The 922,746-nt window shown below is 59.7% G+C and carries 819 protein-coding genes, 28 tRNA genes, 6 rRNA genes, 1 other RNA gene, 11 pseudogenes, 2 riboswitches and 1 other annotated feature (2 of these 868 only partly in view); of the genes and pseudogenes, 538 read left to right on the forward strand and 327 right to left on the reverse strand.

Annotation, left to right across the window (positions count from 1 at the left end; all coding sequences use genetic code 11):
• The 10 genes from glmU to JL05_RS00815 form a co-directional block, all read left to right on the forward strand.
• Window positions 1-509 carry the 3' end of a bifunctional UDP-N-acetylglucosamine diphosphorylase/glucosamine-1-phosphate N-acetyltransferase GlmU gene (gene glmU, locus JL05_RS00770; RefSeq protein WP_033631386.1) on the forward strand. 865 nt of this gene lie to the left of the window's left edge, so only the last 509 of its 1,374 coding nucleotides appear in the window; the start codon falls outside the window, past its left edge; its stop codon occupies window positions 507-509.
• A 151-nt stretch (window positions 510-660) separates the two neighbouring features.
• Entirely contained in the window at window positions 661-2,490 is a 1,830-nt protein-coding gene (gene glmS, locus JL05_RS00775; protein ID WP_004933817.1) for a glutamine--fructose-6-phosphate transaminase (isomerizing), read from the forward strand.
• Between the two features lie 335 nt (window positions 2,491-2,825).
• Window positions 2,826-3,866: a phosphate ABC transporter substrate-binding protein PstS gene (pstS, locus tag JL05_RS00780; RefSeq protein ID WP_004933819.1), complete on the forward strand. Its 1,041-nt coding sequence runs from the start codon at window positions 2,826-2,828 to the stop codon at window positions 3,864-3,866.
• Between the two features lie 91 nt (window positions 3,867-3,957).
• Complete coding sequence (gene pstC / locus JL05_RS00785; protein WP_004933822.1) at window positions 3,958-4,914, forward strand: phosphate ABC transporter permease PstC; 957 nt, start codon at window positions 3,958-3,960, stop codon at window positions 4,912-4,914.
• Window position 4,915: 1 nt separating this feature from the next.
• Window positions 4,916-5,806, forward strand: coding sequence for a phosphate ABC transporter permease PstA (gene pstA, locus JL05_RS00790; RefSeq protein WP_004933824.1), 891 nt, complete (start codon window positions 4,916-4,918; stop codon window positions 5,804-5,806).
• 54 nt (window positions 5,807-5,860) lie between these two features.
• Window positions 5,861-6,631 carry a phosphate ABC transporter ATP-binding protein PstB gene (pstB, locus tag JL05_RS00795; RefSeq protein ID WP_016929614.1) on the forward strand — a complete coding sequence of 257 codons (771 nt, stop codon included), beginning with the start codon at window positions 5,861-5,863 and terminating at the stop codon, window positions 6,629-6,631.
• A gap of 11 nt (window positions 6,632-6,642) precedes the next feature.
• Complete coding sequence (phoU, locus tag JL05_RS00800; protein ID WP_004933833.1) at window positions 6,643-7,377, forward strand: phosphate signaling complex protein PhoU; 735 nt, start codon at window positions 6,643-6,645, stop codon at window positions 7,375-7,377.
• A gap of 168 nt (window positions 7,378-7,545) precedes the next feature.
• Window positions 7,546-8,385, forward strand: a complete 840-nt coding sequence (locus JL05_RS00805) for an ABC transporter substrate-binding protein (protein ID WP_019455482.1) — start codon at window positions 7,546-7,548, stop codon at window positions 8,383-8,385.
• 81 nt (window positions 8,386-8,466) lie between these two features.
• Window positions 8,467-9,180, forward strand: coding sequence for an amino acid ABC transporter permease (locus tag JL05_RS00810; RefSeq protein ID WP_015376137.1), 714 nt, complete (start codon window positions 8,467-8,469; stop codon window positions 9,178-9,180).
• Window position 9,181: 1 nt separating this feature from the next.
• On the forward strand, window positions 9,182-9,922 hold the full coding sequence (locus JL05_RS00815) for an amino acid ABC transporter permease (protein ID WP_015376138.1): 741 nt from the start codon (window positions 9,182-9,184) through the stop codon (window positions 9,920-9,922).
• Here JL05_RS00815 and yieH read toward each other — a convergent pair.
• Window positions 9,919-10,587 carry a 6-phosphogluconate phosphatase gene (gene yieH, locus JL05_RS00820; protein WP_033631387.1) on the reverse strand — a complete coding sequence of 223 codons (669 nt, stop codon included), beginning with the start codon at window positions 10,585-10,587 and terminating at the stop codon, window positions 9,919-9,921. The two genes, JL05_RS00815 and yieH, sit on opposite strands and share 4 nt — an antisense overlap.
• A 46-nt stretch (window positions 10,588-10,633) precedes the next feature.
• On the reverse strand, window positions 10,634-11,038 hold the full coding sequence (locus JL05_RS00825; RefSeq protein ID WP_033631388.1) for an NUDIX hydrolase: 405 nt from the start codon (window positions 11,036-11,038) through the stop codon (window positions 10,634-10,636).
• Window positions 11,039-11,272: 234 nt separating this feature from the next.
• Here JL05_RS00825 and JL05_RS00830 point away from each other — a divergent pair, with 234 nt between their 5' ends.
• A complete protein-coding gene (locus JL05_RS00830; RefSeq protein WP_033631389.1) occupies window positions 11,273-12,610 on the forward strand; it encodes an NCS2 family permease in 1,338 nt (445 codons plus the stop codon).
• A gap of 35 nt (window positions 12,611-12,645) precedes the next feature.
• On the opposite strand, the gene JL05_RS00835 is transcribed toward JL05_RS00830, so the two are convergent.
• The 9 genes from JL05_RS00835 to rpmH form a co-directional block, all read right to left on the reverse strand.
• The gene (locus JL05_RS00835) at window positions 12,646-13,698 is read right to left on the reverse strand and encodes an alpha/beta hydrolase (protein WP_033631390.1); all 1,053 of its coding nucleotides are present in this window, start codon (window positions 13,696-13,698) and stop codon (window positions 12,646-12,648) included.
• A 76-nt stretch (window positions 13,699-13,774) separates the two neighbouring features.
• Entirely contained in the window at window positions 13,775-14,341 is a 567-nt protein-coding gene (locus tag JL05_RS00840; protein WP_004933859.1) for an NADPH-dependent FMN reductase, read from the reverse strand.
• 161 nt (window positions 14,342-14,502) lie between these two features.
• The gene (locus JL05_RS00845) at window positions 14,503-15,228 is read right to left on the reverse strand and encodes a 4'-phosphopantetheinyl transferase family protein (protein WP_004933861.1); all 726 of its coding nucleotides are present in this window, start codon (window positions 15,226-15,228) and stop codon (window positions 14,503-14,505) included.
• Between the two features lie 133 nt (window positions 15,229-15,361).
• Entirely contained in the window at window positions 15,362-16,162 is an 801-nt protein-coding gene (locus tag JL05_RS00850; RefSeq protein ID WP_033631391.1) for an MBL fold metallo-hydrolase, read from the reverse strand.
• 149 nt (window positions 16,163-16,311) lie between these two features.
• Window positions 16,312-17,676: a tRNA uridine-5-carboxymethylaminomethyl(34) synthesis GTPase MnmE gene (gene mnmE / locus JL05_RS00855; RefSeq protein ID WP_033631392.1), complete on the reverse strand. Its 1,365-nt coding sequence runs from the start codon at window positions 17,674-17,676 to the stop codon at window positions 16,312-16,314.
• 96 nt (window positions 17,677-17,772) lie between these two features.
• The gene (gene yidC / locus JL05_RS00860; protein WP_004933876.1) at window positions 17,773-19,410 is read right to left on the reverse strand and encodes a membrane protein insertase YidC; all 1,638 of its coding nucleotides are present in this window, start codon (window positions 19,408-19,410) and stop codon (window positions 17,773-17,775) included.
• A gap of 2 nt (window positions 19,411-19,412) precedes the next feature.
• Entirely contained in the window at window positions 19,413-19,670 is a 258-nt protein-coding gene (gene yidD, locus JL05_RS24555; RefSeq protein ID WP_004933881.1) for a membrane protein insertion efficiency factor YidD, read from the reverse strand.
• A complete protein-coding gene (gene rnpA / locus JL05_RS00865) occupies window positions 19,634-19,993 on the reverse strand; it encodes a ribonuclease P protein component (RefSeq protein ID WP_004933883.1) in 360 nt (119 codons plus the stop codon). Before rnpA ends, yidD begins: the two co-directional genes overlap by 37 nt.
• Window positions 19,994-20,010: 17 nt before the next feature.
• Complete coding sequence (rpmH, locus tag JL05_RS24560) at window positions 20,011-20,151, reverse strand: 50S ribosomal protein L34 (RefSeq protein WP_000831330.1); 141 nt, start codon at window positions 20,149-20,151, stop codon at window positions 20,011-20,013.
• 681 nt (window positions 20,152-20,832) lie between these two features.
• On the opposite strand from rpmH, the gene dnaA reads away from it, so the two are divergent.
• The 5 genes from dnaA (at window position 20,833) to yidA (ending at window position 27,836) form a co-directional block, all read left to right on the forward strand.
• Window positions 20,833-22,227: a chromosomal replication initiator protein DnaA gene (gene dnaA / locus JL05_RS00870; protein WP_004933889.1), complete on the forward strand. Its 1,395-nt coding sequence runs from the start codon at window positions 20,833-20,835 to the stop codon at window positions 22,225-22,227.
• 4 nt (window positions 22,228-22,231) lie between these two features.
• On the forward strand, window positions 22,232-23,332 hold the full coding sequence (dnaN, locus tag JL05_RS00875; RefSeq protein WP_004933892.1) for a DNA polymerase III subunit beta: 1,101 nt from the start codon (window positions 22,232-22,234) through the stop codon (window positions 23,330-23,332).
• A 45-nt stretch (window positions 23,333-23,377) separates the two neighbouring features.
• Complete coding sequence (gene recF / locus JL05_RS00880) at window positions 23,378-24,463, forward strand: DNA replication/repair protein RecF (RefSeq protein WP_004933895.1); 1,086 nt, start codon at window positions 23,378-23,380, stop codon at window positions 24,461-24,463.
• Window positions 24,464-24,481: 18 nt separating this feature from the next.
• On the forward strand, window positions 24,482-26,896 hold the full coding sequence (gyrB, locus tag JL05_RS00885) for a DNA topoisomerase (ATP-hydrolyzing) subunit B (protein ID WP_004933898.1): 2,415 nt from the start codon (window positions 24,482-24,484) through the stop codon (window positions 26,894-26,896).
• A 124-nt stretch (window positions 26,897-27,020) separates the two neighbouring features.
• A complete protein-coding gene (yidA, locus tag JL05_RS00890; protein WP_021504165.1) occupies window positions 27,021-27,836 on the forward strand; it encodes a sugar-phosphatase in 816 nt (271 codons plus the stop codon).
• A 25-nt stretch (window positions 27,837-27,861) separates the two neighbouring features.
• Here yidA and JL05_RS00895 read toward each other — a convergent pair whose 3' ends face one another.
• Entirely contained in the window at window positions 27,862-28,803 is a 942-nt protein-coding gene (locus JL05_RS00895) for an ornithine cyclodeaminase family protein (protein ID WP_033631393.1), read from the reverse strand.
• Window positions 28,790-29,758, reverse strand: a complete 969-nt coding sequence (locus tag JL05_RS00900) for a threonine/serine dehydratase (protein WP_033631394.1) — start codon at window positions 29,756-29,758, stop codon at window positions 28,790-28,792. The genes JL05_RS00895 and JL05_RS00900 overlap by 14 nt, the downstream gene beginning before the upstream one ends.
• A 40-nt stretch (window positions 29,759-29,798) precedes the next feature.
• On the opposite strand from JL05_RS00900, the gene JL05_RS25250 reads away from it, so the two are divergent.
• Both JL05_RS25250 and JL05_RS00905 read left to right on the forward strand, forming a co-directional pair.
• Window positions 29,799-30,212, forward strand: a complete 414-nt coding sequence (locus tag JL05_RS25250) for a hypothetical protein (protein WP_139182608.1) — start codon at window positions 29,799-29,801, stop codon at window positions 30,210-30,212.
• A 38-nt stretch (window positions 30,213-30,250) separates the two neighbouring features.
• A complete protein-coding gene (locus JL05_RS00905) occupies window positions 30,251-31,531 on the forward strand; it encodes a YidR family protein (protein ID WP_033631395.1) in 1,281 nt (426 codons plus the stop codon).
• A gap of 30 nt (window positions 31,532-31,561) precedes the next feature.
• Here JL05_RS00905 and JL05_RS00910 read toward each other — a convergent pair whose 3' ends face one another.
• Window positions 31,562-31,909: a YceK/YidQ family lipoprotein gene (locus JL05_RS00910; RefSeq protein WP_033631396.1), complete on the reverse strand. Its 348-nt coding sequence runs from the start codon at window positions 31,907-31,909 to the stop codon at window positions 31,562-31,564.
• Window positions 31,910-32,218: 309 nt separating this feature from the next.
• Here JL05_RS00910 and ibpA point away from each other — a divergent pair, with 309 nt between their 5' ends.
• From ibpA to JL05_RS00925, 3 genes are all read left to right on the forward strand, one after another.
• On the forward strand, window positions 32,219-32,632 hold the full coding sequence (gene ibpA / locus JL05_RS00915) for a small heat shock chaperone IbpA (protein WP_004933919.1): 414 nt from the start codon (window positions 32,219-32,221) through the stop codon (window positions 32,630-32,632).
• 107 nt (window positions 32,633-32,739) lie between these two features.
• The gene (ibpB, locus tag JL05_RS00920) at window positions 32,740-33,168 is read left to right on the forward strand and encodes a small heat shock chaperone IbpB (protein ID WP_004933922.1); all 429 of its coding nucleotides are present in this window, start codon (window positions 32,740-32,742) and stop codon (window positions 33,166-33,168) included.
• Window positions 33,169-33,335: 167 nt separating this feature from the next.
• Entirely contained in the window at window positions 33,336-34,994 is a 1,659-nt protein-coding gene (locus JL05_RS00925; RefSeq protein ID WP_033631397.1) for a putative transporter, read from the forward strand.
• A 10-nt stretch (window positions 34,995-35,004) separates the two neighbouring features.
• On the opposite strand, the gene JL05_RS00930 is transcribed toward JL05_RS00925, so the two are convergent.
• From JL05_RS00930 to JL05_RS00945, 4 genes are all read right to left on the reverse strand, one after another.
• The gene (locus JL05_RS00930) at window positions 35,005-35,385 is read right to left on the reverse strand and encodes a type II toxin-antitoxin system VapC family toxin (RefSeq protein ID WP_004933929.1); all 381 of its coding nucleotides are present in this window, start codon (window positions 35,383-35,385) and stop codon (window positions 35,005-35,007) included.
• Complete coding sequence (locus JL05_RS00935) at window positions 35,385-35,606, reverse strand: ribbon-helix-helix domain-containing protein (RefSeq protein ID WP_004933932.1); 222 nt, start codon at window positions 35,604-35,606, stop codon at window positions 35,385-35,387. Before JL05_RS00935 ends, JL05_RS00930 begins: the two co-directional genes overlap by 1 nt.
• Before the next feature lie 74 nt (window positions 35,607-35,680).
• Window positions 35,681-36,931, reverse strand: coding sequence for a valine--pyruvate transaminase (locus tag JL05_RS00940; RefSeq protein ID WP_004933935.1), 1,251 nt, complete (start codon window positions 36,929-36,931; stop codon window positions 35,681-35,683).
• Between the two features lie 135 nt (window positions 36,932-37,066).
• On the reverse strand, window positions 37,067-39,130 hold the full coding sequence (locus JL05_RS00945) for an alpha-amylase (RefSeq protein WP_033631398.1): 2,064 nt from the start codon (window positions 39,128-39,130) through the stop codon (window positions 37,067-37,069).
• 195 nt (window positions 39,131-39,325) lie between these two features.
• On the opposite strand from JL05_RS00945, the gene JL05_RS25555 reads away from it, so the two are divergent.
• The gene (locus tag JL05_RS25555) at window positions 39,326-39,478 is read left to right on the forward strand and encodes a hypothetical protein (RefSeq protein WP_015376155.1); all 153 of its coding nucleotides are present in this window, start codon (window positions 39,326-39,328) and stop codon (window positions 39,476-39,478) included.
• A gap of 1 nt (window position 39,479) precedes the next feature.
• Here JL05_RS25555 and ghrB read toward each other — a convergent pair whose 3' ends face one another.
• The 8 genes from ghrB to JL05_RS00985 form a co-directional block, all read right to left on the reverse strand.
• The gene (gene ghrB, locus JL05_RS00950) at window positions 39,480-40,457 is read right to left on the reverse strand and encodes a glyoxylate/hydroxypyruvate reductase GhrB (protein ID WP_033631399.1); all 978 of its coding nucleotides are present in this window, start codon (window positions 40,455-40,457) and stop codon (window positions 39,480-39,482) included.
• A 73-nt stretch (window positions 40,458-40,530) separates the two neighbouring features.
• Window positions 40,531-41,799 (reverse strand): MFS transporter, encoded by a 1,269-nt coding sequence (locus tag JL05_RS00955; RefSeq protein ID WP_033631400.1) that lies wholly within the window; start codon window positions 41,797-41,799, stop codon window positions 40,531-40,533.
• 130 nt (window positions 41,800-41,929) lie between these two features.
• On the reverse strand, window positions 41,930-42,895 hold the full coding sequence (locus tag JL05_RS00960; RefSeq protein ID WP_033633515.1) for a sugar kinase: 966 nt from the start codon (window positions 42,893-42,895) through the stop codon (window positions 41,930-41,932).
• Between the two features lie 7 nt (window positions 42,896-42,902).
• Window positions 42,903-43,655 carry a sugar phosphate isomerase/epimerase family protein gene (locus tag JL05_RS00965; RefSeq protein WP_033631401.1) on the reverse strand — a complete coding sequence of 251 codons (753 nt, stop codon included), beginning with the start codon at window positions 43,653-43,655 and terminating at the stop codon, window positions 42,903-42,905.
• 165 nt (window positions 43,656-43,820) lie between these two features.
• Window positions 43,821-44,855, reverse strand: coding sequence for a LacI family DNA-binding transcriptional regulator (locus JL05_RS00970; protein WP_004933951.1), 1,035 nt, complete (start codon window positions 44,853-44,855; stop codon window positions 43,821-43,823).
• Window positions 44,856-44,980: 125 nt separating this feature from the next.
• Window positions 44,981-45,643: an OmpA family lipoprotein gene (locus JL05_RS00975; RefSeq protein WP_033631402.1), complete on the reverse strand. Its 663-nt coding sequence runs from the start codon at window positions 45,641-45,643 to the stop codon at window positions 44,981-44,983.
• Window positions 45,644-45,890: 247 nt separating this feature from the next.
• Window positions 45,891-46,343, reverse strand: coding sequence for an N-acetyltransferase (locus JL05_RS00980; RefSeq protein ID WP_033631403.1), 453 nt, complete (start codon window positions 46,341-46,343; stop codon window positions 45,891-45,893).
• Window positions 46,340-46,906 (reverse strand): DNA-3-methyladenine glycosylase I, encoded by a 567-nt coding sequence (locus JL05_RS00985; protein ID WP_033631404.1) that lies wholly within the window; start codon window positions 46,904-46,906, stop codon window positions 46,340-46,342. Before JL05_RS00985 ends, JL05_RS00980 begins: the two co-directional genes overlap by 4 nt.
• Window positions 46,907-47,102: 196 nt before the next feature.
• Between JL05_RS00985 and JL05_RS00990 the strand changes: the two genes are divergently transcribed.
• From JL05_RS00990 to JL05_RS01020, 7 genes are all read left to right on the forward strand, one after another.
• Window positions 47,103-49,091 (forward strand): autotransporter domain-containing esterase, encoded by a 1,989-nt coding sequence (locus tag JL05_RS00990; protein WP_033631405.1) that lies wholly within the window; start codon window positions 47,103-47,105, stop codon window positions 49,089-49,091.
• A gap of 766 nt (window positions 49,092-49,857) precedes the next feature.
• Window positions 49,858-50,775: a glycine--tRNA ligase subunit alpha gene (glyQ, locus tag JL05_RS00995; protein ID WP_004933966.1), complete on the forward strand. Its 918-nt coding sequence runs from the start codon at window positions 49,858-49,860 to the stop codon at window positions 50,773-50,775.
• A 9-nt stretch (window positions 50,776-50,784) separates the two neighbouring features.
• Window positions 50,785-52,854 carry a glycine--tRNA ligase subunit beta gene (gene glyS, locus JL05_RS01000; RefSeq protein ID WP_004933969.1) on the forward strand — a complete coding sequence of 690 codons (2,070 nt, stop codon included), beginning with the start codon at window positions 50,785-50,787 and terminating at the stop codon, window positions 52,852-52,854.
• Between the two features lie 352 nt (window positions 52,855-53,206).
• A complete protein-coding gene (locus tag JL05_RS01005) occupies window positions 53,207-53,926 on the forward strand; it encodes a DUF3053 domain-containing protein (RefSeq protein ID WP_015376162.1) in 720 nt (239 codons plus the stop codon).
• A 541-nt stretch (window positions 53,927-54,467) separates the two neighbouring features.
• Window positions 54,468-56,381 (forward strand): PTS mannitol transporter subunit IICBA, encoded by a 1,914-nt coding sequence (locus JL05_RS01010; protein ID WP_033631406.1) that lies wholly within the window; start codon window positions 54,468-54,470, stop codon window positions 56,379-56,381.
• Window positions 56,382-56,439: 58 nt separating this feature from the next.
• Window positions 56,440-57,585 (forward strand): mannitol-1-phosphate 5-dehydrogenase, encoded by a 1,146-nt coding sequence (locus JL05_RS01015; RefSeq protein WP_021504154.1) that lies wholly within the window; start codon window positions 56,440-56,442, stop codon window positions 57,583-57,585.
• 94 nt (window positions 57,586-57,679) lie between these two features.
• Window positions 57,680-58,231, forward strand: a complete 552-nt coding sequence (locus JL05_RS01020) for an MltR family transcriptional regulator (RefSeq protein ID WP_016929575.1) — start codon at window positions 57,680-57,682, stop codon at window positions 58,229-58,231.
• Here JL05_RS01020 and JL05_RS01025 read toward each other — a convergent pair.
• Window positions 58,228-58,836 (reverse strand): LysE family translocator, encoded by a 609-nt coding sequence (locus tag JL05_RS01025; protein ID WP_033631407.1) that lies wholly within the window; start codon window positions 58,834-58,836, stop codon window positions 58,228-58,230. The two genes, JL05_RS01020 and JL05_RS01025, sit on opposite strands and share 4 nt — an antisense overlap.
• Before the next feature lie 142 nt (window positions 58,837-58,978).
• Between JL05_RS01025 and JL05_RS01030 the strand changes: the two genes are divergently transcribed.
• Together JL05_RS01030 and JL05_RS01035 are read left to right on the forward strand one after the other, a co-directional pair.
• Window positions 58,979-60,445 (forward strand): aminotransferase-like domain-containing protein, encoded by a 1,467-nt coding sequence (locus tag JL05_RS01030; RefSeq protein WP_004933986.1) that lies wholly within the window; start codon window positions 58,979-58,981, stop codon window positions 60,443-60,445.
• Window positions 60,446-60,518: 73 nt separating this feature from the next.
• Complete coding sequence (locus JL05_RS01035; protein ID WP_004933989.1) at window positions 60,519-60,881, forward strand: YibL family ribosome-associated protein; 363 nt, start codon at window positions 60,519-60,521, stop codon at window positions 60,879-60,881.
• Window positions 60,882-60,891: 10 nt separating this feature from the next.
• Here the strand turns inward: JL05_RS01035 and JL05_RS01040 are convergent, their stop codons facing one another.
• The 4 genes from JL05_RS01040 to sodA form a co-directional block, all read right to left on the reverse strand.
• A complete protein-coding gene (locus JL05_RS01040; protein ID WP_033631408.1) occupies window positions 60,892-61,671 on the reverse strand; it encodes a class I SAM-dependent methyltransferase in 780 nt (259 codons plus the stop codon).
• A 101-nt stretch (window positions 61,672-61,772) separates the two neighbouring features.
• On the reverse strand, window positions 61,773-62,444 hold the full coding sequence (gene yiiM, locus JL05_RS01045) for a 6-hydroxyaminopurine reductase (RefSeq protein WP_033631409.1): 672 nt from the start codon (window positions 62,442-62,444) through the stop codon (window positions 61,773-61,775).
• A 98-nt stretch (window positions 62,445-62,542) separates the two neighbouring features.
• Window positions 62,543-64,471, reverse strand: coding sequence for a methyl-accepting chemotaxis protein (locus tag JL05_RS01050; protein ID WP_033631410.1), 1,929 nt, complete (start codon window positions 64,469-64,471; stop codon window positions 62,543-62,545).
• 125 nt (window positions 64,472-64,596) lie between these two features.
• A complete protein-coding gene (sodA, locus tag JL05_RS01055; protein WP_004934003.1) occupies window positions 64,597-65,217 on the reverse strand; it encodes a superoxide dismutase [Mn] in 621 nt (206 codons plus the stop codon).
• A 416-nt stretch (window positions 65,218-65,633) separates the two neighbouring features.
• Here sodA and fdnG point away from each other — a divergent pair, with 416 nt between their 5' ends.
• The 10 genes from fdnG (at window position 65,634) to JL05_RS01110 (ending at window position 76,483) form a co-directional block, all read left to right on the forward strand.
• Window positions 65,634-68,681 (forward strand): formate dehydrogenase-N subunit alpha, encoded by a 3,048-nt coding sequence (gene fdnG, locus JL05_RS01065; protein ID WP_139182607.1) that lies wholly within the window; start codon window positions 65,634-65,636, stop codon window positions 68,679-68,681.
• A 12-nt stretch (window positions 68,682-68,693) separates the two neighbouring features.
• The gene (gene fdxH, locus JL05_RS01070) at window positions 68,694-69,596 is read left to right on the forward strand and encodes a formate dehydrogenase subunit beta (protein WP_004934014.1); all 903 of its coding nucleotides are present in this window, start codon (window positions 68,694-68,696) and stop codon (window positions 69,594-69,596) included.
• A complete protein-coding gene (gene fdoI, locus JL05_RS01075) occupies window positions 69,593-70,228 on the forward strand; it encodes a formate dehydrogenase cytochrome b556 subunit (RefSeq protein ID WP_004934017.1) in 636 nt (211 codons plus the stop codon). Before fdxH ends, fdoI begins: the two co-directional genes overlap by 4 nt.
• Window positions 70,228-71,157: a formate dehydrogenase accessory protein FdhE gene (gene fdhE / locus JL05_RS01080; protein ID WP_004934019.1), complete on the forward strand. Its 930-nt coding sequence runs from the start codon at window positions 70,228-70,230 to the stop codon at window positions 71,155-71,157. Before fdoI ends, fdhE begins: the two co-directional genes overlap by 1 nt.
• 114 nt (window positions 71,158-71,271) lie before the next feature.
• Window positions 71,272-71,922, forward strand: coding sequence for a DcrB/PsbP domain-containing protein (locus JL05_RS01085; RefSeq protein WP_004934023.1), 651 nt, complete (start codon window positions 71,272-71,274; stop codon window positions 71,920-71,922).
• Window positions 71,923-71,957: 35 nt separating this feature from the next.
• Window positions 71,958-72,563 carry a glutathione S-transferase gene (locus tag JL05_RS01090; RefSeq protein WP_033631412.1) on the forward strand — a complete coding sequence of 202 codons (606 nt, stop codon included), beginning with the start codon at window positions 71,958-71,960 and terminating at the stop codon, window positions 72,561-72,563.
• Between the two features lie 69 nt (window positions 72,564-72,632).
• Window positions 72,633-74,027: an L-seryl-tRNA(Sec) selenium transferase gene (gene selA / locus JL05_RS01095; RefSeq protein ID WP_033631413.1), complete on the forward strand. Its 1,395-nt coding sequence runs from the start codon at window positions 72,633-72,635 to the stop codon at window positions 74,025-74,027.
• Entirely contained in the window at window positions 74,024-75,865 is a 1,842-nt protein-coding gene (gene selB, locus JL05_RS01100) for a selenocysteine-specific translation elongation factor (protein ID WP_033631414.1), read from the forward strand. Before selA ends, selB begins: the two co-directional genes overlap by 4 nt.
• A gap of 82 nt (window positions 75,866-75,947) precedes the next feature.
• Window positions 75,948-76,208, forward strand: a complete 261-nt coding sequence (locus JL05_RS01105) for a CopG family ribbon-helix-helix protein (RefSeq protein ID WP_033631415.1) — start codon at window positions 75,948-75,950, stop codon at window positions 76,206-76,208.
• On the forward strand, window positions 76,208-76,483 hold the full coding sequence (locus tag JL05_RS01110) for a type II toxin-antitoxin system RelE/ParE family toxin (protein ID WP_033631416.1): 276 nt from the start codon (window positions 76,208-76,210) through the stop codon (window positions 76,481-76,483). The genes JL05_RS01105 and JL05_RS01110 overlap by 1 nt, the downstream gene beginning before the upstream one ends.
• Window positions 76,484-76,494: 11 nt before the next feature.
• Here JL05_RS01110 and JL05_RS01115 read toward each other — a convergent pair whose 3' ends face one another.
• Window positions 76,495-77,406 carry a LysR family transcriptional regulator gene (locus JL05_RS01115; protein ID WP_033631417.1) on the reverse strand — a complete coding sequence of 304 codons (912 nt, stop codon included), beginning with the start codon at window positions 77,404-77,406 and terminating at the stop codon, window positions 76,495-76,497.
• A 121-nt stretch (window positions 77,407-77,527) separates the two neighbouring features.
• On the opposite strand from JL05_RS01115, the gene JL05_RS01120 reads away from it, so the two are divergent.
• A complete protein-coding gene (locus JL05_RS01120; RefSeq protein ID WP_033631418.1) occupies window positions 77,528-78,154 on the forward strand; it encodes a LysE family translocator in 627 nt (208 codons plus the stop codon).
• A 53-nt stretch (window positions 78,155-78,207) separates the two neighbouring features.
• On the opposite strand, the gene JL05_RS01125 is transcribed toward JL05_RS01120, so the two are convergent.
• Entirely contained in the window at window positions 78,208-79,455 is a 1,248-nt protein-coding gene (locus JL05_RS01125) for an MFS transporter (protein ID WP_033633516.1), read from the reverse strand.
• A 217-nt stretch (window positions 79,456-79,672) separates the two neighbouring features.
• Between JL05_RS01125 and JL05_RS01130 the strand changes: the two genes are divergently transcribed.
• Window positions 79,673-80,665 carry an acyltransferase gene (locus JL05_RS01130; protein ID WP_033631419.1) on the forward strand — a complete coding sequence of 331 codons (993 nt, stop codon included), beginning with the start codon at window positions 79,673-79,675 and terminating at the stop codon, window positions 80,663-80,665.
• On the opposite strand, the gene JL05_RS01135 is transcribed toward JL05_RS01130, so the two are convergent.
• The 4 genes from JL05_RS01135 to JL05_RS01150 all read right to left on the reverse strand — a co-directional run bounded on the left by JL05_RS01135 (window position 80,660) and on the right by JL05_RS01150 (window position 84,611).
• Window positions 80,660-81,583, reverse strand: coding sequence for a GlxA family transcriptional regulator (locus JL05_RS01135; RefSeq protein WP_033631420.1), 924 nt, complete (start codon window positions 81,581-81,583; stop codon window positions 80,660-80,662). The genes JL05_RS01130 and JL05_RS01135 overlap by 6 nt on opposite strands.
• Before the next feature lie 2 nt (window positions 81,584-81,585).
• Window positions 81,586-82,137, reverse strand: coding sequence for an isochorismatase family protein (locus JL05_RS01140; protein WP_004934049.1), 552 nt, complete (start codon window positions 82,135-82,137; stop codon window positions 81,586-81,588).
• A 100-nt stretch (window positions 82,138-82,237) separates the two neighbouring features.
• On the reverse strand, window positions 82,238-83,626 hold the full coding sequence (locus JL05_RS01145; protein ID WP_033631421.1) for an amidohydrolase family protein: 1,389 nt from the start codon (window positions 83,624-83,626) through the stop codon (window positions 82,238-82,240).
• Between the two features lie 130 nt (window positions 83,627-83,756).
• Window positions 83,757-84,611, reverse strand: coding sequence for a LysR family transcriptional regulator (locus tag JL05_RS01150; RefSeq protein WP_033631422.1), 855 nt, complete (start codon window positions 84,609-84,611; stop codon window positions 83,757-83,759).
• Between the two features lie 126 nt (window positions 84,612-84,737).
• Here JL05_RS01150 and JL05_RS01155 point away from each other — a divergent pair, with 126 nt between their 5' ends.
• From JL05_RS01155 to JL05_RS01195, 10 genes are all read left to right on the forward strand, one after another.
• Window positions 84,738-85,937: a cyanate transporter gene (locus tag JL05_RS01155; RefSeq protein WP_033631423.1), complete on the forward strand. Its 1,200-nt coding sequence runs from the start codon at window positions 84,738-84,740 to the stop codon at window positions 85,935-85,937.
• Between the two features lie 75 nt (window positions 85,938-86,012).
• On the forward strand, window positions 86,013-87,356 hold the full coding sequence (locus JL05_RS01160) for an esterase-like activity of phytase family protein (RefSeq protein WP_033631425.1): 1,344 nt from the start codon (window positions 86,013-86,015) through the stop codon (window positions 87,354-87,356).
• A 97-nt stretch (window positions 87,357-87,453) separates the two neighbouring features.
• A tRNA-Sec gene (locus JL05_RS25255) sits at window positions 87,454-87,548 on the forward strand.
• Between the two features lie 162 nt (window positions 87,549-87,710).
• Entirely contained in the window at window positions 87,711-88,901 is a 1,191-nt protein-coding gene (locus JL05_RS01165; protein WP_033631426.1) for a tyrosine-type recombinase/integrase, read from the forward strand.
• 724 nt (window positions 88,902-89,625) lie between these two features.
• The gene (locus JL05_RS01170) at window positions 89,626-89,889 is read left to right on the forward strand and encodes a helix-turn-helix transcriptional regulator (protein WP_033631427.1); all 264 of its coding nucleotides are present in this window, start codon (window positions 89,626-89,628) and stop codon (window positions 89,887-89,889) included.
• Window positions 89,886-90,131: a hypothetical protein gene (locus JL05_RS01175; RefSeq protein WP_033631428.1), complete on the forward strand. Its 246-nt coding sequence runs from the start codon at window positions 89,886-89,888 to the stop codon at window positions 90,129-90,131. The genes JL05_RS01170 and JL05_RS01175 overlap by 4 nt, the downstream gene beginning before the upstream one ends.
• A gap of 5 nt (window positions 90,132-90,136) precedes the next feature.
• Complete coding sequence (locus tag JL05_RS24320) at window positions 90,137-90,679, forward strand: host cell division inhibitor Icd-like protein (RefSeq protein ID WP_050501271.1); 543 nt, start codon at window positions 90,137-90,139, stop codon at window positions 90,677-90,679.
• Complete coding sequence (locus JL05_RS01185; RefSeq protein ID WP_033631430.1) at window positions 90,676-90,939, forward strand: hypothetical protein; 264 nt, start codon at window positions 90,676-90,678, stop codon at window positions 90,937-90,939. Before JL05_RS24320 ends, JL05_RS01185 begins: the two co-directional genes overlap by 4 nt.
• A complete protein-coding gene (locus tag JL05_RS01190; protein ID WP_033631431.1) occupies window positions 90,936-91,271 on the forward strand; it encodes a DUF5375 family protein in 336 nt (111 codons plus the stop codon). Before JL05_RS01185 ends, JL05_RS01190 begins: the two co-directional genes overlap by 4 nt.
• Window positions 91,272-91,281: 10 nt before the next feature.
• Complete coding sequence (locus JL05_RS01195; RefSeq protein ID WP_033631432.1) at window positions 91,282-93,630, forward strand: primase-helicase zinc-binding domain-containing protein; 2,349 nt, start codon at window positions 91,282-91,284, stop codon at window positions 93,628-93,630.
• A 250-nt stretch (window positions 93,631-93,880) separates the two neighbouring features.
• Here JL05_RS01195 and JL05_RS01200 read toward each other — a convergent pair whose 3' ends face one another.
• The 10 genes from JL05_RS01200 to JL05_RS01240 all read right to left on the reverse strand — a co-directional run bounded on the left by JL05_RS01200 (window position 93,881) and on the right by JL05_RS01240 (window position 102,148).
• Window positions 93,881-94,987 (reverse strand): SAVED domain-containing protein, encoded by a 1,107-nt coding sequence (locus JL05_RS01200; RefSeq protein WP_033631433.1) that lies wholly within the window; start codon window positions 94,985-94,987, stop codon window positions 93,881-93,883.
• 1 nt (window position 94,988) lies between these two features.
• On the reverse strand, window positions 94,989-95,543 hold the full coding sequence (locus JL05_RS01205; RefSeq protein ID WP_033631434.1) for a 3'-5' exonuclease: 555 nt from the start codon (window positions 95,541-95,543) through the stop codon (window positions 94,989-94,991).
• Complete coding sequence (locus JL05_RS01210) at window positions 95,533-96,012, reverse strand: type II CBASS E2 protein (protein WP_238545825.1); 480 nt, start codon at window positions 96,010-96,012, stop codon at window positions 95,533-95,535. Before JL05_RS01210 ends, JL05_RS01205 begins: the two co-directional genes overlap by 11 nt.
• 1 nt (window position 96,013) lies before the next feature.
• Window positions 96,014-97,240 carry a nucleotidyltransferase domain-containing protein gene (locus JL05_RS01215; RefSeq protein WP_033631436.1) on the reverse strand — a complete coding sequence of 409 codons (1,227 nt, stop codon included), beginning with the start codon at window positions 97,238-97,240 and terminating at the stop codon, window positions 96,014-96,016.
• Window positions 97,241-97,373: 133 nt separating this feature from the next.
• A complete protein-coding gene (locus JL05_RS25675; RefSeq protein ID WP_238545826.1) occupies window positions 97,374-97,838 on the reverse strand; it encodes a DUF3892 domain-containing protein in 465 nt (154 codons plus the stop codon).
• 241 nt (window positions 97,839-98,079) lie between these two features.
• On the reverse strand, window positions 98,080-99,477 hold the full coding sequence (locus JL05_RS01225) for an FKBP-type peptidyl-prolyl cis-trans isomerase N-terminal domain-containing protein (protein ID WP_238545827.1): 1,398 nt from the start codon (window positions 99,475-99,477) through the stop codon (window positions 98,080-98,082).
• On the reverse strand, window positions 99,474-99,866 hold the full coding sequence (locus JL05_RS01230; RefSeq protein ID WP_033631438.1) for a YuaE family lipoprotein: 393 nt from the start codon (window positions 99,864-99,866) through the stop codon (window positions 99,474-99,476). Before JL05_RS01230 ends, JL05_RS01225 begins: the two co-directional genes overlap by 4 nt.
• Window positions 99,867-99,868: 2 nt before the next feature.
• Complete coding sequence (locus tag JL05_RS01235; RefSeq protein ID WP_033631439.1) at window positions 99,869-100,513, reverse strand: response regulator transcription factor; 645 nt, start codon at window positions 100,511-100,513, stop codon at window positions 99,869-99,871.
• Window positions 100,514-100,858: 345 nt separating this feature from the next.
• A complete protein-coding gene (locus JL05_RS24570; protein WP_072010078.1) occupies window positions 100,859-101,344 on the reverse strand; it encodes a FidL-like protein in 486 nt (161 codons plus the stop codon).
• A 6-nt stretch (window positions 101,345-101,350) separates the two neighbouring features.
• Entirely contained in the window at window positions 101,351-102,148 is a 798-nt protein-coding gene (locus JL05_RS01240; RefSeq protein ID WP_033631440.1) for a winged helix-turn-helix domain-containing protein, read from the reverse strand.
• A gap of 436 nt (window positions 102,149-102,584) precedes the next feature.
• Between JL05_RS01240 and JL05_RS01245 the strand changes: the two genes are divergently transcribed.
• The 13 genes and pseudogenes from JL05_RS01245 to JL05_RS01305 all read left to right on the forward strand — a co-directional run.
• On the forward strand, window positions 102,585-103,121 hold the full coding sequence (locus JL05_RS01245; RefSeq protein WP_033631441.1) for a fimbrial protein: 537 nt from the start codon (window positions 102,585-102,587) through the stop codon (window positions 103,119-103,121).
• 104 nt (window positions 103,122-103,225) lie between these two features.
• Window positions 103,226-103,762: a fimbrial protein gene (locus JL05_RS01250; RefSeq protein ID WP_033631442.1), complete on the forward strand. Its 537-nt coding sequence runs from the start codon at window positions 103,226-103,228 to the stop codon at window positions 103,760-103,762.
• 68 nt (window positions 103,763-103,830) lie between these two features.
• On the forward strand, window positions 103,831-106,416 hold the full coding sequence (locus JL05_RS01255) for an outer membrane usher protein (RefSeq protein ID WP_033631443.1): 2,586 nt from the start codon (window positions 103,831-103,833) through the stop codon (window positions 106,414-106,416).
• A gap of 77 nt (window positions 106,417-106,493) precedes the next feature.
• Window positions 106,494-107,300 carry a fimbria/pilus periplasmic chaperone gene (locus JL05_RS01260; protein ID WP_081877825.1) on the forward strand — a complete coding sequence of 269 codons (807 nt, stop codon included), beginning with the start codon at window positions 106,494-106,496 and terminating at the stop codon, window positions 107,298-107,300.
• Between the two features lie 52 nt (window positions 107,301-107,352).
• Window positions 107,353-108,018, forward strand: coding sequence for a fimbrial protein (locus tag JL05_RS01265; protein ID WP_139182605.1), 666 nt, complete (start codon window positions 107,353-107,355; stop codon window positions 108,016-108,018).
• 10 nt (window positions 108,019-108,028) lie between these two features.
• The gene (locus JL05_RS01270; RefSeq protein WP_033633520.1) at window positions 108,029-108,520 is read left to right on the forward strand and encodes a fimbrial protein; all 492 of its coding nucleotides are present in this window, start codon (window positions 108,029-108,031) and stop codon (window positions 108,518-108,520) included.
• A 12-nt stretch (window positions 108,521-108,532) separates the two neighbouring features.
• Window positions 108,533-109,033, forward strand: a complete 501-nt coding sequence (locus JL05_RS01275) for a fimbrial protein (RefSeq protein ID WP_050501213.1) — start codon at window positions 108,533-108,535, stop codon at window positions 109,031-109,033.
• Between the two features lie 10 nt (window positions 109,034-109,043).
• Window positions 109,044-109,619, forward strand: a complete 576-nt coding sequence (locus JL05_RS01280; RefSeq protein WP_050501214.1) for a fimbrial protein — start codon at window positions 109,044-109,046, stop codon at window positions 109,617-109,619.
• Window positions 109,620-109,660: 41 nt separating this feature from the next.
• Complete coding sequence (locus tag JL05_RS24575; RefSeq protein ID WP_072010079.1) at window positions 109,661-110,278, forward strand: reverse transcriptase domain-containing protein; 618 nt, start codon at window positions 109,661-109,663, stop codon at window positions 110,276-110,278.
• 362 nt (window positions 110,279-110,640) lie between these two features.
• On the forward strand, window positions 110,641-111,132 hold the full coding sequence (locus JL05_RS25915) for an MrpH family fimbial adhesin (RefSeq protein ID WP_490409126.1): 492 nt from the start codon (window positions 110,641-110,643) through the stop codon (window positions 111,130-111,132).
• Between the two features lie 415 nt (window positions 111,133-111,547).
• Window positions 111,548-112,570, forward strand: a complete 1,023-nt coding sequence (istA, locus tag JL05_RS01295; RefSeq protein ID WP_033631445.1) for an IS21 family transposase — start codon at window positions 111,548-111,550, stop codon at window positions 112,568-112,570.
• Complete coding sequence (gene istB, locus JL05_RS01300; protein ID WP_032666787.1) at window positions 112,567-113,349, forward strand: IS21-like element ISSen3 family helper ATPase IstB; 783 nt, start codon at window positions 112,567-112,569, stop codon at window positions 113,347-113,349. The genes istA and istB overlap by 4 nt, the downstream gene beginning before the upstream one ends.
• 1,079 nt (window positions 113,350-114,428) lie before the next feature.
• Window positions 114,429-114,909, forward strand: a pseudogene (locus JL05_RS01305) (IS5 family transposase); the annotation flags it as partial.
• A gap of 346 nt (window positions 114,910-115,255) precedes the next feature.
• Here the strand turns inward: JL05_RS01305 and JL05_RS01310 are convergent.
• Both JL05_RS01310 and JL05_RS01315 read right to left on the reverse strand, forming a co-directional pair.
• A complete protein-coding gene (locus JL05_RS01310; protein ID WP_004934067.1) occupies window positions 115,256-115,594 on the reverse strand; it encodes a colicin E1 family microcin immunity protein in 339 nt (112 codons plus the stop codon).
• Window positions 115,595-115,793: 199 nt separating this feature from the next.
• Window positions 115,794-116,696: a LysR family transcriptional regulator gene (locus JL05_RS01315; protein ID WP_031299766.1), complete on the reverse strand. Its 903-nt coding sequence runs from the start codon at window positions 116,694-116,696 to the stop codon at window positions 115,794-115,796.
• A 140-nt stretch (window positions 116,697-116,836) separates the two neighbouring features.
• Between JL05_RS01315 and JL05_RS01320 the strand changes: the two genes are divergently transcribed.
• The 7 genes from JL05_RS01320 to JL05_RS01350 all read left to right on the forward strand — a co-directional run bounded on the left by JL05_RS01320 (window position 116,837) and on the right by JL05_RS01350 (window position 123,459).
• Window positions 116,837-118,372: an MFS transporter gene (locus JL05_RS01320; RefSeq protein ID WP_033631448.1), complete on the forward strand. Its 1,536-nt coding sequence runs from the start codon at window positions 116,837-116,839 to the stop codon at window positions 118,370-118,372.
• 41 nt (window positions 118,373-118,413) lie between these two features.
• Window positions 118,414-119,457 (forward strand): HlyD family secretion protein, encoded by a 1,044-nt coding sequence (locus JL05_RS01325; RefSeq protein ID WP_004934076.1) that lies wholly within the window; start codon window positions 118,414-118,416, stop codon window positions 119,455-119,457.
• Window positions 119,454-120,899 carry an efflux transporter outer membrane subunit gene (locus JL05_RS01330; RefSeq protein ID WP_033631449.1) on the forward strand — a complete coding sequence of 482 codons (1,446 nt, stop codon included), beginning with the start codon at window positions 119,454-119,456 and terminating at the stop codon, window positions 120,897-120,899. Before JL05_RS01325 ends, JL05_RS01330 begins: the two co-directional genes overlap by 4 nt.
• Entirely contained in the window at window positions 120,880-121,653 is a 774-nt protein-coding gene (locus JL05_RS01335; RefSeq protein WP_004934080.1) for a siderophore-interacting protein, read from the forward strand. Before JL05_RS01330 ends, JL05_RS01335 begins: the two co-directional genes overlap by 20 nt.
• A gap of 21 nt (window positions 121,654-121,674) precedes the next feature.
• A complete protein-coding gene (locus JL05_RS01340; protein WP_015376224.1) occupies window positions 121,675-122,118 on the forward strand; it encodes a universal stress protein in 444 nt (147 codons plus the stop codon).
• A 71-nt stretch (window positions 122,119-122,189) separates the two neighbouring features.
• Complete coding sequence (locus JL05_RS01345) at window positions 122,190-122,702, forward strand: Mpo1 family 2-hydroxy fatty acid dioxygenase (protein WP_033631450.1); 513 nt, start codon at window positions 122,190-122,192, stop codon at window positions 122,700-122,702.
• A gap of 1 nt (window position 122,703) precedes the next feature.
• A complete protein-coding gene (locus JL05_RS01350; RefSeq protein ID WP_033631451.1) occupies window positions 122,704-123,459 on the forward strand; it encodes a nucleotidyltransferase domain-containing protein in 756 nt (251 codons plus the stop codon).
• A gap of 20 nt (window positions 123,460-123,479) precedes the next feature.
• Here the strand turns inward: JL05_RS01350 and JL05_RS01355 are convergent, their stop codons facing one another.
• Entirely contained in the window at window positions 123,480-124,580 is a 1,101-nt protein-coding gene (locus tag JL05_RS01355; protein WP_004934091.1) for an alkene reductase, read from the reverse strand.
• A 364-nt stretch (window positions 124,581-124,944) separates the two neighbouring features.
• On the opposite strand from JL05_RS01355, the gene JL05_RS01360 reads away from it, so the two are divergent.
• Window positions 124,945-126,111, forward strand: coding sequence for an MFS transporter (locus JL05_RS01360; RefSeq protein WP_033631452.1), 1,167 nt, complete (start codon window positions 124,945-124,947; stop codon window positions 126,109-126,111).
• A gap of 34 nt (window positions 126,112-126,145) precedes the next feature.
• Here the strand turns inward: JL05_RS01360 and JL05_RS01365 are convergent, their stop codons facing one another.
• The gene (locus tag JL05_RS01365; protein WP_033631453.1) at window positions 126,146-126,895 is read right to left on the reverse strand and encodes an NAD-dependent epimerase/dehydratase family protein; all 750 of its coding nucleotides are present in this window, start codon (window positions 126,893-126,895) and stop codon (window positions 126,146-126,148) included.
• A gap of 663 nt (window positions 126,896-127,558) precedes the next feature.
• On the opposite strand from JL05_RS01365, the gene bglF reads away from it, so the two are divergent.
• The 3 genes from bglF to JL05_RS01380 all read left to right on the forward strand — a co-directional run bounded on the left by bglF (window position 127,559) and on the right by JL05_RS01380 (window position 132,364).
• The gene (gene bglF, locus JL05_RS01370; RefSeq protein ID WP_033631454.1) at window positions 127,559-129,424 is read left to right on the forward strand and encodes a PTS beta-glucoside transporter subunit IIABC; all 1,866 of its coding nucleotides are present in this window, start codon (window positions 127,559-127,561) and stop codon (window positions 129,422-129,424) included.
• A 14-nt stretch (window positions 129,425-129,438) separates the two neighbouring features.
• Window positions 129,439-130,842 (forward strand): glycoside hydrolase family 1 protein, encoded by a 1,404-nt coding sequence (locus tag JL05_RS01375; protein ID WP_033631456.1) that lies wholly within the window; start codon window positions 129,439-129,441, stop codon window positions 130,840-130,842.
• Window positions 130,843-130,993: 151 nt separating this feature from the next.
• The gene (locus tag JL05_RS01380) at window positions 130,994-132,364 is read left to right on the forward strand and encodes a carbohydrate porin (RefSeq protein ID WP_369803993.1); all 1,371 of its coding nucleotides are present in this window, start codon (window positions 130,994-130,996) and stop codon (window positions 132,362-132,364) included.
• Here JL05_RS01380 and JL05_RS01385 read toward each other — a convergent pair whose 3' ends face one another.
• Window positions 132,365-132,964 carry an HD domain-containing protein gene (locus tag JL05_RS01385; protein ID WP_015376230.1) on the reverse strand — a complete coding sequence of 200 codons (600 nt, stop codon included), beginning with the start codon at window positions 132,962-132,964 and terminating at the stop codon, window positions 132,365-132,367. It lies immediately after the preceding gene.
• Between the two features lie 97 nt (window positions 132,965-133,061).
• Here JL05_RS01385 and JL05_RS01390 point away from each other — a divergent pair, with 97 nt between their 5' ends.
• From JL05_RS01390 to dppF, 13 genes are all read left to right on the forward strand, one after another.
• Window positions 133,062-133,526 (forward strand): MarR family winged helix-turn-helix transcriptional regulator, encoded by a 465-nt coding sequence (locus tag JL05_RS01390; RefSeq protein ID WP_004934111.1) that lies wholly within the window; start codon window positions 133,062-133,064, stop codon window positions 133,524-133,526.
• Window positions 133,527-133,686: 160 nt separating this feature from the next.
• Window positions 133,687-134,112: an organic hydroperoxide resistance protein gene (locus tag JL05_RS01395; RefSeq protein WP_004934114.1), complete on the forward strand. Its 426-nt coding sequence runs from the start codon at window positions 133,687-133,689 to the stop codon at window positions 134,110-134,112.
• Window positions 134,113-134,337: 225 nt separating this feature from the next.
• Window positions 134,338-136,032 (forward strand): kdo(2)-lipid A phosphoethanolamine 7''-transferase, encoded by a 1,695-nt coding sequence (eptB, locus tag JL05_RS01400; RefSeq protein WP_033631458.1) that lies wholly within the window; start codon window positions 134,338-134,340, stop codon window positions 136,030-136,032.
• 123 nt (window positions 136,033-136,155) lie between these two features.
• Entirely contained in the window at window positions 136,156-136,746 is a 591-nt protein-coding gene (uhpA, locus tag JL05_RS01405) for a response regulator transcription factor UhpA (RefSeq protein ID WP_004934117.1), read from the forward strand.
• Window positions 136,743-138,287 (forward strand): signal transduction histidine-protein kinase/phosphatase UhpB, encoded by a 1,545-nt coding sequence (uhpB, locus tag JL05_RS01410; protein ID WP_004934119.1) that lies wholly within the window; start codon window positions 136,743-136,745, stop codon window positions 138,285-138,287. The genes uhpA and uhpB overlap by 4 nt, the downstream gene beginning before the upstream one ends.
• A 96-nt stretch (window positions 138,288-138,383) precedes the next feature.
• Entirely contained in the window at window positions 138,384-139,715 is a 1,332-nt protein-coding gene (locus JL05_RS01415; RefSeq protein WP_004934121.1) for an MFS transporter, read from the forward strand.
• Between the two features lie 120 nt (window positions 139,716-139,835).
• A tRNA-Pro gene (locus JL05_RS01420) sits at window positions 139,836-139,912 on the forward strand.
• 425 nt (window positions 139,913-140,337) lie between these two features.
• Window positions 140,338-142,029, forward strand: coding sequence for a chitinase ChiA (gene chiA / locus JL05_RS01425; protein ID WP_033631459.1), 1,692 nt, complete (start codon window positions 140,338-140,340; stop codon window positions 142,027-142,029).
• 601 nt (window positions 142,030-142,630) lie between these two features.
• Window positions 142,631-144,238, forward strand: coding sequence for a dipeptide ABC transporter periplasmic-binding protein DppA (gene dppA, locus JL05_RS01430; RefSeq protein WP_004934126.1), 1,608 nt, complete (start codon window positions 142,631-142,633; stop codon window positions 144,236-144,238).
• A 170-nt stretch (window positions 144,239-144,408) separates the two neighbouring features.
• The gene (gene dppB, locus JL05_RS01435; protein ID WP_004934128.1) at window positions 144,409-145,428 is read left to right on the forward strand and encodes a dipeptide ABC transporter permease DppB; all 1,020 of its coding nucleotides are present in this window, start codon (window positions 144,409-144,411) and stop codon (window positions 145,426-145,428) included.
• 11 nt (window positions 145,429-145,439) lie between these two features.
• The gene (gene dppC / locus JL05_RS01440; RefSeq protein ID WP_004934130.1) at window positions 145,440-146,342 is read left to right on the forward strand and encodes a dipeptide ABC transporter permease DppC; all 903 of its coding nucleotides are present in this window, start codon (window positions 145,440-145,442) and stop codon (window positions 146,340-146,342) included.
• 15 nt (window positions 146,343-146,357) lie between these two features.
• Window positions 146,358-147,338: a dipeptide ABC transporter ATP-binding protein gene (dppD, locus tag JL05_RS01445; protein ID WP_004934132.1), complete on the forward strand. Its 981-nt coding sequence runs from the start codon at window positions 146,358-146,360 to the stop codon at window positions 147,336-147,338.
• Complete coding sequence (dppF, locus tag JL05_RS01450) at window positions 147,335-148,324, forward strand: dipeptide ABC transporter ATP-binding subunit DppF (RefSeq protein WP_033631460.1); 990 nt, start codon at window positions 147,335-147,337, stop codon at window positions 148,322-148,324. The genes dppD and dppF overlap by 4 nt, the downstream gene beginning before the upstream one ends.
• A gap of 296 nt (window positions 148,325-148,620) precedes the next feature.
• Here the strand turns inward: dppF and bcsG are convergent, their stop codons facing one another.
• The 3 genes from bcsG to bcsE are packed head-to-tail and all read right to left on the reverse strand — an operon-like array spanning window position 148,621 to window position 152,031.
• The gene (bcsG, locus tag JL05_RS01455) at window positions 148,621-150,276 is read right to left on the reverse strand and encodes a cellulose biosynthesis protein BcsG (protein WP_033631461.1); all 1,656 of its coding nucleotides are present in this window, start codon (window positions 150,274-150,276) and stop codon (window positions 148,621-148,623) included.
• Window positions 150,273-150,476: a cellulose biosynthesis protein BcsF gene (gene bcsF / locus JL05_RS01460; protein ID WP_004934139.1), complete on the reverse strand. Its 204-nt coding sequence runs from the start codon at window positions 150,474-150,476 to the stop codon at window positions 150,273-150,275. The genes bcsG and bcsF overlap by 4 nt, the downstream gene beginning before the upstream one ends.
• The gene (bcsE, locus tag JL05_RS01465; protein ID WP_033631462.1) at window positions 150,463-152,031 is read right to left on the reverse strand and encodes a cellulose biosynthesis protein BcsE; all 1,569 of its coding nucleotides are present in this window, start codon (window positions 152,029-152,031) and stop codon (window positions 150,463-150,465) included. Before bcsE ends, bcsF begins: the two co-directional genes overlap by 14 nt.
• 189 nt (window positions 152,032-152,220) lie before the next feature.
• On the opposite strand from bcsE, the gene bcsR reads away from it, so the two are divergent.
• The 9 genes from bcsR to JL05_RS01510 all read left to right on the forward strand — a co-directional run bounded on the left by bcsR (window position 152,221) and on the right by JL05_RS01510 (window position 168,239).
• Window positions 152,221-152,412, forward strand: coding sequence for a cellulose biosynthesis protein BcsR (gene bcsR, locus JL05_RS01470; RefSeq protein ID WP_033631463.1), 192 nt, complete (start codon window positions 152,221-152,223; stop codon window positions 152,410-152,412).
• 3 nt (window positions 152,413-152,415) lie between these two features.
• The gene (gene bcsQ, locus JL05_RS01475; protein ID WP_033631464.1) at window positions 152,416-153,156 is read left to right on the forward strand and encodes a cellulose biosynthesis protein BcsQ; all 741 of its coding nucleotides are present in this window, start codon (window positions 152,416-152,418) and stop codon (window positions 153,154-153,156) included.
• Window positions 153,153-155,756: a UDP-forming cellulose synthase catalytic subunit gene (gene bcsA, locus JL05_RS01480; protein ID WP_033631465.1), complete on the forward strand. Its 2,604-nt coding sequence runs from the start codon at window positions 153,153-153,155 to the stop codon at window positions 155,754-155,756. The genes bcsQ and bcsA overlap by 4 nt, the downstream gene beginning before the upstream one ends.
• Before the next feature lie 62 nt (window positions 155,757-155,818).
• Entirely contained in the window at window positions 155,819-158,107 is a 2,289-nt protein-coding gene (gene bcsB, locus JL05_RS01485; protein WP_033631466.1) for a cellulose biosynthesis cyclic di-GMP-binding regulatory protein BcsB, read from the forward strand.
• Between the two features lie 5 nt (window positions 158,108-158,112).
• The gene (gene bcsZ, locus JL05_RS01490) at window positions 158,113-159,225 is read left to right on the forward strand and encodes a cellulose synthase complex periplasmic endoglucanase BcsZ (RefSeq protein ID WP_081877847.1); all 1,113 of its coding nucleotides are present in this window, start codon (window positions 158,113-158,115) and stop codon (window positions 159,223-159,225) included.
• Window positions 159,207-162,680: a cellulose synthase complex outer membrane protein BcsC gene (bcsC, locus tag JL05_RS01495; RefSeq protein ID WP_033631467.1), complete on the forward strand. Its 3,474-nt coding sequence runs from the start codon at window positions 159,207-159,209 to the stop codon at window positions 162,678-162,680. The genes bcsZ and bcsC overlap by 19 nt, the downstream gene beginning before the upstream one ends.
• A 229-nt stretch (window positions 162,681-162,909) precedes the next feature.
• Entirely contained in the window at window positions 162,910-164,916 is a 2,007-nt protein-coding gene (gene hmsP, locus JL05_RS01500; protein WP_033631468.1) for a biofilm formation regulator HmsP, read from the forward strand.
• Between the two features lie 273 nt (window positions 164,917-165,189).
• Window positions 165,190-166,476, forward strand: coding sequence for a dicarboxylate/amino acid:cation symporter (locus JL05_RS01505; protein WP_016929514.1), 1,287 nt, complete (start codon window positions 165,190-165,192; stop codon window positions 166,474-166,476).
• Between the two features lie 260 nt (window positions 166,477-166,736).
• Window positions 166,737-168,239, forward strand: coding sequence for a M16 family metallopeptidase (locus tag JL05_RS01510; protein ID WP_033631470.1), 1,503 nt, complete (start codon window positions 166,737-166,739; stop codon window positions 168,237-168,239).
• Between the two features lie 24 nt (window positions 168,240-168,263).
• Here the strand turns inward: JL05_RS01510 and ppiC are convergent, their stop codons facing one another.
• Window positions 168,264-168,545 carry a peptidylprolyl isomerase PpiC gene (gene ppiC, locus JL05_RS01515; RefSeq protein WP_004934175.1) on the reverse strand — a complete coding sequence of 94 codons (282 nt, stop codon included), beginning with the start codon at window positions 168,543-168,545 and terminating at the stop codon, window positions 168,264-168,266.
• 109 nt (window positions 168,546-168,654) lie between these two features.
• On the opposite strand from ppiC, the gene rep reads away from it, so the two are divergent.
• Window positions 168,655-170,679, forward strand: coding sequence for a DNA helicase Rep (gene rep, locus JL05_RS01520; RefSeq protein ID WP_033631472.1), 2,025 nt, complete (start codon window positions 168,655-168,657; stop codon window positions 170,677-170,679).
• Window positions 170,680-170,711: 32 nt separating this feature from the next.
• Here rep and ppx read toward each other — a convergent pair whose 3' ends face one another.
• A complete protein-coding gene (ppx, locus tag JL05_RS01525; RefSeq protein WP_033631473.1) occupies window positions 170,712-172,208 on the reverse strand; it encodes an exopolyphosphatase in 1,497 nt (498 codons plus the stop codon).
• Between the two features lie 5 nt (window positions 172,209-172,213).
• Complete coding sequence (rhlB, locus tag JL05_RS01530; RefSeq protein ID WP_015376249.1) at window positions 172,214-173,500, reverse strand: ATP-dependent RNA helicase RhlB; 1,287 nt, start codon at window positions 173,498-173,500, stop codon at window positions 172,214-172,216.
• A 131-nt stretch (window positions 173,501-173,631) separates the two neighbouring features.
• On the opposite strand from rhlB, the gene trxA reads away from it, so the two are divergent.
• The 19 genes from trxA (at window position 173,632) to JL05_RS01625 (ending at window position 191,231) form a co-directional block, all read left to right on the forward strand.
• Window positions 173,632-173,958: a thioredoxin TrxA gene (trxA, locus tag JL05_RS01535; RefSeq protein WP_004934187.1), complete on the forward strand. Its 327-nt coding sequence runs from the start codon at window positions 173,632-173,634 to the stop codon at window positions 173,956-173,958.
• A 400-nt stretch (window positions 173,959-174,358) separates the two neighbouring features.
• On the forward strand, window positions 174,359-175,618 hold the full coding sequence (gene rho / locus JL05_RS01540) for a transcription termination factor Rho (RefSeq protein ID WP_004934188.1): 1,260 nt from the start codon (window positions 174,359-174,361) through the stop codon (window positions 175,616-175,618).
• Window positions 175,619-175,914: 296 nt separating this feature from the next.
• Window positions 175,915-177,012 (forward strand): UDP-N-acetylglucosamine--undecaprenyl-phosphate N-acetylglucosaminephosphotransferase, encoded by a 1,098-nt coding sequence (wecA, locus tag JL05_RS01545; RefSeq protein WP_004934192.1) that lies wholly within the window; start codon window positions 175,915-175,917, stop codon window positions 177,010-177,012.
• Window positions 177,013-177,032: 20 nt separating this feature from the next.
• Window positions 177,033-178,085, forward strand: coding sequence for an ECA polysaccharide chain length modulation protein (gene wzzE / locus JL05_RS01550; RefSeq protein ID WP_033631474.1), 1,053 nt, complete (start codon window positions 177,033-177,035; stop codon window positions 178,083-178,085).
• An 86-nt stretch (window positions 178,086-178,171) separates the two neighbouring features.
• The gene (wecB, locus tag JL05_RS01555) at window positions 178,172-179,302 is read left to right on the forward strand and encodes a non-hydrolyzing UDP-N-acetylglucosamine 2-epimerase (RefSeq protein WP_004934198.1); all 1,131 of its coding nucleotides are present in this window, start codon (window positions 178,172-178,174) and stop codon (window positions 179,300-179,302) included.
• Window positions 179,299-180,561, forward strand: a complete 1,263-nt coding sequence (gene wecC, locus JL05_RS01560; RefSeq protein WP_015376252.1) for a UDP-N-acetyl-D-mannosamine dehydrogenase — start codon at window positions 179,299-179,301, stop codon at window positions 180,559-180,561. Before wecB ends, wecC begins: the two co-directional genes overlap by 4 nt.
• On the forward strand, window positions 180,558-181,625 hold the full coding sequence (rffG, locus tag JL05_RS01565; protein ID WP_033631475.1) for a dTDP-glucose 4,6-dehydratase: 1,068 nt from the start codon (window positions 180,558-180,560) through the stop codon (window positions 181,623-181,625). Before wecC ends, rffG (JL05_RS01565) begins: the two co-directional genes overlap by 4 nt.
• 48 nt (window positions 181,626-181,673) lie before the next feature.
• The gene (gene rfbA, locus JL05_RS01570; protein ID WP_033631476.1) at window positions 181,674-182,555 is read left to right on the forward strand and encodes a glucose-1-phosphate thymidylyltransferase RfbA; all 882 of its coding nucleotides are present in this window, start codon (window positions 181,674-181,676) and stop codon (window positions 182,553-182,555) included.
• Window positions 182,533-183,261, forward strand: a complete 729-nt coding sequence (gene rffC / locus JL05_RS01575) for a dTDP-4-amino-4,6-dideoxy-D-galactose acyltransferase (protein ID WP_033631477.1) — start codon at window positions 182,533-182,535, stop codon at window positions 183,259-183,261. The genes rfbA (JL05_RS01570) and rffC overlap by 23 nt, the downstream gene beginning before the upstream one ends.
• Window positions 183,248-184,378, forward strand: coding sequence for a dTDP-4-amino-4,6-dideoxygalactose transaminase (rffA, locus tag JL05_RS01580; protein WP_033631478.1), 1,131 nt, complete (start codon window positions 183,248-183,250; stop codon window positions 184,376-184,378). Before rffC ends, rffA (JL05_RS01580) begins: the two co-directional genes overlap by 14 nt.
• 1 nt (window position 184,379) lies before the next feature.
• Window positions 184,380-185,630, forward strand: coding sequence for a lipid III flippase WzxE (gene wzxE, locus JL05_RS01585; RefSeq protein ID WP_033631479.1), 1,251 nt, complete (start codon window positions 184,380-184,382; stop codon window positions 185,628-185,630).
• A complete protein-coding gene (locus tag JL05_RS01590) occupies window positions 185,627-186,712 on the forward strand; it encodes a TDP-N-acetylfucosamine:lipid II N-acetylfucosaminyltransferase (RefSeq protein ID WP_033631480.1) in 1,086 nt (361 codons plus the stop codon). The genes wzxE and JL05_RS01590 overlap by 4 nt, the downstream gene beginning before the upstream one ends.
• Window positions 186,709-188,076 (forward strand): ECA oligosaccharide polymerase, encoded by a 1,368-nt coding sequence (gene wzyE, locus JL05_RS01595; RefSeq protein ID WP_033631481.1) that lies wholly within the window; start codon window positions 186,709-186,711, stop codon window positions 188,074-188,076. The genes JL05_RS01590 and wzyE overlap by 4 nt, the downstream gene beginning before the upstream one ends.
• A 14-nt stretch (window positions 188,077-188,090) precedes the next feature.
• Entirely contained in the window at window positions 188,091-188,831 is a 741-nt protein-coding gene (gene wecG, locus JL05_RS01600; RefSeq protein ID WP_033631482.1) for a lipopolysaccharide N-acetylmannosaminouronosyltransferase, read from the forward strand.
• 365 nt (window positions 188,832-189,196) lie between these two features.
• On the forward strand, window positions 189,197-190,600 hold the full coding sequence (gene thrP, locus JL05_RS01605; RefSeq protein WP_004934226.1) for a bifunctional threonine/serine APC transporter ThrP: 1,404 nt from the start codon (window positions 189,197-189,199) through the stop codon (window positions 190,598-190,600).
• A gap of 135 nt (window positions 190,601-190,735) precedes the next feature.
• Window positions 190,736-190,812 (forward strand) — tRNA-Arg (locus JL05_RS01610).
• A 63-nt stretch (window positions 190,813-190,875) separates the two neighbouring features.
• Window positions 190,876-190,951 (forward strand) — tRNA-His (locus JL05_RS01615).
• Window positions 190,952-190,993: 42 nt separating this feature from the next.
• A tRNA-Leu gene (locus JL05_RS01620) sits at window positions 190,994-191,080 on the forward strand.
• Between the two features lie 74 nt (window positions 191,081-191,154).
• Window positions 191,155-191,231 (forward strand) — tRNA-Pro (locus JL05_RS01625).
• 841 nt (window positions 191,232-192,072) lie between these two features.
• Here JL05_RS01625 and hemY read toward each other — a convergent pair.
• The 4 genes from hemY to hemC are packed head-to-tail and all read right to left on the reverse strand — an operon-like array spanning window position 192,073 to window position 196,098.
• Window positions 192,073-193,269, reverse strand: coding sequence for a protoheme IX biogenesis protein HemY (gene hemY, locus JL05_RS01630; RefSeq protein WP_033631483.1), 1,197 nt, complete (start codon window positions 193,267-193,269; stop codon window positions 192,073-192,075).
• A 3-nt stretch (window positions 193,270-193,272) separates the two neighbouring features.
• Window positions 193,273-194,397, reverse strand: coding sequence for a uroporphyrinogen-III C-methyltransferase (hemX, locus tag JL05_RS01635; RefSeq protein WP_015376260.1), 1,125 nt, complete (start codon window positions 194,395-194,397; stop codon window positions 193,273-193,275).
• 22 nt (window positions 194,398-194,419) lie between these two features.
• Window positions 194,420-195,160, reverse strand: a complete 741-nt coding sequence (gene hemD / locus JL05_RS01640; protein WP_033631484.1) for a uroporphyrinogen-III synthase — start codon at window positions 195,158-195,160, stop codon at window positions 194,420-194,422.
• The gene (gene hemC / locus JL05_RS01645; RefSeq protein WP_033631485.1) at window positions 195,157-196,098 is read right to left on the reverse strand and encodes a hydroxymethylbilane synthase; all 942 of its coding nucleotides are present in this window, start codon (window positions 196,096-196,098) and stop codon (window positions 195,157-195,159) included. Before hemC ends, hemD begins: the two co-directional genes overlap by 4 nt.
• A 316-nt stretch (window positions 196,099-196,414) precedes the next feature.
• Here hemC and JL05_RS01650 point away from each other — a divergent pair, with 316 nt between their 5' ends.
• Window positions 196,415-198,967: a class I adenylate cyclase gene (locus JL05_RS01650; protein WP_033631486.1), complete on the forward strand. Its 2,553-nt coding sequence runs from the start codon at window positions 196,415-196,417 to the stop codon at window positions 198,965-198,967.
• A gap of 36 nt (window positions 198,968-199,003) precedes the next feature.
• Here JL05_RS01650 and cyaY read toward each other — a convergent pair whose 3' ends face one another.
• Window positions 199,004-199,324: an iron donor protein CyaY gene (cyaY, locus tag JL05_RS01655; RefSeq protein WP_033631487.1), complete on the reverse strand. Its 321-nt coding sequence runs from the start codon at window positions 199,322-199,324 to the stop codon at window positions 199,004-199,006.
• A 78-nt stretch (window positions 199,325-199,402) separates the two neighbouring features.
• Between cyaY and lptM the strand changes: the two genes are divergently transcribed.
• The 6 genes from lptM (at window position 199,403) to uvrD (ending at window position 205,080) form a co-directional block, all read left to right on the forward strand.
• Entirely contained in the window at window positions 199,403-199,609 is a 207-nt protein-coding gene (lptM, locus tag JL05_RS01660) for an LPS translocon maturation chaperone LptM (RefSeq protein WP_079007581.1), read from the forward strand.
• Window positions 199,610-199,680: 71 nt separating this feature from the next.
• Window positions 199,681-200,505 (forward strand): diaminopimelate epimerase, encoded by an 825-nt coding sequence (gene dapF, locus JL05_RS01665; protein ID WP_004934244.1) that lies wholly within the window; start codon window positions 199,681-199,683, stop codon window positions 200,503-200,505.
• Window positions 200,502-201,215, forward strand: a complete 714-nt coding sequence (locus tag JL05_RS01670; RefSeq protein WP_004934247.1) for a DUF484 domain-containing protein — start codon at window positions 200,502-200,504, stop codon at window positions 201,213-201,215. Before dapF ends, JL05_RS01670 begins: the two co-directional genes overlap by 4 nt.
• A complete protein-coding gene (gene xerC, locus JL05_RS01675) occupies window positions 201,212-202,123 on the forward strand; it encodes a tyrosine recombinase XerC (RefSeq protein WP_033631489.1) in 912 nt (303 codons plus the stop codon). The genes JL05_RS01670 and xerC overlap by 4 nt, the downstream gene beginning before the upstream one ends.
• Entirely contained in the window at window positions 202,123-202,839 is a 717-nt protein-coding gene (gene yigB / locus JL05_RS01680) for a 5-amino-6-(5-phospho-D-ribitylamino)uracil phosphatase YigB (protein ID WP_033631490.1), read from the forward strand. The genes xerC and yigB overlap by 1 nt, the downstream gene beginning before the upstream one ends.
• A gap of 78 nt (window positions 202,840-202,917) precedes the next feature.
• Complete coding sequence (gene uvrD, locus JL05_RS01685) at window positions 202,918-205,080, forward strand: DNA helicase II (protein ID WP_015376268.1); 2,163 nt, start codon at window positions 202,918-202,920, stop codon at window positions 205,078-205,080.
• Window positions 205,081-205,123: 43 nt separating this feature from the next.
• On the opposite strand, the gene JL05_RS01690 is transcribed toward uvrD, so the two are convergent.
• Window positions 205,124-205,597, reverse strand: a complete 474-nt coding sequence (locus tag JL05_RS01690; protein ID WP_033631491.1) for a WbuC family cupin fold metalloprotein — start codon at window positions 205,595-205,597, stop codon at window positions 205,124-205,126.
• 445 nt (window positions 205,598-206,042) lie between these two features.
• On the opposite strand from JL05_RS01690, the gene corA reads away from it, so the two are divergent.
• On the forward strand, window positions 206,043-206,993 hold the full coding sequence (gene corA, locus JL05_RS01695; protein ID WP_004934262.1) for a magnesium/cobalt transporter CorA: 951 nt from the start codon (window positions 206,043-206,045) through the stop codon (window positions 206,991-206,993).
• Between the two features lie 16 nt (window positions 206,994-207,009).
• Here the strand turns inward: corA and rarD are convergent, their stop codons facing one another.
• Together rarD and JL05_RS01705 are read right to left on the reverse strand one after the other, a co-directional pair.
• Entirely contained in the window at window positions 207,010-207,897 is an 888-nt protein-coding gene (gene rarD, locus JL05_RS01700; RefSeq protein ID WP_033631492.1) for an EamA family transporter RarD, read from the reverse strand.
• 66 nt (window positions 207,898-207,963) lie between these two features.
• Window positions 207,964-208,434, reverse strand: a complete 471-nt coding sequence (locus JL05_RS01705; protein ID WP_033631494.1) for a thioesterase family protein — start codon at window positions 208,432-208,434, stop codon at window positions 207,964-207,966.
• 203 nt (window positions 208,435-208,637) lie between these two features.
• Here JL05_RS01705 and pldA point away from each other — a divergent pair, with 203 nt between their 5' ends.
• Genes pldA through rhtC form a run of 3 tightly spaced genes read left to right on the forward strand, consistent with a single transcriptional unit; the run spans window position 208,638 to window position 212,025 of the window.
• On the forward strand, window positions 208,638-209,516 hold the full coding sequence (pldA, locus tag JL05_RS01710; RefSeq protein ID WP_004934270.1) for a phospholipase A: 879 nt from the start codon (window positions 208,638-208,640) through the stop codon (window positions 209,514-209,516).
• Between the two features lie 43 nt (window positions 209,517-209,559).
• A complete protein-coding gene (gene recQ / locus JL05_RS01715; RefSeq protein WP_004934274.1) occupies window positions 209,560-211,392 on the forward strand; it encodes an ATP-dependent DNA helicase RecQ in 1,833 nt (610 codons plus the stop codon).
• 12 nt (window positions 211,393-211,404) lie between these two features.
• On the forward strand, window positions 211,405-212,025 hold the full coding sequence (gene rhtC / locus JL05_RS01720; RefSeq protein WP_033631495.1) for a threonine export protein RhtC: 621 nt from the start codon (window positions 211,405-211,407) through the stop codon (window positions 212,023-212,025).
• A 48-nt stretch (window positions 212,026-212,073) separates the two neighbouring features.
• Here the strand turns inward: rhtC and rhtB are convergent, their stop codons facing one another.
• Window positions 212,074-212,694, reverse strand: coding sequence for a homoserine/homoserine lactone efflux protein (gene rhtB / locus JL05_RS01725; protein WP_004934282.1), 621 nt, complete (start codon window positions 212,692-212,694; stop codon window positions 212,074-212,076).
• 147 nt (window positions 212,695-212,841) lie between these two features.
• On the opposite strand from rhtB, the gene pldB reads away from it, so the two are divergent.
• Together pldB and yigL are read left to right on the forward strand one after the other, a co-directional pair.
• Complete coding sequence (gene pldB / locus JL05_RS01730) at window positions 212,842-213,885, forward strand: lysophospholipase L2 (RefSeq protein WP_033631496.1); 1,044 nt, start codon at window positions 212,842-212,844, stop codon at window positions 213,883-213,885.
• Window positions 213,886-213,889: 4 nt separating this feature from the next.
• Window positions 213,890-214,687 (forward strand): sugar/pyridoxal phosphate phosphatase YigL, encoded by a 798-nt coding sequence (yigL, locus tag JL05_RS01735; protein WP_033631497.1) that lies wholly within the window; start codon window positions 213,890-213,892, stop codon window positions 214,685-214,687.
• Between the two features lie 43 nt (window positions 214,688-214,730).
• On the opposite strand, the gene glpQ is transcribed toward yigL, so the two are convergent.
• Window positions 214,731-215,810: a glycerophosphodiester phosphodiesterase gene (gene glpQ / locus JL05_RS01740; RefSeq protein WP_015376272.1), complete on the reverse strand. Its 1,080-nt coding sequence runs from the start codon at window positions 215,808-215,810 to the stop codon at window positions 214,731-214,733.
• A gap of 82 nt (window positions 215,811-215,892) precedes the next feature.
• Window positions 215,893-217,245, reverse strand: coding sequence for a glycerol-3-phosphate transporter (gene glpT / locus JL05_RS01745; protein WP_015376273.1), 1,353 nt, complete (start codon window positions 217,243-217,245; stop codon window positions 215,893-215,895).
• Between the two features lie 364 nt (window positions 217,246-217,609).
• Here glpT and glpA point away from each other — a divergent pair, with 364 nt between their 5' ends.
• The 3 genes from glpA to glpC are packed head-to-tail and all read left to right on the forward strand — an operon-like array spanning window position 217,610 to window position 221,713.
• Window positions 217,610-219,259 carry an anaerobic glycerol-3-phosphate dehydrogenase subunit A gene (glpA, locus tag JL05_RS01750; RefSeq protein WP_033631498.1) on the forward strand — a complete coding sequence of 550 codons (1,650 nt, stop codon included), beginning with the start codon at window positions 217,610-217,612 and terminating at the stop codon, window positions 219,257-219,259.
• Entirely contained in the window at window positions 219,249-220,517 is a 1,269-nt protein-coding gene (glpB, locus tag JL05_RS01755; RefSeq protein ID WP_033631499.1) for a glycerol-3-phosphate dehydrogenase subunit GlpB, read from the forward strand. The genes glpA and glpB overlap by 11 nt, the downstream gene beginning before the upstream one ends.
• Window positions 220,514-221,713, forward strand: coding sequence for an anaerobic glycerol-3-phosphate dehydrogenase subunit GlpC (gene glpC, locus JL05_RS01760; protein WP_016929482.1), 1,200 nt, complete (start codon window positions 220,514-220,516; stop codon window positions 221,711-221,713). The genes glpB and glpC overlap by 4 nt, the downstream gene beginning before the upstream one ends.
• Window positions 221,714-221,747: 34 nt before the next feature.
• On the opposite strand, the gene JL05_RS01765 is transcribed toward glpC, so the two are convergent.
• From JL05_RS01765 to JL05_RS01775, 3 genes are all read right to left on the reverse strand, one after another.
• Complete coding sequence (locus tag JL05_RS01765; protein WP_004934304.1) at window positions 221,748-222,311, reverse strand: DcrB family lipoprotein; 564 nt, start codon at window positions 222,309-222,311, stop codon at window positions 221,748-221,750.
• An 80-nt stretch (window positions 222,312-222,391) separates the two neighbouring features.
• Window positions 222,392-222,826, reverse strand: coding sequence for a GNAT family N-acetyltransferase (locus tag JL05_RS01770; RefSeq protein ID WP_033631500.1), 435 nt, complete (start codon window positions 222,824-222,826; stop codon window positions 222,392-222,394).
• Window positions 222,827-222,867: 41 nt separating this feature from the next.
• Window positions 222,868-223,527, reverse strand: a complete 660-nt coding sequence (locus JL05_RS01775) for a 7-cyano-7-deazaguanine/7-aminomethyl-7-deazaguanine transporter (protein WP_004934310.1) — start codon at window positions 223,525-223,527, stop codon at window positions 222,868-222,870.
• A gap of 220 nt (window positions 223,528-223,747) precedes the next feature.
• Between JL05_RS01775 and tusA the strand changes: the two genes are divergently transcribed.
• Window positions 223,748-223,993 carry a sulfurtransferase TusA gene (tusA, locus tag JL05_RS01780; RefSeq protein WP_004934314.1) on the forward strand — a complete coding sequence of 82 codons (246 nt, stop codon included), beginning with the start codon at window positions 223,748-223,750 and terminating at the stop codon, window positions 223,991-223,993.
• A gap of 80 nt (window positions 223,994-224,073) precedes the next feature.
• Here the strand turns inward: tusA and JL05_RS01785 are convergent, their stop codons facing one another.
• Window positions 224,074-226,392, reverse strand: a complete 2,319-nt coding sequence (locus tag JL05_RS01785) for a zinc/cadmium/mercury/lead-transporting ATPase (protein WP_033631501.1) — start codon at window positions 226,390-226,392, stop codon at window positions 224,074-224,076.
• A gap of 683 nt (window positions 226,393-227,075) precedes the next feature.
• On the opposite strand from JL05_RS01785, the gene JL05_RS01790 reads away from it, so the two are divergent.
• Both JL05_RS01790 and JL05_RS01795 read left to right on the forward strand, forming a co-directional pair.
• A complete protein-coding gene (locus tag JL05_RS01790; RefSeq protein ID WP_033631502.1) occupies window positions 227,076-228,539 on the forward strand; it encodes a serralysin family metalloprotease in 1,464 nt (487 codons plus the stop codon).
• Between the two features lie 55 nt (window positions 228,540-228,594).
• Complete coding sequence (locus JL05_RS01795) at window positions 228,595-228,972, forward strand: AprI/Inh family metalloprotease inhibitor (protein WP_015376281.1); 378 nt, start codon at window positions 228,595-228,597, stop codon at window positions 228,970-228,972.
• 40 nt (window positions 228,973-229,012) lie between these two features.
• Here the strand turns inward: JL05_RS01795 and JL05_RS01800 are convergent, their stop codons facing one another.
• On the reverse strand, window positions 229,013-229,639 hold the full coding sequence (locus tag JL05_RS01800) for a lysoplasmalogenase (protein WP_033631503.1): 627 nt from the start codon (window positions 229,637-229,639) through the stop codon (window positions 229,013-229,015).
• 160 nt (window positions 229,640-229,799) lie between these two features.
• On the opposite strand from JL05_RS01800, the gene JL05_RS01805 reads away from it, so the two are divergent.
• Window positions 229,800-230,156, forward strand: coding sequence for a DUF2500 domain-containing protein (locus JL05_RS01805; RefSeq protein ID WP_015376283.1), 357 nt, complete (start codon window positions 229,800-229,802; stop codon window positions 230,154-230,156).
• 3 nt (window positions 230,157-230,159) lie between these two features.
• Here the strand turns inward: JL05_RS01805 and JL05_RS01810 are convergent, their stop codons facing one another.
• Both JL05_RS01810 and rsmD read right to left on the reverse strand, forming a co-directional pair.
• Complete coding sequence (locus JL05_RS01810; protein WP_004934327.1) at window positions 230,160-230,432, reverse strand: DUF1145 family protein; 273 nt, start codon at window positions 230,430-230,432, stop codon at window positions 230,160-230,162.
• Entirely contained in the window at window positions 230,422-231,042 is a 621-nt protein-coding gene (gene rsmD, locus JL05_RS01815) for a 16S rRNA (guanine(966)-N(2))-methyltransferase (RefSeq protein ID WP_015376284.1), read from the reverse strand. Before rsmD ends, JL05_RS01810 begins: the two co-directional genes overlap by 11 nt.
• A gap of 241 nt (window positions 231,043-231,283) precedes the next feature.
• Here rsmD and ftsY point away from each other — a divergent pair, with 241 nt between their 5' ends.
• From ftsY to rpoH, 4 genes are all read left to right on the forward strand, one after another.
• The gene (gene ftsY, locus JL05_RS01820; RefSeq protein ID WP_033631504.1) at window positions 231,284-232,915 is read left to right on the forward strand and encodes a signal recognition particle-docking protein FtsY; all 1,632 of its coding nucleotides are present in this window, start codon (window positions 231,284-231,286) and stop codon (window positions 232,913-232,915) included.
• Window positions 232,916-232,920: 5 nt separating this feature from the next.
• A complete protein-coding gene (gene ftsE / locus JL05_RS01825; protein ID WP_004934337.1) occupies window positions 232,921-233,592 on the forward strand; it encodes a cell division ATP-binding protein FtsE in 672 nt (223 codons plus the stop codon).
• Complete coding sequence (gene ftsX / locus JL05_RS01830) at window positions 233,582-234,535, forward strand: permease-like cell division protein FtsX (RefSeq protein ID WP_004934340.1); 954 nt, start codon at window positions 233,582-233,584, stop codon at window positions 234,533-234,535. Before ftsE ends, ftsX begins: the two co-directional genes overlap by 11 nt.
• 317 nt (window positions 234,536-234,852) lie before the next feature.
• Complete coding sequence (gene rpoH / locus JL05_RS01835; RefSeq protein WP_004934345.1) at window positions 234,853-235,710, forward strand: RNA polymerase sigma factor RpoH; 858 nt, start codon at window positions 234,853-234,855, stop codon at window positions 235,708-235,710.
• Between the two features lie 64 nt (window positions 235,711-235,774).
• Here rpoH and JL05_RS01840 read toward each other — a convergent pair whose 3' ends face one another.
• Genes JL05_RS01840 through panM form a run of 3 tightly spaced genes read right to left on the reverse strand, consistent with a single transcriptional unit; the run spans window position 235,775 to window position 239,443 of the window.
• Window positions 235,775-237,793 (reverse strand): hypothetical protein, encoded by a 2,019-nt coding sequence (locus JL05_RS01840; protein WP_099032714.1) that lies wholly within the window; start codon window positions 237,791-237,793, stop codon window positions 235,775-235,777.
• Between the two features lie 43 nt (window positions 237,794-237,836).
• A complete protein-coding gene (locus JL05_RS01845; protein WP_033631506.1) occupies window positions 237,837-239,054 on the reverse strand; it encodes a DUF3142 domain-containing protein in 1,218 nt (405 codons plus the stop codon).
• Entirely contained in the window at window positions 239,051-239,443 is a 393-nt protein-coding gene (panM, locus tag JL05_RS01850; RefSeq protein ID WP_033631507.1) for an aspartate 1-decarboxylase autocleavage activator PanM, read from the reverse strand. The genes JL05_RS01845 and panM overlap by 4 nt, the downstream gene beginning before the upstream one ends.
• A 405-nt stretch (window positions 239,444-239,848) precedes the next feature.
• Between panM and JL05_RS01855 the strand changes: the two genes are divergently transcribed.
• The 12 genes and pseudogenes from JL05_RS01855 (at window position 239,849) to JL05_RS01910 (ending at window position 252,134) form a co-directional block, all read left to right on the forward strand.
• Entirely contained in the window at window positions 239,849-240,964 is a 1,116-nt protein-coding gene (locus tag JL05_RS01855; protein WP_015376289.1) for a branched-chain amino acid ABC transporter substrate-binding protein, read from the forward strand.
• Between the two features lie 117 nt (window positions 240,965-241,081).
• A complete protein-coding gene (gene livH, locus JL05_RS01860; RefSeq protein ID WP_015376290.1) occupies window positions 241,082-242,008 on the forward strand; it encodes a high-affinity branched-chain amino acid ABC transporter permease LivH in 927 nt (308 codons plus the stop codon).
• Entirely contained in the window at window positions 242,005-243,288 is a 1,284-nt protein-coding gene (locus tag JL05_RS01865; RefSeq protein WP_033631508.1) for a high-affinity branched-chain amino acid ABC transporter permease LivM, read from the forward strand. The genes livH and JL05_RS01865 overlap by 4 nt, the downstream gene beginning before the upstream one ends.
• On the forward strand, window positions 243,285-244,055 hold the full coding sequence (livG, locus tag JL05_RS01870) for a high-affinity branched-chain amino acid ABC transporter ATP-binding protein LivG (RefSeq protein WP_015376291.1): 771 nt from the start codon (window positions 243,285-243,287) through the stop codon (window positions 244,053-244,055). Before JL05_RS01865 ends, livG begins: the two co-directional genes overlap by 4 nt.
• A gap of 1 nt (window position 244,056) precedes the next feature.
• Complete coding sequence (gene livF, locus JL05_RS01875; RefSeq protein WP_004934391.1) at window positions 244,057-244,758, forward strand: high-affinity branched-chain amino acid ABC transporter ATP-binding protein LivF; 702 nt, start codon at window positions 244,057-244,059, stop codon at window positions 244,756-244,758.
• A 44-nt stretch (window positions 244,759-244,802) separates the two neighbouring features.
• Window positions 244,803-245,990, forward strand: a complete 1,188-nt coding sequence (locus JL05_RS01880; RefSeq protein ID WP_033631509.1) for an aminotransferase-like domain-containing protein — start codon at window positions 244,803-244,805, stop codon at window positions 245,988-245,990.
• A 187-nt stretch (window positions 245,991-246,177) separates the two neighbouring features.
• Window positions 246,178-247,497 (forward strand): sn-glycerol-3-phosphate ABC transporter substrate-binding protein UgpB, encoded by a 1,320-nt coding sequence (gene ugpB / locus JL05_RS01885; protein WP_033631510.1) that lies wholly within the window; start codon window positions 246,178-246,180, stop codon window positions 247,495-247,497.
• A gap of 78 nt (window positions 247,498-247,575) precedes the next feature.
• The gene (gene ugpA / locus JL05_RS01890; protein WP_015376293.1) at window positions 247,576-248,463 is read left to right on the forward strand and encodes a sn-glycerol-3-phosphate ABC transporter permease UgpA; all 888 of its coding nucleotides are present in this window, start codon (window positions 247,576-247,578) and stop codon (window positions 248,461-248,463) included.
• Window positions 248,460-249,305 carry a sn-glycerol-3-phosphate ABC transporter permease UgpE gene (gene ugpE / locus JL05_RS01895; protein WP_033631511.1) on the forward strand — a complete coding sequence of 282 codons (846 nt, stop codon included), beginning with the start codon at window positions 248,460-248,462 and terminating at the stop codon, window positions 249,303-249,305. Before ugpA ends, ugpE begins: the two co-directional genes overlap by 4 nt.
• 5 nt (window positions 249,306-249,310) lie before the next feature.
• Window positions 249,311-250,380: pseudogene (locus tag JL05_RS01900) on the forward strand (sn-glycerol-3-phosphate import ATP-binding protein UgpC).
• Window positions 250,380-251,117: a glycerophosphodiester phosphodiesterase gene (gene ugpQ / locus JL05_RS01905; RefSeq protein ID WP_033631512.1), complete on the forward strand. Its 738-nt coding sequence runs from the start codon at window positions 250,380-250,382 to the stop codon at window positions 251,115-251,117. The pseudogene JL05_RS01900 and the gene ugpQ overlap by 1 nt, the downstream one beginning before the upstream one ends.
• A gap of 60 nt (window positions 251,118-251,177) precedes the next feature.
• Complete coding sequence (locus JL05_RS01910; protein WP_033631513.1) at window positions 251,178-252,134, forward strand: AEC family transporter; 957 nt, start codon at window positions 251,178-251,180, stop codon at window positions 252,132-252,134.
• Here JL05_RS01910 and JL05_RS01915 read toward each other — a convergent pair.
• A complete protein-coding gene (locus JL05_RS01915; protein ID WP_016929457.1) occupies window positions 252,115-252,444 on the reverse strand; it encodes a hypothetical protein in 330 nt (109 codons plus the stop codon). The two genes, JL05_RS01910 and JL05_RS01915, sit on opposite strands and share 20 nt — an antisense overlap.
• Window positions 252,445-252,595: 151 nt before the next feature.
• Between JL05_RS01915 and JL05_RS01920 the strand changes: the two genes are divergently transcribed.
• Entirely contained in the window at window positions 252,596-253,456 is an 861-nt protein-coding gene (locus JL05_RS01920) for a carboxylate/amino acid/amine transporter (RefSeq protein WP_033631514.1), read from the forward strand.
• 21 nt (window positions 253,457-253,477) lie between these two features.
• Here the strand turns inward: JL05_RS01920 and metR are convergent, their stop codons facing one another.
• Window positions 253,478-254,422 carry an HTH-type transcriptional regulator MetR gene (gene metR, locus JL05_RS01925; protein ID WP_015376299.1) on the reverse strand — a complete coding sequence of 315 codons (945 nt, stop codon included), beginning with the start codon at window positions 254,420-254,422 and terminating at the stop codon, window positions 253,478-253,480.
• 90 nt (window positions 254,423-254,512) lie between these two features.
• Between metR and metE the strand changes: the two genes are divergently transcribed.
• A complete protein-coding gene (gene metE / locus JL05_RS01930; protein WP_072010080.1) occupies window positions 254,513-256,801 on the forward strand; it encodes a 5-methyltetrahydropteroyltriglutamate--homocysteine S-methyltransferase in 2,289 nt (762 codons plus the stop codon).
• Between the two features lie 86 nt (window positions 256,802-256,887).
• On the opposite strand, the gene JL05_RS01935 is transcribed toward metE, so the two are convergent.
• Window positions 256,888-257,715, reverse strand: coding sequence for a dienelactone hydrolase family protein (locus JL05_RS01935; RefSeq protein WP_004934429.1), 828 nt, complete (start codon window positions 257,713-257,715; stop codon window positions 256,888-256,890).
• Between the two features lie 487 nt (window positions 257,716-258,202).
• Here JL05_RS01935 and udp point away from each other — a divergent pair, with 487 nt between their 5' ends.
• From udp to hemB, 12 genes are all read left to right on the forward strand, one after another.
• A complete protein-coding gene (gene udp / locus JL05_RS01940; RefSeq protein WP_033631516.1) occupies window positions 258,203-258,964 on the forward strand; it encodes a uridine phosphorylase in 762 nt (253 codons plus the stop codon).
• A 294-nt stretch (window positions 258,965-259,258) separates the two neighbouring features.
• Window positions 259,259-260,041 (forward strand): tyrosine-protein phosphatase, encoded by a 783-nt coding sequence (locus JL05_RS01945; protein WP_033631517.1) that lies wholly within the window; start codon window positions 259,259-259,261, stop codon window positions 260,039-260,041.
• A gap of 79 nt (window positions 260,042-260,120) precedes the next feature.
• Window positions 260,121-260,651 (forward strand): DedA family protein, encoded by a 531-nt coding sequence (locus tag JL05_RS01950; RefSeq protein ID WP_004934438.1) that lies wholly within the window; start codon window positions 260,121-260,123, stop codon window positions 260,649-260,651.
• Window positions 260,652-260,791: 140 nt separating this feature from the next.
• Window positions 260,792-262,339, forward strand: a complete 1,548-nt coding sequence (gene rmuC, locus JL05_RS01955; RefSeq protein WP_033631518.1) for a DNA recombination protein RmuC — start codon at window positions 260,792-260,794, stop codon at window positions 262,337-262,339.
• Between the two features lie 78 nt (window positions 262,340-262,417).
• Window positions 262,418-263,173, forward strand: coding sequence for a bifunctional demethylmenaquinone methyltransferase/2-methoxy-6-polyprenyl-1,4-benzoquinol methylase UbiE (gene ubiE / locus JL05_RS01960; protein WP_004934443.1), 756 nt, complete (start codon window positions 262,418-262,420; stop codon window positions 263,171-263,173).
• A 13-nt stretch (window positions 263,174-263,186) separates the two neighbouring features.
• Entirely contained in the window at window positions 263,187-263,795 is a 609-nt protein-coding gene (gene ubiJ / locus JL05_RS01965; RefSeq protein WP_033631519.1) for a ubiquinone biosynthesis protein UbiJ, read from the forward strand.
• A complete protein-coding gene (gene ubiB / locus JL05_RS01970) occupies window positions 263,792-265,423 on the forward strand; it encodes a ubiquinone biosynthesis regulatory protein kinase UbiB (RefSeq protein WP_004934451.1) in 1,632 nt (543 codons plus the stop codon). Before ubiJ ends, ubiB begins: the two co-directional genes overlap by 4 nt.
• Window positions 265,424-265,503: 80 nt before the next feature.
• Window positions 265,504-265,767, forward strand: a complete 264-nt coding sequence (tatA, locus tag JL05_RS01975; protein WP_004934452.1) for a Sec-independent protein translocase subunit TatA — start codon at window positions 265,504-265,506, stop codon at window positions 265,765-265,767.
• 3 nt (window positions 265,768-265,770) lie between these two features.
• A complete protein-coding gene (gene tatB, locus JL05_RS01980; RefSeq protein WP_021504797.1) occupies window positions 265,771-266,322 on the forward strand; it encodes a Sec-independent protein translocase protein TatB in 552 nt (183 codons plus the stop codon).
• Between the two features lie 3 nt (window positions 266,323-266,325).
• The gene (gene tatC / locus JL05_RS01985; protein ID WP_004934456.1) at window positions 266,326-267,096 is read left to right on the forward strand and encodes a Sec-independent protein translocase subunit TatC; all 771 of its coding nucleotides are present in this window, start codon (window positions 266,326-266,328) and stop codon (window positions 267,094-267,096) included.
• 53 nt (window positions 267,097-267,149) lie between these two features.
• Window positions 267,150-267,932, forward strand: coding sequence for a 3'-5' ssDNA/RNA exonuclease TatD (gene tatD / locus JL05_RS01990; RefSeq protein WP_033633526.1), 783 nt, complete (start codon window positions 267,150-267,152; stop codon window positions 267,930-267,932).
• Window positions 267,933-267,946: 14 nt separating this feature from the next.
• Window positions 267,947-268,969 (forward strand): porphobilinogen synthase, encoded by a 1,023-nt coding sequence (gene hemB, locus JL05_RS01995; protein WP_004934463.1) that lies wholly within the window; start codon window positions 267,947-267,949, stop codon window positions 268,967-268,969.
• Between the two features lie 45 nt (window positions 268,970-269,014).
• On the opposite strand, the gene rfaH is transcribed toward hemB, so the two are convergent.
• The gene (gene rfaH, locus JL05_RS02000; protein WP_004934466.1) at window positions 269,015-269,503 is read right to left on the reverse strand and encodes a transcription/translation regulatory transformer protein RfaH; all 489 of its coding nucleotides are present in this window, start codon (window positions 269,501-269,503) and stop codon (window positions 269,015-269,017) included.
• Window positions 269,504-269,747: 244 nt separating this feature from the next.
• Here rfaH and pepE point away from each other — a divergent pair, with 244 nt between their 5' ends.
• The 3 genes from pepE (at window position 269,748) to fre (ending at window position 272,808) form a co-directional block, all read left to right on the forward strand.
• The gene (pepE, locus tag JL05_RS02005) at window positions 269,748-270,473 is read left to right on the forward strand and encodes a dipeptidase PepE (protein WP_033631520.1); all 726 of its coding nucleotides are present in this window, start codon (window positions 269,748-269,750) and stop codon (window positions 270,471-270,473) included.
• Between the two features lie 62 nt (window positions 270,474-270,535).
• Complete coding sequence (gene ubiD / locus JL05_RS02010; protein ID WP_033631521.1) at window positions 270,536-272,056, forward strand: 4-hydroxy-3-polyprenylbenzoate decarboxylase; 1,521 nt, start codon at window positions 270,536-270,538, stop codon at window positions 272,054-272,056.
• 50 nt (window positions 272,057-272,106) lie between these two features.
• Window positions 272,107-272,808 carry an NAD(P)H-flavin reductase gene (gene fre, locus JL05_RS02015; protein ID WP_004934474.1) on the forward strand — a complete coding sequence of 234 codons (702 nt, stop codon included), beginning with the start codon at window positions 272,107-272,109 and terminating at the stop codon, window positions 272,806-272,808.
• 172 nt (window positions 272,809-272,980) lie between these two features.
• Here the strand turns inward: fre and fadA are convergent, their stop codons facing one another.
• Together fadA and fadB are read right to left on the reverse strand one after the other, a co-directional pair.
• On the reverse strand, window positions 272,981-274,144 hold the full coding sequence (gene fadA / locus JL05_RS02020) for an acetyl-CoA C-acyltransferase FadA (protein WP_025304928.1): 1,164 nt from the start codon (window positions 274,142-274,144) through the stop codon (window positions 272,981-272,983).
• Window positions 274,145-274,154: 10 nt separating this feature from the next.
• Entirely contained in the window at window positions 274,155-276,344 is a 2,190-nt protein-coding gene (gene fadB / locus JL05_RS02025) for a fatty acid oxidation complex subunit alpha FadB (protein WP_033631522.1), read from the reverse strand.
• 233 nt (window positions 276,345-276,577) lie between these two features.
• Between fadB and JL05_RS02030 the strand changes: the two genes are divergently transcribed.
• From JL05_RS02030 to birA, 11 genes are all read left to right on the forward strand, one after another.
• Complete coding sequence (locus JL05_RS02030) at window positions 276,578-277,774, forward strand: MFS transporter (RefSeq protein ID WP_033631523.1); 1,197 nt, start codon at window positions 276,578-276,580, stop codon at window positions 277,772-277,774.
• A 112-nt stretch (window positions 277,775-277,886) separates the two neighbouring features.
• Window positions 277,887-279,218, forward strand: a complete 1,332-nt coding sequence (gene pepQ / locus JL05_RS02035) for a Xaa-Pro dipeptidase (RefSeq protein WP_004934485.1) — start codon at window positions 277,887-277,889, stop codon at window positions 279,216-279,218.
• Window positions 279,218-279,832: an IMPACT family protein gene (locus tag JL05_RS02040; RefSeq protein WP_004934489.1), complete on the forward strand. Its 615-nt coding sequence runs from the start codon at window positions 279,218-279,220 to the stop codon at window positions 279,830-279,832. The genes pepQ and JL05_RS02040 overlap by 1 nt, the downstream gene beginning before the upstream one ends.
• A gap of 35 nt (window positions 279,833-279,867) precedes the next feature.
• A complete protein-coding gene (trkH, locus tag JL05_RS02045) occupies window positions 279,868-281,319 on the forward strand; it encodes a Trk system potassium transporter TrkH (RefSeq protein ID WP_004934492.1) in 1,452 nt (483 codons plus the stop codon).
• 21 nt (window positions 281,320-281,340) lie between these two features.
• Entirely contained in the window at window positions 281,341-281,874 is a 534-nt protein-coding gene (gene hemG, locus JL05_RS02050) for a menaquinone-dependent protoporphyrinogen IX dehydrogenase (protein WP_004934493.1), read from the forward strand.
• 391 nt (window positions 281,875-282,265) lie between these two features.
• Window positions 282,266-283,807: ribosomal RNA gene (locus JL05_RS02055) — 16S ribosomal RNA — on the forward strand.
• A gap of 88 nt (window positions 283,808-283,895) precedes the next feature.
• Window positions 283,896-283,970: transfer RNA gene (locus JL05_RS02060), tRNA-Glu, on the forward strand.
• Window positions 283,971-284,209: 239 nt separating this feature from the next.
• Window positions 284,210-287,110 (forward strand): 23S ribosomal RNA (locus JL05_RS02065).
• Between the two features lie 103 nt (window positions 287,111-287,213).
• Window positions 287,214-287,329 (forward strand): 5S ribosomal RNA (gene rrf / locus JL05_RS02070).
• The 16S, 23S and 5S rRNA genes sit together here with 1 tRNA gene alongside, the layout of an rRNA operon.
• A 378-nt stretch (window positions 287,330-287,707) precedes the next feature.
• Window positions 287,708-288,745, forward strand: a complete 1,038-nt coding sequence (murB, locus tag JL05_RS02075; RefSeq protein ID WP_033631525.1) for a UDP-N-acetylmuramate dehydrogenase — start codon at window positions 287,708-287,710, stop codon at window positions 288,743-288,745.
• Complete coding sequence (gene birA / locus JL05_RS02080) at window positions 288,742-289,704, forward strand: bifunctional biotin--[acetyl-CoA-carboxylase] ligase/biotin operon repressor BirA (RefSeq protein ID WP_004929427.1); 963 nt, start codon at window positions 288,742-288,744, stop codon at window positions 289,702-289,704. The genes murB and birA overlap by 4 nt, the downstream gene beginning before the upstream one ends.
• A 48-nt stretch (window positions 289,705-289,752) precedes the next feature.
• Here the strand turns inward: birA and coaA are convergent, their stop codons facing one another.
• Together coaA and JL05_RS02090 are read right to left on the reverse strand one after the other, a co-directional pair.
• On the reverse strand, window positions 289,753-290,703 hold the full coding sequence (gene coaA / locus JL05_RS02085; RefSeq protein WP_025304936.1) for a type I pantothenate kinase: 951 nt from the start codon (window positions 290,701-290,703) through the stop codon (window positions 289,753-289,755).
• 219 nt (window positions 290,704-290,922) lie between these two features.
• Entirely contained in the window at window positions 290,923-291,471 is a 549-nt protein-coding gene (locus tag JL05_RS02090) for a GNAT family N-acetyltransferase (RefSeq protein WP_033631526.1), read from the reverse strand.
• Window positions 291,472-291,868: 397 nt separating this feature from the next.
• On the opposite strand from JL05_RS02090, the gene JL05_RS02095 reads away from it, so the two are divergent.
• The 17 genes from JL05_RS02095 to JL05_RS02170 all read left to right on the forward strand — a co-directional run bounded on the left by JL05_RS02095 (window position 291,869) and on the right by JL05_RS02170 (window position 308,518).
• Window positions 291,869-291,944: transfer RNA gene (locus tag JL05_RS02095), tRNA-Thr, on the forward strand.
• Window positions 291,945-291,969: 25 nt separating this feature from the next.
• Window positions 291,970-292,054, forward strand: a tRNA-Tyr gene (locus JL05_RS02100).
• Between the two features lie 46 nt (window positions 292,055-292,100).
• A non-coding RNA gene (locus tag JL05_RS24410) (RtT sRNA) lies at window positions 292,101-292,216 on the forward strand.
• A gap of 36 nt (window positions 292,217-292,252) precedes the next feature.
• A tRNA-Gly gene (locus JL05_RS02105) sits at window positions 292,253-292,327 on the forward strand.
• Between the two features lie 6 nt (window positions 292,328-292,333).
• A tRNA-Thr gene (locus tag JL05_RS02110) sits at window positions 292,334-292,409 on the forward strand.
• A 109-nt stretch (window positions 292,410-292,518) separates the two neighbouring features.
• On the forward strand, window positions 292,519-293,703 hold the full coding sequence (gene tuf / locus JL05_RS02115; RefSeq protein ID WP_015379267.1) for an elongation factor Tu: 1,185 nt from the start codon (window positions 292,519-292,521) through the stop codon (window positions 293,701-293,703).
• Window positions 293,704-293,963: 260 nt separating this feature from the next.
• A complete protein-coding gene (gene secE, locus JL05_RS02120) occupies window positions 293,964-294,347 on the forward strand; it encodes a preprotein translocase subunit SecE (RefSeq protein WP_004929916.1) in 384 nt (127 codons plus the stop codon).
• A gap of 1 nt (window position 294,348) precedes the next feature.
• Window positions 294,349-294,894, forward strand: coding sequence for a transcription termination/antitermination protein NusG (nusG, locus tag JL05_RS02125; protein ID WP_004929914.1), 546 nt, complete (start codon window positions 294,349-294,351; stop codon window positions 294,892-294,894).
• 165 nt (window positions 294,895-295,059) lie between these two features.
• A complete protein-coding gene (gene rplK / locus JL05_RS02130) occupies window positions 295,060-295,488 on the forward strand; it encodes a 50S ribosomal protein L11 (RefSeq protein ID WP_004929911.1) in 429 nt (142 codons plus the stop codon).
• 3 nt (window positions 295,489-295,491) lie between these two features.
• Complete coding sequence (gene rplA, locus JL05_RS02135) at window positions 295,492-296,196, forward strand: 50S ribosomal protein L1 (protein WP_004929908.1); 705 nt, start codon at window positions 295,492-295,494, stop codon at window positions 296,194-296,196.
• 338 nt (window positions 296,197-296,534) lie between these two features.
• Window positions 296,535-297,032 carry a 50S ribosomal protein L10 gene (rplJ, locus tag JL05_RS02140; protein WP_004929905.1) on the forward strand — a complete coding sequence of 166 codons (498 nt, stop codon included), beginning with the start codon at window positions 296,535-296,537 and terminating at the stop codon, window positions 297,030-297,032.
• Window positions 297,033-297,095: 63 nt separating this feature from the next.
• Entirely contained in the window at window positions 297,096-297,461 is a 366-nt protein-coding gene (gene rplL, locus JL05_RS02145; protein WP_004929903.1) for a 50S ribosomal protein L7/L12, read from the forward strand.
• A gap of 332 nt (window positions 297,462-297,793) precedes the next feature.
• Window positions 297,794-301,822, forward strand: coding sequence for a DNA-directed RNA polymerase subunit beta (gene rpoB / locus JL05_RS02150; protein WP_004929900.1), 4,029 nt, complete (start codon window positions 297,794-297,796; stop codon window positions 301,820-301,822).
• 118 nt (window positions 301,823-301,940) lie between these two features.
• A complete protein-coding gene (gene rpoC / locus JL05_RS02155; RefSeq protein ID WP_021505232.1) occupies window positions 301,941-306,164 on the forward strand; it encodes a DNA-directed RNA polymerase subunit beta' in 4,224 nt (1,407 codons plus the stop codon).
• A 167-nt stretch (window positions 306,165-306,331) separates the two neighbouring features.
• Complete coding sequence (locus tag JL05_RS02160; protein WP_033631528.1) at window positions 306,332-306,778, forward strand: GNAT family N-acetyltransferase; 447 nt, start codon at window positions 306,332-306,334, stop codon at window positions 306,776-306,778.
• Complete coding sequence (locus JL05_RS02165; protein ID WP_033631529.1) at window positions 306,778-307,242, forward strand: putative pterin-binding protein; 465 nt, start codon at window positions 306,778-306,780, stop codon at window positions 307,240-307,242. Before JL05_RS02160 ends, JL05_RS02165 begins: the two co-directional genes overlap by 1 nt.
• A gap of 1 nt (window position 307,243) precedes the next feature.
• Window positions 307,244-308,518: a sensor histidine kinase gene (locus JL05_RS02170; RefSeq protein ID WP_033631530.1), complete on the forward strand. Its 1,275-nt coding sequence runs from the start codon at window positions 307,244-307,246 to the stop codon at window positions 308,516-308,518.
• Here the strand turns inward: JL05_RS02170 and JL05_RS02175 are convergent.
• The 8 genes from JL05_RS02175 to JL05_RS02210 form a co-directional block, all read right to left on the reverse strand.
• Entirely contained in the window at window positions 308,504-309,283 is a 780-nt protein-coding gene (locus JL05_RS02175) for a helix-turn-helix domain-containing protein (RefSeq protein WP_033631531.1), read from the reverse strand. The genes JL05_RS02170 and JL05_RS02175 overlap by 15 nt on opposite strands.
• 731 nt (window positions 309,284-310,014) lie before the next feature.
• Window positions 310,015-311,148, reverse strand: coding sequence for a 2-iminoacetate synthase ThiH (thiH, locus tag JL05_RS02180; RefSeq protein WP_033631532.1), 1,134 nt, complete (start codon window positions 311,146-311,148; stop codon window positions 310,015-310,017).
• Window positions 311,148-311,927 carry a thiazole synthase gene (locus JL05_RS02185; RefSeq protein WP_004929886.1) on the reverse strand — a complete coding sequence of 260 codons (780 nt, stop codon included), beginning with the start codon at window positions 311,925-311,927 and terminating at the stop codon, window positions 311,148-311,150. Before JL05_RS02185 ends, thiH begins: the two co-directional genes overlap by 1 nt.
• A 1-nt stretch (window position 311,928) precedes the next feature.
• Entirely contained in the window at window positions 311,929-312,129 is a 201-nt protein-coding gene (gene thiS / locus JL05_RS02190) for a sulfur carrier protein ThiS (RefSeq protein ID WP_004929884.1), read from the reverse strand.
• The gene (locus JL05_RS02195) at window positions 312,126-312,875 is read right to left on the reverse strand and encodes a HesA/MoeB/ThiF family protein (RefSeq protein ID WP_033631534.1); all 750 of its coding nucleotides are present in this window, start codon (window positions 312,873-312,875) and stop codon (window positions 312,126-312,128) included. Before JL05_RS02195 ends, thiS begins: the two co-directional genes overlap by 4 nt.
• Entirely contained in the window at window positions 312,868-313,518 is a 651-nt protein-coding gene (gene thiE / locus JL05_RS02200) for a thiamine phosphate synthase (RefSeq protein WP_033631535.1), read from the reverse strand. Before thiE ends, JL05_RS02195 begins: the two co-directional genes overlap by 8 nt.
• Window positions 313,511-315,454, reverse strand: coding sequence for a phosphomethylpyrimidine synthase ThiC (thiC, locus tag JL05_RS02205; protein WP_033631536.1), 1,944 nt, complete (start codon window positions 315,452-315,454; stop codon window positions 313,511-313,513). Before thiC ends, thiE begins: the two co-directional genes overlap by 8 nt.
• Before the next feature lie 114 nt (window positions 315,455-315,568).
• Window positions 315,569-315,693, reverse strand: a riboswitch (TPP riboswitch).
• A 39-nt stretch (window positions 315,694-315,732) separates the two neighbouring features.
• Window positions 315,733-316,236, reverse strand: coding sequence for an Rsd/AlgQ family anti-sigma factor (locus JL05_RS02210; protein ID WP_033631537.1), 504 nt, complete (start codon window positions 316,234-316,236; stop codon window positions 315,733-315,735).
• 101 nt (window positions 316,237-316,337) lie between these two features.
• Between JL05_RS02210 and nudC the strand changes: the two genes are divergently transcribed.
• The 6 genes and pseudogenes from nudC (at window position 316,338) to JL05_RS02240 (ending at window position 320,712) form a co-directional block, all read left to right on the forward strand.
• On the forward strand, window positions 316,338-317,105 hold the full coding sequence (nudC, locus tag JL05_RS02215; protein WP_004929878.1) for an NAD(+) diphosphatase: 768 nt from the start codon (window positions 316,338-316,340) through the stop codon (window positions 317,103-317,105).
• 110 nt (window positions 317,106-317,215) lie between these two features.
• Window positions 317,216-318,207, forward strand: a pseudogene (hemE, locus tag JL05_RS02220) (uroporphyrinogen decarboxylase).
• Window positions 318,208-318,216: 9 nt separating this feature from the next.
• Complete coding sequence (gene nfi / locus JL05_RS02225; RefSeq protein WP_033631538.1) at window positions 318,217-318,903, forward strand: deoxyribonuclease V; 687 nt, start codon at window positions 318,217-318,219, stop codon at window positions 318,901-318,903.
• A 48-nt stretch (window positions 318,904-318,951) separates the two neighbouring features.
• A complete protein-coding gene (locus JL05_RS02230; protein ID WP_004929875.1) occupies window positions 318,952-319,542 on the forward strand; it encodes a YjaG family protein in 591 nt (196 codons plus the stop codon).
• Window positions 319,543-319,731: 189 nt separating this feature from the next.
• Window positions 319,732-320,004: a nucleoid-associated protein HU-alpha gene (gene hupA, locus JL05_RS02235; RefSeq protein WP_004929874.1), complete on the forward strand. Its 273-nt coding sequence runs from the start codon at window positions 319,732-319,734 to the stop codon at window positions 320,002-320,004.
• Window positions 320,005-320,040: 36 nt separating this feature from the next.
• Window positions 320,041-320,712: a DUF1481 domain-containing protein gene (locus JL05_RS02240; protein ID WP_081877827.1), complete on the forward strand. Its 672-nt coding sequence runs from the start codon at window positions 320,041-320,043 to the stop codon at window positions 320,710-320,712.
• A 49-nt stretch (window positions 320,713-320,761) separates the two neighbouring features.
• Here the strand turns inward: JL05_RS02240 and purD are convergent, their stop codons facing one another.
• Window positions 320,762-322,045 (reverse strand): phosphoribosylamine--glycine ligase, encoded by a 1,284-nt coding sequence (purD, locus tag JL05_RS02245; protein WP_033631540.1) that lies wholly within the window; start codon window positions 322,043-322,045, stop codon window positions 320,762-320,764.
• A 48-nt stretch (window positions 322,046-322,093) separates the two neighbouring features.
• Complete coding sequence (gene purH / locus JL05_RS02250; protein ID WP_033631541.1) at window positions 322,094-323,683, reverse strand: bifunctional phosphoribosylaminoimidazolecarboxamide formyltransferase/IMP cyclohydrolase; 1,590 nt, start codon at window positions 323,681-323,683, stop codon at window positions 322,094-322,096.
• A gap of 636 nt (window positions 323,684-324,319) precedes the next feature.
• Between purH and JL05_RS02255 the strand changes: the two genes are divergently transcribed.
• The 5 genes from JL05_RS02255 to rrf (JL05_RS02275) all read left to right on the forward strand — a co-directional run bounded on the left by JL05_RS02255 (window position 324,320) and on the right by rrf (JL05_RS02275) (window position 329,451).
• Window positions 324,320-325,861, forward strand: a 16S ribosomal RNA gene (locus JL05_RS02255).
• A gap of 74 nt (window positions 325,862-325,935) precedes the next feature.
• Window positions 325,936-326,012, forward strand: a tRNA-Ile gene (locus JL05_RS02260).
• Between the two features lie 39 nt (window positions 326,013-326,051).
• Window positions 326,052-326,127, forward strand: a tRNA-Ala gene (locus JL05_RS02265).
• Window positions 326,128-326,333: 206 nt separating this feature from the next.
• Window positions 326,334-329,236: ribosomal RNA gene (locus tag JL05_RS02270) — 23S ribosomal RNA — on the forward strand.
• A gap of 99 nt (window positions 329,237-329,335) precedes the next feature.
• Window positions 329,336-329,451, forward strand: a 5S ribosomal RNA gene (rrf, locus tag JL05_RS02275).
• Window positions 329,452-329,822: 371 nt separating this feature from the next.
• Here rrf (JL05_RS02275) and actP read toward each other — a convergent pair.
• The 3 genes from actP to acs form a co-directional block, all read right to left on the reverse strand.
• Window positions 329,823-331,475 (reverse strand): cation/acetate symporter ActP, encoded by a 1,653-nt coding sequence (actP, locus tag JL05_RS02280; protein WP_033631542.1) that lies wholly within the window; start codon window positions 331,473-331,475, stop codon window positions 329,823-329,825.
• Window positions 331,472-331,783, reverse strand: coding sequence for a DUF485 domain-containing protein (locus JL05_RS02285; RefSeq protein WP_033631543.1), 312 nt, complete (start codon window positions 331,781-331,783; stop codon window positions 331,472-331,474). The genes actP and JL05_RS02285 overlap by 4 nt, the downstream gene beginning before the upstream one ends.
• Window positions 331,784-331,874: 91 nt before the next feature.
• On the reverse strand, window positions 331,875-333,833 hold the full coding sequence (acs, locus tag JL05_RS02290; protein ID WP_004930044.1) for an acetate--CoA ligase: 1,959 nt from the start codon (window positions 333,831-333,833) through the stop codon (window positions 331,875-331,877).
• A 901-nt stretch (window positions 333,834-334,734) separates the two neighbouring features.
• On the opposite strand from acs, the gene gltP reads away from it, so the two are divergent.
• Window positions 334,735-336,051 (forward strand): glutamate/aspartate:proton symporter GltP, encoded by a 1,317-nt coding sequence (gltP, locus tag JL05_RS02295; protein WP_015376334.1) that lies wholly within the window; start codon window positions 334,735-334,737, stop codon window positions 336,049-336,051.
• A 273-nt stretch (window positions 336,052-336,324) separates the two neighbouring features.
• A complete protein-coding gene (locus JL05_RS02300; protein ID WP_033631544.1) occupies window positions 336,325-337,668 on the forward strand; it encodes a condensation domain-containing protein in 1,344 nt (447 codons plus the stop codon).
• A 43-nt stretch (window positions 337,669-337,711) separates the two neighbouring features.
• Here the strand turns inward: JL05_RS02300 and JL05_RS02305 are convergent, their stop codons facing one another.
• Together JL05_RS02305 and JL05_RS02310 are read right to left on the reverse strand one after the other, a co-directional pair.
• The gene (locus tag JL05_RS02305; RefSeq protein ID WP_033631545.1) at window positions 337,712-340,807 is read right to left on the reverse strand and encodes an amino acid adenylation domain-containing protein; all 3,096 of its coding nucleotides are present in this window, start codon (window positions 340,805-340,807) and stop codon (window positions 337,712-337,714) included.
• 64 nt (window positions 340,808-340,871) lie between these two features.
• Window positions 340,872-342,482 (reverse strand): condensation domain-containing protein, encoded by a 1,611-nt coding sequence (locus JL05_RS02310; RefSeq protein WP_033631546.1) that lies wholly within the window; start codon window positions 342,480-342,482, stop codon window positions 340,872-340,874.
• Window positions 342,483-343,015: 533 nt separating this feature from the next.
• Here JL05_RS02310 and JL05_RS02315 point away from each other — a divergent pair.
• The 3 genes from JL05_RS02315 to JL05_RS02325 all read left to right on the forward strand — a co-directional run bounded on the left by JL05_RS02315 (window position 343,016) and on the right by JL05_RS02325 (window position 349,377).
• Window positions 343,016-345,109 (forward strand): TonB-dependent receptor, encoded by a 2,094-nt coding sequence (locus tag JL05_RS02315; protein WP_033631547.1) that lies wholly within the window; start codon window positions 343,016-343,018, stop codon window positions 345,107-345,109.
• 78 nt (window positions 345,110-345,187) lie between these two features.
• Window positions 345,188-348,097, forward strand: coding sequence for a condensation domain-containing protein (locus tag JL05_RS02320; protein ID WP_033631548.1), 2,910 nt, complete (start codon window positions 345,188-345,190; stop codon window positions 348,095-348,097).
• A 47-nt stretch (window positions 348,098-348,144) separates the two neighbouring features.
• Window positions 348,145-349,377 carry a YncE family protein gene (locus tag JL05_RS02325; protein ID WP_015376340.1) on the forward strand — a complete coding sequence of 411 codons (1,233 nt, stop codon included), beginning with the start codon at window positions 348,145-348,147 and terminating at the stop codon, window positions 349,375-349,377.
• Window positions 349,378-349,436: 59 nt separating this feature from the next.
• Here the strand turns inward: JL05_RS02325 and JL05_RS02330 are convergent, their stop codons facing one another.
• Entirely contained in the window at window positions 349,437-351,719 is a 2,283-nt protein-coding gene (locus JL05_RS02330) for a TonB-dependent siderophore receptor (protein WP_033631550.1), read from the reverse strand.
• 284 nt (window positions 351,720-352,003) lie between these two features.
• Between JL05_RS02330 and fes the strand changes: the two genes are divergently transcribed.
• The 12 genes from fes to JL05_RS02385 all read left to right on the forward strand — a co-directional run bounded on the left by fes (window position 352,004) and on the right by JL05_RS02385 (window position 366,278).
• A complete protein-coding gene (fes, locus tag JL05_RS02335) occupies window positions 352,004-353,377 on the forward strand; it encodes an enterochelin esterase (RefSeq protein WP_074469401.1) in 1,374 nt (457 codons plus the stop codon).
• On the forward strand, window positions 353,352-353,558 hold the full coding sequence (locus tag JL05_RS02340) for an MbtH family protein (RefSeq protein WP_004930023.1): 207 nt from the start codon (window positions 353,352-353,354) through the stop codon (window positions 353,556-353,558). Before fes ends, JL05_RS02340 begins: the two co-directional genes overlap by 26 nt.
• A gap of 32 nt (window positions 353,559-353,590) precedes the next feature.
• A complete protein-coding gene (locus JL05_RS02345; protein ID WP_033631551.1) occupies window positions 353,591-357,535 on the forward strand; it encodes an enterobactin synthase subunit F in 3,945 nt (1,314 codons plus the stop codon).
• A 175-nt stretch (window positions 357,536-357,710) separates the two neighbouring features.
• Window positions 357,711-358,967, forward strand: a complete 1,257-nt coding sequence (entS, locus tag JL05_RS02350) for an enterobactin transporter EntS (RefSeq protein WP_033631552.1) — start codon at window positions 357,711-357,713, stop codon at window positions 358,965-358,967.
• A 212-nt stretch (window positions 358,968-359,179) separates the two neighbouring features.
• Entirely contained in the window at window positions 359,180-360,385 is a 1,206-nt protein-coding gene (locus JL05_RS02355; protein ID WP_050501216.1) for an isochorismate synthase, read from the forward strand.
• A gap of 7 nt (window positions 360,386-360,392) precedes the next feature.
• Window positions 360,393-362,021: a (2,3-dihydroxybenzoyl)adenylate synthase gene (locus JL05_RS02360; protein WP_033631553.1), complete on the forward strand. Its 1,629-nt coding sequence runs from the start codon at window positions 360,393-360,395 to the stop codon at window positions 362,019-362,021.
• A 3-nt stretch (window positions 362,022-362,024) separates the two neighbouring features.
• The gene (locus tag JL05_RS02365; protein ID WP_016929399.1) at window positions 362,025-362,885 is read left to right on the forward strand and encodes an isochorismatase; all 861 of its coding nucleotides are present in this window, start codon (window positions 362,025-362,027) and stop codon (window positions 362,883-362,885) included.
• A gap of 106 nt (window positions 362,886-362,991) precedes the next feature.
• Window positions 362,992-364,011 carry a 7-bladed beta-propeller protein YncE gene (gene yncE / locus JL05_RS02370; protein WP_374930568.1) on the forward strand — a complete coding sequence of 340 codons (1,020 nt, stop codon included), beginning with the start codon at window positions 362,992-362,994 and terminating at the stop codon, window positions 364,009-364,011.
• A gap of 121 nt (window positions 364,012-364,132) precedes the next feature.
• Window positions 364,133-364,750 carry a DUF2238 domain-containing protein gene (locus JL05_RS02375; protein WP_050501217.1) on the forward strand — a complete coding sequence of 206 codons (618 nt, stop codon included), beginning with the start codon at window positions 364,133-364,135 and terminating at the stop codon, window positions 364,748-364,750.
• Between the two features lie 319 nt (window positions 364,751-365,069).
• The gene (locus JL05_RS25680; RefSeq protein WP_238545828.1) at window positions 365,070-365,300 is read left to right on the forward strand and encodes a winged helix-turn-helix domain-containing protein; all 231 of its coding nucleotides are present in this window, start codon (window positions 365,070-365,072) and stop codon (window positions 365,298-365,300) included.
• Between the two features lie 6 nt (window positions 365,301-365,306).
• Complete coding sequence (locus tag JL05_RS25685) at window positions 365,307-365,810, forward strand: hypothetical protein (RefSeq protein WP_238545829.1); 504 nt, start codon at window positions 365,307-365,309, stop codon at window positions 365,808-365,810.
• Between the two features lie 3 nt (window positions 365,811-365,813).
• On the forward strand, window positions 365,814-366,278 hold the full coding sequence (locus tag JL05_RS02385) for a hypothetical protein (protein WP_033631555.1): 465 nt from the start codon (window positions 365,814-365,816) through the stop codon (window positions 366,276-366,278).
• Between the two features lie 77 nt (window positions 366,279-366,355).
• Here JL05_RS02385 and JL05_RS02390 read toward each other — a convergent pair whose 3' ends face one another.
• Window positions 366,356-367,111, reverse strand: coding sequence for a winged helix-turn-helix domain-containing protein (locus JL05_RS02390; RefSeq protein WP_033631556.1), 756 nt, complete (start codon window positions 367,109-367,111; stop codon window positions 366,356-366,358).
• A gap of 430 nt (window positions 367,112-367,541) precedes the next feature.
• Here JL05_RS02390 and JL05_RS02395 point away from each other — a divergent pair, with 430 nt between their 5' ends.
• From JL05_RS02395 to JL05_RS02445, 12 genes are all read left to right on the forward strand, one after another.
• The gene (locus JL05_RS02395) at window positions 367,542-368,099 is read left to right on the forward strand and encodes a fimbrial protein (protein ID WP_033631557.1); all 558 of its coding nucleotides are present in this window, start codon (window positions 367,542-367,544) and stop codon (window positions 368,097-368,099) included.
• Between the two features lie 94 nt (window positions 368,100-368,193).
• Complete coding sequence (locus tag JL05_RS02400) at window positions 368,194-368,739, forward strand: fimbrial protein (RefSeq protein WP_033631559.1); 546 nt, start codon at window positions 368,194-368,196, stop codon at window positions 368,737-368,739.
• A gap of 47 nt (window positions 368,740-368,786) precedes the next feature.
• Complete coding sequence (locus JL05_RS02405; protein ID WP_033631560.1) at window positions 368,787-371,318, forward strand: outer membrane usher protein; 2,532 nt, start codon at window positions 368,787-368,789, stop codon at window positions 371,316-371,318.
• Window positions 371,319-371,361: 43 nt separating this feature from the next.
• On the forward strand, window positions 371,362-372,120 hold the full coding sequence (locus tag JL05_RS02410; RefSeq protein ID WP_033631561.1) for a fimbria/pilus periplasmic chaperone: 759 nt from the start codon (window positions 371,362-371,364) through the stop codon (window positions 372,118-372,120).
• A 37-nt stretch (window positions 372,121-372,157) separates the two neighbouring features.
• A complete protein-coding gene (locus tag JL05_RS02415; RefSeq protein ID WP_033631562.1) occupies window positions 372,158-372,820 on the forward strand; it encodes a fimbrial protein in 663 nt (220 codons plus the stop codon).
• 13 nt (window positions 372,821-372,833) lie between these two features.
• Window positions 372,834-373,349, forward strand: a complete 516-nt coding sequence (locus tag JL05_RS02420; protein ID WP_050501218.1) for a fimbrial protein — start codon at window positions 372,834-372,836, stop codon at window positions 373,347-373,349.
• 13 nt (window positions 373,350-373,362) lie between these two features.
• Window positions 373,363-373,851, forward strand: coding sequence for a fimbrial protein (locus JL05_RS02425; RefSeq protein ID WP_050501219.1), 489 nt, complete (start codon window positions 373,363-373,365; stop codon window positions 373,849-373,851).
• 150 nt (window positions 373,852-374,001) lie between these two features.
• The gene (locus tag JL05_RS25260) at window positions 374,002-374,820 is read left to right on the forward strand and encodes an MrpH family fimbial adhesin (protein WP_135637720.1); all 819 of its coding nucleotides are present in this window, start codon (window positions 374,002-374,004) and stop codon (window positions 374,818-374,820) included.
• A 437-nt stretch (window positions 374,821-375,257) separates the two neighbouring features.
• Window positions 375,258-375,782, forward strand: a complete 525-nt coding sequence (locus tag JL05_RS02435; protein WP_033631564.1) for a fimbrial protein — start codon at window positions 375,258-375,260, stop codon at window positions 375,780-375,782.
• 232 nt (window positions 375,783-376,014) lie between these two features.
• Window positions 376,015-376,833: an MrpH family fimbial adhesin gene (locus tag JL05_RS25265; protein WP_135637721.1), complete on the forward strand. Its 819-nt coding sequence runs from the start codon at window positions 376,015-376,017 to the stop codon at window positions 376,831-376,833.
• Between the two features lie 218 nt (window positions 376,834-377,051).
• Window positions 377,052-377,594, forward strand: coding sequence for a helix-turn-helix transcriptional regulator (locus JL05_RS02440; RefSeq protein WP_033631565.1), 543 nt, complete (start codon window positions 377,052-377,054; stop codon window positions 377,592-377,594).
• A gap of 505 nt (window positions 377,595-378,099) precedes the next feature.
• Entirely contained in the window at window positions 378,100-378,387 is a 288-nt protein-coding gene (locus tag JL05_RS02445) for a hypothetical protein (protein WP_033631567.1), read from the forward strand.
• Window positions 378,388-378,456: 69 nt separating this feature from the next.
• Here the strand turns inward: JL05_RS02445 and JL05_RS02450 are convergent, their stop codons facing one another.
• The gene (locus JL05_RS02450; protein ID WP_135637722.1) at window positions 378,457-379,374 is read right to left on the reverse strand and encodes a LysR family transcriptional regulator; all 918 of its coding nucleotides are present in this window, start codon (window positions 379,372-379,374) and stop codon (window positions 378,457-378,459) included.
• 252 nt (window positions 379,375-379,626) lie between these two features.
• Here JL05_RS02450 and JL05_RS02455 point away from each other — a divergent pair, with 252 nt between their 5' ends.
• Entirely contained in the window at window positions 379,627-380,955 is a 1,329-nt protein-coding gene (locus JL05_RS02455) for an MFS transporter (RefSeq protein WP_033631569.1), read from the forward strand.
• 353 nt (window positions 380,956-381,308) lie between these two features.
• On the opposite strand, the gene JL05_RS02460 is transcribed toward JL05_RS02455, so the two are convergent.
• From JL05_RS02460 to JL05_RS02520, 13 genes are all read right to left on the reverse strand, one after another.
• Window positions 381,309-382,145 (reverse strand): DUF4942 domain-containing protein, encoded by an 837-nt coding sequence (locus JL05_RS02460; RefSeq protein WP_033631570.1) that lies wholly within the window; start codon window positions 382,143-382,145, stop codon window positions 381,309-381,311.
• 99 nt (window positions 382,146-382,244) lie between these two features.
• On the reverse strand, window positions 382,245-382,574 hold the full coding sequence (locus JL05_RS02465) for a DUF5983 family protein (RefSeq protein WP_050501220.1): 330 nt from the start codon (window positions 382,572-382,574) through the stop codon (window positions 382,245-382,247).
• Complete coding sequence (locus JL05_RS02470) at window positions 382,571-382,939, reverse strand: TA system toxin CbtA family protein (protein WP_033631571.1); 369 nt, start codon at window positions 382,937-382,939, stop codon at window positions 382,571-382,573. The genes JL05_RS02465 and JL05_RS02470 overlap by 4 nt, the downstream gene beginning before the upstream one ends.
• 40 nt (window positions 382,940-382,979) lie before the next feature.
• Window positions 382,980-383,336: a type IV toxin-antitoxin system YeeU family antitoxin gene (locus tag JL05_RS02475; protein ID WP_033631572.1), complete on the reverse strand. Its 357-nt coding sequence runs from the start codon at window positions 383,334-383,336 to the stop codon at window positions 382,980-382,982.
• Between the two features lie 30 nt (window positions 383,337-383,366).
• A complete protein-coding gene (gene radC, locus JL05_RS02480) occupies window positions 383,367-383,846 on the reverse strand; it encodes a RadC family protein (protein WP_033633531.1) in 480 nt (159 codons plus the stop codon).
• A 27-nt stretch (window positions 383,847-383,873) separates the two neighbouring features.
• Entirely contained in the window at window positions 383,874-384,332 is a 459-nt protein-coding gene (locus tag JL05_RS02485) for an antirestriction protein (RefSeq protein WP_050501221.1), read from the reverse strand.
• Window positions 384,333-384,534: 202 nt separating this feature from the next.
• Window positions 384,535-385,779: an O-antigen ligase family protein gene (locus JL05_RS02490; protein ID WP_033631573.1), complete on the reverse strand. Its 1,245-nt coding sequence runs from the start codon at window positions 385,777-385,779 to the stop codon at window positions 384,535-384,537.
• Window positions 385,780-385,831: 52 nt separating this feature from the next.
• Complete coding sequence (gene rfaQ, locus JL05_RS02495; RefSeq protein WP_050501222.1) at window positions 385,832-386,992, reverse strand: putative lipopolysaccharide heptosyltransferase III; 1,161 nt, start codon at window positions 386,990-386,992, stop codon at window positions 385,832-385,834.
• A 628-nt stretch (window positions 386,993-387,620) separates the two neighbouring features.
• On the reverse strand, window positions 387,621-387,932 hold the full coding sequence (locus tag JL05_RS02500; protein ID WP_033631574.1) for a hypothetical protein: 312 nt from the start codon (window positions 387,930-387,932) through the stop codon (window positions 387,621-387,623).
• A gap of 12 nt (window positions 387,933-387,944) precedes the next feature.
• On the reverse strand, window positions 387,945-388,247 hold the full coding sequence (locus JL05_RS02505) for a hypothetical protein (RefSeq protein ID WP_080353210.1): 303 nt from the start codon (window positions 388,245-388,247) through the stop codon (window positions 387,945-387,947).
• Between the two features lie 18 nt (window positions 388,248-388,265).
• Window positions 388,266-388,769 carry a hypothetical protein gene (locus tag JL05_RS25690; RefSeq protein WP_238545830.1) on the reverse strand — a complete coding sequence of 168 codons (504 nt, stop codon included), beginning with the start codon at window positions 388,767-388,769 and terminating at the stop codon, window positions 388,266-388,268.
• Window positions 388,766-389,494: a helix-turn-helix transcriptional regulator gene (locus JL05_RS02515; RefSeq protein WP_033631575.1), complete on the reverse strand. Its 729-nt coding sequence runs from the start codon at window positions 389,492-389,494 to the stop codon at window positions 388,766-388,768. The genes JL05_RS25690 and JL05_RS02515 overlap by 4 nt, the downstream gene beginning before the upstream one ends.
• A 449-nt stretch (window positions 389,495-389,943) precedes the next feature.
• Window positions 389,944-390,828 carry a GTPase family protein gene (locus JL05_RS02520; protein WP_033631576.1) on the reverse strand — a complete coding sequence of 295 codons (885 nt, stop codon included), beginning with the start codon at window positions 390,826-390,828 and terminating at the stop codon, window positions 389,944-389,946.
• Between the two features lie 555 nt (window positions 390,829-391,383).
• On the opposite strand from JL05_RS02520, the gene JL05_RS02525 reads away from it, so the two are divergent.
• Both JL05_RS02525 and JL05_RS24590 read left to right on the forward strand, forming a co-directional pair.
• A complete protein-coding gene (locus JL05_RS02525; RefSeq protein ID WP_033631577.1) occupies window positions 391,384-392,013 on the forward strand; it encodes an inovirus Gp2 family protein in 630 nt (209 codons plus the stop codon).
• A 121-nt stretch (window positions 392,014-392,134) separates the two neighbouring features.
• Complete coding sequence (locus JL05_RS24590) at window positions 392,135-392,347, forward strand: helix-turn-helix transcriptional regulator (protein WP_072010116.1); 213 nt, start codon at window positions 392,135-392,137, stop codon at window positions 392,345-392,347.
• Window positions 392,348-392,709: 362 nt separating this feature from the next.
• Here the strand turns inward: JL05_RS24590 and JL05_RS02530 are convergent, their stop codons facing one another.
• Complete coding sequence (locus JL05_RS02530; protein WP_064581108.1) at window positions 392,710-394,302, reverse strand: YfjI family protein; 1,593 nt, start codon at window positions 394,300-394,302, stop codon at window positions 392,710-392,712.
• A 415-nt stretch (window positions 394,303-394,717) separates the two neighbouring features.
• Between JL05_RS02530 and JL05_RS02535 the strand changes: the two genes are divergently transcribed.
• Together JL05_RS02535 and JL05_RS25695 are read left to right on the forward strand one after the other, a co-directional pair.
• Window positions 394,718-396,448, forward strand: coding sequence for a ShlB/FhaC/HecB family hemolysin secretion/activation protein (locus JL05_RS02535; protein WP_050501272.1), 1,731 nt, complete (start codon window positions 394,718-394,720; stop codon window positions 396,446-396,448).
• Between the two features lie 68 nt (window positions 396,449-396,516).
• Window positions 396,517-397,473 (forward strand): annotated as a pseudogene (locus JL05_RS25695) (two-partner secretion domain-containing protein); the annotation flags it as partial.
• A 186-nt stretch (window positions 397,474-397,659) separates the two neighbouring features.
• Here JL05_RS25695 and JL05_RS25700 read toward each other — a convergent pair.
• The 4 genes from JL05_RS25700 to JL05_RS02560 all read right to left on the reverse strand — a co-directional run bounded on the left by JL05_RS25700 (window position 397,660) and on the right by JL05_RS02560 (window position 400,859).
• Window positions 397,660-399,129 (reverse strand): amidase, encoded by a 1,470-nt coding sequence (locus tag JL05_RS25700; RefSeq protein ID WP_080353212.1) that lies wholly within the window; start codon window positions 399,127-399,129, stop codon window positions 397,660-397,662.
• A 176-nt stretch (window positions 399,130-399,305) separates the two neighbouring features.
• Window positions 399,306-399,638: a group I truncated hemoglobin gene (locus tag JL05_RS25705; protein WP_261237876.1), complete on the reverse strand. Its 333-nt coding sequence runs from the start codon at window positions 399,636-399,638 to the stop codon at window positions 399,306-399,308.
• Between the two features lie 18 nt (window positions 399,639-399,656).
• On the reverse strand, window positions 399,657-399,809 hold the full coding sequence (locus JL05_RS25710) for a hypothetical protein (protein WP_238545832.1): 153 nt from the start codon (window positions 399,807-399,809) through the stop codon (window positions 399,657-399,659).
• A 396-nt stretch (window positions 399,810-400,205) separates the two neighbouring features.
• Window positions 400,206-400,859, reverse strand: a complete 654-nt coding sequence (locus JL05_RS02560; RefSeq protein WP_049278996.1) for a LysR family substrate-binding domain-containing protein — start codon at window positions 400,857-400,859, stop codon at window positions 400,206-400,208.
• Between the two features lie 184 nt (window positions 400,860-401,043).
• Between JL05_RS02560 and JL05_RS02565 the strand changes: the two genes are divergently transcribed.
• Window positions 401,044-401,292 (forward strand): helix-turn-helix domain-containing protein, encoded by a 249-nt coding sequence (locus tag JL05_RS02565; RefSeq protein ID WP_432762367.1) that lies wholly within the window; start codon window positions 401,044-401,046, stop codon window positions 401,290-401,292.
• 29 nt (window positions 401,293-401,321) lie between these two features.
• Here JL05_RS02565 and JL05_RS25875 read toward each other — a convergent pair whose 3' ends face one another.
• The 6 genes from JL05_RS25875 to JL05_RS02590 all read right to left on the reverse strand — a co-directional run bounded on the left by JL05_RS25875 (window position 401,322) and on the right by JL05_RS02590 (window position 406,015).
• A complete protein-coding gene (locus JL05_RS25875) occupies window positions 401,322-401,417 on the reverse strand; it encodes an Hha/YmoA family nucleoid-associated regulatory protein (protein ID WP_080353213.1) in 96 nt (31 codons plus the stop codon).
• 492 nt (window positions 401,418-401,909) lie between these two features.
• A complete protein-coding gene (locus JL05_RS02570) occupies window positions 401,910-402,548 on the reverse strand; it encodes an NAD(P)-dependent oxidoreductase (RefSeq protein WP_033631585.1) in 639 nt (212 codons plus the stop codon).
• A gap of 24 nt (window positions 402,549-402,572) precedes the next feature.
• On the reverse strand, window positions 402,573-403,160 hold the full coding sequence (locus JL05_RS02575) for an isochorismatase family protein (RefSeq protein WP_033631586.1): 588 nt from the start codon (window positions 403,158-403,160) through the stop codon (window positions 402,573-402,575).
• Between the two features lie 216 nt (window positions 403,161-403,376).
• The gene (locus tag JL05_RS02580) at window positions 403,377-404,453 is read right to left on the reverse strand and encodes an alkene reductase (RefSeq protein ID WP_033631587.1); all 1,077 of its coding nucleotides are present in this window, start codon (window positions 404,451-404,453) and stop codon (window positions 403,377-403,379) included.
• A gap of 117 nt (window positions 404,454-404,570) precedes the next feature.
• Window positions 404,571-405,164, reverse strand: a complete 594-nt coding sequence (locus tag JL05_RS02585; protein WP_033631588.1) for an isochorismatase family protein — start codon at window positions 405,162-405,164, stop codon at window positions 404,571-404,573.
• Window positions 405,161-406,015, reverse strand: coding sequence for a pirin family protein (locus JL05_RS02590; protein WP_238545833.1), 855 nt, complete (start codon window positions 406,013-406,015; stop codon window positions 405,161-405,163). The genes JL05_RS02585 and JL05_RS02590 overlap by 4 nt, the downstream gene beginning before the upstream one ends.
• Before the next feature lie 99 nt (window positions 406,016-406,114).
• Between JL05_RS02590 and JL05_RS02595 the strand changes: the two genes are divergently transcribed.
• On the forward strand, window positions 406,115-406,993 hold the full coding sequence (locus JL05_RS02595; protein ID WP_033631589.1) for a LysR family transcriptional regulator: 879 nt from the start codon (window positions 406,115-406,117) through the stop codon (window positions 406,991-406,993).
• A gap of 293 nt (window positions 406,994-407,286) precedes the next feature.
• On the opposite strand, the gene JL05_RS02600 is transcribed toward JL05_RS02595, so the two are convergent.
• The 13 genes and pseudogenes from JL05_RS02600 to aspA all read right to left on the reverse strand — a co-directional run bounded on the left by JL05_RS02600 (window position 407,287) and on the right by aspA (window position 420,559).
• Window positions 407,287-408,429, reverse strand: coding sequence for an NAD(P)-dependent alcohol dehydrogenase (locus tag JL05_RS02600; protein WP_033631590.1), 1,143 nt, complete (start codon window positions 408,427-408,429; stop codon window positions 407,287-407,289).
• Window positions 408,430-408,738: 309 nt separating this feature from the next.
• Window positions 408,739-409,115, reverse strand: a pseudogene (locus JL05_RS02605) (tyrosine-type recombinase/integrase); the annotation flags it as partial.
• A 164-nt stretch (window positions 409,116-409,279) separates the two neighbouring features.
• Window positions 409,280-410,173: a plasmid partitioning protein RepB C-terminal domain-containing protein gene (locus tag JL05_RS02610; protein ID WP_033631592.1), complete on the reverse strand. Its 894-nt coding sequence runs from the start codon at window positions 410,171-410,173 to the stop codon at window positions 409,280-409,282.
• A gap of 15 nt (window positions 410,174-410,188) precedes the next feature.
• Window positions 410,189-411,055: a ParB/RepB/Spo0J family partition protein gene (locus tag JL05_RS02615; RefSeq protein ID WP_033631593.1), complete on the reverse strand. Its 867-nt coding sequence runs from the start codon at window positions 411,053-411,055 to the stop codon at window positions 410,189-410,191.
• A 1-nt stretch (window position 411,056) separates the two neighbouring features.
• Window positions 411,057-412,574 carry a recombinase family protein gene (locus JL05_RS02620; RefSeq protein ID WP_033631594.1) on the reverse strand — a complete coding sequence of 506 codons (1,518 nt, stop codon included), beginning with the start codon at window positions 412,572-412,574 and terminating at the stop codon, window positions 411,057-411,059.
• A gap of 533 nt (window positions 412,575-413,107) precedes the next feature.
• Window positions 413,108-413,218: pseudogene (locus JL05_RS25715) on the reverse strand (recombinase); the annotation flags it as partial.
• A gap of 46 nt (window positions 413,219-413,264) precedes the next feature.
• Window positions 413,265-414,521, reverse strand: a complete 1,257-nt coding sequence (locus JL05_RS02625; protein WP_033631595.1) for a tyrosine-type recombinase/integrase — start codon at window positions 414,519-414,521, stop codon at window positions 413,265-413,267.
• A 196-nt stretch (window positions 414,522-414,717) separates the two neighbouring features.
• Window positions 414,718-414,793 (reverse strand) — tRNA-Phe (locus tag JL05_RS02630).
• A 160-nt stretch (window positions 414,794-414,953) separates the two neighbouring features.
• The gene (gene dicD, locus JL05_RS02635) at window positions 414,954-415,529 is read right to left on the reverse strand and encodes a division control transcriptional repressor DicD (RefSeq protein ID WP_016929381.1); all 576 of its coding nucleotides are present in this window, start codon (window positions 415,527-415,529) and stop codon (window positions 414,954-414,956) included.
• Between the two features lie 39 nt (window positions 415,530-415,568).
• Window positions 415,569-417,287: a protein-disulfide reductase DsbD gene (locus tag JL05_RS02640; protein ID WP_033631596.1), complete on the reverse strand. Its 1,719-nt coding sequence runs from the start codon at window positions 417,285-417,287 to the stop codon at window positions 415,569-415,571.
• Entirely contained in the window at window positions 417,263-417,586 is a 324-nt protein-coding gene (gene cutA / locus JL05_RS02645) for a divalent cation tolerance protein CutA (RefSeq protein WP_033631597.1), read from the reverse strand. The genes JL05_RS02640 and cutA overlap by 25 nt, the downstream gene beginning before the upstream one ends.
• A gap of 109 nt (window positions 417,587-417,695) precedes the next feature.
• Complete coding sequence (locus JL05_RS02650) at window positions 417,696-418,997, reverse strand: anaerobic C4-dicarboxylate transporter (protein WP_016929379.1); 1,302 nt, start codon at window positions 418,995-418,997, stop codon at window positions 417,696-417,698.
• 125 nt (window positions 418,998-419,122) lie between these two features.
• On the reverse strand, window positions 419,123-420,559 hold the full coding sequence (gene aspA, locus JL05_RS02655; protein WP_004929659.1) for an aspartate ammonia-lyase: 1,437 nt from the start codon (window positions 420,557-420,559) through the stop codon (window positions 419,123-419,125).
• 369 nt (window positions 420,560-420,928) lie between these two features.
• Here aspA and JL05_RS02660 point away from each other — a divergent pair, with 369 nt between their 5' ends.
• The 5 genes from JL05_RS02660 to JL05_RS02680 all read left to right on the forward strand — a co-directional run bounded on the left by JL05_RS02660 (window position 420,929) and on the right by JL05_RS02680 (window position 426,071).
• Window positions 420,929-421,417: an FxsA family protein gene (locus JL05_RS02660; RefSeq protein ID WP_004929660.1), complete on the forward strand. Its 489-nt coding sequence runs from the start codon at window positions 420,929-420,931 to the stop codon at window positions 421,415-421,417.
• A gap of 189 nt (window positions 421,418-421,606) precedes the next feature.
• Window positions 421,607-421,900, forward strand: coding sequence for a co-chaperone GroES (locus JL05_RS02665; RefSeq protein ID WP_004929661.1), 294 nt, complete (start codon window positions 421,607-421,609; stop codon window positions 421,898-421,900).
• A 44-nt stretch (window positions 421,901-421,944) separates the two neighbouring features.
• A complete protein-coding gene (gene groL, locus JL05_RS02670) occupies window positions 421,945-423,591 on the forward strand; it encodes a chaperonin GroEL (RefSeq protein ID WP_004929662.1) in 1,647 nt (548 codons plus the stop codon).
• 224 nt (window positions 423,592-423,815) lie between these two features.
• The gene (locus JL05_RS02675; protein WP_033631598.1) at window positions 423,816-425,423 is read left to right on the forward strand and encodes a methyl-accepting chemotaxis protein; all 1,608 of its coding nucleotides are present in this window, start codon (window positions 423,816-423,818) and stop codon (window positions 425,421-425,423) included.
• Window positions 425,424-425,726: 303 nt separating this feature from the next.
• Window positions 425,727-426,071: a DUF4156 domain-containing protein gene (locus JL05_RS02680; RefSeq protein WP_004929664.1), complete on the forward strand. Its 345-nt coding sequence runs from the start codon at window positions 425,727-425,729 to the stop codon at window positions 426,069-426,071.
• Window positions 426,072-426,159: 88 nt separating this feature from the next.
• Here the strand turns inward: JL05_RS02680 and epmB are convergent, their stop codons facing one another.
• Window positions 426,160-427,188 (reverse strand): EF-P beta-lysylation protein EpmB, encoded by a 1,029-nt coding sequence (gene epmB, locus JL05_RS02685; RefSeq protein WP_033631599.1) that lies wholly within the window; start codon window positions 427,186-427,188, stop codon window positions 426,160-426,162.
• Window positions 427,189-427,230: 42 nt separating this feature from the next.
• Here epmB and efp point away from each other — a divergent pair, with 42 nt between their 5' ends.
• The 4 genes from efp (at window position 427,231) to sugE (ending at window position 428,761) form a co-directional block, all read left to right on the forward strand.
• On the forward strand, window positions 427,231-427,797 hold the full coding sequence (gene efp / locus JL05_RS02690; protein ID WP_004929666.1) for an elongation factor P: 567 nt from the start codon (window positions 427,231-427,233) through the stop codon (window positions 427,795-427,797).
• Between the two features lie 70 nt (window positions 427,798-427,867).
• Entirely contained in the window at window positions 427,868-427,999 is a 132-nt protein-coding gene (locus JL05_RS02695) for an entericidin A/B family lipoprotein (protein WP_004929667.1), read from the forward strand.
• A gap of 120 nt (window positions 428,000-428,119) precedes the next feature.
• Entirely contained in the window at window positions 428,120-428,251 is a 132-nt protein-coding gene (locus tag JL05_RS02700) for an entericidin A/B family lipoprotein (protein ID WP_004929668.1), read from the forward strand.
• Window positions 428,252-428,443: 192 nt separating this feature from the next.
• Window positions 428,444-428,761, forward strand: coding sequence for a quaternary ammonium compound efflux SMR transporter SugE (gene sugE / locus JL05_RS02705; RefSeq protein ID WP_004929669.1), 318 nt, complete (start codon window positions 428,444-428,446; stop codon window positions 428,759-428,761).
• On the opposite strand, the gene blc is transcribed toward sugE, so the two are convergent.
• The 5 genes from blc to frdA form a co-directional block, all read right to left on the reverse strand.
• Window positions 428,755-429,288 (reverse strand): outer membrane lipoprotein Blc, encoded by a 534-nt coding sequence (gene blc / locus JL05_RS02710; protein WP_033631600.1) that lies wholly within the window; start codon window positions 429,286-429,288, stop codon window positions 428,755-428,757. The two genes, sugE and blc, sit on opposite strands and share 7 nt — an antisense overlap.
• Window positions 429,289-429,372: 84 nt before the next feature.
• Window positions 429,373-429,732: a fumarate reductase subunit FrdD gene (gene frdD, locus JL05_RS02715; RefSeq protein WP_033631601.1), complete on the reverse strand. Its 360-nt coding sequence runs from the start codon at window positions 429,730-429,732 to the stop codon at window positions 429,373-429,375.
• A 12-nt stretch (window positions 429,733-429,744) separates the two neighbouring features.
• Window positions 429,745-430,137 (reverse strand): fumarate reductase subunit FrdC, encoded by a 393-nt coding sequence (frdC, locus tag JL05_RS02720; RefSeq protein WP_004929673.1) that lies wholly within the window; start codon window positions 430,135-430,137, stop codon window positions 429,745-429,747.
• Between the two features lie 15 nt (window positions 430,138-430,152).
• Window positions 430,153-430,887 (reverse strand): succinate dehydrogenase/fumarate reductase iron-sulfur subunit, encoded by a 735-nt coding sequence (locus JL05_RS02725; RefSeq protein ID WP_004929676.1) that lies wholly within the window; start codon window positions 430,885-430,887, stop codon window positions 430,153-430,155.
• Window positions 430,880-432,676, reverse strand: a complete 1,797-nt coding sequence (gene frdA / locus JL05_RS02730; RefSeq protein WP_033631602.1) for a fumarate reductase (quinol) flavoprotein subunit — start codon at window positions 432,674-432,676, stop codon at window positions 430,880-430,882. The genes JL05_RS02725 and frdA overlap by 8 nt, the downstream gene beginning before the upstream one ends.
• A 385-nt stretch (window positions 432,677-433,061) precedes the next feature.
• Here frdA and epmA point away from each other — a divergent pair, with 385 nt between their 5' ends.
• On the forward strand, window positions 433,062-434,039 hold the full coding sequence (gene epmA, locus JL05_RS02735; protein WP_033631603.1) for an elongation factor P--(R)-beta-lysine ligase: 978 nt from the start codon (window positions 433,062-433,064) through the stop codon (window positions 434,037-434,039).
• Between the two features lie 68 nt (window positions 434,040-434,107).
• Here the strand turns inward: epmA and mscM are convergent, their stop codons facing one another.
• From mscM to rsgA, 3 genes are all read right to left on the reverse strand, one after another.
• Window positions 434,108-437,455: a miniconductance mechanosensitive channel MscM gene (gene mscM, locus JL05_RS02740; RefSeq protein WP_033631604.1), complete on the reverse strand. Its 3,348-nt coding sequence runs from the start codon at window positions 437,453-437,455 to the stop codon at window positions 434,108-434,110.
• A gap of 13 nt (window positions 437,456-437,468) precedes the next feature.
• Window positions 437,469-438,362 carry an archaetidylserine decarboxylase gene (gene asd, locus JL05_RS02745; RefSeq protein WP_033631605.1) on the reverse strand — a complete coding sequence of 298 codons (894 nt, stop codon included), beginning with the start codon at window positions 438,360-438,362 and terminating at the stop codon, window positions 437,469-437,471.
• A gap of 76 nt (window positions 438,363-438,438) precedes the next feature.
• On the reverse strand, window positions 438,439-439,488 hold the full coding sequence (gene rsgA, locus JL05_RS02750; RefSeq protein WP_021504946.1) for a small ribosomal subunit biogenesis GTPase RsgA: 1,050 nt from the start codon (window positions 439,486-439,488) through the stop codon (window positions 438,439-438,441).
• A 244-nt stretch (window positions 439,489-439,732) separates the two neighbouring features.
• On the opposite strand from rsgA, the gene orn reads away from it, so the two are divergent.
• The 4 genes from orn (at window position 439,733) to JL05_RS02770 (ending at window position 440,818) form a co-directional block, all read left to right on the forward strand.
• On the forward strand, window positions 439,733-440,278 hold the full coding sequence (orn, locus tag JL05_RS02755; protein WP_004929689.1) for an oligoribonuclease: 546 nt from the start codon (window positions 439,733-439,735) through the stop codon (window positions 440,276-440,278).
• A 192-nt stretch (window positions 440,279-440,470) separates the two neighbouring features.
• Window positions 440,471-440,546, forward strand: a tRNA-Gly gene (locus JL05_RS02760).
• 66 nt (window positions 440,547-440,612) lie between these two features.
• Window positions 440,613-440,688: transfer RNA gene (locus tag JL05_RS02765), tRNA-Gly, on the forward strand.
• 54 nt (window positions 440,689-440,742) lie between these two features.
• A tRNA-Gly gene (locus JL05_RS02770) sits at window positions 440,743-440,818 on the forward strand.
• 311 nt (window positions 440,819-441,129) lie between these two features.
• Here the strand turns inward: JL05_RS02770 and queG are convergent.
• Window positions 441,130-442,269 (reverse strand): tRNA epoxyqueuosine(34) reductase QueG, encoded by a 1,140-nt coding sequence (gene queG / locus JL05_RS02775; protein WP_033631606.1) that lies wholly within the window; start codon window positions 442,267-442,269, stop codon window positions 441,130-441,132.
• On the opposite strand from queG, the gene nnr reads away from it, so the two are divergent.
• The 16 genes from nnr to JL05_RS02855 all read left to right on the forward strand — a co-directional run bounded on the left by nnr (window position 442,268) and on the right by JL05_RS02855 (window position 460,893).
• Window positions 442,268-443,782 (forward strand): bifunctional ADP-dependent NAD(P)H-hydrate dehydratase/NAD(P)H-hydrate epimerase, encoded by a 1,515-nt coding sequence (gene nnr / locus JL05_RS02780; protein ID WP_033631607.1) that lies wholly within the window; start codon window positions 442,268-442,270, stop codon window positions 443,780-443,782. The two genes, queG and nnr, sit on opposite strands and share 2 nt — an antisense overlap.
• A 10-nt stretch (window positions 443,783-443,792) precedes the next feature.
• Window positions 443,793-444,263 carry a tRNA (adenosine(37)-N6)-threonylcarbamoyltransferase complex ATPase subunit type 1 TsaE gene (gene tsaE / locus JL05_RS02785; RefSeq protein ID WP_025305017.1) on the forward strand — a complete coding sequence of 157 codons (471 nt, stop codon included), beginning with the start codon at window positions 443,793-443,795 and terminating at the stop codon, window positions 444,261-444,263.
• Between the two features lie 7 nt (window positions 444,264-444,270).
• Window positions 444,271-446,067: an N-acetylmuramoyl-L-alanine amidase AmiB gene (gene amiB, locus JL05_RS02790; RefSeq protein ID WP_033631608.1), complete on the forward strand. Its 1,797-nt coding sequence runs from the start codon at window positions 444,271-444,273 to the stop codon at window positions 446,065-446,067.
• Window positions 446,068-446,089: 22 nt separating this feature from the next.
• On the forward strand, window positions 446,090-447,973 hold the full coding sequence (gene mutL / locus JL05_RS02795; protein WP_033631609.1) for a DNA mismatch repair endonuclease MutL: 1,884 nt from the start codon (window positions 446,090-446,092) through the stop codon (window positions 447,971-447,973).
• Window positions 447,966-448,907, forward strand: coding sequence for a tRNA (adenosine(37)-N6)-dimethylallyltransferase MiaA (gene miaA, locus JL05_RS02800; RefSeq protein ID WP_004933679.1), 942 nt, complete (start codon window positions 447,966-447,968; stop codon window positions 448,905-448,907). Before mutL ends, miaA begins: the two co-directional genes overlap by 8 nt.
• 114 nt (window positions 448,908-449,021) lie before the next feature.
• Window positions 449,022-449,330, forward strand: a complete 309-nt coding sequence (hfq, locus tag JL05_RS02805) for an RNA chaperone Hfq (protein ID WP_004933678.1) — start codon at window positions 449,022-449,024, stop codon at window positions 449,328-449,330.
• 98 nt (window positions 449,331-449,428) lie between these two features.
• Window positions 449,429-450,709: a ribosome rescue GTPase HflX gene (gene hflX / locus JL05_RS02810; protein WP_004933675.1), complete on the forward strand. Its 1,281-nt coding sequence runs from the start codon at window positions 449,429-449,431 to the stop codon at window positions 450,707-450,709.
• A 68-nt stretch (window positions 450,710-450,777) separates the two neighbouring features.
• Window positions 450,778-452,028: an FtsH protease activity modulator HflK gene (gene hflK / locus JL05_RS02815; protein ID WP_016929360.1), complete on the forward strand. Its 1,251-nt coding sequence runs from the start codon at window positions 450,778-450,780 to the stop codon at window positions 452,026-452,028.
• Between the two features lie 3 nt (window positions 452,029-452,031).
• Complete coding sequence (gene hflC, locus JL05_RS02820) at window positions 452,032-453,036, forward strand: protease modulator HflC (protein WP_004933669.1); 1,005 nt, start codon at window positions 452,032-452,034, stop codon at window positions 453,034-453,036.
• A gap of 63 nt (window positions 453,037-453,099) precedes the next feature.
• The gene (locus JL05_RS02825; protein ID WP_004933666.1) at window positions 453,100-453,300 is read left to right on the forward strand and encodes a DUF2065 domain-containing protein; all 201 of its coding nucleotides are present in this window, start codon (window positions 453,100-453,102) and stop codon (window positions 453,298-453,300) included.
• Between the two features lie 98 nt (window positions 453,301-453,398).
• Complete coding sequence (locus JL05_RS02830; RefSeq protein WP_004933663.1) at window positions 453,399-454,697, forward strand: adenylosuccinate synthase; 1,299 nt, start codon at window positions 453,399-453,401, stop codon at window positions 454,695-454,697.
• A 233-nt stretch (window positions 454,698-454,930) separates the two neighbouring features.
• Window positions 454,931-455,356, forward strand: coding sequence for a nitric oxide-sensing transcriptional repressor NsrR (nsrR, locus tag JL05_RS02835; protein WP_015376391.1), 426 nt, complete (start codon window positions 454,931-454,933; stop codon window positions 455,354-455,356).
• A 59-nt stretch (window positions 455,357-455,415) separates the two neighbouring features.
• The gene (gene rnr, locus JL05_RS02840) at window positions 455,416-457,890 is read left to right on the forward strand and encodes a ribonuclease R (RefSeq protein ID WP_033631610.1); all 2,475 of its coding nucleotides are present in this window, start codon (window positions 455,416-455,418) and stop codon (window positions 457,888-457,890) included.
• Between the two features lie 61 nt (window positions 457,891-457,951).
• The gene (gene rlmB, locus JL05_RS02845) at window positions 457,952-458,683 is read left to right on the forward strand and encodes a 23S rRNA (guanosine(2251)-2'-O)-methyltransferase RlmB (protein WP_004933653.1); all 732 of its coding nucleotides are present in this window, start codon (window positions 457,952-457,954) and stop codon (window positions 458,681-458,683) included.
• A gap of 116 nt (window positions 458,684-458,799) precedes the next feature.
• Window positions 458,800-460,428 carry an isovaleryl-CoA dehydrogenase gene (locus tag JL05_RS02850; RefSeq protein WP_033631611.1) on the forward strand — a complete coding sequence of 543 codons (1,629 nt, stop codon included), beginning with the start codon at window positions 458,800-458,802 and terminating at the stop codon, window positions 460,426-460,428.
• A gap of 66 nt (window positions 460,429-460,494) precedes the next feature.
• The gene (locus JL05_RS02855) at window positions 460,495-460,893 is read left to right on the forward strand and encodes a DUF350 domain-containing protein (protein WP_033631612.1); all 399 of its coding nucleotides are present in this window, start codon (window positions 460,495-460,497) and stop codon (window positions 460,891-460,893) included.
• Here the strand turns inward: JL05_RS02855 and JL05_RS02860 are convergent.
• Window positions 460,890-461,165 (reverse strand): YdgH/BhsA/McbA family protein, encoded by a 276-nt coding sequence (locus JL05_RS02860; RefSeq protein ID WP_033633541.1) that lies wholly within the window; start codon window positions 461,163-461,165, stop codon window positions 460,890-460,892. The genes JL05_RS02855 and JL05_RS02860 overlap by 4 nt on opposite strands.
• A gap of 122 nt (window positions 461,166-461,287) precedes the next feature.
• Window positions 461,288-461,596 (reverse strand): biofilm peroxide resistance protein BsmA, encoded by a 309-nt coding sequence (gene bsmA / locus JL05_RS02865; protein ID WP_004933642.1) that lies wholly within the window; start codon window positions 461,594-461,596, stop codon window positions 461,288-461,290.
• Window positions 461,597-461,723: 127 nt separating this feature from the next.
• Here bsmA and yjfP point away from each other — a divergent pair, with 127 nt between their 5' ends.
• A complete protein-coding gene (yjfP, locus tag JL05_RS02870) occupies window positions 461,724-462,476 on the forward strand; it encodes an esterase (protein WP_033631613.1) in 753 nt (250 codons plus the stop codon).
• Window positions 462,477-462,599: 123 nt separating this feature from the next.
• Entirely contained in the window at window positions 462,600-462,962 is a 363-nt protein-coding gene (locus JL05_RS02875) for a hypothetical protein (protein WP_033631614.1), read from the forward strand.
• A 99-nt stretch (window positions 462,963-463,061) separates the two neighbouring features.
• On the opposite strand, the gene JL05_RS02880 is transcribed toward JL05_RS02875, so the two are convergent.
• Window positions 463,062-463,328: a YdgH/BhsA/McbA family protein gene (locus JL05_RS02880; protein ID WP_033631615.1), complete on the reverse strand. Its 267-nt coding sequence runs from the start codon at window positions 463,326-463,328 to the stop codon at window positions 463,062-463,064.
• A gap of 10 nt (window positions 463,329-463,338) precedes the next feature.
• Window positions 463,339-463,545: a hypothetical protein gene (locus JL05_RS25275; RefSeq protein ID WP_135637724.1), complete on the reverse strand. Its 207-nt coding sequence runs from the start codon at window positions 463,543-463,545 to the stop codon at window positions 463,339-463,341.
• Window positions 463,546-463,781: 236 nt separating this feature from the next.
• Here JL05_RS25275 and rpsF point away from each other — a divergent pair, with 236 nt between their 5' ends.
• From rpsF to JL05_RS02900, 5 genes are all read left to right on the forward strand, one after another.
• The gene (gene rpsF, locus JL05_RS02885; RefSeq protein ID WP_004933634.1) at window positions 463,782-464,180 is read left to right on the forward strand and encodes a 30S ribosomal protein S6; all 399 of its coding nucleotides are present in this window, start codon (window positions 463,782-463,784) and stop codon (window positions 464,178-464,180) included.
• A gap of 8 nt (window positions 464,181-464,188) precedes the next feature.
• Window positions 464,189-464,506, forward strand: a complete 318-nt coding sequence (gene priB / locus JL05_RS24610) for a primosomal replication protein N (RefSeq protein ID WP_004933632.1) — start codon at window positions 464,189-464,191, stop codon at window positions 464,504-464,506.
• Window positions 464,507-464,510: 4 nt separating this feature from the next.
• Window positions 464,511-464,738, forward strand: a complete 228-nt coding sequence (gene rpsR / locus JL05_RS02890; RefSeq protein ID WP_000135199.1) for a 30S ribosomal protein S18 — start codon at window positions 464,511-464,513, stop codon at window positions 464,736-464,738.
• Between the two features lie 39 nt (window positions 464,739-464,777).
• On the forward strand, window positions 464,778-465,230 hold the full coding sequence (rplI, locus tag JL05_RS02895; RefSeq protein WP_004933629.1) for a 50S ribosomal protein L9: 453 nt from the start codon (window positions 464,778-464,780) through the stop codon (window positions 465,228-465,230).
• A gap of 110 nt (window positions 465,231-465,340) precedes the next feature.
• Complete coding sequence (locus JL05_RS02900; RefSeq protein ID WP_015376398.1) at window positions 465,341-465,694, forward strand: DUF488 domain-containing protein; 354 nt, start codon at window positions 465,341-465,343, stop codon at window positions 465,692-465,694.
• A gap of 3 nt (window positions 465,695-465,697) precedes the next feature.
• Here the strand turns inward: JL05_RS02900 and JL05_RS02905 are convergent, their stop codons facing one another.
• The gene (locus JL05_RS02905; RefSeq protein ID WP_016929348.1) at window positions 465,698-466,372 is read right to left on the reverse strand and encodes an OapA family protein; all 675 of its coding nucleotides are present in this window, start codon (window positions 466,370-466,372) and stop codon (window positions 465,698-465,700) included.
• A gap of 267 nt (window positions 466,373-466,639) precedes the next feature.
• Between JL05_RS02905 and bamJ the strand changes: the two genes are divergently transcribed.
• Window positions 466,640-467,260, forward strand: coding sequence for a BamJ family beta-barrel-assembly machinery protein (gene bamJ / locus JL05_RS02910; RefSeq protein WP_033631616.1), 621 nt, complete (start codon window positions 466,640-466,642; stop codon window positions 467,258-467,260).
• Between the two features lie 98 nt (window positions 467,261-467,358).
• Here bamJ and JL05_RS02915 read toward each other — a convergent pair whose 3' ends face one another.
• On the reverse strand, window positions 467,359-469,311 hold the full coding sequence (locus tag JL05_RS02915) for a bifunctional 2',3'-cyclic-nucleotide 2'-phosphodiesterase/3'-nucleotidase (protein ID WP_033631617.1): 1,953 nt from the start codon (window positions 469,309-469,311) through the stop codon (window positions 467,359-467,361).
• 255 nt (window positions 469,312-469,566) lie between these two features.
• On the opposite strand from JL05_RS02915, the gene cysQ reads away from it, so the two are divergent.
• The gene (gene cysQ, locus JL05_RS02920) at window positions 469,567-470,307 is read left to right on the forward strand and encodes a 3'(2'),5'-bisphosphate nucleotidase CysQ (protein ID WP_031300142.1); all 741 of its coding nucleotides are present in this window, start codon (window positions 469,567-469,569) and stop codon (window positions 470,305-470,307) included.
• Between the two features lies 1 nt (window position 470,308).
• Here the strand turns inward: cysQ and JL05_RS02925 are convergent, their stop codons facing one another.
• Window positions 470,309-470,866: a YtfJ family protein gene (locus JL05_RS02925; protein WP_025159587.1), complete on the reverse strand. Its 558-nt coding sequence runs from the start codon at window positions 470,864-470,866 to the stop codon at window positions 470,309-470,311.
• 330 nt (window positions 470,867-471,196) lie between these two features.
• Between JL05_RS02925 and JL05_RS02930 the strand changes: the two genes are divergently transcribed.
• Window positions 471,197-471,403 (forward strand): DUF1107 domain-containing protein, encoded by a 207-nt coding sequence (locus JL05_RS02930; RefSeq protein WP_033631618.1) that lies wholly within the window; start codon window positions 471,197-471,199, stop codon window positions 471,401-471,403.
• Window positions 471,404-471,471: 68 nt separating this feature from the next.
• On the opposite strand, the gene paeA is transcribed toward JL05_RS02930, so the two are convergent.
• Entirely contained in the window at window positions 471,472-472,803 is a 1,332-nt protein-coding gene (gene paeA / locus JL05_RS02935; protein WP_004933603.1) for a polyamine export protein PaeA, read from the reverse strand.
• A gap of 180 nt (window positions 472,804-472,983) precedes the next feature.
• The gene (gene msrA, locus JL05_RS02940) at window positions 472,984-473,622 is read right to left on the reverse strand and encodes a peptide-methionine (S)-S-oxide reductase MsrA (RefSeq protein WP_134942555.1); all 639 of its coding nucleotides are present in this window, start codon (window positions 473,620-473,622) and stop codon (window positions 472,984-472,986) included.
• Window positions 473,623-473,929: 307 nt separating this feature from the next.
• Between msrA and tamA the strand changes: the two genes are divergently transcribed.
• From tamA to JL05_RS02955, 3 genes are read left to right on the forward strand one after another with little or no spacing between them, the layout of a single operon-like run.
• Window positions 473,930-475,648 (forward strand): autotransporter assembly complex protein TamA, encoded by a 1,719-nt coding sequence (gene tamA / locus JL05_RS02945; RefSeq protein ID WP_170310347.1) that lies wholly within the window; start codon window positions 473,930-473,932, stop codon window positions 475,646-475,648.
• On the forward strand, window positions 475,645-479,463 hold the full coding sequence (tamB, locus tag JL05_RS02950) for an autotransporter assembly complex protein TamB (RefSeq protein ID WP_033631620.1): 3,819 nt from the start codon (window positions 475,645-475,647) through the stop codon (window positions 479,461-479,463). Before tamA ends, tamB begins: the two co-directional genes overlap by 4 nt.
• 2 nt (window positions 479,464-479,465) lie before the next feature.
• A complete protein-coding gene (locus JL05_RS02955; RefSeq protein WP_004933596.1) occupies window positions 479,466-479,813 on the forward strand; it encodes a gamma-glutamylcyclotransferase family protein in 348 nt (115 codons plus the stop codon).
• Between the two features lie 52 nt (window positions 479,814-479,865).
• Here JL05_RS02955 and ppa read toward each other — a convergent pair whose 3' ends face one another.
• Window positions 479,866-480,396, reverse strand: coding sequence for an inorganic diphosphatase (gene ppa / locus JL05_RS02960; RefSeq protein WP_004933594.1), 531 nt, complete (start codon window positions 480,394-480,396; stop codon window positions 479,866-479,868).
• Window positions 480,397-480,656: 260 nt separating this feature from the next.
• On the opposite strand from ppa, the gene JL05_RS02965 reads away from it, so the two are divergent.
• A complete protein-coding gene (locus tag JL05_RS02965; RefSeq protein WP_033631621.1) occupies window positions 480,657-482,210 on the forward strand; it encodes a methyl-accepting chemotaxis protein in 1,554 nt (517 codons plus the stop codon).
• Between the two features lie 45 nt (window positions 482,211-482,255).
• Here JL05_RS02965 and fbp read toward each other — a convergent pair whose 3' ends face one another.
• Window positions 482,256-483,260 (reverse strand): class 1 fructose-bisphosphatase, encoded by a 1,005-nt coding sequence (gene fbp, locus JL05_RS02970; protein WP_004933587.1) that lies wholly within the window; start codon window positions 483,258-483,260, stop codon window positions 482,256-482,258.
• Window positions 483,261-483,429: 169 nt separating this feature from the next.
• On the opposite strand from fbp, the gene mpl reads away from it, so the two are divergent.
• The gene (gene mpl, locus JL05_RS02975; RefSeq protein ID WP_004933582.1) at window positions 483,430-484,809 is read left to right on the forward strand and encodes a UDP-N-acetylmuramate:L-alanyl-gamma-D-glutamyl-meso-diaminopimelate ligase; all 1,380 of its coding nucleotides are present in this window, start codon (window positions 483,430-483,432) and stop codon (window positions 484,807-484,809) included.
• A 197-nt stretch (window positions 484,810-485,006) separates the two neighbouring features.
• On the opposite strand, the gene yhcN (JL05_RS02980) is transcribed toward mpl, so the two are convergent.
• The 3 genes from yhcN (JL05_RS02980) to argR all read right to left on the reverse strand — a co-directional run bounded on the left by yhcN (JL05_RS02980) (window position 485,007) and on the right by argR (window position 486,528).
• Window positions 485,007-485,270: a peroxide/acid stress response protein YhcN gene (gene yhcN / locus JL05_RS02980; RefSeq protein WP_004933578.1), complete on the reverse strand. Its 264-nt coding sequence runs from the start codon at window positions 485,268-485,270 to the stop codon at window positions 485,007-485,009.
• Window positions 485,271-485,390: 120 nt separating this feature from the next.
• Entirely contained in the window at window positions 485,391-485,654 is a 264-nt protein-coding gene (gene yhcN / locus JL05_RS02985; protein WP_004933574.1) for a peroxide/acid stress response protein YhcN, read from the reverse strand.
• A gap of 403 nt (window positions 485,655-486,057) precedes the next feature.
• Window positions 486,058-486,528 (reverse strand): transcriptional regulator ArgR, encoded by a 471-nt coding sequence (gene argR / locus JL05_RS02990; RefSeq protein WP_004933572.1) that lies wholly within the window; start codon window positions 486,526-486,528, stop codon window positions 486,058-486,060.
• A 464-nt stretch (window positions 486,529-486,992) separates the two neighbouring features.
• On the opposite strand from argR, the gene mdh reads away from it, so the two are divergent.
• Window positions 486,993-487,931 carry a malate dehydrogenase gene (gene mdh, locus JL05_RS02995; RefSeq protein WP_033631623.1) on the forward strand — a complete coding sequence of 313 codons (939 nt, stop codon included), beginning with the start codon at window positions 486,993-486,995 and terminating at the stop codon, window positions 487,929-487,931.
• 66 nt (window positions 487,932-487,997) lie between these two features.
• Here the strand turns inward: mdh and JL05_RS03000 are convergent, their stop codons facing one another.
• Entirely contained in the window at window positions 487,998-488,258 is a 261-nt protein-coding gene (locus JL05_RS03000; protein ID WP_004933567.1) for a helix-turn-helix domain-containing protein, read from the reverse strand.
• A gap of 181 nt (window positions 488,259-488,439) precedes the next feature.
• On the opposite strand from JL05_RS03000, the gene JL05_RS03005 reads away from it, so the two are divergent.
• Window positions 488,440-488,796 carry a DNA-binding protein gene (locus JL05_RS03005; RefSeq protein ID WP_033631624.1) on the forward strand — a complete coding sequence of 119 codons (357 nt, stop codon included), beginning with the start codon at window positions 488,440-488,442 and terminating at the stop codon, window positions 488,794-488,796.
• Window positions 488,797-488,846: 50 nt separating this feature from the next.
• On the opposite strand, the gene ispB is transcribed toward JL05_RS03005, so the two are convergent.
• Window positions 488,847-489,818 (reverse strand): octaprenyl diphosphate synthase, encoded by a 972-nt coding sequence (gene ispB / locus JL05_RS03010; RefSeq protein WP_033631625.1) that lies wholly within the window; start codon window positions 489,816-489,818, stop codon window positions 488,847-488,849.
• Between the two features lie 270 nt (window positions 489,819-490,088).
• Between ispB and rplU the strand changes: the two genes are divergently transcribed.
• The 4 genes from rplU to cgtA all read left to right on the forward strand — a co-directional run bounded on the left by rplU (window position 490,089) and on the right by cgtA (window position 492,941).
• On the forward strand, window positions 490,089-490,400 hold the full coding sequence (gene rplU / locus JL05_RS03015; protein ID WP_004933561.1) for a 50S ribosomal protein L21: 312 nt from the start codon (window positions 490,089-490,091) through the stop codon (window positions 490,398-490,400).
• 17 nt (window positions 490,401-490,417) lie between these two features.
• Entirely contained in the window at window positions 490,418-490,675 is a 258-nt protein-coding gene (gene rpmA, locus JL05_RS03020) for a 50S ribosomal protein L27 (RefSeq protein ID WP_004933559.1), read from the forward strand.
• A gap of 105 nt (window positions 490,676-490,780) precedes the next feature.
• Window positions 490,781-491,752, forward strand: a complete 972-nt coding sequence (locus JL05_RS03025) for a DMT family transporter (protein WP_021504260.1) — start codon at window positions 490,781-490,783, stop codon at window positions 491,750-491,752.
• Between the two features lie 16 nt (window positions 491,753-491,768).
• Complete coding sequence (gene cgtA / locus JL05_RS03030; RefSeq protein WP_004933553.1) at window positions 491,769-492,941, forward strand: Obg family GTPase CgtA; 1,173 nt, start codon at window positions 491,769-491,771, stop codon at window positions 492,939-492,941.
• 36 nt (window positions 492,942-492,977) lie between these two features.
• On the opposite strand, the gene pmrB is transcribed toward cgtA, so the two are convergent.
• Genes pmrB through dacB form a run of 3 tightly spaced genes read right to left on the reverse strand, consistent with a single transcriptional unit; the run spans window position 492,978 to window position 496,140 of the window.
• Window positions 492,978-494,039, reverse strand: a complete 1,062-nt coding sequence (gene pmrB / locus JL05_RS03035; protein WP_021504259.1) for a two-component system sensor histidine kinase PmrB — start codon at window positions 494,037-494,039, stop codon at window positions 492,978-492,980.
• Entirely contained in the window at window positions 494,036-494,698 is a 663-nt protein-coding gene (gene pmrA, locus JL05_RS03040) for a two-component system response regulator PmrA (RefSeq protein ID WP_033631626.1), read from the reverse strand. Before pmrA ends, pmrB begins: the two co-directional genes overlap by 4 nt.
• A gap of 8 nt (window positions 494,699-494,706) precedes the next feature.
• Window positions 494,707-496,140, reverse strand: a complete 1,434-nt coding sequence (dacB, locus tag JL05_RS03045; protein WP_033631627.1) for a serine-type D-Ala-D-Ala carboxypeptidase — start codon at window positions 496,138-496,140, stop codon at window positions 494,707-494,709.
• 256 nt (window positions 496,141-496,396) lie between these two features.
• Here dacB and greA point away from each other — a divergent pair, with 256 nt between their 5' ends.
• The gene (greA, locus tag JL05_RS03050) at window positions 496,397-496,873 is read left to right on the forward strand and encodes a transcription elongation factor GreA (RefSeq protein WP_004933539.1); all 477 of its coding nucleotides are present in this window, start codon (window positions 496,397-496,399) and stop codon (window positions 496,871-496,873) included.
• Window positions 496,874-496,985: 112 nt separating this feature from the next.
• Here greA and yhbY read toward each other — a convergent pair whose 3' ends face one another.
• A complete protein-coding gene (yhbY, locus tag JL05_RS03055; protein ID WP_004933536.1) occupies window positions 496,986-497,279 on the reverse strand; it encodes a ribosome assembly RNA-binding protein YhbY in 294 nt (97 codons plus the stop codon).
• A 143-nt stretch (window positions 497,280-497,422) separates the two neighbouring features.
• Here yhbY and rlmE point away from each other — a divergent pair, with 143 nt between their 5' ends.
• The 19 genes from rlmE to yedF all read left to right on the forward strand — a co-directional run bounded on the left by rlmE (window position 497,423) and on the right by yedF (window position 516,983).
• On the forward strand, window positions 497,423-498,052 hold the full coding sequence (rlmE, locus tag JL05_RS03060; RefSeq protein WP_004933533.1) for a 23S rRNA (uridine(2552)-2'-O)-methyltransferase RlmE: 630 nt from the start codon (window positions 497,423-497,425) through the stop codon (window positions 498,050-498,052).
• A gap of 56 nt (window positions 498,053-498,108) precedes the next feature.
• Window positions 498,109-500,040 (forward strand): ATP-dependent zinc metalloprotease FtsH, encoded by a 1,932-nt coding sequence (gene ftsH, locus JL05_RS03065; protein ID WP_004933529.1) that lies wholly within the window; start codon window positions 498,109-498,111, stop codon window positions 500,038-500,040.
• Window positions 500,041-500,131: 91 nt separating this feature from the next.
• Window positions 500,132-500,968, forward strand: a complete 837-nt coding sequence (folP, locus tag JL05_RS03070) for a dihydropteroate synthase (protein WP_033631628.1) — start codon at window positions 500,132-500,134, stop codon at window positions 500,966-500,968.
• Window positions 500,969-500,972: 4 nt separating this feature from the next.
• Complete coding sequence (gene glmM / locus JL05_RS03075) at window positions 500,973-502,310, forward strand: phosphoglucosamine mutase (protein ID WP_004933522.1); 1,338 nt, start codon at window positions 500,973-500,975, stop codon at window positions 502,308-502,310.
• Window positions 502,311-502,530: 220 nt separating this feature from the next.
• On the forward strand, window positions 502,531-502,866 hold the full coding sequence (secG, locus tag JL05_RS03080) for a preprotein translocase subunit SecG (RefSeq protein WP_004933519.1): 336 nt from the start codon (window positions 502,531-502,533) through the stop codon (window positions 502,864-502,866).
• 70 nt (window positions 502,867-502,936) lie between these two features.
• A tRNA-Leu gene (locus JL05_RS03085) sits at window positions 502,937-503,023 on the forward strand.
• A 60-nt stretch (window positions 503,024-503,083) separates the two neighbouring features.
• Window positions 503,084-503,160: transfer RNA gene (locus tag JL05_RS03090), tRNA-Met, on the forward strand.
• 217 nt (window positions 503,161-503,377) lie between these two features.
• Entirely contained in the window at window positions 503,378-503,830 is a 453-nt protein-coding gene (gene rimP, locus JL05_RS03095) for a ribosome maturation factor RimP (protein ID WP_072010081.1), read from the forward strand.
• Between the two features lie 21 nt (window positions 503,831-503,851).
• Window positions 503,852-505,360: a transcription termination factor NusA gene (nusA, locus tag JL05_RS03100; RefSeq protein WP_004933514.1), complete on the forward strand. Its 1,509-nt coding sequence runs from the start codon at window positions 503,852-503,854 to the stop codon at window positions 505,358-505,360.
• Window positions 505,361-505,383: 23 nt separating this feature from the next.
• Window positions 505,384-508,071: a translation initiation factor IF-2 gene (gene infB / locus JL05_RS03105; RefSeq protein ID WP_004933511.1), complete on the forward strand. Its 2,688-nt coding sequence runs from the start codon at window positions 505,384-505,386 to the stop codon at window positions 508,069-508,071.
• Between the two features lie 70 nt (window positions 508,072-508,141).
• Entirely contained in the window at window positions 508,142-508,552 is a 411-nt protein-coding gene (gene rbfA / locus JL05_RS03110) for a 30S ribosome-binding factor RbfA (RefSeq protein ID WP_004933508.1), read from the forward strand.
• The gene (gene truB, locus JL05_RS03115) at window positions 508,552-509,496 is read left to right on the forward strand and encodes a tRNA pseudouridine(55) synthase TruB (protein WP_004933505.1); all 945 of its coding nucleotides are present in this window, start codon (window positions 508,552-508,554) and stop codon (window positions 509,494-509,496) included. Before rbfA ends, truB begins: the two co-directional genes overlap by 1 nt.
• Window positions 509,497-509,620: 124 nt before the next feature.
• Window positions 509,621-509,890, forward strand: coding sequence for a 30S ribosomal protein S15 (gene rpsO / locus JL05_RS03120; protein ID WP_004933502.1), 270 nt, complete (start codon window positions 509,621-509,623; stop codon window positions 509,888-509,890).
• Window positions 509,891-510,146: 256 nt separating this feature from the next.
• Entirely contained in the window at window positions 510,147-512,264 is a 2,118-nt protein-coding gene (pnp, locus tag JL05_RS03125) for a polyribonucleotide nucleotidyltransferase (protein ID WP_004933498.1), read from the forward strand.
• A 128-nt stretch (window positions 512,265-512,392) separates the two neighbouring features.
• Window positions 512,393-513,277, forward strand: coding sequence for a lipoprotein NlpI (gene nlpI / locus JL05_RS03130; protein WP_004933495.1), 885 nt, complete (start codon window positions 512,393-512,395; stop codon window positions 513,275-513,277).
• 122 nt (window positions 513,278-513,399) lie between these two features.
• Window positions 513,400-513,474, forward strand: coding sequence for a protein YrbN (gene yrbN, locus JL05_RS25890; RefSeq protein WP_223182019.1), 75 nt, complete (start codon window positions 513,400-513,402; stop codon window positions 513,472-513,474).
• Window positions 513,464-515,386 (forward strand): DEAD/DEAH family ATP-dependent RNA helicase, encoded by a 1,923-nt coding sequence (locus JL05_RS03135; protein ID WP_004933492.1) that lies wholly within the window; start codon window positions 513,464-513,466, stop codon window positions 515,384-515,386. The genes yrbN and JL05_RS03135 overlap by 11 nt, the downstream gene beginning before the upstream one ends.
• Before the next feature lie 146 nt (window positions 515,387-515,532).
• A complete protein-coding gene (gene yedE / locus JL05_RS03140; RefSeq protein WP_033631630.1) occupies window positions 515,533-516,747 on the forward strand; it encodes a selenium metabolism membrane protein YedE/FdhT in 1,215 nt (404 codons plus the stop codon).
• On the forward strand, window positions 516,744-516,983 hold the full coding sequence (gene yedF / locus JL05_RS03145; RefSeq protein WP_004933486.1) for a sulfurtransferase-like selenium metabolism protein YedF: 240 nt from the start codon (window positions 516,744-516,746) through the stop codon (window positions 516,981-516,983). Before yedE ends, yedF begins: the two co-directional genes overlap by 4 nt.
• Before the next feature lie 37 nt (window positions 516,984-517,020).
• On the opposite strand, the gene JL05_RS03150 is transcribed toward yedF, so the two are convergent.
• On the reverse strand, window positions 517,021-518,034 hold the full coding sequence (locus tag JL05_RS03150) for a luciferase-like monooxygenase (protein ID WP_033633542.1): 1,014 nt from the start codon (window positions 518,032-518,034) through the stop codon (window positions 517,021-517,023).
• Between the two features lie 231 nt (window positions 518,035-518,265).
• Here JL05_RS03150 and JL05_RS03155 point away from each other — a divergent pair, with 231 nt between their 5' ends.
• Genes JL05_RS03155 through JL05_RS03165 form a run of 3 tightly spaced genes read left to right on the forward strand, consistent with a single transcriptional unit; the run spans window position 518,266 to window position 521,512 of the window.
• Window positions 518,266-519,237 (forward strand): HlyD family secretion protein, encoded by a 972-nt coding sequence (locus tag JL05_RS03155; protein ID WP_004933479.1) that lies wholly within the window; start codon window positions 518,266-518,268, stop codon window positions 519,235-519,237.
• Window positions 519,219-520,373, forward strand: coding sequence for an ABC transporter permease (locus JL05_RS03160; protein ID WP_015376418.1), 1,155 nt, complete (start codon window positions 519,219-519,221; stop codon window positions 520,371-520,373). Before JL05_RS03155 ends, JL05_RS03160 begins: the two co-directional genes overlap by 19 nt.
• Entirely contained in the window at window positions 520,370-521,512 is a 1,143-nt protein-coding gene (locus JL05_RS03165) for an ABC transporter permease (protein ID WP_033631631.1), read from the forward strand. Before JL05_RS03160 ends, JL05_RS03165 begins: the two co-directional genes overlap by 4 nt.
• 210 nt (window positions 521,513-521,722) lie before the next feature.
• On the opposite strand, the gene JL05_RS03170 is transcribed toward JL05_RS03165, so the two are convergent.
• Both JL05_RS03170 and ubiU read right to left on the reverse strand, forming a co-directional pair.
• On the reverse strand, window positions 521,723-522,601 hold the full coding sequence (locus tag JL05_RS03170; protein ID WP_033631632.1) for a U32 family peptidase: 879 nt from the start codon (window positions 522,599-522,601) through the stop codon (window positions 521,723-521,725).
• 11 nt (window positions 522,602-522,612) lie between these two features.
• Window positions 522,613-523,608: a ubiquinone anaerobic biosynthesis protein UbiU gene (gene ubiU / locus JL05_RS03175; protein WP_033631633.1), complete on the reverse strand. Its 996-nt coding sequence runs from the start codon at window positions 523,606-523,608 to the stop codon at window positions 522,613-522,615.
• 258 nt (window positions 523,609-523,866) lie between these two features.
• Between ubiU and ubiT the strand changes: the two genes are divergently transcribed.
• Window positions 523,867-524,388: a ubiquinone anaerobic biosynthesis accessory factor UbiT gene (ubiT, locus tag JL05_RS03180; RefSeq protein WP_033633544.1), complete on the forward strand. Its 522-nt coding sequence runs from the start codon at window positions 523,867-523,869 to the stop codon at window positions 524,386-524,388.
• Complete coding sequence (locus JL05_RS03185; RefSeq protein WP_033631634.1) at window positions 524,382-524,885, forward strand: GNAT family N-acetyltransferase; 504 nt, start codon at window positions 524,382-524,384, stop codon at window positions 524,883-524,885. Before ubiT ends, JL05_RS03185 begins: the two co-directional genes overlap by 7 nt.
• On the opposite strand, the gene JL05_RS03190 is transcribed toward JL05_RS03185, so the two are convergent.
• The 5 genes from JL05_RS03190 to speFL form a co-directional block, all read right to left on the reverse strand.
• A complete protein-coding gene (locus JL05_RS03190) occupies window positions 524,872-525,168 on the reverse strand; it encodes a GIY-YIG nuclease family protein (protein WP_033631635.1) in 297 nt (98 codons plus the stop codon). The two genes, JL05_RS03185 and JL05_RS03190, sit on opposite strands and share 14 nt — an antisense overlap.
• Window positions 525,169-525,304: 136 nt before the next feature.
• The gene (locus JL05_RS03195) at window positions 525,305-525,823 is read right to left on the reverse strand and encodes a nuclear transport factor 2 family protein (protein ID WP_004933453.1); all 519 of its coding nucleotides are present in this window, start codon (window positions 525,821-525,823) and stop codon (window positions 525,305-525,307) included.
• A 502-nt stretch (window positions 525,824-526,325) separates the two neighbouring features.
• Window positions 526,326-527,642, reverse strand: coding sequence for a putrescine-ornithine antiporter (gene potE / locus JL05_RS03200; protein WP_028127578.1), 1,317 nt, complete (start codon window positions 527,640-527,642; stop codon window positions 526,326-526,328).
• Between the two features lie 62 nt (window positions 527,643-527,704).
• Window positions 527,705-529,867 (reverse strand): ornithine decarboxylase SpeF, encoded by a 2,163-nt coding sequence (speF, locus tag JL05_RS03205; protein ID WP_015376427.1) that lies wholly within the window; start codon window positions 529,865-529,867, stop codon window positions 527,705-527,707.
• Between the two features lie 273 nt (window positions 529,868-530,140).
• The gene (gene speFL / locus JL05_RS25150; RefSeq protein ID WP_004933443.1) at window positions 530,141-530,245 is read right to left on the reverse strand and encodes a leader peptide SpeFL; all 105 of its coding nucleotides are present in this window, start codon (window positions 530,243-530,245) and stop codon (window positions 530,141-530,143) included.
• Between the two features lie 433 nt (window positions 530,246-530,678).
• Between speFL and JL05_RS03210 the strand changes: the two genes are divergently transcribed.
• Together JL05_RS03210 and JL05_RS03215 are read left to right on the forward strand one after the other, a co-directional pair.
• Complete coding sequence (locus JL05_RS03210; RefSeq protein ID WP_033631636.1) at window positions 530,679-531,119, forward strand: YhbP family protein; 441 nt, start codon at window positions 530,679-530,681, stop codon at window positions 531,117-531,119.
• A gap of 30 nt (window positions 531,120-531,149) precedes the next feature.
• Window positions 531,150-531,782, forward strand: a complete 633-nt coding sequence (locus tag JL05_RS03215) for an NAD(P)H-binding protein (RefSeq protein WP_033631637.1) — start codon at window positions 531,150-531,152, stop codon at window positions 531,780-531,782.
• On the opposite strand, the gene phnP is transcribed toward JL05_RS03215, so the two are convergent.
• Genes phnP through phnF form a run of 11 tightly spaced genes read right to left on the reverse strand, consistent with a single transcriptional unit; the run spans window position 531,739 to window position 540,042 of the window.
• Window positions 531,739-532,521 carry a phosphonate metabolism protein PhnP gene (gene phnP / locus JL05_RS03220; RefSeq protein WP_033631638.1) on the reverse strand — a complete coding sequence of 261 codons (783 nt, stop codon included), beginning with the start codon at window positions 532,519-532,521 and terminating at the stop codon, window positions 531,739-531,741. The two genes, JL05_RS03215 and phnP, sit on opposite strands and share 44 nt — an antisense overlap.
• 12 nt (window positions 532,522-532,533) lie before the next feature.
• A complete protein-coding gene (locus JL05_RS03225; protein WP_015376431.1) occupies window positions 532,534-533,136 on the reverse strand; it encodes a DapH/DapD/GlmU-related protein in 603 nt (200 codons plus the stop codon).
• Window positions 533,133-533,702, reverse strand: coding sequence for a ribose 1,5-bisphosphokinase (gene phnN / locus JL05_RS03230; RefSeq protein WP_033631639.1), 570 nt, complete (start codon window positions 533,700-533,702; stop codon window positions 533,133-533,135). The genes JL05_RS03225 and phnN overlap by 4 nt, the downstream gene beginning before the upstream one ends.
• The gene (phnM, locus tag JL05_RS03235; RefSeq protein WP_004933428.1) at window positions 533,702-534,838 is read right to left on the reverse strand and encodes an alpha-D-ribose 1-methylphosphonate 5-triphosphate diphosphatase; all 1,137 of its coding nucleotides are present in this window, start codon (window positions 534,836-534,838) and stop codon (window positions 533,702-533,704) included. The genes phnN and phnM overlap by 1 nt, the downstream gene beginning before the upstream one ends.
• A complete protein-coding gene (gene phnL / locus JL05_RS03240) occupies window positions 534,838-535,542 on the reverse strand; it encodes a phosphonate C-P lyase system protein PhnL (RefSeq protein WP_033631640.1) in 705 nt (234 codons plus the stop codon). The genes phnM and phnL overlap by 1 nt, the downstream gene beginning before the upstream one ends.
• Window positions 535,543-535,558: 16 nt before the next feature.
• On the reverse strand, window positions 535,559-536,347 hold the full coding sequence (phnK, locus tag JL05_RS03245; protein ID WP_033631641.1) for a phosphonate C-P lyase system protein PhnK: 789 nt from the start codon (window positions 536,345-536,347) through the stop codon (window positions 535,559-535,561).
• Window positions 536,347-537,207, reverse strand: a complete 861-nt coding sequence (locus JL05_RS03250; RefSeq protein WP_004933420.1) for an alpha-D-ribose 1-methylphosphonate 5-phosphate C-P-lyase PhnJ — start codon at window positions 537,205-537,207, stop codon at window positions 536,347-536,349. Before JL05_RS03250 ends, phnK begins: the two co-directional genes overlap by 1 nt.
• Window positions 537,200-538,285, reverse strand: a complete 1,086-nt coding sequence (locus JL05_RS03255; RefSeq protein ID WP_033631643.1) for a carbon-phosphorus lyase complex subunit — start codon at window positions 538,283-538,285, stop codon at window positions 537,200-537,202. Before JL05_RS03255 ends, JL05_RS03250 begins: the two co-directional genes overlap by 8 nt.
• Window positions 538,285-538,866, reverse strand: a complete 582-nt coding sequence (phnH, locus tag JL05_RS03260) for a phosphonate C-P lyase system protein PhnH (protein ID WP_033631645.1) — start codon at window positions 538,864-538,866, stop codon at window positions 538,285-538,287. Before phnH ends, JL05_RS03255 begins: the two co-directional genes overlap by 1 nt.
• A gap of 3 nt (window positions 538,867-538,869) precedes the next feature.
• The gene (gene phnG / locus JL05_RS03265; RefSeq protein ID WP_033631646.1) at window positions 538,870-539,313 is read right to left on the reverse strand and encodes a phosphonate C-P lyase system protein PhnG; all 444 of its coding nucleotides are present in this window, start codon (window positions 539,311-539,313) and stop codon (window positions 538,870-538,872) included.
• A complete protein-coding gene (phnF, locus tag JL05_RS03270; RefSeq protein WP_033633545.1) occupies window positions 539,314-540,042 on the reverse strand; it encodes a phosphonate metabolism transcriptional regulator PhnF in 729 nt (242 codons plus the stop codon).
• Window positions 540,043-540,269: 227 nt separating this feature from the next.
• Here phnF and JL05_RS03275 point away from each other — a divergent pair, with 227 nt between their 5' ends.
• The 3 genes from JL05_RS03275 (at window position 540,270) to JL05_RS03285 (ending at window position 542,002) form a co-directional block, all read left to right on the forward strand.
• Window positions 540,270-541,325, forward strand: coding sequence for a permease (locus JL05_RS03275; RefSeq protein WP_033631647.1), 1,056 nt, complete (start codon window positions 540,270-540,272; stop codon window positions 541,323-541,325).
• A gap of 105 nt (window positions 541,326-541,430) precedes the next feature.
• The gene (locus JL05_RS03280) at window positions 541,431-541,718 is read left to right on the forward strand and encodes a type II toxin-antitoxin system RelB/DinJ family antitoxin (RefSeq protein WP_013811307.1); all 288 of its coding nucleotides are present in this window, start codon (window positions 541,431-541,433) and stop codon (window positions 541,716-541,718) included.
• Between the two features lie 8 nt (window positions 541,719-541,726).
• Window positions 541,727-542,002, forward strand: a complete 276-nt coding sequence (locus JL05_RS03285; protein WP_033631648.1) for a type II toxin-antitoxin system RelE/ParE family toxin — start codon at window positions 541,727-541,729, stop codon at window positions 542,000-542,002.
• A gap of 5 nt (window positions 542,003-542,007) precedes the next feature.
• Here JL05_RS03285 and nrdG read toward each other — a convergent pair whose 3' ends face one another.
• The 3 genes from nrdG to JL05_RS03300 form a co-directional block, all read right to left on the reverse strand.
• Window positions 542,008-542,472, reverse strand: a complete 465-nt coding sequence (gene nrdG, locus JL05_RS03290; protein ID WP_033631649.1) for an anaerobic ribonucleoside-triphosphate reductase-activating protein — start codon at window positions 542,470-542,472, stop codon at window positions 542,008-542,010.
• A 168-nt stretch (window positions 542,473-542,640) separates the two neighbouring features.
• Window positions 542,641-544,779: an anaerobic ribonucleoside-triphosphate reductase gene (gene nrdD, locus JL05_RS03295; RefSeq protein WP_033631650.1), complete on the reverse strand. Its 2,139-nt coding sequence runs from the start codon at window positions 544,777-544,779 to the stop codon at window positions 542,641-542,643.
• A gap of 244 nt (window positions 544,780-545,023) precedes the next feature.
• Entirely contained in the window at window positions 545,024-545,938 is a 915-nt protein-coding gene (locus JL05_RS03300; RefSeq protein WP_033631651.1) for a LysR family transcriptional regulator, read from the reverse strand.
• A 105-nt stretch (window positions 545,939-546,043) separates the two neighbouring features.
• Here JL05_RS03300 and JL05_RS03305 point away from each other — a divergent pair, with 105 nt between their 5' ends.
• A complete protein-coding gene (locus tag JL05_RS03305) occupies window positions 546,044-546,568 on the forward strand; it encodes an NAD(P)H-dependent oxidoreductase (RefSeq protein ID WP_033631652.1) in 525 nt (174 codons plus the stop codon).
• 28 nt (window positions 546,569-546,596) lie between these two features.
• Here the strand turns inward: JL05_RS03305 and treC are convergent, their stop codons facing one another.
• From treC to treR, 3 genes are all read right to left on the reverse strand, one after another.
• Entirely contained in the window at window positions 546,597-548,261 is a 1,665-nt protein-coding gene (gene treC, locus JL05_RS03310; RefSeq protein ID WP_033631653.1) for an alpha,alpha-phosphotrehalase, read from the reverse strand.
• A gap of 197 nt (window positions 548,262-548,458) precedes the next feature.
• Complete coding sequence (gene treB, locus JL05_RS03315) at window positions 548,459-549,874, reverse strand: PTS trehalose transporter subunit IIBC (protein WP_033631654.1); 1,416 nt, start codon at window positions 549,872-549,874, stop codon at window positions 548,459-548,461.
• 137 nt (window positions 549,875-550,011) lie between these two features.
• Window positions 550,012-550,959, reverse strand: a complete 948-nt coding sequence (treR, locus tag JL05_RS03320; protein ID WP_015376450.1) for a trehalose operon repressor TreR — start codon at window positions 550,957-550,959, stop codon at window positions 550,012-550,014.
• A 424-nt stretch (window positions 550,960-551,383) separates the two neighbouring features.
• Between treR and mgtA the strand changes: the two genes are divergently transcribed.
• Together mgtA and JL05_RS03330 are read left to right on the forward strand one after the other, a co-directional pair.
• Complete coding sequence (gene mgtA, locus JL05_RS03325) at window positions 551,384-554,092, forward strand: magnesium-translocating P-type ATPase (protein ID WP_033631655.1); 2,709 nt, start codon at window positions 551,384-551,386, stop codon at window positions 554,090-554,092.
• Between the two features lie 267 nt (window positions 554,093-554,359).
• On the forward strand, window positions 554,360-556,750 hold the full coding sequence (locus JL05_RS03330) for a beta-N-acetylhexosaminidase (protein WP_033631656.1): 2,391 nt from the start codon (window positions 554,360-554,362) through the stop codon (window positions 556,748-556,750).
• A 29-nt stretch (window positions 556,751-556,779) separates the two neighbouring features.
• Here the strand turns inward: JL05_RS03330 and JL05_RS03335 are convergent, their stop codons facing one another.
• The 9 genes from JL05_RS03335 to argF form a co-directional block, all read right to left on the reverse strand.
• Window positions 556,780-557,508, reverse strand: coding sequence for a proteasome-type protease (locus JL05_RS03335; protein ID WP_015376453.1), 729 nt, complete (start codon window positions 557,506-557,508; stop codon window positions 556,780-556,782).
• A gap of 75 nt (window positions 557,509-557,583) precedes the next feature.
• A complete protein-coding gene (locus JL05_RS03340) occupies window positions 557,584-558,378 on the reverse strand; it encodes a transglutaminase family protein (RefSeq protein ID WP_004933384.1) in 795 nt (264 codons plus the stop codon).
• On the reverse strand, window positions 558,375-559,301 hold the full coding sequence (locus JL05_RS03345) for an alpha-E domain-containing protein (RefSeq protein WP_004933382.1): 927 nt from the start codon (window positions 559,299-559,301) through the stop codon (window positions 558,375-558,377). Before JL05_RS03345 ends, JL05_RS03340 begins: the two co-directional genes overlap by 4 nt.
• Window positions 559,295-560,731, reverse strand: coding sequence for a circularly permuted type 2 ATP-grasp protein (locus JL05_RS03350; protein WP_015376454.1), 1,437 nt, complete (start codon window positions 560,729-560,731; stop codon window positions 559,295-559,297). The genes JL05_RS03345 and JL05_RS03350 overlap by 7 nt, the downstream gene beginning before the upstream one ends.
• A 260-nt stretch (window positions 560,732-560,991) precedes the next feature.
• On the reverse strand, window positions 560,992-561,378 hold the full coding sequence (gene ridA, locus JL05_RS03355; RefSeq protein ID WP_015376455.1) for a 2-iminobutanoate/2-iminopropanoate deaminase: 387 nt from the start codon (window positions 561,376-561,378) through the stop codon (window positions 560,992-560,994).
• A 98-nt stretch (window positions 561,379-561,476) separates the two neighbouring features.
• Window positions 561,477-561,941: an aspartate carbamoyltransferase regulatory subunit gene (gene pyrI / locus JL05_RS03360; protein WP_004933377.1), complete on the reverse strand. Its 465-nt coding sequence runs from the start codon at window positions 561,939-561,941 to the stop codon at window positions 561,477-561,479.
• 12 nt (window positions 561,942-561,953) lie between these two features.
• The gene (pyrB, locus tag JL05_RS03365) at window positions 561,954-562,889 is read right to left on the reverse strand and encodes an aspartate carbamoyltransferase (protein ID WP_019453297.1); all 936 of its coding nucleotides are present in this window, start codon (window positions 562,887-562,889) and stop codon (window positions 561,954-561,956) included.
• Between the two features lie 298 nt (window positions 562,890-563,187).
• The gene (locus JL05_RS03370; protein ID WP_033631657.1) at window positions 563,188-564,756 is read right to left on the reverse strand and encodes an ABC transporter substrate-binding protein; all 1,569 of its coding nucleotides are present in this window, start codon (window positions 564,754-564,756) and stop codon (window positions 563,188-563,190) included.
• A 196-nt stretch (window positions 564,757-564,952) separates the two neighbouring features.
• A complete protein-coding gene (gene argF, locus JL05_RS03375) occupies window positions 564,953-565,972 on the reverse strand; it encodes an ornithine carbamoyltransferase (RefSeq protein ID WP_033631658.1) in 1,020 nt (339 codons plus the stop codon).
• A gap of 162 nt (window positions 565,973-566,134) precedes the next feature.
• Between argF and rraB the strand changes: the two genes are divergently transcribed.
• Together rraB and miaE are read left to right on the forward strand one after the other, a co-directional pair.
• Window positions 566,135-566,560, forward strand: coding sequence for a ribonuclease E inhibitor RraB (gene rraB, locus JL05_RS03380; protein WP_004933365.1), 426 nt, complete (start codon window positions 566,135-566,137; stop codon window positions 566,558-566,560).
• Between the two features lie 54 nt (window positions 566,561-566,614).
• Entirely contained in the window at window positions 566,615-567,379 is a 765-nt protein-coding gene (gene miaE, locus JL05_RS03385; RefSeq protein WP_033631659.1) for a tRNA isopentenyl-2-thiomethyl-A-37 hydroxylase MiaE, read from the forward strand.
• A gap of 15 nt (window positions 567,380-567,394) precedes the next feature.
• Here the strand turns inward: miaE and JL05_RS03390 are convergent, their stop codons facing one another.
• From JL05_RS03390 to pepA, 5 genes are all read right to left on the reverse strand, one after another.
• Window positions 567,395-569,002, reverse strand: a complete 1,608-nt coding sequence (locus tag JL05_RS03390; protein WP_033631660.1) for a GMC family oxidoreductase — start codon at window positions 569,000-569,002, stop codon at window positions 567,395-567,397.
• A gap of 226 nt (window positions 569,003-569,228) precedes the next feature.
• A complete protein-coding gene (locus JL05_RS03395) occupies window positions 569,229-569,732 on the reverse strand; it encodes a GNAT family N-acetyltransferase (RefSeq protein ID WP_033631661.1) in 504 nt (167 codons plus the stop codon).
• Window positions 569,733-569,931: 199 nt separating this feature from the next.
• A complete protein-coding gene (locus JL05_RS03400; RefSeq protein WP_033631662.1) occupies window positions 569,932-572,808 on the reverse strand; it encodes a valine--tRNA ligase in 2,877 nt (958 codons plus the stop codon).
• 12 nt (window positions 572,809-572,820) lie between these two features.
• Window positions 572,821-573,270 (reverse strand): DNA polymerase III subunit chi, encoded by a 450-nt coding sequence (locus JL05_RS03405; RefSeq protein WP_033631663.1) that lies wholly within the window; start codon window positions 573,268-573,270, stop codon window positions 572,821-572,823.
• A 231-nt stretch (window positions 573,271-573,501) separates the two neighbouring features.
• Window positions 573,502-575,013, reverse strand: coding sequence for a leucyl aminopeptidase (gene pepA / locus JL05_RS03410; protein ID WP_004933352.1), 1,512 nt, complete (start codon window positions 575,011-575,013; stop codon window positions 573,502-573,504).
• A gap of 282 nt (window positions 575,014-575,295) precedes the next feature.
• Here pepA and lptF point away from each other — a divergent pair, with 282 nt between their 5' ends.
• The 6 genes and pseudogenes from lptF (at window position 575,296) to JL05_RS03435 (ending at window position 581,037) form a co-directional block, all read left to right on the forward strand.
• A complete protein-coding gene (gene lptF / locus JL05_RS03415) occupies window positions 575,296-576,390 on the forward strand; it encodes an LPS export ABC transporter permease LptF (protein ID WP_004933351.1) in 1,095 nt (364 codons plus the stop codon).
• Window positions 576,390-577,460 (forward strand): LPS export ABC transporter permease LptG, encoded by a 1,071-nt coding sequence (gene lptG / locus JL05_RS03420; protein ID WP_033631664.1) that lies wholly within the window; start codon window positions 576,390-576,392, stop codon window positions 577,458-577,460. Before lptF ends, lptG begins: the two co-directional genes overlap by 1 nt.
• A 134-nt stretch (window positions 577,461-577,594) precedes the next feature.
• Window positions 577,595-578,311 carry a LuxR family transcriptional regulator gene (locus JL05_RS03425; RefSeq protein ID WP_033631665.1) on the forward strand — a complete coding sequence of 239 codons (717 nt, stop codon included), beginning with the start codon at window positions 577,595-577,597 and terminating at the stop codon, window positions 578,309-578,311.
• A gap of 1,063 nt (window positions 578,312-579,374) precedes the next feature.
• A tRNA-Leu gene (locus JL05_RS03430) sits at window positions 579,375-579,459 on the forward strand.
• Window positions 579,460-579,681: 222 nt separating this feature from the next.
• Window positions 579,682-580,093 (forward strand): annotated as a pseudogene (locus JL05_RS25720) (tyrosine-type recombinase/integrase); the annotation flags it as partial.
• Between the two features lie 68 nt (window positions 580,094-580,161).
• Entirely contained in the window at window positions 580,162-581,037 is an 876-nt protein-coding gene (locus JL05_RS03435; RefSeq protein ID WP_015376466.1) for a phosphorothioated DNA-binding restriction endonuclease, read from the forward strand.
• Between the two features lie 83 nt (window positions 581,038-581,120).
• Here the strand turns inward: JL05_RS03435 and JL05_RS03440 are convergent, their stop codons facing one another.
• The 10 genes and pseudogenes from JL05_RS03440 to JL05_RS25895 all read right to left on the reverse strand — a co-directional run bounded on the left by JL05_RS03440 (window position 581,121) and on the right by JL05_RS25895 (window position 593,813).
• Window positions 581,121-582,086, reverse strand: coding sequence for a 5'-nucleotidase (locus JL05_RS03440; protein WP_015376467.1), 966 nt, complete (start codon window positions 582,084-582,086; stop codon window positions 581,121-581,123).
• 512 nt (window positions 582,087-582,598) lie between these two features.
• Complete coding sequence (locus JL05_RS03445) at window positions 582,599-583,921, reverse strand: hypothetical protein (protein ID WP_015376468.1); 1,323 nt, start codon at window positions 583,919-583,921, stop codon at window positions 582,599-582,601.
• A 95-nt stretch (window positions 583,922-584,016) separates the two neighbouring features.
• On the reverse strand, window positions 584,017-587,298 hold the full coding sequence (locus tag JL05_RS03450) for a DEAD/DEAH box helicase (protein ID WP_033631667.1): 3,282 nt from the start codon (window positions 587,296-587,298) through the stop codon (window positions 584,017-584,019).
• Between the two features lie 6 nt (window positions 587,299-587,304).
• Entirely contained in the window at window positions 587,305-588,489 is a 1,185-nt protein-coding gene (locus JL05_RS24415; protein ID WP_033631668.1) for a restriction endonuclease subunit S, read from the reverse strand.
• A complete protein-coding gene (locus tag JL05_RS03460; protein ID WP_015376471.1) occupies window positions 588,486-590,120 on the reverse strand; it encodes a type I restriction-modification system subunit M in 1,635 nt (544 codons plus the stop codon). Before JL05_RS03460 ends, JL05_RS24415 begins: the two co-directional genes overlap by 4 nt.
• A pseudogene (locus JL05_RS03465) lies at window positions 590,119-590,832 on the reverse strand (DUF4145 domain-containing protein); the annotation flags it as partial. The pseudogene JL05_RS03465 and the gene JL05_RS03460, both read right to left, overlap by 2 nt.
• 172 nt (window positions 590,833-591,004) lie before the next feature.
• Window positions 591,005-591,922, reverse strand: a complete 918-nt coding sequence (locus JL05_RS03470) for a restriction endonuclease (RefSeq protein ID WP_033631669.1) — start codon at window positions 591,920-591,922, stop codon at window positions 591,005-591,007.
• Window positions 591,923-592,013: 91 nt separating this feature from the next.
• Complete coding sequence (locus JL05_RS03475; protein ID WP_033631670.1) at window positions 592,014-593,132, reverse strand: HNH endonuclease; 1,119 nt, start codon at window positions 593,130-593,132, stop codon at window positions 592,014-592,016.
• 235 nt (window positions 593,133-593,367) lie between these two features.
• A complete protein-coding gene (locus tag JL05_RS03480; protein WP_033631671.1) occupies window positions 593,368-593,676 on the reverse strand; it encodes a hypothetical protein in 309 nt (102 codons plus the stop codon).
• Window positions 593,643-593,813 carry an ash family protein gene (locus JL05_RS25895; protein WP_081877829.1) on the reverse strand — a complete coding sequence of 57 codons (171 nt, stop codon included), beginning with the start codon at window positions 593,811-593,813 and terminating at the stop codon, window positions 593,643-593,645. Before JL05_RS25895 ends, JL05_RS03480 begins: the two co-directional genes overlap by 34 nt.
• Window positions 593,814-594,213: 400 nt before the next feature.
• Here JL05_RS25895 and JL05_RS03485 point away from each other — a divergent pair, with 400 nt between their 5' ends.
• From JL05_RS03485 to JL05_RS03495, 3 genes are read left to right on the forward strand one after another with little or no spacing between them, the layout of a single operon-like run.
• The gene (locus JL05_RS03485) at window positions 594,214-594,747 is read left to right on the forward strand and encodes a hypothetical protein (RefSeq protein WP_033631672.1); all 534 of its coding nucleotides are present in this window, start codon (window positions 594,214-594,216) and stop codon (window positions 594,745-594,747) included.
• A gap of 11 nt (window positions 594,748-594,758) precedes the next feature.
• Window positions 594,759-595,184, forward strand: coding sequence for a putative T6SS immunity periplasmic lipoprotein (locus tag JL05_RS03490; protein WP_033631673.1), 426 nt, complete (start codon window positions 594,759-594,761; stop codon window positions 595,182-595,184).
• A gap of 12 nt (window positions 595,185-595,196) precedes the next feature.
• The gene (locus JL05_RS03495; protein WP_033631674.1) at window positions 595,197-595,616 is read left to right on the forward strand and encodes a putative T6SS immunity periplasmic lipoprotein; all 420 of its coding nucleotides are present in this window, start codon (window positions 595,197-595,199) and stop codon (window positions 595,614-595,616) included.
• 15 nt (window positions 595,617-595,631) lie between these two features.
• Here the strand turns inward: JL05_RS03495 and JL05_RS03500 are convergent, their stop codons facing one another.
• Together JL05_RS03500 and ascF are read right to left on the reverse strand one after the other, a co-directional pair.
• The gene (locus tag JL05_RS03500) at window positions 595,632-597,062 is read right to left on the reverse strand and encodes a 6-phospho-beta-glucosidase (RefSeq protein WP_033631675.1); all 1,431 of its coding nucleotides are present in this window, start codon (window positions 597,060-597,062) and stop codon (window positions 595,632-595,634) included.
• Between the two features lie 16 nt (window positions 597,063-597,078).
• Window positions 597,079-598,521, reverse strand: a complete 1,443-nt coding sequence (ascF, locus tag JL05_RS03505; RefSeq protein ID WP_033631676.1) for a PTS cellobiose/arbutin/salicin transporter subunit IIBC — start codon at window positions 598,519-598,521, stop codon at window positions 597,079-597,081.
• Window positions 598,522-598,805: 284 nt separating this feature from the next.
• Between ascF and JL05_RS03510 the strand changes: the two genes are divergently transcribed.
• From JL05_RS03510 to JL05_RS03535, 6 genes are all read left to right on the forward strand, one after another.
• Window positions 598,806-599,825, forward strand: a complete 1,020-nt coding sequence (locus JL05_RS03510) for a LacI family DNA-binding transcriptional regulator (protein WP_139182578.1) — start codon at window positions 598,806-598,808, stop codon at window positions 599,823-599,825.
• 643 nt (window positions 599,826-600,468) lie between these two features.
• On the forward strand, window positions 600,469-601,533 hold the full coding sequence (gene rffG, locus JL05_RS03515) for a dTDP-glucose 4,6-dehydratase (protein ID WP_033631678.1): 1,065 nt from the start codon (window positions 600,469-600,471) through the stop codon (window positions 601,531-601,533).
• A gap of 20 nt (window positions 601,534-601,553) precedes the next feature.
• Window positions 601,554-602,423: a glucose-1-phosphate thymidylyltransferase RfbA gene (gene rfbA, locus JL05_RS03520; protein WP_015376482.1), complete on the forward strand. Its 870-nt coding sequence runs from the start codon at window positions 601,554-601,556 to the stop codon at window positions 602,421-602,423.
• Between the two features lie 70 nt (window positions 602,424-602,493).
• The gene (locus tag JL05_RS03525; RefSeq protein ID WP_033631679.1) at window positions 602,494-603,543 is read left to right on the forward strand and encodes a TDP-N-acetylfucosamine:lipid II N-acetylfucosaminyltransferase family protein; all 1,050 of its coding nucleotides are present in this window, start codon (window positions 602,494-602,496) and stop codon (window positions 603,541-603,543) included.
• 54 nt (window positions 603,544-603,597) lie between these two features.
• Window positions 603,598-604,728, forward strand: a complete 1,131-nt coding sequence (gene rffA / locus JL05_RS03530; RefSeq protein WP_021504197.1) for a dTDP-4-amino-4,6-dideoxygalactose transaminase — start codon at window positions 603,598-603,600, stop codon at window positions 604,726-604,728.
• Complete coding sequence (locus JL05_RS03535) at window positions 604,725-606,122, forward strand: lipopolysaccharide biosynthesis protein (RefSeq protein WP_033631680.1); 1,398 nt, start codon at window positions 604,725-604,727, stop codon at window positions 606,120-606,122. The genes rffA (JL05_RS03530) and JL05_RS03535 overlap by 4 nt, the downstream gene beginning before the upstream one ends.
• A gap of 95 nt (window positions 606,123-606,217) precedes the next feature.
• On the opposite strand, the gene yjiA is transcribed toward JL05_RS03535, so the two are convergent.
• From yjiA to JL05_RS03550, 3 genes are all read right to left on the reverse strand, one after another.
• Window positions 606,218-607,171, reverse strand: coding sequence for a GTPase (gene yjiA / locus JL05_RS03540; protein ID WP_033631681.1), 954 nt, complete (start codon window positions 607,169-607,171; stop codon window positions 606,218-606,220).
• A 21-nt stretch (window positions 607,172-607,192) separates the two neighbouring features.
• The gene (locus JL05_RS03545; protein WP_004953088.1) at window positions 607,193-607,396 is read right to left on the reverse strand and encodes a YbdD/YjiX family protein; all 204 of its coding nucleotides are present in this window, start codon (window positions 607,394-607,396) and stop codon (window positions 607,193-607,195) included.
• 218 nt (window positions 607,397-607,614) lie between these two features.
• Window positions 607,615-609,795, reverse strand: a complete 2,181-nt coding sequence (locus JL05_RS03550) for a carbon starvation CstA family protein (protein WP_033631682.1) — start codon at window positions 609,793-609,795, stop codon at window positions 607,615-607,617.
• A 436-nt stretch (window positions 609,796-610,231) separates the two neighbouring features.
• Here JL05_RS03550 and sfnG point away from each other — a divergent pair, with 436 nt between their 5' ends.
• Window positions 610,232-611,326, forward strand: coding sequence for a dimethylsulfone monooxygenase SfnG (sfnG, locus tag JL05_RS03555; protein WP_033631683.1), 1,095 nt, complete (start codon window positions 610,232-610,234; stop codon window positions 611,324-611,326).
• Between the two features lie 4 nt (window positions 611,327-611,330).
• Here the strand turns inward: sfnG and JL05_RS03560 are convergent, their stop codons facing one another.
• The 9 genes from JL05_RS03560 to JL05_RS03600 form a co-directional block, all read right to left on the reverse strand.
• Window positions 611,331-612,215 (reverse strand): LysR family transcriptional regulator, encoded by an 885-nt coding sequence (locus JL05_RS03560; RefSeq protein WP_033631684.1) that lies wholly within the window; start codon window positions 612,213-612,215, stop codon window positions 611,331-611,333.
• Window positions 612,216-612,242: 27 nt separating this feature from the next.
• Window positions 612,243-612,935 (reverse strand): MgtC/SapB family protein, encoded by a 693-nt coding sequence (locus JL05_RS03565; RefSeq protein WP_019453282.1) that lies wholly within the window; start codon window positions 612,933-612,935, stop codon window positions 612,243-612,245.
• 111 nt (window positions 612,936-613,046) lie between these two features.
• The gene (locus JL05_RS03570; RefSeq protein WP_033631685.1) at window positions 613,047-613,826 is read right to left on the reverse strand and encodes an ABC transporter ATP-binding protein; all 780 of its coding nucleotides are present in this window, start codon (window positions 613,824-613,826) and stop codon (window positions 613,047-613,049) included.
• Between the two features lie 585 nt (window positions 613,827-614,411).
• The gene (locus JL05_RS03575; RefSeq protein ID WP_033631686.1) at window positions 614,412-615,494 is read right to left on the reverse strand and encodes a porin; all 1,083 of its coding nucleotides are present in this window, start codon (window positions 615,492-615,494) and stop codon (window positions 614,412-614,414) included.
• 31 nt (window positions 615,495-615,525) lie between these two features.
• Window positions 615,526-616,317 carry an ABC transporter ATP-binding protein gene (locus JL05_RS03580; RefSeq protein ID WP_033631687.1) on the reverse strand — a complete coding sequence of 264 codons (792 nt, stop codon included), beginning with the start codon at window positions 616,315-616,317 and terminating at the stop codon, window positions 615,526-615,528.
• Between the two features lie 15 nt (window positions 616,318-616,332).
• Window positions 616,333-618,054, reverse strand: coding sequence for an ABC transporter permease (locus JL05_RS03585; RefSeq protein ID WP_033631688.1), 1,722 nt, complete (start codon window positions 618,052-618,054; stop codon window positions 616,333-616,335).
• A gap of 484 nt (window positions 618,055-618,538) precedes the next feature.
• A complete protein-coding gene (locus JL05_RS03590; RefSeq protein ID WP_033631689.1) occupies window positions 618,539-619,228 on the reverse strand; it encodes a trehalose-6-phosphate synthase in 690 nt (229 codons plus the stop codon).
• A 13-nt stretch (window positions 619,229-619,241) separates the two neighbouring features.
• A complete protein-coding gene (locus JL05_RS03595) occupies window positions 619,242-619,652 on the reverse strand; it encodes a GNAT family N-acetyltransferase (protein WP_033631690.1) in 411 nt (136 codons plus the stop codon).
• Window positions 619,653-619,684: 32 nt separating this feature from the next.
• Complete coding sequence (locus JL05_RS03600) at window positions 619,685-621,055, reverse strand: glutamine synthetase family protein (RefSeq protein ID WP_033631691.1); 1,371 nt, start codon at window positions 621,053-621,055, stop codon at window positions 619,685-619,687.
• A gap of 236 nt (window positions 621,056-621,291) precedes the next feature.
• Between JL05_RS03600 and JL05_RS03605 the strand changes: the two genes are divergently transcribed.
• Window positions 621,292-621,618 (forward strand): hypothetical protein, encoded by a 327-nt coding sequence (locus JL05_RS03605; protein ID WP_033631692.1) that lies wholly within the window; start codon window positions 621,292-621,294, stop codon window positions 621,616-621,618.
• On the opposite strand, the gene JL05_RS03610 is transcribed toward JL05_RS03605, so the two are convergent.
• The 3 genes and pseudogenes from JL05_RS03610 to JL05_RS03620 all read right to left on the reverse strand — a co-directional run bounded on the left by JL05_RS03610 (window position 621,609) and on the right by JL05_RS03620 (window position 624,016).
• Window positions 621,609-622,007, reverse strand: a complete 399-nt coding sequence (locus tag JL05_RS03610) for a hypothetical protein (protein WP_415837873.1) — start codon at window positions 622,005-622,007, stop codon at window positions 621,609-621,611. The genes JL05_RS03605 and JL05_RS03610 overlap by 10 nt on opposite strands.
• Window positions 622,004-623,009, reverse strand: a pseudogene (locus JL05_RS03615) (hypothetical protein). The gene JL05_RS03610 and the pseudogene JL05_RS03615 overlap by 4 nt, the downstream one beginning before the upstream one ends.
• Before the next feature lie 107 nt (window positions 623,010-623,116).
• Window positions 623,117-624,016, reverse strand: coding sequence for a LysR family transcriptional regulator (locus JL05_RS03620; protein WP_033631693.1), 900 nt, complete (start codon window positions 624,014-624,016; stop codon window positions 623,117-623,119).
• Window positions 624,017-624,184: 168 nt separating this feature from the next.
• On the opposite strand from JL05_RS03620, the gene JL05_RS03625 reads away from it, so the two are divergent.
• From JL05_RS03625 to JL05_RS03655, 7 genes are all read left to right on the forward strand, one after another.
• On the forward strand, window positions 624,185-624,883 hold the full coding sequence (locus JL05_RS03625; RefSeq protein WP_004933280.1) for a CoA transferase subunit A: 699 nt from the start codon (window positions 624,185-624,187) through the stop codon (window positions 624,881-624,883).
• A gap of 11 nt (window positions 624,884-624,894) precedes the next feature.
• Entirely contained in the window at window positions 624,895-625,548 is a 654-nt protein-coding gene (locus JL05_RS03630) for a CoA transferase subunit B (protein ID WP_015376496.1), read from the forward strand.
• Window positions 625,549-625,562: 14 nt separating this feature from the next.
• Window positions 625,563-626,747, forward strand: a complete 1,185-nt coding sequence (locus JL05_RS03635; RefSeq protein WP_033633548.1) for an acetyl-CoA C-acetyltransferase — start codon at window positions 625,563-625,565, stop codon at window positions 626,745-626,747.
• Window positions 626,748-626,765: 18 nt separating this feature from the next.
• Window positions 626,766-627,689: a 3-hydroxyacyl-CoA dehydrogenase family protein gene (locus JL05_RS03640; RefSeq protein ID WP_033631694.1), complete on the forward strand. Its 924-nt coding sequence runs from the start codon at window positions 626,766-626,768 to the stop codon at window positions 627,687-627,689.
• Window positions 627,690-627,731: 42 nt separating this feature from the next.
• A complete protein-coding gene (locus tag JL05_RS03645; protein ID WP_197716273.1) occupies window positions 627,732-629,126 on the forward strand; it encodes a GntP family permease in 1,395 nt (464 codons plus the stop codon).
• Window positions 629,127-629,138: 12 nt separating this feature from the next.
• A complete protein-coding gene (locus tag JL05_RS03650) occupies window positions 629,139-629,909 on the forward strand; it encodes a 3-hydroxybutyrate dehydrogenase (RefSeq protein ID WP_033631695.1) in 771 nt (256 codons plus the stop codon).
• 369 nt (window positions 629,910-630,278) lie between these two features.
• The gene (locus JL05_RS03655; protein ID WP_004933268.1) at window positions 630,279-631,415 is read left to right on the forward strand and encodes a porin; all 1,137 of its coding nucleotides are present in this window, start codon (window positions 630,279-630,281) and stop codon (window positions 631,413-631,415) included.
• A 38-nt stretch (window positions 631,416-631,453) separates the two neighbouring features.
• On the opposite strand, the gene JL05_RS03660 is transcribed toward JL05_RS03655, so the two are convergent.
• A complete protein-coding gene (locus JL05_RS03660) occupies window positions 631,454-632,275 on the reverse strand; it encodes an AraC family transcriptional regulator (RefSeq protein ID WP_015376501.1) in 822 nt (273 codons plus the stop codon).
• A 120-nt stretch (window positions 632,276-632,395) separates the two neighbouring features.
• Here JL05_RS03660 and JL05_RS03665 point away from each other — a divergent pair, with 120 nt between their 5' ends.
• The 3 genes and pseudogenes from JL05_RS03665 to JL05_RS03675 all read left to right on the forward strand — a co-directional run.
• Window positions 632,396-632,773 (forward strand): hypothetical protein, encoded by a 378-nt coding sequence (locus JL05_RS03665; protein WP_033631696.1) that lies wholly within the window; start codon window positions 632,396-632,398, stop codon window positions 632,771-632,773.
• 10 nt (window positions 632,774-632,783) lie between these two features.
• A complete protein-coding gene (locus JL05_RS03670; RefSeq protein ID WP_033631697.1) occupies window positions 632,784-633,659 on the forward strand; it encodes a helix-turn-helix domain-containing protein in 876 nt (291 codons plus the stop codon).
• A gap of 229 nt (window positions 633,660-633,888) precedes the next feature.
• Window positions 633,889-634,806 (forward strand): annotated as a pseudogene (locus JL05_RS03675) (L,D-transpeptidase family protein); the annotation flags it as partial.
• Between the two features lie 91 nt (window positions 634,807-634,897).
• Here the strand turns inward: JL05_RS03675 and JL05_RS03680 are convergent.
• Window positions 634,898-635,314 (reverse strand): MarR family winged helix-turn-helix transcriptional regulator, encoded by a 417-nt coding sequence (locus tag JL05_RS03680; protein ID WP_004933256.1) that lies wholly within the window; start codon window positions 635,312-635,314, stop codon window positions 634,898-634,900.
• A 181-nt stretch (window positions 635,315-635,495) separates the two neighbouring features.
• Here JL05_RS03680 and JL05_RS03685 point away from each other — a divergent pair, with 181 nt between their 5' ends.
• Genes JL05_RS03685 through idi form a run of 4 tightly spaced genes read left to right on the forward strand, consistent with a single transcriptional unit; the run spans window position 635,496 to window position 638,404 of the window.
• Window positions 635,496-636,095: a non-oxidative hydroxyarylic acid decarboxylases subunit B gene (locus tag JL05_RS03685; RefSeq protein ID WP_033631698.1), complete on the forward strand. Its 600-nt coding sequence runs from the start codon at window positions 635,496-635,498 to the stop codon at window positions 636,093-636,095.
• Window positions 636,096-636,097: 2 nt separating this feature from the next.
• Window positions 636,098-637,525 carry a non-oxidative hydroxyarylic acid decarboxylases subunit C gene (locus JL05_RS03690; protein ID WP_033631699.1) on the forward strand — a complete coding sequence of 476 codons (1,428 nt, stop codon included), beginning with the start codon at window positions 636,098-636,100 and terminating at the stop codon, window positions 637,523-637,525.
• A gap of 9 nt (window positions 637,526-637,534) precedes the next feature.
• Complete coding sequence (locus tag JL05_RS24630) at window positions 637,535-637,762, forward strand: non-oxidative hydroxyarylic acid decarboxylases subunit D (RefSeq protein WP_004933250.1); 228 nt, start codon at window positions 637,535-637,537, stop codon at window positions 637,760-637,762.
• A gap of 42 nt (window positions 637,763-637,804) precedes the next feature.
• Entirely contained in the window at window positions 637,805-638,404 is a 600-nt protein-coding gene (gene idi / locus JL05_RS03695) for an isopentenyl-diphosphate Delta-isomerase (RefSeq protein WP_033631700.1), read from the forward strand.
• Window positions 638,405-638,441: 37 nt separating this feature from the next.
• Here idi and JL05_RS03700 read toward each other — a convergent pair whose 3' ends face one another.
• Window positions 638,442-638,744 carry a DUF5862 family protein gene (locus JL05_RS03700; RefSeq protein ID WP_004933246.1) on the reverse strand — a complete coding sequence of 101 codons (303 nt, stop codon included), beginning with the start codon at window positions 638,742-638,744 and terminating at the stop codon, window positions 638,442-638,444.
• A gap of 491 nt (window positions 638,745-639,235) precedes the next feature.
• Here JL05_RS03700 and JL05_RS03705 point away from each other — a divergent pair, with 491 nt between their 5' ends.
• The 5 genes from JL05_RS03705 to JL05_RS03725 are packed head-to-tail and all read left to right on the forward strand — an operon-like array spanning window position 639,236 to window position 644,602.
• The gene (locus JL05_RS03705) at window positions 639,236-639,643 is read left to right on the forward strand and encodes an ExbD/TolR family protein (protein WP_004933244.1); all 408 of its coding nucleotides are present in this window, start codon (window positions 639,236-639,238) and stop codon (window positions 639,641-639,643) included.
• 1 nt (window position 639,644) lies between these two features.
• Window positions 639,645-640,379: an energy transducer TonB family protein gene (locus JL05_RS03710; protein ID WP_033631701.1), complete on the forward strand. Its 735-nt coding sequence runs from the start codon at window positions 639,645-639,647 to the stop codon at window positions 640,377-640,379.
• Between the two features lie 39 nt (window positions 640,380-640,418).
• The gene (locus JL05_RS03715) at window positions 640,419-642,662 is read left to right on the forward strand and encodes a TonB-dependent receptor family protein (RefSeq protein WP_033631702.1); all 2,244 of its coding nucleotides are present in this window, start codon (window positions 640,419-640,421) and stop codon (window positions 642,660-642,662) included.
• Between the two features lie 46 nt (window positions 642,663-642,708).
• Complete coding sequence (locus JL05_RS03720) at window positions 642,709-643,359, forward strand: MotA/TolQ/ExbB proton channel family protein (RefSeq protein ID WP_016929215.1); 651 nt, start codon at window positions 642,709-642,711, stop codon at window positions 643,357-643,359.
• Window positions 643,352-644,602, forward strand: a complete 1,251-nt coding sequence (locus tag JL05_RS03725) for a phospholipase D-like domain-containing protein (protein ID WP_033631703.1) — start codon at window positions 643,352-643,354, stop codon at window positions 644,600-644,602. The genes JL05_RS03720 and JL05_RS03725 overlap by 8 nt, the downstream gene beginning before the upstream one ends.
• Window positions 644,603-644,638: 36 nt before the next feature.
• On the opposite strand, the gene JL05_RS03730 is transcribed toward JL05_RS03725, so the two are convergent.
• The 4 genes from JL05_RS03730 to aptA form a co-directional block, all read right to left on the reverse strand.
• The gene (locus tag JL05_RS03730) at window positions 644,639-645,748 is read right to left on the reverse strand and encodes a DmpA family aminopeptidase (RefSeq protein ID WP_033631704.1); all 1,110 of its coding nucleotides are present in this window, start codon (window positions 645,746-645,748) and stop codon (window positions 644,639-644,641) included.
• Window positions 645,749-645,750: 2 nt separating this feature from the next.
• Entirely contained in the window at window positions 645,751-647,127 is a 1,377-nt protein-coding gene (locus tag JL05_RS03735; protein WP_033631705.1) for an APC family permease, read from the reverse strand.
• Window positions 647,128-647,253: 126 nt separating this feature from the next.
• Window positions 647,254-648,762: a CoA-acylating methylmalonate-semialdehyde dehydrogenase gene (locus JL05_RS03740; RefSeq protein WP_033631706.1), complete on the reverse strand. Its 1,509-nt coding sequence runs from the start codon at window positions 648,760-648,762 to the stop codon at window positions 647,254-647,256.
• 10 nt (window positions 648,763-648,772) lie between these two features.
• Window positions 648,773-650,113: an omega-aminotransferase AptA gene (aptA, locus tag JL05_RS03745; protein ID WP_033631707.1), complete on the reverse strand. Its 1,341-nt coding sequence runs from the start codon at window positions 650,111-650,113 to the stop codon at window positions 648,773-648,775.
• A 135-nt stretch (window positions 650,114-650,248) separates the two neighbouring features.
• Here aptA and JL05_RS03750 point away from each other — a divergent pair, with 135 nt between their 5' ends.
• Window positions 650,249-651,178, forward strand: coding sequence for a LysR family transcriptional regulator (locus JL05_RS03750; RefSeq protein ID WP_004933224.1), 930 nt, complete (start codon window positions 650,249-650,251; stop codon window positions 651,176-651,178).
• Window positions 651,179-651,436: 258 nt separating this feature from the next.
• On the opposite strand, the gene JL05_RS03755 is transcribed toward JL05_RS03750, so the two are convergent.
• Window positions 651,437-652,564 (reverse strand): iron-containing alcohol dehydrogenase, encoded by a 1,128-nt coding sequence (locus JL05_RS03755; protein ID WP_033631708.1) that lies wholly within the window; start codon window positions 652,562-652,564, stop codon window positions 651,437-651,439.
• 228 nt (window positions 652,565-652,792) lie between these two features.
• Here JL05_RS03755 and JL05_RS03760 point away from each other — a divergent pair, with 228 nt between their 5' ends.
• The 3 genes from JL05_RS03760 (at window position 652,793) to JL05_RS03770 (ending at window position 655,338) form a co-directional block, all read left to right on the forward strand.
• Complete coding sequence (locus tag JL05_RS03760; RefSeq protein WP_033631709.1) at window positions 652,793-653,551, forward strand: helix-turn-helix transcriptional regulator; 759 nt, start codon at window positions 652,793-652,795, stop codon at window positions 653,549-653,551.
• A gap of 101 nt (window positions 653,552-653,652) precedes the next feature.
• Entirely contained in the window at window positions 653,653-654,954 is a 1,302-nt protein-coding gene (locus JL05_RS03765; RefSeq protein ID WP_033631710.1) for an NAD(P)/FAD-dependent oxidoreductase, read from the forward strand.
• 18 nt (window positions 654,955-654,972) lie between these two features.
• Complete coding sequence (locus tag JL05_RS03770; protein ID WP_004933207.1) at window positions 654,973-655,338, forward strand: cupin domain-containing protein; 366 nt, start codon at window positions 654,973-654,975, stop codon at window positions 655,336-655,338.
• Window positions 655,339-655,384: 46 nt separating this feature from the next.
• On the opposite strand, the gene JL05_RS03775 is transcribed toward JL05_RS03770, so the two are convergent.
• The 4 genes from JL05_RS03775 to JL05_RS03790 all read right to left on the reverse strand — a co-directional run bounded on the left by JL05_RS03775 (window position 655,385) and on the right by JL05_RS03790 (window position 659,369).
• The gene (locus tag JL05_RS03775) at window positions 655,385-656,191 is read right to left on the reverse strand and encodes an alpha/beta hydrolase (RefSeq protein WP_033631711.1); all 807 of its coding nucleotides are present in this window, start codon (window positions 656,189-656,191) and stop codon (window positions 655,385-655,387) included.
• A 94-nt stretch (window positions 656,192-656,285) separates the two neighbouring features.
• Window positions 656,286-657,398: a class II histone deacetylase gene (locus JL05_RS03780; RefSeq protein WP_033631712.1), complete on the reverse strand. Its 1,113-nt coding sequence runs from the start codon at window positions 657,396-657,398 to the stop codon at window positions 656,286-656,288.
• Window positions 657,395-658,582, reverse strand: coding sequence for an MFS transporter (locus tag JL05_RS03785; protein ID WP_033631713.1), 1,188 nt, complete (start codon window positions 658,580-658,582; stop codon window positions 657,395-657,397). The genes JL05_RS03780 and JL05_RS03785 overlap by 4 nt, the downstream gene beginning before the upstream one ends.
• Window positions 658,583-658,721: 139 nt before the next feature.
• Window positions 658,722-659,369, reverse strand: a complete 648-nt coding sequence (locus JL05_RS03790; RefSeq protein ID WP_004933198.1) for a helix-turn-helix transcriptional regulator — start codon at window positions 659,367-659,369, stop codon at window positions 658,722-658,724.
• Between the two features lie 483 nt (window positions 659,370-659,852).
• On the opposite strand from JL05_RS03790, the gene JL05_RS03795 reads away from it, so the two are divergent.
• From JL05_RS03795 to JL05_RS03825, 7 genes are all read left to right on the forward strand, one after another.
• Window positions 659,853-661,571 carry an arylsulfatase gene (locus tag JL05_RS03795; RefSeq protein WP_033631714.1) on the forward strand — a complete coding sequence of 573 codons (1,719 nt, stop codon included), beginning with the start codon at window positions 659,853-659,855 and terminating at the stop codon, window positions 661,569-661,571.
• Window positions 661,568-662,752 (forward strand): anaerobic sulfatase maturase, encoded by a 1,185-nt coding sequence (locus JL05_RS03800; protein ID WP_033631715.1) that lies wholly within the window; start codon window positions 661,568-661,570, stop codon window positions 662,750-662,752. The genes JL05_RS03795 and JL05_RS03800 overlap by 4 nt, the downstream gene beginning before the upstream one ends.
• A 129-nt stretch (window positions 662,753-662,881) precedes the next feature.
• Window positions 662,882-664,375, forward strand: a complete 1,494-nt coding sequence (locus JL05_RS03805) for an APC family permease (protein WP_015376523.1) — start codon at window positions 662,882-662,884, stop codon at window positions 664,373-664,375.
• The gene (locus JL05_RS03810) at window positions 664,350-664,940 is read left to right on the forward strand and encodes a DUF3156 family protein (protein WP_021505405.1); all 591 of its coding nucleotides are present in this window, start codon (window positions 664,350-664,352) and stop codon (window positions 664,938-664,940) included. Before JL05_RS03805 ends, JL05_RS03810 begins: the two co-directional genes overlap by 26 nt.
• Entirely contained in the window at window positions 664,933-665,715 is a 783-nt protein-coding gene (locus JL05_RS03815; protein ID WP_033631717.1) for an SDR family NAD(P)-dependent oxidoreductase, read from the forward strand. The genes JL05_RS03810 and JL05_RS03815 overlap by 8 nt, the downstream gene beginning before the upstream one ends.
• Window positions 665,716-665,726: 11 nt before the next feature.
• On the forward strand, window positions 665,727-666,524 hold the full coding sequence (locus tag JL05_RS03820; protein WP_033631718.1) for a molybdenum cofactor biosynthesis F family protein: 798 nt from the start codon (window positions 665,727-665,729) through the stop codon (window positions 666,522-666,524).
• A 4-nt stretch (window positions 666,525-666,528) separates the two neighbouring features.
• Window positions 666,529-667,320 carry an SDR family oxidoreductase gene (locus JL05_RS03825; RefSeq protein ID WP_033631719.1) on the forward strand — a complete coding sequence of 264 codons (792 nt, stop codon included), beginning with the start codon at window positions 666,529-666,531 and terminating at the stop codon, window positions 667,318-667,320.
• Between the two features lie 104 nt (window positions 667,321-667,424).
• Here the strand turns inward: JL05_RS03825 and hpaR are convergent, their stop codons facing one another.
• Window positions 667,425-667,877, reverse strand: a complete 453-nt coding sequence (hpaR, locus tag JL05_RS03830; RefSeq protein WP_033631720.1) for a homoprotocatechuate degradation operon regulator HpaR — start codon at window positions 667,875-667,877, stop codon at window positions 667,425-667,427.
• Between the two features lie 326 nt (window positions 667,878-668,203).
• Between hpaR and JL05_RS03835 the strand changes: the two genes are divergently transcribed.
• The 11 genes from JL05_RS03835 to hpaC all read left to right on the forward strand — a co-directional run bounded on the left by JL05_RS03835 (window position 668,204) and on the right by hpaC (window position 678,863).
• The gene (locus JL05_RS03835) at window positions 668,204-668,836 is read left to right on the forward strand and encodes a fumarylacetoacetate hydrolase family protein (RefSeq protein WP_033631721.1); all 633 of its coding nucleotides are present in this window, start codon (window positions 668,204-668,206) and stop codon (window positions 668,834-668,836) included.
• Window positions 668,833-669,597, forward strand: coding sequence for a fumarylacetoacetate hydrolase family protein (locus tag JL05_RS03840; protein WP_004933177.1), 765 nt, complete (start codon window positions 668,833-668,835; stop codon window positions 669,595-669,597). The genes JL05_RS03835 and JL05_RS03840 overlap by 4 nt, the downstream gene beginning before the upstream one ends.
• Window positions 669,594-671,048 carry a 5-carboxymethyl-2-hydroxymuconate semialdehyde dehydrogenase gene (gene hpaE, locus JL05_RS03845; RefSeq protein ID WP_033631722.1) on the forward strand — a complete coding sequence of 485 codons (1,455 nt, stop codon included), beginning with the start codon at window positions 669,594-669,596 and terminating at the stop codon, window positions 671,046-671,048. The genes JL05_RS03840 and hpaE overlap by 4 nt, the downstream gene beginning before the upstream one ends.
• A gap of 37 nt (window positions 671,049-671,085) precedes the next feature.
• Window positions 671,086-672,159 carry a 3,4-dihydroxyphenylacetate 2,3-dioxygenase gene (gene hpaD / locus JL05_RS03850; protein ID WP_099032679.1) on the forward strand — a complete coding sequence of 358 codons (1,074 nt, stop codon included), beginning with the start codon at window positions 671,086-671,088 and terminating at the stop codon, window positions 672,157-672,159.
• Between the two features lie 50 nt (window positions 672,160-672,209).
• Entirely contained in the window at window positions 672,210-672,596 is a 387-nt protein-coding gene (locus JL05_RS03855; RefSeq protein ID WP_004933172.1) for a 5-carboxymethyl-2-hydroxymuconate Delta-isomerase, read from the forward strand.
• 14 nt (window positions 672,597-672,610) lie between these two features.
• On the forward strand, window positions 672,611-673,414 hold the full coding sequence (gene hpaH / locus JL05_RS03860) for a 2-oxo-hept-4-ene-1,7-dioate hydratase (protein ID WP_004933170.1): 804 nt from the start codon (window positions 672,611-672,613) through the stop codon (window positions 673,412-673,414).
• Between the two features lie 76 nt (window positions 673,415-673,490).
• Window positions 673,491-674,285, forward strand: coding sequence for a 4-hydroxy-2-oxoheptanedioate aldolase (gene hpaI, locus JL05_RS03865; RefSeq protein WP_033631724.1), 795 nt, complete (start codon window positions 673,491-673,493; stop codon window positions 674,283-674,285).
• A 3-nt stretch (window positions 674,286-674,288) separates the two neighbouring features.
• Window positions 674,289-675,659, forward strand: a complete 1,371-nt coding sequence (gene hpaX / locus JL05_RS03870) for a 4-hydroxyphenylacetate permease (RefSeq protein WP_033631725.1) — start codon at window positions 674,289-674,291, stop codon at window positions 675,657-675,659.
• Window positions 675,660-675,693: 34 nt separating this feature from the next.
• Window positions 675,694-676,590, forward strand: a complete 897-nt coding sequence (gene hpaA, locus JL05_RS03875; protein ID WP_004933161.1) for a 4-hydroxyphenylacetate catabolism regulatory protein HpaA — start codon at window positions 675,694-675,696, stop codon at window positions 676,588-676,590.
• Window positions 676,591-676,768: 178 nt separating this feature from the next.
• On the forward strand, window positions 676,769-678,331 hold the full coding sequence (gene hpaB, locus JL05_RS03880; RefSeq protein ID WP_004933158.1) for a 4-hydroxyphenylacetate 3-monooxygenase, oxygenase component: 1,563 nt from the start codon (window positions 676,769-676,771) through the stop codon (window positions 678,329-678,331).
• 16 nt (window positions 678,332-678,347) lie between these two features.
• Window positions 678,348-678,863, forward strand: a complete 516-nt coding sequence (gene hpaC / locus JL05_RS03885) for a 4-hydroxyphenylacetate 3-monooxygenase, reductase component (protein WP_004933156.1) — start codon at window positions 678,348-678,350, stop codon at window positions 678,861-678,863.
• A gap of 33 nt (window positions 678,864-678,896) precedes the next feature.
• Here hpaC and ampH read toward each other — a convergent pair whose 3' ends face one another.
• Both ampH and JL05_RS03895 read right to left on the reverse strand, forming a co-directional pair.
• Window positions 678,897-680,039, reverse strand: coding sequence for a D-alanyl-D-alanine-carboxypeptidase/endopeptidase AmpH (gene ampH, locus JL05_RS03890; RefSeq protein WP_015376541.1), 1,143 nt, complete (start codon window positions 680,037-680,039; stop codon window positions 678,897-678,899).
• A gap of 126 nt (window positions 680,040-680,165) precedes the next feature.
• Window positions 680,166-680,924 (reverse strand): FadR/GntR family transcriptional regulator, encoded by a 759-nt coding sequence (locus tag JL05_RS03895; protein WP_033631726.1) that lies wholly within the window; start codon window positions 680,922-680,924, stop codon window positions 680,166-680,168.
• A 235-nt stretch (window positions 680,925-681,159) separates the two neighbouring features.
• Between JL05_RS03895 and JL05_RS03900 the strand changes: the two genes are divergently transcribed.
• Genes JL05_RS03900 through fucP form a run of 7 tightly spaced genes read left to right on the forward strand, consistent with a single transcriptional unit; the run spans window position 681,160 to window position 687,321 of the window.
• Window positions 681,160-681,900: an SDR family oxidoreductase gene (locus JL05_RS03900; RefSeq protein WP_033631727.1), complete on the forward strand. Its 741-nt coding sequence runs from the start codon at window positions 681,160-681,162 to the stop codon at window positions 681,898-681,900.
• Window positions 681,901-681,925: 25 nt separating this feature from the next.
• The gene (locus JL05_RS03905; protein WP_033631728.1) at window positions 681,926-682,771 is read left to right on the forward strand and encodes a fumarylacetoacetate hydrolase family protein; all 846 of its coding nucleotides are present in this window, start codon (window positions 681,926-681,928) and stop codon (window positions 682,769-682,771) included.
• A 14-nt stretch (window positions 682,772-682,785) separates the two neighbouring features.
• On the forward strand, window positions 682,786-684,063 hold the full coding sequence (locus tag JL05_RS03910) for an L-fuconate dehydratase (protein ID WP_033631729.1): 1,278 nt from the start codon (window positions 682,786-682,788) through the stop codon (window positions 684,061-684,063).
• Window positions 684,064-684,077: 14 nt separating this feature from the next.
• Entirely contained in the window at window positions 684,078-684,941 is an 864-nt protein-coding gene (locus JL05_RS03915) for an amidohydrolase family protein (protein ID WP_033631730.1), read from the forward strand.
• Window positions 684,919-685,695, forward strand: coding sequence for an L-fucose dehydrogenase (locus JL05_RS03920; RefSeq protein ID WP_033631731.1), 777 nt, complete (start codon window positions 684,919-684,921; stop codon window positions 685,693-685,695). The genes JL05_RS03915 and JL05_RS03920 overlap by 23 nt, the downstream gene beginning before the upstream one ends.
• Window positions 685,692-686,051: an L-rhamnose mutarotase gene (locus JL05_RS03925; RefSeq protein ID WP_015376547.1), complete on the forward strand. Its 360-nt coding sequence runs from the start codon at window positions 685,692-685,694 to the stop codon at window positions 686,049-686,051. The genes JL05_RS03920 and JL05_RS03925 overlap by 4 nt, the downstream gene beginning before the upstream one ends.
• Window positions 686,052-686,091: 40 nt before the next feature.
• Window positions 686,092-687,321, forward strand: coding sequence for an L-fucose:H+ symporter permease (gene fucP / locus JL05_RS03930; RefSeq protein WP_033631732.1), 1,230 nt, complete (start codon window positions 686,092-686,094; stop codon window positions 687,319-687,321).
• Between the two features lies 1 nt (window position 687,322).
• On the opposite strand, the gene JL05_RS03935 is transcribed toward fucP, so the two are convergent.
• On the reverse strand, window positions 687,323-688,525 hold the full coding sequence (locus JL05_RS03935) for an MFS transporter (RefSeq protein WP_033631733.1): 1,203 nt from the start codon (window positions 688,523-688,525) through the stop codon (window positions 687,323-687,325).
• Window positions 688,526-688,633: 108 nt separating this feature from the next.
• On the opposite strand from JL05_RS03935, the gene JL05_RS03940 reads away from it, so the two are divergent.
• Window positions 688,634-689,545, forward strand: coding sequence for a LysR family transcriptional regulator (locus tag JL05_RS03940; protein ID WP_033631734.1), 912 nt, complete (start codon window positions 688,634-688,636; stop codon window positions 689,543-689,545).
• Between the two features lie 10 nt (window positions 689,546-689,555).
• Here JL05_RS03940 and JL05_RS03945 read toward each other — a convergent pair whose 3' ends face one another.
• On the reverse strand, window positions 689,556-690,752 hold the full coding sequence (locus JL05_RS03945) for an MFS transporter (protein ID WP_033631735.1): 1,197 nt from the start codon (window positions 690,750-690,752) through the stop codon (window positions 689,556-689,558).
• Window positions 690,753-690,889: 137 nt separating this feature from the next.
• Between JL05_RS03945 and JL05_RS03950 the strand changes: the two genes are divergently transcribed.
• Window positions 690,890-691,486: a TetR/AcrR family transcriptional regulator gene (locus JL05_RS03950; RefSeq protein WP_033631736.1), complete on the forward strand. Its 597-nt coding sequence runs from the start codon at window positions 690,890-690,892 to the stop codon at window positions 691,484-691,486.
• 37 nt (window positions 691,487-691,523) lie between these two features.
• On the opposite strand, the gene JL05_RS03955 is transcribed toward JL05_RS03950, so the two are convergent.
• Window positions 691,524-692,603, reverse strand: a complete 1,080-nt coding sequence (locus JL05_RS03955; protein ID WP_033631737.1) for a GGDEF domain-containing protein — start codon at window positions 692,601-692,603, stop codon at window positions 691,524-691,526.
• A gap of 258 nt (window positions 692,604-692,861) precedes the next feature.
• Between JL05_RS03955 and JL05_RS03960 the strand changes: the two genes are divergently transcribed.
• Complete coding sequence (locus tag JL05_RS03960; protein WP_004933115.1) at window positions 692,862-693,146, forward strand: DUF1435 domain-containing protein; 285 nt, start codon at window positions 692,862-692,864, stop codon at window positions 693,144-693,146.
• Between the two features lie 89 nt (window positions 693,147-693,235).
• Here the strand turns inward: JL05_RS03960 and JL05_RS03965 are convergent.
• From JL05_RS03965 to JL05_RS03980, 4 genes are all read right to left on the reverse strand, one after another.
• Window positions 693,236-693,322 (reverse strand) — tRNA-Leu (locus JL05_RS03965).
• A gap of 39 nt (window positions 693,323-693,361) precedes the next feature.
• Window positions 693,362-693,448, reverse strand: a tRNA-Leu gene (locus tag JL05_RS03970).
• Window positions 693,449-693,484: 36 nt separating this feature from the next.
• A tRNA-Leu gene (locus tag JL05_RS03975) sits at window positions 693,485-693,571 on the reverse strand.
• A 72-nt stretch (window positions 693,572-693,643) separates the two neighbouring features.
• On the reverse strand, window positions 693,644-694,588 hold the full coding sequence (locus tag JL05_RS03980; protein ID WP_015376553.1) for a LysR family transcriptional regulator: 945 nt from the start codon (window positions 694,586-694,588) through the stop codon (window positions 693,644-693,646).
• 118 nt (window positions 694,589-694,706) lie between these two features.
• On the opposite strand from JL05_RS03980, the gene JL05_RS03985 reads away from it, so the two are divergent.
• Window positions 694,707-695,699, forward strand: a complete 993-nt coding sequence (locus JL05_RS03985; protein ID WP_033631738.1) for an aldo/keto reductase — start codon at window positions 694,707-694,709, stop codon at window positions 695,697-695,699.
• Between the two features lie 50 nt (window positions 695,700-695,749).
• Here the strand turns inward: JL05_RS03985 and rsmC are convergent, their stop codons facing one another.
• Window positions 695,750-696,790, reverse strand: coding sequence for a 16S rRNA (guanine(1207)-N(2))-methyltransferase RsmC (rsmC, locus tag JL05_RS03990; RefSeq protein WP_004933106.1), 1,041 nt, complete (start codon window positions 696,788-696,790; stop codon window positions 695,750-695,752).
• A gap of 146 nt (window positions 696,791-696,936) precedes the next feature.
• On the opposite strand from rsmC, the gene JL05_RS03995 reads away from it, so the two are divergent.
• The 14 genes from JL05_RS03995 (at window position 696,937) to yjjJ (ending at window position 710,721) form a co-directional block, all read left to right on the forward strand.
• Window positions 696,937-697,374 (forward strand): DNA polymerase III subunit psi, encoded by a 438-nt coding sequence (locus tag JL05_RS03995; protein ID WP_033631739.1) that lies wholly within the window; start codon window positions 696,937-696,939, stop codon window positions 697,372-697,374.
• A complete protein-coding gene (gene rimI, locus JL05_RS04000) occupies window positions 697,319-697,762 on the forward strand; it encodes a ribosomal protein S18-alanine N-acetyltransferase (protein WP_033631740.1) in 444 nt (147 codons plus the stop codon). The genes JL05_RS03995 and rimI overlap by 56 nt, the downstream gene beginning before the upstream one ends.
• Window positions 697,763-697,913: 151 nt before the next feature.
• Window positions 697,914-699,503, forward strand: a complete 1,590-nt coding sequence (gene prfC / locus JL05_RS04005) for a peptide chain release factor 3 (RefSeq protein WP_004933094.1) — start codon at window positions 697,914-697,916, stop codon at window positions 699,501-699,503.
• 515 nt (window positions 699,504-700,018) lie between these two features.
• Window positions 700,019-700,633 carry a molecular chaperone OsmY gene (osmY, locus tag JL05_RS04010; protein ID WP_004933091.1) on the forward strand — a complete coding sequence of 205 codons (615 nt, stop codon included), beginning with the start codon at window positions 700,019-700,021 and terminating at the stop codon, window positions 700,631-700,633.
• A gap of 160 nt (window positions 700,634-700,793) precedes the next feature.
• Window positions 700,794-700,955, forward strand: a complete 162-nt coding sequence (locus JL05_RS24420; RefSeq protein ID WP_004933089.1) for a DUF1328 domain-containing protein — start codon at window positions 700,794-700,796, stop codon at window positions 700,953-700,955.
• Window positions 700,956-701,023: 68 nt separating this feature from the next.
• Complete coding sequence (locus JL05_RS04015; protein ID WP_004933086.1) at window positions 701,024-701,209, forward strand: CsbD family protein; 186 nt, start codon at window positions 701,024-701,026, stop codon at window positions 701,207-701,209.
• Between the two features lie 10 nt (window positions 701,210-701,219).
• The gene (locus JL05_RS04020; RefSeq protein WP_033631741.1) at window positions 701,220-702,338 is read left to right on the forward strand and encodes a patatin-like phospholipase family protein; all 1,119 of its coding nucleotides are present in this window, start codon (window positions 701,220-701,222) and stop codon (window positions 702,336-702,338) included.
• A complete protein-coding gene (locus JL05_RS04025; protein WP_033631742.1) occupies window positions 702,335-703,117 on the forward strand; it encodes a TatD family hydrolase in 783 nt (260 codons plus the stop codon). Before JL05_RS04020 ends, JL05_RS04025 begins: the two co-directional genes overlap by 4 nt.
• 183 nt (window positions 703,118-703,300) lie before the next feature.
• The gene (locus JL05_RS04030) at window positions 703,301-704,578 is read left to right on the forward strand and encodes a NupC/NupG family nucleoside CNT transporter (RefSeq protein WP_004933076.1); all 1,278 of its coding nucleotides are present in this window, start codon (window positions 703,301-703,303) and stop codon (window positions 704,576-704,578) included.
• A 370-nt stretch (window positions 704,579-704,948) separates the two neighbouring features.
• Window positions 704,949-705,728, forward strand: coding sequence for a deoxyribose-phosphate aldolase (gene deoC / locus JL05_RS04035; protein WP_004933072.1), 780 nt, complete (start codon window positions 704,949-704,951; stop codon window positions 705,726-705,728).
• Between the two features lie 66 nt (window positions 705,729-705,794).
• Window positions 705,795-707,117 carry a thymidine phosphorylase gene (gene deoA, locus JL05_RS04040; RefSeq protein ID WP_004933068.1) on the forward strand — a complete coding sequence of 441 codons (1,323 nt, stop codon included), beginning with the start codon at window positions 705,795-705,797 and terminating at the stop codon, window positions 707,115-707,117.
• 70 nt (window positions 707,118-707,187) lie between these two features.
• On the forward strand, window positions 707,188-708,411 hold the full coding sequence (gene deoB / locus JL05_RS04045; protein WP_004933063.1) for a phosphopentomutase: 1,224 nt from the start codon (window positions 707,188-707,190) through the stop codon (window positions 708,409-708,411).
• Between the two features lie 96 nt (window positions 708,412-708,507).
• Window positions 708,508-709,239 (forward strand): purine-nucleoside phosphorylase, encoded by a 732-nt coding sequence (gene deoD, locus JL05_RS04050; protein ID WP_004933059.1) that lies wholly within the window; start codon window positions 708,508-708,510, stop codon window positions 709,237-709,239.
• 138 nt (window positions 709,240-709,377) lie between these two features.
• Complete coding sequence (gene yjjJ / locus JL05_RS04055; RefSeq protein ID WP_033631743.1) at window positions 709,378-710,721, forward strand: type II toxin-antitoxin system HipA family toxin YjjJ; 1,344 nt, start codon at window positions 709,378-709,380, stop codon at window positions 710,719-710,721.
• 1 nt (window position 710,722) lies between these two features.
• On the opposite strand, the gene JL05_RS04060 is transcribed toward yjjJ, so the two are convergent.
• Window positions 710,723-711,403, reverse strand: a complete 681-nt coding sequence (locus JL05_RS04060) for a YtjB family periplasmic protein (RefSeq protein WP_033631744.1) — start codon at window positions 711,401-711,403, stop codon at window positions 710,723-710,725.
• A gap of 110 nt (window positions 711,404-711,513) precedes the next feature.
• Here JL05_RS04060 and serB point away from each other — a divergent pair, with 110 nt between their 5' ends.
• From serB to JL05_RS04080, 4 genes are all read left to right on the forward strand, one after another.
• Window positions 711,514-712,491, forward strand: a complete 978-nt coding sequence (serB, locus tag JL05_RS04065) for a phosphoserine phosphatase (RefSeq protein ID WP_004933052.1) — start codon at window positions 711,514-711,516, stop codon at window positions 712,489-712,491.
• 19 nt (window positions 712,492-712,510) lie between these two features.
• Window positions 712,511-713,896: a DNA repair protein RadA gene (gene radA / locus JL05_RS04070; protein WP_033631745.1), complete on the forward strand. Its 1,386-nt coding sequence runs from the start codon at window positions 712,511-712,513 to the stop codon at window positions 713,894-713,896.
• Between the two features lie 58 nt (window positions 713,897-713,954).
• Window positions 713,955-715,229 (forward strand): multifunctional transcriptional regulator/nicotinamide-nucleotide adenylyltransferase/ribosylnicotinamide kinase NadR, encoded by a 1,275-nt coding sequence (nadR, locus tag JL05_RS04075; RefSeq protein ID WP_015376596.1) that lies wholly within the window; start codon window positions 713,955-713,957, stop codon window positions 715,227-715,229.
• Between the two features lie 133 nt (window positions 715,230-715,362).
• Window positions 715,363-716,796 (forward strand): glycosyltransferase family 39 protein, encoded by a 1,434-nt coding sequence (locus JL05_RS04080; protein ID WP_033631746.1) that lies wholly within the window; start codon window positions 715,363-715,365, stop codon window positions 716,794-716,796.
• Window positions 716,797-716,827: 31 nt separating this feature from the next.
• Here the strand turns inward: JL05_RS04080 and JL05_RS04085 are convergent, their stop codons facing one another.
• Window positions 716,828-717,829 carry a zinc-binding alcohol dehydrogenase family protein gene (locus tag JL05_RS04085; protein WP_033631747.1) on the reverse strand — a complete coding sequence of 334 codons (1,002 nt, stop codon included), beginning with the start codon at window positions 717,827-717,829 and terminating at the stop codon, window positions 716,828-716,830.
• Between the two features lie 97 nt (window positions 717,830-717,926).
• Between JL05_RS04085 and JL05_RS04090 the strand changes: the two genes are divergently transcribed.
• On the forward strand, window positions 717,927-718,838 hold the full coding sequence (locus JL05_RS04090; RefSeq protein ID WP_033631748.1) for a LysR family transcriptional regulator: 912 nt from the start codon (window positions 717,927-717,929) through the stop codon (window positions 718,836-718,838).
• A gap of 30 nt (window positions 718,839-718,868) precedes the next feature.
• Here the strand turns inward: JL05_RS04090 and ettA are convergent, their stop codons facing one another.
• From ettA to yfiR, 4 genes are all read right to left on the reverse strand, one after another.
• Window positions 718,869-720,536 carry an energy-dependent translational throttle protein EttA gene (gene ettA, locus JL05_RS04095; protein WP_033631749.1) on the reverse strand — a complete coding sequence of 556 codons (1,668 nt, stop codon included), beginning with the start codon at window positions 720,534-720,536 and terminating at the stop codon, window positions 718,869-718,871.
• 142 nt (window positions 720,537-720,678) lie between these two features.
• Window positions 720,679-721,176 (reverse strand): outer membrane lipoprotein YfiB, encoded by a 498-nt coding sequence (gene yfiB, locus JL05_RS04100; protein WP_015376601.1) that lies wholly within the window; start codon window positions 721,174-721,176, stop codon window positions 720,679-720,681.
• A 38-nt stretch (window positions 721,177-721,214) separates the two neighbouring features.
• The gene (gene dgcN, locus JL05_RS04105; RefSeq protein ID WP_033631750.1) at window positions 721,215-722,462 is read right to left on the reverse strand and encodes a diguanylate cyclase DgcN/YfiN; all 1,248 of its coding nucleotides are present in this window, start codon (window positions 722,460-722,462) and stop codon (window positions 721,215-721,217) included.
• Entirely contained in the window at window positions 722,459-723,064 is a 606-nt protein-coding gene (gene yfiR, locus JL05_RS04110; protein WP_015376603.1) for a regulatory sequestration protein YfiR, read from the reverse strand. Before yfiR ends, dgcN begins: the two co-directional genes overlap by 4 nt.
• A gap of 639 nt (window positions 723,065-723,703) precedes the next feature.
• On the opposite strand from yfiR, the gene sltY reads away from it, so the two are divergent.
• Both sltY and trpR read left to right on the forward strand, forming a co-directional pair.
• On the forward strand, window positions 723,704-725,632 hold the full coding sequence (gene sltY / locus JL05_RS04115) for a murein transglycosylase (RefSeq protein ID WP_033631751.1): 1,929 nt from the start codon (window positions 723,704-723,706) through the stop codon (window positions 725,630-725,632).
• A gap of 54 nt (window positions 725,633-725,686) precedes the next feature.
• Window positions 725,687-726,016, forward strand: coding sequence for a trp operon repressor (gene trpR / locus JL05_RS04120; protein WP_016929152.1), 330 nt, complete (start codon window positions 725,687-725,689; stop codon window positions 726,014-726,016).
• An 11-nt stretch (window positions 726,017-726,027) separates the two neighbouring features.
• Here the strand turns inward: trpR and yjjX are convergent, their stop codons facing one another.
• Window positions 726,028-726,546 (reverse strand): inosine/xanthosine triphosphatase, encoded by a 519-nt coding sequence (gene yjjX / locus JL05_RS04125; protein ID WP_004933015.1) that lies wholly within the window; start codon window positions 726,544-726,546, stop codon window positions 726,028-726,030.
• Between the two features lie 101 nt (window positions 726,547-726,647).
• On the opposite strand from yjjX, the gene gpmB reads away from it, so the two are divergent.
• Window positions 726,648-727,295: a 2,3-diphosphoglycerate-dependent phosphoglycerate mutase GpmB gene (gpmB, locus tag JL05_RS04130; RefSeq protein WP_033631752.1), complete on the forward strand. Its 648-nt coding sequence runs from the start codon at window positions 726,648-726,650 to the stop codon at window positions 727,293-727,295.
• Here the strand turns inward: gpmB and robA are convergent.
• Window positions 727,292-728,161, reverse strand: coding sequence for an MDR efflux pump AcrAB transcriptional activator RobA (gene robA, locus JL05_RS04135; RefSeq protein WP_015376605.1), 870 nt, complete (start codon window positions 728,159-728,161; stop codon window positions 727,292-727,294). The two genes, gpmB and robA, sit on opposite strands and share 4 nt — an antisense overlap.
• Before the next feature lie 342 nt (window positions 728,162-728,503).
• On the opposite strand from robA, the gene creA reads away from it, so the two are divergent.
• Window positions 728,504-728,983: a protein CreA gene (gene creA, locus JL05_RS04140; protein WP_004933005.1), complete on the forward strand. Its 480-nt coding sequence runs from the start codon at window positions 728,504-728,506 to the stop codon at window positions 728,981-728,983.
• A 51-nt stretch (window positions 728,984-729,034) separates the two neighbouring features.
• Here creA and arcA read toward each other — a convergent pair whose 3' ends face one another.
• A complete protein-coding gene (arcA, locus tag JL05_RS04145) occupies window positions 729,035-729,751 on the reverse strand; it encodes a two-component system response regulator ArcA (protein ID WP_004933003.1) in 717 nt (238 codons plus the stop codon).
• Window positions 729,752-730,380: 629 nt separating this feature from the next.
• Between arcA and JL05_RS04150 the strand changes: the two genes are divergently transcribed.
• The 5 genes from JL05_RS04150 to thrC all read left to right on the forward strand — a co-directional run bounded on the left by JL05_RS04150 (window position 730,381) and on the right by thrC (window position 736,112).
• Window positions 730,381-731,067: a tRNA/rRNA methyltransferase gene (locus tag JL05_RS04150; RefSeq protein WP_033631753.1), complete on the forward strand. Its 687-nt coding sequence runs from the start codon at window positions 730,381-730,383 to the stop codon at window positions 731,065-731,067.
• A 212-nt stretch (window positions 731,068-731,279) separates the two neighbouring features.
• Entirely contained in the window at window positions 731,280-731,348 is a 69-nt protein-coding gene (gene thrL / locus JL05_RS24635) for a thr operon leader peptide (RefSeq protein ID WP_086581142.1), read from the forward strand.
• Window positions 731,287-731,404, forward strand: a sequence feature (Thr leader region). (Overlaps the previous gene by 62 nt.)
• A 24-nt stretch (window positions 731,405-731,428) precedes the next feature.
• Window positions 731,429-733,888: a bifunctional aspartate kinase/homoserine dehydrogenase I gene (thrA, locus tag JL05_RS04155; protein WP_033631754.1), complete on the forward strand. Its 2,460-nt coding sequence runs from the start codon at window positions 731,429-731,431 to the stop codon at window positions 733,886-733,888.
• Window position 733,889: 1 nt separating this feature from the next.
• The gene (thrB, locus tag JL05_RS04160) at window positions 733,890-734,819 is read left to right on the forward strand and encodes a homoserine kinase (RefSeq protein ID WP_004932993.1); all 930 of its coding nucleotides are present in this window, start codon (window positions 733,890-733,892) and stop codon (window positions 734,817-734,819) included.
• A gap of 3 nt (window positions 734,820-734,822) precedes the next feature.
• Window positions 734,823-736,112: a threonine synthase gene (thrC, locus tag JL05_RS04165; RefSeq protein WP_033631755.1), complete on the forward strand. Its 1,290-nt coding sequence runs from the start codon at window positions 734,823-734,825 to the stop codon at window positions 736,110-736,112.
• A 46-nt stretch (window positions 736,113-736,158) separates the two neighbouring features.
• Here the strand turns inward: thrC and yaaA are convergent, their stop codons facing one another.
• The gene (gene yaaA / locus JL05_RS04170) at window positions 736,159-736,935 is read right to left on the reverse strand and encodes a peroxide stress protein YaaA (protein WP_033631756.1); all 777 of its coding nucleotides are present in this window, start codon (window positions 736,933-736,935) and stop codon (window positions 736,159-736,161) included.
• Window positions 736,936-737,040: 105 nt separating this feature from the next.
• The gene (locus JL05_RS04175) at window positions 737,041-738,477 is read right to left on the reverse strand and encodes an alanine/glycine:cation symporter family protein (protein ID WP_004932985.1); all 1,437 of its coding nucleotides are present in this window, start codon (window positions 738,475-738,477) and stop codon (window positions 737,041-737,043) included.
• A 383-nt stretch (window positions 738,478-738,860) separates the two neighbouring features.
• Here JL05_RS04175 and tal point away from each other — a divergent pair, with 383 nt between their 5' ends.
• The 3 genes from tal to JL05_RS04190 all read left to right on the forward strand — a co-directional run bounded on the left by tal (window position 738,861) and on the right by JL05_RS04190 (window position 741,985).
• On the forward strand, window positions 738,861-739,814 hold the full coding sequence (gene tal, locus JL05_RS04180) for a transaldolase (RefSeq protein ID WP_004932982.1): 954 nt from the start codon (window positions 738,861-738,863) through the stop codon (window positions 739,812-739,814).
• Window positions 739,815-739,965: 151 nt separating this feature from the next.
• The gene (mog, locus tag JL05_RS04185) at window positions 739,966-740,553 is read left to right on the forward strand and encodes a molybdopterin adenylyltransferase (protein WP_015376607.1); all 588 of its coding nucleotides are present in this window, start codon (window positions 739,966-739,968) and stop codon (window positions 740,551-740,553) included.
• Between the two features lie 124 nt (window positions 740,554-740,677).
• Entirely contained in the window at window positions 740,678-741,985 is a 1,308-nt protein-coding gene (locus JL05_RS04190) for an MFS transporter (RefSeq protein WP_033631757.1), read from the forward strand.
• Window positions 741,986-742,029: 44 nt separating this feature from the next.
• Here JL05_RS04190 and satP read toward each other — a convergent pair whose 3' ends face one another.
• Window positions 742,030-742,629 (reverse strand): acetate uptake transporter, encoded by a 600-nt coding sequence (gene satP, locus JL05_RS04195; protein WP_015376609.1) that lies wholly within the window; start codon window positions 742,627-742,629, stop codon window positions 742,030-742,032.
• A 323-nt stretch (window positions 742,630-742,952) separates the two neighbouring features.
• Between satP and dnaK the strand changes: the two genes are divergently transcribed.
• From dnaK to nhaR, 4 genes are all read left to right on the forward strand, one after another.
• On the forward strand, window positions 742,953-744,866 hold the full coding sequence (dnaK, locus tag JL05_RS04200; protein ID WP_004932972.1) for a molecular chaperone DnaK: 1,914 nt from the start codon (window positions 742,953-742,955) through the stop codon (window positions 744,864-744,866).
• A 106-nt stretch (window positions 744,867-744,972) separates the two neighbouring features.
• The gene (dnaJ, locus tag JL05_RS04205; protein WP_004932969.1) at window positions 744,973-746,097 is read left to right on the forward strand and encodes a molecular chaperone DnaJ; all 1,125 of its coding nucleotides are present in this window, start codon (window positions 744,973-744,975) and stop codon (window positions 746,095-746,097) included.
• 236 nt (window positions 746,098-746,333) lie between these two features.
• Window positions 746,334-747,500 carry a Na+/H+ antiporter NhaA gene (nhaA, locus tag JL05_RS04210; protein WP_033631758.1) on the forward strand — a complete coding sequence of 389 codons (1,167 nt, stop codon included), beginning with the start codon at window positions 746,334-746,336 and terminating at the stop codon, window positions 747,498-747,500.
• A 192-nt stretch (window positions 747,501-747,692) separates the two neighbouring features.
• The gene (gene nhaR / locus JL05_RS04215) at window positions 747,693-748,592 is read left to right on the forward strand and encodes a transcriptional activator NhaR (protein WP_004932962.1); all 900 of its coding nucleotides are present in this window, start codon (window positions 747,693-747,695) and stop codon (window positions 748,590-748,592) included.
• A 71-nt stretch (window positions 748,593-748,663) separates the two neighbouring features.
• Here nhaR and rpsT read toward each other — a convergent pair whose 3' ends face one another.
• Window positions 748,664-748,927 carry a 30S ribosomal protein S20 gene (gene rpsT / locus JL05_RS04220; protein WP_004932960.1) on the reverse strand — a complete coding sequence of 88 codons (264 nt, stop codon included), beginning with the start codon at window positions 748,925-748,927 and terminating at the stop codon, window positions 748,664-748,666.
• A 390-nt stretch (window positions 748,928-749,317) separates the two neighbouring features.
• Here rpsT and ribF point away from each other — a divergent pair, with 390 nt between their 5' ends.
• From ribF to ispH, 5 genes are read left to right on the forward strand one after another with little or no spacing between them, the layout of a single operon-like run.
• Window positions 749,318-750,256 (forward strand): bifunctional riboflavin kinase/FAD synthetase, encoded by a 939-nt coding sequence (gene ribF / locus JL05_RS04225; RefSeq protein WP_004932957.1) that lies wholly within the window; start codon window positions 749,318-749,320, stop codon window positions 750,254-750,256.
• 32 nt (window positions 750,257-750,288) lie between these two features.
• The gene (gene ileS, locus JL05_RS04230) at window positions 750,289-753,105 is read left to right on the forward strand and encodes an isoleucine--tRNA ligase (protein ID WP_033631759.1); all 2,817 of its coding nucleotides are present in this window, start codon (window positions 750,289-750,291) and stop codon (window positions 753,103-753,105) included.
• A 13-nt stretch (window positions 753,106-753,118) separates the two neighbouring features.
• The gene (gene lspA / locus JL05_RS04235; protein WP_004932951.1) at window positions 753,119-753,628 is read left to right on the forward strand and encodes a signal peptidase II; all 510 of its coding nucleotides are present in this window, start codon (window positions 753,119-753,121) and stop codon (window positions 753,626-753,628) included.
• A gap of 1 nt (window position 753,629) precedes the next feature.
• Window positions 753,630-754,100, forward strand: a complete 471-nt coding sequence (gene fkpB, locus JL05_RS04240) for an FKBP-type peptidyl-prolyl cis-trans isomerase (protein WP_004932949.1) — start codon at window positions 753,630-753,632, stop codon at window positions 754,098-754,100.
• Complete coding sequence (gene ispH / locus JL05_RS04245; RefSeq protein WP_016929134.1) at window positions 754,081-755,034, forward strand: 4-hydroxy-3-methylbut-2-enyl diphosphate reductase; 954 nt, start codon at window positions 754,081-754,083, stop codon at window positions 755,032-755,034. The genes fkpB and ispH overlap by 20 nt, the downstream gene beginning before the upstream one ends.
• A 272-nt stretch (window positions 755,035-755,306) precedes the next feature.
• Here the strand turns inward: ispH and JL05_RS04250 are convergent, their stop codons facing one another.
• On the reverse strand, window positions 755,307-756,233 hold the full coding sequence (locus JL05_RS04250) for a LysR family transcriptional regulator (RefSeq protein WP_033631760.1): 927 nt from the start codon (window positions 756,231-756,233) through the stop codon (window positions 755,307-755,309).
• Window positions 756,234-756,424: 191 nt separating this feature from the next.
• Here JL05_RS04250 and pvcA point away from each other — a divergent pair, with 191 nt between their 5' ends.
• The 8 genes from pvcA (at window position 756,425) to kefC (ending at window position 768,157) form a co-directional block, all read left to right on the forward strand.
• On the forward strand, window positions 756,425-757,393 hold the full coding sequence (pvcA, locus tag JL05_RS04255; RefSeq protein WP_033631761.1) for an L-tyrosine isonitrile synthase: 969 nt from the start codon (window positions 756,425-756,427) through the stop codon (window positions 757,391-757,393).
• Between the two features lie 96 nt (window positions 757,394-757,489).
• Window positions 757,490-758,353 carry a TauD/TfdA dioxygenase family protein gene (locus tag JL05_RS04260; RefSeq protein ID WP_033631762.1) on the forward strand — a complete coding sequence of 288 codons (864 nt, stop codon included), beginning with the start codon at window positions 757,490-757,492 and terminating at the stop codon, window positions 758,351-758,353.
• 24 nt (window positions 758,354-758,377) lie between these two features.
• A complete protein-coding gene (locus tag JL05_RS04265) occupies window positions 758,378-759,637 on the forward strand; it encodes a glycosyltransferase (protein ID WP_033631763.1) in 1,260 nt (419 codons plus the stop codon).
• Between the two features lie 263 nt (window positions 759,638-759,900).
• A complete protein-coding gene (gene dapB, locus JL05_RS04270) occupies window positions 759,901-760,722 on the forward strand; it encodes a 4-hydroxy-tetrahydrodipicolinate reductase (RefSeq protein WP_033631764.1) in 822 nt (273 codons plus the stop codon).
• 470 nt (window positions 760,723-761,192) lie between these two features.
• Window positions 761,193-762,341, forward strand: coding sequence for a glutamine-hydrolyzing carbamoyl-phosphate synthase small subunit (carA, locus tag JL05_RS04275; RefSeq protein WP_004932920.1), 1,149 nt, complete (start codon window positions 761,193-761,195; stop codon window positions 762,339-762,341).
• Between the two features lie 16 nt (window positions 762,342-762,357).
• Window positions 762,358-765,582, forward strand: coding sequence for a carbamoyl-phosphate synthase large subunit (gene carB, locus JL05_RS04280; RefSeq protein WP_033631765.1), 3,225 nt, complete (start codon window positions 762,358-762,360; stop codon window positions 765,580-765,582).
• Between the two features lie 171 nt (window positions 765,583-765,753).
• On the forward strand, window positions 765,754-766,311 hold the full coding sequence (gene kefF / locus JL05_RS04285) for a glutathione-regulated potassium-efflux system oxidoreductase KefF (RefSeq protein WP_004932911.1): 558 nt from the start codon (window positions 765,754-765,756) through the stop codon (window positions 766,309-766,311).
• Entirely contained in the window at window positions 766,304-768,157 is a 1,854-nt protein-coding gene (gene kefC, locus JL05_RS04290; RefSeq protein WP_021505358.1) for a glutathione-regulated potassium-efflux system protein KefC, read from the forward strand. The genes kefF and kefC overlap by 8 nt, the downstream gene beginning before the upstream one ends.
• Before the next feature lie 35 nt (window positions 768,158-768,192).
• Here kefC and JL05_RS04295 read toward each other — a convergent pair whose 3' ends face one another.
• Window positions 768,193-768,807: a LysE family translocator gene (locus JL05_RS04295; protein ID WP_015376619.1), complete on the reverse strand. Its 615-nt coding sequence runs from the start codon at window positions 768,805-768,807 to the stop codon at window positions 768,193-768,195.
• A gap of 128 nt (window positions 768,808-768,935) precedes the next feature.
• On the opposite strand from JL05_RS04295, the gene JL05_RS04300 reads away from it, so the two are divergent.
• The 4 genes from JL05_RS04300 (at window position 768,936) to JL05_RS04315 (ending at window position 772,893) form a co-directional block, all read left to right on the forward strand.
• Window positions 768,936-769,736: a threonine/serine exporter family protein gene (locus JL05_RS04300; RefSeq protein ID WP_015376620.1), complete on the forward strand. Its 801-nt coding sequence runs from the start codon at window positions 768,936-768,938 to the stop codon at window positions 769,734-769,736.
• Window positions 769,733-770,197 carry a threonine/serine exporter gene (locus JL05_RS04305; protein ID WP_015376621.1) on the forward strand — a complete coding sequence of 155 codons (465 nt, stop codon included), beginning with the start codon at window positions 769,733-769,735 and terminating at the stop codon, window positions 770,195-770,197. The genes JL05_RS04300 and JL05_RS04305 overlap by 4 nt, the downstream gene beginning before the upstream one ends.
• 143 nt (window positions 770,198-770,340) lie before the next feature.
• The gene (folA, locus tag JL05_RS04310; RefSeq protein WP_033631766.1) at window positions 770,341-770,823 is read left to right on the forward strand and encodes a type 3 dihydrofolate reductase; all 483 of its coding nucleotides are present in this window, start codon (window positions 770,341-770,343) and stop codon (window positions 770,821-770,823) included.
• 180 nt (window positions 770,824-771,003) lie between these two features.
• Window positions 771,004-772,893 (forward strand): PhoX family protein, encoded by a 1,890-nt coding sequence (locus JL05_RS04315; protein WP_033631767.1) that lies wholly within the window; start codon window positions 771,004-771,006, stop codon window positions 772,891-772,893.
• 46 nt (window positions 772,894-772,939) lie between these two features.
• Here JL05_RS04315 and apaH read toward each other — a convergent pair whose 3' ends face one another.
• The 6 genes from apaH to lptD all read right to left on the reverse strand — a co-directional run bounded on the left by apaH (window position 772,940) and on the right by lptD (window position 779,701).
• The gene (gene apaH / locus JL05_RS04320) at window positions 772,940-773,791 is read right to left on the reverse strand and encodes a bis(5'-nucleosyl)-tetraphosphatase (symmetrical) ApaH (protein ID WP_033631768.1); all 852 of its coding nucleotides are present in this window, start codon (window positions 773,789-773,791) and stop codon (window positions 772,940-772,942) included.
• 2 nt (window positions 773,792-773,793) lie between these two features.
• Complete coding sequence (apaG, locus tag JL05_RS04325; protein WP_015376624.1) at window positions 773,794-774,171, reverse strand: Co2+/Mg2+ efflux protein ApaG; 378 nt, start codon at window positions 774,169-774,171, stop codon at window positions 773,794-773,796.
• Between the two features lie 12 nt (window positions 774,172-774,183).
• Window positions 774,184-775,002, reverse strand: coding sequence for a 16S rRNA (adenine(1518)-N(6)/adenine(1519)-N(6))-dimethyltransferase RsmA (rsmA, locus tag JL05_RS04330; protein ID WP_004932881.1), 819 nt, complete (start codon window positions 775,000-775,002; stop codon window positions 774,184-774,186).
• Window positions 774,995-775,996: a 4-hydroxythreonine-4-phosphate dehydrogenase PdxA gene (gene pdxA / locus JL05_RS04335; RefSeq protein WP_370531233.1), complete on the reverse strand. Its 1,002-nt coding sequence runs from the start codon at window positions 775,994-775,996 to the stop codon at window positions 774,995-774,997. Before pdxA ends, rsmA begins: the two co-directional genes overlap by 8 nt.
• Window positions 775,974-777,275, reverse strand: a complete 1,302-nt coding sequence (surA, locus tag JL05_RS04340; RefSeq protein WP_033631769.1) for a peptidylprolyl isomerase SurA — start codon at window positions 777,273-777,275, stop codon at window positions 775,974-775,976. The genes pdxA and surA overlap by 23 nt, the downstream gene beginning before the upstream one ends.
• A gap of 65 nt (window positions 777,276-777,340) precedes the next feature.
• A complete protein-coding gene (gene lptD / locus JL05_RS04345) occupies window positions 777,341-779,701 on the reverse strand; it encodes an LPS assembly protein LptD (protein ID WP_033631770.1) in 2,361 nt (786 codons plus the stop codon).
• 228 nt (window positions 779,702-779,929) lie between these two features.
• Between lptD and djlA the strand changes: the two genes are divergently transcribed.
• Window positions 779,930-780,751: a co-chaperone DjlA gene (djlA, locus tag JL05_RS04350; RefSeq protein ID WP_015376627.1), complete on the forward strand. Its 822-nt coding sequence runs from the start codon at window positions 779,930-779,932 to the stop codon at window positions 780,749-780,751.
• A 143-nt stretch (window positions 780,752-780,894) separates the two neighbouring features.
• On the opposite strand, the gene rluA is transcribed toward djlA, so the two are convergent.
• From rluA to JL05_RS04365, 3 genes are all read right to left on the reverse strand, one after another.
• Window positions 780,895-781,545 carry a bifunctional tRNA pseudouridine(32) synthase/23S rRNA pseudouridine(746) synthase RluA gene (gene rluA, locus JL05_RS04355; protein WP_004932866.1) on the reverse strand — a complete coding sequence of 217 codons (651 nt, stop codon included), beginning with the start codon at window positions 781,543-781,545 and terminating at the stop codon, window positions 780,895-780,897.
• 57 nt (window positions 781,546-781,602) lie between these two features.
• Window positions 781,603-784,509, reverse strand: a complete 2,907-nt coding sequence (rapA, locus tag JL05_RS04360) for an RNA polymerase-associated protein RapA (RefSeq protein WP_015376629.1) — start codon at window positions 784,507-784,509, stop codon at window positions 781,603-781,605.
• A gap of 247 nt (window positions 784,510-784,756) precedes the next feature.
• On the reverse strand, window positions 784,757-787,123 hold the full coding sequence (locus JL05_RS04365; protein ID WP_033631771.1) for a DNA polymerase II: 2,367 nt from the start codon (window positions 787,121-787,123) through the stop codon (window positions 784,757-784,759).
• Between the two features lie 214 nt (window positions 787,124-787,337).
• Between JL05_RS04365 and JL05_RS04370 the strand changes: the two genes are divergently transcribed.
• Window positions 787,338-788,108 carry a DedA family protein gene (locus JL05_RS04370; protein ID WP_033631772.1) on the forward strand — a complete coding sequence of 257 codons (771 nt, stop codon included), beginning with the start codon at window positions 787,338-787,340 and terminating at the stop codon, window positions 788,106-788,108.
• A 28-nt stretch (window positions 788,109-788,136) separates the two neighbouring features.
• Here the strand turns inward: JL05_RS04370 and ilvN (JL05_RS04375) are convergent, their stop codons facing one another.
• From ilvN (JL05_RS04375) to sgrR, 7 genes are all read right to left on the reverse strand, one after another.
• Window positions 788,137-788,430, reverse strand: coding sequence for an acetolactate synthase small subunit (gene ilvN, locus JL05_RS04375; RefSeq protein WP_033631773.1), 294 nt, complete (start codon window positions 788,428-788,430; stop codon window positions 788,137-788,139).
• A 3-nt stretch (window positions 788,431-788,433) separates the two neighbouring features.
• Complete coding sequence (gene ilvB / locus JL05_RS04380; RefSeq protein ID WP_033631774.1) at window positions 788,434-790,128, reverse strand: acetolactate synthase large subunit; 1,695 nt, start codon at window positions 790,126-790,128, stop codon at window positions 788,434-788,436.
• 111 nt (window positions 790,129-790,239) lie between these two features.
• The gene (ivbL, locus tag JL05_RS25290; RefSeq protein ID WP_154747116.1) at window positions 790,240-790,353 is read right to left on the reverse strand and encodes an ilvB operon leader peptide IvbL; all 114 of its coding nucleotides are present in this window, start codon (window positions 790,351-790,353) and stop codon (window positions 790,240-790,242) included.
• Between the two features lie 88 nt (window positions 790,354-790,441).
• Window positions 790,442-791,146: a thiamine ABC transporter ATP-binding protein ThiQ gene (thiQ, locus tag JL05_RS04385; RefSeq protein WP_033631775.1), complete on the reverse strand. Its 705-nt coding sequence runs from the start codon at window positions 791,144-791,146 to the stop codon at window positions 790,442-790,444.
• Window positions 791,133-792,740 (reverse strand): thiamine/thiamine pyrophosphate ABC transporter permease ThiP, encoded by a 1,608-nt coding sequence (gene thiP, locus JL05_RS04390; RefSeq protein ID WP_033631776.1) that lies wholly within the window; start codon window positions 792,738-792,740, stop codon window positions 791,133-791,135. Before thiP ends, thiQ begins: the two co-directional genes overlap by 14 nt.
• The gene (gene thiB, locus JL05_RS04395; protein WP_033631777.1) at window positions 792,716-793,702 is read right to left on the reverse strand and encodes a thiamine ABC transporter substrate binding subunit; all 987 of its coding nucleotides are present in this window, start codon (window positions 793,700-793,702) and stop codon (window positions 792,716-792,718) included. The genes thiP and thiB overlap by 25 nt, the downstream gene beginning before the upstream one ends.
• Before the next feature lie 57 nt (window positions 793,703-793,759).
• A riboswitch (TPP riboswitch) is annotated at window positions 793,760-793,878 on the reverse strand.
• A 37-nt stretch (window positions 793,879-793,915) separates the two neighbouring features.
• Window positions 793,916-795,577, reverse strand: a complete 1,662-nt coding sequence (gene sgrR, locus JL05_RS04400; protein ID WP_015376637.1) for an HTH-type transcriptional regulator SgrR — start codon at window positions 795,575-795,577, stop codon at window positions 793,916-793,918.
• A gap of 90 nt (window positions 795,578-795,667) precedes the next feature.
• Between sgrR and sgrT the strand changes: the two genes are divergently transcribed.
• From sgrT to JL05_RS04410, 3 genes are all read left to right on the forward strand, one after another.
• Window positions 795,668-795,841 (forward strand): glucose uptake inhibitor SgrT, encoded by a 174-nt coding sequence (gene sgrT, locus JL05_RS24645; protein WP_004932838.1) that lies wholly within the window; start codon window positions 795,668-795,670, stop codon window positions 795,839-795,841.
• Window positions 795,842-795,995: 154 nt separating this feature from the next.
• Window positions 795,996-797,192, forward strand: a complete 1,197-nt coding sequence (locus JL05_RS04405) for an MFS transporter (protein ID WP_033631778.1) — start codon at window positions 795,996-795,998, stop codon at window positions 797,190-797,192.
• Between the two features lie 144 nt (window positions 797,193-797,336).
• Window positions 797,337-798,809, forward strand: a complete 1,473-nt coding sequence (locus JL05_RS04410; protein WP_033631779.1) for a DASS family sodium-coupled anion symporter — start codon at window positions 797,337-797,339, stop codon at window positions 798,807-798,809.
• Window positions 798,810-798,846: 37 nt separating this feature from the next.
• Here the strand turns inward: JL05_RS04410 and leuD are convergent.
• The 4 genes and pseudogenes from leuD to leuA form a co-directional block, all read right to left on the reverse strand.
• Window positions 798,847-799,448 (reverse strand): annotated as a pseudogene (leuD, locus tag JL05_RS04415) (3-isopropylmalate dehydratase small subunit).
• Between the two features lie 9 nt (window positions 799,449-799,457).
• Window positions 799,458-800,858, reverse strand: a complete 1,401-nt coding sequence (gene leuC / locus JL05_RS04420) for a 3-isopropylmalate dehydratase large subunit (RefSeq protein ID WP_033631780.1) — start codon at window positions 800,856-800,858, stop codon at window positions 799,458-799,460.
• A 1-nt stretch (window position 800,859) separates the two neighbouring features.
• Window positions 800,860-801,951: a 3-isopropylmalate dehydrogenase gene (gene leuB, locus JL05_RS04425; protein ID WP_025159635.1), complete on the reverse strand. Its 1,092-nt coding sequence runs from the start codon at window positions 801,949-801,951 to the stop codon at window positions 800,860-800,862.
• A 2-nt stretch (window positions 801,952-801,953) separates the two neighbouring features.
• On the reverse strand, window positions 801,954-803,528 hold the full coding sequence (gene leuA, locus JL05_RS04430; RefSeq protein ID WP_004932820.1) for a 2-isopropylmalate synthase: 1,575 nt from the start codon (window positions 803,526-803,528) through the stop codon (window positions 801,954-801,956).
• A gap of 873 nt (window positions 803,529-804,401) precedes the next feature.
• Between leuA and leuO the strand changes: the two genes are divergently transcribed.
• The 5 genes from leuO to cra all read left to right on the forward strand — a co-directional run bounded on the left by leuO (window position 804,402) and on the right by cra (window position 811,374).
• Window positions 804,402-805,349 (forward strand): transcriptional regulator LeuO, encoded by a 948-nt coding sequence (gene leuO, locus JL05_RS04435; RefSeq protein WP_004932811.1) that lies wholly within the window; start codon window positions 804,402-804,404, stop codon window positions 805,347-805,349.
• A 465-nt stretch (window positions 805,350-805,814) separates the two neighbouring features.
• On the forward strand, window positions 805,815-807,623 hold the full coding sequence (locus JL05_RS04440; RefSeq protein WP_033631781.1) for an AMP-dependent synthetase/ligase: 1,809 nt from the start codon (window positions 805,815-805,817) through the stop codon (window positions 807,621-807,623).
• A 316-nt stretch (window positions 807,624-807,939) separates the two neighbouring features.
• Window positions 807,940-809,658 carry an acetolactate synthase 3 large subunit gene (gene ilvI, locus JL05_RS04445; protein WP_033631782.1) on the forward strand — a complete coding sequence of 573 codons (1,719 nt, stop codon included), beginning with the start codon at window positions 807,940-807,942 and terminating at the stop codon, window positions 809,656-809,658.
• Between the two features lie 2 nt (window positions 809,659-809,660).
• Window positions 809,661-810,152 carry an acetolactate synthase small subunit gene (gene ilvN, locus JL05_RS04450; protein ID WP_004932806.1) on the forward strand — a complete coding sequence of 164 codons (492 nt, stop codon included), beginning with the start codon at window positions 809,661-809,663 and terminating at the stop codon, window positions 810,150-810,152.
• A gap of 217 nt (window positions 810,153-810,369) precedes the next feature.
• Window positions 810,370-811,374, forward strand: a complete 1,005-nt coding sequence (gene cra / locus JL05_RS04455; RefSeq protein WP_004932801.1) for a catabolite repressor/activator — start codon at window positions 810,370-810,372, stop codon at window positions 811,372-811,374.
• Between the two features lie 37 nt (window positions 811,375-811,411).
• On the opposite strand, the gene JL05_RS04460 is transcribed toward cra, so the two are convergent.
• The gene (locus JL05_RS04460; protein ID WP_004932798.1) at window positions 811,412-811,852 is read right to left on the reverse strand and encodes an L-alanine exporter AlaE; all 441 of its coding nucleotides are present in this window, start codon (window positions 811,850-811,852) and stop codon (window positions 811,412-811,414) included.
• 862 nt (window positions 811,853-812,714) lie between these two features.
• Here JL05_RS04460 and mraZ point away from each other — a divergent pair.
• The 16 genes from mraZ to lpxC all read left to right on the forward strand — a co-directional run bounded on the left by mraZ (window position 812,715) and on the right by lpxC (window position 830,566).
• Window positions 812,715-813,173, forward strand: coding sequence for a division/cell wall cluster transcriptional repressor MraZ (gene mraZ, locus JL05_RS04465; RefSeq protein ID WP_031300396.1), 459 nt, complete (start codon window positions 812,715-812,717; stop codon window positions 813,171-813,173).
• Window positions 813,174-813,175: 2 nt separating this feature from the next.
• Window positions 813,176-814,117, forward strand: coding sequence for a 16S rRNA (cytosine(1402)-N(4))-methyltransferase RsmH (gene rsmH, locus JL05_RS04470; RefSeq protein WP_033631783.1), 942 nt, complete (start codon window positions 813,176-813,178; stop codon window positions 814,115-814,117).
• Window positions 814,114-814,434, forward strand: a complete 321-nt coding sequence (gene ftsL, locus JL05_RS04475; RefSeq protein WP_015376645.1) for a cell division protein FtsL — start codon at window positions 814,114-814,116, stop codon at window positions 814,432-814,434. The genes rsmH and ftsL overlap by 4 nt, the downstream gene beginning before the upstream one ends.
• A gap of 42 nt (window positions 814,435-814,476) precedes the next feature.
• Window positions 814,477-816,240, forward strand: coding sequence for a peptidoglycan glycosyltransferase FtsI (locus JL05_RS04480; RefSeq protein WP_004932790.1), 1,764 nt, complete (start codon window positions 814,477-814,479; stop codon window positions 816,238-816,240).
• The gene (gene murE, locus JL05_RS04485; RefSeq protein WP_033631784.1) at window positions 816,227-817,714 is read left to right on the forward strand and encodes a UDP-N-acetylmuramoyl-L-alanyl-D-glutamate--2,6-diaminopimelate ligase; all 1,488 of its coding nucleotides are present in this window, start codon (window positions 816,227-816,229) and stop codon (window positions 817,712-817,714) included. The genes JL05_RS04480 and murE overlap by 14 nt, the downstream gene beginning before the upstream one ends.
• Entirely contained in the window at window positions 817,711-819,072 is a 1,362-nt protein-coding gene (gene murF, locus JL05_RS04490; protein WP_033631785.1) for a UDP-N-acetylmuramoyl-tripeptide--D-alanyl-D-alanine ligase, read from the forward strand. The genes murE and murF overlap by 4 nt, the downstream gene beginning before the upstream one ends.
• Complete coding sequence (gene mraY / locus JL05_RS04495) at window positions 819,066-820,148, forward strand: phospho-N-acetylmuramoyl-pentapeptide-transferase (protein WP_004932782.1); 1,083 nt, start codon at window positions 819,066-819,068, stop codon at window positions 820,146-820,148. The genes murF and mraY overlap by 7 nt, the downstream gene beginning before the upstream one ends.
• Window positions 820,149-820,150: 2 nt before the next feature.
• Window positions 820,151-821,470 carry a UDP-N-acetylmuramoyl-L-alanine--D-glutamate ligase gene (gene murD, locus JL05_RS04500; protein WP_033631786.1) on the forward strand — a complete coding sequence of 440 codons (1,320 nt, stop codon included), beginning with the start codon at window positions 820,151-820,153 and terminating at the stop codon, window positions 821,468-821,470.
• Window positions 821,467-822,669: a cell division protein FtsW gene (gene ftsW, locus JL05_RS04505; protein ID WP_004932776.1), complete on the forward strand. Its 1,203-nt coding sequence runs from the start codon at window positions 821,467-821,469 to the stop codon at window positions 822,667-822,669. The genes murD and ftsW overlap by 4 nt, the downstream gene beginning before the upstream one ends.
• Before the next feature lie 3 nt (window positions 822,670-822,672).
• The gene (murG, locus tag JL05_RS04510) at window positions 822,673-823,737 is read left to right on the forward strand and encodes an undecaprenyldiphospho-muramoylpentapeptide beta-N-acetylglucosaminyltransferase (RefSeq protein WP_004932773.1); all 1,065 of its coding nucleotides are present in this window, start codon (window positions 822,673-822,675) and stop codon (window positions 823,735-823,737) included.
• Between the two features lie 84 nt (window positions 823,738-823,821).
• Entirely contained in the window at window positions 823,822-825,297 is a 1,476-nt protein-coding gene (gene murC, locus JL05_RS04515) for a UDP-N-acetylmuramate--L-alanine ligase (protein WP_028127852.1), read from the forward strand.
• On the forward strand, window positions 825,290-826,210 hold the full coding sequence (locus JL05_RS04520; RefSeq protein WP_033631787.1) for a D-alanine--D-alanine ligase: 921 nt from the start codon (window positions 825,290-825,292) through the stop codon (window positions 826,208-826,210). Before murC ends, JL05_RS04520 begins: the two co-directional genes overlap by 8 nt.
• Before the next feature lies 1 nt (window position 826,211).
• Window positions 826,212-827,063 carry a cell division protein FtsQ gene (gene ftsQ, locus JL05_RS04525; protein ID WP_004932761.1) on the forward strand — a complete coding sequence of 284 codons (852 nt, stop codon included), beginning with the start codon at window positions 826,212-826,214 and terminating at the stop codon, window positions 827,061-827,063.
• Complete coding sequence (ftsA, locus tag JL05_RS04530; RefSeq protein ID WP_004932758.1) at window positions 827,060-828,316, forward strand: cell division protein FtsA; 1,257 nt, start codon at window positions 827,060-827,062, stop codon at window positions 828,314-828,316. The genes ftsQ and ftsA overlap by 4 nt, the downstream gene beginning before the upstream one ends.
• A 74-nt stretch (window positions 828,317-828,390) precedes the next feature.
• Window positions 828,391-829,545, forward strand: coding sequence for a cell division protein FtsZ (gene ftsZ / locus JL05_RS04535; protein ID WP_004932757.1), 1,155 nt, complete (start codon window positions 828,391-828,393; stop codon window positions 829,543-829,545).
• Between the two features lie 103 nt (window positions 829,546-829,648).
• The gene (gene lpxC, locus JL05_RS04540; RefSeq protein WP_004932754.1) at window positions 829,649-830,566 is read left to right on the forward strand and encodes a UDP-3-O-acyl-N-acetylglucosamine deacetylase; all 918 of its coding nucleotides are present in this window, start codon (window positions 829,649-829,651) and stop codon (window positions 830,564-830,566) included.
• A gap of 101 nt (window positions 830,567-830,667) precedes the next feature.
• Here lpxC and JL05_RS04545 read toward each other — a convergent pair whose 3' ends face one another.
• Window positions 830,668-831,183 carry a DUF721 domain-containing protein gene (locus JL05_RS04545; RefSeq protein WP_004932751.1) on the reverse strand — a complete coding sequence of 172 codons (516 nt, stop codon included), beginning with the start codon at window positions 831,181-831,183 and terminating at the stop codon, window positions 830,668-830,670.
• A 26-nt stretch (window positions 831,184-831,209) separates the two neighbouring features.
• Here JL05_RS04545 and secM point away from each other — a divergent pair, with 26 nt between their 5' ends.
• The 3 genes from secM (at window position 831,210) to mutT (ending at window position 835,016) form a co-directional block, all read left to right on the forward strand.
• Window positions 831,210-831,740: a secA translation cis-regulator SecM gene (gene secM, locus JL05_RS04550; RefSeq protein WP_004932747.1), complete on the forward strand. Its 531-nt coding sequence runs from the start codon at window positions 831,210-831,212 to the stop codon at window positions 831,738-831,740.
• Window positions 831,741-831,822: 82 nt separating this feature from the next.
• A complete protein-coding gene (gene secA, locus JL05_RS04555) occupies window positions 831,823-834,531 on the forward strand; it encodes a preprotein translocase subunit SecA (RefSeq protein ID WP_004932741.1) in 2,709 nt (902 codons plus the stop codon).
• Window positions 834,532-834,611: 80 nt separating this feature from the next.
• The gene (mutT, locus tag JL05_RS04560; protein WP_033631788.1) at window positions 834,612-835,016 is read left to right on the forward strand and encodes an 8-oxo-dGTP diphosphatase MutT; all 405 of its coding nucleotides are present in this window, start codon (window positions 834,612-834,614) and stop codon (window positions 835,014-835,016) included.
• A 39-nt stretch (window positions 835,017-835,055) separates the two neighbouring features.
• Here mutT and yacG read toward each other — a convergent pair whose 3' ends face one another.
• Genes yacG through coaE form a run of 3 tightly spaced genes read right to left on the reverse strand, consistent with a single transcriptional unit; the run spans window position 835,056 to window position 836,671 of the window.
• Window positions 835,056-835,247, reverse strand: coding sequence for a DNA gyrase inhibitor YacG (yacG, locus tag JL05_RS04565; RefSeq protein ID WP_004932737.1), 192 nt, complete (start codon window positions 835,245-835,247; stop codon window positions 835,056-835,058).
• A gap of 51 nt (window positions 835,248-835,298) precedes the next feature.
• On the reverse strand, window positions 835,299-836,051 hold the full coding sequence (gene zapD, locus JL05_RS04570) for a cell division protein ZapD (RefSeq protein ID WP_033631789.1): 753 nt from the start codon (window positions 836,049-836,051) through the stop codon (window positions 835,299-835,301).
• A 5-nt stretch (window positions 836,052-836,056) separates the two neighbouring features.
• A complete protein-coding gene (coaE, locus tag JL05_RS04575; RefSeq protein WP_033631791.1) occupies window positions 836,057-836,671 on the reverse strand; it encodes a dephospho-CoA kinase in 615 nt (204 codons plus the stop codon).
• Window positions 836,672-837,033: 362 nt separating this feature from the next.
• Here coaE and JL05_RS04580 point away from each other — a divergent pair, with 362 nt between their 5' ends.
• Window positions 837,034-838,077, forward strand: coding sequence for a GMP reductase (locus JL05_RS04580; RefSeq protein WP_015376656.1), 1,044 nt, complete (start codon window positions 837,034-837,036; stop codon window positions 838,075-838,077).
• Window positions 838,078-838,129: 52 nt separating this feature from the next.
• Here the strand turns inward: JL05_RS04580 and hofC are convergent, their stop codons facing one another.
• From hofC to nadC, 4 genes are all read right to left on the reverse strand, one after another.
• Entirely contained in the window at window positions 838,130-839,329 is a 1,200-nt protein-coding gene (gene hofC, locus JL05_RS04585) for a protein transport protein HofC (protein WP_033631792.1), read from the reverse strand.
• Window positions 839,326-840,768 (reverse strand): type II secretion system protein GspE, encoded by a 1,443-nt coding sequence (gspE, locus tag JL05_RS04590; RefSeq protein ID WP_033633551.1) that lies wholly within the window; start codon window positions 840,766-840,768, stop codon window positions 839,326-839,328. Before gspE ends, hofC begins: the two co-directional genes overlap by 4 nt.
• A 5-nt stretch (window positions 840,769-840,773) precedes the next feature.
• Complete coding sequence (ppdD, locus tag JL05_RS04595; protein WP_033631793.1) at window positions 840,774-841,211, reverse strand: prepilin peptidase-dependent pilin; 438 nt, start codon at window positions 841,209-841,211, stop codon at window positions 840,774-840,776.
• Between the two features lie 188 nt (window positions 841,212-841,399).
• On the reverse strand, window positions 841,400-842,290 hold the full coding sequence (gene nadC / locus JL05_RS04600; RefSeq protein ID WP_004932717.1) for a carboxylating nicotinate-nucleotide diphosphorylase: 891 nt from the start codon (window positions 842,288-842,290) through the stop codon (window positions 841,400-841,402).
• An 84-nt stretch (window positions 842,291-842,374) separates the two neighbouring features.
• Here nadC and ampD point away from each other — a divergent pair, with 84 nt between their 5' ends.
• Both ampD and ampE read left to right on the forward strand, forming a co-directional pair.
• On the forward strand, window positions 842,375-842,971 hold the full coding sequence (ampD, locus tag JL05_RS04605) for a 1,6-anhydro-N-acetylmuramyl-L-alanine amidase AmpD (protein ID WP_033631794.1): 597 nt from the start codon (window positions 842,375-842,377) through the stop codon (window positions 842,969-842,971).
• Window positions 842,971-843,825: a beta-lactamase regulator AmpE gene (gene ampE, locus JL05_RS04610; protein ID WP_033631795.1), complete on the forward strand. Its 855-nt coding sequence runs from the start codon at window positions 842,971-842,973 to the stop codon at window positions 843,823-843,825. Before ampD ends, ampE begins: the two co-directional genes overlap by 1 nt.
• Window positions 843,826-843,885: 60 nt before the next feature.
• Here the strand turns inward: ampE and hemL are convergent, their stop codons facing one another.
• Entirely contained in the window at window positions 843,886-845,175 is a 1,290-nt protein-coding gene (gene hemL, locus JL05_RS04615; RefSeq protein ID WP_033631796.1) for a glutamate-1-semialdehyde 2,1-aminomutase, read from the reverse strand.
• Between the two features lie 174 nt (window positions 845,176-845,349).
• Here hemL and clcA point away from each other — a divergent pair, with 174 nt between their 5' ends.
• Both clcA and erpA read left to right on the forward strand, forming a co-directional pair.
• Entirely contained in the window at window positions 845,350-846,789 is a 1,440-nt protein-coding gene (gene clcA / locus JL05_RS04620; RefSeq protein WP_033631797.1) for a H(+)/Cl(-) exchange transporter ClcA, read from the forward strand.
• Window positions 846,790-846,878: 89 nt separating this feature from the next.
• Complete coding sequence (gene erpA / locus JL05_RS04625) at window positions 846,879-847,223, forward strand: iron-sulfur cluster insertion protein ErpA (protein WP_004932708.1); 345 nt, start codon at window positions 846,879-846,881, stop codon at window positions 847,221-847,223.
• A gap of 125 nt (window positions 847,224-847,348) precedes the next feature.
• On the opposite strand, the gene JL05_RS04630 is transcribed toward erpA, so the two are convergent.
• Genes JL05_RS04630 through mtnN form a run of 3 tightly spaced genes read right to left on the reverse strand, consistent with a single transcriptional unit; the run spans window position 847,349 to window position 849,472 of the window.
• Window positions 847,349-847,963, reverse strand: a complete 615-nt coding sequence (locus JL05_RS04630; RefSeq protein WP_019455092.1) for a TRIC cation channel family protein — start codon at window positions 847,961-847,963, stop codon at window positions 847,349-847,351.
• On the reverse strand, window positions 847,963-848,748 hold the full coding sequence (gene btuF / locus JL05_RS04635; RefSeq protein WP_033633552.1) for a vitamin B12 ABC transporter substrate-binding protein BtuF: 786 nt from the start codon (window positions 848,746-848,748) through the stop codon (window positions 847,963-847,965). Before btuF ends, JL05_RS04630 begins: the two co-directional genes overlap by 1 nt.
• 22 nt (window positions 848,749-848,770) lie before the next feature.
• Window positions 848,771-849,472, reverse strand: a complete 702-nt coding sequence (gene mtnN / locus JL05_RS04640; RefSeq protein WP_033631798.1) for a 5'-methylthioadenosine/S-adenosylhomocysteine nucleosidase — start codon at window positions 849,470-849,472, stop codon at window positions 848,771-848,773.
• Window positions 849,473-849,601: 129 nt separating this feature from the next.
• On the opposite strand from mtnN, the gene dgt reads away from it, so the two are divergent.
• Both dgt and degP read left to right on the forward strand, forming a co-directional pair.
• Window positions 849,602-851,119, forward strand: coding sequence for a dGTPase (gene dgt, locus JL05_RS04645; RefSeq protein WP_033631799.1), 1,518 nt, complete (start codon window positions 849,602-849,604; stop codon window positions 851,117-851,119).
• Between the two features lie 181 nt (window positions 851,120-851,300).
• Window positions 851,301-852,740, forward strand: coding sequence for a serine endoprotease DegP (gene degP / locus JL05_RS04650; protein WP_033631800.1), 1,440 nt, complete (start codon window positions 851,301-851,303; stop codon window positions 852,738-852,740).
• A 68-nt stretch (window positions 852,741-852,808) separates the two neighbouring features.
• On the opposite strand, the gene barA is transcribed toward degP, so the two are convergent.
• Window positions 852,809-855,535 carry a two-component sensor histidine kinase BarA gene (gene barA, locus JL05_RS04655; protein ID WP_033631801.1) on the reverse strand — a complete coding sequence of 909 codons (2,727 nt, stop codon included), beginning with the start codon at window positions 855,533-855,535 and terminating at the stop codon, window positions 852,809-852,811.
• Between the two features lie 66 nt (window positions 855,536-855,601).
• Here barA and rlmD point away from each other — a divergent pair, with 66 nt between their 5' ends.
• From rlmD to JL05_RS04695, 8 genes are all read left to right on the forward strand, one after another.
• Complete coding sequence (gene rlmD / locus JL05_RS04660; RefSeq protein WP_033631802.1) at window positions 855,602-856,951, forward strand: 23S rRNA (uracil(1939)-C(5))-methyltransferase RlmD; 1,350 nt, start codon at window positions 855,602-855,604, stop codon at window positions 856,949-856,951.
• 9 nt (window positions 856,952-856,960) lie between these two features.
• The gene (gene relA, locus JL05_RS04665; RefSeq protein ID WP_004932686.1) at window positions 856,961-859,192 is read left to right on the forward strand and encodes a GTP diphosphokinase; all 2,232 of its coding nucleotides are present in this window, start codon (window positions 856,961-856,963) and stop codon (window positions 859,190-859,192) included.
• Between the two features lie 102 nt (window positions 859,193-859,294).
• Window positions 859,295-860,089: a nucleoside triphosphate pyrophosphohydrolase gene (gene mazG, locus JL05_RS04670; RefSeq protein ID WP_033631803.1), complete on the forward strand. Its 795-nt coding sequence runs from the start codon at window positions 859,295-859,297 to the stop codon at window positions 860,087-860,089.
• A 351-nt stretch (window positions 860,090-860,440) separates the two neighbouring features.
• Window positions 860,441-862,078 carry a glutamine hydrolyzing CTP synthase gene (gene pyrG, locus JL05_RS04675; RefSeq protein ID WP_004932674.1) on the forward strand — a complete coding sequence of 546 codons (1,638 nt, stop codon included), beginning with the start codon at window positions 860,441-860,443 and terminating at the stop codon, window positions 862,076-862,078.
• Between the two features lie 81 nt (window positions 862,079-862,159).
• Entirely contained in the window at window positions 862,160-863,455 is a 1,296-nt protein-coding gene (eno, locus tag JL05_RS04680) for a phosphopyruvate hydratase (RefSeq protein ID WP_004932670.1), read from the forward strand.
• A 297-nt stretch (window positions 863,456-863,752) separates the two neighbouring features.
• On the forward strand, window positions 863,753-864,943 hold the full coding sequence (locus JL05_RS04685; protein ID WP_033631804.1) for an NAD(P)/FAD-dependent oxidoreductase: 1,191 nt from the start codon (window positions 863,753-863,755) through the stop codon (window positions 864,941-864,943).
• Window positions 864,940-865,344, forward strand: coding sequence for a hypothetical protein (locus JL05_RS04690; RefSeq protein ID WP_080347712.1), 405 nt, complete (start codon window positions 864,940-864,942; stop codon window positions 865,342-865,344). The genes JL05_RS04685 and JL05_RS04690 overlap by 4 nt, the downstream gene beginning before the upstream one ends.
• Window positions 865,345-865,374: 30 nt before the next feature.
• Window positions 865,375-866,571 (forward strand): methionine gamma-lyase, encoded by a 1,197-nt coding sequence (locus JL05_RS04695; RefSeq protein WP_033631805.1) that lies wholly within the window; start codon window positions 865,375-865,377, stop codon window positions 866,569-866,571.
• A gap of 37 nt (window positions 866,572-866,608) precedes the next feature.
• Here the strand turns inward: JL05_RS04695 and JL05_RS04700 are convergent, their stop codons facing one another.
• The 4 genes from JL05_RS04700 to JL05_RS04715 all read right to left on the reverse strand — a co-directional run bounded on the left by JL05_RS04700 (window position 866,609) and on the right by JL05_RS04715 (window position 873,045).
• The gene (locus JL05_RS04700) at window positions 866,609-868,003 is read right to left on the reverse strand and encodes an amino acid permease (protein ID WP_015376675.1); all 1,395 of its coding nucleotides are present in this window, start codon (window positions 868,001-868,003) and stop codon (window positions 866,609-866,611) included.
• Window positions 868,004-868,105: 102 nt separating this feature from the next.
• Complete coding sequence (hutH, locus tag JL05_RS04705; protein WP_015376676.1) at window positions 868,106-869,641, reverse strand: histidine ammonia-lyase; 1,536 nt, start codon at window positions 869,639-869,641, stop codon at window positions 868,106-868,108.
• Window positions 869,638-871,329 carry a urocanate hydratase gene (hutU, locus tag JL05_RS04710; protein ID WP_015376677.1) on the reverse strand — a complete coding sequence of 564 codons (1,692 nt, stop codon included), beginning with the start codon at window positions 871,327-871,329 and terminating at the stop codon, window positions 869,638-869,640. Before hutU ends, hutH begins: the two co-directional genes overlap by 4 nt.
• Before the next feature lie 375 nt (window positions 871,330-871,704).
• Window positions 871,705-873,045 carry an MFS transporter gene (locus tag JL05_RS04715; protein WP_015376678.1) on the reverse strand — a complete coding sequence of 447 codons (1,341 nt, stop codon included), beginning with the start codon at window positions 873,043-873,045 and terminating at the stop codon, window positions 871,705-871,707.
• Between the two features lie 327 nt (window positions 873,046-873,372).
• Between JL05_RS04715 and queE the strand changes: the two genes are divergently transcribed.
• A complete protein-coding gene (gene queE, locus JL05_RS04720) occupies window positions 873,373-874,044 on the forward strand; it encodes a 7-carboxy-7-deazaguanine synthase QueE (RefSeq protein ID WP_033631806.1) in 672 nt (223 codons plus the stop codon).
• Between the two features lie 30 nt (window positions 874,045-874,074).
• On the opposite strand, the gene queD is transcribed toward queE, so the two are convergent.
• Window positions 874,075-874,434: a 6-carboxytetrahydropterin synthase QueD gene (queD, locus tag JL05_RS04725; protein WP_004932638.1), complete on the reverse strand. Its 360-nt coding sequence runs from the start codon at window positions 874,432-874,434 to the stop codon at window positions 874,075-874,077.
• 436 nt (window positions 874,435-874,870) lie between these two features.
• On the opposite strand from queD, the gene cysJ reads away from it, so the two are divergent.
• The 3 genes from cysJ (at window position 874,871) to JL05_RS04740 (ending at window position 879,184) form a co-directional block, all read left to right on the forward strand.
• Entirely contained in the window at window positions 874,871-876,673 is a 1,803-nt protein-coding gene (gene cysJ / locus JL05_RS04730) for an NADPH-dependent assimilatory sulfite reductase flavoprotein subunit (protein ID WP_015376679.1), read from the forward strand.
• Window positions 876,673-878,388, forward strand: coding sequence for an assimilatory sulfite reductase (NADPH) hemoprotein subunit (gene cysI / locus JL05_RS04735; RefSeq protein ID WP_033631807.1), 1,716 nt, complete (start codon window positions 876,673-876,675; stop codon window positions 878,386-878,388). Before cysJ ends, cysI begins: the two co-directional genes overlap by 1 nt.
• Window positions 878,389-878,449: 61 nt before the next feature.
• A complete protein-coding gene (locus tag JL05_RS04740; protein WP_016929052.1) occupies window positions 878,450-879,184 on the forward strand; it encodes a phosphoadenylyl-sulfate reductase in 735 nt (244 codons plus the stop codon).
• Window positions 879,185-879,239: 55 nt separating this feature from the next.
• Here JL05_RS04740 and JL05_RS04745 read toward each other — a convergent pair whose 3' ends face one another.
• A complete protein-coding gene (locus tag JL05_RS04745; RefSeq protein ID WP_033633554.1) occupies window positions 879,240-880,310 on the reverse strand; it encodes an aminopeptidase in 1,071 nt (356 codons plus the stop codon).
• A 261-nt stretch (window positions 880,311-880,571) separates the two neighbouring features.
• On the opposite strand from JL05_RS04745, the gene cysG reads away from it, so the two are divergent.
• The 5 genes from cysG to JL05_RS04770 all read left to right on the forward strand — a co-directional run bounded on the left by cysG (window position 880,572) and on the right by JL05_RS04770 (window position 885,411).
• Window positions 880,572-882,002 carry a siroheme synthase CysG gene (gene cysG / locus JL05_RS04750; protein ID WP_033631808.1) on the forward strand — a complete coding sequence of 477 codons (1,431 nt, stop codon included), beginning with the start codon at window positions 880,572-880,574 and terminating at the stop codon, window positions 882,000-882,002.
• Window positions 882,003-882,024: 22 nt separating this feature from the next.
• Complete coding sequence (gene cysD / locus JL05_RS04755; RefSeq protein WP_004932620.1) at window positions 882,025-882,933, forward strand: sulfate adenylyltransferase subunit CysD; 909 nt, start codon at window positions 882,025-882,027, stop codon at window positions 882,931-882,933.
• A gap of 11 nt (window positions 882,934-882,944) precedes the next feature.
• Window positions 882,945-884,372: a sulfate adenylyltransferase subunit CysN gene (cysN, locus tag JL05_RS04760; RefSeq protein WP_033631809.1), complete on the forward strand. Its 1,428-nt coding sequence runs from the start codon at window positions 882,945-882,947 to the stop codon at window positions 884,370-884,372.
• Entirely contained in the window at window positions 884,311-885,000 is a 690-nt protein-coding gene (gene cysC, locus JL05_RS04765) for an adenylyl-sulfate kinase (RefSeq protein WP_081877830.1), read from the forward strand. Before cysN ends, cysC begins: the two co-directional genes overlap by 62 nt.
• Before the next feature lie 84 nt (window positions 885,001-885,084).
• Window positions 885,085-885,411, forward strand: a complete 327-nt coding sequence (locus JL05_RS04770; protein ID WP_004932611.1) for a DUF3561 family protein — start codon at window positions 885,085-885,087, stop codon at window positions 885,409-885,411.
• Window positions 885,412-885,463: 52 nt separating this feature from the next.
• On the opposite strand, the gene JL05_RS04775 is transcribed toward JL05_RS04770, so the two are convergent.
• From JL05_RS04775 to JL05_RS04785, 3 genes are all read right to left on the reverse strand, one after another.
• Window positions 885,464-886,186 carry an amino acid ABC transporter ATP-binding protein gene (locus tag JL05_RS04775; protein WP_004932608.1) on the reverse strand — a complete coding sequence of 241 codons (723 nt, stop codon included), beginning with the start codon at window positions 886,184-886,186 and terminating at the stop codon, window positions 885,464-885,466.
• The gene (locus tag JL05_RS04780; protein WP_049188078.1) at window positions 886,170-886,889 is read right to left on the reverse strand and encodes an amino acid ABC transporter permease; all 720 of its coding nucleotides are present in this window, start codon (window positions 886,887-886,889) and stop codon (window positions 886,170-886,172) included. The genes JL05_RS04775 and JL05_RS04780 overlap by 17 nt, the downstream gene beginning before the upstream one ends.
• A gap of 114 nt (window positions 886,890-887,003) precedes the next feature.
• Window positions 887,004-887,774, reverse strand: a complete 771-nt coding sequence (locus tag JL05_RS04785; RefSeq protein ID WP_033631812.1) for a basic amino acid ABC transporter substrate-binding protein — start codon at window positions 887,772-887,774, stop codon at window positions 887,004-887,006.
• Window positions 887,775-888,177: 403 nt separating this feature from the next.
• Between JL05_RS04785 and ftsB the strand changes: the two genes are divergently transcribed.
• The 8 genes from ftsB (at window position 888,178) to rpoS (ending at window position 894,483) form a co-directional block, all read left to right on the forward strand.
• Window positions 888,178-888,498: a cell division protein FtsB gene (gene ftsB / locus JL05_RS04790; protein WP_016929043.1), complete on the forward strand. Its 321-nt coding sequence runs from the start codon at window positions 888,178-888,180 to the stop codon at window positions 888,496-888,498.
• A gap of 3 nt (window positions 888,499-888,501) precedes the next feature.
• Window positions 888,502-889,209 (forward strand): 2-C-methyl-D-erythritol 4-phosphate cytidylyltransferase, encoded by a 708-nt coding sequence (gene ispD / locus JL05_RS04795; RefSeq protein WP_015376689.1) that lies wholly within the window; start codon window positions 888,502-888,504, stop codon window positions 889,207-889,209.
• Between the two features lie 10 nt (window positions 889,210-889,219).
• Window positions 889,220-889,693 (forward strand): 2-C-methyl-D-erythritol 2,4-cyclodiphosphate synthase, encoded by a 474-nt coding sequence (gene ispF / locus JL05_RS04800; RefSeq protein ID WP_033631813.1) that lies wholly within the window; start codon window positions 889,220-889,222, stop codon window positions 889,691-889,693.
• A 4-nt stretch (window positions 889,694-889,697) separates the two neighbouring features.
• A complete protein-coding gene (gene truD / locus JL05_RS04805; RefSeq protein WP_033631814.1) occupies window positions 889,698-890,744 on the forward strand; it encodes a tRNA pseudouridine(13) synthase TruD in 1,047 nt (348 codons plus the stop codon).
• Complete coding sequence (gene surE, locus JL05_RS04810) at window positions 890,725-891,486, forward strand: 5'/3'-nucleotidase SurE (protein WP_033631815.1); 762 nt, start codon at window positions 890,725-890,727, stop codon at window positions 891,484-891,486. Before truD ends, surE begins: the two co-directional genes overlap by 20 nt.
• Window positions 891,480-892,106 (forward strand): protein-L-isoaspartate(D-aspartate) O-methyltransferase, encoded by a 627-nt coding sequence (locus JL05_RS04815; RefSeq protein WP_004932585.1) that lies wholly within the window; start codon window positions 891,480-891,482, stop codon window positions 892,104-892,106. Before surE ends, JL05_RS04815 begins: the two co-directional genes overlap by 7 nt.
• 325 nt (window positions 892,107-892,431) lie before the next feature.
• Entirely contained in the window at window positions 892,432-893,430 is a 999-nt protein-coding gene (gene nlpD, locus JL05_RS04820; RefSeq protein WP_015376692.1) for a murein hydrolase activator NlpD, read from the forward strand.
• A 54-nt stretch (window positions 893,431-893,484) separates the two neighbouring features.
• A complete protein-coding gene (gene rpoS, locus JL05_RS04825) occupies window positions 893,485-894,483 on the forward strand; it encodes an RNA polymerase sigma factor RpoS (protein ID WP_004932578.1) in 999 nt (332 codons plus the stop codon).
• 79 nt (window positions 894,484-894,562) lie between these two features.
• Here the strand turns inward: rpoS and mutS are convergent, their stop codons facing one another.
• From mutS to JL05_RS04845, 4 genes are all read right to left on the reverse strand, one after another.
• Window positions 894,563-897,118, reverse strand: a complete 2,556-nt coding sequence (gene mutS / locus JL05_RS04830; protein WP_033633556.1) for a DNA mismatch repair protein MutS — start codon at window positions 897,116-897,118, stop codon at window positions 894,563-894,565.
• 311 nt (window positions 897,119-897,429) lie between these two features.
• Window positions 897,430-898,422, reverse strand: a complete 993-nt coding sequence (locus JL05_RS04835) for an NHL repeat-containing protein (RefSeq protein ID WP_238545834.1) — start codon at window positions 898,420-898,422, stop codon at window positions 897,430-897,432.
• A 30-nt stretch (window positions 898,423-898,452) separates the two neighbouring features.
• A complete protein-coding gene (locus tag JL05_RS04840; RefSeq protein ID WP_033631817.1) occupies window positions 898,453-899,424 on the reverse strand; it encodes an aldo/keto reductase in 972 nt (323 codons plus the stop codon).
• Between the two features lie 12 nt (window positions 899,425-899,436).
• Complete coding sequence (locus JL05_RS04845) at window positions 899,437-900,237, reverse strand: SDR family NAD(P)-dependent oxidoreductase (protein WP_050501225.1); 801 nt, start codon at window positions 900,235-900,237, stop codon at window positions 899,437-899,439.
• 106 nt (window positions 900,238-900,343) lie between these two features.
• On the opposite strand from JL05_RS04845, the gene JL05_RS04850 reads away from it, so the two are divergent.
• From JL05_RS04850 to chbG, 6 genes are all read left to right on the forward strand, one after another.
• On the forward strand, window positions 900,344-901,237 hold the full coding sequence (locus tag JL05_RS04850) for a LysR family transcriptional regulator (protein ID WP_033631818.1): 894 nt from the start codon (window positions 900,344-900,346) through the stop codon (window positions 901,235-901,237).
• Window positions 901,238-901,654: 417 nt separating this feature from the next.
• The gene (locus tag JL05_RS04855; RefSeq protein WP_004932561.1) at window positions 901,655-901,972 is read left to right on the forward strand and encodes a PTS sugar transporter subunit IIB; all 318 of its coding nucleotides are present in this window, start codon (window positions 901,655-901,657) and stop codon (window positions 901,970-901,972) included.
• Window positions 901,973-901,984: 12 nt separating this feature from the next.
• Entirely contained in the window at window positions 901,985-903,346 is a 1,362-nt protein-coding gene (gene chbC, locus JL05_RS04860) for a PTS N,N'-diacetylchitobiose transporter subunit IIC (RefSeq protein ID WP_004932557.1), read from the forward strand.
• 43 nt (window positions 903,347-903,389) lie between these two features.
• On the forward strand, window positions 903,390-904,775 hold the full coding sequence (locus JL05_RS04865) for a glycoside hydrolase family 1 protein (protein ID WP_033631819.1): 1,386 nt from the start codon (window positions 903,390-903,392) through the stop codon (window positions 904,773-904,775).
• Between the two features lie 15 nt (window positions 904,776-904,790).
• Window positions 904,791-905,639 (forward strand): transcriptional regulator ChbR, encoded by an 849-nt coding sequence (gene chbR / locus JL05_RS04870; protein ID WP_015376697.1) that lies wholly within the window; start codon window positions 904,791-904,793, stop codon window positions 905,637-905,639.
• 147 nt (window positions 905,640-905,786) lie between these two features.
• A complete protein-coding gene (gene chbG, locus JL05_RS04875; protein ID WP_033631820.1) occupies window positions 905,787-906,548 on the forward strand; it encodes a chitin disaccharide deacetylase in 762 nt (253 codons plus the stop codon).
• 9 nt (window positions 906,549-906,557) lie between these two features.
• On the opposite strand, the gene JL05_RS04880 is transcribed toward chbG, so the two are convergent.
• Entirely contained in the window at window positions 906,558-907,937 is a 1,380-nt protein-coding gene (locus JL05_RS04880) for an MFS transporter (protein WP_033631821.1), read from the reverse strand.
• Between the two features lie 240 nt (window positions 907,938-908,177).
• Here JL05_RS04880 and pncC point away from each other — a divergent pair, with 240 nt between their 5' ends.
• From pncC to recX, 3 genes are all read left to right on the forward strand, one after another.
• On the forward strand, window positions 908,178-908,666 hold the full coding sequence (gene pncC / locus JL05_RS04885) for a nicotinamide-nucleotide amidase (protein ID WP_004932543.1): 489 nt from the start codon (window positions 908,178-908,180) through the stop codon (window positions 908,664-908,666).
• A 111-nt stretch (window positions 908,667-908,777) separates the two neighbouring features.
• Window positions 908,778-909,842, forward strand: a complete 1,065-nt coding sequence (gene recA / locus JL05_RS04890; protein WP_004932541.1) for a recombinase RecA — start codon at window positions 908,778-908,780, stop codon at window positions 909,840-909,842.
• A 60-nt stretch (window positions 909,843-909,902) separates the two neighbouring features.
• A complete protein-coding gene (recX, locus tag JL05_RS04895) occupies window positions 909,903-910,406 on the forward strand; it encodes a recombination regulator RecX (RefSeq protein WP_033631822.1) in 504 nt (167 codons plus the stop codon).
• A gap of 40 nt (window positions 910,407-910,446) precedes the next feature.
• Here recX and JL05_RS25525 read toward each other — a convergent pair whose 3' ends face one another.
• Entirely contained in the window at window positions 910,447-910,590 is a 144-nt protein-coding gene (locus JL05_RS25525; RefSeq protein ID WP_162180460.1) for a hypothetical protein, read from the reverse strand.
• Between JL05_RS25525 and alaS the strand changes: the two genes are divergently transcribed.
• From alaS to luxS, 11 genes are all read left to right on the forward strand, one after another.
• Entirely contained in the window at window positions 910,540-913,167 is a 2,628-nt protein-coding gene (gene alaS, locus JL05_RS04900) for an alanine--tRNA ligase (protein ID WP_033631823.1), read from the forward strand. The two genes, JL05_RS25525 and alaS, sit on opposite strands and share 51 nt — an antisense overlap.
• 252 nt (window positions 913,168-913,419) lie before the next feature.
• Window positions 913,420-913,605, forward strand: coding sequence for a carbon storage regulator CsrA (gene csrA, locus JL05_RS04905; protein ID WP_004091602.1), 186 nt, complete (start codon window positions 913,420-913,422; stop codon window positions 913,603-913,605).
• A 310-nt stretch (window positions 913,606-913,915) separates the two neighbouring features.
• A tRNA-Ser gene (locus tag JL05_RS04910) sits at window positions 913,916-914,008 on the forward strand.
• Window positions 914,009-914,011: 3 nt separating this feature from the next.
• Window positions 914,012-914,088, forward strand: a tRNA-Arg gene (locus tag JL05_RS04915).
• Between the two features lie 61 nt (window positions 914,089-914,149).
• A tRNA-Arg gene (locus tag JL05_RS04920) sits at window positions 914,150-914,226 on the forward strand.
• 189 nt (window positions 914,227-914,415) lie between these two features.
• Window positions 914,416-914,492, forward strand: a tRNA-Arg gene (locus JL05_RS04925).
• A gap of 75 nt (window positions 914,493-914,567) precedes the next feature.
• A tRNA-Arg gene (locus tag JL05_RS04930) sits at window positions 914,568-914,644 on the forward strand.
• 315 nt (window positions 914,645-914,959) lie between these two features.
• On the forward strand, window positions 914,960-915,526 hold the full coding sequence (gene yqaB, locus JL05_RS04935; protein WP_004932523.1) for a fructose-1-phosphate/6-phosphogluconate phosphatase: 567 nt from the start codon (window positions 914,960-914,962) through the stop codon (window positions 915,524-915,526).
• Window positions 915,523-915,951, forward strand: coding sequence for a YqaA family protein (locus JL05_RS04940; RefSeq protein ID WP_033631824.1), 429 nt, complete (start codon window positions 915,523-915,525; stop codon window positions 915,949-915,951). The genes yqaB and JL05_RS04940 overlap by 4 nt, the downstream gene beginning before the upstream one ends.
• Before the next feature lie 82 nt (window positions 915,952-916,033).
• Entirely contained in the window at window positions 916,034-917,596 is a 1,563-nt protein-coding gene (gene gshA, locus JL05_RS04945; RefSeq protein WP_015376703.1) for a glutamate--cysteine ligase, read from the forward strand.
• Between the two features lie 166 nt (window positions 917,597-917,762).
• Window positions 917,763-918,278, forward strand: coding sequence for an S-ribosylhomocysteine lyase (gene luxS, locus JL05_RS04950; RefSeq protein ID WP_004932513.1), 516 nt, complete (start codon window positions 917,763-917,765; stop codon window positions 918,276-918,278).
• A 65-nt stretch (window positions 918,279-918,343) separates the two neighbouring features.
• On the opposite strand, the gene JL05_RS04955 is transcribed toward luxS, so the two are convergent.
• A complete protein-coding gene (locus JL05_RS04955; protein WP_033631825.1) occupies window positions 918,344-919,633 on the reverse strand; it encodes an HlyC/CorC family transporter in 1,290 nt (429 codons plus the stop codon).
• Between the two features lie 42 nt (window positions 919,634-919,675).
• Window positions 919,676-920,467, reverse strand: coding sequence for a cytochrome C assembly family protein (locus tag JL05_RS04960; protein WP_004932506.1), 792 nt, complete (start codon window positions 920,465-920,467; stop codon window positions 919,676-919,678).
• Between the two features lie 169 nt (window positions 920,468-920,636).
• Between JL05_RS04960 and ffh the strand changes: the two genes are divergently transcribed.
• From ffh to rimM, 3 genes are all read left to right on the forward strand, one after another.
• A complete protein-coding gene (gene ffh, locus JL05_RS04965) occupies window positions 920,637-921,998 on the forward strand; it encodes a signal recognition particle protein (protein WP_004932504.1) in 1,362 nt (453 codons plus the stop codon).
• Window positions 921,999-922,212: 214 nt separating this feature from the next.
• On the forward strand, window positions 922,213-922,461 hold the full coding sequence (gene rpsP / locus JL05_RS04970; RefSeq protein WP_004932501.1) for a 30S ribosomal protein S16: 249 nt from the start codon (window positions 922,213-922,215) through the stop codon (window positions 922,459-922,461).
• 18 nt (window positions 922,462-922,479) lie between these two features.
• Window positions 922,480-922,746: the start of a ribosome maturation factor RimM gene (rimM, locus tag JL05_RS04975; protein WP_004932489.1), read on the forward strand. Its footprint extends 282 nt past the window's final position; the window shows 267 of its 549 coding nt (coding positions 1-267); the start codon lies at window positions 922,480-922,482; the stop codon falls past the right edge of the window.

The raw sequence follows: 922,746 nt of genomic DNA on the forward strand, positions 1-922,746 counted from the left end.
GGGTGAAAATCGGCGCCGGCTGCGTGCTGAAAAACTGCGTGATTGGCGATAACTGCGAGATCAGCCCTTACAGCGTGCTGGAAGACAGCGTGCTGGAAGCAGACTGCACGGTGGGGCCGTTCGCCCGCTTGCGCCCTGGCGCGGAGCTGGCGGCAGGGGCTCACGTCGGCAACTTCGTGGAAATGAAAAAGGCGCGTCTGGGCAAAGGCTCCAAGGCCGGCCACCTCAGCTACCTGGGCGATGCCGAAATCGGTGATGACGTGAATATCGGCGCCGGCACCATCACCTGTAACTACGATGGCGCCAACAAGCACAAAACGCTGATCGGCGACGGCGTATTCGTCGGTTCCGATACTCAGCTGGTGGCGCCGGTGTCGGTCGGCAAAGGATCCACCATCGCCGCCGGCACCACGGTAACGCGCGATATCGCCGAGAACGAACTGGTGCTGAGCCGCGTCAAGCAGGTGCACATTCAGGGTTGGCAACGTCCGGTGAAGAAGAAGTCATAGTGTGTTTTGCGTTGGGCTCCGTTCAGAGCCCAATACAAAACATAATAACCCCCACCATCTACAGGCTCGGGGGACGCACGGTAAAAACCGGCAAAAATCAGGTCAAGGCATCGAAAGCGCCCATGAAGGGCGTTCATTAGGAATATAACTGATGTGTGGAATTGTAGGCGCAGTAGCGCAACGTGATATTGCAGAAATCCTGTTGGAAGGTTTACGTCGTCTCGAGTACCGCGGTTATGACTCCGCCGGTCTGGCGGTGGTCGATGAAAAAGGCAACGTCAGTCGCCTGCGTCGCGTTGGCAAGGTACAAAAGCTGGCCGAAGCGGCGGAACAAACCGATCTGCACGGCGGTACCGGCATCGCTCACACCCGTTGGGCTACGCACGGTGAACCGACCGAAGCGAACGCGCACCCGCATGTTTCCGACTACATTACCGTGGTGCATAACGGCATCATCGAAAACCACGAGCCGCTGCGCGAACTGCTGATTGAACGCGGTTACCGTTTCAGCTCTGAAACCGACACCGAAGTGATTGCGCACCTGGTGCACTGGGAACAACTGCAAGGCGGTACGCTGCTGGAAGTGGTTCAGCGCGTGATCCCGCAGTTGCGCGGCGCTTATGGCACCGTGGTGATGGACAGCCGCGATCCGAGCGTGCTGGTCGCGGCGCGTTCCGGCAGCCCGCTGGTTATCGGCCGCGGCGTCGGGGAAAACTTCATCGCTTCCGATCAGCTGGCGCTGCTGCCGGTCACCCGCCGCTTCATCTTCCTGGAAGAGGGCGACGTGGTGGAAGTGACTCGCCGCACCGTCAACATCTTCGACAAACAGGGCAACGCCATCGAGCGTCCTGAGATCGAATCCCAGGTGCAGTATGACGCCGGCGACAAGGGCGCTTACCGCCACTACATGCAAAAAGAGATTTACGAACAGCCGCTGGCGCTGAAAAACACCCTGGAAGGGCGTTTCAGTCATGGCCAAATCAACCTGAGTGAGCTGGGGCCGCACGCCGACGAGCTGCTCGCCAAGGTGCAGCACGTGCAGATTATCGCCTGTGGGACGTCTTACCACTCCGGTATGGTGGCGCGTTACTGGTTCGAAGCGCTGGCCGGCGTGCCATGCGATGTCGAGATCGCGTCCGAATTCCGTTACCGCAAATCGGCGGTGCGTCCGGGCAGCCTGATCATCACTCTGTCGCAGTCCGGCGAAACCGCCGACACCCTGGCGGCGCTGCGTCTGTCCAAAGAGCTGGGTTATCTCGGTTCGCTGGCCGTTTGTAACGTTGCCGGCTCTTCGCTGGTGCGCGAATCCGATCTGGCGCTGATGACCAAAGCCGGTACGGAAATCGGCGTAGCCTCGACCAAAGCCTTCACCACGCAGCTCACCGTGCTGTTGATGCTGGTGGCGCGCCTGGGCCGTCTGAAAGGCATGGCGGAAAGCGTGGAGCACGAGATCGTGCATGGTCTGCAGGCGCTGCCGGCGCGCATCGAGCAGATGCTGTCGATGGATAAAGAGATCGAAGCGCTGGCGGAAGGCTTCTCCGACAAGCACCATGCGCTGTTCCTCGGCCGCGGCGATCAGTATCCGATCGCCATGGAAGGGGCGCTGAAGCTGAAAGAGATCTCCTATATTCACGCTGAAGCTTATGCGGCGGGTGAGTTGAAACACGGCCCGCTGGCGCTGATCGACGCCGATATGCCGGTGATCGTGGTGGCGCCGAACAACGAACTGCTGGAAAAGCTGAAGTCCAACATTGAAGAAGTGCGCGCGCGCGGCGGCCAGCTGTACGTGTTCGCCGATCAGGACGCCGGCTTCGTCAGCAGCGAAGGCATGACCCTCATTCCTCTGCCGCACGTCGAGGAAATCGTCGCGCCGATCTTCTACACCGTGCCGTTGCAGCTGCTGTCTTACCACGTGGCGCTGATCAAGGGCACCGACGTTGACCAGCCGCGCAACCTGGCGAAGTCTGTCACCGTAGAGTAATTTGTCGCAGGTAAACTGCAAAAGCCGGCCTTAGCGCCGGCTTTTTTCATGAGTGACCTTAAAGATGACAGCGCTGCCGTTTCGGTGATAAACGTTGTCATATTCAAGCGGATAGGCCGCGCCAAGCCGGTTTTTTATTGCTTGGGAAATGTGCTGTTTCACGGCTAACCTTCTGATTTACATACAAACAAACACCTATCAAATACGCTGTAATATAACTGTCATATTGCGTACATTTTTCTGTCACCAAACTGTCCTATTTTCCCTCCTGCAGCAATACTTACTCTGATTAAAACGACTCGAAGTCGATTTTAAGTATCCCATTAGGAGGGATTATGAAACTGATGCGTACCACCGTCGCCAGTATTGTGGCAGCGACCTTCTCCCTGACCGCCGTGTCCGCGTTCGCTGCTGCCAGCCTGACCGGTGCAGGTGCGACATTCCCCGCTCCGGTTTACGCCAAGTGGGCAGATTCTTATCAGAAAGAAACCGGCAATAAAGTTAACTATCAGGGCATCGGCTCCTCTGGCGGCGTAAAGCAAATCGTGGCCAACACCGTTGACTTTGGCGCCTCCGACGCCCCGCTGTCTGACGACAAGCTGGCGGCCGATGGCCTGTTCCAGTTCCCGACCGTGATTGGCGGCGTGGTGCTGGCGGTGAATATCCCGGGCATCAAATCCGGCGAACTGACGCTGGACGGTAAAACCCTGGGTGATATCTACCTGGGCAACGTCAAAAAGTGGAACGATCCGGCTATCACCAAGCTGAACCCTGGCGTGAAACTGCCTGACCAGAACATCGCCGTGGTGCGCCGCGCCGACGGTTCCGGCACCTCGTTTGTGTTCACCAGCTACCTGTCCAAGGCCAACGCGCAGTGGAAAGAGAAGATTGGCGCCGGTTCTACCGTTAACTGGCCGACCGGTCTTGGCGGTAAAGGCAACGACGGCATCGCCGCCTTCGTTCAGCGCCTGCCTGGCTCTATCGGCTACGTAGAATACGCTTACGCCAAGCAGAACAACCTGGCTTACACCAAGCTGGTGTCCGCCGACGGCAAACCGGTCAGCCCGACCGAAGAGAGCTTCAGCAACGCCGCCAAAGGCGCGGATTGGAGCAAAACGTTCGCTCAGGATCTGACTGACCAGAAAGGCGACAACGTGTGGCCAATCACCTCCACCACCTTCATCCTGGTGCACAAAGAGCAGAAAAACCCTGCTCAGGGCGCCGAAGTGCTGAAGTTCTTCGACTGGGCGTATAAAACCGGTGCAAAACAAGCTAACGAGCTGGATTACGCCACCCTGCCGGCAGAAGTGGTTGAGCAGGTGCGTGCGGCCTGGAAAACCAACGTAAAAGACAGTTCAGGTAAAGCGCTGTACTAACAACGCAGGGGCGCGGGTTCGCCGCGCCCCACACAGTTCTTCAGGCTCCGATCCCGGTTGGGGCTGCCAGGGTTCAAACAGAGAGTAATCTATGGCTGAGTACAAGCCGACCATCAAAGCACCGGGCAAAAACGGTGACATCATTTTCAGCGCGCTGGTGAGACTGGCTGCGCTGATTACCCTATTGTTGCTGGGCGGCATCATCGTTTCGCTGATCTTCGCCTCCTGGCCAAGCATGCAGAAATTCGGCTTTGCGTTCCTGTGGACCAAAGAGTGGGACGCGCCGGCGGAGCAGTTCGGCGCGCTGGTGCCGATCTACGGCACCGTGGTCACCTCGCTTATCGCGCTGATCATCGCCGTGCCGGTGAGCTTCGGCATCGCGCTGTTCCTGACCGAACTGGCGCCGAACTGGTTGAAGCGGCCGCTGGGCATCGCCATTGAGCTGCTGGCGGCCATTCCGAGCATCGTCTACGGTATGTGGGGCCTGTTCGTGTTCGCCCCGCTGTTCGCCGAATACTTCCAGACGCCGGTGGGCGAAGTACTGTCGGGCATTCCAATCGTCGGCGAGCTGTTCTCCGGCCCGGCCTTCGGCATCGGCATCCTGGCCGCCGGGGTGATCCTGGCGATCATGATCATTCCTTACATCGCCGCGGTGATGCGCGACGTGTTCGAACAGACCCCGGTAATGATGAAAGAGTCGGCCTACGGCATCGGCTGCACCACCTGGGAAGTCATCTGGCGCATCGTGCTGCCGTTCACCAAAAACGGCGTCATCGGCGGCGTGATGCTGGGCCTGGGCCGCGCGCTGGGGGAAACCATGGCGGTGACCTTTATCATCGGCAACACCTACCAGCTCGACAGCGCTTCGCTGTACATGCCGGGCAACAGCATCACCTCGGCGCTGGCCAACGAATTCGCCGAAGCCGAGTCCGGCGTGCACACCGCCGCGTTGATGGAGCTGGGCCTGATTCTGTTTGTTATCACCTTTATCGTGCTGGCGCTGTCGAAACTGATGATCATGCGTCTGGCCAAGAATGAGGGGCGTTAACATGGCGACGATGGATATGCAAAACGCAGTCGTTCTGGCGGAAAGCCGCCGCAAAATGCAGGCCTGGCGCCGGCAGAAAAACCGCCTCGCGCTGTTCCTGTCGATGGCGACCATGGCGTTCGGGCTGTTCTGGCTGATCTGGATCCTGATCGCCACCGTCACCAAAGGCTTCGACGGCATGTCGCTGGCGCTGTTCACCGAAATGACCCCGCCGCCGAACACCGCGGGCGGCGGCCTGGCCAACGCCATCGCCGGCAGCGGTCTGTTGATCCTGTGGGCGACCCTCTTCGGTACGCCGCTGGGCATCATGGCCGGCATCTATCTGGCGGAATACGGCCGTAAATCCTGGCTGGCGGAAGTGATCCGCTTTATCAACGACATCCTGCTGTCCGCACCGTCGATCGTGGTGGGCCTGTTCGTTTACACCATCGTGGTGGCGAAGATGGAGCACTTCTCCGGTTGGGCCGGCATCGTGGCGCTGGCGCTGCTGCAGGTGCCGATCGTCATTCGCACCACCGAGAACATGCTGAAGCTGGTGCCGGATACGCTGCGCGAGGCCGCCTATGCCCTGGGCACGCCGAAATGGCGCATGATTTCCGCTATCACACTGAAGGCGTCGGTGTCCGGCATCATCACCGGCGTGCTACTGGCGATTGCGCGCATCGCGGGGGAAACGGCGCCGCTGCTGTTCACCTCGCTGTCGAACCAGTTCTGGAGCACCGACCTGATGCAGCCGATCGCCAACCTGCCGGTGACCATCTTCAAATTCGCCATGAGCCCGTTCGCCGAATGGCAGCAGCTGGCCTGGGCGGGGGTGCTGTTGATCACCCTGTGCGTACTGCTACTGAATATCCTGGCGCGCGTGATTTTCGCCAAGAAAAAGCATTCATAAAATTTTGAGCGCCGCTTTGGCGGCGCTGATGAAAAGAGAGAAGTCTTGATGAGTATGGTTACTGACGCTTCCAGCAGCAAAATTCAGGTACGCGATCTGAACTTCTACTACGGCAAATTCCATGCGCTGAAGAACATCACGCTGGATATCGCCAAGAACAAGGTCACCGCGTTTATCGGCCCGTCCGGCTGCGGCAAATCCACCCTGCTGCGCACCTTCAACAAGATGTACCAGCTGTACCCGGAACAGCGTGCGGAAGGCGGCATCCTGCTGGACGGCCAGAACATCCTGACCGACAACTCGGATATCGCGCTGCTGCGCGCCAAGGTCGGCATGGTGTTCCAAAAGCCGACGCCGTTCCCGATGTCGATTTACGACAACATCGCCTTCGGCGTTCGCCTGTTTGAAAAGCTGTCGCGCGCCGATATGGACGAGCGCGTGCAGTGGGCGCTGACCAAGGCGGCGCTGTGGAACGAAACCAAGGACAAGCTGCACCAGAGCGGCTACAGCCTCTCCGGCGGCCAGCAGCAGCGTCTGTGCATTGCCCGCGGCATCGCCATTCGTCCGGAAGTGCTGTTGCTGGATGAGCCTTGCTCGGCGCTGGATCCGATCTCCACCGGCAAGATTGAAGAGCTGATCAGCGAGCTGAAGGCCGATTACACCGTGGTGATTGTGACGCACAACATGCAGCAGGCGGCGCGCTGCTCCGACTCTACCGCATTTATGTATCTGGGCGAGCTGATCGAGTTCAGTGATACTGATAACCTGTTCACTGCGCCGCAGAAAAAGCAGACTGAAGACTACATCACTGGCCGTTATGGTTGATAGGAAGCATCATGGATAACCTGAATTTAAACAAACACATTTCCGGCCAGTTCAACGCAGAGCTCGAGCATATCCGCACCCAGGTGCTGACCATGGGCGGGCTGGTGGAGCAGCAGCTGACCGACGCCATCACCGCGATGCACAATCAGGATGGCGAGCTGGCCAAGCGCGTGATCGAAGGCGACGCCAAGGTCAACATGATGGAAGTGGCGATCGACGAAGCCTGCGTGCGCATTATCGCCAAGCGCCAGCCGACCGCCAGCGATCTGCGTCTGGTGATGGCGATCATCAAAACCATTTCCGAACTGGAACGCATCGGCGACGTGGCGGACAAGATCTGCCGCACCGCGCTGGAGAAGTTCTCGCACCAGCACCAGCCGCTGCTGGTCAGCCTGGAGTCGCTGGGGCGCCACACCGTGCAGATGCTGCACGACGTGCTGGACGCGTTCGCGCGCATGGATCTGGATGAAGCGATCCGTATTTACCGGGAAGATAAAAAGGTCGATCAGGAATATGAAGGCATCGTGCGTCAGCTGATGACCTACATGATGGAAGATTCGCGCACCATTCCGAGCGTGCTGACCGCGCTGTTCTGCGCCCGTTCTATCGAGCGTATCGGCGATCGCTGCCAGAACATCTGCGAATTTATCTTCTATTTCGTCAAAGGACAGGATTTCCGTCATTTGGGCGGCGACGCCCTGGAAAAGCTGCTGTCTCCGGGCGGTAAAGACGAAAAAGACGACTGACCCTTTCCGGGTAATATCCTTCAAAGGCGCGGTTTCCCGCGCCTTTATTCCATCTTAAGCGCGTAAAGATAAAAAGGTTATAAATATAGCTTTTTATATTATTTCCTGACCTATGTGGCGCTTGCTAGCTTATCCGCCAGCAGGACATCAACCACTTAGGAGCTCTCTATGAAACATCGCGCTTTGGCCTTAACGTTGTTAGCCAGTCTGACCGGCCTCGCCGCCGGCGCCGCGCACGCGGACAAACTTGACGATATCAAGCAAGCCGGCGTGGTGCGCATCGCGGTGTTCGACAGCAATCCGCCGTTCGGCTACATCGATCCGCAGAGCAAGAAGCTGGTGGGCTACGATGTGGATGTCGCCGACGCGATCGGCAAAGCGCTGGGGGTGAAAGTGGAGCTGCGCGCCACCAACCCGGCCAACCGCATTCCGCTGCTGGTGTCGAAGAAGGTTGACCTGATTGCCGCCAACTTCACCATTACCGACGAGCGCGCCAAGGAAGTGAACTTCAGCGTGCCGTATTTCGCCACCGGCCAGAAATTCATCGCCCGCAAAGGCGTATTGAAAACGCCGGAAGACATCAAGAAGCTGCGCATCGGCGCGGATAAGGGCACGGTGCAGGAAATCACCCTGCGCGAGCGTTTCCCGACGGCGAAAGTGATCTCCTATGATGATACCCCGCTGGCGTTCGTGGCGCTGCGCAACGGCAACGTGCAGGCGATCACTCAGGACGACGCCAAGCTGGTCGGCCTGCTTGGCAATCTGCCGGCGGCGCAGAAGGCCGAGTTTGAGATTTCGCCGTTCAGCCTGACCAAAGAGTATCAGGGCGTCGGCATTCCCAAGGGCGAAGATCGCCTGACCGCCGCGGTGAACGAGACGCTGATCAAGCTGGAAAAAGACGGTGAAGCGGTTAAGATTTACGATCGCTGGTTCGGGCCGGAAACCCAATCCGCCCAGCCGCGCGGCGATTTCAAAATCGCGCCTTTGGATCAGCAACCGAAAGCCTGATTTAACCGGGCGCGGTGAGATCGGTACGGAGGGGCGCAGCTTGCTGCGCCCCTGATGCATTCTGCAAGACAAGGATTGAACATGAACCTGGACTGGCTGCTGGCGCCGCAATACCTGAGCTGGCTGTGGCACGGCTTTCTGCTGACGCTGTGGCTTTCCGCCTGCGCGGGGCTGGCGGCTACGCTGCTGGGCTTTGTGCTGGCGGCGATGCGCGACAGCAGCCTGCGGCCGTTGCGCTGGCTGGCGATGGGCTACAGCTCGCTGTTTCGCAATACGCCGCTGCTGGTGCAGCTGTTCTTCTGGTACTTCGCCGCCGGGCAGATCTTGCCGTCCGCCGCCATGCAGTGGCTGAACAGCGCCCATCAGATCGGCCCGCTTGAGTGGCCGTCGTTCGAGTTTCTCGCCGGTTTCTTCGGCCTGACGCTGTACTCCACCGCCTTTATCGCCGAAGAGATCCGCTCCGGCATTCGCGGCGTCGCCGGCGGACAGAAATATGCCGCTCAGGCGCTGGGGCTGACCGGCTGGCAGGCGATGCGCTATGTGGTGTTGCCGCAGGCGCTGAAAATCGCGCTGCCGCCGCTGCTGGGGCAATACATGAACGTGATCAAGAACTCGTCGCTGACCATGGCGATCGGCGTGGCCGAACTCTCTTACGCCTCGCGTCAGGTCGAAACCGAAACCCTGCGCACTTTCCAGGCGTTCGGCGTGGCGACGGTACTGTATATCGCCATCATCGCGCTGCTGGAAGGCTGGGGCATGTGGCGACAACAGCGTAAACCGCTGGGAGGACATTGAGATGGATTTCAGCGTGATTCACGACAACCTGGGTTACCTGCTGTGGGGCACCTGGCCGGACGGGCCGTTGGGCGGCGCGGCGTTGACGTTGGCGATCAGCCTGATGGCCGGCGTGGCCTCGGCGGTGCTCGGCACCCTGCTCGGCGTGGCGCTGGCGATGTCGCGCGGCATCGCCGCCGGGCTGCTGGCGGCGGTGTTGGGCTTTTTCCGCGCCATTCCGGTCATCATGCTGATCTTCTGGACCTATTTCCTGCTGCCAATGGTGTTTGGCGTCGAGATCCCGGAAATCACCACCGTCGTGTGCGCGCTGGCGCTGATCGCCTCGGCCTATCTGGCCCATGCGGTGAAAGCCGGCATCGCCGCCATCGGCCCCGGCCAGTGGCAGGCCGGGCTCTCTCTGGGGCTGACCCGCTGGCAGACGCTGCGCATGATCGTGCTGCCGCAGGCGCTGCGCATGATGGTGCCGTCGTTCATCAACCAGTGGATCTCCCTGATCAAAGACACCTCGCTGGCTTATATCGTCGGCGTTGGCGAACTGACCTTCCTGGCGACCCAGGTCAACAACCGCAGCATGGTCTACCCGATGGAAGTGTTCCTGTTCGTGGCGCTGGTCTATTTCGTGTTCTGCCTGGCGCTCGATCTGCTGGCCAATGCGGTCAACCGCCGCTTCGGCGCGCAAACTCGCGCGCTGAAGCGGTCCTGGCGCTGGTGGCGCAACAAGCCGCCGTTGCCGGCCAGTTAATCGGCCGTCAGCCGCCAGCCGCGTTCGCGCCACAGCGCGGGCAATTGAGCCAGGTCGTCAAACGTCGTCACCAGCGGGTGATCGATCGGCGGGTTATGCGGATCGGCGCAGAAGTAAAAGACCGGGATGCCGGCATTGATGCCGGCCTGCGCGCCGGCGGGTGAATCGTCCACCAGGATGCAGTGCGTCACCGGCACCTGCATCTGTTCGGCGGCGTGAAACACGATCGCCGGATCCGGCTTCCAGCGCTGAATGTCATAGCCGCTGAACAACCGGTCATCAAAATAAGGCAGCATGCCGGTCAGGCCGAGCGAGTGCTGCATCTTGCTGACCGGCCCGTTGGAGACGGTGCAGACAGGTACCGTCACCTGCGCCAGCAGCTCGCGGGCGCCGGCAATCTGCTGCAGCTCGCTGTCGAACAGCCGCGCCACTTCCTGCCGATACAGCGGCTCCAGCGTCTCTTTTGCCAGGTCAGTGCCCTGCTCGGCGTTGACTCGATCGATGATCTCGTACAGCTTCACCCCTTTGTATTTCTTGAACACCTCTTCCAGCGACAGATGAATGCCGTAGCGGGCGAACATGTGCACATAGGCTTTGCTGCACAGCACTTCGCTGTCCACCAGCGTGCCGTCGCAGTCGAACAAAATGCAGTCAATCTGATTCATGCGGGACAGGTTCCTTCGGGTTAACGCCGCTGAGGCCGCTCAGCGATCACTTGATCAGGCTACGCGCCTTGAGATCGTGCAAAATCAGCGCGGCGACGTGTGAACACTGCGGCAGATCGCGGCTGTCGCACCACTTCAGCTCGGCGATTTCGGCGGCCGGCTGCAACTGCCCGGTAAAGTCGGCCTGGTAGCAACGAATGCGCACCTGGGTGCCGTCCTGCTTGCCGTCCGCCGGGCCGGAGAACTCGCCGTAAAACGCGATGGATTGCGGCTGCAGCGCAACGGTCAGCTCTTCGTCGATTTCGCGGCACAGCGCCTGCTCATCGGTTTCACCCGCTTCGCGCTTTCCGCCCGGTACATAAAACAGCGTCTTGTTGTGCGAGCGCACCAGCGCCACTTTGTCATCTTTCAGCGCGATCAACGCGAGTTTATCGATAAAGGTCGAAGACATGCGGGTTCCTGTTTTTTAGCGGGTAGGGTAAGAGATGTGATAGGCCATTTTATCGGCCGTGCCGGCAAACGGCAACGCGGCGGGCTGTGATGGAGAATGAATGCCTGTAAATACAAGCCGTTGACGCGTTTAGCCGTAAAGACGGCGAAAAAAACCTGTGACCGGCGTCAAAAGCCCCACTTTTTGTTATAGGATAGCCGGCGACTGTCCATTCCCATTTTCGGAATTCTGATAATGACCAAACCAGTATCTGGCCTTGACGCTGAGCAAGGCTTGCTTGGGCGCGTGTTTAAACTCAAGCAACATGGCACGACGGCGCGTACGGAAACGATTGCCGGTATCACCACCTTCCTCACCATGGTGTATATCGTGTTCGTTAACCCGCAAATTTTGGGCGCGGCGGGCATGGATACCCAGGCGGTATTTGTCACCACCTGTTTGATCGCCGCCTTCGGCAGCATCTTTATGGGCCTGCTGGCGAACCTGCCGGTGGCGTTGGCGCCGGCGATGGGGCTGAACGCTTTCTTCGCCTTCGTGGTGGTCGGGGCGATGGGCATCTCCTGGCAGGTGGGCATGGGCGCCATCTTCTGGGGCGCGGTCGGCCTGCTGCTGCTGACCATTTTCCGCATTCGCTACTGGATGATCGCCAACATTCCGGTCAGCCTGCGGGTCGGCATCACCAGCGGCATCGGTCTGTTCATCGGCATGATGGGGCTGAAAAACGCCGGCATCGTGGTGGCCAACCCGGACACGCTGGTGACCATCGGCAGCCTGACCTCGCACAACGTGCTGCTGGGGGCGCTCGGCTTCTTTATCATCGCCGTGCTCTCTTCGCGTAACTTCCATGCGGCGGTGCTGGTGTCGATCGTGGTCACTACCCTGATCGGCTGGATGCTGGGCGACGTGAAATACGGCGGTTTGTTTTCGCTGCCGCCGAGCATTACCTCGGTGGTGGGCCAGGTCGACGTGGCCGGCGCGCTGGACATCGGGCTGGCCGGGGTCATCTTCTCGTTTATGCTGGTGAACCTGTTCGACTCCTCCGGCACCCTGATCGGCGTCACCGATAAAGCCGGTCTGACCGACAACCAGGGCAAGTTCCCACGCATGAAGCAGGCGCTGTACGTTGACAGCATCAGCTCAGTGGCCGGTTCGTTGGCTGGCACCTCTTCCGTGACCGCTTATATCGAAAGCTCATCTGGCGTCGCCGTCGGCGGCCGTACCGGTTTGACGGCGGTGGTCACCGGCCTGCTGTTCCTGCTGGTGATCTTCCTGTCGCCGCTGGCGGGCATGGTGCCGGCTTACGCCGCCGCCGGTGCGCTGATCTACGTCGGCGTGCTGATGACCTCCAGCTTGGCGCGGGTGAAGTGGGACGATCTGACCGAAGCGGTGCCGGCGTTTGTCACCGCGGTGATGATGCCGTTCAGCTTCTCGATCACCGAGGGCATCGCGCTCGGCTTTATCTCCTACTGCGTGATGAAGCTGGGTACCGGCCGCTGGCGTGAAATCAGCCCGTGCGTGGTGGTGGTGGCGCTGCTGTTCGTGCTGAAGATCGTCTTCGTCGACGGCCATTGACAGCCAAAGGGCCGACGGCGGTCGGCCCTGAATCCCTAGACGCCCGGCGTCGCATCCGGCGCCTGATCCAACACCCACTGCAACGGCCGCCTGAAGCGCGCCTGCCAGCTGCCGGCGGCATCCTCTCCCTGGGCGAAGTGCAGCGTCTGCACCTGATTCTCCTCCCCGAACAGATTGGCGAAATGTAGCGCCAGCGCCTGCTCGCTGAAGGTCTGCCGATCGTAATACGCCATCACGATTTTCTTTTTCGCCGCCAGCGACTGCTGGGCCGGCTTGATCTCGCCGTGGGGGGCGATCAGGAGCGCGCCGGCGTAAAACTGCGGGTACTTCGCGATCAGGTTGGCGGCGTGCAACGCGCCCTGGCCACGGGCACTGAGGTAAATCCGCCGGGGATCCAGCTTTAGCTGCGGAGCCAGCTGTTGCACCGTGCGCTGCAGGGTGGTTTGGGTGCTCTCGTCGCTGTAATTTGACCAGCGGAAGCTGTTTTCCGACAGCATCTGCGTGCCGTTGATCTCGATGTAGGCCACGCCCATTTCGCCGAACAGCAGCCGCTCCTCGGGGCTGATGGCGGCGGCTTTGCCGTAGGTATGCAGGAAGATCACCGTTGGCCAACCTTCGGGCGGCGCTTCGCCGTCCGGCACCGCGTAGCTGGCTTTGCCTTCATACTGACGGGCGTGCTGCAGATAGCGCGCTTTGGTGGCGGCCAAAATGGATTGGTAAGTGGCGGAGTGTTGGATGCTGTTGAAGGCGTCGTCCTCCAGCAGGTTGTAGTAGTACCACAGGCCGCGGTCGGCGCTCAGCTGCAGGTAACGCTCCGCCAGTTCGGTTTGCCCTTTCTCCGCCGACGACACCGCCAGCTGGTAGGGCGCCCAGACGTTGCGGCCGTCTTCGCGCATCAGCGTCAGGTACAGCGACATGGCGCCGAGCTTTTTGTCTTCCTGGGTTTGCGCGGAACGCGATAGTTGGGCGTTGAGCGCGCTGTGCGCCGGCAGCTCCAGCGGCTCTTCACCGGCGGGATAACGCATGTCTGCGGCGAAAGCGGGACTGGTGATGGAAACGAAAAATAACGCTAAAATGAAAAAATACATGATGCTATGGCTTTAATTTCAATAAATTGACGGACGTCATGTCCTGTTGCGGCGCCCAGCGGGCGCCGCGAGACCTTCACTCCACGCGGCGAATAAAATCGCTGAACGCGGACAGCTGGCCGGTCAGGAAATCCAGCGTTCCCTGGTCGCTCAGTTCACCGGCCTGTTCATCGACCTTGCTCTGGATCACGCCGCCCATAAACTCAGGCTTGTTCATTACCATCGCATCGAGGAACACCAGGATCTGGCGCAGATGGTATTGGCAGCGCGCGCCGCCGATCGGCCCCATTGAGCTGGTTTGAATGGCGACCGGCTTGCCGGCCAGCGGCTGATTCGGTACGCGAGACAGCCAGTCGATGGCGTTCTTCAACCCGCCGGGTACGGAATAGTTATATTCAGGGGTGACGATGATCACGCCGTCGGCCTGGCGGATCTGCTCGGCGATCGCCTCGACCGCGGCAGGGAAGCCTTCACCCTGTTGCATGTCGGCGTCGTACAGCGGGATATCGCGGATGGAGGGCAGCGCTTCAATGGTGACGCCCTGCGGGGCCAGGCCAGGCAGGGCGCGGGCCACCATGGCGTTGTAGGAGCCTTTGCGCAGGCTGCCGAGTAGAGTGACGATTTTTAAGGCTTGGTCTGACATGGTGATTCTCCCTTTCGAATGAGCAGATTCAGCGTACAACATGGGCGAATAGTAGGCTAAAGCGCGGGTCGAGAATAGGCGATTGCTCAACATTTAGCTGTCTTTACAATTTAATCCAGTAACTGGTGCGGTAAAGATCGCGTTATCCGCTTTGCGCCGCGTCAACCTGGCGTCTTCAGGCCCGTCAGTTTAACGAAGCGTGAGGATGCCGCCGGGCTGCGCGGCGAGATTTCCCCGTCTTTGTGCAGGCCGCCGCGCTCTTCGTAGCGCCAGCACAGCAGGCGATCCAGCCCGGGGCTGCCGGCGCAGGCCCAGCTCAGATATTCGTCGGCATCGCTCATCACCTGAACGTCCGGCGTGGCGCTGGAACGCAGGTGGCCGGAGAAGGGATGCAGACGCAGCGTAGACTGGCCGCTGTTGCCGAGGCCGGAAATTTTCAGCACGCTTTGCCGAATGCTCCACAGCTGAGTCTCCGCCTCCAGCCGATCGTCCTGCGCGCCGATCCAGGCGCTTTCCGCCGGCGTCTGGTGCGCGTTCTGCAGCGCGCTTTGCCGGCTGCCGCGCGCCCGCATCACTTCGATATCCAGTCCGACTTTGCCTTCGTCGCTGAGCAGCACGCCCACGGTGTTGCTGGCATAGGCGAGGCTAAAATCGGGCAGCTGATGATCGGCGAAGCAGGGGCGGCCGGTGGGTGTGGTGGCGATGGGTGGCAGCGTCGGCAGGCCGTACAGGTAGAACATCATTTCGGCGAGCAGAATGCGCCCTTGCAGGTAGCGCGTGCGGCGCTTAACGGAAAAGGTGCGGGTGGCGGCTATCACTTCGTCGGCGAGTCTCTGGGTATCCAGGACAGCGGAGGCCGGGGTCCATCGGGCAAAATGACACGCCATTGTTCGCTCCATGACAGAGGGTCGCTAAGAACGCAGGGGTGTTAGATTAAGACTAAGTTGAGGATTTATCATCAAAAAACACTATGCGTTTTATCCGATTTGTTGCCGATTTCAGTGATGAGCGGCACAGGCGTTATTCCAGGATCCAGCTATCGCCGGTGGCCGGCGCGATACCTTCCGGCAGCCATAGCCGGCCCCACGCGCCGGTACAGTGGCAGCCCATGATCTTTTCCGGCTGGTGCTGCCGTAAAAAACGGCGCACGCGCCAGAGCGTGCGCGGGGAAGCGCAACGCAGATGAAAACCACCAATTAAGGCGTGGATCCGATCGATTCCGGTGATTTTCTGGCAGTGGCGCACGATATTCACGATCCCGCGATGCCCGCAGCCGGTCACGATCACCAGACCGCGATCCGATTTGTAAATCAGCACCCCTTCGTCGATAACGTAATCCACCGCCGCGTTTTCCCCGGTAATCACCCCGTAGGCGCGCGGTGCGGGCACGGCGATTTCACCTGACCACATAAAGCGATCGCCGATCGCCAGCGGCTCGCGGCTGTAGTGCATGTTATGGCGCGAGTAGTCGATGTCCAAAGAGAGCTTTTTGATTTTGCGGGTGTGGCCCAGCACCTTCAGCGCCGCATAGCGTTCATCACCGATTTGGGGATGGCAGATGATGCGGCTGTTGTCCGGCAGCCAGGCGACGCCGCCGCAGTGGTCATAGTGGCCGTGGGAGAGCACCGTCGCGGTGATGCGGGAGAGATCGACGCTCATCAGCGCCGCATTGCGCAGGAAGCTGTCGTCGGGGCCGGTGTCGAACAGTATGGAGGTCGTCTCGTCCTCAATCAGCAGGCTTAACCCGGCCTTGGCCTGCAATAGCGGGTTGGCGCCGGCGGCGCGGCGGTTTTCCAGCAATACCTTGAGGGTTAACGCCATGTTGACTCGTTCCTGAGAAAGACACCTGACCGTCCAGTATATCGCGGGCAGTTGCAGCGGCGCTGTGAGCCAGCGCGCAGAGCGAGAGCGGGAAAGAAAAACGGCCGGAACAAGGGCTTATCCCGGCCGTGAAGGCCTCTGGCAGCGCGTTATTTCCCGATACAGAAGCTGGAGAAGATGCGGCCCAGCAGGTCGTCGGAGGTGAATTCGCCGGTGATTTCGCTCAAGGCCAGCTGCGCCTGGCGCAGTTCCTCGGCCAGCAGTTCGCCCGCGTAAGCGCTCACTAACTGTTCTTTGCCCTGCACCAGATGCTGCGCCGCCAGTTCCAGCGCCTGCAGGTGGCGACGGCGCGCCAGGAAGCCGCCTTCCATGTTGCTGGTGAAGCCCATGCTCTGTTTCAGATGATCGCGCAGCACATCGACGCCTTCGCCAGTGCGGGCCGACAGGCGAATAAGTGAGTGGTTATTCACTTCCGTCAGGCCCAGCGTTTCACCGGTGATGTCGGCTTTGTTGCGCACCACGGTGATCGGCAGCGTTGCCGGCAGGCGCGCCATAAACTCCGGCCAGATCTCCGCCGGCTCGGTGGCGGCGGTGGTGGTGCCGTCAACCATAAACAGCACTCTGTCGGCCTGTTCGATCTCGTTCCAGGCACGTTCGATGCCGATACGTTCAACTTCGTCGCTGGCGTCGCGCAGGCCGGCGGTGTCGATGATGTGCAGCGGCATGCCGTCGATATGGATATGTTCACGCAAGACGTCGCGGGTGGTGCCGGCGATATCGGTGACGATCGCCGCCTCGCGCCCGGCCAACGAATTGAGCAGGCTGGATTTACCGGCGTTGGGGCGCCCGGCGATCACCACCTTCATCCCTTCGCGCAGCAGGCTGCCCTGGCGCGCTTCACCACGCACGTTATCCAGATCCGCCATCACGTCGTTGAGCTGCGCCTCGATTTTACCGTCGGACAGGAAGTCGATTTCCTCGTCCGGGAAGTCGATCGCCGCTTCCACGTAGATTCGCAGGTGAGTGAGCGCTTCCACGAGCTGGTGGATGAGGATGGAAAATGCGCCCTGCAGCGAGTTCATCGCCGAACGTGCCGCCTGCTCGGAGCTGGCGTCGATCAGATCGGCGATCGCTTCGGCCTGCGCCAGATCGAGTTTGTCGTTGAGAAACGCGCGCTCGGAGAACTCGCCGGGCCGGGCGATGCGCACGTCGGGCAGCGCCAGCACGCGCTTGAGCAGCAGATCGAGGATCACCGGCCCGCCGTGGCCCTGCAGCTCCAGCACGTCTTCGCCGGTAAAGGAGTTTGGCCCCGGAAACCACAGCGCGATGCCCTGATCGAGGGTGGCACCGGCGGCGTCGCGGAACGGCAGATAGTCAGCGTAGCGCGGCTTCGGCAGCTTGCCGAGCAACGCCTGGGCGACGTCTTTGGCCTTGCTTCCGGAAATGCGCAGAATGCCGACGCCGCCGCGTCCCGGCGGGGTGGCTTGGGCTACGATGGTATCGGTGGTGCTCATAACGGTTCTCTCTGACGATTAAGATGCAAAAAGGCGGTCTAATGACCGCCTTTGGTGTGACTGCAAGGGTCGGCGCGCCGAACCCCTACACTACGCTTAGCTTTTTTTCTTGTCGCGGCTGTGCAGACCGCGTTTTTCCAGACCACGGTAAATCAGCTGCTGCTGCAGGATGGTCACCAGGTTGCTGACGATGTAGTACAGCACCAGACCGGACGGGAACCACAGGAAGAACACTGTGAAGATCACCGGCATGAAGGTCATGATTTTCTGCTGCATCGGGTCAGTCACGGTGGTCGGCGACATCTTCTGAATGAAGAACATCGTCACGCCCATCAGGATTGGCAGGATGTAGTACGGGTCCTGCGCCGACAGGTCATGGATCCACAGGGCGAACGGCGCGTGGCGCAGCTCGACCGAACCCATCAGCATGTAGTACAGCGCCAGGAAGATCGGCATCTGAATGATCAGCGGCAGACAGCCGCCGAGCGGGTTCACTTTCTCCGCCTTGTACAGCGCCATCATCTCTTGGCTCATGCGCTGTTTGTCATCGCCGATGCGCTCGCGCATCGCCTGCAGCTTCGGCTGCAGCATGCGCATTTTCGCCATCGAGGTGTACTGCGCCTTGGTCAGCGGGTACATGATGCCGCGCACGATGAAGGTGATGATGATGATGGAGAAGCCCCAGTTGCCGATAAAGCCGTGGATGAACTTCAGCAGTTTGAACAGCGGCTGGGAGATGAACCACAGCCAACCGTAATCCACGGTCAGATCCAGGTGTGGCGCCAGCTGGGCCATCTGGTCCTGCAGCTCCGGGCCGACCCACAGGGTGGCGTTCAGCTGTTGCTGAGCGCCCGGCTGCACCACGACCGGCGTAGATTTGAAGCCGATGGTGGACAGGTTGTCACCCGGTTTGGCGGTGTAGAAGGTGTTGTCACCCTTGGTCGCCGGCACCCACGCGGTGGCGAAGTACTGTTGCAGCATCGCAACCCAACCGTCTTTGGTGGTGACGCTCAGGTTTTCGTCTTTGTCGAACGCGTATTTCTGGTACTTGTCCTCGCTGGACGAGTACGCCGCGCCGCGGAAGGTATGCAGCGCGAAGTTGCTGCTGCCGGTGTCACGGTGCTTAGGCAATTCGGTGGTCTGCTTCAGCTGGCCAAACAGGGTCAGCTCCAGCGGCGTCGCGCCTTTGTTGTCGATGCTGTAATCCACGCCGACCGCATAGTGGTTGCGTTTGAGCACGAAGGTCTTGGTGTAGATCGCGCCGTCTTTACCGGTGTAGGTCAACGGGATGCGCAGCTCGTCCTGGCCTTCCGGCAGGGTGTAGCTGTCTTGCGCCGCTTGGTACAGCGGGCGTTCGCCGTTGGCCGGGTTGTCCGGGCCGTTTTTACCGGTCAGGCCGCTTTGCGCCTGATAGACGAACGACGGGGTGGTTTCCAGCAGTTGGAACGGAGTCGATGAACCCAGAGTATCCGGGTAGGCCAACAGTTTAGCCTGCTCGATATCGCCACCACGGGTGTTGATGGTCAGTGACAGCACGTCGGTGTTCACGGTAATCAGCTTACCCTGACCACTGGCTGGCACGGCCTGGCTGGCGGCATCACCGGCTACTGCGTTCGAAGTCTGTTGCGTGGTCTGTGCGGCCGGCTGCGGAGCGTTGTCCGTTTGCCATGCCTGCCAGATCATGAAAGACACGAACAGCAGAGCGATGAGAAGAAGATTGCGTTGCGAATCCATCGTTAGTGTTCTCTGTTATCGTCGGTTTTTGGCGGCACCGGATCATCGCCACCTGGGTTCAAAGGGTGGCATTTTAATACGCGTTTCAATGCTAACCAACTGCCTTTTATCATGCCAAACCTGCTTAATGCCTCAATTGCGTAATGAGAGCATGTCGGCTGGAAGCGACAACGAGGCCCTAGCAGCGGGCTGATGACGAGCTGATAGGCCCGCACCAGCCCGATCAGGATGCGGGAGCCTGGCGACAGTGGCGACGCCATAATTTATCCAAAGCTTCCGTCAGCGCGCGGTTATCCAAATCCGCTATCCCCTTTTTGGCCACCACGACAAAATCCATCGCCGGTAATTCGTGCTGGCGCAGGCGGAAGCTTTCGCGGGTTAGGCGTTTGATCCGATTACGCTCGTGCGCGCGTTTGACGTGTTTTTTGGCGACGGTAAGACCGATGCGGGGATGCCCCAGCTGGTTCAGGCGGCCGAGGATGGTGATTTGCGGCGTGCCAGCCCGTTGTGGCTGCTGGAAGACGAAAGTGAAATGAGTGGGAGTTAACAAACGTAACTCCCTGGGAAAAGCGAGCTTAACCACTCAGCGGGTTAGCTTTATTACTTAGAAACAGTCAGACGAGCACGGCCTTTCGCACGACGGCGGGCCAGAACTTGACGACCATTTTTGGTGGCCATACGAGCACGGAAACCGTGGCTACGGTTGCGCTTCAATACGGACGGTTGGAAAGTGCGTTTCATAGCGATTTCTACCTAAACTTAAAATAATTACTGATCAGTAAACGCGTTTGGCTACTCGGCGTGAAGATGACCGACGCCTCAATCGCAATACATAAAGAAGCGGGATTGTAATAATTGTACAGTCCTGAGTCAATTCGCATCGCGCCAGCCTACCTGGTTGTCTGCCAATACGGAACAAAATCCGCTCTTGGCCCGTGGTCACCGCAGAATCCTGTCTGGCTAATGACGCACCATAAGGAACCAGGTATCACACGTAGGGCGAAGATTATACGGACTCGGGGTGAAATCGCAAGGATCCCCGTGAGATCCTTTGCGCGCGATCGCAGGATCCGGCGTGGATAACAGGGTATAACCGGTTGACAATGTAAAAAACGCGGCGCAGCGGCCGGGATCTGCGCGGTCATTCGGCGCTGGCGGTGAAAAGATCGCCGCCGGCCGCGGCCTGTGGATAAAATGGATCTAATCTGTGAGGAAGGGGAGGATCTCTTGCGCGGATTGCGCTATGATCCGTCATTCCGATCGCGATCCCTCATGCCGGGATCGTGAGGGACACAAACCGTGAAAGGCGGTTCGCATCCCCCACAGGCAAACAGCCGATGCCGGGTATGTGTCAAAAATCATGAGTTATAAAAAAGTTGTCCGTTTCTTTTCTTTATTGATCTTGTTCGAGTGGAGTCCGCCGTGTCACTTTCGCTTTGGCAGCAGTGTCTTGCCCGATTGCAGGATGAGTTACCTGCCACAGAATTTAGTATGTGGATTCGCCCATTGCAGGCGGAACTGAGTGACAACACCCTGGCGCTGTACGCGCCTAACCGTTTTGTGCTGGATTGGGTTCGCGATAAGTACTTAAACAACATCAATGGTCTGCTGAATGATTTCTGCGGCACGGATGCGCCTTTGCTGCGTTTTGAAGTCGGCAGCAAGCCGATCACGCAGGTGATCAGCCAGACCGTGACCGCCAGCGTCAGCAGCGCCCCTGCGGCTCCGGCGGCGCGCACGGCCGCGCCTTCGCGCCCGAGCTGGGACAACGCGGCGGCGCAGCCCGAGCTCTCTTACCGCTCCAACGTCAACCCTAAACACACCTTTGACAACTTCGTCGAGGGTAAGTCCAACCAGCTGGCGCGCGCGGCGGCTCGCCAGGTGGCGGACAATCCGGGCGGCGCCTACAACCCTTTGTTCCTGTATGGCGGCACCGGCCTGGGTAAAACTCACCTGCTGCATGCGGTCGGTAACGGCATCATGGCGCGCAAGGCCAACGCCAAAGTGGTCTACATGCACTCGGAACGCTTTGTGCAGGACATGGTCAAAGCGTTGCAGAACAATGCCATCGAAGAGTTTAAGCGCTACTACCGTTCGGTCGACGCGTTGCTGATCGATGACATCCAATTCTTTGCCAACAAGGAGCGTTCGCAGGAAGAGTTCTTCCATACCTTTAACGCCCTGTTGGAAGGCAATCAGCAGATCATCCTGACTTCGGATCGCTACCCTAAAGAGATCAACGGGGTGGAAGATCGTCTGAAGTCCCGCTTCGGCTGGGGGCTGACGGTGGCGATCGAGCCGCCGGAGCTGGAAACCCGCGTGGCGATCCTGATGAAAAAGGCCGACGAAAACGACATTCGCCTGCCGGGCGAAGTGGCGTTCTTCATCGCCAAGCGCCTGCGTTCCAACGTGCGTGAGCTCGAAGGGGCGCTGAACCGCGTGATCGCCAACGCCAACTTTACTGGCCGGGCCATCACCATCGATTTCGTGCGCGAAGCGCTGCGCGATCTGCTGGCGCTGCAGGAAAAGCTGGTCACCATCGACAATATCCAAAAGACGGTGGCGGAGTATTACAAGATTAAAGTCGCGGATTTGCTGTCCAAGCGGCGTTCGCGATCCGTTGCCCGCCCGCGCCAGATGGCGATGGCGCTGGCGAAGGAGCTCACCAACCACAGCCTGCCGGAAATCGGCGATGCGTTTGGTGGCCGCGACCATACCACGGTGTTGCACGCCTGCCGGAAGATCGAGCAGCTGCGTGAGGAAAGTCACGACATCAAAGAAGATTTCTCCAATTTAATCAGAACATTATCTTCATAGCGCTATGAAATTTATCGTTGAACGTGAGCATCTGCTAAAACCGCTGCAACAGGTGAGCAGCCCGCTGGGCGGCCGCCCGACCTTGCCGATCCTGGGCAACCTGCTGCTGCAGGTGACGGAAGGCTCCCTGCTGCTGACCGGCACCGATCTGGAGATGGAGATGGTGGCGCGCGTCGCCCTGTCTCAGCCGCACGAGCCGGGCGCGACGACTGTGCCCGCGCGCAAATTCTTTGATATCTGCCGTGGCCTGCCGGAAGGGGCGGAGATTGCCGTCACGCTGGAGAGCGAGCGCATGCTGGTGCGGTCCGGCCGCAGCCGCTTCTCGCTGTCCACGCTGCCCGCGGCGGACTTCCCGAACCTGGACGACTGGCAGAGCGAGGTGGAGTTCACCTTGCCGCAGGCGACGCTGAAGCGCCTGATCGAAGCCACCCAGTTCTCGATGGCCCACCAGGACGTGCGTTACTACCTGAACGGCATGTTGTTTGAAACCGAAGGCGAAGAGCTGCGCACCGTCGCGACCGACGGCCACCGCCTGGCGGTGTGCTCGATGCCGATCGGCCAGCAGCTGCCGTCGCATTCGGTGATCGTGCCGCGTAAAGGGGTGATGGAACTGGTGCGTCTGCTGGATGGCGGCGATTCGCTGCTGCAACTGCAGATCGGCAGCAACAACATCCGCGCCCACGTTGGCGACTTCATCTTCACGTCCAAGCTGGTTGACGGCCGTTTCCCGGACTATCGCCGCGTCTTGCCGAAGAATCCGGACAAAACGCTGGAAGCCGGCTGCGATCTGCTCAAGCAGGCGTTTGCCCGCGCGGCCATTCTCTCGAACGAGAAATTCCGCGGCGTGCGGCTGTACGTCAGCCAGAACCAGCTGAAGATCACCGCCAACAACCCGGAGCAGGAAGAGGCGGAAGAGATCCTCGACGTCAGCTACGACGGCGCGGAGATGGAGATCGGTTTCAACGTCAGCTACGTGCTGGACGTGTTGAACGCGCTCAAGTGTGAAGACGTGCGCCTGCTGTTGACCGACTCGGTCTCCAGCGTGCAGATCGAAGACGGCGCCAGCCAGGCGGCGGCCTACGTTGTCATGCCAATGCGGTTGTAGTCTCGTTACCTTGAATTACAGCACCGTCATCGGTAAAGAGATTGCATGGCTCTGACGCGTTTATTGATTAAAGACTTCCGCAATATCGAGGCGGCGGATTTGGCGCTGGCGCCGGGATTCAACTTCCTGGTCGGCGCCAACGGCAGCGGCAAGACCAGCGTGCTGGAGGCGGTGTATACGCTCGGCCATGGCCGCGCCTTTCGCAGCCTGCAGGCCGGTCGGGTCATTCGCCACGACCAACCGGAGTTCGTGCTGCACGGCCGCATCGAAGGCGCGGAGCGCGAGCTGTCGGTAGGATTGAGCAAGAGCCGTCAGGGTGACAGCAAAGTACGCATCGATGGCAGCGACGGCCACAAGGTGGCCGAGCTGGCGCAGCTGCTGCCCATGCAGCTGATCACCCCCGAAGGTTTTACCCTGCTGAACGGCGGGCCGAAATTCCGGCGCGCTTTCCTGGACTGGGGCTGTTTTCATAACGAACCCGGTTTTTTCACCGCCTGGAGCAACCTGAAACGGTTACTGAAGCAGCGCAATGCCGCGCTGCGCCAGGTGAGTCGCTATGCGCAGATCCGCGCCTGGGATCAGGAACTGATCCCGCTCGCGGAGCGCATCAGCGAATGGCGGGCGGAATACAGCGACGCGATCGCCGCGGATATCACCGCGACCTGCGCGCAGTTTCTGCCTGAATTTGCCCTGAGCTTCTCCTTCCAACGCGGCTGGGACAAAGAGAGCGACTACGGCGAGCTGCTGGAGCGCCAGTTTGAGCGCGACAGGGCGTTGACCTATACCGCGGTGGGGCCGCATAAAGCGGACTTTCGCATTCGTGCCGACGGCACGCCGGTAGAGGATTTGTTATCGCGCGGTCAGCTTAAGCTGCTGATGTGCGCGTTGCGCTTGGCGCAGGGTGAGTTTCTCACCCGGCAGAGCGGGCGGCGTTGCCTGTATCTGATTGATGATTTTGCCTCCGAGCTGGACACCGGCCGTCGCCGGTTGCTGGCCGATCGCCTGAAAGCCACCCAGGCCCAGGTTTTTGTCAGCGCGGTCAGCGCTGAGCAAGTGACCGACATGGCCGGTGAAAAGGGCAAGATGTTCCGCGTGGAACAGGGTAAAATAGAGGTTCAACCACAGGACTAAAATGAGCGAGAAACGTTGATGTCGAATTCTTATGACTCCTCAAGTATCAAGGTATTAAAAGGGCTGGATGCGGTGCGCAAGCGCCCGGGCATGTATATCGGCGATACCGATGACGGCACCGGTCTGCACCACATGGTATTCGAGGTTGTGGACAACGCTATCGACGAAGCGCTCGCGGGCCACTGTAGTGACATTCAGGTCACCATCCATGCCGACAACTCGGTATCGGTACAGGATGACGGCCGCGGCATTCCGACCGGCATTCACCCTGAAGAAGGGGTTTCAGCCGCAGAGGTCATCATGACCGTGCTGCACGCCGGCGGTAAATTCGACGACAACTCCTATAAAGTTTCCGGCGGCCTGCACGGCGTGGGCGTCTCGGTGGTTAACGCCCTGTCGGAGAAACTGGAGTTGGTGATCCGCCGCGAAGGCAAAGTGCACGAACAGACTTACAGCCACGGCGAGCCGCAGGCGCCGCTGAACGTGGTGGGCGAAACCGAGCAGACCGGCACCATGGTGCGTTTCTGGCCGAGCCACCAGACCTTCACCAACGTGACCGAATTCGAGTACGACATTCTGGCCAAGCGTCTGCGCGAGCTGTCCTTCCTCAACTCCGGCGTGTCTATTCGCCTGAAGGACAAGCGCACCGACCGTGAAGACCACTTCCATTACGAAGGTGGCATCAAGGCGTTTGTCGAGTACCTGAACAAGAACAAAACCCCGATCCACCCGAACGTGTTCTACTTCTCCACCGTGAAAGACGACATCGGCGTAGAAGTGGCGCTGCAGTGGAACGACGGTTTCCAGGAAAACATCTACTGCTTCACCAACAACATTCCGCAGCGCGACGGCGGCACGCACCTGGTCGGTTTCCGTACCGCGATGACCCGTACGCTGAACAGCTACATGGAGAAGGAAGGCTACAGCAAGAAGGCCAAGGTCAGCGCCACCGGCGATGATGCGCGTGAAGGCCTGATCGCCGTGGTGTCGGTGAAGGTGCCGGATCCGAAGTTCTCCTCTCAGACCAAGGACAAGCTGGTCTCTTCCGAGGTGAAAACCGCGGTTGAAACGCTGATGAACGAGAAGCTGGTGGATTACCTGATGGAGAACCCGGGCGACGCGAAAATCGTGGTCGGCAAAATCATCGACGCGGCGCGCGCGCGCGAAGCGGCGCGTAAAGCGCGTGAGATGACCCGCCGCAAAGGCGCGCTGGATCTGGCCGGCCTGCCGGGCAAGCTGGCGGACTGCCAGGAACGCGATCCGGCGCTGTCCGAACTGTACCTGGTGGAAGGGGACTCCGCGGGCGGCTCTGCCAAGCAGGGGCGCAACCGCAAGAATCAGGCTATCTTGCCGCTGAAGGGGAAAATCCTCAACGTCGAGAAAGCGCGTTTCGACAAAATGCTCTCTTCGCAGGAAGTGGCGACGCTGATCACCGCGCTGGGTTGCGGCATCGGCCGCGACGAGTACAGCCCGGACAAGCTGCGTTATCACAGCATCATCATCATGACCGATGCCGACGTCGACGGTTCGCACATCCGTACGCTGCTGTTGACCTTCTTCTACCGCCAGATGCCGGAAATCATCGAGCGTGGCCACGTGTTCATCGCACAGCCGCCGCTGTACAAGGTGAAGAAAGGCAAGCAGGAGCAGTACATCAAAGATGACGAGGCGATGGATCAGTACCAGATCGCCATCGCGATGGACGGCGCTACGCTGCACACCAACGCCAGCGCACCGGCGCTCGGCGGCGAGCAGTTGGAAAAACTGGTGGCCGAGCACTACGGCGTGCAGAAGCTGATTGGCCGCATGGAGCGCCGCTACCCGCGCGCGCTGCTGAACAGCCTGATCTACCAGCCGACGCTGAACGAAGGCGATCTCAGCGATGAAGCCAAGGTGAAGACCTGGATCGCGTCGCTGGTGCAGGCGCTGAACGACAAAGAGCAGCACGGCAGCAGCTATGATTTCGTGATCTTCGAGAACCGTGAGCGCCAGATGTTTGAGCCGGCGTTGCGCATCCGCACCCACGGCGTGGATACCGACTACAAGCTGGACTTCGACTTCATCCACGGCGGTGAATACCGCAAGATCTGCCAGCTGGGCGAGCAGCTGCGCGGGCTGATCGAAGAGGGCGCGTTCATCGAGCGCGGCGAACGCCGTCAGCCGGTAGACAGCTTCGAACAGGCGCTGGAGTGGCTGGTGAAAGAGTCGCGCCGCGGCCTGTCGGTGCAGCGTTATAAAGGTCTGGGCGAGATGAACCCGGAGCAGCTGTGGGAAACCACCATGGATCCGGAAAGCCGCCGCATGCTGCGCGTGACCGTCAAGGACGCCATCGCTGCCGATCAGCTGTTCACCACGCTGATGGGCGATGCGGTTGAGCCGCGCCGCGCCTTTATCGAAGAAAACGCCCTGAAAGCGGCGAACATCGATATCTGATGCGTTAATGGCTGTGAAAATCCGCGCCGGGCGACCCGCGCGGATTTTTTTTGGCCTTTTTTGGCGCTGACAGCCGAGGCTGAAACGCGTTAGCATGAATAAAAACCACTGGGAGAAGCGTTGAATGGCTATTGAACTGATTGCGATCGACATGGACGGCACGTTGCTGGATCCGCAGCATCAAATCACGCCGGCGGTAAAGCAGGCTATCGCGGCGGCGCGGCGCAAAGGGGTGCACGTGGTGCTGGCCACCGGGCGGCCTTATGTCGGCGTGCAGGACTATCTGCGCCAGTTGGACATTCAGGGCCCCGGCGATTTCTGTATCACCTATAACGGCGCGCTGGTGTTGCGCGCGGTCGACGGCGCCTGCATCCTGCAGGAAACCCTGGGCTTCGAGGATTATCTGCACTTCGAGCAGATGGCGCGCGAGTTAGGCGTTCACTTCCAGGCGTTTGATTTCGATACCTTGTATACCCCGAACAAGGACATCGGCAAGTACACCATACACGAGGCGGAAATGACCGGCATTCCGCTGAAATACCGCAGCGTGGAAGAGATGGATCGCCAGATGCGTTTTCCAAAAGTGATGATGATCGACGAACCGGCGCTGCTGGACAGCGCCATCGCGCGCATCCCGGAGGAAACGCGCGCGCGTTACACTATCTTGAAAAGTGCGCCTTACTACCTCGAGATCTTACATAAAAACGTCGATAAGGGCGCCGGGGTGAAAATGCTGGCCGAGCACCTCGGCGTGGCGCGGGAAAACATCATGACGCTGGGGGATCAGGCTAACGATACGGCGATGATCGAATATGCCGGCGTCGGCGTGGCGATGGGCAACGCCATTCCCGAGCTGAAAGCGGTGGCGCAGTTTGTCACCAGCGCCAATACCGAAGACGGCGTGGCGCGCGCTATCGAGAAGTTCGTGCTCAACGCCTGAGAAAACGGGGCGCTGCGGCGCCTCTTTATACTTTCGCCAACACCCCTTTGGCGATCTGCAGATCCTGAATCGCCAAGCCGGTGAGATCGGCGATGGTGATGTGCTGCGGCTCGCGTCGTACCCGCCCGCCCTGCGCCAATGCGGCGCCCATTTCGACGATCGGCGTTGAAGTCAGCTTGTTCTGCCGATAAGCCGTTGCGATCTCGCCATAGTCTGTGCACTGAGCCAGCGCATCGACCAACAGCGCGTCCGCGCGGGCCACCAGCTCGGTCGCCAGCTCCTGCTTACCGGGCGCGTCGGCGCCCACCGCGGTAATGTGCGTGCCGGGCCGAATATCCGCCGCCTGCAAAATCGGTTCGCGGCTGGGCGTGGTGGTGACGATCAGCTGACAGTGCGCCGCCAGCTCCGCCGCCTCCTGCGTGACCCGCACCCGAAAACCCTCGGCCTCGGCATCGCGCCGATACGCCGCCAGCGCCTGTTCGTTGCGGCCCCATACCCATACCTCGCGGCAATCGGTCACCGGTTTCAGACATTGCAGCTGCAGCCGCGCCTGCAGGCCGGTGCCAACCATGCCGATCGCCTGAATATGCGGCGGCGCGCACAGCTCGGCGACGATGCGGCCGGCCAGGGCGGTGCGCAGCGCGGTCAGCCAACCTTCATCTTGCAGCAGCGCCTGCGGCTCGCCGGTGTGGGCGGAGAACGCCATCATCAGCCCCTGATTGCTCGGCAGGCCGTGTTCGGCATTGCGATAGAAACCGGTAGAGATCTTGACCACGAACAGTTCGTCGCCTTCCAACCAGGCGGATTTGATGCAGCAGTCGCCGGCGGCCTGCTCGAACAGGAAATGCTGCGCCGGCGGCTGTTGTACCCGCTGTTGCGAGTAGGCGATAAAACCCTGCTTCAGCAGCGGCGTAATGGCCTCGGCGTCGAACGCGGCGAGAATTTGCTGCCGATTAAGGATGAGCATCGGCGATGGCCTTGAGGTATTTCTCCAGCACGATGTTTTTACCGCACAGCACCACCGCCACCTTTTTACCTCGGTATTCCGGCGCCAGTTTGATCGCCGCCGCCAGCGCTACGCCTGCTGCGCCTTCGATAATCCAGCGATCGCTGGCGGCGATCCGGCGCATCGCGCGTTTGATCTCCGCCTCGCTGACCAGCACTTTACGGTCAATCAGCTGCTGGCACAGCGGGAAGGTCACGGCGCCCGGCTCGACGCCGCCGGCGGTGCCGTCGGACAGGGTTTCTTGTTCTTCCACCGGGAAGATATGGCCGGCTTCCAACGCGCTGTACAGGCTGGTGGCGTTTTCCGGCCAGCAGGCGATAAGCTGCGTGTTTGGCGACAGTTGCCGCAGAACGGTGCCGATGCCGGCGATATAGCCACCGCCGCCGACCGCCACGAACACCGCGTCCAGATCGGCGAGTTGTTCAACCAGCTCCATGCCGCAGGTGCCCTGGCCGGCGATCACCTGTTCGTCATTATACGGCGAGATATAGGTTTTCCCCTGTTCGCGTGCGGCTTGTTCCCCCGCCAGTTCGGCGTTCAGCGCGTCGCCCGGCACCAATTCCACGGTGCCGCCCAGCGCCCGGATGGTGTCGAGCTTGATGCTCGCCGCCGTCTCCGGCGCATAAACCGTGACGCCAACGCCCATCCGTTGCCCCGCCAGGGCGACAGCCTGGCCGTGGTTGCCGGTTGAGGCGGCGATCACGCCGCGCCGGCGTTGCTCGTTATCCAACAGCCGCAGCTTGTTGCTGGCGCCGCGAAATTTAAAGGAACCGGTGTGCTGCAGGTGGTCGCATTTCAAATACAGCTCGCAACCCAATTGCTGAGAAAGCAGCACGCTGCGCTCCAGCGGCGTGACCCGCACTTGAGGGCGCAGTTGCTGATGAGCGGAAACAATGGCATCGAAGAGGGTGTTCATACCGGCTCCAGAAGATTTATTTTGGACTTAAAAATCCAGTTTGTACTTTTTTGTATTGATTGTAAACCCCGCGGCCCGACCTTCGGGCACACCGATCAGAAAACGGCAATGGTCGGCGGGAGCATTGCCGTTTTCGGTGAAAATAATCATAAACCTGTCGTTTAGCGGCCCGATTTTTTATTTATTTGCGTTAAGTAAGGCGCTGCCGCTGCCTTATTCTTATAAGGGAAGTGAGAATGAAAAAATAGCGTTTGCATCACCCACCTCTATTACATTGGCGCCGTTGAGTCTCGCCGGCAGGAATTCGATCGCCTGGTCGGCCGCTTATTTCCTGCCGACGCCGTCGATCGGCTTAAATGATAAGACGCTGGAAAATAATTGCGTGATTTCGAATCGAAAAATCCTCCCGCCTCACCCTCACAGGCCATATGAAACGCTGCGGGCGATCCGGTAAGATGACGGCTCAGTGCCAGCATGTGCAGGAGAGCCGCCATGAGCCATCGGGAAAAACAACTGACTTTCGACCCTCGTGGGCATCAGTTAACCAATATCAACGTCTGGACGCCGGACAGTCAATGGCTGGCTTATGACGTGCGCCCGCACGGCGCCTTTTTCACCGGCCTCAGCATCGAGCGTGTCAACGTCGCCAGCGGCGCGGTGGAGGTGATTTATCGCGCCCAGCACGGCGCCCACGTCGGCGTGGTCACGGTCAGCCCCGATGCGCCGGCGCGCTATGCCTTTATTCACGGACCTGAGCACCCGGACAGCGCCTGGCAGTATGATTTTCACCACCGCCGCGGGGTGATCGTCAGCGAACCGGATCGCGAGTTGGCCATCACCCTCGACGCGCTGGATATCACCGCGCCCTATACCCCCGGCGCGCTGCGCGGCGGCAGCCACGTGCACGTTTTCAGTCCGGACGGCAGCCGCCTTAGCTTTACCTATAACGATCACGTGATGCATGAACGCGATCCGGCGCGCGATCTGCGCAACGTCGGCGTGGCCGTGCCGCTGCATGGGGTTAACCCGCCAAAACAGCACCCGCGCGAGTACGACGGCAGCCACTATTGCGTGTTGGTCAGCGAGACGGTGCCGCAGCCGCGGCCGGGCAGCGATCAGATCAATCGCGCTTACGAAGAAGGCTGGATCGGTCGCGAAGGCTACCGTAAGGCCGACGGCAGCCGGCAGCGCTGGGCGCTGGCATTTATCGGCGATACGTTGTCTGCCGCCGGAGAGAAGCTGCCTGAGGTGTTTATCGTCGATCTGCCGGAGAACGACGTCGACTACGCCCGGGCGGGCGCTCTGCCGCTGCAGGGGACGGAAAGTGAGCTGCCGGCGCCGCCGCTTGGCGTCAGGCAGCGGCGGGTAACCTTTACCGGGGATCGCCGTTTTCCTGGCGTGGCTGGTGCGCCGCGCCACTGGTTGCGCAGTTCGCCGGACGGCAGCCAGATAGCTTTTCTGATGAAGGACGACGGCGGCGTGGTGCAGCTGTGGACGGTGTCGCCTAACGGTGGCGAGCCGCGCCAGGTGAGCCGCAGCGAGCATGACATCCAGTCGGCGTTCAGCTGGCACCCGCAGGGCGGGACGATAGCCCTGGTGTGCGACAACAGCGTGATGCTGTGCGAGGTGGCCAGCGGTCGCCTGCAGCGTTTGACGCCGCGCAGCGTGCAGCCGCCGTCGGGGGATGCCGTGGTGTTCTCGCCGGATGGCAAGAAAGTGGCGTTTATGCGCGAGATAGCGGGGTTCAACCAGATCTTCGTGGTTGAGGCGTAAGACGAGCCTGATGACCCGCTGCGTGCGCGATTAGTGCGTGGCGGTGCTGTCGTCGCCCTGGCCGGGATTGCCGGTCGCCGCCAAATTCTGCTGCTCGCTGCGCAGGATACGCGCTTTTGGCGAGTCTGCGGTGGCGTCGTTGCCGGAGCGCAGATAGTCGTAAGGCAGCAGCACGGTATCCATCACCGCGGAGAACGGCAGATCCAGCGCCACCAGCGGCATCATCGCCCAGCTGGTGTTGTCGTCCTTCAGCATGTCCACGCTGGCGCGGGTGCCGGGATAGTAACCCTGATTCGGGCCGGTATGGCTCATTACGCTGGAGCAACCGCTGGTCGCCAACAACATGCAGCCCGTCGCTATCGCTTTCATCGTCGTCATTAATCCATCCTGCAGGGTTGCTGTTCCCCTAAATTAAGCTGATTTATAACATCCTGTTGTTGCTTTAAAAGAAGCAAAATCCCGCTCTGTGGCGGCTCTCTCACTTTAGTGTAAGTGGTAAAAAAACTTTTACCTTATTGGTGCAAGTTTTTTTTGATCCTCGCCTGTTGAATTGATGAAAGCAACCCCCATTTTATCATTAGAGCCGAATTGAGAATTCGCCGTAAGGGAATTCTGGCTTAATTAGCCTGTCCAGAGTGGAAGGCGTATTTATTTCAACCTCGCTGAAGTGCCTTAGGAGGCTGTTTTATGCGTAATTTTGATCTTTCCCCGCTATACCGTTCCGCCATCGGTTTCGATCGCCTGTTCAACGCGCTGGAGGCTGGCCAGAGTCAGGGCAACGGCGGTTATCCCCCTTATAATGTCGAGCTGGTGGATGAAAATCATTATCGGATCGCCATCGCGGTAGCCGGGTTTGCCGAGCAGGAGCTGGAGATCACCACACAGGACAATCTGCTGATCGTGCGCGGGGCGCACAACAATGAACCGGCAGAAAAAACCTATTTATACCAGGGCATCGCCGAGCGTAATTTCGAGCGTAAATTCCAGCTGGCCGAACATATTCAAATTAAAGGCGCCAAACTGGAGAATGGCCTGTTGTATATCGACATGCAACGCATCGTGCCGGAAACATTAAAACCGCGCCGCATCGAAATTAAATAAATTTCCGTTTCGCCGGCAGGTACGCTGCCGGTAAATATGAAGTCATGATTAGCCTGCCGTCAGGGGGCTGAGTAAACACATCTCGCTTAATGAAAGGAGTTGTTCCTATGCGTAATTACGATTTATCCCCGCTTCTGCGTCAGTGGATTGGTTTTGATAAATTGGCCAGTTCAATGGGCGGCCAGGAACCCCAGGGGTTCCCGCCGTATAACATCGAGAAAAGTGACGACAATCACTACCGCATTTCTCTGGCGCTGGCCGGTTTCCGGCAGAGCGAACTGAATATCGAAGTGGAAGGGCCGCGGCTGACCGTCAGCGGTAAACCCACGCCGCCGGAAAAACAGGTTGAATACCTGCATCAGGGCTTGGTGTGCAAAGAGTTCCAGCTGACTTTCACCCTGGCGGAGCATCTGCAGGTGTCCGAAGCCAAATTTGAAAACGGTCTGCTGCACATCGATCTGGTGCGTCAGGTGCCGGAAGCCTTGCAGCCTCAGCGCATCGCTATCGGCGCGACGCCGGAGCTGGAAGCGAAATAACCGGCTGAAAAACGGTCATCATCATGCGGGGGAGATCCAAACGGATCTCCCCCGTTGCGTTATGTGGCGCACGCCACAGTCCCCCCGTCTGCCCGATGCCATAATCCTTGTTAATTGTGTGTCTTTGGCCGCAAATCCCATATTCAACTTTGGCAAGGATGTGACCTATGAGCGATATCGCCCTGACCGTCAGCATGTTGGCGTTGGCGGCCGTCATTGGGCTGTGGATGGGGAACTGGAAGCTGTATGGCGTTGGGTTGGGCATTGGCGGCGTGCTGTTCGGCGGTATCCTGGTCGGCCACTTTGCCCAGAGCGGGCAAATCAGCCTGAATGGGGACATGCTGCACTTTATCCAGGAGTTTGGCCTGATCCTGTTCGTCTACACCATCGGCATCCAGGTCGGCCCCGGTTTCTTCTCTTCGCTGCGCGTCTCCGGTCTGCGGCTCAACGCCTTCGCGGTGCTGCTGGTGCTGACCGGCGGCATCGTGGCGGCGGCGGTACACAAGCTGTTCGACGTGCCGCTGCCGATCATCCTCGGCGTGTTCTCCGGCGCGGTCACCAACACCCCGGCGCTGGGCGCCGGTCAACAAATCCTGACCGATCTCGGTTCCGATCCGGCGCTGGTGGACGGCATGGGGATGGGTTACGCCATGGCCTATCCGTTCGGCATATGCGGCATCCTGCTGGTAATGTGGCTGATCCGGCTGTTTTTCCGCATCAACATCGAGCGTGAGGCTCAGGCGTTTGAAAGCAGCCTGGGCAATCAGCGCGAGTTGCTGCACGCCATCAACGTGGCGGTGCGCAACCCCAATCTGCAGGGCATGGCGATCAAAAGCGTGCCGCTGCTCAACGGTGAAGCGATCGTCTGTTCGCGCCTCAAGCGCGGGGAGCTGTTGATGGTGCCGGCGCCGCACGAGCGGCTGGAGCTTGGCGACTACCTGCACCTGGTGGGCAAACGCGAAGATCTGGAGAACGCCCGGTTGGTGATCGGTGAAGAGGTGGATGCCTCGCTGTCGACGCGCGGCACTGCGCTGCAGGTGGTGAGGGCGGTGGTGACCAACGAGCAGGTGCTGGGCAAGAAAATCCGCGATCTGAACCTGAAGCGAAAGTATGACGTGGTGATTTCACGCCTCAACCGCGCCGGCGTGGAGCTGGTGGCCGGCAGCAACGTGACGCTGCAGTTTGGCGACATTCTCAACCTGGTCGGCCGGCCGGAGGCCATCGATGCGGTGACGGCGATTGTCGGCAACGCCCAACAAAAACTGCAGCAGGTGCAGATGCTGCCGGTCTTTATCGGTATCGGCCTCGGGGTGTTGCTCGGTTCCATTCCGCTGTTCGTGCCCGGCTTCCCGGCGGCATTGCGGCTGGGGCTGGCCGGCGGGCCGCTGGTGGCGGCGCTGATCCTGGGGCGCATCGGCAGCATCGGCAAGCTGTACTGGTTTATGCCGCCGAGCGCCAACCTGGCGCTGCGCGAACTGGGCATCGTGCTGTTTCTGGCGGTGGTTGGTTTGAAATCGGGCGGTAACTTCATCGATACGTTGCTGCACGGCGAGGGGCTGACGTGGGTCGGGTACGGCGCCTTGATCACCGCGATTCCGTTGCTGAGCGTCGGTATTCTGGCGCGCACGGTGGGCAAGATGAACTACCTGACGCTGTCCGGCATGCTGGCGGGATCGATGACCGATCCGCCGGCGCTGGCGTTCGCCAACGGTCTGCATCCCACCAGCGGCGCCGCGGCGCTGTCTTACGCCACCGTTTATCCGCTGGCGATGTTCCTGCGCATCATGTCGCCGCAGCTGCTGGCGGTGCTGTTCTGGACGCTATAGCGCTGCCCGACTACAGCCGGTAAGGCATTAACACGCCGTTGTCAGTGCCAAAATCTTTGGGGTTGCGGGAGATGAGCGTCCGGAACCCCACCTGCGCGGTGGCCCAGATAATGGCGTCCGGCAGCTTCACATGCTGTGAGTGGCGCAGTTCTACGGCGCGTTCGGCAACTTCATCGGTAATAGGCAGCAGCAGGAATTGCCCTAAAAACTGGCGCGTTTTCAGCTCCAGCGCCGGCCCCTGCTTTTTGGCACCCACCATCACTTCCATCCAGGTGATGGCGCTAATAGCCGGATTGGTGTGGTATTCGGTCAAAACGTCTTTGGCTTGAGGAATGCCGTTGAGATAATCGATCAGAATATTGGTGTCGAATAACGCCCGTTGAGCCACCATTATTCCCACTCCTCGCGCTGACGATTTTCGTAGTCCACGCCATCTCCCATCGCCCCGGACCAGAGCCCGAAAGCATTGCTGGGATCTTCAACGTGGTTCTCCGTCAGATAGCGGGAGACGGCCTGACGGATGATTTCGGCCCGGGGAACGTGGCGGATATTTTTCAGATTGTCGAGCTGCCGCAGGTCTTCTTCAGGTAAATCGATCACGATGCGAGTCATCGCTAGCCCTCCAAAAAAAGATATACGATATATGCATCGTATATCTTTATAGGTCGATTTTCAATCAGCTGGCATTAGCCTTCCTGATGCGCGCGTTCGATCTCTTCTGCCAGGATCGCCACGCCGCGCTCGATTTTCTCCGGGTCGGGCACGTAGTTCATGCGCATGCACTGGTGGGTGTGCGGCCAGTCGTGCTCCAGCCCCGGGAAGAAGTAGTGGCCCGGCACCATCAGCACGCCGCGCTTTTTCAGGCGCTGATACAGCACCTCGGTAGTGATCGGCAGATCCTTGAACCACAGCCAGAGGAAGATGGCCCCTTCCGGTTTGTGGATCAGGCAGCGCTCCGGCGACAGGTAGCGGCGGATAATCTCGATGGTGTGTTCGACGCGCTGTTTGTAAAACGGGCGAATCACCTCGTTCGACAGGCGCAGCAGATCGCCGCGCGCGATCATTTCCGTCGCCATCGCCGGCCCCATGCTGCCCGGCGACAGGCTGATGATGCCGTTCATGTTGGTCAGCGCGGTGATCACCTTCTCGTCGGCGATCACGATGCCGCAGCGCGAGCCCGGCAGGCCGAGTTTGGACAGGCTCATGCACAGGATGGTGTTCGGGTTCCACAGCGGCGTGGCGTCGCTGAAGATAATGCCGGGGAAAGGCACGCCGTAGGCGTTGTCGATCACCAGCGGAATATCGCGCTGCTGCGCCAGCAGGTCGAGCTTCATCAGCTCTTCGTCGGTGATCACGTTGCCGGTCGGGTTGGTCGGCCGTGAAACGCAGATCATGCCGATGTCGTCGCCAATGGTGAGGTGTTCGAAATCAACGTGATATTTGAACTGGCCGTCCGGCAGCAGCTCGATGTTCGGTTTGGCGGAGACGAACAGCCCTTCGTCCAGCCCGGCATCGGCATAGCCGATATATTCTGGCGCCAATGGGAACAGCACGCGGCGGCGCGAACCGTCGGCGTAGCGGCCGGCGAACAGGTTGAACAAGTAGAAAAACGCGCTTTGGCTGCCGTTCGTCAGTGCAATATTCTGTGGCGAAATCTCCCAGCCGAGCTCGTCGCGCAGCAGATTGGCCAGCGCTTTCAGCAGCGCATCCTTGCCTTGCGGGCCGTCGTAGTTGCACAGCGCCTCGGTCAGTTTGCCCTGGTCGAGCATCTCCTGGCACAGCTGTTTGAAGTAGGCTTCCATCTCTGGGATCTGCGCCGGGTTGCCGCCGCCGAGCATGATGGCACCGGGGGTGCGCAGGCCTTCGTTCAGGTCGTCCATCAAACGGGTAATGCCCGCATAACGGGTAAATTTTTCGCCGAAAAGTGAGAAAGTCATAGGTGTAGCAATACTGTTTTTTAGCAGGTAATCCCCCACCATACCGCCAGACAAATCCCTCTGCAATGCGGCCGACAAATCGACCAGTGGGCAAAAGCTTCGCTCATCGGCCGATTGTCAGCATATTACGCTGGATTATTGTGACCGTTCGCCGGCCCATACCACCATCACCTTATCGTCGCCGAGCCGGCGGCTGAAGGCGTAGTAGGCGGCGTGTGGCAGCGGGGTTTGCACGCCGCCGCCGATCGCCGGATGGCGAGCGCGGAACTGTCCCAACCGTTGCCAGTGGGCCAGCAGCGAGGCTTTTTCCCCCTGCAACTCAGGCCAGTTCATGTCGGAGCGGGTGCCCTGCAGCGGATCGGAACCGGTTGGGCCGAGCGGGCGGCCGCTTTCATCGCCGTAGTAAATCTGCACCGCCCCCGGCGCCAGCAACAGCAGGTTTGCCGCCCGCTGTTGGCGCACCTGCGAGCCTTTGGCGTCGCTGGCGAAGAACAGCCGGGTGTCATGTGAAGAGAGGTAGCTCAGCACGTTGAAATCCTGCAGCCGCTCGGCCATCTGCCGGTAGGTGGCATCGATGTCGGCAAAGCAGCCCAGCGCCTGCGACGCCTGGTCCTGGAAATCGAAGTTGATCATCGCGTCGAAGCCGTTTTGGTAATAGTCGCTTTTCATCACCCCGTGGCCCCAGGCCTCGCCGGTCATCCAAAACGGCGCGTCATCCAGCGCCTGCTGCGGATGCTCCGCTTTCCACGCCGCCAATGCCGCCGTGGCGCGCTGCTTCAACAGCGCCAGCGTCGGTTTTTCCACGTGCTTGGCGGTGTCGACGCGAAAACCGTCGATGCCGTAATCGCGCACCCACTGGCTGAGCCAGACGGTCAGGTAATCGCGGGTGGTGGCGCCGGGAATGTCGCGAGCGGCGGTGTCGGGTTTGTGGCGATAGAACAGCGGCAGGCCGCTGGCGCCGGGCGCTTCGGTTTTGATGTCCGGCAGGAAGGCCAGCGACATTGTCAGGTCGTCATAGCCCGGCGCGTCATAGTCGCCGATGTCGGTGCGGATCCAGTTTTTCCCCCACCATGGGCGCCAGCCCGCCTTGTCGCTGAAATTGATATAGTCGTTGAAGCTGTGCCAGTTTTGCCCTGGCCCGGGGCGCCAGTCGTTCCAGCTTTTCCCCAGGGTTTTCTCCACCTCTGCACCCTGCAGATACAGCGAGCCGAAGTGGAACGTTTGCATATCCGCCAGCGTGGCGTAGCCGACATGATTCACCACCACGTCGAACAGAATGCGAATGCCGCGCTGATGGGCCTGCTCGACCAGCGTGCGCAGCTCCTGTTCGGTGCCCATGTTGGCGTCGAGGCGCGTCCAGTCCAGCGCGTAATAGCCGTGATAGGCGTAATGCGGGAAATCGCCTTGGGTGCCGCCGCCGACCCAGCCGTGGATCTGCTCCAGCGGTGAGCTGATCCACAAGGCGTTGACGCCGAGCTGCTGCAGATAATCCAGCTTCTGCGTCAGGCCGGCCAGATCGCCGCCGTGAAAGGTGCCTATTTCCTGCAGGCCGTCGCTGCGGCGCCCGTAGCTGTGGTCATTGGCCGGATTGCCGTTCTCAAAGCGATCGGTCAGCACGAAGTAGACCGTGGCGTTATGCCAACTGAACGCCGCCGGTTTCGCCGTGGCGGCGGATTCCAGCAGCAACAGGCCGCCGCTGGCGGCGGCGGGCTGCAACGTGATTTTCCCCTGGCTCACCTGCGCCGTTTGGCCGGAATAGAAATCGCGCAGCGTTTCGCCTTCGGCGAAGGTGGAGGCGACGTCGACCGTGACCGGCTTGCCGTCCCAGCGCGGGCAACTGCGCACGGCAACGGCGGCGCTTTCCGGCGCGCTGCTCAGGCTGAGTTGCAGCGTCGGCGTGCCGCTGCGGGTGTCGATGCGCACCTGATAATCGCCGGCGCGGAACTGCCGCCAGCTGACCGGCGGATGGGCGCCACAGGGCTGCAGCGACAGCGTTTGGTTAAGCTTCACCGCCTCGGCCGGCTGCCAGCAGCGGTTATCCTGATACAGCCGTAGCGGCAGCTGGCCTTTGGGCAGCGCGGCCTGGCTGGCGAACAGCCCGGCGGCAGTTTCGTCGAAGGCCGGGAAACCCGGCAACGTCCAGCCGGCCAGCGCCGAAGGCGACAGCAGTATCAACAAGGGCAGGGGTAACAGTTTCATGGCTCTCCTTACGCGTGGCAGGAAGCGTTTTTTCCGCTGGGTAGCGCCAGTGTGGCAAACGGCGGAAAAATGGCCTCCTCCCTGCGAGGGTTTTTCGGGGAGGAGGAGAAGGGCGGAGCGTTTTCGGATTGATTCGGCTTGGCTTTGCGCGCGCGCTGCGGCAGATTAAACGATGAACATCAAAGGAGGTTAGCGATGACGGACAAAAACTGGCGAGAAGAGATCGTTCGGGCAATTCAGGATGCCGAATTGCAGCACTTCGCCGAAGAACATCAGCTGCAGGCGCTGTTCGCGCCGCAGCAGGAAGAGCAACACGGCCGGTTATCCGCAGACCACCGGCCGCGCTGAGTTATTTCCGCAACAGCTGCGGATTGACGCAGTTTTCTTTCACCGTGCCGGTCAACGCGGCGATCAAGTTATCCACCGCGCAGGCGGCCATGCCGTAGCGGGTTTCATGGGTGGCGGAGCCGATGTGCGGCAACGCCACCACGTTCGGCATGCTGAGCAGCGGCGAATTGGCCGGCAGCGGCTCTTTCTCGAACACGTCCAACCCGGCGGCGTGGATCACGCCGTTTTGCAGCGCTTCGATCAACGCCTGCTCATCCACCACCGGCCCGCGGCCGGCGTTGATCAGAATGCCGCTTTTCTTCATTTTCGCCAGCTGATCGCGGCCGATCAGATGGAAAGTTTGTTCGGTCAGCGGCAACGTGATGCAAACGAAATCCGATTCGGCCAGCAGGGTATCCAGATCGCAGCGACGGGCGTTGAAGCGTTGCTCCGCCTCTTCGTGCGTGCGGCGGGCGTTGTACAGCACCGGCATGCCGAAGCCGAAGTGCGCGCGCTGCGCCAGCGCCAGACCGATGCGCCCCATGCCGAGGATGCCGATGGTTTTGTGGTGCACGTCGACGCCGAACCAGTCCGGCCCGATGCTGCCACGCCATTCGCCGGCCTTCACCCGCTCCGCCACTTCCACCACCCGGCGCGCGGTCGCCAGCACCAGGCTCATGATGGTGTCGGCGACGGTTTCGGTCAGCACCGTCGGGGTATGCATCAGCAGCACGTTATGGGCGTTGAGCGCCTCGACGTCGAAGTTGTCGTAGCCGACGGAAACGGTCGAGGCCGCGCGCAGTTTGGGCGCCTGCTGCAGGAAAGCTTCGTCAATTTTACCGCCGGAACCGATGATCCCTTCGGCCTGCTGCAGCGCCTGGCGCAGTTCGTCGCGGTTCTCCGGCTGCAGGCCGTTGAAGGCGTGCACGGTGAAGTGCTGTTCCAGACGTTCACGCAGATCGGCGGGCAGGCTTTTGTACAATACGATAGAAGGCTTCATCACGAACTCCAGCTGGGCCAAAGGGGGCATGGCGCCCCCCCGGTTGGGTTAACAGAGAAAAAGTATAACCGGATCAAGCCAATTGTGGCTGGATCTCGTTGCGGGCGGGCTTGACGATCAGCGTCAGCACCACCGCCACCACCAGTGCGATGGCCATAAACATGTAAGAGGCCGCCGGGCTGCCGGTGGCGCCATTCAGGTAACCGACGAACCACGAACCGAAGAACGAACCCAGCGCGCCCATGCTGTTGATCAGCGCCATGGCGCCCCCGGCGACGTTTTTCGGCAGCATTTCCGGAATGATGGCGAAGAACGGCCCATAAGGGGCGTACATCGCGGCGCCGGCGACCACCAGCAGGCCGTAGGAGATCCAGAAGTGGTTGGCGCCGACGGCGTAAGATCCGAAGAACGCCAGCGCGCCGATCAGCAGCAGCGGCCAGACGAACAGCTTGCGGTTTTGCATTTTGTCCGACGCCCAGGAGACGACGATCATGGCGATGGTTGCCGCCAGGTAAGGCACCGCCGACAGCCAGCCGGCTTCCACCATGCCCATCTGCATGCCGCTGCGCAGGATGGAAGGCAGCCACAGCACGAAGCCGTACACGCCGATGCTCCAGGCGAAGTACTGCACGCACAACAGGATCACGTTGCGTGAGCGGAAGGCTTCGCCGTAGTTGCGCACGGCCTTGATGCCTTTCTGTTCTTCGTCCAACTGCTGTTGCAGCGCCTGTTTCTCATTGGCGCTCAACCAGCCGGCCTGCGCCGGTTTGTCTTTCGCCAACACCCACCAGCAGAACGCCCAGATAACCGCCGGAATGCCCTCGATGATGAACATTTCGCGCCAGCCGAAGGCGTGGATCAGGTATCCTGACACCACAGACATCCACAGCACCGTCACCGGGTTGCCGAGGATCAGGAAGGTATTGGCGCGTGACCGCTCCGATTTGGTGAACCAGTTGCTGATGTAGATCAGCATCGCCGGCATCACCGCCGCTTCCACCACGCCGAGGATAAAGCGGATGGCGGCCAACATCGGGATATTGCTCACCACGCCGGTCAGCGAGGCGCAACCGCCCCACAGGATCAGGCACCAGAAGATCAATTTTTTGACGCTGCGGCGTTCGGCGTAGATGGCGCCGGGAATTTGGAAGAAGAAATAACCGAGGAAAAACAGCGCGCCAAGCAGCGAGGCCATGCCCTTGGTGATGCCGAGATCTTCATTGATGCCGGCGGCGGAGGCGAAGCTGAAGTTGGCGCGATCGAGATAGGCCAGGCTGTAGGTGATAAACACGATGGGCATGATGTACCACCAGCGTTTGGCCGCGACAGTCGCTTTGTTCATGTTCAGTATCCTTCAGTGGTGTTGCATCCCCTTCGCCCGGCATGCCAGAAGAAGGGGCAGATGCTCTCCCGACGCGTCCCGGTTGTAGGGCCAGAGGCTGACGTCATGCGGAGAAGTCGTTTTTTTATTGTTATTCGGCCAGCGCCGCGCGGGTCGGCAGGCCTTCGCTGTCGCCGATGGCCTGGATCGCCAGCGAACCGATTTTGTTGCCGCGCTGCACCGCCTGTACCAGCGTTTTGCCTTCCAGCAGGGCGCTGAGGGTGCCGACGGCAAAGCCATCACCCGCCCCCACGGTATCCACCACGTTGTCGACCTTGACTGCGGCCACCGCCGCCTTATCGCCGGCGGCGGTTTTAAACCAGGCGCCGTCCGGGCCGGTTTTGATGATCACCGCCTGCACGCCGCGTTCCAGATAGAAATCGGCGATGCCTTCCGGCGTCGATTGGCCGGTGAGGATCTGCCCCTCTTTCAGCCCCGGCAGCACCCAGTCGGCGGCGAACGCCAGCTGGTTCAGCTGCTCGATCATCACCTCGCGGCTGGGCCACAGCACCGGGCGCAGATTGGGGTCGAACGAAATGGTTTTGCCCATGGCGCGCATCTCGCGCGCCGCATGGTGGCACAGCGCCAGCGATTCGCCGGACAGCGCCGCCGCCACGCCGCTCAGGTGCAGGTGGCGCGCGGAACCGAAATACTCGCGGTTAAAATCGGCAATCGACAGGTGGCTGGCCGCCGAGCCCTTGCGGAAGTATTCCACGCTGGGATCGGTACCATCGATGGTTTTGGATTTCACCTGAAAACCGGTCGGATAGTGGCCATCGACCGTCACCTGCCGGTAGTTGATGCCTTCTTTTTTCAGCTGCTGCAGGGCGAAGCGGCCGAACGAGTCATTGCCGACGCGGCTGACCCAGCCGACGTTCATGCCCAGACGCGCCAGGCCGATCGCCACGTTCAGTTCGGCGCCAGCGATGCGTTTGGTGAAGGTTTCCACCTCCGCCAGGTCGCCGGTTTGCGCCGCCACGAACATCGCCATGGCTTCGCCCAGCGTGACCACATCCAGGGGCGTCTGCTGCGCCGTCGTTGCCGTTAACGTTGTCATCATGGGGTTACTCCGCACGCAAAATATTGACGTAATGACGGGTGACGGCCTCCAGGTCATCGCCCTGCAACGGGAATTCGATACCGCGCGGCACATCGTGCGGCAGGCGAGCCAGCAGATCGCGCCAGCTGCCGTCGGTATCGTCCAGCGCGACGGCGCGCCAGCCGCGCGGGCCTTGGGTGGCGGCTTTGACGTGCACGTAACCGACGTGGCGGGCCAGGCGCTCGGCGGCGGCGAAGGCGTCTTGCCCCACCCACAGCCAGTTGGCCATATCGAAGGTCATGCTGACCGGCAGATGGCTATCTTCCGCGGCGTGGAAAAAGGCGTTCAGCATCGACAAAATGCCGCAGTCCGGCGTTTGGTCGTTCTCGACCACCAGCTTGACCGGGTGTTGCTCCAGCGCCACTTTCAGCTCGGTAAAATCGAAGCCGGGGCGGAAATGACCGAGGGACAGCTTCAGCTGGCGCGCGTTCAGCGCCTGCGCTTCCGCCAGCAGCGCCGGCAGGTTGGGGTTCAGCGTATGTTGCGGGGTGAACAGCGCCTCAGGGGCGGAGTAGACGGCAAACAGCTGCTGGCGATCGATCTCTTGCGCCAGCGCCGGCAGGCTGTCCAGCTCGCCGGCGGCGAACAGTTCGCGGCGGATCTCCACCCCGTCGGCGCCAGCGCCGGCGATGAGGGGCAACAGCGCGCGCTGGCCGCCGTGTTGTTTGACGGTATCGGTGCCGTAGGCGCCGGTGACCACGATGATTTCTGTTTTCATTTTGACTCCTGAGGCGGCATTGTCGCCGCCGCTGCTGTTACCGGTACGTTAAATGGAACCGGTTCCAGCGAAAAGCGGCAGAGTGTAAAAATATGATCGCAATCACGAAGCTGAGCAAAAAACAGCCGGTGAGGGCGGGGCGGTCAACGCCCCGGAAAAGGCGGGTTAGCGGGTGGTGGAGCCGCGGACGATCAGCTCGCCGGAGAACATCTGCTCGCCGCTGGGGGCGGCGAGGCCCTGAATGCGCTGCACCAGCCGCTCCAGCGCCGCGTGCCCCATTTGGTAGGTGGGCTGTTTCAGCGTGGTGATGCCGACGCCCGCCAGTTCCGCCCACTCCAGTTCGTCAAAGCCCAGCAGGCCGATGTCGTTGCCCCACTGGATGCCGAGCCGACGCATGGCGCGCGCCACCTGCAGCGTCAGGGCGCCGTTGGCGGAGATCACCGCCTTGCGCATGCCGCGGTGGCGGCCGCTGAAATCGCTCAGCACCTGCTCCAGTTTCTGCCGATCGTTGAGTGGCGTTTCGGCCTGCTCCGCCAACAGCGCGGGGTGCTGCGCCATGGTATGCCTGAAGGCGTGCAGGCGTTCCAGGCGGGTATTGACCGTACCGAGCGGCTCGCTGAGGAACAGGATCGCTTCGAAACCTTGTTGCAACAGGTGTTCGGTAGCGACGGTGGCGGCTTCGCGGTTGTTCAGGCCCACCACGTCGCAGGCGAAGTCGGGGATTTTGCGGTCGATCAACACCATCGGCAGCATCGACTGTTGCAGCGTGGATAACGCTTCCTCGCGCATGCCGACCGCGTTGACCACAATGCCTTCCACCCGGTAACTGCTGAGCAGCTGCAGGTAGTGCTGCTCCTGATTGACTTCGTTGTTGGTGTTACACACCAGCAGGGTAAAGCCGTGCTGGCGGCAGGCGGCCTCGATGCCGCGCATCACGTCCACCGAGTAGGGGTTGGTGATATCGGCGAGGATCAGGCCGATCAGGCGGGTCTGGCCGCCCTTCAGGCTGCGCGCCATCTGGCTTGGCCGGTAGTCGAGCTGCTGGATCGCCTGTTCGATGCGCTGTTTGAGATCGTCGGAAAGCAGGTGTTGTTCACCATTCAGATAGCGCGACACGCTGGTCTTGCCGGTTTTGGCGATGCTGGCCACATCGCTGATGGTGGCGCGTCCCGATGCGCGCGTTGCCTTGACAGTGCTCACAGCCGATCCCTCCTGCGGTTAATTGCCAAGGAGACTACCATACCCGATGTGCGGGCGGGAATGTTGAAGGGTAAGGAGAAAATCGCAGGGGGGGCGGCGGGGCGCAGGTGGCGCCCCGCACGGGATTACTGCAGCGGGCTGAGCGTGATCTCGACGCGGCGGTTTTGCGCCTTGCCTTCCGCGGTGCTGTTGGAGGCGATCGGGTTGTCCGGGCCGGCGCCGGTGGTGCGGATACGGTTCGCCGCCACGCCCTGGGTGATCAGCGCGCTGGCTACGCCGTCGGCGCGCTGCTGCGACAGGTTCATGTTGAGCGAGCGGGAACCGGTGCTGTCGGTGTAGCCGACCACGTTGACCGCGGTTTTCGGATACTCTTTCAGCACCATGGCGACGCCGGTCAGGGTGTTGGCGCCCGCCGGTTTCAGCGTGGCGCTGCTGCTGTCGAAGGTCACGTTGTTCGGCATGTTCAGCACGATGTTGTCGCCCTGACGGGTGACGCTGACGCCGGTGCCTTTCATCTTGTCGCGCAGCTTGGCTTCCTGCACGTCCATGTAATAGCCTGCGCCGCCGCCGAGGGCTGCGCCGGCCGCTGCGCCGATCAGCGCACCCTTGCCGCGATCTTTCTTGGAAGAGGACAGCACGCCGACGCCGGCGCCCAGTGCGGCGCCGAGGCCTGCGCCGATGCCGGATTTGCCGGCTTCGGATTCACCGGTGTAAGGGTTGGTGGTACAGGCCGACAGCGCGAGCGTAAGGCTCACGGCGCCGGCAATAATTGCAATGCGTTTTTTCATGTTCTTGTCCTTAATGGCATCAGAATCTGTACGCGCCGGCCCAAAACGGGGACGCAAAAAAGTGGGTGACGCAGGAAGCCAGCATCGCCGCGCTACCTATGACGCGCGGTTTCGCCGGCAGTTCCGGAAAAAAACGTGACAAATGATGAGCGCGGGTAAGTGCTGGGGGAGTTATGCGGCAAAACGCCGGGCGGCGCCATGCAGCGGATTCCTAATTGTGCGCATCCGGGGTGCGGATGCGCCTTTTTTAAGCGTAACCGGTTGAGTTTTCGACTGCCGGCCAGTTCATGATCAGCGTATAGGCCTGGGTTTCATCATTGAACAGGCGCTGCGTTATCTGGAAGCCGTGCTTGTGGTAGAACGCACAGGCGCGCAGGTTCTGTTGGTACGCCTCCAGACTGAGTCGGCGGTAGCGCTGCTGCACATGCGTCATCAGCGCCTGGGCGACGCCGCGGCCGTGAAACGCCCGATCGACAAACAGCGCGCCGATGAACTGCTCGTCCAGCACGCTGATAAAGCCGACGATCTCGCCTTCGTGCCAGCAGGCCCAGCTTTGCGCGCGCGGCAGGTAGTTTTCCCGCACCAGCGCGGCGCTCTCACGCCAGTATTTTTCCGCCACGAACGGATGGGCGGCGATGGTGCTGGGCAGCCACAGCGCCATCAGCCGTTCGATATCCTCCGGGCCACAGGGGCGGATCACCGTGGCTTTGGGTAACACATGCACCCCGTGAGATGATCGTTCACCAGCCCGCTGGCCTGCATGAAGGCGTAACAGATGGTGGAGCCGATAAACTTGAAGCCGCGCTTTTTCAGCGCCTTGGACATGGCGTCGGACTGCTCGGTTTTGGCCGGCACCTGGTTCAGCGCTTGCCAGCGGTTGAGCTGCGGCTGGCCGCCGACGAAGTCCCAAATGAAGGTAACGAAATTCTCCCCGGCCGCCTCCATCGCCAGATAGGCCTTGGCGTTGGTGATGATGGCTTCTATCTTGCCGCGATGGCGGATGATGCCGCTGTCCTGCAGCAGGTTTTCCACGTCTTGTTCGGTCATGGCGGCGACCCGCTGCGGATCGAAACCGTGGAAAGCGCGGCGGTAGTTCTCGCGCTTTTTCAGGACGGTGATCCAGGAAAGGCCGGCTTGCTGCCCCTCGAGGCACAACATTTCAAACAGCTCGCGCGCGTCGGTGGTGGGCGCGCCCCATTCCTTGTCGTGATACTCGAGATACAACGGATCGGCCGTCACCCAACCGCAACGTTCGTCTGCCATCCTGAATGTCCTTATGCTGTGTTTATGAACAGTAATCATCGCTCGAAGCGCCGAACTTGGCAAGTCTCTGATTGTTTTGTCATCAGCCCGCTTGACGTGACGAAAAAGCCGACAATAGTTACTACATGGCCGGTGGAAAACTGACCAACGATAAAAACGACATGGCCTTCATTTGCAGGCTCTCAGGAGTCGATTCATGCCTCTAAAAATAACGTGCATGCCCCGCCCGGCGGCGCTTGCAGTGGCGTTACTTTACAGTGTGACCCTTCCGGCTCAGGCGTACGATCAACTCTACGTCTTTGGCGACAGCCTGAGCGATACCGGCAACAACGGCCGGTTCACCTATGACGGCAGCCAGCACCTGCTGTACGACGAGGCGTTGGCGCAGCGCATCGGGGCGGCGCTGGTGGCTTCGGACAACGGCGGTGAGAACTACGCCGCCGGCGGCGCCGTGGCGGTGCCGGGCCTGAACCCGGCCGACAACACCCAGGAGCAGGTGCAGCGTTACCTGAGCCGGGTCAATGGCCAGGCCGACGGCGACGGTTTGTATATTCATTGGATCGGCGGCAACGATCTGGCGGCGGCGGCGCTGAATGCCGCTACTGCGCCCGGCGTGGCCTATAACAGCGCCGCCGCGGCGGCCGCGCAGGTGCATTCGTTGCTGAACGCCGGCGCCGGCACGGTGATCGTGCCGACGGTGCCGAACATCGGCTCCACGCCGCAGCTGATGGAATTGATCATTCAACAGGCGCTGTCACCGGTGCAGGGGGCGGCGATCCAGGCGGCCTATGCCACGCTTAATTCGGTGGCGACGCCGGACAACGCTTCACGCACGCAGGCGATCCACGCAGCGTTGGCCGCTGCGGCGAAGCAGGGCAGCGCCATTCCTCAGGTGCAGCAGGCGATCGCCGCGCAGCTTATCGCGGCGTATGACGGCCTGAGCGCGCAGGCCGCTCAGCTGACCGATTTCTATAATCAAAGCGAAGACCGTTTGCTGGCGCAGGGGAGCGGCAATATCGTGCGGGTGGACGTCAACAAGCTGTTCGCCGAAGCGATCGCCAATCCGGCGCAGTTCGGCTTCGCCAACACCGCCGGCATGGCTTGCCCGCCAGGCGTTTCTTCGGCGATTTGCCGTTCCGACATGCCCGGCTTCGACGCCGGCCAGTCCTATCTGTTCTCCGACCATTTCCACCCCAGCCCACAGGCGCACCTGCTGATTGCGGATTATATCCAGGCGGTATTGGATGGCCCGGCGCAGGTGGTGGCGCTGAATCAGGCGACGGCGGCGATGGCGCGCGACAGCCGCGCCACGCTCGACAGCCGTTTCCAGCAGCTGCGCAACGGCGACAATCCGCAGGGTTCGCTGGGCGTGTTCGGCGGTTACGCTGGCCAGCACTACGACTATGCCGATAACCGGGCCGCGGGGGACGGCAACGCCACCACCCACAACCTGACCGTCGGCGTGGACTATCAGCTGACCGACAGCTGGTTGATCGGCGCGTTGATCGCCGGTTCCAACGACGATCAGCATCCTTCCAGCCGCTTTGATTACAAGGCGCGCGGGCTGCTGCTCTCGGCTTTCAGTTCACTGGCGATATTCGAGCACGGCTGGGTCAACGCCGATCTGCACTATGCGACGATGGATTATGACGACATCCGCCGCAGCATGCGGCTGGGGCCGCTGACGCGCACCGAAACCGGTTCGACCACCGGCAGGCAGTGGGGGGCGCGCGTGACCGCCGGCTATGACTTCCCGATCGCTTCTTACCTGACCACCGGGCCGGTGGCGCAGTTCGCCTGGGATTACAGCCGCGTTTCCGGTTACAGCGAAGACGGCGATGACAGCACCGCCATGCGCTTCAACGATCAAACCTACCACTCGCAGATCGGTGCGTTGGGTTGGCGGCTGGATACGCAATTCGGCGTGTTTAACCCTTATGCGGAAGTGAGTTATCAGCACCAGTTCGGCGACGACGTTTACCGCGCCGGCGGCGGCCTGAAATCGACGCAAACCTCATTTACTCGCGACAGTGCGGGCCAGGACAAAAACTGGGTGGATGTCACGCTCGGGGCCAACATGCCGTTGACGGACAGGGTATCGGCCTTCGCCACCGTCTCGCAAACCGGCGGGCTGAGCAGCGGCGAGCAGTTTATGTATAACGTCGGCGTCAGCGCGCGTTTTTGAATGGGGTGCCTGCAGAGCGCGTTTGCCAAAGGCGCGCTAAATGGCATTGCGTAAGCGATACGTTCTTATAAGGGAAACTAATTAAGAGGAAGCGGGCGGGAATTAATTATGCGGGCCGTCATGATGCTGACGGAAATACAAAAAAAAACTGATCCTATGAAAGGATCAGGTAGCCACTTGGCCAACACCAGGGAAAATTTTAATTATTATTGTATAACCAAAGATTAACTGTCAATGGGTTTATGTGGCTCATTGTTGGCGTATTACATATCCGCTTGTTTCTCCTCGAGTCGCTGCAGCGGCCCATCGCGTGATCTCTCCTTATTTTTCACGATATAAGAAATAATTTGGCGGTTAGTCACATTATCTGCCGGTGAGGCGAGTTTTTTAGTTGATAAAATTAACAAAAATAACATTGGCGTAACTTTTCCCTGTGGCAAATATAAGCATGTGTGCATTTCAATCTGCGTAAATAGGGTTGGTGAGAACAGGAGCTGCGGGCGAATAAGTGACGATTTAAGCAACGATTAGTCTCGTTTTTTGTTAAGTTATTCTAATGTTTTTGGCGGGCCGTATTTTCGCCCCGTTCGTCGCCGGTGAAATTAGCCGGCTAACCGGTGCCCTGTCCTGCGCGCACCGCGCGCGAAAATCCAGCGTTTCTCGCCCCGATTCGCACTTGTTACCGGATTCTGGCTGTATATCTTACGGTCAACGGGTATACTGGCTCATTCCATCTAAATCCACTTGTATCGCGTGCGAATTCAACATGCAAAAGTTTGATACCAAGACCTTCCAGGGCCTGATCCTGACACTGCAGGATTATTGGGCGCGCCAGGGCTGCACCATCGTTCAACCATTGGACATGGAAGTCGGCGCGGGAACCTCACACCCGATGACGTGCCTGCGCGCACTGGGGCCGGAGCCGATGGCCGCCGCCTATGTGCAGCCATCTCGCCGCCCGACCGACGGCCGCTACGGCGAAAACCCGAACCGTCTGCAGCACTACTACCAGTTCCAGGTGGTGATTAAGCCATCGCCGGACAACATTCAGGAACTCTACCTGGGCTCGTTGAAAGAGCTGGGTCTGGATCCGACCATCCACGACATTCGCTTCGTGGAAGATAACTGGGAAAACCCGACGCTCGGCGCCTGGGGCCTGGGTTGGGAAGTGTGGCTGAACGGCATGGAAGTGACGCAGTTCACTTACTTCCAGCAGGTCGGCGGCCTGGAGTGCAAGCCGGTGACCGGCGAGATCACCTACGGTCTGGAGCGTCTGGCGATGTACATCCAGGGCGTGGACAGCGTGTACGATCTGGTGTGGAGCAACGGCCCGCTGGGCGTCACCACCTACGGCGACGTGTTCCATCAGAATGAAGTGGAGCAGTCCACCTACAACTTCGAATACGCCGACGTCGACTTCCTGTTCTCCTGCTTCGAGCAGTACGAGAAAGAAGCTCAATCGCTGCTGGCGCTGGAAAAACCGCTGCCGCTGCCGGCCTACGAACGCATCCTGAAGGCGGGTCATACCTTCAACCTGCTGGACGCGCGCAAGGCGATTTCGGTCACCGAGCGCCAACGCTACATTCTGCGCATCCGCACGCTGACCAAAGCCGTTGCCGAAGCCTACTACGCTTCCCGCGAAGCGCTGGGCTTCCCGATGTGCAACAAGAAGAACGAGAACTAAGAGGCAGCCATGACTCAACAGACTTTCCTGGTGGAAATCGGCACGGAAGAGCTGCCGCCGAAGGCTCTTCGTTCCCTGGCGGAATCTTTCGCCGCCAACTTCACCGCCGAGCTGGACAACGCCGGCCTGGAACACGGTGAAGTGAGCTGGTTCGCCGCACCGCGCCGCCTGGCGCTGAAAGTGGCCAACCTGAGCGCGGCGCAGGCCGATCGCGAAATTGAAAAACGCGGCCCGGCGATCGCCCAGGCGTTCGACGCCGAAGGCAAACCGAGCAAAGCGGCCGAAGGCTGGGCGCGCGGCTGCGGCATCACCGTCGATCAGGCTGAACGCCTGGTGACTGACAAGGGCGAGTGGTTGATGTACCGCGCCCACGTCAAAGGCCAGTCGGCGCAACAACTGCTGGCCGGCATGGTCAGCACCGCGCTGGCTAAACTGCCGATCCCGAAACTGATGCGTTGGGGCGACTCCGACGTGCAGTTCGTGCGTCCGGTGCACACCGTTACGATGCTGCTGGGCGCCGATCTGATCCCGGGCACCGTGCTGGGCATCGAATCTGCGCGCACCGTGCGTGGCCACCGCTTCATGGGCGAAGCCGAGTTCACCCTCGATAACGCCGACCAATACCCGCAGATCCTGCTGGAGCGCGGCAAAGTGGTCGCCGACTACGAAGCGCGTAAAGCCCTCATCAAACGCGACGCCGAACTGGCGGCGCAGAAGATTGGCGGCAAAGCCGATCTGAGCGACAGCCTGCTGGAAGAAGTGGCCTCGCTGGTGGAATGGCCGGTGGTGCTGACCGCCAAATTCGAAGAGAAATTCCTGGCGGTGCCGGCGGAAGCGCTGGTGTACACCATGAAGGGCGATCAGAAGTATTTCCCGGTGTATGACGCCGCGGGCAAACTGCTGCCGAACTTTATCTTTGTGGCCAATATCGAGTCGAAAGACCCGCAGCAGATCATTTCCGGTAACGAGAAAGTGGTGCGTCCGCGCCTGGCTGACGCCGAGTTCTTCTTCAACACCGATCGCAAGAAACGTCTGGAAGACAACCTGCCGCGCCTGGAAACCGTGCTGTTCCAACAGCAGCTGGGCACCCTGCGCGACAAGACCGATCGCATTCAGGCGCTGGCGGGCTGGGTTGCCGGCCAGATCGGCGCCGACGTCAACCACGCCACCCGCGCGGGCCTGCTGTCGAAGTGCGACCTGATGACCAACATGGTGTTCGAATTCACCGACACCCAGGGCGTGATGGGCATGCACTACGCGCGCCACGACGGTGAGGCGGAAGACGTCGCCGTTGCGCTGAACGAACAGTATCAGCCGCGCTACGCCGGCGATGCGCTGCCGCAGTCGCTGGTGGCCTGTTCCCTGGCGATCGCCGACAAGATGGACACCCTGGCCGGCATTTTCGGCATCGGGCAGCATCCGAAAGGCGATAAAGACCCGTTCGCGCTGCGCCGCGCCGCGCTGGGCGTGCTGCGCATCATCGTCGAGAAAAACCTGCCGCTGGATCTGCAGACCCTGACCGAAGAGGCCGTGCGCCTGTACGGCAGCAAGCTGACCAACGCCAAAGTGGTCGATGAGGTGGTGGAATTCATGCTGGGCCGCTTCCGCGCCTGGTATCAGGAAGAAGGCCACGCGGTCGATACCATTCAGGCGGTGCTGGCGCGCCGTCCGACCAAGCCAGCCGACTTTGACGCACGCGTCAAGGCGGTATCCCACTTCCGCACGCTGGACGAAGCGGCGGCGTTGGCTGCGGCCAACAAACGCGTCTCCAATATCCTGGCCAAATCTACCGAAACGCTGAACGACAGCGTACGCGCCTCGGTGCTGAAGGACGCGGCGGAGATCCAGTTGGCGACCCACCTGGTGGTGCTGCGCGACAAGCTGCAGCCGTACTTCGCGGCGGGCAACTACCAGGAAGCGCTGGTGGAACTGGCTGCGCTGCGTGAGCCGGTGGATGCGTTCTTCGACAACGTGATGGTAATGGCGGACGATGCGGAAGTGCGCGTGAATCGTCTGACGCTGCTGAGCAAACTGCGTGAACTGTTCCTGCAGGTGGCGGATATCTCCGTACTGCAGTAAACGGCTCTGTGCTGTGAAAAGGCGCCTGCGGGCGCCTTTTTTATTTCCGTTTCCTGGGTGCGAAGGCAAGGTCGCCTGGCGACTTGGGGGGCGACTTGGGGGCGACTTGGGGGCGACTTGGGGGCGACTTGGGGGGCGACTTGGGGAAATTGAAGCGTCCGGTCGCCGACGGCAATGAACCTCAGTGCGTTTTGCGCACGATGTTCAACCGCCTCCGGCCGAGACAATGTTCACCGCAAACGGAATCGCGTATCGGAACGCCGCCAGTTGATCTATTCTTATAGGCACACGGAGTGCGGAAAAAGGGGCGGAGTCCAATGAAAAAGCAGGTTTATAACAGGAGTTATGTCACATGGCGGTAGGGATCCAGAGCAGAGGTTTCGCGCGTTGGTTGGCACCGGTATTGGCATTGTTGGTGGTCATGCAATTGACCGCCTGCGGCGATAAAGAGCCGGAACAGCGCAAAGCATTTATCGATTACTTACAGAATACCGTGATGCGCAGCGGGGCGAACATCCCCACGCTGAGCGAAGACCAGAAGCAGAAGTTCGGCAACTATGCCGGCGATTACGCGATTTTGGTCGGCTTTTCACAGCAGCTGTCCAAGTCGGTCGGCGCCAGCCTGACGCCAGCGCTGGATCAGATTAACCAGATCCGCACCGCACAGGACTATCTGAACAAACGCGATGCGCTGCAGCAATCGGTCGGGGCGTTGAACCTGCTGGGCCAGCAGATACAGTCCGCCAAGTCGCAGGCGGATACCGCCCGCACGGCGCTGAAACAGCCCGACGATCTGAAGGCGGTGTATAACCAGGCCTATGACAAAATCGTCACCGCGCCGGCCAACGCCCTGATGCCGGCGATCCCGACCACCGCCAGCTTTGTGCAGGATCTGGTGCAGGTTGGCGATTTCCTGCAGAGCCAGGGCAATCAGGTCAGCTTCAACAACAACGGCGTGCAGTTCCGCACCGCGCAGCAGGTGGCGCAGTACAACACCATGATGTCGAATCTGGTGGCCAAACAGCAGAACCTGGTGAATGCGCAGAAAGCCATTCAAAGCGTGACGCAATAACGCGCCTACGACGATCTACAGGCCGGCATTGCCGGCCTGTTTTATTTCCCCTCAGCGTTTCCAATAGCTTGCTGGTTTATTACGCAGGCTTCTGTACTACACTTCAATTAATCCATTCATTCGGCAATGTAGTTTTCTTTCATTCATCACTTCGCTAATTCCCGGCGGGATGAGTGCTCACAGGGAAGATCAAACAGAGCGTCGCGTTCGGGCGCTGCAGCTAAAAATAAATTGTGATATTTGTCACAATTTAAAAACAAACCACCAAGTTAAAAATGTGACCCGAATCACTTTATTGTCGGTTTTTGGGCGGTTTTTTTCTCACTGTGCTTTTTTTACACGCCATAAATGTGATCTTTATCACCATAAGTGAGGGGTTATTGGGGTGCTGTGTGTGACTTGTGTCACAAAAAATTCGTGAAGTTCGCGTGACAAAAACAGCGTGATAGAGTCCGTTTCGCATACAGCGGCAACACGGCTGGATCGTCACAACAATAATCACGCGCTCTATTGTCAGCGCGTAACAATAGGGGTGTGTTTTATGTTTTCACCAGACATCAAGGTTAAAGTGCAAAACTTTGGCCGCTTCCTGAGCAACATGGTGATGCCCAACATCGGCGCCTTTATCGCCTGGGGGATTATCACCGCGCTATTCATTCCAACCGGCTGGCTGCCGAATGAGACCTTAGCCAAGCTGGTCGGCCCGATGATCACCTACCTGCTGCCGCTGCTGATCGGTTATACCGGCGGGCGGCTGGTGGGCGGCGATCGCGGCGGTGTGGTCGGCGCCATCACCACCATGGGCGTCATCGTCGGCGCCGATATGCCGATGTTCCTCGGCGCGATGATCGCCGGTCCGCTGGGCGGCTGGGCCATCAAGCACTTCGACCGCTGGGTGGACGGCAAGATCAAAAGCGGCTTTGAAATGCTGGTGAACAACTTCTCCGCCGGCATCATCGGCATGCTGTTGGCGATCCTGGCCTTCCTGGGCATCGGGCCGCTGGTGGAGGTGCTTTCCAAGCTGCTGGCGGCGGGCGTGCACGTGATGGTGACGAACAACCTGCTGCCATTGGCGTCCATCTTCGTTGAACCGGCGAAAATCCTGTTCCTGAACAACGCCATCAACCACGGCATCTTCTCGCCGCTGGGCATCCAGCAGGCGACGGAAGCCGGCAAGTCGGTGTTCTTCCTGATCGAAGCCAACCCAGGCCCGGGCATGGGCGTGCTGATGGCCTACATGTTCTTCGGCCGCGGCAGCGCCAAGCAATCCGCCGGCGGTGCGGCGATCATTCACTTCCTGGGCGGCATCCACGAAATCTACTTCCCGTACGTGCTGATGAACCCGCGTCTGCTGCTGGCGGTGATCCTGGGCGGCATGACCGGCGTCTTCACTTTGACGATGCTGAACGGCGGCCTGGTGTCTCCGGCTTCCCCGGGGTCGATTTTGGCGGTGCTGGCAATGACCCCGAAAGGCGCCTACTTCGCCAACATTGCGGCGGTGTTAGCAGCCTTTGCCGTCTCCTTCGTGGTGTCCGCTTTCCTGTTGAAAACCTCCAAGGTGAAAGAGGATGACGATCTGGAAGCCGCGACCCGCCGCGTGCAAGAGATGAAATCGCAGTCCAAGGGCGGCGCGGCCGCGCCGGCGGCGGTCGATGGCGATCTGAGCACCGTGCGCAAAATCATCGTCGCCTGCGATGCGGGCATGGGCTCCAGCGCCATGGGCGCCGGGGTGCTGCGCAAGAAAGTGGCGGACGCCGGGCTGAAGAATATCTCGGTGACCAACAGCGCCATCAACAGCTTGCCGGACGATGTGGACCTGGTGATCACGCACCGCGATCTGACCGAGCGCGCGATGCGCCATGCGCCGCAGGCCCAGCATATTTCGCTGACCAACTTCCTCGACAGCAAGCTGTATGGCGATCTGGTCGAGCGTTTGCTGGCGGTGAACACCGCTGCCGCAGCGGCCCCGCAGAGCGGCGCGCACGTGGCTGCAGAGGCCGGCGAACCGGGGCTGTTCAAGCTAAGCGAGAGCAACGTGTTCCTCAACCTGCAGGCCAGCGACAAAGAGCAGGCGATCCGCTTCGCCGGTGAGCAGCTGGTGAAGGGCGGCTACGTTGAGCCGGAATACGTGCCGGCGATGCTGGAGCGAGAAAAGCTCACGTCCACCTACCTGGGCGAGTCGATCGCCGTGCCGCACGGCACCATCGAGGCCAAAGACCGGGTGCTGCGTACCGGCGTGGTGTTCTGCCAATACCCGCAGGGCGTGCGCTTCGGCGATGAAGAGGATGAAGTGGCCCGTCTGGTGATCGGCATCGCCGCGCGCAACAACGAGCATATCCAGGTGATCACCAGCCTGACCAACGCGCTGGATGACGAGAGCGTGATCGAGCGGCTGGCGAATACCACCAGTGTCCAGGAAGTGCTGGACCTGCTCGGCGGCAAAAAAGCCGGATAACAGAATCATTTTAAAGGGTGCAGCGTGCTGCACCCTTCGACATTAAGAAGGTAGAGTTATGAAAGCATTACATTTTGGCGCAGGGAACATCGGCCGCGGTTTTATCGGCAAGCTGCTGGCGGACGCCGGGGTTGAGCTGACCTTCGCCGACGTCAATCAAACGGTGCTGGATCTGCTGAACAGCCGTAAAAGCTACCAGGTGCACGTGGTGGGCGAGCAAGAGCGCGTAGAGAGCGTCAACAACGTTAGCGCCGTCAACAGCGGCAGCGAAGCCGCGGTAGCGCTGATCGCCGAGGCGGATCTGGTGACCACCGCCGTGGGCCCGCAAATTCTCGCCAAAATCGCCGGCACGATCGCCAAAGGGCTGGTGTTGCGCCATCAGCAGGGCAATGTGCAGCCGCTGAACATCATCGCCTGCGAGAACATGGTACGCGGCACCAGCCAGCTGAAGCAGCACGTGTTCGCCGCGCTGCCGCAGGACGAGCAGGCATGGGTTGAGCAGCACGTCGGCTTCGTCGATTCGGCGGTCGACCGCATCGTGCCGCCGGCGGACAGCAGCGATCCGCTGGAAGTGACGGTGGAAACCTTCAGCGAATGGATCGTCGATCAGACGCAGTTTAAAGGCCAGCCTCCGGCGATCGCCGGCATGGAGCTGACCGATAACCTGATGGCCTTCGTCGAGCGCAAGCTGTTCACCCTCAACACCGGCCACGCGATCACCGCCTACCTCGGCCAACGGGCCGGGCTGCAAACCATTCGCGACGCCATTCTCGACCCGGCGATCCGCCGCGTGGTGAAAGGGGCGATGGAAGAGAGCGGCGCGGTGCTGATCAAGCGTTACGGCTTCGACGCCGACAAGCACGCCGCCTACATCAACAAAATTCTCGGCCGCTTCGAAAACCCGTATCTGCACGATGACGTCGAGCGCGTGGGGCGCCAGCCGCTGCGCAAGCTGAGCGCCGGCGATCGCCTGATCAAACCGCTGCTGGGCACGCTGGAATACGGCCTACCGCATGCCAACCTGATCCAGGGCATCGCCGCCGCCATGAGTTACCGCAGCGAACAGGATCCGCAGGCGCTGGAGTTGGCGGAATTGCTGAACACGCTCGGGCCGAAAGCCGCGCTGGCGCAAATTTCCGGCCTGCCGGCGGAAAGCGAGGTTGTAGAAGAGGCCGTTGCTGTGTATAACGCCATGCACAAGTAGAATCGTGATGATGAACACCCGAGCGCAGCTTGCTGCGCTCCTGGAACCCGAGTTCGGCATCGACGGCCCTCCCCACGCCTTTCGAAAAGCGACGATGGAAGAAGCACAGGCATTTGAAAACCAGGTTCTGGAAAAGCTGAACGCGGGCAAAACGGTGCGCAGCTTCCTGATCGCGGCGGTAGAGCTGCTGGCGGAAGCGCTCAACGTGCTGGTGGTGCAGGTATTCCGCAAGGACGACTATGCGGTGAAATATGCCGTCGAACCGCTATTGTCCGGCAGCGGCCCGCTGGGGGAGCTGTCGGTGCGCCTGAAGCTGATGTACGGCCTGGGGGTGATTTCCCGCCACGAATATGAAGACGCCGAACTGCTGATGGCGATGCGCGAAGAGCTGAACCACGACGGATCGGAATACCGCTTCGTCGACGACGAAATTCTCGGGCCGTTCGGCGAGCTGCATTGCGTGGCCGCGCTGCCGCCGGTGCCGACTTTCCTGCAGCCGGGCGAGGCGGATGAAGCGCTGATCGCCATGCAGCGCCAGCGCTATCAGCAGATGGTGCGCTCCACCATGGTGTTGTCCATTACCGACCTGATCGCCGGCATCGGCGCCAAACAACCCTCCCGGCTCTCTCCTCTCGGCCGCGGCTAAGCAAAGGCCGCGCGCCACTCGTCGAACAGCAACCACAGCGCGGTGGCGGCCATCAGCCCGGACATCGCGCCGTTGAACACCCGCAGCTTCCAGGCGACCTGGAGCGCGTTGCGCAACCGGTCGCCCAGCACCGCCCACAGCAGTACACAGGGTAAATTTAGCACGACGAAACCTGCGATGACGCTCAACGTATGGACGAAGGTGGCGCCTTCGCGCGGGGTGAACAGGATCGCCACGTTGATCACCATCAGCCAGGCCTTGGGGTTGACCGCCTGAAACAGCGCGCCGTTGAGGAAACTCATTGGCCTCGCCTGCTCTTTGGCGTCCGGCGAGGCTGCCTTGAACAATTTCCATGACAGCCACAGCAGGTAGGCGCAGCCGATCACCGCCAGCGGGAAGCGAATGACGCCGGCCCAGCTCAGCGCCAGCGCCAGCAGCGGGATAATGATCGCCAGCTGCACCGCGCAGCCGGCGCCGATGCCGAACAGCATCGGCAGGGTGCGGCGCAGGCCGAAGTTGACGCCCGACGAGGCCAGCAGCAGATTGTTGGGGCCGGGGGTAATCGACATGACGGTGACGTAGCTGACAAAGGCGGAGTCCAGCATGGCAGGTTCCTTGAAAATGACGGTGATAACGAGAGGATCAGCATAATCGCTGCAATGGGATGGTGACAGAACCACAAATCGGCTATTGTCATGGTTACAGTTGTGCAAAATGTAAACTGTACCCATTGCCTGGAGAGAAACTGTGACCCTGCTCGATGAAACCCCGGATACCCGTTACCTGCAGCTGGCGGATACGCTGGCCGAGGCCATTCGCCGCGGCACGCTGCGGCCCGGCGACCGCTTGCCTTCGGTGCGGCGCTGTGCGCAAACCCATCGCGTCAGCATCAATACCGTGGTGTCGGCTTACCGCACGCTGGAGGATCGCGGACTGATCGAGGCGCGACCGCAGTCGGGGTTTTATGTCCGCAGCACGCTGCCGGCGCTGAAGATGGCCTCGGCGCCCAGCGGGCGCATCGAACCGCCGGCGGACGACGTGCTGGCGCTGATCGACACCGTGTTTGCCGCCCAGCAAAACCCGGCCTTCACCAATATTGCGTTGGCTTGCCCGCAGACCAGCGACTTTTATCCCGGCGGCAAGTTGGGGCGCATGCTGTCCTCTCAGCTGCGCCGCCAGCCGGATCTGATCGGGCAGTATCCGTTGCCGCCCGGCAGCCTGCGGCTGCGCCAGCAGATCGCCCGCCGTTCGATGACGCTGGGCATGCTGCTGGAGCCGGGCGACGTGGTGCTGACCCATGGCTGCATGGAGGCGCTGCAGCTGGCGCTGCGCGTCACCACCCAACCGGGGGACTGCGTCGGGCTGGAGTCGCCGACCTACTTTTATCTGCTGCCGCTGCTGGCCAGCCTGGGGCTGAAAGCGTTGGAAATCCCTACCGATCCGCAGCTGGGGCTGTCGTTGGACGCGCTGGAGCTGCTGTTGAACGAGAAGCGGCTGAATGCGGTGATCGCCATGCCGACGGTACAAAACCCGCTGGGCTGCACCATGCCGCTGGCGGCGAAAAAGCGGCTGGCGCGGCTGATGAACGATCATCAGGTGCCATTGATTGAAGACGGGCTGTATGCCGAGATCCAGTTCGGCGGCGCGCTGTCGCCGGCGGTGAAGGCGTTCGATCGCGACGGCTGGGTGCTGTTTTGCTCCAGCTTTACCAAAACGCTGGCGCCGGATTTTCGCGTCGGCTGGATCTGCGGCGGCCGCTTCCACGAGGCGTTGCGCAAGCTGAAGGCGGTGTCGTCGATGTCCGAGTCGCAGCTATTGTCGGAAACGCTGGCGACCTTCCTGGAGAGCGGCGGCTACGATCACCATTTGCGCAACCTGCGCAAGCGCTATGCGGCGCAGGTCGACGAGGCGCGGGCGCTGATCGCCCGGCATTTCCCGCGCGGCACGCTGGCCACGCAGCCGGCGGGCGGCTTCGTATTTTGGGTCGAGTTCCCCCCTGGCGTGGACAGCGTGGCGCTGTTCCATCAGCTGCTGGAGGAGCAGATCTGTTTGACGCCGGGCACCCTGTATTCGCCCAGCGGGCGTTACCGCAACGCGCTGCGTCTCTCCTGCTGCTACCCGTTCAACGCGCGCTACACCCAGGCGCTGGCCCGGCTGGGCGCCAAAGCCTGCGAGATGAGCGGCTTGCCGCCCGGCATTGCGCAGGACGGGTAACGGCGCGCGCCTTTTGCTACAATGCCGGTATCATTGATTAGCGTGCCATTTTGGGCACAACGGGCCAGAGACCATGAAAGAGAAAGAAAAGGCAGAGATCAAGCGCCTGAGCGACCTGCTGGATGCCTTGAACCACAAAGACGCCACCGTGATCCAACAGGGCAACCCTGAGTTGATCGCGCAGCACACCAAAGAGAAAGAGAAACTGGCGACGGAGATCGAGCGCCTGAAAAACGTGCGCGGCGAGAAGCTGAGCGCCGAAGCGCAGAAGCTGAGCAAGCTGCCGTTCAGCCGTGAAATCACCAAGAAAGAACAGGCCGATATGGGCGCGCTGAAGAAAAGCGCGCGCGGGCTGATCGTGGTGCACCCGATGACCGCGCTGGGCCGCGAGATGGGCCTGAAAGCGGTCACCGGCTACGCCAAGAAAGCGTTCTGAACCCCGGGCGTCAGACCTTGGTGGTGAAATACGCCTTGGTCTGATAGGGCACGGTGACCGTGTCCTGACCCCGCAACTCCTCTTCTTCCGCCACCAGCTGGCGCAACCGATCGATAACCTGCTCCTGTTGCTGCGGCGGCAGCGCGGCGATAAAGCTGGTTGAGCGCACCCGGTTGTAGATCACGTCCTCCACCGCGCCCCGGTGGCCGAGCATAAAGACCTGCTCCTGCAGCGGTTCAAAGCCTTTGAACGGGAAGAACTTGCGCCATTCGCCGGTATAGAAACGCGGCGCATCGCCTTCGTGGCTATCGACGATCTGATTCAGTTTACGCACCCAACCGACGCGCGCATCGCGCATGTTCCACACCAGGCCGAGTTTGCCGCCGGGCTTGAGAATGCGCTGGATTTCCGCCAGCGCCTGCGGCGTGGCGAACCAATGGAAGGACTGGGCGCACACCACGGCATCCACCGACTCGTCCGGCAGCGGGATCGCCTCGGCGGTGCCCGCCAGCGTTTTCACCTGCGGCAGCGCCGCCGACAGTTTTTCCAGCATTTGCGGCACCGGTTCGACGGCGATCACTTGCGCGCCGGTTTCCAGCAGGCGCGGGGTGAATTTGCCGGTGCCGGCGCCGAGATCGATGACCGTCATGCCGGCGTGCAGGCCGATGACGTCACGCAGCCAGTCGGCGATTTCCGGCGGGTAATCCGGCCGGCCTTTCACATAGCGATCGGCATTGGCCTGATAGCCCTCGGCGGCGGCGTGATGAATCGAATGGGTCGGGGTGGTCATAACCTGGCTCCTGGCTGAAAAAACGTGCGGCTACAGTATAGGCGGAAGAAAAGGGTTAACGCGGCATCCGGCGCACGTTTTTCATTTTTCCGCCCACGCGTTCAACGGCCGAGCAGGCGGCGATTGAAGTCCTCGAGGCGCCCTTCGGCGAGCCGCGTGAGCATGGTCTTGCTCCAGCTGGCGGAGAGGCCGGCCACCGCCAGCAGGCGGCGGTACTGTTCCGCGTCGAACGGCATATGCCAGGCGATGGCGATAGCTTCGGCGACCGTCACGTCGCTGCTGCGCGCCGCCAGCTCCAGCGGACGGTCGCCGCTGACCGCGCCCGGCGACACCACCCGATACAGCCAGCCGCAGCGGCCGCTTTGCTGCATCAGCACCGAAATGTCCTCGATCGCGAAGTGATAATTGAGCTTGAAGCACGGCGAGCGCGGCTGGGTGACCTGGATCAGCGCCTCGCCCCAGCGGAAGATGTCGCCCATAAACACATTGTGTTCGGTCAGCCCTTCGGTGGAGAGATTCTCGCCGAAGGCCGGGGCGCAAAATTGCTCGGCCTGCGCCGGAAACTGCTCGCGCCAGTGGAGGTAATGCTCGCGCGGGTAGTGGCACAGTGCGCGGTCCGGCCCGCCGTGATAGCTTTTTTCGGCCTGTTCGTCGCCTTCCAGGCCGAGCGGCGTGAGCCGGATGGCGCCATCCACCTGGCGTTTGGCGATGGCGCTGGGGCGCCCGCCCTCATAGGGTTGGATGCTGCCGATGTAAACGTCTGGGTGATGCATGTGCGCCTCCGTGTCTCGCGTCGAGGGCTCAGCATAGCCTGAGTTGTGCCGGGGGGACATAACAACCCGCCCGAAATAATCAGGCGGGCGGCGGGGCGTCAGAAGGTGGTCCAGTTCTCTTCCGCTGCGGCGTTGGCGGCTGCGGGTTTGACGGCCGGCGTTTTCGGCGCGGCGGCTTTCACGGCGGCGGGTTCGGTCTGCTCCGCCAAACGGAACACCGAAACGCTCTGCAACAGCATGTCGGCCTGCTCTTCCAGCGAATCGGCGGCGGCGGCGGACTCTTCCACCAGCGCGGCGTTCTGCTGAGTGGTATGGTCCATTTCGACGATCGCCTGGCCAATCTGGGCGATGCCGCGCGTCTGTTCATCGGAGGCGGCGGCGATCTCGGCCATGATGTCGCGCACGTGGGTGACCGAGCGGACGATCTGCTCCATGGTATTGCCGGTGCTTTCCACCAGTTCGGTGCCGGTTTTCACCCGGCTGACCGATTCGGCGATCAGCCCTTCGATCTCCTTCGCCGCCTGGGCGCTGCGGCTCGCCAAGCTGCGTACTTCGCTGGCGACCACCGAGAAGCCGCGGCCCTGTTCGCCGGCGCGCGCCGCTTCCACTGCGGCGTTGAGCGCCAGGATGTTGGTCTGGAAGGCAATGCCGTTGATTAGGGTAGTAATTTCGGCGATACGCTGCGAACTGCTGGAAATATCGCGCATGGTGCTGACCACGTTTTCCACCAGCTTGCCGCCCTGCTGCGCGGTCTGCGAGGCGTCGGTGGCCAGCTGATTGGCGTGATGGGCGTTGTCGGCGTTCTGCTTCACCGTGGCGGTCAGCTGCTCCATGCTGGCGGCGGTTTCCTCGACCGCCGCCGCCTGCTGCTCGGTGCGGGAAGAGAGATCGGTGTTGCCGGCGGCGATTTCCGCCGAGGCAGTGGAGACCTGGCTGACCCCCATCTGGATCTTCTCAATCATGGTGCGCAGGTTTTGGCTCATGGCCGCCACCGCGTTCAGCAGCTGCCCCAGCTCGTCGCGGCGGGTGCTGGTCTGCGCCTGACGCAGGTCGCCGTTGGCGATGCGTTCCGCCATCGCCAGCGTGCTGTGCAGCGGACGGGTGATCTGCAGCGTGATGCGCCAGGCGATTAGCACCCCGGCGATGATGGCGATCAGGGTGGTGACGCCCATCTGCAGCTGCGCCAGGTTGATGTTGTTGCGCGTCTGCACCAGCTCGTCCTGCATAAAGGCGTTTACCAACGTGCCGATCGCTTGCGCGCGTTCGCCGAGCTGCCGGCTGATTTGCTGTTCGTGTTCATAAGCCGGTAGGTAGGCCGCGATGCGGTTTTTGTAATCGTCCAGGGCGGCCAGCAGCGGTTGCAACTGCGGGCGCTGCGCGTCGCTGACCCGGCGGCTCAGGGCGTTGGCCGCGTCGCGCGCGTCGTCGATGGCCGCCATCAGCGGCGCTTCGGTTTCCTTGTTCAGGCTCAGCAGCAGGCCGCGCGCGCCGTAGCGCACCTGGGTCAGCTTCTGGTTCAGTTGGATGAAGGCCAGCTGCAGATCGCCGTTGGTCAGCTGGCGCTCCACCTGGCTCAGGCTGGCTTGCACTTCCGACATGTTCCAGCTCTGGCGCACGGCGTCTTTCGCCGAGACCGCCTGCTCAAAGACCTTTTGCTGCTGCTGATATTCCCCGATCAGCGTCACCAGACGCTGCAGATCCTTGCGACTTTGGGCGTCCCAGTCCAGCGCCTGTCCCTGATCTATCAGTTTGACGGCGTTTTCAATATTGGCGCGGTTGTTCTGCAGATACTCCGGCTGGTAGGTCTGGCCGTACATGGCGCGGTTGTATTTGGCCTGGTTGATCTCCTCGTTCAGCCGGTTGCTGAAGTCGATGCGATCGGCGCGGGATTCGATGATGTGCAGATATTGCGCTCCGGTGCCGGCGATGACGACCGCCAACAGCAGCAACAGCGCGAAGCCGAGGCCGAGCTTTTTACCTACGGTGAGATGAGTGAACTTTCCTGCCAATGCTTGCAATGCCGCCATAGCGTTTTTCCTTCTCCGGGCGAACGTCAATTGAACAAACCATCGGCAGGAAGTGGTCAAACTTTAGCGGATTTCAGGCAAAAAAATACCCGCCGGCGGCGGGCATCTTCATCAACGGGGGCGAATTACTTCTTCGCGGCGAAGCGCGCGGCGGCTTCATCCCAGTTGACCACGTTCCAGAACGCCTTGATGTAGTCAGGGCGTTTGTTCTGATATTTCAGGTAGTAAGCGTGTTCCCACACGTCCAGACCGATGATTGGGAAACCGGAAGCGCCGGCGACGGCTTCGCCCATCAGCGGGCTGTCCTGGTTGGCGGTAGACACTACGGCCAGCTTGCCGTCTTTCAGCACCAGCCAGGCCCAACCGGAACCGAAGCGGGTGGCTGCGGCTTTCTCGAACTCTTCCTGGAATTTCTCAACGCTGCCGAAATCGCGCTCGATGGCCGCTTTCAGATCGCCGCCCAGCGTGGTGCCGGTTTTCAGGTTTTTCCAGAAGAAGCTGTGGTTGGCGTGGCCGCCGGCGTTGTTGCGCATGAAGGTGCGTTTGTCGGCAGGCACTTTATCCAGATCCTGGATCAGCTCTTCAACGCTGTATTTGGCCAGCTCAGGGTAGGCTTCCAGCACGGTGTTGGCGTTGTTGACGTAGGTCTGGTGGTGTTTGGTGTGATGGATTTCCATCGTCTGCTTGTCGAAATGCGGTTCCAGTGCGTCGTAAGCGTACGGCAGGGATGGCAGTGAATAACTCATAATCATCATCTCCAGTGGTGTATGGGCGGCGCAAAGGGCGAGCACCGCGTAAGCAGTCGGATCATTATAGTTAATTAAATGATATTGAAAATGATTATCAATGCCCTGTGAACTGTGTGGTTAATGAACAAATTGTTGCGTTAACATGCTGATAGAAGAGGGCGCTGGGGGGCCGCGTCGAACCGCCGCCCCGGCGCGTTGGTTACTCTCTATACTGTAGGGAGCGCCAACGCCGAAATGTATCGAAATGTGCCAATGCGTTCACTGAATGAGCACGAGTGTGTAACAACCACAAGCACGCTGTGGTAATATGGCCGGCGTTCGTAGCAAGCATAACAACAGTGACATTCGCGTTTGCCGCGCTAGCGGGCAGGCGCATTTGAACAATGTGACAATCGAGAGTAAAGGAGACCCCCATGCAGGTCAGCAGAAGGCAGTTCTTTAAGATCTGCGCTGGCGGTATGGCAGGAACGACGGTGGCCGCGCTGGGCTTTGCCCCCGAAGTGGCGTTGGCGGAAACCCGGCAGTACAAACTGCTGCGCGCCCGCGAGACCCGTAATACCTGTACGTATTGTTCCGTCGGCTGTGGGCTGTTGATGTACAGCCTTGGTGATGGCGCCAGAAACGCCAAAGAAAGCATTTTCCATATCGAAGGGGATCCGGATCACCCGGTAAACCGCGGCGCGCTTTGCCCGAAAGGCGCCGGCCTGGTTGACTTCATCCACAGCGAAAGCCGCCTCAAGTACCCGGAATACCGGGCGCCAGGGTCGGACAAATGGCAGCGCATCAGCTGGGACGACGCCTTTACCCGCATCGCCAAGCTGGTGAAAGAAGACCGTGACGCCAACTTCATCAAAACCAACGACCAGGGCGTTACCGTCAACCGCTGGCTGACCACCGGCATGCTGTGCGCTTCGGCCGCCAGCAACGAAACCGGTTTTCTGTCGCAAAAATTTAGTCGCGCTCTCGGCATGCTTGCCGTAGACAACCAGGCGCGTGTCTGACACGGACCAACGGTAGCAAGTCTTGCTCCAACATTTGGTCGCGGTGCGATGACCAACCACTGGGTTGATATCAAGAACGCGAATTTGATTATCGTCATGGGCGGTAATGCGGCGGAAGCGCATCCGGTGGGGTTCCGCTGGGCGATGGAAGCCAAAATACACAACAATGCCAAGCTGATCGTGATCGATCCGCGCTTTACCCGAACCGCATCGGTGGCGGACTTCTACACGCCGATCCGCTCCGGGACCGACATCGCTTTCCTGTCGGGCGTGTTGCTGTATCTGATGACCAACAACAAGTTCAACCGCGAATACGTCGAGGCCTACACCAACGCCAGCCTGCTGGTGCGGGAAGACTTTGCCTTCGAAGACGGCTTGTTCAGCGGCTACGATGCGGAAAACCGCAAGTACGACAAAACCACCTGGAACTACCAGTTCGACGAGAACGGCTTCGCCAAGCGCGACGTCACGCTGCAGGATCCGCGCTGCGTGTGGAACCTGCTGAAGCAGCACGTGAGCCGCTACACGCCTGACGTGGTGAGCAACATCTGCGGCACGCCGAAGGACGATTTCCTCAAGGTGTGCGAATACATCGCCGAAACCTGCGTGGCGGATAAAACCGCGTCGTTCCTGTACGCCCTGGGCTGGACTCAGCACTCGGTCGGCGCGCAGAACATCCGCACCATGGCGATGATCCAGCTGCTGCTCGGCAACATGGGCATGGCGGGCGGCGGCGTCAACGCGCTGCGCGGCCACTCCAACATCCAGGGGCTGACCGATCTCGGCCTGCTGTCGCAGAGCCTGCCGGGCTACCTGACGCTGCCGTCGGAGAAACAGACCGATCTCGAGACCTACCTGAAGGCCAACACGCCGAAGGCGCTGCTGCCGGGCCAGGTGAACTACTGGGGCAACTACCCGAAATTCTTCGTCAGCATGATGAAGACCTTCTACGGCGACAAGGCGCAGAAGGACAACAGCTGGGGCTTTGACTGGTTGCCGAAGTGGGACAAAGGCTACGACGTGCTGCAGTACTTCGAGATGATGGCGCAGGGCAAGGTCAACGGCTACTTCTGCCAGGGCTTTAACCCGGTGGCGTCGTTCCCGAACAAAAACAAGGTGGTGGCTTCACTGTCCAAGCTGAAGTTCCTGGTGACCATCGATCCGTTGAACACCGAGACCTCCAACTTCTGGCAGAACCACGGCGAGTTCAACGAAGTGGATCCGTCGCAGATCCAGACCGAAGTGTTCCGCCTGCCGTCCACCTGCTTCGCCGAAGAGAACGGCTCGATCGTCAACTCCGGCCGCTGGCTGCAGTGGCACTGGAAAGGCGCGGACGCCCCGGGCGAAGCGCTGAACGACGGCGAGATCCTGGCGGGCATCTTCAGCCGCCTGCGCGAGATGTATGCGCGCGACGGCGGCGCGGTGCCTGAGCAGGTGCTGAACATGACCTGGGACTACCTGACGCCGGACAACCCGGCGCCGGAAGAGGTGGCGCAGGAGAACAACGGCAAGGCGCTGGCGGATCTGCTGGATGCCGACGGCAAAGTGCTGGTGAAAAAAGGCGAACTGCTCAGCTCGTTCGCGCAATTGCGCGACGACGGCACCACCGCCAGCGGTTGCTGGATCTTCGCCGGCAGCTGGACGCCGGCCGGCAACCAGATGGCGCGGCGCGACAACGCCGATCCGTCCGGCCTCGGCAACACGCTGGGCTGGGCCTGGGCATGGCCGCTCAACCGCCGCATTCTGTACAACCGCGCCTCGGCGGATCCGCAGGGCAAACCGTGGGATCCGAAACGCCAACTGCTGGAGTGGGACGGCGCCAAGTGGGTCGGGGCCGATATCCCGGACTACAGCACCGCCGCGCCGGGCAGCGACGTCGGGCCGTTCATCATGCAGCCGGAAGGCATGGGCCGCCTGTTCGCCACCGACAAGATGGCGGAAGGGCCGTTCCCTGAACACTATGAGCCGTTCGAAACGCCGCTCGGCACCAACCCGCTGCACCCGAACGTGGTGTCCAACCCGGCGGCGCGCGTGTTCAAGGACGATCTGGCGGCGATGGGCAAATCCGACAAGTTCCCTTACGTCGGCACCACCTATCGTCTGACCGAGCACTTCCACTACTGGACCAAGCACGCGCGGCTGAACGCCATCGCCCAGCCGGAACAGTTCGTGGAAATCGGCGAAAAGCTGGCGGAAAAGAAAGGCATCAAGCAGGGCGACACCGTGAAAGTCAGCTCCAACCGTGGCTACATCAAGGCCAAGGCGGTGGTGACCAAGCGTATTCGCACGCTGCAGGTGCACGGCCAGGAAGTCGACACCATCGGCATCCCTATTCACTGGGGTTACGAAGGGGTGGCGAAGAAAGGCTTTATCGCCAACACGCTGACGCCGTTCGTCGGCGACGCCAATACGCAAACGCCGGAGTTCAAGGCGTTCCTGGTCAACGTGGAAAAGGTGTAACGGAGACGAATTATGGCCATGCAATCTCAAGACATCATTCGTAAATCCGCCACCAATGGTTTCACGCCGGCGCCGCGCGCCCGTGACCACCAGGAAGAAGTGGCCAAACTGATCGATGTCACCACCTGTATCGGCTGCAAGGCCTGTCAGGTGGCCTGTTCCGAATGGAACGACATCCGCGACGAAGTGGGGCACAACGTCGGGGTGTACGATAACCCCGCCGATCTGACCGCCAAGTCGTGGACGGTGATGCGCTTCTCCGAGGTGGAGGAAAACGGCAAGCTGGAATGGCTGATCCGCAAGGACGGCTGCATGCACTGCGCCGATCCGGGCTGCCTGAAGGCCTGCCCGTCGGAAGGCGCGATCATTCAGTACGCCAACGGCATCGTCGACTTCCAGTCCGAGCACTGCATCGGCTGCGGCTACTGCATCGCCGGCTGCCCGTTCGACGTGCCGCGCATGAACAAGGACGACAACCGGGTGTACAAGTGCACCCTGTGCGTCGACCGGGTGGACGTCGGCCAGGAACCGGCCTGCGTGAAAACCTGCCCGACCGGCGCCATTCACTTCGGCACCAAGGAAGCGATGAAGCAGGTGGCGGCGGATCGCGTCAGCGAGCTGAACACCCGCGGTTACCAGAACGCCGGTCTGTACGATCCGGCGGGGGTGGGCGGCACGCACGTGATGTACGTGTTGCACCACGCCGACAAACCACAGCTGTACCACGGTTTGCCGGACAACCCGAGCATCAGCCCGGCGGTGACCTTCTGGAAGGGCGTGTGGAAACCCCTGGCGGCCATCGGCTTTGCCGCCACCTTCGCGGCCAGCGTGTTCCACTATGTCGGCGTCGGGCCTAACCGCGTCGAAGATGAGGACGAGCACGACGAGTCGCACGACGAGGAGACGCGCAAATGAGAAAGGAAAAGCCCATTCAGCGTTACAGCGCGCCGGAGCGCATCAACCACTGGATCGTGGCGTTCTGCTTCGTGTTCGCCGCCATCAGCGGGCTGGGGTTCTTCTTCCCCTCCTTCAACTGGCTGATGAACATCTTCGGGACGCCGCAGCTGGCGCGCATTCTGCACCCGTTTGTCGGGGTGATCATGTTCGCCGCGTTCCTGCTGATGTTCCTGCGATACTGGAAGCACAACCTGATCAACCGGGAAGATATCGTCTGGGCCAAGAACATCCACAAAATCGCCATGAACGAGGAAGTGGGTGATACCGGGCGCTATAATTTCGGCCAGAAGTGCGTGTTCTGGGCGGCGATTATCAGCCTGGTGCTGCTGCTGGCCAGCGGCGTGGTGATCTGGCGGCCGTATTTTGCGCCGTCGTTCTCCATTCCGCTGATCCGCATCGCGCTGCTGGTGCATTCGCTGGCCGCGGTCGGCCTTATCATCGTGATTATGGTGCACATTTACGCCGCATTGTGGGTAAAAGGCACCATTACCGCGATGGTGGAAGGCTGGGTGCCGGCGGCCTGGGCCAAGAAACATCATCCGCGCTGGTACCGTGAGGTCCGCGAGAAACGACAGGAAGATAAACCCTGATGAGTATCCGCATCGTTCCTAAAGAGCAGTTAGGGGCACAGCGTGAGAAGTCCACAACGGCGGAGAACATCCCGCCGTTACTTTTCGCCAACCTGAAAAGCCTGTACAGCCGCCGCGCCGAACGTCTGCGTCAGCTGGCTGTCGACAACCCGCTGGGCGACTACCTGAACTTTGCCGCCGAGCTGGCGCAGGCGCAGCAGCATGCGCTGCACGATAACCCGCTGGCGCTCGATCTTAGCGAAGCGTTGGCGCAGGGCGCCGCCAGCGGCAAACCGCCGCTCGATCTGAGCGTGTTCCCGCGCAGCGAGCACTGGCGCAAGCTGTTGACATCGCTGATCGCCGAGCTGCGGCCGCAGGCGCCGGAGCATATTCTGGCGGTGCTGGACAACCTGGAGAAGGCCTCGGCGCACGAGCTGGAGCTGATGGCCGACGCCTTACTCAACCGCGAGTTCGGCAAGGTAGGCAGCGAGAAGGCGCCGTTTCTCTGGGCCGCGCTGTCGCTCTATTGGGCGCAGATGGCCAGCCTGATCCCCGGCAAGGCGCGCGCCGAATACGGCGAGCAGCGCCAGTTCTGCCCGGTGTGCGGCAGCATCCCGGTCTCCAGCATGGTGCACATCGGCACCGTCAACGGCCTGCGCTACCTGCACTGCAACCTGTGCGAAAGCGAATGGCACGTGGTGCGGGTGAAGTGCAGCAACTGCGAGCAGACTCGCGATCTCAACTACTGGTCGCTGGACAGCGAGCAGGCGGCGGTGAAGGCGGAGAGCTGCGGCGACTGCGGCACTTACCTGAAGATCCTCTATCAGGAAAAAGACCCGCAGGTCGAAGCGGTGGCCGACGATCTGGCTTCGCTGGTGCTGGATGCCCGTATGGAAGAAGAAGGCTTCGGCCGCAGCAGCATCAATCCGTTCCTGTTCCCGGCGGAGTAACCGCCCGGCCCCGTTCGCGCGGGGCCGGATGAGCAATTTCAGAACGGGCTTCTGGCAATCGCCCGGGCGAGTTGCTACGTTTAGGCCATAACGCGCCAAGCGAAAGGAACCACGATGTTAAACACCCTGGCAAAACTGACCGCGGTCGCCGTGTTGGCGGTTGGACTGGCGGCCTGCGACAACAAAGACGACACCAAACCGGCGGTGCCGCCGCCGGACACCAAGCCGACCGTGACGCAGCCCGCGCCACCGCCGCCGCCTGCGCCGGTAGAAACCCCGCCCGCGCCGCCGGGGCTGAACGTGTCGCTGCAGAAGGGCAAGATCACCTTCGAGCTGCCGCCGGGCTTTAGCGATCAAACGCTGAACAGCGGCATCATCAACGACAGCACCTCCACCATTCAGCGCTTCCTTGACGGCAAGTCGCGCCAGAGCGCGGTCTCGTCCGAAGTGATCCCGCCGGACGGCATGAAGCTCAACACCAGCGACAAAATGCTGAAGGAGCTGACGCAGAGCGCCATCACGGTGCTGGCCGAACGCTATCAGAATATCCAGACCACCAAAGAAGAGAACTTCAGCGTCGGCAAACAGAAGTTTCGCCGGGTGGATACCGAACAGACCGTCAACGGGCAAAAGGTGGTCTCCACCCTGGTGTTGACGGTGTTCAACAAGCGGGTGGTGACGTTACAAATGCTGTCGCCGGCCAAAACGCCGGAAGTGCATCAGGCGCTGGTGCAGCGGATTATCGATACCCTGGCGGTGAAGTAAGGACGCCGCAGCCAGGACGAAGCGGAGGAGACCGGATGAAGCTTATCGGCAGTTACACCAGCCCCTTTGTGCGCAAGATTTCCGTGATGCTGCTGGAGAAGGGAATTGCGTTCGAATTCGTCAACGATCCGCCGTATGAGCCCGGCAGCCGGGTGAAGGAGTTGAACCCGCTCGCCAAGGTGCCGGTGCTGATCGCCGATGACGGCGAGGTGTTTTACGACTCGCCGGTGGTGGCCGAATACCTTGAGCTGCTGGCGGTGGAACCGGCGTTTTTGCCGGTCGAGCGCGCCGCTGCGCTGCGCGTTCGTCAGGTGGCGGCGCTGGCGGACGGCGTGACCGAAGCGGCGGCGACGCTGTTCCGCGAAAGCCGGCGCGCGCCGGAAAAACAGGACGAAAGCTGGATGCTGCGTCAGCGCGACAAGCTGACGCAGGGCCTGGACGCGCTGGAGGCGCTGGCGCGGGAAAAAGCGTGGCTCAATGCCGAGCGGCTGACGCTGGCGGATATCGCCACCGGCTGCGCGCTGGGCTACCTCAATTTCCGCCGCATCCTGCCCAACTGGTGCGTCGAGCGCCCGGCGCTGGTCAAACTGGCCGAACGCCTGTTCGCCCGCGAAAGTTTCGCCCGCACGGCGCCGCCCTAAGCTTTCCTTTCTCCCCGCCGCGGCGGGGTTTTGCTATGCCGATACGTTTAAACTGAAAACCGAGCGACCATGAGCACTGAATCCCACCTTCTTTACAGCCAACTGCCCGCCATCGACCGCCTGCTGCGTGAACCCGCGATTGAACCGCTGGTGGCGCAGCATGGCCAGACGCTGATCGGCGAACTGCTGCGCCGGCTGCAGGCCGAGGCGCGCGCCGCTATCAGGCAACAGCAACGTTTACCCGCCTGGTGCGGCGACTGGCCGCAGGCGCTGCGGGCCGAGCTGGCCCGACAGCAACGCCCGGCTTTGCTGCCGGTGTTCAACCTCAGCGGCACCGTGCTGCACACCAACCTCGGGCGCGCCCTGCTGGCGCAGCCGGTGAAGGATGCGGTGAACGCGGTGATGGGGGAGGCGGTGACGCTGGAGTACGATCTGGACGGCGCCGGGCGTGGCCATCGCGATCGGGCGGTGGCGGATCTGCTGTGCCGGCTGACCGGCGCGGAAGACGCCTGCATCGTCAATAACAACGCGGCGGCGGTGCTGCTGATGCTGGCGGCGATCGCCCCCGGCAAAGAGGTGGTGGTGTCGCGCGGCGAGCTGGTGGAAATCGGCGGCGCGTTCCGCATTCCCGACGTGATGCGCCAGGCCGGCTGTCAATTGGTCGAGGTCGGCACCACCAACCGCACCCATCTGAAGGATTACCGCCAGGCCATCAACGAGCAGACTGGTTTGTTAATGAAAGTGCACACCAGCAACTACAGCATTCAGGGCTTTACCGCGGCGGTCGACGAGGCCGAACTGGCGCAGCTCGGGGCCGAACAGGGCGTGCCGACCGCCACCGATCTGGGCAGCGGCTCGCTGATCGATATGGCGCAGTACGGCCTGCCCGCCGAGCCGATGCCGCAGCGGCTGCTGGCCGCCGGCGTCGATCTGGTGACGTTCTCCGGCGATAAGCTGCTGGGCGGCCCGCAGGCTGGCATCATCGTCGGCAAAAAGGCGCTGATCGCGCGCCTGCAGCAGCATCCGCTCAAACGCGCGCTGCGCGTCGGCAAGCTGACGCTGGCGGCCCTGGAGGCCACGCTGCGGCTTTATTTGCAGCCGGAAAAACTGGCTGAGCAGCTGCCGACGCTGCGGCTGCTGACCCGCCCGCAGCAGGAGATGCAACAGGCGGCCGAGCGGCTGCTGGCGGCGCTGACGCCGCGGTTCACCACCGATTTCGACCTGCGCGCCGAACCCTGCTGGTCGCAGATAGGCAGCGGTTCGCTGCCGGTGGATCGCCTGCCCAGCTATGCCCTGACCTTCACGCCGCGCGACGGCCGCGGCGCCACGCTGGAAGCGCTGGCCGAACGCTGGCGCCGTCTGCCGCAGCCGGTGATCGGCCGCCTCGGCGACGGCCGGCTGTGGCTGGATCTGCGCTGTCTGGAACAGGAAGGGGCGCTGATCGCAGCGCTGAGCGCATCATGATCATCGCCACCGCCGGCCATGTCGATCATGGCAAAACCACCCTGCTGCAGGCGATCTCCGGGATCAACGCGGATCGCCTGCCGGAAGAAAAGCGCCGCGGCATGACCATCGATCTGGGTTACGCCTACTGGCCGCAGCCGGACGGCCGGGTGCTGGGCTTTATCGACGTGCCCGGCCACGAGAAATTCCTCGCCAACATGCTGGCGGGCGTCGGCGGCATCGACCATGCGTTGCTGGTGGTGGCCTGCGACGACGGCGTGATGGCGCAAACCCGCGAGCATCTGGCGATCCTGCGCCTGAGCGGGCGCCCGGCGCTGACGGTGGCGCTGACCAAGGCCGACCGGGTGGAGGCGGCGCGTGTCGATGAGGTGCGCGGTCAGGTGCGCGACGAGCTGGCGAGCCAGGGGTGGCCCGATGCGCCGCTGTTCGTGACCGCGGCGGCGGCGGGCGAGGGCATCGAGGCGCTGCGCGCGCATTTGCTGGCGTTGTCGCCCGCTGAACATGCGCTGACGCGCCGTTTTCGCCTGGCGGTAGACCGCGCGTTCAGCGTCAAAGGGGCGGGGCTGGTGGTGACCGGCACCGCGCTCGGCGGCCGGGTGAAGGTGGGGGATACGCTGTGGCTGACCGGCGCCGACGCGCCGGTGCGGGTGCGCGGCCTGCATGCCCAGAATCAGACCGTGGAACATGCGCAGGCCGGGCAGCGCATTGCGCTTAACATCAGCGGCGATGTCGATAAAGAGCGGGTCGCGCGCGGCGATTGGCTGCTGGCGCAGCGTCCGCACGAAGCGGCGGAACGCATTCTGGTGGCGCTGGAGACGGATCGGCCGATCCGCCATTGGCAGCCGCTGCATCTGCACCATGCCGCCAGCCACATCACCGGGCGCATCTCGTTGCTGAACGACGGGCTGGCGGAACTGATCCTCGATCGTCCGCTGTGGTTGGCGCAGAACGATCGGCTGGTGCTGCGCGATATCGGCGCGCGGCAAACGCTGGGCGCGGCTCGGGTGCTCAGGCTGAATGCGCCCAAGCGCGGCAAGCGTCAGCCGGACTATCTGGCATGGCTGCAAGCCCTGGCGCTGGCGCAAGACGATGCGCAGGCGCTGGCGCTTGAATTGCCGCACGGCGCGCTGTCACTGGCAGCGTTCGCCTGGGCGCGTCAATTGACGGACGATGGCCTGGACGAGCTGCTGGCGAACCGCGATCTGCTGATCGTCGGTGACCGGGCGCTGGCGCAGGATCAGGTGCAACAGGCGGAAAGCCGCCTGCTGCAGGTGCTGGCGGAGTACCACCAACAGCACGCCGATCAGCTGGGCTTAGGGCGCGCCCGCCTGCGGCGCATGGCCCTGCCTCAGCAGCCGGAAACGCTGGTGTTTATGATGATCGATCGGCTGCTGCGGGCCGGCGCGCTGCGCAATACGCGCGGCTGGCTGCACCTGCCGGAACACGGCCTGGCGTTCAGCGCCGAAGAGGCGCCGCTGTGGGCGCGCATCGAACCGCTGTTCGGCGACGAGCCGTGGTGGGTGCGCGATCTGGCGAGCGAGCTGGGCGAAGAGGAGAGCCGGGTGCGCGCGCTGTTGCGCAAGGCGGCTCAGCTGGGCCATGTGACGGCGGTGGTGGTGGATCGCTACTACCTCAGCCGACGCATCGATCAGTTCGCGGCGCTGATCCGCGAGCTGGATGCGGAGCGCGGGGGCGCCAACGCCGCCGATTTCCGCGATCGGCTCGGCGTCGGGCGCAAGCTGGCGATCCAGGTGCTGGAGTTCTTCGATCGCAGCGGCTTTACCCGCCGCAAGGGCAACGAGCATCTGCTGCGCGACGGCGGGTTGTTCGGCAACTGATTGCATGTTTTTTGTTCTCCAATGGCGGTATAATCAGCTTTAATCACTTTGATTGATGTTGATTGTACTGAGGAGCAAGACGATGAATACGAAAGTCATCACCGCTCATGTCCCGCTGCCTTTGGCTGAAAAGGTGGATGAAATGGCCGCCAAACTTGAACGCTCGCGGGGATGGATAGTGAAGCAAGCCCTCACCGCCTGGCTCGAGCAAGAGGAAGAGCGCCGTCGATTAACGCTGGCGGCGCTGGCCGATGTCGAACAGCAAAACGTTATCGATCATGAGTCGGTAGAAGCCTGGGCGGCCAGCCTGGACAGTGACGAGCCGCTGCCGGTACCGCGCTGATGGAATTAAAATGGACGAGTAAGGCGCTATCGGATTTGGCGCGTTTGTTTGAGTTTCTTGCCTTGGCTAACCGCACTGCGGCAGCGAATTCGGTGAAGGCCTTGGTCGCCGCGCCTAAAGCGTTGCTCGATAATCCCCGCCTGGGTGAAAGATTGGACGAGTTTTTACCGCAGGAAGTGAGGCGTATTCTGGTCGGCCGCTATGAGATACGTTATCAGGTACAGCCGGCAGCGATTTATGTTCTGCGTATTTGGCATACCCGCGAAGAGCGATAGGCCGAATTCCCCTACCCGATAAACCTGACGGCGGCCCGGCTGACGTCGGGCGTTTGGGCGGTGAGAAACGCCTGTAAACGTTCGATCAGCGGCCGTTTTGCCGATTCTTCCGGCCAAACCAGATAGTAACCGTCGCCGGTGCGCACGGCGACGTCACAAGGCAACACCAATAATCCCTCCTCAATCGTCCGCAGGCTCAGCGCCAGATCGCCGATCGAGACGCCGTGCCCGGCGATGGCCGCCGCGTTGCCCTGTTCCAGCGAATCAAATACCTGGCCGCGCATGAGATCGATCGGGGTCGCGATGCCGCTTTTCTGCAGCCAGCGCCGCCAGTCGCGCCGATCGGGCGAAGGGTGGATCAGCGGGCAGGCGGCGAGATCCCGCTGCCCGTCGGCGAGCAGCGCGGGGGCGCAAATCGGGATCAGCCATTCGTCGAACAGCTTGGCGGCGGCGGTATTGGCGCCAAAATGGCCGTTGCCGAGCAGGATGGCGCAGTCGTAGGGTTCGCTGAAAAAATCCACGCTGTCGATGTCCATCCAGACGCTGGCTGCCTGCACCTCGAACGCCTGCGCCGTTTGCCGGAACCGGCTCAGGCAGTCCAGCAGCCAGCGCAGGGTCAGGGTGGAGGGCGCCTTCAGCCGCAGCAGATCGCGGTGGCTTCTGAACAGCTCACAGGCTTGCTCGATGCGGCCAAACCCTTGCTGCAGCTCGGCGGCGAAGATTTTCCCCTGCGGCGTGACCTCGATACGCGGGCCGTTGCGCTGGAACAGCCGGCAGCCGAAGTGCTGCTCCAGCGTTTTGATGTGCTTGCTGACCGCGCTCGGGGTGAGATGCAGCTCCTCGGCGGCCAGCGTGAACGAGCCGGTGCGGGCGGCGCTTTCGAAGGCGCGCAGGGCGTAAAGCGGCGGAAGGGAACTGGCCATCGCGGCGTCTCTAATAATGAGTCTGATTCACAGTAAACGACAGGATTACTCCTTTTTCAAGGCGGGGGCGGCGGCATGATAATGGCGCGACGCCAACTGACTGAATGTGAGTGAAATAAAGATGAACCTGTCGTTGCTGGCGGCGTATTTCGCCGCCATTTTGTTGCTGATCGCCGCGCCGGGGCCGGTGGTGGCGATGGTGGCCAACACCGCGGCGCGCTTTGGCGCCCGGCGTGCGCTGTTGACCGCGCTGGGCAGCAACGGAGCCTCCTTGTTGCTGATCGGCGTCGCCGCGCTGATTATCACCGGGCTGTTCGCCGTGGATATGCGCTTGCTGCAGTGGATAGGCCTGCTGGGTTGCCTGTTTATCGGCCGTATGGCGATCGTCTCGCTGTATGAGGATTTATCCGCGCGAGCCCCCGATGTGCAGCCCGTTGCGCCGCCGCAAAAACGCTCGGCGATCCTGAACGGTTTTCTGGTGGGCATCGCCAACCCCAAAGACATTATCTTCTTCGTCGCCTTTTTCCCGCAGTTCATCGCCGTCACCCCCTCGATCGGCGCCAGCCTGACGCTGCTGACCGCGCTGTGGGTGCTGGCGGACTTCGCCATTTTGCTGACCTATATCACCCTGCTGTCGGGAACGGCGCTGCAGCGCGCGCGGCGGGCGATCTCTGTCCTGTCGGCGTTGCTGCTGTTGGGGGTGGCGGTGGTGGGAACGGGGTATGCGCTGTGGGGGCTGCTCGGCTGAAGCCGCATAAAAAACGCCGGTCGGGAAACCGGACCGGCGTTTTATCGTCGCGTTTACGCCGCGCCGTTCGGCTGCGGCGTGGGGTCGCCGTTGCGGCGTTTGGCGAGGAACAGCGCCACCAGCGTCAGCCAGCACAGGCCGCTGATGAGGTTGAACAGGTTGAACAGCCCGCTGCCGCCCCAGACGTAGGCGACCTTGGCCAGCTCGATGCCGACGGTGAACACCATCATGCTCAGCATGCCCATCGTGGCCGACACTGTGCCCTTGCTGACGTTGCTGGAGAACAGCGTCAGGCGGTACAGCCCGGCGTTGGCCAGGCCAATGCCGAAGGCGTACAGACTCAGGCCGGCGGTCATCCACAGGTAGGCGTGGCTGGAGAACTGGGTCGCCAGCGCGGCGATCAGCAGCCCCAGCAGCATCGGGCCTGCGCCCAGCTTGATCAGGCGCTCCACGCTGTTTTTGCCGGTCAGGCGTGCCAGCGTCAGGTTGCCGAGGATCAGCGCGCCGAACACCGGGATCTGCAGCAGGCCGTAGTCCAGCGTCGACAGCGACTCGCCGCTGATCAGGATCACCGGCGACTGGGCGATCCAGGCCAGCAGCGGCAGGCTGGCGAAACCGATCGCCAGGGCGCCGCACAGGAAGCGGCGGTTGCCCAGCACCTGGCGGTAGTCGCGCCACAGGTTGGCGGCGGAAAACGCCTCGCCCTGCAGCGTGGCGGTTTCCGGCATCGCTTTCCACAGGCCGTAGAAGGCGATGGCCGCCAGCGCCGCAAACAGCACAAACATGCTCTGCCACGGCGCGACGTGGATCAGCGCCGCGCCGGCCAGCGGCCCGAGCAGCGGGGCGATCAGCGCCACGTTAGCCATCAGGGCGGTGATTTTGATGCACACCGCCTCCTCGAACGACTCCTGGATGGTGGCGTAGCCGACCGCGCCGATAAAGCACAGGCCGATGCCCTGCAGGAAACGCATGGCGATAAACTGCTCGATGGTGGTGACCAGCAGGATCGCCAGGCAGGAGACGATGAAGAACGCCACCCCGGCCAGCATCACCGGGCGACGGCCGCGACGATCCGACAGCGGCCCGAGCAGCCACTGCAGGAAAATGCCGCCGGCCAGATAGGCGGTCATCGAGGTGGGCACCCACTCTTCGCCGGCGTTGAAATCCGCCACGACGGCCAGCATGCCCGGCTGAATCATATCGTTGCCGATATAGGTGGCGAACTCGAACAGCACCAGACAAAGAGGGAATAAAAGCGCCTGTCGGCCCAAACGTGCCGCAGGTGGTAATGTCGTTTTCATATTATTGTACTGATAGTAAAAGAGAAAAAGGAACTGCCAGGGCGGGAAGCGCAAACTGAGCGAGTTGTGGCGGCTATTTTGCCGCCAATTGTTCACCTTCGCAATCATAAGGTGTTGTTTAAGTGCATTCTGATATTTCGCTTTTGGGTTGTCGCCGAACGCCGTGCCCGATAACCTCTTCTTAACATATCAATATGACACAAGATCGGGCGAGCGTTTGAGCGAGAAAATCGGCTGGATAGACAACCTGCGGGCGATGGCGTGCATGATGGTGGTGATGATCCACGCCACCACCTATTACGTCACCAACGGCGCGGCGATAGGGTTGCACAACTGGGACATCGCCAACGTGCTGAACTCACTGTCGCGCGTATCGGTGCCGCTGTTCTTCATGATTTCCGGCTACCTGTTCTTCGGCGAAAAGAGCGCCGGCCGGCGGCATTTCACCCGCATCGCCTGCTGCATTCTGTTCTACAGCGCCATCGCGCTGATCTATATCGCGGCCTTCACCAAGATCGGTTTCTGGCCGTCGCTGCGCGGCATCCTGCAAAAGCCGGTGTTTTACCACCTGTGGTTTTTCTACGCCATCGCAGTGATTTACCTGCTGTCGCCGCTGATCAGCGTCAAGCCGGTGTCGCGCCGCTATCTGGCCGTCGCGCTGGTGGTGTTGGCGGCGCTCGCCAACCCGAATACCGACAAGCTGGCCTTCGGCAACGCGCACCTGCTGCCGGTTAACCTGTATATCTACGGCGATACCTTCTACTACCTGCTGTATGCGTTGGCCGGGCGGGCGATTGGCATGATGGAGGCGCGCGGGCGCGCCGTGGGCTGGTTGGCGGCGCTAGGATTTGCGCTGTGCGTGGCGCTGATCGCGCGCGGCACCAAGCATCAGCTGTTCATCAACGGCAACTTCGCCGATACCTACTACATCTACAGCGGCCCGCTGGTGTTTATGGCGGCGGTGGCGCTGTTGGTGTGGGTGAAACACTGTTTGCCGCAGCCGATCGGCTGGCTGAGCGCGTTTTCCCGCCATTCGCTGGCGATTTACGGTTTTCACGCCCTTATCGTTAACGTGATGCGCAGCCGGCACTTGGATTTCACCGGCCACCCGCTGCTGGATATCTTCTGGGTGTTCGGCGTGGCGCTGGGGGGCAGCCTGCTGCTGTCTGTTGGCCTGCAGCGGCTGGATACCCGCCGGCTGGTGTCATAGCGGCGAGCGCTGGCGCTGCTGGGCGCGGCGCAGCTGCCGCCCGGAAGAAAAACCGGCCGCCAGCGCGGCCTTCTCCAACCCATACCCTTGCTGCAGGCGCTGTTGCGCCACCGCCAACCGCAGCTGTTCATGATATTCCCGCACGCTGATGCCGACGTGGCTGCGAAACAGCCGCGCCAGATGGCGGCTGCTGACGTGCGCCTTCTCCGCCACCTGCGGCACCGACCAGTCGGCTTCCGGCTCGGCGGCCATCACGTCCTGCGCGCGGTGCACCGCCGGGTGCAGGTGGTTGCGGTAACGCAGCCAGGGCGACAGCTGCGGATCGTCGCCGGCGCGGCGGAAATAAACCACCATGTCGCGTGCGACGTCGCGCGCCCGGCCGGAGCCGCAGTGGCGGTGGACCAGGTGCAGTGCCAAATCGATGCCGGTGGTGATGCCCGCGCTGGTATAGACGCCGCGGTCTTCGACGAAGATGCGGTTCTCTTTCACCTGCGCCGCCGGCGCCTGCAGGCGGATACGTTCGATGACGTCGTGGTGGGTGGTGCACTGATAGCCGTCGAGCAGCCCGGCCTGCGCCGCCAGCAGCGCGCCGGAGCAGATGCACACCAGGGTGATGCGCTGCCGCTGCAGATCGGGCCGCAGCGTCGCCAGCCAGCGGCGGGCCTGCTCGGCCTCTTCACCGGCGAAATAGCGCTGCGAATCGCCGACGCCTGGCAACACCAGGATGGCGCCGTCTTCCAGGCGTTCGGGCAACGGCTGCAGGCCGCTCAGCGTCATGCCGATGGAGCAGACGAGCTGCGGCGCCGGGCTGAGGTAACGCAGGCTGAACGACCCGGCGAGGCGCAGGGTTTCCGCCGGGCCGCTGACGTCGAGCGACAGCACGTTGGGCAACAGCAGAAAATAGACGGCCTGCGGCATGGTTACTCCTGTGCGAGTTGCGCCAGCGCCTCATCCACGCTGGCGATGCGGGCGAAACGATCGACCAGTACGGTTTCAGTATGCCGCTTCAGCTGCGCGGGGGTAAAGACTTCACCGTCGGGATGGCGCATCGGGAAGGTCAGCGTCGCCTCGGTGACGAAGGTCACCCGATAACCGAGATCGGACGCCACCCGGGTGGTGGTTTCACAGCACTGTTCGGTGCGGATGCCGGAGATGATCAGGTGGTTGATATCCCGCTCGCGCAGCCAGGCGTCGAGGCCGGATTCGGTCAGCGCATTGTGTACATGCTTATGCACGGTGATATCCGCTTGGTGGGTGAGGAATGGCAGGCGCTGCACGTGGCCCGAAGCCAGCGAGAACGGCCCCTGCGGCGAGACGTGCAGCACGTCGACCAGCGCCGCGCCGCGTTGCTGACAGCCCGCGATCAGGCGGGTCAGCGCCTGTTGAAACGCCGGCAGATCGTCCTCCTGCCAGAATGGACGGTGCTGGAATGATTGCTGGACATCGATGATCAATAACGCGCTCTGTGACATTTTCGGCCCTCCGCCAGTGTGTGTAGCGACCATATTGCGCCGCGCCTTACTCTGGCAGAAGGCCAAAAACGGCCATCATGATGACAACAGCGGACCGACCTTAGGCTTTGCTCACCTGGCCAGCCACCAGGCGCCCCTGATGGAAGGTGGCGCTGCGCGCCGGCAGGCGGGCGACCGCCTCGGCGGAACAGCTGGCGTTGACCAGCACGAACTCGGCGGCATCGCCGGCTTTCGGCCAGGCGCGCTGGCCCTTATCGTCCAGCGGCAGCACGCCGCCGGTGGAGATGGCCATGGCGCGCGACAGGTGATACTCGTCGGAGCCGCGGTACAGCTGGGCGTACAGGTTGGCCTTCTCCAGGATGTCGCCGGTGCCGAACGGCGACCAGTGGTCGATCACGCTGTCGGTGCCGGTCATCACGAACACCCCTTTCTCGCTGAGCTGCGGCAGCGGCATCATCAGGCTGCCGATCGGCACCGTGGAGGCGATGGTGATCTGCTGCGCCGCCAGCCGGGTGGCGGTTTCCGCCAGTTCGCCCGGCGTCAGCGTGGTCAGGGCGAAAGCGTGGCTGATGGTGACCTTGCCGCGCAGCGCCGGGTTTTTCTCCACGGTGGCGATCATGTAGTTGATGGCGGCGACCCCGGCCGGGCTGGTTTCATGCAGGTGGATATCCACGCCTTTGCCGGTATCGAGGGCGATCTGGAACATGGCGTCCAGCGATTTCTCCATCGCGCCGTCGACGTTGGTCGGATCCAGCCCGCCGACGTACTGCACGCCCATCTGCATCGCTTCGCGCATCAGCGCATCGACCCTGGAGTGCAGCAGGCCGTGCTGCGGGAAGGCGACGATTTCACAGCTGAAGTCCGCCTGGTGGTTTTCCAGCGCGCGCTGCAGGTGCTCCAGGCTTTTCAGGCCGCTGACCGGATCGATATTGCAGTGGCTGCGCGCCACGGTGCTGCCTTTGGATTGCAGCAGGGCGATCAGATTTTCCGCCCGCTGCTGCGAGGTGGGCAGCAGTTTCGGGATCAGCGTCTGCTCCAGCGCGATCATGTCCATGATGGTTTTGCCCTGGCGCGGGCGCGGCGCCTGCCACGGGCCGCTGTAGAAGGTTTTGTCCAGGTGGATGTGCATATCGCGAAACGCCGGCAGCAGCAGCTGGCCCTGCGCCTGATAGCGGGGCACGCCGGCGGGCAACGCGGCGTTGGCGGCGTGAATGGCGGCGATCTTGCCGTCTTTGATCTCAAGCGTGTACAGCGCGGTGCGGGTGCCGATCACCGTGTCGCCGTCGTATTCAAAGCCGTCTTCCAGCCGCACCTCGCTCAGGCAGTAATGGCGATCGGTCAGGGTCATCGGCGTTGGCGCACACGGCTCGCCGCTAGGCGAAGCGGCCTGCGCCATGCCGCCGGTCAGGCCGATCACCGCGCAGGCGGTGGTAAGTTTGCCGGTTTGGCTGAGGAAGGCTCTGCGGCCCGGTTGTTGAGGGTTTTCCACGTTCGGTTCCTTAATCCAGAGGTGAGGTGGGTGAAAACATCCCCCAATTTAGGAGAGGAACCGGCCGGTTGGCAGCGACATTTGCCACTGGTAACTATTCGATTTGGTAATGACCGGCGTGCGCTGGCGTTTATATCAACCCGCAAAACACCGTCAGACGCTGGGCCAGCGCCAGCGTGGCGGCGGGGGCGCCGTCGCGGTAGTAGAGCGCCAGTTCGAAGCTGTCTATCGGCGGCAATCCTTCGGCCGCCCCCAGCACCCGGTGCGTGGGTAAACGACAGCCGGCCGGCAGCAGGGTGACGCCCAGCCCGGCGGCGGAAGCGGCGGTCAGCGCCGCCAGGCTGGCGCTGCTGTAGCCGATGCGCCAGCGTTTGCCGAGGTTGTCGAGCGCCTGGCACAGCTCGTCGCGGTACAGGCCGCTGAGCGGAAACACCGCCAGTGGCACCGGCGATTGTTCGATGGCCGGGAAGGCCAGGCTGTCCAGCCACAGCAGCGGTTCCGGCCGCGCGGCGCGCGGCGGTTGCTGGCGGCGCTGCTTCACCAGGATCAGATCCAGCTCTTCACGCGCGTAGGCGCTGTGCAGATCGGCGCTCAGGCCGCTGGCGACGTCCAGCCGCAGGTGCGGGTGCTCGCGGCTGAATTCCGCCAGCAGCTCGGTGGTGGGCACGGCGAAATCTTCCGGCATACCGATTCGCAGCACGCCGTCGCGCCAGATGCCGGTCAGCGCGTCATGGGCTTCTTCATTCAGCGCGATAATGCGGCGCGCGTAGCTCAACAGCTTGACGCCTTCTTCGGTCAGCAGCACCTGATGCGAGGAGCGTTCAAACAGCGGCTTGCCCAGCATCTCTTCCAGCCGGCGCACCTGCTGGCTGACGGTGGACTGCGACAAGAACACCCGCTCTGCGGCGCGGGTGAAGCTGTTGCTGTCGCACACGGCGACGAAGCTGAGCAGCAGCTGCGGATTGAACATCGGGTAGCGATTCATTTTCCCACTGTTGGCTATTTTATTATTTAATTTCCCAATACTAGCGGCGTTGCCTACAGTAACGCAACGCTGCGGCGATCGCGCTGTGACGCCGCACTCTTCATTTTGCAGTACCAGGAATATACCGTGTTAAATCATTCTGTTAATTCACCTTCTCCACGTCGCTGGCTCAACCCTCTGTTGCTGGCGCTGGTGTTGATCGGCCTGAACATGCGGCCGCTGTTGACTTCGATCGGCCCGTTGCTGCCGACGTTGCGCCAGGCCACCGGGCTGAGTTTTGGCGGCGCGGCGCTGCTGACCACGCTGCCGGTGCTGATGATGGGGCTGATGGCGCTGGCGGGCGGCGCCATCAACCGACTGTTCAGCGAACGCAGCGCCGTGGCGTTGAGCCTGCTGGCGATCGGGCTGGGCGCGCTTTGGCGCGAACTGGCCCCCGGCAGCGTGCAACTGTTAATGAGCGCGGTGCTGGGCGGGCTCGGCATCGGGGTGATCCAGGCGGTGATGCCCGGCATCATCAAGCATCACTTCCTTAAAAGCATGGCGCTGGTGGCGGGGCTGTGGTCGGCGGCGCTGATGGGCGGCGGCGGGCTGGGTGCGGCGATCACCCCATGGCTGATGAGCGCGGGGCATGACTGGCACAGCGCGCTGGCCTGGTGGGCGTTGCCGGCCCTGGTGGCGCTATTGGCCTGGTGGCCGGTCAGCCGCGGGCTGTCTCGCCTGGGCGCGGCGGGCGAACACCGCGGCTCAAGCCTGCTGCGCAACCGGCGCGCCTGGCTGCTCGGCGCCTATTTCGGCCTGATCAACGGCGGCTATACCAGCCTGATCGCCTGGCTGCCGCCGTATTACATGCAGCTTGGCTGGCAGCCGCAGGCCAGCGGTTCGCTGCTGGCGCTGATGACCTTTGGCCAGGTGATGGGCGCGCTGCTGCTGCCAGCGCTGGCGCGCAATCATGACCGGCGGCCGCTGCTGCTGCTGGCGCTGATGATGCAACTGATCGGCTTTATCGGCCTGATTTATCTGCCGCAGACGTTGCCGTGGCTGTGGGTGTTGCTTTCCGGGCTGGGGCTGGGCGGCGCGTTCCCGCTGTGCCTGGTGCTGGCGCTCGATCACCTGCACCAGCCGGCGGCGGCCGGGCGGCTGGTGGCCTTTATGCAGGGCGTCGGGTTTCTGCTGGCGGGCGTGACGCCCTACCTCTCCGGCCTGCTGCGCGACTACAGCGGCGGCTTCGAGCTGGACTGGCAGATCCATGCGCTGCTGGTGGTGGTGCTGATCGCCATTACCTGGCGCTTCCACCCGCACAGCTACCGACGGGCGTTCGCCGAATAATATTTCTGTCATTGCCGCTCCCTATAGTGACGTTGCTTTTACTTCTGGGCGATAACAACGAAAAGGGATAATGACATGCACAACACCAAAACCCGGCTGGCGCTGCTGGTCGGCTGCATGGCGCTGAGCGCCAACCTGTGGGCCGAGGCGCAGCCGGTGCAGGCGACGCTGGCCGGGCATGCGCTGCTGCCGGTGAAATCCACCGTTGCCACACCGAAGGACGCGCCGAGCGATCTGCAGCAGAGCGGCAAATACACCAGCGGCAAACGCATCACCGAGCTGGGCAGCGTGGCGGGCAAATCCGCCGATCGCCTGACCGGGATCGGCCTGCCGATCAACGGCCAGCCGCTGCAGGGCCACTCCGGCATCAAACACATGCCCGACGGCACTTACTGGGTGCTGACCGACAATGGTTTCGGCAGCAAGGCCAACTCGCCGGACGCCATGCTGTACCTCAACCACTACAAGATCGATTTCAAAGACGGCACGGTCGCGCCGCTGAAGACGGTGTTCCTGCACGATCCGGATAAAAAGGTGCCGTTCCACATCATCAACGAGAGCACCGAGCAGCGCTATCTGACCGGCAGCGATTTCGATCCGGAAAGCTTCCAGTTTGCCGACGATGCCTTGTGGATCGGCGAAGAATTTGGGCCTTACCTGATCAAGGCCGACCTGAACGGCAAAGTGCTGGCGGTGTTCGACACCCAGGTGGATGGCAAAGTAGTGAAATCGCCGGACAACCCGACGCTGACCCTGCCGGGCGCGCCGGACGGCAAACAGAACTTCCAGGTGGCGCGTTCCAAAGGCTTTGAAGGCATGGCTGCCTCGCCGGACGGCAGCAAGCTGTACCCGCTGCTGGAAGGGGCGCTGTGGGACGGCGAACAGTTCGAGAACGTCGGCGGCAAACGCTACCTGCGGGTGCTGGAGTTCGACGTCAAACAGCAGGCCTGGACCGGCCGCAGCTGGCAGTACGTACTGGAAGACAACCAGAACGCCATCGGCGACTTCAACATGATCGACGCCACCCACGGGCTGGTGATCGAGCGCGACAACGGCGAAGGCACGCCGGACAAAGCCTGCGCCGCCGGTGCGCCAACCGACAACTGCTTCAGCCAGGTAGCCAAGTTCAAGCGAGTGTATAAAATCGCTTTCTCGGACGCCAACGTCGGCAAACCGGTCGAGAAACTGGGTTATATCGACCTGATGAACATTCAGGATCCGAACAAGCTGGCGCGCAAGCCGCTGAACGACGGCGTGCTGACCTTCCCGTTCTTCACCATCGAGAACGTGGACGTGGTGGACGCCAACCACATCATCGTCGGCAACGACAACAACTTCCCTTTCTCCTCCAGCCGCCAGCCCAATATGGCGGATGACAACGAGTTCATCCTGCTGGACGTGAAGGATTTCCTGAAGTAGCGCTCCCCGGCCGCCGAATCGCCGACGGCCGCCATTTCCCGCTTAGCGCAGCGAACAAACTGCGCTATAATCAGCGCCTTGCTTCCCTCTTCTCCAAGGAAGATCCTCGTCCCCGGTGGGGCGGCCGGACTTCAAATCCGGTTGGGGCCGCCAGCGGTCCTGGGCAGGTTCGACTCCTGTGATCTTCCGCCAAAGCTTGTCCGGGTGGTTCCTGTGATGTCCATTAAAATGCATTAAATCAATTGATTATGTGATTCTATTGTCCGCTGGTATCCGTGCGTTACCGCCTGAATCCGAGAAAAATGTGTATAATGGTGCGTATAATGTTTTTATACACAGAATCCACTTATACACATGCTCCTAACTGACTTACAAATTCGACGTTCCAAGCCGCAGGAAAAACCCTACACCCTCAACGATGGCCAAGGCCTGTCTCTCCTTATCAACACTGACGGGAGTAAAGGTTGGCGTTTTCGCTATCGCTATGCTGGAAAAGCCAAGCTAATGTCCTTTGGTACCTACCCTTTGGTAACGCTGGCCGACGCGCGAGAAAAGCGCGGAGAGGCCCGTAAGCAAGTTGCTAATGGCATTGACCCTGTAGCCGAGAAAAAGGCGCAAAAGCTCGCTCAGAAGCTTTCTGTTGAGAATTCCTTTGAAGCTATTAGCCGCGAGTGGCACACGAACAAGGCTGACCGGTGGACTCTGGCCTACAGGGAAGAAATCATGCGTACCTTTGAGCAGGATGTGTTTCCGTACATTGGTCAACGTCCGATTGCAGAAATTAAGCCCTTAGAGCTGCTGGAAGTGCTGCGGCGCATTGAGAAGCGCGGAGCATTGGAAAAGACCCGTAAGGTACGCCAGCGCTGCGGAGAGGTATTCCGCTACGCAATTATTACCGGTAGGGCGGAATATAACCCGGCCCCAGATCTCGCCAGTGCGCTGGCTGTGCCTAAGCAAAAGCACCATCCGTTCCTTTCTGCTGAAGAGCTGCCTTACTTTGTTAAGGACTTGGAAGGGTATACCGGCAGCATCATCACGAAGAATGCAGCGAAGATCGTTATGCTGACCGGTGTGCGCACGCAAGAAATGCGCTTTGCTACATGGGAGGAGATAGATTTTGAACGGGGTATCTGGGAGATTCCCGCCGAGCGCATGAAAATGCGCCGCCCGCACATTGTACCGCTCTCTACTCAGGCGGTTGAATTGCTTAAACAGCTGCAACCGATCACAGGTCACTATCCTTACATTTTCATTGGACGAAACAATCGCAGGAAACCCATAAGTAAAGAAAGCGTGAATCAGGTAATAGAGCTGCTGGGGTATAAGGGGCGAGCCACCGGTCACGGTTTCAGGCATACGATGTCTACTATTTTGCATGAGCAAGGGTTTGACTCTGCCTGGATAGAGATGCAACTCGCCCATGTAGACAAGAACGGCATTCGTGGCACATACAACCATGCCCAGTACCTTGAGAAGCGTCGTGACATGTTGCAGTGGTACGCCGATTTTATCGCGGGTTTGGCCCAGCGACCTCACCGTCAATAAATCGTTAAAACCCCCTGGCGCGCAATGCTACCCCCGCCTCGCCTGCGCGCTTCATGTGTCGCTTTTCATGCAGTTGCATGAACGGCCGCAGGCCGCGCCAGTACTGGCGTGGCAGGGGATAAAAAATGCATTTTCTTGCATGCAAAATCATGCACTCCATGCATGCACGCGTTATTTGACACCCGCTAGCCAGGAAAAAGGCTGTTTTCGGGGGGGGGGGAGATAGTGCGATGGGAGTGGGCCTACTGTATTTTTCCCGCCAGCGCTTTCTTTGCAGCCGCCTCAGATATTGATTGCAAAATCACCTCTGCGGTTTTAGTTCTTCTTTAAACTCTTCACTACTGTTCACTTAGATAAAAAAGTAGTTAAATCAATAAATAAACTGTGATGAGTTATTTCTTCACTCATCACCCGGTGTTCACTGCTGTTCACTCGGCTAAGAAGGGTCTTTTCTCTGGCTAGCCTGGGGTTGCACCTGTGAGCCTGTTTCTGCCTATTAATAAACGGCTATTCATGGCTTGTTCATTTCTTCGGGTTTGCCAAGGTTTGCCAATAAAGGTCAATATTAACCTATATGCCCATTTGGTTGAAAAATAGGCATAAAAGCTGTCCCACCACACAACAACGCCTTGTTGCCACCCCGGTAAATATTCACATAATAGGGCGCTACCGAAGTTCACACAGTCCCGGCCAGCGTTGGCCGGACACAAAGAGGTAGCGTTTTATGTTGACCGTTTCCACCCCCACTCCATCCACCCTGTCGCCGGTTATTCCTGGCAGTTACACCCCGCGCGAGCGCTTTATCCGCCTGCCGGAAGTGCTCTACACCACCGGCTTGTCCCGCTCCACCGTGTACGAGATGATGAGCCGCCGGCAGTTCCCGGCTCAGGTCTCCCTCGGCGGTAAAAACGTCGCCTGGCTGGCCTCTGAGGTCGAGCAGTGGATGGACGAACGTATCGCTAACCGTCACCAGGAGGCCGCCGCATGATGCAGTTAACCTTGGGTCGCCAGCACTTTACCCTGAGCGACAACGACGCACTGTTTATCGCGGAAGCTATCCTGTTGCAGCGCAAGCAGCCGGATATCGTCTTGCCGGAGCACCGCAGCGAAAAACATGGCGTTATTCGTCTGGCGAGTCGCCAGGCCGAACCGCGCCTGTTCCGTGCCGGGCCGGTGCCGCTGACCAGCGTGGCTGCCGATACTCGCAACGACCCACTGACCGACTGTTGATCACTATGCGATCGATTGAACGTCCGGGGGCGTCTTACGGCTTGCCCCCACGTCCGGCCCTGCGCTATAGTCCTCCCGCTGCCGCACAATCGGCAGCCGGGCGTGAGAACCCGTGTTACTCAATGGCGACACAACACGCGCCTTGCGTGTTTTTTTATGTCGCAGCCTTTGCTTGCTCATTTTTTGCGCGGTGGATGTTATGCTATCGCAGCAGTCAATCAATGGTGGCTCAGGCGGGGCAGCCTTCGGGCTGGCCGGTATTCATTGAGGCCGGTTTCTCACCCCCGTCTGGGCTACCACCCTTGCGTGAGAACTTCGGTGGTAGCAATAACCATGACTCAATGGAGGCTGCCACCATGGCTACGACCCTCACCCCGACTCACCCTACATTCTGCTTTTTGTTTGCGGCCGTGCGCCGTTCTGCGCTGACTGCCGCCCCGCGTATCGTGCGCATCGTGGCGGATTCTGAGCGCAACGCCCGCCGCGTGCTGGCCCGTGATTATGTGTTGTCCTTTGCCGGTCGTCTGCCGGTTAAGGCGGCAGCATGAACACCCTGGCCGACCGCTACTACCGCGACACCCATTACCCTATTCCGCACGCCGATTTTCTGCGTCTCCAGCATGCGCACGCCACCGGCGTGCTGTTCCTTGACCTGCTGGACACCCTCGACCTCGGCGGGCAGCGCCCCGACGTCGCGCAACAGGCATCGTTTGCTTCGGTCATTGCCTTGCTGACCGACCAGCTCGGCCACGTCGTCAACACCTGTGAATCCCAAATCCTTGCCCGCATGGAGGCCACCGCCGCATGAACACCTCATCCTGTTTACCGATTGAAGTCCGCACCGCCGTTTTTCGCCGCGCCGTGGCACAAGCCTATTTGGACACCTGTGCCTTTTACCGGGTGAGTCTGGGGTACACGCTGGACGAGCTGCAGATGACGATTGCCCTGCGCCTGGAGGGGCATTTTGTGCGTCAGTACGGCGCAGAAGACGGCATGGACATGGCGTGCACCATGCTGAGCGACATGGTGCAGCCGGACGTTCTGGTGGCCGCACCGCGCCTGACCGCGCTGGGGCAAAAGATGATGGACGAGCTGTGCTGCGAGCGCCTGTCGGCGGCACAGAACGCCACCGTACACTGAGGAGAAGAGCATGAGCGCCCAGTTCGTTTCCCAGACCGTACGCACTGCCACCGGCCACTGGCCGGTGATACTCCCGGCCCTCGGCATCGCCTTGCAGCCGAACGGCAAGCCGCAGCCGTGCCCGACCTGCGGCGGTAAAGACCGCTTCCGCTTCGACAACCAGGACGGGCGCGGCACCTGGTTCTGCAATCAGTGCGGGGCCGGTGACGGCCTCAACCTGGTGGAAAAGGCCCTGTCGCTGTCAGCAAAGGCCGCCGCCGAACAGGTGGCCGCCGTGATGGGGAATAACGCCAGCGCCTTGCCTCCGGCCGCTGAGACCGGCCATGCCTCACAGAAGACCGGCGGGCAAGACAAGGCCGAGGCTCAGCGCAAGGCCGCGCGACAGGCACAGGCTCTGGTAGCTGCTGCTCAACGTCAGACCGGCAACGCCTATCTGAGCGCCAAAGGCTGGCCGGAGGCAGAAGCCCTGACCTTGCAGGGCCAGCCGCTGCGCGTTGGCGGTATCACCTTCCAGCCCGGTGACCTCTTGCTGCCACTGCACAATGCCGGGGGTGAGGTGGTCAACGTGCAGCTGATTAACGCCAGCGGGGACAAACGCATGCTGGCAGGCGGGCAGGTGAAAGCCACCTGCCACACCCTCTGCGGCCCGGACAACGCGGTTATCTGGCTCTCCGAAGGTTATGCCACCGGCCTCACCGTGCACCGCCTGACCGGCGAAACGGTGTGCGTGGCACTGAGCGCCAACAACCTGGCGGCGGTGGCGCAGCAGCTGCGCAGCCACTACCCGGATGCGCGGCTGCTGCTGGCGGCCGATAATGACCGCAGCGGCACCGGGCAGACCCGCGCCGCCGAGGCGGCCACACTCACCGGCGGTATCCCGGCACTGCCGCCCACGGAGGGCGACTGGAACGATATTTACTGCCAGCAAGGCACTGAGGCCACGCGCGCCCAGCTCCAGGCGTTCAGTCAGCCACCGCAGCCGAGCCCGTTCGACACACTGAGCGATGCCGACCTGAAAGCCATGAGCGCCAGCGAGAAAGCCGAGCTGCTGGCCGAGCACTACGGCAACACCCTGGCGGTGCCGCCGGTGGGGGAAGAGCTGTGCCGCTATACGCGCGGCGCCTGGCAGGTGCTGCCACACCGACAGCTGAGCCGGGAGATTGCCGCACTGTTCCAGAAGGTGCGTGCGCCGTTCTCTGCCGCCGGTATCAACAGCATTTTGGATACCCTCAAGCTGATGGTGCCGCAGATGGGTGAGCCTGCCCGCCGGTTGATTGGTTTTCGTAACGGGGTATTCGATACCGTCAGCGGCCAGTTCAGCGCCCACCGGCAAGCGCACTGGCTGCGCACCGTCAACAGCGTGGACTACACGCCACCGCGTGCCGAGGAGAACCTGGCCGACCATGCGCCGCACTTCTGGCAGTGGCTGGCGCGGGCTGCCGGGGGCAATTACGACAAGCAAGAACGTATTCTCGCGGCGCTTTTTATGGTGCTGGCCAACCGCTATGACTGGCAGCTGTTCCTTGAAGTGACCGGCCCGGGCGGCAGCGGCAAGAGCGTGATGGCAGCCATTGCCCGGTTGCTGGCAGGAAGTGACAACACCACCTCCGCCACCATCGACAACCTGGAGTCGGCGCGCGAACGGGCTTCGGTGGTCGGCTACTCGCTGATACTCCTGCCCGATCAGGAGAAGTGGAGCGGTGACGGGGCGGGTATCAAGGCCATCACCGGCGGCGATGCGGTCGCCATCGACCCCAAATACCGTGACGCCTACGCCGCCCACATCTCGGCAGTGATACTGGCGGTCAACAACAACCCGATGCAGTTCAGCGACCGCAGCGGCGGGGTCTCCCGGCGGCGGGTGATTATCACCTTCCCGGACGCGATACCGCTGGCAGAACGTGACCCGCAGCTGCTGGACAAAATCACCCAGGAGCTGGCGGTGATTGTGCGTCACCTGATGCAGCGCTTCGCCAACCCGAACGAGGCCCGCACCCTGCTCCAGGCGCAGCAAAGCTCGGACGAGGCGCTGACTATCAAGCGTCAGGCCGATCCGCTGGTCGATTTTTGTGGTTACCTGACGGTGCTGGGTACCCCGGAAGGGATGATGATAGGCAACGCCAACATCACCCCGCCGAACCCGCGCCGCTACCTCTACCACGCCTACCTGTCGTTTATGGCCGCACGGGGCTATCAGCACGTGATGAACCTGACGGCCTTTGGCCTGGCGGTGCCGCAGACGCTGAGAGAGTATGAGAAAACCCTGCTCAAACGTAAAACCCGGCTGGGGATGCAGACCAATGTGGTATTGAGTGAAGAGTGCGAAGCGGACTGGCTGCCGAAATGTGGGGCGCTGTGACGATGAGCAGGACGATCGGCCGGGCCGATCAATTGTCCTTTATTGATCTGCCGAACCCATTGGACGCTCACTCGCCGCACCGCCTATAGTGACAGTGAAAAATACGCAGCAACACCAGGGCATTACCCCGGCCGCAGAGCGGCCGGTATCATAACGACAAGCGCTCCCAAACCGGCTCAGGCCGGTTTTTTTATATCCTCGTTTCGCCCCCCCTATTGACGCTGTACTGAGTCGCAGGACAGCCCGACAGTCAGTCGGATGAGGGAGCGGCGGGAGGCTTAACCACCGCGCCCCGGCGTTGCCCCTGCGTCGGCATCACCACCCCCCAGGGATAGGCCGGTTGCTGTTCTTTCTCGTATTGATAAACAATGAGCTGCGCCAGATTGCGATTGTCATAACGGCGGCCAAAATTGAGCGCAATACTGCTGGGGGCGGCCAGAATCACGTGGATGCGTTCGGCGCCGCACGCCGTCAGCATTTTGACCTGTTCGATAAATTGCAGCGCCAGCCGGGTTTGTTTGGACAGCGACCAGTGATTACCGAGCGTTGTGGCATTCAGCGAGAGATGCGACAGCGGGTAGGCGGGGAAGGTTTGGCGTATGGCCGTAATGTCGGCCTGGTAGGACACCGAGACCGCCAGCACCACATCTTTGGCCGCTGAGGTGACGAGGCTTTCCATCAGGGTAAAATCGGCGCCGTCGTCGTCGGCCTCGTTGTCAATCAACCGCCAGGCCTCTTGCGCTCTGTCCCAGTCATAGACGCAAACCGGGCCATTGTCATCGAGAATGGCGCCAATGTAGAAGGTGAACGGAACCGGCAATTGCCCGCCGTACACCAGCGTCAAATCCTGATGGTCGATACCGTCAATGCGGGTGGCGATATTGCTGGCCAGCGTGCTGATATTGTCGTCAAAGGCCTCTTCCGGGTGACTGATTGCGCCATCCCGCATCCGCTGCGTCATATCGAGGGTTAATGCGTCTATCTTTCCGTTAAAATGACGCGAGACCGTTTTATGCAGCGGCGTTGTCGCGACTTTCCGCAGCGCTCTCCCTTCGATAACCACCCCCTTTTTGCGCACCGTGACTTTAGCCTCCCGGTAGGCGTCGACCAGCAGCCAGACAAATCCCCCCAGGATGATAAACACCGCCACGAAATTGACGACGTAGTCCGTGATGACATTCCCCTCCGAGACGGCCAGCGAAAAGCGGGCATCGCCTTTCTCCAGCGTTAACGCCTGCCCCAGCAAGTTGTTCCCCCCCAGGAGCCCGGCACCCAGCAGCATGATGAGGTATTGAATTTTCCGTTGGCGCGTTTTCCAGTCGACCAGCTTTATCAGAATGTATTTTACCGTTTCCATGTCAGTGCTTTTCCCTCATGTATGCGTTGATTTTCACAAACATCTCAGCCTGATACAGCGCGTCATCCAGCGCGTTGTGGCTGCCGTGGTTTTTGAGATTAAATCGGGCGTCGATACGGCTGGAGCGGGTGTCCTGCCAGTCGCAGCCGGTGGCGCCCATGTACAGAGCCTTGATATCGAGGGCGGCAAAGCCAAACGGGTTATGGCCGAGATAAACGTGAAAGTAGTAATTGATGAATGACCAGTCGAACGCCGCATTGAAACCGACAAAAATCGGTTTGCTCCTGGCGTTGGTGACGGAAGTTACCCAGTGGGCAAATTGTTGCATGGCCTCTTTTGGGTCGATGCCGCGCGCTATTTGGGTCTGCAGATTGAAACCGGTGACGACCAGCGCCTCAGGCTCGTAATGCAGATTCAGCGGCTGCACTTCAATGTAAAAGCGTTCCGCCGGGCGGTCGATGACGCAGGCGCCAATAGAGAGCAGGCTGCACACGCCGGGGATGGGCCCGGCGGTTTCAATATCGACCGAGATAAAGCCTTCATGTTCAACGCTCATTTTTAACCTCGCAGGTGCGTGGGTGCTTACCGCCGCCTTCCCAGTGGCCGGTGTGCAGCCACTGTTCAAAATAAAACAACCAGAGCGACGCCCAGGGAATGAGGGTGTCGCTGATTTTTAACTGGGCGCGCCATTCGCTGAGCCCGTCGTCGGCCTGTGAAAGGGGCAAAAACAGGCACAGCCTGGCGCCGGGAATATGCTTGTCGGCGGGATACAGGTGCGGGATGGCCCGTGTGCCAGCCAGCGTGAAGAGATCCGGTTCTGTCACCACGCAAATCGGTGGGGTGCCGAGGCTGTACCGGACCACGACCTTGTAGCGGCGGCTAAACAGCGAGGGTTGCAACCACCCTTCCCACAGCAGGGTGCGGTCGTGATGGATAATGCGCAACCGTTCATACGGACCACCGGCTTTCAACGCGCGATATTGCTGAGCGATGGTCAGCGGTTTGCAGTGATGCCTGATAACCACGTTATTCACCGTAGAAGGTGTTTTTAGGCACGCCGGCCTGGGCTGCCGTACCGGCGAGGCCGGTGGCAATCAGCCCGCCGGTTTTCTTATCCAAATGCAGGCTGCCTTGTTCTCTGGCTGACTGCATATGCTCCATCAGACGTTGCCTGACGACATCGACCGGGTCTTTGCCGAAGCTGTCTTCGAGGCTCAGGAACAGGTTATCTTCCCCCACGCTGGCGGCGATGGTGTTAAACGTCGCCTGGGCCGTGGCATGCCACTGGTAAAAGGCTTCGCTGCGCTGAGGGCCTTCATCCTGCTCTGAACGGTTCCACTTCTCGGCGAAGTTTTCCTCCGGCATGTGCGGGTTGCTGACCTGTATTTCTCCCTGTGCCGACACGATGAAATCCGGCATCAGTTCCAGCACGTCTAACAGGATATCCAGGTCGTTGTCGTAGGCGCGCCTGTCAGCAATGATGTGGTTGTAGGCATGGCACGCCAGCGTGGTGATGATGACCGAAATTGGGCGGCAGCGCTGCTGGACCTCATCCTGTTCTGCGGCCCATTCGTCACGGTGGCGTTTGAGAATTTGCACGATGCGATTAAGCAATTTCTTGTCGGTGCTGTCCGGCAACGGGAGTAACGCCTCGGTGCCGACGCGGCTGGCGGAATCCATGACCAGAATGGAGCGCAGGGGCTGCGCGCTGGCGCTGCTCTCGAACCACTCGGCGTAGCCGCTGGGGTTGGACTCCTTCCAGGCGGTTTGTGCATCCACGACCCATAGCGGCTGGCCTAAACGTTCTGCTGCACTGGTGTGATCGCGGCCTGGCGTGATATCCAGATGGTAATCCCCGGCGTAATTGATGCGAAACCCGCGCGGTAACTCGCTTAATAGCGTTTTGTAGGTTTTATGCGATTCCAGCCGCTGGCGAATGGCCGATATCACGCCGGTATAATCCGCCTGGGTGGCATGGGGCAGATAACAAATCAGGTCAATATCGTACTGCTCTTCGTTTTTGGGTTTTACGGTAGTGTTGAGCCGCACGCTGCCCTGCGGGTAAATAACGGCGTCTTGCAATAGCGGATCGTCGCCTTCGGACAGAAAGGTGCCGACGCCGTTATAGGCGCTTTCGATGTTGGCATATTGGGTTTTGGTGAGATCCAGCGTTTCAATAATTTGCGATAATAAATCGGCGATACGCTGTTTTTTCCCTGAAGGCAGGTTTCTGGCGGTAGTGGAACCGTACATAGTATTTCCTTATTCTATGGGGGCCGCTGTACTGCGGGCGTGAGAACGCCACAGCGGCCAATAATAAAAAGGGGTGAAGCGATGGGCCGCAAGCGTGCCCATAAACCGTATCAATCATGAAACTCGGGTGACGTCAGGGGCATTCCGGCAGGCTCAGCAGGTTATTGGGCTGTTCGCCGTCATTTTGCGTCTTGAGGTATTTATTGCCCGCCGCGCTGGTTGAGACAATCACCCAGACGGAATGGCCATTTGCGGTGACCCAAAAGCGCCAGGTGCCTGCCTCGATACCGGCAATGGCGTCGGCCTGGGGCAGTGACCAGCGTGTGCCATAGGCATTGACGCCGCCAATAGCCTGAATGCACTCATGCGCGTTTTGGCGATCGGATTTTTTGATACAGGTGACTTGATGGTCCGACATAACAACTCCTCGGTTAGGGAAATATTTACGCATAGACGTAAGGGAAAACAGAAATAATGGGCCCGGATAGCCCTTTACGTAACCTGGGTTGAAATCACTGTTATCAATGTATAGCCAGCTAATGGTGGTGAATTCAATAGCTATTTTATGGGCAATGAGGTTTGTAATTATCTGTCGCATTAATCATGTTTTTTGCTCTCATTAAAGTCAATATAAATAGGATGGTTTTTTTGATTTGTTATCATGTAATTTTTATAATTCATATTTATTTTAACAATGTATTGATGGCAGCTCGGTTCTGAAGGCGTTTATTTTCGTGATTTAATTTAATTTTTATTAATCGCAATACCGGGTTTTATCTGTCATTGATAGGTTGCGCATCAGACTGATAGCCCTATTAAATTCATGAGAGATATCAGGGCTAGTGGGGGTAGGGCTGTGTTTTAGCTTGAGCAGGTGGGTATACCTCCGCTATGCGCAAGGTGTAGATCATGGTGGCGTTGGGGGGAACTTTCGGTGGGTAGCCTTTCTCTCCGTAAGCCTGTTCAGGAGGAACCACCAGGGTCATCGTACCGTGGTTTTTCAGCAACGAAATTGCCTCTTTAAACAACGGTGGGAAATCCGCCACCGGCTGCGACAGCGTGGCACCAGTCGCTTCCATATCTTGCACCACTGTGCCGTCGACCAGCGTTTCTTTTACCACGACACCCACCGAGGCGATAGCGGGGATCTGTGCATCACCCGCATAGTCGATACGGTACCAGAACCCGGACGATGCCCGGTGAACGCGCTTATCTTTCTTGAACTCCCCTAGATAGGCCGCGCCTTTTTGCCGTTGGGTTGCGCTGATTTTTTCTCTTGCGGATACCATCTTTTCCTCGGCGGCGGCCAGGGTGTTATTGAGTTCATCATCCGACAACATCCGCTTGCCCGCAAAGGCATCTGCAATGCCAGCCAAGAGCATTCCCTTCTCCGATCTCACTCCCCAACGCTGCCGTTCTTCCTGCATTTGCAGAATTTCCTCTCCTAGTGAAATGCCTGCGGCGTAATCCTCACGCGGCTGTGCACCTTTGAGCGCATCGGCCGTCACCAGACGGGGGCTTCGCGTTTGCAAAGAAGCCATGTCGGCTCGCGTATCTGCCAGTTTCTTGACGGTATCATCCAACTCGGTTTGCATCAGTTGGCGCTGCGACTGCAATTCAGCCTGTTGCTCCCGCTGTGCCGCGTCGCGCTTTTCTGCTTCCAGCAGCAAATTTTTTTGCTGGTTAGCTGCCGCTGATAAGGCCTGGTTTTCTGCTTTTGCTTTGGATAACTGTTGCTGTAATACCGCCCGATCCTGATCCCACCGCTGCTGTATCTGTACCAGGTTGACTTTTGCCTGACGCTCTGTCGGGGTCATCCCCAGCGCCTGGCGCAAGCTTTGCGCCAGTTGGGATAGCGCGGCCCAATCCGGCGTTGCCGTTGCCGTTACGGCGTTTTGCCGCAGACGGGTTATCTGTAATTTTAGCTGGGCTATTTCCGTGCGCTGTTGCTGGATCGCCTTATCCTTCATTCGCCAGGATTCGCGCTGTGCTGGCGGTTTGTTGTCGGGCTTACCTTTCTCGGCGCTTGGGGTTGGGCGTTTTTCGGTGCGAGGATGATTCCGCGCGGCAGGGGCTTTTTCTGCCGGGTAGCCTTTGTCGCTGTATTGCTCGGCAAACTGCAGCAAAGCCGGAATATCGGCATTACCCTTGCTTGGCGCCGATGAAGCCGCTGGCAGCATCATCCCCCCAGCCAGGCAGGCCAAAAAACGGTAGGTCAGCCGTTTCCAGGCGATCATTTTATCGCACCACCGCGTTTCGCCAGTTCGGTAAGCAATGCCTGATTAATCTCGGCGCATTGATAGCTCACCTGATAACGATAGAGGGCATCAACGGTCTCTTGCGTGCGCTCGTTGACCTGAGTGCGCACACCGGCATATTGCGAAGCGCCGGACATCAGGTTGTCGAACACCTGTTTTTTAGTCGGGTAATCTGCCGTTTTCAGCGTCCCCAGTGCGTTTAAATTCTGTTGGCACTGCTTTAAATCCTGGGTTTCACGCTTGACCTTTTCATCCTGCAACGTGCTGGCCGAGGCGGTTTTTATCTGCGGCGTTTTGGTGGACTGGCAACCGCTGACCAACAGTACGCCCATCAATACCGCCGTGATGGTTAGAGAAGAATGGCTCATGTTCAATTTCCTTTTCTCGGTTGGTGGTGGGTTAATCCACCCTGGATCATCCAATGGAGCAGCTCACTGGTTCGTTTAAAGTTCAACTTTTTCATCGCCGCGCGTTTGTGCGAGCTTATGGTCTTCTCCTTAATGCCCAAGATGCTGGCTACGCCGGCATGTGTTTTTCCCTGCTTGAGTTGATGCAGAACTTCTTGTTCACGCGGTGTGAGTGGGGCATGAAGCAAGGTCGCTGAAGTAGGTGGTGATTTTACCGGTGCTCTCTGTAGAGAAATTAAGAGGTTTTCCATGAGCTGCAGGATTAGGTTCACCGATTGATGTCGATAAAGGATGTTGGATTTATTAGCGTTGCGGTATAAGTGCTGCAAATGTGCATCTTTCCTTTCCGCGATGGCGATATACAACGGCTTACTGTTACCGCTGCATGTCAGGGTGCAGGGAGAGATGAACGTTCCACAGCGTATTGCCTGAAATACAATGTCGGTTGTTTTCTCTATCTTTTTTTCGAAGAGAACCTCCATTTTATGACTCGTGTTTTTTAGATGCATGGACAGAGCCATTGTTAATCCCTTGGCATAAAATTTATCATCGTCAATAATGACAATTCTCAATGTCTCATTCCTATTTAGATTTTTTGTTTTTTCCATCTTGCTCATTCTCGGGAAATATTCTTAACTTTTTGATAAATTATGGTGTATCTCGAATTTTTGTGTTGGTAATACGTCGCCGGTTTATTTTGAATGCGTGTCGTTCTTGGCTATCCTGAGTGGAACAGCTGCATCGGTAACGCTATAAAATAACTGACAATTCGCGGCGTGCGCAATTTAATAAAATTAACTGGCGTTTAAGAGTGATAAGTTCTGATTTTTATTGCCTTTTAGATCGTTAATTGGTCATTTTTTTGAAATTAATTATTTAATTATTGGTGTTGCTGTATGGGATGCGGTGCGGCTTAATCATGCATGCAATGCATGATTAAGCCTTAAGTGAAATTAATCTTTTTCTAGTGCGCAAACAAAATGAGGATTTGATAGTCCTTTGATAAGGTATAAATTATTGTTTAATTTTTTTGTTTCCATGTAGAACACTACGCCAGGTGTTTCTGGTAGTACGTATTTTTCCCATAGGGCCTCAGGGACATTATCTATTGGGCGGCGCTCTTGCCGATCTATCGTGGTTTTTGTGAGCCCTGTAAAATCGGATTTTCTCATAGTGATGAAAATTCGCCTGGCAATAACATAATTTTTATCTTCCCCTTTCAACGACCCTACAGCGATTAACTCACTACTTCCTTCATGAGCGGTAATTATGTTGATGTCCATGTTGAGCACTAAGGGATGCCCATCCTTTGAGAATATGTTTGAATTTACATGGGTGTTACAGCGAAATGGCTTCCAATTTGAATGGTTAAGGTAAAGAAAAATGCCACCCAAGATGATGAGGGCCAGTGCCGAGAAAAAGATAACAATTCTGTTCATTTTAGCCTACTTAACCTGCTTGAAGTTATCACATTTTTTATAGCTCATATCATTGCTCTTGGTGCAAACTGCCATAAAATTAACTTTAAGTAACTCATTCGCAGGCCGTGCTTCCATATAGTAAATATCGAGGTTAGTTTGTGAACAATCTATCGCTTCTTCAGCCAGCATTTTTCGAGCATGTTCTAATTGCTCTGGCCCCTCCTTGCCTTCATCCAGAGTATAGATACGACATTTAGCCTGAATCCCGATGAGCGCATGTTGTTCATGCTTGCTCAATATGCTCCATGCGAACACTGTAGCGGTGACACTCAACACAAGCAGAAATGACAATATCCGCACATTCATTTTACGTAATGGCTTTTTTGAATTGACGAGCGAATCACTCATGATGATATCTTCTACCGCTACCTTTTCATTTACTGGCGGCAGTGGCGCAATATCTTCCGCCAGAGGTGGTTCTTTTGGCGGTTTGGTTTCCGGATGGATTTCTGCATCCATCTTGAACCCTATACGTGGCACCGTAAGCAGAATATCTTTACTTACTCCGAGCGCTTCAAAGGCTTTTCTCAGCTCACTGATATGGTTGCTTAACGTAGCACTGGATGGAGAGAAGCCAAAATCCTCCCAGACATGTTTGATCAGTGTTTCACGCGTTAACTCCATTTTATTATTCTTTATCAACTCGGATAACAACCGCGTAGCGGGGTTAGATAACCCTATTGCTAATTGACTGTTGTTTCTAAGCACCAGCAATCTACTTTCCGGATCGAAAACCAGTGTCAAATTTATTATATATTTCATAAGGATACCTCAATAACCCTAGTGCGTAATCTTTAAAATAGCCTTCGGTAAGATTAGTCTTATTTGGATTTTAATAGAATCTATGGGAGGTCGATGGCGGCAGTCAACTACTTCTGAATAAATTAATTTCAGTCAGGGATGGCTTTGAAATTAAAGAGGTTTTATCGTTTAATTTTCATTGCGTAGTTGTTGTTATACTCTAATAATTATTGTTTTTTTGTTTTGTTTTGGTGTTTTTATCTAATTATACTCAATTAAACAGATTATGTATCTTTTTTTTTGGTTGTCTATACCATTGTTTCCAGTTGCCGGTAGCTATGACGTGGTGCGGTGGAAGGAAAGATAGACTCATTCCTGCGTACTGGGTTTTATGATTTCGAATAAATGGCGACTTTTTACAAAAAGGGAATAGTCCCTAACCAAGGATAAAGTGGAAATGAAACTGAATAAGATTATGATGGCGGCCGTATTGGCTTTCGGCACTATTTCTGGTGTGCAAGCTGCTGACCAAGGGCACGGTAAAGTGACCTTCACGGGTTCTATTATTGATGCGCCTTGCTCTATTACTCCAGAGTCTATTGACCAGACAGTTGAGCTGGGCCAGATCTCTAAGGTGGCTTTACTCAGCGGGGGGAAATCTACCCCGCGTAATTTCTCGATCGATCTGGAGAACTGCACGTTCGGTTCACCTGCCACCAAAAATAAGGTGCAGGTAACCTTTACAGGTATGGAATCTGCGGCTAAAAATGGCCTTCTGGGGATTACCGGCACGGCTAAAGGCGCCAGTGTAGCCATCACTCAGGCTGATGGTGAAATCATCAAACTGGGCGAGCCAACTAAAGAGCAAACATTGCAGGACGGTAATAACACGCTGAGTTTCGCCGCCTACATGCAGGGCGATACCGCTTCTTCCGCGTCTATTACTGAAGGTGAATTCCAGGCGGTGGCCGATTTTACTCTGGCTTATAACTAAAAGCTCACTCCACATAAAGTAAGTGTTTTCTCTGTATGTGTATATATGCATGCGGTATCCCCGCATGCCTTTTTGACAATATTACAAAGTATGGAGCACGTTTTATGAGGCTGCATAATACCGCTGTTGTAGTGTTTTCTTGCCTGTTTTCCTTTCCTGTGGTCTCTGTTTTTGCCGATGAGCACATTGCCGGATGGGGGCGGGTAAATATGCAAGGATCCATCATCGACACCGCTTGTGCTATTGCTGTTGACAGCCGAGAACAAACCATTGATATGGGGGTTTTACCCTTATCCGATATTATTCGCGATGGGCAGGGCCGCAGCCAACCTTTTTCCATTGATTTGGTTAACTGCATCACTGAACGCCCGGGAAAGGAAGGCTGGAGGAAATTTCAGGTTACTTTTGATGGTGAAGCTCATGGCGGGTTATTTGGTGTTAACGGGGATGCCTCCGGTGTGGCGCTGCGAATCATCGATACCCAGGGTAATGTCGCAATACCGGGCAAGGCTATGCCGCCAATGGATATTATTCCCGGCGACAGTCAATTGAATTACGCCATGAGATTGGTAGCCAATAATCATGCGTTGAAAGCGGGCGATTATTTATCATCTATTCGATTTAAACTGGACTATTTTTAAATTCCTTCTGGAAGAGCGCTGTTTTTCGCTTCGCGCAATGGATTTATTTATACTAATAAGGTAATGGCATGGAGTTTTCTTCGCTTGGAAAAATTGCGCCTCTGCATTCGTTAGGATTTTTTATTTCCCTTGCGCTGGGTACTTCAGTGATAAGCGCCCATGCTGCCGATAATATTCAGTTCAATACAGATGTACTGGATGTCAACGATCGGAAAAACATCGATCTGAGCCAATTCTCGCGCAGTGGCTACATTATGCCGGGGACCTACGGCATGGTGGTGCACGTTAATAAGAATGGTTTGCAGGAGCAACAGATCGCATTTTATGCGCCTGAGGGGGACCCAAACGGCAGTCGCGCCTGCCTCAACCCCGAATTGGTGCAACAACTAGGATTTAAACCCGGCGTGCTGAAAGACCTGACCTGGTGGCGCGAGGGAGAGTGTCTTAACGAGACCAGCGTACAGGGAATGGAAGTGCGTGGCGATCTGCCCACGTCCTCTCTTTACCTGAGCATTCCTCAGGCTTATTTGGAGTACAGCGACGAGAACTGGGATCCGCCGTCTCGCTGGGATGAGGGCATTCCAGGGTTGCTCTTCGATTACAACGTCAACGCACGTAGTCAGCATCAGCAGCGGGACGGATCGCGTGGTTATAGCCTCAGCGGCAACGGTACGGCGGGTGCCAACCTGGGGGCATGGCGTTTGCGTGCCGATTGGCAGGCAAATCTTGACCATCAGACAGGGAGCGGACAACCGACCAATAAGCAACTGGACTGGAGCCGGTATTACGCCTATCGGGCAATACCGGCGCTGCGCTCGAAGCTGACGCTGGGTGAAAACTATCTGGACTCAGGTATGTTCGACAGCTTCCGCTTCACCGGGGCGAGCCTGGTATCGGACGACAGCATGCTGCCCCCTAGTCTGCGCGGTTATGCGCCGGAAGTGGTGGGGGTAGCGAAAACGAACGCCAAAGTGGTTATCAGCCAGCAGGGACGTGTGCTGTCCGAGACCACGGTTGCTGCAGGGCCATTTCGCATTCAGGACATCAACGATGCGGTCAGCGGCGAGCTGAACGTCCGGGTGGAAGAGCAGGACGGTGGCGTGCAGGAGTTTGTGGTGAATACCGCGAATATCCCCTATCTGACACGGCCAGGTTCGGTGCGCTTCAAGCTGGCGACGGGTAAACCGTCAGACTGGCAGCACCATTCGCGTGGCCCACTGTTCGGCACCGGCGAATTTTCCTGGGGTGTCAGCAACGGTTGGTCGCTGTATGGCGGTGTGCTGGCGGGCGGCGACTACAACGCGCTGTCATTGGGTATCGGCCGTGACCTGATGGCGTTGGGAGCACTGTCATTTGACGCCACCCAGTCGCGGGCGCGGTTGCCACAGGAAGAGGGCACGTTGAGCGGCGGTTCGTATCGCCTCAGTTACTCAAAGAACTTCGACGAATACGATAGCCAGGTAACCTTTGCCGGCTATCGCTTCTCAGAGCAGAACTTTATGAGCATGAGCGAGTATCTGGACGCGCGTTATTACGGTACCCGAACGGGGAATGGCAAGGAGATGTACACCATTACCTTCAACAAGCACTTTCGCGACTGGGGGCTGAGCACCTATCTCAATTACAGCCACGAGACGTATTGGGACCGGCCGGCCAACGACCGCTACAACCTGACGTTGTCGCGTTATTTCGACGTGGGCCGGTTCCGCAACCTGAGCCTATCGCTGTCGGCGTACCGTAATGAATACAACGGGACGAAAGACGATGGGGCCTACCTTTCACTGTCGATGCCGTGGGGGGATAACTCGACGGTGAGCTACAACACCACGGTGAACCGCGACGACACCACGCATCAGGTGGGCTATTACGACCGGATTGATGAGCATAACAACTACCAGTTGCGGGCCGGCAGTTCGCGCAGCGGGGTGAATGTGAACGGGTATTACAACCATGAAGGCGATAAGGCGCGTATGAGCGCTAACGCCAGTTATCAGGAAAACCGTTACAGCGCCTTCGGGATGTCGATGCAGGGCGGCATGACGATGACGGCGAACGGCGGGGCGCTGCATCGGGCCGGGGTGCCGGGCGGCACCCGCATGCTGATTGACACGCAGGGGGTGGCGGACGTGCCGGTGCGGGGCTATGGCAACACCACCAACACCAATGCCTGGGGCAAGGCGGTCATCGGGGACGTGAACAGCTATTACCGCAACAGGGCGAGTATCGATGTGAACAAACTCGGTGATAACGCCGAAGCCACGAAGTCGGTGGTGCAGGCCACGCTCACCGAAGGCGCTATCGGTTACCGCCAGTTCGACGTGATTGCCGGCGAGAAGGCGATGGCGGTCATCAAACTGGCCGACGGCAGTGAACCCCCATTCGGCGCCACGGTGATGAACGCCCGCAAGCAGGAGACGGGTATCGTCAATGACGGCGGCAGTGTTTACCTGAGCGGCCTTAACGCCGGCGATGCCATGACGGTGCACTGGAACGGCGGCGCGCAGTGTGAGGTGCGCATGCCAACGCCGCTGCCGGCAGATATGCTGATGAATACGCTGCTGTTGCCGTGTCATCCGCTGGGGGCGCGCACAGAGCCTGACGCGCGGACGCAGGGCGTGCCAGTGGTTGCGCCCGAGCCGGAACCGGCTTCGTAACTGCTGCGCCGAGGGATAACACGGCGTGCAGATTTAACCCAAATGCTATGAGGGCCGCTACGGCCAGGAATGAAAACATGCGAAAGAGCGAATTGAACATTAAACAACATCACGAGGGCCGTCCGGTTGCGTCCAGGCGGAAAAAGGCCCTGACGACGGCGGCAGTGGCCGGTGCCCTGCTCGCGGCCTTGTTGGCCCAGCAGGCTCAGGCGGCGATAGCGCTGGACCGCACGCGGATTATTTTCGATGGTAGCCAAAAATCGGTGAGCCTGAGCGTCAGCAACCAAAACAAGCAATTGCCTTACCTGGCGCAGGGCTGGATTGAAGACGACAAGGGCAACAAAATCCAGAGCCCCCTCACGGTACTGCCGCCGGTTCAGCGCATCGAGCCGGGCAAACCGAGCCAGGTGAAAATCCAGGCACTGCCGGTGGCGAAGGCGCTGCCGCAGGATCGCGAGACGGTCTATTACTTCAACCTGCGGGAAATTCCGCCGAAGAGCACCAAGCCGAATACGCTGCAAATTGCGTTGCAGACACGTATCAAGCTGTTCTACCGCCCGGCCGCCATTGCGATGGACAAAAATGCGCCGCCGCCGCAGGAACAGCTGACCCTGAGCAAACAAGGCAACAAGTATGTGGTCAACAATCCGACGGCGTATTACGTCACGCTGGTTGATGCCGCCACCAAAAAAGACGGTGCGGGGATCAAAAACTTCGAGCCGATGATGGTGCCGCCAAAGGGCAATTTGCCGTTGACGGTGAGTGCGACTGAGGCAGGTAACAGCCCGGTGCTGACCTACGTTAACGACTATGGCGGCCGGCCGCAGCTGAGCTTCAGTTGCTCTGGCAGCACATGCACGGTGATACCGGCGAAGAAAGCGTAGCAGAGCACGGTCTTGCGGTGCGTGCACCGGTCAAGCGAAGGGAGACAAGAATATGGGCATGACACATGAGACGGGCAGACACCGACGGGGCCTGTGTGGAGCGATTGAGCTGAAGTATTACGGCGCGTTGTTCGGATTGATGCTGATGGCCCCGATAACGCTGGGGACAGCGGTGTGGTTGTTGCCACCGGCGCAGGCTGCGGTGGACAACTGGGATGTTGAAGGCGCCAACGGCACCCTGTACGTTCATGGGGCGTTAACCGAGAGCGCATGTCGGCTGGAGATGACCAGCGCCCACCAGGATATCGCACTCGGTGAGACGGGGGCGGGGCGCCTGAGAACGGTTGGCGCGCGCGGCGAACCGATTCGATTCGAGCTGCGTTTGGAGGATTGTCTGCGAAGCCCGGCCGGTAGCCGCGATGAGCGTACCGGCGGCCTGACCTGGGCGGACAATCAGCCGGCGGTAACGGTGAGTTTCCGTGCGACGCGTGACGCCGATAACCCGCAGTTGGTGAAGGTGCAGGGCGTCTCGGGGCTCGGGTTGCGTATGGAAAACGCGCAAGGTGAAGACGTTCGCCTGGGCAGCCGTGGCCAGCCGCTGTTGCTGACGCCGGGGCAGAATACGCTAAGCTACACGATAACCCCGGAACGCACTCCCGCCACTCTGATGGCAGGCAGCTATCGGGCCGTAGTGGATTTTCATCTGAGCTATGACTGAGGCGGCCGCAATGAATGGGATCGTAACGCTGCCGAGAGCGCTGGCAGGTGTGCTGACGGCCTTGCCGATGCTGGTTTTTGCAGCCCCCTCGGCCACGGTCACCGTCAAGGTCACCGTGGTGGCACCACCGCCTTGCGTGATAAACGATGGCCGGCCGATTGAAGTGGAGTTCGGCGATGTGATGACCACCCGGGTGGATGGCGACAATTACAAGATGCCGGTCAATTACACGCTGTCGTGCACCGGGGACACCGCGAATGCGATGAAACTGCAGATAAAAGGCAATGGTGCCGCGTTTGACGCGAAGGTGTTGCAGACCAATAAAACCGGGCTGGGTATAGAACTGCGTCAGGGCGGCAACAAACTGGCAGTCAACAAGTGGCTACATTTCAGCTACCCAAACAAGCCAGAATTGTGGGCGATCCCGGTGAAACAAGTTGGTACGACCCTGACGGGAGGGGAGTTTAGCGCAGGGGCCACAATGGCCGTGGATTACCAGTAACGGGAGAGGAGTATGTGCAGAACACTAAAAGTCCTGTTGCTGAGCTGTGGCCTGATAGGGGGCGTTGCCCCGGTGCAGGCAAAGGACGGTGAAGCAGACATGACGTTTCACGGCACCCTGATAGAGCCGCCGCCCTGCACCATCAACGACGGTAACCAGGTGGAGGTCGATTTCGGCGAGCGGGTAGGCATCAATAAAGTAGATGGCGAGAATTACCGGCAGGGATTGAACTACCAAATCACCTGTGACAGCGCCGCTGGCGGTAGTTGGGCGTTAACGTTAAGCCTGAAAGGCAGTGCGGCAGGGTTCGACCGTGAAGCCTTACTGACGAACAAAGGCAGTCTCGGTATTCGGGTGTACCAGAACGATAAACCCTTCACTCCAAATAGCACGATGAAGATAAACCTGGCCAACCCGCCGCGCTTGGAGGCGGTACCGATAAAACAAGCGGGCGCCACGCTGACCGAAGGGACCTTTGAGGCCTGGGCCACGCTGCGTGCCGACTATGAATAAGGAGCGTGACATGAAAAGGAAATCGGACTGGTGGCAGCACACTGGGGAGGTGCATTCTCGGGTGGCCGCTCTGTTGTTGGTACCGATGTTGATGGCCGCGCCGCTATCGGCCCTAGCCGCTGGTGACAATAACCTGTACCTGCATGGCGCTCTGGTCGCGGAGCCCTGCGTAATACCGCCGGGTGATGAAGAAATCACGCTGGATTTTGGCACCATCATCGACAAGTACCTGTACCTGAACACGCGCACTTTGGGGCAAGCATTCGAGATACACTTGGAGGAATGCGACCTGACGCTGGGCAAGACGGTGAGCGTAACCTTTACCGGTACGGAAAACCGCTCCTTGCCGGGCCTGCTGGCCATTGGTGGCGGCAGTGAGGCCACGGGGATTGCAATCGGGTTTGAGACGCCGTCGGCTAAACCCCTTCCGCTCAATACCCAGAGTGACAAGTCCCTGTTGCAAGACGGGGGTAACATCATTGCGCTGAGAGCTTATGTCCAAGGCGAGCCCTTAGCGATAGCCGACAAGACGATTGGTCGGGGTGCGTTCAGTGCAGTTGCCACCTTTAACCTGGAATATGAGTAAGGACATCAAACCGGCAGTGATAAACACCCAGACTGAAAATAGTGCCGCGCAGGACTGGGATAGGGCGTATCCGGGGTTATTCCCGGCATATCTTAAAGCATCAGGTAGTAGGGCAATTACATTGGCATATCGAGGATGCGGTTTGCCGGAGCTTATACCTGCAATGGCTTTATTACAGCATTGAAGACGGCGGTGAAATACATACCCCTGAAAAAGGTATTTGTCGCGGCAGCGCACTGAGTCCGCTGGTTGGCGGCAGTATATTGCGGCATGTTGACCATTATTTTTCGACGCGCGAGGAACTGTTGTACGCCCGGTATATGGATGACTTTGTTTTCTTCACCAAAACGCGTTGGCATTTACGTAAAACGATCAAATCGTTGTATGAGTTTTTCGATTTGGGTGGTTTTGATATTCACCTGGATAAAACACAACTGGGGAAAATTGAAAATGGCTTTGACTGGCTGGGGAAATGGTATGCCCCCGAAGGGCCCCGGATAGCCCCGAGAGCAATAGAGAACCATCGGGCACATATTGCACGGCTTTATGAGCAGGCACGTTTGAGGAAGCTGTCGAAGGCAGAGACCGATAACCGTGTGCGGAAATATGAAATCCGGTGGATGACATGGGCAAAGCACCACCTGATGAAAGCAGGGTGATTGCCTGTATTATCAAAAAATGTATAGGAAATACCATGCGATTACTTCGTCCCGCCACTCTTACGCTCCTCCTCGGTACTACATCATCCGTGTGTTCAGCGCCCTACCCAGTGGTCACGTCCATGCAGACTACCATTACAAGTCCTACCTCCGCAAACTACTATGTTGTGTATGAAGTCCGCGATGTTCCTAGCGCTGAACAAATGGTACCGCCCGGGTGGCTGGTTGGGTCGGCCCACCGTCACGACGCGTTCCCCGGTGGAAGTGACATTGCAGCCATGCCGACTTGGTCCGAGATGTGCCGCGACGTTGCAATTTGTACTACGATCGCCGTACCGGGGGACACTATGTCTTCCGCCGCCATGCGCGCATTCTCGTCGATTGGGCCCTCGGCGTCGGGGATAGTGGGACATGGTGGGAAGGGGAACGGGGGGGAGTGTGTTGGGTTCATCGCAATTCCGCGCGGAAACGCCCCATGGTCCCAAGCGATCTATCCGCCCGGGTCCTGTGTGTACGCGCCACCCGGCCGTGAGTGGTGCGAATTCGTGACTCCGGGAGTCGTACTCGACCACGGGACCATATCAGTTGGGGACACAGCACCATCCCAAGTGACGGCATCCGTTCCTGTCAACTGTACGGCGCCCATGACCATACGCCTCTCGCTGGGCTCGGATGTACTCGCCCTCGGTAAAGGGGTCGAGAGTCGTGTCTCAGTACCGGAGGCGGGGGGCGGGGGTAAAGTGGTGCTCCATGCTGGCGACAATCCAATAACACTGCAAAGTGACCTGTCCCTCACGGGGGCGGATGCCGGGACGTACAGCGCCGCGACTGTCCTGTATATCCAATACCTATAGTGGATGATCGAGGCCCTGTGCCGTAGTGCGACAGGGACTCTCATGGTTGTACAGTCCGCCGACCAATCGATGCGCAGGTGCGAACGGATTGCTGGCCGATGTCCTGACCAGGGCGCTCCGCGCGCGTATGACCCTGATCCCGCCGCATTCTCGGTGTCGCACATGCATGCGTCGTTCTACACATGCGTAAAAACTGGTCGAGATACCGTCTTCTGAACTAGAGTGGCGGCATACGGATGACGAAAACCTACCGGTGAGAGGGGCTGGGTTGCTGACCTCAGCATTAGTGGATCAAATCTCGGGTCATTGCTGGCACCATAAGAGCTTCGTGTCACTAACGGTGCGAAAGTGATCCATATCCGACGCCTGAAATCAGATCCAGGGGTTAATCTGCTCTCCTGATTCGGGAGAGCTTATGGTCACTTTTGAGACAGTTATGGAAATTAAAATCCTGCACAAGCAGGGTATGAGCAGTTGGGCGATCGCCAGGGAACTGGGTATCTCCCGTAACACCGTAAAGCGTTATTTGCGGGCGCAGTCTGAGCCGCCGAAATACACGCCACGTCCTGCCGTCGCTTCACTTCTGGATGAATACCGAGACTATGTTCGCCAGCGAATCGCTGATGCTCACCCTTATAAAATCTCGGCGACGGTTATCGCCCGCGAGATCATGGCGCAGGGCTATCGTGGTGGCATGACCATCCTGAGAGAGTTCATACGTTCACTCGCCACACCTCAGGAACAAGAGTCTGTTATCCGCTTCGAAACCGAGCCCGGACGGCAGATGCAGGTTGACTGGGGTACCATGCGTAACAGCAAATCGCCGCTTCACGTATTCGTTGCCGTTCTGGGATACAGTCGAATGCTGTACATCGAGTTCACTGACAACATGCGTTACGACACGCTGGAAGCCTGCCACCGCAATGCGTTCAGCTTCTTCGGCGGTGTGCCGCAGGAAGTGCTGTACGACAATATGAAAACAGTGGTACTGCAGCGTGACGCATACCAGACCGGCCAGCACCGGTTCCATCCATCTCTCTGGCAGTTCGGCAAAGAGATGGGCTTCTCCCCACGGCTGTGTCGTCCCTTCAGGGCACAGACTAAAGGCAAGGTGGAGCGGATGGTGCAGTACACCCGCAACAGCTTCTACATCCCGCTAATGACGCGCCTGCGCCCGATGGGGATCACCGTTGACGTTGAAACAGCCAACCGCTACGGCCTGCGCTGGTTGCACGATGTAGCGAACCAACGGAAACATGAAACTATCCAGACCCGCCCCTGTGATCGCTGGATCGAGGAACAGCAGTCCATGCTGGCCCTGCCGCCGGAGAAAAAACAGTATGACGTGCAGGTAGACGAAAGCCTGGTGACCTTCGACAGACAGCCACTGCATCATCCGCTGTCTATCTATGATACGTTCAGCAGAGGAGTCGCATGATGGTCGAGCTGCAACATCAACGGCTGATGGTACTTGCTGAACAGTTGCAACTGGACAGCCTTATCAGTGCTGCCCCTGCGCTGTCACAACAGGCTGTGGATCAGGAATGGAGCTATATGGACTTCCTGGAGCATCTGCTTCATGAGGAAAAACTGGCGCGCCATCAGCGTAAACAGGCGATGTACACCCGGATGGCGGCCTTCCCGGCGGTGAAAACGTTCGAAGAGTATGACTTCACCTTCGCCACCGGCGCACCACAGAAGCAAATCCAGTCGCTGCGTTCACTCAGCTTCATCGAGCGCAACGAAAACATCGTGTTGCTGGGGCCGTCTGGTGTGGGGAAAACGCACCTGGCGATAGCCATGGGCTACGAAGCGGTACGGGCGGGTATCAAGGTACGCTTCACAACAGCAGCGGATCTGTTGCTTCAGCTGTCTACAGCGCAACGCCAGGGCCGCTATAAAACAACGCTTCACCGTGGCGTGATGGCGCCGAAACTGCTCATCATCGATGAAATAGGCTATCTGCCGTTCAGCCAGGAAGAAGCAAAACTGTTCTTCCAGGTCATCGCCAAACGTTACGAGAAGAGCGCGATGATCCTGACATCTAACCTGCCGTTCGGGCAGTGGGATCAAACGTTCGCCGGTGATGCGGCGCTAACATCCGCGATGCTGGACCGGATCTTACACCACTCACATGTTGTTCAGATCAAAGGAGAGAGCTATCGACTTAAACAGAAAAGAAAGGCCGGGGTTATCGCTGAAGCTAATCCTGAGTAAAACGGTGGATCAATATTAGGCCGTCGGTGGAGATGTAAGTGGATCACTTTTTACCCGTTGTTGACAGCTTCGCTGGCACGCTTGCGCGAAAGGATCGGGGATTTAAAAGGTCCGACATGGTGCCAGCGAAGGACAAATCTATTTTGGGCTACGGTTCAGCCGCAGTTCGTTCATAATGCTCAGGGATGAGGGCTGGCGCGACGAGCGCCAACGTATTTACCGTCATTACTGTGGGATACATCTGTAGTTGCGTCTCAAAAGGCCGCGCCGCAGTAAAGTCTGCGGCGACGACGACAGCCACAGGGCTTATATCTGAACCTCCGCCTTGGGCATAGTTTTGCTGGTGCGTTGTTTTTCGGGCGCAGACTGCGGCACTGGATTTGGGGAAAAATGCTGGACGGTGGGTGATGAAAGAGGCATCAAGTCGACTTTTCACGTCCATGAACACCGAGGAACAACTCTATGATGGAGTCCTTCAACGGCTGGCTGAGGCCCACAACGTCTTAACGGGAAGTGGTTCGTGCTCTGGTTCTTCCAACGGTGCAAATTGAGGCTAGGCGCATAACACTATAATCAGAGTCGTCCCCATTCTGCACTGGACTGTATACCACCCTCCGAATTTGCCGGTTGCCATTATATGCAGCCAGACTGAAGCCGGTTATTCCTGATTATGAATGGATCACATACATGGAGCGGGTCAGGGCACATGCATTCTATTTTGTTAATTCGTCGCCATTTTTCTTTTGACTATGTTTGTGCGTGAGTCCGGCGTCGGGACGGTTTGTCATGCTAAGCGCCCGTTCGACAGATTCAGAAGGGTGATGTTTTGGTGCTCAGTGACGCATAGCGATCTCCTCGTAATCATATCCCGAAGCTCCCTAAAAGTGAACGGTAATGCATAGTTTGAACTAACTCTTAACTGTGTAATTGCATGATTTATTGAGAGAAAGATTAATGATGACTACTGTGACGTGTTTTTCGATAAATCTTTTTTATGTCCGTACGGCTTTGTTGAATAAATCGAACTTTTAGATGATTGACGGATCTGAACGCTACAGTTGTTTTAGCCTCAGGTCCCTATGGCAAAGCAAAAGTTTAAAATCACCAACTGGCCAGATTACAACAACGCACTCAGGCAGCGCGGTTCTCTAACAGTCTGCCATTGCCGCATGGGTTGACAGTGCACAGCGTGAAGGTCGTGGCCGACCGCTTCACTACACTGATATGGCTATTACCACGGCCCTGATGATGAAGCGCGTATTCAACTTGTCGCTTCGGGCTTTACAGGGCTTTGTTGACTCGATTTTTAAACTGATGGTTTTGCCGTTACGCTGCCCGGATTATTCTCTGGTCAGCAAACGGGCAAAGAGCATCGGCATAAAAACACCAACCCGTGGTGAAATCTCGCATTTGGTCATTGATACTACCGGTCTGAAGGTCTATGGCGAAGGCGAATGGAAAGCCAGGCAGCATGAGTCTGACAGACGAAGGGTGTGGCGCAAGCTTCATCTGGCCGCAGACAGTGCAACGCACGAGATTACCTGTGCCGATTTATCGCTCATCCCGGAGGGAACCATCCTGTCGCCTCACTTTGATTTATTCAACAAAGCCTGTCCGTACCGATTTGTAGAAGTTGAGTATAAATTGTTCATGGTGGTGTTTGCGTATAGCATGGTGTATAAAATTAAATTCCTTAATAAAAAATATATTATATATGAACGATATAGGTGTTGTTTTTTACTCCTGTGATCTTCCGCCAATCAATATCTCCCAACCTCCTCTGTGATTGTCGGCTCCGGTAGAGTGAGTTTGCTTCTTTCGCTTTGTGTTAGTGCAGCTTGCGTGGGTAGAAGAAACGTTCATGAAGAAGGACTATGAGGCAGTAAGCCGTTGACGTAAAAACCGCTTACGCGGCCTTTTTATTTCTGAGAAACAGGGCAAGCAGATACAGGGCGCCCAGCGGCAGGGCCATGACATAACAGAATGCATAATACAGGATCAGCACGCCATTTTTGCCTATGGTATCGGCGAACAGTCCGCGGTGCCAAAATTCTTCACTCGTGAACTGCAGGGCGGCCGTTTCAGTGCCTTTTTTAGCACAGGGATACAGTAAAAAGCTCAGGATGGAGAGGATCAACGAAAGTGCGATATTCACCATGTCCTGGAAAGAATAGATGTAATAAAGCGCGATAAAAAAGTAAGTCACGCCCCACGCCTGACTTTTCCAATAATACACTTTGGTCATTTTCGCCTCCCTGCGCATGAGTTCCTTTCTGTTTCGTGCTTGGCGAAATGGAACATCGATGCCATTGCCCGCGCCGCTCGGTTTACCCAAGACGTCTGAGTATGCGCAGGGCTTCGGCAAAATGCCATATTACCGGCTTATCTGGCAGGCGCATTTGGGTTCTGCCGCGAGCGTCTCTTCTCCCCAACCCCTAACCCCCTCACTCCCTCTGCAAAAAGAACTGCTTGATGGTCTGCCGCAGCCAGCGGTGCGCCGGATCGCGATCCAGGCGCGGGTGCCAGGCCTGCACGATAAACACCGACTCCAGCTCGAGCGGCAGCTCGATCTCCGCCAACGGCAGGTGGATGTTGCTCACCCCTTGCAGCACATGGCGCGGCAGCGGCAGGATAAAGTCCGATTTCATGGTCAGCATCATCGCCGAATGGAAGCCCGGCAGGGTCAGAGCGACGTTGCGCTGCAGGCCGAGATCGCGCAGCGCGTCGTCGATCGGCCCCTGCGTGCGCCCACGGCGGGAGACGCTGATATGCGGGTAATGAGTCAGGGTTTCGGGCGTTACCCGGCCGATAATTGGGTGCCCAGGGCGCACCAGCGCCTGAAAGGTGCTGGTGAACAGGCTCTGCGTCTTGATTTCCGGGTGCCAGTCGCGCGAGGAACCGATCACCAGATCCACCTTGCCGCTGCGCAGCGCGTCATCTTCGCCGTCGCTTTCAGCGATAAACTTCAGGCCGCTTAACGGCGCCATGTCCCGCAGCGTCTCCAGCAAGCCGCCCGCCAGCGCGCCGATAAAAATGTCGTTGGCGCGAATGGTGAAGGTTCTGGTCAGCTTGCCGGGTTCGAACGCATCATTCGGCGCGATCAGCGCGGCGGCCTGCTCGATGATCTCGCCGAGCTGGCGTTTCAACTCTAGCGCGCGCGGCGTCGGCACCAGATGCTTGCCGGCTCTGACCATGATCGGGTCGTCGAACTGCCGGCGGATGCGCCCCAGAATGCGGCTCATCGCCGGCGCGCTCAGATTCATCTTCTCGGCGGCGCCGCTCACGCTCCCTTCTTCCAGCAGCAGATTCAGCGCATAGATCAGGTTGAAATCAATTTTTTGCGGCATGGCCTCTCCGGTGGTGGTGCGCTCAATGGATTGCGTTTTGTGCAACTAGTTAATTACATCATTTCATTTTAAACAATCGAAATAAGTCCGGATACTGCCCACGACAACAAAGATTGAGGCTGAAACAGCAGGAGTGGGGAATGGTTGAGGTGTCTGTTACGCCGCACCACAAAAATCGGTGGCTCGCCAGCGCCGGCGAAATCAACGGCCGCACCTGGCTGGGGTTGTTCGGCGTGTTTTTGGCGGTGATGGCCAGCGGCGTGGGGGAAAACGCCAGCAAGTTCGCGCTGGCGGATATACAGGGCGGCATGCTGCTGAGTTTCGATGCCGGCAGTTGGCTGACCACCTGTTACGTTACCGGCTTTGTGATCGGTTCCGGGTTCACACCCTGTTTTTGGCCGACCTTTTCGCTGCGCCGGGTGGCGTTGACGATGTGCGGCATTTACCTGGCCGGCGGGCTGCTGACGCCCTGGTTGGGAGAACCGTATGGCGTGCTGCTGGCGGTGCGCAGCCTGCAGGGCTTCGCCGGCGGCGCGTTGCCGCCGATGCTGATGACGGTGGTGCTGCGTTTTATGCCGCCGCTGATCAAGGTGTTGGGGCTGGGCGCCTACGGCTGGGTCTCGGCCTGGAGCGCTACGCTGGGCGCCACCGCCGCCGCTTTCGCCTTTCACTGGGGTTGGAGCGGGTACTTCTACTGGAACCTGCCGCTGATGGCGATTGCCGCTGTATGTATCGGCTACGGTCTGCCGCAGGATCCGCTGCGGCTGGAGCGCCTGCGGCAGTTCAACTGGCGCGGCCTGCTGCTCGGCGGCATGGCGCTCGGCATGCTGACGGTGGGCATCTCACAGGGGGAGCGGCTCGACTGGCTGAACTCGCCACTGATCTACGTTTTATTGTTGGGCGGCGGCGGATTATTGGCGTTATTTCTGATTAACGAATGGTATCACCCGCTGCCTTTTTTCAATTTGCAGCTATTAAGCAAAAGGAATTTGTCCTTCTCCTTAATTACGCTGGGTGGCGTGCTGTTAATTATGGTGTCGCTGGTCAATATTACGTCGGGATATTTATCCGCGATTCAGGGCTACCGTCAGGAACAAACTTCCGACTTAATGCTGTGGGTGGCGTTGCCGCAATTAATTACGCTGCCGATTGTCGCCATTATTTGCAATACGCCGCGGGTGGATTGCCGCTGGGTGCTGGCGATCAGCCTGCTGTTGATGGCCACCGCTTGCGTGCTGGCCGCCCAGCTGACGCCAGAATGGAACGGCGACACGTTTCGCGTTATCGCGCTGTTGCAGGCGGTCGCGCAACCGATGGCGATCATCCCTCTGCTGATGCAGGCGACCGGTGGGCTGTTGCCGACCGACGGGCCGTTTGCGGCGGCCTGGTTTAACGCGGTGAAGGGCTTCGCCGCCACCGCGGCCGGCGGCGCCATCGCGCTGCTCAGCCGACAGCGCGGAGACTATCACGCCGGCACGATCGCCGACGGTTTTGGCTCGGCCTACAGCAGCGCATCGGGGTCGGCGGAGCAGCTGGCGCAGCTTGCCGCCCGGCAGGGCCACGTGCTGGCCAGCGCCGATCTTTATCTGTTGGTTGCCGGCCTGGCGTTATTACTGACCGCGCTGATTTTAGTTATGCCGACCCGTATTTATCCGCCGCGTTCGGTCGCCGCCTGACATTTTATCATCAGAAATAAATATTAAGTGGAGTCACTTTTATGGCTAACAAAAAAGTCGCCGTCGCCGTATTGGCGGTTACCGTCATTACGCTGGGGTTATTAATGAATAAGTTTTTTATTAAAGAGACACAGCAGAATACCAACGACGCCTATATTCGCGCCGATATCTCGCGTATTTCTCCGCAGATTGCCGGTGAAATTGCGCAGGTGTTGGTCAGGGACAACCAGTGGGTTAAACAGGGGGAGTTGCTGGCGGTGATCGACCCGCGTGAATTCAACGTTGCCCTTGCGCAGGCGACGGCGCAGGAACAATCCGCCCGCGCCCGGCAGGACGACGCCAGGGCCAACCTCACCCGGCAGAGCGCGCTGATCGCCGCCGCGCTGGCGGAGCGGCAGGCGGCGCAGGCGGAGCTGGCGTTTGCGCGCCAGGAGCAGAACCGCTACCAGAGAATGGCCAGCAGCGGCGCGGGGTCGCAGCAGGCGGCGCAGCAGGCGACAACGCGCGTGCACACGCTTTCCGCCAACGTGGCGCAGGCGGAGGCGACGCTCAAAGCGGCGCGAAACATGGAGCAGGTGCTGCAGGCCAAGCTGGCGGACAGCGATGCCGAGCTGATGCTGGCGCAGGCCAAGAAAGCGATGGCCGAACTGAACCTGTCTTACACCCGCATCACCGCACCGATCGGCGGCGTGATTGGCAAGAAAAGCCTGCGGGTCGGGGAGTTCGTCAAACCGGGCGATGCGCTGCTGGCCATCGTGCCGCAGGACAAGCTGTACATCATCGCCAACTACCAGGAAACCCAGCTGGAAAACATTGCGCACGGGCAGTCGGTAGACATCCATATCGATACCTTTCCCGGCCAAACGCTGAAAGGGCAGGTGGACAGCATCGCGCCGGCTTCCGGCGTCAGCTTCGCGGCCGTGGCGCCGGAGAACGCCACCGGCAACTTCACCAAGATCGTGCAGCGCATCCCGGTGAAAATTGTATTTGATATCAACAAAGAGCATGCCGCCTTGTTGAGCGCCCTGCGCGTTGGCATGTCTGCGGACGTCAGCATCAATACGCTTGACGGAGGCCTGCAATGAACAGAGCCGTGATCCCGCTGCTGTTGATGGCGCTGAGCGGCTGCCGGGCGGTAGGGCCGGACTACGCTCGGCCGCAGAGCGCGCTGCCCGAGAGCTGGGGTGAGCAGGCCGGCGGCGGGGCGCTGCCGGTGGCCTGGTGGTCGATATTCAACGATGCGCCGCTGTCGCAGCTGGTGCAGCGCGTGGCGGCCGGCAACCTGGATCTGCAGCTCGCCACGGCGCGCCTGCAGCAGAGCCGCGCCCTGCTGGGCGCGACAGAGGCGGCGCTGATGCCGGATCTGAGCCTGGACGGCGCCTATCAGCGCCAGCGCGCCACCTCGGTGGGCAGCATGGATCCGTCCGGCAACGGCGGAGAGGCGGATTACAACCTCTGGCGCGGCGGTTTCAGCGCCGCCTGGGAGCTGGACATGTGGGGCAAGCTGCGCCGCGCCTCGGAAAGCGCGCGCGCCGGCTTCGCCGCTTCGCAGGAGAATCGGCGCGCGCTGCTGACGTCGGTGACGGCGGAGGTGGCGAGCGACTATCTGCGCCTGCGCGCCACGCAGCAGCAGCTGGCGGTGGCGCAGGAAAACCGTGCTACGGCGCTGCGCACGCTGCAGCTGACGCAAAGCCGCTATCAAAGCGGCGCGGGCAACGAACTGGATATCGATCAGGCGCAGGTGCAGTTGGCGCAGGTGGATGCCCTGCTGCCGACGTTGGCCGACCGGCAAGAACGGCTGATTAACGCCATCGGCCTGTTGTTGGGCGAGCGGCCGGGCGCGCTGAACGCGATGCTGTCGCCGCCGGGGCCGCTGCCGACGCTGGCGCGCGCGGTGCCGATGGGGGTGCCGTCGGATCTGGCGCTGCGCAGGCCGGATATTCGCGAAGCGGCGGCGCGTTTGCATCAGGCGACCGCCGAGATCGGCGTCGCCACCGCCGACTACTACCCGCGCATCTCGCTGACCGGCAACGCGGGCTACCAGGCATTGGCCTTGTCGGATATGGGCAGTTGGTCCACGCATACCTTCGCTATCGGCCCCGCCCTGTATCTGCCGTTGTTCGACGGAGGGAAAATCACCCAGCGGGTGCGCCTGAGCGAATATCGCCAGCAGGAAATGGCCATCGCCTACCAGCAAACGGTGCTGCGCGCCTGGCACGAGATCGACGACGCGCTTTCCGGCTATCGCGCCCAACAGCGCCGCCAGACGCACCTGGCCGAGGCGCTGGCCGCCAACCGGCACGCGTTTGCGCTGGCGCGCGACAGCTATCTGAACGGCGCCAGCGATTTTATCCACGTTCTGAGCACGCAGCGCGCGCTGCTGGATCTGCAGTCCGCGCAAATTGTTTCAGAGGAGGAGACGGCGATCGCCGTGGTGAATATCTATCGAGCGCTGGGCGGCGGCTGGGAACTCACCTACCCGTCTGCGGCGCCACAGGAGAAGGCTGATGCACAACACGCTGAATAAGATTGTCGACGAGATGCTGGAAAGGGACACCCGCCGCAAACGGGAGGCCCGGGTGAGCGCCGTGCGGCAAGTCACCGCTCGGATCAGGCGCATCACGTTGAGCGGCGACGATGTGGATAAGTTTATCGCCGATCCGCGCGCGCAGGAGCCGGCCAGCTGGGTCAAGGTGTTCTTCCCGTGGCGCGATACGCTGGCCGGGCGGGCCTACACCCTGAGCGGCATCGACAAACTCGCTCGCACCTTCGATATCGACATGGTGCTGCACGGCGAAGGTCCGGCGTCGAACTGGGCGCGCGACGCGATGCCGGGCGACAAGCTGGGGTTCGCCGGCCCTTGCTCCGGCGGCTTTCGGCTGTTGCCGCAAACTCGCTGGCTGCTGTTGCTAGGTGATGAGACCGCGCTGCCCGCCATGCGCACTATTCTCGCCTCGCTCTCCGCCCCGTTGCCGGTGCTGTGGTTCGCCGAGGTGGGCGATGCGCAGGAGATCCAGGACGTCGATTGCTCCTTTTTGCAGGTGAACAGCTGGCAAATCCGCACCCGACATTTCGACAGCGTGATGAACAGCCCGCTGGTGCAGGCCGTCAGCCATTGCGAGCTGCCGGCCGGCGAAGGACAGGTGTGGTTGGCCTGCGAGCACCAGGTCGCCGCCTATCTGAAGGCGCGTTTTATCAACGAAATGGGCATTTCCCGCGCCGCCTTGTTTGCCAAAGGTTATTGGAAAAAGGGCGAAGCCAATTTCAAGGGCGCGATTTAACTCGGGCGAGTGAGGATGGTTATGATTGAGAGAGTGTTATTGGCGGTGGACTGCTTTGAACACAGCGGCAACGCCCTGGAATTTATGGCGCGCCTGCAAGGCAGCATCGGCGGCGTAATTGTGCTGACGGTGGTGGACAATGCCTTCACGCTCAGCCGCAGCGGCCTGCGTTTCGACAGCGATGAGCGCGAGGAGTATCCCGCCGCCCAACGGGAAGAAGCGCTGGCGGAAAAGCAGGTCGGGCAGGTGACGCGGGCGCTGAAACAGCAGGGCTTCAATGCCCAGGGCTTGCTGGCCGCGGGGTCGCCCATCGAGGTGATCCCGGAACAGATGGCGCTGTTCAACTGCGATCTGTTGATCATCTCGCACCGCCACCTGTCTTCGTTGGGGCGCTGGCTGAACGCTTCCGTCACGCGTGGCCTGCTGGATGAGATCGGTCAACCGGTATTGGTGATCCCGCGCTAAGCTATGGGTAAGGGCAGCCGCATGCGGCTGCGCGCGTTCGGCGACGAAGGCCGCACATACCGGAGGTCAACATGCGAAGTCTGGAAGATCACCTTGCCGCTTATGCCGCCTATCACCGCGATGCGCGCAATATCGCCACGCATTTTATCGGTATCCCCCTGATCGTCATCAGCCTGCTGGCGCTGCTCTCCCGGCCGGCGTGGGGCGCGGGAGGGCTGCCATTTTCGCCGGCCTGCGCGGCGGTTATCGTCTCGGCGCTCTATTACCTGCGGCTGAACCTGCGCCTTGGCATCATGATGCTGGCGTTGCTGCTGCTGTGCCTCGTGTTCGGCGCCTGGGTGGCGTCGCTGTCGACGGCGGCGTGGTTGAGCATCGGCATCGGCGGCTTCGTCATCGGCTGGCTGTTTCAGTTTGTCGGGCATTTCTGGGAGGGGCGAAAACCGGCGTTTATGGACGACGTGACGGGCCTTATCATCGGCCCGCTGTTCGTGCTGGCGGAAGCCTGCTTCCTGGCCGGTGGGCTGCGCGAACTGCAGCGGAACATCGAACTGCGAGCGGGCAAAGTGCGCAGCGGGAGGGGATGAGGTGGCGTTGATTCCCACGGTGACGGCATTTCCGCTGCAGCAGGCCTTTATCCCGCTGCTGGAGGCGCTGACGGCGGGGCTGCCGCGCCAATTCCCGGCGCTCATCCACAGCATTTACCTCTACGGCAGCGTCGCGCGCGGCGAAGCCCTTCCCGGCGTGTCCGATCTGGACATCACGCTGTTGCTCATCAAGCCGGCCGATAGCGGGGCGTTGCAGCGCCTTGAGGCGTGGCGGCAAGCCTTTCAGCTGGAGCAGCGGATCGTGAGCAAGGTCGACTTTGACATCGGCAGCGTTGATGAAGCGTTGGCGCCGGAGCATCACGATTCCTGGGGATTTTGGCTGAAGCATCACTGCCGATGCCTGTGGGGCGAAGACGTGTCCGCCGCTTTTTCGCTGTTTCGTCCCGATCGGCGCATCGCGCTGGCGGTCAATGCTGATTTACGGCCCGCGTTGGCGCGTTATCGGGAGCAACTGCTGCAGGCAAGGACGGTATCGGATGAGAGGCGCTTAAAGCGCGAAGCGGCCAGAAAGCTGATCCGCGCCACCAATATGTTGCGCGCCGAGGGGAGCCCGTTCTGGCCGATAACGCTAACCGACTATGCCGAACAGCTGTTGGCGCTTTATGCAGAGCAGCGCGATGAAATGGACTATTGGTTAGCGCACGCGGCAGGGGAGGCGAATGACGCGGATTTTAGCGACAGAATGATGCAATTTCTTGACTGGATCGAAGCACAGAAAAAAATAACGCCGGCTTGAGCCGGCGTTGTCGGCGATCGTTACCCGATCGCCGGGTAATCGGTGTAGCCTTCCCGGCTGCCGCCGAAGAATTTCTCTTTAATGGGCGCATTCAGCGCCAGCCCGTGTTGCAGGCGGTGAGGCAGATCCGGGTTGGCGATGAACGGGCGGCCGAAGCCGATCAGATCCGCCCAGCCTTTGGCCAGCGCTTCTTCAGCGCGTTCACGCGTGTATTTGCCCGAGTAAATCAGCGTGCCGCGGAAAATCAGGCGCAGTGATTCTTTGAACGCCGCCGGCATCACCGGGGCGTCATCCCAGTCCGCTTCGGCGATGTGAATGTAAGCGGCGCCGATATCGTTCAGCACGCTGGCCGCCGCCAGATAGGTGGCTTCCGGGGTGTCGTCCTGCGAGCCCATCAGGGTGGTCAGCGGCGCCAGACGCACGCCCAGTTTCTCTTTGCCGATGGCGTCCGCTACCGCCTGCGCCACTTCCCGCAGGAAACGCAGGCGATTTTGCAGTGAACCGCCGTATTCGTCGTCGCGCTGGTTTTCCCGCGAGTCGATAAACTGATTGATCAGATAGCCATTCGCGCCGTGCAGCTCTACGCCGTCGAAACCGGCGGCGATGGCGTTGCGGGCCGCCTGAGCGTAGTCATTGACGATCGCCGGAATTTCTTCCCGCGTTAAGGCGCGCGGTGCGGAGTGTTGCACCATTTCACCCACGCCATGTTCCGGCCCGCGGCCTTCGACATCCACAAATACCTTGACCCCATCGGCCTGGATGGCGGAGGAGGAGACCGGCGCGGCGTGGCCAGGCTGTAGAATGGTATGCGACACGCGGCCGACGTGCCAAAGCTGCGCGAAGATCTTGCCGCCGGCCTGATGTACGGCGTCGGTGACTTTTTTCCAACCGGCGATGTGTTCCGGGGTGTAAATGCCGGGCGTCCAGGCATAACCCTGGCCTTGCTGGCTAATCTGCGTGCCTTCGCTGACGATCAGCCCGGCGCTGGCGCGCTGGGCATAATATTCAGCCATCATGTCGGTGGCGACGTCGCCGGCGCCGGCCCGAGAGCGGGTCATGGGCGGCATGACGATGCGATTGTTCAGCGATAAACCGTTTAAAGAATACGAGTCAAAAAGCATAGCGCTTCCCTCTGTGTGAATGGGGCCGTAGGGCATTGATGTTTTACTGAGGCCATTATATTTCGTCGTTTAATTCTAAAAACGCGCACAATAACAAAACACTTTTGCTCTGTGTTCAATAGTTACGGAAGCCGCCGGCTTGCCGCAGGCGGCGGGAATGAACCCGATGTGCGCTCGGGCGACGGCGGCTATTGCCTGTCGGCGCGTGGTTGAGATAGAGTCGGCTGCTGTTTTTCCCCACGATTTTTAACAAAATCGCAAAAGTCTTTTAGCCTCCCGCCTGCTTATCTTTGGTGTGATCAATGTCATACTTTTGGCATCTTAACTTTCCCGCGCTTCGGCAGCGGTTAACCGGAGTTGTTGAATGAAAATTAACTTTCCCTTATTAGCCCTGGCGGTGGGGGCGTTCGGCATCGGCACGACCGAGTTTTCCCCGATGGGGTTGCTGCCGACCATCGCCAAAGGGGTGGACGTCTCCATCCCGATGGCCGGCATGTTGATCAGCGCCTACGCCGTCGGCGTGATGGTCGGCGCACCGCTGATGACGTTGCTGCTTTCTCACCGGGCACGCAGAAGCGCGCTGATCTTCCTGATGGCGATCTTTACTCTGGGTAACGTGCTGTCGGCCGTTGCGCCTGACTACACCACCCTGATGCTGTCGCGCATCATCACCAGCCTGAACCACGGCGCGTTCTTTGGCCTCGGATCGGTGGTGGCCGCCAGCGTGGTGCCGAAGGAGAAACAGGCCAGCGCCGTGGCGACCATGTTTATGGGCCTGACCATCGCCAATATCGGCGGGGTGCCCGCCGCGACCTGGCTGGGTGAAACCATCGGCTGGCGCATGTCGTTCCTGGCGACGGCCGGGCTGGGCGTGATCGCCATGCTGGGGCTGTGGTTCTCGTTGCCGAAAGGCAGCGCCGGCGCACGCCCTGATGTGAAACGCGAGTTGTCGGTATTGGTGCGCCCTCAGGTGCTGTCCGCCTTGCTGACGACCGTGCTGGGCGCGGGCGCGATGTTCACGCTCTATACCTATATCTCGCCGGTGTTGCAGCACATCACCGATGCGACACCGCTGTTCGTGACGTCTATGCTGGTGTTGATCGGCGTCGGTTTCTCCATCGGCAACTACCTCGGCGGCAAGTTCGCCGACCGCTCCGAAAGCGCGACGCTGAAAGGCTTCCTGTTGCTGCTGGTGGTCATTATGCTGGTGATCCCGTTCCTGGCGCGCAGTGAAATCGGCGCCGCAGTCAGCATGGTGATTTGGGGCGCGGCGACCTTTGCCGTGGTGCCGCCGCTGCAGATGCGCGTGATGCGTGTCGCCAGTGAAGCGCCGGGGCTGTCGTCTTCGGTCAATATCGGTGCCTTTAACCTGGGCAATGCGCTGGGCGCCGCCGCCGGTGGCGCGGTAGTCTCCGCCGGGCTGGGATACAGCTTCGTACCGGTGATGGGGGCGATTATTGCCGGATTGGCGCTGCTGCTGGTGCTGTTCACCCACCGTCAGGCCGAAAAAGTGGCCTACGCCAACGGTTAAAAACGACAGCGTGCGGCGGGATTCCCCGCCGCGCTCACTCAAAGCCGAGCAGGCTGAACGCATCGTCCTGCGGGGCGTAGCCGAGCAGGCGACGGGTCTCTTCCAGCGATAAACGCGTGTAGCGGTTATTGGAAACCCCGTGCACCACCGCATATTGCACCCCTTCGACACGAATGCAGCGCTCCAGCAGATCGGCGGCGTCGCGATGGCTGAGAAACGCGCTCATGTCGCGGGCGCTGAGCCGATCGCCTGGGCTGAGGGTGGTGAAGTTGGCGATGCGCACCGACAGGGCGGAAAGCCCTTCCTGATGGGCGAAGTAGGCGGCGATGCCTTCGCCGAACGCCTTGCTGGCGCCGTACAGGTTTTTCGGTTTCGGCGCGTCATCCGGGCGGATTTGGTAATCGAGCGGATAGCCTTCCACCGCCTGCGCGCTGCTGGCGAACACCACCCGGCGGCAGCCGGCGTCTTTCGCCGCGCGGAAGATATTGAAAGTGCCGAGAATGTTGTTGTCCATCAACGAACCGCAAAAGTCGGCATCGGGGGAGGGATCGGCCGCCAGGTGCAACACGGTGTCGATATTGGCGCAGGCCGCGCGGCAGGCGTCGAGATCGGCGATGTTGAAGCTGATGACTTCGTCGCCGGGCTGCAGATCGTGCAGCAGGCTGACATCCCTTTCCGCCAACCGCAGCGCGTAGCGATTGCCCATCGCCTGGCGAAACGCCGTGGCTACCCGGCCGCCGGCGCCGGTGATCAGAATCCGTCCCAACTCAGTCCGCAACGTCATGGTCGCTGTCATCCTTACAATCGATTACGTGTTGACCAGTAATAATCGCCCGAGTGACTTTTGTCCAGTCGTTTTAATTAGTCATTCTGATGTTTCTTTCACCATTATCAATTGCGCATGGTGATTTTTGCGCAGGTGAATATCGTGGAATGTTAACGATGTGCAATCAAGCTTGGCGATCTATTTGCCTTATTGATTGCCGATTGTGACTAAAAAAGCGGGGATTGACAGTGGATGGACGAGCGCTTTGCTTTCGCTTGATAGTGAATTATTTGGTTAGTTAATCTTATGTTTTTTGGGCCTGAGGCGGGCGATATTCCGCCCCCTCTCTATTCCGCCTGCGCGATATATCACTGCTGTGCTGAAGCCGATAGAGGGCGACAGGCCTTATTTGATACCTCAGGTCGGTTTTGCCCGCCCGATCACAGTTCGGCAATTTGCCGACGCAAAGGCTTGCCCCGGCAAAATCCGCGGTGTTAACGTCATAACTCAACCGATTTAGGGTTGTTACTGCTACGGCAGGCAAAACCTAAACCTCGCGTTTCTGTTCCCCGATGGGGCAGAGGCCGCGAGGTTTAGGTTTTTTTTTGCGCCGAATTTCGCCTCAGCGCCAGGCCAGTGCGGGGCGGGGAGCGGCAGAACGCGAAGTCTAAGGATAACAGTATGAAATATGACACATTAGCCAGTGAGATTTTGGCCGGCGTCGGTGGCCGCGACAATGTGAAAAGCCTGGTGCATTGCGCTACCCGCCTGCGTTTCAAGCTGCGCGACGACAGTCGCGCCAACGCGGCAGCGCTGAAGAAAAATCCGGGCGTTATCATGGTGGTGGAGAGCGGCGGTCAGTTCCAGGTGGTGGTGGGCAACCACGTGGCGGAGGTGTTCGACGCGGTCAATCGGGTCGGCGGGTTGGCCGAAGGCGCGCCGAGCGACGACGCGGGCGGCAAAAAAGACAACCTGCTCAGCCGCTTCATCGATCTGGTGTCCGGCATTTTTACCCCGCTGCTCGGGGTGATGGCCGCTTCGGGGATCCTGAAAGGCTTCCTGGCGCTGAGCCTGGCCTGCGGCTGGCTGCTGGAGAGCGGCGGCACCTTCAAAATGCTGTTCGCCGCCAGCGACGCGCTGTTCTACTTCTTCCCGATCATGCTCGGCTACACCGCCGGGAAAAAATTCGGCGGCAACCCGTTCGTCACCATGGCGCTCGGCGGCGCGTTGACGCACCCGCTGATGATAGCGGCCTTCGAAGCGGCGCAGCAGCCGGGCGCGGTGCGCGAGTATTTCTTCGGCATTCCGCTGACCTTCATCAACTACAGCTCGTCGGTGATCCCGATCATCTTCGCGGCCTGGGTGTCCTGCCGCCTGGAGCCGCTGTGTAACCGGGTGATCCACAGTGCGCTGCGCAATTTCATCACGCCGCTGCTGTGCCTGGCGATCACTGTGCCGTTGACCTTCCTGCTGATCGGCCCGGCGGCAACCTGGCTCAGCCACCTGCTGGCCAACGGCTATCAGAGCATTTACGCCTTTAACCCGATCATCGCCGGCGCCTTTATGGGGGCGATGTGGCAGGTGTGCGTGATCTTCGGCCTGCATTGGGGATTGGTGCCGTTGATGATCAACAACCTGAGCGTGCTGGGGCGCGACACCATGGTGCCGCTGCTGTTGCCGGCGGTGATGGGGCAGGTCGGCGCCACGCTGGGCGTGATGCTGCGCACTCGCGACGCCAAACTGCGGGCGCTGTCCGCTTCAGCCATCGGCGCCGGCATTTTCGGCATCACCGAGCCGGCGGTGTATGGCGTCACGCTGCCGAACAAACGCCCATTCATCTTCGGCTGCATCGGCGGCGCGCTGGGCGGCGCGGTGATCGGCTACTTCCATACCTCGGTCTACTCGTTCGGCTTGGTGAGCGTGTTCACCTTCGCGCAGATCATCCCCGGCGGCGGCATCGACGCCACGGTATGGGGCGCGATCGGCGGCACCCTGCTGTCGTTCGTGTTCGCCGCGCTGGCCAGCTATCTGTTCGGCGTCGCGCCGGCGGAAGAGGCCGCCGCACAGCCTGAAGCCGCCGCGCCGCTCAACCGCAAACAGGCGATCCTCAGCCCGATCGCCGGCGACATCGTGCCGCTGGATCAGGTGAACGACGCGACCTTCGCCAGCGGTCTGCTGGGGAAAGGCGTGGCGATCGCGCCGCAGCAGGGGCGCGTGGTGGCGCCGGTGAGCGGCAGCGTGGCGTCGCTGTTCAAAACCAAACACGCCATCGGCATCGAATCGGACGACGGCGCGGAGATTCTTATTCACGTCGGCATCGATACCGTGAAGCTGGACGGGGCGCATTTCACCGCCCACGTGCGGGAAGGCGAGCGGGTCGCCCCGGGCGATCTGCTGATCGAGTTCGACCAGGCGGCGATCCAAGCCGCCGGCTATGACACCACCACGCCGATCATCATCAGCAACAGCGATGATTACGTGGACGTGTTGACCAGCGGCCTGTCTCCGGTGCAGGAACAGGCGCCGCTGCTGACTTTATTACGCTAATTGAGGAGCAAGCGATGAACGGCAAGTTTCCGCAACATTTTCTGTGGGGCGGCGCGGTAGCGGCGAACCAGGTTGAAGGCGCGTATCAGGCCGACGGCAAGGGGCTGTCGACTTCCGATCTGCAGCCGCAGGGCATCTTCGGCGCCATCACGCCGCGTACGGCGGGCGACAGCGGCATCAAGGACGTGGCGATCGATTTCTATCATCGCTATCCGGAAGACATCGCGCTGTTCGCCGAGATGGGCTTCAAATGCCTGCGCACCTCGATCGCCTGGACGCGCATTTTCCCGCAGGGCGACGAAGAGACGCCGAACGAAGCCGGGCTGGCGTTTTACGATCGGCTGTTCGACGAGATGGCGAAGTACGACATTCAGCCGCTGATCACGCTGTCGCACTATGAAATGCCTTACGGCCTGGTGAAACGCTACGGCGGCTGGGGCGATCGGCGCACCATCGACTTCTTCGAGCGCTACGCGCGCACGGTGTTCGAACGTTACAAGCACAAGGTCAAACACTGGCTGACCTTCAACGAGATCAACATGTCGCTGCACGCGCCTTTCACCGGCGTCGGTCTGCCGCCGGAGAGCGACAAGAGCGCCATCTATCAGGCGATCCACCATCAGCTGGTGGCCAGCGCCAAAGCGGTGAAGGCCTGTCACGAGATCGTGCCGGAGGGCAAAATCGGCAACATGCTGCTGGGCGGCATTCTGTATCCGCTGAGCTGCAAGCCGGAAGATCTGCTGGAAACCCAGCGGCAAAACCGCGACTGGCTGTTCTTCGGCGACGTGCAGGCGCGCGGCTATTACCCGGCCTATATGCAACGCTTCTTCCGTGAAAACGGCATTGAGGTGGCGATCACCGAGGAAGATCGGCGAACGCTGCGTGAAACCATCGATTTCATCTCGTTCAGCTATTATATGAGCGGCTGTGTCACCGCCGACCCGGAGCAGTATGAGACGGCGCGCGGCAACATTCTCGATATGGTGCCGAACCCGCATCTGGCCAGCTCGGAGTGGGGATGGCAAATCGACCCGATCGGGCTGCGCTACCTGCTCAACGTGTTGTACGACCGCTATCAGAAACCGCTGTTCATCGTCGAAAATGGATTGGGCGCCAAAGACCGCGTCGAGGCCGACGGCAGCATCAACGACGATTACCGCATCAACTACCTCAATGATCATCTGGTGCAGGTGGCGGAAGCGATCGACGACGGCGTCGAGGTGATGGGCTACACCAGCTGGGGGCCGATCGATCTGGTCAGCGCTTCGAAGGCCGAAATGTCGAAGCGCTACGGCTTCATTCACGTCGACAGGGACGATGCCGGCAACGGCAGCCTCGAGCGCCGCCGCAAGAAGAGTTTCTACTGGTACCGCGATGTGATCCACAGCAACGGCGCCAGCCTGAAAGACCGACGCTAACCCTTCAGCCCGGCGGCAAGCGCCGGGCGTTAACCTAACGTTATTCGCTGCTGTTCATGATGGGAAATTCTCTCCCAGGGAATGCTGTTGCCCGCAGTCAGCCGTTATGCGGAGAAATATAATAATGATGAAAAGCTTATTACCTCGTTCCATGACCCTGGCGGCGCTGGCGCTGCTCTGTAGCCAGGCGCAGGCGGAAACGCTGCAAACCGGCAAGGACGTCGAAGCCCCCACCGCCAAATGGGAAGGGGTGGCGCTCGGCTTTGAGCCGCCGCAGCCCGGGCTGTTGGGGGATATGCTGGGGATCAGGCCGATCCTGGAGGATCACGGCTTCCACTATAATCTCGGCTACCTCAGCCAGCTGTCGTATAACGCCGGCGGCGGCTACAACCACGATAAACAGGCGTCGTATATCGACCAATTTTCGCTGACCTTCAGCCAGGATCTGCAGGCGCTGACCGGCATTCCGGACGCGGCGATCGAAGGCAATATCGTCAACCGCAACCATGACAACAACCTGACCCGCGATCGGCTGCAGGATCCGCGCGTCGGCCTGACCGATCTGTCGCAGGAGAGCTTTGGCGGGCAGTCGATCACCCGGCTGGGCTGGTTGACCTTCAGCCGTTCCTTCCTCGATCGCCGGCTGCAATGGCGTATCGGCATGATGAACAAGGTGCAGGATTTCGATCAGATCATCCCCTGCGATTTTCAGACGCTGACGCTGTGCGGCGGCAAGTCCGCCAACTCGTTGACCTGGTACAACTGGAACGTGCATTACTGGGGCACCACGCTGCAATACAAACTGACCGACGGCCTGACGCTCAAGGGCGGCGTGATGGAGCAGAACCCGAGCGCCCCCAGCCGCAGCCACGCCTGGAGCTGGTCCACCAAGGGCAGCAAAGGCTTTCTGCTGCCGATGGAACTGGAGCTGAAAACCCACGCCGTCAACCAGCTGCCGGGGGTGTATAACCTGGGCGTGCTGTTCACCAACGCGCGCCAGAGCGATCTTTATGAAGGGGTGTCCGGCGGGCCGGGCGCCAGCGATCCGCAGGGCTATCGCAGCCACGATCGCACCTGGTTCCTGTATACCGGTTTCAACCAGCAGGTGACGCGCCATGCGGACGACGTCAACCGCGGTCTGAGCGTGTTTTACAGCCTGGGGCTGGGAGATCAGCGCAGCAACTACCTGCATTGGTCTACCTCGACCGGCATCCGCTATCGCGGGCTGTTCGATGCGCGGCCGGACGACTGGCTGGGGCTCGGCGTCTCGGTGGTGAAGCTGAGTGACCGCTACAAAGACAATCAGCGTTATCTCAACCAGATGAGCGGCATCAGCGATTATCACGATCCGAACTATCGGCCGGTGCCGGGCCACTCGGTGACGGCGGAGCTCTATTATCGCGTTAACGTCACGCCGTGGCTGCAGCTGCAGCCGGGCCTGCAATACTGGCATCACCCCGCGGGCGTCAGCGAGACGCAGGACGCCTGGGTGACGGCGTTGAAAACGGTGGTGACCTTCTGATCAGGCCGCGTCGCTCTCGCGGTAGCGCCGGCGGGCGTGCTCAAACCAGCTGGCCGGCACGTTGTGCGGTGGCTGCTGCAATCTGAGCAGCCCCTGTTCGACGATATGGCTGGCCTGGCGCCACAGCGTCGGGTCGCCTTCGGTCAGCACTTCCAGCAGGCGCTGTTTCTCGATCAGATAGGTTTGGGCGAAGTGGCTGTCGTAGTCCAGCAGCGAGCGGGTGTTGTCGATCAGATCCGCCAGCTTGATGGTTTTGGCCTGCGGCGACGCGCCGGCGCTGTGGCGCCGATCGCGGTTTTTACGCTCGAAGCGGTTGCCGTCCTCGGCGCGGCTGACGTTGGTCAACATCCGCACCAGTTCCGCCACTTTTGGCCCAAAGTGGCTTTCGATATCGCCGAGGGTGGTGGGCGTATCTTCCACCGTGTCATGCAGCCAGGCGGCCGCCAGCATCTCTTCGGTGTGCGGCACGCTGCGCACCAGCTCCATCACCGCCTGTGGGTGGACGATGTACGGATCGTCGGTATATTTGCGGCGCTGATCGATGGCCGCATGCGCCTTGGTGGCGTAGCGGCGCGCGCGTTCTGCAAGCGTATTCGTCATTTCCTTTCCCTCCGAGCATCCTCTGCATGAAAAAAAGGTAGCATACCTCACAAGAAATAGCTTGCGATTACATCGTGCACTATCTATATTCACAAGCATGAAAAGCACCGATACCGCACAACCCAACGCGAAGAACCTGCTGCAGCTCGATCAGCAGCTCTGTTTCGCGCTGTACTCCGCCAACCTGGCGCTGCACAAAGTCTACCGCAAGCTGTTGAATCAGCTCGAACTCACCTACCCGCAATACCTGGTGATGATGGTGCTGTGGGAGCGCGATCGGGTGACGGTATCGGATATCGGCGAGCGGCTGTTCCTCGATTCCGCCACGCTGACGCCGCTGCTGAAGCGGCTGGAAACCGCCGGTTTGCTGGTGCGCTATCGCGCCACCACCGACGAGCGGCAGGTGATCATTGCCCTCACCGAAGCCGGCCGCGCGCTGCGTGAGCGGGCGCAATCGGTGCCCGAGGCGGTGATGTGCGCCACCGACTGCAGCCTGGACGAGATCGTCTCGCTCAAACAGCAGTTGGAAAAGCTGCGCGGCAGCCTGATCGATCAGATTTGATCCTCCAGCGCCGGACGCAAGAACGGCAGGGGTGGTCTACACTGGTTAATAAGCGTCAAAAATAAGTAGTGCGCGATTTAATCGCAAAAGATAAATATGTGACCGGCTTTACCTCGTGGAAGCCGTAGTCATCTCGCCAACCAGCAAGAAGGAATGAACGATGTCTATTGAGAAAGTGGTTTACCGCGCTCACGCCACCGCAACCGGCGGCCGCGACGGCCGTGCGACCTCCTCCGACGGCGTGTTGGACGTGAAACTGGGCGTGCCGAAAGAGATGGGCGGCGCCGGCGGCGAAGTCACCAACCCCGAACAGCTGTTCGCCGCCGGTTACTCGGCCTGCTTCCTCGGCGCGTTGAAGTTTGTCGCGGCGAAAGAAAAGGTCAAAATTCCGGCCGAAGCCAAGATCGACGGCACCGTCGGCATCGGTGAAATCCCGAATGGCTTCGGCATCGAAGTGCAGCTGGATATCTCGCTGCCGGGCATCGAGCGCAGCGTGGCGGAAGATCTGGTGAAAAAGGCGCATGTGGTGTGCCCATACTCCAACGCCACCCGTGGAAATATCGATGTAACTCTGAACGTTAAGTAAGATTTTTGCCGATATCTGGAAAAAATGGAGGGTTTATCCCTCCATTTTCTTGCGTGCCCTGTCTGAAAACCGCTCAAAAAAACGGTAAATTTTGTCCGTTTTGTGAGAATTCTCTTGATTATTACCCGCAAAATAACGCTTATTGCCGGTTGGCTGAACCAGAAGCCGCAATCAGTGTCTGACTGAGTCAGAACCGCTACACCGTCCCCGGAGCCACCGCGTTACATGAACAAAGTTAAATCGCTATCACAGCAGAATTTATCGTTATTGTTAGCGATCTATATCGGCATCTTTCTAAACCTGTCCGTTTTTTATCGCCGTTTTGATTCGCTGGCGCACGGCATTCAGGGAATTAAGCTTATTTCGGCGGTGACGGAAGTCATCGCTATCGTCCTGTTTACGTTCTTCATTATGCGGCTGGTATCGCTCGGCGGCCGGCTGTTTTATCGCATCGTCGCCTCGCTGCTGGTGTTGATTTCGGTTGCCGCCAGCTACTACATGACGTTTTTCAACGTGGTGATCGGCTACGGCATCGTGGTGTCGGTGATGACCACCGATATCGATCTGTCGAAAGAGGTGGTTGGCCTGCACTTCGTGCTGTGGATGGTGGCGCTCAGCGCCTTGCCGCTGCTGCTGATCTGGAAAAACAACCTGCGCTATACCCTGATAGAACAGCTGAAAACCCCTGGTCATCGCATCAAGCCGCTGCTGGTATTGCTGGCGGTGGTGGCGCTGGTCTGGCTGCCGCTGCGCATGCTGGACGACGAGCAGAGCGTGCAAGAGAAGCTTTCCAACGTCGATTTGCCAAGCTACGGCGGCGTGGTGGCGCACTCGTATCTGCCGTCCAACTGGCTGTCGGCGCTGGGGCTGTTTGCTTACACCCGCTATGACGAAAGCCAGGATCAGAGCACGATGTTCGATCCGGGCAAACACTTCACCTACGTACCGCCGGCGGACATCGACGACACCTACGTGGTGTTCATCATCGGCGAGACCACGCGCTGGGATCACATGGGCATGCTGGGCTACGAGCGCGATACCACGCCGCGGCTGTCTAAAGAGAAGAATCTGGTGGCGTTCCGCGGCGAGTCGTGCGATACCGCCACCAAGCTGTCGCTGCGCTGCATGTTCGTGCGTGAAGGCGGCACCGAAGACAATCCGCAGCGCACGCTGAAAGAGCAGAACGTGTTCGCGGTGCTGAAGGATCTGGGCTTCTCTTCCGAGCTGTTCGCCATGCAGAGCGAGGTGTGGTTCTACAACAACACCGAGGTGAACAACTATTCGTTCCGCGAGATGATCGCGTCCGAGAAGCGCAACGACGGCAAGGCGGTCGACGATATGCTGCTGGTGGACGAAATGAAGGAGTCGCTGGCGCGCTATCCGAAGGGCAAACACCTGGTGATCCTGCATACCAAAGGCTCGCACTACCTGTACTCGCAGCGTTATCCGCGCAGCTATGCGCGTTATCAGCCGGAGTGCATGGGGGTGGACGATTCCTGCACCAAGGCGCAGCTGATCAATGCGTTCGACAATACGGTGCTGTATACCGACAGCTTTATCGCCAATGTGATAGACCAGGTGCGCGACAAGAAAGCTATCGTGTTCTATGCCGCCGATCACGGCGAATCGATCGGCGAGAATACGCACCTGCATGGCACGCCGCGCGAAATGGCGCCGCCGGAGCAATTCCGCGTGCCGATGATCGTGTGGGCGTCGGACAAGTTCCTCGAAAACCCGCAGCACCTCAGCGCCTTTGAGCAGCTGCAGGCGCAGCAGCGCATCGGCAAAACGCATCGCCACGTCGAGCTGTTTGACACCATCCTCGGCTGCCTCGGCTACACCTCTCCTGATGGCGGCATCGTGGATAAAAACAACTGGTGCCATCTGCCGCAGGATAAAACGGCGCCTGCCCGCCTGTGATCCCTCTCGCCGGGTGCCTGCCTTGCGCACCCGGTAATTTCATCCAATACATTCTCTTCATCAATTATTCCGGTGTGCGCATACGGTATACTTGCGCACTTCCCCTGCTAACCGGAGATTTCCATGACCCTGCGCGTGGCGTTTATCGACGATCATGACATTGTGCGTTCGGGCTTTGTGCAACTGCTGTCGCTGGAGGCCGATATCCAGGTGGTGGGCGAGTTCAGCAGCGCGGCGCAGGCGCGCGCCGGCCTGCCGGGGCTGGAGGCGGAAATCTGCATTTGCGACATTTCGATGCCGGACGGCAGCGGGCTGGATCTGCTGGCGGACATTCCCTCCGGCATTCGCGTGGTGATGCTGTCGATGCACGATAACCCGGCGCTGGTGGAAATGGCGCTGGAACGCGGCGCCAGCGGCTTTCTCTCCAAGCGCTGCAAGCCGGAAGATCTGATCACCGCGGTGCGCACCGTCGCCGGCGGCGGCGTCTACCTGATGCCGGAAATCGCGCAGCAGCTGGCGCGGGTGAGGGTCGATCCGTTGACCCGCCGCGAGCGCGAGATCGCGCTATTGCTGGCGCAGGGCCAGGAGGTGCGTGAGATCGCCGCCGCCTTGGGGCTGTCGCCGAAAACGGTGCATGTGCACCGCGCCAACCTGTTCGCCAAGCTGGGCATCAACAACAACGTCGAACTGGCCAGACGGATGCTGAACCTGTGACGCAGCGCTTGATCACCCAGCTGGCGCTGTTTTTCATCTACGCCGCCAGCGCGTTTTGCCTGTGGGGCATCGGCACCGCGTTGATCGACCCCCCCTGGCAGGCGCTGCTGCTGTTTCCGTTCGGCCTGCGCATGGGCATTTTGCTGCAGAGCCCGTACCGTTTCTGGCCGGGGATCCTGCTGGCTGACCTGCTGCTGATGGCGTTGCTGGCGGATCAGTTCGGCTACGGCCCGGCGCTGTGGGCGTCGGTGGCGGTGCTGGTGTTGACGGTGCTGCTCAGCCTGCTGGCCTCGCCGTGGCTGTTGCGCCATCAGCAGAGCGACAGCGAATGGCGCTGGCCGCTGTTGCAGGGCGCGGTGGTCGCCATCGCCGCCTTGCTGCAGGCGTTGGTCTGGCAGCTGGTGAGCGGCGAAGGCGCCCGCGCGCTGCTGCTCGGCCTGACCGGCGGTTTCACCATCGCGCCAACCTGCCTGCTGTTGTGGCACTATCTGGCGCGCCAAATCTGGGTGCCGCTGGAGCCGGGGCTGATCCACAAGCCGGTGGAGCTGCGTCTGGGCCACCTGGCCAGCTATCTGTTGCTGTTTGCGTTCAGCATCTGGCTGCAGCAGCAGGTTAACGCCGCCGAGCTGCGCCGTTTCGCACCGTTCTGCCTGGCGATCCCCATCGTGTTCATGTCTTATCGCTATGGCTGGCAGGGCGCGCTGTTGGCGACGCTGCTCAACGGCGTGGCGCTGATGGTCAACGAGCCGCCGCAGCCGGAGTCGCACCGCGATCTGCTGCTGTCGCTGCTGGCCCAAAGCCTGACCGGGCTGCTGCTGGGCGCCGGCATTCAGCGCCAGCGCGAACTGAATCAGCAACTGCGGCTGCGGCTGGCGGAGAATCGGCAGCTGGCGCGGGCGCTGGTGACGGCGGAGGAGCAAACCCGGCGCGAGGTGGCGCGCGAGCTGCACGATGAAGTGGGGCAGACCATCACCGTGATCCGCACTCAGGCCAGCATCGTCAAACGTCTGGCGCCGGAACCGGCGGTGATCGGCTGCGCCGACACCATCGATGCGCTGGCGCTGCGGGTCTACGACGGGGTGCACGATGTGCTGACCCAGCTGTGGCCGGCGGCGCTGAACAACCTGCCGCTGTCGGCGGCGGTGGCGGCGATGCTGCGGGAGTCGCTGCCGCAGGACGCGTCGCTGGTGAGCAGCATGCAGTGGCAGGTGCCCGACGAGCTGCTGGATGAAACGCTGAAAATCACGCTGTATCGGGTGTGTCAGGAAGGGGTGACCAATGTGTGCCGCCACGCCGGCGCCAGCCGCCTGGAGCTGGATGCGCGCCTGCAGCCGCGCAAAGGCGCCGCGCCGCAGATCGCCCTGACCATCCGCGACAACGGCGTGGGCTTCGATGCGGAAAACCATCAGCCGGGGTACGGCCTGCGCGGCATGCAGGAGCGCATCAGCGCCCTCGGCGGCAGCCTGCGGTTCACCGCTGAGCGGGGCGCCTGTTTGAGTGTGATCTTGCCCACAGTTTCACCGGCGCAAACGCAAAACTAGGAAAAACTCCTAACCGCCTCGAGAATCCGGCGTAAGCCCCCTGCGCGCGCGAGGAGCATCATAGCGGCACTTTAATTCAATCCTCTGAGGTTCCACATGTGGTCTTTCCTTAAAAGCCGCCCGGATGCGCCGCAGGTCACCGATCAACGGCAGATCGACGCCAGCTACAAATACTGGCGCATTCAGCTGATGTGCACCATGTACATCGGTTATGCCGCGTTTTACTTCACGCGCAAAAGCTTCAACTTCATCATGCCGGCGATGCTGAGCGATCTGGGCCTGACGATGTCCGACGTCGGCATCCTCGGCACGCTGTTCTACATCACCTACGGCTGCTCGAAATTCATTTCCGGCATGATCAGCGATCGCTCCAACCCGCGTTACTTTATGGGGCTGGGCCTGATCATGACCGGGGTGCTGAATATCTTCTTCGGTCTCAGCTCATCGTTGCTGATGCTGGGCACGCTGTGGATCCTCAACGCCTTCTTCCAGGGCTGGGGTTGGCCGCCGTGCTCCAAAATCCTCACCAGCTGGTATTCGCGCTCCGAGCGCGGCAGCTGGTGGGCGATCTGGAACACCTCGCACAACGTCGGCGGCGCGCTGATCCCGCTGTTGGTCGGCTTTATCTCGCTGCACTTCAGCTGGCGTTACGGCATGATCATTCCCGGCATCATCGGCGTGGTGCTCGGCCTGCTGATGTGCTGGCGCCTGCGTGACAAGCCATCCACCCTGGGGCTGCCGAGCGTCGGCAAATGGCGCAACGACGCCATGGAACTGGTGCAGGAATCGGAAGGCCAGGGGCTGAGCAACCGCGAGATCATCAAGCGCTACGTGCTGACCAACAAGTACATCTGGCTGCTGGCGGTCTCTTACGTGCTGGTGTATATCGTGCGTACCGCGATCAACGACTGGGGCAACCTCTACCTGACGCAGGAAAAGGGCTATTCGCTGATGACCGCCAACTCGGCCATCTCGCTGTTTGAAGTGGGCGGCTTCATCGGTTCACTGGTGGCCGGTTGGGGTTCCGACAAGCTGTTCCGCGGCAACCGCGGCCCGATGAACCTGATCTTCGCCATCGGCATCTTCCTGTCGGTGGCGGCGCTGTGGTTGATGCCGGGCGTCACCTACCTGCTGCAGGCCTGCTGTTTCTTCGCCATCGGCTTCTTTATCTTCGGTCCGCAGATGCTGATCGGCATGGCGGCGGCGGAGTGCTCGCACAAGGATGCGGCGGGCGCCGCGACCGGTTTCGTCGGCCTGTTCGCCTACCTGGGCGCGGCGCTGTCCGGCTACCCGATCGCGCGGGTGATGGAGATCTGGCACTGGAACGGCTTCTTCGTGGTGATTTCCATCGCCGCCTGCCTGTCGGCGCTGTTCCTGCTGCCATTCCTGCGCGCGCAGACGCCGGCGCTGAAACCGGCCAACGCCTGAGTAAAATACGCTGCGCAACCCCCGGCGCAGCGTATTATGGCGCTTTTATCACCACTTGAAATGCAGGGGAAAAAAAGTGATTGACGCCTATAACCGCCAGCAGTAAGATGCGCCCCGCATCGGCGAGTAGCGCAGCTTGGTAGCGCAACTGGTTTGGGACCAGTGGGTCGGAGGTTCGAATCCTCTCTCGCCGACCACCATTCGAAAAACCTGCTTTTTAAAGCAGGTTTTTTTTCGCCTGCAGTTTATGAGGATGAGCACCTCCTCCGATACGGTCGGCTTCGCTTTATGGCGTGCGTCAATCCACCGTCCTCGTGAAATATATTTATCCTTTACGCTTAATTAATTCACACTCCTTATTCCCATTAGGTTCTTATTTTTATATTTAAATAAATTCATGCTTGCCAAATAAAACCCGGTTGATAGCGCTCTTGTTTTCACGTTTTTTTTACCTATAGTCTGAATGGACAACGCGGGAGCTCTTATTCCCGCCGCGTGGGAAATACCGTGATTATTTATTAACGTTAATCTTCGTGGATTATTGCGGAATTTTTTCGCTTCGGCAATGCGTAGCGACGATTAACTCTTTTATGTTTATCCTCTCGGAATAAAGGAATCAGTTATGCGCAAATTTAATAAACCGCTGTTGGCGCTGTTGATCGGCAGCACGCTGTGTTCCGCGGCGCAGGCCGCCGCACCGGGCAAACCGACCATCGCCTGGGGCAACACCAAGTTCGCTATCGTCGAAGTCGATCAGGCGGCCACCGCTTATAATAATCTGGTGAAGGTAAAAAATGCCGCCGACGTTTCTGTCTCCTGGAATTTATGGAATGGCGATACCGGCACGACGGCAAAAATTTTATTAAATGGCAAAGAGGCGTGGAGCGGCCCTTCAACCGGATCTTCCGGTACGGCGAATTTTAAAGTGAATAAAGGCGGCCGTTATCAAATGCAGGTGGCATTGTGCAATGCCGACGGCTGCAGCGCCAGCGACGCCACCGAAATTGTGGTGGCCGACACCGACGGCAGCCATTTGGCGCCGTTGAAAGAGCCGCTGCTGGAAAAGAATAAACCGTATAAACAGAACTCCGGCAAAGTGGTGGGTTCTTATTTCGTCGAGTGGGGCGTTTACGGGCGCAATTTCACCGTCGACAAGATCCCGGCGCAGAACCTGACCCACCTGCTGTACGGCTTTATCCCGATCTGCGGCGGCAACGGCATCAACGACAGCCTGAAAGAGATCGAAGGCAGCTTCCAGGCGCTGCAGCGCTCCTGCCAGGGCCGCGAGGACTTCAAAGTCTCGATCCACGATCCGTTCGCCGCGCTGCAAAAAGCGCAGAAGGGCGTTACCGCCTGGGATGACCCCTACAAGGGCAACTTCGGCCAGCTGATGGCGCTGAAACAGGCGCATCCTGACCTGAAAATTCTGCCGTCGATCGGCGGCTGGACGCTGTCCGACCCGTTCTTCTTCATGGGCGATAAGGTGAAGCGCGATCGCTTCGTCGGTTCGGTGAAAGAGTTCCTGCAGACCTGGAAGTTCTTCGATGGCGTGGATATCGACTGGGAGTTCCCGGGCGGCAAAGGCGCCAACCCGAACCTGGGCAGCCCGCAGGACGGGGAAACCTATGTGCTGCTGATGAAGGAGCTGCGGGCGATGCTGGATCAGCTGTCGGCGGAAACCGGCCGCAAATATGAACTGACCTCCGCCATCAGCGCCGGCAAGGACAAGATCGACAAGGTGGCTTACAACGTTGCGCAGAACTCGATGGATCACATTTTCCTGATGAGCTACGACTTCTATGGCGCCTTCGATCTGAAGAACCTGGGGCATCAGACCGCGCTGAATGCGCCGGCCTGGAAGCCGGACACCGCTTACACCACGGTGAACGGCGTCAATGCGCTGCTGGCGCAGGGCGTCAAGCCGGGCAAAATCGTCGTCGGCACCGCCATGTATGGCCGCGGCTGGACCGGGGTGAACGGCTACCAGAACAACATTCCGTTCACCGGTACCGCCACCGGGCCGGTTAAAGGCACCTGGGAGAACGGCATCGTGGACTACCGCCAAATCGCCGGCCAGTTCATGAGCGGCGAGTGGCAGTACACCTACGACGCCACGGCAGAAGCGCCATACGTGTTCAAGCCTTCCACCGGCGATCTGATCACCTTCGACGATGCCCGCTCGGTGCAGGCCAAAGGCAAGTACGTGCTGGATAAGCAGCTGGGCGGCCTGTTCTCTTGGGAGATCGACGCGGACAACGGCGATATTCTCAACAGCATGAACGCCAGCCTGGGCAACAGCGCCGGCGTTCAATAATCGGTTGCAGTGCGTTGCCGGGGGATATCCTTTCGCCCCCGGCTTTTTCGCCGCCGAAAGTTTTTTTACGCCGCACAGATTGTGGGCCTGCCCGGTGCAAAACGCGCTCATCGGACTCACCCTTTTGGGTAATCCTTCAGCATTTCCTCCTGTCTTTAACGGCGATCACAAAAATAACCGTTCAGATATTCATCATTCAGCAACAAAGTTTTGGCGTTTTTTAACGGAGTTAAAAACCAGTAAGTTTGTGAGGGTCAGACCAATGCGCTAAAAATGGCCGCTTAGCATAAATTTTCATGCTGGAACTGTTAACAAAAGGTTTTTTTTATGTTTGTTTGCTGTTTCTCACAGTCTGCGTAAATCCCCACTGGTTATATTGACGACACCCCAAACAGTTGGCAACTTGATAGCCTCAGGGGTAAGAGCGAGAGTTGTTTGAGTGAATTCCACGCGCTCAGACGTCCCCGCCGCGATGCGTTCCATCCGGCATTCTCTCCTCGTACGCCTTCTGCCTTCGGGCGCCGATCGCACAGGCCACGCAATAAAAAATACAGGTCTGGCGGCAATTACACACATCACATCACACAATGGAGCACTAACGATGACACGTTCCTTGGGTAAATCGGGGATTCTGAAATTCGGTATTGGGCTGATCGCGCTGACCGTGGCGGCCAGCGTACAGGCCAAGACGTTGGTTTACTGTTCTGAAGGTTCCCCGGAAGGGTTCAACCCGCAGCTGTTTACCTCCGGCACCACCTATGACGCCAGCTCGGTACCAATCTACAACCGGCTGGTCGAATTCAAGACCGGCACCACCGAGCTGCAGCCGGGGCTGGCTGAGAAGTGGGACGTCAGCGAAGACGGCAAAACCTACACCTTCCACCTGCGCAAAGGCGTGAAGTGGCAGAGCAGCAAGGACTTCAAACCGACGCGCGATTTCAACGCCGACGACGTGGTGTTCTCCTTTGAACGCCAGTTGGATGCGAACAACGCCTATCACAAAGTGTCCGGCGGCAGTTACGAATACTTTGAAGGCATGGACATGCCGAAGCTGATCGCCAAGATCGAAAAAGTGGACGACAACACCGTGCGCTTCGTGCTGAACCGCCCGGAGGCGCCGTTCCTGGCTGACCTGGGCATGGACTTCGCATCCATTCTGTCCGCCGAATACGCTGACGTGATGATGAAAGCCGGCACGCCGGAGAAAGTCGATCTGAACCCGATCGGCACCGGCCCATTCCAGCTGCTGCAATACCAGAAAGACTCCAAGATCCTGTACAAGGCGTTCGACGGTTTCTGGGGCACCAAGCCGAAGATCGATCGCCTGGTGTTTTCCATCACGCCTGACGCCTCCGTGCGCTACGCCAAACTGCAGAAAAACGAATGCCAGGTGATGCCGTATCCGAACCCGGCCGATATCGCCCGCATGAAACAAGACAAATCCATCAACCTGATGGAACAGCCGGGCTTGAACGTGGGCTATCTGTCGTTCAACGTCGAGAAAAAGCCGCTGGATAACCTGAAGGTGCGTCAGGCGTTGACCATGGCGGTCAACAAGCAGGCGATCATCGACGCGGTCTATCAGGGCGCGGGCCAGGCGGCCAAGAACCTGATCCCGCCGACCATGTGGGGCTATAACGACGCGGTGCAGGATTACGCTTACGATCCGGCCAAGGCGAAAGAGCTGCTGAAAGAAGCGGGCATGGCCGACGGTTTCAGCATCGATCTGTGGGCGATGCCGGTACAGCGTCCTTACAACCCGAACGCGCGCCGCATGGCGGAAATGATCCAGGCCGACTGGGCCAAGATCGGCGTGAAAGCCAAAATCGTGACCTATGAGTGGGGTGAATACCTCAAGCGCGCCAAAGCGGGCGAGCACCAGACGGTGATGATGGGCTGGACCGGCGACAACGGGGATCCGGACAACTTCTTCGCCACGCTGTTCAGCTGCGCGGCGGCGAAAGACGGCTCCAACTACTCCCGCTGGTGCTACAAGCCGTTTGAAGATCTGATTCAACCGGCGCGCGCCGAATCCAACCACGACAAGCGTATCGAACTGTACAAACAGGCGCAGGTGGTGATGCACGATCAGGCTCCGGCGCTGATTGTCGCACACTCCACCGTGTATGAGCCTGTGCGTAAGGAAGTGAAAGGCTACGTCGTGGATCCGCTCGGTAAGCATCACTTCGAGAATGTCTCTGTAGACTGATTTCGACCGCTTTACCGGAGACGCACGAATGGACTTGCAGGGGCGCAACAGGTTTGCGCCTCTGCTGACCAGTCTCCGGCGTATGGCCGTCGAATCGTTCAAAGGCATGTGAGCGTTAATAAGCCTGGCGGACGATGAGCTGCCGGGCATTGATACAGAGAGTTCGGGATATGTTGCAGTTCATACTCCGACGTTTGGGGTTAGTTATCCCAACGTTTATCGGCATTACGTTGCTGACTTTTGCATTCGTCCATATGATCCCCGGCGACCCGGTGACCATCATGGCCGGGGAACGCGGTATCTCCGCCGAGCGCCACGCGCAGCTGATGGCGGAAATGGGGCTGGACAAGCCGCTCTATCAACAATATTTCTCCTACGTGTCCAACGTGCTGCACGGCGATCTGGGCACCTCACTCAAAAGCCGCATCTCCGTCTGGAGCGAGTTCGTTCCGCGCTTCCAGGCCACGCTGGAGCTGGGTTTCTGCGCGATGCTGTTCGCGGTGCTGGTGGGCATCCCGGTCGGGGTGCTGGCGGCGGTCAAACGCGGTTCGGTCTTCGATCACACCGCGGTGGGCATCTCGCTGACCGGCTATTCGATGCCGATTTTCTGGTGGGGCATGATGCTGATCATGCTGGTGTCGGTGCAGCTTAACCTGACGCCGGTGTCGGGGCGCATCAGCGACACGGTATTCCTCGACGACAGCCAGCCGCTGACCGGCTTCATGCTGATAGACACCCTGATCTGGGGCGAGCCTGGCGACTTCGTCGACGCGGTGATGCACATGATCCTGCCGGCCATCGTACTGGGCACCATCCCGCTGGCGGTGATCGTGCGCATGACCCGTTCCTCGATGCTGGAAGTGTTGGGCGAAGACTATATCCGCACCGCGCGCGCCAAGGGCGTGAGCCGCATGCGAGTTATCGTCGTCCACGCGCTGCGCAACGCGCTGCTGCCGGTGGTGACGGTGATCGGGCTGCAGGTCGGCACCATGCTGGCCGGCGCTATTCTGACGGAAACCATCTTCTCCTGGCCGGGGCTGGGCCGCTGGCTGATCGACGCGCTGCAGCGCCGTGATTACCCGGTGGTGCAGGGCGGGGTATTGCTGGTCGCCTGTATGATCATTCTGGTTAACCTGCTGGTAGACGTGCTCTACGGCGTGGTCAACCCGCGTATTCGCCACAAGAAATAAGGGGCGCTCTCATGTCTCAAATCACTGAGTCTGCAGTTAAAGGTGCGCCGAAGCCGATGACCCCGTTTCAGGAGTTTTGGCACTATTTCAAGCGCAATAAAGGGGCCGTGGTCGGCCTGGTGTATATCGTTCTGATGCTGGTGATCGCGCTCGGCGCCGGCGTGCTGGCGCCGCATGCGCCGGCGGACCAGTTCCGCGACGCGCTGCTCAAGCCGCCGGTGTGGCAAGAAGGCGGCAGCTGGCAATATATCCTCGGCACCGACGACGTGGGCCGCGACGTGCTGTCGCGCCTGATGTACGGTGCACGGCTGTCGCTGTTGGTCGGCTGTCTGGTGGTGGTGCTGTCGCTGATCATGGGCGTGATATTCGGCCTGCTGGCCGGTTACTTCGGCGGCGTGGTGGACGCGATTATCATGCGCATCGTCGACATCATGCTGGCTCTGCCGAGCCTGTTGCTGGCGCTGGTGCTGGTGGCGGTATTCGGGCCGTCGATCGTCAACGCCTCGCTGGCGCTGACCTTCGTCGCCCTGCCGCACTATGTGCGTCTGACGCGCGCGGCGGTGCTGGTGGAGGTCAACCGCGACTACGTCACCGCTTCGCGGGTGGCGGGCGCCGGCGCGCTGCGCCAGATGTTCGTCAATATTCTGCCTAACTGCCTGGCGCCTTTGATCGTGCAGGCTTCTCTCGGTTTCTCGAACGCCATTCTGGACATGGCCGCTCTCGGCTTTCTGGGCATGGGCGCGCAACCGCCAACGCCGGAGTGGGGCACCATGCTCTCCGACGTGCTGCAGTTCGCGCAAAGCGCCTGGTGGGTGGTGACCTTCCCCGGCCTGGCGATCCTGCTGACGGTGCTGGCATTTAACCTGATGGGGGACGGTTTGCGTGACGCTCTCGACCCCAAACTCAAGCAGTAACAGAGGACGAGAGAGATGGCGTTATTGAATGTAGACAAGCTTTCGGTGCACTTCGGTGACGAAGGCACCCCGTTCCGCGCGGTAGACCGCATCAGTTACAGCGTGGAGCAAGGTCAGGTGGTCGGCATCGTCGGTGAATCCGGCTCCGGAAAATCCGTCAGCTCGCTGGCGATCATGGGCCTGATCGATTTCCCCGGCAAGGTGATGGCCGACAAGCTGGAGTTCAACGGCCAGGATCTGCGCAAGATCTCCGAAAAAGAGCGCCGCCAGCTGGTGGGCTCCGAAGTGGCGATGATCTTCCAGGATCCGATGACCAGCCTGAACCCGTGCTATACCGTCGGTTACCAGATCATGGAGGCGCTGAAGGTGCATCAGGGCGGCAACCGCCGCACCCGCCGCCAGCGCGCTATCGACCTGCTGACGCAGGTGGGCATTCCCGATCCGGCCTCGCGGCTGGACGTATACCCGCACCAGCTTTCCGGCGGCATGAGCCAGCGCGTGATGATCGCCATGGCCATCGCCTGTCGGCCGAAGCTGCTGATCGCCGACGAGCCGACGACCGCGCTCGATGTGACTATCCAGGCGCAGATCATCGAACTGTTGCTGGACCTGCAGCAGCGCGAAAACATGGCGCTGCTGCTGATCACTCACGATCTGGCGCTGGTGGCGGAAGCGGCGCATCACATCATCGTGATGTACGCCGGCCAGGTGGTGGAATCCGGCAAGGCGGCGGAGATTTTCCGCGCGCCGCGCCACCCGTACACCCAGGCGCTGCTGCGCGCGCTGCCGGAGTTCGCCGCCGACAAGGCGCGGCTGGCTTCGCTGCCGGGCGTGGTGCCGGGCAAATACGATCGCCCGACCGGTTGCCTGCTCAACCCGCGTTGTCCGTACGCCAACGAACGCTGCCGTAACGAGGAGCCGGAACTGCGCAGCATTCCCGGCCGTCAGGTTAAATGTCACACACCGCTGGATGATGCGGGGAGGCCGACCGTATGAGCCAGAATCAACCTTTACTGCAGGCGATTGACCTGAAGAAGCATTACCCGGTGAAAAAGGGCCTGTTCGCGCCGGAGCGGCTGGTCAAGGCGCTCGACGGCGTGTCGTTCATCCTGGAGCGCGGTAAAACGCTGGCGGTGGTCGGTGAGTCGGGCTGCGGCAAATCAACGCTCGGCCGCCTGCTGACGATGATTGAAGTGCCGACCGGCGGCGAGCTGTATTACCAGGGGCAGGATCTGCTGAAGCCGGACGTCTCGGCCGAGAAACTGCGGCGCCAGAAGATCCAAATCGTGTTCCAGAATCCTTACGGATCGCTCAACCCGCGCAAGAAGGTCGGGCAGATCCTTGAGGAGCCGCTGTTGATCAACACGTCGCTCAGCGCCGCCGAACGGCGGGAAAAAGCGCTGGAGATGATGGCGAAGGTCGGCCTGAAGACCGAGCATTACGACCGCTACCCGCACATGTTCTCCGGCGGTCAGCGCCAGCGTATCGCTATCGCCCGCGGGCTGATGTTGAATCCGGACGTGGTGATTGCCGATGAACCGGTGTCGGCATTGGACGTGTCGGTGCGCGCGCAGGTGCTGAATCTGATGATGGATCTGCAGCAGGAGCTGGGGCTGTCCTATGTGTTCATCTCGCACGATCTGTCGGTGGTGGAACATATCGCCGACGAGGTGATGGTGATGTACCTCGGCCGCTGCGTGGAAAAGGGCAGCAAAGAGGCGATCTTCAACAACCCGCGCCATCCGTACACCCAGGCGCTGCTGTCGGCGACGCCACGGTTGAACCCGGATATGCGCCGCGAGCGCATCAAGCTGACCGGCGAACTGCCCAGCCCGATGAATCCGCCGCCGGGCTGTGCGTTCAATGCCCGCTGCCGCCGCGCTTTCGGCACCTGCGTGCAGCTGCAGCCGCAGCTCAAACAGTACGGTGAGCAGATGGTGGCCTGCTTTGCGGTCGATCAGGACGAACATCCGGGGGCGTAAAGCGTCGAACGCCATCGCTTAAATTCACGCCGGCATCACGCCGGCGTTTTTTATTACTCAATAAAAGGGTTAATAAGTAGAAAACTACCACAGTCCGCCCTTTTAATTATCTCCCTAATTAAATTCTGATAAGAGTTATTTTTCTAAGAATCTTCGTACGAGAATAATGACCGAATTATAGAATTCAACGGGTTGTTGTTAACAACATTATATCGGCCTATCGGCTTCACCATTTTTATTATAAAAGCCCAAAAAAAAACGCGCCGGCGGCGCGCTTTAGGTTGATGAGGCCGCGCTTATTGCGGATAAGGCACCCAGTCGCCGCCGTTCAGGCGAATGTAAGGTTTCCCCTGATATTGCATCACGATGGCGTTGTCGTTTTCGGAGATGACCGGGGTCTGCGGCAGCCCCTGGGTCAGCGCCTGCCAGTCGACGCTGGATTCGCTGAAGACCTTGCCGTCCACCAGGCGCGACACCAGTTCAGACAGCGCCAGATAGCTGCTCGGCGTTTTGATCTGCAGCGGGCTGCCCTGATGCGGCGCCTTCATGCCCACCAGTTTGATGCCGACCGGCGTATGGGTGATGTTCGGGCTGGGAATATCGCGCAGGCCGGACATCTGCATCTTGTCGCCCACCAACGCCGCGCCGTGTTCCGGCACGATCACCACCACCACTTTGCGGCCGGATTTCTCCAGCTGATCGAGGAAGGTGTTCAACTGATCGAACAGCTTCTGCGCGCGCGGCTGGTAGTCGGCGCTTTTGTTGGAGCCGACGAAGCGGTTGCCGTCGTGCAGCGGGATGACGTTGAAGAAGGTGGCGGTGCGGCCGTCACCGCCTTTTTGCTGCTGATCCAGCCAGCGGGTCAGCAATTCCAGATCGTTATAAATCGGCTCACCGTCGAACGACGTCAGCTCGTTGCCGACGCCGGCCTGCGACATCAGCGGCGCCTGCATGCCGCCCTGTTCACGCAGTTCTTTCAGGAAGTTGCCGAACACCCCGGAGTGATCGAGCATCAGCTGTTCCTTGAAGCCGAGCTTCGCCAGGTTGTCGAACAGGTAACACTGCTGGTTCACCGGCTGATACAGATCGTGATGCGAAAGCTGGCCGCAGCTGGCGCGCAGCAGGCGGATGGACGCCGGGCCGCTGTAGGCGGTGGCCGAGTTGAAGCTGTCGAACATGATGTCCAACTTCGACCACAGCGGATGATTCTGCAGGTTGACCGCCTCCATATCGGCCCAGGCCAGCGAACAGATGTTGATCACCAGCAGATCGAACGGTTGGGCGTCGGCGGGCAAAGTGGCCGGGAACGCGGTGGCGCGGCCTTTTTCCCGCTCGTAGAACTGGTTCAGGTAGGCCGTCAGGTTGGCGCTGGTCGGCGGCAGGCTGTCTGCCGGCGCAGCGTCCCCCGCCGCCGGCGCTGATGTGGCCGGGGTATTGGCGCCGCCGGCGGCAGCCGTGGAAGTGGCGGGCAGCAGTGAAACCGCCGGCCCGGCGATGTTGACGATATTGAGCCACGCCAGCGCCGCCACGGTGAACACCGTGACGCGCACCCACTGTGCGACGAACAGGTAGGCGATAAACAGCACGAAGGCCGCGCCGATCATCTGCCAGTTGATAAAGCGGTTGATCAGCTCCAACAGATACTGGGCGCTGAAGCCGGCCAGCTGCGAGCCCTGGCTGAGGATGCTGTTGATGCCCGGCAGCCAGGTGTCGTGGTAGAACAGCGCGATGCCGATCGGGATAGCGAGGTAATGGCGCCAGCGATGCAGGCGTTGCGAAGGGATCGGCATCAGCAGAAACGCCATGAACACCAGGTTCGGCAGCGCGTGGAAATTCAGGTAGCCGAACCACAGCAGGGCGAATTTGGCCAGAAAGTAGAGGTTCCAGCCGCCCAGCCCGCGCCAGTAGCGCCACAGAGCGTTATCGGATTGCGTCTTCGAGTTTGGATTCATGGCTGCTTCTTACGTTTAATCTGAGATGAGGAGCCTGTGCGCACCCATAAACCGGCGGATTTCAAATAGCGCGGCGATAACAACAGGTTTTGCCAGTATTGACGCAAATGCGGAAAACGCCGGTGAAAGGCGTAGCCCAGCGGAATGAAGATCAGCGCGCACAGCAGGATCAGTTGCACGATGTCGTTAAGGTTCAGCATGCGGTTCCTCCTGCGGGCCAAGCGGCAGCGTTAAGGCGACCGGCTGCCGCCGTTCCGCGGGCACCTCGGCCGCCGCCACGCGGGGGCGCGGCGCGGCACCGGCGGTGCCGGTGGCCGAAATCTGCCAGCGCCCCTGGGCCATGCGTTTGATTTCCGAAATGATATCGACGTCCTGGTGCCACACCACCCGGTTGCTGAAGGCTTCATCCACCGGCAGGCGGAAGATGAACTTCAGCGCGGTATCCAGATCGTTGATGCGGCAGGTGGAAAGGAACAGCACCAGCCGCCCCTGCACCACGGTCATCACGTCGCCGAACCGCCGCAGGTGGCACAGGGTCATCGCCTGTTCGGCGCGCAGACCGGTGGCCGGGCGCAACGCCACCATCACGCCTTTGCCGTCCTCAGGCAGCAGCGTGTTGCTCATCAGTGAAAGCACCGCTTGGCTGAACGCTTCCGGCCGCATGTAACCTTTGAGCTGCAGCGGACGCAGCCCGGCCAGCAGCGCATCGATGTCGGCGGGCACATGCCGTGAGAAGCGCTGCCCCTGGATGCCCTCGAGCATGGTCAGAAAACGCGACAGCGGCGCGACGTGCGGCACGATCAGGTTGGCGCCGCAGGCCAGCAGCAGCCGTTCGTCGCTGTAGCGCAGGCTGGCGCTCATCTCGCGCACCGCGATTTTCAGGCCGTTGCCGCGGCTGCGGCGCAGGGTGTGGATCTGGTGCGCCAGATGATCGATTTGGTCGCTTTGATACAACGCGAAAATCAACGTCGCCGAGAGTCTCAGCATGCCGTGCTGCGCCAGTTCGTCGTTGCTCTCCAGCAGTTGCCAGTTGGCGGACAGCGGCGGCGCGCCTTCCAGGATGCTGCGCTCGGCCAGATACAGGCTTTCGTCGCTGCGTAAGGCGGTGGGGGAGGGTTGGCTATTTTCATCCTCGCCCTGCCAGCCGCCTTCCGCCGCATACAAGGTCAGCAGCTGGTTGGCGTTGATGCCGTTTTCGGTGCTCCACCAGTTCACCAGGTATTGCGCGCTGTCCTGCTGCCATTGCAGGCTGGACAGGCCGTTCAGGATGCGGTGCTGTGCGCTGAGCTGCCCTTTGAGCTTATTGATGCCGCCGCCGTGGCTGAGGATCAACAGCGTACAGCCCTGCCGCCGCAGCCAGGCGGCGAGGGTGCGCGTCCACTCGCGCAGCTCTTCGGTGGTGAAGGTTTGCCACAGGCTGGCGTGGGCCAGCAGGATAAGTAAGCGATTTTGCGGCCGCAGGGCGCGCATCAGATCGTCGTTCAACTGTGTCAGCGCGGCTTTTTTCTCCGGTAATTGATACAGCGGCAGCTTCTGCAACGCGGGCGCAGCCAGCTCGGCCAGCAGGCGCTCGGGTTTGTCTCCGCTGCAGATCAGGGCGGCTTTGTGGGTGGCCGGTTGAGCGGCGATGACCTGGCGACACAGCAGCGCGGCGTCGCTTTGCCTGTCGATATTGATCCAATAAAGACCGGGGGCCTGCATCACCGACAGCTCTTCCCAAATCTGCCGAATGCCTAGAGAAAAAGAGTGCGCCATAGGATGTGTTCTACTTTCGTTGAAAGCCGACTAAAGGCGTTTATATTTAAAGATAGCCATTTTTACGCTGGCAATAACAAATCTCCGACGCTCTTAAACAATATTTGTTGAGAATCATCTTATTGCCTCTCTCTTTTTGTATCGTTGCTATAGTTAATTAACATAGCCTATTTTCGCCAAGGCGGAAGAATGAATAACGCACCCACCCATTTTCGTGCAGCGGCGCCTGGGGAGAGCCAGGATGACCTGCAGGCGCTCAGCCAGGCTTTTTCATTGCCGAAATTACGCTATGTCGATATTTCGCGGCAGGAGCGGTTAATGCAAATGATGACGCGCTGGCCACTGTTGGCCGAACTGGCGCAGACCACAGGGAGCCACTGATCTATGCCGGTGCTCGCGCTGCAAGGGTTGCGGGGTGGAATGGGGACGACCTCGGTCACGGCGGCGCTCGCCTGGGCGTTGCAGCAGCTGGGCGAGTCGGTGCTGGCGATCGACTTCACGCCGGATAATCTGCTGCGCTTGCATTTCAACACCCCGTTCGAGCTGGCGCGCGGCTGGGCCCGCGCGGAGCGGGATGGCGGCCTTTGGCAGGAAGGCGCGCTGCGTTATTGTGAAAACCTCGACTTTCTGCCTTTTGGCCGCCTGAATGGGGCGGAACGGCTAGAAGTGCAGCACCAGTGTCGGCAACAGCCGGAACGCTGGCGCGACAACCTGCGCCAACTGATCGCCGGCGATCCGCAGCGCTGGATCCTGCTGGATGTCCCGGTCGGGGACGGCGTGCTGGCGCAGCAGGCGCTGCAGCTCGCCGACAGCGTGTTCGTGCTGTTGAACCCCGATGCCAACTGTCAGGTGCGGCTCCATCAACAGACGCTGCCGAATGACTGCCATTTCCTGGTCAATCACTACTCCTCCGCCAGCCAGCTGCAGCAGGATCTGCATCAGCTGTGGCTGCAAACCCTGAGCGGCCTGCTGCCGGTGGTGATCCACCGCGACGAAGCGTTGGCGGAAGCGCTGGCGGTCAAACAGCCGTTGGGCGAGTATCGCCCCGAGAGCCTGGCGGCGGAAGAAGTGCTGACGCTGGCCAACTGGTGCCTGATCAACCTCAAACGGGGCGTTGCGCCATGAGCCGGGTGCTGAGCCTGCTGCTGGTACCGCCGGTGCGTCAGGCGGTGCTGGCGCGCTACCGCGGCTATCGCCGCAACGGCGCGTCGGCGCTGACCGCCTTTTTCGCCACGCTGCTGGTGGCGCTGGGGTGGATGCTGCTGCGCTTCGAGTCACCGGCCTGGCAGCGCGTGCGCGTCGGCCGCGCTTACTGGTTCCCGCATCTGTCCGCCGAACGCCCGCGCCCGGCGGATGCGCTGCGCTATTTGCTGCAGGGCCTGTGGCTGCTGCTGTTTCGCAGCGGTCGTGCGCCGGTGCCGCGCGACTATTTCGCCGGGTGGCGGCGGCTGCAGCAGCGCTATGCCGACTGGCTGCAGAGCCTGCCGCAACGGCTGAAAAACGCCGGCGTGGAACAGCGTTCGGTAGAGCGCCTCGGCCGCATGAACCGCGGCATGCGACGCGCGCTGTTTATTCTGGTCGGCGTGCTGGCGGCGATCCTCGCCATACTGTGCATTTCGCAGCCGTTCGATCTGTCGGCGCAGTTCGTGTTCGTCGTGCTGCTGTGGGGGATCGCGATGGTGGTGCGCCGGGTGCCGGGGCGTTTGCCTGCGCTGATGCTGATCGTGCTGTCGCTGACCGTGTCCTGTCGTTACCTGTGGTGGCGTTATACCGCCACGCTGAACTGGGACGATCCGCTCAGCCTGGTGTGCGGCCTGTTGTTGCTGGTGGCGGAAACCTACGCCTGGGTGGTGCTGGTGCTGGGCTATTTCCAGACCATCTGGCCGCTTAACCGCCAGCCGGTGCCGTTGCCCGAAGACAGCGCCACCTGGCCGACCATCGATCTGATGGTGCCGACCTACAACGAAGACCTCGGGGTGGTGAAGCCCACCCTCTATGCGGCGTTGGGCATCGACTGGCCGAAAGAGAAAGTGAACATCTATATCCTCGACGACGGCAATCGCCCCGAATTCCGGGCGTTCGCCGCCGAAGTGGGGGTGAAATACATCGCCAGGCCGACCCACGAACACGCCAAGGCCGGCAACATCAACAATGCGCTGAAGCAGGCCACCGGCGAGTTTGTGGCGATTTTCGACTGCGACCACGTGCCGACGCGCTCCTTCCTGCAGCTGACCATGGGCTGGTTCTTCAAAGACAAAAAGCTGGCGATGCTGCAGACCCCGCACCACTTCTTCTCGCCGGATCCGTTCGAGCGCAACCTCGGCCGCTTCCGCCAGACGCCCAACGAAGGCACTTTGTTCTACGGGCTGGTGCAGGACGGCAACGACATGTGGGACGCCACTTTCTTCTGCGGCTCTTGCGCCATCCTGCGCCGCAGTGCGCTGGACGAGATCGGCGGCATCGCGGTGGAAACCGTCACCGAGGACGCCCATACCTCGCTGCGATTGCACCGGCGCGGGCACACTTCGGCCTATATCCGCATTCCGCAGGCCGCCGGGCTGGCGACCGAGAGCCTGTCGGCGCATATCGGCCAGCGCATTCGCTGGGCGCGCGGCATGGTGCAGATCTTCCGGCTCGATAACCCGCTGCTGGGCAAAGGGCTGAAACTGGCGCAGCGTCTGTGCTACGCCAACGCCATGCTGCACTTCCTGTCGGGTATTCCGCGGCTGATCTTCCTCACCGCGCCGTTGGCGTTTTTACTGCTGCATGCCTACATCATCTTCGCGCCGGCGCTGGCGATCGCGCTTTATGTGCTGCCGCACATGATCCACGCCAGCCTGACCAACTCGCGCATCCAGGGAAAATACCGCCATTCGTTCTGGAGCGAAATCTATGAAACGGTGCTGGCCTGGTATATCGCGCGGCCGACAACGGTGGCGCTGTTCAATCCGCACAAGGGCAAATTCAACGTGACCGCCAAGGGCGGGCTGGTGGAGGAGGAGCACGTCGACTGGGTGATCACCCGGCCTTACATGTTCCTGGTGGTGCTTAACCTGGCTGGGCTGGCGTTCGGCGCCTGGCGGCTGGCCTATGGCCCGACGGACGAGGTGATGACGGTGATCATCAGCCTGGTGTGGGTGCTGTACAACATGACCATTCTCGGCGGCGCGGTGGCGGTGGCGGTGGAGGCCAAGCAGGTGCGCCAGGCGCACCGCGTGGAGATCGCCATGCCGGCGGCGATCGCGCGTGCCGATGGCCACCTTTACCCCTGCACGCTGCGCGATTACTCCGACGGCGGCGTGGGCATTGAGATGCGAGTGGAAAACGCGTTGAAAGATGGCGACAAGGCCTCGCTGTTGCTCAAGCGCGGCCAGCAGGAGTACAGCTTCCCCTGTGTGGTGACGCGCGCCTTCGGCAACAAGGTGGGGGTGCGTCTGGTCAGTCTCTCCACCCGTGAACACATCGATTTCATTCAGTGCACCTTCGCCCGCGCCGATACCTGGGCGCTGTGGCAGGACGGGTTCCCTGAAGACCGGCCGATCGAAAGCCTGCGCGACGTGCTGGCGTTGGGCTTCCGCGGCTATGTGCGCATGGCGGACTACGCGCCGCCGCTGGTGCGCGGCCTGCTGGTCGGGGTCACTTCGCTGACCGCCTGGGTAGTGTCGTTTATTCCGCGCGGCGTCGGCAGGGATCCGACCTTGGGTCAACAAGAAACAGTGGGTTAGCTGCGAGTTCAACCGCCCGCTCACTCGCCCGGTGAACAGGCTCCAACATTGATGATGATACGATGACGCGAAAAATAACCTGGTTAACTGCTCTGGCCTTAGGCATCAGCACCCTGTCGCAGGCCGAAACCGCTACCGCGCCGACCGTGGCGGCCCAGCCGCCGATCGCCGCGGCGGCCGATACGGCGACCGCGCCGCAGGATCCGAATGCGCCGGTGCGCGACGTGTCGCTGCCGTTCGCGCAGATAGCGCCGCCGCCGGGCACCTTTGTTCTGCGCGGCACCCGGCCGGACGGGCAGATCGAATTCGGCGTGCGCAGCGATGAGGTGGTCTCGCAGGCGATGCTCGACCTGGAATTTACGCCGTCGCCGGCGCTGATCCCGGTCGAGTCGCACGTCAAAATCTATCTGAACGACGAATTGATGGGCGTGACCACGATCGCCAAGGAGCAGTTGGGCAAGCCCAATCGCATCCAGATGGCGATCGATCCGCGCTATATCACCGATTTTAACCGCGTCCGGCTGGTGTTTGTCGGCCATTATCAGAACATCTGCGAAAACCCGGCCAGCACTTCGCTGTGGCTCGACGTCAGCAAGTCCAGCGCGCTGAAGCTGCGTTTCCAGACGCTGCCGGTGAAAAACGAGCTGTCGCACTTCCCTGAGCCGTTCTTCGACAGCCGCGACAATCGGCCGCTGACGCTGCCGATGGTATTCGCCGGCCAGCCTGATCTCGCCCAGCAGCGCGCGGCGGGCATTCTGGCCTCCTGGTTCGGCAGCAAGGCGCAGTGGCGCGGGCAATCCTTCCCGACGCTGTATAACGCGCTGCCGGCGCAGCACGCGGTGGTGTTCGCCACCAACTCGCAGCGCCCGGATTTCCTGCGCGATTATCCGGCGGTCAACGGCCCGACGGTGGAGATGATCAGCCACCCCGACAATCCGTACGTCAAACTGCTGTTGATTCAGGGGCGTGACGACAACGATTTGATCACCGCGGTGAAGGGCATCGCGCAGGGTAACATCCTGTTCCGCGGCCAGAACGTGACGGTGGACAAGGTGGAACAGCTCGCGGCGCGCCAGCCTTACGACGCGCCGAACTGGGTGCGCACCGATCGGCCGATGACCTTCGCCGAGCTGCAGCAATATGCCGAACAGCTGCAAACCAGCGGCATCGAACCCGGCCCGATTTCGCTGACCATGAATCTGCCGCCGGATCTGTTCCTGATCCGCAGCACCGGCATCGACATGCACCTGAAATACCGTTATACCGCGCCGCGTATTCAGGACGGTTCGCGGCTGAGCGTCAGCCTGAACAACCAGTTCGTGCAGGCTTACTCGCTGGTGCCGGAACACGAGCAGGGCGCGCAGCTGCTGCGCCTGCCGCTGACGCAGGGGCTGCTCGACTCCGACAGGAACGTCAGTATCCCGGCGTTGCGGCTGGGCGCCACCAACCAGCTGCGCTTTGACTTTGACTACACCACGCTGCTGGCCAGCGGCGCGGAAGGGCGCTGCGAAACCTACTCCTTCACGCAAAACCACGCGGTGATCGACGGCGCGTCCACCATCGATTTCTCCGGCTATCGCCACTTTATGGCGATGCCGGATTTGCGCGCCTTCGCCAACGCCGGCTTCCCGTTCAGCCGCCTGGCGGATCTGTCGCAAACGCTGGTGTTGGTGAACCAGAAACCGCAGCCGGCGCAGGTCAGCGCGCTGCTGAACGCGCTAGGCGTGATCGGCGCGCAAACCGGCTACCCGGCGCTGGCTTTTACGCTGAGCGACGACTGGTCGCAGGCCAAGGATCGTGACGACGATATCCTGATGATCGGCACCATTCCGCCGGCGCTGCGCGACGACAAGAAAATCAGCCTGCTGGTGGACGCCACTCAAAGCTGGGTGAAGCAGCCGACGCGCCAACCGCCGTTGCCGAGCGCGGAATTGCTGGCCGAGGACGCCAAGCCGGACAGCAAGACCACCGTCAGCTCCGAGGGCGCAATGTCGGCGATCATCGGCGTGCAATCGCCGTTCAACGATCAGCGCAGCATCGTGGCGCTGCTGGCGGACAGCCCGCGCGGCTATGAGTTGCTGAACAATGCCCTGCTGGACAGCGGCAAACGTGCCGCGGTGTTCGGCTCGGTGGCGGTGATCCGCGAATCGGGGGTCAACAGCTTGCGCGTCGGCGATGTTTATTATGTCGGCCACCTGCCGTGGTGGGAGCGGCTGTGGTATGCCCTCTCCACCCACCCTGTTCTGCTGGCGGTGCTCGCGATGGTGCTGGTGGTGATCCTGGGGCTGATGCTGTGGCGTGGCCTGAAGGCCTTCAGCCGGCGGCGTCTGGCGCCTGAAGATCGGGATTGACGGCGGTGAACGCGATGCTGCAACGCCTGTCGCTCGGCATGCTGCTGCTGTGCGCTTTCAGCGCGGCGGCGGCCTGCGAATGGCCGGGCTGGCAACAGTACAAGCAGTTCTACATCAGCCCGCAGGGGCGGGTGATCGACCCGAGCAGCCCGAACAAAATCACCACCTCTGAGGGGCAGAGTTACGGCCTGTTTTTCGCCCTGGTGGCCAATGACCGGCCGACCTTCGACCAGCTGTTGACCTGGACGGAGAACAATCTGGCGGCGGGCGATCTCAGCGCCCGTTTGCCCGCCTGGCTGTGGGGCGAGAGCGACGATAAGCAGTGGAAGGTGCTGGACGCCAACTCGGCGTCGGACGCCGATCTGTGGATCGCTTACAACCTGCTCGAAGCCGGCCGCCTGTGGAAAAGCCGGCGTTATCAAACCCTGGGGACGCTGCTGCTGCAACGCATCGGCCGCGAGGAAGTGGCCGACATTCCCGGCCTGGGCCTGATGCTGCTACCGGGCAAAGTCGGGTTCGTGGCGGAAGATCGCTGGCGGCTGAATCCCAGCTACCTGCCGCCGCAGCTGTTGGCGCGTTTTGCGGCGCTGAACGGCCCATGGCGCGCGATGCGCGAGGTCAATCAACGGCTGTGGCTGGACACCGCGCCGCACGGTTTCTCACCGGATTGGGTGGTGTGGCGGGTCGGCGCCGGTTGGCAGCCGGACACCGTCAAGCCGAACGTCGGCAGCTACGACGCCATTCGGGTTTATCTGTGGGCCGGCATGCTGGCGGACGACGATGAGCACAAGGCGGCGCTGCTTGAACGCTTCCAGCCGATGGCGCAGCTCACTGCCAAGCAGGGCGTGCCGCCGGAGAAAACCGATACCGCCAGCGGCAAAACCACCGGCGACGGCCCGGTCGGTTTCTCCGCTTCTATGCTGCCGATGCTGGCGACGCAGGCTGAAGCGCTGGCGGTGCAGCGGCAGCGCATCAGCGAGCATCCGCCGGGTGACGACGCCTATTTCAGCGCTTCGCTGACGCTGTTCGGTCAGGGATGGGATCAACAACGTTATCGCTTTAATCGTCAGGGTGAATTGCAACCCTCGTGGGACGGCCAATGCACAACTTCAAAATAAACTGGCTGAATTTGATTCCGCTGAGCCTGGCGATGCTGCCGCAGGCGCGCGCTGCGGAGGCCGTGGCCCCGGAACAGTGGCTGCTGGAACAGGTGCGCATTGGCGAGGCCGGCAACAAGGACGATCTGGTGCGCCAGTCGCTGTACCGGCTCGAGCTGATGGATCCGAACAACCCGGACGTGATCGCCGCGCGCATGCGTTTGGCGCTGCGGCAGGGCAACATGGCGCTGGCGCAGCAGCAGCTGGACAAGCTGAAAACCCTCGCGCCGCAGTCCAGCGCTTATCGCCAGGCGCAAATGAACATGCTGCTGACCCAGCCGGAAACCCGGCAGAAGCTGCAGCAGGCGCGCCTGATGGCGACCGCCGGCCGGTTGCCGGAAGCCAAGGCGCAGTACGATGCGTTGTTTCACGGCGAGCCGCCGACGCTCGATCTGGCGGTCGAATACTGGCGGCTGGTGGCGCGTTTGCCGGGGCAGGAGGCGAAGGCGTTAAAGCAACTGCAGGCGCTGGATCAGCAATATTCAGGCAATGTGGCGCTGCGCATGTCGCTGGCGCGCATGCTGTTCAGTCAGAACCAGGACGCGCAGGCCTATGAACTGCTGCAGAAGATCGCCGCCGATCCGGCCGGGCGCGGCGACGCCGCCGATCTGTGGCTGGACAAGGTCAAAGCGATGCCGGTCAGCGCGCAGAGCGTAGCGGCGCTCAACCGTTTCCTCGGCGTATTCGACACCGGCGATCAGGCGACCAGCGCCCGCGAAGAGCTGGCCAGACAGCAGAAGCTGCTGGCCGATCCGGCCTATCAGGCGCGGGTGCGCGGCCTGGCGCAGGTGGATAAAGGCGGCAGCCGGGCGGCTATTCCGGAATTGCAAAAGGCGCTGGCGGCGGCGCCGAACGACGCCGAGGTGCTGGGGGCGCTCGGCCAGGCCTACTCGCGCGCCGGCAACCGCCCGCAGGCGCTGAAGCTGTTCCGCCAGGCGCTGGCGGCCGACAAGAATGGCTACGGCAGCGGCAAATGGCAGAGCCTGATCAAGAGCACCGGCTACTGGCTGGCGATCGACGAGGGCGACAAAGCGCTCAAGGCCGGCAATCTCGCGCTGGCCCGGCAGAAATATCAGCAGGCGCGCCAGCTCGACGACGGCGACGGCAATGCGTTTATCGGCCTGGGCGATGTGGCGGTGGCGAGCAAGGATGACGCCGCGGCGGAAGGGTTTTATCAGCAGGCGTTGCGACGCGATCCCGGCAACGGCAGCGCGCTGCGCGGCCTGGTGAATATCTATCAGCGCCAGTCGCCGGAAAAAGCGCTGGCCTACCTCAACGGCCTGCCGCGCAGCCAACAGGCCAAGCTGCGCAGCACCCTCGACGGACTGCGGCTCGATATGTTGAAGCAGCAGGCGGAGACGCTGGCGGCACAGCAGCAGTGGCAGCAGGCGGCGGAAATCTATCGCCGCGCTCAGCCGATGGATCCCGACGACGTCTGGCTGACCTATCGCTATGCGCAGGCGCTGCGTCAGGCCGGGCAGCCGCAGCAGGCAGACGCTCTGTTCCGGCAGCTGGCGCAGCGCCAACATGCCAATCCGCAGCTGACCTACGCCTATGCGCTCTATCTTTCCGGCAGCGATCGCGACAGGCAGGCGCTGGCGCAGCTTAATACGCTGCCTGCGGCACAGTGGAACGACAACATGCGCGAGCTGGCGCAGCGGCTGAAAATGCAGGCGGTAATCGAGCATGCCGAACGGCTGCGGGCGGCCGGTGACGAACCGGCGGCGGAGGCCTATCTGCGCCGGCAGCCGGCGGACACGCGCATCGATTTGCTGCTGGCCGACTGGGCGCTGGCGCGCGGGGAGTATGCGGCGGCGCTGGACGACTATCAGCGGGTGAAACGGCGTGAGCCGAACAACCCGGATGCGCAGCTGGGCGAGATTGAAGCCTATGTGGCGCAGGGAGATCTGGACGCGGCGCGTCAGCGGCTGAAAACCGAACAGCAGCCACAAGACGCTTCGCTCAACAGCCAGCGGCGAGTCGCCAACGCCTGGGGGGCGGTCGGCGATCCGCAGCAGGCCGAAGCTATCTTCGACCGACTGAAAACGGCGGCGGCTTCGGAGCCCGTCGGACAGACCAAGGCGCTGGTTTACCGTGACGCCGCCCGGCTGGAGCGGGCTCAGCAACAGCCTGAGCGGGCGCAGCAGGATTACCGCCAGGCGATGGTGGCCAGCGGCATCACGCCGACGCTGCCGCAGGATAATGACAGCTACACCTATTTGACGCGCAATAATCCGAGCGACGACTGGCTGAAACGCGGCATCCGCTCCGACGCCGCGGATCTGTATCGACAGCAAGACGTGAACGTCACGCTCGATCACGATTACTGGCGCTCGAGCGGCACCGGCGGCATTTCCGACTTCAACGCGCACGATACCATGCTGCAGGTGGACATGCCGCTGCATGACGGGCGCGCCTTCTTGCGCACCGACACCGTGCAGCTGGATGCCGGCCGCTTCTCGACCGACGGCAGCGGCAAATACTACGAAACCTTCGGCACCTGCCACACACAAGGGTGCCGCGGCGATGAACACCAGAAAACCACCGGCACCAGCGTGGCGGCCGGCTGGAAAAACGATCGCTGGGCCGCCGACATCGGCACGACGCCGATGGGCTTTGAGGTGGTCGACTGGACCGGCGGCCTGGCCTACAGCGGCGACTGGAACCACATTGGTTGGACGGTGGCGGCTTCGCGACGGCCGATCTCCAGCTCGCTGCTGGCGTTCGGCGGCGCCAAAGACCCGAATACCGGCATCACCTGGGGCGGCGTGCGCGCCACCGGCGTCAGCCTGAGCGCCAGCTACGATCGCGGCGAGGCGAACGGCGTCTGGGCCGATCTCAGCGCGCACCAGATTACCGGCAAGAACGTGGCGGACAACCAGCGGCAGCGGTTGATGGCCGGTTACTACTACAAGCTGATCAACGAAGACAATCGTCGCCTGAGCGTCGGGCTCAATACCATGCTGTGGCACTACCAGAAGGATTTGAGCGGCTATTCGCTGGGGCAGGGCGGCTATTACAGCCCGCAGCAATATCTGTCGCTGTCGCTGCCGGTCAACTACCGTCAGCGCACCGAGAACTGGTCGTGGGAGCTGGGCGGTTCGGTTTCGCTGTCCCATTCGAAGACCGACAGCCAGCGCCGCTATCCGCTGCAGGGGCTGATCCCGGATTCGTTGCCCGATAAGTTCGCCGTCGAGGACGGCAGCTCTTCGAGCGGCGTCGGTTATACCCTGCGGGCGATCGTCGAACGCCGTCTCAGTTCGCACTGGACGCTCGGCGCCGGCATCGATATTCAACAGGCGAAGGACTATACGCCGAGCCACGCGTTGATTTATCTGCGTTATTCCCTGGCCGGCTGGCAAGGGGATCTCGATTTGCCGCCGCAGCCGCTGACGCCTTACGCCGACTTCAAGTAGCCGGAAGGGGAAAGATTCGGAGTGTCGGACGCCGGGGAGTTTTGTTACCCTGTGTCCGGGTCGCGTTTGTTCGCTTTAGGAAAAGACTGAAACCCGCGATTTTCTTGGTTTTGCCTGCGGCATAGCCAGATAAAAACAGCCGATGATCGAGTATACTCAGCCCGGTTCGAGGGGGCGGGTGAGAGTCAGCCCCCTTTTTTGTTTCAGCCCGATTTCACGGAGAGCAGGTTTGCGGGTCAGGCGTTCGTTAACGATTAAGCAGATGGCGACAGTGTCCGGCGTGGCGCTGGTCACGATCTGCATTTTTATCGTGATCCAGTTATTCCACTTTGTGCAGCAGCGCAGGGATGACTACGCCCAGCAACTGGAGAATATCGCTCATTCCGTGCGCCAGCCGCTGGCGGAAGCGGTGCTGCGCATGGACGTGCCGGAAGCCAAAAGGGTGCTGAACACGCTGTTGCCGGTCGGCATTCTCAGCCGGGCGGATATCGTGTTGCCGAACGAGTTTCAGGCGCTGCACGCCAATTTCCCGCCGGAGCGGCCGGTGCCGACGCTGATCGCCCGGCTGTTTGAGCTGCCTATCCAAATTTCCGTGCCGCTCTATTCGCTGGAGCGGGTGCCCGCCAACCAGCAGCCGCTGGCCTATCTGGTGCTGCAGGCCGATTCGTTCCGCATGTACCAGTTTATCCTCAGCATTTTGTCGACCATGCTGTCGACCTATCTGCTGCTGGCGCTGATCCTGTCGGTGGCCATCACCTGGTGCATGAACCGGTTGATGGTGCATCCGCTGCGCGCGATGGCCAAAGAGCTGGAGAACATCTCGCAGGACGAAGCGCCCTATCACCAGCTGATGCTGCCGGCGCTGCACCAGGACGACGAGCTCGGCCTGCTGGTGCGCAATTACAACCGCAATCAACAGACGCTGGCCAAGGCGCATGCCGATATGAGCCGCCTGAGTACCCGCCACCCGGTGACCGAACTGCCGAATCCTGCATTGCTGAACGCGTTGCTGGAACAGCATATCGCCTCCAGTCTGCGCCCTGAGCGTTTTAACCTGCTGGTGATCGGCATCGAGACGCTGCATGAAGCGTCTGGCGTGATGAGCCCGGCGATGCGTGAAGCGCTGCTGCTGGCGCTGGCGAAGAAGCTGCGCGGCTGCATCGACGAAAACGGCGTGCTGGCACAGCTGAGCAATACCGAATTCGCCATTCTGGCCAAGGGCATTGAGCGGCCGTTCCACGCCATGCAGCTGGCGCGGCGCATCATGGCGGAGATCAATGCGCCGTTGACGCTGGAAGGTCTGGCGCTGCGGCCCAACGCCAGCATCGGCATCGCGCACTACCTCAATCAGGGGGAGAGCGCGGAGCAGCTGCTGCGCAGCGCCACCTCGGCGATGATGTCCGCGCACCGCGAAGGAAAAAATCAGATCCTGTTCTTCGAACCCAGCCTGACGGAACGCACGCAGAAGCGGCTGACGCAGGAGAGCGAGATCCTGCACGGCATTGAGCAGCGGCATTTCACGCTGTTCCTGCAGCCGCAGATCGACATGCAGTCCAACGAGGTGATCGGTGCCGAAGCGCTGCTGCGTTGGCAGCAGTATGACGGCAGCTATACCCTGCCGGCCGACGTTATCCCGCTCGCGGAAGAGCTGGGCGTGATCGTGCCTCTCGGCAACTGGGTGCTGGAAGAGTCTTGCCGTATCCTGGCGGACTGGCAGCAGCGCGGCATTGCGCTGCCGCTGGCGGTTAACGTTTCCGGTATTCAGATGCAGGATGAAGCGTTCGTCCCGCATCTGAAAAACCTGCTGGCGCAGTATCGGATCGATCCGCGCAAGCTGCTGCTGGAGATCACCGAGACGGTACGCATCGACGATCTCGATCGCGCCTTGGCGCTGCTGCGCGAGCTGCACGACCTGGGGCTGTCGATCGCTCTGGACGACTTCGGCATGGGCTATTCCAGCCTGGAGTACCTCAACCGCTTGAAATCCCTGCCGATCGATTTGATTAAGATCGACCGCAGTTTCATTCAGGGGCTGCCGGCCGACGATGCGATGGTGCGCATCGTCAGTTCGATCTCCGAAGTGCTGGCGTTGCCGGTGATGGCCGAAGGCGTGGAAAACGCCGAACAGCGCAACTGGCTGCTGCAGCACGGCATTCGCAGTGGGCAAGGATTCCTGTTCGCCCGGCCGCTGCCGCGCGAAGCGTTCGAAGCCGAGTTTTGCCGCGCGGCGCCGTGAGCGTCGCGATACCTTTCCGGTACTTTTCCTCGTCCGAAAATCGCCATTCTTTACCTACCTCTTTTGCGTTAGTGCAAACAAAGGCTTACGCAATTTTCAGCTTTGCACCCCGACTGACGCGTTTCAGCTCTTAAATTCACATCAACCCCACACGGTGGGTGCAACAAATTATTTCCATGTTGTTAAGTGGGTGTTATTTTCCGCGCAAGCGATGAACAGGCTGGATTTTTAGACTGCTGCCTGGTGCGTGTCTTCCCCCCATAGGATGTTCATATGAAAACAACGATCTTTAAGAGCCTCTATTTTCAGGTGCTGACGGCGATCACGCTGGGTATCCTGCTTGGCCATTTCTACCCTGACCTCGGCGCCGAGATGAAACCTCTGGGCGATGGTTTCGTCAAACTGATCAAGATGATCATCGCGCCGGTGATCTTCTGCACCGTGGTGACCGGCATCGCCGGCATGGAAAGCATGAAGGCGGTGGGGCGCACCGGCGCCATCGCGCTGCTGTATTTTGAAATCGTCAGCACCATCGCGCTGATTATCGGCCTGGTGATCGTCAACCTGGTGCAACCGGGCGCCGGCATGAACGTCGATCCCGGCACACTGGACGCCAAAGCGGTGGCAGTCTACGCCGAGCAGGCGCAGCAGCAGGGCATCATTCCGTTCCTGCTGGACATCATCCCCGGCAGCGTGATCGGCGCGTTCGCCAGCGGCAACATTCTTCAGGTGCTGCTGTTCGCGGTACTGTTCGGCTTCGCCCTGCATCGTCTGGGCGACAAAGGGCAGCTGATCTACAACGTGATCGACAGCTTCTCGCGGGTGATTTTCGGCATCATCAACATGATCATGCGCCTGGCGCCGCTGGGGGCCTTCGGCGCCATGGCGTTTACCATCGGTAAATACGGCGTCGGCACGCTGGTGCAACTCGGCCAACTGATCGTGTGCTTCTATATCACCTGCATCCTGTTCGTGGTGGTGGTGTTGGGCAGCATCGCCCGCGCCAACGGCTTCAGCATCTTCAAATTCGTCAACTACATCAAAGAAGAGCTGCTGATCGTGCTGGGAACCTCGTCGTCCGAATCCGCGCTGCCGCGCATGCTGGATAAAATGGAGAAGTTGGGCTGCAAGAAATCGGTGGTGGGTCTGGTGATCCCGACCGGATACTCCTTCAACCTGGATGGCACCTCTATCTACCTGACCATGGCTGCGGTGTTTATCGCTCAGGCGACCAACACCCACATGGATATCATGCATCAGATTACCCTGCTGGTGGTGTTGCTGCTCTCCTCCAAAGGGGCGGCGGGCGTGACCGGCAGCGGCTTTATCGTGTTGGCCGCCACCATCTCCGCCGTAGGCCACCTGCCGCTGGCCGGCCTGGCGCTGATCCTCGGCATCGACCGCTTTATGTCGGAAGCCCGCGCGCTGACCAACCTGGTGGGCAATGGCGTGGCGACCGTGGTCGTGGCCAAATGGTGTAATCAGCTGGATGAGAAACAGCTGAAAGACACCCTGAACAACAAAAACACCGGCGCGGACAAAACGCTGCCTTCCGCCTGATTTCGGCGGTAAATCACCGGCCGCAGCCGCGGCCGGTGAGCTTCTTCCCCTGCCTCGTAACGATTTTTTGCATTAAAAACCCCGCAATCTATTATTTTTCACTCTAATGAGTGACATCCGCAAAGGCGCGCGGTCTAACACGATGGTACACTTTCTGCTTTCCGCCCCACTGTGAAACTCAGGGCGTATTTTTATGATTCCATTGAATGGAATACACGCATTTGCATAAGAAATTGGATAGTCATTAAGTAGGGGTTCACATGCAGGGCACCAGAATTCATCTTATAGTTGGTGGGCTGCTACTGGCGGCAGCCAGTAGCAGCGTGCAGGCTGAAGCACTACAACCCGATCCTGCCTGGCAGCAGGGGGCGCTGGCCAACGGGTTTTCATGGCAGATTCTCGATACGCCGCAGCGGCCAAGCGACCGCGTGGAACTGCGGCTGATCGTCAATACCGGCTCTCTGGTGGAGTCTTCGCAGCAGACCGGTTTCGCCCATCTGCTGCCGCGGCTGGCGTTGGCGCGCAGCGAAAGCTTTACCGCGCCGCAGCTGCGCGCCCTGTGGCAACAGAGCGTGGATAACGAGCGGCCGCTGCCGCCGGCGATCATCTCGTATGATTTCACCATGTATAACCTCAGCCTGCCGAACAACCGGCCCGACCTGCTGAAAGAAGCGCTGGCCTGGCTGGCGGACACCACCGGCAAACTGGCGATCGACGAGCATACGGTGCACGCGGTGATGAATTCCAGCATCAATCCGGTCGGCACTTTCCCGCCCAATACCCAAGATGCCTGGTGGCGTTACCGCCTGAAAGGCTCGACGTTGCTGGCGCACGATCCGGCGCAGCCGGCGAAACGGCCGGTCAATCTCGAGCAGCTGAAGAAATTCTATCAACAGTGGTATACCCCGGACGCCATGACGCTGTTCGTGGTCGGCAAGGTCGACAGCCGCAGCCTGGGCGAGCAGATCAACAAGGCGTTCTCGCCGCTGCAGGGCAAACGTGAAACCCCGGCCCCGATGCCGACCCTGACGCCGCTGCCGCAGCAGCCGGTGAGCTTGATCAGCGAGCAGGTGAAACAGGATACGCTGTCGATCATGTGGGATTCGCCGTGGCACCCGATTCGCGATTCGCAGAGCCTGCTCCGTTACTGGCGTGGCGATCTCGCCCGCGAGGCGCTGTTCTGGCATCTTCAGCAGACGCTGGAAAAAAGCGACCAGAAGAGCCTGCATCTGGGCTTTGACTGCCGCGTGCAGTACCAGCGGGGGCAGTGCGCCATCCATCTGGATACGCCGAACAACAATCTGAACGGCAGCCTGGGCTTTATCGCCCGCGAGCTGGCCAACGTGCGTGATAACGGTCTGTCGAAAGAGGAATTCGATGCGCTGCTGGCGCAGAAAAACGATCAGCTGAGCAAGCTGTTCGCCACCTACGCCCGCACCGACACCGATGTGCTGATGAGCCAGCGCCTGCGTTCGCAGCAGAGCGGGGTGGTGGATATCGCGCCGGAGCTGTATCAGAAATTGCGCCAGGAATTCCTGGCCAGCCTGACGCTGGAGACGCTGAATCAGGCGCTGAAGCTGCAGCTGTCTCAGGAGGCGACGCTGGTGCTGATGCAGCCGAAGGGCGAGCCGGAAATGAGCATGAAGCAGCTGCAGGAAACCTATGACGGCATCATGATGCCGGCGCCGGCGGTGGTGACGGAAGAAGCCAAACCGGCCGACACCGCGGTGGCTGCGCCGACGACGGACGCCGGCGCGCAGTAATTCGCAGCAGGGGGCGCAGGCCCCCTAGTTGCGGTACAGCACCTTGATGATGTGGTAACCGAACTGGGTTTTGACCGGGCCGTAAGGTTTGAGCAGCGGTATGCTGAACACCGCTTTATCGAACGCCGGCACCATCGCGCCCTTGTTGAATTCGCCCAGCGAGCCGCCGTTGCGTTTTGACGGGCAGCTCGAATATTTGCGTGCCAGCGTGTCGAAGCTGACGCCGCGCTTCAGCTTGGCCAGCAGCTCGTTGGCCAGCTTTTCATTGTCTACCAGAATGTGCAGGGCGCACGCCGTTTTTGCCATGGTATTGCCTTTGTCGATGCGAAAATTGCGCTGATTATACCCGCTAAATCTCATCGGCGCTTTCTGCTACAATTCCCTTCCACGTTTTACAGTTGAGCAAGCCAGCACCATGCGATTAAACCCCAGCCAACAACAAGCCGTCGAATTCGTTACCGGGCCCTGCCTGGTGTTGGCCGGCGCCGGTTCCGGCAAGACGCGCGTTATCACCAACAAGATAGCCCACCTGATCCACCACTGCGGCTATCAGGCGCGGCACATCGCCGCCGTGACCTTTACCAACAAGGCCGCGCGCGAGATGAAAGAGCGCGTGTCGCAAACCTTGGGTCGCAAAGAGGCGCGCGGGCTGATGATTTCCACCTTCCATACCCTGGGGCTGGAGATCATCAAGCGGGAATACGTGGCGTTGGGGATGAAGTCAAACTTCTCGCTGTTCGACGATCAGGATCAGCTGGCGCTGTTGAAAGAGCTGACCGAAACGTGGCTGGAAAGCGACAAAACGCTGGTGGCGCAGCTGATTTCGACCATCTCCAACTGGAAAAACGACCTGATCGATCCCCAGCGGGCGGCAGAGTTGGCGCGCTCGGAACGCGACAAGCTGTTCGCCCACTGCTACGGTCTTTACCACGCCCATATGCGGGCGTGCAATGTGCTGGACTTCGATGACTTGATCCTGCTGCCGACGCTGCTGTTGCAACGCAACGAAGAGGTGCGCGAACGCTGGCAGCAGCGCATCCGCTATCTGCTGGTGGATGAGTACCAGGATACCAACACCAGTCAGTACGAGCTGGTGAAGCTGCTGGTGGGCAACCGCGCGCGCTTTACCGTGGTGGGCGACGACGACCAGTCGATCTACTCCTGGCGCGGCGCGCGGCCGCAGAACCTGGTGCTGCTGAAGGAAGATTTCCCGGCGCTGCAGGTGATCAAGCTGGAGCAAAACTACCGTTCCAGCGAGCGCATTCTGAAGGCGGCCAACATTCTGATCGCCAATAACCCGCACGTATTTGAAAAGCGGCTGTTTTCTGAGCTGGGGTATGGCGAAGAGCTGAAGGTGGTGACCGCCAACAATGAGGATCACGAAGCCGAGCGGGTGGTGGGGGAGCTTATCGCCCACCACTTCGTGAAAAAGACCAATTACGGCGACTATGCGATCCTGTACCGCGGCAACCACCAGTCGCGGGTGTTTGAAAAGATGCTGATGCAGAACCGTATCCCGTACAAGATTTCCGGCGGCACCTCGTTCTTCTCGCGCCCCGAGATCAAGGATCTGCTGGCTTACCTGCGCGTGCTGACCAACCCGGAAGACGACAGCGCCTTCCTGCGCATCGTCAATACCCCCAAGCGCGAGATCGGCCCGGCAACGCTGCAGAAGCTTGGCGAGTGGGCCAACCAGCGCAACAAAAGTTTGTTCCATGCCAGCTTCGATCTGGGGCTGAGCCAGCACTTGACCGGGCGCGGGCTGGAATCGCTGCAGCGCTTCACCCATTGGCTGGGCGGCATCGCCCAGCAGGCGGAACGTGAGCCGGTGGCGGCGGTGCGCGATCTGATCCGCGGCGTGGATTATGAGAGCTGGCTGTTTGAAACCTCGACCAGCCCGAAGGCCGCCGAAATGCGGATGAAAAACGTCAACACGCTGTTCGGTTGGATGACGGAAATGCTGGAAGGCAACGATCTGGACGAGCCGATGACGCTGACCCAGGTCGTGACGCGCTTCACCCTGCGTGACATGATGGAACGCGGCGAAAGTGAAGAGGAGCTGGATCAGGTGCAGCTGATGACGCTGCACGCCTCAAAGGGACTGGAGTTCCCTTACGTATTCCTGGTGGGCATGGAGGAGGGGCTGCTGCCGCACCAGAGCAGCATCGACGAAGACAATGTCGATGAAGAGCGGCGTCTGGCCTATGTAGGGATCACCCGCGCGCAAAAAGAGCTGATTTTCACCCTGTGCCGCGAGCGCCGCCAGTACGGCGAGCTGGTGCGGCCGGAGCCGAGCCGGTTCCTGCTGGAGCTGCCGCAGGACGATTTGGCGTGGGAAACCGAACGCAAAGTGGTGAGCCCGCAGGAGCGGATGCAGAAGGGGCAGAGCCATCTGGCCAATATCCGCGCTCAGCTGGCCAAGGCCAAAGGCGGGAATTAAAAAGAAAGGGCGCGATTCGCGCCCTGGTCATGTCAACGTTGTTCTTCCAACCGCAGCGTCCAGTGGGCGTAGCTCTGCCAGTGGCTTTCCTGCTCCAGCGCCTCGGCGCGCAGCGGATGCTGTTCCAGCCAACCCGGCGGCAAGATCACCGTCAGCTCATCGTCCTGATTGGCGCGTAACCGCACCGCCGGCAGCGTGTCGTCGCGGCGGCGGCTGGCGAAGATGATCGCCAGGCGCAAAATGCGGCACAGGCGCTGCGCAGTGCGCGGCGGCAGGGCGTTTTGCTGGTTCAACAGCGACAGGTCGAGGGTGTTGCTCTGATTTTGCAGCAGGGTGGCCAGCAGTTTTTTCTGCGCCGGGGTAAAGCCGGGTAAGTCCAGGTGGCGGATCAGGTAGGCGGCGTGTTGCGGCGCCTGCTTGAAATCGACGCTGAGGCCGAGTTCGTGGATCAGGCTGGCGCTGTGCAACAGCTCGCGACATCGCGCATCCAGCTGCCACTCGTTGGCGACCTGCTGGGAGAAGTTGGCGGCGAGCTGGCTGACGCGTTCGGCCTGCTCGGTGTCGATCAGGTAGCGGCGCTGCAGGTTGCGGATGGTGCGGATGCGAATATCCTGCTCCACCGGCAGATGCAGCATGCCGTAAACCAGACCTTCACGCAGCGCCCCGCCGGCCAGCATCATGCTCTCGATGCCCAGCTCCTGGAAGATGGCCAACAGGATGGACAGGCCGCTCGGGAACACCAGCGCGCGCTCCAGCGTCAACCCTTCGATCTCCAGCTCTTCCAGCTTGCCGCACTGAATGGCGCGCTGTTTCAACTGGCGCAGTTTGGGCAGGGTGATGCGCTCATCCATGCCCTGCGCCACCATGATCTCCTGCAGCGCTTGCACGGTGCCGGAAGCGCCGACGCAGATCTGCCAACCTTGCTGGCGCAATTGCGCTGCGATCGGCCGCACCATGTCGCGCGCGGCCTGTTCGGCGCGCTCGAAGTTTTCTTGCCCAAGGTTGCGGTCGCTGAAGTAGCGTTCCAGCCAGGTGACGCAGCCCATCGACAGGCTATACAGCTGCGTTGCCTGTGCGCCGGTGCCGGTGACCAGTTCGGTGCTGCCGCCGCCGATGTCGACGACCAGCCGACGATCCGGCCCGCCGGTGGTGTGCGCGACGCCGTGATAGATCAGCCGTGCCTCTTCTTCGCCGCTGATCACCTGTACCGGGCAGCCGAGGATTTGCTCGGCTGCCTGCAGGAACTCATCGGCGTTGGACGCCAGACGCAGCGTGGCGGTGGCGACGACGCGGATCTGCTCGCGCGGAATGTCCTGCAGGCGTTCCGAGAACAGCCGCAGGCACTGCCAGCCGCGTTGCATGGCCTCATGCGACAGGTGATTGTTCTGATCCAGCCCGGCCGCCAGGCGCACTTTGCGCTTGATCCGCGCCAGAGTCTGAATGCTGCCGGCCACCTCGCGCACTACCAACATGTGGAAGCTGTTGGAGCCGAGATCGATGGCAGCATAAAGCGTGCTGGAACTGAGCATGGCGATCAGCTCGAACGTTTACGGTTGTTGCGCGGCGCGCCGCCGCGACGAGGCGCGGAGTTGCGACGTGGGCCGTTGCCGCCGCGCGGGCGCGACAGGCGCTTCGGCGCCGGCAAATCGGTCAGCAGCGCATCGCTGTTGTACTTGCTCACCGGAATGCTGTGGTCGATATAGGTCTCGATCGCCGGCAGGTTGAGCGCATACTCTTCACACGCCAGGCTGATGGAGTGGCCGCTGGCGCCTGCGCGGCCGGTACGGCCGATGCGGTGCACGTAGTCTTCGCAGTCGTCAGGCAGATCGTAGTTGAAGACGTGCGTGACGGAAGGGATGTGCAGACCGCGCGCGGCGACGTCGGTGGCGACCAGAATATCGAGATTGCCTTTGGTGAAGTCGTCGAGGATGCGCAGGCGTTTTTTCTGCGCCACGTCACCGGTCAGCAGGCCCACGCGGTGACCGTCGGCGGCCAGATGGCCCCAGATGTCTTCGCAGCGGTGCTTGGTGTTGGCAAAGATGATGGCGCGATCCGGCCACTCTTCTTCGATCAGCGTCTGCAGCAGACGCATTTTTTCTTCGTTGGACGGGTAGAACAGCTCTTCTTTAATGCGGTGGCCGGTTTTCTGTTCCGGTTCCACTTCAACATATTCGGCGTTGTTCATCTGCTCGAAGGCCAGTTCGCGTACGCGATAGGACAGGGTAGCGGAGAACAGCATGTTCAGGCGTTGATCGGCCGCAGGCATGCGGCGGAACAGCCAACGGATGTCTTTGATAAAGCCAAGATCGTACATGCGATCGGCTTCATCCAGCACGACGACCTGCATCGCGCCGAGATCGACATAGTTCTGTTTGGTGTAATCGATTAAACGGCCGGTGGTGCCAATCAGAATGTCCACGCCGCTTTCCAGCACTTTCAGCTGTTTGTCGTAGCCGTCGCCGCCGTAGGCCAGGCCCAGTTTCAGGCCGGTGCTCTGGGAGAGCGCTTCCGCATCGGAGTGGATTTGCACCGCCAGTTCACGCGTAGGCGCCATGATCAAGGCGCGCGGCTGATTGGTCTGGCGATCCTGTTTCGCCGGGTGAGTCAGCAAATAGTGAAAAGTAGACGCCAAAAACGCCAGCGTCTTTCCGGTACCGGTTTGCGCCTGACCTGCAACGTCACGCCCGGAGAGCGTGAGCGGCAATGCTAACGCCTGGATGGGCGTGCAATTGTGAAACCCTTTTTTCTCAAGGGCTTCAAGGACTAACGGGTGCAGGGCGAAGTCGGAAAACTTCTGTTCGGTCAAGTGTGTTTTGCTCATAGTGTGGTAGAATATCAGCTAACTATTGCTTTACGAAAGCACATCCGTTGAAATAAACGCGGTGCAATAAAATCACCTTGAGTTGGTTAATGCTACACCAACAAGGTAGACATAATCCTGTGGAGTAGAACATGAGCGATAAAATTATTCACCTGACTGACAGCAGCTTCGAAGCTGACGTGCTGAAAGCGGAAGGGCCGATCCTGGTCGATTTCTGGGCTGAATGGTGTGGGCCGTGCAAGATGATTGCTCCGATTCTGGATGAGATTGCCGAAGAGTTCGAAGGCAAACTGACCATTACCAAGCTGAATATCGATCAGAACCCGGCTACCGCGCCTAAGTACGGTATCCGTGGCATCCCTACGCTGTTGCTGTTCAAGAACGGTGAAGTGGCCGCGACCAAGGTTGGCGCGTTGTCCAAAGGTCAGCTCAAAGATTTCCTGAACGCGAATCTGTAATCGGGCGGGAAGCCCAGTATCAGGCGCCTGGCGGTGATGTTCAATTCACCGCTAGACGCCTGCCAAGAAGCGTGTTAAGTTTAACCACACTGCATATAGAACTTGCCCGAAGTTTTAAATCTAAAGAGTTTGAATCTAAAGCTATACTCTGTGTCGAACCACTGGCGTTGAAAGTAAACTGAACTCAGCCCGTGTTTTGGCAATCAAACGGTTTTGCAAAAATCATTTTTAAGGTACCTTCGATCTTCAACCGTCAATGCGTGCGCCCGATGTAAGCCATTTCTTACCGCGACGGCTCTGCGCCCGGTGATCGAACGTCCAGTAAACAGGCACGCATTTCGCTGCCATACCATTCACGATACAAGTTCGAGACATACCCCGAGTTTAAGAACCCACCACTATGAATCTTACCGAATTAAAGAATACGCCGGTTTCTGAGCTGATTACTCTCGGCGAAAATATGGGGCTGGAAAACCTTGCCCGCATGCGCAAGCAGGACATTATCTTCTCCATTCTGAAGCAACATGCGAAAAGCGGAGAAGATATCTTCGGCGACGGCGTGCTCGAGATATTGCAGGATGGATTCGGTTTCCTCCGCTCTGGAGACAGTTCCTACCTCGCCGGTCCCGACGACATCTACGTATCCCCTAGCCAAATCCGCCGCTTCAACCTCCGCACTGGTGACACCATTTCCGGTAAGATTCGTCCGCCAAAAGAAGGCGAGCGCTATTTTGCCCTGTTGAAAGTCAACGAAGTCAACTACGACAAGCCGGAAAACGCCCGCAGCAAGATCCTGTTCGAGAACTTGACGCCGCTGCACGCCAATTCCCGTCTGCGGATGGAGCGCGGCAACGGCTCGACCGAAGACCTGACGGCGCGCGTACTGGATCTGGCGGCGCCTATTGGCCGCGGCCAGCGTGGCCTGATCGTGGCACCGCCGAAAGCCGGTAAAACCATGCTGCTGCAGAATATCGCGCAGAGCATCGCCTACAACCACCCAGACTGCGTGCTGATGGTGCTGCTGATCGACGAACGTCCGGAAGAAGTGACCGAGATGCAGCGCCTGGTGAAAGGCGAAGTGATCGCCTCGACCTTCGACGAGCCGGCTTCGCGTCACGTGCAAGTGGCCGAAATGGTGATCGAGAAGGCCAAGCGCCTGGTTGAGCACAAGAAAGACGTGATCATTCTGCTCGACTCCATCACCCGTCTGGCGCGTGCTTACAACACCGTGGTGCCGGCCTCTGGCAAGGTGCTGACCGGTGGTGTGGACGCCAACGCCCTGCATCGTCCGAAGCGTTTCTTCGGTGCGGCGCGTAACGTGGAAGAGGGCGGCAGCCTGACCATCATCGCGACCGCGCTGGTTGATACCGGTTCGAAGATGGACGAAGTGATCTACGAAGAATTTAAAGGTACCGGCAACATGGAATTGCATCTGGCGCGTAAAATCGCCGAGAAACGCGTATTCCCTGCGATCGATTACAACCGCTCCGGTACCCGTAAAGAAGAGCTGCTCACCACTTCCGAAGAGCTGCAGAAAATGTGGATCCTGCGCAAAATTATTCACCCGATGGGTGAGATTGACGCGATGGAGTTCCTCATTAATAAGTTGGCGATGACTAAAACCAACGATGAATTCTTCGATATGATGAAACGCTCATAATTCGTTAAAAAATTCGCTGAACGCCACGCCTAGTCGTGGCGTTTTTCGCTTTTGGCGGATACGATAAGTAGCAGTAATGGAAAAGTAAGTTGTTTCCTCGACTTATTGAGAATTCATCTTGTTTGTCGGTCGGCCCGGTGCCGGTCGGCTTTGCTGCTGTCGTTTTGTCAGCCGATGCGAAGAAAATAGGCATGAATCACCGTTGTCATAGGAAATGACCGAAAGGTGGCGGGGGCCGATGGCACAAGCTATTGCCCGTGGTAAGCTGCCTTATCTTCTACAGAGATCTGTTAACTGTGAACTTACTCACTATGAGTACTGAAATTCTATTTGTTTTCCTGTTTTCTTTGGCTTTTCTCTTTGTTGCCCGCAAGGCGGCAAAACGTATTGGTCTGGTAGATAAACCCAATTATCGCAAACGCCATCAGGGGTTGATTCCGCTGGTCGGCGGTATTTCCGTTTATGCCGGGTTGTGCTTCGCGTTTTGGATCTCTGAACAACCCATCGCACACGCCAAGCTTTATCTCACCTGCGCCGGCATTCTGGTGTTTGTGGGCGCGCTCGACGATCGTTTCGACATCAGCGTTAAAATTCGCGCCCTGGTGCAGGCGCTGGTCGGCATCGCGATGATGGTGTTCGCCGGTCTGTATCTGCGCAGCTTCGGCCATGTGCTGGGTGACTGGGAGATGCTGCTGGGGCCCTTCGGCTATCTGGTGACGCTGTTCGCGGTATGGGCGGCGATCAACGCCTTCAACATGGTCGACGGCATCGATGGCCTGCTGGGCGGTTTGTCGTGCGTTTCCTTCGGGGCGCTGGGCCTGCTGCTGTACCTGAGCGGCCATCATGAACTGGCGTTCTGGTGCTTTGCGATGATCGCCACCATCGTTCCCTATATTTTGCTCAACCTCGGCATCCTCGGCCGCCGTTATAAGGTGTTTATGGGGGACGCCGGCAGCACCCTGATCGGCTTTACCGCCATTTGGCTGCTGCTGCAAAGCTCGCAGGGTAAGGCACACTCGATCAACCCGGTGACCGCGCTGTGGATCATCGCTATTCCGCTGATGGACATGATAGCAATCATGTACCGTCGTTTACGCAAGGGGATGAGCCCCTTCTCTCCCGATCGTCAACATATTCACCACCTGATCATGCGCGCCGGCTTTACGCCGCGGCAGGCTTTCGTGTTGATCACCCTGGCGGCCGCATTGCTGGCGGCGGTGGGCGTGATCGGCGAACGCCTGACTTTTATCCCTGAGTGGGTTATGTTGGCATTATTCTTGCTTGCCTTCTTCCTGTACGGTTACTGCATCAAGCGCGCCTGGCGGGTTGCGCGGTACATTAAGCGTATCAAGCGCCGGCTGCGGCGTTCGAGCGATAACAAGCAAGTATCTTAACCAGAGGCTTTTTGGCTGTGATGAATCCAGAAACAACGTCTGACAAGCATACCCCGGCGGTGGATAACGAACTCGATATCCGCGGCCTGTGCTGCACCCTGTGGCGCGGCAAACCGTGGATTATCGGCATTGCGGTGCTGTTCGCGGCGGTCGCGCTGATCGTTTCTTACCTGGTTAAGCAAGAGTGGAGCGCGACCGCAATCACCGACAAACCCACGGTGAATGCGCTGGGCGGTTACTATTCCCAGCAGCAGTTCCTGCGCAACCTGGACGTGCGCACGTTGCCGGCGACGGCCGGCGATCAGCCGAGCATCGCGGATGAAGCGTACAATGAGTTCATCATGCAGCTGGCGGCTTACGACACGCGTCGCGATTTCTGGCTGCAGAGCGATTACTACAAACAGCGCCAGGAAGGGGATGCCCGCGCCGATGCGGCATTGCTCGACGAGCTGATCAATAACATTCTGTTCACGCCGCGCGACGACAAAAAAGTCCCGAACGATGGCGTGAAGCTGACGGCGGAAACCGCCGCAGACGCCAACCGCCTGCTGCGTCAATACGTGGCCTTCGCCAGCCACCGCGCTGCTCTGCATCTGAACGAAGAGATTCAGGGGGCGTGGGCTGCTCGCACTACCTCGATGAAAGCGCAGGTCAAGCGTCAGGAAGCGGTGGCGGAGTCGGTTTACAAGCGCGAGCTGAACACCACGCAGCAGGCGTTGAAAATTGCCGAGAGCCAGGGGATCAGCCGCACGCAAACCGACACCCCGGCAGAACAGTTGCCGGATTCGGATCTGTTCCTGCTGGGCCGGCCAATGCTGCAGGCGCGTCTGGAAGGCCTGCAGGCCTCCGGCCCGACCTACGATCTGGATTACGATCAGAATCGCGCAATGTTGGCGACGCTGAACGTTGGCCCGACGTTGGATGAGAAGTTCCAGACCTATCGTTATTTGCGCACGCCGGAAGAGCCGGTAAAACGCGACAGCCCGCGCCGGGTATTCTGGCTGATTCTGTGGGGCGCGATGGGCGCTTTGGTTGGCGCGGGTGTTGCCTTGGCGCGTCGGCCGCGTAGTTAAAAAATAATATAATAATCTGATGCAGGGCGCGTGAGCGCCCCATTCGCAGGCGGGGCCTGCGATTAACCGACCAAAAGAGATTCGCTGTGAAAGTGTTGACTGTTTTCGGCACCAGACCTGAAGCCATTAAAATGGCACCGCTGGTACATGCACTGGCCCAGGATGAGGCCTTTGAAGCAAGAGTCTGCGTAACGGCACAGCATCGTGAGATGTTGGATCAGGTATTGCGGTTGTTCGAGATCACGCCGGATTACGACCTGAACATCATGAAACCCGGCCAGGGGCTAACGGAAATCACCTGTCGCATCCTGGAAGGGCTGAAAGGAGTGCTGGAAGACTTCAAACCGGACGTGGTGCTGGTGCACGGCGATACCACCACCACGCTGGCGACCAGTCTGGCAGCGTTCTATCAACGCATCCCCGTCGGGCATGTCGAGGCCGGGCTGCGTACCGGCAATCTGTATTCTCCTTGGCCGGAAGAGGCCAACCGCAAACTGACCGGCCATCTGGCGATGTACCACTTCGCGCCGACCGAGAACTCGCGCCAAAACCTGCTGCGCGAGCTGCTGCCGGACAACCGTATTTTTGTGACCGGCAATACGGTGATCGACGCGCTGTTCTGGGTGCGCGATCGCGTGATGAGCGATGCTGCGCTGCGCGCCAGCCTGGCGCAGCGTTACCCGTTCCTCGATGCCGACAAAAAACTGATTCTGGTCACCGGCCATCGCCGGGAAAGTTTTGGCGGCGGTTTTGAGCGGATTTGCAGTGCGCTGGCGGAGATCGCCCGCAGCCACCCGGAAGTGCAGGTGGTGTACCCGGTGCATCTCAATCCGAATGTCAGCGAGCCGGTGAATCGCATTTTGAAAGGCATCGACAACGTCATGCTGATCGAGCCGCAGGATTATTTGCCGTTTGTCTATTTGATGACCCACGCTTACATGATCCTGACTGACTCCGGCGGCATTCAGGAAGAGGCGCCCTCGTTAGGCAAGCCGGTGCTGGTGATGCGCGACACCACCGAGCGCCCGGAGGCGGTAGATGCAGGCACGGTGCGCCTGGTCGGCACCGATGTGGCCAAAATTGTTGAAGCGGTGACCCGGCTGTTGACGGACGAAAGCGAATATCACGCGATGAGCCGGGCGCATAACCCATACGGCGACGGGCATGCCTGTCAGCGTATCCTCGAAGCTTTAAAGAATCATCAGGTGACACTATGAGTTTTGACACTATTTCGGTTATCGGCCTGGGTTATATCGGCTTGCCAACGGCGGCGGCGTTTGCTTCCCGCAAGAAAAAAGTGGTGGGCGTAGATGTTAACCAACATGCGGTAGATACCATTAACCGCGGCGCGATCCATATCGTCGAACCGGATCTGGACAAAGTGGTCAAGGACGCCGTCGACGGCGGTTTCCTGCGGGCGGTGACCAAACCGCTGGCGGCCGATGCGTTCCTGATCGCGGTGCCTACGCCGTTCAAGGGCGATCACGAGCCGGATCTGGCCTATGTCGAAGCAGCGGCGAAATCGCTGGCGCCGGTGCTGAAAAAAGGCGATCTGGTGATCCTGGAGTCCACCTCGCCGGTGGGCGCCACTGAACAAATGGCGGACTGGTTGGCGCAGGCGCGCAGCGATCTCAGCTTCCCGCAGCAAGCGGGCGAAGCGGCGGACGTGAATATTGCCTACTGTCCGGAGCGCGTGTTGCCGGGGCAGGTGATGGTAGAGCTGATTCAAAACGACCGCGTGATCGGCGGCATGACGCCGAAGTGCTCGGAACGAGCCAGCGCGCTGTACAAGATTTTCCTCGAGGGGGAATGCGTAGTCACCAACTCACGCACTGCCGAGATGTGCAAGCTGACGGAAAACAGCTTCCGCGACGTGAATATCGCCTTTGCCAACGAATTGTCGTTGATTTGCGCCGAACAGGGGATCAACGTCTGGGAACTGATCCGCCTGGCGAACCGCCATCCGCGGGTGAATATTCTGCAGCCGGGGCCGGGCGTAGGCGGTCACTGCATCGCCGTCGATCCGTGGTTTATCGTGGCGCAAAACCCGCAGCAGGCGCGTCTGATCCACACCGCACGCCTGGTGAACGACGGCAAACCGCTGTGGGTGGTCGACCGGGTGAAAGCGGCGGTGGCCGATTGCCTGGCCGCCACCGACAAGCGCGCGTCCGAGGTGAAAATCGCCTGCTTCGGCCTGGCCTTCAAACCGAATATCGACGATTTGCGTGAAAGCCCGGCGGTGGAAGTGGCGCACCTGATCGCCGAATGGCACGTCGGCGAAACGCTGGCGGTGGAACCGAACGTCGAACAGTTGCCGAAGTCGCTGGCGGGCCATGTGACGTTGACGCCAATCGCTGAGGCGTTGCAGCAGGCCGATGTGATTGTGATGTTGGTCGATCACCAACAGTTCAAGGCCATCCGGCCGGAAGAGATCAAGCAAAGCTGGGTGGTGGATACCAAGGGAGTCTGGCGTTGAAGCGTATCTTAGTCACCGGCGGCGCCGGTTTCATTGGTTCCGCAGTGGTGCGGCACATCATCGAGGCCACCGGCGACAGCGTGGTGGTAGTGGATAAGCTGACCTATGCCGGCAACCTCGAGTCGCTGGCGGTGGTGGCCGACAGCGAGCGCTATGCTTTCGAGCAGGTCGACATCTGCGATCGTGCCGAGCTGGATCGGGTATTTGCCCGCTATCAGCCGGACGTGGTGATGCACCTGGCGGCGGAAAGCCACGTCGATCGCTCTATCGATGGCCCGGCGGCCTTTATCGAGACCAACGTGGTTGGCACTTACACGATGCTGGAAGCGGCGCGCCATTACTGGCAGCCGTTGGCGGCGGAGAAGAAGCAGTCTTTCCGTTTCCATCATATCTCCACCGACGAAGTGTACGGCGACCTGCACGGCACCGACGATCTGTTCACCGAAACCACGCCATATGCGCCGAGCAGTCCGTATTCCGCCTCCAAGGCGTCGAGCGATCATCTGGTGCGTGCCTGGTTGCGCACCTACGGTTTGCCGACCCTCGTGACCAACTGTTCGAACAACTACGGCCCTTATCACTTCCCGGAAAAGTTGATTCCGTTGGTGATCCTGAATGCGGTAGCCGGCAAACCGCTGCCGGTATACGGCAACGGCGCGCAGGTGCGCGACTGGTTGTATGTCGAGGATCACGCGCGCGCGCTTTATCAGGTCGTGACCGAAGGTGTGGTAGGCGAAACCTACAATATCGGTGGCCATAACGAACGCAAGAATATTGAAGTGGTGCAGACCATTTGCGATCTGCTGGAAGAACTGGCGCCGAACAAGCCGCAGGGCGTGGCGCACTACCGCGATCTGATCACTTACGTGAAGGATCGCCCAGGCCACGATATGCGTTACGCCATCGACGCCGGCAAAATCGATCGCGAGTTGGGCTGGCGGCCGCAGGAAACGTTTGAAAGCGGCATTCGCAAGACGGTCGCCTGGTATTTGGCTAACGAAACCTGGTGGCGCCGGGTGCAAGACGGTTCTTATGCCGGCGAGCGTTTGGGGTTGTCAGATTAATTTAACGCCGCGTCGCTTTGCGGCGGTGCGGCGGGTTTTGGAGTAAGTATGAAAGGTATTGTGCTGGCTGGCGGTTCCGGTACGCGTCTGCATCCGATCACGCGCGGCGTGTCCAAGCAACTGCTGCCGATTTATGACAAGCCGATGATCTATTACCCGCTGTCGGTACTGATGTTGGCGGGGATCCGCGACATTTTGATCATCTCCACCCCGGAAGATCTGCCTTCTTTCAAGCGTCTGTTGGGCAGCGGCGAAGCGTTTGGCGTCAATCTCAGTTATGCCGAGCAGCCTAACCCCGATGGCCTGGCTCAGGCATTTCTGATTGGCGAAGAATTCTTGGCCGGTGAGCCGAGTTGCCTGGTGTTGGGCGATAATATTTACTTTGGCCAGGGGTTCAGCCCCAAGCTGAGAAGCGTTGCGGCGCGCACCGCCGGTGCCACTGTATTTGGCTATCAGGTGATGGATCCCGAGCGTTTCGGCGTGGTGGAGTTTGACGACCACTTCCGCGCGCTGTCGATCGAAGAAAAGCCGGTTAAACCGAAGTCCAATTGGGCGGTGACCGGATTATATTTTTATGATGCTCAGGTGGTGGAGTTCGCCAAGCAGATCAAGCCGTCAGCTCGGGGAGAATTGGAGATCACCAGCATCAACCAGATGTATCTGGAGCGTGGCGAGCTGACCGTCGAGCTGCTGGGGCGCGGTTTTGCCTGGCTGGACACCGGGACTCACGACAGCCTGCTGGAAGCCAGTAGCTTCGTGCAAACGGTCGAGAAACGTCAGGGCTTTAAAATCGCCTGTCTTGAAGAGATCGCCTGGCGCAATGGCTGGCTGGATGATGAGGGCGTGAAACGCGCGGCTCAGACGCTGGCCAAAACAGGTTACGGCAAATACTTACTGGATTTATTGCATGCGCGTCCACGCCAGTATTGAACCGCTGAATTGGGAGAGCGACTTCTTCCAATTGAAAAGCGCCAAGTTGCATTTCGATGACTCTGCGGCCCCCGTCAGCCACGCTGATTTGGACGCTTATGCGTTGGTGCAGGCTAAAATTCCCGCTTACCGATTGGAGTGGGCCGATGCACTGTCGGCGCTGGGCTTCCAGCTGGTCGAAGGCGAAGTGGATCTGGCCGTGAACATTGCAACTGGACGCGAGACGGTCGATACCGCTGCGGCCGGGGTGCGCATGGCCGTGCCTGAGGACATCCCGTCGTTGCGGGCTGCCGCCGGTGACGTGTTCGCCGCCAGCCGATTTCGCGCACCGTGGTACGAGCGCACCGATAGCGGGCGATTCTATGCGGCCTGGATCGAAAAAGCGGTGCTGGGCACCTTCGATCATCAATGCTTGCTGGTATTGGGTAACCAGGGGCAACCTGAAGGCTTTGTCAGCCTGCGCGACATTGGCGGCCAGGAAATGCGTATCGGCTTGCTGGCGGCCTACCCCGGCGCATCCGGCCGGGGGATTGGTTCCAGGCTGATGGCGGCGGCGATCGCCGAATGCCGGCGGCAGGGGATGCAGCGCCTACGGGTCGCGACCCAGATAGGCAATATCACCGCATTACGACTCTATCAACGACAGGGTGCCGTGATTGAAAGCACCGCGTACTGGTTATACAGAGGTAGACATGATTCCATTTAACGCACCACCGGTTGTTGGCACTGAACTGGAATATATGCAGGCTGCCATGGGCAGCGGCAAGTTGTGCGGCGACGGCGGTTTTACCCGTCGCTGCCAGCAGTGGATGGAACAGCATTTCGGCAGCGCGAAAGTGCTGTTGACGCCTTCCTGCACCGCGTCGTTGGAAATGGCCGCCATCCTGCTGGATATTCAGCCGGGCGACGAAGTGATCATGCCGAGCTTTACCTTCGTTTCAACCGCCAACGCTTTTGTGCTGCGCGGCGCCAAAGTGGTGTTCGTCGATCTGCGTCCGGACACCATGAACATCGACGAAACCAAAATTGAAGCGGCGATTACCGATAAAACCCGCGCGATCGTGCCGGTGCACTACGCCGGCGTCGCCTGCGAGATGGATACCATCATGGCACTGGCGAAGAAATATAACCTGTTCGTGGTTGAAGATGCCGCGCAGGGCGTGATGTCGACCTACAAAGGCAAGGCATTGGGCACCATCGGCCATATCGGCTGCTTCAGCTTCCATGAAACCAAAAACTATACCGCCGGCGGCGAAGGCGGCGCGACGCTGGTGAACGATCCGGCCCTGATCGATCGGGCGGAAGTCATCCGCGAGAAAGGCACCAACCGCAGCCAGTTCTTCCGTGGCCAGGTCGACAAATATACCTGGCGCGACATCGGCTCCAGCTACTTGATGTCTGACCTGCAGGCCGCCTACTTGTGGGGTCAGCTGGAAGTGGCAGAGCGCATCAACCAGCGCCGCCTGTCGCTGTGGCAGAAGTACTACGACAGTTTCCTGCCGTTGGTTCGGTCAGGCCGTATCGAGTTGCCGAGCATTCCGGCGGACTGCGTGCATAACGCGCACATGTTCTATATCAAGTTGCGCGATATCGAAGAGCGCACGGCCTTTATCGACTACCTGAAGGAAGCCGAAATCATGGCTGTGTTCCACTATATCCCGCTGCATGACTGCCCGGCCGGCGAACAGTTTGGCCGCTTTGCCGGCGAAGACCGTTACACCACGCAGGAAAGTGCGCGTCTGGTGCGTTTGCCGCTGTTCTACAATATGTCCGATGTCAATCAGCGTACGGTAATCAATACCATCCTGAGCTTCTTCGCCTGATATGTCGTTGGCAAAAGCGTCGATATGGACCGCCGGTTCCACGCTGATCAAAATTGGCGTGGGACTATTAGTGGTGAAACTGCTGGCGGTGGCGTTTGGCCCCAGCGGCGTGGGGCAGGCGGGTAACTTTCGCCAGTTGATCACCGTGCTGGGCGTGCTGTCCGGCGCGGGCATTTTTAACGGCATCACCAAATACGTGGCGGAGTACCACCAGGACTCGCAGCGTCTGCGTCTGGCGGTCGGCACCGCGTCGAGCATCGTGCTGGGCTTTTCGACCTTGCTGGCGCTGGTGTTTTTGTTCGCCGCCGAGCCGATCAGCGTCGGGCTGTTCGGGCATGCCGATTACGTCGGCGTGGTGCGCGCCGTCGCCTTCATTCAGATGGGCATCGCCTACGCCAACCTGTTCATGGCGGTGCTGAAAGGTTATCGCGACGCGATGGGCAACGCGCTGGCGGTGATCGGCGGCAGCCTGATCGGCGTGGTGGCTTATTATCTGTGCTTCAAGCTGGGCGGCTATGAAGGCGCGCTGGCAGGGCTGGCGTTGGTGCCGGCGTTAGTGGTGTTGCCGGCCGGGCTGATGCTGTGGCGGCGCAAAACGTTGCCGCTGCGCTACCTGGCTCCGCGCTGGGACAACGGGGTGGCCGGCAACCTCGGCAAATTCACCCTCATGGCGTTGATCACCTCGGTGACGCTGCCGGTGGCCTACGTGATGATGCGTAACCTGTTGGCCGCGCATTACGGTTGGGATGAGGTGGGGATCTGGCAAGGCGTCAGCAGCATTTCCGATGCCTATCTGCAGTTTATCACCGCCTCGTTTACCGTCTATCTGCTGCCGACGCTGTCGCGGTTGACGGACAAGGGCGCCATCTCGCGGGAGATCGTGCGCTCGCTGAAATTCGTGCTGCCGGCGGTAGCGGCGGCGAGCTTTACGGTGTGGTTGCTGCGTGATTTCGCCATCTGGCTGCTGTTCTCGGACAAGTTCGTCGCCATGCGCGATCTGTTTGCCTGGCAGCTGGTGGGCGACGTGCTGAAAGTCGGGGCCTATGTGTTCGGCTATTTGGTGATCGCCAAAGCGTCGCTGCGCTTTTATATCCTGACGGAAGTCAGCCAGTTTCTGCTGTTGACGCTGTTCTCGCACTGGCTGATCCCGCTGCGCGGCGCGCTGGGGGCGGCTCAGGCCTATATGGCAACCTACATCGTGTATTTCGCGCTCTGTAGCTGCGTGTTTCTTATTTATCGTAGACGAGTATGACCACACTGATTCACGTTCTGGGATCCGATATCCCGCATCATAACCAGACGGTGCTGCGCTTCTTTAACGACGTGCTGGCGCCGCGTTTGCCGGCTGAGCAGACGCGGCATTTTATGGTGGCGGCCAAGGATGTGGCGGCACTGGGGGATTTCCCCGCCCTGAACATTGAGCCTTACGCCGACAAGAAGAGCCTGGCGGCGGCGGTGATCGCCCGCGCCCAGGCCGATCGCGATGCGCGCTTCTTCCTGCACGGTCAGTTCAATCCGGGGCTGTGGCTGGCGCTGCTGAGCGGCAAGATCAAGGCACGTCAGGTCAGTTGGCATATTTGGGGCGCCGATCTGTACGAAGACGCCACCAGCTGGAAATTTCGGCTGTTTTACCTGCTGCGCCGCATTGCGCAGGGGCGAGTGGGGAACGTGTTCGCCACCCGCGGCGACGTGATCCACTATCAGCAGCGCCATGCGCGGGTGCCGGCCTCGTTGTTGTACTTCCCGACGCGGATGGATCCGGCGCTGACCGACGTTCACGTCGAGAAAAATCTGGCCGGGCCGATGACAATTCTGGTGGGCAACTCCGGCGATCGCAGCAACCGGCATATCGAAGCGCTGCAGGCGATCCATCAGCAGTTCGGCGCCGACGTGCGCGTGATCCTGCCGATGGGCTATCCGGCCAATAACGACGCCTACATCGAGCAGGTGCGCGCCGCCGGATTGCCGCTATTCGGCGAGAAAAATCTGCAGCTGCTCACGCAGCAGGTGGCGTTTGAGGACTACCTCAACATCCTGCGCGCCTGCGATCTCGGCTATTTCATTTTCAATCGCCAGCAGGGGATAGGCACCCTGTGCCTGCTGATTCAGTTCGGCGTGCCTTTCGTGCTCAGCCGGCAAAACCCGTTCTGGCAGGATTTGGCGGAGCAGCACCTGCCGGTGCTGTTCTACGGCGACTCGCTCGACGAGGCGGTGGTGCGCGAAGCGCAGCGCCAGCTGGCGGCGGTGGACAAGCAGACGATCGCCTTCTTTAATCCGAACTATGTCGACGGCTGGCAGCAAGCCCTGGCGCTGGCGGCAGGAGAGCACTCATGACGTTGGCGCAATTCGGCGGCCTGTTCGTCGTCTACCTGGTCAGCCTGACGTTTATTCTGACGCTGACCTACCAGGAGTTTCGGCGCGTGCGCTTTAACTTCAACGTCTTCTTCTCGCTGCTGTATTTGCTGACGTTTTATTTCGGCTTCCCGCTGACCTGTCTGCTGGTGTTTCAGTTTGACGTCGAGGTGGTGCCGGTGGAGTTTCTGCTGTACGCCTTGCTGTCGGCGACGGCGTTTTACGCCATCTATTACGTCACCTACAAGACCCGGCTGCGCAAGCGCCGCTCTCAGCCGCGCGCGGCGCTGTTCACCATGAACCGGGTGGAAACCCATATGACCTGGGTGCTGCTGGCGCTGGTGGCGATCGGGACCGTGGGGATTTTCTTCATGCAGAACGGCTTCCTGCTGTTCAAGCTCAATTCCTACAGCCAGATCTTCTCCAGCGACGTGTCCGGCGTGGCGCTCAAACGGTTCTTCTACTTCTTCATTCCGGCGATGCTGGTGGTCTATTTCCTGCGGCAGGATCTGCGCGCCTGGTTCTTGTTCCTGGTGGCGACGGTGGCGTTCGGCATTTTGACCTACGTGATCGTCGGCGGCACCCGCGCCAATATCATCATCGCCTTCGCGCTGTTCCTGTTTATCGGCATCGTGCGCGGCTGGATCACGCTGTGGATGTTGGCGGCGGCGGGCATATTCGGCGTGGTCGGCATGTTCTGGCTGGCGTTGAAGCGCTATAGCCTGGACGTCAGCGGCGCGGAAGCGTTTTATACCTTCCTCTATCTGACCCGAGACACCTTCTCGCCGTGGGAAAACCTGGCGCTGCTGCTGCAAAATTACGACAAGATCGATTTCCAGGGCCTGGCGCCGATCTTGCGTGATTTCTACGTCTTTATCCCAACGTGGCTATGGCCGGGCCGGCCGGACGTGGTGCTGAACTCGGCCAACTATTTCACCTGGGAAGTGCTGAACAACCACTCCGGGCTGGCGATATCCCCGACGCTGATCGGTTCGCTGGTGGTGATGGGCGGCGCGCTGTTTATCCCGCTCGGTGCGATTCTGGTGGGCATGATCATCAAGTGGTTCGACTGGCTGTATGAGTTGGGCAAAACCGAACCGAACCGCTATAAGGCGGCTATCCTGCAAGGATTCTGCTTCGGTGCGGTGTTCAACATGATTGTATTGGCGCGCGAAGGGGTGGACTCATTCGTTTCGCGCGTGGTGTTCTTCTGCATTATTTTCGGCGCCTGTCTGGTGCTGGCGAAGTTGCTGTATTGGCTGTTCGATACCGCCGGGCTCATCAAGGCCAGAGTGACGCGCGCCCGCGCGCTGGCCTCTCCCCCACGGGCGGACGGTCTTTTGTAAGGGTAATGACGACGATGGAAACAAAGATTTCGGTGCCGCAGTATGAGCTGCGCGGTTTCAGCCTGTGGGGCTTTCGCGATATGGCGCACTGTATGGACTTTCTGTTCGACGGCGGCCGGGTCAAACAGGGCACGTTGGTGGCCATGAATGCGGAAAAGATCCTGAAGGCGGAAGAGGACCCGGCGCTGCATGCGTTGCTGGATGAAGCGGAGTACAAGTACGCCGACGGCATCAGCATGGTGCGCTCGATTCGCCGCAAATACCCGGCGGCGGACGTTTCGCGCGTCGCGGGCGCCGATCTTTGGGAAGCCTTGATGCAGCGTGCCGGCCGTGAAGGCACGCCGGTCTTCCTGATCGGCGGCAAGCCGGAGGTGCTGGCGGAAACCGAACGGAAGCTGCGCAGCCAGTGGAACGTTAACCTGGTGGGCAGCCAGGACGGCTATTTCAAACCGGAGCAGCGAGAGGCGCTATTCGAGCGTATTCGCGCCAGCGGCGCCGCCATCGTGACGGTGGCGATGGGATCGCCGAAGCAGGAGATCCTGATGCGCGACTGCCGCAAGGTGCATCCGCAGGCGCTGTATATGGGCGTGGGCGGCACCTACGACGTGTTTACCGGCCACGTGAAGCGTGCGCCCAAGGTGTGGCAGAACCTCGGTCTGGAGTGGCTCTACCGCCTGCTCAGCCAGCCCAGCCGCATCGGCCGGCAGCTGAAGCTGTTGAAGTTTGTCGGCTACTACTACAGCGGCAAAATGTAATCGCTTATCCGGGGTGGAATGTGTCGGTTCGCCCCGGTCTGCTGTACCAATAATCTGCTTTTGCCTATTTCTCCCGCATATCTATAACCCCCAGCCCTAAACGTCGCCGCATTTATTCCATAAAGTTTTAAATTGCGGTTTGCTTATAGCGACGAAATGCGAAACGATACCGCCCGGAAATTATCCCTGGCCGCTGAAGCCTGATGCGACAGCGCTGAACGATGTTCTTCTCACGGTAACTTCGCTCCGACTACCCGTTGATGCCAACCCGAACGGCAGGGGATGATTTATTCTTTTAATAATGACAATAACGACCGGCAGCGGCCGGCAGGCAAACACAACCCGAGAAAAATTATTGAGGATTTATGGCACACAAAGAGAAACCGCAAGGGCTACACCGAGGCCTTGAGGCCCGGCACATCGAGCTTATCGCTCTCGGGGGCACCATTGGTGTCGGCCTGTTTATGGGATCGGCCAGTACGCTGAAATGGGCCGGGCCGTCGGTACTGCTGGCTTACATCATCGCCGGGCTGTTCGTGTTCTTCATTATGCGTTCGATGGGGGAGATGCTGTTCCTCGAGCCGGTCGCCGGGTCGTTCGCCGTTTACGCGCATAAATACATGAATCCCTATTTCGGCTACCTGACCGCCTGGGGTTACTGGTTTATGTGGATCGCCGTCGGCATTTCGGAGATCACCGCCATCGGGGTGTATGTGCAGTTCTGGTTCCCGGAAATACCGCAGTGGGTCCCCGCGCTGATCGCCGTGGCGATGGTGGCGCTGGCCAACCTGGCGGCGGTGCGCCTGTACGGTGAGCTGGAGTTCTGGTTCGCCATGATCAAGGTCACCACCATCATCGTGATGATTTTGGTGGGGCTGGGGGTGATCTTCTTCGGTTTCGGCAACGGCGGTGAACCTATCGGTTTCGCCAATCTGACGGCGCACGGCGGCTTCTTTGCCGGCGGCTGGAAGGGCTTCCTGTTTGCGCTGTGCATCGTGGTGGCGTCCTATCAGGGGGTTGAGCTGGTGGGCATTACCGCCGGAGAAGCCAAAAACCCGCAGGTAACGCTGAAACGTGCGATCAACAATATCCTGTGGCGCATCCTGATCTTCTATGTCGGCGCGATCTTCGTCATCGTGACCATCTTCCCGTGGAACGGCATCGGCACTACCGGCAGCCCGTTCGTGCTGACCTTCGCCAAGATCGGCATCGTCGCCGCTGCCGGCATCATTAACTTCGTGGTACTGACCGCCGCGCTTTCCGGTTGCAACAGCGGCATGTACAGCGGCGGCCGCATGCTGTACGCCCTGGCCAAGAATCGCCAACTGCCGGCGGCGCTGACCAAGCTTTCCGCCAGCGGCGTGCCGGTCAACTGCATCGCCGTCACCATCGGCTGCCTGTTGGTGGGCTCTGCGCTGAACTACATCATCCCTAATCCGGAGCAGGTGTTCGTCTATGTCTACAGCGCCAGCGTGTTGCCGGGCATGGTGCCGTGGTTCGTGGTGCTGATAAGCCAACTCTATTTCCGCCGCGCGCACAAGGAAGCGATCAAAAACCACAGCTTTAAGTCGATCATGTTCCCGTATGTGAACTATCTGACCATCGCTTTTCTGGTTTGCGTGCTGGTCGGCATGGGAATCAACCCGGATACGCGAATTTCCCTGCTGGTCGGGGCGATTTTCTTAGCGGGCGTCAGCCTGTGCTACTTCGCTTTCGGCATGCATAAGAAACATCATCCGGCTGAAAATCGGGTAGAAACGCGGCAATAAACGGTGAAAAGGGGCTACGGAGTGCGCTTTCCTGCGCAGGAGTGAGCAAAGCGTAATCAAACGCAACATTTCTGCGAAAAAGCACTAGACAGGATTGGCGTAAATCCGTAGTATCCCCTCCCGCAACGGCGCTACGCGCCCGTAGCTCAGCTGGATAGAGCGCTGCCCTCCGGAGGCAGAGGTCTCAGGTTCGAATCCTGTCGGGCGCGCCATTAAGTTTGTGCGCAGGAGCTGCGGTGGTAATATTACCGCGTGAGTAAGAAGAAGTAGTAATGGTGGCTATAGCTCAGTTGGTAGAGCCCTGGATTGTGATTCCAGTTGTCGTGGGTTCGAGTCCCATTAGCCACCCCACTTCCTAAGCGAAGTGAAGATTTAGCAGTATTTTGTGACAGTGCGAAGGTGGCGGAATTGGTAGACGCGCTAGCTTCAGGTGTTAGTGTTCTTACGGACGTGAGGGTTCAAGTCCCTCTCTTCGCACCACGCAAAATATCTGATAAATATAAGATTTATATGGACAACGGTCTGATAAATCGGGTAGTATGAGCAACACAAATCGGCGAGTAGCGCAGCTTGGTAGCGCAACTGGTTTGGGACCAGTGGGTCGGAGGTTCGAATCCTCTCTCGCCGACCACATTCGAAAAACCTGCTTTTTAAAGCAGGTTTTTTTTCGTCTGCAGTTTATGAGGATGAGCACCTCCGCAGGAGGTTCGAGAGGACGTTGCTTTAGCAACGGCCCGCAGGGCGCGTAATCTTTCTCTCGCTGACCATTTTCAAAGAAACCGACGTAAGTCGGTTTCTTTACGTCCGCCGTTTATGAGGTTAAGTCCTTCCCGCTGCGACGAAACGCATAGCGACCAACCCGTGCAGCATTACACGGGTTTTTGCGTATCTGAACATTGGCATTTTGTCTCAACCGGCACGTGTGTAGGTTTTCAGCGACAATGTGGTTTGAAGTTGTCGCCAGTTTGAGACAAATAATCCATTGATTTTAAACATTAAAAGTGGCTTTGGTTTAAGTCGTCGTTTTGCGGCGACAGCATCAGATCGGCCGTGGGTAAAGAACGACAGGGGACGGCATGCTGAGAGAAAGTTAGAGGGTAAGTAAAAATTCAATATTTTCAATAAATTGAATGCTATTTTTTATGGCGACTTTCCTGGATCTGAAAGTTGGCACGACAAATGCAATACCTATAGCGTAGATGCTCATTCCACCTCTTATGTTCGCCTTAGGCTTCATAAACCCTGGGAATGACGCAGAGCCGATTTAGGGTGCCTATCGCCCACGAGAACGATGACTAACCCGTCATCACGCTCAGGGCAAAACGTTGAGTGAGGCACCGCCCCTGTTGTCCTAGACCTGATTGCTTCTTTATACACTTGCCATACGGCAAGTGTTTTTTTTGCGCCACAGAAAACCCTGGGCAAAAAAAAGCGCGGCATCGGAGCCGCGCTTTTCTCACTTGGGCAGGGCGTTATTCGCCGCCGTTCTGTTTCAGCGTCAACATCAGTCCCTCACGTCGCATCTGCGCCGCTTCATCCGAACGATGCAGTTTTTCCAGCGTATCGGCCAACCAGGCGTAGTCGTAAGCATCCGGGCGCTGTTTCAACGCTTCGCGGAAGGCGTCGGCCGCTTGCTGCCACTCGCCGTGCTTCATCAGCAGTTGCCCCAGCGTGCTGTTCAGCAGCGGCGTCGCGCCGTGTTGCTTCATCTGCTGACGCAGCGCTTTTTCCAACTGCTCGGGGTTGCCGGACTTCAGCCGCGGCAGCAACAGCACCAGGCGCTCGTCATATTGGCGCTTCAGGCTGTCGAGCACAATCTCCTGCGCCAGTTCGTGGTCGTTGCATTCGATCAGGTGCTCCACCATCGCGATTTGCAGCGGCACTTCGTGACGCGTCTTGCGGCTCTGATCTTTCCACCAGCGCTTCAGGCCTTCGCTGCCTTCGTCCGCCATCGCCTGATTCATCAGCCCGATATAAGCCTGTTGCTGCAATGCCTGCAGCTGCTCTTCACTGTGCAGCTCGATTTTACGCATCGACGGCAGCACTTCCAACAGCGACGCGTAGGCGCCGGTGCGCAGATAGGCTTGTTCCGCCAGGCGCAACACTTCCGGATGGCGCGGCGCCTGGTTCAGCAGGCGATCGACGCCGTGGCGCGCGGCATGGTTCTCGCCCTGCGCCAGCTGGATGCGAACCCGGGTGATATCCACCGGCAGCTGATCGGTATCGGCGGCTTCAGCGGCGCGCTCCAGATATTGGTTGGTACGGAAGTCATCGCCGCGTTGTTGTGCGGCCTCGGCGGCCAGCAGGTAGTTCACCACCGGCTGTTCGGCGTGGGCGGCGTTGCGCGTCATCAGCTTTTCAACCTGCTTGTAGTCGCCTTCCGCCAGTTTGATCAGCGCGGCTTTGGTTTGCTGGCGCGCGCGGGTGCGCTTGCGGCCGATAAACCAACCGCGCGTGCGGGCGCCGGTACGGAAGATGCGGCGCAGGATCCACTCGATCGCCAGCAGCACCACGAACAGCAGCACCAGCATGATCACCAGGCCGGTGACACTGGTTTCAATATTGTAGTTATCGGTCTGGATCAGCACATAGCCCTGATGCCCGGCCAACATCGGCCCGAGCACCACGCTGGCGATCACCACCAGGAACAGAAATAGCACGCGTAACATGGCTTAACCCTCCTGGTGAGCGGCAGGGGACTGGGTCATCAGGTTGCGCACCCGGGTCTGCATCACTTTTTCCAGCAGCGGCTGGCTCTTCAGCTGATCCGGCACATCCATCGAGATCGACTGTTGGCTCAGGTTGTCCAGCTCTTCCAGGAAGGCCTTGGTCGCCGGGTCGGTGGTGTCGAAATAGGCGCGCACCCAGGTGGAGACGGTTTCCAGCGACTGCTTGTAGGTCTCGTTCTGATGGCGCGGGATGGCCTGTGCGGCCACCAGCAGGCGCGAACGGATGTTCTCGCGCAGGTAGATGTCCTGGTTCGGCGCCAGCAGCGGTTCGGCGCTGGTGTCGCGGCGGCGGATGGTGATGAAGTCGGCCATGAAATTGCGCCAGCTCTTGGCCAGGTTCTGCCGCCATTCGCCGATCGAGCCGGAGAGCTCGCTGCTGTTTTGATCCATCGGCGCTTCGTCGGTGTCGTTGTCCGCCAGGCGCAGGTTATCCACCTGATTGGACAGCTGATTGACCTTGAGGATGATGCCGTCGTAATCGACCTGGGTCAGCGTGGAAAGCGTGCTGATGTCTTCGGTAATGGCGCGGCGCACGTCGAGCAGGCTCGGATCGTTCATGTCCGCCAGGCTGGCGTCGGCGCTTTTCAGCAGCGCGGCGGCGCTGGTCACGTCTTGATCGCTCCACAGCTTGCGGCCGGCCATTTTCACCAGGAAATCGGCCTGCGCCAGCAGCCAGGTTTTGGCGTCGCTGCCGGAGATGGTCGCCACTTTTTCCTGCAGCTCGCTCAGTTGGCGCGCCAGATTCGCCTGCTCGCGATCGGCGGCGTCCAGGGTTTTACCCTGCTGCTGCAGCAGGCCTTCCAGCGCATTTCTTTCCTGCTGTTGGCTCTGCTTTACGCCTTCAAGCTGCTGTTGCAGCGCCTGATTGGCGGCGATCAGCTGTTGCGCCTGCTTGTGCGTGTGGTAATAGCCGCCCGCGCCGAGGGCGATGACCAGCACGATAGCGATCGCGCCGAGCACCGGGCCGGTGTTCTTGCCTTTGCGGCTGGCAGCGGCTGGCTGCTGGGAGCTCTCAACCGCGGTGGTTGGCTCTTCAACCGGGGCGGATGGGGTATTTTGTTCCGTCATAGTGGCACATCCCATAGTCAGATTATTGTAGTGCGCGGATCAGCGCGTCATTATCGGCGTTGTCAGCTACCCGAATCGTACGCCAGCCCAAATCCCGGGCGAGGGTAGCCAGGCGTTCGCTCACTACTACCAGGCGGCAACGCAGCAGCCATGAAGAACGATAGTAATCAGGAACTAAAGTATAGAGCTGTTGTAACATTTCACCGCTGGTCACCACCAGCGTATCCACACCGGCGCGTTGCCAGTGGGCGCTTTGCTCGCTGCCGTCATAGTGCAGCGGGCTGCGTTGATAGCATTCATAATAGCTGACGTCGGCGCCGCGCTCGCTCAGCGTCGACCCCAACAGTTCGCGGCCGCCGTTGCCGCGTAAAATCAGCGCGCGTTTGCCCGCCAGCTTTTGCAGCGCCGGCAGCAGCAGCAGCGTTTCGCTGATCTCGCGTTCGCGCGGGTACTCCACCGGCAAACTGCTGATGCGGTGCAGCGCCAGCCCGGTGGTGCGGCCGATGGCGTAATAAGCCAGGTGCGCGGGCCAGCTCAGCCCGGCGCGGCCAATGACCGAATCGGCATAGTTCACCGAATGCTGCGACAGCACGAACACCAGATCGCCGGCGCTAAGCTGCTGCAACGCCTGCGGCAGCTTCGGCAGATCGCCGCCGGGGGCGAAGTCGATCAGCGGCGCATGATAGGCAACCCGGCCGAGTGCGCGCAGCCGGCTCACTAACAGCTCCCCCGAAGGCGATGGGCGGGTTACCAGGATCGTCATGCCGGCGGATTTCCCTGATAAACCTCGCGCAGGATCTCGCGCGCGCCGCGCGCCAGCAGCTCTTCCGCCAGCTCAACGCCCATCCGTTCGGCTTCGGCGGCCGGGCCGCGGCGTTCGCCGCGCACCATCTGGCTGCCGTCCGGCGCGCCGACCAGGGCGCGCAGCCACAGGCTGTCGCCATCCAGTTCGGCATAACTGCCGATCGGTACCTGGCAGCCGCCTTCCAGGCGGGTATTCATCGCCCGCTCGGCGCGCACGCGGGTTTCGGTGGCCGCATGGTTCAGCGGCGCCAGCAGCGCGCGGGTGACGCTGTCGTCGAGACGGCATTCAATGCCGACCGCACCCTGGCCGACCGCCGGCAGACACTCTTCGGCGCTCAGCGGGCTGCGGATGCGTTGCTCCAGACCTAAACGCTTCAGGCCGGCCACCGCCAGGATAATCGCGTCGTAGTCGCCGTTGTCCAGCTTGGCCAGGCGAGTGCCGACGTTGCCGCGCAGGTCGCGCACGATCAGATCCGGGCGGCGTTCACGCAGCTGGCACTGACGGCGCAGGCTGGAGGTGCCGACCACGCTGCCCAGCGGCAGCTGATCGAGCGAGGCGAAACGATTGGAAACAAAAGCGTCGCGCGGATCTTCGCGTTCGCAAATGGTGGTCAAACCGAGCCCGGCAGGAAAATCGACCGGCACGTCTTTCATCGAATGCACGGCGATGTCGGCGCGGCCTTCCAGCAGCGCGAGCTCGAGTTCTTTAACAAACAGGCCTTTACCGCCGACTTTCGCCAACGGCGTATCCAGAATAACGTCGCCGCGGGTGACCATCGGCACCAACTCGACCTGCAGGCCGGGATGGCAGGCCATCAGACGTTGCTGCACATAATGTGCTTGCCAAAGTGCAAGCGGGCTTTGTCGGGTGGCAATTCGAATAATTTTGTCTAACATGCTTGTTACCGTTTTTATATTTCGCCATCCATCCTACCACTGAGAGTCAATACTGTCAGTGCAAGAAGCCGGAGGCGGAAAAAGGACAACGGAATCAAAGGGACGTGTGATGTGCTTTGGGGCAGTTAACACTGCGGGTAAATCGTTTAGGGAAGCGCTACAATAATTGTGAAGCGTTACCTCCTTTACGGTCAATCAGCAAGGTGTTAAATTGATCACGTTTCCAGCAATAAGTCGCCAAATATTCTTCTTACACTAACGGCGCTTATGGAATACGGGTTTTTTTCTAAACACCGGGATAATCAGGCGAGACGTCTTGTACCTCTACATCGAGACATTGAAGCAGAGACTGGATGCGATCAATCAGCTACGCGTCGATCGCGCCCTGGCGGCTATGAAGCCCGCGTTTCAACGGGTATACAGTCTGCTGCCCACCTTACTGCACCACCACCACCCGCTGATGCCGGGTTACCTGAACGGTAACGTTCCCCACGGCATTTGCCTCTACACGCCTGATGAAACTCAACAAGAATACCTGAACGATTTAGAAGACAAATGGGGCAGCCCGTTTGACAAACCGGCCAGCGGCGAGCTGCCGATCACCGGCGTCTATTCGATGGGCAGCACCTCGTCTATCGGCCAAAGCTGCAGCTCGGATCTCGACATCTGGGTCTGCCACCAGTCCTGGCTGGACAACGAAGAACGCACCCGCCTGCAGCAAAAATGCAGCCTGCTTGAGAAGTGGGCCGCCTCGATGGGGGTGGAAGTCAGCTTCTTCCTGATCGACGAAAACCGTTTCCGCCATAATGAAAGCGGCAGCCTGGGCGGCGAAGACTGCGGCTCGACGCAGCACATCCTGTTGCTGGACGAGTTCTACCGCACCGCGGTGCGCCTGGCCGGCAAACGCATCCTGTGGAACATGGTGCCGGGCGAAGAAGAAGCGCACTACGATGAATACGTGCTGTCGCTGTACGCGCAGGGCGCGCTGACGCCGAACGAGTGGCTGGATCTCGGCGGCCTGAGTTCGCTGTCGGCGGAAGAGTACTTCGGCGCCAGCCTGTGGCAGCTGTACAAGAGCATCGATTCGCCTTACAAGGCGGTGCTGAAGACCCTGCTGCTGGAAGCCTATTCCTGGGAATACCCCAATACCCAGCTGCTGGCGACGGACATCAAACATCGCCTGCACCAGGGCGAGATCGTCAGCTTCGGGCTCGATGCCTACTGCATGATGCTCGAGCGCGTCACTCGCTATCTGACCGACATCAACGACACCACCCGCCTCGATCTGGCCCGCCGCTGTTTCTACCTGAAAGTGTGTGAAAAGCTGTCGCTGGCCAAGGCCTGCGTCGGCTGGCGGCGCGAGATCCTCAGCCAGTTGGTCAGCGAGTGGGGCTGGAGCGACGAGCGTCTGGCGATGCTGGACAACCGCGCCAACTGGAAGATCGAGCGGGTGCGCGAAGCGCATAACGAGTTGCTCGATGCGATGATGCAGAGCTACCGCAACCTGATCCGTTTCGCCCGCCGCAATAACCTCAGCGTCAGCGCCAGCCCGCAGGATATCGGCGTGCTGACCCGCAAACTGTATGCGGCGTTCGAAGCGCTGCCCGGCAAGGTGACGCTGGTGAACCCGCAGATTTCACCGGACCTGTCGGAAAACGATTTAACCTTTATTCACGTGCCGGTTGGCCGCGCCAACCGCACCGGCTGGTACCTGTACAATCAGGCGCCGGCCATGGATTCGATCGTCAGCCATCAGCCGCTGGAATATAACCGCTACCTGAACAAGCTGGTGGCCTGGGCCTATTTCAACGGCCTGCTGACGCCGCAGACCCGCCTGCACATTAAAAGCGGCAACCTGTGCGACACCGCCAAGCTGCAGGAGCTGGTGGCCGACGTTTCTCATCACTTCCCGCTGCGCCTGCCGGCGCCGACGCCGAAAGCGCTGTACAGCCCGTGTGAGATCCGCCATCTGGCGATCATCGTCAATCTGGAAAACGATCCGACCGCCGCCTTCCGCAATCAGGTGGTGCACTTCGATTTCCGCAAGCTGGACGTGTTCAGCTTCGGCCAGCAGCAGCAGTGTTTGGTGGGCAGCATTGATCTGCTGTACCGCAACTCCTGGAACGAAGTGCGTACCCTGCATTTCAGCGGCGAGCAGTCGGTGCTGGAAGCATTGAAAACCATTCTCGGCAAAATGCACCAGGACGCCGCGCCGCCGGAGTCGGTGGAAGTGTTCTGCTACAGTCAGCACCTGCGCGGCCTTATCCGCACCCGTATCCAGCAGCTGGTGTCGGAGTGCATCGAGCTGCGCCTGTCCAGCACCCGGCTGGAACCCGGCCGCTTCAAGGCGGTGCGCGTCGCCGGGCAGACCTGGGGGCTGTTCTTCGAGCGCCTGAGCGTGTCGGTGCAAAAGCTGGAGAATGCGGTGGAGTTTTACGGCGCCATCTCCAACAACAAGCTGCACGGCCTGTCTATCAAGGTGGAAACCGATCAGGTGCATCTGCCGCCGGTGGTGGATGGTTTCGCCAGCGAGGGGATCATCCAGTTCTTCTTCGAAGACACCTCGGACGACAAGGGTTTCAACATCTATATTCTGGATGAGTCGAACCGGGTAGAGGTGTATCACCACTGCGAGGGCAGCAAAGAGGAGCTGGTGCGTGACGTCAGCCGCTTCTATTCCTCGTCGCACGACCGCTTTACCTACGGCTCCAGCTTCATCAACTTCAATCTGCCGCAGTTCTATCAAATCGTGCAGCTCGACGGGCGCACGCAGGTGATCCCGTTCCGCAGCAACGTGCTGTCCAGCCTGTGCGTGACGGTGGCCGACGGCGCCGCTCAGCCGCTGAAGCAGCAGTTCCAGCTGCATTGACGCCGCAAGGGCTCGGTTGCCGAGCCCTGCTTAACCTCAGGAAAAACTCAGTTCCTCGCCGGCCTGCGCGCTGGCCGCTTCGCTGAGCAGTTGGTAAAACGGCTGCCCGCTGCGATCGCATAGCCAAACTCCGTCGCGGTAGTTGAAGTGGTAACCGCCGGCCTTGGTGGCGAGCCACACCTGGTGCAGCGGCTCCTGGCGGTTGATGACGATTTTGGTGCCGTTTTCGAAGCTCAGCGTCATCACGCCGCCATGGGTTTCGTAATCGATGTCCGCATCGCCGTCAAAATCGTCCAGTGTCTCTTCAATATTCAGCATCAGCTGGTCGGCCAACTGGTGAAACTCGCTGTCGTTCATATTCAATTCCTATTGCTTTTCATGATCCACCTGCGATTATAGAGACCTTGGACGCATGAATTACAGGCATTAATGCAAATGAAAAAACAACTACGCTATGCGCTGATGGCAGTTCTGGTTACCGGCCTCGCCGGCTGTGGTCTGAAAGGCCCGCTTTACTTCCCGCCTGCCGACTCCGCCGGCCAGAAACCGGCCAAGCCGCCGGTGCAAACGGGCGATCAGGTGCAAAAGAACCAGCAGGAGCAGTCTGGCTCTCAGCAAAAACCGTCGATGGTTGACCAGTAACACCCTGTTTGCGGTGGCGAGCGCCGCCGTAAAATCAAGACGGATAGCGCGTCCAGATAGCGGAGTATGATATGCAGTTCTCCAAAATGCACGGTCTGGGCAACGACTTTATGGTGGTCGATGCCGTTACACAGAATGTCTATTTTTCACCTGAGCTGATCCGCCGGCTGGCCGATCGGCACCTGGGCGTCGGCTTTGACCAGATGCTGGTGGTAGAACCGCCTTACGATCCCGAACTGGATTTTCACTACCGAATTTTTAACGCCGACGGCAGCGAAGTGGCGCAGTGCGGCAACGGCGCGCGTTGCTTCGCGCGTTTCGTGCGGCTGAAAGGGCTGACCAACAAGCGCGATATCCGCGTCAGCACCCAAACCGGGCGCATGGTGCTCAGCGTCACCGACGACGATCTGGTGTGCGTCAACATGGGTGAGCCGAATTTCGACCCGCAGGCGGTGCCGTTCCGCGCCGCCAAGGCTGAAAAGACCTACATCATGCGCGCGGCGGAACATACCGTGTTGTGCGGCGTGGTGTCGATGGGCAACCCGCATTGTGTTTTGCAGGTGGACGACGTAAAAACCGCCAAGGTGGAGCTGCTCGGGCCGGTGCTGGAAGGGCATGAACGCTTCCCGGAACGGGCCAACATCGGCTTTATGCAGGTGGTCAGCCGCGATCATATCAAGCTGCGCGTTTATGAGCGCGGCGCCGGTGAGACGCAGGCCTGCGGCAGCGGCGCCTGTGCGGCGGTGGCGGTGGGGATCCAACAGGAATTGCTGTCAGAAGAAGTGCATGTAGAGCTGCCGGGCGGCAGCCTGCATATTCGCTGGAAAGGGCCGGGCAACCCGCTGTTTATGACCGGTCCGGCAACCCATGTCTATGACGGATTTATTCATCTATGAAAAGCGTAGAAGAACAGAGCGTCGCCGGCCTGGCGCTGGATGACGACACCGTGATGCAGTATCTGCTGCAGAACCCGGATTTCTTTATTCGCAACGCGCGCCAGGTTGAGCAGATGCGCGTGCCTCACCCGGTGCGCGGCACCGTTTCGCTGGTGGAATGGCATCTGGCCCGCCAGCGCAATCATATCGAACGGCTGGAAGAAGAGATCACGCTGCTGATGGAGCAGGCCAGCGCCAACGAAGGGCTGTTCGCCAGGCTGCTGCACCTGCAGGCCGATCTGGCCACCGCCGACAGCTTGCAGGACATGCTCAACCGGCTGCAGCGCTGGGCGCGCGGCTTCGGTTTGGCCGGCGCCACGGTGCGTCTGTTCGCCGAGCGCTGGAATATCGGCGCGCCTTCCGATTTCACCCATCTGGCGCTGACGCGTTCGGCGTTCGAGCCGTTCCGCATCCAGCGGCTGGGCAGCGAACAACACTACCTCGGCGGCCTGAACGGCCCCGAACTGCTGCTGCTGTTGCCGCAGGCCAAACAGATCGGCCAGATTGGTTCGGTAGCGCTGTCAATGCTGGGCGACGATGGCGAGCTGGGCATGGTGATCTTCAGCAGCCGCGATACGCAACACTATCAGCAGGGCATGGGCACGGTAATGCTCAATCAACTGGCGCGCATGCTGCCGGAACTGCTGGAACGCTGGATCGAACGCGCATGACGCCGATTGCGCCCAGCCTGCAGCAGCCGGTGGACGCTTTTCTGCGTTATCTCAAGGTAGAACGGCAACTCAGCCCGCTGACGCAGCTCAGCTATTCACGCCAGCTGACGGCGCTGATGCTCCTGGCGCAGGAGATCGGCGTCACCGACTGGGCGGCGCTGGACGCCGCCCGGGTGCGCATGCTGGCGGCGCGCAGCAAACGTGCCGGTCTGCAGTCCGCCAGCCTGGCGCTGCGGCTCTCTTCATTGCGCAGTTTCCTCGACTGGCTGGTCAGCCAGGGCGTGCTGCCCGCCAACCCCGCCAAAGGCATCCGCACGCCGCGCAGCGGTCGCCATCTGCCGAAAAATATCGACGTCGATGAAATGAACCAGCTGCTGGAGATCGATCTCAACGATCCGCTGGCGGTGCGCGATCGCGCCATGCTGGAGGTGATGTATGGCGCCGGCCTGCGCCTCTCCGAGCTGGTGGGGCTGGATTGCCGCCATGTCGATATGGCGGCCGGCGAGGTGTGGGTGATGGGGAAAGGCAGCAAAGAACGCAAACTGCCGATTGGGCGCACCGCCGTCACCTGGCTGGAACACTGGCTGGCGATGCGCGATCTGTTTGGACCGCAGGACGACGCGATGTTCCTGTCCAATCAGGGGCGACGCATCTCGACGCGCAACGTGCAAAAACGCTTCGCCGAATGGGGCGTGAAGCAGGGCGTCAACAGCCATATCCACCCGCACAAGCTGCGCCACTCCTTCGCTACCCACATGCTGGAGTCCAGCGGCGATCTGCGCGCGGTGCAAGAGCTGCTCGGCCACGCCAACCTGACCACCACGCAGATTTATACCCACCTCGACTTTCAACATCTGGCGAACGTGTACGATGCCGCGCATCCGCGCGCCAAACGGGGGAAATCCTGATGCATTTTTATCGCCCGCTGCGCCCGCTGGCGGCGCTGACTTTCGATCTGGACGACACGCTGTATGACAACCGTCCGGTGATCCGGCAAACCGAGCAGCAGTCGGTGGCCTTCCTGCAGAGCTACCATCCCGGTCTGAACAGCTTCCAGTCGGCGGATTTCCACCGCCTGCGCCAGGAGCTGCGCGAGCAGGATCCGGAGATCTACCACGACGTCACCCAGTGGCGCTGGCGCGCCATTCATCTGGCGCTGAGCCGGCAGGGGCTGCGCGATGCCGAGGCGGCGGTCGGGGCCGATGCGGCGATGCAGAACTTCGCGCTGTGGCGCAGCCGCATCGAAGTACCGGAAGCGACCCACGCCACGCTGAAGGCGCTGGCCGCGCGCTACCCGCTGGTGGCGATCACCAACGGCAACGCCGATCCGGCGCAGTGCGGCCTGGACGGTTACTTCCAGTTCGTGTTGCGATCCGGGCCGGACGGGCGCGCCAAGCCGTACCAGGACATGTATCACCTGGCCGTCGAACGGCTGGGCGTGGCGCCCGGGCAGATCCTGCACGTGGGCGACGATCTGACTACCGACGTCGCCGGTGCGCTGCGCGCGGGGCTACAGGCCTGTTGGATCAACGATCGGCAACGCAGCCTGATGCAGGCCGCCGACAGCCGCCTGCTGCCGCATATTGAGATTTCGCAGTTGGCATCGCTGACAGCATTGTTATAATCCCTGCCAGAACTCTGTATAAATTTCCAGTGAAAAACCCGTCACCGGCGGGTTTTCCCTTAACCATTAGTGGTGCCTATGGACGTCTCCGATCTGCTCGACAGCCTGAATGAAAAACAACGTGAAGCCGTGGCGGCGCCGCGCAGCAACCTGTTGGTTCTGGCCGGAGCGGGCAGCGGCAAGACGCGGGTGCTGGTGCATCGCATCGCCTGGCTGCTGTCGGTGGAGAACTGCTCGCCGTATTCGATCATGGCGGTGACCTTCACCAACAAGGCGGCGGCGGAAATGCGTCACCGTATCGAACATCTGATCGGCACCAGCCAGGGCGGCATGTGGATCGGCACCTTCCACGGCCTGGCGCATCGTCTGTTGCGCGCCCATCACCTGGAGGCCAACCTGCCGCAGGATTTCCAGATCCTCGACAGCGATGACCAGCTGCGGTTGCTCAAGCGCATCATCAAGGCGCTGAACGTCGACGAGAAGCAGTGGCCGCCGCGTCAGGCGATGTGGTACATCAACGGCAAGAAAGATGAGGGCCTGCGCCCGCAGCACGTCGAAACTTACAACAACCCGGTGGAGGCCACCTGGCTGCGCATCTACCAGGCCTATCAGGAAGCCTGCGATCGCGCGGGGCTGGTGGATTTCGCCGAGCTGCTGCTGCGCGCGCACGAGCTGTGGCTGAACAAGCCGCATATCCTCAATCACTACCGCGAGCGTTTCACCAACGTGCTGGTGGATGAATTCCAGGATACCAACAGCATCCAGTACGCCTGGATCCGCTTGCTGGCGGGCGGCAACAGCAGCGTGATGATCGTCGGCGACGATGACCAGTCAATCTACGGTTGGCGCGGCGCGCAGGTGGAAAACATCCAGCGTTTCCTGAAGGATTTCCCCGGCGCGGAAACCATCCGCCTGGAGCAGAACTACCGTTCCACCAGCAACATCCTGAAAGCGGCCAACACCCTGATCGCCAACAACGACGGGCGCATGGGCAAAAACCTGTGGACCGAAGGCGGTGAAGGCGAGCCGATTTCCCTCTACTGCGCCTTCAACGAACTCGACGAAGCGCGCTTCGTGGTCAACCGCATCAAGACCTGGCAAGACAACGGCGGCGCGCTGAACGACTGCGCCATCCTGTACCGCAGCAACGCCCAGTCGCGGGTGCTGGAAGAGGCGCTGTTGCAGACGGCGATGCCGTACCGCATCTACGGCGGCCAGCGCTTCTTCGAACGCCAGGAAATCAAGGATGCGCTGGCTTACCTGCGCCTCATTTCCAACCGCAACGACGACGCAGCCTTCGAGCGCGTGGTCAACACCCCGACGCGCGGCATCGGCGATCGCACCCTCGACGTGGTGCGCCAGGCGGCGCGCGATCGCCAGCTGACGCTGTGGCAGGCGACGCGCGAGCTGATGCAGGACAAGGTGTTGGCCGGCCGCGCCGCGTCGGCGCTGCAGCGTTTCATCGAACTGGTGGAATCGTTGGCCCATGAAACCGCCGACATGCCGCTGCACGTGCAGACCGACCGGGTGATCCGCGACTCCGGGCTGTTCATCATGTATGAACAGGAGAAGGGCGAGAAGGGGCAGGCGCGTATCGAAAACCTCGAGGAACTGGTGACGGCGACGCGCCAGTTCAGCTATCAGGACGAAGATCAGGATCTGATGCCGCTGCAGGCGTTCCTGTCGCATGCGGCGCTGGAAGCGGGCGAAGGCCAGGCCGACGCCTATCAGGACGCGGTGCAGCTGATGACTCTGCACTCGGCCAAGGGGCTGGAGTTCCCGCTGGTGTTTATCGTCGGCATGGAAGAGGGCATGTTCCCGAGTCAGATGTCGCTGGATGAAGGCGGCCGTCTGGAGGAGGAGCGCCGTCTGGCCTATGTGGGCGTAACGCGCGCCATGCAGAAGCTGACGCTGACCTATGCCGAAACGCGCCGTCTGTACGGCAAAGAGGTTTACCATCGGCCGTCGCGCTTTATCGGCGAACTGCCGGAGGAGTGCGTGGAAGAAGTGCGCCTGCGCGCCAGCGTATCGCGCCCGGTCAATCACCGCCGCATGGGCACGCCGATCAGCGAGAACGATACCGGCTATAAGCTGGGCCAGCGCGTGCGCCATCCCAAGTTTGGTGAAGGCACCATCGTCAATCTGGAGGGCAGCGGCGAGCACAGCCGGCTGCAGATCGCCTTCCCGGGCGAGGGCATCAAATGGCTGGTGGCGGCCTACGCGCGTTTGGAAACGGTCTAACGAGAGAGGCGTTGCAGGGGCAAGCCCCTGCAATCGTTCACTATCAGTGAGGGTAGCGGTCGCCGATCTGTGCGGTGGCGTACCAGCGCATCACTGCTTCGGTACCTTCGCCGCCTTCCTGCGGCGCCCACGGCATGCAGTCTTCTTCGGTCAGCGCCTGATACGGTCCCTGCTTCACTTCGAACACCACGCCGCCGGCATCGACCGACAGCACCGCATGCCAGGTAAAGGCCGGCATCTCCAGCACTTTGGTTTCTTCGCCGAGCAGGGTGCGCTGCGTCACGACGCCGTCATCGTTGAACTGTAACACGACAAAACGGCCGCGCAGCGGCGTCAGCAGCTCCCAGGTTTGCGGGTGGCGGTGCGGGCGGATATAGGTGCCGGGTTCCATGGCGATCGCCAGGCGTTGCACCGGGTCGCTCAGCTCTTCGTGTAAGGTGCGGTGCGCGCGCAGGCGGGCCACGCTGGCGGCCTGTTCGCTCATCGCGGTCAGTTCATGGGCGGTAATCTGTTTCATCGTTTAAATCCGCATGCTTGTCGTACCATTAGGGTGATGTCATCTTAGCAACATTCTGGGAGGTGGTAAGCGATCGCCGCGACTTTTTCAGTACGGTTTAAGCGCCATTTCTGCCATTGATCATCGTGATGATTTGTTGCGCAATTATCCCGCCTAACGTGTTGACAGGCTTTTTCTTCTCGGCGTAACATGCGCGCACTATTATCATTGAGGACAGACGCCTTGGACACACCCAGTAGATACTGGCTCACTGACCTGCGCCGCAGGTATAACTTCTAAGGCTCTCCGTTTTTGCTGATAGCCTTCGTGGTTGTCGGCGACCCCGCAAAGCGTCGCTATGAGTCAGATCTCTTCATGGTCTGAAACAAATCGGTGATACGCATCCCCTCTGTTTCTGTGCTTCAACGCGTTGTCCGCACCCGTTACCTTCACGGAGTTTTGGCACATGCTGAGCGCTTTTAAATTAGATAACCGCCGCTTGTCCCGTCTGGAACTGGACGACTCGGATGATCTCACGTCATCGCTGTGGGTTGATCTGGTCGAGCCGGAAGAGGGCGAGCGTGAGCGCGTGCAGAATGAGCTGGGACAAAGCCTGGCGACGCGTCCCGAACTGGACGACATCGAAGCCTCCGCCCGTTTCTTCGAAGACGAAGACGGTCTGCATATCCACTCCTTCTTCTACTTTGAAGATGCGGAAGATCACGCCGGCAACTCCACGGTGGCCTTCACCATCCGCGACGGCCGCCTGTATACCCTGCGCGAGCGCGAACTGCCGGCGTTTCGCCTGTACCGCATGCGCGCCCGCAACCAGACCATGCTCGAAGGCAACGCCTACGAATTGCTGCTGGATTTGTTCGAAACCAAGATTGAACAGCTGGCGGATGAGATAGAGAACATCTACAGCGATCTGGAACAGCTTAGCCGGGTGATCATGGAAGGGCATCAGGGCGACGAATACGACGCCGCGCTGTCGACGCTGGCGGAGCTGGAGGATATCGGCTGGAAGGTGCGTTTGTGTCTGATGGATACCCAGCGCGCGCTCAACTTCCTGGTGCGCAAGGCGCGTTTGCCGACCGGCCAGCTGGAGCAGGCGCGTGAAGTGCTGCGCGACATCGAATCCCTGCTGCCGCACAACGAATCGCTGTTCCAGAAGGTGAACTTCCTGATGCAGGCGGCGATGGGCTTCATCAACATCGAACAGAACCGCATCATCAAGATCTTCTCGGTGGTGTCGGTGGTATTCCTGCCGCCTACGCTGGTGGCCTCCAGCTACGGCATGAACTTTGAATTCATGCCGGAACTGAAATGGTCGTTCGGCTACCCGGGCGCCATCACCTTGATGATCCTGGCGGGCCTGGCCCCTTACCTGTACTTCAAGCGCAAGAACTGGCTGTAACCCGGCGGCGCCGGGCTCAGCGCAGCTTGCGCTGGGTATAGAGCGCGTCGAGGGTGAACAGGATCAGCGCCGCCCAGATAAAGCCGAAGGTCACCAGCTTGTCCTGGCCGACGGTCTCGCCGTAGAAGGTGACCGCCAGCAGGAACATCAGCGTCGGGCCGAGATACTGGAAGAAACCGAGCGTCGACAGGCGCAGCCGGGTAGCCGCCGCGGTGAAGCACAGCAGCGGCACGGTGGTGACGATGCCGGCGGCGACCAGCAGCAGATTCAGCGACCACGGGTTGGCGCTCAGGTGGCTGGTGGGGCTGTCGGCGAACAGGAACAGGTAGCCCGCCGCCACCGGCAGCAGCCACAGCGTTTCAATCAGCATGCCGGTCTGCGCGTCGATGGCGATTTTCTTGCGCAGCAGGCCGTAGAAGGCGAAGCTGAACGCCAGGCCCAGACCGATGATCGGCAACGAACCGAACTGCCAGAGCTGCACCAGCACCCCGGTGAACGCCAGCGCCACCGCCACCCACTGCATGCGGCGGAAACGTTCGCCGAGAAACAGCATCCCCAACAGCACGTTAACCAGCGGGTTGATGAAGTAGCCCAGGCTGGCTTCCAGCATATGGTGATTGTTCACCGCCCAGATGAACAGCAGCCAGTTGCCGCCGATCAACAGCGCGGTGACCGCTAGCAACAGCAGCCGTTTGCGGTTTTGGCAGGCGGCGCGCACTTTCTGCCAGTTGCGGCCCAGCGTGATCAGCGCCAGCATGAAGAAAAACGACCAGATGATCCGGTGGGTGAGGATCTCGTCCGCGGATACTTGCTGGATCAGTTTGAAATAGGCCGGGGCGATGCCCCACATAAAATAGGCGGCCAGGGCGAAGAAAATGCCCTGACGCGTTTGCTTTGCGTCCATGACGTCACTCTGGTGGGGAACGTAAGATGCGGTGAGTGTACTGAAGTCGCTCACCGCACACAATCATCAGCCGACCAGATAGGTGGCGGTAGCGGTGGCGATATGCAGGCCGTCGTGGTTATGCAGTTCTACGCGCGCGACGGCGACCTTGTTGCCGCTGCGCAGCACGCTGGCGGAGGCGACGAAGTGTTCGCCGCGGCCGGGGCGCAGATAGTCGACGCGCAGATCGATGGTGCCCATACGCGACAGTTTGGCGGCGATCTCTTCTTCGATCAGCGGCTCCAGGCGCGTCAGCACGCCGCCGGCGCAAGCCAGCCCGGCGGCGACGTCGAGCACCGCGGCGATCACGCCGCCGTGCAGAATTTCCTGCGCGGCGTTGCCCACCAGCTTGCGCTGGTTGGTAAAGCTCAGCTCGACGTAGTCATCGTCGAAGCGGCGCAGCTCCAGGCCAAGCTCGCGGTTGAACGGCATGTGGTAGACAAAGATTTCGCCGATCTTGCGGCGGGCGGCTTCCAGGGTCAGAGCAGTGGTCGACATAGCGGGGTTCCGTTTTTCTTTTGCGTTTTAAGGGAGCTAACTGGTCAGTCCAGGTTAATGGAATGTTGATTTTATGCTTAACCTTTGTTGCTTTCCAGACTATTCCAATAAAACCGGACCGCGCTGCGGTAAATCCTCCTTTGTGTGTAAAATGGCCTGATTTTTTCCGGGCTTGCCCTTTTTCGTTGGAGTAAGGAGAGGTTATGCGCATTTTGTCAGGGATCGTTTCCGCCACGCTGCTGATGCCGGCGCTGGCATTGGCTGAGGAAGCCAAAGAGCAGCAGATTCACGATAAGCCGGCGGTGCGCGGCAGCATTATCGCCAACCTGCTGCAGGAGCACGATAATCCATTCACGCTGTATCCTTACGATCCCAATTACCTGCTGTACACCGACACCAGCGATATCAACAAAGAAGCCATCAAGACGTACAACTGGGCCGACAAGGCGCGCAAGGACGAGGTGAAATACCAGCTTAGCCTGGCGTTTCCGCTGTGGCGGGGCATTGCCGGCGACAACTCGGTGCTCGGCGCGTCTTATACTCAGCGCTCCTGGTGGCAATTGTCCAACCGCGGCGAGTCTTCGCCGTTCCGCGAGACCAACTACGAGCCGCAGCTGTTCGTGGGGTGGGCGACCGATTACCGCTTTGCCGGCTGGACGCTGCGCGATGTTGAAATCGGCGTTAACCATCAGTCTAACGGCCGCTCGGATCCGACGTCGCGCAGCTGGAATCGCGGCTATGCGCGGCTGATGGCGCAAAATGGCAACTGGCAGGTGGATCTCAAGCCCTGGTTCCGCTTCTCGGAGAGCTCGAGCAACGACGACAACCCGGACATCACCAAATACATGGGATACTACCGGTTGAAGGTCGGTTACGCCTGGGGCGACAGCGTGTTCAGCGTCGACAGCCACTACAACTGGAACAGCGGCTACGGCGGCGCGGAACTGGGCTGGAGTTACCCGATCACCCGCAACGTGCGTTTCTATACCCAGGTGTTCAGCGGCTACGGCGAATCGCTGATCGACTACAACTTCCGGCAGACACGGGTGGGCGTTGGTGTCATGCTGAACGATATTATGTAATCATACCCGGTGGGTGTGTACCGATGAAAAAATGGGGAAGTGTGTGTCAACCGCAGCAGTGATTAACAGAGAGTTGCTGGCCGAGCAGGTATTGCGCGATACCTTCGGCTACCAGCAATTCCGTCCGGGCCAACAAACGATTATCAACGCCGCGATCGGCGGGCAGGATTGCCTGGTGGTGATGCCGACCGGCGGCGGCAAGTCGTTGTGCTACCAAATCCCGGCGCTGGTGATGGACGGCCTGACCCTGGTGGTTTCCCCGCTGATCTCGCTGATGAAGGACCAGGTCGATCAGCTGTTGGCCTACGGCGTTTCCGCCGCCTGCTACAACTCGACGCAAACCCGCGAGGAGCAGTTGGACGTCATGGCCGGCTGCCGCAACGGCACCATCAAGATGCTGTACATCGCGCCGGAGCGGCTGATGATGGAAAGCTTCCTCAACCTGCTCGATCACTGCCCGCCGGCGATGCTGGCGGTGGATGAGGCGCACTGCATCTCCCAATGGGGCCATGACTTCCGGCCGGAATATCGCGCGCTGGGTCAGCTGAAACAGCGCTTCCCGTCGATGCCGGTGATCGCGCTGACCGCCACCGCCGACGAGGCCACCCGCGGCGATATCGTGCGCCTGCTGTCGCTGCAGGACCCGCTGGTGCAGGTCAGCAGCTTTGACCGGCCGAACATCCGCTACACGCTGGTGGAAAAATTCAAACCGCTCGATCAGCTGTGGCGCTTCGTGCAGGATCAGCGCGGCAAGAGCGGCATTATCTATTGCAACAGCCGCGCCAAGGTGGAAGACACCGCCGCGCGCCTGCAAAGCCGCGGGCTGAGCGTCGGCGCTTATCACGCCGGGCTGGACAACGATCGCCGCGCCCAGGTGCAGGAAGCGTTCCAGCGTGACGATCTGCAGGTGGTGGTGGCCACCGTCGCCTTCGGCATGGGCATCAACAAACCCAACGTGCGTTTCGTGGTGCATTTCGACATCCCGCGCAATATCGAATCCTATTATCAGGAGACCGGCCGCGCCGGGCGCGACGGCCTGCCGGCCGAAGCCATCCTGCTGTACGATCCGGCCGATATGGCCTGGCTGCGCCGCTGCCTGGAGGAGAAACCCGCCGGGCAACAGCTGGACATCGAGCGCCACAAGCTGAATGCCATGGGGGCGTTCGCCGAGGCGCAAACCTGCCGCCGCCTGGTGCTGCTCAACTACTTTGGCGAAGGCAAGCACGAGAACTGCGGCAACTGCGATATCTGCCTCGATCCGCCCAAGCGCTACGACGGGCTGGAGGACGCGCGCAAGGCGCTGTCCTGCGTGTATCGCGTCGGCCAGCGCTTTGGCCTCGGGTACATCGTGGAAGTGCTGCGCGGCGCCAACAACCAGCGTATTCGCGAATATGGCCACGACAAACTGCCGGTGTACGGCATCGGCCGCGATCAGACCACCGAACACTGGACCAGCGTGCTGCGTCAGCTGATCCACCTGGGTTTTATCACCCAGAACATCGCCATGCACTCGGCGCTGCAATTGACCGAGGCGGCGCGCCCGGTGTTGCGCGGCGAGGTGGCGCTGCAGCTGGCGGTGCCGCGCATTCAGAGCCTGAAGTCGCGCAGCAGCGCCAATCAGAAATCCTACGGCGGCAATTACGATCGCAAGCTGTTCGCCAAGCTGCGCAAACTGCGCAAATCGATCGCCGACGAAGAAAACATTCCTCCCTACGTGGTGTTCAACGACGCCACGCTGCTGGAAATGGCCGAACAGATGCCGATCAAGGCCGGCGATCTGCTGAGCGTCAACGGCGTCGGCCAGCGCAAACTGGAGCGTTTCGGCGCGCCCTTTATGGCGATGATCCGCGACCATCTCGACAATGATGAAGACTGAGGGCGATATATCATGCTGATGCTGTTTCTCACCGTGGCGCTGGTGCATCTGATTGCGCTGATGAGCCCGGGGCCGGACTTCTTTTTCGTGTCGCAAACCGCCGCCAGCCGCTCGCGCCGCGAGGCGATGATGGGCGTGGTCGGCATTTCGCTCGGCATCGTGGTATGGGCCGGCGTGGCGTTGATGGGGCTGCATCTGATCCTGCAGAAGATGGCCTGGCTGCATCAGATCATCATGGTCGGCGGCGGGATGTACCTGTGCTGGATGGGGTGGCAACTGCTGCGTTCCGCGCGGGCGCAGCAAGTTTCGCCGGTGGCGGAGGCCCAGGTGGCCTTGCCGAAGGCCGGGCGCAGCTTTATTCGCGGCTTCCTGACCAATCTGTCCAACCCGAAAGCGGTGATCTATTTCGGCAGCGTGTTCTCGCTGTTCGTCGGCGACAGCGTTGGCGCCGGAGCGCGCTGGGGGCTGTTCTTGCTGATCGTCGCCGAGACCTTCGTCTGGTTCAGCCTGGTGGCGGTGGTGTTCGCGCTGCCGGCGAAGCGCCGCGGCTATCAGCGGTTGGCCAAGTGGATAGACGGGGTGGCGGGCGTGCTGTTTACCGGCTTCGGGTTACACCTGATCTTTACCCGCTGATCGGCGGTGACATGCCCAAGGCCGAGCAGCGATGCCCGGCCTTTTTTGTCAGGCTTTGCGGGCAGTCGCCAGCAGCCCCGCCACCAGAATGAACAGCGAACCGAACAGTCGGTTGAGCAACTGCATCTGGCGCGGCGTTCTCAGCCAGCCGGCGATGCGCGTCGCCAGAGTGGCGTAACCGATCATCACCAGAATATCCACCACCACGGTGGTGACGCCGAGCACCAGATACTGCTCGGCCTGCGGCTGATTGGGCAAGATGAACTGTGGGAACAGCGCGGCGAGAAACACGATGCTTTTCGGGTTGGTCAGGTTGACCAGCACCGCGCGGCGGAACAGACGGCGGCGCGGCATGCTGCCCGCCAGCGCATGCAGATCCAGCGCGCCGGCGGCGCGCCACTGCTGGATGCCGAGCCACACCAGGTAGGCGGCGCCCAACCATTTCAACAGTTCGAACGCCAGCAGCGATTGCGATATCAGCGCGCCGAGACCGATGCCCACCAGCACGATATGCGCGCTCAGCCCGACCTGCAGCCCGGCGATCGAGGCGGCGGCGCCGCGATAGCCGTGGCTGATGCCGGTGCTCATGGTATTGATGGCGCCTGAGCCGGGGGAAAGGCTCAGGATAAGCGTGGTCAGCAGATAGGTTAACCACCAGTCCAAGGTCATGGTGCTTCGGCTCCCTGAAAGTGTCGTTTTGTGCCACAATGCGCCGAGGCGGCGCCGTTTTTGTCAGAATTGAATCACAATACGCTAGTATGATTTCTTGTGCCAGCGGTCACATTTTCCGCCGGCCCCACAGGGAAAACGCTCTCGATGACCTCGTTCACTCTCAGCTCCGATGACTGGTTAACGCGTGAAACGCAGTTCGCTGCCTTCGCCACCGGGCCGCTGTTGGATTTCTGGCGGCAGCGCGAAGAAGGCGAATTCAGCGGCGTGGACGGCGTGCCGATCCGCTTTGTGCGCTTCAGTTCTGCGCGGCATCAGCGAGTGGTGGTGGTCAGCCCCGGCCGCATCGAAAGCTACGTGAAATACCCTGAGGTGGCCTACGATCTGTTCCACTGCGGCTACGACGTGGTGATCGTCGATCATCGCGGGCAGGGGCGTTCCGGGCGTTTACTGGCGGATACGCACCGCGGTCATGTGGTAAACTTCGCCGACTACGTGGACGATTTCGAACAGCTGTGGCTGCGCGAGGTCGAATCGCACGGTTATCGGCAGCGCTTCGCGCTGGCGCATTCGATGGGCGGCGCGATCCTGGCGCAGTTCCTGCAGCGCCGGCCGCAGGCGTTCGACGCGGCGGCGTTTTGCGCGCCGATGTTCGGCATCCGGTTGCCGATGCCGGGTTGGCTGGCCGATCGCATTCTCGACTGGGCGGAGACCCGCCCGGCGATCCGCGACTATTACGCGGTGGGCACCGGCCAGTGGCGTCCGTTGCCCTATGTGGTCAACGTGTTGACCCATAGCCGCGAGCGTTACCGGCGCAGCCTGCGTTATTATGCCGATTACCCCGAGCTGCAGGTGGGCGGGCCGACCTACCATTGGGTGCGGGAGAGCATCCGCGCCGGCCGGCAGATTATCGCGCGGGCCGGGAAGATCACCACGCCGCTGTTGCTTTTGCAGGCCGGTGAAGAACGGGTAGTCGACAACCGTTCGCACCAGGCTTTTTGTCAGGCTCTGTCAGACGCGGGGCGCCCTTGCGAAGGGAGGCTCCCGTGGGTTATCAACGGCGCACGCCATGAGATCCTGTTCGAGCGGGACGCGCTGCGCGCCGAAGCACTGAACGCAATTCTGCGCTTCTTTGCTCAACACTTAGGCGGTGCGCTGCCGCCGACAACTCCATCAGAGGTTAGAACATAACGCTATGTATCACGTCGTCGCTTCCGATTTAGATGGCACGCTGCTGTCTCCCGACCATACCCTGTCGCCGTACGCTAAAGAAACGCTGAAGTTGCTGACTCAGCGCGGCGTGCATTTCGTGTTCGCCACCGGCCGCCACCATATCGACGTGGCGCAGATCCGCGACAGCCTGGAGATCAGCGCCTTTATGATCACCTCCAACGGCGCACGGGTGCACAACACCGCCGGCGAACTGATTTTCAGCCACAACCTGGACGGGGATATCGCCCGCGATCTGTACGGCATGCTGCACGACGATCCGGATATCACCACCAACGTCTACCGTAACGACGATTGGTTTACCAACCGCGAAAGCCCGGAGCAGGAAGAGTTCTTCCAGGAGTCGGTGTTCAAATATCAGCTGTTTGAGCCGGGCCTGCTGGAAACCGACTGCGTCTGCAAGGTTTACTTCACCTGTGAAGATCACGAGCGGTTGCTGCAGGTGGAAGACGCCATCAACGCGCGCTGGGGCGATCGGGTCAACGTCAGCTTCTCGTTCCCGACCTGCCTGGAAGTGATGGCGGGCGGCGTGTCGAAAGGGCATGCGCTGGAAGAAGTGGCCAAGATCATCGGCTATACGCTGCAAGAGTGCATCGCCTTCGGCGACGGCATGAACGATCTGGAGATGTTGTCGATGGCCGGCAAGGGCTGCATCATGCGCGACGCGCATCAGCGCCTGAAGGACATGCTGCCGGAGCTGGAAGTGATCGGCTCCAACGTCGATAACGCGGTGCCGCACTACCTGCGCAAGATGTTCCTCTGAAATAACCATTAAATAATAAGGGCGCCTCGCGGCGCCCTTGGCATTACTTGTGCTGGCCCTGCTTCTGCAGGAACTGCACGCCCTTGTCCGGGAAGTCGGTGAACACGCCGTCGACGCCGGCCTGGTTGTAAATCACGTCATACAGTTGGTTCACGTCGGTCACGTACTTCGGCAGCGCATCGGCGCGGATGGTGAACGGATGCACCGCCAGCTTGCTGGCGTGCGCTTCTTTCACCATGTCGGTCAGCACGATGTGGCCCGGCTTGGATTGATCCGCCACCACCAGCATGTGGTAGTCCGGCCCGATGCCGTCGGCATACTGAGCGATTTTCTTCATCGCGCCCGGTTTGAACATCCAGTCGTAGTCGTATTCCACCCACTTGCCGTCGGCTTTCTGCTCGTAGGTTTCCTGCCAGTCGTTATAGGCGATCAGCTGCACCAGCTTCAGATCCATGCCCAGCTTCGGCTCCAGCTCGTTCTTGATGCGCTTGAGCTCGTTGGCGTCGAAGCACTGCAGGTAGACGTTGTCGTTCTTGCCGGTGTAGCCGTACTGCTTGAGCACCGCCAGCACTTTGCTGGAGATGTCTTTGCCTTCCTGTTTGTGGAACCAAGGCGCCTTGATTTCAGGGTAGATGCCGATGTTCTTGCCGGTCGAATGGTTCAGACCCTGCACGAACTCGATCTCCTCCTGGAAGGTGTGCACGCGGAAGTCGGATTTGCCCATCGGGAAGCGGCCAGGGTAACCCTGCACCTTCTTGCCGTTTTCGATTTCAAAGCCTTCGGTGAACTTCAGCGATTTGATCTCCGCCAGCGTAAAGTCGATGGCGTAATAACGGCCGTCTTTACGCGCGCGGTCCGGGAAGCGTTCGGCGACGTCGGTGACGCGATCGAGGTAATGGTCGTGCAGCACCACCAGCTCGTTGTCCTTGGTCATCACCAGATCTTGTTCGAGATAATCGGCGCCCTGCGCGTAGGCCATCGCCTTCGCCGGCAGGGTGTGTTCCGGCAGGTAGCCGCTGGCGCCGCGGTGGGCGATGACCACTTTGTCCGCCGCCTGCGCGGCGCTGACCATCGAGGTGGCGAGAATGATCCCTGTCAGCAGGGCTTTGACTTGAGTCCGCATTCCGTTTTCTCCGTGTTGTTGGGGGCAGGGTAGTAAAAAGGCCGCAGGGCGGCCTTTAAATCATGCAAAAGTCGTGTGACGCTTAACCGCGCTTGGCGGCGATTTCCGCGTGGTGTTTCTTCTCGTTCAGCATGGTCAGCAGCAGCAGGATGACCGCTGCGATGCTGCCGCCGATCATCACCATGAAGCCGCCGTCCCAACCGAAGAAGTCTACGGTGTAACCGACGATGGCGCTGGCCGCGACCGAGCCGCCCAGGTAGCCGAACAGGCCGGTGAAGCCCGCGGCGGTGCCGGCGGCTTTCTTCGGCGCCAGCTCCAGCGCGTGCAGGCCGATCAGCATAACCGGGCCGTAGATCAGGAAGCCGATGACCAGCATACAGATCATGTCCACGGTCGGGTTGCCGGCCGGGTTCATCCAGAACACCACGGTGGCGATGGTCACCAGCGTCATGAAGAACACGCCGGTGGCGCCGCGGTTGCCTTTGAACACTTTGTCCGACATCCAGCCGCACAGCAGAGTGCCCGGGATACCGGCGTATTCATACAGGAAGTAGGCCCAGGAAGACTTGTCCAGCGCGAAGTGCTTCACTTCTTTCAGGTAGGTCGGCGACCAGTCCAGAATGCCGTAACGCAGCAGGTAGACGAACACGTTGGCGACCGCGATGTACCACAGCAGCTTGTTCGGCAGGATGTACTGCATGAAGATCTGCTTGGCGGTCAGCTCTTCTTCGTCTTTTTCGCTGTAGTCGTCCGGATAGTCGTTTTTGTACTCTTCAATCGGCGGCAGGCCGCAGGATTGCGGGGTGTCGCGCATCAGGGCGAAGGCGATCAGGGCCACCAGGATGGCGCCGAAGGCCGGCATGTACAGCGCCGCGTGCCAGTCGTTGAACCAGGCCATGCCCAGCAGGAACAGCAGCGGCGGCAGGCCGCCACCCACGTTGTGGGCGCAGTTCCAGATGGAAACGATGCCGCCGCGTTCTTTCTGCGACCACCAGTGCACCATGGTACGGCCGCACGGCGGCCAACCCATGCCCTGGAACCAGCCGCACAGGAACAGCAGAACGAACATCACCGCGATGCTGGAGGTGGCCCACGGCACGAAGCCCATGAACAACATCACCGCCGCCGCCAGGATCAGGCCGGCAGGCAGGAACACTCGCGGGTTGGAACGGTCGGAGACCGAACCCATGATGAATTTGGAGAAGCCGTAGGCGATGGAGATGCCCGACAGCGCGAAGCCGAGGTCGCCGCGGCTGAAGCCTTGTTCGATCAGGTAAGGCATGGCCAGGGTGAAGTTCTTACGCACCAGATAGTAAGCGGCGTAACCGAAGAAGATCCCCAGGAAAATTTGCCAGCGCAGCTTACGGTAGAGCGGGTCTACCTTATCGCTCGGCACACGGGCGATGTGTGCGGCCGGCTTAAAAATACTCAACATGAGCGCCTCCGATGGCTTTATCTGTTATCACATCAATATGACCTTTTACGTTCATTTGATGATTGAGCGGATATCGAATGTGGTGTTTTTGTGTTCCATAACGAGCGCCATTGTCGACAAATACGCCTGGTGTCGCTGTGACGAATGGCGCAATTGTTACACTTTCATGAAACCACGGCGGATTTTGAGCGATTCGTTAACGTTATGAAATAGAAAAACGTCCAAAAATCGTGATTATGATCACATTGATGGTTTTTTGTGGACATTTTTATTTCGTTTTATGTTCGTTCTTGTTCCTTATCAAACAAAGACCCTAATAACCGTGGCTCAATAGGCTCATAACTACCGATCCTGAGGGAGCGACATGAGCAGCTATTTTGACGGCGGCGAAACGGATGTGATCATCATCGGCGGCGGCGCCACCGGCGCAGGCATTGCCCGCGATTGTGCGCGGCGCGGCTTGCGCTGCATTTTGCTGGAGCGTCACGACATCGCCACCGGCGCCACCGGCCGCAACCACGGCTTGCTGCACAGCGGCGCGCGCTATGCGGTGACCGACGGCGAGTCGGCGCGCGAGTGCATCGAAGAGAACCGCATCCTGAAACGCATCGCGCATCACTGTATCGAGCGCACCGATGGGCTGTTCATCACCCTGCCGCAGGACTCGCTGGAGTATCAGCAACAGTTTATCGCCGCCTGTCGCCAGGCCGACATCGACGCCGAAGCGATCGACCCGCAGCTGGCGCTGCGGCTGGAGCCGGCGGCTAATCCGGCGCTGATTGGCGCGGTGCGGGTGCCGGACGGCACCGTCGATCCTTTCCGGCTGACCGCCGCCAACATGCTGGATGCGCGCGAGCACGGCGCGCAGATCCTGACTTACCACCAGGTGGTCGGATTGTTGCGCAGCGGCGACCGGGTGACGGGCGTGCGCGTTTACGACCATCAGAATCAGCGGCGCTATGAGCTGCACGCGCCGGTGGTGGTCAACGCCGCCGGCATCTGGGGCCAACAGATCGCCGAATACGCCGATTTGCGTATCCGCATGTTCCCGGCCAAGGGAGCGCTGCTGATCCTCGGTCACCGCATCAACAACATGGTGATCAACCGTTGCCGCAAACCGGCGGACGCCGACATCCTGGTGCCGGGCGACACCATCTCGCTGATCGGCACCACCTCGACCCATATCGACTACGACCAAATCGATAACATGCTGGTGACGCCGCAGGAGGTGGACATTCTGATCCGCGAGGGGGCGCTGCTGGCGCCCACCCTGGCGCAGACCCGCATTCTGCGCGCCTATGCCGGGGTGCGGCCGCTGGTGGCCAGCGACGACGATCCCAGCGGGCGCAACGTCAGCCGCGGCATCGTGCTGCTCGATCACGCCGCCCGCGACGGGCTGGAAGGGTTTATCACCATCACCGGCGGCAAGCTGATGACCTACCGCCTGATGGCGGAGTGGGCTACCGACAAGGTGTGCGAAAAGCTCGGGGTAAACCGCCCGTGCACCACCGCGCAGGACGCGTTGCCCGGATCCCGTCAGTCGGCGGAGGAAACGGTGCGCAGCGTGGTTTCTCTGCCCGCCAGCATTCGCGGCTCGGCGATTTACCGGCACGGCGATCGCGCCAGCCAGGTGCCGGCGGCCGATCGGCTCGACACCAGCCTGGTGTGCGAGTGCGAGGCGGTGACCGCCGGGGAAGTGCGCTATGCGGTCAATTCGCTGACCGTCAATAACCTGGTGGATCTGCGCCGCCGCACCCGCGTCGGCATGGGCACCTGCCAGGGTGAACTCTGCGCCTGCCGCGCCGCCGGGCTGCTGACGCGCTTCAAGGTCAGCACGCCGCAGCAATCCATCGCGCAGCTGTCGCAGTTCCTCAACGAACGCTGGAAAGGCGTGCGGCCGATCGCCTGGGGCGATGCGCTGCGCGAGAGCGAATTCACCAGTTGGGTTTACCAAGGGTTATGCGGGCTTGAGGCCCAGGCAGACAAAGAGCAGGAGGCGGATGATGCGATTTGACGTAGTGGTGATTGGCGGCGGCCTGGCGGGCTTGAGCTGCGCCATTGCCGTGGCCGAACAGGGCAAACGCTGTGCGGTGGTCAGTTCCGGCCAGAGCGCGCTCTACTTCTCCTCCGGCTCGCTCGATCTGCTGGCGAGATTGCCGGACGGCACGCCGGTCGAGATGCCGCTGGCGGCGCTGCCGCAGCTGGCGCAACAGGCGCCGGAGCATCCGTATTCTCTGATTGGCCCCGGCCGGGTGGCGGCGCTGTCCGCCGCCGCGCAGCGGCTGCTGGAACGCTGCGGGCTGAATCTGCAGGGCGAGGGGGTGAACAACCATCTGCGCATTACGCCGCTCGGCACGCGCCGCGCTACCTGGCTCAGCCCGCAGGCGATCCCGACGCTGCCGCTGACCGGCCAACTGCCCTGGCGGCGCATTGCGGTGATCGGCATCGAAGGGTTCCTCGACTTCCAACCGCAGATGGCCGCCGACTCTCTGAGCCGCGAGCTCGGCGTAGAGGCGGATGTGGCCTATCTGCACATGCCGGCGCTGGACAGATTGCGCAATAACCCCAGCGAGTTCCGTGCGGTGAACATCGCCCGGGTACTGGATTTGATGGAAAGCCTGCCGCCGATGGCCGAAGAGCTGCGGCGGCTGGCGGGCGAGGCCGAGGCGCTCTTCCTGCCGGCCTGTCTGGGCCTGGAGGACGACGCGTCGCTGGCGGTGCTGCAGGATGTGGTCGGTAAGCCGATCCGGCTGCTGCCGACGCTGCCGCCTTCGGTGCCCGGCATGCGCTTGCATCAGGCGCTGCGGCGGCGTTTCCAGCAGCTGGGCGGCGTTTTCATGCCGGGCGACAGCGTGCTGCGCGCCGAGAGCGAAGCCGGCCGCGTCACCGGTTTGTACACCCGCAACCACGGCGATATTCCGCTGCGGGCGCAGCAGGTGGTGCTGGCCAGCGGCAGCTTCTTCAGCAATGGGCTGGTAGCGGATTTCGATGAAGTGCGTGAGCCGATCTTCGGGCTGGACGTGCACAGCCGCGCCGATCGCGCCGACTGGAGCCGGCGCGAGCTGTTCGCGCCACAGCCTTATCTGCAGTTTGGCGTGCGTACCGACGGCAGACTGCGGGCGATGAAGCAGGGAATGCCGTTCGACAATCTGTATGCCATCGGTGCGGTCGCCGGCGGCTACGATCCGCTGCAGCAGGGCTGCGGCGCCGGCGTGTCATTGATCGGTGCGCTGCACGTTGCGCAGCAGATCGCCGCGGAGGAGAACGCATGAGTCTGCATCAGGATCACAGCTTTGAAAGCTGCATCAAATGCACCGTCTGCACCACCTACTGCCCGGTCGCCAAAGTGAACCCGCTCTACCCGGGGCCGAAACAGGCGGGGCCAGACGGCGAGCGGCTGCGGCTGAAAGACCCGGCGCTGTACGACGAGGCGTTGAAATATTGCACCAACTGCAAGCGTTGTGAAGTGGCCTGCCCGTCCGACGTCAAAATCGGCGACATCATTCAGCGCGCCCGCGCCGACTTTGCCCAGAGCAAGCCGACGCTGCGTGACGCCATCCTCAGCCACACCGATATCATGGGATCGCTGTCGACGCCGTTCGCGCCGATCGTCAACGCCGCCACCGGGCTGAAACCGGTGCGCAAGCTGCTGGACAAGGCGCTGAAGATCGATCACCGTCGTGAACTGCCGAAATATTCCTTCGGCACCTTCCGCCGCTGGTACCGGCAACAGGCGCAGGCGCAGCAGCGTTACGCCGAGCAGGTGGCGTTCTTCCACGGCTGCTTCGTCAACTATAACCACCCGCAGCTGGGCAAGGATTTGATCCGGGTGTTCAATGCGCTGGATATCGGCGTGCAGCTGCTGAAGCGCGAGAAATGCTGCGGCGTGCCGCTGATCGCCAACGGGTTTATCGAGCAGGCCAAAAAGCAGGCCAGGGTCAATGCCGAATCGCTGCATGAAACGGTGCTGGAGCGCGGCATTCCGGTGGTGGCCACTTCGTCGAGCTGCACCTTCACCCTGCGTGACGAATACCCTCATCTGCTGGACGTAGACACCACCCCGGTGCGCGATCGGGTGGAGCTGGCGACGCGCTATCTCTATCGTCTGATCAATCAGGGGCGCAGCCTGCCGCTGAAACGCACGCCGCTGCGGGTGGCTTATCACACGCCTTGCCATATGGAGAAGATGGGCTGGACCGCCTACACTCTGGAGCTGCTGCGGCAGATACCGGGGCTGGAGCTGGTGGTGCTGGATTCGCAGTGCTGCGGCATCGCCGGCACCTACGGGTTCAAATCGGAGAACTACGCCACGTCGCAGGGCATCGGCGCGCCGCTGTTCCGGCAGATAGAAGAGAGCGGGGTGGATCTGGTGGTGACCGACTGCGAGACCTGCAAATGGCAGATAGAAATGTCCACCAGCAAACGCTGCGAACATCCGATCACCCTGCTGGCGCAGGCGCTGGCATAAAACGAAAGGGCCGGCAAGCCGGCCCTTTGTGGGATTACTGCTTCAGCTTCAGGGTGGAGATGATGCCTTCGGCTTCGGTCTGCGCCTGCTGCTGATTGTCCGCCGGCAGCGTTACCTGAATGGTAAGCATGTTGTTGTTCAGCGAGCCGATCAGGACGGAAGAATAGGCTTTCTCGCCGCCGCTGGTGATGATGCTGTCCAGCTGACGCAGCGGCACACCGTTGACGTCGAGCGCTTTGTTGGTGATCACCTGCAGGTTGGCGTCACGCGCGCGTTGGGTATTCTCCAGGCGCTTGGCCAGGGTCTCCAGGCTGTCGGCGGTCTTGTCACCCAGGATCACAATCACCGCGCGCTGGCCGGTGCTGTCTGCGTAAACATGCATGTTGTTAGCCTGGTTGCCCAGCTTGCCGCTCTGATCCGCCATGCCGACCGGCAGGGTGAACGCCAGTTTACCGTCCAGCAGGCTCACCTGTTGCCCGGCCGGCGCGCTGGCCGCCGTGCCGTCCGTTGCCGCCTTGGTGTCTTTGGTTTCGCCGTCGCAGGCCGCGAGGCCAAGCGCCAGCAGGCTGATACCCATCAATTTCGCTACTTTACGCATCGGGCTTCCTTCTTCCTTTCCGGTAGGGATTCACTGTCGTATCGCAACCTATTCCAGGTTGAAATGCAAGGCAGATGTTGTCACAAGTTTTTTTCCAGTAATAGCCGATAATCAGCCACTTCGCCTTTCTTTTCCAGCTGAACAATCTGATAGTGGTGGGCGATCAGCATCGTCAGCATGGCGCGGAACCGGTTACGGGTTTTGATCGTCAGTTGGCGATAGCCCTGCGCCCGCGCCCAGCGTTCCTGTTCAGCCAACAAGGCCTGCGCCACGCCGTGGCGACGAAATGCCGGCAGCACGCCGCCCAGCCAGCTGTAAAACACCGTTTCCTGCCGTTGATAACCGAGTTTGAAACCGGCCGGTTGCCCGGCTATCTCGGCGATCAACAGGCTGGCGGGGGCGGTGCCGATGCGCCGCTGCAGATCGGCCAGGCTATGCAGGCCGCCGAATTCGGGGATGCGTTGGTAAAGGCGGTGGATGTCTTCAAGCGTGGCGGTGCGGACGATTGGGGTCATGAGCGGCCTCCAAAGGATAGGGCCGCCCAGAATAACACGACTCAGCCCGGCTGCAGGCCGCCGCTGCGCGCCGCGATGCGTTTGAGCAGCATGTTCAGCAATACGCCGTACATCGGCAGGAAGAACAGCAGGCAGATCATCACCTTGAAGCTGTAATCCACCAGCGCGATCTCCACCCAGTTGTTGGCCATGAAGGGATCGCTGCTCTTATAAAAGGCGATGAAGAAGAACGCCAGCGTATCGCTGATGTTGCCGAGGAACATCGCCGCCGCCGGCGCCACCCACCAGGCGCTGCGTTGACGCAGGCGGTTGAAGACGTGTACGTCGAGGATCTGCCCGAGCACATAGGCCATAAAGCTGGCGACGGCGATGCGCGCCACGAACAGGTTAAAACTGTTCAGCGCCGCAAAGCCCTGCCATTCTCCCTGATAGGTGACGGTGGAGATCACATAAGAGATGAACAGCGCCGGCACCATCACCGCCAGGATGATGCGCCGCGCCAGCGGCGCGCCGAAGATGCGCACGGTCAGATCGGTCGCCAGGAAGATAAACGGGAAAGTAAAGGCGCCCCAGGTGGTATGGAAGCCGAAAACGGTGATCGGCAGCTGCACCAGGTAGTTGCTGGAGGTAATGATGGCGATATGAAACAGCGAAAGCCAGACCAACGCGGTGAAGCGCTGCTGTGCGGTAAACGAATACATGTTGTAGCCTTTTTAGCAGTGGGGTGAGGGAACCCAGTGTGTCTTGTCAAAACAGCAAAAAACGCTGCGCGGCGGCATGATACGCGTTTGCGCAACCAATGCAATGGTTAAATTTAACGCAAACGTTAACGCATCTTGCGCAGAAAAACTACCGGCGTAAACTAGGCGCTAATGAGATGCGGCGAGCGTTCGCCGATCGTTTTTGAACGAGAAAAATTGCATGACTGACTTATTTGCCCAGGCAGACCAGACGCTCGACGCGCTGGGGCTGCGCTGTCCGGAACCGGTGATGATGGTGCGTAAAACCGTGCGCCATATGGACAACGGCGAAACGCTGCTGATTATCGCCGACGATCCGGCCACCACCCGCGATATCCCGGGGTTCTGCCGCTTTATGGAGCACACGCTGGTGGCGCAGGAGACCGAACAGGTGCCATACCGTTATCTGTTACGTAAAGGCGTCTAACGGCGGCGCGGCCGAGTTAAAAGTTCCCTCCCCCAAATGACAACGGGCGCGGTATGCCGCGCCCGTGTTTGTTTCAGAGCTTAGCTGCGCTTTCTCAATAGCCGCAGCGCGTTGGCGGTGACCAGCGCGGTGGCGCCGGAGTCAGCCAGTACCGCCAGCCACAAACCGGTCAGCCCCAGCAGGCTGGTGATCAGGAAGACCCCCTTCAACCCCAGCGCGATGGTGATGTTTTGCCGGATATTGGCGTGGGTGGCGCGTGAGATGCGGATCATCTCCGCGACGCCCACCAGCCGGTTGTGGGTCAGGGCGGCGTCGGCGGTTTCCAGCGCCACGTCGGTGCCGCTGCCCATGGCGATGCCGATGTTGGAGGCTTTCATCGCCGGGGCGTCGTTGATGCCGTCGCCGATCATCGCCGTCGGGCGCAGTTCGCTCAGTTCGGTGACCGCGCTGACCTTATCTTCCGGCAGCAGACCGGCGCGATAGTCGAGGCCCAGCTCGCCGGCGATCGCGGCGGCGGCGCGCGGGTTGTCGCCGGTCAGCATCACGCCGCGAATGCCCAGCGCGTTCAGTTCGGCTATCGCCTGCTTGGCGTCGCCGCGCAGCGTATCGCGCAGCGCCAGCAAGCCGATGGGCGCGCCGTCTTCCAGCACCACCACCGCCGTTTTGCCGGCGTTTTCCAGCTTGTCTACCTGGCTCTGCCATTGGGTGGCGAGCAGGCCCGGCGCCAGCTTGCCCGGCGCGCTGATCAGCACGGTCTTGCCGTCCACGATCCCTTCCACGCCGACGCCGGCCAGCGCGCGGCGCGCCTGCGCCAGCGGCAGCTCAGCTCCGCTCTCGGCGGCGCGGTTGATGATCGCCTGCGCCAGCGGGTGATGCGAACCGGCTTCCACCGCGGCGGCAAGCTGCAGCAGCCGCTGTTCGGTGAGCGCGCCGATAGGCAGCACGTCGGTCACCGTCGGCTTGCCTTCGGTCAGGGTGCCGGTTTTATCGAAGGCGATGGTTTGGATCTGGCCCAGTTGCTCCAGCGCCGCGCCGCCTTTAATCAGCGCGCCGCGCCGCGTGGCGGCCGCCAGTCCGGAGGTAATGGCCGCCGGGGTCGAGATCACCAGCGCGCATGGACAGCCGATTAATAGCAGCGTCAGGCCGCGATAGATCCAGGTATCCCACGGCTGCGAGAACAGCAGCGGTGGCACCAGGATCACCGCGATGGCCAGCAGCATAATGGCCGGGGTGTAATAGCGGCTGAAGCGATCGAGGAAGCGTTCGATCGGCGCGCGGCGCTCTTCGGCCTCTTCAATCAACTGCAGAATACGGTCGATAGCATTTTTGCCGGGCTCGGAGATCACCTTCATCTGCGCCGCCTGATCGACGGACAGGCTGCCGGCAGCCACTTTCTCCCCCTGTTGGCGCTCGACCGGCACCGATTCGCCGGTCAGGGCGCTTTCATCGAAGCTGGCGAACGGATTGAGCAGCTCGGCGTCGGCCGGCAGGCGCCCACCGGGCGCGATTTCAATCACGTCGCCGGGGCGCAGGCTGGCGACCGGCACGCGTTTGCGTTCCGTGCCTTGTAGCAGCAGCGCATCTTCCGGCACCAGCTCCATCAGCGCCTTCACCCCGCGCCGTGCGCGGTTGGCGGCGTAGGATTCCAGCAGTTCGCCGACCATAAACAGCAGCAGCACCATCGCCGCTTCGGCGGTGGCGCCGATGAACAGCGCGCCGATGGCCGCCACGCTCATCAGCGTTTCGATGGCAAACGGCGTGCCGGAACGAATCAAACGCAGCGCCTTGGCGGCGACCGGCGCCAACCCGACCAGCGTGGTGGCGATAAAGGCGATGCGGCCCAGCTCCGGGTTAACCCGATCCAGCACCCAACTGACGACCATCAGGGTGGTTAACAGCAGCAGCGGCGCGAATTCACCGAAGCGTGAGGTTTTGGGCGCGGCGGTTTTGGCGGTCTGAGCGCCGAGCAGGGTAAAGCCGGCCTGGGCGACCGCGTCCTGGATCCGCAGGCTGATGTCGGACTGCGCGTCGACCACCAGTTTCTCGGTGGCGAACAACACGCGCGCGCTGTCGACGCCGGGGAGTGCGGTGACGGCATTTTCGATTTTCTTGGCGCAGCTGGGGCAGTCCATGCCGGTGACTTTCCAGCTGAAACGTTGGCTGCCGGAAGGGGGAGCGGCGGCCAGCCTGTCGCTTTCCTCGTCCGGATCGTCGGGTGCGGCGGTGCAGCAGCCGCTATCGCCATGATCGTGATGATGGTGGGCGTGTTCGGCCTGTGCGGCGGCGTTTTTCGGTTCGCTGCTGCAGCCGTGCTGAGTTTTGCTGTGGCTGTGGTTGCAGCCGCATCCGCCTTCGGCGTGGTGATGTTCCTGATGATTATGGTTTTGCTGATTGTGCATAACGTCCCCCTGCGGGCTGTTAAACGGGTTTGCTCAACTGACTCTACACCCTGGAGCCCACTCCAGAGTCAAGCGCCGGATGAGAATTATTGCTAACGGCGTTCAAGCGTAGAGAAGGGGGTATTCATTCAATAATGAATAATGCGGATTTTAATCTATCGGCTTTTCTTATCCCCTCTTGGGGCGAAAAGGCTCGCTGCCGTTAGTTTAAATAAGAAAATAATATTCCTATAGAAACTAAAAAATCGCCTGACCTAATAATAAAGAGTTATTAATCTATAACGCTTTAGCAAAATTTACCTTTTCCCCTGGGTAAAGCCAGCATGATTCGCTTGAGTCTGCAGGCCGCATTGCTATTGAAGTTTGGTGCCAACTTATCCTCACCAAGTTTCATTTGTTTTGTAAATAAGCCTAAAAAGCAGCATAACAAACTTTCGTTGCGATAATAAATGGTTGATTATTTTATGTGCAGTTTTGCGACCCTGCCTATAATTGGAATCGATTACCATTTTTAATGGTGATCTTATTTGCTGATATATATGCATTAATTCTACCTAACACACTGCCGGTAACGGCGCATAAGCCCCTTCCAGCAAGCTTAAGGTTCATTAACCGTGGCTTACGGGGAGGTTATGTCTATCTGTCTGATTGGTATCAATCAGGTAATGAGTGGAATCGAACCAATGCAATCTACTAAAAAGGCAATTGAAATTACTGAATCCAGCCTTGCGGCCGCGACAACCGGCTACGATGCTGTAGATGACCTGCTGCATTATCATGAGCGGGGTAACGGGATTCAGATTAATGGCAAGGATTCATTTTCTAACGAGCAAGCTGGGCTGTTTATTACCCGCGAGAACCAAACCTGGAACGGTTACAAGGTATTTGGCCAGCCGGTCAAATTAACCTTCTCCTTCCCGGACTATAAGTTCTCTTCCACCAACGTCGCCGGCGATACCGGGCTGAGCAAGTTCAGCGCGGAACAGCAGCAGCAGGCTAAGCTGTCGCTGCAGTCCTGGGCCGACGTCGCCAATATCACCTTCACCGAAGTGGCGGCCGGTCAAAAGGCCAATATCACCTTCGGCAATTACAGCCAGGATCGTCCCGGCCACTATGATTATGGTACCCAGGCCTACGCCTTCCTGCCGAACACCATTTGGCAGGGCCAGGATTTGGGCGGCCAGACCTGGTACAACGTCAACCAATCCAACGTGAAGCATCCGGCGACCGAAGACTACGGCCGCCAGACGTTCACCCATGAGATTGGCCATGCGCTGGGCCTGAGCCACCCGGGCGACTACAACGCCGGTGAGGGCAACCCGACCTATAACGACGTTACCTATGCGGAAGATACCCGCCAGTTCAGCCTGATGAGCTACTGGAGTGAAACCAACACCGGTGGCGACAACGGCGGTCACTATGCCGCGGCTCCGCTGCTGGATGACATTGCCGCCATTCAGCATCTGTATGGCGCGAACCTGTCGACCCGCACCGGCGACACCGTGTACGGCTTTAACTCCAATACCGGTCGTGACTTCCTCAGCACCACCAGCAATTCGCAGAAAGTGATCTTTGCGGCCTGGGATGCGGGTGGCAACGATACCTTCGACTTCTCCGGTTATACCGCTAACCAGCGCATCAACCTGAATGAGAAATCGTTCTCCGACGTGGGCGGCCTGAAGGGCAACGTCTCGATCGCCGCCGGTGTGACCATTGAGAACGCCATTGGCGGTTCCGGCAACGACGTGATCGTCGGCAACGCGGCCAACAACGTGCTGAAAGGCGGCGCGGGTAACGACGTGCTGTTCGGCGGCGGCGGGGCGGATGAACTGTGGGGCGGTGCCGGCAAAGACATCTTTGTGTTCTCTGCCGCCAGCGATTCCGCACCGGGTGCTTCCGACTGGATCCGCGACTTCCAGAAAGGGATCGACAAGATCGACCTGTCGTTCTTCAATAAAGAAGCGCAGAGCAGCGATTTCATTCACTTCGTCGATCACTTCAGCGGCACGGCCGGTGAGGCGCTGCTGAGCTACAACGCGTCCAGCAACGTGACCGATTTGTCGGTGAACATCGGTGGTCATCAGGCGCCGGACTTCCTGGTGAAAATCGTCGGCCAGGTAGACGTCGCCACGGACTTTATCGTGTAACACAGCAACGGAACGCCCGGCGCAGTCTCGGCCGGGCGTGATGCAGGAGCCCGGTATGAAAGGTACTTTAACGCGCGCCGCTTTGGCGGCGGGTGGCATGATGGTGACGAGTGCGGTGATGGCCGGCAGTTTGGCATTGCCGACCGCGCAGTCGCTGGCGGGGCAATGGCAGGTGGCCGACAGCGAACGGCAATGCCAAATCGAGTTTCTGGCGCATGAACAAAGCGAGACCAACGGCTATCAGCTGGTGGATCGGCAACAGTGTTTGCAGAGCGTGTTTGCGGCGGAAGTCGTGGGCTGGCGCCCGGCTCCGGACGGCATCGCCTTGCTGCGGGCGGATGGCAGCACGCTGGCGTTCTTCTCGCGCGACGGCGATCTGTACCGCAATCAGCTGGGTGCGGATGATGCTCTGACGTTGAAAGCGCTGGCTTGATGAAGAAACGGGTTCGGCGCGCCGAACCCGCGGTAGGTCTCTACAGGTAGAGCGAACGCACGATCAGGAAGTGGCCGGAGAAGTAACAGAAAGCCACGATGGCGTCCGCCGCGCGGAAGGTGAAGCGGTAGCGGTTGAGCAGCCAAACCACGTTGGCCAGCAGCAGCAGCGAGGTGCCGGTCAGCAGCGAGAAGCCGAAATCGGTGCTGCGCAGGAAATATTGTTCGCCCGCCAGCCAGACCATCAGCAGCGTCATCGCCACGTAGGTAACGATCGGCCAGCGCATCTCTTCCAGCCGAGTCCAGACGGTGGCCAGCAGCAGTGCGCCGATCGCCAGCAGCGCCAGCGGCAGCGGCCAGAACAGGCTGAACGTCATCTGGCTGGCGAAACTCAGGGTGTACAGCAGGTGGGACAGGAAAAAGGCGCCGATGGCATACAGCACCCGTTCGCGCGGCAACAGGAGCAATGCGTCGCCGATCAGCGTCGCCAGCAGGCCGAGTACGATCAGATAACCCGCAGCGCTGAGCACCGGCGCCTGCCAGGCCAACAGCAACAGCAGCAGCAGCGTGACGGGTTTGAACACCCAGCGCTGCCAGCGCGGCCCACGGTAAGAGGCGTCGACGAACAGCCAACCGGAAAAGGATACGGCAAGGAACGGCCAACTCATTAATGTCTTCCTTATGTATGAGGGAGCCGCAACAACCGGCTCCAAACTGTCACCCATGTCACTTCTTCATTTCAGTGTAGGTAGCCTGCCGGCGATCGACAATGCTTTCTTGAGAATGCTATGTTTACGCTGATTTAGCCGCGAAGGAAATGGGAAACCGATGAGTAAGCCACCGTTATTTTTTGTCGCCGTGATTGCGCTGATCGCCGTGCTGGCCACGCAACGCTACTTCAAGCAGCGGCAGCAGGAGGCGGAAAACGATCGCGCGCCGATGCGCAGTCTGCAGGTGACGGTGAGCGACAAACGCGCGGTGCCGGTCACCAAGACCCGCGCGCCGCAGCGCGAGCCGTTGGTCAATGAACCGATGAATTACGAGGTGGTGTTCAGCCCGGTACAGGGAGGTGAAGACATCCAGCTGCGGCTGAAGCAATGGCAGTACAACCCGATAGAAAAGGGCGCGCAGGGCACGTTGAACATGCAGGGCACGCGCTTCGTCTCGTTCACCGCTCAGCCGTAGCGGTCACTTCTTCTTGATGGGCGGCTGTTTCTTTTGCCAGGCCAGCAGCTCGAACACGCCAAAGATAAAGATCTTGGCCTCTTGCCAGTAGCTGATCGGCTGATCCTTCGGCTGGGTGGATTTCAACAGCACCAGCTGCAGGCCGTGCATCACCACCATAAAGAACAGCGCCACGTCGATGAAATACTTCAGCGGCTTGGGAAACGGATGGAACAGGTTAGAGAGCAGGAAGCCCCACACGCACAGCATCAGCAGGCGGCCCAGATTAATCAACATGGTCGGTTTTCTCTTGCGAACGAATATAAAGGCGATAGGCCACCTGGCCGGCGACCTTCTCCCGGTGCAGCTGCCAGCTGGCAGGCACGTCCGCCGCGGCGCTTTCCGCCTCGGCTTCTACATAGATCCAGGCCTCGTCGGCCAGCCAGCCGCGTTGCTCCAGCAACAGGGCGGTCTCCGCCAGCAGGCCTTTGCGAAACGGCGGATCGAGGAACACCACGTCGAACGGTTGGCCATCGCCCGCCAGCCAGCTCAGCGCGTTGGTGTTGATAACCACCCCTTTGCCCTGCAGCAGCGCCAGATTTTTTTCCAGCTGCTGCGCCACCGGCCGTTCGAATTCGAGCAGCGTGGCGCTGCCGGCATAGCGCGACAGCGCTTCCAGCCCCAATGCGCCGCTGCCGGCGAAACAGTCGAGGCAGCGCGCGCCCTGAATCACCGGCGCCAGCCAGTTGAACAGGGTTTCGCGTACCCGATCGGTGGTGGGGCGCAGCCCCGGGCTGTTCGGCACCGGGAGTTTGCGACCGCGCCATTGGCCGCCGATGATGCGGATCTGTCCGGCTGCGGCCTGGGGCGGTTTTTTGGCCGCCGCCCGTGGCGAGAGTCTTGTCATAAGCGTTGTTTGGTTTCTTTCGCGGCGCGGGGCCGCCGAGGTTAACGAAAAGTTGTCCCTATTCTACCGGTGACGGGCGTCGGGGGAACGGTAAAACGTTGTTGTCTGATTTCACGCCGGAAAGCATGCCGGATGCGTGTTGCTGGGCGAGGGAAAGTGATAGACTCGGCGGATTATTGTCAGCATATATCCTTCAGGTATGGAGGGTAAGCGAGCCTTCGGTACGGAGTAGAGTCATAACATGGCAAAAGATAAGAAACGTGGGTTTTTCTCCTGGCTGGGGTTTGGCCAGAAGGAGAAGGAAGAAGATCAACAGCAACCTGAGCCGTCGGTAGAGCAGGCGGAACCTCAGGCCGCGGAGACGCCGGCTGAACCGGTCACCGCCAAGCTGGACGACAAGCTCCCCGCCCAGGAATCTGAACCTGCCGCCTCCGTCGACACCCCGGGAGAGTGGGATAACGGTCAGGCCGGCGAGCAAATCGCGGAAAATCTGCCGGTAGCGGCCGAGCATCCAGCGGCGCAAGCGCTGGCCGAAGAGATCGTCAGCGTCACCGAACAGGTGGCGGCGCAGCAGCAACCTGTTACCGAACCCGAGCCGGTCGTCGAACCCGAGCCAGTCATCGAACCTGAGCCGGTCGTTGAGCCTGAGCCGGTCGTTGAGCCTGAGCCGGTCGTTGAGCCTGAGCCGGTCGTTGAGCCCGAGCCGGTCGTTGAGCCTGAGCCGGTCGTCGAACCCGAGCCGGTCGTTGAGCCTGAGCCGGTCGTTGAGCCTGAGCCGGTCGTTGAGCCTGAGCCGGTCGTCGAACCCGAGCCGGTCATCGAGCCCGAGCCGGTCATCGAACCCGAGCTGGTCGTCGAATCTGAGCCGGCCGTTGAGCCAGAGCCGGAAGCGGAAGAAGAGCCGCTGGAACCCGTCGTGCCGGCCGCTGCGCAAGAGCAGGAGCGCCCGACCAAAGAGGGCTTCTTCGCGCGCCTGAAGCGCAGCCTGCTGAAGACCAAGCAGAACCTCGGCTCCGGCTTTATGGGGCTGTTCCGCGGTAAAAAGATCGACGACGACCTGTTCGACGAGCTGGAAGAACAGCTGCTGATCGCCGACGTTGGCGTGGACACCACGCGCAAGATCATCACCTCCCTGACTCAGCACGCCAGCCGCAAGCAGCTAAAAGACGCCGAAGCGCTGTACGGCAAGCTGAAGGAGGAAATGTCCGAAATTCTGGCCAAGGTCGATCAGCCGCTGGATGTCAGCGGGAAAACCCCGTATGTCATCCTGATGGTCGGCGTGAACGGCGTGGGTAAAACCACCACCATCGGCAAGCTGGCGCGCCAGTTCCAGGCGGAAGGCAAGTCGGTGATGCTGGCGGCGGGGGACACCTTCCGCGCCGCGGCGGTGGAGCAGCTGCAGGTGTGGGGTGAACGCAACCGCATTCCGGTGGTGGCGCAGCATACCGGTGCGGATTCCGCTTCGGTGATCTTCGATGCGGTGCAGGCCGCCAAGGCGCGCGGCATCGATGTGTTAATCGCCGATACTGCCGGCCGTCTGCAGAACAAATCGCACCTGATGGAAGAGCTGAAGAAGATCGTCCGCGTCATGAAAAAACTGGACGACCAGGCCCCCCATGAGGTTATGCTGACGCTCGATGCCAGCACCGGCCAGAATGCCGTCAGTCAGGCGAAATTATTTAATGAGGCCGTGGGCTTAACCGGCATCACGCTGACTAAACTGGACGGTACCGCCAAGGGCGGGGTGATCTTCGCCATCGCCGATCAGTTCGGTATCCCGATCCGCTATATCGGCGTCGGGGAAGGCATCGAAGATTTGCGGCCGTTTAAGGCTGACGATTTTATTGAGGCACTTTTTGCCCGAGAGGATTAATACGGATGATTCGCTTTGAACAGGTCAGTAAAGCTTATCTGGGCGGACGGCAAGCGCTGCAGGGGGTTGATTTCCATCTGCGCCCGGCGGAAATGGCGTTTCTGACCGGCCATTCCGGCGCGGGGAAAAGTACCCTGCTGAAACTGATTTGCGGTATCGAACGGCCCAGCGCCGGCCACATCTGGTTTGGCGGCCACGACATCAGCCGTTTGAAAAACCGCGAGGTGCCGTTCCTGCGCCGGCAGATCGGCATGATCTTCCAGGATCACCACCTGCTGCTGGATCGCACGGTGTATGACAACGTGGCGATGCCGCTGATCATCGCCGGCGCCAGCACCGAAGACATCCGTCGCCGCGTCTCCGCCGCGCTGGACAAGGTCGGTCTGCTGGATAAAGCGAAGAACTTCCCGATTCAGCTGTCCGGCGGTGAGCAGCAGCGCGTGGGCATCGCCCGTGCGGTGGTGAACAAGCCGGCGGTGCTGCTGGCGGATGAACCGACCGGTAACCTGGACGATGCGCTGTCGGAAGGCATCCTGCGCCTATTTGAAGAATTCAACCGCGTCGGCGTGACCGTACTGATGGCGACGCACGACACCGGGCTTATCGCCCGCCGCAATTACCGCATCCTGACGCTGAGCCAGGGCCGCATGCAAGGAGGCGCTCACCATGGCCAATAACGCAAAAACCGCCAAGAGCAAGGCGCTGCGCGGCGGCTGGCGCGAACAGTGGCGTTACGCCTGGATGAACGCCATCAAAGACATGCTGCGTCAGCCGTTGGCGACGCTGCTGACGGTGATGGTGATCGCTATTTCCCTGACGCTGCCGAGCGTGTGCTACATCGTGTGGAAAAACGTCAGCACCGCGGCCAGCCAGTGGTATCCAACGCCGCAGCTGACCGTCTATCTGGATAAATCGCTCGATGACGACGCCGCGCTGAAAGTGCTCGACGCCATCAAGGCGGAAGCCGGCGTGGAGAAGGTGAACTACCTGTCGCGTGAAGAAGCGCGCGGCGAGTTCCGCAACTGGTCGGGCTTTGGCGGCGCGCTGGACATGCTGGAAGAGAACCCGCTGCCGGCGGTGGCGATCGTCACGCCGAAGCTGAGCTTCCAGAGTTCGGACACCCTCAACACCCTGCGCGATCGCGTGGCGGCGGTGCAGGGCGTCGAAGAAGTGCGTATGGATGACAGCTGGTTTGCCCGCCTGGCGGCGCTGACCGGACTGGCGGGCCAGATCGCGGCGATCATCGGCGTGCTGATGATCGTGGCGGTGTTCCTGGTGATCGGCAACAGCGTGCGTCTGAGCATCTTCAGCCGCCGTGACACCATCAACGTGATGAAACTGATCGGCGCCACCGACGGTTTTATCCTGCGGCCGTTCCTCAACGGCGGGGCGATGCTGGGCTTTGCCGGCGCGCTGCTGTCGCTGGTGCTGTCCGGGGCGCTGGTGTGGCAGCTGGAGTCGGTGGTCGCCGGCGTGGCCAAGGTGTTCGGCACCACCTTCACCCTGCACGGGCTGGGCTGGGATGAGGCGCTGCTGCTGCTGATCATCTCCGCGATGATCGGCTGGATCGCCGCCTGGCTGGCGACGGTGCAACATTTACGCCGATTTACACCACAGTAAGATTTTTTTGGTATACTCTTCTCCTGCTGCTTTTGATCGCGTTGCGGGAGAAGAGTGACCTCAAGCGAAGTCAGCACCATCCCTCTCTTCTTAGCGCACAAATTCCCTATCGGCCTGCACCTTCGTCACGTATTGTCAGCAACAATGCTTGCAAAAAAGGGTGAACTTCTGGGGCGGAGTACGGTCAAAAATTGCAGCAAATGTTAAGGTGCCCGGCGTGTGGAACCGCTTTTGCTTCAGCAACTGCCGTAGAATCAATCATTTCCCCGCTGTAATAATCACCTGCATGATTTTGTATTCTCATAGAGAGGGTTTGAATGACCAAAGAAATGCAAACTTTAGCCTTAGTACCCCAAGGTAGCTTGGAAGCCTATATCCGGGCAGCCAACGCCTATCCGATGCTGACGGCAGAGGAAGAGCGGGAGCTGGCTGAACGGCTGCATTATCAGGGCGATCTGGATGCCGCTAAGCAGCTCATCCTGTCTCACCTGCGCTTTGTCGCTCATATTGCCCGCAACTATTCAGGCTATGGTCTGCCGCAGGCGGATCTGATTCAGGAAGGCAATATCGGCCTGATGAAAGCCGTTCGCCGCTTCAACCCTGAAGTCGGCGTGCGTCTGGTTTCCTTTGCGGTGCATTGGATTAAGGCGGAAATCCACGAGTACGTATTGCGCAACTGGCGCATCGTGAAAGTGGCGACCACCAAAGCGCAGCGCAAGCTGTTCTTTAACCTGCGCAAAACCAAACAGCGTTTGGGCTGGTTCAACCAGGACGAAGTGGAACTGGTGGCCCGTGAGCTGGGCGTAACCAGCAAAGACGTGCGCGAGATGGAATCGCGCATGGCGGCGCAGGACATGACGTTCGATCCGACTCCGGACGACGAGGCCCGCGACGGCCAGTCGATGGCGCCGGTGCTGTACCTGCAGGACAAGAGCTCGGACTTCGCCGAAGGCATCGAGGAAGATAACTGGGAAAGCAACGCCGCAGACAAACTGGCCTATGCGCTGGAAGGTCTGGACGAGCGCAGCCAGCATATCATCCGCGCCCGTTGGCTGGACGACGACAACAAGTCGACGCTGCAGGAGCTGGCCGATCAGTACGGCGTTTCCGCCGAACGCGTGCGCCAGCTGGAAAAGAACGCCATGAAGAAACTGAAAATGGCGATCGAAGCCTGAGTCGATGCGAGATTCGATAAAAAAAGCCCGGCAAGCCGGGCTTTTTAGTGCCTGAAATTCGGCGCTATGGCGCCACGGCGGCAAAGTCTGGCGCCGGGCAGTCGTAGCCGAATTTCGCCGCCCACGGGTAGCGGGTGCCGGTGTTGATGTAGCGCTGATAAAGCGCCCGGCCGGTTTTGGCGTCGCGCTTGATAACCCAACTGGCGGCGTTACACAGCACGGCGGCATAGGCCTGGCTCTTCGGCGGCAGCAGATCGGCCGCCTGCTGCGCCAGCCCAACCGCCTGCCAGCGATAGTGCAGGAAACGGTTGTCTTCCGCCGGTAGCGCCGCCTTGGCGCGCGCCGCTTCTGCGCTGTCGATCCAACTTTTGTGCTTCAGCTCGCGAGTATCGAACGCATCCCCCAGATAGGAATAGCCGGCGCCATAGATGGCGTAGTCCGGCGTCATTTCGTAGCCGGTAAACTCCAGCCCTTGGGAACGCAGCAGGTTGGCGGCGCGATAGTAAGCCTGCGCACGCGCCAGCGGTGCGGCGGATTTGTCCTTGGCGGCCTTCAGCTCGTCGGCATACTGCTGCGCCGCCTGCCGGTAGTTGGGGATATCGAAGTAGGCCAGCGCCTCCGGCGCTCTTCCGGCGCGCATCAGACGCCGCGCCAGCAGTTCGCGCAGCTGCACCTCCGGCGTGATCTGCTGGCCGCCGTAGTCGTCCGGGTTTACCGGCTTGAGCGGTGTTGTCGGCGCCGGGGCGTGCTTATCGACAAAGCCTTTCAACTCATCGACGGTCAGCACCCGCTCCGCCACATCGGCCACGTCGGCCCAATAGAGCGCCTTGCCGCGATACAGCAGGTCCATCGCCTGTAGATAGTCGCCGCGGTTCAGCGCCAGGATGGCCTGTTCGCCAGCCACCCGGCATTCGGGCACGATGGTTTCCGCAACGAAGTCGGCGTTGCGCTGTTCGCCCCAGCTTTCGTCGGCGGGGAACGCGCTTGCCGCCTTGGCGTAGGCGGCGGTGGCGGCTTTCACATCGCCGTCGCGCAGCGCCATTTTGGCGCGCAGCCACCACGCCAGGCCGCTGTCGCCGGCGTTTTTCAGCAGGCTCGCCGCCATCGGGTACTGCCCCGAACGGTAAGCCAGCGCCGCCAGCCGATCGCTGCCGGCGAAGCCGCTTTTCACTGAGCCGTCCAGCAGCGTCAGGATCTGGCTGATGATTTGCGCGGAGCGGCCGTTGCCATCGGTATCCGCCATTTGCAGGTTGCCGCTGCGGGCGAACAGCTCAATGGTCACCAGCTGCTGGATCAACGGATCGCCGATAACCTGTTTCAGCGTGTCCAAATGGTCGGGATTGACCAGGAAGCTGGAGACGTACTGCAGCGACTGCCCGCCGCTCGGATCGCCCTGCGCCGCCTGCTGTGCGTACAGGTGGGCGGCGGGGGCGACGTCACCCAGCCACAGGTGGATGCGCGCCTGCTGCCCAAGGCTGCTCAGCGCCAGCTGATCGGGATCGGCGGCGCCGTTTTTCACCCGATCGATCACCTGCTGGAATGCTGCCAGCGCCTGTTCGAGCGCGGCTTTTGGCGGATGCTCGGCGGCGGGGGCTGTTTCACCGGATTCGTTCACCGGCGTTCCGTGGTCCGCCATCAGTACCCGCCCCAGCGAATACTGCGCCCGCAGCCCCCAATCGCCCTGCTCGGCGGCCGGTAGCTTCAGCACCTGCTGGAAATAGTCTGCGGCGCGCGGATCGTGGCTGGCGAAAGCCACGGCGCCCAGTTGATAGAGACGCGCAGCGTTGGACAACCCTTGCGTATTGACGGCGTCAGCCTCTTCTACCGTTTTGGCGGCGCGCATTTTGCCGATCGCTATCGTTTCCGGCGATTGCGGCATCGGTTTCGGCGGCATCGGCGGCGGCGGGGCCTGCCAGTGCGGCAACTGACTGTCCGCCGGCACCAGCCGGCCGGCTTCGAAGGCGAAATTGCCCTCCGGCATATACAGCAGGGTGCCGTTGCGGTCTATCAGCAGCCGGTTAGGAAAATCCGGGCCGCAGGCATAGCCGTTCAGCGGCAGCGCCAGCGCGGCGCCGATCAGCATGGCCAGCGGAAGAAGGCGGCGGGTGTTCCGTGCCGCGCGCGTATCAAGGTGTGACAAGGGTGCCTCCTGGCGTCAGTTGTTGGCAGCGCAGCCAGCCCAGCGGCCGGGATTGCCCGGCGCGCAGCTGATCGCCGCTGATGCGAATAAAGCGTTGCCGTTGCGGTGCGGATTCCAGCCGGTAGTTGCCGACCGCGTCCGCCGCCAGGCAGTCGTCGGCGCGGATGATGACTTCTTGCGGCAGCGGGGCGTCCACCGGCCCGTTGTTATGAATTATCAGATCATACAGCCCGTTTTGCTGTGGCTGAGGCCTAAATTTTACCTGCCAGTCGACATTCAGCGGCCGCCGTTCGATCACCGCTCGCAGCGTGGCGAGCGACCAGGCGCGCCGATCGTCCGCCAGCGGCAAGCGGAACCAGATAATGCCGCGCAGCCGGGGCGGCGTTTGCTGCGCCAGCGTTTGCAGAAAATCGGCGATCTGCTGCGGCGCGACCGTCAGTTCGCGGCCGTTGCCCGCCATGCGCAGCGAGGATTCGCTCTCCACCTGCGCGCCCTGTGCATCAAACCCCAGCAGTGCCATGCCGTAGGCCGGCAGCGCGACGCGAAACGGCTTCGGTGTGACGGCGGCGTACTGCCGCACCCAGCGTAGCGCTAAGGAGCCGTCAAACAGCCCCTGCTGCGGCGAGAGCACCGCATGCACCTGCAGGACGGAACTGTCGGCCTGTTGCAGTACGCCGGGCAGGCCGGGTGAACCGATCCAGGCGGGCAGGGCGGTGATGCCGAGTTGCAAAGCGGCGGGCAGCCGTTGACGTAGCCGCTGCAGAAAGCGTTGGTAGTCCGGCAGGCGGGCCGTGGCGGCGTCATGATCGATCTCGACGCCGGTGACGGGCAGCCCGGCCGCCTGCCAGCGCTGGGCGAGCGCCAGCAGACGCTGGATAATGGCTTCTTGGTCCAGCTGCGGCAGCTGGCCGTCGAGGCGTGCTACCAGCCAGAGCGGGCGGCCGTCCTGCTTCAGCAGGCTGAGATCGGCCGGGATTTCTCGCCAGCCCTCGCGTGGATGCACCTGCAGCGCCAGCACCCGCAGCCCGGCGAACAGATCGCGGCTGTGCGCCAGCGCATCGGCGTGCTGCGGCGTCCAGACCCGCTGCCAGACATAAACCTGCTGATCCCAGTCTGAGGCCAGGCGCAGCGCCTGCTGGCGCCCGAGGAACGCGGCCGCCAGCCCCAGCGCAATCAAGACCAGCGCCGCCAACCGGCGTTTCATTTTTGCCAGAGATCGCCCTGCGGTGCGAAGCCGCAGGCGCGCATGAAGTTATCGACTTCCCCGCGTTCGCGCGGCGCCAGGCCGGCGGTCGACAGCTGCCAGTGAGCGACCTGCGGCAGCTGACGCTGCGCATCCTGCACCAGGTAAAGACCGACGCCGCGGCGGCGCGTCACTTCGCGCACCAGCAAGTCCTGCAGCTCGGCGCGGTCATCCTGCAGCGCAATTTTCACCGCGCCCAGCAGACGCTCGTTGAAGCGGGCGGCAAACAGCGCCTTGCCGCCGCTCAACCAGCTCTGCCACTGTTCCGGCTGCTGATGCGGCCAAATTTTATCGAGATCGATAAGGTCTTGCGGGGACAGCGCGGTCAGGCGCTCGATGGTCAGTTTCATACAGAATTTCCGCGCAGCTAAATGATGCCGACAGTGTAATAGATCTTGTGCAGAGCGTTGTGTAAGTTTTTCTGTACGATTACTGTTCAATATGTTTTTTGCACGGGGCATTTTCCGAGTAAATAGTTAGTAAAGGGATTGTTAACCAGCACAACGCGCTACGCCTCAAGGTAAACGGCGCAGATTTAATTCGAATTTTATCCTGTTTACACCGCTTGTTTCTGCCTGATGAAGTTGATTTGCAGCAGAAAATTCCTGTTTAATGGCATGAAAAATAAAGTCTTATTAGAAAATAATGCCGACAAAGCGCCTAAATCATTATTACTTATAACAAAAGCGGTCAATAACGATCGGGCGCAGGCAAACACAACAGGTACGTTCACAACGACAGATGGGGATTTGCGGATGAAATTAACAACAGGTAAGGCACTGCTGGCGGGTTGCATTGCGATGGCCATGAGCCAGGCGGCTATGGCGAAAGACATCAAGGTGGCGATCGTCGGGGCGATGTCCGGCCCGGTCGCGCAGTATGGCGACATGGAGTTTACCGGCGCGCGCCAGGCGATTGCCGACATCAACGCCAAGGGCGGCATCAAGGGCGACAAGCTGGTCGGCGTGGAATACGACGACGCCTGCGATCCGAAACAGGCGGTTGCGGTCGCCAACAAGGTGATCAACGACGGCATTCGTTACGTGATTGGCCACCTGTGTTCCTCTTCCACTCAGCCGGCGTCCGATATCTATGAAGACGAAGGCGTGATCATGATTACCCCGGCGGCCACCAACGCCGATCTGACCACTCGCGGCTACAAGATGATCCTGCGCACCACCGGTCTGGATTCGGATCAGGGCCCGACCGCCGCCAAATACATCCTCAGCGACATCAAGCCGAAGCGCATCGCCGTGGTGCACGATAAGCAGCAATACGGCGAAGGCCTGGCGCGCTCGGTGCGCGACAGCCTGAAAAAACAGGGTACCGAAGTGGCGATGTTCGAAGGCATCACCGCCGGCGACAAAGACTTCTCCACCCTGGTGGCGCGCCTGAAGAAAGAGAATATCGATTTCGTGTATTTCGGCGGTTACTACCCGGAAATGGGCCAGATCCTGCGTCAGGCCAAACAGGCCGGGTTGACCACCCGCTTCATGGGGCCGGAAGGCGTGGGCAACTCCTCGCTGTCCAACATCGCCGGCGCCGCCTCGGAAGGCATGCTGGTGACGCTGCCGAAACGCTACGATCAGGTGCCCGCCAACCAGCCGATCGTCGATGCGCTGAAGGCCAAGAAGCTGGATCCGACCGGCCCGTTCGTCTGGACCACCTATGCCGCGCTGCAGTCGCTGACCACCGGGATGGAGCGCAGCGGCAGCCAGGAGCCGGCGGACATCGTCAAGGATCTGAAAACCGGCAAGCCGGTGGACACCGTGATGGGGCCGCTGAGCTGGGATGACAAGGGCGATCTGAAAGGCTTCGAGTTCGGCGTGTTCGAATGGCATGCCAACGGCACGTCCACACCGATCAAATAAGCCATAATGATTAGGGTGGGGCGCAGCCCGCTGCGCCCGGCGGGTCGGCTTGCCGGCCCCGTCTCCCTTTACCCGCCGGTTCTCCGTCGGCGGGTTTCGCAGCCAAGGGTTCAGAGTATGTCAGAGCAGCTCCTCTATTTTCTGCAGCAGATGTTCAACGGCTTAACGTTGGGCAGCACCTATGCATTGATCGCCATCGGTTACACCATGGTTTACGGCATCATCGGCATGATCAACTTCGCCCACGGCGAGGTGTACATGATCGGCAGCTATGTCTCCTTTATCGTTATCGCCGCCCTGATGATGCTCGGCATCGACGTCGGCTGGTTGCTGATCGGCGCCGCGTTCCTGGTCTCGATCGTCATCGCCAGCGCCTACGGCTGGAGTATCGAGCGGGTGGCCTACAAACCGGTGCGCAACTCCAAGCGCCTGATTGCGCTGATCTCGGCCATCGGCATGTCGATATTCCTGCAAAACTACGTCAGCCTGACGCAGGGTTCGCGCGATCTGGCGCTGCCCAGCCTGGTGACCGGCCAGTGGGTGCTGGGGGAAAGCAACGGCTTCGCCGCCACCATCAGCACCATGCAGCTGACCATCTGGCTCGTGACCTTCCTGGCGATGCTGGCGCTGACGCTGTTTATCCGCTATTCACGCATGGGCCGCGCCTGCCGCGCCTGCGCGGAAGATCTGAAGATGGCCAGCCTGCTGGGCATCAACACCGACCGGGTGATCTCGCTGACCTTCGTCATTGGTGCGGTGATGGCGGCGGTGGCCGGGGTGTTGCTCGGCCAGTTCTACGGCGTCATCAACCCTTACATCGGCTTTATGGCCGGTATGAAAGCCTTTACCGCTGCGGTCCTGGGCGGCATCGGCAGCATTCCCGGCGCGATGATCGGCGGCCTGGTGCTGGGCGTGGCGGAAGCGCTGACCTCCGCTTATTTGAGCACCGAATACAAAGACGTGGTGTCGTTCGCGTTGCTGATCGTGGTGCTGCTGATCATGCCGACCGGCATTCTTGGGCGTCCGGAGGTTGAGAAAGTATGAAACTCAATCTGCTTAATGCGCTGATCGCCACGGCGGTGCTGTTCGTGATGGCGTCGTTCCTGATGGGCATGCAGCTCAGCCTGGACGGCACCAAACTGGTGGTGCACGGCGCGGCGGAAGTGCGCTGGATGTGGATCGGCATCGGCTGCGTCAGCGTCTTTTTCTTCCAGCTGTTGCGCCCGCTGCTGCTGCAGGGCCTGAAAAAGGTCTCCGGCCCGGCGTTCGTGCTGCCGAGCTTCGACGGCACCACGCCGCGGCAAAAGCTGCTGGCGGCTCTGCTCATCGTCGCGGCGGTCGCCTGGCCGTTCCTGGTGTCGCGCGGCACGGTGGATATCGCCACCCTGACGCTGATCTACGTGATGCTGGGCCTCGGCCTCAACGTGGTGGTGGGTTTGTCCGGTCTGCTGGTGCTCGGCTACGGCGGTTTCTATGCTATCGGCGCCTACACCTACGCGCTGCTGAATCACTATTACGGTTTCGGATTTTGGGAGAGCCTGCCGCTGGCGGGTATCGTCACCGCCGCCTTCGGCTTCCTGCTCGGTTTCCCGGTGCTGCGGCTGCGCGGCGACTATCTGGCGATCGTGACGCTCGGCTTCGGCGAGATCGTGCGCATCCTGCTGCTGAACAATACCGAGATCACCGGCGGGCCGAACGGCATCAGCCAGATCCCGAAACCGACCTTTTTCGGCCTGGAGTTCAACCGCAGCGTGCGCGACGGCGGTTGGGATACCTTCCATAACTTCTTCGGCCTGAAATACGATCCGAGCGATCGCATCGTGTTCCTGTACCTGGTGGCGCTGCTGCTGGTGGTGCTGACGCTGTTCGTCATCAACCGCCTGCTGCGCATGCCGCTCGGGCGCGCCTGGGAAGCGCTGCGTGAAGACGAGATCGCCTGCCGCTCGCTGGGCCTCAGCCCGACGCGCATCAAGCTGACCGCCTTTACCATCAGCGCCGCCTTCGCCGGGTTTGCCGGCGCGCTGTTCGCCGCGCGCCAGGGTTTCGTCAGCCCGGAATCCTTCACCTTCGTCGAGTCGGCCTTCGTATTGGCGATCGTGGTGTTGGGGGGCATGGGCTCGCAGTTCGCGGTCATTCTGGCGGCGATCCTGCTGGTAGTGTCGCGCGAGCTGATGCGCGATCTGAATGAATACAGCATGTTGCTGCTGGGTGCGCTGATGGTGCTGATGATGATTTGGCGGCCGCAGGGGCTGTTGCCGATGAAACGGCCGCAGCTGAAGCTGCAGGCGGCGGACATTCACGCGGGCAAGGGGGAACAGGCATGAGCGTTCAACCTTTACTTCAGGTGGAAGGCCTGTCGATGCGTTTCGGCGGGTTGCTGGCGGTCAACAATGTGGCGTTGACGCTCAATGAAGGCGAAATCGTGTCGCTGATCGGCCCCAACGGCGCCGGTAAAACCACGGTATTCAACTGCCTGACCGGTTTTTACCGCCCGAGCGGCGGCACCATCAAATTGCGCGATCGCCATCTGGAAGGGCTGGCGGGGCAGGCCATCGCCCGTATGGGCGTGGTACGCACCTTCCAGCACGTGCGGCTGTTCCGTGAAATGACGGTGATTGAGAACCTGCTGGTGGCGCAGCATCAGCACCTGAAAAGCGGCGTGTTCGCCGGGCTGTTGAAAACCCCGGCTTTCCGCCGCGCCGAAGCCGAGGCGCTGGCGCGCGCGGCAGAGTGGCTGGAGCGCGTCGGCCTGCTATCGATGGCCAACCGTTCTGCGGGCAACCTGGCCTACGGGCAGCAGCGTCGGCTGGAGATCGCCCGCTGCATGGTGACCCGGCCGGAGCTACTGATGCTGGACGAACCGGCCGCCGGCCTCAACCCGAAAGAGACCGACGAGCTGGATCATCTGATCGTCGAGCTGCGCGATCGGCATAAGGTCTCGGTGCTGCTGATCGAGCACGACATGAAGCTGGTGATGGGCATTTCCGATCGCATTTACGTGGTGAATCAGGGCACGCCGCTGGCGCAGGGCACACCGGCGGAGATCCGCAACAACCCGGACGTGATCCGGGCTTATTTGGGCGAAGAATAATATGTTGTCATTCAATCAGGTATCCGCCCATTACGGCAAAATTCAGGCGCTGCATCAGGTCAGTCTCACGATAAGTCAGGGCGAAATCGTGACGTTAATCGGCGCCAACGGCGCCGGTAAAACCACGCTGCTCGGCACCCTGTGCGGCGAACCGCGCGCCAGCGAAGGCAGCATCGTCTTTCAGGGCCAGGACATCACCCAGTGGCAAACCTCGCGCATCATGCGTGAAGCGGTGGCGATCGTACCGGAAGGGCGGCGCGTCTTCTCGCGCATGACGGTGGAAGAAAACCTGGCGATGGGCGGCTTCTTCGCCGATCGCCAGCAGTATCAACAGCGCATCGAACGGGTGTTCACGCTGTTCCCGCGCCTGCTGGAGCGCCGAAGCCAGCGCGCCGGCACCATGTCCGGCGGCGAACAGCAAATGCTGGCCATCGGCCGCGCGCTGATGAGCCAGCCGAAGCTGCTGTTGCTCGACGAACCTTCGCTTGGGCTGGCGCCCATCATCATCCAGCAGATTTTCGACATCATTCAGCAGCTGCGGGAAGAGGGCATGACCATCTTCCTGGTGGAGCAAAACGCCAATCAGGCGCTGAAATTGGCGGACCGCGGTTATGTGCTGGAAAACGGCCGCGTGGTGTTGGAAGATACGGGGGCTGCATTGTTAGCCAACGAAGCAGTGAGGTCGGCGTATCTGGGCGGTTAATCCGCCCCCCTACGAATTAAAATAATCAGGTACGAGAAGAAGAAATGAAGACAGAAGGGTTACTCGCGCAGCGCATCGTTAACGTAAAAAGTTCGGCCATCCGTGAATTGCTTAAGCACAGCAAGATGGAACACGTCATTTCGCTGGCGGGCGGCATCCCCTCTGATGCGCTGTTCGATTTCGAAGGATTGAGCATTGCCACCCAGCAGGCGATCACCGAACAGCCGAAAAGCGCGTTCCAGTATGGCCTGACCGAGGGCAGCCCGCTGCTGCGTGAGCGCATTTGCGCGCTGTGCGCCGAGCGCGGCGTCACCGCGCGCGCGGAAGAGGTGATGGTCACCGCCGGTTCTCAGCAGGCACTGGATTTGGTGATGCGCGCCATCGTCAACCCGGGCGACGTGTTCGTGGTGGAGCGCCCGACCTACCTGGCGGCGCTGCAAACGCTGGAACTGGCGGAAGCCAACATCATGTCGGTCTCGTCCGACAGCGACGGCATGGTGGTGGAAGAGCTGGCCGAGCTGCTGAAAACCCAGCGTATCAAGGGCGTGTACGTGGTGCCGAACTTCGGCAACCCGAGCGGCATCACCCTCAGCGCCGCGCGCCGCGAACTGCTGGCGAAGCTGGCCGCCGAACATAACTTCCTGATCATCGAAGACGATCCGTACGGCGAGCTGCGTTTCACCGAAGAGCGCCACCCGACGCTGCATCAGGTGTCGCAGCGGGTGCTGGGCAATACCGACCACATCATCTATACCTCGACCTTCTCCAAGATCCTGGCGCCGGGCCTGCGCCTGGGATGGGCGATCCTGCCGCCGTTCCTGCTGCATAAAGTGGCGATCATCAAACAGGCGGCGGATCTGCACGCCAGCGCCCTGTCGCAGAGCATCGTCGAATGCTACCTCGGTCTGGATCGCCTGCCGGCCCAGATCGACAAGATCCGCGCCGCCTACAAACAGAAGGGTGAGATCCTGGCCGGTTTGGTGGAGCAGGAGCTGGGCGACTACATCACCTTCGATAAACCGAAGGGCGGCATGTTCCTGTGGGCGCGTTTCCGCCAGCCGTTCAACGCCACCGAATGGCTGAACACCACGCTGCAGCAGGGCGTGGTGTTCGTGCCGGGGGAATACTTCTTCTCCGACAACCCGGATCGTTCGACCTTCCGCCTGTCGTTCGCCACCGCCACCGAGCAGCAGATGCAAGAAGCGGTCGCGCGCCTGCGCCGTTCGCTATAAGCCTCGCGGCGGCGGAGCCGATGCCCGCCGCCGACATCAAACCGCCATCTTCACTTCACCTTGCCGTCATGTGGCTGTCATCTAACGGTTATTTTTCTGTCATCCGCGCATGGCATGTTAGCTTCCGAACAAAAAACTGATTCTTTTCGCTCACGCGCTTTTACACCAGCTTTTTCAGGAGTTAGGCATGCTCACCTACGCTATTCGCAAAACCACGCTGTGCGTCGCATTGACCCTGGCGGTCAGCGCCCAGGCGCTGGCGGCGGCAGAAATCCCGTTCTGGCATTCGATGGAAGGCGAACTGGGTAAAGAAGTGGACTCTCTGGCGGATCGCTTCAACCAGTCGCACAGCGACGTCAAGATTGTGCCGGTTTATAAAGGCAACTACGAACAGAGCCTGGCGGCGGGTATCGCCGCTTACCGCTCCGGCAAGGCGCCGGCGATCTTGCAGGTTTACGAAGTGGGCACCGCCACCATGATGGCCAGCAAAGCCATCAAGCCGGTCTACGAAGTGTTTAAAGAGGCCGGTATCAACTTCGACGAATCGGTGTTCGTGCCGACGGTGGCCGGCTATTACACCGACAACAAGAGCGGGCATCTGCTGTCGCAGCCGTTCAACAGCTCCACGCCGGTGCTGTACTACAACAAAGACGCCTTCAAAAAGGCCGGCCTGAACCCGGATCAACCGCCGAAAACCTGGCAGGAACTGGCGGCGGATACCGCCAAGCTGCGCGAAGCCGGCATGAAGTGCGGTTACGCCAGCGGCTGGCAAGGTTGGATCCAACTGGAGAACTTCAGCGCCTGGCACGGCGTGCCGTTCGCCAGTGAAAACAACGGTTTCGGCGGCACCAGTGCCAAGCTGGAGTTCAACCAACCGCTGCAGGTCAAGCATATCGCGCTGCTCGAAGCGATGAACAAGAAGGGTGATTTCACCTACTTCGGCCGCAAAGACGAATCCACCGAGAAGTTCTACAACGGCGATTGCGCCATCACCACCGCCTCTTCCGGTTCGCTGGCGGACATCAAGCACTACGCCAAATTCAACTACGGCGTCGGCATGATGCCGTACGACGCTGACGCGAAAAACGCGCCGCAGAACGCCATCATTGGCGGGGCCAGCCTGTGGGTGATGAACGGCAAAGACGCCGCCACCTACAAGGGCGTAGCCGAATTCCTGCAGTACCTGGCGCAGCCGGAAATCGCCGCCGAATGGCACCAGAAGACCGGCTATCTGCCGATCACCACCGCGGCTTACGACCTGACCAAGCAGCAGGGCTTCTATGACAAGAACCCGGGCGCCGACGTCGCCACTCGCCAGATGCTGAACAAGCCGCCGTTGCCGTTCACCAAGGGCCTGCGCCTGGGCAACATGCCGCAGATCCGCAGCGTGGTGGATGAGGAGCTGGAAGGCGTGTGGACCGGCAAGAAAACGCCTCAGCAGGCGTTGGACGCGGCCGTGCAGCGCGGTGACGTACTGCTGCGTCGCTTCGAAGCATCAACCAAATAACCCTGCGTCGCGGGCCCGGCGGACCGGGCCCGCGTCTTCACGCCGATCCTTCCGTGCCCGATTAATGGTTTAACTGCTATGTCATCTTCCCGTCCCGGTTTCGGCTGCAGCTGGTTGCCCTATGCATTGGTGCTGCCGCAGCTGCTGATTACCGCCGTGTTCTTTTTATGGCCCGCCGGCGAGGCGCTGTGGTATTCGGTGCAGAGTCTCGATCCGTTCGGCCTGTCCAGCCAGTTTGTCGGGCTGGATAACTTTAAGCAGCTGTTCCAGGATCCTTACTACCTCGACTCGTTCTACACCACGCTGATCTTCAGCTTCCTGGTGGCGGGCATCGGGCTGGCGGTCTCGCTGTTCTTCGCTGCGCTGGTGGACTACGTGCTGCGCGGCAGCCGCCTCTATCGCACGCTGATGATCCTGCCCTACGCGGTGGCGCCGGCGGTGGCGGCGGTGCTGTGGATCTTTCTGTTCAACCCCGGTCTCGGGTTGATCACCCACTTCCTCAATGGGCTGGGCTATAACTGGAACCATGCGCAAAACAGCGGCCAGGCGATGTTCCTGGTGGTGCTGGCCTCGGTATGGCAGCAGATAAGCTATAACTTCCTGTTTTTCCTCGCGGCGCTGCAGTCGATCCCGCGTTCGCTGGTGGAGGCGGCGGCCATCGACGGCGCCGGCCCGGTACGCCGCTTCTTCCATCTGGTGCTGCCGCTGATCGCGCCGGTGAGCTTCTTCCTGCTGGTGGTCAATCTGGTGTACGCCTTCTTCGATACCTTCCCGGTGATCGACGCCGCCACCGGCGGCGGGCCGGTGCAGTCCACCACCACGTTGATCTACAAGATCTACCGCGAAGGCTTCGCCGGGTTGGATCTCTCCAGCTCCGCCGCGCAGTCGGTGATCCTGATGCTGCTGGTGATCGGCCTGACGGTGATCCAGTTCCGCTTCGTTGAACGTAAGGTGCGCTACCAATGATTGAGAATCGACGCGGGCTGGATGTCTTCAGCCATGTGATGCTGATTATCGGCGTGCTGGTGGTGCTGTTCCCGCTGTACGTGGCCTTTGTCGCCGCCACGCTGGACGACAAACAGGTGTTTCAGGTGCCGATGACGCTGGTGCCCGGCGGCCACCTGTGGGAGAACATCCGCAATATCTGGCAGGGCGGCGTGGGCAACCTCAAAGTGCCCTTCTCGTTGCTGCTGCTGAACAGCGTGATCATGGCGCTGGCGATCACCTGCGGCAAGATCGCGGTGTCGGTGCTGTCGGCTTACGCCATCGTATATTTCCGTTTCCCGCTGCGCAGCCTGTTCTTCTGGCTGATTTTCCTCACCCTGATGCTGCCGGTGGAGGTGCGCATTTTCCCGACGGTGGAGGTGATCTCCAACCTCAACCTGCTGGACAGCTATACCGGCCTGACGCTGCCGCTGATGGCCTCGGCCACCGCCACCTTCCTGCTGCGCCAGTTCTTCATGACGTTGCCGGATGAGCTGCTGGAGGCGGCGCGCATCGACGGCGCCGGGCCGATGCGTTTCTTCTGGGACATCGTGCTGCCGCTGTCGAAAACCAATCTGGCGGCGCTGTTCGTCATCACCTTTATCTACGGCTGGAACCAATACCTGTGGCCGATCCTGATCACCAGCGACGCCTCGATGGACACCGCGGTGGCGGGCATCAAGAGCATGATCTCCACTTCCGGCGCGCCGACCCAGTGGAACCAGGTGATGGCGGCGATGATTCTGACTTTATTGCCACCGTTGGCGGTGGTGCTTCTGATGCAGCGCTGGTTTGTGCGCGGTCTGGTTGATAGCGAGAAATAACGACGATGGCAGGATTAAAACTACAGGCGGTCACCAAGTCTTACGACGGTAAAACGCCGGTGATCAAACAGATCGATCTCGATGTGGCGGACGGTGAGTTCATCGTGATGGTCGGCCCGTCCGGCTGCGGCAAGTCCACGCTGCTGCGCATGGTGGCCGGGCTGGAACGCACCACCAGCGGTGATATTTATATCGATACCCGGCGCGTGACCGATCTGGAGCCCAAGGATCGCGGCATCGCGATGGTGTTCCAGAACTACGCGCTCTATCCGCACATGAGCGTGTACGACAACATGGCTTACGGCCTCAAGATCCGCGGTTTCGGCAAGGATCATATCCGCCAGCGGGTGGAGGAGGCGGCGCGCATTCTGGAGCTGGAGCCGCTGCTCAAGCGCAAACCGCGCGAGCTATCCGGCGGCCAGCGCCAGCGCGTGGCGATGGGGCGCGCCATCGTGCGCGAACCGGCGGTATTCCTGTTCGACGAGCCGCTGTCCAACCTGGACGCCAAACTGCGGGTGCAGATGCGCCTGGAGCTGCAACAGCTGCACCGACGCCTGAAAACCACCAGCCTGTACGTGACCCACGACCAGGTGGAGGCGATGACGCTGGCGCAGCGGGTGATCGTGATGAATAAGGGCGTGGCGGAGCAGATCGGCACCCCGAGCGAAGTGTACCAACGGCCGGCTTCGCTGTTCGTCGCCGGCTTTATCGGCTCGCCGGCGATGAACCTGTTGCCCGGCACCCTGAGCGCCGACGGCGGCCAGCTGCTGCTGGCGGACGGCATGGCGCTGCCGTTGCCGGCGGCCAAGCCGCAGTGGGCGGGGCGGCCGTTGACGCTGGGCATTCGGCCGGAGCATATTCAGCGGGTGGCGCAAGGCCAGGGCGTGCCGCTGCAGCTGCAGACGCTGGAACTGCTGGGGCCGACAATCTGGCGCACGGCCAGTGGGGCGGCCACGGGGTGATCGCGAGGCTGTCGCATGAAACCTTGCCGGCGGCGGGCAGTACGCTATATTTGCAGCTGCCTGCTCAGGCGCTGCACTTCTTTGACACCCACAGCGGATTACGGATGGATTGATGACGAGACCCTGGCCTTACCCTCATATTGTCGCCCACCGCGGCGGCGGTTCTCTGGCGCCGGAAAACACCCTGGCGGCGATCGACGTCGGCGCGCGCCACGGCCACAAGATGATCGAGTTCGACGCCAAACTGGCGCAGGACGGACAAATTTTCCTGCTGCATGATGATACGCTGGATCGCACCAGCAACGGCTGGGGCGTGGCGGGCGAGCTGCCGTGGGATAAGCTGGTGCAGCTGGACGCCGGCAACTGGTACAGCTCGGCCTTCAAGGGCGAGCGGCTGCCGCTGCTGTCGGAGGTGGCGGAACGCTGCCGGGAACACAGCCTGATGGCCAATATCGAGATCAAACCGACCACCGGCAGCGACGATGAAACCGGCCGGGTGGTGGCGCTGGCGGCGCGGCTGCTGTGGCAAGGGCAGACCGACCCGCTGCTCTCCTCCTTCTCGGTGGAAGCGCTGGCGGCGGCGCAACGCACCGTGCCGGATTTGCCGCGCGGCCTGCTGCTGGAGGACTGGGACGACAACTGGCGCGAGCTGACCGAACGTCTGGACTGCGTCTCGCTGCATATCGACCACAAGGCGCTGACTGCCGAGCGGGTGAAAGCGTTGAAAGACGCCGGTCTGCGCATTCTGGTGTATACCGTTAACCAGCCGGATCGCGCGCGCCTGCTGCTCGACTGGGGCGTTGACTGCATTTGCACCGACCGGATAGATTTGATTGGCCCGGAGTTCTAATCCGGCGCCGATGAATCCTGCGACGACAAGCCTTGCCGCCGCACCACCGGAAGGAATGCGATGCCTGGCTTTATCCTGTCACTGTGGCACCAGATGGTGCTGTCATTACCGCTGTTCGTCCTGATCGCGTTGGGTTATGGGCTGATTCGCTGGGGGAAATGGCCTTCCAGCATCACCGATGGCCTGACGCGCTTTGTGTTTTCCCTCGCCTTGCCCGCCATGCTGTTTCGCATGATGTGCGACTTCTCGCAGCGCCCGGCGGTCGATGCCCGGCTGTTGATCGCGTTCTTCGGCAGTTGCCTGATCGTGTTCGTGCTCGGCCGCCTGGTTGCCCGGCACCTCTTCCGGCTGGATGGCGTCGCCGGATCGGTGTTTGCGCTGGGCGGTATTTTCTCCAATAACGTGATGCTCGGTTTACCGATCGCCAGCGTGATGCTGGGGCAGGCGGCGATCCCGTCGGTGGCACTGGTGCTGGTGTTCAACGGCCTGATCCTGTGGACGCTGGTCACGGTGTCGATCGAATGGGCGCGCAACGGCTCGCCGACGCTGGGGGGCTTTGCTAAAACCGCGCGCAGCGTGCTGACCAACCCGCTGATCGTCGGCATTTTGTCCGGCACGCTGTTTAGCCTGACCGGCTTGCCGCTGCCGGACTTCGTCGATCGGCCGGTCAGCATGCTCGGCCAGGTGGCGGCGCCGCTGTCGCTGGTGGTGCTCGGCATGGGCCTGGCGGAGTATCGCATCAGCGAAGGCTGGCAGCTGAGCAGCGCCATCTGCGTGCTGAAGTTGCTGGTGCAGCCGTTGGTGATTTGGCTGCTGGCCTGGATGATGGATCTGCCGCCGATGGAGACCCGCGTGGTGGTGCTGTTGGGCTCAATGGCGGTGGGGGTAAATGTCTACCTGATGTCGCGCCAGTTCAATACGCTCACCGGCCCGGCCGCCACCAGCCTGGTGATGTCCACCGTGCTGGCGGCGATCACTACGCCGCTGATCCTCACCGTTATGGGCGTGCGGGCGTAGCCGGCAGCGGGGCCTGCGGCACCGCCGGCGCGGTGCGGTTGAACGGATCGCGCGGCTGGTTGCCGTTAGGCAGCAGCTGGCCGCCGTTCGGCGTGGTTTGCAACAGCTGTTGCCGTTGATTGTCGAACTGGCGCTGCTGTTGCAGGCGGCGTTGATCCATCTGCCGGTTGTTCAACAAGCGCTGTTGCTGCGCCTGTTGGCTGTTTTGGTTGAGAAGCTGCTGCTGTGAACGCAGATCGGTTACGCCGTTGGCCGCTGCAGCCAGGCCGGGCAGCAACAGCAGAGCGAACAGGATGTGAGACGTTTTCATGATGGTTACCTCGCTTTTTTATTAAGCCTAACCCAGCAGTGAAATTTTGCTGGTAGTTTGTATTTTGTTCAAATGTAAACCGCCTTTTCGCCAACGCGGTGCCCATCTTCCGTTACAATCGCCCTTTCGGTCTTTTTAGGGTGAACCCATCGTGCTGCTTTTGGTTATAACCACCATTCTGTGGGCGTTTTCTTTCAGCCTGATCGGCGAGTATTTGGCGGGTCAGGTCGACAGCGGGTTTTCGGCGCTGGTGCGCATCGGGCTGGCGGCGCTGGTGTTCCTGCCGTTCCTGCGTTGGCGCAATATCAAGCCCAGGGTGATCCTGCTGTATATGCTGGTGGGTGCCTTCCAGCTGGGCATCATGTATCTGTTCAGCTTCCGCGCCTATCTCTACCTGACGGTACCCGAATTCCTGCTGTTCACCGTGTTGACGCCGCTGTACATCACGCTGATCTACGACTTACTGAGCGGCCGACGTTTACGCTGGGGCTATGTGTTCAGCGCGCTGCTGGCGGTGCTGGGCGCGGCGATCATTCGCTATCACCAACTGAGCGAACACTTCTGGTGGGGGCTGCTGTTGGTGCAGGCGGCGAACATCAGCTTCGCCATCGGCATGGTCGGCTATAAGCGCCTGATGGAAGTGCACCCCTTGCCGCAACACACCGCCTTTTCCTGGTTCTACCTGGGGGCGGCGGCGGTGGCGGTGGTGGCCTGGTTCCTGTGGGGCAATCCGCAGCAGCTGCCGACGACCAACCTGCAGTGGGGCGTGCTGGTTTGGCTGGGCGTGGTGGCGTCGGGGCTGGGCTATTTCATGTGGAACTACGGCGCGACGCAGGTGGATGCCGGCACGCTCGGCATCATGAACAACATGCATGTGCCGGCCGGCTTGTTGGTCAACCTGGCCATCTGGCAGCAACAGCCGCACTGGCCGAGCTTTATCATCGGCGGAGCGGTGATCGTCGCTTCGCTGTGGGTGCACCGCCGCTGGGTGGCGCCGAAACAGCTCGGCTAAACGGGAGGCCGACAGTTTATATTATACGCCGGCCGCCAACGCTTTGGCGCCGGTCGCGCCGGGGCGTGCCGCGTCGCGCACGAACGGCAGATGATCGCAGGCGTGCTGGCGGGCCGAGCGGATAAAGGCTTCGGTCACCGCCTGGCGCTGTTCGCCGTCGCGCACGGCGGCGTACAGGCGGCTCCACAGGCCGTCACCCAGGGTTTTGGTCACCACCAGCCCCTGCCGTTCGAAACTCTCCACCACCCAATGCGGCAGCGCCGCAATCCCCATCCGCGCCGACACCATCTGGATCAGCAGCAGCGTGTTATCGACGTTCTTCAATGCCGGGTTGACGCCCGCCGGCTGTAGGAAATGCCGCCATATATCCAGCCGCTGGCGCTGCACCGGGTAAATCAACAGCGTTTCATCGCTCAAGTCTGCCGGCTCGATGTGCGGCTTGCCGGCCAGCGGATGATCCGGCGCCAGCACCAGACGCACCTCGAAATCGAACATCGGCGAATAGTGCAGGCCGCTGCGCGGCAGAATATCCGACGTCATCACCAGATCCAGCTCGCCCTGTTGCAGGGCCGGCTGCGGATCGAAAGTCACGCCGGAGGTGAAGTCCATCACCACCTGCGGGAAACGCTGGCGGAAGTTGTCCAGCGCCGGCGTCAGCCACTGAATGCAGCTGTGGCATTCGATGGCGATGCGCAGCGTGGTCTGGTGCGGCTCGTGGCAGGCCTGCAGCGCCTGTGAGATTTGCGGCAGCACCTGTTCCGCCAGCTGCAGCAGGATCTCGCCCTGGGCGGTGAAGCGCAGCGGTTGGCTCTTGCGCACGAACAGCTTGAAGCCCAGACGTTGCTCAAGATCGCTGAACTGGTGCGACAGGGCAGACTGCGTCTGATGAAGTTGGGCCGCCGCCCCCGCCAGCGAACCGCTGCTGCGCAGGGCCTGCAGCGTCCGTAAATGTTTCAGTTCGATCATGAGAGTCCTTCACATTGACAGTGAATAAATTGCGCTTGTGGTTAATACAGTACCTGCTGATTATGGATGTGTAAACATCTGGACGGCTAAATGGGGAATAAGACGATGGCAATTTTGAATCACACACTGGGTTTTCCTCGCGTTGGGCTACGACGTGAGCTGAAAAAAGCTCAGGAAAGCTACTGGGCTGGCAACTCAACGCAGGAAGAGCTGTTGGCGGTTGGCCGCGAGCTGCGCGCTCGCCATTGGCAACAGCAACAGCAGGCCGGGGTGGATTTGGTGCCGGTCGGCGATTTCGCCTGGTACGATCATGTGTTGACCACCAGCCTGCTGCTGGGCAACGTGCCGGCGCGTCATCAGAATGCGGATGGCTCGATCGATCTGGACACGCTGTTCCGCATCGGCCGTGGCCGCGCACCGACCGGCGAGCCGGCGGCCGCGGCGGAAATGACCAAATGGTTCAACACCAACTACCACTACATGGTGCCCGAGTTCCAACAAGGCCAGCAGTTCAAGCTGGGCTGGACCCAACTTCTGGATGAAGTGGACGAAGCGCTGGCGCTTGGTCACCGCATCAAACCGGTGCTGCTGGGCCCGGTGACCTATCTGTGGCTGGGTAAAGTGAAGGGCGAGCCGTTCGATCGCCTGTCGCTGCTGAAAGACATTCTGCCGGTTTACCAGCAGGTGCTGGCCGAACTGGCGAAACGCGGCGTCGAGTGGGTGCAAATTGACGAGCCTGCGCTGGTGCTGGAGCTGCCGCAGGCCTGGCTGGACGCCTTTAAACCGGCTTACGACGCGCTGCAGGGGCAGGTTAAGCTGTTGTTGACCACGTATTTCGACAGCGTCGGCCACAACCTCGATACGGTTCGCACGCTGCCGGTGCAGGGGCTGCACGTCGATCTGGTCGCCGGTCACGACGATATCGCCGCGCTGAGCGCCGCATTGCCGCAAGACTGGCTGCTGTCGCTGGGCGTGATCAACGGCCGCAACGTTTGGCGCGCCGATCTGAGCCGCTGGTTTGAACGTCTTCAGCCGCTGGTGGGCACCCGCCCACTGTGGATCGGCAGCTCCTGTTCACTGCTGCACAGCCCGATCGACCTGAGCGTGGAAAGCCGTCTGGATGAAGAAGTGAAAAGCTGGTTCGCCTTCGCTCTGCAAAAATGCGCCGAGTTGGCGCTGCTGGCTGCGGCGCTGAACGCGCCTGACGCGGCGAAGCAAGCCGAACTGGACGCCTACAGCGCACCGATCCGCGCCCGCCGTCAGTCGAGCCGTGTGCATAACCCACAGGTTGAGCGCCGTCTGGCCGCTATCACCGCGCAGGACAGCGAGCGCCACAGCGCTTACGCCGAGCGCGCCAGGGCGCAGCGCGAGCGTTTCAACCTGCCGGCCTGGCCGACCACCACCATCGGTTCGTTCCCCCAGACCACCGAGATCCGCGGCCTGCGTCTGGACTTCAAACAGGGCCGTTTGGACGGCAGCAACTACCGCACCAGCATTGGAGAGCACATCAAACAGGCGATCGTCGAGCAGGAGCGCCTCGGGCTGGACGTGCTGGTACACGGTGAAGCCGAGCGCAACGACATGGTGGAATATTTCGGCGAGAACCTCGACGGTTTTGTGTTTACCCAGAACGGCTGGGTGCAGAGCTACGGTTCCCGCTGCGTGAAGCCGCCGGTGATCATCGGTGACGTCAGCCGCCCGGAAGCCATTACCGTCGAATGGGCCAAATTCGCCCAGTCGTTGACCGACAAGCCGGTGAAAGGCATGTTGACCGGGCCGGTGACCATCCTGTGCTGGTCGTTCCCGCGTGAAGACGTGACCCGCGAAGTGATTGCCAAGCAGATTGCGCTGGCGCTGCGCGACGAGGTGGAAGATCTGGAAAAAGCCGGTATCGGCATCATTCAGATCGACGAACCCGCCCTGCGCGAGGGGCTGCCGCTGCGCCAATCCGACTGGGCCGCCTACCTGAACTGGGCGGTGGACGCCTTCAAACTGAACGCCGCCGTGGCGCAGGATGACACCCAGATCCACACCCACATGTGTTACTGCGAGTTCAACGACATCATGGACTCCATCGCCGCGCTGGACGCCGACGTGATCACCATCGAGACCTCGCGTTCCGATATGGATCTGCTGGAAGCCTTCAAAGAGTTCGAATACCCGAACGAAATCGGGCCGGGCGTCTACGATATCCACTCGCCGAACGTGCCGAGCGTGGAATGGATCGAAGCGCTGCTGCGTAAAGCGGCGCAGAACATCCCGGCGGAACGCCTGTGGGTTAACCCGGACTGCGGCCTGAAAACCCGCGGCTGGCCGGAAACCCGGCAGTCGCTGGCCAACATGGTATTGGCGGCGCAGCGCCTGCGCGAGCAGGCGTGATGGCGTGCGGCGGATGAGCTCCGCCGCTTACAGATTGACTGGTGTGATGATTGGGCGCTTCGGCGCCCTTTTTTATGCGAGGGAGGTTACTTGACGCCGTGCTGGGCGAACCACGCCAGCATACGTTGCCAGCCGTCTTGCGCCGCTTCGGCGTTGTAACTGGGACGATAATCGGCGTTGAACGCATGCCCGACCTCGGGGTACACCACGATTTCGGCCTCGGCGTTGGCGGCGCGTATCGCTTGGCGCATGGTTTCCACCGTCTCCAGCGGAATGCCGCTGTCCTGCCCGCCATACAGCCCCAGTACCGGCGCCGACAGGTGGGTGGCGACATCGACCGGATGCTTCGGTGAATTCAGCGTTTTCTCGCCGACCAGTTTGCCGTACCAGGCGACCGCCGCCTTCAACTGCGGGTTGTGCGCCGCGTACAGCCAGGTAATGCGGCCGCCCCAGCAGAAGCCGGTGATCGCCAGCTTGCCGGCGTCGCCGCCGTGGCGGATAGCCCAGTGCGCGGCGTGATCCAGATCCGACAGCACCTGACGATCCGGCACCCTGGTCACCAACTGCTGGAACAGCTCGCCGATATCGCTGTAGTCGTTGGCATCGCCCTGGCGAAAATAGAGCTCGGGCGCGATCGCTAGATAGCCCTGCTTGGCCAGGCGACGGCACAGATCCTGAATGTGCTCATGGACGCCGAAGATTTCCTGCACCACCAGCACGATGGGAAAGGGGCCGCTCTGATCGGCGGGTTTGGCGACGTAGGCCGGCAGCGCGTCGCCCTGAGAAGGGATGGTCGTTTGCCCGGCATGAATGCCCTGTTCGTCGGTGATAATCGCGGAGGCGGCCAACGGCGCGGCGGCCGGGGCGAATCCCCCCTGAGCCTGTTCTAATGTCATCACATGTTCGGTTTTCATTGCGGTCTCCGTGCAATAGAAAAAAGCGCTGAGATTAACTATAGGAAAGATTACCCATTATTGGCGCTGCGTGGCGCACTTTCGGACAAGTCGATAAAAAACGGCTAATTATCTGGCTTTGCGGCATTTTTAAGCGCTTTTTATCATGTTATTACGCGTTTTGGCCCGCGTAAGTGCCATAAGGTGCGTTAGAGGGCTTTTTTGCCCCTAAGCAACCGATAAGATGGAGTTATTTCGGATTGATGAGCTAAATAGTTTCAGTCGGCAACCAACGGGCAGGGAGCTGCAAGGTTTGTCGGCTAGACTGAGGTTTAGCGTTGCGTTCTGGATGCCTTATAGTGATTTTTTGTGATAAAAATCACAAAAAATATGTAGCATGTAATTTGTTTCTCTTTTCATAGTGACTGTCGTCACGAAATTAAGCGGCGATTTTCAGTAGAGTGCTTTTTTGTTCCTCCCAATAAACATGATCCATGAGGAGTCTCGTATGTCTCAGTCTGACGTTTTTCATCTCGGCCTCACCAAGAACGATTTACAAGGGGCCCAGCTTGCCATCGTGCCGGGCGATCCGCAGCGCGTAGAGAAGATTGCCAAGCTGATGGAAAATCCGGTGCATCTGGCCTCCCATCGTGAATTCACCACCTGGCGCGCAGAGCTGGACGGCAAGGCGGTGATCGTCTGCTCCACCGGTATTGGCGGCCCGTCTACCTCTATCGCGGTGGAAGAGCTGGCGCAGCTGGGTATTCGCACTTTCCTGCGCATCGGCACCACCGGCGCCATTCAGGCCAATATCAACGTCGGTGACGTGCTGGTGACTACGGCGGCGGTACGCCTCGACGGCGCTAGCCTGCACTTTGCGCCGATGGAGTTCCCGGCGGTTGCGGACTTCGCCTGCACCACCGCGCTGGTGGAAGCGGCCAAAGCCAGCGGCGCGACCACCCACATTGGCGTAACCGCCTCTTCCGATACCTTCTACCCGGGCCAGGAACGTTACGACACCTACTCCGGCCGCGTGGTTAGCCGTTTTAAAGGCTCGATGGCAGAGTGGCAGGCGATGGGCGTGATGAACTATGAAATGGAGTCCGCCACGCTGCTGACCATGTGCGCCAGCCAGGGGCTGCGTGCCGGCATGGTGGCTGGGGTGATCGTTAACCGCACCCAGCAAGAGATCCCGAACGCCGAGACCATGAAAAACACCGAAAGCAAAGCGGTGCAGATCGTGGTGGACGCCGCCCGCCGTCTGCTGTAATCGCCTTCCCTCAACGGGCCGCCGACGCGATCCGTTGAGATTGATGACAAACCTCATGCCATTGCCCGGTTTGCAGAAAGCAGCGGATAACAAACAGGGAAAATCAATTTATTGATTTTCGGCTGATAACCACAAAGGAGGAAAAACCACGCTTTTTCCTCCTTTGTCAACGGACTGAACGGGCCGCCGACGCGGCCCGTTTTTCCATTCGCGACTAATCTGTTACGGTGATACTCCTCAGCGCTGCGCCGATGGCCGCCGCGCGTTGTCAGAACAATAACAACGAGGACGTTTATGACCGCCCAGATCCTGCTTCATCCTTCGCTTGCGCCGCTCGACGGCGGCATTAATTTCCGTGACTTCGGCGGCAACGGCGTGGCCGACGGGCGCCGCATCAAGCGCGGCCTGCTGTTTCGCTCCGGTTCCCTCGAGCGGCTGACGGAAAACGACTGCGCCTTTCTCGCCGGCGTGCCGGTGCGTTCGGTGCTGGACTACCGCGATGCCGACGAAGTGCAGGCCAAACCGGATATTCTGTGGAATGGTGCCGACTATCATCACGTGCCGGCCAACCCGCTGAGCAGCGAAGTCAACGCCAACCTGGAGAAGCTCACCAACGAAACGTTGGCCGCTTTCGACGCCCGCGCGTTCATGCTGGAACTGTATCGCCGCCTGCCGTTCGGCAATGCAGCCTATCAGCGGTTGGCGCAGCTGCTGAGCAATCCCGGCGGCGGCGCAATCGTGCAGCACTGCGCGGTCGGCAAGGATCGCACCGGGGTCGGCTCGGCGCTGGTGCTGTTCGCGCTGGGTGCCGACGAAGCGACGGTGCTGGAAGACTATCTGCTGACTGAAACCACGCTGGCCACTTTCCGCGAGCAGATGCTGGATCAGCTCTCTATCAAGCTGAATGCGGCGGCGCTGGAGCAATTCGCCTACGTGCTCAGCGCGCGCGAGGAGTTCCTGATGACGGCGCTGGGCTGCATCCGCCAACAATACGGCTCCACCGACCGCTGGCTGGAAGCGGAATACGGTCTGGGCGTGGCCCAGCGCGAAGCGCTGCAGGCGTTCTATCTCGAGTAAATCGCCGCGTGTTTAACCGGGGTTTAACTCGCCCCGGCTTATCCTAGGCGGCGAACCATCGCGTATCAGGAGCCCCGTATTGAGCCTCAATGACGTTATCAACTGGGTCAGCGACGTCGTGCGTCAGCACGAAGGCTGGGCCATTCCCATCATCTTCTTCCTGGCGTTCGGCGAGTCGCTGGCGTTTTTGTCGCTGCTGCTGCCGGCCACGGTGATCCTGCTGGCGCTGGGCGCGCTGATCGGCGAAAGCGGCATCGCCTTTTGGCCGATTTGGGCCGCCGCCGCCGCCGGGGCGTTTTTCGGCGACTGGCTCTCTTACTGGATCGGCTATCACTATCAGGATCGCGTGGCCCATATGTGGCCGCTGTCGCGCAATCCGCAGCTGCTGGCGCGCGGCCACGCCTTCTTTGAACGCTGGGGCGTGCTGGGCATTTTCATCGGCCGCTTCTTCGGCCCGCTGCGCGCCGTGGTGCCGTTGGTGGGCGGCATTTGCGGCATGCCGCAGCGCTACTTCCAACTGGCCAACGTCACGTCGGCGATGATCTGGGCGTTCGGCATTCTGGCGCCGGGGGCGTTCGGCATCAAGTGGCTCAGCCAGTGGCTGGGTTGATTTCTCGCTAAATTGCGCAGCGCCGCGCAATATTGTGCGCGGCCGGCAAAATCAGGCTGGACATCCATACAGCCTCCCCTTAACGTGACGGGCAATGGGCGTGCAAAACGCCGCAACGGCAAGGTGCAACAGGAGGCAGGGTGGATACCAGTCTGATTTATGGGATTGGCGGCGTAGCGATCGGCATGCTGTTGGGGTGGCTGATCGCCAGTCTGCGGGTGCAGCAGACGCATGCGCAACATGAAACCGAGCTGCGGTTGCTGGAGCAAGCGTTGCAGCAGGCGCAGCAGGAAACGGCGGCGCGGCAGGAAACGCTGCAGCGCCACGAGCAGCAGTTGCGCCAGAGCGAGCTGGAGCTGCGCAATCTGCACAGCCAACTGGCGGCCGGACATGAGAAGCTGCAACAGCTCAACCATTGGCGCAACGAATGCGAACTGCTCAATCAGGAGCTGCGCGCCCAGCGCGAGGTTAACAGCGCGCAGGAAGCCGAACTGCGCGAAGTCACCATCCGTCTGGAAGAGACGCGCATGGCGGCGGAGGAGAAGCAGCGCCTGCTGATCAACAGCGAACAGCGGCTCACCACCCAGTTTGAAAATCTCGCCAACCGCATTTTTGAACACAGCGGCCGCAAGATGGACGAGCAAAATAAGCAAAGTTTGGATCGTTTACTGTTGCCGCTGCGCGAACAGCTGGACGGTTTCCGCCGGCAGGTGCAGGACAGCTTTGGCCAGGAGGCGCGTGAGCGCCATACGCTGACGCACGAGATACGCAATCTGCAGCAGTTGAACGCGCAGATGGCGCGCGAGGCGATCAACCTCACCAAGGCGCTGAAAGGCGACAACAAAACGCAGGGCAACTGGGGCGAGGTGGTGCTGAGCCGGGTGCTGGAGGCTTCCGGCCTGCGCGAAGGACATGAGTATGAAACGCAGGTCAACGTGCGGGTGGATCATCAGAGCCGCATGCAGCCCGATGTGATCGTGCGCCTGCCGCAGGGTAAGGATGTAGTGATTGACGCCAAGATGTCGCTGATCGCCTACGAGCGCTATTTCAACGGCGAGGATGAGGCGGAGCGCGAAGCGGCGCTGAGCGAACATATCGCTTCGCTGCGCGGCCATATCCGCATGCTGGGCCGCAAGGACTATCAGCAACTGCCGGGGCTGCGTTCGCTGGATTATGTGCTGATGTTCATTCCGGTCGAGCCCGCCTTCCTGCTGGCTATCGATCGCGAGCCGGAGCTGATCAGCGAAGCGCTTAAGCACAACATCATGCTGGTCAGCCCGACCACGTTGCTGGTGGCGCTGCGTACCATCACCAACCTGTGGCGCTATGAGCATCAGAGCCAGAACGCCCAGCGCATCGCCGATCGCGCGGCGAAACTGTATGACAAGATGCGGCTGTTCGTGGACGATATGTCCGCGCTGGGGCAGAGCCTGGACAAGGCGCAGGGCAGTTATCGTCAGGCGATGAACAAACTGAGCGAAGGCCGTGGTAATCTTATCGGCCAAATTGAAGGTTTCCGCGCGTTGGGGGTTGAGGTCAAACGGCCGATAAACCCGCTGCTGGCGCAGCAAGCCGGCGCGCAACACGATGAAGCGGAAGAGGCGAACGACGATGATGTCGCCGCGCTGCCGCAGACGAACGACGATGACGATACCGCCGGGGAATCGGGCTTCGTTTCGCACGGCTGAGGCCGTGGCGAGGTGGGGTATTCACCGGGCTTCTGGTACACTCATCCACACAAAATTGACTGAATAGCAGGCAGGACAATGGCAGATCAATCGCAGGAAACCACCGATTTCGGTTTTCGCACCGTCGCTAGAGACGAAAAACAGGCCATGGTGGCGGACGTTTTCCATTCGGTAGCGGCAAAGTATGACGTGATGAACGACCTGATGTCGTTCGGTATTCACCGTATCTGGAAGCGTTTCACCATTGACTGCAGCGGCGTGCGCCGCGGGCAGCGCGTGCTGGATCTGGCCGGCGGTACCGGCGACCTGGCCGCCAAGTTCTCCCGCATGGTGGGCGAGCAGGGGCAGGTGGTGCTGGCGGACATCAATGATTCGATGCTCAAGATGGGGCGCGAGAAGCTGCGCGATCGCGGCATCGTCGGCAACATCAATTACGTGCAGGCCAACGCCGAAGCACTGCCGTTCCCGGACAATTACTTCGATTGCATCACCATCTCCTTTGGCCTGCGTAACGTCACCGACAAAGACAAAGCGCTGCGCTCGATGTTCCGCGTGCTGAAGCCGGGCGGCCGTCTGCTGGTGCTGGAATTCTCCAAGCCGCTGCTGGCGCCGCTGAGCAAAGCCTATGACGCCTACTCTTTCCACGTGCTGCCGAAGATCGGCGAGCTGGTGGTGAAAGATCCGGACAGCTACCGCTACCTGGCGGAATCGATCCGCATGCACCCCGATCAGGAAACCCTTAAGGGCATGATGGGCAACGCCGGTTTTGAAAACGTCACCTATTTCAACCTGACCGGTGGGATTGTCGCCCTGCATCGCGGCTTCAAGTTCTGAGAGGGAGATGCCGATGCTGTTTACCCCTCTGCTGACCGGTGCGCTGGAAACCTCGCTGAATAACCTGCTGTTTCGCGATCGCAGCATGAAAGCCGCCCGCCAACGCCTGGCGGGCAAGGTGCTGCGCATCGAACTGGAAGAGTTGGCTTCGCCGCTGGTGCTGGTGTTCAGCGAACTGCGCGTGGATGTGCTGGGGCAGTCTGAAGACAGCGCCGATTGCACCGTGCGTAGCCGCATTCCCTCCTTGCTGAAGCTGCGCGATCGCCAGCAGTTGCCGGTGCTGATGCGCAGCGGCGAATTGACGGTGGAAGGCGATATTCAGGTGGTGCAACAGCTGGTTGGCCTGCTCGATCTGGCGGAGTGGGATCCGGCGGAGTGGCTGGCGCCCTACATCGGCGATATCGCCGCCCAAGGCATTACACAGGCGCTGGGAAAAGGCGCCTCGCTGCTGAAAGCCGGCTTTATGCGCCGGCAGCAGGGGATGGCGGAGGCGTTGACAGAAGAGTGGCGCCTGGCGCCGGGGCCGCTGGAAGTGGTGTGGTTCAACGAAGAAGTTGACGCACTCGCCCGCAGCGCGGAAGCGCTGATTGCCCGCATGGACAAGTTGGAGGGCAAGCGATGACCCCAGGCGAACTGCGCCGTTTGTATTTTATCGTCCGCGTTTTTCTCAGCTACGGGCTGGACGAGCTGATCCCTAAAATGCGGTTGACGCTGCCGCTGCGCTTTGGCCGTCGGCTGTTGTTCTGGATGCCGAATCGGCATAAGGACAAACCGTTGGGTGAACGTCTGCGGCTGGCGCTGCAGGAATTGGGGCCGGTTTGGATCAAGTTCGGCCAAATGATGTCGACCCGCCGCGATCTGTTTCCGCCGCACATTGCCGATCAGCTGACGCTGCTGCAGGATCGGGTGGCGCCTTTCGATGGCGCGTTGGCGCGTAAGCATATCGAGCTGGCGATGGGCGGCCCGCTGGAGACCTGGTTCGATGACTTCGATCAGCAGCCGTTGGCCTCTGCCTCGATCGCGCAGGTGCATACCGCGCGGTTGAAAACCACCGGCCAGGAAGTGGTGCTGAAGGTGATCCGGCCGGATATCGGGCCGATCATCAAGGCCGACGTGCGTCTGATGTACCGGCTGGCAGGCTGGGTGCCGAAGCTGTTGCCGGACGGCCGCCGTCTGCGCCCGCGCGAAGTGGTACGCGAGTACGAGAAAACCCTGCTGGACGAATTGAACCTGCTGCGCGAAGCGGCTAACGCCATTCAGCTGCGCCGCAATTTCGACGGCAGCCCAATGCTGTACGTACCGGAAGTTTATTCCGACTACTGCCGCGAAAGCGTATTGGTGATGGAGCGCATTTACGGCATTCCGGTCTCGGACATCGCCACGCTGGAACAGCAGGGCACCAACATGAAACTGTTGGCGGAACGCGGCGTTCAGGTGTTCTTTACCCAGGTCTTCCGCGACAGCTTCTTCCATGCGGACATGCATCCCGGTAATATTTTCGTCAGCTACGAACATCCGGAAGATCCTTGCTACATCGGCATCGACTGCGGCATCGTCGGTTCGCTGAACAAGGATGATAAACGTTACCTGGCGGAAAACTTCATCGCCTTCTTCAACCGCGATTACCGCAAGGTGGCGGAACTGCACGTCGACTCCGGGTGGGTGCCGCGCGACACCAACGTGGAAGACTTCGAATTCGCCATCCGCACCGTGTGCGAGCCGATTTTCGAGAAGCCGCTGGCGGAGATTTCCTTCGGCAACGTGCTGCTGAACCTGTTCAACACCGCGCGACGCTTCAATATGGAAGTGCAGCCGCAGCTGGTGTTATTACAGAAGACCTTGCTGTATGTTGAAGGACTGGGGCGTCAGCTCTATCCGCAGCTGGATCTGTGGACCACCGCCAAGCCGTTCCTCGAGAGCTGGCTGCGCGATCAGGTCGGCATTCCCGCCGTGGTGCGTGCGCTGAAAGAGAAAGCGCCGTTTTGGGCGGAGAAGCTGCCGGAACTGCCCGAGCTGTTTTACGACAGCTTGCAGCAGCATAAACTGTTGCAACAAAGCGTTGATAAGCTGACCAACCAGATGCAGGCTCAGCGGGTTCGTCAGGGGCAGTCACGTTATTTGTTCGGCGTTGGCGCTACACTGTTGGTAAGCGGCACGCTGTTGCTGCTGGGGCAAATCGAGGTGTTTCCCGCCTGGATGATGGCCGCTGGCATCGTATGCTGGGTGATTGGCTGGAAGCGAACCACCTGATTTAATTCGTTACTCTGGTAAAGTCGGCTCTATAATGCGGGCTGGCTTTAAAAGACCCTTTAAAATTAGAGGTAATTAAAATGGGCGGTATTAGTATTACGCAATTGTTGATCATCGCAGTGATCGTGGTGCTGTTGTTCGGTACCAAAAAACTGCGCACGCTGGGCTCCGATCTCGGCGCCTCGATCAAGGGCTTCAAGAAGGCGATCGGCGACGATACGCCGTCGACCCCCAACACGGCTGAGAAAAGCAGCCTGGATGACGCTGACTTCTCGGCCAAGCCTATTACCGATAAGCAGCCGGAAGTGAAACCGGAAGAGTCGAAGAACAAAGAGCAGGTATAAACCGTGTTTGACATTGGGTTTAGTGAGCTGCTGCTGGTGCTGGTGATCGGCCTGGTTGTTCTGGGGCCGGAACGCTTGCCGGTCGCGGTCAGAACGGTATCGGGCTGGATCCGCGCGCTGCGCTCGCTGGCGGCCTCGGTGCAGCACGAACTGTCTCAGGAGCTGAAGCTGCAGGAGCTGCAGGACAGCCTGAAAAAAGCGGAACAGGCCGGCCTGCAGAACCTGACGCCGGAACTGAAGGCGTCGATGGATGAGCTGAAAGACGCGGCGGAATCATTGAAACGCACCTACCAGGGCGAGAAAGAAGAGCTGGCGAACACCATTCATAACCCGCAGATCACCGATCCGGAAGCCTTGCACGACGGCGTGACGCCGGCGGAAGCGGCAACCCGCGCCAGTGCGCCTGCCGCCGCGCCAAAACCGGCAGCGGAACCTGAAGCCGTCGCGCCGGTGGCGGCGCAGCCGGCTAAAGCGCCGGCGGAAACCGCGCCGGCACCTGTCGAACCTGTTGCGGATAAAACCCCAGCGTCTCACCAACCTAGTGGCGATCGTTAATACATGGCTGTTGAAGATACCCAACCCCTTATCAGTCATCTGATAGAGCTGCGCAAGCGGCTGCTTAACTCGATTATTTGCGTGCTGGCGGTGTTCGTGGTGCTGGTGTTTTTCGCCAACGACATCTACCAGTTGGTCTCTGCGCCGCTGCTCAAGCAGCTGCCGGCCGGGGCGAGCATGATCGCTACCGACGTGGCGTCACCGTTCTTTACGCCGATCAAGCTGACCATGATCGTCTCGGTGTTCGTCTCCGCGCCGATGATTTTGTATCAGGTGTGGGCATTCATCGCGCCGGCGCTGTACAAGCATGAACGCCGCCTGATGATGCCGCTGCTGGTGTCCAGCAGCCTGCTGTTCTACCTCGGCATGGCTTTCGCCTACTTCATCGTGTTCCCGCTGGCCTTCGGCTTCTTTGCCAAGACCGCGCCGATGGGGGTGACCATTGCCACCGACATCAAAAACTACCTCGATTTCGTCATGGCGCTGTTTATGGCGTTCGGTGTCGCCTTCGAAGTGCCGGTCGCTATCATTCTGCTGTGCTGGAGTGGCGTCACCTCGCCGGAAGATCTGAAGAAGAAACGGCCGTATGTGTTGGTCGGCGCGTTTGTGGTCGGCATGCTGTTGACGCCGCCGGACGTGTTCTCGCAAACCCTGTTGGCAATACCGATGTACCTGCTGTTTGAAGTGGGGGTGTTCTTCGCTCGCTTCTATACCGGCAAACGTCGTCCACAGGCGGAAGAAGAAGACGAGGGTGACGAACCGCCAGCCCCTTGATCCATCTTGATTGCTAAGCCGCCCATTGGGCGGCTTTTGCTTTGGAAAAAACCATGTTTGAAATCGGCGTTAACCTCACCAGCAGCCAATTCGCCAAAGACCGCCAGGCGGTAGTGGAGCGCGCCCGCGCGGCGGGCGTTACCGGGATATTGATTACCGGCACCGATCTGGCAGAGAGCCGCGAAGCGGCGGAATTGGCGCAGCAACATGCGGGCTACGGTTGGTCTACCGCCGGTGTGCATCCGCATTACGCCAGCGGTTGGGATGAACAGACCGCCGAGCAGATTTATGCGTTAGCCGTACGCCCTGAAGTGGCGGCGATCGGCGAATGCGGCCTGGATTTCAATCGCAATTTCTCGACGCCCGTACAGCAGGAAGCGGCGTTCACCGCGCAGCTGGCGCTGGCGGCGGAGTTGGCGCTGCCGGTGTTTCTTCATTGCCGCGACGCACACGCACGTTTTGCCGAGCTACTGACGCCGTGGTTGGATAAACTGCCCGCGGCCGTGGTGCACTGCTTCACCGGCACCGCCGAAGAATTAACAAGCTGCCTGTCGCTGGGTCTGTCGATCGGGATCACCGGTTGGGTCTGCGACGAGCGGCGCGGCTTGGAATTGCGCGCCCTGTTGCCGCAGATCCCGGCCGAGCGTCTGCTGCTGGAAACGGACGCCCCTTATCTGTTGCCCCGGGATTTACAGCCTAAACCCGCATCTCGCCGCAACGAACCCTGTTTCCTGCCCCATATCGTGCAGCAGGTCGCCGTCTGGCGACAGGAAGAGCCGCAATGGCTGGGGCAAAAAACCGATGAGAACGCCCGCCGGCTATTCCGGCTGGTTTGAGCTAGGAGAAAACTATGAGCTATGCATTTCCGGGCACCTTCCCTGGTCGCCGTATGCGCCGCGTGCGCCGTCACGACTTCAGCCGCCGCCTGGTGGCCGAGAACCAACTGACGGTCAACGACCTGATTTATCCGGTGTTTGTCATGGAAGGCAGCAACCGCCAGGAAGAAGTGGCCTCGATGCCGGGCGTATCGCGCATGACGATCGATCTGCTGGTGAAGGAAGCGGAAACCATCGCCAAACTTGGCGTGCCGGTGATTTCCCTGTTCCCGGTAATTGAACCGAGCCTGAAATCGCTGCATGCGGAAGAAGCCTATAACCCAGAAGGGTTGGTACAGCGCACGGTGCGCGCGCTGAAAGACGCGGTGCCTGAGCTGGGCATTCTGACCGACGTGGCGCTCGATCCCTACACCACGCATGGGCAGGACGGGGTGATCGATGAGCAGGGTTATGTGATTAACGACGTGACCAAAGACATTCTGGTGCGTCAGGCGCTGTCCCATGCCGAAGCGGGCGCGGAAATCGTGGCGCCGAGCGACATGATGGACGGCCGCATCGGGGCGATCCGCGATCGTCTGGAATTGCAGGGCCTGGTGAATACCCAAATCATGGCTTACTCCGCCAAGTATGCTTCCTGCTACTACGGCCCGTTCCGCGATGCGTTGGGCTCCAGCGGCAACCTGAAGGGCGGCAACAAGAAGACCTATCAGATGGATCCAGCCAACAGCGACGAAGCGCTGCAGGAGATTGCGCAGGATCTGCAGGAAGGTGCGGACATGGTGATGGTGAAACCGGGCATGCCGTACCTCGACGTCGTGCGCCGCGTGAAGGATACCTTCGGTGTGCCAACCTTCGCTTATCAGGTGTCCGGCGAGTACGCCATGCATATGGCGGCGATTCAGAACGGCTGGCTGCAGGAGCAACCTGCGGTGATGGAATCGTTGATGTGCTTCAAACGCGCCGGCGCCGACGGCGTGCTGACCTACTTCGCCAAGCGTGTCGCGCAGTGGCTGCACGACGATGCGATGCGTCGCTAAGCGCAAAATGAGCCAACAAAAAGGCGCCTGAGGGCGCCTTTTGCATTACATCTTCTGGAACTGTCGGTTGTCGATGCTTTGACTGACCTGCTTGTTGATCAGGTTCAGCAACAACATGGAACGCGCCTCGCCGTCCGGTTCAGTGTAGATCGCCTGCAGCCCTTCGAACACGCCGTCGACGATCAGAACGGTATCCCCCGGCTGTGGGGTTTCCGGATCGACATAGGTTTCGCTGGCGTGCGTGCGCAGCTCATCGATCACCTTGCTCGGGATGACGCTCGGCAACGCGCCGAAACGCACGAAGTGGCTGACGCCACGGGTGGCGCTGATGGTGGTGGTGTGAATGCGCTCCGGGTCGAACTCCACAAACAGATAGTTGGGAAACAGGGGTTCGCTGACCGCGATGCGCTTACCACGCACGATCTTTTCCAGCGTGATGATCGGGCTGAGGCAGTTTACCTGCTGCCGTTCCAGATGTTCCTGCGCCCGCAACAGCTGACCGCGTTTGCAATAAAGTAGATACCAGGATTCCATAGTTTCACATGCCTTTCTGCCAGCCGGTAAGCATATCAAAAGCTATTCCGGATACATAGTGATGCAAGTTTCAGCGTGTAACATCACCTATCTCTATGAATCTGCGGCTATTAGCGAGGGGTCACACACTTATCGATACGGCGCTGATATAACAGAGGGCTAAAAATTTGTTACCGTCACAGTATGGCAGGCGTTGCGCCGCTGGCTGTGACGCTATTCATCGTTTTGACCGAGAGGGAAAGAAATGGAGCTGTTTCTGTTGAGCAACGGCAAGCTGTCTGGCGAAGCCGAGCTGCTGGGGTACGCCAAAAGCCAACTGCTGGCGATGATTGCGCGTCGCGGCATCAAATCCGCCGTCTTTATCCCTTACGCCCTGATCCGTTACGACTACGACCAGCGTGCGCAGGAGCTGGCGCAAACGCTGGGCATTGAAGTCACCAGCATCCATCACGCGGCTTCGCCGGCGGCGGCGATCGCGCAGGCGGAGTGCATTTTGGTCAGCGGCGGCAATACCTGGTTGCTGAACCAAATGCTGCACGAACAAGGCCTGATCGTGCCCATCCAGCGCGCGGTGCGCGAGCGTGAAGTGCCTTACGTCGGCTGGAGCGCCGGTTGCAACGTGGCCACGCCGAGCATTCGCACCACCAATGACATGCCGGTGCGCTGCAGCGTGGTGCTGCCGGCGCTGGGGCTGTTCCCGGTGCAGATCAACCCGCACTACATCGACGCACATATCAGCGGCCACATGGGCGAAACCCGTGACGAGCGCCTGGCGGAGTTCTGCGCGGTCAATCCAAGCGAGTCGGTGGTGGCGCTGCGTGAAGGTAGCCTGCTGCACGTTGAAGGCAATGCGCTGCGTTACTTCAGCGCTAACGGGCAGGGCTTCAAGGTGTTCCGCCACGGTGAGGAGACGCGTGAATATCAGGATACGCGCGCGCTGGCTGCGCTGGTGCCGTTCAACTGCGGCTGAGGGCCACCCGGCGGCGGGCGGCGTTAACAAAATTGCAGCAACAACCGTGAAGAGGGCTTATAATGCCCTCCCCACTGGCCGTTATAATGATCAGCATGAAATACCGTGACTTACGCGATTTCCTCTCGTTGCTGGAGAAGAGAGGGGAACTAAAACGCATCAGCCAGCCGATCGATCCTTACCTGGAAATGACGGAGATTGCCGATCGCACCCTGCGAGCGGGCGGTCCGGCACTGCTGTTTGAAAACCCGAAAGGGTATGATATGCCGGTGCTCTGTAACCTGTTCGGCACCGCCAATCGCGTGGCGATGGGCATGGGGCAGGAAGACATCAGCGCGCTGCGCGAAGTCGGCAAACTGCTGGCGTTCCTCAAAGAACCGGAGCCGCCGAAAGGCTTCCGCGATCTGTTCGACAAAATGCCAAAGTTCAAGCAGGTGCTGAACATGCCGACCAAGGTGCTGGGATCCGCGCCTTGTCAGGAGCAGGTATGGCAGGGCGACGATGTCGATCTGGGCCGTATTCCGGTGATGCACTGCTGGCCGGAAGACGCCGCGCCGCTGATCACCTGGGGGCTGACGGTGACCCGCGGCCCGCATAAGGAACGGCAAAACCTCGGCATCTATCGCCAGCAGGTGCTGGGCAAGAACAAAGTGATCATGCGCTGGCTGTCGCATCGCGGCGGCGCGCTGGATTATCAGGAGTGGTGCCAGGCGCACCCGGGCGAGCGTTTCCCGGTCGCGGTGGCGCTGGGCGCCGATCCCGCTACCATCCTCGGTGCGGTCACGCCGGTGCCGGATACCCTGTCTGAATACGCCTTTGCCGGGCTGCTGCGCGGCAATAAAACCGAAGTGGTCAAGTGCATTTCCAACGATCTGGAAGTGCCCGCCAGCGCCGAAATCGTGCTTGAAGGCTATATCGAGCCGGGTGAAATGGCGCCGGAAGGCCCCTACGGCGACCACACCGGTTACTACAATGAAATCGACCAGTTCCCGGTGTTCACCGTTACCCACATCACCCAGCGCCGCAACGCGATCTACCACTCGACCTACACCGGCCGCCCGCCGGATGAGCCGGCGATCCTGGGCGTGGCGCTGAATGAAGTGTTCGTGCCGATCCTGCAAAAGCAGTTCCCGGAAATCGTCGATTTCTATCTGCCGCCGGAAGGGTGCTCGTACCGCCTGGCGGTAGTGACCATGAAAAAACAGTACGCCGGCCACGCTAAACGCGTGATGATGGGCGTCTGGTCGTTCCTGCGGCAGTTTATGTACACCAAATTTGTTATCGTCTGTGATGATGACGTCAATGCGCGCGACTGGAACGACGTGATTTGGGCGATCACCACACGAATGGATCCGGCAAGGGATACCGTTCTGGTGGAGAATACGCCGATCGACTATCTGGACTTCGCCTCGCCGGTTTCCGGCCTGGGTTCGAAGATGGGGCTGGACGCCACCAATAAATGGCCGGGTGAAACCGATCGCGAATGGGGCCGTCCGATTCAGATGGATGAAAAGGTACGTGCGCGCGTCGACGAAATCTGGGATGAGCTCGCAATCTTCAGTGACAGGGAACCGACGTTATAGCGTCAGGCCCTGTTCTCAGCTTTGCATTGATGACCCGACAGAGGGAACGCATGACAATATTGAGCTGTAAAGTGACCTCGGTAGAGGCCATTACCGATACGGTTTATCGGGTACGTCTGGTGCCCGAACAGCCGTTTTCTTTCAAGGCAGGGCAATATCTGATGGTGGTGATGGATGAGCGCGACAAGCGCCCGTTCTCACTGGCATCAACCCCGACGCAGCAAGATTACATCGAGCTGCATATCGGCGCTTCGGAGCTGAATCTGTACGCCATGGCGGTGATGGATCGCATCCTGAAAGAGCAGGCGATCACCGTTGACGTGCCGCATGGCGACGCTTGGCTGCGGGAAGAGGGCAGCCGTCCGCTGGTGCTAATCGCCGGCGGCACCGGTTTCTCTTACGCGCGTTCAATCCTGTTGACCGCGCTGGAGCAGCAGCCGGATCGCGACATTTCAATCTACTGGGGCGGGCGTGAGCTGAAGCACCTGTACGATTTGAGCGAGCTGGAAGCGCTGTCGTTGCAGCATCCGAATCTGAAGGTGATCCCGGTGGTCGAGCAGCCGGAGGCTGAATGGCGTGGCCGCAGCGGCACCGTGCTTAGCGCGGTGCTGCAGGATTTCGGCACGCTGGCGGAGCATGACATTTACATCGCCGGGCGTTTCGAGATGGCGAAAATCGCCCGCGAGCGTTTCTGCGCCGAGCGCGGCGCGCTGGAAGCGCATATGTTTGGCGACGCGTTTTCGTTTATCTGACAGAGGCGATGCGCAGTGAACGGGGTGGCCGAGGGTCGCCCCGTTTTTATTTGGGCGTCGGCTAACTTCAGGCATAAAAAACCCGCCCCTGACAGGCGGGAAGAACGGCAACTAAACTTGGCGGGATGCCGCGATTTGAAGTGGTGACGCGGTCATCCCAAGATAGACACAGCTAAACGCGTTCAAACACGGTGGCGATGCCCTGGCCCAGGCCGATGCACATGGTCGCCAGGCCGAACTGCGCGTCGCGACGTTCCATGTTGTTCAACAGGGTGGTCGAGATGCGGGAGCCTGAACAGCCCAGCGGGTGGCCGAGCGCGATGGCACCGCCGTTCAGGTTAATCTTGTCGTCGATGCTGTCCATCAGCCCCAGATCCTTGATGCACGGCAGAGACTGGGCGGCGAACGCTTCGTTCAGCTCGAACAGATCGATGTCCTGCACGCTTAGACCGGCGCGTTTCAGCGCCAGCTTGCTGGCCGGCACCGGGCCGTAGCCCATGATGGAAGGATCGCAGCCGACGACCGCCATCGAGCGGATGCGGGCGCGGGCCTTCAAACCGAGCGCTTTGGCGCGCGATTCGCTCATCAGCAGCATGGCGGAAGCGCCGTCCGACAGGGCGGAGGAGCTGCCGGCGGTGACGGTGCCGTTGACCGGATCGAACGCCGGGCGCAGGGCCGACAGGCTTTCGACGGTGGTCTCCGGGCGAATGACTTCATCGAAATCGTAACGGGTCAGCACGCCGTCGGCGTCGTGGCCGTTGGTCGGTATGATCTCGTTTTTGAAGTAACCCGCCAGCGTCGCCGCATGTGCGCGCTGGTGAGAGCGGGCGGCAAATTCATCCTGCATCTGGCGACTGATGTTGTGCATCTTGGCCAGCATTTCGGCGGTCAGCCCCATCATCCCGGCGGCTTTGGCCACGCTGCGGCTCAGGCCCGGATGGAAATCCACGCCGTGATTCATCGGCACATGGCCCATGTGTTCCACGCCGCCGATCAGGCTGACGTGCGCGTCGCCCACCATGATGGCGCGCGCCGCGTCGTGCAGCGCCTGCATCGAAGAACCGCACAGGCGGTTGACGGTCACCGCCGGCACGCGGTGCGGGATCTCGGCCAGCAGCGCGGCGTTGCGGGCGATGTTGAAGCCTTGTTCCAGCGTCTGCTGCACGCAGCCCCAGTAAATGTCATCAATCTCGGCGGCGTCCAGCGCCGGGTTGCGGCTCAGCACTTCACGCATCAGGTGAGCGGAGAGATCTTCGGCGCGTACCTGGCGGAAGGCGCCGCCCTTGGAGCGGCCCATCGGCGTGCGTACGGCATCAACAATAACTACGTTTTCCATCTTTATGACCTCATGCCGGTTGGCGGGTAGCGACGTCGGACAGCGGTGTCGCCACCGGGTAGTAGCTTTCATTGCGTTCGGCCTTGGCGCGCAGACCGGCCGGCACCTGGTACAGGGCGCCGAGGTGTGCGTAACGCTGGGCCAGCTCAACGTAGTTGGCGGTGCCGAGCGTATCCAGGTAGCGGAACGCGCCGCCGTGGAACGGAGGGAAACCGATGCCGTAGACCAACGCCATATCGGCTTCGGCCGGGCTGGCGACGATTTTTTCTTCCAGGCAACGCACCACTTCGTTGATCATCGGGATCATCATGCGCGCGATGATTTCTTCGTCGCTGATGGTCTGGCGCGGTTGGCTCACTTCGGCCAGCAGCGCATCGGTTTGCTCATCGTTGTCCTTGCGCGGCTTGCCTTTGCTGTCCTGGCTGTAGCGGTAGAAGCCCAGTTGATTTTTCTGACCGAAGCGCTGGTTGTCGAACATCACGTCAATGGCGTCGCGATAGTCTTTGCTCATGCGATCCGGGAAACCGGCGGCCATCACGGCCTGCGCGTGGTGCGCGGTGTCGATGCCCACGACGTCGAGCAGGTAGGCCGGGCCCATCGGCCAGCCGAACTGTTTTTCCATCACTTTATCGATTTGACGGAAGTCGGCGCCGTCGCGCAGCAGCAGGCTAAAGCCGGCGAAGTACGGGAACAGCACGCGGTTGACGAAGAAGCCCGGGCAATCGTTCACCACGATCGGCGTTTTGCCCATGCGGCTGGCGTAGGCCACCACTTTGGCGATGGTGTCATCGCTGGTCTGTTCGCCGCGGATGATTTCAACCAGCGGCATGCGGTGCACCGGGTTAAAGAAGTGCATGCCGCAGAAGTTTTGCGGGCGCTTCAGCGATTTTGCCAGGTGATTAATCGGAATGGTCGAGGTGTTCGACGCCAGAACGGTGTCTTCACCGATCAGGCCTTCCACTTCCGACAGCACGGCGGCTTTGACTTTCGGATTCTCGACGACCGCCTCAACGATCACCTGCGCGCGCTCGATGCCGGCATAGTCCAGCGTCGGCTGAATGGTCGACAGCACCTGCGCCATTTTCAGGCCATCCAGCTTGCCGCGTTCCAGCTGCTTGTTGAGCAGCTTGGCCGCTTCGCTCATGCCCAGCGTCAGCGACTTGTCGCTGATGTCCTTCATGATCACCGGTACGCCTTTCAGCGCCGATTGGTAGGCGATACCGCCGCCCATGATGCCGGCGCCCAGCACCGCCGCCTGTTTTGGCGCATCCACATTCTTGGCCAGCTTTTTCGCCTGGCCCTTCACGAACTGATCGTTAAGGAAGATGCCGACCAGCGCGCGCGCTTCGTTGGAGCGGGCCAACGGCACGAAGCTGGCGGTTTCCAGTTTCAGCGCTTCATCGCGGCCCAGCTTGGCGGCGGCTTCAATGGTCTTCACTGCGGTCATCGGCGCCGGGTAATGTTTACCGGCGGTCTGCAGCACCATGCCTTTGGCAGTAGTGAAGCTCATCGCCGCTTCAATCGGGCTGAGTTTCAGCGGCTCCAGCTTAGGTTGACGCGCGGCGCGCCAGTCCAGCTTGCCGTCGATCGCCTGTTGCAGCATGTTGAGCGCCGCTTCGGCCAGTTTTTCCGGCGCCACTACCGCATCGACCAGGCCGACTTTCAACGCGTCTTTGGCGCTGACGTCTTTACCGGCGGCGATGATTTCCAGCGCGCTGTCGTTACCCAGCAGGCGTGGCAGACGGACGGAACCGCCGAAGCCCGGCATGATGCCCAATTTGGTTTCCGGCAGGCCGATGCGCGCGTCCGGCGAGGCGACGCGGAAATCGGTCGCCAGAATGCATTCGCAACCGCCGCCGAGCGCATAGCCGTTAATGGCCGAAATGGTCGGTACCGGCAAATCTTCCAGCCGGTTAAAGACGTTGTTGGCGAATACCAGCCACTCGTGCAGCTTTTCAGCCGGTGCGGCAAACAGAGAAAGGAATTCGGTGATATCGGCGCCGACGATAAATGCGGCTTTGGTGGAGCGCAGCAGCAGCCCCTTGAGCTCAGGCTGGTTTTCCAGCACGGTGAGCGCCTCGCCCAGGCTGGCGACGGTGCGGGTGTCCAGCTTGTTGACCGAGCCTGATGCGTTGAACACCAGCTCGGCAATGCCGTTATCGAGCCAGTGCAGTTGTAATGTTTCGCCTTGGTAGAGCATGTCTATCTCCTGAATCAGCGTATGATCTGGTATGACCAGATGAAGAGGAGTGTGGTTTTTATGTTAAAAATATGCAAATGAGAGATTGCATATTTGCTGGTCTGATCACATCTCACCAAGTTAGTGTTTTGATTTAAAACGGAGTTATATTTTATGTGCTATCGGCATTTGCTGGTGGTTGTCGGCCCTCATACACTTGCCTGCAGCGATTTATCATTCAGACGAGGTTAGGCATGACTAAGGCGGTTTGTGTCAAACGCAGCGGCTTATGGAGCATTCCCGCCAGAACCATGACGCTGGCGTGTCTGTTGGTGTTTATGGCGCAGATGGCGACGACCGTGTATCTGCCTTCGCTGCCGACGGTGATGCGCGAGCTGGCGATGAGCCGGCGCGCCACCGAGCTGTCCATTTCGATCTTCGTCATCGGCGCTGCTTTGCCGGTGCTGTTCTGGGGCGCGGCCGCCGATCGCTTTGGCCGCCGAGCGCCGCTGACGCTTTCCCTGCTGTTTTTCATTGGCTGCAGCGGACTGTTGGCGCTGTGCAGCAACGGTACCCAATTACTGGCGCTGCGTGCGCTGCAAGGTGTGGGTGCCGGTGGTGCGGCGATCATTGCGCGTATCATCGTGCGGGATAACTGGAGCGGTGATGAGCTGGCGCGTCGGTTATCGGTGCTCTCCATCGCTTTCATCACCGCGCTGAGCGGGGGGCAGTTTATCGGCGGCCTGCTCAGTCAATATTCGCACTGGCAGATGGGCTTCGTCCTGATGGGCGCCACCGGTTTGGCCATTCTGGCGCTGATGGCGACGCTGCCGCTTGAGGCGTGGCGCGCACGTGAGCCACGCCCGGCGATGGCGACCACCTATTTCGCCATTCTGCGGCGGCCGGGGTTCTTCTGGCCGGCCTGCGTCGGCGGATTGGGCTTCGCCACCACGGTGACATTGCAGGAGGTGAGCCCGTTCGTCATGCAGCAGGGTTTTGGTCTCAACGTTACGGCGTTCGGTGCGCTGGGGCTGGTGATCGGCGTCGCCTACTTCAGCGGGGCGCTGACGGTGAACCGCACGGTGGCGCGTGTCGGCGGGAAAAAACTGATGCAAACCGGCAGCGGCATCGTCGCACTGGCGACGGTGGCGATCCTGCTGTTGTGGTGGAGCGGCATTCTGGCCGGCCTTTCCGGTATGACGCTGTTCATCGCGCTGTATTGCCTGACCATTTTTGGCCAGGCGGTGTTATTTCCCAACAGCATGGCGATGGCGGTCAGCGACGCCAAAGAGCACGGCGCCTATGCGATGGCGCTGTGCGGCTTTCTGCAGCAGTGTCTGGCGGGCGTTGCCGCGGCTGGCGCGGTGTTGTTGGAGCACCATGGCCTGTGGGCGCTGGCGATAGCGTTGCTCGGCCTGGCCGGCTGGCTAATGGTTAAACTGCGGATGTAACGGCATTTGCAGGGAATTGCGAGCTGCTCCGCATGCCCAACGCGATAAGGTTGGTGCGCCGGAGCGCTGTGTTAAGATGACTTCTTTCGTGCTAAGGCATAAGGGTACTGTGATGGAAACGCTGGCTTCTTTGTATAACGACCACCTGGCAGAGCTGCAAAAACGCGCGCGCGAAGTGCTGGAGCGCAACAAGTTGGATGCGCTGCTGATTCACTCCGGTGAGCTGCAAAAGGTATTTTTGGACGACCATAGCTATCCGTTCAAAGTGAACGCGCATTTCAAAGCCTGGGTGCCGGTGACGTCGGTGCCGAACTGCTGGTTGTGGATCGACGGTGTCAATAAGCCGAAGCTGTGGTTCTACTCCCCGGTCGACTACTGGCACAGCGTAGAGCCGCTGCCGGACAGTTTCTGGACCAAATCCCTTGAATTGATGCCGTTGGCCAACGCCGACGCCATCGCCCAGCAGCTTCCGCCGCAGCGCGAGCGCGTGGGCTATATCGGTTATGCGCAACAGCGCGCACGCGATCTCGGCATTTCTTCTGAAAACATCAACCCGAAAGCGGTGTTGAACTACCTGGATTTCCACCGTTCTATCAAAACCGGCTACGAGCTGGCCTGCATGCGCGAAGCGCAGAAGACGGCGGTAACCGGCCATCGTGCGGCGCATGAGGCGTTCCTCTCCGGCATGAGCGAGTTCGACATCAACCTGGCCTACCTGACGGCGACAGGCCACCGCGATACCGACGTGCCTTACGACAACATCGTAGCGCTGAACGAACACGCTTCGGTACTGCACTACACCAAGCTGGATCATCAGCCGCCGGCCGAACCCCTGAGTTTCCTGATCGACGCCGGCGCGGAATATAACGGCTATGCCGCCGATCTGACCCGCACCTACGCGGCGCAAAGCGGCAGCGAGTTCGCCCACCTGGTGAAAGATCTCAATGGTGAACAGCTGGCGCTGATCGACACCATCAAGCCCGGCGTGCGCTATACCGACTACCATGTGCAAATGCATCAGCGCATCGCCAAGCTGCTCAAGAATCACAAGTTGGTGAACGGCCTCAGCGAAGAGGCGATGGTTGAAACGGGTATTACCACGCCGTTCCTGCCGCACGGGCTGGGCCATCCGCTGGGCCTTCAGGTGCACGACGCCGCCGGCTTTATGCAGGACGAGCAAGGCACCCATCTGCCGGCGCCGTCCAAGTATCCATTCCTGCGTTGCACCCGCGTGTTGCAGCCGGGCATGGTGTTGACCATCGAGCCAGGTCTGTACTTCATCGAGTCTCTGTTGGCACCGTGGCGCAGCGGTGAATTCAAGCAGCACTTCGCCTGGGATCGCATCGATGCGCTGAAGCCGTATGGCGGCATCCGTATCGAAGACAACATCGTGATCCACGAAAAGCGCATCGAGAACATGACGCGCGATCTGAACCTGGCCTGATGCGGCCTTACCCGATACCGGCGGAAGCCACCTGCTTTACCGAAGAAATAAAGAAGAGCCGTTTTATCACCCTGCTGGCGCCGACCAGCGGGGTAGAAGCGGCAAAGGCGTTTATTCAGCAGGTGCGGGATGAGCATCCGGCGGCGCGACACCATTGTTGGGCTTTCGTCGCCGGCAGCCCCGATGACTCGCAGCAACTGGGGTTCTCAGACGACGGAGAGCCGTCGGGCACCGCCGGCAAACCGATCCTCGCGCAGCTGATGGGGAGCGGCATCGGTGAAGTGACCGCCGTGGTCGTTCGTTACTATGGCGGCGTCAAGCTGGGCACCGGCGGGCTGGTGAAAGCCTATGGCAACGGTGTTCAACAGGCGTTGAAGCAGTTAGCGTTGGCACAAAAGGTGCCGGAAGCCGAATATATCTTGCAGTGCGACTATGCGCAGTTGGCGTTGGTGGAGAACTTGCTGCAGCAAACCGCAGGTCGGATCCTGCAGGGCGAATACGGCGCCGCCGTCGTGCTGCATCTGGCGTTGCCGGCCACCGAGGTCGAACTGTTTGGGAATAAATTGCGTGATCTCAGTCGCGGTAATTTGCAATTAACCCCCATTTCGCAATAATTCCTCCCAATTGAATTGCTAAGGATCGTGCTGAAATGCATTTTCGCGCCATAACCCGTATCGTTGGTCTGCTGGTCATCCTGTTCTCCGGGACGATGTTTATCCCCGGCCTGGTGGCATTGATTTACCGCGATGGGGCGGGGCGCGCGTTCAGCCAAACCTTCTTCGTGGCGCTGACCATTGGTCTGATGCTGTGGTGGCCGAACCGCAAACAGAAACACGAGCTGAAGCCCCGTGAAGGCTTCCTGATTGTCGTGTTGTTCTGGACCGTGCTGGGCAGCGTGGGGGCATTGCCGTTCCTGTTTTCGGAACGGCCCAACTTGTCGCTGACCGACGCCTTCTTTGAATCCTTCTCGGGATTGACGACTACCGGCGCAACGACGCTGGTGGGGCTGGACTCGTTGCCGAAGGCCATCCTGTTCTATCGCCAAATGCTGCAATGGATGGGCGGCATGGGGATCATCGTGTTGGCGGTGGCGATACTGCCGATACTTGGCGTCGGCGGCATGCAGCTGTATCGAGCGGAAATGCCCGGGCCGCTGAAAGATAACAAGATGCGTCCACGCATCGCCGAAACCGCCAAAACCCTGTGGCTAATCTATGTGTTGCTGACCGTCGCCTGTGCGCTGGCGCTCTGGGGGGCCGGGATGTCGGTGTTCGACGCCATCGGCCACAGTTTCTCGACCATCGCCATTGGCGGGTTTTCTACCCACGACGCCAGTATCGGTTATTACGCCAGTCCGACTATCAACACCATCATCGCCGTGTTCCTGCTGATTTCCGGCTGTAACTACGGCCTGCACTTCGCTTTGCTAAGCGGCCGTAGTCTGAAGGTGTACGGGCGCGATCCTGAATTCCGCATGTTCATCTTCGTTCAGTTGACGCTGGTGGTGGTATGCACGTTGGTGCTCTGGGGACATGGCGTCTATAAGAGCGGTATGGAAACGCTCAATCAGGCGTTCTTCCAGGTGGTATCGATGGCGACCACGGCCGGTTTTACGACCGACAGCATCGCCAAGTGGCCGCTGTTTCTGCCGATGTTGTTGCTGTGCTCGGCGTTCATCGGCGGCTGCGCCGGCTCGACCGGCGGCGGCCTGAAGGTGATCCGTATTCTGCTTCTGTACCTGCAGGGCTCGCGAGAGTTGAAGAGGCTGGTGCACCCCAACGCGGTCTATACCATCAAATTGGGCAATCGCGCGCTGCCGGAACGCATTCTGGAAGCGGTATGGGGATTCTTCTCCGCCTATGCGCTGGTGTTTATCGTCAGCATGCTGGCGATCATTGCCACCGGCGTTGACGATTTCTCCGCGTTCGCCGCAGTGACGGCAACACTCAATAACCTTGGCCCCGGCCTGGGCGTGGTGGCAGATAACTTCACCACGATGCCGGCGGCGGCCAAGTGGATCCTGGTGGTGACGATGCTGTTCGGGCGCCTGGAAGTGTTTACATTGCTGGTGCTGTTCACGCCAACTTTTTGGCGTGAGTGAGCCTGATATAAGGAGTACGCCATGAAGGCATTGATACTTTATTCGAGCCGTGACGGGCAAACACGTGCTATCGCTTCTTATATAGCAAGCAAGTTGCAGGACACGCTGCGTTGTGAGGTGATTGATCTGCTGCAGGCGGAACAGGTCGACCTTAGTCAGTACCAGCAGGTGATGATCGGTGCTTCTATCCGTTACGGGCACTTTAACCCGGTGCTGGATAAATTCGTTAAGCGCCATGCCGAACAGCTGAATAGGATGCCGAGCGCCTTCTTCGCCGTGAACCTGACCGCGCGTAAACCGGAAAAGCGTTCGCCGCAAACCAACGCTTATACCCGCAAGTTCCTGTTGGCGTCGCCGTGGCAGCCAAAGCAGTGTGCGGTGTTTGCCGGCGCATTGCGGTATCCGCGCTATCGTTGGTTCGACCGCATCATGATTCAATTTATTATGCGTATGACGGGCGGTGAAACGGATACCAGTAAGGAAGTGGAGTACACAGATTGGCAGCAGGTCGATCGTTTCGCCCAGGAATTTAGCCAGATCCAGTACGAAAAGTGACAAAAACGCGGGTTTGGCCAGCGTTTTGCCGAAAAAATCCGCGCTTGAAAAGTTTTTTGCAATTAGGGGTTGCGGCCTGCCGAGAACTCCCTATAATGCGCCTCCACTGACCGGGAACAACGACTGACAAGCCGCCGGGTCAGCGAGAAGAAAGCGAAATAAACGCTTGACTCTCCGGGCGAAAAGCGTAGTATACGCAGCCCGCGCCGATGAGTTTCTCGGCGCTGCTCTTTAACAATTTATCAGACAATCTGTGTGGGCACTCCACAAGACGATATCCAGCATCTTCGGATGCAAAAAAATATCAAGTCTTGAAGAGTGACTAACTGAAGTAAAATTCATGCAGTAAATCTTTGAGCATCGCTTCTCGAGTGGAAGCACATCAAGCTTTTAATTGAAGAGTTTGATCATGGCTCAGATTGAACGCTGGCGGCAGGCTTAACACATGCAAGTCGAGCGGTAGCACAGGGGAGCTTGCTCCCCGGGTGACGAGCGGCGGACGGGTGAGTAATGTCTGGGAAACTGCCTGATGGAGGGGGATAACTACTGGAAACGGTAGCTAATACCGCATAACGTCGCAAGACCAAAGAGGGGGACCTTCGGGCCTCTTGCCATCAGATGTGCCCAGATGGGATTAGCTAGTAGGTGGGGTAATGGCTCACCTAGGCGACGATCCCTAGCTGGTCTGAGAGGATGACCAGCCACACTGGAACTGAGACACGGTCCAGACTCCTACGGGAGGCAGCAGTGGGGAATATTGCACAATGGGCGCAAGCCTGATGCAGCCATGCCGCGTGTGTGAAGAAGGCCTTCGGGTTGTAAAGCACTTTCAGCGAGGAGGAAGGTGGTGAACTTAATACGTTCATCAATTGACGTTACTCGCAGAAGAAGCACCGGCTAACTCCGTGCCAGCAGCCGCGGTAATACGGAGGGTGCAAGCGTTAATCGGAATTACTGGGCGTAAAGCGCACGCAGGCGGTTTGTTAAGTCAGATGTGAAATCCCCGGGCTCAACCTGGGAACTGCATTTGAAACTGGCAAGCTAGAGTCTCGTAGAGGGGGGTAGAATTCCAGGTGTAGCGGTGAAATGCGTAGAGATCTGGAGGAATACCGGTGGCGAAGGCGGCCCCCTGGACGAAGACTGACGCTCAGGTGCGAAAGCGTGGGGAGCAAACAGGATTAGATACCCTGGTAGTCCACGCTGTAAACGATGTCGATTTGGAGGTTGTGCCCTTGAGGCGTGGCTTCCGGAGCTAACGCGTTAAATCGACCGCCTGGGGAGTACGGCCGCAAGGTTAAAACTCAAATGAATTGACGGGGGCCCGCACAAGCGGTGGAGCATGTGGTTTAATTCGATGCAACGCGAAGAACCTTACCTACTCTTGACATCCAGAGAACTTTCCAGAGATGGATTGGTGCCTTCGGGAACTCTGAGACAGGTGCTGCATGGCTGTCGTCAGCTCGTGTTGTGAAATGTTGGGTTAAGTCCCGCAACGAGCGCAACCCTTATCCTTTGTTGCCAGCGGTTCGGCCGGGAACTCAAAGGAGACTGCCAGTGATAAACTGGAGGAAGGTGGGGATGACGTCAAGTCATCATGGCCCTTACGAGTAGGGCTACACACGTGCTACAATGGCGTATACAAAGAGAAGCGACCTCGCGAGAGCAAGCGGACCTCATAAAGTACGTCGTAGTCCGGATTGGAGTCTGCAACTCGACTCCATGAAGTCGGAATCGCTAGTAATCGTAGATCAGAATGCTACGGTGAATACGTTCCCGGGCCTTGTACACACCGCCCGTCACACCATGGGAGTGGGTTGCAAAAGAAGTAGGTAGCTTAACCTTCGGGAGGGCGCTTACCACTTTGTGATTCATGACTGGGGTGAAGTCGTAACAAGGTAACCGTAGGGGAACCTGCGGTTGGATCACCTCCTTACCTAAAGATATTGCTTCGAGTGGCGTGCTCACACAGATTGTCTGATGAAAAAGTAACGAGCAAAAGCGTCATAAAAGTACGGTGTCGTGTCCCCTTCGTCTAGAGGCCTAGGACACCGCCCTTTCACGGCGGTAACAGGGGTTCGAATCCCCTAGGGACGCCAAGCTTCCGACCCACCCGGTGAAAGCGGCGGTCCAAAGTATCTGACGATACACCATATCTTAAAGATGACTTCCGAGTCATGTTTAAGATATTGCTCTTTAACAATCTGGAACAAGCTGAAAATTGAAACATGACGGCTGAAATTTATCCCTCCGTAGAAGTTCTGGGATAAAGAGTAACCTGTCATAGAGTCTCTCAAATGTTTGCAGCGCGAACGATGGAAACATCTTCGGGTTGTGAGGTTAAGTGACTAAGCGTACACGGTGGATGCCTAGGCAGTCAGAGGCGATGAAGGGCGTGCTAATCTGCGAAAAGCGTCGGTAAGGTGATATGAACCGTTATAACCGGCGATACCCGAATGGGGAAACCCAGTGTGTTTCGACACACTATCATGTCATGAATACATAGTGGCATGAGGCGAACCGGGGGAACTGAAACATCTAAGTACCCGAGGAAAAGAAATCAACCGAGATTCCCCAGTAGCGGCGAGCGAACGGGGAGGAGCCCAGAACCTGAATCGGCTTGTGTGTTAGTGGAAGCGTCTGGAAAGTCGCGCAGCAAAGGGTGATAGCCCCGTACACTAAAATGCACAGGTCGTGAGTTCGATGAGTAGGGCGGGACACGTGACATCCTGTCTGAATATGGGGGGACCATCCTCCAAGGCTAAATACTCCTGACTGACCGATAGTGAACCAGTACCGTGAGGGAAAGGCGAAAAGAACCCCGGCGAGGGGAGTGAAATAGAACCTGAAACCGTGTACGTACAAGCAGTGGGAGCACCTTCGTGGTGTGACTGCGTACCTTTTGTATAATGGGTCAGCGACTTATATTTTGTAGCAAGGTTAACCGTATAGGGGAGCCGTAGGGAAACCGAGTCTTAACTGGGCGACTAGTTGCAAGGTATAGACCCGAAACCCGGTGATCTAGCCATGGGCAGGTTGAAGGTTGGGTAACACTAACTGGAGGACCGAACCGACTAATGTTGAAAAATTAGCGGATGACTTGTGGCTGGGGGTGAAAGGCCAATCAAACCGGGAGATAGCTGGTTCTCCCCGAAAGCTATTTAGGTAGCGCCTCGTGAACTCATCTTCGGGGGTAGAGCACTGTTTCGGCTAGGGGGCCATCCCGGCTTACCAAACCGATGCAAACTCCGAATACCGAAGAATGTTATCACGGGAGACACACGGCGGGTGCTAACGTCCGTCGTGAAGAGGGAAACAACCCAGACCGCCAGCTAAGGTCCCAAAGTCATGGTTAAGTGGGAAACGATGTGGGAAGGCATAGACAGCCAGGATGTTGGCTTAGAAGCAGCCATCATTTAAAGAAAGCGTAATAGCTCACTGGTCGAGTCGGCCTGCGCGGAAGATGTAACGGGGCTAAACCATGCACCGAAGCTGCGGCAGCGACGCTTAGCGTTGTTGGGTAGGGGAGCGTTCTGTAAGCCGTTGAAGGTGGCCTGTGAGGGTTGCTGGAGGTATCAGAAGTGCGAATGCTGACATAAGTAACGATAAAGCGGGTGAAAAGCCCGCTCGCCGGAAGACCAAGGGTTCCTGTCCAACGTTAATCGGGGCAGGGTGAGTCGACCCTAAGGCGAGGCTGAAAAGCGTAGTCGATGGGAAACAGGTTAATATTCCTGTACTTGGTGTTACTGCGAAGGGGGACGGAGAAGGCTAGGCTAGCCGGGCGACGGTTGTCCCGGTTTAAGCGTGTAGGGGTGTGACCTGGTAAATCCGGTTGCATGTTAACCCTGAGGCGTGATGACGATGCACTACGGTGCAGAAGTAGTTGATGCCCTGCTTCCAGGAAAATCCTCTAAGCTCCAGGTAACATTAAATCGTACCCCAAACCGACACAGGTGGTCAGGTAGAGAATACCAAGGCGCTTGAGAGAACTCGGGTGAAGGAACTAGGCAAAATGGTGCCGTAACTTCGGGAGAAGGCACGCTGGCATGTAGGTGAAGTCCCTTGCGGATGGAGCTGAAGCCAGTCGAAGATACCAGCTGGCTGCAACTGTTTAATAAAAACACAGCACTGTGCAAACACGAAAGTGGACGTATACGGTGTGACGCCTGCCCGGTGCTGGAAGGTTAATTGATGGGTCAGCCGCAAGGCGAAGCTCTTGATCGAAGCCCCAGTAAACGGCGGCCGTAACTATAACGGTCCTAAGGTAGCGAAATTCCTTGTCGGGTAAGTTCCGACCTGCACGAATGGCGTAATGATGGCCAGGCTGTCTCCACCCGAGACTCAGTGAAATTGAACTCGCTGTGAAGATGCAGTGTACCCGCGGCAAGACGGAAAGACCCCGTGAACCTTTACTATAGCTTGACACTGAACATTGAGCCTTGATGTGTAGGATAGGTGGGAGGCTTTGAAGCGTGGACGCCAGTCTGCGTGGAGCCATCCTTGAAATACCACCCTTTAATGTTTGATGTTCTAACTCGGCCCCATAATCTGGGGTGAGGACAGTGTCTGGTGGGTAGTTTGACTGGGGCGGTCTCCTCCCAAAGAGTAACGGAGGAGCACGAAGGTTAGCTAATCACGGTCGGACATCGTGAGGTTAGTGCAAAGGCATAAGCTAGCTTGACTGCGAGAGTGACGGCTCGAGCAGGTACGAAAGTAGGTCTTAGTGATCCGGTGGTTCTGAATGGAAGGGCCATCGCTCAACGGATAAAAGGTACTCCGGGGATAACAGGCTGATACCGCCCAAGAGTTCATATCGACGGCGGTGTTTGGCACCTCGATGTCGGCTCATCACATCCTGGGGCTGAAGTAGGTCCCAAGGGTATGGCTGTTCGCCATTTAAAGTGGTACGCGAGCTGGGTTTAGAACGTCGTGAGACAGTTCGGTCCCTATCTGCCGTGGGCGTTGGAAGATTGAGAGGGGTTGCTCCTAGTACGAGAGGACCGGAGTGAACGCACCACTGGTGTTCGGGTTGTCATGCCAATGGCATTGCCCGGTAGCTAAGTGCGGAAAAGATAAGCGCTGAAAGCATCTAAGCGCGAAACTTGCCTCAAGATGAGTCTTCCCTGGGCCTTCAAGGCCCCTGAAGGAACGTTTAAGACTAAGACGTTGATAGGCTGGGTGTGTAAGTGCAGCGATGCATTGAGCTAACCAGTACTAATGATCCGTGAGGCTTAACCTTACAACACCGAAGGTGTTTTGGTGAGACCGAGACAATATTCAGCTTGTTGACAGATTGGATTGACAGGCTTCAGCGATGAAGCGGGTTGATCAAAACGAATTTGCCTGGCGGCAATAGCGCGGTGGTCCCACCTGACCCCATGCCGAACTCAGAAGTGAAACGCCGTAGCGCCGATGGTAGTGTGGGGTCTCCCCATGCGAGAGTAGGACACTGCCAGGCATCAAACAAAGCCGAAAGCCCTGAACTGACGTTCAGGGCTTTTTGCTATGCGTAAAATAAATATCCTGACAGTATCTATTACTTTGAAAAATGCCTTTTTGGGCATATGTAGCTTATCCTTATAAGGAGGCATAATGTTTCTTTGCTAGGGAAATAGCCAGCTAAATATATAATTGATAGTTCCAGATTATTATTTAAATAATAAAAATATCTATCTATGAACAGACTGATGAGAATTATCCGGTTATATCAAAGATAAATCTTAATTCTTCAGTGTATTAGTCGATAAATTTCACGTTAATTAAAACAAATATTAGCCAGACGCCTCGAATCGAGTAGACTAGTCGGAAGATTATTTCCGTATAGGTACTGAACGTTATGTCTACTGAAAGCGCGTCTTTAAAAAACCACAATACGTTTGCGCTCCCGGTCAACGCAGCGCACCTGATCATGGCCGATAGAATTGAGCTGATGCTCAAGGTGTGGCAACAAACGCGCAAGCGTCAGGAGCCGTTGCTGATTCTCGGTGAAGGTAGCAACGTGCTGTTCCTGGAGGATTTTTCTGGCACAGTAATGGTCAATCAGTTGAAGGGTATTGATGTTCGGGAAGATAACGATGCCTGGTATCTCCACGTCAGTTCCGGTGAAAATTGGCATGACCTGGTGCAATATACGCTGCAGGCTGGGATCTGCGGTCTGGAAAACCTGGCGTTGATTCCTGGATTGGCCGGTTCTGCCCCTATCCAGAACATCGGCGCCTACGGCGTCGAATTGAAAGACGTCTGCGAGTATGTCGATCTGCTGGACTTCTCTACCGGCGCTATCGATCGTATTCCGGCTGCCGAGTGTGGTTTTGGCTACCGGGAAAGTATTTTCAAACACCGTTTCCAGACCGGACATGTCATTGTCGGGCTGGGTCTGCGCCTCAACAAACAGTGGCAACCCAAATTGAGCTACGGCGATCTGGCCAAGCTGGATCCTGCCACGGTGACGCCGCTTCAGGTATTTGAATCCGTATGCGCCATGCGCCGCAGCAAGCTGCCCGATCCACGTGAAACCGGCAATGCCGGCAGCTTCTTCAAGAATCCGCTGGTGAACGCAGAGAAAGCCGCAGAACTCATCGCTAAATATCCCGCTATGCCGCATTATCCACAGCAGGATGGCCAGGTGAAGCTGGCCGCCGGATGGCTTATCGATCAATGCGAACTGAAAGGATATCGTATCGGTGGCGCTGCGATACACCGCCAACAAGCGCTGGTGTTGGTGAACATCGCCAACGCCCACAGTCAGGATGTGGTGGCGTTGGCGCGCCACGTACGCAAGACGGTGGCTGATAAATTCGGCGTGTGGCTGGAACCTGAGGTGCGTTTTATTGGCGCGACCGGTGAACTGAATGCCGTGGCGGTGCTGTCATGAAAGATACCAAGGTGCCGTTAAAACTGATCGCGCTGCTCGCTGACGGCGAATTCCATTCCGGTGAACACCTCGGTGAGTCACTGGGCATGAGTCGCGCGGCGATCAATAAGCATATTCAGACCATTCGCGAATGGGGACTGGATGTCTTTACCGTGCCCGGAAAAGGCTATAGCCTGCCTGGCGCCATCCAGCTGTTGGAAGCCAAGCGAATCCTCAGCCTGCTGGAAGACAAGCGTGTAAGCGTGTTGCCGGTGGTCGATTCCACCAACCAATACTTGCTGGACCGCATCGACGAATTGCACTCTGGTGATGCCTGCGTCGCTGAATACCAACAGGCAGGACGAGGGCGCCGCGGGCGGCAGTGGATCTCGCCATTCGGCGCTAATTTATATCTGTCGATGTTCTGGCGACTGGAGCAGGGGCCGGCAGCGGCTATGGGGCTTAGCCTGGTGATCGGGATGGTGATGGCGGAGGTCTTGCAGCGTCTCGGTGCGGCTGATGTGCGCGTGAAGTGGCCTAACGATCTTTATCTGAACGATCGTAAATTGGCGGGGATCCTGGTCGAACTGACGGGAAAAACCGGCGATGCGGCCCAACTGGTCATCGGCGCCGGCATCAACCTGGCGATGCGTGATACCAATGCCAGCGCCATTACTCAGGGATGGATTAACCTACAGGAAGCGGGAATTCAGATCGATCGCAATGAACTGGCTGCAACCTTGCTTAATGAACTGCGTCAGTCATTGAAACAGTTTGAGATAGACGGACTCGCGCCCTTTATCGGTCGCTGGCGTACGCTGGATAACTTTATCGACAGGCCGGTCAAGCTGCTGATTGGCGAGCGGCAGATTGTGGGTATCGCCCGAGGAATCGATTCACAGGGCGCACTGCTGCTGGAACAGGACGGGGAGATCAAGCCCTTCATCGGTGGCGAGATATCGCTGCGCAGCGCGGAATAGTGAGAAAAGACAAGGGGACAGTAATGTCCCCTGAATCGATCGGTAGGCTTACTTTCTTAAACGCACGCTTTCAACGGCGTGGTTAGCGCTTTTGGTCATTATCAGGCTGGCGCGTTCACGGGTGGGCAGTATATTCTGCTGCAAATTCAATCCGTTAATTTCATTCCATAATTGCGTGGCGATATTAATCGCCTCCGGTTCCGGCAATTTTGAATAATTATGGAAATAAGAATCGGGATTGGAAAATGCGCCCTGGCGGAATTTCAGAAAACGATTGATATACCAGCTTTGCAATAGCGTCTCCGGCGCATCGACATATATAGAGAAGTCGACAAAGTCGGAAACGAATACGCGATGCGGATCGTGAGGATAATCCATACCGCTTTGCAATACGTTAAGCCCTTCCAGGATCAGAATATCCGGTTGCTCGATGACTTTATTACCTTCGGGCACAACGTCATAGATCAAATGAGAATAAACCGGAGCGGTGACGCGTTTGGCGCCGGATTTCACTTCCGACACGAATTTCACCAGGCTATGCATATCGTAAGACTGCGGGAAGCCTTTTTTCTTCATCAGGCCGCGTTCGTTCAGCACCTTATTAGGGTGCAAGAAGCCGTCGGTCGTGATCAACTCAACGCTGCGGTGTTCTGGCCAACGGCTCAACAACGCCTGCAACAGACGTGCGGTTGTGCTCTTACCTACGGCTACGCTGCCGGCGATGCCGATGACATAGGGAATCTTTTGCCCGTCGGTGCCGAGGAATTGCTCGAGCACCGCCTGCCTACGCAGGTTGGAACTGATATAGAAGTTCAACAGCCGTGACAGCGGCAGATAAATCTGCGCAACTTCTTCCAACGAGAGATCTTCGTTAATCCCTTTCAGTTTAACGATCTCTTCTTCCGACAACGTCAGCGGCACCGAATCTCGCAACGCAGCCCATTGGGTACGATCGAACTGTAGGTAAGGCGTTGCTAAAGATTGATCTCTTTTTATCATAAGCCAAATTCTGCCTGTTAACGCAGGTTGGGAAAGGCGCCGGACGCCAACTCCAGAGAATAAACAAGCTGCATATTATAGACAGCTTCGTTTTTGGCGTAGACTTTTTTCGCAAAAGTTGTCGATAGGCAGCAGTTTATGTCAATTGTGCGAAGCGGCGCGCAGTTGATAAAGCGGGGTTGCAAGGCGGTATCATCAGAGCCGGATACCGCCTGAAGACTAACTGGCGATGGCGCGCGAAGGCTGACTTACGGTGAACAGACGTTTGTAATAAATGACGGTCGGATGGTAATGCCCATCGGGACCCGCTGCATAATCCGGCAGCTCACCCAAACAGCGATAACCCAGGCTGCGATAAAGCGCTTCTGCCGCCGAACCGGCCTGCGTATCCAGATACAATAGCCCGCGTTGCTGCTGCAGTGCCGCGTACTCCAGCGTCTTCATCAGAGCCTGACCTACGCCGTTGCGGCGAGCACGGCTATGCACCAACAGCTTCACTACCTCCGCACGATTACGGCCGTTCGGCTTCTGGCCAAGCTCAAGTTGCACGGTGCCAACGACGCCGCGATCGTCACGGGCAATCCACAGCAGCAGGTCACCTTTGGCCAGGGCCGGTCGCAGACTGTGGAAGTAGCTCTCGGCGTCTTCGTGAGGAATTAAGGTGTCGTAACCGACAGAAGCGCCGTGCGTGACGGCATCGGTCAACAGGCGGGCCAATTCATCGCGGTAAATCGGCAACGTAGCGGCGTTGATAGGCACTATTTTCATCGGTCATTCCTCCTGGGATGGGGGGAATGAAGAGAAGCAATAACTGAGCCACAGCGGCGAAAGGCATAGCAACGGCAAATAGGGCGAGGGATCAGTGTAGCCCACGCCGCAGTTCGGGGCAGGTATCCCCTTTTTGGTGCATCGATCCCGCTCACAGTTTACCATCGCGGGTTAAGTGTTTTGAGAAGCCCGACACGGAGAAAGCGGCGCTCAAGGCTTGCAAAAAGTGGATAAAATTGTAGAGAATGATTGCCGCGAGTGATGAATGTTTGCACGCCGCAGGCTGCAAATTGCATGACAGTATGCAAAATTGACTGATTTATGAGCGAAAGTGCGCGTAAAGCAATTTTTTTGTTGCATAGGTCGCCCGCTCTACCTAGAATGCGCTGCACTTGATGCCGGCTTAGCTCAGTAGGTAGAGCAACTGACTTGTAATCAGTAGGTCACCAGTTCGATTCCGGTAGCCGGCACCATTCAAGTCACAAGTAGTTAAAATCTGGTGGGGTTCCCGAGCGGCCAAAGGGAGCAGACTGTAAATCTGCCGTCACAGACTTCGAAGGTTCGAATCCTTCCCCCACCACCAAATCTTGCCTTCGGCGATTAACTGAGATGCGATAAATACCGCAACGGTTGATGGCGGGAGGAGAGGGCGAAAGCCTTCGGCAAGGTTCGAGCTGTGCAGCGCAAGGCGCAGCCGGCCCGAAGGATGCGAGCCGAGTGATGAACAATCCTGCTCCATCCCAAAATTCTACAGAAAAATCAGGTAGCCGAGTTCCAGGATGCGGGCATCGTATAATGGCTATTACCTCAGCCTTCCAAGCTGATGATGTGGGTTCGATTCCCACTGCCCGCTCCAAGATGTGCTGATATAGCTCAGTTGGTAGAGCGCACCCTTGGTAAGGGTGAGGTCGGCAGTTCGAATCTGCCTATCAGCACCACTTCTTAATTTCTCGCCCCCTGATTTTCTTTCTGTTCTGGATTCAACGAGCAAATGCTTGGTTGATGTGGTGATACCACCGATTTATCCGTGTCTTAGAGGGACAATCGATGTCTAAAGAAAAGTTTGAACGTACAAAACCGCACGTTAACGTCGGTACTATCGGCCACGTTGACCACGGTAAAACTACCCTGACTGCAGCGATCACTACCGTACTGGCTAAAACCTACGGCGGTTCTGCACGTGCTTTCGACCAGATCGATAACGCGCCAGAAGAAAAAGCTCGTGGTATCACCATCAACACCTCCCACGTTGAGTATGACACCCCGACTCGTCACTACGCGCACGTTGACTGCCCAGGGCACGCCGACTACGTGAAAAACATGATCACCGGTGCTGCTCAGATGGACGGCGCGATCCTGGTAGTAGCTGCGACTGACGGCCCAATGCCTCAGACTCGTGAGCACATCCTGCTGGGTCGCCAGGTTGGCGTTCCTTTCATCATCGTATTCATGAACAAATGCGACATGGTTGATGATGAAGAGCTGCTGGAACTGGTAGAAATGGAAGTTCGCGAACTGCTGTCCGCTTACGACTTCCCAGGCGACGACCTGCCAGTAATCCGCGGTTCCGCGCTGAAAGCGCTGGAAGGCGAAGCTGAGTGGGAAGCGAAAATCATCGAACTGGCCGAAGCTCTGGACAGCTACATCCCAGAGCCAGAGCGTGCAATCGACAAGCCGTTCCTGCTGCCAATCGAAGACGTATTCTCCATCTCCGGTCGTGGTACCGTTGTTACCGGTCGTGTTGAGCGCGGTATCATCAAAGTTGGCGAAGAAGTTGAAATCGTTGGTATCAAAGACACCGTTAAGTCTACCTGTACTGGCGTTGAAATGTTCCGCAAACTGCTGGACGAAGGCCGTGCTGGTGAGAACGTTGGTGTTCTGCTGCGTGGTATCAAACGTGAAGAAATCGAACGTGGTCAGGTACTGGCTAAGCCAGGCTCCATCAAGCCGCACACCCAGTTCGAATCTGAAGTGTACATCCTGAGCAAAGATGAAGGTGGTCGTCACACGCCATTCTTCAAAGGCTACCGTCCACAGTTCTACTTCCGTACTACTGACGTGACCGGTACCATCGAACTGCCAGAAGGCGTAGAGATGGTAATGCCAGGCGACAACGTGAACATGAAAGTTACCCTGATTCACCCAATCGCGATGGACGACGGTCTGCGTTTCGCAATCCGTGAAGGCGGCCGTACTGTAGGCGCTGGTGTTGTTGCTAAAGTTATCGCTTAATCGCTGATAAAGTTTGACGCGACACGCGGTAAAAGGGCATCATTTGATGCCCTTTTTCTACGCTGTGAACTAGAACCTATCTCATCAGCGATTTTGCAGTCATAATCATTGGTGAGATGGGCTCTTAAACCGTATTGACTGAAATACGTCATGGCGTAAAACACCGGGATATCGCTAATGCGCTATCCGATCGGTTTGGTTTGCCTCGCAATGCGAGGCAAAGTTGTTTGTTATGAATCATCATTGTGACAGGTTGGTTTATGAGTGCGAATACCGAGGCTCAAGGGAGCGGACGCGGCCTGGAAGCGGCAAAGTGGCTGATCGTCGCCGTTCTGTTGGTTGTGGCTATTGTCGGTAACTATTACTACCGTGATTTAAGCCTGCCATTGCGCGCGCTGGCAGTTGTGCTGATCATCGCCGTTGCAGGTGCAGTGGCTCTGATGACCACCAAAGGCAAAGCCACCGTTGCGTTTGCCCGTGAAGCGCGTACCGAAGTACGTAAAGTGATTTGGCCAACTCGTCAGGAAACGCTACACACCACGTTGATCGTTGCCGCGGTAACCGCCGTGATGTCACTGATTCTGTGGGGACTGGATGGTATTCTGGTCCGTCTGGTGTCGTTTATTACTGGCCTGAGGTTCTAAAATGTCTGAAGCTCCAAAAAAACGTTGGTACGTCGTTCAGGCGTTTTCCGGTTTTGAAGGTCGCGTAGCGCAATCGCTGCGTGAACACATCAAACTGCACGATATGGAAGAGCTGTTCGGCGAAGTGATGGTGCCTACGGAAGAAGTGGTTGAAATCCGTGGCGGTCAGCGTCGCAAGAGCGAGCGTAAGTTCTTCCCTGGCTATGTGCTGGTGCAGATGGTGATGAATGACGCCAGTTGGCACTTGGTGCGCAGCGTACCGCGCGTCATGGGGTTCATCGGCGGAACGTCTGACCGTCCAGCGCCGATCAGCGATAAAGAAGTTGATGCGATCATGAACCGCCTGCAGCAGGTCGGTGACAAGCCGCGTCCGAAAACGCTGTTCGAGCCGGGCGAGCTGGTGCGCGTCAACGACGGCCCGTTTGCCGATTTCAACGGCGTGGTCGAAGAAGTCGATTACGAGAAGAGCCGCCTGAAAGTTTCCGTTTCCATCTTCGGCCGTGCAACGCCGGTGGAACTGGACTTCAGCCAGGTTGAAAAAGGCTGATCGAATAATCAGCAGTAAGCGGCCTGTTGCCGCTTGTCAAAGGCGCGAAATTGAACTACAATTTCGCGCCTTTTGTTTTTAGATGCCTTGCCTGATGTTTGTCCGGCGAGGTTAAACACGGGGAGCCTCTCACGAGGCGATACTACCCAAACCGAGGAAATTTAAATGGCTAAGAAAGTACAAGCCTACGTTAAGCTGCAAGTTGCAGCTGGTATGGCTAACCCGAGCCCACCAGTGGGTCCAGCTCTGGGTCAGCAGGGCGTTAACATCATGGAATTCTGTAAGGCGTTCAATGCTAAGACTGACAGCATTGAAAAAGGTCTGCCGATTCCGGTTGTTATCACCGTTTATTCTGATCGCTCCTTCACTTTCGTTACCAAAACCCCGCCGGCAGCAGTTCTGCTGAAAAAAGCGGCTGGTATCAAGTCTGGTTCCGGTAAGCCGAACAAAGACAAAGTAGGTAAAGTGACCCGTGCTCAGGTACGTGAAATCGCAGAAACCAAAGCTGCGGACATGACTGGTTCTGACGTTGAAGCGATGACTCGCTCCATCGAAGGTACCGCTCGTTCCATGGGCCTGGTAGTGGAGGATTAAGAGATGGCTAAGCTGACCAAGCGCATGCGCGTGATCCGTGACAAAGTTGATGCGACTAAACAGTATGACATCACTGAAGCTGTTGCTCTGCTGAAAGAGCTGGCCACCGCTAAATTCGTAGAAAGCGTTGACGTTGCCGTTAACCTCGGCATCGACGCTCGTAAATCTGACCAAAACGTTCGTGGCGCTACCGTTCTGCCACACGGCACCGGTCGTTCCGTTCGCGTTGCCGTATTTACCCAAGGCGCTAACGCTGAAGCTGCGAAAGCTGCAGGCGCAGAGCTGGTAGGTATGGACGATCTGGCTGAGCAGATCAAGAAAGGCGAAATGAACTTCGACGTTGTTATTGCTTCCCCGGATGCAATGCGCGTTGTTGGTCAACTGGGCCAGATCCTGGGTCCACGCGGCCTGATGCCAAACCCGAAAGTGGGTACCGTTACTCCGAACGTTGCTGAAGCTGTGAAAAACGCTAAAGCAGGTCAGGTTCGCTACCGTAACGACAAAAACGGCATCATCCATACCACCATCGGTAAGGTTGATTTCGACGCAGACAAACTGAAAGAAAACCTGGAAGCCCTGCTGGTTGCGCTGAAAAAAGCAAAACCTTCTCAGGCGAAAGGTATGTACATCAAGAAAGTTAGCCTCTCCACCACCATGGGTGCTGGCGTTGCTATCGATCAGAGCGGTCTGTCTGCCGCAGCGAACTAATCGCACTTGCGATTATCGCTTTGACTTGGGGCCAAGATTTGTCTAGAATCTTATGCCCCAAGGTTTTACTATTGGCTATGCCGTAGGCAAAACAAAGATTTTTCGGTTGGAGCCTGGCCTATCCAGGCCTCCGTCCAAGACCGCAGGTGTATCGCGAGATACTTAATCCTTCCTGCGTAGACGGTGACAGAGCCTAAGAAAATTTTTCTTTTTTATAAAAGAATGTCTTTGCTGGATTCTGCTCACCGTGTTAAGCCGCTCGGCGTGGCGTTTTACAAAGCGCCGAGTGAAGTGAGTTCCGGGGGATTTTCCCCGGCTAATCCAGGAGCAAAAAGCTAATGGCATTAAATCTTCAAGACAAACAAGCGATTGTTGCTGAAGTCAGCGAAGTAGCCAAAGGCGCGCTGTCTGCGGTTGTTGCGGATTCCCGCGGCGTTACCGTAGATAAAATGACTGAACTGCGTAAAGCAGGTCGTGAAGCTGGCGTTTACATGCGTGTTGTTCGCAACACCCTGATGCGTCGCGTAGTTGAAGGCACTCCATTCGAATGCCTGAAAGACACGTTTGTCGGTCCAACCTTGATTGCATTCTCTCACGAACACCCGGGCGCTGCTGCTCGTCTGTTCAAAGAGTTCGCGAAAGCGAATGCAAAATTCGAGGTTAAAGCTGCGGCCTTTGAAGGTGAGCTGATCCCAGCGGCGCAAATCGACCGCCTGGCGACGCTGCCAACTTACGAAGAAGCGATCGCACGCCTGATGGCAACCATGAAAGAAGCCGCTGCCGGCAAACTGGTTCGCACTCTGGCTGCAGTACGCGATCAGAAAGAAGCGGCGTAAGCCACTCTTTCTTAGCCTTTGCTAACGTATTTAAACTATTTCTGAATTTTAGGAACAATTGTTATGTCTATCACTAAAGACCAAATCCTGGAAGCAGTTGCCGCTATGTCCGTAATGGACGTTGTTGAACTGGTTTCCGCTATGGAAGAAAAATTCGGCGTTTCTGCTGCTGCTGCTGTAGCTGTAGCTGCTGGCCCAGCTGAAGCTGCTGAAGAGAAAACTGAATTCGACGTTATCCTGAAAGCTGCAGGCGCTAACAAAGTTGCTGTTATCAAAGCAGTACGTGGCGCTACCGGCCTGGGTCTGAAAGAAGCTAAAGACCTGGTTGAATCTGCTCCAGCCGCTCTGAAAGAAGGCGTGAGCAAAGATGACGCAGAAGCTCTGAAAAAATCTCTGGAAGAAGCTGGCGCAGAAGTTGAAGTTAAATAAGCCAACCTTTCCGGTTGCAGCCTAGTCTTTTAGGCTGATGGCTGGTGACTTTTTAGTCACCAGCCTTTTTGCGCTGTAGGGCGCCAGTAGCGTTTCACACTGTTTGGCTGCTGGTTTCGCCTCCCAATGTTTGTTTCTATTGACGACTTAATATACCGCGGTCTTTGCACTACCAGGAGTTCTGGGGGAAGGCGCGATGAAATGGTTTAAGCGTGATAGCAAGAGACATTGCGGAAAGTGTTCCCGCTTTCCGGTCGACAAAACGGTGTTGCATGAACTGTCCTTAATCGGACGGACAGATTGGGTCACTGATCAGCGAGCTGAGGAACCCTATGGTTTACTCCTATACCGAGAAAAAACGTATTCGTAAGGATTTTGGTAAACGTCCACAAGTGCTGGACATACCATATCTCCTTTCTATCCAGCTTGACTCGTTCCAGAAGTTTATCGAGCAAGATCCAGAAGGGCAGTACGGCCTTGAAGCCGCATTCCGTTCTGTTTTCCCTATCCAGAGCTACAGTGGCAATTCGGAGCTGCAATACGTTAGCTACCGTCTTGGTGAGCCGGTCTTCGACGTCAAAGAGTGCCAGATCCGTGGTGTGACGTTCTCTGCACCGCTGCGCGTAAAACTGCGCCTGGTTATCTATGAGCGCGAAGCGCCTGAAGGTACGGTCAAAGACATCAAGGAACAAGAAGTCTACATGGGCGAAATTCCGCTCATGACCGAAAACGGCACCTTTGTGATCAACGGTACTGAGAGGGTTATCGTATCTCAGTTGCACCGTAGTCCTGGCGTATTCTTCGACAGCGATAAGGGTAAAACCCACTCCTCGGGTAAAGTGCTGTACAACGCACGTATCATCCCTTACCGCGGTTCATGGTTGGACTTCGAGTTCGATCCGAAAGACAACCTGTTCGTGCGTATTGACCGTCGCCGCAAACTGCCTGCGACCATCATTCTGCGCGCGCTGAACTACACCACTGAACAGATCCTCGACCTGTTCTTTGACAAGATCGTCTTCGAAATCCGCGACAACAAGCTGCAGATGGAGCTGGTGCCTGAGCGCCTGCGTGGTGAGACCGCTTCGTTCGATATCGAAGCCAACGGCAAGATCTACGTAGAGAAAGGCCGTCGTATCACCGCCCGTCATATCCGTCAGCTGGAAAAAGACGACATTCAGAGCATTGAAGTACCGGTAGAGTACATCGCGGGCAAAGTGGTCGCGAAAGACTATATCGATACCAATACCGGCGAACTGATCTGCGCAGCCAACATGGAGCTGTCGCTGGATCTGCTGGCCAAGCTGAGCCAGTCCGGCCACAAGCGTATCGAAACGCTGTTCACCAACGATCTGGATCACGGCGCGTATATCTCTGAAACGCTGCGTGTCGATCCGACCAACGATCGTCTGAGCTCGCTGGTAGAGATCTACCGCATGATGCGTCCTGGTGAGCCGCCAACGCGCGAAGCTGCCGAAAGCCTGTTCGAGAACCTGTTCTTCTCCGAAGACCGCTACGATCTGTCCGCGGTCGGCCGTATGAAGTTCAACCGTTCTCTGCTGCGCGACGAGATCGAAGGTTCGGGCATCCTGAGCAAAGACGACATCATCGAAGTGATGAAGAAGCTCATCGATATCCGTAACGGCAAGGGCGAAGTGGACGATATCGACCACTTGGGCAACCGTCGTATCCGCTCCGTCGGCGAAATGGCCGAGAACCAGTTCCGCGTAGGTCTGGTGCGTGTTGAGCGTGCGGTGAAAGAGCGTCTGTCTCTGGGCGATCTGGATACCCTGATGCCTCAGGACATGATCAACGCCAAGCCGATTTCGGCGGCGGTGAAAGAGTTCTTCGGCTCCAGCCAGCTGTCCCAGTTCATGGACCAGAACAACCCGCTGTCCGAGATCACGCACAAGCGTCGTATCTCCGCACTGGGCCCGGGCGGTCTGACCCGTGAGCGCGCCGGCTTTGAAGTTCGAGACGTACACCCGACCCACTACGGCCGCGTGTGCCCAATCGAAACGCCGGAAGGTCCAAACATCGGTCTGATCAACTCCCTGTCCGTGTACGCACAGACTAACGAGTATGGCTTCCTGGAAACCCCGTACCGCCGCGTGCGCGACGGCGTGGTGACCGATGAGATCAACTACCTGTCTGCTATTGAAGAAGGCAACTTCGTTATCGCCCAGGCGAACTCCAACCTGGATGAAGAAGGCCGCTTCGTAGAAGACCTGGTCACCTGCCGCAGCAAAGGCGAATCAAGCCTGTTCAGCCGCGACCAGGTTGACTACATGGACGTATCCACCCAACAGGTTGTTTCCGTTGGTGCTTCACTGATTCCATTCCTGGAACACGATGACGCCAACCGTGCATTGATGGGTGCGAACATGCAACGTCAGGCCGTACCAACCCTGCGCGCTGACAAGCCGCTGGTCGGTACCGGTATGGAACGCGCTGTAGCGGTTGACTCCGGCGTAACCGCCGTTGCCAAACGCGGCGGTGTGATCCAGTACGTGGATGCTTCCCGTATCGTTATCAAAGTTAACGAAGACGAGATGTACCCGGGCGAAGCAGGTATCGATATTTACAACCTGACCAAGTACACCCGTTCTAACCAGAACACCTGCATCAACCAGATGCCGTGTGTGAATCTGGGTGAGCCAATCGAGCGCGGCGACGTGCTGGCGGATGGCCCATCGACAGACCTGGGCGAACTGGCACTGGGCCAGAACATGCGCGTAGCGTTCATGCCTTGGAACGGCTACAACTTCGAAGACTCCATCTTGGTCTCCGAGCGCGTGGTGCAGGAAGATCGCTTCACCACCATCCACATCCAGGAACTGGCGTGCGTGTCTCGCGACACCAAGCTGGGGCCTGAAGAGATCACCGCCGACATCCCTAACGTGGGTGAAGCTGCGCTCTCCAAGCTGGATGAATCCGGTATCGTGTATATCGGTGCTGAAGTGACCGGCGGCGACATTCTGGTCGGTAAGGTAACTCCTAAAGGCGAAACCCAGCTGACGCCGGAAGAGAAACTGCTGCGTGCGATCTTCGGTGAGAAAGCGTCTGACGTTAAAGACTCTTCTCTGCGTGTGCCGAACGGCGTTTCCGGTACGGTTATCGACGTACAGGTCTTCACCCGCGATGGCGTGGAAAAAGACAAGCGCGCGTTGGAAATCGAAGAGATGCAGCTGAAGCAGGCGAAGAAAGACCTGACTGAAGAACTGCAGATCCTGGAAGCCGGCCTGTTCGCACGTATCCACGCGGTGCTGGTTGCGGGTGGCATCGAAGCCGACAAGCTGAGCAAACTGCCGCGCGATCGCTGGCTGGAACTGGGCCTGACCGACGAAGAGAAGCAAAACCAGCTGGAGCAGCTGGCTGAGCAGTACGACGAACTGAAATCCGACTTCGAGAAGAAGCTGGAAGCCAAGCGTCGTAAGATCACTCAGGGCGACGATCTGGCGCCGGGCGTGCTGAAAATCGTCAAGGTTTATCTGGCCGTTAAACGTCAGATCCAACCGGGTGACAAGATGGCGGGCCGCCACGGTAACAAGGGTGTTATCTCCAAGATCAACCCGATCGAAGATATGCCTTACGATGAAAACGGCACGCCGGTAGACATCGTACTGAACCCGCTGGGCGTACCATCACGTATGAACATCGGTCAGATCCTGGAAACCCACCTGGGTATGGCTGCGAAAGGCATCGGTGAGAAGATCAACCAGATGCTGAAGCAGCAGCAGGAAGTGGCCAAGCTGCGTGAGTTCATCCAGAAGGCCTACGATCTGGGCGACGACGTTTGCCAGAAAGTTGACCTGAACACCTTCAGCGACGACGAAGTGCTGCGTCTGGCAGAGAACCTGAAAAAAGGTATGCCGATCGCAACGCCGGTGTTTGACGGTGCGAAAGAGACTGAAATCAAGAAGCTGCTGGAAATGGGTGGTATCCCGACCTCCGGTCAGATCACGCTGTTCGATGGCCGTACCGGTGAGCAATTCGAGCGCCAGGTTACTGTCGGCTATATGTACATGCTGAAACTGAACCACTTGGTTGACGATAAAATGCACGCCCGTTCAACCGGTTCTTACAGCTTGGTTACTCAGCAACCTCTGGGTGGTAAAGCGCAGTTCGGTGGTCAACGCTTCGGTGAGATGGAAGTGTGGGCACTGGAAGCATACGGCGCGGCTTATACCCTGCAGGAAATGCTCACCGTTAAGTCGGATGACGTTAACGGCCGTACCAAGATGTACAAAAACATCGTGGATGGCGATCACCGGATGGAGCCAGGCATGCCGGAATCCTTCAACGTACTGTTGAAAGAAATCCGCTCGCTCGGCATCAACATCGAACTGGAAGACGAGTAATCGTCATTCCGGCTCAGGCTCCCCGCCTAAGGGAGCCTGAGGGTGGTTGTTCAGGTCACACGGGTACCTACTGCGGTTGTGGGTACCCAACAGGTTTAACTCCGACAGGAGCCAATCCGTGAAAGACTTATTGAAGTTTCTGAAAGCGCAAACTAAGACCGAAGAGTTTGATGCGATCAAGATTGCTCTGGCCTCGCCAGACATGATCCGTTCGTGGTCGTTCGGTGAAGTTAAGAAGCCGGAAACCATTAACTACCGTACGTTCAAACCTGAGCGTGACGGCCTTTTCTGCGCCCGTATCTTCGGGCCGGTAAAAGATTACGAGTGCCTGTGCGGTAAGTACAAGCGCTTGAAACACCGCGGCGTGATCTGTGAGAAGTGCGGCGTTGAAGTGACCCAGACTAAAGTGCGCCGTGAGCGCATGGGCCACATCGAGCTGGCTTCCCCGACTGCGCACATCTGGTTCCTGAAATCGCTGCCATCCCGCATCGGTTTGCTGCTGGATATGCCGCTGCGTGACATCGAACGCGTACTGTACTTCGAATCCTATGTGGTGGTCGAAGGCGGTATGACCAACCTCGAGCGTCGTCAGATCCTGACTGAAGAGCAGTATCTGGACGCGCTGGAAGAGTTCGGTGACGAATTCGACGCCAAGATGGGTGCGGAAGCCATTCAGGCCCTGTTGAAAAACATGGATCTGGAAGCCGAGTGCGAGCAGCTGCGTGAAGAGCTGAACGAAACCAACTCCGAAACCAAGCGCAAGAAGCTGACCAAGCGTATCAAGCTGCTGGAAGCGTTTGTACAGTCCGGTAACAAGCCGGAGTGGATGATCCTGACCGTGCTGCCGGTACTGCCGCCGGATCTGCGTCCGCTGGTTCCGCTGGATGGCGGCCGTTTCGCGACCTCGGATCTGAACGATCTGTATCGCCGCGTGATCAACCGTAACAACCGTCTGAAACGCCTGCTGGATCTGGCTGCGCCGGACATCATCGTGCGCAACGAAAAGCGTATGCTGCAAGAAGCGGTAGACGCCCTGCTGGATAACGGCCGTCGCGGTCGTGCGATCACCGGTTCCAACAAACGTCCTCTGAAATCTTTGGCCGACATGATCAAAGGTAAGCAGGGTCGTTTCCGTCAGAACCTGCTCGGTAAACGCGTCGACTACTCCGGCCGTTCCGTAATCACCGTAGGTCCATACCTGCGCCTGCATCAGTGCGGTCTGCCTAAAAAGATGGCGCTGGAGCTGTTCAAACCGTTCATCTACGGCAAGTTGGAGCTGCGTGGCCTGGCCACCACCATCAAAGCCGCCAAGAAAATGGTTGAGCGTGAAGAAGCCGTCGTTTGGGATATCCTGGACGAAGTGATCCGCGAACACCCGGTACTGCTGAACCGTGCACCAACCCTGCACCGTTTGGGTATCCAGGCGTTTGAACCGGTTCTGATCGAAGGTAAAGCGATCCAGCTGCACCCGCTGGTTTGTGCGGCCTATAACGCCGACTTCGATGGTGACCAGATGGCCGTTCACGTACCGCTGACGCTGGAAGCCCAGCTGGAAGCGCGTGCGTTGATGATGTCCACCAACAACATCCTGTCCCCAGCGAACGGCGAGCCAATCATCGTTCCTTCTCAGGACGTTGTACTGGGTCTGTACTACATGACCCGCGACTGTGTTAACGCCAAGGGCGAAGGCATGGTGCTGAACGGTTCCAAAGAAGCTGAGCGCGTTTACCGCGCCGGCCTGGCGTCTCTGCATGCGCGCGTTAAAGTGCGTATCACCGAAGACGTCAAGAACGCCGAAGGCGAATGGACTTCTCAGACCAGCATCATCGACACCACCATCGGCCGCGCCATCCTGTGGATGATCGTACCGAAAGGTCTGCCGTACGCGATCGTTAACCAGCCTTTGGGCAAGAAAGCGATCTCCAAGATGCTGAACACCTGTTACCGCATCCTGGGCCTGAAGCCGACCGTAATCTTTGCTGACCAGATCATGTACACCGGTTTTGCTTACGCAGCCCGTTCCGGCGCTTCCGTAGGTATCGACGACATGGTTATCCCGGCCAAGAAAGCGGAGATCATCGAAGAAGCGGAAACCGAAGTTGCCGAGATCCAGGAGCAGTTCCAGTCTGGTCTGGTTACCGCCGGCGAACGCTACAACAAAGTGATCGATATCTGGGCTGCAGCGAACGAACGCGTTGCGAAAGCGATGATGGAAAACCTGTCGGTAGAAGACGTGGTTAACCGTGACGGCGAAGTGGAACAGCAAGTTTCCTTCAACAGCATCTTTATGATGGCCGACTCCGGTGCGCGTGGTTCCGCCGCTCAGATTCGTCAGCTGGCCGGTATGCGTGGCCTGATGGCGAAGCCGGACGGCTCCATCATCGAAACGCCAATCACCGCGAACTTCCGTGAAGGTCTGAACGTACTCCAGTACTTCATCTCCACCCACGGTGCTCGTAAAGGTCTGGCGGATACCGCACTGAAAACCGCGAACTCCGGTTATCTGACCCGTCGTCTGGTTGACGTGGCGCAGGACCTGGTGGTGACCGAAGACGACTGTGGCACCCACGACGGCATCCTGATGACCCCGGTTATCGAAGGTGGCGACGTGAAAGAGCCGCTGCGTGAACGCGTTCTGGGCCGTGTGACGGCAGAAGACGTCCTCAAGCCGGGTACGGCGGACATTCTGGTGCCGCGCAACACCCTGCTGAACGAGAAGGCGTGTGACCTGTTGGAAGAGAACTCTGTCGACAGCGTTAAAGTCCGTTCCGTGGTGAGCTGTGAAACCGACTTCGGTGTGTGTGCTAACTGCTATGGTCGCGACCTGGCACGTGGCCACATCATCAACAAAGGCGAAGCCATCGGCGTTATCGCGGCACAGTCCATCGGTGAGCCGGGTACACAGCTGACGATGCGTACGTTCCACATCGGTGGTGCGGCATCTCGTGCGGCTGCTGAATCCAGCATTCAGGTGAAAAACAAGGGTAGCATCAAGCTGAGCAACGCGAAGTTCGTTATGAACGCCGCAGGCAAGCTGGTGATCACCTCGCGTAACACCGAACTGAAACTGATCGACGAATTCGGCCGTACCAAAGAAAGCTACAAGGTGCCTTACGGCGCCGTGATGGGCAAAGGCGACGGTGAAGAAGTTAACGGCGGCGAAACCGTCGCTAACTGGGATCCGCACACCATGCCGGTCATCAGTGAAGTCAGCGGCTTCATTCGCTTCGCGGACATGGTCGACGGCCAGACGATTACTCGTCAGACCGACGAACTGACCGGTTTGTCTTCTCTGGTTGTTCTGGACAGCGCAGAGCGTACCGGTAGCGGTAAAGACCTGCGTCCGGCACTGAAAATCGTTGACGCTCAGGGCGAAGACGTATTGATCCCAGGTACTGATATGCCTGCTCAATACTTCCTGCCGGGCAAAGCGATCGTTCAGCTGGAAGACGGCATTCAGATCGGTGCGGGTGATACCCTGGCGCGTATTCCTCAGGAATCCGGCGGTACCAAGGATATTACCGGTGGTCTGCCGCGCGTTGCCGACCTGTTCGAAGCGCGTCGTCCGAAAGAGCCGGCAATCCTGGCTGAAATCAGCGGGATTATCTCGTTCGGTAAAGAGACCAAAGGCAAACGTCGCCTGGTGATCTCTCCGCTGGACGGCAGCGACGCTTACGAAGAGATGATTCCGAAATGGCGTCAGCTCAACGTGTTCGAAGGCGAAGTGGTGGAACGTGGCGACGTCGTTTCCGACGGCCCAGAGTCTCCGCACGACATTCTGCGTCTGCGTGGCGTGCATGCGGTTACCCGCTACATCACCAACGAAGTGCAGGAAGTTTACCGTCTGCAAGGCGTTAAGATTAACGATAAGCACATCGAAGTTATCGTTCGTCAGATGCTGCGTAAAGGCACCATCGTTAGCGCTGGTGGCTCCGAGTTCCTGGAAGGCGAGCAGGCTGAAGTGTCTCGCGTCAAGATTGCCAACCGTCAGCTGGAAGCTGAAGGTAAGATCCCGGCAACCTTCTCGCGCGATCTGCTGGGTATCACCAAGGCATCCTTGGCGACCGAGTCCTTCATCTCCGCCGCATCGTTCCAGGAAACGACGCGCGTTCTGACCGAAGCTGCCGTAGCCGGCAAGCGTGATGAACTGCGTGGCCTGAAAGAGAACGTCATCGTGGGCCGTCTGATCCCAGCCGGTACCGGTTACGCTTATCATCAGGATCGCATGCGTCGCCGTGCTCAGGGTGAAGCGCCGGTTGTTCCGCAAGTCAGCGCGGAAGAAGCGACGGCTAACCTGGCCGAGCTGCTCAACGCAGGCCTGGGCGGCAGCGACGACGAGTAATCGTCATCCGCGCCGCGGGCCCGGCATGCCGGGCCCATTGCCAGATAAACCGCTCCCTCGGGGGCGGTTTTTTTTCGCCTCATGCCGGGGCAGAGCAAACTTTGCTACTATGGTTACAGCAGAAATTGACCGGCGCTTTTACCAAGACAACCAAGGACAGTGCGAACATGGACAGCCTCATTACCTTCGAAAAATTGACGGCGCAACACCTGCCTTACCTGTATGAGATCCGCTTTTCCGTTGAAGAAAACCTGCTGCATCCGCATCAAATCCAGTATCTGCAGCGCAGGCAGGCGCTGGAGGACATCAACCAGGGCGGCGGCTGGATCTGCAAGCATGGCGACGACTATGCCGGCGTTGGCTTCGGGTTATTCATCCCTGAACCGCTGATCGGCGGCCTGTTCGTGAAGCCGGAATACCAGTCGAAGGGGATCGGCTCCGCCTTGTTGGCGCGAGTCACCGCCTGGATGTTTGAGCGCGGCGCCGAAGCGATCCACTTAACCACCGATCCGGGCTCCAAAGCCGAAGGCTTTTATCAACATCACGGCTGGGTCGTGGTCGGGCAGGATGAGTTCGGCCAGGCCGAACTGGTGAAACGCAAAGAGGGTGAATAATGACAATCAAAGGATTGATGACGTTACTGCTGCTTTCGCTGTTCAGCGCACCGCTGTATGCGGCCGTTGACTATTTTTACCTGAAACCGCTCGATGGTGAGAAGATCAAGATAACCAGGCAGATGCTGGAGGCGATGCCGCAGTACACGATTAAAACCTCGACCAATTTCACTCCGGAAGATACGTTCACCGGCGTTGAGTTTGCAGAGTTAGTGAAAGCCTACCACCTGAAAGGCCAGTCGGTGCGCGCTTTCGCCTGGGATGATTACTCCTATTCGATGCCGATTGACGAGATGATTAAATACCGTGTGATCGTCGCCTACCAGCGCGGCGGCAAGCCGATCGACGTTGGTGAGCTGGGGCCGTTCGCCATTATTTATCCGCGCGATGGCTATGCCGAACTGAATAACCTGGATGTGAATGCGAAAACCGTCTGGCAAGTGAAACGGTTGGAGCTGAAATAAGATGAGCAAAAAACTGATCGGTACTCTTATCGCGTTGGTTGCCATCTTCTCCTTATTGATTTTGTTGATTGCCATTAACTTCGGCGGCGTAAAAGAGCGCTATAAGCAGATTGAGCCCAATCTGGACAACTACTCGGTGGCCGAGATCCTGTTTCTGGCCTTTGAAAGGACCAAAACCGCACTGTTGCTCAGTGAAAACAATGACTACGGCGCCTTCCAGATCAAAAAGAAAATCTTCTACTCGAAGATTCAGATCCTGGAGAGCCGTTCGACCTTCAGCGACTCTTTTTATTACGACGACGAGTTCATCAAAAATGTTGCGCTGCTGAAGCAGCAGTACCGCACGTTGGACGATCTTTCTGCCGGCTTGCTGGTGGGGCTGAAAAACAAGGCGGACATTCTCTCTTATATGGATGATATCGAGGGTACGCTGGTCGATATCCAGGAAATTATTTATCGGATACAGATTAAAAACTTTACCGAAGTGAAAGGCATCATCCAGGACAACTCGAGTAAAGCCGAGATGTTCGCCCTCTTTTCGCTGATTTTAGTGTTCCTGATGATGTTCCTGGTGTTGAGAAACGCCTTCTCGTTGAAAGAGATCATCAAGAACAAGAACATCTTTATCTCTTCCATCTACCACGAGATCGCCGGCTCGACCCAGGCCATCGTCATTGCCGCGGATATCATGGAACATGAGCTGGCGCAGGAAGAATTGAAAAAAGAAGCCCGCCTGATCTCCTATCACGGTAACAAGATCGCCGAACAAACGCGCGAGGTGATGGATTATTCTCGGCTTGAGATGGGAGAAGTTAAAATCAATATTTCCACCTTCCGGCTGAATGAGGTGGTGGACGATGCCGTAACCGGCATCGGCGCCGGGCGAGGCAATCGCCTCGTGATCCACCATTCGTCTTATGCCGGCCTGATTGGTTCTGATAAATACAAGCTCTACCGAATATTGGCCAACCTGCTCAGCAACGCGGATAAGTTTACCCACCACGGCGCGATCGCCCTCAATGTGAAGGTGTGTCACGGCAATCTGTATTTGCGGGTAAAAGACACCGGCATCGGGTTTAACGTCGATAATCTGGATCGGTTATATAAGGCGTTCAATCAGGGGGTGGAAAGGGAAACGCGGCAGGGATTAGGGCTGGGGCTGACCATTATCAAAAATTACGTCACGACGATGAAAGGCACCATCAAGGTCAAATCCGTCGAAGGGGTTGGCTCATCGTTTTTGATCCGCATTCCGGTCAAACTAATTAAAGAATAGGTTCGACAGCAATAGCGAAGAGATAATCAGCGGCTTGGTCGGTTTTTCCACCAGGTGCACGTCATAGTGCAGGATCATGTCGCCGATGTTTTTCTCGTAGTGATTCAGCTGGCCGGTCAGAATGATGATGCGGGCGTGCGGATCGAGGGCGTCTTTAATTTTCTTCACCACGCGTTCGGAAGTCTCGCCGAAGTCCAACAGCCAGTCCAAAATAAACGCCTCAAAGGACTGCTGCTCCAGCGCGGCCAGCATGGCGTCCGCCGTCTGAAAGGTCTCAGCCTCGATGCCGTAGCGGCTGGCGATCTTCTTCAACAGTTCGAGAATATCGCCGTCATTATCCAGGATCGCGATGCGCGGGGCCGGCAGAAAGTCTATCTTGTTGACTTTATACAGCGGGGCATCGGCTGCATATTCCCGATTGGTGTTGATGATGAAAAGATCGTCCTTTTTGTAGGCGTAAGTTTCGTCGTTGTCCGCTTGCGTGACCGGGCGCTCGTCGACCTCAATGTTGCAGCGCTTGTGAATGCTGTTCATGATAAACACGCCGTTATGTGTCCGTTGGCCGGCAAACGGCTCGTTGAAATACTGGAAAACCTTTTTGACTTCATCGAGGGTGATGCCCCTTTTGCCATCCAGCTTCTGTTTGGCGCTGTTGTACTGAAGGTTCAGTATGTTGGCCATCGTGGAGGCATGTTTTCTGTCGCCAACTCCTTTCAGAGTGAGCAACGCGCTGATTGCATCGATGTAATTTGGCGTTTTCTTCATGACAACCTTGGCTTTTTTGATGTTGACCGCGAGCGTTGAAAAACCTGCGTGAGGACCCGTGCTGGATTATAGATGAAGCCTCGGTTATTGCGGTGATATCAGTTTGATTTTCCTTGGCAAACTCAAAACATACTCGATGTGAAATAAAAAAAACACTCAAAAGACATTCACATTTAGCCGTTTATGTGGTTAATTAGCGCACATACTGTGTGATTCGCGTCCTGGGGGGGGTGCCAGTCTCACAAAATAAACCGCCTGCTCTTGTCCGTAAGCAGGGAGCAGGCGGCAAAAAGATCCGCGGCCGACACCAGGGCCATTGGCAGCACCGGGGATGGCTACTCGAACCTCTCTTCGTCGCTGTACCTTCTTTTTTCCTCTTTCCCCACTTTTCTGCCGCAACAGCGTCCTATGAGTTTCACCGCTGAGTGAGTGCCGAGCACCGTTATGCCACAGCCCTTTAGCCGACAAGGCACCTGCCCGTACACCCTTACAGGCCGCGATACGCCATATGCGCGTTGCTGCGGAGAGGGCCCGGAGTCGCGCAAGAGAATCTCCGGCGCGATCCGGGATGGGATAAGGCGGGGCCATCGAGAGGGAGACGGCCCCGGCCGCCGCCGGGTTTGGCGGCCGGCAACGTCACTATAATCGGCGCGTTTGTCGGCGCCAGCGCCACCGTTCGGCATTGCGCGGCCGCTCCAGCGTTTTCTTCACGCGGCGGTAAACGTTGCCGCTTATTGCGCACCGCGTCCCAGATAACCGTCCCAGTCTTTCCACACCGGCTGCAGCCCGGCGTTGCTGATGGCCTCGGCGACCTGCTGCGGCGTGCGGCCGTCGTGCGGTTCGAACTGTTCCAGCTCCGGCTGCACGTCATCGGCATAGCCGCCGGGCTGCGTCTTGGATCCGGCGCTGACGCTGTTGATCGCCACCGGGATCATATGATCGCGGAAGTACGGCGACTCACGCGTAGACAGTGACAGCTCAACGTCCGGCGCGAACAGCCGGAAGGCGCAGATCAGCTGCACCAGTTGAGGCTCGCTCATGATCGACGCCGGTTCAATGCCGCCGGCGCAGGGGCGCAGGCGCGGGAACGAGATAGAGTAGCGGCTCTGCCAGTAGGTTTGTTGCAGGTAAAACAGATGTTCCGCCAGCAGGTAGCAGTCGGTGCGCCAACTGTTGGACAGGCCGATCAACGCACCGAGGCCGATCTTGTCGATCCCGGCGCGCCCCAGGCGATCCGGCGTGGCCAGGCGCCAATGGAAATCCTGCTTCTGGCCGCGCAGGTGATGCTGCAGATAGGTGGCCGGATGGTAGGTTTCCTGGTACACCAGCACGCCGTCCAGGCCCAGCGTTTTCAGTTCGGCGTATTCCTCCTGCGCCAACGGCTGCACTTCCATCATCAGCGAGCTGAAATGACGGCGGATCGCCGGAATGTGCTGGCGGAAATAGTCCATGCCGACCTTGGTCTGATGTTCGCCGGTGACCAGCAACAGATGCTCGAACCCCAACGCCTGGATGGCTGCGCACTCGCGGGCGATCTCCGCCGCATCCAGCGTTTTACGCTTGATGCGGTTGCTCATCGAAAAGCCGCAGTAGGTGCAGTCGTTGGCGCACAGGTTGGACAGATACAGCGGCACATAGAAGCTGACGACGTTGCCGAATCGCTGGCGGGTCAGCTGCTGCGCGCGCTGCGCCAGCGGTTCCAGATACGGCGCGGCGGCGGGGGAGATCAGCGCCATAAAGTCGTCGCGCGTCAGCTTGTCGGCGTTCAACGCGCGTTCCACGTCGCGCGCGGTTTTGCCGTTGATGCGCAGCGTAATGTCGTCCCAATCCAGCTGTTGCCAGCGGCTACTGAAATCGTCGGCCATCACTGTGCCTCCTCTGGCTGGCTGAGGAAGGCGGTCAGCGGGCTCGAGGCGACCGCACCGCGCTGGCTCGCGCCTAACCCGGCGCTGCGCGCCAATTCGCCGGCCTCCAGCGCCAGGCGAAACGCCCGCGCCATTTGCACCGGGTCGCGCGCCACGGCGATGGCGGTGTTCACCAGCACCGCGTCGGCGCCCAGCTCCATCGCTTCCAGCGCGTGGCTCGGCGCGCCGATGCCGGCGTCGACCACCACCGGCACCTTGGCCTGTTCGATGATGATCTCGAGGAAGTCGCGGGTGCGCAGACCGCGGTTGGAACCGATAGGGGCGCCGAGCGGCATCACCGCCGCGCAGCCCGCCTCTTCCAGCCGTTTGCACAGCACCGGATCGGCGCCGCAGTAGGGCAGCACCACAAAACCGTCTTTCACCAGCGTTTCCGCCGCCTTCAGCGTTTCTATCGGATCCGGCAGCAGGTATTTCACATCGGGGTGGATCTCCAGCTTCACCCAGCGGGTGCCGAGCGCTTCACGCGCCAGCCGGGCGGCGAATACCGCTTCGGCGGCCGTTTTGGCGCCGGAGGTGTTGGGCAACAGCCTGACGCCCAGCTGCTGCAGCGGCGCCAAAATGGCGTCGTTGCCGCCGCGCAGATCGACGCGCTTCATGGCCATGGTCACCAGCTGCGAACCGGAGGCCGCCAGCGCCTCCAGCATCAGCGCCGGGGTGGCGAACTTGCCGGTGCCGGTGAACAGGCGCGAGGTAAAAGTGGTATCGGCGATTTTCAGCATGTCAGCCTCCGGCGATCGCTTGAAACAGCAAAATGTCGTCACCGTCCTGCACCTGATGGTCGGCCCAGTCGGCGCGCGGGATGATGGTTTGGTTGATCGCCAGCGCGGTGCCCGGCTGGTGGCGTTCCAGCTGGGCCAACAGGGCGGCGACGCTGAGCGGCTGCGCCAGCTCCAGCGGTTGGTCGTTTAAACGGATCTTCATGCCGCGCCTCCGCATACCGGGCAGGCACGGGCCCGGCTCAGTTGCAGCGTGCTCCAGCTCTGCTGCTTGCCGTCGAACAGCCGCAGTTTACCGCTGAGGGAAGAAGGCATGCCGGCCAGCATCTTGATGGCCTCCAGCGCTTGCAGGGTGCCGATCACGCCCACCACCGGGCCGAGCACCCCGGCGGTGCGGCAGTTGCGCTGCGGCTCTTCCTGCTCCGGGTACAGGCAGGCGTAGCAGCCGTGCGCATAGGGCGGCTCGAGCACCAGCAACTGGCCGCTGAAGCCGACCGCGCTGCCGCTGATCAGCGGCTTGGCGGCGGCGATGCAGGCGGCATTGACTTCATGGCGGGTCGCCATATTGTCGCAGCAGTCCAGCACCAGATCGGCGCGGGCGACCGCGTCGCGCAGCGCTTGCCCTTGCAGCCGCTGCGCCAGCGGGATGGATTCCACCAACGGGTTCAGCGCCTGCAGGTGGCGTTGCGCCAGCGCCGCCTTGCCGGTGGCGGTATCGGCGCTGCGGTAGAGGATTTGCCGCTGCAGGTTGGTGACGTGCAGCTGGTCGTCGTCGGCCAGCAGCAGCGTGCCGACGCCGGCGGCGGCCAGATACAGCGAAGCCGGGGAACCTAGCCCGCCTAAACCGACGATCAGCACCGTGGCGCGCTTGAGTTTCTCCTGGCCTTCCGGGCCGACGTCCTCCAGCAGCAGCTGGCGGCTGTAGCGCAGGAATTCCTGATCGTTAAGCATCGTTCGGATCCTCGCCTTCAATCAGCCGCAGCAGCTCGGCCGTCGCCGCGCGCCAGTCCGGCGCCTGGGTGATGGCGCTGACCACCGCCACGCTGCCGACGCCGCACGCCAGCACCGCCGGTACGCGATCGATACTGATCCCGCCGATCGCCACCGTCGGGTAATCCGCCAGGCCGGCGATGTGGCGTTTCAACTCCGTCAGCCCCTGCGGCGCCGAAGGCATGTCTTTGGTTTGGGTGGGGAAGATGTGCCCCAACGCGATGTAGGACGGTTTCACCGCCAGCGCGCGCGCCAGTTCGGCGTCGTCATGGGTGGAAACGCCGAGCCGCAGCCCGGCGCGGTGAATGGCAGCCAGATCGGTGGTATCGAGATCTTCCTGGCCCAGATGCACGCCGTAGGCGCCGTGCTTGATCGCCAGCCGCCAGTAGTCGTTGATGAACAGCCGCGCCTGATAACGCCGGCCCAGCGCGATGGCGGCGGCGATATCCTCTTCGACCTGCTCGTCAGGCAAGTCCTTGATGCGCAACTGGATGGTGGTGACGCCGGCCTCCAGCAGGCGAGCGATCCATTCCACGCTGTCGACGACCGGGTAGAGCCCCAGTTTGTAGGGCGTCGCCGGGAAGGGCGTCGTGATATCAGTCATTGCTGGTCTCCTCCTGCAAATTGCCGGCGCTGTGATACAGCTCGCTGCCGCGGGCGCGGAACTCGGCGGACATTTTCTCCATGCCGGTCAGCTGCACCTCGATCGGTTTGGCGGCCTCTTGGGCGGCGGCGTAGTCCCGCACCTCTTGTGAAATCTTCATCGAGCAGAATTTTGGTCCGCACATCGAGCAGAAGTGGGCGATCTTGCCGGATTCCTGCGGCAGGGTTTCGTCGTGATAGGCGCGCGCGGTGGCCGGATCGAGCGCCAGATTGAACTGATCTTCCCAGCGGAATTCGAAACGCGCCTTGGACATGGCGTTATCGCGGATCTGTGCGCCCGGATGGCCTTTGGCCAGATCGGCGGCGTGAGCGGCGATCTTGTAGGTGATCAGGCCCTGTTTGACGTCCTCTTTGTTTGGCAGGCCGAGGTGCTCTTTCGGCGTGACGTAACACAGCATGGCGCAGCCGAACCAGCCGATCATCGCCGCGCCGATGCCGGAGGTGAAATGGTCATAGCCCGGGGCGATATCGGTGGTCAGCGGGCCGAGGGTGTAGAATGGCGCTTCGTGGCAGTGTTCCAGCTCTTCGGTCATGTTGCGGCGGATCATCTGCATCGGCACGTGGCCTGGGCCCTCGATCATCACCTGCACGTCGTATTCCCAGGCGATTTTGGTCAGCTCGCCCAGCGTATGCAGTTCGGCGAACTGGGCTTCGTCGTTGGCGTCCTGAATTGAGCCGGGGCGCAGGCCGTCGCCGAGCGACAGCGAAACGTCGTAGGCGGCGCAGATCTCACAGATTTCGCGGAAATGCTGATAGAGGAAGTTTTCCTGATGGTGCGACAGACACCATTTGGCCATGATCGAGCCGCCGCGCGACACGATGCCGGTCAGGCGTTTGGCGGTCATCGGCACGTAGCGCAGCAGCACGCCGGCGTGGATGGTGAAGTAGTCGACCCCTTGCTCCGCCTGTTCCAGCAGCGTATCGCGGAACATCTCCCAGGTGAGGTTTTCCGCCACGCCGTTGACCTTCTCCAGCGCCTGGTAGATCGGCACGGTGCCGATGGGCACCGGGCTGTTGCGCAGGATCCACTCGCGGGTTTCGTGAATGTAGCGGCCGGTGGAGAGATCCATCACGGTGTCTGCGCCCCAGCGGGTGGCCCATACCAGCTTCTCCACCTCTTCTTCGATCGACGACGTGACCGCCGAGTTGCCGATATTGGCGTTCACCTTTACCAGGAAATTGCGGCCGATAATCATCGGCTCCGCTTCCGGGTGATTGATGTTGGCGGGAATGATAGCGCGGCCGGCGGCCACTTCCTGGCGCACGAACTCCGGCGTGATGTTGTCCGGCAGGTTGGCGCCCCAGCCCTGGCCCGGATGCTGGTGGCGCAGCACCTTGCCGCGAATGCGTTCGCGCCCCATGTTTTCACGGATGGCGATGAATTCCATCTCCGGGGTGACGATGCCGGCGCGGGCGTAGTGCAACTGGGTTACGCACTTGCCCGGCAGCGCTTTGCGCGGCAGCGGCAGGTGTTCGAAACGCAGGTGATCGAGACCTTCGTCCGCCAGCCGCTGCTGGGTGAAGCCGGAGCTGGCACCGCTCAGGGTGGCGGTATCGCCGCGTGCGTCGATCCAGCCGGCGCGCAGCTTGGCCAGGCCGGCGTGCACGTCGAGCTCGGCCTGTGGATCGCCGTACGGGCCGGCGGTGTCATACACCGGGATCGCCTCGTTGGGTTCATACTGCGGGTTATCTTTGCTGCCGCCGACCAGGGTCGGGCTGAGCTGAATTTCACGCATCGGCACCTGGATATCGCGGCGCGAACCCTGCAGGTAGATGCGGCGTGAGTTTGGGAAAGCCATGCCTTGCAGGGTGTCGATAAACTGCTGAGCGGCTTCGCGTTGCGCTTTACGGGCGCGCGGTGGATTAACGTTAGACATAGCAAGTTCCTACCAGTGTGTTGGGTTGGGAAAGTTGCTTGTCTGGAGCTCGGAGGGAGTAATGATGGTGGCCGATAAGGCAGGGCGCCCGCAAGGGGAAGGCCGTGTCTGTGGCGATAGATTACTCTTGTTCCCTTCGCGGGTATTAACCCGATCAGGTTCCGCGGATCCCGAATTAACGGTCTCAGCCTGGCTGATTCGATGAACAAATCAGGCGCTAGGCACTCCGACAAGATGCCCCCCAGTATAGGAGGGATAAGAAAAAAAACTATAAAATTTTAACGCGCCGGATCCAGCGCCTGGTCCGGCAGTGGTTGCTGCGTGGTTTCCGCTTCCAGCAGGATCAGCTTATCTTCCAGCGCAAAGCGCGCCGCCAGCGTTTCGCCGATATCCGACAAGGCCTGGTGGAATTCCAGACAAACCTCCTGATCGATATCCACTTCGGTATAGCGATCGTGGAACGCCATGATCTGTTCGGTATTGGCCCACAGCTTGGGGTAGATGTTCACCGCCAGCGACATTTTCGGACTGGCTGCGCCTTCCACTTGTTTGATAATTCTGTCATAGATATGAAAATGCCCTGCGGAGAGGTAATCCACCAGGTTATGGCAAAAGTTCTCCAGCGCTTTTTCATTCAGCGGCGTATGCTTTTCTTTATTCGGTTTGAGGCCTACCAGCGTGCAGTAGGCGACCAGCAACTGCTTGCGGGCCTGAAGCCATTGATCAACTAATTCATTACTACCGCCAACGCGCTGAGTCAGCCTTTCCAAACGGTTGAGCATGTTTGACTCCGTGTAAGTAACAAAAGTAACCGGTAAGTTATTAAAATGTAACAAAGCCGATTTGTAGAGTGCCAGTGAAGCTGAGGTTGTGCAACAACGATATGGAACTTGCATTAACGGGCAATGAAAACGGCTGGTGGATCGTCAGCCATGAAAGCAAACTTTGGTTACCGAACGGTGAATTGCCGTCGGGGACCGCCGCCGCCCTCGGGCTGCAGGGCCACATGGCGCGCGTCATCGGTGAGTGGGAGGGCGCGCCGGTCTGGCTGGTGCGCCAGGCGATGCCGCGGGAGATGGGGTCGGTGCGTCAGTTGTTGGATCAGGATCGTGGTCTGTTCCAGCTGGCCGGGCGCGGCGTGCAGTTGGCGGATTTCTACCGCTCCCATCGCTATTGCGGCTACTGCGGCCATGAGATGCACCTCAGCCGCACCGAAAGCGCCTGCCTGTGCGGCCATTGCAAGGAGCGCTACTACCCGCAGATCGCGCCCTGCGTGATCGTCGCCATTCGGCGCGACGATCAGATCCTGCTGGCGCAGCACGTGCGCCATCGCGGCGGCATTCACACGGTGCTGGCCGGTTTCGTTGAAGTGGGCGAAACGCTGGAGCAAGCGGTAGCGCGCGAAGTGATGGAAGAGAGCAATATTGAAATCAAGAACCTGCGCTACGTCACGTCACAACCCTGGCCGTTTCCGCACTCGCTGATGATGGCCTTTATGGCCGATTACCACCAGGGTGAGATTCGTCACGATCCCAAGGAGCTGCTCAATGCCGGTTGGTATCGTTACGACCAACTGCCGCTGTTGCCGCCGCCCGGCACCGTGGCGCGCCGCTTGATTGAGGACACCGTGGCGCTGTGCCGGGCAGAATAATGTACAATGGCCGGCAGATTATTAAGGGAGCCCCATAAATGACTGAGTTGAAGAACGATCGTTACCTGCGCGCGCTGTTGCGCCAGCCGGTGGATGTGACCCCCGTATGGATGATGCGCCAGGCCGGTCGTTATTTACCGGAGTATAAGGCGACTCGCGCCCAGGCCGGTGATTTCATGTCGCTGTGCAAGAACGCGGAGCTGGCCTGCGAGGTTACGCTGCAGCCGCTGCGCCGCTACGCGCTGGACGCCGCCATCCTGTTCTCCGACATTCTCACCATTCCCGACGCCATGGGGCTCGGCCTGTACTTTGAAGCCGGCGAAGGCCCGCGTTTCAGCTCCCCGTCACCTGCCGCGCCGACGTCGACAAACTGCCGGTGTTCGATCCGGAAGTGGAGCTGGGCTATGTGATGAACGCAGTGCGCACCATTCGCCGCGAGCTGAAGGGCGAAGTGCCGCTGATCGGCTTCTCCGGCAGCCCGTGGACGCTGGCTACCTATATGGTTGAGGGCGGCAGCAGCAAGGCATTCACCAAGCTGAAGAAGATGATGTATGCCGAGCCGGCCACGTTGCACCTGTTGCTGGACAAGCTGGCGGACAGCGTGATCCTTTACCTCAATGCCCAGATCAAGGCCGGCGCGCAGTCGGTGATGGTGTTCGACACCTGGGGCGGCGTGCTGACCGGGCGCGATTACCGCGAGTTCTCTTTGCACTACATGCACAAGATCGTCGATGGCTTGCTGCGTGAAAACGACGGCCGCCGCGTGCCGGTAACGCTGTTCACCAAAGGCGGCGGGCAGTGGCTGGAGGCGATGGCCGCCACCGGCTGCGATGCGCTGGGGCTGGACTGGACCACCGACATCGCCGACGCGCGCCGTCGCGTAGGCGACAAAGTGGCGCTGCAGGGCAATATGGATCCGTCGATGCTTTATGCTTCTCCGGCGCGCATCGCGGAAGAAGTGGAGACCATTCTGGCCGGTTTCGGCCACGGCAACGGTCATGTGTTCAACCTGGGCCACGGCATCCATCAGGATGTGCCGCCGGAGCACGCCGGGGCCTTCGTCGAGGCGGTGCACGCGCAGTCGGCGAAATACCACCGTTAAGGATCCGATGTGACCGATATGGCGGCTCTGCGCGCCGAACAGCTGCGGCGCGCCGCTGAAGTCATTCGCTACGACGAGCTGCCGGCCGAACCGCCGGCGTTCATCGCCGGCGCCGATGTGGGCTTCGAGCAAGAGGGCGCGGTGACGCGCGCCGCCATCGCCATCCTGCGCTATCCGTCGCTGGAGCTGGTGGAGTATCAGGTGGCGCGCATCGCCACCGTCATGCCTTATATCCCGGGTTTCCTGTCGTTTCGCGAATACCCGGCGCTGTTGGCCGCCTGGGCGCAGCTGCGGCAAAAACCGGGGCTGATCTTCGTCGATGGGCACGGCGTTTCACATCCGCGGCGCCTCGGCGTCGCCAGCCATTTCGGCCTGCTGGTCGATGTGCCGACCATCGGCGTGGCCAAGAAGCGCCTGTGCGGCAAATTCGCGCCGCTGGACGCCGCCGTCGGCGCGCTGGCGCCGTTGGAAGATAAGGGTGAACAGCTGGGCTGGGTATGGCGTAGCAAGGCGCGTTGCAACCCGCTGTTCATCTCAACCGGTCACCGCGTGGGCGCCGACAGCGCGCTGGCGTGGGTGCAGCGCTGCATGGCGGGCTACCGTTTGCCGGAGCCGACCCGTTGGGCCGACGCCATCGCTTCGCGCCGTCCGGCGTTTCAGCGGTGGTTGCAGCAGCATCCGGAGGTGTCGCCATGAGCGATTTCGGGTACACTGCGCCGCAGATAACGCGTAAGAGAGTAAAGCATGCTACGTAACCCGATTCATTTACGTCTGGAACGGCTCGAGGGCTGGCAACATTTGACCTTTATGGCCAGTTTGTGCGAGCGTATGTACCCGAATTACCAGATGTTCTGCAAACAGACCGAGTTCGGCGATCCGGCGGTTTATCGCCGCATTCTGGATTTGGTGTGGGAAACGCTGGTGGTGAAGGACGCCAAGGTCAACTTCGACAGCCAGCTCGAGAAGTTGGAAGAGGCGATTCCGTCGGCGGAAGATTACGATCTTTACGGCGTTTACCCGGCAATTGATGCCTGTATCGCATTAGGGGAACTGATCCATTCGCGGCTCGGCGGGGAGACGCTGGAGCACGCCATCGCCATCAGTGAAACATCGATTCGCACCGTGGCGATGTTGGAAATGACCCAAGCCGGTAAGGAAATGACCGACGAAGAGTTGGAAAGTTTGCCGGCGGTAGAGGAAGAATGGGACATTCAATGGGAAATTTTCCGCCTGTTGGACGCCTGTGAAGAGCGCGATATAGACCTGATCAAGGGGCTGCGATCCGACCTGCGGGAGGCGGGCGTCAGCAACATCGGGATAAATTTAGCGCAATAAGGCAACAAAACGTGATTTAACGCCTGATTTGTCATGCCTTAAGGCTTCACATCCGCACCCTGTCTGGTCTACATTTGGGGGGCGTAAAAAAAGTGGCTATCGGTGCGTGTATGCAGGAGAGTGCTGTCAATCGGCATATCCGTCGCACTCGATGCTTTGCAAACGATAAACACACTGTAAGGATAACTTATGAACAAGACTCAACTGATTGATGTAATCGCGGACAAGGCTGACCTTTCCAAAGCACAAGCTAAACTGGCTCTGGAATCCACCCTGGCTGCAATTACTGAGTCTCTGAAAGAAGGTGATGCAGTACAATTGGTTGGCTTCGGTACTTTCAAAGTAAACCATCGTAGCGAGCGCACTGGCCGCAACCCACAGACTGGCAAAGAAATCAAAATCGCAGCAGCCAACGTGCCTGCGTTCGTTTCTGGCAAAGCACTGAAAGACGCCGTTAAATAAGACCGCGCCTCGGTGAAAAGATTAAACAGGGGGGCGATGGCGCCCCTTTTGTTTACTCGTCGGGCGCTCATGGCCGTTGGCATCGCCGTCGGCCTGAGCGCCTGCAGTTTCCATTCCGATATCCCCAGTTTTACCGCCAGCGGCTTCGTGGCCGATCAGGGCGTGATACGTCTGTGGCGTAAAGACGATGAGCAACATCGTCCGCAAGTGTTGGTCAGCGTTTACAGCCCTTACCGCGGCCCGGGTACCATTACCACGCTGTACACCTATCAGGGCGACGTGCTGCGCCAAATCAAACGTAACGACGCCGACGGCGATCGAGATTCCATTCAGCTGCGCTTTGCCGACGATGGCACGGTGAGTTTTATGCAGCGCCAGCTGGCGACACGCCGCGAACCGCTGACCCGCGATGAAATCGCCCTGTACCAATATCAGGCGCGACGGATCCTCGAAGTGAGCAATGCGCTGCGCGCCGGCAAGGTCAAATTGCTGCAGGGGCGTTGGATGCAGGGCGAGGTGCAAACCTGCGACGGCCAAAGCATGAAACCGGGGCTGGATGCCGCCTCCATCGCCTGGATCGAAAAACGCGCCCGCAGCAGCAGCCGGCCGGTGAGCGTCGCCTGGCTGGAAGCGCCGGAAGGCAGCGAGCTGCTGCTGGTGGCGAACGACGACTTCTGCAGCTGGGAACCGAAAGAAGACCTGCTATAAAAAAGGCCCCGCGCTGCGGAGCCTCTGGTCATGATCATGAAAGATCAAATTATTTGCCGCGCGCAATCGCGCGATAACCGATATCTTTGCGGCAGAAGCTGCCCGGCCACTGGATACCTTCCGCCAGCTGATAGGCGCGTTGCTGCGCCTGCGCCACGGTATCGCCCAGCGCCGTCACGCACAGCACGCGGCCGCCGCTGGTGACGACGTCATCGCCCTGCAAGCGTGTGCCGGCATGGAAGACCTTACCGTCGGCGCTTTCCTGCTGCGGTAGCCCCTGGATAACCTCGCCGTTGCGATAGTCACCCGGATAACCGCCGGCTGCCAGCACCACGCCAAGGGCAGGGCGTTCGTCCCAATCAGAGCTCTTCTCGTTCAGACGGCCTTCGGCGCCCGCCAGACACAGCTCCACCAGATCGGAGCGCAGGCGCAGCATGATCGGCTGAGTTTCCGGATCGCCAAAACGGCAGTTGAATTCGATCACCTTCGGCTGGCCGTCGGCGGAGATCATCAGGCCGGCATACAGGAAGCCGACGTAGGTATTGCCTTCCGCCGCCATGCCGCGCACCGTCGGCCAGATCACCTGATCCATGGCGCGCTGGTGGATTTCGTCGGTCACGACCGGCGCCGGGGAGTAGGCGCCCATGCCGCCGGTGTTCGGGCCGGTGTCGCCGTCGCCGACGCGTTTGTGGTCCTGGCTGGTGGCCATCGGCACCACGTTCTCGCCATCGACCATCACGATGAAGCTGGCTTCTTCGCCGTCGAGGAACTCTTCCACCACGATGCGATGGCCGGCGTCGCCGAAGGCGTTGCCGGCCAACATGTCGCGCACCGCCTCTTCCGCTTCCTGCAGCGTCATCGCGACGATCACGCCTTTACCGGCCGCCAGGCCATCGGCCTTGATGACGATCGGCGCGCCTTTGCGGCGCACATAGGCCAGCGCCGGCTCCACCTCGGTGAAGTTTTCATATTCGGCGGTCGGGATGCGGTGGCGCGCCAGGAAATCTTTGGTGAAGGCTTTGGAGCCTTCGAGCTGCGCGGCGGCCTGCGTCGGGCCGAAGATTTTCAGACCGGCGGCCTGGAAGGCATCGACCACGCCGATCACCAGCGGGGCTTCCGGCCCAACGATGGTCAGACCGATGTCATGGCTCTGGGCGAAAGCGACCAGGGCGGGGATGTCGGTGGCGGCGATCGCCACGTTTTCCAGATTGGCTTCCAGCGCGGTGCCGGCATTGCCCGGCGCAACATAGACTTTATCCGCCAGCGGAGACTGGGCGGCTTTCCAGGCCAGCGCGTGTTCGCGCCCGCCGTTGCCGATAATCAAAATGTTCATCAGAAGCTCCACGAATGGCGTGCGCCGGAGCGCACGCGGCAAAAGGAATTAATGGCGGAAGTGACGCATGTCAGTGAAGATCATCGCGATGCCGTGTTCGTTGGCGGCGGCGATCACTTCGTCGTCGCGGATCGAACCGCCCGGCTGGATCACGCAGGTGATGCCAACCGCCGCCGCGGCATCGATGCCGTCGCGGAACGGGAAGAAGGCGTCGGAGGCCATGGCGGAGCCTTTCACTTCCAGCCCTTCGTCGCCCGCTTTGATGCCGGCGATCTTGGCGGAGTAAACGCGGCTCATCTGGCCGGCGCCTATGCCGATGGTCATGTTGTCACGCGCATAAACGATGGCGTTGGATTTCACGAACTTGGCCACTTTCCAGCAGAACAGCGCGTCGCGCAACTCCTGCTCGGTCGGTTGGCGTTCTGACACCACGCGCAGATCGGCGGCGGTGACCATGCCCAGATCGCGATCCTGCACCAGCAGCCCGCCGTTGACACGTTTGAAATCCAGCCCCGCCACGCGTTGCTGCCACTGGCCGCAGGCCAGCACGCGCACGTTCTGTTTGGCGGCCAGCAGGGAGCGCGCTTCCTGGGTGACGTTTGGCGCGATGATCACTTCCACGAACTGGCGGCTGATGATCGCCTGCGCGGTGGCGGCGTCCAGCTCGCGGTTAAAGGCGATGATGCCGCCGAAGGCGGAGGTCGGATCGGTTTGGTAAGCGCGCTCGTAGGCGGCCAGAATGTCGTCGCCGATCGCCACGCCGCAAGGGTTGGCGTGCTTGACGATCACGCAGGCCGGTTCGTCGAACTCTTTCACGCATTCCAGCGCGGCGTCGGTATCGGCGATGTTGTTATAGGACAGCGCTTTGCCCTGCAGCTGTTCGGCGGTCGCGACAGAAGCTTCCTTTACTTCTTCCTCTATATAGAAGGCGGCCTGCTGGTGGCTGTTTTCACCGTAGCGCATATCCTGCTTCTTGATGTAGTTGAGGTTCAGGGTGCGCGGGAAGCGGCCGGACGGCTGTTCGGTCTCGCCGTGGTACGCCGGCACCAGCGCGCCGAAGTAGTTGGCGATCATGCTGTCGTAGGCGGCGGTGTGTTCAAAGGCCTTGATGGCGAGATCGAAGCGGGTGGCATAGCGCAGCGAACCGTCGTTGTTGTCCATCTCGGTAATGATGGCGGCGTAGTCGCTGCTCTTCACCACGATGGCGACGTCTTTATGGTTCTTGGCGGCGGAGCGCACCATGGTAGGGCCGCCGATATCGATATTCTCGACCGCATCCTCCAGCGAGCAATCCGGGCGCGCCACGGTTTGGGCGAACGGGTACAGATTGACGACCACCATGTCGATAGGCTTGATGTCATGCTGATTCATGACGGCGTCGTCCTGGCCGCGGCGGCCGAGAATGCCGCCGTGGACTTTCGGGTGCAGGGTCTTAACTCGTCCGTCCATCATCTCCGGGAAGCCGGTGTAGTCGGAAACTTCGGTAACGGGCAGACCGGCGTCTGCCAGCAGACGAGCGGTGCCGCCGGTGGACAGCAGTTCAACGCCGCGCTGGGAAAGCGCTTCGGCGAATTCAACGATACCGGTTTTGTCAGACACGCTGAGCAGGGCCCGGCGGATTGGACGAGGTTGTTGCATGGTTTTATCCCTTGGCTTTGAGTCGCAATTAAAGAGCGTTACGTGAATGTCCACCTCGTTCTCTCTATAAGGAAGGTTTTTTGCCTTATAAAGGGAGGGTCAGGCACATATTCAGGTAACGCCCCCATAAAAAGGGGGATCGTTTCGTCGCGGGGAATTGTAGCGAAAACGTTTGCGTGGCGCTCGTAAATTTTCCGTACAAATCGCATCTGTGGATAACACTGTGCGCAAGTGGGTATAAGGCGGGGTTTTGCTGTGGAATGCAGCGAACGATCGTTTTTGCTGAAAATACCTGTTGCGGCCTGCGAGGAACTCCCTATAATGCGCCTCCATCGACACGGAACATGTGAACAACTTCACAGAGTATCCGGGGGTCGCAGAGAAAAAATCCTGAAAATTAGGGTTGACTCTGAAAGAGGAAAGCGTAATATACGCCACCTCGAGTTAGCAAGCGAAAGCGCCTAACTCACTGCTCTTTAACAATTTATCAGACAATCTGTGTGGGCACTCCACAAGACGATATCCAGCATCTTCGGATGCAAAAAAATATCAAGTCTTGAAGAGTGACTAACTGAAGTAAAATTCATGCAGTAAATCTTTGAGCATCGCTTCTCGAGTGGAAGCAAATCAAGCTTTTAATTGAAGAGTTTGATCATGGCTCAGATTGAACGCTGGCGGCAGGCTTAACACATGCAAGTCGAGCGGTAGCACAGGGGAGCTTGCTCCCCGGGTGACGAGCGGCGGACGGGTGAGTAATGTCTGGGAAACTGCCTGATGGAGGGGGATAACTACTGGAAACGGTAGCTAATACCGCATAACGTCGCAAGACCAAAGAGGGGGACCTTCGGGCCTCTTGCCATCAGATGTGCCCAGATGGGATTAGCTAGTAGGTGGGGTAATGGCTCACCTAGGCGACGATCCCTAGCTGGTCTGAGAGGATGACCAGCCACACTGGAACTGAGACACGGTCCAGACTCCTACGGGAGGCAGCAGTGGGGAATATTGCACAATGGGCGCAAGCCTGATGCAGCCATGCCGCGTGTGTGAAGAAGGCCTTCGGGTTGTAAAGCACTTTCAGCGAGGAGGAAGGTGGTGAGCTTAATACGCTCATCAATTGACGTTACTCGCAGAAGAAGCACCGGCTAACTCCGTGCCAGCAGCCGCGGTAATACGGAGGGTGCAAGCGTTAATCGGAATTACTGGGCGTAAAGCGCACGCAGGCGGTTTGTTAAGTCAGATGTGAAATCCCCGGGCTCAACCTGGGAACTGCATTTGAAACTGGCAAGCTAGAGTCTCGTAGAGGGGGGTAGAATTCCAGGTGTAGCGGTGAAATGCGTAGAGATCTGGAGGAATACCGGTGGCGAAGGCGGCCCCCTGGACGAAGACTGACGCTCAGGTGCGAAAGCGTGGGGAGCAAACAGGATTAGATACCCTGGTAGTCCACGCTGTAAACGATGTCGATTTGGAGGTTGTGCCCTTGAGGCGTGGCTTCCGGAGCTAACGCGTTAAATCGACCGCCTGGGGAGTACGGCCGCAAGGTTAAAACTCAAATGAATTGACGGGGGCCCGCACAAGCGGTGGAGCATGTGGTTTAATTCGATGCAACGCGAAGAACCTTACCTACTCTTGACATCCAGAGAACTTTCCAGAGATGGATTGGTGCCTTCGGGAACTCTGAGACAGGTGCTGCATGGCTGTCGTCAGCTCGTGTTGTGAAATGTTGGGTTAAGTCCCGCAACGAGCGCAACCCTTATCCTTTGTTGCCAGCGGTTCGGCCGGGAACTCAAAGGAGACTGCCAGTGATAAACTGGAGGAAGGTGGGGATGACGTCAAGTCATCATGGCCCTTACGAGTAGGGCTACACACGTGCTACAATGGCGTATACAAAGAGAAGCGACCTCGCGAGAGCAAGCGGACCTCATAAAGTACGTCGTAGTCCGGATTGGAGTCTGCAACTCGACTCCATGAAGTCGGAATCGCTAGTAATCGTAGATCAGAATGCTACGGTGAATACGTTCCCGGGCCTTGTACACACCGCCCGTCACACCATGGGAGTGGGTTGCAAAAGAAGTAGGTAGCTTAACCTTCGGGAGGGCGCTTACCACTTTGTGATTCATGACTGGGGTGAAGTCGTAACAAGGTAACCGTAGGGGAACCTGCGGTTGGATCACCTCCTTACCTAAAGATATTAGTTCGCGTGGCGTGCTCACACAGATTGTCTGATAGAAAGTAACGAGCAGAAATACCTTTATAGGCTTGTAGCTCAGGTGGTTAGAGCGCACCCCTGATAAGGGTGAGGTCGGTGGTTCAAGTCCACTCAGGCCTACCACTTCTCATGAAGTGGAAAAGGTACTGCGCGTGACTGTATGGGGCTATAGCTCAGCTGGGAGAGCGCCTGCCTTGCACGCAGGAGGTCAGCGGTTCGATCCCGCTTAGCTCCACCATATAGTCCGGTATTTCAATACTTCAGAGTATATTGGCGACAGTATGCTGCGAAGTATTTTGCTCTTTAACAATCTGGAACAAGCTGAAAATTGAAACATGACGGCTGAAATTTATCCCTCCGTAGAAGTGCCGGATAAAGAGTAACCTGTCATAGAGTCTCTCAAATGTTTGCAGCGCGAACGATGGAAACATCTTCGGGTTGTGAGGTTAAGTGACTAAGCGTACACGGTGGATGCCTAGGCAGTCAGAGGCGATGAAGGGCGTGCTAATCTGCGAAAAGCGTCGGTAAGGTGATATGAACCGTTATAACCGGCGATACCCGAATGGGGAAACCCAGTGTGTTTCGACACATTATCATGTCATGAATACATAGTGGCATGAGGCGAACCGGGGAACTGAAACATCTAAGTACCCCGAGGAAAAGAAATCAACCGAGATTCCCCCAGTAGCGGCGAGCGAACGGGAGGAGCCCAGAACCTGAATCGGCTTGTGTGTTAGTGGAAGCGTCTGGAAAGTCGCGCAGCAAAGGGTGATAGCCCCGTACACTAAAATGCACAGGTCGTGAGTTCGATGAGTAGGGCGGGACACGTGACATCCTGTCTGAATATGGGGGACCATCCTCCAAGGCTAAATACTCCTGACTGACCGATAGTGAACCAGTACCGTGAGGGAAAGGCGAAAAGAACCCCGGCGAGGGGAGTGAAATAGAACCTGAAACCGTGTACGTACAAGCAGTGGGAGCACCTTCGTGGTGTGACTGCGTACCTTTTGTATAATGGGTCAGCGACTTATATTTTGTAGCAAGGTTAACCGTATAGGGGAGCCGTAGGGAAACCGAGTCTTAACTGGGCGACTAGTTGCAAGGTATAGACCCGAAACCCGGTGATCTAGCCATGGGCAGGTTGAAGGTTGGGTAACACTAACTGGAGGACCGAACCGACTAATGTTGAAAAATTAGCGGATGACTTGTGGCTGGGGGTGAAAGGCCAATCAAACCGGGAGATAGCTGGTTCTCCCCGAAAGCTATTTAGGTAGCGCCTCGTGAACTCATCTTCGGGGTAGAGCACTGTTTCGGCTAGGGGGCCATCCCGGCTTACCAAACCGATGCAAACTCCGAATACCGAAGAATGTTATCACGGGAGACACACGGCGGGTGCTAACGTCCGTCGTGAAGAGGGAAACAACCCAGACCGCCAGCTAAGGTCCCAAAGTCATGGTTAAGTGGGAAACGATGTGGGAAGGCATAGACAGCCAGGATGTTGGCTTAGAAGCAGCCATCATTTAAAGAAAGCGTAATAGCTCACTGGTCGAGTCGGCCTGCGCGGAAGATGTAACGGGGCTAAACCATGCACCGAAGCTGCGGCAGCGACGCTTAGCGTTGTTGGGTAGGGGAGCGTTCTGTAAGCCGTTGAAGGTGGCCTGTGAGGGTTGCTGGAGGTATCAGAAGTGCGAATGCTGACATAAGTAACGATAAAGCGGGTGAAAAGCCCGCTCGCCGGAAGACCAAGGGTTCCTGTCCAACGTTAATCGGGGCAGGGTGAGTCGACCCCTAAGGCGAGGCTGAAAAGCGTAGTCGATGGGAAACAGGTTAATATTCCTGTACTTGGTGTTACTGCGAAGGGGGGACGGAGAAGGCTAGGCTAGCCGGGCGACGGTTGTCCCGGTTTAAGCGTGTAGGGGGTGTGACCTGGTAAATCCGGTTGCATGTTAACCCTGAGGCGTGATGACGATGCACTACGGTGCAGAAGTAGTTGATGCCCTGCTTCCAGGAAAATCCTCTAAGCTCCAGGTAACATTAAATCGTACCCCAAACCGACACAGGTGGTCAGGTAGAGAATACCAAGGCGCTTGAGAGAACTCGGGTGAAGGAACTAGGCAAAATGGTGCCGTAACTTCGGGAGAAGGCACGCTGGCATGTAGGTGAAGTCCCTTGCGGATGGAGCTGAAGCCAGTCGAAGATACCAGCTGGCTGCAACTGTTTAATAAAAACACAGCACTGTGCAAACACGAAAGTGGACGTATACGGTGTGACGCCTGCCCGGTGCTGGAAGGTTAATTGATGGGGTCAGCCGCAAGGCGAAGCTCTTGATCGAAGCCCCAGTAAACGGCGGCCGTAACTATAACGGTCCTAAGGTAGCGAAATTCCTTGTCGGGTAAGTTCCGACCTGCACGAATGGCGTAATGATGGCCAGGCTGTCTCCACCCGAGACTCAGTGAAATTGAACTCGCTGTGAAGATGCAGTGTACCCGCGGCAAGACGGAAAGACCCCGTGAACCTTTACTATAGCTTGACACTGAACATTGAGCCTTGATGTGTAGGATAGGTGGGAGGCTTTGAAGCGTGGACGCCAGTCTGCGTGGAGCCATCCTTGAAATACCACCCTTTAATGTTTGATGTTCTAACTCGGCCCCATAATCTGGGGTGAGGACAGTGTCTGGTGGGTAGTTTGACTGGGGCGGTCTCCTCCCAAAGAGTAACGGAGGAGCACGAAGGTTAGCTAATCACGGTCGGACATCGTGAGGTTAGTGCAAAGGCATAAGCTAGCTTGACTGCGAGAGTGACGGCTCGAGCAGGTACGAAAGTAGGTCTTAGTGATCCGGTGGTTCTGAATGGAAGGGCCATCGCTCAACGGATAAAAGGTACTCCGGGGATAACAGGCTGATACCGCCCAAGAGTTCATATCGACGGCGGTGTTTGGCACCTCGATGTCGGCTCATCACATCCTGGGGCTGAAGTAGGTCCCAAGGGTATGGCTGTTCGCCATTTAAAGTGGTACGCGAGCTGGGTTTAGAACGTCGTGAGACAGTTCGGTCCCTATCTGCCGTGGGCGTTGGAAGATTGAGAGGGGTTGCTCCTAGTACGAGAGGACCGGAGTGAACGCACCACTGGTGTTCGGGTTGTCATGCCAATGGCATTGCCCGGTAGCTAAGTGCGGAAAAGATAAGCGCTGAAAGCATCTAAGCGCGAAACTTGCCTCAAGATGAGTCTTCCCTGGGCCTTTAAGGCCCCTGAAGGAACGTTTAAGACTAAGACGTTGATAGGCTGGGTGTGTAAGTGCAGCGATGCATTGAGCTAACCAGTACTAATGATCCGTGAGGCTTAACCTTACAACACCGAAGGTGTTTTTAGAGAGATTTTCAGCGAAGTTCCGAGATTGGTTCTGATGGCGACACGAGAGTGAAGCGGTTGGAATGAAACAGAATTTGCCTGGCGGCAATAGCGCGGTGGTCCCACCTGACCCCATGCCGAACTCAGAAGTGAAACGCCGTAGCGCCGATGGTAGTGTGGGGTCTCCCCATGCGAGAGTAGGACACTGCCAGGCATCAAATAAAACAACAAGCCTCATGCGAAAGCATGGGGCTTTTTGTTTTGTCTGTTATCTGGCGTTCTGCTCGAGCATGGGCATCCTGAGACGAATGGTGTAGGACAAATCCGCCGGGAGCGGATTTGAACGTTGCGAAGCAACGGCCCGAAGGGGGGCGGGCAGGACGCCCGCCATAAACTGCCAGGCATCAAACAAAGCCGAAAGCCCTGAACTGACGTTCAGGGCTTTTTGCTGTGCGTAAAACGTAAAAAAGTGCAGCTACGCTGCGCGGTTTTTCCCCTCCTCCTTATTCTCCGCCAGCGAGCCAGAGAAAAGGCCCCGAAGGGCCTTTGATTAGGGTGTGTTTGCTTTTTTCACTTATTATTCGATCAATGCGAGCTGCCTTGGGAGATGCCCAGCCCGGTTTGCGAACGGACAAACTGGGCCCGGAAGCGTTCCCGCTCCTGCTGCCCGGCCAGCGAGCTGTCGGTGATCGAGAACAGCCAGGTGCCGACAAATGCCACGATCATCGAGAATAGCGCCGGGTATTCGTACGGATAAATCGGTTTCTCATGGCCGAGGATCTGCACCCAGATCGTCGGGCCGAGGATCATCAGAATCACCGCCGTTAACAGACCCAGCCAGCCGCCAATCATCGCGCCGCGGGTCGTCAAACGTGACCAGTACATCGACAGGATGATGATAGGGAAGTTACAGCTGGCGGCGATGGAGAACGCCAGCCCGACCATAAAGGCGATATTCTGCTTCTCGAACAAAATCCCCAGGGCAATGGCGACCAGCCCCAATACCACGACGGTGATCTTGGAGACCTTCAGCTCATCGCGCTCGGTCGCCTTGCCGTTTTTAATCACGCTGGCGTACAGGTCATGGGACACTGCCGAGGCGCCGGCCAGCGTCAGGCCCGCAACCACCGCCAGAATGGTGGCGAACGCCACCGCCGAGATAAAGCCGAGGAAGAAGTTGCCGCCAACGGCATTGGCCAGGTGCACCGCCGCCATGTTGGTCCCGCCCAGCAGCGCGCCGGTGGCGTCTTTGAACGCCGGGTTGGCGCTGACCAGCAAGATGGCGCCGAAGCCGATGATAAAGGTCAGAATATAGAAGTAACCGATAAAGCCGGTGGCGTAGAACACGCTCTTGCGCGCTTCCTTGGCGTCACTCACGGTGAAGAAACGCATCAGGATGTGCGGGAGGCCGGCGGTGCCGAACATCAGCGCCAGGCCAAGCGACAGCGCGGAAATCGGATCGGACACCAGCCCGCCGGGGCTCATGATGGCGATGCCTTTCGGATGCACCTTCACCGCTTCGGCGAACAGGGTATTGAAGTCGAAGTTGACCGACTTCATAACCATCAGCGCCATAAAGCTGGCGCCAGCCAGCAGCAGCACCGCTTTGATGATCTGCACCCAGGTGGTGGCCAGCATGCCGCCGAACAGTACGTACAGCACCATCAGAATGCCGACCAGGATCACCGCCACGTGGTAGTTGAGCCCGAACAGCAGCTGGATCAGTTTGCCGGCGCCGACCATCTGCGCGATCAGATATAGCGCCACCACCACCAACGAGCCGCAGGCCGAGAGGGTGCGGATCGGTTTCTGCTGCAGACGGTAAGAGGCGACATCGGCGAAGGTATAGCGGCCGAGATTGCGCAGGCGTTCCGCGATCAGAAACAGAATGATCGGCCAGCCGATGAGGAAGCCGATGGAGTAGATCAGGCCGTCATAGCCCGAGGTGTAGACCAGTGCGGAGATGCCGAGGAACGAGGCGGCGGACATGAAGTCACCGGCGATCGCCAGGCCATTTTGCAGGCCGGTAATGCGCCCGCCCGCGGTGTAGTAGTCCTGACGGGAACGGGTGCGTTTGGACGCCCAATAGGTGATGTAGAGCGTGGCACCGACAAACAGGATAAACATCACGATCGCCTGGATGTTCAGCGGCTGGCGATGCACCTCGCCGCCAATGGCGTCGGCGCAGGCCAGGCCCGGCAGTAACAGCAGCGCGGCGACGGACAATAAGCGCTTCATTGTTTCACCTCGCGCAGAATCTCTGCGGTGAGGCGATCGAACTCGCCGTTGGCGCGAAACACGTAGAGACCGGTCAAGACGAAAGAGATCACGATCAACCCGACGCCGACCGGGATCCCGCGGGTGATGGTCGATCCGGCGGCGATCGGCGTGCCGAGCCATTGTGGATCGAAGGCGATCAACAAAATAAAGCCGACGTACAGCGCCAGCGTAATCAGCGAAAGCAGCCAGGCGAACCGGCCGCGTTTTCTCACCAGCTCTTTAAAGCGCGGGTTTTCTTCAATCCCTTGATAAATGGTGTCATTCATCAGAGTGTCTCCAGTCGGTATTGAGAGAGTACGCCGCGCCAGGGCCGCTCAACGGCGCGTTATCCGAATGAGCGGCCTGAAGCGGCGTAAATTATGACGGCACTTTCATTGATTGTTTTTCTTCCAACAGCTTGTCGACTACGGCCGGATCCGCCAGCGTGGAGGTATCCCCCAGGTTGCTGGTGTCGCCGGCGGCAATTTTGCGCAGGATGCGCCGCATGATCTTGCCGGAGCGCGTTTTGGGCAGCGAGTCTGTCCAGTGCAGCACATCCGGCGTAGCGATCGGCCCTATCTCTTTACGCACCCAGTTGCGCACTTCGGTATAGAGCTCCGGCGTCGGTTCTTCGCCGTGGTTCAGCGTGATGTAGGCGTAGATCGCCTGGCCTTTGATGTTGTGAGGAATGCCGACCACCGCCGCTTCGGCGATTTTCGGGTGCGATACCAGCGCGGACTCGATCTCGGCGGTGCCCAGACGGTGGCCGGAGACGTTCAGCACGTCGTCGACGCGGCCGGTGATCCAGTAGTAACCGTCCTCGTCGCGGCGGGCGCCGTCACCGCTGAAGTACATGCCTTTGAAGGTCGAGAAGTAAGTTTGCTCGAAGCGGTCATGATCGCCGAACAGGGTGCGCGCCTGGCCCGGCCAGGAATCGACGATCACCAGGTTGCCTTCGCAGGCGCCTTCCTGCGGCGTGCCGACGTTATCGACCAGCGCCGGCTGTACGCCAAAGAACGGCCGCGTGGCGGAACCGGCTTTCAGCTCAGTGGCGCCCGGCAGCGGGGTAATCATGAAGCCGCCGGTTTCGGTTTGCCACCAGGTGTCGACGATCGGGCATCTCGCGTTGCCGATCTTGTTGTAATACCACTCCCAGGCTTCCGGGTTGATCGGTTCGCCGACCGAGCCCATGATGCGCAGCGAATCGCGTCGGGTGCCTTCGATCGCCTTGTCGCCTTCGGCCATCAACGCGCGAATGGCGGTCGGTGCGGTATACAGAATGTTGACCTGGTGTTTGTCGATCACCTGCGACAGGCGATTGACGCCCGGATAGTTAGGCACGCCTTCGAACATCAGCGTGGTGGCGCCGCAGGCCAGCGGGCCGTACAGCAGATAGCTGTGGCCGGTGACCCAGCCCACGTCGGCGGTGCACCAGTAAATGTCGCCGTCGTGGTAGTCGAACACATACTTAAAGGTCATCGCAGCGTAGACCAGGTAGCCGCCGGTGGTGTGCAGCACGCCTTTCGGCTTGCCGGTCGAACCGGAGGTGTACAGGATGAACAGCGGATCTTCGGCGTTCACTTCTTCCGGCGGGCAGTCTGCGGAGACGCCCTGGGTCAGCTCATGCCACCACAGATCGCGCCCTTCCTGCCAGTAGCCCGGTTTACCGGTGCGTTTGAATACCACCACGTTGGCCACGCTGACCACGCCGGGATTTTTCAGCGCATCGTCGACGTTCTTTTTCAGCGGCACGGCGCGGCCGGCGCGCAGGCCTTCATCGGCGGTGATCACCAGTTTGGCGTTGGAGTCGATAATGCGCCCGGCGACGGCTTCCGGCGAGAAGCCGCCGAAGATCACCGAATGTACGGCGCCGATGCGCGCGCAGGCCAGCATGGCGACCGCCGCTTCCGGCACCATCGGCATATAGATGGCCACCACGTCGCCTTTTTTAACGCCGAGCTGTTTCAGCACGTTGGCGAATTGGCAGACATCGTGGTGCAGCTGTTTGTAAGTCACCTTTTTTGATTGGGTCGGGTCATCGCCTTCCCAGATAATGGCGGTTTGGTCACCGCGCTCGGCCAGATGGCGGTCCAGGCAGTTGGCCGCCAGGTTCAACGTGCCGTCTTCAAACCAGCGAATGCTGACGTGGCCCGGATCGAACGAGGTATTTTTAACTTTGGTATAGGGTTTGATCCAATCCAGGATTTTGCCATGCTCACCCCAGAAAGCCTCTGGGTCTTGAACCGACTGTTGATAATACTGTTGGTATTGTGCCGGATTAATCAGGGCGCGTTCTGCAATTGCAGAAGGAATAGCGTGTTTATGCAGTTGGCTCATAGCTTTTCTCCTTGAAGTTGTTAATGATATGTCAACTGAAGGTTAAGTATAGTTTGCTATGATTCTTTGTTTCTTTTTTGCGCGGCAGATCACGCAACAAAGATATTGATTTGTAATCGTTCTGTCGCATTTGCAGGGCGTATCTATCTCTTTGGCGCTTAAATCCTCATAAACCCACGTTTTTAACCAAAAACACTTATATAAAGAACAAAAAAGAATAAACCAAAACGGACTCAACTGCCGCGAAATTAATAGATACGATCAGGGCCGCCATTATTTCGCGCTATAAATCTTTTTGGGTTATTTTTCGCTATTAATATTCTAAATTGGCATTAGCACGATATAACGATGGACGGCACAGCGTGAAATAACGTTTTATTAACGCTTAATTCCTGATGAAAACTCGGGAAATATCCTGTGGCATTCATCCTGCGGTATCGTTCGATTTTTAATCGAAATATAAAGTGGCGCTGCATTTATGGACGAAAGTGTCACTCGGCCAATTCTCATTTATTTGACTTTTGAGTAACAAAATATAAACATATGATGCGGATTAAATATGCAGAATGAGCGAAAAATAACGCATTTTAATCGCGTTCAAAAAATCGTCGTCGGCGTGGTTATGTACTTCATTATATGAAAAATTATTTTTTTAATAACAAGCAATTATGCCATTTGAAATAGTTCCGCGAAATTTTTGTGATTCGATTCAGCGCTCAAGCCTGACAAATCAAGGCTTGCAGAGCATGCCGCCCGGATGATACAGATTTATACTGCGTGGCACCCAGGGCAGGTGAACGCTTCCACTGAATTAACATAAGCCTGTAATAAATGATTAAGTATTCTTTTCGCCGTGTTGCGACTTTGTACGGCGCAAAGAGTCTTTGAGGACTTTTTGGGTATGAAAAGTGTAAAAATTAGCCTGGCTTGGCAAATCCTGATCGCGTTGGTACTGGGTATTATTGTTGGCGCGGTATTGCACAACCAGACCGAATCTCGTGAGTGGCTGGTGAGCAATATTCTCAGCCCGGCGGGTGATATCTTTATTCGTTTGATCAAGATGATTGTGGTGCCGATCGTTATTTCCACGCTGATCGTCGGTATTGCCGGCGTGGGGGATGCGAAAAAGCTGGGCCGCATCGGATTGAAAACCATTATCTACTTCGAAGTGATCACCACCGTCGCCATCGTGGTGGGGCTCACCTTGGCCAACGTCTTCCAACCCGGCCACGGCATCGATATGTCGACGCTGACCACGGTGGACATTTCGCAGTACGAGAAAACCACCGAACAGGTGCAAAGCGGTTCGCACAGTCTGGTGGCGACCATTCTGTCGCTGATCCCGTCGAACGTCTTCTCGTCGATGGCCAAGGGCGACATGTTGCCGATTATCTTCTTCTCGGTGCTGTTCGGCCTGGGGTTGTCGTCGTTGCCGAAAGAGACCAAAGAGCCGCTGCTGAAGGTGTTCAAGGCGGTGTCCGAGAGCATGTTCAAAGTCACCCACATGATTATGCGCTATGCGCCGATCGGGGTGTTTGGCCTGATTGCGGTCACGGTAGCCAACTTCGGTTTCGCTTCGCTGCTGCCGCTGGCCAAGCTGGTGGTGCTGGTGTACTTCGCCATTGCGTTCTTCGCCCTGGTGGTGCTGGGGGCGGTCGCCCGGCTGTGCAACCTGCGCATCTGGACGCTGATCCGCATCCTGAAAGACGAACTGATCCTGGCTTATTCCACCGCCAGTTCGGAAACGGTGCTGCCGCGCATCATCGAAAAGATGGAGGCTTATGGCGCGCCCAAGTCGATCACCAGCTTCGTGGTGCCGACTGGTTACTCCTTTAACCTGGATGGCTCGACGCTGTACCAGAGCATCGCCGCCATCTTTATTGCCCAGTTGTACGGCATCGAGCTGTCGTTGGGGCAGGAGATCGTGCTGGTGCTGACGCTGATGGTGACCTCGAAAGGGATCGCCGGCGTGCCGGGCGTCTCGTTCGTGGTGCTGCTGGCCACCCTGGGCAGCGTCGGCATTCCGTTGGAAGGCCTGGCGTTCATCGCCGGCGTGGACCGTATCCTGGATATGGCGCGCACTGCGCTGAACGTGGTGGGTAACGCGCTGGCGGTATTGGTGATCGCCAAGTGGGAGCACCAGTTCGATCGCAAGAAGGCGCTGGCCTACGAAACGGAGTTCCTGGCGCAGAAGGTGAAGCCGGCCAACCAGGCCTAATTACCGAGTATCGCCGACGTTGAAAACGCCCCAGCCAGTTGTGCCGGGGCGTTTTGTTTTTATGGCTCTTCAACCGGCCACTTTCTTTTCTCTGTCCTACTGCGCGACTTGCATCCCCGCTTAACAGAATCTAAAGTGTTACCAAATTAATAGAAATGATAATAGATGTTATTATCATTTTCATTTGATGATGTATGGAGACACGTAAAGCCGTTGAACGGCGGGGTTACGCCCGTTCGGCGTCTTTATTCAGGCTTATCAAAGGTAGGTAACATGTCGGACACCGCTTTGGCCTCTGAATGGTTGCCGCTGGCGCCAGCGCAGCTTGATTTCTGGGAAGAACACACCTTGCACCCTGGGCAGACGCTGTCCACCGTCGCACATTGCACCGAACTGTGTGGCGCGGTAGAGGAAGAGACGCTCTGCCGGGCGATCGCCACCACTCTCGCCGAGACGCAGGCGTTTGCCTTGCGCTTTGGTGAGCGGCATGGCGACGCTCCTCCGTCGTTGCGTTACGATCCACAGTGCACACCGCCATTGCAACGCATCGATCTGCAAACGCACGGCGATCCCTGGCTGGCGGCGCAAAGCCTGATGCGCGAAGATATCGCGCAGCGCCGGGCGCTGCATAGCGAGCCGCTAGCCGCAGCCTGGCTGCTCAAACTGGGGCCGGAGCGCTACCTCTGGTACGTGCGTGCGCACCATATTCTGATTGATGGCTTCGGTATGGCCCTGATCGAACACCGCTGCGCCGCGTTATATGCGCACTACCTCGGCCAGGGCAACGCGGGTATCCCTCTGGGCGCATTTGGACCCTTTCAACAGGCCGAGCTGGCCTACGCTGATTCTGAGCGATGCGAGCGCGATCGGCGCTTTTGGCAGACCTATTTGCCGCCGTCACAGGCGCTGCCGACGGTACGTAAGGGCGGTGAGGCCTATGGCGTACGGCGTTTGAGCACCCATCACCGGCTGTCGGCGGCAGTGTCGCACTGTCTGGCGCAGTTGGCGGAGCGCAGCGGCATCAATTGGCCCGACTTGCTGGTGGCGCTGTCGGCGGCCTGGCTGTTTCAGGTGATGCCGCGCTGTACCCGGCAGGGCGATACGCTGCCGATGTGGATGCCGGCGCTGAATCGCCGCGGGCAGGCCGCCACCAACGTGCCTTCGCTGGCGGTCAACACTCTGCCGCTGCTGGTGTCACCGTCGCAAGCGGAGACGCTGGGGAGCTTTCTCACCACGCTGACGCAGCAACTGCGTGAGCTGCGCAGCCACGCCGGCTACCGCCTGCGGCAACTGGCCGTCGATCGCGGAGTGGCTCCGAACTCGCGCTTCTTTATTTCCCCTTTCATTAATGTGCAGCCCTTCGATGCGCCCCGTTTCACCGGCTGCAGCGGTACGCGCAGCGTATTGGCCGGCGGCTCGGGCGACGGTTTCAACCTGACTTATCGCGGCCGCACCGACGCCCGCGATCTGCAGGTGGATATCGATATCTATCTGGAGCAGTTTCCGACGGAGGATGCGCTGGACTATGGCGAGGCGCTGCAAGAATTTCTGTTGCGTGCGCTGCAGCGGGAAGCCTGGGGGCAACCGCTGGCGGCCCTGACGGCGTTGCCCGCCTGAGAAAGTGCGGGCGGGAGGATGCTCCCGCCCGAGTGGCAGGGCTTCAGCTGGCCAGCAACGCCGCCACTTCGCGCGCGTTCTTGCACGGCAAGAGCGAACTGCTTACCAGACGGGTGCCAAAAGCGTCATTGAGGCGTGACGCCACCTGTTTGATATGCGGCAGCTTCAGCCCCATGGCGATGAACGCCGTCTCTTCCCCCCATTCCGGGCGCGGGGTCACGCCGATCGCCTGCCAGTAAATGGTCAGGATCTCGGCGCTGCGCACCAGCGGCGCGTGCGGCGGCGGGGCCGCGCAGGCGTTCAACGCCGGCGCGGTTTGCTGGTGGCTCAGGTCGGCGCGGATGCGATGGCGGTCGGTTTTACCGTTGGCAGACAGCGGCAGCGCCTCGGCGTGGATAAAGCGCGTGGGAATATGGGTACAGGGCAGATAGCCGGTGGCGAAGGCGCGGATCTCGGACAGCGGCAGCGGTTTGCCGTCGCGGGTCAGATACAGGGCGCCGAGCGCCGCCTCGTTGTTTTCTCCGCTGGGATAATCCACCACCACCATATCCAGGATCGCCGGATGGCGGCGCAGCACGTCTTCGATTTCCGGCAGCGAGACGCGCACGCCGCGGATCTTCACATAGCCGTTCACCCGGGTGGCGAACATGATGTTGCCGTCCGCACGGTAGTAGCCCTGATCGCCAGTGCGGAAAGCGCGCAGCGGTTGTCCGTCCGGCCCTTCGAGGGTGATGAAATCGTGCTGCTTCAGCTCCCCCTGCTCCAGGTAGCCCAACGCCAGGTTCACCCCGGCGGTATGGATGCGGCCGACCACGCCGGCCGGGCAGTGGCTGCCGTCGTCATGGCAGATGAAATAACGGTTGGCGGGCAGCGGGCGGCCGTAAGGCACGGTGCCGCTCTCCTGCGGGGCGATCGGGTGCCAGATGCTCCAGATGGTGGTTTCGGTCGGCCCGCCGAGCGAGAACAGCGCGAGATCCGGGCGCAGGGTTCGCAGGGTTTGCACCGTCGCCGGCTTGATGTAGTCGCCGCCTTGCGCCACCAGGCGCAGCGAACGCAGGCTGTCGGCCGTTTTGCAGGTGAGCAGCATCTCCAGAATGGCCGGCACCGAACACCACAGGCTGACCCGATGTTTTTCCACCAGCTGGTTCCAGCTGATGGCGTCTTTTTCCTGATGCGGCGCCGGCAGCACCAGCGTAGCGCCGGCGCACAGCGAACCGAACAGATCGAACATCGACATGTCATGGTGCGGCGGCGTGACGGAAATGAACACGTCGTCGGCGGTGACCGCCCAGCGCTGCTGGGTCTGGTGGATAACGTTGGCGGTGGCGCGGTTGTTGAGCACCACGCATTTGGGCTTGCCGGTGGTGCCGGAGGTATACAGGTAGTAGCTTGCGGTCAGGCTGGCGCTGCGTTCCACCAACGTCTGTTCATCCGGCAGCGCAGGCGCGCGATCCGTCGGCGCCAGCAGGATCGCCGGCGTCACGCCGATCGGCGTCTCCAGATCGCCGCCGTGCACCACCAACGTCGGCCGGCAGTTCTCCAGCAGGTAGGCGGTGCGTTCCGGCGGTGAGTTGATATCGATAGGCACCCAGATCACGCCCTGCAGGGCGCAGGCGAGGCTGAAGATGACCTGCTCAGGGCTGCGCGGCAGATACAACGCCACCACGTTGCCCGGCTGCACGCCGCGGCTTTGCAGGTTAGCGATCGCCGTGGCGATCTGCTGGCCCAGTTCGCGGTAGGTCAGCGTCTGTTCGCCGCAGATCAGCGCGTTGCCGCCGTTTTGTGCGCCAAACAGCCGCTCGGCCAGCTGCGCCAGATAAGGATAAGGCGCGTAATTCGCTTCGCTGTCATTGTGGCGATAATGCGCCAGATCGATGAAATCTCGCGGCGCGATCGCCAGGTCGGCGCGTTGGCAACTGCGCAGGATGCGTCGCTGCAACGCCGCCAGCATGGCTTCTACCTGCTCGCCGTGCAGCGCCTGTTCGGCGTAGTCCACGCACAGCTGCAGGTTTTTTTCGCTGTCCAGCGTCAGGCGAATATCGATGGCGACCTGCGGCGTTTGGGTCAGGCCGTCGTGGAAGCGCACCGGCGCCTCGGCCGGCAGCGTTTCCCAACCCAGACAGTTGGTCAGGATCACGGGCAGCGCCGGGCCGCCCTGGCTTTGGCCGAGCAACTGCCGCGCCAGATCGACGCCGGAAAACGCCAGGTGGTCGAGCGCGCCGAGCACGTCGTCCTGCAGGGCTTGCGCGCGCTGGATAAAGTCTTCGCCATGACGGGAATAGCGCACCGCCACGAAGCTGGAGGCGTTGCCCAGGGCACCATCGGCGGCGGGGAACGCTACCGGCACCCCGATGCACAGCTCACCGTCGGTGGTCCAGTGGGCCAGCGTATCGAGGATCAGCGCCGACAGCAGGCTGTTGCGCAGCAGCGCATGCGGCGATCCCAGGCGGCCAAGCTGTTTTACCGTATCGCGCGGTAGCGTCAAGGTGGCGCGGCGATAGCGTGATGAGGTGAGATTGGCGAGCGGGGCGCGCCACGGCAGTGCCGACGGGGTGGTGACATCCAGCAGTTTTTCACGCCAGTAGGCGGCATCGGCCTGGCGCTGCGCCGCCGATGCGGCGGGGGGCGGCAGTGCGGCGGCGGTCGACGTCAGAGGGCGATCGTCGAACAGGCGCGCGATCACGGTGGAGATCCCCTGGCCGTCGAGGATCAAGGCATCAAAGCTGGTAAAGATCAGCGTATCGTACGGCGATCCCGTCGGATCCTGCTGTTCGGCAAGTTGGATCACGGCGATGCGCCACAGCGGTTGGCTCGGATCGTGGCGCTGGTGGGAGTAACGCTCGCGCAGTTGTTCGACCTGGCGCTGCGCCGCTTCGCCATCAAGGGCGCGCAGATCGTGGCGATCCAGATGCAGCGTCACCTCCGGGCGTACGTGCTGCGTGCCGCGCTGCACATCGATGCAGGTGCGAAGCGCCGGGTAATGCTGTACCAGCTCGGTCAGGCGCGCTTCAAGGCGCGGTACGTCCAGCTGCCGGGCGCGGTATTCGCGAAAGTCGTGCATCGCCACGCCGCCGAGCGGCCATCGATCGCTGCGGCCCAGAAGGTAGGCCTGCTGCAGTGCGGTTAATGGTGTCTCCATGGTACTTCCCTATAGTCGCTAACCGATTAAAACGAGCCGGGCACCGTGCGCCCGGAAACCGATCTCAGTGCTGCGGCGCCAGCGCGGCGAGCAGCGTTTTCGCATGCCTTCCTGCCTCGGGCGACCGTTGGCAGATCAACGCCGCCAGCGCCGCCGGGGAGGGATGCGCCGTCAGATCCTGCGCCGTCAGCGCCGCCGCCAGATACTTGTTGAGCACCGTCAGCAGCGCGTTCACCCCGGCATCCGGCAAGGCCAACCGGCGGATATCGTCGTGGTCGCGCACATTGGCCTCGGGAGCCACCCGCGCCAGCAGCCGGTGCAGCACCTGGCGCACCGGCGCCTGCTGCGCCAGCGCGTCGGGCGTGCATTGCGCCAGCAGCTGCGACAGCGGGCGATCGAACGCCCCCGCTTGCCGCGCGGCCAGGTGCAGCAGCGCCCGGTAACAGGCCAGCAGGCGCGGCAGCACGTGCTCGGGGAACGCGTCCAGCCGCACGTCCCAGTTGATCAGAATGCCGTCGTCGACGTGGGCGACCTGCGCATCCAGCGCCACCTGCGGCCCCTGAGAGATCACCCAACCGAGACGGCCAAAGGTGTTGGTGACCCGTTCGGAAAACAGCGTTTTGCCGCGGATGCCGAAACCGGCGGTAAACACCACCGGCGAAGGCTGCAGGCTGCCGTGCAGGCGCGACAGATCGCGCATCACGCTGACGCCGGGGTAATCCGCATGCTCGATCAGCTCCGCCAGCTGCGTCATCAGGCGCCGGCAGAAGGCGTTCAGGTTTTCCGTCGGGTTCAGTTCCACGCCGAGCAGCACCAGGTTAGAGAAATCGCCGATGAGGCGATGTGCGTCCTCCCGTTCGCTCTCGCGGTGGAACAGCGGCACGTTGAGCCGGAAGCGCGTCATGTTCCAACCCTGGCCGACGGCCAGCGCGAACAGCGCCAGAAACAGCGTAGAGAGGGAGGTGTGATGCCGTTTGGCGACGTTTTCCAGCGCGCGGCTTTCTTCTACATTCAGCTGTATGGCCAAACGATCGCTGCGGCAGCGATCCGGCGTGCGCAGCAGGCGCGGCGCCGGCGGCACCTGCGCCAGGCGTTCACGCCACCAACGCTGACCGCGTTCGCGCCGTTGGCGCAGCGCCACGTCGGCGTCGCGTCGTTCTAGGTGATCGAAGTAGGCCGGCGGCGCGTCATGGGCTGGGGCCGCCGGACACTGGTGATAAAACGCCGTCAGATCTTCCATCAACAGGCGAAAGCTCATGGCATCGCCGGCGATCATGTCGAGATCGACATGCAGGCGGCTGCGTCCTTCCGGCAACAGGCTCAGGCTGATATCGCAGGGAACGCCCTGCTCCAGCGGCAGCAACTGGGTGCTTTTCGCCTGGCGTTTGGCGGCGAGCGCGGCCGCCAGCGTTGCTTCATCGGCATGTCGCCAGTCGTCGAGATGCAAGGTATGTCGGGGGCCGGGAGGTGCGATCGTCTGCCTGCCATCGTCGGTAATGCGCAGGCGTAACAGCGGATGACGCAGGTACAACGCCTCGACGGCCTGGCGCAGCCGGGCGATGTTCAGCTCGCCGCCGTCGAATTCCGCATAAAGATGGGCGGCCATGCCGCCCAGAGGGGGAGCGGACTGTCGGCCAACCCAATAGGCGGCCTGCATCGTGGTCAAAGCTTTCATCGGGTATCCATTTTGATTCAGCCAACGAGACTGCAAGAATATATCCAAATGTTAATAGGAATGAAAATTATTATTATTTGATCCATTTGACGCGAGGGTGCTATCTATAAGGGGTTTTAGCTGTAACGGGCAGGCATGGGGTTGGGTGTGAATAATTTATTCATATTATTCTTAGCATTGTAATTATTGTCTGTTATTGCAGCGCTTGTTTTACCTGCGAAAGTATAAGGTTTTCTGGCGGTTATCGTGGCCGCTCTTACACCTTTATTGATAATGATTTGCATTAGAAAATGCAAAATATTATCATTCTTAACATTATTTTACGTTTTTATACAAGCAGTCGGCCGCTCCGCCGGCGGCTTGGCCGTGGACGGGCCGCGCCCGTTCGGCCGCGCAAGGCATAGGTTTGCCGCAGGGATAAGCAACAGCAAGGTCGGGAAGGCCGCAGCGTCATGGTCTGTGTGAGTGTCGATGTAGGTTGTGTAAAAAAAATCAAATTTTGTGCACCTCTGGGATGAAAGGAGAAGACATCTATGGGCAAGCATTTTGCGGCTCAACGGCATGAAAGCGTAGGAAACGGGGAAAAGGCGGGGTTAAGAGCCATTGGGGCGTTTTCCTCGGTATTTTTAGGCGTGTGTTCACTGGCGATCGGTAACGTCAACGCGGCGGAAACGAAGAGCAACGAAACCTACCAGGACGCGGAAACGCTGCTGGTCACCGGTGAGAAGATCAAACGTTCCATTTTCGACACCGGCTCCAGCGTGCAGGTGTTCGACAGCAACCGCATCGCCTCGATGCCCGACGCGGTGCAGATCCCCGATCTGCTGCGCATGACCCCCAACGTGGTGGATCTGGGCATCGGCAACGAACTGCCGACCGTGCGCGGTATCGACGGTTCCGGCCCGAACGTCGGGGCCAATGCTTTCCTCAGCGGCACCCGCCCGCGCCTCAATCTGTCGTTGGACGGCCGTTCGCTGACCTATAACGAACAGGCGTTCGGCCCGCAGTCGCTGTGGGATCTGGATCGCGTCGAAGTGTTCCTCGGCCCGCAAAGCTACATCCAGGGGCGCAACGCCATCGCCGGCGCCATCGTCATGGCCAGTAAAGACCCGACCTTCGAATGGGAAAGCGCCTTCAAGGGCGGAGCCGGCAACCAGCACTCGTCACAGTTGGCCGCCATGGCGTCTGGCCCGCTGGTGGAGGATCAGCTGGCGTTCCGCGTCAGCGTCGATCGCCAGCGCCGCCGCAGCGAGGCTGACCTGCCGGCCTATGCGCCAGTGGGCGATCCGCGTGAAGTGGAAGCCACCACCGCCCGCGCCAAGCTGTTGTTCAATCCGGCCGGCCTGCGCGATCTGACCACTAAGCTGACCTTTAACCACTTCGGCAGCACCGCACCGCAAAACGAAAGCCTCAACCCGCAGCCGCATCCGACCAATCCGCGTCACGATCCGCGCCGCGCCGTGTTCAAAAGCAACATGAACAGCACTATCTGGGATCTGGCCTGGGAGGCCTCCGATGCGCTGACGTTTGAAAACCGCGTTATCTACACCGATTTCAACATCAACCGTCCGACCGCTTACAACATCCAATACGCCGAGATCGACGGCCAGGAAGTTCACGTGGAGCCGGTGGTGCGCTTCGGTGGCGCGGACAGCCGCCTGCACGGGCTGGCGGGGCTGCGTTATTTCCACGGCACGCAGGATGAGTTCGTCAACATTTTCGGCGGCTCGACCTTCAAGGATAAAACCGATACCCATTCGGCGTTCGCCGAGCTGACCTATGCGCTGACGCCGCAGGTGGACGTGACCGCCGCCAGCCGTCTGGAACGCGAACACCGTCGCCGCGACGGCGGCAGCCAGGCGGTGCGCATCGACTTCGATGAAACCTACACCGTGTTCCTGCCGAAGCTGGACGTGGCCTGGAAACCGACGGATACCCAAACCTACGGCGCCAAGATCGCCCGCGGTTATAACGCCGGCGGTGGCGGCATCACGATTGGCACGCCGGTGGTCAGTTACACCTACGGTTCCGAGTATGTCTGGAACTACGAGCTGTACACCCGTCATCACCTGAAAGACGCCAACGTGGTGCTGACGGGTAACCTTTTCTACAACGATTACAAAGATATGCAGTTGCCGTACTCGCTGGGTGAGAACTCCAGCGTGATCCGCAACGCCGACAAGGTGGAAACCTACGGCGCGGAAATCGGCGCCACCTGGCAGCCGCGCTGGGACTTCGAGCTGTTCGGCAACCTCGGCCTGCTGAAAACCGACATCAAAAAGTTCTCGGGCAGCGGCGTGGAAGGGCATGAACTGGCGCGTGCGCCGGCTTACACCGCCAACATGGGGGCCAAGTATCAGTTCCTGAAAGGGTGGGAGCTGAGCAGCAACGTGGCGTTCACCGACTCCTACTATTCGCAATACGACAACGACTCGCGCGGGCGCATCGGCTCCTATTGGACGGCCAACGCCCAGCTGGCTTACACCTTCGACTACGGCCGCGCCACGCTGTATGCGAAGAATCTGTTTGACTCCGACCGCCGCGAGATGATCCGAAGCAATGACATCTACACGGCGACGCTCCAGCGCGGCCGCCTGATCGGCGCGGCGGTTGAGCTGAATTTCTAACGCTATCGCAATGATGGGGGACGCATGTCCCCCGTTTTGTGCGCTATCCCGGCACGGCCGGGCAAAGGAGATAACGCAGTGATCGGTGATTTTGACAGCATTCTGAGCGATGAAGAGGCCCAGCGGCTGGAGAGCGCGTTTCAGGCGCTGGGCGCGGCGTCGGCCAACGGCGAGCGGCCGGTAAGCGAAGCCGAAGAGCGGGCATGGTTCGCCCATCTGCAGCAGGGTGACGCACGCGGGCAGCGGGCGCTGGCCTGGCGCCTGACGGGGGAAGTGGATATCGCCCGGCTGGCGGCGGCGCTGCAGGCGCTGGTGCGGGAGACGCCGGGCGTGGACGTGCGCTACGTTTTTGATGACGAAAACGGGCTGATTAAACGCGCCGCCGGTTCGGCGCCGTTGCCGGTGAGCCTTCGTCAGGTGGCGGACGAACAGCACGCCATTGGCTGCCTGCTGCAGGCGCAGGCGGCACCGTTTGAACTGGAAAGCGAAGCGCCGCTGCGCGGCTTGCTGTTGCTCACGCCGGGCGATGCCGTGATTTTGGGCGTGGTCTTGCATGACATCCTGGCGGAAACGCTGCCTTGGCGCCATCTGCCGGCGATGCTGTCCGCCCGTTACAACGGGGATGTGATGCCTCTGCCTTTCGCGGCGGAGCCGGTCGAGCTGGCGGAAACCACGGAGCCGCAACTGCCCTGGGCGCGCCAGGCGGTCTCGCTGCAGGATTACCGCAGCCCGGCGCCGCGCACTGAAGCCTTGCCACCGGTGGGCGCGCGCGTGGTCACGCGCATTGATCGCTCGCTGTTGCCCGCCAACGACACGCCGCGGGCCTTGCTGGCGGCGGTGGCGGCGCGGTTTGCCGAGTTCGTCGCCGCGCAGGCCGGCGGCCAAGCGGTGCAGCTGTGCGTGCCGGCCGCGGAAACGGCGGAGTTCGTCGGCCTGGAGCTTGGCCTGACGGCGCCGCCGCTGATGCGCCTGACCGTGCAGCATGGCGAGAGCGACGTCGGGCAGCGGCTGCTGGTGCAGGCCGTGGCCGAACAGCCGGATCCGCAACGGGCGCAGCTGCTGGTGGCCTGGTGCGACGATCTGGCTGCGGACTGGTGCATGGAAGGCGTTCACGCCGAACGCCTGTTGCTGCCGCCGCTGCATACGCCGTTTGAACTGGCGCTGCTGTTGGGCTTGCCAGAGGCGGAAGCGCTGACGCTGGAGCTGGTCACCGACCCGCGCCTGTCTCCCCATGTGGCGCCTTTCCTGCTGGAGCAGTTCAGCGCCTCCCTGGCCGGGCAGCGAATTGCCGTCGCATTGCCGGCGGCTGAGGCCGCTTCCCCGGCGATTACCGCGCCGGCGGCGAACGGCGACGCGGACGAAAGCGTTGCGCCGTTGATTTTGCAGGAGTTCCGTGAGGCGCTGGTGGCGCCGGAAATGACCCAGGATGAAGACTTCTTCGATCGCGGCGGCCATTCGCTGGTCGCTACCCGGGTGATCGGCCGTTTGCTGAGCCTGCATCAGATCGAAATCAACATTAACGATCTGTTCAGCCATCCGACGGCGCGCGGGCTGGCGGGCTACGCCAAACGCCTGAACGTCGCGCAACCGAATGCCGCGGTGGCCGCCGCCGTCGATCATGATCGCGCGCAGGCGCCGCTGTCGCTGGCGCAGGAATCGCTGTGGAAGGTGTATGAAGCCTTTGGCCATGACGAGATTTTCAACCTGCCGTTCTCTTTACGCTTCTTCGATGCGGTGGATGAAACGGCGCTGCATCAGGCGTTTATCGACGTCATGACTCGCCATACCGTGCTGCGTTCACGCTTTGTCGAGCAGCAGGGCGAGGTGGTGCAGGTGGTGGTGCCGGCTGCTGAACTCGCGGACTACTCGTGGTTCCGCTTCTCCCACGAGACGCCGGCGGGCAACGCCGCCGCCCTGTTGGCCGATGCCGGCCAGCACCGGTTCGATCTGGCCGCCGAGCTGCCGCTGCGCGTCACGCTGCTGCGCGATGCGGACAACGGCCAGCAGCTGCTGTCGCTGCTGTTCCACCATGTGGTGCTGGATGAATGGTCGCTCAACCTGATGATGGATGAGCTGGGCATCGCCTACCGCCATCGCGTCGTCGGCCAGGCGCCGCAGTGGAGCGGGCAACCGCCGCAGTTCCACACCTTCGCCCGGCAGCAGCGGGCCTCCGGGGTGCAGCAGCAACATCTGGACTACTGGCTCGATGCGCTGCGCGGCGCGCCGGTCGGCCAGCCGATCTTCCGGCAAGAACCCTCTACCCACCCGGCGGTGCCTGCGCCGGCGGACGTCAACGGCGGCTGGCTGGAGTTCGAGGTCGATCCCGCTGTGGCGGAAGGCCTGTATCAGCTCGCTCGCCGCAATAACGCTTCGCTGTTCAACGTGGTGTATGCCGGGATCACCTCGGCGCTGCGCCTGCTTGGCGGCCCGGCGGATCTGCTGGTGGGCACTTCGACCTCCGGCCGTAACGACGCCGAGTTCTTCGATACCGTCGGCTACTTCACCACCGTGGTGGTGCACCGCGTGCGCTTCGACGAAGGGCTGACGGTGGCCGGCTTGGTCAGCCAGGTGAAAAACACCGTCAACGGCTCGTTGCCATACACCGACATTCCGATCGATCTGGTGGAGGAAGGGCTGTTCGGCGTGGACGCCGACCGCAAGAACCACATGTTTGAAGTGTTCATCCAGATCCACAGCCGCATCAAACTGAACGGCGAGTTCCGGCTGCAGGACGGCAGCGCGATCGCCTACCGTCAGGTGGAGCCGGAGAAAGCCGAATCGTTGCTCGGCCTGCAGTTTGAGGTGATGGAAGACGATCTGGCGGGGGCGAAATCCCTGCGGGTGATGATGACCTACCGCCAGGATCACTACAGCCGGGAGCAGGCCAATCTGATCGCCGACGGCGTTCAGCATGTCTTTACCCAGTTTGCGCAGCACATCGCTGGCGATATCGCTCTGGCGGCGCTGCCGCCCGGGCCGCAGGCATGACGTTGTTTCACTCTAACCGAAAGCATGATTTTCAAGGAGATAAAAGGATGTCTGGAACCCTAGCAACCCCGCGCGCGTTACTGTCGCTGCTGGTGGCGGCCTCTCTGGTGGTCGCCGGCGCCGCGCAGGCCGACGATGCCGGCATCAAACCGCAGGACATCAAGCGTCAGGCGCTGTCGTCGACGGTGGTGGAGATGGCCTACAGCACTTCGCAACAGGCGCTGTTCGTCAGCGCGCCGGACTGGAAGGAAGAGGCACGCTCCCGCGTGCTGCGGCTGGATCCCAACACCCTGGCGATCAAGGCGGAGATCCCGCTGCAGGTGAAAGGCTTCGGCGTAGCGCTGAACGACGCGGGCAATCGCCTGTACCTGACGCAGGCCTTCAACGGCGAAGTCGGGGTGGTGGACACCACCACCAACCACGCGCTGGGCAGCATCAAGCTGCTGGACAAAGCGGTGCTGGAGCAGGCTTACAAGCAGGCGGGCATCAGCGGCAAGCGCCTGGATTTCCTGTTGGCGGAGCTGAAGAAGTTTAAAATCACCGAGGACTACCTGTACCGCCTCCGCGAGCTCAAGTATGACGCGCAAAGCGGTCGTCTGTTCCTGCCGGGCTTGGGCTTCGGCGTCGACAGCGTGCTGTACGTGGTCGATACCAAGGCCGGCAAGCTGGAGAAAGTGATCCCGGGCTTCGGCTACAATGCGGTGGGCATCACGCTGGATGAGAAGGGCCGCCGGGTATTCGTCTCCAACATGCAGGGGCAGGTGATCACCCTGAACGCCGACACGCTGGCGATCACCGCCACGCACGAAGTGCAGGCCGATCAGCTGCTGAACCTGGTGTATGACCCGGCGAGCAATCGCCTGCTGGGCGTCGATCAGGGCATCGATCGCGACGACTACCGCAATCATCATCTGGGGCACGACTATGTGAAGCGCAGTAGCGGCCACCGGGTATTCGCGCTGGATGCGGACAGCGGAAAAGTGCTGGCCAGCGAGCTGACGGATGAGGTGCCGATCGGCCTGCTGCTCGATGAGCGTAGCCAGCGGCTGTATGTCGCCAATCGCAAAGGCGTGCGCGTGGATCACGGCGCCGGGACGCTGACTGTGTTTGACGCCAAGACCCTCAAGCGCCTGCAAACCGTAGACCTGCCGCCGCACCCTAACAGCCTGGCGCTGGATCCGAAAGGCGACGCGCTGTTCGTGACGGTGAAAAACGACGGCGCTGCCACCAAGGCCGGCAAGCCGGAAAGCGTGGTGCGCATTCAGCTGCACACCAGGTAACTGAATTGCAAAGGTAAAAAAAGGGGTGCTGAGCACCCCTTTGTGGTTGGGTTATGTCATCAGAAGTGGGTGTTGATGCTCATGTAGTAGGTACGGCCCGGTTCGTTGTAGGTGGCCGCGCCCGCGCCGGCGATGTTGATCGCGCCGGTGTTCGGATCGCCCACGTTCTGCGCGTTGCCGGCGCGGAACTGGCGTTTGTCGAACAGGTTGTCGATGCCGGCGGTGAGGCTGACGTTTTTGGTCAGGTCATAGGTTGCGCTGGCGCCGACGACGGCGTAAGGGCTGACCTCGCGGGTTTCGCCGCCGGTGGCCGGTTTACCCTGGTAGTTGTACTTTTTCGGCTTCTGCCGGCCGTACCAGGTCAGGGTGGACTGCATCGACAGATCCTGCGTGGCCTGCCAGCTGAGGGTCGAGTTGACGGTGAACTTCGGGATCACCGACAGGTAATCGCCGGTGGTCTTGTTCTTGTTCTCGATCATGTAGGTGGCGTTGTTGCTCCAGGTGACGGTCTCGCTAACCGGCACGTTCAGCGAGCCTTCCAGCCCTTGTACCACCGCTTTCGGTACGTTTTCCCACTGATAGACCGCCGTGCCGGTGCTGCTGGTGGCGATGCGCGAGTTACCCGCCTCAATCTTGTTGTGGTAATCGTTGCGGAAGTAGGTCACGCCGGCCAGCCAGCCTTCGTTATGGAATTCCAGCCCGATCTCTTTGTTAACGCTGGTTTCCGCTTTCAGATCGTCGTTGCCGAGCAGGTAGCAGCCGTTTTTGGTATCGCTGCCGGCACATCCCTGGCCTTTGCTGTACAGCAGGTAGTTGCCGTTGGTTTGGAACAGCGTCGGGGCTTTATAGGAACGCGCGATGCCCATCTTCAGCGTGAAGTAATCACCCAGTTCCTGCGACAGGTTCAGCGCCGGGCTCCAGTTGTTGCCGGATTCCGAATGCAGATCGTAGCGCAGACCCGGCGTCAGCATGGTGGTGTCGGTCAGCTCAATGTTGTCTTCGGCGAACAGCGAGAAGATATGTGCGGAAGCGTAAGGGCTGCGCGTGCCGGTAGTCATGCCGGGAATGGTGCCGCCCATCAGCGTTTGGCTGGTGGAGGTGCCGTCTTTCATCCGCTGCTGGGTCCACTCGGTGCCCAGCGTGGCGGTTTGCGCGACGCCCAGCTCAAACGGCACGCTGACTTCGCTGTGCGCCAGGAAGTCGTCCAGCTTGGTGGTGCCGAAACCGGTGTTTTTGGTGTCGAAGATGCCTTCGGTGCCGCCGGCCAAGCCCTCGTTCAGGCGGGTGTTGCGGGTGCGTTCGAACTGCACGTAGTTGTTGGTGCTCACCCCGTTGTCCCAGGCGCCGCGGTGGGTCAGGCCGAAGGTTTCACGGTAGATGCGGTTGGTCTCTTTGCCGTAGTTGCTCTGCACCAGGGCGTTGGTGTTGGTGTTCTGGGTATCGCCGGCGTACAGGTTGCCCTGGCGGCCGTAGGCGTACTCGAATTCCAGCGACTGCAGATGGGCGAAGTCCCAGTGCAGCAGGGCGTCGATGTTTTTATCGACCACCCCTTCGCGCCCGGCGGGCACGCTGTTGGCGTAGGCGCCGACGCGTTCGGACTTGTGCGATTCGTTAATGTCCCAGGCGTCGGCCTGCGTTTTGCTGTAGCCGCCGAACAGGCGGAAGCTCAGGGAATCGCTCAGCGGGCCGGACAGGCTGAAATCGGTGCGCTTGGTGGCGCCCTCCTGCTTGTGCTGCGGCACGTTGAAGTAGCCGTTCAGCGAGCCGTGCAGCGCATCGCCGGCCTTCTTGGTGATGATGTTGACTACGCCGCCCGCGGCGCCGTTGCCGTAGCGCGCCGCGGCCGGGCCGCGCAGCACTTCGATGCGTTCGATCATTTCCGGCGGCACCCAGGCGGTATCGCCGCGGGAGTCGCGTTCGCCGCGCCAGCCCTGACGCACCGAGTTGCGGCTGGAGGCCGGTTTGCCGTCGATCAGAATCAGGGTGTTTTCCGGGCCCATGCCGCGGATATCGATCTGGCGATTGTTGCCGCGCTGGCCGCTGGTGGAGTTGCCGGTCAGGTTAACCCCGGGCATGGTGCGGATCAGTTCGCTGATGTCGCGCGCCGGCGGGCGTTTTTTGATCTCGTCGGCGGTGATGGTGGACACCCCTGGCGCCTGCAGGTTCTGCCGGGCGGCGGTCACGACGATGGTGTCTTCGCCGCGCGGCTTTTTATCCGTGGCGCCGCTGTTCTCTTCCGTGGTGGTGGTGTCGGTTTGCTGCGCGGCGTTGGCGAACGCGGACGCGCCCAATCCCAAGCCGATAAGAGTGGCTAAAGAATAACGTGATAGCTTGCTTTTCATCTGAGTGTCCTACCTTGCTGCCATCCCTCGCCGAATGGGGGGAAGGGCGGTTGTAGTTTTTGTGTAGTCGGAAATAGAAAATCGGCTGCGGCAAGGGATGCCATTGATGTATCCCCGATCCCTGTCCGTTGCGCGCAATACCAGCACGATCTCCAAGCCTTACACACTATTGCAAATGCAAATTATTATCAATAGTATTTGTCGTACAGTGCGTTCGGGCGGTGGCCGGCGATAGGGAAAAGTCGACGTTCCCGGTGCCGCCAACTACAAAATGGGTAGGCGTTGTGAATACAGAACTACAGTCAGAAAGCAGCAGATTATTGGCCAGCAGCAATGCGGGCAGTCCAGGGTGGTGGTTGACGGTGGCACGACGCGGTACGCCATGGGTAGAACCGGCGGGTAACGGCCGCTGGCGCACCACCTTTTTCTGGCGCGATCCCCAGGGATGCGAATTGACCTCCGCCTACCGTCGCGTATGGATCAACATTAACTGCCTGACCGACCACCATCAGCCGAATCCGCCGCAAAGCCTGCAGCGTTTGGCCGGTACCGACGTGTGGTATTGGCAGACCGAACTGAGCGGCGCCTGGCGCGGAAGCTACTGCTTTATCCCCTGCTTTGACGAGCGGCCGCCGGCGTTCAGCGGCGACGATGCGCACGCCAACATGCACAACCTGCGTCACTGGTGGCATCAGGTGTTCGCCAGCGCTACCCCCGATCTGCTCAACCCGTATCGCTCCTGGCAAAGCGCCAGCGGTCACAGCGTCTCCGGGCTGCACATGCCGGATGCGCCGCCGCAGCCGGTATGGCGTTCGTTCGACGAATATGAGATCGCCAGCGGGCGCTGCACACCGCCGCTGCCGGCGCGTTTGCAGCGGCATACCTGGCAGAGCGAGCGCCTGGGCAACAGCCGCGATGTCTGGATCTACACCACCGGCGACAGCAAGCCGGCCGAGCGCCCGCTCGCGATCTTGCTCGACGGCCAGTTCTGGGCGAAGCAGATGCCGGTTTGGGCGCCGCTGATGCAACTGACCCGCGAGGGGGCGTTGCCGGAAGCGGTGTATGTGCTGATCGACATCATCGATCTGCCGCACCGGGCGCGAGAATTAACCTGCAAGGACGATTTCTGGCTGGCGGTGCAGGAAGAACTGATGCCGCAGCTGGCCGACTGGGCGCCGCACAGCGACAAGCCGGCCGATACGGTGGTGGCGGGGCAAAGCTTTGGCGGCCTGGCCTCCCTGTATGCCGGGCTGCGCTGGCCGCAGCGCTTCGGCGCGGTGATCACCCAGTCCGGTTCCTACTGGTGGCCGCGGCGCGACATGCTGCAGCTGCCGAGCATTCCCGACGACGCCTGCTGGCTGATGCAACAGGTAGAACGGCACGGCCTGGGCAACCACGGCGCGCTGAAGGTCTTTATGGAAGCCGGTTCGCAGGAAAAACTGGTGCATCGGGTCAGTGGCGAAATGGCGGCGCGCCTGAGCGACGCCGGCCATCGGGTGCACTACCGGGTGGTGGAAGGCGGGCACGATGCGCTGTGCTGGCGCAGCGGCCTGACCGATGGGCTGCAGGCGGTATGGGCTTCCGCTTTCGCCACCGCTTACCCGGCATCGGCGACGGCACGAGGAACACATGATGGAAAGCCTGAATCCGTTCGATGATCAACAGCAGCGCAGCCTGGTGCTGCGCAACGTACAACAACAATACAGTTTGTGGCCGGATTTCCGCGCCATTCCGTCCGAGTGGACGATCGTCTTTGGCCCGGCGGCGCGCCTCGAGTGCGCCGAATGGCTGGAACAGCATTGGCAAGATATTCTGCCGGTCGCAGCACGCGAGGCGTGACCGGCGCCAGGTAATCACGGGAGCAATAAGCAGTGTCACACACCCCTAACTCTCTCAGCGGCCCGGCGCTTGCGGGCGAATGGCCGCTGGTCGCGGCACAACCCGGCATCTGGGTCGCCGATCAAATCTCCCCGCATCGCAATGCCTACGCGGTGGCTCACGCCATCGAACTCAACGGCCCTGTCGCCGTGGAGCCTCTGCTGCAGGCCATCATCCAGGGCCTGGGCGAGGTGGACATGCTGCGCCTGCGTTTTGCGGAACGCGACGGCGTGCCGGTGCAATGGCTGGATGACACGCTGGCGGTGCACGAGCCGGAACTTGTTGATCTGACGACGTCGCCGGACCCTGAAGCCGCCGCGCGCGCGCTGATGGACATCGATCTTGCGAGCGATCTGCGCGCCGGCAGCGGCGCGCCGCTGTATCGCCATGTGGTGATGCGCCTGGCGGATGACCGCTGGTTCTGGTATCAGCGCTATCATCATCTGCTGGTGGACGGTTTCAGCTTCACCGCCATCGCGCGCCGCGTGGCGGCGATTTACACCCATCTTTGCCGCGGCGACGCGTTGGAACCGACGCCTTTCACGGCGTTCAGCGACGTGGTGGCGGAATACCAGGCTTACCGGGAGGCCCCGGCCTGGCAACGCGACGCCGATTTCTGGCGTGAAAAAGCACGGCAGTTGCCGCCACCGGCCACGCTCTGCCCGCAGCCGCTGGCCGGGCAAACGCCCACGCCGCGCATCCACCGGCTGGAACAGCGCTGCGATCCGCAGGCCTTCGCCGAACTGGTGCAGTGCGGCGCGCAGCAGAAGCTGAACGCCGCCGATATGGCGGTGGCGCTGGTGGCGCTATGGGTGTCGCGTCTGAGCGGCCAACCGAGCTTCAGCGCCGGTTTTATCTTCATGCGCCGTACCGGATCGGCCGCCCTGTGCGCCGCCGGCCCGGTGATCAACGTGCTGCCGATGGAGATGCACCTCGAGCCGCAGGCTACGCTGTATGAGGCCGCCGCCCGCATCAGCCGCGAGCTGAAAACGGTGCGCCGCCATCAGCGCTACGACGCCGAACAGGTGCAGCGCGATCTGGGGCGCATCGGCGACGGCGAACCGCTGTACGGTACGGTCTTCAACTTCAAAATGTTTGATTACCAGCTGGACTTCGCCGGTATCGAAGGCATTACCCACGATCTGGCCTCCGGGCCGGTGCGCGATCTGGAGATTGCGCTGTTTATCGACGAACACCATCAGCTGAAGGTGGAGCTGCTGGCCAACGCCGAGCGTTACAGCCGTCAGGAACTGCTGGCGCATCTGCAGCGGTTGCCGCTGCTGCTGGCGCAGTTCGCCGCGCAGGCAACGTTGCCGATCGGCGAAGCCGACATGCTGACCGCCGACGATCGCGCGCTGCTGGCGCGGGTCAACGACACGGCGCATCCGGTGCCGGCGACCACGCTGAGCCAACTGCTGGCGCAGCAGGCGCAAAGCACGCCGAACGCGCCGGCGCTGGCGGATGCGCATTTCAGCTTCACCTACCGCGAAACGCGCGAACAGGTCACGGCGCTGGCGCGCCAGCTGGTTGTGCAGGGCGTACGGCCGGGCGACATCGTGGCGGTGGCGCTGCCGCGCTCGGTGTTCCTGTCGCTGGCGTTGATGGCGATCGTGGAAGTGGGCGCCGCCTACCTGCCGCTGGACACCGGTTATCCGGACGAGCGGCTGGCGATGATGCTGGAAGACGCCGCGCCCCGGCTGGTCATCACCAACCCGGCGCAGCAGGCGCGCTTCGCCGACAAGGGCGAAATCTTGCTGTATGACGCGCCGCTGGCGGCCGATCATGCCGCCGGGGTGGCGATCGCGGGCCCGACGCCGGATCATGCGGCCTATATCATCTTTACCTCCGGTTCCACTGGGCGCCCGAAAGGCGTGCTGGTCGGCCATCAGGCGATCGTCAACCGCTTGCTGTGGATGCAGCACCAGTATCCGCTGGGGGCGGACGACGCGGTGCTGCAGAAAACGCCATGCAGTTTCGACGTCTCGGTGTGGGAATTCTTCTGGCCGCTGATGGTCGGTGCCCGGCTGGTGATGGCGCCGCCTGAGGCGCACCGCGATCCGCAGCAGCTGCAACAGCTGATCGCGCAACACCGCATTACCACGCTGCACTTCGTGCCGTCGATGTTGGCGGCCTTCGTCGCCGCCCTGGACGATGACGCGGCGGTGGCGAACTGCACCGCGCTGCGCCAGGTGTTCTGCAGCGGTGAAGCGCTGCCGGCGGAGCTGTGCCGCCTGTGGCAAAGCCGCACGGCGGTGCCGTTGCACAACCTCTACGGCCCGACCGAGGCGGCGGTGGACGTGACCTGGCATCCGGCCTACGGCGACGCGCTGGCGAAGGTGACCGGCGCCAACGTGCCGATCGGCCTGCCGGTATGGAACACCGGGCTGCGCATTCTTGACGCGCGCCTGCGGCCGGTGCCGCCGGGCGTGGCGGGCGATCTGTATCTGACCGGCGTGCAGCTGGCGCACGGCTACCTTGGCCGGCCGGATCTGACCGCCAGCCGCTTTGTCGCCGACCCGTTCGGCGAGGGCGGACGGATGTACCGCACCGGCGACGTGGCGCGCTGGCTGCCGGACGGCGCGGTGGAATATTTGGGCCGCAGCGACGATCAGCTGAAGATCCGCGGGCAGCGTATCGAGCTGAGTGAAATCGATCACGCCTTGCTGTCGCTGCCGGGCGTGCGCCAGGCGGTGACGCATGCGCTGGTGTTGCAGGGCACGCCGGTGGACGCCGGCGGCGATGCGCGCCAACTGGTGGGCTATCTGGTGATGCAACCCGGTGTGAGCTGGGATGCGGAGGTTTTGCGTGCGGCGCTGGCCGACCGCCTGCCGCCGCACATGGTGCCGGTGGCGTTGGTGGAAATGCACGATTTGCCGCTGAGCGCCAACGGCAAGCTGGATCGCAAGGCTTTGCCGCAGCCGCAGGGCGGTGAGCGCAAGGCGGGGCGGCCGCCGCAGGCCGGGTTGGAAAGCGAGATCGCGGCGGTATTCGCCCGTTTGCTGCAGCGCGAGCAGGTGTTCGCCGACGACGATTTCTTCGCGCTCGGCGGCCATTCGCTGCTGGCGATGCGCCTGGCGGCGGAGCTGCGCCGCGATCTGGGCAAGGCGGTGTCCGTCGGCCAGGTGATGGTAGCGTCGCGCGTTGAGCAACTGGCCGCCTTGCTGGCGGAAGATCGCACGCAGGAAGAGGCCGATCGCAGCGGCTTCGACAGCGTATTGCCGCTGCGCGTCACCGAGGGGCCGACGCTGTTCTGTCTGCATCCGGCGTCTGGTTTCTCCTGGCAGTTCAGCGTATTGCCGCGCTATCTCGATCAGCACTGGTCGCTGGTCGGCATCCAGTCGCCGCGGCCGGACGGCCCGCTGGCGCTGAGCGAAGACATGGACCAGGTGGTGGAGGCGCACCTGCAGACGGTGCTGCAGGTGCAGCCGCACGGGCCGTACCACTTCATCGGTTATTCGCTCGGCGGCACGCTGGCGCAGGGCATCGCCGCCCGGCTGCAGGCGCGCGGCGAGCAGGTGGCGTTCCTCGGCCTGCTGGATACCTATCCGCCGGAGACCCAAAATTGGGACGTGATGCTGGACGACAACGTGTTGAAGGAAGTGCAGCGCGAGCGCGAGCAGTTCCTGGCGGTGTCGCAGGACACGCTCGATCCGGCGCTGGGTGAGACGCGCACCGCGATGTTCGACAACATCGAAGCCAACTACGCCGATTCGGTGCGGTTGTTGTCGCACACGCGGACCGCCCGTTTCCACGGCCAGGCGACGCTGTTCGTCGCCAAACGCACGCTGCAGGCAGGGATGGACGTGCAGCAAACCTGGTCGCAGTACGTCGATGCGCTGCAGGCGCACGAGCTGGACTGCGCGCATGTCGATATCGTTTCGCCGGCGTCGTTCAAAGTGCTGGGGCCGCTGCTGAACCGGATCTTGCGCACGCTGTAATGACGCCCTCATCCCGCCGCCAGGCACGGGGATTGCCCCGCGTTTGGCGGCGTTTCTTGCGGTTGCTCACAATTGAATATCAATGAGTTTTATTATCATTATTGATTTCGTCATCTGTGCTAGCATAGCGCTCCGCAACTGCAGAATCCCCGTTTAAAGATGTGGTGAACAACCGATGAGTAGCAAACCCTCCATCCTGCTTGATTTCAGCCTGCTGAAAACCAACCGGGCTTTCCGCGCGGTGTTCTGCGCGCGCTTTATCTCCATTGTGGCGCTGGGGCTGATGGCGATCGCCATCCCGGTGCAGATCCAGGCGCTGACCGGTTCCACCCTGCAGGTCGGGCTGGCGGTGACGCTGGCCGGCGGCGGCATGTTCGCCGGGCTGCTGATGGGGGGCGTATTGGCCGATCGCTATGAGCGACGCCGGCTGATTCTGTTTGCGCGCTCTACCTGCGGCGTCGGTTTTGTCGGCCTGTGTCTCAACGCCCTGCTGCCGTCGCCTTCGCTGGCGGCCATTTATCTGCTGGCGGTGTGGGACGGCTTCTTTGGCGCGGTGGGGGTGACGGCGCTGCTGGCGGCCACGCCGGCGCTGGTGGGCCGCGAAAACATCGTGCAGGCGGGCGCCATCAGCATGCTGACGGTGCGCTTCGGCTCGATTCTTTCTCCGGCGATCGGCGGCCTGGTGATCGCCCATATGGGCATCGCCTGGAACTACGGTCTGGCGGCGTTCGGCACCCTGCTGACGCTGCTGCCGCTGCTGAGCCTGCCGCAGCTGATGCCGCCGCCGCAGCCGCGTGAACACCCGCTGCGCGCGCTGGCGGGCGGTTTCGCCTTCCTGTTCCAGAACAAGGTGATCGGCATGGTGGCGCTGATCGGCGCGCTGCTGACCATGGCCAGCGCGGTGCGCGTGCTGTACCCGGCGATGGCGGAAGGTTGGCACATCGACGCTGCCCACCTTGGCTATATGTACGCCGCCGTGCCGCTCGGCGCCGCCATCGGCGCGTTCACCAGCGGGCGCGTGGCGCACGTGGCGCGCCCCGGCTGGGTGATGCTGCTGACGGCGATCGCGGCGTTCGCCGCCATCGGCCTGTTCGGCCTGATGCCGTGGTACAGCCTGGCGTTGCTGTGCCTGGTGGCGTTCGGCTACCTGAGCGCGCTGAACTCGCTGCTGCAATACGGTCTGATCCAGAGCCTGACGCCGGACAACTTCCTTGGCCGCATCAATGGCCTGTGGACGGCGCAGAACGTGGTGGGCGATGCGCTGGGCGCGTTGCTGCTGGGGGCGATGGGCGCCTTTATGCTGCCGGCGATGAGCGCCAGCGGTTTCGGCTTCGGCGCGGCGGCGCTCGGCATCCTGTTGCTGTTCGCCATGACCGGTTTGCGTCAGGTCACGCTGCACAAACCGGAGCCGCAGCCCGCCACAGAAAAGTAGTCGAACGCGTTAAGACAACGCTGTGGGATCAAATAGCAATGCTTATCATCGGCATGCGTAAAACCCACAGCGTTTATGTCATGATTTCGAAATGAAAGAAGTGCTTACGTTTATTGACATAGCAAATATCGGCGAGTAATTTAGCGCGGAATTAACTCAAATGATAATCATTATTATATTGGTTATCACTTCAAATCCTTGAGGGCGAAGCGATGGATACTGCCGTGAACGACATCAATCGAAAGGAAATGCAGGAGCGCGAAGAACACCGGTTCGCCGCTGATTTTTCTCCGGCGTCGGGCTTCTTCTTTACCTCCCCTTTCCGCAGCTTGACCACCACCGGTTGTTTCAGCCGCATTCGCCTGCCGGCCGCTGACGGCGCCGATCTGAACGGCGAGTTCCAGCGCAGCGTGCGGCAGGCGTTTGCCGAGGCCCGCCAGGCCGGCATCAAAAAACCGCTGCTGTGCGGCGCCATCCCGTTCGATACCCGGCAGCCTTCGGCGCTGTTTATTCCGCAGCAGAGCCGCTGGTTCGATCGCGCCGCCTTTATGGCCGGCGTTAGGCCGGTGGCGGACGGGCCGGAGCTGGCCGGCGTAACGGAACTGCCGCCACAGCAGCCGTTCATGAACATGGTCAGCGACGCCGTCGACGCGATGAAGGCCGGTGAGCTGGATAAAGTGGTCTTGTCGCGCCTGCTGGAGATCGAAACGCGTCAGCCGGTGGATCGCCATGCGCTGATGGCGCGCGTGATTGCCCAGAACCCGCATGGTTTCCATTTCCATGTGCCGCTGGAGCAGGGCGCGCTGTTGGGTGCCAGCCCGGAGCTGCTGCTGCGCCAGGACGGCGGCCGTTTCTATTCTAACCCGCTGGCCGGTTCCGCCCGGCGCGAGGCCGACCCGCAGCGCGATCGCGAAGTGGGAGAGCGGCTGATGGCCTCGGCGAAAGATCGCCACGAGCATCGCATCGTCACCGAAAGCATGCGTGACGTGCTGGCCGGCCGCTGCCGCTACCTGAACGTGCCGCACACCCCTGAATTGCTGACCACCACCACGCTGTGGCATCTCTCCACGCCGATCGACGGCGAGGCGGCGTCTCCAGACGAAAACGCCCTGTCGCTGGCCTGCCTGCTGCACCCGACGCCGGCGCTGTGCGGCATGCCGACGGCCGAGGCGCACGCCCTGATCGGCAAGCTGGAGCCGTTCGATCGCGGCCTGTTCGGCGGCATCGTCGGCTGGTGCGACGACGAAGGCAACGGCGAGTGGGTAGTGACTATCCGCTGCGGCACCGTTGACGGCAACCGGGTACGGCTGTTCGCCGGCGCCGGCATCGTGGAAGACTCTTCACCCGAATCTGAATGGCATGAAACAGGCACCAAACTCAGCACCATTCTGCGTGCCTTTGGTATAAATCAAGGATAACGACAAGATGAGCATTGCCTTTACCCCCTGGCCGGCGGAGTTCGCCAGCCGCTATCGCGAGCGCGGCTACTGGACTGACAAGCCGCTGACCGAGATCCTCGACCGCCAGGCCAACAACGACGCCCCGGCGATTATCGACGCCCAGGGCAGCCTGACCTACCGCGAGCTGCAGCAGCGTTCCGATCGTCTGGCGGCTGCTTTGCTGCGCCGCGGCGTGAAATCCGGCGACACCGCGCTGGTGCAGCTGGGCAACGTGGCGGAGTTCTATATCGTGTTCTTCGCGCTGCTGAAAATTGGTGTGGCGCCGGTCAACGCGCTGTTCAGCCATCAGCGCAGTGAGCTGAACGCCTATGCCGAGCAGATCAAACCGGCGCTGCTGATCGCCGATCGCCAGCACGCGCTGTTTGCCGACGATCAATTCCTGAACGCCTTCCGCGATGCGCATCCTTCGCTGCGCGTCGTGGCGCTGCGCAGCCAGGCCGAGGGCGAGCTGGCGCTGGCCGCCTGGCTGGACGAAGCGAGCGACGGTTTCGTCGCGCAGCCTTCCGCGGCTGATCAGGTGGCGTTCTTCCAGCTTTCCGGCGGCAGCACCGGTACGCCGAAGCTGATCCCGCGCACCCACAATGATTACTACTACAGCATTCGCCGCAGCGTGGAGATCTGCCGCTTCGACGCGCAGACCCGCTATCTGTGCGCGCTGCCGGTGGCGCACAACTACCCGATGAGTTCGCCGGGCGTGCTGGGCGTGTTTTATGGCGCCGGGCTGGTGGTGTTCGCCGCCGATCCGGACGCCGGGCAATGCTTCCGCCTGATCGAACAGCACCAAATCAACGTGACGGCGCTGGTGCCGCCGGCGGTCACGCTGTGGCTGCAGGCGATCGAAGAGTGGGGCGGCAATGCCCAGCTCGCCAGCCTGAAACTGCTGCAGGTGGGCGGCGCCAAGCTGGGCGAGACGCTGGCGGCGCGCATTCAGAACGAAATCGGTTGCCAACTGCAGCAGGTGTTCGGCATGGCGGAAGGGCTGGTGAACTACACCCGGCTGGACGATGACGAACGCCACATCCTGGCGACGCAAGGGCGGCCGATGTCGCCGGACGACGAAGTGTGGGTGGCGGATGACGACGGTAATCCGTTGCCGGCGGGCGAGGTCGGACGGTTGATGACGCGCGGGCCTTACACCTTCCGCGGTTACTACCAGAGCCCGGCGCACAACGCCGATGCTTTCGACGCCGAGGGTTTCTACTGCTCCGGCGATCTGATCAGCATCAGCGAAGACGGCTACATCACCGTGCAGGGGCGGCAGAAAGACCAGATCAACCGCGGCGGGGAGAAGATCGCCGCCGAGGAGATCGAGAACCTGCTGCTGCGTCATCCGGACGTGATCAACGCCGCGCTGGTATCGATGCCGGATGCGCTGATGGGGGAGAAGAGCTGCGCCTATATCATCGCCAACGCGCCGCTGAAACCGGTGGTGCTGCGCCGCCACCTGCGCGAACAGGGCGTGGCGGACTTCAAGCTGCCGGATCGCTTTATTCAGGTGGACAGCCTGCCGCTGACTCCGGTCGGCAAAGTGGACAAAAAACGGCTGCGCCAGCAGCTCGACGCGCAACTACAGACTCAGGCTCAGGGAGATTAATCGATGGCCATTCCAAAACTTAATGACTACGCGCTGCCGACGGCGGACGAACTGCCGCAAAATAAAGTCACCTGGCAGGTGGAGCCGCAGCGCGCCGCGCTGTTGATCCACGATATGCAGCAGTATTTCCTCAACTTCTGGGGCGAGGACAGCGCGCTGATTAAACAGGTGGTGGAGAACATCGCCAACCTGCGCCGCTACTGCAAGCAGCAGGGCATCCCGGTGTTCTATACCGCGCAGCCGAACCAGCAGAGCGATGAAGATCGCGCGCTGTTGAACGACATGTGGGGTCCGGGTCTGAACAAACACCCTGAGCAGCAGGCGGTGACCGCTGCGCTGGCGCCGGACGAAGACGATACGGTGCTGGTGAAATGGCGCTACAGCGCCTTCCATCGCTCGCCGCTGCAGGAGATCCTGCAGGAGTCCGGCCGCGATCAGCTGATCATCTGCGGTGTGTATGCGCACATTGGCTGCCTGACCACCGCCATCGACGCCTTCATGCGCAACATCCAGCCGTTCATGGTGGCCGACGGCCTGGCGGACTTCTCGCGCGACGAACACCTGATGGCGCTGCGCTACACCGCCGGCCGCTGCGGCCGGGTGGTGACCACCGCGTCTCTGCTGCCGGCGGCCGGCATCGCCAGCATCGATGCGCTGCGTCAGCAGATCCTGCCGCTGCTGGACGAAGACAGCGAAGACATGGGCAACGATGAAAACCTGATCGATTACGGCCTGGATTCGGTGCGCATCATGGAACTGGCGACCCGCTGGCGCAAGATCCGCAGCGACATCGACTTTATCGCGCTGGCGCGTAACCCGACCATCGACAGCTGGTGGGCGCTGCTTTCCGAAGAGAAAGCCTGATTTTAATCACGAGCAGAGGGCGGCCGTTCGGCCACCCTGTTGGCTTTATAAGGAGATTTTGATGAATACTTTGATTACCAAGGGAAAACGCGCGGCATTTCCGCTGATGCTGCTGTCTACGCTGCTGTTCTCCAACACCTTGCAGGCGCAAACCGCGCCGGAAGTGCTGCGCAAGCCGGTCGGCAAAGGCGCCTATGAAATGGCCTACAGCCCGAGCGAGAATGCGCTCTACCTGGCCACCTCGCAGAGCCGCAAGCTGGACAAGGGCGGCATCGTTTACCGTCTGGATCCGACCACGCTGGACGTGACCCAAATTATCCATAACGACATCAAGCCGTTTGGCGCCGCCGTCAACGCCAAGACCGGCACGCTGTTCTTCGGTAACACGGTCAATAACTCGGTGACCGCCATCGACGCCAAGACCGGCGACGTGAAAGGCCGCCTGGTGCTGGACGCGCGCCAGCGTTCCGAAACCGTCAAGCCGCTGGCGCCGCGCGAACTGGTGGCGGATGCCGACAGCGATACCCTGTATATCACCGGGCTGGGGGATTCCAGCGTGGTGTGGGTGGTGGACGGCAAGGATCTGACCCTGCGCGCCACCGTGAGCGACACCGGCAAGTACGGCACCGGCCTGGCGCTGGACGCCGCCGCCAAACGCCTGTACGTCACCAACGCCGACGGCGAGCTGGTGACCATCGATACTCAGAGCAACAAGGTGCTGTCGCGCAAGAAGCTGGATGAGTCTAAAGAGCATTTCTTCCTGAACATCAGCCTGGATACCGCCACTCACCGTGCCTTCATCACCGATTCCAAGCAGCCGCAGGTGCTGGTGGTGGATACCCGCAACGGCAACATCCTGAGCAAGATCGACGTGCCGGAATCGCTGGCGGTGCTGTTCAACCCGGCGCGCAATGAAGTTTACGTCACCCACCGCCAGGCGGGCGAAGTGAGCGTGATCGACGCCAAGAGCTACAAGGTGCTGAACACCATCAAGACGCCGACCCACCCGAACAGCCTGGCGCTGTCGCCGGATGGCCAGACGCTGTACGTCAGCGTCAAACAGGCTTCCAGCCGCGAGAAAGAAGCGACCGCGCCGGATGACGTGATCCGCGTCGCGCTGAAATAATCCTACGCTGGGTAAGCGCACACCGAACAGGCGAAGCGGCGACGCTCCGCCTGTTTTTTTTCGCCGTGCGATCTGCGGTATAAAGTGTGGATTGCCTTATTGACCCGAAGGAACGTTGGATATGCCCGTCTCACGCTCTCCGCTGTTGTTGTCCGTTATCACTCTGCTGCTGCTGGCCGCGCTGATCCACAGCGGCATCAGCCCTTACGATCGCACCACCTGGCTGATGGAGGTGGCGCCGGTCTTGATCGTTTTGCCGCTGCTGTGGCTGACCCATCGCCGTTACCCGCTGACGCCGCTGCTCTACACGCTGATTTTCTTCCACGCGCTGATCCTGATTTTCGGCGGCATGTACAGCTATGCCCGCGTGCCACTGGGGTTTGAGGTACAGCAGTGGCTGGGTCTTGGCCGTAACCCGTACGACAAACTGGGGCACTTCTTCCAGGGGCTGGTGCCGGCGCTGGCGGCGCGCGAAATCCTGCTGCGCGGTGGTTATGTGCAGGGGGGCAAGATGCTGGGCTTCGTGGTGTGCTGCATCGCGCTGGCGATCAGCGCCCTGTATGAGCTGATCGAGTGGTGGGCGGCGCTGGCGCTGGGCCAGGGCGCCGACGAGTTTCTCGGCACCCAGGGCGACCCGTGGGACACCCAGTCCGACATGTTCTGCGCGCTGCTGGGGGCGATATGCGGCCTGTTGCTGTTTGGGCGTTGGCAGGAGCGGCAAATTGCTCGCTTAGTTTGATAAATTTCAAACCGAATTAGCCCGCCGTTATGGCGGGTTTTTTTATATATATCGCAATGAACGTTGTCGCATCAAGCGAAGGCAGGGAGCCTTAGCTGCGCCCAAGGTTCCGCTATTCTCTATGATTTATTGTTCTTATTCTATTGTTTTATATGAATTTATATTTAATTAGTAAGAATTTTCTTATTATAATTGCTGTGCTAATATCATGTTGTTTGGTGGGGAATTGGCGTTGACATGGTTTGTAGCGCAGGGAATTATGAGATACATAATTAATAATAATATTAAATATCACGAAGATAGATCGGAATTGGTCTCGGTGAATGACGATATCCCGCCGATTACGCTGACGGCCACGCTGAACCGCCTGCTCTCCACATTAGTCAGAAACAACAATCTGGTGTTATCCAGAGAGACGTTGTTGACGCAGGTGTGGGAGGCTCATGGCCAGGTCGCTTCCGGTAACAACCTCAACAACACCATTTCAATTTTACGCAAGGCGTTCTCTTCGCTTGGCGAGGAGGAGATCATCGTCACCTTGCCGCGGTAAGGTTTTATGTTCACCGCCGCTACGATCAAAACCGCGGACAGCCAGGCGCCCGCAGAGGAGCCGGCCCCGGAGATGGGCCAGGAGGTGGGCGCCCCCCCTGAAGTAGGCTCCGTCGCTGTACGCAGCTATACGCGTTTCAAAGCCGCCGCACTGGCGGCTTTGCTGGTTCTGGCGTTGGGCAGCGGTATTTGGGCGTGGTGCGATACAGGTTATCAGCCGATCAGCACGATCGACGGGGGGCGCATCGACAGCTGCAGCGTGCGCCTTATCACCACTTATCATAAGCCGGCAATCAACAAGGTCGATTTGGATCATCTGCGCGACATGTTGAAGCGGCGGCCGCAGATTCACTGCAACGAACCGGCGACGCTGCTCTACTACGACACGCAAACACTGGCGCCAAACGGTTCCGGGAGAACCCGAACGTCCTATTTTTATTACTGCCCAGAGTCGCAAATGGCGGATAACAAGGTGCAATGCGAGAGTTTCTATGAAAGCTGGGGCCTGTAAGCGATGAAGCGATATGGTTACGCGATTGCGGCGTTACTGGCTATGGGGTGCTGCGCCGTCGCCGGTTACTTTTTATTTTTCAGACCGCAAATCCCGGAGTGCCGGGCGGTTGAACATGTAACTGACAACATTGCCGGCCGCAGCATTGGACGCATTGTTCTGATAAATGTGGTTCCCGACGGCCCGCGGCGCATCAACATATTGTTGAACGGCAGAGCCTATGATGGCAAGGATCACTATGTTATCTCACGCACTCTGGTTATGGATTATCGGCGGCAGGGCAATAACTATACGCTGTGGGTGAAGGAAAATATCAAGAAACCGCATGACTCGATAAGGCTTGAGGATTTTAATCGGCGGTTACCGGTGGAAGGTATGCAAATACACTGGCGTATCGAGCAAATTGATAGCCGGCATTTCTTGTTTGCCGATAACCATGCGCCGTTATTTGTGTGTGCTACACCCTAAGATAAATCCCCTTGGCTAGGGCAAGGGGATCCTGAGAGTGAGATGGCCTGGTGAGGTAACATCTTGCAATGTCAATGCTATTCTTTGTCGATATAATTGTAGATACACGGGCTGCTTTTTTCTCGCGGGCAGAAGGTTAACAGCTCTTTGCCCTTCTGCGACGCTTCATCACGAATGTTATCATAGTAATACACGTCAGCTTTACTTCTACAATTAAAACCAGCGCGCTGGATAAATCGCTTGATTTCGGATAAGTGGCCGCTCCCCGAATTCATGCTGTATATTTGGCAGCGGTCGTAGTCGCCCAAAGGATACATGCTGATACGGGTGGCGTTTTGATAAAGCACGATAGCTGCAAACGGCACCAGGCAGGCTAAAAATGCCAGCAGAAGGCGCCTGAATGGGCTATTGACGCTATTATGCCGCGCTTCTTTCTTAGTCATCTTACTGACTTCAATATCTCCTTCTTGATTGTTTTCCGGTTTTTTTACCTCCTCATTATTATTTACTTCATGAATGATATCTGCGGTGAACTTAAACCCCTGACGCGGATAGGTAACAATAAGCGCCTCTTCGCCGAACTGCGCCAGCGATTTGCGCAACCCTGATACATAGTTATTCAGATTGTTGTTCGAGGCCTTAAGACCATGCTCAACCCATACATCATTAAGCAACCTTTCACGCATTAATAACACATTATTGTTACGGATGAACAGTGATAACAGCCTGGCGCTGGGTCTAAGTAAGACTATTTTAGTCGCCGCATTATCAATATGCGACAATGTGTTCTCATCTTCATCATAGAGAACGTTGTTATTTATATGGAAAATCATTTTTTTAACCTGTCAACTTACCTGTCGAGAGATTATTCTGAGACCTGTGTGCTGTTTTTTCAATCCTTGGTATTAATGGTCAATAGGATTTTTCCATCTATTCATATAATTATATTAACCCGGGTCTAAGTGTGTAAGTATTAAAAAATAAATAAGGTCATTTAATTTCTATTTTTTAGAGTTTAAACCTATTTAATGTGTGTTTTTTATGTATAAATCCTGTGTTTTTATCTTTTTGCGACATAACGTTTTATTTTTGATTTGAACGGGGTAAATTTGTTGCCACTGATACGGAACGCTGAAAGGCAGGTATCAGCGAAAGAACCTGCGCTCGACAATAAAGCGGCGCGTTAAACATCAAGAGTGAATTGTTGATCTAATTGACGTCAATGAGTACCTCTTTCTTACTAAGGAATGTAAGGGATTTAATATGAAACTGAATAAAATCATGATGGCAGCAGTATTGGCTTTCGGCGTAACGTCTGTGGCTCACGCAGCGGTAAAAGATCAGGGTCACGGCACCGTAACCTTTAAAGGTGCAATCATTGACGCGCCTTGCTCAATTACCCCGGAAACCGTAGACCAGACCGTTAACCTGGGCCAGATTTCCAACGTGGCGCTGAAAAACGGCGGCCAGTCTACGCCGAAAAACTTCCAGATTAAGCTGGAAAACTGCGAGCTGAACGCTGGTGATGCAAATGGCGTTGGCAAGAATAATGCTGTTGCTATCACCTTCACCGGCGCAGCTTCAGTAGAGGACGCTAAGCTGCTGGGCATTACCGGTACCGCTAAAGGCGCCGGCATCGCCATCACCGACGGTTCTGGCAAGGTGATCGAGCTGGGTAAGGCTTCTTCAGCGCAAGCGCTGGGTGATGGCAATAACACCCTGAGCTTCTCCGCCTACCTGCAGGGCAACAAGGCTTCTACCGCTGTTATCACCCCGGGTGACTTCCAGTCCGTGGCTGACTTCACCCTGGCTTACCAGTAAGTCCGGTTGTGCAGTGATAATGCAGCATGCGGGCTTGCCCGCATGCTTTTCCCGGGATTCGAGCGGTGGAAATTCTGTGAATAGGGAACATTCAATGAGTTATTTTCCTGCAAAATTAATGCTTCCTTGCCTATTGTCCTTAATGTTAATCGCGGATAACGTTCAGGCCGCTCGCCCCAGTCAAGGATGGGGACAGGTCAATATGCAAGGAGCCATTATCAATACCGCCTGCGCTATTGCCGCCGGCAGTCGGGAACAGCTAATCGATATGGATGTCACACCGGTTGCAGATATTATTCGCGACGGCAGCGGGGGCGCTCGTTATTTCTCCATTGAGCTAATTAACTGTGTTTTATCTCGGGCTGAGAGTAAATTGCCGGACTGGAGTGGTTTTCGGGTGACTTTTGACGGGGATGCCGACGGGGAGTTATTTGAGATGCATGGTGGGGCAAAAGGCATCGGATTGCAAATCGTCGATGCAGAAGGAAATATTGCCCACCCAGGAAACCCGTTGCCCATTCGAGAAATATTGCCGGAAAGAATGCTGCTTAACTACCAAATGCGGCTGGTCGCTAATAATCAGCCACTGCAGGCAGGGGAGTATTATTCTGCGGTGCGTTTTAAAATGGACTATTACTGAGGCTGAGCTCTGCCGATAAATACTATTAAATAAACAGGGTCGTGGATATGTTTTTTTCTCCTGCATGGAAGCTGTTTCGTCCTCATGCGCTAAGTATCGGTATATTTCTGGCGTTAGCGCATTTAACGCCAAAGGCAGAAGCCGAGGATGGCATTCAGTTTAATACCGATATTTTGGACGTGAACGATAGAAAAAATATCGACCTGAGCCAGTTTTCACGCAGCGGCTATATCATGCCGGGCGCCTATGCCATGGTGATTCATCTTAATAACAATGAGTTGCCGGAACAGAGCGTCAGTTTTTATCCGCCGGATGACGATGCTCAGGGCAGCCAGGCCTGTATTTCACCGGCGCTGGTGGAACAGCTGGGGCTGAAACCGGATGCATCAAAAGGACTGCGTTGGTGGCATCAGGACGAGTGTCTGGATATCGCCAGCCTGAAGGGCATGGAGGCGCGCGGCGATTTAGCCACGGCGGCACTGTATTTGAGCATTCCGCAGGCCTATCTGGAATATTCCTCGCCTGACTGGGATCCGCCGTCGCGCTGGGATGAGGGCATTCCGGGCCTGCTGTTTGACTATAACGTTAACGGCCAGACTCAGCGCCAGGAGCGGAGCGGTGAGCAGAGTAACAGCCTGAGCGGCAACGGCACCGCCGGCGCCAACGTCGGTGCCTGGCGATTGCGCGCTGACTGGCAGGGGCAGCTCAATCACCAAACCGGCAGCGGCCAGGGTACCGATCAGCGGCTGGACTGGAGCCGTTACTACGCCTATCGGGCCGTTTCTGCGCTGCGCTCACGCCTGACGCTGGGTGAGGACTACCTCAACTCCGGCCTGTTCGACAGCTTCCGTTTCACCGGCGTTAGCCTGGTATCTGACGACAACATGCTGCCGCCGAACCTGCGCGGCTATGCCCCGGAAGTGGTCGGGGTGGCGAAAACCAACGCCAAAGTCACCATCAGCCAGCAGGGGCGGGTGATTTATGAGACTCAGGTGGCGGCGGGGCCGTTCCGCATCCAGGACATCAGCGAGGCGGTCTCCGGCGAGTTGGACGTGCGGGTGGAGGAGCAAGACGGCAGCGTGCAGGCGTTCAAAATGAACACCGCCAGCATTCCATACCTGACGCGCCCCGGTTCCTGGCGCTTCAAAATGGCGGCGGGCAAACCTTCAGACTGGCAGCACCGCAGCAATGGGCCGCTGTTCGGCACCGGCGAGTTTTCCTGGGGGGTGAGCAACGGTTGGTCGCTGTACGGCGGCGGCCTGTTTGGCGGCGATTACAACGCGGCTTCGCTGGGTATCGGCCGCGATCTGATGGCGCTGGGTGCACTGTCGTTCGACGCCACCCAGTCGCGGGCGCGGTTGCCGCAGCAGGACGGCACGCTGAGCGGCGGTTCATACCGCCTGAGCTATTCGAAGACCTTCGACGAGACCGACAGCCAGGTGACCTTCGCCGGCTACCGCTTCTCGGAGCAGGACTTTATGAGCATGAGCGAGTATCTGGACGCGCGTTACTATGGCGGCCGGGTGGGCAACAACAAGGAGATGTACACCATCACCTTTAATCAGCAGTTCCGGGATATCGGCCTGAGCCTGTACCTGAACTATGACCACCAGACCTATTGGGATCGACCGGCCAATGACCGTTACAACCTGACGCTGTCGCGCTATTTCGATATCGGCCGCTTCCGCAACCTGAGCCTGTCGTTGACCGGGTACCGCAACAAGTACGAAAACACCAACGACGACGGCATGTACCTGTCGCTGTCGCTGCCGTGGGGCCAGGGAGCCAACCTTAGCTACAGCGCGACGGTAAACCGTCACGACAGCAGCCAGCGAGTGGGGTATTACGATCGGTTGGATGAGCATAGCAACTATCAGCTGAACGTCGGCAGCGCCAGAAACGGCGCCAACTTCAGCGGCTATTACAGCCGTGAGGGCGATGTGGCCCAGTTGAGCGCCAACGCCAGCTATCAGCAGGGCAGCTACAGCGCGCTGGGCTTCAGCGCGCAGGGCGGTGCGACCTTAACGGCAGAAGGCGGCGCGCTGCACCGCATCGGCATGCCGGGCAGTACCCGGCTGCTGCTGGATACCGGCGGCGTGGCCGGGGTGCCGGTGCGTGGTTACGGCAGCACCGTAGATACCAACCGCTGGGGCAAGGCGGTGGTGACGGACGTTAACAGCTACTACCGCAACAAGGCCAGCATCGATCTGAACCAACTGGGGGATAACGCCGAGGCCACCAAATCGGTGGTGCAGGCCACCCTGACCGAAGGCGCAATCGGTTATCGCAAGTTTGATGTGCTCGCCGGGGAGAAGGCGATGGCGGTTATCCGGCTGGCGGACGGCAGCACGCCGCCGTTCGGCGCCACGGTGATGAACGCCAGCAAACAGGATACAGGGATTGTGAACGACGGCGGCAGCGTCTACCTGAGCGGCATCCGGCCAGGTGAAAGCATGACCGTGCACTGGAACGGCGCGGCGCAGTGCGCCATCAGCCTGCCGCAAGCGTTGCCGGCTGACATGATGAGCAACCTGCTGCTGCCGTGCCGGGCGTTGCCGGCCAATGAGCCAGAGGCGTAATGAACGCGAACACCCTATTTGAATCTGTAAGAGTGATAAACGTATGAAAAAGAACTTTACCATGAGCAAACATCAATTGCTGACCGCCGCGCTGTTGGGCGCGCTGCTGGCGCCGCAGGCGCAGGCCGCTATCGCGCTGGATCGCACCCGGGTGATCTTCGACGGCAGCGAAAAGTCTGTCAGCCTGAATATCAGCAACCAGAACAAGCAGTTGCCATACCTGGCGCAGGGCTGGCTGGAGGACGAAAAGGGCAACAAGATCCAGAGCCCTCTGGCCGTGTTGCCGCCGGTGCAGCGCGTGGAGCCGGGCAAGCCGAGCCAGGTGAAGATCCAGGCGCTGCCGGCGACCAAACAGCTGCCGCAGGACAGGGAATCGCTCTACTACTTCAACCTGCGTGAGATCCCGCCGAAGAGCGACAAGCCGAATACGCTGCAGATTGCGCTGCAGACGCGCATCAAGCTGTTCTATCGCCCGTCGGCGATTGCACCGCAGCAGAATGCCGCGCCATGGCAAGAGCAGCTGACGCTGAGCAAGCAGGGCGATAAGTATGTGGTGAATAACCCGACGCCTTATTACGTCACTTTGGTGGACGCAGGGGCCAGGAAAGGCGTGGCTGGCGTGCAAGGTTTCGAGCCGTTGATGGTGCCGCCGAAGAGCAGTGCGCCGCTCGGCGTCAACGCCAGCGCGTTGGGTAACGGCCCGGTGCTGACCTATATCAACGACTACGGCGGTCGCCCGCAGCTGAGCTTTAACTGCAGCGGCAGCGCCTGCCAGGTCGTGCCGGAAAAGAGCAAGTCGTAACACCACCGGCTGCGGCGGGTCATCGGGAGGAATAAAGATGCAATGGATGAGCGAGAAACTGAGAAAACACCTGCCGGAGCGTCACGACTGTCGGTATTACGGCACCTTGGGTGGGCTGGCGCTGATGGTGCCCCTCACCCTCGGGGCGATGCTGTGGCTGATGCCGGCTGCGCAAGGGCAGGTGGCGGATAACTGGTACACCGACGGCGCCAATGGCGTGCTGCAGGTGCGCGGCGCGCTGACGGAGAGCGCCTGTCGGCTGGAGATGGAAAGCGCGTGGCAGGTTATCAGCCTGGGGGAGATCGGCACCGGGCGCCTGCAGAATATTGGTGACCGCGGCGTGCCGGTAGCCTTTGAGTTACGGCTGAGAGACTGCCTGCGCAGCCCGGCCGGCAGCCGGGATTCACGCACCGGCGCCTTAACCTGGGCCAATGATCAACCGGCGGTAACGGTCACTTTCCGCGCCGGGCAGGATGCGGATAATCCGCAGCTGGTCAGGGCTCAGGGTGTTGCCGGGTTGGGATTGCGTCTTACCGACAGCCGTGGACAGGATGTGCGGCTGGGCAGCCGCGGGGAACCGCTGCTGCTGACGCCGGGGCAGAATACCTTGAGCTATAGCGTGGCGCCGGAACGCACGGCGGCCCGTCTGGCGGCCGGAGCCTATCGCGCCACGGTGGATTTTAGCCTGAGCTATGACTAAGGAGTTGAGAAGCATGGCGCACATATTCAACCCGGCCGGTAGTTGCAGCCTTTGGCGCAATGCGGCGATGTGTCTTCTCTGTGTGGGAATGTCACCATTGGCCAATGCGGCGACCACTGTAACGGTCAGCGTCACCGTACTGGAAACACCGTCTTGCGTGATTAACGACAATAAAACCATTGAAGTGGACTTCGGCGAGATCCTGACGGTCAAGGTGGATGGCAACAATTATAAGAAATCGGTTGATTATACGCTGAAATGTTCGGGCATTAAGTCCAATGCCATGCAGATGAAAATCCAAGGCGGTGCGACCGCGTTCGACGCTTCCGCGCTGCGGACTAATATCAGCGACTTCGGGGTGGCGTTTCGTTCTGATGGGAAGCCATTGCCCATTAATAGCTGGCTGAAGTTCACCTACTCGGGTAGTCAGGCTCCTCCATTAGAGGCCGTTCCGGTAAAAAGAGCGAATGCGAAGCTGCCCGGCGGTGACTTTACTGCCGGCGCCACCCTGCTGCTAGCCTATCAATAGAGGAGAGGCAACGATGAAAAAGCTTGGCATAGTTTGCCTCATCCTATTGGGTATCACTACTCGAGAGGGGATAGCAGTGGAAAACATGAGTTTCAAAGGGACGCTACGCGAGGATGTGCCCTGTGAGCTCAATGATGGGCAACCGATAAACGTGGATTTTGAAACGGTGGGCGTTAATAAAATCGATGGGGAGCGTTACAAGAAGTCGTTTTCGGTGAAGGTGAGTTGCCCGGCGGAATTCGATGTTGCCTATAAGATTTACTATGTCGGTCAACCCAGTAGTTTTGATACGGCGGCGTTGGCCACTAACGTCAAGGGGTTGGGGATTAAGGCGCAGTGGCAAAAAAATGGCGCTTTTGTTGATCTTGGCGTCGGCGGTGCGATTAACGGTCTGGCTGATATGGATCTTAATTTCCAGGTGGTGCCTGTCCGGAAAGTGAATACGGAGCTGGTGCCGGGTGCGTTCAATGCTTCCGCATCGTTCCTGCTTAAATATGAGTGAGTTCGCCGCTGTTAACTGCGCGAGGGTAAATAGCGGGAAAGAGAACAAGATGCTTGTGCCGGTGTGACTACGGTTGCCTGAAATTGATATCCTCGGTAGCGGACTCAGGCCTCATATGCTTAATAGATTCAGTGAACGAGGCTCAATATCATGGTTAACACGTTAACCAGATTAAATGTAGTAAGAAGTTTTTTTATATTACTGCTCTTATATACTTCCGGCGCTTGGGCGGGGTGGAGTTCTGACATTCGATTTTCACCCAGAGAAAAACAGTATTTTGCCAAAGTCACTTACTGGGATATTGGCGATGTCACGCCGAATCCGCTGTATGGTTGCTCTTATCTATGTAGCGTCACCTTTTGGGTAGTAGCCGCTGGGACGACGGGTTCTCCCATGAACGAAGTGAGCTTCCCAGGACTCACGACCAGCAAGACCATGGGGGAACTGGCGCAAAGCTTTGCTAATTCAGGATTCTTTAATAGGGAGTTCTATAGTCGAAAAGGCTTTCCTGACAAAAATGTATGTGTCTTTTTTGGCTATTGGGGGAAGATTTCTGGCGGAAACGGAAGCTATGGGCCAGCTCGTTTTCCTGGGGGGATGCAATGTGTTCCGCCGGTGGTTGATCCCTCCTATTGTGACCTGGCGGAAAAAGAGATTGAGCTGCGCCATGGCGTGCTGCGCGACGAGGAGGTGAATGGTCAGACGGTCAGCACCTCGCTGCATGTGACGTGCAGTTCCAAATATCCGGTGCGAATTATGTCGGCAGACAGAGACGGCAGCGTTTACTTTAATGGTGGGAAACAGTTCCGGAGTGAACTGAAAATAGATGGCAAGGATTTAGGTGAAGGGAAAGTCGTTGAGGCAACGCCCCAAGGGGTGACGTTAACCTTAAGCTCCACGCTGATGGGGTATGATGGCAGTATTGGGGTGTTTCAGGGCTCTAAAGCGATCATTGTTTCTTTACCGTAATCGGTATGGATATTTTTAGCGTGACTTTCATAAGAAACAGCAGCACTGATATTTCTATAATGGAGTTTAAAGGTGCTGCTTACCTTGCCACACAAGGCGCTGCTATAAATACGTTAGGTGTCCATAGGCTAGAATATTTTGGAGACCGATAGGTAACGAGATATCTCTCCCTCTGTGCCGCGTCGTTATCGCGGTACTGCGTGACGACCTGGTTGAACAGATATATGTGGCGAAGCAACAGTGTGCTTGTAAATCTGAGAATGGCATTTGCGAGTAGTAATGTTTCCGATTTTTTAATTAATTGCCTGGCGAATCGGACAAATATATGGCTGGTGATGAGCATTTGTGACGGAGGAGAGGGCATCACTCGATCTTGATTATGACTGTGCACATCGCGGATATAAGCGTTTTTATACGATATCAACCAGGAGGAAGGGATGAAAAAGACAGCGTTAGCGATGGCTCTGCTGTGTATGAGCCACACCGGTTGGGGAGCCCCGCCTACGGTGGCGGTTAACTACCGTGGTGAGCTGGTGGCGGAGCCTTGCGTGATTCCCCCTGGAGAGGAAAATATCGAGCTGGATTTTGGCACGGTGATTGATAAATATCTTTATCTCAATCAGCGTACGGCGGGGAAAGAGTTTTCCATACAGCTGACGGAGTGCGATCTCAGCCTTGGCGAAACGGTAAGCGTTTCCTTCAGCGGTACGGAAAGCGTTGCGCTGCCGGGGTTGCTGGCTATCAGTAGCGGTGGTGCGAGCGGCATCGCCATTGGCCTGGAGAATGTTTCAGGTGAGCTATTACCCTTGAATCAGCCTTCGGGGAAACTGCGACTACAGGAAGGGAGCAATAGAATTACGCTTAAAGCTTATGTGCGTGGTGAGCCTGAGGCTATTAATAGTAAGAGTATAGGTCGAGGGCAATTTACCGCCGTTTCAACGTTGTCCTTAAACTATGATTAATTGAGCGAACAGTCTCTTTACTTCTTATGTGATAGATTTGTTCTTTATTGCACAAATGATTTCTTGCTACGGTTCCAGGATGTTTTTGTTGAAAAGATGAAGCGGGAATCAGCAACGACATGCATGTCTGTATAATGAAAGGATGTGGGGGGATTTTTCTCTATACTGACGACCTTGAACTTTACTGGAAGCTTATTAATAAATTACAGATAATCGTGGTTGAGGACGTATAATGAATGATGGATTAAAGGATTTTATCTTTAAAATTTTATTTTCGTTGTCACTGATTGCATCTTTGCCAGCGTATTCATCTCCCTGGGAGATAGAGACGGAAGTGTTCCCGGGGGACATTTATGAAATTAAAGCCAGGATAACGTCATGGGATACTGGCAATATGACCAGTAACCCACTGTATCACTGTCGAGGTGGCAACGCTTGTGAGCTTTATATCCTATATTATGATGTTTATGGAGTAAGATACCCATCAGAGGCTATATGGATAGATGAGCAAGCAAGAGAAAAGAAAACGTTGGGTGAGTTGGGCGAGTATCTAATACAACGAGGGCTATTTAATAGAACAATTACCGGAAAAACCGCGGGTGGGGGGGGGGAAATATGTTTCTTCCTTGGCTATCGTAACTCTGGTGGGGGCGCCCTATTTTTGCATTTACCTGGCGGCCCAAATGTTTGCCAGCACCAAATCACCCCTACTTACTGCGATTTTTATCTGCCGAATATTGAGTTGAGGCATGGCGTACTCAGCCCGGACAAAACCAACGGGAATACGGCCAAAGCTACCTTGAATGCGCAGTGCAGTTCTGATTTACAGGTGCGCATTGTGTCGGCAGATAATTCTGACAGTATTTTTTTCAATGGAGTTAACGGTTTTCGCAGCGACTTGCAGGTGGACGGCGTAAATATAGGCCGCGGAAAGGTGGTAACCGTTACACCGACGGGGGTTTTACTGAGCTTGACCTCCACGCTGGCTGGTTATGATGGTAGTACTGGAACATTTCAGGGTTCAAAAACCATCATAATTGCTTTGCCATAGCTCATATCTCTCTTATTTAGATGAAAGTAAACGAGATAATTGGTTAATAAAAGTAAGTTTGGTAAAGACTGATGAGGGCATTACATATGACTCTCAAAGCAATCGGTAGGAATGAAATCAGGAAATTAACATATTGTTAATTTTAATGCTTTTTTTGGGGGGGATAATTTATGACCATCCAAGATGGTTTTTCCACAAGATAGAGAGGGGTGATAAGGATGAGTAATATTAACATTGTCATTGACGACGAGAACCGTTATTTTGCCGAGGGCCTGCGGCTCAGTATTGAAAAGTATGCTAAGAAAAATAATAGAACCATCTGCTTTTTAGCCCCTGGCGCTGCGGAACAGCCTGATATGGTGCTTGCCTCCTCCCGGCGGCGCGCCCAGCGCTGGCGCAGAACAAGCCAAGGTGGTGCTCCGAAGGTCGTCACCGTTAAAGAACGGCCTATTTCAGCAGTGAAAGATGCTGTGCGCGTGCTTTACCGCACGGATGATCAGATCAAGCTGTTTGAGTTGTTGAATGAGGCATTGTCTGGTTCTGACTCTGTTCTTGTCAAACCTCAGACCCTGACCCAACGCGAATGGCAGGTGGTGAACTATCTCCGCAGCGGGGTCGATCAATCGCAAACCGCCAGGCTGTTAGGGGTCAGCGTAAAAACCGTGCACAGTCATAAACGATCGGTTATGAGCAAGTTGATGTTAAGCCGCAATCATGAGTTTATTTATTGGCTGTTGTCCCAAGAGGGAGAATATTCTTAACCTTGATGAGGGATACTCTAATTCTTCTTTTTTGTTATTCTGACACCCCCGTTATTTTCAATTTTAATGAAATGGCTATGTATTTTATATATCAGTGGCGCGAATGTTAAATCTGAAAGGATAGTTCACAAGCATGTCGCGCAGGCTGTGAAAAAAATACTATAGGTTTATTAATGGCTATTTATCGATGAGCAGGGGTTAGCCCTGCTTTTTTTGGCTCATAACGCGAGATGGCTTATGAGTTCTGAAAGGCCATTTATCAGGTGAATATTATATTTGTGTGGTGCCGGGGTGTACCCAGGGAAGGTAAATTGGATCTTTTTTATCTGGCGATTTTTTTGTTTTTTCTGAGTTTATATGCGTTTTTCAAACACGATCAGCGCATGAAGAAAAGGCGATTGGCGATAGGTGAAAGAGGGCGTTAGCCGCAACAGGAAACCGGTACAGGGTCTGCCGCACAGGGAAATAAATACAAGCGGATAATTCAATAAACAAGGAGAAGGACATGATGAGAAAAAAAATCGCATTGCTGGGTTGCACACTGCTGATGTGTTCGCAGCTGGCGCAGGCCGGGCTGGTGATTGAAGGCGGTCTCAATGGCAATAGCGGCAGCGGTGGCGGAACTTCCGTTGACGTGAGCATTAACGGCAGCACTAACGGCAACAACGGCACCGGTGTAAACGTTGGCGGTTCGCAAAAGCCGGATTCTAGCGCCAGCCAACTGCAAAAAGACATTTACGCGTCAATTTGCGCCAGCCCGTTTATGAAGAAATACGCTTCGATTTGCCAATAAGGAGTGTATGTAGTCAAGCCCGCCACGACGATGGCGGGCTTTTTCTTCGTTTTGCCCGCCATAGGTATCTCAATCTTGCCGTTCAGGCTTGATGTAGGCAATGCCTTGTTCGTCATACAGGGTGTAAATCATCCGCAACAGTGTCTTGATATCTTCAGATTCATCCAACTGCAGGATGCTCATGATGATCGGGGAAACCAGGCGCTGTTCGTTCAATGCGTTGTAGACCACGTCCGGGCGCTTCAGGCTGTGCAGGCAGTGGGGAACCAACGCGATGCCTTCACCTGCGGCGACCAGCCCCAATGCGACCTGCAGTTCCCGCACCTCCATGATTTTTCTGGGGACTAACGCACGATCGCGAAAGGTCGCCAGTACCTGATCGGCAAAGCTTGGGCGCGGCGTTTGCGGGTAAACGATCAGCGTTTCCGCCTGTAGGGCGCGCAGCGTTAATCCCTCCGAACGCGCCAGCGGGTGATCGGCCGCTAAGGCCGCCATCAGAGGCTCTTCTCGCAGGATAATGCGGCGTATATGCATGTCTTCATGGCGAATGCGGCCGAATCCTACATCGATTTTCCCTTCCTTGAGCGCCCGGGTCTGTTCCAGAGTGGTCATTTCATGCAGGCTCAGACCCACTTCGGGGTGAGCGGTTCGGAAACGGCGAATCAGCTGCGGCAGGATGTCATAGAGCGTTGAGGCGACAAAACCGAGCGATAGCGGGCGCTCTACTTGCCCCACGCGCTGGGTCATGGTCTTCAATTCGAGACTTTGCGCCAGGAATTGCAGTGCGTGCCCATAGAGAAAGCGCCCGGCCGCGGTCAGCACCAGCGGACGCGAGCCGCGTTTAAACAGCCTCACCCCCAGACTCGCCTCCAACTGCTGAATTTGCCGGCTGAGCGGCGGTTGGCTGATATGCAGCCGCTCAGCCGCCCGGCTGAAATTCTGCTCTTCCGCGACGGCGATAAAATAGCGTAAATGACGCAGCTCCACGATTATGCCTTTAAGGTATCAATACGATGCAAAATGGGTGTTAGACGAGCGCGCCCATGAGCGATATCGTCGCGGATGAAAATAAAATATGTATTGGCCACTCATCATAGGTGGTTTTTCCTTTTTATTAAAGAATAAGCTTTTTAGCTGAATTCAATTCGTCTATATAAGTGAAATACATAAGCTCAACCTGTTATTGGTTGTTTGCTCTGATATTTATGGTTGGTGCTGATTTCATTTTCAGGAGGGCATATGTCTCAGGCTAATATTTGTGTCGTGGATATCAATCCAATAATAGATAATGCGAAACTGAATAATATGCACCGACTCACGGTGTTATGGTGCGCTTTTATTATTGTTTTTGACGGTTTCGATCTTGCTGTACTGGGTGTGGTCCTTCCTGAGCTCATGGTGAACTGGGGCATCACTGCGGCTCAGGCGGGTCTGCTGGGCAGTTATACCTTAGTAGGCATGATGCTCGGCGCGATTTTATTGGGTCCGCTCTCAGATAAAATAGGAAGGAAGAAAACCATTAGTTTGTGTATTATCACCTTTAGCTTATTTACTTTTCTTTGCGGCTTTAGCGTTAATGCCAGCCAATTCGGCTGGTGTCGTTTTATCGCCGGCATGGGGCTGGGAGGCGTTATGCCCAGCGTTACGGCCCTCACCAGCGAATATTCACCTAAAAGTAAGCGGAGCCTGATGGTTGGGCTGATGTTTAGCGGTTATTCCATCGGCGGCATGCTCGCGGCGCTGTCAGGCATTTATTTGATCCCGGTCGCGGGGTGGCAATCTATATTTTATATTGCCGCTTTGCCACTCATTGTTTTGCCGTGGATGTTAAGCCACCTGCCCGAATCGGCGGCATTTCTAGTGAAAACCGAACAGCATGACCGTTTAAAACGCCTTTTGGAAAAGATCGCGCCAGACTATATCCATCAACCCGGTACGAAGTTTATCAGCTCTTCCTCGGCAGGTATAAAAGCGGGAAAGGCGACCCTGAAGGATCTGTTCGCTGAACGCAGAGGCTTAAGTACGTTGATGTTCTGGCTGGTTTTCTTCATGTCGCTGTTTGTCATCTACGGCATGACCTCCTGGTTGCCTAAGTTGATGTTGCAGGCTGGCTATCCATTAGGCTCCAGCCTGTCGTTCCTGTTTGCGCTGCATCTGGGCACCATTGTCGGGGCGTTGAGCAGTTGCTGGCTGATGGACCGAATGAATGGAAGACGTATTCTTATTGGGTATTTTTTGCTGGGTGCCGCCACTTTAGTGTTGTTGGGTACTCAGACGCCGGTGTACATCCTGTATTCGCTGCTGATTATTGCAGGTGCAAGCACTATTGGTACGCAAATCGCGATGAGTTCCTATGTCGCCCGTTTCTATCCTGGAACCATGACTTCAACGGGTCTTGGGTGGGGGTTAGGTATTGGTCGCATTGGCGCGATTCTGGGGCCCTTCATGGGCGGTGTATTGATTGATAGTGAATTGACGCTGCAGCAAAACTTTATGGCTTTCGCGCTGCCGTCGCTGCTGGCAGCGGTCTGCCTGCTTTTCGTCAATCCGCGCCTGGCGGCATCCTGAAAAAGCCATGGGAGGGATGGAGAGTTCGTACTCCAGAAAGCGAAAAACCCGCCATAGGCGGGTTCTTCTGAATATGGTGCCGGACTCGGAATCGATGTGTTTATTCATTGTTTTGATTTTTATTGATTATTTCTGGTTTGATTTATTTTATGCCCTCATTTGTACCCTCGTTCCCTTTGGCTGTAAATACGGAACACCATCGAGGACGGGTGGACATGATTTGAGGGTCTTAAGTGGCGTTTCCGGTACATTCACGGCACACTTGAACCGCCCCCCGAAAAACATACCAGAAACGCCAGAGCCACGTTGTACATGGGCTTCTTCGGCTAGGCAAGCTTAATGGCAAAATAGTTTCAGATGCGGGAGGGTAGCGCTGAGGGAAAATGCTTGGCGATGATATCGTTCAGCTTATCAACCAGCTCGGGCCGCTTGAATATGATATGTGCCGACCCCTTCTGAAAGTACTTAATTTTGAACATGGTATCCTCATAGCTGTCGCTGCTTCTTTTTGCATGAATGTGATCTCCAAGGCGTCGGGAGACATCCTCTCTGTTGTCGGGTATGGGCTGCCCATCGAGGAGCATCAGCATGCGTTCAAGGTCCGTTAACCGGTCACGCTGCGATCCCCAGTTCAGACCAAATCCCCATCTGTCGTGTTTTACGACGCTTTCCACGATGATTTTCTTCCCAAACTTACAAGGTAAGTTCGACTTGTAATTCCAGCTCAGGTTTTTGAAAACATTTATCACCCCACGCTCAAATACCTCCTCTTTACTCTGGTGCAGTTGTTCGAAGGTTGCGAGGATATTGGCTTCGCTGACGGCGGGGATATCTTCTTTTTCCAGGCTGTTGTGCCATTCAACACGGGCCTGCGCATCCATCAGCGAGAGCATGCCGGACTTCAGCATCAGATCTCGCCATATATCGCGATCGATATTGCGGGTAATCGCCTTCATGGCGGTTCCCGGTTTTTCCGTGAACCAGCAATCGTAGCGATGGCCTGGTCGCATACCCCAATCCTTTACCGTGCCGCCGCCGATGCTGCTGGTCAGCATTGAGATAGTACCAAGCTGGTGGATTAACGCTTCTATTTGCGCCAGCGCGGCGTTGCGCCCGGTGACGATACGTTCAATGCTGGTCGAGCAAATCACCGCGGTGTGGCCAGTTAATACTTCGGGTTCGATCTGCATATTTCTTACTCCATAATGAAAACACCCGCCGGGCTAAGGGCGGGTGCTATGTCGTGGTTCCTGTCATGGTGCTTGGGTCAGGGGGCATGCCGGGGGCATTCACCAGTCAAAGGTCTCAAACCCCGACAAAATATCGCCTGCTGCATCGAGGTGCAGGAGAGCGATGGGGTGATGGTTCATCAGCGTAACAACCAGCCGGCGGCAGGCTTTTGACACCCCTAACCGTTTAAGATGAAGTACCGGATGTCGCCAGGCATTGAGCCGAATCAGGTACCCCGTTCCGGTAAAATGGAGCCACTCACCGTGGCCATACTCCTCCTGCTGGTGTGAGGCGCGATACAGCAGAGAGTTATCTCCGTCGGTGATATGGGCGGTACTGCACTGGATACTCGTGAATAGCGCCCCGGTGGGGAATGTGTCACTGCTCATGGTTGCTTGCCTCCCTGAATGGCACGTGTGACCTCCCGGTAACCGGTTCGCGTCATCAGGCCGCAAGCCCGGCGGGCACGCAGAATATCTATGGCAGTCACAAGGGGCGATTGCGCCTGACAGGTGAAGCCCCGGCGGTCAATGCGTACCAGATCAAACTTTTCCACCATGGCATTCAGCGCATCCGCGAGGGAGATCCCGCCATCGATATGGACGTGTATCACGGCATCGTCGCTGAATGCGGTGTCGTTGAGTGTCAGACCGTAGTGCTGCGCCAGCAGGTAGGTGAGCAAGGATTGCCAGACAGTGATGGGAGACGGGCAAGGCTGAGCCGCCCGTGTGGGTGACGCGGGTACTGTTCGCATAAGGCGTATCTCTTTGTTGGATAATAAGAACGGTGTGAGACTAAAAATGCGGGGCGTTATACCTGGGCGTTTCAGATGTCGGATAAATCGCAATGTAGACGTAGCCGTATGAGCCGAGGCTGTCGGCTTCGCAGGTCAGGCCATGGCAATACAGCGTCTCACAGTGCTGGTGGCGCGGATTGAGTTCACCGGAGAGCAGCATCAATTCCAGGTGGTTGATGAACTGCGGGAAAGCCTTATCTAAATCATGGCGCTGTGCGTCGCTGAAAATCCCGCTGATGTCGGCCCGGTCGTCCAGAAAATGTAATCGTTCCCCCTCCTGCACCAGACGGGCGCCAAACTGCGGCGTGACGCTGCGTTTCAGTCCCCAGGTGGGAACAGTGTCGTTCGATGGCATGTGAGCCTCCTTATAGAAGCGTCGGATAAATCATAAGAGCCCGTGTTCGGCGAACGAGTACACCGTCATGCCGCCGACAATGCAGTGGTCCAGTACCCTGACGTCAATCAACGCCAGCGCGTCCTGTATCCGTTGGGTGATGAGTCGGTCGGCCTCGCTGGGGTCGGCATGCCCGGAAGGATGGCAGTGCGCGACAATGACTGCGGCCGCGTTATGTTTCAGTGCGCCCTTCACGATTTCACGCGGATGCACCTGCGTACTGGCGATGCTGCCGCTAAACAGGGACTCATGGGCCAGGAGGCGATGCTGGTTATCGAGATAGAGCGCCATAAAGACTTCGCGCTCCAGCCTGGCCATCTGCAGGCGCAGCCAGTCACGCACCATGAACGGGGCGGTGAAGGCTTCACCCGGTTTGCGCAGATGTTGCTCCAGCAACGCCAGTGCACGTTGAATGGTGCGTTGGGTGGGTAAGGGCAGACCGGCGGTTGCCGGAGATAAGGGTATATTCATCATGATGGTGTGCCGTTGTCTGGAGGGTTAGTCGATGATGCGCATAATGGCGTTGCTTTCGGGATGGCTGAGGGCGTAATCCCGCAGACGATAGTAGTGTTCGGTCATGGCGTCGCATTCGGTGCGGCAGGCGTGTTGACTGTAGGTTATCAGGCAGGCAATGATGCCGGCAGCTTCATGTCCTACCGTTGCGCTATTGCCGTTAAGGGCATTAAAGATAACGTACTCGCCTTCAGTCGACGGGATAATAAAAGCACCGCCGTTACTGAGGATGTAAAATTCCCAATAATCTCCGTGGTAGTCCTTACACAGGAGGTTGAGCCAGGAAAATATCGGTGACTCGAGGTGAAGCCATTGCGGAATGTCCCCAAAGTGCTGTAGCCAAAATGACAGGCGATCCGCGTCGCGAACGAGACTCGCTGTCAGTGTTGCGTGGGTGCTTATTGAACGTGTTGATGGTGTGCTGTTGGCAGTGCTCTCTTTCATAAATATTGTCCTTAGGTTGAGGTGGATTGAGCCGGGCAGCAGCCTGCCGCGGTGGGTACAGCGAGAAACGACGGTATCACGCCATAAAAAATGCCCCGCTCAAATGAACGGGGCATTTTGGTGTTGGTCAGAGATGACAGGTTGTCATTGCCGGAGGGGGCTCTCTGACAAGAACGTAGCTTTGAGGCCTCTCAGGCCATTATTATGTTTGGAGCGGTCGGGCGCCTGTGCGCTGTGGCTGCTGTGCATTGAGGGAAAGCCCGGCTAGCAGCGCGGCGATAATGACAAACAGGTGCCCTTCGGACGAGTCCAGCAGGAAGGAATTGAACAGATGGCAGGCCATGTAGCTGCTGAGCACCGCAACAAACAGATTGCGGCGTGCCGGCGGCAAGCGCCAGGCTGCATGGTAGCAGCTCCACATCCAGGTGAGGAACACCATCAATCCCAGTAACCCGCTCTGCACCGTTTCCAGCAGGTATTCATTGTGCGGATTATGCACGCTATAGCCTGTGTCCGGATTGCCGTACCAAAAGCTGCCGGCGCCGTTGCCCAGCAGCGGGGATTGCTTTATCAGTCGCAGGGCTTCCCGGGCGAATGCCGTGCGTTGCCCCATGGAGTTGTCGCAGGCCGCATAAGCCGTTTGAGCAGGGGCGAACAGGCACCCCTGAATTTGCTGGACGCCCAGCGTCAGGCGCTCCATGGCGCGGTTGGGGGTCATGACCAGCATCACGACAGCCAGTATGCCGCAGGCGAGCACGGCCACTTGCTGCTTGCGCCGGAGGGTAAGCAATAACCAGAGGCCCATACCAACGGCCAATGCCACATACCCGGTACGGCCCTGCACCATCAGCAGAACATTAACCGTCGCCAGCAACACCAGCCCCGCATACCCCCAGCGCCGTTTTCCGCTACAGGCAAAAGCACGCGACAACCAGATCAGCGCCGCCAGCGCCATAAACACGTTCTGGGTGATTTGCAGCTTAAACACCGTCGGGTTGTCGGGATTCAGCCCGCCCAATGTGACATGGCCAAGCCCGCTCGTGAGGCTGATGGCCAATATCGTGGCATTGGCCCACAGAAAGCCGCGGACAAAATGCGTCATCAGCCGCGGGTCCGCCAGGAAGAACAGCGCCAGCGGCAGGACATACAGCAATTTTTGGTATTTGCCGACCATTTTGGGGCCGTAGGTGTGGGCATGCGTCAGCAATGACAACGCCAGCAGGGCAAACATCAGGGCCGGCAACCAGACCAGAGGATGACAAGCGAGAGCAGCTAACTGCCGGATATCGCGCTGCCAGAGCAGACAGATGACAACCAGCCCCAGTGAGATATTCATCAGGGGATTGGAGGTCGGGAGGGAGACACCCAGCAAAAAGGCGGTAAACGCAAACAATCGCTGCTGAGGGGGCGTCTGTATCGACGAGGAAACTGTTGAGTTGAATAGCATCGTTGCGTTCTCATTGATAAGAGAAAATAAACGGTGAAAAGCCGCGATAGGGTTAACACTGCGCAGACTCGGCGATGGATGCCAGTTGCCTGTTAACCGCCTGTATCACATCGCCGGCCGGGATGGCCGCGAGGTAACGCTCGCCGGTGTTGGTGTCAACGGCTTCCGGGGCGGGCAACGGACGATAATCTCCGGCCCACAGCAACGTGTGGGGCGCCTGCCACGGGGACCATCGCGCGAGGTCGCTGGGCCCGAACAGCACCACCGAGGGCGTATTCAGCGCGGCGGCCATGTGCATCGGTACCGAGTCGACCCCGATAAACAGCCGTGCCCGGTCAATCAACACCGCGAGCTCCGGCAGCTCCAGACGCCCGGCCAGATTAACCACCCGCTGCGGTAACAGGCAGCCGGCCATAATGGCGCTTATCATGGCGGTTTCATCCGGTGAGCGCCCGCCGGTGAGCACCACCGTTCTGCCCTGGGCGGTCAGGTGGTTAATCACGGCGCTGAATCCGCCCGCCGTCCAGGTCTTGAAAGCCCAGCGTGCGGTCGGTTGTATCAGCACAAAATCGGTCAGGTGATGGCGCCTGCTGAGCCGGTCAACGTCATCCGCATCAGATTGCCGCCAGGCCTGCGTCACCTGCGTGATTGTTGTGGGCAAGGCCAGAGGGGCCAGAATACTGAGATTATTCAACACGGTGTGCTGCGCCGTGTCGGCAACGTCGACCAGTAACGAATGGCAGCCCCGCCAGAGTCGATTGTCGCGTTTGGGGTAGCGAAACCCCAGACTGAAGGTCGGTTTGAGAAAACGGCAATACAACGCCGCCCGCCACTGATCGGAGAGGTTAATCACCAGATCGTAATGGCCGGTCCGCAGGCTGTTCCATAACGCATATTCGCCGCGGTATTGCGCTTTCAGCCCTTGGCGCTTGAGCTCTCGATCCACGGTAAAGGTCAGATAAACATCCTGATTGCCGGCCAGCATTGCCTCGGTGCCGTCATAGACCAGAACATCGATCAACGCATTGGGGTAGTTGGCGCGCAATGTGCTCAGCACCGGCGTCATCAACAGGACGTCGCCAAAGTGGCGCAGCTTGATGATGAGGATGCGTTGCACGCTATCCCGGTGCAAAAGCGCATTGGGCACCTGGCGATCGGGGAGTGCGGCCGGCGGGGATACGGGGCGTTTGCCGGTGGTGCGATGGGCATTCATGGTTCGTCGCCTCAGAAAAATACAAAAGGCCGCTGCAGGGCCGAAAGAGTCCGTGAGGATAAAAATAGCGCTGCGCCACGGTTCGAAAACCCGAGAAGGCTGCAGGGAGAAAACGCCGTTCTCTCTGCCGTGCTCCCTGAACCGTCAATCTCGTTATCGCGGGAAAGCGGGCGGCTAGCAGACGTTCTCGTCATGGCTAAGTTCGGGGGTTATATCCTGATAAATTGCCCGGCGCTACGCGGTATTAACCGGATGAATAAAGCGTTACAACCGAATAATATCCTGCCCGATCTTAACGGTGACCGAGCAGCAAAGATAATTGGTTGTACAGATCAATTCGATCTCACCGATCGTTGAAAACGATCAATCCACTACGGATTACAGGGGTTCCAAGAAAGATCTTAAATATCTGAATTCAATGTGTTTTGTTGATACCTGCCAAGGTGATGGATTGGTATTGTTTGACAGGGGATAATATTCTCTGCACATGGGAAAGTGGCGTAGAAACTCGTTGTTTCATATCACAGGAGAGAGGGGATACATTTTTAGTATTAAAATAATCAATAGGATAAAGAAAAGGCCATGCCCGACACTGGGCATGGCCTTCGATGCATGGAAGCTCAACACATCAGGTCAGTTGCTTACCGACGGCGATAAGGCCGGCTAGCCAGCCGATACACTGAGGCCCCGCCAGCCAGAACAGCCGTGCTTTCAGCAGCCCGGTCATTCCTTCACGGGTATACACTGCATCCGGCATCAGCCACTGGCGCAGGAAAGCGCCGATGGTCATGCTGGCACCGGGTCCAAGGGTCATCCAGAACAGATACCCTATCCCTTGCCCGAAGCTGCGGATTTCGCCGGTGCTCCCGAAAACGTTAAACAGGACTACCACTAGCGCGATGGCGAAGGCAATCGCGAAATATTTAATAACAAGCACCATTTTCGTCTTTCCTTATTTTCTGCATTGCTGAGCTGCACTCAGCATGTTGTCCATAAAACGCGGGGGTACATAGCCGACCTGCTGGTTCATTTTCTCCAGTTCCCCGTGGGTATATTTCGTCTTCAGGTCATCCCAGATACATCCGCAGATAGCGGTAGTACCGCCGCCGGACTTACAGCCGCGGATAAATTCACGTTCGTTCTTGTCACCACAACCGCTCACGGCCAGAGCAGACAGCAGTGTGAAGGCCAGAAGTACGCCCCGGGAAGCCATCGTCATTTTTAATTGCCTGTTAATCATTGTGTTAATATCCATTCGTTAAAACGCCTCTGCTCAGAGGCTGTCCGATTGCGCCACGCCTTCCTGTTCAAGTGAATGGCTGATATTGTTTACCACCGTATTCGGGTCGAGCCGGATTTCCGCCAGATGCTTACCCGTATCAGGTGTTCCTTTGTACACGTCCAGGGACGCGAACGGTTTGCCTTCATCGTTTGTCCCGGCAGATACCTGGTATGAGACGTCGCCATTCCGGACTGTGAATTCCTGCAGGCTGATAACCTGGTTGCTCTGGTATGCATACGTGGTGGTGTGTGCCGGTACGGTAATGTCCATTTCCTTATGTTCTGCGCCGGTCCTGCCGAATGAATACGATACCGACGGGGTGACAATGCAGATTTCGACCTCCTTTTTGTGGTTAACGGTCTGCGCATAGAAGACGGGTTTACCGCAGCGCTGGTGGTGTGCCTGTACAAGTGCATTGGGCGTACCGGCATTTACGGGCGACAGCGATGCCAGCATCATTCCCACGCTCAGCAGCAGGGCTGTACCTAATTTCATGTTTTAACTCCTTTTGGTCTGGCCTGAGGTTCAGGAGAACGCTCCCGGAAGGTGTGAATGACGTTGCTGATAAAGTGAAAATGCGGAAGGGCATTGATGAAATCCGCATCCACAATGAGTGCGCTGGTCTCACTGCGTCGGTGAAAAGAGCGTTCTAATAGGGAAACGGATGTCACTTCCTCAACCCTGAATACCCGTATCGCACCATACTGGCTGGCCACCAGATACCAGCACGCCTGTGAGAAAATTAGCCGGTAGGGCTCAAGGTGGTCGTGACGAATCCCCTTAACCAGCAAGCTGACCAGCCGGTGGTGGTAAATCCCTTCAGCAAGCCGCTGGAAGCAGTCAGGAAGGATCCCTACTGGTTGGTGTATATGGCCAATCAGGCACGGTGATGTGCCGTTTTCATCCATCAGCAACTGCATCAACTGACGGCTCTGTACGGGAAGAAGGCGGGCTATTCCGGTGTTACGGGCAAACGCCAGCGCGCCAGGAGTATGATCGCGCGTCGGGTTTGTTCGTAACCGCCAGGTGCCGTTGTCGCCGGTGAGATCCAGATGTAGCAGACGCTGATGAAAATCCCGGCGCAGAGTGCGTTCAGATACGCCAAATTCGTCGGATAACACCTTGAGAGAAAGGGATTCACCGGCCAAAAGCCGGCTAATAATGACCGACAGCCTGAGTGCCAGCTTGTCGTGTCGATGCGCAGGATCCGTGGCGCGCATATGCCCTCCGTGAATAAAAAATACCGAGATAACTCATGCGGTTATTATGCAGGACGTGATGGACAGGTTATGACCAGCGAGGATAAGGACTGACGGAAAAGATGAAATATTTTTACGATAGTAACTGACTGAATTTACGAAGATAATTACGCATTACTGAGTAGGGGAACCGTAGATGGTCATATCCTGTCATTAAGTGGGTCAGTAGGATACGTTGTCAGGGCTGGAAGAGGGTGCAGCATTTCGCGGTATAAATCGTTTCCTCAGTAAACGCAGTAAGATGTGTAGATGAACGATGAGGGCATAACGGACGTTTTGGATCGCTTTCTCAGTCCAGCCAGCGTGTCGGCTGTAAGACAGGAGCCGGATGATAGTCCGTTTGCAGAGTTGGCGTAGCAGCATGCGCCACAGGGGCCATGCTAGTTTCATGAGTCTCATTTTCCCCATACTCAAAAAAACCGGTGCCAGAGCGCAGAGGCGGCATTGACAATGCCGTCGCGGATCGTGCCCAGCACTTCCCGAACTGGCTTTGGCAGCGGAATGGCGTCCACTATCCGGCTGAACAGCTCACCCAGCAGATCGCTAAAATCCTGTCGGGCGGTAGTCTCTGCCGCCGTAGTCCTGTGCTCTTCCCTGACCTGACGAAACACGCCACTGCTGGCCTCCGGGGGTAGGGCAAATATCATGGTTTCGACCAGACGGGCCAGGTTGTAGCCTGTTTTTGCCGACACCGCATACACGGGGAAAGGACAGGAGAACAGCCGTGAGATGGTTGCGCTTCGGGCGGTCAGGGTCAGTAACTGCCCGGTGGAGGGCTGGCACGCTTCCCGATCCCATTCCAGCGACGGTTCCGCCTTGTCGGCCTGGTTAATGACGAAGACAATGCTACCCGGCGAGACACCGCATTTGAGCAGAAATCGGTGGAAGGCTTCATCCGTGGCGCAGGCCCGGTCATCCGCTTTCATCACCCAGAGAATAAGATCCAGCGTCGGTAACTGCTCCTTATACAGTTGCCGGTATTCACAGTCATAGTCCAGAGATTCACCGGCACCGGGCAGATCGACCAGTGTCATGCGGCGCCCGCCGATATCGAGCGTGAAGCGAAGCGGTTTACGGGTACAGCCCTGCACATCGCTGACCGGACTGAGGGGCTGCTGAAAGAGCGCATTACAGAGCGAACTTTTTCCACTTCCTGTTTTACCCATAATGCCGATGACCGGCTCGTAATGAATGTGCTGCCGGATGCGGTTCAGTATTGTGCTGGAGAGTGTTTCGGGCAGGAGAGACAGCTGTTGCTTCAGGGCATCAAGACCCTGTTCAGTTTTATCGGACACATTAACCTCCGTGAGTGAAATAACAAAACGGCAGCATTCTTGCTGCCGTTCTCATAGGGGTAATATAGGTCTGAAATTTTTTTGAATATAATTATTGAGGGCGGTGACTTGTCCCTGTTAAGAGGACAGTTTGGGGGAATACAGAGAAGGTGTAACAGTCTAAAATTTTAGCCAGCTATTATATGTAAAGAGAGTGCTAACTTGAGAGTAAAAACAAGCGATTATCTGATGTGAAAACACGGTTTTTAAGAGTTTTCTTCTTCTATAGTATTTTTGCATAAATATCAGTTAGCACTTGTCGGGTTGGTAATATATTAATATAGATACGTTAAGTGTGAATATGATTAATATAACCGCATCTGATACTGCTATCAGACAACAATAAAACTAGATGGTTACAGGCAATTAATTATCTTTATTGTAATGCACAGAGTGATTATCAGAGTACCTATCCATGTACCCTCACATCCTGATCTTAATAACAAGGCAGAAAGTAATTTATTACTGTATGTGTATATCTTATTGAACAAATTCACTCACATAAGGTCATTACCCATGAGTATTAATACCAATAGCTACGGTATGCTGAACCAGAACTACGTTAAGCGCATTCAGGATACGATAACTAAATCCCTCGCTGAATATCCCCGTGTGATGATTTTACGGGTTGACCTTCGCTTGCCTGAGATTGAAACAGGGTCGTATAAGAGTGATCCGGGAATCGTCACCCGTTTCATTGTTTCCCTTAAAGCTCAGATTGAATCGGACTTACTGAAAAAACAGCATGCAGGTAAACGAGTCCACTCCTGTCATGTTCGATATATCTGGGTAAGAGAGTTTAACAATTTTGGCAAAAAGCATTATCACGTGGCCTTGCTCTTTAATCGTGAAGCGTATGCCTATCCAGGGAGCTATACCAGCACAGACGGAGAATATACACATAATCTGGCCATGATGATTATGGAGGCCTGGGTTAGGGCGCTGGGGCTGAATAGTGTTGTAAATCATCAGCAGTATTATCCCCTGGTAGAGTTTCCGACAAATGGTTACTACCACCTGAGTAAAAACCACAATGAATTCTCAAACCAGTTATCACTGTCTATTGACAGACTTAACTATCTGGCCAAAGAGTACAGCAAGGATAACTCAGATGGTCAGCGTAACTTTGGGTGTAGTCAGTATTGATTGAGTAATAGGTATTTTTCTACCGACGCAGGGAATGTTATGACGGAGTGCCAGAGTAACGATAAATTAATCACTCCTGGTGCTTCTGTCTTTCATTCCCTTAAGACAGAGAAAAATCGCCATGACAGATATAACAACCCGAGGCTTGCTCAGTGATAAGATGGTCGATATGGCATTCATTACTGAATATACCGGATGCAGTGATAAATGGTTTTACAAGTTAATTCAGGATGGTCTTTTCCCCAGGCCAATTAAACTGGGACGTAGTTCGCGTTGGTTGAAAAGTGAAGTGGAAGAGTGGGTACAACAACGTATTTCTGACTCTCGTCATTGATGAAGGATAACATCTTTCCAGCCTAAGCTTTAATGTCATATTGACATTCTATCATCACGAAAACGAAAGCATCTGATGTATAATTTTGCAAGTCAAGCCATCTGCCAGGCACTACATCCCCCTCTTTAGATTGGGCGTTTTTTGCACTAATTTTTTCTTTTAAGATAATTTAACATGGCTTTAGCTGCTACAGTAGCAGCTAAAGCCATGTGCGCAATTATTTTTGTGAAATTATTGATTGCTTTGTAACCTACAATGATGATGGCAAGTTTTGCGCCGAATAACTTTCAAATGGAGATTGTTGACTTTCGTTTGCTATCAGATTTGTACTGGTTAAGATAACCAAAAGTATCAACCCGCCCTCAGTATATCTCAACAGTGTATGCTCTCCCTCTCGTGTTATCGCATGATTGGATAGTCATGAAGTAATCATGTTGCGAATAACCACGAGGGAGACCAAAATAGCCATTCCTAGAACGGGGGGCAACATAAAGCGCGCTGTGTGAAAACATCCGGATAATGCCCAAGTACCCCTGACTGATTAACTGATCCAGCACTGGGGTAAGCCGTTCAATTCGTCTGAGACGATGCGGGCCATACTTCTCCAGATCATTTTTCAGAATGGCGCATCCGCCGTTTTGCCTTATTCTATTCTCTATCCATGAGTATAACTCCCGGACGTCCTGTTCAAACTGGAAACGCTCTGACATAGGATAAAATAGTTGGCTGGCCTGATTTAGATACCAATCCATTATTTTAATTGCGCACGCTACAGTTTCCGGCTGAATTTCCTCCGAGTTGCCCTGGTAAAAGTACTGGAGCAAGGCTGCGATCCTCAGTGCGTTAGAGCTTGCTTTTGATACAATATCCCTGATATGTCCCCATTCATTTTCTGGCGCCATTTTCCTTTCGGTGTTTGCTCGATAGTCTTTCCAGATTTCCAGTGCTTCTGGCATGAGCGATAATTTTTTCTTTTGAGTGACACCATCGGGGCGTGGAATTACATTCAACGCCAGAAGTTCAATAACTCTTTCATGGAAAGTTTCCAGGTCGTATTCTGCAGCAATCGTTGCCCGATTACCCTGGCGAGTTCCAATTGAACTTTCAACCCAGGAAAAAAGAAAGCGTGACATAAACCCACTGGCTCGTGCCGCGACACCATGTTTGTTTACGTAATCCATGAATACGCCCGGTTGAGACATTAACGAAAATGTCAGGCATGGTGTTATCTGATATATTTCTCCGTCAGCGCGACGAAAATCAAACATCTCACCATCCCAGGCTTTATTAAGCAGGCCTGGGGTGTTTTTCAGGTAACTCCTAAAAAACGTAATGGCTTCGTCAGAAATAAATCCGGCTTCGGGATGCTCACTGAGACCTTCCACAAGTGCTTTGAGAGTGGTGTCTTCATAAATGAAATTAGGCCTGAATGGGCGTTGCGGTTCATTCTCTGCGTGTTTATTTATTGCCTGCTCTTCATTCTCACCAGTGTAGCCTTTCCGTATCGCTTGCCTGAGATTACTTTCCAGAGCCTGCTGACGAATTTTCCAGAGTTTAAACTGATGTTTATAGTCAGCGATGTGTTGCTCGTATTGCTCTATAAGACTTGATGCGAATGCGTAACACGGTTTCATGACCTGTTTGTTGATGGTTGTTTTCCCCTCTCCTGATTCCGCAATGGTCATCAGGTAAAGTGAGCAGGGTTCGGCCATATTGGTGTGGGGCTGTATGACTTCAATTAATGACTGACAGGATAATGATATAGCTGCCAGCACAACATTACCAATCAGCTCCACCGGGATCTGGGAATTGTTATGCAATGACTGAATGACATTTCGAAGAACCGGCGGAAAAGACTGGACCGGATAAGACAGAGGTATATTTTTCACTGGGCGGTATTGCAACCCCGGCTGATTTGCCAAACTTGCATTATACAGTTCTAGGGGTAAATTCATCGTCCTTGTTCCTTCGTCATTCTGTAGCATGGCAACACATTTCAAACAGCATAAAGCAGAACCTGAGGGTTATGGTAGCGTTAGCGTGCCTTGTACGCATGCTGAAACCGTTATCAGGTAAATAATCGCAAAGATCATTTGCCGTTACTGACGGCTATGCATTCAACAAAGCAGACAATACCCGGGCATTCTAGTTCTGCGGCGATATCTTCCAGTAGCTGTACCGGATATACGCAAGCACTGTTGCAGGATATAGCACGTTGCATCGTTGACTGAACATGAGGGATGAATGTGACACAGCAGACAGTACAGACGACTTCATCTTCCCCCAAAACATAATTAGCTTGCTTTTTGCTCTTGCAGGCGGATAATTCGCCAAAATTACATACCCTTACACTTTATGAAATGGATTTTCATGAAAAGGACCTTTCTTTCGCACGGATCCACATCGAAGGCGTTGAGCCACGTTCTCGCGGGTGTTCTTTTCACTGGCACTTTCCCGGGCATGGCCGCCACACCCTCTGATACCCCTGAGCGGGCCGCTTCCGCCATTGATGCCCGCGAGCAGCAGCGCCAGCAGGCGCGCGAGCGCGCCCTGCTTGAACAGAACACCCCACAGGCCGATGCGCGCCTTTCCCGTCCCGAGGCCGTGTTACCGGATTATCCGGTCAATGAGTCCCCCTGCTTCACCATCAACCGGCTTGCCCTGGTCGGGGACGCGGCCGACCGCTTTCAGTGGGCGCTGGACGCCGCAGCAGATGCCAAAGGCCGCTGTCTGGGTAGCCAGGGCATTGTGCTTGCCATTAATAAAGTACAGAACGCCATCCTGGCCAAAGGCTATGTCACCACGCGGGTGATGGCACAGGAGCAGGACCTGACCAGCGGCGTGTTGACGCTCACGCTACAACCGGGGCGTATTGGTGACATTCGCTTTGAGGAGCCGGTCTCCTGGCGTGGACGGCTGTGGAACGCTATTCCGGCCTCGCGCGGCGATATCCTCAACCTGCGTGATATCGAACAGGGGCTGGAGAACTTCAGACGAGTGCCCAGCGCCAATGCCGACATAAAAATCGTGCCTGGCGCCCAGGAGGCCACCAGTGACCTGCAGGTCAACTGGCACGAGGGGCGGCCGATACGGCTCAGTCTGGGGCTTGACGACAGCGGTTCCAAAAGCACCGGGCGCTATCTCGGTTCGGCTACCCTGGCACTTGATGCGCCGTTTGCGCAAAATGACCTTTTCTACGCCAACATCGGCAAGGATGTGTTTCAGCACGGGCCGTTTGGCAACCGTTCACATACGCTGAATTACTTCTTCCCGGTGGGATATTGGGCCTTCTCGGCCAATTACAACGACTACACCTACCATCAGAACATCCCTAACGCCAACGAGGTGCTGCGCTATAGCGGCAAGAGCGACAACATTCAGTTGACCGTCTCCCGATTGCTCTACCGCGACCAGTCGCACAAGACCACGCTCAACCTGCGCGGCTACCGCAAACATTCCACTAACGCCGTGGACGACGTTGATATTGCGTCGCAAAAACGTCGGACCGCCGGCTGGGAGCTGGGGCTGAATCAGCGCAGCTATTTCGGCACCACTACGCTGGACGCCAATATCAACTGGCGCCGCGGCACCGGCGCATTCAATGCCCTGCCTGCGCCGGAAGAATCGCGTCACGAAGGCAGTGCGCGTACCGGCATTTTGCTCGGCGACCTGGGTATCAACCGGCCTTTCTCCTGGGGTGAGCAGCCCTGGCGGGTTTATACCAGCGTGCGGGGCCAGTGGAGCCCGAATGCGTTGACGCCGCAGGAGCGGATGGCCATTGGCGGGCGTTACACGGTGCGCGGCTTTGACGGCGAGCAGATGCTGTCCGGCGAAAAAGGGCTGCTGTGGCGCAACGAAATCGCCTGGAATGTGTTTTCTCGCGGGCACGAACTGTACCTGGCTGCCGACTACGGCCGGGTTGACGGCCCGGGCACCCGCTACCTGGTGGGTCATCAGTTGGCGGGCAGTGCGCTTGGTGTGCGCGGCGCGCTGTGGGGGCGATTCAGCTATGATCTGTTTGCTGGCGTGCCGCTGTACAAGCCAGCAGGGTTCCATACCTCCGGTGCGACCGCGGGTTTTAGCGTAAATCTGGAAATCTGAACATCGCGATACCGGCAGCATTGCTGACACCGATCTAAACGGACTGACTTTTCTCACGGATGTGACCCATGAACAAACATTGCTATCGCCTTATCTTCAGCCGCACCCACGGGGAGCTGCGGGTGGTGTCCGAACTGGCTCGCAGCTGCAGCAGCGAACCGGGGCAGCGCATCGGTTCAGGAATAACGGCTGGGAGTCGTCTGTGGGTCACCGTGCGTCGGTCAGTGTGGCTGCTGGGGCTGCTCATGTTCGCCGGCCCCGTCATGGCAGACGGCATTGTCGCGGACGGCGGTGCCAATCCTTCCCAGCGGCCGGAGGTCATCAATACCCAGAACGGCTTGCCGCAGGTCAACATCACCGCCCCCAACCAGGCTGGGGTCTCACATAACCAGTATCAGCAGTTCGATGTCGACGCCAAAGGCGCCATCCTCAACAACTCGGCGGTGATGACCTCGACCCAGATGGCCGGGATGATCCAGGGTAACCCTAACCTCAATCCCAATTCCGCGCCGGCGCGCGTCATCCTCAACGAAGTCAACAGCAACAATCCCAGCCAGCTGCGCGGTTTTATGGAAGTGGCCGGCGGCAAGGCGCAGGTGATTGTGGCCAACCCCGCCGGCATTGTCTGCAACGGCTGCGGCACCATCAACGCCGGGCGCATGACCCTGACCACCGGCAAGCCGCAACTGAACGCCGACGGCAGCCTGGCGGGCTACCAGGTTGAGCGCGGCGTGGTGCGCATCGAGGGTGGCGGACTCAACGGCGATGCCCGTCATGATACCGAGTACGTCGACATTCTGGCGCGCGCGGTGGAAGTCAACGCCGGCGTCTGGGCTAAAGAAGGCGTGTCGGTGGTGGCCGGTCGTAATCGCGTGAGCGCGGACGGCAAAACCGCAACAAAGCTTTCGGACGACGGCAGTACCAGACCAGAGCTTGCCATCGATATGGGGCAGATGGGCGGCATGTACAGCGGCAGTATCCGCATGATTGGCACCGAGGCCGGCGTCGGCGTACGTAATCAGGGCGGACAGGTCCGGGCGGGCAAAACGCTCACCGTGAGCAGCGAAGGCAAGCTCAGTTGGCGGTCTGATACGCCGGATGCGGCCACGCAGGCCGGCGGCGATATCCAACTGGCGGCAAAAGGTGACATTGAGACGCACGGGAAAGTGTATAGCGGTGGCCAACTGGCCGTGCAGAGTCGCGAGGGGATGTTAACGCAGTCCGGAACGCTGGCGGCGGCCGGGGATGTGCACCTGAACGCCGCGCGTGGCATCCAGAGCAGCGGCCACCTGCTGGCGGGCAGTAATGCCGACAGCACGCTGGTCCAGGATGCCAACCTGCAGCTCGAAAGCACGGGCGATGTACTCGGTGATCGAGCAGTCCCGATCAGGAAGAGCGGGCGCGGTGATCGGCACAGTGGGCAGGACCAACAGGTCGTATCGGGACAGCGCGCGATCATAGGCTGCGACAGCCCGGCGCGCGATGTTCTGGGCCTTGGCGTAGTAACGGCCGTTGTAGCGCTCCAGGCCGAACTGACCGACCATCATGCATAGCTTGAGCGAAGGCGACAGGGCATCTGTCTGCTCACGCCAATGGGCATGCTTGTCCAACAAGCCGACGTCGTAGAGCCCTTTCCAGTTGAAGCCCGCGCCGTTGGCGTGCATCATCTGCGCGGTTAACCCTTCGCAGCCGATAGGGCTCCAGAGGGCACCGGCCAGCTTATGCTCCGGCACCGACACTTCGCCGACCACGGCCCCCAGTTTTTCCAGCCGCGCAATAGCGGCACGCACCTTGCTGGCCACCTTTGGATCGAGGTTAGGCAACTGGAAGCCTTCGCTGAGAATGCCGATCTTCAGGCCCTCGACACCTCGGTTCAAGGCCTCGGTATAGGCCTCGACCTTCGGTGCATACTGGCGCGGATCCAGCCCGTCTGCCCCTGCAATGACTTCGAGCATCAGGGCGTTGTCGCGCACGTTGGCAGTAATGGGCCCCGCATGGTCGATGGTCGCCTCGATCTGCATGATGCCTGTATAGGGCACTAGGCCAAGGGTCGGCTTCATGCCGTAAGCTCCGCAGAGCGCCGACGGGATGCGGATGGACCCTCCCTGGTCGGCGCCGATCGCCATGTCGACTTCACCAGCAGCCACCAGTGCGCCACTGCCGGAGGAGGAGCCGCCGGCAGCGTGGCCATGCCGGCGCGGGTTGTGTACCGGGGCGGGATCGGAGGTGTGGCTGCCGCCGGACAGGCAGAAATGCTCGCAGGTAGCCTTGCCGAGGATAGTGGCGCCAGCATCAAGCAGACGGGTGGTCACAGTGGCGTCGAAGGACGGGATGAAACCTTCCAAAGTTGAGGAGCCGTTCATCATCGGCACGCCGGCCAGCGCCACGTTGTCCTTGAGTACGACCGTTCGACCAGCCAGCGGCCCTTCTGCAGCACCGCGCACTTCCGTTTTGCAGGCCCAGGCGTTGTAGGGGTTCTGGTCGCCTGCAGGCCGGTGGCCGGAGGCACGAGGGTAGCGTACTTCCGGAATGTCGTCGGGCAGTTCATCGATCAGGTCATAGGCGTCGAAATTGGCCTGCATCACGGCCAGGTACTCGGCAGACTGCTCAGGCGTCAGCGGCATGTGCAATCGGTTGGCGAGCTGCTGGAGTTCTTCGGTAGTCGGGCGTTCGATAGCCATAAAAATTTCCTGTTTATCGTTTCCTGTTTCCCACTGGGCCGGCAAAAGCCCAATCAGAGGTCGGGCGCTGCCTCCGCCATGCTGGCAGAGACGAACACTCATTTGATCGGTGGACGGTTTGGTCCCGTTTCGGGATCAATCCTCAAGGGGCGCGAACTCTCGGTCTTGAGTCTCGGCTACCGTGGAGACGGGGCCTCTGGTTTGTTTGGCCAGGAAATCCCGACGCTCTTCATCCCCTTGGCCACATCCATCTCGGGATGGGCGAGGACGACGTCGCGATAGGAAGGGCTGCCGATGATGGCTGGCTTGAATTTGACAAGGAAGTCGTTGACTTCTTTTCGCAGTTCCTGCGGCAGTGCATAGTCGTCGTAGCATTCTTCCAGGCAATCCAGCACGGCCTGCCAGTGCACTTCAGTGAGCCCCATGCCGCGGTGCGCGGTCACCATGTCGCGACCGCGATACACGGTGTTGCCGCCCCAATGCTTGCACAGGAAGTCGACGAAGTTGATGTGCTCCTTCTGAAAGGTCTATTCGGACATATGCGCCCAGATATGTCCGATGGCCGGGTGCGCCATGGTCTTTCTCAGAACGGCACCGGCGAACTGGTGGATGACGTCATAGCCACCCAGTCGCGTATAGAGTGAGAGTTGTTGTTCGTTGGGCGGTTGCTGGTCAGTCATGGTCAGGCTTCTCCGCATCGATATGGGGGATCGCACGCTCCTGGCTCTAGGCGAGGAACTGCTGTGCGGCTCAACGCAGGCCCCCTTTGACAGGACTGAGAGCAAAACCTGTACTGCAGGAGCCCGGCTGTAGCAGCTTCCATATTCGTCCAGGCTGTCCACCGCTGCATGGTTCTGCGGGACAACCGTTTGGTAAAACGGGACAGATTGCCAATTGCCATTGCCAAGTGCGGCAGTGCTTAATGTGGGCCAACTGGGCGTGGAGATAAATGGAAATACCGCGCGTCTCAGAGCGACATTACGATTCCAGGTATGAGCGTTTTCAGACCTGGGCTCTGGGGAGCGGCCATGGATTTCATGAATAGAGCGGGCATCCAGCTTGCGTACCTGGTTCGACTATTCGACCGACAGAGCCTGATCGACGTTACGTGCTCGCGCGATCAGGCGTTCGACATGAGGTGAGGAAGGCGCATTATGCGAACGTAGCAGATAGGTGCATAGACTGTCCGGAACGTCGGCCAACGGGCGCATAACAACGCCGAGCTTGCGTGCCGCATTGATGCGGGACTTTGCCGCGAAGCCGATTCCATACCCTGCGGCTACCAGAACGGCCATCAGTTCGAACGATTTCGCATGGTCAACCACGTTGAGTTTCGACGTTGCCGAGTTCAACAATTCCATAACCTGATGGCTTAGCGGCTCACAGTGATCCGCTGACCAAAGCACCAGAGGGTACTGCACGGCCTTCTCCAGCGTGATTTCTGCAAACTCCAGTAGCGGCGAGAGCGCTGGAACCGCCACAGCAATCTCATCATGCCACAGCAGCTCGTTTTGCAGCCCGGCCTCAGCGGGCGGTGCGACAGCAAATCCAAGATCGTAACGGCCATCCTTCACCCCGCTGACCTGCTCGGAAAACAAGGTCTCGGTAAGACATATCGCCGTGCCGGGCTCCTCTGCGCGCTGCTTCGCCAGGAGGTGGGTCAATGTTGCGGTGAAGGCTCCAAAGGAGACGGCGATCCGTATCGATTCAGGGGGTTGCTGGCATTGCATGGCTGGCTCTTCTGTAAAGAAGGATGCGGCAGACAATGCCAGATAATAGCAGTCCGCGTTTAATTAAACGTGGTTTAATTTATGCTCTTATTTCACGCTTTTGTAGATGCAAAAGCGTGAAATAAGGCGAGGCCGGCCTACAGGCAGCACAAGTTTTGAGGCGGAGCCGGCCAGGGCGTTTGGGATGGCGGTAAAGGCGCTGAGGACGGAGCGCGGAACGGCCCAGGAGGCACTGGGAAACATGGCCGGAATCGAACGGGCGCACATGGGCAGGATCGAGCGGGGTGAGCACATGCCCACCCTGGCGCTGATCCTGCGCATTGCAGAAGCGCTGGAATGCAGCGCGGCTCTGCTTATCGAAGAGACAGAGAAGTGCCTGAAGCTCGTTCGCGCAGGCGTCATGGCGAATGAAGAACAGGCCGATCGCGTTTGATGCTCGCCATCAGATTACATCGGCGGCATCTACTCGACATTCTTCCAGGCGGATGCGGGAACTTTGTCCCACAGTTGACCATGGGTGATTTCTGCGCGGCGATGGTCGTATGCCCGGTCTTCCATGTGGCTATAGATCTGTTCGCGTTCTGTAGCCTGGTCGCCCTGTCCTGGTGGATACCACCTGGCTAGAGTGACATTATGAGCAGCGGCCGGATGCGCAATATGGAGTATGAATCGCTGTTTCCCGCCTTTTGAACCTCTTTTTCCCCTCGCGGGAGACCACCGCCACTCAGGGTCCCTATGGCAGCCTCTCACTGGCAAGTGGAGGTTTGACCAATCCGAACAGGCTGAAAAGCTGTACTTTAGGGAACGAACGCCCTTTGACCGCACGTATGATGAAAACAAGCAAGCCAGGCTTTTGAGCCTGGCTTGCCTGGGACGTCTTTGCGTAGTAGCTACAACTTTGTTGGGGAGACGGGTAACGTTTGTTCGTCATTCAGGACTGAAAAATTATGCAGTTGAGCATTCCCGTTTCCATTGTCATGAGCGACTGTAACGTACTGTCAAGAGACTTTGATGCTCGCCGTTCGTTTTCTGACAGGCATCAGGCAAGATTTACCGTTCGGTGGTCGCGCTGACCAGTTGGCGATCGTATTCGTGCGTCGTAGCCCCTTCGAGCATCACCCATGCCGCATCCTCGTAGGAAACAAACGGGCCAGCATCGCGGTTGATCCGTACCGAGGCGCGAACGTCCTGGCTTCGATGGCCGACACTCGTCATGCGGCCTGCACAGAAGATCACGTAGTTGATGCCGGACTGCTGAATTGCATCGATACATGCACCGTGCGCGCGGTATGCGCTCTCAACCCAATTCCCCAGGTGCAGGAGCCGTTTGTAGTTGGGGGTGACACCGTCTTCATCCAGCACGTTCGTTGTGCCTGCGGGCCAGCACAGTTTACTGACTCCGTTTTGCTTGACCGCCGCGGCAAGCGTTTGTGCCAAGTGGGGGTCGGCACCACGTCCGGACAGGACAATGTCCACCCCGGATGACGCCTCGGTTACCACTTGTGGGTTAGTGCCATCGCCAACTACGACCCGGTCCAGCTTAGCGAGAAGTTCACTCCCCAATGCAGCTTCAAGTTTCGTCTTGTTTCTCACAAGAACGGAGACTCGAAGACCTCGCTCGACCGCTTCGCGGACCATACTTGTTCCCAGGCCTCCCACGCCAATAATTAGTACGCTTTGTGATTGCATTCACCTTTCCTCCTCAGTGATCCATCAGCCCTGCAAGGCAGGCATTACCACTTCCTGAACGATTTGGCCGCCTTCTGGCGTCGCCCAGTTTCCGGTCAGTTCGGCGATCACCTGATTGGTACTTGTCAACGTTACGCCGTTCTTCTCCATACGGCTCAGGGCTATTTCGTCTGCGAACTTGGTCGGGGAGGCTCCTGCATCGGCCACAACCTGAACCTCGTAACCCTCACTCACCAGACTGAGCGCCGGATAGACAGTGCATACATCATTGGTCACGCCGGCGATGATGATCTTCCTGCGACCGCTTGCCTTCACCGCTGCCGCGAAATTCTCGTCATCCATCGCGTTGACGATGCCCAGCCGCTTGACACGGGCGGCGAACTCATCCGGCAGGATAGTTTCCAGTTCAGAGAGCAGCGGCCCTTGCGCATATTCCTCCATGCTGGAAGTCAGGACTGTCGGAATTTTGAGTATCCTGGCGGTCTTAGCCAACATTAGTGCATTGCGTTTGAGTTCCTCGAAGGGCATAGATTTAGCCCAACCCATCGTGCCGGTTTGATGATCGATCAGCAGCAGGACAGTGTTTTCACTGGTAAAACGGTCATAAGCCATGATGAAACTCCTTTGAGTTCAGGTTTGTGTGTCGCGAGATCCGCGTGATATGTTGAATGATTGTGTCGCCACAAAGACCCCTCGTTAAGATTGCGGAGCTGGCGATCAGCTCCACAATTTTCGTGACTAACGCTTCCGTGCGTCATATCTTGTTCTCTTCCAAAACGTGGTTACAAGCTGCGTTAGGGGTGGTCCGTTTACTTTAAATCAGCCAGCTTATCTGGACTGTTCCAGTAAAGGATAGTCGATGTAGCCACGGCCTTCACCCTGGTAGAAGGTCGCTTTGTCTGCCTCGTTCAGCGGTGCGCCCTGTTTGAACCGCTCAACCAGGTCAGGATTCGCAAGGAATGCCGTACCAAACGACACCAGGTCGGCGTCGCCCGAACGGATGGCCTGCGCCGCGCGTTCGGCGTCGTAGCCGCCGTTGGCGATGTAGATTCCGCCGAAACGGCGTTTGAGCTCGACGAAGTCGAATTCGCCCGCGCCGTACTGCAACACATGCAGGTAGGCCAGCCCGTACTGCGAGAGCAGTTCAGCGGCGTATCCGAACGTCTCGCGCGGGTTGCTGTCGCTCATGGAGAAGCCGTCGAAGATGGGCGAGAGGCGGATGCCGGTACGATCGGCGCCGAAAACCGGGATGACCGCTTCGACCACTTCTTTGAGGAAGCGGGCGCGGTTCTCCACCGAACCACCATAGGCATCGGTACGGGTATTAGTGCCGTCGCGCAGGAACTGGTCGATCAGGTAGCCGTTGGCCGCGTGAATTTCCACGCCGTCGAATCCGGCCAGCCTGGCGTTTTCGGCGGCCTTGCGGAAGTCGGCGACGATGCCGGGGATCTCCAGAATGTCCAGCGCGCGCGGGGTTTCCAGCGTCTTGAGGCCCTCGGGGGTGAAGATTTCGCCCTCGGCCTTGATCGCCGACGGCGCTATGGGCAGGACGCCGCTGGGCTGCACGGCGCGATGCGACAGTCGGCCAGTGTGCCAGATTTGCAGAAAGATCAGGCCGCCTTCGGCATGGACGGCATCGGTGACCAGCTTCCAGCCGGCGATCTGCGCGTCGGTGAAGATCCCGGGCGTGCGCGGATAGCCCTTGGCCTGGGCCGAGACTTGAGAGGACTCGGTGATGATGAGGCCGGCGCTGGCCCGCTGACGGTAATACTCGGCGATCAGCGCGGTTGCCGTGTCTCCCGCGCCGGCGCGGCTGCGCGTCAACGGTGACATGACCATATGGTTCCGGAGCGTGAGTGCGCCTACTTTGGCGGGAGAAAACAGCGGTTCGAGAGTGTTACTCATGATGGTTTACCTTCTTTCAAAAGAGATCGGTCGATCCTGGGTTTAACAACGCGGTTGCCCGCAATTTCCTGCCTTGCCTGATCAGCCACGGTGCCGGCGAACAAGCATTCGGGATTTTTAGCGCTGGAAGATTTCTTCCATGACATCCAGAACCTGGCTGCCCTCTGGCATTCGCCAGTTGCCAACCAACTGCGCGATTGCGCTTCTCGTGCTGGAGACGGTGACGCCGGCCTGTGCCATGTGATTAAGGGATGCGAAGCTGTCGGCTTGATTTCTCCAGCCGCCTGCATCGACGATGACATGGACGCGATAACCGAGTTGTACCAGGCTTTGGGCAGTGAACTCGATGCTCATGTCGAGTGCCGCTCCCGCGATGACGATGTTCTTCCGGCCGATTGCCTGCACAGCCTCGGCAAAGGCCAGGTCATCCATCGCATTCAATGTTTTGGTCATGCCTGCACGCCTGACCCGAGCGGCAAACGCCTCCGGCAGCAGCGACTCCAGCTCGCTCAACAAAGGTCCTGGCGCATCGCCCTCCATGCTGCTGCTCAACACGACTGGCAGCTTCGCGATTTGAGCGGTCTTTGCCAGCAACAGCACATTGCGCTTCATGTCCTCATAGGCAATGGATCGCACCCAGTTCATCGTGCCGACCTGGTGGTCGATGAGCAGCAAGGCGGTGTTGCCGGCGCTGATGCGTTCACTGCTCATGATGACCGTCCGTGATCCTGAGTGCCGACGGGCCGGCCACCGAAGAACACCACTTTGGCACTGCCTTCGACCGCTTCGAGAGTGATACGACGCTGTTTTTCCTGCTGCGAAAAAATGGGCAGTTTGAAATCGTCACGTGCGAAGCGACGGCCATCTACCAGCAGCGTTCCGAAGATCGGGATGACGAAAGCACAGTGATGGGAAAAAATCGGCAAGACCAGCTTGGCACCATCATCCAGCGATATGTCCAGGACATCGACGGGCGTTGGCGGCATCAGCGGGGAGCGGGCTTGCCCAAAGACTCCAAGTGGCACGCGCACTTTGACGCCGGGCATCTGCACAACGGGCACGTTATGCGGCTCCAGGCTCAAGGCATCTGGGGCCATATCCTTTTGATGCGCAGCGAGTTCAATGAAGATTTGCAACGAATGCACGGTCCTGCCGGTTTCCGCCGGTATCTCCTCATGCATGATCCCACTCCCTGCCGTCGTCCAGTGTAAACCGCCGGGCAGGATCAGATTGCGATTGCCCAGCGAATCGCGATTGTTGATACCGGTTTCCGAATCGAGGAACACATAAGACACGGCGGAAAAGCCATAGTGGCCATGCGGCGGAAAGGTGGGTGCGCTCATCCAGACATGGTCAACTCCCAGGAATGGATCGAGTGGCGTGCCGGTGTTGCGCAGGCTGCATGCCCTGAAATGGCTGCCGCGATTGGCAGGCAGTAGCGAAGTGATAACGGGTGATGTGACAGAAGCGCCTGCCTCATCGCGAGCGCTATGGGACGGGCAAACGCGATCAGGACGCGGAGCGTCGGCTTGATGCCCCGCTGGTTGCTTGCGTCGTTGCACGATGATGTCCTCGAAGTTGCCTCGTTGCAGGAATCATCTCTCTAATCAATTTTGAAATAAATATGGTATTGTGTAGAGGACTGCTACACAGGTGAAACAATGGAACCAGAACTCAATGACATCCGGCTGTTTGTGGAGGTCGCCAGGGCCAGGAGCTTCCGGCAGGCAGCCGATGCGATCGGGATACCGAACCCTACGCTGTCACGCCGTGTCAGCGCTCTGGAGAAGGCCATCGGCCTGCGTCTGCTGCATCGCACGACACGAAAGGTGGAACTGACCGAGGCTGGTCAAATTTATTTCGAGCGTTGCAGGCGCATCGTGGACGAGGCCCGTCTGGCACACGAACAACTGGGTGAAATGCTCGCCCAACCCAGTGGCTTGTTGCGGGCGTCTTTTCCCGTTGACTTCGCCGTGACCTACCTGACGCCGCTGGTAGTCGAATTCGCCAGTCGCTATCCAGGAATCACCTTCGATTTCGATCTCACGCCCAGGAGAGTTGATCTGGTGAGCGAACCGTTTGACGTGGCGATACGCACGGGTAAACCAGAGAATTCGCAACTGATCGCGCGTCTGCTGGCTGAGCTGCCTGCTTATCTCTATGCCTCGCCCCGATACCTCGAACGTATGGGCGAACCCGGTGAACCTGCTGATCTGGAGCGGCACGAGTGTCTTGGCATCCTGAAAGCAACATCGTGGACACTGCATGACGAGACAACCACAACGACGATTTCGTTTGGTGGAGGCCGGTTTACACTCAACAGCATCGGGATGATTAGACAGTTAGCGGTGCTCGATATGGGCATCATCCTGGTGCCCGGGCAACTGGTAGCCGATGACCTGGCCAGTGGAAGATTGCGACAAGTGTTGCCGCAATGGAGAGGAGATCCCGTGCCTGTCTATGCGATCACTGAAACACGTCTGCTACCGGCGAAGACGCAGCGTTTCATTGAGTTTTTGCGCGAGCGGTTGCGCCGATAGCCTGGCAGATTTTTTATTTAATGAAGATCGCGGCCCCGTAAGATGGTTTGCCGTCACCCCAGGACTAACGGGTTCATGATCAGTTCACGGGAGATTGCCGAGCGCAGGATCATCGTGCCCGTGCGCTGCGCGGACGAAATGGACGGGTAATGGCGCGCCGTACAATTCGCCCCTTTCTTTCAGGGGCGTGAGCGAACGCCACGGACGGCCCCGGGCGGGAAGTACCCCGCAATGCGGAGTGACCCACCCGGCAACCATGCATCACAAACACCTGCCGGACGCGGTCTCGCAACCTATGAGGTTTCGCGTGGCACCTGCTCATCCATCAGCAGCACTGGCTTGATCACCCGACCCTCGCCACTGTCGCGAACGGCGTCGTTGATGCCGGACAGCGGGTAGTACTGCACCAGCCGGTCGAACGGGTACTGGCCCTTGCGGTAGTAGTCGAGCATCAGCGGCACCAGCGTCCGCGCCGAGCCGCCGCCAAGGGCGATGCCTTTGACCGTCTTGCAGCCGCCGATCAGTTCGGGCACGTTGAAGGCGACGTCGCCGGCCGGAGCCACGAGGCCGAGCACGCCGCGCTGTGCCAGGACATCAAAAGCGGCACGGATAATCTCCGGGCGGCCGCTGGTGTCGAAAGCGACGTTCACGCCGGTTGGCGCGATCGCGCGGATCTTCTCCGCCGTGTCGCCACCGCTGCTATCCACGCCATGGGTGGCGCCGAGCTCGGCGGACAGCGCCAAACGTTCCTGCACCCTGTCTATGGCGATGATGGTGGTGGCGCCGGCGATACGTGCCGCCATGATCGCGCTCAGGCCCACCGCTCCGGTGCCGAACACGGCGACGATACTGCCGGGTACCACCGGCAGTTCGTTCCACATGGCCCCTGCACCGGTCATGAAGCCGCAGCCCAGCGGGCCAAGCAGTTGCAGCGGCAGGTCGGTATCGACCTTGATGACGTTGCGCTCGTTGGCCACAGCGTAGTCGGCGAAAGAGGACTGGCCGAAGAAACGGTCGTGCAGCGTGCTGCCGTCGTGGCTTTCGATGGCGTGGCTGCCGTCGGGGCGGCAGCCGCCGAAGCACAGCGGACGGATGGAGATGCAGGAGGACGGCCGGCCCGCCTCGCACTCCTTGCAGGTACCGCAACTGAGGTAGCTCAACACCACATGGTCGCCCGGCTGCACGTAGCGCACGGCCGAGCCGACTGCCTCGACCACCCCGGAGCCTTCGTGGCCGAGCACCGCCGGCAATGGCGTGGGCATCACGCCGTTGCGTACCGCGACATCGGTGTGGCACAGGCCGCTGGCAACCACGCGCACCAGCACCTCGTCGTCGCGGACATCATCCAGGCGTGCCGACTCGATAGCGAAGGCACCCCTGGGCTCGCGCACGACGGCGGCGCGAAACTGAGCAGGAGCTTGGGCAGGCGTGTTCATACGGCCTTCCTGGGCAAAGCGATGTTGATGATCTTGGGTTGGGTGAACTCATCAGGCCGATGGAGCTACGGCTTACCAGCGATATCAGCGGTATTCCTGCGCTGACCGCCCAGTGCAATATGAACGCTTGCCTGATGACGAGGGATTTTTCGTTTGTCGGCTATTACCTGACCCATTCCCTGAGCATAAGAGGCTCATGCCCAACGAGATGAATATAGCGATAAAAGGACGCCCGGCCACATAGGCTGAGCGTCCAGGGATTACGCCGTTTTATTTACCACGGCTCAGACTATCTATATGGTCAGCGTATCATTGCATCATTGCACGTCGGTTATCAAAGTATCGGGCATGATTGTAGGTTCCACGGATACTGTTTTTATCCACATGAGCCAGTTGCATCTCAATCCAGACTGTATTAAAGCCCTGCTCATTCAAATTGATGCTCATGGTGTGCTGAAAGCCATGACCGGTAGCCTTGCTATCGTAGCTGATACGTTTGATCACCATGTTAATACTGGCTTCACTTATTAGTTTGTTGATGTTGCAACTCCCTGGAAATACCTGTAGGTACTGACCGGAGTAGATGTGAAGCTCCTGAAGTATTGCCAGAACTTGATCAGATGTCATCGGCGTTTCTTCATGCTGTTTTCAGGGAGCGACCATGGCGCATTCTTCAGTTCAAATTCTTGCACGGAAAAGTTCTGCCAGCTTAACGGTTGCATTCACGCTGAGTCCCCGCCAGTGCTTAGAAAAGCGGGTATCCTGTTATGGATACCCTTATATCTCTGTGATGAGTATGTGGCGGGATGACGAATGACAGATTAGATATGTTTATGTCGCTGGTTTTCTTTCAGACAGAATGCTGGCCAGGCTGAATCTCGTTCAGATGTTTAACCCCCAGCACCTTCTTCAAGACGTCAAGATACTCACTTTTGTTATCATATAGCCAATGAATAACCTCATTCTTACTGAGAAGTTTTGCAATGTATGATCTCACAACCATCAGGTTGAGATTGTTTTCTGCAAATTCATTCTCGATATCTTGCGTTTCAACTTGAAGCGCGGCCATTTCCTTTTCAAGTCGTGCAAGCGTTTTGATCATATCTTTATCATCAGGAGCATTATCTGGCTTTCTGACCAAATGCTCAGCAGGTAAGACATGTAACATAGATAGAGCGAATTTTTTAGTAAAATTATTCAATGTCACCATTGTTGACACAAAATCCATCTGTTTGTGGAGTTTTATTTTTTTAAGAACATCCAAGACGTTTTGCGATACGTTTTTATCAGCCAGTAACGCGAGTGCTTCCTTCGAAATTCCTTCGGAAATACGGAGTCTGGTGTTAATTATTCCCTGAGATAATCCAAGAACGGCACACAATTTTTCCACCGATACACCAGATTCAACCGCTTTCTGGAGCATCCTTTGCTCCTGAAGTATGGTTAAATGATTTACCCTTTTGTTATATGAATATGTATCTTCAACCGGTGATATGAGGCAATGTGCATGTGTAATTTCCAGATCTTTTAAAGCTTCGATACGTAAATGCCCGTCGAGAATTCTATGTTCCCCATTTTCTGTAATAAAAATTATAACAGGCTCAATTAAACCTATTTCAGCTATTGATGTCAGTATTTGTTTGTACTTATTACTGGCCCTGACATTAACCGGAATAGATCTCGATGGCAACAAGAGCTCGATAGGATACAGGTGAAAATGGTTGTTAAAACATTGTTTAATCATTTCATTGCTCTCTTTTTATCGTGCAGGGGATAATATTTCAGGCATGTCAGTAATGTTGTTTTTATTCAATAATTCACAAAAATGACTATCCTGAGTAAGTTGCCTAAATATTTCTTTTACCAGCATGAGAGTTTCACGGGAGTACCGTGCTTTAGCCTGAATTTCTTTGTGTTCATCTGAGCTTTTTTGATACATTGAAGCGAGTTCTTCTGCAGAGTATTTCTTTTGAATTCGCTTCGTTGAGAATGTTTTATTAGTTGAACCTTTATTTCCATTTTTTCGATTATCAATAATTCGCTTGATAATGTTAATTTGTTTACCTTTGATAGTACCGTTCAGCAATGCCTCTGTCAGGGAGTCCTGAATCGACTCATCGGGCGCCCGGGAAATCTCTACCGCAAGGTACAGGGGAATATTACCGGCCTCAAAGGCAGCCAATAATTTTTTCTCACCTTTCTCAAGAAGGCTACTTACGCCCTGCACCCAACTTACTACGTATCCCAGTCGCTCGCCAATCTCCTTGTCAGTCAATCCCTGCTTCTTTAACTGCCTTACACTGTCCAGAAGCTCGGTTGCCCGTGGTTTCCGTCTGGCAATATTTTCTGTGAGGCTCATCAGGTGGCCTGTTTCTTCACTGACGTCTTTTACGATCGCGGGGATGTATGCTTCCTGATAATGGATGTAAGCTTCAAGCCTCCCCTGGCCACAGATCAAAGCAAATTCATATTCGTTGTGAACAATTCTACGAACGGTGACAGGGCGTTTCAGGCCAATTTGACGAATGTTCTCTTTAATCTCTTTATGTATGAACTTATCTCGTTGACGAGGGTTAATGACCAGTATTTTGTTTGTTTCGATAAGTACAACTTTTTCATCAGACATGTCATGACTCCTTTAATTTTACTCTTCTTATTAGCCGGTAAAAAGGGGCTAGGTTATCAAAACGGTACAGGTCTAGTTGATAAGGATTACTTTCCTCTAATGATATTTTCTCGGAGAGAATATCTATCGCGGGAAATATATAATAGTCAACGGCAGACTGATTTGAACTGTCCATTCTCACGGCAATACTGATATCAGGTGAGAACATTGTCCTGAATTTTATTTTCCACCGTAGTCTTTGGGGGCTGATGCGCTGACAGCGTGCAGACTGTATAGCAAGAGTAAACTCATCATTAATGTGAAGTATTCCTGGTGCTGGTGTATCGCTTACCCACCCCCCTTCATGACTGATGTTATCGATAATTTTTTTTGTTGACCTGTCGTTAAACTCGTTAACCAGTTTTTTGGTTTTTAACCATGTGTAATCAGTCTCTGGAGTGTAGTCGATTAATTGGTATACACGTAAGAGACTCCCAAAACGAGAGCGATAAATACTGCTGGATGGAAGAAGTTCTTCTTCATCAATGATAATGCCTGATAATCTTCCTTTTTTTCTCAACAGAACTCGTAATTTCTCCAGCAATTCATCCTCAGATAGCCGTGCGGCACGCGCTCTGATAATTTCGTTAGCCCGATTAAATTTTTCAACCGAAACAATGGGGGTGTAAGCTCCATCATAGCGTATCCAGTCCTCTTCTGGATTGGTAACATACTGTTGTTTTAGCTTGAAAGATGTTTTGTTATAAACGCTGTTTCCTATATATTTTTCACTGGTCAGGATTTGATGTACTTTTGCTCTGCTCCAGCAACTTCCATTTTCAGCAAGGATCTGCCTGCGATTCAATTCAGAGGCGATGACTAATTCTGGTTTACCTTCGTCATTGAACATATCGAAGATGCGATTAACGATGCTGATCTCTTCCCTAGGACCGGGCGTCAGAATGACCCGATCGGTCTGAATACTTTTGCGTTGCCCGTGTTTCAGTTCTCCCTTAGGATTATGATTTTCATCAATTAAAAGGCGCCTGAGCCCATAACCTGCAAGCCCCCCCTGGTGGTAACCTTTTTTAATAAGGTTTACCTGGCCCAGAAAAACTTTCTCAGACTGGTTTCGACTGAAACTTGCTGCGCCATGTCGTGATAACGCCAGACCCAGAGTGAACATTTCAGGCTGAGCCTCAGAGAAATGCTCTGCACAATAAATAATTTTGACCCCTCTTAATTTAAGAAGGTGGGAATAATGGCCTGCTTCGTCAGTATCCTGGAATCGACCAAAACGACTGACATCGTAAACAAGAATTAATGATATAGAGATACGATGCTCTAAAACATCATCAATTAACGCTTTCAGACCTGGTCTGCCTGAAAGATTCAACCCACTTTTACCAGCATCATTGTATGATTTGATTATCGTAATATTATGTTTTTTTGCATACTCCCTTATGTATCCAGATTGATTATCTAGCGAATATTTTTGGTGGTCAGTTGACATCCTCATGTATTCGGCTGCGTAAATCATATTTTTTGCTTTTATCGACAAGTCATCACCCCAGAAAACATAGCATCCCGTTAATAATTATTTTGGTTTTTCCTTATTTCAATGTTTATTTATCAAATTTGCGCATTTAATGCGCTTTATCAACTTTAGGTTTTATAGCTTTAAACGTTTTGAAACTGATTGAGGGAAATATTGTCAATATAGCTGCTGTTACCGCGAAATTTTAGGCTAGTACATATTTGAAAAGGTGGATGTAATCAGTACGTGAAGCTTTTTATTGCTAAAATATTACTTTCGTAAAGAGTGATAGTGTTGTGCTTCATTGCGGACATGACAATACTGTAGGGAGTGAGTTGGAATGTTATACGGAGTGTAAATTTTTGATCTCTGTAGTGAAATGTTTCCCCCTGGATCGCTTCAGGCTAAAGTCCATGCAGTGCGGTAAATATGCCAGAAGGCGATAGAACAAAAAATTAAAGAATGGCGTTCTCCGTACCTTGAGGTACGGAGAACAACCACTAACTGTTTGTCGATGGACTGGGAAGCTTGTCAATTTAATCAGCGTACGATTGCATCATTTCCCGCCGTCTGTCCAGATATTGTGCGTGGTTGTAGGTTCCGCGAATGCTATTTTTATCCATGTGAGCGAGTTGCATCTCGAACCACGTGTTTTGAATCCCGCATTTTCCTGATTGGTTTTGATGCGGGCTGCTATCGAGACTGGAGTTTTGCGAAGTCAAACGGGCTCACTGTTTTTTCCTCATTTGCATCCAGAAAATCAGCCCACCATTGCAGCATCAGCCTGCGTTCATCCAGAAACTCCGCTTTGTGGATATAAGCTGCACGTACGCCATTTCGCTCCTGATGGCTCATCTGGCGTTCCACTGCGTCCCTGGACCATAATCCTGATTCAATCAACGAACTACAGGCCATTGCCCGGAAGCCGTGACCACAGACATCGACCTTTGTATCGTAGCCCATCAGCCGCAGTGCGTTATTCACCGTGTTCTCACTCATGGGTTTCCATGGATTGTGATCGCCGGTGAAAATCAGTTCATGTTCTCCGCTGATAGTGTGGATCTGTTGCAGTATATTCAGCGCCTGAGTAGAGAGTGGCACAAGATGCTCTGTGCGCATTTTTGAGCCACGATGGGAATACTTGACCCCTTCAATAGGTTTCCGCTCAGGAGGAATGGTCCACATGGCTTTTTCGAAGTCGATCTCGGACCACCTGGCAAAGCGAAGTTCACTGGAACGGATGAAGATGAGCAGGGTGAGTTTAGTTGCCAGTCGGGTGAGAGGTTGTCCTCTGTAGCTATCTAGTCGTTCAAGTAGTTCAGAAATGCGATTCAAGGCGAGGGCAGGGCGATGCCGGCGTTTCACTGTCGTTAAAGCACCTGCCATATCAACGGCAGGGTTGTAGCTGATAATGCCTGACTGGGCAGCATAGCGCATGATTGCCGTAATACGTTGCTGAAGGCGGGCAGCTATCTCGTATATCTCTTTGGCTTCGGCTGCTTTGACAGGAACAAGCAAATCGGGTGTTTTCAGCGTAGTGATATCGCGCGAGCCGATAAAGGGAAACACATGAGTCTCGAGGCTTTTTAGGATCTTCTCGCTATGTGAGACTGACCATTTTTTGTTGCTCTTATGCCACTGTTTGGCGATGCCTTCAAATGTCTGAGCTGTTTCAGGTACAGATTTTTTGATCCGTTTCTGTTCGCACGGGTCAGTTCCTTCAGCTATCTGCTTCCTCGCCGTATCGCGTTTTTCCCTTGCTTCTGATAACGAGACTTCAGGATAGACACCCAGAGCGAGCGTTTTCTCTTTGCCCAGAAACCGGTAGCGGAGCCGCCAGTAGCGCGAGCCGTTAGGGTGAACGAGCAAAAACATGTTGCCGCTGTCGGCAAGTTTATAAGGTTTTTCATCCGGTTTAGCTGCACGGATTTTAGCGTCAGTGAGCGCCATTGGCGGGGGTCTCCTGATAGTAAAAGGGGTATAAATTTTATCGAATCAGACTATACCCTCAGTTGTACCCTCGCAAGGGACTTGATGCGGGTTGAAGTTGATTGAGTTGGGTGGAGTTAGGGGATTGTAGAAGTGTTGATTTTGGCGGGCTTAGAATGCAAAAACGGACCTCCGTGGAGGTCCGTTGATATGAATTTGGTGCCCGGACTCGGAATCGAACCAAGGACACGGGGATTTTCAATCCCCTGCTCTACCGACTGAGCTATCCGGGCAACGGGCAGCATTAAACCGTATTGGCATAAAGCCGTCAACGGCTTTATGCGTGAAAGACGCTAAAATGCGTCCGGTTGCTGGCTTTTCAGGCAAAGGGCGCAAAAAATGCGCCTGTTGTGGCTATCGCCTCGGGGTGGCGGCTTCACCAACTCTGCCGATTCAGCTCAGCGCCCCGTTGCGGCGGCACTGCGCCACCTGCAAGATGTCTTCCGCCAGCCGTTTGGCGACCGATACGTCCTGGAGCTGGCGTTTTACCAGCAGTTTGCTCAGGCAGCCTTCCTGAATCAGCTCCATTTGCTGCGCCACCATGTCGGCGTCGTCGGCGTCCATTTCACGCAGCAATTCGCGGGTCAGCTCCAGCGATGTCAGCTTTTGCTGCTCCGCCAGCTGGTGGATCGGGTGGTCCGTTTCCGGGAAGAAGCTGCAGGCGGCGATAAACAGGCAGCCGGGATAGCGGTCTTGCTGCACGTATTCCGCCAGCACGTCATAGCGCGCCAGCAGCTTTTGCTGCGGGCTCAGATTTTCGTCCAGCAGCAGCTGGCGGCGCCAGGTGTCGATCTGTTGGCCGTGGTAGCGCAGGCAGTCGTACAGCAGCGCTTCGCGATCCGGCCAGAACCGTTTGAGATCGCCGGGTTGAACGTCGAGTTTTTCCGCCAGCATCTCTAATGTGGCGGTCGCCAGGCCCTGTTGTTCCAACAGGCCCAGCGCGGTATCAAGGACGTGTTCACGTTGCACTTGTGCTTCCTCCCATTCGCTTCCGATCTTCAGTGTCATTTATCGCATCACTTTCTGCAAATGCGCGTTGAAGGCTTCCGCCTTCATAAAACCAGTGACCCGCTGCGCCGTCAGTTCCTGGCCCGCCGGATCGAAGAACAGGATCGTCGGCAGCCCCAGCACCTGCAGGTGCTTCAGCAGCGCCGCCTGTTCCGCGCTGTTGGCGGTCACATCCGCCTGCAGCAGCACCGCGTTGCCCAGGCTCGCCTGCACCGCCGCATCGCTGAAGGTGTATTTCTCGAACTCTTTACAGGCTACGCACCAGTCGGCGTACAGATCGAGCATCACCGGCTTGCCGCGCGCCTGTTGCAGCGCCAGATCGAGCTGTGCGACGTTGTTGATGCGGGTAAAGGCCAGGTGCGGCTGAGCGGCCTGCTGCGCCTGGTCTGCGCCGAAAGCCCAGTCCTGCAGCGGCCGCGCGGCGATCACCGCCGCCGCCAGCAGCAGCAGTTGCAAGGCGCGAGCCCAGCCGCGCGCGCTTCTCAGGCTCAGGGCGAAGGCCCAACCGAAGAACACCAGGCCGAGCAGGCTCCACAAACGCATGCCCCACAGATCGCCGATCACTCGCTCCAGCAGGAACACCGGCAGCGCCAGAATGACGAAGCCGAAGGCCTCTTTCACGTACTGCATCCACGGGCCGCTGCGCGGCAGCAGGCGGTTGCCGAACAGGGTGACGATCACCAGCGGAATGCCCATCCCCAGCGCGTACAGGTACAGCGTGCCGCCGCCGGCCCACAGATTGCCGCTCTGGGCGATATACAGCAGGATGGCGCTGAGCGGCGCGGTGGTGCAGGGCGAGCAAATCAGCCCGGCCAGGGCGCCCATCAGGAACACGCCGGTCAGCGAGCCGCCGCGCTGGGTGTTGCTCCAGTTAGCCAGCCGGGTTTGCAGTGCGGAAGGCAGCTGCAGGGAATAGAGGCCGAACATCGACAGCGCCAGGGCGATGAACAGCACCGACAGGCCGATCAAGACATAAGGATGTTGCAGCGCCGCCTGGAACTGCAGGCCGGCGGCGGCCACCACCAACCCGAGCAGGGTATAGGTCAGCGCCATGCCCTGCACGTAAACCACCGCCAGCGCCAGAATGCGGCCGCTGCTTTGTGGCCGGTCACGGCCGAGAATGATGCCGGAGATCAGCGGGTACATCGGCAGCACGCACGGCGTGAAGGCGATGCCGATGCCGATCAGCAGCGCCCACAGCGGCGAAAACGGCAGGCTGGCCGGTGCGGCGGGCGCTTCAGCCGGTGCAGCGGCCGGGAGCGGGGCGGCAGCGCCTGCGCTGACGGCATCCAGCGGGATCACCCGGGTTTCCGGCGGATAGCAGAAGCCGGCCTCGGCGCAGCCCTGATAGGTGACGCTGAGGCTGGCGTTGGCCGCTGCCTGTTGCAGCGGCACCTGCAGATTAAGCTGCTGCTTGAAGATGGCGACTTCGCCGAAGAACTCGTCCTTGTGGCTCAATCCTTCCGGCAGGGTAAAGGCGCCGAGCGTCGCCTGCTGTGGCACCAGTTTGATCTGCTGACGATACAGGTAATAGCCGGGGCGGATCTGCCAGTTCAGCGTTACCTGGTTGCCTTGCTGTTTGAAATCGAAAGCGAAGGCCCGATCGACGGGCACGAACTGGCTGCCGCCCTTCGGCGCGAACAGTGAAGCCTGCGCCGCCTGCGGCAGGAAGAACAGGCTGCCCAGCAGCAAAATCAGTTTAATGAAGCGTTGATCCATGACAGGTAGTCTTTATCTCCGGCCATCACCGGCAATACCAGCAGCTCGGGCGTCTGGTAGGGGTGATGTTGTTTCAGGGTGTCGAGCAGGGCCTGCTGACGGCGGCGATCGCTTTTGAACAGCATCTGCACCTCGTATTCCTGTTCCAGCTTCCCTTCCCAGTAATACAGCGAGGTGGCGCCGGGCAGCAGCGTGGCGCAGGCCGCCAGCTGATCGCCCAAGACCCGCGCCGCCAGTTCCTGGGCGCTGGCTTCATCGGGTGCGGTACAGAGTATGACGACAGCTTCGCAATCAGACATCTTCAGCCCTCTCATCGGTTCGAATGGGCACTATACCCTGAAGGCGGATTGGCTAGAAGGCGAGTTTATCGCCAGAAGGAAAACCGGGGCCGCAGCCCCGGTCGAAGCGTTACAGCATGACGCTGCCGAGCAGGAAGCCGAATACCACCGCGAAGATCACGCCCATGGTGCCGGGAATGAAGAACGGATGGTTGAACACGAAGCGGCCGATGCGCGTGGTGCCGGTATCGTCCATCTGCACCGCGGCGACCAGCGTCGGGTAGGTCGGCAGGATGAACAGGCCGGAAACGGCGGCGAAGGAGGCGACGGCGGTCAGCGGCGACACGTTCAGCGCCAGCGCCATCGGCATCAGCGCCTTGGCGGTGGCGGCCTGCGAGTACAGCAGCGCCGAGCAGAAGAAGAAGATCACCGCCAGCAGCCACGGGTGCGCCTGAATGACGCTGCCGGCCGTCTCTTTGATCCAATCGATATTGGCCTGCACGAAGGTGTCGCCCAGCCAGGCGACGCCGAGGATACAGATACAGGCGCTCATGCCGGCCTTGAAGGTGCTGGAGTTCAGCACCATGTCGGTGTCGACGCGGCACAGCAGGGTGGTCAGCGTGGCGACGCTCAGCATGATGATCAGGATGGCGTTGGTGGTGTTCATCAGCGGCTTGGCCACCAGGCCCAGGCCCGGGCTGTTGATGATGGCGTAGGCCACCACGCACAGCACGCCCAGCAGGAACAGCAGCACCGAGGTTTTGGCGCGCGGTTTGATCGCCAGCGCGTTGTTGCCGCGCAGGGTGATCAGACCCTCTTCCAGGCGTTTCAGGTACACCGGGTCGTTAGACAGTTTGGAGTCGAACAGCCAGGTCACCAGCAGCGACATCACCAGCACCGCGCAGAAGGTGGACGGGATCACCACCATCAGCAGATGCAGGTAGCTGACGCCGTGGCCTTCCATCACCGAAGACATGTACACCACCGCGGCGGAGATCGGCGAGGCGGTGATGGCGATCTGGGCGGAGACGACGGCGGTCGACAGCGGCCGGCAAGGTTTGATGCCCTGTTCTTTCGCCACCTCGGCGATCACCGGCAGCGCCGAGAGCGAGATGTTGCCGGTGCCGGCGAAGATGGTCAGGAAGTAGGTGACGATAGGGGCGAGAATGGTGATATGTTTGGGGTTCTTGCGCAGCAGCTTTTCGGTCTGCTGCACCAGGTAGTCCATCCCCCCGGCGACCTGCATGGCGGAGATCGCCGCGATCACCGCCATGATGATGGAAATCACGTCGAAAGGGATGCTGCCCGGCTTGACGCCGATCAGCGCCAGGACCAGAACGCCCAATCCCCCCGCGAACCCGATACCGATACCGCCCAACCTGGCCCCTAAAAAGATGGCCAGCAGAACGATAACCAATTCTACGGCTAGCATAGTGTTTACTCCTTAAAATGAGAGAAATTGAAAATCAAACGTTAAAATTTTGTGGGCGCCGAAAAGTAAAAAGGCACGCTATCCAGAGGATTTAGCGTGCCTTTCAGGGCTACCGGGTAGGTCTGTTATTGTTCATTTTCATCCGTATAGCGTTTGGCTTTATAGGCCGGGTGCATCAGGTTCTCCACGGAGAAGATGTCATCCAGCTCGGCTTCGGTCAGCAGGCCGCGTTCCAGCACCACTTCACGCACGCTCTTGCCGGTTTCGGCGCAGATCTTCCCGACGATGTCACCGTTGTGGTGGCCGATGAACGGGTTCAGATAGGTGACGATACCGATCGAGTTGAAGACGTAGTGTTCGCAGACTTCTTTATTCGCGGTGATGCCGTTAATGCATTTTTCCAGCAGGTTGTAGCAGGCGTTGGTCAGGATGTGGATCGACTCGAACATCGCCTGGCCGATCACCGGCTCCATCACGTTCAACTGCAGCTGGCCCGCTTCGGCCGCCATGGTAACGCAAGTGTCGTTGCCAATCACCTTGAAACACACCTGATTGACCACTTCTGGCACCACCGGGTTCACTTTGGCCGGCATGATGGACGATCCCGCCTGCAGCTCCGGCAGGTTGATTTCATTTAGGCCGGCGCGCGGGCCGGAGGAGAGCAGGCGCAGGTCGTTACAGATTTTGGACAGTTTCACCGCCAGGCGTTTGAGCGCGCTGTGCACCATCACGTAGGCGCCGCAGTCGGAGGTGGCTTCGATCAGGTCTTCCGCCGGCACCACCGGCAGGCCGCTGACTTCCGCCAGTTTTTGCACCGCCAGCGGCTGGTAGCCTTCCGGGGTGTTGAGCGCGGTGCCGATGGCGGTGGCGCCCAGGTTCACTTCCAGCAGCAGCTCCGCGGTGCGGTGCAGGTTGCGGGTCTCTTCGTTCAGCAGCACGCTGAAGGCGTGGAATTCCTGGCCGAGGGTCATCGGCACCGCGTCCTGCAGCTGGGTACGGCCCATCTTCAGGATGGTTTCGAACTCTTTCGCCTTGCGATCGAAGCCTTCGCGCAGTTGGTTGATGGCGTCGATCAGCTTCTGGTTGGAGGCGTACACCGCGATGCGGAACCCGGTCGGGTAGGCGTCGTTGGTGGACTGGCATTTATTGAGGTGATCGTTCGGGTTCAGGTACTGGTATTCGCCTTTTTGGTGGCCCATCAGCTCCAGGCCGATGTTCGCCAGCACTTCGTTGGTGTTCATGTTCAGCGAGGTGCCCGCGCCGCCCTGGAATACGTCCACCGGGAACTGATCCATGCACTTGCCTTTATCCAGCACCTCGTCGCAGGCCTGGATGATCACGTCGGCGATTTTGCGCGGGATGGTTTTGAGTTCTTTGTTGGCCATCGCCGCGGCCTTTTTCACCATCACCATGCCGCGAACGAACTCGGGGACATCGCTGATTTTGCTGTTGCTGATGTAGAAGTTTTCAATCGCACGCAGAGTGTGAACTCCGTAGTAAGCGTCTGCGGGGACTTCACGTGTTCCTAACAGGTCTTCTTCGATACGAATGTTGTTTGACATGAGAACCTTCTCTATGTGTTGCTGCCGAATTAATAATTTGTCAGGTCAAGGCTAAAGGGCACAGCCTAAATTAATATTGCCGAAGGCTTGGGGCGTGAAACGATTAACCAAATCGCCCGTTGCTGCCCAGATCATATGCTGGTTGATAAGAAATGACTGAATCCAGATCACCTTATGGTGTTTAAGGATATGCCCTTTTCCGGTTCTGTGACTTCTTTCACGTTTGTGAACTTTAGCAATAAAAACCGGCTCTCGGTTGAAATGGTGGGGGGATGCCCTCATTGTAATGGTGTCGGCCGTTTACGGCCTCTTTTTTTCGCGCCGTCGCCCCCGTGGCGGCCGCGTTTTACCTACCGATAGGAGAACCAGGTGCGCTGGTTACCGCTACTGCTGATATTTCTGCTGGCTTACATAGAAATATCCATCTTTATCAAAGTCGCCGCCGTGCTCGGCGTGGCTGTCACCCTGTTGCTGGTGGTGTTCAGCTCCTGCGTCGGCATTTCGCTGGTGCGCAATCAGGGCATGAAAACCTTCGTGCAGATGCAGCAAAAACTGGCGGCCGGCGAAAGCCCGGCGGCGGAAATGGTGAAAAGCGTTTCGCTGGTGCTGGCGGGCTTCCTGCTGCTGATTCCGGGCTTCTTCACCGACTTCCTCGGCCTGCTGCTGCTGCTGCCGCCGGTGCAAAAATCGCTGACGCTGAAGCTGATGCCGCATCTGTCGGTGTATCGCCCCGGCGGTTGGACGGGCGGCGACGCCGCCAACGGCAACACCTTTGACGGCGAATTCCAGCGCAAGGACGACGAGCGCCCGGTGCTGGAACACCGCCCGGACGAGGATCGCAAACCTCACGATCGTTAAGCAAACGCGGCCCAGGCCGCGTTTTTCATCTCTGCGGCACTCGCCGAACCAAAAATGCGAAATTTTTTTCGTTAGCCCCCTTGAAGGGGGCTGGAACGCCCCCATCTCAAATGCCACGAGGCCGGTAATAACAACCATCCGGTGTACAACCCTAAATCTGATAGAGACCTTCTTACAGGAGAGCGTTCAATGAGTATTCGTCCATTGCATGACCGCGTTATCGTCAAGCGCAAAGAAGTTGAATCAAAATCTGCTGGCGGCATCGTCCTGACTGGCTCTGCTGCGGGTAAATCCACTCGCGGTGAAGTGGTTGCAGTGGGTAAAGGGCGTGTGCTGGAAAACGGCAACATCCAACCGCTGGATGTGAAAGTTGGCGATATCGTGATTTTCAACGACGGCTACGGCGTGAAAGCAGAGAAGATCGACAATGAAGAAGTGTTGATCATGTCCGAAAGCGACATTCTGGCAATTGTTGAAGCGTAATTGCGCTTTATCTTCTGAACTGAACGAGTTGAAGGGAAATACCAATGGCAGCTAAAGACGTAAAATTCGGCAATGACGCTCGCGTGAAAATGCTCCGCGGCGTGAATGTTCTCGCTGATGCAGTAAAAGTGACCCTGGGCCCGAAAGGCCGCAACGTAGTGCTGGATAAATCTTTCGGCGCACCGACCATCACCAAAGACGGCGTTTCCGTTGCGCGTGAAATCGAGCTGGAAGACAAGTTCGAGAACATGGGCGCACAGATGGTGAAAGAAGTGGCCTCCAAAGCGAACGACGCGGCGGGCGACGGCACCACCACGGCAACCGTACTGGCTCAATCCATCATCACCGAAGGCCTGAAAGCGGTTGCTGCCGGCATGAACCCGATGGATCTGAAGCGCGGCATCGACAAAGCGGTTGTCGCTGCGGTTGAAGAACTGAAAAAACTGTCCGTACCTTGCTCCGATTCCAAAGCTATCGCTCAGGTGGGCACCATCTCCGCCAACTCCGACGAAACCGTGGGTAAACTGATCGCGGAAGCGATGGAGAAAGTGGGCAAAGAAGGCGTTATCACCGTTGAAGAAGGCACCGGCCTGCAAGACGAGCTGGACGTGGTTGAAGGTATGCAGTTCGACCGCGGTTACCTGTCCCCATACTTCATCAACAAGCCGGAAACCGGTTCTGTTGAGCTGGAAAGCCCGTTCATCCTGCTGGCTGACAAGAAGATCTCCAACATCCGCGAAATGCTGCCGGTGCTGGAAGCCGTTGCCAAAGCAGGCAAACCGCTGCTGATCATCGCTGAAGACGTTGAAGGTGAAGCGCTGGCGACCCTGGTGGTCAACACCATGCGCGGCATCGTGAAAGTGGCTGCCGTTAAGGCGCCTGGCTTCGGCGACCGTCGTAAAGCCATGCTGCAGGACATCGCGACCCTGACTGCCGGTACCGTTATCTCTGAAGAGATCGGTCTGGAGCTGGAAAAAGCCACCCTGGAAGACCTGGGTCAGGCGAAACGCGTTGTCATCAACAAAGACACCACCATCATCATCGATGGCGTGGGCGACGAAGCGACCATCCAGGGCCGCGTTGCTCAGATCCGTCAGCAGATCGAAGAAGCGACCTCTGACTACGATCGTGAAAAACTGCAGGAGCGCGTAGCGAAACTGGCCGGCGGCGTTGCCGTTATCAAGGTTGGCGCAGCGACTGAAGTTGAAATGAAAGAGAAGAAAGCCCGCGTTGAAGACGCCCTGCACGCAACCCGCGCCGCAGTGGAAGAAGGCGTGGTTGCCGGCGGCGGCGTCGCGCTGATCCGCGTTGCAGGCAAAATCGCCGCGCTGAAAGGCGACAACGAAGACCAGAACGTGGGTATCAAAGTTGCGCTGCGCGCAATGGAAGCCCCTCTGCGTCAGATCGTGGTTAACGCCGGTGAAGAAGCTTCCGTTATCGCCAACCAGGTGAAAGCGGGCGAAGGCAGCTACGGCTACAACGCTTACTCTGAAGAATACGGCGACATGATCGCGATGGGTATCCTGGATCCAACCAAAGTGACCCGTTCTGCTCTGCAGTACGCGGCTTCTGTGGCTGGCCTGATGATCACCACCGAATGCATGGTCACCGACCTGCCGAAGGCTGACGCACCGGATCTGGGCGCAGCAGGCGGCATGGGTGGCATGGGCGGTATGGGCGGCATGATGTAATCATCCCCCACACGCTTGTGTGCTGAGAACCCCGGTCAAACGACCGGGGTTTTTTTATCTTAAAAATCAATAAAAAGAATGTTTGTTTAGTGTGTTATTAGTTCACTGAATGAATTATTGCATTATTTTGCTTTTACCCTAAACCGTTGTCGTTTCGTACCGATATAGCCCCTACCGGGCGGGGAATTTTCCCCCGCCGGGGTGACTGTCAACGGAGACGACTTATGCTGAAAAATATGAAAATAGCCACCTGGCTGATGTTGATGCTGTTGCTGCTGGGCTTGATGCCCATGGGAACCGGCGCCATCGCCTTCTATTTCATGCAGCAAAACGGCAACAGCATCGGCAGGATGAGCACTTTCTCCGACGAGGAAGCGGCGCTGAACCGCAGCTGGCGTTCCTTGCTGCAAACGCAGACGCTGATCGACAACCTGGCGTTCGAGCGTATGGCGCAGACCAGCAGAGCCGATATTCAGCAGGGCATTGATGAGGCGCGCGGCGAGCTGCGCGGCGCCGATGTCGCTTTCAATCTGTTCTGGGATACGCCGGGCCTGACGGTATCGCGCCCGGAGCTGGGCGAGGCGATGAAAAAGGTCTACCTGGCGCAGCAGAGAGTGCTGAAGCAAGAGTTGACGCTGCTGGCCGAGACGCCGCAGGCATCGTTGATTGAACGGCTGCACGCCATGGCGGCCGAGAAGCGTCAGGTGCGCCAACGGTTGGACGGCCAGTTTGCCGACTACATGCGGGCGACGGTGGCTGCTCACCGTCTGGCGGTGGAGGAGGCGGAGCAGACTCAGAAAGTGTTCGCCCGCCTGCTGAGCGGCACCCTGGCGGCGATCCTGCTGCTGCTGGTCGCCGTACAGCGTGATTTCCGCCGGCGCCTGATCCTGCCGCTGCGCCAGATTGCCGAACATTTGCAAAAGGTTGGGCGTGGCGATCTGCGCAGCAAGATCGTGGCGCGCAGCAACGATGAGATTGGCATGCTGTTCGCCAGCCTGCAGGCGATGCAGCAGGAGCTGAGCGCCACCGTGCAGCAGGTGCGTGACGGCGTGGAGTCGATCAACCACGGCACGCATGAGATTGCCGTCGGCAACGCCGATCTTTCCAGCCGCACAGAAGAACAGGCCAGCGCGCTGACGGAAACCGCCGCCAGCATGGAACAGATCACCGCCACGGTGCGGCAAAACGCCGATAACGCCAACCAGGCCGCCGGGATGGTCAATCAGACCGCCGGCATTGCCCGCAACGGCGAAACGCTGATGGCCAGCGCGGTCGACAAGATGCGGGCGATCAACGACAGCGCGCGTCAGGTGGGGGATATTACCAGCGTGATCGACGGCATCGCCTTCCAGACCAACATTCTGGCGCTGAACGCCGCCGTCGAGGCCGCGCGCGCCGGGGAGCAGGGGCGGGGTTTTGCGGTGGTGGCCGGCGAAGTGCGCAACCTGGCGCAGCGCTGCGCGACTTCGGCCAAGGAGATCAGCAGCCTGGTCGACGGCGTCACCGGCGATATCGCCGCCGGCGTGCGGCTGGTGGAACAGGCGGGCGAGACGATGAATGCCATCGTCGGCTCGGTGAATCAGGTGACGTCGCTGATGGATAACATCTCGTACGCGTCGCAAGAGCAAAGCAAGGGCGTTGAGCAGGTCGGGGTGGCGGTGACCCAGATGGATCAGGTAACCCAGCAGAATGCCGCGCTGGTGGAAGAGGTGGCGACCACCGCCGTCGGCGTGGAGGAGCAGGCGGCCCTGCTGGCGCAGGCGGTGGCGGTATTCCAACTGGCGGGAGAGCCGGCAGCGTCGGCTTCGGCGGCCGGTGCCGGCTGGGTATAATGCCGCCGCTCTGTATTTGATGATATTTTTGCCGCCCGGGGCGATTTAGCTGGTAAACTGGTTAGTCATCAGCTGTCGCTCAAGACGTTGGCCCGCTCGCGCGGCAACGGATGCTTAAGAGATGGCATCGCTTTCTGATATACCCTATGGATTTCAAGTTGTAGCTAGGCGGCCAGCTCGTGAGTCCCCAGGCGCTTACTTGAGTAAGTAACTGGGGTGAGCGAGTGCAGTCAACAACGCTACAGCTTGAAAGGCGACGGGTAGAAGATTTTGCGTAATTCTCAACATCGAATGGGGAACAAGATGCGGATTAAAGCCTTACTGGGTCTTTCGGCAGCGGTGCTGCTGGCGGGTTGCAGCACCACTCATGAACTGACCGCTGCGGGTCAGCAGATCAAGTTCACCGACAGCAAGCCGGCGGCGGAATGCCAGCTGCTGGGGGAAGTGACCGGCACCCAGAGCAACTGGCTGTCCGGCAACGGCGGTGAGGGCAGCTCCATGCGCGGTGCGGCCAACGATCTGCGCAACAAGGCGGCGGCAATGGGCGGCAACGTGATCTACGGCGCCAACAGCCCAAGCCAGAACCTGCTCTCCAGCTTCGCGCCGCTGGACAGCAAAATGGTCGGCCAGGTTTACAAGTGCCCGTAAGGCGCTGAGGCCAAACGCCGCACAGAGATAAAAAAAGAGGAATGCCACGGCATTCCTCTTTTCGTTCCATCAGGCCATGTGGCGCGCATCACTCCTGCATCAGGCGCAGGTCGATCGGTGTTTTGCTCGGTTCGCCGCCCACTTCACGCGTCAGGCGCGGCACCAGATAACCGGACACCTTGCTCAGCAGCGCCTGCATGATGACGCGCGCTTCATCGTCGCTGACCATGAAGTGCGCCGCGCCCTGCACCTTGTCCAGCACGTGAATGTAGTAGGGCAGGATGCCGGCGTCGAACAGCGCGTTGCTGAGCGCGGCCAGCGTGTCGGCGTCATCGTTGACGTCGCGCAGCAGCACGCTTTGATTGAGCAGCGTGACGCCGGCGAGGCGCAGCTGAGCCATGGCACTCTGCAGCTCGCGGTCGATTTCGTTGGCGTGGTTGATATGCGTAACCACCAGCACCTGCAGGCGCGAGGCCGACAGCAGGCGGCACAGCGCCGGCGTAATGCGCGCCGGGATCACCACCGGCAGACGGGTGTGAATGCGCAGGCGTTTCAGGTGCGGGATGGTCTCCAGTTCGCCGACCAGCCACTCCAGCTCGCTGTCTTTGGCCATCAGCGGATCGCCGCCGGAAAAAATGATCTCGTCGAGTTCCGGGTGTTGGCGGATATAATCCAGCGCCTGCCGCCAGTTGTTCTTGTTGCCCTGATTATCCTGATAGGGGAAGTGGCGGCGGAAGCAGTAACGGCAGTTGACCGCACAGCCGCCTTTGACCAGCAGCAGCGCGCGATTGCGGTATTTGTGCAGCAGGCCCGGCACCACGCTGCGCTGCTCATCGAGCGGATCGGTGGTGAACCCTGGGGCGTTGATGAACTCCTCTCTGGCGGTCAGAACCTGGCGCAGCAACGGGTCGTTGGCATCGCCGGGGCGCATGCGCGCAGCGAAGGCGCGCGGCACGCGCAGGGCAAACAGCCGGCGGGCATCGCGCCCCTGCGGCAGTTCCGGGTGCGTATTCAGTGACAAAAGCTGCAGTAATTCATCGGGATCGGTAATAACATCGGCGAGTTGATGCAACCAATCTTCTCTATGTGCCGTACTTTGGGTTATAATGTGTGCCATTTTTTTGGCTAAGCTACCAGTTCAAATATTCAGAGGGCCATCATGGCGACTTATTCTAGCAACGATTTCCGTCCGGGTCTTAAAATCATGTTCGAGGGCGAACCTTACGCCGTCGAAGCCAGTGAGTTCGTTAAGCCGGGCAAAGGCCAGGCGTTTGCACGCGTGAAAATGCGCCGTCTGCTGACCGGCACCCGCGTGGAAAAAACCTTCAAGTCTACCGATTCTTGCGAAGGCGCAGACGTGATGGACACCAACATGAACTACCTGTACAGCGACGGTGAGTTCTACCACTTCATGCACCCTGAGTCTTTCGAACAGCATCAGGTTGACGGCAAAACCGTCGGCGACGCGGCCAAATGGCTGCAGGATAACGCAGAGTGCATCATCACCCTGTGGGATGGCCGTCCAATCGCCGTTCAGCCGCCGAACTTTATCGAAGCGGAAATCACCGATACCGATCCTGGCCTGAAAGGCGATACCGCAGGGACTGGCGGCAAGCCGGCGACCCTGAGCACCGGCGCCGTGGTAAAAGTGCCGTTGTTCGTCCAGATCGGCGAAGTGATCAAGGTTGACACTCGCTCTGGCGAATACGTCTCTCGCGTTAAGTAAGTTTCAAAACAGAGGAACCCCCGCGGTTCCTCTGTTTTATCCCATCCTCGTTCGTTGGCAGAAAATCCGCATGTTCAAGAAAACGCTGTTGGCCGTGCTCTCCCTGTTGTTCCTTTTCTCCCTCAGCAGTTGCAATACGTTTCGCGGTTTCGGCGAAGACGTTCAGCATCTCGGCGGCGCCATCTCCCGCACGGCCAGCTGATCCTGCCTTTAACCCGATGTATTTGCGCCACAAAGCCGGTCACGATCCCACACCCTCCGTCAATTTTGACTACGCTTAGAAAGCCGTACTTTTTCATCAACGACAAATAAGGACTTTCTTATGCTGAAGAAAAGTATTATCGCGATCTTCTCTTTGATGATTTTGAGCTCGCTGACCGCCTGCAATACCACCCGCGGTGTGGGTGAAGACATTCAGGCCGGCGGCAAGGCTATTCAGCGCAGCGCGGAATAATCCGCATTCCACCCGGCGGCGTTCCGGCTGCGGAGAGCCGCCACATTTCTATCCCTTGCCTGAGCGTTAACGCTGCTGCTATCCTGCCGCAGTGCGGGTGAGGTTACCCGTCATGCATCACCTCGCTGAACGGGACGACCCGTTTACGCGTCATTTTATCGGGGACGACCCCAGTGGTAGGGAGGCCGTCTCATGGCTTGGATTATTCTGCTTATCGCCGGTTTGCTCGAAGTGGTTTGGGCTATCGGTCTGAAATACACCCACGGTTTTACCCGGCTGACGCCGAGCATTATCACCATCGCCGCGATGGTGGTCAGCATGTTGCTGTTGGCCAATGCCATGAAAACGCTGCCCGCCGGCACCGCCTACGCGGTGTGGACCGGCATCGGCGCGGTGGGCGCGGCCATCATGGGCATGGTGCTGTTGGGGGAATCGACCAATATCGCGCGCATCATCAGCCTGTGCCTGATCGTGGTCGGCATACTCGGGTTGAAGTTCAGCAGTCACTGATCGGCGGACTGCTGCACCCAGATCAGCTTGTCGGTGGCGAAACCGTAGCCTTTGGCTGTCTGCAATAAACGGTCGCGCACGGCGGCGTCAAGCGTCGGCGTGCGCGACAGGATCCACAGATAGTCGCGGTTCGGGCCGCAAACCAGCGCGTAGTGGTAGTCCGGGTCCAGGGCAATCACGTTATAGCCGCCATAGAAGGGGCCGAAGAACGACACTTTCAGCGCCGCGATCTGCGGTGAACCGATAAAGTAGGCTTTGCCTTCGCTTTCTTGCCATTGCTGTTTCTGCGGATTGAAGCCGCGATTGATGACTTTCAGTCCGCCGTCGGCGCGCGGGCTGTAGTGGGCGGTCACCTGCTGCAAACCGCGTTCAAAGCGATGATCCAGACGTGCAATCTCATACCAGGTGCCGAGATAGCGCTGGCTGTCGAAAGGGGTCACGACCTTGATGTCTTTAGGCGGGGAGACGCTGCAAGCGACGGAGAGCAGGGCGGAAAGCATGACGCTAAGCTTTGACCATAAACGCATCGGTGGCTCCTGTTTACCGGGGGCGAGTAGACAGTGTAGCCGATGAGAAAAGGGCGGCCAACGGGCGTTGGCCGCCTGAGCGGTTTACAGCGTGACGACGCCGATGACGGTGACCACGCTAAGGATCGCCGCCAGACCGTAGAACACCCACTTGCCGGCCGGCACGTGGATCTTCAGATCGTGCATCGCATGGTGGATGCGGTGCAGGCCGCACCACAGCGGCAGAATGATCATCAGCAGCAGGAACAGGCGGCCGATCAGGCTCTGGCAGAACGCCAGCACGCGCTCGTAACCCAGCGTCTCACCGGGGAACAGCCCCAGCGGCAGCAGAATGCCGATCAGCAGCACGATGGCCGGCGCGACGATCGCCCCCCACATACCGCCGGCGCCGAACAATCCCCAGAAAACCGGCTCGTCGGAACGTTTAGGTGCTTGATTTATCATGTTTCCTCCGGATTAGATCAGGGCCACGGCCAGGATGACCACGCTGACGACGATGGTGACGGCCCACAGCCCTTTCACGATGGGGCCCGGCCCCATTTTCTCGCTGTTGACCACGATATTGGCGGCCTTCGGCGCCAGATCGAACCAGGTTTTGGTATGCAGCGCCGCCGCCAGCAGGGCGACGACGTTGATCAACAGCACCAGCGGATTCTGCAAGAAACCGACGAAGCCGGCCCAGCTCTCGGCGCCGCCCTTCAGCGCGAACACGCCGTAGAGCAGCACGATGCTGAACCACACCGCCAGCACCGAGGTGCCTTCGCGCAGCATGTAGAAACGGTAGAAGCCGAGCTTTTGCCACCAGGTGGGCGTCATGGTGCGCACATAGGGCTTACGTTGAGTTGTCATGGCAATTTTTCTCCCTTATTGCGGCTTCAGCATGGCGATCATGAAGTCTTTGGCGCTCTCCACCTTGCCCTGCTGGATGGCGGCGGCGGGATCGACGTGTTTCGGGCAGACTTCAGAGCAATAGCCGACGAAGGTGCAGCTCCAGACGCCGTTTTGGCCGTTGAGCTGCGGCATGCGCTGTTTCTTGCCGTGGTCGCGGTTGTCCAGGTTATAGCGGTGCGCCAGCGTGATCGCCGCCGGGCCGATAAACTCGGGGTTGAGGCCGAACTGCGGGCACGCGGCGTAGCACAGGCCGCAGTTGATGCAGCCGGAGAACTGGTGGTATTTGGCCATCTGCGCCGGGGTCTGCACGTTCGGGCCATCCTCCGGTTTGCGATCGTTACCGATGATGTACGGTTTGATCGCCTCCAGGCTTTCGATGAAGTGGGTCATGTCCACCACCAGATCGCGCTCGATCGGGAAGTTGCCCAGCGCTTCGACCTTCATGCCGCCGACGTAGTCGCGCAGGAAGGTTTTGCACGCCAGCTTCGGCACGCGGTTGACCATCATGCCGCAGGAGCCGCAGATCGCCATGCGGCAAGACCAGCGGTAGGAGAGGTCTGGCGCCAGGTTATCCTTGATGTAGCCCAGCGCATCGAGCAGCGAGGTCTGTTCATCATAAGGCACGGCGTAAGTGACGAAATGCGGCTCGGCGTCACTTTCCGGGTTATAGCGCATGACGTCGATCTTCAGGGTTTGCATCTCAGCCATTTGCCTGCTCCTTATTCTTTTTCTCCTGCGCTTCGGCTTCTGCGCCGTAGACGCGTTTGGCCGGCGGCAGCTTGGTGATTTTCACGTCGCTGTATTCGAGACGCGGCGCGCCCTGCGGGTTATGGAACGCCAGCGTATGCTTGAGGAAGTTGACGTCGTCACGCTCGGTGCAGCCTTCGTCCAGGCGCTGGTGGGCGCCACGCGACTCTTTGCGGTTAAATGCGGAGTGCGCCATGCATTCGGCGACGTCCAGGCCGTAGCCCAGCTCGATGGTGTACAGCAGATCGGTATTGAACACGCTGGTGTTGTCGGTGATTTTGACGCGTTTGAAGCGCTCTTTCAGCTCGGCCAGCTTATCGATGGTTTTTTGCATCAGCTCCGGCGTGCGGTAGATGCCGCAGCCTTCTTCCATCGACAGCCCCATTTCGTCGCGGATCTTCGCCCAGTTTTCGTTGCCTTCCTGCTTCATCAGGTTGCTCAGGCGGGTTTCGACGTCGCGGGTTTGCGCATCCAGCGCGGCGCCGTTGGCCGGCGCGGTTTCCAGCGCGCGGCGCGCCGCGTGCTCACCAGCGACGCGGCCGAATACCACCAGTTCCGCCAGCGAGTTGGAGCCGAGACGGTTGGCGCCGTGCAGGCCGACGGAGGAACATTCGCCGACCGCGAACAGCCCCTTGATGCGGGTTTCGCAGTTCTGGTCGGTTTCAATGCCGCCCATGGTGTAGTGCGCGGTAGGGCGCACCGGGATCGGATCTTTCACCGGATCGACGCCGACATAGGCCTTGGCCAGTTCGCAGATGAACGGCAGCCGTTCCAGCAGCTTTTTCTCGCCCAGGTGGCGCAGATCGAGGTAGACCACGTCGCCGCGTGGGGTGGCGATGGTGCGGCCGGCGCGCCATTCGTGCCAGAAGGCCTGGGACACTTTGTCGCGCGGGCCCAGCTCCATGTATTTGTTCTTCGGCTCGCCCAGCGGGGTTTCCGGGCCCATGCCGTAGTCTTGCAGGTAGCGGTAGCCGTCTTTGTTCACCAGGATGCCACCTTCGCCGCGGCAGCCCTCGGTCATCAGGATGCCGGAACCGGGCAGGCCGGTCGGGTGATACTGCACGAACTCCATGTCGCGCAGCGGTACGCCGTGGTGGAACGCCATGCCCATGCCGTCGCCGGTGACGATGCCGCCGTTGGTGTTGTAGCGGTAAACGCGCCCGGCGCCGCCGGTGGCCATCACCACCGCGTTGGCGCGGATCTGCACGCGGGTGCCTTCCATCATGTTGAGCGCCACCAGGCCGCGCGCCTGGCCGTCATCCACCAGGATATCCAGCACGAAGTGCTCGTCGAAGCGTTGAATTTGCGGGTATTTCAGCGAGGTCTGGAACAGGGTGTGCAGCATGTGGAAGCCGGTCTTGTCGGCGGCGAACCAGGTGCGTTCGATCTTCATGCCGCCGAAACGCCGCACGTTGACCGAACCGTCCGGTTTGCGGCTCCACGGGCAGCCCCACTGTTCGAGCTGGGTCATCTCGCGCGGGCACTGATGCACGAAGTGATCGACCACGTCCTGCTCGCACAGCCAGTCGCCGCCGGCGACGGTGTCGTGGAAGTGGTAGTCGAAGGTATCGTGATCCTGAGTGACGGCGGCGGAGCCCCCCTCGGCGGCGACCGTGTGGCTGCGCATCGGGTAGACCTTAGAGATCAGCGCGATTTTCAGTTGGGGATTGGCTTCCGCTGCGGCTATTGCTGCACGTAAACCAGCGCCCCCGGCCCCAATAATGGCAAGATCGGCGTTAAAGGTTTGCACTGCATTCCTCCAATGTTCTTGTTAAGAACGGCAAGTTAAATATCTATGCTTAAAATTTAGCGAACTCTTCGGGTGCTAACTAATTGAACCGATTAATGTTGCTTAAAGGTTAAGGATAGATATCTCCCACCAATAATGGGGAATTAACTATACCTAAAGTTAAGTAGTCGAAATTTGATGTGATCGATTGTTTTGTCGATTAACGCTTGCCCAACAGGCTTGCCTGCCTTTTCGCGCGTTCGGCGTGCTTTACCCTTTTTAACGCGCTTTTGCCGCCTATTTATCGGAAATTGGCGTTATGGCCGGTTGCGCATCGTGAAGAATTTGTTTGGCTGCAAGGATGCGAGTAGACTGCATCCCCTGTTTGATTTCGGAGTTAATTACCATGAGCGAAACGGCAAGCTGGCAGCCTAGTGCACCCATCGCCAATTTGTTGAAACGCGCAGCGATTCTGGCTGAGATCCGGCGTTTCTTCGCCGATCGTGGCGTGCTGGAAGTTGAGACGCCCACCATGAGCCAGGCGACGGTCACCGACGTTCACCTGTTCCCGTTCGAGACGCGTTTCGTCGGGCCGGGGGCGGCAGAGGGCCTGACGCTATACATGATGACCAGCCCGGAATATCACATGAAGCGCCTGCTGGCGGCGGGCAGCGGCCCGATCTACCAAATGGGGCGCAGCTTCCGCAATGAAGAAGCCGGGCGGCATCACAACCCGGAATTCACCATGCTGGAGTGGTACCGTCCGCACTACGACATGTACCGCCTGATGAATGAGGTGGACGATCTGCTGCAACAGGTGCTGGACTGCGAGAGCGCGGAGACCCTGTCTTATCAGCAGGCGTTCCTGCGCCATCTGGACATCGATCCGCTGTCGGCGGAGAAGGCGCAGCTGCGCGAAGCGGCGGCCAAACTCGATCTGAGCAACATCGCCGATACCGAAGAAGATCGCGATACGCTGCTGCAGCTGCTGTTCACCGTGGGCGTGGAACCGCATATCGGCCGTGAAAAGCCGGCGTTCGTTTACCACTTCCCGGCCAGCCAGGCGGCGTTGGCGGAGATCAGCACCGAAGACCACCGCGTGGCGGAGCGTTTCGAGGTGTACTTCAAGGGCATCGAGCTGGCGAACGGTTTCCGCGAGCTGACCGACGGCCGTGAACAACAGCAGCGCTTTGAGCAGGACAACCGCAAACGCGCGGAGCGCGGCCTGCCGCAGCAGCCGATCGACTATCACCTGTTGGCGGCGTTGCAGCACGGCATGCCGGAATGTTCCGGCGTGGCGCTGGGCGTGGATCGTCTGGTGATGCTGGCGCTGGGCGCCGAGAGCCTGAGCGACGTGTTGGCCTTCCCGGTCGGGATCGCCTGACGTTTCAGGCGGGGAAAAAAGCAAAAAGGGTCGGCATTTGCCGACCCTTTTTTTATCGCGAGAAGCGCTTACAACCCCCCGGCGTCGCGCTTGGTGTTCGGCGCCGGCGTAGACGGCGGCGTACGGCCGTTGTTGGTCAACCGCGACAGCGTCTCGGTGCGCACCTGGAACGGCGGGTACGGCAGCGTGATGCCGTGCTCGCGATAGCCCGCCAGGATCAGCTGGTGGATCTCGTGGCGCAGCGGCATGCGGTGGCCCATCTCGGCGGCGTAAATACGCATCTCGAAGATCTGGATGCCCTGTTGCAGATCGACCAGGTAAACCTCCGGCGCCGGATTATCCAGCACCAGCGAACAGCGCTCGGCGGCGTTCATCAGGATCTTGGTCACCTCCTCGCTGTTGGCTTCGCCCGGCGCCGGTACGGTCAGCACCACACGGGTCAGGGTGTCCGACAGCGACCAGTTGACGAACTGTTCGGTGATGAACGCTTTGTTCGGCACGATGATCTCTTTGCGATCCCAGTCCGAAATGGTGGTGGCGCGGGTATTAATCTTGGTGACGGTGCCGGTCAGGTTGCGGATCGTCACGGTGTCGCCGATGCGGATCGGTTTCTCGAACAGGATGATCAGGCCGGAGATGAAGTTGGAGAAGATCTCCTGCATGCCGAAGCCCAACCCCAGACTGAGCGCGGTAACCACCCACTGCAGTTTTGACCATTCGATGCCGATCCAGGCGAAGCTGAGCACCGCGCCGAACAGCAGCAGCAAGTACTTGGTGATGGTGGTGATGGCGTAGCCGGTGCCCGGCGACAGATCCAGGTGCTGCAGCACCGCCAGCTCCAGCAGCGCCGGCAGGTTGCGCACCAGCTGCATGGTGATGATCAGCACCAGAATGGCGATCAGCACCGCGCCGAGGGTGATCGGATGGGCGGTTTCCACGCCGTTGACCGTCGAAGTCACGTCCCACAGCGAGATGTTTTCCAGGAAGGCGAACGCGGAGTGGATCTCGGACCACAGCACGATCACCGACACCAGCGCGATCAGCGTCAGGATCGAACGCACCAGCCGCAGCGACTGGGCGCTGATGGTGTCCAGATCGAAGTCCGAATCGTCCGGATCGATGGCGCCTTCGGTGCTGTTTGGGGTGTGCGAGGTTTCGTCTTCGCCGCGGGCGCGCTGGGCCAGGATGTCGGCGCGGCGCTGTTTGGCGCGATCGAAGGCGATGCGCCGCCGTTGGATCAGCATCCAGCGGCGGATGATGTGGTAGATGACCAGCAACAGGAACCAGATCGCCACCGAGGTCTCCAGGCGCGCCAACAGCGCCTGCGCGGTGGTGAGGTAACCGACGGTCGACGCCAGCGCCGCCAGCAGCGGCGCCGACAGCAGCAGCCCCCAGAAGGCGCTGTTGAGCATGTTGTCGCCGGAGCCGTTTTTATCCAGATACAGCGGAATGCCGGCGCGTTTCAGGCTGTGGGTGACCAGCGCCAGCGCCAGACACAGCAGGATGAAGCACAGCCGCCCCAGCGTATTGGCGAACTCGCGTTCTTTCAGGCTATCGAAGGTGATCAGCGCCATGATCAGTGGCACGATCAGCCAGATCGACATCTTGTAGTAGCGCATGGCGCGCGAAACCTGCTTCGCCGGCCAGCGGAAGTGCACGATGAACAGCCCCTGCGGGTGGGCGAAGGCGGCGCAGATCATGCAGATCCACAGGATCGGCAGCGTGGCGGTCACCCCTTTGCCGATCGCTTCCGCCACCGGGTAGTTCCAGGCGCTTTGCAGGCCGTAACCGAGCGCGGCCCACAGCACCGGCAGCGGCATCGCCACCAGAATCGACCAGAACACGGTGCGCACCGTGAGGAAGAATTCGTCCTGCGTCACCTTGCCGACGCGGCTGCTGGCGCGCTCGAGGAAGGCGTGATAGTGCTTGCGTGAACTGATGCTGAAAATCACCAGCAGCAGGGCACCGAAGATCGGGATCAGCGTTTCGCGGCTGGTCACCATCATCATGAAGGCGCCGCCGAGCTGCGACAGCGTGTCCAACGACAGGACGCGCGTCAGATCGTGCGCCACGTTGAGCGGATAAGAGAAGTTGATCGGATTGACGTCCGGCACCCAGAACAGATAGCGGTGGGTGGCGTCGCGAATTTCATTTAACGCTTCGATCAGCTGGGTGTTGGCCACCTTCAGCTTGGTCAGCTCGAGGATTTGGGTGTCGCAACCGGACAGCAGCGAGTTCAGCAGCTCGCGCTGGGTGCGCAGCTGGGCATCGACGATGCGCTGCTCCTGGCTGGTCAGCGCGCTGCCGTCGTCGCGCTTGAATTCGCGCTGCGACAGCTTTTCCAGCTGATTTTCAAACTGCAGGCGCTGCACGCGCAGCTGGGCCATGTCGCCGTCCAGCTGTTGCGGCTTGGGCATTTCCGGCAGCGTCGCCACCTGGGCGCGCAGGGTTTCCCCCAGCGCCGACGACGAGCCGAGCCATTGGGCCTGTTCGATGATGGTGCTCAGCGCCTGGCGCACCTGCAGCGTCTGCGCCGCCGCCTGCCGCTGCTGCGACGAAATCAGATCCATGCGCTGCGCCTGGCTGTTCAGCGCGGCGGACAGTTCGCGGTTGATCTGCAACTGTTGGCTGATGCTTCTTGGCAAGTCGCCATTCTGCTCGGCCAACTGCTCGGTTTTTTCCAGCGCCAGTTCCGCTTCGCGTTGGCGTTGGGCATTGAGGTTGTTGCGCAGCGCCTGCAGCTGCACGTCTATTTTCTCGTGGCGCTTTTTATAGACCTCGGCGCGCATGCGCGCCAGCTCCTGCCGGTTGTTGGCCGACAGTTGCGCCAGCTCCAGCTCGTCCACTTTGGCTTTGCGCGCCGCCGCTTCGGTCTGCAGCAGGGCCAGGGCGGCCTGCGCGTACGGCGTGGTCGGGTTGGCAGGCTGCGCCTGCAGGCGGCGCTGCACTTCCGTCAGCGCACGGCGAGCGTCGGTCTGCTGCTGCGGCAACTGGCCGAGCGAATCGCTGATTTCCCGCGTGCGATCCTGTTCTTGCTGCAGCAGGCGCGCCTGTTCCAGCAGCAGGCTGCTGGTTTGCAGGATCTGCTGTTCCAGCTCGGCGGCCGGCAGATCGTCGCCGTTCGGCAGGATCTTGTTGCTTTCCAGCACCAACTGACGGCGCAGTTCCTGCGTCATCTTCGGGAAATCGTCGATCACTCTCTGATACTGCTCGGAGCGAGTCTGCGACTCTTTGCGCTCCGTCAGCCAGTTGAGGGCGCTTTGCAGCGCCTCGGTGGTCTCCGCCTGATTCGGCGCGTTTTTGCTGCTTTCCGCCTGCTTCAGCTCCTGTTTGAGCTGGGTCTCGGTCGGCACGGGGGCGGCCAGCGCCGGTTGCCACAGCAGGCAACCGAGCAAAAGCGTGATGAAAAGGCGCACGGCGTCGATTCCTTTAGAGCGGGGTCTGTGGTGTTTCAGCGGCGGCCGGGATTTCGGCGAAGGCTTCACCCATGCGGGTGACGGTGCCGTTATGCAGCTGCGGCGCGAACTGCACGCTGCCTGCGGTAAACAGGTTGATCACCGTGGAGCCGAGTTTGAAACGGCCCATCTCGGCGCCTTTTTCCAATGTGATGGCGCCTTCTTCGCCGGCGGCCGGGTAGGTCCAGCGCTTGATAATGCCTTCGCGCGGCGGCGTGACGGTGCCGGCCCAGACGGTTTCAATGCTGCCGACGATGGTGGCGCCGACCAGGATTTGCACCATCGGCCCGATGTCGGTGTCGAAGACGCAGATCACGCGCTCGTTGCGTGCGAACAGGTTAGGCACGTTGGCGGCGGTGAGCGGGTTGACCGAGAACAGATCGCCCGGCACATAGATCATTTCGCGCAGTACGCCGGCACACGGCATGTGTACGCGGTGATAGTCGCGCGGCGCCAGGTAGGTGGTGGCGAACAGGCCGTTGCGGAACGGCTCGGCCAACAGGTAGTTGCCGGCCAGCAGCGCTTCCAGGCTGTAGTGGTGGCCTTTGGCCTGGAAGATTTGGTCCTCGCGGATCGGGCCGAGCTGGCTGATGGCGCCATCGGCGGGCAGCGCCAGCCAGTTGGCGTCGGCGACGATCGGGCGCGCGCCATCGCGCAGCGGGCGCACGAAGAAATCGTTGAAGGTGGCGTAAGACGCCAGGTCCGGGTTTTGCGCTTCCTGCATGTCCACGCGGTAGTAGCGGGCGAAGGTTTTGACCACCAGTTGGGTCAGCCAGCCGGCACGTTTGTCGGCGCCCCAGCCCGCCAGGCGGGTCAGCGCCAGCTTCGGCAGCCAATATTGCAGTTTAATCTTGATGCTATCCAGCACGTTAACCTCGTGAATCAGGGTAAAGGGCGCGCATTGTAACGAGGGCTCCGCCGTCGTCAATGCCCGCCCGTCAGTGTCAGTCTGCGGCGTCCGTGAAGTTCTTGCGAACCTTCACCTGCGCCATGCTTTCCAGAATGCGGTGGTAGTTGTCGAAACGCTCTTGCGCGATATCGCCTTTCTCCATCGCCGCGCGGATAGCGCAACCGGGATCGGTATCGTGGCGGCAGTCGCGGAATTTGCAACCGCCTAAATAATCACGGAATTCGACAAAGCCGCGGGTAATTTGTTCCGGCTCCAGGTGCCACAGGCCAAACTCGCGCACTCCGGGGGAGTCGATCACGTCGCCGCCGTGCTGGAAGTGGTACAGCCGCGCGGCGGTGGTGGTATGTTGCCCGAGGCCCGAGACGTCGGAAACCTGATTTACCAGAATTTGCTCTTCAGACGGCGGCAGCAGCGCGTTCAGCAGGCTGGATTTGCCGACCCCCGACTGGCCGGCGAAGATGCTGATGCGCCCGGCCAGCGCCTGTTCGAACTCCGCCATGCCTTCCCGCGTTTGGCTGGAGACTTCCAGCACCCGGTAGCCAATCTTGCGATAGATATCCATCATGCCGTCGACCAGCTTGCGCGCTTCGGCGTCCAGCAGGTCAATTTTGTTGAGCACGATCAGCGGCTCGACTTCGAGCGTTTCGCAGGCCACCAGATAGCGGTCGATGATGTTCAGCGACAGCTCGGGCAGGATCGCCGACACGATGACGATCTGATTGATATTGGCGGCGATCGGCTTCACGCCGTCATAGAAGTCCGGGCGCGTCAGCACCGAGGTGCGCTCGTGCACCGCTTCCACGATGCCCTTCACCCCTTCATGGGTGCCCAGGCCGGGGCGCCACACCACGCGATCGCCGGTGACCAGCGAACGCAGCGTGCGGCGGATGTTGCAGCGGTGCTGAGTGCCATCCGGCGCCTCAACGTCGGCGTGCATGCCGAAACGGCTGATGACGACGCCTTCCTGCGGCTCGCCCAGCTGGGAATCATCCGGTTCCGGTTTGTTATCGGCGCGCTTCAAACGGCGCTGATGGTTCGCCTGCACGCGGCGTTGCTGACCTTTGGACAGTTTGTTCTTACTCACTGCGCCTCACTTGAATCGGTTTTATACCTTTACGTATATGCACAGCCGCGGCGGGGAGTTGCCCCCGGCGCAGCCTTGAACCCGTCAGGGTATATGTCGCCCAAGGCGACCAAAAAGACTATGATACACGCTATTTTATATTAAATAACCGTTGTTAGCCGCCGGCTGCGGCGCGTCGCCACCGGCGGCGCCCGTCGTCTCGTCCGCACAGCGTTTTTCTCTCGGCTTTTAGGCAGGAAACATCATGACAGGAAACGAAAATAACCTGATTTGGATCGATTTGGAGATGACCGGGCTGGATCCCGAGCGTGACCGCATTATCGAGATCGCCACGCTGGTCACCGACGCCAACCTGAACATCCTGGCGGAAGGGCCGGTGATCGCCGTGCACCAATCCGACGAGCAGCTGGCCTTGATGGACGAGTGGAACGTGCGCACCCATACCGGCAGCGGGCTGGTGGAGCGGGTGAAAGCCAGCCGCCAGGACGATCGCGCCGCCGAGCTGGAAACCATCGCCTTCCTGCAGCAATGGGTGCCGGCCGGCAAATCGCCGATCTGCGGCAACAGCGTGGGCCAGGATCGCCGTTTCCTGTTCCGCTACATGCCGGAGCTGGAAGCCTACTTCCATTACCGCTACCTGGACGTCAGCACGCTGAAGGAACTGGCGCGCCGTTGGAAGCCGGAAATTCTCGGCGGCTTTAAGAAGCAGGGCACCCATCAGGCGCTGGATGACATCCGCGAATCGGTGGCCGAACTGGCTTATTACCGCGAACATTTCATTCAGCTTTAAGGCGATGGCGGCCCCTGCGGGGAAAACACGCCGTTTTTAGCCGCTTAATTCGCCAATCTGGCGCTTTAATCGGCAATCAAACAAAAATCGCGTTTTTTTGCTTTCAGGGGCTTGCGGCAAAAAGGATTTCTCGTATAATGCGCACCCCGTACCGATGAAGAATTTCGTAACGTTCCACCATCGATACGCCGGGCGGGAATAGCTCAGTTGGTAGAGCACGACCTTGCCAAGGTCGGGGTCGCGAGTTCGAGTCTCGTTTCCCGCTCCAAATTCAACAATGTCGCGATGCGGCATGATGAATAAATAAAGCAGTATCAAGCAGTACCTATGCGACGCGGGAATAGCTCAGTTGGTAGAGCGCAACCTTGCCAAGGTTGAGGTCGCGAGTTCGAGCCTCGTTTCCCGCTCCAAAAATTCAAAGGTCACGCCAGTGTTTGGTGACCGGATGCCGAAAGCATCTCTATGCGGGAATAGCTCAGTTGGTAGAGCACGACCTTGCCAAGGTCGGGGTCGCGAGTTCGAGTCTCGTTTCCCGCTCCAATTTTCTCTTCGTTTCAAACTCAAGTCCAACGCCTTATCCGGCGCGGATTTTTGTCCCGTTTTACACGCCCGGTAAAAATGTTGTGAACAGAGTTATCCACAGCCTCTGCACATAAACTCGCCTGCCTGAAAAATCAACGTCATACAAATTAAATATTTATCTATTTGATTTATATGCTTATTTATTTATCCCAAAACGTTATGCCGATCACTTGCTCTTTTTGTTGCAGTTGAAAGACAACGTGTTTTTATTTTTATGCACAAATCCACAGAGTAAGGATGCCGGTGATACGGCCGCGCGGCGCACGCCGTCAGGCGTCCCTCGGCAAACCTTTTTCCACAGCCCGTATCAGCCGTTTTTTCTGTGCCGTCTGCACCTCGATGCCCTGCGCTTCACGGCGAGCAAGCTGTTGCGCCAGCGCCCAGTGGATATGTTCGTCCAGCATGCTGTCCTGGCCCAAACGCGTGCGCAGTGCGAGCACGACGCCGTCCTCATAAGGCGCATTGCCCAGCGCCACGGCGATATTGCGCAACCAGCGCAGGTGGCCGATGCGGCGTATCGCCGAGCCTTCGGTGATGCGCAGGAATTTTTCTTCTGTCCAGTTGAACAGATCGATCAGCTGCGGCGCATGCAGTGCGGCGCGCGGGCTGAAATCGTCTTCGTCAGTGAGCTGCGAAAAGCGATTCCACGGGCAGATCAGCTGGCAGTCGTCGCAGCCGTAGATGCGGTTGCCGAGCAGCGGGCGAAATTCTTCCGGGATCGAGCTTTCCAGCTCGATGGTCAGGTAGGAGATGCAGCGCCGGGCGTCGACGGTATAGGGGGCGACGATGGCGCCGGTCGGGCAAGTGGTGATGCAGGCGACGCAGCGGCCGCACTGTTCTTCCTGCGGCTGATCCACCGGCAGCGGCAAATCGATCAGCAACTCGCCGAGGAAAAACCACGACCCGGCTTCACGGTTGAGAATTAGTGAGTGTTTACCAACCCAGCCAATGCCCGCCTTGGCGGCCAGCGCGCGCTCCATCACCGGCGCAGAATCGACAAAGGGGCGGAAATTCAACTCGCCGCAGTATTCCTGGATCTGATCGCCCAGTTTTTTCAGGCGCTGGCGCAACAGCTTGTGATAGTCACGCCCCAGCGCGTAGCGGCTGACGTAGCCCAGTTGCGAATTCTGCAAGGTGCTGGCGAACGCCGCCTTGGCCGGCAGGTAGTTCATGCGCACGCTGATCACTCGCAGCGTGCCCGGCAACAGTTCGTGAGGGCGTGCGCGCAACATGCCGTGGCGCGCCATCCATTCCATCTCGCCGTGGTACTGCTTGTCGAGCCAGGCCTGCAGCTTCGGCTCTTCAAGGCTCAGATCGGTATCGCAGATGCCAACCTGCTGGAATCCTAGCGATTGCCCCCATAGCTTGATATGTTGGGCGAGTTGATGGAGATCGAGGGGGTGCGTCATGACGGGCCACAGTGAAAAAGCATACGCTGACAGTTTACCACACTCTGTCTGGCCTGCGGATTGGATCCGTCGCTCGGAACCCGCGGCGGCGGCCTCGCTCGGTATTTCTCTTTACGATTTGATGCAGCGCGCCGGTCAGGCGGCCTACGCGCTGGCGCGCAACGCGTATCCCTCCCGCGACCACTGGCTGGTGCTGTGTGGCCACGGCAACAACGGCGGCGACGGCTATGTGGTGGCGCGCCTGGCGAAGGCGGCAGGCGTGCAGGTGACGCTGATCGCCTGCGAAGGCGCACGCCCTTTGCCACCGGAAGCCGCAGTGGCTCGCGAGGCCTGGCAAGCTGCAGGCGGCGACATTCTGCCGGCGAACAGCCGCTGGCCGGCGTCTGTTTCGCTCATTATCGACGGCCTGCTGGGCACTGGCCTTGGCAGCGCGCCGCGTGCGCCTTACGACGCGCTGATCGAGGCCGCCAACCGCCATTCGGCGCCGGTGGTGGCGCTCGATGTTCCGTCCGGCTTGTTGGCGGAAAGCGGCGCGGCGCCAGGCGCGGTGGTGCGTGCCGCGCACACCGTCACGTTCATCGGCCTCAAACCGGGGCTGCTGACTGGCCAGGCGCGCGACTGGGTCGGGCAACTTCATCAGAATGCGCTAGGCTTATCGGGTTGGTTGGCGAAGCAACCGGAGCAGATTCAGCGGCTTACCGCCGAGGTGTTGCCGCGCTGGCTGCATCCGCGCCGCCCCTGCGCGCATAAGGGCGAGCATGGCCGCCTGCTGTTGGTGGGCGGCGATAGCGGTTTCGGTGGCGCCATTCGCATGGCGGCGGAGGCGGCGCTGCGCAGCGGGGCTGGATTAGTGCGAGTGCTTACTCACATTGATCATGTTGCGCCGCTGCTGGCGGCCAGGCCGGAGCTGATGGCGCAGGCGCTGGACGAGGCGACGCTGCGGCAGGCGATGCAATGGGCGGATGTGCTGGTGATTGGCCCGGGGCTGGGCCAGGCTGAGTGGGGCAAAAACGCCTTGAACGTGCTGCAAACCAGCGATAAACCAGCCTTGTGGGACGCCGATGCGCTGAACTTGCTGGCATTAAATCCCGAGAAACGGCAGAATCGCGTGATGACTCCGCATCCTGGAGAGGCGGCGCGGCTGTTGAGCTGCAGCACTGCCGACATCGAGAGTGATCGCTTACTTGCCGTGCGCAAGCTGACGGCGCGCTACGGCGGCGTGGCGGTGCTGAAAGGCGCCGGTACGCTGATCGCCGATGAGCAGGGGCAGATGGCGATCGCCGACGTCGGCAATGCCGGCATGGCCTCCGGCGGCATGGGCGATGTGCTGTCGGGCATCATCGGCGGTTTGCTGGCGCAAAAGCTCCCGCTGTATGATGCCGCCTGTGCGGGCTGCGTCGTGCATGGCGCGGCCGGCGATCGCGTAGCGGAAAGACAAGGAACAAGAGGCATGTTGGCGACCGATTTACTGCCGGACATCCTTCATTTCGTTAATCCTGAGTGGGCAAAATAGACTTTATCGAATGAAAGAACTCGTTTTACCTCTGCCGGACGAGGCAGCGACTGTCGCTTTGGGCACCACTTTGGCCAAGGCCTGCGATCGCGCCAGCGTCATCTATCTCTACGGCGACCTGGGCGCCGGTAAAACCACCTTCAGCCGTGGTTTCCTGCAGGCGTTGGGGCATCAGGGCAACGTCAAAAGCCCGACCTACACGCTGGTGGAACCCTATGCCTTGCAGCCGCTGGCGGTGTATCACTTCGATCTGTATCGCCTGGCCGATCCGGAAGAGCTTGAATTCATGGGCATTCGCGATTACTTCGCGCAAGACGCCATCTGCCTGGTCGAATGGCCGCAGCAGGGCACCGGCGTGCTGCCGGAGCCGGATCTGGCGCTGCACCTCAGCTATCAGGGCGAGGGGCGAGAGGCGAAGATCGAGGCGATTTCCGCATACGGCAGCCAGTTGTTAGACCGCATTCATGGATCACAGGGATGATGCTGCAATGACGCAGGTGTTGAAAAAATTTGCGGTCATCATGCTGATCGCCGTGCTGGGGCCGCTCGGCGCGTTGAACGCGCTGGCGGCGTCCTCGCTGTCCGATATCAAAGTGTCGAACGCCCAACGCGAAGCGACGGTGTCGGTGAGCTTCAATGGCCCGCCGGACTATGCGTTTTTCCCGCTGCACGGCCCGGAACGGGTGGTGCTGGACGTTAACCAGAAGGGCAAAGTCGGCGGCCTGCCGCTCAACTTTAGCGGGCAAAACCTGGTAAAGAGCATTCGCTCCAGCGCGCCGAAAGACGCTCAGAGCGTGCGCCTGGTGTTTGATCTGACCCAGCGCGCCAAAACCCGCGTTTCCACTCGCCAGAACGGCGGCGTGCATACCGTGGTATTCACCATTTCGGCCGAAGGCGGCGCCAATATCGTGGCGCGTAAAGCGCCGGTGCAAACGCCTCCGCCGGTCGCCGTCAGTCAACCGCCGCGTCAGGCGCCGGTTGCGGTGCGTGAAGCGCCGGAGCCGCCGCTGCGCAAAGCGCCGACGGGATCGAATCCCTTCACCCAAAAACAGACTGTGGTCGCAGGCACCGCCACTGAGGTCACGCCGCGCAGCAGCCGCGTTTCCGCCGGTTCCGGCGATCGGGTGGTGGTGGCGATCGACGCCGGCCACGGCGGCCAGGATCCGGGAGCCATTGGCCCGAGCGGGTTGAAAGAAAAGAATGTCACCATCGCCATCGCGCGCCGCCTGCAGGCGATGCTGGACGCCGATCCGCAGTTCAAACCGGTGCTGACGCGTAACGGCGACTATTTTATCTCGGTGATGGGGCGTTCCGACGTTGCGCGTAAACAGGGCGCCAACGTGCTGGTCTCCATCCACGCCGACGCCGCGCCAAACCGCAGCGCCAGCGGCGCTTCCGTCTGGGTGCTGTCCAACCGCCGTGCCAACAGCGAAATGGCCGGCTGGCTGGAACAGCATGAGAAGCAGTCTGAGCTGCTCGGCGGCGCCGGCGATTTGCTGGCCAATAGCCAGGCCGACCCTTATCTGAGCCAGGCGGTGTTGGATCTGCAGTTCGGCCACTCGCAGCGCGTCGGGTACGACGTGGCGGTGAAGGTACTGCAGCAGCTGCAGAGCGTCGGATCGTTGCATAAACGCCGGCCGGAACACGCCAGCCTGGGCGTGCTGCGTTCGCCGGATATTCCATCGCTGCTGGTGGAAACAGGATTTATCAGTAATAGCACGGAGGAGCGGCTGCTGGGCAGTAGCGCGTATCAGGAGAAGATTGCCAGGGCCATTCATAACGGCCTGCGCAGCTACTTCCTGGCGCATCCGCTGCAAGCCGACCCAAAGGTGGAAAACCGACCGCTGGACGTCGCAGCGGCGGTTAACACCTCAACACCAGACGTGCGCCAGCCGGAGCCTATCGTCAGCCCGGCCGGCGCAAGCCGCAGCGTTAGCGGCAAGACCCAGATCCACGTGGTGAAGCGGGCGGAGACGCTGTCCGGCATCGCCGACAGCTACGGCACCACCATGGCGGCCCTGCGGGATCTGAACAAACTGAAGAAAGACGGCGTGTGGGTCGGGCAACGCCTGAAGGTGCCGGCGGGTAAAACCGCCGCCGTCACCGCCGTCGCCAAGGCGAAAACGCCGGCGAAGAAGCCGTCTAAACATAAAGTGGCCCGTGGGGACACGCTGTCCTCTATCGCTTCTCGTTATGGGGTCAGCGTCGGCGATCTGAAACGGGTCAATAATCTGAAGTCGGACGTCGCGCCGCTGGATCGGACGCTGACCATTCCGCAGGCCTAGCGCCACCGCTACAGGAGTCAGCATGCCTATCCAGGTGTTACCGCCACAGCTCGCCAACCAGATCGCCGCCGGAGAGGTGGTTGAACGCCCCGCGTCGGTGGTCAAAGAGCTGGTGGAAAACAGTCTGGACGCCGGTGCGACGCGCATCGATATCGATATCGAACGCGGCGGTGCCAAGCTGATCCGCATTCGCGATAACGGCTGCGGCATCGGCAAGGACGATCTGGCGCTGGCGCTGGCGCGGCACGCCACCAGTAAAATCAGCACGCTCGACGACCTGGAGGCGATCGTCAGCCTCGGCTTTCGCGGCGAAGCGCTGGCCAGTATCAGCTCGGTTTCCCGTTTGACCCTGACGTCGCGCACCGCCGAACAAAGCGAGGCGTGGCAAGCCTATGCCGAGGGGCGCGAGCAGGCGGTGACGGTCAAACCCGCTGCACACCCGGTCGGCAGCACGCTGGAAGTGCTGGATTTGTTTTACAACACGCCGGCGCGCCGCAAGTTCATGCGCACCGAGAAAACCGAATTTGGCCATATCGATGAAGTGGTGCGGCGCATCGCGCTGGCGCGTTTCGATGTGGCGATCAACCTCAGCCACAACGGCAAACTGATCCGCCAATACCGGGCGGCGAAGGAAGAGAGCCAGCACGAACGCCGTTTGGGCAGCATCTGCGGCCCGGCGTTTTTGCAGCATGCGCTTAACATCGACTGGCAGCACGGCGATCTGAGCATCCGCGGTTGGGTGGCGGATCCGGACGGGGCGCGCCAGCTGGGTGAAATGCAGTATTGCTACGTCAACAGCCGCATGATGCGCGATCGCTTGATCAACCACGCCATTCGTCAGGCCTATCAGGATCAGTTGAAGGACGATCAGCAGCCCGCTTACGTGCTGTATCTGGAGGTCGATCCGCACCAGGTGGACGTCAATGTTCATCCCGCCAAGCACGAGGTGCGTTTCCATCAGGCGCGGCTGGTGCACGATTTTATCTACCAGGCGGTGACCACGGTGCTGCAACAGGCCGGTCAGACGCCGTCGCTGCCGCTGACGGAAACGCCGGACGAAGCGCCCGCGCCGGTCTGGCAGCAGGAAAACCGCGTCGCTGCCGGCGGCAACCATTTTTCTCAGCCTGCGCCGCGCCGTGAAACGCCTCCACCGGCCGGCGCCGCCCGCGAGCGGGCGCCGCAGCCGAGCCGGCAAGCGGCGGGCGGCTATCAGAAACGCGAAGGCGAGCTGTACGGTAAACTGATGCAGCCCGCAGCCGAGCCGCCGGCCGAGGCCGCGCCGGAAGTCTCGAGCAAGCCGCCGCTGTTCCCGCCGGCGAAAGCCGCAGCGGAAACGCCGTTGGCGGGTGGCCAGCACAGTTTTGGCCGGGTGTTGATGATCCATCCGCCGTGTTATGCGTTGATTGAACAGTGCCAGCAGCCGGCGTTGCTCAATCTGACGGTGGCGGAACGCTGGCTGCGCCAGGCGCAGCTCAACCCGCCGGCAGAAGGGCTGCGGCCGCAGCCGCTGCTGATCCCAGTCAAGCTGACGTTGGAGAAGAGCGAAGCGGCGGCCATCGCGCGGCATCAGGCGCTGTTGGCGGCGATGGGGCTGGATCTGCAGACGGATCACGGCCGTGTGACGCTGCGCGCAGTGCCTTTACCATTACGCCAACAAAATTTACAAAAACTGATACCCGAACTGTTAGGCTATCTGGCCGAACATCAGGAGATGTCGCCCGCGGTGCTGGCTACCTGGCTCGCTCGCCGCCTTGGCAGCGAACATGAACAGTGGAACACCTCGCAAGCGATACAATTGCTGACCGACGTTGAACGACTTTGCCCGCAGCTGGTCAAATCGCCACCGAGCGGACTTTTACAACCCGTTGATTTACAGGCCGCACTGGCGGCCCTCAAGCATGACTGACACTGAAATGACACCACGTCCCCCGGCTATTTTCATCATGGGGCCAACCGCCTCGGGCAAGACCGCGCTGGCGATCGCGCTGCGCGAACGCCTGCCGGTGGAGCTGATCAGCGTTGATTCCGCGCTGATTTACCGCGGCATGGATATCGGCACCGCCAAGCCGAGCGCCGAAGAATTGGCGCAGGCGCCGCACCGGCTGATCGATATCCGCGATCCCGCCGAAGCTTACTCGGCCGCGGAGTTTCGCGCCGATGCGCTGAAAGAGATGGCCGACATCACCGCCGCCGGTCGCATTCCGCTGTTGGTGGGCGGTACCATGTTGTATTTCAAGGCGTTGCTGGAAGGATTGTCGCCGTTGCCGTCCGCCGATCCCGCGGTGCGCGAGCGCATCGAACGGCAAGCGGCGGAGCAGGGCTGGGAGGCGTTGCACCGTCAGTTACAGGCGATCGATCCGGTCGCGGCATTGAGAATTCATCCGAATGATCCGCAGAGACTGTCCAGAGCACTGGAAGTTTTTTTTATTTCGGGTAAAACTTTAACGGAACTGACTAAAATTTCGGGTGAATCGTTGCCGTATCAAGTTCACCAATTTGCGATAGCGCCGACCAGCCGTGAGTTGATCCATCAACGCATCGAGCTGCGGTACCATCAAATGTTGGCGGCGGGTTTTGAGACGGAAGCGCGTGCACTTTTCGCACGGGGTGATTTGCATACGGACTTGCCCTCCATTCGCTGTGTCGGTTACCGCCAGATGTGGTCATACTTGTCTGGTGAAATTAGTTACGATGAGATGGTTTATCGTGGTATTTGCGCAACACGTCAGTTGGCTAAACGCCAAATGACCTGGTTACGGGGTTGGGAGTCGGTCCATTGGTTGGACAGTGAAAAGCCGGGAGAGGCTTTGGACTCGGTGACACAGGTTGTTAGTGCATAGGTTGGGTGATTGTGTACAATTGCTGAGTATTCAGCGCGCAAATTTTTTACGTCGTTTATTTTAGAGCCGACAGGTTCTTAGTTACAAACAACAAGCAAATAAGGAAAAGATAGAATGGCTAAGGGGCAATCTTTGCAAGATCCGTTCCTGAACGCATTGCGTCGTGAACGTGTTCCGGTTTCTATTTATTTGGTGAATGGTATTAAGCTGCAAGGCCAGATTGAGTCTTTTGACCAGTTTGTCATCCTGTTGAAGAACACGGTTAGCCAGATGGTGTACAAGCACGCTATCTCTACCGTTGTCCCGTCACGCCCGGTTTCGCATCACAGCAACAACCCGAGCGGCGGTTCAAGCAACTATCACCATGGCAACAATCCGTCTGCGCAGCAACAGCCGCAGCAGGAAAGCGATGACGCTGAATAAAGCGCGTTGCAAGTCAACCATGACGGGGAGCATAAGCAGCCGCGGGCTGTTTATGTCCCCCAAACTCACGGTGAGTGTCCGTTTGAGAGGTTGCACGCTTGTTTGACCGTTATGAAGCCGGTGAGCAGGCCGTACTGGTTCATATCTATTTCTCGCAAGACAAAGATACGGAAGACCTCAACGAGTTCGAATCGCTGGTCTCCTCAGCCGGTGTCGAAGCTTTGCAAGTGGTGACTGGTAGCCGCAAAGCCCCGCATCCGAAGTACTTTGTCGGCGAAGGAAAGGCCGAAGAAATTGCAGATGCGGTGAAAGCCAGCGGCGCGTCTGTTGTCCTGTTTGATCATTCCCTTTCCCCGGCGCAGGAAAGAAACCTCGAGCGCCTGTGCGAATGCCGGGTGATCGATCGCACCGGGCTGATTTTAGACATCTTTGCCCAGCGTGCCCGCACCCATGAAGGTAAGCTGCAGGTGGAGCTGGCGCAGTTGCGTCACATCGCCACGCGCCTGGTTCGCGGCTGGACGCACCTGGAGCGGCAAAAAGGGGGGATTGGCCTGCGCGGGCCGGGGGAAACCCAGCTTGAGACCGACCGTCGCCTGTTGCGCGATCGCATCAGCTTGATTCTGCGCCGCCTGGAGCGGGTAGAAAAGCAGCGTGAACAAGGCCGACGCGCGCGGACCCGCGCCGATGTGCCGACCGTATCGCTGGTGGGCTACACCAACGCCGGCAAATCCACCCTGTTTAACCGAATAACGTCTGCCGAGGTGTATGCGGCGGACCAGCTATTTGCCACCCTGGATCCTACGTTGCGGCGCATTGACGTGCCGGACGTGGGGGATACCGTGTTGGCGGATACCGTAGGCTTTATCCGGCACCTGCCGCACGATCTGGTGGCCGCCTTCAAGGCGACGCTGCAGGAAACGCGCCAGGCATCTCTGCTGCTGCACGTCATCGATGCCGCAGATCCGCGCGTCGATGAGAACATCGAAGCGGTGAACACCGTGCTGGCGGAGATAGACTCGGATGAAATTCCTACACTGTTAGTGATGAACAAAATAGATATGCTGGACGATTTTGTGCCGCGTATCGACCGCAACGACGAAAACCTGCCGATCCGGGTGTGGCTGTCCGCCGCCAGCGGAGAGGGTATTCCGTTGCTGTATCAGGCGTTGACGGAGCGCTTATCGGGGGAGATCGCGCATTACGAATTGCGCTTACCGCCACGGGCAGGCCGTCTTCGCAGCCGTTTTTACCAGCTTCAGGCGATTGAAAAAGAGTGGAACGAAGAAGACGGCAGCATTGGCGTGGTGGTGCGAATGCCGATCGTCGAATGGCGTCGTCTCTGCAAGCAAGAACAGGACCTGATTGACTTTATCGTATGATCATATCCTGTTACATTTATGCTTCGCGAAAGCCTGAAGTACCCAATCACAGAATATGGAGCTAAAACATGGCGTGGAATCAGCCCGGTAATAACGGACAGGACCGCGACCCGTGGGGGAGCAGCAATAACAATGGCGGCAACTCTGGCGGTAACAACAAAGGCGGTCGTGATCAAGGGCCACCTGATTTGGACGATATCTTCCGCAAACTGAGCAAGAAATTGAGCGGTTTCGGCGGGGGCAAAGGCTCCAACAGCAATAGCGGCGGCACCGGCACCTCTGGTCCGGGCTTCAGCGGCCGCATTATCGGTATCGCGGCGGTCGCCGTGGTGGTGATCTGGGCCGCCAGCGGCTTCTACACCATCAAGGAAGCCGAGCGCGGCGTCGTGACGCGTTTCGGTAAGTTCAGCCATCTGGTGCAGCCGGGCCTGAACTGGAAGCCGACTTTCATCGACGACGTGCGTCCGGTGAACGTGGAGTCCGTGCGCGAATTGGCAGCGTCCGGCGTGATGCTGACCTCCGATGAAAACGTGGTGCGCGTGGAAATGAACGTGCAGTACCGCGTGACCAACCCGGAAGCGTACCTGTTCAGCGTCGTCAATGCCGACGACAGCCTGAGCCAGGCGACCGACAGCGCCCTGCGCGGCGTGATCGGCAAATACTCGATGGACCGCATCCTGACCGAAGGCCGTACCGTGGTGCGTAACGATACGCAGCGCATGCTGGAAGAGACCATTCGTCCTTACAACATGGGCATCACGCTGCTGGACGTCAACTTCCAGGCGGCGCGTCCGCCGGAAGAGGTGAAGGCGTCGTTCGACGATGCGATCGCCGCGCGTGAGAACGAGCAGCAATACATCCGTGAAGCGGAAGCTTACGCCAACGAAGTTCAGCCGCGTGCGAACGGCCAGGCGCAGCGTCTGCTGGAAGACTCCAAGGCTTATAAGGATCGCACCGTCCTGGAAGCTCAGGGTGAGGTGGCGCGCTTTGCCAAGCTGTTGCCGGAATACAAGTCTGCACCGCAGATCACCCGCGAGCGTCTGTATATCGAAACCATGGAAAAAGTGCTGGGCCATACCCGTAAGGTGTTGGTGAGCGACAAAGGCAACAACCTGATGGTGCTGCCGCTGGATCAGATGCTGCGCGGCCAAGGCGCGGCGACGGAGAGCGGCAACAAGGATACCAGCCTGATTCGCCTCAATCCGAATCCTGCGCCGGCTGCCAACAGCAGCACTCCGCGCACCAGCGGCGGATCGGTTATGGATCAGCGCCGGGCGAATGCGCAGCGTGACGACACCACTCGCGTAGGGAGAGAGTAATCAATGCGTAAGTCTTTTGTAGTTATTGTCCTCGCGGTGCTGGTGGTGCTGTACGCTTCGCTGTTTGTGGTGCAGGAAGGCCAGCGCGGCATCGTGCTGCGCTTCGGCAAGGTGCTGCGCGATGGCGAAAACAAGCCGCTGGTGTATGCGCCGGGTCTGCACCTCAAGATCCCGTTTATTGAGACCGTGAAGAACCTGGATGCGCGCATCCAGACCATGGACAACCAGGCCGATCGCTTCGTGACCAGCGAGAAGAAAGACCTGATCGTCGACTCCTATCTGAAATGGCGCATCAGCGATTTCAGCCGTTACTATCTGGCGACCGGCGGCGGCGACGTCTCCCAGGCCGAAGTGCTGCTGAAACGCAAGTTCAGCGACCGTCTGCGTTCCGAAATCGGCCGCCTGGACGTGAAAGACATCGTGACCGACTCGCGCGGCAAGCTGATGTCTGACGTGCGTGACGCGCTGAACACCGGCACAGTGGGCGACGGCGAAGAAGTGGCGACCACCGAAGCCGATGACGCTATCGCCTCTGCGGCGGCGCGCGTTGAGCGGGAAACCACCGGCAAACAGCCGCAGGTGAACCCGAACAGCATGGCGGCGCTGGGCATCGAAGTGATCGACGTGCGTATCAAGCAGATCAACCTGCCGGCCGAAGTGTCCGACGCCATCTACCAGCGTATGCGCGCCGAGCGTGAAGCGGTAGCCCGTCGTCTGCGCTCGCAGGGCCAGGAAGAAGCCGAGAAGCTGCGCGCCAGCGCGGATTACGAAGTGACCCGTACCCTGGCGGAAGCAGAGCGTCAGGCGCGTATCACCCGCGGTGAAGGCGATGCCGAAGCAGCCAAGCTGTTCGCCAATGCGTTCAGCCAGGATCCGGACTTCTATGCCTTTATCCGCAGCCTGCGCGCCTATGAAGCCAGCTTCAAGGACAATCAGGACGTGCTGGTACTGAGCCCGGACAGCGATTTCTTCCGCTACATGAAGTCGCCTGATACCCTGCGCAAATAAGCGCGGGAGGCAATCTGAACGAGGGCCCGTTTACGCGGGCCCTTTCTCGTTTTTGGGGGATGCATGAACTCAACGATTTGGCTGGCGCTCGGGCTGGTTCTGGTGCTGGAAGGATTGGGGCCGATGCTGTTTCCGCAGGCCTGGCGCAAAATGATTGTGGCGATGTCGCAGTTGCCGGACGCAACGCTGCGGCGATTTGGCGGTGGAATAGTGGTTGCGGGCTGCGTGATCTACTATATGTTGAGCGGCCGCACGGGTCTTTAAAGTCTAGCCCAAAATTTATGCAATCGTATGCTAAAAGTGCTGAAAATCGAAAATTACGGTGGTAGAATCCATTTTTAAGCAATCGGTGATTTTGAAAAATGGGTAAGAACGTCGTCGTACTGGGCACCCAATGGGGTGACGAAGGTAAAGGCAAGGTTGTAGACCTGCTGACTGAACGGGCTCAATATGTTGTGCGCTACCAAGGTGGCCATAACGCTGGCCACACTCTGGTAATCAACGGTGAAAAAACCGTTCTTCATTTAATTCCTTCAGGTATTCTGCGTGAAAACGTCACCAGCATCATCGGCAACGGTGTTGTTCTGGCGCCGGACGCGTTGATGAAAGAAATGGGTGAACTCGAAGCGCGTGGCATCCCGGTACGCGAACGTCTGTTACTCTCCGAAGCTTGCCCGTTGATCCTGCCTTATCACGTTGCGTTGGATAACGCGCGTGAGAAAGCGCGCGGCGCGAAAGCGATCGGCACCACCGGTCGCGGCATCGGCCCGGCTTACGAAGATAAAGTGGCTCGTCGCGGCCTGCGCGTCGGCGATCTGTTCAACAAAGAAACCTTCGCCGTTAAGCTGAAAGAGATCGTCGATTACCACAACTTCCAGCTGGTCAACTACTACAAAGTTGACGCCGTCGATTATCAGGCGACGCTGGACTACGTGCTGTCTATCGCCGACATCCTGACCGCCATGGTGGTTGACGTTTCCGAACTGCTGGACGGCGCGCGCAAGCGTGGCGACCTGATCATGTTCGAAGGCGCTCAGGGCACCCTGCTGGATATCGACCACGGTACTTACCCGTACGTCACCTCTTCCAACACCACCGCCGGCGGCGTGGCTACCGGTTCCGGCATCGGCCCGCGTTATGTGGACTACGTGCTGGGCATCGTGAAAGCCTACTCCACTCGCGTGGGTGCAGGTCCGTTCCCAACTGAATTGTTCGATGAAACCGGCGAGTACCTGTGCAAGCAGGGTAACGAGTTCGGCGCCACCACCGGCCGTCGTCGTCGTACCGGCTGGCTGGACGCGGTAGCGGTGCGCCGCGCCGTGCAGATCAACTCCCTGTCCGGCTTCTGCCTGACCAAACTGGACGTCCTGGACGGCCTGAAAGAAGTGAAGATCTGCGTGGGCTACCGCATGCCGGACGGCCGCGAAGTGGACACCACTCCGCTGGCGGCTGAAGGCTGGGAAGGCATCGAGCCTATCTACGAAACCATGCCGGGCTGGAGCGAAACCACCTTTGGCGTGAAAGAGCACAGCAAGCTGCCTCAGGCTGCGCTGAACTACATCAAGCGCATCGAAGAAGTGACCGGCGTACCGGTAGACATCATCTCTACCGGCCCGGATCGCAGCGAAACCATGATCCTGCGCGACCCGTTCGACGCATAATCAGGCTTTGCGGCATTAAACAAACCGGGCGCGTCCCGGTTTGTTTTTATCCTGACTCCCTCCGATTGCGGTTTCACGTCAAAAAATCCTTTCATAAACCCGCCTTAGGGCGCGGGATTCGCTAAATAATTAGCGACGAACTCTCCGGCTGGTTTATTATCCAATGAGTAATCTTTTGAATAGCGCCGAAAAGCGGCGTATCAGACGGGTAAAGTGATACCCAGAGGTAAGATGTGCAGTTAACAAGTTTTACTGATTATGGCCTGCGGGCGTTGATCTACATGGCCTCGTTGCCGCAGGACAAGATGACCAGCATCTCGGAAGTGACCGAGGTTTATGGCGTGTCTCGCAACCATATGGTGAAGATCATCAATCAGTTGAGCCGGGTAGGTTTTGTCACGGCGGTGCGCGGTAAGCATGGCGGCATCCGTTTGGGCAAACCGGCCGAGAGCATTCGCCTCGGCGACGTGGTGCGGGCGCTGGAGCCGCTCGCGCTGGTTAACTGCAGCAGCGAGTTTTGCCACATCACCCCTGCCTGCCGATTGAAGCAGGTGCTCCAACAGGGCGTACAGAATTTCCTTGAAGAGCTGGATAAGCATACGTTGGCCGACATGGTCGAAGACAATCCGCCGCTCTACAAGCTATTGCTTGTCGAATAAAACGACGTTGAGAAGACAAGGCTCAACGTCATCCTGCTGATGACAACGGAGGAACCGCAATGTCACAAGATCCATTCCTGGAACGAGAAGCAGAAAAATACGAATCCCCTATCCCCAGCCGTGAATATATCCTGGCCCATTTGGCGAAAAGAGAAACGCCGGCCAGCCGCGAAGAACTGGGCAACGAATTGGGTCTCAGCGGTGAAGAACAGCTGGAAGCGCTGCGCCGCCGCCTGCGCGCCATGGAGCGCGATGGTCAGTTAGTGTTTACCCGCCGCCAGTGCTACGCGCTGCCGGAACGTTTGGATCTGCTGCGCGGCACGGTGATCGGCCACCGCGACGGCTACGGCTTCCTGCGCGTCGAAGGCAGCAAAGACGATCTGTACCTGTCCGCCGAACAGATGAAAATGGCGATCCACGGTGACGTGGTGCTGGCGCAGGCCTTGGGCGCGGACCGTAAAGGGCGCCGCGAAGCGCGCATCGTGCGCGTGCTGGTGCCGAAAACCAGCCAGATTGTCGGCCGCTTCTTCATGGACGCCGGTACCGGCTTCGTGGTGCCGGACGATAGCCGTCTGAGCTTCGATATTCTGATCCCGGCGGACAGCGTCAGCGGCGCGCGCATGGGCTTTATGGTGGTGGTGGAGCTGACTCAGCGTCCGACTCGCCGCACCAAGGCGGTTGGCAAGATCGTTGAGATCCTCGGCGACAAGATGGGCACCAGCATGGCGGTGGATATCGCGCTGCGCACCCATGAGATCCCGCATACCTGGCCGCCGCAGGTGGAAAAACAGGTGGCCGATCTCAGCGAACAGGTGCCGGAAGCGGCCAAGAAGGGCCGCGTCGATCTGCGCAAGCTGCCGTTGGTCACCATCGATGGTGAAGACGCGCGCGACTTCGATGACGCCGTGTACTGCGAGAAAAAACGCGGCGGCGGTTGGCGCCTGTGGGTGGCGATCGCCGACGTCAGCTACTACGTGCGTCCGCGCACCGCGCTGGACGATGAAGCGCGCAGCCGCGGCAACTCGGTGTACTTCCCGTCGCAGGTGATCCCGATGCTGCCGGAAGTGCTGTCCAACGGGCTGTGCTCCCTGAACCCGCAGGTCGATCGCCTGTGCATGGTGTGCGAGATGACCATCTCCGCCCAGGGGCGCCTGTCCACGGCCAAGTTCTACGAGGCGGTAATGAGCTCTCACGCCCGCCTGACCTACAACAAGGTGTGGCACATTCTGCAGGGCGATCAGGAGATGCGCGAGCATTACCATCCGCTGGTCAAGCACCTGGAAGAGCTGCACGCCATGTACAAGGTGCTGGATAAGGCGCGCGCCGAGCGCGGCGGCATCGCGTTCGAAACCGAAGAAGCCAAATTCATCTTCAACGCCGAGCGTCGCATCGAGCGCGTAGAGCCGACGGTGCGCAACGACGCCCACAAGCTGATCGAAGAGTGCATGATCATGGCCAACGTGGCGGCCGCGCGCTTCGTCGAGAAACGCAACGAGCCGGCGCTGTACCGCGTGCACGATCGTCCAAGCGACGATCACATCTCCGCGTTGCGCAGCGTGCTGAGCGAACTGGGGCTGACGCTGGGCGGCGGCAATAAGCCGCAGCCGAAGGACTATGCGGTGCTGATGGATGAAGTGTCTGAGCGCCCTGACCACGAAATGCTGCAAACCATGTTGCTGCGCTCGATGAAACAGGCGATTTACGATCCGGAAAACCGCGGCCACTTCGGCCTGGCGCTGGCGTCTTACGGCCACTTCACCTCGCCGATCCGCCGTTATCCGGATCTGGCGCTGCACCGCGCGATCAAATATCAGCTGGCCAAAGAACACGGCGAGCCGAAAGAGCGCTGGACGCCGACCGGCGGCTGGCACAGCGAATTTGAAGAGATGCTGCAGCTGGGCGAACACTGCTCGATGACCGAGCGCCGCGCGGACGAAGCGACGCGCAACGTCGCCGACTGGTTGAAGTGCGACTTCATGCAGGATCACGTCGGTGAAGTGTTCAGCGGCATCATCTCCAGCGTGACCGGCTTCGGCTTCTTCGTGCGCCTGAACGATCTGTTTATCGACGGGCTGGTGCACGTATCAACGCTGGATAATGATTACTATCGCTACGATAATATCGGCCAGCGCCTGATCGGCGAGTCTTCCGGCACGGTCTATCGCCTGGGGGATACGGTGGAGATCCGCGTGGATGCGGTGCATATGGACGAGCGCAAGATCGACTTCGCGCTGGTATCCAGCACCCGCAAAGCGCGCGGTGAAGGGAAAACCGAGCGCGATCGCGCCAAGAAGGGCGGCCAGCGTACGCTGCGCGACAGCGGCAATGCGGGGCGCGGCAAGCGCCGCGGCGGCAAACCGCCGGCCAACTTCGAACCGGACAGCGCCTTCCGCAAGCAGGATGACGCCAAGCCTGCGGACAAGGTGAAGAAGGCGAAGAAGAAGGCCAAGAAAGCGTCTGACAAAACGCGGAAAATCGCGGCGGCGACCAAAGCCAAACGCGCAGCCAAGAAGAAAGGTGCCGAGCAGGCCTAACCTGCCGCACATCGTTACCATCGGCCGGTTATCGCCGGCCGCACGAATTTAAAAGAGCATCATGAGCGAAATTATTTACGGCATCCACGCCGTCAAAGCCCTGTTAGAGCGCGACCCGCAACGCTTCCTGGAAGTGTTTATCCTGAAAGGCCGCGAAGATCGCCGCCTGCAACCGCTGATCGCCGAGCTGGAAGCGACCGGCATCGTGATCCAGGTGGCGAACCGCCAATGGCTGGATGACAAGGTTGAAGGCGCGGTGCACCAGGGGATCATCGCCCGGGTGCGCGAAGGGCGCCAGTATCAGGAGAACGATCTGCCGGGCCTGCTGGAAAGCGTGGAGACGCCGTTCCTGCTGGTGCTGGACGGCGTGACCGACCCGCATAACCTCGGTGCCTGCCTGCGCAGCGCCGACGCGGCCGGCGTGCACGCGGTGATCGTGCCGCGTGACCGTTCCGCCCAGTTGAACGCCACCGCCAAGAAAGTGGCCTGCGGCGCCGCCGAAAACGTGCCGTTGATCCGCGTGACCAACCTGGCGCGCACGCTGCGTCTGCTGCAAGAGATGAATGTCTGGGTGGTGGGCACCGCCGGCGAAGCCGACCATACGCTGTATCAAAGCAAAATGACCGGCCCGATGGCGCTGGTGATGGGCGCGGAAGGCGAAGGCATGCGCCGCCTGACCCGCGAACACTGCGACGAGCTGATCAGCATCCCGATGGCCGGTACCGTCTCTTCGCTGAACGTGTCGGTCGCCACCGGCATCTGCCTGTTCGAAGCGGTGCGTCAGCGCGGCTGATTCTCCTGACGGGGGCGCTGTGCCCCCGTTAATTCCCCCTCTTGTGATCCCGCCTGCGGCAGAAATCTCTGCGCCGACCATACTTACTCCTGACGCTTTTTTCAGGGAGCACTCTCATGGTCTGGACTACGCACACCGTTTTTAATCAACCCAAGCCGCTGGGCAACAGCAACCTGTTTCTCTCCGATACGCCGCTGCGCGAAGCGTTGCAGCGCGAGCAAGGCGGTTGGGACGCCGAGGTATTGGCTTCGCTGGGCCAGCAGCTCGGCACGCAGGAGTCGCTGGAGCTGGGGCGGCTGGCCAACGCCAACCCGCCGGAGCTGCTGCGCTACGACGCCACCGGCCAGCGACTGGACGACGTCCGCTTTCACCCGGCCTGGCATATCCTGATGCAGGGGCTGATCGCCAACCGGGTGCACAACCTGCCCTGGCAGGAGGATGCACGTATCGGTTCCTTCGTGGCGCGCGCCGCGCGCTTTATGCTGCATGCGCAGGTCGAGGCCGGCACGCTGTGCCCGGTGACCATGACCTTCGGCGCCACACCGCTGCTGCAGCAGGCGTTACCGGCCGAGTTTCGCTCCTGGCTGACGCCGCTGCTGTCGGATCGTTATGACGCCCACCTGCTGCCGGGCGGGCAAAAGCGCGGCCTGCTGATCGGCATGGGCATGACGGAGAAGCAGGGCGGCTCCGATGTCTTGAGCAATACCACCACCGCCACGTCGCTCGGCGCGCGCGGGCCGGGCGAAGCCTACCGGCTAGTGGGGCACAAGTGGTTCTTCTCGGTGCCGCAGAGCGATGCGCACCTGGTGCTGGCGCAGGCCGAAGGCGGGCTGTCCTGCTTCTTCCTGCCGCGCATTTTGCCGGACGGCAGCCGCAACGCCATTCGCCTGGAACGGCTGAAAGACAAGCTGGGCAACCGCTCCAACGCCAGCAGCGAGGTGGAGTTTCAGGACGCCACCGCCTGGCTGCTGGGCGATGAGGGCGACGGCGTGCGGCATATCCTGAAAATGGGCGGCCTGACCCGTTTCGACTGCTCGCTGGGCAGCCACGGCCTGATGCGCCGCGGGCTGTCGGTGGCGCTGTATCATGCGCTGCAGCGGCAGGCATTTGGTAAGCTGTTGATCGAACAACCGCTGATGCGTCAGGTTCTGGCGCGCATGGCGCTGCGGCTGGAAGGGCATACCGCGTTGCTGTTCCGGCTGGCTCGCGCCTGGGAAAGCCGCAGCAATGAGGGCGAGCTGATCTACAGCCGCCTGCTGACGCCGGCGGCCAAATACAGCATCTGCCGTCAGGGCATGCCGTTCATCGCCGAGGCGATGGAGGTGCTGGGCGGCATCGGCTACTGCGAAGAGAGCGAGCTGCCGCGCCTGTACCGTGAAATGCCGGTGAACAGCATCTGGGAGGGCTCCGGCAACATCATGTGTCTGGACGTTTTGCGCAGTCTGCATAAACTGCCGGGCGCGCTCGAGATGTTGCAGTTCGAGCTGCAGCCGGTGCGCGGCCAGAATCGGTTGTTCGATCATGCCTGGCGGCAGTGGCAGCAGCGCGCCCGGCAACCGCGTGAAGAGATGGGGCGGCTGCTGACCCAGCAGCTGTTCGACCTGTGCTGCGCCGCGCAACTGCTGCAGCATGCCAGCCCGCAGATCGCCGACGCCTGGTGCCACCTGACGCTGGATCACCGCGGCGAGAGCCTGCTGTCGGCCGAGGTGTGCGAACTACTGCTGAACCGCGCCATCGGCGGTTAGGGAAAAGGGTGGCGCGCGGCGGCGAAAACCTTTTTAATTCAGCCTCACTCTGACAGGAAAATGCACATGGATATTCTCAGCGCGTTGGCGGCGTTCGCCTCTTACTTCTTCAGCGGTTTCGCCATGATTTTGGTGTTTCTGTTCGTCTATACCCGCATCACCCCGCATGACGAATGGGCGTTGATCAAGGCCGATAATCAATCCGCCGCCTTTGCCTTTATCGGCGCTTGCCTGGGGTATGTGATCCCGCTGGCCAGCGCGGCGATCAACTCGATCAGCCTGCTGGATTACCTGCTGTGGGGCGTGGTGGCGCTGGTGGTGCAACTGCTGCTGTTCGCGGCCGTGAAGATCTACATGCCGCGCATCAGCGACAAGATCGAAGCCAACCATCTGGCCGCCGGGATTTTCCTGGGGGGCGTCTCCATTAGCGGCGGCGTGTTGAATGCGGCGTGCATGAGCTACTAAAGGTATAAGATGGCCGAGGCGCGCCAGCCAAGCGGGTGCGCCTGTTCTTCCATCCGCAGGATGCGGTAATAGCTGGCGCCGTGTTGACCGGCGGTGCGGGCGATGGCCAGTTCCGCTTCCTGCGGCGAGCCGGGCAGATCGCTGAAGGTGATCTCGGCGATTTCACTGAGCGGCGTCACGCGATCGGCGGGCGCCAGCTCGGCGGACTGTGCGCCGGTGCTGAGCAACCCCATGGAAAGCAAGAGGGAGGTGAGTGCGGTGGAGCGTTTCATGGCGTTCCCCTTCGTCAGATCCTGAATCGCACCCGCAACATGCGGCATGCTGTCCCTCAGTGTGCAACACCCTGCTTCAGCCAGTGCAAAGCCAGTGTAAATCTGCTTAAACAATCCCCGCCTTAGCGATACAGGATCGCCTGGGAATACCATTGGCCCGGCACGACGGTTTCGCTGTTCATGATGATCACATAATAACGGGCGCCGGCGGCGGTGGCCTTGCGCTGGATCTCCGCTTCCACGTCCATCGGGCTGCCGCGTACCACGGCGGTGACGGTGCCGATTTTCACCAGCTCGGCGGTCTGCGCGCGAACGATCTCCTGCGCCTGCGTGGTGGGCGGCGGCGGCGGTTTCGGCGTGGTGGTCATGATGCCGCAGGCGGAAAGCTGTGCGGCCAGCGTCAGGGCGATGAGTGTGCGGACAAACGTCATGGGAACCTCGAAAGAGCCGGTGCGATGGCTTCAGTGTAACGCAATATAAGCTGGAACAGATTGAGCTAACGCTGGCTGGCGTAAGTTTGTCATGATGAATGCCAACAGGTGGGTTGAGGATGAACGGATGATCGAAATTCATGACGAGCGGGCGGGCGATATTGCGGTGATCCATGCGGTGCCGGCGGGGCAGTATCATCGGCCGCTGCCGACGGTGTTCTTCTGCCATGGTTATACCTCGTCGAAAGAGGTGTACGCCTACTTCGCCTATGCGCTGGCGCGCGCCGGTTTTCGGGCGGTGCTGCCGGATGCCGATCGGCACGGCGAGCGGTTCGACGGCGATGAGACGCGGCGCCTGGCGGCGTTCTGGGAGATCCTGCGCAGCAATATCGACGAGCTGCCGCAGATCAAGGCACATTTTGAGCGGCTTGGCCTGATTGCCGACGGCCGCATCGGCGTTGCCGGCGCCTCAATGGGCGGCATGACCGCGCTTGGCGCCTTCGCGCGCTTCCCGTGGATCCGGGCGGCCGCCAGTCTGATGGGCTCCGGCTATTACCGTTCACTGGCGCAAACGCTGTATCCGCCGTTGGGCGAAGAGGGCGAGGCGCTCTCGCCGGCGGCGTTTGCCGCGCGCACCGCCGTGCTGGCGGAATATGAGCTGGAAGGGCGTTTAGAGACGATAGCCGGGCGGCCGTTGTTGCTGTGGCACGGCGAGACGGACGACGTGGTGCCTGCGGCGGACAGCCTGCGTTTGGCGGCCGAACTGCGGCGGCAAGGCGCGGATGGCCGTTTGACGTCGCTCGTCGAGCCGGGGGTGAAGCACCGCATCACGCCGTTGGCGCTGTCCGCCACGGTCGACTTTTTCCGCCGCGAGCTGTGATGCGCCGCCGGGCACGATGCATGGAATTGCAGCGCTCTGTGCCTGCTGTTTCGGGCATTGTTTCATGCATGTCGGAGGAGAATGTCAGCGTGAATTCTTTCAGGGCAGCAAGGAGCAGAGGGCATGATAAAAAGCATCGGCAGTGCGGCCGGCTTAATGGGAACGATAAAAGCGCGCGCCGAGCTTAACTCAGCGGCCTTCAGCGAGATGCTGGAGGCAGCCGACGACAAGGTGCGGCAAAACAAGGCGCATCCGCTGTCGCGCATTACCGCGCAGACGGTGCAAAACATGACGGCGCTGTTCGCCTGCGTGCCGAAAGCGGCTGCCACTCACACTGCGGCGCCGGGAGCACTCTCGTTCGAACAGCGGGCGACCCTGGCGGAAAGTGCCGATCTGCTGCAAATGCGCACCCACTATCTGCGGATGGCGTTGCAGTTGCACAATCCGGGCAAGGCGCTCAACGCGCCGGCGTTGCTCAAGCTCTGATTGGCGGGGGAAGCAGAGCGCCCAACGGGCGGCGCTCCGGTGCGGACTGAACGGGCTTTCTGATGAAGCCCTGGGATTTCCCTGGCGTGGCGCGTCTCTTTAGCGGTACAGCTCGGCGCTGACGTGCATCGTGCTGTTGTCGCCCGGTTCGTGCAGGGCGATGATGCGATAAGAGCTTGCGCCGCGTTGGTCGGCGATTTTACTGACCTGGCTGCTGGCGTCGTCCGGCGAAACCACATTCTGGTTCAGGGTGACGAAGCCGACGCTTTGGCGTTGATCGGCCTGGTGCGAGGTGATCTCCGTCGCGGCCATCACATTGGCGGAGAACAGGGCGGCCAGCGCCGTCGTGAGAATAATGCGTTTCATAGTGCCTCTCTTACTTTTTGCCGTTACGGCCTGACAGCGAGTGTCGCTGCGGCAAAAAGTCATTTATCTGCATTGAATAACCTGGGATCTTTTTCGTCGCGCTGTCTGCGGCGGATATGGTTAATTTTAGTCCGTTGCCGGCGATTAAAAAGCGGGGTGTTTTGAAGACCTCTTTCAAAAAAAGTGAAATAGATTTGTGACTCAGCGCTGATTTCATTGAAAGATTTTTGAAACTGATGGATCGGCGTACATAGGTTCACTCACGAGCAAATCGTGCTATTTCCCATAGCGCCTCGCATTAACGCGAATAAAACCCACGCAGTCCTTGAGTTTCCCGCCCTGCGTCAGTATGATTACGCGTCATTTTTCAGCCGCACACTAAACACGTTCCTTGCTTCCATGGGCCGCGGTTGACCCTGACAGGAGGCTGAATAATCCGTAAGGAGCAATTCGATGCGTCATTACGAAATCGTTTTTATGGTCCATCCTGACCAAAGCGAACAGGTTCCGGGCATGATCGAGCGTTACAGTGCTACCATCACTAACGCGCAAGGTCAGATTCACCGTCTGGAAGACTGGGGCCGCCGTCAGCTGGCTTATCCGATCAACAAACTGCACAAAGCTCACTACGTTCTGCTGAACGTTGAAGCGCCGCAGGAAGCGATCGATGAGCTGGAAACTAACTTCCGCTTCAACGACGCCGTTATCCGCAGCATGGTTATGCGCGTTAAGCACGCGGTAACCGAAGCATCTCCGATGGTTAAAGCGAAAGACGAACGTCGTGGCGATCGCCGCGAAGACTTCGCTAACGAAACCGCAGATGATGCAGATGCTGGGGATTCTGAAGAGTAATTGCCGCCGTGACGGCTAATCGTCTGGTTTTGTCGGGCACTGTGTGCAAGGCGCCGGTTCGAAAAGTGAGTCCTTCCGGGATACCGCACTGCCAATTTGTGCTAGAGCACCGTTCGCAGCAGACGGAAGCCGGATTCAGCAGACAAGCATGGTGCCGAATGCCCGTGGTTGTCAGCGGACAACAGTCACAAGCACTAACTCAAAGATTAACGGTCGGCAGTCAGATTACCGTGCAAGGCTTTGTAAGCTGCCATCAAGGGCGCAACGGGCTGAGCAAATTGGTTCTGCATGCCGAGCAGATTGAATTGATAGATTCTGGAGACTAGCCAAATGGCACGTTATTTCCGTCGTCGCAAGTTCTGCCGTTTCACCGCGGAAGGCGTTCAAGAGATTGACTATAAAGACATCGCTACGCTGAAAAACTACATCACCGAAAGTGGTAAAATTGTACCGAGCCGTATCACCGGTACTCGTGCAAAATATCAGCGCCAGCTGGCCCGTGCTATCAAGCGCGCGCGCTACCTGTCTTTGTTGCCGTACACTGATCGTCATCAGTAATCGGCCACTGTCCATTAACGACTTTGAGAGGATAAGGTAATGCAAGTTATTCTGCTTGATAAAGTAGCAAACCTGGGCAGCCTGGGTGATCAAGTTAACGTTAAAGCGGGCTACGCTCGTAACTTCCTGGTACCACAGGGCAAAGCTGTTCCTGCTACCAAGAAAAACGTTGAGTTCTTCGAAGCACGCCGTGCTGAACTGGAAGCCAAACTGGCTGACGTTCTGGCTGCTGCTGAAGCTCGCGCAACCAAGATCAACGAACTGGGTTCAGTCACCATCGCTTCCAAATCTGGCGACGAAGGTAAACTGTTCGGCTCTATCGGCACCCGCGACATCGCTGACGCAGTGACTGCGGCAGGCGTTGAAGTTGCCAAGAGCGAAGTTCGTCTGCCGAACGGCGTTCTGCGTACCACTGGCGAGCACGAAGTGCACTTCCAGGTACACAGCGACGTGTTCGCACAGCTGAATGTAGTTGTGGTTGCAGAAGCGTAATTTACGCTGCTGTTAACCGGTTAAAACGCCAGCCTCGCGCTGGCGTTTTGCTTTTCTGCGTCCGGCAAAACGCGCTACGCTTGAAGACGGGATGAAAAGGAGAGCGTGCGATGGCAACGATTACGCTACAGCGGGTTTACGATTTCAGCGCGCCGGCGCCGGAACACTGTTATCTGATAGACCGGCTATGGCCGCGCGGCATCAGCAAAGAGCGGTTGACGGGCGTGCAGTGGTTGAAACAGGTGGCGCCGGATGACGAGTTGCGCAAGTGGTTCCATCAGCATACCGACCAGTGGGAAGCCTTTGAGACGCGCTATCGCCAACAGCTGGCGGCCAACGACGCCTGGCAGCCGCTGGTGGCGCTGTTACGGCAGGGGCAAACGCTGACGCTGCTGTATGGCAGCAAAGATACCGAGCACAATCAGGGCGTGGTGCTGCGCGAGTTTCTGCTGGCGCAGCTGTAGAGATTAGCGTTCCCGGCGGTAGCTGCCGTCGGCCTGGCGGCGGAACAGCGCCTGGCTGTTGTCTGCCGTGGTGACCGACAGCGCGCTAATCACACCGTTGGCGTCGCGTTCGATGCGCACTTCCTGGCCGGCTTTCATGTTGCTCAGCGGCTTGTCGCCGCCCTCCACCTGCGCCATGGCGAACACTTCATTCACCGGCAGATTGTTGTCGCGAAACAGTTGGGCCAGGGTCTGGCCGGGCTGGATCTGATAACGCTGCCAGTTGCCCGCCGGCGTCGGTTCGTTGGCAGGCGTGGCGGCGCTACCGCCGTTTTGCAGCTCGGCCTGCAGCGGCACGCTGGTTTCCTGCTGAGAGACCGGGAACGGCTGTCTTTCGGGCGAGTAGGGCCATAGCAACGCCAGCAGCAGAATGATGCCGAAGATCAGCACCCAGCGGCGATGAAAGTAGGGCAGCGGTTCCATCCAATGGAAACCGTCCGGCAGATGCCAGACTTTAATCAGCAGCGCTTTGACCCGCTGCATTTTGTCGTTGGCCGACGGCGGCTCCGATGGCGGTTCCGCGCCTTCAGCCGTGGGTGCGGCGCCCGGTTTCAGGCGCTGGCTGATGTTCAGCCAGGTGCGCAGCAGCGGCTGGTAGATGCGGGTGGTTTTCCTTCTCCTGGGCGCGATTCTGCCCATGGTGACCTCTCTTCGACGGCGTAATAATCAGTGCGGCGCGGCAAACGCGTCGCCTGCCCGATATCCTGCTTTCAGTATAGTCCGCTAACTGATTGAAGTGAAAGGCGGCTGAGCGGCAGAGCCGGGGTTTGCGGCTGCGGGCGTTAACAGAAGGTTATTGTTTCTTTTTCTACGACAAAAGTCATCATTCTCCACACAAGATTTTACCCGGCATTGACGCGCTGTTATGCTGCGCTTTCGACTTTTTACAGACTTAAGGAAAACCCCATGACAACCCCTTCTTTTGACAGCGTTGAAGCGCAAGCAAGTTACGGGATTGGTTTACAGGTCGGCCAGCAGCTGCAAGAGTCCGGGCTGGAAGGTTTGCAACCGGAAGCTTTGCTGGCGGGTTTGCGTGACGCGCTGGAAGGGAATGCCCCGGCGGTTCCGGTAGACGTGGTGCACCGTGCGCTGCGTGAAATCCACGAGCGTGCGGACGCGGTGCGCCGCGAGCGCCAGCAGGCGATGGCGGTTGAAGGCCAGAAATTCCTGGACGACAACGCCAAGCGCGATGGCGTGACGCTGACCGAGTCTGGCCTGCAGTTCTCCGTACTGGAGCAGGGCAACGGCCCAATTCCGTCCCGTCAGGATCGCGTGCGCGTGCACTACACTGGCCGTCTGATCAACGGTGACGTGTTCGACAGCTCGGTTGAGCGCGGCCAGCCGGCGGAATTCCCGGTCAGCGGCGTGATCCCAGGCTGGATCGAAGCGCTGACCCTGATGCCGGTCGGTTCCAAATGGCAGCTGTATATCCCGCACAACCTGGCCTACGGCGAGCGTGGCGCAGGCGCGTCCATCCCGCCGTTCAGCGCGCTGGTGTTCGACGTCGAGCTGCTGGAAATCCTGTAATCCCACCGAGGATTGTTCTGGGCGCCTTCGTGGCGCCCTTATTTTATGCGCCGCGCAGACGGGCGATGAATGGCCGGGCGCGCCGGCCATAAACCGTGTTACTTACCGCTTAAATCGATGCGATAAACCGCGAAGCCGATGCTGTCGCTGCCTGCGGCGCTCATCGGATATTGGGCGTGCTCTTTGATAAACCTTGTCGCTTTGTCCGAAGGCGAGGTCTCGAAGCGGATATCCAGCGGCTGCTGGCTGCTGAAGTTCGCCAAACGCCAGTTGTTGTCCGCCTGCGGGCGCACCGCGCCATGCCGCTGGGTTTCGGCGCTGATGTAGGCCGCCAGCACCGAGCGGTTTTCATCCGGCGAAGCGAAGGCGATATGTTTGTCGCCGGTGCCGGCAAATTTGCCGCCGTAGGCGCGGTAGTTGTTGGTGGCGACCAGGAAGGTGGCGTTCGGATCGATCGGCTTGCCGTTGAAGGTCAGCTGCTTGATACGCTCCGCCTTGTCGTTGATCCGTTGGCATTCGCCGTCGTAGCGCGCCGGCTGGCTGACGTCGATCTGGTAGTTGACGCCGTCGATCACGTCGAAGTTATAGGTGCGGAAGCCGTCCCAGTTGATCAAGCCCTGCGGCTTGGCGCTGTTGACGTCGATCTGGTTGAACTGGCCGGCGGAGCACTCCAGCCACTCTTTCACCTCTTTGCCGCTCGCCTTCACCACCACCAACGTATTGGGGTAGAGATAGAGATCGGCGGCGTTGCGGAAGGTGAGCTGGCCTTTTTCCACTTCGACGAAGCTGGCGGGATCGTTCTTGCGGCCGCCGACCTTGAACGGCGCCGCCGCCGACAGCACCGGCAGATCGGCCAGATCCGGGTCGCCCTGGATGTAATGTTCGACGTAGGCCTTCTGCGCATTGTTGACGATTTGCACCGTCGGATCGTCCTGCACCAGCGCCAGATAGCTGTACATGTTGCCGTCGGATTTACCGATCGGCTGGCTGACGAACTCGCGCGTGCCCTTGTGATCGTCCGCCAACACCTTCACCAGCGCGGCGTCTTCCGCCGCCAGCGATTTCTTGTTCTCTTTGTCGTAGATCGGCCGTGCTTCCGCGTTGGCGGCGGTCACTTTCCAGCTGCCGCCATCGTTGTTGAGCTGCAGATCGACCACGCCGAGATGGTCGCCCCATTGGCCCGGCATCACCGCCGGCACGCCGTTCAGCAGGCCTTTGTCGATATCCGCGCCTTTGATGTTGGCAAAGTCCTTGCTCGGGAACACCGCATGGGCGTGGCCGAACATGATGGCGTCGATGCCCGGCACCTGGCTGAGGTAATAGACCGAGTTTTCCGCCATCGCCTTGTAAGGCTCGCTGGACAGCCCGGAATGCGGGATCGCCACCACCAGATCGGCGCCCTCTTTACGCATCTGCGGCACGTAGCGCTTGGCGGTAGCGGTGATGTCGTCCACCGTCACTTTGCCCTGCAGGTTGGCCTTGTCCCACACCAGGATCTGCGGCGGCACGAAGCCGATGTAGCCGATGCGCAGCGTATGCGCCTTGCCGTCGCGATCTTTCACCGGCGTATCGACGATGATGTACGGCGTGAACAGCGGTTTTTGCGTTTTGGCGTCGATGACGTTGGCGTTGATATACGGGAATTTGGCGCCGGCGATGGCGTTCTTCAGGTAGTCCAGCCCATAGTTGAACTCATGGTTGCCGATGTTGCCGACGACGTAGTCCAGCGTGTTCATCGCCTTATAGACCGGGTGCACGTCGCCCGGTTTCAGCCCCTTGGCCGCCATGTAGTCGCCGAGCGGGCTGCCCTGAATGATGTCGCCGTTGTCCACCAACACCGCGTTGGCGGCCTGCTGGCGCGCCTGTTGGATCAGGCTGGCGGTGCGCACCAGGCCGAACTTGTCGGTCGGCGTGTCCTTGTAGTAATCGAAGTCCATCATGTTGCTGTGCAGATCGGTGGTTTCCAGCACGCGCAGATCGACGGTGGCCGCTTGCGCGGAGGCGCACACCAGCAGCGCAAGCGCGGACAGCGTCAGTGGATGCTTCATCATTTGGGATTCTCTCCATTCCATTATTCGAGTGTTATCGCAGAGGGAAATGTAATTAACACTGCTTGCCACAGTAAACTGTGAAGTGTGGCAGAAAATGGCGGCGGGTAACGCGGGGAAGCTCACAGTTGTGCCCAACAAGAAATGAGGAATTCCCGAGGCTTAGGCGGTTGAGATGGATATTCGGCGTAAAAAAAACTAGTCTGCTAGCAGAGACAGAGGGAAATTTCCCACGGAGATGCAGAGTTGAGGTGCATGATGTTAGAGCGAATTTGCCAACTGTCCCGCGAGGCGGGGGCGGCGATCATGGCGGTGTACGACGGCGAACAACCGCTTGATGTCGCACAGAAAAAAGATGATTCACCGGTGACGGCGGCCGATCTGGCGGCGCATCACATCATCAAGCGCGGCCTGGCGGCCCTGACGCCGGAGGTGCCGCTGCTGTCGGAAGAGGATCCGCCGGCGTGGGAAGAGCGCCGCGGCTGGACGCGCTACTGGCTGGTCGATCCGTTGGACGGCACCAAAGAGTTTTTACATCGCAATGGCGAGTTCACGGTCAATATCGCCCTGATTGAAGACGGGCAGGCGGTGATGGGGGTGGTGTACGCCCCGGCGATCGACGTGTTGTATCTGGCGGAGCGCGGTAAGGCCTGGAAAGAAGAGAAGGGCGTGCGGCAGGCGATCGGCGTCAGCAACGCGCATCCGCCGCTGGTGGTGGTGAGCCGCTCGCATATCGATGACGAACTGAAAGATTATTTGCAGCAGTTGGGCGAGCACCAGACCGTGTCAGTCGGTTCCTCGCTGAAGTTCTGTCTGGTGGCGGAAGGCAAGGCGCAGCTCTATCCGCGCTTCGGGCCGACCAACATTTGGGATACCGCCGCAGGGCATGCGGTGGCGGTGGCCGCCGGGGCGCAAATTCACGATTGGCAGGGTAAGCCATTGCTCTATACCCCGCGTGAATCTTTCCTCAACCCCGGCTTCCGGGTGTCGCTGTTCTGAGTCAGTTCGCCAACAGCTGGTGCAGCTTGGACATCACCTGCTGCACCTCTTCCGGCGTCAGCGCGCCGTCTTTGGCGAACTGGATGCGCCCTTGCTTATCCAGCACCACGATGGCGGAGCCTTTCGGCTGCAGATCCCAGGCTTTGCGCACGTTGCCGTCGCTGTCGACGATAAACTGCGACCATGGGAACTCCTTCTTGCTGTCTTCAATACTGCTGCGCACGAACATCGCGGTGCCCATCAGGGCATCGTCGGTGTTGACGATTGTCGTCGTTTGGTAACGATCGTGTGGTAGCTTCGCCTTCTTGATCGCTTCAATCAGTGGGTCGTTCATGTCTTTGGCGGAGCTGCGGCCGGCAATATGTTGTATCACTCGCACTTTTCCACTGAGCTGCGCGCTGTTCCAGTTCTGATAGCTAAAATTACCGTCAGCGTAATTGAGCTCTCCTTTGTCGCTGACGCCGACCGGCGCCACGCGCTGCTGGAGCTGGAAGTTGTGCGCGGAAGCGAAAAGCGGGGCGAGCAGCAGGGATACCATCAGCATGCGACTTGTTTTCATGCTTTCTCCTTGTAATGGGGGGAATTTGTGCGACAGCACTTCGACAGCCTAAAGCATAGGATGTGATAAGAGGTCTGTCCTGTTAACCGGATCGCAGATTTTCCCTTGGTTCGCTAATCATCAGATTTTGAAGGGATATCCTGAAAACGTTATAAATTATCATATACAATTCTGTCAAAAAGTGTAAATCCAGCGTAGATATCCGGGCAGAAGTGAACGTTCTGGTCTTTACTGGGTCTACTACATGCAATCAAGTTGCGTTCTGAATTTCGAGGCTGCCACCTTTGGCGGCTCGCTGAGCGCATGGATCAACGGGAGGAGCGTAAAAGAATGAGAATCTTCCAGCGTTATAACCCTTTGAAAGTGGCAAAGTACGTTAAGACCCTGTTTCGCGGAAGGCTGTATATCAAGGACGTGGGCGCATTTGAATTCGACGAGGGGAAAATCCTGCCGCCGAAGATTCGCGACAAGTGCCATTTCAGCGTGATGTCTGAAGTTAACCGTCAGGTGCTGCTGTTGCAGACCGAGATGGGGTGAGCACCTCGCTGACAGCGGTAAAAAAATGCGGCCCCGATGGGGCCGCTGATGTTTTTGTCTTACCGCCGTCAGGCCGCAGGCGTGTCGTCCGGCGCTTTCGGCAGCACCGCCGCCGGCTTGTCGCTCAGCCGGGTGACCAGCAGCTGGTCTATCTTGTAGCTGTCGATATCCACCACTTCGAACTTGTAGCCGGCGTATTTGACGAAGTCGGTGCGTTTCGGGATCTTGCGCAGCATATACATCATAAAGCCGCCGATGGTCTCGTAGTTGCCTGCCTGCGGGAACTCGTCGATGTCCAGCACGCGCATCACGTCGTCGATCGGCGTGCCGCCTTCAATCAGCCATGAACTTTCGTCGCGCGCCACGATCTGCTCTTCCTGGCCCTGGCCGACCAGATCGCCCATCAGCGTGGTCATCACGTCGTTAAGGGTGATGATGCCCACCACCAACGCATATTCATTGAGGATCACCGCGAAGTCTTCGCCGGCGGTTTTGAAGCTTTCCAGCGCTTCGGACAGCGTCAGCGTGTCCGGCACGATCAGCGCCGAGCGGATCTGCACGCCGCTGCTCAGCACCAGGCTTTGGTTGCCCAGCACGCGGTTCAGCAGGTCTTTGGAATCGACGTAGCCGACCACCTGATCGATATGGCCGTCGCACACCAGGAACTTGGAGTGCGGGTGAGTCGAGACTTTCTCCTTGATGCTCTCTTCGCTTTCGCGCAGATCGAAGTACACCACGCTTTCGCGCGAGGTCATCGAAGACGGCACGGTGCGCGATTCCAGTTCGAACACGTTTTCAATCAGCTCGTGCTCCTGTTTGCGCAGCACGCCCGCCAGGGCGCCGGCTTCCACCACCGCATAGATGTCATCGGAGGTGATGTCGTCTTTACGCACCATCGGCAGCTTGAACATACGGAAGATCAGGTTGGCCATGCCGTTGAAGAACCACACCAGCGGGCGGAAGATCATGATGGAGAAACGCATCGGGTTGATGATCCGGACGGCGACCGTCTCTGGTGCAATCATACCGATGCGCTTCGGGGTCAAATCGGCGAACAGGATAAACAGGCTGGTCACCAGCACGAAAGAGCAGATGAAGCTGACCTGTTCCGCCAATTCGGGCGACAGGAAACGATCGAACAACACCTTGAAAGTGGGCGAGAAAGCCGCGTCGCCGACGATACCGCCGAGGATGGCCACGGCGTTCAGGCCGATCTGCACCACGGTGAAGAAGATGCCAGGGGTTTCTTGCAGCTTGAGCACTCTGGCGGCGTTGACGTTACCTTCGTCAGCCATCAGCTTCAGTTTGATCTTGCGCGAGGCGGCCAGAGAGATTTCCGACAGTGAGAAGAACGCACTCACCGCGATCAGAAAAAGAATCAGTAAAATACTGTTTAACATAATCTATCCATACGTGCCGACGGGATGCCGGCGCTCTTGAGGAAGGGTAGTACATAGTAAAAAAAGCAGCGATAACAACCAGAAGGGAAGCTATCGGGCCGCAGAAGCGACCCGCATAGTATAGCAGTTGCCCCACAGGGGCCGCCAGCGGTTAAAAAAGTGCCGCCGGCCGGCATCAAATCAGCCCTGCGGCGGCAGGCAAACGCCGATGCCGCCCAGCCCGCAGTAGCCTTCCGGGTTCTTGTACAGGTACTGCTGGTGATCGTCTTCCGCGTAATAGAACGGCAGCGCCGGTGCGATCTCGGTGGTGATGACGCGCTTATCGCCCGCCGCATCCATCGCCTGCTGGAAGCGTTGCAGGCTGCTTTCCGCCTCGGCCTGCTGCTCTGGGCTCAGCGTATAAATCGCCGAGCGGTACTGCGTGCCGACGTCGCCGCCCTGGCGCATGCCCTGCGCCGGATCGTGATTTTCCCAGAACAGCTGCAGCAGCTGTTTGTAGCTGACGACGTGCGGATCGAACACCACGCGCACCACTTCGGCGTGGCCGGTCTGGCCGCTGCACACTTCGCGGTAGGTCGGGTTCGGCGTGTAGCCGCCGCTGTAGCCGGCGGCGGTGCTGTAGACGCCCGGCTGTTGCCAGAACAGGCGCTCAACGCCCCAGAAACAGCCCATGGCGAAAACTGCCACCTCCATGCCGGCCGGCACCTGAGTCATCGAGTGTTCGGTGACGACGTTGAGCGTTGCGACAGGCATTGGCGTGGTGCGGCCAGGCAGCGCGCTTGCCTTATCGACGGTTTGTGATTTATCAAAAAATGGCACCACGGTTGACTCCTGTTGTCACAGTAAGAATTGACCCTACATGGCGGCGGTTCGGTTGTATCTCACCGCGTCTTTGCCCACAATAAGCGGCAAGTTGGATTTTGTATAAGCTTAACGCAGTATTTTGAGCGCCAAAAGTGAAGAATTCGCCTGTTGCGCGGCGGTGGCAAAGCGCGGCGGGCGGCGTCCGGAAGAAGGTTGAAGAGGGCTGCCGTCATGATAGCGCGGAGTCTGCCCTGGCCCCGGAGCGAACACCATAACAGGACAGTAAAATCAATAAGGAGAACACGTGCCAAAGTACCCGGTCATGTGCTTGATATCTGTGTTGCTTGCGGCACCTGCAGCCTATGCGGCGAACGTGCGACTGCAGGTGGAGGGGTTAAGCGGAGAGTTGGAAAAAAACGTCCGGGTGCGGCTGTCGTCGATCACGCCTGAAGAGGTCGGCACCGACGGCCGCTTCCGCGCACGGGTGGACGAGGCGGTGCGCCAGGGGCTGCGCGCGCTCGGCTATTACCAGCCGACTATCGAGTTTACGCTGGACGATCGGCCGGGGATGTCGCGCCCGGTGCTGCATGCCAAGGTCAATCCGGGCGAACCGGTGCGCATCGCCGGCGCCAACATCGTGCTGGAAGGCGGCGCGAAGACCGATGAGGACTACCTGGCGCTGGTAAAGAAGGATCGGCCGACCATCGGTGAGATCCTCAACCACGGCAAGTATGACAGTTTCAAAGGCTCGCTGACCGGCCTGGCGCTGCGCAAAGGCTACTTCGACGCCGACATGACCAAAAGCCAGCTCGGCGTGGCCGAAGATCTGCACAAGGCATTTTGGGATATCGATTTCAACAGCGGCGAACGTTACCGCTTCGGCAAGGTGAAATTCACCGGTTCGCAAATTCGCGAAGACTATCTGCAAAATCTGGTGCCCTTTCATCAGGGGGATTACTACAGTTCGGAGGATTTGGCCGAGCTGAACCGCCGTTTGTCCGCCACCAACTGGTTCAACTCGGTGGTGGTGTCCCCTGATTTCAACGATGCCAAAGAGAACAAGATTTTGCCGTTGGACGCGCTGGTGACGCCGCGCACGCGCAACACCGTCGAAACCGGTATCGGTTATTCCACCGACGTCGGCCCGCGGGTGAAAGGCACCTGGAAAAAGCCCTGGCTCAACGATCGCGGGCATAGCCTGGAAACCAGCGCCAGCGTGTCGGCGCCGGAGCAGCAGCTGGATCTGACTTACAAGATCCCGCTGCTCAAGAACCCGCTGGAGCAGTATTACCTGCTGCAGGGCGGGCTCAAGAACGTCGATCTTAACGACACCAAATCCGTGACCTCCAAAGTGGTGGCCTCGCGCAACTGGGATCTCTCCAGCGGCTGGCAGCGGGCGATCAACCTGACCTGGCGCTGGGATAACTTTACCCAGGGCAACGTCAGCAACACCACCATGCTGCTGTACCCCGGCGTCAGCTTCAACCGCACCCGTTCGCGCGGCGGGCTGATGCCGACCTGGGGCGACAGCCAACGCTATTCCATCGACGTGTCCGACACTTCCTGGGGCTCCGGCGTGGACTTCGCGCTGATGCAGGCGCAGAACGTCTGGATCCGCACCCTGGCCGACAAGCATCGCTTTGTAGCGCGCGGGCAGGTGGGCTGGATCGAAACCAACGACTTCGACAAGGTGCCGCCGGATCTGCGCTTCTTCGCCGGCGGTGACCGCAGCATTCGTGGCTACAAGTACAAAGACATTTCGCCGCGCGGCGACGACGGCAAGCTGACCGGCGCCTCCAAGATGCTGACCGGCTCGCTGGAGTACCAATACAACGTGACCGGCAAATGGTGGGGGGCGATGTTCGTCGATTCCGGTGAAGCGGTGAACGATATCAAGCAGAGCAACTTCAAGACCGGCGCCGGCGTAGGCGTGCGCTGGCAGTCGCCGGTGGGGCCGGTGAAGCTGGATATCGCCGCGCCCGTGGGGGACAAGGACACCCACGGGATGCAGTTCTACATCGGTTTGGGGCCTGAACTATGAGCCTGGTTAAAAAGATTTGCCTCGGATTTCTGATCATTCTGCTGTTGCTGATCGGCGGCCTGGCCTTCCTGGTGGGGACCACCACCGGTTTGCATATGGTCATCAACGGCGCAGCGCGCTGGGTGCCGGGGTTGGAGATCGCCGGCGTCAGCGGCGGCTGGCGCGATCTGACGCTGAAGGGCGTGAAGTATCAGATGCCGGGCGTGACGGTCAACGCCGGGCAGTTCCATCTCTCCCTCGATCTCTCCTGCTTTAAACGCAGCTCGCTGTGCGTTAACGCCTTGACCGCTCAGGACGTGGACGTGGCGGTGAACACCAAAGAGATGGCGCCCTCCGCGCCGGTGGAGGAGAGCAGTGAACCGACCACCAATCTCAGCACCCCTTATCCGATCACCCTGCGCCTGCTGGCGCTGAATAACGTCAAGGTCACCGTCGACGACACCGCCATTTCTCTGGCCGAGTTCCGCACCGGCGCGCAGTGGCAAGAGCGCGCGCTGACGCTGATGCCAACCAAGATCGGCTCGTTGCTGATTGCCTTGCCGAAAACGCCGCAAAATCCGTTGCCGGAAGCGGTGCAACCGGCGGTCGAGGTGGCGAAAAAGGTCGGTGAGCAGGTTACCGACGCGGCGAAACCGGCGCCGCAGCCGGAGGAGAGGCCGCTCGGCGAAACGCTGAAGGAACTGTTCGCCAAACCGCTGTTGCCGGATCTGCCGGACATCCGTCTGCCGCTGGATATCACCGTGAAAGAGATCAGCGGCGAACAGCTGCGCTTGACCGGCGATACCGACGTGCTGATCACAAGCCTGTTGCTGCAGGCCAGCACGCAGGATCAGCATATCCAGCTGGACAACTTCGACGTGAAGTCGCCGCAGGGCACGCTGTCGGTGCAGGGGCAAGCGACCCTGACCGGCGACTGGCCGGTGGCGCTGACCGCCAACAGCGCGTTGAATATCGAGCCGCTGAAGGGCGAGAAGGTGAAGCTGAACATCGGCGGCGGGTTGCGTGATGAGCTGAAGGTGGCGCTGAACCTGTCCGGCCCGGTCGGCGCCCAGCTTGATGTGCAAACCCGGCTGGCCGAAGCCGGCCTGCCGCTGGCGCTGACGCTGCAGAGCAAACAGCTGAAATGGCCGCTGAGCGGCGAGGCGCAGTACCAGGTTAACGATTTCCGCCTGCGCTTTAACGGCAAGGCGACAGACTATGCGCTGTCGACGCGCGCCAATCTGAAAGGCCAGGATCTGCCGCCGGCGGTGCTGACGCTGGACGGCAAAGGCAACGTCGAGCAGTTCAAGCTGGAGCGCCTGCGCCTGGCGGCGCTGCAGGGCAATACCGATCTCACCGCGCTGGTGGACTGGAGCAAGGCCATCAGCTGGACCTCGCAATTGACGCTGAGCGGCATCAATACCGCCAAGCAGTGGCCGGAATGGCCGGCGAAACTCGACGGCAAGATCACCACGCGCGGCAGCCTGCACGGCGGCAGCTGGCAGCTGCAGGTGCCGGTGCTGCAGCTGGACGGCAACGTGAAGCAGAACAAGGTCACGGCGCGCGGCACGCTGAGCGGCAACGCCGCCGGGCAGTGGAAAATCCCCGGCATCGATCTGACGCTGGGGCGCAACCAGCTGAACGTCAAAGGGCAACTGGACGAGAAGAGCTGGAACCTGGACGCCAACATCGACGCACCGCGTCTGGACGGCGCGCTGCCGGGCCTCGGCGGCACCGCCAAAGGGCTGCTGAAGCTGCGCGGCAATCTGCAGGCGCCTCAGCTGCTGGCGGATTTGACCGCCTCCGGTTTGCAGTGGCAGGCGCTGCGCATCAACCGCGTGAAGATCGACGGCGACGTGCGCTCCACGGATCAGATCCAGGGGCAGCTGGCGGTACGCGTCGAGCAGCTGAAGCAGGACGCGCTGGAAGTCAGCCTGCTGACCCTCGACGCCAAAGGCAGCGAGAAGCAGCATCAGCTGCAGCTGAAGATCGACGGCAAACCGGTCTCCGGCCAGCTGGCGCTGCAGGGCAGCTTCGATCGTCAGCAGCAGCGCTGGCGCGGCAATCTGAATAACACCCGCTTCGATACGCCGGTCGGGGAGTGGCGCCTGACGCGCGCCATCGCGCTGGACTACCTGAACACCGCGCAGAAAATCAGCATCGGGCCGCACTGCTGGCAGAACCCGAACGCCGAGCTGTGCGTGCCGAAGACCATCGAAGCCGGCCAGAGCGGCCAGGCCAGCGTGGTGCTCAACCGGTTCGATCTGGCGATGATCAAGCCGTTCCTCGGCCCGGAGACCGCCCTGAGCGGCGTGTTCACCGGCCGGGCCGACGTCAGCTGGAAACCGGGCGGCGCGCTGCCGGAGGCGAAGGTCACCCTGGCCGGTAACGGCGTCAAGGTGGTGCAGCAAGTACAGGGCAATGCGCTGCCGATCGCCTTCGATACGCTGACCCTCAACGCCGGCCTGAATAACGGCCGCGCGCAGGCCGACTGGCGGATCAAGCTGGCCAACAACGGCCAGTTCGACGGCAATATCCAGGTGGCGGATCCGCAGGTGCGGCGCACCATCAGCGGCAACGTCAATATCACCAACATTTCGCTGGCGCTGATCAACCCGGCGCTGATGAAGGGCGAAAGCGCGGCGGGCATGCTGAACGCCAACCTGCGCCTGGGCGGCAGCGCGCAGAAGCCGCTGGTGTTCGGCCGTCTGGCGTTGGATCGGGCGAAGGTGCAGGGGCACTGGATGCCGTTCGATATGACCGACGCGCGGCTGGCGGTGAATTTCAACGGCATGACCTCAACGCTGGAAGGGCTGCTCAGCACCACGCGCGGCCAGCTGAATCTGGCGGGCGACGCCGACTGGCGTGACATCAACGCCTGGCGCGCGCGCATCGCCGCCAAGGGCGACAAGCTGCGGGTGACGGTGCCGCCGATGATCCGCATCGACGTATCGCCGGATCTGGTGTTCGAAGCCACGCCGCAGCTGTTCTCGCTCAACGGCAAGGTCGACATCCCTTGGGCGCGCATCACGGTGCAGGAACTGCCGGAAAGCGCGGTGGGCGTCTCTTCCGACGAGGTGATGCTGGACGATCAGCTGAAGCCGATTCAACCGAAGACCGCCTCGATCCCGATCAACAGCAATCTGATGATCCACGTCGGCAACGACGTGCGGCTGGACGCCTTCGGCCTGAAAGCCCGCCTGAAGGGCGATTTGAAAGTGGTGCAGGACAAGAAAGGGCTGGGCCTCAATGGCCAGATTGACATCCCTTCCGGTCGCTTCCATGCTTATGGTCAGGATTTGATCGTGCGTAAAGGGCAGCTGATGTTCTCCGGCCCGCCGGATCAGCCGCTGCTCAATATCGAGGCGATCCGTAACCCGGAATCCACCGAGGACGACGTGACCGCCGGCGTGCGCGTGACCGGCCTGGCGGATGCGCCGAAGCTGGAAGTGTTCTCCGATCCGGCCAAATCGCAACAGGAAGCCCTATCTTATCTGCTGCGCGGTCAGGGCTTAAGCAGTTCCGGCGCCGACGGCAACGCCATGACGTCGATGTTAATCGGCATGGGGGTTGCACAAAGTGGTCAACTTGTGGGTAAAATCGGCGAGGCATTCGGCGTGAGTAATTTGGCTCTGGACACTCAAGGGGTTGGCGACAATTCCCAGGTTGTCGTGAGCGGCTATGTCCTCCCAGGCTTACAAGTAAAATATGGGGTGGGCATTTTCGACTCGCTGGCCACGCTGACGTTGCGTTATCGCCTGATGCCTAAGTTGTATCTTGAAGCGGTGTCTGGTCTCGACCAGGCATTAGATTTGCTCTATCAGTTTGAGTTTTAGCGATGCGAATAATTGTCTACGGCAGTTTACGGCGCAAACAGGGAAACAGCCATTGGATGACCAACGCCCAATGGCTCGGCGAGCACGAGCTCGAAGGCTATCAGATTTATAATCTGGGCCATTACCCGGCGGCGATCCCTGGAGAGGGCACGATACATTGCGAAGTGTATCGTATTAACTCATCGATTCTGGCAGAGCTGGACGAACTGAAAAGCAACACCAAGGACTATAAGCGCGAGCTGATTCAGACGCCTTATGGGAGTGCGTGGATCTACCTGTATAAACACAGCGTGGATGGTTACCCGCGAATTACCAGCGGTGACTGGCTGAAACGCCTCGAAGATCAGTAATAAAAAAACACCGCTCAATGAGCGGTGTTTTTTCATCGGACGGCGGCGAAAATTACTTCTTGGCAGCGCGTTCGAAGGAAGCGATGATTTCCGCTTTCGCTGCGGCAGCGTCTGCCCAGCCTTCCACTTTCACCCATTTGCCTTTTTCCAGATCTTTGTAGTGCTCGAAGAAGTGAGCGATCTGGGCTTTCAGCAGTTCCGGCAGGTCGTTCACGTCTTTCACGTGATCATACTCTTTGGTCAGCTTGCTGTGCGGTACCGCAACCAGCTTGGCGTCTTCACCGGCTTCGTCGGTCATCTTCAGCACGCCAACCGGACGGCAGCGGATCACGGAGCCCGGCTGCAGCGGATATGGGGTTGGGACCAGCACGTCAACCGGATCACCATCCAGAGACAGAGTGTGGTTGATGTAGCCGTAGTTGCACGGGTAGAACATCGCGGTGGACATGAAACGGTCAACGAACAGCGCGCCGGTTTCTTTGTCGATTTCGTATTTGATTGGATCGGCGTTGGCCGGGATTTCGATTACTACGTAGATGTCTTCCGGCAGGTCTTTGCCAGCTGGGACCAGATTCAAGCTCATGTCGGTTTCCTTTAATCATCAAACCAGAAATGGAGTGGCGGCTATTATAGCGGACTCTTTTGCGATTTCCTGCCCTTTTCATCGTCGAAAACCCAGTGTCTCTGCGCGCGGAGAATTTCCAGATTAATCCCGCCGCGGCATGAAGTTTTGCCTCCGCCTGCCGATAACTTCAACAAACAATAATGAGCCAGCAAAGCTGGCTCCGCGTTTTGCCACCCCTACTACGTCTGATCTCACTATTCTGAAGCCGGGAAGAACTCATGCTAAAAAAGATTACGGTGAAGGCTGGGCTGATCGCCCTGCTGAGCCTGATGACCATGCTGCTGATCATGGTCAGCGTTATTGGCGTCAACGCGATTAACGAAGGATCGCGCTCGATCCATACCTTAAACCAGATCCTCGGCGAAGAGCTGGGCTCGCTGGCCAACAGCTCCAACCTGACGCTGCGCGCCCGAACCGCCGCCTCGCTGGCGGTGCGCCAACGGGAGATCGGTCAGACTGATGTCTCCGACGCCACCGTGGGCCGCATCTACGGCTACCTCGAGCAGTCGAACAAGGAAATGGCGCGCTTTGTCGGCGTCGGCACCGTGACCGAGCGCGGCCGCGAACTCTCCAATCGTCTGCAAAACAGCTATCGCGCCTACCTCGAGCAGGGCGTGAAGCCGATGGCCGCCGCCATCAAGGCCGGTAAAATCGATGAGTATTACCATATTCAGGAGACCCGCATCTCTGCGTTGAGCATCGCGTTTGAAAAGGATCTCAGCGATTTCCGCAGCTTCGCCATGAAGCTCGGCGAAAAGCAGGTGTATGACGCGGAAAACAACGCCAGCACCAAGATCTCGCTGATCGTGGTGGCGGGCCTGCTCAGCGTGCTGCTGGCGGTGCTGGCCTGGTTCGCGCTGCGCGTGATCATTTTGCGCCCGTTGGATGAGTCCATCGCGCAGTTGGAACACATCGCCGGCGGCGATCTGACCCATGAGATCCGCGGCGAGGGCGATACCGAGATGGGCCGCCTGGTGCGGGCGATGCAGCGCATGCAGCAAGCGCTGGCCAATTCGGTCAGCAAAGTGCGTGACGCCAGCAGCCAGATCGACACCGGTTCACGCGAACTGGCGGCCGGTAACCTGCATCTGGCGCAGCGCACCGAAGAATCGGCCGCTTCGCTGGAAGAGACTGCCGCCAGCATGGAACAGCTGACCTCGACGGTGAAAATGAATGCCGAGAACTGCGAGCAGGCCAATCAGCTGGCGCTGAGCGTGTCCGATATCGCCAACCAGGGCAGCGACGTGGTCAGTCAGGTCATGAGCAAGATGCAGGCGATCACCGACAGCTCGCGCCGTATCGCCGACATCATCAGCGTGATGGACGGCATCGCCTTCCAGACCAATATCCTGGCGTTGAACGCAGCGGTGGAAGCGGCGCGCGCCGGCGAACAGGGCCGCGGTTTCGCGGTGGTGGCCGGCGAAGTGCGCAATCTGGCGCAGCGTAGCGCCCAGTCGGCGAAAGAGATCAAAGGGTTGATCGAAGCGTCGCAGAACCGGGTGCAGGAAGGCGAGCAGATGGTGGAGTCGGCGGCGCAGACCATGAGCGGTATCACCGGTGAAGTGGGCCGGGTGACGGCGTTGATGCGTGAGATCTCGGCGGCGACGCGCGAACAAAGCAGCGGTATCGAACAGGTGAATCTGGCGGTGGCGCAGATGGATCAGGTGGCGCAGCAGAATGCGGCGCTGGTGGAAGAGTCGGCGGCGGCGACGCGCTCGCTGGAAGATCAGGCTCAGCTGCTGGCGCAGAGCATGGCGGCGTTCAAGCTGTAAGGCGATAAGGGTTCGGCGCGGCGCCGAACCCTTGCCAGTAACGCGTTACTCGTCCGGGTTTTCGGCGATGAAGCGTTCTGCGTCTTCTACCATCGACTTGGTGCCGACGAAGAATGGCGCGCGCTGGTGCAGTTTCACCGGCGTGATGTCCAGAATGCGATTTTTGCCATCGCTGGCCTTGCCGCCGGCCTGTTCGGCCAGGAACGCCATCGGGTTGCATTCGTACAGCAGGCGCAGCTTGCCTTGCGGGTGGCTGGCGGTGCTTGGGTAGATGTAGATGCCGCCTTTCAGCAGGTTACGGTGGAAGTCCGCCACCAGAGAACCGATGTAGCGCGAGGTATAAGGGCGCTGCGTCGCTTCGTCCTGCTCCTGGCAGTACTTGATGTATTTCTTCACGCCGAGAGGGAACTTGATGTAGTTGCCTTCGTTGATGGAATACATGTTGCCGCTCGCCGGGAAGCGCACTTTCTCGTGAGAGAGGCAGAACACGCCCAGAGACGGATCGTACGTGAAGGCGTGGACGCCGTAACCGGTGGTGTACACCAGCATGGTGGACGAGCCGTAAACCACGTAACCCGCGGCGACTTGGGCGCTGCCCGGCTGCAGGAAGTCTTCTTCGGTCACCGGCGTGCCGACCGGCGTGATGCGACGATAGATAGAGAAAATCGTACCGACCGAGACGTTGACATCGATGTTGGACGAACCGTCCAACGGATCCATCAATACGACATACTTGGCATTTTCAGCTCGCTCGCCGTCGAATATCACGATTTCATCTTCTTCTTCGGAAGCGATACCCGCAACTTCACCACGCGCTTTCAACGCCGCTTTCAGTTTTTCGTTCGCGTACAGGTCCAGTTTCATCTGAACTTCGCCCTGTACGTTGGACACCCCGCTGGTTCCCAGAATATCAACCAGGCCGGCCTTGTTGATGTCGCGGTGGATGATTTTGGCGCCCAGTTTAATTGCAGAAAGTAACGCGGTCAGCTCGCCGGTGGCGTGAGAGAAGTCGTGCTGTTTCTCGACGATAAATTCGCCTAACGTTTTCATGACACAATCCCTGAATCTACGGATGGATAGCGGCCTGTTAACAAACCGCCAACGTTTTCGCGTGCAGTGTAGCCCAAAGATGCGCGCCATTCATAGGCAAATCCATTTCTTCTGGACGATTCTGAGCGTTAGAATATGCCGACATTCGATGCACTCACATGAGAAACCTATGCGCATTCACATTCTTGGGATCTGTGGCACCTTTATGGGCGGGCTGGCGATGCTGGCGCGCTCACTGGGGCATGACGTCACCGGTTCGGACGCCAACGTCTATCCGCCGATGAGCACGCTGCTGGAGAACCAGGGGATCGATCTGATTCAGGGTTATGATCCCGCCCAGCTGGATCCGGCGCCGGATCTGGTGATCATCGGCAACGCCATGACGCGCGGCAACCCGTGCGTGGAGGCGGTGCTGGAGCGTGGTATCCCTTACGTTTCCGGCCCGCAGTGGCTGCACGACGCCGTGTTGCGCGATCGCTGGGTACTGGCGGTCGCCGGCACCCACGGTAAAACCACCACCGCCGGCATGGCGACCTGGATCCTCGAGGCCTGCGGCTACCAGCCCGGCTTCGTCATCGGCGGCGTGCCGGGCAACTTCGACGTATCGGCCCGCCTCGGCGGCAGCCCGTTCTTCGTGATCGAGGCCGACGAGTATGACTGCGCGTTCTTCGACAAACGCTCCAAGTTCGTGCACTACAGCCCGCGCACGCTGATCATGAACAACCTGGAGTTCGACCACGCCGATATTTTCGACGATCTGAAAGCCATCCAGAAACAGTTCCACCACCTGGTGCGTCTGGTGCCGGGCAAAGGCAAAATCATCCTGCCGGACAACGACAGCCACCTGAAGCAGGTGATGGCGATGGGCTGCTGGAGCGAACAGGAGCTGGTGGGCGAAGAGGGCGCCTGGCGCGCGCAGAAGCTGACGCCGGACGCCAGCCATTACGCGGTGTTCCTCGACGGTGAGCAGGTCGGCGAAGTGAAGTGGGCGCTGGTGGGCGAGCACAACATGCATAACGGCCTGATGGCTATCGCCGCGACTCGCCACGTCGGCGTGCAGCCGGCGGACGCCTGCCGCGCGTTGGGCGATTTCATCAACGCCCGCCGCCGTCTGGAGCTGCGTGGCGAAGCCAACGGCGTCACGGTTTACGACGATTTCGCGCACCACCCGACGGCGATCCTGGCCACTCTGGCCGCGCTGCGCGGTAAGGTCGGCGGTACGGCGCGCATTCTGGCGGTGCTGGAACCGCGATCCAACACCATGAAAATGGGCATCAGCAAAAACGATCTGGCGCCTTCGCTCGGCCGTGCCGACGAAGTGTTCCTGTTCCAGCCGCACCACATTCCGTGGCAGGTCGCGGAAGTGGCGGATGCCTGCGTGCAGCCGGCGCATTGGAGCGCGGATCTCGACACGCTGGTGGACATGGTGGTGAAAACCGCACAGCCGGGCGACCACATTCTGGTGATGAGCAACGGCGGTTTCGGCGGTATTCACGATCGCTTGCTGGACGCGCTGGCGAAAAAGCAGGAACCGAAGGTGACCTACTGATCGCTTAGCCGCATAAGCCAACCTAAGGGCCGCATTCGCGGCCTTTTTTACGCCCATAAAAAAGCCCTCGCGAGCGAGGGCAACGGGGTTCGTCGGATAGGACGACGAGAGGGTCTCTGGGAAATCGGCGTTTGCGTCAGAACTCGGCAGTGGCAGTGACGAGGGTAATCAGCTCTGCAAAGCCGTTCCCAGAGTTGTTATTTGTAAATCTCGGCGGTGGCGTGGTAGTTGCCTTCGTTACGGGCTTCGATCACGCGGTAGGCGGTCGCGCCTTTCGCGTCGGCTTTCTCCGACAACGCCTGGCGAATGTCGGTCGGCGCGCCGTCGATGCCGCTGACGGTAATGGTGCCGATAGATTGCAGATTGGCGGTCTGATCGTTAGTCACCAACTGGGCGGCAGACGCGCCGAAGGAGATGACGGACAGCAAACCGAGTGCAGCAACAGTAGTTTTCATGTTCATGATAGCGATCCTTGGTCATAACAGCCTGGAAGGGCTTGGCAGCGATTTTTATTCTTGAAGGCCGTTATGACAGCGTTTGATTCCAGAGATGTATTGCCCGTTGCCGGGTAATGCCGTTACTTATTTGTAGATTTCAGCGGTCGCGTGGAAGTTGCCGTCGTTGCGCGCTTCGATCACGCGGTAAGCGGTCGCTCCTTTGGCGTCAGCTTTGTCGGACAGTGCCTGGCGAATGTCGGAAGGCGCAGCGGCGACGCCGCTCACGGTGATCACACCGGCGGGCTGCAGTTTTGCGGCCTGGGTTGCATCAACAGATTGTGCTGCGAATGCGCCAAAGGAAAGCATGGACAGAACGCTCAGGGTTGCAACGGTAGCTTTAATTTTCATCATCTCACCTCATCGTATTCTTTTATCAGTTCCAACGAACTGTGATTCAGTTCACGAAAATGAGTATACAGCTAGTAACGTGAAAAATTAATAGTTCGCTAACAGTTGCTAGTGAAACTTTAACCTCATGATTCTTATTTTTTATAACCGTAAGGAATAAAAAACGCTCATAAAACGATCTTTTGATGTTAAATTTATGTAATTTCAATAAGGTAAGTGATTTTGACCAAAAGTGCGGAAGATCACAGTGGGTACTGCTGGTTACATGGAGATGTCATGGAAATGTGTTGTTGCGGGATAAAAAAGCAGTGTTAAACGCGGTTGAAGGCTGGGAAGGTAACGCGAGGGTTAAAGAAGCGCTAACAAAATGCGGTTTACAGCCGCACTTTGTTAGCGCCAGGTTTCACAGCTCTTGTTCGAACACGCCCAGGATCGCTTCATGCAGCTTCTGAGCGGTAAAGCCGTTGGACGGGGTGACGAAAATCGTGTCGTCGCCGGCAATTGTACCGAGGATACCCTGGGATTTACCCAGTGAGTCGAGCAGGCGGGCGATCAGCTGTGCGGCGCCCGGGCTGGTGTGGATCACCACGACGGCATCGTTATGGTCGACGTCGAGCACCAGATTCTTCAATGGGCTGGTGGTAGTCGGCACGCCGAGTTCGGCAGGAAGGCAATACACCATTTCCATTTTGGCATTGCGCGTACGTACCGCGCCGAACTTGGTCAGCATGCGCGATACTTTGGATTGGTTAATGTTTTCGAAGCCTTCTTCTTGCAGCGCCAAAACGATCTCGCCTTGAGAACTGAATTTTTCTTCTTTCAATAACGCTTTGAACGTCTTGATCAGATCTTCCTGTTTTGCGGGATTACGCATTTTGCACCGTGGAATGTTGATAGTGGAAGTCATGATTATGCATATAGATGAATTTTTATGCAACAAAGGCCGCCCCAAAGAAAATAAAAATGACCGGACGGCGAGGAAAGGGCGGCATTTTAACAAAATCCGGCCGCGATGAATATGCCCTTTTGACGACGGAAAATCGGCCTGCGGTGGTAAATGAAATGTTATTAAAATGATGTTGTTCTGATGTCGCGTAAGGGTGTAATGTAACGGCCGGTTAACTTGCTCGTGAATAACCTCGCACTATTTTTGATTAGTGTGCGCTATGCCCTTCATGCGTAAGCGATTTAATCTAAAATGGGCGCGACAGCGGCCGTTTTATTACACCTGCAGGCAAGAATTGGCTAATTTATTGTTTTGAAAGGTGTAATAACTTAAGGTCCGTAACCAACACATTCACGGCGCTTTATATATTTAAGATAATAAAGGAGTATAGGATGAAAGTTGCAGTTCTCGGTGCTGCTGGCGGTATCGGCCAGGCCCTCGCCCTTCTACTCAAAACCCAGCTTCCTTCAGGTTCTGAACTCTCTCTCTACGACATTGCCCCCGTTACCCCAGGCGTTGCCGTCGACTTAAGCCACATCCCAACCGCAGTTAAAATCAAAGGCTTCAGCGGCGAAGACGCGACTCCGGCTCTGCACGGTGCGGACGTGGTGCTGATTTCCGCCGGCGTGGCCCGTAAGCCAGGCATGGATCGCTCTGACTTGTTCAATGTTAACGCCGGCATCGTGCGTAACCTGATTGAGCAAGTGGCGAAAACCTGCCCGAAAGCCTGTATCGGCATCATCACCAACCCGGTTAACACCACGGTCGCCATCGCGGCGGAAGTGCTGAAAAAAGCCGGCGTTTACGACAAGAACAAACTGTTCGGCGTGACTTCGCTGGATATCATCCGTTCCAATACCTTCGTGGCCGAGCTGAAAGGCAAGCAGCCTGAAGAACTGAACGTGCCGGTGATCGGCGGCCACTCTGGCGTGACCATCCTGCCTCTGCTGTCGCAGATCCCTGGCGTGAGCTTCACCGATCAGGAAGTGGCGGATCTGACCAAACGTATTCAGAACGCCGGCACTGAAGTGGTGGAAGCCAAAGCCGGCGGCGGGTCTGCAACGTTGTCCATGGGCCAGGCGGCAGCCCGTTTCGGTCTGTCTCTGGTGCGTGCGCTGCAGGGCGAGAAAGGCGTTGTGGAATGCGCTTACGTTGAAGGCGACGGCAAATACGCTCGCTTCTTCGCGCAGCCGCTGGTGCTGGGCAAGAACGGCGTTGAAGAACGCAAAGATATCGGCATCCTGAGCGCCTTCGAGCAGAAAGCGCTGAACGAGATGCTGGACGTGCTGCATAAAGATATCGAACTGGGCGAGAAGTTCATCAATAACTGATCGACACCGATAGTCAGCCGATAAACGCCGCCGGACGCTGTTCCGGCGGTTTTTTTTGCCCCGCGTTCACGATTTGATGCGTGCTTTGCGATCCAGCAGGCAATCGCTGTGCGGATCGTAATAGCGGCTTGGCCAGATCTCCGAAGGGTGGATGCCTATCGCTTCGGCGATCAGCCATTCCCCCTTTGGCCACGGGCGCGACAGCGCATTGGCCAGCGTCGATGAGCTTAATCCGGCCTTGCGCGACACTGCCGCCAGCGTGGTGCCCTGCTTGCGTAGCGCCGCGATGATATCTGCCGGATGCCAATCTGGGTTCCTTGAATTCATGTTTACATTCCTTTTCTGATTAGCCAAAGTTGCGTTAGTGGTATAACTAACGGGTCATGGTTAAGCGTTTGAACAACGTGAAACGCTTATTCGGAAACAAGAATACCATTAAATTTCCTAAAAAATACCCAAGTAATTTCCAAAAAAAGACATTGCCCACTATTGCCCAGAGATGATGGCTATGAAAAACGAGTGGTTTGCCGCCAAGGAACTGACAGGCATCGCAGGATTACCCTCCTCACCACAGGGAATCAATCTGATGGCCCGACGCGAAGGCTGGATCAGCCGCAGGCGTAAAGGCGTGCAGGGAAAAGCGTTGGAGTACCATATCGACAGCCTGCCTCCAGGCGTACGTAACCTGCTGACGCTGAAAGAAGACGGGGCGGTATATGACGTAGAACGCCAGGATCCGTTGGCGGTCTGGATCGAGTATTACTACCATTTGACGGAGAGCGAGCGCGAGAAAATGGTGGCTTTCCTGATGCGGGAAGGGATTGGCGGCCTGCTGGCGCGTATCGACGAAGATAGCAATACCTAGGCAGGCCCGCGTGGGCGGGCCTGATGAATGTATTAAGAAATTAAAATTTCTTAAAAATCGCGTTGTACCGCCAAATGGGCCAAGCCCTCCAGCGCTGTACGGTGCTCTGATGCCGGCAAGACCTGCAGCGCGGCGATCGCCTTATCGGCTTCTTCCTCGGCGCGTTTGCGGGTGTATTCCAGCGAACCGCATTGCTGCATCGCCTGCAGCACCGCCTCCAGCAGGTGGCGGCCGTTACCTTGCTCAATCGCGCCGCGGATCATGTCACGCTGGGCGTCGTCGCCGTTGTGCATCGCGTGCAGCAGCGGCAGGGTCGGTTTCCCTTCGTTCAGATCGTCGCCGGTGTTTTTGCCCAGCGTGCTGCCGTCGGCGCTGTAGTCGAGCAGATCGTCGATCAGCTGGAAAGCGGTGCCGAGGTAGCGGCCATAATCTTGCAGCGCCTGTTCTTGCTCAGCGCTGGCGCCGGACAGGATCGCCGACGATTGCGCCGCCGCTTCAAACAGACGGGCGGTTTTGCTGTAGATCACCCGCATATAACTTTCTTCGCTGATGTCGGGATCGTGCACGTTCATCAACTGCAGCACTTCACCTTCGGCGATGACGTTGACCGCTTCCGACATCAGCGCCAGCACGCGCAGGGATTCCAGGCTGGTCATCATCTGGAAGGCGCGGGTATAGATAAAGTCGCCGACCAGCACGCTGGCGGCGTTGCCGAACGCCGCGTTGGCGGTGGCTTTGCCGCGGCGCATGTCCGACTCGTCGACGACGTCGTCATGCAACAACGTGGCGGTATGAATGAATTCGATCAGGGCGGCTACGGTGACGTGCTTGTTGCCTTCGTAGCCCAACGCCCGCGCCGCCAGGACGGCGATCATCGGCCGGATGCGCTTACCGCCACCGCTGATAATGTAATAGCCAAGCTGATTGATGAGCGTGACATCGGAATTCAGCTGTTCGAGAATTGTTGCGTTCACGGCCGCCATATCTTGCGCGGTTAACTCGGTAATTTGCTCTAGGTTCATTGTGTTTTTTTCAGCTGTGTTTCTCTTCACCGCGTTGAGATCGCTGCTCACATCGGTACATGGCGGTAACTGTCCCTATGATTGTACTTGAAAAACGGTTCAGATAAACGCCACGAAAGAAACTGCGCTTTTTTTCTTCTTTTTTCTCCTTCTGGTCTTATTCTGCTCTTGTCATGCGCCGCTTTTTTGCGTAGAATTCGCGCCCTATTGTGAATATTTATAGCGCGCTCTGAACTAACACAGTCGGGCACGCGGAAAGCGGAGTTTTATATGTACGCGGTTTTCCAAAGTGGTGGTAAACAACACCGAGTAAGCGAAGGTCAGACCGTTCGCTTGGAAAAGCTGGACATCGCAACTGGTGAAGCGGTTGAGTTTGACCAGATTCTGATGATCGCTAATGGCGAAGATATCAAAATCGGCGTTCCTTTCGTCGATGGCGGCAAGATCAAAGCTGAAGTCGTTGCTCACGGTCGTGGCGAGAAAATTAAAATCGTTAAGTTTCGTCGTCGTAAACACCACCGTAAGCAGCAGGGCCACCGTCAGTGGTTCACTGACGTTAAAATCACCGGCATCAGCGCTTAAGTTAGGAGAGCGGATTAATGGCACACAAAAAGGCTGGCGGCTCGACTCGTAACGGTCGCGATTCAGAAGCTAAACGTCTGGGCGTAAAACGCTTTGGCGGCGAAGCAGTACTGGCAGGCAGCATCATCGTTCGTCAGCGCGGCACCAAATTCCACGCTGGTACCAACGTGGGTTGCGGCAAAGACCACACTCTGTTTGCTTTGAAAGACGGTAAAGTCAAATTCGAAGTTAAAGGCCCGAGCAATCGTAAATTCATCAGCATCGAAGCTGAATAATTTTTCGAGCCTTACGAAATAGATGTAAGCCCCGCAATTCGTTGCGGGGCTTTTTACATTTATGGGTTGCCTGAGGGCAGGCCCGTCAGCGTTGGCGAAGGTGATATGGATACGAAGCAGCAGGTCGGCGTTGGTATTTCTTTGGCGTTAACCACGGCGGTTTGCTGGGGCGCGTTGCCGATCGCGATGAAAGAAGTGTTGGTGGTGATGGAGCCGTTTACCGTTGTCTGGTATCGCTTTACCATGGCCGCCATCGGTTTGGGCGTGATCCTTGCGGTGCGCGGCAAGCTGCCGCCGCTGACGATGTTCCGCCAGCCGCGTTGGCTGCTGCTGTTGGCGATCGCGACGGCGGGGCTGCTGGGCAACTTTGTGTTCTTCAGCTCCTCGCTGCAATACCTTAGCCCGACGGCGTCGCAGGTGATTGGCCAGCTGTCGCCAGTCGGTATGATGTTCGCCAGCGTGCTGATTTTAAAAGAACGCATGCGCATCACCCAGGTCATTGGCGCCCTGATGCTGATTTGCGGGCTGATGCTGTTTTTCAACGTCAGTCTGATAGAGATCTTCACCCGGCTGACGGACTACACGCTGGGCGTCATGCTGGGCGTGTGTGCGGCGATGGTCTGGGTGAGCTATGGCGTGGCGCAGAAGGTGTTGCTGCGCCGGCTGGCTTCGCCGCAGATCCTGGTTATGTTGTACACTTTATGTGCGATTGCGTTGTTCCCTCTGGCCAAACCCGAGGTGATTTTCCAGCTTAGCGGCTGGCAATTGGCGTGCCTGCTGTTTTGCGGCGCCAACACGCTGATCGGCTATGGTGCGCTGGCAGAAGCGATGGCGCGCTGGCAGGCGGCGCAGGTGAGCGCGTTGGTTACGCTGACCCCGCTGTTTACCCTGCTGTTTTCAGATTTATTGGCGCTGGCTTGGCCCCAGGCATTCGCCATGCCGACGCTGAACATCGTCGGCTATGTCGGTGCGTTTGTGGTTGTGGCGGGCGCCATGTTTTCCGCAATTGGTCACCGGTGGTGGCCGCGACGGGCAGATCCCCCCCTGGTTGCTCCTTTGAAGCAGCCCGGTGAATGATTTACGGAGACGGTAAATGAAGTTTGTAGATGAAGCAGCGATTCTGGTCGTTGCAGGCGACGGCGGCAACGGGTGCGTCAGCTTCCGCCGCGAAAAATATATCCCCAACGGTGGGCCTGACGGCGGTGACGGCGGCGACGGCGGCGACGTCTACCTGCTGGCGGACGAGAACCTTAACACCCTGATCGACTACCGCTTTGAGAAGTCTTTCCGCGCCGAACGCGGCCAGAATGGCCAGAGCCGCGACTGTACCGGCAAACGCGGTAAAGACGTCATCATCAAGGTGCCGGTCGGCACGCGCGTGAAGGATCAGGGCACCGGCGAGATCCTCGGCGACATGACCCGCCACGAGCAGAAGCTGATGGTCGCCAAAGGCGGCTGGCACGGTCTGGGTAACACCCGTTTCAAATCTTCGGTCAACCGCGCGCCGCGTCAGAAGACGCTGGGCACCGCCGGCGAAGCGCGTGACCTGTTGCTGGAGCTGTTGCTGCTGGCCGATGTGGGCATGCTGGGGTTGCCGAATGCCGGCAAATCGACCTTCATCCGCGCGGTGTCCGCCGCCAAGCCGAAGGTGGCCGATTATCCGTTTACCACGCTGGTGCCGAGCCTGGGCGTGGTGCGCATGGATCACGAGCAGAGCTTTGTGGTCGCCGACATTCCGGGGCTGATCGAGGGCGCCTCCGAAGGCGCCGGCCTGGGTATTCGTTTCCTGAAACACCTGGAGCGTTGCCGCGTGCTGCTGCACCTGGTGGACATCGCGCCGATCGACGAATCCGATCCGGTGGAAAACGCCAAAGTCATCATCAACGAGTTGAACCAATACAGCGAAAATCTGGCGCAGAAGCCACGCTGGCTGGTGTTCAACAAAATTGATGTGATTGGTGAGGAAGAAGCCGCCGAACGCGCCAAGGCGATTGTGGAAGGCATGGGCTGGGAAGGGAAGTACTACATGATCTCCGCCGCCAACCGCGAAGGCGTCAACGCGCTGTGCTGGGACGTGATGAACTTCATCAACACCCAGCCGAAAGCGATGGCGATCGAAGAAAGCGCACCGGAAAAAGTCGAATTCATGTGGGATGACTACCACCGCGAGCAAATCGCGGAAGTGGAAGCCGAAGCGGAAGATGACTGGGATGACGACTGGGACGAAGACGACGACGAAGGCGTCGAAATCATTTACCAGAAGTAATTCGGTGATAAAGGGCTCAGCAACGCTGGGCCCTTATTATTTGAGCGCCTTTTCCGGCAGCCAGCACTGGGCATTCAGGCCGCGCGCATCGCGGCGGTTTTCCAGCGTCAAACGCCCCTGGTGCAGTTGCGCGATGCGGATCACGATATTCAGGCCCAGTCCGCTGCCGCCGTAGCGTTGATCCATGCGGCGAAACGCCTGCGTCAGCTCCCCGACCATCTCTTCCTTGATCCCCGGGCCATCGTCGATGACCTGCAGCAGATAGCCGTTGTCTTGCGGCGTTAACCGCACCTGTATCGCGCCGCCTTCCGGGCCGTAACGGTGAGCGTTTTCGACCAGGTTGCGCAGCAGCAGCCGCAGCAACACCGGATCGCCGTTCACTGTGGCAGCAGCCGGCAATTGCCAGCCCAGCGTCTGCCCGCGTTGGGCGGCCATTTCGTCGAGCTCTTCGCGCAGCGGCTGGATCACATCGGCCACCCAATCGAAATGCTGATAATGGCCGCTGGCGAAGTCTTGCCCGGCGCGCGACAGCATCAGCAACTGCTCGACGGTATGCATCAGCTGATCGATGCGGGCGATCAGCGCCTGGCTGCCCTTGACGCCCTGTTTTTCCATCAATTCCAGATGCAGGCGGATGCCGGCCAGCGGCGTGCGCAGTTCGTGGGCGGCGTCGGCGGTGAACAGGCGTTCCTGTTGAATGGTGTTGTCCAACCGTGAGAACAGCTGATTGAGCGCATTGGTGACGGCCACCATTTCCTGGCTATCGCTGGTGATCGGCAGCGGCGTCAGGTTATCGGCAGAGCGCTTTTCCAGCCGCTGCTGCAGTTGGTTGAGTGGGCGGATGATCCAGCTGATAGCCCAGAATGACGCCAACAGGGTGACGATCATCATGATCAGCGAAGGCGCCAACAGCGATGCGATGGCCTCGGCGATCTCGGTATCGACGCGTTCGGTACGCACTTTGGCGGACAGGGTTTCGTCCACCAGGAAGCTGATCTGCTCCTGGCTTTCGTGCCACAGCCAGAAGGCGCTGATGAGTTGCGTGACCAGCAGGATCAGCGCCAGCATCAGCAGCAGGCGGCGGCGCATGCTGATCATGACGAGGGTTCCAGGCGGTAGCCGATGCCGCGCACGGTGCGGATGCGATCCTTGCCCAGTTTGCGGCGCAGGTTGTGGATATGCACTTCCAGGGTGTTGGAACCTAAATCATCTTGCCAGGTGTAGAGATCCTGCTGCAGGAGTTCGCGGTTGACCGTCTGCCCGGCACGCATGATCAGGCGCGCCAGAATGGCGAACTCTTTCGGCGTGACCTCCACCGGCTGCTGTTGCAGATAGACCTGCTGGCTGGAGAGATTCAACTGCAGGTCATCCACCTGCATCAGATTGTCGCTGTGGCCCTGGTAGCGCCGCAGGAGCGCGCGCACGCGCGCCTGCAGCTCAACCAGCGCGAAGGGTTTGACCAGGTAGTCGTCGGCGCCGGCGTCCAGCCCATCGACGCGATCTTCCAGGGCGTCGCGGGCGGTCAGGATCAGCACCGGCAGATCGATCTGCTGGCGGCGCCACTGCCGCAGCAGCGCTGCGCCGTCCATGTCCGGCAGGCCGAGATCCAGGATCACCATGCTGTATTGGCTGGTGATGAGCAGGCTGCCGGCCTCCGCCGCCGTGGCGGCGCAGTCGCAGACGTAACCCTCGCCGGTCAGCGCCAACGCCAGCCCTTGTTGCAGCAGTTCATCATCTTCAACGACCAGCAGCTTCATGGCGATCCTCAGTTGTTTTGGTAAATATCCCGATACAGGCGGCTTTCGAAACGCACCAGCGGCGCGCGGCGCTGTTTCTGATCTTCCGGCGGCACGGCGTAGCCGGAGAGATACTGCACGAAGGCCATGCGCTGGCCGCTGGCGGTAGTGATGAAGCCCGCCAGGTTATAGACGCCCTGCAGCGCGCCGGTCTTGGCCGACACCTTGCCGTCTACGCCGGCCTCATGCAGGCCGCCGCGGTAGCGCAGGGTGCCGTCATAGCCGGACAGCGGCAGCATCGAGATAAAGTTCAGCTCGTTGTCGTGCTGCGCGATGTACTGCAGCGCCTGCATCATGGTCGCCGGGGCCAGCAGGTTGTGGCGCGACAGGCCGGAACCGTCGGCGATGATGGTGTTGCCCAGATCGATGCCGGCCTTCTGGCGCAGCACCTGCCGTACCGCATCGGAACCGGCTCGCCAGGTGCCCGGCACGCCGAAGCGTTCGTGGCCGATGGTGCGGAAGACGGTATCGGCGATCATGTTGTCCGATTTCTTCAGCATGATTTTCAACAGATCGTGCAGCGGCGCCGACTGGGTTTGCGCGATCACCGTGCCGGTGATGCCGGGGCGCGTCTGGCGTTTCAAATGCCCGTCGATCTGGATGTCGGCCTGCTTCAGCTCGTCTTTCAGGATGGCGCCCGCATAGCTGGCACCGTCCTGGATGGCGAAGGCCAGCGGCAGCGGTTCGCTGCGCTGCGTCAGACAGCCGGTCAGGGTAAAGCGGTTCAGCTCGCCCGGCACCACGTCCAGCTCGCAGTACTGCGCGTCTGCCGAGCCGCGCGCCAGGGTGCGCACCTGGCTAAACATATTAACCGGATAATAGGAGGCGACGCGGATAAACGCCATGTCGCCCGGATTCGGCGCGCTGTACAGCGAGACCGAGAAACAGTTGCGATCGACAATGGCGGCGGCCGGCGGCGCGCTGAAGCACTGCGTCAGATCGTTCCACGGCCAGCCGGGCGCCTTGTCATGGCTGGCGAAGACCGAGGTATCGACCAGCACGTCGCCGCTGATTTTGCGCACGCCCTGCTTTTTCAGAACGGCCACCATATTGCGCAGGCTCTGGCGTTTGAAGGTCGGATCGCCGCTGAAGCGGGCGATCAGGTTGCCGCGCAGCACGCCGTCGCGGATATCACCCTGGCTCTCCAGCGTGGTGGTGAAACGGTAATCGGGCCCGAGTTGCAGCAATGCCGCCAGCGCCGTCAGCACTTTTTGGGTACTGGCCGGCAGCGCCATTTGCTGAGAGTGGTAATCGATCGTCGGCGCACCGGCGCCGATCTTCTGAACGACCAGGGCAAGGTTGGCCCCATCAGGCAGATATTGTGTGTACTCTTCAACCGGGGCCGCATTCGCATTCAGAACAAATGCGCAAGCCAATGCACTGACAATTCGTGAAAAACGCATAATCTCGGGATAACAGCTGGATAACGTGCCGTCATACTACGGTGCAATCAGGGAAAAAGTAAACGATGACCCTCAAGGAACTCTAGGCTAAAATGCGTATCAAAATGCAAAACCGATCTTGGCTTGGGCTCCGTTCCGAGTCAGGTTTCTTTTGTTTGTCGCCTGGAGGCGGGGGGCGGTATGCCAACCGTGTTTTCATACGAATACGTCAGGATGACGGTTATTTGAACAGGAAAGATTTAGAGGTATTTATACGATGAACCAAATTCCGATGACCTTGTTTGGCGCTGAAAAACTGCGCGAAGAGCTCGAATATCTGAAAAGCGTGCGCCGCCCGAAAATCATTGCGGATATCGCTGAAGCGCGTGAACACGGCGACTTGAAAGAAAATGCCGAGTACCATGCCGCCCGCGAGCAGCAGGGTTTCTGCGAAGGCCGCATTCAGGAAATCGAAGCCAAACTGTCCAATGCGCAGGTGATCGATATCACCAAGATGCCGAACACCGGCCGGGTGATCTTCGGCGCCACCGTATCGGTGATGAATCTGGACAGTGAAGAAGAAGTGACTTACCGCATCGTTGGCGACGATGAGGCCGATTTCAAGAAAAATCTGATTTCGGTAAACTCGCCGATGGCGCGCGGCCTGATTGGCAAAGAGCAAGACGATGTGGTGGTGATCAAAACCCCAGGCGGCGACGTGGAATACGAGATCCTGAAGGTCGAGTATCTCTGATCGAGGCCGTTGGTCATTAATGCGCCAACGTTTTGTAAAGATAGGAAAAAGGCCGCAAGCGGCCTTTTATCTTGGTCAGGCGCATGGCACCTTTTCGTTAACCTGATGGTTATTAACGCGGTAGACTGATCTTGCGCTCTTTCGACGGGCGGTAAAGAATAAGCGTACTGCCGATAACTTGCACATTGCAGGCGCCCGTTTCACGCACGATAGCGTCGGCGATCAGGGTCTTGGTTTCGCGATCTTCAGCGGCGATTTTTACCTTGATCAGCTCATGATGCTCCAGAGCCTGTTCAATTTCAGCCAGCACCCCTTCGGTAAGACCGTTATTGCCCAGCATCACCACCGGTTTTAACGGATGCGCCAGGCCTTTCAGGTGCTGTTTTTGTTTATTATTCAGATTCATTGTCTTTTTTGCTTAAGTTGGGATTGAAAACGGTACATTCTACCGCCATCTCATGTATATCACCAAATCGGTCTTCACCGGTGTGAGTCTACGTGAGCAGCGACCCTGACATAAGACTCTTTTTATGATAGTTGGAAAACGAGATGGCTAATAAAAAGCGTTCGGCTAGCTCCAGTCGCTGGTTACAAGAACACTTTAGCGATAAATATGTACAGCAGGCGCAGAAAAAGGGACTGCGTTCCCGTGCCTGGTTTAAACTTGATGAAATACAGCAGAGCGACAAACTGTTCAAACCGGGCATGACCGTGGTTGACCTGGGCGCCGCACCGGGCGGCTGGTCGCAGTATGTGGTCACCCAAATCGGCGGTACCGGGCGCATCATCGCCTGTGATATTTTGCCAATGGATCCTATCGTTGGCGTCGATTTCCTTCAGGGCGATTTTCGTGATGAACTGGTGCTGAAGGCACTGTTGGAACGAGTAGGCGAGAGTAAGGTTCAGGTGGTCATGTCCGATATGGCCCCGAATATGAGTGGCACCCCGGCGGTCGATATTCCAAGGTCGATGTATCTGGTGGAGTTGGCGCTGGATATGTGTCGTGATGTCCTCGCACCAGGCGGAAGTTTCCTGGTGAAGGTGTTCCAGGGAGATGGCTTTGACGAGTACCTACGGGAAATTCGCTCCCTGTTTACGAAGGTTAAGATTCGTAAGCCAGACGCTTCCCGCGCCCGTTCGCGCGAAGTGTACATTGTAGCGACAGGGCGCAAACTGTAGTACCCTAACGCTGTTTGTTAACACAGTTGTAAGATGAGGTTAATCCCTTGAGTGACATGGCGAAAAACCTAATTCTCTGGTTAGTCATCGCGGTAGTGTTGATGTCTGTATTCCAGAGCTTTGGGCCCAGCGAGTCGAATGGCCGTAGGGTGGATTACTCTACCTTCATGTCCGAACTGACCCAGGACCAGGTTCGCGAAGCGCGAATCAACGGACGTGAAATTAACGTTACCAAGAAAGACAGTAACAAATACACGACCTACATCCCTGTCAACGATCCTAAGTTGCTGGATACGTTGTTAACGAAGAATGTGAAAGTTGTCGGCGAGCCGCCTGAAGAGCCGAGCCTGCTGGCTTCTATCTTTATCTCTTGGTTCCCGATGCTGTTGCTGATCGGGGTCTGGATCTTCTTTATGCGGCAAATGCAGGGCGGCGGCGGCAAGGGCGCGATGTCCTTCGGCAAGAGCAAGGCCCGCATGCTGACGGAAGACCAGATCAAGACCACTTTCGCCGATGTTGCCGGGTGTGACGAAGCGAAAGAAGAGGTGAGCGAACTGGTGGAATACCTGCGCGAACCGAGCCGTTTCCAGAAGCTGGGCGGCAAGATCCCGAAAGGCGTGCTGATGGTTGGCCCGCCGGGGACCGGTAAAACGCTGTTGGCGAAAGCGATCGCCGGCGAAGCGAAGGTACCGTTCTTCACCATTTCCGGTTCCGACTTCGTCGAAATGTTCGTCGGCGTGGGTGCATCTCGCGTGCGCGACATGTTCGAACAAGCGAAGAAAGCCGCGCCGTGCATCATCTTCATCGATGAAATCGACGCCGTCGGTCGCCAGCGAGGCGCCGGCCTGGGTGGCGGTCACGATGAGCGTGAGCAGACCCTGAACCAGATGCTGGTTGAGATGGACGGTTTCGAAGGCAACGAGGGCATCATCGTCATCGCGGCCACCAACCGTCCGGACGTGCTTGACCCCGCGCTGCTGCGCCCAGGCCGTTTCGACCGTCAGGTCGTGGTCGGGCTGCCGGACGTGCGTGGCCGCGAGCAGATCCTGAAGGTGCACATGCGCCGCGTGCCGTTGGCGGCCGACATCGACGCCTCCGTCATTGCGCGCGGTACGCCGGGCTTCTCCGGTGCCGATCTGGCCAACCTGGTCAACGAAGCGGCGCTGTTCGCCGCCCGCGGCAACAAGCGCGTGGTGTCGATGGTGGAGTTCGAGAAAGCCAAAGACAAGATCATGATGGGGGCGGAACGCCGCTCCATGGTGATGACTGAAGCGCAGAAAGAGTCGACCGCGTATCACGAAGCGGGCCACGCCATCATTGGCCGCCTGGTTCCTGAACACGATCCGGTGCACAAGGTCACCATCATTCCTCGTGGTCGGGCGCTTGGCGTGACCTTCTTCCTGCCGGAAGGGGATGCGATCAGCGCCAGCCGTCAGAAGCTGGAGAGCCAAATCTCCACCCTGTATGGCGGTCGTCTGGCGGAAGAGATCATCTACGGGCCGGAAAAAGTCTCTACCGGTGCGTCGAACGATATCAAAGTGGCGACCTCCATCGCCCGCAACATGGTGACCCAATGGGGCTTCTCCGAGAAGCTGGGGCCGCTGTTGTATGCGGAAGAAGAGGGCGAGGTGTTCCTGGGCCGTTCCGTGGCCAAGGCGAAGCACATGTCGGATGAAACCGCGCGTATCATCGACCAGGAAGTGAAGTCGCTGATCGAACGCAACTACACGCGTGCTCGCTCGCTGCTGATGGAAAACATGGACATCCTGCACTCGATGAAGGATGCGTTGATGAAGTATGAAACCATCGATGCGCCGCAGATCGACGATCTGATGAACCGCAAAGACGTGCGTCCGCCGGCGGGCTGGGACGATGCGAACAAAGGCAACAGCTCCGACAACGGCGGCACCCCAAAAGCCCCGACGCCGGTAGATGAGCCGCGCACCCCAACGCCGGGCAACACCATGTCCGAACAGCTCGACAAGTAACAGCGGCTGTGTAATAACATCAAACCCCGGCATGCCGGGGTTTTTTTTGCCCGGCGGGCAGTGAACCAGGCAACAGTAAGGTGGACCAACCATGCAGTTAACCGTGCGCGACATGACGCTCAATCTCTCCCATCCGCAGGTGATGGGCATCCTCAACGTGACGCCGGATTCGTTTTCCGACGGCGGCCGCCACAACACCCTGAATCAGGCGCTGGTGCATGCGCATGCGCTGATTTCGGCCGGCGCCACGATGATTGATATCGGCGGCGAATCGACAAGGCCGGGGGCGGCGGAAGTGAGCGAAGAAGAGGAGCTTGAGCGGGTCGTGCCGGTGGTGGAAGCGCTGGCGCAGCGCTTTGAAGTCTTTATCTCGGTCGATACCTCGAAAGCGGGCGTGATCCGCGAATCGGCGCACGCCGGCGCACACTTGATCAACGACATCCGCTCGCTGCAGGAGCCGGGCGCTCTGGCGGCGGCGGCGGAAAGCGGTTTGCCGGTCTGCCTGATGCACATGCAGGGGCAGCCGCGCACCATGCAGCAGGCGCCGCACTACGACGATCTGATCGCCGACGTTCAGAGGTTTTTCGAGCACCATATCCGGCGCTGTAACGAGGCGGGGATAACAAATCAGAAATTGCTGCTCGACCCAGGCTTCGGTTTCGGTAAAAATTTGGCGCACAACTATCAGCTTCTGGCCCGGTTGTCGGAATTTCATCGTTTCGGTTTGCCGCTGTTGGTCGGCATGTCGCGCAAATCGATGATTGGACAACTGCTGAACGTGCCGCCGGATCAACGGGTTATCGGCAGCGTGGCCTGCGCGGTGATCGCGGCGATGCAGGGTGCGCAGATTGTCAGAGTGCATGACGTTAAAGAAACCGTCGAGGCGATGCGTGTCGTCGAGGCAACACTTTCAGCTAAGGGACAGTAGAGACATGAGCGAGCGCAAATATTTTGGCACCGACGGCATCCGTGGCAAGGTCGGGGACAGCCCCATCACGCCGGACTTCGTGCTGAAGCTGGGCTGGGCGGCCGGTAAAGTGCTGGCGCGTCACGGTTCCCGCAAGATCATCATCGGTAAGGATACGCGCATCTCCGGTTATATGCTGGAGTCCGCTCTGGAAGCCGGTCTGGCGGCAGCCGGATTGTCCGCCTCCTTCACCGGGCCGATGCCCACGCCGGCGGTGGCCTATCTGACGCGCACCTTCCGTGCTGAAGCGGGCATTGTCATTTCCGCTTCGCATAACCCGTTCTATGACAACGGCATCAAGTTCTTCTCGATCGACGGCGCCAAGCTGCCGGACAACGTCGAAGAGGCAATTGAAGCCGAGATGGAAAAACCGCTGACCTGCGTGGAGTCCTCGGAGCTGGGTAAAGCCAGCCGCATCATCGACGCCGCCGGCCGCTATATCGAATTCTGCAAAGGCACCTTCCCGAGCGAGCTGAGCCTGAAAGGGCTGAAAATCGTGGTCGACTGCGCCAACGGCGCGACTTACCACATCGCGCCGAGCGTGCTGCGCGAGCTGGGCGCTACGGTGATCGCCATCGGCGTTGAGCCGGACGGCATGAACATCAACGAGAAATGCGGCGCTACCGATGTGCGTCAGTTGCAGGAGCGCGTGCTGCAGGAAAAAGCGCACGTTGGCCTGGCGTTCGACGGCGACGGCGACCGCGTGATGATGGTGGATCACCTGGGCAATAAGGTGGACGGCGATCAGATCCTGTACATCATCGCCCGCGAAGGCCTGCGTCAGGGGCAGCTGCGCGGCGGCGCGGTCGGCACCCTGATGAGCAATATGGGGCTGGAGCTGGCGCTGAAACAGCTGGGCATTCCGTTCGCTCGCGCCAAAGTGGGCGACCGTTACGTGCTGGAGAAGCTGCAGGAGTTAGGCTGGCGCATCGGTGCGGAAAACTCCGGCCATGTGATCTTGCTGGACAAAACCACCACCGGCGACGGCATCGTGGCCGGGTTGCAGGTGCTGACCGCCATGGTGCGCAACCACATGAGCCTGCATGACCTGTGCAGCGGCATGAAGCTGTTGCCGCAGATCCTGGTCAACGTACGTTTCGCCGGCGATCACAATCCGCTGGAATCTGAAGCGGTGCGCAAGGTCACCGAGCAGGTGGAAGCCGAGCTGGCCGGCCGCGGCCGGGTGCTGCTGCGCAAATCGGGCACCGAACCGCTGATCCGCGTGATGGTGGAAGGCGAGGACGAGCAGCAGGTGACCGCGCTGGCGCATCGCATCGCCGATGCGGTGAAATCCGCAGGTTAAAACAGACAGTTAGCCGCCGGGCTTGGCATCGCTGAGCCCGAACAGGCGATTGTTGGCGTTTTTTTCCGCAAACGCGCCGGCGGCTGCAAATTGCCCTTGCGCGGGTTGGCGGCTTTGGTTAGTATTCACACCCGCTTCAGTAGGCAGTTTATAAACACGCCTGCTTGATGAGTGTGAAGCATTTGGCATGCGGTGAGGCCGCAAGGATACGGGTACTACTATGTACGAAGCTCTTCTGGTAATTTTCCTGCTGATTTCAATCGGGCTGGTTGCTCTGATTATGTTGCAGCAAGGTAAAGGCGCTGATATGGGAGCCTCTTTCGGAGCAGGTGCATCAGGCACGTTGTTCGGTTCGAGTGGTTCCGGTAACTTTATGACCCGCATGACTGCTGTATTGGCGACGTTGTTCTTCGTCATCAGCCTGATTCTGGGCAACCTCAGCAGCAACCAAAGCAAGAAAGGCAGCGAGTGGGAAAACCTCGGTCAGCCGGTGAAAACTGAGCAGACAACCGCGCCGGCAGCACCTGCCAAGCCGAGCAGCGACATCCCGCAGTAAGCCGCAACAAAGTTTGTAAACGGTGGTTGTGAACTCGAAAGAACAACGGCCGTTAGCAGTAAGAATCAGTACCGAGGTGGTGGAATTGGTAGACACGCTACCTTGAGGTGGTAGTGCCCTAACGGGCTTGTGGGTTCGAGTCCCATCCTCGGTACCAAATCCCAGAGATAACTTGCAATTTTGCGATTATCGGCGTAGTATTTGCCACGTTTTCGGACGCGGGGTGGAGCAGCCTGGTAGCTCGTCGGGCTCATAACCCGAAGGTCGTCGGTTCAAATCCGGCCCCCGCAACCACTTTCCTTTAAGTGTTTATTTTCAAATACACTTTTCGATTGAAATCCGCTTTTCTCGATCAACATTTGAAAATGACACTTGCTCGAAAGTTGTACCGAGGCCGCCTAGCGGCAAACAGGGTCCAGTTGCATAAAGCCCCGATTTTTCGGGGTTTTTTGTTATTTGGCAACAGAATCACTGGGCTATTTAGCCCTTTTTTTATGTCTTGGGGGTGGGCTTGTCCACATTAGAGCAACAGTTAACAGAGATGCTTTCGGCACCCGTAGAAGCGTTGGGCTTTGAGCTTGTAGGCATCGAATTCATTCGTGCGCGCCAATCGACGCTCCGCATCTATATTGATAGTGACAACGGCATCAATGTTGATGATTGCGCTGATGTCAGCCACCAGGTCAGCGCTGTATTGGACGTCGAAGATCCAATCACGGTCGCTTACAACTTGGAAGTCTCCTCTCCTGGCCTTGATCGCCCGATGTTCACCGCAGAGCACTATACGCGTTTCCTCGGTGAAGAAGTCAGCCTGGTCCTGCGCATGGCGGTACAGAACCGTCGCAAGTGGCAGGGTATTATCAAGTCTGTCGTAGGCGAGATGATCACGGTTACTGTGGAAGGGAAAGATGAAGTGTTCGCGCTGAGCAACATCCAGAAAGCGAACCTGGTACCCCACTTTTAAAGTTTGGAAGAGGCAACTAGGATGAACAAAGAGATTCTGGCTGTTGTTGAAGCAGTTTCCAATGAAAAATCCCTTCCGCGCGAGAAGATTTTCGAAGCGCTGGAAACTGCATTAGCCACCGCAACCAAGAAAAAATACGAGCAGGAAATCGACGTGCGCGTCAGCATTGACCGCAGAACCGGCGATTTCGATACCTTCCGCCGTTGGGTCGCCGTAGACGAAGTGACGCAGCCAACGCGTGAAATCACGCTGGAAGCCGCTCAGTTTGAAGATCCGAGCATCGAGCTCGGCGGCTACGTCGAAGATCAGATCGAATCCGTGACCTTCGACCGCATCACCACCCAAACCGCCAAGCAGGTTATCGTGCAGAAAGTGCGCGAGGCCGAGCGCGCGATGGTGGTTGACGCTTTCCGTGAACACGAAGGCGAGATCGTCACCGGCGTGGTGAAGAAAGTGAACCGTGACAGCATCGCGCTGGATCTGGGCAACAACGCCGAAGCGGTGATTGGCCGTGAAGACATGTTGCCGCGCGAAAACTTCCGTCCGGGCGACCGCATTCGCGGCGTACTGTACGCCGTGCGTCCTGAAGCCCGCGGCGCGCAGCTGTTCGTCAGCCGTTCCAGCCCGGAAATGCTGAAAGAACTGTTCCGCATCGAAGTGCCGGAAATCGGCGAAGAAGTGATTGAAATTAAAGCGGCAGCCCGCGATCCTGGCTCCCGTGCGAAAATTGCAGTGAAAACCAACGACAAGCGCATCGACCCGGTCGGCGCCTGCGTAGGTATGCGCGGTGCGCGCGTTCAGGCCGTGTCGAGCGAGCTCGGCGGCGAACGCATCGACATCATTCTGTGGGATGATAATCCAGCGCAATTCGTCATCAACGCCATGGCGCCGGCCGACGTCGCGTCGATCGTGGTAGATGAAGATAACTGCACCATGGATATCGCCGTTGAAGCCAGCAACCTGGCACAGGCGATCGGCCGTAACGGCCAAAACGTGCGTTTGGCTTCCCAGCTGCTGAAACAACACCGCGGCGACGATCGTTGGGAACTGAACGTGATGACGGCGGACGACCTGCAGGCCAAGCACCAGGCCGAGGCTCATGCCGCTATTGATACCTTCACCAAGTATCTTGATATCGACGAAGATTTCGCCACCGTACTGGTTGAAGAAGGCTTCTCCACGCTGGAAGAGCTGGCCTACGTGCCGATCAAAGAGCTGTTGGAAATCGACGGTCTGGATGAAGATACGGTTGAAGCATTGCGCGAACGCGCCAAAGCTGCATTGACCACGCTGGCCCTGGCACAAGAAGAAAGCCTGGGCGACAACAAACCGGCCGACGATTTGCTCAACCTGCCGGGTCTTGAGCGCAGCATGGCCTTTAAACTGGCCGCGCGTGGGGTTTGTACGCTGGAAGATCTTGCCGAGCAGGGTGTTGACGATCTGGCTGATATTGAAGGGCTTAGCGACGAGCAAGCCGGCGAGCTGATCATGGCTGCGCGCAATATCTGTTGGTTTGGCGACAACGCGTAATAACTGTAGCAGGAAGGAACAGCATGACGACAGATGTAACCGTAAAATCGCTGGCAGCAGAGATTCAGACTCCGGTTGATCGCCTGGTACAGCAGTTTGCTGATGCAGGGATCAACAAGTCCGAGTCGGACTCTGTTACCCAGCAAGAAAAAGAAACATTGCTGGCGCACCTGAACCGTGAACACGGCAGCGCGCCGGGTAAACTCACTTTGCAGCGCAAAACGCGCAGCACCTTGAATATCCCGAGCACCGGCGGTAAAAGTAAATCGGTGCAAATTGAGGTCCGCAAGAAACGCACTTATGTAAATCGCGATACGCAGGAAGCCCAGTTGGCTGAAGCGGCAGAGCAGGCACAGCGTGAAGCGGAAGAGCAGGCACGGCGCGAAGCGGAAGAGCTCGCAAAACGCGAAGCGGAAGCGAAGCGCGCAGCCGAAGAGCAAGCCAAACGTGAGGCCGCGGAGATTGCTAAGCGTAATTCAGCGGAAAAAGAAAAAGTGACCAATCAACATACCGACGAAATGACCAAGCCAGCTCAGGCGGAAAAAGCACGCCGTGAAGCCGAAGCCGCTGAACTGAAACGTAAAGCGGAAGAGGAAGTGCGCCGCAAGGTTGAAGAGGAAGCCAAGCGCGTGGCGGAAGAAGCCCGTCGCATGGCCGAAGAGAACGGCGAGAAGTGGGCCCAGGCAGACGCGGCAAGCGCCGCGGTTGAAAGCGCCGACTATCACGTGACCACCTCTCAGCACGCCCGTGCCGCGGAAGATGAAAACGACGCCAAAGTTGAAGGCGATCGTCGCAGCCGCACCCGCGGCGGCAAAGCCACCAAGCAGAAGAAAGGCAACAAGCTGTCCGAATCCAAAGCGGATCGCGAAGAAGCGCGCGCCGTTACCCGTGGCGGTAAAGGCAAACGCAAGCCTAGCGCTCTGCAGCAGGGCTTCAACAAGCCGGCGCAGGTGGTTAACCGCGACGTGGTGATCGGCGAAACCATCACCGTGGCCGAGCTGGCCAACAAGATGGCGGTAAAAGGTTCTCAGGTCATCAAAGTGATGATGAAGCTGGGCGCCATGGCCACCATCAACCAGGTTATCGACCAGGAAACCGCGCAGCTGGTTGCCGAAGAGATGGGCCACAAAGTTATCCTGCGTCGTGAAAACGAGCTGGAAGAAGCGCTGATGAGCGACCGTGATACGGGCGCTGCAGCCGAGCCGCGCGCGCCGGTCGTGACCATCATGGGCCACGTTGACCACGGTAAAACCTCTCTGCTGGACTACATCCGCTCCACCAAAGTGGCGGCGGGCGAAGCCGGCGGCATTACCCAGCACATCGGTGCCTACCACGTAGAAACCGAGAACGGCATGATCACCTTCCTGGACACCCCGGGCCACGCCGCGTTTACCTCGATGCGTGCTCGCGGTGCTCAGGCGACTGACATCGTGGTTCTGGTGGTGGCGGCCGACGACGGCGTGATGCCACAGACCATCGAAGCTATCCAGCACGCGAAAGCGGCGCAGGTGCCGTTGGTGGTTGCGGTGAACAAAATCGACAAGCCGGAAGCCGATCCGGACCGCGTTAAGCAGGAACTGTCCCAGTACGGCGTGATGCCGGAAGAGTGGGGCGGCGAAGCGCAGTTCGTCCACGTGTCCGCGAAAGCCGGTACCGGTATCGACGAGCTGCTGCAGGCTATCCTGCTGCAGGCCGAAGTTCTGGAACTGAAAGCGGTACGCAGCGGCATGGCGAGCGGCGTAGTGATCGAGTCCTTCCTGGATAAAGGCCGTGGTCCGGTGGCTACCGTGCTGGTTCAGGAAGGTACGCTGAACAAGGGCGACATCGTCCTGTGCGGCTTCGAATACGGCCGTGTGCGTGCGATGCGTGACGAGCTGGGCCGTGAAGTGACCTCCGCCGGTCCGTCCATCCCTGTGGAAATCCTGGGTCTGTCCAGCGTGCCTGCAGCGGGTGACGAAGCGACCGTGGTGCGTGACGAGAAGAAAGCGCGTGAAGTGGCGCTGTACCGTCAGGGCAAGTTCCGCGAAGTCAAACTGGCGCGTCAGCAGAAGTCCAAGCTGGAAAACATGTTCGCCAACATGACCGACGGCGAAGTGTCCGAGCTGAACATCGTACTGAAATCCGACGTTCAGGGTTCTTGCGAAGCGATCAGCGACTCGCTGCTGAAACTCTCCACCGACGAAGTGAAGGTGAAGATTGTCGGCTCCGGCGTAGGTGGTATCACCGAAACCGATGCGACGCTGGCTGCGGCTTCCAACGCCATCATCCTGGGCTTCAACGTGCGTGCCGACGCTTCTGCGCGCCGCGTGATCGAAGCGGAAAGCCTGGATCTGCGTTACTACTCCGTGATCTATAACCTGATCGACGAAGTGAAGCAGGCGATGAGCGGCATGCTGGCGCCGGAATACAAGCAGCAGATCATCGGCCTGGCCGAAGTGCGCGACGTGTTCAAATCGCCTAAGTTCGGCGCTATCGCCGGCTGTATGGTTACCGAAGGGACCATCAAGCGTCACAACCCAATCCGCGTACTGCGCGACAACGTGGTTATCTATGAAGGCGAGCTGGAATCCCTGCGTCGCTTCAAAGATGACGTTAACGAAGTCCGTAACGGCATGGAATGTGGTATCGGCGTTAAGAACTATAACGACGTGCGCGTCGGCGACATGATCGAAGTGTTCGAAATCATTGAGATCCAACGCACCATCGCTTAACGATTGCACATCTGCTTATATCTGTTTACGGGGGGCCTTTGTGCCCCCCGATTTGTCTGGAGAATCCAAAATGGCAAAAGAATTCAGCCGCGGTCAACGCGTGGCGCAAGAGATGCAGAAAGAGATTGCGATCATTCTGCAGCGTGAAGTGAAAGATCCGCGCGTCGGCATGGCGACCGTTTCCGGCGTGGAAGTGTCCCGTGACCTGGCGTACGCCAAGGTTTACGTCACCTTCCTGAACGTGCTGACCGAGAACCACGATCCGGATCTGGTCACCAACGGCATCAAAGCGTTGCAGGACGCTTCCGGTTACATCCGCACCCTGCTGGGCAAAGCGATGCGCCTGCGCGTGGTGCCGGAGCTGACCTTCGCCTACGACAACTCCCTGGTGGAAGGCATGCGCATGTCCAACCTGGTGACCAACGTGGTGAAGAACGACGCCGAGCGCCGTTCCGCCTCAGGCGATGACAAGGAGGACTGATGAGTCGCCCTCGTCGCCGCGGCCGTGATATCCACGGCGTGCTGTTGCTGGACAAGCCGCAGGGTTTGTCGTCCAACGATGCGCTGCAAAAAGTAAAACGCCTGTACAACGCCAACCGGGCGGGCCATACCGGCGCGCTCGATCCGTTGGCGACCGGCATGCTGCCTATCTGCCTGGGTGAAGCGACCAAGTTTTCGCAATATCTGCTCGATTCCGATAAACGTTATCGGGTGATCGCCAAACTGGGGCAGCGTACCGATACCTCCGACGCCGACGGTCAGATCGTGCAGGAGCGCCCGGTGAACTTTACCCAGGCGCAGCTCGACGCGGCGCTGGACACCTTCCGCGGTGACATCCAGCAGGTGCCGTCGATGTATTCGGCGCTGAAATACCAGGGCAAGAAACTCTACGAGTATGCGCGCCAGGGGATTGAAGTGCCGCGCGAAGCGCGCAGCATCACGGTGTACGAGCTGCAGTTTATCCGCTGGGAAGGGGATGAGCTGGAGCTGGAGATCCACTGCTCGAAAGGCACCTACATCCGCACCATCACCGACGATCTCGGCGAGCTGCTGGGCTGCGGCGCGCACGTGATTTATCTGCGCCGCCTGCAGGTGGCGACTTATCCGATCGCGCGCATGGTGACGCTGGAACAGCTGAATGCTTTGCTGGCGCAGGCGCAGGAACAAGCGATCGCGCCCGGCGAGCTGCTCGATCCGCTGCTGATGCCGATGGACAGCCCGGTTGAGAACTATCCGGAAGTGAATTTGCTGCCGGTGGTGGCGGGCTACGTCAAGCAAGGGCAGCCAGTGCAGGTGGCCGGTGCGCCGGCCTCCGGCATGGTGCGTATCACCGAGGGTGAAGAGCGGAAATTCATCGGCGTTGGCGACATCGCCGAGGATGGTCGCGTGGCGCCGCGCCGCCTGGTGGTCGAACATTTCGACTGACGGCGGGGCACTGCGTCGCCTTGCGATCGCACTGCGCTAAGAGTAGAATGGCGCAGCTTATGCATTGGGTTGCTGAATTAGAGATCGGCGCCTGTTTTTATTATCTATAATCTGGAGTATTACAATGTCTCTAAGTGTTGAAGCTAAAGCTCAAATCGTAGCTGATTTCGGTCGTGGTACTAACGACAGCGGTTCTACCGAAGTTCAGGTTGCCCTGCTGACTGCGCAGATCAACCATCTGCAAGGCCACTTCTCCGAGCACAAAAAAGATCACCACAGCCGTCGTGGTCTGCTGCGTATGGTTTCTCAGCGTCGTAAGCTGCTGGACTACCTGAAGCGTAAAGATGTAGCACGTTACACCAGCCTGATCGAGCGTCTGGGTCTGCGTCGCTAATCTAGCAAGTTTCAGTGGAAAGGGGCCTATTTTGGCCCCTTTCTTCTAGGAAGCATAAGCAAATCAGGTTAATGTATTACTGATGTTTCCAAACAGGTTCTTCCGTTACAGAGGTTCGCGCGGCTAATGAGAGGCTTTATCTCCCGCCTGAGATAAGGATTGTCATTAGTCGCGAGGATGTAGTGAGAAGGCAAATCGAGTCACAGGCGTGTCGAGTCGTCAATGCGATTGCGCGCCGCTAATCAAGGATATAATTTTGCTGACACCGATCATTCGCAAATTCCAGTATGGCCAGCATACCGTCACCATCGAAACCGGTATGATGGCTCGTCAGGCCACCGCCGCCGTTATGGTGAGCATGGATGACACCGCCGTATTCGTTACCGTCGTTGGCCAGAAAAAAGCCAAGCCGGGCCAGAGCTTCTTCCCGCTGACCGTTAACTACCAAGAGCGTACCTACGCCGCCGGCCGCATCCCGGGCAGCTTCTTCCGTCGCGAAGGCCGTCCGAGCGAAGGCGAGACCCTGACTTCCCGTCTGATCGACCGTCCGATCCGTCCACTGTTCCCGGACAGCTTCCTGAACGAAGTTCAGGTGATCGCGACCGTGGTTTCCGTTAACCCGCAGGTGAATCCGGACATCGTTGCGATGATCGGTGCCTCTGCCGCCCTGAGCCTGTCCGGTATTCCGTTCAACGGCCCAATCGGCGCCGCGCGCGTGGGTTACATCAACGATCAGTACGTGCTGAACCCGACGACCGACGAGCTGAAAGAAAGCCGTCTGGATCTGGTGGTTGCCGGTACTGCCGGTGCGGTGCTGATGGTTGAATCCGAAGCGGACGTGCTGAGCGAAGATCAGATGCTGGGCGCCGTGGTGTTCGGCCACGACCAGCAGCAAGTGGTTATCGAAAACATCAACGCGCTGGTTGCCGAAGCCGGCAAACCGAAGTGGGATTGGCAGGCGCCTGCGGTCAACGAAGCGCTGCACGCGCGCGTGGCTGAACTGGCCGAAGCTCGCCTGGGCGACGCTTACCACATCACCGAAAAACAAGAGCGTTACGCTCAGGTTGACGCGATCAAAGACAGCGTGGTTGAAACCCTGCTGGCGCAGGACGAAACGCTGGACGCCGGTGAGATCCAGGACATCCTGGGCAACCTGGAGAAAAACGTGGTGCGCAGCCGCGTACTGCGTGGCGAGCCGCGTATCGACGGCCGTGAAAAAGACATGATCCGTGGCCTGGACGTGCGCACCGGCGTACTGCCGCGCACCCACGGTTCCGCGCTGTTCACCCGTGGCGAAACTCAGGCGCTGGTTACCGCGACCCTGGGCACCGCGCGCGACGCACAGAACCTGGACGAGCTGATGGGCGAGAAGACCGACAGCTTCCTGTTCCACTACAACTTCCCTCCGTACTCCGTAGGCGAAACCGGCATGGTCGGTTCTCCTAAGCGTCGTGAAATCGGTCACGGTCGCCTGGCGAAACGCGGCGTATTGGCTATGATGCCTAAACCGGAAGATTTCCCGTACACGGTTCGCGTGGTGTCTGAAATCACCGAATCCAACGGTTCTTCTTCCATGGCTTCCGTGTGCGGCGCGTCTCTGGCACTGATGGACGCCGGTGTGCCAATTAAGGCTGCCGTTGCGGGCATCGCGATGGGCCTGGTGAAAGAAGCCGACAACTATGTGGTTCTGTCCGACATTCTGGGTGACGAAGATCACCTGGGCGACATGGACTTCAAAGTGGCCGGTAGCCGCGACGGTATCACCGCGCTGCAGATGGACATCAAAATCGAAGGCATCACCCGCGAAATCATGCAGGTGGCTCTGAACCAGGCCAAGGGCGCGCGTCTGCACATCCTGGGCGTAATGGAACAGGCTATCAGCACTCCGCGCGGCGATATCTCCGAATTCGCACCACGCATTCATACTATCCGCATCAACCCGGATAAAATCAAAGACGTGATCGGTAAGGGCGGTTCCGTTATCCGCGCGCTGACCGAAGAGACTGGCACTACCATCGAAATCGAAGATGATGGTACAGTTAAAATCGCTGCGACCGACGGTGAGAAAGCGAAATTCGCTATCCGTCGCATCGAAGAGATCACGGCAGAGATCGAAGTGGGCCGTATCTACCAGGGTAAAGTGACCCGTATCGTTGATTTCGGCGCATTCGTCGCTATCGGCGGTGGTAAAGAAGGTCTGGTGCACATTTCTCAGATCGCCGACAAGCGCGTTGAGAAAGTGACCGACTATCTGCAGATGGGTCAGGAAGTGCCGGTTAAGGTACTGGAAGTTGACCGTCAGGGCCGCGTGCGTCTGAGCATCAAAGAAGCGATGGCGCCGGAAGCGGGTTCACCTGCGCCTGAAGCAGAATAACTGTATAGATAGTTTTACAGCTCCCCGCCACGGGGTTGGGGGCTGTTCGTATCGCGCGGGTAGGATGCCCGCGTTTTAGCAAACGGAGGACAGGACGTTCATCCAATGTTTGTCTTCGGGAGTGGGAAATGAAGCCTTTCTTGCGCTGGTGTTACGTTGCGACAGCACTCATGCTGGCAGGATGCAGCAACCATGATTGGCGTAAAGACGAAGTTTTGGCAATCCCGTTGCAGCCTACGTTGCAGCAGGAAGTGATCCTGGCGCGCATGGAACAAATTCTTGCCAGCCGGGCACTGACGGATGACGAACGCGCACAGCTTTTATATGAGCGCGGTGTGCTGTATGATAGCCTCGGGTTACGTGCATTAGCGCGCAATGATTTCTCGCAGGCGCTGGCGATACGTCCCGACATGCCGGAAGTTTTCAACTACCTGGGCATTTACTTAACGCAGGCAGGCAATTTTGATGCTGCCTATGAAGCGTTTGATTCTGTACTAGAGCTTGATCCAACTTACAATTACGCGCGTTTAAACCGGGGCATCGCACTGTATTATGGCGGCCGCTTCCCGTTGGCGCAGGATGATCTGCAGGCGTTTTATCAAGACGACCCAAACGATCCCTTCCGTTCGTTATGGCTGTATCTGGTGGAGCGAGAAATCGATCCCAAGAAGGCCGAGGTAGCGCTTCAGCAGCGCTATGACAAAGCGGACAGAGGGCAATGGGGATGGAATATTGTCGAATTCTACCTGGGCAAGATCAGCGAAAAAACGCTGATGGAACGCCTCAAGGCAGATGCAACGGATAACACTTCGCTCGCTGAGCATCTCAGTGAAACTGACTTCTATTTGGGTAAACACTACCTGAGTCTGGGGGACAAGGACACCGCTTCGGCGCTGTTCAAACTGACGGTGTCTAACAACGTTCACAACTTCGTTGAGCACCGCTATGCATTGTTGGAATTGGCGCTTTTAGGCCAAGAGCAAGACGACCTATCGGAATCGGACCAGCAATAGCTGACGAACACCTATCAGCCTGATGAACATTGGTTTTTAACCAAAGTTATCGCCTTCACGGGCGAGGGCTTTTTTGTTCGTTTTATAATCTAATTTGAGCCGGTTCACACTTTTCAATGAAAATGACTGAAAATTTTCTCGACGAGTTATGTAGACTGGCTGCCATTATTAATGAGGCACGTGTACATGACGACTGAGTTTGAAACCTCTTTTGCCGATCTGGGGCTGTCTGCTCCAATCATTTCCGCCCTGAACGATCTGGGCTATGAAAAACCATCTCCGATCCAGGCTGAGTGTATTCCTCACCTGTTGAACGGCCGCGACGTGCTGGGCATGGCGCAGACCGGTAGTGGTAAAACTGCAGCGTTCTCGCTGCCGCTGCTGCACAACCTGCAGGCAGATCTGAAAGCACCTCAGATCCTGGTGCTGGCGCCGACCCGCGAACTGGCGGTTCAGGTTGCCGAAGCGATGACCGATTTCTCCAAACACATGAACGGCGTCAACGTGGTAGCCCTGTACGGCGGCCAGCGTTACGACGTGCAGTTGCGCGCTCTGCGCCAGGGCCCGCAAATCGTTGTGGGTACCCCAGGCCGCCTGCTGGACCACCTGAAGCGCGGCACCCTGAACCTCTCCAACCTGAGCGGTCTGGTGCTGGATGAAGCCGACGAAATGCTGCGCATGGGCTTTATCGAAGACGTAGAAACCATCATGGCTGAGATCCCGGCTGAACATCAGACCGCGCTGTTCTCCGCCACCATGCCGGAAGCGATCCGTCGCATTACTCGCCGCTTCATGAAAGAGCCGCAGGAAGTGCGCATCCAGTCCAGCGTGACTACCCGTCCGGACATCAGCCAGAGCTACTGGTCGGTCTACGGCATGCGTAAAAACGAAGCGCTGGTGCGTTTCCTGGAAGCCGAAGACTTTGACGCGGCGATCATCTTCGTCCGTACCAAGAACGCGACCCTGGAAGTGGCCGAAGCGCTGGAGCGCAGCGGTTACAGCAGCGCCGCGCTGAACGGCGACATGAATCAGGCGCTGCGTGAGCAGACCCTGGAGCGCCTGAAAGACGGTCGTCTGGATATCCTGATCGCGACCGACGTTGCGGCCCGTGGCCTGGACGTTGAGCGCATCAGCCTGGTTGTCAACTACGACATCCCGATGGACTCCGAGTCTTACGTTCACCGTATCGGCCGTACCGGTCGTGCGGGCCGCGCCGGCCGCGCGCTGCTGTTCGTGGAAAACCGCGAACGCCGCCTGCTGCGCAACATCGAACGCACCATGAAGCTGACTATCCCTGAAGTGGAGCTGCCAAACGCAGAACTGCTGGGCGAGCGTCGTCTGGCCAAGTTCGCGGCGAAAGTTCAGCAGCAGCTGGAAAGCAGCGATCTGGATCTGTACCGCGCACTGCTGACCAAACTGCAGCCGGAAGAAGAGCTGGATATGGAAACCCTGGCCGCAGCGCTGCTGAAAATGGCTCAGGGCGAACGTCCGCTGATCCTGCCGCCGGATCCGGTCTTCAAGCCACGTCAGCGCCGCGAGTTCAACGACCGTGACGATCGTCGCGGTGACCGTGGCGACCGTCGTGACAGCCGTGACGGCGATCGTCCGCGTCGCGAACGTCGTGACGTTGGCGAAATGCAGCTGTACCGCATCGAAGTGGGCCGTGACGATGGCGTAGAAGTGCGTCACATCGTTGGCGCTATCGCTAACGAAGGCGACATCAGCAGCCGTTACATCGGTAACATCAAGCTGTTCGCTTCCCACTCCACCATCGAGCTGCCAAAAGGCATGCCGGGCGAGATCCTGAATCACTTCACTCGCACCCGCATCCTGAACAAGCCGATGAACATGCAGCTGCTGGGCGATGCACAGCCGTTCGAACGTCGCGAGCGTCGTGACGGTGGCAACGGTGGCGAGCGTCGCGGCAACGGTCGTCCGTTCAACGGCGAACGTCGCGAAGGCGGCCCGCGTCGCTCCTTCGGCGAACGTCGTGAAGGCGGTAACGGCGGCGAGCGTCGTGGCGGTAACTACAACCGTGACGGCAAGCCGGCGCCACGCCGTGATGACGGCGCACCGGCAGCACCACGTCGTCGTTTCGGCGACGCGTAATCGCTGATTCGCCGTTCGCGGTGAAGCGCTCTGAAAAACCAGCCTGCGGGCTGGTTTTTTTATGCCTGAAAGTTGCCGTCAAACGCCCCTGAATGGCGTATCATTCATAAGGTTTTTTCTTACGGATGATATGCACGGGAGATGCCATGAGTTGGCAGCAGTTTAAATCTCAATACCTGGTGCGCTTTTGGGCGCCGCTGCCGGCGGTGATCGCCGCCGGGATCCTTTCTACCTACTACTTCGGCATGACCGGCACCTTCTGGGCGGTGACCGGCGAGTTCACCCGCTGGGGCGGTCATGTGCTGCAGTGGTTCGGCCTGCACCCCGAGCAGTGGGGCTATTTCAAGGTCATCGGCCTGCAGGGCACGCCGCTGGAGCGCATCGACGGGCGGATGATCATCGGCATGTTCGCCGGCTGCATCGCCGCCGCGCTGTGGGCCAACAATATCAAACTGCGTCAGCCGCAGCACCGCATTCGCATCGTGCAGGCGCTGCTGGGCGGCATCATCGCCGGCTTCGGCGCACGCCTGGCGATGGGCTGCAACCTGGCGGCGTTCTTCACCGGCATTCCTCAGTTCTCGTTGCACGCCTGGTTCTTCGCGCTGGCGACCGCCGCCGGCTCCTACTTCGGCGCCAAATTCACGCTGCTGCCGATGTTCCGCATTCCGGTCAAGTTGCAAAAGGTGAAGGCCGCCGCGCCGCTGACGCAGAAGCCTGAGCAGGCGCGCCGCCGTTTCCGGCTGGGCATGGCGATCTTCGGCCTGGCGGTAGCCTGGTCGCTGTGGACGCTGTTCGATGCGCCGAAGCTCGGCATCGCCATGCTGTTCGGCATCGGCTTTGGCCTGCTGATCGAGCGCGCGCAGATCTGCTTCACTTCGGCGTTCCGCGATCTGTGGATCACCGGCCGCACCCACATGGCGAAAGCCATCATCATTGGCATGGCGGTGAGCGCCATCGGCATCTTCAGCTATGTGCAGCTCGGCGTGGCGCCGAAGATCATGTGGGCCGGCCCGAATGCGGTGCTGGGCGGTTTGCTGTTCGGCTTCGGCATCGTGCTGGCCGGCGGCTGCGAGACCGGTTGGATGTACCGCGCCGTGGAAGGGCAGGTGCACTACTGGTGGGTGGGGTTGGGCAACATCATCGGCGCTACGCTGCTGGCCTATTACTGGGACGACCTGGCGCCGGCGCTGGCGACCGACTACGACAAGATCAACCTGCTCGATACCTTCGGCACGATCGGCGGCCTGCTGGTGACTTACCTGCTGCTGGCGCTGGCCTTCGCCGCCATGCTGTGGTGGGAGAAACGCTTTTTCCGCGCCCGGCCTGAGGCGCAGGTGGTGAATTTGAGGAGCATGCCATGAAAGAGACGACGATAGTGCCGGACTACCGGCTGGACATGCTGGGCGAGCCTTGCCCGTACCCGGCGGTGGCGACGCTGGAGGCGATGCCGCAGCTGAAGCCGGGGGAGATCCTGGAGGTGATCAGTGATTGCCCGCAGTCGATCAACAACATCCCGCTCGATGCGCGCAACCACGGCTACAAGGTGCTGGATATCCAGCAGGACGGGCCGACCATCCGCTATCTGATCCAGCGTTAACGCCGAGGCGGTGGGGTTCCCACCGCCTTTTCGCTTTTTAGCCCTTCACGATGTCGCCTTTCACGCCGGCGACGATCTCGAACGAACGCAGCCGCGCCTGATGATCGAAGATCTGGCCGTTGACCATGATCTCGTCGGCATCGGTTTCACGCAGCAGCGTTTGCAGCCCGTGACGCACCGTTTTTTCATCGCCGACGATCGACATCCGCAGCGCCTGTTCGACGCCGTACTGCTCGCCGGCGGTCCACAGCGCGTGGATGTTATCCACCGGCGGCGGCAGCGGGCCGGGCGAACCGCGGCGCAGATTGATGAACTGCTGCTGCATCGAGCTGAACAGGAAGCGCGCGTCGCGGTCGCTGTCGGCGGCGATCACGTTGACGCACACCATGGCGTGCGGCTGCGCCAGCTGTTTGGAGGGTTTGAAGTTCTCGCGGTACAGCTGCAGCGCCTGGAACAGCATATCCGGGGCGAAGTGCGAAGCGAAGGCGAACGGCAGGCCGAGCTGCGCCGCCAGCTGTGCGCTGTAGAGGCTGGAGCCGAGCAGCCAGAGCGGCACATGCAGCCCCTGGCCCGGCACCGCCTGCACCGGCTGGCCGGGCTGCGCGTCGCAGAAGTAGTTTTGCAGTTCCTGCACGTCGCGCGGGAAGGTATCCACATCGCCGGACAGGTGGCGGCGCAGCGCCATCATGGTGCGTTGATCGGTGCCGGGCGCGCGGCCCAGCCCCAGATCGATGCGGCCGGGGTAGAGCGATTCCAGCGTGCCGAACTGTTCGGCGATCACCAGCGGCGCATGGTTTGGCAGCATTACGCCGCCGGAGCCGAGGCGAATGCTCTGGGTGCCGGCGGCCAGATAGCCCAGCAGCACCGAGGTGGCGGCGCTGCCGATGCCGGTCATATTGTGGTGCTCGGCCAGCCAGTAGCGCTGGTAGCCCCAGCGTTCGGCGTGTTGCGCCAGATCCAGCGAACAGTGGAAAGCGTCGCGCGCCTTGGCCCCTTGCGGGATTGGCGATAAATCCAGTACCGAAAGCGGTACGGCAGTGTGTTCAGTCATGACATCGTCCATCAGAGAGTGGATCGCTTAAAGGGCGATTGCAGGAGTCTGCATACTAAAAGGCCGAAAAAAGATGCTTTTTAGTGTTAAAAGCATAATCCAATTTATAGTTATAAAAGAGGAGATATGTGCTTGTGATATCCTCATGAGTGCAATGGTGTTTTTTGGAGCAATTTGAGACATGGAAATGATGATCCCCGCCCGCCGCTTACCGTTCCGGGAGCCGATATAATGAAAAAAAAGACGCTGTTTACCCTGTTGCTGATGATGGTGGCGATCGCATTGGCGATCCTGTTCCGCGCGCACAATCAGGATCTGTTGCTGCAGGGTGAAGTGGATGCCCCCGAAGTGATCGTCGCATCCAAGGCGAAAGGCCGGGTTGTTGAACGCCTGATCGAACGCGGCGATGACGTGAAAAGCGGCCAGCTGATCATCCAACTCGACAGCCCCGAATTGATGGCGCAGCTGCGCTCCGCGCAGGCGACGCGCGACGAGGCCAAAGCGCAGCTCGAGCTGTCGCTGCACGGCACCCGAGAAGAGAGCATCCGCAACCTGCGCGCCAACCTGGCGCAGGCCGAGGCGCAGTACCGCAATGCGCAAAACGACTACAACCGTAACCTGAGCGTGGCCGGCAAGGGCTATATCTCGAAGTCCGAGCTGGATGCTTCGCGCCGGTCGCGCGACACCGCCTTCCAGCAGGTGCAGGCCGCCAAGGCCAACCTGGATGAAGGCATCAACGGCGACCGCGTCGAGCAGCGGCAGCAATATGCGGCGGCGCTGCGGGCGGCGGAAGAGAACCTGCTGCAGATCCAGGCGCAGAGCGACGATCTGCAGGTGAAAGCGCCGGTGGACGGCGAAGTGGGGCCGATCCCGGCCGAAGTGGGCGAATTGCTGAACGCCGGCAGCCCGCTGGTGACGTTGATCCGGGTGCCGGACGCTTACTTCGTGTTTAACCTGCGTGAAGACATCCTGGCCCACGTGCGCAAAGGCGACAAGGTCAAGCTGCGAGTGCCGGCGCTGAAGGACAAAATGATCGACACCGAGGTGCGCTACATCGCGCCGCTGGGGGATTACGCCACCAAACGCGCCACCCGCGCCACCGGCGACTTCGACCTGAAAACCTTCGAAGTGCGCCTGTATCCGTCACAGCCGGTGGACGGCCTGCGTCCGGGGATGAGCACCTTATGGCAATGGAAAGAGTAAGGGCCGGCTGGCGCTGCTTCAGTCACGCGTTCGACAAAGAGTGTCGCGTCGCCTTTCGCAGCCCGGTGGTGCACTGGCTGAGCTGGATCTTTCCGCTGATCCTGTTTGCGCTGATCAGCAGCAACTTCTCCGAAGGCACGCTGCTCGATCTGCCGGTCTCGGTGGTGGACAGCGATCACAGCCCGCTGTCCAAATCGCTGACGCGGCGGCTGGACGCCGGGTCGCACGCCCACGTCGAGGCATACGGCGGCGGGTTGCCGGAGTCGCTGAGCCGCCTGCGCAGCGCGCAGGATTACGCGTTGCTGTATATCCCGCCGGACTTTGAGGCCAACGCGCTGTCGGGCAAACAGCCGAGCGTGGTGATGTACTACAACGCGCTGTTTTACGGCGCCGGGCTGTACTCCACCCAGGACTTCGGCGGCCTGATGAACGAAATCAACGCCAGCACCCGCAGCATCATCGCCACCGAGATGGGCAAAACGTTACCGCCGCTGGCGGACGTGACGCTCTCCTACGGCAGCCTGTTCAACGCCAGCGGCAGCTATATCTATTACCAGCAGTTCGCCGCCACCATCCACCTGCTGCAGCTGTTCGCGGTGACCTGCATGATCTATGTGCTGGCGCGCAGCAAGTCGCTGCTGCAGGCCAAGCCGTTCAGCCTGGCGCTGCTCGGCAAGCTGGCGCCGTACACGCTGTGTTTCACCACCCTGCTGATGGTCGAGATCGCGGCGCTGGTGGGCATCTTTGACGCCCGCGTCAGCGGCAATCCTCTGTTTATGCTGATGATCGGCTTGTTCTACGTGATGGCGGCGCAGAGTATCGGCCTGCTGCTGTACACCTTTACCGGCAGTACCATCACCGCGTACAGCCTGATCGGTATTTTGGTCAGTATCGCGATGACCTTCTCCGGCATGGCGGTGCCTGAGCTGTCGATGCCGCTGCCGGCGCGCATCATTTCCAACATCGAACCGCTGACCCACGCGCTGTACGCGATGTTTGACGTGTTCCTGCGGCAGGTGCACGCCAGCGCCATCTTCAGCGTGTGCGCGCTGCTGGCGGTCTATCCGCTGGTGGCCGCGCTGCTGGTGCGCAATCGCCTGCCGGCGCGGCTGGCAAAAGAGGGGAGCGCCGGATGAAGCTCTATTGGCAAACCTTCGTTAAGGTGCTGCTCGGCATGCTGGAGCGGCCGGTGTGGCTGATGCTGATCCTGTCGCTGTGCATCATGAGCCTGGTGTACGCCAACCGCACGGTGTGGGATCTGCCGGTGGGCGTGATCGATCAGGATCACAGCACCGCCAGCCGGCAGCTGATCCGCCAACTGGACGCAACCTCCAAGATCGCGATTGAAACCTACGACAGCCTGGAACAGGCGCAGCGCGATCTTAGCTGGCGCAAGCTGTTTGCGGTGATCATCATGCCGGTGGATCTGGAGAAGAAAATTCTCAGCGGGCAGAACATCGTGGTGCCGATGTACGGCGACGCCACCAACCGCCTGGCCAACGGCCAGATCCAGCAGGACGTGGTGGCGGCCTATCAGCAACTGCTGACGCAATACAACAACGGGCTGCTGCTGCGCAGCGGCTTCAGCGAACGGCAGGCGCAGATACTGCTGACGCCGATACTGGGGCAAACGCTGGACGTGTTCAACCCCGGCATCAGCTTTGCGGCGATCATCTTCCCCGGCCTGCTGGTGATGCTGTTGCAGCACTCGCTGCTGATCGCTTGTATCCGCGTCAATATCGCCATGAAGAGCATGCCCGGCGGCAAGGCGCCGCTGGCGGCGCACCTCGGCGGGCTGACGGCGCTGCTGCCGATCTGGCTGTTCCTGTCGATCGTGTTGTTCGTGCTGTGGCCGTGGGTATTGGGCTATAGGCAGACGGCGAACATCGCCGAGCTGCTGCTGCTGACCTTCCCGTTCCTGTTGGCGGTATTGGGGCTGGGCAAGCTGGTGACCGAGTGCCTGCGCAGCGTCGAGATGATCTACCTGACGCTGGCGTTCATCACCACGCCGATCTTCTACCTGTCCGGCACTATCTGGCCGCTGCAGTCGATGCCGGCCTGGGTGCGCGCCATCTCGTACAGCATTCCCTCCACCTGGGGCACCAAGGCGATCGCCGGCGTCAACCAGATGGGGCTGTCGCTGAATGAGGTGTGGGGCGACGTCGCCATGATGCTGGTGCTCGGCGTGGTCTATACCCTGCTGGGCTTCGGCGTCGGCTTCTTGCGCAACAGCGTGGCGCTGCGCGGGATGTTCAGGAAGCGGCGGGCGAGTTGATCCCCTCATTGCCCCTTTATTTGGCGACTAAAATTAATGCTTTTAATTTCAATAAAATGCATTCTTTGCCGGAAAAAGGGGGTTGGGGTGAGTAAAGGCTATTACCTTTTGCTCTCAGTAGGTTAGGATCACTTACTAACTGTTCACTGCCGTACAGGCAGATCTAATGAGCACCACAATGGGTGCCCATTTGTTGAATGCAAGGGGGCTTCACCCCACCAACTCCAGCCCTGCCACCCGGCGCCAGTAGCCGTTGCAGTCGGCGCGGTTGGTCAAGGCCAGCGGCTGCTCGCCGCGTTCATTGGCGCGGAAGGCGTCGATCTGCGCCAGCGTCTCGGTGCCCTGCGGCGACAGCCGCACGATGTCCACCAGCCCCTGCATGCTTGGCAGCTCGTTGCCGAGGTTGTAGCAGTAGCCGCTCATGGTCTGGATGCCGTTGAGCACGAACACCTGCTGTTGCTCCTGGGAGCGCATCATGCGGCCCTGCGGATATTTGATGCAGCAGGTTTCGCACTCGTCCTTGCCGCGGTTCTCCGAGCGGGCGGTGAAGCAGCGCGCCGAGTAGGCCAACGGCAGGTGGCCGTAGCTCAGCACCTCTACCTCGAAATCGTGGCGGAAGCCCAGCTCGTCGCACTGCGTCAGCAGATTGGCCAGCCAGTCGCGCGACAGTTCGACCGGCATGCACCAGCGCACCATGCCCTGGCGGCGCAGCAGGCGCAGGGTATAGGCGTTGTAGCAGTTCAGCGCATGGCCGGCGACGAACGGCAAACCGCGTTCCGCCGCCATGTTCACCGCGCCCAGATCGTTGGCTTCAAGCAGGAACTCGCCGTTCTCCACATAGCGTTTCAGCTCATTCAGCTCGGACGGCGCCTGCAGCAACGCCAGCGTGGAGATCACCACCTGTTTGCCGCTATGGGCGATCTCGCGCGCCAGCGCCAGCCAATCGCTGACCTTCATCTCGCGCCGTTTGGTGCAGACGCTCTCGCCAAGGTAAATGATGTCGGCGCTGCTCTCCGCCGCCTGTTGATAGAACGCCGCGATGTCGGTTTTCGGCCAGTAGTAGAGTACCGGCCCCAGTGCATATTTCATGTTTCCTCCGGCTACTGCCATTTGCGGTGATAGGCGCCCAGCGTGGTCTGGGTGCCTTCGGACATCGCACCCAGCGTCTCCATCCAGGCGGCGTCGGCGCGATAGGCGGCGGGATTGGCCTGACAACGGTCGATCGCCTGGCGCCAGACGCGCGCCACCTGGCTGACGTAAGCCGGGCTGCGCTGGCGGCCTTCGATCTTCACCGAGGCGATGTTGGCGGCCAGCAGCTCCGGCAGCAGCTCCAGCGTATTGAGGCTGGTGGGCTCTTCCAGCGCGTGGTAGCGCACGTCGTCCACCAGATAGCGGCCCTTGCACAGCGTCGGGTAACCGGCGTTTTCGTGGTCCTGGTAACGGTCGATCAGCACGTCGTTCAGGCGCGACTCCATGCCCTGCGGGGTTTGCTGCCAGCGCACGAAGCGCGCCGGCGAGCAGGCGCCGACGGTGTTCGGCGACTCGCCGGTCAGGTAGGAGGAGAGGTAGCAGCGCCCCTCGGCCATGATGCACAGGCTGCCGAAGGCGAACACTTCCAGCGGCACCGGGCTGGTGCGCGCCAGCTGTTTCACCTGATGCATCGACAGCACGCGCGGCAGCACCACCCGGCCCACCTCGAAGTTGCGCTGGTAGAAACGGATCGCCTCCTCGTTGGTGGCGGAAGCCTGCACCGAAACATGGCGCTCCAGCTGTGGGTAGCGCTGGGCGGCGTATTCCAGCATCGCCAGATCCGCCAGAATCAGCGCGTCGGCGCCCAGCTGGGCGGCCATATCCACCGCGCGCTGCCAGCGGGCGTAGCCGTCGGGATGGGCGAAGGTGTTGATGGCGATATGCAGTTTACGGCCGTGGCGATGCACGTAATCAACCGCTTCCTGCAGCTTTTTCTCGGTGAAGTTGAGGCCGGCGAAGTGGCGCGCGTTGGTATCGTCTTTCAGACCGATGTAAACGGCGTCGGCGCCGTTATCCACCGCGGCCTTCAGGGCCGGCAGGTTGCCGGCGGGGCAAAGCAGCTCCATAGATTTATCCTGGCTTAGCCGTACGCCCGGCCGGGCGCACGCTGTCTTTAAAGGTTGCCGGCGGCGGTGTTCCGCCGGCAAACGCGAATCGGGGAGGCCATTTTAGGCGAAGGGGCGCACACAGGTTTTGATTTGGGGCAGCTTATGGCGTATTGATAAACATGGCGGTGAAATGCACTATTTGTTGATATAGACCGCTGAAGCCGCGCGCCAGTGTGGCAAAATAGCGGTAGTCCGTATTGAAAGGAGTGGATGACCGTGTTGGAACAACTACGAGCACGCCTTGTGCGCCAGGGGCCGTCGCTGCTGCGCATCCCGCTGAAATTCACGCCGTTCGCCCTGCAGCGTCAGCTGCTGCAACAGGTGCTGAGCTGGCAGTTCCGTCAGGCGTTGGCGGATGGGGATCTGGAATTTCTCGAATCGCGCTGGTTAAAGATCGAAGTTCGCGATCTGGCGCTACACTGGTTTATGACGGTAGAAAACGACAAACTGGTGGTCAGCCAGCACGCCGAAGCGGACGTCAGCTTCAGCGGCGACGCCAACGATCTGATCCTGATCGCGGCGCGCAAGCAAGATCCGGATACGCTGTTCTTTCAGCGTCGGCTGCAGATTGAAGGGGATACCGAATTGGGCCTGTATGTGAAAAATTTGATGGACGCCATCGAGCTGGAAAGCATGCCTGCGCCGCTGCGCATGGGGCTGCTGCAGTTGGCTGATTTTGTCGAAGCAGGGCTGCAGGAGGGCACGGCGTCGGCTTCCCGTGTGGCGGTATCATGCTGATCCGCGTAGAGATCCCGGTAGACGCGGCGGGCATCGACGCCTTGCTGCGCCGCGCCTTTGGCCGCGACGACGAAGCAGACCTGGTGCAGCAGCTGCGCGAAGATGGCCTGCTGACGCTGGGCGTGGTCGCCACTGACGACGAAGGTGGCGTAGTGGGTTACGCCGCGTTCAGCCCGGTAGACGTGGCCGGCGAAGATCGCCAATGGGTGGCGCTGGCGCCGCTGGCGGTAGACGAAAGCCTGCGCCGCCAGGGGCTGGCTGAAAAGCTGGTGTACGAGGGGTTGGATTCGCTGAACGAATTCAGCTACGCCGCGGTGGTGGTGCTGGGCGATCCGGCCTATTACGGCCGCTTCGGCTTCAAACCGGCCGCCGCCTATGGCCTGAATTGTCGCTGGCCGGACGCGGAAAGCGCATTCCAGGTGTATCCGCTGGCGGAAGACGCTCTGAATGGCGTCAGCGGCGAAGTGGCTTTTTCGGCGCCGTTTAATCGCTTTTAACCACCGGCAACAAATCCTCCAATGACAGCGGCGGGTGATTCACCAGCCGCTCTTTTTGTATTTTGCTCAGCTGTTTGACGCGGTATTCCAGCTTCAGCGCCGTTGAGCGATCCCCCACCTGGCAGTGAAACGCCAATGTCAGCTCCCCTTTACCGCGCAGCGCCTTGGCGCCTTTGCCGGCCTGATGTTGCGCCAGGCGGCGCGCCACGTCGGTGGTGATGCCGGTATACAGCATGCCGCTCGGTAAACGCAGCATATAGAGATACCAGTGGGGTAAGTCCATCATTGGGGTCCTGTGCAAGGGTAGAGATGACATCAGGCCGCCATAGCTAAGCGCGGCATCTCTATTTTGTCACGATTTAACGATGGATTTCACCACTGGCGGAACGGTTTGTTTATTCCGTCTTGACGATAAGGGATTATTTTACACCCACGGTAAATTTGTTTTCTTCCCCTTTATGATGCTGAATTGTCCACTCGCCACTGACGCGGAATGAAGCCGCGGAAGCATAGGTGTCTTCCATAAACTGGAAATAAACGATTTTTCCGTCTTTGACCTGCGCTTTTATTGCGAAAGGAGAGGTGAACTGATGGCCTAACGCTACTGAGGTATAGGTGAATTGACCAAATACGGCCACGGTGCCTCCGTCGGCAAGAATGTCACCGATCGTGAAGTCGTTTATTTCCCAGTAAGTTCCGACATTTGAAAAGGTATCGATGTAAACCTGTCGCCCTTGAGAAGTGCCCGCCCAGGGCTCGATCTGTTTGAGCTCTTTGTTTTCAAAGTTCAAGGAAGTATAAACCGCGTTTTCATCGATAAGACGCATGGCGGCATTGGTGACGTCTTCCTTTGCCGTGTTCATCAAGAATGCATAAACCACATCTTTTGGCAGTTGAGTCTCTTCTGCTTTCACAATGAGTTTTTCATTGTTTTTCATATAAACCTCGTCACGTGACTTCCGGGGTGAATAATTGGCCGTTTATTCCGATGATGAGCCGGTGATTGGTTGTAAATCAACGATGATCATAGCACCGCCGGAAAGCAGTGCAGATGATAGAAAGTGCTTAGGCGTTCGGGAAATAAAGTCCCTGTAAAACGGCATTAATCATCATAACACCATATTAAATAATGGTTTTTATTTACGGTGAAGGCGTTGGCGCACATGGGGTGACGAAGCGAGAACGCTGTTTTAAATGGATTTATATAAGCGGTATCAATGATGTTTTGATGCTTTTTATTTATGAATGGCGGTAGTGAACAGGAATTATGCTTGGTGGCTTGGATTTACTGATAATAAAGCCCGAGAGTAAGAAAGTGAGTGAGTCATTCCAGTCACTAGAGCGACGTGGGCGACAGAGAGCGTCGGCTGGCCAGGGTTGCGATGAGGTGATATTGCGCCCCATCACAATCCCATCCCCGGCCGCCGGTGCTTTACCGCTTTACCCCTTTTTTCCCGCCAGCTCGAAGCGCGGCGAGACGATGCCGTACAACGTCCAGCCGAGGAAGGTGGCGATGGCGCCCCACATCATCGCTTCCTCACCGGAGCTGTAGAGCGCATAGAAGCTGTACAGCGCGCCGATGCCGGCGATGATATTGGCGATGCGCGCCTTGTTGTCCGGCACCTTCGCCACTTTCTGAATAATCACCAACGCCGCCATCGACAGGATGTACGGGATGATGTTGGTCACCACCGCCAGGTTCACCAGCACGTTGAACTGCTTGTTCAACGATGGGCTGATGGTCATCAGCGACAAACCGCTCTGGATGACGACGATGGTCAGCATGCCTTTAACCGGCGCGTCGGCCTTGCTCAGCTTGGAGAAGATTTTCGGGAAGAAGCCGCTGTCGGCGGAGGATTTGAACACCTGCGCGATGGTGAACTGCCAGCCGAGCAGCGAGCCGACGCAGGACATCACCATCAACGCCATGATGATCTTGCCGACTGTCGGGTTGAACATGTGGGAGAACGCCAGCCCGAACGGGGCGGTGGAGTTGGCCAGATCCATGTTCGGCACGATGCCGGCGATCACGTTGGTCGAAACGATATAGATCACCGCCGCGCTGAGGGTGCCGCCCAGTACGGCGATCGGCACGTTGCGCTCCGGATTTTCCACCACGTCGGTATTGGCGCAGGCGGATTCCAGCCCCAGGAATGCCCACAAGGTCATCGAGATCGAGGCGCCGATGGCTTCGAAGGTCGGCACCTGATGCGGGTTCCAGGCGGCGACGTAGGCGCTGCCGCTGAACCAGTACCAGCCGATGACCGAGATGCCCACCACCGGAATGATCACGCCCCAGACGGTGATGCCGCTGATTTTGCCGGTAATGCGCGCACCGCCGAAGTTGGCGACGGTCGCAAGCCACAGCACGCCGATGGTGGCGATGCAGATCCCCAGTGGGCTGAGCGTAGCGCCAAACAGCTCGGTGCCGTAGCCGACGGCGGAAATGGCGATGGCGATATTGGCGATCAGCAGCGAAACGCCATAGGTGTAGTTCGCCATAAAGTTGCCTGATTTACCGAAGGCGTATTCGGCGTAGCCGCCCATGCCGCCGGATTTACGGCTGAACATGCCGCATTTGGCGAAGGCGTAGGCCAGCGCCATCGAGCCGACGGCGGTCACCAGCCAGGAAACGATCGAAATCGTGCCCACTTCGGCCAGCTTGGTTGGCAGCATAATTATGCCGGAACCCATCATATTCACGGCGGTCAGGATCGTTAATTGTACGACCCCCATTTTATTATTGGACTTACTCATGATCATTTTCTCTTTTAGGATGCGATCCGGGCGGCGAGAATAATCGCCGCCCCGTAAGGTGATTAATTTTTCATGACGTAGCCGTAAGCGCGGTTCCAGCCGTCCTCATCCTGCTGGATATAAACGCCCTGCAATTCCGGTGCGAATCCCGGCAATAAGTTGATGCCTTCTTCCAGTGCCAGGAAATAACGCTGCGCGGCGCCGCCCCAAATTTCGCCGGGCACCACGCACAGCACGCCTGGTGGGTAAGGCAGGGCGCCTTCGGCGGCGATGCGGCCCTCGGCCTTGGCCAGCGAGACCAATTCCACATTGCCGCGCACGAACTCGGTATTGGCGTCCTGCGGGTTCATCACCACGCGTGGGAAATAGCTTTTGCGGAACATCTCTTTTTGCAGTTCTTTAACGTCATAGCTGACGTAAAGGTCGTGCATTTCCTGGCACAGCTGGCGGATGGTGTAGTTTTTGTAGCGCTGCTGGTGGTTTTTATAGACCGCAGGCAGCACCTCGCTGAGCAATGAGTTTTGCTCGATGTGCTTCTCGAAGCGGGCGATCAGGGCCACCAGGTGCTGCATCTTGGCGATGTCTTCCGCCGGCGTCAGCAGGAACAGGATCGAGTTGAGATCGCATTTTTCCGGCACGATGCCGTTTTCACGCAGGTAGTTGGCCAGAATGGTCGCCGGGATGCCGAACTCGCTGTAGCTGCCGGTCGCGGTATCGATGCCCGGCGTGGTGAGCAGCAGTTTGCACGGATCGACGAAGTACTGCGATTCGGCATAGCCCTCAAAAGCGTGCCATTTTTCGCCGGGCACGAAGTTGAAGAAGCGCAGATCGTTGGCCATCGCCGCGGTGTCATAGGCCTGCCAAGGCTTGCCGTCGATCTGATCCGGCACGAACGGTTTGATCATCGTGCAGGTATCCAGCAGCATTTTGCGCGCTTCGATGCCCACGCGCACACATTCTTGCCACAGGCGCTGGCCGCTCTTGCCCTCGTGCATCTTGGCGTTGACGTCCAGCGCGGCGAACAGCGGGTAGAACGGGCTAGTGGAGGCGTGCAGCATAAAGGCGTTGTTGAAGCGCTTGTGGTTGCAGTAGCGGCTCTGCCCCTTGATATGCTTGTCTTTTTTGTGGATCTGCGAGGTCTGCGAGAAACCGGCCTGCTGTTTGTGCACCGACTGGGTGACGATGATGCCGGGATCGTTTTCGTTCAGCTCCAGCAGCAGCGGCGAGCAGTCTTTCATCATCGGAATGAACTGCTCATAGCCCACCCAGGCGGAGTCGAACAGGATGTAGTCGCACAGGTGGCCAATTTTGTCGACCACCTGGCGGGCGTTGTAGATGGTGCCGTCGTAGGTGCCGAGCTGGATGATCGCCAGGCGGAACGGGCGGGCTTCGTTGGCGCGTTCCGGCGCCACTTCGCGGATCTGTTGGCGCAGGTAGCGTTCGTCGAAGCAGTGCGCGTCGATGCCGCCGATAAAGCCGAACGGGTTGCGGGCGGTTTCCAGGTAAACCGGCGTAGCGCCGGCCTGGATCAACGCGCCGTGGTGGTTGGATTTATGGTTGTTGCGGTCGAACAGCACCAGGTCGCCGCGCGTCAGCAGGGCGTTGGTCGCCACCTTGTTCGAGGCCGAGGTGCCGTTGAGCACGAAGTAGGTCTTGTCGGCGTTGAACACCTTGGCGGCGTGCTGCTGCGCGGCGCAAGGCGCGCCTTCGTGGATCAACAGATCGCCCAGTTTGACGTCGGCGTTGCACATGTCGGAGCGGAAAAGCGTTTCGCCGTAGAAGTCGAAGAACTGGCGGCCCGCCGGGTGTTTGCGGAAGAACTCGCCGCCCTGGTGGCCGGGGCAGGCGAAGGTGGCGTTGCCCATTTCCACATACTGCGTCAGCGTGTTGAAGAACGGCGGCAGCAGCTCGCTCTCATATTTGGCGGCGGCGGCCTCCAGCTGTTTGCCGTAGAACTGGGTATTCTTGCCGCACAGTTCAAACACGCCGTGCAGCGCCGGCAGTACGGCGTTATCCAGCTCTTCTTCGCAGCAGACGGCGACGAACAGCGGAATGTTCAGGCCGTGTTCTTCGATGCGCGCCACCATGCCTTGCGCGACGTCGTCTACCGACAGCACGATGGCGGCGACGTCATTGAAATCGCTGTGATGCACATCGACGATGTCGCGTTCAGTTTCAAAGCAGCCGAGGGTTTGGGTGTTGGCGGCAATTTTTAATTTTTTCATTTTTCTCATTCTTCAGGCAAAGGCATTCCGCCGGCAAATAATTTCATTTGCCGTTAACGCCTTCACGAAAATAAAGGTGTGCGAGAACCCAGTGATGCCGAAAGGCATTAACTGTGTTCGCTGTTTTATTTATCCTGGATGCGCTTGGCCGAAATTAAAAATGTGTTGCGTGTCCTTCCCGCTTAGCGAGAAAAAGACATTATCACCGGAGTGCGGAGAATAAAGTGAAACGCAAAGACACTCTTAACAACGGCGTAAGAGCGAGGGGGAGGGTTATCTGTAGTTGAAGAATGCGAAGCTAAAGCAGCTGCGATGAGCCATCATCATAATATGGGTTGTACGCCTGATGTGCGCCATTTTTCGGTTATTGTTTTCCATTTTCTAATCCACCTTGCTGAGTGAAAAGATGGCGCTATTTTAGCGCAAGATGCACTAAAATTTGTGATGATAATCACATAGATGCCGGTTTTTATAAATAACTATTCACCGGTTATGCAATGTGTTGCATAAGTATCATCCAGGCGCAGAGGTTGGCATGTAAATGAATTGCTAATGTTCGCGAGCCCTGAACACTTAATTTCAATGGCGCTCGGGAAGGAATAAAAAAAGCGGTCAAATAACTGGCTGCATAACGATCAAATAAATCTGTATTGTGTTATTTATGTTATCAACCTGCTTCATGCTAAAATAAATAAAAATTCACTATCTTTGTTTTTATATTCACTTTTGTTTTTTGGCGATTATCGTTATTTGTGACTCGCCTCAACAACGCAGGGTAAGATGAAGTGAGTGAACAGGGAGGCGAGTAACCTTGAATACCCCAGAACAACGGCAGCAGATTGCGGATTTTATCGGTAAACAACACGTCTTGACGCTGTGCGCCGGCGACGGCCTCGATATGTGGTGCGCCAACTGTTTTTACGTGTTCGACGCCGCGACGATGGCGCTGTGGCTGATGACCGAACCGCACACCCGCCACGGCGGGCTGATGCTGAACAACGGCCGGGTGGTCGGCACCATCGCGCCGAAGCCGAAAAGCATCGCGCTGATCCGCGGCGTGCAGTACTGCGCCGAGGCGGCGCTGCTGAGCGGCGAAGAGGCCGAGGCGGCGCGCGCGCGTTACTGCAAGCGTTTCCCGATCGCCAGGGCGATGAAGGCCTCGGTATGGCGGCTGGAGCTGCACGAGGTGAAGATGACCGACAACACCCTCGGCTTCGGCAAGAAGCTGCACTGGACGCGGTCTATACTTTAAGTCGACATAGCCATTACAACGGGAGATCGCATGGCGCGAGCACTGTTAGTCGGCGCAACCGGGCTGGTGGGGCGCGAGTTGCTGCAGCGGTTGCAAAGCGATCCGCAGGTAACGGCCATCGTGGCGCCGACGCGCACGCCGCTGCCGCCGCACGGCAAGCTGACCAATCCGGTCGGCGATGCGCTGTTCGAGCTGCTGAGTAGCCTGCAGCAACCGGTCGATCTGGTGTTCTGCTGCCTGGGCACCACCCGCCGGGCGGCGGGCAGCGCCGATGCCTTCCGCTACGTCGATTATCAACTGGTGGTGGAGAGCGCGCTGACCGGCCGCCGGTTGGGGGCGCAGCACTGTCTGGTGGTGAGCGCGTTGGGCGCCAATGCGGATTCTACCTTCCTGTATAACCGCACCAAAGGCGAAATGGAGCAGGCGCTGCGCGAACAGCGCTGGCCGCGCCTGACGCTGGTGCGGCCTTCCATGCTGGTGGGAGAGCGCCCGGCGCCGCGCCTGATGGAGCGCCTCACGCTGCCGCTGTTCAGGCTGCTGCCCGGCAAATGGCGCGCGGTCGCCGCCAAAGACGTGGCGCAAACGCTGCTGCAGCAGGCGTTCACGCCGGGCGAAGGGGTCAGGGTGCTGGAGTCGGATCGGCTGCACTGCTACCGAGACTGACGCTGAGGTGATCGAACGCCAGCTCTAGCCCGGCGGGCAGTTCATTGTCCAGCAGCCACCGATCGAGATGATGGCTGATGTGCGTCAGCAGCGTGCGTTTAGGCTGCAGCAACCGCTGCGTCTCCTGCGCGCGGGTCAGATCGTTGTGGTTGCGCGGCGCCTGCGGCTGAGGCGGCAGGCTGCAATCGAGCACCAGCAGATCCAGCGCCACGTTCTGCAGATAGTCAGCGGTGGCCGGCGGCAGGCCGACGGTGTCGGTCAGGTAGGCCAGCGCAGCGCCCGCCGCCTGGATCAGATAGCCGTGGGTCAGTTTGGAGTGTTGCAGCGGCAGCGGGGTGATGCGCATGCCGCCCAGTTCGACGGTGGCGAAGGGCGCCAGCGGCGGCTGAAACGCCAGAATGCCGGGGTGTTTGAACAGATCGTCGCAGCCCTGTTCATCCGGCGGGCCATACACCGGAATGGAATTTCCGCACCCCCAACGCAAAGGAAATAACCCCTGAACGTGATCCATGTGGTAATGTGTCAGTAAAAAACGTTGAATTTGCCCCGCCGAAAATCGCCGCTCCAAAGCCGGCAATCCCGCATCCAATAAGGTCGTTTCCCCCTGATAGTTGAGCATGGCGCTGCACGCCCGCCGCCGAAATGCCGGCTCGCGCCGCGCCCGTTGGCAGATCGGGCAGTCGCAGCCGAACACCGGCACCTGCTGCGCGCCGCCGGTGCCGAGAAAGGTCAGTTGCATCGCTCCCCTCCGTTAAAGGTACTTCTGGGCAAAGCGGTTGATGTCGCGAAAATCCGCCAGCCGCGCCTGCAGCGTGGCGTGATCCCAGTGCCACCACTGGCTGCGTTCGATACGCTCTATCAGCGCATCGTCAAAGCGCATGCCGATCTTTTTGGCCGCCACGCCGGCGACGATGCTGTAGGGCTCCACGTCTTTGGTGACCACCGCCGCGCTGCCGATCACCGCGCCGTTGCCGACGCTGACGCCCGGCATCAGGATGGCGTTATGGCCGATCCACACGTCGTGGCCGACGGTGACGTGGTGCTCGCGCCGCCAGTCGAAGAACGCCGCGTCATCTTCCCCCAGCCCGTATTCGGAAGCGCGGTAGGTGAAGTGGTGCTGCGCGATGCGCTGGTAGGTCGGGTGGTTGCCGGGATTGATGCGCGCATAGGAGGCGATGGAGACGAACTTGCCGATAGTGGCGTAAAAGATCTGGTTGTGCCCGGCGGTGTAGGAGTAGTCCCCCATCTCCACCTCTTCCAGGATCGCATCGTCGGCCAGGTGCACATACTGGCCGAGCCGGGTGCGGTTAAGGGTCACGTTGTCGCCGATTTTCGGCTGGGCGAAGTCGTTCATGGCGTCGCGTCCTGAGTTTGTCGGGTAGAGGTCGGCAGCAGCGCCAGCAGCGCCGCCAGGGTGTCGTCGAGTGGGCCGTCGTTGTGCAGCACCCGGCAGCCGGCGGGCAGGCTCTGCTGATATTCCGCCGCCCGCGCCAGCCGCTGCTCGATCTGTTCGGCGCTTTCCCGCCCGCGATCCTGCAGGCGCCGGCGCAGGATCGCGGCGCTGACCTGCAGGCACACCGGCAGCAGCTGCGCACCATAGCGCTGCTGCGCCTGCGGCAGGTGGGCGCGCGAACCGTTGACCGCCACGTCGATCCCCTGCAGCAGCCAAAGATCCACTTCGATCCCGAACGCGTAGCGCTGCTGGTGGGCCTGCCAGTCGAGCGCAAACAGCCCTTTGGCGCGGCGGCGCAGAAATTCGGGTTCGCTCAGCGCGATGTGATTCTCGCAGCCGGCGTCCGCCGGCCGGGTGATGTAGCGGTGCGCCACCAGCGGCGCGCGGTCGGCGTCGGCCCGCAGCGCGGCCAGCAGGCTGTCCTTGCCTGCGCCGGAAGGCCCCATCAGATAGATGAGCCGCGCCATCAGAACACCTGCCTGCCCTGGCGCCACACGTTCTGCACATAAACGTGCTCGCCGTGCGGCCGTGCCAGCACCAGATCCGCCCGCAATCCTTCGGCGATGGTGCCGCGATCCTGCAGATCCAGCGCCCGCGCCGGGTTGCGGGTGATCATGCGCACCGCCTGGGGCAGATCGTAGGCGTTGCGCTCGTCCGCCGCGAGGCGAAACGCCGCGTCCAGCAGGCTGGCCGGGTAATAATCGGAAGAGAGAATATCCAGCACCCCCAGCGCCGCCAGGTGGTGCGCCGCCACGTTGCCGGAGTGGGAGCCGCCGCGCACGATGTTCGGCGCGCCCATCAGCACCTGCAGGCCCTGCTGGTGCGAGGCGCGGGCGGCCGCCTCGGTGGTGGGGAACTCGGCGATGGCGCTGCCCAGCGCGCAGGATTCGGCCACGTGCGCGGCGGTGGCGTCGTCATGGCTGGCCAGCGAGATGCGGCGCGCGCGGCAGTGGGCGGCGATCGCCTCGCGGTTCGGCGCGGCCCAGCGGGCGGACAGGGCGACCTGCTGCTCCTCGTACTCGCTCATCTGCTGGTCGTTGAGGTGGTATTTGCCCTGATAATATTCGCGATACTTTTCGCGCGAGGCGAACTGGCGCTGGCCCGGCGAATGGTCCATCAGCGACACCAGCGACACGCCCGGCTTGTCCATCAGCTGTTCGAACAGCGGCAGCGTGCTCTCGTGCGGCAGCTCGCAGCGCAGGTGCAGCCGATGCTCGGCGCGGTTCACCCCGGCGCGCTGGCTGTGGATCACCGCATCGATCATCTTCTGCAGGTTTTCCAGCCGGTGGCCGCCGTCGCGCACGTCGCCGATCGCCACTGCGTCCAGCACCGTGGTGATGCCGTTGGCCACCATCAGCGCATCGTGGCTGCTCATCGCCGAATGGGCCGGCCAGTCGACGTTCGGGCGCGGGGTGAAAAACTTGTCCAGGTTGTCGGTATGCAGCTCGATCAGCCCCGGCAGCAGCCAGCCGCCGTCGCCGTCCAGCGCCTGCGGCAGCCGGCTCGGGCCGTCGGCGAAGCTGCGGATCACGCCATCCTGCATCTCCAGCGAGCCTTGCACCACCTGGTCATCCAGCACCAGCTTAACGTTATTGACGATCATCAGAGGGCCTCCAGCGCCTGTGGCGCCTGCATGTCATAAAGCCGGTCGGCGACCTGTCGGCGGACGCCTTCATCGTGAAAAATGCCGACGATCGCCGCGCCGCGCGCCTTGGCGCGTTCGATAAGCTGCACCACCGCCGCGCTGTTGCGGCTGTCGAGCGAGGCGGTCGGTTCGTCCAGCAACAGAATGGGGTAGTCGACGATAAAGCCGCGCGCGATGTTCACCCGTTGCTGTTCGCCGCCGGAGAAGGTGGACGGCGCCAGCGGCCACAGGCGCGGCGGCACGTTGAGCGCAGCGAGCAGCGCTTCGGCGCGTTCGCGGCACTCGGCGCGCTCGACCCCCTGTTCCAGCAGCGGCTGCATCACCACCTCCAGCGCGCTGATGCGCGGGATCACCCGCAGGAACTGGCTGACCCAGCCCAGCGTATGGCGGCGTACCGCCAGAATCTGGCGCGCGTCGGCGCTGACCATGTCCAGCCAGTCGCCCTGGTGGTTGATCCAGATATGGCCGCTGTCCGGCAGGTAGTTGGCGTACAGCGAGCGCAGCAGGGTGGATTTGCCGCTGCCGGAGTGGCCGTGCAGCACCACGCATTCGCCGCCGTGGACCGTCAGGTTGGCGTCGTGCAGCACCGGCAGGCGGGTGCCGTACTGCTGATGCAGCACAAAGGTTTTACTGAGATGTTCAACTCGGATTTGCATAGTCATCTGTTATCGCCTTGGGTTACGACAGCACCGAAGAAACCAGCAGCTGGGTGTAAGGATGGTGCGGATCGTCCAGCACCCGGTCGGTCAGGCCGCTCTCCACCACTTCGCCCTGTTTCATCACCAGCAGGCGGTGGGCCAGCAGCCGCGCCACGCCGAGATCGTGAGTGACGATCACCGCCGCCAGCTGCATCTCTACCACCAGATTACGCAGCAGATCGAGCAGGCGCGCCTGCACCGATACGTCCAGCCCGCCGGTCGGCTCATCCATAAACACCAGCCTGGGGTGGGTGACCAGATTGCGGGCGATCTGCAGCCGCTGCTGCATGCCGCCGGAGAAGGTGGTCGGCAGATCGTCGAGGCGCGACAGCGGGATTTCGACGTCTTCCAGCCACTGGCCGGCCTGGCGGCGAATGTCGCCATAGTGGCGCTGGCCGATGGCCATCAGCCGCTCGCCGATGTTGCCGCCGGCGGAGACCTGCGGCCGCAGCCCGTCGAGCGGGTGCTGATGCACCACGCCCCAGTCGGTGCGCAGCAGGCGGCGGCGATCGCTCTCCGCCATGGCGTATAGATCGTGTTCCTGGCCCGCCTGCGGGCGGTAAAGGATCTGCCCATGCTGCGGCGCCAGCCGCGCCGAGATCGACTTCAGCAGCGTGGTTTTGCCGGAGCCGGATTCGCCGACGATGCCCAGCACTTCACCGGGGTAGATGTCGAACGACACGTCGCTGAAGCCCTTGCCGGGGGCGTACAGGTGGGTGAGCCGGTTCACCGACAGCAGCGGGGTGGTGCTCAAAAGGGGGGAAGTCATCAGTGCTGCGCCTCTTGCGAAGATTGCGCCAGCTGCTGCCGGCAGTAGTCGGTGTCCGAACAGACGAACATGCGGTTGCCCCGATCGTCGAGCACCACCTCGTCGAGATAGCTGTGGCGCGAGCCGCACAGCGCGCAGGGTTCGTCCCACTGCTGCACGCTGAACGGATGGTCGTCGAAGTCCAGGCTCTCCACCTTGGTGAACGGCGGCAGGGCATAGATGCGTTTCTCGCGCCCGGCGCCGAACAGCTGCAGCGCCGGCATCATGTGCATTTTTGGGTTGTCGAATTTCGGGATCGGCGACGGATCCATCACGTAGCGATCGTTGACCTTCACCGGGTAGGCGTAGGTGGTGGCGATATGGCCGTAGCGCGCGATGTCTTCGTACAGCTTCACCTGCATCACGCCGTACTCCTCCAGCGCGTGCATTTTGCGGGTCTCGGTTTCGCGCGGTTCGATAAAGCGCAGCGGCTCCGGGATCGGCACCTGATAGATCAGGATCTGATCTTCGCGCAGCGCGGTTTCCGGAATGCGGTGACGGGTCTGGATCAGCGTGGCCTCCGGCGTGCGTTCAGTGGTTTCCACCCCGGCGACGCGCTGGAAGAAGCGGCGGATCGACACCGCGTTGGTGGTGTCGTCGGCGCCCTGGTCGATCACCTTCAGCACGTCGGCGCGGCCGATGACGCTGGCGGTGAGCTGAATGCCGCCGGTGCCCCAGCCGTAGGGCATCGGCATCTCGCGGCCGCCGAACGGCACCTGATAGCCGGGGATCGCCACCGCCTTGAGGATGGCGCGGCGGATCATGCGCTTGGTCTGCTCGTCCAGATAACCGAGGTTATAACCGGTTAATACTTCACTCATCGCGGGCCTCCTGACGCTCGCTGTATTCCTGCCGCAGCCGCTTGAGCAGCTCCAGTTCGGCCTGGAAGTCGACGTAGTGCGGCAGCTTGAGATGGGAGACGAAGCCGGCGGCCTCGACGTTGTCGGCGTGGGCCAGCACGAACTCTTCGTCCTGCGCCGGGCCGGCGACGCCTTCGCCGTAGTCTGGGCTTTGCAATGCGCGGTCCACCAGCGCCATCGCCATCGCCTTGCGTTCGGCGCGGCCGAACACCAGCCCGTAACCGCGGGTGAAGTGCGGCGGATGATCTTTTGGATCGACGAAGCCGTTGACCATTTCGCATTCGGTCAGCAGGATTTCGCCGATATCGATAGCGAAACCGAGCTCTTCCGGCACGATCTCCACCGAAACGTGGCCGGTGCGGATCTCGCCGGCGAACGGGTGGTTGCGGCCGTAGCCGCGCTGGGTAGCGTAGCCGAGCGCCAGCAGAAAACCTTCGTCGCCGCGCACCAGCTGCTGCAGGCGCGCCGAGCGCGAGCAGGGGTAAACCGGCGGGTTGCGGGTGATGTCGTCCGGCGCGCTGCCGTCGTCCTGTTCCTCGCGCGCCAGCTGCTGGCGACACAACAGATCGAACACGTGGCTGCAGTTGTCCGGCAGCGGTTCGTCGGCCTGCGGCGCGCGCGGCGCTTCACCTTCCGCCAGCAGCGCGAAGTCCAGCAGCCGGTGGGTGTAGTCGTAGGTCGGCCCCAGCACCTGCCCGCCGGGCAAGTCCTTGTAAACCGCCGAGATGCGCCGCTCCAGCCGCATGTTTTCGCTGGCCAGCGGCTCGCTGACCGCCAGGCGCGGCAGGGTGGTGCGATAGGCGCGCAGCAGGAAAATCGCCTCCACCAGATCGCCGCTGGCCTGTTTGATGGCCAGCGCCGCCAGCTCGCGATCGTAGATGCCGCCTTCGGTCATCACCCGATCCACCGCCAGCCCCAGCTGCTGTTCGATTTGTTCCGCGCCGAGCGCCGGCAGCGCCTCGTCGCCGCGCCGCAGCTGTTCCTGCAGCTGGTGGGCGGCCTCAATGGCTTTTTCGCCCCCTTTTACCGCTACGTACATCAGCACACCTCCACGCGGGTGGTCCGCGGGATCGCCAGCAGGCGATCGCCGCAGGTCAGCAAGACATCCAGCCCCAGCGGGAAGTGCTGCGGGCGGTTGACGAGATAATCCAGCAGCGCCGGCGGCAGGCGCGGCGCTATCAGGCGTTGGCTCTCGATGCCGGGGCCGGTCAGGCGCAGCGCGGCGCCGTTCTCCAGCTCGGCGAGCTGCACGATGACCGTGGCGCCGCATTCCGGCGAGATTTCAGTGCCGTGCGGCAACGCCTGCAGATCGGCGGCCTGAACGTGCTCATCGAACAGGGCAAAGCAGACCTCCTGCGCCGTGGCGGCCAGCGGCGCGCCGCTGTGAAAACGAATGTTTGTTAGCACTTGCTCACTTTTAAGCGCAGCGCACAGCTGCAGCGGCGTTTCCTGATCGGCCAGCGTCAGCAGCGCGGCGGTGCTGGCGGCGTTCAGCGGCGCCCAGGCCGGGCCGGCCGGCAGCGTCACCCGGTGGCCCGGTTCGCTCAAGGCTTTAAGAATCAAACGGAAAGCGTGCTGCGATTGGTCTATCGGTTGCTCAAAACCGGTCAATAAACTCATGGCTTAATCCCCTCGCACCAGCGTAAAGAAGTCCACCCGGCTGGCGGCGATCGCCCGGGCGCGCAGCTGGCGCTGTTCGTGCTGCAGCGCGGCCAGCGGCGCGATCAGCTGTTGTTGCAGGCGTTCGCCGTGTTCCGGCTGTTGCAGCAGCGCATCGGCCAGCGCGCACAGCTCGGCGTGCGCCTTGTCGCGCCCGGCGATATAGCTGTAGCCGTAGCCGCCGTTGTCCAGCTGCACCACCGCGCGGGTGACCGTCATGTCCCCCAGCACGAAGCGGCGGCCGGTGGCGCCCATGCGCCCCTGCAGCTGGGCCAGGCCGATCTCCGGCGCGCGGATGCTGCGGTAACCCGGGCTGAGGTTCAGCGCCAGCCAGTGGCTGCGCAGCTGCTCGGGCCGGCTGTGCGCCAGCACCGACATCCAGCGTTGTCTCGACTCTAAGGCGTGCATTCAGTGCTCCATCGTCAGTTCAATCATGTCGGCGCGGGCCAGGCTGACGGAGTATTCCGCCACGTCTTCGCCGCCGCTGCGGACGTTAAGGGTGCGCACGCACAGCAGCGGCGCGTGGGTGGCGATCTCCAGCAGCCGGCTCTCTTTGGCCTGCGCGCGGCGCGCGCTGATGCGCGTCTGGCGGCGGGCCAGCGGCTGCCGGAGGTGCTGTTCGATAAACTGGTGCAGCGAACCGCTGTGGAACTGCTGCAGCACCGGCCACCACTCCAGATCGGGCAGATAGTGGTCGATCACGCTCATCGGCACGCCGTTGACCCGGCGCAGGGTGCGCAGGTGGATCACCATTTCGCCTTCTTCACGCGAGAGCGCGCTGGCGACATGCCCATTGCACGGGCGCAAGACAGCGAGTAAGCGCTCACTGGTGGGGTGGCTGCCCTGCTCGAACAGGTTCTGGCTGAAGCGGGTGTTGGCGTGCAGCGGGTAGTCATAAGGCCGCATCAGCACCAGAATGCCGACGCCGTGGCGGCGCTGCAGCCAGCCGCGCTCCACCAGCTGATCCACCGCGCGGCGCAGGGTGTGGCGATTGACCTGATAGCGCTCGGCCAGCTGCTGTTCCGAAGGCAGGTAGTCGCCGCAGCGGTACTGCGTGCGCAGCTCCTGTTCCAGCTGTGCGGCGATCTGCTGATAGCGGGTGGGGTAAGTGGTCGGATGTCTAGATAACTCCATCATAATAAAAACCTCGTCATGCCGATGGCTGTGCGATGAAGGCGAAAGCAATGCGTTTCATCGGGCGTCTACCCTGTGGTTTTCAAGTTGGCATCATGGTGCCGGGCGCAGATGACAATCGCGTTACGCGTCGGTGGCGAACAGATGAACTATTTTGGACAGCCCGGGCGTGCACGGGCGGCGGCGGCGCGCTATGCTGGCGCCACTGTTGACTCACTCTGGCCGCTACCATGCCGCAACCTCTGAACGCCCCTGAACACGCCCCACGCGCCTGGCCGCTGTGGAAACCGATCCTGTTTCTGCTGGTGGTGGCCGTCGGCCTCTACTACGTCAAATGGCAGCCTTACTACGGCAAGGCGTTCGTAGCGGCGGACAGCCACTCGATCGGCAAATCGATCCTGGCCGACGGCGCCGCGAGCCCCTGGCTGGCGGCCTGGCAGTACGCGCTGGTCTACTTCACCGCGGTGTGGAAGGCGGCGCTGCTCGGGGTGTTGTTAGGTTCGCTGGTGCAGGTGCTGATCCCGCGCGACTGGCTGGCGCGCACGCTTGGCCACCGGCGTTTTTCCGGCACCGTGCTGGGGGCGCTGATCGCGCTGCCGGGCATGATGTGCACCTGCTGCGCCGCGCCGGTTGCCGCCGGCATGCGCCGCCAGTCGGTGTCCAGCGGCGCCGCGCTGGCCTTTTGGCTCGCCAACCCGGTACTGAACCCGGCGACGCTGGTGTTCATGGGGTTTGTGCTCGGTTGGCCGTTCGCCGCCATCCGCCTGGTGGCGGGCGTGGTGATGGTGCTGGGCATCGCCTGGCTGGTGCAGCGCGTGACCGCCAACGATCCGCAGCCCGTCGCGCCGCAGCCGTTGGTGCTGACGACGCAGAGCGACGAGCAGCCGTTCCTCGCCCGCTGGGGCAAAGCGCTGTGGGCGCTGTTTTGGTCGACCATCCCGATCTACGTGCTGGCTGTGCTGGCGCTAGGCGCGGCGCGGGTCTGGCTGTTCCCGCACGCCGACGGCGCCGTCGACAATAGCCTGCTGTGGATCATCGGCCTGGCGATCGTCGGCTGCCTGTTTGTTATCCCCACCGCGGCGGAAATCCCGATCGTGCAGACCATGATGCTGGCGGGCATGGGCGCCGGCCCGGCGCTGGCGCTGCTGATGACCTTGCCGGCGGTCAGCCTGCCTTCGCTGCTGATGCTCAACAAGGCCTTCTCCGCCCGGGCGTTGTGCCTGACGGCGGCGCTGGTGGCGCTGTGCGGCGTGCTGACCGGCGTGGTGGGGATGGGGTTGGTGTAAAATGTTCGAAAAACGACCGTTTACCTCGATATCGTTGTCACAAATGTGCTAACGTTTCTGTTCAAGATTTAGTGTCGCCATCGTGCGATTGCAGGAGGAGCAAAGATGGAAAGTCGCATCCAGTTTCGCATCGAAGATGAAACCAAGCGTTTGGCGCAAAAGGCCGCGGAAGCTAAAGGAACGACATTGAGTGAAGCCTGCCGCCGCTTGGCGGAGCAAATGGCTGATGAGCAACGGGCCGCAGAGGAGCACGAAAATTGGTTGAAAGATAAGGTGGATGCAGCTTTTTCCCGTCTGCATGAGGGTAATGCTGTCTACCTTAGCCAACAAGAAGTAGAAGAAAGCATGGATGCCTTTAAGGCAAAAATTAGAGCGAAATACGACCGAAAATAGGGATCGTTATGCGTATCGAATGGGATAATGCAGCGCTACGGGACAGGGAACGTATTTTTGAGTTTCTTTATATTTTCAATCCACAGGCGGCAGTGCAGGCTGATAACGAGATAGATAAAGCGGTAAAGCGCCTGCTGGATCATCCTGAATTAGGTAAGCCTTGGTATGGGAAGGCACGTAAGCTGCTAGTTGACAAGGCCTCCCTGTTGCTGGTGTATATCATCGTCGATGATGTTATTAAGGTTTTCTCGATTGCCCACCAGCGCGAGAAATTTCCAAACTAGCGTTGTCAGCGCAACCTATGCACCACCTGGTTGCTGCTGCCGCGCCAGATCAGCGCCGGGTCTTTCAAATCCTGCACGAACTTGCCGTCGATCAGCACGTTGATTCTGTCCACTATCTGCATTTGCTGTGCGTCCAGCTCCGCCAGCCGGTAGCCGGTCCACAGCCAGATATCCTTGCCGGGGCACTCGGCGTGCACCCGTTTCACCAGCGTTAAGATGCTCGGCACGTTGGCCGGATGCAGCGGATCGCCGCCGGAGAGCGACAGCCCCTGGCGCGGCACGCGCGTATCGTTCAGATCGGCGATGATGCGGTCTTCCAGCGCCGGGGTAAACGGCTGGCCGGAGTTGAGCCGCCAGGTGCTTTTGTTGTAGCAACCGGGGCACTGGTGCACGCAGCCGGCGACAAACAGCGTGCAGCGGGTGCCGGGGCCGTTGACCACGTCGATCGGATAGTACTGGTGATAATTCATGTGAGGCCTGCCCATCAGGCTATTTTACTGGCCAGTTTGCCTCCGGGCAGGGCTCCCAATCCTCACGTACTGCGTGTACGCTGCGGTTGGTGCGCGCTGGCCGAAGGCAAACCGGCGGCGACAATCACGCCTGATGAACAGGCTTCTGCCTAGGTTGCACGGCGTTTTTCAGCCGAGCTGCCCATTACCGAGGTGTTTCACCCGGCGTTTCACCTCTTCCTGCTTGCCGGCGTTGAACGGCCGGGCATCGGGGCTGCCGAGATAGCCGCACACCCGGCGGGTGACCGAGACCTTGGCCGAGTCGTGGTTGCCGCATTTCGGGCAGGTGAAGCCTTTGCTGGTGCAGGAGAATTCACCGGTGAAGCCGCATTCGTAGCACTCGTCGATCGGCGTGTTGGTGCCGTAGTAAGGCACCCGGGTGTAGCTGTAGTCCCATACGTCTTCCAGCGCCTTCAGGTTGTGCTGCAGGTTCGGGTATTCGCCGTAGCAGATGAAGCCGCCGCTGGCCAACGGCGGGTAGGGCGCTTCGAAGTCCAGCTTGTCGTAGGGATTGACCTTCTTCTCCACGTCGAGGTGGAAGCTGTTGGTGTAATAGCCCTTGTCGGTGACGCCCGGCACCACGCCGAAATCGGCGGTGTCCAGCCGGCAGAAGCGATCGCACAGGTTCTCGCTCGGCGTGCTGTAGAGGCTGAAGCCGTAGCCGGTCTCGTCTTTCCAGGCGTCGACGGCGGCACGCAGCCGCGCGACGATCGCCACCGCTTTGGCGCGCAGCGCTTCGTCGTCATACACGTGGTTTTTGCCGCCGAACAGCGCGTTGATGGTCTCGTGCAGGCCGATGTAGCCCAGCGAAATCGAGGCGCGGCCGTGCTTGAAGATATCGGCGATATTGTCGTCGGCCTTGAGCCGCACGCCGCAGGCGCCTTCCATGTACAAGATTGGCGCCACCCGCGCCTTGATGCCTTCCAGCCGGGCGATGCGCGTCATCAGCGCCTTTTTCGCCAGCTGCAGGCGCTGATCCAGCAGCGCCCAGAAGCGCGACTCATCGCCCATCGCTTCCAGCGCGATGCGCGGCAGGTTGAGGCTGATGACGCCGATGTTGTTGCGGCCGTCGTGCACCAGCTCGCCGTCCTGCTCGTAGGTGCCGAGGAAGCTGCGGCAGCCCATCGGCGTTTTGAACGAGCCGGTGACCTTCACCACTTGATCGTAGTTGAGGATGTCCGGGTACATGCGCTTGCTGGCGCACTCCAGTGCCAGCTGCTTGATGTCGTAGTTCGGGTCGCCGTACTGGTGGTTGAGGCCGTCGCGGATGGCGAACACCAGTTTGGGGAACACGGCAGTCTTGCGGTTTTTGCCCAGCCCGGCGATGCGGTTTTTCAGGATCGAGCGCTGGATCAGGCGCGACTCCCAGCTGGTGCCGAGGCCGAAGCCGAAGGTGACGAACGGCGTCTGGCCGTTGGCGGTGTGCAGGGTGTTGACCTCGTACTCCAGCGACTGGAAGGCGTCGTAACACTCTTTCTCGGTGCGCGCCATGGCATAGCCTTTGGCGTCCGGGATCTGCCACTCTTCCGCCACCTGCAGGTGTTTGCGGAAGCTCTCGTCGACGAACGGCGCCAGAATTTCATCGATGCGGTTGATGGTGGTGCCGCCATAGATATGGCTGGCGACCTGAGCGATGATCTGCGCGGTCACGGCGGTGGCGGTGGAGATCGACTTCGGCGGCTCGATCTCGGCGTTGCCCATCTTGAAGCCGTTGGTCAGCATGCCTTTCAGATCGATTAGCATGCAGTTGAACATCGGGAAGAACGGCGAGTAGTCGAGATCGTGGTAGTGAATTTCGCCGCGTTCATGGGCCAGCACCACGTCGCGCGGCAGGATGTGCTGCTTGGCGTAGTGTTTGGCGACGATGCCCGCCAGCAGGTCGCGCTGGGTGGGGATCACCTTGCTGTCCTTGTTGGCGTTTTCGTTCAGCAGCGCGCGGTTGCTTTGCTCGACCAGGCCGCGAATTTCCTGATTCAGGCGGCCGCGCAGCTCGCGCGCCACGTCGCGATCGTGGCGGTATTCGATATAGGCGCGCGCCAGCTGTTTGTATTCACCGGCCATCAGCTGGTTTTCCACTGCCTGCTGGATCTCGTGGATATCGACGCGCGGCTGCTGCTCCATGCGCTGAGCGACCACGCGGGCGACGGTGGCGCAGTAGTCGGCGTCGACCACGCCCACCGCCAGCGCGGCGCGCTCGATGGCCTGCGCAATGCGCGCTTCGTCAAAAGGTACCTGGCAACCGTCCCGCTTAATCACTACTGGTTTCACGTTGTACTCCTTGTTCCCCGAGGGAGCGTTCATACCCGCCTGACGCGGCGAGCAACCGTCAAATTTCGCTTATCCACAGGGCAAAGCCGCAGCGCGCAAGGGCTGTGGCGACGTGTGGATGATTTTGTGGATAACTACTATATATAGGTGTTTGCAATTCTTAATGCACTATATATAGATATTGGTGCGATTCTTTTGATGTAGAACAAGGAAAACGGAAGAGCGTGTGCAAGCTGAACAGTCGTCAATCGCCCGCCGGCCGATCGCGAAAATGTTCCAGCAGAAAATCGACCCAGACGCGCACCCGCGGCGGCAGATCCGCTGAGGCGTAATAGAGCCACAGCTGCACCGGGCGCGGCCAGCATTCCGCCAGCACCGGCCGCAGCGTGCCCTGCTCGAAGTGTTTCTCGACGTACCAGCGCGCCAGGTTGACGATGCCCAGCCCGGCCAGCGCCGCATCCAGCAACATCTCCGGCCGGCTGACCACCAGCCGGCCGTTCAGATCCAGCGCCAGCGTTTCGCCCTGATGGCGCAGCTGCCATTTGACGTGGCGGCCGTTGCCCGGGTTACGGTGCAGCAGGCAGTCGTGGCGCAGCAGATCGTGCGGCGTTTGCGGCTCACCGCGCCGCGCCAGATAGTCGGGCGAGGCCGCCAGCACCATATGCATCGGGTAGAGCGGGCGGGCCACCAGCCGGCTGTCGGGATCGACCCGGCTGCCGATGCCGACGTCGAAGCCTTCGCCCACCAGGTTCACCACCCGGGCGTCCAGCGACAGATCGAGATCGATCTGCGGATAGCGCGCCAGAAATTGCGGGATCAACGGCATCAGCATCTGGCGGCCGAAGCCGGGGATCATGCTGACGCGCACCACCCCGGCCGGCGCCTGCCGTTCGCCGCCGGCGCTCTCCAGCGTGGCCGCCAGCGCCTGCCACAGCGGCGCCACCTGCGCCAGCAGCGCCTTACCCTCGTCGGTCAGCAGCACGTTGTGGGTGTTGCGCTGAAACAGCCGCAGCGCCAGCTTCTCTTCCAGCGTGCGGATGTTTTTGCTGACCGCCGCTGGCGTGACGCCCAGCTGGCGAGCAGCGGCGGAGAAATTTTGCGCCTGCGCGGCGGCGAGGAAGGCCGGCAGCAGGCGGTGCACGTCAAAGGGCAGCGACATAGTGGTTGATACTTTTGGTTGAAATTGAAGTGACCTTTAACAGCCTACACCCGAAGCGGCGGAAATGGAAAAATGCCCTCATCTTCTTATGACCGAGGAATCGTTATGTCGCGCATTTTAGTGTTAACCGCCCACCGCACCCCCGACGAGTCGCGCATTAATAAGGCGCTGATCGAGGCCGTACGCCCGCTGCCCAACGTGACCGTTCACGAACTGATTCGCGCGTACCCGGATTACCGCATCGACGTGGCGCGCGAACAGGCGCTGCTGCAGAGCCATGATGCGGTGGTGATGCTGTTCCCGTTTTTCTGGTACAGCTCGCCGGCGATCCTCAGCGAATGGCAGGATGCGGTATTAACCTACGGTTTCGCCTACGGCAGCGAAGGCACCCAACTGCACGGCAAGCCGCTGCAGCTGGTGGTGAGCACCGGCGGCGACGCGCAGGCTTATACGGCGGAAGGGTACAACCGTTATCCGGTGCAGGATCTGCTGCTGCCGTTCCACGCCATGGCCAACCTGACCGGCATGGATTATCTGCCGCCGCATCTGGTGCAGGGCGTATTCGACATGAGTGATGAACGCCTGGCGCGAGAGGCCGCCGGGGTGGTGGCACTGCTGGGGAAATGGTAGGGCGCAGCGCTCGCCGCGCCCTGCGGGGTTAGTCTTCGAGCAGCCACCACACCGCTTCGAACGGCCGTAGCGTCAGCGCCTGCGGCTGGTCTGCCGAGTCGCTGTAGTTGCTCATCAGCGGGCGCCACTGGGCGGAAGGCTCCACGCCCGCCGCCGTCCAGTCCTGCGGCTCGCGGCTCAGGTTGGCCGCTACCAGCAGGCGCTGGCCGTTCCAGCTGCGCTGATAGCACCACAGCGCCGGGTGTTCCGGTGCCAGATCCTGATAGTCGCCGTGGGTCAGCAGCGGGTATTGCTTGCGCAGGGTGATCAGCTGGCGGTAGGCGTAAAACACCGAGTCGAGGTCGGCCAGCGCCGCTTCGGCGTTGATCTGCGGGTAGTTCTCAGCGCAGCCGATCCACGGCGTGCCGGTGGTGAAACCGGCGTGCGGCGCGGCGCTCCACTGCATCGGCGTGCGGCCGTTGTCGCGCGATTTGTCGGCCAGGATCGCCAGCAGCTCGGCGTCGCTGCGGCCCTGGGCGCGCAGTTCGGCGTACATGTTCAAGCTTTCCACGTCGCGATACTGCTCGATGGCGCGGAAGCCGGGGTTGGTCATGCCGAGTTCTTCGCCCTGATAGATATAAGGCGTGCCCTGCATGCCGTGCAGCACCATCGCCAGCATTTTGGCGGCCGGCACTCGCAGTGTGCCTTCATCGCCGAAGCGTGACACGATGCGCGGCTGATCGTGGTTGCACCAGAACAGCGCGTTCCAGGCGCGGTTATGCATCCCTTGCTGCCAGTGGCGGAAGATCTGCTTCAGCTCCACGTAATCCGGCGCCGCCCGCGTCCATTTTTCGCCGCCCGCGTAGTCCACCTTCAGATGGTGGAAGTTGAAAGTCATCGACAGCTCTTCACCGCTCTGCGCAGCGTATTGCTGGCAATGCTCGAGCGTGGTGGAGGACATCTCGCCCACCGTCATCAGGCCGCGCGGCTGGAACACGTCGCGGCTCATCTCCTGCAGGAACTCGTGGATGCGCGGGCCGTCGGTGTAGAAGCGGCGGCCGTCGCCCTGGCTGTCAGACGGGAAGTCCTGCTGCTTGGACACCAGGTTGATCACGTCGAGGCGCAGGCCATCGACGCCTTTGTCCGCCCAGAACTGGCACACTTTCTTCAACTCTTCGCGCACCGGCGGGTGCTCCCAGTTGAGATCCGCCTGCTCGGCGGCGAACAGGTGCAGGTAGTACTGGCCGCTGTCGGCGTGCCACTGCCAGGCGTTGCCGCCGAACTTGGAGCGCCAGTTGTTCGGCGGCGTATCGCCTTCGCCGTCGCGCCAGACGTAGAACTGACGATACGGGCTGTGGCGATCCTGCGCGGCCTTGAACCACGGGTGCTCGGTCGAGGTGTGGTTGAACACCATGTCCATCACGATGCGAATGCCGCGCTGGTGGGCGGCGGCGACCAGCAGCTCGAAGTCCGCCATCGTGCCGTAAGCCGGATCGATGGCGCAGTAGTCCGCCACGTCATAGCCATTGTCCACCTGTGGCGACACGTAGACCGGCGTCAGCCAGATGGCGTCGACGCCCAGCTCCTGCAGATAGTCCAGCCGCCGCGTCACGCCGGCCAAATCGCCGTAGCCGTTGCCGGTGCTGTCCTGAAAACTCTTCGGATAAATTTGGTAGATGACGCCGTTCTGCCACCAGGGGGTTGGGTTGCTCATAGTTCAATACCTTTGAATCGTGACAACGGGCCCGTACCCTTCATCTTTCAAACTGCAGCGTTGTTGGCTGCTGGCGCTGCACCCCAGTCACTTACTTGAGTAAGCTCCTGGGGATTTGCACCCTTGCCGCCTAGCTACAGCTCGAAAGCTATAGGGTATTTCCAGCCCCTACATTCATGTTGCGTATTTTGCGTCAATCAGACCGGCAGCTCGCCGCGGGCGGCCTTGCGTTTGTAGACCATGATGGTCAGCACCAGTGGGATGACGATCGCCACCAGAATCGCCAGCGAGTAAATCAGCCAGAACTGCGGCTTGATAGACAGGATGCCCGGCAGGCCGCCGACGCCGATGCCGTTGGCCATCACGCCGTCCAGCCCGCAGATAAGGCCCGCGATCGCGGAGCCGATCATCGCGCACAGCATCGGGAAGCGGTATTTGAGGTTGATGCCGTACATCGCCGGTTCGGTCACGCCGAGATAGGCGGAGATCGCCGCTGGCACCGAAATTTCACGCTCGTTGGCCTTGCGGCTGATGATGATGATGCCGAGCACCGCCGAGGCCTGCGCGATGTTGGACAGCGCAATCAGCGGCCATACCGGGGTGCCGCCCATGCTCTGGATCATCTGCATGTCGATGGCCAGCGTGGTCTGGTGCACGCCGGTGATCACCAGCGGCGCATACAGGAAGCCGAACAGCGCAGCGCCCACCGGCGCGAAGCTGCCGGTCATCACCGCTTTCACCGCCCAGGCGACGCCGTCGCCGATCATGCGGCCGAACGGCCCGATCAGCGCGTGCGCCAGGAACACCGCCAGCAGCAGCGAGACCACTGGCACCACCACCAGATAGAGATAGTCGGGGACGATCTTTTTCAGCCGGGTCTCGATCCAGCCCAGCGCCATGCCCGCCAGGATCGACGGGATCACCTGCGCCTGATAGCCGACTTTCTGGATCACGAACCAGCCGAAGTTCCACACTTCCGGCGTTTGCTGGCCGAGCAGGTAGGAGTTCATCAGCTGCGGCGACACCAGGGTGACGCCAAGCACGATGCCGAGCACCGGCGTGCCGCCCATCTTTTTCACCGTCGACCAACAGATGGCCACCGGCAGGAACATGAAGATCGCTTCGCCCAGCAGCCACAGGAAGTCGTAAACGGTTTTCCACGCCGGGTGCATCTGCGCCAGCGTTTGGCCGCCGGACATCGGGATGTCGCCGATCACGTTGCGGAAACCTAGGATCAGACCGCCGCTGATCAGCGCCGGCAGCAGCGGGAAGAAGATCTCGGCGAAGTGGGAGATGGTGCGCTCGGTCCAGGTCATGTTCTGGCGCGCCGCCACCTTGGCCTGCTCCTTGTCGGCCTCGTTGACGCCGGTGCTGGCGATCAGCGCCTGATAGTAGTCGCCGACGTCGGTGCCGATCACCACCTGGAACTGCCCGGCGTTGGTGAAGCAGCCTTTGACCATCGGCAGCTCTTCGATCTCTTTCGGTTTCGCCTTATTGGGATCGTTGAGGACGAAACGCAGCCGGGTAATGCAATGGCTGACGGTGGCGATGTTCTCGCGGCCGCCGACCAAAACAATCAGGCGATCAATATCCTGCTGTTTTACTTTGCTCATTATGGGATACCTGCAGAGGTGTTGACTGAGTAATGATCAAAGCTTAGCCACTCGGCTTTTTGAATGAAATGGGAACGTTCCCGGTTTGGGGCGAGGATCACAAAATGACAAAAAATGGTCAATTTCTAATCAGGGAGTCAGGAAAGTTTGCTGGGCACCACCAGGCGGCGGATCCCCTGTTCGCCGCTGAGCTGCGCCAGCAGCTGCTGCGCGGCCAGCAGGCCGGCGCTGCCGTAGCCGAACTCCACCGACAGAGTGTCGGGGAACAGGAAGCTGAGCAGCGGGGTGTTGCCGATGGCGCACACCTGAATGGCGCGCGCCGGCTGCTGCTGCAGGTACTTGATCGCGCCGAGGGCGATGCTGTCGGAGGCGCAGATCAGCGCGCTGGTGTGCGCATCGATCACTTCGGCGGCGTGCTGGAAACCGCTCTGGTAACTCAGCTCGCCCAGCGTGGCGCGCGGCGTGAGCGTGAGGCGTTCACAGGCGTCGAGATAGGCCTGGTAGCGGCGCTGGCCGGTGGTGGCGTCGCTGAGCTGCACCCCCAGATAGCCGATATGCCGATGCCCCTGCCGGTACAGACGATCCATCAACAGGTTCACCGCGCCGGCGTCGTCGTAGCAGACGGACGAGAAGCCGTCGTATTCGCGCACCATCACCACCATTTTTTCCTGCCATGGTTTGAGCATCGCCGCGGTCAGGCCGGTGAAGCCGAACAGGATCACCCCGTCGACGTTGCGCTGGCGCAGCACGTGCAGGTGCTCCTGCACCAGGCGGGTTTCGAACTGGCTCTCCATCACGATCGGGTCGAAGCCCTGCTGATACAGCAGCGGCAGCATGGTGCGCACCGCCTGGTTCTCCGACGGCGAATCGAGACGGGAAACGATGATGCCCACCACTTTGTCGCTCTGGCCGCGCATGGCGCGCGCCGACTTGGAGGGGGTAAACCCTTGCTGACGGATCACCGCTTCCACCCGTTCACGGGTTTGCGGGCTCACGCTGCCTTCATTGTTCAACACGCGTGAGACGGTGGATTTGCCTACGCCGCTCAGGCGTGCGATGTCCTTGATGGTCAGCCGGTTTTGCATGGTTTACTTTTCGTTGAAGTGGACAGGCGTAACATAACGGCCTGTAAAACAATGCCCGTCAGCATAGCTCATTTTCCTACGGGGATCTTGATGCAAAACGGGATTGTTGCACTGCGCTGAACGGCCGCTCCTGCCGCTCTGTTTTTCCCTTTACCGGAGGTTATACCCCATATGGACCCCGACCCGACTGCTTTAGACACTCACTCGGTTCTCCGGTAAAACCTCTCCGCCTGGCGCTGCTGTTTTACCGGTGAAGTACATCACGGTAACCGGTGGCGCGCGCTTCGTCGTTCGCTCCTGCTGCTGAAAAAAATAATAAGGATCTGCGTTGGCAGAGGCTTTTTGGCGCACCCGCCATCCGCCCGGCCGATGACGATCCCCGTTTACCCGCTGCCGTGAGGCACCGGGCGACGAGGTGCGAACCATGAAACTGAAAAAACTCCCCCGTCAGCTGCTGGGCCTGTTCGCCCGCGGCCTCCCGCGCCGTTTGGTGCGCCGCGACAGCCTGCTGGACGGCGTCAGCGGCGCTGCGCGCGATATGCCGGCCGGCCTGGCGCAGCAGCGGCTGGAATGCGCCGCCGCAGAGACGATGCAGCTGTTTGAGCGTTTTCACAGCCACCCGGAAGGCATCACCGCCCATGAGGCGGAACAGGTTCGCCGGCGCTGCGGCGAGAACGTCATCGACGATCAGCAGAAAGAGGCCTGGTGGCAGCACCTGTGGCACTGCTACCGCAACCCGTTCAACCTGCTGCTGACCGCGCTCGGCATGATCTCTTACGCCACCGAAGATCTCACCGGCGCCTTGGTGATCGCGCTGATGGTGCTGATCTCCACGCTGCTGAACTTCATCCAGGAGGCGCGATCCAACCGGGCGGCCGACGCGCTGAAGGCCATGGTGAGCAACACCGCCACGGTGATCCGCAGCGATGCGCTCACCGGCAAGAGTGAGCACGTGGAGCTGCCGATCGCGCAGCTGGTGCCGGGCGACATCATCAAGCTGGCGGCCGGCGACATGATCCCGGCGGATCTGCGCGTGCTGTCGGCCAAGGATCTGTTCATCAGCCAGGCGGCGCTGACCGGCGAATCGCTGCCGGTGGAGAAATCCGCCGCGCCGCAGGCGTTGGCGGCCGATCCGCTCGACTGCCAGAACCTGTGCTTCATGGGCACCAACGTGGTCAGCGGCACCGCGCTGGCGATGGTGATCGACACCGGCGGCAGCACCTATTTCGGCCAGCTGGCGCAGCGCGTCACCAGCCAGGATGAGCAGCCGAACGCCTTCCAGAGCGGCATCAGCAAGGTCAGCTGGCTGCTGATCCGCTTTATGCTGGTGATGACGCCGATCGTGCTGCTGATCAACGGCTACACCAAGGGCGACTGGTGGGAAGCGGCGCTGTTCGCGCTGTCGGTGGCGGTCGGGCTGACGCCGGAAATGCTGCCGATGATCGTCACCTCGACGCTGGCCAAAGGGGCGGTGAAACTGTCGCGCCAGAAGGTGATCGTCAAACGGCTGGACGCCATCCAGAACTTCGGCGCGATGGACATTCTGTGCACCGACAAGACCGGCACCCTGACCCAGGACAAGATCGTGCTGGAGCGCCACACCGATGCGTTCGGCGCCGGCAGCGAGCGGGTGCTGCGCTACGCCTGGCTGAACAGCTTCTACCAGACCGGGCTGAAAAACCTGCTCGACGTGGCGGTGCTGAGCTGCGCGGAGCAGAATCGGCAGCCGGAGGCGCTGCAAAACTACCGCAAGGTGGATGAGATCCCGTTCGATTTCGTGCGCCGCCGCATGTCGGTGGTGGTGGCCAAAGACAACGAGTATCACGAGCTGGTGTGCAAGGGGGCGCTGGAAGAGATGCTGGCGATTTGCAGCCACGTGCGCCACGAAGACGAGGTGATCCCGCTGAGCGAGGCGCTGCTGGCGCGCATTCGCCGCATCACCGACGATCTCAACCAGCAGGGGCTGCGGGTGGTGGCGGTGGCCAACAAGATCCTGCCGGCGCAAACCCATGAATACGGCGTGGCGGATGAATCGGATCTGATCCTCGAAGGCTACGTCGCCTTCCTCGATCCGCCGAAGGAGAGCACCGCGCCGGCGCTGGCGGCGCTGAAACAGAATGGCGTCACGGTGAAGATCCTCACCGGCGACAACGAGCTGGTGGCGGCCAAAGTGTGCCGGGACGTCGGGCTCGAGGCCGATCATCTGCTGCGCGGCAGCGAGATCGAGCAGATGGACGACGAGCAGCTGGCGCAGGCGGCGGCGCGCACCACGGTGTTCGCCAAGCTGACGCCGCTGCACAAGGAGCGCATCGTCAAACTGCTGCGCCGCCAGGGGCACGTGGTGGGCTTTATGGGCGACGGCATCAATGACGCGCCGGCGCTGCGCGCGGCCGACATCGGCATCTCCGTCGATTCGGCGGTGGACATCGCCAAGGAAGCGGCGGACATCATCCTGCTGGAAAAAAGCCTGATGGTGCTGGAGCAGGGGGTGATCGAAGGGCGCCGCACCTTCGCCAACATGCTGAAATACATCAAGATGACCGCCAGCTCCAACTTCGGCAACGTGTTCAGCGTGCTGATCGCCAGCGCCTTCCTGCCGTTCCTGCCGATGTTGCCGCTGCACCTGTTGATTCAGAACCTGATGTACGACATCTCGCAGATCGCCATCCCGTTCGATAACGTCGACGACGATCAGATCACCCAGCCGCAGCGCTGGAACTCCGCCGATCTGGGGCGGTTTATGGTGTTCTTTGGGCCGATCAGTTCAATCTTCGACGTGCTGACCTTCAGCCTGATGTGGTGGGTGTTCAAGGCCAATACGCCGGAAATGCAGACGCTGTTCCAGTCCGGCTGGTTCGTGGAAGGGCTGCTGTCGCAAACGCTGATCGTGCACATGATCCGCACGCGCAAAATTCCGTTTATCCAGAGCCGCCCGTCCTGGCCGCTGTGCATCATGACGCTGGCGGTGATCGCCACCGGCATCGGCCTGGTGTTCTCGCCGCTGGCCGGCTTCCTGCAGCTGCAGGCGCTGCCGCTCGCCTACTTCCCGTGGCTGGTGCTGATCCTCGCCGGTTACATGGTGCTGACCCAGTGCGTGAAAGGCTGGTTCGTACGCCGCTACGGCTGGCAATAACCCGTTCGCCCCCTCCGGCCGGGAGGGGGCAACTGTGATCCCGTCCGCTTTTTCACCGCAACGGTTGGACATCTGTTCTGTGCTGAGTCTTTATCTACAGCGTTGGCTGTTTTCCCCTGCGCCTTTCAAGCCACCGCGTTGTTGGCTGTACGCCCGCCCCCCAGTTACTTAGCAGACCTAAGCGCCTGGGGATGCGGGCGCTTGCCGCCTAGCGGTGGTTTGAAATTCATTGGGGATATTTTGTTTTTTTCCTCTGAGGAATTTCCGATGCACAGACCTTTCCGTTATACGCTACTGGCTTCATCGTTATGGTTTTCTTGCGGCGCGCTGGCGCAGCCGGCGGGTGATCTGCCGCTGATGCCCTGGCCGCAGCAGGTGGACGTGACGCAACCGGCGGGCAAACTGATTTTGGATCACCGGCTGTCGTTAAGCCTCCAGGGCGATGATTTGGGCGACGCGCTGCCGCGCTGGCGCCAGCGCATCGAGTTGCAGACCGGCTGGACGCTGGCGCCGAGGGAAGAAGCAAACGGCGCGGCGATCAAGGTGGTGATCAAGGATCGGGTGGCGGCGCAGCCGCTGCCGGGCAGCGATGAGAGTTACCGGCTGGCGGTCACGCCGCAGGGCGCCACGCTGACCGCCAACACTCGCTTCGGCGCGCTGCGCGGCATGGAGACCCTGCTGCAGCTGCTGCAGACCGACGGGCAAAACACTTTCCTGCCATTGGTGGATATTCGCGACGTGCCGCGTTTTCCGTGGCGCGGCGTGCTGCTGGATTCGGCGCGCCATTTCCTGCCGCTGCCGGACATTCTGCGCCAGCTTGACGGCATGGCGGCGGCCAAGCTCAACGTATTCCACTGGCACCTGACCGACGATCAGGGCTGGCGCTTCGCCTCCGAGCATTACCCCAAATTGCAGCAGCAGGCCAGCGACGGCCAGTTCTACACCCGCGAGCAGATGCGGCAGGTGGTGGCTTACGCCACGGCGCGCGGCATTCGCGTGGTGCCGGAGATAGACATGCCGGGGCACGCCTCCAGCATCGCGGTGGCCTATCCCGATCTGATGAGCGCGCCGGGGCCGTATCGCATGGAGCGCGAGTGGGGCGTGCATAAGCCGACGCTCGATCCGACCCGCGACGAGGTTTATCAGTTTGTCGACACGATCGTCGGCGAGCTGGCGGCGATCTTCCCCGATCCTTATCTGCACATCGGCGGCGACGAAGTGGACGCCAGCCAGTGGCGGGCGTCGCCGTCGATACAGGCGTTTATGCAGCAGAACGGGCTGGCGGATACCCATGCGCTGCAGGCCTACTTCAACCAGAAGCTGGGAAAAGTCCTCGAGAAGCACCAGCGGCAGATGGTCGGCTGGGACGAGATCTATCATCCGTCGCTGCCGCGCTCGATCGTCATTCAATCCTGGCAGGGGCAAGACTCGCTGGGCGCCAGCGCGCAGGATGGCTATCAGGGCATTCTCTCTACCGGTTTCTATCTCGATCAGCCGCAAAGCACCGCCTATCACTACCGCAATGAAATTCTGCCGCAGCCGCTGGGGATCGAGACGGCGGTGCAGCCCGGCGAGCAGGCGCAAAGCTGGCGTTTCAGCATGCCGCGCCTGAAGGGCAGCGCGGTGGAAGGCAGCTTCACGCTGATCGAGGGCAAGCAGGGCTGGCGCGGCTTTATCGATTTCAACGGCAAATCGCGCCGCGCGGTGCACGATATCGTCTGGCGCACGCCGCAGCAGGTGACGTTCCGCGTAGATACCTGGATGGGCGACACACGGCCGGTGTTCACGCTGCAACAGGACAAGCTCAGCGGCTATACGTTGGTCGGCAACGTGCGTTACCCCACCCAGGGCGAGAAACAGGCGGCGGCGCCGGCGGGCAAGATGCCGGTGGTGCCGGATGAGAAGGGGCAGGCCAAGATCCTCGGCGGGGAAGCGGCGCTGTGGGCGGAAAACGTGCGCGCGCCGCTTCTCGATCTCAAGCTGTGGCCGCGCGCTTTTGCAGTGGCGGAGCGGCTGTGGTCGGCGCAGGACGTCACCGATGAAAGCAACATGTACCGGCGGCTGGCGGCGATCGACGCCTGGTCGGTGGTGTCGGTCGGCCTGCAGCAGCACGCGGAAACGGCGCGCGAATTCACCCGGCTGAGCAACAGCGTGCAGATCCTGCCGCTGCAGATCCTGGCCGAGGCGGTGGAGCCAGCGCAGTATTACACCCGCCAGCACCTGAAGTTCCAGGCCGGCAACTATCATCAGTTCGAACCGCTGAATCGCTTTGCCGATTCGCTGCCGCCGGAGAGCGAGGCGGTGCGCGAGATGCATGCGCAGGTCGCGGCTCTGCTGAAGGATAAGCGCGATAAGGCGGCGGCGCAGGCGCTGCGCGAACGGTTGCAGCGCTGGCAGGCGAACGGCGCTGCGCTGCAGACGGCGATCGCGGGCAACCGCGCGCTGCGGGAGCTGGCGCCGGTGGCGCAGGACGTCGATGCCCTGGCCGCATTGGGGTTAACGCTGCTGGAGCGGTATCAGCAGGATAAACCGCTGAGCCGAACCGAGGCAGAACAAGCGCAGCGCCGGCTGGATGCGGCGGCGCAGACGCGCGACGAAGTGGTGATTGCGGCGGTGTACCCGCTGGAGGCGTTGCTGCGGGGGATGCAGGTGCAATGAAGCGGACGGGCTCGTGTGAGCCCGGATCCCTACAGCTGCAGCGGCGGCAACTGGGTGAAAATGCTGACCAGCCCTTCGCCCCAGCCCTTGCGGATGGCGCTGAAGTACGGATGATCTTCGGTAATGCGGTATTGCCGGGCATGACTGAAGCTGTCGCGCGGGTAGATCATCACGTCGAGCGGCAGCCCGACGGACAGGTTGCTGCGTAAGGTTGAATCCAGTGAAATCAGCGCGCATTGCATCGCTTGTTCCAGCGGCGTGTCGTAGTGCAGTACCCGGTCGATGATCGGTTTGCCGTATTTGCTTTCGCCGATCTGAAAGTAGGGCGTGTCGCGGGTGGCTTCGATAAAATTGCCTTGCGGGTAGATATGGAACAGCCGCATCTCTTCCCCGCTAATTTGGCCGCCGAGCAGCAGGTTGCAGCTGAAGTCGGTGGTGCTGCCGCTTTGCTGCGCCTCACTGTCGCGCTGGATCACCTCGCGCACCGTTTCCCCCACCAGCGTGGCGGCGTCGTAGAGGCTGGGAGCGTTGAGCAGGTTGGGGCGTTCGGCGTCCTTGCTGCGGTGCAACAGCAAACTGATGATGCTCTGGGTGGTCGCCAGGTTGCCGGCGCTTTGCAGCACCAGCGTGCGATCGCCGTCCTGTTGGAACACGTGCAGTTTGCGGAAGGTGGAAATATGATCCACCCCGGCGTTGGTGCGCGAATCGGACGCAAAGACCAGCCCGGACGACAAACGCATGGCCACACAGTAGGTCATACTACAATCCCTCAAAACAAGACCGGCACGCCGCCAACGCGCAGCGTGCCCGAAACATTTTCCATCGGCAAGCGGCTACTGGCCGGTTGGCATCATTTGTACGGCGGCGATGGCGCTCATGTCTTCGCAGCCGCCGCCCAACCGCATGCCGCGCACCGGGCAGGCGTCCAGATAATCGATGCCAACCGCCAGCTTAAGGTGCTGATTTGGCATGCGCGTATTGTTGGTCACGTCGAAGCTGTGCCAGCGTTCCTCCACCCACACTTCCGCCCAGGCATGGGTGGCGACATGGGTCGAGTCTTCGCTGTACAGGTACCCGCTGACGTAGCGCGCCGGGATGTTCAGGCTGCGGCAGCAGCTCAGGAAGACATGCGTATGATCCTGACACACGCCGCTGCCGGCGGCGAACGCCTCGGCGGCGCTGTCTGTCACGCGCGTGGAGCCTGGGCTGTAAGGCATCTTCAGCAGCAGCTCGCCCATCAGATGTTCCAGGCCGCTCAGCACCGCCTGCGGTTGATGATAACGCAGGGCGAAGGCCTGAATGGCGTCATCGGGCTGGGTCAGCGGGCTATGGCGCAGAAATACCAGCGGCGACAGATGCCCGAGCGCCCGATCTTCGACGCCGTCTTCAATTTCCACTTCCCCGAGCACCCGAATGGTGATGGCCTGATGCGGTTCATCGAGCGTCAGCACGTGCAGTACGTTGCCGAAGGCGTCGGTGGTGCGCACCGCGTCATCCGGCAACGACAGTTGCCAGGAGAGGATGCGCTGATGCGGCGAATCCTGCGGCGTCAGCCGCAGATATTGGGTGCTGCGCTGCACCGGCTGGGCGTAGCGATAATGGGTGTTGTGCTCAATATTCAGTTTCATTGCGCCTCCAGATAAGTGTGATGGATGCTTTCGGCGATGCCGTTCACCTGGCCGAGAAAGGCGCTCAACCACTCGCCCAGGCCGATCTTGTTCAGATCCTTCATGCTGCTGAAGCGCAGCTCGGCATGCAGGGTGTGCGCCAGACGTCGCGGTTGGTTGGCGCCGCCGCCGATCAGTTCCAATTGCTGCACCATGTCGCCGACGCAGGCCAGCAGTGAACGCGGGATTTCATTGCGCAGAATCATCAGTTCGGCGATGGTCTCGCGGCTCAACGGCTGCTTGTAGATGCTGTGGTAGGCTTCGCGCGCGCTCACCGCCCGCAGCAGCGTGTCCATGCGGTAATATTCGCGCACCGGGTCGCCGTCGATGTCCATCAGCGTGTTCTTCACCTCTAGCAGACGGGCGGTGCCGTCGGCCCGCTCCAGCAGGGTGCCGAGACGGATAAAGCGCATGGCGTCGCTGCGCAGCAGCGTGCCGAACATGGCGCCGCGAAACAGATGGGCGCGCTCCTTCACCCAGTCGAAGAAGGCATCGGCGCCCACCGAGCCGATGCCCTGGCGGCGGATCAGTTTCATCTCTATCCAGGTGGCGTTGATGCACTCCCAGACTTCGGATGACAGGCTGCCGCGCACCGCGTGGGCGTTGTTCCAGCCCATTTGCAGGCAGCTGAAGATGCTGCTGTGGTTGCGGTTGTCGAGCGCGAAGAAACTGACCAGATTGGGCATCGTCAATTCCGGGTAGGCGGCGGCATACAGCTGGCCGGTGCCGGTCAGGTTGAGCGGCACCTGCAGATCCTGATCGCCGCCGTCGCGGATCGGCATCATCGACAGCTTGTTGGTGACGTCCAGCACCCGGGCGATGCTTTCCGCCCGCTCCAGATAGCGGGCCATCCAATAGAGTTCACTGGCGGTGCGGCTCAGCATAGGTCGTCCTCCAATACCCAGGTGTCCTTGGTGCCGCCGCCCTGCGACGAGTTCACCACCAGCGAACCTTCCGCCAACGCCACCCGGGTCAGGCCGCCGGGCACCAGGCGGATCTCCGCGCCGCTGAGGGCGAACGGCCGCAGATCGATATGCCGCGGCGCCAGACCATCGTTGACGAAGGTCGGGCAGGTGGACAGCGCCAGCGTGTTTTGCGCAATGTAATTCTGCGGGCGAGCCAGCAGCAGAGCACGGAAGCGGGCGAGCTCGTCCTTGCTCGCCGTGGGGCCGATCAACATGCCGTAGCCGCCGGCGCCGTGCACCTCTTTCACGACCATCTGTTCGAGGTTGGCCAGCACGTACGACAGTTCGTTTTTATGTCGGCACTGCCAGGTCGGCACGTTGTTGAGGATCGGTTCCTCTTGCAGGTAGAAGCGCACCATATCCGGCACGTAAGGGTAGATCGATTTGTCGTCGGCCACGCCGGTGCCGATGGCGTTGGCCAGCACCACATTGCCGGCGCGATACACCGACAGCAGCCCCGGTACGCCGAGCATCGAGTCCGGCCGAAACGCCAGCGGATCGAGGAAGGCGTCGTCCACCCGACGATAGATCACGTCCACTTTGCACGGCCCGGCGGTGGTGCGCATGAAGACCGCGCCGTCCTTGACGAACAGATCGGCGCTTTCGACCAGCTCCACCCCCATCTGCTGCGCCAGGAAACTGTGCTCAAAATAGGCGCTGTTGAAGCGGCCCGGCGTCAGCACCACCACGGTGGGATCGTTGATGGGCGAGCTTTCGCGCAGCGTTTGCAGCAGGTGCGACGGGTAGCGCTCCACCGGCGCGATGCGTTGCCGGGCGAACAGTTCCGGATACAGACGCATCATCATTTTGCGGTTTTCCAGCATGTAAGAGACGCCGGACGGGGTGCGCAAGTTATCTTCCAGCACGTAGTATTGGCCGTCGCTGTTGCGGACCATGTCCACGCCGACGATATGCGCATAGATATCGCGATGCAGATCAACGCCTTGCATACAGGGTTGATACTGATCGTTGGCCAGCACCTGCTCCGCCGGAATGAGGCCGGCCTTCAGAATATGCTGCTGGTGGTAAATGTCATGCAGGAAGGCATTGAGCGCCTGTACGCGCTGGCGAATGCCGCGATCGAGCATCGCCCATTCGGCGGCCGGAATAATGCGCGGCACGCTGTCGAACGGGATCAACCGCTCGGCGCCGTCATCGTCGCCGTAGACGTTGAAGGTGATGCCCACCCGGTGAAACAGCAGCGCAGCCTCTTCCCGCTTGCGTTGCACGGCCTGGTGATCGGCCTGCTGCAGCCATTGCCAGTAGGCGTCGTAGTGGCCACGGTGTTTTCCCTCAGCCAGAAGCATCTCATCAAAAAACGGTGAAGCGGAAAGATTGATATTCAGCATCGTCACCTCGTCGACATTGCAGGCTGTCAATCAATCGAGCATAAAACGTGCCAAGGCGATAACGGGCGAAAATGGCGCAGAGCGGGGCTGCCGCGATGAAAAACGCCCGTTTGCGGTGCAGGTGCGGCGTAGCGACGCCTTAATATAGGGCGAAATGGCGGCGGCGGTGAGCGCTGAAGGCGCAGGGACGGCAGGCTGTCGGGGCAGAGCAGAAATAAAAACGGCCAGTCTGCACTGGCCGTCATTCGCGTGCGCGTCGATTAACGACGCACGGCGATGGCTTCGATTTCGATCTTCACGTCTTTCGGCAGACGCGCCACTTCCACGCAGGAACGGGCCGGGAACGGCGCGCTGTGCTCGGTGAAGAAGGCTTCGTACGCGGCGTTGACGGTGGCGAAGTCGTTCAGGTCTTTCACGAACACGGTGGTTTTCACGATGTCGGCAACGCTCAGGCCGGCGGCTTCGACGATCGCTTTGACGTTTTCCAGCGACTGGCGCGCCTGAGCGGCGACGTCGTCGGCGACGGCGCCGGTTTTCGGATCGACCGGGATCTGGCCGGAAGTGATGATCATGCTGCCCAGATCAACGCCCTGCACGTAAGGACCAATGGCTGCCGGGGCGAGTTCAGTGCTGATGTTACGTGACATGTTTTCTCCTGATAAACGAGGATTGTTCTATCCAGAAATCCCATTATAGGGCGTCACCGGGAGAATAACAGCGCCATCTCCCGGCACCCATACCGGGCTTAGTCGGCCTGCAGCACCACCTGGTGCTCGAACTCTTTTTCGCAGTAGCGGCACTTCAGGTGCACTTCGCCGCCGCGCGATTTGACGCTGAAGCTCGACGCCACCGGCTCGCTGCGGCTGATGCAGTTGCCATTCGGGCAGGTCAGCACCCCGTCGATGTGGTCCGGCAGGCTAAGGGTCAGCTTGCGCACCACTTCATAGTTGTCGATGCGGTTCACCGTGGCCTTCGGCGCGTACATCGCCAGCTGGTTGGCCTGCTGCTCGGTCAGGAAGGTGTTCTCGATCTTGATCAGATCCTTGCGGCCCAGCTCGTTGGAAGGCAGGTTCAGGCCGATGGTGATGCGCTGGTCGGTGGCGGTCAGCTTGAACAGCGTCAGCAGTTTGAAACCGATCTGCGCCGGAATGTGGTCGATCACCGTGCCGCATTTGATCGCTTCGACCTGCAGTTTGTTGTCATGAGTCATGGCGGTTCCCCCTTAAAGAGCCAAATCTGCGTTGAGCACCAGCGCCAGCAGCGCCTGGCGGGCGAAGATGCCGTTGCCCGCCTGCTGGAAGTAGTAAGCGTGCGGCGTTTTATCCACGTCGGTGGCGATCTCGTCGATGCGCGGCAGCGGGTGCAGCACCTTGAGGTTGGCGCGCGCGCCGGCCAGATCCGCGGCGCGCAGCACGAACTGCGCCTTCACGTTGGCGTACTCGGACGGATCGAGGCGCTCTTTCTGCACCCGGGTCATGTAGAGAATATCCAGCTCCGGCACCACTTCTTCAATGCTGCCGTGCAGGCTGTACTCGATGCCTTTCTCGTCCAGCATTTTCAGGATGTAGGCCGGCATCGCCAGCGCGTCCGGGGCGATGAAGTAGAAGCGGTTGCCTTCGAACTTGGCCAGCGCCTGAGTGAGCGAGTGCACGGTGCGGCCGTACTTCAGATCGCCGACCATGGCGATGCTGAGGTTGCTCAGGCGGCCCTGGGTTTCCTGGATGGTGAACAGATCCAGCAGGGTTTGGGTCGGGTGCTGGTTGGCGCCGTCGCCGGCGTTGAGCACCGGCACGTTGCCGGAGAACTCTGAAGCCATGCGCGCCGCGCCTTCCTGCGGGTGGCGCATCACGATGGCGTCCACGTAGGTGCTGATCACCGAGATGGTGTCGGCCAGGGTTTCGCCTTTCTTGCCGAGCGAGGTGTTGCTGCCGTCGGCGAAACCGACCACCGAGGCGCCGAGGCGGTGCATCGAGGTTTCGAACGACAGGCGGGTACGGGTCGAGGCTTCAAAGAAGCAGCTGGCGATCACCTTGTGTTTCAACAGCTCCGGCTGCGGGTTGGCTTTCAGACCGGCGGCGGTGCGCAGCACCAGCTCCAGATCCTCGCGGCTGAGATCGTTAATAGAGATGATGTGTTTGTGATACAGCGGGTTGGCCATTTTTCACTCCTCCTCGACGCGTGCCCGTGGCGCGGGACTTTGGGATATTCTCAAGGCAAAAAAAAGCCCCTCAATGAGGGGCTTGAAACGATCGGTTTAGCAACAGGAGAAACAACGGCAGCTGGCCGCCGATAGGCAGTCGGTTTTGTCGATTGCGGCTAACAAAACAAACGTCGTTTTTCATGCTTTCTCCTGGCAAATTGTGGCGCATTATACTCGCGCTTTTCGCCACTGCAAGCGTTAAAACGCCGTTTTTTGCCGCCCCGCAATCGATTGGCCGGCGATGGCCGCCCGCCGGCTATTTGCTGACGCGATCGTAGTAGACCATGTCGGCGTTCAGCCCTTGTTGATAGCCTTTGACGTTGTCGCGCAGCACCACTTCGGTTTTGGCTTGATCGATAAACACGTACGGCGAACTGCGCTGCAGCTCCTGCTGCATGGCGGTGTACAGCGCGCGGCGCTTGGCCGGATCGGCTTCGGACAGCGCCGCCAGCGTCTGCTTATTCAACTGCGGGATCTGCCAGCCGTTCAGCCCGGCCACCGTGCTGCTCTTGCCGTCGTTGTAGGCGAAGGCGCTGGCGTTGGAGTGGGCGTCGAAGTAATCCGGGATCCACAGGCGGATCGCCGCCTGATGCTGCCTGGCGCGCACGCGGGAGTAAACCTGGCTGCCCGCGGCCGGCAGCAGCTCGATCTTCACGCCGGCGGCGGCGAAGCTGCCCTGCAGCGCCTGCGCGATGGTGATGAACGGCGGTTTGTTCTCTACGTCCAGCGTAAAGGCGGCGTGGGTAATCCCCGCCTTGGCCAGGATGGCTTTCGCCTTGGCCGGATCGTAGCTGAACGGGTTGGTCTCCAGCGCGCCCGGCAGCCCGACCGGCAGGAAGCTCTGGTGCACGAAGTATTGTCCCTTCAGCAGATCCTTCGTGATGCCTTGATAATCCACCAGGTAGCGCGCCGCTTCCCAGAAGGCCGGGTTGCTCAGCAGCGGATTGGCGCCGTTGCCGGTGTTGAACACCAGGTAGTTTTGCTCGGCGGACGGGATCTCCAGCACCTTGACGCCGGGCTGATTCTTCAGCGTGTCGGTCTGGTCGGCGCCCAGTTCGCGGGCGATATCGGCGTCGCCCTGCTGGAGCAGCAGGCGGCGGGTAGCCGGGTCCGGCACGTTTTTAATGATGATGTTTTTCAGCTGCGGCTTGTCGCCCTGCGTGGTGGGATTGGCGTCCAGCACGATCGCCTGATGCGGCTGATAGACGCGCATCTTGAACGGGCCGCTGCCGGCGGAGTGCATCTTCAGCCAGGCGTTGCCGAAGTCGCCGTCTTTGACGTTGGCCAGCGCCGCTTTGCTGTCGACGATCGAGGCGATCGGCGTCGAGAGGATATTCAGCGCCACCGCCGGGCTGACGTCCGCCGTCCAGCGCAGCTGCACGGTATGTTCGTCGATCTTCTTGAGCTGCGCGTCGATGTTGTCCGGCTGCCAACCGAGCACGTTGAGGATGAACGCCGGCGATTTGTTCATCTTGACCGCGCGGCTGTAGGAGAAGATCACGTCGTCGGCGGTCAGCGGGTTGCCGGAGGCGAACGCCGCCTGCGGCCGCAGTTTCACCGTCAGCGTTTTGGCCGCCGCATCGCTTTGCCAGCTTTCCGCCAGCACCGGCGCCACCTTGGCCGGATCGTCGCGATCCGCCTGCACCAGCCGCTGATACAGGCTGGGCACCGTCTGGATGCTGGAGAGTTCGTTGGCTTCCGCCGGATCGAGGCTGACGATGTCATCCAGCGATTGCACCACCACCAGCGTATTCGGCGGCGTGGCGGCTAACGCGGCGGCGGGCAGGGCGGCGAGCAGGAACAGCGGCAAGAGTTTGGCTTTCATCGGTGTATATCCCCTGAAGGCGCCGCAGGGCGGCGCTGAGAACGGTTTGTTATCGTTGGTTTTTACGGCGCGGGCGCCGTCGGCCTGTCACGGTAGAACCTTTACCGGTGGTGGGCAAAGGTCAATGCGCTATTTGATATTCCAGGAATATATTAGCCGCCCTGGCCGGGGGCGCCAGGGCGGTGGAGGAGGATTGTCAGAGGGTTTCGCTCAGCGTGGCGACCAGCACCGCCTTGATGGTATGCAGCCGGTTTTCCGCCTGATCGAACACCACGCTGTGCGCCGACTCGAACACCTCGTCGGTCACTTCCATGCCGCCGTGCAGATCGTACTGCTGCGCCATCTGCTTGCCGAGCGTGGTTTGGTCGTCGTGGAACGCCGGCAGGCAGTGCAGGAACTTCACGTTTGGGTTGCCGGTCAGCTTCAGCATCGCCATGTTGACCTGATACGGCCGCAGCAGCGCGATACGCTCCTGCCAGGTCTCTTTCGGTTCGCCCATCGACACCCACACGTCGGTGTAGAGGAAGTCGGCGTCTTGCACCCCTTCGGCGATGTCTTCTGTCAGGGTGAGTTTCGCGCCGGTTTGTTGCGCCAGCGCCTGGCACTCGGCCACCAGCTTCGGCTGCGGCCAGCAGGCCTTCGGCGCCACCAGCCGCAGATCCATGCCCGCCAGCGCGGCGGCTTCCAGCAGCGTGTTGCCCATGTTGTTGCGCGCGTCGCCGACGTACGCCAGTTTCACCTCGCTCAGCGCCTTGCCCGGCAGGTGTTCCTGCACGGTGAGCAGATCCGCCAGCAGCTGAGTAGGGTGGAACTCGTCGGTCAGGCCGTTCCACACCGGCACGCCGGCGTGCTGCGCCAGGGTTTCCACCAGCGCCTGGCCGTAACCGCGATACTGAATACCGTCGTACAGGCGGCCCAGCACCCGGGCGGTGTCTTTCATCGACTCTTTATGGCCGATCTGGCTGCCGCTCGGGCCGAGATAGGTCACCTGCGCGCCCTGATCGAATGCGGCAACTTCGAAAGAGCATCGCGTGCGGGTCGAGTCTTTTTCGAAGATGAGCGCAATGTTTTTGCCCTGCAGCCGGCGCTGTTCCCGCCCCTGCTTTTTGGCCTGCTTCAGATCGGCCGCCAGCTTCAGCAGCGCCTGCAGTTCGGCGGGGGTGAAATCCATTAACCTCAGAAAGTGACGTTGGTAGAACGCATTGCCGGTGCTCATAGTCCGATTCCCTGATTGCTTAATTGAATTAAAATTCACTTTATATGTATGAATATTCAATTTCAACCCCGACGAGGAAATCTTTCACGTTTATCGTGGAAGCAACGTCGGCGGTGTGTGAAAATAGAAGGAATGAAGGCCATTTGACTTGAGGATATAGGCATGGCAAACCGCGAATTGCTGGAAGAACAACGTGAAGAGACCCGCCTGATCATCGAAGAGCTGCTGGAAGACGGCAGCGATCCGGACGCGCTCTACACCATCGAGCACCATCTGTCCGCCGAGAAATTTGAGGTTCTGGAGCAGGCCGCCGTTGAAGCCTTCAAGCTGGGCTACGAAGTGACCGACGCCGAAGAGCTGGAAGTGGAAGACGGTTCGCTGGTGATGTGCTGCGACGTGATCAGCGAAGTCGGCCTGAACGCCGAACTGATCGACGCCCAGGTTGAGCAGCTGGTGGCGCTGGCGGAACGCTGCGGCGTCAACTACGACGGCTGGGGCACCTACTTCGAAGATCCGAACGGTGAAGACGGTGAGGATGACGAAGACGGCGACTACATCGACGAAGACGACGACGGCAAACGCCACTAATTCCTTTCCGATTAATGCCTGTGGGCTGGCTTTCGCCGGCCCCTGATAAACGCCATGACATACCAATCCCTGTTAGCCCCGATTTTAAGCTTCCTGCACTGTGAAACCCCCGACGCCTGGGTCGACGCCGCGCGCCGTCCGGAAAACCTGCAGCTGTTGCTGACCGACCATCTGGTGTGCGAGCTGAAAGCCGCGCAGACCGGCATGTGGCTGATCCGCCGTTACGTGGCGGACAAAGAGAGCGGCGACGCGCTGTTGGCGCTGCTGCGGCCCTACGAGGCGTTTCTGCACGAAGCGCAGGGCGCGCCCGACACGCTGTTCCGCCAGGGCCAGTTCACCCGCAAGATCCTGCCGAAAAACGGCTCGGCCTACGGCCAGGATCTGGCGGATCGCATGGTGCTGTTGATCAAGGAAGAGCTGCATCACTTCTCGCAGGTGCTGGAGATCATGCAGGCGCGCGGGATCCCGTATCGCAAGATCACCGCCAGCCGCTACGCCAAGGGCATGATCCGCGAGATCCGCACCCACGATCCGGCGACGTTGATCGACAAACTGATCTGTGGCGCCTACATCGAAGCGCGATCCTGCGAACGCTTCGCCAAGCTGGCGCCGCACCTGGACGATGAGCTGAACCGCTTTTACGTCTCGCTGCTGCGATCCGAAGCGCGTCACTATCAGGACTACCTGACATTGGCCGAGCAGATCGCCGGCGGCGACATCAGCGAACGGGTGGCGCATTTCGGCCGCCTCGAAGCTGAACTGATCCTGTCGCCGGACAGTGAGCTGCGCTTCCACAGCGGCGTGCCCGCCGCCGCCTGAGGTTGAGGCGCGCCCTTACTGCGGCGCGCCCAGCAACAGATCCACCGCCTTTTCCGCCAGCATGATGGTCGGCGCATTGGTGTTGCCGCTGGTGAGCTGCGGCATCACCGAGCAGTCGATCACCCGCAGCTGTTCAAAACCGTGCACCCGCAGCTGCGGATCGGTCACCGCCTCCTGGGGCGAGGGCCCCATGCGGCAGCTGCCCACCGGGTGATACACCGTCTTGCAGAAGTTGCGCACGAACTCCTCCAGCTGCGCTTCGTCGCGCGTCCACTCCGGCTGCGGCATCAGCAGATCTTTGATCAGCGGCTTCAGCGCCGCGGTTTGCAGGAAATCCAGACCGAACTTCACCGCGCGCACGCTGCCGGCCAGATCGTCCGGGTGGCCGAGGTAGTTGGCGTGCAGCTTGACCGGATCGCGCGGGTTGCTGCTGCGCAGCAGCACTTCGCCGCGCGCCTTCGGCTGCAGGTAACCGACCTTGAGCGTGAAGCCGTGAATGTTCGGCAGCGGCTCGCCGGGCACGTCGTCCCAGCTGTCCAGCAGCGGCAGGAAGTGGATCTGCACGTCCGGCCGGCCGTCGCCCTGGCTGTCGGTGAAGGCGGCGCCTTCCAGCACGTTGGACGAGAGCACCCCGCTGCGAAACGCCAGCCACTGCGCGCCGTGGCTCAGCGCCTGCAGGCCGCGATCGGCGCCGAACAGGCTGATCGGCTCGCGGGTGCTGACGTTGATCGACATGTGCAGATGGTCGTGGAAGTTTTTGCCCACCGGCAGATCCGCCCGCACCTCGATGCCCAGCTGCTGCAGGTGGTCACGCGGGCCGATGCCGGACAGCATCAGCAGCTTCGGCGAACCGACCGCGCCGGCGCTGACGATCACCTCTTTGGTGGCGCGGGCGGTGACTTCCGCGCCGCCATTCTGGCTGTAGACCACGCCGGTGGCGACGTTGCCCTCGAAGGTCAGCCGGTGCGCCAGGGCGTTCAGTTTCACCACCAGCCGCCGTTCGTCGCGCACCGCCTTCAGGTAGGTGCGGGCGGTGCTGGCGCGCTCGCCGTTGTGGGTGGTGGTTTGGTAGAAACCGACGCCGTGCTGGCTGTCGCCGTTGAAGTCGTTGCGATAGGGCAGGTTCAGCTCCTGGCCGGCGCGGATAAACGCCATGCTGAGCGGATGGCGGTAGCGGTTTTCGCTGACCGGCAGCAGCCCGTCGGCGCCGTGGTAGTCGTCCGACAGGCTTTCGTTGGCCTCGGCGCGTTTGAAGTAGGGCAGCACCTCGCGGTAGCTCCAGCCGGCGCAGCCGTAGCGCTCGGCCCAGTCGTCGTAATCCTGCGGCTGGCCGCGCAGGTAGATCATGCCGTTGACCGAACTGCTGCCGCCCAGCACCTTGCCCTGCGCGATCTGCATGCGGCGGTTATTGGCGTGCGGTTCCGGCTCCGTTTCATAGGGCCAGCTTTTTTTGGCGATGATCTTGGCCACCCCGGCCGGCATCTTGATGAACAGGTTATTGTCGTCGCCGCCGGCTTCCAGCAGCAGCACCCGCGCCTGGGTGCGGCGGATCAGCTGCGCCGCCAGCACGCAGCCGGCGGAACCGGCGCCGACGATGATGTAATCAAAGGTATTTTCCGACATGACAGCTCTCCGTGCGCGATTGGGATACTGGCAGAGTAACGCGGGGGAAAAGGCGGTCAATTTGCGATCGTTAATTTATTAACGAACTTCACATTAAATTTACATCGTGGTTTTTAGCGTCAGTTTATCTGCTTGAAAAACGGCGTTATAGCGAGTTTTACTGATTGATTGCGATATTAATAAAAAGGCGCAGCAGGCTGCGCCCTGATGAAGAGGCGGGGGAGGATTACAGCGTTTTCAGCATGGTGACTTCACAATCGACATGGCCGGTGGCGCCCATCGCGTGGTCGATGTGTTCGAAGCCCAGATGTTCGTACAGCGCGACGGCCTGCGTCAGGCTGGCGGTGGTCTCGAGGTAACAACAGCGGAAGCCGTGCTGGCGGGCGAAATCCAGCGCCTGCAGCGCCAGGCGTTTCGCCAATCCCTTGCCGCGCAACACCGGCAGGAAATACATCTTCTGCAATTCGCAAATATCGTCTGCGCCGCCCTGCAGCGGCGCGATGCCGCCGCCGCCGGCGACCTGGCCGTCCACCTCGATCACCCAGTAAGCGCTGCGCGGCAGGCTGTAGAGCTGATACAGGGTGTCCAGATTGGGATCGGAGACGGTATAGCCTTTATCCGCCGTCAGGCCGTGCTCGGCGGAGACTTCGCGAATGACGTGAGCAATGGCGGCATTGTCTTCCGCCGTGATGGGGCGCACCAGCAGGCGCGCCGGGGTTGCTGTTGTCATGTTTACACTCGCCATTGAAAGAGACCACGTTCGTTTTTCGTTTTTATCGCAGCGCGAAACGCGCCGGGGGTTATTTCCCGGCGGCGTCCCTGCAGCAGTAATATCTTGTAATAACATCTAACCCGGCCCGGATGCAACGGCGATAAAAAAACAGCGGGGAAGACCCCGCTGTTTTCAGGCGTTGGCGTGAGCCGGTGGATTACAGCGCGGCGATGGTCGCCTGCTGTTCCTGCAGCTTCACTTTGCCTTCTTTGCAGGCCGCCAGACGATCGCGTTCTTTGGCCACCACTGCTTCCGGCGCGCGCGCCACGAAGCCTTCGTTCGCCAGCTTGCCTTCGATCGAAGCGATTTCCGCATCCAGCTTGCCCATCTCTTTGGCCAGACGCGCGATCTCGGCGTCCTTGTCGATGAAACCGGCCATCGGGATCAGCAGCTCGGCGCCGTCCACCAGCTTGGTGACGGAGACCGGGCCTTTCTCACCGGCCGGCAGCAGCGCGATGGATCCCAGGCGCGCCAGGCGGGCGATAAAGCTTTGGTTCTCCTGCACGCGGCGCTGGGCGTCGGCGCTGCAGTTGCGCAGCAGCACGTCGAGCGCTTTGCTTGGCGCGATGTTCATCTCGGCGCGGATGTTGCGCACGGCGATGATGGTTTGCTTGATCCACTCCAGATCGTTCAGCGCCTGCTCGTCTTCCAGCGCGGCGTCATAAGCCGGGAACGGCTGCAGCATGATGGTGTCTGCGGTCGTGCCGGTCAGCGGCTTCACGCGCTGCCAGATGGTTTCAGTGATGAACGGAATGATCGGGTGCGCCAGGCGCAGCAGCGCTTCCAGCACGGTGATCAGCGTGTGGCGGGTGCCGCGCTGTTCCGCTTCGCTGCCGTTGCTCACGACAGGCTTGGTCAGCTCCAGATACCAGTCGCAGAACTGGTTCCAGGTGAATTCGTACAGGATGTTGGCCGCCAGATCGAAGCGGTAGGTATCCAGCGCTTCGCGGTAGGCTTTCACCGTGCGGTTGAATTCGGCCAGGATCCAGCGATCCGCCAGCGACAGCACTTTCTCGCCGCCGTTGAAGCCGCAGTCGTGCGCTTCGGTGTTCATCAGCACGAAGCGGCTGGCGTTCCACAGCTTGTTACAGAAGTTGCGGTAGCCTTCCAGGCGCTTCATGTCCCAGTTGATGTCGCGGCCGGTCGAGGCCAGCGCCGCCAGGGTGAAGCGCAGGGCGTCGGTGCCGTGCGGCTCGATGCCGTTCGGGAACTGCTTCTCGGTGCGCTTGCGGATCTTCTCCGCCAGCTGCGGCTGCATCATGTTGCCGGTGCGTTTTTCCAGCAGATCTTCCAGCGAGATGCCGTCGACCATGTCCAGCGGATCGATCACGTTGCCTTTCGACTTGGACATCTTCTGGCCTTCGTCGTCGCGGATAAGACCGGTCATGTAGACGGTCTTGAACGGCACCTGCGGCTTGCCGTTTTCATCCTTGATGAAGTGCATGGTCAGCATGATCATGCGCGCGATCCAGAAGAAGATGATGTCGAAGCCGCTGACCATCACGCTGGTCGGGTGGAAGGTTTTCAGCGCCTCGGTCTGCTCCGGCCAGCCCAGGGTGGAGAAGGTCCACAGGCCGGACGAGAACCAGGTGTCCAGCACGTCTTCGTCCTGGGTCAGCGCCACGTCGGCGCCCAGGTTGTTCTCGCTGCGCACTTCTTCTTCGCTGCGGCCTACGTAGACTTTGCCGTTCACGTCGTACCAGGCCGGGATGCGGTGGCCCCACCATAGCTGACGAGAGATGCACCAGTCCTGGATGTCGCGCATCCAGCTGAAGTACATGTTTTCGTACTGCTTCGGCACGAACTCGATTTGGCCCTGTTCGACCGCTTCCACCGCCACTTTGGCCAGCGGCGCGGTGCGCACGTACCATTGGTCGGTCAGCATCGGCTCGATCACCACGCCGCCGCGGTCGCCGTAAGGCACCGTCAGGTCGTGTGGTTTGATCTCGTCCAGCAGGCCCAGATTTTCGAAGGCGGCAACCACCGCTTTACGCGCTGCGAAGCGCTCCAGGCCACGGAACTCGGCCGGGATCTCGCTGCAGTAGTCGGTGCAGACTTCGCCCAGGGTGTTGAACACTTCCGCTTCCTGACGGATGTCGCCGTCGAAGGTCAGAATGTTGATCATCGGCAGGCCGTGGCGCTTGCCGACTTCGTAGTCGTTGAAATCGTGCGCCGGGGTGATCTTCACGCAGCCGGTGCCTTTTTCCATATCGGCGTGTTCGTCGCCGACGATGCGGATGCGGCGGCCGACCAGCGGCAGAATGATCTCTTTGCCGATCAGGTCCTTATAACGCGGATCTTCCGGGTTGACCGCCACGCCGGTATCGCCCAGCACGGTTTCCGGACGGGTGGTGGCGACCACCAGGTAGTCTTTGCCCTCGGCGGTTTTCGCGCCGTCGGCCAGCGGGTAGCGCAGGTGCCACATGGAACCTTTGGATTCGCGGTTTTCCACTTCCAGATCGGAGATGGCGGTGCGCAGCTTCGGATCCCAGTTCACCAGGCGCTTGCCGCGGTAGATCAGATCTTCTTTGTGCAGACGGACAAACACTTCGCGCACCGCGTTCGACAGGCCTTCGTCCATGGTGAAGCGCTCGCGCTCCCAGTCCACGGAGTTGCCCAGACGGCGCATCTGGCGGGTGATGGTGCCGCCGGATTCCGCTTTCCACTGCCAGATCTTGTCGATGAACGCGTCACGGCCGTAGTCGTGGCGGGTTTTGCCTTCTTCTGCGGCGATCTTGCGCTCCACCACCATCTGGGTGGCGATGCCGGCGTGGTCGGTGCCCGCCTGCCACAGGGTGTTTTTACCCTGCATGCGCTGATAGCGAATCATGGTGTCCATGATGGTCTGCTGGAACGCGTGGCCCATGTGCAGGCTGCCGGTGACGTTCGGCGGCGGGATCATGATGCAGAAGCTTTCCTGGCTGGTATCGCCGTTCGGCTTGAAGTAACCCTGATTCTCCCAGTGATCGTACAGCTTCTGTTCGATCTGTTTTGGGTCGTATGCGGTATCGAGCTGACTGTTTGTCTTTTCCATTCTTTATCGTATTCAGTGAGTTGGCGGCGTAGCCGTGGTCAAATGGAAGCCGACGCTGCGATAGGCCTTGTAACGGTCGCGCGCCAACTGTTTCAGAGTGTCTTCGTAAGGAACGAAGTCTACCACTTCATGGAAAGCGGTAGCAAAATCGGCAAACTGCGGCAGCAGGGCGATCAGCAGATCGCGCGGGGCGTTGCCGCGCTTGCCGGGCCAGCACAGTTCCACCGGCGCGCCGTAGTGCGGCCCTTCGCCGGCCAGGTTGTGCGGCACGAATTCATGCGGCTCGCGCTGCCACAGCGCTTCGTCCAGCCGCTGGGCCTGCTCCTGGCTCTCGCAGGCGATCAGCACCCGCTTGCCGGAACGGAAGCCGTTGGCGGCAACGGCGCAGGCCACGGCCTCATGGGCGCTGAGCGCGCCTGACGGTTCCGCGTTGTCGAGCAAATAAAACGTCGCCTGTTTCATTAAGGATCCACCGCTGCCGATAAAAAAACAGGGCACAACATGTAGGTTGCGCCCTTTTTGGGAACGGAGCAGATAACTCTACCCCTTCGCTGCTGAGAGGATTATATACCCAATAGATTTCAAGTTGCAGCTAGGCGGCAAGTTCGTTCATCCCCAGGAGCTGACATCAAGTCAGTGACTGGGGTGAACGAATGCGGCCAACAACGCTGCGGCTTGAAAGATGAAGGGTATTTAATCGTCGCCGTTCAGGCCTGCACGGTTCAGTAAGAACTGCGACAGCAGCGCCACCGGGCGGCCGGTCGCACCCTTGGCTTTACCGGAGCGCCAGGCGGTGCCGGCGATATCCAGGTGCGCCCAGGTGTACTTGCGGGTGAAGCGCGACAGGAAGCAGGCAGCGGTGATGGCGCCGCCAGGGCGGCCACCGATGTTCGCCATGTCGGCGAAGTTGGAGTCCAGCTGCTCGTAGTACTCGTCGGCCATCGGCAGGCGCCAGGCGCGGTCGCCGGCCTGCTCGGAAGCGCCCAGCAGCTCGTGCGCCAGCGGGTTGTGGTTCGACATCAGGCCGGTGATATGGTGGCCCAGGGCGATCACGCAGGCGCCGGTCAGGGTGGCGATGTCGATCACCAGCTCCGGCTCGAAGCGCTCGACGTAGGTCAGGGTGTCGCACAGCACCAGGCGGCCTTCGGCGTCGGTGTTGAGCACCTCGACGGTCTGGCCGGACATGGTGGTCAGCACGTCGCCCGGACGGTACGCCCGGCCGCCCGGCATGTTTTCACAGCCGGCCAGCACGCCGATCACATTCAGCGGCAGGTTCAGCTCCGCCACCACGCGCATCACGCCGTACACGGTCGCCGCGCCGCACATGTCATATTTCATCTCGTCCATGCCGTCGGCCGGTTTGATCGAGATGCCGCCGGAGTCGAAGGTCAGCCCTTTGCCTACCAGCACGATCGGCTTAGCGTCCGGATTTGGGTTGCCCTTATATTCCATCACCGACATCAATGATTCGTTCTGCGAACCGGCGCCGACCGCCAGGTAGGCGTTCATGCCCAGCTCTTTCATCTGCTGTTCGCCGATGACGCGGGTGGTGATGTTGGTGCTGAAGGCGTCCGCCAGTTGGCGGGCCTGCGAGGCCAGGTAGCCGGCGTTACAGATGTTCGGCGGCATGTTGCCGAGATCTTTGGCCGCCTTGATGCCGGAAGCCACCGCCAGGCCGTGCTGAATCGCGCGCTCGCCGCTGGTGAGCTCACGGCGGGTCGGCACGTTGAACACCATTTTGCGCAGCGGACGACGCGGCTCCACCTTGTTGCTTTTCAGCTGATCGAAGGTGTAGAGCGTCTCTTTGGCGGTTTCCACCGCCTGACGCACTTTCCAGTAGGTGTTGCGGCCTTTCACGTGCAGTTCGGTCAGGAAGCAGACCGCTTCCATTGAGCCGGTGTCGTTGAGGGTATTGATGGTTTTCTGGATCACCTGCTTGTATTGGCGCTCATCGAGCTCGCGCTCTTTGCCGCAGCCGATCAGCAGGATGCGCTCGGAGAGAATGTTGGGCACATGGTGCAGTAGCAGCGTCTGCCCGACCTTGCCTTCCAGTTCGCCACGGCGCAGCAATGCGCTGATATAACCATCACTGATTTTGTCGAGTTGTTCTGCGATAGGGGACAGGCGGCGCGGTTCGAAAACGCCGACTACAATACAGGCACTGCGCTGTTTTTCCGGGCTACCGCTTTTTACACTGAACTCCATGCACTCTCCTGAATCTTAAAGACAAAGGCGGACGCTACGGCTAGAATAATCGACTCCGTAACGATCTCCCGCCATTTGAGTTAACGGATTATGTTAACCTGAACGGCGTAAATTGCTCTGTTTTGGCGACTATAAGCAAGTTCCTATAGGACACCCAAACGGCTTGATGTTGTAATACTATTTTAGCTGTGAAGGTTGCCATATGATGAGAATAAATGGCGGATTAGCGATGAAATTATCGATTTTCCTGCAAAAAGACAAGTTTTCACAGGCGTAATAAGCGTGATCATCATAAGATATCTGGTACGGGAAACGCTCAAGAGCCAAATCGCCATCCTGTTCATCCTGCTTCTGATCTTCTTTTGTCAGAACCTGGTCAGGGTGTTGGGCGACGCGGTGGACGGCAATATCCCGACAAACTTAGTACTCTCTCTGCTCGCTCTGGGCGTGCCGAAGATGGCGCAGCTCATCCTGCCTTTGAGCCTGTTTCTCGGCTTGCTGATGACGCTTGGGCGGTTGTATACCGAGAGCGAAATCACCGTCATGCATGCCTGCGGGCTGGGCAAACGCACCCTGATTATCGCCGCCATGATCCTGGCGCTGTTCACCTCTGCGGTCGCGGCGGTGAACGTGTTTTGGGCCGGCCCCTGGGCCTCGCGCTATCAGGACGTGGTGGTGAACGAAGCCAAGGCCAACCCGAGCATCGCCGGGCTGGCGGAAGGGCAGTTCAAACCCTCGCAGGACGGCAACGCGGTGCTGTTTATCGGCAACGTGAAGGGCAGCACCTTTAACGACGTGTTCCTGGCGCAGCTGCGGCCGAACGGCAACCAACGCCCGTCGGTGGTGGTGGCCGAGCACGGCAACATCGTGCAGCAGAAAGACGGCTCGCAGGTGGTGACGCTCGACAAGGGCACGCGTTTTGAAGGCACCGCGCTGCTGCGCGACTTCCGCATTACCGACTTCACCGACTACAAGGCGGTGATTGGCCACCGTACCGTGGCGGCGGACAACACCGAATCCGAACAGATGTCGATGCAGACGCTGTGGGAATCCGACGATCCGGACGCGCGCGCCGAGTTCCACTGGCGCCTGACGCTGGTGGTGTCGGTGGCGCTGATGGCGCTGCTGGTGGTGCCGCTCAGCGTGGTGAACCCGCGCCAGGGCCGCGTGCTGAGCATGCTGCCGGCCATCCTGCTGTATCTGATCTTCTTCCTGCTGCAGACCTCGCTGCGCTCCAACGCCGGCAAGGGCAAGCTGGATCCGATGCTGTGGCTGTGGCTGGTTAACGGCGTTTACTTCGCGATCGCGCTGGCGCTGAACCTGTGGGATACCGTGCCGATGCGCAAGCTGCGCGCACGCCTGAGAGGAGCGGCCTGATGTTTGGCGTATTAGACCGGTATATCGGTAAAACGATTTTCAACACCATCATCATGACGCTGTTCATGCTGGTGTCGCTGTCCGGCATCATCAAGTTCGTCGATCAGCTGCGCAAGGTCGGCCAGGGCGAATACACCGCGCTGAGCGCCGGCATGTATACCCTGCTGAGCGTGCCGAAAGACATCGAGATCTTCTTCCCGATGGCGGCGCTGCTCGGCGCGCTGCTCGGCCTGGGCCAACTGGCGACGCGCAGCGAACTGGTGGTGATGCAGGCTTCCGGCTTCACCCGCCTGCAGATCGCCGGCTCGGTGATGAAAACTGCCATTCCGCTGGTGCTGCTGACCATGGCGATCGGCGAGTGGGTGGCGCCGCAGGGCGAGCAGATGGCGCGCAACTACCGCGCCCAGCAGATGTACGGCGGCTCGCTGCTCTCCACCAAGAGCGGGCTGTGGGCGAAGGATGGCAACGACTTCATCTACATCGAGCGCGTCTCCGGCGACAAAGAACTCTCCGGCGTGAACATCTACCACTTCAACGATCAGCGTCGCCTGGAAACGGTGCGCTATGCCGCTACCGCCAGCTTCGAGAACGGCCTGTGGCAGCTTTCGCAGGTGGACACCTCGGATCTGACCAACCCGAAACAGGTGACCGGCACCCAGACGCTGACCGGCGAATGGAAAACCAACCTGACCCCGGACAAACTGGGCGTGGTGGCGCTGGATCCGGATTCGCTCTCCATCAGCGGGCTGCACAACTACGTGAAGTACCTGAAGCAGAGCGGCCAGGAAGCCAACCGTTACCAGCTCAACATGTGGAGCAAAATCTTCTCGCCGCTGTCGGTGGCGGTGATGATGCTGATGGCGCTGTCGTTCATCTTCGGCCCGCTGCGCAGCGTGCCGATGGGCATCCGCGTGGTGACCGGCATCAGCTTCGGCTTCCTGTTCTACGTGCTGGATCAGATTTTCGGCCCGCTGAGCCTGGTGTACAGCATGCCGCCGGTACTGGGCGCGCTGCTGCCGAGCATGCTGTTCCTGCTGATCAGCGTGTATATGCTGCTCAAACGCAGGTAGCGGGGCGATCGGTAGTGAAGAAAGGCGTGGCCGCGGGGCCGCGCCTTTTTTGTTGGTGCGGCATGCCCCCGCCTGCGGTTTTTGTCGCGTTATAGTCACTTCACGGCAAAGCAGGGAGAAGGAGCAGGCAGCCAATGGAAGACGAATATAATCTCAGCAACATTATCGGCAAGCGCCTCGAAGCTGCACTAGGGGAGTTGGGCGATCTCCTGTGGGCGTATGTGGTGTTATCCAAAAAAGACATTGCCTGCATCTTTGGCGTTACCAACTACCCGAGTGAATGGGTAAAAAAGTATCAAGAGCAGGGGTTGCAGTACATTGATCCGGTGGTGCTTACCGCCCGCAACCGCCTGACCCCGTTCGCCTGGGACGAGCAAATCATGGCGGACGCAGGGCTGCACTTTCCCGAACTGTTCGAACAGGCTCGCGAGTTCGGTGTGACGCACGGCTATACCTTCGTGCTGCACGATTACAACGACAATCTCGTCACGCTTTCCTTTGCCTTCAATGCGGAACAGAAAATGGCAGCCATCCAGGCGCTCACCGAACGTAAAGGCGATATTTCGGTATTGCTGGCCTCGCTGCATGAGTCGTATCTGGCGCTGGCCCCACTGACAGCAAAAAACGCCGCAGCCCTGGAGAGAAACGCCCGCTTTACCGACAGGGAAAACGAAATCCTCTATTGGGCCAGCGTGGGTAAAACCTACCAGGAAACGGCGATAATCCTCGGCATAAAGACCGGCACCATCAAGTTTCATATGTCCAACGTCGTCAAAAAGTTGGGGGGCACGAATGCCCGACATGCCGTGCGCCTGGGGATGGAGCTGCGGCTGATTAAACCGGTGGAGTGACGGGCTAGTTAGCCCGTGGAATACTGAGGCAACGACTGCGCAGAACTCATCAGCCGGGATACGTCTAAAGAGAGAAAATACCGGCTGGCGAGCAGCGTCTTTCGAATCGGGAAATGACGGGCGTTAAATCGGTATTGATTTGGCACTGAGGCGATTAACGTAAAGGCAGCAATAACGTATCGGCCCCGAACTCTGCGATATGAAATAATCACCAGACTGAACTTATAAAGGTCTAGTAAGGGACTGTACTTTAGTCTAACTAGTTTCTCATCCTTTGAAGCGATACACTTTCCCGGTAATGTTTTGATAAAAAATACAAAAAAAAACCTGACCCCGTAGGGCCAGGTTGCCAATATTGGCCAACACCAGGGAAAATTTTCTTGCACCATCTTAAAGCTATTAACTCCGCAGAGGCAAGCGATCTCAGCTGCTTTTTAAGCATTAACCAGCCATTTTGTTAGGTATGTACGCTATTTTCTGGTGATTTAAGATAACGTCCATCCAACGTGAATAACCTCTATCTTTTGATAGCCTCGTTTCGATTTTTATTTCCCGCCTGATATTCAGCAATGAAAAAATATTGTTCCTGGAATGTTACGCAACCTCATTCTTTATTGTCTGACACATGGGTATGCAATTATTTGCAGCATTGTCATTGCCGCTGGGGATTATTTTATTTTTGATAGGGGCTGAGTGAGACAGTGGGGATGGGGCGGGTTGCGTGGCGTACTCCTGAACGTATCTCGCTAGCGCGGTGAGCGGTTCTGGCTAGTGGGTGTGAGTGATGTACGGCACATGAATCATCATTGCTCTGTGCGACGAGGCTGGAATCGGATGGTATTGCGTGAGTGTGGCGCCTGATCCTGGATGCTCGTTGCAACAGCCTGTGGATGTAGCATGTTCATCACCAACGTGGTTGGGAAGGGCGCGCAGCGGTAAGGCGGGGCGGACAAACGTGTGTTGCGGCGGTTTTTTCGACACTTAACTCATTGAACAACGGATAAGTGTTGCGTGCTGGTCGCGGGAAGGTATAATTCACCCGTTTTCCGCATACTACTTCAGTGCCGAAGTGGCGAAATCGGTAGACGCAGTTGATTCAAAATCAACCGTAGAGATACGTGCCGGTTCGAGTCCGGCCTTCGGCACCATTAAGTACCGCGCGAACAAGAAGCCACCGAGAGGTGGTTTTTTTGTGTCTGGAATTCAGTATCTGCAAGGCTTCCCTCGCCTTTTCACTCAACCTAAGTCAATTCTGACTCAATCTGCATCAACTTACTGGTGCGGGGACAACTGGAGGCATATCCCGGTTCGATAATGTTTGTACCAACGGGGGACATAAGCATGGCGTTAACAGAGATCAAAGTCTGTATAAGGCCATAGAAATGTCTGAACGTCTTGAAGTTGCAGCCTGGCTTCAACAGCGTGCCACAGCTATTATGCGTTATATAGTGCAGAGCGGACTGGTTGATTATAATCCTGCGCAGAAGAGGATAGGGGCAGTTGCTTCTGGAAATAGACAATGTCGTCCGGCTTTGGAGCTAAAGTACATCCCTGAGTTATTAAAGAAAATAAATGGTTATACTGGTAGACCACTTACCGCTGGGCTGCGTAACTCACTCTACTTATCTTTATTCGTTCCAGTGAGCTGCGCTTGGCTCGCTGGTCAGGGATAGATTTTGAAACGTCAATGTGGGTGACCCCTTCTGAACGAGAGCCTATGTCTGGCGTGAGACATTCTCACCGGGATCAAAAATTCGTACACCTCATCTGGTGCCGCTTTCATAATGCCTTGAATGTACATATAGTTGCGAGCATCATCGCAAACATATGCTCATGGATTCTTCAATGCAATGACCTCTGACAAAACCCTAAAGCAAGCGATATCAAATATTACTATCTGGCGCAAAGGCAAACAGCGTGCGCCACATAAGCCATTATTGCTGCTGCACGTCCTCTCACACTATCGGCAGGGTCATGAGCGTCTGTTTAACTATAGTTCTGAAATCTACGAGCCTCTGATGGATCTTCTGGAACGTTATGGACCGCAGCGTCGTGACCAGCGCCCGGACATGCCATTCTGGCGTCTGAAGGGCGATGGCTTCTGGGAACTACAAAACGCGGAACTGTGCTCAACCAATGGTAGTCGCCAGCCGCCCCGTCGTGAACTCATCGAATATAATGTCGCGGGTGGATTTGATGCCGATAGTTTTGCGTTGGTGGCAAAAAATCACAGGTTAATTGATACGCTGGCGCAGCAGCTCCTGGAGGCGCATTTCCCGGCCAGTATTCAGGAAGACATCGCTGATGAGATGGGGTTTGATATTCGCACCTCTCTCCGTCAACGCGATCCGAAGTTCCGTCAAATGGTGCTACGTGCTTACAATTATCAGTGCGCGATCTGCGGCTTCAACATGCGCCACGACAATGCGCCAATTGCCCTGGAAGCTGCTCATATCAGATGGAAGCAGAACCATGGCCCTTGTGAAGTACCTAATGGCCTGGCATTGTGCGCCATCCATCATAAAGCGTTTGATCGTGGTTCGATTGGTTTGGATGAAAATATGCGTGTGATGGTTTCCGGCGCGGTAAATGGTGGCGGGGTGGTGCAGCGGCTGTTCTGGGATTTTGCGGGAAAGGCGATTACGTTGCCACCGATTAAAGAAAATTATCCTGGCGAGCGGTTTGTGGAATGGCATAGGAAAGAGGTGTTCAGAGGTGAGCATTGATCTGAGGTAGGGCAGTTATTTTGCATGTGGTATACAAACCATTCAGCCTTGATGATGACTAAATGGTTTGTCGGCAGCGATAATTACGATGCTTTACGTTCTGCAAGTTCGGAGCTACTGGCATAAGGGACTTTTCCAGAAGGTACAACCTTTGCCGCTGCGATCAAATGCACATCCTGATCGTCAAAGAAAATGTGTGGCTTAAACGCCTTTAGAACTTTTGTTTTCTCTACACCGCCCAGAAAAAAAGCCTCATCGACATAAACTCCCCAGCTTCTGAGCGTTTTAATGACGCGCATTTCCGAAGGGCTGTTTCTGGCCGTCACTAGTGCAATACGGACGGGAGAATACTCAACGCGGGTTGGCAGTCGTTCCTGAAGCTTAGCTATTTTTTTTAACAGAGTGGCATATGGCCCTTCTTCCATAGGAATATCCTGCTGTGCATCCTCCAGAGCGTGAAAAGCGGCCATTCCTTGAGTCTTATAAACCAGTTCACTTTGATCTGAAAAAAGGACTGCATCACCGTCAAAAGCAATGCGCACTTGCCCCTCCGGGATATCGGAGGCGTCGGAAGGCGGATCTTTCAGGATTGCAGCAGCGCAGAATCGGGAATCAATCACCTTTTGCGCATCTTCAACGTTAGTTGTTAAAAATAGATCCACATCAAATGCATCAAGGTAATCGGCAACGGTTTCGCCTGCCGTAAAGGCAGAACGCGTGATATCGAGCCTGTCATGGCGGATAGTATTCAAAACGCGGATACCCGTATCAGGGCTGTTACGCGACATCACAACAACCTCAACCAACGGCGATTTATCATCCGGCTGGCGGTACCGGTTCAGACCCAGCAACGCTTTGACTAAGGGGTAGCCTGTTCCGGGCTGTAAAGGCTGGTTTTCGTGTTCCAGCATGTAGGCGCGGTACTTCTCAATGGCACTATCAGGATCGGTCGCATAGGTTTCCCGAAACATACGATCGGATTCGCTCATGTCGAAAAGCGCAGTTGCGCTGATGCCAATAACTAAAGTGTTACTTAAATCTAAAGGCATGGTTACTTTCCTAAACAATTATCGTGTAAGGGCAGTATATATCCTCAGCAGCAATGATGAGCAGGTTTCTTGGATGCAAACCGGGAGAAAAGGGTTACGCTGTTTTACTACGAAAAAATCAACCGTGGTAATGACATGTGAATTGTTTGCCATATCCGTTTAATTAAAGTTAATCGGCTAGCCTTAATGGGATGGCTGGTTGGTGATTTTTTTTCAATGGTATTATCACCAAGAGCAATACATTCACTGATTTTATCGGCAAGAGCGATCCACGAATTCTTTCAATAAGTTGATAATTAATAAGATTACTGAGCTCTACGCTCAATTAGTCATGGATGCTATTGTATAAACGGTTGAGTACAAACACTGTTGCCGCTAGTGTGAATCCCTACAGTAGATCCAGATGTATCATCTAACGTAAACTCCAAGGGTACAGGAGAAAGTACCCCTTTTTCTTTATTCATTTCAACACCAAGATTGACCTTGCAATTGAAAGTTTGTCACTATTCTATTTAAGTATCATGCTTTATTTCCTTCAATCTTTTGATATAATTGAACGTTGAAAAAAACACTTTCCGACATAAGATGGCACATCTTATTAATGTACGCACAATAAAGCCAAGTGTTTTTAAAAGGATAAATTTAACTCTATGTTTTTCAGTTATGAGACGATTCTCTACATTTCCTATTTTTGTCATTACATTGGCAATTTTCCCACCAATAAAGAAAGACATGGCAATAAACCACATCCATCTATAATGGGGGGCATTTTTACTTAAGGATAAACGAGCTTGTTCTTTTAATAAAACTTGGCGGTATCTTAATAATGATGTAGTTACACACTCATTGGCGACAGCGAAACGATCTGACATACCTGTTTTATATTTTCCCTCTTGAATGGCATTGCAGTAAGCTGGGGGTGGGGTCTGGCACCATCGAGAAGGTGATGGCAATTGTGTTATTGTTTTGGAAAGAGATTTATTTGGGCATAATTTTTTATTGAAGTCTTGAAATTCCTGTCTGATTTTATCCGGAGATACTTGATTGCTATAGTACTCAGGAATTTTATAGAAGGTGTCAAGATTTTCAGGTATTACATATTCAATAATAGATGATTTTGTACTGGCAATATTCTCTAGCGTTTCTTGAATGTACGATGCCCACTGACAAGATGACATTTCAGAAAGCCCGTTATTGTCACACATGCGGCTGTAGTCTTTCAGCTGAACAAGAAGGTATTTGGCTGCATCATTAATATCCGTAATTGTTTCCTCATATGCTGTTTTACCGACAGCTACCTCTCTGTCTGATACCCAGAAAATACCGTTGCCAACTGCTGTTAAGATGAGGAAAATATCTGTCCACTGTCTGAATTTCTCTCCTGTAGCAAAAATATCACTAATAATTACTGCCAAAATCCAACCACACAATAGCCCTATGAGGCTAAGACTTGCGAGTCCAGCTGCGTTACCCGTTGCACCTGTACCTCCTATTTCATAGGTCAATGGCAACCACTGGATAGCAGGAAGAAGGTGACAAAGCGATAATAGGCCAGGGGTTATAAGAAGAACAAAACAAATGATGAGTCCCTTTTTTCTGGCAAGTATCCATGAGCTCAAGAAAACAAAGGGTAATAATAAAATAAATAGCTCAAGAAAACATCCTCCTAAGACTACAGCAACTTTATTGGGAGACCAGTAACTGCTCAAAAGAGCACCCTGTGCGTTCATTTCTACAAAGTTGGTACTAATCACTCCCATCCCATCCAGTGTTTGCAATAAAGCGTATCCAGCGCTGTAGCAAAGCATTATGTAGGGATAAAAGAATAGGATCATAATTTACTCTCTTTTCTTGCTTTTCCCATTATTTTTATAGCATATTCAATTTGTTGTTTAATATAGCTAAAATCGAACATTGTCAATTTTTCGTCCTATTTAGAACCAATAACAACTAAATCTGCCATCGTTGTTTTCTTGATAAATAAGGCCGTACTGCCAAGTAGCTTAAGGCCTTCTTCATTAATTTTGCTTACTCTAAGTCCTGGTTGAACAATAACAACTTGGAATTTAAGAGGTGTGATTCTGGAGCGCTCTTTCATAGCAGCAAGGTCTTTTATAGTGCCTTTCAGAAAGCGAGAATGACCACGCGATCGCCACTGTTCCTCGCGACGCTTAATGTGATGGTATAAATAGGAAAGATTCAGGTGTTTCCAACGAATGCATCTCTGTGCCTGCCCACATACTTCGTAAAGATCTTTAAGTCTTGCTCCAGCTTCTTCTGAGCCTGAATACTTGCAATGGATTAAAGAGAGAACAATACAGTCATCAACTATTCTCAACCCCACTAAATCTGCTGACTCACCTTTACCATCATCATTAATAATGACATCGTAATTATCTTTAATTTCACTGTACCAACGCCATTGGATGGATAATGGATCACGAGTATAGCCCATTGATTCCACTCGAACATCAGTTCCCTTCCAATCAAATGCTACAATTTCGTCTTTGTCATAAAGGCCAATATTTTGACTTACATGGACTATATGAGCGTTGTATGAAAATGAGCCATCGGAGTAATGAATCATTACTGGATCAATTTCCATATACTCTGATAGTGATACCGGTTCAGATTCACCACGCTGTATAAAAACTTCAGGGCCAGATATCAATTGATAGGAATAACCTTTTGCTGTAGCACTTCCCGTGAGACATAATTTATATTCAGATGACGTTTCATCTGTAGAAAAAATGAGCCGCACATTACCATCTTCAAACTTTCCAGCAGTCCTAACCTCTACTAAATATAAATGAGCAGATATAGTATCAAAATGAAAAATAACTTTATCTTCAAACGCAGTAAGCAAATACTCACCCCATTGAGCTGATATTGGATATTCATTATAGGGTTCAAGTAATGGGACAGGACGCAAAAAGTTACGCGTAAGATTGTTTGGATCCGGTTCAGAACTAAAGATCTTGTCCCAGGCTTTCTTAACCCAGTTGCACCAATCAGCAATGCTGCCACCTTTTTGTGGTGACCAGACTTTACCTCTGCGTTGCGAGCATCCCCAGATTACACGGTTTCCGGATTCATAACCTAATGCAGCAATATTGCTTAAGCTTGATTGAGATGCTTCAATTAGTGATAGCCCCTCAGTGACATTTGGGCCAAAATATTGAGTAAAGCTGATTGCCCCAATTTGAGATGCGCCTAAATTTCTTGCCAAAGGATATTCAATACCATTAAATACATTAAAGACTTTTTCACCACTGACAACTTCAAATTTATCATCACAAATAGTACTGACTAGATTCTCAACTCGAAATACTTTATAGTCATTTGAGAATACAAACAAGGCGGATCTGTCTTGATCCCAATGAGCAATTAGAATTTTATAATTGGTATCTTTAAGATCTTTGTAGTTTCCCCACCGGACTGAAGTTGCCTGGACAGCTAGCACAACAAGCAAATTCTCATCTTCAGCTATTGCATGCCAGGATTCATCGAATCTGGGCAGTTTCTCCTTGTATCTTTCAGGCTCCCAATTGTCACAGTACGTTTTAAATAACATGACAGAACAACTTGGCTCAATATTCCAGAGAGAAATCTGATCGTGTAAATCACCTTTCCTTTTTAAGGCATCCACGACCTCTTGCAACCTAATCTCTCTAGCAATTCGTCCTTCAGAGAGTCGCCTTAATACGTTATCCCAATCGGCATCTGTTGAATATAGATGCTGTAATTCACCTTCAACATTAGGGTCCGCAACATTCATGACTACACTGGCTTGACCAATTTTCTGTGCTTTATTGACACGAGTAAATCGGCCAATGAACTGCAAAGTTACTGCAAGAGACTTATGATGATCATGCAAAGCGGCAATTTTCAGGTTGGGTAGATCATAGCCTTCTCCCAACATGTCTACGCAAATAACGATTCTTGATTGTCTTGATAATAATTTATTAAGACGTTTTTTTATTTCCGTTTTAGGATAATCAGAATGAACAACGATTGGATTAAAGCTCGGTGCAATTTTCTGATAAATAGTAAGTATTTCTTCTGCTCGCTGCTTACTGCTAGTACGAGCCATGAGCAAATGATCAAGGTCATTATTTAAGTCTATACGCAGTTGACCTACAGCTGTATCCGCGATTGCATGATCCATAAGGTCAGAGTAATACTCCTCTACAGGCAGCAAATTTACATTTGTAAAATAGCCTGCTCGTTGGGCTTCCCCCATTGTATAGTTATAGATAATTTTTCCACCAAGGGACTTTTTATCATTCCTAAAGGGAGTAGCTGTAAACTGCACTACACGTTTGTCTGTGAATCGTTCGCGAATTGTCTGCCATGATGAGGCTGAGATATGATGGGCCTCATCAACAAAAAGATGGCTACACGACTCGCAAAGTGCATTTAATGCTGCTTCGGAGCAGGCAGACAAAACGCTGGTCGTAGCAACCAAGACGTTTGATTCACAAGCTAATTGCTTAGCTTCTTCCGCTATCTGAATTCCCTTCTTAATAATTGCGACATTAGGGAGTGTAATGTTTGGCGGAACGACTGTTAGCTCTGGCAAATATCCCAACTCAATGAATTTTTTGGATATTTGTGTTCGGAGAGAGTCAGACGGGACTATGAGCAAAATTCGCTCGCATCGCTGGTATATCATGGTAGCCAGCATTGTTTCCGTTTTTCCCGTTCCAGTGGGCAGTACGACGGTAGCAGGTTCTACCTGCAAATCAGTAGCGAAATAGCCTGCAATTGCATGAAGTGCACCCAGTTGGGGTTTTCTGAGACCTGGAGAACGGTGCTCTGGATCATCCTCTCTAAACTGAAATTGATGATACCATTGTTCATTAATATCCTCAGGTGAAGTGCTAAATACCTGCTCTGGAAATTGCTCCCAGCTTAACTCAGTATCTTCTCGCCATTTTTCGAATGTAAATGGTTCCTTAGCTTTAAGGGAAGCTACACCATCTGCGCATTTCCCCCTGGAATTTGGATCTTTCAGATAGATATAGTCTAGAGGGGGCTTTAGACCCGTCACAAGTTCAAAATATCCTTGGAAACGTGCATTTCTGACTTGAGCCGATACTGTTGTTGATCGGCAAAGTAATTTATGAACATAATTCCCCCCCACTTTTCTTACAGGGGCAGCTTTCGCGGGCAAGGTAAATTTAATTGTTAACAGGTCAAATAAGTCCATATGTACTTACCTCTTAAGATGTCCTGAAAAAGCCTGCTGACTTAATTTAGAGAAGAGGGCGTCGCTATCAATATCGCCTGACGCCATTTTATTTAAGCTATTATTGATTATTGATACAATCGAATGAAAATTAACCATAAGTTCGTCGGGCGGAATTAGAATTTCAAAATTTTTAAGTTCAACAGGAGATATATGTGGCACCGTTGTTTCTGTCGGGTAGCAATGCTTTTCGAAAGCTGGCGATTTAATACAACTGTAAATATAGTTTGTGTAAGATTCGCAACGAGGTCGTAACCTAGCTACACGCTGAACTAAGTACGTTTCTCGCTGATTTTCAGGGAATATGCATACTTTTAACCCGCTTGATATCCACGGACGGTCCATAGCAAGGATAATATCACTCGCCTTAATTAAATAATTATCTAGTTTTTCTAGTTTATTTTTTGGCCAGAATTTTGTATCAGCCCAATCTAAATACCCCGTAAGTGTATTTGCCCCTCTGCAAAGCCGTACTGATTCTGGTGCATCACTAATGTACTCATTACTTTTGAATGCAAATCCGGTAATGACCTCTGCCAATTCAGTAATGGGAGCTTTTTTTAGATTTTTTGGATTTTCAACAGGATCGCCAAACATATTCAAAAACGTAGTACGCCAAAAATCGTTAGCCAGTTTCATGGCTTGCTCGCGTTTTTGACGTATACCTTCGGCTTTATCAAGAATAGCTGCAATACGTTTTTGTTCATTAATAGGGGGAATTGGTACATTTAAGCCCTTAAGAAAAGGAAGTGTAATTCCTTTAACTGTTGCTCCTTTCCCTTCACTCTCTATTAAACTACTTTGAGATTCCAACCATCGAAAAAGATAGTCTCTATCAACAATGTCGTTGTCTTTAATAAACAAGGCTTTCAAATCTTGATTTATTGCTAAATCAATAGTATTAATTGCAACCTTACCCAATGCCATGCGTGTAGGAACTATTATATTTCCTGCTGGAATAACGCTAGTTGCCGAATTTCTCACCCCTAAAAGGGTGATTGAATCAAGCGTAGAGTCAAGAATATTTTTTTTGAAATCCTTGACTGAAGCCCATGGAATATCACCATTCCAATATTCAGAATTATTTTTATCAGGGGTACCACCACCTTTAATATCAACAAGTTCCCCTAAGGAAATCATAGGCCAGCTCACAACATCCCCTCCAGCTCATCCAAATCCGCCAGAATCTCTTTTTCCAGCTCCTTTAACCGCTTCAATATCACCTTAGGATCTTCATACTCCTCCGCCTGATACACCACCTCTTTATAGCGGTTTATAGAGAGGTCGTATTTCTGCGCTGCAATATCCTCTTTCGGTACTACAAACGCCGCCTGAGTGCGATCTTTAAAATCAACACCAGCATCAATCCCTTTCGGGTGCTGCTGTTTTAGCAATGAGGCTAATTTCTCACCCATAAAGTTATCAACGGGTAGCCCGCGTAAAGTACGGTAATGCTTCCAGCTTGCAAGCAGATGCGGCAGATCGTTCTCTTTTATCGGGTTACGCTTGTCATCCAGGCTGTAGCCATCATTTTGCAGGTCATAGAACCAGACCTCGTCCGTCTGACCGCCTTTGGTAAAGATCAGGATCGCTGTTGCCACACCAGCGTAAGGCTTAAATACGCCGGAAGGCAGGTTGATCACCGCTTCCAGTTGGTTATCTTCAACCAGCGTTTTACGCAGCGACTGGTGCGCTTTACTGGAGCCAAACAGCACGCCCTGCGGTACGATAGTGGCGCTGCGTCCACCTACTTTCAGCATTTGCAGGATCCGCGCAAGGAACAGCAGTTCGGTTTTTTTGGTTTTCACCATTGCCGACAGCGTGGAGTCGATATCTTCCTCGTCCAGTGAGCCGGTAAACGGCGGGTTCGCCAGAATCAGGTTGAAAGCGTTTTTACTGGCCTGCGGGAAATTGGTGCTGAAGCTTTGGCTCATGGTGTCCTGATAATGAATATCCGGCTCTTCCACGCCGTGCATAATCAGGTTCATGGCGGCAATACGCAGCATGGTGGTATCAAAGTCGTAGCCGTGGAACATGTTGTTATCCACATGGTCACGCCACGGCGTCAGCAGATCACCAGTAAAGATTTTTTGCTCTTCCAGCTCACCGCGTTCGTTGGTGCCAATCTCGGTATGAATAGATTCCAGCGAGCTGTATTTTTCCAGCAGGTACTCATAGCTGGTTGCCAGAAAACCACCGGTGCCGCAGGCCGGATCGCAAATCGTCTCACCACGCGCCGGGTTAGGTTCCATCATCTCAACCATCGTGCGGATAATGTGGCGCGGTGTGCGAAACTGACCGTTGATCCCGGCGGTGGTCAGCTTACTTAACAGGTATTCATAAAGATCGCCTTTGGTGTCGCCACGATCCAGCGGCAGGTTTTTGATCACCTCCACGGCTTTGGTCAGCAGTGACGGTTTCACAATCTCCAGACGGGCATCTTTCATAAAGTTGCCCAGCAGCGTCACCTTCGACGCATCGGCCTGGCCGAGCTGACGAAAATGCTGGAATACGCCGTCGCGCACTACTTCCATCATTTCATCCGAACCGAGGTTACTGTAGTGACTGAAACGGAACTCCTGCTGTTCAGGCGCAAAACGCGGTTTAAAATCAACGCCCGCGATTTGCTTACGCTTCTCGTCGCGTTGTTCCTGGGTATCCAGCATCCGGGAGTACATCAGGTAGGTGATCTGTTCGATTACAGTCAGCGGGTTAGTGATGCCGCCCACCCAGAAATCTTCCCACAGGCCGTCGATTTTACTTTTTAAGTCACCGGTGATCATTGTTACGTATAACCTGATCGGTATTTTTTAGCTCTTCCCCTACATTCCAGTCAGCAGCAAGCAAGCGGGAGTCAATCAGGCGGCGGCGGGTTTCCGCTTCATCAATAGAGAGGATATCGGCAACATGCTGGTTACGCGCTCTGGCTTCATTCAGGCGCTGGGTGAGCTGTTCGGCCTTTTCCTGCTCCTGTTGTAATGCGCGTTGAAGCGCCAGTTCACGATCGCGGCTTTCGATTTGCGCCTGTATTGCTTCTTCCAAGTGTTTTTTATCGGAACTCGCAGAAGATGGCGTCAGAGGAGGAAGAGTAAATTTGGGGCAGTCATCAACATTACCGTGGGCGTAGCGAACATACAGCCAAATTCCCAGTAAATACGCTTCCTTTAACAGCCAGTAAGTATCTTTAGCTTTGATACGTCCGCCGTGCGCGGCGCGGTTACCGTGGATACGCAGTGCATCCATTTTCATGATGATGGCTTCCGGCATCATGCTGGTGAAGACATCGGCGTTCATTAAATCATACAGATTTGCTTTGATGCCTTCAGGCAGCCGTTCCTGACGATATAACCAACGCACCATCAATTCGGTGTAGTTGCGCAGCTTCACCAAACAGCTTTCCGGATCGGAGTGAACATAGCGTTCTGCCATATACGCGAGTTCCGCCAGTTCCGGCCACTGGCTGCGCAACATTTCAAAATTGAGAGACTGCTCCATCAATCATCGCCTTATATCGTGGATACAACAGCATTTCTGGAAAGGATATCACATTACTTTTGGCAGCAAAGCGAGAGGGAGTCATAGCTGATTCATCCTAAGATAAATCGATGACTGCTGATCATTTTATTAGTCTCCAAAGCAATTCTTTATTTGAGATTGGACGCACTTATTACTGATCAAAATAATCACTATCCAACTTTGGCACTTTAAGCAACGTTGAACTAACACCCACCTCGTTATCCATCATCAGATGCACCAATCGGTTACCGTCGATAAGTACCATGCCTTCTACCGATTGCGCGTAGGCAACGGCATGCTTGGTAAAGCCAGATGTCGTGATGAATACCCCTCGTTTGGCCTTTTGTCCCACAAGTGCACCGTAGAAGGCATGTAACTCAGGGCGGCCTACGGTGTTTTGCCAGCGTTTGGCTTGCACATACACTTTTTCTAAGCCGAGCTTGTCTAAAGAAATTACGCCATCAATCCCCGCATCACCGCTGCCTCCGACACGCTTTAAATCATCGCGGTGGCCGCCGTAGTCTAAACGGTGCAGCACATCCAGCACGATGACCTCGAAGCGGCCTGGAGATACCTGGCTTAGGTTCTCCAGCAGTTCCGTTGCAACCGCATCGCGGATCTCTTTGATTGATTGTTCCAGGCGATCGTCTGGGCTATTTGTTAACATCGCTTCAGTGAGAAGGGGCTCTGTAACCGGGTCCAAATCCACCGCATCACTATTTTGTTGAAGTTTGACGTTGGTATAAGCCAAAGCGAGATGCTCGACTTCTGCTGCAGTGAGCGGGTTTGGATGCTGCTTTAACCAGTCGATGCCTTTGGCGGTTAAGCACCATTTGCCTCTGGATAAGCTGTGCGAGAGCCCAGCACGTTTCAAACGATCGTGAGCCCAGCCGGTACGGTTCTTGTAAACCAATTGGCCGCTGGCGATGGTCTCTGCCCGTTGTTCTTCGTTTAGGTTGAGCATGTCTGCTGCTGCATCTTGCACATCTCGAGCAAGTGCGCCTTCGGGCTTGGTTGCCAAAAAGCGAAGCACTGGCTCGATGAATTGGTCGTAGGTTGGTACTGACATGCTGAGGTTCCCTGTTATTCTTTATTACTCCTATGATACTGCACAAACCCGGTTTTGAAGTTGACAGGTAGCACGCTGTTGCAGGCAACTTTTAACCGATAGCTGCCTCTTTCAACTCCAACTTCACCATCAACTTCTTATTCACCTCTTTCCCATCTACCCCGCTATGAATCCGCCGATGGCAAGTGGGGCAGATGGCGCCCACCCACTGTGGGTGATCGGGGCCTTCGTCGGCTAAGCGTTTAGTGTGATGGGGTTCGAGGTAGGGATCGCCGTTCCTTTTCTTGAACGGTGCCGGCTGCTCGCAGGCTTCACAGATGCCATTGGCGCGCTTGAGCACGTATTTTTTTACGTCTTCGCTGCGTTTGAACCAGGATTTTTTGCTGTCGCTCTGTTGGCGCTGGCCAGATTGCTGTGAGGACTGCAGTGCCTTCTTGCGCAACTGTTCGAGCGTCTCTGTCTGCGTATCGTCTTCATCGGTTTCTGCATCTTCTTCAACGGCGTGCAGTGACGAGACTTTGAACAGGTTAAAGGTAATGCCTTGCCGCATGTTATTTTCGAAGTCTAAGCACTGAATGTGATCCCAAGAGTCGCACTCAAACATGCCAAGATAGAGGACGCCTTTTTCTTTCTTGTTGTCTTCGAACAGGAAGATGTCTTTGCCGTCTTTTTTATGGTCGCGGATGGATTTATTTCCCCGAATAAATTCCATATCGCCTTTTTGGCCTTCTCCCGTATAAGAGAAGCTGCCTTCGGCTGTCCACCCATCTTTGTAGCCGTAGGTTTCGCCGCTTTCTCCGGTAAAGATAAAGATTACCGGGAATTCCTGCGGGGTCCAGATACCGCCTTGCAGCTGCCCACCGTAAAGCTCGATAAGCGCTTTGCGTGTGTACAGTTTGCCTTCGGTTAAATAGTCAAAAGGATGCGGCGTTTCGACGATCTCAAAACCGAGGTCTTTGAGAAACTTAATGGCTTTTTCCGTTCCACTATCGGCATTGATTCCTTTAAACGGATAGCCATGCTGCTCACTGTATGCTCTAGCAGCAATGCCTCGGATATCGTACTTCTCGCCATTATAAAGAAGGGTGTATTTTTTTAATCGTTTTATTTCATGTTGTTTTAAGAACGCATCTCGGCCAATTTTTTTATATTCTTCGATGGCTTTTAAAACGGATTCTTTTGACGATAACGCCTCTATTGCAGTTGCCAAAACCACTCCCTCACCTTGCCGAGTTGACTCTGAGCAATGTGCTTGCTGACGAGAGCAGTATGCATCAATACCCAGCAGTTAACTCATCGATTTACCGAATGCGTTAACTATGCCAGGTAGGGGAGGAAATGCCTACCTTGATGAATGTTTTTGTTGTGATATGTCAGTCAGATTTATTGGAAATTGTGGGTGGGAAGGGCGATGAGTGCAGGCATCGCCCTGATTGCCATTTACGTTAGCCGCAGGTTTCCATCTCCCGCAGTGCCCGCCCATAAAGATTACACAACGCAGGAACCATATGCGCTGTAGCGTTGAGATAGCGATTCAGCTGCTCCCAGTCTTCGGGATCCAGCTGTGGGGTCTTTTGCAGTAAATGGCCAAACAGCATCAGGCCGTGGCATAGACCTTCCGCCTGTTCGGCAGAGAGTGCGGCCAGGTCTAAAAGTTCTGAAGGGTTAAAAGCGCTGAGATCGAGGTGGTTAAACAGTTGGCGGTAGAGGGTTAGGGTACTTATGGTGTTCTCGGTGATGGCGACATTTTCCATGTGTCTTTATCCTTAGTGTGTAGTATGCGTACTACCACATGAGACGCTAAACCCATGGTGGTAGCCCAAGCGGAGTTAGCGTTACCGGACACGAAGGAAACCGGCGCTTCTTGCGAAGCCCCCACTTGGGCCACCATAATTCTGGATGTTTAAAGCCCCAACATTATATACATAATGCTGCCTTGTGTAAGTGTTCGGAACGCTAACTCCGGCTGCGGATTTGGCCGCAGCGGAAAAACTATAGCTTTATCAGTAAAAGGAGAAAATAACCTGTATGGAATTACAGGTTGTTTACTCATGAGATTGGAATGCAGCTCGCAGTTATTAAATTTTAATTCAGGCTAATCAGTTAGGATAATTCATTTGCTAAATGAATTATTAAATCTGTGAATTTTGTTGTCACGAAATACGTTGAGGTGAATGAATGTAAAAAGAATGGTTGAATGTTTATCCTGTGTACCTAGGGTGCTATTATCAACCTCTTTGTTAACACTCGCGGTAGTGAGTTTTTTAAAATAATGACAGGGATGCACTACGATGGAAAAAAAAGAGGGGGCTTTAAGGCTATTAACCTCCGGGGAGATCGGCCTTGCGAAGTCGGTATTTGGTGGTTCAATTATTTATGGGAAAGTCTGGGTTCATCACGATAGCTATTTCCCCTTTGGCTTACAAAATCGAAACACTGCGATGTCACCCAATGGTGAGCTGTATTTTAGAGACTGGTACGTGCCCGATTTCTCAAAGGAAGGGTATAGTCATAAACATCTTTTCATCCATGAAATGGTTCATGTTTGGCAATACCAGCGTGGTATGTGGGTTAAGACCCGAGGCCTCTACAGTTGGTTGGCAAATTACAGTTATGAACTGGATGGCTCCAAACTCCTAGAGAACTACGCTATGGAGCAACAGGCTCAGATCGTTGCTGATTATCATTTGTTGACCTCTTCAGGTTATGCTGTTTGGAGAAACCGCTTCGGCAAGGAAGTGACTTACAACGGTCATGACTATGCCGATGTGAGAAAAGTAAAAGAAAAATATGAGAAAGTGTTAGTCGGTTTTCCTTACAAGTAAGAGGATTGGTTATGAAGGCGAGACTGTTCTGTGCCGTTGTTGGTGTGACTTTGTTAAGCGCCTGCGTAGGCGATCGTCTCGATCAGCGCTATGCGCCGGATATCCCTATCACCGCCCATGCTAAAGCGAATGGCGATATTTGCATTTCTCCGTCACCAAAGGAAAATGAAAGGCCAGATACGCTCTATCTCAGTGGTGATGCTGATGAGAAATTGATTGAGGTGGGGAACCAGGATCTTAAAAAGGGCATTTGCGTTACCCAAGAAGATTACCCGTTTGAGGAAAATCATATCTACAGCATGAGGCTAAATTTTGTGCCGATTGATAAGCGCAGAAACCTGCAGGATATTTCTGGCAGGGCCTTTATTGCTCACTTCAAAGTGAAAAAGCTCAACGGCGCTTACGAAATTGAAAATATCACGCAGGGCAGCAGATAACGCCGAGACAAAATGAACCGGATCTTCCCCCTCACTTTCCCCTTCCTGCTCGCCGGCTGCCCGTCGATAGGCGATCGTATCCCCGTAGACTATCCCGCCACCACCAACCTGCGTGGGGGCAAAGTATGCATCACCGTTCAGCCGCAGGGGGACGAAAAGCTCGCGGGCATCTCGATCTACCGATTGGATGAGGCGCAGAGTCGTACATTCAAATTCTTCGAGCCGCTGCGGGATATTGCCCCCAATCAGTGCGTTCCTGATGAGGGCTATGTATTTACGCCGGGGCAGCAATACCATTTCTGCGCGAAGCTGGTCTCCATCAAGAAACAGCAGGCGGGCGAGTTTCCCTCTGCGCGTGAATTCGTCGCCGAATTCGTTGTGCAGCAGGAAGGCAATCAACTTAGGTTGGAAGCCCTCCGTACCCCACGCTAACCCCACCGCCCAAACCTACCCCAAATCCCCCCCATTGCTGGCGATCACTTTCTTATACCACCAGAACGATTTCTTGCGGGTGCGGGCGAGGGTGCCGTTGCCCTGGTCGTCGCGGTCGACGTAGACAAAGCCGTAGCGCTTGCTCATTTCGCCGGTCGAGGCGGCCACCAGGTCGATGCAGCCCCAGGTGGTGTAACCCAGCACCGGCACGCCGTCGGCGATGGCGTCGGCCATGGCGCGGATGTGTTCGCGCAGGTAGCTGATGCGGTAGTCGTCCTCAATCTCGCCTGCTGCATTGAACTCGTCGTGTGCGCCCAGGCCGTTTTCCACCAGGAACAGCGGCTTTTGGTAGCGGTCGTACATCATGTTCATGGTGATGCGCAGCCCCAGCGGATCGATGCCCCAGCCCCAGTCGCTGCGCGGCAGGTGCGGGTTCGCCAGCGATTTCACCACGTTGGCGGCGCTGCTGTTGTTGTCGTTCATGTCGGCGGAGGCGCAGCGCGAGGCGTAGTAGCTAAAGGAGACGAAGTCGACTGTGTGCTTCAGGATGTCGGCGTCTTCCGGTTCCATGACGATGCTGACGTCTTTCTCACGGAATACGCGGGCGGCGTAGGAGGGGTAAGCGCCGCGCGCCTGCACGTCGATAAAGAACAGGTTCTCGCGGTCTTTCTCCAGCGCGGCCCACACGTCTTCCGGCTTGCTGGACCACGGGTAGAAGTTGCCGCCGGCCAGCATGCAGCCCACCTGGTTGGCGGGGTTCACTTCGTGGGCGATGCGCGTCGCCAGCGCGCTGGCCACCAGTTCGTGGTGCGCAGCCTGGTATTTCACCTGTTCGGGGTTTTCGTCCGCTTCAAACACCAGCCCGGCGCCGGAGAATGGGCTGTGCAGCAGGATGTTGATCTCGTTGAAGGTCAGCCAGTATTTCACCAGCCCGTCGAAGGCATCGAAGCAGGTGTGGGCGTAGCGGGTGAAGAACTCCACCATCTTGCGGCTGCGCCAGGAGCCGTATTCGGTCACCAGGTGCATCGGCACGTCGAAATGGCACAGGGTCACCAGCGGCTCGATGCCGTATTGGCGGCACTCTTCGAACAGGCTGCGGTAGAAGGCGATGCCTTCGGGGTTGGGCGTCAGTTCGTCGCCGTTGGGGTAGATGCGGCTCCAGGCGATGGAGGTGCGGAACACGGTAAAGCCCATCTCCGCCATCAGCGCGATGTCGTCGCGGTAGCGGTGGTAGAAATCGATGGCGTCGTGGCTGGGATAGAACTCGTCGTCGCGCAGGCTAAAGCGCTTCTCCAGCCCGAGTTTGACCGCCATGCGGTTGGCGCCGTGCGGGATCATATCGACGGTGGTCAGCCCTTTGCCGCCCTCGCGATAGCCGCCTTCCGCCTGGTTGGCGGCTAAAGCGCCGCCCCATAAAAATCCTTTAGGGAATGTTGAGTCAGACATGCAATCCTCTGGTGTCTCAATGCGTTGCACCGGCGGCGTTCGCCGCCGGTGCGGTTTGGCCGGGCGCGGCGGCGTTTTCCGGCAGATCCTCGAAGCCCAGCATCAGCGTGAGCGCGAACGACAGCACTACCGAGAGCGCCATCACCGCCACCACCCACACGATGCTCATTGGGTTGGCCGGATCGAAGAACTGCACGCTGGTGAACAGCCCGGGCGAGGCCATCGAATGGCTGGCCAGCCCGCCGATGCCGGCGACCGCGCCGCAGACGAAGCCGCTGATCAGGCTGGCGATCAGCGGCCGCTTCAGGCGCACCGCCACGCCGTACAGCGCCGGTTCGGAAATCCCCGCCACGATGGCGGAGGCGGCGGCGGCCAGCGCGGTCTGGCGCAGCTCGCGGTTTTTGGTTTTCAGCGCCACCGCCAGCGAAGCGCCGCCCAGCGACAGGTTGGCGCCGATCTCCGAAGGCATCACCATGCCCTCTTTGCCGGTCTCGGCGATGGTCTGGATGATGGTTGGGGTAAACACCCGGTGCATGCCGGTGATCACCAGCAGCGGCCAAATCGCCCCCATAATGGCCACGGAAAGCCAGCCCAGGTAGCCGTGCACGGTGTACACCAGCGCAGAGATGCCGCTGCCGATCCAGATGCCGAGCGGCCCGATAAGCAGAATGGCGATCGGCGCGGCGATCAGCACGATCAGCATCGGCTTGAGGAAGTTCTTGGTCACCGCCGGGGTGATGCGATCCACCCCGCGTTCGATGTGCGACAGGATCCAGGTCATCACCAGCGCCGGGATCACCGTATAGGTGTATTTCACCGCCGTCACCGGGATGAAGGCGAATTCCACCGCCTGGCCCTGCGCCGCCTTGGCCATCAGATCGATAAAGTTGGGATGCACCAGCACCCCGGCGATGGCGATCGCCAATGACATGTTGGTTTTGAACTTCAGCGCCGCCGAGGCGGCGACCATCACCGGCAGGAAGAAGAACGCGCCGTCGCCGATCACGTTGAGGATGACGAGGGTCGAGGAGCCTTTCTCGAATACCCCGGCCATGTCCAGGATCATCGCCAGCAGCTTCACCATCGAGCCGCCGATGATGGCGGGGATCAGGGGCGACATGGTGCCCACCAGCGCGTCGAGAATGCCGGCGCCGATGCCCTTCAGGGTGAGCTGGCGTTTCACCGGGGCGGCGGGGGATGCTGCGCCCGGCATGCCGAGCGCCAGCACCGCCTGATAGGCCTTGGCCACCTCGTTGCCGATGATCACCTGACACTGCTCGCCGCTGTGCACCACGCCCAGCACGCCGTCGATGGCCTTCAGCGCCGGCGTGTCGATCTGCGTTTTGTCTTTCACCACGAATCTCAGGCGGGTCATGCAGTGGGTCACGGCCTCGATATTGCCCGCGCCGCCCAGGGCGGCCACGATGGCGTGCGAGATCTCTGCGTAGTTCTTCGGCATGGCGTGTCGTCTCTCAGATAGCAATTCGGATAGCCCAAAGGCGAATATTTACTGCCTGGGCGATCCGTCGTTCCATCCGTATGAAACGCCCATAAGAAACCGGTTTCACAAAATCATGTATTGGTGTTTTGTTGTTGGCAAGGACTATGATTTTTGGCATTGCGTTTTCGTGATCTGGATCGTCAGGGGTAAGCGCATACCGCTGTGCAGGGGCGTGAAAACGTTCCAAACGCCGGGCGTCTTGGGTAGACTGCGCTGAACCCATGGATTTTGGCGGCGCACAGATGGCAACGATACTCGAGGTGGCGAAAAAGGCCGGCGTTTCAAAGGCGACGGTGTCGCGCGTATTGTCCGGCAGCGGCTATGTCAGCGAGGAGAAACGCGCGTTGGTGGATAAAGCCATCGCGGAAACCGGCTATCGGCCCAACCTGCTGGCGCGCAGCCTGGCGACCAACACCACCCAAACCCTCGGCCTGGTGGTCACCAACACCCTCTACAGCGGCAACTATTTCAGCGAACTGATGGCGCAGTCGGCGCGCATCATGGAGGCGAACGGCCGCCAACTGATCCTGGCGGACGGCAAGCACACCGCCGAAGAGGAGCGGGCCGCCATTCAGTTTTTGCTGGATCTGCGCTGCGACGGGGTGATCATCTACCCGCGTTTTCTGTCGATCGCGGAAATGGACGAGATCGTCTCCCAACACCGTCAGCCGATTCTGGTGATCAACCGGCGGCTGCGGTTGAACGACAGTTACTGTATCTTCAGCGATCAGCACGCCGCCGGCGCGGCGGCGGTGGCGCACCTGATCGCGCGCGGGCATCGCGACATCGCCTTTATCACCGGCTCGCTCGATTCCCCCACCGGGCTGGAGCGGCTTTCCGGCTACAAGTCCGCGCTGGCGCAGCAGGGCATTGCGGTTAACGAGGCGTTGATCGTCGAAGGAAAATGGAACGCGCAAAGCGGCGTGGCGGCGGTCGATGCGCTGCTGGCCAGCGGGCAGCCGTTCAGCGCCATCGTCGCCGGTAACGACGAAATGGCCATCGGCGCGATGAAGCGGCTGGCGGAGCGCGGCGTGGCGGTGCCGGAGGCGGTATCGGTGATCGGCTTCGACGACATCCCGCTGGCGCCTTATACCGTGCCGTCGCTGTCGAGCATGAAGATGCCGGTCACCGAGATGATCCAGGAGACCATCAACCGCCTGCTGTCGATGCTGGACGGCGGCGAGCTGAGCAAGCGCCCCAGCTTCCCGGCCAGCCTGATCGAGCGCGAGTCGGTGGCGGCGGGGCCGTACGAGCGGGATTGAACCCGGAAATGCGTCCGGGGGGCTAAGGTCCAGGCTGGCCGCCTAAGCCCTCGTCACTCGGCGCCGCGATGTCATCTTGCCACCATGCTTTTCCGCGGCGGCGTTTCAGCCGTTTCCCCTTACCACCCTGAGTAATAATCTGAAAGAGCGCCCCAAGACTGCTCTTTCGAGCCGCTATACGTTATGTTATCCCCCGAAAGTTTGGCCGTCCCCACCCGCCTTTAGCGGTTGAAAGCATCGCGCTTTCTTCTGTCTCGGCATGGCTTCCGGCGTTGCGTCGGTGAACGGTTTCACTGGCCAACCTTGCGGCCCTGCGTGCGGATGAATGGCCTGAGCATGTCGCCGTCCGGCGGCAATACCCGAGCGACCACCAGAGATTGGCGTCTGTGAGCCAAGGGCGGTAGCGTAGCCATCCGACGTTTCCGGCGACAATATCCGAACACGACGGTTGCGTGCCGACCTAAAACCAACAGAGCTGCGATGCAGCTCTGTTGGTTTTAGGGGCTTGCTTGCGGCGGCGTGGTGGGAATGTTGTTATTCGATTACCGGCAGGGTGTTTACCCAGGAAAAAGCCTTTAGCCGTTTTATGCGCATGTAAAACAATGTGGCGATGAAATGACCACGGCGTATTTTAGAGGATTCTATGAAAATTATCGTTACCGGCGGTGCCGGGTTTATTGGCTCGGCCGTTGCCCGCCATATTATCAATGATACCGCTGATCACATTTTGGTGCTGGATAGCCTGACCTATGCCGGTAACCTCGAATCCCTGGCGCCGATCGCCGATAGCGATCGTTACTCCTTCGAGCAGGTCGATATTTGCGACCGTCAGGCGTTGGATCGCGTGTTCGCCGCCTTCCAGCCCGATGCGGTGATGCACCTGGCCGCCGAAAGTCACGTCGATCGTTCTATTGACGGCCCGGCCGCCTTTATCGAAACCAACATCGTCGGCACCTACACCTTACTGGAGGCGGCTCGCCAGTATTGGCACGCCCTGGGCGCCGAGCGCAAGCAGGCGTTCCGTTTCCATCACATCTCCACCGACGAGGTGTACGGCGATCTGCACGGCACCGACGATCTGTTTACCGAAACTACGCCTTATGCGCCAAGCAGCCCGTATTCCGCCTCCAAAGCGGCCAGCGATCACCTGGTGCGCGCCTGGTTGCGCACCTACGGTTTACCGACCGTTGTCACCAATTGTTCGAACAACTATGGCCCTTACCATTTCCCGGAAAAGCTGATCCCGCTGACGATCCTGAACGCGCTGGAAGGCAAGCCGCTGCCGGTATACGGCAACGGCGCGCAGGTGCGCGACTGGTTATATGTAGAAGATCATGCGCGGGCGCTGTATAAGGTGGTCACCGAAGGCGCGGTGGGTGAAACCTATAATATCGGTGGTCACAACGAGCGCAAAAATATCGAAGTGGTGCAAACCATTTGCGCACTGCTGGATGAGCTGGTGCCGCACAAACCGGGTGATATCGCGCATTATGCGGATCTCATCACCTTTGTGACCGACCGTCCGGGCCACGATATGCGCTATGCGATCGACGCCGCCAAGATCGATGCGGAGTTGGGGTGGAAGCCGCAAGAGACCTTTGAAAGCGGCATTCGCAAAACCGTGGAATGGTATCTGGCGAACGAAGCCTGGTGGAGCCGGGTGAAAGACGGCTCCTATGCCGGCGAGCGTCTGGGTTTGACCCGTTAATCGATTTTTAAGGAAGAAGAATGAAAGGCATTGTTTTAGCGGGCGGTTCCGGCACGCGTCTCTATCCCATCACGCGCGGCGTTTCCAAGCAGTTGCTGCCGATTTACGATAAGCCGATGGTCTATTACCCGATCTCGGTGCTGATGCTGGCGGGCATTCGGGATATCCTGATCATCTCCACTCCGGAAGATATGCCCTCCTTCAAGCGCTTGCTGGGTGACGGCAGCCGTTTCGGCATCAATCTGAGTTATGAAATTCAGCCGAGCCCGGACGGCCTGGCGCAGGCCTTCCTCATTGGCGAAGCGTTCATCGGCGGTGACAGCTGCGCGCTGGTGCTTGGCGACAACATTCACTTCGGCCAGGGCTTCGGCAACAAGCTGGAGTCGGTGGTGAAGCGCAGCGAAGGGGCGACGGTTTTCGGCTATCAGGTGATGGACCCTGAACGTTTCGGCGTGGTGGAGTTCGACGATAACTTCCGCGCGTTGTCGCTGGAAGAAAAACCGGCCGTGCCGAAATCCAACTGGGCGGTCACCGGGCTTTATTTCTATGACCATCACGTGGTTGAGATGGCCAAGCAGGTGAAGCCGTCGGCGCGCGGTGAGCTGGAAATCACCACGCTCAACCAGATGTATCTGGAACGCGGCACGCTGAACGTCGAGCTGCTGGGGCGCGGTTTCGCCTGGCTGGACACCGGCACGCACGACAGTTTGATCGAGGCCTCTCAGTTTATACACACTATTGAGAAGCGTCAGGGCTTCAAGGTCGCTTGTCTGGAAGAGATCGCCTACCGAAAAGGCTGGTTGACGCGTGAGCAACTGGCCACCGAAGCCAAGCTGCTCGGCAAAACGCTGTATGGCCAGTATCTGTCGCAGCTGATCGCGGAAAAATAACCCCGGCCCGCCGTGCTTTGAACACCCGGAGCGCGGCGGGGCACTGGACGAACCTGCATATAGAGCGGATATGAGCACTGTACATATTTGTCCTCTGGATAAATTTATTCCTTCATTCATTGAATTTGTGAATGAGAAATTCGATCCCGATGAACACACGTTTTGGGTCTATGGCGATAAGGTGCGTTTCGCTTTGCCGCCGGCGGACAACGTTCACTATCTCGGGGCGGATCTGTTTGGTAACGTCAAGCCGACGTTGAAGTTGATGAAGGCCATTCAACGTCACGATCGGGTGATTCTGCACAGCTTCCACGGCATCAAGATGGCGCTGTTGCTGCTGTTGACTCCTTGGGTATTAAAAAAGTGCTATTGGTTCATATGGGGTGGTGACCTTTACCAATACCAAATCGGCAAGCGTAACTTCAAATGGCGCCTGACAGAGCTTCTCCGCCGCCCGGCCATTAAGCGTATGGGTAACTTTGTCACTTACATCAAGGGCGATTACGAGTTGGCTAAAAAGTGGTACGGCTGCACCGGCCGGTGGCATGAGTGCCTGCTGTATACCAGCAACGTATACAAGAAAAACGTCATCGATGAACGTGCGGCGGGCGAGGACGGTAAAACCACCATTCTGCTGGGTAATTCTGCCGATCCAACCAACAATCATTTTTCCGCGTTCGATATATTGGAAACGTACAAAAACGAGAATATTGAGCTCGTCGTACCGCTCTCCTACGGCAATAAACGCTATGCGGCAGAAGTGGTGGCCGAAGGCACGCGGCGCTTTGGCGAGAAATTTGTACCATTAACCGACTTTATGCCTTTCCAGCACTACCTGGCGCTGCTGGGGAAAGTGGATATCGCGGTGTTCAACCATCATCGCCAACAGGCGATGGGTAACACCATTTCCCTGCTGGGGCTGAAAAAAACGGTGTTTTTGAATCCAGGCACCACGCAGTGGGACTTCTTTCAAGAAAAGAATATCCAGGTATTGGATCTTCAAACGTTTTCGCTACGCAGCCTGAGCGCGGCGGAAAAGCATGACAACGAGCAAAAAATCGAAGCCTATTTCTCCGCTGAGAACCTTACCGCGCAGTTAAAGGCCGTCTTTACTTCCTGATGCCGCACGGCACATCGCCCCGGCATGCATTCAGAATCGACAACAAGGGATAACATGATACCGTTCAACAAACCACCGGTAACCGGCAACGAAATTCAATATATCAATGCGGCGTTGGAGAATGGGAAATTGTCGGGCGACGGCCCGTTCGGCAAACAGTGCCAGAAATGGTTTGAAAACAAGCTGGGGTGCAAACACGCGCTGTTGACCCCGTCTTGCACCGCCGCGCTGGAGATCGCCGCGCTGCTGGTCGATATCCAGCCGGGCGACGAAGTTATCATGCCAAGCTACACCTTCGTCAGCACCGCCAACGCCTTCGTGTTGCGCGGCGCGAAAATCAAATTCGTCGATATCCACCCTGAAACCATGAATATGGATGCAGCGCTGGTGGCTGCGGCGATCACCGATAAAACCAAAGCCATCGTGCCCGTGCATTACGCCGGCGTCTCCTGCGATATGGATGCGATCATGCGCCTGGCCGATCAGCATAACCTGCTGGTGGTCGAAGACGCCGCGCAGGGCGTCATGAGCAAATACAAGGGCGATTTCGTTGGCGTTAAAGGTCACCTGGCGGCTTTCAGCTTCCATGAAACCAAAAACTATACCAGCGGCGGGGAAGGCGGCGCGCTGGTGATCAATGATGAGCGTTTTATCAAACGCGCCGAAATTTTGCGTGAGAAGGGCACCGACCGCAGCCAGTTCCTGCGCGGCCAGGTGGACAAATATACCTGGGTCGATTTCGGCAGCAGCTTCCTGCCGGGTGAACTGCAGTCGGCTTGCCTGTGGGGGCAACTGGAACTGGCGGATGAGATCAACGATAACCGCCTGGCGACTTGGCACAAGTACTACGCGAGCTTTGCGCCGCTGGCGGAGAAAGGGCTGCTGACGTTGCCGACTATTCCGGCGGATTGCGAGCACAATGCGCATATGTTCTATGTGAAGCTGAAGGATATTGAGCAAAGAACGCAGTTCATCGCTCACCTGAAGGCCTGTGGCGTGATGGCGGTATTCCATTATATTCCGCTGCACTCGGCGCCGGCGGGCAAGGTCTTCGGCACTTTCATCGGCGAAGACAACTACACCACCCGCGAAAGCGAGAGACTGGTTCGCCTGCCGCTGTACTACAAAATGACCGATGCCGATCAGAATAAAGTGATTGAAAGCGTTGTGAGGTTCTTTGAGTGAACGCCCGCAAGATCCTGGCGTTCGCCATCGGGCCGATCGGTAATGCCGCGCTGGGGTTGTTGACCCTGCCGGTCATTACCTGGCTGTTTTCGGCGGACGACGTAGGCCGAATCAGCATGCTGAATGTGGCCGTGTCTTTCTGCGTGCTGTTTTTCAGTTTGGGGCTTGATCAGGCTTACGTTCGGGAATACCACGGTGAATCCGATCGCGGGCAGCTGTTGAAGAACGTCGCTTTCCCCGGCTTGCTGATGATCGTAGTCATCGGTGCGGCGTTCCTGCTGTTCCCCGGCAGTTTGTCCGCGTTGCTGTTCGAACAGAAAGACACGGCGATAAGCTGGCTTATCATGTTGATTCTTCTGGCGTCGTTCATCAACCGTTTCTTGTCCCTGATACTCAGGATGCAGGAGAAGGGGATGGCGTTTTCGCTCAGCCAACTGATGCCCAAGCTGATGACGCTGATCGTCATCGGCCTGTGCTATGTTCTGTTTACCCAGCATACGCTGATGCAGTTGGTGGTGGCGAACGCCGTCGGTTTTATCGCCGTATCGCTGATGCTGATGTGGTCTTCCCGGGCGGATTGGATAGCCGCGCTGCGCAGTTCGCTGGACTACGGCAAACTGAAAGCGATGCTCAAGTTCGGCTATCCGCTGATCTTGGGCGGGTTGGCGTTTTGGGGGTTAACCACTGTCGATAGGATGTTCGTGCGAGCCTATTCCGGCTTTGAACAGTTGGCTATCTTCTCGGTGGCGGTTAGCTTCGCCGGCGTGGCGAGCATCCTGCAAAGTGTGTTCTCTACTGTTTGGGCGCCGATGGTGTACAAGCTGGCGGAGTCTAACGAAGGCGGCGAACAGCAGATGGTAACCAAGGTCACGCAGTGCATGCTGATTGCCGTGGTTTGCCTGTTCAGCTTGGGCGGGCTCTTTTCCTGGCTGGTTGACTTTGTCTTGCCCGCTAATTACGTGAATGTGAAATATATTCTGGTTGCGAGTCTGGGTTTCCCTTTGTTGTTCACACTGTCGGAAACGACGGCGGTCGGCATCGGCCTGAGCAGAAAGACCGCTTACACCATGCTGGCTTCCTTGAGCGCGTTGCTCATCAACGTGGTGGCCAATGCATTGCTGGTGCCACGTTTCGGCGCCGGTGGCGCGGCGGTAAGCACCTGTCTGGCCTTCTGGGCATTCCTGATCCTGAGAACGGAATTCTCGATTATCAGCTGGAAGACCATGCCACGTTTTGAAATGTATTTCTTCACTTTCCTCTGTCTGGCGGGGGCGTCGGTTTCAGCGCTGGCAGGCGAGAAAATGAAATACGAGCTGTTTGTCTATTGGGGTGTCTTACTGGCCGTGGTGTTGGTGAGGAACCTCAGGTTCCTTAAGTCGTTCGCCAAACGATAACGCTTTCGGTCAGGCAACCCGTTGCGGGTTGCCGCCGTTTTCCCTATTTCTTTTTCTCATCATGACAGCGCGATCTCGCTGACGTCTCCTCTTGCTCAACGCAGCCGCTCCCGAATCTCCTCCTCAGGCAGATCCACACCGATAAACACCAACGTGCTCTTGCGCTCTTCCTCCGGCAGCCATTCCCGATCCCAGTCGGCGTTATACAGCCGCTGTACGCCCTGGAACAGCAGGCGGCGCGGTTCGTCTTCGATAGACAGAATGCCTTTGTAGCGCAGCAGGTTGTCGGCGTATTCCAGCAGCAGGCCTTCCATCACCTCGGAGATTTGCATCAGCGGCAGCGGGCGCTCCAGCGTCACCACGATCGAGCGGATGTCGCTCTGCGGCTGCGGAATGCGGCGGAACAGCGGGGCGGGCGGCGTCAGGTTGAGTTTGTCGTTCAGCGTAAAGCCTTCGATGTCGAACAGCACGCTCAGATCGATATCGCCGTGCGTCACCTGGTAGAGCGGCGCGCGGGCGTTCATCCGCTGCAGCCGCTGGATCAGCGCCTCGCAGTCCGGCGCCACGTCGGTTTTGGTCAACAGGATGCGGTCGGCGTAGCCCACCTGAGCCTGGGCGATGCTGAACTGGCTCAGTTGCTGCTCGGCGTGCGCCGCGTCCACCAGGGTGATGATGCCGTCCAGCAGGAAGCGCTCGCACAGGATCTCGTGCGAGAAAAAGGTCTGGGTAATCGGACCGGGATCGGCCATGCCGGTGCATTCGATGATCAGCCGATCGAACGCCAGCTGGCCGCTGTCGACGCCGTCCAGCAGATCCAGCAGCGCGTCTGCCAGTTCGTTGGACTTGCTGCAGCAGATGCAGCCGTTGCTTAACGTGGTGATGCGGCTGGCGCGATCGCCGATCAGCGCGTCGTCGATCGGCGCTTCGCCGAACTCGTTCTCGATGACCGCGATTTTATAGCCGTGTTCGGCGTTCAGGATGTGGCGCAGCAGGGTGGTTTTGCCGGCGCCCAAAAAGCCGGTCAGGATGGTGACTGCAATGGGTTTCATACGGGTCCTTGTGACTGCGGGTTAACAGCAGCGCATGCCGCCTTTGCCGTCGCCGCCGTAGCGCGCTTGCTGGCGCTCGCGGAAAAATTCTTTATAGGTCATCACCGGCTTGTCCGGGTGGTTGTCTTTCATGTGCTGGACGTAGGTATCGTAGTCAGGCACGCCCACCAACATGCGCGCCGCCTGCCCGAGATATTTCCCCGCCTGGCCGAGATTTCCGAACATAAGCCTTCTCCAACTTTACCCTGCATCACTACAGCGCTTGCTTAAGCCTGATATTAGGGGAAGCCGGGGGATGGGGTTCCCGCAGGGATGCCCCACCTCCGGGTCGCCCCGGGTATCTCGATTGCATCGCGCCGCACGCCTGGCGTCTTGCGATGCGCAGGCCGTGCGGCTTTGGGTACTACTTAATGCTTATTATGCAGGGTATCCGTTAAATCACATCAATGCTGGGTCGAAACTTTGACCTCCCCCTCAGTTACGCCGTCGGCGGGCGCGGCCTGCGGCACCGGCACGTAAGGCGTTTCCTGGTCGGTGCGTTTCGGGTTCTTGTGCGCCGCCATCGCGGTTTTCACCCCGTAGAAGATGATGCTGTACACCACCAGCAGGAACAGAATGCTCAGCCCGGCGTTGGTGTAGTTGTTCACCACGATGTGGTTCATGTTGGCGATCTGCTGGGCGCTCAGCTCGGCGCCGCCCTCGGCGATCTTGCGCTTGTACTCGCCGGCCAGGAAGAAGAAGCCTTCCAGCTGTGGGTTGTCGCTGAACAGCTTCAGGCCCAGCGCGTAGGTGGTGCAGATCAGCAGCCACACCGCCGGCAGCACGGTCACCCAGATGTATTGGGTGCGCTTCATTTTAATCAGCACCACGGTGCCCAGCACCAGCGCCACGGCGGCCAGCATCTGGTTGGAGATGCCGAACAGCGGCCACAGGCTCTTCACGCCGCCGAGCGGATCCACCACGCCCTGATACAGCAGGTAGCCCCACAGCCCGACGCAGCCTGCGGTGCCGATGATGCCGGCCACCAGCGAGTCGGTTTTCTTCAGGAACGGCACGAAGTTGCCCAGCAGATCCTGCAGCATAAAGCGGCCGGAGCGGGTGCCGGCGTCCAGCGCGGTCAGGATGAACAGCGCCTCGAACAGAATGCCGAAGTGATACCAGAAGCCCATGTTGGCGCCCGGAATGATCTGGTGGAACACGTGGGCGATGCCCACCGCCAGCGTTGGCGCGCCGCCGGCGCGGTTCAGCACCGAAGGTTCGCCGATGTCGGTGGCGGTCTGCAGGATCTGTTCCGGGCTGATGACGAAGCCCCAGGAGCTGACCGCCGCCGCCGCGTGCACGGTCACGTCCTTCAGCGAAGCCATGATCATCGGCGCGTCTTCGGTGCCCAGGCGGTGCAGATCCGGCATGGTGATGCCCAGCGCCGCCGGCGGGGTGTTCATGGCGAAGTACAGGCCCGGCTCGATGATGGACGCCGCCACCAGCGCCATGATGGCGACGAAGGACTCCATCAGCATTGCGCCGTAGCCGATAAAGCGCGCGTCGGTCTCATTGGCCAGCAGCTTCGGCGTGGTGCCGGAGGCGATCAGCGCATGGAAGCCGGAGACCGCGCCGCAGGCGATGGTGATGAACAGGAACGGGAACAGGGTGCCTTTCCACACCGGGCCGGTGCCGTCGACGAACTGGGTCACCGCCGGCATTTTCAGCTCAGGGTTGAGGATCACGATGCCGATCGCCAGCCCGACGATCACGCCGATTTTCAGGAAGGTGGCCAGGTAGTCGCGCGGCGCCAGGATCAGCCACACCGGCAGCAGGGCGGAGACAAAGGCGTAGCCGATCAGCGTGAAGGTGATGGTGGTGTCTTTAAAGGTCAGCGCCGGGCCCCAGTACGGGTCGTGCGCCACCACGCCGCCGAACCAGATGGCGGCCACCAGCAGCACGATGCCGATGATTGACACTTCACCCACGCGGCCGGGGCGCAGATAGCGCATGTAGATGCCCATAAACAGCGCGATCGGCACGGTGGAGCAGACGGTGAACACGCCCCACGGGCTTTCCGCCAGCGCTTTCACCACGATCAGCGCCAGCACCGCCAGGATGATGATCATGATCAGGAAGCAGCCGAATAGCGCGATGGTGCCCGGTATCGGCCCCATCTCTTTTTTGATGATCTCACCGAGCGAGGCGCCGTTGCGGCGCGAGGAGATGAACAGCACCATAAAGTCCTGCACCGCCCCCGCCAGCACCACGCCGCCAAGCAGCCACAGCGTGCCGGGCAGGTAGCCGACCTGAGCGGCCAGCACCGGCCCCACCAGCGGCCCGGCGCCGGCGATGGCGGCGAAGTGGTGGCCGAACAGCACGTTCTTGTTGGTCGGCACGTAGTTGAGGCCGTCGTTGTTGACCACCGCCGGGGTGGCGCGGCCGGCGTCCAGCTTCATCACCCTGGTGGCGATGTACAGGCTGTAGTAGCGGTAGGCCACCAGATACACCGCCACCGAAGCGACGACGATCCACAGCGCGCTGATGTGTTCGCCGCGGCGCAGCGCCACCACGCCGAGGCAGGCTGCGCCGAGTATCCCCAGCAGCATCCACGGAATGTGCTTTAAAATCCCCTCTCGTTTCATGAGGTATCCTTAATTCCAGTCTGCAAAATATGAATGAACTCATCCGCTTGTAAGAGATGTCAGAGTGGCGCGGTGAGCCGTAGCGTCTTTCCCGAGGTAAGGCGGGTTTAGGAACAGCTCATCATCGCCGGGGGTAAGGGGGGAAGACAGGCGTATTTCGCTCAGCGGTCAGATCCGCCGGGTGAACGGTTGGATTGGCGGGGTAAGCGGTTTGCTGCATAACCAGCAGCCGCCCGCCAGCCGCTGTTGCCAATGCAGCACCCGCTTTAACCCGCCGGCTTTAAACCCTCGGTTTATCAGCCAGATGCCTTAACGCGGCGGTTGGCACGCATTCTGCTATCGGATTTATAACCAAAACAAGGTTTTCAATATTTGTAAATCGATAATGGTTATATGCGTGCCGCATCACGGCGCCAACGAGCAGAGGGAGAGAAGCATGTCAGCAGCAAACCACTCGCAGCAGCCTATTCAGTTCGCCTACTGGGTGCCGAACGTCTCCGGCGGTCTGGTGATCAGCAACATCCCGCAGCGCACCGGTTGGGACATCGGCTATAACCGCAAGCTGGCGCAGATTGCCGAGCGCGCCGGTTTCGACTACGCGCTTACCCAGATCCGCTTCACCGCCGGTTACGGCGCGGAGAACCAGCACGAATCGGTGTCGTTCTCACAGGCGCTGCTGGATTCCACCGAGAAACTGAAAGTGATCGCCGCGCTGCTGCCGGGGCCGTGGAACCCCACGCTGGCGGCCAAGCAGATCGCTACCATCAGCCACCTTTCGGAGGCGCGCATCGCGGTGAACATTGTCAGCGGCTGGTTCCGCGGCGAGTTCAAGGCCATCGGCGAGCCGTGGCTGGATCATGAGGAGCGCTACCTGCGCTCGGAAGAGTTTATCCGCTGCCTGCGCGGCATCTGGACTGAGCCCAGCTTCACCTTCGCCGGCGATTTTTATCGCTATCGCGACTACTCGCTGAAGCCCAAGCCGCTGGATCCGCTGCCGGAGATCTTCCAGGGCGGCAGCTCGCGGGCGGCGCGCGACATGGCGGCGCGGGTTTCGGACTGGTACTTCACCAACGGCAACAGCGTGGAGGGCATTCGCCAGCAGGTGGACGATCTGCAGACCAAGGCCAGGGCCAACCAGCACCGGGTCAAGGTGGGGGTGAACGGCTTCGTCATTGCCCGCGATACCGAGCAGGAAGCGCAGGCAGTGCTGCAGGAGATTATCGATCACGCCAACCCGGAGGCGGTGCAAGGATTCGGCCACGAGGTGAAGAACGCCGGGGCGGCCTCGCCCGAGGGCGAGGGCAACTGGGCCAAATCCTCGTTTGAGGATCTGGTGCAGTACAACGACGGCTTTAAAACCAACCTGATCGGCACGCCGCAGCAGATCGCCGAGCGCATCATCGCGTTAAAAGACGCCGGGGTGGATCTGCTGTTGCTGGCGTTTCTGCACTTCCAGGAAGAGGTGGAGTACTTCGGCCGCGAAGTGATCCCGCTGGTGCGCGAACTGGAGCGCCAGCGGGCGGCGGCCTGAGCGTTCAACCCGTTTGCAGGGTTTGCAGCAGGTGGATAAAGGCGGCGCTGAGCGGCGGCGTGGCTGGCTCATGGCGGGTAAAGACATAAAAGCGCGCGCTGATGTCGATCCCCTGCGTCGGGATTTTCTGCAGGTGCAGCTGCGGGGCGTAGTGCGCGACGACCCGATCGCTCAGCAGCGCGATATAGCCCTGCTGCCTGACCAGGCACCAGGTCGCCAGAAAGGAGTCGGTCTCGACGATCTGGCCGTGCGGCGTGTAACGCTCGGCGATCTCGCGGATGGCGGCGTGCCCCACCGAGCAGGAGTGCGGCACCACCCATTTGGCTTCGGCCGGCGGCTGCCCGGCGGCGGTCAGGTCGCCCCCTTGATAGAGCGAGAAGCGCTCGCTCTTCAGCGCCTGCATGGCTAGATCGGCGCCGCCCGCCGCGCCGTTCAGGCTGCTGACCGCCAAATCCAGCTCGCAGTTTCTCAGCCGGGCGAGCAGGCCTTCCGGGCCGTCTTCCACCACCGTCACCCGGGTATGCGGGTAGCGGCGGTTGAAGCCTTCGAGCACCTGAGGCAGGTAGCACAGCAGCGGATCGACGCTCATCCCCACCCGCAGGCGCTTCTCGCCGCCGGCGCTCATGCCGCGCAGCTCGTCAAACGCGCTGAGCAACTGATTGGTGGCGGCGTCTATCCGCCGGTAAAACAACTCGCCGACCGCCGTCAGGCGCACGCCGCGGTTGCTGCGCTCCAGCAACCGCGCGCCGATGGACATTTCCAGCTCTTTGAGCACCCGGCTGAGCGTCGGTTGCGAGACGGCCAGTTTTTTCGCGGCATCGTGCAAACTTCCGCAGTGAACGATGTCTTTGAACATCGTTAGATGAGCCAGTTTTGGCATGGTTTTCATGGTGAATCTCCCTGGAAGTGAACGGCATTAGCCGGAGCCGGCGATGCGGCTGTAATAGGCCTGTTTCATCATGCTGTCGTTCAGCAGTTTATTGATGGTCTGGTCGAGCACCGGCGTGGTGACGGAGGCCGGCATCAGCGTGGCGGTGATCTCCACGTCGTCGTCGCCAAAGGGTTCGATATCCAGATGCGAGATAAAGCAGTTTTCTCCTTGCAGCACCTGTTTGAATTTGGCCAGCGCTTCACGCTGTTCATGCTCGAAGGCAATGACGCAAATCTGGTAGGTGGATTCGCCGTTAACGTCATTGAAGGGCTGTTTGTTGACCATATTGACCAGAGGGCGCAGCAGGGTGTTGGCGGCGAGCACGAACAGCGTGGCGGCCAGCGCATCGCCGTACAGGCCGCAGCCGGCGCAGGCGCCGACCGCCGCGGAGCCCCAGAGCGTGGCGGCGGTGTTCAGGCCGCGGATGTTCATCCCTTCTTTCATGATGGCCCCGGCGCCGAGAAAGCCGACGCCGGAGACCACGTAGGAGATGACGCGCACCGCGCCGCCGCTGCCGTCGATGGTCATGGCCAGGTGGACGAAAATCGCCGCGCTGGTGGCCACCAGCGTATTGGTGCGCAGCCCGGCGGTGCGCTGGCGGAATTGTCTTTCGTAGCCGATGGCGGCGCCCAGGACGGACGCGGTCAGCAGCGTCAGCAGTGTATGAATGAAATGCATGATAATAACTCGATGTATTATCCGCTTATCATGAGACACCCGTGGCGGGGTGACTCTTGATAAACAGGTAGTTAAGTTGGCGGGATCCGTCCCGCCAGGCCAGGGCGGCGCTCAGTGCGCGGCGGCGATCTGCCGGCTGAGCGTCTCGCTGATTTTGTCCGTCAGCGGCTGCATCCCCTCGCGGGTACGCGTCTCGCGGCGCTGCGCGATGTGATAGCAGCCGTCGAGGGTGCCGGCGCCCAGCAGGAGGATGCGATCAGACATCATCACCGCTTCCTCTACGCTGTGGGTCACCAGCACGATGGAGCGGGTTTTGATCTGGCGCGTGCTCCAGATGCGCAGCAGATCGCTGCGCAGGTGTTCGCCGGTATAGACGTCCAGCGCGGAAAACGGCTCATCCAGCAACAGCAGCATCGGTTCTACCGCCAGCGCGCGCGCAAAGCCGACCCGCTGGCGCATGCCGCCGGAAAGCTCGCGCGGGTAGGCGTCGCGGTAGGGCGCGAGACCGACCAGATCGAGCATTTTCAGCGTCTGGGCTTCGACCACCTGCGGCGGCAGATCCTGCGCCTGCAGCCCGAAGGCGATATTCTGGTAGACGTTCAGCCACGGGAAAATGGCGAAGGTCTGGAACACCATGTTGATTTGCGGATTCGGCCCCGAGACTTTTTTATCCCCCAGCATCACGGTGCCCAGATCCGGCGCGATCAGGCCGGAAAGTATGCGCAGCAGGGTGGATTTGCCCGAGCCGGACTGCCCCAAAATGCTGACGACCTCGTTATCGTAGAGGCGCAGGTTGATTTCATTCAGCACCAGGCGTTTTTCTTTACCGGTAGGCTGAACGCTTTTGCTGGCGTTATTAACCGTCAGCAGCGTGGTTTTTTTTACCATCATGATGTTTCTCCACTCAATTAAAAATATGAGCATGGAAAAATGGCCGATAGTTATCGCCGCGCAGGGGTAAAATAAATGCGAGCGCAAATAAGCCTGAGCGTTATCGGACTGTTAATAAGCGTATGCTGGAAGGATTAACCTGTCAGGCGCGCCGGAGCGGCGTGCGCGGAGGCCATGCGCTGAAGGGGTAAAGCGAAGGGATGTGGTAACTGACGCATATCCTGACACTTTCAGGATGCAATGGGATGACTATTGCTCCTGTGACCTCAGCGATTCCAACAATAAAATAAACAACCAACTGTCGCCGTCCATATCATTTCCCCGTTATTTTTCGTGTGGCCATAATACGCGTGATATTGTCTGTGATTCAATGTGGTTAGGCGGAATTATCGCGGCAAAATGTAATTTAATATGAATGCGGGAAAGTTTTTCTTTATTTATTAAACGGGGCGTCAACGAAAATCATGAGAATGAATATAGGCGCTATTTTATGGAAATATAAACCTGAATTAAACGAGAGAATAACAGGGCGGGCGCAAGACAAATAATGAACCGGCCGCAGAGCGCGCTGCGGCCGGTATCGGGTCAGAACTGATACATGATGCCGGTTTCGATAATGTCGTCGGCGCCGGCGCCGACGGCGTTCTGCCGTTGCAGCAGGTTGAGCTTGTACTCCACGTAGGTCGACATATTGGCGTTGAAGCTGTAGTTCAGCGCCAGATCCAGGTATTTGACCAGATCGGCGTCGCCGATGCCGGGCAGGTTACGGCCGCGCGTTTGCAGGTAGGCCACCGAGGGCGTGACGCCGGAATCGAAGTGATACTGCGCGACCGCCTCGACGGCGTCCGCGCGGGGGGCGAAGCCGGCGTAGCGATCGCCGTCGACATAGGTCATGTTTTCGGTGCGCGCATAGCTGGCCGCCAGGTAGAGGTTGTCCAGATCGTATTTCAGCCCCAGCGTCCAGGCCCGGGCGCGATCGCCGTCAGCCAGGCCGAAGCGCTGCTGCGCCAGGGTGCGCGCAGAGTTGGCGTAGGCGGCGCCAAAGTTTAGCCCCGCGCCGGTGTCGTAGGTGGCGGAAAAGGCGTAGCCATCGCCGTTTTGCGTCTGAATATCCTTCGCCCGCAGAGCGTCGTCCCCCCGATTCTTCCCCTGATATTGCAGGCCGAGATCCAGACCGTCCAACAGCCCGCCCAGGCTGCGGTTGTGGTAGGTCAGCAGGCCGTTGGCGCGGCCGGTCATGAAGTTGTCGGCCGCTTCGTAGCTGTCGTTGCCGAATTCGGGCAGCACGTCCGTCCAGCCGGCCACGTCATACAGCAGGCCGTAGCTGCGGCCGTAGTCCAGGCTGCCCCAGCGGCCGAACGTCAGCCCGGCGAAGCCCAGCCGGGTATAGCTATTGCCCGGCCCGGCGCTTTCCGCCTGATCGAGCCCCGCCTGATATTCCCATTGGCCATACCCTGTCAGCCCCTCGGCGATCTGCGTCTCGCCTTTGAAACCGAAACGGGTGTAGGAGCGATCGCCGTTATTGTCGGCATCGCTGCTGAAGTAATGCACCCCGTTCAGTTGGCCGTACAGATCCAGTTTATTGCCGTCTTTGTTGACGATTTCTGCCCCGGCGGCGGCCGCCGGCATCAGGATGACCAGCGCCATCAGTAAGCTTTTATGTTTCATTTCACTACCCTGAGTTAACGAAAATGCGGCCTTATCCGGCCGGTTGCGCCTGCGCGATTTTTTTGTACAGGCAGCTGCGGATCCGATCGGTGAGGTGCCGCAGGCTGCCCCGGTTGCGCGCCGCGCGGGGAATATTGATGCTGAATTCGTCATCGATCCGTTTGCTGGTCGCGTCCAGGATCAGCACCCGATCGGACATCAACACCGCCTCTTCGACGTCGTGCGTCACCATCACCATGGCACGCGTGCGCAGCCGGTTGTCTCCCCACAGCGCCAGCAGATCGCTGCGCAGTTTTTGCGCGGTAAAGATATCGAGGGCGGAGAAGGGCTCGTCCAGCAGCAAGACATCGGGCTCTACCGCCAACGCCCGGGCGAAGCCCACGCGCTGGCGCATGCCGCCCGACAGCTCGCGCGGCCAGGCGTGCTCATAGCCGCTCAGCCCCACCAGGCGCAGCAGCGCCCCCAGCCGCTCGGCGATCGTCTGCGGCGGCAGCTTTTGCGCCAGCAGGCCGAAGGCGATGTTGTCGTACACCGTCAGCCAGGGGTAGAGCGCGTAGGACTGAAACACCATGCCGGCGTTGGCGCTCGGGCCGCAGACCGGTTTGCCCGCCAGGGTGAGCGTGCCGCTGTCCGGCGGGATCAGCCCGGCCAGCATGCGCAGCAGCGTGGACTTGCCCGAACCGGATTGCCCCAGAATGGTGACGAACTCGCCGGCGTGCACGGTCAGCGACACGTCGCGCAGCACGGGGGTGGGGCGCTTGTTTTCGCCGATAAACGTTTTGTTCAACCGACGGGCGCTGATAATCACGTCTTGAGTCAGCATGTGGTTCCCCCTTGATCAGTCATATTTGAATTTGGTTTCCGCGATGCGATACAGCGGTTGCCAGACGAAGATGATGCACAGCGCCACCAGCGCGCACATCGCGGCGCAGCCCAGTGCGGACTCCGGGTTCTTGCCGGCGTCGGTGACGACGGAAATGAACGCGCCCAGCCCGGTGGCGCTGAGGGTGGTGCTGCCCCACTGGATCACTTCGGCGGCGATGGCGCTGTTCCAGGCGCCGCCGGCGGCGGAGATGATGCCGGTCACGATATAGGGGAAGATCGCCGGCAGCATGTAGTAGCGCCACCAGCGGAAACGGCGCAGGCCGAAGGTTTCGCTGACTTCGGTGATCTGCGTCGGAATGGCGGAAACGCCGGCGATCACGTTGAACAATACGTACCACTGGGTGCCCAGCATGATCATCGGAATGGCCCACCAGCCGAGATCCTGATGATAAATGGCGATGAAGGCGGCGATCAGCGGGTAGAAAATGTTGGGCGGAATGGCCGCCAGGATCTGGATGATCGGCTGGAAGATCTTCACCAGGCGCGGATTCAGGCCGATCCACACCCCCAGCGGCGTGAAGATCGCCACGCTGAGCAGCATGGCCGCGGCCACGCGCGCGGTGGTGAGCAACATCCACTCCGGCAGCATGGCGAAGTACTGTTTGGGGAAGTATTCCCACAACTGATAGCCGAACCACACGCAGGCCAACACCACGCCGAGATACCACAGGCTGCGCCACAGCCAGTTGCCTTTGGCGGCGAGCCTGAACAGGCGGTGCAGACCGAGGGCGTACCACAGCCGCGGCAGCTTGAACAGCCACAGGTCAGCCAGCGCGCGCAGCGTGCGGCCGAGCGCCGCGCCGACGTGCGAGAAGGCCAGGCTGTTGTAAAACCACGGATTGCCGAGCGCCCGATTGGCGGTGACGTCTTCGTATTTGAAGCGGGCGGTGTAACGCACCAGCGGGCGGAACACCAGCTGATCGAGCAGCACGATGTTGGCGGCCAGCGCGACGATCGCATACAGGATCGCCGGCACGTTCTGCTGCGCCAGCGCTTCGGCGATATAGGAGCCGACGCCGGGCAGTTCGACCGAGCGATCGCCGACCGGAATGGCTTCGGAGGCCACCAGGGCGAACCAGGCGGCGGATTGCGACACCATGGCGTTCCACAGCAGGCCCGGCACCGAATAGATGAATTCCAGCCGCCAGAAGCGTTGCCACGGGTTGTAATTGAAGCTGCGGGCGGCTTCGTCCAGCTCCTTGGGCACGATGCGCAGCGTCTGATACAGCGTCAGCATCATGTTCCAGGCCTGGCCGGTAAACACCGCGAAGATGGCGGTGCACTCCAGCCCCATCACGCTGTGTGGGTAGAGGTTGAGAAAGTACACGGTCGTGAAGGTCAGGAACCCCACCAGCGGCACCGACTCCATAAAGTTGACGAAGGGCAGGATCACCCGGCGCAGCGGCGCATAGCGCGCGGCCAGCACGGCGAACACCACAGAAAAAAGCAGCGACCAGGCCATACCGAGGAGAAAACGCATGCTGGTTCTGAGCGAATAATAAAGCAGGTTCCAGGCATCGAGACTAATGGCAGAGACGTTTTGTTCATTGAAGTCGCCGTGCATGTCGCCCCATGCGCGAATAAAAAAGGCAATGAAGAAAACGCCGATGGCGATAACGATAAAGTCATTTAAATAAGACTTTCTGAAAACAGATGTACCCCGGTTATTTTGCATAACGCAATACCTTATTTTTCCCATAAGAAATCCGTCGGCGCTCGGGTAATGCTCCCGGCGACATCAGATAAATACCGCCACAGCGGTTGAGACAAACGTTGTTTTCGCAGCGGGGCGATGGGCGGGCAGGCAGAGCGGGAAAGGCCGTCAGAAGGGGAGCGGTTGCCGCATTCCGTATCTTTCAGAATGCAACGTGGATGGCATTACTGAAAGGTGCCCAATAGCATTAGCGTAAAACTAAAACTTTCATCGCCCATAGGGCCCTCCTCGGTTTAAATATGGCACGGAGAGGGTAATGTGTTTTGCTAATAAAAAGCAATTGGCGGTGCGCGGTTTTTACGGTTGATATGTAACAGGATGAATATTCATTTTTTAATCGCTATATTCAGAAAATAAAATAACCTATTTTGATGGCGGTAAATGCGGTGGAAATAAATCGCAGCGAAATAAAACGGCGCGCCTGAATACCGCGCGCGCCGTAACATTAATAAACCTGCCTGCCGTTGATGCCGGTGGGGAAAATGCCGGTGGCGAACAGATGCCCGTTGGCCTGGATCTGGTCGTCGGGCAGCATCTCCAACGGGAACTCGCCTGACAGGCAGCTGAGAAAGGCGTTGCGATCGTCCGTGGTGGTAAAGCCGATCAGATCGTAGAACAGCAGCGAAGCGATCAGCTGGCGATGTTCCGGGATGCGCCGCAGCAGCGCCGCCGACGGGAACGGTAGGTGGAAGAAGAACGCGCAGGCATTCAGCAGCCCCTGCTCCTTCAACGCCTGGGCGCAGGGCAGCAGCTGGTAGTCGTCGATACAGACGATGTCGCCCGGGCACAGGTGCTCGCAGGCGATATCGGCGAAACGGCGATTCAGCTGCCGGTAGGCGCGGTAGTTTTCCGGCGTGAAGTGCGCCTTCTCCGGCTGGTTGTGGAATACCGGCCACAGGCCGTCGTGGTAGTAGCCCTGATAGTGGCGGCGAAACTCCTCGATCGACAGCGGGAAGGTCACCTGATCGTAACCGGCGCGTTGGCGGCAACTGATCGGGCGCTGCGCGAAATTCTGCACGTCGCCGTTCCAGCCGAGCCACAGCCCCGGTTCGGCGTCGGCCGCCAACGTCCGGCCGGCGCAGGCCAGATCCTTGCCGTCGCACTGTTTGTTGGAAATCAGCACCAAACGAGACATCGGGTTCTCCTTATCAGTGCAGGGCGCGCGGGGCGTGCGCCGCGCAGTCGGCGCGCCAGGGCGCTTGCAGCGCGGGCAGCGTGACGCGCAGGCCGCGCAATGCCGGATGCGCCAGGCAGCAGCGCGTCAGCCAGCTTCCCAGCCCGACGCCGCGGTATTCGGCGCTGACGAACAGCTCGCTCACCGAGGCGAAGGTGGCGTAATCGGTCACCATGCGGGCGAAGCCGAGCTGGTGGCGTTTGCGGTACAGGCCAAAGCATAGGCCGTGGCGCGCCAGGCGCTCCGCCGCCGCCCGATCCGGCAGGCTGAGGAAACGCTGGATCGCTTCGATATCCAATAACTGCCGATCGGTGCTGATATGAAAAACGCCTTTGCGCCAGCAGAGCAGCGGCTGTACGGGGGCCAATTGCGGTTGCATGTTCATGATTATCCTTAGGTTAACGAATCAGTGGATGGTTACAGCATCCAGCCGAGTTCGGCGGCGGTGACCTGTTCCTCGAAGCGGCGCAGTTCGGCGCTTTTGCAGGTGTGCCACAGGGTGCAGAACGCCGGGCCGAGCAATTCGCGCAGCGGATCGCTGTGGCGGAACAGCGCCAGCGCCTCCTGCTGGCCGAGCGGCAAGGGGGCGGCGTTGTCGCTTTCGCAGCCGTTGGCGGCGGGCGGCAGCGGCAGCGGGTGTTCCAGCCCGTGCAGCAGGCCGCCGAGCATCACCGCCAGCGCCAGATAGGGGTTGGCGTCGGCGCCGGCCAGGCGGTATTCGATGCGCTGATTGGCGCTGTCGGCGCAGGGCAGGCGCAGCGCTACCGTACGATTGTTGTGGCCCCAGGAGGCGCGCAGCGGCACGTGCATGCCGGGGCGGAAGCGGCGAAACGCGTTGATGTTGGGCGCCAGGATCGCCATCGACGCCGGCATCAGCGCCAGCATGCCCGCCATCGCCTGTTGCATGTTGTCGCTCAGTTCGCCCGGCGCGCCGGTCAGCAGGTTCTCGCCGTGCTCGTTCTGCAGGCTGATGTGGAAATGCAGCCCGCTGCCGGCGGCATGGGCGCAGGGCTTGGCCATAAAGCAGGCGTGCTGGTGATGTTGCTCGGCAATCTGCCGCGTCAGGCGCTTCAGCGCCATGATCTGGTCACAGGCTTCCAGCACGCGCCGGCTGTGATGCAGGTTCAGCTCGTACTGGCCGGAAGCGGCTTCAGCCACCACGCCGGTCAGCGGCAGGCTTTGCAGCCGCGCGTGCCGTTCGATGTCGCTCAGCAGCGCATGGTGGCGCTCGGGCGCATCCACCGCGAAGCTCTGCGTCGGGCAGGCTTCCGCCTCGGCGGGGCGCAGCGGATCCTGCAGGTAGAACTCCAGTTCGGCCGCCACCACCGGGAAGCAGTTGCGCTCGTGCAGGCGCTTCAGCACCCGTTGCAGCACCACGCGCGGCTCCAGCTCGCAGGCGCCGCCGTCGGCGTTTTGCATCGTCAGCAGCAGCTGGGCGTGGCGTTCGGGATCGCGCGCGCAGGGGCGCAGCGTGCCGGGCACCGGCAGGCACAGCCGATCCGGCTCGCCCGCCCGCTGCCCCAGCCCGCTCTCTTCAATCACCCGGCCGTGCAGATCCAGGGCGTAGATCGACAGCGGGAAGTAGCAGCCTTTTTCCAGCCCAAAGGCTTCGGCGATCGGCAGCCGCTTGCCGCGCAGCTGGCCGTTCAGATCGTGCAGATAAATATCCAGCTGTTCGGTATCCGGATAGCGCTGCAGGTAGTGTTCCAGCTCTTTGTGGAAGGTGCGCGTCGGCGATGCGGGCAGCTCCGCCAGCAGAGGATTGAACCCGATGATATTAGAATGCATGGCGCGCTCCAAAACGAAGACCGGTCACGGCCAGAGGCAGGGATAAACGCATGAGACAACTCTCTTGTGGGGCCATAGCGGCGATGTGAAAAGGGTATCTGCGGCGGCAAAAACTGTCTGTAAAAACGCCGTAACGTTAACGGGGCGCGGAATAAAAATGCCGTAAAGAGCTCGGCGGGTTGGCCGGGTCGGCACGGTCTATACTGGCGAGATGGGCCGTAGAAGGAGAGATAACGATGAAGAGAATAGGGCTGCTTATCGCCGCGCTGGCCGCGTTCCACGCCACCGCGTCTTCCCCACAGGCGTGGGCCGAGAGCGAACGGGCGATGCGCGCCGCCTGCCTGAAAGCCAGCGGGCTCAAAAACGCCAGGGTGGAAGGGGAGATTATTCACTACGGTGATGACGTCGGCTATTCGGCGCTGTTTATCGGCGGGCGCTACCCGCAGCCGTTTATGAAAAACCAGCCGGGCAGGGAGCTGTGCTTATATCAGCGCGCCACGCAGAAGGCGGCGGTGCAGGCGGTGGAGGGGGTGAAGGGGAGCAGTGCGTCTGCTCAACCTTGATGTTTGATGAGATAAATAAAAATACAGCCCACGGTGGTAATAATGGCTTCTACGAGCAAAAGTATAAAGTCCATCGCCAGCCACTTCTGTAGCTCAGGAGAGGCGTTTTTTTGCACGAAATCGTAGGTTTTCGCATCGAGCCAAACTTGATCCCTTATTTTTATTTTTTTCCTTTTCAGAATCCAAAGAAACCACTGTGCTTTCAATGAGGTTCCAAGTATGCCGAGGCTATCGGCAAAGGCGACGTAGGGCGGAATAAAATGTCCGCTGCCGGCGTAACGTTGATAGAAAGCATCAAACTCTTTTTTATGGCGACGGTAACCAATGAACTGGATGAAGGCGCTTAAAACCAGCAATATCAAACACGATATGACGATAAATTTCATCATTCACCTACCACTAACGTCGTCAAATAATCGGAACCCATGCCACCCAGTGTGGATCCTGCGGCGCCTCCTATAGCGGCTCCAGCGATACCACAAACGATCACACCTGTTCCTGCTGTTGCTGCACCCAACACAATTGAACAAGCTGCAATCGCAAGACCTGCACCTGCATTCCCTGCCCAAATTCCCGCCGCAGTACTTGCCGCAAAATGACTGTATCCCTTCACCGCAATCTTGGCGCACTCCTGTTCGCGACCGGTGGTGCAGGCGTTGTAGACGTCGTTGGTGGTATTCAGCCCACTCAATCCGATGCCGATCCAGCCGCCGGCTTTCATAAACTTGGCCGCCCGGCTGGCGCTGTCGACGTAGTTCGAATAACCCTTGATGGCGCCGACGCCGGCGGTGCTCCATTCATGCACCAGTGATTTACTGGAGAGCCTTAGCGCGTGTTTGATTTGCGCATACTCTTTCATATTGAGTTGAGCACGAGTAAGGCGATTCAGTAACGGTTTTAATGTACCGAACAGCCGCGCTCGTTCCACCTGAAACTGGGTGCCAATCAATGCGCCACTCGTGCGGAACTGATTTTGGTAGGTTTTTTCAATCTCAACCAGGATATTCTTGATCTGGCTGAAGTAGCGTTCTCCGGCATCCGAAGCCAGCCCGACGACCGTTTCCCCATAGCTGGTGAAGGCGGCGATAGCGGCGTAATTGCGGTGCAAGAAGGTGGAGAAATCGCTGTCACCGGCTTTCACCAGCTTTGCTGGTGCGGCTCTTGGCCTGCATCAGGGCGGCGATCTGCGTAGATTGATTATGATTGCGCGGATCGGCGACGATCAGCATTTGCCCCGGTTGAACCAGCGGCGTATCGGCATTGAGCTGCATAAAAAAGCGTGCCGCTTCCGATGGCTTGCCACCGAACAGGTAGTTGGCGTGGAAGGCGAGCGGGCCGGTGTGTTGGGCGATGCAATAGCCCGGTGCGATGCTGCTGGACTTCTGTTCCATGTCGAAAAGCCTCCTTATTTTAGGAAACTTAACATTTTCTACAGGGTGGTAACAGCTTCTGGCTCACGCTCTCGATCGGAGAATCATCTGAAAATGCTGGTGCCGCCTTACCCGCCACTTCCCGCCATCTCCCGTTCGATTACCGTCGCCAGCGCCTGCGCGGCGGAAGAGAGTTGGTGCTGCGCCAGGCGGATCAGGCCCACGCGCCGTTCGATAATCGGGCCGTTCAGCGGCACGCACACCGCCCCCAGCTCATCCATCTGTCGCTCGCACAGCGCCGGCACCGCGCTGGCGCCGAGGCCGTTGGCCACCATGCGCCCGACCGTCACCAGCTGGTGGCTCTCAAACGCCACCTCCAGCGTTCGCCCGCTGCGGGCCAGCGCCTGCTCCAGCAGCAGCCGCACCGCTGATGGCCGCTGCAGGGTGATGAAATCCAGCGTCAGCAGCTCCTTCCAGCTCACCTGCGCCTTGCGCGCCAGCGCCGAATCCTTCGGCACCACCGCCAGAAAGCGATCGCGGCACAGCGGGGTGAAGTGCAGGGTGTCGCTCGGCTCCGGCTCGAAGGCGATGCCCATCTCCACCCGGCCTTCGCGGATCATTTCAAACACCTGCTCGTTGATGACGTCGTGCACCGCCACGTTGATGCCGGCGTAACGATCGCGAAACGCCTTGAGGATCGGCGGCAGCGGGTTGCCGGCGAACGACGGCATGGCGGCGATCGCCACCTTGCCCATCTGCAGGGTAAAGCGCTGGCGCATCGCCTCTTCCGCGTTATCCCAATCCGCCAGCAGCTGGCGCGCCATCGGGAAGAAGGTTTCTCCTTCCGGCGTCAGCGTCACCCGGCGGGTGGTGCGCAGCAGCAGCGGCCCGCCCAGCGCGTCTTCCAGCCCACGGATCGCCAGGCTGAGCGCCGGCTGAGAAATATTCAGCCGCTCGCTGGCCTGGGCGAAATTCAGAGTGTGAGCTACCGCTAAAAACGCGCGTAACTGTTTGATGCTCATTTTCATTTTGGTTGGCGTTAACTCTTTGTTAATTGTCGGTTAACGAGTGATTAATAAAAATTCTAAATGAATGCGGCATAAAAACAAAATTAACAAATCATTTTTGTGACCTGAAGATGCCCTCACGCAAGCCAGGGCATTTCGCCCTGCGCCGCAACATGCAGGGGCAACGATATGGCAGGGCTCGACAAACGCGTCGGCAGCTACCAGGAAGCGCTGGCAGGCCTGACGGACAACATGACGGTGCTGGCGGGCGGCTTTGGCCTGTGCGGCATCCCGGAAAACCTGATCGAAGAGATCCGCCGGCGCGGCGTGCGCGGGTTGACGGTGGTCTCCAACAACTGCGGCGTCGACGGGTTCGGCCTCGGGCGGCTGCTGGAGACCCATCAGATCCGCAAGGTGGTGGGATCGTACGTCGGTGAAAACGCGCTGTTCGAGCAGCAGGCGCTCAGCGGCGAGCTGGAGGTGGATCTTACGCCGCAGGGCACGCTGGCGGAGAAGATCCGCGCCGGTGGCGCCGGCATCCCGGCGTTCTTCACCGCCACCGGTTACGGCACGCCGATCGCCGAAGGCAAAGAGGTGCGCGAGTTCAACGGCCGCCCTTACATCATGGAAACCGCCATCACCGGCGATTTCGCCATCGTGAAAGGCTGGAAGGCCGATCACTTCGGCAACGTCATCTACCGCCACACTGCGCAGAACTTCAATCCGCTGATGGCGACCGCCGGGCGCATCACGGTGGTGGAAGTGGAAGAGATCGTGGCGCCGGGCGAACTGGATCCGGCGGCGATCCACACCCCCGGCATCTACGTCGATCGGCTGATCCAGGGCACCTTCGAGAAGCGTATCGAACAACGCACCCTGCGGGCATAAGGAGAATTCGCATGCTTACCCGTGAACAAATGGCGCAGCGCGTGGCGCAAGAGCTGAGAGACGGTTACTACGTCAACCTGGGCATCGGCATCCCGACGCTGGTGGCCAACTACGTGCCGGCGGGCATGGACGTGATGCTGCAGTCGGAAAACGGCCTGCTGGGGATGGGCGAGTTCCCGACCGAGCAGCAGCTGGACGCCGACATGATCAACGCCGGCAAGCAGACGGTCACCGCGCGCCTCGGCGCGTCTATTTTCGATTCGGCGCAGTCGTTCGCCATGATCCGCGGCGGCCATGTCGATCTGACCGTGCTGGGGGCGTTTGAAGTGGACGTCGAAGGCAACATCGCCTCGTGGATGATCCCCGGCAAGATGGTCAAGGGCATGGGCGGCGCGATGGATCTGGTGGCGGGGGCGGAGAACATCATCGTGGTGATGACCCACGCCGCGAAGGGCGGCGAGTCCAAGCTGCTGCCGCGCTGCACGCTGCCGCTGACCGGCGCCCGCTGCATCCGCAAGGTATTGACCGATCTGGCCTATCTGGAAATTGAAGACGGCGCCTTCGTGCTGCGCGAACGCGCGCCGGGCGTCAGCGTGGCGGAGATTGTCGCCAAAACCGCCGGCCGGCTGATTGTGCCGGAGCAAGTGCCGGAAATGCGTTTCTGAGACGGGAGGTGAATGTGCAACAACGTGAAGTGGTGATCGTGGCGGCGACGCGCACGCCGGTCGGCAGTTTTCACGGCGCGCTGGCGCCGCTGACGGCGGTGGAACTGGGCACGGCGGCGGTGCAGGGGCTGCTGGCGCAAAGCGGCGTGCCGCCGCAGCAGATCGATGAAGTGATCCTCGGCCAGGTGCTTACCGCCGGCTGTGGGCAGAATCCGGCGCGCCAGACCGCGCTCAACGCCGGGCTGCCCGTTACGACGCCGGCGCTGACCATCAACAAGGTGTGCGGCTCCGGTTTGAAGGCGGTGCATCTGGCGGTACAGGCGATCCGCAGCGGTGATGCCGACGCGGTGATCGCCGGCGGCCAGGAGAGCATGAGCCAGTCGCCTTACCTGATGGCCGGCGCGCGCGCCGGTCTGCGCCTCGGTCACGCGCAGATGGTGGACAGCGTGATCCACGATGGCCTGTGGGACGCGTTCAACGACTACCACATGGGCATCACCGCCGAGAACCTGGCGGAGAAATACGCCATCAGCAGAGAAGAACAAGACAGGTTCGCGCTGCGCTCGCAGCAGAAGGCGCTGGCGGCGCAGCAGGCCGGGCGTTTCGCGCAGGAGATCACGCCGGTGACGGTGCCGCAGCCGAAGGGCGAGGCGCTGCGGGTCGAGCGCGACCAACAGCCGCGCGACACCAGCCTGGATGCCCTGGCGCGGCTGCGGCCGGCGTTTCGCAAAGAGGGCACGGTGACCGCCGGCAACGCCTCGTCGCTCAACGACGGCGCCGCCGTGGTGCTGCTGATGAGCGCGGAAAAAGCCGCCGCGCTGCGTTTGCCGGTGCTGGCGCGCATCGCCGGTTACGCCTCGTCGGGCGTCGAACCGGCGATCATGGGCATCGGCCCGGCGCCGGCCGCGCGCCGCTGCCTGGAAAAAGCCGGTTGGCGGTTGGAGGAGGTCGATCTGATCGAAGCCAACGAAGCCTTCGCCGCGCAGGCGCTGGCGCTGGGTAAAGAACTGGGCTGGGAGGCGGAGCGGGTCAACGTCAACGGCGGAGCGATCGCGCTGGGGCATCCGATCGGCGCGTCCGGCTGTCGCATTTTGGTGTCGCTGCTGTTCGAAATGCAGCGCCGCGGGGTGAACAAGGGGCTGGCGATGCTGTGCATCGGCGGCGGGCAGGGGGTGGCGCTGGCGGTAGAGCGCCCGTAAACAACCGAGGAGGGCACCATGCAGTCATCTGACTATGCGGTACTGGGCGCCGGGCTGATGGGGGTGGGCATCGCCACCCACTTTATTCGCCACGGCCATGAGGTGCTGCTGTATGACCCGGATCCGCAGCGCCTGGAGGAAGCGCCGGCGGTGGCGAGCGGCATTCTGGCCGAGCTGAGCGACGTCGGGCAGTTTGATAACGATGAGCGCGACGCGGCGCTGGCGCGGCTGCGTGTGACCGGCGATCTGAACGCGGTGGCGCACGCCCGGCTGCTTATTGAGGCGATCCCGGAACGGCTCGAGCTGAAGCATGCGCTGTATGAGCAGCTGGAAGGGCTGATCGCCGACGACGCGGTGATCGCCAGCAACACCAGCGGCCTGCCGCCGGACGAGCTGGCGGCGCGCATGACCCATCCGCAGCGCCTGCTGATCGCCCATTTCTGGCACCCGCCGCACCTGATCCCGCTGGTGGAGATCGTGCCCGGCAGCGCCACCGAACCGCGTCATCTGGCGGCGGTGCAGGCGCTGCTCGGCGAGATGGATCTTGAGGCGGTGCTGCTGGAGCGCGCCGCGCCGGGGTTTGTCGGCAACCGGCTGCAGTTTGCGGTGCTGCGCGAGGCGCTGCACATCGTCCACAGCGGCATCGCCAGCGCCGAGGTGGTGGATCAGGTGATGCGCGCCTCGCTGGGGCGGCGCTACGCCATGGTCGGCCCGCTGGAGGCCGCCGACATGACCGGGCTCCCGACGGTGGCGGACATCGCCCGCCACCTGTTCCCGGAACTGGCGACCGGTGACGAGATGATGGCGCTGGTGGAACAGCGGCTGCAGCGCGGCGATACCGGCCAGCGCAGCGGCCAGGGATTTTATCTTTGGGATGAAGCGCGCAGGGAACGCATTCAACGGCGACGGGCGCATCAGCTGCGCTTTGCGCTGAAACCGTAATTTCGCACGCCGTACCTGACAATAACAACGATAGCGAGGTGCCTGATGAGCGTTTTGATTGCCCTGGCAGCACTGGGATTACTGATGCTGGCCGCCTACCGCGGCTACAGCGTGATTTTGTTCGCTCCGATAGCCGCGCTGGGCGCGGTGCTGTTGACCGACCCCGGCGCGGTGGCGCCGACCTTCACCGGGCTGTTTATGGAGAAGATGGTCGGCTTCGTGAAGCTCTACTTCCCGGTGTTCCTGCTGGGGGCGGTATTCGGCAAGCTGATCGAACTGTCCGGTTTTTCCCGTTCGATCGTCGCGGCGGCGATCCGCATTCTCGGCCGGCGCCACGCCATTCCGGTGATCGTGCTGGTGTGCGCGCTGCTGACCTACGGCGGAGTGTCGCTGTTTGTGGTGGCGTTCGCGGTTTATCCGTTCGCCGCCGAGCTGTTCCGCCAGAGCGGCATCCCCAAGCGGCTGATCCCGGCCACCGTGGCGCTCGGCGCCTTCTCCTTCACCATGGACGCCTTGCCCGGCACGCCGCAGATCCAAAACATCATCCCGACCAGCTTCTTCGGCACCAACGCCTGGGCCGCGCCCTGGCTGGGGCTGATCGGCTCGCTGTTCATCATCGCGGTCGGCCTGCTGTATCTTGAACGCCAGCGGCGCAAGGCGCAGTTGAAGGGGGAGGGTTACGGCACCGAGCTGCTGAACGAACCGGAAACCCCGGACGACATCAACCTGCCTAATCCGCTGATCGCCATCCTGCCGTTGATTCTGGTCGGGGTATTCAACCTGGCCTTCACCCATTGGATCCCGCAGTGGTACGGCGCCAGCCACGATCTGACGCTGCCGGGGCTGGCCAAGCCCATCACCACCGATGTGGCGAAGATCACCGCCATCTGGGCGGTGGAAGCGGCGTTGGTGTCGGGTATTCTACTGGTGGTGGCGTTCGGCTTTGGCAATATTCGCGGCCGGCTGGCGGAAGGCAGCAAGACGGCGGTCGGCGGCGCAATTCTGGCGGCGATGAACACCGCCTCCGAATACGGCTTCGGCGCGGTGATCGCCGCGCTGCCGGGCTTTTTGGTGCTGTCGCAGGCGCTGTCGGCGATCCCCAATCCGCTGCTGAACGAAGCGATCAGCGTCACCCTGCTGGCCGGCATCACCGGCTCGGCCTCCGGCGGCATGAGCATCGCGCTGGCGGCGATGGCCGATAACTTCGTGGCCGCCGCCCACGCCGCGCATATCCCGCTGGAAGTGCTGCACCGGGTGGCCTCGATGGCCAGCGGCGGCATGGACACCTTGCCGCACAACGGCGCGGTGATCACCCTGCTGGCGATCACCGGCCTCAGCCACCGGCAGGCCTATGGCGGCATCTTCGCCATCACCCTGATCAAAAGCGCCGCGGTGCTGTTCGTGATCGGCGTGTTCTACCTGACCGGCATTGTTTAAAGGAGCGATACCATGAGTGTACAAGGCAAGACCGCGCTGGTGACCGGCTCGACCAGCGGCATCGGCCTCGGGATAGCGTCCGTGCTGGCCGCCGCCGGCGTGCGCGTGATCCTCAACGGCTTTGGCGATGTGGAAGCGGCGAAAGCGCAGGTTGCCCGGCTGGGCGCCGCGCCGGGGTATCACGGCGCCGATCTCGGCGATGCGGCCCAGATAGCGGACATGATGCACTATGCCGAGCGTGAGTTCGGCGGCGTGGACATTCTGGTGAACAACGCCGGCATTCAGCACGTGGCGCCGCTGGATCAGTTCCCGGTGGAGAAATGGAACGCCATCCTCGCCATTAACCTGTCGGCGGTGTTCCACACCTGCCGGTTGGCGCTGCCGGGTATGCGCGAGCGCAACTGGGGACGCATCATCAACGTGGCGTCGGTGCACGGGCTGGTGGCGTCGAAAGACAAGTCGGCCTATGTGGCGGCCAAGCACGGCGTGGTGGGGCTGACCAAGACGCTGGCGCTGGAAACCGCCCGCACGCCCGTCACCTGCAACGCCATCTGCCCCGGCTGGGTGCTGACGCCGCTGGTGCAGCAGCAGATCGACAAACGCATCGCCGCCGGTACCGATCCGCAGCGGGCGCGCGATGAGCTGTTGGCGGAGAAGCAGCCTTCGCAAGAGTTCGTCACGCCGGAGCAGCTCGGTGAGCTGGCGCTGTTCCTGTGCTGCGATGCGGCGGCGCAGGTGCGTGGCGCCGCCTGGAACATGGACGGCGGCTGGCTGGCGCAGTAGTGAGATTTTCCCCGGAGCGCGCAATGCGCTCCGTCGTTATTTCCCGCCTTTAATTAATTCCCTCGCGTGACGGTTTACCTGCGGCAATAATATTTTTTTGTTATTTGCTATCATTATTCCCAGATAATCACGAAGGGTTATTTTGGGTGAAACGTGCGGATTGGTTTATTTCGTGCTGCGGTTATTACATTGTTTTTCTCCGTGTTACAGGTGAACACGTTTTTGCTGAAATTAAATCCAACCTAAAATAATGGCAGGTTATGGCGTGAATTTTTATATCTTGCGTGCGCTGTTCACATCGGTTAATTATTTCTGCGTGGCTTAAGACCACCGCGTTTATAACAATAATTTTTTCGGGCAGGGGTAATAATGAGAAAAAATACAACGCCAATATTCATTGGCGGCGTTTTGCTGTCGGCGATTTCCGCCGGCGCGCAGGCCGAGATCACCATTCTGGATAAAAACCCGCAGAGCAATGTGTTGCTGGCGCCGCTCAGTTTAAAGGTGGGCGGCAGCATTCGCCCCGAGTGGATCTTCAATAACGGCCCGGAGCCGGGCTATGACAAAAACGGCCACGACGGCGGCACGCGTTTTCGCTTCAGCGGCGATTATGCGCTGACGCAGGACACCTCGATCATCGGCTATTACGAGTGGGGCGTCGATCTGGCGCACGCGCTCAGCTGGGACGGGCACTATAACGAAGACGGCAAGCGCGACTATCAGCGCCAGCTGTACGCCGGCTTCAAAGACGATCGTTACGGCACCCTGACCTATGGCCATCAATACGGCATCTATTATTCGGTGGTCGGCATTAAAAGCGACGTCTGGGATAACGATGGCCATGCGGGCGGCACCGGCATCGGTATTTCCGGCGACTATGACGGCGGCAATAAACCGAAAAACAGCATCAAATACACCAATGATTTCGGACCGGTCACGCTGTACGCAAACTACTTATTGCCGGAAGACGATCTGCACACCGCGGATAACCTGATTTATCGCCGCAAGGGCGGTGGCGGGCTGGGCTTCGATTACAAGGTGACGAAAGACTTCACCTTCAGCGCCGCCTACAGTTATACCGATGCGAAGATCAAAGACAATCTGTACCACGAACAGGATTATCACCAGCAGTTGTCCGGCACCGCGTTAACCTGGCAGCCGAACAACTGGTATATCGTCGGCACCGCCAGCTACTACAAAGATTATGTGCCGAGCACCCGCCAGCGCACGCTGTCGCACTTCTTCGCCGGTGACGGCTACGGGCTGGAAGGCTTCGTCGGTTACACCTTCAATATCGACAAGCCGTTCCTCAAATCCGTCCAGCCTTATGTGGCGGCGGACTCGCTGCGGCTGAAGGGAGACGAGGCGTATCACGCCAACCACGTCTATCTTGGTGCGGGCACCACCATCGGTTACGGTCTGTCGGTGTATGTGGAGCGCACGCTGGCCAACAGCAGCGACAACGAGCCGGACTCCACCTGGATTACGGTGTTCTACGACTTCTGATTTTCACCTGCTCCAAGCCGGCGCCTGCGCCGGCTTTTTTACATGGTGATCGCACCGCCCAGGGTCTCTCCAGAGGCGTTGCGCTCCGCCAGGTAGCGCGCCGGCGGTTTGCCCACCGCCTTTCTGAACATGGTGACGAAGCCGCTGGCGCTCTCGTAGCCCAAATCCAGCGCCACCGTCTGTACGCTCTCGCCCTGCGTCAAGCGCTGCAGCGCCAGCATTACGTGCAGCTGGCGCCGCCAGTGGCCGAAGCTCATGCCCATCTGCTGTTGCAAGGTGCGGCTGAGGGAGCGCTCGCTCATGCCGATGCGCTGCGCCCACTGGCCGAGGGTGGATTTGTCCGCCGGGCAGCTCAGCATGCCTTCGGTCAACTGCCGGATGCGCGCGTCGTCGGACACCGGCAGATGCAGATTCTCGATCGGCGCGGCCGCCAACTGATCCAGCAATACCGCCGTCAGACGCCCCTCGGCGCCCTGTTCGTCGTAAAGCGGCTCGAAGGTGCTGGCCTGCAGCAGCAGCTCGCGCAGCAGCGGCGAGACCGACAGCGTGCAGCAGCTTTGCGGCAGGCCGGCGGCGGCATGTTGATCGACGAACAGGCAGTAGGCCTCGGTGGAGCCGGCGCCCTGGGCGTTGTGCAACACGTTGCCCGGCATCCACAGCGCGCACTGCGGCGGCACCAGCCACAGCCCGTTTTCCACTTCGCAGCGGATCATGCCGCGCACGGTGTAAATCAGTTGCGCCTTCCGGTGGCGGTGCGGCTCGACTTCCCAATCCTGCTCGAGAGTCGAACCTTGCAGGGCAAACAGCGGGCGCGGCACCTGATCGATATCCAGACAGTGGCGGGGGATTTGTACTTTCATGAGAATAGTTCTCAATTTGGCGGAATTGAAAAGTATTATGTCCTGATTGCGCAATGCGGTCTAGCGCCGGTGCCGATAAAGTAAGCGCCAGTTCTAAACCCTTTCGCGAGGAAACTGATTATGTCATTGGATACCGCCGACTTTCCGCTGGTATGGATGCGCCGCAGCGGGCGCGATACCCAGGCCGAGCTGGCCGAATTCAGCGCGCTGCTGGCACGCGCCGAGCCGTTCGTCCTGATGACCGACCGCAGCGTCGGCGATGAAGAACAAGAACATGACCGCGATGCTCGCACCCAGGTGGCGCTGTGGAAACGTGATAACCGCGAGGCGCTGAAGCGGTGGGTGAAAGGCATGATCATGCTGGAGCCGGACGACGCCAAACGCGCGGCGGCGGAAGAATTCGCCGAATACGGCGCCAAATTCTGGGGCTATCCGGTACTGGTGGCCGCCGATGAAGCCGCAGGCCGGGTATTGGCGCAGACGTTATTGTTAAAATAAGGGGAACACCATGCACCAGCAACAGGTGATTGAACAGCTGCTGGCCTGGATCGAGCAGAGCCTGGATCAGCCGCTGACGCTGGACGACATCGCCGCCAAGTCCGGCTACTCCAAATGGCATTTGCAGCGGATGTTCAAGCAGCATACCGGCCATATTCTCGGCACCTACGCGCGCCGCAGAAGGCTGACCGCCGCTGCGCGTGAACTGCGCCTGACCGGCACCAGCGTGGCCTGCATCGCCGATACTTACCAGTTCGATTCGCAGCAGACCTTCACCCGTTGCTTCCGCAAGCAGTTCGGTCTGCCGCCGGCCAGCTATCGTCGCAGCCAGGATTGGTCGAGCTATGGCCTGCAGCCGCCGCTGCGCCTGACCGAAGCGCCGTTGCCGCAGGCCGATATCGTGACGCTGCCCGCCATGCAGTTGGTGGGCCATACCCAGCGCCGCAGTTTTACGCTGGGGCAACTGGCGGCCTCCAAGTGTGAGCTGCGCCGCCACGCCTGGCGGCAGTTGCTGCAGCCGCAGGCGCTGCCGGAGGTGGTATACGGCCTCACCAGTCTGGAAGTTGACCGGCGCCGCCGGGGCAGCCCGCGCATGGCCTACACCGCCGCTCTGCCGGACGAAGGGGCGCCGGGAGAGCGGGTGACTATCGAGCAGGGCGAGTATGCCCGTTTCACCTACCAGGGACAGGCGGAAGGGTTACAAAACTTTATTGTCCGGCTGTATGACACCGCCATGCCGCAGATGAACGCCATTCGCCGGCCAGGGCAGGATATCGAGCGTTTCTACCCGGCGCAGGAGGGCAGTTGCCCGCTCGGCGGCGCGGCGATCCGCTGTGAATATCTGATTCCGATACGGCGGGAAGAAGCGTTGGCCGCCGCCAGCTAGGCGGCGGTTCTCGCAAAAAATCGCCTTCGTGGCGCGTCAGGTTACAAAAAATTGCGATATTACATCGGTAATGGTTCACACTTTGATTGATGTGCACATATAATGCGCATCCGGTCCAATCCCCCTGTTTTTCAGGCCGCAGCGCTTGGCTGCCGGCTGAAACTCATCGGGGTGAAGAGGCCGTAGAAACCGATATCCCTAATCGCCAGTGGCCTTGACCAACACGAAGATGAAAATGAGCATTCGCGCGTTATTAACCCTGTTTACGGCACTGGTTGCATTCAGCCAGGCTGCCTTCGCCGTCGTTTACCCGCTGCCGCCAAAAGACAGCCGTTTGGTGGGCGAGAATATCCAAATCACCGTACCGGAAGACAGCAAACTGCCGCTGGAGAGCTTCGCCGCCCAGTATCAGATGGGGCTGAGCAACATGCTGGAGGCCAACCCGGGCGTGGATCCGTTCCTGCCGAAGGCCGGCAGCACCCTGACTATCCCGCAGCAGCTGATCCTGCCGGACGCGCCGCGTGAAGGCATCATCATCAACAGCGCCGAAATGCGTCTGTACTACTACCCGAAAGGTTCCAACACCGTGGTAGTGCTGCCGATCGGCATCGGCCAGCTGGGTAAAGACACCCCGCTGAACTGGACCACCACCGTGCAGCGCAAGAAAGACGGCCCAACCTGGACGCCGACCGCCAAAATGCGCGCCGAATACGCGGCTGACGGCGAGATCCTGCCGGCGGTGTTCCCGGCCGGCCCGGATAACCCGATGGGGCTGTATGCGCTGTATGTCGGCCGTTTGTATGCCATTCACGGCACCAACGCCAACTTCGGCATCGGCCTGCGTGTGAGCCACGGCTGCGTGCGTCTGCGCGCCGACGACATCAAGTACCTGTTCCAGAACGTGCCGGTCGGCACCCGCGTGCAGTTCATCAACGAACCGATGAAGGCCACAGTCGAACCGGACGGCTCGCGCTACGTAGAAGTGCACAACCCGCTGTCGGCCAACGAAGAACAGCTGCAATCCAAGGATCCGGTGCCGTTGACCATCTCTGCGCCGGTCGGCAAAGTGCTGATGGACGCCGGCGTCAACCAGAGCGAAGTGGACGCGGCGATCAAGGCCCGTTCCGGCATGCCGGTGAAAGTGAACTGATTGCCCAGAGCTTCAGTGAACGCGATAAAAAAGACGCCTGCGGGCGTCTTTTTTTATGCTTTCAGCTTCCGCTGTTGGCGCAGTGAATTTATTGCTTCCCTATCATCGTCTTTAAAACGAAAAGCGCCGACTCATGTTGGTCTTTATTGACTCGTTCGAGATACATATTATCAATCGCGTCGGCGATGGGGCGGCTGGCTTCGAACAGCGCTTGCCCAGCAGGCGTCAGGTAAATAAATCGGCGGCGCTTATCATGCTCGCCGGCTTCCCGTTTTAATAAACCTTTTCCTTCCATGCGGCCTAGCAATTCGGCCAGCGCGGCTTTACTGCTGATCGCCGCTTCCATTAATTCGATTTGTTCAATGCCCGGCGTTTCTGAAACGGTGGCCAGAATGGAATATTGTTGTTTGCTGAGTTCAGGAAGCGATTTTTGCCATTGAGCACTATGATCCTGAAGCAGTTCGCGAATGAGGTGGAAAAAAGTATTGGCCAGCGTTCTGTTCATACATTATTCCCTGAAAGGAAAAAAGCTAACAATAATATCAATATAACAAAATAAGCCGATAAGGGATACCTGTCCGGAAAGTTGTTCGTTTACGAACGGTTACATATTGCCCACTTGTTTTATCGTTATCTCGGGACTAGATTTGATAAATCGTTCGTATGCGAACTTTGTGAGGTATTGCATGAGATTAGTGATCGCGATGACGGGCGCGACCGGGGCGCCGCTGGGTACGGCGCTGCTTCAGGCGCTAAAAGACATGGAGGGCATAGAGACGCATTTGATCTTGAGTAAGTGGGCCAAAACGACCATTGAACTCGAAACAAATTTCACCGTGCATGACGTGATGGCGATGGCCGACGTGACGCACAGTTCTGCCGATCAGGCCGCCACGATCTCTTCAGGTTCTTTTCATACGGACGGCATGATCATTATTCCCTGCAGTATGAAAACGTTGGCGGGTATTCGAGCCGGTTATGCTGAAGGGCTTATTGGCAGAGCGGCGGATGTGATTATCAAAGAAGGGCGGAAGTTGGTGTTGGTTCCCAGAGAAACGCCGTTGAGTACTATTCACTTGGAAAATATGCTCGCGCTCTCGAAATTGGGGGTGTCATTGGTTCCCCCCATGCCCGCTTATTATAACCACCCCACTCGTATCGATGACGTTACCGATCATATTGTCGCACGCGTGCTGGATCAATTTGGTCTTGATCATCGCCGGGCAAAGCGCTGGGCAGGACTAAAAGAAAATAGCAAAAAAACCACTGACACCGAGGAAGGTTAAATATGGCTTATGACGATCTGCGAAGTTATTTAGCGGCGCTGGATGAGGCCGGACAATTACTCGATATTACCGAGGAGGTTCAGGCGGAACCGGATATCGCCGCGGCAGCCAACGCCACAGGCAGAATGGGTGAGGGTGCCCCCGCCATTGCATTCAGGAACATTAAAGGCTTTGAACACGCGCATGTGGTCATGAACACCATCGGGTCATGGCAGAATCACGCCATAGCCCTGGGGCTCCCGCCGGCCACGCCGGTGAAGCAGCAAATCGATGAGTATATTCGCCGCTGGGATCATTTTCCCGTCTCTGTGGAACGTCGCGATAATCCGCCGTGGGCCGAGAACGAGGTCAACGGTGAGGAGATTAATCTGTTTGAGATCCTGCCGCTGTTTCGCTTAAACGATGGCGACGGTGGATTCTACCTGGATAAGGCCTGCGTGGTTTCCCGCGATCCTGAAGATCCGACCCACTTCGGCAAGCAAAACGTCGGCATTTATCGCATGGAGGTGAAGGGCAAGCGTAAGCTGGGCCTGCAGCCCGTGCCGATGCACGACATCGCGCTGCATCTGCATAAAGCAGAAGAGCGCGGCGAGGATCTGCCTATCGCCATTACGCTAGGCAATGACCCGATCATTACGCTGATGGGGGCGACGCCGCTCAAATACGATCAGTCGGAGTATGAAATGGCCGGCGCCCTGCGTGAAAGCCCGTACCCGATAGCGACGGCCCCCTTGACCGGCTTTGATGTGCCCTGGGGTTCCGAAGTCATCATTGAAGGAGTGATTGAAGGCCGCAAGCGCGAGATTGAAGGCCCGTTCGGCGAATTTACGGGGCACTATTCCGGCGGCCGTAACATGACGGTGGTGCGCATCGATAAGGTTTCTTACCGCTCGCGGCCGATTTTCGAATCCCTGTATCTGGGCATGCCCTGGACAGAAATCGACTACCTGATGGGGCCGGCCACCTGTGTGCCGCTGTATCAGCAGTTGAAAGCCGAGTTTCCGGAAGTGCAGGCGGTTAATGCGATGTATACCCACGGGTTGCTCGTCATCATTTCCACTAAAAAGCGTTATGGCGGTTTCGCGCGCGCGGTGGGGATGCGGGCGATGACCACGCCGCATGGGCTGGGCTATGTGAAAATGGTGATCATGATCGATGAGGATGTCGATCCCTTCAACCTGCCGCAGGTTATGTGGGCGCTGTCCGCCAAGGTCAATCCGGCCGGCGATTTGGTGCAATTGCCGAATATGTCGGTGCTGGAGTTGGATCCCGGCTCCAGCCCGGCGGGGATCACGGACAAACTCATCATTGACGCGACCACGCCGGTGGCTCCGGATACGCGCGGCCACTACAGCCAGCCGGTCAAGGATTTACCCGAAACTGCCCTGTGGGTGGATAAATTAACCGCCATGCTGGCTAACCGTCATTAAGGAGTTCCTATGATTTGTCCTCGTTGTGCCGATAAACAGATAGACGTCATGGCGCATTCACCGGTCAAGGGCGTGTGGACGGTATACCAGTGTCAACACTGCCTTTATACCTGGCGTAATACCGAGCCTGCTCGCAGAACGGAACGGGAGCATTATCCGCCCGAGTTTCGCATGACTCAGCAGGATATCGATAATGCGCCGGAAGTGCCGACCATTCCTCCTCTTTTGAGGAAATGAAACCGCAGGCGGGGAAAGGCCCGCCTTTTCATGGAAATAACAATGATGAAAAATGAAGACGTCGTTCTGCTTGACGCCGCCTGGCAGCCCTGCGGGACGACGCCCAAAGATCAGGTCCACACGCGGCATACGCCGCTGCATCTGGCTTTTTCATGCTACCTGTTTACTGTCGAGGGTGCAGTGTTGGTCACCCGGCGCGCGTTGAGCAAAACCGCCTGGCCGGGGGTCTGGACCAATTCTTTTTGTGGGCATCCCCTGCCGCAAGAGGCGCTGGCGCAGGCCGTTATACGTCGCGCTCAGGTTGAATTGGGCACGGAAGTCGAGCAGATAACGCTGCTGAGCGACGCCTTCAGTTATCAGGCGACCGACGTGTCCGGCATCATGGAAAATGAGGTTTGCCCGGTATTTGCCGCGCATTGTAAAGGCGCTCTCTGCGCTAATCCGGATGAAGTGGCGGATTATGCGTGGGTCGATCTCAACAACTTAATGGCGGCGGTAAAATTAACGCCATTCGCTTTCAGCCCGTGGATGGTTTCTCAATTGAATACCGGTGCGATAACATCAGGTTTGAAAAAATACAGGGATGCCATAACCATAAAGAGCGCAGCGCGCGACATTAGGGACGGTGCTGTAATAAAATAAATAGTCACCGCAAGGGTGACTATTTATTCATTCATGTTTACAGGCTGCCGCCGACCGAGGTCGAGGTGGAGCCGATAGTCTCGCGGAAATGTTTCGCGTAGTCGGCCACTTCCTGCTGCGTATGCGTCAGGCCATAAAGACCCAGCCCCACACCGCCTGCAACGCCGCCGATGATGGTGCCGACCAATTGGCCGACCGCACCGGCAATAAAGCCGCCTGCGCCTGCGGATTTACCTGCAATCAACGCGCCGGTCATGGCGCCGTCCAACAGCCCATCCCAGGCCGCGTTCAGATCGCCACCGCTAACGTACTGTTCTTCATATTGACTAAGTACTTTCATATACAATCCTTATAAATAAAAGGGTGACTTAGTGGGTTTAATTAAATTCTAAAATAACGCCGCAGCGCCATTTCACTTTAAAAATATAACGGATGCCATTTGATTGGCAATATTCCATTCAACGAAGGGTGTTATTTGGTTAAATATAGTCGCATTTATTTTTGGCGAGTGTTTTAAAGAGGGGGGTTGGGAATTTTCTTGGGAAAAATAGCAGATATCGCTGGGAGGTGAGAAGCAAAGCCGCCACCGGTTGGCGCAGTTTGTCACTATTTTCACATTTATTGTCTCGTCATTCGCATGGCGTTAGGCCCACATTGCAATTATTCCAATAAAAACTATCGCTAATTAATGAGTTATATCTCCGCATTTATTGCCCGCCATTGAAAAAATTCTCGCAAAAAATCTCCACTGTGAAAATAAGATCACACAAGCGTAACAAAAGGTAAACAAACCCCTCCTATATTGGCTGCTTCGCTTTTGGAGGGAGTGTCATGCGTAACTGGAACGAACCGAAAAAGAACAAAGCGCACATCGAACTGATCCCGATGATCGACGTGATGATGTTTTTATTGGTGTTTTTCGTCTTGATCAGCCTGAACGTCATTCCGGCGCTCGGGCTGAAAACGCAGTTGCCGTCCGCCGGCAGCGCGCAACAGCTGAAACCGCAGAAGAAAGCGATCATCACGCTGGGGGCCGACGAACAGCTGCAGCTGGATGGCCAGCCGATCGCGCTCGACGCGTTGGTCAACACGCTGAAGCAACAGCAGCAGGCCAACCAGACCACCACCATCATCGTCAACAGCGATAAAGGCGTGGCGGTCGAGCGGCTGGTGGCGGTCATGGATAACCTGCGCCAGGGCGGCTTCTTCTCCGTCTCCATCGCGACACGGAAGCTGTGACATGTATCTGCTCTATCGCTCACGTCATCTTTTCAGCTGGTTGCCGGCGCTGATTGTCGCCGGCTGCCTGCTGTTCGCCAGCCAACAGGCGGCGCTGAAGATCCAGCCGCGCTACGACGAAACCGCCATTGAACTGGCGCTGGTGGAACCTGAACCGGCGCCGGAACCCCAACCGCAAACGCCGCCGGAGCCTCAGCCCGAACCGCCGCCGCCCGAGCCGGAGCCGATCCCCGAACCGGTGGTGCCGGCGCCGGAACCGATCGTGGAAGCCAAGCCGGCGCCGAAGCCCAAACCCAAACCGGTGAAAGAGAAAGCCAAACCGGTAGAGAAACCTAAACCGACGCCGGCACCCGCCGCACCGCGCGCGCTGGTCAGCAAGCCGGCGGCACAGCCTGCACCGGCCGCCCCCGCAGCGCCGAAGGTGAACGCGCAGGCGATAGAAAACGGCTACCTGCTGGCCTTGCGCCGTGAGCTGGAACAGCGCAAGCGCTACCCGAGCGGGCGGCAGGCCTCGCTCGAACGCCCGCAGGGCAACGTCGAGGTGTGGCTGGAGGTCGATCGCAGCGGGCGGGTGCTCTCTTCCGGCATCGCCAACAAGGCCGCCAGCATGCTGCTGAACCGCGCGGCGATGAGCAGCCTGCAAAGCATCAGTTCAGTGAAGCCGTTCCCGAGCGAGGCGTTCGCCGGGCAAACAACCAAAAGATTTACCGCGACGTTCAATTATCAGGCGCCTTAGCGCAAGGGTTAATCGTTTGATTTTTATGGGATGCACACAATGAAATCGTTTAATCGTTCTGGGATCTATCTGGCGGTGATGTCGGCGATGCTGCCGGGCGCCGCGCTGGCGGCCGACGCCACCGATGTCGGCACCATCAGCGTCAAGGGGCAGTCGCTCGGCGGCGGCATGATGGTGCAGGACGACAGCGCCAAGGCGCGCTCCACCGTCACCAAAGAGGCGATGGACAAAATGCCGTCGGCGGCCAACGCCATCGATAAACTGAAATACACGCCGGGCCTGAACGTCAACAGCAACGACGCCAGCGGCCTGAGCGGCGTGGACTACACCATGCGCGGCATGAACTCGGATCAGATCGGCCTGTCGATGGACGGCATCCCGATCAACGACTCCGGCAACTACGCGGTCTACCCGAACCTGCTGGGCGACGCGGAAAACCTGGAGGAGGTGTTCGTCACCCAGGGCTCCTCCGAAGCGGACGGCCCGCACATCGGCTCCAGCGGCGGCAACATCGGCCTGGTGACGCGCCGCCCGGCGAAAGACTTCGGCGGTTTCGTCAAGCAGACGCTGGGCAGCAACAGCCTGAGCAAAACCTTCGCCCGCCTGGAGACCGGCGAGTACAACGGCTTCAGCAACTGGCTCTCCTATTCGCACACCGAGGCGAAGAAATGGCGCGGCGAGGGGCGGCTGTACTCCGACAAGTTCGAGATGAATTCGCTGTATGAAGACGGCAACGGCAACAGCAGCAATCTGGTGATGAAGTACAACCGCCAGAACAACACCAACTACAACACCTTGAGCAAGGCGCAGTTCCAAAACGACGGCCGTGACACCGATTATGTCACCTCGCAGGAGTACAACAGCAAAGGGCAGTTGAACAAGTATTACAAGATTGAACGCAACCCGTTCGAGAATTTTACGCTGTCGTTCACCCAGAAACTGCAGCTGCGCGACAACCTGTCGCTGACCCTGCAGCCGTATTACTACTGGGGCAACGGCGGCAGCTTCAACGGCCAGACGGCGTCGGTATTGTCCAGCACGTCGGACAGAGCCGGGCAGTATGACCTCAGCAACCTGCAGTCCAACACCTATTACCGCCCGTCGTGGACCCAGACCTGGCGACCGGGCATCACCACCAAGCTGAAGTGGGACATTAACGATCAGCACAGCCTGGATATCGGCTACTGGTATGAACGCGCGCGCCAACTGCAGACTCAGCCGTTCATCAGCATCAAGGGCGACGGCAACCCGTCACAGATTTGGGGGAAACCCGGCGGTTCCGATCAGGTGAAGGACGCCAACGGCAACACCGTGCAGGGGCGCAACCAGTACACCATCACCCCGGCGCAGAAAGTGTGGCTGCAGGACACCTGGTTTGCCACGCCGGACTGGACCTTCGTCGGCGGCCTGGCCTATCAGTATGTGGAGCGTAAAGGGGACAACCGCGGCAGCCTGTACAACGTGCCGGAGAAGCGCAAAGCCACCTATCACGAATTCCTGCCGAACTTCAGCGCCAGCTATAAGGTGAACCAGGAAAACCAGGTGTTCTACAACCTGACGCGCAACATGCGCACGCCGCCCAACTACGTGCTGTACAACGTCGGCGACTCGCTCAGCACCAAGCCGGAGCTGAGCTGGAACCACGAACTGGGCTGGCGTTTCCAGCAAGAGGACATGCTGCTGAGCGCCACGCTGTTCTATATGCGCTACAGCGATCGCCAGATCTCCACCACCAACGCGGCCGGCGACTACGAGATGATGAACATCGGCAACGTGGAGAACAAAGGGCTGGAGCTGGAGTGGAGCGGCCAACTGCCGCATAACTTCAACTACTACACCTCTTATACCTATACCCAATCGAAGCAGAAGAGCGACATCGTCAGCAACGGCGGGCAGCCGCTGCCGACCTCCGGCAAAGAGGTGCCGAACGTGCCGAAAAACCTGCTGAACATGACGTTGGGTTATGACGACGGCCTGTACTACGGCAGCGTCAGCGGCAAGTACGTCAGCGCGTTCTATGGCGATCTGACCAACGACGAGAAGATCGGCGGCCGCACGGTGTTCGATCTGGCGGCGGGGGTGCATCTGCCGGTGGACAAGAAAATCGTCAAAAGCGCCGCGCTGCGTTTTGGCATCAGCAACCTGTTTGACAAGGAATACCTGACCTCGGTGCGCACCACCACCTTCAACGCGGCGCCCTACGGCGGCGTGAAGGCCAGCACCCCGTATTACAACGTCGGCGAAGAACGTACCTTCAGCGTCTCGCTGGAAGCCACCTTTTAACTGAATACCCCGCCGCCTGCCGGGCGGCGGGGAAGAGGAGCCCTGTATGGACGCCAATCTGTTGCACGACATTATTTTCTACGTGATGTACGCCGCGCTGGCGATCGCGCTGGTGATCATCATCGAACGCACGCTGTACTTCGCCTATACCCAGCGCCAGGCGCGCCGGCTGGAGCAGGCTCTGACGCCGGAGGTGCGCCGCGCCGCCGATCTGCCGGACGCGCTGACCCAGCGCAACAGCCTGCCGATGGCGGTGATCGCGCCGGTGCTGGCGCAGAAACACCGCGCCGGCGATCGCGAGGCGATCGGCGATCTGATCGACGCCCAGTACTTGCTGAGCAAGCCACCGATGGCGCGCGGCCTGTGGCTGCTGGAAACCGTGGTCACCGCTGCGCCGTTGCTGGGGCTGCTGGGCACGGTGATGGGGATCATCGAAACCTTCAAGGCGCTGGCCGCTTCGGGCGTCTCCGAGCCGAGCCTGGTGTCGGCCGGGATGGGCACCGCGCTGTACGCTACTGGCCTCGGCATCGCCATCGCGCTGCTGTGCCTGGTGGCCAACAACTTCCTGCAGAGCCGCATGGAGCGCATCAACGAGCTGCTGAAGGTGCTGCTGATCCGCGCCGGTCAGCCGGCCAGCCGCCCGGAGAGCGGCAGCGGCGAACAATGGGTTGACAGCGGGGCGCCGCGCTATGCCTAATGGCCATCCAACACGGCGGCCGTTCGGCCGCCTTTATACGGCATTGTGGAGCGGTTGTTTGTTGATGTTGAGCCAGAGCGCTGCGGCGCGTTTTGCGATTCCCGGTTACGAGCTGGTGTATACCGCGCCGGTGGAAACTGCGCTGCAGGCCGACGACCTGCGCAACACCGCCGAGGTGTGGCGCGAGATGTTCGACGCGGCGAAAACCCGCATCGATCTGGGGCAGTTCTACGTGGCGAATCAGGACGGCTCCTTGCTGGACGGCGTGCTGCAGCGCCTGAAGGCGGCCGGTGAGCGCGGGGTGAAAATCCGCTTCCTGATGGAGGAGAAAGGCATCCGCAACTCCACCGCCGAGACGCTGGAACAGCTGAAGGCGATCCCCAATCTGGAACTGCGCATCATTCCTTACCAGAAGCTGAGCGGCGGCATCCTGCACGCCAAGTATCTGCTGGTGGACGGCGAACAGGCGTTTGTCGGCAGCCAGAACTTCGACTGGCGCGCGCTGGAGCATATTCACGAAACCGGGCTGCGCATCAGCGACGCCAGGGTGGTGGGGCAGATCCAGGCGATCTTCGAACAGGACTGGCAGGCGCAGGCGCTGCTGGCGCAGGATAAGCCGGTGCCGGCGCTGCCCGATGCGCCGCCGACCGCGCCCCCGCAGGGCAACTATCTGGTGGCCAGCCCGCGCGCCTACAATCCGGCGGGCGTGCTCGATTCGCAGGCCGAGCTGCCGCGTCTGCTGGCCGGCGCCAAACGGCGGGTGCGGGTGCAGGTGATGGACTACGCGCCGCTGTCGTTCGGCCCGGAGCGCAGTCGCCCCTTCTATGCGGTGATCGACAATGCGCTGCGCAGCGCAGCGGCGCGCGGCGTGCAGATCGAGCTGATGGTGGCCAACTGGAACACCAAAAAGCCGGATATCGCCTGGCTGAAGAGCCTGGCGCTGGTGCCGAACGTGCAGATCAAAGTGGTGACCATACCACCGGCCAGCAGCGGCTTCATTCCGTTTGCCCGCGTGATCCATAGCAAGCTGATGACCATCGACGATGAGATTGCCTGGGTGGGCACCAGCAACTGGACCGGCGGCTATCTGGACAACTCGCGCAATCTGGAGCTGGTGTTGCACAGCGCGACGATGAGCGGGCGGTTGGACCAGCTGTATCAACAGCTGTGGAACAGCGTCTATGCCGAGCCGTTGAAGCTGGATTACGACTATCCGACGCCCAAGCCGGGCGGCGAATCCTGATTATCAGGGCGTGGCTACCCCCGCGCCCCGCGTTGTTTACCGCCGCCAGCCGGCCTTCTCCAACGCCGTCACCAGCTGCTCGGCGCTCAATCCTTCCGCCCGGTAGCCGTTGCCGCTGACGCTATTGGCCGCCAGCAGCGCATTGACGATCGCCTCTTCCACCGCTTCCGCCGCCGCCGCGAACAGCGCCGAAATGTAGTCGTTGTTCACCATGCGCAGCGGCGTGGTGAAATCGCCTTTATTGGCGTAGTCGGCGGGCGGCAGGCCGTCGTTGCCGGTGGCGAAGGCGATAAAGATATCGCCGCTCGAATCCTCGGTGCCGCCGCCGGTGCGGGCGATGCCGATGCTGGCGCGCTGCGCCAGCCGCGCGCACTGGTGCGGCAGCAGCGGCGCGTCGGTGGCCAGCGCCACCACGATGGAGCCCATGCCGGGATGCGGCAACTGCGGCGTGAACGGCGAGGGGATATGCCCCAGGTGGCGGCCCACCGGATAACCGCCGACCAGCAGCGACTCGCGCTTGCCGTGGTTGGCCTGCACGATGGCGCCCACCGTCCAGCCGCCCTGATCGGCGGGCAAGCGGCGCGATGCGGTGCCGCTGCCGCCTTTGAATTCATGGCAGATCATGCCGCTGCCGCCGCCGACCGCGCCTTCCTGCGGCAAGCAGCCACGGGCCGCCTGCTGCGCCTGGCGCACGTGCTCGGCCTTGACGTGAAAGCCGTTGATGTCGTTGAGCAGGCCATCGAAGGTTTCCATCACCACCGGCATATTCCAGTACACCGCGTTGTCGCTCGCGGGCAGCGCTTCGCGTTCCAGCGCGATCAGCGCGTCGCGCACCACGCCCACGCTGTGGGTGTTGGTGAAGGCGATCGGGCTGGTCAGCAGCCCTGCTTCGCGCACCCATTCCAGGCCGGTGGCGTCGCCGTTGCCGTTCAGCACGTGCACGCCGGCAAAGCAGGGGGCGTGGCGGGCGGAGCCGGGGCGCGGTTCGATCACCGTCACGCCGGTGCGCACGCTGCGCCCGTCCGCCAAATCGGCATGAAGGCTGGCATGGCCGACGCGCACGCCGGGCACGTCGGTGATGGCGTTCAGCGGGCCGGGCGTGCCCTGGCCGATGATAATGCCCAGATCCTGAGCGCGCTGCGTCATGGTTATTCTCCTTCTATTGAGGGGGCGGCGAGGGGCGCCGTCTGGCGGCCGCGCAGATGGTTCAGCGCCAGCCCGAAGCCGATGATGCCGGCAATGATAATAAAGTCTTTCAGGCTGCTGGCGATCAAAATCGTCCACAGCACGTACAGGCAGCACAGCAGCGCCGCCAGCACCGGCAGCGGCCACAGCGGCATCAGGTACGGGTGATGGAAGTGGCGGCGACGGCGGCTGATCAGCGCCGCCACCGCCATGATGATGTACACCAGCAGCAGCAGGATCACGGTGAACGAGGTCAGCGATTCGAGATCGGAGCAAAACGCCAGCAGCGCCGAGGGCACGCCGAACAACAGGGTGGCGATCCAGGGGGTGCCGAAGCGCGGATGGATGATTTTCAGCGCCCGGTTGAACGCCGGCAGCCAGAAACCGTCGCGCCCGCTGGCGAACATCATGCGGCTGAACTGCGCCACGATGGCGATAATGGCGTTGAATACCGACAGATAGATCGCGCCGCTCACCACCCGCGCCAGCGTCGGGCCGCCGAGCTGGGTGACCACATAGCCGACCGGATCGGCCTGTTTGGCCATCTCTGTCAGCGACGGCGAGCCGATCAGCAGGGCGGTGAACGGCACCAGCTCCACCAACACCACGATGGCCAGCGTCAGCATGATCGCGATCGCCATCGGTCTGCCCTGTTCGCGCATGTCTTCCGCCATGTACACTGCCGCGCCGTAGCCGTTGTAGGAGAACAGCGCGACCCCGACCATGGCGACGATCAGCGGCAGCGACACCGGCGCCAGGCTGCCCTGCGCGTCCAGCATCACCGGCGCGGTGAGGATCTCCGCGCTTTGATGCGGATGGCTGAAACCGAGCCAGGCGATCAGCGCCAGCACCGCCACTTCCACCACCAGAAAGGCGCCGGTCAGCAGGGCATTGGCCTTGATGTTGAAAATGGCGCAGATACCGCCGACCAGCACGGTGAGCATGCCGGCGGTGGAGGCGTCGAATGAGGTGCCCAGTGCGGTATTCAGGTAGGGCACGGCGCCGGTGGCCAGCACCGCCGGCACGAACAGCGAGGCGCTGAGGATAAACAGGTAGGTCTGCAACCCGCACAGGGTGCCGAACAGGCGTTTGATGATGCTGTATTCGCCGCCGGCGCTGGGGTGCGCGGCGCCGAGCTCGGCATAGCACAGCGCGATGGTGGCGGCGACGCAGGCGGCGATCAGAAACGACAGAAAGGCGCCGCTGCCGGCGCTGGCGATCGCCAGCGGCGCGATGACGAAGATCGAACTGGCCGGCGTCACACCGGACGTGGTGATCATCACCACGTCGAGGACGCTGAGATTGCCTTTGAAGGTGTGTTCAGGGGCGGACTCTTTCATGGGATAACGACTCCATTAACGTGTGAGTGAATTATTGTTTTGCTGCACAGGCTGTACGCAGGAATCAAATGGAGCGCGCGAAATGCCGGGGAGCTTTGCTCCCCGGAAGTTTATTGTTCTTATGTGTTACCCCTGCCCCGACGGGAAGCTGAAGCTGGCGCGCCGGGCGTCGCCGGAGGCCGGCCAGCGCTGGGTCACGGTTTTGCGTTTGGTGTAGAACCTGACGGCGTCCGGGCCGTAGGCGTGCAGATCGCCAAACAGTGAGCGCTTCCAGCCGCCGAACGAGTGGTAGGCCACCGGCACCGGCAGCGCCACGTTGATCCCCACCATGCCGACCTGAATGCGGCTGGAGAAGTAACGCGCCGCTTCGCCGTCGCGGGTGAACAGGCAGGTGCCGTTGCCGTATTCGTGGGCGTCGATCAAGGCCATCGCCTCTTGCAGCGACGCCGCGCGCACCACGCCAAGCACCGGGCCGAAGATCTCTTCCTTATAGATGCGCATGCCGGGCGTCACGCGGTCGAATAGCGTCGGGCCGAGGAAGTACCCCTGGCTGGGGCGGCCGTCGTCGCCGATCACGCTCAGCTCGCGGCCGTCCACCAGCAGCTCGGCGCCTTCGGCCACACCCTGATCGATATAGCCTTTCACCTTCTGATAATGCTGCCGGGTCACCAGCGGCCCCATGTCGTTGCGGTTATCGCTGCCGGGACCGACGCGCATGGCGGCCATCTGTTGCCGCAGCCCGGCGATCAGCGCGTCGGCGGTGCCGTCGCCCACCGCGACCACCAGCGGGATGGCCATGCAGCGCTGGCCGCAGGAGCCGAAGGCGGCGCCCATCAGCGCGCCGATCGCGCCGGGGATATCGGCGTCCGGCAGCACCACCGCGTGGTTCTTGGCGCCGCCCAGCGCCTGCACCCGTTTGTTCTGCGCGCAGCCGGTGTGATAAATATGTTCCGCCACCGGCGTCGAACCGACGAAGCTGATTGCTTTGACGCGTCCGTCATGCAGCAGCGTCTCCACCGCTTCGCGATCGCCGTTGACCACGTTGAGCACCCCCGGCGGCAACCCGGCTTCCGCCGCCAGCCGCGCGATATACAGCGCGGCGGAAGGGACGCGCTCGGAAGGCTTGAGCACGAAGGTGTTGCCGCAGGCGACCGCCATCGGCCACATCCACAGCGGCACCATCGCCGGGAAGTTGAACGGCGTGATGCCCGCCACCACCCCCAGCGGCTGAAACTCGCTCCAGCTGTCGATGCCTGGGCCGGCCTCTTTGCTGTGTTCGCCCTTCAGCAGTTCCGGCACATAGCCGGCGTATTCGATATTCTCGATGCCGCGCTGCAGTTCGCCCAGGGCGTCGCTGAGCACCTTGCCGTGCTCGGCGGTGATCAACTGGCAGACGGCGTCGGCGTGCTGCTCCAGCAGATCCTTGAGCTTCATCATGATGCGCGCGCGTTTCAGCGGTGGGGTGTCGCGCCAGGCGGGATAGGCCTGTTCGGCGGCGGCGATGGCGCGCTCCACCGTGGCGCGGTCGGCCAGCTGCACCTCCTGCGCCGATTGGCCGGTGGCCGGGTCGTAAACCGGCTGGCTGCGTTCGCCGCCGGCGGCGGGCTCGCCGTTGATCCAATGGGTGATGGTCATGATTCTCTCCTTATTCGGTGGCGTTGAGGGCGTCGCCGACGGCGTTGATCAGCGCGTCGATTTGCGCCTCGCTGCTGATGAACGGCGGCGCCAGCTGCAGGGTGTCGCCGCCGTAGCGCACGTAAAATCCGCTTTCCCAGCAGCGCATCGCCGCCTCGAAGGGGCGCCGCGCCGGTTCGCCGGGCCGCGCCGCCAGCGTGATGCCGGCCGCCAGGCCGATATTGCGAATGTCGGCGACGTGTTTGGCTCCTTGCAGGCTGTGCACCGCGCGTTCGAAATAGGGCGCAAGCGCCTGTACGCGCTCCACCATCTGTTCGCGCTGCAGGATGTCCAGCGTCGCCAGCGCGACCGCGCAGCTGACCGGATGGGCGGAGTAGGTGTAGCCGTGCGGGAATTCGAGCTGGTAGTCCGGCTCGCCGCCGTTCATGAAGGTGTGGTAGATCTCCGGCCGCACCACCACCGCGCCCATCGGCTGCGCGCCGTTGGTCACCTGTTTGGCGATGTTCATGATGTCCGGCGTGACGCCGAACGCCTCGGCGCCGGTCATCGCGCCGCAGCGGCCGAAGGCGGTGATCACTTCGTCGAAGATCAGCAGAATGTCATGCTGGGTGCAGATCTCGCGCAGGCGCTGCAGATAGCCGACCGGCGGCACGATCACGCCGGCGGAGCCGGAGAACGGTTCGACGATCACCGCGGCGATCGTCGAGGCGTCGCGCAGCGCGATGATGCGGCTGAGCTCATCCGCCAGCTCCGCCCCCTGTTGCGGCATGCCGCGCGAAAAGGCGTTGCCGGCCAGCAGGGTGTGCGGCAGGTGATCCGCCTCGGCGCCGGCGCCGAACGTCTTGCGGTTGCCGGCGATGCCGCCGACTGAGATACCGCCGAAGTTAACGCCGTGGTAGCCCTTTTCCCGGCCGATAAAGCAGGTTTTTCCCGCCTGGCCTTTGGCGCGCCAGTAAGCGCGCGCCATTTTCAGCGAGGTGTCCGCCGCTTCCGAGCCGGAGCCGGTGAAGAACACGTAATCCAGCCCCGCCGGCGTCATCGCTTTGATTTTGTTGGCTAGCTCGAACGACAGCGGGTGGCCGAACTGAAACGCCGGCGAGTAATCCAGCGTCGCCAGTTGGCGCTGGGCGGCGTCGGTGATTTCCTGCCGGCCGTGCCCCAATCCGCAGCACCACAATCCGGACAGGCCGTCGAAAATCTTTCTGCCGTCGTGGCTGGTGTAATACGCCCCTGCGGCCTGAGTAATGATGCGCGGCTGCGCTTTAAAATTGCGGTTGCCGGTAAAAGGCATCCAATGGGCTTCTAACCCTGCGGCATCGAGACGATTAAGCGAATAATTTTCAGCGGCCATGTTTTCCTCCGGGCAGGAAAATAAGTGCGATTAATTAAATAAAAGGAGTTGTTAACGAATTGTTGTGCGAAATTGACTATGTACCGCTTGTTCTCTACTGTGAATAATCATATGTCGAAACTTACTTAAGGTTTTATGCAAGTAAAAAAGCGCGCGTTGCTGGGACAATTGTCGGATATGGATCTGCGTTTGCTGCGGGTATTCAAGGCCGTGGTCGACTGCGGCGGCATGAGCGCCGCCGAACTGGAGCTGAATATCAGCCTGTCGACCATCAGCAAGCACATCAAGGATCTGGAGCAGCGGCTGGGCCTGACGCTGTGCCAGCGCGGGCGCGAGGGCTTTGCGGTCACCGACGAGGGGCTGATTATCTACCAGGAAACCGTCAACCTGCTGGCGGCCACCGAGGCGTTCCGGCGCGGGGTGGACGAGGTGCACCAGCGCATGGGCGGGCAGCTGCACGTGGCGATATTCGATCATACGGTCAGCAATCCGCAGGCGCAGATCGGCCGGGCCATCGCGTTATTCAGCGAGCGCGCGCCGGAGGTTTCTTTGCAAATGTATGTGGAGCCGATTAATACCATTGAACGCGGCGTTATTGACGGGCAATTTCAGGTTGGGGTTATTCCCATGCACCGCAGCGCGGAAAGTTTATCTTATCATTCGTTATTCAGTGAGAGGATGTTCTTATATTGCGGCGCGCAGCATGAATTATTTTCCGGCCCCCATGAAACATTAAATTGGGATCTGCTGCACAATTATGCCTTCGCCGGATTAGGCTATCATTCGCCGAATATGGAACTGAGCCTGCAGCAACATTTGCATCGCAAGGCGACGGGGTTTGCGCAGGAGTCGATAGCGACGTTAATTCTGTCCGGCAAATACGTCGGCTTTCTGCCGGATCACTACGCGGCGTTTTTTGTGGCGCAGAACCTGATGCGGGCGATCAAACCGGCGCTGTTCCGCTATCACTGCGAATACTCCAGCGTGCTGCGCCGCTCGCCGGTACCGCAGCGGGTGGTGAAGCTGTTCCATGAGTGCCTGCTGGCGGCCCACGGAACAGCGTGACGCTTACTGCTCTTTCTTCTTGCCGAAGATTCTGATCAGCGCGCCGACCAGGATGCCGACCGCGATGCCGGCGAAGATCCAGCCGATGATGCCCATTTCCTTACTCCTGCTAGTGCGTTGATCTGATTATACCCGTCATACTTGAAACTGCATCTGTGTTGGCTGCGAGTGCGTACGCCAGTCACTTACTTGAGTAAGCTCCTGGCGAGCCGCCTCTTGCCGCCGGGATGCAGCTCCAACTATTTAGGGTAGATATCATCATTCAACGCGAAACGCCTCTTCGATCATCCGTTGCCGCTGCGCCGGCGCATAGTCGATCCAGGAATTCTTACTGTTGGATTTCTCCAGCGCCACCGCCAATTCCTGGCCGGAAATCGGCAAATCATCCTGCCAGAACGGCGCGATGGCGTGGCGGGTGATGAAATCGGTCAGGTAGCTCTCCGGGCTGTCCTGCCAGTGCGGGTACAGGCGCGCGGCCAGCTCGGCCATCAGTGCGCGCTGCTGCGGCTGTTCGCTGCTTTCCAGCAGGGTGAGGAACGGCAGCAGCAGGCGGCCGCAGACCTGGCCGTGATGGTAGTCGCGCAGCGCGCCGATCTCGCCGGCGATGCCGTGAATGACCCCCAGCCCGGCGGCGCTCAGCGTCAGCCCCCCGAGGTACGAAGCTTGCATAATTGCTTCGCGCGCCGCGTCGCTGCGGTTGAGCGCCGGCCAGGCCGCAAGGAAGTGGCGGATGCCGCTCAGCGACATGTCGCGCGTCATGGCGCCGGCGGTTTTCGACAGATAGGCTTCGAACAGGTGGGTGAAGGCGTCGATGGCGCAGTAGGCCAGCACCTTGTCCGGGGCACCCGCCAGCAGCTGCGGATCGAGAATGGCGGTGTGCGGCACGAAGTTATTATGGCGCAGCGAGGCTTTCACTTTGCTGACCTGGGTATCGGTGATCACCGCGTTCTGCGTCACCTCGCTGCCGGTGCCGGCGGTGGTGGGAATGGCGATCAGCGGCAGGGTGGCGCCGCTGATTTTGCTGTCGCCCACCTTTTCCATATAGCGCAGCGTCGGCAGCGGGTGCTCCACCAGCGCGGAGAACGCCTTGGCGGCGTCCAGCACGCTGCCGCCGCCGATGGCCACCACGCGCCGCGCCTGGCCGCGCCAGCGCGCCACCCAGGCGTCGATTTCCTGCGGCGACGCCTCGTGGCTGACGATCTCGGTGCCGATGAACTGCGGCGTCAGCGACTCGCTCAGGCCGGCGTACACCGGGCCGTTGAGAAAAGAGCGGCAGCTGAACAGCAGCGTCGGCTGCGGATCGGCCAGCAGCAGCGGCGGCAGCTGTTGGATGCTGCCGTGGCCGAACCAGGTCTGGCGGTTGGCGATGATATGGCTGACGGACATGAGGTCTCCTTGACGGCGTTGCGGGGCGCGATGCCACAGCATAAGCCAGCGGGCGCGGAGCGGCCACCGCTTTCCCCGCCGCGGCAACCTGTGAGTTGTTTAACATGTAAACGATCTCGTTCTTGCATTTCGGCGCGCCGGATGCTTTTTTAACAGTACCGGCCGTCGTGCGGCCAACCCCATCCGAAATCGGTAGATTGTTAATGTATTAATAATGGCGAGGCGGGTATGGATATTCAGGTTGAACGCTTGTCTGCGGTGATCGATGCGGTGGCCAGCCCGCGTTTTTATCCCAGCCTGCTGAACTGGCTGGAAGGGTTTTTCGCCTTCGACAACGCCATCGTCTATGCCTTCGAACGCGGCCGGCCGCCGCGCTGCCTGATCAAAACCGAGCGGGAAAACAGCGACGCGGTCAACCAGATCTACCAGCAGGGCGCCTACCTGCAGGATCCGTTTTACCGCGCGCTGAACGACGGCGGCGAAGGCGAGGTGCTCACGCTGCGCCAGTTGGCGCCCTGCGGGTTTTATCACAGCGACTATTACCGTAACTTTTATCGCAAGACCGGCTGGCACGACGAGGCCGGCGTGCTGCTGCAATTGACGCCGGAGCGCGGGCTGGGAGTGTTCTTTGGCTCGGCGCGCCGCACGGTGGCGGTGCGTTACCCACAGCGGGCGGATCTGCGCAGCGCGCTGACGCTGGTGAAAAGCGTGGCGCGGCTGCACGGCGAAGTGGTGGCGGCACCGGCCGATGCCGACACGGTGAACGACGACGGCGCGCAGCCGCGTTATTTGCTGACGCCGCGCGAGCGCGAGATCGTCGATCTGATCCTCGCCGGCTGCGGTTCGCAGCAGATCGCCGACCGGCTGTTCATCAGCCTCGGCACGGTAAAAAACCACCGCAAGAACATCTACGGCAAGCTGAACATCGGCTCGCAGGCCGAACTGTTCAGCCTGCTGCTGACTGCCCCGCAGCGGCGCAGCGCGTGAATGTTAATTTTTTGTAGCGAATGTCCCTAAGGGGACATAGCGGCACGGCTGCCGCCTCCCGATAATCCGATGTCATGGCATAGGCAATCGGGAGTGCGGCAGTGAACAACGAAATCGAGTCCTTAACCTACTACGCGGCGACCAAAAAATACGATCTGCGCTTCCCGACGCTGGAAGAGGATCTGGACGTTGACGTGGTGATCATCGGCGGCGGCTTCTCCGGCATCAACACCGCGCTGGAGCTGGCGGAGAAGGGCATCACCAACATCGCCATCCTCGAAGGCCGCTATCTGGGCTACGGCGGCACCGGACGCAACGGCGGCCAGGTGATGGCCGGCATCGGCCACGATCTGGAGAAGATCAAACGCCACGTCGGCCCGGCCGGGCTGGAAACCATCTTCAAGATCAGCAACCTCGGCGCCGGCATTATCCGCGAGCGCATCAAGAAATATGACATCGACGCCGACTTCTGCTTCGGCTACGGCTATCTCGGCAGCAACGTGCGTCAGGAGAAGACCCTGCGCGGTTGGCTGAAGGAGTTCAGGGCGGTGGCGCCGGAGGAGGAGATCGAGCTTTACACCGGTGCGGAGGTGAAGCAGGTGGTGGGTTCCGACGCCTACACCTGCGCGCTGAAACACATGGGCGGCGGCCACGTGCATTCGCTCAACCTGCTGCTGGGCGAGGCCAAGGCGCTGAGCGGCTACGGGGTGAAAATCTTCGAGAACAGCAGCGTGCTCAACGTGGAATACGGGCCGCGCATCACGGTGCGCACCGCCATGGGCTCGGTGCGCGCCAACAAGATGCTGTGGGCCTGCAACGGCTTCCTCAACGGCATGGAACCGCAGATCTACCGCAAGACCATCAACACCTACGCCTTCCAGCTGGCCACCGAGCCGCTGTCTGACGATCTGATCCGTCAGATCAGCCCGATCCGCGGCGCCTACAGCGACATTCGCCCGGTGATCGACTATTACCGGGTGACCAACGAAAACCGGCTGCTGTTCGGCAGCGCTACCCGCCTGATCGAATATTTCCCGTCGGATCTCAAGGCCTGGAACCGCAACCTGATGCTGAAGGTGTTCCCGTACCTGAAAGACGTGAAGATCGATCTGGCCTGGGGCGGCCCGCTGTGCTGCAGCGCCAACCTGTTCCCGCAGATCGGCACGCTGCCGGATCGCGACAACGTGTTTTACGTGCAGGGCTACTCCGGCTTCGGCGTGACGCCGAGCCACATCGTGTGCAAGGTGCTGGCGGAGGGCATGAGCGAAGGATCCAATCGCTACGATCTGATGAGCTCGATCCCGCATGTCAACATCTTCGGCAAGGACAAGCTGCGGCGGGTGATGACCACCGCCGGTAAGGTTTGGCACCAGACATCCGGCTACTGGAAAGGCCGCCGTTAACCCTCAGAGGAGAATGACATGAAACCGTTACTGCTTAAACAACCGCTGCCGGAACTGCTGGAGATCGGCAGCGTCAGCAACCTGGGCGCCACGGTGATCGCCGGCACGCCAAACGTCGGCGTGGCCAGCATCTTCGGCGAACCGACCGACAACCTGAACTGCGGCGTGTTCAGCTGCACCCGCGGCAGCTTCGTGATGGAGTACCCGTTCGCCGAGCACGCCACGGTGTGGGAAGGCAGCGCCACCCTGACCAACGAACGCACCGGCGAGTCGGTGCACTATCAGGCCGGCGATTCCTGGTTCGTCGAGAAAGGCACTCCGGTGCGTTGGGACATCACCTCGGATCGCTTCGTCAAACACTACCTCGCCATCGTCGAGGGCTGACGCCGTCATGCCCCCCTCAGCAGGCTGAATGCCGAGGGGGAGCGCCTTAGCCTAATGCCCGCGCAATAAAGTCGGTTACCCGCTTGAGGATCTGATCCTTATTGGTTTCGTTAAAGCTCTCGTGCCGCCCGCCCGTGTTGATCATCCGTTCGAAATCGTCGCCCTGCAGACGATCGAGCGCGGTTTGCGTTTCGCTCATCAGTACCAGCCGATCGTCGTCGCCGTGGATCCACAGCGTAGGCAGCGCGCCGAACCCCGGCCCGGCGTTGATGGCGGCGAGGATCCGTTGCATGGCGCGCAGAGTGGGGCGTTTGAACGGCCCGTGCCACACCAGCGGATCTTCCTGATACGCCGCGCCAACCGCCGGATCGCGCGCCAGGGTGGCGGTATCCAGCGGCGCGTCGGGGATCGTCGGCAACTCGGCCAGATCGGAAATCGCCGTTCTGTCGCCGAGCAGCGGGCCGGACAGCACCAATGCGCGCACCTCCTCACCATAACGCTGCACGTAGCGGGTGGCGATCATGCCGCCCATCGAATGGCCGATCACCACCAGCGGCAGCGTCGGATACTGTTGGCGAAGATGCTCGACCACGCGCTGAACGTCGTCGACCACGGCGTCATAATCCTCGATCAGCACGCGCTCGCCCTGCGACAGGCCGTGGCCCAGATGATCGGGGCCGAATACCCGCGCCCCCTGTGCCTGCAGCGTGCGCGCCACGTATTGATAGCGGCCGAGATGCTCGCCGTAGCCGTGCACCAGCAGCGCCAGATAGCGCGGCTTGTCGTTTCCCCAGTCGTGCACGGCGATGTCGCCGTGGCGGCCTTTGATAAAGCTGACGGTTTGTTCGGACATGTTATTGTTCTCATGATGGTAGGGTTGCCCTTCAGCGTAGCGGCTGGCGGCGAGCTTGTCAGGGGCGCCGGATGCGGCGCCCGCAGAGAGGGGATTACAGGCCGAACTGGCGCGCCAGTTCGTCGAGCGCTTCGCGCTGGAAGCGATTGAAGGCGTCGCGCGGCTGCTGTTGCTGGATGAACTCTAGCAGCGGATCCTGCACTTCCGTGCGCACGCCGCTCAGTTGCTCCATCACCGCCAGCCCGCAGAACGGCACGTAGGATTCGGCGTAGCCGCCTTCATGCACCATCACCAGCTTGCCGCCGCACAGCCGGTCGGCGGCGTCTTGCACCAGCGCGGTCATGGCGCGGAAGCTGTCGCTGTGTAGCTGCATGCGCGCCAGCGGATCGAGCGCGTTGGCATCGTAGCCGCAGGCGACGATGATCAGCTCCGGCTCGAATTTTTCCAGCGACGGAATAATGATGCGCCGCATCGCGTGCAGGTAGCCGTCGTCGCCGGCGCCGGCCAGCATCGGCACGTTGACATTGCAGCCTGCCCCGGCGCCTTCACCGCGATCCTGTTCGCCGGAATAGCCCGCCGGGAAGCAGCCGTCCTGATGCAGCGACAGCGTCAGCACGTCGCCGCGCTGCCAATAGATATGCTGGGTGCCGTTGCCGTGGTGCACGTCCCAGTCGATCACCGCCACCTTGCCCAGGCCGTAGCGGGCCTTGGCGCGCTCGATGGCGATGGGAATATTGGCCAGGAAGCAGAAGCCCATCGATTGATCCGGCAGGCAGTGATGGCCCGGCGGGCGCGACAGCGCATAGGCGTTATCCAGCTCGCCCTGCAGCACCGCCTCCACCGCCGCGCAGGCCAGTCCGGCGGAGAGTTTGGCGATTTCATAGCTGCCCGGCCCCAGCGGCGCTTCCTCCCCCAGCAGGCCGCCGCCGCTGTCGCTCACCTGTTTGAAGCGCTGCAGGTAGTGGGCGGGATGGATGCGCAGCAGGTCTTCTTCCGTCGCCGGTTCGGCGCTCAGCAGGGTGAGTTGGCGCGACAGGCCGGACACGTCCATCAGATTCTTCATGCGCCGCTTGGTTTCCGGCGATTCGGCGTGGCCAGCGCCGGAAGGCGGTTGCACCCAGCCGCCGACCGGCAGGGTGGTGGCGTGCAGGCCGGTGCTGTGCCAGAAACAGCGTTCATCAAACAAGAAACCGGTTGTTCTTTTCACCTTTCTCCTCCTGTTATACGGCGCGGTGCGCGCGGTGAAGCCAGCGAAATCAACAGCAGCGACAACAGCGCGCAGCCCAGCGCGCCGAACAGCAAGGCGTTGAAACCGCCGGAATATTCGATTAAAGAGCCGGCCAGCGTCGGGCCGATGGCCATGCCGCCGCCGATCACCAGGTTGATGCCGTTCATCAGCTTGCCGTCGTTATCCAGCCCGGCGACCCGCGCCAGAATGAATGGCAGCACGAAGGTCCAGGTGAATTTGAACAGCAGGGCCGCCAGGGCGAAGCGCAGCAGCAGGGGTTGGCCTGTCAGCAGCGCCACGCTGGCCAGCAGCAGGGCGTACCCCAGCACGATCAGGCGCCCGCCGCTGAAGCGCGCGCCGATCAGCGCCGCGGCGCTGGCGCCGACGATGCCGAGCAAGGTGGCGACGGCCAGCACCTGGCCGCTGTGGGCCGGCGACAGCCCGGCGCCGGCGGCGATGCCGCCGATAAAGGTCCAGACCGCACTCAGGCTGATGTAAAAGGTCAGCACCGCCAGCACGGCGCACAGCTTGCGCGCCAGCGAGGCGGCGGGGCCGCTGCGGGCGGCGCGGGCGGCGGTGAAACCGCTGGGAAACGCCGGGATGAGCGGCAGGCAGCACAGCATGATGGCCGCCAAAAGCAGGTAGACCGCCATCAGACCGAAGTGCGCGAACAGCGGCGGCAGCACCAGCAGCCCGACCGCGCCCAGCACCAGCTGGCCGAGCACCCAGAAGGCATACACCCGGCTGGGATTGGCGGTGCCGGCGGCGCAGGTGATGCACAGGATCATCAGGGTGCCGCCCGCCAGCGAGGCGATAAAGCGCAGCGGCAGCAGCAGGGTGAAATCCTGCGCCAGCGCCGAAGCCAGGTTGCCGGCGATAAACACCAGCGCCGACAGCGTAGCGACCCGCCGCCAGTTGATGCGCCCGATCCACCACCACGCCGGCAGCGTGGCCAGGCTCATGGCGCCGAGTTCGGTGGAGAACAGGTGGCCGATCTGCGCCGGGCCGAGCTGCCACTGAGTCGCGAGCTGGGCGGCCACGGCGGGGGCGGTCATCAGAATGCCCGGCGCGATGGCGGCGAAGACGATAATGGCGGTCAGCAGCCGCGGCGGGCAGGGGAGCGCCGCGCCGACGGCGGGCGCGGAAACCGAATCACTGGACATAAACCTTTTCCCCAAGCGTTGAGTGACGATGAAATATCCCGCCCGGCCCGATTGCGGGCAGGGGGAAGCCGCGCCATAAATGGCGAATATGTTCTGGCGTTATTTTCCGGCCGTCGGCAGCGGCGGCCGTTATCGGGCGTTAACCGTGAGCGAGAAAACCGCCGGCGACCAGTTCGGTGCGGTTCACCACGTCGGTTTTGGCGAAAATATTGCGCATATGGGTTTTCACCGTAGACAGCGAAATGCCCAGCTTCAGGGCGATGCGCTTATTGCTGGCGCCTTCGCGCACCATGTTGACGATCTCTTGTTCTTTGGCGGTCAGCAGCTGCGCCTCGCTGTCGGGCAGCAGATCGCGCGTCGCCAGCTCGATCAGCGGCAGCACCGCGCGCAGGCGGCCGCGCTCCACTTCGGTAAACGGCGTATCGCGGATCAGCGACACCCCGGCAACGATGCGCTTACGCTGGCGAATAAAAATCTCCGTCATGTCGCGCATGTCGTTCGGCAGCATAAAGTCGTGGTAATAGCGGCGGTTGCCGGCGATCGCCGCCGGGCTCATGCCGACCATGGTGATGTCTTGCCGGTGGAAATTGGCCGGCTGCAGCGGGTCAATTTGCTGGAAGTGGTTCAGGTACTGCTGATGCGTTTTATCGGGCATGCCGTGCAGGATGTAGTGATCCGGCCGCAGGTCGCGATCGACCAGATAAAACACCCCGGCAGACACCGGGATTAGGTGCGTAATGGTCGCCAAACAGCTGTTGATAAAGGCATCGGATGCGGTGCTGTGCATGATTCGTGTTCCTCCCTTTATCGTTCAATCTGGAGAAGGTTGGCGGTCAATATATGAACGATACAAGCATAGTTGTAGCAATTTGGCAACACAATAAAAACATATTAACAACGTGAGGCCGATTGCAATAAAACACATAAATAACAAGATGACACTGCGTTAATTAGGGCTTTTTCATTCGGATTTATCGCGATTTTCATTAATAGGTTAATGAAATAATTCACCGCTTTTCCCGCTGAATTTACAGCGCTTTTCAATGCTTGCTCGGGTGAAGCTTTCGCCGCCCTGCGCGTGCTACAGCCGCCGCTGCCGGCCGCCGTCCCTCGTTCTTAAGAACGATAGCCAGGCTTTTCCGCCGCTTCCTACACTGCGAATTGAAGATAGCGCCAGGCGGCGCCAAACGTATAAGACGAAAAAATGATGACCTTTATCGGGCTGAGGCGTCGGGTTGTTCAGTCCGCATGACCATACAGGGGACGGACGATGCAGAAAAAAACGTTGGCGGTGGCGTTGAGCGGCGCCTTATCGGGCCTGGCTCAGGGGGCGGACGCCGATCGCCCCAATGTGCTGATCATTCTGGTGGACGACATGGGCTACTCCGACATCAGCCCGTTCGGCGGCGAGATACCGACGCCCAACCTGCAGGCGCTGGCCGAACGGGGCGTGCGCATGAGCCAGTACTACACCTCGCCGATGTCGGCGCCGGCGCGGTCGATGTTGATGACCGGCAACACCAACCAGCAGGCCGGCATGGGCGGCATGTGGTGGTATGAGAGCACCGCCGCGCAGCCGGGGTATGAAATGCGCCTGACCGACCGCGTGATCACGCTGCCGGAGCGTTTTCGCGACGCGGGTTACGCCACCATGATGGCGGGCAAATGGCACCTGGGCTATGTTGATGGTGCCAAACCGACCGATCGCGGCTTCGAGCGCGCCTTCGCCTTTATGGGCGGCGGCACCAGCCATTTCGACGACGCGAAACCGCTGGGCACCGTGGAGGCGTTCCATACCTTCTACACCCTGAATGGCAAGCGCGTGTCGCTGCCCAAAGATTTTTATTCCAGCAAGGCCTATGCCGACCAGCTGGAACAGTGGATCCGTGATACTCCGCAGAATAAACCCGTCTTCGCCTATCTGGCGTTTACCGCGCCGCACGATCCGCTGCAGGCGCCGGATGACTGGATCGCCAAATTCGACGGCAAATACGACGCCGGCTATCAGCAGGCCTATCAGCAGCGCATTCAGCGCCTGAAAGCGCTGGGATTGATTTCCGATCGCACGCCGATGCCGATGCCGACGCTGGCGCTGGATAAGGCTTGGAACGCGCTGACGCCGGAACAGCAAAAATATGAAGCCAAGACCATGCAGGTGTACGCGGCGATGATCGCTTACATGGACGATCAGGTCGGCGCGGTGTTGAACACCCTGAAGCAGACCGGCCGCGACCAAAATACGGTGATCGTGTTCGCCACCGACAACGGCGCCAACCCGGCCAGCGGCTTCTACTACGGCTCGAAGCCGGAGTATTGGCGGCAGTTCGACAACAGCTACGCCAACCTCGGCCGCAAGGGATCGTTCATCTCCTACGGGCCGCACTGGGCCAACGTCAGCAACGCGCCATACGCCAACTACCACAAAACCACCAGCGCGCAGGGCGGTATCAACACCGATTTTATCATCTCCGCGCCGGGGTTGAAGGGCCGCGGCGGTATCGATCGCACGCCGATGGCGGTGTATGACATCGCGCCGACGCTGTATGACTATGCCGGCATCGACGCCAGCAAACCGCTGAAGGCCAAACCGACGCTGCCGATGGTCGGCGTCAGCTTCAAGCGCTATTTCAGCGGCGAGGCCGACGGTGTGCCGCGCGCGACCTACGGCGTGGAGCTGCATAACCAGGCCGCCTATGTAGACGGCATCTGGAAGCTGCGGCGGTTGGTGAAGGCCGGGCCGACGGCGCAGATGGCGCCGTGGGGGCTGTTCAACCTGCATGACGATCCGCTGGAAACGCGCGATCTGGCCGCCGCCGACCCGGAACGGGTCAAACGGCTGAGCGAGGCGTATCGCCGCTTTGCGCAGCAGAGCATGGTTATTGAAGCCAAAGGCGCAGCGATCGACTATCTCGGCGTCGACGCCAGCACCGGCGACTACACCGGCCTGGATCCACAGACCCACAAACCGTTGCCGCAGGCGGCGCCATGAACCTGGCCCAGCTGCGCGCGCAGCAGATCCCGGTAGAGAGCGAACCGCGCGCGGCGGCGCCTTTTCATTTGCTGGTGAAGCCGATCGGCGCCGGTTGCAACCTGGGGTGCCGCTACTGCTACTATCCGCAGCGCCAGCAAGAGCGGACGCGCAAGATGGACGACGACCTGCTGGCGGAGTTTATCCGCGGCTACATCGCCGCCCAGCCGCGCTACAGCCGCGAGATCAACTTCGTCTGGCAGGGTGGAGAGCCGCTGTTGGCGGGGATCGGTTTTTACAAGCGGGCGCTGGCGTTGCAGCGCCGCTTTGCGCCGCCGGGCGTGCGGATCAGCAACAGCCTGCAGACCAACGGCACCCTGCTGAACGACGCCTGGTGCCGGCTGTTCCGGCAGCATCAATTCATCATCGGCGTCAGCCTGGACGGCGATCGCGAGGTGCAGGACGCCCATCGGCCGGACAAGCGCGGCGGCGCCAGCTATGACGCCGCGCTGCGCGGCATCGCGCTGCTGCAGCGCCATCAGATCGACTTCAACCTGCTGATGGTGGTGCACGACGGCGTCGCGGATCGCGCCGAGGCGATCTACGATCATGCGGTGGCGATCGGGGCGCGCTATCTGCAGTTTCAGCCGCTGATGCTGGAAGGGGATGCGCCCGCCGCCGGCTATGGGCTGAGCGCCGCCAACTGGGGGCGTTTCATGCTGGCGGTGTACCGCCGCTGGCGCAGCCGCGGGCACGTCGGTCAGGTGTTTGTGATGAACATCGAACAGGTCTACGCGCAGTATTTCACCCACGTCAGCCCCAGCTGCGTGCACGCCGAACGCTGCGGCGGCAATCTGGTGATGGAGCCGGACGGTCGCCTCTACGCCTGCGATCATCTGATCAACGCGCAGCACCTGCTCGGCCATGCCGATCGGCAGACGCCGCTCGCCACCCTGGCGGCAAGGGCGGCGGAGATGCCGTTCGGCAGGAACAAAAGCCTGCGTCGCGAGTGCCAACGCTGCAGCGTGAAAAGCGTCTGCCAGGGCGGCTGCCCGGCGCATGTGGGCGAAGATCGCTACAACCGGTTGTGCGCCGGCTATTACGCCTTCTTTTCCGCGCTGTTGGCGCCGCTGCTCGCCTACCCGCGCAGCCCGCAGGGAGCGATGCAGTGGCGCGCCGCCGTGAGCGCCGCCGCAGGTTGAAAGCGTCTCGTCCTTAAGGACGATAGTCAGCATTTTCCTTTCCTCTCTATAGTGAGATGACCGCCGCTGGCGGTGAAAAACCTGCAAGCACCTGCATGCATCAGGCCAAAACTATAAGAGGAAATAACCATGAACCTGTCGTCGCGGTTGCACGCCCACCTGGCTCGAGGCAAGGTCGGCTTTCCCACCACCCTGGCCAGTTCGGTCGGGGTGATCATGGCCAGCCCGGTGATCCTGACGGTCACCAGCGGCTTTGGCATCGGCGGCGACACCTTTGCGCTGGCGATGCTGATCGCCTTCATCATGATGCAGGCGCAGCTCACCACCTTCTCCGAAGCGGCGGCGCTGTTGCCGACCTCCGGTTCGGTTTACGACTACATCTCCTGCGGCATGGGGCGCTTTTTCGCCATCACCGGCGCGCTGTCGGCCTACCTGATCGTGCACATCTTCGCCGGCACCGCCGAGACCATTCTCTCCGGCATCATGGCGCTGGTGAACTTCGAACACCTCAACACCCTGATGGAAAGCCACAACGCCTCCTGGATGGTTGGCGTCGGGCTGGTCGTCGTGTTCGGCCTGCTCAACGCGTTCGGCATCGAGGCCTTCGGCAAGGCGGAGATCGTGCTGACCTTCGCCATGTGGAGCACGCTGGTGATTTTCGGCATCGTCGGGCTGCTGTCGCCGCATGCGGTGCCGCTCGAGGGCTGGTTCGGCAGCACGCTCGATCTGAACGATCCCTTCGCGGTATTCAGCCTGATCGGTATGGCGATGTTCATGTTCGTCGGCTGTGAGCTGGTGACGCCGATGGCGCCGGAGATCAAACGCTGCGATCGGGTGATCCCGCGCGCCATGGCGCTCGGGCTGTGCGGCGTAGCGGTGTGCATGGCGCTGTACGGCGCGGCGCTCAGCCACCAGGTGGAAAACGTGGTGATCGACGCCGCCAGCGGCACGCGTCTGCTGGAAACGCCGATGGCCATCCCGGCGTTCGCCGGCCAGGTGATGGGCCAGTTCGGCAAATACTGGCTGGGCGTCGGCCTGCTGCTGGCGGGCGCGGCGACCATCAACACGCTGATGGCGGCGGTGCCGCGCATTCTGTACGGCATGGCGCTGGATGGCGCGCTGCCGCGCATGTTTGCCTATCTGCATCCGCGCTTTAAGACGCCGGTGGTCGGCATTCTGGTGGCGGTCTTGATCCCCTGCGTACATGCCTTCGCCATTCAGGGCAACCTCGACAGGATCATTCCGCTGGTGCTGGCGGCGGTGTGCGCCTGGGGCGTGGCCTACCTGCTGGTGACCTGCTCGGTGGTGATCCTGCGCCTGCGCCGCCCCGATCTGCCGCGCGCCTATAAATCGCCGTGGTTCCCGCTGCCGCAGATCGTCTCCAGCGTCGGCATCGTGCTGGCCATCGTCTACATCACGCCGCCGGGGATGAACCCGCGCGACGTCTACATTCCCTTCGGCTGGATGATCGGCCTGACCGCCGCCTATGCGCTGTTCTGGACGCTGTGCGTGCAGAAAGTGAATCCGTTCAAGCCGGTGCCGGTCGAGCAGGTGCTGGAGAACGCGTTCGCCAAGGGTGAAAACGAGGAGGCGCAGTTTGATCGGCTTACTTCCCTCACTTAATCGCGCCTGGCGGCGAGCGCCGTCGGGCTATCGGCCGGGCGCCGCGCTGGATCGTCTGGCGCGCAACCTGGAACCCTACGCGTGCGAACGCCTGGCGCCGGGCCTGCTGCGGCTGACGCTGCCGCAGGGGCCGCAGATCGAGGTCAGCGAACAGGTGCAGGGGCTGTTTATGGCGCATATCGTCAGCCACCGCTTTCGGTTACAGGGCGCGTGCGCAGCGCAGCCCCCGCTGACGCTGGACGTGGTGACCGGCGGCTGGCTGCGGCGGCGCGGCGTGCGCTATCTGCTGCGCCAGCGCCATGCGGCCGCGCAGCGGGTGCTGGCTGGCCTGCTGCGCTACCCGCAGATCGGCGAGACGCTGGCGCAGCTGGATTTTCGCCGCGTGCGGCTGACGGTGAACGACGGGCGCTGGCAGGTGGATATCGAGCATTTCGCCGCGTCGGAGGTGGTCAGCCGTTTGCCGGCCGGCCGCCGCTATCTGCGGCTGGACGCCGAACAGCGGCGGCTGCTGTTGAGCAGCCTGCTGATGATCGGCCAACTGATGGAGAAGCTGAATCATGAATAGAGTGGTTGTGATTACCGGCGGCGGCACCGGCGTCGGCGCCGCCTGCGCCCGTCTGCTGGCGGCGCAGGGCGATCGGGTGTTCATCATCGGCCGCCGCCCGGAACCGCTGGCGGCGCTGGCGCATGAGATCGGCGCGCAGGCGCTGGTGGGCGACGCCGCCAGCGGCGAGAGCTGGGCCCACACGTTGCTGCCGGCCATTCTGCGCGACGCCGGGCGCATCGACTGCCTGATCGGCAGCGCCGGTGGCATGGGCTTCAAGCGCATTACCGAGATGACCGACGAGCAGTGGCAAGGGGCGATGGACAGCAACCTCAACAGCGCTTTCGCCAGCGCACGCGCCTGCCTGCCGGAGCTGATCAAGAGCGGCGGCAATCTGCTGTTCGTCGCCTCGATCGCCTCGCTGGCCGCCGGGCCGGAGGTCTGCGGTTATGTCACTGCCAAACACGCGCTGATCGGGCTGATGCGCTCCATCGCCCGCGACTATGGCCCGCTGGGCGTGCGCGCCAACGCGGTGTGCCCCGGCTGGGTGACCACGCCGATGGCGGACGAAGAGATGCAGCTGCTGATGGACGCCCATCAGATCTCGCTGGAGCAGGCCTACCAGATGGTCTGCCGTGACGTGCCGCTGCGGCGGCCGGCCAGCGCCGAGGAAATCGCCCGTATCTGTCGTTTCCTCTGTTCCAGCGAGGCTTCAATCATTACCGGCGCTGCGCTGGTGGCCGACGGCGGCTCTACCATCGTCGATGTGCCGACATTGGCTTTCACTTCCCTGTAAGGAGCATTTCCATGAGTTCAGAAGCGGTATTCATTCAGGTTGGCGCGCTGGCGGAAGGCTTTGCGCCGCACAGCAATACGCTGGAACGCCAGCACGGCCTGGCGGGCACCACGCTGACGCTGCGTTTCAGCGACGGCGCGACGCAGCGTTGCCGGTTCAGCGACGCGCAGACGCTGGAGTGGGGGGAGCGGCGCGGTATCGCCTATCGCGCCACCAGCATTCGCCCCGGCGTGCTGTTCATCGATTTTCTCGATCCCGCCCGCGCCAACGCCAGCATTACGCTGGTGTGCGACCGCAATCAGGGCAACTTCACCGCGGTGTACGGCCAACTGCCGGACGAAGCGCAGACGCGGCTCGACGCCTTCAGCCGGGTTGAGCAGGGGCTGCCGCTGACCGCGGTCGAGGCCGAATTCCGCTTCGGCACGCTGGATGACGCCGACGCGGCGCCGCCGGGCTTTACCGATGAGCTGATCGGCATGCGCAACATGTACACCTACAGCCCGACCGAGCGCTACGAGCACATCTACCTGAACGACAACTTCTACGCCTGGCAGTGTCTGGACGGGGTGGAGAAGGGGTTGGCGGACGTCGATCGCTGCCACTACGTGAAGGTGGCGGAGCAGCTTTATCTGTTCGTCTGGCGCGAGAAGATCATTCCGACGCTGGGCGTGGTGATGATCGATCTGCAGGGAATGCGCACCGACGGCAAGATCCTCGGTTATCAGGGCAGCGATTTCAGCGCGCTGAGCAACTTTGCGGTGGGCGCCCACGCGCAGGTGCTGAACACCACGCGCCACCCGCGAGGATAGGCCGATGAGCGCAACCTATGCGGCCGACGCCTTCGCCGGGCAGGCGGTGCTGGTGACCGGCGGCGCGCAGGGCATCGGGCTGGCGATCGTCAGCGCCTTCGCCCGGCTGGGCGCCGAGGTGACGATCGCGGACGTGCAGCTGCCGCAGGCGCAGGCGGCGGCGCAAATGCTGCGGGACGAAGGGCTGAGCGTGCAGGCGCTAGCTTGCGATCTGGCCGAGCCGGGGCCGGTCGCCGAGTTGGTGGCGATGGTGGGTGAGCGGCATCAACGGCTGGACGTGGTGATCCACAACGCCGCTTACTTTCCGCTGACGCCGTTCGCCGCCATCGACGCGGCCCTGCTGCAACGCACGCTGAGCGTCAATCTGATGGCGCCGTTCTTTCTGGCGCAGGCGGCGCTGCCGTGGATGCGCCGCGCCGGCGGCGGCAGTCTGCTGGTGACCTCGTCGGTGACCGGCCCGCGGGTGGCCTACCCGGGGCTGGCGCACTACGCCGCTTCCAAGGCCGGGGTGAACGGGTTTATTCGTGCGGCGGCGCTGGAGCTGGCGGCGGAGAACATTCGCGTCAACGGCGTGGAGCCGGGGATGATCCGCACGCCGGCGATGGCCAACCTGGGCGACGCGCAGGTGAATCAGGCGATCGCCGCCGCGGTGCCGCTCGGGCGGCTGGGGGAACCGGAAGACATCGCCGCGGCGATGGTGTTTCTCGCCTCGCCGGCGGCGGCCTATATCACCGGCCAGACGCTGGTGGTGGACGGCGGCGCGCTGTTGCCGGAAACGAATGCTCCGCTTGCTTGATGCAGCCACGCACCCCAGTCGCTTACTTGAGTAAGCGACTGGGGATTTACGCCTTGGTCGCCTGGCTGCAACGCCAATTAATGTGAGAATTCCGGTGGGTTAAATCACTGCTTGGCGGGATGCGCGGTGACGTTGGCGGGCAGGCTGTCGCCCAGGGTGATCAGCTCGTCCAGCAACGTCATCAGCTGGTCCATTTTCTGCCGCGAGAAAGCGGCTTCAATCTCGGCGTAGCCCTGTTCCACCTGGTGGCGCGCCACTTCATACAGATCCTGACCCTGCTGGGTCAGCGACACGTACAGCTTGCGCTGATCGTTGACCGGCTTGAGGCGGAAGATCAGCTTATCACGCTCCATGCGCGACAGAATGCCGGTCAGGCTGGGGCGCAGGATACAGGTTTCCGCCGCCAGCTCGTGGAATTCGATCGAGCGGTTGTTGGCCAGCACGCGAATGATGCGCCACTGCTGTTCGGTCAGGTTGTGGCTTTTCAGGATCGGGCGGAAGAACCCCATGGCGGTTTCACGCGCCTGCAGTAGGGCGATGGTTAACGATTCATGCATAAGTTTGGCCTTAGCTATCAAGGTGTTCGCTGTTACGGCGCTCGTCATGGGGGCGCCTGCCCCGCAAAGCCCGATTTGTTAATAACTTAATAGTAGCCAAAGTTACCCGCAGGGATAAAGCAAAAATGCGTGGCGCAGCGAAAAATGGCGAGAAAAATGATTAATGCGTTGAATAATCACGTCAATGTTTGTTGTTTGTGAATATTTTGTTATCACGATCACAAATCATTCCAAGCGCGTTGCGTAAAAGCTGCGCAGCGTATAAAAGTAATCATTAATATATTAATGAATGCCGGTTGTCATGTTTTGCCATTGGAGGAGTTCGCATGAAAGGCACCGTATTTTCCGTTGCGCTGAACCACCGCAGCCAACTGGACGCCTGGGATCAGGCGTTTCACCAGCCGCCGTACCAGACCCCGCCCAAAACCCCGGTGTGGTTTATCAAACCGCGCAACACCCACCTCGCCAACGGCGGGGCGATCCCGTTTCCGGCCGGTGAAACCGTGCAGAGCGGCGGCACGCTGGCGGTGATCATCGGCGACACCGCGCGCAAGGTGCCGGCGGCGCAGGTGAGCCGTTATCTGGCCGGTTACGCGTTGGCCAACGACGTCAGCCTGCCGGAGAGCAGCTTCTATCGCCCGGCGATCAAGGCCAAATGCCGCGACGGCTTCTGCCCGCTGGGAGAGATGGGCCAACTGGAGAATGCCGATCGGCTGGAGATCGTCACCGAGATCAACGGCGTGGAGCAGGATCGCTGGTCCACCGCCGATCTGGTGCGCTCGGTGCCGGAGCTGATCGCCGCCATCAGCGATTTCATCACCCTGCAGCCGGGCGATGCGGTGCTGATCGGCACCCCGCACCAGCGGGTGGAGATCAAACCGGGGGATGAGGTGACGGTGCGCGCCGCCGGCCTGCCCACTCTGAGCAACCGCGTCACCCAGGCAGGAGCCGCATCATGAAACATGCCCGTATTCGCCATCATGGCCAGATCGTCAACGTTCAGGTGGACGACCAGCTGCGCGTCACGTTGCCGAACGGCGAGGTGCTGCAGGAGCGCGAAGTGGAATGGCTGCCGCCGGCGCAGGGCACGGTGTTCGCCCTGGGGCTGAACTATGCCGACCACGCCAGCGAGCTGGAATTCAAGGCGCCGGAAGAGCCGCTGGTGTTCCTCAAGGCGCCGAACACTCTGACCGGCCATCGTCAGGTATCGGTGCGTCCGGCCGACGTGGAGTACATGCATTACGAAGCCGAGCTGGTGGCGGTGATCGGCAAGACCGCACGCAACGTCAGCCGTGAGCGCGCCATGGAGTATGTGGCGGGTTACACCCTGTGCAACGACTACGCCATCCGCGACTACCTGGAAAACTACTACCGGCCGAATCTGCGGGTGAAGAGCCGAGATACCCTGACGCCGATCGGGCCGTATATCGTCGATCGCGACGACGTCGCCGATCCGCACCGGCTGGCGCTCAGCACCTACGTCAACGGTGAGCTGCGCCAGCGTGGCAGCACCGCCGACATGATTTTCGACATTCCGTTCCTGATCGCCTACCTGAGCGAATTCATGACGCTGCAGCCGGGCGACATGATCGCCACCGGCACGCCGAAAGGGCTGGCCGACGTGCGGCCGGGCGACGAAGTGGTGGTGGAGATCGAAGGCATCGGCCGTTTGGTTAACCACATTATCAGTGAAAAAGATTACGAGGAGAGCCTGCGATGAAAACCATCAACCACTGGATCAACGGCAAGAACGTCGCCAGCAAAGAGTATTTCACCACCACCAACCCGGCGAACGGCGAGGTGCTGGCGGAGGTGGCCTCTGGCGGCCAGCTGGAGATCGACCAGGCGGTAGCGGCCGCGAAAGAGGCTTTCCCCAAATGGGCCAACACGCCGATGAAAGAGCGCGCGCGTCTGATGCGCCGTTTGGGTGAACTGATCGACCAGAACGTGCCGCAGATCGCCGAAATGGAAACCGCCGACACCGGTCTGCCGATCCATCAGACCAAAAACGTGCTGATCCCGCGCGCCTCGCACAACTTCGAATTCTTCGCCGAGGTGTGCCAGCAGATGAACGGCAAGACCTACCCGGTGGACGACAAGATGCTCAACTACACGCTGGTGCAGCCGGTGGGGGTCTGCGCGCTGGTGTCGCCGTGGAACGTGCCGTTCATGACCGCCACCTGGAAAACTGCGCCTTGCCTGGCGCTGGGCAACACGGCGGTGCTGAAGATGTCCGAACTGTCGCCGCTGAGCGCCGATCGCCTGGGCGAGCTGGCGCTGGAGGCTGGCATTCCGGCCGGGGTGCTGAACGTGGTGCAGGGCTACGGCGCCACCGCCGGCGACGCATTGGTGCGCCATAAAGACGTGCGCGCGGTCTCTTTCACCGGCGGCACCGCCACCGGCCGGCGCATCATCGAAAGCGCCGGGCTGAAGAAATTCTCCATGGAGCTCGGCGGCAAGTCGCCGGTGCTGATCTTTGAAGACGCCGACATCGAGCGGGCGCTCGACGCCGCGCTGTTCACCATCTTCTCGATCAACGGCGAACGCTGCACCGCCGGTTCGCGCATCTTCATTCAGGAGAGCATCTACCCGGAATTCGTCAAACGTTTCGCCGAGCGCGCCAACCGTCTGCGCGTCGGCGATCCGCAAGATCCCAACACCCAGGTAGGGGCGCTGATCAGCCCGCAGCACTGGGAAAAAGTCTCCGGCTATATCCGCCTCGGGGTGGAGGAAGGGGCGACCCTGTTGGCCGGCGGCCCGGATAAACCGGCCGGCTTGAGCCACGGCAACTTCCTGCGCCCGACGGTGCTGGCGGATGTCGACAACCGGATGCGCGTGGCGCAGGAGGAGATCTTCGGGCCGGTGGCCTGCCTGCTGCCGTTCAAATCAGAAGAAGACGGCCTGCGCATGGCCAACGACGTGGAGTACGGCCTGGCGTCGTACATCTGGACGCAGGATGTGAGCAAGGTTCTGCGCCTGGCCCGCGGCATCGAAGCGGGCATGGTTTTCGTCAACACCCAAAACGTGCGCGATCTGCGCCAACCGTTCGGCGGCGTGAAAGCCTCTGGCACCGGCCGCGAAGGCGGGGAATACAGCTTCGAAGTGTTCGCCGAAATGAAGAACGTGTGCATTTCCATGGGCGACCACCCGATCCCGAAATGGGGCGTCTGAGCCTCAGGCCACAATAATAACGAAAGAGATGAGAACAATGACGACAAAACTGACCACTAATGCTGTCCCTGCTCCCGACGTCGTGCGCTGTGCCTACATGGAGATTCAGGTCACGAACCTTAAAGCCGCACGCGAATTTTACGTCGATATCCTCGGCCTGGTCGTGACCGCCGAAGATGACAAAACCCTCTACCTGCGTTCGATGGAGGAGTTCATTCACCATAACCTGGTGCTGCGCGAAGGCCCGGTCGCCGCCGTGGCGGCGTTTGCTTTCCGCGTGCGCACGCCGGAAGACGTCGATCGCGCCGAAGCGTATTTCAAGGCGCTTGGCTGCCGCACCGAGCGGCGGGTGAACGGGTTCGCCAAAGGCATCGGCGATGCGGTGCGGGTAGAAGATCCACTCGGTTTCCCGTATGAGTTTTTCTACGATGTGCAGCACGTCGAGCGTCTGGCCTGGCGTTACGATCTGTATACGCCGGGCGCGCTGGTGCGCCTCGACCACTTTAACCAAATCACCCCTGATGTGCCGCGCGCCGTGGAATATATCCAGGGGCTGGGTTTCCGCGTGACGGAAGACATCCGCGATGAAGACGGCGTGGTTTACGCCGCCTGGATGCGCCGCAAGGCGACGGTGCACGATACCGCGATGACCGGCGGCGCCGGGCCGCGCATGCACCACATCGCCTTCGCCACCCATGAAAAACACAATATTTTGGCCATCTGCGACAAGCTCGGCGCGCTGCGCAAATCCGATGTGATCGAACGCGGCCCTGGCCGTCACGGCGTCTCCAACGCGTTCTATCTCTACTTGCGCGATCCCGATGGCCACCGGGTGGAAATCTACACGCAGGATTACTACACCGGCGATCCGGACAACCCGACCGTGACCTGGGACGTGCATGACAACCAGCGCCGCGACTGGTGGGGCAATCCGGTGGTGCCGAGCTGGTACACCGAAGGATCGCTGGTGTTGGATCTCGATGGGCAGCCGCAGCCGGTGATCGAACGCAGCGCGCCCAGCGAAATGGCCGTCACCATCGGCGCAGACGGTTTTTCCTATACCCGCGAGGGCGATACGGAAAAAGGTTTCAAACTTGGCAATACGCTGTAAATGCCGCTGCGCGGGCCTCGCCCGCGCCTATGCGCCGTCTGGAGAACGCTATGCCCCATTTTTACGCTGAATGTACCGACAACATCCGCCGCGAGGCGGATTTGCCCACCCTGTTCGCCAAGGTCAACGAGGCGCTGGCGGCGACCGGCATCTTCCCGCTGGCCGGCGTGCGCAGCCGCGCCATCTGGCTTGATACCTGGCAAATGGCCGACGGCAAGCAGGATTACGCCTTCGTGCACATGACGCTGAAGATCGGCCACGGCCGCAGTCTGGAAAGCCGTCAGCAGGTGGGCGAGATGCTGTTTGCGCTGATCAAGGAACACTTCGCCGCGCTGATGGCGCAGCGTTACCTGGCGCTCTCTTTCACCATGGAAGAGCTGGATCCGGTGCTGAATTACAAACAGAACAATGTCCACGCGCTGTTCAACAAGGCGTGAATAAGGGGTCGTAAATGCTGGATAAAGAGCAGGTTAACCGCGCCGTGCAGCGTCTGCATCAGGCGGAAAAGAGCCGTGAGCAGATCCGCGCGCTGTCGCTCGATCATCCCGAGATCACCATTGAAGACGCCTATGCCATTCAGCGGCAGTGGGTAGAACTGAAGATCGCCGAGGGGCGCACGCTCAAAGGCCACAAGATCGGCCTGACCTCGCGCGCCATGCAGGTGAGCTCGCAGATCACCGAGCCGGATTACGGCGCGCTGCTGGACGACATGTTCTTCAACGACGGCAGCGACATTCCGATCGATCGTTTTATCGTGCCGCGGGTGGAAGTGGAGCTGGCGTTCGTGCTGGCCAAGCCGCTGCGCGGGCCTAACTGTACGCTGTTCGACGTCTACAACGCCACCGACTACGTCATTCCGGCGCTGGAGATCATCGACGCGCGCAGCCACAACGTCGATCCCGAGACGCAGCGGCCGCGCAAGGTGTTCGACACCATCTCCGACAACGCCGCCAACGCCGGGGTGGTGATGGGCGGGCGGCCGATCAAGCCGGATGCGCTGGATCTGCGCTGGATCTCTGCGCTGCTGTACCGCAACGGCGTGATTGAAGAGTCCGGCGTGGCGGCGGCGGTGCTCAACCACCCGGCCAACGGCGTGGCCTGGCTGGCCAACAAGCTGGCGCCGTATGAGGTGGAGCTGGAAGCGGGGCAGGTGATCCTCGGCGGTTCCTTCACCCGGCCGGTGCCGGCGCGGCGCGGCGATACCTTCCACGTCGACTACGGCCCGATGGGCTGCATCAGCTGCCGCTTCGTCTAATAAGCAGGCTCGGCGAACCGAGCCGCAATAACCGGGCGGGGGCCACGCGCCGCGCCCGCTTGTCAGGGAGAATGCGATGTTAACCAACCACTTCAAGCGGGCGCTGCAGGAAAAACGCCCGCAGATCGGGCTGTGGCTCGGGCTGTGCAGCAGCTACAGCGCCGAGCTGCTGGCCGGCGCCGGTTTCGACTGGCTGTTGATCGACGGCGAACATGCGCCCAACAACGTGCAGACGGTGCTGGGGCAGCTGCAGGCGGTCGCCCCTTACCCCAGCCAGCCGGTGGTGCGGCCGCCGTGGAACGACGCGGTGATCATCAAGCAACTGCTGGACGTCGGCGCGCAAACCTTATTGATCCCGATGATTCAGAACGCCGAACAGGCGCGCGACGCGGTGCGCGCCACGCGCTATCCGCCGCACGGCGTGCGCGGCGTCGGCAGCGCCCTGGCGCGCGCTTCGCGCTGGAACCGGGTGCCCGATTACCTGCAGCAGGCCGACGAGCAGATGTGCGTGCTGGTGCAGATTGAAACCCGCGAGGCGGTGAAAAACCTCGACGCCATTCTGCAGGTGGAAGGGGTGGACGGCGTGTTCATCGGCCCGGCGGATCTCAGCGCCGACATGGGCTTCGCCGGCAATCCGCAGCACCCGGAGGTGCAGCGCACCATCGATGACGCCATCGCGCGCATCCGCGCCGCCGGCAAGGCGCCGGGCATTTTGATGGCCAACAAGGCGCTGGCGCAGCGCTATCTGGAAGCCGGCGCGCTGTTCGTCGCGGTAGGGGTGGATACCACCCTGCTGGCGCGGGCGGCGGAAGCCCTGGCGGACGAGTTCAAACAGGGCGGGGCGCAAGCGCCTTCATCGGGAGTCTACTGAACCATGAACCACGTCGATTCGCTGCCGCCGGCCAACCCGGCGCAGCAACATAAAGCGTTAACCGCCGCCGAGCAATCGGTGATTAAAAAGTTGTTTCGGCGCCTGATTATTTTCCTGTTCGTGCTGTTTGTTTTCTCTTTCCTCGACCGCATCAACATCGGCTTCGCCGGGCTGACGATGGGCAAAGATCTCGGCCTCAGCTCGACCATGTTCGGGCTGGCGGCGACGTTGTTCTATGTCACCTACGTGATCTTCGGCATTCCCAGCAACATGATGCTGAGCCGGGTCGGCGCGCGGCGCTGGATCGCCACCATCATGGTGCTGTGGGGCATCGCCTCCACCTGCACCATGTTTGCCACCGGACCCACCAGCCTGTACGTGCTGCGCATGATCGTCGGCATCACCGAGGCCGGCTTTCTGCCGGGCATTCTGGTGTACCTCACCTACTGGTTCCCGGCGTTCTACCGCGCCCGCGCCAACGCCTTGTTCATGATTGCCATGCCGGTGACCATGGCGATCGGTTCGCTGGTCTCCGGCTATATTCTGGCGCTGGACGGGGTGATGAACCTGAAGGGCTGGCAGTGGCTGTTCCTGCTGGAAGGCATTCCGTCGGTGCTGCTGGGCGTGGTGGTGTGGTTCTATCTCGACGATACGCCGGCCAAGGCCAAGTGGCTGACCGACGAGGAAAAAGCCAGCCTGAAGGCGATGATGGAGGCCGACAAGCTGCAGCTGGTGCAACCCAACGGGCCGAGCAGCCACCGCGCGCTGCAGCAGCGTAGCCTGTGGCGCGAGATTTTCACGCCGATCGTGCTGATGTACACGCTGGCCTATTTCTGCCTGACCAACACCCTGAGCGCGATCAATATCTGGACGCCGCAGATCCTGCAGAGCTTCAACCAGGGCAGCAGCAACGTGACGATCGGCATTCTGGCGGCGATCCCGCAGATCTGCACCATCGCCGGCATGGTGTGGTGGAGCAAACGATCCGACAGGCTGCAGGAGCGCAAGCATCACACCGCGCTGCCGTACCTGTTCGCCGCCGCCGGCTGGCTGCTGGCGTCCGCCACCGATCACAGCCTGATCCAGCTGCTGGGGATCGTGATGGCGTCGGTCGGTTCCTTTACCGCCATGGCGATCTTCTGGACCACGCCGGATCAGTCGATCAGTCTGGAAGCGCGAGCGGTGGGGATCGCGGTGATCAACGCCACCGGCAACATCGGATCGGCGCTCAGCCCGCTGCTGATCGGCTGGTTCAAGGATCTGACCGGCAGCTTCAACTCCGGGCTGTATTTCGTCTCGGCGCTGTTGATCGTCGGCGCCGTGCTGGTGTGGCGCATCCCGATGAAGGATTCGCGCCCGAGAGCGACGCCTTGATACGCAGACAGGCAGGATTGCAGGAGGTAATGAGGTGCGGAAAAGTACCGGTTTTATCGCCAACATCGATATTTGCAAAGAGTATGACGCGCGCTACGCCGCCGACGAGGTGCATTACGAAACCTTCGCCGGGCTGGCTGCGTTCTTCGGCCGCGACATGCAGGTGCACTGGCACGACTGCTTCTTCCAGGTGCATTTTCTGGAGACCGGCAAGATAGAGCTGCAGCTCGACGATCAGCACTATTCGGTGCAGGCGCCGCTGTTCATCCTCACGCCGCCGTCGGTGCCGCATGCGTTCTTCACTGAACCGGACAGCGACGGCCACGTGCTGACGGTGCGTCAGGAGTTGATTTGGCCGCTGCTGGAGCGCCTGTACCCCGGCAGCAACCTGGCGCTGGACATGCCGGGCATCTGTCTGTCGCTGGCCGACGCGCCGCAGGAGCTGACGGCGCTCAGCCACTATTGGGCGCTGATCCGCCGCGAGTTCGCGCAGAACCTGGCCGGGCGCGAACAGACGCTGGCGCTGCTGGCGCAGGCGGTGTTCACGCTGCTGCTGCGCAACACCGCGCTGGAAGACAGCGCCAACAGCGGCGTGCGTGGCGAACTGCAGCTGTTCCAGCGCTTCAACAAGATGGTGGACGAGCGTTTTCGCGAGCACCTGCCGGTGCCGGAGTATGCGCAGGCGTTGGGGGTGACCGAATCGCGGCTCAACGACCTGTGTCGGCGCTTCGCCAATCGGCCGCCCAAGCGGCTGATCTTCGATCGGCTGCTGCGCGAGGCCAAACGCATGCTGCTGTTCAGCGCCTGCACGGTGCATGAAACCGCCTACAGCCTCGGCTTCAAGGATCCGGCCTATTTCGCCCGGTTTTTCAATCGGCTGGAAGGCTGTTCCCCTTCGACCTACCGCGCGGCGCAACACGCCCTTTCGTAACCGCGATCACAGTTTGCCGCGAAAGCGGCAAACTGACCTGAAAAGTACCGGCGATTGCCGCAAAAGTCTCTTCTCGAAACCGGCTTTGGCAGCTTCAATTAAGCAACCAAAAGAAAACATTATTTTAACAAATGGCCGACTCCACGGCCTGAAAAATGCCGATGACGAGGAAGACCCGATGAAACCAGAAGACTTTCGTGCCGACAGCAAACGCCCGTTCACCGGCGCCGAATACCTGAAAAGTTTGCAGGACAGCCGCGAAATTTACATTTACGGCGAGCGCGTGAAAGACGTCACCACCCACCCGGCGTTCCGCAACGCGGCGGCGTCTGTCGGCCAGCTGTATGACGCGCTGCACGATCCGGCCAGCCAGGATCGCCTGTGCTGGAATACCGACACCGGCAACGGCGGCTACACCCACAAATTCTTCCGCTATGCCCGCAGCCCGGAAGAGATGCGTCAGCAGCGCGACGCCATCGCCGACTGGTCGCGCCAAAGCTATGGCTGGATGGGGCGTACGCCGGACTACAAGGCGGCCTTCGGCTGCGCGCTGGGCGCTTATCCGGAGTTCTACGGCCAGTTCGCCGACAACGCGCGCCACTGGTACAAACGCATTCAGGAAACCGGGCTCTATTTCAACCACGCCATCGTCAATCCGCCGATCGACCGCCATAAGCCGGTCAACGAGGTGAAGGACGTCTACATTCAGGTGGAGAAAGAGACCGACGCCGGCATCATCGTCAGCGGCGCCAAAGTGGTGGCCACCAACTCGGCGTTGACCCACTACAACTTCATCGGCTTCGGTTCGGCGCAGGTGATGGGCGATAACCCGGACTTCGCGCTGATGTTCGTGGCGCCGATGGACGCCGAAGGGGTGAAGCTGATTTCGCGCGCCTCCTACGAGCTGGTGGCCGGCGCGACCGGTTCGCCGTTCGACTACCCGCTGACCAGCCGCTTCGACGAGAACGACGCGATCCTGATCATGGATCATGTGCTGATCCCGTGGGAAAACGTGCTGATCTACCGCGATTTCGACCGCTGTCGCCGCTGGAGCACCCAGGGCGGTTTCGCCCGGCTGTTCCCGCTGCAGGCCTGCGTGCGCCTGGCGGTGAAGATGGACTTCATCACCGCGCTGCTGCAAAAGAGCCTCTCGTGCACCGGCGTGCTGGAGTTCCGCGGCGTGCAGGCCGATCTGGGCGAAGTGGTGGCCTGGCGCAACCTGTTCTGGTCGCTGAGCGACGCAATGTGCGCCGAAGCCACGCAATGGGAAAACGGCGCCTACCTGCCGGATTCCGCCGCGCTGCAGACCTACCGCGTGATGGCGCCGATGGCCTACACCAAGGTGAAACACATCATCGAGAAGAACGTCACCAGCGGCCTGATCTACCTGCCGTCCAGCGTGCGCGACATGAACAACCCGGAGATCGACAAGTACCTGGCGCGCTACGTGCGCGGATCGGACGGCATGGATCACGTCGAACGCATCAAGATCCTCAAGCTGATGTGGGATGCGATCGGCAGCGAATTCGGCGGCCGTCACGAGCTGTATGAGATCAACTACGCCGGCAGCCAGGATGAGATCCGCCTGCAGTGCCTGCGCCACGCGCAGGGATCCGGCAACATGGATCGCATGATGCAGATGGTCGACAAGTGCCTGGCCGATTACGATCAGCACGGCTGGAAGGTGCCGCACCTGCGGAACAATGACGATATTAATCAGTTGGATAATCTGCTGAAGTAATTCAGGAGGAGGTTGTATGTCTCAGGAAAATGAACAGCGGTTGCGCTTTCGCGACGCGATGGCCAGCCTGTCGGCGGCGGTGAATATCGTCACCACCGACGGCCCGGCGGGGCGCTGCGGCATCACCGCCACGGCGGTGTGCTCGGTAACCGATACGCCGCCGACGCTGCTGGTGTGCATCAACCGCAACAGCGCGATGAACCCGGTATTTCAGGAAAATCGCAGGCTGTGCGTCAACGTGCTCAACCACGAACAGGAACTGATGGCGCGCCACTTCGCCGGCATGACCGGCGTCAGCATGGAAGATCGTTTCCGGTTGGAAGAGTGGCAGCTTGGCGCGCTGGGGCAGCCTGTATTGCGCAATACCCTGGCCAGCCTGGAAGGGGAGATCGAGCAGATCCAGAGCATCGGCACCCACCAGATGTACCTGGTGCAGATCAAGCAGATCGCGCTGAGCGAAGCCGGCAACGGCCTGATCTACTTCAAGCGCAACTTCCATTCGGTGATCCACCAGATGGCGGTGCCGGCCTGAGGCGTGGGGGGGCCGTTGGCTGCGCCCCTCATCTCAACTCTTGTTGGCCGCCAGATCGCTCACCAGACGGTTGACCGGATCGCTCATGTTGGTGAACTTGCTCAGCTCCGAGCGGGTCACCACCACGAACACCCCGACGTTTTTCGCCGGGATCATCGCCATGTAGGTAATGAATCCGCCGCCGCCGCCGGTCTTCTGAATGATGCCCGGCAGCCCGTCCTTCGGCGCCATATACACCCAGCCCAATCCCAATGCATCCGCTTGCCCCGGCACGTCCATGCCCTTCAGCGACACCAGATCGTGGCGCTGGAAGTACATGGTTTGCTCGCTGGCGGCGGTGGCTTTGCGCGGGCCGCTGGCGCTGGAGGAGAGGAACTGCTGCATCCAGCGCTGCATGTCGCGCGGGGTGGAGTAGACGCCGCCGCTGCCGGCCGCGGCGGTGGTGTCGCGACAGGCGCTCGGGCCGGCCGCCGCCACCATCAGGCGCGAGCATTGTTCGGGGCTCGGCGTCAACGTGGTGTCGACCATGCCGAGCGGCGCGGTGATTTTCTCTTTCAGCAGCGCGCTGTAAGGCTTGCCCGCGGCGCGCGACAGCGCGTCGGCCAGCAGATCGTACGCCAGGTTGGAATACGCGGCGCGCACGCCCGGCGGCACCGTGACGTTGGCATGCGCCAGCCACTGCCAGCGCTGAGCCTTGGTCGGCCAGGTGAACACCGGCGTTTTCGGCGGCTTCTTGCCCGGCTGCTCGCGCGGCAGCGCGCTGGTGTGGGTGGCCAGGTTCAATAACGTGATCGGCTGGCCGGCGTTGTAAGACGGCACATAGGCGCCCTTGGGAGCGTACTTGCGCAGCGGGTCGGTCAGCTTGACCTGGCCTGCCGCCGCCATTTTCACCATCACTTCGCTGGTCATCAGCTTGGTGATCGAGGCGATGCGGATCAGCGAATCCGGGCGCGGGCGCAGGTTGTTGCCGGGCTTGGTGTCGCCGAAGCTGCGGTTAACCACCTGATTGCCGTCGATCACCACCAGCGCCATGCCGGTGGCGCCGCTGTTGTAGAAAATATGTTCGGCATACTGGTCGACGATTTGCGAAGCCAGCTGCGGGGGCGCGGCCTGCACGGCCAGCGGCGCGGCGCACAGGCCCAGCGCCAGCAATAAAGCGGAGACAGAGTTCTTCAACGGTCGTTATCCATTTAACAATGCAGCGGGAAAGGGCGTAATCCATCGCCCAGTGTAATGCGCCCGCCCCCCCGCTGCATGTAGAAAAAAGAGCGGTGGCGATAAAATTTTTTAACCGCCGGCGGCTTACTGCGCGCGGGCGAAAATGGCGATCACTTCATCCAGGTGCGCCTTCATCGCTTTGCGGGCGCCGCGCACGTCGCGCGCTTCGATCGCCGCCAGGATCGCCCGGTGTTCCAGCTCGGAGCGGTGCGGCATGTCGTCCGGCGTATAGTGGCGCTGCAGCACGCGGAACATGCTGCCGTAGCGGTGGCCGAGCAGATGGCCGATGATGAACGCGTAAGCCGGGTTGCCGCTGGCTTGGGCGATGCGGATGTGGAACAGCCGATCGCCGGGGTGGGTGGCGGAGCCGGCGCGGTTATCGCGGCAGTTCTGCTCATAGGCGGCGCGGATGCCTGCCAGCTCCTCGTCGGTGGCGTGGCGCGCGGCCAGCGCGGCGGTCTCCGGTTCAATCAGCAGGCGGGTTTGCAGCAGTGAAAACGGCGGCAGCTCGGCGTTGAAATCCAGCTCGATATTCAGTTCGTCGTCGATCTCCGCCCACTGGTTGCGGCCGGCCTGGGCCATCACCGATTCCTGCGACGTTGGCGGCGGCGTTTGCGAACGCACGATCACCCCGTTGCCCACCTTGACGTCCACCAGGCCGATCACTTCCAACGCGATCAGCGCCTCGCGCACCGACGCGCGGCTGACCTGCAACTGCTGGGCAAGATCGCGCTCCGAGGGCAGGCGGCTGCCAGGCGGAAATTCGTTATTCTCGATAAGACGTTTGAGCTGGTCGGCTATCTGTCTGTAAATCCTTGGGTTTTCCAGTCGGGTAATCGGCATTTTTGACCTTTGACGATTCGGCGTTCAGTGATTTGGCGCACAATTATGCGACAAGGCGCTTGAGTAATCGTTATTCAAGTGTAAAAAAATGGTTAATTGAAATGTGGTTTCAAGGCTGTTTTATTAACTTCTTCCCCCAACGATAACGCGTAAAGCGTCTTTTGTCATGTTAGAGGCCTGACCTTTAATCGCCTTTAGTGGCCTGACCATTAGACCTTTAGGCCGAGGAGTCAAGATGGATTTAACCGGGAAACGCGTACTGATCACCGCCGCCGGGCAAGGGATCGGTTTTACCACCGCCAGGCTGTTCGCCGCCGCCGGTGCCGAGGTGATCGCCAGCGACATCAACCTCGAGCGCCTGCAGGGCTGCGCCGGGATCCGCGCGCTGGCGCTGAGCGTCACCGATCCGGCCGCCATCGCGGCGGCGGCGGAGGCGATCGGCCCGATCGATGTGCTGTTCAACTGCGCAGGCGTGGTGCACAGCGGATCGATCCTCGATTGCAGCGAAGATCAGTGGGCGTTCGCGCTCGATCTCAACGTGACCGCGATGTTCCGCATGATCCGCGCTTTCCTGCCGGGCATGTTGGCGCGCGGCAAAGGCTCGATCATCAACATGTCCTCGGTGGCTTCGAGCGTGAAAGGGGTGCCGAACCGCTTCGCCTACGGCGCCAGCAAAGCGGCGGTGATTGGCCTGACGCGCTCGGTGGCGGCGGATTACGTCACCCAGGGCATCCGCTGCAACGCCATCTGCCCCGGCACGGTGGAATCGCCGTCGCTGCGCCAGCGCATCAATGAGCAGGCGCGCGAACAGGGGCGCAGCGAGCAAGAGGTGTATCAGGCGTTCGTCGCCCGTCAGCCGATCGGGCGCATCGGCACCACCGAGGAGATCGCCCAATTGGCGCTGTATCTGGCCTCCGACGCCAGTTCGTACACCACCGGCACGGTGCAGATCATCGACGGCGGCTGGAGCAACTGATCCGTCATTTTTGAGAGAGGAAGGCATGAAACTTTTACGTTATGGGGAACCCGGGCAAGAGCGCCCCGGCATGTTGGATGCGCAAGGTCGCCTGCGCGATCTGTCGCAGCATATCGCCGACGTGGGCGGCGCCGCGTTATCGCCGGCGTCGCTCGCCAAACTGCGCGCGCTGGACAGCACCGCGCTGCCGCTGGTCGAAGGGCAGCCGCGCCTCGGCGCCTGCGTCGGCGGCATCGGCAAGTTCATCTGCATCGGCCTGAATTACGCCGATCACGCGGCGGAAACCGGCGCAGCCATTCCTGAAGAACCGGTGGTGTTCAACAAATGGACCAGCGCGGTGGTCGGCCCCTACGACCGGGTAGAGATCCCGCGCGGCTCGCAGAAAACCGACTGGGAAGTGGAGCTGGGCGTGGTGATCGGCCTGGGCGGGCGCTACATCAGCGAAGCGGATGCGATGCGCCACGTCGCCGGTTATTGCGTGATCAACGACGTCTCAGAACGCGAATATCAAATTGAGCGCGGCGGCACCTGGGACAAGGGCAAAGGCTGCGACACCTTCGGGCCGATCGGGCCCTGGCTGGTGACCGCCGACGAGATCGCCGATCCGCATAGCCTGAATTTGTGGCTGGAGGTGGACGGCAAGCGCTATCAGGACGGCAACACCAGCACCATGATCTTCCGCATTCCGCAGATCGTCAGCTACCTCAGCCGCTTTATGAGCCTGCAGCCGGGCGACGTGATCTCCACCGGCACGCCGCCGGGCGTCGGCATGGGGCAGAAACCGCAGCCCATCTACCTGCGGGCGGGCCAGACGATGCGTCTGGGTATCGAAGGGCTGGGCGAACAGCGCCAGCAAACCGTACAGGCTTAACCGGGAGCGCCGCCATGACCACCATTACCGCACTGCGGGTTGAAGACATTCGTTTCCCCACGTCGCTGGGGCTGGACGGATCCGACGCCATGAATCCGGATCCCGACTATTCCGCCGCCTACGTGATCCTGGAGACCGATCGCGCGGATCTCAGCGGCCACGGGCTGACGTTCACCATCGGGCGCGGCAACGAGATCTGCTGCGCGGCGATCCGCGCGCTGGAGCATCAGATCGTCGGCGAGCGGCTGGAGGATATCGCCGCTGACATGGGCGCCTTCTGGCGGCGCTTCACCAGCGACAGCCAGCTGCGCTGGATCGGGCCGGACAAGGGCGCCATTCACCTGGCGACCGGCGCGGTGGTCAACGCGGTGTGGGATCTGTGGGCCAAATCGGTCGGCAAACCGGTGTGGCGGCTGGTGGCAGAGATGACGCCGGAGGAGCTGGTGCGCTGCATCGACTTCCGTTACATCACCGACTGCATCACGCCGCAGGAAGCGCTGGCGCTGCTGAAACAGCGGGCCGAGGGCAAAGAACGCCGCCTGGAGCGGTTGCTGCAGGAAGGGTATCCCTGCTACACCACCTCGGCAGGGTGGCTGGGTTATCCGGACGACAAGCTGCGCCGCCTGTGCCAGGAGGCGGTCGACGCCGGTTTCTCCTACCTGAAGCTGAAGGTTGGGCGCGATCTGGAAGACGACATTCGCCGGGTGCGCATCGCGCGTGAGGTGATCGGCCCGGATCGCCGGCTGATGATCGACGCCAACCAGGTGTGGGAAGTCGATGAAGCCATTCCGTGGGTGAAGCATCTGGCGTTCGCCAAACCCTGGTTTATCGAAGAGCCGACCAGCCCGGACGACGTGGAAGGGCATCGCCGCATCCGCGAAGGGGTAGCGCCGGTCAAGGTGGCTACCGGCGAGATGTGCCAGAACCGCATCATGTTCAAACAGTTCATCATGCGCGGCGCGGTGGACGTGGTGCAGATCGACGCCTGTCGCCTCGGTGGCGTCAACGAAGTGTTGGCGGTGATGCTGATGGCGGCCAAATACCAGTTGCCGGTCTGCCCGCACGCCGGCGGCGTCGGGCTGTGCGAATACGTGCAGCACCTGTCGATGATCGACTTCCTGTGCATTGCCGGCACCCACGAGGGCCGGGTGATCGAGTACGTCGATCATTTGCATGAACACTTTGTCGATCCCTGCGTGATCAAGGGCGCGGCCTACATGCCGCCGAGCCGGCCCGGTTACTCGATCGAGATGCATCCGTCGTCGATCGAGCAATATCGGTTCCGCGGGTGAAGCGGGAGGATCGCATGCCGCGCATCGACGCTCACCAGCACTACTGGCGCTACCACCCGCAGCACTACCCGTGGATCGACGAGCGGATGCGCGTGCTGCGGCAGGATTTCGATCCGCCCCGGCTGCGGCCGCTGTTGCAGGAACACGGTTTCGACGGCGCGCTGGCGGTGCAGGCGCGCCCCAGCGAGGAAGAGACGCTGGCCCTGCTGGCGCTGGCTGAGCAGAGCGAGGGCGTATGCGGCGTGGTGGGGTGGCTGGATATCGCTTCGCCACAGCTGGCGCAGCGTCTGGAAACTTTGCGGCCTTATCGCGCGCTGTGCGGGGTGCGCCATCAGGTGCAGGGCGAAGCGGATCCGGCGGCCTGGTTGGCGCGGCCGGAGGTGGAACGCGGCATGCAAACGCTGCAGCGCGCCGGGTATGTGTACGAGATCCTGGTGACGCACCGGCATCTGGCGGCCGCGGCGGCGTTTGCCGCCCGCCACGACCAACACTGGCTGGTGCTGGATCATCTCGGCAAGCCGGACGTGGCGCGCGGTGCGCGGCACTGGGCGCAGCAAATCCGGCCGCTGGCGGCATTGCCGCACGTGGCTTGCAAGCTCTCGGGACTGATCACCGAGGCGCCGGGCGGGCGGTGGCGGGCGGAGGAGCTGCTGCCGTTCTTCGACGCCGCGCTGGAGGCGTTCGGCCCGCAGCGGCTGATGTTCGGCTCCGACTGGCCGGTGTGCCTGTTGGCCGGCGACTACCGCCAGGTGGTGCAACTGTGCGAACAGGCGCTGTCGACGCTGGGGGCCGCCGAACAGGCGGCGATTTGGGGCGGCACCGCCTGGCGAATTTACGGTTTAACGGAGTCTGGTTATGGATCTGTATCTGCAAGATAAGGTGGTGTTGGTTACCGGCGGCGGTTCCGGCATTGGCGCGGCGATTTCTCATGTGCTGGCCGAGGAAGGGGCGATCCCGGTGCTGGTCACTAACGCCGCGCCGGAGGCGGCGCTGCTGGCCGATTTGCAGCGGCTGCAGCCGTGCACCGGGGTGATCCTCACCGAACTGTGCGACGAGGCGGCCTGCCGCCGGGCTGTCAGCCAGACGCTGGCGACCTTCGGCCGCATCGACGGACTGGTGAATAACGCCGGGGTCAATGACGGCGTCGGGCTGGAGGCGGGGCGTGAAGCGTTCGTCGGTTCGCTGGAAAAGAACCTGGTGCACTACTACCTGATGGCGCACCTGTGCCAGGCGGCGCTGCGGGAGAGCCGGGGCGCCATCGTCAACATCGCCTCCAAGACCGCGCTCAGCGGCCAGGGGGGCACCAGCGGTTACACCGCCGCCAAGGGCGCGGTGCTGGCGCTGACGCGCGAATGGGCGGTATCGCTCCGTCATGACGGGGTGCGGGTGAACGCGGTGGTGCCGGCGGAGGTGATCACCCCGCAGTACCAGCGCTGGCTCAACACCTTCGCCGAGCCGCAGCGGCAGATGGAGAAGATCACTGCGCGCATTCCGCTCGGGCAGCGCATGACCACGCCGCAGGAGATCGCCGACACCGTGGCGTTTCTGCTGTCGTCGCGGTCATCGCACACCACCGGGCAGTGGCTGTCGGTGGATGGCGGCTACCTGCATCTCGATCGGGCGCTGACGTGAGCGGCGCGGCGGCAGGGCGGCGCCGTTTCTGCCAGGCGCTCGATCTGATTGACTCACCGGCGCTGATTGCGGAGTACCAGCAGCATCATCAGCGCATTTGGCCGGGCATCGCCGCGCATTTGCGCGAGCACGGCATTCTGGACATGGAAATTTACCGGTTGGGCACCCGGCTGTTCATGATCGTGGAGGTCAGCGCCGATTTCGACGCCGCGCGCTTTGACGCCGCCAGCCTGAACAACCCCGAAGTACAGCGATGGGAAGCGCTGATGTGGCACTACCAGGCCGCCACCCCCTGGACGCCGCAGGGTGAAAAATGGGTGGAAATGGCGCGGATTTTCTCTCTGCAACAGCAATAACGCCAACATCATCATCGCCAGACGATACGAGGGTATCACCATGCTTGCTGAAAAAAGTGCGGCCTCCGCGCAGCCGGGCGTCCCCGTGACCGCCAATCTGCGCTGGGCCTTTATCCTGGTCACCAGCCTGTTCTTCATGTGGGGGCTGTCCTACGGCCTGCTGGACGTATTGAACAAACATTTTCAGGAGACGTTGCACGTCACCAAGGCGCAGTCGGGGTTGCTGCAGGCGGCCTACTTCGGCGCCTATTTCCTGGTGGCGCTGCCCGCCGGGTACTTTATGGATCGCAAGGGTTATAAGGCGGGGATTCTGGTCGGGCTGTGCCTGTACGCGCTGGGGGCGCTGCTGTTCGTGCCGGCGGCGTCGGCCAACAGCTTCGGCGTATTCCTGTTTGCGCTGTTCGTTATCGCCAGCGGCCTGGGGTGCCTGGAAACGGCGGCCAACCCGTACGCCACGGTGCTGGGCGACGCGCAGGGCGCCGAACGGCGGCTCAACCTGGCGCAGTCGTTCAACGGCCTCGGGCAGTTTATCGGCCCGCTGATCGGCGGCACGCTGTTCTTCTCCGCCGGCCAGTCCGCCGGCGACGGCGATCAGAGCGCGGTGAAGATGACCTATGTGGCGATCGCCGCGCTGGTACTGCTGATCGCGCTGTTGTTCAGCCGCACCCGGCTGCCGGCGATCCGCGAAGAGGAAAAACCGGTGCAAGGCGTGATAGCGCAGGGATTGTGGCAGCATCCGCATTTCGTCGGCGGGGTTATCACACAGTTCTTCTACGTGGCGGCGCAGGTGGGCGTCGGGGCGTTCTTCATCAACTACGCCACCGAGCACTGGCGCGAGGTGTCTAACCAGAACGCCTCTTACCTGCTGTCGATCGCCATGATCTGCTTTATGGTCGGGCGCTTCTTCAGCACCTGGCTGATGGGGCGGGTCAAACCGGCGACGCTGCTGGCGGCCTATGCGCTGATCAACATCGCGCTGTGCGGCGTGGTGATGCTGAGCGTCGACGGGGTGTCGGTAGTGGCGCTGATCGCAGTGTTCTTCTTTATGTCGATCATGTTCCCGACCATTTTCGCCCTGGGGGTGAAAAATCTGGGCAAGCACACCAAGCGCGCCAGCTCGTTCATGATCATGGCGATCGTCGGCGGCGCCATCATGCCGTACTTTATGGGGGCGCTGGCCGACCGCTACAGCACCGCGTTCTCTTATCTGCTGCCGCTGCTGTGCTTCGCGGTGGTGCTGGTTTATGGCCTGCGGCAGCGCCGCGGCTGATTCAACCCGGCGGCGAATCGGGCTTCGCCGCCGTTGTCAGCGCCTGCGGGCGGGTTCGCATCAGGATGGCCAACGCCAGCAGCAGCACCATGCCGGACAGCGCGCCGTTTATCGTCAAGCCTCCGGCGTCCACCACCAGCCCGCCCGCCAGCGAACCGCAGGAAATCGCCAGATTAAACAGCGCGATATACAGCGAAGAGGCGACCTCGACCACATCGGGCGCCGCCTTGAGCATCCACGCCATCAGCGCAACGGAAACGCCGCCGTAGGCGATGCCCCACAGCAGGAGGAAGGCGCCGCCGCTCAGCGGCGCGTGGCCCAGCAGCGGCAGCAGCAGGACGGCGAGCGCCAGCCCGAGGGCGATCAGCGCCAGGGTGCGGCGCAGCCGTTTGGCGGCGGCCTGGCCGGCGATGAAATTCCCGACGAGGCCGGTGACGCCGTAGGCGAACAGCAGCGGCCCCACCCAGCGGCTCTCGATGCCGGAGACCGTCTGCAGCAGCGGACGGACAAAGGTGTAAGCCATAAAGTGACCGGCGACCAGCAAAAACGTCAGCAGCAGCCCGGTCAGCAGCCGGCGATTCGCGCGCTGCGCGGTGAACGACCGCCAGCTTATCGCCTGCGTGACCGGCAGCGGCGGCAGCACGCACACCAGCAGCAGCAGGGTCAGCGCCGCCAGAACGGCGACCGCCAGAAACGCCATGCGCCAGCCCAGCGCTTCGCCGAGGAATACCCCGAGCGGCACGCCGAACACCGAGGCCGCCGCTACGCCGCCGAAGATGATGGACAGCGCCAATCCGACGGAGACCGGCGGCACCAGGCGTTCCGCCAGCCCGCCGGCGATGGCCCAGATACCGCCGATGCAAAAGCCCAGCAGAATGCGCGCAGCGAACAGCAGCGCCAGGGAGGTGGCGGCGGCGGCCAGCAGGTTAGCGGCGATCAGCAGCAGCAGAAAGCCTGCCAACAGACTGCGGCGGTCCGTGCGCCGGGCGCCCAGCACCACCAGCGGGGCGAACAGCGCGGCGAACAGGGCCGGCAGGGAAATCAGCAGCCCGGCGCGGCCGATCGTCGCGTTCAGGGTATTGACGATCGGGGTCAGCAGCCCGACGGGCAGCATTTCTGCGGTGACGACGGTAAAGGTGGACAGGCCGACCGTGAGGGTCGCCAGCCACGCTTTTGCGCCGCCGTCGGCGTGTAAGGCACTCATAATGACTCTCCCAACAGATGAAGAACCTCAGTGTATCCGCGCCAAAATGGCTGATAAACTGGCCTGAATGCGCAACATTGGGGACAAATCGTGGCTAATTTACCGTCTATGCCGTTGGATAACCTGACCGACCTGCTGGTATTCATTCGCGTCGCCGATGCCTGCAGCTTCACGCTGGCGGCCGAGAGGCTGGGCATCTCCCGATCGGCGGCGGGCAAATGCGTGACCCGATTGGAGGCGCGATTGGCGACCCGGCTGCTGCAGCGCACCACGCGCAGCGTCAGCCTGACCGAAGACGGCGCGGTATTTTACGAGTATGCGCAGCGCATCCTGTCGCAGGCCGAAGAGGCGGAAACGGCGCTCAATACGCGGCGGCAAACCCCGCGCGGGCGGCTGCGGCTGGATGTGCCGGTCTCGTTGGGGCGGTTGCATATTTTGCCGATTCTGCGGGAATTTTTGACGCAGTGGCCGGAGGTGGACGCCGACGTCAGCTTCTCCGACGATTACAGCGATTTGGTGCGCGACGGCATCGACGTGGCGATCCGCGTCGGCGGCAGCGACGACAGCCGACTGGTGCGGCGGGTGCTCGCGCCGCATCGCCTGATCACCTGCGCGGCGCCGGACTATCTGGCGCGGCACGGTACGCCTGCGAAACCGGAGGCGTTGGGCGATCACGAGACGCTGGTCTTCAGCCACCAGGGATTGCCGGCGCCCTGGCGCTATCGGGTTAACGGTCAACTGCACGAACAGCCGGTGCGCGGCCGGATGCGTTTCAACAACGTCGAGGCATTGCGGGATGCGGCCGTCGCCGGGGCCGGTCTGTGTCAGGTAGGGGCGTTTCTGGTCGGTGAGCAGATTGCGGCCGGCACGCTGCTGCCGATACTGGAGCGCTATTGTCGCCCGGGGCCGCCGATCTGCGCCGTCTATCCCAGCCGGCGCCACCTTTCCCCCAAGGTGAAACTGTTTCTGGCGGCGATCGAACGGCGCTGGCAGGGCAAGGCGATTTGGGAAAGCGCCTAGCGCGAGCGGTTCATGCCGCTTGCACGGCCAGCGTTCGCCGCATTAAGCGATAGCCGCCGGCCGCCACCAGCAGTACGACCAGGCCAGCCGTGAGCGTGACGCCAAAGCCGGCCTTGATACCCAGCGCATCGATCGCCAGCCCCGCCAAGGCGGCGCCGAGCGCCACGCCAACCCCCAGGCCGGTCACCATCCAGGTCAATCCTTCCGTCAAACGTGAAGGCGGCACGAGGCGTTCAACCAACCCCATGGCGACGATCATGGTCGGCGCGAAAAACAATCCGGCGACAAACATCGCCGCCGCCAGCGTTAAGACATTGTGCACCCACAGCAGCGGCAGAGTGGTGAGTGCGGTGGCGAAGGCGGCGTATAAGAACTGCCGAGGCAATGGGGACGGCAGCTTTATTGCGCCGAAAATCAGCCCGGCGAGGCAGGAGCCGCCTGCGTAAACCGACAGCACGATGCTGGCGGCGGCCGGCTGCCCCTGCTGCTCGGCGAAGGCCACGCTGATGACGTCCACGGTGCCGACGATGGTGCCCAGCGCGATCAGCGCCAGCACCAGGATCTGCATCGACGGCATGGCCAGGATGGCGCGCTGCCGCTGGTTATTGCGGGGATAAACCGGGGGCTGAGTGCTTTTTTGCCAGGCGAATGCCGAAACGCCCGCCACCAGAAGCAGCGCGGCCGCCAGAGGGCCGGCTTCAGGGAAGAGCGCAACGCTGAGCCCCACGGCGATCGGCGGGCCGACGATAAAGGCGACCTCATCCAGTACGGACTCGAATGAATACGCCGTGTGCAGCTGCGGCGTGCCGCGATAGATTTCGCTCCAGCGGGCTCTGACCATCGCGGAGATGCTGGGCATGCCGCCCGCGAGCGCGGCGAAGACGAACAGCGTCCAGTCCGGCGCCCGATAGTGGGTGCAGATCAGCAGCAGCAACAGGGCGAGTGCGCTGACCCCGGTGGCGTAGGGCAGCACGCGGTTTTGGCCGTAGCGGTCCGCCGCGCGTGCGATTTGCGGCGCGAGCAGCGCCATGGAAAAGGCGAATGTCGCCGCCACCGCACCCGCCAGCCAATAGGAGCCGCGTACCTGCGAAAGCATGGTGATGATGCCGATACCGGTCATTGAGATCGGCAGGCGCGCGATCAACCCGGCAGAGGAAAACGCCTTGCTGCCCGGTGCGCTGAACAGTGTGAAATAAGGATTAGCCATGAATAGGGCTCCTGAATGTTGGCGGCTCGGTATTCGCGCAATGCCCATCATTGACATACGCCACGTATGTTACGTTAATTGACATACATAGCGTATGTCAATTATAACGTCATCAATGGCGAGACGGGAGTGAATCCATGGCACGTAAAGCGCGCACAGAAATGATTGAAGAAACCCGGCGTAAGCTGGTGGCGGCCGCCCGTCAGCAGTTCGGCGGCGTGGGGTATGCCGAGACGGTGATGGATGAGCTTACTGCGCAAGCCGGTATGACGCGCGGTGCGCTCTATCACCATTTTGGCGACAAGAAGGGATTGTTTTTGGCCGTCGTGCAGGAAATCGACGCCGAAATGGATGCGCACCTCGCCGACATTACCGCCAGCACGCCAGATGACTGGGAGGCCTTCGCGGGGCGTTGCCGCGGTTATCTGATCATGATGACGGAGCCGCAATCGCAGCGCATTCTGTTACGCGATTCGCCCTCGGTGCTGGGAGCCGACTATCTGCAGGCCAGCAAGCTGGGTTGCATCACCTGGATGACGGGGGCCTTACAGGCGTTGATGGCGCAGCGGCGTATCGCTACCGCCGAACCGGAAGCGCTGGCGCATTTAATCAATGGCGGCCTGATGGATGCTGCGCTGTGGGTCGCCCATCAGCCGGAAAAAGACGTGGCGCTGGAGCAGGCCTTGGCCAGTTTGAACCTGTTGTTGAACGGGCTGCGTTCCACCTCTGCTTAAGTTTTACTGACGGCCGCCGCGCCGTTTCGGCGGCGGCTTAAGGGTGAATGACGACGGGCTGGACGTTTTGCGCCAGCTGGATATTGTTGCGGCCGCTGTGTTTCGCCAGATAGAGCGCGGCGTCGGCTGCGCCTATCGCCGATTCGATGTCCAGTTTTTCCAGCGCGGAGATGCCGGCGCTAAGCGTCAGCGTGCCGCTGTGCTGCGGGCTGGCGCCGTGCGGGATGTTCAGTTCCGCCACGCGTTGGCGCACCCGCTCGGCCAGCTGCGCCGCGTAGCCTTCGTGCACGTTGGTCAGCAGCACCAAAAACTCTTCCCCGCCGTAACGCACCACGATATCGCGCGAACGCACCGCATCGCGGATGGCGACCGCCACCTGCACCAAAGCCCGATCGCCCATGGCGTGGCCGTAGCTGTCGTTGTAGACCTTGAAGTGGTCGATATCCAGCAATAGCACGTAATGGTGGCCGGTTTGCGGTTCCAGCAGCATAGTGATCTTATTCTCCAGCCCACGTCGGTTATAAAGGCCGGTCAGGGGATCGAGCATGCTCAAATTATTGAATTTGTCCCGCTCGTTATACAGGTTGGCCACCAGCGCGTGGGTAAAGATTTCACTGCGTTTCAACATCAGGTGATGAATGGAGAAAGCGATAATAGGTAATAGCGTGGTGAATAATATCCGCAGGGTATTATGCATGCCGTCTAAAGCCAGGATCATCATTGCGGAAGGTACGGCGTGTAAACAAAAGGCGGTAAAGTTATCCGTCAGAGAAATAGCGCTGATAAAAAAGATGCTAAACAAACTAATTAATAAAAAATCTTGGTTATTCGGTAGGCAATATTGACTTTTAACGTAAATATGTGCGGCCCAGAGCAGGCCGAGTACGCTGGCGAACAGGTTGAGTTTGCACAAATAGTTACGTGGTGTTTGCAGGGAAAATAGCGCCGCTACCAGACAAAATAGCGGTATACATAATAAAGGTAGGGTAAATGCGGGCGTATCCCTAAAAGGGAACAATAATGTAAATACGGAAGAGGCGGCATTCATTATCAGAAAAAGAAATAATGCCAGGCGCTGCTTGCTGTTCAGTAATTCCTGATAAGAACGGGCGTTCATACGGAGGTCACTCTTTGCAAAGTCGTTCTGTCGAATAATTAAGGTTGAGAAGCATTCCTTTGGCGCGAATATCCACTTGAATTGCATGGTTGAGGATTGTGATTATTATCATGCAAACAGGACTAGGAATTTTCTTATGTCAAATTATCATTTTTTCCTGCTGGTGTCATCTGAGTTTGGTCAGCGCAGTGAAAATGATGCAGCGGCCAAAAAAGTGTTATATGATATTGGTTATCATTATCACTTAAGGAGGGGGTCATGCTCACTGCCATGATTGCCGCGTGCGGGCTGTGGGGCGTCAGTTGGTGCCTCGGGGATCGCCTGGCCAGCGCCTGGGGCGTTTTGCTACCTTGTGCGTTGATGCCGCTGCTGGCCTTGATCAACCTGGATATGCTGCAGTTGCGCACCCTGATCGTGATAGCGATGTTGGCCACGCTGGTGATGCTGTTCAATAGCCGGCTGCGCCACTATCTGCTGCTGCCTTCCTGCATGGCGCTGGCGGGCGGCCTGGCGGCAGTCAGCCTCAACTTCAGCTTTGGGTGAAACGCCAGAAACGGCAAAACCACGCTTAAGCGTGTTTATCATCAATGCGTTGGGATTTTTTCGAAGGAACTACCGGAGAGATCATCAATTGGTGCGAAGAGAGGGACTTGAACCCTCACGTCCGTAAGGACACTAACACCTGAAGCTAGCGCGTCTACCAATTCCGCCACCTTCGCACAGTCGATGTTGCTTTGATTTATATTACGTCGCCAGCTTGGTGCGAAGAGAGGGACTTGAACCCTCACGTCCGTAAGAACACTAACACCTGAAGCTAGCGCGTCTACCAATTCCGCCACCTTCGCATCGATGCTGAGTGCAATATAAATCATGTGGTTATTTGGTGCGAAGAGAGGGACTTGAACCCTCACGTCCGTAAGGACACTAACACCTGAAGCTAGCGCGTCTACCAATTCCGCCACCTTCGCGTACCAGAAACATTACCGGAGTAACGTTACCACGGAGGCGAATTCTAGAGATTTTGGCGGGCACGTCAACAGTTATTTCCCCGCTTTGCGGGCGTTTGCTGGAAAAACAGCCATATCGCCGCTTTTCTGCTGGTCAAACAGCCAAATCAGCCAATCAATCAACACCCTGACCCGCGGCGCCAGGAAACGGCCGGGCGGATACATGATGTAAATCGGCATCGGCGGGGGCGGCGTGTCCGCCAACACTTCCACCAGCTCTCCCTGTTTCAGCCAGGGCGCCAGCGAATAGCGCGCCGCCTGAATCAATCCCATGCCGGCGCGTGCGCCGGCGATGTAGGCGTCGGCGCCGCTGACGCTGAGCCGGGCGGGCAGCTCGCGCAGTTCCAGCTTGCCGCCGCGGCAGAATTCCAGCGGGTAATCGCGGTTGCTGGCCAGTGAAAAATACCCCACCGCGCGATGCGGCTCCAGGCTATCGATGTCAAGCGGCGTACCGTGGGCCTGCAGATAAGCGGGGGAAGCGCAGGTGACCTGCGGCAGCTGGGCGATGCGCCGCGCCGCCAGGCCGTCGTCTTCGGTTTCCCAGGCGCGCAGCACGCAGTCCACGCCTTCGCGCAACAGATCGACGTGGGTGTCGTTGGCGCCCAGCGCCAGCGTGATGTCGGGATACCGCCGATAAAAGTCGTCCAGCGCCGGAATCACCACCTCGCGCGCCAGCGAATGGGGCATATCGATGCGCACCTTGCCGGACGGCTGCAGCTTATGCTGGCTGAACAGCGTGTCCGCCTCTTCCAGCGCCCCCAGCAGCTGCACGCAGCGCTGGTAATAGAGGCTGCCTTCGCTGGTCACCTGCACCTGGCGGGTGGTGCGGATCAGCAGGCGCACACCCAGCCGCTGTTCCAGCCGTTTCAGCGCGTTGCTGACCGTGGCGCGCGGCAGCTGCAGACGTTCGGCCGCCCGGCTGAAGCTGCCCAGTTCGACGATGCGGGTAAAAATGCGCATGGCTTGAACCTGATCCATGTCCACTCCGGATTGTTGGTGATTTTTGAACAGTGATGTGCAATCTGCATTATTTATCTTTGTCGTGTAAACAACCAGACTTTGCTGCGTTATCCATTCACCGCATGAGGGCAGCACAATGCAACAACGTAAACTCGGCTCCAACGGTCCCGTCGTCTCCGCCCTGGGGCTGGGATGCATGGGCATGAGCGACTTCTATTCCACCGGCGCCGATCGGCAGGAAGCCATCGCCACGCTGCACCGGGCGCTGGAGTTGGGCGTCACGCTGCTCGACACCGCCGACATGTACGGGCCGCACACCAACGAAGAGCTGGTGGGGGAGGCGATCAGGGGCAAGCGGCAACAGGTGTTCCTGGCCACCAAGTTCGGCATCCTGCGCGATCCGGCGGATCCTTCGGCGCGCGGCGTCAGCAGCCGGCCCGAGTATATCCGGCGCTCCGTAGAGGGGAGCCTGCGGCGCTTGGGCGTGGAGGAGATCGATCTCTATTATCAGCACCGGGTCGATCCGCAAGTGCCGATCGAAGACGTCGTGGGTACGATGGCGGATCTGATCCGAGAAGGCAAGATCCGCCACATCGGCCTGAGCGAGGCGTCGGTCGCCACGCTGGAGCGGGCGCACAAGGTGCATCCGATCACCGCGCTGCAGACCGAGTATTCGCTGTGGACGCGCGACGCCGAGCAGGGCGTGCTGGCGGCCTGCGAGCGCCTGGGCATCGGTTTTGTGCCCTACAGCCCGTTAGGGCGCGGTTTCCTCACCGGCGCTATCCGGCGGCCGGAGGATCTGGCCGAGGACGATTTCCGCCGCAGTAACCCGCGTTTCCAGGGGGAAAACTTCGCCCGCAACCTGGCGCTGGTGGCGAAGGTGAGCGAGCTGGCGGCGCAGAAGGGCGTCAAGCCTTCTCAGTTGGCGCTGGCCTGGGTATTGGCGCAGGGCGAACACATTGTGCCGATCCCCGGCACCAAACGCCGTCGCTATCTGGAAGAGAACGTCGCCGCGGCGGAGATCGCGCTGAGCGCGGCTGAACTGGCGGCGATAGAAGCGGTGTTTCCGCTGAGCGCGGCGGCCGGCGATCGCTACGGCGCGGAGTCGATGACCTATATCAACGGCTAAAAAAAAGCGCGGCCTCGGGCCGCGCTCTGTCGTTTTCCGCCAACGGAAACTTATTTTTTCTTCGGCGCGCGCGGCGGGCGGCCGACGGTCGCCTGGTACACCTTGAAGCGGCCGTTTTGCGCCAGCACTTCGTGGCTGCCGAAGGTGGCGTCCAGAATGTCCGGGTAGGGCAGGAAGGCGTTGGCGACGATGCGCAACTGGCCGCCGATCGGCAGGTGCTTCACCGCGCCGCGGATCAGCGTTTCGGCAGCGGTCAGGCTGGTCTGCAGCCCGTCGTGGAACGGCGGGTTGGAGATGATCATGTCGAAACGGCCGGTGATATCGGAGTAAACGTTGCTGACGATCACTTCGCCTTCGATGCCGTTGGCGGCCAGCGTTGCGCGGCTGGATTCCACCGCGGCGGCATTGACGTCGCTGAGGGTCAGTTTCACCTTCGGCGACAGCTTGGCCATCACCGAGGCCATGACGCCGGCGCCGCAGCCGATGTCCAGCACCTTGCCTTTCATGTGTTTTTCCAGCGTCGACAGCAGCAGCGAGCTGCCGACGTCCAGGCCGTCGCGGCTGAACACGCCCGGCAGCGTTTTCACTTCCAGATCGTGCAGCTGATAGCTGTCCCACCACTCGTTCAGGTCGAACTCGGTCTGCGCGTCCAGGCGGCCGTGATACAGGCCGCAGCGGCGCGCGCTGTCGATTTTCACCAGCGTGACGTGGCCTTCCAGCGTTGGCTCGGCGCTGCGCACGCCGCTGCGGTTTTCACCGACCACGAACACGTCCGCGCCCACCGGCAGCAGCGCCAGCAGGTTGCACAGCTGGAATTGCGCTTCCTGCTTGCTCTTCGGCCAGTAGTAAACCAGCGTGTCGCAGTCGGCGACGAAAGCGGGATCGACGGTCAAACCGAACTGCACGTTATCGCCCATCGTCCGGTTCAGTAACTGCCAGTGATGGTATTGCTGAGTGTGGACGCGCACGTCCGCGGCCTCGAATTGGGCCGGCAGGCTGTCCTGCAGGTCGCCGGCAAACAGCACGCGGCGTTCGATAAATTCATCACTGTGGCGCAGCATGACTTCACTGGCGGGGGTTAATGCAGACATCAGATATTGGCTCCTGGAAATGAGACCGGGGATTATAGAGCTTTGTGGCGATATGTTCGACGGGTTTGTTGGCGCGGGCTGCGCGGGTTTGTTAGCATAGCGCGGCGCATGGCAGGCATGGCGCACCACAACGGGTAGGAATCGGCATGGCATCAAAACGCGACTGGCTGTTACAACAACTGGGTATTACGCAGTGGACATTGCGCCGCCCGGGCGTGTTGCAGGGCGAAGTGGCGGTCAGTCTGCCACCCGAGGCGCGCCTGCTGGTGGTGGCGCAGACGCTGCCGGCGCCCGACGATCCGCTGTTTTGCGACGTGCTGCGCAGCCTGGGGCTGACGCCGGCGCAAACCTACAGCCTGACGCCGGAACAGGTGGCGATGCTGCCTGCAGAGACCGCATGCAACAGTTGGCGGCTGGGCGTGGCGGAACCGCTCGCGGTCGCCGGCGCGCAGCTACACAGCCCGGCGCTGGCCGAGCTTTCCCAAGACGCGGGGGCCAAACGCGCCCTCTGGCAGCAGATTTGTCATCATGAACACGATTTCTACCCTGACGGCGGCCGACCTGGCCACGGCCTTCAACATTGAGCAAGCCAGCCACGCTTTCCCCTGGACGGAAACCACCTTCGCCAGCAATCAGGGCGATCGCTACCTTAACCTGAAGCTGAGCGCCGATGGGGAGATGGCGGGTTTCGCCATCACGCAGATCGTGCTGGACGAAGCCACGCTGTTCAACATCGCCATTCATCCGCAGCACCAGCGCCGGGGCTTTGGCCGCCTGCTGCTCAACGCGTTGATCGAACAGCTGGAGAGCCGCGGCGTGGTCACGCTGTGGCTGGAGGTGCGCGCCTCCAACCAGGCGGCGATCGCGCTGTATGAAGATCTCGGTTTCAACGAAGTCACCGTGCGCCGCAATTATTACCCGAGCGCCCACGGCCGCGAAGACGCGATCGTGATGGCGCTGCCGCTGGCGTAATCAGCCCGGCCGGAAAAAGCATTGATTGTCACCGGTTGGCAAATCGGCGAAAATGCCCGGCTGTTATCTTTTATTCACCGCTTTGCCCGGCGCCGCGATCGGCGCGTTCTGATGATGTCGCAGGGCGGACTAACCGTAGAACCTGAAAACCATGTCTCCTAGTGAATTTGCCCGCGAAGTCTCCAAAAGAAGAACTTTCGCCATCATCTCGCACCCCGATGCCGGTAAAACCACCATTACCGAAAAAGTGCTGCTGTTCGGACAGGCGATCCAGACCGCCGGTACGGTAAAAGGCCGCGGCTCCAGCCAGCACGCCAAATCCGACTGGATGGAAATGGAAAAGCAGCGCGGGATCTCGATCACCACCTCGGTGATGCAGTTCCCGTACCGTGACAGCCTGGTCAACCTGCTGGATACCCCGGGGCACGAAGACTTCTCCGAAGATACGTATCGCACCCTGACCGCGGTCGACTGTTGTCTGATGGTGATCGACGCCGCCAAGGGCGTTGAGGATCGCACCCGCAAGCTGATGGAAGTCACCCGCCTGCGCGACACGCCGATCCTGACCTTCATGAACAAGCTGGACCGCGACATTCGCGATCCGATGGAAGTGATGGATGAAGTTGAGCGCGAACTGAAGATCGCCTGCTCGCCCATCACCTGGCCGATCGGCTGCGGCAAGCTGTTCAAGGGCGTTTACCACCTGTACAAGGATGAAACCTACCTGTACCAGACCGGTAAAGGCCACACCATTCAGGAAGTGCGCATCGTCAAGGGCCTGAACAACCCAGAGCTGGATGCGGCGGTGGGCGAAGATCTGGCGGCGCAGCTGCGCGATGAGCTGGAGCTGGTGCAGGGCGCTTCTCACGAGTTCGATCAGGAAGCTTTCCTGAGCGGCGAGCTGACGCCGGTGTTCTTCGGTACCGCACTCGGCAACTTCGGCGTGGATCATATGCTGGACGGCCTGGTGGCCTGGGCGCCGGCGCCGATGCCGCGCAAAACCGACACCCGCGAAGTGACGGCGGCGGAAGAGAAATTCACCGGCTTCGTGTTCAAGATCCAGGCCAACATGGATCCGAAGCACCGCGACCGCGTGGCCTTTATGCGCGTGGTGTCCGGCCGTTATGAGAAGGGCATGAAGCTGCGCCAGGTGCGCACCGGCAAAGACGTGGTGATCTCCGACGCGCTGACCTTTATGGCCGGCGACCGTTCGCACGTGGAAGAAGCCTACCCGGGCGACATTATCGGTCTGCACAACCATGGCACCATTCAGATCGGCGATACCTTCACCCAGGGTGAAGACATGAAGTTCACCGGCATTCCGAACTTCGCGCCGGAACTGTTCCGCCGCATTCGCCTGCGCGATCCGCTGAAGCAGAAACAGTTGCTGAAGGGGCTGGTGCAGCTGTCCGAAGAGGGCGCGGTGCAGGTGTTCCGCCCGATCGCCAACAACGATCTGATCGTCGGCGCGGTCGGCGTGCTGCAGTTCGACGTGGTGGTGGCGCGCTTGAAGAGCGAGTACAACGTGGAAGCGCTGTATGAATCGGTCAACGTGTCGACCGCGCGCTGGGTCGAGTGCGACGACGTGAAGAAGTTCGAAGAGTTCAAGCGCAAGAACGAGATCAACCTGGCGCTGGACGGCGGGGACAACCTGTCCTACATCGCGCCGACCATGGTGAACCTCAACCTGACGCAGGAACGCTATCCTGACGTGACCTTCCGCAAAACCCGCGAACACTGATAAATCGGCAGGGCGCCCGGTGCGCCCTGCCAATCTCCCTCATCCTCACTCCGCTAATTAATAAAACTTCCTCACCTTTTATGCCGCAAACCGATATCGCCAGGCAGCGTTCGTTAGGCCTGCGTTTTCCGCCGCATGGTCTATCTTTAACGAGATGTCTGCACATTGCTTGAGAGTAAATCACTGTAATACGCTGATTGTTTGGTGAGTTATTCTGATGTGTTGCCGATAGGAGACAGTCTGTTTCCTTAAATATCAATGAGATGACTGTTTTACCGTTTCGTGTCACTTAGTCTGTCGTCAATAGGTGACAGTTTTTTGATTAAAAATCCGACTCAATGCTTTTTTTGTTTGATTTTTAAGGTGTTTATGGAGTTGGCACGGCGGTTGCAATATTCCTGTCGTGAACGCTTAATCGTATAGCGATGATGAAGTATTTACCGAGAGGCCGCGTGAAGGCGGCTGAAGGGTTCCGGCGCTCTGGCGCTGGGGCCCCCAACAAAAGGAAGAGATCGATGAAAAAGACCAAATTTGCACACTCGCTGATGGCTGTTGTTTTGGGTTCTGCTTTGGTGAGCGGCACTGCGCTGGCCGAAGACAGTCTGCTCAACAAGGCGTCTAACGCCGCGGACAGTGCCGGTGCCAAAATCGATAGCTCCATGAAAAAAGTTGACGGTTACATGGATGACAGCGCGATAACGGCTAAAGTTAAAAGTGCGTTGGTGGACGATAAAACCATCAAAAGCACTGACATTTCGGTGAAAACCGAAAAAGGCACCGTGATCCTGAGCGGGTTTGTCGGCAGCCAGGCGCAGGCGGAGCATGCGGTTGCGGTTGCCGGTAAGGTGGAAGGCGTCAAAACCGTCAGCGACAAGCTGCACGTGAAAGATGAAGCCAACCAGTCGATCAAATCGTATGCCGGCGACACCGCCACCACCAGCGAGCTGAAAGCCAAGCTGCTGGCCGATGACATCGTGCCGTCGCGCAATGTGAAAGTGGAAACCACCGATGGCGTGGTGCAGCTTTCCGGTGAGGTGAAAACGCAGGCGCAGTCTGAGCGTGCCGAAAGCATCGCCAAGGCTATCGACGGCGTGAAAAGCGTGAAAAACGACCTGGTGGTCAAGCCGTAATCCCGCCAGGCGCCCGTAACAAGTAACAACAAGCCGCATCTGTCGGGCCGTCAAGGCGGCCCGACGTGTACCACCAAAAAAAGAAACTGATTTGCCGTCGACGTCCGGTGTCGGGGCGGTAGACGGCAGCGAATTTTTTCACAATGGTAAGGAGAAGCTTATGTTTCGTTGGGGCATTATCTTTTTAGTCATCGCGCTTATCGCTGCGGCACTGGGGTTCGGTTCGCTGGCGGGCACCGCCGCCTGGGCCGCCAAAGTCGTGTTCGTTGTCGGCATCATCCTGTTCCTGGTCAGCCTGTTCACCGGCCGTCGGCGCCCTTAGCCGGCCGGCATTTTCCTGCAAACTGTAACAAAGCTTAATTCCTTTTCTCACCTCGGGGAGGGCCGGCCATGAACAGCGACATCATCGTCGGGCGCTGGAAACAGCTGAAAGGTCAGGTATGGCAGGCGTGGGCCGAATGGTCCGGCAGCGATGGTGCCTGGTTGGCCGGCAGCAATGATTTCCTCGTCGGCGTGCTGCAAGAGGATTACGGAAGAGAGCGAGACGCGGTATCCTCGGAGAAAACGTCTCACTGAGGATGCCAAGTTGGGATACAGAATACCCATCACGCTCGGCAATATAGAACCGCTGGCGTCTAAACCTTTTCGACCAGGAAAAATGGCGTTGGTCTGCGAAGGCGGCGGCCAGCGCGGCATTTTCACCGCCGGCGTGCTGGACGAGTTTCAGCGCGCGGGCTTTAACCCTTTCGATCTGCTGATTGGCACGTCGGCCGGCGCGCAAAATCTGTCCGCCTATATCTGCGGGCAGATGGGCTACGCGCGCCGGGTGATCACCCGTTACACCACCTCGGCCCAGTTCTTCAATCCGCTGCGCTTCGTGCGCGGCGGGCATCTGATCGATCTCGATTGGCTGGTTGATACGGCGGCGGCGCAGATGCCGCTGGCGATGGACGTGGCGGAACAGCATTTTATCGACGGGCGCGAATTCCTGCTGTGCGCCTGCCGCAGCGACGATTTCGAACCGGCCTATCTGCCGGCGCAGCGTGAACGCTGGCTGCCGGCCATCAAGGCGTCCAGCGCCATTCCCGGCTTTTACCGTCAGGGCGTGGAGTTGGACGGCGTCAGCTATCAGGACGGCGGCATCAGCGATGCGATCCCGGTGGAAGAGGCCTACCGCCGCGGCGCCGACACCATCGTGGTGATCCGCACCGTGCCTTCGCAAATGTACTACACCCCGCAGTGGATGAAGCGCATGGAGCACTGGCTGAGCGACAGCAGCCTGCAGCAGATGGTGCGCATCCTGCAGCATCATGAGCAAAGCTATCACCGCATCCAGCGCTTTATCGAGAAGCCGCCGGGCAAGCTGCGCATCTTCGAGATCTTCCCGCCTAAGCCGCTGGCCAGCAATGCGCTGGGCAGCCGACTGGGGGCGCTCAATCAGGATTATCACCTGGGGCGCCGCTGCGGCCGCTACTTCCTGGCCACCGTCGGCCAGTGGATGGCGCAGCAGGAACCGGACGGTATCAAGGTGCAAAAATCGTTGTCGCGCCGCCTTATCCAGCCGGAGAACGTCAGAATGCCTTCGCCGATCGTGACCGACATCGCCATGTCGCCCGATCTCACGGCGCAGCCGGAGGCTGCGGTGGCGGCGCCGAAGCTCATTCTGCCGGGCGATCTGCCGCCGGGTGAAGGGGGCGCGCTGTGAGCTACGCCTTTACCGACACCCACTGCCATTTCGATTTCCCGCCCTTTACCGGACATGAGGCCGAGAGCCTGACGCGGGCGGCAAGCGCCGGCGTGCAGCGCATCATCGTCCCGACGGTTACCGCCGATCGCTTCACGCGGGTGCTGCGGCTGGCGCAGGATCACGCGCCGCTGTTCGCCGCGTTGGGGCTGCACCCGCTGTATATCGCGCAGCATCATGAGCCGCAGCTGGAACAGCTGGCGGCGCTGTTGGCCGAACGGCCGCGCAAGCTGGTGGCGGTGGGGGAGATCGGGCTCGATCTGTATATGGACAACCCGCAGTTCGAGCGCCAGCAAAGCGTGCTGCTGGCCCAACTGAGGCTGGCGAAACAGCATGACCTGCCGGTGATCCTGCACTCGCGGCGTACCCACGATCAGCTGGCCGCGGCGCTGCGGCGCATGCAGCTGCCGCGTCGCGGCGTGGTGCACGGCTTCGCCGGCAGCCTGTCGCAGGCGCAGGCGTTTATCCGCCTCGGCTATTACATCGGCGTGGGCGGCACCATCACCTATGAGCGGGCGCAGAAAACGCGCGGCGTGATGGCGCAGCTGCCGCTTGAGGCGCTGCTGCTGGAGACGGATGCGCCGGACATGCCGCTGGCCGGTTATCAGGGGCAGCCGAATCGCCCCGAGCGTGCCGCCGAGGTGTTTCACGCGCTGTGCGAGCTGCGGCCGGAACCGGCCGACGAGATCGCCGCTCATCTGCAACGCAATACCCAGTCACTGTTTGCCATGCCGGATTGATGAGCTTATAACGTGACTTGTGTCACGTTATAGGATTTTCATTTGCGTCTCGTTGTATACATTTGTGACATAAATCGGTGCGAGGGTGACCTCGCTCAGTATAATCCCCCCGAAACTCTCCAATAGCAGACCTCTCTTCATGAGCAGGGATGTATTTTATTTTTTGCAACAGGGAAACTTTGCATGCAACTCATCATGAGTCTGGTCGGTATGGCGGTGCTGATCGCCATTGCGGTGCTGCTCTCCAGCAACCGTCGGGCCATCAAATTGCGCACCGTGGTGTGGGCGTTCATCATTCAGGTCGGCATCGGCGCGCTGGTGCTGTACGTGCCGCTGGGCCGCAGCATTCTCGGCAGTATGTCTAACGGCGTGGCAAACGTTATCGCCTACGGCAATCAGGGCATTTCGTTCATCTTCGGCGGGCTGGTGTCCGACAAGATGTTCGAGGTGTTCGGCGGCGGCGGCTTCGTATTCGCGCTGCGCGTCCTGCCGGTGATCGTGTTCTTCTCCTCGCTGATTGCGGTGCTGTACTACCTCGGCATCATGCAGTTGGTGATCCGCGTGTTGGGCGGCGGCCTGCACAAGCTGCTGGGCACCTCGCGCACCGAATCGCTGTCGGCGACCGCCAACATTTTCGTTGGCCAGACCGAAGCGCCGCTGGTGGTACGCCCCTATATCGCCACCATGAGCCAGTCAGAACTGTTCGCCGTGATGTGCGGCGGCCTGGCCTCGGTAGCCGGTTCGGTGTTGGCGGGGTACGCGCAGATGGGCGTGCCGCTGGAATATCTGATCGCCGCGTCCTTCATGGCCGCGCCGGGCGGGCTGCTGTTCGCCAAGCTGATGGTGCCGGAAACCGAGCAGACCCACGATAAAGACGATGCGATGAAGCTGATCGCCGAAGAGGATCGTCCGGCCAACGTGATCGATGCGGCGGCTTCCGGCGCGGCTTCCGGCATGCAGCTGGCGCTGAACGTCGGTGCGATGCTGCTGGCGTTTATCGCGCTGATCGCTTTGCTTAACGGTATTCTCGGCGGTATCGGCGGCTGGTTCGATTATCCGCAGCTGTCGCTTGAACTGATCCTCGGCTGGGTGTTCTCGCCGATCGCTTTCCTGATCGGCGTGCCGTGGAGCGAGGCGATGACCGCCGGTTCGTTCATCGGCCAGAAGATCATCGTCAACGAATTCGTCGCCTACATGAACTTCGGCGCCTATCTGCGCCCGGATGACGTAGTGGCGGCGGAAGGCCTGCAGGTGCTGTCGACGCACACCAAGGCGATCATCTCCTTTGCGCTGTGCGGCTTCGCCAACCTCTCCTCGGTGGCGATCTTGCTGGGCGGTCTGGGCAGCATGGCGCCCAACCGTCGCCACGACATCGCGCGCTTCGGTCTGAAGGCCGTGGCGGCCGGCACGCTGTCCAACCTGATGAGTGCCACCATCGCCGGCTTCTTCCTGGCGCTGTAAGTCATCACGGAGCCCGCGACGGCGCGACCGATCGCGGGACTCCGCCTATACTCTAAGCAACGCGGGTGTTTGCCGCACCCGCGATCTTCAGCCGCTTCTTTAGCGAATTTGTGAACGATATCGCGTTATTTTGTGATGCTCTTCACATATAATTCCGGTCTGTTACAGTGCTATTTCATATAGTGTGACGATGAACGCGAATCGCCTCCGGCATTCGTGTTCAAATAGCTATTACTGGCCGGCCGCAAGGCGGGTGGCCATGTGCGGTGAGAAGGATCTCAGTTGCCGCCGCGGGAACGCCGTTCCCCAGCGCTATCTTCATGGAACCAAGTCCGCTCGCCAACACCCAGGTACTCAGTTGGAGAGTTTTATGACCGAATTAACCGCAGCAGCGCAACGTGCGCTGAACTTGATGGATTTAACCACGCTGAATGATGATGACACCGACGAGAAAGTGATCGCGCTCTGTCGTCAGGCCAACAGCCCGGCCGGCCACACGGCGGCCATCTGCATCTACCCGCGTTTTATCCCGGTGGCGCGTAAGGCGCTGCGCGAGCAAGGCACGCCGGACATCCGCATCGCCACCGTGACCAACTTCCCGCATGGCAATGACGATATCGACATCGCGCTGGCGGAAACCCGCGCGGCGATCGCCTATGGCGCGGATGAAGTGGACGTGGTGTTCCCATACCGTGCGCTGATCGCCGGCAACGAACAGGTCGGCTTCGAGCTGGTGAAACAGTGCAAGCAGGCTTGCCAGGCGGCTAACGTGCTGCTGAAAGTGATCATCGAAACCGGTGAGCTGAAACAGGCCGATTTGATCCGCAAGGCGTCCGAGATCGCCATCAAGGCCGGGGCTGACTTTATCAAGACCTCCACCGGCAAGGTGCCGGTCAACGCCACCCTGGAGAGCGCCGAGCTGATGATGTCGGTGATCCGCGATCTGGGCGTGGCGAAGACGGTGGGCTTCAAGCCGGCCGGCGGCGTGCGCACCGCGGAAGACGCGCTGCATTATCTGCAACTTGCCGATCGTATTCTGGGCGAGGGGTGGGCCGATGCGCGGCATTTCCGCTTTGGCGCTTCCAGCCTGCTGGCCAGCTTGCTGACCGCGCTGGGCCACCAGACCCAGACCGCCGGCGGCGGCTACTGATCGATTTCGTTGGCGGGCGCCAGGCGCGCCCGTCTGCACCGACTCTCGGCGACACAGGGGGATGCCTTGTTCCTGGCTCAAGAAATTATTCGTAAGAAACGCGACGGCCAGCCGTTAAGCGAAGCGGAAATCCGCTTTTTCATCAACGGCATTCGCGACAATGTGGTGTCGGAAGGGCAGATCGCCGCGCTGGCGATGACCATTTATTTCCATGACATGAGCATGCCGGAGCGCGTGGCGCTCACCATGGCGATGCGCGATTCCGGCACCGTGCTGGACTGGAAGAGTTTGGCGCTGAACGGCCCGATCGTCGACAAGCATTCGACCGGCGGCGTGGGCGACGTGACCTCGCTGATGCTCGGCCCGATGGTGGCGGCCTGCGGCGGCTATGTGCCGATGATCTCCGGCCGCGGCCTGGGGCATACCGGCGGCACGCTGGACAAGCTGGAAGCTATTCCGGGTTTCAATATTTTCCCGGACGATAACGCCTTCCGCAAAATTATTCAGGACGTCGGCGTGGCGATCATCGGCCAGACCAGCTCGCTGGCGCCGGCGGACAAACGTTTTTACGCCACCCGCGACATCACCGCCACCGTGGATTCTATCCCGCTGATCACCGCCTCCATTCTGGCCAAGAAACTGGCGGAAGGGCTGGATGCGCTGGTGATGGACGTGAAGGTCGGTTCCGGCGCCTTTATGCCGACCTACGCCCTGTCGCAAGATTTGGCGCAGGCGATCGTCGGCGTGGCCAACGGCGCGGGCTGCAAGACCACCGCGCTGCTGACCGACATGAACCAGGTGCTGGCCTCCAGCGCCGGCAATGCGGTGGAAGTGCGCGAAGCGGTGCGCTTCCTGACCGGCGAATACCGCAATCCGCGCCTGCTGGAAGTGACGCTGGCGCTGTGCGTGGAGATGCTGCTGTCCGGCGGCCTGGCGAATGACGAGGCCGATGCGCGCGCCAAACTGCAGGCGGTGCTGGACAACGGCAAGGCGGCGGAAGTGTTTGGCCGCATGGTCGCGGCGCAGCAAGGGCCGATAGACTTCGTCGAACGTTATGATAGCTATCTGCCGGCGGCAACGCTGAGCAAGCCGGTGTATGCTGAAAATCCGGGCATCATCAGCGCCATGGATACCCGCGCGCTGGGCATGGCGGTGGTTTCGCTGGGCGGCGGCCGCCGCCGGGCGAGCGACGCCATCGATTACAGCGTCGGTCTGACCGAGGTGGCGCGCCTGGGTGATAAGGTGGATGCCCAGCAGCCGCTGGCGATGATCCACGCCAACGATGAAGAGAGCTGGCAGCAGGCGGCCGATGCGGTGCGTAGCGCAATGACGCTGAGCGACAAGGCGCCGGAGGCGACGCCGGTGGTGTATAAGCGCGTCACGGAATAACCCAAGAATCAGGAACGGCCGCGGCTTTTTCGCGGCCGTCCAAAGCGTGAGAACACGCAGGAGAGCACAGATGAAACGCACATTTATTATGGTATTGGACTCCTTCGGCATCGGCGCCAGCGAAGACGCCGAACGTTTTGGCGACCAGGGTTCCGACACTCTGGGCCACATCGCCGAGGTTTGCGCGCGCGGTGAAGCCAACGTGGGCCGCCAGGGCCCGCTGACGCTGCCTAACCTGAGCCGCCTGGGGCTCGGCAAAGCGGCGGAAGAGTCCACCGGCAACTTCCCGCAGGGGCTGGATCGCAATGCCGATATCATCGGCGCTTACGCATACGCCAGCGAGCTCTCTTCCGGTAAAGACACGCCGTCGGGCCACTGGGAAATCGCCGGCGTGCCGGTACTGTTCGACTGGGGCTACTTCAAGGACGAGCACAACAGCTTCCCGCAGGCGCTGCTGGATAAGCTGGTGGAGCGCGCCAACCTGCCGGGCTACCTGGGCAACTGTCACTCATCCGGCACCGTGATCCTCGATCAGCTGGGCGAAGAGCACATGAAAACCGGCAAGCCGATTTTCTACACCTCCGCCGACTCGGTGTTCCAGATCGCCTGCCATGAAGAAACCTTCGGCCTGGATCGCCTGTACGAGCTGTGCGAAATCGCGCGTGAAGAGCTAACCGAAGGCGGTTACAACATCGGCCGCGTGATCGCGCGTCCGTTCGTCGGCGACAAGCCGGGCCACTTCCAGCGCACCGGCAACCGCCACGATCTGGCGGTAGAGCCGCCGGCGCCGACCGTGCTGAAAAAGCTGGTGGACGAGAAGGGCGGCGAAGTGGTGTCGATCGGTAAAATCGCCGACATCTATGCCAACGTCGGCATCACCAAGAAGGTGAAGGCAACCGGCATCGACGCGCTGTTCGACGCGACCCTGATTGAAATGGAAAAGGCCGGCGACAACACCATCGTGTTCACCAACTTCGTGGACTTCGACTCCTCTTACGGCCACCGCCGCGACGTGGCGGGCTACGCCGCCGCGCTGGAGCTGTTCGACCGCCGCCTGCCGGAGCTGCTGAAGCTGGTGAAAGACGAAGACATCATCATCTTCACCGCCGACCACGGCTGCGACCCGACCTGGCCGGGCACCGATCACACCCGTGAGCACATCCCGGTGCTGGTCTACGGCCCGAAAGTGAAACCGGGCTCGCTGGGCCACCGCGAGACCTTCGCCGACATCGGCCAGACCGTCGCCAATTATTTTGGCCTGTCGCCGATGGATTATGGTAAGACCCTGTTTTAATTCGTGAGTTTAAGGCGGTGGCGCAGTTGGCCGCCGTCTGACATACCACGGCTTATACGTTTAACGCTATTTAATACGATTTAAAGGAAGAGAATTATGGCTACGCCGCACATTAATGCTGAGATGGGTGATTTCGCTGACGTAGTACTGATGCCGGGCGATCCGCTGCGCGCAAAATACATCGCCGAAACCTTCCTGGAAGGCGCGGTGGAAGTGAACAACGTGCGCGGCATGTTGGGCTTCACCGGCACCTACAAAGGCCGCCGCATCTCCGTAATGGGCCACGGCATGGGCATCCCGTCCTGCTCGATCTATGCGCGCGAGCTGATCGCCGAGTTCGGCGTGAAGAAGATCATTCGCGTGGGTTCCTGCGGCGCGGTGCGTGACGATATCAAACTGCGCGACGTGGTGATCGGCATGGGCGCGTGCACCGACTCCAAGGTGAACCGTCTGCGCTTCAAGGACAACGACTACGCGGCGATCGCCGACTTCGACATGGTGCGCAACGCGGTCGACGCCGCGGCGGCGCAGGGCATCCCGGCGCGCGTGGGCAACATCTTCTCCGCCGATCTGTTCTACACCCCGGATCCGGACATGTTCCAGGTGATGAAGAAGTACGGCATCCTGGGCGTGGAAATGGAAGCGGCCGGCATCTACGGCGTGGCGGCGGAGCTGTACGAAGAGTTCGGCTGTAAAGCGCTGACCATCTGCACCGTGTCCGACCACATCCTGCGTCACGAAGCGACCACGGCGGCGGAACGCCAGACCACCTTTAACGAAATGATCGTTATCGCGCTGGAATCCGTGCTGCTGGGCGACAAAGCGTAATACCGCGGCGGGCGTCGTCATGGCGCCCGCCCGTCAATCTATTCACTCCGCACGGCCGATTTTTTGCTAACGCTTTACCTTCCTGCCATTTAACGCTATTACTTCCTCTATCAATCTATTCACCAATCTATTCATCCGATGCTCACCGTTGAACAAGTTTTGCGTCATGGGCCGGCCACGGCTCGTCAACTGACAGAAGCGTTGGGCATCAGCCAGCCGACGCTATCGCGCCGTATCCGCGAACTGGCGGGCGCCGTATTGATCCTCGGTAAAGGTAAGGCGACGCGCTATGTATTGCGGCGCGGGATCGGCGGTGAGAGGCAGTTTCCGCTGTATCGGGTTGATGAACGGGGTAAGGCGCACCTGTTTGCCACGCTTTGCCCGCTGTATCCTGCCGATAACTGTGCGGTGTGCGATGAGCGCAGCGGAGAGTGGCAGCTCTATGACGGCCTGCCATGGTATCTGAATGACCTGAGGCCGATTGGCTTTCTTGGGCGAGCCTGGGGCAAAGCGGCGGCCCACGAGTTGAATTTGCCGGAGGATGTGCGGCGATGGGATGAGGGCCAACGTCTGTTGGCGCTCTGCCGTTATGGCGAAGACATGACCGGCGATTTGCTGCCTGGCGCCGACAGCTATCAGCGTTGGTTGATGCGGGAGACTGCCGTCGCTATCGCGGCGGAAGATAAAACCGAGCGTTACGCCGCATTGTCTGTCCAGGCGCTGGCCGGGGAGTTGGTGGGTTCCTCCGCCGGTGGCGAACAACCCAAATTTGCCGCCTATGCTGAGCTGACGCCTGGGCATCGTGCGCATGTTTTGGTGAAGTTCAGTCTGGCGCCGACGCATGCCATTGCACAGCGCTGGAGCGATTTGCTGATCGCCGAGTCACTGGCGTTGCAGACGGTCGCCGCTGCGGGATTGCCTGCCGCAACGGCGCAAATCCTGTTTGGCGCCGATCGACAATGCTTTTTAGAGGTAGAGCGCTTTGATCGCATCGGCGAAGAAGGGCGGGTGGCGATGGTGTCACTGGAGGCGCTGGATGCCGAGTTCAGCGGCAGCGGCCATGCCAACTGGGTTGTGGCGGCTAATCGGTTATTGCAGCAAGGCGTGATTGATCGCTCTGCCTGCCAACGGATTGCCCTGTATTGGGCCTTTGGCCGCTTGATCGCCAATAGCGATATGCACCAGGGTAATCTGTCGTTCTTGCGGCCAACGCAGCGGCCGGTCATGTTGGCGCCTTTGTACGATATGCTGCCGATGGCTTTTGCCCCGGCAAGCAGCGGCAATCTGCGCCACGACGCAGTGGAGATCCGTTTGAGCAATGAGGTGAGCGGCGCCGTCTGGCGGCAAGCGGAGCTATTGGCTCTCGAGTTCTGGCGGCGCACGGCGCAACATGACGACCTCAGCGAGGCGTTCCGGGCGATTGCCGAGCAAATGCTGGCGCAACTGCAGAAACTGCACGAACGCATTCAACGCCTGGCCTGAGTTACTCCTTCTTCGGCGCTTCCTGCTTTGTCTCCGGCGCATCCTCGTCGTCTTCCACCGTATTGCCTTCTTCCAGTGGCGTGTTGGCGGTCAACAGGTACGGCGACTGCTGCCAGCGGCTGCGGCGGTGCTGCAGCAGGGTGCGCGCCAGAATGATGCCGATCGCCAGCGCCAGCAGGATCATCAGGCGCAGCAGGTTGGTGGTGTTGTCCACCTGTTTGGATTCGGTCGCCAGCACGTGGGTGTCGAGGGTAATGCGGATAAAGCCGATCGGGCCGTCTTTGCCCTGAATGGATTCGACCAACTGGTGGTTGAAGTAGCTGCCGGCGCGTTTGCCGTCGAGCGACAGGCGATCGCGTATACTTATCTGCTCCCCGGCGTGGGAGACCAGCGTGCCGTCCAACTGATACACGCTGACGTCGAGAATGCGGCTGTGATCGGTGAGCTGCTTGAGGATGGCGTCGATGCGCGGGTTGTTGCCGTCGTCGTCCAGCAGCGGCGCCAGGCTGTAGGCGACCTGTTTGGTCAGCGTCTGCGCCAGCTCTTCCACCTGCTCGGATCGCGCCATTTGGTGACTCAGGCTAAAATAAGAGGCGCCCTGCATCAGCAGCACCAGCAAAGCCAGGCAAATCAGGATAATAGCGGTGCGGTGCAGGCGAAATTTCAGTTTAGCGCGAGCCATGCAGGTTCCTTGGGCATCGGGGACACTTTATGTTGCCAGAACCGCTGGCGATAGGATAGCTTGATGCGTCGTTTTATCATGCAGCGTTTTTGTCCATTCAGGAGTCAATGATGTCAAACAGTCTGACCTATTGCGATCTTCCGGCGGAGATCTCTCAATGGCCGGGTCTTCCCCTTTCGCTCAGCGGCGACGAAGTGATGCCGCTGGACTACCGGGCGGGCAATACCGGGTGGCTGTTATACGGCAGGAAGCTGGACAAGGCGCGCATTACCCAATTCCAACGCAAGCTGGGCGCGGCGATGGTGATCGTCACCGCCTGGGGCGTGGACGACTATCAGGTGGTGCGCCTGGCGGGCACCTTGACGCCGCGCGCCAAGCTGTTGGCGGCGGAGAGCGGGCTGGACGTGGCGCCGCTCGGCAAGATCCCGCACCTGCGCACGCCGGGGCTGCTGGTGATGGACATGGATTCGACGGCGATCGAGATCGAGTGCATCGACGAGATCGCCAAATTGGCGGGCGTCGGCGAACAGGTGGCGGAAGTCACCGAACGCGCGATGCGCGGCGAGCTGGACTTTACCGCCAGCCTGCGCCAGCGTGTCGGCACGCTGAAAGGGGCCGACGCCAACATCCTCAAGCAGGTGCGCGACGAGCTGCCGTTGATGCCGGGGCTGACCAGCCTGGTGGGCAAGCTGCAGGCGATGGGCTGGCATGTGGCGATCGCCTCCGGCGGCTTCACCTACTACGCCGAATACCTGCGCAACCGGCTGCGGCTGGTGGCGGCGGCGGCCAATGAGCTGGAGATCCGCGACGGCAAGCTGACCGGCGAAGTGCTGGGGCCGGTGGTGGACGCGCAGTTTAAAGCCGACACGCTGCTGCGGCTGGCGGAGAAGCTGGAGATCCCGCTGGCGCAAACCGTGGCTATCGGCGACGGCGCCAACGATTTGAAAATGATGCAGGCGGCGGGGCTGGGCATCGCCTACCACGCCAAGCCGAAAGTGTATGAAAAAGCGCAGGTATCGATCCGGCATGCGGATTTGATGGGCGTGCTGTGTATTCTCACCGGCAGCCTGAAACACGAAGTGCGATAACGAAAGATTGAGGTAAGACGTGGCAAAAGCGGCAAAACGGGCATTTGTGTGCAATGAGTGCGGGGCGGACTATCCGCGTTGGCAGGGGCAGTGCAGCGCCTGTCATGCCTGGAACACCATCACGGAAGTGCGTGTGGCCGCGTCGCCCGCCGCGGCGCGCAACGATCGCCTCAGCGGCTATGCCGGCGACGCCGGCGTCAGCAAGGTGCAGAAACTGTCGGAAATCAGCCTGGAGGCGCTGCCGCGCTTCACCACCGGCTTTCTCGAGTTCGACCGCGTGCTGGGCGGCGGCGTGGTGCCCGGCAGCGCGATTCTGATCGGCGGCAACCCCGGCGCCGGCAAGAGCACCCTGTTGCTGCAGGTGTTGTGCAAGCTGTCTGAACAGATGAAAACCCTGTACGTCACCGGTGAGGAGTCGCTGCAGCAGGTGGCGATGCGCGCTCACCGTCTGGGGCTGCCGACCGGCGGCCTGAACATGCTGTCGGAAACCAGCATCGAGCAGATCTGCCTGATCGCCGAGCAGGAACAGCCGAAGCTGATGGTGATCGACTCGATTCAGGTGATGCACATGGCGGACATTCAGTCTTCGCCGGGCAGCGTGGCGCAGGTGCGGGAAACCGCCGCCTACCTGACGCGCTTCGCCAAGACGCGCGGCGTGGCGATCGTGATGGTCGGCCACGTCACCAAAGACGGCTCGCTGGCCGGGCCAAAAGTGCTGGAACACTGTATCGACTGTTCGGTGCTGCTGGACGGCGACGCCGATTCCCGCTTCCGTACCCTGCGCAGCCACAAGAACCGCTTCGGCGCGGTCAACGAGCTGGGGGTGTTCGCCATGACCGAACAGGGGTTGCGCGAAGTCAGCAACCCGTCGGCGATCTTCCTCAGCCGCGGCGATGAGGTCACTTCCGGCAGCTCGGTGATGGTGGTGTGGGAAGGCACCCGTCCGCTGCTGGTGGAGATCCAGGCGCTGGTGGATCACTCGATGATGTCCAACCCGCGCCGCGTGGCGGTGGGCCTGGAGCAGAACCGGTTGGCGATCCTGCTGGCGGTGCTGCACCGGCACGGCGGGCTGCAGATGTCGGATCAGGACGTGTTCGTCAACGTGGTCGGCGGGGTGAAAGTCAGTGAGACCAGCGCCGATCTGGCGTTGCTGATGTCGCTGGTCTCGAGCCTGCGCGATCGGCCGCTGCCGAACGATCTGGTGGTGTTCGGCGAAGTGGGGCTGGCGGGGGAAATTCGCCCGGTGCCGAGCGGCCAGGAGCGGATCTCCGAAGCGGCCAAGCACGGCTTCAAGCGCGCCATCGTGCCGCACGGCAATATGCCGAAAAAGCCGCCGGCCAACATGCAGGTGTTCGGGGTCAAGAAGCTGGCGGACGCGCTGGACGTGCTGGAAGAGTTTTATTAATGTCGCCGACGGCGAGCAAGATATGCTATTTTGTTTAGCATACTAAACGGAGGTAGCCATGCCGCAATTTGATTACCTGAAGACGTCCATCAAGCAAAAAGGCTGCACGTTGCAGCAGGTGGCGGATGCCAGCGGCATGACCAAGGGCTATCTGAGCCAGCTGTTGAACGACAAGATCAAAAGCCCGAGCGCGCAAAAGCTGGAAGCGCTGCACCGTTTTCTCGGGCTGGAGTTCCCGCGTAAAGAGGTTAAAGTCGGCGTGGTGTTTGGTAAATTTTACCCGCTGCACACCGGCCACATCTACCTGATCCAGCGCGCCTGCAGCCAGGTGGATGAGCTGCACGTCATTTTGTGCCACGACGAGCCGCGCGACCGCGAACTGTTCGAGAACAGTTCGATGTCGCAACAGCCGACGGTCAGCGATCGCCTACGCTGGCTGCTGCAGACCTTCAAGTACCAGAAAAACATCCATATCCACTCGTTCGACGAGCAGGGCATCGAGCCCTACCCGCACGGCTGGAACGTGTGGAGCGACGGCATGAAGGCCTTTATGGAACAGAAAGGCATCGTGCCGAGCTTTATCTATTCCAGCGAAGCGCAGGATGCGCCGCGTTACCGCGAGCATCTGGGCATCGAAACCATTCTGGTCGATCCCGAGCGTTCGTTCATGAACATCAGCGGCAATCAGATCCGCCAGGATCCGTTCCGCTACTGGGATTACATCCCGACCGAGGTGAAGCCGTTCTTCGTGCGCACCGTGGCGATCCTCGGCGGCGAGTCGAGCGGCAAATCGACGCTGGTCAACAAGCTGGCCAACATCTTCAACACCACCAGCGCCTGGGAATATGGCCGCGATTACGTGTTCTCGCACCTGGGCGGCGACGAGATGGCGCTGCAGTACTCCGACTACGACAAAATTGCCCTCGGGCAGGCGCAATACGTGGATTTCGCGGTCAAGTACGCCAACAAGGTGGCATTTATCGATACCGATTTCGTCACCACCCAGGCGTTTTGCAAAAAGTATGAGGGGCGTGAACACCCCTTCGTGCAGGCGCTGATCGACGAATACCGTTTCGATCTGGTGATCCTGCTGGAAAACAACACGCCGTGGGTGGCGGACGGCCTGCGCAGCCTCGGCAGTACCGCCGATCGGCTGGCGTTCCAGCGCCTGCTGGAGGAGATGCTGCGCGCCAACAATATCGAGTATGTGCACGTTGAGTCCAGCGATTACGAGGAGCGCTTCCTGCGCTGCGTCGAGCTGGTGCAACAGCTGCTGGCGGCGGACGCCGGCCGGTTGGCGAACGCGCCCGCCCAGCATCACGCCGCAGGCTGAGCAAAATTAGCGTAATGTGCGATCGCGCGGCAGAAACGGCCGCCCTGGCGCACATTTAACGGCTTGTTTAAACATGGTTCATTCGACAGCGACTACGTTAAGCTTTTCTTTACAATAACGCTTAGAAGAAGACATGTCTTATCGCTTGCTCGCTCTTTGGTTGGTCTGCTATGCCGCAGCCTGGACGCTGCTGACTGTTCATCTCGATCCTACCCTGCCTTACGACGCCGTCGAGGCGCTCAACTGGGGTCTCAACGGCGAATGGGGCTCACCGAAAAACCCGTGGCTGGTCGGGGCGGCGATGCAGCCGGCGATCGGGTTCTCGTGGCTGCCGCTGAACCTGTACTGGTATGGCGGGCACTTCATCGCCATCGCCATCGGCATGTTGGGCGTCTGGCTGTTGGCGCGCCGGCTGAGCGGCAGCACCTCGCTGGCCTGGATGGCGCTGTTGACGCTCAACCTGTCCGGCATCATCAATTTCGACATCATTCCCTACAACGACAATTACCTGTTGGTGATGCTGTGGCCGTGGATGGCGCTGTTTTTCCACCTGGCTATTTCGCGTTCGGCCAACTGGTGGCCGGCCTTCGCGCTGACGGCCGGTTTGGCGATGATGGCGAAGTACTCGACCTTCGCCTTCGTCTATTTCGCCGCGCTGTCGACGCTGTTCGTACCGCAGATCCGCCGCTGTTATCGCCAGCCGCAGTTCTATCTGGCGGTGGCGATCTGGTTGGCGCTGGTGTTGCCGAACGTGTTCTGGTTGTGGAACCACGATTTCGCCGCCTTCAAGTGGGTGGATTCGCAGATCAAGATGCAGCTCAATCTCGACATGCTGCAGTCGCTGCTGCTGGTGTTCTATCCGTCGCTGGTGCTGTGGGGGATCCTGCGGCGCAGCGGGGCGGTGCTGGCCTGGCCATCGGCGTTGCCGATGCGGGTGTTGCTGTGGGTCTACCTGTTGCCGCTCGGCATCATTACCTTCTGGTTCTCTTTCAACGTCGGCGGCCGGCTGACCGAATGGTTGCAGCCGTTCTTCATGCTGGCGCCTGCGCTGTTGGTCGGTTGCGTGCGCCAGCCGCCGGTGCGTTCGCTGCGCGCGGCGACCATTGGTCTGATGTGCGCGGCGCTGGCGGTCTACCTGGGGTATGCCGCGGTGATGCTGGGCAACGTGCGCAACGCCGGCCAGAAAATGGTGGGTATCAAGACGTTCAGCGCCGAGGTGGAGCGGCAGTGGCAGGAGCGGTATGGCGTTGAACTGCGCTACGTCGGCGGCGAATACCTGTCGCAGTGGATGACGGTGTACGCCGGTTCCCGGCCGCGAACCATTACGCGTTGGTCCAATCATACGCGGCCGAATATCTACAACGTCAACATCAGCTATCCGCAGATTGCGCAGCACGGCGTTGCCCTGTTCGGGCGGTTGGGTGAGGACTGCGCGCGCAGCGACTTCGGCGGCGAGTTGGCCCACTGGCCGAAGATGCGCCTCGATTGGCAGCAGACGCTGACGTTCCGCGCCGATCCGCATAGCGACGAGCAGACGCTGTGCGTCGGCTTCGTTCGTCCGCAGTAACGGCGGCGCGCCGCGCCGCCGCGATTCAGGCTCAGTAAGCGATAACCAGCTTGCCTTGCATATGGCCGCCGAGCAGCTGTTGATGCGCGGCGGTCAGCGTGTCTACCGACAGCCCGTGCAGGGTTTCGCTCAGTGTGGTGCTCAGCTTGCCCTCGTCCAGCAGCTGCGCCACCTGCTGCAGGATCTTGCCCTGCTGCGCGATGTCCGGGGTGGTGAACATGCTGCGGGTGAACATGAATTCCCAGTGCAGCGCGGCGCTTTTCAGCTTCAACGCGTTTTGATCCAACGGCTGCGCGTTCTCGACGATGGTGCAGATATGGCCGAGCGGCGCGATCAGTTCGGCCATCGCCGGCCAGTGGCCGTCGGTATCGTTCAGACACAGGATGTAATCCACCTGCTCGATGCCCTGCTGCGCCAGGTTACCTTTCAGATCGCGGTAGTCCACCACCAGATCGGCGCCGCGCTCACGGCACCAGGCGGCGGATTCCGGTCTTGATGCGGTGGCGATCACTTTCACCTTGCTGCGCAGTGCGGCCAGCGGAATGGCCAGCGAGCCGACCCCGCCGGCGCCGCCGATGATCAGCAGCGTCTTGTGCTCCGGCGCGTCCTGAATGTTCAGGTGTTCGAACAGCGCCTCCCAGGCGGTAAGGGCGGTGAGCGGCATGGCGGCGGACTCGGCCCAGTTCAGGCTGCGCGGCTTGTGCGCGGCGATGCGTGAGTCGATCAGTTGGTGGCTGCTGTTGCTGCCGGGGCGGGTGATGTCGCCGGCGTACCACACTTCATCGCCGGGCTTGAAGCCGCTGACGCCGTTGCCCACGTCCACCACGACGCCGCTGGCGTCCCAGCCGAGAATGCGCGGCTGCTGCAGGCCGTTTTTCTGCAGACCGGCGTGCACTTTGGTGTCCACCGGGTTGACCGACGCCGCTTTCACTTCCACCAGCAGATCGTACTGGCCGGGAACCGGCATCTCCGGTGAGATTTCGATGAAATCGGCGGGGTTCTGCGGGTCTACGGCAATGGCTTTTATCGACATGATTGTACTCCTTTCAAATGATGCCCCCAGTGTAGACCCGCGACAGTGGGGTGATAAGATGGACAATATCTAACGGAGTGTTCGTTTAAGGTGAACAATGGAATTCAAACAACTGCAGGACATGGCGTTGTTCGCGCTGGTGGCGGAGTGCGGCAGTTTTACCGCCGCCGCGCAGCGCGTTGGGTTGCCGAAATCCAGCGTCAGCCAGCGCATCAGCCAGCTCGAGCAGACGCTGGGGCTACGGCTGCTCAATCGCACCACGCGCCAGCTGAACCTGACCTTCGCCGGTGAGCGTTATCTGGAACATTGTCAGGCCATGATGTCTGCTGCCGAGCGGGCCGATCTGGCGTTGCAGCGGCTGCGAGATAACCCGAGCGGCCGCCTGCGCATCTCGACGCCCGCCGGGCTGGGGGCGACCCTGGTGGCGCGGCTGGCAGCGGATTTTCAGCGCCAGTACCCGGACGTTTCGCTGGAGGTGTCGGTGTCCGACGCCATGGTGGATCTGGTGCAGGAAGGTTACGACGCCGCGCTGCGCACCGGCAAGCCACAGGACTCTTCGCTGATCGGCCGCCGTCTCGGGTATGCGCCGCGCTATCTGTTGGCCGCACCGTCCTATTTGGCGCAGCACCCGCCGATCGAACATCCGCAACAGCTGCAGCAGCATCGCTGCATCGCCCACCGCGCCTGGACGGCCTGGAACCTGCGCTGCGGCGATGACTACTACCGTTGGCAGCTGCCGCTGGCGCACACCACCGACAATCTGCTGTATGCGCGCGAATGCGCCATCGCCGGCGCGGGGATCACGCTGCTGCCGGCGTTTCTCAGCCGCGAGGTGGTGGCGCAGAAACTGTTGGTGGAGGTGCTGCCGGCGTGGCGCGCAGAAGGGAATGAGCTATATCTGGTCTACCCGAGCCGCAAGCTGAATTCCGCGGCGTTGGCCTGCTTCATCGATGTGGTGCTGCAGCATCCGGCGTTCGACGACTACGCCCGCGAGCTGGCGCGGGAGTAAAAAAAGGCGCCGCATGCGGCGCCTTGGGTATTACTTGGCGATCTTCTTGTACTTGATGCGGTGCGGCTCGAGCGCGTCGGCGCCCAGCGTACGCTTCTTGTACTCTTCGTACTCGGTGAAGTTGCCTTCGAAGAATTCCACCTTGCCCTCGTCCTGGTAGTCCAGGATGTGGGTGGCGATACGGTCGAGGAACCAACGGTCGTGCGAGATCACCATGGCGCAGCCAGGGAATTCCAGCAGGGCGTTTTCCAGCGCGCGCAGGGTTTCGATATCCAGATCGTTGGTCGGTTCATCGAGCAGCAGTACGTTGCCGCCAACCTGCAGCAGCTTGGCCAGATGCAGACGGCCACGCTCACCGCCGGACAGCTCGCCCACGCGTTTGCCCTGATCGACACCCTTGAAGTTGAAGCGGCCGACATAGGCGCGGCTTGGCATCTCGGTGTTGCCGATGCGCATGATGTCCTGCCCGCCGGAGACTTCTTCCCACACGGTTTTCGAACCGTCCATGTTGTCGCGGAACTGATCGACGGACGCCAGCTTGACGGTATCGCCCAGCACAATGCTGCCGGAATCAGGCTGCTCCTGGCCGGACATCATGCGGAACAGCGTGGATTTACCCGCGCCGTTCGGGCCGATGATGCCGACGATCGCGCCTTTCGGCACCGAGAACGACAGGTCGTCGATCAACAGGCGGTCGCCATAGGACTTACGCAGGTTGCTGACTTCGACCACTTTATCGCCCAGGCGTGCGCCAGGCGGAATGAACAGCTCGTTGGTTTCGTTACGTTTCTGATATTCGGTGTTGTTCAGCTCTTCAAAGCGGGCCAGGCGGGCCTTGCCTTTGGACTGACGGCCTTTGGCGCCCTGACGCACCCACTCCAGCTCTTTCTCGATCGACTTGCGACGGGCGGCTTCGGCGGACGCTTCCTGTGCCAGACGCGCGTCTTTCTGCTCCAGCCAGGAGGAGTAGTTGCCTTCCCATGGAATGCCTTCACCGCGGTCAAGTTCGAGGATCCAGCCGGCCACGTTATCCAGGAAGTAACGGTCGTGGGTGATCGCTACCACGGTGCCTTCGAAATCGTGCAGGAAGCGTTCCAGCCAGGCCACGGACTCGGCGTCCAGGTGGTTGGTCGGTTCGTCCAGCAGCAGCATGTCCGGCTTTTCCAGCAGCAGGCGGCACAGCGCGACGCGGCGGCGTTCACCGCCGGACAGGTGGGCGATTTTGGCGTCCCAGTCCGGCAGGCGCAGCGCATCGGCGGCGCGTTCCAGCTGGGCGTTGAGGTTGTGACCGTCGTGCGCCTGAATGATCTCTTCCAGGCGACCCTGTTCGGCGGCCAGCTTGTCGAAGTCTGCGCCTTCTTCCGCGTACAGCGCGTACACTTCGTCCAGGCGCTTCAGCGCGCCGACCACTTCCGCCAGCGCTTCTTCCACCGACTCACGCACGGTGTGTTCGAGGTTAAGCTGCGGCTCCTGCGGCAGATAAGCGATCTTGATGCCCGGCTGCGGGCGCGCTTCCCCTTCGATATCGGTATCGATGCCGGCCATGATGCGCAGCAGGGTGGACTTACCGGCGCCGTTCAGGCCCAGCACGCCGATTTTGGCCCCAGGGAAGAAGCTCAGGGAGATGTTTTTCAAAATATGACGCTTCGGCGGTACCACCTTGCCGACGCGGTGCATGGTATAGACGTATTGAGCCACGTTGCTCTAAGCCTCTCTATATCAGTATTTATAGGATGTCTGGCGGCATGAGTGTAGCCCGTTTCGATCTCGGATCCCAGACATCGCTCAGCGATCGCTAAGTATAACCGTTTATGCGCCGATAAAGGCGCATATTGGTGGCTTATGGCGTGACGACGATCGCGACGCGGCGGTTTTCCGCACGGCCGCTGGAGGTGCGGTTATCGGCAACGGGATCGCGCTTGCCCATGCCGCGGGTTTCGATATTGGCGCGCGGAATGCCGACGCTGGCCAGCAGATCGGCCACCGCATCGGCGCGGCGCAGGGAGAGCTGATCGTTATAGCTGTCTTCACCGTAGTTGTCGGTATGGCCGTCCAGGCGGAACTTGGTGATGCCGACGCTCAGCAGCGCACGGCCCATCTTCTGTACCGTCTCGGTGCTTTCCGGGTTCAGTTTGCCGATGTTGTTGCCGAACAGCACCTTATCCGACAGGCCGAACTCCCAGCCGTTATCGGTCAGTTTGAAGCCCTGCGATTGCAACAGCGCGACCTGCTCGGGTGTCAGGCCCTGCGGTTTGCTCTGGCAGCCGGCGAGCGCCAGCAGAGCGACGAACATCATCGTCAGCAGTGAAAAACGGCCTTTAAAAAGTTGCTGTATCATAGTCAAAATCCCTAGTTCAAGTGTTATAGCCGGGGCTCTTATTTATGTATAGCCAGCCGCCAGCCTCCGTTATAACGATGCTTTGCCTGATACATCGCATCGTCAGCTTCGTGCAAAAGACCCTGAGGCGTCGACGCGTGATCAGGGTACAGCGCAATACCGATACTCAGAGAGGTGATGACCGCCTCGTCGTTCGGCAGAATGACCGGTTGCGTCATGCAGTCGATGATGTTGTCAGCGATCTGCAAGACATCTTCCGTGCTGTGTACCGGCGCCAGCAGCACGGCGAATTCATCCCCTCCCAGGCGGGCGACCAGATCGGTCTCGCGCAGCTGCGCGCGAATGCGCCCGGCAATGGTGGTCAGCACCGCATCGCCTGCGGCGTGGCCGTAACTGTCGTTCACCTCCTTGAAGCGATCGCCGTCGATAAACAGCACCGCCAATTTCGCCGGCGGTTCGATATCGCCCAGCGCGCGGCTCAGCCGCCCTTCGAAGAAGGCGCGGTTCGGCAAGCCGGTCAGGCTGTCGTGCGTCGCCCGGTGAGCCAGCGAGTCGTTCTCCTGCTTCAGATGGGCCTGCCAGGCCTCCAGCTCGTCGAGCAAGCCGTTGAAATCGTTGCTGAGCTCATGCAGCTCGGCGATAGGCGCTGACGGCACCCGCAGGCCGAAGGTACGATCGCGGCGCACCGCATGCGCCACGTTGGCGATGTCGTCCAGCGAACTGACGATGCCGACCAGCATGCGGCGCGACAGCACCAGGGCGCACAGGGTGCTGAGCACCAGGCAGGCGATCATGCCGACCATGCCGCGCAACAGGAAACGCAGCAGGCTGCCGCCGTTGCCGCTCAGCCAGACCTGGCCGACCTGCTTGCCCTCGTGGGTGATAGGCAGAATGACCGGTTCGGGCAGCGCCCAGTGCGCGACGATCTGCTCCAGGCCGTGCAGCGGCCCATCGGTAGGATGGCGCCAGTTGGCCAGCATCTTGCCGTTGTTGTCGAGGATCCGTGCGTCTGATACCTCTTCGTTGGAGGATATCAGCATCAGCGCCTCGCGCGCGGCGGTGCGGTCTTCAAACACCACGGCGGCCTCGACGGTATAGCTGATGGAGCGCGCGATCAGGTGCAGGTTGTGATTGGCATAGGCGCGCAACGCAAACAGCGCCACCAGCGTCAAAAAGATGCCGGCGGTGCCGACGGCGATCAGCGCCAGCCCAAGATGCACCCGCTGCAGCACTCGGCCCAGCGTCGGGCGCGCATTGCCGGAGCGGTTTCTACGCAACAGCCTCATAGCGGCGGCGCCTGTTTGCGTGCCAGCTGCAACACGTTGGGGTGAACGCGCACGCCGCTGCGCGCCAGAGCGTCCAGGTTGACTTTGAAACTGGCCTGGTCCCCATCAATCTGCAGGCAAAATGCGCTGCCGGCGGAGCATTCGCTATCGTTCTCGCTGATGCTGAGAATGGAGTTGCCGGAAATACGCTGCATGAAATTTTGTCTCTGCGCGGCGGTGATGTTCCCTAAGTAGATGACATCACAGCCGGTACTCAGCGTTGGGCTATCGAACGGCACGCGCTCGGCTTTAATCGGACGCGGCGCGCTCAGCAGGATCGGATCAAACAGCCCTTCGGCATACTGGGTGGGTGCGGTCACGCACAAGCGGATCGGATTAGGTTCACGCGACCAGCGTGCGTAGCTGATGATGCCTACCACTACGGTCGTCACGGCGTGCGTGCGCTTTTGATAGGGATCAGCGGCGGCGTGCGCAGGCTCGGACAACGTCAGCAGCACCAACAAAACGATCAGCAGCAGGCGGCCGATATTCAGGCGTGCGTCAAGGAAGCCCGGTTCGGGGCTTTTTGCGCAACGCATCGCTATCGCGGTCTTATTCACCATCTTCACCCGCCATTCCGGCCTGATCCACTGCTCGCAGGCCGTGGCCTGACAAGGAAAAATCCGGCCCGCTTGAAGGGACAATCGTTTTGCTGAAAGCTGTCAGTCGCACTGCCTAATGAACACTATCTAACCCATAATTGGCGCGGATTGTATTATAAGATGTCTTCGTTGGGCGCTTTATGTGCTGTTTTCTCGGAATTATCTTACTTATTTTTGATAGTATAAAAATGCCCACCCGGGTTTGCCACCGCTTTTCTGCAAAGTTGGCGCGTTTAGCCCGCTGTCAGGCGATTTGCGCAACGGTGGCGCCATATAACAAATCAAATAATGTGATGACTAATAATTAAAAAGTATTTTACTTCTCCAATAAGCGCCGGGGCAGCTAATAAAAATCCGGTGGCTGGAAATATCCCGCCGGCCTGATTTGTCAGCCAAAGTAAACGTTTTTACCTGGCCCGCGTCATGGCGATACACTTCTTCTTCTACAGTATTGAATGGATAAGCGATTGCGCTGTCTATGGTAGATATCCGCGTCCGGGCCGTGCGCCCGGCTTTATTTTGTCCCGCGGCGCCGTGGTGCGGCGGTCACCGGGGGAGCTGGGCGGCTCCTGCGGTATAACCAGTGAGGAAAGAGCGAGGATGGTCAAGGTGGACAAGCGACGGCTGTTGGCAATGGGCCTGTGTCTGACGGCGTTTTCAGGCGCGGCGCTGGCGGATTCTCTGGATGCGCAACGTCAGCGTTACCAGCAGATCAAACAGGCGTGGGATGGCAATCAGATGGACGTGGTGGCGCAGCTGATGCCGACGCTGCGCGATTACCCGCTTTATCCTTACCTGGAATACCGCGAGCTGACACAGGATCTGAGCCAGGCGGGGTTCTCCGAGGTGAACGACTTTATCAAACGCCACCCGACGCTGCCGCCGGCGAAATCACTGGTGCCGCGCTTCGTCAATGAACTGGCGCGGCGCGAAGACTGGCGCACTCTGTTGGCCTTCAGCGCGCAGCCGCCCAAACCGGTGGCGGCGCGCTGCAACTATTACTACGCCAAATGGGCTACCGGCGACCAGCAGGCGGCCTGGAGCGGTGCCGATGAACTGTGGCTGAACGGCAAAACGCTGCCGGGCGCCTGCGATCGTCTGTTCAGCGTCTGGCGCGGCGCAGGCAAGCAAACGCCGCTGGATATTCTGGCGCGCATGAAGCTGGCGTTGAAAGAGGGTAACAGTTCGCTGGTCAGCAACCTTTATAACCAGTTGCCGGCCGACTATCAGACCATGGGCAACGCCCTGGTGCGCTTGCAAAACGATCCGACCACCGTGGAAGCCTTCGCCCGCAGCGTGGGGCCGACTGACTTTACCCGCGCCGCTACCGGCATCGCCTTTGAACGCCTGGCGCGGCAGGATGTGGAAAACGCACGGGCGATGATCCCGACGCTCGCGCGGCTGCAGAAAATGAGCGACGACGAACGGCTGGGGTTGGAAGAGGCGGTGGCCTGGCGCCTGATGGGCAGCGACGCTACCTACGAGCAGGCGCAGTGGCGCGATCGGGTGATCCTGCGCAGCCGTTCGCCTTCGCTGTTGGAGCGCCGGGTGCGCATGGCGTTGGGCAACGGCGATCGGCAGGGCGTCGCGACCTGGCTGGCCCGCCTGCCGGAAGAGTCGCGCAACAAGGATGAGTGGCGCTACTGGCGCGCCAGTCAACTGATGGACGAAGGCAAACGCGCCGAAGGCGAGGAGATGTTGCGTAACCTGATGACCGAACGCGGCTTTTATCCGATGGTGGCGGCGCAGAAGCTGAACGCCACTTATCCGGTGATGGTGGCGGTGGCGGCCAAGCCGCGCACGTCGCTGGTCGACGGGCCGGAGGTCGCCCGGGTGCGCGAGCTGATGTACTGGAATATGGACAACCTGGCCCGCAGCGAGTGGGGCTCTTACGTCGCCAGCCGCAGCCGGCCGGAACAAGAAGCGCTGGCGCGCTACGCCTTTGAGCAAAAATGGGCCGATCTGAGCGTGCAGGCGACCATCGTCGGCAAGCTGTGGGATCATCTGGAGGAGCGCTTCCCGGTCGCCTGGCCGCAGGAGTTCCGCCGCGCGACCGATGACAAGGGGATCACCACCAGCTACGCGATGGCGATCGCGCGTCAGGAGAGCGCCTGGAATCCGAAAGCGCAGTCGCCGGTTGGCGCTACCGGCCTGATGCAGGTGATGCCGCGCACCGCGCAGCATACGGTGCAGATGTTCAATATTCCCGGTTACGTCGGCCCGAGCCAGCTGTTCGATCCACAGACTAACATCACCATCGGCACCAGCTATCTGGAGTCGGTCTATCAGCAGTTCGGCCGCAACCGCATTCTGTCGAGCGCCGCCTATAATGCCGGCCCGTCGCGGGTGAATACCTGGCTGGGCAACAGCGCGGGGCGGATCGATCCGGTGGCGTTCATCGAAAGCATTCCGTTCTCGGAAACCCGCGGCTACGTCAAGAATGTGTTGGCCTATGATGCGTTTTACCGCTATCTGACGCACCGGCCGGCCAAGGTGCTGACCGACGCCGAGTGGCAGAGACGTTATTGATTTTGACGGCCCTATGGTATGCTGCTGTACTAGTTAAATAGTATGGTGGCTGCCATGACGCAATTATCATTAAACGACCCCGCTCTTTCAGAACAAGGCAATGAGGATTGGCTGCGCTTCGTCGCGCTGCTGCAGAATTCGTTTGCGCAAGAACTGCATCAACCGCTGCTGCAGCTGATGCTGACGCCGGACGAGCGCACCGCGCTGGGCACCCGGGTACGGATCATTCAGGAATTGATGCGCGGCGAGATGAGCCAGCGCGAGCTGAAAAATGAACTGGGCGCGGGGATCGCCACCATCACCCGCGGTTCAAACAGCCTGAAAGCGGCGTCGCCCGCGCTGAAACAGTGGCTTGAGCAGCAGCTGCTGCACGATGCGCCCTAGCAGGCTCTTCGCTATTGCTGATAGATGGCGTTGTGGAACGGCACCAGCGCCAGCAGCAACGCTTGATGGTAAACGCTGGTGCGGCTCAGCCGGCCGTCGGTGAAGACGCCGATGGCGCCGCCCTGGCGCTTCACTTCGGCGTTACCGGTGATCGCCGCCATTTCGCTGCCCAATTCGCGACCGGCGCGAATACCTTGTAAGATGACTTCCGGCAGCATCAGGCTCGCCGAGCGGGATTCGCCGCGGATGTGCGGGTTCTCTATGGTCATCCAGGCGAAGGTCATATTCTCTTCAATCCCGGCTTCCACGCCGACCCAAAAATCGGCCTCGGGCCTGACCTGGCGCGCTTCCATCACGCGTTGACGCGAGCCGGTGCGGGTTTCGTGATTGCCTATTGGCTGCAGCGAGACACCGCTGGCGACGTCAACGGATTCAATGCGGTATTGGCCTGCGCCAAAGACGTCATCGAAGGCCAGTTGAATAGCCTTGATCTTTGCCGGGTTGGTAGTTGCAGCGACAACATGGTACATAACGGGTTTGATATCCTTCTGGCCGATACGCCGGGCAGCGGCAAAAGCGCCACCGGGCCGGGGATAAATGCAAATTTCACGCAGTATAACGGAAAACAAAAATGTTACAGGTATACCTCGTTCGCCATGGCGAAACGGAATGGAACGCGGCTCGCCGCATCCAGGGTCAGTCCGACAGCCCGTTAACCGCCATGGGTGAACACCAGGCCCGTCTGGTCGCCAGGCGCGTCAGCAAAGAAGGCATTACGCACATCATTACCAGCGATCTGGGGCGCACGCGCCGCACCGCACAGATCATCGCCGACGCCTGTGGCTGCGAAGTGATTAGCGATCCGCGTTTGCGTGAGCTGCACATGGGGGTTCTGGAAGAACGCCTGATCGACGGTTTGACGCCGCAGGAAGAGCAGTGGCGCAAACAGATGGTCGATGGTACTCCTGACGGCCGAATCCCTCAAGGCGAATCCATGGAGGAGCTGGGCGAGCGCATGCGCGCCGCGCTGGAGAGTTGCCTGATGCTGCCTGAAGGCAGCAAGCCGCTGCTCGTCAGTCATGGTATCGCGTTGGGGTGTTTGATCAGTACGGTGCTGGGGCTGCCGGCCTATGCGGAACGCCGCCTGCGCTTGCGCAACTGCTCACTGTCGCGCGTCGATCACCAGCAGAGCCCGTGGCTGGCTTCCGGCTGGATCGTGGAAACGGCGGGCGATGTCACGCATCTGGACACGCCCGCGTTGGACGAACTGCAGCGTTAACGCCGAATCGGGATCAGGTAATCGCACTTGATCTCGATAGGTGCCTGATGCGGACGGCGCTCGCCTTTCGGATAGAAGCGCTCGATGTCGTGCCCTTTGCGGCGCGTCAGCTGGAGCGCCGGCAGGCAGGTGCCGTAGACCGTCAGAATAAAGTCTTGCAGTCCCTCGGTGGGCCCTTCGTAGCTGAACATCGCAAACTCACCGCCCGGCAACACCAGCGGCTGGCCTTCCTGTACCTTGTCAGGCACCTGATCCGGCTCCAGCGCCGTGGTGTACAGCACTTCCTGTTCGTCATCCTTCTCCTGGCTCGGTCGCGAGTGATGCAGCCCGTACAGCACCGGCGGCAGGGTTTCGACGTCACCGAGGAACTGACGCCAGAACTGTGAGCGCAGTTCGGTGCGCACGGTGGTGATCTGTTCCAGCGTACAGGAGTAGCTTTGGGTCAGGCCGACCAGCTGCTTGTCCGGCAGCGAGACGAATTCCGGCTGCGGCAAGGTGAAGGCTCCCAGACGGATCGGCGGACAGATGCCGAATGCATTCCAGTCTTCGGCGCGGCGGTACAGCGCCGGCGTTTGCGCAAACTGTTTTTTGAAGGCGCGGGTGAAGGTCTGCTGCGAGTCGAAGCGATATTGCAGGGCGATATCCAAAATCGGCCGGCTGGTCAAACGCAGCGCGACGGCGGCTTTGGACAGCCTCCTTGCCCGGATGTAAGCACCGATGGCGTTACCGGTAATATCTTTGAACATCCGTTGCAGATGCCATTTGGAGTAGCCTGCCTTGGCCGCCACGTTATCCAGCGACAAGGGTTGGTCCAAATGGCTTTCCAGCCAGCTAAGCAGATCACGAATGATACCGGCTTGATCCATAGATCTTCCTCGTAAAGCTTGGGGGTAGGAACCCGAACTGTTGATTCGTCACGCTGGTGCTGCGCTATCAGACCGATCCATGAGCCATTATGCGTTGCACTCTTTGCCTCTGCTGCGCATGCCGCGCCAGAGTTGGATTGGGGTACACCGTAGTGGGCGCAAAGAAATAACGACGCCGCATCATAGCAATTTTTTTACTCCGCGACTCTCAAAGATTTTTGTCACGCTCTGTGCTAAAACGGACGGTGCGGACCCGTAAAAAACCGATTCCGTGAGCTTAGACATAAATAATGGCGACCGCCGAACCTATTTTTGCGGCAAGGTTATACCGGAGTTAAGTAAATGAAAAAAAGCTGGATATTTTTATTCGGTTTGGTTTGCGCAACCGTTGGCAGCGCGCAGGCGGAGCAGGTGGGCTCCGTTGATACGGTGTTTAAATTGTTGGGGCCGGACCACAAAATCGTGGTGGAAGCGTTCGACGATCCGGATGTTAAAAATGTAACTTGTTATATCAGCCGCGCCAAAACCGGCGGCATCAAAGGCGGCCTGGGGCTGGCGGAAGACACCGCCGACGCGGCCATTTCCTGCCAGCAGGTGGGGCCTATCGAGCTGAGCGACAAGATCAAAAACGGCAAGGCGGAAGGCGATGTGGTGTTCCAGAAACGCACCTCGCTGGTGTTCAAGAAGTTGCAGGTGGTGCGCTTCTATGACGCCAAGCGCAATTCGTTGATTTACCTTAGCTATTCCGACAAGGTGATCGACGGTTCGCCGAAGAACGCGTTGAGCGCGGTGCCGATCATGCCGTGGGCTGAGACGAAATAAAAAAACGGGGTTCAGCATGCTGAACCCCGTTTTCATGACGGCAGGCCGGAATTACTCTTCCAGATCGCCGCAGAAGCGGTAGCCTTCGCCGTGAATGGTGGCGATGATTTCCGGCGTATCCGGCGTCGATTCGAAGTGTTTGCGAATGCGACGGATGGTGACGTCCACGGTGCGGTCATGCGGCTTCAGCTCGCGGCCGGTCATTTTCTTCAGCAGTTCGCCGCGCGACTGGATCTTGCCCGGGTTTTCGCAGAAGTGCAGCATGGCGCGGAATTCGCTGCGCGGCAGCTTGTACTGTTCGCCGGCCGGGCTGATCAAAGAGCGGCTGTTGATGTCCAGCTCCCACCCGTTGAACTTGTAGCTCTCGACCAGACGGCGCTCTTCGCCGAGGCTGCCCAGGTTCATGGTGCGCGACAGCAGGTTGCGCGCGCGGATGGTCAGCTCACGCGGGTTGAACGGCTTGGTGATGTAATCGTCGGCGCCGATTTCCAGGCCGAGGATTTTGTCCACTTCGTTATCGCGACCGGTCAGGAACATCAAGGCGACGCTGGCCTGTTCACGCAGTTCGCGCGCCAACAGCAGGCCGTTTTTGCCTGGCAGGTTGATGTCCATGATGACCAGATTGATATCATTTTCAGACAGGATATTGTGCATCTCTGCACCATCATTGGCTTCATGAACAATGTAGCCTTCCGCCTCGAAAATGCTCTTCAGGGTGTTACGAGTGACTAACTCGTCTTCGACAATCAGAATGTGCGGGGTCTGCATATTTGCTACCTAAAATTGCCAACAAAATAGAAAATCGGAAGTACAGAAGTCTTTGTTTTCTTAGAGGAGGGCAGAGATAGCGCCACGTTCCCTCTCAGCAAATGACTAAAGTACGTAAACTCGTTCTTGATGCACTTTCCATCTCATGTCAACAAGATCGCTAGCCTGGTGGGGATGCTGTTCCCTACAACCCCTTGGGTGCCGAAACGGCGCATATCCTAACCCCATTAACAGCAATATAACAGCGCGTGCCGAATTCATCACCCAACAAAACTACGCTTTGTTGACATATATCAAATTCAATTGTAGCACGTTAACAGATTTGTGAAAAACACTTACAGAAATGCCAGTTTAAGTCACAGAACCTCAAATTCTGTGAACGATTCAGCATTATCCGGCCCGATAGGATACAATTATTCGCTTATTGATCATCGCGTTGTTTTAACTTATTGATAAATAAACACAGTAAAACATAAGCGCGAATAATGACTATTACGATGGGTTTATTAGCTCAACGAGCCGTTTAATCTTGTTTGTTGCTATTAACGCGTTTATTGTTACGTAATTGTAAATATAAGCGGGCGCTGCGCCATCGTCAAAAACGCAGGCCCGCCTTCGGTGGAAGAGTGATGCAGCTTCATATTGTTTTAGTGGCTCCGGCGCGGCCGGAAAATGTCGGCGCGGCGGCGCGCGCGATGAAAACCATGGGCTTCACGTCGTTGCGCATCGTCGACAGCGAGGCGCACCTGCAGCCGGCGGCGCGCTGGGTGGCGCACGGTGCCGGCGAGATCCTCGACGGCGTGCAAACGTTCGCCACGCTGGAACAGGCGCTGGCGGGCGTGGATTTTACCGTCGCCACCACCGCCCGCAGCCGCGCGCGCTTTCACTACTACTGTACGCCGCCCGAACTGCTGGAACAGCTGAGCGAGCGTAAGCAGTGGGTCGGCCAGGCCGCGCTGGTGTTCGGCCGCGAAGATTCCGGCTTGACCAACGAAGAGCTGGCGTTGGCGGACTTGCTGACCGGCGTGCCGATGCAGGCGGACTATCCGTCGCTTAACCTGGGCCAGGCGGTGATGGTGTACTGCTATCAGCTGGCTAGCCTGATGGGTGTCAATACGCCACAGGAAACGGCGGCGTCGGAAGGGCAGCTTAAGGCGCTGCGCCGCCGCGCCGATGCCTTGTTGAGCGCGTTGGAGGTCGGCGATGACCAAAAATTGCGCGACTGGCTGCACCAGCGCCTCGGCGCGCTGCAACAACGAGATACGGCGATGCTGCATACGCTGCTGCACGATATCGAAAAAAAACTCGCCAAGTGATAGCGGCTCCATCAGACGGTTACCCAGCGTGATCCACTAGTAAATAGGCTTTAAGTTGTTTTTTTGTTCTGTCATTTTGCTTTTCACCTGTTGCATCGCGCATTACCGCCGCTGAACGGAAAATAAGCAAAAAAAAGAAATAGTTTGACTTGGGATAGCGATTGCTTTAACCAATAGAGGGGACAGAGTATTTCATGAGACAGACAGACAACATGCGCAACATCAGCCTGAAAACCACAATTATTACCACCACCGATACCACAGGTAACGGGGCGGGCTGACGCGCACAGGAAACACAGAAAAAAGCCCGCACCTAATCAGTGCGGGCTTTTTTTTCGGCTTAAATTCGGAGAGATCACACATGCGAGTGCTGAAATTTGGCGGAACCTCGGTGGCGAATGCAGAACGTTTTCTGCGCGTCGCCGACATCATGGAGAGTAATGCGCGTCAGGGACAGGTAGCCACGGTCTTGTCCGCCCCCGCAAAGATCACCAACCATCTGGTGGCAATGATCGACAAAACGGTGGCGGGCCAGGACATTCTGCCGAATATCAGCGACGCCGAGCGGATCTTTGCCGACCTGCTGAGCGGCCTGGCGCAGGCGCTGCCGGGCTTTGAATACGATCGTTTGAAAGGCGTGGTCGATCAGGAGTTCGCGCAGCTCAAACAGGTGTTGCACGGGGTCTCGCTGTTGGGGCAGTGCCCGGACAGCGTCAACGCGGCGATCATCTGCCGCGGCGAAAAGCTCTCCATCGCCATCATGGAAGGGGTGTTCCGCGCCAAGGGTTATCCGGTCACGGTGATCAACCCGGTGGAGAAACTGCTGGCGCAGGGCCACTACCTGGAGTCTACCGTGGATATCGCCGAGTCCACGCTGCGCATCGCCGCCGCGGCGATCCCGGCCGACCACATCGTGCTGATGGCCGGTTTCACCGCCGGTAACGACAAGGGTGAGCTGGTGGTGCTGGGCCGCAACGGCTCCGACTATTCCGCCGCGGTGCTGGCCGCCTGCCTGCGCGCCGACTGTTGCGAAATCTGGACCGACGTCGACGGCGTGTATACCTGCGATCCGCGCACCGTGCCGGACGCCAGGCTGCTGAAATCGATGTCGTACCAGGAGGCGATGGAGCTTTCCTATTTCGGCGCCAAAGTGCTGCACCCTCGCACCATCACGCCGATTGCCCAATTCCAAATTCCTTGCCTGATAAAAAACACCTCCAACCCGCAGGCTCCCGGCACGCTGATCGGCAAAGACAGCACCGATGCCGATATGCCGGTGAAAGGCATCACCAACCTGAATAATATGGCGATGATCAACGTCTCCGGCCCGGGCATGAAAGGCATGGTCGGCATGGCTGCGCGGGTGTTCGCCGTGATGTCGCGCGCCGGCATTTCGGTGGTGTTGATCACCCAATCCTCTTCCGAATACAGCATCAGCTTCTGCGTGCCGCAGGGCGAACTGCAGCGCGCCCGCCGCGCGCTGGAGGAGGAGTTCTATCTGGAATTGAAAGATGGCGTGCTGGATCCGCTGGACGTCATGGAGCGCCTGGCGATCATCTCGGTAGTCGGCGACGGCATGCGCACCCTGCGTGGCATTTCAGCGCGCTTCTTCTCCGCGCTGGCGCGCGCCAACATCAATATCGTCGCCATCGCCCAGGGCTCTTCCGAGCGTTCAATCTCGGTGGTGGTCAGCAATGATTCCGCCACCACCGGCGTGCGCGTCAGCCACCAGATGCTGTTCAACACCGATCAGGTGATCGAAGTGTTCGTCATCGGCGTCGGCGGCGTCGGCGGGGCGCTGATCGAGCAGATCTACCGCCAACAGCCGTGGCTGAAGCAAAAACATATCGATCTGCGGGTGTGCGGCATCGCCAACTCGCGCGTGATGCTGACCAACGTGCACGGCATCGCGCTGGACAGCTGGCGGGACGAGCTGGCCGGCGCGCAGGAACCGTTCAATCTCGGCCGCCTGATCCGGCTGGTGAAGGAGTATCACCTGCTGAACCCGGTGATCGTCGACTGTACCTCCAGCCAGGCGGTGGCCGATCAGTATGTGGACTTCCTGGCGGACGGCTTCCATGTGGTAACGCCGAACAAAAAGGCCAACACCTCGTCGATGAACTATTATCAGCAACTGCGCGCCGCCGCCGCCGGTTCGCACCGCAAGTTCCTCTACGACACCAACGTCGGCGCCGGTCTGCCGGTGATCGAGAACCTGCAAAACCTGCTGAACGCCGGCGATGAGCTGGTGCGTTTCTCCGGCATCCTGTCCGGTTCGCTGTCCTTTATTTTTGGCAAGCTGGATGAAGGGCTGTCGCTGTCGGCGGCGACTCTGCAGGCCAGAGCCAATGGCTACACCGAGCCGGATCCGCGCGACGATCTGTCCGGTATGGACGTGGCGCGCAAGCTGCTGATCCTGGCGCGCGAAGCCGGTTACAAGCTGGAGCTGAGCGATATCGAGGTCGAGCCGGTGCTGCCGCCGTCCTTCGACGCGTCGGGCGACGTGGACACCTTCCTGGCGCGGTTGCCGGAGCTGGATAAAGAGTGCGCGCGCAACGTGGCCAATGCCGCCGAGCAAGGCAAGGTGCTGCGCTATGTCGGCCTGATCGACGAGGGGCGCTGCAAGGTGCGCATTGAGGCGGTGGACGGCAACGATCCGTTGTATAAAGTGAAGAACGGCGAGAACGCGCTGGCCTTCTACAGCCGTTATTATCAGCCGCTGCCGCTGGTGCTGCGCGGCTACGGCGCCGGTAACGATGTGACCGCAGCGGGCGTGTTCGCCGATCTGCTGCGCACACTGTCATGGAAGTTGGGAGTTTAATATGGTTAAGGTGTATGCACCGGCCTCGATCGGTAACGTCAGCGTCGGTTTTGATGTGCTGGGCGCGGCGGTTTCGCCGATCGACGGCACGCTGCTGGGCGACTGCGTCAGCGTGGAAGCCGCCGAGACGTTCAGTCTGCAAAACGCCGGGCGCTTCGTCAGCAAGCTGCCGGCCGAGCCGAAAGAGAACATCGTTTATCAATGCTGGGAGCGTTTCTGCCAGGAGATCGGCCGCGAAGTGCCGGTGGCGATGCGGCTGGAAAAGAACATGCCGATCGGATCGGGGCTGGGCTCCAGCGCTTGTTCGGTGGTGGCCGGGCTGATGGCGATGAACGAATTTTGCGATCGCCCGCTGGATAAGACGACGCTGCTCGGTCTGATGGGCGAGCTGGAAGGCCGCATTTCCGGCAGCGTGCATTACGACAACGTGGCGCCTTGCTACCTGGGCGGCCTGCAGCTGATGCTGGAAGAAGAAGGCATCATCAGCCAGGAAGTGCCGTGCTTCGACGATTGGCTGTGGGTCATGGCCTATCCGGGCATCAAGGTCTCCACCGCCGAAGCGCGCGCCATTTTACCCGCGCAGTACCGCCGTCAGGATTGCATCAGCCACGGCCGTTATCTGGCCGGCTTTATTCACGCCTGCCACACCCGGCAGCCGCAGCTGGCCGCCAAATTAATGCAGGACGTGATCGCCGAGCCGTACCGCACCCGGCTGCTGCCGGGCTTCGCCGAAGCGCGCAAGGCGGCGCAGGAGATCGGCGCGCTGGCCTGCGGCATCTCCGGCTCCGGCCCGACGCTGTTCGCCGTCTGCAACGACGGCGCCACCGCGCAACGCATGGCCGCCTGGCTGCAACAACACTATCTGCAAAACGACGAAGGTTTTGTTCATATTTGCCGTCTGGATACCGCAGGCGCTCGACTACTGGGATAACGCATGAAACTGTACAACCTTAAGGATCACAACGAGCAGGTCAGCTTCGCGCAGGCGATCAAACAAGGCCTGGGCAAGCAGCAGGGGCTGTTCTTCCCGCTGGAGCTGCCGGCGTTCGAACTGACCGAAATCGACCAACTGCTGGAGCAGGATTTTGTCACCCGCAGCAGCCGTATTCTGTCGGCCTTTATCGGCGAAGAGGTGCCGGAAGCGGCGTTGAAGAAACGCGTACAGGCCGCCTTTGAGTTCCCGGCGCCGGTGGCGAAAGTGACGGAAGACGTCTCCTGTCTGGAGCTGTTCCACGGCCCGACGCTGGCGTTCAAAGACTTCGGTGGCCGCTTTATGGCGCAGATGCTGGCGGAAGTGGCCGGCGATCAGCCGGTGACCATTTTGACCGCCACCTCCGGCGACACCGGCGCCGCGGTGGCGCATGCCTTCTACGGCCTGAAAAACGTACGGGTGGTGATCCTGTATCCACAGGGCAAAATCAGCCCGCTGCAGGAAAAGCTGTTCTGTACCCTGGGCGGCAACATCCACACCGTGACGATCGACGGCGACTTCGACGCCTGTCAGGCGCTGGTGAAGCAGGCGTTCGACGATCAGGAATTGAAAGACGCGCTGCACCTGAACTCGGCCAACTCGATCAACATCAGTCGCTTGCTGGCGCAGATCTGCTACTACTTCGAGGCGGTGGCGCAGCTGCCGCAGGAAGCGCGCAATCAGCTGGTGATTTCGGTGCCGAGCGGCAACTTCGGCGATCTGACCGCCGGGTTGCTGGCCAAATCGCTGGGCCTGCCGGTGAAGCGCTTCATCGCCGCCACCAACGCCAACGACACCGTGCCGCGCTTCCTGACCAGCGGCCAGTGGCAGCCGCACGCCACGGTCGCGACGCTGTCCAACGCCATGGACGTCAGCCAGCCAAACAACTGGCCGCGCGTGGAAGAGCTGTTCCGTCGCAAGGTCTGGCAGTTGAAAGAGCTGGGTCACGCGGCGGTCAGCGACGAGACCACCAAAGACACGATGCGTGAGCTGGCCGAGCTGGGCTATATCTCCGAACCGCACGCGGCCATCGCCTACCGCGCGCTGCGCGATCAGCTGCAGGAAGGGGAGTTCGGTCTGTTCCTCGGCACCGCGCATCCGGCCAAGTTTAAAGAGAGTGTGGAAGCTATCCTCGGCCAGGAACTGCCGTTGCCGAAAGCGCTGGCGTTGCGGGCCGATCTGCCGCTGCTGTCGCACACGCTGCCGGCCAGTTTCGGCGAGCTGCGCACGTTCCTGATGGGGCTGCCGGCCTGAAGTTCGGCAGGGTAAAATGCGAAAAGCCGTCTTGCGACGGCTTTTTTTATGCTTGTTCCGGGCGTTTGAACACCAGCTCGTTGCCCTGCGAGGCGGCTTCGTCGAAGGCGTAGCCTTCCAGGTTGAAGTCCGCCAGCTGCTCGCTGCGCGTCAGGCGGTTTTTGATGATAAAGCGGCTCATCAACCCGCGCGCTTTCTTGGCGTAGAAGCTGATGACCTTGAACTTGCCGTTCTTCTCGTCGAGGAACACCGGTTTGATCAGCGAACCGTGCAACTTGGCCGGTTTCACCGCTTTGAAATACTCGTCGGAGGCCAGGTTGACCACCACGTCGTCGCCCTGTTGCTCCAGCGCTTCGTTGAGCTTTTGGGTGATCTGATCGCCCCAGAAGCTGTACAGATCTTTGCCCTTCGGGTTTTCCAGCTTGATGCCCATCTCCAGCCGGTACGGCATCATCAGATCGAGCGGCCGCAGCACGCCATACAGGCCGGACAGCATGCGCAAATGCTGCTGGGCGAAGTCGAAATCGGCTTCGTTGAAATCCTGCGCCTGCAGGCCGGTATAAACATCGCCCTTGAACGCCAGCAACGCCTGGCGGGCATTGTCCAGGGTAAATTTCGGCTGCCATTCGCTAAAGCGCGCGGCGTTGAGCCCGGCCAGCTTGTCGCTGATGCTCATCAGGCTGGCGATTTGCGCCGGCGTCAGCGCGCGGCAAATTTTGATAAGCCGCTGAGATTTGTCCAGCAGTTCGGGCTGCGTGAAGCGTTCTGTCGCCAGCGGGCTTTCGTAATCGAGCGTTTTTGCAGGGGAAATAATAACGAGCATGGCCAGATCCTGTTTATCCAAGTGCGCATACTGTAGCAAAAAGCGCGGAAAAAAGGGGCAATCAGTCCAATAGGCGGGGCGTGCATCGCACACGCCCCGGAATACTCAGCGCGGCGGCTGCTTGTCGTCCCACACGCCCGGCTCCAGCTGCGATTTCAGCTCTGGGTAGCGGTTGGCGTCGAAGGTCGGCAGTTTGCCCAGGCGGCGCTGGCGATGGTAATCGTCGGCCAGCTTCAGCGCCACCCGCGACAGCAGCAGGATCGCCGTCAGGTTGGTGATCGCCATCAGCGCCATGGAGGTATCCGCCATTTTCCACACCAGCGGCAGCTCCGCCAGCGCGCCGAACATCACCATGCCCAGCGCCACGCAGCGGAAAATCAGCAGGCCGCCCGGATGATTGTGTTCGAGGAACACCAGGTTGCTCTCGGCATAGGCGTAGTTGGCGATGATCGAGGTAAAGGCGAAGAAGAAGATGGCGATAGCGACGAACGGCGTGCCCCAACTGCCGACGGCGGTCGACAGCGCGCGCTGGGTCAGATCGATGCCGCTGATGCTGTCGGTCGGCTGATCGAGAATGCCGGAGGAGAGGATGATCGCCGCGGTGGCGCTGCAGATGACGATGGTGTCGATAAATACCCCGAGCATCTGCACGTAGCCCTGTGAAGCGGGATGCGGCGGATAAGGCGAGGCGGATGCCGCCGCGTTGGGCGCCGATCCCATGCCGGCTTCATTGGAGAACAGGCCGCGCTGCACGCCCTGGGTCATCGCCTGGGAGATACCGTAACCGACGGCGCCGGCCGCGGCTTCCTGCAGGCCGAAGGCGCTTTTGAAGATCAGCGTCAGGATCGCCGGCATGTGCTCGATGTTATGGCCAATCACCCAGAGAGCCAGCAGCAGGTAGGCGCCGGCCATCAGTGGCACCACCAGCTCGGCCACTTTGGCGATGGAGCGGATGCCGCCGAAGATCACCACGCCGCTCAGCAGCACCAGACCGATGCCGACGTGCAGCGGCTGTAAGTGGAAGGCGACGGCGGAAGCTTGCGCGATGGAGTTGGCCTGCACGGCGTTGAACACCAGACCGAATGCGATGATCAGGAAGATCGAAAACAACACGCCCATCCAGCGCATGCCAAGGCCTTTTTCCATGTAATAGGCCGGGCCGCCACGGTAGTTGCCGTTATCGTCTTTGGTTTTATAGAGCTGAGCCAGCGAGCTTTCCACAAATGAGGTGGCCATGCCGATAAACGCCACCACCCACATCCAGAAGATGGCGCCGGGGCCGCCGGCGGTCAGGGCGATGGCGACGCCGGTCAGGTTGCCGGTGCCGACGCGCGCTGCCAGCGTGGTGCACAGCGCCTGGAAAGAGGAGATGCCGGCGCTGTCGCTTTTATTGCTGTTTTTCAACACCGAGAACATGTGGCTGAAGTGGCGGAGCTGAATAAAGCGGGTGCGCAGCGTGAAGTAAATGCCGGTGCCGAGCAGCAGATAAATCAGCACCGACCCCCACAAAATGTTGTTTATAAAATTCATCAGGTCCGTCAATGGATCCCTCCTCTTATCGAAATTTAATGCGCACCTTGCAGCATCCACCGCAGGTGAAAAACATTGGCCTATTTTTTACAAGAGCTTAGCTGGAATCTGTCCGGCGTCAGTCGATTAAGATTTTTCGCAGATTAGCGGACGAATTGCATCAATTTTTTCGAATTTAACATAATTTATTCGGACAATAGCACGTTATTGCCTTTCCATCCGCTCGGTAATGGCGAAAGATATCGGCGTAAACGGTTGCTCGCCCAAGGATAAAACAGATGCTTGTGCGCCGCGGTTTTCCAGCCTTGCACCGGGCTTGGCGCATGTTATTATCAGGGTAGGGCATGGTTGAACAATGCCAAAAGTTCATGCACAAACGATGAGATAATGCCAACATGACCGACAAATTAACTTCCCTGCGCCAGCTGACCACGGTGGTTGCAGATACGGGTGATATCGCGGCAATGAAGCTGTATCAACCGCAGGACGCCACAACCAACCCTTCGCTGATCCTCAATGCAGCCCAAATTCCTGAATACCGCAAACTGATTGACGAAGCCATCGCCTGGGCGCGCGGCCAGAGCAGCGATCGCGAGCAGCAAATCGCCGATGCCGCCGACAAGCTGGCGGTCAACATCGGTCTGGAGATCCTCAAACTGGTTCCCGGCCGCATCTCCACCGAGGTGGACGCGCGTCTGTCTTACGACACCGTTGCCAGCGTGGCCAAGGCCAAGCGCCTGATCAAGCTGTACAACGAAGCCGGCATCAGCAACGATCGCATTCTGATCAAACTGGCCTCGACCTGGCAGGGCATCCGCGCGGCGGAGCAGTTGGAGAAAGAAGGCATCAACTGTAACCTGACGCTGCTGTTCTCCTTCGCTCAGGCTCGCGCCTGTGCCGAAGCCGGCGTTTACCTGATCTCGCCGTTCGTCGGCCGTATCCTCGACTGGTACAAAGCCAACGGCGACAAGAAAGAGTTCGCCCCGCACGAAGATCCGGGCGTGATCTCCGTGACCGAAATTTACCAGTATTACAAACAGCACGGCTACAACACCGTGGTGATGGGCGCCAGCTTCCGCAACGTCGGCGAAATCATCGAACTGGCCGGCTGCGACCGCCTGACCATCGCGCCTGCGCTGCTGAAAGAGCTGGCGGAGAGCGAAGGCGCGCTGGAGCGCAAACTGTCTTATACCGGTGAAGTGAAGGCGCGTCCTGCCGCACTGACCGAACCTGAGTTCTACTGGCAGCACAACCAGGATCCGATGGCGGTTGAGAAACTGACCGACGGCATCCGCAAGTTCGCCGTAGACCAGGGCAAACTGGAAAAAATGATCGCCGACCTGCTGTAATTCCCGCAGATTGCGCAGTAAAAAGGTGGCTCAGGCCACCTTTTTTTATGCCCGACGCCCCCGCAGGCGGGGGAAGCCCTTATACTCTCGGCAATGACAACAGAACGGGAGACGAACCCGTTCGAACCCCATCAGGCTGTAGAGGTTACGCATGGATATTTTACGTATTGGTTTGGTTTCCGTTTCCGACCGCGCTTCCGGCGGCGTTTACCAGGATAAAGGCATTCCGGCGCTGGAGGAGTGGCTGGCCGGCGCGCTGGCGACGCCGTTCAAGCTGGAAACACGGCTGATCCCCGATGAGCAGACGCAAATTGAACAGACGCTGTGCGAACTGGTGGACGAAATGGGCTGCCATCTGGTGCTGACCACCGGCGGCACCGGGCCGGCGCGCCGCGACGTCACCCCCGACGCCACGCTGGCGATCGCCGATCGCGTGATGCCCGGCTTCGGCGAGCAAATGCGTCAGATCAGCCTACACTATGTGCCAACGGCAATTCTTTCTCGCCAGGTGGGGGCGATCCGCAAACAGGCGCTGATCATCAACCTGCCCGGCCAACCGAAGTCGATCAAGGAAACGCTGGAAGGGGTAAAGGATGAGCAGGGCAATGCGGTGGTGCACGGCATCTTCGCCAGCGTGCCTTACTGCATTCAACTGCTCGACGGGCCTTACGTCGAAACGCACGCCGCGGTGGTAGCAGCATTTCGGCCAAAGAGCGCGCGTCGCGAGATAAACCTCTAAATTTCAGCAATCTGCGAGATCGGCTTCAGCCCGTCTGGTGTGAAAATAATTTGCCGCTATAGTAAGGATTCTTTTACAGAAAGCCTGCGGCTTTTATTTTTACAGCCTTTACCGACGGTGCCCTATGCCTCACGACACTAATCGCCGGCTGAACCGGCAAGACTACAAAACGCTGACGTTGGCCGCGTTGGGCGGCGCGCTGGAGTTTTACGACTTCATCATCTTCGTGTTCTTCGCCGCCGTGGTCGGCGATCTGTTCTTCCCGGCGGACATGCCGGAATGGCTGCGGCTGGTGCAAACCTTCGGCATCTTCGCCGCCGGCTATCTGGCCCGCCCGCTGGGCGGCATCGTGATGGCGCACTTCGGCGATCTGGTCGGCCGCAAAAAGATGTTTACCCTGAGCATTCTGCTGATGGCGTTGCCGACGCTGGCGATGGGCCTGCTGCCGACCTACGCCAGCATCGGCATCGCCGCGCCGCTGTTGCTGCTGCTGATGCGCGTGCTGCAGGGGGCGGCGATCGGCGGTGAGGTGCCGGGCGCCTGGGTCTTTGTCGCCGAACACGTGCCGCGCCGGCGCATCGGCTTCGCCTGCGGCACGCTGACCGCCGGGCTGACGGTGGGCATCCTGCTGGGCTCGGTGGTGGCGACGGTGATCAACACCACGCTCAGCCCGCAGAGCATTGCCGGCGGCGGCTGGCGCATTCCATTCCTGCTTGGCGGCATGTTCGGCCTGGTGGCGATGTACCTGCGCCGCTGGCTGCAGGAAACGCCGATCTTTATCGAGATGCAGGCGCGTAAAGCGCTGGCCGAAGAACTGCCGTTAAAATCGGTGGTGCTCAACCACAAACGGGAAGTGGCGGTGTCGATGCTGCTGACCTGGCTGCTCTCCGCCGGCATCGTGGTGGTGATCCTGATGACCCCGACCTATCTGCAAAAGCAGTTCGGCATCGCGCCGGCCTTGACGCTGCAGGCCAACAGCATCGCCACCATCATGTTGATCGCCGGCTGCATCGTCGCCGGTTTGTCGGCTGATCGCTTCGGCGCCAGCAAAACGCTGGTGGTCGGCAGTGTACTGCTGGCCGGCTGCAGCTGGCTGTTCTATCAGACGGTGGGCGTGCGCCCGGAAATGCTGTTCGCCTGTTATGCTCTGGTGGGGTTCAGCGTAGGCGTGGTGGGGGCCGTACCGTACGTGATGGTGCGGGCATTCCCGGCGGAAGTGCGGTTTACCGGTATCTCGTTCTCATATAACGTCTCGTACGCTATTTTTGGCGGTTTAACCCCTATTTTTGTGACATTGATCATGAAATTAACCCCGTTAGCGCCCGCTTACTATGTGTTGGCGCTGTCGCTCATCGGGCTGCTGCTCGGCTTCTACCTGCATCGTGACCTGAACAGCGAAGCCGGGGAGCGGCGAGCCGGCTCCTACAGCTAAAAAAAAGCCCTGCAGTGCAGGGCTTTTTCATCAGGGGTGGGCGATTACGCCGTGACCGGTGAGGCCGCGACGCGCGCCGGAGCCGGTTCGCCAATCGGCAGCACGGTGCGGCCGTATTGCTCGTTGAGTACTTCGGCCATCGCCAGGTAAATGGCGCTGGCGCCGCAGATAATCCCTTCATAGCCGGCGAAGGTCAGCAGCGTGTGGTTGCCGGTGATGTTGCCGACGGCCAGCAGGGCGAACAGCAGCGTCAGGCTGGCGAACACGAACTGCAGCACGCGGTTGGCGCCCAGGGTGCCGAAGAACATGAATAGGGTGAAGACGCCCCACAGCGCCAGGTAGATGCCCAGCACGTGGGCTTCGGTGGCCTCTGCCAGGCCCAGACGCGGCAGCAGCAGCAGGCCGACCAGGCTCAGCCAGAAGCTGCCGTAGGCGGTGAAGGCGGTCATGCCGAAGGTGTTGCCCTTCTTGTACTCCAGCAGACCGGCCAGGATCTGGGCCAGGCCACCGAAGAAAATCCCCATGCTGATGATGGCGGAGTTCAGTGGGAAAAAGCCCGCGTTGTGCAGGTTCAGCAAGACGGTGGTCATCCCGAAGCCCATCAGGCCGAGAGGGCCGGGATTCGCCAACTTGTTGGTGTGCATAAGTCCTCTGCGATAACAGAAAATTAACGGAAACAGCGAATTAAAATCATAAATGGTCTGAATGGCCAAAAAATCGAAGTTTTCCACCAGAGCGCGCGCATCATAATGATCCCCGCAACCGTAAACAATGATCTGAATGACGATAAAAAAGAAATTTTTTTCGCCTTGCCCCTTGATGCCGGGTTGGATGGCCCCATCTTATTTGCAACCGCAGCTGCTAACCGCGGGTCGCACTGAGATATCGGGCAGTTGAAAAGCAAAAAATCGCCCGCATATAGGTTAGCAACCTGACTGATTATGAATTTTTTAGTGGAGACGTTTAGATGGGCAAAATTATTGGTATCGACCTGGGTACGACCAACTCTTGCGTAGCAATTATGGATGGTGCCAAGGCACGCGTGCTGGAAAACGCCGAGGGCGACCGCACCACTCCTTCTATTATCGCATATACCCAGGACGGTGAAACTCTGGTTGGCCAGCCGGCTAAGCGTCAGGCAGTCACCAACCCTGAAAACACCCTGTTCGCCATCAAGCGCCTGATCGGTCGCCGCTTCCAGGATGAAGAAGCGCAGCGCGACAAAGCGATCATGCCGTACAAAATCGTCGAAGCCGACAACGGCGACGCCTGGCTGGAAGTAAAAGGCCAGAAAATGGCTCCGCCGCAGATCTCTGCGGAAGTGCTGAAAAAAATGAAGAAAACGGCGGAAGATTACCTGGGCGAACCGGTAACTGAAGCGGTTATCACCGTACCGGCTTACTTCAACGATGCCCAGCGTCAGGCGACCAAAGACGCCGGCCGTATCGCGGGTCTGGAAGTCAAGCGCATCATCAACGAACCGACCGCGGCGGCCCTGGCCTATGGCCTGGACAAAGAAGTCGGCAACCGCACCATCGCGGTTTATGACCTGGGCGGCGGTACTTTCGATATCTCCATCATCGAAATCGACGACGTTGACGGCGAAAAAACCTTTGAAGTGCTGGCGACCAACGGTGATACCCACCTGGGGGGCGAAGACTTCGACAGCCGTCTGATCAACTATCTGGTGGAAGAGTTCAAGAAAGATCAGGGCATCGATCTGCGCAACGATCCGCTGGCGATGCAGCGTCTGAAAGAAGCCGCTGAGAAAGCGAAGATCGAACTGTCTTCCGCTCAGCAGACCGACGTTAACCTGCCGTACATCACTGCAGACGCGACCGGTCCAAAACACATGAACATCAAAGTGACTCGCGCCAAACTCGAGTCGCTGGTTGAAGATCTGGTTGCGCGCTCTATCGAACCGCTGAAAGTGGCGCTGAAAGACGCTGGCCTGTCGGTTTCCGACATTCAGGACGTGATCCTGGTGGGCGGCCAGACCCGTATGCCAATGGTGCAGAAGAAAGTCGCAGACTTCTTCGGCAAAGAGCCGCGTAAAGACGTGAACCCGGACGAAGCGGTTGCCGTGGGCGCTGCGGTACAGGGCGGCGTGTTGGCCGGTGATGTGAAGGACGTTCTGCTGCTGGACGTGACCCCGCTGTCGCTGGGTATCGAAACCATGGGCAGCGTGATGACGCCGCTGATCACCAAAAACACCACGATCCCGACCAAGCACAGCCAGGTGTTCTCTACTGCGGAAGACAACCAGTCTGCGGTGACCATCCACGTGCTGCAGGGTGAGCGTAAGCGCGCCAGCGATAACAAATCTCTGGGCCAGTTCAACCTGGACGGCATCCAGGCGGCACCGCGCGGCATGGCGCAGATCGAAGTGACCTTCGATATCGATGCCGACGGCATCCTGCACGTGTCTGCCAAAGACAAGAACACCGGCCGTGAGCAGAAGATCACCATCAAGGCATCTTCTGGCCTGAACGAAGACGAAATCCAGAAAATGGTGCGCGACGCCGAGCTGAACGCTGAAGCGGACCGCAAGTTCGAAGAGCTGGTGCAGACGCGTAACCAGGCGGATCACCTGATCCACGGCACGCGTAAGCAGCTGGAAGAAGCGGGCGACAAACTGCCGGCGGAAGACAAAACGGCGATCGAAGCAGCGCTGAAAGATCTGGAAGCGGCGGTGAAAGGCGAAGATAAAGCCGAGATCGAAGCGAAGACCCAGGCGTTGGTGCAGGTTTCCGGCAAACTGCTGGAAATGGCTCAGGCGCAGCAGGCTCAGCAGGGTGCTGACGCCGGCGCGGACAACGCGGCGCAGAAAGACGACGACGTGGTTGACGCCGAGTTCGAAGAAGTTAAAGACAAAAAATAATCGCCCTTAAGCGGGCACGGGGCGGCCGAGGTGCCGCTCCCGGAAACCAGCACGGGCGTCGAGGCAACTCTGCGCCCGTGCACGCATGTTAAGGGTAAGCGAAAGAATGGCGAAGAAAGACTATTACGAGATTCTCGGCGTCAGCAAGACGGCGGATGAACGTGAGATCAAAAAGGCGTACAAACGCCTGGCGATGAAATACCATCCTGACCGCAACCAGGAACAAGACGCCGAAACCAAGTTTAAAGAAGTTAAAGAAGCTTACGAAGTTCTGACCGACGACCAGAAACGCGCGGCCTACGACCAGTATGGGCACGCAGCCTTTGAACAGGGCGGCATGGGCGGCGGTGGCTTTGGCGGCGGCGCCGACTTCAGCGATATCTTTGGCGACGTGTTTGGCGACATCTTCGGCGGAGGCCGCCGTCAGCGCGCCAGCCGCGGTTCCGATCTGCGCTATAACATGGAGCTGACCCTCGAGGAAGCGGTACGTGGCGTCACCAAAGAGATCCGCATCCCGACGCTGGAAGAGTGCGACGTCTGCCACGGCAGCGGCGCCAAACCGGGCAGCTCGCCGGTCACCTGTCCAACCTGTCACGGCCAGGGCCAGGTGCAGATGCGTCAGGGCTTCTTCACCGTGCAGCAGGCGTGTCCGCACTGCCATGGCCGCGGTCAGATCATCAAAGATCCGTGCAACAAGTGCCATGGCCACGGCCGGGTAGAAAAATCCAAGACGCTGTCGGTGAAAATTCCGGCCGGCGTCGATACCGGCGACCGCATTCGCCTGGCGGGTGAAGGTGAAGCCGGCGAACACGGCGCACCGGCGGGCGATCTGTACGTTCAGGTGCAGGTGAAGGCGCACCCGATCTTCGAGCGTGAAGGCAACAACCTGTACTGTGAAGTGCCGATCAACTTCGCCATGGCGGCGCTGGGCGGCGAGATTGAAGTGCCGACGCTGGACGGCCGGGTGAAACTGAAGGTGCCTTCGGAGACCCAAACCGGCAAGCTGTTCCGCATGCGCGGCAAGGGCGTGAAATCGGTGCGTGGCGGCAGCCAGGGCGACCTGCTGTGCCGCGTGGTGGTGGAAACCCCGGTCAATCTGAACGACAAGCAGAAGCAACTGCTGCGTGAGCTGGAAGAGAGCCTGGGTGGCCCGTCCGGCGACAAGAACAGCCCGCGTTCGAAGAGCTTCTTCGACGGGGTGAAAAAGTTCTTTGACGATCTGACTCGCTAACCTGCTGTTTCTGTTGGCTTATGTGCGAACCCCGGGCTTCTGTCCCGGGGTTTTTATTTGCGCGCCGAACCGCTAATTCCACAACGTAAATGTGACTTATTCGTGCTTTTTATCGGTTTTTTCGAGCTGTTTAGCATTTATAAACTTATTTTTTCGAACTAAAACGCCCTCTATACTCACTTCATGACTGTGGTTCGCAGGGCGCTGCGCCTTGCACAGATTTGGAGAGACGTATTGTGACCAACATCATTCGTCAATTTTTACGTCAGGAAGCCGCGGGCGGTATCATTCTGATCGCGGCGGCGATCGTCGCCCTGATCATGGCCAACACCCCGGCGCAGGGGATCTATCAGGCATTCCTTAACCTGCCGGTGATGGTGAAGGTCGCTTCGCTGGAGATCGCTAAACCGCTGCTGCTGTGGATCAACGACGGGCTGATGGCCATCTTCTTCCTGGTGGTGGGGCTGGAGGTCAAGCGCGAGCTGATGCAAGGCTCACTGTCCGGGCGTGACAAGGCGGTGTTTCCGGCGATCGCCGCACTGGGCGGCATGTTGGCGCCGGCGCTGATTTACCTGCTGTTCAACGGCGCGGATGACGTCACCCGCCAGGGCTGGGCGATCCCGGCCGCGACCGACATCGCCTTTGCGCTGGGCGTCATGGCGCTGCTGGGCAACCGCGTGCCGACCAGCCTGAAAGTGTTCCTGCTGGCGTTGGCGATCATCGACGACCTGGGCGTGATTATCATCATCGCGCTGTTCTACACCCACGAAGTGTCGATGGTGGCGCTGGGCGTGGCGGCGGCGGCGACGGCGCTGCTGGCGGTGATGAACTGGCGAGGCGTGGGCAAGACCTCGCTGTACATGATAGTCGGCCTGGTGCTGTGGGTGGCGATCCTCAAGTCGGGGGTGCATGCGACGCTGGCCGGGGTGATCGTCGGCTTTATGATCCCGCTGAACGTGAAGAAGGGGCCATCGCCGTCGGAGACGCTGGAGCATGAGCTGCACCCGTGGGTGGCGTTCATGATACTGCCGCTGTTCGCTTTCGCCAACGCCGGGGTCTCTTTGCAGGGCGTATCGCTGGAGGGATTGACCTCGCTGCTGCCGGTCGGGATTGCGGCCGGCCTGTTTATCGGCAAGCCGTTGGGGATTTTCCTCTTCAGCCTGCTGGCGGTGAAAATGGGCATCGCCCGTTTGCCTGAAGGCATCGGCTTCAAACAGGTGTTTGCCGTTTCGGTGCTTTGCGGCATTGGTTTCACCATGTCGATTTTTATCGCCTCGCTGGCGTTCGGCGATGCGGATGCGGCGCTCAGCACCTATTCCCGCCTGGGGATCCTGTTGGGCTCCACCACTGCGGCGGTGGTAGGGTATGGATTACTGCGTCTGGCGTTGCCGCGCGTGCGTTAATCCTGAATGTGCCCGGTAAGGGCACATAATAAAATGGCTGGTCGGAGCTGTACGGTATAAAATATGTGCAGCTTCGGCCGTTCTTCGTTGGGACTAATGGGGCTATACGTTGTCTGAAGCAGGGAAAGGAAGTTTGTCGCTCGTCACGGCACACCGTTTGCCGCTGCGAAACGTTGTTAAGGAGAGCCGCTCGTGAGGATGTCGCATATCAACTTTAATCACCTTTACTATTTCTGGCAGGTCTGCAAGGCCGGTTCCGTGGTCGGTGCCGCCGAAGCGTTGTTTCTGACGCCGCAGACCATCACCGGCCAGATCAAAGCGCTGGAAGAGCGGTTGGACGGCAAGCTGTTCAAACGCCAGGGGCGCGGGTTGGTGCCTTCGGAGCTGGGGCAGTTGGTGTTCCGCTATGCCGACAAGATGTTTATGCTCAGCCAGGAAATGCTGGATATCGTCAACTACCGCAAAGAGTCCAACCTGTTGTTCGACGTCGGCGTAGCGGACGCGCTGTCGAAGCGGCTGGTCAGCCAGGTATTGGAAACGGCGGTGGTGGTGGACAACGAGCAGATCCACCTGCGTTGCTTTGAATCGACGCACGAGATGCTGCTGGAGCAGCTCAGCCAGCACAAGCTGGATATGATCCTGTCGGATTGCCCGGTGGACTCCAGCCAGCAGGAAGGGCTGTTCTCGCTGAAGCTGGGCGAGTGCGGCATCAGCTTTTTCTGTCGCCAGCCGGCGCCGGAGCTGCCGTTCCCGGCTTGTCTGGAGCAGCGCAAGCTGCTGATCCCCGGCCGCCGTTCGATGCTGGGGCGCAAGCTGCTCAACTGGTTCAATACGCAGGGCATTCAGGTGGAAATTCTGGGCGAGTTCGACGATGCGGCGCTGATGAAGGCCTTTGGCATGTACCACAATGCGATCTTCGTGGCGCCGACGCTGTATGCGCAGGATACCTACAACGATGACAACGTGGTGGAGATTGGGCGCATTGACAGCGTGCAGGAGGAGTATTACATCATCTTCGCCGAGCGCATGATCCAGCATCCGGCGGTGCAGCGCGTCTGCAACAAAGACTTCTCGGCGCTGTTTTCCTGCTAGAGGTTCACTGAACGCAGGACGTAAAAAAACCGGCCTGAGCCGGTTTTTTTATCAAGCAGATAACGAAATGCTTATTGCATTGCGTTGATGCGTGCAGTCAGGTTTGACTTATGACGCGCTGCTTTGTTTTTGTGGATCAGGCCTTTAGCTGCCTGACGGTCCACCAGTGGCTGCATTACCAGGAATGCATTTTGTGCTGCTTCTTTGTCGCCAGCTGCGATAGCTGCGTCTACCTTCTTGATGAAGGTACGCACCATTGAGCGACGGCTTGCGTTATGCTTGCGGCGTTTCTCAGACTGTACGGCGCGTTTCTTAGCTGATTTGATATTAGCCAAGGTCCAACTCCCAAATATATTCTATTGAGGACAATTCAAAGGCCGAGGAATATGCCCTTTTAGCCTTCGTTTGTCAATGGATTTGTGCAAATAAGCGCCGTTTGTACAGGCGGCACTCGCTACGTTGTGATGGCGCAGGATTTTACCAGCTTCGCTCTTGGGAATACAGTGTTTCGCGAGAAAATTCGCCAATGATTTGCCGCGGCGGGCGCAAGCCGTTGGCCGCGGTCGAGAATCGGCCCGGCGGCGCCGGATAAACTGCGGTGAAGCCGTTTCACGCGCAGATTATCTCCGGTATGGTATGTCTATTACATAAAGGCACCAATCGCGGGTTAACCTTACCGGCTGTACAAGGTATAATCCGCCGATTTCCACTGTTTTGAGCCAGCTATGGAGCTAATTCGCGGCATTCACAATATCCGGGCGCGCCACCATGGTTGCGTGCTCACCATCGGCAACTTTGACGGCGTGCATCGCGGCCATCAGGCGCTGCTGGAGCAGTTGAAGCAACAAGGGCAACGCCTCGGGCTGCCGGTGATGGTCATGATCTTTGAGCCGCAGCCGCTGGAGATGTTCGCCGCAGACAAGGCGCCGGCCCGTTTGACGCGCCTGCGCGACAAGGCCAACTATCTGGCGCAGGCGGGCGTTGATTACCTGCTGTGCGTCAAGTTCGATCCGCGTTTCGCCGCCAACACCGCGCAGGCGTTCGTCGCCGAGCTGCTGGTGGAAAAACTGGGCGTCAAATTCCTCATGGTGGGGGATGATTTTCGCTTTGGCGCCGGGCGTCAGGGCGATTTTCCGCTATTGCAGCAGGCCGGAAAAGAGTACGGCTTCGACGTGGTCAGCACCCCGACCTTCCGCGAAGGCGAGCGGCGCATCAGCAGCACCGCGATCCGCACTGCGCTGAGCGAGGACGATCTGCCGCTGGCGGAGACCCTGCTGGGCCACCCGTACAGCATTTCCGGGCGCGTGGTGCACGGCGACGAGCTGGGGCGCACCATCGGCTTCCCGACCGCCAATTTGCCGCTCAAGCGTCTGGTGGCGCCGGTGAAAGGAGTGTATGCGGTGGAAGTGTACGGCCTGGGGCCGAAGCCGCTGCCGGGCGTGGCCAATATCGGCACGCGCCCGACCGTCGCCGGCGTGCGCCAGCAGCTGGAAGTGCATCTGCTGGATGTCACAATGGATCTTTACGGGCGCCATATTGAGGTGGTGCTCCGCGCAAAATTGCGCAATGAACAGCGGTTTGCTTCGCTCGATGCCCTGAAGCAGCAAATCGCCAATGATGTGGTGACGGCCCGGAAGTTCTTCGGGCTACAGACACCGGTTTAATCTCTATAGCCGAAAACGGAACCGAGAATCTAATGAGTGACTACAAGAATACCCTGAACTTGCCGGAAACAGGGTTCCCGATGCGCGGCGATCTCGCCAAGCGCGAACCTGGCATGCTGCAACGTTGGTATGAACAGGATCTGTACGGGATTATTCGTACTGCCAAAAAGGGCAAAAAAACCTTCATTTTGCATGACGGCCCTCCGTATGCGAACGGCAGCATTCACATTGGTCACTCGGTTAACAAGATTCTCAAAGACATTATCATCAAGTCGAAAGGGATGGCCGGCTTCGACTCGCCTTATGTGCCGGGTTGGGATTGCCACGGCCTGCCGATCGAACTGAAGGTTGAGCAACTGTACGGCAAGCCGGGCGAGAAGCTGACGGCGGCCGAGTTTCGCCAGAAGTGCCGCGAATACGCGGCCGAGCAGGTTGAAGGCCAGAAGAAGGACTTCATCCGTCTGGGCGTGTTGGGCGACTGGGATCGTCCATACCTGACCATGGACTTCAAAACCGAAGCCAACATCATCCGCGCGCTGGGCAAGATCATCAGCAACGGGCACCTGCTGAAAGGCGCCAAGCCGGTTCACTGGTGCACCGACTGCGGCTCGTCGCTGGCGGAAGCGGAAGTGGAGTATTACGACAAGACTTCGCCGTCGATCGACGTGTCCTTCCATGCGGCCGACGCGGCTGCCGTGGCGGCCAAGTTCGGCGTGAGCCACTTCAACGGCGCCATTTCGCTGGTTATCTGGACCACCACGCCGTGGACCTTGCCGGCCAACCGCGCGATCTCGCTGCACCCGGACTTCACCTATCAACTGGTGCAGGTTGACGGCCAGTGCCTGATCCTGGCGGCCGAACTGGTGGAAAGCGTGATGAAACGCGCCGGCATCACCGAGTGGACGGTGCTGGGCAGCTGCAAAGGTGCCGATCTGGAGCTGTTGCGCTTCAAACACCCGTTCATGGACTTCGACGTGCCGGCGATCCTCGGCGAGCACGTGACGCTGGACGCCGGTACCGGTGCGGTGCATACCGCGCCGGGCCACGGCCCGGACGACTTCGTGATCGGCCAGAAATACGGCCTGGAAGTGGCCAACCCGGTAGGGCCGAACGGCTGCTACCTGACCGGCACCTACCCGCTGCTGGACGGCAAGTTCGTCTTCAAGGCCAACGATCTGATCGTCGATCTGCTGCGTGACAAAGGCGCGCTGCTGCACGTCGAGAAGTTCCTGCACAGCTATCCGTGCTGCTGGCGCCACAAGACGCCGATCATCTTCCGCGCCACGCCGCAATGGTTCATCAGCATGGATCAGAAAGGCCTGCGTCAGCAGTCGCTGGAAGAGATCAAGGGCGTGCAGTGGATCCCGGATTGGGGCCAGGCGCGCATCGAAATGATGGTGGCCAACCGCCCGGACTGGTGCATCTCGCGTCAGCGCACCTGGGGCGTGCCGATGTCGCTGTTCGTGCATAAAGAGACCGAGCAGCTGCACCCGCGCAGCGTTGAGCTGATGGAAGAAGTGGCCAAGCGCGTCGAGCAAGACGGCATTCAGGCCTGGTGGGATCTGGACGCGGCCGACATCCTCGGCGCGGAAGCCGCCGACTACGTGAAAGTGCCGGATACGCTGGACGTGTGGTTCGATTCCGGTTCCACCCACGCCTCGGTTGTCGACGTGCGCCCTGAGTTTAACGGCCACGGCGCCGACATGTATCTGGAAGGCTCCGACCAACACCGCGGCTGGTTCATGTCATCGCTGATGATTTCCACCGCGATGAAGGGCAAGGCGCCGTACAAGGAAGTGCTGACCCACGGCTTCACCGTCGACGGCCAGGGCCGCAAGATGTCCAAGTCGATCGGCAATACCGTCAGCCCGCAGGACGTGATGAACAAGCTGGGCGGCGACATTCTGCGTCTGTGGGTGGCGTCGACCGATTACACCGGCGAGATCGCGGTGTCCGACGAGATCCTCAAGCGTTCCGCCGACGCTTACCGCCGCATCCGCAACACCGCGCGCTTCCTGCTGGCCAACCTGAACGGGTTTGAGCCAAGCACCGATTGCGTGGCGCCGGAAGACATGGTGGTGCTGGATCGCTGGGCGGTCGGCCGCGCGCTGGCGGCGCAGCAGGATATCGAGCAGGCTTACGCCAACTACGATTTCCACGAAGTGGTGCAGCGCCTGATGCAGTTCTGCTCGGTCGAGATGGGCTCCTTCTACCTGGATATCATCAAGGATCGTCAGTACACCGCCAAGAGCGACAGCGTCGCTCGCCGCAGCTGCCAGACCGCGCTGTATCACATCGTCGAAGCGCTGGTGCGCTGGATGGCGCCTATCATGTCGTTCACCGCAGACGAGATCTGGGGCTTCATGCCGGGCAAACGCGCGCAGTACGTGTTCACTGAAGAGTGGTACGACGGTCTGTTCGGGCTGGCGGAAGGCGAGCCGATGAACGACGCTTTCTGGGCTGAGCTGCTGAAAGTGCGCGGTGAAGTGAACAAGGTGCTGGAGCAGGCGCGTGCCGACAAACGCCTCGGCGGTTCGCTGGAAGCGGCGGTGACGCTGTATGCCGACAGCGAGTTGGCGGCGCGTCTGAACAGCCTGCAGGATGAGCTGCGCTTTGTGTTGTTGACCTCTGCGGCAAGCGTTGCGCCATTGGCGGAGGCGCCGGCCGACGCGCAGGCCTCCGAGCTGCTGAAAGGGCTGAAGATCGCCTTCAGCACGGCGCCAGGTGAGAAGTGCCCGCGCTGCTGGCATTACACCACCGATATCGGCCTGGTGGCGGAGCATGCAGACATCTGCGGCCGCTGTGTGAGCAACGTCGCCGGTGACGGCGAGAAGCGTAACTTTGCCTGAGAACTTGCGCCTGATGAGTAAACCAATTTGTTCGACCGGCCTGCGTTGGCTGTGGGTTGTAGTGGCGGTGCTGGCGCTGGATTTCGGCAGCAAACAGTGGATCCTCGCTAACTTTACGCTGGGCCAGTCCCAGCCGTTGATCCCGTCGTTCAACCTGTTTTACGCGCGCAACTACGGCGCCGCGTTCAGCTTCCTGGCCGACCATGGCGGTTGGCAGCGTTGGTTCTTTGCCGGCATCGCCATCGCCATCGTCGCGGTGCTGCTGGTGATGATGTACCGCAGCACCGCGCAGCAGAAGCTGAACAACATCGCCTACGCCTTTATTATCGGCGGGGCGTTGGGCAACCTGTTCGATCGCCTGTGGCACGGTTTCGTGGTCGACTTCATCGACTTCTACGTCGGTGATTGGCACTACCCGACCTTCAATCTGGCGGACAGCTTTATCTGCGTGGGTGCGGCGATGATCGTGCTGGAAGGTTTCCTGTCGCCGGCGAGCAAAGGCGCAAAGAGTAAAGGTGAGTAATATGACGGCTCAGGTTATCAGTGACAGCGCGGTGCTGGTTCACTTTACGCTGAAACTGGAAGACGGTTCGACCGCCGAATCCACCCGCAGCAGCGGCAAACCGGCGCTGTTCCGTCTGGGTGACGGCAGCCTGTCGGCGCCGCTGGAAGAGCAACTGCTCGGCCTGCGCGCGGGCGACAAGTGCGCCTTTACCCTGCAGCCGGAAGCGGCGTTCGGCGCGGAGAACCCGGATCTGGTTCAGTTCTTCTCGCGCCGCGACTTCGCGGAAACCGGCGTACCGGACGTGGGCACCATCATGCTGTTTACCGCCATCGACGGCAGTGAAATGCCGGGCGTGGTGCGCGCGGTGGCGGAGGATTCGATCACCGTCGATTTCAACCATCCGCTGGCGGGCCATCCGGTGACCTTCGACATCGAAGTGCTGGAGATTGATCCGCAGCAGGAGGAGACGCATGCAAATATTGCTGGCTAACCCGCGCGGCTTCTGCGCCGGGGTTGATCGTGCGATCAGCATCGTGGAACGTGCGCTGGAGCTGTACGGTGCGCCGATCTACGTGCGACATGAAGTGGTGCACAACCGCTACGTGGTCGACAGCCTGCGTGAGCGCGGCGCCGTGTTTATCGAAGAGATCGCCGAAGTGCCGGACGGCTCTATCCTGATCTTTTCGGCGCACGGCGTTTCTCAGGCGGTGCGCGCCGAAGCCAAGGCGCGCGATCTGACCATGCTGTTCGACGCCACCTGTCCGCTGGTGACCAAGGTGCATATGGAAGTGGCGCGCGCCAGCCGCCGCGGCACCGAAGCGATTCTGATCGGTCACGCCGGGCACCCGGAGGTGGAAGGCACCATGGGCCAGTACAGCAACCCGCAGGGCGGCATGTACCTGGTCGAGTCGCCGGAAGACGTGTGGAAGCTGCAGGTGAAAGACGAAAACAACCTGTGCTTCATGACGCAGACCACGCTGTCGGTGGATGATACCTCGGACGTGATCGACGCGCTGCGTCAGCGTTTCCCGAATATTATCGGTCCGCGCAAGGATGACATTTGCTACGCCACCACCAACCGTCAGGAAGCGGTGCGCAACCTGGCTGGCGATGCGGACGTGGTGCTGGTGGTGGGGTCGAAGAACTCCTCCAACTCTAACCGTCTGGCGGAACTGGCGCAGCGCGTCGGCAAACCGGCTTATCTGATCGATTCGGCGGCGGATATTCAGGAAAGCTGGCTGAGCGAAGCGCGCAATATCGGCGTTACCGCCGGCGCCTCGGCACCGGATGTGCTGGTGCAGGAGGTGATCTCCCGCCTGAAAGCGCTGGGCGGCCTGGACGTGCATGAAATCAGCGGGCGTGAAGAGAACATCGTGTTCGAAGTGCCGAAAGAGCTACGCGTGGACGTCCGTCAGATTGACTGAGGTGCGTGAGTGAATGACAACGGGGAGCTTAGGCTTCCCGTTTTTTTTTGGAATGCCAACGGCATTAAAAATAAAATGCTGAGTATATTCAAATTTTCTGCTAACTAAAGTCAAATTTATTCTGAGTATTTGAAGTAGCGGTGGCGTCATTAAATATATAGGCTGAATGAAGTCATTAAATAGAATATCATTAGGCTGCAATCTAAATAGGGCCTGGTGTCGTCAACGTGATTACAATAATTACAATAGTAGTCTTGCAGATGTTTCTTATTTTATTCTTGTCGAATCTGTTCTAGGTCGTTTAATCCTCTCTCCTTTAAATAGAGCTTCATATGCTCCAGCAATCGCCGGACTTTTAATGGCTGGATCTCCCGTCGCGGCATAATGGCATAGCAATTAATTTCCGGTAATCGCCAGTCGGGCAATATTTCAATCAGCTCGCCGCTGCGCAACTCTCGCTCGACGTTGGCGAAGAAATTGCGAATGATGCCTTTGCCGGTCAGCGCCAGCTCCTTCATCGCCATGCCGCTGTTGGTGAACAGTCGCCCGGTCATGCGCATGCGGTGCTCGCCGCCGTCGCGATGGATCAGGCGAACAAACTGCGGATTGCCGAGCGGCGTAAAGGTGACCCAATGATGATGGGTCAGCGCCTGCGGCGAATCCGGCACCCCGTGGTGTGCCAGGTAGGCCGGGGAAGCGCACAGCACTTCGCGGCAGCGCGCCAGCCGCGTTGAGACGTAGCTGGAGTCAGCCAGCGCGCCGCCGCGTATTGCCAGATCGATGCGTTGCGCGATGAGGTCTATTCTCTCATCGTGGATTTCCAACCGCAGCGTGATGCGCGGGTGTTCGTCGAGGAAGCTCTGCAGCGCCGGCACCAGATAATGGGTGGCGAATTCGGTCGAGGTGGCGACGCGCAGTTCACCGACCAGCTCGCCGCGCAGCGCGGCGATCCGCTGTTGCCCGCGCTCGGCGGCGTGGATCATCAGCAGACAATCTTCATAAAAGCACAATCCGGCTTCGGTCAGGCTCAATGAGCGCGTCGATCGCAACAGTAATTGAATGCCCAGATGTTCCTCCAGCTGGCGAATATGCTGGCTGACGGCCGATGTCGTCATGCCCAATTCTTTTGCCGCCATGCTGAATGCGCCACAATCGACCACTTTTGAGAAAATGGCCATGCGTTTTAAAATATTGCTCATAGTTTGTTAAGCACAACTTAACCTAGATTGTGAGTTATACGGGCTAATAATATAGCACCATCTTTCCTATATTGCCTGAAGCATATAAACGACGGGCTGATTATTATTTTTCATGCGCTTTATCTCTTTTTGATAAATCTTATTGCGCTTGCCAATAATACACCCGCGCCACATCGCAACAGGAGCTCATTGTGGATAGCGCACAGAAAAAAGAAGAAATAGCATTAAAAATCCTACGTGAATTATTGCAATATCGACGTCGCCTCATTGCCGACGATGCTTCTCTGGCTGAAGAAGAGCGGCAGGTCACTCAGGTGCAATTGCCGCGCATTCGGGCATTCATTGAAAACGACCAGCGCATCGAATTCGTGCTGCCGGCTTTTCCGACCAAGTCACCCAACGCCAATAAGGTGATAGGCGCGGCGCCGGACATGGCGGAGCGGCTGTCGCTGATCTTCCTCAACTCGCTGTGCCAGCGCATTCAACTCTATTACCCGCCGGGCGCGCATATCGTTATCTGTTCCGACGGCCACGTGTTCGGCGATCTGATCCGCGTCAGCGACGAAGCGATCAACCATTATCAACGTGAGATTGAAAGCCTGCTGCATGAAGTAGGCGCAACCCACCTGAGCGTGTTCAACCTCGGCGATGTCAAAGGCCTGGCGGAGCATACCGATGACTACGATCTGCTGCGCCGGCTGTTGGTGGACGGCTATGCCGAATCGGAAGAGGCGATCAAGCGCCAGCTGATGCAGGACGAGCAGGGATTAATGCTGTATCGCGCCATCACGCGCTTCTTGTATGAAGACAGCCAGCTGCCGGGCTACAGCGGTTCCAACGCCGCGCTGCAAAAAGACGCCAAACGGCGCGCCTGCGGCGTTATCCAGCGCAGCTGGGCCTGGGGCAACCTGCTGGCCCAGCATTTCCCGGCGGCGATCCGCCTGTCGATTCACCCGCAGCCGGCCGACAGCCTGAAGATAGGCATCCACATGATGCCGACCAAAGACGACTGGCTGACGCCGTGGCATGGCGTGGCAGCCAACGTGAACGGCCAGTTCGTGCTGATGAAGCGTAAAGATGCGCAGAGCCTGAACGGCGAATTGGTGGAGATCCGCGGCACGCCGAGCCATTACCTGATCGAACAACCGCAGATGGCCTGAGGCCGCTGCAGGCTTTTGCGCCCGAAATCCTGGCGGACGCGTTTTTGACGGCACGTTGCCGTGTGAGCAGCACATTCGATGCAAGGAGAATCACCGATGAATAACCAACCGCTTAATTGCCATATTCAACCGAATACCCCGTTTGGCGCGATCCTGACGCCGCAGCATCCGGGGCAAAAGATCGGCGAACTGCCGGTGGCAGCGCTGCGGGCGCTGGCGCAGGAGCATCACTTGCTGGTGCTGCGCGGATTCGACTCCGGTTTCAGTGATGGGGAGGTTCTGACGCGCTACGCCGAGCAGTGGGGCGAGATCATGATGTGGCCGTTTGGCGCGGTGCTGGACGTGAAGGAACATCCGGACGCCAAGGATCATATTTTCGACAGCAGCTACGTCCCGCTGCATTGGGATGGCATGTATAAGCCGACTATTCCCGAGTTCCAGCTGTTCCACTGCGTGGCGGCTCCGTCGCCGGACGAAGGCGGGTGCACGACCTTCGTCGACACCACGCGCTTGCTGGCCAATACGGACGAAGCGTTGCTGGATCAGTGGCTGTCGGTCTCGATCACCTACCGCATCAAGCAGGTGGTGCATTACGGCGGTGAAGTCTGTTCGCCGCTGGTGGTGCAGCACCCGAACGGCAGGGGCTTGATCATGCGCTACAATGAACCGCCGACGGAGGGGAAAAAATTCCTCAATCAACATGCGCTGGAATATCACGGCGTGCCGGAACAACAGCAGGAACAGTTCCACCACACTCTGCAGCAGCATCTGTACGATCCGCGTCACTATTATGCCCACCAATGGCAACAGGGCGACGTGGTGGTGGCGGACAACTTCTCGCTGTTGCACGGCCGCGAGGGCTTTACCGCCCGTTCCGCGCGTCATTTGCAGCGCGTGCATATTCAGAGCAACCCGGTGTGCGCCAATCTGGCGCTGAAGCCGGCTAACGCAGAAGCGTAAAGGAGCATTATGGCAAGGATATTGATGGCGGCAGTCGCCACTCCGGGGCACGTTTACCCGATGTTGGCCATCGCTCGCCACCTGATTGCCCAAGGGCATCAGGTGCGGGTGATGACCGGCGCGCTGTTCCGCGAACGCGCCGAGGCGGTGGGCGCGAGCTTCGTGCCGTTCGACGCGCAGGTGGATTTCGATTACCGCCACCTGGAGCAGCACTTCCCCGAGCGCGCCGCCCTGCCGCCGGGCAATGCACAGATGGCGCTGGCGCTGAAAGATTTCTTCGCCGCGCCGATCCCGCTGCTGGATCGGCAACTGCGTGCGACTATCGCTGCCGAAGACACCGATCTGCTGATGGTGGAGAACTGCTTCTACGGCGTGCTGCCGCTGCTGCAGTCCGCCGAACGGCCGCCGGTCTTCGGTATCGGGGTCACGCCGCTGTCGTATTCCTCGCGCGACGCCATTTTCTATGGCCCGCGCATCCCGCCGGCGCTGCTGCCGCAGGCGCTGACCCGTGAGCAGCTGGTGGATGAAGAAACGCGCGTGCTGCTCGATGAGGTGCAGCAGAGCTTCGATGTGGCGCTGGTGCAGGCGGGGGGACGGGCGCTGGATCGCCCGTTCACCGATGCGTTGATCGGCGGCTGCGAGCGTTTCCTGCAGTTGGCCACCACGGCGCTGGAATATGAGCGCGACGACCTGCCGAGCGGCGTGCGCTTCGTCGGGCCGCTGCGCAGCGGTGGTCAACCGGCCGCGGAAGAGGCGCTGTGGGAGGAGGACGATCGTCGGCCGTTGGTGATCGTGTCTCAGGGCACGCTGGCCAATGTCGATCTGCATCAGCTGATCGTGCCGACGCTGCAGGCGCTGGCGCATCTGCCGGTGCGGGTGTTGGCCACCACCGGCGGGCGGGCGACCGAAGGGCTGATGGACGCGCTGCCGGCCAATGCCAGAGTGCGGGAGTTTATCTCCTTCGAACGCTGGTTGCCGGAGACGGCGCTGCTGATCACTAACGGCGGTTACGGCTCGATCAACTATGCGCTGAACAGCGGCGTGCCGCTGATCGTCGCCGGCACCGGCGAAGACAAACTGGAGGCGGCCGCGCGCGTGGTCGCCGCCGGCTGCGGCATCAGCCTGCACACCAGCACGCCAAGCCCTGAACAGATCCTGGCGGCGGCGACGCGCATTCTGCAGCAGCCGATCTATCGCCAGCGCGCGGCACTGGTGCGTGAGGACTATGCCCGCCACGATGCGCTGACGGCGATCGCCAACGAAGTGGCCGCCATTACCGCCTGACCTCGCTGTGATCCTTTCTCCAGGCGCCGTTTTCGGCGCCTTTTTTCTGCATTTTTTTGCCATGGAAACTGCATGATTATGTACAATCGTCGCAGGCCGCCAAATCGGTTGAATGTTAATCTCACGACAGCGCCGCTGATGAAAACGGGGGAATATCATAATTTTCTAATTATGAAATGAATCCTCTGGCGGCGCTGCAGCGGGGCAGTTACCCTGAATCGATAGCCTAATGGGATAGGCGTCAAATCAAGAAGAGAGCAAGCATGAGTGATTCACAAATCCGCATTGCGATTGCGGGCGCCGGCGGCCGGATGGGCCGCCAGTTGATCCAGGCGGTGCAGCAGGCGGAAGGCGTGGTGTTGGGCGCGGCGCTGTCGCGCCCGGGTTCAAGCCTGATCGGCGTCGACGCCGGCGAGCTGGCGGGCATTGGCGCGCTGGGCGTTAAGGTAAGCGACAGCCTGGAGAAAGTGGCGAGCGAGTTCGACATTTTGATCGACTTCACCCGCCCGGAAAGCACCCGGAACTACCTGGATTTTTGCGTGGCGCACCACAAGGCGATGGTGATTGGCACCACCGGCTTCGATGACGCCGGCAAGCAGGCGATCCGCGCTGCGGCGCAGCATATCGGCATCGTGTTCGCCGCCAACTTCAGCGTCGGCGTCAACCTGGTGCTGAAACTGCTGGAGAAGGCCGCGCAGGTGATGGGCGACTATACCGATATCGAAATCGTCGAGGCGCACCACCGCCACAAAGTGGATGCGCCGTCGGGCACGGCGTTGGCGATGGGCGAAGCGATCGCCGGCGCGCTGGGGCGCGATCTGAAAAGCTGTGCGGTCTATGCGCGCGAAGGCCATACCGGCGAACGCGATCCCCAAAGCATCGGCTTTGCCACCATTCGCGCCGGCGACATCGTCGGCGAGCACACCGCAATGTTCGCCGACATCGGTGAACGGGTGGAAATTACCCATAAGGCTTCCAGCCGTATGACTTTTGCCAGCGGTGCGGTGCGCGCGGCTTCCTGGCTGCATAACCGGGATAAAGGTTTATTTGATATGCGCGACGTGTTGAATTTGGACCAGTTATAATTGATTTGCATACCATCGTGATGTGGTTGTATTGATCATAATGCTATGATAATCGGGCAATAATTTTATTGTCCTTTTTTTTAACATGATAAATATCGTGTTGATTTTATTTCATTACCAAAGCTGTCATTTATCTGTGTTTACTTTGCTAATCATCTCCTTTTTTTCCACCCTCGGCTTTTTTAGCGTCTTTTTTGTCCCATTCCGGCGCTATTTTCCGTCATTCTTCCCCGCAACCGTTTTCCAGCCCCGGTTTTCTGTGTTTTTATCGGCGCTCAAGCCGCATGAGCGCCGAGAACTGCAAAAATAAAACAAAAAACGGCAGTTTGGGTAGACAAGCCAGGCACTCATCATTAAAATGCGCCCAATTTGCCAAAAATTGGCCTCGCGGACGGTTTTTGCATTGATTTAGATCGCGATATCTGAATTAATATGCAAATATTGTGATTGATTATTCCTTGGAGGGTGTTTTGATAAAGTCAGCGCTATTGGTTCTGGAAGACGGAACCCAATTCCACGGTCGGGCCATCGGGGCAGAGGGAACGGCAGTGGGGGAAGTGGTCTTCAATACGTCGATGACCGGTTATCAAGAAATCCTCACTGATCCTTCCTATTCCCGCCAGATCGTTACTCTTACTTATCCTCATATCGGCAATGTCGGCACCAATGCTTCCGACGAAGAATCCTCCGCAGTACACGCCCAAGGCCTCGTCATTCGCGACCTCCCGCTGATCGCCAGCAACTACCGCAACGAAGAAAGCCTGTCCGACTACCTCAAGCGTCACAACATCGTGGCGATCGCCGATATCGATACCCGCAAATTGACCCGCCTGCTGCGCGAGAAGGGCGCCCAGAACGGCTGCATCATCGCCGCCGATTCGCCGGACGCCGCGCTGGCCCTGGCCAAGGCGCAAGGTTTCCCGGGGTTGAAGGGCATGGATCTGGCGAAAGAGGTCACCACCCAAGAGGCCTACAGCTGGCAGCAAGGCAGCTGGACGCTTGAAGGCGACCTGCCCGAAGCCAAAACCGCCGCGGAACTGCCGTTCCACGTGGTGGCTTACGACTACGGCGCCAAGCGCAACATCCTGCGCATGCTGGTGGATCGCGGCTGCCGCCTGACCGTGGTGCCGGCGCAGACCCCGGCCGACGAGGTGCTGAAAATGAATCCGGACGGCATCTTCCTGTCCAACGGCCCGGGCGATCCGGAGCCGTGCGACTACGCCATCACCGCCATCAAACAGTTCCTGGAAACCGACATTCCGGTGTTCGGCATCTGCCTGGGCCACCAGCTGCTGGCGCTGGCCAGCGGGGCGAAAACCATGAAGATGAAGCTCGGCCACCACGGCGGCAACCACCCGGTGAAGGATCTGGACAACAACACCGTGATGATCACCGCGCAGAACCACGGCTTTGCGGTAGATGAGAACAATCTGCCGGCGAACCTGCGCGTGACGCACAAATCGCTGTTCGACCACACGGTGCAGGGCATTCACCGCACCGACAAAGCGGCGTTCAGCTTCCAGGGGCACCCGGAAGCCAGCCCAGGCCCGCACGATGCCGCGCCGCTGTTCGATCACTTTATCGAACTGATTGAGACTTACCGTTCTAACGCCAAATAATCAGGAGCAGTAAAAAATGCCAAAACGTACAGACATAAAAAGCATCCTGATCCTCGGCGCTGGCCCGATCGTTATCGGCCAGGCGTGTGAGTTCGACTACTCGGGTGCCCAGGCGTGTAAAGCGCTGCGCGAAGAGGGTTACCGCGTCATTCTGGTCAACTCCAACCCGGCGACCATCATGACCGACCCAGAAATGGCCGACGCCACCTACATCGAGCCGATCCACTGGGAAGTGGTGCGCAAGATCATCGAAAAAGAGCGCCCGGATGCGGTGCTGCCGACCATGGGCGGCCAGACGGCGCTGAACTGCGCGCTGGAACTGGAGCGTCAGGGCGTGCTGGCCGAGTTCGGCGTTACTATGATCGGCGCCACCGCCGATGCGATTGACAAGGCCGAAGACCGTCGCCGTTTCGACGTGGCGATGAAGAAAATCGGTTTGGATACCGCGCGTTCCGGCATCGCGCACACCATGGAAGAAGCGCTGGCGGTGGCCGCTGACGTCGGTTTCCCGTGCATCATCCGTCCTTCCTTTACCATGGGCGGCACCGGCGGCGGCATCGCCTACAACCGCGAAGAGTTCGAAGAGATCTGCGAACGCGGCCTGGATCTGTCGCCGACCAACGAGCTGCTGATCGATGAATCGCTGATCGGTTGGAAAGAGTACGAGATGGAAGTGGTGCGTGATAAGAACGACAACTGCATCATCGTCTGCTCCATCGAAAACTTCGACGCCATGGGCATCCACACCGGCGACTCGATCACCGTCGCGCCGGCCCAGACCCTGACCGACAAGGAATACCAAATCATGCGCAACGCCTCGATGGCGGTGCTGCGTGAGATCGGCGTCGAAACCGGCGGCTCCAACGTGCAGTTCTCGGTCAACCCGAAAACCGGCCGCCTGATCGTTATCGAAATGAACCCGCGCGTGTCGCGCTCTTCGGCGCTGGCGTCGAAAGCCACCGGCTTCCCGATCGCCAAGATCGCCGCCAAGCTGGCGGTGGGCTACACCCTCGATGAGCTGATGAACGACATCACCGGCGGCCGCACCCCGGCGTCGTTCGAACCGTCCATCGACTACGTCGTGACCAAGATCCCGCGCTTCAACTTCGAGAAGTTCGCCGGCGCCAACGATCGCCTGACCACCCAGATGAAGTCGGTCGGCGAAGTGATGGCCATCGGCCGCACCCAGCAGGAATCGCTGCAAAAAGCGCTGCGCGGTCTGGAAGTGGGCGCCACCGGCTTCGATCCGAAAGTGAGCCTGGACGATCCGGAAGCGCTGACCAAAATCCGCCGCGAGCTGAAAGACGCCGGTTCCGACCGCATCTGGTACATCGCCGACGCCTTCCGCGCCGGTTTGTCGGTAGACGGCGTGTTCAACCTGACCAACGTCGACCGTTGGTTCCTGGTGCAGATTGAAGAGCTGGTGCGCCTGGAAGAGCAGGTGGCCGAGGCGGGCATCAACGGCCTGAACAAAGAGTTCCTGCGCACTCTGAAGCGCAAAGGCTTCGCCGATGCGCGTCTGGCCAAGCTGGCCGGCGTCGCCGAGAGCGAAATTCGCAAGCTGCGCCACAGCTACGGTTTGCATCCGGTGTATAAGCGCGTGGATACCTGCGCGGCGGAATTCGCCACCGACACCGCCTATATGTACTCCACCTATGAAGAAGAGTGCGAGTCCAACCCGACCAACGACCGGCCGAAAGTGATGGTGCTGGGCGGCGGGCCGAACCGTATCGGCCAGGGCATCGAGTTTGACTACTGCTGCGTGCACGCTTCGCTGGCGCTGCGTGAAGACGGCTACGAGACCATCATGGTCAACTGTAACCCGGAAACCGTCTCCACCGACTACGACACCTCAGACCGCCTGTACTTTGAGCCGGTAACGCTGGAAGACGTGCTGGAAATCGTGCGCATCGAGAAGCCGAAGGGCGTGATCGTGCAGTATGGCGGCCAGACTCCGCTGAAGCTGGCGCGCGAGCTGGAAGCCGCAGGCGTGCCGGTTATCGGCACCAGTCCGGACGCCATCGACCGCGCCGAAGACCGCGAGCGCTTCCAGCAGGCGGTCAACCGTCTGGGCCTGAAGCAACCGGCCAACGCCACCGTGACCGCCATCGAACAGGCGGTGGAGAAGGCGGCGGCCATCGGCTATCCGCTGGTGGTGCGTCCTTCCTACGTGCTGGGCGGCCGGGCGATGGAAATCGTTTACGACGAAACCGACCTGCGCCGCTACTTCCAGACTGCGGTCAGCGTATCCAACGATGCGCCGGTGCTGCTGGATCGCTTCCTGGACGACGCGGTGGAAGTGGACGTCGATGCTATCTGCGACGGCGAGCGCGTGCTGATTGGCGGCATCATGGAGCACATCGAGCAGGCGGGCGTGCACTCCGGCGACTCCGCGTGTTCGCTGCCGGCGTACACCCTGAGCCAGGAAATTCAGGACGTGATGCGTCGCCAGGTGGAGAAACTGGCGTTCGAGCTGCAGGTGCGCGGCCTGATGAACGTGCAGTTCGCGGTGAAAGACAACGAAGTCTACCTGATTGAAGTCAACCCGCGTGCCGCGCGCACCGTGCCGTTCGTGTCCAAAGCGACCGGCGTGCCGCTGGCCAAAGTGGCCGCGCGCGTGATGGCGGGCAAAACGCTGGTCGAGCAGGGCGTGACCGAAGAGATCATCCCGCCGTACTATTCGGTGAAAGAAGTGGTGCTGCCGTTTAACAAATTCCCGGGCGTCGACCCGATTCTGGGGCCGGAAATGCGCTCTACCGGGGAAGTGATGGGCGTGGGCCGCACCTTCGCGGAAGCCTTCTCCAAAGCGATGCTGGGCAGCAACTCGGGCATGAAGAAGCAGGGCCGCGCGCTGCTGTCGGTGCGCGAAGGCGATAAAGCCCGCGTGGTCGATTTGGCCGCCAGCCTGCTGAAGCAGGGCTTCGAGCTGGACGCCACCCACGGCACCGCGGTGGTGCTGGGCGAAGCGGGCATCAACCCGCGCCTGGTCAACAAGGTGCACGAAGGGCGTCCGCACATTCAGGACCGTATCAAGAACGGCGAGTACACCTACATCGTCAACACCACGGCAGGCCGTCAGGCGATTGAGGACTCCAAGCTGATTCGCCGCAGCGCACTGCAGTACAAGGTGCACTACGACACCACGCTGAACGGCGGCTTCGCCACCGCGATGGCGCTGAAAGCGGATCCGACCGAGCAGGTGACGTCGGTACAGGAAATGCACGCGCGCATCGGCAAGTAACCGCGCGATAACGCAACGTAAGGGGCGCTGCAGATGCAGCGCCCTTTTTTATTCAGCGAATTTGTCGGCTGGCGTTAAAAATTTCCGCTATCAATCAGTGGGCAAACTGTCACTCTGTGTGATTGGTATATGCTTGGTGTATTGGCAAGGAACGAAGGAACGACGATAACAATGATTCTGATAATTTATGCTCACCCGTATCCCCGGCATTCGCATGCCAATCACCGCCTGCTGCAGGCGGTGAAGGATCTCCCCGAGGTGGAGGTGCGCTCGCTGTATGAGCTGTACCCCGATTTCAATATCGACATCAACGCCGAGCAGCGGGCGGTGGAGCGCGCCGACCTGGTGGTGCTGCAACATCCGATGCAGTGGTACAGCTTCCCGCCGTTGTTGAAGCTGTGGATCGACAAAGTGCTGGAGCACGGCTGGGCCTACGGCCACGACGGCAATGCGCTGGTGGGTAAAGACTGCCTGTGGGCAGTGACCAGCGGCGGCGACGAGCACCACTTCGAGCTGGGCGACTTCCCCAACTTCGCCGCGCTGGCGCAGCCGCTACAGGCCACGGCGATCTATTGCGGCATGACCTGGCTGCCTTATTTCGCCGTGCACAATACCTTTACCTGCAACGAGCCGGCGCTGCTCGCCGCCGGCGAAGCCTACCGCCAGCGGCTGGTCGACTACCTGATGGAACATGCCGAAGCGGAAACCCGGGAGGCCAGCCATGGATAATCACCACATGATGATCGAAGGGCTGATCTACCTCGGCTCCGCGGCGCTGTTTGTGCCGATCGCGGTGCGCCTGGGACTGGGCTCGGTGCTCGGTTACCTGATCGCCGGCTGCATCATTGGCCCCTGGGGGCTGAAGCTGGTGTCGGACGCCGAATCGATCCTGACCTTCGCCGAGATCGGCGTGGTGCTGATGCTGTTTATCATCGGCCTGGAGCTGGATCCTAAACGGCTGTGGACGCTGCGTGCCTCGGTGTTCGGCGGCGGCAGCATTCAGATGGTGGGCTGCGGCCTGGCGCTGAGCGCCTTCTGTTACTTCCTTGGCCTTAACTGGAAGGTGGCGTTGCTGATTGGCCTGACGCTGGCGCTCTCATCCACCGCCATTGCCATGCAGGCGATGAGCGAACGCAATCTGACGCCGTCGCCGATCGGCCGCAGCGCGTTTGCGGTGCTGCTGTTCCAGGATATCGCGGCGATCCCGCTGGTGGCGATGATCCCGCTGCTGGCCAGCAGCGGCGCCACCACCACGCTGGGCGCTTTCATGCTGTCGGCGGCCAAGGTGGTGGGCGCGTTGACGATGGTGGTGTTGCTCGGCCGCTACGTCACCCGTCCGCTGCTGCACTTCGTCGCCCGTTCGGGCATGCGCGAAGTGTTCAGCGCCGTGGCGTTGTTCCTGGTGTTCGGCTTCGGCATCCTGCTGGAGATGGCCGGGCTGTCGATGGCGATGGGGGCGTTCCTCGCCGGGGTGCTGTTGGCGAGCTCGGAATACCGCCACGCGCTGGAGAGCGATATTCAGCCGTTCAAGGGGTTGCTGCTGGGGCTGTTCTTCATCGGCGTCGGCATGTCGATCGACTTCGGCACGCTGTTCCATCATCCGTTGCTGATCGCCTCGCTGCTGCTGGGCTTTATGTTGATCAAGGCGGCGTTGCTGTGGCTGATTGGGCCGCTGCTCGGCGTGCCGAAGCGCCAGCGCGGCCTGTTCGCCATTCTGCTGGGGCAGGGCAGTGAGTTCGCCTTCGTGATTTTCAGCGCCGCACAGCTGGCCGGCGTCTTGCCGGTTGAATGGGCCAAGTCGCTGACGCTGGCGGTGGCGCTGTCGATGGCGGCCACTCCGCTGCTGTTGGTGATCGCCGCGCAGCTGGAGAAAAATGCGCCGAAAGAGGATCGCCCGGCTGACGTCATTGATGACGAGAATGCCAGCGTGATCATCGCCGGCTTCGGCCGTTTCGGCCAGATCGCCGGTCGTTTGTTATTGGCCAACGGCGTGCACACCGTGGTACTGGATCACGATCCGGACCATATCGAAACGCTGCGTAAATTCGATACCAAGGTGTTCTACGGCGACGCCACGCGCGCCGATCTGCTGGAGGCCGCCGGCGCCGCTCACGCCAAGGTGCTGATCAACGCCATCGACGACGTGGAGGACAGCCTGGCGTTAACCGAGCTGGCCAGGCAGCACTTCCCGCATCTTAAGGTGGTGGCGCGGGCGCGCGACGTCGATCACTGGTATCAGTTGCGGCAGCTGGGGGTGGAAAAACCGGAGCGCGAAACCTTCGAAAGCTCGCTGCGCGTCGGCCGTGAAACGCTGGAGCTGCTGGGGCTGGACGCCTATGAGGCGCGCGAGAAAGCGGACACGTTCCGTCGCTATAACCTGAAGATGCTGGAAGATACGCTGGATAATTACCAGGATACTGAATTCCGTATCGCCAGCCTGCAGCGGGCCAAGGAGATGCTCAGCGCGGCCATCGAGCAGGATCAGAATCGGCTGGCGCGGGTGCAGCAGACCGGCTGGCGCGGCAGTATCGACGGCAAGGCGCCGGAAGACGAAGTGGTGGAAGCCAAAGGATAAGGGGAGGGGCGCCGTGATGGCGCCCCTTTTTTTGCTTAGCTCAGCGCCACCTTGATGCCTAAGGCGATCAACATGCCGCCCAGCAATTTGTCGACGATCTTCTGCGTCTTTTCCAGCCCGCGGCGCACCGGCCCGCTCTGGATCAAAAATACCAGCAGCGGCCACCAGATGACCGACAGGCCGAGAATAATCCCCGCGTACCACAGTTTGTCACCCAGACCGGAATCGATCTGCAGCACCTGGGTGAAGACCGCCAGGAAGAACAGGGTGGCTTTCGGATTCAGCAGGTTGCACAGGTAGCCTTGCGCAAAGGCGCTCTTCAGGCTGACCTGCTGCTGCGGCAGATTGCTGACGTTCATTTTGCCGCCGCCGCGCGACAGCAGCGCCTGGATGCCGATCCACACCAGATAGACCGCCCCGGCGTATTTCAGCAGGTTGAACAGCCACGGCGTGGTGGTGATCACCACCGCCAGCCCGGCGACGCAGTAGGACATGTGGGTGGCGACGCCGCAGATCACGCCGAAGGCGGTCATCATGGCGGCCAGCCGCGGGTAGCGGGCGGCGTTTTTGATCACCAGGAAAAAATCCGGGCCGGGGGAGAGCATGCCGAGGGCGGCAATGCCGGCGACGAACAACGAAGTTTCAAGCATGGGAGACGTCTCGCGCAAAAGGCAGCAATCTGGCGATAATAACGCCGCTTCCTCTGATGCGCATCAACCCAATGAGGTATTGTTAGGCTCTATGATAATAATTCATCTACCGCCCGCGACGGAGCACCATGCAGCAGACTACCGCCACAGACAGGCCGGAACCGCACCGGCAACAGCGTGAAATCACCCGACTGTGCATTCAATGCGCGTTGCTGCTGTTGCAGCACGGCGCCGAGAGCACGGTGGTGGAACAGTTATCAACTCGCCTGGGACTGGCGCTGGGCATGGACAGCGTGGAAAGCTCGATCTCCGCCAATGCGGTGGTATTGACCACCCTCAGCCACGGTGCCTGTCTGACCACCACCCGTAAGAACGTCGATCGCGGCATCAATATGCAGGTGGTGACCGAAGTGCAGCATATCGTGATCCTTGCCGAGCATCGCCTGGCGGATGCGCACGACGTGGCGCGCCGCTTTGAAAGGATCCGGCCGCTGCGCTACCCGCGCTGGCTGGTGGTATTGATGGTGGGGCTGTCCTGCGGGTGCTTCAGCATGCTCAACGGCGGTGGCGGCGACGCCTTCCTGGTGACCTTTATCGCCAGCGGCACGGCGATGTTGGTGCGCCAAATCCTCACCGCCCGCCAGATGAATCCGCTGATCAATTTCTGCCTGACGGCATTTGTCGCGACGTCGATCTCCGGACTGCTGCTGCGCTTGCCGGCGTTTAAAGACACCTCGAGCGTGGCGATGGCCGCCAGCGTGCTGCTGCTGGTGCCGGGCTTCCCGCTGATCAACGCGGTGGCCGACATGTTCAAGGGGCATGTGAATACCGGGCTGGCGCGCTGGGCGATGGCCAGCCTGCTGACGCTGGCGACCTGTATCGGGGTAGTGATGGCGATGTCGCTGTGGGATCTGCGGGGGTGGTCATGAATCTGTTGTGGGCCTTGTTGCAGGAGATGCTGTTGGCGGCGGTGCCGGCGCTGGGCTTCGCCATGGTGTTTAACGTGCCGCTGCGTGCGCTGCGCTATTGCGCATTGCTCGGGGCTATCGGGCGCGGTTCGCGCATGCTGATGATGCATGCCGGCATGAACATCGAGTGGGCCTCGCTGCTGGCGGCGATCCTGATTGGCATCATCGGCATCTACTGGTCGCGCTGGCTGCTGGCGCACCCGAAAGTGTTCACCGTGGCGGCGGTGATCCCGATGTTCCCCGGCATTTCCGCCTATACCGCGATGATAACTGTGGTGGAGATCTCGCATCTGGGCTACAGCGAGGCCTTGATGGAGACCATGATCACCAACTTCCTCAAGGCCAGTTTCATCGTCGGTGCCTTGTCGATCGGCCTGTCGTTACCGGGCCTGTGGCTGTACCGCAAACGCCCCGGCGTGTGAAATTTCCCGGCGGAAGAACGTTGGTTATTAGATATGCTGATAAGAGCTATCTTATATATTCATCTTGCTTGATTAGCCTATCGACGGCACTCAGGCCTTTACGTATAGTGTCACCAATTTTGCTGCCTACACAGGGTTAAACAATGATTATCAGCCTGATCGCTGCCTTGGCGGCGGATCGCGTTATTGGCATGGAAAACGCCATGCCGTGGCACCTGCCGGCGGACCTTGCGTGGTTTAAACGCAACACGTTGAATAAGCCGGTTATTATGGGCCGCAAGACCTTCGAGTCCATCGGCCGCCCGCTGCCGGGCCGCCACAATATCGTTTTGAGCAGCCGCCCGGGCAACGAAGCCGGGGTGACCTGGGTAACCTCGCTGGATGAGGCGCTGGCCGCCGCGGGCGAGGTGGAAGAAGTGATGGTGATCGGCGGTGGGCGCATCTATACCCAGTTGCTGCCGCGCGCCGACCGTCTGTACCTGACGCACATCGACGCCGAAGTCGGCGGCGATACCCACTTCCCGGATTACGAGCCGGACGAGTGGGAAACCACGTTCAGCGAATTCCACGATGCCGACAATCTGAACTCGCACAGCTACTGTTTCGAAATCCTGCAGCGCCGCTGATCTCAGCCCGTTAGCCAGTTATCCCCGGGGGCGCAAGCAATTGCGCCCCCGGCCTTTTTATGCCGGTCATTCGTAACCTTTCCGTCACATTACCTGATTAGTATGAAGCCCAACTCCGAGCGCCACGGCAACTCTGGTGAATCTTGACCGTGGCGCCATAACTAAAAAGGTAACCACGTTATGACCAAGCAAATTGAGCAATTAGACGCCGACCGCCTGATCGATCCCTCTCGCCGCAAGCTGTTGCTCGGCAGCGCCGGCGCCGTCGGCCTGGCCGGCTTTCTCGGCGGTGGCATCTGGTCGGTCTCCGCCGAGGCGTTGGCCGAGGATCTGCCACCGAACAGGCTGCTGGGCTTTCAGGGCATCGCCGCATCTACCGCCGACGAGGTGACCATCGCGCCGGGCTACCGCGCGGAGGTGCTGATCTCCTGGGGCGAGCCGCTGGTGGACGGCGCGCCGGCCTTCGATCCGCAGGGCAACAACAGCGCCGCCGATCAGGAAAAACAGTTTGGCGACAACAACGACGGCATGAGCTTCTTCCCTATCGATGACAATCACGGCGTGATGGCCATCAATAACGAATACGTCAACGAACAGTATCTGTTCGCCCACGGCGGCGCCAAAGCCACCAGCCTGGAAGAGGTGCGCAAGTCACAGGCGGCGCACGGCATCTCCATTGTGGCGGTCAAGCGTATCGGCGACGGCCAGCGCTGGGAGGTGGAACGCCCGTCGCGCTATAACCGCCGCATCACCGCCAACAGCGAGATGCAATTCAGCGGCCCGGCCGCCGGACATCCGCTGTTGCAGACCGCCGCCGATCCGAGCGGCCGCAAGGTGCTGGGCACCTTCGGCAACTGCGCCAACGGCAAGACGCCGTGGGGGACCTATCTGACCTGCGAGGAAAACTTCGATACCTATTTCGGTACCCGTCAGGCCGATTATCGCACCACGCCGGAACAGAAGCGCTACACGCTGAAGGCCAGCGAACCGGAGCGCAACTGGCCGGACTATGACGAGCGCTTTGATGTGGCGAAGAACCCTAACGAATTCAACCGCCACGGCTGGATCGTCGAGATCGATCCGTTGGATCCGGCCTCGACGCCCATCAAGCACACCGCGCTGGGCCGCTTCAAACATGAAAACGCGGCGGTGACCGTGGCCAAAGACGGCCGTCTGGTGGTGTATATGGGCGACGACGAGCGCGGCGAACATATCTATAAGTACGTCTCCAAAGGCGTGGTCGACGCCGCCAATCCGGCCAACAATCGCACGCTGCTGGACGAGGGGACGCTGTACGTGGCGCAGTTCGACGGCGATGAAGCCGGCACACCGCTGAAGGGAAAAGGGCGCTGGATTGCGCTTGAGTTCGGCAAGAACGGCCTGACGCCGGAGAACGGCTTCCGCGATGAGGCCGAAGTGCTGATCTTCGCCCGCAAGGCGGCACAGCAGGTCGGCGCCACCAAAATGGATCGCCCGGAGTGGATCGCGGTGAACCCGCATGACGGCCGCGCGTACTGTACGCTGACCAACAACAGCAAGCGCGGTGAGGAAGGGATGCCGCTGAACGCCGCCAACCCGCGGCCTAACAATATCTATGGCCAAATCATTCGCTGGGACGAGGGCGGCGACGCCACCGCCGACGTCTTCGCCTGGGACATCTATGCGCTGTGCGGCAACCCGATCGCCCACCCTGAAGGCGTCAACCGCGGCACGCCGAACATCACGGCGGAAAATACCTTCAACAGCCCGGACGGGCTGGGCTTCGATCGCGCCGGCCGCCTGTGGATCCTCACCGACGGCAAGTACAGCAACAAGGGCGATTATGTCGGGCAGGGCAACAACCAGATGCTGGTGGGCGATCCGGTCAGCGGCGAGATCCGCCGTTTCATGGTGGGGCCGAAGTCCTGCGAACTGACCGGCATCACCTTCACCCCGGACTACAAGACGATGTTCGTCAACGTACAGCATCCCGGAGAAGAGGGCGATTCGCACTTCCCGAACAACAGCCCGCGCCCGCGTTCATCGGTATTGATGATCACGCGTGAAGATGGCGGGGTGATTGGGGCGTAAGGCGATAAAGTGGAACAAAGGCGGCCACGGGGCCGCCTTTGTATTTTCAGGATGCGGCCAGTCTGCCGGCGTGGCCAGGCGCCTCGCCGCGATTGGCGGGCTGCGTGAAGTAACGACGGTCTTCCCAGCGCAGCATCGTCAGGTCGCCGCCCCAGCAGCAGCCGGTATCCAGCCCGATCACGCCTTCCGGCGTGCCCTTGCCTTCGAGCGAGGCCCAGTGGCCGAAGATGATGGTGTATTCCGGATCCACCAGGCGCGGCAGTTCGAACCACGGCTTCAGCGGCGCCGGCGCGCTGCCCGGCGCATCTTTGCAGATCATGTCGAGCTGGCCGTTGGGGAAGCAGTAGCGCATGCGCGTGAACGCATTGGTGCTGAAACGCAGGCGCGCCAGGCCGCTCAGCTCCGGCGCCCAGTTGTTCGGCATGTCGCCGTACATGGCATCGAGGAACAGCGGATAGCTGTCGCTGCTCAATACCGCTTCCACTTCGCGCGCACACATTTTCGCGGTGTCGATATCCCACTGCGGGGTGATGCCGGCGTGCGCCATCACCAGCTTTTGCTCATCATCCACCTGCAGCACCGGTTGGCGGCGCAGCCAGTTGATCAACTCGTCGGCGTCAGGCGCCTCCAGCAGCGGGGTGATGCGATCTTTGGGTTTGTTGCGGCTAATGCCGGCGTAGACCGCCAGCAGATGCAGATCGTGGTTGCCCAGCACCATGCGCACCGCCGGACCGAGCGAACGCACGTAGCGCAGCACGTCCAGCGAGGCGGGGCCGCGCGCCACCAGATCGCCGGTCAGCCACAGTTGATCGCGCTCGGGATCGAACGCAACCTGAGCCAGCAGCGACTTCAGTTCATCGAAACAGCCGTGAACGTCGCCGATAAGGTATGTCGACATAATTAATGGATCAGCGTTGGAATGGCTAAGCGGAACACGGGAATAGCGGTGCGGAACGGCTGACCCTGATGGTCAACCATTTCGTAATGGCCTTCCATGGTGCCCAGCGGCGTTTCCAGAATGGCGCCGCTGGTGTACTGAAACTCTCCACCGGGCGGAATGACGGGCTGTTCGCCGATCACGCCTTCGCCCTGGACTTCGGTTTGGCGGCCGTTGCTGTTGGTGATCAGCCAGTAACGGCCCAGCAGTTGCACGTTGGTCCGCCCCAGATTGCGGATGGTGATGGTATAGGCGAAGACGTAACGCTCTTCTTCAGGGATCGACTGTGATTCCACATAGATGCTCTGAACCTGAATACACACGCGGGGCGAATCAATCATGACAACAACTCCTTATTGCTGTGGCGCCGGATTGGCTGACAGCCAGTTCGCCAGCTTGCAGTACTGCGCCACAGAAATATTCTCTGCTCTGAGCGAAGGATCGACGCCCAGCTCCGTCAGCTGCTCCGGCGTGAACAGGTCGCCCAGGCTGTTGCGGATGGTTTTCCGCCGCTGGTTGAACGCCTGCGTGGTGATGCGGCTCAGCATGCGCACGTCGCCCACCGGGTTCGGCAGCTCGGTGTGCGGGACCAGGCGCACCACGGCGGAATCGACCTTCGGCGGCGGCGCGAACGCGGTCGGCGGCACTTCCAGCACCGGAATGACGTTGCAGTAGTACTGCGCCATCACGGTCAAACGCCCGTAGGCCTTGCTGTTCGGGCCGGCCACCAGACGGTTGACCACCTCTTTTTGCAACATAAAGTGCATGTCGCGGATTGCCTGAGTATAGCTGAAAAGGTGGAACATCAGCGGCGTCGAAATATTGTACGGCAGGTTACCAAATACGCGCAGCGGTTGGCCAGCTTCCTCGGCCAGTTCGGCAAAATTCACCGTCATGGCGTCCTGCTGGCGGATGGTCAGCTTGTCTTTCAGCCGCGGGTGGTTCTCCAACCGGGTGGCCAGATCGCGGTCCAGTTCGATCACCGTCATGCGGTCCATGCGCGCGCCAACCGGCTCGGTCAAGGCGCCGAGGCCGGGGCCGATCTCGACCACCGCTTCGCCCGGCTGCGGGTGAATGGCGGAGACAATGCTATCGATGACAAACTGATCGGTTAAAAAGTTTTGTCCAAAGCGTTTGCGGGCAAAGTGCCCTTGGTGGACTCTGTTATTCATTACAATTAATTATCATTTTAATGGCGAGATTCAGGGCCGTTTGGAAACTGCCGACATCGGCGGTGCCGGTGCCGGCCAGTTCCAGAGCGGTACCGTGGTCGACCGAGGTGCGTATGAAAGGCAAACCGAGGGTGATATTCACCGCGCGGCCGAACCCTTGGTATTTTAGCACCGGCAGCCCCTGATCGTGATACATCGCCAGCACCGCATCGGCATCTTGCAGATATTTGGGCTGGAACAGGGTGTCCGCCGGCAGCGGGCCGATCAGATGGATACCGTCAGCGCGCAGCGCGTCGAGCGCCGGGATGATGGTGTCTATCTCTTCGCGCCCCATATGGCCGCCTTCCCCGGCGTGGGGATTCAGACCGCAGACGTAAATGTGCGGCTGAGCGATGCCAAATTTGGTTTTCAGATCGTGGTCGAGAATGCGAATGACTTCGAACAGGCTCTGCTGCGTGATGGCGCCCGGCACCGCCAGCAGCGGCAGGTGGGTGGTCGCCAGCGCCACGCGCAGCTCTTCGGTCGCGAGCATCATCACCACGCGATCGCAGCGGCTGCGCTCGGCAAAGAATTCGGTATGGCCGATAAACGGCACGCCGGCGTCGTTGATCACGCCTTTGTTCACCGGGCCGGTGATCAGAGCGGCAAATTCGCCGTTCAGGCAGCCGTCGCAGGCGCGCGCCAGGGTTTCCACCACGTAGGCGCTGTTGCCGACGTTCAGTTCACCGGCGGTGACCGGCTGAGCGAGTGACACCGGCAGCACGGTCAGCGTGCCGGCGCGTTGCGCCTCGGCCGGTTGCTGCGGTTGGTAGTCGCGCAGCGTCAGCGGCAGGCCCAAACGCTTGGCGCGTTCAAGCAGCAGGGCCGGATCGGCGCACACCACCAGCTCAACAGGCCAATCCTGTTGCGCTAGGGCGGCTACCAAATCCGGCCCCACCCCGGCGGGTTCGCCGGGGGTAATGACGACGCGTTTATTGCTGTGCATCGCTGCCATCGAGGATCTTCACGTAAGCCTGGGCGCGCTGTTCCTGCATCCAGGTCTGCGCCTCTTCGGCGAACTTACGGTTGAACAGCATGCGGTAAGCGCGATCTTTCTGCGCGGCGTCGGTCTTATCCACCTGACGGGTATCCAGCAGCTGAATCAGGTGCCAACCGAAGGAAGAGTGGACCGGCGCGCTGATTTCACCTTTGCTCAGCTTCAGCAACGCATCGCGGAAGGCCGGATCGTAGATGTCCGGGGAGGCCCAGCCCAGATCGCCGCCCTGCATGGCGGAACCCGGATCCTGCGACAGCTGTTTGGCTTCGTCGGCGAATTTGGCGCGGCCGCTCTTGATCGCTTCCGCAACGGATTGCAGCTTGGCGCGCGCCTGATCGTCAGTCAGCACCACAGAAGGCTTCAGCAGGATGTGACGGGCGTGCACTTCAGTGACCGACACCGACTGGCTGGCGCCGCGGATATCGTTGACTTTCAGGATGTGGAAGCCGACGCCGGAACGGATTGGGCCGACGACGTCGCCTTTCTTGGCGCTAACCAGACGTTCAGCGAACAGGGTCGGGATCTCTTGCAGCTTGCCCCAGCCCATGTTGCCGCCTTTCAGCGCCTGAGAATCGGCGGAGTAGGTGATCGCCAGCTTGCCGAAGTCGGCACCGCTGTTGATCTCACCCACCAGGCGTTTGGCCAGCTCTTCGGCTTTGTCGACCTGCTGCTGCGACGGGTTTTCCGGCAGCGGGATCAGGATGTGGCTGATGTTCATTTCGGTGTCGCTGCCGTTCTGCGCGCCCACCTGTTTGGCCAGTGCGTCCACTTCCTGAGGCAGGATGGTGACGCGGCGGCGCACTTCGTTGTTACGCACTTCGGAAATCAGCATCTCTTTGCGGATCTGCGAACGGTAGGTGTTGTAGTTCAACCCTTCGTACGACAGGCGGCTGCGCAGCTGATCGACGCTCATGCGGTTCTGCGCGGCGATGTTGGCGATCGCTTTGTCCAGCTCGGCGTCGGACACGGTAATGCCCATTTTCTTGGCCATCTGCAGCTGGATGTTATCCATGATCAGCCGTTCGATGATCTGATGGCGCAGCGTCTTGTCGTCCGGCAACTGTTGGCCGGCCTGCTGGGCGTTGAGCTTGACTGACTGCAACAGACCGTTGACGTCGCTTTCGAGTACCACGCCGTTATCCACGACGGCGGCGACTTTATCCACTTCTTGGGGTGCTGCGAACGCGGCATTGGCGCAAACCACCAATCCGAGAATAAGCGTTCTCCAGTTCTTCATACATTTCCCATTATGTAATCCGCAAATGCGGGTGAAAGTTCTCGTTTTCAAAGTGTTGCAAAGCGTCAGAATGCGCGCTGATACGGCAGAATGCCGGAGCGCAGCATTTCTGCGGAGCCGAGACTATGATCGCTGCTCAGGCCGCGCAGTTCGACGTTGAACGAAACTCTGTTGTCGTAAACGCTGGTATTGTTGCTGTTGTTCCAGTCGGTGATCTTGCGCTCATAGCCCAGGGTCACCGCCCAGCAGCAGGTGTTGTACTTCAGCCCCAACAGTTGATCGGCGGATTGTTTGGCGCGGGTGTCGTAGTAGTACGCCCCGACGACCGCCCAACGATCGGCGATCGGCCAACTGCCGGTGATGCCCACCTGCGAGATGCCGTCCTGGAAGGCCGGAACCGTTTTGGTGTTCAACGCCGTCTGGATGTATTCCGGCGTGGCGTAACGGTAGTTCAGCTGCACCACGCGCTCGGCGTCCTGGCGGTATTCCACCACGCCGTTGCCCAGCGAGACGCTGTTCAGGCGGGTGTCATACTGCAGGCCACCGCGCAGGCCCCAACGATCGTCGATTTTCCAATAGGTATCGCCGGCCCAGGCCACGCTGCCGGTGTCGTCGTTGTTGTCGTAACCGGTCATCTGGTCACCGGTACGCGAACGGCTGAAGTAGTAGATTTGACCCACGGAAGCGTTAAAACGTTCCACCAGCGCGTCATCATAAATGCGCGTGGTCAAACCGGTAGAGACGCGGTTCTGCGAAGCGATGCGATCCAGGCCGCTGTAGGTGCGGTCGCGGAACAGGCCGGAGTAGTCGGTCTGCAGCAGCGTGGTGTCGTAGGTGTAGATGTTGCTCTGATCGCGGTACGGCACGTACAGGTACTGCACGCGCGGCTCCAGCGTCTGGGTGGCGCCTTCGGCCCAGATCATCGGCCTCTCGAACACCAGCTTGCCGTCGACCTTGAATTGAGGCAATACGCGGTTGACCGAGTCATCAAGATCCGGTGCTGCGGCGCCTTTGCGGTTCTGGTAGTTAGCGGCGAAACCGTCAGGAATATCCTGCTGGTAGTGGGTCGCCATCACTTTGGCTTCGGTGTTCAGGCTGGCCCAGCCGTTGGTGAGCGGCAGACTCAGCGTTGGCTCCATATGCAGACGGGTGGCATCCGGGCTGTACGGGTTGACGCTGGTGAACTTGGCAGCCTGGCCGTAAATATGGAAATCGAACGGGCCGAGGTCGTTCTTGTAATAGTTCAGATCCAGCTGCGGCTGGACTTTATACGACTCCGACTGTGAACGATCGGTATCGTCGTAAATCTGGAACTGCTTGGAGCTCAGCGTGGCGTTCCAGTTTTCGTTGGCGTAGCCGAGGCTGAATTTCTGCGTGGCGTAGCCGTCGGTAGTGGAACCGTACTTGGAGTCCAGATCGGTGAAGTATTTGGAATCGCTGACCTTGGTGTAGTCGACGTTGAAGCGCCACACCTGATCCATGACGCCGTTGTGGTTCCAGTAGAACAGCCAGCGTTTGCTGTCGTCATGATCTTTGCCGTATTCCTTATCGTCCGGCAGCCAGTCGAACTCCATCAGGCCGAGGCCCGGCTGTACCAGATAGCGGAACTCGGTCTGCCACTGCAGGCCGCGCTTGGACATATAGTGTGGCGTGATGGTGGCATCGTAGTTCGGCGCGATGTTCCAGTAGTACGGCAACATGAACTCGAAGCCGTTGTTGCTGCCGTACTTGGCGTTCGGGATCAGGAAACCGGAACGGCGCTTGTCGCCGACCGGCAATTGCAGGTATGGGCTGTAGAACACCGGCACGCCGCCGATGCGGAAGCGGGCATTCCACACTTCCGCCACCTGCTCTTCGCGATCGTGGATCACTTCGGAACCGACCACGCTCCAGCTGTCGTCGCCCGGCAGACAGGAGGTAAAGGTGCCGTTTTCCAGAATGGTGTAACGGTTGGCGCCGCGCATTTTCATCTTGTCGGCGTCGCCGCGCCCCTGACGGCCGACCATCTGGTAGTCGCCTTCATAGACGTCGGTATCTTTGGTATTCAGGTTCGACCAGGCCTTAGGGCCTTTCAGTTTGATCTGATTGTCGCTGTAGTGCACGTCGCCGGTGGCGGTGACGGTGCGCACCGGTTCCGTCTGGCCAGGGTTTTGCGTCTGGTTCAGCTCGACTTCTTTGGCGGTCAGGGTGCTGTTGCCCTGCTCGATATGCACGTTGCCGCTGAACAGGGCGCTTTTCGGGTAGTCGGCGCGCGAGTCATCGGCATTGATGGTCACCGGCTGGCTGTTCGGATCGCCGCTGACCAAAGGCTTGTCGTAAACGGGAACGCCAAGCATGCATTGCTCGGCCAGATCAGCCAGCGCATGCTGACTGTAGAGTGCCGTCCAAATCATCGTGGCCAGCAGTGTTGGGAAACTTTTTTTCATACGCGGTTTTGGTGTTCCGTCATCAGAGGCGTCGTGTCCGGCAAACGGTCAGAGACTATATTACTCATCTGCGTTGCGCTAGTGCTAAATCCAGCCGTTTACTTGCGTCGTCGTTAGGCGCAAAGATAAATGACAGGTATGATAATCCAAATTCTAGGAAAAATCGCCTGCGCCCTTTCCTGAAGCGAAGGAGAGCGGGCGGCTTTCGGCATGATAATTGAGGAGTATATGCAGTATTGGGGAAAACTGCTCGGCGTCATCGTCGCCATCTGGTCTGGCGCGGGATTCTGGGGTGTAGTTCTGGGGCTGATTATCGGTCATATGATCGATACGGCGCGCAGCAACAAGCGCAGCCGGGGGTTTTTCACCGACCAGCAAACGCGGCAAACGCTGTTTTTCCGCACCACTTTTCAGGTGATGGGCCACCTGACCAAATCCAAGGGACGCGTTACCGAGGCGGATATCCAGATCGCCAGCCTGTTTATGGATCGCCTGCAGCTGCACGGCGAAGCGCGCACCGCGGCGCAGCAGGCATTCCGCGAGGGCAAACAGAGCCAGTTCCCGCTGCGTGAGACGCTGCAGCAGTTTCGCAGCATCTGTTTCGGCCGCTTCGATCTGATTCGGATGTTTCTGGAAATTCAGATTCAGGCGGCGTTTGCCGACGGCTCGCTGCACCCGAACGAACGTCAGGTGCTGTATGTCATCGCCGAAGAGCTGGGCATTTCGCGCGCGCAGTTCGATCAGTTCCTCAGCATGATGGAGGGCGGGCGTCAGTTCGGCGGCGGTCAGCAGGGCGGGTATTCGCAGGGCGGCTATCAGCAGGCTCAGCGCGGCCCGACGCTCGACGATGCCTGCAAGGTGCTCGGCGTGCGCAGCAGCGACGATGCCGCCACCATCAAACGCGCCTACCGCAAGCTGATGAGCGAACACCATCCGGATAAGCTGGTGGCGAAAGGCTTGCCGCCGCAGATGATGGAAATGGCCAAGCAGAAAGCGCAGGAGATCCAGGCGGCGTACGACCTGATCAAACGCGAGAAAGGCTTCAAATAACGATACCCGTCATACTTCGAGCCGCAGGTGTGTTGGCTGCCCGCGCTTACCCCGGTCACGTACTTTTTGTACGCTCCCGGGGCTGCGCTTGGTTGCCGCCTTCCTGCAACTCGAATTATTTAGGGTATCCCTGAGTGGTGGGCTCAGAAATCCGGTTCGGCGCGAAAGTGCATTGGCGTCTGGAAGGCGGGGTGGGTGATGCGCAGTTCTTGCGCATGCAGCTGTAGCCGTGGCGCCATCGCCTTAGCCTCCGGCGGGGCGTAGAAACCGTCGCCGAGGATCGGATGCCCCAGCGCCAGCATGTGCACCCGCAGCTGATGCGAGCGGCCGGTGATCGGCGTTAGCTTCACGCGCGTGCTGCCATCGGCGTCGCGCGACAGCACCAGATACTCGGTTTGCGCCGCTTTGCCGGTGTCAAAACACACCTTTTGCAGCGGCCGGTTCGGCCAATCGCAGATCAGCGGCAAATCCACCAGTCCTTCGTCATGTTCCATATGCCCCCAAACGCGGGCGATATAGGATTTCTTCGGCTCGCGTTCGCGGAATTGACGCTTCAGCTCGCGCTCGGCGGCCTTGTTGAGCGCCACCACGATCACCCCGCTGGTGGCCATGTCCAGCCGGTGCACCGATTCGGCGGCCGGATGATCGGCCTGAATGCGGGTCATCAGGCTGTCTTTGTTTTCCGGCGCGCGGCCGGGCACCGACAGCAAGCCGCTGGGCTTGTTGACCACCATGATGTGTTCATCCTGATACAGGATGTGCAGCGGGTCCTGCGGGGGATTGTAGGGTTCCATCTTGGCTCCGCGAAAAGGGCCGAACGGGGAGACGGTGGCCTCCCCATGTCGCGCCGGTTACTGGTGGGTGACCACCACCAGACGAATGGCGTCCAGGCGCCAGCCGGCTTCATTGAGGTTGGCCAGCACCTGACGGCGGTTGAACTCCAACGCTTCGACTTCGTCGTCGCGGATGTTCGGGTTGACCGCCTTCAGCGCTTCCAGACGCGCCAGCTCGGCGCTCAGCTTGTCGTCCGCCTCTTGCTTCGCCTGTTCGATAAGCGTGCGCGCCTGCGCTTCCACCAGGCTTTCCGCCTGCTGCAGCATGGCGTGCACGTCTTGCTGCACGGCATTGACCAGCTTGCTGGAGGTGTGGCGGTTGACCGCGTTCAACTGGCGGTTGAAGCTTTCGAACTCGACCTGCGCCGCCAGGTTGGTGCCCTTGCGATCCATCAGCATGCGGATCGGCGTCGGCGGCAGGAAGCGGGTCAGCTGCAGGTGCTTCGGCGCCTGGGCTTCCACCACGTATACCAGCTCAACCAGCAGGGTGCCGACCGGCAACGCTTTGTTTTTCAACAGGGACACCGCGCAGCTGCCGGTATCGCCGGACAGGATAAGATCCAGACCGTTGCGGATGATCGGGTGTTCCCAGCTGACGAACTGCGCGTCTTCACGTGACAGCGCCCGATCGCGATCGAAGGTGACGGTGCAGCCGTCCTGCGGCAGGCCCGGGAAGTCCGGCACCAGCATATGGTCGGACGGCGTGAGCACGATCAGGTTGTCGCTGCGGTCTTCCTGATTGATGCCGACGATGTCGAACAGGTTGAGCGCGAAGCCCACCAGGTTGACGTCGTTATCCTGCTCGGCGATGGCGGCGGCCAGCGCCTGGGCTTTGTCGCCGCCGTTGGAGTGCATCTCCAGCAGGCGATCGCGGCCCTGTTCCAGCTGCGCTTTCAACTGATCATGCTGCTGGCGGCAGGCGTGGATGAATTCGTCCAGGCCCTCCTGCTCGGTCGGCGCGGCCAGATAGCCGATCAACTGCTCGTAGCAGCTGTCGTAGATGGTGCGGCCGGTCGGGCAGGTGTGTTCGAAGGCGTCGAGCCCTTCGTGGAACCAGCGGCCCAGCACCGCCTGCGCGGTGTGCTCCAGGTAAGGCACCATGATTTGGATATCGTGCATCTGGCCGATACGGTCCAGACGGCCGATACGCTGCTCCAGCAGATCCGGGTTGAACGGCAGATCGAACATCACCAGCTGGCTGGCGAACTGGAAGTTGCGGCCTTCGGAACCGATCTCGGAACACAGCAGCACCTGCGCGCCTTCTTCTTCGGAGGCGAAGTAGGCGGCGGCGCGGTCGCGCTCGATGATCGACAGCCCTTCGTGGAACACCGCGGCGCGGATCGCTTCACGCTCGCGCAGCACCTGCTCCAGCTGCAGCGCGGTGTCGGCTTTGGCGCAGATCACCAGCACTTTTTCGTTGCGGTTGGCCAGCAGGTAATCCAGCAGCCACTCGACGCGCGGATCGAAGTTCCACCAGGTGGCGTTTTCGCCTTCGAATTCCTGATAGATCTGCTCCGGGTACAGCATGTCGCGTGCACGGGCTTCGACGGATTTTTTGGCGCCCATGATGCCGGACACTTTAATCGCGGTCTGATATTGAGTTGGCAACGGCAGCTTGATCTGGTGCAGGTTGCGGTGCGGGAAGCCCTTCACGCCGTTACGGGTGTTGCGGAACAGCACGCGGCTGGTGCCGTGGCGATCCATCAGCATCGAAACCAGCTCCTGACGCGCCTGCTCGGCGTTGTCGCCTTCGCTGTTGGCGGCTTTGAGCAGCGGCTCGATATCCTGTTCGTCGATCAGCTCGCCCAGCAGGTTAAGCTTGTCGTCGGCCAGGCGTTCACCGCTCAGCAGCAGGGTGACGGCGTCGGCCACCGGACGGTATTTCTGCTGCTCGGCGACGAACTCGCCGTAGTCGTGGAAACGGTTCGGGTCGAGCAGGCGCAGGCGCGCAAAGTGGCTCTGTTGACCGAGCTGTTCCGGGGTGGCGGTCAGCAGCAGCACGCCGGGGATATGCTCGGCCAGCTGTTCGATCACCTGATATTCGCGGCTTGGCGCCTCTTCGCTCCAGGCCAGGTGGTGCGCTTCATCGACCACCAGCAGATCCCACTGGGCGTCCGCCAGCTCTTCCAGGCGCTGCTTGTTGCGGCGCACGAAGTCCAGCGAGCAGATCACCAACTGTTCGGTCTCAAACGGGTTGCTGCTGTCGAGCTTGGCTTCGGCGTAGCGGCTGTCGTCGAACAGCGAGAAATAGAGGTTGAAGCGGCGCATCATCTCCACCAGCCACTGGTGCTGCAGCGTTTCCGGCACCACAATCAGCACGCGCTCGGCGCGTCCCGCCAGCAGTTGCTGGTGGATGATCATGCCGGCTTCGATGGTTTTGCCGAGGCCGACTTCGTCCGCCAGCAGAACGCGCGGCGCATGGCGCTGGCCGACTTCATGAGCGATGTGCAGCTGGTGCGGGATCAGGCTGGCGCGCATGCCGCGCAGGCCGGCGAACGGCAGGCGATACTGCTCGCTCTGGTATTTGCGGGCGCGAAAACGCAGCGCGAAACGGTCCATGCGGTCGATTTGGCCGGCGAACAGGCGATCCTGTGGTTTGCTGAAGGTCAGCTTACTGTCCAGCAGCACCTCGCGCATCGCCACGCCGCTTTCCTGAGTGTCCAGGCGGGTGCCGATATAGGTCAACAGACCGTTTTCCTCTTTCACCTCTTCCACCTGCAGCTGCCAGCCCTCGTGGCTGCTGACGGTATCGCCCGGGTTGAACATCACGCGGGTGATCGGCGAATCGTTTCTGGCATAGAGGCGGTTTTCACCGGTGGCGGGGAAAAGCAGGGTAATCATGCGCGCATCCAGCGCCACGACGGTTCCCAATCCTAATTCGCTTTCCGTGTCGCTGATCCAGCGTTGACCAAGAGTAAAAGGCATATATTGTCGGCTCGATTCTTTGTAAGTAAGTCTTGTTACCGGGCGGGAAGGGCCGCGGCACCTGTACTGAACGTCAGCTAATCCCGGTTTGTTTTAAATTTGGCGGGCAATAGCCGTTCACGCCATGCAGACGTCGCGAGACGGCAGGGCTAAGCGTGGTTCAGTTTTGGGAAGGGCGCTATGGTAATGGAAGGCGGCGCGTTCGTCACCTGCAAAACCCGATGATTTTTCTTAACCTGGCGCAATCTCAAAACAGCCCCATTTGCCCGGTGACCAGCGTGGTGAAATCGTCGTGCAAGAAAGGGAGTATAGCGTCTGCCACCGGTTGCAGCTGGCGTTCGAGGTAATGCTGATAGTCGATGGGCGAATGGCGGGTTTCCAGCGGTTCCGGCCCGGCCACGGTCATCACGTAGCTGATCCAGCCGCCGTTCTGATACTGCAGCGGCCGCCCCTGTTGGCGGTTGTAGTCGTCGGCGATGCGCGCGGCGCGGGCATGCGGCGGCACGTTGCGCTGATAGTCATCGAGCTTTCTGCGCAGCCGTTTGCGGTACACCAGTTGATCGTCGAAGTCGCCGTTCAGGGTTTTGCCGACGTAATCGCGCACATAGTCCTGGTAGGGCTGTTGTTTGAAGATACGCTGATAGAGCTGCTGCTGGAACTGCTGCGCCAGCGGCGTCCAGTCGGTGCGCACCGTTTCCAGCCCTTTGTACACCATCTCTTCCTCGCCGTCGGCGCGCGCGATCAGGCCGGCGTAGCGTTTTTTGCTGCCCTGTTCGGCGCCGCGAATGGTCGGCATCAGGAAGCGGGAATAGTGGGTTTCGAACTCCAGTTCCAGCGCGTTCTCCAGCCCGAACTGCTGCTGCAGATGCTGCTGCCACCAGGCGTTGACCCGCTGCACCAGCGCCCGGCCGATCTGCGCCGCCTGCTGCTCGTCATGCGGCTGTTTCAGCCACACGAAGGTGGAGTCGGTGTCGCCGTAAATCACCTGATAGCCTTCGGCCTCGATCAACTCGCGGGTTTGGCGCATGATCTCGTGGCCGCGCAGGGTGATCGACGACGCCAGCCGCGGATCGAAGAAGCGGCAGCCGCTCGATCCCAGCACGCCGTACAGCGCGTTCATGATGATCTTCAGCGCCTGTGACAGCGGCTTATTGTGCTGGCGCTTGGCGGCCTCGCGCCCCTGCCAGATCTGCTCGACGATCGCCGGCAGGCAGTGTTTACTGCGCGAGAAGCGGGCGTTGCGAAAGCCGGGCACCGAGTCGGCGTCGCTTGGGTGGCGCATGCCTTCCACCAACCCGACCGGATCGATCAGGAAGGTGCGGATGATCGACGGGTACAGGCTTTTATAGTCCAGTACCAACACCGAATCGTACAGGCCGGGTTGGGAGTCCATCACGAAGCCGCCGGGGCTATGCTCCTCCGGCTGTTCGCCGAGGTTGGGGGCGACAAAGCCCAGGCGATGCATGCGCGGCATATAGAGGTGGCTGAAGGCCGCCACCGATCCGCCGCTGCGGTCGGCCGCCAGCCCGGTGACGGTAGCGCGCTCCAGCAGGAAGTTGAGCAGGTCGGCCTTGGCGAAGATGCGCGTCACCAGCTCACAGTCCTTCAGGTTGTAGCGAGCCAGCGCCGGCTTGTCTTCCGCGAAGCGCCGGTCGATCTCCGCCATGCGTTGATAAGGATTGTCGATCGCCTTGCCTTCGCCCAGCAGTTCCTGCGAAACGTATTCCAGGCTGAAGGAGGGAAAGTTCCAGGTGGCGGATTTCAGCGCCTCGATGCCATCGATGATCAGGCGGCCGGCGGCGGCGGCGAAAAAGTGATTCTGCTTGAAGCCGTGCTCGCGCCATTCCAGCAGGTTGCCGCCGCGCCCCAGCCGCAGCGGGATTTGGTAGCGCTCGGCGTGCTTTTGCAGCACCCGCAGATCGAACTGCACCAGGTTCCAGCCGATGATGGCATCGGGATCGTGCCGCTCCAGCCAGGCGTTCAACCGCTCCAGCAGCTGAGGGCGGCTGGCGCAGTATTCCAGATCGAAATCCAGCGGCGCATCGCCGCCGTTGGCCGGCCCCAGCATATAGACCTGACGCTGGCCGCAGCCTTCCAGCGCGATGGAGTAAAGCTCGCCGTGGGCGGTGGTTTCGATATCCAGCGACACCAGTTTTAGCGTTGGGCGGTACTCTGGCGCCGGCTTCATTTGGCCGCTGAGCAACGGCCCATTGCCGTCGCCCTGGCCGTTGAACCATACCGGCGCGGTGATGAAGCGTTCCATCAGGTAGCGCTCCGGCGGGCGAATGTCGGCCTCGTAGACCGCAACGCCGCCTTCCCGCAGCAGTTTTTCCAGCTTGATGAGCTGACGGTGCTGGCGGCAGTACAGCCCCAGCATCGGCCGGTGATGAAAATCCGTCAGCGCCAGCGGTTTCAGTTCGACTTGCCGTTCTTCCCGCAGCAGCAGTTCCGCGCGCTGCCTGTGTTCGGCGGGGATAAACGCCACCGAGGTTTGCGGCGGCAGGCGCAGCTGACGCGGGCCGGCGTCGGTCGCCAGCCAGAATTCGACCTCGGTGCCGGCGGACGTGTCGCGCCAGTGGCGAGTGAGCAGGAAACCCTGTTGCAGTGCTGTCATAACCCCTTCGTCTTCCGCCGGGCGGCGTGCGCGACATTCAGCGAGATGTCGGTTTTGGCGCTAATATAGATAAATTATAGTATGGGTTTTTATACAGTGATTGTCCATCGCCGCGCGGCGTTGCCAAATACGCATACAATTGATCGATTGACTCGTTTGCGGCGGCACTGGAAAATCCTCCGCCCGTTTGGCCCGAATAATCCACAGAGGTGTAATGGAAGCCTATTTACAAGATTTGATCACCCAGTCACTGGCTTTCACCCTGATGGTCGTCCTGCTGGTCGCTTTTCTGGAGTCGCTGGCGCTGGTGGGGCTGCTGTTGCCCGGCACGGTGATGATGGCCAGCATCGGCGCGTTGATCGGCAGCGGCAAGGTGGACTTTTACTACGCCTGGGCGGCGGGCATCGTCGGTTGCCTGCTCGGCGACTGGATCTCTTATTTCGTCGGCCGCGCGTTCAAGGGGCCATTACACCGTTGGTCTTTCCTGAAGAAAAACAAGGCGCTGCTAGACAAAACCGAGCACGCCTTGCACCAGCACAGCATGGCGACCATTCTGATCGGCCGTTTCGTCGGCCCGACGCGTCCGCTGGTGCCGATGGTGGCCGGGATGCTCGATTTGCCGCCGTACAAGTTCGCGCTGCCGAACATCATCGGTTGCCTGACCTGGCCGCCGGTTTATTTCTTCCCCGGCATTCTGGCGGGCGTGGCGATCGATATTCCCGCCGGCGCCGACAGCGCGATGTTCAAGTGGCTGCTGCTCGCGGCGGCATTGCTGGTCTGGCTGGCGGTATGGTTGAGCTGGCGCTGGTGGCGTGAGGGCAAGCGCAACGCCGATCGACTGAGCCGTTGGCTGACGCCGCTGCGGCTGCGCGTGGTTTGCGGATTGGGTTGGCTGGCGGCGCTGGCGGCCGGTTATGCGCTGAGTCAGCAGCCGCTGATGCCGGTGTATCGCCACCTGCTGTGGCAGGTGTTGTCGGGTCAATGACAAAAGGGGGCGAAAGCCCCCGTTCGCCTTACTGGAAGAACGCTTCCAGCTGTTCAAATACCCGCACGTCTTCGCTGTGGCGCTTCACCTGCATCACATCCTCCAGCTTTTCCACCTGGCTTATCATCTGCTCCAGCCGCTGATCGTCGGCGACCAGTAGCCAAATGCGGCTTTGCTGGCCGTCCTTCAACGGCAGGCACAAAATGCCTTCGACGTTGAACGCGCGGCGGGCGAACAGCCCGCAAACGTGCGACATCACGCCGGGATGGTTGCGCACCGCCAGCTCCAGGATCACCTGGGGTTTATCTTGTGGTTGCAGCATGGCTTATTCTCCAATCATGTCGATGTTGGCGGCGCCCGGCGGCACCATCGGGAATACTTTTTCGTTGATATCGATCAGCGCGTGGATCAGGCAGGGGCCCGGGCGTTGGATCGCCTCGGCCAGCGCCGCCTGCGGATCTTCCGCGGCGTTCAGATCGCAGGTATCCAGCCCGAATCCGGCGGCGATCTTCAGGAAGTCGGTGCGCTTCGGGTAGGCGGCGGCGAAGATGCGCTGCTGGTAGAACAGGGTTTGCTGCTGGTGCACCAGCCCCAGCGCCTGGTTGTTCATCAAAATGATTTTCACGTCCAGATCGTGCTCGACCGCGGTGGCCATTTCCTGAATGTTCATCATCAGGCTGCCGTCGCCGGAGAAGCACAGCACTTTGCGCTCGGGCTCCGCCAGCGCCGCGCCGATCGCCGCCGGCAGACCGAAGCCCATGGTGCCCAGCCCGCCCGACGTCAGCCACTGGCGCGGCCGGCTCAGCGGATAGGCTTGCGCCACCCACATTTGATGCTGGCCTACGTCGGTGGTGATGATGGCGCTGTCGTCCACACAGCGCGCGGCGGCCAGCACCAGGCCGTAATGGCTCAGCGGATCGTCGGCGTTGGGCATGTTGAACGGGAATTCGCGTTTCAGATCGTTGACGGTGTTCAGCCATTCGCTGCGCGGCTGCGTGTCGATCTGCGGCAGCAGCTGTTGCAGCACCTGGCCGACGTCGGCATGGATCGCCACGTTGGCCTGTTTGACCTTGCCCAGCTCGGCGCGGTCGATATCCACGTGAATGATGGCGGCGTTAGGGCAGAACTGCTCGGTTTTGCCGATTGCCCGATCGTCGAAGCGCGCGCCCAGCACGATCAGCAGATCGGCCTCCTGCAGAATGAAGTTGGTGCTGCGCGCCGCGTGCATGCCCAGCATGCCCAGCGACAGCGGGTGTTCCACCGGCATCGCGCCCAGCGCCATCAGCGTCATGGTGGTGGGCAGACCGGCGCGTTCGGCCAGTTCCACCGCTTGCCGGTGGGCGTCGGCGCAGATGATGCCGCCGCCCAGATAGAGGATCGGGCGCTTTGCCTGATTGATCATCGCGGCGGCCTGCGAAACCAGCGCCGGATCGAAGCTCGGAGCGGCGTCCGGCACGGCGATCGGCGGCAGCTCTTCCAGCGTGATGGTGGCGGTTTGCACGTCTTTCGGCACATCGATCCAGACCGGGCCGGGGCGGCCGGACTCGGCGATGCGGAAGGCGTCGCCAATCACCTGCGGCAGTTCGCGGATATCGCGCACCAGGTGGTTGTGCTTGGTGATCGGGATGGAAATGCCGTAGGTGTCCACTTCCTGGAAGGCGTCGGTGCCGATCATCGAGGAGGGCACCTGACCGGTGATGCACACCAGCGGAATGGAGTCGAGTTTGGCGTCGGCGATGGCGGTGACCAGGTTGGTGGCGCCCGGCCCGCTGGAGGCGATGCACACCGCCGCCTTGCCGTTGGCGCGCGCCATGCCTTGCGCCATAAAGCCCGCGCCCTGTTCGTGGCGCGCCAGCACGTGGTGAATGCGGGTGCTTTGGCTCAGCGCGTCATACAGCGGCAGCGCGGCGCCGCCGGGAATGCCGGCGACGGTGGTGATGCCCTGACGCTCCAGCAGATGAACGATCAATTGTGCGCCGGTGAAGCTGGTGCCCGGTTGAGGCGTGCCCGAAGTTGCCATGTTCCTGTCCTTTCTCAAGGCCGGTGAGCTTTGCTGGGCAGGGTGCTAAAACAAGAAACCCCGCCCGGTTTGCGCCGGCGGGGTTTGGGAATCGATGCGTTGATTCGGACCCTACGGCGCATTGCCGACGACCACCACCACACGCACGACGACCACCGCGGCTGGTAGCGCGGTAACTAGTAGGGTCGAAGTCAGCGAGGATGCGATCACAGGGAACCTTATCATCAGTAAAAAAAGTCAGGTTTTTATAAAAACACAGGCGCAAAATTCGCACAACAGGTTTATTGGCGCAGCATAAAAAACGCGCGTCAGATCACGCTTTGCCCGAAATGCCCAGCACGCGCGCTTCGGGCGCGCTGCCGTCCAGCAGGGCCTGCGTCGGGCCGTCGTAATAGATGCGGCCGTCGACCACCAGCAGCGTGCGCGGCGCGATGCGTGCGGCGTCGTCGAGGTTGTGCGACACCATCAGCAGCGTCAGGTTGCGCTGTTCGCATACCGTCTGCAGCAGTTGCAACATCTCGTTGCGCAGCGCCGGATCGAGCGCCGAAAAGGGCTCGTCGAGCAGCAGGATCGGCCGTTGGCGAATCAAACAGCGCGCCAGCGCGGCGCGCTGACGCTGGCCGCCGGAAAGTTGCGACGGCAGGCGCTCCAGATGCTCTTCCAGGCCGACCTGCCGGGCGATGTGCTCCCGCTGTTGGCGCTGCTGCTCAGTCAAGCGCAGTCCGGGATCCAACCCCAGCCCGATGTTCTGCGCCACCGTCAGATGCGCGAACAGGTTGTTCTCCTGAAACAGCATCGACACCGGCCGCTTGGCCGGCGGCGTGGCGGTGTGGTCTTCGCCGTTCAGCAGCAGCCGGCCGTTGGCCGCCGGCAGAAAGCCGGCGATCAGGCTCAGCAAGGTGCTTTTACCGGCGCCGCTGGGGCCGAGCACCGCGACGCGCTCGCCCGGCTGGATGCGCAGATCAAAGCGCATCGGCAGGTGTTCATACAGGTAGGTCAGTTTTTCAAGCGTCAGCATGGCGGCCCGGTAAGCGTTCAATCAGGGTAAACAACAGGAAGCACAGCAGCAGCAATAGCAGCGCGGTCACCGCCCCGTCGTTGCTGCGGTAGGCGCCAATCTGCTGATACAGGTAAAAAGGCAGGGTACGGAAATGCTCGTTGCCAAACAAGGCGACCACGCCGAAGTCGCCGATCGACAGCACGCAGGCGAAGGCCAGCGCCTGCGCCAGCGGGCGGCGCAGGGCGCGCAGTTCAATCAGCCGCAGCCGTCGCCAGCCGCGGATATCCAGCGACAGGCACAGCGGGTTGTAACGTTCGGCGAGGTCGCGCATCGGGTTCTCCAATACCTTTAGCGCGTAGGGCACCGCCATCAGCGCATTGGTGAGGATCACCAGCGCATAGGGCGACTGCGGCAACCCCATTGTATCGCCCAGCAGCAGGAAGAAGCCGGTGGCCAGCACGATGCCCGGCATCGCCAGGATCACCATGCCGCTGAGCTCCAGCGCCTGGCCGCCGCGCAGCTGTTGCCGCAGTTTTAGCTCACGGCTGCTCCACAGCAGCATCATAGTGAGCGCCACGCACAGCAGCCCTGCGCCGAGGGCGATGCGCAGCGACGTGAACAGCGCCTGCCACAGCACCGGCTGGCGCAGCACGCTGACCATGGCCTGATTGGCGCCGTCGGCGATCACCGCCAGCAGAGGCGGCAGCAGCAGCAACAGCGCGGCGGCGATCAGCAGAAAATCGCCGACGCGTCGCCACAGGCTGTCATCCGGATTGCGCCAGCGCTGGGCGTGGGTATGCCCCACCGGCAATGCCTGGCTCAGGCGCTGACTGATCAACACCAGCCCGAGACAACAGCCCAGCTGGATCAGCGCCAGCATGGCGGCACGCCCCAGATCGTAGTCGTAACTCAGCGCCTGGTAGATCGCCAGTTCGATGGTGGTGGCCTGTGGCCCGCCGCCCAGCGACAGCACGGTGGCGAAGCTGGCGAAGCACAGCATGAAGATCAGCGCGCCGCTCGGCAGGATTTGGCGGCGCAGCGCCGGCCATTCGACGAAGCGGAACTGCTGCCAGCCGTTCATGCCCAATTGGGCGGCCAACTGTCGCTGCTCCACCGGAATGTTCTCCAGCGCCTGCAGCAACAGGCGGGTGGCCAGCGGCAGGTTAAAGAACAGGTGCGCCAGCAGAATGCCCTGCAGACCGTAGGGCGAGAAACCATACTCGACGCCCAGCCAGCCGCACAGCGTCGCCAGCCAGCCCTGGCGCCCATAGACGCTGAGCAGGCCGAATACCGCTACCAGCACCGGCAGCACCAGCGTCATGGCGCACAGCCGCAGCAACAACTGCCGGCCGGGGAAACGGCGGCGATAGAGCGCGCGCGCCAGCAGAATGGCGGGCAGCACCGAAATCAGCGCCGACAGCAGCGCCTGCAGGAAGGTGAAGCGCACCACGTGCCACAGGTAACTGTCCTGCCACAGGCTGCGCCAGTCGCTGTCCGGCGCGTGACGCCACAGTGACCCCAGCGCCAGAGCGGCGACCAGCAGGATCAGGCCGGCGGCCAGCAGCCCCGGCCAGAGCCAGCGGGGGATCAGCGGCTGACGGCGGTTTGCCATGCCCGGATCCAGCCGCCGCGTTGTGTGGCCACCTCTTCGGCGCTGTATTGCAGCGCGGTCTGCGGCACGTTCATCTGCTCAAAGCCGACAGGCAGCGGGGTGTTGATCACCGGGTACATCCAGTTGCCGGTCGGGATGGTGTTCTGGAATGCCGGCGTCACCATGAACCGCATGAAACGCTCGGCCAGCTCAGGCTGTTTGGCGGCTTTCAGCTTGCCCGCCACTTCCACCTGCAGGTAGTGGCCTTCGCTGAATGTGGCGGCGGCGTAAAGGTCTTTTTTCTCTTCGATCAGGTGGTAGGCGGGAGAGGTGGTATAGCTGAGCACCAGATCGCCTTCGCCTTTCAGGAACAGGCCGTAGGCTTCGCTCCAGCCTTTGGTGACGGTCACGGTCTTCTTCGCCAACTGCTGCCAGGCGGCCGGCGCCTTGTCGCCATACACTTTTTGCATCCACAGCAGCAGGCCGAGCCCCGGCGTGCTGGTGCGCGGATCTTCGTAGATCACTTTCCAGTTGCGGTCGCCGCTGACCAGCTCCTGCAGGCTTTTCGGCGGGTTCTTCAGTTTTTCTTTGTTGTAGACGAAGGCGAAGTACCCGTAGTCGTAAGGCACGAAGGTCGCGTCCTGCCAGCCGCCCGGCACCGTCAGCTTGGCGGTGTCGACGTCGCTCGGCGCGAACAGGCCGGTTTGCTGCGCCGCCTGCAGCAGGTTGTTGTCCAGCCCCAGCACCACGTCGGCGGCGCTGTTCTTGCCCTCCATGCGCAGGCGGTTCAGCAGCGAAACGCCGTCTTCCAGCGCCACGAACTTCAGTTCACAGTCGCATTCGGCCTCGAAGGCTTTTTTCACCGCCGGGCCAGGGCCCCAGTCGGCGGCGAAGGAATCGTAGGTGTAAACCGTCAGCGTCGGCTTGGCGAACGCCGGCGCGGCGCACAGCAGCAATAAGCAGGGCAGATATTTTTTGACCACGTTGCACTCCTGAAAAATAAGGGGGCAAGGGCATCTGAGGGGGCGAGGCGGCGTCGCCGGTTCGCTGGGCTCAAATCCCTCCGCCGGTATTGACCGGATCAGGTTCGACGGGTGTGCTCTCAGCGGAAAATCAGGCTTATTACGCGGCCCGGCTCTCCGCACCCCGTTGAGACGGCGCTATTGTAAAGATTAACCGACTTGGGCGAAAGGCGCTTATGTCTCCGGCGGGGCAAACCAGGCGGACTTGAAGTCGAACCAGCCGAGGGTGTTCATCCGCACGCCGCGCATGCTGCGCTGGCCGTGCAGCTGCAGCCAGTGGTGGAACAGCGGATGCAGCTGGTGGTTGCTGACCAGACGCTGGCAGAACTCCGCCAGCGGCAGGCGGTTGGCGCGCCACAGCGCCGCGTCCTGCGCCAGATCTTCGTTCATGCAATGCTGCATCAGCGGCAGTTCGTACAGCGTGGCGAACAGCGAAAACTCCAGCGGCAGATAGAAGTTGGCGCTGCCAAGCCACAGATCGCTGCGCGCGTCGCCCTGGTGCCAGGTGGCGTAATCCACGCTTTGCACGATCAGGCGGATGCCGTGCTGCGCCAGCAGCGGCTCGATCGCCTGACGGATGGCGTGAAACTCCGAATGCTCATTGAAGTGGGTCATCGTCAGTTCGGTCAGCCCCGCCGGCTTGGGCTGCTGCGCCAGCGCGCGGTTGTGGTGCCAACGGGGCAGCAGGCCATACGCCGGCGACCAGTAGCGTTGGTAGAGCGGCCCGGCGTGGCTCAGCAGCGAAATGGGATTGATCAATTCGCACAGCCAGCTGCGAATGGCGGGATCGGCGGCCAGCGGGGAGCGCCGGTCGAACAGCAGGAAATAGCAGCCCTCTTCCAGCCGGCTTTCCAGTTCGTTGTTGCCGGTTTCATCGCCCTGCAGCTGTACGCCGGAATGCACCAGTTCTTCGGAGAACTCCGGCAGCACCCAGATATTCACCTCGTCGATCAGCGCCCGGTAGCCAAAATAGTCGTCGAAGGCGTGGATCTTCATCTGGCTGGGGAGATTGCGCACTACGCGATAGGGGCCGGTGCCGATCGGATGGCGGGCGAAATCCGGCAGTTCGCGCCATTCGCGCGGCAGGATCATGGCGTGCACGCTGCCCAGCAGCCAGGGCAGCCAGTGGTCGGGGCTGCGCAGATGCACGTCAATCACGAATGGCGTCGGCGAGGTGACGCTCTCGATATGCGAGAACAGCGGTTGCGAGGTCAGACGCGAGAGAGAAGTAATGACGTCCGCCATCTCCAGCTCACGGCCGTGATGAAAATGGATCGCCGGGCGCAGGTAAAATCGCCAGTGCAGTGGTGTCAACGCCTGCCAATGGTGAGACAGATCGGACTCCAGTTCCCCGTTTTCCTCATTTATGCGTGTCAGGCCGTTGAAGATCTGGCGCGCCAGATGGGTTTCCGAACGCCGCAGCGCCGAGCCGGGCAGCAGGTTGTACAACTGCCGGTAGTAGAGCACCCGCAGGATGTGTTTCCCCTGGCGGAAGCTACGCCCCAGCTGCGACAGCAGCATCTGGCGCACCACGTTTTTGTCGCCCACCAGTTGCACCAGTTGATCGATGCGATCCTGTTCCAGCAGCTCCTCGGCCCGCTGTTGCTGCAGCGCCAGGCCGGTGTAGTGGAAGGTTAGCCGCGAACGCTTGCCGCGCCCCGACTCCGCCTGCCAGGTGAGCCAGCCTTCCCGCTGCATGGCGCTCAGCAGGGAGCGCACGTGGCGCCGCGAGCAGCTGAGCACCTCCGCCAGATCCTGCAGCGTGGTGTCGGTGGTTTCACCGTGGCAGCGCTGCCACAGGCGGATGAACTGCTGCTGCAATCTGGACGTGGACATAAAAGAGGAACGCTCCCGCTTCAACTCGTCAATTTTTCTTTCCCTATATTACGCCGATAATTTTCATCAATGAAAGGGGAGGGCGTAATCATGAAAGCTTTCTTATCCAGGCAGTTCTATCAGCGCTATTTCAGCGCGGTGCGCCGCCAGCGAGCCGACTGGCTGAGCGTGGTGCCCGAACAGGCGCGGCTGGCGATGCTGGCGCACCTGACGCAATGGGACATTAAAGAGATGACCGATAAGCAGTATCGCGAGCACCTGTAGGGGCTGCGGCAACAAGTTTCTGAGTAATGGTGCTGTTTCACCAGCCAGTGGGGCGACCCACTGGTTTTTTTATGCGCGGTCATGGCGATGCGCTTGCATTTTTCTCGCCGTGGCCTAAGGTTCTTTCTTCTGCTTTGAGGTCAGGGAAGACGATATGCAACGCCTGAGCCGGTTGTCACTGCGTATTAACCCCATCTTTGCCGCATTCCTGCTGATCGCTTTTCTCTCCGGCATCGCCGGCGCGTTGCTGACGCCGACGCTCAGTCTGTTTCTGACCACCGAGGTCAAAGTGCGGCCGCTGTGGGTAGGGCTGTTTTACACCGCCAACGCCGTGGCCGGCATCGTGGTCAGTTTTCTGCTCGCCAAGCGCTCCGATACCCGCGGCGATCGGCGCAGGCTGATCCTGCTGTGCTGCCTGATGGCGGTCGGCAACTGCCTGCTGTTCGCCTTTAACCGCGACTACCTGACGCTGATCACCGCCGGGGTGCTGATGTCCGCCGTTGCCAACACCGCCATGCCGCAGATTTTCGCGTTGGCGCGGGAATACGCCGACAGCGAGGCGCGTGAGGTGGTGATGTTCAGCTCGGTGATGCGCGCCCAGCTTTCGCTGGCGTGGGTGATCGGCCCGCCGCTGTCGTTTGCGCTGGCGCTAAACTATGGGTTCACCGTGATGTTCCTGATCGCCGCCGCCACCTTCGCGGTTTGCGTGCTGCTGGTAGGGGTTATGCTGCCTTCGGTGCCGCGTGCGGCAGAGAATGGGGAGCTGCAGGGCGGGATGTCTGCGCCGATCGCGCCCGCCAGCGCCTGGCGCAATCGCGATGTGCGGCTGCTGTTCATCGCTTCGATGCTGATGTGGACCTGCAATACCTTGTATATCATCGATATGCCGCTGTATATCACCGCCGATCTCGGGCTGCCGGAAGGGCTGGCCGGGGTGCTGATGGGCACCGCCGCCGGGTTGGAAATCCCGGCAATGCTGCTGGCCGGTTATTACGTCAAACGCTTCGGCAAACGCAACATGATGCTGCTGGCGGTGGCGGCGGGCGTGCTGTTTTATCTCGGGCTGACGGTGTTGGCGGCCAAGCCGGCCCTGATCGCGCTGCAGCTGCTCAACGCGGTGTTTATCGGCATCGTCGCCGGTATCGGCATGCTCTATTTTCAGGATTTGATGCCGGGCCGGCCGGGCGCCGCCACCACGCTGTTCACCAACAGCATCTCTACCGGGGTGATCCTGGCCGGGGTGCTGCAGGGCGCGCTGGTGGAGAATTTCGGTCATGGTTCGGTGTATTGGATGGCGGCGCTGTTGGCGCTGGCGGCGCTCGGGATGAGCGCCAAAGTGCGCGAAGTGTGAGGTTAAACGACGGCATTCTTGATGCAAGTCATTGAGAAGGCTAAGCCGGGCGCTCAAGCTGAAGGCATATGGCGCGCGATCGTTGCGCCCACGCCCGTCTCGCTATTGAGATGCCGCCCTGTCGTTTAGAACAGTGGGAACGTTATGGATAAACTCACACCGCTCAAACCGCTTCCTTCCCTGTGCGCCCTTGGCGCCACGCTGATTATCTGGTTCCTCATTCCCGTGCCGGAGGGCGTTGCGCCCAATGCCTGGCAGCTGCTGGCGCTGTTTATCGGCACCATCATCGCCATCATCGGCAAGGCGATGCCGATCGGTGCGGTCTCGGTGATCGCCATCGCTCTGGTGGCGGTGACCGGCGTCACCAACCCCGGCAAGCCGGGCGCCGCGCTGGACGACGCGCTCAGCGGCTTTTCCAACCAACTGATCTGGCTGATCGGCTTTTCTATCATGATCTCCCTCAGCCTGAACAAAACCGGGCTGGGCGCGCGCATCGGCTACTACTTTATTTCGCTGTTCGGCAAGAAGACGCTGGGCATCGCCTACGCGCTGACGCTGGCGGAAACCACGCTGGCGCCGGTGACGCCGAGCAATACCGCGCGCGGCGGCGGCATCATTCACCCGATCATGAAGTCGATCGCCGACAGCTTCGGCTCCAAACCCGAGCTCAATACCTCCGGCAAGATTGGCCGCTACCTGTCGCTGGTGAACTACAACATCAACCCGGTCACCTCGGCGATGTTTATCACCGCCACCGCGCCTAACCCGCTGATCGTCAGCCTGATCGCCAAAGGCACCCACGGCAGCTTCGAGCTGTCCTGGTCGATGTGGGCGGTCGCCGCCCTGGTACCGGGGCTGTGCTCGTTGATCGTGATGCCGCTGGTCATCTACCTGCTGTATCCGCCTGAGGTGAAAAGTACCCCGGACGCGCCGCGCTTCGCGCGCGAAAAGCTGCAGGCGCTGGGGCCGGTGACGCTGCCGGAGAAAATTACTCTCGGGGTATTTGCGCTGCTGCTGGTGCTGTGGGCCGGCATTCCGGCGATGATCTTCGGCCCGTCGCTGGCGGTCAATCCCACCACCGCGGCGCTGATCGGCCTGGCGGTGCTGCTGGCCACCGGGGTGCTGAGCTGGGAGGACGTGCTGAAACATAAAGGCGCCTGGGACACCGTGGTGTGGTTCTCGGCGCTGGTGATGATGGCCAGCTTCCTCGGCAAGCTGGGGCTGATCGGCTGGCTGTCGCAAACCGTCGGCAACGGCATCGACCGTATGGGCATGAGCTGGGTGGGCGGCACGATCTTGCTGACTCTTATCTATTTGTATTCACACTATTTCTTCGCCAGCACCACCGCGCACGTGACGGCGATGTTCGCCGCCTTCTTCGCTGCCGGCATCGCGCTTGGCGCGCCACCGGCGCTGCTGGGCCTGATCCTGGCGTTCTCTTCTTCGCTGATGATGTCGCTGACCCATTATGGCACCGGCACCGCGCCAATCGTCTTTGGCTCCGGCTACGTGACGCTGGGGGAATGGTGGAAAGCGGGGTGGGTGATGAGCGTGGTTAACCTGCTGATTTGGATGCTGATCGGCGGGGCGTGGTGGAAGCTGCTGGGCTACTGGTGAGGAAAAAATTCACCCGCCGGGCGGCGGGTGAAGGGGATTAATTCAGAAACGCCGGCTGCTGCGCTTCGTAGCGGGAGATGTCCGCTTCGTGCTGCAGCGTCAGGCCGATGCTGTCCAGCCCGTTGATCATGCAGTGGCGGCGGAAACTGTCTATTTCGAACGGATAGCTTTTGCCGCCGGCGTTGACCGTCTGGTTCTCCAGATCCACCACGAACTCCGTCCCTTCGTTGGCGTCCACCAGCTTGAACAGCTCATCCACCTGCTGCTCGCTCAGCGTCACCGGCAACAGCTGGTTGTTGAACGAGTTGCCGTAGAAGATATCGGCAAAGCTCGGCGCAATCACCACTTTGAACCCGTAGTCGGTCAGCGCCCAGGGGCGTGTTCGCGCGAGGAGCCGCAGCCGAAGTTTTCGCGCGCCAACAGGATGCTGGCGCCTTTATAGCGCGGTTTGTTCAGCACGAACGCCGGGTTCGGTTGCTGGCCGGCATCGTCGAGGAAGCGCCAGTCGTTGAACAGGTGCTGGCCGAAACCGGTGCGGGTCACCTTCTGTAAAAACTGCTTGGGAATAATGGCGTCGGTGTCGACGTTGGCCGCATCCAAAGGCACCACTAAGCCGGTATGTTGAGTAAATTTAGCCACGTTAGCCCCTTAGTGAATATCACGGATGTCAGCGAAGTGACCGGCGACGGCGGCCGCGGCGGCCATTGCCGGGCTGACCAGGTGGGTGCGCCCACCGCGGCCCTGGCGCCCTTCGAAGTTACGGTTGCTGGTGGACGCGCAGCGCTCGCCCGGATTCAGACGGTCGTTGTTCATCGCCAGGCACATTGAGCAACCCGGCAAGCGCCATTCGAAACCGGCTTCAATAAAGATTTTGTCCAACCCTTCGGCTTCCGCCTGGGCCTTCACCGGGCCGGAGCCCGGCACCACGATGGCCTGCACGCCGCTGGCGACCTTGCGCCCCTTGGCGATCGCCGCCGCTGCGCGCAGATCTTCGATGCGTGAGTTGGTGCAGGAGCCGATGAACACTTTGTCGATCGGCACCTCGGTCAATTTGATGCCCGGCTTCAAATCCATGTAGGCCAGCGCTTTCTCGGCGGAGGCGCGCTCAACCGGATCGCTGAACGATTCCGGCGCCGGGATCGCCTGATTGACGGCGATCACCTGGCCGGGATTGGTGCCCCAGGTGACCTGCGGCGCGATCTCTTCGGCGCGCAGCGTCACCACGGTATCGAACTGGGCGTCGGCGTCGGACTTCAGCGTGCGCCAGTAAGCGACCGCCTGCTCCCAGTTTTCGCCGGTCGGTGCGAACTGACGCCCCTTCAGGTAGGCGAAGGTGGTGTCGTCCGGCGCGACCAACCCGGCTTTGGCGCCCATTTCGATCGCCATGTTGCACAGGGTCATACGGCCTTCCATGCTCAATGCCTCGATCGCCTTGCCGCAGAACTCCACCACGTGGCCGGTGCCGCCGGCGCTGCCGGTTTTGCCGATCACCGCCAGCACGATGTCTTTGGCGGTAATGCCCTCGGCGGCGTCGCCGGTGACCTCAATCTTCATGGTTTTGGCCCGGCCCTGCTTCAGGGTCTGGGTCGCCAGCACGTGTTCCACTTCGGAGGTGCCGATGCCGAACGCCAGCGAGCCGAAGGCGCCGTGGGTCGCGGTGTGTGAATCGCCGCAGACGATGGTCATGCCCGGCAGCGTCATGCCTTGCTCAGGCCCGATCACGTGCACGATGCCCTGGAACGGGTGGTTCAGGTCATACAGCGAAACGCCGAATTCCGCGCAGTTCTTGATCAGCTCCTGCATCTGGATGCGCGCCATCTCGCCGCTGGCGTTGATGTCTTTGGTCTGGGTCGATACGTTGTGATCCATGGTGGCGAAGGTTTTGCCGGGCTGGCGCACCTTCCGGCCCATGGCGCGCAGGCCGTCGAACGCCTGCGGCGACGTGACTTCGTGCACCAGGTGACGGTCGATATACAGCAACGGCGTCTCGTTCGGCGCTTCGTGCACCACGTGGGCGTCATACAATTTCTGGTATAAGGTCTTGGCCATGTTATGCCCCCTGAGCTACAAAGCGAGCGATGATGTCGCCCATTTCATCGGTGCTGACGGCTTTGCCGTCACCGGCCAGATCGGCGGTGCGGTAGCCCTGTTCCAACGCCTGGTTGATGGCGCGCTCCACGGCGTCGGCCGCTTCATCGGCGCCCAGGCTGTAACGCAGCAGCAGGGTGGCGGACAGGATCTGCGCAATCGGGTTGGCGATGCCTTTGCCGGCGATATCCGGCGCGGAACCGCCCGCCGGTTCGTACAGGCCGAAGCCTTGCTCGTTCAGGCTGGCGGACGGCAGCATGCCCATCGAGCCGGTGATCATCGCGCACTCGTCGGACAGGATGTCGCCGAACAGGTTGGAACACAGCAGCACGTCGAACTGGGACGGATCCTTGATCAGCTGCATGGTGGCATTGTCGATATACATGTGCGACAGCGACACGTCCGGGTAATCCTTGGCGACCTGATTGACCACTTCACGCCACAAGATGGAGCTTTGCAGCACGTTGGCCTTGTCGATCGACGTCACCTTGTGGCGGCGCTTGCGGGCAGATTCGAAGGCGATGCGCGCGATGCGCTCAATCTCGAAACGGTGATACACCTCGGTATCGAAGGCGCGTTCCTGCATGCCCTGGCCTTCGCGGCCTTTCGGCTGGCCGAAGTAGATGCCGCCGGTCAATTCGCGCACGCACAGAATGTCGAAGCCGCGGGCGGCGATGTCGGCGCGCAGCGGGCAGAACGCCTCCAACCCTTGATACAGGCGCGCCGGGCGCAGGTTGCTGAACAGTTTGAAGTGCTTGCGCAGCGGCAACAGCGCGCCGCGTTCCGGCTGCTCGGCCGGCGGCAGATGTTCCCATTTCGGGCCGCCCACCGATCCGAACAGGATGGCGTCGGCCTGCTCGCAGCCGGCGACGGTCGCCGCCGGCAGCGGGCTGCCGTGGCGATCGATGGCGATGCCGCCGACGTCGTACTCGGCGGTGGTGATGCGAATGTCAAAGCGTTGACGCACTGCGTCCAACACTTTGCGCGCCTGAGCCATTACTTCCGGGCCGATGCCGTCTCCGGGCAAGACGGCAATGTGATAAGTCTTCGTCATGTTCACACCGTTTCCTGATTATTTTGATGTTTGTTTTGCTGCAGGCGCTGCTTTTCTTTTTCTACCTGCTGTGAGCGCCAAATATTGTTCAACACGTGCACCATCGCCTTGGCGGAGGATTCGACGATGTCGGTCGCCAGACCCACGCCATGGAAGCGGCGGCCGTTGTAAGAGACCACGATATCCACCTGGCCCAGCGCGTCGCGGCCATGGCCCTTGGCGGTCAATTGGTACTTCACCAGCTCGATCGGGTAGTCGGTGATGCGATTGATCGCCTGATAAACCGCATCGACCGGGCCGTTGCCGGTGGCGGCTTCGGCTTTCTCTTCGCCGCCGCAGATCAGTTTCACCGAGGCGGTGGCCATGATGCTGCTGCCGGATTGCACGCTGAAGTAACCCAGGCTGAAGTGCTCCGGCTCTTCCTGCTGTTTGTTGATGAAGGCCAGCGCCTCCAGATCGTAGTCGAACACCTGGCCCTTTTTGTCGGCCAGCTTCAGGAAGGCGGCGTACAGGGTATCCAGGTTGTAATCCTGCTCCTGGTAGCCCATCTCTTCCATGCGGTGTTTCACCGCCGCGCGGCCGGAGCGGGAGGTCAGGTTTAACTGCACGTCTTTCAGGCCGATCGACTGCGGGGTCATGATTTCGTAGTTTTCGCGGTTCTTCAGCACGCCGTCCTGGTGAATGCCAGAGGAGTGGGCGAAGGCGTTGGAGCCGACGATCGCCTTGTTGGCCGGGATCGGCATGTTGCACAGCTGGCTGACGATCTGGCTGGTGCGGAAGATTTCCTGGTGGTTGATGTTGGTGTGCACGTTCATGATGTCCTGGCGCACTTTAATCGCCATGATCACTTCCTCCAGCGAACAGTTGCCGGCGCGTTCACCAATGCCGTTCAGGGTGCCTTCCACCTGGCGGGCTCCGGCTTGCACTGCGGCGATGGAGTTGCCGACCGCCATGCCCAAATCGTCGTGGCAGTGCACGGAGATGATGGCTTTGTCGATGTTCGGCACGCGGTCATACAGGGTAGTGATGATGCCGCCGAACTGGTTCGGGGTGGTGTAGCCGACGGTGTCCGGGATATTGATGGTGGTAGCGCCGGCGTTGATGGCGGCTTCGACCACGCGACACAGATTGTCGATCGGCGTGCGGCCGGCGTCTTCACAGGAGAACTCCACGTCGTCGGTGTAGTTGCGGGCGCGTTTTACCGATCGTACCGCCATCTCCAGCACTTCGTCGAACGAGCGCTTCAGCTTCGATTCGATGTGCAGGGTTGAGGTGGCCAGGAATACGTGGATGCGGAACGCTTCGGCGACGCGCAGCGCTTCGGCGGCCACGTCGATGTCTTTGTCCACGCAGCGGGCCAGGCCACAGACGCGGCTGTTCTTGATCTGGCGCGCGATGGTTTGCACCGACTCGAAGTCGCCCGGCGAAGAGACCGGGAAGCCGACTTCCATCACGTCAACGCCCATTCTTTCCAGCGCCAGCGCAATCTGAATCTTCTCTTTTACGCTCAGGCTGGCCTGCAGCGCCTGCTCGCCATCACGCAGCGTGGTATCGAAAATAATGACTTGTTGGCTCATCGGTGCATTCCTTATCGTGTTGATTTCACGCTAAGCGGGCAAAAAAAAACCCGCGCAGTAGCGCGGGTTTCTTATGGGTGATCGGCTGAGTCAGCTCCGAACGTCGTCCACAGGCATACCGCGCAAACAAGATGCGTTGAGTAGTAGGCCTAGTAGACGGTGAGTACGGATCATAAGGGTTCAGCTTCTCTTAAATTGGGTGTCTGCCTAATTTGATACGTGATTGGCCTGGCGATGTCAACACCTGATTGAATGCGGGGACAATGCATCAGCTCATTAGCTAAACAGAGGATCATTCGGCAAAAAAACGACGCCTTAGAGAAAAAAATGGGGCCAGTTTGCGTGCTGCTTAGCATAAACGAATCGAATATATACTGCGCTAATTGCTTCTGGATTTCGTTGCGTTAAGATTTGTGATGAAAAAAACAAGGGGATTAATCACGGGGAGCAATAAAATAACATTTTCAATGCAAATGGTTTAAATTGAACTCATATGAATAATTGATTGTTTTAGTCATAACATAACAAAATAATGCGTTTTTATACAAAGTGAGCGGTGTTTTTAGATGGTTTGATTGCTTATGATGTGTTTTTATAGTTTGTCTCATACAGTGCGGCGACGTTGTTCAATTGTATTAATCATTATTGATACCTAATTATTAGTACTACCCAGGTGGCATTCTTCTCGCTGACGGGGAAAGCTGCTGACATGTATTCCATATACGACTTATATCGTGTCGATAACACGAGGTTTTTTATCGGTTGATGACGGTAATGGCAGGATTTGTCGTGCAAAGATAAGACAATGCGGCGTTTCATTGTTTGTCGAGCATAAGGATTAGATTATCTACACAGGATTTAGTGGAGTGAAATATGGCTGAATATGATTCAGAAATCGCCATGGTCAAAGAACCGGCGGACATCCATTTGCGCAGCGTCGATCTTAATTTACTGACGGTGTTTGACGCCGTGATGCAAATGCAAAATATTACGCGAGCCGCTAATTCGTTAGGGATGTCGCAGCCGGCGGTGAGCAACGCGGTAGCGCGCCTGAAGGTGATGTTCAACGACGAACTGTTCGTGCGCTGCGGCCGCGGGATCCAGCCCACCATGCGGGCCAGGCAGTTGTTCGGGCCGGTGCGGCAAGCGCTGCAGCTGGTGCAGAATGAGTTGCCGGGATCTGAGTTTGAGCCGCTGACCAGCACGCGAGCGTTCTCCCTGTCGCTGTGCAGCCCGCTCGATTTGCGTCTGGGCGCCGGGATAATCAATCACGTCAAACAGATAGCGCCGCAGCTTAACCTGCAAATAAAGTCATACATTAACAATAATATTGAACGTCAATTGCGTTATCAGGACGTGGAGTTTGTCATCGGCTACAGCCGTTTCGAGTCGGCGGAGTTTCGCAGCCTGGCGATGTTCGACGACGAATTAGTGCTGGCGGTTGCGCAGGCGCACCCGAGAATAGGCGAGGAGGTGACGCCGGAGCATATGCTGGCCGAGCAGCATGCTGCGGTTTCCCTGGAAAGCTTTGGATCGTTCAGTAAACCTTTTTATTTAGACGAGCCGATGCTGCGCGCCGTGACGCAGCAGTGCACGGATCTTTACAGCGTGTTGAATATGGTGTCGCAAACGGAAATGGTAGCGATTGCGCCCGCCTGGTTGGTGCGACAGCAGACGGAGGCGTTGAAAATAAAGGCGGTTCCTTTATGTGGCAACGATAATAAAGCCACCTGCTACCTCTCCTGGCATGAATCCTCAGAGCGGGATAAAGGCCACCAGTGGATGAAATCTGTCCTGATTGAGGCGGGTAACCCAAAGTAAAGCGATAAAAATGGGAACTATATAAAGATAATATTCAACTGAGCGTTTTTTTCTCATGATAAAAACTAAGAACTATCTGTGTTTTTATTAAGATGTTTCTTGGTTTTGCGGCGATAGAATAACTTATTCTCAGGATAAATTTGTTCATTTAGCGAAAACAATTAATATAAATTAATATTCTGATTTTTACTTTCCAGCTGGAATTTTAAACTAACTCGATGTGGCGGCCCGAACGGGCCGCGTTTTATGGCCGCCATCAAACCTTTTCCTTCCCGTTTTGTCCAACCCATGAAAGCGCGAAAGCCGGCCTGAGTTTTGGCTCACACTTCTACGCTGAAATTGCTTTTCCCCCTGCCTGAGAGTAGGTAGACTGCGCGGAAAAAAGTAAACACGTGTAAGCTGAGATGAGGGCCGCAAGGCATCGTTCAGGCTTAACTGTATGATTCATTTCAGGCTTAGAGCACTATGATCACTAATCTGCTGCAATACCATTTGATCCATCGTATACAGCATCAAATCACCCACCGAGCCGATCGCACAGCATTTCGCCAATGGTCGCCCAACGGCGAGTTTCAACTGACCTGGGGAGCGGCGGCTGCCCGCATTGATCGCATTGCCGCCGGGCTGCTGGCGCTGGGCGCCGAAGTGCAAGAACGTATTGGTATCTTCGCCAATAACACGATGGCCTGGTCGTTGACCGATCTCGCGATCCTGCACCTGCGTGGCGTCAGCGTACCGCTCTATTCCACCAATACGCCGGCGCAGGCGGCCTTCGTCATCAACGACGCTGACATTCGCATCCTGTTCGTCGGCGAGCAGGCGCAGCTGGATGCCGCCATCGCACTGCGTGGCGTCTGCCCACAGCTGAGTCATATCATCGTGTTCGACGAGGGCACCGATCTGCGCGGCTGCGAGATCGCACAACACCTGGGCGCCTTCGAGCGCGCTGCCGATCCGGCGGCTTTTGTCGCTCAACGTCGGCAGCGCATTGAAGAGTGCGACCTGCAGGATCTCTTTACCCTGATCTATACCTCGGGCACCACCGGCGAACCGAAAGGGGTAATGCTGGACTACCGCAACCTGGCGGCGCAGCTCTACCTGCATGATGAGAGACTGACGGTCGGCGAAGAGGATGTGTCGCTCAGTTTCCTGCCGCTGTCGCACGTGTTCGAGCGTGCCTGGAGCTTCTTTGTCATGCATTCCGGCGCGCAGAATGTTTTCCTGCCGAACACCGACTGGGTACGGGAAGCGATGGGGCAGGTGCGGCCGACGTTAATGTGCGCGGTACCGCGTTTCTACGAGAAGATTTTCAGCGCGGTGCATGAAAAAGTGGCGCGTGCCCCTTGGTTGCGCCGTGCGCTGTTCCACTGGGCGATCGTCTGCGGGGAGCGCAAGTTCCTGCAAGAGCGGGCCGGCAAACCGTTGGGCAAACTGTTCGAACTCTCTCACCGCTGGGCCGACAAGCTGGTATTGAGCAAGCTGCGCGGCATTCTCGGTGGCCGGGTGCGTTTCTTGCCGGCAGCGGGTGCCAAGCTGGATGACAATGTGATCCTGTTTTTCCAGGCGATGGGCGTCAACATCAAGTACGGCTACGGCATGACCGAAACCTGTGCGACCGTGTCCTGCTGGGAAGAGGGGCATTTCCGCTTCGGCTCTATCGGTAAACCGCTGCCGGAGGTCGAGGTGCGCATCGGTGAAGAAAATGAAATTCAGGTGCGCGGGCCGATCGTGATGCGCGGCTATTTCAACAAACCGTTGGAAACCGCCGCGACCTTTACCGCCGATGGCTGGCTGAAAACCGGCGACGCCGGGGCGATCGATGAAGAGGGCAATCTGTTCATCACCGAGCGCCTGAAAGATTTGATGAAAACCTCCGGCGGCAAATACATAGCGCCGCAGATGCTGGAAGGCACGCTGGCGCAGGACCGCTTTATCGAGCAGGTGGCAATCATCGCCGATGCGCGCAAGTTCGTTTCCGCGCTGATCGTGCCGTGCTTTGAGTCGCTGGAAGAGTACGCGAAGTCAGTCAACCTGAAATACCAGGATCGCCTGGAGCTGCTGCGCAACGGTGAGATCCTCGCGATGTTCGAAAAGCGTCTGCGCGAGATGCAAAAGGAGCTGGCGCGTTTCGAGCAGGTGAAGAAGTTCACGCTGCTGCCGGCGGCTTTTTCCATGGAGTTGGGGGAGCTGACGCCCACGCTGAAGCTGCGCCGCAAAGTGATCCTGCAGCGCTATCAGCGCGAAATCGACTCAATGTACCAGGAACAGGCCTGACGCCGCCGCCGGGCCATGTGCCCGGCGAAAAAAGCGGCATATCCATCACCTGATTTAGTTCTGTAATTTCCCTCCTGTTCGAAACAATGCCTAGCCCGACAACCCTGAGGCTAGCGCATTGTTTTTATAAAGCTGCGATCTCCAGCCGCTTGGCAATAACCCCGCCACCGTTAAGCCATTTTGCCGTTTGCCTGCCCCAAATTCTGACGTTATGTTAATTCGATAGCGACAACCCATAAAAACTTTGGGGCATTGCCCCGCAGCAGGCGCCACGTTCCGGCGCCAGAGAAGAATAAGCAAGCCTGGAGGCAAACCCATGGAGATGTTGTCAGGAGCCGAGATGGTCGTCCGATCGTTGATCGATCAGGGCGTTAAACATGTATTCGGCTACCCCGGCGGGGCGGTGCTCGATATCTACGACGCCCTGCATACGGTCGGAGGGATCGATCATATTCTGGTGCGCCACGAGCAAGGGGCGGTGCACATGGCCGACGGCTACGCGCGCGCCACCGGCGAAGTGGGCGTGGTGCTGGTGACCTCCGGCCCCGGCGCCACTAACGCCATTACCGGTATCGCTACCGCTTATATGGACTCGATCCCGATGGTAGTGCTGTCGGGGCAGGTGCCCAGCTCGCTGATCGGCTACGACGCCTTCCAGGAGTGCGATATGGTGGGGATTTCTCGGCCGGTGGTGAAACACAGCTTCCTGGTGAAACGTACCGAAGACATCCCGGCGGTGTTGAAGAAGGCCTTTTACCTGGCTTCCAGCGGCCGCCCCGGCCCGGTGGTGATCGATCTGCCGAAAGACATCGTCGGCCCGGCGGTGCGGATGCCTTATGCCTATCCGCAGGACGTGAGCATGCGTTCTTACAACCCGACGGTGCAGGGCCACCGCGGGCAAATCAAACGCGCGCTGCAAACCATTCTGGCGGCCAAAAAGCCGGTGATGTACGTCGGCGGCGGCGCGATCAACGCCGGTTGCGAAGCCGAACTGTTGGCGTTGGCGGAGCAGTTGAACCTGCCGGTGACCAGCAGCCTGATGGGGTTGGGGGCCTTCCCCGGCACTCATCGCCAGAGCGTTGGCATGCTCGGCATGCACGGCACCTATGAAGCCAATAAAACCATGCACCATGCCGACGTGATCTTCGCCGTCGGCGTGCGTTTCGACGATCGTACGACCAACAATCTGGCCAAATACTGTCCGGATGCCACCGTGCTGCACATCGATATCGATCCGACCTCGATCTCCAAAACGGTGGACGCCGATATCCCGATCGTCGGCGATGCCAGGCAGGTGCTGGTGCAGATGCTGGAGCTGCTGGCGCAGGACGACAAAGCGCAGGATCACGATGCGCTGCGCGATTGGTGGCAGTCTATCGAGCAGTGGCGCGCCCGCGACTGCCTGGGCTACGACGAAAACAGCGGCACCATCAAGCCGCAGGCGGTGATCGAAACTCTGCATCGCCTGACCAAAGGCGACGCCTATGTGACCTCGGACGTCGGCCAGCACCAAATGTTCGCCGCGCTCTATTATCCGTTCGACAAACCGCGCCGTTGGATCAACTCCGGCGGCCTCGGTACCATGGGCTTCGGCCTGCCGGCGGCATTGGGCGTCAAGCTGGCGCTGCCGGAGGAAACCGTGGTGTGCGTGACCGGCGACGGCAGCATTCAGATGAATATTCAGGAGCTGTCCACCGCGCTGCAATATAACCTGCCGGTGGTGGTGGTGAACCTCAACAACCGCTATCTGGGCATGGTCAAGCAGTGGCAGGACATGATTTATTCCGGCCGTCATTCGCAGTCTTACATGGATTCGCTGCCGGACTTCGTCAAGCTGGCCGAGGCTTACGGCCATGTCGGCATCGCCATCCGCACGCCGGATGAGCTGGAAAGCAAGCTGGCGCAGGCGCTGGCGGAAAAAGAGCGGCTGGTGTTCGTCGATGTGACCGTCGATGAAACCGAACATGTCTACCCGATGCAGATCCGCGGCGGAAGCATGGACGAAATGTGGCTTAGCAAAACGGAGAGGACCTGATCATGCGCCGTATTTTATCTGTCTTGCTGGAAAACGAATCCGGCGCCCTGTCGCGCGTGGTGGGGCTGTTCTCCCAGCGCGGTTACAACATCGAGAGCCTGACGGTGGCGCCGACCGACGATCCGACGCTGTCGCGCATGACTATCCAGACCGTCGGCGATGAGAAAGTGCTGGAGCAGATTGAGAAGCAGTTGCACAAGCTGGTGGACGTGCTGCGCGTCAGCGAACTGGTGCAGGGCGCCCACGTCGAGCGCGAGATCATGCTGGTGAAGCTGCAGGCCAGCGGCTACGGCCGTGAAGAGGTGAAGCGCTGCGCCGACATTTTCCGCGGCCAGATCGTCGATGTGACGGCGACGCTGTATACGGTGCAGCTGGCCGGCACCAGCGACAAGCTCGACGCCTTCCTGAGCGCGGTGCGTGAAGTGGCGGAGATCGTGGAAGTGGCGCGTTCCGGCGTGGTCGGCGTGTCGCGCGGCGACAAAATCATGCGCTGAGCGCGGTTTGGCGGCGAATAATCGGGGCGCGGCGTGGCTGCGCCCTTTGTTTTTCGGTATTTTTTGCCCGATTGCTGGCACCTTTCGGCAAAAGCGGTTGCTAGGTAGTGTTTTCTGCTGTTAGATCGCAGAGGCTGGATTGAATAACCGTACGGGATGCCATGGTTAATCCGAGCACAGCCTTCACTTCTATTTTCAGCGTCATTAAGGGGTTAATGTGAAACTGGATGAAATCGCGCGTCTCGCGGGCGTTTCGCGCACGACGGCCAGTTATGTCATCAACGGCAAGGCGAAGCAGTATCGTGTCAGCGATAAAACCGTCGAGAAAGTGATGGCCGTGGTCAGGGAGCATAACTATCACCCGAATGCCGTCGCGGCGGGGCTGCGCGCTGGGCGCACCCGTTCTATCGGCCTGGTGATCCCGGATCTGGAAAATACCAGCTATACCCGCATCGCCAACTACCTGGAGCGCCAGGCGCGCCAGCGGGGTTATCAATTGCTGATCGCCTGTTCCGAAGATCAGCCGGACAACGAAATGCGCTGCATTGAGCACCTGCTGCAGCGCCAGGTGGATGCCATTATCGTCTCCACCGCCTTGCCGCCGGAACATCCTTTCTATCAACGCTGGGCCAACGATCCGCTGCCGATCATCGCGCTGGACCGCGCGCTGGATCGCGAGCATTTCATCAGCGTTGTGGGCGCCGATCAGGAAGATGCCTTTGCGTTGGCGCAGGAGCTGCGCACCTTCCCGGCTGAATCGGTGCTGTATCTGGGCGCCTTGCCGGAGCTTTCGGTGAGCTTCCTGCGTGAGCAGGGCTTCCGTCAGGCCTGGCAAGAGGATCCCCGCCACGTCGATTACCTGTACGCCAACAGCTATGAACGCGAAGCCGCCGGCGCGTTGTTTGCCGAATGGCTGAAAACGCACCCGATGCCGCAGGCGCTGTTTACCACGTCGTTCTCTTTATTGCAGGGCGTGATGGACGTGACGCTGAAGCAACGCGGCCGCTTGCCGACCGATCTGGCGATTGCCACCTTCGGCGATCATGAACTGTTGGATTTCCTGGAGTGCCCGGTATTGGCGGTAGCGCAGCGCCATCGCGACGTGGCCGAGCGCGTGCTGGAGCTGGTGCTGGCCAGCCTGGACGAACCGCGTAAACCCAAGCCGGGGCTGACGCGCATTCGCCGCAATCTGTTCCGCCGCGGCAGCCTGAGCCGCAAGTAGTTTGCCTGACAGGGGCCCGCGTTGGCGGGCTCCTGGTTTAGACGTAGTCCGCCACCCGGAACAGCCGCCGGCAGTATTCCAGGAAATAGCCATACACCACGCCCATCGCCATGGAGACCAGCGCATTGCTGGTTACCGCCGCCAGCATTTGTTGGCCGTCGGCGCCTACGCTCCATAGAATGGCGGCATAAACCGGCGACTGGAAGCTGACGTAGGCCAGCAGATCGGCGAGGTTGCGCAGCAGGAACTGGCCGCGCGGGCAGCGGCGCGCCGTGCGGATAAACAGATCGCGATAGCGGCCGTAAGGCCAGGCGATCAGGATGTTGACCGGGATCGACAACAGGCGTGAAGAGAGGGATTGCTGGAAGCTCATGCCTGAGATCAACACTTCTATCGCCATGCCGGCGATAAAGCAATACACCACCAGTGCGAACGTATCGGCAGCGGCGCTACGCCAGTGAGTCGCGGGCGAAAGCATGTGTCACCCCTTATAGTTAAAATTCTGTTAAATCATTTATTGTTGGATGTTAAGGCTGGTTTTTTGCCTTTTTTATAGTGTACTAATCTGGATTGTGTTTTTTAACTAGGTTTATATTTTTATTTTTAACATTTGTTCGCTTTTTGTCCCGCAGAACAGGGGCGTAGGATGGGGCGGAGAGATTAAAATCGGTGTTTTTAAATAAACCTATTAAAAACATGCTGTTGCGATTTTTTGTGTTCGCAGGGGGATTTTTCCGGCAAAAATTGTGGAAATAAAGGTGTAAGAAAATGAAACCATAATTGTAAACAGGTGTTTTGGGAATAATCTTACCAAATTGATTTAAATCGAAATTACTTCTGCTCGTAATATCCGAGCCATTTATTTTCGCCGTGCTCTCATCACGGCGGAGCAAATTGAAGTAAAATAGCGCACAGTTTCACGGTGAATAACGATTGAGCGTTATTAACTCAAGGAGTTATGGCCTTATTCTGCGGTCGACTCGTCAGGCGCCGAGCCTTGGCGCGCGCGGGGCGGCAGCGGTTACAGCCCTGAGATTGCCGAGCTGAAAAATGAGACATGGCTTGCAGAAGGAAGTAATGAGTTAATTAATCGCCAGTTCGTCAGGTTTTTAATCAGATTCTTTCCGCTTAGAAAATTCTCTCCGTTTATCATGGTGTTAATTTTTAATCGTCGAATAATCAGAGTTTCTTTCGCGAGTCAGCTCCCAAAATGACCAGAGAAATATTGCCAAAGCGCTGGCGCTCTGGCTTGACAAGGTTTTCATACCCTCCGTAAACTCCATTGTGTGGGAATTTGTGGGGTAAAGTGGTGAAAACGGTCACTAAGGGGTAGCTCAGGAATGTTCCGTGGAGCGACGATGGTCAACCTCGACAGCAAAGGGCGGCTCGCCGTACCTACCCGATATCGGGAATTGCTCAACGAGGAATCGCAAGGCCAAATGGTCTGTACCATTGACCTCCATCAGCCCTGTCTGCTGCTTTATCCTTTGCCCGAATGGGAAATTATTGAACAAAAATTATCACGTCTGTCGAGCATGAATCCCGCCGAGCGCCGCGTTCAGCGCCTGCTGTTGGGGCATGCCAGTGAGTGTCAGATGGATAGTGCCGGTCGTTTGCTGTTAGCCAGTACGCTGCGGCAACACGCCGGGCTCACGAAAGAAGTGATGCTGGTCGGTCAGTTCAACAAGTTTGAACTGTGGGATGAACAGACCTGGTATCAACAAGTCAAGGATGATATTGACGCTGAACAGTCGGCTCAGGAACCGTTGTCTGAGCGGCTACAGGACTTGTCGCTATAAGCATGTTGGAAAACTATAAACACACCACCGTCCTGCTGGACGAAGCCGTCAATGGCCTCAACATCCGCAGTAACGGCATATATATCGACGGTACTTTTGGTCGCGGTGGCCATTCTCGTCTGATTCTGTCCCAGCTGGGGCCGGAAGGGCGTTTGCTGGCGATTGACCGTGACCCTCAGGCGATTGCAGCCGCCAAATCTATTGAAGATCCTCGTTTTACCATCGTACACGGCCCATTTTCCGAGTTGTCGCACTATGTGCGGGAGCGCGAGCTGGTGGGCAAGATCGACGGCGTTCTGCTCGATCTGGGCGTTTCCTCGCCGCAGCTTGACGACGCGGAGCGCGGGTTCTCCTTTATGCGCGATGGCCCGCTGGACATGCGCATGGATCCGTCCACCGGCCTGTCCGCCGCGGAATGGCTGATGAAGGCCGAAGCGGACGACATCGCCTGGGTGCTGAAAACCTTTGGCGAGGAGCGTTTCGCCAAGCGCATCGCGCGCGCCATCGTGGAAAGAAACCGCGTGGAGCCGATGACGCGCACCAAAGAGCTGGCGGATCTGATCGCCGATGCCAGTCCGTTCCGGGAAAAGCACAAGCACCCGGCGACGCGCAGCTTCCAGGCGATCCGCATCTATATCAACAGCGAGCTGGAAGAGATCGAGCGTGCGCTCGACGGCGCGCTGGAAGTGCTGGCCCCGCAGGGCCGTTTGTCAATCATCAGCTTCCACTCGCTGGAAGACCGCATCGTCAAACGTTTTATGCGTCACCACAGCCGCGGCGCCCAGGTGCCGGCCGGCATTCCGTTGACCGAAGAGCAGCTGCGCGGCATGGGCGGCCGGACGCTGAAAGCGCTGGGCAAAATGATGCCGCCGGAAGCGGAAGTGGCGGACAACCCGCGTGCGCGCAGCTCGGTGCTGCGTATTGCTGAGAGGATGCCCGCGTGATTGGCAACGAACGTCACGGCCTGGTCGGGGTGATTGGCGGCGATCTGCTGCGCAACGCCAAGATCCCCCTGATTTTACTGATTGCGTCACTGGTCTCCGCGATTTTCGTGGTGACTACCGCGCACCGCACCCGCCTGCTGACCGCCGAGCGTGAACAGCTGGTTCTGGAGCGCGATGCGCTGGATATCGAGTGGCGCAACCTGATTTTAGAAGAGAACGCCCTCGGCGATCACAGCCGGGTTGAACGTATCGCGACAGAAAAACTGCAGATGCAACACGTTGATCCATCGCAGGAAAATATCATCGTTAAACAATGAATGGTTTAACCGGAATAATGACACGGAGTAGAAAGGAAACGCATGAAAGCAGCGCGCCCCGGTAAGTTGAGACGCCAGGAAGATCAGGCCAGCTTTGTCAGCTGGCGTTTTGCGTTGCTGTGCGGCTGCATTTTGCTGGCGATGGTTGGTCTGATGTTGCGCGTCGCGTACCTGCAGGTCATCAACCCCGATCGTCTGGTGAAAGAAGGCGACATGCGTTCGCTGCGCGTGCAGGAAGTGCCGACCGCGCGCGGCATGATCAGCGATCGCGCCGGCCGTCCGTTGGCGGTCAGCGTGCCGGTGAATGCGGTGTGGGCCGATCCGAAAGAGCTGAACGAGCGCGGCGGCATCACGCTGGACAGCCGTTGGAAAGCGCTTTCCGATGCGCTGAACATCCCGCTGGACCAACTCTCCAACCGCATCAACGCCAACCCGAAAGGGCGCTTCGTTTATCTGGCGCGCCAGGTTAACCCGGCGATCGGCGACTACATCCACAAACTCAAGCTGCCGGGGATCTACCTGCGGCAGGAGTCGCGCCGTTACTATCCGGCAGGGCAGGTGACGTCGCACATCATCGGCGTGACCAACATCGACGGGCAAGGCATCGAAGGCGTCGAGAAGAGCTTCGACCGCTGGCTGACCGGGCAACCGGGCGAGAGAACGGTGCGTAAGGATCGTTTCGGCCGGGTGATCGAAGACATCTCCTCCGTCGACAGCCAGGCGGCGCACAACCTGGTGCTGAGCGTCGATGAGCGCCTGCAGGCGCTGGTGTATCGCGAGCTGAACAATGCGGTGGCGTTCAACAAGGCCGAATCGGGCACTGCGGTGCTGATCGACGTAAACACCGGCGAAGTGCTGGCGATGGCCAACAGCCCGTCTTACAACCCGAACAACATGGCCGGTACGCCGAAAGAAACCATGCGTAACCGCGCCATCACCGATATTTTTGAACCCGGTTCAACCGTGAAGCCAATGGTGGTGATGACCGCGCTGCAAAACGGCGTGGTGAGAGAAAACAGCGTGCTGAACACCATCCCGTATCGTATTCAGGGCCACGAGATCAAAGACGTGGCGCGGTACTCGGAGCTGTCATTGACCGGGATCTTGCAGAAGTCGAGTAACGTCGGTGTTTCAAAGCTGGCGTTAGCGATGCCGTCCTCAGCGTTAGTAGATACTTACTCTCGTTTTGGGCTGGGAAAAGCGACCAATTTGGGGCTGGTCGGAGAAAGCAGTGGCATATACCCAAAAAAACAACGGTGGTCTGACATAGAGAGGGCCACCTTCTCTTTCGGCTACGGGCTGATGGTAACTCCGTTACAGTTGGCGCGAGTCTATGCAACGATCGGCAGCCTGGGCGTGTATCGCCCATTGTCGATCACCAAGGTTGACCCTCCGGTCGCCGGCGAGCGCGTTTTCCCTGAACCTCTGGTGCGCACCGTAGTGCACATGATGGAAAGCGTGGCCTTGCCGGGCGGCGGCGGCGTAAAAGCCGCCATCAAGGGATACCGTATCGCCATCAAAACCGGTACCGCGAAAAAAGTGGGCCCGGACGGCAAATACGTCAACCGATACATCGCTTATACCGCCGGCGTCGCGCCGGCAAGTAACCCCCGTTTTGCCCTGGTGGTCGTCATCAACGACCCGCAGGGTGGGAAATACTATGGTGGCGCAATCTCCGCGCCGGTGTTCGGCGCCATCATGGGCGGCGTATTGCGCACCATGAACGTCGAGCCTGACGCGTTGCCCACCGGTGACAAAAGCGAATTAGTGATTAACAAGAAAGAGGGTTCAGGTGGCAGATCGTAATTTGCGCGACTTACTCGCCCCGTGGGTGCCGACGGCACCCGGGCGCGCGCTGCGGGAAATGACATTAGACAGCCGTGTGGCGGCTGCCGGGGATCTGTTTGTCGCCGTGGTCGGCCATCAAACGGATGGGCGCCGCTATATTCCGCAGGCCATCGCGCAGGGCGTCGCCGCTGTGATCGCCGAGGCTGACGGTCAGGCCGAAGACGGCGCCATCGTTGAGATGCACGGCGTGCCGGTGATCTACCTGAGCCAACTGAACCAGCGCCTTTCCGCGCTGGCCGGGCGTTTTTACCATCAGCCGGGCGAGCGCTTGCGCCTGGTCGGCGTGACCGGCACCAACGGCAAAACCACCACCACGCAGCTGCTGGCGCAGTGGAGCCAACTGCTGGGCGAAACCAGCGCGGTGATGGGCACCGTCGGCAACGGCCTGCTGGGCCAGGTGTGTCCGACCGAGAATACCACCGGTTCTGCGGTGGATGTTCAACACGTATTAAACGAGTTGGCGGAACAGGGCGCGACCTTCGCCGCCATGGAAGTTTCTTCCCACGGTTTGGTGCAACACCGGGTAGCGGCGCTGCCGTTCGCTGCGGCGGTCTTCACCAACCTGAGCCGCGATCACCTGGATTACCACGGTGATATGGCCAATTACGAAGCGGCCAAATGGTCGCTGTTCGCCGCCCACAACGTGGGGCAGGCGATCATCAACGCCGACGATGAAGTCGGTCAGCGCTGGCTCGGCAAATTGCCGGATGCGGTAGCGGTGACGATGCAGGACAACCTGCAGCCGGGCTGTCACGGCCGCTGGCTGAAAACCACGGCGGTCGACTATCACGACAACGGCGCGACTGTTCGTTTCAGCTCCAGCTGGGGCGACGGCGAGATCGAAAGCCGCCTGATGGGCGCGTTCAACGTCAGCAACCTGCTGTTGGCATTGGCGACGCTGCTGTCGTTGGGCTACCCGCTGGAGGCGCTGGTGGAAACCGGCAGCCGTCTGCAGCCGGTCTGTGGCCGCATGGAAGTGTTTAACGCGCCGGGCAAACCGACGGTCGTGGTGGATTACGCCCACACGCCGGATGCGCTGGAGAAAGCGCTGGAAGCCGCGCGTCTGCACTGCCAGGGGCTGCTGTGGTGTGTGTTCGGCTGCGGCGGCGATCGCGACAAGGGCAAGCGTCCGCTGATGGGCGGCATCGCCGAGCAGTTCGCCGATCGCGTGGTGATCACCGATGACAACCCGCGCACCGAAGAGCCGCGCGCGATTATCAACGACATCCTGACCGGATTGCTGGACGCCGGGCAGGCGCTGGTGATCCACGGCCGCGCCGAAGCGGTGACCAGCGCCATCATGCAGGCGCAGGAGCAGGATGTGGTGCTGGTGGCGGGCAAAGGCCACGAAGATTATCAGCTGGTGGGCAACCGCCGCCTGGATTACTCCGACCGCACGACGGTCGCCCGACTGCTGGGGGTGCTGGCATGATCCCTGTCTCTCTTCAGACACTGGCTGAGGTATTGAGCGCTGAACTGGTGGGCGCCGATTGCCAAATTGTCGAGGTGACGACAGACACCCGCAAGGTGACCGCCGGTTGCCTGTTTGTGGCGCTGAAAGGCGAGCGTTTCGATGCGCACGACTTCGCGGCGGATGCCGTAGCCGCAGGCGCCGGGGCGCTGCTGGTCAGTAAGCGCTTATCAGTGGACGCGCCGCAGTTGGTGGTGCAAGACACCCGTCTGGCGCTGGGCCAGCTTGGCGCCTGGGTGCGTCAACAGGTGCCGGCGCGCGTGGTAGCGCTGACCGGTTCCTCGGGCAAGACATCGGTGAAAGAAATGACCGCCGCCATTCTGCGCGAATGCGGCGAAGTGCTGTATACCGCCGGCAACTTCAACAACGACATCGGCGTGCCGCTGACGCTGTTGCGTCTGGAGCCGCAGCATGATTTTGCCGTGATAGAGCTGGGCGCTAACCACATTGGCGAAATTGCTTACACCACCGCATTGACGCGTCCGCAGACCGCTTTGGTGAACAACCTGGCGGCCGCGCACCTGGAAGGCTTCGGCTCGCTGGCCGGCGTCGCCCAGGCGAAAGGTGAAATCTTTACCGGCCTGCCGGCCGACGGCGTGGCGATCATCAACGCCGATAACAACGACTGGCCGCACTGGCAGAGCATGCTGGGCGGCAAAACCGTCTGGCGCTTCTCGCCGCAGGCGGCCGAAGGCGTGGACTTCTTCGCGGACGACGTGCGGGTGAACGGCGCAGGCACGCAGTTTACGCTGCACAGCCCGTTCGGCACCGCCGAGATCGCGCTGCCGCTGCCGGGGCGCCACAACGTGGCCAACGCGCTGGCGGCCACGGCGCTGGCGATGTCGGTGGGCGCCACCCTCGAAGCGGTGCGTCAGGGGTTGAAACAATTGCAGGCGGTGCCGGGGCGTTTGTTCCCGGTGGCGCTGGCCGAAGGCAAGCTGCTGCTGGACGACAGCTACAACGCCAACGTCGGGTCGATGACCGCGGCGGCGCAGGTGCTGGCGGAGATGCCGGGCTACCGCGTGATGGTGGTCGGCGATATGGCCGAGCTGGGTGCAGAGGCGGAGGAGTGCCACCGTCAGGTGGGTGAAGCCGCCCGTCTGGCCGGGGTCGACAAAGTCATCAGCGTCGGCGGGTTGAGCCGTGTGCTGAGCGAAGCTTCCGGCAACGGCGAACATTATCAGGACAAGACAGCAGTGATCGCGCGCGTGGCGGAATTACTGTCGGAACATGCGGTCATCACCGTGTTAATCAAAGGTTCACGTAGTGCCGCAATGGAGCAGGTAGTACGCGCGTTACAGGAGAAAGCACCATGTTAGTTTGGCTGGCCGAGCATTTGGTCAAGTATTACTCAGGCTTCAACGTCTTTTCTTATCTGACGTTCCGAGCCATTGTCAGCCTGCTGACCGCGCTGTTCCTGTCGCTGTGGATGGGCCCGCGGGTGATCAAGCGTCTGCAAGAAATGTCCTTCGGGCAGGTGGTGCGCAACGACGGCCCCGAGTCGCACTTCAGCAAGCGCGGCACGCCGACCATGGGCGGCATCATGATCCTGACCTCCATCACCATTTCGGTGCTGATGTGGGCCTACCCGTCCAACCCGTATGTCTGGTGCGTGCTGTTCGTGCTGGTGGGTTACGGCATCGTCGGTTTCGTCGACGACTACCGCAAGGTGGTGCGTAAGGACACCAAAGGGCTGATCGCCCGCTGGAAGTATTTCTGGCAGTCGGTGATTGCGCTGATTGTCGCATTCGCCATGTACGCCGTAGGAAAAGACACGCCAGCCACCGAGCTGGTTGTGCCGTTCTTTAAGGACGTGATGCCGCAGCTGGGTTTGCTGTACATCCTGCTGGCCTATTTCGTCATCGTCGGCACCAGCAACGCGGTCAATCTGACCGACGGCCTGGACGGCCTGGCGATTATGCCGACGGTATTCGTGGCGGCCGGTTTCGCGCTGGTGGCCTGGGCGACCGGTAACATGAACTTCGCCAACTACCTGCATATTCCGTATCTGCGTCATGCCGGTGAGTTGGTGATCGTCTGCACCGCCATCGTCGGCGCCGGCCTCGGGTTCCTGTGGTTCAATACCTACCCGGCTCAGGTGTTTATGGGCGACGTCGGTTCGCTGGCGCTGGGCGGCGCGCTGGGCACCATCGCGGTGCTGCTGCGCCAGGAGTTCTTGTTGGTGATCATGGGCGGCGTGTTCGTAGTAGAGACGCTGTCGGTGATCCTGCAGGTGGGATCGTTCAAGCTGCGCGGACAACGCATTTTCCGCATGGCGCCGATTCACCACCACTATGAATTGAAAGGCTGGCCGGAGCCGCGCGTGATCGTGCGCTTCTGGATCATTTCGCTGATGCTGGTGCTGATTGGCCTGGCAACGCTGAAGGTGCGTTAATCATGGCAGACTATCAGGGTAGAAAAGTCGTCATCATCGGGTTGGGCCTCACCGGCCTGTCCTGTGTCGATTTCTTCATGGCGCGCGGCGTAACGCCGCGCGTGATGGATACCCGTATCGCGCCGCCAGGGTTGGACAAACTGCCTGAAAGCGTGGAGCGCCATCTGGGCGATCTGAACCAGGACTGGCTGCTGGCGGCGGATCTGATCGTCGCCAGCCCGGGCGTCGCGTTGGCGACCCCGGCATTGAGCGCCGCAGCGGACGCTGGCGTGGAAATCGTCGGCGACGTCGAACTGTTCTGCCGCGAGGCGCAGGCGCCGATCGTGGCGATCACCGGCTCCAACGGCAAAAGCACCGTCACCACCCTGGTGGGCGAAATGGCGAAAGCCGCCGGTTGGGCGGTAGGCGTGGGCGGCAATATCGGCCTGCCGGCGCTGAGCCTGTTGCGTCAGGAATGTCAGCTGTACGTGCTGGAGCTGTCCAGCTTCCAGCTGGAAACGACGTATAGCCTGCGAGCGGCGGCGGCGACCATCCTGAACGTGACCGAAGATCATATGGATCGTTATCCATTTGGCCTGCAGCAGTATCGCGGCGCCAAGCTGCGCGTGTATGAAAACGCCGCGGTGTGCGTGGTGAACGCGGACGATGCGCTGACCATGCCGGTGCGCGGCGCCGACGAGCGCTGCGTCAGCTTCGGGGCGGACGTGGGTGACTATCACCTGAACCGTCAGCAGGGGGAAACCTGGCTGCGGGTGCGCGGTGAGAAGGTGCTGAATACGCGCGAGATGATGCTGACCGGCCGCCACAATTACACCAACGCCCTGGCGGCGCTGGCGTTGGCGGATGCGGTCAATATCCCGCGTGCCTCCAGCCTGAAGGCGCTGACCACCTTTACCGGCCTGGCGCACCGTTTCCAGCTGGCCTGGGAGCACAACGGCGTGCGTTGGATCAACGATTCCAAAGCCACCAACGTCGGCAGCACCGAAGCGGCGCTGAACGGCCTGCAGGTGGACGGCACGCTGCATCTGCTGCTGGGCGGCGACGGCAAGTCCGCCGATTTCTCGCCGCTGGCGCGCTATCTGCAGGGCGACAATGTGCGTCTGTATTGCTTTGGCCGCGACGGCGCCCAGCTGGCGCAGCTGCGGCCGGAAGTGGCGACGCTGACCGAGACCATGGAGCAGGCGATGCGCACCATCGCCGGCCGCGTACAGCCCGGCGATATGGTGTTGTTGTCGCCGGCCTGCGCCAGTCTCGATCAGTTCCGTAATTTTGAAGTGCGCGGCGATGAGTTCGCCCGCCTGGCGCAGGAGCTTGGCGGATGAAACTACGCTTGCCGAACTTCGGGCTGACAGAACGGATGAAAGACTGGGTGACCGGCGCGCGCGATAACGACGCGGTCAACATGGTGCTGTACGATCGCACTCTGCTGTGGCTGACCTTCGGGTTGGCGATCATCGGCTTCGTGATGGTGACTTCGGCGTCGATGCCGATCGGCCAACGCCTGGCGGACGATCCGTTCCTGTTCGCCAAGCGTGATGCGTTGTACCTCGGCCTGGCGTTCGGCCTGTCGCTGGTGACGCTGCGCATCCCGATGGAAGTTTGGCAGCGCTACAGCAACGTGATGCTGCTGATGTCGATCGTGATGCTGCTGATCGTCCTGGTGGTGGGGAGCTCGGTAAACGGGGCCTCGCGCTGGATCGCGCTCGGCCCGCTGCGTATTCAGCCGGCGGAGCTGTCCAAGCTGTCGCTGTTCTGCTATCTGGCGAGCTATCTGGTGCGCAAGGTGGAAGAGGTGCGCAGCAACTTCTGGGGCTTCTGTAAACCGATGGGCGTCATGGTGGTGCTGGCGGTGCTGCTGCTGGCGCAACCGGATCTCGGCACCGTGGTGGTGCTGTTCATCACCACGCTGGCGATGCTGTTCCTGGCCGGCGCGAAAATGTGGCAGTTCCTGGCGATCATCGGCTCCGGCGTGTTCGCCGTGGTGCTGCTGATTATCGCGGAACCCTACCGTATGCGCCGCGTGACCTCGTTCTGGAACCCGTGGGCCGACCCGTTCGGCAGCGGCTACCAGCTGACCCAGTCGCTGATGGCATTCGGCCGCGGTGAGTTCTGGGGGCAGGGGCTCGGCAACTCGGTGCAGAAACTGGAGTATTTGCCGGAAGCGCACACCGACTTCATCTTCTCCATTTTGGGTGAAGAACTGGGCTATATCGGTGTGGTTTTAGCCCTGTTAATGGTATTCTTCGTCGCTTTTCGCGCGATGTCCATCGGGCGCCGCGCGCTGGAGATCGACCAACGCTTTTCCGGCTTCCTGGCCTGCGCGATCGGCGTGTGGTTCAGCTTCCAGGCGCTGGTTAACGTCGGCGCCGCCGCAGGCATGCTGCCGACCAAAGGTCTGACGCTGCCGCTGATCAGTTACGGCGGCTCGAGCCTGCTGATTATGTCGACGGCGATCGTGCTGTTGCTGCGAATTGATTATGAAACGCGCCTGACCAAGGCTCAGGCGTTTGTGAAGAGGTAAGGGATGAGCGGGAAACCTAAGCGTTTAATGGTGATGGCAGGCGGTACCGGCGGGCATGTGTTCCCGGGGCTGGCGGTCGCGCATCATCTGATGGCGCAGGGCTGGCAGGTGCGCTGGCTCGGAACCGCAGACCGAATGGAAGCCGATCTGGTGCCGAAGCACGGGATCGAGATTGATTTTATCCGCATCTCCGGCCTGCGCGGCAAGGGCCTGAAGGCCCAGTTGACGGCGCCGCTGCGGATCTGGCAGGCGGTGCGTCAGGCGAAAGCCATTATGCGCAGTTATCAGCCGGATGTGGTGCTGGGGATGGGCGGTTACGTTTCCGGCCCCGGCGGCCTGGCGGCCTGGCAGTGCGGCATCCCGGTGGTGCTGCACGAGCAGAACGGCATCGCCGGTTTGACCAACCGCTGGCTGGCGCGCATCGCCGCCAAAGTGATGCAGGCCTTCCCCGGCGCGTTCCCGAACGCCGAGGTGGTGGGCAACCCGGTGCGCACCGACGTGTTGGCGCTGCCACTGCCGGCGGAGCGGTTGCAAGGGCGCGAAGGCCCGATCCGTGTGTTGGTGATTGGCGGAAGTCAGGGCGCGCGCGTGCTGAATCAGACAGTTCCTGAAGTCGCGGCGCGTTTGGGCGATAGAATTACGCTCTGGCATCAGGTTGGCAAGGGCGCGCTGGAAACGGTGCTGCGCGACTACGAAAGGGTAGGGCAGACGCAGCACAAGGTGACCGAGTTCATCGATGACATGGCCGCCGCCTATGCCTGGGCAGACGTGGTGGTCTGCCGCTCCGGCGCGTTGACCGTCAGCGAAATCGCGGCGGCGGGGCTGCCGGCGATCTTCGTGCCGTTCATGCATAAGGATCGTCAGCAGTACTGGAATGCGCGTCCGCTGGAAGAAGCCGGCGCGGCGAAAATTATCGAACAGCCGCAGTTTAACGCCGATGTGGTGGCCGAACTGCTGGCGAGCTGGGATCGCAAGACGCTGCTGGCCATGGCCGAGAAAGCGCGCGCGGTCGCCATTCCGGACGCCACCGAGCGCGTGGCGGCGGAGCTGGTGCGGCTCGCCAAGTAACGAGTGCAGGGGTTCGGTGCGCCGAACCTGAATAAAAGCAATGTGATGTAGGGCCGGGGTACCGGATCCGGATTAGAGAGAGTGATGAATACACAACAACTGGCGAAACTACGTACTATCGTGCCCGAGATGCGTCGCGTCCGGCACATTCACTTTGTCGGCATCGGTGGCGCCGGCATGGGTGGTATCGCCGAAGTGTTGGCAAACGAAGGGTATCAGATCAGCGGCTCCGACCTGGCGCCGAATCCGGTGACACAACAGTTGAGCGCGCTCGGAGCGACGATTTATTTCAATCACCGTCCGGAAAACGTGCTGGATGCGAGCGTGGTGGTGGTCTCTACCGCCATCTCCGCCGACAACCCGGAGATCGTCGCCGCTCGTGAGGCGCGCATCCCGGTGATCCGCCGCGCTGAAATGCTGGCGGAGCTGATGCGTTTTCGTCACGGCATCGCTATTGCCGGCACGCACGGCAAAACCACCACCACGGCGATGGTCTCGAGCATTTATGCCGAAGCCCGCCTGGACCCGACCTTCGTCAACGGCGGGCTGGTGAAGGCGGCGGGCACCCACGCGCGACTGGGGTCCAGCCGTTATCTGATCGCGGAGGCGGATGAGAGCGATGCGTCGTTCCTGCATCTGCAGCCGATGGTGGCCGTGGTCACCAACATCGAAGCCGACCATATGGACACCTACCAGGGCGACTTCGAGAACCTGAAACAGACGTTTATCAATTTCTTGCACAACCTGCCGTTCTACGGCCGCGCGGTGATGTGCATTGACGATCCGGTGGTGCGTGAGCTGTTGCCGCGCGTGGGTCGCCATATCACCACCTACGGCTTCAGTGAGGATGCGGATGTGCGCATCGAAGACTACCGGCAGATTGGGCCGCAGGGGCACTTTACTCTGAGCCGCCAGGATAAGCCGTTGCTGACGGTGACGCTGAACGCGCCGGGCCGCCACAATGCGTTGAACGCAGCGGCGGCGGTGGCGGTAGCGACCGAAGAAGGCATTGACGACGAAGATATTCTGCGCGCGCTGGCGGGCTTCCAGGGCACCGGGCGCCGCTTCGATTTCCTCGGCGAGTTCCCGCTGGAACCGGTCAACGGCAAAGCGGGCAGCGCGATGCTGGTGGACGATTACGGCCACCATCCGACTGAGGTGGACGCCACGCTGAAAGCGGCGCGCGCCGGCTGGCCGGACAAGCGTTTGGTGATGATCTTCCAGCCGCACCGTTATACGCGCACCCGCGATCTGTACGACGATTTCGCCAACGTGCTGTCGCAGGTGGATGTGCTGCTGATGCTCGACGTGTACGCCGCCGGCGAAGCGCCGATCCCGGGCGCGGACAGCCGTTCGCTGTGCCGCACCATCCGCAGCCGCGGCAAGCTGGATCCGATCCTGGTTTCCGATGCCGATAGCGTGCCGGAAACCCTGGCGCAGCTGCTGCAGGATGAAGACTTGGTGCTGGTGCAGGGCGCCGGCAACGTGGGCAAAATCGCCCGTAAACTGGCCGAGCTGAAGCTGCAGCCGCCGAAGAAAGAGGAGGAGCACCATGGCTGATAAAGTTGCAGTTCTGCTGGGCGGCACCTCCGCCGAACGCGAAGTGTCCCTGCAATCCGGCGCCGCGGTGCTGGCCGGGCTGCGCGAAGCCGGCATCGATGCGCACGGTGTCGATACCCGCGATTTCCCGGCGACTCAACTGAAAGAGCAAGGGTTCACCAAAGTGTTTATCGCGCTGCACGGGCGCGGCGGCGAGGACGGCACCCTGCAAGGGCTGCTGGAGTTCCTCGAACTGCCTTATACCGGTAGCGGCGTGATGGCCTCGGCGCTGACCATGGACAAATGGCGCACCAAGATGGTGTGGCAGTCGATGGGCTTGCCGGTAGCGCCTTACGTGGCGCTGAATCGCCAGCTGTACCTCGGTGCCGAAAAAGCGGCGCTGCTGGCGCGTGTGGCGGATCTCGGTTTGCCGCTGATCGTCAAGCCGAGCCGTGAAGGCTCCAGCGTCGGTATGAGCAAGGTCACCGCAAGCGCGGCGTTGGAAGCGGCGTTGGAAGAGGCCTTCCGCCATGACGACGATGTGCTGGTGGAGAAGTGGTTGAGCGGCCCGGAATACACCGTGGCGATGCTGGGCGATCAGGTTCTGCCGTCAATCCGCATCCAGCCGGCCGGCGTGTTTTACGACTACCAGGCCAAGTACATTTCGGACGACACGCAGTACTTCTGCCCGAGCGGTTTAAACGCCGAGCAGGAAGCCGAGATGGCGGCGTTGGCGCTGCGCGCCTACCGCGGTCTGGACTGCAGCGGCTGGGGCCGCGTCGACGTGATGCAAGACAGCGATGGCCGCTTCTATCTGCTTGAGGTGAACACCTCTCCGGGCATGACCAGTCATAGCCTGGTGCCGATGGCGGCGCGCCAGTTTGGATTAAGCTTCTCGCAGTTGGTGGCGAGAATTTTGGAGTTGGCCGACTGATATGTCGCAAGCTGCCCTGAATGCGCGCGATCGCGAGGTGGATAACGGCCCGCGTCGCAGCAATGGAACCCAGTTGGCGGGAATGATTTTCCTGCTGATGGTGTTGGGAACGGTCGTGTGGAGCGGTTGGGCGGTGCTTGGCTGGATGAAAGACGCCAGCCGCCTGCCGCTCTCAAGGCTGGTGGTGACCGGCGAACGCCATTACACCACCAACGATGATATTCGTCAGGCGATCCTGGCGCTGGGCGCACCCGGCACCTTTATGACGCAGGATGTGGACGTCATCCAGCAGCAGATCGAACGTCTGCCGTGGATCAAGCAGGCCAGCGTGCGCAAACAATGGCCGGATGAGCTGAAGATCCATCTGGTGGAGTACGTCCCGGTGGCGCGCTGGAACGATTTGCACATGGTGGACGCCGAGGGCAAAGCGTTCAGCGTGCCGGCGGAGCGGGCGGGCAAGCAGAAATTGCCGCTGCTCTATGGGCCGGAAGGGAGCGAGCAGGATGTGCTGGAAGGCTATCGGGCGATGAGCGCCACGTTGGCGGCCAGCAAATATACGCTGAAAATGGCGGCGATGACCGCGCGCCATTCCTGGCAGCTGGCGCTGGACAACGATGTCCGGCTTGAGCTGGGGCGCGATGACCGCAACGGGCGTTTGCAGCGGTTTATCGAGCTTTACCCGGTATTGCAGCAGCAGGGCCAGGCGGAGAGCAAGCGTGTCAGCTATGTCGATCTGCGCTACGAGTCCGGCGCTTCGGTAGGGTGGGCTCCGGTGTTGGTCGATCCGCAGGCGCTTGGCGGTCAGCAAAACAGTAATCAGCAACAGAATCAGGCACAGGCAAAACAACAATGATCAAGTCGACGGACAGAAAACTGGTAGTTGGACTGGAGATCGGTACTGCAAAAGTCTCCGCGTTGGTAGGGGAAGTTCTGCCCGATGGCATGGTCAACATTATCGGGGTGGGCAGCTGCCCGTCTCGCGGTATGGATAAGGGTGGCGTAAACGACCTGGAATCGGTGGTGAAGTGCGTACAGCGCGCCATCGATCAGGCCGAGCTGATGGCGGACTGCCAGATCTCTTCGGTGTACCTGGCGCTGTCGGGCAAACACATCAGCTGCCAGAACGAAATCGGCATGGTGCCGATCTCGGAAGAGGAAGTGACGCAGGATGACGTGGAGAATGTGGTGCACACCGCCAAATCGGTGCGCGTGCGCGACGAACACCGTATCCTGCACGTGATCCCTCAGGAATACGCCATCGATTATCAGGAAGGCATCAAAAACCCGGTTGGGCTGTCCGGCGTGCGCATGCAGGCCAAGGTGCATCTGATTACCTGCCATAACGATATGGCGAAGAACATCGTCAAGGCCGTGGAACGTTGCGGCCTGAAAGTTGACCAACTTATTTTCGCCGGTCTGGCCGCGAGCTACGCGGTGCTGACCGAAGATGAACGCGAACTCGGCGTTTGCGTGGTGGATATCGGCGGCGGCACCATGGATATGGCGGTGTATACCGGCGGTGCGCTGCGCCACACCAAAGTGATCCCTTATGCCGGGAACGTGGTCACCAGCGATATCGCCTACGCCTTCGGCACGCCGCCGACCGACGCGGAAGCGATTAAAGTTCGACACGGTTGTGCGCTTGGGTCGATTGTTAGCAAGGATGAGAATGTAGAGGTGCCTAGCGTCGGGGGACGTCCTCCGCGCAGTCTGCAAAGACAGACGCTGGCTGAAGTCATTGAGCCACGCTACACCGAACTGTTGAATCTGGTTAACGATGAAATTTTGCAATTGCAGGAGCAACTGCGTCAGCAAGGGGTGAAGCATCATCTGGCGGCAGGTATCGTGCTGACCGGTGGCGCCGCCCAGATTGATGGCCTGGCAGCCTGTGCGCAACGGGTGTTCCACACTCAGGTACGCATCGGCCAACCCTTGAACATCACGGGTCTGACGGATTATGCGCAGGAGCCTTACTACTCGACGGCGGTAGGTCTGCTGCACTATGGAAAAGAGTCTCACCTGAGCGGTGAGACAGAAGTAGAAAAACGCGCCTCGGTGGGCAATTGGTTTAAACGCATCAATAGCTGGCTGAGAAAAGAGTTTTAATGTTTCAACAAAGAGATCATGCTGAGTAATCTTTTTATGATCTCGCAGCGACAGGCACAAAACGGAGAGAAACTATGTTTGAACCAATGGAACTAACCAATGACGCGGTGATTAAAGTCATCGGCGTCGGCGGCGGCGGTGGCAACGCCGTTGAACACATGGTGCGCGAGCGCATCGAAGGTGTTGAATTCTTCGCTGTGAACACGGACGCCCAGGCGCTCCGCAAAACGGCGGTTGGCCAAACCATCCAGATTGGTAGCGGTATTACCAAAGGTCTGGGTGCGGGCGCGAACCCTGAGGTGGGTCGCAATTCAGCGGAAGAAGACCGCGAAGCCCTGCGCGCAGCGCTGGACGGCGCAGACATGGTCTTCATCGCAGCCGGCATGGGCGGCGGTACCGGTACCGGTGCGGCGCCAGTGGTGGCTGAAGTGGCTAAAGATTTGGGTATTCTGACCGTGGCCGTGGTGACCAAGCCTTTCAACTTCGAAGGCAAGAAGCGCATGGCATTCGCGGAGCAGGGTATCGCTGAACTGTCCAAACACGTGGACTCGCTGATCACCATCCCGAACGACAAGCTGTTGAAAGTTCTGGGGCGCGGCATCTCTCTGCTGGACGCGTTCGGCGCGGCCAACGACGTGCTGAAAGGCGCGGTGCAGGGTATCGCCGAGCTGATCACCCGTCCGGGCCTGATGAACGTCGACTTCGCCGACGTGCGCACCGTGATGTCCGAAATGGGCTATGCGATGATGGGTTCCGGCGTGGCTTGCGGTGAAGACCGCGCCGAAGAAGCGGCCGAAATGGCGATCTCCAGCCCGCTGCTGGAAGACATCGACCTGTCCGGCGCGCGCGGCGTGCTGGTCAACATTACCGCTGGCTTCGATCTGCGTCTGGATGAGTTCGAAACTGTGGGTAACACCATCCGTGCGTTCGCTTCCGACAACGCTACCGTGGTTATCGGTACCTCGCTGGATCCGGAAATGAACGACGAACTGCGCGTTACCGTGGTTGCAACCGGTATCGGTATGGACAAGCGTCCTGAAATCACTCTGGTGACCAATAAGCAGGCCAGCCAGCCAGTGATGGATCACCGTTATCAGCAGCACGGCATGTCGCCTCTGCCGCAGGAAGTGAAACCTGCCGCCAAGGTGGTCAACGACCAAGCTGCGCAGCCGAATAAAGAGCCCGACTATCTTGATATTCCAGCCTTCCTGCGTAAACAGGCAGACTAAGAATATCCTGAGAATTTGGAATCTCCGCTCTTTGTGCTAAACTGTCCCGCCGGCCATGCTGTATGCTTGGCTGGTAGGATGGATAACATTGCGAGATAAAACGATGATCAAACAAAGGACATTAAAACGTATTGTTCAGGCGACTGGCGTCGGTTTGCATACCGGCAAGAAAGTCACGCTGACAATGCGCCCAGCGCCGGCTAATACCGGGGTCATCTATCGTCGCACTGACTTGAATCCACCGGTTGATTTTCCGGCTGATGCAAAATCCGTGCGTGATACCATGCTCTGTACTTGCCTGGTGAATGAGCATGACGTGCGTATTTCGACCGTTGAGCACCTCAACGCCGCGCTGGCTGGGTTGGGCATCGACAATATCGTCATCGAAGTCGACGCCGCTGAAATCCCAATCATGGACGGCAGCGCCAGTCCGTTCGTGTTCTTGCTGCTGGATGCCGGCATCGAAGAACTGAACTCGGCGAAGAAATTCCTGCGTCTGAAAGAGACCGTGCGTGTTGAAGATGGCGACAAATGGGCCGAGCTGTCCCCGCATAACGGGTTCCGCCTGGACTTCACCATCGACTTCAACCACCCGGCTATCGACGCCAGCTCTCAGCGCTACCGTCTTGATTTCTCGGCTGAGTCGTTCGTGCGTCAAATCAGCCGCGCGCGCACCTTCGGGTTCATGCGCGATATCGAATATCTGCAGTCCCGCGGCTTGGCCCTGGGCGGCAGCTTCGATTGCGCCATCGTGGTAGATGACTATCGTGTGCTGAACGAAGACGGTCTGCGTTTCGAAGACGAGTTCGTACGTCACAAAATGCTGGACGCCATCGGCGACCTGTTCATGTGCGGCCACAACATCATTGGCGCGTTCACCGCGTTCAAGTCTGGGCACGCGCTGAACAACAAACTGCTGCAGGCCGTACTGGCCAAGCAGGAAGCGTGGGAATACGTGACCTTCCAGGACGAAGCCGAAATGCCGTTGGCATTCAAGGCGCCGTCTACCGTATTGGCGTAAGGTCTGAATTCCTCGCCTGCGAATAACGGCAGGCGCATCCTCTGAGAGCCTGAGAATTCAGGCTCGTGATGCCGTCTGATGTTTTGCAGTTGTGTCGCTGATTACTTATCACGACTGGTTGTGTTGGTACCCTCTCCGGCCAATGCAGCCAGCCGTTCCAATATCTTGCGCAGTTTCTCCGGGCTACGGCTCGCCAATCCTCTCAGCTCTTCCGCACTTTCCAGACTCAAATGCCGCATCGGCACGGGTTTTTCCGGCGCTTTCTCGGCGTTTTGCACCTGGTTGCTGCCTTTCGCCATCAAGGCCGGATTAATCCTGATGTCGATCGACGACAATGATGGTAGAATTTGCGCTCGTAGTGCAGACAGCAAAGCGGGTTGTTCGTAGCGCAAGCGCATCATCCAACTGGCATTTGCCGTTTCGAGCACTAAAATACCCTGTCGGAAATTCGCGACGCGGCACCAGGGATGCAGGGGAGCGGGCAACAGGCCCTTCACTGCACGGTTAAGCTTGAGCAGCGCCACCGCGCGTTGCTGGACGTTATGCAGCGGCCCTTTGCTGCCGGCAGACGCGTCGTCGAACAGGACATCTAATAATTGTGGACGGCTATCGCGCATAATGGGCTCCGGCGGATTATAAACTCGTGATCGGTATTCTAAATCGTTGGCGACAATTTGGCAGACGTTATTTCTGGCCCCATCTCCTGTTAGGGATGGTTGCGGCCACGCTTGGCGCGTCTTCCAATTTGTCCGGCGCTCCCGATCAGGCCGCGCTGCCGAATACGTCGTCCAGCCTTAACCGGCAAAATTCGGCCAACGGCACCTTCAACAGCCTGGCCCTGCTGCAGGACGCGCACCGCCGCCCTACCTTCAGCGTAGATTATTGGCAGCAGCATGCACTGCGCACCGTCATTCGTCACCTCTCTTTCGCGTTGGCGCCGCAGGCGGTTTATGCGCGGGTACAGGAGAGCGAAGCCGAAGCGGAACCGCCTTTGCAGGTAGCGCAACTGGCGTTGCTGTCTACCCTCAATGCGCTGCTGACGCATGAGCCGAAGCCGCCGACCATCATTCGCCACACCCACCTTGAGGTGCTGCCAACGCTGGCGCGGCACCAGACCGGCCTGTGGGTGGCTCAGGTGCAAGGCATTCGCGCCGGGCCCGTCGTTCTCGTCTGACTCCGCCCTTAGGGCATAAAAACCATAAATAATAGCAAGTTGACTGCCGCATTCGGCCGTCATGACAGAGATATCAAACATCATGTTAGTGAAATTATTAACCAAAGTTTTTGGCAGCCGTAACGATCGTACCCTGCGCCGCATGCGCAAAGTGGTTGAGCAGATCAACCGCATGGAACCGGACATGGAAAAACTGTCCGATGACGAGCTGAAAGCGAAAACTAACGAGTTCCGCGCACGCCTGGAAAAAGGCGAGTCGCTGGAAAGCCTGATCCCGGAAGCCTTCGCCGTGGTGCGCGAGGCGAGCAAGCGCGTGTTCGGCATGCGTCACTTCGACGTGCAGCTGCTGGGCGGCATGGTGCTGAACGACCGCTGCATCGCCGAGATGCGTACCGGTGAAGGTAAAACCCTGACCGCGACGCTGCCGGCCTACCTGAACGCCCTGAGCGGCCGCGGCGTGCACGTCGTGACCGTCAACGACTATCTGGCGCAGCGCGACGCCGAAAACAACCGTCCGCTGTTCGAGTTCCTCGGCCTGAGCATCGGCATCAACCTGCCGGGCATGCCGGCGCCGGCCAAGCGTGAAGCTTACGCTGCCGACATCACCTACGGCACCAACAACGAATACGGCTTCGACTACCTGCGCGACAACATGGCGTTCAGCCCGGAAGAACGCGTGCAGCGCAAACTGCACTATGCGCTGGTGGATGAGGTGGACTCCATCCTGATCGATGAAGCGCGTACGCCGCTGATCATCTCCGGCCCGGCTGAAGACAGCTCCGAGATGTACATCAAGGTCAACAAGCTGATCCCTAAACTGATCCGCCAGGAAAAAGAAGACTCCGACACCTTCAAGGGTGAAGGGCACTTCTCGGTGGATGAGAAGGCGCGCCAGGTGCACCTGACCGAACGCGGCCTGATCCTGATCGAAGAGATGCTGGTAGAGGCTGGCATCATGGATGAAGGCGAATCGCTGTACTCGCCGACCAATATCATGCTGATGCACCACGTTACCGCCGCGCTGCGCGCCCACGTGCTGTTCACCCGCGACGTTGACTACATCGTGAAAGACGGCGAAGTGATCATCGTCGATGAGCACACCGGCCGTACCATGCAGGGCCGCCGTTGGTCCGATGGCCTGCACCAGGCGGTGGAAGCCAAAGAAGGCGTGGAGATCCAGAACGAGAACCAGACGCTGGCTTCGATCACCTTCCAGAACTACTTCCGTCTGTACGAGAAGCTGGCCGGGATGACCGGTACCGCCGATACCGAAGCCTTCGAATTCAGCTCGATCTACAAGCTGGACACCATCGTGGTGCCAACCAACCGTCCGATGATCCGTAAGGACATGCCGGATCTGGTGTACATGACCGAGAAAGAGAAGATCGGCGCCATCATCGAGGACATCCGCGAGCGTACAGCCAAAGGCCAACCGGTGCTGGTGGGTACCATCTCAATCGAGAAATCCGAAGTGGTGTCCCGTGAGCTGACCAAAGCGGGCATCGACCACAAGGTGCTGAACGCCAAATTCCACGCCATGGAAGCGGACATCGTCGCCCAGGCCGGCCAGAGCGGTGCGGTAACCATCGCCACCAACATGGCGGGCCGTGGTACCGATATCGTGCTGGGCGGCAGCTGGCAGGCCGAAGTAGCGCTGCTGGAAGCGCCGACCGAAGAGCAGATCGAAGCCATCAAAGCCGCCTGGAAAGAGCGCCACGACGCGGTGCTGGCGGCGGGCGGCCTGCATATCATCGGCACCGAGCGCCATGAATCGCGCCGTATCGATAACCAGCTGCGCGGCCGTTCCGGTCGTCAGGGCGACGCCGGTTCATCCCGCTTCTACCTGTCGATGGAAGATGCCCTGATGCGTATCTTCGCCTCGGATCGCGTGTCCGGCATGATGCGTAAACTGGGCATGAAAGAAGGCGAAGCGATTGAGCACCCGTGGGTGACCAAGGCGATCGCCAATGCCCAGCGTAAGGTAGAGAGCCGCAACTTCGACATCCGTAAGCAGCTGCTGGAGTACGATGACGTCGCCAACGATCAGCGCCGCGCCATCTACAGCCAACGCAACGAATTGCTGGACGTGTCCGACGTGAGCGAAACCATCGCCAGCATCCGCGAGGACGTGTTCAAGAGCACCATCGACAACTACATCACGCCGCAGTCGCTGGAAGAAGAGTGGGACATTCAGGGGCTGGAAGAGCGCCTGAAGAACGACTTCGATCTGGAGATGCCGATCGCCCAGTGGCTGGACAAAGAGCCGGAGCTGCACGAAGAGACGCTGCGCGAACGCATTCTGGAGAACGCCAAAGAGCAGTATCAGCGTAAGGAAGAAGTGGTCGGCAGCGAGATGATGCGCAACTTCGAGAAGGGCGTGATGCTGCAGACGCTGGATTCCCTGTGGAAAGAGCATCTGGCGGCGATGGACTACCTGCGCCAGGGTATCCACCTGCGCGGTTACGCGCAGAAGGATCCGAAGCAGGAGTACAAGCGCGAATCCTTCAACATGTTCGCCACCATGCTGGAATCGCTGAAATATGAAGTGATCAGCGTGCTGAGCAAGGTACAGGTGCGGATGCCGGAAGAGGTGGAAGCGCTGGAACAGCAGCGCCGTGAAGAGGCCGAGCGTCTGGCGCAGCAGCAACAGCTGAGCCACCACGACGAGAACGCGCTGGTGACTGAAGATCCGAACGCGCCGGCGACCGCCGAGCGTAAAGTGGGGCGCAACGATCCTTGCCCATGCGGTTCCGGCAAGAAATACAAGCAGTGCCACGGCCGCCTGCAGTAATGCCGGCCGCGGTTAACCGATAACACCCAGGGGTTCAGCTTGCTGAGCCCCTGTTTTTTGGCACCCATCAGGAGGGTGAGATGAAACATCTGAATATCGCCGTGGGCATTATCCGCAATGCTCAACAGGAGATCTTTATTACCCGCCGCGCCGCTGACGCGCACATGGCCGGATTCTGGGAGTTTCCCGGCGGTAAGATCGAACAGGGTGAAACGCCGGAACAGGCGTTGAGCCGCGAGCTGCGGGAAGAGACCGGTATCGAAGCCGAACGCGCCGAACTGCTGGAGGTGGTGGAGCACCGCTTCAGCGATCGCATCGTGACGCTGAATTTTTATCTGGTAGAAGCCTGGGCGGGTGAGCCGTTCGGCCGTGAGGGGCAACCGATGCGCTGGGTAAAACAGGCGGACCTGCGTGAAGACGAGTTCCCGGAAGCCAACGTCGGCATTATTCAGCTGCTGGTGGCACAGGCGAACGCCGCGCAATAACCAGTTTGGCCTGGCGTCCGCCAGGCCAACAGCGGGCGATCAGCGATCGTCCATTTCGCTCCAGTCTTCGCTTTCCGACAGATCGCTGTTGCTCGGAATGCGCTTCTCTTCATCGGCCCACTCGCCGAGATCGATCAGCTGGCAACGTTTGCTGCAAAACGGCCGGAATGGGCTGACTTCACCCCAAACCACGCCGGTGCCACAGGTTGGGCATTTTACTACGGTCGTCATAACGGTTCCTTATGCCTTCTGACAGTGCTGAGAAGGCTTTCTTGCATAAGTTCAACAACAGGCCAGTTCGAACGTCAGGCGTTCAGGCACCGCGCCATGTTCGCTGTCCAGCGGCAGGAAACGAATGGCATAACGCGTCTTATGGCCGGAAATCTGCGGATAAAGCTGCGGCGCCAGATGGAGGCGCAGGCGCAGCAGATCCGCCCCTTCGGCGTTGTCCTGGAAAAAACCGTTCAGGCTGATTTGATTGCGGAACGGCCCGGATTGGCGGATCAGATCCAACACCATGATCAGCGCCTGGTTCAGCGGTTCCAGCGACTGCAGCCAGGCGGCGACGTCGGTATCGCGATCCTGCTGCGGCGCGTGCATCCACATGTGCAGGGTCGGCAGATCGAAGCTGCAGCAACCGCCAGGAATGTTCAGCCGCTGACGCACCAGGCCGATCAGCCGATCTTCGCGCAGCGCCTGGCCGAGGCGCGGCGCCGCCATCAGCGCCGATGAGCGCGACTTCAGCTGGCCGCGCAGCTGGTCGATCAGCGCCATATCCACGCCCGGCACATCGGCCCAGGCCAACAGTTTCTGCTGCTGGCGCTCCAGCTCTTTGAGCAGTTCGGTGCGCACTTCGCCGCGCTCCAGCACGTCCAGCAAGTCGGAGACGGTGCGAAAGAAGGTGAGGGCGATGGCGGTTTCACTCAGGGCGCGTTGGCCGTGCAGCTGTTGCAGCAGGAATTCGATGCGCAGCCAGGTGCGCATCTTCTCGTTCAGCGGGTGTTCAAAGAGAACGGTTGGGGAAACATCACTCATGCAGTTTAATCCTGTTGGGGCGCTGTTGCCGCCAGTTCAAGGTAGCGACGATGCAGAGCGGCGACCTGTGGCTCTATCCCCTGAGCGGCGCCGCTGTTGTCAATAATGTCATCCGCCACGGCGAGGCGCTGCTGGCGCGTGGCCTGGGCGGCGAGAATGCTCTGCGCTTGCTCACGGCTTACGCCGTCGCGCGCGATGGTGCGAGCCAGCTGGGTTTCGGCGTCGACGTCGATCACCAGCACCCGATCGGCGCGATCCTGCAGGCGGTTTTCCACCAGCAGCGGCACCACCCACAGCGCGTACGGGCTGGTGGCCTGCGCCAGTTGGCGATGGGTTTCACGGTGTATCAGCGGGTGCAGCAGCTGGTTCAGCCAGGTTTTGTCATCGGGATGGCTGAAGATGCGCTGACGCAGCGCAGCGCGGTTCAACGCACCGTCCGGCAGTAACATTTCATTACCAAATCGTTCGGCGATCGCGGCCAAGGCAGGGGTGCCCGGCTCGACGACCTGACGGGCGATCACGTCAGCATCGACAAGGGTTGCGCCGTGGCGCGCAAAGGCGTTCGCGACGGTCGTCTTGCCGCTGCCTATGCCCCCGGTCAACGCAACAATGTAGGCCATGGTGTTAGGTGCATCCGATGTTCATAAAAAAATAATAGTCGAATCATAAAGCGATCGCGCAGAAGTGCAAGTCGGCAGGCGGCGCTTGCGCATCGGCACCGATTGGGTGGCGAGAAAAAACGCAGCGGCACGGCAAAAATGAGCGGGCAATCACACTGCGATTATGCAGGTAAATTTGTCGGATTGTAGCGTAAATAAAGGCGAATTCGCAGTCTTGTTCGGCGATTATTAGCGCGTATTATAACGTCACTGGAACTGGCATTAATCTCGCCGCCGTCTTTTTGCGCCACTGGAAAGCCGTCGGGTAGAGGTTCGAATATCCTCCTTGCGATCCGTCGCCATTAACCAGGAAATCATAAGTCATGCGTATTGAAGAAGATTTGAAGTTGGGCTTTAAAGACGTGTTGATCCGCCCTAAGCGTTCCACGCTGAAAAGCCGCTCTGAGGTTGAACTGGAACGTCAGTTTACCTTCAAGCATTCAGGTTGCAGCTGGTCCGGCGTGCCGATTATCGCCGCCAACATGGACACGGTGGGCACCTTCCGCATGGCCGAGGCCCTGGCTTCTTTCGACGTTCTCACTGCCGTACACAAACATTACAGCGTCGAGCAATGGGCTGACTTCGTGCAGCGCATGCCGGAATCGGTGCTGCGCCATGTGATGGTCTCCACCGGCACCTCCGAAGCCGACTTCGCCAAAATGCAGCAGATCCTGGCCCTGTCTCCGGCGCTGAAATTCATCTGTATCGACGTGGCCAACGGCTACTCCGAACACTTCGTCGCCTTCCTGCAGAAAGCGCGCGAAGCCTGCCCGAATCACGTCATCTGCGCAGGTAACGTGGTAACCGGCGAAATGGTGGAAGAGTTGATCCTCTCCGGCGCCGACATCGTTAAAGTCGGCATCGGCCCGGGGTCGGTATGCACCACCCGCGTGAAGACCGGTGTGGGCTACCCGCAGCTGTCGGCGGTGATCGAATGCGCCGATGCGGCCCACGGGCTGGGCGGCCAAATCGTCAGCGACGGCGGCTGCTCGGTGCCGGGCGATGTCGCCAAAGCCTTCGGCGGCGGCGCGGACTTCGTGATGCTGGGCGGCATGCTGGCCGGCCACGACGAGTGCGAAGGCACCGTGGTGGAAGAGAACGGCGAGAAATTTATGCTGTTCTACGGCATGAGCTCCGAGTCAGCGATGAAGCGCCACGTCGGCGGCGTAGCAGAGTATCGCGCGGCCGAAGGCAAAACCGTCAAGCTGCCGCTGCGCGGCGAGGTAGAGTTTACCGTGCGCGATATCCTCGGCGGCCTGCGTTCCGCCTGCACCTACGTCGGCGCCGAGCGTCTGAAAGAGCTGACCAAGCGCACCACCTTTATCCGCGTGGCGGAGCAGGAAAACCGCGTCTTCGGCAGCAAATAAGCCGCAGCTTGCATTCGGGCGCCGCGCACCACGGCGCCCGCTATCCTCTTCTTTATCCCAGCACGCTGCCCAGTTGAAAGATAGGCAGATACATGGCGATAACCAAAGCGCCGACAATCCCGCCCACCACCAGCATCAACAGCGGCTCCAGCGTTTGCGCCAGCGTATCGGCCAGCTCGTGCGTCTGCCGTTCATACCACTGCGCCAACTTATCCAGCAAGGCGTCCAGCGAGCCGGACTCCTCGCCCACCCGCACCAGCTGCCGGCACAGTGGCGGAAACAGCGGTTGCAAACCCAGGGCCTGATGAAACGCTTCGCCTTCGGCGATCTGCCGTTGCACCTGCTCCAGCGCCTGCCGGTACAGCGGATGATCCGCCGCCAGCGCCGCCGCGTTCAAACCTTCCACCAGCGTCAGCCCCGCGCGTTGGGTCATGGTCAGGATACGAAATGTTTGGCTCAGCGCGCCGCCGCTCACCAGCCGGGCAATTAGCGGCAGGCGCAGCAAGGCGGCCTGTTCGCGTTGGCGCCACGGAGGGCGCGGATGCAGCCAGCGGCAGTAGCCGAACAGCAACGCGCCGAGCAGCAGCGCCAAATAGGGGCCAACGGCGATCAGCAGCGCGGACAACCCCAATAATCCTTGGGTAAACCAGGGCAGCTGCGCATCGAACGACTGATAAACCTTGGCAAATTCCGGCAGCACCATCACCAGCATCAGCACGCTGACCAGCAGCGCCACCGCGCAGATGAAGAGGGGATACCGCAGCGCTTTGGTCACCTTGCGGCGCAGCAGAAGCTGGGCCTCCTGTTGTTGCGCCAGCTGCAGGCAGCAGCGATCGAGGTTGCCGGTCAGTTCGCCGATGGCGATCAGTTGGCGATAGATCAGTGGAAAAACGCTTGGTTGTGCGGCAAGGCTTTCGGAGAGCGGCGGCCCTTCGCGCACCTGGTCGGCCAGCTGGCGCAGCAGGCAGCGCCAGGCTGCCGAAGGGTGCTCTGCCGCCAGAAGCTGCAGCGTATTGACCAGCGGCAGCCCGGCCTGCAACAGGGTAGCGAGCTGGCGGGTGAAGTGGATTAACGGTTCTCCGCGCCATTGGCCGGGCGTGACGCGTTTGCCGTGCCCGATCCGCCAAGGTTGCAGGCCTTGTTCGATCAGCAGCCGGCTCACCTGCCGTTTTTCATCGCTCATCAGTTCGCCGCGGCGTAAGGTGCCCTGAGCGTCGAAAGCCTGCCACAGAAACAACCGGCGCGCTTTCATGGCGTGGTTACGCCGGGTTGGACGACGTCGATCACGCGGTACAGTTCTTCCAGCGAGGTCGTGCCTTCGGCGGCCAGCGCCAGACCCGCCTGCAGCAGCGAAAGCTGCCCCTGCTCGCGGGCGATATCCGCCAGCAGACTGGGAGCGGATATCGCCAGCAATGCCGCCTGAATTTCCGGCGTAATGGCCAACAGTTCATACACGCCGATGCGCCCATAATAGCCGCCGAAGCAGTGCTCGCAGCCGTCGGCGCGCCAGGCGGTCAGCGGTTCCGGCCAGAGCGCGGTGGGAAAATGCGCCGGCTGGCTTTGCGGGTAGCGGCAGTGGCGACACAGCCTGCGCACCAGCCGCTGGGCGACGACCAGCTTCAGGCAGCCGGCGAGCAGGTAGCCGGGGATACCCATGTGCATCAGCCGCGTCAGGGTTTCAGCAGTGGAGTTGGTATGCAGCGTCGACAGCACCAGGTGGCCGGTTTGTGCGGCCTTGACCGCGATCTCGGCGGTTTCCGCATCGCGGATCTCGCCGATCATGATGACGTCCGGATCCTGGCGCAGCAGGGCACGCAGCACTCGGGTGAAGTTCAGCTCGGTTTTGGCGTTGATCTGGGTCTGATTGACGCCGAACAGCGGGATCTCGACCGGATCCTCGACGCTGCACAGGTTGCTTTGCGCATCATTCAACTGGCGCAGCCCGCTGTACAGCGTTACCGTCTTGCCGCTGCCGGTCGGGCCGGTCACCAGGATCAAACCTTGCGGGCAGGCCAACGCTGCCGCGTAGCGCGCCAGATCCGTCCGGCTCATGCCCAGTTGATCCAGCGGCAGCTCTTGCTGCTCGCCCTGCTGAACGCGCAGCACCACCTTTTCGCCGTGCAACGTCGGCAGGGTGGCGATGCGCATGGCATAGCGCGCGCTGTCCAGCGTCAGGCTGAGCTGCCCGTCCTGAGGTTGACGGCGCTCGGCGATATCCAGTTGGCCGAGGATCTTCAGCCGGGCGATGAGGCGCGCAGCCAGCTGCGGCGGCGGTGAGGCAAGGGTTTGCAGCACGCCGTCGATGCGCAGGCGAATGCGAAAATGCTGCCGAAAGGGCTCAAAGTGAATGTCCGAGGCGCGGCGCTGAATGGCCAGGCGCAGCGTCTGGTTGATGAACTGTACCACCGGCGCATCGCCGTCGTCGGGGTAGGCGATGTCGGTCGTGTCCTCTTCGGCCGTCAACGGCGCCGGGAGCGGCTCGTGGTGCTGGTTCAGCGCCATCTCCAGCCTGGCCGCCGGCCATTGTTCCAAATGGATGCGCTTGCCGGTGGCGAAACGCAGCGCCGCCAGCAGCCCCTGCGGCGCTTCTTCGCTGAGCGCGACCGTCAGGGTGGTCGGGTCTTCGCTCAGCGCCAGCGCCTGATAGCGCCGGCACAGGGCGTGAACCTCTTCGCTGATTTGCGCGTTCATCGCCATTACTCCGCCGCGTTGTCGAAGCGGAAGACTTCCTGGCACACCTCAACCAGCGTCGCGTTTTCGCTGCTGCACAGCCGGCTCCAGCGGGTCAGCCCATCGGCGTTCGACTTGGGGGTTAATGCCACCGCCAGGCCCTGCAGCGTTTGGCTGCCGGTCAGCGTGATCACGCCTTTGACGACTTTCACCCCGCTGACATAGCGCGACGTGCCGCCGGTGGGAATGCCTTTGCTGCCGGCCTCGCAGCCGGCGGGCGCGCCTTCGTCCAGCACGCACAGCTCGACCGCCATTTTATACGGCGCCATGGTTTGCAGCATGTCGGTCATCGCTGCTTTCTGGATGTAGCGCTGGTAGGCGGGAATGCCGATGGCGCTGAGGATGGCGATGATGGCGATCACCACCATCAGTTCTATCAGGGTAAAGCCGCGTTGTGTTTCCATGCGTTGTTTCCTCCATTGGGGTGTGGAAGACAACGGTAGCGGCTTGCTCGGGGCACGGCGAGGGGCAGTTACGCGTTTCTCGGCGCGCTTCCATCAGTAATGATGTGGTTTGCAGCGGTGAAAAAAACGGTGAGAGGGGGTTCGCAATTTTACGGTGACGCCCCCGGCAGCGGCCGGGGGCGAGGGGATCATTTGAAGCGCATCGACAGATCGAGCGCGGTCACATGCTTGGTCAGCGCGCCGACCGAAATGTAATCCACGCCGGTCTCGGCGAAGGTGCGCAGCGTCTCGCGGGTGACGTTGCCGGACACTTCCAACTGGGCGCGGCCCTGGGTTTGGGCGACCGCCTGACGCATCATCTCTACGCTGAAGTTGTCCAGCATGATGATGTCGGCGCCGGCATCCAGCGCCTGCTGCAGTTCATCGAGCGACTCGACTTCCACTTCCACCGGCACGTCGGCGTGCAGCCAGAAGGCTTTTTCCACCGCGTTCTTGATAGAACCGGAGGCGATGATGTGGTTTTCCTTGATCAGGAAGGCATCGGACAGCCCCAGCCGGTGGTTGCTGCCGCCCCCGCACAGCACGGCGTATTTCAGCGCGGTGCGCAGGCCGGGTAAGGTCTTGCGGGTATCGAGCAGGCGAGTCCGGGTGCCTTCCAGCAGGGCCACGTAGCGGCTGACCTCGGTCGCCACGCCGGAGAGCGTCTGCACGAAGTTCAGCGCGGTGCGCTCGCCGGTCAGCATCACCCGCGCCGGGCCGCGCAGCCGGCAGAGCGGTTGGTTCGGCGTCAGACGGTCGCCGTCCGCCACCAGCCACTCCACCTGCACCTGATTGCCCAGTTGAATAAAGACCTCATTCAGCCAGCGGCGGCCACAGAACACGCCGGCTTCACGGGTGATGACGGTGGCTTCGGCCTGCTTGTCAGCCGGTAACAATTGCGCGGTAATATCACGCCCGGCGTCGACTTCACCCCCCAGGTCTTCGCGCAGCGCCTGGGCGACGGCATAGGGAATATCACTTTCAATTCGTTCAAGAAGCTCGGTGCGGCGACTGTCGGCACTGTAGCGGCGTGTCGGCATGGAAAACTCCGAAATGGACGGTTAGATCGTAGGGGAACATGCTACTCTGTTGCAGGAATAAGTACCACCGCAGAGAGGTGTCTGATGCAGTTGGAAAATGGCTGGATTGTCGGGGCGACGCGAGTGCTCTCGCCGCACTGCGATCGGCGCCCGGATGACGAGCACCCCTCGCTGCTGGTCATCCACAACATCAGCTTGCCGCCCGGCGAGTTCGGCGGCCCCTATATCGACCAGCTGTTCACCGGCACGCTCGACCCTGCGCAGCACCCTTATTTCGCCGATATCCATCAGCTGCGAGTGTCGGCGCATTGCCTGATTCGCCGCGGCGGAGAGATCGTGCAGTATGTGCCCTTCGACCAGCGCGCCTGGCACGCGGGCGTTTCCCTGTATCAGGGGCGCGATCGGTGCAACGATTTCTCCATCGGCATCGAGCTGGAAGGGACTGACCAGTTACCCTACACCGAAGCGCAATATCGCACGCTGCAGGCGGTCACCGTGCTGCTGGCCGAACATTATCCACCGCTGGCGGCCAATATCGCCGGGCATTGCGATATCGCCCCCGGCCGCAAGACCGATCCCGGGCCGGCGTTCGATTGGGATCGCTATCTGGCATCTCTGGAACAACGAGGCGCGCCCGCCGACGCTATGCTTGAGACAAGAAAAAGGGAGAGGAATCGCTAATGACGCTGTTTACGCTGTTGCTGGTTTTGGCCTGGGAGCGCCTGTTCAAGCTGGGAGAACACTGGCAGCTGGATCATCGCCTCGAAGTGGTATTTCAGCGGCTGCATCGGGTTTCGCTGGCGCAGACGCTGGCGATGACCGCCGCCTGGATGGTGATCGTCTGGGGCGTTCTGTGGTTGTCGCACGGGCTGTTCTTCGGCGTGGTGACGCTGCTGCTGTGGATCGTCATCGATCTGCTGTGCGTCGGCGCCGGCATCAAGCGCAAACACTATCGCGCCTACCTGAAAGCGGCGCGGCAGGGGGATACCCATGCCAGCGATCAGATGGCGGAAGAGCTGGCGTTGATCCACGGCTTGCCGGTGGACTGCAGTGAAGAGCTGCGTCTGCGCGAGCTGCAAAACGCGCTGCTGTGGATCAACTTCCGTTATTACCTGGCGCCGCTGTTCTGGTTCGTGGTCTTTGGGCCGTACGGGCCGATCGCGCTGGCGGGGTATGCCTTCCTGCGCGCCTATCAAACCTGGCTGGCGCGCCACAATACGCCGCTGGAGCGTTCGCAGTCGGGCATCGATCATCTGCTGAACTGGCTGGACTGGATCCCGGTGCGTTTGGCCGGGGTGGCCTATGCGTTGTTCGGCCACGGCGAGCGCGCGTTGCCGGCCTGGTTCGCCTCACTCGGCGATCGGCATTCGTCGTCGTATCAGGTGTTGACGCGGCTGGCGCAGTTCTCGCTGGCGCGCGATCCGCATATGGATCCGGTGCAAACGCCGCGGGCGGCGGTGACGTTGGCGCGCAAGGTGACGATGATCATCGTGGTGGTGGTGGCGCTGTTGACCATTTACGGCACGCTGCTTTAAGCCGCAGAGAAAAAAAACGGGCGCCGAGGCGCCCGTTTTTTTTTGGCCATTCGGCCAGGATTACAGCTTGGCGAAGCAGCGACGCGCGGCGTCGATGGTGCGCTGAATGTCTTCCTTGCTGTGCGCCACGGACATGAAGCCCGCTTCGAAGGCGGACGGCGCCAGATACACCCCTTCTTCCAGCATCAGGTGGAAGAAGCGCTTGAAGCGTTCCACGTCGCACTGCATCACGTCCTGGTAGCAGGTGACCGCCGGCGCGTCGGTGAAGAACAGGCCGAACATGCCGCCGACGTTGTTGACCACCAGCGGAATATTCTCCTCCTGCGCCGCGTGCAGCAGGCCAGCGGCCAGCATCTCGGTCAGTTCGGTCAGCGTCTGGTGCACGCCGACCTGTGAGACTTCGGTCAAACAAGCGTAGCCCGCCGCCATGGCGATCGGGTTGCCGGACAGGGTGCCGGCCTGGTAGACCGGGCCGGTCGGCGCCAGCGCCTCCATCACCTCGCGACGGCCGCCGAAGGCGCCCACCGGCATGCCGCCGCCGATGATTTTGCCGAGGCAGGTCAGATCAGGCTCGACGCCGTAATAGGATTGCGCGCCGGCCAGCGCGACGCGGAAGCCGGTCATCACTTCGTCGATGATCAAGAGCGCGCCGTACTTGTCGCACAGGGCGCGCAGGCCCGGCAGGAATTCCGACAGCGGCGGCACGCAGTTCATGTTGCCGGCGACCGGCTCGACGATGATACAGGCGATTTCGGACGGGTACTGTTCGAAGGCGGCGCGCACCGAATCCAGATCGTTATAGGTGCAGGTCAGAGTGTGCTTGGCGAAGTCGGCCGGCACGCCCGGTGAGTTCGGCTGGCCGAGGGTCAGCGCGCCGGAGCCGGCTTTCACCAGCAGGCAGTCGGCGTGGCCGTGATAGCAGCCTTCGAACTTGATGATTTTATCGCGGTTGGTGTAGCCGCGCGCCAGGCGGATGGCGCTCATGGTGGCTTCGGTGCCTGAGTTCACCATGCGCACCATATCCATCGTCGGCACCAGCTCGGTGACCAGCTGCGCCATTTTGACTTCCATCTCGGTCGGCGCGCCGAAGCTCAGGCCGCGCTGCGCCGCTTCGATCACCGCGTCGCGGATCGCCGGGTGGTTATGCCCCAGCACCATCGGCCCCCAGGAACCGACATAGTCGATATAGGCCTTGCCGTCGGCATCGAACAGGTAAGCCCCGTCTGCCCGCTCGATAAACAGCGGCACACCGCCCACGCCGGTGAATGCACGCACCGGAGAGTTTACCCCGCCGGGGATCAACTGTTGCGCCTGGGCGTACAGACTTTCGGACTTGCTGTGTAGGCTCATAAATCGGCTCCTGGATTCTCTTTTGAATGATTTGACCGCGCTATTCTAGAGGAGAGCGCCGCGTTATGAAACGATCACAGTCAGATACCATTAACGGCAGCGCCCGCCGCCAGGTTGGGGTAGAATTATCGCCCTGCCTATTTGTATTACAAATTACCTGACGAATCACTCGCGATGACAGAATCACAATCACAGCCCGTCGGGACGTTGAGCCCGCGTCTTAGCCGCAGCGATGCGGTGCGTCAGTTTATTCGCCGCGATAAAACCCCGGTGGCGATCCTGGTGATGGCCGCGCTGGTGGGGGCGCTGGCCGGTTTGCTCGGCGTGGCCTTCGATAAAGCGGTGGAGTGGGTGCAGCAGCAGCGGCTGGCTTCGCTGGCGCAGGTCGCCGACTCCTGGCTCCTGGTGTGGCCCCTGGCGTTTATCCTGTCCGCCGCGCTGGCGGCGCTGGGCTATTACCTGGTGCGGCGCTTTGCGCCTGAGGCGGGCGGCTCGGGCATTCCGGAAATCGAAGGCGCGCTGGAAGAGCTGCGGCCGGTACGCTGGTGGCGCGTGATCCCGGTGAAATTCATCGGTGGCATGGGCACGCTGGGGGCGGGCATGGTGCTGGGGCGCGAAGGGCCCACGGTGCAGATGGGCGGCAACGTCGGGCGCATGGTATTGGACGTGCTGCGCATTCGCGGCGCTGAGGCGCGTCATACGTTGCTGGCGACCGGGGCCGCCGCCGGCTTGTCCGCCGCGTTCAACGCGCCGCTGGCCGGCATCCTGTTCATCATCGAAGAGATGCGGCCGCAGTTCCGCTACAACCTGATCTCGATTAAAGCGGTGTTTATCGGCGTTATCATGTCGAGCGTGGTGTTCCAGCTGTTTAACGGCCAGGGGGCGGTGATCGCGGTCGACAAACTTTCTTCGGCGCCCATCAATACCCTGTGGCTCTATCTGGTGTTGGGGGCAATCTTCGGCGCGGTGGGCGTGGGGTTCAACGCGCTGATTTTCCGCACCCAGGACATGTTCGCGCGCCTGCACGGCGGCAGAATGCGCAATGTCTTGCTGATGGGCGGGCTGCTCGGCGGCGTGTGCGGCATTCTGGGGCTGATCCAGCCGGAGGCAGCGGGCGGCGGCTTTGGGCTGATCCCGATCGCCGCGGCGGGCAACTACAGCGTCGGCATGTTGATGTTTATCTTTATCACCCGCATCTTCACCACGCTGCTGTGCTTCGGTTCCGGCGCGCCGGGCGGCATCTTCGCGCCGATGCTGGCGTTGGGCACGCTGTTCGGCACCGCCTTCGGGCTGGCGGGGGCGCATCTGTTCCCGCAGTACGGCATCGAGGCGGGCACCTTCGCCATCGCCGGCATGGGGGCGCTGTTCGCCGCCACGGTGCGCGCCCCGCTGACCGGCATCGTGCTGGTGCTGGAAATGACCGACAACTACCAGCTGATTTTACCGATGATCATCACCTGCCTCGGCGCCACGGTGGTGGCGCAGCTGCTCGGCGGCAAGCCGCTGTATTCGTCGATCCTGGCCCGCACGCTGCAAAAGCAGGAGGCGCAGCTGGCGCGGGAGGCGGCGCAGAAAACAAGTAAGGAAAATACAACAAATGCGGTGAATACTTGAACGCAACACTCAGGTATCGGATAATCGTTAATATTAATCAGGCAGCCATAGTCGCGATCTGATGCTGAACAATGTTGGGAGTAAAGAGTATGAGTGATCAAACGGCACTGCCCCTGCAATTTACCGAGGCAGCAGCAAACAAGGTGAAGTTCCTGATTGCTGACGAAGAAAACCCGAACCTGAAGTTGCGGGTTTATATTACCGGCGGCGGCTGCAGCGGATTCCAGTACGGCTTCACTTTTGACGACAAGGTCAACGATGGCGACATGACCATCGAGAAGCAGGGCGTGGCGCTGGTGGTCGATCCGATGAGCCTGCAGTACCTGGTCGGCGGTTCGGTGGACTACACCGAAGGGCTGGAAGGGTCGCGCTTTGTGGTGACCAACCCGAATGCCAAAACCACCTGCGGTTGCGGTTCGTCGTTCAGCATCTGAGTTTGCCTGTCAGAACATAACCCGCTCGCCTTACGGCCGGCGGGTTTTTTTATGCCTACCCTTCCACCAGGATCACTGCCGTGCCGTTCTCCTGCACCGGACGGCCTCGAGTGATGCGCGGCGGCTCAGCGTTCGAGAATAAAGGCGGGCAGCTTGAGATGCCAACGAATGGCCGCCAGCCGAATGGCCAGGGTGATGAGCATGCCCAGCATCATGGCCTGCTGCAGCGGCATGCCGAAGGTGTAAAACGCCGTGGCGTGCACGATGCCGCCGATGATGCAGGCGGTGGCGTAAATTTCGGTGCGCAGGATCATCGGGATCTCGCGCGCCAGCACGTCGCGGATAATGCCGCCGCCGACGCCGGTGATCACCCCCATGCAGATCGCCACCAGCGGGCCGGTGCCGGCCGCGAAGGCCTTGTTGACGCCGATGCCGACGAACACCGCCAGCCCGACGGCGTCCAGCACCGGCAGCACCCACTTCGGCAGGCGGCGCGGCTGGCGCACCAGCAGCAGCGTCAAGACGCAGGTGATCATCGCCACCACCAGATCAGTGGGATCCTTGACCCAGAATACCGGGCCGTTGGCCAGCGCCATGTCGCGGATGGTGCCGCCGCCGACCGCGGTGACCACGCCCAATACCAGCACGCCGAACGGATCCATGCGCAGCTTGCCGGCCAGCAATACGCCGGAGACGGCGAACACCGCCGTGCCGAGAATATCCAGCCAGAACACCAGCATCAGCGGATCTCCGCCAGCTGGCGGCACAGCTGCTGCGCCGCCAACAGGATGCGCGGCCCGCCGCGATTGAACCAGTCTTCGTTCAGCGCGATCACCGGCACCTGCAGCTGCGGCGCCCAGAAGGCTTTCACATTGGCGGCCTCTTTCGCGCCGCCGGTGATGACGATGGCCTGCGGCTGACGCGCCAGCACCTGCTCGCGGCTGATCTGCGGCCAAGGGGTGCGGCTGTCGGCGAAGACGTTCTGCCCGCCGCACAGCGCCAGCACCTGGCTTTGCAGCGTGGCGCCGGAGCTGGTGAACAGCGGCTGGGTGCCGAACTGCAGCAACACGCGGCGTGGCACGTTAGTGGCGTACTGTTGCTTGAGAGCGGTGAACTGGCGACGAAGGCCTTCTGCGGCCTGATGCGCCTGGTCCGGGTGCGGGCTGTAGCGCGCCAGCTTGTCCAGCAAGCCGGCGATCCCTTCGAGATTGTCGGCGTCCGCATAGAAGATCGGGATGCCGAACGCGGCGAGCTGATCCAAGGCGCGTTGCGGATTGCCGCCGCGCCAGGCGAGGATCAGATCCGGCTTGAGCGCCAGCACCCGCTCCAGATTGATGCCCTGCCAGGAGGCCACCTGCTCCAGCCTGGCGGCCTGCGGCGGGTAATCGGAATAGGCGCTCGCCGCCACCAGCACATCGCCCATGCCGGCGGCATAGGCGAGTTCGGTGGCGTTGGGCGCCAGGCTGATCACCCGCTGCGCGGCGCCGGCCGGCAGAGCCAGCCAGAGCGCCAACAGGCAGAACATCGAGGTGAAGCGCAGTCTCACATCAACCGCGCTTGGCCAGGGTTTGCAGCATGGCGTTGACCATCAGCGTGGACTGCTTGGCCGCTACCACCAGGAACTCGTCAAAGCTCATGTGCGATTCGCTGTCGGCGACGTCGGAAATGGCGCGCACCACCACGAACGGCGTGCCGAACAGATGGCAGACGTGGGCGATCGCCGCGGCTTCCATTTCCACGGCGGCGACGCTCGGGAAGGTGGCGCGGATGCGCGCCAGCGGTTCGGCGCCGTTGATGAAGGCGTCACCGCTGCAGATCAGGCCGCGCACCGCGTGCAGATCCAGCTGTTTGATGCAGCTTTCCGCCAGCGCGATCAGCGCGTCGTCGGCGACGAACGCCGCCGGGCAGCCGGCCATCTGGCCCTGCTCGTAGCCGAAGGCGGTGACGTCGGCGTCGTGGTAGCGCACTTCTTCCGACACCACGATATCGCCCACGCGCAGCGTGCTGGCCAGGCCGCCGGCGGAGCCGGTATTGATCACCACGTCCGGGCTGCAGTGCTCCAGCAGCAGGGTGGTGCCCATGGCCGCAGAGACTTTGCCGATGCCGGATTTCAGCAGGGCCACGTCAACGCCGCCGATCTGGCCGGTGTAGATTTCGCAGCCCGCGCGCTGGATGGTTTGACGGTTTTCGATTTGATCGCGCAGCAGGGTGACTTCCTGCTCCATTGCGCCGATGATGCCTACTTTCATAAATAACACTCGCTGATTGGCCGTGAGAATTGCGGCATAGTCTATCATGGCTGTGTAAGAGAGATAATGCGTTGCATCCGCCGCCGGGAATTGTTATCACGGAGGCAGGGCGCAACGGCGGAGAAACAGATGTCCGGGATCGACTTCAAGCAAAAAATCAGCTTCCAACGGCCTTTCAGCAAACCGATCGAGGCCGAGGAAGAGTACGACATCGTGCGGCAGTTCGAGAGCGATCGCGGGCGCATCGTCAACTCGGCGGCCATTCGCCGTCTGCAGCAAAAAACTCAGGTATTTCCGCTGGAGCGCAACGCGGCGGTGCGCAGCCGCCTGACGCACTCGATGGAGGTGCAGCAGGTCGGGCGCCATATCGCCAAAGAGATCCTCAACCGCTTCAAACAGGCGGGGAAGATCGACGAACTCGGCCTGACCCGGCTGCTCGATCCGTTTGAAAGCATCGTGGAAATGGCCTGCCTGATGCACGACATCGGCAATCCGCCGTTCGGTCACTTCGGCGAATCGGCGATCAATGACTGGTTTGCCCAGCGGCTCGATCCCGCCAGCTGCGGCAGCGAGCCGGGCAGCCACGATCGCTGCCAGGTGGCGACGCTGCGCCTGCATGAAGGGGAGAGCGATCTGAACCGGCTGCGCAGCCGGATCCGTCAGGATCTCAGCCACTTCGAGGGCAACGCCCAGGCGATCCGCATGGTGTACAGCCTGCTCAAGCTCAACCTGACCTACGCGCAGGTCGGCTGCATTTTGAAATACACCCGCCCGGCCTACTGGGCGAGCGACATCCCCGCCAGCCACAGTTATCTGATGAAAAAGCCCGGCTACTATCTGGCGGAAGAGGCCTTCGTCGATCGGCTGCGGCGTGAGCTGCATATGGGCGAGTTCGATCGTTTCCCGCTGACCTACATTATGGAGGCCGCCGATGATATCTCTTACTGCGTGGCCGATCTGGAAGACGCGGTGGAGAAGAGCATTTTCACCGTCGAGCAGCTGTATCAGCACCTGATTCAGGAGTGGGGCGAGGTGGCGCCGGGCGATCTGTTCGACAAGACCGTCGCCAGCGCGTTTCGCAAGATCGATCGCGGCGGCGCGCGGCGCAGCGCGGAAGATCAGTTCTTCATGTATCTGCGGGTGTTTACCGTGGCGCGGCTGGTGCCGCACGCGGCGCAGCGCTTTATCGACAATCTGGACGCGGTTTATCAGGGCAGCTTCAATCAGGCGCTGCTGGAGGATTCCAGCCCGGCCTATCGGCTGCTGAAAATATTTAAAAATGTGGCGTTCAAGCATGTGTTCAACCACCCGGAGGTCGAGCAGCTCGAGCTGCAAGGCTACCGGGTGATCAGCGGCCTGCTGGACATTTACAGCCCGCTGTTGGCGATGTCGCTGGCGGACTTCAGCCTGCTGGTGCATGAGGACAGCCACCGCGCTTACCCGATCGAAACGCGCCTGTTCCACAAGCTGTCCACCAAGCATCGGCTGGCGTATGCGGAGGCGGTAGAAGGGCTGCAGCATTTATCGCCGGAGCAGCAAGCCATTCGGGAATATTATTTCCGCGCGCGTTTATTGCAGGACTATATCAGCGGAATGACCGACCTTTATGCCTATGATGAATATCGTCGATTAATGGCGGCGGAATAATTAAGCTGAGGAATAATTTTCAGCAATTCCAACCGGTTGGCTGTCTTGATTTTTGTAAAGACGGACAATATTTGTTTACTATTGCCAATCATCTGTGCCGGAACTTCAGGCTATTAATTAACTCTGAATAAGCACGCAAGACGGCCATTCTTTTTTGAACGACTTTATAAGAGACACACAGATGAAAAAAACCGCATTAGTTCTGAGCGCATTGGCATTCAGCATCGGCATGGCGATCGGCCCGGTGACGGCCAGCGCCGCTGAAACCGCCTCTTCCAGCACCCAGCAGTTGCCGAGCCTGGCGCCGATGCTGGAAAAGGTCATGCCTTCCGTGGTGAGCATTAACGTTGAGGGCAGCACCACGGTCAATACGCCGCGCATGCCGCAGCAGTTCCAACAATTCTTCGGTGAAGATTCGCCGTTCTGCCAGGACGGTTCGCCGTTCCAGGGCTCGCCGATGTGTCAGGGCGGTGAACAGCCTGGGCCGGATGGCCAGCCGCAGGGCACGCAGCAGAAATTCCAGGCGCTGGGCGCCGGGGTGGTCATCGATGCCGCCAAGGGCTATGTGGTGACCAATAACCACGTGGTGGATAACGCCAACAAGATCCAGGTGCAGCTGAGCGACGGCCGCCGTTTCGACGCCAAGGTGATCGGCAAGGATCCGCGTTCCGACATCGCCCTGATCCAGCTGAAAGACTTCAAGAACCTGACGGCGATCAAGATGGCGGACTCCGATCAGCTGCGCGTCGGCGATTACACCGTGGCGATCGGCAACCCGTACGGGCTGGGCGAAACCGCCACCTCAGGCATCGTGTCCGCCCTGGGGCGCAGCGGCCTGAATATCGAAAACTACGAAAACTTTATCCAGACCGATGCGGCGATCAACCGCGGCAACTCCGGCGGCGCGCTGGTTAACCTGAACGGCGAGCTGATCGGCATCAACACCGCGATCCTGGCGCCGGACGGCGGCAACATCGGTATCGGCTTCGCCATTCCGAGCAACATGGTGAAAAACCTGACGGCGCAAATGGTCGAGTATGGCCAGGTGAAACGCGGCGAGCTCGGCATCATGGGCACCGAGCTTAACTCTGAGCTGGCCAAGGCGATGAAGGTCGACGCGCAGCGCGGCGCTTTCGTCAGCCAGGTGGTGCCGAAGTCTTCCGCCGCGAAGGCGGGCATCAAAGCCGGTGACGTGATCGTCACCATGAACGGCAAGGCCATCTCCAGCTTCGCCTCGTTCCGGGCGGAGATCGGCACGCTGCCGGTCGGCAGCAAAATGTCGCTGGGCATTATCCGCGACGGCAAACCGGTGACCATTGACGTCACGCTGGAGCAAAGCGCGCAGACCCAGGTGGCCTCGGGCAATATCTACACCGGCATCGAAGGCGCCGAGCTGAGCAATGCTCAGGTCGGCAACGTGAAAGGCGTCAAGGTCGACAGCGTGAAAGCCGGCAGCGCCGCCGCGCGCATCGGCCTGAAAAAGGGCGACGTGATCCTGGGCGTGAACCAACAGCCGATCCAGAACCTGGGCGAGCTGCGTAAAATCCTCGACAGCAAACCGTCGGTGCTGGCGTTGAATATTCAGCGCGGCGATAGCCAACTGTACCTGCTGGCGCAGTGATAAACGTCAGGCGCTAAAAGCAACAAAGGCACGCTATGGCGTGCCTTTTTGCATTATGGCCTGAGGATTCAGGCCGGTTGCGCCAGATGCGCGCGCGCCGCGTGGATCACCAGTTCAATCTCATCCAACAGCTCCAGCCACTCCGGCTCCAGTTCGTCGTTGGTGATGCCCTGGCGCAGCTGCCGCTCGAGGTAGAAACACAGCTGCTTGAGGCGCGGCACGCCGCTGTAGCTGCAGCTGCCGTGCAGCTTATGGACCAGGTCGAGGATCTCGTCGTCGTGTTGCCCCTCGAGCAGCGCCTGCACCCGTTCGCGCACCTGCGGCAGGAAATCGAGCAGCATTTGCAGCAGATCGCGCGCCAGATCCGGCTTATTGGCCGCCTGACGCAGCGCCAGCGGCCAGTCGAGCGACAGCGGGGCATCGTCGGCGACGGCGCTTTCCACGTCGCCGCTGTGATAGCGCGACAGCACGCGGGTCAGCATTTTCTCGTCGATCGGCTTGGCCAGGTAGTCGTCCATCCCCGCCTGCAGCAGATGCTCGCGCTCGCCGCTGGCAGCATGGGCGGTGACGGCGACAATCGGCGTGGAGTTGTGATGCGGCAACTGGCGGATCAGCTCGCTGGCGTGAATGCCGTCCATCTTCGGCATTTGAATGTCCATCAGGATCAGATCCAGCACGTTGTCGCGCGCCAGCGCCAGCGCTTCCTCGCCGCTCTCGCACAGCAGGGTTTTTTCTACCTGTTCTCCCAACAACGTGCCGATCAGCTTCAGGTTAGCCGGGTTGTCGTCAACCGCCATCACCGTCAGCGGCAGGCGTTTACGCTCAGGCTGCGCGGTGAGGCGTGCCGGCGCCTCCATCCGGAGCATCGGGAACAGTCGGGTGCTGGTGATCGGCTTGATCAGGCAGCCGAGCGCGCCTTGTTGTTTAAGCAGTTCGGCATCGATTTGCGCCTGGCACGGCAGCGCCAGAATGACCCGATCGGCCAGCTTCAGCGAGGCCAGCAATTTGTCCTCGTGCTGCGCCATGTTGTCGCGGAACGGGATCGGCACGCCGGCCAGCAGGAAATCATAGTGGCTTGGCGGCAACTGGCCCAGCGTCGGCGAGTGGGTGATCACCAGCTGCGTGACGCTGAGCATGTTGAGCGTCGCCTGCGCCGCCGTCGGGTTGGACTCGATATAGGCCAGCGTTTTGCCGTTCAGATCCGGCAGGCTCGGCGCCAGCGACAGCATGCCCTCATTCAGATCCAGCGTGATATGGAACCAGAAGGTCGAGCCGCGGTTCAACTGGCTGTGGAAGCAGATATCGCCCCCCATCTCTTTCACCAGCTTTTGCGTGATCACCAGCCCCAGCCCGGTGCCGCCATGGCGGCGGGAGATGCTGGCGTCCGCCTGGCGGAATGCCTGGAACAGCTGCGACTGCTGGCGTTCGGAGATGCCGATGCCGGTATCGTGGATCTGCACTTCCACTTCCACCCGGCGATCCAGCTGTTTGCGCAGCTCGACGCGAATGTCGATATTGCCGGTTTCGGTGAATTTGATGGCGTTGCCCAGCAGGTTGGTGATGATCTGCTGCAGGCGCAGCGAGTCGCCGATCACCTGCTCCGGCACGTCGTTGTGCACATCCAGCGTCAGCTCCAGGCCCTTGTCGTGGGCGCTGGGCGCCAGCAGCACCACCACTTCGTCCAGCGTTTCACGCAGGGCGAACGGAATATGCTCCAGCACCAGCTTGCCGGCCTCCAGCTTGGAGAAGTCCAGCACGTCGTTGATGATGGTCAGCAGGTTGTTGGCCGAGCGCTCGATGGTCTGCAAATAGTCGGTCTGGGTTGCGCTCAGATCGGTTTTCAGCATCTGGCGGGTGAAGCCGATCACGCCGTTGAGCGGAGTACGCAGCTCATGCGACATGTTGGCCAGAAATTCGGACTTGATGCGCGCCGCCTCCTGCGCACGTTTTTTCGCCAGATCCAGTTCGACGTTCTGGATCTCCATCTGCTCCAGCGTTTCGCGCAGGTCTGACGTGGCCTGATCGATGTTCTGCTGCATCTCTTCGTGATAGGCGGTAAGCGACATCGCCATCGAGTTGATGCCGTTTTTCAGCATGTGCAGCTCGCCGAGCATGTAGCCTTCCACGCGGCTGTCGAGCTGGCCGCGGCGGATGCGGTCGACGGTGTTCACCATATTGCGGATCGGGCCGGTCACGTCGCGCATCAGCCGGTAAGCGAACAGGATGGCGATGCACATGCACAGCAGCAACAGCAGGGTAGAGACAAAGACCTCTTTATATTGCTGCAGCCGCACCGACTGCAGATCCAGCTCGATCGCCACATAGCCCAGGTTGTTGTCGGGATGGCTGCCGCCGTCGGCGGTTTCATCCGGATACTGGCTTTCCGACAGGATCGGCGTGCGCAGGATCAGCGAATCGCCGCGTCGGGTGAGCATCAGATCGGTGGGCAACGGCACGCCTTTCGGCAGCTGCAGCTGAGCGAAGTTGTGATGATAATTGGAGGTGACGAACAGGTTATTCTGCGCATCAAACACGGTGATCGAACGCACGATGTCCGAATGGCGGCGGTGCAACAGGCTGACCAACTGCCTGACCGATTCGCGGCTGCGGAACGTCATGCCGTACTCGCTGGCCACCGCCAGCGGCTCGATGATGCTGGCGCCGGCGTCGACCAGTTGTTCCTGCAGCTCGTTATAGCGGTGCACCACGAAGAAGGTGCTGAGCAGCAAACCAATCAGCAAGGTCGGTGCCAGAATCAGGATCATCATGCGCGCACGCAGGCTGTATTTGGTCATGGGATTCCAATGTGGGAGAATTGACAGCTGACACTAGCTTAATGAACCAGCACACAATCGACAAATATGGCGCAATTCTACTCTCCCAAACGCCGCGTGACGACCCGGCAGAGCTCACAAATCTTCACCGTGACGGTGAGCGATCTCGATCCTTTCGGCCAGGGCGTGGCGCGCCACGACGGCAAAGCGGTGTTCGTGCCGGGCGTCTTGCCGGGCGAGCAGGCGGAAATCCAGCTGACCGAAGACAAGCGTCAGTTCGCCAAAGGCAAACTCAAACGCTTGCTGAGCCGCAGCCCGCAGCGGGTAGAACCGCGCTGCCCGCATTTCGGCGTGTGCGGCGGCTGCCAGCAGCAGCACGCGGATGAGGCGCTGCAACAGCAGAGCAAGGCGGCGGCGCTGGTGCGCATGATCGCCCGCGAAACCGGCGTAACCCCGCAACAGGAACCGGTGATCGCCGGCCCGGAATACGGCTATCGCCGCCGCGCCCGCCTGAGTCTGGTATGGCAGCCGAAGCTGCAGCGCCTGATGATGGGCTTTCGGCAGGCGGCCTCCAGCGAGCTGGTGGCGGTGGAGCACTGCCCGGTGCTGCGGCCGGAGCTGGAGCAGCTGCTGGCGCCGGTGCGCGCCTGCCTGAGCGGGCTGCAGGCGGTGCGGCGGCTGGGGCATGTGGAGCTGGTGCTGGCGGATAACGGCCCGCTGCTGGTGCTGCGTCATCTCGACGCGCTGAAAGAGGCGGATCGGCAGGCGCTGTTGGCGTTTGGCGAGCGGGAAAAGGTCGCCGTTTATCTGGCGCCGGACAGCGAACGGGTGGAAAAACTGTGCGGTGAAACGCCGTATTATCAGGTTGACGGGCTACGCTTAGACTTCAGTCCGCGCGACTTTATTCAGGTCAATGACGTCGTAAACCAACAAATGGTGGCGCAGGCCCTTGAATGGCTCGACATTCAACCCAATGATCGGGTGCTGGACCTGTTCTGCGGCATGGGTAATTTCACCCTGCCGCTGGCGCGCCGCGCCGCCGCGGTGGTGGGCATCGAAGGTGTTGCCACGCTGGTAGCGAATGGGCAATATAATGCACATAAGAATAAGCTGAATAATGCGTCGTTCTTCCATGAGAATCTGGAGGACAACGTTGCGCGGCAACCTTGGGCAGCACAAGGGTTTGATAAGGTGATGCTGGATCCCGCCCGCGCCGGTGCGGCCGGGGTGATGTCACACATTGTAAAACTGGCGCCGGCGCGGGTGGTGTATGTTTCCTGTAACCCCACCACGCTGGCTCGCGACAGCAACGTGCTGTTGAACGCCGGTTATCGTCTTGCGCGCGTGCGGATGTTGGATATGTTTCCGCACACGGGGCATCTTGAATCAATGGCGCTGTTTATCAACGAGCGTGCGCCAGAGGTCGCTGCAAAGTAGGGAGAAGTTATGGTTGCGGTAAGAAGTGCACATCTGAATACGGCGGGTGAGTTCGCTCTCGATGAGTGGATCGCCGGCTTGGGGCTACCTAACCCGCAGTCATGTGAGCGATTGGCCGCAACCTGGCGTTATTGTGAGCAGCAGACCCAAAACCATCCTGACGCCTCGCTGCTGCTGTGGCGCGGCCTGGAGATGGTGGAAATTCTCTCGACGCTGAGCATGGACAACGACAGCATGCGCGCCGCGCTGCTGTTCCCGCTGGTGGACGCCGGCATCGTGCAGGAAGAGACCCTGACCGAAGCGTTCGGCAAGGGCATCGTCGCGCTGGTGCACGGCGTGCGTGATATGGACGCCATTCGCCAACTGAAAGCCACCCAAAACGACTCGATGGCCTCCGAACAGGTCGACAACGTGCGCCGCATGCTGTTGGCGATGGTGGAGGATTTCCGCTGCGTGGTCATCAAGCTGGCGGAGCGCATCGCCCACCTGCGTGAGGTGAAAGACGCGCCGGAAGACGAACGCGTGCTGGCGGCGAAAGAGTGTTCCAACATCTACGCCCCGCTGGCCAACCGGCTCGGCATCGGCCAGCTGAAGTGGGAGCTGGAGGATTTCTGCTTCCGCTACCTGCATCCGGAAGAATATAAGCGCATCGCCAAGCTGTTGCATGAGCGCCGCATCGATCGCGAACAGTTCATCGACGATTTCGTCGCCGGGCTGCGCGCCGAGATGGCCAACGAAGGCATTCGGGTGGAGATCTACGGCCGGCCGAAACACATCTACAGCATCTGGCGCAAGATGCAGAAAAAACACCTGGCGTTCGACGAACTGTTCGACGTGCGTGCGGTGCGCATCGTGGCGGAGCGCCTGCAGGATTGCTACGCGGCGTTGGGCATCGTGCATACCCACTTCCGCCATTTGCCGGATGAGTTCGACGACTACGTCGCTAACCCGAAACCGAACGGCTACCAGTCGATCCACACCGTGGTGCTGGGGCCGCGCGGCAAAACCGTAGAGATTCAGATCCGCACGCGCCAAATGCACGAAGACGCCGAACTGGGCGTGGCCGCGCACTGGAAGTACAAAGAGGGCGCAGGCGTGACCGTGCGCTCCGGCTACGAAGAACGCATCGCCTGGCTGCGCAAGCTGATCGCCTGGCAGGAAGAAATGGCGGACTCCGGCGAGATGCTCGACGAAGTGCGCAGCCAGGTGTTCGACGATCGGGTCTATGTATTTACCCCGAAAGGCGACGTGGTGGATCTGCCGGCCGGCTCCACGCCGCTCGATTTCGCCTACCACATTCACAGCGACGTCGGTCACCGCTGTATCGGCGCCAAGATCGGCGGCCGCATCGTGCCGTTTACCTATCAGCTGAAGATGGGCGATCAGATTGAGATCATCACCCAGAAACAGCCGAACCCGAGCCGCGACTGGCTGAACCCAAACCTGGGGTATGTCACCACCAGCCGCGGGCGCTCGAAGATCCACAACTGGTTCCGCAAGCAGGATCGCGACAAGAACATTCTCGCCGGCCGCCAGATGCTGGACAACGAACTGGAACACCTCGGCATCAGCCTGAAAGAGGCCGAAAAGCTGCTGATCCCGCGCTACAACATGAACTCGCTGGACGAGGTATTGGCGGCGATCGGCGGCGGGGACATTCGCCTGAACCAGATGGTGAATTACCTGCAGGGTAAGTTCAACAAGCCGAGCGCCGAAGAACAGGATCGCGAGGCGCTGCGCCAGCTGGTGCAGCAGAAAGCGCCGCCGCCGGCCCGCAACAAGGACAACGGCCGAGTGGTGGTGGAGGGCGTGGGCAACCTGATGCACCACATTGCCCGCTGTTGCCAGCCGATCCCTGGCGACGACATCGTCGGTTTTATCACCCAGGGGCGCGGTATCTCGATCCACCGTGCGGACTGCGATCAACTGGTCGATTTGCAATCGCACGCGCCGGAGCGCATCGTCGATGCGGTATGGGGTGAAAGCTACTCCAGCGGTTATTCGCTGGTGGTGCGCGTGATGGCCAACGATCGCAGCGGGTTGCTGCGCGACATTACCACCATTTTGGCCAACGAAAAGGTCAACGTGCTGGGGGTTGCCAGCCGCAGCGACACCAAGAAACAGTTGGCCACCATCGACATGGATATCGAAATCTACAACCAGCAGGTGCTGAGCCGGGTGCTGGCGAAGCTGAACCAGCTGCCGGACGTGATAGACGCCAAGCGTCTGCACGGCAACTAAGCTCACATCGCCTTTCGGGCCGTATGCGCCATCGATACGGCCCGAGAACCATGCATTCGGTGGGCGCTCCCATGCGCCCTCATTCTTTCTCAGAGATTTTTTATGACCCAATCCACTCCGCTGCAGCGCCTGCTGAACATCATGAAAACGCTGCGCGATCCCCAGGTCGGTTGCTCGTGGGATCGCAAGCAAACTTTCGCCACCATCGCGCCCTACACGCTGGAAGAGACTTACGAAGTGCTGGACGCCATCGAGCGGCAGGACTACGCCGATCTGCGCGACGAACTGGGCGATTTGCTGTTCCAGGTGGTGTTCTACGCCCAGATGGGGCAGGAGCAGGGGCTGTTCGATTTCGATGAGGTGTGCACCGCCATCAGCGATAAGCTGGAGCGCCGTCACCCGCATATCTTCGGTGACGCCGAGGGTGGGGACAGCGAAGCCGTGGCCGCGCGCTGGGAGCAGCTCAAGGCCGGCGAGCGCGCCGAAAAAGCGCTGCACTCGGTGCTGGACGACATTCCGCAGGCGTTGCCGGCGCTGATGAAGGCGCACAAAATCCAAAAACGCTGCGCCTCGGTCGGTTTCGACTGGAACACCCTGGGGCCGGTGCTGGACAAAGTGTACGAAGAGATCGATGAAGTGATGCACGAAGCCCGCCAGGCGGTGGTCGATGAGAGCAAGCTGGAAGAGGAGATCGGCGATCTGCTGTTCGCCACGGTGAACCTGTCGCGCCATCTGGGGCACAAAGCGGAGAACGCGCTGCAGGCGGCGAACCGCAAGTTCGAGCGCCGCTTCCGCCAGGTGGAAGCGATCGTCCAGCAACGCGGGCTGCGGCTTGAAGACGCCACGCTGGAGCAGATGGAAGACGCCTGGCAGCAGGTGAAACGCCAGGAAAGTTGAATCGCTGCGACGACAATGTTGAGCGACGACAAGGTTCACGAAAGCTGAAACGGTTAAGCTTGCAGTCAGGTCACAGGCGCATGGCTGCCGTCGGCAGCAAAAGGCCAACAAACTGAAATCTAAGGCGTTTTATCGCTCCTGAGGGGCGGTAAAAAGAAATTTTCTCCGCTAACTCTTTGTATTTCCTGGAGGGTTTGCGGGGCGCCGGCGGAGTAAACCCTGATGAACACGGGAGGGCGGCCGAGATGATGGACAGCAAAACGATCGTTTGTAGGTCAGGAGAGGTTCGGGTATACTACTTTCCCGTCCTGGTTCTTCCATCGTCTTTAAACCTAAACTCTCAGGTTCAGCATGACAACTAATTATATTTTTGTGACCGGCGGGGTCGTATCCTCTCTGGGTAAAGGCATTGCCGCAGCCTCTCTGGCGGCTATTCTTGAAGCCCGTGGCCTCAACGTTACCATCATGAAACTGGACCCGTACATCAACGTGGATCCGGGCACCATGAGCCCGATTCAGCATGGGGAAGTTTTCGTCACCGAAGACGGCGCAGAAACCGATCTGGATTTGGGTCACTACGAGCGCTTCATCCGCACCAAGATGTCGCGTCGCAACAACTTCACCACCGGCCGCATCTACTCAGACGTGCTGCGTAAAGAACGCCGCGGCGACTATCTGGGCGCGACCGTGCAGGTCATTCCGCACATCACCAACGCGATCAAAGAGCGCATCATCGAAGGCGGCGAAGGCCACGATGTGGTGCTGGTGGAAATCGGCGGCACCGTCGGCGATATCGAATCGCTGCCGTTCCTCGAAGCCATCCGTCAGATGGCGGTGGAAGTGGGCCGCGAGCACACACTGTACATGCACCTGACGCTGGTGCCGTACATGGCGGCGGCGGGCGAAGTGAAAACCAAGCCGACCCAGCATTCCGTAAAAGAGCTGCTTTCCATCGGTATTCAGCCTGATGTGCTGATTTGCCGCTCCGATCGCGCGGTTCCTGCTAACGAACGCGCTAAAATCGCGCTTTTCTGCAACGTGCCGGAAAAAGCGGTTATCTCTCTGAAAGACGTTGATTCTATTTATAAAATCCCAGGCCTATTGAAATCTCAGGGGCTGGACGATTATATTTGTAAACGATTCAGCCTGAACGCGCCGGAAGCCAACCTGGCCGAATGGGAACAGGTGATTTACGAAGAAGCCAATCCGGGCGGCGAAGTGACCATCGGTATGGTCGGCAAATACGTTGAGCTGCCGGACGCTTACAAGTCGGTGATCGAAGCGCTGAAGCACGGCGGGCTGAAAAACCGTCTGACCGTGAACATCAAGCTGATCGACTCGCAGGACGTGGAAACCCGCGGCGTGGAAGTGCTGAAAGGGCTGGATGCGATCCTGATCCCGGGTGGCTTCGGTTACCGCGGCGTGGAAGGCAAAGTGATGACCGCGCGCTATGCCCGCGAGAACAACATTCCTTACCTGGGCATTTGCCTGGGCATGCAGGTGGCGTTGATGGAGTTCGCTCGCAACGTGGCCGGCATGGAGAACGCCAACTCCACCGAGTTTATGCCAGACTGTAAGTACCCGGTGGTGGCGTTGATCACCGAATGGCGCGATGAAGACGGCAACGTCGAAGTGCGCAGCGAAGAAAGCGATTTGGGCGGCACGATGCGCGTAGGTGGCCAACAGTGCAACCTGAGCGACAACAGCCTGGTGCGCCAGCTGTACGGCGAACCGACCATTGTCGAGCGTCACCGTCACCGTTACGAAGTTAACAACATGCTGTTGAAGCAGATCGAAGCCGCAGGGCTGCGTGTCGCCGGTCGTTCCGCCGACAACAAGCTGGTCGAGATCATTGAACTGCCGAATCACCCGTGGTTTGTAGCCTGCCAGTTCCACCCGGAATTTACGTCTACGCCGCGTGATGGGCATCCGCTGTTCGCCGGCTTCGTGAAAGCCGCTGGCGAGCATCAGAAGCGCCAGGTGAAATAACATATTTGGTAGGCGGCGCGCGGTGAGAACCGCGCGCTGTTTGTCTGGAGTTTTAGTTTAACTTGTACTGAGGAAAACCTAATGTCCAAAATCGTTAAAGTCATCGGTCGTGAAATCATCGACTCCCGCGGTAACCCGACTGTTGAAGCCGAAGTTCATCTGGAAGGCGGTTTCGTCGGCCTGGCTGCTGCGCCGTCAGGTGCTTCTACCGGTTCCCGCGAAGCGCTGGAACTGCGTGACGGTGACAAGTCTCGTTTCCTGGGTAAAGGCGTACTGAAAGCCGTTGCTGCAGTAAACGGTCCGATTGCTCAGGCAGTACTGGGTAAAGATGCCAAAGACCAGGCGAACATCGACAAGATCATGATCGAGCTGGACGGCACCGAGAACAAATCCAACTTCGGCGCCAACGCCATTCTGGCGGTTTCCCTGGCAGCAGCGAAAGCGGCCGCAGCCTCTAAAGGCATGCCGCTGTACGAGCACATCGCTGAACTGAACGGCACCCCAGGCAAATTCTCCATGCCACTGCCGATGATGAACATCATCAACGGCGGCGAGCACGCTGACAACAACGTCGACATTCAGGAATTCATGATTCAGCCGGTTGGCGCGAAGACCCTGAAAGAAGCGGTGCGCATCGGTTCTGAAGTGTTCCACCACCTGGCGAAAGTTCTGAAAGCCAAAGGCATGAACACCGCCGTGGGCGACGAAGGCGGCTATGCGCCAAACCTGGGTTCCAACGCCGAAGCGCTGGCGGTTATCGCTGAAGCGGTAAAAGCGGCGGGCTACGAGCTGGGCAAAGACGTCACTCTGGCGATGGACTGCGCGGCTTCCGAATTCTACAAAGACGGTAAATACGTGCTGGCCGGCGAAGGTAACAAAGCCTTCACTTCCGAAGAGTTCACTCACTTCCTGGAAGAGCTGACCAAACAGTACCCAATCGTGTCTATCGAAGACGGCCTGGATGAATCCGACTGGGCGGGCTTCGCTTACCAGACCAAAGTACTGGGCGACAAAATCCAGCTGGTTGGCGACGATCTGTTCGTGACCAACACCAAGATCCTGAAAGAAGGCATCGAGAAAGGCATCGCTAACTCCATCCTGATCAAGTTCAACCAGATCGGTTCTCTGACCGAAACCCTGGCAGCTATCAAGATGGCGAAAGACGCCGGTTACACCGCGGTGATCTCTCACCGTTCCGGTGAAACCGAAGACGCGACCATCGCTGACCTGGCGGTAGGGACTGCGGCTGGTCAGATCAAAACCGGTTCCATGAGCCGTTCTGACCGCGTTGCCAAGTACAACCAACTGATCCGTATCGAAGAAGCGCTGGGTGACCGTGCGCCGTTCAACGGCCTGAAAGAAGTTAAAGGCCAGTAAGTTCGACCGATTCGGTTGCTAAATAAAAACCCGCCGCGGCGGGTTTTTTTATGTTTTAAATTCGTGATGATTGTCAGTTTAATAATAAGTTTTTCATTGAAAGCGTGGTTTTGTTTAACCCGATAATTTCATTAAAGATAGTAAACGCGATTATTTTATATTCCCATTTTGTTTGCTTTATAACTATTCGTTACTAGACTGCCAATAAGGCAGTTTATTTTCGCCGTTCTGCCGTGGACCTTCATCATCACCATACCTTAATACTGCCGGCTTGCTGGCCGGTTGAGCGAGGGCTTGATGCGACAACGAATCATCATTGTCGGCGGTGGAACCGGCGGCACCATCCTGGCCAATTTATTGGCCGCAAAATTACACCGGGAAATTATTAATAATAAAGTCGAGTTATTAATGATATCGGATTCACCGCTGCATTATTACAAACCGGCGTTTATGTATGTGGCGTTCAATGCTTTTTTCAAGCAAGAGCTCACGCGCTCACAGCGGAGTTTATTGCGGCCCGAAATACAGTTTATTATTGATAAAGCGGAATCTTTCGATTTAAAACAGCGAAGTATAGCGACGCAAAGCGGTAAATTTTATTCCTATGATTTTCTGGTTTTCGCCACCGGCTGCGTACCCTGGCCAGAGCGCATCGAAGGATTGGCGCAGGCGGGCGATCATTTTTACCAGTATCAGGCCGCCAGGCGGTTAGCGCATAAATTGGCGACGATCGAGAAAGGCCGCATTTTCATCACCGTGTCCTTCCCTGAAACGCCCAACGTGCCCCACCAGTGCGGTATCGCCCCGATCGAAACCACCCTGATGCTGGATGACTACCTGCGGCGGCGCGGCGTGCGCAAGGCGGTAGAGATTGTGTACACCTATCCGACCATTTCTCAACTCTTGCGTAACTGCCTGTTTTTACAGCGCCCGACAGGCGAAGCGCTACCCGCCATTTTTGCCGCACGTGACATTCTCCACCAGCGTGGGTTTACCCTCAGCCGGGTAGACGCCCAACGTAACATCGCCTATTCCGCTGAGGGGGAAGAGCAGCCGTTCGACATTCTGATGGCAACGCCGCCGATTCGCGCAGTCGAGGCGGTGCGCAATACCGGGTTGAGCGAGAGTCAAAACGGTGAAGGCTGGCTGCCGACCGATCATCAAACGCTGCAGGTCTACGGCCAACAGGGCGTGTATGTCATAGGCGATACCGTGGATTTGCCGGTCAGCAAGGCCGGCGGCTCTTGCCATAATCAGGCGCCGGTCATTGCCGACAACATCGTGGCGGAAATGCGGCTGGGCCAAACCGTGAGCCATTATGACGGCAAGGTGCAGGCGGTCGCGCAAATGGGGCTGAATGCCGGCATGCCGCTGGTGTACGACTACCGTCACGACGTGCTGCCGACGCCCGCCACCAAGGTGGGCGGCATGCTGCGCAATGGGTTTAACCGCGGCCTTTACTGGGCCACGGTAAGGGGGATGCTATGACGGGAAGCACGGTGCATGCGGCTGACCTGCAATCATTGGCGGCGTTGCTCGAGAAACTGCAGCCGCTACTGGCGGGTGGCCGGTTGGATAACGTGGTCGATCTGTTGTCGCTGCTGTCGGACGTGGTGGATATTGCCGACAACGCGCTGGTGGAGAAACTGGCCGGCGTCTTTGAAGGTTTGGTGACCCTCGGCTGGGAAGGCGGAACGGCGCTGCAGATGGCGCACAGCGAGCTGCAGTTGAATCCTCCACCGGCCAGTTTTCGCGCGCTGTACGCCTTGCTGAAGCAGCCGGATACCCTGCTGGGGTTAACGCTGCTGCTGCGTACTTTACAAATCATCGGCCAGCGCACGCGAGACAGCGCGTTGCCGTCAGCCCTGTCAGATGAATCGTCGAATTAAGCTTCACCCACTCAGGTAAGGAGTTGTGTTATGTCCGCTACAGCAGTTGGCCACGACTTTGCCACCCGGGCTATTCATTACGGCTACGATCCTCAGCGGTATCAGGGGGCACTGTCTCCGCCGGTGTTTATGAGCTCTACGTTTGCTTTTCCCACGGCGGAATACGGCGGCGCCTGCTTTGCCGGCACCGAGCCGGGGTACTTTTATTCGCGTATCGCCAACCCGACGTTAAACCTGCTCGAGCAACGCATCGCCAACCTGGAGGAAGGGGAAGCTGCGGTGGCGTTCGCTTCCGGTATGGGGGCGATCACCGCGTGTTGTTGGACGCTGCTCAGACCGGGTGATGAGCTGATTGTCGACGAAACCGTCTATGGTTGCACCTTCAGCTACTTTCATCATGGTCTGGCGCGCTTTGGCGTCAAGATAACCCACGTTGATCTGACCCGGCCGGAGCGGTTGGCGGCGGCCATTGGACCGCGTACCCGCCTGGTGTATTGCGAAACGCCGGCCAATCCCAATATGCGTTTGATCGATATCGCCGCCGTGGCGGAGATCGCCCATCGGCATCATGCGCTGTTGCTGGTGGACAACACCTACTGTACGCCCTATCTGCAGCGGCCTTTGGCGCTAGGCGCCGATATCGTGGTGCACTCGGCGACCAAGTACCTCGGCGGGCACGGCGATCTCCTGGCCGGGATCGCGGTGACGCGTCAGGCGTTGGCCGAGGCGATCCGTCTGGAGGGGCTAAAGGACATGAATGGGGCGGTACTGTCGGCGCAGGATGCCGCGCTGGTGCTGCGTGGGATGAAAACTTTGCCGCTGCGCATGGATCGTCATTGCGATAATGCGCAGCGCCTGGCGGAGATGCTGACGGAGCATCCGGCGGTCGAGCGGGTATATTACCCCGGCCTGGCGAACTTCCCTCAGCATGCGTTGGCGCAGCGGCAAATGGCGCGCCCCGGCGGCATGCTGGCGTTTGAGCTGCGGGGTGGCCTGTGTGCAGGCATTCGCTTCCTCAATGCGCTGCAGCTCATCTTGCGCGCGGTCAGCCTGGGCGATTGCGAAAGCCTGGCGCAACACCCGGCCAGCATGACGCACTCGGCCTACACGCCTGAAGAGCGGAAACGGCACCACATCAGCGAGGGGCTGGTGCGGCTGTCCGCCGGGCTGGAGGCGTTTGACGATCTGCAGGCGGATATCCTGCAGGCGCTGGCGCAGGCGCAATAAAAAAACCCGCCGCAGCGGGTTTTAGCCGAAGCGAGCGTTACATCTGTTGCGTCGCTGTGGTCACCGGCGAACCGCCGCCTTTTTTGCGCACCCACAGCCAGTAAGCCGCGGTGAGGAACGCGATCCACACCAGCCCGACATACAGGGCGATGCGGCTCTCTTCGAAGTAGCCGAGCAGGCCGATGACGAACGCCATAAAGGCGGTCGCCAATGCCGGCGCCACCGGCCACCACGGCACCGGGAAACTCAACTGACGGGTTTCCTCCGGCGACAGCGTGCGGCGCATGACGATCTGCGACAGCAGGATCATCAGCCACACCCAGACGGTGGCGAAGGTAGCGATTGAGGCGATGATCATGAAGACCTTCTCCGGGATCAGGTAGTTGAGCACCACCGCCAGCAGCAGGGCGACCGACATCACCAGCACCGTCATCCACGGCACGCCGCTGGCGGTCAGCTTGGTGAAGCTGCGCGGCGCTTGGCCGTCCTGCGCCATGCCGTACATCATGCGGCCGGCGCCGAAGATGTCGCTGTTGATGGCCGAAATGGCCGCGGTGATCACCACCACGTTCAGCACGTTGGCGGCGGAGCTGATGCCGAGGTTGCTGAAGATCTCAACGAACGGGCTGCCGTTCTGGCCGATGCTGTTCCACGGATAGATCGCCATCAGCACCGTCAGCGTCAGCACATAAAACAGCAGGATGCGCACCGGCACGGCGTTGATCGCCTTCGGCAGCACTTTGGCGGGGTCTTTCGCCTCGCTGGCGGTGATGCCGATGATCTCGATGCCGCCGAAGGCGAACATCACCACCGCTAATGACGCGACCACGCCGCCGATGCCGTTAGGCATAAAGCCGCCGTGCTGCCACAGGTTGCTGATGCCGGTGGCGTGCTGGGCTTGCCCGAAACCGAACAGCATTACCGCCGCGCCGCCGACGATCATCGCCACGATGGCGGCGACCTTGACCAGCGACAGCCAGAACTCCAGCTCGCCGAAAACCTTGACGCTGCACAGGTTGAGCGCGCCGATAAACAGGATGATGCTGAGCACCCAGACCCACTGGGCGACGTCCGGGAACCACAGCCCCATATAGATGCCGAAGGCAGTGACGTCCGCCAGGGCGACGATCACCATTTCAAAGGTGTAGGTCCAGCCGGTGAGGAACCCGGCCAGCGGGCCGAGATAGTGGCTGGCGTAGTGGCCGAACGAGCCGGAAACCGGCTGGTGCACCGCCATTTCGCCCAGCGCGCGCATCACCATGAATACCGCCGCGCCGCCCACCAGGTAGGCCAGTAGCACCGCCGGGCCGGCCAGCTGGATGGCGCCGGCGGAGCCGTAGAACAGGCCGGTGCCGATCGCCGAGCCGAGAGCCATGAAACGGATATGCCGCGCGTTTAGTCCGCGTCTGAGTTGTGTCGTTTCGTTACGCATGTTGCTTCCCGTTAAGTGTTTGCCGAACAGGCACGCGCTGCCCGCGCCGGGTGGAACGCACCCGGCGGGGCAGAACAAACTGCGTGATTCAGTATGTGATGATTATGCCTGGCTAGGCAGCAGCGCCGCAGGCAGCAGCGATGTCAGGTGACCGGCCGCCAAGAGTTGGCTGGCGGCTTCAATGTCGGGGGCGAAGAAACGATCCTTGTCGTAGAAACTGACATGCTCGCGCAGCAGACGGCGCGCCTGCTCCAGACCTTCCGAGGTCTTCAGGCCGTTGCGGAAATCCAGGCCCTGGCAGGCGGCCAGCCACTCGACCGCCAGAATGCCGCGCACGTTGTCCGCCATGTTCCACAGGCGGCGGCCGGCGGCCGGCGCCATGGAAACGTGGTCCTCCTGGTTGGCGGAGGTCGGAATGCTGTCGACGCTTGATGGATGCGCCAGCGCTTTGTTTTCGCTGGCCAGCGCTGCGGCGGTGACCTGAGCGATCATGAAGCCGGAGTTCACACCGCCGTTCTCCACCAGGAACGGCGGCAGCTGCGACATGTGTTTGTCCATCATCAGCGAGATGCGGCGCTCGGACAGCGAACCGATTTCGGCGAATGCCAGCGCCAGGTTATCGGCGGCCATCGCCACCGGTTCGGCGTGGAAGTTGCCGCCGGACAGCACGTCGCCCTGTTCGGCGAACACCAACGGGTTATCGGAGACGGCGTTGGCTTCGATCTCCAACACCTCGGCGGCCTGACGGATCTGCGTCAGGCAGGCGCCCATGACCTGCGGCTGGCAGCGCAGGGAGTAAGGATCCTGCACTTTTTCACAGTTGCGGTGCGAGTCGGAGACTTCGCTGCGCGCGCCGAGCAGGTGGCGGTAGGCGAGGGCGGCGTCGATCTGGCCGCGCTGGCCGCGCACCTCGTGGATACGCGCATCGAACGGGCTGCGGGAGCCCAGCGCGGCTTCCACCGTCAGGCTGCCCGCCACGGTCGCGGCCGCGAACAGATCTTCGGCATCGAACAGGCCGCGCAGCGCGAAGGCGGCGGAGACCTGAGTGCCGTTCAGCAATGCCAGGCCCTCTTTCGCCGCCAGCGTCAGCGGTTTCAGGCCGGCTTTGGCCAGCGCTTCGGTCGCCGGCAGCCATTGGCCCTGATGGCGTGCCTTACCTTCGCCCAGCAGCACCAGGCTCATGTGTGCCAGCGGCGCCAGGTCGCCGGAGGCGCCGACGGAGCCTTTCAGCGGAATATGCGGATAGACTTCGGCGTTGACCAGCGCGATCAGCGCCTGGATAACTTCCAGGCGAATGCCGGAGAAGCCGCGCGACAGGCTGTTGATCTTCAGCACCATGATCAGGCGCACCAGATTGTCGTCGGTCGGCTCGCCCACGCCGGCGGCGTGTGACAGCACGATCGAGCGCTGCAGATTTTCCAAATCGTCGCGGGCGATGCGCGTCGAAGCCAGCAGGCCAAACCCGGTGTTGATGCCGTATGTGGTGCGGTTTTCTTCAACGATGCGCTCCACGCAGGCCACGCTCTGTTGGATAGGGCCGTAGGCGTTGTCGTCCAGCGTCAGCGTCACCGGATGTTGATAGACGTCGCGTAGCTGAGCCAGCGTCAGTTTGCCCGGGCGAATAGTCAGCGCTTTCATGCTTTTTCTCCTTGGGTCGCGGCAACCATCGGCAGGTTCAGGCCTTGCTCGCGGGCGCAGTCGATAGCGATATCGTAGCCGGCGTCGGCGTGACGCATGACCCCGGTAGCCGGGTCATTGTGCAGCACGCGGGCGATGCGCTCGGCGGCCTCATCGGTGCCGTCGCAGACGATCACCATGCCGGAGTGTTGGGAGAAGCCCATGCCGACGCCGCCGCCGTGGTGCAGGGAAACCCAGGTGGCGCCGCTGGCGGTGTTCAGCAGGGCGTTCAGCAGCGGCCAGTCGGAGACCGCATCTGAGCCGTCTTTCATCGCTTCGGTTTCACGGTTCGGGCTGGAAACGGAGCCGGAATCCAGGTGGTCGCGGCCGATGACGATCGGGGCGGACAGTTCGCCGCGGCGAACCATCTCGTTGAACGCCAGGCCCAGCTTGGCGCGCTGGCCGAGGCCAACCCAGCAGATGCGCGCCGGCAGGCCCTGGAAGCTGATGCGCTCGCGCGCCATGTCCAGCCAGCGGTGCAGGTGTTCGTCATCCGGGATCAGCTCTTTCACCATGGCGTCGGTTTTGTAGATGTCCTGCGGATCGCCGGACAGCGCCGCCCAGCGGAACGGCCCGATGCCGCGGCAGAACAGCGGACGGATGTAGGCCGGCACGAAGCCTGGGAAGTCGAAGGCGTTGTCGACGCCGGTTTCTTTCGCCATCTGGCGAATGTTGTTGCCGTAGTCGAAGGTCGGCACGCCCATCTGCTGGAACGCCAGCATGGCTTTGACGTGATCGGCCATCGACTGCTTGGCGGCGGCGACCACCTTGGCTGGCTCGGTCTGGGCGCGCTGGCGATACTCTTCCCAGCTCCAGCCCTTCGGCAGGTAGCCGTTCAGCGGATCGTGGGCGCTGGTCTGGTCGGTGACCATGTCCGGGCGCACGCCGCGGCGCACCAGCTCAGGCAGGATTTCCGCCGCGTTGCCGCACAGGGCGATGGAGATGGCTTTGCCTTCGGCGGTGTATTTTTTGATGCGGGCCAGCGCGTCGTCCAGATCTTTGGCCTGCTCATCGACGTAGCGGGTTTTCAGACGGAAATCGATGCGGCTCTGCTGACATTCGATGTTCAGCGAGCAGGCGCCCGCCAGCGTGGCGGCCAGTGGCTGCGCGCCACCCATGCCGCCCAGACCGGCGGTCAGCACCCAGCGCCCCTGCAGGCTGCCGTCGTAGTGCTGGCGGCCCGCTTCGACGAAGGTCTCATAGGTGCCCTGAACGATGCCCTGGCTGCCGATGTAGATCCAGCTGCCGGCGGTCATCTGGCCGTACATGGCCAGGCCTTTGGCGTCCAGTTCGTTGAAGTGTTCCCAGGTCGCCCAGTGCGGCACCAGGTTGGAGTTGGCGATCAGCACGCGCGGCGCGTTGCTGTGGGTTTTGAATACGCCGACCGGCTTGCCGGACTGCACCAGCAGGGTTTCGTCTTCTTCCAGCGTTTTCAGGGTTTCGACGATCTTGTCGTAACAATCCCAGTCGCGCGCGGCGCGGCCGATGCCGCCGTACACCACCAGCTCATGTGGGTTCTCCGCAACTTCAGGATCGAGGTTGTTCATCAGCATGCGTAACGGCGCTTCGGTCAGCCAGCTTTTTGCGTTTAATTGTGTGCCGCGTGGCGCGCGTACATCGACATTGCGAACTTTGTTATTTGTAGTCACAGCAGTTTCCTCAAACAGTATCGGTGCAGATTCCATGCCGCGGTGGGGATGAGTACCACGGCATAACAATGCGTAGGGCTTATTAACATATACTTGTATGTACAAGCATATGCAACACTGACCAGTTGCCGCTGAAAAGTGGCATAAGAAAAAGTTATTTTCTTTTTATATCAGGTTGATATGCGATTTTTTGTTGCCGGTTTCATGTGCGAAAAGCCGGAGAAAAGTGAGCTGTTCGGCAAAAATGAATTAAAGTTGACTCATTTTTGGGCGGCTAGTCACAATATTTTTACAGACTGATTACAGTTGGCGGCGGAGGATAAACAAGCCCTATCACCGCGGCAAGAAAGCCCGCCGTGGACGGGCTTGCCAGGCTCAGGCGGCCGGTTGCAGCATCGGCTTGCGGCTCATCTTGCACACCGTGGCGATGGCGGCGATCAGCGCCGGTACGCACAGGAACATCAGGATGCTCTGCACTTCCCACTGCATCGCCAGCAGTTGGGCGCCCATCATGGTGCCGGCGACGCCGCCGAAGCGGCCGATGCCCTGCATCCAGGCGATGCCGGTGGCGCGGCTGTGGGTCGGGTAGAAGGTGGCCGCCAGCGTTTGCAGCCCGGACTGCGCGCCGTTCATGGTGACGCCCATCAGGAAGATGAAGGCGCCCAGCAGCACGATCTGCTTGTCTTCGGTGGCCATCGCCACGATCAGCAGGGCGGTGACGACAAAGCCGCTCGAGACCACTTTGTGTGCATTCCAGCGGTCCATCAGCCAGCCGGCCACCAGGATGCCCAGCGTGCCGCCGAAGGTGAACAGCGAGGTGAGCATCGCCGACTGTTCCAGCTGATAGCCCAAGCCCTGCATCAGGATCGGCATCCAGCTCAGCAACACGTAGTAGATCACCAGCCCCATGAAGTAGGTCACCCACAGCATCAGCGTGCCGAGCAGGTAAGGGCGGCTGAACAGCAGCCCGACGCTGGTCTTGGCCTGCGTCAGCTTCTCTTCATACAGGTAGAAACGCGTCACGCCGTCGAGGCTCTGGCTGACGAAGCGTTGCGCGATGCGTTTGATCTTCGCCGCATCCTGCCCGCGGTTGACCATATATTTGACCGATTCCGGCAGCAGCAGGATCAGCAACACCGTCAACGCCAGCGGCGCAATGGCGCCGAGCAACAGCACGCTGTGCCAGCCGTAGCTCGGGATCAGCCACGATGAAATGGCGCCGCCGCCGGCCGCGCCCAGCGGAAAGCCGCAATACATGGTATTGATCGCCAGCGAACGGCAGCGCTGCGGCGCGTATTCGGAGATCAGCGTGATAGCGTTGGGCATCGCCGCTCCCAGCCCGAGGCCGGTGAGGAAACGCCACAGCGTCAGGCTATTGAGCGAGCCGGCGTAGGCGGTGGCCAGGCTTGACAGGCCGAAGAACAGGCAGGAAAACACCAGCACGCGCTTGCGGCCGATGCGGTCGGAGATTGGCCCGGCGATCAGCGCGCCGAGCGACAGCCCCAGCAGCGCGGCGCTCAGCACCGGCCCCAGATCCTGTTTGACGATGCCCCAGTCTTTGGCGACCGAGGGGGCGATATAGCCCATGGCGGCGGTATCGAAACCGTCGATGGCGAGGATCAGGAATCCGAGAATGATCAGTGTCCAGTGAAACAGCGAAAACTTGCTGTCGTCGATGGCCTGTTGAATGTTTAACTCGCTGGTGGAATGAGTCATGGCACCCTCTAAACGCAGATGTAGTCGTGATGAATAGTACGTGGCCGAAACTGATGCTCGGCTTGTGTTTGCTTGTATATACATCTGCGCGTCGGCGCTTTATGTCAAATATAATTATCTTATTTGTTAACTGCGTGTTGTTTTCTGTGGAGCAGGTTGCACCGCGGATGAAAGGCCTAAGACCGGTTAACAAATTAAATGAACGCCATTGGCGGTGAGATATGCTGGCGGCGGCGCGGAGGAAAAAATTTAATACAATTTTGGCCGTTTGGTCGCCGAGCCGGAATCTGCGATAATCGTTTTTTACTTTTCCAGATTGAGAAACCGATGCAGTACCCGATCAACGAGATGTTCCAAACCTTGCAAGGCGAAGGCTTTTTCACCGGCGTGCCGGCCATTTTCATCCGCCTGCAGGGCTGCCCGGTAGGGTGCAGCTGGTGCGACACCAAACATACCTGGGAAAAGGAAGCCCATCGGGAAGTAGACCTGCAACGGATCCTGGTCAAAACAGAAGAGAGCGACGCCTGGGGCAATGCCAGCGCCGAGCAGCTGCTGGCGGTGATGCGTCAGCAAGGCTACACCGCGCGTCATGTGGTGATCACCGGCGGCGAACCCTGCATCTACGATCTGGTGCCGCTGACCGAGCTGTTCGAACAGCACGGCTACCGTTGCCAGATTGAGACCAGCGGCACCCACGAAATTCGCTGTTCCGCCAACACCTGGGTGACGGTTTCGCCCAAGGTGAATATGCGCGGCGGCATGAAGGTGTTGGATCAGGCGCTGCGGCGCGCCGACGAGGTGAAGCATCCGGTGGCGCGCGAGCGCGACATCGAGGCACTGGATGCGCTGCTGGCGACGTTGCAGGATGACAAGGCGCGCATTATCGCACTGCAGCCGATCAGCCAGAAAGAAGAGGCGACCCGTCTGTGTATTGAAACCTGTATCGCGCGCAATTGGCGGCTGTCGATGCAGACCCACAAGTATCTGAACATCGCCTAAAATCAGGGCGCCATTGCGGCGCCCTTTCTTTTAACCTTTATATACGCATCCCGCCGTACAGGTCTCTTTCACCATCACCGCCGTCAATTCCGGCAGCTGGGGCTTGAGCTGCTGCCAAATCCAGGCGGCGAGCACTTCGCTGGTGGGATTTTCCAATCCTGGAATATCGTTCAGATAATGGTGATCCAGCCGTTCCCAGATCGGGGAAAACACAGCCTTGAGCTCGGCGAAATCCATCACCCAACCGGTGTGGGGATCCACTTCACCGGTCACTTCCAGACGCACCATAAACGAATGCCCATGCAGACGGCCGCATTTATGGCCCTCCGGCACGTGCGGCAAGCGGTGTGCGGCTTCAAACTGAAAATCTTTAAACAGCGTGGTTGCCATTATTACGGCCTCATTGACTCAAAAACCGCCGCATAGTACCGGAAAGCGCGTCTGCTTGCCATTTATACCGTTATGGTCTACCGCCACGGTCAACGCGCCCGTTTAACACTTTTTTTGTTTGGTGTTTGCGGAACCTATCGGCTGGGGTTATGAGCCGAAATGTTGAACGGTGAAAAAACGATGAAAAAAAGCGCTTTAATTTCATCTGGATAAAAAACTTTGTTTAACGGTTTAAGCGTTATCCCTTACCAGAAAAACAGCTTAGTCATTTTGGTTATGATTTATTGCTATCCCTTATTTAATCGTTGCTATTCTGCTCGGTAACCTTACAAACTCTCCTGATCTTTTCCGCACACCCGACGCAGAGAAGAGACAGCGACTGACACTGGCGCGCGCCTGGCAGGAAAGGCGCTAAGTATAGGAAATAAGTACAGCAATGACGACTCAGGCTCCTCCAACATCTTTGCTCCCGCTGACGCCCGAACAGTTGGCGCGCCTACAGGCGACAATCGGCGACTATTCGCCGACGCAGCTGGCGTGGCTGTCCGGTTATTTTTGGGGCATGGTCAATCAACAGCCCGGAGCCGTGGCCATTGCGCCTGTTGCCCCTGCGGCTGCCGCCGGCATCACCATCATTTCCGCTTCGCAGACCGGCAATGCGCGCCGCCTGGCGGAGCAGCTGCGCGACGATCTGCTGGCCGCCAATCTGAGCGCCACGCTGATCAGCGCCGGCGACTACAAGTTCAAGCAGATAGCTCAAGAGCGCCTGTTGGTGATCGTCGCCTCCACGCAAGGAGAAGGCGAGCCGGCGGAAGAAGCGGTGGCGCTGCATAAATTCCTGTTCTCGAAAAAGGCGCCGAAGCTGAATGATACCGCTTTTGCGGTGTTCGGGCTGGGCGACACCTCTTATGAGAATTTCTGCCAGTCTGGCAAGGATTTCGACGGCAAGCTGGCCGAGCTGGGCGCCGAGCGCCTGGTGGAGCGCGTGGACGCCGACGTGGAGTACCAGGAACTGGCCGCCGCCTGGCGCAAACAGGTGGTGTCGGTGCTGAAGGCGCGCGCGCCGGCGGAAAGCGCCGCGCCGGGCGTGCTGGCCAGCGGCGCGGTCGATCTGATCGACAGCAGCCCGTACAGCAAGGAACAGCCGCTCACCGCCCAACTGGCGGTCAAGCAGAAAATTACCGGCCGCGCGTCGGATAAAGACGTGCGCCATATCGAGATCGATCTGGGCGACTCCGGCCTGCGCTATCAGCCGGGCGATGCGCTCGGCGTATGGTTCGACAACGATCCGGCGCTGGTGGACGAACTGGTGCAGCTGTTGTGGCTGAAAGGCGACGAGCCGGTCGAGGTGGAAGGGCAAACCCTGCCGCTGGCGCAAGCGCTGCGCAGCCATTTCGAGCTGACGCAGAACACCACGCCGATCGTCGATAAATACGCCGCCCTGTCGCGCGATGAAACGCTGATCGGCCTGCTGGCGGATAAAGCCGCGCTGCAGCAGTACGCGCACAACACGCCGATCGTCGACATGGTGCGCCAGGCGCCGGCGGATCTGAGCGCCGAACAGCTGGTCGGCCTGCTGCGCCCGCTGACGCCGCGCCTGTACTCCATCGCCTCTTCGCAGGCGGAGAACGAAAGCGAAGTGCACATCACCGTGGGCGTGGTGCGTTACGACATCGACGGGCGCGCCCGCAGCGGCGGCGCCTCCGGCTTCCTGGCGGATCGCCTGGAGGAAGACGGCGACGTGCGGGTGTTTATCGAACACAACGATAACTTCCGCCTGCCGGCCAACCCGGAAACGCCGGTGATCATGATCGGCCCGGGCACCGGCATCGCGCCGTTCCGCGCCTTTATGCAGCAGCGCGACGCCGACGGTGCCGGCGGCAAAAACTGGCTGTTCTTCGGCAACCCGCACTTTACCGAAGATTTCCTGTATCAGGTCGAATGGCAGCGCTATGTGAAAGACGGCCTGCTGACCCGCATCGATCTGGCCTGGTCCCGTGACCAGCAACATAAAATATATGTACAAGACAAACTGCGCGAACAGGGCGCGGAAGTGTGGCGCTGGATTCAGGAAGGCGCGCACATTTACGTCTGCGGTGATGCCAATCGCATGGCGAAAGACGTGGAAAACACATTACTGGAACTGGTGGCCGAGCACGGTGGCATGGATACCGAGCAGGCGGATGAATTTTTAAGTGAGCTGCGCCTTGAGCGCCGTTATCAGCGAGATGTTTACTGATGAGTGATAAACACCCCGGGCCTTTGGTAGTCGAAGGCAAACTGGCCGATGCGGAGCGCATGAAGAAGGAAAGCAACTTCTTGCGTGGCACCATCGCCGAAGATTTGAACGACGGCCTGACCGGCGGCTTCAACGGCGACAACTTCCTGCTGATCCGTTTTCACGGCATGTACCAGCAGGATGACCGCGACATTCGCGCCGAACGCGCCGAGCAGAAGCTGGAGCCGCGCCACGCCATGATGCTGCGCTGTCGCCTGCCGGGTGGCATCATCAGCCCGCAGCAGTGGCTGGGCATCGACAAGTTCGCGCAGGAGAGCACGCTGTACGGCAGCATTCGCATCACCAACCGCCAAACGTTCCAGTTTCACGGCATTCTGAAAGGCAACGTCAAACCGGTGCACCAGCTGCTGAACCGCTTGGGGCTGGACGCGCTGGCGACCGCCAACGACGTGAACCGCAACGTGCTGTGCACCTCCAATCCGGTGGAGTCCGAGCTGCATCAGGAAGCCTACGAGTGGGCGAAGAAGATCTCCGAACACCTGCTGCCGCGCACCCGCGCCTACGCAGAGGTGTGGCTGGATCAGGAGAAGGTGGCCACCACCGACGAAGAGCCGATTCTGGGGCCGACCTACCTGCCGCGCAAATTTAAAACCACGGTGGTGATCCCGCCGCAGAACGACGTCGATCTGCACGCCAACGACATGAACTTTGTGGCGATCGCCGAAAACGGCAAGCTGGTGGGCTTCAACCTGCTGGTGGGCGGCGGGCTGTCCATTGAGCACGGCAACAAGAAAACCTACGCGCGCCAGGCCAGCGAGTTCGGCTACATTCCGCTCGAGCATACGCTGGCGGTGGCGGAAGCGGTGGTGACCACGCAGCGCGACTGGGGCAACCGTACCGACCGCAAGAACGCCAAAACCAAATACACGCTGGAGCGCGTTGGGGTGGACGTTTTCCGCGCCGAAGTGGAAAAGCGCGCCGGCATCACCTTCGCGCCGATCCGGCCGTATGAATTCACCGGCCGCGGCGATCGCATCGGTTGGGTGAAGGGTATAGACGATCAGTGGCACCTGACGCTGTTTATCGAGAACGGCCGCCTGCTGGACTATCCGGGGCGCCCGCTGAAGACCGGCATGGCGGAGATCGCCAAGCTCCATAAAGGCGACTTCCGTCTGACGGCGAACCAAAACGTGATCATCGCCGGCGTGCCGGAAAGCGAGAAGGCGAAGATCGAAGCCTTGGCGCGCGATCATGGCCTGATCGACGACCAGATCAGCGAGCAACGGAAGAACTCGATGGCCTGCGTATCGTTCCCGACCTGCCCGCTGGCGATGGCGGAGGCCGAGCGCTTCCTGCCGCAGTTTGTCACCAAGGTGGAAGGGATTATGCATCGGCATGGGGTGGGCGACGAGCATATCGTGCTGCGCATCACCGGCTGCCCGAACGGCTGTGGCCGCGCGCTGCTGGCGGAGCTGGGGCTGGTGGGCAAGGCGGTCGGCCGCTATAACCTGCATTTGGGCGGCAACCGCGAAGGCACGCGCATTCCGCGCATGTACCGCGAGAACATCAACGAAGATGAGATCCTGAGCGAGATCGATCTGCTGGTGGGACGCTGGGCGAAGGAGCGCAACGCCGGCGAAGGTTTCGGTGACTTCACCGTGCGCGCGGGCGTCGTCAAACCGGTGCTGGATCCGGCGCGAGATTTCTGGGAGTGAGGCCGGGCGGCCCCTGGGCAGAGGGGCCGCACAGATAATTTCAAGTATCAGGAGAGACAACATGGCTGAATTCGATCTGGCGGCGCTGAACGCGTTGCCCAAATCCGGGCAGGCGCTGGCATTGGCGGTGGTCAACGGCCAACTGGAGACCCTCAGCGCCGAACAGCGCGTCGCATGGGCGCTGGAGCATCTGCCCGGCGAGTTCGTACTCTCGTCCAGTTTCGGCATTCAGGCGGCGGTATGCCTGCACCTGGTGACGCGCATCCGGCCGGATATCCCGGTGATCCTGACCGACACCGGTTATCTGTTCCCGGAAACCTATCGCTTTATCGATCAACTGACCGACCAGCTGAAGCTGAATCTGCAGGTGTTCCGCGCGGAGCAGTCTCCCGCCTGGCAAGAGGCGCGCTATGGCAAGCTGTGGGAGCAGGGCGTGGAAGGGATTGAAAAATACAACCAGATCAACAAGGTCGAGCCGATGAACCGCGCGCTGGAGACGCTGGGCGCGCAGAGCTGGTTCGCCGGCCTGCGGCGCGAGCAGTCCGGCAGCCGCGCCAATCTGCCGGTACTGGCGGTGCAGCGTGGGGTGTTCAAGATCCTGCCGATCATCGACTGGGACAACCGCAAGATTTACCAGTATCTGACCGAACACGGGCTGAGTTATCACCCGCTGTGGGAGCAGGGCTACCTGTCGGTAGGCGATACACACACCACCCAGAAGTGGGAGCCGGGCATGAGCGAGGAAGAGACGCGTTTCTTCGGCCTGAAGCGCGAGTGTGGCCTGCACGAAGGCTAAACGGCGTGATTGACATGACAGGGCTCAGCAATGCTGGGCCCTGTTTTTTTGCGGGCTACTTTTTCTTCTGTGCTTTCGGCGGGTGCGCCTGCGCCAGCTCTTTGATCAGCGGCAGCAGGATCTGCACGCTGTCGCGGCTGCGTTTGTCGATCCGCCCCGGCAGGTAGCGATCCAGATATTGCAGATTGTCATACTGCGGACGATGCCAGGTGATGCCCTGCGGGAAGTGCGGGCTGACGGCGCGCTGCTGGTAGCCATCTTTGTCGCCCAGCGACCAGTTGGTGGCCTCCACTGACAATACCGGGATGCCTGCGGCGTCGAACACCTCTTGATCGGAACAGCAGCCGGTGCCTTGCGGATGCTGCGCGTTGCCTGGGTTGGTGGCGGCGGCGATGCCGTAGCGGTGGGCGATATCCAGCGCGCGATCGCGGGAACGCTTCGCCATTTGCGGCGGCGTGTTGCGCCCGGCGTTGAAATACAGACGATCGCCGGTGATCAGGCTGTCGAGGTTGATCACCAGCACGGTGTTGCTTTTCTCTTCCGCGCTCATGCGTTGCAGGTAGTTCTGCGCCCCCAGTGAACCGATCTCTTCGGCGCTGGTGGCGACGAAGCGCAGGCCGTAGGCGGTGGGGATGTTCTTCAGGCGTTCCGCCAGTTCCAGCATCACACCGATGCCGGAGGCGTTGTCGTCGACGCCCTGCAGCGTCAAGCCGCCGAGGTTGTTATCCAGATCCTCGTCGCTCTGCGGCGTATAGGTGTCGAAGTGGGCGACGACCACGATCTGTTTTGGGCTGTCGCCGTTGCGGGCGGCGATCACCGAGCTGGCGGTGACGTTGTTCCAGTTCTTCTTGCCGTCTTTGCTGGTGTAGAGATAGCGCGTATTGACGCTGCGAATGTCGCTTTGGTAACCCATCTTGCTGAATTGCTGCTTCAGATAGTCGGCGGTGAGCAATTCAGCCGGGCTGCCCGCCATGCGGCCGGGGAAGTAAGTGGCGATGTGGCGGGTCTGTTCGGCGGCGAAACGGCCCATTGGCGCGTCTTTTACGGGCTGTGCGGCACAAACGCTGAAGACGCCGCCGAGTGCGAGGGCCAGCAGGCTGGTCTTCAGGTAAAAACGGGAAAACATACCGAAAAATCCTTCTTTGCTATCGGCGCTGCCGATCATTTTTCTTCGGCACCCAGTATGAGACGCCGGGCGGCATTACACAATTTCCCTGTCTCTTAATTTTCGCGCGAACGCGCAAACCGCCGCCGTGAGTATTACCGTTTGCCTCCTGCGTTGCGGCCTATATTCCATAAAGGAACTAATCATTCCTTTTCGTCATTTCAGAGGCTAAATCTCAGCCCGTATAGTCACACTATCTTTCTGTTATATGAAAAGGCTGTTGTGGACTATCTACCAATATTCGCCGACCTGAAACAACGCCCGGTGCTGGTCGTTGGCGGTGGTGACGTGGCGGCGCGCAAAGTCTCCCTGCTTCAGCGCGCCGGGGCTGAAATACGGATAGTTGCGCAGTCGCTCTCACCGGAACTGGAACAACAACGTCAGCAAGGGCGGGTGCTCTGGCTGGGGAAAACCTTTGATCCGCAGCAGTTGGACGACGTGTTTCTGGCGATCGCCGCCACGGACGACAACGCGCTGAACGCCGCGGTGTTCGCCGAGGCGGATAAACGCCGGGTGCTGGCCAACGTGGTGGACGATCAGCCGCGCTGCTCGTTCATCTTCCCGTCGATCATCGATCGCTCGCCGCTGGTGGTGGCGGTGTCGTCCAGCGGCCAGGCGCCGGTGCTGGCGCGACTGCTGCGCGAAAAGCTGGAGGCGTTATTGCCCGCCAGTTTGGGGCAGATGGCGCAGGTCGCGGGCCGCTGGCGCGGCCAGGTCAAACAGCGGTTGGCTTCGATCGGCGAACGTCGCCGTTTCTGGGAGAAAACCTTCGGCGGCCGTTTCGCCACGCTGGTGGCCAACGGCCAGACGGCGCAGGCGGAACGCCAGCTGGAGCAGGATTTACACCGCTTCGCCGCAGGCGATGAAGGCACACAGGGCGAGATCGCCCTGGTGGGCGCCGGGCCGGGCGACGTGGGGCTGTTGACCCTGCGCGGGCTGCAGGTGATGCAGCAGGCGGACGTGGTGCTGTATGACCATTTGGTCAGCGGTGAGATCCTCGATCTGGTGCGCCGCGACGCCGAACGCATCTGCGTGGGCAAGCGCGCCGGCGCGCACTCGGTGATCCAGGAAGAGACCAACCGGCTGCTGGTGGAGCTGGCGCAGCAGGGCAAACGCGTGGTGCGCCTCAAGGGCGGCGATCCGTTCATCTTCGGCCGCGGCGGCGAAGAGCTGCAGGTGGCCGCCGCCGCCGGCATTCCGTTCCAGGTGGTGCCGGGCGTCACGGCCGCCGCGGGGGCGACCGCCTACGCCGGCATTCCGCTGACGCATCGCGATCACGCGCAGAGCGTGACCTTTATCACCGGCCACTGCCGCCCGGACGGCGATGGCCTGGACTGGGCCGATCTGGCCCGGACGCGGCAAACGCTGGCTATCTACATGGGCACCATGAAGGCGGCGGACATCAGCCAACGCCTGATCGCCCACGGCCGCGACGCTGCGACGCCGGTGGCGGTGATCAGCCGCGGCACGCGCGCCGATCAGCAGGTGCAGATCGGCACGCTGGATCAATTGGAACACCTGGCCCAACGGGCGCCGTTGCCGGCGCTGTTGGTGATCGGCGAGGTGGTGGAACTGCACCATCAAATCGCCTGGTTCGGGCATCAATCGCAGACGGAAGGGGCCGCGCGCCCGGCCGTCGTGAATTTGGCATAGGCAAGGTTTTTAAGGATCTGTTATGGACGAAAAACGACTCACTCATTTGCGGCAATTGGAGGCGGAGAGTATCCATATCATCCGTGAAGTCGCCGCTGAATTCGCCAACCCGGTAATGCTGTATTCCATCGGCAAGGACTCTTCCGTGATGCTGCATTTGGCGCGCAAGGCGTTCTTCCCCGGCACGCTGCCGTTCCCGCTGCTGCACGTCGATACCGGCTGGAAGTTCCGTGAAATGTACGAATTCCGCGATCGCACCGCGAAGGAGTACGGCTTTGAGCTGCTGGTGCATAAAAACCCGGAAGGGGTGGCGATGGGCATCAACCCGTTCGTGCACGGCAGCGCCAAGCATACCGACATCATGAAGACCGAGGGCCTGAAACAGGCGTTGAACAAGTACGGTTTTGACGCCGCCTTCGGCGGTGCGCGGCGCGATGAGGAGAAATCGCGCGCCAAAGAGCGCATCTACTCGTTCCGCGATCGCTTCCACCGCTGGGATCCGAAAAATCAGCGGCCGGAGCTGTGGCACAACTACAACGGCCAGATCAACAAAGGGGAGAGCATCCGCGTCTTCCCGCTGTCGAACTGGACCGAGCTGGATATCTGGCAGTACATCTTCCTGGAAAAGATCGACATCGTGCCGCTGTACCTGGCGAAACCGCGCCCGGTGGTGGAGCGCGACGGCATGCTGATGATGGTAGACGACGATCGCATCGATCTGCAGCCGGGTGAAGTGATCAGCCAGCGCATGGTGCGTTTCCGCACCCTGGGGTGCTGGCCGCTGACCGGCGCGGTGGACTCGCAGGCGCAAACCCTGCCGGAGATCATCGAAGAAATGCTGGTCTCCACCACCAGCGAACGGCAGGGGCGGATGATCGATCGCGATCAGTCCGGCTCGATGGAGCTGAAAAAGCGTCAAGGGTATTTCTAAGGAGCCGCCGGATGAACAACGCAATTGCACAACAAATCGCTGACCAGGGCGGCGTCGAATCCTATCTGCACGCGCAGCAGCACAAGAGCCTGCTGCGCTTTCTGACCTGCGGCAGCGTCGATGACGGCAAAAGCACCCTGATTGGCCGCCTGCTGCACGATACCCGCCAGATCTACGAGGATCAGCTGTCGACGTTGCACAGTGACAGCAAACGCATCGGCACCCAGGGCGAAAAGCTCGATCTGGCGCTGCTGGTGGACGGCCTGCAGGCCGAGCGCGAGCAGGGCATCACCATCGACGTGGCCTATCGCTATTTCTCGACCGAAAAACGTAAATTTATCATCGCCGATACCCCGGGGCACGAGCAGTACACCCGCAACATGGCCACCGGCGCCTCGACCTGCGATCTGGCGATCCTGTTGATCGACGCGCGCAAAGGGGTGTTGGATCAGACTCGCCGCCACAGCTTTATCGCGACCCTGCTGGGCATTCGCCATCTGGTGGTTGCGGTAAACAAAATGGATCTGGTGGACTATCAGGAAGCGGTGTTCGAGCAGTTCAAACAGGATTACCTGACCTTCGCCCAGCAGCTGCCTGGCGATCTGGACATCAAGTTCGTGCCGCTGTCGGCGCTGGACGGCGACAACGTGGCGAGCGAAAGCGCCCATATGCCGTGGTACAGCGGCCCGACGCTGCTGGAAGTGCTGGAGAGCGTGGATGTGATCAGCGAGCGAGAAAACCAGCCGCTGCGCTTCCCGGTGCAGTACGTCAACCGCCCGAACCTCGATTTCCGCGGCTATGCCGGCACGCTGTCCGCCGGCGTAGTGCGGGTGGGGCAACGGGTCAAAGTGCTGCCTTCCGGCGTGGAGTCCAGCGTGGCGCGCATCGTGACCTTCGACGGCGATCTGCAAGAAGCGGTGCCGGGCGAGGCGATTACGCTGGTGCTGAAAGATGAAGTGGACATCAGCCGCGGCGATTTGCTGGTCGACGCCGGAGAAAGTCTGCAGGCGGCGCAGAGCGCGCGGGTGGACGTGGTATGGATGGCCGAGCAGCCGCTGGTGCCGGGCCAGAGCTACGACATCAAGATCGCCGGCAAAAAGACCCGCGCCCGCGTGGAGAGCATTCGCCATCAGGTGGAGATCAACACGCTGGCGCAACACCCGGCCGACACATTGCCGCTCAACGGCATCGGGTTGGTGGAGCTGACCTTCGACGAACCGCTGGTGCTGGACAGCTATCAGAGCAATCACGACACCGGCGGGCTGATCTTCATCGATCGCATGAGCAACGTGACGGTTGGCGCCGGTCTGGTGCGTGAAACGCTGCAGGATGCCTCGGCGGCGCGCGGCGAATTCAGCGCCTTCGAGCTGGAGCTGAATGCGCTGGTGCGCAAGCACTTCCCGCATTGGGGCGCACGCGATCTGCTCGGTGGCCGATAAGGTGGCCGCTGAACTGAGGGCGACCGGGCCGGATGATGAGAACGTGGTTTGGCATCCGCATGCGGTGACGCGTGCGGATCGCGAAGCGCGCAACGGCCACCGCGGCGCGGTGCTGTGGTTTACCGGGCTGTCCGGCTCGGGCAAATCCACCGTCGCCGGCGCGCTGGAGCAGGCGCTGCATGGGCTTGGCGTCAGCACCTATCTGCTGGACGGCGATAACGTGCGCCACGGTCTGTGCCGCGATCTCGGTTTTTCCGACGAGGATCGGCGCGAGAACATCCGCCGGGTGGGGGAAGTGGCCAAACTGATGGTGGATGCCGGGCTGGTGGTGCTGACCGCATTCATTTCGCCGCACCGCGCCGAGCGGCAAATGGTGCGCGAGATGCTCGGCGAGGATCGCTTTATCGAGGTGTTCGTCGACACGCCGTTGGCGATCTGCGAGGCGCGCGATCCGAAAGGGTTGTATAAAAAAGCGCGCGCCGGCGAGCTGCGCAATTTCACCGGTATCGACGCGGTTTATGAGGCGCCGCAGCAGCCGGAAATCCACCTCGACGGCCAACAATTGGTAACAAATTTGATTGCGCAATTGTTAGACGTGTTACGTGGTCAGGCTATTATCAAACCCTGAATTCAAAAAAAGCGTGTGGCGTTTTTCGCCATGCGCTTTTTACTCTAAGCCGCCGCAGAGCGAGCCGAATAACCAGGGATCACTATGCAAAATGTCACGCCTATCTTGATCGACTCCAAGCAGTCAAAACAGGAGAGAGAGGAGCCTTCTTATTCTTTCCTGGGCGGCGTCAGCGGCTTTGTTTTCTACTGGCTGGCGTTCGCGTTGCCGTTTCTGGTTTACGGTTCCAACACGCTGTTTTTCCTGCTCTATACCTGGCCGTTCTTCCTGGCGCTGATGCCGCTGTCGGTGCTGATCGGCATCACCCTCAGCATGCTGTTGCGCGGCCGTCTGATCCTGACGCTTCTGCTGACCGGCGCGATCGTGCTGTGCCTGTTCTGGCTGGTGTTCAGCTTCCTGACCGGGTGGTGAGAGAGCGGGCGCCGATGCCGGCGCCCGAAGGATTGCAAAGCCGTGTCGAAGGTTACAAAACTTTGCTCAGAAACGCCTGAGTGCGCGGATTGGCCGGCTGGCTGAAGATCTGCTGCGGCGCACCCTCCTCCTGAATGATCCCCTGATCGATAAACAGCACCCGGTCGGCCACCTCGCGGGCAAAGCCCATCTCATGCGTCACCACCACCATGGTCATGCCCTCGTGGGCCAGTGATTTCATCACCGCCAACACTTCGCCCACCAGCTCAGGATCGAGCGCGGAGGTCGGTTCATCGAACAGCATGATCTTCGGCTCCATCGCCAGCGCGCGGGCGATCGCTACCCGCTGCTGCTGGCCGCCGGACAGGCTGTTGGGATAGGCGTCGATCTTGTCGAGCAGGCCGACCTTGAGCAGCAGCTGTTCTGCTTGCGCGATGGCTTCGGCGCGTGGCTGTTTCTTCACGCTCACCGGCGCCATGATGATATTTTCCAACACTGTCATGTGCGGGAACAGATTGAAACGCTGGAACACCATGCCCACGCTTTCCCGCATCTTATTCAGGTCGGTTTTCTGATCGTGGACGGCGAAACCGTTGACCTCGATCTCGCCGCCGGAGAGCGTCTCCAGCGCATTGATGCAGCGCAGGAAGGTGCTCTTCCCCGAGCCTGAAGGGCCGATGACGCACACCACTTCGTTGGCGGCGATCCGGCAAGAAATGCCGCGCAGCACGTGGCTTTCGCCGAACTGTTTTTGCAGGTTATGTACGCGAATCACTTTTACCGAACCTCTTTTCCATATGCTGCACCAGCAGCGAGAGCAGGAAGGTGATGACCCAATAGACCAGCGAAATGGTCAGATAGGGCTCCCAGTAGGTGGCGTAGGCGCCGGAGACGGTACGGGCGGCATAGGCCAGATCCGCCAGGCCGATGGCGGAGGCCAGCGACGAATCCTTGACGATGGCGATGGCGTTGTTGCCCAGCGGCGGCAGCATGCGCCGGAAGGCTTGCGGCAGGATCACCTGGCGCATGGTCTTGCCGTAGCTCATGCCCAACGAGCGCGATGCCTCCATCTGGCCGCGGTCGATCGACTGGATCCCGGCGCGGAAGATCTCCGACACATAGGCGCCGGCGTTGAGCGTGATCGCCACCACGCAGGAGAGAAAGGCGCCGTAGTCGGCGCGCAGCGCACGGGCGAAATCGACGCTCATCAGGCCGCTGGTGACCAGCAGACCGTCACGCGGGTTGATGAACAGCGGCACCAGCGCGAAGTGCACCACCATGATCTGCACGAACAGCGGCGTGCCGCGAAAGGCGCTGATGTAGATGCGCACCGGCCACTGAACGCCGTAATGCAGGATGGGTTTCCAGATGCCGTGCGGCGCCTGCGCCAAACGGCCCAGCCCGAGGAGCAAGCCCCAGGTGGTGCCCAGCAGCACGCAGATAATGGTGCATTTGATGGTCATCCAGGCGCCTTCCATAAACAGCGGCGCGTATTCCTGGATGATCTCCCAGCGGAAGTTCAAGGGGTATTCCTTCTTGGTAGGCTGAAACGGTGGTGCGCCGACGCCCTTGCGGGCGCCGGCTACTGGGGATTATTCCGCCGGCAGCGTCGGTACGTTGCTGTCGAACCAGGTTTGGTAGATCTTGGCGTAGGTGCCGTCGGCGACGATTTTCTTCAGGCCGGCGTTGATCTTGTTGCGCAGCTCATCGTTGCCTTTGGCGACGGCGATGCCGAAATACTGGCGCTCGAACTTGGCGTCGGGCACCAGCTTGAAGGCTTTCTCCGGGTGGGTCTTGATATAGAACTTGGCCACGCCGACGTCGCCAACCGCCGCGCCGATGCCGTCTTCATACAGCTCCTGCAGCATCAGCGGGGTATTGTCGAAGCGCTTGATGGCGGTACTGTTTTTACCCAGCGCGTCGGACACCACGATGTCGCCGGTGCTGGAGTTCACCACGCCGACCTTCAGCGCTTTCAGCGCGGCGATGGAGTCCACCTTCGAGTCTTGCGGCACCACGATAGCCTGCTCAGCCGGGAAGTAAGGCGCAGAGAAATCAACCATCTGCTTGCGTTTATCGGTGATGGTGATGCCGGAAATGATGATATCGCGATCGCCGGAGTTCAGCGTGGCGAAGATCCCTTCCCACGGCGTATTGATCAGTTTGATTTGGAAGCCTTCGGCCTTGGCCACCGCCTTGATGATGTCGATGTCGAAACCTTCCAGCTGCTTTTGGCTGTTTTCAAATTCGAATGGCCGATAGGTGCCGCCGGAGCCGACGACGTAGGTGGGTTCAGCCGCCAACGCAGCGATGGAGAAGGTGGCGGCCAGGCAGGCGCCGATCAGAACTAAACGTTTTAACATCGCGATCCCCGATAATGAATGGTTATATATTGGAATTATTTATGCACTATGAGTGCATAAAAATAAGCTTCAATGAATGAAAGTGCAACCGCTGCATGACGATTATTCTCTCTATGGTGTTAAATATTCACTTTTTGCTTTGCTGTGGCGTAAGCGATGTGTCAGGAAGCGGTGATGCAGTGATTCTTGCTGCATAATGGAGGTAGGGCAGTGTGTGTCTCATTGGAAAACGCGGCGCGTGCGCCGAGCCAAAGGGGCGTTTTTTGCCGCTTTCGCAGCGGAATTAGGCGATAAACACGGGAACCCTTCATCCGTATTCTGAATTTGGCGTTGAAATGCCGCTCTCAGTGTGGAGTCCAACGAGAAGTTGTGGGATGATTGGTCGGTTTTTCAGGGGGCGGAGATGGGAAAACTTACGCTGCTATTGCTGGCATTGCTCGGTTGGTTACAGTATTCACTGTGGCTGGGCAAAAATGGTATTCACGATTACGTGCGGGTCAATGAAGACGTTGCGGTCCAGCAGGGCAACAACGCCAAGTTGAAAGCGCGTAACGATCAGCTGTTTGCCGAAATCGATGATTTGAACGGCGGACAGGAAGCGATCGAAGAGCGTGCGCGTAATGAGCTGGGCATGATCAAGCCCGGTGAGACTTTCTATCGTCTGGTTCCTGACCAATCCAGGCGCAACGCGGCGTCTTCTTCGCAAAACAACGCACAAAAATAACGCATGAATCACTCCGCAGGTACCTTTCCCTCGGTGATTGCCGTCCTGCCCGCTGCCGGTATCGGCAGCCGCATGCAGGCGGAATGCCCGAAGCAATATTTAACCATCGGCCGGCACAGCATCGTCGAACACGCCATCCACGCCCTGTTGCGCCACCCGCGCATTGAACGGGTGATCGTGGCGATCGGCCCCGAAGATCGTCAGTTCGAACGGCTACCCATCGCTCAGGATCCGCGGGTGACCGTCACCGAGGGCGGCAAACAGCGCGCCGATTCGGTGATGGCCGGGTTGAAACTGGCGGGTGATGCGGACTGGGTGTTGGTGCACGACGCCGCGCGCCCCTGCCTGCACGCCGACGATCTCGAGCGCCTGCTGGCGATCACCGCACACAGCAAGGTGGGCGGCATTCTCGCCGCGCCGGTGCGCGACACCATGAAGCGCGCCGAACCCGGCCGCGACACCATCGCCCACACCGTTGAACGGCAGGATCTGTGGCATGCGCTGACGCCGCAGTTGTTTCCGCTGCCGCTGCTCAAGCAGTGCCTGCAGCGCGCGCTGGATGAAGGCGCAAACGTCACCGACGAAGCCTCGGCGCTGGAGCATTGCGGCTATCATCCGCAGCTGATCGCCGGCCGGGCGGACAACATTAAAGTAACGCGGCCGGAGGATTTGGCGCTGGCGGCGTTCTATTTGACCCAGTTAGACAATTAAGGAGCGCATCATGCGTATCGGTCACGGTTTTGATGTACATAAATTCGGCGGCGAAGGCCCGTTGGTGATCGGTGGTGTTCGCATCCCTTACGACAAAGGCTTGCTGGCCCACTCCGACGGTGACGTCGCGCTGCATGCCGCCACCGACGCCCTGTTGGGGGCGGCGGCGCTGGGCGATATCGGCAAACTGTTCCCCGATACCGATCCGGCCTTCAAAGGCGCCGACAGCCGCGAGCTGCTGCGCGAAGCCTGGAAACGCATCCGCGCCAAAGGTTACCGCCTCGGTAACCTCGATATCACCATCATCGCTCAGGCGCCGAAAATGGCGCCGCACATCCCGCAGATGCGCGTCTTCCTGGCGGAAGATCTGCAGTGCCATATGGGTGACGTCAACGTGAAGGCCACCACCACCGAACAGCTCGGTTTCACCGGGCGCGGCGAGGGCATCGCGTGCGAAGCGGTCGCCTTGCTGATCAAGGAATAACCGCATGGATATGGCGAATCTGACCTGGCTGCATGGCCGGCCGCAGAGTTCCGGGGTGTTGAAAGCCAATCCGGAAGATTTCGTGGTGGTCGAAGATCTGGGTTTTGCACCGGACGGCGAAGGTGAGCACGTGCTGGTAAATATCCGTAAAAACGGCTGCAATACCCAGTTCGTGGCCGATTACCTGGCGCGCTTCGCCGGTATTCACGCCCGTTCTGTCAGCTATGCCGGTTTGAAGGATCGCCACGCGGTGACCGAACAGTGGTTCTGCCTGCATATGCCGGGCAAAGACACGCCGGATTTCTCCCGGTTTACGCTGGAAGGCTGCGAGGTGCTCTCGTTCGCCCGCCACCTGCGCAAAATGCGCATCGGCAATCTGAAGGGCAACCACTTTACGCTGGTGCTGCGCCAGATTTCCGATCGGCAGGACGTGGAACGTCGCCTGCAGGCCATCGCCGCGCAGGGCGTGCCAAACTACTTCGGCAGCCAGCGTTTCGGCCGTGGCGGCAACAACCTGGTGATGGCGCGCCGCTGGGCGAACGACGAAATTCGTGTCAAAGAGCGCAGTAAGCGCAGCTTCTACCTGTCCGCCAGCCGTAGCGCGCTGTTCAATCTGATCGCGAGCCAACGCCTGGCTGACGGGCTGCAGCGCACCGTGCTGGATGGGGATGCCCTGCAGTTGAGCGGCCGCGGCAGCTGGTTCGTCGCCAAAGCCGATGAGCTGGAGACGTTGCAACAGCGGCTGGATGCCGGCGAGCTGGCGATCACGGCTCCCTTGCCGGGCGACGGTGAGCCAGGCACTGCCGGCCAAGCCTTGGTTTTTGAACAACAATGCTTGGCGGAACAACCGGAATTGCTTACGCTTTTAAAGCGCGAGCGTGTCGAACCCGCTCGCCGGGCCCTGCTGTTGCAGCCGCAAAATTTGCAGTGGAACTGGTGGGATGACGTTACCGTGGAACTGCGCTTCTGGCTGCCGGCGGGCAGCTTTGCTACCAGCGTGGTTCGCGAGATCATGCAGCAGGATAACAGTGATGCGGATATTGCTGAGTAACGATGACGGCGTCAGCGCCCCGGGCATTCAGGTGCTGGCGGCGGCGCTGCGGGAATTCGCCGAAGTGCAGGTCGTGGCGCCGGATCGTAACCGCAGCGGTTCTTCCAATGCTTTAACGCTGGAGTCGCCGTTGCGCACGCAGACGCTGGCCAACGGGGATATTGCGGTGTTGCAAGGGACGCCGACCGACTGCGTTTACCTTGGCGTCAACGCATTGATGCGCCCGGCGCCCGATATCGTGGTATCCGGCATTAACGCCGGGCCGAATTTGGGCGACGACGTTATCTATTCCGGCACCGTCGCGGCGGCGATGGAGGGCCGGCACCTGGGGTTGCCTGCCTTGGCGGTGTCGCTGAACGGCCACCGGCACTACGCGACCGCAGCCGCCATTACCTGCCGCATCCTGCGCGCGCTGCAGCGCGAACCGCTACGTACCGGAAAAATTCTGAATATTAACGTGCCGGATCTGCCGCTGGCTGAGATCAAAGGCCTGCGCGTTACCCGCTGCGGCAGCCGCCATCCCGCCGACAAGGTCTTCTGCCAGCAGGATCCGCGCGGACAAAATATCTACTGGATCGGGCCGCCTGGTGATAAATTTGATGCCGGGCCGGATACCGACTTTGCGGCGGTGGAACAAGGCTATGTGGCGATAACGCCGCTGCAGGTGGATTTAACCGCCTACGCGGCGCAAGAAGTCGTGAAAACATGGTTAACCAAGGCAGAGGTTAGCGGGGAATGGTGAATAAGCGCATGCAAACATTGCTGACGCAGCTGCGGCAGCAGGGGATCCGAGACGAAAAGCTGCTGCGGGCGATCGAGGCGGTGCCGCGCGAGCGTTTTGTTGATGAAGCGCTGGATCATAAGGCCTACGAAAACACCGCATTGCCGATCGGTTCCGGTCAGACCATTTCCCAGCCTTATATGGTGGCGCGGATGACCGAGCTGCTGAATCTGAAACCTACCTCAAGGGTGCTGGAGATCGGTACTGGTTCCGGTTATCAAACCGCTATCCTGGCGCATCTGGTGCAACACGTTTGTTCCGTCGAACGCATCAAGGGGCTGCAGTGGCAGGCCAAGCGCCGCCTGAAACAGCTCGATCTTCACAATGTTTCCACCCGCCATGGCGATGGCTGGCAGGGTTGGGCGTCGCGCGGCCCGTTCGATGCGATCATCGTCACTGCCGCGCCGCCGGAGATCCCGCAGGCACTGGTGGAGCAGCTGGACGACGGCGGCATTTTGGTGTTGCCGGTGGGCGAGCAGGCCCAAACCCTCAAACGCATTCAGCGTCATGGCAACGATTTCGTTGTCGATGCGGTAGAGGCGGTGCGCTTTGTGCCGTTGGTGAAAGGCGAATTGGCCTAGCGATTGTCTGAATTTTCGACCGTCTGCAAAATCTGTTGCACTTTCATCATGGCCGGATAAGGTTTTCTCGTTCCAATCAGGCTAATTTTCACTAGAATTGGCCTTTCTACGTAGTTGTCTTATGGTGCGGCAACGCCAATGTGGTTAGCATTGGCGCGCGTTTTGATGCTCCGGCGCGAGATGACCTGGCGTTCAGGGATCGGCCGGCGGCGCCTTTACATCGCAGAAACTGGGAAGTGGCAAAAGCTCGGCTACGATGTAAAGGGTATTTTGGATATATCACTGATATTGCTGTCATGGGGGAAGCATGAGCACGGGAAGCCCAATGATTACGTTACGCCGGGTAGCGGTGTGTACGATGGTAAGTTTGTGGTTGGCGGGTTGTACGAATACGGCCTCGACGTCGGCTCCTATCAGCAGCGTGGGGGGCGGCGGTGCCGCTCCATCCGGCAATAATAATGGCGGAGTGCAGCAGGCCAGCCCAGAGGGCCGCATTGTCTATAACCGCAGTTATAACGCCATCCCTAAAGGGAGCTACAGCGGCGGCGAAACTTATACGGTCAAGCGCGGCGATACGCTGTTTTATATCGCCTGGATCACCGGCAATGATTTCCGCGACCTGGCGCAGCGCAACAATATTCCCGAGCCATACAGCCTGAATGTTGGCCAAACCATTCAGCTTGGTAATGGTTCCGCCAACGGCGGCGGCGGCATGTTGGCGACGACAGATGCGACCAAAGGCGGTGTTCCGAAGCCACCTTCCAGCTCCCAGATCCAGACGGCAACGGTTGATTCTCAATCAACTAACGCGTATTCTGAAAACTCGGGTAAACAGAATGTAGGTAAGATGTTACCTGCAGCAGGTGCCGCAGCGGTTGGGACCGCGACTGCGCCTGTTACCGCGCCGGAAGCCGCTCCGCCTGTGAGCAGCACCGTCAGCAACAGCGCTCCGGTCAGTACCTGGAGATGGCCGACTGACGGTAAGGTTATTGATAACTTTTCCTCATCAGAAGGTGGGAATAAGGGTGTCGATATCGCCGGTTCCCGTGGGCAGCCTATCTTCGCTACCGCCGATGGCCGCGTAGTGTATGCAGGCAACGCTTTACGGGGTTACGGTAATCTAATCATCATCAAACATAATGATGATTACCTGAGCGCCTACGCTCATAACGACACAATGCTGGTCCGGGAACAACAAGAAGTGAAGGCGGGTCAAAAAATAGCCACCATGGGTAGCACCGGTACCAGTTCAGTACGTTTGCATTTTGAAATTCGTTACAAGGGGAAATCCGTAAACCCGCTGCGTTATCTTCCGCAGCGATAGATTGGGCAGAATACGCTGAGATTCTGCTCGCGGTATCACGGGTAGGAGCAGCATATGAGCCAAAATACGCTGAAAGTTAACGAGTTACATGATGATGCGGATTTCGACGAGAATGGAGCTGAGGCCGAGTCGTTTGATGAAAAAGCGCTGGTAGAAGAAGAGACCAGCGAGAACGATTTAGCGGAAGAAGAGCTGTTGTCTCAAGGCGTTACGCAACGCGTATTGGATGCGACGCAGCTCTATCTGGGTGAGATCGGTTATTCACCTCTGCTGACCGCAGAGGAAGAAGTCTATTTTGCGCGGCGTGCTCTGCGCGGTGACGTGCCGTCCCGCCGCCGCATGATTGAAAGCAACCTGCGGCTGGTGGTGAAAATCGCCCGCCGCTACAGCAACCGCGGTCTGGCGCTGCTGGATCTGATCGAAGAGGGTAACCTCGGTCTGATTCGCGCAGTGGAAAAATTCGACCCAGAACGCGGCTTCCGCTTCTCCACTTATGCAACCTGGTGGATCCGTCAGACGATTGAACGGGCGATCATGAACCAAACCCGTACCATTCGTTTGCCTATCCATATCGTCAAAGAACTGAATGTCTATCTGCGCACCGCGCGCGAGCTTTCCCACAAGCTGGATCATGAACCGAGCGCTGAAGAAATTGCCGAGCAACTCGACAAGCCGGTGGATGACGTCAGCCGCATGCTGCGCCTGAATGAGCGCATCACCTCGGTGGATACGCCGCTGGGCGGGGATTCGGAGAAAGCGCTGCTGGACATTCTGGCCGACGAGAAGGACAACGGGCCTGAAGACACCACGCAAGATGACGATATGAAGCAAAGCATCGTCAAATGGCTGTTCGAACTGAACGCCAAACAGCGTGAAGTGTTGGCGCGTCGTTTCGGCCTGCTGGGTTATGAAGCGGCGACGCTGGAAGACGTAGGCCGGGAGATTGGCCTGACGCGCGAGCGCGTCCGTCAGATTCAGGTAGAAGGTCTGCGCCGTCTGCGTGAGATTTTGCAGATGCAGGGCCTGAGCATTGAGGCGCTGTTCCGCGAATAACGCCGGTTGTTGAACCGCATCAAATAAAAACGGTGAGCATGATGCTCACCGTTTTTTTATGCCCGCGTTTGGCGCCAGATTACACCATATTTTTCAGCCGGTAGATCCATTCCAGCGCCTGTCGCGGCGACAGGGAATCCGGATCAAGCGCCTCCAGGGCTTCTACCGCCTGCGAGGTCTCTTCCTGCAGCAGCGTCATCTGGGTGGCATCGACGCTGCCCGATGCGGTGTGGCTGGAGATGGATTCCAGCTCGCGCAGTTTCTGACGGGCGCGTTTGATGACGTCGCGCGGCACGCCGGCCAGCGCGGCGACCGCCAGGCCATAGCTTTTGCTGGCGGCACCGTCCTGCACGCTGTGCATGAAGGCGATGGTGTCGCCGTGTTCAAGCGCATCCAGATGCACGTTGACCACGCCTTCCATCTTCTCCGGCAGGGTCGTCAGCTCGAAGTAGTGGGTGGCGAACAGCGTCATCGCCTTGATGCGGTTGGCCAGGTTCTCGGCGCAGGCCCAGGCCAGCGACAGGCCGTCGTAGGTGGAGGTGCCGCGGCCGATTTCATCCATCAACACCAGGCTGTGCTCGGTGGCGTTGTGCAGAATGTTGGCGGTTTCGGTCATCTCCACCATGAAGGTGGAGCGGCCGGAAGCCAGATCGTCCGCCGCGCCGACGCGGGTGAAGATGCGATCCACCGGGCCGATGGTGGCCTTGGTGGCCGGCACGTAGCTGCCGATGTGCGCCATCAGCACGATCAGCGCCGTTTGCCGCATATAGGTGCTTTTACCGCCCATATTCGGACCGGTTATGATCAGCATGCGGCGCTGCGGCGACAGGGTGAGCGGGTTGGAGATAAACGGCTCGCTCAGCACCTGCTCCACCACCGGATGGCGGCCTTCGGTAATGCGGATCCCCGGCTGCTCGCTCATGGTCGGGCAAGCGTAGTTCAGGGTATCGGCGCGCTCGGCCAGGTTGGCCAGCACGTCCAGCTCTGCCAGCGCGGCGGCGCTTTGTTGCAGCTCCGCCAGGTGCGGCAGCAGCAGATCGAACAGCTCGTCGTACAGGCTTTTCTCGATCGCCAGCGCCTTACCCTTGGAGGTGAGCACTTTGTCTTCGTACTCTTTCAGTTCCGGGATGATGTAGCGCTCGGCATTTTTCAGCGTCTGACGGCGTACATAGTGGATCGGCACCAGGTGGCTTTGACCGCGGCTGACCTGAATGTAATAGCCGTGTACGCCGTTGAAGCCGACCTTAAGCGTATCCAGACCCAGCTTTTCACGCTCGCGGATCTCCAGCCGGTCGAGATAGTCGCTGGCGCCGTCGGCCAACGCGCGCCACTCGTCCAGTTCGCTGTTGTAGCCGGGGGCGATCACGCCGCCGTCGCGCACCAGCACCGGCGGTGATTCAATGACCGCACGTTCCAGCAGCTCGCGCAGTTCGTCAAACTGGCCCACCTGCGACAGCAGCTGCTGCACGTGCGGCGTTTTCACATCCTGCAGCAGCGCGCGGATGTCCGGCAACTGTTGGAAAGCATGGCGCATGCGCGCCAGATCGCGCGGCCGGGCGGTGCGCAGCGCCAAACGCGCCAAAATACGTTCCTGATCGCCTACCTGACGCAGCGAAGGTTGCAGATCTGCGAACAGTTCCTGCAATGCGCCGATCGCCTGCTGGCGGGCGGTCAGCACCTTGATGTCGCGGGTCGGCATGTGCAGCCAGCGTTTCAGCATGCGGCTGCCCATCGGCGTGACCGTACGGTCGAGGATCGCCGCCAGCGTGTTGTCGCTGCCGCCGGACAGGCTCTGCGTCAGCTCCAGGTTGCGGCGGGTGGCGGCATCCATGATGATGCCGTCCTGCTGGCGTTCCATGGTGATGCCGCGAATGTGCGGCAGCGAAGTGCGTTGGGTATCTTTGACGTACTGCAGCAGACAGCCGGCGGCGCGCAGCGCCTGGTGCGCCTGCTCGACGCCGAAGCCGGTCAAGTCGCGGGTGCCGAACTGCAGGTTGAGCTGCTGACGCGCGGTCTCAAGCTCGAATTCCCACAGCGGACGGCGGCGCAGGCCGTGGCGCTGTTCGATCAGCGCCATGTGTTCGAAGGTTTCCGGATAGAGCAGCTCGGCCGGATTGGTGCGCTGCAGCTCGGCGGCCATGGTTTCCAGATCCTGCGGCTCGGCGACGCGGAAGCGGCCGGAGCTGACGTCCAGCGTGGCGTAGCCGAAGCCGCGCGCGTCCTGCCAGATCGCCGCCAGCAGGTTGTCCTGACGCTCTTGCAGCAGCGCTTCGTCGGTGATGGTGCCGGGGGTGACGATACGCACCACTTTGCGTTCGACCGGCCCTTTGCTGGTGGCCGGATCGCCGATCTGCTCGCAGATGGCGACGGACTCGCCGAGCTGCACCAGCTTGGCCAGGTAGTTCTCCACCGCGTGGTGCGGCACGCCGGCCATCGGGATCGGTTCGCCCGCCGAGGCGCCGCGTTTGGTCAGCGAGATATCCAGCAGTTGGGAAGCGCGCTTGGCGTCGTCGTAAAATAGCTCGTAGAAGTCGCCCATGCGGTAGAACAGCAGGATTTCAGGATGCTGGGCCTTGAGGCGCAGGTACTGCTGCATCATTGGCGTGTGCGAATCGAGTTTATCGGTGCTATTCATGCGATTATTTTTCCAATCCATTGAATGTAAAGGTCACTGTGATTTTCATTGTCGTCATTCGCTATCACATTGTTTCAGCAGGCGTCGCCCCATTCAGCGCTTGGCGGGCGGCGCAAATCAAGTCATCAAAACGCCAAACGGCGCGTTCAAACCCAAGGTTTGCACAGACGCTTATACTAGCCCAGCGGGCAATCGGCTGTCACAGGTAAAAATGGGAAGCGCTGCGCAAGGCCGGTTTGCAACGAAGCGAGATTGTCGTTCGCCTGCGGGCAACAACGCAAGTGTCGCCGCCCGCAGTAGTGGTGGAGAGGTTATTGCGCGGCGGTGAGAGGCAAGGGCAGTTGATAGAGGCGGAAACTGTCGGGCACTTCGGTTTCATGGCCGGGCAGCAGGCGGTGGCGGATGCGCGATTCGCTGACGAAGGCGCAGCCTTGCGGGGTAATAGTCAGGTTGACCGGCGATTCCATGCCTTCGCGCAAGACCTCAAGCTGGTGCATGCCTGCCGCCTTGGGTGAGGTGATCCGCAGGATCCGCCCCTGGCCGCTTTGGATCCCGTTTTCCAGCACGATCAGCGCGCCGTCCGGCGCCAATCCCATTCCGTCCGGGTTTTCGATGAGGCGCGGCAGCCGCATTTCCGTCAGCTGCGGCTTTGGAGCGTTATAACTGAGGGTGTAGAGCTTACCGGTGCCGAAATTGGCGACAGCCATCAGCCGGTCGTCGAGCAGCACGATCCCGGCGGCGCCCAGCCCGCTGGGGGCCGCTAACTGCGGATCTTGAAACAGCGTACGGAATGCCGTCTCGCCCGGCCGCAGGCGCAGGATGCCGCCGCCGCGGGTTTCCGTCACATACACCGTACCGTCTGCGCCGAGCACGATATCGTTGCCCATTTCTCCCACCGGCAGCGCCAGGCTGCGGTTAAGCGTGCCATCGGCGACGTTCAGCGCGTAGATGCGGTTGGCGCGCGTTTTGCCGCCGGAGAGGAAGTCCGGCGAATTGCCCCACAGCAACCCGCGCCGTTCGTCCAGCCGCAGCGCGTTTGAGGCGAACACCGTGTCAGCGCCGGGGAAAAAGCTTTCCCACGCTTGACCCGGCCGCTTGCGCAGCACGTTGCCGCTGGTGACAAAGCCGACATACAGCGTACCGTCCGTCGCACGGGCGATGCCGTTGGGGTAAAGTGCGCCAGGCGGCAGCGTCATGCTGTTTGCGGCGCAGTCTGCGCTGACGGCAGCCTGCACCGGAGCGCTAAGGGGGAATGCGGCAGCGAGGGTGAACAACACCGCTCGTGCGGTAAGCGCATATGACATGTCTTCTCTCCTGGAATGACGGAAAAGGGGCTACCAGCGATCGGGGCGGACAGCATGCGCCATTGGCGCCTCCAGCGCGGCCACGTCTTCCGGTGATAGCCTGAGGTCGAGCGCTGCCAGCGCATCCTGCAGATGATGCGGCTTGGACATGCCCACCAGCGGCGACGCCACGCCGGGTTTGGCCAACAGCCAGGCCAGCGCGATCTGCGCTGGTGGAACGCCGCGCGCGGCCGCCACCTCCGCGACCGCCGCGACGGTGCGTTCTACCTCGTTTCTGCCGCCGTACCAACGGGGCGCCTGTTCGTCGGTGGCGGCGCGCAGCGTGCCGCCGCTGCCGGAGCCGGCCAGCACGCCGCGGGCCAGCGGCGACCAGGGCGTCAGACCAAGACCCTCCTCCAGACACAGCGGGATCAGTTCCTCTTCATCTTCACGCGTCACCAGGTTGTATTGGCTTTGCAGCGAAATAAACGGCGCCAGGCGGTGCTGACGTTGAAAGGCCAGCATTTTCATCAGGCGCCAGGCGTGCAGCGAGGAGGCGCCGAGATAGCGGATCTTGCCCGCCCGCACCAGGCCATCGAGGGTGTCGGCGGTTTCTTCGATCGGCGTTTCGGTGTCGAAGCGGTGCAGCACGAACAGATCGAGGTAATCCGTTCCCAGCCGCTGCAAGGAGGCGTCGACGCTGTGCAGCAGGTGCTTGCGTGATAGCCCCCGGCTGTTCGGCTGCGCGTCTATTGGAAAGTAGGCCTTGGTGGCGATCACCACGTCTTCACGGCGGGCGAACGCCCTCAGCGCGCGGCCGAGAATGCGCTCGCTTTCTCCGCCGGAGTAAATGTTGGCGGTATCGAAAAAATTGATACCCGCCTCCAGCGCCTCGCGGATAAAGGGGCGCGCTTCATCTTCCTTCAGCACCCAGGGCCGCCAGGCCGGATCGCCGTAGGTCATGCAACCCAGGCAGAGGCGGGACACCTTCAGGCCGCTGTCGCCAAGCCGAACGTAGTTCATGGCCTCGTCTCCTCAACGCATGCCGGCGATGGTGTAACCGCCGTCCACCAGCAGGCTTTGGCCGGTGATGAAGCGGGCTTCGTCCGTCGCCAGCCACAGCGCCACATCGCCGATGTCTTCCGATTCACCCAGGCGGCCGGCGGGCGTATGGGCGATAAAGGGCGCGAAGGCCGCGCTGTCAGCCACGCTGCCGCGTGCCATCGGCGTGTCGATGATGCCGGGGTTGATGTTGTTGACGCGGATGCCCCGGCCGCTGTACTCGAGCGCCACCGCGCGGATCATCGCATCGAGCGCGCCCTTGCTGGCGGAGTAGCTGGATGAGCCGGCCAGCGCGCCGTGGGTCAGCCAAGAGGAGGTGTTGATGATCACGCCGCCCGAGCGCTGAGCCAGGAAGGTTTCAATCTCATATTTCATCGCCAGCCAGACGCCTCTGAGGTTAATGGCGATCACCCGGTCAAAATCCTCGCTGCTCTGTTCGGCGATGGGGGCGAAGTTGCCGATGATGCCGGCGTTGTTGAAGGCGACGTCGAGCCGGCCGTAATGGGCGGTCACCGTGGCGATCAGTTGGCGGATATCGTTTTCCTGGGAGACGTCGGCCACGATGGGCAGGGCGTCGCCGCCGGCCAGCGCGATGTCGCGCGCCGTGGCTTCGATTTCCGCCGCGCGTCGGCCGGCCAGCGCGACGTTGGCGCCTTCGCGGGCATAGGCCAGCGCCGCAGCGCGGCCGATGCCGGTGCCGCCGCCGCTCACCAGTACGACTTTGCCCACCAGACGGCGCGGCGTTTCATGAGTTGGAGCTGTAGCATTAATCATCGTATCGATACCTGGTAATGGGGTCGATCGCAATGCTATGTTGTTAGGTGAAGGATAACTATCCGCTAAAAATTCATCTCACTATTAGATAATTTATATCAATAGCATGAAAAAACCTGAACTGTCCGGCCTGGCGGCCTTCGTGGCTATCGCCAGTGAACGCAGCTTCCGCCGCGCCGCCGCCCGGTTGGGCGTGACGCCGCCGACGCTGACCCACACCCTGCGCGAATTGGAGGCGCAGGTGGGCATTCGCCTGCTAAACCGCACCACCCGCAACGTCTCGCCGACGGAGGCCGGTGAGCATCTGCTGGCACAGCTGGTGCCCGCCTTTACCGACATCGACGCCGCGCTGGAGAGCCTGAATGCGTTTCGCGAAGGGCCGCGCGGCCTGGTGCGCATCAACGCGCCGCGTTCGGCCATCGATCTTGCCATCGTGCCGCATCTGGGGCGGTTGGCCTGCGAGTACCCCGGCATTACGCTGGAAGTGGTGGCGGACGAGGGGTTTGCCAACATTGTCGAACAGGGCTTTGACGCCGGTATTAGGCTCGGCGAGGATCTGCACAACGATATGCGCGCGGTGCGTCTGACGCCGGATCTGCGTTTCGCCATCGTCGCCACGCCGGACTATTTTCAACGGCACGGCGAACCGATGCATCCGCAGGATTTGCTGCAGCACCGCTGCATCGGTTGGCGCAAGGCCTCTTCGGGCGAGCGCTACAAATGGGCATTTCAGCAGGGTGAGCAGCGGTTTTCCGTGGCGGTTAACAGCCCGTTGATACTCGATGACGGCAGGATGATGGTGCAGGCGGCGCTGGCGCACGTCGGCATCGCTTTCGCCATCGAACAAGAGGTAGAAGAACACCTGGCGAGCGGGCGGCTGCGGCGGGTGTTGAACGACTGGTGCGCGCCGTTTACCGGTTTTTATCTCTATTACCCCAACCGCAGGAATCATTCCGTGGCGCTGAGCACGGTGATCGAGTTGCTGCGTCTGCCCACCTAATCCTCTTCATCGGCTATCGCGTTCGGATGGCCGTAGGTGAATCAAGCTTGAACTATTTTTATTCCCTTTTCGTTTGTTCAGGCGCAAATAAACCCTTAAATTCTCGGTGAGTTTGTAACTTGCTGTTTATAATTGTTATTTGAATATTTATTGCGAATATTCCGAGTTTTTATCGGTTATTTGAGAGCCCGGTCACACTATTTTTTTGTGCGAAATGTGAAGGGGGTCAATCCGTCAGGTCAATGAGAGACGGTTATGTCTCCTCCTGGCTTACCGATCCGTTTTTCATGCTCCGTATACTGTCCGTAACCAGGGCAACGTGACGGAAATTTTCATAAGGAATGTGCGTGAAGCAATCGTGATTGCATCTGGCATACAAATAACACCGGGTTTTTTTGATTATCTGAGGTGCTTGGTATGGAAAAGAAAAAAATCTATCTGTTTTGTTCTGCCGGTATGTCCACTTCCCTGTTGGTATCAAAAATGAAGGCGCAGGCCGAGAAATATGAAGTGCCGGTGATCATCGCCGCCTATCCGGAAGCGCTGGCTGCGGAGAAAGGCGTTGAGGCGGATCTGATCCTGCTGGGGCCGCAGATCGCCTACACCTTGCCGGAAGTGCAAAAACAGCTGCCCAACAAACCTGTGGAAGTCATCGATCCGCTGCTGTACGGCAAGGTCGATGGGCTGGGCGTACTGAAGGCCGCGGTGGCCGCCATCAAGAAAGCCAATCAATAAAAGGAGGCCGCCGTGAATACCCTCATTGCCTCGCTCGAGAAGGTTATCCTGCCTTTCGCCGTAAAAATCGGTAAGCAGCCCCACGTCAACGCCATCAAGAATGGCTTTATCCGCCTGATGCCGCTGACCTTGACCGGGGCGATGTTCGTGTTGATCAACAACGTGTTCCTGAGCTTCGGCGAAGGATCGTTCTTCTATTCGCTGGGCGTAAGGTTGGATGCCTCTACCATCGAGACGCTGAATAGTCTGAAGAGCATCGGCGGCAGCGTTTACAACGGCACGCTGGGGATCATGTCCCTGATGACGCCGTTCTTTATCAGCATGGCGTTGGCGGAAGAGCGAAAGGTCGATCCGCTCGCTTCGGCGCTGCTGGCGGTGGCGGCCTTTATGACCGTCACACCGTTCAATGTCGGCGAGGCCTATGCGGTGGGAGCCAACTGGTTGGGCGGCGCCAACATCATTTCCGGTATGGTGATTGGGCTGGTGGTGGCCGAGATGTTTGCCTTCATCGTGCGGCGCAACTGGGTGATTAGCCTGCCGGACAGCGTGCCGGCTTCGGTGTCGCGTTCCTTCTCGGCGCTGATCCCCGGTTTCATCATCCTCTCCATCATGGGGCTGGTGGCGTTCGCGCTGGCGCACTGGGGCACCAACTTCCACCAGATCATCATGGACGGCATTTCGGCGCCGCTGGCCAAGATGGGCAGCGTGGTGGGCTGGGTGTACGTGCTGTTCTCCTCGCTGCTGTGGTTCTTTGGGGTGCACGGCTCCATGGCGCTGGCGGCCCTGGACAGCGGCATCATGACGCCGTTCGCGCTGGAAAACGTGGAGCTGTACAACAAATACGGTTCGGTCGAAGCGGCGGTGGCCGCCGGAAAAGAGTTCCACATGTGGGCGAAACCGTTCGTCGACTCCTACATCTACCTCGGCGGCACCGGCTCGACGCTGGGCTTGATCATCGCCATCTTCATCGCCTCGCGCCGCGAAGATTATCGCCAGGTCGCCAAACTGGCGACGCCATCCGGCATCTTCCAGATCAACGAACCGATACTGTTCGGCCTGCCGGTGATCATGAACCCGGTGATGTTCATTCCGTTCATCCTGGTGCAGCCGGTGCTGACCATTATCACCTCCCTGGCCTACTACTCCGGGCTGATCCCGCCGATCACCAACATCGCTCCCTGGACCATGCCGGTCGGCCTGGGGGCGTTCTTCAACACCAATGGCAGCATCATGGCCATGTTGCTGAGCCTGTTCAACCTGGCGGTCGCCACCGTGATCTATCTGCCGTTCGTGGCGATCTCCAATAAGGCGCAGAGCCAGATCGACGCGGCGACGGAAAGCGAAGAAGACATCGCCAAGGCGCTGAAATTCTAACTGTGGAACGGGGCGGCGTGGCCGCCCCGCGAGGGACGCGAGTATGGAATATCAATTTGCCGACGGGTTCTGGTGGGGCAGCGCCACCTCCGCGCCGCAGTCTGAAGGGGCGGCCGCGCGGGACGGCAAGAGCCGCAACATCTTCGACTATTGGTACGAGATCGCGCCCGAGCGCTTTCACGAGCGGGTGGGTCCGACCGAAGCCTCGACCTTTTACGACCATTTCCGCACCGATATCGGGCTGCTCAAAACGCTGGGCCACAATACCTTTAGAACGTCGATCTCGTGGTCGCGGCTGATCCCGGACGGCGACGGTGAAGTGAACCCGCAGGCGGCGGCGTTCTATAACGCGATGATCGACGAGCTGCTGGCGCAGGGCATCACCCCGTTTATCAATCTCTATCACTTCGATATGCCGCTGTGCATGCAACAGCGCGGCGGTTGGGAAAGCCGGGCGGTGGTCGAAGCCTATGCGCGTTACGCCGATACCTGTTTCGGCCTATTTGGCGATCGGGTCACCCACTGGTTCACCTTCAACGAGCCGATCGTGCCGGTGGAAGCCGGTTACCTGAATGACCTGCACTACCCTTGCGTAGTGGACTTCAAACGAGCGGTCACCGTGGCGTATCACAGCGTACTGGCGCACGCCATGGCGGTGCAGCGTTTCAGAGCGCGGAGGCTGCAGGGGAGCATCGGCATCATTCTGAATCTGAGCCCGACCTATCCGCGCTCCGACGCGCCGGAGGATCTGCAGGCGGCACACGACGCCGATCTGCTGCTCAACCGCAGTTTCCTCGATCCTGTCGCCAAAGGGCGTTACCCGGCCGCATTGCTGCACCTGCTGGAGCGGCATGGGCTGATGCCCTACTGCGAACCGCAGGACGCGCAGCTGATCGAAGGCGGCGTGGTGGATATCCTTGGCGTCAACTATTACCAGCCGCGCAGGGTGCAGGCGAAAGCGGGACGGCGCGCCGAGGGGCCGATCGCATCGCCGGAGGATTTGTTCAGTTACTATGCAATGCCGGGTCGCAAAATCAATCCGCACCGCGGCTGGGAGATCTACGAAAAGGGGCTGTACGACATCCTGATGGATCTGAAAGAGAACTACGGCAATCTGCCCTGTTATATTTCGGAAAATGGCATGGGCGTCGAGGGCGAAGAGGCGTTTATCGGCGCCGATGGGCGGGTGGAGGACGATTACCGCATCGACTTTATTCGCGAGCACCTGAAGTGGCTGCACCGCGCGCTGGCCGAAGGCTCGCAGTGCAAGGGCTATCATCTGTGGACCTTTATCGACTGCTGGTCCTGGCTGAATGCCTACAAGAATCGTTATGGGCTGGTGCGGCTGGATCGGGCGGATCAGCGGCGCACCATCAAAAAAAGCGGTTACTGGTTTGCCGAGGCGGCCAGACGCAACGGATTTGACTAACGGGAGGCCGGCGCCGTGTCCGATAACCGAATTTCGCTGAGTGCCAACGACGTGAAGCTGATTCGCGAGCAGGATTTCTTTAACTGCAAAGACTTTCACCTGTTCATCTACAACAAGGTGGAAAGTGCCACCGGGCTGCATCAGCACGACTACTACGAGTTCACTATTGTGCTGAGCGGCAAATGCTATCAGGAGATCAACGGCAAGCGGGTGCTGCTGGAACGCGGGGATTTCGTCTTTATCCCTATCGGTTCCTACCACCAGAGCTTTTACGAGTTCGGCGCGACGAAAATTTTCAACGTGGCGGTTAGCAAAGCGTTCTTTGAAGAGCACTATTTGCAGCAGCTGCCGCGTTGCTTTGTCGCCTCGCAGGCCTACAGCCTGAGAAGCGAGTTTTTGGCCTATATCGAATCGGTGGTGAGTTCGCCGCAGTTTCGCGAGGATGACTTCGCCGAGTTTCTCGAAACGCTGACCTTCTATGTGATCAGCCGCATTCGTCACCATAAAGAAGAAAACGACGGCGGCGATGATATCCCGCAGTGGCTGAAGAACACCCTGGCCGGCATGCATGACAAGGCGATGTTCGGTGAAAAGGCGTTGGCGAACATGGTGGCGCTGTCGGGGAAAACCCAGGAGTACCTGACCCGGGCGATGCGGCGCTACTACCAGAAGACGCCGATGCAGGTGATCAATGAGATCCGCATCAACTTCGCCAAGACGCAGCTGGAGGTCACCAACTATTCGGTCTCTGACATCGCTTTCGATTCCGGCTATGGCGACGTCAGCTTGTTCATTAAAAACTTCAAGCGGCTCACCGACGTGACCCCAGGCAACTACCGAAAAAAGTGTTACGGCCCTCTTTAGGGCCGCTCCCGATCAGTATCAACGCCGATATGCCGATGAGCTTCAGGGCGCCAGTCGGTTAATCATTTGATTTTACCTTAACGAGGGGGAATGCCGCGCCGAGCGGTCGGCCTTCCCTTGCCAAAAATCCATCCCGCGGGAGCCTCTATGGAAAAACTACTGATCGTGAATGCCGATGATTTCGGCCTGAGCAAAGGGCAGAACTATGGCGTCATCGAGGCGTATCAGCATGGCGTCGTTTCCTCCACCACGGCGATGGTGAACGGCGGCGGAGCGCAGCACGCGGCGGCGCTCAGCCGGCAATATCCGGGGTTGCCGATTGGGCTGCATTTCGTTTTGACCCATGGCAAGCCGCTGGGCGCCATGCCTTCGCTGGTCAACGAACATGGCGAACTGGGCAAATGGCTGTGGCGCCGCGCCGAGGCCGGCGAGCTGCAGCTGGACGAAATTCACGAGGAGCTGCAGCGCCAGTTCGCGCGCTTCGTGACGCTGTTCGGCCGGCCGCCGACGCATATCGACAGCCACCACCATGTGCATATGCAGCCGCAAATTTATCCGCTGGTGGAGGCGTTCGCGCAAGCGCAGGGTCTGCCGCTGCGTCTCGATCGCGAAGAGGCGAAACGGCGTGGCATCACGCTGCATGCCCCCTATAGCACTGACGTTTTCGACGCGGGATTCTACGGTGAGACGATTTCCGAAACGTTGTTCCTGCAAAGGTTGGCGCGCGCCGACGAGCAGGGCGCAGAATCATTGGAAATGATGTGCCACCCGGCGTTCCTCGACGCGACGATCCTGCAGAGCCAATACTGCCATCCGCGCCTCGTCGAGCTGGATGTGTTGACCGCGCCGACGCTGAAAGCGGCGATCGCCGAACGCGGTTTCCTGCTTGGCTCCTTCCAGGATCTGTAACGCCGCCGTTTACAGCATGGCGTGCGCCTTTTTCAGGCCGGTGTCTTCTTCCGGATCGGCGCCCTGAGGCAAGGGTTCCGCCTCTTGTGCTTCGGGCTGCGGCTCGTCGACCTCGGGCGCCGCTTCCGGCGGCGGCATGGTGTCGTGAATGATCTGTTCATCGAAGGTCGGATTAAGCGCCGGCGACAGCGGCGAGCTGGTGAGGCTGTCCGGCAGCGGAATGTGCGGCACCGGCGCGTCCTGCGCCAACTGCGGTTCCTCCGCTTTCGCCGTGCGGCTGAGAGCCGCCAGCAGCACGCCGCACAGGGCGAAAAAGGCGTACAGGATATTGCCGCCCAGCGGCTCGATCAGCGCGCCGACCGCCAATGGCCCGATGCTGGCGCCGACGCCGAACGCCATCAGCAGACAGGCGGCCAGCGAGACGCGGCGTTCCGGCTCGATCAGATCGTTGGCCAGCGCCACCGCCAACGGGTAGAGCGTAAATTGCAACATGCTGACGACGAACCCGACCGCTAGCAGCAGCGGGAAATCGATGTGCGGCAGCAGCGCCAGCGGCAGCGCCGCCACGATCAGAAAAATGGCGTTGAGGCGCATCAGCAACGGGCGATTATAGCGATCCGACAGCCAACTGAGCGGGAACTGCGCCACCAGCCCGGCGAAGATGGCCAGCGCCATGAACAGGCCGGTTTGCTGAGTGGTTAAGGATTGCAGGCTGGCGTAGACCGGCGCCAGGCCGTAAAACGAGCCCACCACCATGCCGATCACCAGCGTGGTAGCCAGCACCTTGGGAATGGCGCCGACAAAGTAACGCAGCTCCATCGGGGCCGGCGACATGTGGCGCGCATTGGTGCGGGTGGTGAGCGCGATGGGCACCAGACAAAGCGCGAAGCACAACGCGATCACCAGCAGCGTGGTGATGCCCAGGTTGCTTTGCAGCATCAGCACTATCTGGCCCAGCGACATGCCGAGATAGGTCGCCGACATATAGAAGCCGAACACCATGCCGCGCTGGTTGGATTCCGCCTGGTCGTTCAGCCAGCTTTCCAGCACCATATACTGGCACATCATGCACAGCCCGATCACCAGACGCAGCGCGACCCAGGCGGGAATGAACGCCGTCAGACCGTGCCCCAGCACCGCAGCGGTGATGATGCCGGCGCAGGCCACGTAGGCGCGGATATGCCCGACGCGGGCGATGAGAAAGTGGCCGACCTTGCCGCCGATCACCAACCCGATGTAGTTGGCGGCGATGATGGCGCCGATCAGCGCACTGCTGACGTGGATGGAGGCCAGCCGCAGCGAGACATAGGTGGTGAGCAGGCCTGAGCCCAACAGCAGCAACAGGGTGGTGGTGTACAACGGCAAGAATACGCCCAACGTTTTTTTCACGCTATCATCCTAATCTCTTCTGGTGCGCCCTGAGGCCGCCGCAGCGTGCCGCCTCCGTGATGTTCCTTGTGCTGGTGCGCCGCCGCTCAATGGGGCGCTTCTTTTGATACTAGCAGCTTGGCCGGGCGCTTAAAACCGCACTTCCTGCGAGGCGCTGCGCATTTCTGCGCGCCGGCCGCCGTGTCGCCTTGATAAATGCTACTATCGGGCGCATATACCTGAATTCGCGAGGGAGGGGTTATGAGTGAAAACCAACTGCGCCGGCTCAGCGTGCTGGCGGGGGAAAAACTGAAGGCTCAGGGCCGCTGGATCACCTGCGCGGAATCCTGCACCGGCGGCGGCATAGCCAAGGCCATTACCGATATCGCCGGCAGCTCCGCCTATTTCGATCGCGGTTTCGTCACCTACAGTAATGCGGCGAAACATGATCTGCTGGGGGTGAGCGAAGCGACGTTGGCGGCGCACGGCGCGGTCAGCGAAGAGGTGGTGCGCGAGATGGCGATAGGGGCGCTGCGGGCGGCGCAGGCCGATCTGGCGCTGTCGGTGAGCGGCATCGCCGGCCCGGACGGCGGCAGCGTGGAAAAGCCGGTCGGCACCGTGTGGTTCGGCTTTGCCAGCAGCGATGGCCGGGGGCTGTCGCGCAAGATGCAATTCGAGGGCGACCGCGATGCGGTGCGGCTGCAGGCGACGATTTTCGCGCTGCAAACCGCCATCGACGAATTTTTGTAAATTAGGCTTGATACTGTATGACCATACAGTATAATTAGTGACATTTCCTGCACAACATACATTCAGTGGCAGTGTGGGGTAACACCGGCATTGCGAAACGAAGGAGCAAAAATGGCTATTGATGAGAACAAGCAAAAGGCGTTAGCTGCGGCACTGGGCCAGATTGAGAAACAGTTCGGCAAAGGCTCCATCATGCGTCTGGGTGAAGACCGCTCCATGGACGTGGAAACGATCTCCACCGGCTCACTGTCACTCGATATCGCCCTGGGCGCCGGCGGCCTGCCGATGGGCCGCATCGTAGAAATCTACGGCCCGGAATCGTCCGGTAAAACCACTTTGACGCTGCAGGTGATCGCCGCCGCGCAGCGCGAAGGCAAAACCTGTGCGTTCATCGACGCCGAGCACGCGCTGGATCCTATCTATGCGAAAAAGCTGGGCGTCGATATCGACAACCTGCTGTGCTCGCAGCCGGATACCGGCGAGCAGGCGCTGGAAATCTGTGATGCGCTGACCCGCTCCGGCGCGGTTGATGTCATCATCGTCGACTCCGTGGCGGCGCTGACGCCGAAGGCGGAAATCGAAGGTGAAATCGGCGATTCGCACATGGGCCTGGCGGCGCGCATGATGAGCCAGGCGATGCGTAAGCTGGCCGGCAACCTGAAAAACGCCAATACCCTGCTGATCTTCATCAACCAGATCCGTATGAAAATTGGTGTGATGTTCGGCAACCCGGAAACCACGACCGGCGGTAACGCCCTGAAGTTCTATGCTTCGGTGCGTTTGGATATCCGTCGTATCGGCGCCATCAAAGAAGGCGACGAAGTGGTGGGCAGCGAAACCCGCGTGAAAGTGGTGAAGAACAAAATCGCTGCGCCGTTCAAACAGGCTGAGTTCCAAATCATGTACGGCGAAGGCATCAACAGCCGCGGCGAACTGGTCGATCTGGGCGTGAAGCACAAGATGATCGAAAAAGCCGGCGCCTGGTACAGCTATAACGGCGAGAAGATTGGTCAGGGCAAGGCGAACGCCTGTAACTTCCTGAAAGAAAACCCGGCTATCGCCGCCGAGCTGGATAAGAAACTGCGCGACCTGCTGCTGCACAGCGGCGGTGAACTGGTAGCCGCTTCCGGTGACGACTTCGAAGACGATGAAGCGGAAACCAGCGAGCAGTTCTAATCGCTGAAGATGTGCGCCGCCGTTTATGTGGCGCATATCCTCTGAATTCAGGCTTGAATGATGAATGACTTGCTAAGCCGCGCCATGCGCCTGCTGTCGCAACGCGATCATAGTGAAGCTGAACTGCGCCGCAAACTTGCGGCGCAGCCGTTTGTGGCGAAAGCCCGGTTTGGCGGTAAGGGGCCGCATGCGCCGACGGTGGCCGAAGAGCCGGTGGATCCTGCGCTAATCGATCAGGTTATCGCCTACTGTTACCAGCACAACTGGCTGGACGATCAGCGTTTCGCACACAGCTACATCGGCAGCCGCAGCCGCAAGGGTTATGGCGCGCAGCGCATCCGCAGCGAATTGATGCAAAAGGGCGTGGATAAAGCGCTGGTACAGGACGCGTTGGCGGAATGCGATATCGACTGGTGCGAACAGGCGAAACAGGTGGCGCAGCGAAAATTTGGCGATGCGTTGCCAACCGACTGGAAAGAGAAAGCCAAAGTGCAGCGTTATCTGCTCTATCGCGGCTTCTTCCAGGAAGAAATTCAGTCAATTTACCGTGATTTTGCGCAATGAGCGCACACGGGGTTTTACTTCCCTCTGAAGAAAATTTATCTTATCCCCACTTTTTGTTCGTGAGCTGGTTGTCATCGTCGGGATGACGCGCCACCGGCTCACGTGTCGTTATTCTAGCCTTTCCAGGAAAATTATGAGCAAGAGCACCGCTGAGATCCGTCAAGCGTTTCTCGATTTCTTTCATAGTAAGGGCCATCAGGTTGTAGCAAGCAGCTCCCTGGTGCCTAACAATGATCCGACATTGCTGTTTACCAATGCCGGCATGAACCAATTTAAGGATGTTTTCCTGGGGCTCGACAAACGCGCCTATTCCCGCGCCACCACCTCGCAGCGCTGCGTGCGCGCAGGCGGCAAGCATAACGACCTGGAAAACGTCGGTTATACCGCTCGTCACCACACCTTCTTTGAAATGCTGGGTAACTTCAGCTTCGGCGATTACTTCAAGCACGACGCGATCAGCTACGCGTGGGAACTGCTGACCGGTGAAAACTGGTTCAACCTGCCGAAAGAGAGACTGTGGGTCACCGTGTATGAAACCGATGATGAAGCGTTCGACATTTGGCAGAAGCAAATCGGCGTACCGGCCGAGCGCATTATCCGCATCGGCGACAACAAGGGCGCGCCTTTCGCTTCCGATAACTTCTGGCAGATGGGCGATACCGGCCCATGCGGCCCGTGCACCGAGATTTTCTACGATCACGGCGATCACATCTGGGGCGGCCCTCCGGGCAGCCCGGAAGAAGACGGTGACCGCTACATCGAGATCTGGAACATCGTTTTCATGCAGTTCAACCGTCAGTCCGACGGCACCATGCTGCCGCTGCCGAAACCTTCGGTGGATACCGGTATGGGTCTGGAACGCATCGCGGCGGTGTTGCAGCATGTGAACTCCAACTATGAGATCGACCTGTTCCGCACCCTGATCGCCGCCGTAGCGAAAGTGACCGGCGCGACCGATCTGGATAACAAATCCCTGCGCGTTATCGCCGACCACATCCGTTCCTGCGCCTTCCTGGTGTCTGACGGCGTGATCCCGTCTAACGAAAACCGCGGCTACGTGCTGCGCCGCATCATTCGCCGCGCGATCCGTCATGGCAACATGCTGGGCGCGAAAGATACCTTCTTCTACAAGCTGGTAGCGCCACTGATCGAAGTGATGGGCCCGGCGGCCGACGAGCTGAAACGCCAGCAATCGCTGGTGGAGCAGGTGCTGAAAACCGAAGAGGAGCAGTTTGCCCGCACGCTGGAGCGTGGGCTAGCGCTGTTGGACGAAGAGCTGGCCAAGCTGCAGGGCGATACCCTGGACGGCGAAACCGCTTTCCGTCTGTACGATACCTACGGTTTCCCGGTCGATCTGACCGCTGACGTCTGCCGCGAGCGCGGTCTGAAAGTCGACGAAGCGGGCTTTGAAGAGGCGATGGAAGCCCAGCGCCGCCGCGCGCGTGAGTCCAGCGGCTTCGGCGCCGACTACAACAGCCTGATCCGCGTGGATGGCAGCAGCCAGTTCAGCGGCTACGATCACGACGAGCAGCAGGCGAAGGTGATCGCGCTGTTCCGTGACGGCCAGCCGGTCGAGCAGATCAACGCCGGCGAAGAGGCGGTGGTGGTGCTGGACGAGACGCCGTTCTACGGCGAATCCGGCGGCCAGGTCGGCGATAAAGGCGTGCTGAAAGCCGCCGGCGCCGAGTTTGTGGTCAATGACACCCAGAAATACGGTCAGGCTATCGGCCACCAAGGCAAACTGGCGCAGGGCTCGCTGAAGCTGAACGATCGCGTGGATGCGCAGATCGACGCCGAGCGCCGCAACAGCATCCGCCTGAACCACTCCGCGACTCACCTGCTGCACGCCGCGCTGCGCCAAACGCTGGGCGATCACGTTGCGCAGAAAGGCTCGCTGGTTAACGACAAATACCTGCGTTTCGACTTCTCGCACTTCGAAGCGATGAAGCCGGAACAAATCCGCGCGGTGGAAGATCTGGTGAACCAGCAGGTGCGTCGTAACCTGCCGGTGCAGACCGAGCTGATGGCGTTGGAAGACGCCAAAGAGAAGGGCGCAATGGCGCTGTTCGGTGAGAAGTACGACGACAACGTGCGCGTGCTGACCATGGGCGACTTCTCCACCGAGCTGTGCGGCGGTACCCACGCCAGCCGCACCGGCGATATCGGCCTGTTCCGCATTCTGAGCGAGTCGGGCACCGCGGCGGGCATCCGTCGTATTGAAGCGGTGACCGGCGCAGGCGCTATCGCCACGCTGCACCAGCAAAGCGATTTGTTGCAAGACGTTGCGCAGTTGGTGAAGGGCGACAGCAACAACCTGACCGATAAAGTGCGCTCGGTGCTCGATCGCACGCGCGTGCTGGAAAAAGAACTGCAGCAACTGAAAGATCAGCAGGTGGCGCAGGAAAGCGCGTCGCTGTCCAGCCAGGCGAAACTGGTTAACGGCGTGAAGCTGTTGGTCAGCCAGTTGGACAATGTCGAAGCCAAAATGCTGCGCACCATGGTGGATGACCTGAAAAATCAATTGGGTTCGGCCATTATCGTGTTGGCGACGACGGCTGATGACAAAGTCAGCCTGGTCGCGGGCGTGACCAAGGATCTGACTGACCGCGTGAAAGCCGGCGAGTTGATCGGCAACGTGGCGCAGCAGGTCGGCGGCAAGGGCGGTGGTCGCCCGGATATGGCGATGGCGGGGGGGACGGATATCAACGCTCTGCCAGCGGCGTTAAACAGCGTAGAAGCCTGGGTGGCCTCAAAGCTGTGAACATAAATAAATAGCACGGACAAACGCCATAATACTTTGTTGATTATGGCGTTTTCATACTGTGCTAACACAATTTAGTTACAATTGCGGGAACAAAGTTTTTCTGGTCGGCTAAACTTACCATTATCTGAGGTGGGACCAAGTCTGCTTACACTTATTGTGGATTGCGCGGCTTACGTTTTCACCACATATGATGGATAATGACGGGGAAACTGAGAGACCCGACTCTTTTAATCTTTCAAGGAGCAAAGAATGTTAATTCTGACTCGTCGAGTTGGTGAAACCCTCATGATTGGCGATGAGGTTACGGTCACTGTGCTAGGGGTAAAAGGCAACCAGGTGCGTATTGGTGTGAACGCCCCCAAAGAGGTTTCAGTTCACCGTGAAGAAATCTATCAGCGCATTCAGGCAGAGAAGTCTCAGCAGACGACTTACTGATTCCGAAGCAGCGTCTCGTTGCCAGACGAGACGCTACTGCATCGTTTTACCCACTTCTTTCGTTCTCCCCTCTCTTTTTCGTGATTATTTTCCCGGTGAGTTTCCTGCTTTATTGCTGCAGACGTTGCGGTTGCCTGTTGATAAAACGCCCTTTTTGCCGTGAAATCGCCCATGTTGGGTGTGAATTGTGCAAACGCGCATGAGTTGGGAAAAATTGTTTGACTTAAAAGTCGGAGAAAGTAATATGTGCGCCACGCAGTGCCGATGAGCTTCTCTAAAGCAAGTCAGGCACAATTCGAAAGAAGCGTATGGTGAGGTGGCCGAGAGGCTGAAGGCGCTCCCCTGCTAAGGGAGTATGCGGTCAAAAGCTGCATCCGGGGTTCGAATCCCCGCCTCACCGCCATTTGCATCCGTAGCTCAGCTGGATAGAGTACTCGGCTACGAACCGAGCGGTCGGAGGTTCGAATCCTCCCGGATGCACCATATTTTGCAGTATGGTGGGGTAGTAACAACGTACCATACGGTATCAAAAAAGAATTCCTGTGCATCCGTAGCTCAGCTGGATAGAGTACTCGGCTACGAACCGAGCGGTCGGAGGTTCGAATCCTCCCGGATGCACCATTCTTAATCTCATTCGTCGCGAAGAAAAATTTTCATGCGGGTGAGAGGAAAAAAGTGTTCCCAGGGAGGATAACGTTGCTTCAGCAACGGCCCGCAGGGTAAGGCGCTAGCGCCGAATCATCCTCCCGGATGCACCATTCTTAAAGCCTGGCTTTATTAGCAAAGCCGGCACGCGGTAAAAATAGTAATGCATCCGTAGCTCAGCTGGATAGAGTACTCGGCTACGAACCGAGCGGTCGGAGGTTCGAATCCTCCCGGATGCACCATCTAAGAGAAGCCCGCCTTAGCGGGTTTTTGCTTTTCTGTTATTCGTGAAACAGACAAGCGGCAAAAACAGTCATGCATCCGTAGCTCAGCTGGATAGAGTACTCGGCTACGAACCGAGCGGTCGGAGGTTCGAATCCTCCCGGATGCACCATGTTTAACCTCCCGTATCGCGAAGAGAAAGCGTCATGCGGGTGGTAAAAAGAAAGTGTCCTTGGGGAGGATAACGTTGCTTTAGCAACGGCCCGCAGGGTGAGGCGTTGGCGCCGAATCATCCTCCCGAATGCACCATCTAAGAGAAACCCGCCCTGGCGGGTTTTTCGCTTTTCAGCATTTAGCCATTCTCTCTTCACTCCTTTTCTTCTTTGCACCCGAACGCTCACAGCACATTCCGCTATGACGCAGTCAGCGACAACCCAACGGCTTTACGCTAAAGTAGTTTTCTTTCCTCAACGATCATGGAGTAACGATGTACGACCGCTATCAAGGTCTTATTTTCGACATGGACGGCACGATTCTGGACACCGAGCCAACGCACCGCAAAGCGTGGAGTGAAGTGCTGTCGCGTTATGGCATGACGTTTGATGAAGCGGCTATGGTGGCGCTGAGCGGTTCACCGACCTGGCGCATCGCTCAGGCGATTATCGCCAGCCACCAGGCCGATCTCGATCCCCATCACTTGGCCGCGGAGAAAACCCGCGCGGTGGAGGCGATGCTGTTGGACAGCGTGCGCCCGTTGCCGCTGATCGAGGTGGTAAAATCCTATCACGGTCGCCGTCCGATGGCGGTCGGTACCGGCAGCGAGCACCGCATGGCGGAAATGCTGCTGCGTCATCTCGGCCTGTTCAACTGCTTCGACGCGATCGTCGGTGCGGACGACGTACAGCGCCATAAACCGGAGCCGGACACCTTCCTGCGTTGCGCCGAACTTATCGGCGTGCCGCCGGAAAAGTGCGTGGTGTTTGAAGACGCCGAGTTCGGCATTCAGGCGGCAAAAAGCGCCGGTATGGACGTGGTAGACGTTCGCACGCTGTGAGTAGTACGCTAGCCGTAATATCGTTATTTGGCAGCAGCTTCCTCAGTGCGACGCTGCTGCCGGGAAATTCAGAAATCGTTCTGGTCGCTTTGCTGACCCAGAGTCGCGTCTCGCCGGAGTTGCTGGTGCTGGCTGTGACCCTGGGCAACACGCTGGGCGGCTTGACCAATGTCATTATCGGGCGCCTGTTACCGGCGTTGAAACCACAGCGGGGGCTGGCAACGGCGCTCGGGTGGCTGCAACGCTTCGGCCCGGCTGCGCTGTTGCTCAGTTGGGTGCCGGTGGTGGGCGATTTGTTGTGCGTGTTGGCAGGTTGGCTGCGCATGCCCTGGGGCTCTGTCGCGCTGTTTCTGTGTATCGGAAAGGCGCTGCGTTACATCGTTTTGACTATGATAACGGTACAGGGCATCGCCTGGTGGCAGTAACCAAGTGAATATAACTCAATATTCTCTCGGGTGCGGATTCAGTATGCTTACGAGTTATTGTTTTTAGAAGCGGGAGGTCAATTTGATCCCGGACGTATCACAGGCGCTTTCTTGGTTGGAAGCCCATCCTCAGGCATTAAAAGGCATTCGTCGCGGCATCGAGCGTGAAACGCTGCGAGTCACGCCGAACGGCACCTTGGCGACTACCGGGCATCCGGAAAAGCTGGGGGCGGCATTGACGCATCACTGGATCACCACGGATTTCGCCGAGGCGCTGTTAGAGTTCATTACGCCGGTTGATGACAATATCGATCACCTGCTGACGTTCCTGCGCGATATTCATCGCTACGTGGCGCGCAACATTGGCGATGAGCGCATGTGGCCGCTCAGCATGCCGTGCTTTATCGAAGCCGAGCAGGATATTGAGCTGGCGCAGTTCGGTTCTTCGAACATCGGCCGTATGAAGACGCTGTACCGCGAAGGGTTGAAGAATCGCTATGGCGCGCTGATGCAGACCATTTCCGGCGTGCACTACAACTTCTCGCTGCCGCTGGAGTTTTGGCAGGCCTGGGCTGGCGTGCAGGACGCAGAAAGTGGTAAAGAGCAGATCTCGGCGGGGTATTTCCGCCTGATCCGCAACTACTACCGTTTCGGTTGGGTGATCCCGTATCTGTTCGGCGCATCGCCGGCCATTTGTTCTTCGTTCCTCAAAGGGCGCGAGACCACTCTGCCGTTCGAACGCACCGAGCAGGGGATGTGCTACCTGCCGTACGCCACCTCGCTGCGTCTGAGCGACCTGGGTTATACCAACAAGTCGCAAAGTAATCTGGGCATCACCTTCAACGATCTGCACAGCTATGTGGCCGGTTTGAAGCGGGCGATCGTTACGCCTTCCGAAGAGTTCGCCAAGCTGGGCGTGAAAGAGGGTGATCGCTACCTGCAGTTGAACAGCAACGTGCTGCAAATCGAGAACGAGCTGTATGCGCCGATCCGGCCGAAGCGCGTGACCAAAAGCGGCGAGACGCCGTCAGACGCGCTGCTGCGCGGCGGTATCGAATACATCGAAGTGCGTTCGCTGGATATCAACCCGTTCTCGCCGATCGGCGTGGATGCGGTGCAGGCGCGTTTCCTGGATCTGTTCCTGGTGTGGTGCGCGCTGGCCGATGCGCCGGAGATGAGCAGCGATGAACTGCTGTGCACGCGCAAGAACTGGAACCGGGTGATTCTGGAAGGGCGCAAGCCGGGCCAGACCATCGGCATCGGCTGTGGCGCCAGCCATGAACCGTTGGAAAAAGTGGGCAAGGCGCTGTTCGCCGATCTGCGTCGGGTCGCGGAAGTGTTGGACGGCGAAGCCGGCAACCGTCAATACCAGCAGGTGTGCGATGAGCTGGTCGCCGCGTTTGACGATCCTGAGCTGACCTTCTCCGCGCGCATTCTGAAGGCGATGAAGGCGGAAGGCACCGGACGCGTCGGTCTGCAGCTGGCGGAGCAGTATCGCCAGACATTGCTGGAAGAACCGTTGGAAATCCTGAACGAAGCCGAGCTGGATAAAGAGCGGGAAGCCTCTTGGCAGCGTCAACGCGACATAGAAGCCAATGATACGCTAAGCTTTGAAGCGTTCCTGAAGCAAAACGGCGGAAGCTGAAAAAGAAAAAGGCCACATCAATGTGGCCAAATATGCATCTCTGATGACAGGGATGATGATAACAAATGCGCGTCTTTCACATACTCAGACTCGCAGGGTTGGAAAAGGTTTCCCGGTTAGGAAAAAAAGTTTCGAAATAAATGCTCTTTTACGAGGAGGTAGCGAAATGCCATTGCTGGATAGCTTTACCGTCGATCATACCCGTATGGCAGCCCCGGCTGTCCGCGTTGCGAAAACCATGAAAACGCCTCATGGCGATACCATCACGGTATTTGATCTGCGCTTTTGCCGCCCGAACCTGGAAGTGATGCCCGAACGCGGCATTCACACGCTGGAACACCTGTTCGCCGGCTTTATGCGCGACCACCTGAACGGCCAGGGCGTGGAGATTATCGACATCTCCCCAATGGGCTGTCGCACCGGTTTCTACATGAGCCTGATCGGCGTGCCGGAAGAGCAGCGCGTTGCCGATGCCTGGAAAGCGGCGATGGCAGACGTGCTGAAAGTGACCGACCAGCGCAAGATCCCTGAGCTGAACGAGTACCAGTGTGGTACCTACCACATGCACTCGCTGGAAGAAGCGCAGGAGATCGCCAAGCACATTCTGGATAACGGCGTGGTGGTGAACCACAACGACGAACTGGCGCTGCCGAAAGAGAAGCTGCAGGAGCTGCATATCTAACCGTACGTTTCCCGCAGAGACAAAAAAGACGCGATTTCGCGTCTTTTTTACGTTCTGGCGGAGGGTTAGTGATGGCCGATGCTGGACTGCAGCGAGGTGATCGGCGTGACCCGCACCTGTTTGATCATATTGCCCTGCACGTCGAGAATGTCGATATCGTAATGGCCGATACGCACCCGGGTGCCGATTTCGGGGATCTCTTCCAGTTCTTCCAGCAGCATGCCGTTGACGGTGCGAGCCTCGTTGGCGGGTAAAGTCCAGTTAAAGGCCTTGTTCAGCTCCCGCACGTTGGCGGTGCCGTCGATCAAGACCGAGCCGTCGCTCTGCGGCGTGACTTCTTCCGCCAGCGTCGGCGACATCGAGGTGGTGAAGTCGCCGACGATCTCCTCGAGGATGTCTTCCACCGTAACCAGGCCCTGAATGTCGCCGTACTCGTCGACCACGATGCCGACCTTCTCTTTGTTGCGCTGGAATTTCACCAGCTGCACGTTGAGCGGCGTGCCTTCCGGTACGAAGTAGATCTCATCGGCGGCGCGCAGCAGGTTCTCTTTGTTAAACTCTTTTTTCTCGGTCATCAGACGGTAGGCTTCGCGCACGCGCAGCATGCCGATCGCGTCGTCCAGCGAGCTGCGATACAGCACGATGCGGCCGTGCGGCGAGTGGGTCAGCTGGCGCATGATCGACTTCCAGTCGTCGTTGACGTCGATGCCGACGATCTCGGTGCGCGGCACCATGATGTCGTTGACCGTCACCTTTTCCAGGTCCAGCACCGAGATCAGCATGTCCTGATTGCGGCGGGAGATCTGCGACTGGGATTCACGCACGATGGTGCGCAGCTCATCCTTGCTGACGGCGTCGCTGATGCGCACGTTGGTGCGGATACCGAACAGGCGCAAGGTCAGGCTGGTGATGCCGTTGAGCAGCCAGACCAGTGGGAACATCACCTTTTGCAACGGCGCCAGCAGGAAGCTGCTGGGGAAGGCGATGCGTTCCGGATAGAGCGCGGCGAAGGTCTTCGGCAGCACTTCAGCGAACAGCAGCACGGCGAAGGTCAGCACGCCGGTCGCAATCGCCACGCCGAGATCGCCATACAGCCGCATGCCGACGATGGTCGCCAGTGCCGAGGCGAGGATGTTGACCAGGTTGTTGCCGATCAGCACCAGGCCGATCAGCCGATCCGGTTTTTGCAGCAGCTTCTCCACCCGGCGCGCCGAACGGTTACCCTGCTTGGACAGGTGGCGCAGGCGATAACGGTTGAGCGTCATCATGCCGGTTTCGGAGGCGGAGAAGTAAGCGGAGACCACGATCATGATCACCAGGATAATGATGAGGGTCCCCGTCGACACATGCTCCAATGCAGTATTCCTTATAGAGAGGGAAAGTTGAACCGGGCTGGCTCAGCGCACCATCACCTGTTGAATCAGACGGCTGCCGAAGTAGGCGAGCGTCAGCAGGAAGGCGCCGGCGAAGCTGAACCAGACGACGCGGCGGCCGCGCCAGCCTTCATGGTAATGGCCCCACAACAGCACGATATATACGAACCAGGCCATGATCGACAACACGGCTTTATGTACGTTCTCTTTGCTGAACAGATTATCCATGTACAGCAGGCCGGTGCACAGGGTGAGCGTCAGCAGCACCACGCCGATCTGGGTGATATGGAACATCTTACGCTCAATGCTCATCAGCGGCGGCATGTCGGCGCTGAAGGTCAGCTTTTTGTTTTTCAACAGGTAGTCGAGCCAGGCGAGCTGTAAGGCGTAGAGCGCGGCGATGATAAGGGTGGCGTAAGAGAACAGCGCCAGGCCGATATGCACCATCAATTCCGGGCTGGCTTCCAGGTGAGTGATGAACTCGCCGGGCATGAAGCTGGCGAAGGCCAGATTGATCATCGCGAAGCTGTAGACGATCGGCAGCAGGAACCAGCCGCGATCGCGTGAAGCGACGAAGGTCATCACCGAACAGATGATCAGGCTGACGATAGAACCAATGTTCAGCAGGCTGAGATTCTGCCCGGCGCTGACGTCAAAGATGCGCTGCTGAAGCGCGATGGCGTGGCAAATCAACGCCACCACCGCCGAGACGAGGGCGAGCCGACGGTATGCGCTGTTCTTCCGCAACAAGCTGGGAATGATCAGTCCAAGGCTGAGCAGGTAGGCCATCAAAGCCACAATGGAGAAAACTGGCATAACGTTTAATTTTGCTTCGGCGTGGTTAATTGGAGTGTCAGTATAGCGTTGCGCGCGTTTCACTCCAACCTATCTCCAACGCTGAGGCAGAGATCCTGCGCGCTTCGTGTTATCATCGGCGCAATTGTGTCGCCGGAGCGGCCTGTCATTACACGTTGAGCATGAGACGATGTTTGAAAATTTAACCGATCGATTGTCGCGCACGTTGCGCAATATCAGCGGCCGCGGGCGGCTGACCGAAGAGAATATCAAGGAAACCCTGCGTGAAGTGCGTATGGCATTGCTGGAAGCGGACGTTGCGCTGCCGGTGGTGCGCGACTTCATCAACCGCGTCAAAGAGAGCGCGGTTGGCCATGAAGTCAACAAAAGCCTGACGCCGGGGCAGGAGTTCGTCAAGATCGTCAAGGGCGAGCTGATCGCCGCGATGGGCGAAGTCAACACCGAGCTGAATCTGGCGGCCCAGCCGCCGGCGGTGGTGCTGATGGCGGGCCTGCAGGGCGCCGGTAAAACGACCAGCGTCGGTAAGCTCGGCAAGTTCCTGAAAGAAAAACAGAAGAAGAAAGTGTTGGTGGTTTCCGCGGACGTTTATCGCCCGGCGGCGATCAAACAGCTGGAAACGTTGGCGGAAGGCGTCGGCATCGACTTCTTCCCGTCTGACGTCAAAGAAAAACCGATCGACATCGTCAATCGCGCGCTGCAACAGGCCAAGCTGAAGTTCTACGATGTCCTTATTGTCGATACCGCCGGCCGCTTGCACGTTGACGAAGCGATGATGGACGAGATCAAACAGGTGCACGCGGCGATCAAGCCGGTGGAAACCCTGTTCGTGGTCGACGCCATGACCGGCCAGGACGCCGCCAATACCGCCAAGGCGTTTAATGAAGCGCTGCCGCTGACCGGCGTGGTGCTGACCAAGGTCGACGGCGATGCGCGCGGCGGTGCCGCGTTGTCCATCCGCCATATCACTGGCAAGCCGATCAAGTTCCTCGGCGTCGGCGAGAAGACCGAAGCGCTGGAGCCGTTTTACCCGGATCGCGTGGCATCGCGCATCCTGGGCATGGGCGACGTGCTGTCGCTGATCGAAGATATCGAAAGCAAGGTCGACCGCGAGCAGGCGGAGAAGCTGGCCAACAAGCTGAAGAAGGGCGACGGTTTCGATCTGACCGACTTCCTGGAGCAGCTCAAGCAGATGCGCAACATGGGCGGCATGGCCAATATGCTGAGCAAGCTGCCGGGCGCCGGCCAACTGCCGGACAACGTCAAGTCGCAGATGGACGACAAAGTGCTGGTGCGCATGGAGGCGATCATCAACTCGATGACGCTGAAAGAGCGCGCCAAACCGGAAATCATCAAGGGCTCGCGCAAGCGTCGCATCGCGATGGGGGCCGGCATGCAGGTGCAAGACGTCAACCGCTTGCTGAAGCAGTTCGACGAAATGCAGCGTATGATGAAGAAGATGAAAAAAGGCGGTATGGCGAAGATGATGCGCGGCATGAAAGGTATGATGCCGCCGGGCTTCCCTGGCCGCTGACGGGCTTCCGCACGCTGAGTGCGGGCGCTTTCAGCATTCGCCGTTCGCGGTGAAAACCGTCCGAAATTTGACAGGCTGCAAAAGTTGTCCCCTGCGATCGACGCTTTAGATTGCTTTTTGCGCCAAAATGAGTAAAATTTTCGGGCTTTTTATATTGCAACCGGGCCCCGTCCCTCAATGGGGCCCGGCTGTTTTATTAACTAAAGAGGATGTTATGGTAACAATTCGTTTGGCACGTGGCGGCGCTAAAAAGCGTCCGTTCTATCAAGTAGTAGTGACCGACAGCCGCAACGCTCGTGATGGTCGTTTCATCGAGCGCGTAGGCTTCTTCAACCCGATCGCTTCCGGTCAGGCTGAAGCACTGCGTCTGGACCTGGACCGCATCGAGCACTGGGTTGGTCTGGGTGCAACCGTTTCTGATCGCGTTCACGCGCTGATCAAAGACGCTAAGAAAGCAGCTTAATCTGTCGCGGTGGTGGCAATGAGCAAGCAACTCAAACCGGTAGCGCCGATCGCGCCGATTGTACTCGGTAAAATGGGTTCCGCTTACGGCATTCGTGGTTGGCTCAGAGTGTTTTCATCCACCGAGAACGCCGAAAGCATTTTTGACTATCAGCCGTGGTTTATCCAGCAGGCGGGTCAGTGGCAGCATATCGAGTTGGAAGACTGGAAGCGCCACAGTCAGGATCTGATCATCAAAGTCAAAGGCATTGACGATCGGGACGCGGCGAATCTGCTGACTAATCGC

The organism is Serratia nematodiphila DZ0503SBS1, assembly GCF_000738675.1.
Taxonomy (GTDB): domain Bacteria; phylum Pseudomonadota; class Gammaproteobacteria; order Enterobacterales; family Enterobacteriaceae; genus Serratia; species Serratia nematodiphila.

Bases quoted from the DNA above. Each gene is read 5' to 3' on its own strand.
- chiA (WP_033631459.1), top strand. From the start codon at position 140,338: ATGCGCAAATTTAATAAACCGCTGTTGGCGCTGTTGATCGGCAGCACG.
- JL05_RS01770 (WP_033631500.1), bottom strand. From the start codon at position 222,826: ATGACCCCAATCGTCCGCACCGCCACGCTTGAAGACATCCACCGCCTT.
- cysJ (WP_015376679.1), top strand. From the start codon at position 874,871: ATGACGACTCAGGCTCCTCCAACATCTTTGCTCCCGCTGACGCCCGAA.
- phnK (WP_033631641.1), bottom strand. From the start codon at position 536,347: ATGACTTCCCCCCTTTTGAGCACCACCCCGCTGCTGTCGGTGAACCGG.
- yfiB (WP_015376601.1), bottom strand. From the start codon at position 721,176: ATGATACAGCAACTTTTTAAAGGCCGTTTTTCACTGCTGACGATGATG.
- JL05_RS04630 (WP_019455092.1), bottom strand. From the start codon at position 847,963: ATGCTGGTGTTCTGGCTGGATATTCTCGGCACGGCGGTGTTCGCCGTC.
- JL05_RS01120 (WP_033631418.1), top strand. From the start codon at position 77,528: ATGAACCTGTCGTTGCTGGCGGCGTATTTCGCCGCCATTTTGTTGCTG.
- JL05_RS02455 (WP_033631569.1), top strand. From the start codon at position 379,627: ATGTCTCAGGCTAATATTTGTGTCGTGGATATCAATCCAATAATAGAT.
- JL05_RS03620 (WP_033631693.1), bottom strand. From the start codon at position 624,016: ATGAAAATGAGCATCAAACAGTTACGCGCGTTTTTAGCGGTAGCTCAC.
- rbfA (WP_004933508.1), top strand. From the start codon at position 508,142: ATGGCAAAAGAATTCAGCCGCGGTCAACGCGTGGCGCAAGAGATGCAG.
- JL05_RS00845 (WP_004933861.1), bottom strand. From the start codon at position 15,228: ATGGCGTGTCATTTTGCCCGATGGACCCCGGCCTCCGCTGTCCTGGAT.
- istB (WP_032666787.1), top strand. From the start codon at position 112,567: ATGATGGTCGAGCTGCAACATCAACGGCTGATGGTACTTGCTGAACAG.
- yigB (WP_033631490.1), top strand. From the start codon at position 202,123: ATGCATTTTTATCGCCCGCTGCGCCCGCTGGCGGCGCTGACTTTCGAT.
- JL05_RS24630 (WP_004933250.1), top strand. From the start codon at position 637,535: ATGATTTGTCCTCGTTGTGCCGATAAACAGATAGACGTCATGGCGCAT.
- JL05_RS03450 (WP_033631667.1), bottom strand. From the start codon at position 587,298: ATGGACTTATTTGACCTGTTAACAATTAAATTTACCTTGCCCGCGAAA.
- JL05_RS02725 (WP_004929676.1), bottom strand. From the start codon at position 430,887: ATGGCTGAGATGCAAACCCTGAAGATCGACGTCATGCGCTATAACCCG.
- nrdG (WP_033631649.1), bottom strand. From the start codon at position 542,472: ATGAATTATCACCAGTACTATCCGATCGACGTGGTCAACGGCCCCGGC.
- frdD (WP_033631601.1), bottom strand. From the start codon at position 429,732: ATGATAAATCAAGCACCTAAACGTTCCGACGAGCCGGTTTTCTGGGGA.
- JL05_RS01265 (WP_139182605.1), top strand. From the start codon at position 107,353: ATGGGCATGACACATGAGACGGGCAGACACCGACGGGGCCTGTGTGGA.
- gltP (WP_015376334.1), top strand. From the start codon at position 334,735: ATGAAAAGTGTAAAAATTAGCCTGGCTTGGCAAATCCTGATCGCGTTG.
- JL05_RS02880 (WP_033631615.1), bottom strand. From the start codon at position 463,328: ATGAAACGCATTATTCTCACGACGGCGCTGGCCGCCCTGTTCTCCGCC.
- recA (WP_004932541.1), top strand. From the start codon at position 908,778: ATGGCTATTGATGAGAACAAGCAAAAGGCGTTAGCTGCGGCACTGGGC.
- JL05_RS02360 (WP_033631553.1), top strand. From the start codon at position 360,393: ATGAGCATTGCCTTTACCCCCTGGCCGGCGGAGTTCGCCAGCCGCTAT.
- frdC (WP_004929673.1), bottom strand. From the start codon at position 430,137: ATGACAACTCAACGTAAGCCCTATGTGCGCACCATGACGCCCACCTGG.
- cysC (WP_081877830.1), top strand. From the start codon at position 884,311: ATGCGCTGGTGCGCAAGCACTTCCCGCATTGGGGCGCACGCGATCTGC.
- rsmC (WP_004933106.1), bottom strand. From the start codon at position 696,790: ATGTCTGCATTAACCCCCGCCAGTGAAGTCATGCTGCGCCACAGTGAT.
- recX (WP_033631822.1), top strand. From the start codon at position 909,903: ATGAATGACTTGCTAAGCCGCGCCATGCGCCTGCTGTCGCAACGCGAT.
- mtnN (WP_033631798.1), bottom strand. From the start codon at position 849,472: ATGAAAGTAGGCATCATCGGCGCAATGGAGCAGGAAGTCACCCTGCTG.
- bcsR (WP_033631463.1), top strand. From the start codon at position 152,221: ATGAATAACGCACCCACCCATTTTCGTGCAGCGGCGCCTGGGGAGAGC.
- JL05_RS01865 (WP_033631508.1), top strand. From the start codon at position 242,005: ATGAAACTCAATCTGCTTAATGCGCTGATCGCCACGGCGGTGCTGTTC.
- yedE (WP_033631630.1), top strand. From the start codon at position 515,533: ATGAGTTGGCAGCAGTTTAAATCTCAATACCTGGTGCGCTTTTGGGCG.
- ampD (WP_033631794.1), top strand. From the start codon at position 842,375: ATGCAGTTGGAAAATGGCTGGATTGTCGGGGCGACGCGAGTGCTCTCG.
- rpsR (WP_000135199.1), top strand. From the start codon at position 464,511: ATGGCACGTTATTTCCGTCGTCGCAAGTTCTGCCGTTTCACCGCGGAA.
- JL05_RS02525 (WP_033631577.1), top strand. From the start codon at position 391,384: ATGAGTATTAATACCAATAGCTACGGTATGCTGAACCAGAACTACGTT.
- secG (WP_004933519.1), top strand. From the start codon at position 502,531: ATGTACGAAGCTCTTCTGGTAATTTTCCTGCTGATTTCAATCGGGCTG.
- JL05_RS02615 (WP_033631593.1), bottom strand. From the start codon at position 411,055: ATGTCTGATGAAAAAGTTGTACTTATCGAAACAAACAAAATACTGGTC.
- JL05_RS02580 (WP_033631587.1), bottom strand. From the start codon at position 404,453: ATGAGTAACACTCTCGAACCGCTGTTTTCTCCCGCCAAAGTAGGCGCA.
- JL05_RS01010 (WP_033631406.1), top strand. From the start codon at position 54,468: ATGTTTTCACCAGACATCAAGGTTAAAGTGCAAAACTTTGGCCGCTTC.
- JL05_RS25275 (WP_135637724.1), bottom strand. From the start codon at position 463,545: ATGAAATCAGCGCTGAGTCACAAATCTATTTCACTTTTTTTGAAAGAG.
- JL05_RS02230 (WP_004929875.1), top strand. From the start codon at position 318,952: ATGCTACGTAACCCGATTCATTTACGTCTGGAACGGCTCGAGGGCTGG.
- JL05_RS02165 (WP_033631529.1), top strand. From the start codon at position 306,778: ATGACAATCAAAGGATTGATGACGTTACTGCTGCTTTCGCTGTTCAGC.
- hemB (WP_004934463.1), top strand. From the start codon at position 267,947: ATGAGCTATGCATTTCCGGGCACCTTCCCTGGTCGCCGTATGCGCCGC.
- JL05_RS02610 (WP_033631592.1), bottom strand. From the start codon at position 410,173: ATGATTAAACAATGTTTTAACAACCATTTTCACCTGTATCCTATCGAG.
- JL05_RS03590 (WP_033631689.1), bottom strand. From the start codon at position 619,228: ATGTCTCGTTTGGTGCTGATTTCCAACAAACAGTGCGACGGCAAGGAT.
- JL05_RS02310 (WP_033631546.1), bottom strand. From the start codon at position 342,482: ATGAAAGCTTTGACCACGATGCAGGCCGCCTATTGGGTTGGCCGACAG.
- JL05_RS02340 (WP_004930023.1), top strand. From the start codon at position 353,352: ATGGAAAGCCTGAATCCGTTCGATGATCAACAGCAGCGCAGCCTGGTG.
- JL05_RS01135 (WP_033631420.1), bottom strand. From the start codon at position 81,583: ATGCCGCAGGCCGTCTATTTTCTGCTGTTGCCCAACGTGCTGTCGCTC.
- tamA (WP_170310347.1), top strand. From the start codon at position 473,930: ATGTGCTTGATATCTGTGTTGCTTGCGGCACCTGCAGCCTATGCGGCG.
- tuf (WP_015379267.1), top strand. From the start codon at position 292,519: ATGTCTAAAGAAAAGTTTGAACGTACAAAACCGCACGTTAACGTCGGT.
- rpmH (WP_000831330.1), bottom strand. From the start codon at position 20,151: ATGAAACGCACTTTCCAACCGTCCGTATTGAAGCGCAACCGTAGCCAC.
- JL05_RS03445 (WP_015376468.1), bottom strand. From the start codon at position 583,921: ATGATCCTATTCTTTTATCCCTACATAATGCTTTGCTACAGCGCTGGA.
- miaE (WP_033631659.1), top strand. From the start codon at position 566,615: ATGACATACCAATCCCTGTTAGCCCCGATTTTAAGCTTCCTGCACTGT.
- JL05_RS04440 (WP_033631781.1), top strand. From the start codon at position 805,815: ATGATCACTAATCTGCTGCAATACCATTTGATCCATCGTATACAGCAT.
- pepA (WP_004933352.1), bottom strand. From the start codon at position 575,013: ATGGAGTTCAGTGTAAAAAGCGGTAGCCCGGAAAAACAGCGCAGTGCC.
- cysQ (WP_031300142.1), top strand. From the start codon at position 469,567: ATGTTAGAGCGAATTTGCCAACTGTCCCGCGAGGCGGGGGCGGCGATC.
- JL05_RS02500 (WP_033631574.1), bottom strand. From the start codon at position 387,932: ATGGTGCTTGTTATTAAATATTTCGCGATTGCCTTCGCCATCGCGCTA.
- JL05_RS00965 (WP_033631401.1), bottom strand. From the start codon at position 43,655: ATGAAAACAGAAATCATCGTGGTCACCGGCGCCTACGGCACCGATACC.
- JL05_RS01170 (WP_033631427.1), top strand. From the start codon at position 89,626: ATGTTGACCGTTTCCACCCCCACTCCATCCACCCTGTCGCCGGTTATT.
- eptB (WP_033631458.1), top strand. From the start codon at position 134,338: ATGAACAAAGTTAAATCGCTATCACAGCAGAATTTATCGTTATTGTTA.
- JL05_RS00830 (WP_033631389.1), top strand. From the start codon at position 11,273: ATGACCAAACCAGTATCTGGCCTTGACGCTGAGCAAGGCTTGCTTGGG.
- trxA (WP_004934187.1), top strand. From the start codon at position 173,632: ATGAGCGATAAAATTATTCACCTGACTGACAGCAGCTTCGAAGCTGAC.
- JL05_RS03330 (WP_033631656.1), top strand. From the start codon at position 554,360: ATGCACAGACCTTTCCGTTATACGCTACTGGCTTCATCGTTATGGTTT.
- JL05_RS01110 (WP_033631416.1), top strand. From the start codon at position 76,208: ATGGAATTAAAATGGACGAGTAAGGCGCTATCGGATTTGGCGCGTTTG.
- rhlB (WP_015376249.1), bottom strand. From the start codon at position 173,500: ATGAGCAAAACACACTTGACCGAACAGAAGTTTTCCGACTTCGCCCTG.
- sgrT (WP_004932838.1), top strand. From the start codon at position 795,668: ATGAAAGCTTTCTTATCCAGGCAGTTCTATCAGCGCTATTTCAGCGCG.
- JL05_RS04785 (WP_033631812.1), bottom strand. From the start codon at position 887,774: ATGTTAAAACGTTTAGTTCTGATCGGCGCCTGCCTGGCCGCCACCTTC.
- JL05_RS03815 (WP_033631717.1), top strand. From the start codon at position 664,933: ATGAATAGAGTGGTTGTGATTACCGGCGGCGGCACCGGCGTCGGCGCC.
- fdoI (WP_004934017.1), top strand. From the start codon at position 69,593: ATGAGAAAGGAAAAGCCCATTCAGCGTTACAGCGCGCCGGAGCGCATC.
- ppa (WP_004933594.1), bottom strand. From the start codon at position 480,396: ATGAGCTTGAATCTGGTCCCAGCTGGCAAAGACCTGCCGGAAGACATC.
- hpaH (WP_004933170.1), top strand. From the start codon at position 672,611: ATGCTGGATAAAGAGCAGGTTAACCGCGCCGTGCAGCGTCTGCATCAG.
- JL05_RS03905 (WP_033631728.1), top strand. From the start codon at position 681,926: ATGAAACTTTTACGTTATGGGGAACCCGGGCAAGAGCGCCCCGGCATG.
- JL05_RS02930 (WP_033631618.1), top strand. From the start codon at position 471,197: ATGAGAATCTTCCAGCGTTATAACCCTTTGAAAGTGGCAAAGTACGTT.
- JL05_RS03565 (WP_019453282.1), bottom strand. From the start codon at position 612,935: ATGCATTTCATTCATACACTGCTGACGCTGCTGACCGCGTCCGTCCTG.
- livF (WP_004934391.1), top strand. From the start codon at position 244,057: ATGTTGTCATTCAATCAGGTATCCGCCCATTACGGCAAAATTCAGGCG.
- truD (WP_033631814.1), top strand. From the start codon at position 889,698: ATGGATATGGCGAATCTGACCTGGCTGCATGGCCGGCCGCAGAGTTCC.
- JL05_RS03215 (WP_033631637.1), top strand. From the start codon at position 531,150: ATGGCGCGAGCACTGTTAGTCGGCGCAACCGGGCTGGTGGGGCGCGAG.
- yiiM (WP_033631409.1), bottom strand. From the start codon at position 62,444: ATGCATCACCCAGACGTTTACATCGGCAGCATCCAACCCTATGAGGGC.
- mutT (WP_033631788.1), top strand. From the start codon at position 834,612: ATGAAACATCTGAATATCGCCGTGGGCATTATCCGCAATGCTCAACAG.
- erpA (WP_004932708.1), top strand. From the start codon at position 846,879: ATGAGTGATCAAACGGCACTGCCCCTGCAATTTACCGAGGCAGCAGCA.
- JL05_RS01025 (WP_033631407.1), bottom strand. From the start codon at position 58,836: ATGCTGGACTCCGCCTTTGTCAGCTACGTCACCGTCATGTCGATTACC.
- JL05_RS03770 (WP_004933207.1), top strand. From the start codon at position 654,973: ATGAAACCGTTACTGCTTAAACAACCGCTGCCGGAACTGCTGGAGATC.
- barA (WP_033631801.1), bottom strand. From the start codon at position 855,535: ATGACCAAATACAGCCTGCGTGCGCGCATGATGATCCTGATTCTGGCA.
- thrC (WP_033631755.1), top strand. From the start codon at position 734,823: ATGAAACTGTACAACCTTAAGGATCACAACGAGCAGGTCAGCTTCGCG.
- JL05_RS03650 (WP_033631695.1), top strand. From the start codon at position 629,139: ATGAGTGTACAAGGCAAGACCGCGCTGGTGACCGGCTCGACCAGCGGC.
- chbG (WP_033631820.1), top strand. From the start codon at position 905,787: ATGGAAAAACTACTGATCGTGAATGCCGATGATTTCGGCCTGAGCAAA.
- kefC (WP_021505358.1), top strand. From the start codon at position 766,304: ATGGATAATCACCACATGATGATCGAAGGGCTGATCTACCTCGGCTCC.
- phnG (WP_033631646.1), bottom strand. From the start codon at position 539,313: ATGCACGCCTTAGAGTCGAGACAACGCTGGATGTCGGTGCTGGCGCAC.
- ispF (WP_033631813.1), top strand. From the start codon at position 889,220: ATGCGTATCGGTCACGGTTTTGATGTACATAAATTCGGCGGCGAAGGC.
- JL05_RS02490 (WP_033631573.1), bottom strand. From the start codon at position 385,779: ATGCTATTCAACTCAACAGTTTCCTCGTCGATACAGACGCCCCCTCAG.
- JL05_RS01360 (WP_033631452.1), top strand. From the start codon at position 124,945: ATGAAAATTAACTTTCCCTTATTAGCCCTGGCGGTGGGGGCGTTCGGC.
- JL05_RS03460 (WP_015376471.1), bottom strand. From the start codon at position 590,120: ATGATCACCGGTGACTTAAAAAGTAAAATCGACGGCCTGTGGGAAGAT.
- djlA (WP_015376627.1), top strand. From the start codon at position 779,930: ATGCAGTATTGGGGAAAACTGCTCGGCGTCATCGTCGCCATCTGGTCT.
- fre (WP_004934474.1), top strand. From the start codon at position 272,107: ATGACAATATTGAGCTGTAAAGTGACCTCGGTAGAGGCCATTACCGAT.
- dgt (WP_033631799.1), top strand. From the start codon at position 849,602: ATGTCCGGGATCGACTTCAAGCAAAAAATCAGCTTCCAACGGCCTTTC.
- rhtC (WP_033631495.1), top strand. From the start codon at position 211,405: ATGCTGATGCTGTTTCTCACCGTGGCGCTGGTGCATCTGATTGCGCTG.
- JL05_RS01280 (WP_050501214.1), top strand. From the start codon at position 109,044: ATGAAAAGGAAATCGGACTGGTGGCAGCACACTGGGGAGGTGCATTCT.
- glpA (WP_033631498.1), top strand. From the start codon at position 217,610: ATGAGCAGCTATTTTGACGGCGGCGAAACGGATGTGATCATCATCGGC.
- JL05_RS01175 (WP_033631428.1), top strand. From the start codon at position 89,886: ATGATGCAGTTAACCTTGGGTCGCCAGCACTTTACCCTGAGCGACAAC.
- tatC (WP_004934456.1), top strand. From the start codon at position 266,326: ATGGCTGTTGAAGATACCCAACCCCTTATCAGTCATCTGATAGAGCTG.
- ftsX (WP_004934340.1), top strand. From the start codon at position 233,582: ATGGCCAATAACGCAAAAACCGCCAAGAGCAAGGCGCTGCGCGGCGGC.
- JL05_RS02585 (WP_033631588.1), bottom strand. From the start codon at position 405,164: ATGAGCAGTGAACGCATCAGCGCCGGCAACACCGCCTTGCTGCTCATC.
- dnaJ (WP_004932969.1), top strand. From the start codon at position 744,973: ATGGCGAAGAAAGACTATTACGAGATTCTCGGCGTCAGCAAGACGGCG.
- fkpB (WP_004932949.1), top strand. From the start codon at position 753,630: ATGACGGCTCAGGTTATCAGTGACAGCGCGGTGCTGGTTCACTTTACG.
- JL05_RS03350 (WP_015376454.1), bottom strand. From the start codon at position 560,731: ATGCTGAATATCAATCTTTCCGCTTCACCGTTTTTTGATGAGATGCTT.
- ubiB (WP_004934451.1), top strand. From the start codon at position 263,792: ATGACCCCAGGCGAACTGCGCCGTTTGTATTTTATCGTCCGCGTTTTT.
- JL05_RS00955 (WP_033631400.1), bottom strand. From the start codon at position 41,799: ATGAACAAAGCGACTGTCGCGGCCAAACGCTGGTGGTACATCATGCCC.
- yqaB (WP_004932523.1), top strand. From the start codon at position 914,960: ATGTACGACCGCTATCAAGGTCTTATTTTCGACATGGACGGCACGATT.
- entS (WP_033631552.1), top strand. From the start codon at position 357,711: ATGAGTAGCAAACCCTCCATCCTGCTTGATTTCAGCCTGCTGAAAACC.
- istA (WP_033631445.1), top strand. From the start codon at position 111,548: ATGGTCACTTTTGAGACAGTTATGGAAATTAAAATCCTGCACAAGCAG.
- deoB (WP_004933063.1), top strand. From the start codon at position 707,188: ATGAAACGCACATTTATTATGGTATTGGACTCCTTCGGCATCGGCGCC.
- JL05_RS25265 (WP_135637721.1), top strand. From the start codon at position 376,015: ATGAATGATGGATTAAAGGATTTTATCTTTAAAATTTTATTTTCGTTG.
- cysI (WP_033631807.1), top strand. From the start codon at position 876,673: ATGAGTGATAAACACCCCGGGCCTTTGGTAGTCGAAGGCAAACTGGCC.
- yjfP (WP_033631613.1), top strand. From the start codon at position 461,724: ATGATCGAAATTCATGACGAGCGGGCGGGCGATATTGCGGTGATCCAT.
- epmA (WP_033631603.1), top strand. From the start codon at position 433,062: ATGAGCGAAACGGCAAGCTGGCAGCCTAGTGCACCCATCGCCAATTTG.
- ugpB (WP_033631510.1), top strand. From the start codon at position 246,178: ATGCTCACCTACGCTATTCGCAAAACCACGCTGTGCGTCGCATTGACC.
- JL05_RS00990 (WP_033631405.1), top strand. From the start codon at position 47,103: ATGCCTCTAAAAATAACGTGCATGCCCCGCCCGGCGGCGCTTGCAGTG.
- JL05_RS04305 (WP_015376621.1), top strand. From the start codon at position 769,733: ATGAATCTGTTGTGGGCCTTGTTGCAGGAGATGCTGTTGGCGGCGGTG.
- JL05_RS01320 (WP_033631448.1), top strand. From the start codon at position 116,837: ATGGTTGAGGTGTCTGTTACGCCGCACCACAAAAATCGGTGGCTCGCC.
- ibpB (WP_004933922.1), top strand. From the start codon at position 32,740: ATGCGTAATTACGATTTATCCCCGCTTCTGCGTCAGTGGATTGGTTTT.
- glmS (WP_004933817.1), top strand. From the start codon at position 661: ATGTGTGGAATTGTAGGCGCAGTAGCGCAACGTGATATTGCAGAAATC.
- pmrA (WP_033631626.1), bottom strand. From the start codon at position 494,698: ATGAAGCTGCTGGTCGTTGAAGATGATGAACTGCTGCAACAAGGGCTG.
- tatD (WP_033633526.1), top strand. From the start codon at position 267,150: ATGTTTGAAATCGGCGTTAACCTCACCAGCAGCCAATTCGCCAAAGAC.
- JL05_RS02330 (WP_033631550.1), bottom strand. From the start codon at position 351,719: ATGAAAAGCAAGCTATCACGTTATTCTTTAGCCACTCTTATCGGCTTG.
- JL05_RS02465 (WP_050501220.1), bottom strand. From the start codon at position 382,574: ATGAGCAGTGACACATTCCCCACCGGGGCGCTATTCACGAGTATCCAG.
- ivbL (WP_154747116.1), bottom strand. From the start codon at position 790,353: ATGATAAGGTTCCCTGTGATCGCATCCTCGCTGACTTCGACCCTACTA.
- JL05_RS03275 (WP_033631647.1), top strand. From the start codon at position 540,270: ATGCCGCAACCTCTGAACGCCCCTGAACACGCCCCACGCGCCTGGCCG.
- JL05_RS02825 (WP_004933666.1), top strand. From the start codon at position 453,100: ATGAACTCAACGATTTGGCTGGCGCTCGGGCTGGTTCTGGTGCTGGAA.
- ibpA (WP_004933919.1), top strand. From the start codon at position 32,219: ATGCGTAATTTTGATCTTTCCCCGCTATACCGTTCCGCCATCGGTTTC.
- ftsQ (WP_004932761.1), top strand. From the start codon at position 826,212: ATGTCGCAAGCTGCCCTGAATGCGCGCGATCGCGAGGTGGATAACGGC.
- JL05_RS25915 (WP_490409126.1), top strand. From the start codon at position 110,641: ATGCGCGCATTCTCGTCGATTGGGCCCTCGGCGTCGGGGATAGTGGGA.
- pyrB (WP_019453297.1), bottom strand. From the start codon at position 562,889: ATGGCCAACCCGCTGTATCACAAACACATCATCTCTATTAACGATCTC.
- JL05_RS00975 (WP_033631402.1), bottom strand. From the start codon at position 45,643: ATGAAAAAACGCATTGCAATTATTGCCGGCGCCGTGAGCCTTACGCTC.
- rplJ (WP_004929905.1), top strand. From the start codon at position 296,535: ATGGCATTAAATCTTCAAGACAAACAAGCGATTGTTGCTGAAGTCAGC.
- queE (WP_033631806.1), top strand. From the start codon at position 873,373: ATGCAGTACCCGATCAACGAGATGTTCCAAACCTTGCAAGGCGAAGGC.
- JL05_RS00815 (WP_015376138.1), top strand. From the start codon at position 9,182: ATGGATTTCAGCGTGATTCACGACAACCTGGGTTACCTGCTGTGGGGC.
- fadA (WP_025304928.1), bottom strand. From the start codon at position 274,144: ATGGAAAACGTAGTTATTGTTGATGCCGTACGCACGCCGATGGGCCGC.
- JL05_RS02535 (WP_050501272.1), top strand. From the start codon at position 394,718: ATGAAAAGGACCTTTCTTTCGCACGGATCCACATCGAAGGCGTTGAGC.
- leuO (WP_004932811.1), top strand. From the start codon at position 804,402: ATGGCTGAATATGATTCAGAAATCGCCATGGTCAAAGAACCGGCGGAC.
- JL05_RS01325 (WP_004934076.1), top strand. From the start codon at position 118,414: ATGGCTAACAAAAAAGTCGCCGTCGCCGTATTGGCGGTTACCGTCATT.
- kefF (WP_004932911.1), top strand. From the start codon at position 765,754: ATGATTCTGATAATTTATGCTCACCCGTATCCCCGGCATTCGCATGCC.
- nnr (WP_033631607.1), top strand. From the start codon at position 442,268: ATGACGGGCCACAGTGAAAAAGCATACGCTGACAGTTTACCACACTCT.
- JL05_RS03335 (WP_015376453.1), bottom strand. From the start codon at position 557,508: ATGACCTACTGTGTGGCCATGCGTTTGTCGTCCGGGCTGGTCTTTGCG.
- sodA (WP_004934003.1), bottom strand. From the start codon at position 65,217: ATGAGTTATTCACTGCCATCCCTGCCGTACGCTTACGACGCACTGGAA.
- JL05_RS04190 (WP_033631757.1), top strand. From the start codon at position 740,678: ATGCCTCACGACACTAATCGCCGGCTGAACCGGCAAGACTACAAAACG.
- JL05_RS04715 (WP_015376678.1), bottom strand. From the start codon at position 873,045: ATGACTCATTCCACCAGCGAGTTAAACATTCAACAGGCCATCGACGAC.
- JL05_RS04370 (WP_033631772.1), top strand. From the start codon at position 787,338: ATGGAAGCCTATTTACAAGATTTGATCACCCAGTCACTGGCTTTCACC.
- JL05_RS03425 (WP_033631665.1), top strand. From the start codon at position 577,595: ATGGAAGACGAATATAATCTCAGCAACATTATCGGCAAGCGCCTCGAA.
- JL05_RS00960 (WP_033633515.1), bottom strand. From the start codon at position 42,895: ATGACAACGTTAACGGCAACGACGGCGCAGCAGACGCCCCTGGATGTG.
- fdxH (WP_004934014.1), top strand. From the start codon at position 68,694: ATGGCCATGCAATCTCAAGACATCATTCGTAAATCCGCCACCAATGGT.
- yhcN (WP_004933578.1), bottom strand. From the start codon at position 485,270: ATGAACATGAAAACTACTGTTGCTGCACTCGGTTTGCTGTCCGTCATC.
- sfnG (WP_033631683.1), top strand. From the start codon at position 610,232: ATGTCAGCAGCAAACCACTCGCAGCAGCCTATTCAGTTCGCCTACTGG.
- JL05_RS01380 (WP_369803993.1), top strand. From the start codon at position 130,994: ATGACCCTGGCGGCGCTGGCGCTGCTCTGTAGCCAGGCGCAGGCGGAA.
- JL05_RS01505 (WP_016929514.1), top strand. From the start codon at position 165,190: ATGAAAACAACGATCTTTAAGAGCCTCTATTTTCAGGTGCTGACGGCG.
- JL05_RS03370 (WP_033631657.1), bottom strand. From the start codon at position 564,756: ATGAAAGCCAAACTCTTGCCGCTGTTCCTGCTCGCCGCCCTGCCCGCC.
- bcsG (WP_033631461.1), bottom strand. From the start codon at position 150,276: ATGAATCCAAACTCGAAGACGCAATCCGATAACGCTCTGTGGCGCTAC.
- JL05_RS04770 (WP_004932611.1), top strand. From the start codon at position 885,085: ATGCAAAATGTCACGCCTATCTTGATCGACTCCAAGCAGTCAAAACAG.
- radC (WP_033633531.1), bottom strand. From the start codon at position 383,846: ATGAATATACCCTTATCTCCGGCAACCGCCGGTCTGCCCTTACCCACC.
- JL05_RS03960 (WP_004933115.1), top strand. From the start codon at position 692,862: ATGCTCACTGCCATGATTGCCGCGTGCGGGCTGTGGGGCGTCAGTTGG.
- rimI (WP_033631740.1), top strand. From the start codon at position 697,319: ATGAACACGATTTCTACCCTGACGGCGGCCGACCTGGCCACGGCCTTC.
- JL05_RS25685 (WP_238545829.1), top strand. From the start codon at position 365,307: ATGTTCACCGCCGCTACGATCAAAACCGCGGACAGCCAGGCGCCCGCA.
- JL05_RS02595 (WP_033631589.1), top strand. From the start codon at position 406,115: ATGGAACCAGAACTCAATGACATCCGGCTGTTTGTGGAGGTCGCCAGG.
- JL05_RS02530 (WP_064581108.1), bottom strand. From the start codon at position 394,302: ATGAATTTACCCCTAGAACTGTATAATGCAAGTTTGGCAAATCAGCCG.
- JL05_RS03915 (WP_033631730.1), top strand. From the start codon at position 684,078: ATGCCGCGCATCGACGCTCACCAGCACTACTGGCGCTACCACCCGCAG.
- JL05_RS03895 (WP_033631726.1), bottom strand. From the start codon at position 680,924: ATGCCGATTACCCGACTGGAAAACCCAAGGATTTACAGACAGATAGCC.
- JL05_RS02090 (WP_033631526.1), bottom strand. From the start codon at position 291,471: ATGAAAATAGTGCCTATCAACGCCGCTACGTTGCCGATTTACCGCGAT.
- thrB (WP_004932993.1), top strand. From the start codon at position 733,890: ATGGTTAAGGTGTATGCACCGGCCTCGATCGGTAACGTCAGCGTCGGT.
- pepQ (WP_004934485.1), top strand. From the start codon at position 277,887: ATGGAAACGCTGGCTTCTTTGTATAACGACCACCTGGCAGAGCTGCAA.
- bcsE (WP_033631462.1), bottom strand. From the start codon at position 152,031: ATGGCGCACTCTTTTTCTCTAGGCATTCGGCAGATTTGGGAAGAGCTG.
- JL05_RS01315 (WP_031299766.1), bottom strand. From the start codon at position 116,696: ATGCCGCAAAAAATTGATTTCAACCTGATCTATGCGCTGAATCTGCTG.
- ilvI (WP_033631782.1), top strand. From the start codon at position 807,940: ATGGAGATGTTGTCAGGAGCCGAGATGGTCGTCCGATCGTTGATCGAT.
- JL05_RS01805 (WP_015376283.1), top strand. From the start codon at position 229,800: ATGAGTAAGCCACCGTTATTTTTTGTCGCCGTGATTGCGCTGATCGCC.
- speFL (WP_004933443.1), bottom strand. From the start codon at position 530,245: ATGGAAAACAATAACCGAAAAATGGCGCACATCAGGCGTACAACCCAT.
- rffA (WP_033631478.1), top strand. From the start codon at position 183,248: ATGATTCCATTTAACGCACCACCGGTTGTTGGCACTGAACTGGAATAT.
- JL05_RS02300 (WP_033631544.1), top strand. From the start codon at position 336,325: ATGTCGGACACCGCTTTGGCCTCTGAATGGTTGCCGCTGGCGCCAGCG.
- nusG (WP_004929914.1), top strand. From the start codon at position 294,349: ATGTCTGAAGCTCCAAAAAAACGTTGGTACGTCGTTCAGGCGTTTTCC.
- thiS (WP_004929884.1), bottom strand. From the start codon at position 312,129: ATGAAGATCCGTTTAAACGACCAACCGCTGGAGCTGGCGCAGCCGCTC.
- cgtA (WP_004933553.1), top strand. From the start codon at position 491,769: ATGAAGTTTGTAGATGAAGCAGCGATTCTGGTCGTTGCAGGCGACGGC.
- JL05_RS02420 (WP_050501218.1), top strand. From the start codon at position 372,834: ATGGCGCACATATTCAACCCGGCCGGTAGTTGCAGCCTTTGGCGCAAT.
- JL05_RS01910 (WP_033631513.1), top strand. From the start codon at position 251,178: ATGCCTGGCTTTATCCTGTCACTGTGGCACCAGATGGTGCTGTCATTA.
- ilvN (WP_004932806.1), top strand. From the start codon at position 809,661: ATGCGCCGTATTTTATCTGTCTTGCTGGAAAACGAATCCGGCGCCCTG.
- JL05_RS02860 (WP_033633541.1), bottom strand. From the start codon at position 461,165: ATGAAACGCTCCACCGCACTCACCTCCCTCTTGCTTTCCATGGGGTTG.
- rfbA (WP_015376482.1), top strand. From the start codon at position 601,554: ATGAAAGGCATTGTTTTAGCGGGCGGTTCCGGCACGCGTCTCTATCCC.
- ftsA (WP_004932758.1), top strand. From the start codon at position 827,060: ATGATCAAGTCGACGGACAGAAAACTGGTAGTTGGACTGGAGATCGGT.
- ubiU (WP_033631633.1), bottom strand. From the start codon at position 523,608: ATGGAGCTGCTTTGCCCCGCCGGCAACCTGCCGGCCCTGAAGGCCGCG.
- rpmA (WP_004933559.1), top strand. From the start codon at position 490,418: ATGGCACACAAAAAGGCTGGCGGCTCGACTCGTAACGGTCGCGATTCA.
- JL05_RS03280 (WP_013811307.1), top strand. From the start codon at position 541,431: ATGGAAAGTCGCATCCAGTTTCGCATCGAAGATGAAACCAAGCGTTTG.
- JL05_RS02965 (WP_033631621.1), top strand. From the start codon at position 480,657: ATGCTAAAAAAGATTACGGTGAAGGCTGGGCTGATCGCCCTGCTGAGC.
- JL05_RS00935 (WP_004933932.1), bottom strand. From the start codon at position 35,606: ATGACTCGCATCGTGATCGATTTACCTGAAGAAGACCTGCGGCAGCTC.
- JL05_RS03715 (WP_033631702.1), top strand. From the start codon at position 640,419: ATGAAATCGTTTAATCGTTCTGGGATCTATCTGGCGGTGATGTCGGCG.
- livH (WP_015376290.1), top strand. From the start codon at position 241,082: ATGTCAGAGCAGCTCCTCTATTTTCTGCAGCAGATGTTCAACGGCTTA.
- sgrR (WP_015376637.1), bottom strand. From the start codon at position 795,577: ATGTCCACGTCCAGATTGCAGCAGCAGTTCATCCGCCTGTGGCAGCGC.
- surE (WP_033631815.1), top strand. From the start codon at position 890,725: ATGCGGATATTGCTGAGTAACGATGACGGCGTCAGCGCCCCGGGCATT.
- treR (WP_015376450.1), bottom strand. From the start codon at position 550,959: ATGCAAAACCGGCTGACCATCAAGGACATCGCACGCCTGAGCGGCGTA.
- orn (WP_004929689.1), top strand. From the start codon at position 439,733: ATGACAGGAAACGAAAATAACCTGATTTGGATCGATTTGGAGATGACC.
- JL05_RS03300 (WP_033631651.1), bottom strand. From the start codon at position 545,938: ATGTCGCTGCCCTTTGACGTGCACCGCCTGCTGCCGGCCTTCCTCGCC.
- JL05_RS01670 (WP_004934247.1), top strand. From the start codon at position 200,502: ATGAAAAGCGTAGAAGAACAGAGCGTCGCCGGCCTGGCGCTGGATGAC.
- thiC (WP_033631536.1), bottom strand. From the start codon at position 315,454: ATGTCTAACGTTAATCCACCGCGCGCCCGTAAAGCGCAACGCGAAGCC.
- JL05_RS25675 (WP_238545826.1), bottom strand. From the start codon at position 97,838: ATGCGACAGATAATTACAAACCTCATTGCCCATAAAATAGCTATTGAA.
- JL05_RS04260 (WP_033631762.1), top strand. From the start codon at position 757,490: ATGAATAACCAACCGCTTAATTGCCATATTCAACCGAATACCCCGTTT.
- JL05_RS02600 (WP_033631590.1), bottom strand. From the start codon at position 408,429: ATGAACACGCCTGCCCAAGCTCCTGCTCAGTTTCGCGCCGCCGTCGTG.
- JL05_RS01330 (WP_033631449.1), top strand. From the start codon at position 119,454: ATGAACAGAGCCGTGATCCCGCTGCTGTTGATGGCGCTGAGCGGCTGC.
- hpaB (WP_004933158.1), top strand. From the start codon at position 676,769: ATGAAACCAGAAGACTTTCGTGCCGACAGCAAACGCCCGTTCACCGGC.
- JL05_RS03000 (WP_004933567.1), bottom strand. From the start codon at position 488,258: ATGAATTCAAGGAACCCAGATTGGCATCCGGCAGATATCATCGCGGCG.
- JL05_RS01915 (WP_016929457.1), bottom strand. From the start codon at position 252,444: ATGAAAACGTCTCACATCCTGTTCGCTCTGCTGTTGCTGCCCGGCCTG.
- JL05_RS00945 (WP_033631398.1), bottom strand. From the start codon at position 39,130: ATGAAACTGTTACCCCTGCCCTTGTTGATACTGCTGTCGCCTTCGGCG.
- purH (WP_033631541.1), bottom strand. From the start codon at position 323,683: ATGCAACAACCTCGTCCAATCCGCCGGGCCCTGCTCAGCGTGTCTGAC.
- alaS (WP_033631823.1), top strand. From the start codon at position 910,540: ATGAGCAAGAGCACCGCTGAGATCCGTCAAGCGTTTCTCGATTTCTTT.
- rfbA (WP_033631476.1), top strand. From the start codon at position 181,674: ATGAAAGGTATTGTGCTGGCTGGCGGTTCCGGTACGCGTCTGCATCCG.
- rpsP (WP_004932501.1), top strand. From the start codon at position 922,213: ATGGTAACAATTCGTTTGGCACGTGGCGGCGCTAAAAAGCGTCCGTTC.
- pstA (WP_004933824.1), top strand. From the start codon at position 4,916: ATGGCGACGATGGATATGCAAAACGCAGTCGTTCTGGCGGAAAGCCGC.
- JL05_RS03560 (WP_033631684.1), bottom strand. From the start codon at position 612,215: ATGAAAACCATGCCAAAACTGGCTCATCTAACGATGTTCAAAGACATC.
- JL05_RS02365 (WP_016929399.1), top strand. From the start codon at position 362,025: ATGGCCATTCCAAAACTTAATGACTACGCGCTGCCGACGGCGGACGAA.
- bcsB (WP_033631466.1), top strand. From the start codon at position 155,819: ATGACGCGAAAAATAACCTGGTTAACTGCTCTGGCCTTAGGCATCAGC.
- murD (WP_033631786.1), top strand. From the start codon at position 820,151: ATGGCAGACTATCAGGGTAGAAAAGTCGTCATCATCGGGTTGGGCCTC.
- JL05_RS01190 (WP_033631431.1), top strand. From the start codon at position 90,936: ATGAACACCTCATCCTGTTTACCGATTGAAGTCCGCACCGCCGTTTTT.
- queD (WP_004932638.1), bottom strand. From the start codon at position 874,434: ATGGCAACCACGCTGTTTAAAGATTTTCAGTTTGAAGCCGCACACCGC.
- JL05_RS02315 (WP_033631547.1), top strand. From the start codon at position 343,016: ATGGGCAAGCATTTTGCGGCTCAACGGCATGAAAGCGTAGGAAACGGG.
- JL05_RS03640 (WP_033631694.1), top strand. From the start codon at position 626,766: ATGCAGTCATCTGACTATGCGGTACTGGGCGCCGGGCTGATGGGGGTG.
- JL05_RS00940 (WP_004933935.1), bottom strand. From the start codon at position 36,931: ATGACTTTCTCACTTTTCGGCGAAAAATTTACCCGTTATGCGGGCATT.
- nlpD (WP_015376692.1), top strand. From the start codon at position 892,432: ATGATTACGTTACGCCGGGTAGCGGTGTGTACGATGGTAAGTTTGTGG.
- JL05_RS02560 (WP_049278996.1), bottom strand. From the start codon at position 400,859: ATGCAATGCCAGCAACCCCCTGAATCGATACGGATCGCCGTCTCCTTT.
- rsmA (WP_004932881.1), bottom strand. From the start codon at position 775,002: ATGAATAACAGAGTCCACCAAGGGCACTTTGCCCGCAAACGCTTTGGA.
- JL05_RS01115 (WP_033631417.1), bottom strand. From the start codon at position 77,406: ATGGCCAGTTCCCTTCCGCCGCTTTACGCCCTGCGCGCCTTCGAAAGC.
- bglF (WP_033631454.1), top strand. From the start codon at position 127,559: ATGAAATATGACACATTAGCCAGTGAGATTTTGGCCGGCGTCGGTGGC.
- sltY (WP_033631751.1), top strand. From the start codon at position 723,704: ATGGTCAAGGTGGACAAGCGACGGCTGTTGGCAATGGGCCTGTGTCTG.
- pstS (WP_004933819.1), top strand. From the start codon at position 2,826: ATGAAACTGATGCGTACCACCGTCGCCAGTATTGTGGCAGCGACCTTC.
- JL05_RS03525 (WP_033631679.1), top strand. From the start codon at position 602,494: ATGAGCACTGTACATATTTGTCCTCTGGATAAATTTATTCCTTCATTC.
- JL05_RS02195 (WP_033631534.1), bottom strand. From the start codon at position 312,875: ATGCTTAACGATCAGGAATTCCTGCGCTACAGCCGCCAGCTGCTGCTG.
- JL05_RS01795 (WP_015376281.1), top strand. From the start codon at position 228,595: ATGAAAGGTACTTTAACGCGCGCCGCTTTGGCGGCGGGTGGCATGATG.
- JL05_RS03605 (WP_033631692.1), top strand. From the start codon at position 621,292: ATGAAGAGAATAGGGCTGCTTATCGCCGCGCTGGCCGCGTTCCACGCC.
- rho (WP_004934188.1), top strand. From the start codon at position 174,359: ATGAATCTTACCGAATTAAAGAATACGCCGGTTTCTGAGCTGATTACT.
- JL05_RS03190 (WP_033631635.1), bottom strand. From the start codon at position 525,168: ATGGACTTACCCCACTGGTATCTCTATATGCTGCGTTTACCGAGCGGC.
- JL05_RS03805 (WP_015376523.1), top strand. From the start codon at position 662,882: ATGAACCTGTCGTCGCGGTTGCACGCCCACCTGGCTCGAGGCAAGGTC.
- rapA (WP_015376629.1), bottom strand. From the start codon at position 784,509: ATGCCTTTTACTCTTGGTCAACGCTGGATCAGCGACACGGAAAGCGAA.
- nusA (WP_004933514.1), top strand. From the start codon at position 503,852: ATGAACAAAGAGATTCTGGCTGTTGTTGAAGCAGTTTCCAATGAAAAA.
- fdhE (WP_004934019.1), top strand. From the start codon at position 70,228: ATGAGTATCCGCATCGTTCCTAAAGAGCAGTTAGGGGCACAGCGTGAG.
- JL05_RS03690 (WP_033631699.1), top strand. From the start codon at position 636,098: ATGGCTTATGACGATCTGCGAAGTTATTTAGCGGCGCTGGATGAGGCC.
- cutA (WP_033631597.1), bottom strand. From the start codon at position 417,586: ATGTCTGATTGCGAAGCTGTCGTCATACTCTGTACCGCACCCGATGAA.
- ftsW (WP_004932776.1), top strand. From the start codon at position 821,467: ATGAAACTACGCTTGCCGAACTTCGGGCTGACAGAACGGATGAAAGAC.
- thiH (WP_033631532.1), bottom strand. From the start codon at position 311,148: ATGGCCGACGATTTCAGTAGCCGCTGGCAACAGCTGGATTGGGACGAC.
- secA (WP_004932741.1), top strand. From the start codon at position 831,823: ATGTTAGTGAAATTATTAACCAAAGTTTTTGGCAGCCGTAACGATCGT.
- surA (WP_033631769.1), bottom strand. From the start codon at position 777,275: ATGAAGAACTGGAGAACGCTTATTCTCGGATTGGTGGTTTGCGCCAAT.
- rnr (WP_033631610.1), top strand. From the start codon at position 455,416: ATGTCACAAGATCCATTCCTGGAACGAGAAGCAGAAAAATACGAATCC.
- ubiD (WP_033631521.1), top strand. From the start codon at position 270,536: ATGCCCTCCCCACTGGCCGTTATAATGATCAGCATGAAATACCGTGAC.
- rep (WP_033631472.1), top strand. From the start codon at position 168,655: ATGCGATTAAACCCCAGCCAACAACAAGCCGTCGAATTCGTTACCGGG.
- JL05_RS01165 (WP_033631426.1), top strand. From the start codon at position 87,711: ATGCTCCTAACTGACTTACAAATTCGACGTTCCAAGCCGCAGGAAAAA.
- hpaE (WP_033631722.1), top strand. From the start codon at position 669,594: ATGAAAACCATCAACCACTGGATCAACGGCAAGAACGTCGCCAGCAAA.
- selA (WP_033631413.1), top strand. From the start codon at position 72,633: ATGAGCACTGAATCCCACCTTCTTTACAGCCAACTGCCCGCCATCGAC.
- pncC (WP_004932543.1), top strand. From the start codon at position 908,178: ATGAGTGAAAACCAACTGCGCCGGCTCAGCGTGCTGGCGGGGGAAAAA.
- leuB (WP_025159635.1), bottom strand. From the start codon at position 801,951: ATGACGAAGACTTATCACATTGCCGTCTTGCCCGGAGACGGCATCGGC.
- xerC (WP_033631489.1), top strand. From the start codon at position 201,212: ATGACGCCGATTGCGCCCAGCCTGCAGCAGCCGGTGGACGCTTTTCTG.
- JL05_RS03470 (WP_033631669.1), bottom strand. From the start codon at position 591,922: ATGTCAGTACCAACCTACGACCAATTCATCGAGCCAGTGCTTCGCTTT.
- JL05_RS02570 (WP_033631585.1), bottom strand. From the start codon at position 402,548: ATGCAATCACAAAGCGTACTAATTATTGGCGTGGGAGGCCTGGGAACA.
- mraZ (WP_031300396.1), top strand. From the start codon at position 812,715: ATGTTCCGTGGAGCGACGATGGTCAACCTCGACAGCAAAGGGCGGCTC.
- bcsF (WP_004934139.1), bottom strand. From the start codon at position 150,476: ATGCTGAACCTTAACGACATCGTGCAACTGATCCTGCTGTGCGCGCTG.
- ugpA (WP_015376293.1), top strand. From the start codon at position 247,576: ATGTCATCTTCCCGTCCCGGTTTCGGCTGCAGCTGGTTGCCCTATGCA.
- JL05_RS24320 (WP_050501271.1), top strand. From the start codon at position 90,137: ATGCGATCGATTGAACGTCCGGGGGCGTCTTACGGCTTGCCCCCACGT.
- JL05_RS03305 (WP_033631652.1), top strand. From the start codon at position 546,044: ATGTCGCGCATTTTAGTGTTAACCGCCCACCGCACCCCCGACGAGTCG.
- JL05_RS02170 (WP_033631530.1), top strand. From the start codon at position 307,244: ATGAGCAAAAAACTGATCGGTACTCTTATCGCGTTGGTTGCCATCTTC.
- bcsA (WP_033631465.1), top strand. From the start codon at position 153,153: ATGAGCCGGGTGCTGAGCCTGCTGCTGGTACCGCCGGTGCGTCAGGCG.
- JL05_RS02925 (WP_025159587.1), bottom strand. From the start codon at position 470,866: ATGAAAACAAGTCGCATGCTGATGGTATCCCTGCTGCTCGCCCCGCTT.
- glyS (WP_004933969.1), top strand. From the start codon at position 50,785: ATGACTCAACAGACTTTCCTGGTGGAAATCGGCACGGAAGAGCTGCCG.
- JL05_RS03630 (WP_015376496.1), top strand. From the start codon at position 624,895: ATGCTTACCCGTGAACAAATGGCGCAGCGCGTGGCGCAAGAGCTGAGA.
- JL05_RS01205 (WP_033631434.1), bottom strand. From the start codon at position 95,543: ATGAGCGTTGAACATGAAGGCTTTATCTCGGTCGATATTGAAACCGCC.
- JL05_RS02415 (WP_033631562.1), top strand. From the start codon at position 372,158: ATGCAATGGATGAGCGAGAAACTGAGAAAACACCTGCCGGAGCGTCAC.
- btuF (WP_033633552.1), bottom strand. From the start codon at position 848,748: ATGTTCTGCCTGTTGGCGCTCTGGCTGGCTCTGCCGGCCGGCGCCGCG.
- JL05_RS04300 (WP_015376620.1), top strand. From the start codon at position 768,936: ATGCAGCAGACTACCGCCACAGACAGGCCGGAACCGCACCGGCAACAG.
- rlmE (WP_004933533.1), top strand. From the start codon at position 497,423: ATGGCTAATAAAAAGCGTTCGGCTAGCTCCAGTCGCTGGTTACAAGAA.
- glmM (WP_004933522.1), top strand. From the start codon at position 500,973: ATGAGCGAGCGCAAATATTTTGGCACCGACGGCATCCGTGGCAAGGTC.
- robA (WP_015376605.1), bottom strand. From the start codon at position 728,161: ATGGATCAAGCCGGTATCATTCGTGATCTGCTTAGCTGGCTGGAAAGC.
- JL05_RS01800 (WP_033631503.1), bottom strand. From the start codon at position 229,639: ATGAGTTGGCCGTTCCTTGCCGTATCCTTTTCCGGTTGGCTGTTCGTC.
- JL05_RS03390 (WP_033631660.1), bottom strand. From the start codon at position 569,002: ATGTCGGAAAATACCTTTGATTACATCATCGTCGGCGCCGGTTCCGCC.
- JL05_RS03665 (WP_033631696.1), top strand. From the start codon at position 632,396: ATGTCATTGGATACCGCCGACTTTCCGCTGGTATGGATGCGCCGCAGC.
- JL05_RS01260 (WP_081877825.1), top strand. From the start codon at position 106,494: ATGCGAAAGAGCGAATTGAACATTAAACAACATCACGAGGGCCGTCCG.
- JL05_RS02210 (WP_033631537.1), bottom strand. From the start codon at position 316,236: ATGCTCAACCGTTTGGAAAGGCTGACTCAGCGCGTTGGCGGTAGTAAT.
- ffh (WP_004932504.1), top strand. From the start codon at position 920,637: ATGTTTGAAAATTTAACCGATCGATTGTCGCGCACGTTGCGCAATATC.
- mgtA (WP_033631655.1), top strand. From the start codon at position 551,384: ATGAAACTGAAAAAACTCCCCCGTCAGCTGCTGGGCCTGTTCGCCCGC.
- yedF (WP_004933486.1), top strand. From the start codon at position 516,744: ATGAAAGAGACGACGATAGTGCCGGACTACCGGCTGGACATGCTGGGC.
- JL05_RS02440 (WP_033631565.1), top strand. From the start codon at position 377,052: ATGAGTAATATTAACATTGTCATTGACGACGAGAACCGTTATTTTGCC.
- JL05_RS00835 (WP_033631390.1), bottom strand. From the start codon at position 13,698: ATGTATTTTTTCATTTTAGCGTTATTTTTCGTTTCCATCACCAGTCCC.
- mazG (WP_033631803.1), top strand. From the start codon at position 859,295: ATGACCCAATCCACTCCGCTGCAGCGCCTGCTGAACATCATGAAAACG.
- thiP (WP_033631776.1), bottom strand. From the start codon at position 792,740: ATGGCAAACCGCCGTCAGCCGCTGATCCCCCGCTGGCTCTGGCCGGGG.
- bcsQ (WP_033631464.1), top strand. From the start codon at position 152,416: ATGCCGGTGCTCGCGCTGCAAGGGTTGCGGGGTGGAATGGGGACGACC.
- yaaA (WP_033631756.1), bottom strand. From the start codon at position 736,935: ATGCTCGTTATTATTTCCCCTGCAAAAACGCTCGATTACGAAAGCCCG.
- JL05_RS25260 (WP_135637720.1), top strand. From the start codon at position 374,002: ATGGTTAACACGTTAACCAGATTAAATGTAGTAAGAAGTTTTTTTATA.
- JL05_RS01160 (WP_033631425.1), top strand. From the start codon at position 86,013: ATGCACAACACCAAAACCCGGCTGGCGCTGCTGGTCGGCTGCATGGCG.
- treB (WP_033631654.1), bottom strand. From the start codon at position 549,874: ATGAGCAAAGTAAAACAGCAGGATATTGATCGCCTGATTGTTTTGGTC.
- dppB (WP_004934128.1), top strand. From the start codon at position 144,409: ATGTTGCAGTTCATACTCCGACGTTTGGGGTTAGTTATCCCAACGTTT.
- rffC (WP_033631477.1), top strand. From the start codon at position 182,533: ATGCGCGTCCACGCCAGTATTGAACCGCTGAATTGGGAGAGCGACTTC.
- thrP (WP_004934226.1), top strand. From the start codon at position 189,197: ATGGCACACAAAGAGAAACCGCAAGGGCTACACCGAGGCCTTGAGGCC.
- JL05_RS04085 (WP_033631747.1), bottom strand. From the start codon at position 717,829: ATGTCGATAAAAGCCATTGCCGTAGACCCGCAGAACCCCGCCGATTTC.
- nlpI (WP_004933495.1), top strand. From the start codon at position 512,393: ATGAAGCCTTTCTTGCGCTGGTGTTACGTTGCGACAGCACTCATGCTG.
- JL05_RS00910 (WP_033631396.1), bottom strand. From the start codon at position 31,909: ATGACGACGATGAAAGCGATAGCGACGGGCTGCATGTTGTTGGCGACC.
- JL05_RS03250 (WP_004933420.1), bottom strand. From the start codon at position 537,207: ATGAGTGAAGTATTAACCGGTTATAACCTCGGTTATCTGGACGAGCAG.
- hpaC (WP_004933156.1), top strand. From the start codon at position 678,348: ATGTCTCAGGAAAATGAACAGCGGTTGCGCTTTCGCGACGCGATGGCC.
- JL05_RS04460 (WP_004932798.1), bottom strand. From the start codon at position 811,852: ATGCTTTCGCCCGCGACTCACTGGCGTAGCGCCGCTGCCGATACGTTC.
- lpxC (WP_004932754.1), top strand. From the start codon at position 829,649: ATGATCAAACAAAGGACATTAAAACGTATTGTTCAGGCGACTGGCGTC.
- JL05_RS03405 (WP_033631663.1), bottom strand. From the start codon at position 573,270: ATGAAACAGGCGACGTTTTATTTGCTCGACAACGCGGAACCGTCAGGC.
- JL05_RS03225 (WP_015376431.1), bottom strand. From the start codon at position 533,136: ATGAACGACTTCGCCCAGCCGAAAATCGGCGACAACGTGACCCTTAAC.
- hutH (WP_015376676.1), bottom strand. From the start codon at position 869,641: ATGAAAGCGCTGACTATTCGCCCGGGCAAACTGACGCTGGCTCAGCTA.
- JL05_RS02875 (WP_033631614.1), top strand. From the start codon at position 462,600: ATGATAAAAAGCATCGGCAGTGCGGCCGGCTTAATGGGAACGATAAAA.
- JL05_RS04295 (WP_015376619.1), bottom strand. From the start codon at position 768,807: ATGCTTGAAACTTCGTTGTTCGTCGCCGGCATTGCCGCCCTCGGCATG.
- metE (WP_072010080.1), top strand. From the start codon at position 254,513: ATGGGGAATAAGACGATGGCAATTTTGAATCACACACTGGGTTTTCCT.
- JL05_RS03935 (WP_033631733.1), bottom strand. From the start codon at position 688,525: ATGAGTGCCTTACACGCCGACGGCGGCGCAAAAGCGTGGCTGGCGACC.
- wecC (WP_015376252.1), top strand. From the start codon at position 179,299: ATGAGTTTTGACACTATTTCGGTTATCGGCCTGGGTTATATCGGCTTG.
- JL05_RS03825 (WP_033631719.1), top strand. From the start codon at position 666,529: ATGAGCGCAACCTATGCGGCCGACGCCTTCGCCGGGCAGGCGGTGCTG.
- ubiJ (WP_033631519.1), top strand. From the start codon at position 263,187: ATGCTGTTTACCCCTCTGCTGACCGGTGCGCTGGAAACCTCGCTGAAT.
- JL05_RS02405 (WP_033631560.1), top strand. From the start codon at position 368,787: ATGTTTTTTTCTCCTGCATGGAAGCTGTTTCGTCCTCATGCGCTAAGT.
- JL05_RS01375 (WP_033631456.1), top strand. From the start codon at position 129,439: ATGAACGGCAAGTTTCCGCAACATTTTCTGTGGGGCGGCGCGGTAGCG.
- JL05_RS04845 (WP_050501225.1), bottom strand. From the start codon at position 900,237: ATGATTAATGCTACAGCTCCAACTCATGAAACGCCGCGCCGTCTGGTG.
- JL05_RS04090 (WP_033631748.1), top strand. From the start codon at position 717,927: ATGGAATTCAAACAACTGCAGGACATGGCGTTGTTCGCGCTGGTGGCG.
- JL05_RS00810 (WP_015376137.1), top strand. From the start codon at position 8,467: ATGAACCTGGACTGGCTGCTGGCGCCGCAATACCTGAGCTGGCTGTGG.
- JL05_RS02410 (WP_033631561.1), top strand. From the start codon at position 371,362: ATGAAAAAGAACTTTACCATGAGCAAACATCAATTGCTGACCGCCGCG.
- JL05_RS04960 (WP_004932506.1), bottom strand. From the start codon at position 920,467: ATGCCAGTTTTCTCCATTGTGGCTTTGATGGCCTACCTGCTCAGCCTT.
- JL05_RS24420 (WP_004933089.1), top strand. From the start codon at position 700,794: ATGTTTCGTTGGGGCATTATCTTTTTAGTCATCGCGCTTATCGCTGCG.
- JL05_RS01090 (WP_033631412.1), top strand. From the start codon at position 71,958: ATGAAGCTTATCGGCAGTTACACCAGCCCCTTTGTGCGCAAGATTTCC.
- JL05_RS00930 (WP_004933929.1), bottom strand. From the start codon at position 35,385: ATGGTGGCTCAACGGGCGTTATTCGACACCAATATTCTGATCGATTAT.
- JL05_RS03135 (WP_004933492.1), top strand. From the start codon at position 513,464: ATGACGACTGAGTTTGAAACCTCTTTTGCCGATCTGGGGCTGTCTGCT.
- JL05_RS03910 (WP_033631729.1), top strand. From the start codon at position 682,786: ATGACCACCATTACCGCACTGCGGGTTGAAGACATTCGTTTCCCCACG.
- JL05_RS01945 (WP_033631517.1), top strand. From the start codon at position 259,259: ATGACCGCCCAGATCCTGCTTCATCCTTCGCTTGCGCCGCTCGACGGC.
- rpoH (WP_004934345.1), top strand. From the start codon at position 234,853: ATGACCAAAGAAATGCAAACTTTAGCCTTAGTACCCCAAGGTAGCTTG.
- osmY (WP_004933091.1), top strand. From the start codon at position 700,019: ATGAAAAAGACCAAATTTGCACACTCGCTGATGGCTGTTGTTTTGGGT.
- JL05_RS03700 (WP_004933246.1), bottom strand. From the start codon at position 638,744: ATGAAAGTACTTAGTCAATATGAAGAACAGTACGTTAGCGGTGGCGAT.
- ftsY (WP_033631504.1), top strand. From the start codon at position 231,284: ATGGCAAAAGATAAGAAACGTGGGTTTTTCTCCTGGCTGGGGTTTGGC.
- JL05_RS03400 (WP_033631662.1), bottom strand. From the start codon at position 572,808: ATGGAAAAGACAAACAGTCAGCTCGATACCGCATACGACCCAAAACAG.
- JL05_RS02855 (WP_033631612.1), top strand. From the start codon at position 460,495: ATGGATATTCTCAGCGCGTTGGCGGCGTTCGCCTCTTACTTCTTCAGC.
- pyrI (WP_004933377.1), bottom strand. From the start codon at position 561,941: ATGACTCATGACAACAAACTGCAGGTCGAAGCGATCAAATGCGGCACG.
- JL05_RS01020 (WP_016929575.1), top strand. From the start codon at position 57,680: ATGGAAGAAGCACAGGCATTTGAAAACCAGGTTCTGGAAAAGCTGAAC.
- JL05_RS03725 (WP_033631703.1), top strand. From the start codon at position 643,352: ATGCCTAATGGCCATCCAACACGGCGGCCGTTCGGCCGCCTTTATACG.
- JL05_RS25895 (WP_081877829.1), bottom strand. From the start codon at position 593,813: ATGGTGGCCCAAGTGGGGGCTTCGCAAGAAGCGCCGGTTTCCTTCGTG.
- ridA (WP_015376455.1), bottom strand. From the start codon at position 561,378: ATGTCACGTAACATCAGCACTGAACTCGCCCCGGCAGCCATTGGTCCT.
- pyrG (WP_004932674.1), top strand. From the start codon at position 860,441: ATGACAACTAATTATATTTTTGTGACCGGCGGGGTCGTATCCTCTCTG.
- ftsE (WP_004934337.1), top strand. From the start codon at position 232,921: ATGATTCGCTTTGAACAGGTCAGTAAAGCTTATCTGGGCGGACGGCAA.
- JL05_RS04030 (WP_004933076.1), top strand. From the start codon at position 703,301: ATGCAACTCATCATGAGTCTGGTCGGTATGGCGGTGCTGATCGCCATT.
- dppD (WP_004934132.1), top strand. From the start codon at position 146,358: ATGGCGTTATTGAATGTAGACAAGCTTTCGGTGCACTTCGGTGACGAA.
- rlmB (WP_004933653.1), top strand. From the start codon at position 457,952: ATGAGCGAAATTATTTACGGCATCCACGCCGTCAAAGCCCTGTTAGAG.
- JL05_RS03835 (WP_033631721.1), top strand. From the start codon at position 668,204: ATGAAAGGCACCGTATTTTCCGTTGCGCTGAACCACCGCAGCCAACTG.
- JL05_RS01765 (WP_004934304.1), bottom strand. From the start codon at position 222,311: ATGCGTAAAGTAGCGAAATTGATGGGTATCAGCCTGCTGGCGCTTGGC.
- lptG (WP_033631664.1), top strand. From the start codon at position 576,390: ATGTTTGGCGTATTAGACCGGTATATCGGTAAAACGATTTTCAACACC.
- dppA (WP_004934126.1), top strand. From the start codon at position 142,631: ATGACACGTTCCTTGGGTAAATCGGGGATTCTGAAATTCGGTATTGGG.
- JL05_RS02505 (WP_080353210.1), bottom strand. From the start codon at position 388,247: ATGGATATTAACACAATGATTAACAGGCAATTAAAAATGACGATGGCT.
- gspE (WP_033633551.1), bottom strand. From the start codon at position 840,768: ATGAACGCGCAAATCAGCGAAGAGGTTCACGCCCTGTGCCGGCGCTAT.
- degP (WP_033631800.1), top strand. From the start codon at position 851,301: ATGAAAAAAACCGCATTAGTTCTGAGCGCATTGGCATTCAGCATCGGC.
- JL05_RS02400 (WP_033631559.1), top strand. From the start codon at position 368,194: ATGAGTTATTTTCCTGCAAAATTAATGCTTCCTTGCCTATTGTCCTTA.
- coaA (WP_025304936.1), bottom strand. From the start codon at position 290,703: ATGATAAAAAGAGATCAATCTTTAGCAACGCCTTACCTACAGTTCGAT.
- groL (WP_004929662.1), top strand. From the start codon at position 421,945: ATGGCAGCTAAAGACGTAAAATTCGGCAATGACGCTCGCGTGAAAATG.
- queG (WP_033631606.1), bottom strand. From the start codon at position 442,269: ATGACGCACCCCCTCGATCTCCATCAACTCGCCCAACATATCAAGCTA.
- JL05_RS03755 (WP_033631708.1), bottom strand. From the start codon at position 652,564: ATGTCCGTCAGCCATATCATCGCCAACCGCCAGACCTGGTTCGGCCAC.
- JL05_RS02575 (WP_033631586.1), bottom strand. From the start codon at position 403,160: ATGGCTTATGACCGTTTTACCAGTGAAAACACTGTCCTGCTGCTGATC.
- JL05_RS01365 (WP_033631453.1), bottom strand. From the start codon at position 126,895: ATGACGTTGCGGACTGAGTTGGGACGGATTCTGATCACCGGCGCCGGC.
- JL05_RS02830 (WP_004933663.1), top strand. From the start codon at position 453,399: ATGGGTAAGAACGTCGTCGTACTGGGCACCCAATGGGGTGACGAAGGT.
- JL05_RS01250 (WP_033631442.1), top strand. From the start codon at position 103,226: ATGAGGCTGCATAATACCGCTGTTGTAGTGTTTTCTTGCCTGTTTTCC.
- mutS (WP_033633556.1), bottom strand. From the start codon at position 897,118: ATGAATAGCACCGATAAACTCGATTCGCACACGCCAATGATGCAGCAG.
- pstB (WP_016929614.1), top strand. From the start codon at position 5,861: ATGGTTACTGACGCTTCCAGCAGCAAAATTCAGGTACGCGATCTGAAC.
- paeA (WP_004933603.1), bottom strand. From the start codon at position 472,803: ATGTTAAACAGTATTTTACTGATTCTTTTTCTGATCGCGGTGAGTGCG.
- JL05_RS01840 (WP_099032714.1), bottom strand. From the start codon at position 237,793: ATGCTGATCGGCGCCGCGCTGGCGCTGCCGCTGAACGGCTATGCCTGC.
- hpaD (WP_099032679.1), top strand. From the start codon at position 671,086: ATGACGACAAAACTGACCACTAATGCTGTCCCTGCTCCCGACGTCGTG.
- phnP (WP_033631638.1), bottom strand. From the start codon at position 532,521: ATGCAACTGACCTTTCTCGGCACCGGCGGCGCGCAGCAGGTGCCGGTG.
- hofC (WP_033631792.1), bottom strand. From the start codon at position 839,329: ATGAAAGCGCGCCGGTTGTTTCTGTGGCAGGCTTTCGACGCTCAGGGC.
- JL05_RS04850 (WP_033631818.1), top strand. From the start codon at position 900,344: ATGAAAAAACCTGAACTGTCCGGCCTGGCGGCCTTCGTGGCTATCGCC.
- JL05_RS02390 (WP_033631556.1), bottom strand. From the start codon at position 367,111: ATGATTTTCCATATAAATAACAACGTTCTCTATGATGAAGATGAGAAC.
- JL05_RS01790 (WP_033631502.1), top strand. From the start codon at position 227,076: ATGCAATCTACTAAAAAGGCAATTGAAATTACTGAATCCAGCCTTGCG.
- JL05_RS03480 (WP_033631671.1), bottom strand. From the start codon at position 593,676: ATGGAAAATGTCGCCATCACCGAGAACACCATAAGTACCCTAACCCTC.
- JL05_RS01690 (WP_033631491.1), bottom strand. From the start codon at position 205,597: ATGAAACAGATTACCGCCCATGAACTGACCGCGATGAGCGAACAGGCC.
- JL05_RS03775 (WP_033631711.1), bottom strand. From the start codon at position 656,191: ATGTCCGAACAAACCGTCAGCTTTATCAAAGGCCGCCACGGCGACATC.
- apaG (WP_015376624.1), bottom strand. From the start codon at position 774,171: ATGATTGATTCGCCCCGCGTGTGTATTCAGGTTCAGAGCATCTATGTG.
- yidC (WP_004933876.1), bottom strand. From the start codon at position 19,410: ATGGATTCGCAACGCAATCTTCTTCTCATCGCTCTGCTGTTCGTGTCT.
- mpl (WP_004933582.1), top strand. From the start codon at position 483,430: ATGCGCATTCACATTCTTGGGATCTGTGGCACCTTTATGGGCGGGCTG.
- yjjJ (WP_033631743.1), top strand. From the start codon at position 709,378: ATGCTCACCGTTGAACAAGTTTTGCGTCATGGGCCGGCCACGGCTCGT.
- JL05_RS25875 (WP_080353213.1), bottom strand. From the start codon at position 401,417: ATGGAAGACCGGGCATACGACCATCGCCGCGCAGAAATCACCCATGGT.
- thrA (WP_033631754.1), top strand. From the start codon at position 731,429: ATGCGAGTGCTGAAATTTGGCGGAACCTCGGTGGCGAATGCAGAACGT.
- ilvN (WP_033631773.1), bottom strand. From the start codon at position 788,430: ATGCTGCAACCACAAGATAAACCCCAGGTGATCCTGGAGCTGGCGGTG.
- JL05_RS01185 (WP_033631430.1), top strand. From the start codon at position 90,676: ATGAACACCCTGGCCGACCGCTACTACCGCGACACCCATTACCCTATT.
- yjiA (WP_033631681.1), bottom strand. From the start codon at position 607,171: ATGAAACCCATTGCAGTCACCATCCTGACCGGCTTTTTGGGCGCCGGC.
- phnL (WP_033631640.1), bottom strand. From the start codon at position 535,542: ATGACTATGCAAATCCGAGTTGAACATCTCAGTAAAACCTTTGTGCTG.
- rsmH (WP_033631783.1), top strand. From the start codon at position 813,176: ATGTTGGAAAACTATAAACACACCACCGTCCTGCTGGACGAAGCCGTC.
- ugpQ (WP_033631512.1), top strand. From the start codon at position 250,380: ATGACGAGACCCTGGCCTTACCCTCATATTGTCGCCCACCGCGGCGGC.
- JL05_RS01105 (WP_033631415.1), top strand. From the start codon at position 75,948: ATGAATACGAAAGTCATCACCGCTCATGTCCCGCTGCCTTTGGCTGAA.
- hemY (WP_033631483.1), bottom strand. From the start codon at position 193,269: ATGTTACGCGTGCTATTTCTGTTCCTGGTGGTGATCGCCAGCGTGGTG.
- JL05_RS04250 (WP_033631760.1), bottom strand. From the start codon at position 756,233: ATGAGCAATATTTTAAAACGCATGGCCATTTTCTCAAAAGTGGTCGAT.
- JL05_RS03600 (WP_033631691.1), bottom strand. From the start codon at position 621,055: ATGCATTCTAATATCATCGGGTTCAATCCTCTGCTGGCGGAGCTGCCC.
- rpoS (WP_004932578.1), top strand. From the start codon at position 893,485: ATGAGCCAAAATACGCTGAAAGTTAACGAGTTACATGATGATGCGGAT.
- livG (WP_015376291.1), top strand. From the start codon at position 243,285: ATGAGCGTTCAACCTTTACTTCAGGTGGAAGGCCTGTCGATGCGTTTC.
- yhcN (WP_004933574.1), bottom strand. From the start codon at position 485,654: ATGAAAATTAAAGCTACCGTTGCAACCCTGAGCGTTCTGTCCATGCTT.
- hemL (WP_033631796.1), bottom strand. From the start codon at position 845,175: ATGAGCCTACACAGCAAGTCCGAAAGTCTGTACGCCCAGGCGCAACAG.
- JL05_RS04265 (WP_033631763.1), top strand. From the start codon at position 758,378: ATGGCGGCAGTCGCCACTCCGGGGCACGTTTACCCGATGTTGGCCATC.
- rpsO (WP_004933502.1), top strand. From the start codon at position 509,621: ATGTCTCTAAGTGTTGAAGCTAAAGCTCAAATCGTAGCTGATTTCGGT.
- aptA (WP_033631707.1), bottom strand. From the start codon at position 650,113: ATGGCCGCTGAAAATTATTCGCTTAATCGTCTCGATGCCGCAGGGTTA.
- mog (WP_015376607.1), top strand. From the start codon at position 739,966: ATGGATATTTTACGTATTGGTTTGGTTTCCGTTTCCGACCGCGCTTCC.
- pldA (WP_004934270.1), top strand. From the start codon at position 208,638: ATGCGCATTTTGTCAGGGATCGTTTCCGCCACGCTGCTGATGCCGGCG.
- JL05_RS03510 (WP_139182578.1), top strand. From the start codon at position 598,806: ATGGCAACGATACTCGAGGTGGCGAAAAAGGCCGGCGTTTCAAAGGCG.
- glpB (WP_033631499.1), top strand. From the start codon at position 219,249: ATGCGATTTGACGTAGTGGTGATTGGCGGCGGCCTGGCGGGCTTGAGC.
- purD (WP_033631540.1), bottom strand. From the start codon at position 322,045: ATGAACATTTTGATTATCGGCAACGGCGGGCGCGAACACGCGCTGGCC.
- JL05_RS04690 (WP_080347712.1), top strand. From the start codon at position 864,940: ATGACGGGAAGCACGGTGCATGCGGCTGACCTGCAATCATTGGCGGCG.
- fadB (WP_033631522.1), bottom strand. From the start codon at position 276,344: ATGCTCTACCAAGGCGAAACATTACAACTGCACTGGCTCGATAACGGC.
- JL05_RS01785 (WP_033631501.1), bottom strand. From the start codon at position 226,392: ATGCACAATCAGCAAAACCATAATCATCAGGAACATCACCACGCCGAA.
- JL05_RS02185 (WP_004929886.1), bottom strand. From the start codon at position 311,927: ATGCTGAAAATCGCCGATACCACTTTTACCTCGCGCCTGTTCACCGGC.
- JL05_RS04745 (WP_033633554.1), bottom strand. From the start codon at position 880,310: ATGTTTTCCCGTTTTTACCTGAAGACCAGCCTGCTGGCCCTCGCACTC.
- rplA (WP_004929908.1), top strand. From the start codon at position 295,492: ATGGCTAAGCTGACCAAGCGCATGCGCGTGATCCGTGACAAAGTTGAT.
- dnaK (WP_004932972.1), top strand. From the start codon at position 742,953: ATGGGCAAAATTATTGGTATCGACCTGGGTACGACCAACTCTTGCGTA.
- glpQ (WP_015376272.1), bottom strand. From the start codon at position 215,810: ATGCGGACTCAAGTCAAAGCCCTGCTGACAGGGATCATTCTCGCCACC.
- JL05_RS01335 (WP_004934080.1), top strand. From the start codon at position 120,880: ATGCACAACACGCTGAATAAGATTGTCGACGAGATGCTGGAAAGGGAC.
- ileS (WP_033631759.1), top strand. From the start codon at position 750,289: ATGAGTGACTACAAGAATACCCTGAACTTGCCGGAAACAGGGTTCCCG.
- speF (WP_015376427.1), bottom strand. From the start codon at position 529,867: ATGAAAAAATTAAAAATTGCCGCCAACACCCAAACCCTCGGCTGCTTT.
- rplL (WP_004929903.1), top strand. From the start codon at position 297,096: ATGTCTATCACTAAAGACCAAATCCTGGAAGCAGTTGCCGCTATGTCC.
- JL05_RS01590 (WP_033631480.1), top strand. From the start codon at position 185,627: ATGACCACACTGATTCACGTTCTGGGATCCGATATCCCGCATCATAAC.
- JL05_RS03840 (WP_004933177.1), top strand. From the start codon at position 668,833: ATGAAACATGCCCGTATTCGCCATCATGGCCAGATCGTCAACGTTCAG.
- greA (WP_004933539.1), top strand. From the start codon at position 496,397: ATGAACCAAATTCCGATGACCTTGTTTGGCGCTGAAAAACTGCGCGAA.
- JL05_RS01345 (WP_033631450.1), top strand. From the start codon at position 122,190: ATGCGAAGTCTGGAAGATCACCTTGCCGCTTATGCCGCCTATCACCGC.
- hpaI (WP_033631724.1), top strand. From the start codon at position 673,491: ATGTTAACCAACCACTTCAAGCGGGCGCTGCAGGAAAAACGCCCGCAG.
- JL05_RS02565 (WP_432762367.1), top strand. From the start codon at position 401,044: ATGGCGGTAAAGGCGCTGAGGACGGAGCGCGGAACGGCCCAGGAGGCA.
- JL05_RS03435 (WP_015376466.1), top strand. From the start codon at position 580,162: ATGACCTCTGACAAAACCCTAAAGCAAGCGATATCAAATATTACTATC.
- JL05_RS01200 (WP_033631433.1), bottom strand. From the start codon at position 94,987: ATGGAAACGGTAAAATACATTCTGATAAAGCTGGTCGACTGGAAAACG.
- JL05_RS03585 (WP_033631688.1), bottom strand. From the start codon at position 618,054: ATGCAAAATAACCGGGGTACATCTGTTTTCAGAAAGTCTTATTTAAAT.
- dgcN (WP_033631750.1), bottom strand. From the start codon at position 722,462: ATGAGGCTGTTGCGTAGAAACCGCTCCGGCAATGCGCGCCCGACGCTG.
- JL05_RS03980 (WP_015376553.1), bottom strand. From the start codon at position 694,588: ATGGATCAGGTTCAAGCCATGCGCATTTTTACCCGCATCGTCGAACTG.
- JL05_RS03165 (WP_033631631.1), top strand. From the start codon at position 520,370: ATGAAGCTCTATTGGCAAACCTTCGTTAAGGTGCTGCTCGGCATGCTG.
- JL05_RS02665 (WP_004929661.1), top strand. From the start codon at position 421,607: ATGAGTATTCGTCCATTGCATGACCGCGTTATCGTCAAGCGCAAAGAA.
- deoD (WP_004933059.1), top strand. From the start codon at position 708,508: ATGGCTACGCCGCACATTAATGCTGAGATGGGTGATTTCGCTGACGTA.
- uhpA (WP_004934117.1), top strand. From the start codon at position 136,156: ATGACCCTGCGCGTGGCGTTTATCGACGATCATGACATTGTGCGTTCG.
- JL05_RS01150 (WP_033631422.1), bottom strand. From the start codon at position 84,611: ATGAATCGCTACCCGATGTTCAATCCGCAGCTGCTGCTCAGCTTCGTC.
- metR (WP_015376299.1), bottom strand. From the start codon at position 254,422: ATGATCGAACTGAAACATTTACGGACGCTGCAGGCCCTGCGCAGCAGC.
- dacB (WP_033631627.1), bottom strand. From the start codon at position 496,140: ATGCGTTTTTCACGAATTGTCAGTGCATTGGCTTGCGCATTTGTTCTG.
- JL05_RS02485 (WP_050501221.1), bottom strand. From the start codon at position 384,332: ATGAAAGAGAGCACTGCCAACAGCACACCATCAACACGTTCAATAAGC.
- glpC (WP_016929482.1), top strand. From the start codon at position 220,514: ATGAGTCTGCATCAGGATCACAGCTTTGAAAGCTGCATCAAATGCACC.
- pdxA (WP_370531233.1), bottom strand. From the start codon at position 775,996: ATGGCAGCGATGCACAGCAATAAACGCGTCGTCATTACCCCCGGCGAA.
- JL05_RS02680 (WP_004929664.1), top strand. From the start codon at position 425,727: ATGCGGATTAAAGCCTTACTGGGTCTTTCGGCAGCGGTGCTGCTGGCG.
- hupA (WP_004929874.1), top strand. From the start codon at position 319,732: ATGAACAAGACTCAACTGATTGATGTAATCGCGGACAAGGCTGACCTT.
- dapB (WP_033631764.1), top strand. From the start codon at position 759,901: ATGAGTGATTCACAAATCCGCATTGCGATTGCGGGCGCCGGCGGCCGG.
- JL05_RS01395 (WP_004934114.1), top strand. From the start codon at position 133,687: ATGTCTATTGAGAAAGTGGTTTACCGCGCTCACGCCACCGCAACCGGC.
- yhbY (WP_004933536.1), bottom strand. From the start codon at position 497,279: ATGAATCTGAATAATAAACAAAAACAGCACCTGAAAGGCCTGGCGCAT.
- JL05_RS03740 (WP_033631706.1), bottom strand. From the start codon at position 648,762: ATGACCATCACCCATTGGATCAACGGCGAGCCCGCCGCCGGCGGCGAA.
- JL05_RS03950 (WP_033631736.1), top strand. From the start codon at position 690,890: ATGGCACGTAAAGCGCGCACAGAAATGATTGAAGAAACCCGGCGTAAG.
- ftsB (WP_016929043.1), top strand. From the start codon at position 888,178: ATGGGAAAACTTACGCTGCTATTGCTGGCATTGCTCGGTTGGTTACAG.
- JL05_RS03655 (WP_004933268.1), top strand. From the start codon at position 630,279: ATGAGAAAAAATACAACGCCAATATTCATTGGCGGCGTTTTGCTGTCG.
- JL05_RS03800 (WP_033631715.1), top strand. From the start codon at position 661,568: ATGAACCTGGCCCAGCTGCGCGCGCAGCAGATCCCGGTAGAGAGCGAA.
- JL05_RS03595 (WP_033631690.1), bottom strand. From the start codon at position 619,652: ATGAACATGCAACCGCAATTGGCCCCCGTACAGCCGCTGCTCTGCTGG.
- phnN (WP_033631639.1), bottom strand. From the start codon at position 533,702: ATGGCGCGGCTCATCTATCTGATGGGGCCTTCCGGCGCAGGCAAGGAC.
- JL05_RS03345 (WP_004933382.1), bottom strand. From the start codon at position 559,301: ATGCTGAGCCGCACCGCCAGTGAACTCTATTGGATGGCCCGCTATCTG.
- nadC (WP_004932717.1), bottom strand. From the start codon at position 842,290: ATGCCGACACGCCGCTACAGTGCCGACAGTCGCCGCACCGAGCTTCTT.
- ppdD (WP_033631793.1), bottom strand. From the start codon at position 841,211: ATGGAAACACAACGCGGCTTTACCCTGATAGAACTGATGGTGGTGATC.
- JL05_RS02395 (WP_033631557.1), top strand. From the start codon at position 367,542: ATGAAACTGAATAAAATCATGATGGCAGCAGTATTGGCTTTCGGCGTA.
- murG (WP_004932773.1), top strand. From the start codon at position 822,673: ATGAGCGGGAAACCTAAGCGTTTAATGGTGATGGCAGGCGGTACCGGC.
- ampE (WP_033631795.1), top strand. From the start codon at position 842,971: ATGACGCTGTTTACGCTGTTGCTGGTTTTGGCCTGGGAGCGCCTGTTC.
- JL05_RS02240 (WP_081877827.1), top strand. From the start codon at position 320,041: ATGGCGCCCCTTTTGTTTACTCGTCGGGCGCTCATGGCCGTTGGCATC.
- JL05_RS01245 (WP_033631441.1), top strand. From the start codon at position 102,585: ATGAAACTGAATAAGATTATGATGGCGGCCGTATTGGCTTTCGGCACT.
- rpsF (WP_004933634.1), top strand. From the start codon at position 463,782: ATGCGTCATTACGAAATCGTTTTTATGGTCCATCCTGACCAAAGCGAA.
- murC (WP_028127852.1), top strand. From the start codon at position 823,822: ATGAATACACAACAACTGGCGAAACTACGTACTATCGTGCCCGAGATG.
- argF (WP_033631658.1), bottom strand. From the start codon at position 565,972: ATGAGCACCGGCAATGCGTTCTACCAACGTCACTTTCTGAGGTTAATG.
- JL05_RS02650 (WP_016929379.1), bottom strand. From the start codon at position 418,997: ATGCTAGCCGTAGAATTGGTTATCGTTCTGCTGGCCATCTTTTTAGGG.
- JL05_RS04780 (WP_049188078.1), bottom strand. From the start codon at position 886,889: ATGGAAGGCGCCTGGATGACCATCAAATGCACCATTATCTGCGTGCTG.
- ispD (WP_015376689.1), top strand. From the start codon at position 888,502: ATGAATCACTCCGCAGGTACCTTTCCCTCGGTGATTGCCGTCCTGCCC.
- JL05_RS01510 (WP_033631470.1), top strand. From the start codon at position 166,737: ATGCAGGGCACCAGAATTCATCTTATAGTTGGTGGGCTGCTACTGGCG.
- JL05_RS03005 (WP_033631624.1), top strand. From the start codon at position 488,440: ATGAAAAACGAGTGGTTTGCCGCCAAGGAACTGACAGGCATCGCAGGA.
- JL05_RS02955 (WP_004933596.1), top strand. From the start codon at position 479,466: ATGCGAATAATTGTCTACGGCAGTTTACGGCGCAAACAGGGAAACAGC.
- mutL (WP_033631609.1), top strand. From the start codon at position 446,090: ATGCCTATCCAGGTGTTACCGCCACAGCTCGCCAACCAGATCGCCGCC.
- JL05_RS01810 (WP_004934327.1), bottom strand. From the start codon at position 230,432: ATGTTGATTAATCTGGGCCGCCTGCTGATGCTGTGCGTGTGGGGCTTC.
- JL05_RS04740 (WP_016929052.1), top strand. From the start codon at position 878,450: ATGGCTGAATTCGATCTGGCGGCGCTGAACGCGTTGCCCAAATCCGGG.
- hemD (WP_033631484.1), bottom strand. From the start codon at position 195,160: ATGACGATCCTGGTAACCCGCCCATCGCCTTCGGGGGAGCTGTTAGTG.
- dapF (WP_004934244.1), top strand. From the start codon at position 199,681: ATGCAGTTCTCCAAAATGCACGGTCTGGGCAACGACTTTATGGTGGTC.
- JL05_RS03720 (WP_016929215.1), top strand. From the start codon at position 642,709: ATGGACGCCAATCTGTTGCACGACATTATTTTCTACGTGATGTACGCC.
- ppx (WP_033631473.1), bottom strand. From the start codon at position 172,208: ATGCTCAGTTCCAGCACGCTTTATGCTGCCATCGATCTCGGCTCCAAC.
- rffA (WP_021504197.1), top strand. From the start codon at position 603,598: ATGATACCGTTCAACAAACCACCGGTAACCGGCAACGAAATTCAATAT.
- JL05_RS04480 (WP_004932790.1), top strand. From the start codon at position 814,477: ATGAAAGCAGCGCGCCCCGGTAAGTTGAGACGCCAGGAAGATCAGGCC.
- gpmB (WP_033631752.1), top strand. From the start codon at position 726,648: ATGTTACAGGTATACCTCGTTCGCCATGGCGAAACGGAATGGAACGCG.
- JL05_RS04315 (WP_033631767.1), top strand. From the start codon at position 771,004: ATGACCAAGCAAATTGAGCAATTAGACGCCGACCGCCTGATCGATCCC.
- murB (WP_033631525.1), top strand. From the start codon at position 287,708: ATGTCTACTGAAAGCGCGTCTTTAAAAAACCACAATACGTTTGCGCTC.
- pepE (WP_033631520.1), top strand. From the start codon at position 269,748: ATGGAGCTGTTTCTGTTGAGCAACGGCAAGCTGTCTGGCGAAGCCGAG.
- JL05_RS03545 (WP_004953088.1), bottom strand. From the start codon at position 607,396: ATGTTCGGAAATCTCGGCCAGGCGGGGAAATATCTCGGGCAGGCGGCG.
- ilvB (WP_033631774.1), bottom strand. From the start codon at position 790,128: ATGGCAACTTCGGGCACGCCTCAACCGGGCACCAGCTTCACCGGCGCA.
- pldB (WP_033631496.1), top strand. From the start codon at position 212,842: ATGACCTCGTTCACTCTCAGCTCCGATGACTGGTTAACGCGTGAAACG.
- JL05_RS02305 (WP_033631545.1), bottom strand. From the start codon at position 340,807: ATGGAGACACCATTAACCGCACTGCAGCAGGCCTACCTTCTGGGCCGC.
- JL05_RS01005 (WP_015376162.1), top strand. From the start codon at position 53,207: ATGGCGGTAGGGATCCAGAGCAGAGGTTTCGCGCGTTGGTTGGCACCG.
- JL05_RS04410 (WP_033631779.1), top strand. From the start codon at position 797,337: ATGGATAAACTCACACCGCTCAAACCGCTTCCTTCCCTGTGCGCCCTT.
- cyaY (WP_033631487.1), bottom strand. From the start codon at position 199,324: ATGAACGACAGCGAGTTTCACCAGTTGGCCGACCAGCTGATGCTGAAT.
- JL05_RS04835 (WP_238545834.1), bottom strand. From the start codon at position 898,422: ATGTCATATGCGCTTACCGCACGAGCGGTGTTGTTCACCCTCGCTGCC.
- selB (WP_033631414.1), top strand. From the start codon at position 74,024: ATGATCATCGCCACCGCCGGCCATGTCGATCATGGCAAAACCACCCTG.
- JL05_RS01240 (WP_033631440.1), bottom strand. From the start codon at position 102,148: ATGAAATATATAATAAATTTGACACTGGTTTTCGATCCGGAAAGTAGA.
- hfq (WP_004933678.1), top strand. From the start codon at position 449,022: ATGGCTAAGGGGCAATCTTTGCAAGATCCGTTCCTGAACGCATTGCGT.
- rplI (WP_004933629.1), top strand. From the start codon at position 464,778: ATGCAAGTTATTCTGCTTGATAAAGTAGCAAACCTGGGCAGCCTGGGT.
- phnM (WP_004933428.1), bottom strand. From the start codon at position 534,838: ATGATCGTCAATAACGTTAAGCTGGTGCTGGATGACCAGGTGGTGCAA.
- JL05_RS02675 (WP_033631598.1), top strand. From the start codon at position 423,816: ATGCTGAAAAATATGAAAATAGCCACCTGGCTGATGTTGATGCTGTTG.
- hemX (WP_015376260.1), bottom strand. From the start codon at position 194,397: ATGACGGAACAAAATACCCCATCCGCCCCGGTTGAAGAGCCAACCACC.
- rplU (WP_004933561.1), top strand. From the start codon at position 490,089: ATGTACGCGGTTTTCCAAAGTGGTGGTAAACAACACCGAGTAAGCGAA.
- JL05_RS03680 (WP_004933256.1), bottom strand. From the start codon at position 635,314: ATGAACAGAACGCTGGCCAATACTTTTTTCCACCTCATTCGCGAACTG.
- hflC (WP_004933669.1), top strand. From the start codon at position 452,032: ATGCGTAAGTCTTTTGTAGTTATTGTCCTCGCGGTGCTGGTGGTGCTG.
- JL05_RS03995 (WP_033631739.1), top strand. From the start codon at position 696,937: ATGGCATCAAAACGCGACTGGCTGTTACAACAACTGGGTATTACGCAG.
- phnF (WP_033633545.1), bottom strand. From the start codon at position 540,042: ATGATGGAGTTATCTAGACATCCGACCACTTACCCCACCCGCTATCAG.
- JL05_RS03440 (WP_015376467.1), bottom strand. From the start codon at position 582,086: ATGCCTTTAGATTTAAGTAACACTTTAGTTATTGGCATCAGCGCAACT.
- deoC (WP_004933072.1), top strand. From the start codon at position 704,949: ATGACCGAATTAACCGCAGCAGCGCAACGTGCGCTGAACTTGATGGAT.
- JL05_RS00985 (WP_033631404.1), bottom strand. From the start codon at position 46,906: ATGGCAGACGAACGTTGCGGTTGGGTGACGGCCGATCCGTTGTATCTC.
- cysN (WP_033631809.1), top strand. From the start codon at position 882,945: ATGAACAACGCAATTGCACAACAAATCGCTGACCAGGGCGGCGTCGAA.
- JL05_RS01340 (WP_015376224.1), top strand. From the start codon at position 121,675: ATGATTGAGAGAGTGTTATTGGCGGTGGACTGCTTTGAACACAGCGGC.
- JL05_RS03155 (WP_004933479.1), top strand. From the start codon at position 518,266: ATGAAAAAAAAGACGCTGTTTACCCTGTTGCTGATGATGGTGGCGATC.
- JL05_RS00840 (WP_004933859.1), bottom strand. From the start codon at position 14,341: ATGTCAGACCAAGCCTTAAAAATCGTCACTCTACTCGGCAGCCTGCGC.
- JL05_RS02620 (WP_033631594.1), bottom strand. From the start codon at position 412,574: ATGATTTACGCAGCCGAATACATGAGGATGTCAACTGACCACCAAAAA.
- JL05_RS02355 (WP_050501216.1), top strand. From the start codon at position 359,180: ATGGATACTGCCGTGAACGACATCAATCGAAAGGAAATGCAGGAGCGC.
- dppF (WP_033631460.1), top strand. From the start codon at position 147,335: ATGAGCCAGAATCAACCTTTACTGCAGGCGATTGACCTGAAGAAGCAT.
- JL05_RS00900 (WP_033631394.1), bottom strand. From the start codon at position 29,758: ATGAACACCCTCTTCGATGCCATTGTTTCCGCTCATCAGCAACTGCGC.
- JL05_RS01275 (WP_050501213.1), top strand. From the start codon at position 108,533: ATGTGCAGAACACTAAAAGTCCTGTTGCTGAGCTGTGGCCTGATAGGG.
- JL05_RS03705 (WP_004933244.1), top strand. From the start codon at position 639,236: ATGCGTAACTGGAACGAACCGAAAAAGAACAAAGCGCACATCGAACTG.
- aspA (WP_004929659.1), bottom strand. From the start codon at position 420,559: ATGTCAAACAACATTCGTATCGAAGAAGACCTGTTAGGAACACGTGAA.
- birA (WP_004929427.1), top strand. From the start codon at position 288,742: ATGAAAGATACCAAGGTGCCGTTAAAACTGATCGCGCTGCTCGCTGAC.
- bamJ (WP_033631616.1), top strand. From the start codon at position 466,640: ATGACAACCCCTTCTTTTGACAGCGTTGAAGCGCAAGCAAGTTACGGG.
- yfiR (WP_015376603.1), bottom strand. From the start codon at position 723,064: ATGGTGAATAAGACCGCGATAGCGATGCGTTGCGCAAAAAGCCCCGAA.
- mraY (WP_004932782.1), top strand. From the start codon at position 819,066: ATGTTAGTTTGGCTGGCCGAGCATTTGGTCAAGTATTACTCAGGCTTC.
- JL05_RS02375 (WP_050501217.1), top strand. From the start codon at position 364,133: ATGCCCGTCTCACGCTCTCCGCTGTTGTTGTCCGTTATCACTCTGCTG.
- ppiC (WP_004934175.1), bottom strand. From the start codon at position 168,545: ATGGCAAAAACGGCGTGCGCCCTGCACATTCTGGTAGACAATGAAAAG.
- leuA (WP_004932820.1), bottom strand. From the start codon at position 803,528: ATGAGCCAACAAGTCATTATTTTCGATACCACGCTGCGTGATGGCGAG.
- JL05_RS03575 (WP_033631686.1), bottom strand. From the start codon at position 615,494: ATGAAACATAAAAGCTTACTGATGGCGCTGGTCATCCTGATGCCGGCG.
- wecG (WP_033631482.1), top strand. From the start codon at position 188,091: ATGGAAACAAAGATTTCGGTGCCGCAGTATGAGCTGCGCGGTTTCAGC.
- coaE (WP_033631791.1), bottom strand. From the start codon at position 836,671: ATGGCCTACATTGTTGCGTTGACCGGGGGCATAGGCAGCGGCAAGACG.
- fucP (WP_033631732.1), top strand. From the start codon at position 686,092: ATGCTTGCTGAAAAAAGTGCGGCCTCCGCGCAGCCGGGCGTCCCCGTG.
- lptM (WP_079007581.1), top strand. From the start codon at position 199,403: ATGAAAAAACAACTACGCTATGCGCTGATGGCAGTTCTGGTTACCGGC.
- JL05_RS24590 (WP_072010116.1), top strand. From the start codon at position 392,135: ATGACAGATATAACAACCCGAGGCTTGCTCAGTGATAAGATGGTCGAT.
- secE (WP_004929916.1), top strand. From the start codon at position 293,964: ATGAGTGCGAATACCGAGGCTCAAGGGAGCGGACGCGGCCTGGAAGCG.
- potE (WP_028127578.1), bottom strand. From the start codon at position 527,642: ATGAGTAAGTCCAATAATAAAATGGGGGTCGTACAATTAACGATCCTG.
- JL05_RS02040 (WP_004934489.1), top strand. From the start codon at position 279,218: ATGCGGCCTTACCCGATACCGGCGGAAGCCACCTGCTTTACCGAAGAA.
- JL05_RS03340 (WP_004933384.1), bottom strand. From the start codon at position 558,378: ATGAAACTGAATATTGAGCACAACACCCATTATCGCTACGCCCAGCCG.
- JL05_RS03760 (WP_033631709.1), top strand. From the start codon at position 652,793: ATGGATATTCAGGTTGAACGCTTGTCTGCGGTGATCGATGCGGTGGCC.
- folA (WP_033631766.1), top strand. From the start codon at position 770,341: ATGATTATCAGCCTGATCGCTGCCTTGGCGGCGGATCGCGTTATTGGC.
- JL05_RS01015 (WP_021504154.1), top strand. From the start codon at position 56,440: ATGAAAGCATTACATTTTGGCGCAGGGAACATCGGCCGCGGTTTTATC.
- rfaH (WP_004934466.1), bottom strand. From the start codon at position 269,503: ATGGAATCCTGGTATCTACTTTATTGCAAACGCGGTCAGCTGTTGCGG.
- panM (WP_033631507.1), bottom strand. From the start codon at position 239,443: ATGAAACTGACCATCGAGCGCCTGACCGCGCTGTCCCCGCAAGACCTT.
- ascF (WP_033631676.1), bottom strand. From the start codon at position 598,521: ATGCCGAAGAACTACGCAGAGATCTCGCACGCCATCGTGGCCGCCCTG.
- satP (WP_015376609.1), bottom strand. From the start codon at position 742,629: ATGCACACCAACAAGTTGGCGAATCCCGGCCCTCTCGGCCTGATGGGC.
- dppC (WP_004934130.1), top strand. From the start codon at position 145,440: ATGTCTCAAATCACTGAGTCTGCAGTTAAAGGTGCGCCGAAGCCGATG.
- epmB (WP_033631599.1), bottom strand. From the start codon at position 427,188: ATGGCACACATTATAACCCAAAGTACGGCACATAGAGAAGATTGGTTG.
- JL05_RS01230 (WP_033631438.1), bottom strand. From the start codon at position 99,866: ATGAGCCATTCTTCTCTAACCATCACGGCGGTATTGATGGGCGTACTG.
- JL05_RS01140 (WP_004934049.1), bottom strand. From the start codon at position 82,137: ATGTCACAGAGCGCGTTATTGATCATCGATGTCCAGCAATCATTCCAG.
- acs (WP_004930044.1), bottom strand. From the start codon at position 333,833: ATGAGCCAACTGCATAAACACGCTATTCCTTCTGCAATTGCAGAACGC.
- eno (WP_004932670.1), top strand. From the start codon at position 862,160: ATGTCCAAAATCGTTAAAGTCATCGGTCGTGAAATCATCGACTCCCGC.
- JL05_RS03660 (WP_015376501.1), bottom strand. From the start codon at position 632,275: ATGAAAGTACAAATCCCCCGCCACTGTCTGGATATCGATCAGGTGCCG.
- JL05_RS02900 (WP_015376398.1), top strand. From the start codon at position 465,341: ATGGCAACGATTACGCTACAGCGGGTTTACGATTTCAGCGCGCCGGCG.
- JL05_RS01310 (WP_004934067.1), bottom strand. From the start codon at position 115,594: ATGACCAAAGTGTATTATTGGAAAAGTCAGGCGTGGGGCGTGACTTAC.
- ghrB (WP_033631399.1), bottom strand. From the start codon at position 40,457: ATGAAGCCTTCTATCGTATTGTACAAAAGCCTGCCCGCCGATCTGCGT.
- nudC (WP_004929878.1), top strand. From the start codon at position 316,338: ATGGAACTTGCATTAACGGGCAATGAAAACGGCTGGTGGATCGTCAGC.
- JL05_RS01385 (WP_015376230.1), bottom strand. From the start codon at position 132,964: ATGACGAATACGCTTGCAGAACGCGCGCGCCGCTACGCCACCAAGGCG.
- tusA (WP_004934314.1), top strand. From the start codon at position 223,748: ATGACTGACTTATTTGCCCAGGCAGACCAGACGCTCGACGCGCTGGGG.
- ribF (WP_004932957.1), top strand. From the start codon at position 749,318: ATGGAGCTAATTCGCGGCATTCACAATATCCGGGCGCGCCACCATGGT.
- JL05_RS02285 (WP_033631543.1), bottom strand. From the start codon at position 331,783: ATGAATGACACCATTTATCAAGGGATTGAAGAAAACCCGCGCTTTAAA.
- JL05_RS03285 (WP_033631648.1), top strand. From the start codon at position 541,727: ATGCGTATCGAATGGGATAATGCAGCGCTACGGGACAGGGAACGTATT.
- JL05_RS02625 (WP_033631595.1), bottom strand. From the start codon at position 414,521: ATGGCGCTCACTGACGCTAAAATCCGTGCAGCTAAACCGGATGAAAAA.
- JL05_RS03490 (WP_033631673.1), top strand. From the start codon at position 594,759: ATGAAGGCGAGACTGTTCTGTGCCGTTGTTGGTGTGACTTTGTTAAGC.
- JL05_RS02385 (WP_033631555.1), top strand. From the start codon at position 365,814: ATGAAGCGATATGGTTACGCGATTGCGGCGTTACTGGCTATGGGGTGC.
- JL05_RS02425 (WP_050501219.1), top strand. From the start codon at position 373,363: ATGAAAAAGCTTGGCATAGTTTGCCTCATCCTATTGGGTATCACTACT.
- JL05_RS03500 (WP_033631675.1), bottom strand. From the start codon at position 597,062: ATGTCTGACTCAACATTCCCTAAAGGATTTTTATGGGGCGGCGCTTTA.
- rpoB (WP_004929900.1), top strand. From the start codon at position 297,794: ATGGTTTACTCCTATACCGAGAAAAAACGTATTCGTAAGGATTTTGGT.
- JL05_RS03790 (WP_004933198.1), bottom strand. From the start codon at position 659,369: ATGCACAGCACCGCATCCGATGCCTTTATCAACAGCTGTTTGGCGACC.
- JL05_RS04695 (WP_033631805.1), top strand. From the start codon at position 865,375: ATGTCCGCTACAGCAGTTGGCCACGACTTTGCCACCCGGGCTATTCAT.
- JL05_RS04815 (WP_004932585.1), top strand. From the start codon at position 891,480: ATGGTGAATAAGCGCATGCAAACATTGCTGACGCAGCTGCGGCAGCAG.
- JL05_RS04150 (WP_033631753.1), top strand. From the start codon at position 730,381: ATGCAGCTTCATATTGTTTTAGTGGCTCCGGCGCGGCCGGAAAATGTC.
- infB (WP_004933511.1), top strand. From the start codon at position 505,384: ATGACGACAGATGTAACCGTAAAATCGCTGGCAGCAGAGATTCAGACT.
- JL05_RS03795 (WP_033631714.1), top strand. From the start codon at position 659,853: ATGCAGAAAAAAACGTTGGCGGTGGCGTTGAGCGGCGCCTTATCGGGC.
- JL05_RS03025 (WP_021504260.1), top strand. From the start codon at position 490,781: ATGGATACGAAGCAGCAGGTCGGCGTTGGTATTTCTTTGGCGTTAACC.
- csrA (WP_004091602.1), top strand. From the start codon at position 913,420: ATGTTAATTCTGACTCGTCGAGTTGGTGAAACCCTCATGATTGGCGAT.
- JL05_RS01215 (WP_033631436.1), bottom strand. From the start codon at position 97,240: ATGTACGGTTCCACTACCGCCAGAAACCTGCCTTCAGGGAAAAAACAG.
- mdh (WP_033631623.1), top strand. From the start codon at position 486,993: ATGAAAGTTGCAGTTCTCGGTGCTGCTGGCGGTATCGGCCAGGCCCTC.
- JL05_RS01125 (WP_033633516.1), bottom strand. From the start codon at position 79,455: ATGAAAACGACATTACCACCTGCGGCACGTTTGGGCCGACAGGCGCTT.
- trpR (WP_016929152.1), top strand. From the start codon at position 725,687: ATGACGCAATTATCATTAAACGACCCCGCTCTTTCAGAACAAGGCAAT.
- JL05_RS25700 (WP_080353212.1), bottom strand. From the start codon at position 399,129: ATGGCTATCGAACGCCCGACTACCGAAGAACTCCAGCAGCTCGCCAAC.
- JL05_RS03570 (WP_033631685.1), bottom strand. From the start codon at position 613,826: ATGATGGTAAAAAAAACCACGCTGCTGACGGTTAATAACGCCAGCAAA.
- JL05_RS03710 (WP_033631701.1), top strand. From the start codon at position 639,645: ATGTATCTGCTCTATCGCTCACGTCATCTTTTCAGCTGGTTGCCGGCG.
- JL05_RS00850 (WP_033631391.1), bottom strand. From the start codon at position 16,162: ATGGCGTTAACCCTCAAGGTATTGCTGGAAAACCGCCGCGCCGCCGGC.
- JL05_RS04840 (WP_033631817.1), bottom strand. From the start codon at position 899,424: ATGAACTACGTTCGGCTTGGCGACAGCGGCCTGAAGGTGTCCCGCCTC.
- ispH (WP_016929134.1), top strand. From the start codon at position 754,081: ATGCAAATATTGCTGGCTAACCCGCGCGGCTTCTGCGCCGGGGTTGAT.
- JL05_RS03395 (WP_033631661.1), bottom strand. From the start codon at position 569,732: ATGACAACAGCAACCCCGGCGCGCCTGCTGGTGCGCCCCATCACGGCG.
- rluA (WP_004932866.1), bottom strand. From the start codon at position 781,545: ATGGAACCCTACAATCCCCCGCAGGACCCGCTGCACATCCTGTATCAG.
- truB (WP_004933505.1), top strand. From the start codon at position 508,552: ATGAGTCGCCCTCGTCGCCGCGGCCGTGATATCCACGGCGTGCTGTTG.
- JL05_RS01845 (WP_033631506.1), bottom strand. From the start codon at position 239,054: ATGAAACGCCGGTTGGCGGCGCTGGTCTTGATTGCGCTGGGGCTGGCG.
- JL05_RS04865 (WP_033631819.1), top strand. From the start codon at position 903,390: ATGGAATATCAATTTGCCGACGGGTTCTGGTGGGGCAGCGCCACCTCC.
- JL05_RS03150 (WP_033633542.1), bottom strand. From the start codon at position 518,034: ATGACTGAACACACTGCCGTACCGCTTTCGGTACTGGATTTATCGCCA.
- thiE (WP_033631535.1), bottom strand. From the start codon at position 313,518: ATGACTGATATCACGACGCCCTTCCCGGCGACGCCCTACAAACTGGGG.
- JL05_RS03900 (WP_033631727.1), top strand. From the start codon at position 681,160: ATGGATTTAACCGGGAAACGCGTACTGATCACCGCCGCCGGGCAAGGG.
- cysD (WP_004932620.1), top strand. From the start codon at position 882,025: ATGGACGAAAAACGACTCACTCATTTGCGGCAATTGGAGGCGGAGAGT.
- JL05_RS03485 (WP_033631672.1), top strand. From the start codon at position 594,214: ATGGAAAAAAAAGAGGGGGCTTTAAGGCTATTAACCTCCGGGGAGATC.
- JL05_RS03625 (WP_004933280.1), top strand. From the start codon at position 624,185: ATGGCAGGGCTCGACAAACGCGTCGGCAGCTACCAGGAAGCGCTGGCA.
- JL05_RS24570 (WP_072010078.1), bottom strand. From the start codon at position 101,344: ATGAACAGAATTGTTATCTTTTTCTCGGCACTGGCCCTCATCATCTTG.
- JL05_RS00925 (WP_033631397.1), top strand. From the start codon at position 33,336: ATGAGCGATATCGCCCTGACCGTCAGCATGTTGGCGTTGGCGGCCGTC.
- JL05_RS01255 (WP_033631443.1), top strand. From the start codon at position 103,831: ATGGAGTTTTCTTCGCTTGGAAAAATTGCGCCTCTGCATTCGTTAGGA.
- JL05_RS01270 (WP_033633520.1), top strand. From the start codon at position 108,029: ATGAATGGGATCGTAACGCTGCCGAGAGCGCTGGCAGGTGTGCTGACG.
- JL05_RS01775 (WP_004934310.1), bottom strand. From the start codon at position 223,527: ATGTATTCGTTTACCGCACAGCAGCGCTTCACCGCGTTGGTCTGGCTT.
- rfaQ (WP_050501222.1), bottom strand. From the start codon at position 386,992: ATGAATGCCCATCGCACCACCGGCAAACGCCCCGTATCCCCGCCGGCC.
- JL05_RS04520 (WP_033631787.1), top strand. From the start codon at position 825,290: ATGGCTGATAAAGTTGCAGTTCTGCTGGGCGGCACCTCCGCCGAACGC.
- trkH (WP_004934492.1), top strand. From the start codon at position 279,868: ATGCATTTTCGCGCCATAACCCGTATCGTTGGTCTGCTGGTCATCCTG.
- phnH (WP_033631645.1), bottom strand. From the start codon at position 538,866: ATGAGTTTATTGACCGGTTTTGAGCAACCGATAGACCAATCGCAGCAC.
- JL05_RS03820 (WP_033631718.1), top strand. From the start codon at position 665,727: ATGAGTTCAGAAGCGGTATTCATTCAGGTTGGCGCGCTGGCGGAAGGC.
- creA (WP_004933005.1), top strand. From the start codon at position 728,504: ATGAAAAAAAGCTGGATATTTTTATTCGGTTTGGTTTGCGCAACCGTT.
- JL05_RS04365 (WP_033631771.1), bottom strand. From the start codon at position 787,123: ATGACAGCACTGCAACAGGGTTTCCTGCTCACTCGCCACTGGCGCGAC.
- ftsZ (WP_004932757.1), top strand. From the start codon at position 828,391: ATGTTTGAACCAATGGAACTAACCAATGACGCGGTGATTAAAGTCATC.
- bcsC (WP_033631467.1), top strand. From the start codon at position 159,207: ATGCACAACTTCAAAATAAACTGGCTGAATTTGATTCCGCTGAGCCTG.
- yigL (WP_033631497.1), top strand. From the start codon at position 213,890: ATGTATCACGTCGTCGCTTCCGATTTAGATGGCACGCTGCTGTCTCCC.
- phoU (WP_004933833.1), top strand. From the start codon at position 6,643: ATGGATAACCTGAATTTAAACAAACACATTTCCGGCCAGTTCAACGCA.
- carB (WP_033631765.1), top strand. From the start codon at position 762,358: ATGCCAAAACGTACAGACATAAAAAGCATCCTGATCCTCGGCGCTGGC.
- JL05_RS01390 (WP_004934111.1), top strand. From the start codon at position 133,062: ATGAAAAGCACCGATACCGCACAACCCAACGCGAAGAACCTGCTGCAG.
- JL05_RS04855 (WP_004932561.1), top strand. From the start codon at position 901,655: ATGGAAAAGAAAAAAATCTATCTGTTTTGTTCTGCCGGTATGTCCACT.
- treC (WP_033631653.1), bottom strand. From the start codon at position 548,261: ATGAGCAACCCAACCCCCTGGTGGCAGAACGGCGTCATCTACCAAATT.
- JL05_RS00805 (WP_019455482.1), top strand. From the start codon at position 7,546: ATGAAACATCGCGCTTTGGCCTTAACGTTGTTAGCCAGTCTGACCGGC.
- hemC (WP_033631485.1), bottom strand. From the start codon at position 196,098: ATGTTAGACAAAATTATTCGAATTGCCACCCGACAAAGCCCGCTTGCA.
- JL05_RS03735 (WP_033631705.1), bottom strand. From the start codon at position 647,127: ATGAAAGAGTCCGCCCCTGAACACACCTTCAAAGGCAATCTCAGCGTC.
- JL05_RS03855 (WP_004933172.1), top strand. From the start codon at position 672,210: ATGCCCCATTTTTACGCTGAATGTACCGACAACATCCGCCGCGAGGCG.
- JL05_RS02325 (WP_015376340.1), top strand. From the start codon at position 348,145: ATGTCTGGAACCCTAGCAACCCCGCGCGCGTTACTGTCGCTGCTGGTG.
- rffG (WP_033631678.1), top strand. From the start codon at position 600,469: ATGAAAATTATCGTTACCGGCGGTGCCGGGTTTATTGGCTCGGCCGTT.
- tatA (WP_004934452.1), top strand. From the start codon at position 265,504: ATGGGCGGTATTAGTATTACGCAATTGTTGATCATCGCAGTGATCGTG.
- JL05_RS03940 (WP_033631734.1), top strand. From the start codon at position 688,634: ATGCCGTTGGATAACCTGACCGACCTGCTGGTATTCATTCGCGTCGCC.
- JL05_RS01880 (WP_033631509.1), top strand. From the start codon at position 244,803: ATGAAGACAGAAGGGTTACTCGCGCAGCGCATCGTTAACGTAAAAAGT.
- zapD (WP_033631789.1), bottom strand. From the start codon at position 836,051: ATGAGTGATGTTTCCCCAACCGTTCTCTTTGAACACCCGCTGAACGAG.
- tal (WP_004932982.1), top strand. From the start codon at position 738,861: ATGACCGACAAATTAACTTCCCTGCGCCAGCTGACCACGGTGGTTGCA.
- serB (WP_004933052.1), top strand. From the start codon at position 711,514: ATGTCAAACAGTCTGACCTATTGCGATCTTCCGGCGGAGATCTCTCAA.
- yncE (WP_374930568.1), top strand. From the start codon at position 362,992: ATGCTGCTGTCTACGCTGCTGTTCTCCAACACCTTGCAGGCGCAAACC.
- JL05_RS02460 (WP_033631570.1), bottom strand. From the start codon at position 382,145: ATGCAGATCGAACCCGAAGTATTAACTGGCCACACCGCGGTGATTTGC.
- JL05_RS25555 (WP_015376155.1), top strand. From the start codon at position 39,326: ATGACGGACAAAAACTGGCGAGAAGAGATCGTTCGGGCAATTCAGGAT.
- yieH (WP_033631387.1), bottom strand. From the start codon at position 10,587: ATGAATCAGATTGACTGCATTTTGTTCGACTGCGACGGCACGCTGGTG.
- JL05_RS02160 (WP_033631528.1), top strand. From the start codon at position 306,332: ATGGACAGCCTCATTACCTTCGAAAAATTGACGGCGCAACACCTGCCT.
- rlmD (WP_033631802.1), top strand. From the start codon at position 855,602: ATGGCGCAATTCTACTCTCCCAAACGCCGCGTGACGACCCGGCAGAGC.
- gyrB (WP_004933898.1), top strand. From the start codon at position 24,482: ATGTCGAATTCTTATGACTCCTCAAGTATCAAGGTATTAAAAGGGCTG.
- JL05_RS04080 (WP_033631746.1), top strand. From the start codon at position 715,363: ATGTCTTATCGCTTGCTCGCTCTTTGGTTGGTCTGCTATGCCGCAGCC.
- corA (WP_004934262.1), top strand. From the start codon at position 206,043: ATGCTGAGCGCTTTTAAATTAGATAACCGCCGCTTGTCCCGTCTGGAA.
- JL05_RS01935 (WP_004934429.1), bottom strand. From the start codon at position 257,715: ATGAAAACCGAACATGTGATGACATTAGAACAGGCTCAGGGGGGATTC.
- JL05_RS01415 (WP_004934121.1), top strand. From the start codon at position 138,384: ATGTGGTCTTTCCTTAAAAGCCGCCCGGATGCGCCGCAGGTCACCGAT.
- JL05_RS02470 (WP_033631571.1), bottom strand. From the start codon at position 382,939: ATGCGAACAGTACCCGCGTCACCCACACGGGCGGCTCAGCCTTGCCCG.
- sugE (WP_004929669.1), top strand. From the start codon at position 428,444: ATGGCTTGGATTATTCTGCTTATCGCCGGTTTGCTCGAAGTGGTTTGG.
- prfC (WP_004933094.1), top strand. From the start codon at position 697,914: ATGTCTCCTAGTGAATTTGCCCGCGAAGTCTCCAAAAGAAGAACTTTC.
- clcA (WP_033631797.1), top strand. From the start codon at position 845,350: ATGACAGAATCACAATCACAGCCCGTCGGGACGTTGAGCCCGCGTCTT.
- JL05_RS02030 (WP_033631523.1), top strand. From the start codon at position 276,578: ATGACTAAGGCGGTTTGTGTCAAACGCAGCGGCTTATGGAGCATTCCC.
- uvrD (WP_015376268.1), top strand. From the start codon at position 202,918: ATGGACGTCTCCGATCTGCTCGACAGCCTGAATGAAAAACAACGTGAA.
- lptD (WP_033631770.1), bottom strand. From the start codon at position 779,701: ATGAAAAAAAGTTTCCCAACACTGCTGGCCACGATGATTTGGACGGCA.
- JL05_RS01195 (WP_033631432.1), top strand. From the start codon at position 91,282: ATGAGCGCCCAGTTCGTTTCCCAGACCGTACGCACTGCCACCGGCCAC.
- JL05_RS04060 (WP_033631744.1), bottom strand. From the start codon at position 711,403: ATGGCTCGCGCTAAACTGAAATTTCGCCTGCACCGCACCGCTATTATC.
- recF (WP_004933895.1), top strand. From the start codon at position 23,378: ATGGCTCTGACGCGTTTATTGATTAAAGACTTCCGCAATATCGAGGCG.
- actP (WP_033631542.1), bottom strand. From the start codon at position 331,475: ATGAAGCGCTTATTGTCCGTCGCCGCGCTGCTGTTACTGCCGGGCCTG.
- nadR (WP_015376596.1), top strand. From the start codon at position 713,955: ATGCCGCAATTTGATTACCTGAAGACGTCCATCAAGCAAAAAGGCTGC.
- JL05_RS02175 (WP_033631531.1), bottom strand. From the start codon at position 309,283: ATGAAGAAAACGCCAAATTACATCGATGCAATCAGCGCGTTGCTCACT.
- tsaE (WP_025305017.1), top strand. From the start codon at position 443,793: ATGAAAGAACTCGTTTTACCTCTGCCGGACGAGGCAGCGACTGTCGCT.
- arcA (WP_004933003.1), bottom strand. From the start codon at position 729,751: ATGCAGACCCCGCACATTCTGATTGTCGAAGACGAGTTAGTCACTCGT.
- relA (WP_004932686.1), top strand. From the start codon at position 856,961: ATGGTTGCGGTAAGAAGTGCACATCTGAATACGGCGGGTGAGTTCGCT.
- JL05_RS01855 (WP_015376289.1), top strand. From the start codon at position 239,849: ATGAAATTAACAACAGGTAAGGCACTGCTGGCGGGTTGCATTGCGATG.
- wzzE (WP_033631474.1), top strand. From the start codon at position 177,033: ATGAATCCAGAAACAACGTCTGACAAGCATACCCCGGCGGTGGATAAC.
- JL05_RS02475 (WP_033631572.1), bottom strand. From the start codon at position 383,336: ATGCCATCGAACGACACTGTTCCCACCTGGGGACTGAAACGCAGCGTC.
- JL05_RS03955 (WP_033631737.1), bottom strand. From the start codon at position 692,603: ATGAACGCCCGTTCTTATCAGGAATTACTGAACAGCAAGCAGCGCCTG.
- hflK (WP_016929360.1), top strand. From the start codon at position 450,778: ATGGCGTGGAATCAGCCCGGTAATAACGGACAGGACCGCGACCCGTGG.
- JL05_RS04580 (WP_015376656.1), top strand. From the start codon at position 837,034: ATGCGTATTGAAGAAGATTTGAAGTTGGGCTTTAAAGACGTGTTGATC.
- JL05_RS01085 (WP_004934023.1), top strand. From the start codon at position 71,272: ATGTTAAACACCCTGGCAAAACTGACCGCGGTCGCCGTGTTGGCGGTT.
- blc (WP_033631600.1), bottom strand. From the start codon at position 429,288: ATGCGTTTATGGTCAAAGCTTAGCGTCATGCTTTCCGCCCTGCTCTCC.
- murF (WP_033631785.1), top strand. From the start codon at position 817,711: ATGATCCCTGTCTCTCTTCAGACACTGGCTGAGGTATTGAGCGCTGAA.
- JL05_RS02640 (WP_033631596.1), bottom strand. From the start codon at position 417,287: ATGGATCAACGCTTCATTAAACTGATTTTGCTGCTGGGCAGCCTGTTC.
- apaH (WP_033631768.1), bottom strand. From the start codon at position 773,791: ATGTCGACATACCTTATCGGCGACGTTCACGGCTGTTTCGATGAACTG.
- JL05_RS01705 (WP_033631494.1), bottom strand. From the start codon at position 208,434: ATGTCGACCACTGCTCTGACCCTGGAAGCCGCCCGCCGCAAGATCGGC.
- hemG (WP_004934493.1), top strand. From the start codon at position 281,341: ATGAAGGCATTGATACTTTATTCGAGCCGTGACGGGCAAACACGTGCT.
- JL05_RS01035 (WP_004933989.1), top strand. From the start codon at position 60,519: ATGAAAGAGAAAGAAAAGGCAGAGATCAAGCGCCTGAGCGACCTGCTG.
- idi (WP_033631700.1), top strand. From the start codon at position 637,805: ATGATGAAAAATGAAGACGTCGTTCTGCTTGACGCCGCCTGGCAGCCC.
- ftsH (WP_004933529.1), top strand. From the start codon at position 498,109: ATGGCGAAAAACCTAATTCTCTGGTTAGTCATCGCGGTAGTGTTGATG.
- JL05_RS01225 (WP_238545827.1), bottom strand. From the start codon at position 99,477: ATGATCGCCTGGAAACGGCTGACCTACCGTTTTTTGGCCTGCCTGGCT.
- JL05_RS01355 (WP_004934091.1), bottom strand. From the start codon at position 124,580: ATGCTTTTTGACTCGTATTCTTTAAACGGTTTATCGCTGAACAATCGC.
- rplK (WP_004929911.1), top strand. From the start codon at position 295,060: ATGGCTAAGAAAGTACAAGCCTACGTTAAGCTGCAAGTTGCAGCTGGT.
- ispB (WP_033631625.1), bottom strand. From the start codon at position 489,818: ATGAACCTAGAGCAAATTACCGAGTTAACCGCGCAAGATATGGCGGCC.
- rsmD (WP_015376284.1), bottom strand. From the start codon at position 231,042: ATGACAAGACTCTCGCCACGGGCGGCGGCCAAAAAACCGCCCCAGGCC.
- folP (WP_033631628.1), top strand. From the start codon at position 500,132: ATGCAGTTAACCGTGCGCGACATGACGCTCAATCTCTCCCATCCGCAG.
- rraB (WP_004933365.1), top strand. From the start codon at position 566,135: ATGGCAAACCGCGAATTGCTGGAAGAACAACGTGAAGAGACCCGCCTG.
- JL05_RS02435 (WP_033631564.1), top strand. From the start codon at position 375,258: ATGAAAAAGACAGCGTTAGCGATGGCTCTGCTGTGTATGAGCCACACC.
- JL05_RS01040 (WP_033631408.1), bottom strand. From the start codon at position 61,671: ATGACCACCCCGACCCATTCGATTCATCACGCCGCCGCCGAGGGCTAT.
- JL05_RS25690 (WP_238545830.1), bottom strand. From the start codon at position 388,769: ATGAAATTAGGTACAGCCCTGCTGCTGAGCGTGGGAATGATGCTGGCA.
- yidA (WP_021504165.1), top strand. From the start codon at position 27,021: ATGGCTATTGAACTGATTGCGATCGACATGGACGGCACGTTGCTGGAT.
- tamB (WP_033631620.1), top strand. From the start codon at position 475,645: ATGAGCCTGGTTAAAAAGATTTGCCTCGGATTTCTGATCATTCTGCTG.
- rhtB (WP_004934282.1), bottom strand. From the start codon at position 212,694: ATGACCTTGGACTGGTGGTTAACCTATCTGCTGACCACGCTTATCCTG.
- ubiE (WP_004934443.1), top strand. From the start codon at position 262,418: ATGGCAGATCAATCGCAGGAAACCACCGATTTCGGTTTTCGCACCGTC.
- JL05_RS02850 (WP_033631611.1), top strand. From the start codon at position 458,800: ATGGTCTGGACTACGCACACCGTTTTTAATCAACCCAAGCCGCTGGGC.
- JL05_RS04685 (WP_033631804.1), top strand. From the start codon at position 863,753: ATGCGACAACGAATCATCATTGTCGGCGGTGGAACCGGCGGCACCATC.
- JL05_RS02695 (WP_004929667.1), top strand. From the start codon at position 427,868: ATGTTCAAGAAAACGCTGTTGGCCGTGCTCTCCCTGTTGTTCCTTTTC.
- udp (WP_033631516.1), top strand. From the start codon at position 258,203: ATGTCTCAGTCTGACGTTTTTCATCTCGGCCTCACCAAGAACGATTTA.
- yidD (WP_004933881.1), bottom strand. From the start codon at position 19,670: ATGGCGTCGCCACTGTCGCCAGGCTCCCGCATCCTGATCGGGCTGGTG.
- JL05_RS03750 (WP_004933224.1), top strand. From the start codon at position 650,249: ATGCAAGTAAAAAAGCGCGCGTTGCTGGGACAATTGTCGGATATGGAT.
- JL05_RS03730 (WP_033631704.1), bottom strand. From the start codon at position 645,748: ATGACGCAGCGCGCTCAGGATCTGGGCATTATCATCGGCCAGGGCACG.
- ugpE (WP_033631511.1), top strand. From the start codon at position 248,460: ATGATTGAGAATCGACGCGGGCTGGATGTCTTCAGCCATGTGATGCTG.
- JL05_RS01235 (WP_033631439.1), bottom strand. From the start codon at position 100,513: ATGGAAAAAACAAAAAATCTAAATAGGAATGAGACATTGAGAATTGTC.
- rarD (WP_033631492.1), bottom strand. From the start codon at position 207,897: ATGGACGCAAAGCAAACGCGTCAGGGCATTTTCTTCGCCCTGGCCGCC.
- JL05_RS02700 (WP_004929668.1), top strand. From the start codon at position 428,120: ATGCTGAAGAAAAGTATTATCGCGATCTTCTCTTTGATGATTTTGAGC.
- JL05_RS04405 (WP_033631778.1), top strand. From the start codon at position 795,996: ATGCAACGCCTGAGCCGGTTGTCACTGCGTATTAACCCCATCTTTGCC.
- amiB (WP_033631608.1), top strand. From the start codon at position 444,271: ATGACGCAGGTGTTGAAAAAATTTGCGGTCATCATGCTGATCGCCGTG.
- JL05_RS00895 (WP_033631393.1), bottom strand. From the start codon at position 28,803: ATGCTCATCCTTAATCGGCAGCAAATTCTCGCCGCGTTCGACGCCGAG.
- JL05_RS03170 (WP_033631632.1), bottom strand. From the start codon at position 522,601: ATGAAATATGCACTGGGGCCGGTACTCTACTACTGGCCGAAAACCGAC.
- yacG (WP_004932737.1), bottom strand. From the start codon at position 835,247: ATGACGACCGTAGTAAAATGCCCAACCTGTGGCACCGGCGTGGTTTGG.
- luxS (WP_004932513.1), top strand. From the start codon at position 917,763: ATGCCATTGCTGGATAGCTTTACCGTCGATCATACCCGTATGGCAGCC.
- JL05_RS03785 (WP_033631713.1), bottom strand. From the start codon at position 658,582: ATGTCCAGTGATTCGGTTTCCGCGCCCGCCGTCGGCGCGGCGCTCCCC.
- JL05_RS04545 (WP_004932751.1), bottom strand. From the start codon at position 831,183: ATGCGCGATAGCCGTCCACAATTATTAGATGTCCTGTTCGACGACGCG.
- leuC (WP_033631780.1), bottom strand. From the start codon at position 800,858: ATGGCCAAGACCTTATACCAGAAATTGTATGACGCCCACGTGGTGCAC.
- fbp (WP_004933587.1), bottom strand. From the start codon at position 483,260: ATGAAAACGTTAGGCGAATTTATCGTCGAGAAACAGCACGACTTCTCT.
- JL05_RS02905 (WP_016929348.1), bottom strand. From the start codon at position 466,372: ATGGGCAGAATCGCGCCCAGGAGAAGGAAAACCACCCGCATCTACCAG.
- JL05_RS00905 (WP_033631395.1), top strand. From the start codon at position 30,251: ATGAGCCATCGGGAAAAACAACTGACTTTCGACCCTCGTGGGCATCAG.
- JL05_RS03610 (WP_415837873.1), bottom strand. From the start codon at position 622,007: ATGATGAAATTTATCGTCATATCGTGTTTGATATTGCTGGTTTTAAGC.
- JL05_RS03160 (WP_015376418.1), top strand. From the start codon at position 519,219: ATGGCAATGGAAAGAGTAAGGGCCGGCTGGCGCTGCTTCAGTCACGCG.
- glpT (WP_015376273.1), bottom strand. From the start codon at position 217,245: ATGTTGAGTATTTTTAAGCCGGCCGCACACATCGCCCGTGTGCCGAGC.
- JL05_RS03985 (WP_033631738.1), top strand. From the start codon at position 694,707: ATGCAACAACGTAAACTCGGCTCCAACGGTCCCGTCGTCTCCGCCCTG.
- lspA (WP_004932951.1), top strand. From the start codon at position 753,119: ATGAGTAAACCAATTTGTTCGACCGGCCTGCGTTGGCTGTGGGTTGTA.
- JL05_RS03670 (WP_033631697.1), top strand. From the start codon at position 632,784: ATGCACCAGCAACAGGTGATTGAACAGCTGCTGGCCTGGATCGAGCAG.
- JL05_RS03185 (WP_033631634.1), top strand. From the start codon at position 524,382: ATGCTGATCCGCGTAGAGATCCCGGTAGACGCGGCGGGCATCGACGCC.
- JL05_RS02915 (WP_033631617.1), bottom strand. From the start codon at position 469,311: ATGATGAAGCATCCACTGACGCTGTCCGCGCTTGCGCTGCTGGTGTGC.
- JL05_RS03920 (WP_033631731.1), top strand. From the start codon at position 684,919: ATGGATCTGTATCTGCAAGATAAGGTGGTGTTGGTTACCGGCGGCGGT.
- JL05_RS03685 (WP_033631698.1), top strand. From the start codon at position 635,496: ATGAGATTAGTGATCGCGATGACGGGCGCGACCGGGGCGCCGCTGGGT.
- efp (WP_004929666.1), top strand. From the start codon at position 427,231: ATGGCGACTTATTCTAGCAACGATTTCCGTCCGGGTCTTAAAATCATG.
- JL05_RS02515 (WP_033631575.1), bottom strand. From the start codon at position 389,494: ATGCGCGCCACGGATCCTGCGCATCGACACGACAAGCTGGCACTCAGG.
- JL05_RS03945 (WP_033631735.1), bottom strand. From the start codon at position 690,752: ATGGCTAATCCTTATTTCACACTGTTCAGCGCACCGGGCAGCAAGGCG.
- JL05_RS25710 (WP_238545832.1), bottom strand. From the start codon at position 399,809: ATGACTGACCAGCAACCGCCCAACGAACAACAACTCTCACTCTATACG.
- JL05_RS03255 (WP_033631643.1), bottom strand. From the start codon at position 538,285: ATGTACGTAGCGGTAAAAGGGGGCGAAAAAGCCATTGAGGCCGCCCAC.
- JL05_RS00825 (WP_033631388.1), bottom strand. From the start codon at position 11,038: ATGTCTTCGACCTTTATCGATAAACTCGCGTTGATCGCGCTGAAAGAT.
- JL05_RS04700 (WP_015376675.1), bottom strand. From the start codon at position 868,003: ATGCGTAACGAAACGACACAACTCAGACGCGGACTAAACGCGCGGCAT.
- JL05_RS01050 (WP_033631410.1), bottom strand. From the start codon at position 64,471: ATGGCGGCATTGCAAGCATTGGCAGGAAAGTTCACTCATCTCACCGTA.
- pstC (WP_004933822.1), top strand. From the start codon at position 3,958: ATGGCTGAGTACAAGCCGACCATCAAAGCACCGGGCAAAAACGGTGAC.
- miaA (WP_004933679.1), top strand. From the start codon at position 447,966: ATGACTGACACTGAAATGACACCACGTCCCCCGGCTATTTTCATCATG.
- thiQ (WP_033631775.1), bottom strand. From the start codon at position 791,146: ATGCTGACGCTTGAAAAACTGACCTACCTGTATGAACACCTGCCGATG.
- hpaX (WP_033631725.1), top strand. From the start codon at position 674,289: ATGAACCACGTCGATTCGCTGCCGCCGGCCAACCCGGCGCAGCAACAT.
- mnmE (WP_033631392.1), bottom strand. From the start codon at position 17,676: ATGAGCACCACCGATACCATCGTAGCCCAAGCCACCCCGCCGGGACGC.
- wzyE (WP_033631481.1), top strand. From the start codon at position 186,709: ATGACGTTGGCGCAATTCGGCGGCCTGTTCGTCGTCTACCTGGTCAGC.
- dnaN (WP_004933892.1), top strand. From the start codon at position 22,232: ATGAAATTTATCGTTGAACGTGAGCATCTGCTAAAACCGCTGCAACAG.
- yjjX (WP_004933015.1), bottom strand. From the start codon at position 726,546: ATGTACCATGTTGTCGCTGCAACTACCAACCCGGCAAAGATCAAGGCT.
- pmrB (WP_021504259.1), bottom strand. From the start codon at position 494,039: ATGATCAGCATGCGCCGCCGCCTGCTGCTGATGCTGGCGCTGATCCTG.
- JL05_RS03550 (WP_033631682.1), bottom strand. From the start codon at position 609,795: ATGAAACGAGAGGGGATTTTAAAGCACATTCCGTGGATGCTGCTGGGG.
- JL05_RS03195 (WP_004933453.1), bottom strand. From the start codon at position 525,823: ATGAAAAACAATGAAAAACTCATTGTGAAAGCAGAAGAGACTCAACTG.
- JL05_RS02445 (WP_033631567.1), top strand. From the start codon at position 378,100: ATGATGAGAAAAAAAATCGCATTGCTGGGTTGCACACTGCTGATGTGT.
- hpaR (WP_033631720.1), bottom strand. From the start codon at position 667,877: ATGCATGAATCGTTAACCATCGCCCTACTGCAGGCGCGTGAAACCGCC.
- JL05_RS03580 (WP_033631687.1), bottom strand. From the start codon at position 616,317: ATGCTGACTCAAGACGTGATTATCAGCGCCCGTCGGTTGAACAAAACG.
- JL05_RS04015 (WP_004933086.1), top strand. From the start codon at position 701,024: ATGAACAGCGACATCATCGTCGGGCGCTGGAAACAGCTGAAAGGTCAG.
- glyQ (WP_004933966.1), top strand. From the start codon at position 49,858: ATGCAAAAGTTTGATACCAAGACCTTCCAGGGCCTGATCCTGACACTG.
- bsmA (WP_004933642.1), bottom strand. From the start codon at position 461,596: ATGACGTTTGTCCGCACACTCATCGCCCTGACGCTGGCCGCACAGCTT.
- JL05_RS25525 (WP_162180460.1), bottom strand. From the start codon at position 910,590: ATGAAAGAAATCGAGAAACGCTTGACGGATCTCAGCGGTGCTCTTGCT.
- argR (WP_004933572.1), bottom strand. From the start codon at position 486,528: ATGCGTAATCCCGCAAAACAGGAAGATCTGATCAAGACGTTCAAAGCG.
- wzxE (WP_033631479.1), top strand. From the start codon at position 184,380: ATGTCGTTGGCAAAAGCGTCGATATGGACCGCCGGTTCCACGCTGATC.
- JL05_RS03495 (WP_033631674.1), top strand. From the start codon at position 595,197: ATGAACCGGATCTTCCCCCTCACTTTCCCCTTCCTGCTCGCCGGCTGC.